This window comes from Serratia sp. HRI (assembly GCF_010119335.3).
GTDB lineage: Bacteria > Pseudomonadota > Gammaproteobacteria > Enterobacterales > Enterobacteriaceae > Serratia > Serratia nevei.
Genome location: NZ_CP083690.1, coordinates 3887075 through 4809820 on the forward strand (window position 1 = coordinate 3887075; position 922746 = coordinate 4809820).

Here is a 922746-nt window from a genome sequence, read left to right on the forward strand (position 1 = left end):
GGGCTTTATCGCCATTTTTGAGCGCCTGGGCGTGGGTTATGTGGAAATCCTGGAGCGCCAGCCGGGCATAGATTGGGACGTGATCAGCGTCCGCGTGACTGATGGCCAGGTGGCCAGTAATCCCGATCTGCTGATGCAGGTTATCCGGCAGTATGGCCGCACCTGTCGCCGCTATCGATTTGAAGTGATTAACAATTCTGTCCTGCAATTACGCGCTGGCTGGGCGGGATGTGAATACGTGACTTACAGCGCCGCCAGCGCGGTGGCCAGTATCAATAACCAACATTCCGCCACCGTGGCGAGCGCAACACTGAAAGGATAATCAACATGTCACAAACCGCGATCACCTTTGCCTTTGAGCAATGGAAAGCAAAAGAAGCCGTGAACGGTTCCCGCGTGGTGCTGGATGAGTTCGTTTTCGCCAACGTGCCGGGCCTCGATGCCGGCAAGCCGATTGACCGCAAAGAAGGAATGCCGCCGGCGGGCCAGATTGTGCACCGCCAGGCAGTGAACAAAACCGGCGTCGTGAACAACAACGCCGTGGTGTATTCGGTCACCCTGGGCACCGAGGTGGGCGATTTTGACTTCAACTGGATCGGCCTGGTGAACAAGGCCAGCAACACGGTAGCGATGATTGTTCATGCGCCGACGCAACGCAAGGTGGCCAACCATGCCGGCCAGCAGGGCAACGCGATCACCCGCTCCTTTGTGATGGAGTATGACGGCGCGGCCAGCGAGACGGCGATCACCTCGCCGGCGGAAACCTGGCAGATCGACTTTACAGCGCGCCTGGGCGGTATCGATGAGATGCAGCGCCTGATTAACCGCGATCACTACGGTGCCGGCGCGTTCTTTGGCAATGGGTTCCTGGTGGCCAAGGCCGGCGCGCAGTATTTCGTGACGGCGGGCACCGGCTATGTGGGCGGGCTGCGCGCGGTGCTGGCGGCCAACCAAAACATTACCGTGACGGCCAAGCCTATCAAGGTGTGGGCTGATGTGAGTTTGCAGGGCAACGTGGTAAGCCAGTGGGCGGCGGCGGTGAAATTCACCGTTGCGGCTACCGCAGCGGATTACACGGATAACGCCGGCTTTAAGCACTATGTGTTTGCGGTGGCCAGTATCGACGCCGCCGGCAACATTACCGACCTGCGCCCGCAAGGTTCCCTGTCCGACCAGGCCGGCAATGATGCCTACTTGCGCAAGGATGATAACTTGGCGTCCCTCAAGGACAAGGCGAAAAGCCGGGGGAGTTTGGGCCTGGGCACCGCCGCCACGCGTAACGTAGGCGTGGAAGGTGGCAATGTGATGGAGGTCGGGGCGTTTGGCCTGGGCATGGGTGCCCGGCATCGTGATGATGCTTACTGTAACCAGGGCGAAATCTACCGGTTAAACAACGCCTCGAAAAACGCCCCCGGTAATCAGGTTTATGGCGTCTTGAGTCTGCCGTGCGACGGCGGCCCGTCAGGTGGCTATCTGGCTGTGCAGAACAACGCTGATGCTTTTATCGGTCGGTCGAATATTCCCGATAACGGGGTGACCTGGTTCCAGGTATACACCACGAAATTTAAGCCGAAAGCGCAGGATGTGGACGCGGTATCGGCCACGCAGGGCGGCGAGTTCAAGAAGGAAATCCAGGCATCCGGCGGCGTGATGGTGGCGAATAGCTGGAAAGCCAAACCAGGCGGCCTTTTCCCTGGGAACGGGGACGGGGCCAGCTATGAAACCTGCAATGTGGATCTGCAAAGCTGGTATGGCCTGGGCTTTTTTAACACCTGTAAAGCGGAAGGGATCCAGGGGCGAACGGCGTTCTTGAACGTGCGCACCGGGTCATTTTCGGCCAAGGGGCGGATCACTGGCGCATCCGTGTGGGATGGCGACGCCCGCGTTTACTCGCCGGCGAACAAGCCCACGGCGGCGGATGTTGGCGCGCTGACCGATGCCCAGGCGGCGCAGAAATATGCCCTGCGTTCTATCCGCGTGAACGGCAAGCCGCTGACCGGTGACGTTAACTTGTTGGCGTCGGATGTGAACGCCTGGAACAAGACCGAGGCAGACGGGCGTTTTGTGAAACAGGCCGGCGACACCATGACCGGGCCGCTGACGGTGCCGCGCATTGTGTTTCCTGATGGGTCTACAGCAAACGCGGATAGCGATGTGAACCGCCCCAACGGATTTACCGTTGAATCGTTGGCCGAGGCCACCAATAAGGGGTATCCGGTGCCGGGTGGCATGGGGATTTTGTTCACCGGCAAGGCAAACGAGTTTCGCAACGCGCAGTTTTTGGTGGGGTCGGGTGACCGCTCTTTCTACCTGCGATCCATGCGGAAAGATAGCCCTGGCTCTACTGAGTGGGCGCGGGTGTACACCACGGACTACAAACCGACCATTAGCGATGTGAAGGCCGCCGACCACAGCAATAACTTTGCTGCGCGGATGGGGGTTGCCCGTGTGCTTACCGGGGCAGAAAAACCGACGTCTCCAGGCGTATGGAGCGTGGAAAATAGCTCTTGGACGCCTGTTGCGTGGGGAACGCTGTATGTGGCCACCAACGGCACCAATTTAAGCACGGCCTCCGGTAACGGGAAATTTATTCACTATCTGTTTATCGCCCACGGCACCGCGAACAAGTTCTATGTTGCAACGGATGTGAACGGCGGATTCACCGGCTGGGAAAGCTATCTACCCAGGAAAGGCGGCCAGCTTTCGGGGGCGTTGACGAGCAGTGCCGAAATTACGGCGAAATATCTGTCAACGCCAACGGGCGCACCTCCAGAAGGGAGCGGCACGTATTCCGAGCAACTCGACACCAAAGCCCCTTTCTATCAGGAAAATTACAATTGGGATGTTGCCGAAGGGGGCCGCTATGTCCCGTTGGTCAAAGGCAAAAGCACCCGAAAGGGGCAGGGTTACCCAACGGCTGTAAGTTTTGGCTATCTGATGGATGGGGCAGGCAGCTTTGCTAAGCCCTGCATTCATGTGCGGGGGGATAATAACGCAGAGGCTATCTGGCGGTTTGATCCGAACACTAAGCAGTTTGTTGCCCCCGGTAACCTGGTTGCCGGCGGCGCGGTGTATCAGAACGACGGCAATATTAAAGGCTCTATCTGGGGCGGTTATCTCAGCAACTGGCTAAACAACCAGATTAACGGTCGCGTTGATTGGGGGTCATACAATCGTGATGTTGGGGCCAGGGCAACTATTGACTATGTAAACAGCCGTTCAGCTGTTGCCGGCGGCCGCAATGCCTGGTGGTACAAGGACGAGGTGACGGGGTTCATTATTCAAGGCGGGGTGGTTAACCGAGTGGACTATGTAAACCGTGTCGGTTTCCCACGCGCTTATGCGCGGGAGTGCTTCGGTGTGCAACTGACGTTGGCCAGCTCCAACGGGAATTGGTTCGGCGATAGCCGGGTCAATATCCAGGCGCGGGATCTGGATAACAACGGGTTTAATGCAATGATGGACGGTCAAGAACAGGTCGTGTTTTGGCAATCGGTGGGGGTGTAACGATGAGCTATGGATTTAGCGCAACGACCAAGGCTTTCTATGTTTACGAAGATAAAGAAAGCTATGAGGCAAACGGTAATTGGCCGGAGGATGTAAAGCCCGTTAGCGATCAGGTGTGGGAAAAATATTGTATGCAAGGCCCGGAAGGAAAAGAGCGCGGCGCAAATCAGCGCGGCTTGCCGTGCTGGGTTGATATTCCCGCTCCAGCGAAGGAAACGCAGACCGCTGCAGCCACCTGGCAAAAAGGGCTGCTACTGGAAAAGGCAGGCAAGGCGATCGCCCCCTTACAGGATGCGGATGATTTGGGGATTGCGTCAGAAGCAGAGAAAGCGGCGTTGCTGGCCTGGAAGAAATATCGGGTTTTGCTCAATCGCATCGATGTGGAACACGCGGACAAAATCACCTGGCCGGAGGTGCCGAGTGTGGCGTAAGGCTGTTTTGCGGATGCCTGGTGATATGCAGGCGCTGACGTGCTCGATGGTGCCGGCGCATCCGTGGGTTTATGGCGTAGGGCGGCAAGAGGCATCTGGTAGTTACCTCAGCCCGACCAATGCCGTGGATTACCTGGCGGGCAAGCTGGCCGGCCAGGGGGCCGAAATCACCGCCACCGTGTTTATGATCTGCGCCAACTCACACGCCGAGTTTATGCCGTTGGTGGCGTCGCTGTCGGGGGTGCTGCCGCTGCCGGCGTTAAACCAGGTGCAGCGCATGGCGCAGACGGCGGCCACGCAGGCCGTTACCCGGATGCAACTGCCTGGGAAGATGGGCGGCGGCTTGCCGGCGGCGGCGGTGCTTTCGACCAGTGCGCAGCGCCTGGCGCTGAATGCGCAGCGTATCGCAGAAGCCAAGGCGGGCGCGGCGCTTGGGGCGAGTATTGGCGGCTTGCAGTCGGCTTTGACCGGCTTTGCCGAGGCTCGCCAATCCGCCCTGGCGATGGTGAGCGAGGCCATGACGGCGTTACAGGGAAAAAGCGCGCCGGCGTGGGTGTTCACGGCGAAGGGGGCCGCCGCCAGCGTTGGCGCGGCGATGAAAAAGGATATTCCTCACCAGGATGCGGTTTTTACCCTGGCGGTGTTGTTCGTAGGCAAAGATTTAGGGCAGTTGGAGGCGATGATCCATGACGATAGTCACGCTGGCGCTTAATGGTGAAGCAATCCCGCTTAAAGGGATCATGGTGACGCCGATGATGCAGTTTCAGGATAAAGACCAATCCGGGCAGACCTCGAGCACGGCGAACGCTGAGCAGGGCATCAAGCCCAAGGAACTGCGCATTTCCGGCACGATCCCGTTCAGTGAAGCCAAGGTGTTAACGCGCCTGTTTGCCCTGGCGGAGGCCACGGAGGGCGGCAAGTTGAAACGCTACCGCGTGGCCAACCATACCGCCCAGGCCATTAATTTTAGGCTGGCGACGTTCACCGGTTCTATTGACGCGCCGAAACAGGACGGCAAGCAAGCCTGGCTGGTGACGTTCACGATGCGCGAGCATTTGAGCGTGCCGGAAAAGAAAGACGCGCGGGAGGGCAGCAAAACCGCCGCCAAAAAACAGACGCCAGGCGCGAATGGGCAGGTAAACGGGAAGGGCGCAGCGGCAGAGGACGAACAGAAATTGAGTTGGTTTGAGCGCCGCGTTTTGAAGCCGGCGGATGATGCGTTGGCCGGCGTGGTGGGGGGCGAATGAAACCGATTAAGCGTCTGATGTTGTCCGGGGATGCGGTGCCGCTGGTTGATCTTAACCTGGTGCTGGAGTTGAACGGCTGCGGGCGCGGGTTTATCACCGCGCAGACCGAAACGGACTACACCGGCAAGCTGGTGCGCCTGGATGCCGGCTATACGGATAGCATTTTGCGTTGGTTCACCGGGTATGTGGAGCGCGCGCAGCCGGCAGAGAACGGTTTTCAGCGGTTGTTTGTGCGAGAGCTGGCGGGCGTGTTCGAAAGGTTGTGGCCGTGTTCGTTCCAGCACCCGACGCTGCGCCAGGTGGCCAACTGGTTGGAAGAAAACAGCGGAATAACGATCGCGCTGCCGGCGCAGGCGGATTACCTGGACAAGCCGATCCCCCATTTCACCCATAGCGGGACGGGTTATCAGCTGTTGGCCAACCTGGGGGCCGCGTTTGGCGTGCCTGATTACGTTTGGCAACCGTTGCCGGATGGCGGCGTGTTCCTGGGGAGCTGGGCGCATTCCATGTTTGCCGGCAAGCCGGTGGATATTCCCGCCGAGTTTAGCCAGGCGCGCGCCGGCGGCAACAGCATGACGTTGCCAATGGTGCAGGCGCTGCGCCCTGGTGTGGTCGTCAATGGCCGCCGGCTGTCGAGTGTTCGCCTGGAAAACGACGACACCACGATCACATGGCTGGCGGTAAACCCGCTGACGGGCAAGGCCGTGGCCATGACGCCGGCGCAGCGCCAGATTGATGCGGCTTACCCGGAGTTATCGGCGGGCCTGCATCTGCCAAAATTCGCCAGGGTAGAGGCCCACGCGGAGGCGGTGACCAGTGGTGACCTGGCCGATCCGTTCCGGCCACGCTACGCCGTGGATTTGCAGCTGTTGGACGCAGACGGCCAGCCGGCAAAAAACACGCCGATTTATCCGGCGGTGCCGCTGCCGGTGCCGATGGCGGGCCAGGATTCGGGCATGTTCCAGTTTCCGCCGGTGGGAACGCTGGTTGAGGTGGCTTTTACTGATGGGCGGCCTGATAAGCCGTTTATCCGGCAGACGCTGGCCCAGGGCAACACGCTGCCGGATGTGAAGCCCGGCGAGCAGCTACAGCAGCAGCGGGAGGAAGTTTCCCAGCGGGTGACGCAGGCAGGGGATTGGGAGCGGAAAACCGACCAGGCGATCCGTGAAAATTCAATGACCAGGGAAATCCAGGCCGATGAGGAAACGCGCACCGTGGTGGCCAGGGGCACAACCGTGCAGGCTAACGATAAAACCACGGTGCTGGGCACATCCACCTTGTTGGCCGGTGCGGTGCAGCACATCGCAGAGGGCGATTACAGCGTAGCGACGCAGGCCAACAAGGTGGCCAGCGTGGGCGGCGATGCCACCACGGCGGTGGCCGGCAGCCTGATGGAGAAGATCGGCAAAATCCGCAGCAGCATAGCGGCAGCGCGCCAGGAAGTGATCGCCCCGGTGGTATGGGTGGGGAGCCAGCAAATCAATGTGATGGCCTTGATGCTGGAAACGCTGGAGGTGGTGCAGGAGCTGGCGCAGCAGACTGCCGCCCACACCCACAGTAACACCGGCGCACCGCAGAACGCGCAGGCAATCAGCGCCGCCGGCGCGAAGTCCAGCCAGCTGAAAACCAAATACGCGCCAGTGATTGGGTAGGGCTAAATATTGATCGCCCGCACCGATCAATAATGAGTAATTGATCTACACAACCAATTATCTTTTGAGCGCGTAACCGTGTAGAAATTGAACAAACAAGAAAGCCAACACCAGGAAGCACCAGCCCGCCCCGCGCGGGCTTTTTCATGCCCGCAATCTGGCCGCCTGTGCGCCATTCTGAGCCGCTTTCCAGCCCGGCGACAATCCCACGTGAATAAATCCGATCACCGCAGCAGCGTGCCGCCAGCGCGGCAGAAACCCCACGAAATAAACATCTTGCCCACGAAAACGGCACTACACCGCACCCGCCTGCGCAATTTGGATCAAGAAATTTTTTCAGTTCTGATTTTCTACAAAACACCCCGCCGAGCCGCGCCGCGCCTGGGGCTTTGCGAGCAATCCCAAACTGAAAAGATTGAAAAGAATTTCATGTTTTTTCAGTTTTTGGATCGCGTGGTGTTGTGGGTGAAATCAATAAGATGATGAATATAAAGGGTTATTTGTAAATTACGTGGATCGCGGCGTGTCTGGAGCGGATCGCCAAGAAATGCTGGCAGAACCTGGCAGGCCAGACGCCGCAAGGGTTTGGGGGCGTGTGGGTGTTTTGGTGAAACTGAAATTCATATGACTAGGCCAAGGCTCCAAATGCAGATATAAGCAAAAGCGATCCAGGCGAATATGTGGGGGAAGTAGTGAAAACCTATGATAGAGGTATCAAAAATTCTTGGTGCTAATACCTTGATTTCAAACCAAATACATTTCCAATAACCACGGCTTAGCGGTGTTACAACTCCATTATTAATATTGACAGCAACAGGGCCAAAGTGAACGTATAGCCCATTATCGTTTACGTCATTTCCAAAATATTGAAACATGAATAAACGCTTATAAAACATTCGCTTATAAAAAATATGATTGTGTGGAGCTTCTCGAGGGATTTCTGCATGAGGCCACCCCCATTTTACTATCCCATTTGCACCAGGTAAGCCGAACAATTTAGGAGGGAATACCGATCGGGCAAGTTCGGAAGCATTGACGCCTTTGAGCAATAAAGCGTCAATTGTTGGCTTATTAGCGTCCTGAGATAACACAAAAAAACGCTGCCAGCTAAAGAGCCAAAAAGCAATCAATATGATAGGAGCAACATGTAGAGAGGTTAATTTTAGCCCCAGATTGCCGATCGGGATGGAGTCGGCGAAAGATGCCCAACCCCCTAAAAAGAGAATGAGACCAGCTGAGGATAAGATTAATCGTGTGCTGGCTGTTTTAATATCTTCCATGTTGTTTCCCCTTTGCTTTCTCAAAGTCATCATAGCATCGCGATCTTGTTTTAACTGCCATGTCCAGTGCATTAGTGATTTTTACGGAAAGAGTATTACTATGAGGAAAACCATCATCACTCTTATTTATTCGAAGCTCTGCTAAACACTCTAGAGATAATAAAAGGCTTTTTTCTGATAGATGGCTTATTTCATTGAAAATGTTAGATGGTAGTTGGCCCGGTCTACGCCACCAGTCTTTTACGAATGACTCTAATTTATATAGTGAATCATAGTAATTTATTAACTTAATGGCCTTTTCCCCATCCAAATATTTGGCTTGTGGTGCGTTGGGATATAGGAGAGGAAGGTAGGGGATAAAATCTTCTTTTTGATCGCCTAAGTTTACCAAGTCGTGAATTTCGTGGTTGAGCGGTTGCCCTAAATCAGCATTCTTATTGTTTTCAGTCGCATTCATACTATAGTTGATTATTGCTCGTTCTTGAATGTAGAGGACTCTTGATATTGTTCTTAACAGTTCAGGAGTTAAGAACTTTATAGCATCTCTTTCTTTCTGTATCTTTGATTCAATCTCTCTTTTACGGGAGTTAAAATCCGAAATCCAAGCACCCAATAATGAAGCGCTGGCACCGAATAAGGCACCGGATACAGCAGCAAAGTTCATTGTTAAAAGGAAGGTTACGCCTAACAGGAATAAAATTAATGATGGTCCTAAATGTGGGTTGGTTATGAAAAAATTGAGAACATAATTCTTTGTGGCTTTTAAATTCATATTAATCATCCATGTCATATTTTGAGGATAAATAGTTATGGTAACTACATAATCCTTCATTATCTTGTTCATCTTGTGTGAGCATTTCACCGCAAATCGAGCATGATTTACGTTCTAAAACACATTCGCACCATCTACAACTTTGTTCAGCTATTAAAAAAGTTTCATGTCCACATTGATAGCACATTTCATATGTAGGCTCATCTCCATCTGGAGGCCAATAAAAGAACTCACGTTGTAAAGCCTCTATTAATAAAGGCGCTATCAACTCGGTTTCCCCACAGGAAGTACAAATGAAATTAAATAAATTCTCATCCTCAGAAACAGTTTCGCCAGCAGCTAAATTCATATGCGAAGCATTCAAAAGCTTGGAGCCGCACTCTGGGCAGCTACAATGTTCAAGATACTCTTCCATACCAGCTGGGACTCCAGCCTTTTCCCAAGAAGATAGGCTGTTAATGAGTTGCTGAGAGAAAAACTGTTTGTGTTTGAGCATTGTGTCCCATGCAGAACCTAGTACGTTCTGTGGAAAATCATGAAGCTCACTTGTAATGAAATCTCGTACAACAGGGAATAAATCAGCAACAAATTCTGCTACTTCACCAAGTGAATTGTTAGGGTGCAAATGTTCTAAATGATTTCGGCATTCCTGAAGTTTTTCGACAACAGTCCAATCAACGGTAACCCCAAAATTTTTAAAGCGTTCTTTAATTTCGGAAACATCGATAGTGCTTTTCTTAAATCTGCCTTCAGGTTGCCAAGTCACTCCACCGCTACCATCTGGATGAGGCAATATTTTGTTAGGAGGACTATGGATTAATTCATAAGCCAGCTCATCAGTGTTTACTGATATGGCTATTTTGTATTTGAAAAGCAATAGCAATCCAGCATGAAGATTGCGAACGGATGAAAGTGCTCTAAAAGGGTTGCCGCCATCGCTTTCGGGGAGTTGGGATAGCTTGAAGTCTTCAATGCCGAGTTGTATCGATACAATCGCATTCTCATAAAGCTTTTTTGCATCTAACTTTTTTGCTGCACTTTTCATATGAGGTCAATCCTTTTGATAGGACTAAACGCTAGAATTTCTGCCGCCATTTTGTCGCCACTTGCAAGAAAAAGGGGCTACGTTTTCACGTAACCCCTTGTTTTATTTGGTGGAGCTGGGGGGATTTGAACCCCCGTCCGAAATTACTACACCGTCGGCACTACATGCTTAGTCCAATCTTTACATTCGCCGGCCAGCTGCGGATGGACACGCTACTGACAGACTAGCCTGATTGAGTTTAACGCTTCAGCCCCAGGCAGGACATCCACGCGATCTCTTTTGGGTTTGACCTCTCTTGATCCCCGTCCTAAGAGCGGAGGCTAGGGAGAGAGGGCTCTAAGCAGGGTATTAAGCTGCTAAAGCGTAGTTTTCGTCGTTTGCGACTATTTTTTTGCGGCTTTTTACGAGGCCAACCGCCCCTCGGCATGCTCCTAGGGCTTCGCAAATCCCGTCGAATCCAGAATCAGCCCCAAGTAACTTTGTGCAGTATACCAGAAGTTTACCTCGATAAGCCAGCGGCTTAACGATTGGCGTGCTTCATGATACGGGCTTTCGCCGTCTGCCATTCGCGATCTTTGATGTCATCGCGTTTGTCGTGCTCTTTCTTGCCTTTGGCTACGCCGATCTTGATCTTGCTCCAGGCATTTTTCCAATACAGGGACAAGGCCACCACGGTGTAGCCATCGCGGTTGACGCGGCCGAGCAGGGTATCCAGCTCGCGTCGGTTCAGCAGCAGTTTACGGGTACGCGTCGGATCGCACACCACATGCGACGAAGCCACGTTGAGCGGGGTGATGGTGGCGCCAAACAGATAGGCTTCACCGTCACGGAACGTCACGTAGCTGTCGCTGAGGTTGGCTTTGCCTGCACGCAGCGATTTAACTTCCCACCCTTGCAGCGACAGGCCCGCCTCGAACTCTTCTTCAATGAAGTATTCGAAACGCGCGCGCTTGTTTTGAGCAATGGTGGCGGTACCGGGTTTGTGTGCTTTTTTCTTTGTCATAGTGTGTTCATTATACTGGATGCTTCAGCGAAAGAAATCCTTTCCCGTTCAGCACCTGCGCAATTTTTCGCATTTTTGGCGCCCTCAGCCCTTAGCAGATTTTTTGTTTGCCGCCAGATAAATGGTATTATCTGTACGTTTTATGTCTCACAGGAAATGATATGCCCCAGATCAGTCGGTCTGCATTAGTGCCGTTCAGCGCCGAGCAGATGTATCAGTTGGTTAACGATGTTCATTCTTATCCCGATTTTCTGCCAGGTTGCACCGGCAGCCGGGTGCTTAACGCTACCTCCAACGAAATGACCGCCGCGGTGGACGTCGCCAAGGCCGGTATCAGCAAGACCTTCACCACGCGCAATACGCTGCTGGATAACCAAAGCATCAATATGCAGCTGGTCGATGGTCCGTTCCGCAAGCTGATGGGCGGCTGGCAGTTCACGCCGCTGAGCGAAGAGGCCTGCAAGGTGGAGCTGCACCTGGACTTCGAGTTCACCAACAAACTGATTGAGCTGGCGTTCGGCAAGGTGTTCAAGGAGCTGGCGGGCAGTATGGTGCAGGCATTCACCCAGCGGGCGAAAGAGGTCTACAGTGTCTGACATCCAGGTCGAGGTGGTGTACGCCTTGCCGGAGCGTCAGTACCTGCGCAAGGTGAAACTGGCCGAGGGCAGCAGCGTCGAGCAGGCGATCCAGGCTTCGGGCCTGCTGGAGCTGCGCCAGGATATCGATCTCAAGAGCAACAAAATCGGCATCTACAGCCGCCCGGCCAAGCTGGGCGATACGCTGAACGACGGCGACCGGGTGGAGATCTACCGGCCGCTGATAGCCGATCCGAAAGAGCTGCGCCGGCAACGGGCAGAAAAGGCAAAAAAATAAGGCGCTTATAGCGCCTTATTTTTTATCTGAAACTGATTTTCTCTTCCGCGTTGCAGCCTGCGACTGTCATGAGGAACATCATGCCCCCTCATGGGCCGGAAGAGCGGGCAGCGCCGATTACTTGGTCAGCGCCGGTTTGTTCTGGATGTCGGTCAACACGCCTGCGCTGTCGAAGGTCAGCGTCAGCGTCTGCTGGGTGATGTCTTCATGGCCAGGCTGCTGGCGGAACACATAGAACCACGTCTGAGTCCCGAACGGGTCTTGCAGCATTGGGGTGCCCAATGTGTAAGCGACCTGTTGTTGGGTCATCCCTTTCTGAATTTTCGCCACGTCGGTCGACGTCAGGTAGTTCCCCTGGTTGATGTCAGGACGATAAACCACCTTTTCAAAAGTAGAACAGCCTGCAGTCAGCATCACAAGAACTACAGCGGCGGCAGTCAGCGTTTTACAGCGCATAGTAATCACATTCCTTTAGGGCATAGGATGCCGATGATAATAGACCTTGCGGCAGTTGGAAACCTTTATACCCTTCATCTTTCAAGTTGCGACGCGTTGGCTTTCTTTCAGCACCTCAAGCGCTTGGCCTGTTTCAGGCCGTTGAGGAGGCTTCGAATCGCCGCCGCGCCGCACTTTAGATATCTTTCGGGTCAACAGCGTCACTGTCAGACCGCAGGAAAGTGAAAAAGTTGAGCTTTTTTATGCCGCCAGCAGTTCTTTGGCGTTCGCCAGCGTATTGCGGGTGACTTCGCTGCCGCCGAGCAGGCGCGCCAGCTCCTGCAGCCGGGCGCGCTTATCCAGCGGCGCCATCTGGGTTTCGGTGACCGTGCCGTCAGTCTGCTTGCTGACGAACAGGTGCTGATGCCCGCATCCGGCCACCTGCGGCAGATGGGTCACGCACATCACCTGGGTAGATTCGCCGAGCTGGCGCAGCAGGCGGCCGACGATGGCGGCGGTCGGGCCGCTGATGCCCACGTCCACTTCATCGAAGATCAGCGCCGGGGTTTCCATCTTGCGGGCGGTGATTACCTGAATCGCCAGCGCGATGCGCGACAGCTCACCGCCGGAGGCGACCTTCGCCAGCGGCTGCAGCGGTTGCCCCGGGTTGGTGGAGACGCAGAACTCGGAGCGGCTGGCCCCTTCGGCGCTCAGATGCTGCGGCTCGAAACGCACGTCGATGTTGAACTTGCCGTGCGGCATGGAGAGCGCCTGCATGCTGTCGGTGATGAGCGTGGTCAGCTCGGCGGCGTAGTGCAGGCGTTTCTGATGCAGCTGCTTCGCCAGCGCCAGCGCCTGCTGGTGATGCAGGGTGACCGCCTCGTTCAGGTGTTCATGGTCGCTTTCCTGCTGTGAAAGCAGCTGTTGTTCATCCAGCAACTGTTGATGCAGCTGCGGCAGCTCTTCCGGCGCAACCTGGTGTTTGCGCGCCAGGCTGATTTGGCGCGACAGGCGCTGTTCCAGCTCGTGCAGGCGGTTGGGATCGAGATCCATGCGATCGGCGTAGTGGCGCAGCTCGTCGCTGGCTTCGCTGATCTGGATAGAAGCCTCTTCCAGCATGTCCAGCAGGCCGCTGAGCTTATCGTCCAGCTCGGCCAGCTCAAGCAGCAGGTGTTTGGCGCTGTAGAGCTGGCTGAGCATGTTGTTCTCGTCGCTGTCGGCCAGCAGCTGCAGCGTCTGCTGGCTGAGGGTCAGCAACTGGCCGCTGTTGGCCAGGCGCTTGTACTCGGCGTCGGTCTGCTCGAACTCGCCGGCCTGCGGCGCGAATTCGTTCAGCTCTTTCAGTTGGTATTGCAGCAACTGCTTGCGCGCTTCGCGCTCGATGGACTGCTGCTGATGGTGCGCCAGCTCGCGGCAGCTCTGGTGCCAGCGTTGGTAGGCCTGACTCATCGCCGCCAGCAGGGCGGGTTCGTCGGCGTAGGCGTCGAGCAGCGCTTTTTGGTGCTCCGGTTTGAGCAGCAGCTGATGGGCGTGTTGGCCGTGGATTTGGATCAGGCGTTGCCCCAGCTCGCGCAGCTGCGACAGGGGCACGGCGGTGCCGTTGATAAAGCCGCGCGAACGGCCATCGGCGTTGATCACCCTGCGCAGCAGGCATTCGTTGCTGTCGTCCAGCTGGTTCTGTTCCAGCCACTCGCGCGCGGACGGGGTGTCCGCCAGCGAGAAGCGGGCGCAGATGTCGGCGCGGGCGGCTCCCAGGCGCACCACGTTGCCGTCGGCGCGGTTGCCGAGGCACAGCCCCAGCGCATCGATGGCGATGGATTTGCCGGCGCCGGTTTCACCGGTGATCGCCGTCATACCCGGTTGAAAATCGATTTCCAACTCACGAACGATAGCAAAGTTGCTGATGGTTAATTGCGCCAGCATGGGAACCTTCCTGTGTATAAACACATAACTGTAGTTTCATACAGTATAAACTGGTTTTATATACAGTAAAGTGGCCGGCGCAGATTTTAGAACAATTTTTTCGACCAGCCCAGCTTGGTGCTTAACGTGTTGAAATAGCTGTAGTCCTTCGGGTGAATCAGATTCAGGTGGAAATCGCTGCGGCGGATCAGCACTTCTTCGCCTTCCTGGATCGGCAGCGCGATCTGGCTGTCGCAGCTGATCTCCAGATCGCTGCCGATCTGCGAAAACTTCAGGCGGATGGTGCTGTCGCCGTTGATCACCAGCGGCCGGGCGGAGAGAGTGTGCGGGAACATCGGCACCAGCGCGATCGCCTCCAGCGACGGGGTGAGGATAGGCCCGCCGGCGGAGAGCGAGTAGGCGGTGGAGCCGGTCGGCGTGGCGATGATCAGGCCGTCGGAGCGCTGCGAGAAGGCGAAGCGATCGTCGATGTACACCTCGAATTCGATCATGTGCGCCACTTTGCCGGGGTGCAGCACCACTTCATTGATGGCGGTGCTGATGCGGCACTGCTGGTGCTCTTTATGCACGATGGTTTCCAGCAGGAAACGCTGTTCGTCGATGTACTCGCCTTCCAGCACGTCCGCCAGCTGCTGCAGGGCGTTGTCGGGATCGAGATCGGTGAGGAAGCCGAGGTTGCCGCGGTTGACCCCGATCACCTTGATGTCGTAGCGCGCCAGCACGCGCGCGGCGCCGAGCATGTTGCCGTCGCCGCCGACCACCACCGCCAGGTCGGCCCGCTGGCCGATATCCGCCAGGCTGCCGGTCACGGCGTCTTTCAGCCCCAAATCATGGGCGATCTGGCGTTCGACCATCACCGAATAGCCGCGGGCGACCAGCCAGTGGAACAGCATCTCGTGGGTTGCCAGCGCTGAAGGGTGACGCGGGTGGCCAACAATGCCAATACAGGCGAATTTTTTATTCATTTGTTGTGATTTTCCTCACCGGGACCCGTTTATGCCCCACATTGTGACCGGTTGACTTGAAACCCCGGTTTTGATCCCCATAATAAGCCAAGTTGCGAGATTAATGCTAAAACGCGGAGATATTCATGAGTAGTAAAGAACAGAAGACGCCAAACGAGCAAGTCTCGGAAGAAATGGAACAACACGCTCATCACGAGGATACGCTGCCGGAAGCGGCGGAAGGCGTCGATCTGCGCGATGCGCGTATCGCCGAACTGGAAGCCCAACTGGCGGAAGCTCAGCAGCACGAGCGCGACAGCCTGCTGCGCGCCAAAGCGGAAGCGGAAAACATTCGCCGCCGCGCCGAACTGGACGTCGAGAAAGCGCACAAGTTCGCCCTGGAGAAATTCTCCGGCGATCTGCTGCCGGTGATCGACAATCTGGAGCGCGCGCTGGATCTGGCGGATAAAAACAACCCGGAACTGGCCGCGATGATCGAAGGCATCGAGCTGACGCTGAAATCGCTGCTGGACGTGGTGCGCAAGTACGGCATCGAAATCGTCGGCGACGTCAACGTGCCGTTCAACCCGGAAGTACATCAGGCGATGAGCATGATGGAATCCGCCGATCACCAGCCGAACCACGTGATGATGGTGATGCAGAAAGGCTATACGCTGAACGGCCGCCTGCTGCGCCCGGCGATGGTTGCAGTCTCCAAAGCCAAGGCGTAATCGCCTCGGCAACGGCATAAAGAAAGGCACCCGAGGGTGCCTTTTTTGTCTCCGGACTACGCCTGCGGCAGGCGCGGCATCCAGTCGATTGGCGTGAGCCCTTGCTGCTCCAGCAGCTGATTGGCCTGCGAGAAGTGACGGCAGCCGAGGAAACCGCGGTGCGCGGAGAGCGGCGACGGGTGCGGCGCCTTCAGCACATGGTGGCGGTTGCGGTCGATAAAGTTGCCTTTCTTCTGCGCGTGCGAGCCCCACAGCAGGAACACCACGCCTTCACGGTTCTCGTTCAGGGCGGCGATCACTTTGTCGGTAAAGGTTTCCCAGCCCAGGTTGGCGTGCGAGTGCGCGCGGCCGCCTTCCACCGTCAGCACAGTGTTGAGCAGCAGCACCCCCTGTTCGGCCCAGCTTTGCAGGTAGCCGTGATCCGGGCGTTCGAAGCCAGGAATGTCGGTCGCCAGCTCTTTATACATGTTCACCAGCGACGGCGGCGCCGGTACGCCGGGGCGCACCGAGAAAGAGAGGCCGTGCGCCTGATTGGGGCCGTGATACGGATCCTGGCCGAGAATGACGACCTTGACGTCCGCCAGCTCGGTATAGCGGAAAGCGTTGAACACGTCCTTCTGCGGTGGATAAATGGTCTTACCGGCCTGGCGTTCAGCGGCAACAAAGGCGAGCGTTTCAACAAAATAGGGCTGCTCTTTCTCTTTGCCGATCACGTCATGCCAGGTGAGGGAGGTGGCCATAAACGCTCTCCTTTGTTTTCTTTAGCAATTCATGGGCTATAGCTTACCGTGTCGGCACGCGCAGCGAAACCCGCTTTTCATTTCTCGCCGCCGTGTCTTATGCAATTATTTTTGAAAATTTACAAAAATAATTGGTTTTTTCCGCAGCGGGAAAATTGATATAAAACATAAATTTGCCCCTTCACGCTCTGTGCCTACCCGGTAAAAATTGACTTTAATCAAGGAACTGGCCCGGTCAGGCTGGTATACAGAACAACAAGACAACAATGGTTTTACCAAATGGCCGAAACCAGAATTGGGTTTTCTCACGACGTGAATTTTTACGCCCTTGTACGGAGGCAACATAATGATTACCGGTATTCAAATTACCAAAGCGAATGACCAGGCGCTGGTGAATTCTTTCTGGCTGCTGGACGATGAAAAAGCGGAAGCTCGCTGCGTGTGCGCCAAGGCCAACTACGCGGAAGATCAGGTTGTCGCGGTGAGCGACCTGGGCCAGATCGAATACCGTGAAGTGCCGCTGGAAATGCAGCCGACCGTGCGCGTGGAAGGCGGTCAGCACCTGAACGTCAACGTGCTGCGTCGCGAAACACTGGAAGACGCGGTCAAGCACCCGGAAAAATACCCGCAGCTGACCATCCGCGTTTCCGGCTATGCGGTGCGCTTCAACTCCTTGACGCCGGAACAGCAGCGCGACGTTATCGCCCGCACCTTTACCGAAAGCCTGTAATTTGCGGCGCAGTCAATCAGGGAGCTTCGGCTCCCTTTCTGGCGTTTTGCGGCCGAAAACCGAACGCGGATCACATTCTTTACAAAGATAAGCATTCCTGATACAGAACTCATCCGACCTGCCGATAGCTAAATCAGCACCTATTCAGGTGCTCAATAAAAAGTCTATCGACAAGGAGTCGGCATGAGTATGCCTTTAAGTTTTACCTCTGCAGTATCCTCGGTGGCCGCGATCCCTACACCTCGCGCCGCTGCCGAAACGGCGACGGCGACAGCGGCGCAGCCCGCGGCAGCGCCGGCAAATCCGGCGCCGGTGGCCTCTCCCTCTCAGAACACGCTCAATGCGCAGGCTCTGTTGAATACGCTGGTCGGTGATATCTCAGCGGCGGCATCGACGGCTGCGGCGGCGCCGGGCGTGACGCGAGGGCAGCAATCGCAGGAGGGGGATTATGCGTTGGCGCTGTTGGCCAAGGACGTTTACTCACTCAATGGCCAAGGTGCTGCCGGGTTCAACCGCCTGAGCGATAGCGCGCTGCTCGGTTTCGGCATCGATCCCGCCAGCCTGCACGACGCGGGCAGCGGTTTCCAGGCTGGGATTTACAGCAACGACAAGCAGTATGTGTTGGCGTTCGCCGGCACCAACGACTGGCGCGACTGGCTGAGCAACGTGCGGCAGGCGACGGGCTATGACGATGTGCAGTACAATCAGGCGGTTGCCGCAGCCAAAAGCGCCAAGGCGGCCTTCGGCGATGCGCTGGTGATCGCCGGCCATTCGCTTGGCGGTGGTCTGGCGGCCACCGCCGCGCTGGCGACCGGCACCGTCGCGGTCACCTTCAACGCGGCCGGGGTGTCGGATTACACCCTGAATCGTCTGGGCATCGATCCGGCGGCGGCGAAGAAAGATGCCGAAGCCGGCGGCATTCGCCGCTACAGCGAGCAATATGACATGCTGACCAGCACCCAGGAATCGACCTCGCTGATCCCGGACGCCATTGGCCACAACATCACCCTGGCCAACAACGATACTCTGACCGGCATCGATGACTGGCGGCCGAGCAAGCATCTGGATCGCAGCCTGACGGCACACGGCATCGACAAGGTGATAAGTTCGATGGCGGAACAAAAGCCGTGGGAGGCGAAGGCCAATGCCTGAAGGACGTCGCTTGCGGTGGGCGCTGGCGATAGCCTTACTGGCGCTGGTCGCGGTGACCGGTTTACTGATGATGGCTAAGGAGCAACAGATGGGGCAGGAGATTTCGCCGTTTGACGGCCACAGCAATCTGGCGCTGGCTCAGGCGGTGGCGCGCGGCGATACACAGCGTATCCATGCGCAGGCCACGCAGGATCGCTTACGCGAACGGGGCGATCGGCAGGTCACGCTGTTGCAGTGGGCGGTGCTTTCGCAGCAGCCGGGTAGCGTGCAGGCGTTGCTGGATCTCGGCGCCGACCCGGCGGCGGCAGGGCTGGACGGCAACAGCGCGCTGCACACCGCGGCGATGCTGCAAGACGCGCAGTACCTGCGGTTGTTGCTGGCCAAAGGGGCGCTGGTGAACGTGCGTAATGCCGTTACCGGCGCCACGCCGCTCGCGGCGGCGGTGCTGGCCGGGCGTGAGGAGCAGCTGCGGCTGTTGCTGGCGACCGGGGCGGACACCACGTTGAGCGATCGGCTGGGAGATACTCCGCTGCATCTGGCGGCGAAGATTAACGCGCCGCACCTGGCGCTGCTGCTGTTGCAGGCCGGGGCCGATGCCCGGGCGCGCAACCAGCAGGGCGTCGCGTTCCAGTTTTATTTCTCGCAAACGCCGGCGCATTTGCAGAATGACGAGCTGAAGGCGCAGTTCCGCGAGCTGGATAAATGGCTGCAGGGGCACCGCCTGGCCACGCACTACGGGCAGCCGTAAACGCCCATAAAAAAACCGCCTGTAAAGGCGGTTTTTTCTTAGGCGGCGGTGGTTATTCCGCGTCGCCGGCCGGTTTGGCCTTCGCCTGACGGCGTTTGCCGACGTTTTTGGCGTCGCGATGGCGCACTTTTACCTTGGCCTTTTCTTTGTTCTTCGCCTTGTCTTCCGCGCGTTTGGCCAGCACTTTCTTCGATGGCTTGCCGTTGCTCTTCTCGTTCGGCACCTTGGTTTTCGGCCGCAGTTCGTCGATCACGCGTGCTTTCAGCGGCTCGTTCAGGTAACGGCCCACTTTGCCCAGCAGCAGATGGTCGTGCGCTTCCACCAGCGAAATGGCGGTGCCTTTGCGCCCGGCACGGCCGGTACGGCCGATGCGGTGTAGGTAGGTGTCCGCCGTGCGCGGCATGTCGAAGTTGAACACGTGGGTGATATCGAGGATATCCAGACCGCGTGCGGCAACGTCGGTGGCGACCAGCACGTTAACCCGGCCATCCATCATGCGTTTGACCGCTTCGTTGCGTTTGGCTTGCACCATTTCGCCTTCGAGATAGCAGGTGTTGATGCCCGCTTCGCGCAGCCAGGTGGCCAGCTCGTGCACGCGCTCGCGTTTGCGCACGAAGATCACCGATTTCTGCACGTCCGACTGCTTCAGCAGGTGGATCAGCAGCGCGGTTTTGTGCTGCACGTCATCAGCGCGGTAGTACCACTGCAGGATCTTTTTGCGTTCGCGGCGCGACGGATCGGCTTCCACTTCCACCGGCTCTTTCAGGATGCGCTCGGCGAATTCGCGGATCGCTTCGCCTTCCAGCGTGGCGGAGAACAGCAGCGTCTGGTTGCGCCAGCGGGTTTCGGCGGAGATGGTTTCGATGTCCTGCGCGAAGCCCATGTCGAGCATGCGGTCGGCTTCGTCGAGGATCAGGGTTTCCACCGCGCGGCAGTCGAAGTTCTCTTCTTTAATGTATTGCAGCAAACGGCCGGTGGTGGCGACCACCACGTCCTGGTTTTCGCTGAACACTTCCGCGTGGTTCATGTAAGCGACGCCGCCGGTGATGGTGGCGATATCCAGCGAGGTATGAGCAGCCAACTCACGCGCCTGATCGGCCACTTGCATCGCTAACTCACGCGTCGGGGTAAGGATCAGTACGCGTGGCGGACCGGATTTCTTGCGTGGGAAGTCCAGCAGGTGCTGCAACACGGGCAGCAAGAAGGCGGCGGTTTTGCCGGTGCCGGTCGGAGCCGAACCTAAGACGTCGCGCCCGTCCATCGCCGGCGGGATCGCTTCGGCTTGAATAGCGGTGGGGCGATCGTAGCCTTTATCGCGCAGTGCGAGTACCAGGCGTTCATCGAGTTCGAGTTCGGAAAAAGTGGTTGCTGTCATGGTCTACCTCTACTTGGGGCGCCGATTATAGACGGGTTGGCCGCGATCTTCACCTATTTAAGCGGAAAGCCGCTCTTTTCCCGCCGATCAGATTGCCTTATGCTACGCCAGTTTTATAGCCAGGTGGTGAGTGTGAGCAAGCGATCGAAAGCCGATTTTACCCCGCGCCGCGGGGGTTTTACCTTTAAACAATTCTTTGTCGCCCACGATCGTTGCGCCATGAAAGTGGGCACCGACGGGGTGCTACTTGGCGCCTGGGCGCCGCTGGGGCAAGCGCGTCGGGTGCTGGACATCGGCAGCGGCAGCGGGCTGATCGCGCTGATGCTGGCGCAGCGCAGCGGCGACGAGGTGACCGTCGATGCGGTGGAGCTGGATGACGCCGCCGCCGGCCAGGCGCGCGAAAACGCGGCGGAATCGCCGTGGCCGCAGCGGATCCGCGTGCATGCGCAGGATATTCACCATTATGCGCAGCAGCATGCCGCTGAGTATGATCTGATCGTCAGCAATCCGCCTTATTTCGAGCCGGCGGTGGCCTGCCGCGACCAGGCGCGCCACAACGCGCGCTACACCGAAACCCTGACGCACGATGCGCTGTTGGCCTGTGCGGCACAGCTGCTGGCGGAACAGGGAACGTTCTGCGTGGTGCTGCCGCACGACATCGGCGCCGAATTCGAACGTCTCGCGCAGCAAAACGGCTGGCAGACGGCGGCGAAGGTGAACGTCAGCGATCGGGCCGATACGCCGCTGCATCGGGTGCTGCTGGCGCTGACGCGGCGGGAAACGCCGCTGCGGGAGCAGGCGCTGGCGATCAAACAGGCCGATGGCAGCTACACCGACGATTTCCGTCGGTTGATCGCCGACTTCTACCTGTTCTACTGAAAAGAAAATGGCGCCGATTAGGCGCCCTGTCGCAGAGGTTAAGGCTGCAAAATGGTCGGCAGCGCTTCCGGCAGCAGGTCCGGATAGTCCAGCGTGTAGTGTAGGCCGCGGCTCTCTTTGCGCGCCATGGCGCTGCGCACGATAAGCTCGGCCACCTGCACCAAATTGCGCAGCTCCAGCAGGTTGTTGGAGATGCGGAAGTGAGCGTAGTACTCGTCGATTTCCGCCTGCAGCGTGTTGATGCGGCGCAGTGCGCGCTCCAGCCGCTTGGTGGTGCGCACGATGCCGACGTAATCCCACATGAACAGCCGCAGCTCGTGCCAGTTGTGCTGAATCACCACCCGTTCGTCCGCATCGTCCACCCGGCTTTCATCCCAGTGCGGCACCTGTTTGGCCTGCTGAATAAACGGCAGGCGCTGCAGAATGTCTTCCGCCGCCGACCAACCGTATACCAGGCACTCCAGCAGCGAATTCGACGCCATGCGGTTGGCACCGTGCAGACCGGTATAGCTGACCTCACCGATGGCGTACAGCCCGTCGAGATCGGTGCGGCCGTGCTGATCGACCATCACGCCGCCGCAGGTGTAGTGCGCCGCCGGGACGATCGGGATCGGCTGTCGGGTCAGATCGAAGCCCAGCGTCAGCAGCTTCTCGTGGATCATCGGGAAGTGCTGGGTGATGAACTCCGCCGGCTTGTGGCTGATGTCCAGGTACATGCAGTCGGCGCCCAGGCGCTTCATTTCATGGTCGATGGCGCGGGCGACGATATCGCGCGGGGCCAGTTCGCCGCGCGGGTCAAAATCGGGCATAAAGCGGCTGCCGTCCGGGCGCTTCAGGTAAGCCCCTTCGCCGCGCAGCGCTTCGGTCAGCAGAAAGTTGCGCGCCTGCGGATGGAACAGGCAGGTCGGGTGGAACTGGTTGAACTCGAGGTTGGCGACCCGGCAACCGGCGCGCCAGGCCATGGCGATGCCGTCGCCGGAGGAGATGTCCGGGTTGGTGGTGTATTGGTATACCTTGGCCGCGCCGCCGGTCGCCAGCACCACCGTTTTGGCGCGATAGGTTTCCACCCGCTCCAGCTCGCGGTTCCAGACGTAAGCGCCCACCACTCGGCGGGTGCCCGGCAGGCCGATTTTGTTCGAGGTGATGAGGTCAACCGCGTTGCGGCGCTCCATCACGCAAATATTGGGGTGAGCGCTTGCTTTCCCCACCAGCGTGGTCTCTACTTCCTTACCGGTCGCGTCCGCGGCGTGCAGGATGCGGCGATGGCTGTGGCCGCCTTCGCGCGTGAGGTGATAATGCGCCTCGCCTTGCGCGTTGACCTCGGTGTCGAACAGCACGCCCTGATCGATCAGCCACTGCACGCAGTGGCGCGCGTTGCCGGCGATGAATTCGACGGCCTCTTTGTCGCACAGGCCGGCGCCGGCAATCAAAGTGTCATCAACGTGTGAGGCAATGCTGTCCGTCTCATCGAACACCGCGGCGATCCCGCCTTGGGCGTAAAAGGTGGCGCCCTCGCTGAGCGGCCCCTTGCTGAGAACGGTAACCTTGCAATGCTGCGCCAGGCGCAGCGCCAGTGACAGGCCCGCAGCGCCGCTGCCGACGATCAGTACATCGCTAACATGTTCAGATGATGGTTGCATAACGTATGATGTGTGCAGAAGAAGAGTGAATTTCATGTTAGCCTAACTGTCCGGGCAAAAGCCACGGATAGGGTGACATCAACAGAAAAAACAATGGCGATATGGAACTTCGTGTTCTATATGAACTCCAAGCGAGTGCTTGCTCAGGAAAATAATGTATGGCTGGCAGTACAATTTTACGCGTGGAGACGGATTTGGGGAGAGTTTACCTCGGATGAGCGAGCAGTTAACGGATCAAGTTCTGGTCGAGCGGGTCCAAAAGGGCGATCAGAAATCGTTTAACCTACTGGTAGTGCGCTATCAGCATAAGGTGGCGAGTCTCGTTTCCCGCTATGTGCCGCAGGGCGATGTGCCCGATGTGGTGCAGGAGTCGTTTATCAAGGCCTATCGCGCACTGGAGTCGTTCCGTGGCGACAGCGCTTTTTATACCTGGTTGTATCGAATCGCCGTGAACACGGCAAAGAATTATCTGGTTGCTCAGGGGCGCCGTCCGCCATCCAGTGATGTGGACGCCAACGATGCGGAAAATTACGAAAGTGCGGGCGCACTGAAAGAAATTTCGAACCCTGAGAACTTAATGTTGTCAGAAGAGCTGAGACAGATAGTTTTCCGTACCATTGAGTCTCTCCCTGAGGATCTTCGCATGGCGATTACCCTGCGGGAGTTGGATGGTCTAAGCTACGAAGAGATAGCCGCCATCATGGATTGCCCGGTCGGAACCGTACGTTCGCGTATTTTCCGCGCCCGGGAAGCTATCGATAATAAAGTTCAACCGCTGATCCAGCGTTAGCAATGGCGGGCACAGGAAGGGTACTTAGGCATGCAGAAAGAAAAGCTTTCCGCTCTGATGGATAGTGAATCGTTCGACAGCGAGCTGTTGAGTTCTCTGTCGCAAGATCGAACGCTTCAGCAAAGCTGGCAGAGCTATCACCTGATACGTGACACACTGCGGGGTGATATCGGACAAGTGATGCATTTCGATATCGCCGATCGCGTCGCCGCTGCACTTGAGAAAGAACCTGCCCGGCTGGTGCCTTCCGCCGTTCAGGAATCTCAGCCGCAGCCTCACACCTGGCAGAAAATGCCGTTCTGGGACAAAGTGCGTCCTTGGGCGAGCCAGATTACGCAAATCGGTATGGCGGCCTGCGTGTCGCTGGCGGTGATCGTCGGCGTACAGCACTATAACCAACCTGCTGCGTCATCGAACGCGTCCGAATCGCCGGCCTTCACCACGCTGCCGATTATGGGCCAGGCTTCACCGGTCAGCCTGGGCGTCCCGGCCGACAGCTTCTCCACCGGCAGCGGCCAACAGCAGCAGGTGCAGGAACAGCGCAAGCGTATCAACGCCATGCTGCAGGACTATGAACTGCAACGTCGCCTGCATTCGGATCAGCTGCAGCTTGAACAAAGCAATCCGCAACAGGCTGCCATTCAGGTTCCCGGAACTCAGTCTTTAGGAATGCAACAGCAGTAATGAAGCAAATCTGGTTCTCCGTTTGTTTATTGACGGGCAGCCTGCTCTATTCCAGCATCGCCCCGGCGCAGCCGACTGCGTCCGGGGCGTTATTGCAACAGATGAGCAGCGCCAGCCGTTCTCTCAATTACGAGCTCGCCTACATCAGCATCAGCAAGCAGGGAATCGAGTCGTTGCGCTATCGCCATGCGGTGATCGGCAACGTGCCGCTCGGTCAGCTGTTGCACATGGATGGCCCGCGCCGCGAAGTATTGCAGCGCGGCGGCGGGATCAGCTACTTCGAGCCTGGCCTGGAGCCGTTCACGCTCACCGGCGATCACATCGTCGATGCGCTGCCGGCGATCGTCTATGCCGATTTCACCCGTCTGGCCAAGTACTACGACTTCATCTCCGTGGGCAGCACCCGCATCGCCGATCGGCCGTGTGAAGTGCTGCGCGTGGTGGCGCGCGACGGTTCCCGCTACAGTTACATCGTCTGGATGGACGAGGACACCAAGCTGCCGCTGCGGGTGGATCTGCTCGATCGCGACGGCGAAACGCTGGAGCAATATCGGGTGATCTCCTTCGCGGTCGGCGCCGAGGTGCAGGGCGCGATGCAGGGGCTGCTCAAGGCCAACCTGCCGCCGCTGCTGTCGCTGCCGGCGGTGGAGAACGTCCAGCTCAGCTGGAGCACCGGCTGGCTGCCGGCCGGGGTGGACGAGGTGGCGCGCAATCGTCGCAAATTGCCAAACGTTGCCGTGCCGGTCGAATCCCGGCTTTACAGCGACGGTCTGTTCAGCTTCTCGGTCAACGTCAGCCCGGCGGGCAGCGGAGCCGGGCAGCAATACTACCGTCAGGGGCGCCGCACCATTCAGACCGAAGTACGCTCGGGCAACGAAATCACTATCGTGGGCGAATTGCCGCCGGCTACGGCCAAGCGCATCGCCGACAGCATTTCTTTCAAGGTATCGCCGTAATGATGAAAGAGTGGGCCACGGTGGTTTCGTGGCAACAGGGCGTAGCGCTGCTGCGCTGTGAACCCAATGCCGGCTGCGGCAGCTGTACCGCGCGCTCCGGCTGCGGCGCGCGCGCGTTGAACGAGCTGGTGCCGGAAACCGAGCATCAGCTGCAGGTGCATATCGATCAGCCGCTTGAACCGGGGCAGCGCGTTGAGGTCGGCATTGCGGAAGGCAGCCTGCTGCGCTCCGCCATGCTGGTTTACTTAACGCCGCTGCTGGGCATGATGTTGGGCGGCACGTTGCTGCAATACTGTTTCGGCAGCGACGCTTCGGCGGCAGTCGGCGCCGTGCTGGGCGGCGGGGCGGCCTTTATGCTGGCGCGCCGGTTGGCCCGGCGTCTGGGCGAGCAGGCCGAGTACCAGCCGGTGGTGCTGCAGATTGGGTTGCCGCCTACCGCGATGCGCATGCAGGCGGAAAACTCCCCGCTGATTTAAACCGACGGCCGCGTCATCGCCGGGTTGTGATAGGCGGGGATGCGGTTGTGGATCATATGCTCCAACAGCGCGATGAACAGATCGGCGCTGAGCAGCGAATCGTAGTTAATCGCAAACAGCACATTTCCCTGGCCGTCGAGCAAACGGATGCCGCGCTGCGGATGGTTTTCCACCGCACGGATCTGCTCGAGCGGCACGTTTCCCCTTTCCGTGGCCAGCAAGGTGGCGCTTAGCCGCAGCGTTTCGGTCGGCGTACCTTGCCGTTTGCCCAGCAGCAGCTGCCACAGCCAGCGTGCGTCGCCCTCAACGGTGTGAAACGGCACCACCTCCCCTTGATAGAGCGCATTCAATGCCAGCGGCCCGCGCTGCTGCAGCTGTTGGTCAACGATCACGTCCGCCAGCCGCCACGAATGGGCGACGTTGCTGAAAACCGTACACCAGGGCTGATCCGCGCCGGCGCGGAACGCCGTGACGTCAAACAGCCCGCCAAAAGCTTTGCCGCCGCGAAAGCGATAGATGTCGCCGATCTTCTCAAACGGAATGAAGCGCTCTTTGTGATGGTGGCCGTCAAAGACCCGCACGCCATGCTCGTACAGGCGATAGGTCAGCGCCGGGCGCAGATAATGCCGCAGCGCCAGCAGCGTACAGCCGAGTAAAACCGTGCCCGCGCCGGCCTGCAACAGCGTGATGACTTCGCTCTCATCAATGTTGCTCAGCAGCGGCAGCACCAACAGCGCGGCCCCCACGCTAAACAGCAGCGCCGCCGCCGCCAGAATGCCCCAGTTGACCTTCGAAAAATCGTGCCGGCTCAGCATTTGCCCTTTATCGATCATATGCACCTTCCAATCAACGTACGCAGATATGCTGCTGAACCCCGGTGGGCTGCCGATGTCGTGCCCGGAATAATGTTTTGTCGCGGAGTTCACGCCCTTTCTATCCGAGGGGCGGTGGGGGCGTATATGGGGTTTTTCCTAAAGGCAGAGGGGCGAAATGGAATTCTAAGAGGTTGATCCAAATATTCTTTTCTTATAATTTCGGAGAGGGTTTATTGCGCTGCGGCCGGTTATGTATTAGCGCCGGAGTTTGACGGCCACGAAGCACCTGCAAGCCTTGGGTTCAGGCCGTATCGTCCGCGTTAACATCTGTTTTCACCCGCCGGGGTGCCCTGTAACATTTAGCTGCGCATAATAGAATGCCTTCACTGCACCGATCGCTAGGTTTTCAGTGGTGTGGCATGTAGAATGCAGCGATTCAGGTGCAAGACGGCCTAACCCATTCACTGTCGCTTTAGGTCCATGCGGGTTTCTATAGGCGAGTAATTCAGAAATACCAAGGCAGAAAAACTTTTATAATGAAGCATATACGAAATTTCTCCATTATTGCCCATATTGACCACGGTAAGTCGACGCTGTCTGACCGCATTATCCAAATCTGCGGTGGCTTGTCCGACCGTGAAATGGCCGCGCAGGTGCTCGATTCCATGGATCTGGAGCGCGAGCGCGGCATCACCATCAAAGCGCAGAGCGTGACGCTGGATTATAAGGCGCTGGATGGGCAGACCTATCAACTCAACTTTATCGACACCCCCGGCCACGTTGACTTCTCCTATGAAGTTTCCCGCTCGCTGGCGGCCTGCGAAGGCGCGCTGCTGGTGGTGGATGCCGGTCAGGGCGTAGAAGCCCAGACGCTGGCCAACTGCTACACCGCGATCGAAATGGATCTGGAAGTGGTGCCGGTACTGAACAAGATTGACCTGCCGGCCGCCGATCCGGATCGCGCCGCGCAGGAAATCGAAGACATTGTCGGCATCGACGCTACCGATGCGGTACGCTGCTCGGCCAAAACCGGCGTCGGCGTGCCTGACGTGCTGGAGCGCCTGGTGCGCGACATCCCGCCGCCGCAGGGCGATCCGGATGCGCCGCTGCAGGCGCTGATCATTGACTCCTGGTTCGATAACTACCTGGGCGTCGTGTCTCTGGTGCGCGTCAAGAACGGCACGCTGCGCAAGGGCGACAAGATCAAGGTCATGAGCACCGGCCAGGTGTACAACGCCGATCGCCTGGGCATCTTCACGCCGAAGCAGGTCGATCGCGATGTGCTGAACTGCGGCGAAGTGGGTTGGCTGGTCTGTGCGATCAAAGACATCCTCGGCGCGCCGGTGGGCGATACCCTGACGCAGGCGCGTCAGCCGGCGGATAAAGCGCTGCCGGGCTTCAAGAAAGTGAAGCCGCAGGTGTACGCCGGTCTGTTCCCGATCAGCTCCGACGACTATGAATCCTTCCGCGATGCGCTGGGCAAACTGAGCCTCAACGACGCCTCCCTGTTCTACGAACCGGAAAGCTCCACCGCGCTGGGCTTCGGCTTCCGCTGCGGCTTCCTCGGCCTGCTGCACATGGAGATCATTCAGGAGCGTCTGGAGCGTGAATACGATCTGGATCTGATCACCACCGCGCCGACGGTAGTCTACGAAGTGGAAACCACCGGCAAAGAAGTGATCTACGTCGACAGCCCGTCCAAGCTGCCGCCGTTGAACAATATCCAGGAACTGCGCGAGCCGATCGCCGAATGTCACATGCTGATGCCGCAGGAATACCTGGGCAACGTCATCACCCTGTGCGTTGAGAAACGCGGCGTGCAGACCAACATGGTCTACCACGGCAACCAGGTGGCATTGACCTATGAAATCCCGATGGCGGAAGTGGTGCTCGACTTCTTCGATCGCCTGAAGTCCACGTCGCGCGGCTATGCGTCGCTGGATTACAACTTCAAGCGCTTCCAGGCTTCCGACATGGTGCGCGTGGACGTGCTGATCAACAACGAGCGCGTGGATGCGCTGGCGCTGATCACCCACCGCGACAACTCGCAGTACCGCGGCCGTGAACTGGTGGAGAAGATGAAAGAGCTGATCCCGCGTCAGCAGTTCGACATCGCGATTCAGGCGGCGATCGGCACCCACATCATCGCGCGTTCCACCGTGAAGCAGTTGCGTAAAAACGTGCTGGCAAAATGCTACGGCGGTGACGTCAGCCGTAAGAAAAAGCTGCTGCAGAAACAGAAAGACGGTAAGAAACGCATGAAGCAGGTCGGCAACGTCGAGCTGCCGCAGGAAGCGTTCCTGGCCATTCTGCACGTCGGTAAAGACGGCAAGTAACCGCGACGAGTTCGCGAAACGAGGGAGTTTGCATGGCGAATATGTTTGCCCTGATCCTGGCGTTGGCCACCCTGGTCACCGGGATCATCTGGTGCTTCGAGCGCTTTAAATGGGCGCCGGCCCGCCGCGCGAAGATCGCGGCGGTCAACGAGCAGACCGCGGGCGCCGTAGACGATAAAACGCTGGCGAAAGTGGCGAAGCAGCCTGGTTGGGTAGAGACTGGCGCATCGGTGTTCCCGGTGCTGTTGCTGGTCTTTGTGGTGCGTTCGTTTATTTACGAACCGTTCCAGATCCCGTCCGGCTCAATGATGCCGACGCTGTTGATTGGCGATTTCATTCTGGTGGAGAAATATGCCTACGGCATTAAAGATCCGATTACCCAGACCACGCTCATTGAAACCGGCCATCCGAAGCGCGGCGATATTGCGGTATTTAAATATCCGCTGGATCCGAAGCTCGATTATATCAAGCGCGTAATTGGCCTGCCGGGCGATCGTATTACTTACGATCCGGTGAATAAGCGCGTCACGGTGCAGCCGTCCTGCAACAGCGGGCAGTCCTGCGATACCGCGCTGGCGGTGACCTACGCGGACGCCCAGCCGAGCGACTTCGTGCAGCTGTTCAGCCGCAGCGGCATGGGCGAGGCCAGCAACGGCTTCTACCAAATCCCGCTGAACGACAACGTGCCGCAGGGCGGCATTCGTCTGCGCGAGCGTCAGGAGAGCCTGGGCAACGTGACCCACCGCATCCTGACCGTGCCGGGCACGCAGGATCAGGTGGGCGCTTACTACCAACAGCCGGGCAAACCGCTGGCGGAGTGGGTGGTGCCGGCCGGGCATTACTTCATGATGGGCGACAACCGCGACAACAGCGCGGACAGCCGCTACTGGGGCTTTGTGCCGGAGAAGAATCTGGTGGGTAAAGCCACGGCCATCTGGATGAGCTTTGAAAAGCAGGAAGGCGAGTGGCCTACCGGCGTGCGTTTCAGCCGGATCGGCGGCATTCATTAATCGCTGACTTATTCTCTGTCTATTTCACGCCGCAGCCTACTGCGGCGTGAAAGATTAAGGGGATATAAACACAGCATTATGTTTCCACTCGTTGTAGAATAGTTCCTCGAGCGATAAAAAGTTGGCTCCTGCTGGGAGCCACTGCAAACGAAACAGCTTTGGATCGGCTTTCGGCGAAGCAGGCCTGTTCCGTATGCTGCAAGTTTTTGACGCATTCTTGATCTATTGGTAACTCATGAACCCCATCGTAATAAACAGGCTGCAGCGGAAGCTGGGCTACACTTTTCAACAGCAGGAGCTTTTACTGCAGGCTTTGACTCACCGCAGCGCCAGCAGTAAACACAATGAACGTCTTGAGTTTCTGGGTGACTCGATTCTGAGCTTTGTCATCGCCAATGCGCTCTATCACCGCTTTCCTCGCGTAGACGAGGGCGACATGAGCCGCATGCGCGCCACGCTGGTGCGCGGCAACACGCTGGCGGAGATGGCGCGCGAGTTTGACCTGGGCGAATGTCTGCGGCTGGGGCCGGGCGAATTGAAAAGTGGTGGGTTCCGCCGCGAGTCAATCCTGGCTGATACGGTGGAGGCATTGATCGGCGGCGTGTTCCTGGACAGCGACATCCAGACTGTCGAGCGTCTGATTTTGGACTGGTATCGCAGCCGGTTGGACGAAATCAGCCCCGGTGATAAGCAGAAAGACCCGAAAACCCGTTTGCAGGAATTTTTGCAGGGGCGTCATCTGCCGTTGCCTTCTTATTTGGTTGTGCAGGTTCGCGGTGAAGCGCACGACCAAGAGTTTACCATCCACTGCCAGGTGAGTGGTTTGAGCGAGCCCGTGGTGGGCACCGGCTCGAGCCGCCGTAAAGCCGAGCAGGCGGCAGCGGAACAAGCGCTGAAAAAGCTGGAGCTTGAATGAGCGAAGTAAAACAACACTGCGGGTTTATCGCCATCGTCGGCCGCCCGAACGTGGGCAAATCGACGTTGCTGAACCAACTGCTGGGGCAGAAGGTTTCCATTACGTCGCGTAAGCCGCAGACGACCCGTCACCGCATCATGGGCATCGACACCGATGGCGCTTATCAGGCGATCTACGTCGACACCCCTGGGCTGCACATCGAAGAAAAACGCGCCATCAACCGCTTGATGAACCGCGCGGCCAGCAGCTCGATCGGCGACGTCGAACTGGTGATCTTCGTGGTCGAAGGCACCAACTGGACCGCCGACGACGAAATGGTGGTCAACAAGCTGCGCAGCCTGCGCTGCCCGGTATTGCTGGCGATCAACAAGGTCGATAACGTCACCGACAAATCCAAGCTGTTGCCGCACATCGCGTTCCTCAGCCAGCAGATGAACTTCCTCGACGTGGTGCCTATCTCCGCCGAGAAAGGGATGAACGTTGACACCATCGCCGGCATCGTGCGCAAGCTGCTGCCGGAAGCGGAACACCACTTCCCGGAAGACTACATCACCGATCGCTCCCAGCGCTTTATGGCGTCTGAGATCATCCGCGAGAAGCTGATGCGTTTCCTGGGCGAAGAGCTGCCGTATTCGGTGACGGTAGAAATCGAACAGTTCGTGGCTAACGATCGCGGCGGCTACGATGTGCACGGCCTGATCCTGGTCGAGCGCGAAGGCCAGAAGAAAATGGTCATCGGCAACAAAGGCGCCAAGATCAAAACCATCGGCATCGAAGCACGCCAGGACATGGAACAGATGTTCGACGCCAAAGTGCATCTTGAGCTGTGGGTGAAAGTGAAATCCGGTTGGGCGGACGACGAACGTGCGCTGCGCAGCCTGGGCTATGTTGACGATCTGAAGTAACGATCCGTGGACGGCTGGGAGCGCGCTTTCGTCCTGCATGGGCGGCCGTACAGTGAAACCAGTCTGATGCTGGATTTGTTTACCGAAGGTCATGGGCGGGTGCGCTTGCTGGCGAAAGGCGCGCGCAGCCGCCGCTCCAATCTGAAGGGTTGCCTGCAGCCCTTTACTCCTCTGTTAGTGCGTTGGGGCGGCCGCGGCGAAGTGAAAACGCTGCGCAACGCCGAAGCGGTCTCCCTCGGTTTACCCCTCAGCGGCATGATGCTTTACAGCGGCCTGTACGTGAACGAACTGCTGGCGCGCGTGCTGGAGCAGGAAACCAACTACTCGGTGCTGTTCTTCGACTATCTGCAATGCCTGCAGGCGCTGGCGGCGGAAGACAGCTCGCCGGAACAGGCGCTGCGTCAGTTCGAGCTGGCCTTGCTGCACCACCTGGGCTACGGCCTCGATTTCCTGCACTGCGCCGGCAGCGGCCTGCCGGTGGATGACGCCATGACCTATCGCTATCGCGAAGAGAAAGGCTTTATCGCCAGCCTGGTGGTGGATCACTACAGCTTCACCGGGCGCGAACTGCGCGCGCTGGCGGAGCGGCAGTTTCCCGATGCCGAGACGCTGCGCGCCGCCAAGCGTTTCACCCGTATGGCGCTGAAACCCTACCTCGGCGGCAAGCCGTTGAAGAGCCGCGAACTGTTCCGCCAGTTCGTGCGCAAACAGCCGAATACGCCGGTCGACGACGCCTGACCTTTTCCCCTTTTGCCGCCCTGCGCCCGCGTGTAAACTGCTGGCACTGAAAATCGTATTTAGAGGTTGTCATGGCTGATTTGCTGCTGGGCGTCAATATCGATCACATCGCCACGTTACGTAACGCGCGCGGAACCCAATACCCGGATCCGGTTCAGGCGGCATTCATTGCCGAACAGGCGGGGGCCGACGGCATTACCGTGCATCTGCGCGAAGATCGCCGCCACATCACCGACCGCGACGTGCGCCTGCTGCGCCAGACCATCCAGACGCGCATGAATCTGGAGATGGCGGTGACCGACGAGATGCTGGACATCGCCATTGAGCTGAAGCCGCACTTCTGCTGCCTGGTGCCGGAAAAACGTGAAGAAGTGACCACCGAAGGCGGCCTGGACGTCGCCGGCCAGCTGGACAAAATGAGCGTGGCGGTTGAACGCCTGGCGCAGGCGGGCATTTTGGTCTCGCTGTTCATCGATCCCGATCATCGCCAGATCGACGCGGCGGTGGCGGTGGGCGCACCCTATATCGAGATCCACACCGGTGCCTACGCCGAAGCGCAGGGCGAGCTGGCGGTACAGGCCGAGCTGCGCCGCATCGCGGTAGCCGCCGCCTACGCGGCCAAGAAGGGGCTGAAGGTCAACGCCGGCCACGGCCTGACCTACCACAACGTGCAGCCGATTGCCGCGCTGCCGGAAATGCACGAGCTGAACATCGGCCATGCGATTATCGGCCAGGCGGTGATGTGCGGGCTGCCGGCCGCGGTTGCCGACATGAAAGTGCTGATGCGGGAAGCGCGCCGGTAATGGCGGTGCTCGGGCTGGGTACCGACATCGTTGAGATGGCGCGTATCGAAGCGGTGGTGGAGCGCAGCGGCGATCGTCTGGCGCGCCGCGTGCTGAGCGACGCCGAGTGGGCGCTGTATCAGCAGCACCAGCAGCCGATTCGCTTTCTGGCCAAACGTTTCGCCGTGAAAGAGGCCGCCGCCAAGGCGTTCGGCACCGGCATTCGCAACGGCCTGGCGTTCAATCAGTTCGAAGTGTTCAACGATGCGTTGGGCAAGCCGAATATTCGTTTGCACGGCCGTGCCGCCGAGCTCGCCGGGGAAATGGGGGTCGCCGCGATCCACGTTTCGCTGGCCGACGAACGGCGCTATGCCTGCGCGACGGTGATCGTCGAAAGTTGAAAATAGAAAGGGCGCCTGTGGCGCCCTTGTCAGTCCTGCGGCGGATTAAATGCGATCGGCGTGGTGCAGCACCACAAACTTGTCCCACAGCTGTTCGTTGGTCTCGCGATGCTGCGGATCGGTGATGATGGTGTTGTCGATCGGGCAAACCTGCTGGCAGGTCGGCGTATCATAATGGCCGACGCACTCGGTGCAGCGATCGGTATCGATCTGATAAATCTCATCGCCCATCGAAATCGCCTGGTTCGGGCATTCCGGCTCGCACATGTCGCAGTTGATGCATTTCTTGGTAATCAGCAGTGCCATTGTCAGTTATCTTTCCATCGGTGTGCTCGGGCTGGCGCGCAATCTATCATAGAATCGCCGCGCGGCGGGCGTTTTTTCGTCATCTTACCGCTTAGGGTAACTCAGGTGGGTCGTCAGCCAACTGATCGAAATCAACCCTTCTCTGCCCGTCAAACACCCAGCGCTTATCGGTATCCGCCATCGTAGGCATCACCTCCGGATGGGCAACCCGTATTCCCGCCTCTTGAGCAAACAACCCGATAAAATCGAACGCGCTCAAGGGATCATCAATGATCTGGTGCTGTTGGTCGCGATCGCTCAGCACCAGCAACGGCACCTGGTAATTCTGCCGGGTATCGCCGCTGTGACGCAGAGAACGTATGCCGCCGATATCCTTATGGGAAAGACCGTGATCGGAGAAATAGAACAGTTTAAACGGCGCGCCGGTCTGTTTCAGACTTTGATAAACCTGCTCGATAAAACGATCAGTCTTGCGATAGGTAGAGAGGTAGCAGGCCAGCTCCTTATTCGGCGACTCGACGCTCGGCGGTTCGCCGTTAAGCCGCTCGCAAAAGTCGGCGTGCGAGCCCATCAGATGCAGCACATACAGGTTGCCTTGCCCCTGGCGGCTCAATAATTGGTCAAATATCGGCAGCAGTGCATCATCATCGGTGTTGCGCGATTGATAGTCGCCTTTCTTCAGGAAGTAATGGTTATCGCTGAACATGGCGATTTTTGATACCGGCGTATCGAATTGCCCGAACAGGCCCTGATTGGACAGCCAGTGGGTATTGAGGCCGGCGGCTTTTGCCAGGGTGATGATATTATCTCCGAGGGCAATGTTGTGGCCGTTGCTTAAAGCCAGCGTGCGGGGGAGCGATTCGAACGTATTCGGCGCGGTGGAAATATAGTTACTGTAAAACCGTCCCTTGGCATTATCCAGAAACGGTGTAGTGGACACCGGATAACCAAATAAGGACATATGATCCCTGCGCATACTTTCGCCGACGATAATGACATAGTTCTCATTCGTTGGTGCGCCGGCGGTAAGCGACCAGCGGTTTGGTGCTGAAGCGTCGGTGTTTAATTCATCAATCTGCTGTTGATATTGATCGTAAGCGGAGTAAGTGGATAAAAAGAAGTCAGGCAATTTTAGCTTAACCAAGCTGCCGCTGAATATTTTGGCGATGACGATAACCGCAAATAACGCCAGCAAAGGCAATATGACTTTTTTGGGTAGCGCTTGTCGCCAAATAAACCTTTTTAAAATAATAAGCATGATAAATATTACGGCAGGTAGCAAATAACAGCTGGCCGGAAGGGTATGCAGAAACTCACCCGCTTCTGTACGGTTGGTTTGCAGCAGGGCGGACACCACGGCCGCTGACGGGGAACCGTAAATGGCCCCGACCGGCGCATACAACGCGCACAGTAGAATAAACGGAATAATCAGGCCGTAACGGGTAAGCGAGTGGGCAGATAATAATAGTAGGATAAGCGCAATAAAAAGAATATCAATGCCTTTGCTACCGCCGTATCCCATCGCCTTGATGAGTATCAATGCAGTAATGGCATAAAACAAAAAGGCGCGCAGGATCGGATGAGTAACGGAATGCCGTAATCTATCTAAAATGACTGTGTGTGTATTCATAATGGTATCGTTAAATAATGCTGTCCATGCATGCTCAATTATTGATCGATAATTGAGCGAGTCACCGTCCGCACATTATTTTTCGAATGCAGAGAAGGAAAATAATTGAGCTGGCGGCGTTTTATCGGCCGCCATTATACGCCTCAAACCAACTTTTTCATTAACTGTTCGCTGTGCTTGATGCGGTCGCGGGCATGATCGAGATCGTGTTGAATCAGCGCCATAAACAGCAGATCGGTGAGAGCGTACTGGGCCGTGCTGGAAGAGATGGCCGCGCTGCGGGTGTGGGGCTCTTCGGCGATGGTGTAGAGGCAGTGATCCGCGCGCTGCTGCAGGCCGTTGGGAGAGAAGCTGGTCAGCGCCAACACCCTGGCGCCGGCCTGGCGCGCCTCTTCCGCCGCCAGATTGATTTCACGCCGTTCGCCGCTGAAGGAGATAGCCAGCAGCAGATCGCGTTTGTCCAGCGCCTGCACCGCCGCCAGCTGAACGTGCATGTCCGCCTCGGCCACCGCCATCACGCCGATTTTCAGCAGCTTGAAGGAAAAATCCTTGGCCACCAGCCCGGAAGCGCCGATGCCGATCAGCATCACCCGGCGCGCCTGGCGCAGCATGTCCAGCGCCTGATGCAGTCGCTCTTCGCTGTTGATGTCCAGCGTCGCGCGCAGCGCCGCCTGCTTTTCCGCCAATAGCTTTTCACCGACGGTTTTCAGCGTGTCGCTGCTGAGGATGTGGTTGTGAACGGTCACTACCGGTTCGGCCTGCGGCTGGGCCAGCGTCTCGCTCAGCGCCAGCTTCAGCGCCGGGAAACCTTTATAGCCCAGCTTTTGGGCGAACTTCACCACGCTCGACTGGCTGATGCCGGCCAGCTGTGCCAGCTTTTGCGAGCTGAGATGGCGTGCCTGCTCGGCGTTGTTCAGCAAAAAATCCGCCAGCTTGCGGTCGTTTTGCGCCAGTGTCGGATACATCTGGCGAATGCGCAGAAGGGTACTCATTGATCTTTCCCTGGAAACCAGCGGCCATTTTGCCATGCAGGCGGCGAAAACGCGCGGTGAAAATTTTTGTGAGCTCGCCGTTAAAATAGCAAATAGCGCTCGCTTTGTTGAATAAAATATTCAAATATTGATTTAATTTTGTGAATTAAAAATTCAAAGGTGAACAGATGAACTTAGGCGCACTGGTATCGGAAACCCGCAACCCGGCCACCATGGGGCTGGATGAGATGTCGACGCTGGAGATGGTCCGCTGCTTTAACCAGGAAGACCGCAAGGTGCCGGAGGCGATCGAAAAGGTGCTGCCGGCGATCGCGCAGGCGGTCGATTTGGCCGCGGCGGCGTTGAAGGCCGGTGGGCGGCTGATTTATTTGGGCGCCGGCACCAGCGGCCGCCTGGGCGTGCTGGATGCCTCCGAGTGCCCGCCGACCTTCGGCGTGCCGCACGGCGTGGTGGTGGGGCTGATCGCCGGCGGGCCGGGCGCGTTGCTTAAAGCGGTGGAAGGGGCGGAAGACGACGAAGCTTTGGGCGAAGCCGATCTCCGGGCGCTGAACCTCACCGCCGTCGATATGGTGGTGGGGTTGGCGGCCTCCGGGCGCACGCCTTATGTGATTGGCGCACTGCGCTATGCGCGCGGGCTGGGCTGCCCGACGGCGGCCATCTCCTGCAACCCGGATTCGCCGATCGCGCACGAAGCGCAGGTGGCGATCTCGCCGGTGGTGGGGCCGGAGGCCCTGACCGGCTCGACGCGCCTGAAATCCGGCACTGCGCAGAAGCTGGTGCTCAACATGCTGTCGACTGGCGCGATGGTCAAGCTGGGCAAGGTTTACCAGAACCTGATGGTGGACGTGAAGGCCACCAACGTCAAACTGGTGGATCGCGCTTGCCGCATCGTGGTGGAGGCGACCGGCGCCGAACGCGCTCAGGCGGAGGCAGCGCTGGCGCAGACCGGCTTCGAAGTCAAACCGGCGATCCTGATGATTTTAGCCGGCGTCAGCGCTGAAGAGGCGCAGCAGCGGCTGCAGCGGCACGACGGCTACCTGCGCGCGGCGCTGGCGCGTTAATTCACGGTGGGGGCGGCGATGGACAAGACAACGGCATTGGCGACACAGATCCTGGCGGGCGTGGGGGGCGAGGGTAATATCCTTAAACTGGAGAACTGCATGACGCGGGTGCGCGTCGAGGTCAGCGACGAGCAGCGCCTGGATCTGGCCGCCCTCAGGCAGCTGCCCGGCGTGAAGGGCTATATCAAACAGGGTGAGCAGCATCAGTTTATCGTCGGCCCAGGCGCCGCCGCCAAGGTGGTGGACGCCATGCGCGAATTGCTGGGCGGTAGCGCGCAGCCCGTCGTCGCCGTCGGTGACGCGGCCCGCACCAAGGTGCAGGCCAAGCAAAAATACGCTGCGCCGATGAGCGGCGCGCTGAAAAAACTGGCCGATGTCTTTATTCCGTTGATCCCGGCGTTTATCGCCTCGGGCCTGATCACCGGCATCATCAACCTGCTGAAACGGCCCGACATCGCCGGCCAGCTGGCGGTGGACTACCCGAACGTGCTGGGGCTGTTGGCGATCTTCGGCAGCGCGGTGTTCGCCATCATGAACATTTTGGTCGGGGTCAACGCCGCGCGGGTATTCGGCGGCTCTCAGGCGATGGGCGGCGTCATGGCCGGCATTCTCTCCAGCCCGGCGCTGGCGCAGATCACGTTGTTCGGCGAGGCGTTGCAGCCGGGGCGCGGCGGGGTGATCGCCGTGCTGCTGGTGGTGGCGTTGATGTGCTGGGTGGAGAAACGCCTGCGCACGCTGCTGCCGGAGTCGGTCGAACTGATCCTTAACCCACTGCTGACCACGCTGGTCACCGCCTCGCTGGCGATCCTGATTCTGCAGCCGATCGGCGGCATTATCTCCGACGCCATCGCCCACGGCGCCAATCTGGCGATCGACAAGGGCGGGCTGCTGGTGGGAGCGCTGCTCTCGGGGCTGTTCCTGCCGCTGGTGCTCTCCGGTCTGCATCAGGGGCTGGTACCGATCCACGTCGAGCTGGTGCAGGCGCACGGTTCCAACCCGCTGCTGCCGATCCTGGCGATGGCCGGCGTCGGGCAGGTGGGGGCGGCGCTGGCGGTGCTGTTGAAAACCCGCAATGCGCGGCTGAAAAAGGTGATCAAAGGGGCGTTGCCGGTCGGCATTCTCGGCATCGGCGAGCCGCTGATCTTCGGGGTGACGCTGCCGCTGGGCCGGCCGTTTATCGGCGCCTGCCTCGGCGGTGCGGTCGGCGGAGCGCTTATCAGCTACTGGAAGGTGGCGACGGTGATCACCTTCGGCATTTCGGGGCTGCCTTTGGCGTTGACCATCGTCTCAGGTAAGGTGATGTTGTATCTGGCGGGGATGCTGATTACGATTATCGCCGGTTTTCTCTTCACCTGGATGATGGGGTTCAACGATCCCGAGGAGTAGCGTTTGAGCGACAAGCAGCAACAACCGGCCGCAGAGGGGCGCCGCGTGGTCTTTTTCGATCTGGACGGCACCCTGCATCAGGAGGACATGTTCGGCAGTTTCTTGCGTTTTCTGCTGCGCCGCTTACCGCTGAACCTGTTGCTGGTGATACCGCTGCTGCTGCCGATCGGTCTGGCGCTGCTGCTGCTGGGGCGCGCCGCGCGTTGGCCGATGAGCCTGCTGCTGTGGGCGATCACTTTCGGGCGTTCCGAAGCGACGCTAAAGGCGCTGGAGCGGCAGTTTATCGAGGTCTTTCGCCAGAAGGTGACCGCATTTCCGGTGGTGCAAATGCGGCTGCGGCAGTACCTGGAGGAGCACGATGCCGAAGTGTGGCTGATTACCGGCTCGCCGGAGCGGCTGGTGGAGCAGGTGTATCGCGATTCGGCGTTTCTGCCGCGGGTACGGTTGATCGGCAGCCGCATCACGCGCCGCTGCGGCGGCTGGGTCTTGACCCTGCGCTGCCTGGGAGCGCAGAAAGTGGTACAGCTGGAGCAGCGGCTCGGTGCGCCGCTGAAGCTGTACAGCGGTTACAGCGACAGCAAGCAGGATAATCCGCTGCTGTTCTTTTGTGAGCACCGCTGGCGGGTAAGCAAGCAGGGTGAGCTGCAGCAGCTGGAATAAACCAAGGGCGGAAGATTCCGCCCTTTCTGCTTTTATCTATCTGCAGCGCGATCAGTCGTCGGTCACGTCGTGCGGCTTGCGCCCCAGCTGCCAAATCTTCTCCGCATAATGCCCCAGTGCCCACAGGCTCAGGCCGAGCAGCACGAAGAAAACCGCCTTCGGTATGCTGTCCCAGAAAAACTCGAACAGACGGGTATAAAGGTTAATGCCGAGGAAGGTCAGCCCGAAGCCGCGCAGCATGGCGTCGTCATGCTTCAACCCCAGCCAGATGGCGGCGAGGGCAGCCAGTCCGAACAGCAGGCTCCAGTGGAACAGCTCGATCTGGCGCGCGCTGTACCAGCTGTCGAGATCGCCGTAGTTGCCGAAGATAGACAGCAGCCACAGGGCGATAAACAGGTACAGCAGCCCCATCGCCAGCGACACCCGCTGCAGGCCGCGTTGCGCCAACAGCGGCCGCAACAGCAGCGCGGCGGCGATCAGTACCGCACCAAAGGCGATAAAGCGAATCGGGTAGCTCATGCCGAGCCAGTAGGCGCCCCAGCCGGACAGGTAGCCGGTCTCGGCGCCGAAGGCGTTGCCGAGCGACAGCAGGGCGAACCACCACACCAGCCCGGAGCGGCTGAACCAGCCGATCGCGCCGTACAGCAGCGCGGCGAACAGCAGCAGCACGGAAACCCGGCCGCTGCCGTTATCCAGCCAGACCCCCAGCTGCCATAAGGCGCAGGCGGTAAGCAACACGGCGACAAACAGCGCGGCCTCATTGCCGTAGCGTTTTTCCGGGTGGTGCCGGCGGCGACGCAGCGCCCAGACGTAGGCCAGCGCCGCCAGTATGCCGGCGATCGCCATGCGCACCGGCGCGTCGAAGCGGAACAGTTCGCTCAGCCATTCAAGCAGTGCGCTGTCGGCGAACAGGCTGGTGACGGCGATCAGCAGCGAGGCCAGCGCGGCGAGAAACGCATAGCGCGCCAGCCGCCGCCAGTCGAAAGGCTGCACGGCCACATGCTGCAGCAGTTGCTGCCGTTGTTCGGCCGTCAAGGCGCCTTCTCCCACCCAGCCGTCCAGCGCCTTGCGCACCACGACCGCGTTCTTTTTACTGAGTTTCATGCTTCTTGTCCCTGAATCACACGCTGATTTGGCCAGTATAGCCATTGGCGGGCGGCTACGACAAAGGGAGGCTAGTGTGTATAATGCCCGCCGCAAAAGCGCACGAGGAATTATGCGATGACTGAATATAACGATGAGTACTGGATGCGTCAGGCATTGCAGCTGGCCCTGCGCGCGCAGGAAGAGGGCGAGGTGCCGGTGGGTGCGCTGCTGGTGCTGGACAATCAGGTCATCGGCGAGGGCTGGAACCGCCCGATCGGCCGACACGATCCTACCGCACACGCCGAGATCATGGCGCTGCGCCAGGGCGGCGCGGTGCTGCAAAACTACCGTTTGCTGAACGCCACGCTGTACGTCACGCTGGAGCCCTGCGTGATGTGCGCCGGTGCGATGGTGCACAGCCGTATCCGCCGGCTGGTGTATGGTGCCGCCGACGAGAAAACCGGCGCGGCCGGTTCACTGGTGGACATTCTGCGCCATCCGGGCATGAACCATCAGGTGGAGATCGTCTCGGGCGTGCTGGCGGACGAATGCGCCGCCACCCTGAGCAATTTCTTCCGTCTGCGCCGTGAACAGAAAAAAGCGCTCAGGCTGGCGCAGCGGGCGGCGGAAAAGCCGGAATAATCAGTAGTTGAGCGCCAGTTCCGGCATCACCGTCGGGTAGCCTTTCCCCAACGCCTCCTGCTCGGCGGCCGCTTGCGCCGCCTTTCTCTCTTTTTCCTGCAGATAGCCCACCAGGCTGACCTGGTAGCGGCGGATGTTCTCTACATAGTTGTAGGCTTCACGCCCGCGCGCATAGCCGTAGGTCAACTGCGGGTAGTAGCGCTTCTGGCTGAGCATCGGCAGGCGCTGCTTGACGTCGACCCAGCTGTCGGGGTTACCTTTTTGCGTCTTGGTCAGCTTGCGCGCGTCCAGCATGTGGCCCCAGCCCATGTTGTAGGCCGCCAGCGAGAACCAGATGCGCTCGTCTTCCGGCACGCTGTCCGGCACCTTGGCCATCAGCCGTTGCAGGTAAAGGGCGCCGCCCTGAATGCTCTCTTCCGGATCGAGGCGGTCGTTGACCCCCAGGCCGTCGGCGGTGGCGCGGGTCAGCATCATCAGGCCGCGCACGCCGGTGGGTGAGGTGGCCTGCGGATTCCAGTGCGATTCCTGATAGGCGATGGCCGCCAGTAGCTTCCAGTCGATCTCGTTGGCGTGCTTCTCGAACAGCGGGCGGAAGTTGGGCAGCACCGAGTCGATGGCCGACAGGAAGGTTTTGGTGTCCACATAGTCGAAGCTGCCGACGTGGCCGAGGTATTTCTCTTCGAGCCGCGCCAGGGTGCCGTCGTCCACCATCTGGCTGTAGAAGTCCAGCATCGCCGCGTACAGGCTGTCGTCGCCGTCGCGTTTCAGATACCAGGTGACCGGCTCTTCGTCGGTGACGTCGAACGCCACCGCCAGCTGCGGATGGATGCGCTGCAGCAGCGCGATGGTCACCGAATCGCCGAGGGTGTAGTCCAGCTTGCCGTCGGCCACCCGCTCCAGCAGCTCTTTGGAGGTGAGATCGCTGGAGGACTCCCAGGCGAGATCCGGGTATTTATCCTGTTTGAGCTGCTTTAGCGTGCTGACGTGCGCGGAACCGGAGGCGACCGCCAGCTTGCCTTTAATGTCGGCGAAGCCTTTTGGCCTCGGGGTGCCCAGCCGGTACACCAGCTGTTGGGAAACGGAGTAGTAGGCCGGGCCGGTGCGCGCGCGGCTGAGGCGCTCCTGGTTGTAGATAAGGCCGGCCGCCAGCAGGTCGGCGTCGTCGTCATCCAGATCGTCGAACAGGTCATTGATGTTCTGATGGGGGATCACCACCAGCTTCACCCCGAGGTAGTTGGCGAAGCGCTTCGCCAGTTCGTAGTCGAGCCCACCCGGCCCTTGCTTGGTGTTGAAATAGGTCAGCGGTGAATTCAGCGTGCTGATACGCAACTCGCCGCGGGAGATGATCTCCTGGAGTTGCCCGCCCTGGCCGCTGCGCCAGGTGATATTGGGCCACAGCGCGAGAGCCAGAAGCAGGGTGACAACGCCGATGAGGATGTAGTTTATTTTAAGACGTTTCAAATAGTTATCCAGTGGTGGCACAGGTACACCGGCGACGACAACCGCGACTTTTCTCATGGTTAAATCACCAGTGCGGGGGCATTTTGCGCAACAAAACGCCAGTGTGCAACTTTATTGACACGTTATGACAATTCGACGGTGCGGCACGCTTTTATCAATAATCCCTACGCAAACGGTTTCGTCGGCGGCGAGGATTCTCTATAATGGCGCGCGTTTTCCCCTGTTGCGCCCAATGAAGCGTCTTATCCGTCGCTTCGAAGACGAGAGAACTTTGATTATGGAAATTCTGCGTGGTTCGCCCGCTTTATCGGCTTTTCGCATTACCAAACTGCTGTCCCGCTGCCAGGACGCCCACCTGCCCGTCAGTGATATCTACGCCGAGTACGTCCACTTTGCCGATGTTAGCGCACCGCTCAGTGCCGAAGAACACGCCAAACTTCAGCGGCTGCTCAAGTACGGTCCTTCTCTCGCCGAACACGCTCCCGAAGGCCGGTTGTTGCTGGTCACGCCGCGTCCGGGCACCATTTCTCCCTGGTCTTCTAAAGCCACCGACATCGCCCACAACTGCGGTCTGCAGCAGGTGCTGCGCCTGGAGCGCGGCCTGGCGTTCTACGTCAAGGCGCCCGAGCTGACGGAAACCCAGTGGCGCCAGCTTGCCGCGCTGCTGCACGATCGCATGATGGAAACCGTCTTCAGCGAACTGCAACAGGCCGAACAGCTGTTCGCGCACCATCAGCCGGCGCCGTATCAGTCGGTCGACGTGCTGGGCGCAGGGCGCACCGCGCTGGAGCAGGCCAACGTCCGGCTCGGCCTGGCGCTGGCGCAGGACGAGATCGACTACCTGCTGAATGCCTTTACCGGTTTGGGGCGCAACCCGACGGATATCGAACTTTATATGTTCGCACAGGCCAACTCCGAGCACTGTCGCCACAAGATTTTCAACGCCGATTGGATCATCGACGGCGAACAGCAGCCTAAATCGCTGTTCAAGATGATCAAGAACACCTATGAGCAGACGCCGGACTACGTGCTGTCGGCGTATAAAGACAACGCCGCGGTGATGGAAGGCTCGCAGGTCGGCCGCTTCTTCGCCGCGCCGGAGAACGGCAAGTACGATTACCATCAGGAAGACGCGCACATCCTGATGAAGGTAGAAACCCACAACCACCCAACGGCGATCTCGCCGTGGCCGGGCGCCGCGACCGGCTCCGGCGGCGAGATCCGCGACGAGGGGGCTACCGGCCGCGGCGCCAAGCCGAAAGCCGGCCTGGTGGGCTTCTCGGTGTCCAACCTGCGCATTCCCGGCTTTGAACAGCCGTGGGAGCAGGATTTCGGCAAGCCGGAACGCATCGTCACCGCGCTGGATATCATGACCGAAGGCCCGCTGGGCGGCGCGGCGTTCAACAACGAATTCGGTCGTCCGGCGCTGCTGGGCTACTTCCGTACCTATGAAGAGCGCGTCAACAGCCACAACGGCGTTGAGCTGCGCGGCTATCACAAACCGATCATGCTGGCGGGCGGCATCGGCAACATCCGTGCCGATCACGTGCAGAAAGGGGAAATCACCGTCGGCGCCAAACTGGTGGTGCTGGGCGGCCCGGCGATGAATATCGGCCTGGGTGGCGGCGCGGCCTCGTCGATGGCGTCAGGCCAGTCCGATGCCGATCTGGACTTCGCTTCGGTGCAGCGCGACAACCCGGAAATGGAGCGCCGCTGTCAGGAAGTGATCGACCGCTGCTGGCAGCTGGGCGACCAGAACCCGATCCTGTTTATCCATGACGTCGGCGCCGGCGGCCTGTCCAACGCCATGCCGGAGCTGGTGAGCGACGGCGGCCGCGGCGGCCGCTTCGAGCTGCGCGATATCCTCAACGACGAGCCGGGCATGAGCCCGCTGGAAGTGTGGTGCAACGAATCGCAGGAACGTTACGTGATGGCGATTGCCCCGGCACAGATGGCGCAGTTCGACGAGATCTGCCGCCGCGAGCGCGCACCTTATGCGGTGATCGGCGAAGCGACCGAAGAACAGCACCTGACGCTGAACGACCGCCACTTCGACAACCAGCCGATCGACATGCCGCTGGACGTGCTGCTCGGCAAGACGCCGAAAATGACCCGCGACGTTACCCGCCTGCAAGCAAGTGGCCAGGCGGTGCAGCGTGAGAACATCACGCTGGCCGACGCGGTGAAACGCGTGCTGCATCTGCCGGCCGTTGCGGAGAAAACCTTCCTGATCACCATCGGCGATCGCACCGTTACCGGCATGGTGGCGCGTGACCAGATGGTCGGCCCGTGGCAGATCCCGGTGGCCGACTGCGCGGTCACCACCGCCAGCCTGGACAGCTACTACGGCGAAGCGATGTCGCTCGGCGAACGTGCGCCGGTGGCGCTGTTGGACTTCGCCGCCTCCGGCCGCCTGGCGGTCGGGGAAGCGCTGACCAACCTGGCTGCCACCGAGATCGGCAGCCTGAAGCGCGTGAAGCTGTCCGCCAACTGGATGGCCGCCGCTGGCCACCCGGGCGAAGACGCCGGGCTGTACGAAGCGGTGAAAGCGGTGGGCGAAGAGCTGTGCCCGGCGCTGGGCATCACCATCCCGGTGGGCAAAGACTCCATGTCGATGAAAACCCGCTGGCAGGAAGGCAACGAACAGCGCGAAATGACGTCGCCGCTGTCGCTGGTCATCACCGCCTTCGCCCGCGTGGAGGACGTGCGCCACACCGTGACGCCGCAGCTGCGCACCGATAAGGGCGACAGCGCGCTGCTGTTGATCGACCTGGGCAACGGCCATAACGCGCTGGGTGCCACCGCGCTGGCGCAAGTTTACCGCCAACTGGGCGACAAACCGGCCGACGTGCGCAACGTTGCGCAGCTGGCGGGCTTCTTCAACGCCATGCAGCAGCTGGTGGCCGAGCAAGCGCTGCTGGCTTACCACGACCGCGCCGACGGCGGCCTGCTGGTGACGCTGGCGGAGATGGCCTTCGCCGGTCACTGTGGTGTGGACGTCAATCTCGACGGCCTCGGCGACGATGCGCTGGCGGTGCTGTTCAACGAAGAGCTGGGCGCGGTGATCCAGGTGAGCGCCGAACGTCTCGACGACGTGAAGCAGGCGTTCGCTCAGCACGGACTGACCGACAACGTGCATCACATCGGCAGCGTGCAGGCCGGCGATCGTTTCGTCATCACCCAACACGGCAAGGCGCTGTACAGCGAAAGCCGCAATACGCTGCGCACCTGGTGGGCGGAAACCACCTGGCAGATGCAGCGCCTGCGCGACAATCCGGCGTGCGCCGATCAGGAACATCAGGCCAAGCAGGATGAACAAGATCCCGGTCTGAACGTGAAGCTGACCTTCGCACCGGAGGAAGACATCGCCGCGCCGTACATCGCCAAGGGCGCTCGCCCGAAAGTGGCGGTGCTGCGCGAGCAGGGGGTGAACTCCCACGTTGAAATGGCGGCGGCGTTCCACCGCGCCGGCTTTGACGCGGTGGACGTGCACATGAGCGATCTGCTGGCAGGACGCCGCGATCTACAGGATTTCCACACGCTGGTGGCCTGCGGCGGCTTCTCTTACGGCGACGTCCTGGGCGCCGGCGAAGGTTGGGCGAAGTCTATCTTGTTCAACGAGCGGGTGCGCGACGAGTTCGAAGCGTTCCTCCACCGTCCGCAGACGCTGGCGCTGGGCGTGTGCAACGGCTGCCAGATGATGTCCAACCTGCGTGAGCTGATCCCGGGCGCCGAACACTGGCCGCGCTTCGTGCGCAACCTGTCGGATCGCTTTGAGGCGCGCTTCAGCCTGGTGGAAGTGGCGGCCAGCCCGTCGCTGTTCCTGCAGGGCATGACCGGCTCGCGCATGCCGATCGCCGTTTCCCACGGTGAAGGGCATGTCGAAGTGCGCGATGCGGCGCATCTGGCGGCGTTGGAAAGCCATGGCCTGGTGGCGCTGCGTTTCGTCAACAACGCCGGTCAGGTAACGGAAACTTACCCGGCTAACCCGAACGGATCGCCGAACGGCATTACCGCCGTGACCAGCGCCAGCGGGCGTGCCACGGTAATGATGCCGCACCCGGAACGCGTGTTCCGAACGGTCAGCAACTCCTGGCACCCGGAAGAGTGGGGCGAGGACAGCCCGTGGATGCGCATGTTCCGCAACGCCCGTAAGCAACTGGGCTAAATACGGCCACCACCGTACACAGGGCGCAAGCAATTGCGCCTTTTTTATGGCCGAGGTTCGGCGATTGGCGGCAGTGTCTGCATTTTGCGACAGGCGCTATTTTTCGTGTCGCCAAATGGAGACATTTAACTTTTTGATTTTATTGGCCATAAGTGGGTTTGGCTTTGGTTGTCTGCATTTGGCGACAGCGCGGCGTTTTTTTCATCGCTCATCGGGGCGTGATGCGCAAAGAAATTTGCTGATATGGTTTTATTTTTCAATAAAATCATATTGTTATTATTTTTATTGCAAAGTTGGCACGCAACGTGCATTATTCTCGTCGGTTGCTCATTCAACTTTTTATGACGGCGCCGTAAATAGACGGCAAATCGCCTCATAAGCCTCCGAATGATGCCAAAGAAATGGTGCCTATCGTCCAACCAAACCGATAACAGACCGTGCAAACGGCTTTATCAAGCATCGGGCGACACGTGGAGTGAGGCACCGCCTGTATCCAACTGTGATGAAGGGTTCATCAATCCTGGATACTTACGGATGCTATTCGTCCTGTTCGATGCCAGCCGCTGCGCTACATCACCCTGGGGACGAGACTTAAGGGCATCCACACTTTCCTTGCGTTGGGGCAAGTTTCTTGCCCCGATGTCATTTATCAACGCTGCGCTTATTCCCGTTTCGTTGCCTATGCCCTCGAACGCAGACGCTTTCCCCACACTCTTGCTTTCACACCGGTTGATGTTACCGAGGCCGCATGCCGTCGGCAGGCCAGGCCTATGGGCGCGGTTCACCGAACCCGCAGCTTTTTCCTTGTGCGTTCAGGATTCTCCCTTGCCGGGCTTTTCTCTTTCCGGCGAGTCAGTTAGCATCGTGACAGAGCTGAGAGAATGAGATGATTTCGTTGAAAAAATGGCGTTTATTCCCCCGTTCGCTGCGGCAATTGGTGCTGCTGGCGTTCCTGTTGGTGCTGTTGCCGCTGCTGGTGCTGGCCTATCAGGCCTACCAGAGTCTGGATCACCTCAGCGCGCAGGCAGCGGACATCAACCGCACCACGCTGGTGGACGCGCGGCGCAGCGAGGCGATGACCAGCGTGGCGCTGGAGATGGAGCGCAGCTATCGCCAGTACTGTGTGCTGGTCGATCCTACGCTGCAGAAGCTGTACCAGAACCAGCGCAAGCAGTATTCGCAGATGCTGGACGCCCACGCGCCGATCCTGCCGGACGAGCGCTACTACCAAACGCTGCGCCAGTTGCTGACCCAGCTGGCGGCGATCAAATGCCATAACAGCGGGCCGGACCAAGAGGCTTCCGCCTTGCTCGAGTCGTTCTCCCGTTCCAACGCCGAAATGGTGCAGGCCACGCGCGCGGTGGTGTTCTCGCGCGGCCAGCAGCTGCAGCAGGCCATCGCCGAGCGCGGCCAGTTCTTCGGCTGGCAGGCGCTGCTGCTGTTCCTGGTCAGCGTGCTGCTGGTGGTGCTGTTCACCCGCATGATCATCGGGCCGGTCAAGGCCGTGGAGCGGATGATCAACCGCCTGGGAGAAGGGCGCGCGCTGGGCAGCACCGCGTCGTTCAAGGGGCCGCGCGAGCTGCGTTCGCTGGCGCAGCGCATCATCTGGCTGAGCGAGCGGCTGGCGTGGCTGGAGTCGCAGCGCCACGAGTTTTTGCGCCATATTTCGCACGAGCTGAAAACGCCGTTGGCCAGCATGCGTGAAGGCACCGAACTGCTGGCCGACGAGGTGGCGGGGCCGCTGACTTCCGATCAGAAAGAGGTGGTGGCGATCCTCGACAACAGCAGCCGCCATCTGCAGCAGCTGATTGAACAGCTGTTGGATTACAACCGCAAATTGGCCGATGGCCCGGCGGAACACGAGAACGTCGAGCTGCGCGACATGGTCGATTTGGTGGTCGCCGCGCACAGTTTGCCGGCGCGGGCGAAGATGATTTCCACCGAAATTACGCTGGAGGCGGAAATCTGCTGGGCAGAGCCTACGCTATTAATGCGCGTGCTGGATAATCTCTACTCCAATGCGGTGCACTACGGCAAGGAATCCGGTAACATTTGGATCCGCAGCCGTCAGGTTGGACAACGGGTGCAAATCGACGTCGCCAATAGCGGCACGCCGATCCCCGAGGCTGAAAGAGCCATGATTTTCGAGCCTTTTTTCCAGGGTAGTCACCAGCGAAAAGGGGCGGTAAAAGGAAGCGGACTGGGGTTGAGCATCGCTCAGGACTGTATCCGTCGCATGCGCGGTGAGCTGCAACTGGCGACGGTCGCCGGTGCAGACGTCTGCTTCCGCATTGAACTGCCGTTAACCGCCGAGAATGAATAAATAATGTACACATGGTCTAAACGCCTTCGTCTTTCACAGACCGAACGTTCACCGCGTGCCACGCACAGAGCGCCGCTCGGCAAACGCCCGATCAGCTGGTTGGGTGCCGTCTTCTTTATGCCGCTGTTGCTGGCGGGCTGTGTCGATCGCGCCGTCAGCGGTGGCCTGAACCCTCAGCAGCAAGAGGCGATCCCGGATACCAAGGTGATTGATTACCGCACCGCGGCTTGCGATACCCTGTGGCAGTTGGACGACAAGGACGCGCTGGATAACGCGCTCTACTGGCTGCGCGCGATGGACTGCGCCGATCGTATCGGCTCGACCCAGGCGCGCGCGCTGGCGAAAACGGTGCCTGGCGACAGCTGGTCCGGCGTTTTCAAACAGAGCATCCTGCTGGGCAGCGCACAGCCGACCTCCGGCGAACGCCGCCAGATCATCGACAGGATCAACAGCTATCGGATGGAATTCCCTGGTTCACTGCGTCCGCTGACGCAGCTGTGGCGCCAGCAGCAATTGCTGCAGATCACGCTGTTCGATGAGAAAGCACGCTATCAGCATCTGCAGGAGAGCAGCGACAGCCAGATCGATTCGCTGCGCCAGAGCCAGGCGCGTCTGCAATCGCAGCTGCAGGACACCTCGCGCAAGCTGGAGAACCTGACCGATATCGAGCGCCAGCTCTCTTCGCGCAAGCAGCTGCAAGGGGAAATCCCGGACAACAGCGCAGGCTCGCAAAAGGGCGAATCCGCCGGTAAAAACGGCGCGGCCGCCAAAGGGGCTGAATCGCAGGACGAACCGGAAAAAGGCACCGCGCTGCCGGTTGAACCGGAAGACACCTATACGCCGCACCCTGCCAATAAGGAGTCCCACGCGCAATGACCGCACGCAAACCGGCCAATTTGCTCTTGGTTGACGACGATCCCAGCCTGCTGAAGCTGCTGGGCATGCGTCTGACCAGCGAAGGTTTTCACGTCACCACCGCCGAAAGCGGCCAGGAAGCGCTGCGCCTGCTGGCGCGCGAACAGATCGATCTGGTGATCAGCGATCTGCGTATGGACGAGATGGACGGCATGGCGCTGTTCGCCGAGATCCAAAAGCATCAGCCGGGCATGCCGGTGATCATCCTCACCGCGCACGGTTCGATTCCCGATGCGGTGGCCGCCACCCAGCAGGGGGTGTTCAGCTTCCTCACCAAACCGGTGGATCGCGATGCGCTGTATAAGGCCATCGACGAGGCGCTCGCGCTGTCGGCCACCCCGGCCGGCGACGAGGCCTGGCGCGAAGACATCGTCACCCGCAGCCCGCTGATGCTGCGCCTGCTGGAGCAGGTGAAAATGGTGGCGCAGTCCGACGTCAGCGTCTTGATCAACGGCCAGAGCGGCACCGGTAAAGAGGTGGTGGCGCAGGCGATCCACGCGGCCAGCCCGCGCGCCGGCAAGGCGTTCATCGCCATCAACTGCGGCGCGCTGCCGGAGCAGCTGCTGGAGTCCGAACTGTTCGGCCATGCCAAGGGCGCCTTTACCGGCGCGGTCAGCAGCCGCGAAGGGCTGTTCCAGGCGGCAGCGGGCGGCACGCTGTTCCTCGACGAGATCGGCGATATGCCGCTGTCGCTGCAGGTGAAGTTGCTGCGCGTGCTGCAAGAGCGCAAGGTGCGGCCGCTGGGCAGCAACCGCGATCTGGACATTGACGTGCGCATCATCTCCGCCACCCACCGCGATCTGCAAAAGGCGATGGCGAAGAACGAGTTCCGCGAGGATCTCTACTACCGCCTCAACGTGGTGAACCTGAAGATCCCGGCGCTCAACGAACGCGCCGAAGATATCCCGCTATTGGCCAATCACCTGTTGCGCGAAGCGGCTCAGCGGCACAAGCCGTTCGTGCGCAGCTTCTCGACCGACGCCATGAAGCGGCTGATGACCGCCAGCTGGCCGGGCAACGTGCGTCAGCTGGTCAACGTCATCGAGCAGTGCGTGGCGCTGACTTCGGCACCGGTGATCAGCGAAGCGCTGGTGGAGCAGGCGCTGGAAGGGGAAAACACCGCGCTGCCGACCTTCGCCGAAGCGCGCAACCAGTTCGAGTTGCACTACCTGCGCAAGCTGCTGCAGATCACCAAGGGCAACGTGACCCAGGCCGCGCGCATGGCGGGCCGCAACCGCACCGAGTTTTACAAATTGCTGTCGCGCCACGAACTGGACGCCAACGATTTTAAAGAATGACAGTTTGCCGCCGGCGCCTGCCACGCAGGTTCTCAACAAATCCGGCGGAATGATTTACACTCCGTTCTCTTTTGCCGCGGCGCGCCCCGGCGTAGAGCACCATGGAACGTATTAAGCGGGATCGTACACAAATGAGCAGATCACTTTCCATCGCCCTGGCCCAGCTGAACCTGCTGGTCGGCGACATTGAAGGCAACACCGAACGCATGTTGCAAATCGTGCAGGAGCAGCAGAAGGCGGGAGCCGATCTGGTCATGTTCAGCGAACTGGCGCTGTCCGGCTACCCGCCCGAAGATCTGCTGTATCGCAATGACTTCTATCAGCGCTGCGACGCGCAGCTGCTGCGCCTGCAGCAGGCCTCCGCCGAGACGGCGATCCTGGTTGGCCACCCGTGGCGCGAAGGCGACAAGCTGTATAACGCGCTGTCGCTGTTTGCCGAAGGCCGCCTGCTGACCCGCTACTTCAAGCAGCAGCTGCCGAACTACGGCGTGTTCGATGAGAAGCGCTATTTCCACGCCGGTAACGACACCTGCGTGGTGGAGCTGAAAGGCTACCGTCTGGGTCTGCTGATTTGCGAAGATCTGTGGTTCCCTGAGCCGATCGACGCCGCCAAGGCCGCCGGCGCGGAAATTATCTTGTCGATCAACGCCTCGCCGTATAACCGCGAAAAGCCGTATATCCGCAAAACGCTGATGGCCGGCCACTGCCAGCGCACCCAGCTGCCGCTGGTGTACCTCAATCAGGTCGGCGGCCAGGATGAGCTGATCTTCGACGGCTGCTCCAAGGTATTCGACGCCGCCGGCACCATGACTCACCGTCTGGCGGCCTTCGACGAGCAGGTGACTCGTCTGGAATTCAACGAGCTGGCCGTGGTGCCGATGGCCGATCCGGCCGCTGAGCTGCCGCAGCTGGCGCAGGTGTACCAGGCGCTGGTGTTGGCGGTGCGCGACTACGTGACCAAAAACGGCTTTAAAGGCGCGGTGCTGGGCCTGTCCGGCGGCATTGACTCGGCGCTGACGCTGGCGATCGCCGTGGATGCGCTGGGCAAAGACAAGGTGCAGGCGCTGATGATGCCGTTCCGCTATACCGCAGATATCAGCATCGCCGACGCCAAGGAAGAGGCGGAAATCCTCGGCGTGGAGTTCGATATCGTCTCCATCGAACCGATGTTCGACGCCTTTATGGGCCAGCTGTCGCCGATGTTCGCCGGCACCGAGCGCGACACCACCGAAGAAAACCTGCAGGCGCGTTGCCGCGGGGTGGTGCTGATGGCGCTGTCCAACAAACGCCGCAGCATCGTGCTGACCACCGGCAACAAGAGCGAAATGGCGGTGGGTTACGCCACGCTGTACGGCGATATGGCCGGCGGTTTCGACGTGCTGAAGGACGTGCCGAAAACGCTGGTGTTCAAGCTGTCCGAATACCGTAACACCGTCTCCTACGTGATCCCGCAGCGGGTGATCGATCGTCCGCCGTCCGCCGAGCTGGCGCCGGATCAGGTCGATCAGGACAGCCTGCCGCCGTACGATATCCTGGACGCGATCCTGGAAGGCTACGTTGAGCGCGACAAGTCGGTTGCCGATCTGGTGGCCGAAGGGTTCGACGAAGCGATCGTGCGCAAGGTGATCCGCCTGGTGGACATCAACGAATACAAGCGGCGTCAGGCGGCCGTCGGGCCGCGTATCACCGCCCGTAACTTCGGCAAAGACCGCCGCTACCCCATCACATCCGGTTTTGGCCGCAAAAATTGGTAAAAGGAAAGAAGATGAAAAAGATCGACGCGATTATCAAGCCGTTCAAACTGGATGACGTCCGCGAAGCGCTGGCCGAAGTGGGCATCACCGGTATGACGGTCACCGAAGTGAAAGGCTTCGGCCGCCAGAAGGGCCACACCGAGCTGTACCGCGGTGCCGAGTACATGGTCGACTTTTTGCCTAAGGTGAAGATCGAGATCGTGGTTGCCGACGATATCGTCGACACCTGCGTGGAAACCATCATGCAAACCGCGCAGACCGGCAAGATCGGCGACGGCAAAATCTTCGTCTTCGACGTGGCGCGCGTGGTGCGCATCCGTACCGGCGAGCAGGACGAAGAAGCGATCTGATCCTCCGCAGGATCATCGGCTATTCAGGGCGCAGCGTGCTGCGCCCTTGTCATTTCTGCTCCCCGCGCATCATGCTTCTTCGCCTCGCCGTTTCCCTCTTTTTGCTCGTCGGCATTCTAAAAAAGCGAACGCTATCGCGTTTTTGATACTTTTCCCGATCGCTTTTCTCGCGGGATCTACAATCAATCTAACTATCTTGATTGAGGTGATCCCCAATGAATTTCAAGTTGCGGCTAGGCGGCAAGGGCGTGCATCCCCAGGAGCTTACTCAGGTAAGTGACTGGGGGGACAAATCTGCCGGGAGCAGATTTGAACGCTGCTTGCAGCGGCCCGTTAGGGCGTGGCCTACGGATGGGCCACGTAATAGAACGCAGACAACAACGCAGCGGCTTGAAAGGCGATGGGGATGATGACGTTACGCCAAATCCGCCACTTCATCGCGGTGGCGGAAACCGGGTCGATCTCCGCCGGCGCCCAGGCGGTGTTTGTCTCCCAGTCTTCGCTGACGCTGGCGATCCAGCAGTTGGAAACCGAGATCGGCGTGCGGCTGTTCGATCGCCACGCCAAGGGCATGACGCTGACCCATCAGGGGCATCAGTTTTTGCGCCAGTCGTATCTGATCCTGGCGACGGTGGACAACGCCAAGCGCAGCCTGCAGATCGGCACCGAAAGCCTGACCGGCAAGCTGACCGTCGGCGTTACCAGCCTGGTGGCCGGCTACTTCCTGGTGGAGCTGCTCACGCGCTTTAAATCGGCCTATCCCAACGTCACCGTGCAGGTGGTTGAAGACGAGCGCCCGTATATTGAGCACCTGCTGGTCAGCGGCGAGATCGACATCGGCGTGCTGATCCTGTCGAACATCGAAGACCGCGACGCGCTGCAGACCGAGGTGCTGATGCACTCGCCGTATCGCCTTTGGCTGCCGCCGTTGCACCCGCTGCTGGAGCACGAGAGCATCAGCCTGGCGGACGTGGCCAAACAGCCGCTGATCCAGCTCAACGCCGATGAAATGGACGTGCACGCGCGGCGCATCTGGTCGCGCGCCGGGCTGAAGCCGGAGATCGCCATGAAGACCGCCTCGACCGAGGCGGTGCGCAGCCTGGTGGCGGCGGGGATGGGGGTCTCCATCCAGCCGGACATGGCGTACCGCGCCTGGTCGCTCGAGGGCAACATGATCGAGGCGCGTAAGCTGGACGATCTGCTGGAGCCGCTGGATATCGGGCTGGCGTGGCGGCGCGGCAGCGCGCGGCCGGAGCTGGTAACGCCGTTCCTTACCATCGCGCGCGAGAACGGCAGCAAACACGCCGCCGGGCTTAAGCATTCGATTTAATCGAACGCGGCGTTCAGTATTTAGAATTTGTTGCCCGCCAGAGGCTCGCTTAGGCTGATTAAAACTAACTTATTCACATTTGGTTAACGTTTTTGTCACTTAGGGGCGTCAGGCGATGGCAGATGTGCAGGTTCTCTCAGGTTTGTCCTGTCAGCAGTTCATTAACGGTCAGTTGGTCGACGGCGAAGGCCAGCAGGAGTGCATCGTCAATCCGGCCAACGGCGAGACGCTGATCGCCCTGACCGAAGCCTCTTCGGCGCAGGTCGGCGGCGCGGTGAAAGCCGCGCAGCAGGCGTTCGGCCACTGGTCGCGCACCACGCCGGCCCAGCGCGCCGCTCTGTTGCTGCGGATCGCCGACGCCATTGAGCGGCAGGCGCCGCAGCTGGCGCAGCTGGAAGCCCTCAACTGCGGTAAACCGCTGCATCAGGCGCTCAATGACGATCTGCCGGCGGCGGTCGACGTGTTCCGCTTTTTCGCCGGCGCGGTGCGCACGCAGCAAGGGCAGCTGGCCGGCGAGTATGTGCCGGGCCACACCTCGATGATCCGCCGCGATCCGATCGGCGTGGTGGCCTCGATCGCCCCCTGGAACTATCCGCTGATGATGGCGGCGTGGAAGATTGCGCCGGCGTTGGCGGCGGGCAATACCGTGGTGTTTAAACCCTCCGAACATACGCCGCTGACCATTCTGGCGCTGGTGCCGGCGCTGCAGGAGATCCTGCCGCCGGGCGTGCTGAATATCGTCTACGGCGGTGGGGAAGGGGTCGGCAGCCAGCTGGTGGGGCACCCGCAGGTGCGGCTGGTGTCGGTCACCGGCGATATCGTCACCGGGCAAAAAATTCTTCAGGCGGCGGCCAAAAGCGTCAAGCGTACCCACCTGGAACTGGGGGGCAAGGCGCCGGTGATCGTCTGCGACGACGCCGATCTCGACGAGGTGGTCAACGGCATTCGCACCTACGGCTATTACAACGCCGGCCAGGACTGCACCGCCGCCTGCCGTATCTATGCGCAGGCGGGTATCTATCCCAAGCTGGTGGACGCGCTGGGCGAGGCGGTCGCCAGCCTGCGTTTCGCCCGCAAGCGCGATCAGGACAACGAGATCGGCCCGTTGATAAGTAGCCGCCAGCGCGATCGCGTCGCCAGCTTCGTCGAGCGAGCGCTCAGTCAACCGCATATCGAATTGATCACCGGTGCCGCGGCCCACTCCGGGCCGGGGTTCTACTACCAGCCGACCCTGCTGGCGGGCTGCCTGCAAAGCGACGAAATCGTGCAGCGCGAGGTGTTTGGCCCGGTGGTCAGCATCACGCGCTTCGAACACCTGGAGCAGGCGGTCGAGTGGGCCAACGACTCGGAATACGGGCTGGCTTCGTCGGTGTGGACGCAAAATATCGATCGGGCGCTGCACATTGCCGCCCATCTGCAGTACGGCAGCACCTGGATCAACACCCATTTCACCTTGGCGAGCGAGATGCCGCACGGCGGCCTGAAACGCTCCGGCTACGGCAAGGATCTGTCCAGCGATTCGCTGCAGGATTACAGCGTTGTCAGGCACGTAATGGCGAAGTTCAAAGCCAGCTTCTAGCGGTTCTATAAAGCAAAATCAGGCGGCAGCCGTTCCCTGCCGCACACAGATACGCAACACAGGGGTAATTACGATGAGAAAAACTACCGCAGTCACCACCACCGTCTCCGCGCTTTGTCTCACCGTGCTGTGCGGCCTGGCTCAGGCGGCCGATCTGCCGCAGTCGCTGGGCAAAGGCGAAGGCCGGCTGGATATCATCGCCTGGCCCGGCTACATCGAACGCGGCCAGTCCGACAAAAACTACGACTGGGTCACCCAGTTTGAAAAGCAAACCGGCTGCGCGGTGAACGTGAAGACCGCCGCCACCTCCGATGAAATGGTCAGCCTGATGGCCAAGGGCGGCTACGATCTGGTGACCGCCTCCGGCGACGCCTCGCTGCGCCTGATCTTCGGCAAGCGGGTGCAGCCGATCAACACCGCGCTGATCCCGAACTGGAAGAACATCGATCCGCGCCTGCTGAACGGCGCCTGGTACACCGTGGACGGCAAAACCTACGGCACGCCGTACCAGTGGGGGCCGAACCTGCTGATGTACAACACCAAAACCTTCCCGACGCCGCCGGACAGCTGGGCGGTGATCTTCCAGCAGCAGAACCTGCCGGACGGCAAGAGCAACCAGGGCCGGGTGCAGGCTTACGACGGCCCGATCTACATCGCCGACGCGGCGCTGTTCCTGAAGGCCACCCAGCCGCAGCTCGGCATCAGCGATCCTTACCAGCTCAACGAAGAGCAGTATCAGGCGGCGCTGAAGCTGCTGCGCAGCCAGCACGCGCTGATCCACCGCTACTGGCATGACACCTCGGTGCAGATGAGCGACTTTAAAAACGAAGGCGTGGTGGCCTCCAGCGCCTGGCCGTATCAGGCCAACGCCCTGAAGGGCGAGGGGCAGCCGATCGCCACCGTGTTCCCGAAAGAGGGCGTGACCGGCTGGGCGGACACCACCATGCTGCATGCCGACGCCAAGCACCCGAGCTGCGCCTACCAGTGGATGAACTGGTCGCTGGAGCCGAAGGTGCAGGGCGACGTGGCGGCCTGGTTCGGATCGGTGCCGGCTTCACCGGCGGGCTGCAAGGCCAGCGCGCTGCTGGGTGAGAAGGGCTGCGAAACCAACGGCTTCAACCAGTTCGACAAAATCGCCTTCTGGAAAACGCCGCAGGCGCAGGGCGGCAAGTTCGTGCCGTACAGCCGCTGGACCCAGGATTACATCGCCATCATGGGCGGCCGCTAATATCCCCTTCATACTTCAAGCCGCCTCTTTGTTGGCTGCCCGCACTTACCCCGGTCACGTACGATTTGTACGCTCCCGGGGATGCGTTTGGTTGCCGCCTCGATGCAGCTCGAATTATTTTGCGGATAGGTCTGGTTAGGTTACGGGTTGTCGCCCAATCCGCCGAAGTCATTTGATTTTTTGGAGCACAGGAAATGACCATTGCCGTGCAATTCATCGATGTTTCGCGGACTTTCGGCGATGTTCGCGCCGTGGATCGGGTATCTATCGACATTCAGGACGGGGAATTCTTCTCCATGCTCGGGCCGTCCGGCTCGGGCAAAACCACCTGCCTGCGCCTGATCGCCGGCTTTGAACAGCTCACTTCCGGCTCGATTCGCATCCACGGCCAGGAAGCCGCCAACCTGCCGCCGTATCAGCGCGACGTGAATACCGTGTTTCAGGATTACGCGCTGTTCCCGCACATGTCGGTGCTGGAAAATGTCGCCTATGGCCTGATGGTGAAGGGCGTCGCTAAACGCGAGCGGCTGGCGCGGGCGCAAGAGGCGCTGGAGAGCGTGGCGCTCGGTTTCGTTGCCGAACGCAAGCCGGCGCACCTGTCGGGCGGCCAGCGGCAGCGCGTGGCGTTGGCGCGCGCGCTGGTCAATCGGCCGCGGGTGCTGCTGCTGGACGAACCGCTCGGCGCGCTGGATCTCAAGCTGCGCGAGCAGATGCAGGGCGAGCTGAAGAAGCTGCAGCGCCAGCTGGGTATCACCTTTATCTTCGTCACCCACGATCAAAGCGAAGCGCTGTCGATGTCCGATCGGGTCGCGGTGTTCAATAACGGCCGCATTGAACAGGTGGATACGCCGCGCGAGCTTTACATGCGGCCGAAGACGCCGTTCGTCGCCGAGTTCGTCGGCACCTCCAACGTGGTGCGCAGCGAGCTGGCGCAGCGCCTGCTCGGCGAAAGCCGAACCTTCTCGATCCGGCCGGAACACATCCGCCTGCTGGAGTACGGCGGCGCGGCGCAGGACGAGATCCAGGTGCAGGGCACGCTGCAGGAAATCCATTACCAGGGTGCGGCCACGCGGTATGAAATCGCGCTGAACGGCGGCGAAAAGCTGCTGGTCAGCCAGGCCAATCCGCAGTGGATCGCCGAAGGGCAACAGCGGCAGATTGGCCAGCCGATCGTCGCCTGCTGGCCGCGCGCGGCGATGGTACCGCTGCTGGAGGAGAGGTGAGATGGACATGAGCATCGATTCCCCCTCGGCGCGCGGCGGTACCGTGCGCGCGCTGTCGACCTGGCTTTATCGCCGGCCGACGCTGTATCTGCTTTTGCTGCTGGTGCCGCCGCTGCTGTGGTTTGGCGCGGTGTACCTCGGTTCGCTGCTGACGCTGCTGTGGCAAGGGTTTTACACCTTCGACGATTTCACCATGGCGGTGACGCCGGATCTGACCTTCGCCAACCTGGCGGCGTTGTTCAACCCGGCCAACTACGACATCATCCTGCGCACGCTGACCATGGCGGTGCTGGTGTCGCTGGCCAGCGCGGCGCTGGCGTTCCCGATCGCCTATTACATGGCGCGTTACACCAGTGGCCGCGTCAAGGCGTTCTTTTACATCGCGGTGATGATGCCGATGTGGGCCAGCTATATCGTTAAAGCCTATGCCTGGACCCTGCTGCTGGCGAAAGACGGCGTGGCGCAATGGTTCCTGCAGCACCTGGGGCTGGAGCCGCTGTTGGCTTCGCTGCTGACGGTGCCCGGCGTCGGCGGTAACACGCTGTCGACCTCGGGGCTGGGGCGTTTTCTGGTGTTCGTCTATATCTGGCTGCCGTTCATGATCCTGCCGATCCAGGCGGCGCTGGAGCGCCTGCCTCCCTCGCTGCTGCACGCCTCGGCGGATCTGGGCGCGCGACCGGCGCAGACCTTCCGCCACGTCATTTTGCCGCTGGCGGTACCGGGCATCGCCGCCGGATCGATCTTCACCTTCTCGCTGACGCTGGGCGACTTTATCGTGCCGCAGCTGGTGGGGCCGCCGGGCTATTTCATCGGCAGCATGGTGTACGCCCAGCAGGGTGCGATCGGCAATATGCCGATGGCCGCGGCCTTTACGCTGGTGCCGATCGTCCTGATCGCCATCTACCTTTCTATCGTCAAACGTCTGGGGGCTTTCGATGCACTCTGAACGCGCGCCCTTAGGGCTGAAGCTGGCCGCCTGGGGCGGACTGATCTTCCTGCATTTCCCGTTGGCGATCATCGCCATCTACGCCTTCAACACCGAGGATGCCGCCTTCAGCTTCCCGCCGAAGGGGTTCACGCTGCACTGGTTCAACGTTGCCGCCGGGCGGCAGGACATCATCGATGCGGTGCTGCTGTCGGCGCAGATCGCCTGCCTGGCGACCGCCATCGCGCTGGTGCTCGGCACCCTGGCGGCGGCGGCGCTGTATCGGCGCGATTTCTTCGGCAAGGACAGCATTTCGCTGCTGTTGCTGCTGCCGATCGCGCTGCCGGGGATCGTCACCGGTCTGGCGCTGCTGGCGGCGTTCAAGGCGCTGAACATCGAGCCGGGCATCCTGACTATCGTCGTCGGCCATGCGACGTTCTGTGTGGTGATCGTGTTCAACAACGTCATCGCCCGGTTCCGCCGCACCTCGTACAGCCTGATCGAAGCGTCGATGGATCTCGGCGCCGACGGCTGGCAAACCTTTCGTTACGTGATCTTGCCGAACCTCGGCTCGGCGCTGCTGGCCGGGGGCATGCTGGCGTTCGCGCTGTCGTTCGATGAAATCATCGTGACCACCTTTACCGCCGGCCACGAGCGCACGCTGCCGCTGTGGCTGCTGAACCAGCTCGGTCGCCCGCGCGACGTGCCGATCACCAACGTGGTGGCGCTGTCGGTAATGCTGTTGACCATGCTGCCGATCCTCGGCGCTTACTACCTGACCAAAGGTGGGGAAAGCGTCGCCGGCAGCGGCAAATAATTTCCTTACCCGACCTCTGATAAAAGGATAACCCTATGCAAAGCCAACTGTTGATTGACGGCCAACTGGTGAATGGCCAGGGCGCGACCCAGCCGGTGTATAACCCGGCGACCGGCGAAGTGATTGCGCAGGTGGCGGAGGCCAGCCCGGAGCAGGTCGATCGCGCGGTGCTGGCGGCGGACGCCGCGTTCGCCGCCTGGGGGCAAACCACGCCGAAGGAGCGCGCCGAGCATCTGCTCAAGCTGGCGGATTTGATCGACGAGCATGCCGAGACTTTCGCCAGGCTGGAGTCGCTCAACTGCGGCAAACCTTATCACTGTGTGTTGAACGACGAACTGCCGGCGGTGGCCGACGTGTTTCGCTTCTTCGCCGGGGCCAGCCGCTGCCTGACCGGCATGGCGGCCGGCGAGTATCTGGCCGGGCATACCTCGATGATCCGCCGCGATCCACTCGGCGTGGTGGCCTCGATCGCGCCGTGGAACTACCCGCTGATGATGGCGGCCTGGAAACTGGCGCCGGCGTTGGCGGCGGGCAACTGCGTGGTAATCAAGCCGTCGGAGCAGACGCCGCTGACCACTTTCAAACTGGCCGAACTGGCCGTCGGGCTGTTCCCGCCGGGCGTGCTCAACGTGCTGTTCGGCCGCGGCGCCGGCGTCGGCGATCGGCTGACCGGGCATGACAAGGTGCGCATGGTGTCGCTGACCGGCTCGATCGCCACCGGCGAGCACATCATCGCCCACACCGCCGCCGGCATTAAGCGCACCCATATGGAGCTGGGCGGCAAGGCGCCGGTGCTGGTGTTCGACGACGCCGATCTGCAGCAGGTGGTGGACGGCATTCGCGGCTTCGGTTTCTACAACGCCGGGCAGGATTGTACCGCCGCCTGCCGCATCTACGCGCAGAAAAGCATTTATCCCGAGCTGGTGAAGCGGCTGGGCGAGGCGGTGGCCAGCCTGAAGATCGGTGCGCCGGACGACGAGAGCACCGAGCTGGGGCCATTGATTACCGCCCAGCATCTGGAGCGGGTCGCCGGTTTTGTCGAGCGCGCCAAAGCGTTGCCGCACGTGCAGGTGGTGACCGGCGGCGAGAAGGTGAAGGGGCCGGGTTACTACTTCCAGCCGACGCTGCTGGCCGGCGCGCGCCAGGAGGATGAGATCGTGCAGCGCGAGGTGTTCGGCCCGGTGGTGACGGTGACGCCGTTCGACGACGAAGAGCAGGTGCTGGCCTGGGCGAACGAATCCAACTACGGGCTGGCGTCGTCCGTGTGGACCCGCGACGTGGGCCGCGCGCATCGCTTAAGCGCCCGCCTGCAATACGGCTGCACCTGGGTGAACACCCACTTCATGCTGGTGAGCGAAATGCCGCACGGCGGCCAGAAACTGTCCGGCTACGGCAAGGACATGTCGATGTACGGGCTGGAGGATTACACCGCCATTCGTCATGTGATGTTCAAACATTGATTTTACAATAATTATCCGCACAATAGCGCGGCCTTCGGGCCGGCCCCGGCCGGCCGATGATAATAAAAAAGGAAGCCTATATGGGTATCACCAGACGCGATTTTCTCAACGGGGTGGCGATCACCATCGCCGCCGGGTTGACGCCGCTGCAAATCTTGCGCGCGTCGCCGCAAACCGCCAATCAAACCCTGTACTACCCGCCGGCGCTGACCGGGCTGCGGGGTAACCATCCGGGCTCGTTCGAGCATGCGCACCAGCTGGGGCGCGACGGTAAAACCTTTGATTTCGGCAGCGTGCCCGCCGTTGAAGAGTTCGATCTGGTGGTGGTCGGCGCCGGCATCAGCGGGCTGGCGGCCGCCTGTTTCTGGCAGCAGCTGAAAGGCGAGCAGCAGCGCATTCTGCTGATCGACAACCATGACGACTTCGGCGGCCACGCCAAGCGCAACGAATTCAGCACCGACGACGGCATGCTGCTCGGCTACGGCGGCAGCGAATCGCTGCAGTCGCCGCGCTCCAACTTCAGCCCGGTGGCGATGGGGCTGCTGCGCAAGCTCGGCGTCGATATCGATCGGCTGGAGCAGGCGTTTGACACCACCTTCTACCCGGATCTGAACCTGAGCCGCGGGGTTTACTTCGATCGCAAGAACTTCGGCGTCGACAAAGTGGTGAGCGGCGATCCGGGCCGCACGGTGGCGGACGACATTCCGCGCGATCGCCTCAACGGCCGCTCTTATGAAGCGTTCATCGGTGATTTCCCGCTGCCGGAAAGCGATCGGCAGGCGCTGATCGCGCTGCATACGGTGGAGAAAGATTATCTGCCGGAGATGACGCTGGAGCAGAAGATCGAGTGGCTCGATACCCACAGCTACACCCAGTTCCTGCGTGAAAAAGTGGGCTTGAGCGAGCTGGCGATCCGTTATTTCCAGCAGACCACCAACGACTTCCAGGCGGTGGGCATCGACGGCACGTCGTGCAGCGATGCGCGCATCTGCGATCTGCCGGGCCTCGGCGGCATGAATCTGCCGCCGCTGGACGAAGAGTCGCAGGCGGATCTCGACGATCCTTACGTGTTCCACTTCCCGGACGGCAACGCCACGCTGACGCGCCTGATGGTGCGCAAGCTGATCCCGGCGGTGGCGCCGGCCGGCAAAGACATGAATGACGTGGTGCTGGCCAAATTCGACTACAGCCAGCTCGATCGGCCGGAGTCGCCGGTGAAGCTGCGTTTGAACAGCACCGGGCTGCACGCGGCCAACGTCGGCGACAAGGTGGAAGTCACCTATATGACCGGCGAGAAGATGACCAAGGTGCGTGCCGGGCAGGTGGTGATGGCCGGCTACAACATGATGATCCCGTACCTGGTGCCGGAGATGTCGCACGAGCAGCAGGAGGCGCTCAAGCAGAACGTCAAGGCGCCGTTGGTGTACAGCAAAGTGGTGATCCGCAACTGGCAGCCGTTCATCAAGCTGGGCGTGCACGAAATTTATTCGCCGGCCGCGCCGTACAGCCGCGTGAAGCTGGACTACCCGGTGAGCATGGGCGGGTATCAGCACCCGCGCGATCCGGACCGGCCAATCGGCCTGCATATGGTCTACGTGCCGACGTTGCCGGGCAGCGGCCTCAGCCCGCGCGAGCAGTCGCGCAAAGGGCGCGCGCTGCTGCTGGGCACGCCGTTCGAGGTGCATGAGCAGATGATCCGCGAACAGCTGCAGGGCATGCTGGGCGAGGCGGGTTTCGACCATCAGCGCGATATTCAGGCGATCACCGTCAACCGCTGGTCGCACGGTTATTCCTACTTCCTCAACGGGCTGTTTGACGATGAAGAAGAAGCCAAGAAAATCATCGAAACGGCGCGGCAGCCGATCGGTAAGATCGTTATCGCCAACTCCGATTCTGACTGGAGCCCGTACGCCAACTCGGCGATCGATCAGGCGTGGCGCGCGGTGAACGAACTGGCCTACGGTAAGGTTGCCGCCAAGGAGGGAGCATGAGTTTGCGTTCGCTGTACCTGTTGAGCCTGCTGGCTGCCGGCGGCTCGGCCCAGGCGATGTCGGCCGGGGAATATGTCGCCAAAGCCGGCGACTGCACCGCCTGCCACACCGCGCCGGGCGGCGCTGAACTGGCGGGAGGCATGAAGTTCCCGACGCCGCTCGGGGCTATCTACGCCACCAACATCACGCCGGACAAGCTGCACGGCATCGGCGCCTATTCGTTCGAAGAGTTCGATCGCGCCATGCGCCAGGGGGTGGCCAAAGATGGTCACCGGCTTTACCCGGCGATGCCGTACACCTCGTACGCTAAAATGAGCGCGGAAGACATGCGCGCGCTGTATGACTATCTGATGAATGAAGTGCCGGCGCAGAACGTCGCCAACCGGGACAGCGACATCAGCTGGCCGCTGTCGATGCGTTGGCCGCTGGCGGTGTGGAACCAGCTGTTCCACGACGACCAGCCGTATCAGGCAGATCCGCAGCAAAGCGCCGAGTGGAACCGCGGCGCCTACCTGGTGCAGGGCGCGGGCCATTGCGGCAGCTGCCACACGCCGCGCGGCTGGGCGATGCAGGAGAAGGGGCTGGACGGTAAGGCGCCGGTATTCCTGAGCGGCGCCGAGCTGGACGGCTGGTATGCCTCCAATCTACGCGGCCTGCCGCCGGAAGAGGTGACGGCGCTGCTGAAAACCGGCCGCAGCCGCCATGCGGCGGTCGCCGGGCCGATGAGCGAGGTGGTGACCCACAGTACGCAGTATCTCAGCGACGGCGATCTGAACGCCATTGCGGTGTACCTGCGCAGCCTGGCGCCGGAAACCGCCGCCAAAGCCGCTGCGCCTGCCGTGCAGGCGAATAATCCGGGCGGCAAGGCGACCTACGCGATGTACTGCTCGACCTGCCACGGCAACAAGGGCGAAGGCACCGATTTTGCCATTCCGGCGCTGGCGGGCAATGCCACGGTAACGGCGGACAATCCGCTGACCGCGCTGCGGGTGGTGCTGGAGGGGGCGCATACGCCAGCCACGCAGCACGCGATGGCGTTCGATATGCCGGCTTACGGCTGGGCGTTGAACGATCGGCAGGCGGCGGATCTGATGAGCTATCTGCGGGGAAGCTGGGGCAACCAGGCGGCACCGGTGACGGTGCAGCAGGTGCAGGACGCGCGCCAACTGCAGGCGAAATGAGAGGGGAGCGCGGTCTGACGGCCGCGCTCCGCAAGCATTACAGCACCTTATGCGGGCCGAAACATTCGTAGTGGATGCGTTCGGCCTCTACGCCCATCTCCAGCAGCTGTTTGCCCACGAACTGCATGAAGGCCACCGGGCCGCAGAAGTAATAGTGCATCTGCGGATCGGCCAGGCTGCCTTGCAGCGCGCTCAAATCCATCAATCCGCGGCTGTGGTAGTCGCGGCCTTCCACGTCATCGGCACCCGGCTCGCGGTACCACACATGGTGGCTCAGATTCGGCATACGCCCGGCAATATCCGCTACCTCATCGGCAAAGGCGTGCACGCTGCCGTTTTCCGCCGCGTGCAGCCAGTGGACCTGCGCCTGATGCTGGTTGTCGTGCAGGGTGTTGAGCATGCCGAGCATCGGGGTTTGGCCGACGCCGGCGGAGATCAGCGCCACCGGCGTGGTCGGTGCCACGTCGAGGAAGAAGTCGCCGTGCGGCGGGGCGATGTAGATCACGTCGCCTTCCTGCGCCTGCTGGTGCAGGTAGTTGGATACTTTCCCCTGATCTTCGCGCTTCACCGCGATGCGGTAGAACTCGCCGTTCGGCGAGGTGGTCAGCGAGTACTGGCGAATTTCCTGATGCTCCAGGCTGTCGTGCTTGATGTAGACCGCCAGGTATTGCCCCGGTTTGAAGTCCGCCACCCGGCCGCCGTCCACCGGTGCCAGCACGAAGCTGCAGATCACGTCGCTCTGCGGCTGTTTCTTCAGGATGCGGAACGCGCGCAGATCGCGCCAGCCGCCGTTGTCGGTTTCGCTCTGCTGATAAATCTGCTCTTCACGCTGGATAAATACGTTGGCCAGCACGCCGTAGGCTTTGCCCCAGGCGTCCAGGACTTCCTGGCCTGGGCTGAACATTTCGTCCAGCGTCGCCAGCAGATGACCACCGACGATGTTGTACTGCTCCGGCTGGATATTGAAGCTGGTGTGCTTCTGCGCGATGCGCTCCACCGCCGGCAACAGCGCCGCCAGGTTCTCGATGTTGGCGGCATAGGCGCAGATGGCGTCGAACAGCGCCTGACGCTGATCGCCGTTGCGCTGGTTGCTCATGTTGAAAATGTCTTTCAATTCCGGGTTGTGCGCGAACATGCGATCGTAAAAGTGGGCGGTCAGCTTCGGCCCGGTCGCAGCCAGCAGGGGAATAGTGGATTTCACGGTGGCGATGGTTTGGCTATCCAGCATGGAAGCGCTCCTTGGGTTGAGATCTTGACGAGAATTTTAATGATGTATTTTAAATGCATCTTATTGGGTTCCGCGTCGCTTGTAAATACCCTTGTTTTCGTTGCGGTGTTCTTCGGGCGTCGATCGCGCTCACAGAACATGAAAAAAGCGCATTGTTCGCATGAGGAAATGTCCGTTGATAAACGGCGGTGTTTCGCGGATCAAAGCCTTGCGCCACCTTATGCCAATCGTTTGCGTAAAAACCTCTGTCAAGACCTATCTTCGGTGGGGCGAAACGGTTTACACTGTGGCCCAGAACCCAAACGGGTAGTTATTTGGTGATTTTTTAGTTAGCTGATTTAAGTCAGGAGATGCCGGATGTTAAAGCGTGAAATGAACATTGCCGATTACGATGCGGAACTGTGGCGTGCCATGGAGCAGGAAGTGGTGCGTCAGGAAGAGCACATCGAGCTGATCGCGTCTGAGAACTACACCAGCCCGCGCGTGATGCAGGCTCAAGGTTCCCAGCTGACCAACAAATACGCTGAAGGCTATCCGGGCAAGCGTTACTACGGCGGCTGCGAATACGTGGATATCGTTGAACAGCTGGCTATCGATCGCGCCAAAGAATTGTTCGGCGCCGATTACGCCAACGTGCAGCCGCACTCCGGCTCCCAGGCTAACTTCGCCGTGTACACCGCGCTGCTGCAGCCGGGCGACACCATTCTGGGCATGAACCTGGCGCACGGCGGCCACCTGACCCACGGTTCTCCGGTCAACCTGTCCGGCAAACTGTATAACGTGGTGCCTTACGGCATCGACGACAAAGGCCAAATCGACTATGACGATCTGGCCAAGCAGGCGCAAACCCACAAGCCGAAAATGATCATCGGCGGCTTCTCCGCTTACTCCGGCGTGGTTGACTGGGCCAAAATGCGCGAAATCGCCGACAGCATCGGCGCTTACCTGTTCGTCGACATGGCGCACGTGGCGGGCCTGATCGCCGCCGGCGTGTACCCGAACCCGGTACCGCACGCGCACATCGTCACCACCACCACCCACAAAACCCTGGCGGGCCCGCGCGGCGGCCTGATCCTGGCGAAGGGCGGCGACGAAGAGCTGTACAAAAAGCTGAACTCCGCCGTGTTCCCTGGCGGCCAGGGCGGCCCGCTGATGCACGTGATCGCCGGCAAGGCGGTGGCGCTGAAAGAAGCGATGGAGCCTGAGTTCAAGGTTTACCAGCAGCAAGTGGCGGTCAACGCCAAGGCGATGGTGGACGTGTTCCTGCAGCGTGGCTACAAAGTGGTCTCCGGCGGCACCCATAACCACCTGTTCCTGCTGGATCTGGTCGACAAAAACCTGACCGGTAAAGAAGCGGACGCTGCCCTGGGCCGCGCCAACATCACCGTCAACAAGAACAGCGTGCCGAACGATCCGAAGAGCCCGTTCGTCACCTCCGGCGTGCGTATCGGCACCCCGGCCGTGACCCGTCGCGGCTTCAAAGAGGCCGACGTGCGCGAACTGGCCGGTTGGATCTGCGATGTGCTGGACAACATCAACGATGAAGCCACCATCGAACGCACCAAGAAGAAAGTGCTGGATATCTGCGCCCGCCTGCCGGTTTACGCATAATCCCGCTTTCGCCTGACAAAACCCGCTGCGGCGGGTTTTTTTATGCCCGCTAGCAGCAAACTGTGAACTGTATGGCACTCTAACGTATTGAAGTGGAATGACGATTGCGGGGCGGTGTGAGCTCTGTCAAAGTATTGCCCTCACTCCGGAGGGATCATGGTTCTGCAATCAACGCGTTGGCTCGCTCTCAGTTATTTCACCTACTTCTTTTCCTATGGCATCTTCTTACCGTTCTGGGGCGTATGGCTGAAAGGTGAGGGCATCGCGCCCGAAACCATCGGCATGTTGCTCGGTGCCGGCTTGGTGGCCCGCTTCCTCGGCAGTTTACTGATTGCACCCCGCGTTAAAGATCCCTCTCATTTAGTCTCCGCCCTGCGCCTGCTGGCGCTGCTGACCCTGGCCTTCGCGGTCGGCTTTTGCTTCGGCAACGGCTGGGGCTGGCTGATGCTGGTGATAGCGGGTTTCAACCTGTTCTTCTCGCCGCTGGTGCCGCTGACCGACGCGCTGGCCGGCACCTGGCAAAAGCAGATCCGCATGGACTACGGGCGGGTGCGGCTGTGGGGCTCGCTGGCGTTCGTCATCGGCTCGGCGCTGACCGGGCAGCTGGTGGCGGTGTGGGGCCATAACGCGATTCTCTACAGCCTGATCTTCAGCGTGTTGGCGATGCTGCTGGGCATGTTGCTGAAGCCGAGCGTCATGCCACAGGGCGAAGCGCGCACGCACAGCGGAGCCGAGCGCTCGCTGTGGGCACTGTTGAAAGAGGGGCCGGTCTGGCGCTTCCTGCTGTGCGTCACGCTGCTGCAGGGGGCGCATGCCGGCTACTACAGCTTCGGCTCCATTTACTGGCAGGAGGCGGGCTATTCGGCCTCGACTATCGGCTATCTGTGGTCGCTGGGCGTGGTAGCGGAAGTGATTATTTTCGCCAGCAGCAACGTGCTGTTTCGCCGCTGGAATGCGCGCAACCTGTTGCTGCTTTCCGCCTGCTGCGGCGTGTTGCGCTGGAGCCTGATGGCCTACAGCACCGAACTGGGCTGGCTGCTGCTGATCCAGATCCTGCACTGCGGCACCTTCACCGTCTGCCATCTGGCGGCGATGCGCTTTATCGCCGCGCGCCAGGGGCAAGAGGTGATCCGGTTGCAGGCGGTGTATTCGGCGCTGGCGATGGGCGGCGGTATCGCCGTCATGACGGTCATTGCCGGGTTCCTGTTCGAACATTGGCAGGGCGGGGTATTCTGGGTGATGGCGGCGGTCGCGGTGCCGGCCTTGTTCATCCGGCCGCCGGCGGTCAGCGTCAGCCGCTGATTAAGGGGCTTCCAGCAGCGCGCGGATCGCCTGGCGCTGCCGGGTTTCCAGCGGCAGTTCGGTATAGATCAGCGGCGGGTGCGGATCGCTGTGCACCGCCGCATAAGGGGTGATCACCAGCATGATGCCCTGCGGCGCTCCGCCGCGCAGATAGTCGCTCAGCGGCAGATACTTGATGTTCAGCGGCAGCAGCGTGAGCTCGCGGATCTGGTATTCCACTTCTTCTTCCAACTGCGGGTTGTCCAGCGTCAGCAGCAGCACCTGTTTTTCCTGCAGCGCGTTGTCCTGCATCAGCCAGGCGCCGAAGCTGATGGCCACCAGGCCCGCCTCCTCGTTGGAAAAATGCACGCCGTACTCCTGTTCCAGCGGTTTCAACGCTTCCTGCGTGGTGCGCATTAGCCGCGGGTATTTGCGCACCACTTCTTCCAGCAGCATATTGTCGATGCCGATGGCGAAACGGCAGCGCTCCAGCGCCGGCGCCAGGTGGGCGAACAGCTGGCTGACCAGCTCCGCCTTGCTGCTGAAGGCCATGCCGGAAAGCTGCTGGAAGCGCTCGACCATGCTGTCGATGGCCGCCATCAGCCGCTGTTCCTGCGCGGAGTCGTTGCTGTGGTAGCTGTGATTTTTCAACATGGTAAACGTCAGCGCCAAAAAATCGCGCTCGTCTGCCTGCGGCGGCTGGTTAAACAGCCGGTTGCAGACCTGATGCAGCCAGGCGGCGGCCTGCTGCTCCGGCTTTTGCCGCAGCCAGTCGCGCTGAACGGCGTCGAAACGCGGATGCTGCCGCAGGCGATTTTGCCAGGCGCAGTAGAGCAGATAATGCTGCAGGAATTGGCGGTCGCGCGCATCGAAGCGGCGGTTGAGCAGCGGTTCGCAAGCATCGATCGCCTCTGCCAGCGCAGACGCCGGGGCGGCATCGGCCGCCAGTGCGTGCCGCAGGCGCGGGGCGAAATCGCCTTCAACGAATTGCGGGCTGCAGCGCAGGGCCCGCCGCAGCCAATGGATCAGGCACAGGCGCTGGTCGAGCGCGCTGCCCCGCAGCTGGTAACCGCGATCGGGACCGACGGCGATCTCCAGGTGGTGGAAACGCTGGATTTCACTGGCCACCTCGGCTATATCTTGCCGGGTTATCGGGGGGGCGACGCCGTTGATTCGGCTTAGGGTCTCCAGCTGCAACTCGGGCTCCGGCGTGTACAGCATCAGCAGCAGATGGCAGCGCCGTTGTTGTCCGGAGAGCTCGGGCACGGGAGAGGTGTCCAGGCTCATTATCACCTTCCGGCATAAAAGGTTGCGATTATGCCTAAGCATAGCAAAAGGCTTTGTAATGGCAGGGTTACTGCGCGGCTTTTACTTCGGCTTACAACTTTCGTCACAAATATCGCCGGGAGAGGCGGGCCGTTCGGTATTTATTTGTGTTACGTTATAACAAATGCAGGTAAGACAGGATAATGATGAAGTTACGTCGTCTTTTGGCTGCCTTCGGCGCCGTGTTCAGCGCCGGTGCGATCGCGCATCCGCACAGCTTTATCGACATGAATACCACCTTCGTCGCCAAAGACCAGCGGCTGGTCGGCCTGAAAATGGTGTGGGTGATGGATGAAATCACCTCGGCGGATTTGCTCTACGATGCGAAAAACGCCAAGAGCGATTCGGAAGTGTGGAAAAAGCTGGCGGCGGAAGTGATGGCCAACGTGCTGGGGCAGCACTATTTCACCGATCTTTACCGCGACGGCAAGCCGGTGAAATACCTGAACTTGCCCAGCGAATATCACCTGTCGCGCCAGGGTAATCAGGCGGTGCTGGAGTTCGTGCTGCCGTTGGCCGAACCGCAGCCGCTGGCGGGCAAGCCGTTCGAACTTTCTACTTACGATCCGACTTATTTCGTGGATATGACCTATAAAGACCAAAATGCGCTGCATCTGCCGCCGGAGATGGCGCAGCTGTGCAGCTACAAGCTGATGACGCCGAAGCCGAATGCGTCGCTGCAGGCCTATGCGCTGTCGCTCGACAAGAACGACTCGCCCGGTGAGGACCTGGCGCTGGGGCAGCAGTTCGCCCAGCGGGTGACGCTGCAATGTCGTTAAATTTCTCACCACCGACGACGAGCCGACGCCACTGGGTCTTCGGTCTGTGGCCGCTGCTGCCGTTCACGCTGGCGCTGGCGGCCGCCGCGCTGCTGGCGTGGCACTATTGGCCGCAGCTGCTGATGCAGAGCGTGGTATGGCAAAAAGCGCTGCACCAGCAGATGGCGGGGCTGTTACAGCAGGTGAAGGCTGCACCGCAGCAGGCCGGGCTGGCGCTGATGCTGTTCAGCCTCGGCTATGGCATCTTGCATGCGCTCGGCCCCGGCCACGGCAAAGTGGTGATCGCCACCTACCTGGCTACCCATCCGGCGCGGTTGAAAAGCAGCCTGAAGCTGACCTTCGCCGCCTCGTTGGTGCAAGGCGGGGTAGCGATCGCGCTGGTCACGCTGATGCTGGTGGTATTGCAGCTCTCTTCGCGCCAGCTGCACCAAAGCAGCTTCTGGCTGGAAAAGGGCAGTTTTATTCTGGTGATGCTGCTTGGCGTGCTGCTGAGTTGGCGCGCGCTGAAACGCCTGTTTGCGGCGATCAAGGCGATGCGCCCGGCACCGGCGCTGCGCATCAACAGCCTGACGCCGCTGGCGGCGGATCATGTGCACAGCGCCCACTGCGGCTGCGGCCACCGGCATCTGCCGAGCGACAGCGAGCTGCAGGCGGGAAGCGACTGGCGCACTCAGGCCGCCATCGTGCTGGCGATGGGCATGCGCCCCTGTTCGGGGGCGATTTTGGTGCTGCTGTTCTCCAAGGTGATCGGCGTGTTCGGCTGGGGAGTGATCTCCGCGCTGGCGATGGCGTTCGGCACCTCGTTGACCATCTCGATGCTGGCACTGCTGGTGCATTACAGCCGCCGGCTGGCGGTGCGCCTCAGCCGTTCGCGCGCGCCCGCGGCCTGGAGCGCGGTGGCCTGGGGGGCGTTGGCGCTGGCCGGCGGCCTGATCCTGCTGGCTGCGGGGCTGTTGCTGTACGTCAGCGCGCAGCCGGAATTCGGCGGCGGCATCCGGCCCTTCTCCCGCTAACGGGCATAAAAAAAGCGCTGCATCGGCAGCGCTTTTTTTCGATTCGCTTCTGGCGATTAACGCTTCAGCGCTTCGCTCAGCTCTTCACGCATGGTGGCCAGCATGGCTTTCACTACGCGCGGGTTGCCTGCAACCACGTTGCCGGAGCTGAAGTGGTTGTGGCCACCGACGAAGTCGGTCACCAGGCCGCCGGCTTCACGCACCAGCAGTTCGCCCGCGGCGAAATCCCACGGCTTCAGGCCGATTTCGAAGAACCCGTCTACGCGACCGGCGGCCACATAGGCCAGATCCAGCGCTGCGGAACCGGTGCGGCGGAAGTCTGCGCACTGGGTGAACAGCTTGCCGACGATGTTGATGTAAGGCGTTGCGTGCTGCTTGACCTTGAACGGGAAGCCGGTCGCCAGGATGGTGCCATCCAGATCTTTGGCGTTGGTGCCGCGCAGGCGGTAACCGTTGAGCTGTGCGCCCTGGCCGCGAGTGGCGGTGAACAGTTCGTTGCGCATCGGATCGTAAACCACGGCCACTTCAGTGCGGCCTTTGATGCGTACGGCGATGGAAACGGAGAAATGAGGGAAACGTTTGATGAAGTTTGCAGTGCCATCCAGTGGATCAATCACCCATTGCACATCGCGATCTTCGCCGATCAGCTCACCGCGTTCTTCGCTCACGATACTGTGTTGCGGATAAGACTTGCGGATGACGTCGATGATCAGATGCTCTGCATCGCGATCGACGTTGGTGACGAAGTCATTGGTCCCTTTCTGGCTCGCTTCTACAGCGTCCGGGGTTTCGTAGTTTTTGGCAATCAGGTTACCGGCCTTGCGCGCAGCGCGCACGGCGATAGTCAGCATCGGATGCATGGGTATCTTCCAACTAGGATGTTAAAGAACAGGAAACGGCGCGAAGTATAGCAGCTGTTCGGCAAATTGCCTATGGCTGTGTTAAGATGCTGCGATTTTCCGCCACGCTCAGAGTTTGTATGCTGCACAATATCCGCATTGTTCTGGTAGAGACTTCACATACCGGCAACATGGGCTCGACCGCCAGAGCCATGAAAACCATGGGTTTAACCAACCTTTATCTGGTTAATCCGCTGATCAAACCCGATTCTCAGGCCATCGCCCTGGCCGCCGGTGCCAGCGACGTGATCGGCAACGCCACTATTGTCGACACCCTCGATGACGCCATCGCCGGCTGTAGCCTGGTGGTGGGCACCAGCGCACGTTCTCGCACCTTGCCGTGGCCGATGCTGGAGCCGCGTGAATGCGGCGTGCGCGCGGTGCACGAAGGCGAACACGCGCCGGTGGCGCTGGTGTTCGGCCGCGAACGCGTCGGGCTGACCAATGATGAACTGCAGAAGTGCCACTACCACGTCGCCATTCCGGCCAACCCGGACTACAGCTCGCTGAACCTGGCGATGGCGGTGCAGATCCTGGCGTATGAAGTGCGCGTGGCTTACCTCGATCGCCAACAGGCGGGCGCGCCGCAGCTGGAAGAGACGCCGTATCCGCTGGTGGACGACCTCGAGCGTTTCTATCAGCACCTGGAGCAGACGCTGCAGCGCACCGGCTTTATTCGCCCGTCCCATCCGGGCCAGGTGATGAGCCGCCTGCGTCGTTTGTTCACCCGTGCGCGCCCGGAAGGGCAGGAGCTGAATATCCTGCGCGGCATGCTGACGTCGATCGAGAAACAGGATAAACATCAAGGTAATTAATTGATGTGGCATAACGGTGGGCGACAATAGTATTAGTTATCCAAAGGTTATAACATGTATTTTATATACCTTTGTTCTTGCTAAGTTCAAAACGTGCTAATACTTGAGTCAATTACTAGGTTAAATAGTTGACTGTTTTACTCAGGAATGTCAGACTTTCGGCCATATTTGACCAACAGGTAACCATTGAGCTATGAGACTGACATCCAAAGGCCGTTATGCCGTAACCGCTATGCTCGACGTAGCGCTGCATTCCCAGGAAGGGCCGGTGCCACTGGCGGACATTTCCGAACGCCAGGGTATTTCGCTCTCTTATCTGGAACAATTATTTTCCCGTCTGCGCAAGAATGGCCTGGTGGCCAGCGTGCGCGGTCCGGGCGGTGGTTATCTGCTGGGTAAAGACGCGGGTGAGATCGCTGTTGGCGCTGTCATCACTGCCGTCGATGAATCGGTAGATGCAACCCGTTGCCAGGGTAAAGAAGGCTGTCAGGGCGGCGATCGCTGCTTGACCCACGCCCTGTGGCGCGATCTGAGCGAGCGCATCAGCGGGTTCCTGAACAACATTACGCTGGCAGAACTGGTCAACAACCAGGAAGTGCTGGTGGTGGCGGATCGTCAAAACAACGATACGCGCCGCACGGCCAACGGTCGTCCGCAAGAAACTATCAACGTTAATCTGCGCGCATAAGCAGCTGGCGAAATTTTTTTAGTTTTTGGAAGTGATGTACGGAGCACAAGAGCAATGAAATTACCGATTTATCTGGATTACTCAGCAACGACGCCGGTCGACCCGCGCGTTGCTGAGAAGATGATGCAGTTTTTGACCCTGGACGGCACTTTCGGCAACCCGGCTTCCCGTTCCCACCGTTTCGGTTGGCAGGCGGAAGAGGCGGTAGACATCGCCCGTAACCAAATCGCCGAACTGGTGGGCGCCGACCCACGCGAAATCGTCTTCACCTCCGGGGCGACCGAATCCGACAACCTGGCGATCAAAGGCGCTGCCAATTTCTACCAGAAAAAAGGCAAGCACATCATCACCAGCAAAACCGAACACAAAGCCGTGCTGGACACCTGCCGTCAGCTGGAGCGCGAAGGGTTTGAAGTGACCTACCTGGCGCCACAGAGCAACGGCATCATCAGCCTGCAGGATCTCGAAGCGGCGCTGCGCGATGACACCATCCTGGTCTCCATCATGCACGTCAATAACGAAATCGGCGTGGTGCAGGATATCGAAGCGATCGGCGAAATGTGCCGCGCGCGCGGTATCATCTACCACGTTGACGCCACCCAGAGCGTGGGCAAACTGCCTATCGATCTGAGCAAGCTGAAAGTCGACCTGATGTCGTTCTCCGGCCACAAAATCTATGGCCCGAAAGGCATCGGCGCGCTGTACGTGCGCCGCAAGCCGCGCATCCGCATCGAAGCGCAGGTACACGGCGGCGGTCATGAGCGCGGCATGCGTTCCGGCACCCTGCCTGTCCACCAGATCGTCGGCATGGGCGAAGCTTACCGCATCGCCAAAGAAGAGATGACCGAAGAGATGGCGCGTCTGCGCACCCTACGCGATCGTCTGTGGAACGGCGTGAAAGATATGGAAGAAGTGTATCTGAACGGCGATCTGGAGCACGGCGCACCGAACATCCTGAACGTCAGCTTCAACTACGTTGAAGGCGAGTCGCTGATCATGGCGCTGAAAGACCTGGCCGTTTCCTCCGGTTCAGCCTGTACCTCCGCCAGCCTCGAGCCGTCCTACGTGCTGCGCGCGCTGGGCATGAGCGATGAATTGGCGCACAGCTCGATCCGTTTCTCTCTGGGGCGTTTCACCACGGAAGAAGAGATCGACTACACCATTCAACTGGTGCGTAAATCCATCGGCCGTCTGCGCGATCTGTCCCCACTGTGGGAGATGTTCAAGCAGGGCGTGGACATCAACAGCATCGAATGGGCGCATCATTAATTCTCAGGTTTCAGGAGCAAGGTCATGGCTTACAGCGAAAAAGTAATCGATCATTATGAAAACCCGCGTAACGTGGGTTCTTTCGACAACGAAGATCCTACCGTCGGCAGCGGCATGGTAGGGGCGCCGGCCTGCGGCGACGTCATGAAGCTGCAAATCAAGGTTAACGATGAAGGCATCATCGAAGACGCGCGCTTTAAAACTTACGGCTGCGGTTCCGCCATCGCCTCCAGCTCGCTGGTGACCGAATGGATGAAAGGCAAGTCGCTGGATCAGGCTGAAGCGATCAAAAACACCCAGATCGCCGAAGAGCTGGAATTGCCGCCGGTCAAAATTCACTGCTCGATCCTGGCTGAAGACGCCATCAAAGCAGCGATTGCCGACTATAAGAGCAAGCATAGCGCCAAGTAATTTGTCTGAGTCGGCCCGGCCGCGCCGGGCTTTGATGTGAAGTGTGAGGTTGTGATGTCTATTACCATGAGCGACAGCGCTGCGCAGCGTGTTCAGGCGTTTTTGACGAACCGCGGCAAAGGTCTCGGCCTGCGTCTGGGAGTGCGAACTTCCGGCTGCTCCGGGATGGCGTACGTGCTGGAATTTGTTGACGAAGCCAACGATGACGACATCGTGTTTGAAGACAAAGGCATCAAGGTGATCATCGACGGCAAGAGCCTGGTCTACCTTGACGGCACCGAGCTTGATTTCGTTAAGGAAGGCCTGAACGAAGGCTTCAAGTTCAACAACCCGAACGTCTCAAGCGAATGCGGCTGCGGCGAGAGTTTCAACGTCTGACAGTCCATCGTGCCCCCCCGTTTCGGCGGGGGAACTTCATCCGCTAACGCCCAGAGCACGCTATGGATTACTTTACTTTATTCGGGCTGCCAGTTCGCTACACCGTGGACGGCAGCCTGCTTGCGTCCCGCTTCCAGGATCTGCAGCGCCAATTTCACCCCGATCGTTTCGCCAACCAGCCGGAGCGCGAACGCCTGATGGCGTTGCAGCAGGCGGCGACCATCAACGAAGCCTACCAGGCGCTGAAGCACCCGTTAAAACGCGCGGAGTATATGCTATCTTTGCACGGCTTCGATCTGGGCAACGAACAGCATACGATGCGCGACACCGCGTTCCTGATGGAACAGCTGGAACTGCGCGAAGAGCTCGACGCCATTGAGCGCAAGCCGGAGGCCGAGCGCCTGCTGGCCGATTTCGGCGCGCGGCTGGCCTCCTCCATCAAGCAGCGCAGCGCGCTGATGCTGCAGCAGTTGGACAGTGAACAGTGGGCGGACGCCGCCGACACCGTGCGCAAGCTGCGCTTTTTGGACAAACTCCAGCAACAGGTTGAACAACTCGAAGAAAAACTGCTGGGTTTTGAGTAACACCTTCTGATTCTGATTGTGGAAGCTTCAAGATGGCCTTATTACAAATTAGTGAGCCTGGCCTCAGCGCCGCGCCGCACCAGCGACGTCTGGCCGCCGGTATCGACTTAGGCACCACCAACTCGCTGGTCGCCACGGTGCGCAGTGGGCAAGCGGAAACGCTGGCCGACGAACAGGGCCGCCATTTGCTGCCTTCGGTGGTGCATTATCAGGCGGACGCGCAGCGCGTCGGCTGGGAGGCGCGCCAACAGGCGGCGCAGGATCCGGCCAATACCGTCAGCTCCATCAAACGCATGATGGGCCGCTCGTTGGCGGACGTGCAGCAACGTTACCCGAACCTGCCTTATCAATTCCAGGCCAGCGACAACGGCCTGCCGCTGATCGTCACCGCCGCCGGCCCGGTTAACCCGGTCGGCGTCTCCGCTGATATCTTGCGGGCCCTGTCCGCACGAGCGCAAGCGGCGCTGGAAGGGGAGCTGGATGGCGTGGTGATCACCGTTCCTGCCTACTTCGACGACGCGCAGCGCCAGGGCACCAAAGACGCGGCGCGTCTGGCCGGCCTGCACGTCCTGCGCCTGCTGAATGAACCGACCGCGGCGGCGATCGCCTACGGGCTGGATTCCGGCCAGGAAGGGGTGATCGCGGTTTACGATCTGGGCGGCGGCACCTTTGATATCTCCATTCTGCGCCTCAGCCGCGGCGTGTTCGAAGTGCTGGCCACCGGCGGCGATTCCGCGCTGGGCGGCGACGACTTCGATCACCTGCTGGCCGACTGGCTGCGCGAGCAGGCCGGCGTGGCCGATCGCAGCGACCACGGCGTGCAGCGCCAGCTGCTGGACGCCGCCATCGCCGCTAAAATCGCGTTGAGCGATGCCGACAGCGTGCGCGTCGAGGTGGCCGGCTGGCAGGGCGAGGTGACCCGCGCCCAGTTCGAAGCGCTGATCGCTCCGCTGGTGAAACGTACGCTGATGGCCTGCCGCCGCGCGCTGAAAGACGCCGGCGTCGCCGCCGACGAGGTGCTGGAAGCGGTGATGGTCGGCGGTTCCACCCGCGTGCCGCTGGTGCGTGAGCAGGTGGGCGCCTTCTTCGGCCGTACGCCGCTGACGTCTATTGATCCGGATAAAGTGGTCGCCATCGGCGCCGCGATCCAGGCCGACATTCTGGTGGGCAACAAGCCGGACAGCGACATGCTGCTGCTGGACGTGATCCCGCTGTCGCTGGGCCTCGAAACCATGGGCGGCCTGGTGGAGAAAGTGATCCCGCGCAACACCACCATTCCGGTGGCGCGCGCGCAGGAGTTCACTACCTTCAAAGACGGCCAGAGCGCGATGATGATCCACGTGCTGCAGGGCGAGCGCGAGCTGGTACAGGATTGCCGTTCGCTGGCGCGCTTCACGCTGCGCGGCCTGCCGCCGCTGCCTGCCGGGGGGGCGCACATTCGCGTCACCTTCCAGGTGGATGCCGACGGTCTGCTGAGCGTCACCGCGATGGAGAAATCCACCGGCGTTGAAGCGTCGATCCAGGTCAAGCCGTCGTACGGCCTGTCGGACAGCGAAATCGCCGGCATGATCAAGGATTCGATGGCCAACGCGCAAAGTGACGTGGGCGCGCGCAAGCTGGCGGAGCAACGCGTGGAAGCCGCACGGGTGCTGGAAAGCCTGCAGGGCGCGCTGGCCACCGACGCCGCGCTGCTGAGCGAGGCGGAAAGCCAGGCGATCGCCGCCGCGACCCAGGCGTTGCAGCAGGCGGTGCAGGGGGAAGATCCCGCCGCTATCGAAGACGCCATCAAAACATTAGATGCACAAACGCAAGATTTTGCCGCGCGCCGCATGGACGCTTCCATTCGCCGCGCGCTGGCTGGCCATTCTGTGGATGAGGTTTAACCATGCCTAAAATTGTTTTCCTGCCCCATCAAGATCTTTGCCCGGAAGGGGCGGTTCTGGAAGCCGAAAAAGGGGAGTCGATCCTCAACGTTGCGCTGCGCAACGGCATTGAAATCGAGCACGCCTGCGAGAAATCCTGCGCCTGCACCACCTGCCACTGCATCGTGCGTGAAGGCTTCGATTCGCTGGAAGAGAGCAGCGAGCTGGAAGACGACATGCTGGACAAAGCGTGGGGGCTGGAGCCGGAAAGCCGTCTGAGTTGCCAGGCGCTGGTCGCCGACGAAGATCTGGTGGTCGAAATGCCGCGCTACACCGTCAACCACGCGCGTGAGCATTAATTGTTAGCCGCAGCGCCAACCCGGAGATCATAATGGGACTGAAGTGGACCGACAGCCGAGAAATCGGCGAAGCCCTGTACGACCAATACCCGGACACCGATCCGAAAACCGTGCGTTTTACCGACATGCATCAGTGGATCTGCGATCTGGAAGAGTTCGACGACGATCCGCAGGCTTCCAACGAAAAAATACTGGAAGCGATCCTGCTGGTCTGGTTAGATGAAGCGGAGTAAATAGCGTAACGGGCTGCCATGGGCGGCCCGTTTATTTTGTATCCGACATACCCGTCGTCTTTCAAACCGCAGCGTTGTTACCTGCACGATCACACCCCAGTCACTTACCTGAGTAAGCTCCTGGGGATGAGATCGCTGGGCGCCTAGCTGCAATTTGAAATCCATAGGGTATGCAATAAAGCCCTAATGAAATAATAAAGGGAACATCCGGAGTAAGAAGGCTATGACAACAGAATTCATGCAGGTCACGCTGTCGCAACAACCTGCCGACGCCCGCTGGGGCGAGAAAGCGCTGCTGAGCACCAACGGCGAAGGGATGACCATCCACCTGACCGGGGCCGACAAGCTGGGCGCGATCCAGCGCGCGGGCCGCAAAATTGACGGTCAGGGCATCAAAAATGTCAAACTCGCCGGCGACGGTTGGGACTTGGAAAACAGCTGGGCGTTTTGGCAGGGTTACCGCGGGCCGAAAGGGAAACGCAACGTCGAATGGGCCGAACTGCCGGAAGCCGCGCGTCAGGAGTTGGATAAGCGCCTGAAGATCGTAGACTGGGTGCGCGACACCATCAACATGCCAGCGGAAGAGCTGGGGCCAGAGCAGCTGGCGACCCGCGCCGTTGATCTGATGTGCGACGTCGGCTGCGATGCCGTCAGCTACCGCATCACCAAGGGCGAAGATCTGCGCGAGCAGAACTATGCCGGCATCCACACCGTCGGCCGCGGCTCCGAGCGCCCACCGGTGCTGCTGGCGCTCGACTTCAACCCGACCGGTAACCCGGACGCGCCGGTGTTTGCCTGCCTGGTCGGCAAGGGCATCACCTTCGATACCGGCGGTTATAGCCTGAAGCAGAGCGCCTTTATGGATTCGATGAAGGCTGACATGGGCGGTGCGGCCACCATCACCGGCGCCCTGGCGCTGGCGGCGGCGCGCGGCCTGAAGCAGCGCGTGAAGCTGTACCTGTGCTGCGCCGACAACATGGTCAGCGGCAACGCTTTCAAACTGGGCGACATCATTCGCTACCGCAACGGCAAAACCGTTGAGGTGATGAACACCGATGCGGAAGGGCGCCTGGTGCTGGCCGACGGCCTGATCGACGCTTCTGAGCAGAACCCGCAGCTGATTATCGACTGCGCCACCCTGACCGGCGCGGCCAAAACCGCAGTCGGCAACGACTACCATGCGCTGTTCAGCTTCGACGACGCGCTGGCGCAGGAGCTGCTGAGCAGCGCCGCCGCCGAGCAAGAGCCGTTCTGGCGTCTGCCGCTGGCCGAGTTCCACCGCAGCCAGCTGCCGTCCAACTTCGCCGAGCTGAACAACGTGGCCGGTCCGGCCTACACCGCCGGCGCCAGCACCGCGGCGGCCTTCCTGTCGCACTTCGTCAAGAATTACCAGCAAGGCTGGCTGCACATCGACTGTTCCGCCACCTACCGCAAAGGCGCGGTGGAGCAGTGGTCGGCCGGCGCGACCGGTTTGGGCGTGCGTACCCTGGCCAATCTGCTGCTGAGCAAAGCCAAATAATTGAACGCCCGCCGCGTCGGGCGCTAGAATGCGCATTATCTTCGGGGCCCAGCATGCTGGGCCTCGCTATTTGATCCCTGGAGTTTGCCATGAGTGCCCATCATCACGATGCCGCCCCGAGCGAGAACGAACTTGAACGCCTGCTGAAGCTGGCGGTGACGGAGCCGGCCCACCGCCCGGCGTTCTTCCGTGAATTGCTCGACGCCACGGTGCTGATCCTCGGCGACAGCGAGCAGGTGCAGCAGGACGGCGACATCGTGCTGAACGCGGATACGCCGGTCAATATCCAGCATTGGGAGAAGCAGGACGGCGGCAGCATCATTCCGTTCTTCACCTCGCTGGAAGCGCTGCAGAAGGCCGTTGAGGACGAACAGCCATTTATCGCCATGCCGGCGCGGGTGCTGTTCGAAATCACCCAGGGCGCGGATCTGTTCCTCAACCCGAAGGCGGAGTACGGCAAGGAGTTCTATCCGGAAGAGGTGGCGATGCTGCTGGCGACCGGCGGCGTCGTCAAACCGGTGGAGCATTACGTCGACAAAGAGACCCAAATCCTGCTGGGGCAGCCCGAAGAGTATCCGTCGGCGATGGTGGATGCGTTGACCACGCTGTTCAGCCAGCGCAAGCCGGTGCGCCGCGCGTTTCTGGCGCTGATGCACGACCAGGCGGCGGATGAGAAGCCGAATTTGCTGATCGGGCTGGAAGTGGACGCCGAGCCGGCGGAGATCGAGGCGTTGATCAACGAGGCCGGCAGCGTCGCCAGCGAAACGGCGCCGAACGACGAACCGGTGGATTTCTGCCTGGTGTCGGAGAAGGAGCGCGGCATCAGCCACTATCTGATCTCCCATACGCAGCCGTTTTATCAGCGCCGCTGGGGCAGCTGGCTGCGCAATTTGATCCCGTCTACCGACAAGACCCAGTAGCGCCACCACGTTGTCGAAAATGGCCCATGAAGATCATATTTTTTTAATGAAATGTTGATTTTCCCGTAGGCAAGCGTTAACGGCGCACATATAATCTGCGCCACTTGAGAAGGCCGGCAACATTGCAGACCGGCCTGTTTTGGAAGTCATACAGAGGCCATCATGACCGTAGAACGTACCTTTTCCATCGTTAAACCAAACGCTGTAGCCAACAACGACATCGGCGCTATCTATGCTCGTTTCGAGCGCGCCGGTTTCAAAATCATCGCCGCTAAAATGCTGCGTCTGACTCGCGAACAAGCTGAAGGCTTCTACGCTGAGCACAAAGGCCGTCCATTCTTCGACGGTCTGGTTGAGTTCATGACCTCCGGCCCAATCATGGTGCAGGTTCTGGAATCTGAAAACGCCGTGCAGCGCAACCGTGACATCATGGGCGCAACCAACCCGGACAACGCCCTGGCCGGCACCCTGCGTGCCGACTACGCGGACAGCTTCACCGCTAACGCCGTTCACGGTTCCGACTCCGTTGAATCCGCACAGCGCGAAATCGCTTACTTCTTCAACGAAAGCGAAATCTGCGCACGTTAATCGTGCCGTTTCTTAGCTGATAACCAGGCATTCACCGGCTGAAACAATAAAAATGCCCTGAATGCCTTTCAGCCGTAGCCACCCGCTACTAAAATTTGTACAATGCCGCGCCCCTGATAAGACGACTTGTCAGGGGCGTGTTTTTAGTGCCGCCACCCGAACCATGCGGGCTGAAATGCACAACTTACTGTCCATTCTTTAGCGCCATAACGTGTAATAACGAGGCCAGAGATCATTATGTTAGAACCCATCACGTCCGAGCACACCGTGTCTGAAAATAATTCGCTGACTACCCCCTCCGTTAACGTGGAGCAACCGGCTGCGGCCAAAATCAACCTGCTGGACCTGAACCGCCAGCAAATGCGCGAGTTCTTCGCCGAAATGGGCGAGAAACCGTTCCGCGCCGATCAGGTGATGAAGTGGATTTACCACTACTGCTGTGACGATTTCGAGCAGATGACCGACATCAACAAAGTCCTGCGCGGCAAGCTGCAGCGCGTGGCGGAAATCCGCGCGCCGGAAGTGGCGGAAGAACAGCGTTCGGCCGACGGCACCATCAAGTGGGCGATTAAAGTCGGCGATCAGCAGGTCGAAACCGTGTACATCCCGGAAGCCGACCGCGCGACGCTGTGCGTCTCCTCGCAGGTAGGCTGCGCGCTGGAGTGTAAATTCTGTTCGACGGCGCAGCAGGGCTTCAACCGCAACCTGCGCGTGTCGGAAATCATTGGCCAGGTGTGGCGCGCGGCGAAAATCATCGGCGCGCTGAAGGTGACCGGCCAACGTCCGATCACCAACGTGGTGATGATGGGGATGGGGGAGCCGCTGCTCAACCTGAACAACGTGGTGCCGGCGATGGAAATCATGCTGGACGACTTCGGTTTTGGCCTGTCCAAACGCCGCGTGACCCTGTCTACCTCCGGCGTGGTGCCGGCGCTGGACAAGCTGGGCGACATGATCGACGTGGCGCTGGCGATTTCGCTGCACGCGCCGAACGACACCATCCGCGATGAGATCGTGCCGATCAACCGCAAGTACAACATCGAGACCTTCCTGTCCGCGGTGCGTCGCTATCTGGAGAAATCCAACGCCAATCAGGGCCGCGTGACCGTCGAGTACGTGATGCTGGATCATATCAACGACAGCACCGACGATGCGCATCAACTGGCGGAAGTGCTGAAAGACACGCCGTGCAAGATCAACCTGATCCCATGGAACCCGTTCCCGGGCGCCCCCTACGGCCGCAGCTCCAACAGCCGGGTGGATCGTTTCTCCAAGGTGTTGATGGAATACGGCTTTACGACTATTGTTCGTAAAACCCGTGGTGACGATATCGACGCCGCCTGCGGGCAACTGGCGGGTGAAGTGATCGACCGTACCAAGCGTACCCTGAAGAAGAAAATGGCTGGGGAACCTATCAACGTACGGGCGGTCTGAATCCTATAACACCATTTTTTGTTATCTAACAGCCTGTTATGCGCAAGCATGTCGCTGGTGGGCGTTAGCTGACGGCCGATAAGGAAATGAATGCGGGCATGAAGCTGAAACTGTGGGGTGTGTGGCTGGCGGCCGGGTTGTTGGCCGGGTGTTCCGGTTCAGCGCCGGAAAAGGAAGCACAAGTCTCTGAGGCGGGCCAGACGCGGTTGCAACTGGGCCTGGAGTACCTGCAGCAAGGCGACATGGACGCCGCGCGCCAGAACCTGGAAAAGGCGCTGGACGCGGCCCCGCAGGATTACCGCACGCAGTTGGGCATGGCGCTCTATGAGCAGCGGATCGGTGAAAATGCCGCAGCCGAACAACGTTATCGACAAGCGCTCAAACTTGCGCCAGGCAATGGCACCGTATTGAATAATTACGGTGCGTTTCTTTGCGGTTTAGGGCAGTATGTACCGGCGCAACAGCAGTTTAGCGCTGCGGCGCTGGCGCCCGATTATGGCCAGGTCGCCGACAGCCTGGAAAACGCAGGTTACTGTTTTCTCAAGGCCGGACAAAACGATGAGGCGCGCACGCTGTTAAGCCGCGCGCTGAAGGTCGATCCGGACAAAGGCACTCCGCTGTTGGCGGAGGCCGAAAAGCAATTTGGAGAAGGGAAGCGCGCCCAGTCGCAACTTTTATTGAATGTTTATCAGCATGTTCTGCCGGCCAGCGCCAGCAGCTTATGGTTACAGATTCGTTTCGCCGCGTTAGCCGGCCGTCAGGATAGCGTTCAACGCTATGGCAAGCAGCTAGCGCGAAGTTTTCCACAATCCAAACAGTACCAGCAGTTCTTAGCTAATGAATACTGAAGCCTCCCAAGATAAAACCGTATCCATGACGACGGGCCAGCGCCTGCGTCAGGCCCGTGAGCAACTCGGGCTGAGCCAACAGACCGTTGCAGAACGCCTGTGTCTCAAAATGTCCACCGTGCGCGATATCGAGGAAGACAGCGTGTCTGCTGACCTCGCGTCCACCTTCGTGCGCGGCTACATCCGTTCCTACGCCAAGCTGGTGCATTTGCCGGAAGACGAACTGCTGCCGATGCTGGCCAAGCAGGCGCCGTTGAAGATGGCGAAAGTGGCGCCGATGCAAAGCTTCTCGCTGGGCAAGCGCCGCAAGAAACGCGACGGCTGGCTGATGAGCTTCACCTGGCTTATCGTGTTCGTGGTGATCGGCCTGACCGGCGCCTGGTGGTGGCAAAACCACAAGGCCCAGCAGGAAGAGATCGCCACCATGGCCGATCAGTCCTCCGCGCAGCTTTCACAGAATAACGAAGGGCAGTCCGTGCCGCTGACCGACGGCAACGCCGACGCCGGCACCAACGTGCCGTTGACCGACAACAGCGCTGCGCCGGCCGATGCCGGCGCAGCGGCTCAGGCACCGGCGGCTACCGCTCAGGTGCCGGGCACGGCTCAGCAGCAGCCTGCCGTGGTGTCGCCAAGCCAGACTACCCTGCCGGAAACCACCCCGGCGGCACAAGCGCCGCTGCCGACCGCCGATGCGGGCGTGGCTGCGCCCGCAGCCGATCCAAATGCGCTGGTAATGGACTTCTCCGCCGACTGCTGGCTGCAGGTGAGCGACGCGAGTGGTAAAACGCTGTTCAGCGGCACCCAGAAGAAGGGCGGCAAGCTGAACCTGGCCGGCACCGCGCCGTATAAACTGACCATCGGCGCGCCGGCGGCAGTACAGATCCAGTATCAGGGTAAACCGGTTGATTTAAGCCGGTTCGTTAAGTCAAACCGTGTTGCTCGCCTGACCGTCGCCGCGCAGTAATCGCGCGGCCCCGGTCGTGATGTCAGAGCAGCAATGGAGAGTAAGTAATGCATAACCAAGCGCCCATCAACCGTCGAAAATCTACACGCATTTACGTCGGCAAGGTGCCTATTGGTGATGGCGCGCCGATTGCCGTGCAGTCGATGACCAACACCCGTACCACCGATGTTGAAGCAACGGTTAATCAGATCAAAGCGCTGGAGCGCGTGGGCGTCGACATCGTCCGCGTTTCGGTTCCTACCATGGACGCCGCCGAGGCGTTCAAGCTGATCAAGCAGCAGGTCAACGTGCCGCTGGTCGCCGATATCCATTTCGATTATCGCATCGCGCTGCAGGTTGCCGAATACGGCGTAGACTGCCTGCGCATCAACCCGGGCAACATCGGTAACGAATCGCGCATTCGCTCGGTGGTGGACTGCGCCCGCGACAAGAACATCCCGATTCGCATCGGCGTCAACGGCGGCTCGCTGGAGAAAGATCTGCAGGAAAAGTACGGCGAACCGACGCCGGAAGCGCTGCTGGAATCTGCCATGCGCCACGTGGACATCCTCGATCGCCTCAACTTCGACCAGTTCAAGGTCAGCGTCAAGGCGTCGGACGTGTTCCTGGCGGTGCAATCTTACCGCCTGCTGGCCTCGCGCATCGATCAGCCGTTGCATCTGGGCATCACCGAAGCCGGCGGCGCACGCAGCGGGTCGGTCAAATCGGCCATCGGCCTGGGCATGCTGCTGTCTGAAGGCATCGGCGACACCCTGCGCATCTCGCTGGCGGCGGATCCGGTCGAAGAAGTGAAGGTCGGTTTCGATATCCTGAAGTCGCTGCGCATCCGCGCGCGCGGCATCAACTTCATCGCCTGCCCGACCTGTTCGCGTCAGGAGTTCGACGTGATCGGCACGGTGAACGCGCTGGAGCAGCGCCTGGAAGACATCATCACGCCGATGGACGTTTCGATCATCGGCTGCGTGGTGAACGGCCCGGGCGAAGCGCTGGTGTCCACCATGGGCGTGACCGGCGGCCACAAGAAGAGCGGCTTCTATGAAGACGGCGTGCGCCAGAAAGAGCGTTTCGACAACGAACAGATGATCGACCAGCTGGAAGCGAAAATTCGCGCCAAGGCCGCGATGATGGACGAAAGCAACCGCATCACGGTCAACCTGCTGGAAAAATAAGCGTTATCGCTACGCGGCGGGCCTGTTGGCCCGCTTGTTTATGAACCTGAAGGGCAGAAAACCGCATCCGCGTTGAATACCGGGCGGCAAAGTCCCTATAATCGGGTTCATTTTTACAGACAACGGACAGAGAACTCACGTGGCAAAGAACATTCAAGCCATTCGCGGCATGAACGACTACCTGCCGGAAGAAACGGCATTATGGCAGCGTATTGAAGGCACCCTCAAGCAGGTGCTGGGCAGCTACGGTTACAGCGAAATCCGGTTGCCGATTGTAGAGCAGACCCCGTTATTCAAACGCGCGATCGGCGAAGTGACCGACGTCGTGGAAAAAGAGATGTATACCTTCGAAGACCGCAACGGCGAAAGCCTGACGCTGCGTCCGGAAGGGACGGCTGGCTGCGTGCGCGCCGGCATCGAACATGGTCTGCTGTACAATCAGGAACAGCGTCTGTGGTACATCGGCCCGATGTTCCGCTACGAGCGCCCGCAGAAGGGCCGCTACCGTCAGTTCCATCAGCTGGGTGCGGAAGTGTTCGGCCTGCAAGGCCCGGACATCGACGCCGAGCTGATCTTGCTGACGGCCCGCTGGTGGAAAGCGCTGGGCATCGCCGAGCACGTCAAGCTGGAACTGAACTCCATCGGTTCGCTGGAGGCACGCGCCAACTACCGCGACGCGCTGGTGGCGTTCCTGGAGCAGCACGTCGAGGTGCTGGACGAAGACTGCAAACGCCGCATGTACAGCAACCCGCTGCGCGTGCTGGACTCCAAGAATCCTGAGGTGCAGGCGCTGTTGAACGACGCGCCGCGCCTGTCCGAGTACCTGGACGAAGAATCCCGTGCTCACTTCGCCGGTCTGTGTGAACTTTTGGCGCAGGCAGGTATCCCATATACCGTTAACGAGCGCCTGGTGCGCGGTCTGGATTACTACAACCGCACCGTGTTTGAGTGGGTAACCACCAGCCTGGGCGCGCAGGGCACCGTCTGCGCGGGCGGCCGTTACGACGGCCTGGTCGAGCAATTGGGCGGCCGTGCCACCCCGGCGGTCGGTTTCGCCATGGGCCTCGAGCGCCTGGTGTTGCTGGTGCAGGCGGTTAACCCGGAATTCAAGGCGCCGTCGGCTATCGACGTGTACGTCATCTCTTCCGGCGCGGGCACCCAGAGCGCGGCGATGCAGCTGGCTGAACAGGTGCGCGATGCGGCGCCGCAGCTGAAGCTGATGACCAATTACGGCGGCGGCAACTTCAAGAAGCAGATCACCCGTGCGGACAAATGGGGCGCGCGCATCGCGCTGATCCTGGGTGAGAGCGAAGTGGCGGCGCAGCAGGTGGTGGTGAAAGACCTGCGCAGTGGTGAACAAGAAACGCTGGCGCAAAGCGAAGTCGCTGCGCGTCTGGCTTTGATGTTAGGTTAAGGAGAAGGACACCGTGGAAGTCTATACCACTGAAAACGAACAAGTCGACGCACTGCGTCGGTTCTTTGCCGAGAACGGCAAAGCGCTGGCGGTGGGCGTGGTGCTCGGAATTGGTGCCCTGGTTGGCTGGCGTTACTGGCAGAGCCATGAAAACTCCAACATGATGGCTGCGTCGCAATCCTATCAGGAAGCCAGCGATCGTCTGGCGGCCGGCAAGCCGGATGACGTGGCTGCCGCGGAGAAATTTGTCCAGGCTAACGGCAACAGCTACGGCGTATTGGCCGCGCTGCAGTTGGCCAAGCACTTTGTCGAACAGAATGATTTCGCCAAGGCGGAACAACAACTGGCGCTGGCGCAGGGCCAGACCAAAGACGACAACCTGTTGGCGATGATCGATCTGCGTCTGGCGCGCGTCCAGCTGCAGGAGAAAAAGCTGGATGAAGCGCTGAAAACGCTGGATGGCGTGAAAGGCGAAGGCTGGGCGGCGATGATGCAGGATGTGCGCGGCGATGTGCTGCTGGCCAAGGGCGACGCCAAGGGCGCGCGCGAAGCTTACAGCAAAGGCATTGAGTCCAACGCTTCTCAGGCGCTGCAGGTTCTGCTGCGCATGAAATTGAATAACTTGTCCAGCTAAGGGGAATTCCCATGCAATTGCGTAAAACACTCTTGGTCGGACTGGTTTCCGCTGCCTTGCTGAGTGGTTGCTCGCTGTTTAACAGCGAAGAAGACGTGGTTACCATGTCGCCGTTGCCGAAAGTTGAAAATCAGTTTACGCCGAACAAGGCGTGGAGCACCTCGGTGGGCGACGGTATCGGTGAGTATTACTCCCACCTGCGTCCGGCCTATCAGGACAGCACCATTTACGCCGCCGATCGCTTCGGCATCGTGAAAGCGATGGACGCCGACAGCGGCAACGAGAAGTGGAAGGTCAATCTCTCAGAGAAGACCGGCTTCTTCTCCAGCAACCTGTCTGCGCTGCTGTCGGGCGGCCTGACGGTCGCGGGTGACAAGGTTTACGTCGGCAGCGAAAAAGCGGTGGTTTACGCATTGAACACCGCCGACGGTGCCATCGCCTGGCAGACCAAAGTGGCCGGTGAAGCGATCTCCCGTCCGGTTGTCAGCGACGGCATGGTGTTGGTGCACACCTCCAACGGCATGCTGCAGGCGCTGAACGAAGCCGATGGCGCGGTGAAGTGGACGGTTAACCTGGACATGCCTTCGCTGTCGCTGCGCGGTGAATCCGCGCCGGCCGTCGCCTTTGGCGCCGCCATCGTCGGCGGTGACAACGGCCGCGTCAGCGCCGTGTTGATGCAGCAGGGCCAGATTATCTGGCAACAGCGCATTTCCCAGCCGAGCGGCGCAACCGAAATCGATCGCCTGAACGACGTGGATACCACGCCTGTGATCGTTGATGGCGTGGTCTACGCGCTGGGTTACAACGGCAACCTGACGGCGCTGGATCTGCGTTCCGGCCAGATTATCTGGAAACGCGAGCTGGGTTCGGTGAACGATTTCATCGTCGACGCGGGCCGCATCTACCTGATCGACCAGAACGATCGCGTAGTCGCGCTCAGCACCGAAGGCGGCGTGACCGTATGGACGCAGAGCGATCTGCTGCACCGCAACCTGACGCCGCCGGTGATGTATAATGGTTATCTGGTGACCGGTGACGCCGAAGGCTATCTGCACTGGATCAACACCACCGATGGCCGTTTTGTCGCCCAGCAGGAAGTGGACAGCTCCGGCTTCCTGTCTGCGCCGATGGTGGCCGGCGACAAGCTGGTCATCCAGGCTCGCGGCGGGAAAGTTTACGCTTTCACCCGCTAACGCCGCTCGTCGTGACCCTTCTTGCGCCCGAAAGATTTCGGGTTGCAGCCAGGCGGCAAGCGCATTAGCCCTCGGGAGCTTAGTGAACTAAGTGACCGAGGCGAAGGTGCGCAGACAAGGTCGCTGTGGCGCGAAAGATGAAGGGGAAAACGGCTCCTGAATGTTCAGGGGCCGTTTCGTATTTTATAAGCTGCACCGCTGGTGTCTATCCACAGTGCAGTAACGCATTGATTATTAAGTAATGAGGCTTCAACAATGATACCTGTCGTCGCGCTGGTCGGGCGCCCGAATGTGGGTAAATCCACCTTGTTCAACCGTTTAACCCATACGCGTGATGCGCTGGTGGCGGATTTCCCGGGGCTGACGCGTGACCGCAAGTATGGTCGTGCTGAAATCGAAGGCAATGAATTCATCATCGTCGATACCGGCGGTATCGACGGCACCGAAGACGGCGTTGAAACGCGCATGGCCGGTCAGTCGCTGCTGGCGATCGAAGAAGCGGACATCGTGCTGTTCATGGTCGACGCCCGCGCCGGCCTGATGCCGGCGGATCAGGGCATCGCCCAACACCTGCGCAGCCGCCAGAAGGCGACCTTCCTGGTGGCCAACAAGACCGACGGGCTGGATCCGGATACCGCCACCGCCGATTTCTACTCGCTCGGCCTGGGTGAAGTGTTCGCTATCGCCGCTTCCCACGGCCGCGGCGTGACCCAGCTGATCGAACACGTGCTGGTGCCGTTCGTGCCGGAAAAACCGGAAGACGTCGAGCTGACCGAGGAAGAGGCCAACGCCGCTTACTGGGCCGAGCAAAACGGCGAAACGCTGGAAGGCGAAGAAGACGAAGAGCCGGAAGAAGAGTTCAACCCGCAGGATCTGCCGATCAAGCTGGCGATCGTCGGTCGCCCGAACGTCGGTAAGTCTACGCTCACTAACCGTATCCTCGGCGAGGAGCGCGTGGTGGTGTACGACATGCCGGGCACCACCCGCGACAGCATCTACATTCCGATGGTGCGCGACGAACGCGAATATGTGCTGATCGACACCGCCGGGGTGCGTAAACGCGGCAAGGTGACTGAAACCGTCGAGAAGTTCTCGGTGATCAAAACCCTGCAGGCGATTGAAGACGCCAACGTCGTGCTGCTGGTGATCGACGCGCGTGAAGGCATCTCCGATCAGGATCTTTCGCTGCTCGGCTTTATCCTCAATAGTGGGCGCTCACTGGTGATTGCGGTCAACAAGTGGGACGGCATGAGTGAAGAAGATCGCGAGCACGTGAAAGAGATGCTCGACCTGCGTCTGGGCTTCGTCGACTTCGCGCGCGTGCACTTCATTTCCGCGCTGCACGGCAGCGGCGTCGGCAACCTGTTCGAATCGGTACAGGAAGCCTACGAGTGCGCAACCCGTCGCGTAAACACCTCGATGCTGACCAAAATCATGCAGATGGCGGTTGACGATCACCAGCCGCCGTTGGTGCGCGGCCGCCGCGTGAAGCTGAAATATGCCCACGCCGGCGGTTACAACCCGCCGATCGTGGTGATCCACGGCAACCAGGTCAGCGATCTGGCCGATTCGTACAAACGCTACCTGATGAACTACTTCCGCCGCTCGCTGAACGTGATGGGGACGCCGATCCGCATCCAGTTCAAAGAGGGGGACAACCCGTTCGCCGGCAAACGCAACCTGCTGACGCCGACCCAGATGCGCAAGCGCAAGCGCCTGATGAGCCACCTGAAAAAGAGCAAGTAATCGCTCATGAGGGGCGCGGCAGCGATGCCGCGCCCCTTTTTTATTGGCCCGAAATCGTTTTATTATCTGAAGATTACCTCGCCTGCCTGAAGGAACACCATGTCCTGGGAAACCTGGAGTTTTGCGTTCAACGTCACCGTACCGAATCTGTTGATGATGCTGCTGGGGATCCTGCTGCGCCATTGGCGCCTGATGGATGACCGCTTTGTCGACGGCGCGACCCGCCTGGTGTTCAATCTGGCGCTGCCGTGCCTGCTGTTTTTCAGCATCGCCACCAACCACCCGCAGCTGCTCGGCAACCTGCCGCTGGTGCTGTTCGGCGCGGTCGGCACGCTGGCGACCTTCCTGCTCTTGGAGCTGGCGGCCAAGTGGCTGGTGAAAGAACCGCGTGAGCGCGGGGTGTTCGTGCAGGGCGGTTTCCGTGCCAATACCGCCATCGTCGGCCTGGCCTACGCCATGACCGCCTATGGCAGCGAAGGGATTGCGCTCGCCTCGCTGTACCTGACGGTGACGGTGATCCTGTTCAACGTGCTGTCGGTGATTACTCTGACGCGCAGCCTGCAGGGCGGGCAGGGCAAGAAAATCAGCCACCTGTCGCTGCTGCGCAGCATCGTTACCAACCCGCTGATCATCGGCCTGGTGTGCGGGTTGCTGTATGCGCAAACCGGGCTGGGCATCCCGACCGTGATCCGCCAGACCGGCAGCTATATCTCCGCGCTGTCGCTGCCGCTGGCGCTGCTGTGCACCGGCGCCAGCCTGGATTTTCGCGCCATGTTCCGCTCGTCCAACGTGGCGGCGCTGTCGTCGGCGGCCAAGCTGTTTCTGGTGCCGTGCCTGATGACGCTGGCCGGCTGGCTGTGCGGGTTTCAGGGGGCGGCGCTGGGCATTATCTTCCTGTTTTCCGCCACGCCGACCGCTTCGGGCAGCTATGTGATGACGCGTGCCATGGGCGGCAACGCCACGCTGGCGGCCAACATTATCGCCATCACCACCGTCGGTTCGTTCTTCACCACCGCGTTGGGGATCTATTTTTTGCGCTCATGGGGCGCGATTTAACCTGGAGTCGTTATGGAAGCGCACTGTCCGCAATGCCGTCAGACCATGAAGTGGGTAGCGGGTCACTACCATTGTGAAGCCTGTCAGCACGATTATCGGCAGCTGGCGAGCTGCCCGGAGTGCGGGCAGCCGCTGCAAGAATTGAAAGCCTGCGGGGCGGTGGATTACCTGTGCCAGAACGGGCACGGGCTGATCTCCAAAAAACGGGTGAATTTCAGCTATCAGCCGCTGTAAGCCCTCACTCATCCACCTGGCCGGTTTTCCACAGATCCACCAGCGCCTGCGGTGCGCTGCTTTCCGGGATTAACAGCACGATCTCAGTGCTCAGGGTGGGGCTGGTGTAGTTGATTTGCACGCGGTAGTAGCGCTGGTCGCCGCAGCCGGGGGAGGTGGGCTGGCCTTCTTCCTGCGCATAGGGCAGCGTCTGGTTCAGCAACTGATTCAGGCGCTGCCGCTGCTCCGGCGTGATATCGGCCAGCGCGATGCGGCGCTGGCCCGCCAGTTTGGGAATGTAGGCGAAGCCTCCCTCGCGCGCCAGCTCAATGACCGTATCCTGATTGAGCGTCGGCAGCGGTTTCATTATTCCACCCCCACCTGATGCCAGGCTTGCTGCACCTTGTCCGCCACGCTCTGGTCGAAACGCGCTAGCGCATGTTTCACCGTGGTGCGGGCGAAGGTGGCGAAGTCGGCGTTTTGCGGCAGCGCTTTGTCGCACACCGTGTCATACCAGACGTAGCCGGCTTTCTCCCAGGCGAAGCCGCCCAGCGCCGTCGCCGCCAGATAGAAGGCGCGGTTGGGGATACCAGAGTTGAGATGCACGCCGCCGTTGTCTTCCTTGGTCTGGATATAATCTTTCATGTTGGCGGGCTGCGGGTCTTTGCCCAGCAGCGGATCGTCGTAGGCGGTGCCGGGTGCCGACATCGAGCGTAGCCCTTTGCCTTTGATGCCCTTGGCGAGCAGCCCGGCGCCGATCAGCCAGTCGGCTTTATCGGCGGTTTGCTGCAGGTGGAACTGCTTGACCAACGAGCCGAATACGTCGGACAGCGACTCGTTGAGCGCCCCGGACTGCTGGTAGTAGATCAGCCCGGCTTCGCTCTCGGTCACGCCGTGCGCCAGCTCGTGGCCGACCACGTCGATGGCGATGGTGAAACGGTTGAAGATTTCGCCGTCGCCGTCGCCGAACACCATCTGCTGGCCGTTCCAGAAGGCGTTTTGGTACTCCTTGCCGTAATGTACGCTGCCGACCAGCGGCAGCCCCTGGTTATCCAGTGAGTTGCGGCGGTAGGCCTGCCAGAAGAAATCGTAGGTGACGCCGAGGTAGTCGTAGGCTTCGTCCACCGCCACGTCGTGGTTGCTGGGCTGGCCTTCTTTGCGCACCTGTTTGCCGGGCAGCTGGGTGCCGTTCTGGGCGTCGTAGATATCGCGGAGCGCTTCACCGGCTCGGGCGTTTTTCTCGGTCGGCGAACGCAGCGGCTTGTTGCCGAGCAGGCTTTGCACGTGGTTCAGCGTGTGCAGCGCGCAGTCGCGCTGCGGGGCGTTGCCGTGTTCAATGATGCGGCGCAGCATGTAGGGAGGAATGACGGAACGCATGCGCTGGGCTGGCATAGTGGCTCTCCTTAGGCAAAAATTTTACCTCATCGAATGAATGCACTGTGCCTAAGTGTAGCCTACTCGTCATAAAGCCTGTGGTCATGCGTGCTCACCGCCGGCGCGGTCTTGTGCGGGCTGATACGCCGCACCGAGGCGCGCACCGCCAGCCGGCCGTGCAGCAGCAGATTGCACGGCGGCGCGTCGGCGCGCAGCATGCGCCGCTGCAGCAGTTGGATCGCCTCGTAGCCCAGCTCATCGCGCGGAACCTGCACCGAGGTTAGCGGCACATCGTGGATTTCCGCCAGGTTGAAGCCGTCGATGCTCATCACCGAGACGTCGCCCGGCACGCTCAGTCCCCGCTTGTTGAGCGCCTTGACCGCCCCGACCGCCATGTAGTCGCCGCCGGCCAGGATCGCCGTCGGCAGCGGGGAGTGGCCGTGGAGGCCATCGAGATAGGTGGTCAGCGCCTGCTCGGCCTCTTCACTGCCGAAGCCGGAGGTGGTGACCAGATGGCGGCCGTCGTCGAACGGCAAATGATGCCGGGCGTAGGCCTGCCGGATGCCCGCCAGCCGCAGCTCCATGGTGTGGCGGCGCAGACACTGCAGATTGAGGATATGGCTGTGCCCCTGCTGAAACAGGTAGCTGGCGGAATAGTCGCCGATCAGCTGATGATCCGGTGAGACGCTGTCCAGCCGCATTTGCCGATCGCTGCAGTTGATCAGCACGCAGGGCTTGTGCAGATCGGCGGCCAGGGTGTGGATGTGTTCGTCGTCGATGCCGATGATCAGCGCCGCTTCGGTGTGCGGGTCGCTCATCTTTTCCAGAAACAGCGCGCCGTCGCTGTGCTGCTCTTCCAACCCGCAGTAGCGGATGCGCACCTCGTGCTCCATCAGCGCGGCGGCGATACCCTGAATGACCTTGTAGTAGAAGATGTCGGTGCGTACGTCGAACGCGCGCTGCGGCGCGAACACCATCACGTTGTTCAGCATCAGCCGGCCGCTGGAAATACCCTGCAGAATGCCGTTTTGCTGCGCACAGTCCAGCACCTTGCGGCGCGCTTCGGCGCTGGTGTTGGCCTTGCCCGCCAGTACGCGGGAAACGGTGCTGATCGACAACCCGGTTTGGCGAGCGATCTCCTGAATTTTCAGCTTTCCGTTCATTCTGTGATCTCCTTCAAATTCGTCCATGAGAATATTTTCACCGCGGATTTTCAGCGTCTTGACAGGCTTTCATGCCCATTATGACTATTTTTTCACCCGTCTGTGAAAATCTTTGCAAAAAACCCCGTTTCGCTACGCGCTCTCGCTGAGTAGTCTGCATTGGTACACCAATTCTAGCGACCTGTCAGTCCAATTTTATCGGTGTACGAAAAAGAAAACAAAAAATAAATCATGGGGTTGTGATTGTCTGTCGGCCAATGCTACGGCGCCGACCCGTTTTCACCGTCCCGAGTTTGATAGCACAACGTACCCTACCAAAACGCGCGTCGCCGTCGCCGGCGGCCGCGGGGAGAGAACCGATGAGTGTGGAGATCAATCAGGCGGTCGCGCAGAGCGGCAGGCGCAAGTTCAAATCGCTGCGCTGGTGGATGCTGGCGCTGTTCTTGCTGGGCGTCACGGTCAACTACATCACCCGCAACTCGCTGGGCATTTTGGCGCCGGAGCTGAAAACCAGCCTGAACATGAGCACCGAGCAATATGCCTGGGTGGTGGCGTCATTCCAGCTGGCCTACACGGTGTTTCAGCCGATCTGCGGCTGGCTGATCGACGTTATCGGCCTGAAGATGGGCTTTCTGGTCTGCGCCGGCATTTGGGCTGTGGTATGCATGCTGCACGCCGGCGCCGGCAGCTGGCTGCAACTGGCCATTCTGCGTTTCTTCATGGGGGGCGCGGAGGCGGCGGCCACCCCGGCCAACGCCAAGGCGATCTCCGACTGGTTCCCGAAGCGGGAGCGGCCGATCGCCGCCGGCTGGGCGGGCGTCGGTTTCTCCATCGGCGCCATGCTGGCGCCGCCGATCATCGTTATCGCTCACGTCTCCTTCGGCTGGCAGGGCGCATTCCTGTTCTCCGGCGGGCTGGCGCTGATTTGGGTGGTGCTGTGGTGGCTGTTCTACCACTCGCCGCAGCAGCACCCGAACCTCAGCCAGCAAGAGCTGGATCTGATCCGCGAAGACAACGAGCCGGTGCTGCCGAAGCTGCCGTTCCTCACCTCGCTGGCCAGCCTGTGCAAGAACAAGAAGTTCTACGGCATCGCCATCCCGGCCTTTCTCGCCGAACCGGCCTGGGCGGTCTTCAGCTTCTGGGTGCCGCTGTACCTGGCTACCGAACGCGGCATGGATCTGAAACAGATTGCGATGTTCGCCTGGTTACCGTTCCTGGCGGCGGATATCGGCAGCGTCGCCAGCGGCTATCTCACCACCCTGTACCGCAAATGGTTCGGCTGCAGCCGCGTCAACTCGGTGGTCGCCAGCTCGGTGACCGGCGCTTTCCTGATGGTGTCGCTGGCGTTCGTGGCGATCACCCAAGATCCCTATGTGGCGATCGCGCTGATCTCGATCGGCGGCTTCGGCCACCAGGTGATCTCCTGCATGCTCAGCGCCTTGGTGGTGGAATCGTTCGATAAAAACCAGATGGCGACGGTCAACGGCATGCGCGGCTCCAGCGCCTGGATCGCCAGCTTCCTGTTCACGCTGCTGATCGGCGCGGTATCCGACACCGTCGGCTTCAACCCGCTGTTCATCGCCATGGGTTTCTTTGACCTGATCGGCGCCCTGTTCCTGATTGCCCTGATCGCCGAACGCGGCGGTAAGAAAACACCTTCACACAGCTAAGTGGAATGCTTATGAAAACCTTGAAAAACTGGACGCTGGCGGCGCAGCATGCCGACCACGTTGAGCTGCTGGTCGATGAACGCCACCGTTTCTGCCTGTACGTGCTGGAAAACGATCTGTTCCGCGTGCTGATCAAACGTGAGGGCGAGCTGGCGCTGGATCGCACCTGGAGCATCGCGCCGCAGGAGGATGTGCCCTGGGAGGGGCGCGATCGGCTCAGCGTCGCCGGCTTCAGCCTGCCGGGCTATCAGCTGCGCCAGGAGGGCGAGCGGCTGGTGGTCAGCACGCCGCGGCTGCGCGTAACGGTGCATCAGCCGCTGTGGTTGGCGTGGGAGTATTGTAACGCCGCCGGCGAGTGGCGGCCCTTGGCGGCGGATCGGCCGACCAGCGCCTACCTGCTCAATGCGCACGGCGACGGCGTGGCGCACTACCAGCGCCGTTTCGCCGATGAGCGTTATTACGGCCTGGGGGAGAAAGCCGGCGATCTGGAGCGCACCGGCCGCCGCTTCGAGATGCGTAACCTGGACGCCATGGGTTACAACGCCGCCAGCACCGATCCGCTGTACAAACACATTCCGTTTACCATCACCCGTGGGCCGGAGGCGAGCTTCGGCCTGTTCTACGACAACCTGAGCAGCTGCTGGCTGGATCTGGGCAACGAGATCGACAACTACCATACGGCCTATCGCCGCTATCAGGCCGAAGCGGGCGATCTGGATTACTACCTGTTCCTCGGGCCGAAGGTAGTGGACGTCACCAAGGCCTTCGTGCGCCTGACCGGCCGCACCCACTTCGGGCCGAAGTGGAGCCTCGGCTACAGCGGCTCGACCATGCACTACACCGACGCGCCGGACGCCCAGCAGCAGCTGCAGCAGTTCATCGCGCTGTGCCGCCAACACGCCATCCCCTGCGACTCCTTCCAGCTGTCGTCGGGCTACACCTCAATCAACAACAAGCGCTACGTGTTCAACTGGAACTACGACAAGGTGCCGCAGCCCAAGCAATTGAGCCAGGCGTTTCACGACGCCGGCCTCAGGCTGGCGGCCAACATCAAACCGTGTCTGCTGCAGGATCACCCGCAGTATCAGGCGGTGGCGGCGCAGGGGCTGTTTATCCGCGATTCGCAAAGTGACGCGCCCGAGCGCTCCAGCTTCTGGGACGACGAGGGATCGCACCTCGACTTCACCAACCCGGCGGCGGTGCGCTGGTGGCAGCAGGGCGTCACGCAGCAGCTGCTGGAGATGGGCATCGACTCGACCTGGAACGACAACAACGAGTACGAAGTGTGGGACGGCGAAGCGCGCTGCCACGGCTTCGGGCGGCCGATCGCCATCAAGCACATCCGCCCGGTGATGCCACTGCTGATGATGCGGGCCTCGATGGAGGCCCAGCAGCGCTTCGCGCCGCAGAAGCGCCCGTACCTGATCTCGCGCTCCGGCTGCGCCGGCATGCAGCGCTATGTGCAGACCTGGAGCGGCGACAACCGCACCAGCTGGCAGACGCTGCGCTACAACATCCGCATGGGGCTGGGCATGAGCCTGTCCGGGCTGTATAACCTCGGCCACGACGTCGGCGGCTTCTCCGGCGACAAACCGGATGCGGAGCTGCTGGTGCGCTGGGTGCAAAACGGCGTGATGCATCCGCGTTTCACCATTCATTCCTGGAACGACGACGCCACGGTCAACGAGCCCTGGATGTACCCGGCCGCCACCCCGGCGGTGCGCGAGGCGATCAACCTGCGTTACCGGCTGCTGCCGTATTTCTACACCCTGTTGTGGCAGGCCTGCGCCGACGATGAACCGATGCTGCGCCCGACCTTCCTCGATCATGAACAGGATGCGCGCACCTTCGGCGAGAACGACGATTTTCTGATCGGCCGCGATCTGCTGGTGGCCAGCGTGGTGGAACCGGGGCAGCGCCGGCGTTCGGTGTATCTGCCGGACAACGGCGAAGGTTGGTACTGCTTCTACAGCGGCCAATGGTTCGGCGGCGGCCAAACGGTGACGCTGGCGGCGCCGCTGGAGCGCCTGCCGCTGCTGGTGCGCGCCGGGGCGGCGCTGCCGCTGTCGCAGCGGCTGGCGCATGTGGACGTGGCCGCCGACGATCGGCGCGAGCTGCGGCTGTTTCCGCTCAAGGGCTGCGGCGCAAGCAGCGGGCTGCTGTTTGAGGACGACGGTGAAAGCGACGGCTGGCGGCAGGGCGATGCGCTGTGGCTGCGCTGGGAAATGCGCTGCGACAATCAGCGCATCATGCTGGATATCACGACGGAAGGGCGTTTCCGCCCGGCCTGGCGCACGCTGACGCTCAGCCTGCCGGAAGGCGAAACGCGCGTACTGTGGGTGAACGGCGAACCGGGCGAGCGTTTTACGCTGGAGTAGGGGTTACTCGGCCGCGCGTTTCTTGCGCGGCTTTTTGGCGACGGTGATGGTTTTCACCTCGCTTTCCACCCAGCCATCCTGCAGGCGGGTTTTCAGCAGTTCGCCGACCTGCGCCTGTTTGGTGGTTTTCAGCAGCTCGCCGCGCGGGGTTTGCGTCACGCTGTAGCCGCGCGCCAGCGTCGCCAGCGGGCTGACGGTCTCCAGCTGGCTGCAGGCCACGCCGAAGCGCTGGCGGTAGGCGTTGAGCTGCCGCTCCATCGCCTGCTGCAGGCGGTATTCCTGCTGCTGTACGCGCTGTTGGTAGCGGTGAATGCGGCCCTGCGGCTGCACCTGCGCCAGCCGCTGCTGGGCGCGTTCACTGCGGCGGGCGGCCAGGCGCAGCTGTTGCTGCATGCCGTCTTCCATCCGGCGCTGCAGCTTGAACAGCAGCGTCTGCTGGCGCGCCAGGCGCAGATGCGGATGCTGCTGCTGTAAACGGTGGTGAATGCGGGTGAACTGCTGCTGGCGCTGTGCCAGGTAGTAATCCATCGCCATCTCCAGCCGCTGCTGCTGCGATTGCAGCTGGCGCAACAGCTCAAGCTGATTGCGGCTGACCAGTTCGGCGGCGGCGGAAGGGGTCGGCGCGCGCAGATCGGCGACGAAATCGGCGATGGTGACGTCGGTTTCATGGCCGACGGCGCTGACGATCGGAATGCGGCTGGCGAAGATCGCCCGCGCCACGCGTTCGTCGTTGAAGCTCCACAGATCCTCCAACGAACCGCCGCCGCGGCCGACGATCAGCACGTCGCATTCGTCGCGGCGGTTGGCGGTCTCGATGGCGCGCACGATCTGCATCGGCGCTTCCGCGCCCTGCACCGAGGTGGGGTAGATGACGATCGGCAGCGACGGATCGCGCCGCTGCAATACCTGCAGAATATCGTGCAGCGCCGCGCCGCTGGCGGAGGTGATCACCCCGACGCGTTTGGCCGGAGAGGGCAGCGGCTGCTTGAATTGTTGATCGAACAGCCCTTCGGCGCTCAGGCGCTGTTTCAACTGCTCGAACTGTTGCTGCAGCAGGCCGTCGCCGGCGGGCTGCATGCTCTCGGCGATCAGCTGGTAGTCGCCGCGCGGTTCATACAGCGTGATGCTGGCGCGCACCAGGACCTGCTGGCCGTTTTGCGGCCGGAAGGTGACGCGGCGGTTGCTGTTGCGGAACATCGCGCAGCGCACCTGGGCGCGGTCGTCTTTCAGCGTGAAATACCAGTGGCCGGAGGCGGGCTGGGAGAGGTTGGAGATCTCGGCGGAGAGCCAAATCTGCCCCATTTCCATTTCCAGCAGTTGGCGAACCGTCTGATTGAGGCGGCTTACGGTAAAAATGGAAGGCGAAACAGGTAGCGACATGTGACCCAGATCAAATTTCAAAACAATCACTTAATTGGTCGATACTACATGGCTGAAAAAGGTAATCAAGACTTTTTGTAAGAAAGTGCTGGAGGCAACCGATTCCGCTCTGTATAATGCCGCGGCAATATTTTATCTTTTTCACAGCCCACCCTGGTGAGATATTGCCCATGCTACGTATCGCTAAAGAAGCTCTGACGTTTGACGACGTCCTCCTGGTTCCAGCCCACTCCACGGTTCTGCCTAACACCGCAGAGCTCGGCACTCAACTGACCAAAACCATCCGCCTGAACATCCCTATGCTGTCCGCAGCCATGGATACCGTTACCGAATCCGGCCTGGCCATCGCGCTGGCGCAGGAAGGCGGCCTGGGCTTCATCCACAAAAACATGTCCATCGAGCGCCAGGCTGAAGAAGTCAGCCGCGTGAAGAAGCATGAAAGCGGCGTAGTCACCGACCCGCAGACCGTTACCCCGGCCACCACGCTGCAGGAAGTGAAAGAGCTGACCGCGCGCAACGGCTTCGCCGGTTACCCGGTCGTCACCGAAGACAACGAGCTGGTCGGCATCATCACCGGCCGCGACGTGCGCTTCGTGACCGATCTGACCCAGCCGGTCACCGCGGTCATGACGCCGAAAGATCGCCTGGTCACCGTGAAAGAAGGTGAAGCGCGCGATGTGGTGCTGCAGAAGATGCACGAAAAGCGCGTAGAAAAAGCGCTGGTGGTGGACGACAGCTTCCACCTGCTGGGCATGATTACCGTTAAAGACTTCCAGAAAGCGGAACGCAAACCGAACGCCTGTAAAGACGAGCACGGCCGTCTGCGCGTAGGCGCGGCGGTCGGCGCCGGCGCCGGCAACGAAGAGCGCGTTGACGCGCTGGTGGCGGCAGGCGTTGACGTCCTGCTGATCGACTCCTCGCACGGCCACTCCGAAGGCGTGTTGCAGCGCATCCGCGAAACCCGCGCCAAATACCCGGATCTGCAGATCGTCGGCGGCAACGTCGCGACCGCAGCGGGCGCCAAAGCGCTGGCTGAAGCCGGCGTGAGCGCGGTGAAAGTCGGTATCGGCCCTGGCTCTATCTGCACCACCCGCATCGTGACCGGTGTGGGCGTACCGCAGATCACCGCCATCGCCGACGCGGTGGAAGCGCTGGAAGGCACCGGCATCCCGGTTATCGCCGACGGCGGCATCCGCTTCTCCGGCGACATCGCCAAAGCGATCGCCGCGGGCGCATCCTGCGTGATGGTCGGCTCCATGCTGGCGGGCACCGAAGAATCCCCGGGCGAAATCGAGCTGTATCAGGGCCGTTCGTTCAAATCTTACCGCGGCATGGGCTCGCTGGGCGCGATGTCCAAAGGCTCTTCCGATCGTTACTTCCAGACCGATAACGCCGCCGACAAACTGGTGCCGGAAGGTATCGAAGGCCGCGTCGCCTATAAAGGCATGCTGAAAGCCATCGTGCACCAGCAGATGGGCGGCCTGCGCTCCTGCATGGGCCTGACCGGCTGCGCCACCATCGACGATCTGCGCACCAAAGCGGAGTTCGTGCGCATCAGCGGCGCCGGCATTCAGGAAAGCCACGTGCACGACGTGACCATCACCAAAGAGTCGCCGAACTACCGCATGGGCTAATGCCTTAACCTCTCCTGAGTGAGAGGCCGGGGTGGGGCGTTAAGCCCCATCCCGAAACACACATTTTCGCTCTTTTTCTCTTGTTGCTGGAATTCGCCTCAATGACACAAAATATCCATAAGCATCGCATCCTGATACTGGACTTCGGTTCGCAATACACCCAACTGGTCGCCCGCCGCGTGCGCGAAATCGGCGTTTACTGCGAACTGTGGGCCTGGGACGTTAGCGAAGAGCAGATCCGCGAATTCAACCCAAGCGGCATTATCCTCTCCGGCGGCCCGGAAAGCACCACCGAAGCCGGCAGCCCGCGCGCCCCGGACTACGTGTTCAACGCCGGCGTGCCGGTGCTGGGCGTGTGCTACGGCATGCAGACCATGGCGATGCAGCTGGGTGGCCATGTGCAGGGCTCCAACGAACGTGAGTTCGGCTACGCGCAGGTGGAAATCGTCAAAGAGAGCGCGCTGCTGCGCGACATCGAAGACGCCATCAGCCCGGCCGGCAAACCGCTGCTGGACGTGTGGATGAGCCACGGCGACAAAGTGACCGCGATCCCGTCCGACTTCGTGACCGTCGCCAGCACCGACACCTGCCCGTTCGCCATTATGGCCAACGAAGAAAAACGCTTCTACGGCGTGCAGTTCCACCCGGAAGTGACCCACACCCGTCAGGGCCAGCGCATGCTGGAGCGTTTCGTACTGGACATCTGCCAGTGTGAAGCCCTGTGGACCCCGGCCACCATCATCGAAGATGCGGTCGAGCGCATCCGCGAGCAGGTGGGTGAAGACCACGTGATCCTCGGCCTGTCCGGCGGCGTAGACTCCTCCGTGACCGCGATGCTGCTGCACCGCGCCATCGGCAAACGCCTGACCTGCGTGTTCGTCGACAACGGCCTGCTGCGCCTGAACGAAGCCAAGCAGGTGATGGAAATGTTCGGCGACCACTTCGGCCTGAACATCGTGCACGTCGAGGCGGAAAATCGCTTCCTGACCGCACTGGCGGGCGTGGACGAGCCGGAAGCCAAGCGTAAAATCATCGGCCGCGTGTTCGTTGAAGTGTTCGACGAAGAAGCCTGCAAGCAAGAGCAGGTGAAATGGCTGGCGCAGGGCACCATCTATCCGGACGTGATCGAATCCGCCGCTTCCGCCACCGGCAAAGCGCACGTGATCAAGTCGCACCACAACGTGGGCGGCCTGCCGAAAGAGATGAAGCTGGGCCTGGTCGAGCCGCTGAAAGAGCTGTTCAAAGACGAAGTGCGCAAAATTGGCCTGGAGCTGGGCCTGCCGTACGACATGCTGTTCCGTCACCCGTTCCCGGGCCCGGGTCTGGGCGTGCGCGTGCTGGGCGAAGTGAAGAAAGAGTACTGCGATCTGCTGCGCCGCGCCGACGCCATCTTCATCGAAGAGCTGCACAAAGCCGACCTGTACAACAAAGTCAGCCAGGCGTTCACCGTGTTCCTGCCGGTGCGTTCGGTCGGCGTGATGGGCGACGGCCGCAAATACGACTGGGTGGTCTCCCTGCGTGCGGTAGAAACCATCGACTTCATGACCGCGCACTGGGCGCACCTGCCGTATGACTTCCTCGGCCGCGTCTCCAACCGCATCATCAACGAAGTGGACGGCATCTCCCGCGTGGTGTACGACATCAGCGGCAAGCCGCCGGCGACGATCGAGTGGGAATGATTTCGCGTCCGGCATAGACTGGCGTCAGTGAACCGCACATGAGAACCAAACCCGCTTAACGGCGGGTTTTTTTATGCCCGATGTTTGGCGCCCTGTGCCGTAGACGGCCTCCGATCCGAAAGGAGGGCTGGGTTGAGAGAGGCGCGAATGGAGAGGACAGCCCGCGCGGAGCTGCCTGCGCTTTGCTTACGGCTCATTTCCTGAGGCGCGGCGTTTTCCATCTCGGCTTTGCGCCTATCCGCAGAATGGTATTCTGCAACTACGCGCACTTCGCCGGTGCGATGATGTCATCGGATAACGGGGCTTTATTCACCGTATCCGCCGGGCAGCGGCATTAAAATGAATTGCCGTATTGAGGCGCGTCAACTCATCGGCATCGGGCGATGGCGTAGCTAATTAATCCTCTGCGAAAATTAAAGGACTCCGTGCGCCCTTTTATGGGATTTTTCTGAAAGACTTGGTCTGACGAATAAATATATCAGAAAGATGCGGTGAATTAGTCTATTTCTTATTTTATAAATCTTTCCTTCTGTTTTTATTGGGGAAATCAGCGGTTTCATTGTTTTTAATAACCCTGCTCAAGGGCGATTCCTACGTTTTATCGGCATTCATTGTTTGGGATTGAAATTCTAATTATATGATTTTTCTTATCTTTTAATTATTGTCGTAACATAAAGTGCGAACTGTGTAATTATCTGGAATTTGATATTTTCTAAGCTATCTACATAGGCTACTCTAAATGTAAGGGTATTAAAATGCACCGCCGAGAGGGAGGCAAACGATTTATCAACGGATGCCAGGATATGCTTTCTTTTGACTGCTTAGTTGCACAACGTCAGGGTGGATATTGGTCAAGATGAAAGAGACAGGAAAAGCCTTCACTAGGGAAAAGCTTTATAAGAATTATACCAATAACGTCACAAGGAGTGTGTCTACCAAAAAAGAAGTATCTCTTTGTTAATCAACTATAAAAGGTTCATCGTTTTTCACATTCTAATCCTAATTGCATGATTGCGGCAGCGCTTTGTTTTTCATTTTAATGGATAACAGCCCAATGAGCAGGTTGTCTGAGGGTGGGTTTTGTTAGGGCATGGATGTCATTATGAGTTACCAGCATAGTATTGTGGTCGAGCTAGTTAATTTGATCGAGATGAATATACAGCATGATCTCTCGATAGAAAAGTTATCGGATTTGTCTGGTTATTCGAAATGGCACTTGCAAAGAATGTTTCAGCGTTATACGGGAATGAAAATAGCGACGTATATCAGAAATAGGCGTCTGAGCAAGTCTGCCGTCATGCTCAAACAGTCTGATTTAAAAGTATTGGAAGTGGCTACTGCTATCGGCTTTAGCTCCCAGCAGGCTTTTAGCCGCGCCTTTCAACGCTTTTTCGGTGAAAGCCCAAAGGACTTTAGAACGAGCCAGGAATGGGACTTTTCCAAACATCTCCCTCCCTTTTTAATACAAAATCCGTCAGCATATCATTTTATCGAAATGCCCAAGAACATATACCTGATTAAGGGATATAAGTTTTTTCTCTATCATTCGATGAATGCTTCCAGCTCTGGAGGAGAGGAACGACAGAAATACGGCAGCCGCACAGGGAAAAATACCGATACGTTAATGCGCACGGTAAAGTTGGCTTCATCCGGTTGGGAAGTAACGCTCAGCAAAGGGTACTACGAGACACGCAATCTGACGTTGATAAGGGGGCAGTATTTATTGTTCGAGTTTAACGGCAGGTTGAACGAATACCTGGTTTTTTTTGACAGCATCTATGACGCCTATCTTCCTTTGCTTGGTGTGCGAATAAGAAACGGCTTTTTAATTGAGTTGCATAAAGAAAAGAATTTTCAATACGCGGAAATTAACGTCAAGGTGTTGATTTATATTGGTAAGTCTTGACGCTATTCGGGCAGTAAAACAGAGGGATTATCCCAAGGAAAAGGAGGTGCTTATCAGGGTGATTAATTAGCGCTCGGGCTGTTGCCGTTTTTATCTCTATCGATTTTAATTTTAAAAGGAAGTCAGTTATGACTGGTTCTAGTTTGAACACGTTCCCTGTGGGCTATGAGTATGTCAATTTTGTTAATTGGTCAAAAGAAATCTCCGGCAATCATATTCTGACCTGCTATCCAAAAAATACGGATGAGCTCTTGGCCGTAATTAACTGGGCGCATGAGAATAAATATTGCGTGCGTCCGGTTGGCATCAAGCACAACTGGTCCCCGCTCGTTATTGCAAACGGGGAGGATAACAGCAATGTCGTGCTGATCGACCTCACCAGGAAATTCAAAAACATCTCAATCAATAAAGTGGGAGAGCATGGATACGTCACCGCGCAAACGGGGGTGACAATGCAGGCTTTGCTCACTGAATTAGAAAAAAAGAAACTCGGCTTTTACGCGACGCCGGCGCCTGGCGATCTGACCCTGGGCGGCGTGCTCGCCATCGGCGGCCATGGAACCTGCGTCCCGGCAAAAGATGAGCCTCTGGCTGAGTTTGCCAGCTTTGGTTCCGTGAGCAATAGCGTGGTGTCGCTAAAAGCTGTCGTCTGGGATCAGGCGCGGTCGAAGTATGAATTAAAGGAGTTTACGCGTGATAATGCGGAGAGCTCGGCATTCCTGGTGCATGTCGGCCGGGCTTTTATCAGCGAAGTGACGTTGCAGGTGCCGCGCAACCGGCGTTTACGCTGTCAAAGTTATGTTAATGTCACCGCGGCGGATCTTTTTTCCACTGCGAGCACGACAAAAAATACCTTCAGCCATTTCTTGGATCTGTGCGGGCGCGTTGAAGTCATCTGGTTCCCGTTCACGGAAAAACCATGGCTGAAAGTGTGGAAGCAAGAAGACAGCTTCCCAAAAGTGTCAAAACCGGTTAATGGTCCATTTAACTATCCGTTCTCGGATAATTTGCCGGTTAAAATTTCCGATATCATTAAAAAAATCAATAATGGCCACCCGGAGCTGACCCCGACACTCGGCAAGGCGCAGATGGAGTTGGTCAGCATTGGTTTAGGGGCCACCGTGTCGGCGGATCTGTGGGGGTGGAGCAAGGATCTGCTGTTGTATGTGAAGCCGACAACGCTGCGCGTGACGGCCAATGGTTACGCGATAATCACGAAGCGGAGCAATATTCAAAACGTATTGCACGATTTCACGAAAAAATATGAAGAAATGGTGGCCGATTACCAGCGCAAGAATTCATTTCCGATGAATGGCCCGATTGAAATTCGCGTCACCGGATTGGACAGTGCAAAAGAGAGCGCGGTGGCCAATGCCATTGCTCCCGATCTTTCGGCTATTCGTCCCGTTGAATCCCATCCGGAATGGGATGTCGCGATCTGGTTGGATATTCTGACCATGCCCGATACGCCGGATGCCAATAAATTTTACAGTGAAATGGAAAAATGGATTTTTAGCCACTATGCGGGCGACTATGCGACGGTTCGCGTAGAGTGGAGTAAAGGCTGGGGTTATACGTCACAGGCAGCGTGGCAGGATAAAACCGTACTCGAAGTAAACATTCCGCGCAGCTTTAATGCCGGGGCAGGGAACAATGACAGTTGGAATCATGCCTGCAACGTGCTGAATAAGTACGATCCGCACAACGTGTTCTCCTCTCCATTGACCAAAGCGGTTTTCAAACAGAAGAGTTAGTGAGTGCGTAATTGAAATAACCACCTGATTGGGCAGGTGGTTAGCATCATTAACCTTTCAGAGGGAGCCGCTTGTTTTCAAGCACCCCATTCTTTCTCGTAATGATATTCGATACGGCTTGCATCCCCGCCCAGCAGGGAGCCTACGGCTGCAACGCTTTTAAATGCCGCATAGCCAAGCGAGTCCGCGACATTATGAACGGCGCCCAAGCCAAAACCGATCGCGTTGAACCCTTGGCCTACGGAAGAGATCAATCGGGTATTAAGCGCATCATTGGCCAATTTTACGGTATCAATGATAACATCGCCGGCAAATCCTGATACAAAGCTTGCCGTATCGGAAATAATCCCCGCACCAGAAACGATTTCGATCTCTGCAGTATTTAGCTCTTTCATAGTAAATCCTTTCAACTTTATCCCTATGCCTCAGGAACGAAACGTAAAGCGTTTCGCCGCTTAATTCTCGCAGCCTTTGTGAATGACAGCTTGATGAGAATACGCTTAGATTAAAGAGGTCGGCGTTGAAATATGCAACTCATAACGCCGTCGTTAATATTGGTGTCGCACTTTTTGTGACGTTTCAGCAGTTTTGTGGTTTTTTAAGATTATTATTACTTGTGGGTTTTGCCAACAAAGACTAAATCTAAATAAGCGCCGTATTGGGCCATGGAAAAGATAAAAATGAACGGTGTCGCTATATATGGAGAGGTCAGAATTTGTTTAGGGAAGAGGCCTTATCGCACAGTCGTTCTAAATGGGCAGGAAAAGCATTGTTAATTGCAGGGTTGCCGGCCTGGGTCATCGCGGGCATTTCACTTTCATTCGTTTCTGTACTGATCATTTTCGTGACCTATGGCGGTTATACCCGGCGTATCAGCGTGGGCGGAGAGGTCACGACGCTGCCAAGATCGGTCAACATATTTGCTACTCAGCAGGGATTCATTGCGCAACGCTTTGTCAATGTGGGCGATCAGGTAAAAAAAGGGCAGCATCTTTATCAGATAGACGTCAGCAGGGTGACGGATTCCGGCACTGTCAGCGCAAGCACGCGGCAGGCGATAGAAAATCAACTGGCGCAGGTCGATAGCATCATCGCCAAATTGGAGGCGAACAAGAAAACGACCCTGGTCAATCTGCAAGCGCAGATTGACCAATATAAACTGGCGCACAGCCAGTCCAAACAGATGGTCGAGAATTCACGCAACGGCGTTAACTTCATGCGCGAAACCATGAAAAATTACGATGAGTATCGCAGTAAGGGGCTCATTAATCGGGATCAGCTGAATAACCAGGTTTACCTCTACTATCAGCAGCAGAGTACGTTCCACAGTCTCTATAACCAAAGCATTCAAGAGTCTTTGCAGATAACTAACCTGAATAGCGATCTCGCGACAAGAGCGTCCGATTTCGATAATCAAATCTCACAATATCAATTTCAGCGCAATGATCTCCTGCGGCAGCTGGCCGAAGCGGACGCCAGCGGCTCGTTGATTGTCAATGCGCCGGCGGACGGGCGCGTTGAATCGCTCAGCGTGACGCCTGGGCAAATGGTCAATACGGGAGACAGCCTGGCGCAATTAATCCCCAGTAATCATGCCATCTATTATTTGGTTTTATGGTTGCCCAACAGCAGCGTGCCTTACGTGAGCCGAGGCGATCACATCAACGTTCGCTATGACGCCTTTCCGTATGAAAAATTTGGTCAGTTTCCCGGCGTGATCGAAAGCATCGCTTATGTTCCCGCATCGATTCAGGAAATGTCCACTTACAGCAGTTCGCCAACTCGACAATCGGCTGAACTGGTTGAGTCGTACTACAAAGTGCTGGTGGCTATCGATAACACGCAGTTTGGCTATCAGGGAAAGAAGCTGAACCTTTCAAGCGGCATGAAGGCGCAAGCCACGCTTTTCCTGGAGAAAAGACCCATCTACCAATGGATGTTCGCGCCATTTTATGACATGAAAAACAGTGTGTCGGGGCCACTTCGTGAATAAAGTTTATGAGAATATCGTTGGCAAGCTGAACCTGTCGCTCAGAAGAAAAGTGCCGCAGGTCTTGCAAACGGAGGCCGCCGAATGCGGGCTGGCCAGTTTAGCGATGGTGTGCGGCTATTACGGCATGCACATCGATATGCTGTCGATGCGCCAGAAGTTTGATATCTCGGCCCGCGGTGCCACCCTGAGCTCGCTGATCGCGATCGCCGAGAATCTCAATTTGAAAACGCGGGCTTTATCCTTGAGCCTGGATGAGATTCATCAGGTGAAAAGGCCCTGCATATTGCACTGGGATATGAATCACTTTGTGGTCCTGGTCAACATTCGCGGTGGGCGGATAACCCTGCACGATCCGGCATTTGGCCGCCGGGTTATCGGCCTGCAGGAGTTTTCCCTTCATTTTACCGGAATCGCTTTAGAGGTATGGCCAAGCAGTGAATTCACGCCTGTGGTGCAGAAAAATCGCCTGCACTTTAGAAAACTGCTCAGCAATGTCACCGGTCTTAAAAGCGCGCTGGTAAAAATTTTCGCGCTGTCGCTGGTCATTGAGGCCGTCAACCTGCTGATGCCCGTCGGGACTCAGTTGGTGATGGACCACGTCATCCAGGCCGGTGACCATAATTTATTGGTCATTATTTGCGTCGGTTTACTGTTTTTTATCTTGTTCCGCACCTGCGTTTCGATGTTTCGCTCATGGATCTCCATCGTGATGGGCGCGCTGATCGATATACAGTGGAAATCAGGGTTGTTTGATCATCTGATGAAGCTCCCGCTTGCCTATTTTGAAAAGCGCAAGCTGGGTGATATTCAATCGCGCTTTGGCTCGTTGGACGCCATTCGCACCACGTTTACCACCAGTATCGTTTCCAGCATCATTGATGGCATCATGTCGGTCGGCGTATTTATCATGATGTTCATGTACGGTGGCTGGCTGGTGTGGGTAGCCTCCGGCTTTACGGTGTTATATGTTCTGCTGCGCCTTTCGACCTATCGCTATTATCGGCAAGCCTCCGAGGAGCAATTGGTGAAGTCGGCGAAAGCCAGCTCACATTTTATGGAGACGCTGTACAGCATCGCGACGCTGAAGTCGTTGGGGTTGGCGGGAACGCGTTCGCAGTTCTGGTTAAATTTAAATATCGATACGGCAAACGCTAATATTCGGGTGACGAAGCTCGATATGTTCTTTGGCGGCGTGAATGCGTTTCTTGCGGCCTGCGATCAAATCGTTATTTTGTGGTTAGGCGCGTCTTTAGTGATCGACAGTCAAATGACATTAGGCATGTTTGTCGCCTTTAATGCCTATCGGGGGCAATTCTCCGATCGCGCGTCAAATCTTATCGATATGGTAATCCGGCTGCGAATGCTGAATTTGCATAATGAAAGGCTGGCGGACATCGTGCTTTCTACGACAGAGGAAGAAAAGCCCTATCGCAAGATATGCAATCCCAACGAGGCGGTGACTTTTGAAGTGCGCGATCTACTTTATCAATATGACAGCCTTTCGCGCCCAGTGATCCCCGGGCTCAGCCTGCAGATCGCAGCGGGAGAAAGCGTGGCGATCGTCGGGCCTTCAGGCGTCGGCAAAACCACGTTGATGAAGCTGATGTGCGGGCTGTTGGAACCGACGGAAGGGCGCTTGTTTATCAACGGCATTAACATTCATGATATCGGCATTAATAATTATCGGGAGTGCATCGCATGTGTATTGCAAGAAGATAAACTGCTTGCCGGTTCAATTGCCGAGAACATATGCAGTTTTGATGCTCATCCCGATACGGAATTTATCGTTGAATGCGCCAAGCATTGCAATATTCACGACGATATTATGAAAATGCCGATGGGATATGAAACGTTGGTGGGCGAATTGGGGGGCAGCCTTTCCGGCGGGCAAAAACAGCGAGTTCTTATCGCCCGCGCGTTATATCGAAGGCCCAGTATTCTGTTTATGGACGAAGCCACCAGTCATTTGGATCTGGACAATGAAAAAAGAGTGAGCGAAGCCATATCCTCGTTGAAAATGACCCGCGTTATCATTGCTCATCGGCCATCGACGATTTCATCGGCAGATCGGGTAATTACATTGCAACCTGGAAATACAATGGTGTAATTGTTTGATGAAAGATAAAATTTTATATTTATTTCATCTTTAATTAAGATTTTCGTTATTGAATTAATGTATTGGGCGTCTTATACCTAAAGCGTGAACCAACGGTTCATAAAAAGCAGTCTTTTTTAATTGATTCTTTTTAGTGAATGGAGATGAAAAATGAGAGAATTAAACTCAACAGAAGTTCAGCAGGTGAACGGCGCAACGATTGGCCTGGGTCTGGCTATTATCGGCAAGGTTGTTAACAGCTGGGGAAACGCGTGGAATAATGCCTGGGGCGGTTGCACGCCAAAACCGCCGGTATGTAAACCTGAGCCGCCGGTCTGCAAACCAGAACCGCCTAAATGCGATTAATCGTATTTAGATAACGCCACGTAAAATGCGGCAGGCTTAATGTTTTATTCATTGAGCCTGCCTTATTGCTGGCGGATAACCTGCGCTATCTGCGTAGTTAACTTGCCCCCCACTGCGTCAGCAGCGCATGCAGCCTGGCCGGCTCCAGCGGTTTGCGCAGCACCAGATAGCCTTCCTGCTCGGCCTCTTGCAATATCTGCGAGTTGAACTCGCCGCTGACCATGGCGCCGCTCACGTCCGGCAGGCGTTCGAACAGCGCTTTGAGGATGTCGAAACCGCTCTCGCCGGAACGCAGGCGCTGGTCGCACAGCACGGCGAACGGCGTAAAGCCGTCGTTGACGATGGCGAAGGCTTCCTCGGCGGAGGCCGCGCAGCGCACGGTGATGCCCCAGGTGCTCATCAGGCTCTCCCAGGCGGAGGTCACCAAGGGATCGTCGTCCACCACCAGGCAGGCGCCGCGCAGCGGCGCATAGCGGATGGGCGTGGCGGTGTTATCGTAGGCGGCCGCGGTTTCCGGCGCTTTGTCTTCGCCGATGTATTGCGTGAAGCGCATCCAGAAGCGTGAGCCTTTGCCTTCGACGGAGTGCATGCCGTACTTCACCTTCATCAGCTTGGCGCAGCGCGCCACCACCGCCAGCCCCAGCCCGTGGCCGGCGCTGTCGATTTTCCACGCCAGCTCGGGGCGGTAGTAAGGGGAGAAGATTTTGCTTTTCTCTTCGTCGGCGATGCCCACGCCGGTGTCCCACACTTCCACCAGGCACTCGGCGCCGCGCGGGCGGATGGCGATCAGCACGCCGCCCTGTTGCGTGTAGCGCAGGGCGTTTTGGATCAGGTTAATCAACGATTGCCGCACCAGCAGCGGGTCGCCCATCACGCTGATGCGCCGTTTGGGCCGCCAGGTGCGCAGCGCCAGGGCGCGGCTGTTGGCCTCTTCGCGGAACAGGGTGATCACCGAGTCGAGCAGGGCGCCGATATCCACATGGGTGGCGGCGGTGCGCACGTTGCCGGATTCGATCTTGCTGAGATCGAGCAGTGAATTGAACATCAAATGCACCGAACGCACGCTCTGCTGCAGATCCAGCAGCTGCGGCGTCAGGCTGTCGTCGCGGTTTTTGTGGATGATGGCTTCGATCAGAAAGCCCATGGCGTGCACCGGCTGGCGCAGATCGTGGCTGGCGGTGGTCAGGAACTGGTTCTTGTCCAGCAGCGCCTGTTCCGCTTCCTCTTTAGCCTGGCGGAACTGCTCCGCCAGGCGCGAGCTTTGTTCCTCGAGCAACGCCTGCTGAATAAAGAACGCATGTGAGGTTAACGCGTGGCGGTAAATGGCGAAGCCGTACAGCAAGTTCAGCATCAGCACGATGAACATCACGTCTTCCAGCCGGCAGATGATGCCGAGGTTCAGCAGCCCCCAGGAAGCGAAGAAAAAGCGGGTAAAGGTGCTGATAACCGGCGTCAGATGCGTTGCGTTGGCGGCGACGATCGCGGCGATGCTGATATTGAGCAGCAGAAAAAAGTCAAAGTTATGGGTCTGCGGCGTAATTAAATAGAGTGATGAGATCCCCAACCCGTGAATAAACGCCACCTTATTAATGCGCGGCAGCCAGCGGCGCAGCACGGCGTTTTCATCATTTTCTTTGGCCTCATGCAGGTAGCGGCGGTGCCATATTCGGATCGCCACGGCGCATAGCAGGTAAACGATGATCCAGGTAATGGTTGGGCCGAGTTCATCACCCAGCAAATAAATCCAGATGGCGAACGGGATGCCGACGAAAGGCACGGCGGTGAAACTGAACACCAGCCGCATGAAGGTGTTGTCCAGCAGGCGGATCTGCGCGCGTGGGGAGATACCATCATTTTGTAAATTCTGGAAAAACCTCATGACGACGGATCCCGTTTGCCGTGCAACAGCGTGATGGCCTCTACCCGGCTGTTGACGCCGATCTTTTTCAATATATTGCTGATATGTTCTTTGACGGTAGGTTCGGAAATAGAGAGTTGCGTCGCGATTCTTTTATTTGGTAAGCCGCGCAACATCATGGTTAATACGTCGATTTGTCTCGGCGTTAAATTGAATTTATTTAAATGGTCATGGCTGCTTTTAATAGCGCATTCATTTCCCTCCGGGAACCACTCCTGATTATTGTTTAGCGCAAAAACCGCCCTGGCGAATAATTCAGGTGGCTCGTTTTTTAATACGAATCCGTGCCCGCCGGCAGTGTGCACTTTCTGCCAGATATCGTTATTCTCGTCGCCGCTGACCACTAAAATCCGTACCTGCGGATAACGCTGTTTTACTTCTTTGAGTAATATCAATGCGGTACCGGAGGAGAGCCAGAAATCGATCACCAGTAATCGCGGTGGGCCATTTTCCCTAATATGACGGTAGCAATTCTCTTCATTGGTCACCACATGCGCCTGTTTGAATCGGCAATGCGTGCTGAGAAAATTAGCGATGCCGCTTGCTACCAATGGATGGTCATCAACGACCAACGCATAATCCTGCCCCAAAGGATTCTCCTTTCGCCTTCACAGTTCAGATAAGTCTGATGAATTATTATCAACCCTCCCTACTTTAGGAGGGTTTTTTCGTTTAGGAAAGGGAAATATATTATTCGAGGATTTGGATAAGAGAAAACATAAAGCCAATCGATAATTTTAACTGATTGGTTATAAAGGATAATTTATGAAGAAACCACTTATTGCTTTAACCGTGACGATGATGATAGCCGGTTGTTCCACCCTGAAAACCGATCAGGCCATTCCACTGCTGCAGGCGGAAACCGCCAAAATGTTGGGCCTGGGCTCATCGGACGAAATTACCGTGACCAACGTCAATGGCGCGCAGCCGGATGCGCTGGGCGGCCAAAAACTTTCATATCGCGCCACCACGGAAAAAGGCCGTATTTTCGATTGCTCGTCGCTGATGATGCCGGGAATTTTAGGTTCGTCGCCGTCGTTGAGCGCGCCGACCTGTACGCCGGTGGTCACGCATAAATAATTTGCTTTGGGGGCGGTATTTCCGCTTCCTGGTTTTCCATCGTCGGAGCGTCAGCGCCGGGGGGCAATAAGCTTTTGCTTCGACGATCACTAAACCGGCGTGCGCGAAATAACGCCTCACATTTCCTCTAGCGCAGTGAGTTTACCCATAACAATAAATTTCGCGCCATCATGCCAACGAGTACGGAGATAGCCCGTGAATGACAAGACATCGCACCCTTTAGCGGTTAAAACACCGCTTTCCAAACTTTACCTCGCTCTATTTTCCGCGCCGCTGCTGATGCTGGCACCCGCCGATATCGCTCGCGCAGACGATGCTATTTTTGACGGCGACTCAAAAATTACCGAATCATTGGCCTACACCGGGGACGTTTACGTCGGCCGCAATCAAAGCGGCAATCTGCTGATCGAGAATGGCAAGATCAGCGCCTATAACATCAATATCGGCCGGATGTTCAACGGCCAAATTCATGACAGCCTGGTCACGGTTCGCGGGCCGAACGCTGAGCTGAACGCGGTGAACGATCAGTTCGTGCTGCGCGGCGGCCTGAATCTGGGGCGGGGCACCCTGCGGGTTGAAGACGGCGCGCTGGCCAGCGCAAAAGAGATCGTGGTCGGCACCACGCGCGGCTATGACAGCCACCTGATCGCCACCGGCGCCGGTTCCCGCGTCACCAGCAATTTTCTCAGTGTCGGCACCGACTTAGGGGCGCGATCCACGCTGGCGATTGAAGACGGCGCGGTGTTGAATACCGCCTTTGACGCGCGCATCGGTAATGGCAGCGGGCCGGGCGAGACCGATACGCTGAGCCCGAAGGCCACGGTCACAGGGGCCAATTCCCAATGGAACGTTGGCCGCGCGCTCACGCTTTACGGCGATCTGGACGTGCTGAACGGCGGCGCGGTCAACGTCGGTAATATTCAGGTGGCGGGCGTCTCCGGCGCGCGTAAAACCGCCGAGCTGACGATCGCCGGCAGCGGCTCGCGCGTGACCAGCGGCAGCAGCGTCAACGTCGGTGATTACGGCAATGGCGTGTTGGCGGTCATGGATGGCGGAACATTCTCCGCCGGCGGCAACGAAGTGGTGCTGGGCAAGACCGGCTCCGGCTCGAACCGCGGCGCGCTGATTATCGGCAGCCGCGGCAATATGGATACCGGCACCGGGTTGACCGAGCCGACGCTCGGCGCGGCGGGCGCCGCAGGCACTATCGATGCCCAGACGGCGATCGCCCTGCGGGGCGGGCTGTTCGGCAGCTATGTGTACTTTAACCATACCGACGGCAATTACGTCTTCAGCAACAAGATGAGCGGCGAAGGTGAGGTGATCAACACCGCCGGGCACACGACGCTAAACGGCGATCTCACTGGGCTGCAGGCCAACGTTACCGCGCGTGGCGGTAAGCTCATCATCGCCAGCGATATCAATACCCAGAAAGAAGACGATATCTTCGAGATCCAAACCCTCAGCGCCGAAAACGGCGGCACGCTGATCCTCAACGCGACGGCGGGTTCCGACGTCAATAACGGGCAGGGCTACAGCAGCGCCGCGTCGATCAAGGCCGGTGGCACATTGGGCGGCAACGGCACGCTGGGCCAGACCGAGATCCAGTCCGGCGGCCATATCTCGCCCGGCGACGGCAATATCGGCACGCTGACGCTGAAACGCTACCTGAATTTTATCGGCGAATCCTTCTATGACGTCGATATCGCCGGCGACGGCCGCAGCGATCAGTTGCTGGTGGCGGGCAAAACCACCATCAGCGATCGGGCCAAGGTGCAGGTCACGGCGCTGGATCCGCAAACCAGCTATAAAACCGGCCAGAGCTACCGCATTCTGACCTCGGACGGCGGCATTGACGGCCAATTCGCGGCGGCGGTCTCCAAGTCTGCCTTCCTCGATGTGGCGTTGAACCACAGCCCCAACGCCGTGGATCTGACCATCGCGCAGAAAGACACGGGCGGTGAAAACCCTGGCGGCGAGAATCCGGGTGGGGAAAACCCAGGCGGTGAGAATCCAGGGGGCGAGAATCCGGGTGGGGAAAACCCTGGCGGTGAAAATCCGGGGGGCGAGAATCCGGGCGGGGAAAACCCAGGCGGTGAAAATCCGGGGGGCGAGAACCCAGGCAGCGGCAAGCCGGGCATTTTCCAAACGGTGGCCGAGAGCGGCAACCAGTGGAATACCGCCGGTGCGCTCTCGACGTTGGCACAAAGCGGCCCTTCGCTGGCGCTGTACAACTCGCTGCTGCTGCTGAGCGCGCCGGAAGCGCGCGAGGCGTTCAATCAGCTGTCCGGCGAAGTCTATCCGTCGATGCAGTCTAACCTGATCGCCGGCAGCACCCAGCTGTTCAACGTACTGAACCAGCGCATGCTGCGCCTGTTCGACAACGACAGCCTGCCGATACCGCCGTTGGCGATGTCGCTGGTGCAACCGGCGCAGGCGCAAAACAGCGGCGTCTGGGGGCAGACCTTCAGTTCCTGGGGCAGAAACAGCGGCAACGGCAACGTGGGCAAGCTGGATGGTAACACCACCGGCTTCCTGTTGGGGGCGGATCGCAAGCTGGCGGACCATAACGTGCGCATCGGCGGCTACTTCGGTTACAGCCGCGGTGACTACGACGTCGACAGCCGCCGTTCCAAGGCCGATACCGACAACTACCACCTCGGCCTGTATGCGGCGGGGCAGCAGGATGCGTTCTCGCTGCGCGGCGCGCTGGGTTACACCTGGCACAAGATCGAAGGCAAGCGCAACGTCGATTTCAGCGGCTTCTCGGATCGGCTGAAGTCGGATTACGACGCCAACTCGCTGCTGGCGTTCACCGAAGCGGGTTACCGTTTCGGCCAGCCGGAGATGAACGTCGAACCGTTCATTAACCTGAGCTACATCCGCCTGCATACCGACAGCTTCCAGGAGTCGGGTGGCGCGGCGGCGCTGAGCGTGCGCAATGAAACGATGAACACCTTCTACTCCACGCTCGGGGTGCGCGGCGTGACCGAGCTGCCGAAGAACGTCAGCCTCTACGGCTCGCTCGGCTGGCAGCACGCCTACGGCGATAAGAACACCTCATCGCGCATGGCGTTTGCCGGCAGTGACGCGTTCGTCACTCAGGGCCAGGCCGTGGATGACAACGTGATGGTGGGCGATATCGGCGTGAGCGTGAAACTGTCGCGCGCCGCGACGCTGGATGTCGGCTATCAGGGGCAATTCGGCGCCGATACCCGCGTTAATTCGGTCAACGCCAACCTGCGCTGGTCGTTCTGATTTTTCCTCTAGACTTCTCTGGTACTTGCAGGCCCGCTTGATGCGGGCCTTTTTTATGGTGAACATTAAGTTTCCCGTGAGCCTGCGTAAGGGGGCGCTAAGACATTTCCCGATATGAGCAGGGCGGGATTGCCTGTATGATTAATGTTCTTCTTAGCATGGGCAAGGGACTGATTTTCCAATGCGTGACTTGACAAGGCCGTTAACGATTTTCACCAGCAAGAAGCCTTTTAACGACCGTTTTGCTGATGATATGCAATATGGCGATATGGATGAATGTACACTTAAGCAACGGTACCGTTTGGGGCAAGTATCAACGTTTATCGATTGGAGTACTTATAAATCGCCTTATGATCATCCGGCAACGCGAAATATTCCGGCAGCTGGAAAAGAAAAGGCGGTTGCAATGCTTTTTGATGAGCTGAGAGCTGCATCGAGATACTTTTCTTTTACTGGCGTTTATCAAGGGCTGATAGTTAAACTTTTCAATCATATGCAGTACAATAACGGAACTGACTTTCAAGATGTTCAAATGGACTTAGCCTATAAAAGGTTGATACTGAGCGATAAATCAGAAAATAGTACGCTAATTCGAATTAAAAGTGTTCTCGATACCTTTGATTTTAACTCATATCAGTTGAATAAAGATGCATTTACTCTTCAGTTATCACAGAGCCGTTTGCCAAAGTATGTTCGCTGGGAAGATTGCATAAATGGAATGGGAGTCAGTGTACATGAGGTCAATAGTACAGAGATCAGTATTGATTCTTTGTTTTTTCAAGATAATAAATATACTGCTGTGATTAGCTATAAAGCTCAGGATCATTTTGGGTTAGATAAAGAAGATATTAGTAAATTAAAGTTTAGTTCTATTGGGTTTTTCAGGATTTGGTTTGTACTTCAAAGGTATAAAGAGTTCGCGTTTAGACCCTTTTTCACCAACTTTGGCGCGAAAATAATAGTGACAGGTGAAAACTATGCTTAACAAAAAAAAGGTTGCGTTCTTTTCTTTGGTCGCCGTAGCGGCTCTTTGGTTGGTTTGGGTGCTTGTCAGACCTGCTAATGTTGTGCGGGTTGATGGTGCTGCTGTTTATGTTCAATACCTTCCGCTGACCACGGAAGGTAAAATATCTTGGTGGAATGATAATAAAGATAAACTTCAGGATAAGTATCATATTATCAAAGACGAGAATCATTTTACCGTTGCCGTAATGAATTTTGACGGCTATGTTGCCGCTCCGACTGGCAGCAATGATGGAAGTATTGATGACTATCATTGTCTTAGCGAGGGTGATGCCAAGAATAAATGTATCTATAAGGATATAGCGATGATTATTAATGGTGATGTTAATAAAAGAGTTTTTATCAGTCTGGATGGGAAGACTTTCGCTCAAGAGCGTGACGGTAAGACCACGCTGTTAAAAAAATAGTGACTCTTACCCTCTGAGTTTTTCCTCGCTTTCAATCAGACTCGTCTAAGTGGTGCTTAGGCTTTCGCCCTCGCCTAGCCCGCACAACGGCGGGCTTGGCGAGGGCGAAGGGCGTTTAACGCCCTTTTTTCTTGCGCCCTGGCTGGGCAAAGCGTTTGCGGCCGGCCGGCGCAGCGGCTTTGTCGGCGCCTTTCGGCCCGCCGGTGCTCGGCTTTTTCGCCGCGGCGGATTTGGCCGGGGCCTTCTTCGCCGGCTTGGCCTCGGACGAAGAGCCTTCAATCAGTTTGAACAGTTCAATCAGTTCGTCATCGGTCAGATCGCGCCATTCGCCCAGCGGCAAGCCTTTCAGGCTGACGTTCATGATGCGCGTGCGTTCCAGCTTGGTGACCTCGTAGCCGAAGTGTTCGCACATGCGGCGGATCTGGCGGTTCAGCCCCTGCACCAGCGTGATGCGGAACACGAAAGGCGCCTCTTTCTTCACCTTGCACTTTTTGGTCACCGTGCCCAGCATCGGCACGCCGGCGCCCATACCGCGAATAAACTCGTCGGTCACTGGCTTGTTGACCGTCACCAGATACTCTTTCTCGTGATTGTTGCCGGCGCGCAGGATCTTGTTGACCAGGTCACCGTGGTTGGTCAGAAAGATCAGCCCCTGCGAATCCTTGTCCAAACGGCCGATCGGGAAGATGCGTTTGCTGTGGTTGACGAAGTCGGCGATGTTGTCGCGCTCGCCGTCTTCGGTGGTGGTGACGATGCCGACCGGTTTGTTCAGCGCGATCAGCACCAGATCTTCTTCATTGCGCGGTTCGATCAACTGACCGTTAACCTTCACCACATCGCCGGCAAATACCTGAGCGCCGACGGTGGCGCGTTTACCGTTGATGAAAACGTTGCCCTGTTCGATGTATCGATCGGCGTCGCGGCGTGAGCAGATACCGCTCTCGCTAATGTATTTGTTCAAACGAATGGATGAGTTAGTCAGCATGGGATCTCCGTAAAACGCGGACTATACATTACCCGCAGGGGATTGCGGAAGCTGTTCGAGAATAGATGCAATAGCGCAAGGTGATGCATGCGCCATCAATGCTGATTGGGCCTTACTCATTGCTTATTCTATCATTACGAGTTAACAATATTCAAAAAATCAATAAGATAGATAAAATTTTATTTGCTGGATATTATCGGTGCTCAGCCAAAGGATGGGGGAAATAAAATGCTTCGCTGCTTTTTAGTTCATAATGGAAACAAAATAAACACTCTGTTGTGTCAAGGGGTTGGGATGTTCTCTGTGTTTTCTGGTAATAAACAGTATACAAATCAACCAGGATGCACAGATGTTCCCAATCACGGGGCTATACCAGCCGGTACTTACTGGATTGTGGATCGGCCGTCCGGTGGTTAAAAGTCGCAGACTATTACTTTCATAAAAGATATTGTGACCAATGTAGATCACAATAGTTGGTTTGCTTTATACAGAGATGATGGAACAGTTAACGATAGAACATGGATTAACGGCATTATGCGTGGACAATTCAGGTTGCATCCAATCGGCCCACTTGGATTATCCGAAGGATGTGTAACCTTTTATTCCCAAAACGAATTCAATCGTCTGCGAGCTGCATTGCTGAAATCGAAAACAGCCAGAGTTCCGGGAACGACATTACAGGCATATGGGACTATCGAGGTGAAAGGCTATGAAAAAACTTGCCCTGTTGCTCGCTAACGTATTGGCTGTTGTTGGGCTGGCTGTGCTGACAATAAAGCTTTTTCCTGTACCCAGGCTAAACCAGAATCAAACCGCTTGGCTGATTGACGCCAGTGGGTTTTTCCATTTTAACGATACGGAATGGTTTGGTGCGCTCGTTTTTGGCGCGGTTTATCTGCTGGCTGGGTGTCTGGAATGGCTCTTTATCCGCCAGGTTTTTCAGCGGGTGAGCTGCGGGCACCGCCACTAACTCTCATCACCGTTCCTCCACCTTCACCACCCGGGTATTCAGCGGGGTGAGCGTCTGCCCGGCGCTGCCGATCGGCGTCAGGCGCGGGACGGGGCGGCCGCTGTCGCTTTCCACCAGCGTTGAGTGCGCCTCTCCCTCGGCGAACAGATGATCTTCCCCCCACTGGCGCAGGCCGACGATCACCGGAAACAGCGCGCGGCCTTTCTCGGTCAGCACATATTCCTGATAGGCGCTGCCGTCTGCGGCGGGCACGATCTCCAGCACGCCGTGCGTCACCAGGGCGCGCAGGCGGGTGGCAAGGATATTCTTCGCCATCCCCAGCCCTTTTTGAAATTCGCTGAAGCGGGTGACGCCGTCGAAGGCGTCGCGCACGATCAGCAGCGACCACCAGTCGCCAATCACATCCAGCGTGCGCGCCACCGGGCACGGCGCGTCTTCCAGGCTTTTACGTTTCACGGCGTTTATCTCCAGCTGCACATTCTGGTTGCATTATAAAACCTCTACACCTAAAGTGCATTGGGTTTAATAATGAAACCAGATTGAGGTATGCGATGAGCGACAAACTGTTGGATCCTCCCTGCGCGGCGCTGGGGCGCCTGCCGGCCACCCTGGTGCTGCTGTTGGCCGCCGCCAGCGCCTTCAGCGTGGCCAACGTTTACTATGCGCAGCCGCTGCTGGACGCCATCGCCCATGATTTTTCCATCAGTCTGGCGGCGGTCGGCATGGTGATCACCGTGACCCAACTGGGCTGCGCGCTGGCGCTGCTGTTGGTGGTGCCGCTGGGGGATCGGCTGAATCGGCATCGGTTGCTGGCGGGGCAACAGCTGGGGCTGATCGGCGCGCTGCTGCTGGTGGGCTGGGCGCACAGCGCGCCCTGGCTGCTGGCGGGGATGCTGCTGGTGGGGCTACTGGGCACCGCCATGACGCAGGGGCTGATCGCTTACGCCGCAGCCCTGGCGGCGCCGCAGGAGCGCGGGCGGGTGGTTGGTGCGGCGCAGGGCGGAGTGGTATTGGGGTTGCTGCTGGCGCGCACCCTGTCCGGCGCGCTGGCGGACGTCGGCGGCTGGCGCACGGTGTACTTCTTCTCTGCCGGGGTGACGCTGGTATTGCTGCCGATCCTGTCGCGCCTGCTGCCTGCGCCGCGCACCGCTCCCAGTACGCTGAGCTATCTCGCGCTGCTGCGTTCAATGCTGACCCTGCTGCTGCATGACCGCACGCTGCAAATTCGCGGCATGTTGGCGCTGCTGATGTTCGGCGCTTTCAGCCTCTTTTGGAGTTCGCTGGTGTTGCCGCTGAGCCAGGCGCCGTTCAACTTCACCCATGCCGCGGTGGGGGCGTTCGGCCTGGTCGGCGCGGTGGGCGCGCTGGCGGCGGTGCGCGCCGGGCATCTGGCGGATCGCGGGCTGGGGCAGGCGGCCAGCGGCGTGTGTCTGCTGCTGTTGACGCTGGCCTGGCTGCCGCTCGGTTTGCTCGGCAGCGGCCTGGTTTGGCTGGTGGCGGGCATCGTGCTGCTGGATCTGGCGGGCCAGGCGATCCACGTGCTGAACCAGAGCATGATCTTCAGTGCCCACCCGCAGTCGCACAGCCGGCTGGTGGGCTGCTACATGCTGTTTTACGCCGTCGGCAGCGGGCTGGGCGCCTTTGCCGGCACCCATATGTACGCCTGGGCGGGGTGGAGCGGCGTCTGCTGGCTGGGGGCGGGCGTCAGCCTGAGCGCGCTGCTGTTTTGGCGGCTGACGCTGTGCGGGATGCCGGATGCCGCGGGTAAGGGCTAGCGGGCCGGCGAATGCATCAGGTAATAATCTTCTTCGCCGTCGTTGCCGGTAGAGATGATGCGCCAGCCGTGTTTGCGGTAGAACGCCAGCGCCTTTTCATTCTTCACCAGGCATTTCAGCGAGCCGGTGGCGGTGAAGGTGGCTTCCGCCGCCTGCAGCAGCGCACTGCCGACGCCGCGCGGCGGCTGATGGGGATCGATATACAGGTTATGAATGAAGTTGTCTTCGCGATAGACGGAGACGAATCCCAGCAGCGTGCCGCCGTCTTCTGCTACCCAAATCGCTTCGCCCAGCGTCGCGCCGTCGAAATCTTCCAACTGATAGTTTGAGGTATCGCGCCAGCCGAACGCCGCCTTGCGCGACGCCAGGTACAGCGTGCGCAGGAAGGGGCGATCGGTCTCTTGGTAGGGTCTTATCTGCATGGCATCTCCCGGTGGTTTGTGCTCACTATAGCGCATTGCGCGGCGTATGCCTGCCGGGCCGATTTATTCGCTTGTTTGTCCGCGCCGCCGCTGGCATGATCCCCTGCAGGGATTAACGCAACGTTGATCACAACCTATTGATTTTCATGACTCGGGGTGCCCTTCTACGTGAAGGCTGAGAAATACCCGTATTACCTGATCTGGATAATGCCAGCGTAGGGAAGTCACGGCCGCCCAGCCGGCGCCGCCTTCTTGAACGCCGGTTGGGAGGAATATGATCGCTCGACCTGATGCACTACCCGGCGCGCGCGCCGCGGCCTGTCTGACCCAATTCCAACAGCGGCCTCCGCTGATCCACTGCCTGACCAACGAAGTGGTGCAATCGCTGACCGCCAACGTGCTATTGGCGCTCGGCGCCTCCCCGGCGATGGTGGTGGAGCCGCAAGAGGCGGCGCAGTTCAGCGCGCTGGCCGACGGCCTGCTGATCAACGTCGGTACCCTCAATGCGCTGCGCGCCGAATCGATGCGGGCAGCGGTGGCCGCCGCCAATCAGGCCGGCAAGCCCTGGACGCTGGATCCGGTGGCGGTCGGCGCGCTCTCCTACCGCACCGCCTTCGCCAAACAGCTGCTGGACGAGAAACCGGCGGCGATACGCGGCAACGCCTCGGAAATTATGGCGCTCAGCGGGTTGTTGGCCAGCGGCCGCGGGGTTGACAGCGGCGACGATTCGCTGGCGGCCTTGCCCGCCGCGCGTGAGCTGGCACAGCGCAGCGGCGCGGTGGTGGCGGTCACCGGCGCGGTGGATTACGTCACCGACGGCCAACGCGATTGGGCGATCGAAGGCGGTTCCCCGCTGATGACGCGGGTGGTGGGCACCGGCTGCGCGCTGTCGGCGGTCGTGGCGGCGTTTTGCGCCCTGCCGGGCGATCGCCTGGACAACGCGGCGACCGCCTGCCGGGTGATGTCCCACTGCGGCGGCCTCGCGGCCAGACAGGCCGGCGGGCCGGGCAGCTTTACGCCGGCGTTCCTCGATGCCCTGTATCAGCTGCGCGGGGAAGATCTGTGATGAAACGCATTAACGCCCTGACCATCGCCGGCACCGATCCCAGCGGCGGCGCCGGCATTCAGGCCGATTTGAAGGCTTTCTCGGCGCTTGGCGCCTACGGCACCTCGGTGATCACCGCGCTGGTGGCGCAGAATACCCGCGGCGTGCAGTCGGTGTATTACATCGATCCGGCGTTCGTCGCCGCGCAGCTGGACTCGGTGTTCAGCGACGTGCGCATCGACAGCGTCAAGATCGGCATGCTGGCCAACGCCGACATCGTGCAGGCGGTGGCCGAACGGCTGCGCCATTACCGGCCGGAGTTCGTGGTGCTGGACACCGTGATGCTGGCGAAAAGCGGCGATCCGTTGCTGGCGCCGGAGGCGGTGGCATCTATTCGGCGCGAGCTGTTGCCGCTGGTGTCGATCATTACGCCGAACCTGCCGGAAGCGGCGGCGCTGCTGGCGTGCGCGCCGGCGGAAGATGAAGCGCAGATGCGCGAGCAGGGGCGGGCGCTGCTGGCGATGGGCTGCCGGGCGGTGCTGATGAAGGGCGGCCACCTGAGCGAAAACGAGAGCCCGGACTGGCTGTTTAGCGCAGAAGGCGAGCAGCGCTTTACCGCGCCGCGCGTCGCTACCCGCCACACCCACGGCACCGGTTGCACGCTCTCGGCCGCGCTGGCGGCGCTGCGCCCGCGCCATGCCGACTGGGCGGCTACAGTGGCCGCCGCCAAGGACTACCTGCAACAAGCGCTGCAACAGGCAGACACGCTGGAAGTGGGGCACGGTATCGGGCCGGTGCATCATTTCCATGCCTGGTGGTGAGTCAACTTTTTGCCACAACCGTGGTCTGACTGGTTCAGGCCCGGTTTTATGGGCGAAACCTGATTTAACCTAGGGAGAAGGACTATGACGGGACACCAGGCGCTGCGTTGCGCCCTCTTCGGCGCACTGCTCAGCTTCAGCGCGGGCAGCTTTGCCCAGCAGATCGTCACCACGTCGGATTTGATTCAGCAGCCGGGGTATCAGGCCAGCTGGCAAAACATGGTGAAAGGCCAGGCGCGGATGCCGGGCTGGGCGCGTAAGGGCGTCGGCACCTCAACGCCGGCGCAGAATCTGAACTGGAAGGGCAAAGAGTATCTGGTCGGCAATCTGTGCAAGCCGCACGACTGCGGCAACAACTTTTTGATCGTGGCGTTCAGCGCGGACAAATCCCAGGCCTGGGGCGTGCGGGTGGAAGTGGAAGATCGGCCGGAAGCCGTCGATCATCCGAAGAAGTATGCCAAGTACCAGTGGCTCGGCAAGCCGAATGACGACATGAAAGCGCTGCTGAAGCAGCAGTTCGAGAACAATCCCGACTGGAAATGATCTGACCGGGGGCGCCGGTGATGGCGCCCCCGGCGTTGATCAGCCGATGCCGGCCTGATGCAGATCGTGCAGGTTGAGCGCCCCCACCAGCACGCCGTTCATATCGACCACCGGGGCCGCGCTGATGTGCTGTTCGTGCAGCGCTTCCAGCGCCTCGCCGGCGCGCCACTGCTCCGGCAGCCGATAACCGGGGCGGGTGATCGCCGGGCTGAGCGGATCCTGCAGGCTGTTGCCCTTCACCAGCCAGCGGCGCAGGTCGCCGTCGGTAAACACGCCCACCACCCGCTGCTGCGCGTCGCAGACCGCCACTAACCCGAGCCCGGTGCGGCTCAGCTCCAGCATCGCTTCCATCACGTTGGCGCTTTCGCTCACGCGCGGCAGGCGATCGCCGGTGCGCATCAGGTGATGCACGCGGTTCAACAGGCGCGCCCCCAGGCTGCCGCCCGGGTGCGAGCGGGCGAAATCTTCCGCGTTGAAACCGCGCTGGCGCATCAGCGCCATCGCCAGAGCATCGCCCATCATCAGGGTGTTGACCGCGCTGGAGGTCGGCGCCAGCCCCATCGGGCAGGCTTCGCGCTCGACGCCGATATCCAACACGCAGGCCGCGGCCAGCGCCAGCGGCGACTCTTTGCCGCCGGTGATGGCGATCACTGGAATGCCGTTCTCCGCCAGCAGCGGCAGGATCAGATCCAGCTCTTTGGCGCGGCCGGAGTAGGAGATGAACACCACCACGTCGTCGGCGCCGATCATGCCGAGATCGCCGTGCAGCGCCTCGGCCGGGTGCACGAAGAACGACGGCGTGCCGGTGCTGGCCAGCGACGCGGCGATCTTCTTGCCGATATGGCCGGATTTGCCGATGCCGGAAATCACCGCTTTGCCACGGCAGTTGAGCAGCAGTTCGCAGGCGCAGACGAAGTTGTCGTCCAGGCGCGCCAGCAGGCGTTGCGCTTCGGTCAGCTCGATCTCCAGCGTTTCGCGGGCGAAGGCGAGCAGGGCGTTGGCGTTACTCATCGGGGTCTCCTACCAGAAGGATATTGATGCCTTTCGCCTGCAGGGCGGCGAGGTAATCGGGGTTGATGTCTCGGTCGGTGATCAGCGTATCGACGGCGCTGAGTTCGCACACCACGTTCGGGCTCTTGCGGCCGAATTTCGAGGAGTCTACCAACAGAATAATGCGGCCGGCGGCTTCGCACATCGCTTTGCTGACGTTGTGCACTTCGTTGAAGGTGGTGACGCCGGCGTTGAGATCGACGCCGTCCGCGCCGATAAACAGCTTGTCGAAGCTGAATTGCTGAAACGCCGATTCGGCCAGGCTGCCGTGGAACGAGGCCGATTTTTTGCGGTAGGTGCCGCCGGGCATCAGGATGGTCTGATCGTTGTCCAGCTCCACCAGCGCGTTGACGATGGTCAGGCTGTTGGTCATCACCGTGATGTTATTGAACTGCGCCAGGTGCGGCACCATCTGCAGCACCGTGCTGCCGGCATCGAAGATCAGCGAGTCGCCGTCGGCGATCAGCGCCACGGCGGCGCTGGCGATGTGGCGTTTTTTCTCGGTGTTGATATGGGTTTTGCGGTCGATCGGCTGATCGCCGTCGTCGCGGCTGAGCACCACGCCGCCGTAGGTACGGATCACCTCGCCTTCTTCTTCCAGCAGGGTGAGATCCTTGCGGATGGTGGTGCCGGTGGTGGAGAAATGCTCGGCCAGGGCGTCCACTGCCGTTTTGCCATGCCGCTGCAGATATTCAAGGATAGCGGCCTGCCGCTGCTTTGGTTTCATCGCGATTCCCGTTCACAAGAGTTGGGCATTTCCTCTCGCTGAATAATTCACTATGAAAGGTAATGTCTTTTAATGTGAAAATATCACGATTTGGGCGCAATCGCTAACGATAGTGCAGACTGGCATGCGCGATCCTCGGGGAAGATCACATCCGGGCGTAAATCCCGCTGATGCAAACCGTGCAATCGAGGCAGCGGGCGGGGCCGGGCGAAAACGGTCAGGCCGCGCAGTAACAGGCTGCCGCACACCCGCCGATCGGCGTCGAAGGCCAGCGCCAGCACCACTCGCGGGCGGAAGCGGCCGCCGGAACGGCCGACGCCGACGGCGCCCAGCCGGCACAGGCCGTCGAAGGCGCGGTTGAAGCGCTGCAGTTGCCACCAGCCGAAGGCGATTTGCAGCAGCCAGGCCAGCAGCGCGAAGGCGATCAGAGCTTGAGTCATGGGGGTCTCCTTAGGCCCCCTTCCGTGGAAGGGGGCGTCGATGGCGTCAGAACATCACCTGGCCGCCGGTGATGTTGATCGATTGGCCGGTGCAGTAAGAGGCCTTGTCGCTGGCGTAGAACAGCAGGGTGTTCAGCACGTCCTGGTAGTCGCAGCCGCGCTTCAGCGGCACTTTGTCGATGTAGTACTGCTCCACCTGGTCCGGCGCGATGCCCAGTTTTTGCGCGTACTGCGGCAGCAGCGACTGGAACATCGGCGACTTCAGCAGGTTGCCGAGCATCAGCGAATGCACGGTAATGCCGTACTCCGCCAGATCGAGCGCCAGCGACTGCGTCAGCCCCACGCCGCCGAACTTGGCGGCGCTGTAGCCGGAGTTGTGCTTGCTGCCGACCTTGCCGGACTTGGAGTTGATCTGAATGATGCGCCCGGCGATGCCGTCGCGGATCATCAGGCGCGAGAACTCGCGGGCGCAGAGGAAATAGCCCACCAGGTTCACCTGCAGCGAGCGGTCGAAGTCGCCCAGCGGGAAGTCGGTGATCGGCGCCGCCTTGGCGATGCCGGCGCTGTACACCAGCAGGTTGGCCTGGCCGAACGCCCGGTCAACCGCCGCCGCCAGCGCGATCACGCTCTGTTCGTCGGTGGCGTCGGCCTGAAAACCGCAGGCGCTGCCTGCGCCAAACGCTTCGTTGATCTGCTGTGCCACCTGATTGGCGTTGTCGGCGTTCAGATCGGCCACCGCCACCCGATAACCGGCCTGCGCCAGCCCGTGGGACAAAAAGGCGCCTAACGTTTGGCCGCCGCCAATCACTACAGCTACTTCAGACATGGTCTACTCCTTATGCGATAAATGACAGCGTGCTGCCCAACGGGATATCGGTCGGCGTCGGGCCGGAAACGTGGATCGAGCCGGGGAATTCGGCTTCGGCTTCGCCGTCGAAGCGCACGGTGATGTGGCCCAGTTCGCGCAGGTTCTGCGTGGCGACGCTGCCGACGGCGGTGATGGCGTAGCGATGCTGCGCCAGCTCCATCACGCCGCCGACCTGCAGCTCACCGGCGGTCGCGCCGTGGCGGTGGATGAAGCAGAACTCTTCGATATCCGCCGGCGCGCCTTCACGGAAAGTGATCAACATGTTGTCCAGCAACGCGTCGCGGGCGCAGCCACCGATCTGCGTGATGGTGGTGTGAAAAATGGTGTGCATAAACGTCTCCCTGGAAATCAGCTTATTGATAAATGAAGGCCGAGGCGGCCCAGGCGATCAACACCGTCGGTGCGCCGGTCAGGAAGCGGCCGACCAGCACCGAGGGCACGCCGACCCGCACGGTGTCCTGCTTGGCTTCCGCCAGCGACAGGCCGACCGGAATGAAGTCGCAGGCGGCCTGCGCGTTGATGGCGAACAGCGCGGGCAGCGCCAGCTGCGGCGGAATATGGCCGAGGCCGATCTGCACCCCGACCAGCACGCCGATCACCTGGGCGATGACCGCGCCGGGGCCGAGGAACGGCGACAGCAGCGGGAATGAGCAGATCAGCGCCAGCGTCACCAGGCCGATCGGGCTGTTGGCGAGCGGCGTCAGGCCGTGAGCGATAAAGTCCCCGAGGCCGGAGGCCATGATGATGCCGATCAAGGCCGAGACGAACGCCATAAACGGCAGGATGGTCTTCACCACGGTGTCGATGGTGTCGCGCCCGGCCTGGAAGAACACCGCCACCACCGATCCCATGCCCATGCCGACCTTCGCCAGCAGCCCGTCGCTTTGCTCGGTGATCTTCTTGCTGGTGTCGTAGTCGCGCGTCTTGGGCGGTGCTGCAACGGCGGCGGGTTGGCTATCTGCCGCTTCGATTCGGCTGATATTGTGGTCGCGTACGCCGGAGACATAGATGTCTTCGAGGATAAACTGCGCCAGCGGGCCGGACTGGCCGGTGGCGTGGATGTTGACCGTCGGAATACGGCGTTTCGGGTACAGGCCGCAGCGCAGGGTGCCGCCGCAGTCGATCACCGCCACGCCGATCTCTTCTGCCGGCGGCTCGCCCTCTTTGAAACCGTCGACGGCCGGCCAGCCGGTCAATTCGCTGAGGCGATCGACGATCGAAGGCCGGGTGCCGGCGGTGATGTACACCACTTTCTTGCCGGGCTCTATCGGCAGCTCCAGGGGGCCACCCCAGCCGCTGGCGCCTTTTTCAATACGGATATAAGCACTCATGCTGCACTCCACGAATTAAAGTTGCACCTGGCGATCCAGACGGATGCCCATCTTGCGTTCGAACAGGCTGGTGGTCAGATCGGTGACCCAGCCGCGGAAGAAGTTGGTGAACAGCCCCACCAGGAAATAGCTCACCGCCAGCGGGCCGAGCGGCAGGCCGAGGGTGGTCAGGCCGCTGGCGATACCGAGGTAAACGAACAGCTCGCCCGGATTGATGTGCGGGAACAGGCCGTTCATCGAGTGGCAGCTGTAGGAGGCCGCCGCGTAGTAGCTCGGCTTGTATTTCTCCGGCATGAAGCGCCCCAGGCTGAGGGTCATCGGGTTGCAGAAGACAAAGGTGCCGATCAGCGGCAGCAGCAGATAACGCGAGACGGGGTTGCCCGCGCAGCGCTGCGCCAATCGTTCGATACGTTCCTGGCCAACAAATTTGATCAGCGCGTTCATGATTACCAACAGGCTGATCAACAAAGGTAAAATGCCGGTCACCATGCCGACAAACACTTCACCGCCTTTCTGAAACAGGCCGATAAACCACTCGGCGCCGTGGGTGATTAGCTCAATCATTATGTTCTCCTGTAATGGACTGATATGGCCTGGAGCGAACGGCGGCTCTGTCGCCATGGGCCTTACAGTAGTCACTTTGTTGGGCTATTTGTTTTAAATAGATCACAATTTGAAAGATAAATATTTTATTTTGAAAGCTTAAAGTGAAAGAAAGAGAAGGTCTGTGGCATGAGTGGGAGAAAGCGGGCACAAAAAAGCCCGGCGAGCCGGGCTTGAGGACAGGTGGTCCGTCACATCAGGCGATGGTGACCTTCTTGTCCAGGTAGGCGTCTTGCACGGCGTTGATCAGCGCCACGCCGTCTTTCATCGATTTCTTGAACGCCTTGCGCCCCAGGATCAGGCCCATGCCCCCGGCGCGTTTGTTGATCACCGCGGTGCGCACCGACTCCTGCAGGTCGTTCTCACCGGCGGCGCCGCCGGAGTTGATCAGCCCGGCGCGGCCCATGTAGCAGTTGGCCAGCTGGTAGCGCACCAGATCGATCGGGTGATCGGTGGTCAGCTTGGTGTAGACGCGATCGTCGGTATAGCCGAATTTCACCGCGCGGTAGCCGCCGTTGTTTTCCGCCATTTTCTGTTTGACGATGTCGGCGCCGATGGTGGCGGCGATGTGGTTGGCCTGGCCGGTCAGATCGGCGCTGGAGTGGTAGTCCACGCCATCCTTGTTGAACGCCGGGTTGCGCAGATAGGCCCACAACACGGTGACCATGCCCAGCTCATGCGCGCGCTCGAAGGCGATCGAGATCTCTTCGATCTGGCGGCGCGACTGCTCGGAGCCGAAGTAAATGGTGGCGCCGACCGCCACCGCACCCATGTTGAATGCCTGCTCGACGCTGGCGTACAGGGTCTGGTCGTACTGGGTCGGGTAGCTCAGCGTTTCGTTGTGGTTGAGTTTGACCAGGAACGGAATTTTATGCGCGTAGCGGCGCGATACCGACGCCAGCACGCCGTAAGTGGAGGCGACGCAGTTACAGCCGGCTTCAATCGCCAGCTCGACGATGTTCTTCGGATCGAAATACAGCGGGTTGGCGGCGAACGAGGCGGCGGCGGAGTGCTCGATGCCCTGATCGACCGGCAGGATCGACAGGTAGCCGGTGCCGGCCAGGCGGCCGTGGTTGAACAGGGTTTGCATCGAACGCAGCACGCTGTTGGGACGGTTGTTATCGATCATTACGCGGTCGACGAAGTCGGCGCCCGGCAGGTAGAGATTCTCGGCGGGGATAGTGGTACAGCGGTGTTGCAGCAGATCTTCCGCTTCCTTTCCTAGCAACTGCACAATATCAGTCATGATTCACTCCCGATTAAGCTTCTTCATACACCGGCAATGCAAGGGTTTTTGACCACCGGCGCAGTAAAAAAGCGGTGATTGAAGCTGTAAAGCGATACTACCGAACTGGATCCGGCAAGGACAAACAATAGATGCGATTGAGAGGAAATGCCATTTGCGAGGCCAAATACGCGGGGGCGATCGCCCCCGGCGCGCTAAGCGATTGATTATTCGATCTCGAACCACTCGGTGTTCTGCAGGGCGATCGGAGGAACACGCTGCGCCCGACAAGGTCAGCCCAGTAGGGCGCAGTTGGGCGGCAGGCGGCATTTGATGGCCTGCGGCAACACTTCAATGCGGAAATGACGGCCTTTGAGCGGTTCGCCGTCGAGATTGAAGGTCATTTCATGCGGCGCGTCGATCTCGAGCCACGGCAGCGCTGCGCTGAGGATGCTGTTGCTCTCTTCGTCGTTGAACAGGGCGGCGACCAGCGCCGGCAGCAGTTCATCGGCGATCAGCAGGCGCAGCTGCAGCAGGCCGTCGTTGATCAGCGCACTGGGGCACAGCTCCTGGCCGCCGCCGGCCTGTTTGCCGTTGCCGATGCCGATCACCAGTGCTTCGCCGGCCCAACGGAAGTCAGGCCCGCGAATTTCACAGCGGTCGGCCTGCAGCGTATCCATGCGCAGCAAGCCGTGCACGAAGTAGGACACGCCGCCCAACGCCGCCTTCAGCTTCTCCGGCGTTTCGGTGGTGATGCGGGTGCCGAAGCCGCCGGTGGCCATGTTGATGAAGTAGCGTTCGCCGTTGACCTTGGCCAGATCGATCGGCACCGAGCGGCCCTTGATCGCCAGCTGCAGCGCCTGTTCCGGCGACGGGGGAATATTGCAGGCCATGGCGAAATCGTTGGCGGTGCCGAGCGGCAGGATGCCCAATACCGGCCGGTTGTGCGCCGGCAGTTGCATCAGCGCGGCGGCCACTTCGTTGATGGTGCCGTCACCGCCGCCGGCGACGACGGTGCCGACGCCGAGCTGTGCGGCTTCCGCGACGTAGCGCGCGGCGTCGCCGTGCTCCCAGGTCACGCGCACGTACAGCGTGATTTGCTCTGCACGCAGGCGTTTGACCGCCTGACGCAGCTCTTCGTTACCGGCGCCTTTGCCGTTGAGAATAAGCAGGGCGGGCGCATGTGAGTGTTGAGGCATTGCCGATCTCCTCCGGCGGAAAACCAAGAATGCTTCAAGATAAACCAGCTGCCGCCACCAATCCATCAGAATATTCAGCTAATTCTGGTTATTCCCCGGCGCTCAGTGAATATGAAGCAAGGCGAATTTATCTGAATTTTACGCGGAAATAAGCCAAGTTTTAAAGACGAGAGGATTAATCGCTGTAGCGTTATTTATATATCGAAGCGGCGTGATTATTATTATTAAAACGGATAACGGGAATAAGTTACGGAAATAAGCGCAGCGAAAAAAATAGGCGTGCCCATAAAAGAAAAAGCCAGCCCAAGGGAGATTGGGCCGGCTAAGGAGGTGGTTCCTAGTATTGCTATGCAAATATTTTCGTTGTTCGTTTTAAGCAGCGTGATAGTAACCAAGCTACGCGCACATTGATGTGATCCAATTCTAATATTTGCTAAAAATCGCCGCCGAATGACGGCGATTCATTGTTATGCCCCGACGCTATTTTCTTCCGCCAAATTGCGGATCAGCAATGCATAATTGAGATCGATATCCTGTGGGATCGGCAAATAAACAATATGGCCGTTGCCCGGCGCCACCTCAATCGGTTCGCCTTTCTTATTTTGCATGCTTTCGAGGGTGAAGACCACGTTGCCGCCCGGCGTCATCATCTCGACGCTGTCGCCGAGTGAGAACTTATTCTTCACGTCGACCTCTGCCCAGCCATCGCGGCGCACGCCGGTGAATTCGCCGACAAACTGCTGGCGCTCGGAGAGCGAGGAGCCGTAGTCGTAATTCTGCTGCGCTTCGTGCACGTGGCGGCGCAGGAAGCCTTCGGTGTAGCCGCGGTGCGCCAGGCCTTCCAGCGTGGTAAGCAGGGTCGGATCGAAGGGTTTGCCGGCGGCCGCGTCGTCGATGGCGCGGCGGTAGACCTGGGCGGTGCGGGCGCAGTAGTAGAAGGACTTGGTGCGGCCTTCGATCTTCAGCGAGTGCACGCCGAGCTGCGTCAGACGCTCCACGTGCTGGATGGCGCGCAGATCCTTGGAGTTCATGATATAGGTGCCGTGCTCGTCTTCGAAGGCGCTCATATATTCGCCTGGTTTTTGCGCTTCAGACAGCATGAACACCTTGTCGGTCGGTGCGCCGATGCCCAGCGTCGGCTCGACGGTTTGCACCGGGATCGGCTCGTGCAGGTGCACGATATTGCCGGTGTCATCCTCTTTGCCTTCTTCAGCCTTATACTGCCAGCGACAGGCGTTGGTGCAGGTGCCCTGGTTGGGATCGCGCTTGTTGATATAGCCCGACAGCAGGCAGCGGCCGGAGTAGGCCATGCACAGCGCGCCGTGGACGAAGATTTCCAGCTCCATGTCCGGCACTTCGGCGCGGATCTCGGCGATCTCTTCCAGCGACAGCTCGCGCGAGAGGATCACGCGGGTCAGGCCCATTTGCTTCCAGAACTTCACCGTTGCCCAGTTAACGGCGTTGGCCTGCACCGACAGGTGAATGTCCATCTGCGGGAAGGCTTCGCGCACCATCATGATAAGGCCGGGATCGGACATGATCAGCGCATCCGGGCCCATATCGATAACCGGCTTCAGATCGCGCAGGAAGGTTTTCAACTTGGCGTTGTGCGGAGCGATGTTCACCACCACGTAGAATTTTTTGCCCAGCGCATGGGCTTCGTTGATGCCCTGCGCCAGATTCTCGTGGTTGAATTCGTTGTTGCGCACCCGCAGGCTGTAGCGCGGCTGGCCGGCGTAAACCGCATCGGCGCCATAGGCGAAGGCGTAACGCATGTTTTTCAGCGTTCCGGCCGGGGAGAGAAGTTCCGGTGTAAACATAGTGTGTCTCGGTCTGATTTCAGGTCAGTATACCTCTGTCTTTCGAACTGCAGCGTTGTTGGCTGCATTCGCTCACTCCAGTCACTTGGTTGACCAAGCTCCTGGAGACTCACGAACTTGCCGCCTAGCTGCCGTGTGAAAGCCAGTGGGTATATCGCGCCCCAGATGGCGCAGTAAAAGCGGGGGATTGTAGCCGCAGCGCAGCAAGAAATCAGCAGTTAACCGGATTTATTCAAGGGAGATTGATCCCGGTCAAACGGAAAACGCGCGATGGCGGCCACCGCGCGGGCGACACGGGGGATCAGGCGCTCAAATCGCGGATATCGGTGGTCGGGCCGTTTTTCATCACCGACTGGATACCGTTTTTGGCTGCGCTTTCGGAGCTGTACATTTCGCTGACGCCGATCACCTGATGGTTCTTGGCCTTCAGCACAAAATAGGGCTGATTGCTGGTGCTGTGCTTCAGTTCAAACTGCGCTTCGTGCGGCGCATTGGTCTGCACCGAGGCGATGCCGTTCTCCGCCGACGCTTTGCTGGCATACATCTCGCTGGCCAGAATGATCTCGCCGTTACTGGCTTTCAGGTTGAAGTGGTACTGTCCGTTCTTTGCTTTTTTCAGCTCGTAATGACCGATTGCCATGGTTCTTCTCCTGTAGGTTCCGATTCGTGATGTAAGTGTAGCCAATCGCTTGAAAATCGGCGGCTAAACCTCACAGCAGCTTAGTCTAAAAAATGCGCAGCTTTCTTGCGCCGGCGCGGAGTTTTCATCCGAGAAGCCCGCTGCCGCACGGGAAGCTAAGGGAAGGCGTGGTGATTGCGCAGTGCGCCGCATAACAAGGGGAACAGGGTTTCACCCCGTGAGATTGTGCGTTACGGTTTGTCCGTATCGTCAATGTGGATGAAAAATGAGCGATACATCTTGGCATCGACACGCTACAGGCATATGCTTTGGCCTATGCCTGCTGTGGAGGTGTCGAGATGGAAAGAATCGCAAAGCTGTTTAAAAACGGCAGAAATCAGGCGGTGAGGTTACCGGTGGAATTTGAATTTGATACGGATCGTGTCTATATCCGTCGCGATCGGGAGGGCAACGTGATTTTATCCAAATATCCGGCAAAGCCGGACAGCTGGGCACCGCTGCTGAGCATTATCGCCCAAACGCCGGTGCCGCAAGAGTTTCTTGGCGCGGAAGATCGTCAGCAAGGGGTTGCAGACCGCGATCCATTCTCAGAGGAAGAGTAGGCGATGTACATGTTTGATACCAACACCGTCAGCCACTTGTTTCGGCAGCATCCGCAGGTGCTTAACGTCATGGAAAAGCTCCCGCCTTCTGCCGTATGTATTTCCAGCGTCACGGAAGCGGAACTGCTTTACGGTGTGGCTAAACGGCGGAACAAGGCGTTGCAAAGCATGGTCGAGGCCTTTCTTGCCGCGGTGACGGTCTATGCATGGGATAGCGAGGCCGCCCGCTGCTACGGTGAAATGCGCGCGAACATGGAGAGAAAGGGCAAAATCATGGGCGCGCTGGATCAACTGATCGCCGCTCACGCGCAGAGCCGTGGCGCGACGCTGGTGACCAACGATCGCGCATTCGCCATGGTGCCCGGGTTGGCGGTTGAAGACTGGACGCGCTGATCCCCTAAATCCCATTCACCAGCCGGCAGGGCTCGGCTTCCCAGCGGTAACCGACGCCGTATACCGAGCGGATAAAGGATTTTTGCCCGTCGATCAGCTCCAGCTTGCGGCGCAGGTTTTTGATGTGGCTGTCGATGGTGCGGTCGGTGACCACCCGATAGTCGTCATACAGGTTGTTCAGCAGCTGCTCGCGTGAAAACACGTTGCCCGGCTGGCTGGCCAGCGTTTTCAGCAGGCGGAATTCCGCCGGCGTCAGATCCAGCAACTGCCCCTGATAGCTGGCCTGGAAACGCGGCTCATCGATGTGCAGCAGGTCATCTTCCCGCGCATTCTCCTGCGGCCGATAGCTGCGGCGCAGGATGGTTTTCACCCGTGCCACCACCTCTCGTGGGCTGTAGGGTTTGCAGATGTAATCGTCGGCGCCGATCTCCAGCCCCAACAGGCGATCGATCTCTTCGATTTTCGCCGTCACCATCACGATAGGCACGTCGCTGAAGCGGCGCAGCTCGCGGCACACCGTCAGACCGTCGGCGCCCGGCAACATCAGGTCGAGCAAAATCAGCGCCGGCGGATGCTGGTGCACGGTCGGCACCACCTCGTTGCCGTTGGTCAGCCAGCGGGTGGCGTAACCCGCCGCCTGCAGATAGTCCACCAGCAGCTGGCCCAGCTTGGGCTCATCTTCAACAATCATGATCTGCACGGGGTGATTCTGAATGTCCATCAGGGCGCCTTACTTTTTTATCGGGGTAGCAAATTCTACTGTAATGCGCACGCCGCCTAAAGGCGAATGCTCGGCGCGGATTTTCCCGTCGTGGGCTTCCACGATGTTGTGGCAGATCGCCAGCCCCAGCCCGGAACCGCCGCTGGCGCGGTTGCGTGAACCTTCCGCCCGGTAGAAACGTTCGAAAATGCGCGTCAGCTGCTGATCGCTGATGCCCGGCGCGCTGTCCTGCCAGTAGAGGAACAGTCGCCCCGGCTGCAGCTCGGCGCTGATTTCCAATCGGCCGCCGGCGTCGGTGTAGCGCAGGCTGTTTTCCAGCAGGTTATTGAACAGCTGGTTCAAACGGTCGGGATCGCCGAACAGCGGCGCCTGGGCCGGCAAATGGGTGACGATTTCCAGCCCTTTGGCGCGGAAGCGTTCGTGGAAGGCGGCGACGGCGATCTGCAGCAGGTGCACGCAGTCCACCGACGATTTGCGATAGGCCAGCGCGCCGAGATCGGAGAGCGACAGCTGGTGCAGATCGTCGACCAGTTTGGTCAGGGTGGACACCTCGGCCTGCAGCGAACTGAGCGACGCCGGCGTCGGCTGCCGCACGCCGTCCTGCAGCGCCTCCAGCTCGCCGCGCAGCACCGCCAGCGGCGTGCGCAGCTCGTGCGAGACGTCGGCCATAAAAGCGCGGCGCATCTGTTCGTTTTTCTCCAGCGAGGTGGCCAACTGGTTGAAGTCGTGCGCCAGCCGGCCCAGTTCATCCTGGCTGCTGACCGCCACGCGGGTGGTGAAATCGCCCGCCGCCAGGCGATGGGTGCCCGCCACCAGGCGCTTGACCGGGGCCAGCATGCCGCGCGACAGTAGCCAGGTCACCGCCGCCGCCAGCAAGGTAGAGAGCGCGACGATGATCCAGCTGGTGCGCCGCTGCTGGCGATCGAAGTTGATGTCGGTGTTGCGCGTCAGGCGCTCGACCGGGGTGGTGATCACCCAGCCGACGATCTCGTTGTTGTAGCGGATCGGGTGGCGCGGGCCCTCTTTCGGCACCGGCCCGGAGTGGCCCACCAGGCGGTTGAACTGGCTGTCCACCACCCAAAACTGGGTGCGCCAGCCCTTGGGCGGCAGGTTGTGGCTGCTGTCGCTGTTCTGTTCGAACGAGCGCATGATCTGGTAGATCACCTGATCGTTGTTGCGCAGGAACACCCAGTTACCGTGGTGGCTGTACTGTTCCTCCAGCGCTTCGCTCAGCATGTTGATACGCTGCTCGTTGCTGTGTTTGATGTAGTCGATAAAGCCGCGTTCAAAGCTGACGCGCACCCCCCAATGCATGGTGATCAGCACCAGCATGCAGGTGGCGAAAATGGCCAGGAACAGTTTCCCGGTAATACCTATCTTCATTGCAACCTCGTTGAACCGGTACCCGGCTCTTTGGTCAGCGTGCGGTTGGGCGCGCTATCGGCCGGCACGCGCGCGAAGGCCAGTGCGGGCAGAGCGATAATCAACGCCATACAGCAGTAGCTGTAAATAAATGCGCTGTGGATGGCCGGGCTGTCGGCCACCACCTGGTGATGGGCGAAGCTGCCGATCAAGATGCCGGCGACGCTGACGCCAAGGCTCATCGACAGCTGCATGACCATCGACAACAGGCTGTTGCCGCTGCTGGCCAGCCGATCCGGCAGGTCTTTCAGCGTCAGGGTGTTCATCGCCGAGAAGCGCAGCGAGTTGATCATCCCCTGGAAGAACAGCACCACCGGCAGCAGCCACAGCCAGCCGAGCATCGCCGCCAACAGGAAGCTCAGGCTGACCAGCGCCAGCAGCAGCGTGGCGGCCACCAGCACGTTGCGGTAGCCAAAGCGGTTGACCACCTGCACCACGATGCGTTTCATGCCCATGCTGCCGATGATCATCGGGATCATCATCAGCCCGGCGTGGAACGGCGTGAAACCCATGCCCACCTGCAGGAACAGCGGCGTCATGAACGGCAACATGCCGCTGCCGATGCGCCCCAGCAGGCTGGCCAGCAGCCCGATCTTGTAAGTCGGGGTGCGCAGCAGCCGCAGCGAGAACAGGGCGCGGCTATTGCCGTAGGCATGCCAAACATACCCCAACAGCGCCGCTACGCCCAGCGCCACCAGGCCGGCGATGGCGCTGCCGGAGAGCCCCATGCCCTTGTGGCCGTCGAGCGCCAGCGTCAGCGACGCCATGCCGATCGCCAGCAGGATAAAGCCGCTGAGGTCGAAGCGTCGGGTTTGCATTTGGTAGTTGGGCATCAGCAGCAGCGTGGCGATGGCGCCTACGATCCCCACCGGAATATTGATCAGGAAAATCCAGTGCCAGCTGGCGTATTGCACCAGAAAGCCGCCCAGCGCCGGCCCCATCAGCGGGCCGATCTGGCCCGGCAGCGTCACGAAGGTCATCGCCGCCATGTACTGCTCGCGCGGCACGATCTTCATCACCGTCAGGCGGCCGACCGGCACCATCATCGCACCGCCGATGCCCTGAATCACGCGCGAGGCGATCAGCTCGTTCAGGGTTTCCGAGCGGGCGCAGAGAATGGAGCCGAGGGTGAACAGCACGATGGCGCTGAAAAACACTCGCTGTACGCCGACCTTGTCCGCCAGCCAGCCGCTGGCCGGCAGCGTCACCGCTACCGTCAGCACATAGGAGACAATCACCGACTGCATGCGCAGCGGGTTCTCCCCCAGGCTGGCGGCCATCGAGGGCAGGGCGGTGTTGACGATAGTAGTATCCAGCGTCTGCATAAAGAAGCCGAATGCCACTATCCAGAGTTGCCAGCGTACCGTGGCGGCGTGTTTCATCAGCATCGGTCGGCCATTAATGGGGCAGCGGGGCCAGTTGCTTGTTGCGGCGGAATTTCGCCTGCAGCCGGTCGAAGTAAAGGTAGACCACCGGGGTGGTGTACAGCGTCAGCAGCTGGCTCATCACCAGGCCGCCGGCGATGGTGATGCCGAGCGGCTGGCGCAGCTCCGCGCCGTCGCCGCTGGTCAGCATCAGCGGCAGCGCGCCGAACAGCGCCGCCAGCGTGGTCATCATGATCGGCCGGAAACGCAGCAGGCTGGCCTGGAAAATTGCCTCTCGGGCGCTGATGCCGCCGTTGCGCTGCGCCTCGAGGGCGAAGTCGACCATCATGATGGCGTTTTTCTTCACGATGCCGATCAACAGCATAATGCCGATCAGCGCGATCAGGCTGAACGGCGCGCCGAACAGCTCGAGCGCCAACAGCGCCCCGACGCCGGCGGAAGGCAGCGTGGAAAGGATGGTCAGCGGATGGATATAGCTCTCATACAGCACGCCGAGCACGATGTACACCGTGGCGATCGCCGCCAGGATCAGGATGAGCTGCGACTTCAGGGTGTCCTGGAACACCTGGGCGGTGCCGGCGAACGCGCCGCGCACCGTGGACGGCACGCCGAGCTGAGTCATGGTGCGCTCTACCGCAGCGGTGGCGTCCGACAGGCTGCCGCCGTCCGGCAGGTTAAAGGAGATGGTCGAGGCGGCGGACAGCCCCTGATGGTTGACCGACAGCGGCGCGTTGGCCGGCCGCCAACTGGCGAAGTAGGAGAGCGGTATCGCCTTGCCTTCGTTGTTGATGATGAACATTTTGTCCAGCGAACTCACGTCCTGGGTGTAGGGTGGCGCCACTTCCATCACCACCTTGTATTGATTGAGCGGCTGATAGATGGTCGAAATCTGCCGCTGGCCGAAGGCGTTGTTCAGCAGGTTGTTGGCGTCGGACACCGAAATGCCAAGGCGCGCCATGGTTTCACGATCGTAGACCAGATCCATTTCCGAACCTTTATCCTGCTGATCCGAGTTGACGTCCGCCAGCTCGGGCAATGCGGCCAGCGCGATGCGGATCTTCGGTTCCCATTCGCGCAGCGCGGCGAGATCGTCCGCCAGCAGCGTATATTGGTAGCTGGCGTTGGCCTGCCGCCCGCCGACGCGGATATCCTGCACCGCCATCAGAAACAGGCTGGCGCCCGGTTCTTTGGCCAGGCGAGCGCGCAGGCGGGCGATCACTTTCTGCGCGTCGTCGCTGCGTACCGACAGCGGTTTCAGTGAGATGAACATCGAACCGCTGTTGGTACGCGAGCCGCCGGTAAAACCGGTGACGTTTTCCACGTCCGGATCTTCGCGCACGATTTTCATGAAGTCTTCCAGTTTGCCGCGCATCGCCTGGAACGAAATGCTTTGGTCGGCCTGGATAAAGCCCATCAGGCGCCCGGTATCCTGTTCCGGGAAGAAGGTTTTCGGGATGCTGATATACAGCCAGACGTTGAGCGCAAGGGTGGCGAGGAACACCGCCAGCACCCAGCGCGAGTGGCCGAGCACCCAGTTCAGCGAGCGTCCGTAGCCCTGCTGCAGCGCCAGCAGCATTTTGCCGAAACCGCGCGCCCGCCGCTGCGAACGCGGCGGCTGGTGGCGCAGCAGGTAGGCGCACATCATCGGCGTGAGCGTGAGCGAGACGATGAGCGACAGCCCGATCGACACCGACAGGGTGACGGCGAACTCGCGGAACAGGCGCCCCGGCAGGCCTTCCATCAGCAGCAGCGGGATAAACACCGCCACCAGCGAAACGCTCATCGACAGCACGGTGAAGCCGACTTCTCGCGCGCCCAGCAGCGCGGCGTTGATCGGTTTCATGCCGGCCTCGACGTGGCGGGAAATGTTTTCCAGCACCACGATGGCGTCGTCCACCACAAAGCCGGTGGCGATGGTCAGCGCCATCAGCGACAGGTTATTGAGGCTGAACCCGCACAGATACATGGCGGCGAACGAGCCGACCAGCGACACCGGCACGGCGACCGCTGGGATCAGCGTGGCACGCCCGGAGCGCAGGAAGATGAACACCACCAGGATCACCAACCCGATGGCGATCGCCAGCGACTGTTCCACCTCGGCCAGCGATGCACGGATGGTCGGCGAACGATCCTGCGCGACGTTGAGTTGAATCGAGGCCGGGATATTCTCCTGCAAGGCGGGCAGCTCGGCGCGAATGCGATCGACGGTTTCGATGATGTTGGCGTCCGGCGCACGGCTGATGGCCAGAATGATCGCCGGTTTGGCGTCGGTCATCCCGGCGTTGCGCACGTCTTGCACCGAGTCTTTGACCTCGGCCACGTCGGCTAAACGCACTGCCGAGCCGTTGTTGTAATGAATGATCAGCGGACGGTAAGCATCGGCGGTTTTCAGCGCATCGTTGGCCTGGATCTGCCAGCGCTGCTGCGGGTTTTCCACGGCGCCCTGCGGGCGGCGCACGTTGGCATTGGCGATGGCTTGCCGTACGGTATCCAGCGACACGCCCTGATTGAACAGCGCCGAAGGGTTCAGCTCGACCCGCACCGCCGGCAGCGAACTGCCGCCCACGGAAACGTCGCCGACGCCCTCGGTCTGGCTGATCTTCTGCGCCAGCTGGGTGGAGGCGAAATCGTAAAGCTGCCCCTGGCTGTAGGTGTCCGAGGTCAGCGTCAGGATCATGATCGGCGCGTCGGAAGGGTTGACCTTGCGGTAACTGGGGCGGCTCGGCATGCCGGTCGGCAGCAGGCTTTGCGCGGCGTTGATCGCCGCCTGCACGTCGCGCGCGGCGCCGTTGATGTCGCGGCTGAGATCGAACTGCAAAATGACCCGGGTACTGCCGAGCGAACTCATCGAGGTCATTTCGTTAACTCCGGCGATGCGGCCCAGCGCGCGCTCCAGCGGCGTCGCCACCGAGGACGCCATGGTTTCCGGCGAGGCGCCCGGCAGCGACGCGCTGATCGAAATCACCGGAAAGTCCACCTGCGGCAGCGGCGACACCGGCAGCAGGCGAAAGCCGATTGCGCCGCTGATGGCGATGGCCAGCGTCAGCAGGGTGGTGGCCACCGGCCGGTGAATGAACAGGGCGAAGAATTTCACGGCAGCTCCTGCGTATCCGGCTGGCGATGCGTGTTGCGCGCCAGTTTGTCAAACAGCAGGTAGATCACCGGCGTGGTGAACAGCGTCAGGATCTGGCTCATGATCAAACCGCCGACCATACAGACGCCGAGCGGATGCCGCAGCTCCGCGCCGACGCCGGTGCTCAGCATCAGCGGCAGCGCGCCGAGCAAGGCCGCCAGCGTGGTCATCAGGATCGGCCTAAAACGCAGCAGGCAGGCCTGATAGATGGCGTCGCGCGCCGATAAACCCTGTTCGCGTTCCGCCGCCAGCGCGAAGTCGATCATCATGATGGCGTTCTTCTTCACGATGCCGATCAGCAGGATGATGCCGATGATGGCGATCACGTCCAGCTCGCTGCCGGCCAGCATCAGCGCGAGCAGCGCGCCGACCCCGGCGGTCGGCAGGGTGGAGAGGATGGTGACCGGGTGAATGAAGCTTTCATACAGCACGCCCAGCACGATGTACATCGCCACCACCGCCGCCAGGATCAGCCACAGCGTGCTGCCGAGCGCCGCCTGGAAGGCCAGGGTCGCCCCCTGGAATTGGGTGGTGATGTCCCTTGGCATGTTGAGATTTTTTTCTGCCTGGGTGACCGCGTCCACCGCCTCGCCGAGCGAGTAGCCGTCGGCGACGTTGAACGAAACGGTGGCCGACGGGAACTGATCGAGATGGTTGACCGACAGCGGGCCGAAGCGCTCTTCGATTTTGGCGATGGCGCTCAGCGGCACCACGGCGCCGTCGTTGCCGCTCAGACGGATCTCATTGAGCGCCGCCAGCCCCGGCGTCGCGCTGACGTCGTGCTCCAGCACCACGCGGTATTGGTTGGCCTGGGTGTAGATGGTGGAGATCAGGCGCTGGCCGAACGCGTTGTACAGCGCATTGTCCACGTCGCTCATGGTGACGCCGAGGCGGGAGGCCGAATCGCGGTCGACGTTGACGTAGGCGACCAGCCCCTGATCCTGCCAGTCGCTGGTGACGTCCGCCAACTGAGGGGTTTGCTTCAGCTCATTCATCAGCTGCGGCACCCACAGGCTGAGATCGTCCAGCGACATCGCCTGCAGGGTGAACTGGTACTGGGTGCGGCTGACCTGGGTATCGATGGTCAGATCTTGCACCGGCTGCAGATACAGCTTCACGCCGGGGAACTGCGCCGTCTGCTGCTGCAGGCGGCTGATGATCGCCGGAATGCGGTCGCTGCGTTCGCTCAGCGGCTTCAGGTTGATCTGCAGTCGGCCGCTGTTGAGCGTGGCGTTGCTGCCGTCGACGCCGACGAACGACGTCAGGCTCTCCACCGCCGGATCTTTGAGGATCTGCGCCGCGACCTGCTGCTGGCGCTCGGCCATATTGCTGAATGAGACGCTCTGCGGCGCCTCCAGCGTGCCCTGAATGATGCCGTTGTCCTGCACCGGGAAGAAACCTTTCGGGATCAGCAGGTACAGCAATACCGTCAGCGCCAGGGTGCCCACGGCCACGCCGAGCGTCAGCCAGGGATGATTAAGCACCGTTTTCAGCCACTGGCCGTATTGCGCGATCACCCGGTCGAAAAAGCGTTCGGAGGCGGCGGAAAAACGGTTCTGCTTGCGCAGCGACTCGTGGCTGAGCATGCGTGCGCACATCATCGGCGTCAGCGTCAGCGACACTACGGCGGAGATCAAAATCGCCACCGCCAGCGTGACGGCGAACTCGCGGAACAGGCGGCCGACGATGTCGCCCATGAACAGCAGCGGGATCAGCACCGCCACCAGCGAGAAGGTCAGTGAGATGATGGTGAAGCCTATCTCGCCGGCCCCTTTCAACGCGGCGTCGAGCGGTTTTTCCCCTTTCTCGATGTAGCGTGAGATGTTCTCGATCACCACGATGGCGTCGTCCACCACGAAGCCGGTGGCGATGGTCAGCGCCATCAGCGTCAGGTTGTTGATGGAGAAGCCGAGGAAGTACATGGCGGCGAAGGTGCCGACCAGCGACAGCGGCACCGCCACGCTGGGGATAATGGTCGCCGGCACGTTGCGCAGGAATACGTAGATCACCATCACCACCAGCGCGATCGCCAACAGCAGCTCGAACTGCACGTCGCTGACCGAGGCGCGGATGGTGGTGGTGCGATCGGTCAACACCTTGACGTCGACCGACTTGGGCAGGCTTTTAATCAGCGTCGGCAGCATTTCGCGGATGCTGTCGGCGGTCGTGATGACGTTGACGCCGGGCTGGCGCTGAATGTTCAGCACGATCGCCTGTTGCTTGTTGGCCCAGGCCGCCAGTCGGGTGTTTTCCGCCCCTTGTTCGATGGTGGCGATATCCTGCAGGCGGATCGCCGCGCCGTTCTGGTAGGCGACGATCAGCTGGCGATAGTCGTCGGCAGACTTCATTTGGTCGTTGGCGGACAGGGTGACCGATCGGGTCGGGCCGTCCAGGCTGCCTTTCGCCGAGTTGACGTTGGCGTTGCTGATGGCGGCGCGGATGGTTTCACTGTTCAGGCCATAGGCGGCGACCGCCGCGGCGTTCAATTTTACGCGCACCGCCGGACGTTGGCCGCCGGCAAGCGTCACCAGGCCGACGCCGGTCACCTGAGAAATTTTTTGCGCCACGCGGGTTTCCACCATGTCTTCCACCTGCGTCATCGGCATGGCGGTGGAGGTCACGGCCAGCGTCAGGATCGGCGGATCGGCGGGGTTTACCTTGCTGTAGATCGGCGGGTAGGGCAGATCGCTCGGCAGCAGGTTGGTGGCGGCGTTGATCGCCGCCTGCACTTCCTGCTCCGCGACGTCGAGCGGCAGCGCCAACTGGAACTGCAGGGTGACCACCGAGGCGCCGCCGGAACTTTGCGACGCCATTTGCTTCAGACCGGACATCTGGCCGAACTGGCGTTCCAGCGGCGCGGTAATGGCGGAGGTCACCACGTCCGGGCTGGCGCCGGGGTACAGCGTCACCACCTGGATGGTGGGATAATCCACCTCCGGCAGGGCGGACACCGGCAGCGCGCGGTAGCCGATAATCCCCGCCAGCAATATCGCCACCATCAGCAGCGTGGTGGCAACCGGACGCAGAATAAACAGGCGGGACGGACCGCCGCCGGCGTTGGGAGGCATCACCTGCATCAGGACTTCCTCTGAACGTCAGGTTCGCGCTTGGCGTTGGCCGCCGCCGACGCTTCGCTCGGCGCGAGCACTTCCACCTGCATGCCTTCGGTCAGGCGATCGATGCCGTCGGTCACCACCCGATCGCCGGCGTTGAGGCCGGCGCTGATCACCACCTGCCGGCTGTCCTGCACGCCGGCGGTGACCCGATGTTTGCTGACCTTGTTGTCTTCACCGAGCGTCCAGACGAAGTTGCCCTCGTTGCCCATCTGCAGCGCGGCGGTCGGGATTACCACTGCATCGTGCAGGGTATCCACCTGCAGCCGCGCGTTGACGAACTGGTTGGGGAACAGCGCGTCATCTTCGTTGGTGAAGCGCGCTTTCAGCTTGATGGTGCCGGTGGCGGTATCAATTTGGTTGTCCAGGCTCAGCAGCGAACCGGTCGTCAGCTTGTTCTGGTTGGTGCGGTCCCAGGCTTCGACGCTCACCGGCCCGGCTTTTTGCGCCTTGAGCAGATCGGCGATGTTGCCTTCGGGCAGCGTGAACACCACGTCGATCGGGTGCGTCTGCGTGATCACCAGCAGACCGGTGGTGCTGCCGCTGGTGACATAGTTGCCGACGTCGACCAGTTTCAGGCCGACGCGGCCGTCGATTGGCGCAGTGATGCGGCTATAGGTGATCTGCAGTTTGGCGCTGTCGACCGCGCCCTGATCGGCCTTGATCGCGCCTTCGGTCTGCTGCACCAGCGAGGCCTGCGTATCCAGCTCCTGACGGGAAACCAGATTGGTTTTCACCAGTTGCTGATAGCGCGCCAGATCGCGCCGGGCATTGGCCAGCGTGGCCTGATCTTTTGCCAACTGCCCCTGAGCCTGGGTCAACTGAACCTGGAACGGCCGGGGATCGATTTCCGCCAGCAGATCGCCGGCTTTGACCTGCTGGCCTTCGGTAAAGTGGATCGCCATCAGCTGGCCATCGACCCGGCTGGTGACGGTCACGGTATTGGCGGCGGTGGCGGTGCCCAAGCCGGAAAGATAGCGCGGCACCGTCTGGCGGGTGGCGGTCGCCGCCTGCACCGGCGACATCGGTGCGCCGCGTCTGCCGCCCGCCGCGCGGCCCGCTCCCGTTTTACCCGCGGCCTGGTGCGCGCCCGGCGTCGTCCCGGCGGTCGGTTGGGCGGCGCTGAAATGGCGCCAGGCCAGAACGGCGACGATGATCGCAATCGCCGCAACCAGCAGGCGCAGCAGCAGGGAACGACGTTGGGGTTTTGCATTCATGGTGGTGAAAACTCTCTCCAAAAGGCAGGGGTGCGGGCACTCATTGCCACAAAAATGACACTCCTTACAGGATACTAGTTTAGCCAGCGAAGACGGCATAAAAATGAAGGAAATAAGGAGGAACCGTCAGCATTTTCCGAATAAGTTAACGATTGTTGCCTACTCTGTTTATAAGCGTTGGGTTTTAACTTATAGCCAATGCGTTTTAACGACTTTCTGTGTTCGGCGCTAATAATTAACAAGCGAATTATTTAACCCATGGAGCCTCTATCAATGAGCAAAAAACAACTGGGCCGTTCGGGCATTCAGGTGCCGGCGTTGACCTTCGGCGGCAATGTGTTCGGCTGGACGGCGGATCAAGCGACCTCTTTCAGCCTGTTGGATGCGCTGGTGGACAATCAGCTCAACTTTATCGACACCGCCGACGTTTATTCCAGCTGGGCACCGGGCAATCAGGGGGGGGAATCGGAAAGCGTCATCGGCGAATGGCTCAAGAAGAGCGGCAAGCGCGACCAGGTGATCATCGCCACCAAGGTGGGCAAACCGATGGGCGAAGGCAAACAGGGGCTGTCGCCGCGCTATATTCAGCAGGCGGTGGAAGACTCGCTGCGCCGCCTGCAAACCGATTATATCGATCTTTACCAATCGCACGACGATGACCGCGATACGCCGTTGGAAGAGACGCTGGCGGCGTTCGATGCGCTGATCAAGGCCGGCAAGGTGCGGGCGATTGGCGCCTCCAACTATCAGGCGGATCGCCTGGAAGCAGCGCTGCGGGTGAGCGAAAGCAACGGATTGGCGCGCTACGAAACCCTGCAGCCGGAATACAATCTGTATGCGCGCGAAGAGTATGAAGCCGAGCTGGAAGGCGTGGCGCAGCGCCATGGTCTCGGGGTGATCAACTTCTTCGCGCTGGCCAGCGGCTTCCTGACCGGCAAATACCGCAGCAAAGCGGATGAGGGTAAAAGCCAGCGCGGCGATCGCATCGTCGAACGCTACCTTAACCCGCGCGGCTTCCGCATTCTGGCGGCGCTGGATCAGGTGGCCGGCAAGCACGGCACCTCCCCGGCGCAGGTCTCGCTGGCCTGGCTGATTGCGCGCCCGAGCATCACCGCGCCGATCGTCAGCGCCACCTCGTTGCCGCAGCTGGATGAGTTGGTCAGCGCCACGCGCCTGACGCTGGATGCGGACGACATCCAGGCGCTGAACCACGCCAGCGCCGGGTAAGGCGCGTTACCCGGCGGCGATTTTGCTCTATGCTGAAGGGGTCAACATGGCCCATTCAGGAAACCGCAATGTCTGGTGATACCATCAACGACCTCGCGACGCTGGAACAGCTGTACGGCAAACCCGGCGCCCCCTCGGTTTTTAAAGAAGTCAGCTATATCCACGCGGCGTACCGCCCGTTTATCGAGGCGGCGCCGTTTGCCGCCCTCTCGACGGTCGGGCCGGACGGCATGGATGTCTCGCCGCGCGGCGATCCGGCCGGTTTTATCCACATCGAAGACGAGAAAACCCTGCTGCTGCCGGATCGGCGTGGCAATAACCGCATCGATAGCCTGCGCAATATTCTGCACGACAACCGGGTGGCGCTGCTGCTGCTGATCCCCGGCATCGGCGAAACGCTGCGGATTAACGGGCGGGCGGAGATCGTGGTGGCGCCGGCGGTGCTGCAGCGCTTCGCCCACCGCAATCAGCTGCCGCGTTCGGTGTTGCGCATTCGGGTGGAGGCGGTGTTTTTCCAGTGCAGCCGGGCGATCTTGCGTTCGGGACTCTGGGAAGAGGGCAGCCGCCTCGAACGTTCGGCGCTGCCCAGCCCCGGCCATATTTTGGCCGAGGTGAGCCAAACGCGCTTCGACGGTGAGGAGTACGACCAAGCGCTGCCGCAGCGGCTGAAGGATACGCTGTATTAATCGCCGTGGCGTTCGCGCCACGTTTGCCGGTTCAGCCGGTACAAGACATGTTTTTGCAGCGGGTGCCCCGCCGGCAGGCGTGGGTGCAGGAAGGTTTCGCCGTCAAAGTGCATACCGATGCGCTCCATCACCCGGCGCGACGGCTGGTTATCTTCGGCGGTGAAGGACACCACTTCCGGCAAGTACAGCGTGTCGAAGGCACACGCCAGCGCAGCGCGTGCCGCTTCAGCGGCGTAGCCGTTGCCCCAGTGGGCCGCCGCCAGCCGCCAACCGATCTCCACGCAGGGGGAGCAAGGCAGGTCGTCGCCCGGCCGCGCCAGCCCGACAAAACCGATAAAGGGCGCGCCGCCTTTCACTTCCACCGCCCATAGCCCCCAACCATGTTGCTGCATGAAGGCGCGGATGCGTTCGGCCTGCGTGCGGCTTTCTTCGGCCGTCATCGTCGCCGGGAAATAGCGCATCACCTGCGGATCGGCGTTAAGCGCGGCGAAGGCCGGCAGATCGTCGTCGCGCCAGGGGCGCAGCCGCAGCCTGTCGCTGTCGAGGGTAAGGATGGTTGACATGATGCATAGCCTCCAATGAGCAAGGTCGCGGCGAGCCGCGCCCTTGAACCGTCAACGGAACAGCGTTTGCGCCCAGCGCGCCAGCCCGGCGGTGACCGAGCCGAAGTCGTTGCCGCCGACGATCGGAATGCCAGGCAGCTGCTGTTGCAGCGCGGCGCGCAGCAGCGGCGAACGTGCGCTGCCGCCGGTCAGGTAGATCACCTGCGGCGCGGTCTGGCTGCTGGCCAACGCGGCGCTGACCTGCTCCTGGATGCGCATCAACGGCTGCGAGATGGCGTCGGCGAGCTGATCCTGGCTGATGCTTTCCGCCAGATCGGCCTGCACGAAGCTGAGCGGCGCGCTGATGGCGGTTTGGCCGGACAGGGCTATCTTACTCTCTTCGGCCGCGCGCACCAGCCGATAGCTCAGGCGCTGCTGGTACACTTTCAGCAGGCGTTTGACCTTTTCCGGCTCCGCCGCGTCGAGGATCAGATCGCGCAGCACGCGGCCGTTGGCGGCGCTGTAGAAGTCGTTTTGCGCCGGTACGTCGTTGGTCGCCACCGCGTTCCAGTAAGGCAGCGCCGGCAGGGCGATGCCTTTCCCGGTTTCGCCGCCCAGGCCGAACAGCGGCATCAGCTGTTTGAAGGCCAACATGATGTCCAGATCGTTACCGCCGACCCGGCATCCGCTGTGGCCCAGCAGGCTCTGCTGACGATCGGCGCGGTCGCGCCACTGCGGGCCCATCAGCAGCACCGAGCAGTCGGTGGTGCCGCCGCCGATGTCCACCACCAGCACGGTTTGCTCTTCGCTCAGCGTCGCCTCGAAGTCCAGCCCTGCGGCCACCGGCTCGAACTGGAATTCAATCTCTTTGAAACCGGCGCGTTCGGCGGCGCGCTGCAAAATGCCCTGCGCCTGCCGGTTGGCCTCTTCGCCGCCGATGCCCTGGAAGTTGATCGGTCGGCCGATCACCGCCTGATCGATACCGGCCTGCAGCACGTTTTCCGCCTGGCGTTTGATGTGGAACATCATGGCGCAAACCAGGTCTTCGAACAGGGCGATCTGCTGCGGCTTCAGGCCGTTGGCGCCGAGGAAGGACTTCGGCGAGCGCACGAAGTACACCTCTTCCGGATCTTCCATGTAGTGCGCCAGCGCCTGCAGGCCGAACAGCACGCTGTCGCCGCCGACCGGAATGTCCTCTTCGCGGTTGTAACTGATGGCGCGGCGCAGCAGCTGCTGGTTTTCTTCGCTGCCGGTCGGCACCTGCCAGTGGCGGTGCAGGCACTCGCTCACCGCTTCGCGGGTCGGCGCGCACAGCATTGAAGGCAGATACGGCTCGTTGTTTTCCAGCGTCAGCAGCTCGGGGCCGTGGTCGCGCATCACCGCGACGGAACAGTTGGCTGTCCCATAGTCGAATCCAATAAACATCTCTTTTTTGTCCCCATGCCAATGAAGGGGGGCGACTTTACCCGAGACGGGGCCGGTGGGCAATGCGCTGATGCGCGAGTGTCGAAAAATTTAGCGGGCGCGGCATCGGCATGCTTAACTTAATGTCCGAATTCCGCACGTCAGCGCGCCAGCCGAGCCCCATAATGCAGAAAAAACCGAACCCGAGCGTTGCCATGAATACCCAACAGCAAGCGTTGTACGACGCGCTGCGCGCGCGTGACCGCAAATTCGACGGCCGCTTTTTCGTCGGCGTCTCTTCCACCGGCATTTATTGCCGCCCGGTGTGCAGCGCCCGCACGCCGAAGCTGGAAAACTGCACCTTCTATCCGAGCGCGGCGGCGGCCGAGCTGGCGGGCTTTCGCCCCTGTCTCAAATGCCGGCCGGAACTGGCGCCCGGTCTGGCGCTGATCGATCTGGGCAACCGCTATGCGCAGGTGGCGGTGCAGCTCATCGAGCAGGGCTATCTGTCCGAACACAGCTGCGAAGCGCTGGCGGCGCGGCTCGGCATTTCCGATCGCCACCTGCGGCGTATCTTCGCTGAACAGTTTGGTGCTTCGCCGATCGATTACGCGCAGTCGCACCGGCTGCTGCAGGCCAAACGTCTGTTGGCGGATACCGATCTGCCGCTCAGCGAAGTGGCATTCGCCGCCGGTTTCGGCAGCCTGCGGCGTTTCAACGAGCTGTTCAAGGCGCGCTATCGCCTGATTCCGTCGGCGCTGCGCAGCGGCGGCGCGCGCGGTGAACGGGCCGCCGCCAGCGGCCTGGTGTTCCACCTGGGCTATCGGCCGCCCTATGACTGGGATCGCATGCTGAACTTCTTGCAGGCGCGCGCCGTGCAGGGCGTAGAGCGGGTCGAGGGCCGCCGCTATCTGCGTTCGATCTCAGTCAGTCAGGGCGGTACGGAGTATTGCGGCTGGCTCAGCGTGCAGCCGGAAGAAGCGCGCAACCGGGTCAGGGTAGAGATCGCGCCGGCGCTCAGTTTGGTGACGACCGAGGTGCTGCGCCGCGTACGCTTGCTGTTCGATTTGGACGCCGCGCCGGATCGCATCAATGAGGCGCTGGGTTCGCTGGCGGCCGATGCGCCGGGGCTGCGCCTGCCGGGCTGCGTAAACAGCTTCGAACAGGCGGCGCGTGCGGTGCTGGGGCAATTGGTCAGCGTGAAAATGGCGGCAACTTTCGCCGGACGGATGGCCGAACGTTGGGGCGAAGCGCTGGCGGCGCCGCACGAGGGCATCACCCACGTTTTTCCTGCCGCCGAACGGGTGGCGCAGCTGCAGCCCGAAGCCCTGCGCCCGCTCGGGGTGCAGCTGAAGCGCGCGGCGGCGCTGATCGAGATCGCCCGCGCGCTGGGCGAAGGGCGGCTGCAGCTCGATAACGTGCTGGATATTGAACAGGGCATCAAGGCGCTGACCGCGCTGCCGGGCATCGGCAGCTGGACCGCCAGCTATATCGCGATGCGCGCCTGGTCGTGGCCGGACGTGTTCCTGGCCGGCGATTACCTGATCAAACAGCGTTTCCCTGGCATGACGCCGCGCCAGATCGAACGCTATGCCGAACGTTGGCGCCCGTGGCGCTCTTACGCCACGTTGCACCTGTGGCACAACGACGGTTGGGCGCCGGAAGGGGAGGAGTGAGGCGCATTCGGGCTAGCGCGGGGCGTCGATCAGCTGCAGCAGGCGGCTCATGCCTTCGCGCATCAGGAACGCCAGCAGCTTTTCCCGCTCGGCCGGCGTCAGATGGTAGTAATATTCGATCCAGACCCGAACCGGATCCTGGCGTTTGATGTCGTAGTCCGGATGGTCGGCCTCGCGCAAGGCCGACAGGCTGCTCGCGCCGAACGGCAGGCTGTCGATATGGTATTCCAGCGCTTTACCTTGTACGCCGCTGCGGCGGCGGCTGACCCAGCCTTCGCGTCGGGCCATCAGATTGACCCCTTGCGGGGTCGAGGGCAACCCCGCTTTTCCCATCAGTTCCCTGGCGGAAAACCATTTCTTTTCCATAGTCCCTTATCCCTGAGCTATCACATGTCGAGGAAAATCAACGGATACGTCGATGTCCGCATGGGAGCTTCATCTTACTTAATCGTTTAAGCTTCAGGTGTTATTTATATCACTAATCTTGTATTGGTTAACATAATGTGAAAGACGAGAGGTGCGGCGCCGCCCGTGAGACGGCGCCGGCGAGGGAAGGCTTAGCGGATGCCGAAGTAGCCGTCGCTGAGCAGAACCGCCAACGGCTGCTCCAGCGCCACTTGGTCGCCTTCTGCCAGATCGACGCCGACATCGCGCAGCGCCTGCAGCGTCACCGGCTGGTGGGCCGGCCCGGCGAGCGTTTGCGCCTTGATCCGGTGCGCTGCGCCGTTGAGCATCGAGACCATCAGTTCATCCATCTGGTTGCAGTGCACGTTGGTGATGAAGCGTTCATCGATGCGAATGATGTCTATCTTCTGATCGCCCAACTCATCGAAGGCATTGATGTTATGCCCAAAGCCGTTGACGATCAGTCGGCAGCCCAGCTGCTGCAGTTCGCGCAGACACGCTCGGCACTGCGCGGCGTGCTCCAGCACCACGGCTTCATCGACGCTGAACAGCAGTGCCCGCGGCGGCAGCGAAGAGGCGCGCACCGTTTCCGTCAGGTCGCGCTGGAAGTCGGTGTTCAGCAGGCTGTCGGTAGCCAGCGGCAACGCGAGCGACAGCCCCTTGCGCTTGATGTCGTCGGCGTACGATACCAACAGCTGCGTCACCGCCCAGCGGTCGATGTCCGGCATCAGGCCGTACAGCTGCGCCGCGGCGATGAACGCCTCGTGCGGCAGCGGCCTGCCGTCCGGCGCCATAACCTGCAGCTTCACTTGATGGAACGCGGCCGACAGCGGCGTCGCCGGCGGCGCGACCGCGTGGGTCAGCAGCCGCAGCTGCCCCTCGCTGATGATCGTCTGTACCTCCTGTGGGTTCAGCAATTCATGCTGCCGTTCCAGCAGCTGTTTTTGCCGCGTTTCGTACAGATAAACCTGGCCGCGGCCGTGGTGCTTGGCGGTGTAGCAGGCGATGTCGGCCTGGGCCAGCAGTTCGCTGCTTTTGGCGTCGCCGCCGATGCGCGTGATGCCGGCGCTGGCGCCGACGCGATAAATTTTCCCTTCCCAGTAGAACGGATGCTGGCTGATTTGGTTGACTACCTGCTGCATCAGCGATTTCGCCTGCTCCAGCCGGCAGTCGAACAGGATCAAACCGAACTCGTCACCGCCCAGCCGAGCCAGGCAGTCGCTGTTGCGCAGCTGGTGCCGCATCAGCTGGGCGATGTCTCGCAGCAAGGCATCACCCGCCGCGTGGCCGGCGGTGTCGTTTACCGCTTTGAACCGATCCAGATCGAGGAACACCAGCGAATGCGACGACGACGGTTCCCCGCCGGCGGCGATCGCCGCCTTCAGCTGCTTCTCGAAGCGGGTGCGGTTCGGCAGGCCGGTCAGCGCGTCGTGCGAGGCGCTGTAGCTGAGCTTTTTCATCAGTTCGCGCGAGGCGGTGACGTCCTGCAGCACCATCACCGCGCCCATGGTTTCGCCATCGAGCGTTTTCAGCGGTGAGACCGACTGTTGCACGTCGAAATAACGTCCGTCGCGGCTGTGCAGCACCAGCGCGTAATCCGCCGGCCCTTGCCGCGGGTATTGCGTGAGGTTTTCGATTTCCGGGCCGTCTTTGCCGTTGGTCAGGCGCACCACGCCGGCGATGGGCATACCGATCGCCAGGTCGAGCGGCCAGCCGCACATCTGCTCGGCCACTGGGTTCATAAAGGTGATGCGCAGGTGGCTGTCGGTGGAGATCACCCCTTCGCCGATGGCGTCGAGGGTGATGTGCAGGCGCTCTTTTTCTTCGTGCAGCGCCTCAGCGAGGATCTTGAGCTCGGTCATGTCGATATTGGTGCCGATCATGCGCAGCGGCCGGCCCTGGTCGTCGAGGATCACGTTGCCCTGGCCGCGAATATGGCGCAGCTTGCCGCCGCGCGTGGTAATGCGAAATTCCATGACGAAAGGCTTGGGATTGGCCAGCAGCGCGGCCAGCTCGCGATCGGTGCGTTCGCGATCTTCCGGCACCAGCAGGGTGCGCCACAGCGCCAGCGTCGGCGTTTGGTCGGGATTGAGATCGTAGAGTTCGAACATGCGCTGATCCCAGGTGAAGTGTTCCTGGCTCATCACCCATTCCCAAATGCCGACGCCGCCCACTTGGTTGGCCAGCGTAATGCGCTCCACCAGCCGGTTGTTCTCTGCCTCGCTGCGTTTGAGGCCGCTGATGTCCTCGACCTGAGAGATGAAGTACAGCGGTTGCCCTTCGGCGTCGCGCACCAGCGAGACGGCCAACAGCGCCCAAACGGTCTGGCCGTCGCTGCGGATATAGCGTTTCTCCATGGTGTAGCTGCTGATGTGGCCGTCGAGCAGATCGTGCAACTGGCTGAGATCGGCGTTGAGGTCGTCCGGGTGGGTGATCTCTTGAAAGGTCAGGCGATAGAGTCTTTCGGGCGGATAGCCGAGCAGCTTGCACAGCGCCTGGTTAACCTGCAGCCATTTGCCCTCCGGCGACACCAGCGCCATGCCGATGGCGGAATACTCCAGCGCGCTGCGAAAGCGGCTTTCGCTCTCGACGATGTGTTGTTTCTCCACCCGAAAGGTGTGCATCACCATCGCCATCGCGTGTGCCGGGATCAGGATCAGCAGCATCGGCAAGTACAGGCCAAGCTCACCGAAGACGTGTGCAGAGGCCTGCAGGTGCAGCACGCCCAGCGAGATCAGCACCGTGATCAGCAGCAGGGTGCAGAAACAGACGGCGAAGGCTTCGAAGCGCGGCAGCGCGATGGCGGCCCACAGCAGCGGCAGGATGACGAAGGTGAACGGGAACGGCAGATAGGTCAGCGCCAGGTAGCTGAAGGCCAGGGAGCCCATCAGCGTGAGCAGCAGCGGGTAGGGGTTCAGCGCCGCCAAGGTGCGGCGGTGATAGGTGAGGCCAAGCGGCGCCAGCGACAGCACCCCTATTGCTTCGGAGATGAACCAGATGCCGAACGATTGCCAGAACGTTTGATCCGGCGTGGGCGAGAGCCCGGCGGCCAGCAGCGCGCTGAACAGCGGGGTGAAGATCACCGCGCACACCACAAAGCGCAGCCAGCAGCCCAGATCGCTCAGCGGATCGTTCGCCGGCAGCGTGCGGCGCAGCAGCAGGGCGCAAACCGCCGCTTCCAGCAGGTTGATGGCGGCCAGCTTGACGGGAATGATGCTGATGCCGAACAGCAAGAAGCTGGCGAGCACGATGCCGAGGCCGCTGGCCAGCAGCGGCAGGCCCCAGTGGCGCGGGGCGTGGCGGTACAGCACGGCGATCGCGGCGGCGGTCGGGAACCACAGCGGCGTGAAGTGGCGGGCTTCGCTGGACAGCGACAGGCTCAGCAAGGCGAGCAGAAACGTCGCCAACGCCACTAACAGGGAATGCGTCAGCATGACGCCTTTGCGGGTGCCGAACGTGTTCGGCGCGCTGATCTCCATAGACATCCTTACCGATGGCCTCTGTCAGTGATTGGATTCATGACGTGGATGAATTAAGACGATTTATTGGCAAAGGGTAGTACAGCGCGAGAGGAAAACCTACCGGGAAGACCGACTTTACTGCGTTACACGCAAGCCCGGCGACAGAATGACGAAAAAGCCGGCGCGGGGCCGGCTTTTGGCGTATTACAGCAGGAACAGGGTGGCGAGGCCGAGGAAGATGAAAAAGCCGCCGGTGTCGGTCAGCGCGGTGATGAGCACGCTCGAGCCGACCGCCGGATCGCGGCCCAGTTTGAGCATGGTCATCGGGATCACCACGCCCATCAGCGCAGCCAGCAGCAGGTTGAGCAGCATCGCCAGCGTCATCACGCCGCCCATCGCCGCGTCGCCGTACAGCAGCCAGGTGATCACGCCCATGATGCCGCCCCACACCACGCCGTTGATGATGGCCACTCCCAGCTCTCTGAGCATCAGGCGTGAGATGTTGCCGACTTCGATCTGGTGCAGCGCCAGCGCGCGCACGATCATGGTGATGGTCTGGTTGCCGGTGTTGCCGCCGATGCCGGCGACGATCGGCATCAGCGCCGCCAGTGCCACCAGCTGGGAAATGGTGTGTTCGAACAGGCCGATCACGCGCGAGGCGACGAACGCGGTGCAGAGATTGATCGCCAGCCAGGCCCAGCGGGTCTTGACCGCCTTGCTGACCGGGGCGAACACGTCTTCTTCCGGGCTTAAACCGCCCATGCGGCGCAGGTTGGTGTCGCTCTCTTCGTTGACGGCGTCGACGATCTCTTCGATGGTCAGGCGGCCCATCAGTTTGCCCTTGGCGTCAACTACCGGGGCGCTGATCAGGTCGTAACGTTCGAACGCGCCGGCCGCTTCATCGGCCTTGTCTTCGGGCTGAAAGGTGGCGGGATCGCTGTCCATCACTTCGCGCACCGGGATCTCCGGATCGTTCAGCAGCACCGCGGTCAGCGGCAGCTCGCCCAGCAGGGTGTTTTTGCGGTCGGTGACGAACAGTTTATCGGTGGCGTCGGGAATGGTTTTGCGCATGCGCAAAAAGCGGTGCACCGCGCCGAGCGTGACGTCCGGCCGCACCGTCACCAGTTCGAAATCCATCATCCAGCCGACGCTGTCTTTGGCGTACTGGCTCATCTCGCGCACCTGGGCGCGCTGCTCCGGCTCCAGCGAGGTCAGCAACCGGCCCATCAGGTTACGCGGCAGGTATTGCGCCAGGTAGGCCTGTTCGTCGACGTCCAGCGTTTTGATCGCTTTGAGCAGGTCTTTGTCGCTCATTTCCTCGATCAGGCTGTCCCAGACCGGCTCGGCGACCTCCACCAGCGTCTGGCCGCGTTTGCTGTTGCCCACCAGCCGCCACAGCGCCATACGTTCATCCTGCGGCAGCGCTTCCAGCAGGTCCGCCAGGTCGGCGGCGTGCATGTCGTCCAACAGGCCGGTGATTTCCGCCGTCTGGTTCAGCAGTTCGCTTTGGCTGAGGGCGTGCTCATCCCCTGGCCGGCCGAGAATGCCGTCGACCAATTCCTTATTGTTCAACAGCAGAGTGAGAATGCGCTGGCGGTGTTCAGCGACTTTTTTGACGTTATGGGTTGCGGCTGACATGGTGTTCCTTAACGGGCGCTCGGCGTTCCTGACGCAGGCTCATTAAAAGATAGAGCATAGCGAGTGCCGGAGTCATTTTTATGAAACGGACGGGGCGCGGCGGTTATTCAGAGGAGGCGTCCTGTTGCGGCGCGCTGACTTCGGCGGCGTTTTGCGCAGCGGCCTGCTTTTTTTCCTGATGATGAGGCACCGCCACCACGGCGGCGTACAGCAGTCGGCCGACTAAAATGATAAAGCTGATAAACAACACTATCTTCGTCATCTGTCCGGTGGTTTTCTTGCGCATATATCACCCGGTATGCCGGTGTCCTGTGTGATTCGCTCGAGAATTTGTAACCGGATTTTAGGCGCTGATGACAAAAGTTGTCCATTTTTTTCCGGCGTGCGGGACGGCGCATTAGGGTTTCGTTTAGGTTGACGGGGCGAGGGCGGAAAGAAAAACCCCCTGACAGGCAGGGGGCGTGGGGATCAGGCGGAGCGCTGTTCGTCTTGCGAGCCTTCTTCGTCGATCAGCAGCTTCCAGCCGACGACGTCGTTCCAGTAGGCCTGCTCGCGTTCGAAATCGAGCTGCACCAGGTTGTTCTGCGCCAGGTAGCCGGCCGGGAAGCGCAGCGTCCAGTGGTTGTCGTCGGTGGTCAGGCGCAGCGTTTCCGGCGTGGTGGTCGACTGACGCTGGTTGTTGAGCAGGGTGCTCAGACGCAGCAGTTGGATCAGCGGCAGGTAGTGTTTCTTCTTGAACAGGTTGAGGCGCGGCAGCTCTTCCAGCTTGATCGCCTTGCGGTGGAAACGCACCAGCGCCGCCAGCAGCAGCTGCTGTTCCTGGTTGAAGCCAGGCAGGTTGGAGTTTTGCAGAATGTAGGCCGAATGGCGGTGCATGCCGCTGTGGTTGATGCTCAGCCCCACTTCGTGCAGCATGGCGGCCCATTTCAGCAGCGCTTCCAGCTGCGGATGCGCCAGCTTGGTGTTCTGCGCCATCCACTGCGAGTAGAGCAGCTCGGTGGTTTCCAGCACCCGTTTGGCCTGCTCGCGATCGATGTTGTAGTGATCGGCCAGGCTTTTGGCGGTGCGGCTGCGGATGTCCTGGTGGCGGAAACGGCCTTCCATTTCATACAGCACGCCTTCGCGCAGCGCGCCGTCGGACAGGCGCAGATCGCGGATCGCCAGCGCATCGAACACGCCGCACAGGATAGCCAGCCCCGGCACGAACACCGATTGGCGATCTTCCGACAGCCCCGGCAGGCTCAGCGAGCCGAAGCTTTTGAACTGCAGCACCTGCTCGGCGAGCATTTCCAGGCGATCCAGGGTGATGAGACCGTCTTTTTCCCCCATCGCCACCAGCACTTCGTGGGCGGCCTTGATGGTGCCCGAGGCGCCCAGCGCGTACTGCCAGCCTTGAATGCGGTACTGCCAGGCCAGCGTTTCCAGCTTCTGCGCCGCCGCCAGCCGCGCGCGGCGGAAGTTGTTTTTGCTGATCTCGCCGCCCGGGAAGAACAGCTGGGCGAAGCTGACGCAGCCCATGCGGCGGCTTTCCGCCAGCAGCGGCTCGAAGTCTTCGCCGATCACCAGCTCGGTGGATCCGCCGCCGATGTCGATCACCAGCTTGCGGCCTTTCTCCGGCTGAGTGTGCTCCACGCCCATGAAGATCAGGCGCGCTTCTTCCTGACCGGCGATGATTTCGATCGGGTAGGGGATCACTTTGGCGGCGCGCTTGAGGAACACTTCGGCGTTCACCGCCTGACGCAGGGTGTGCGTCCCGACGATGGTGACGTTATCCGCCGGGAAGCCCTGCAGCCGTTCGGCAAACAGGGCCAGGCAGGCCAGGCCGCGCTCTATCGCCTCTTCACTGAGTACGTTGTTGCTGTCCAATCCGTCGGCGAGATGCACCCGCTGTTTTAAACGGCCCAATACCTGTAAGGCGCCGTTGACGACGCGGGCGATCACCATGTGGAAACTGTTCGACCCGAGGTCGATGGCGGCGATTTCCTGCGGTTTGTTCGTTGCAGTGTTTTTTAGCGGCATAGTTGCTGGCCTACTGTCCTGGTTGTTCCAGAGCTTTTAAATACTCGTAAATAGCTACCTGGGCACGCACTTTGCGGCGGTTGCCGCGCGGCACGTACTGGTTGCTCAGTTCTTTATCCACATAACGGGCCTTGACCGTATCGCTGAACAGGATCTCCAGAATGTCCAGAACGCGCTGTTTCAGCGCCGGATCCAGCAGCGATACCGCCACTTCGATACGGTAATCTATGTTGCGGGTCATCCAGTCGGCGGAGGACAGATACACCCGTTTGTCACCTTTATTGTCGAAAACGTAAACCCGATCGTGTTCCAAAAAGCGATCGACGATGCTGATCACCTGAATATTGTCGCTGATCCCCGGCAGGTTGGGAATCAGGGAACACATGCCCCGCACCAGCAGGCGGATCTTCACGCCGGCGCCGGACGCGGTATATAACCGATCTACCAGCCCTTTATCCACCAGATTATTTATTTTCAACATAATGCCGGCCTGTTCCCCGGCCTGGGCGTTGGCGATTTCGTTGTCGATCAGCTCATACAGCTTCAGGCGCGAGTTCTGCGGCGACACCATCAGGTTGTCGAAGGTGACCGGCCGGTAGGGGTTCTCGATAAAGTTGAATACCCGGCGCACCTCGTTGGTGATGCGTGAGTCGGCGGTCAACAGCGAATAGTCGGTGTAGATGCGCGCGGTTTTTTCGTTAAAGTTGCCGGTACCGATATGAGCATAGCGCACAATGTCATCGCCTTCACGGCGCGAAATCAGGAACAGCTTGGCGTGGATTTTCAGGCCCGGCGCGGAGAAGATCACGTGCACGCCGGCTTCGGTCAGGCGCTTCGCCCAGTGAATGTTGGCCTCTTCGTCGAAGCGCGCCTGCAGCTCGACCACCACCGTGACCTTTTTGCCGTTGTGCGCGGCGTGGATCATCGATTCGATGATGCGCGAATCTTTCGCCACCCGGTAGATGTTGATCTTGATAGCCAGCACGCTCGGATCGAACGACGCCTGGCGCAGCAGCTCCAGCACGTGCTCGAAGGTGTGGTACGGGTAGTAGAGCAGCACGTCTTTTTCGCGAATGGCGTCGAAGCCGTTGCGGAAACCGTCGAACCAGATGTGGCGCAGGCGCGGCAGCGGCTTGTTGACCAGGTTGGCCTTGCCGACGTTCGGGAAACTGATGAAATCTTTGAAATTGTGGTAGCGGCCGCCGGCGATCACCGAATCGTAGTTGGAGATGCCCAGCTTGCCGCGCAGCAGCTCCACCATTTCGTTCGGCATGTCGCGCTGATACACGAAGCGCACCGGCTCGGCGGTCAGGCGCTGTTTCAGGCTGGAGGACATCAGTTCCAGCAGGCTGGATTCCATTTCGGTGACCAGATCGTACTCCGCGTCGCGGGTCATTTTCATCGAGTAGGCGTTGAGCGCGTCGTAGTCGAAGAAGCCCTTGAAGATATCGTCCAGGCAGTAGCGCAGAATGTTGTCCAGCAGGATCATCGGCTTACGGCGGCGCGGCGCTTCCGGCGGCAGATTGACGAAGCGCGGCACCTTATCGGACGGGATCTCCAGTAGCGCATAGTCGATGCGCGTGCCGCGAATGATCTCCACTGCCAGGTAGGTGTAATCGTCTTTCAGAAACTGCACCAGGTTGGTGTCGTGGTTGATCAGGATCGGCGTGATGTGCTGGCGCAGATGCTGTTTGAAATATTGCCGCAGCCAGATTTGCTGGTTCTCGGACACCTGGCGTTCGTTGATCAGGAAGATCTGATTGCGCGCCATTTCCAGCAGCAGATCGTTGTACAGGCCGTCGAACTCCTGATCGGTTTTCAGCACCTTGGCCTGGATCTTTTTCAGCAGGTGGCGCGAGGCGCCGGCGGAGCCTTGCTCTTCGCTGATCAGGATGCGGCGTTTGAGATCGGCGAAGCGGACTTTATAGAACTCGTCGAGGTTGTTGGAGTAAATGCCCAGAAAACGCATACGTTCAATCAGGGGATTGCTCTTATCTGCGGCTTCCTGCAACACGCGTTCATTAAAGGATAACCAGCTTAGTTCTTTTTCGATGTAGAGCTTTTCCTGACCCATTGCCACTCCAGTTCAAATTTAGAATAGGATCCGGGACGCAGCGCCCGGATGCCGCTCTAGTGTCCTTCATCATTATTGCGAGAGATTGACAGGAAAGTCCAACATATCCATTGCGTTGGCGCGCGGCGTTTTTTGGCGGCAATAAATTTTCGTCGATGCAGGGCGCAGGGGGGTGGAATGAGCAGCATGAAATGAAGGTTAGCAGGCTTATTCTTGGTGGTATTAAGCGTGTTTACGTTCATTTTTCAGCAATATATCAACGCCATATTGTCTGTTTGCAGTGTAAAAAACCTGGAGTGTGGCGGGTAACTTTGTCATGCAAACGTCATAAAACTGACATAAGATGCCCGGTTATCTTACGGCGCAAGCCCGATTACATCAGCGACAGCGAGACACATGACACAGACGACGGCCAATCAACATCCCCGAGATCGCCTGCGTGGGCGCATCGACCGCGGCGTGCAGGCGGCAGTAACCGCCAGCGGGCTGATGGTGCTGATGACGTTGATGCTGATCTTCGTCTATTTGCTGTTTGCCGTGCTGCCGCTGTTCAAACCGGCCTCGCTCGGCCAGGCGCAGCCGCTGCCGATCGCGGCGTCGGCCCCGGCGCTGGCGCTGGGCATGGACGTGCAGCAGCGCGTCGGTTACCGCATCGACGCGCAGGGCGCGGGGCAATTTTATCGCCTTACGCCGGCACCGAACGGCCAGCCCCAGGCGCCGCTGGCGCAGCAGACGCTGCTGGCCAAACCGGCGCTGCTTGCCCAGGCCGCCGGAGAGCGCGATCTGTTCGCGCTGGCGCAGGCCGACGGCCGGTTGGTGGTGGCGCGCGCGGATTTTGCGACGGCGGAAAACGGCCGGCCGCAGTGGCTGTTCCCGCTCGGGCAGCAGCCGTTGGCGCTGGATCCGCAGCGCAAGCCGCTGAAACTGCTGTCGCTGGCGGATGCGCATCGCGGGCAGTATCTGCTGGCCGGGGTGACCGACGATCGGCGGCTGGTGTTCGGCCGTTTCAGCCCTGACCGGCCGCCGCAGTTCAGCGAGCGGCCGCTGGAACACGATGCTGAGCAACTGGTGCTGACGCCGGATGGCCGCCAGCTTTACCTGCTGACCGGCAACCGGCTGGCGCGTTATCAGATCGACGGCGCGCAGCTGCAGCTGCGTGAAACGCGCACCTTGGGCGAACACGCCCCGTACCAGATGACGGCGCTGCCCGGCGGCAGCGCGCTGCTGATCAAGGGCGCCGACGGCAACCTGCGCGAGTGGTTCGAGGTGGAAAAAGAGCAGCGCTGGCGACTGACGCCGGTGCAGCATTTCGACCACGGCGCCGACGGGCAGGAGCTGACGGTGGCTGAACCTTATCGCCGGGTGTTCGCCACCCTGCGGCCCGATGGCGGCTTCTCGTTATTCTCCACGATCCAATCCCAGCCGCTGCTGAATACCCGTTTGGGCGCCGAGGTACGGCAAATGGCGTTCGCGCCGCGCGGCGATGGCCTGCTGCTGGAGAGCGCGCAGGGCTGGCAGCGCTATGCGCTCGACAACCCGTATCCGGACGTCACCTGGCGTTCGCTGTGGGGCAAGGTGTGGTACGAGAACTACCCGCAGCCGGCCTATGTTTGGCAGTCCACCTCCGGCGAAGACAGTTACCAACCCAAATTCAGTTTGATGCCGGTGATCTTCGGCACCTTCAAGGCGGCGGCTTACGCGATGCTGTTCGCCATTCCCCTGGCGCTGGCCGGCGCCATCTATACCGCTTACTTTATGACGCCGGGGCTGCGGCGGGTGATCAAACCGGCTATCGAAGTGATGGGGGCGCTGCCGACGGTGGTGATCGGGCTGGTGGCCGGCATTTGGCTGGCGCCGATCATCGAGCAGTATCTGTTGGCGGTGCTGGCGTTGCCGCTGCTGCTGGCGGCGGCGGTGCTGCTGTGCGGCGCGTTGACCCATCGCTTTATGCCGCGTTGCCGGCCGGGCGTCGATCTGCTGTTGCTGTTGCCGCTGCTGGCATTGACGGTGTGGCTGGCGCTCAGCCTGGGGCCGCGGCTGGAGGTGGCGCTGTTCGGTGAGCCGCTGCATTTCTGGCTGGGGGATAATTACGACCAGCGCAATGCGCTGGTGGTGGGCGTGGCGATGGGCTTCGCGTTGGTGCCGATCATCTTCTCGCTGGCGGAGGACGCGCTGTTCAGCGTGCCGGCCACCCTGAGCCAGGGCTCTTTGGCGCTGGGCGCCACCCAATGGCAGACGGTGATCAAGGTGGTGCTGCCTTCCGCCAGCGCCGGTATTTTCTCCGCGCTGATGATCGGCTTTGGCCGCGCGGTGGGGGAAACCATGATCGTGCTGATGGCCACCGGCAATACGCCAATTATCGACGGCAGCCTGTTCCAGGGGCTGCGGGCGCTGGCGGCCAATATCGCCATCGAGATGCCGGAGGCGGTCTCCGGCAGCAGCCATTACCGCGTGCTGTTCCTGACCGCGCTGGTGCTGTTTGTCTTCACCTTCGTGTTCAACACGCTGGCGGAGGCGGTGCGCCTGCGGCTGCGCAAGCGTTACACGCCAAATCAGGAGGCGCCATGAAGAACTGGGTGAAGAGCGGGTCGCCGTGGATATGGCTGACCGCCGGTTCGGTGGCCGTCAGCCTGTTGGCGCTGATCGGCATTTTGTTGCTGCTGGCCGGACAAGGGATGCGCTATTTCTGGCCGAGCCCGGTTTATCAGTTCGAGCTGAATCAGAACGGCGCCGGGCCGGTGACGGTGATCGGCGAGCTGTACCAGCAGCAAAGCATTTCGCGCCGCCAGCTGGCGGAAGTGGGCGTGACGCCGCCGGGCGAGGCGCAAAGCGTCGAACGCTATCTGATCAAGGTCGGCAACCGCGAGCGCGAGGGGCAGGATTTCCGCACGCTACTGGCCAGCGACATCCGCAGCCAAAGCACGCCGCGCGGCCTGCTGGTGCTGGAGCGCGACAGCCACGGTACCGCCTACGGCTATCTGGCGGGGCTGCTGGAGGATGGGCAACCGCTGACCGGCCGCAATCTGGGGCAGGCGTTGCAGCAGCGGCTGCCGCAAATTGCCGCGCTCTCGCGCCAGGCGCACGACATTCAATTCCGCGATATGGCGCGCATCAATCAGCAGTTTGACGCGCTGCGGCTGCGGGAAAAGCGCCTGCAGCGCGACGATAAGCTGGATGCCCGCGCGCAGGACGCCATCAAGGCCGAGCGGCTGGAGTTACAGCGGCAATACCAGCTGCTGTCCGAACGCCTGGCGGGGCTGAACCGCGATCGCCAGCGCGATGCGCTGCTGCTGCGCGACATGCATGGCCAGACGTTGACCATTCCCCTCAGCCAGGTGCGCGATGCCTGGTACCCGAACGCCATGAACATCACCGAGAAGCTGGCGCATTGGGGCGAGCAGGTGAAGAAGTTCCTCACCGACAGCCCGCGTGAGGCGAATACCGAAGGCGGGGTGTTCCCGGCCATTTTCGGCACGGTGTTGATGGTGATCCTGATGTCGATCGTGGTGATGCCGTTTGGCGTGATCGCGGCGGTGTATCTGCACGAGTATGCCGGCAACAATCTGCTGACGCGGGTGATCCGCATCGCGGTGGTCAATCTGGCCGGCGTGCCCTCGATCGTCTATGGCGTCTTCGGCCTCGGCTTCTTCGTCTATATGATAGGCGGCACGCTCGACCAGCTGTTCTATCCTGAATCCTTGCCCAACCCGACCTTTGGTACGCCCGGCGTGCTGTGGGCGGCGCTGACGCTGGCGCTGCTGACGCTGCCGGTGGTGATCGTCGCCACCGAGGAAGGGCTGTCGCGCATTCCCACCTCGCTGCGGCAGGGCTCGATGGCGCTGGGCGCCAGCCGGGCCGAGACGCTGTGGCGCATCGTGCTGCCGATGGCGGCGCCGGCGATGATGACCGGCCTGATTCTGGCGGTGGCGCGCGCCGCCGGGGAGACCGCGCCGCTGATGCTGGTGGGGGTAGTGAAATCGGTGCCGGTGCTGCCGGTGGACGAGATTTTCCCGTATCTGCACCTGGAGCGGAAGTTTATGCATCTGAGCTTCCAGATCTACGATATGGCATTCCAAAGCCCGAGCGTAGAGGCGGCGCGGCCGCTGGTGTTCGCCACCGCCTTCCTGCTGGTGACGATCGTGGTGAGTTTGAATCTGGCGGCGATGGGTATCCGCCATTCGTTGAGGGAGCGGTACCGAGCATGGTCGCAGTAACAATGACGCTATTTTTGGGGAGTGCGTAATGGGTTTGATGACGCCAGGCAGTTTGCCCCGGCTGGATGTCCAGCATCTCGACGATGAACAGACCGCGCTGGCGGTCAACGGCCTGAACCTGTTTTATGGCGACAAACAGGTGCTGCACGATATTTCGCTGCGTATCCCGAAACACCGGGTGACGGCCCTGATCGGTCCCTCGGGCTGCGGTAAATCGACGCTGCTGCGCTGTTTCAACCGCATGAACGATCTGGTGGACAACTGCCGCATCGAGGGCGAGCTGCAGCTGAACGGCGCGGCGATCTCCGGCGCACAGATCGACGTGGCGGCGCTGCGGCGGCGGGTGGGCATGGTGTTCCAGCGGCCGAACCCGTTCCCGAAATCGATCTATGAAAACGTGGTGTACGGCCTGCGGCTGCAGGGCGTGCGCGACCGGCGCTTGCTGGATGAGGCGGTGGAGCGTTCGCTGCGCGCCGCCGCGCTGTGGCATGAGGTGAAGGACCGGCTGCGCGAAAATGCGTTCCGCTTGTCCAGCGGCCAGCAGCAGCGCCTGGTGATCGCGCGCGCCATCGCCATCGAGCCGGAGGTATTGCTGCTCGACGAGCCGACCTCGGCGCTGGATCCGATCTCCACGCTGACTATCGAAGAGCTGATTTCCGCGCTGAAACAGCGTTACAGCGTGGTGCTGGTGACGCACAACATGCAGCAGGCGGCGCGCGTCTCCGACTACACCGCCTTTATCCATCAGGGGCGGCTGGTGGAGTACAACGACACCGACGCCATCTTCACCTCGCCGCGCCAGCGCCGCACCGAAGATTATATTACCGGGCGGTATGGTTGAGTTCTGGGGGCGTTGCATACGGCGCCCCTTTTCCCGTCTTTGTGTTTCCTCCGATTATTCTCGCTAACACGCCAGGCACGTCTTTTCACTGGTTACATTAATAAAAATAATTCTCATTTGCATGGACGGAGCCAGCGAATTGTTTATAATTCGCCAATCTGTGTAAATAAGTGCAAATGGATGTGTTTAAATGTGTACATGGAGGCTTGGCGCATGGTCGCTATTATTAGCGTTTTGCAGCTCGGCGTGGTGTGCGGAAATCACCAGCCCTGCTGACCGCGACAGCATTACCCAACAGCAGAAAACGTTGCTGGAACAGGCGCAGCAGCAACGCGAGGCGCTGCAAAATAGCGTTGAACTGCCGGCGTTACCGCTGCCTGAGCCGGCCGCCGCAGGGGCGGTTTGCCAACCGGTGCGACAGATCGTTTTTCAGGGCGCCGAACATCTTTCCTGGTCGGTAAAAGAAAGCCTGGCCCGCCCGTATCAGGGGCGCTGCCTGACGCTGGAGCACATCAACCGTCTGGTGCACGAAACCACCAATGCTTATCTGCAACGCGGCTATGTCACTTCGCAGGCCTGGCTGCAGGAGCAGGATATCTCCCGCGGCGTATTGACCGTCAGCGTTAGCGAAGGGCGAATCGAGTCCATTACGCAAAACGGTGAGCTGACGCCGGCGTTGAAGATGGCGTTTCCCGGCCTGGTTGGTGACGTATTGAATCTGCGCGATATTGAGCAGGGCATGGAGCAGCTCAACCGCCTGCCGTCGCAACAGGTGACTATCGATATTCAACCTGGCGAGCAACCCGGCTTTTCCAAAGTGGTTTTGCTGCGCGGTGCCACGCGCGTACCGGTCTCTTTCTCTTTCGGCGCCGATAACAGCGGCCAGAAAAGCACCGGCACCGGGCAGATGAACGCCGCCTTCTCGCTGGATAATCCGCTGCGTCTCGCCGATCAATGGTCGCTTTCCGCAGCGCGCAATAACGACTTCAGCCCGCATCATCGCAGCCGCAGCCTGAACGGCAGCGTCACCTTACCCTATGGCTATTGGCTGTTCAGCTACCAGTACGCCTGGAACGATTTTTTCCAGCAGGTGCCGTTCAGCGGTGCCGCTTACCGCTATCAGGGCAATAACCAGACCCAGCGTTTGGGCGCCAACCGCACGTTGCTGCGGGATGGCAAACGCAAGCTGGCCGTTGATATCGGGCTGGCGCGGCGCACCACGGAAAATAAGCTGGCGGGGGAACGGTTGGGCGTCAGCAGCCCGACGCTCAGCATCGCCAGCCTGGGCCTCAATTACAGTGCGGTCGCGGGCGGCGGCTATATGACGCTGAACCCGACGGTAAGCCGCGGGTTACGCATGCTGGGCGCTACCGCCGACGATCCGGAGCGCAACGGGGCGCCGCGCAGCGAGTTCCGCAAGCTTGGTCTCAGCGCCAGCTATTTCTATCCGCTCGCACCCTCTCTCTACTACTTGACCTCGGCCTACGGACAAACCAGCGCAGACAACCTGTATGCCGGCGAGCGCATTTCCATCGGTGGGCAATACTCGGTGCGTGGCTTTAAAGAGCAGTACCTGACCGACAATCGCGGCGCCTACTGGCGCAATGAACTCAACTGGCAATGGTGGACGTTGCCGGGGTTGGGGGAGCTTTCTTTGACCGGCGCGTTAGACGCCGGCTGGTTGCAGGGGCGCGCCGGGCAGATAGACGGCGGCAGCGTCGTTGGTGCGGCGCTGGGCGCCACGCTAAGCGGCCGCTGGTTCAATCAGGCGATCACCGTCGGTAAACCGTTGACGCACCCAGACAGCCTGCAACCGGATCGTTGGGTGGCCTACTGGCAAGCCACCGTCACGTTATAACGCCAGCACACAGCAGGAACGCCCTCGGCGTTCAAAACAACATCCTTTCGAAGGAATGAATATGGATAAGCTCAACCCTCCGCTGGCGCGGGGCGCCAGCTATTTGCTGATCTACCTGACGGCTTTCCAGCCGTTGCACCCGGCGTTCGCCGCCGGCATTACCGCCGCCAACGGCAATACGCAGGTGGTTATCAAGCCGGGCGACGTGCCGGTGGTGAATATCGCCACGCCGAACGGTGCGGGCATCTCGCACAACACCTATAAAGATTTCAACGTTGGGCCACAGGGCGCCGTGTTGAATAACGCCACGCACGGCGGCAAAACGCAGCTGGGCGTGGAGATCTACAGCGCGCAGGGCAACACCTACCTGAAGGGAAAACCGGCGGAGTTGATCATCAATGAGGTGATCGGCGGCAGTCGTTCCGAGCTGCAGGGCAAGCTCGAGGTATTCGGCAACAAGGCCAACGTGATGATCGCCAACCCGAATGGCATCACCTGCGACGGCTGCGGCTTTATCAATGCGCCGGGCGTGACGTTAACCACCGGCAAACCGCAGTTCGACAAGCAGGGCGCGCTGGAAGCGCTGGAGGTGAAAAAAGGCGGTGTCACCATCGGCGGTAAAGGGCTGGACGGCAGCGGCGCCGACTACGTCGATATCATCAGCCGTGCCACCGAGCTGAACGGCAAAATCAATGCGCAAAATCTATCGCTGACCCAGGGCGCCAACCGCATCAGCTTCAAGGATGGAAGCATTAAACCGATCGCCGGTGAAGGCGCAAAACCTGTGCTGGCGGTGGATACCAAGGCGCTGGGTGGCATGTACGCCAACAAAATCCGCCTGGTGGCCAATGAGGATGGAGTAGGGGTGAACCTGAAAGACCTCACCAGCAAGCAGCGGGATATTACGCTGAGCGTGAACGGTAACCTGGTGCTTAACGGCACTACGCACAGCAAGGGGGACCTCAATGTCAGCGCCAAGGGGATGCACATTACGCGGGGGGCTGTCGTGCAGGCGGACGGCAACGCCACGTTGGCGACGACGACGCTGGTGAATGACGGGCAAACCAGCACCAGCGGCGATATGCGTATCTTTGGCGACCATATCCGCAACGCCGGGGAAAACGCCAAGTTGCACGCCAATAAAAATATGTGGATCCAAAAGGATGCGCAGGGCAACAAGGCTAAATCCGTCGAGAACCGTTCGGCGAAAATCCTGACCAACAGTGGCGATTTGGTGATACGCACGGAGAGTTTGAACAATGTGAGGCAAGAGGTTCAAGCCGTTTGGAAAAGTACTCCCGGTAACTCCAAAGCGTTCAATAAATCCTTGGTGGGAAGTTATTACGACTCGCGGCAAGGTGTTGACGCTATTGTGCTGTTGGAACCTGAACTGAAGGACTTTGGCATCGGCAGTTGGTTTGGCGAAATTAACCTGTCGAAAGGCGACAAGGTTAATGTGGGGAAAGACGAGTATCTCCTGGTGAAATCACAGGCGCCGGGAGTGATAAATTCAGGCAACAACGCTTATATCAACGCGACAACGCTATGGAACGATCAGTCGAATATCAGCGTGGCCAAAGATCTGATCCTGACGGGGAATGATTTTACCGTAAAGAGCATTCAACTCGGTCAGAAAGATCGGTACTGGCGCCTGGGAACGAACACGTTTGGCGTTGGGGAGTTTGCCCGTGACGAAGATGCGCCTCCCGGAGATTGGGATCTGCTGTATGTTACGGAAAAAGCCCCTTATACCAAGCAGCAGGAGCTTGTTGTCTGGCAAGCAAAGGGGCAGCAACAATCATCGATTACCGCCGGCAATAATCTCACTGCGGATTTTAAAAATAAGATAGAAATCAGTACGCCGACGCCTCATGAAAATCAGCTGAATGAAGTGGTCACCTCCGGCAGACCTGAGTCGCTTAAGGCGCGGAATGTTCTGCTGCATGCCAAAAACATCGTCGGCACTGATGCGATTCGTGCCGACGGCAATATCACCGCGATTGCCGAAGATCGAATTGTTCTTGGGCAAGGCATTTTGGCCGCCGGAAAAGAGCTGTCTCTGACGGCAGCCAACGCTATCGACGCATGGCAAAGTGAGCTGAAAGGGCAGGACGTCACGTTAAACGCCAAAAACGGTGAGATAAAAATACATTCCAGTGAGAAACCTCACTACTTCCGCCCTGACGGTTCTCGCTGGTTGGGCAGCCTTGAGGCTTCACGCGATTTGTCTCTCACGGCTGGCAGCACCATTACGTTGCTGAATACGCTGTTGGCGCCACAAAGCCGAAATATCGCCATGACGGCTAACGGCAGCATTGCAATCGTCAAAAACAGCGCGTTGTTGGAGGGGCCGCTATTGGGGGGGCCGGTTTCTCCGGCTAAGCGGCAAGAATATTTCAACCAGCTGTTGGCCAGTGGCCAAATGAGGGCAACGGGTTCGGTGCTGCTCAATAGCGGTGGCTATCTGGCGCTACGCGGCGCCAAGATTAATGCGGACAAGGACGTTACGCTGTTAGCCGCCCATAACGCCGATCTTAACTACCGTGAACTTGACGGCCGATTCAATGCGCTTTTCCCTGTGTCCCGCACGCCTGAGCTGGGTAGCCGGGTGCACGCCGGCGGCAATTTACTGATTAACTCGGCCCGCGACATCGGCACCCAGGGCGGCACGCTGTCCGCCAACGGCAATATCACGCTGCTGGCCGGGCAGAATCTATGGTTATCGAATGTCGCCTATTCCGCTATCGATGCCGCCAATGACAACAATAAAGACGATCGCCATGTGGTCACTACCCTCAGCGCCGGGAAAAACCTGACCGCGTCGGCGAACAACCAACTGCTGACTTACGGCGCCAAGCTGACTTCCGGCGCCAACATGGCGCTGACCTCCGGCGGCGATATGCGCTTCGAGGCGGTGCAAAACCACACCTACCGCGAGGGCGGCAACGAGTTCACCGAAACCCGTACCCAGCAAGGTACCGAGCTGAATGCCGGTGGCCTGATGACGGTGATTTCCGGCGGCAGCATTCTGTTCCAGGCGACCAAGCTGGTGGTTAAAGGGTTGGGAGCGAACTGGAAACCGCCGGTAGCGGTGACGGACTGGGGCAGTCGTATTGCGGCGGCAGAGCAGGCAGTAAATGCGGCGCAGCAACGCATACAGCAGGCCTCACAAGATAAAACAGCGGCAGAACAACGCGTTGCAAGCCATAACGCTATCGCAAATCAACAGCAGGAAGAGGTCAACAGACTACGACAGGGTCAACAGCGGTTGTACGATGAACATATGCGCATGTTGAAAACCGGAGCGATGAGCGATACTAGCAGTGTTCGTTACCAACATGCCATGCAGTTGTACAATCAGTTCCAGGCAGCCAAGCAAGAGGCTGACGCGAAAGAAAGCGATGTTAGCAGAGAGCGTGGCTCGGCGAGCTTAGCTCAAAATGACGTTGCTCAGGCGCAGCAGCGTATCGAACAGTCTCAGCGCGAAAAAGGTGAAACGGAGCGCAGTCTTGCCGCCCTGCGCCAGGAAGCCCAAAGCAAAGGCATTGACGAAGCCAAACAAAAAGCTCAGGTCGACGCCCACAACCAGGCTGAAGCCATGCGCGCCGGCAATATGGATATCGCCGCCAAGGGTGGTTATCTCTACGCTCAGGCGATGGAGGAGTCCAGCCACTACGAGAAAAAGGAAACCAAGCGCAAATGGTGGGGCAAGAAAACCGAGGTTAAGCAGACTCGCCACGACGTGACCAACAAGGTCACCGAGTTTACCGCCGCCGGCAATATCACGCTAATGAGCCGCGACGACAGCACCTATGAAGCCAGCAAAATCGCCGCCGGGCAAAACGCACGCCTGACCAGCACGCATGGCCAGGTTAACTTCCGCGCGGTGAAAAACACCTCTTTCGAACAGACCGTCAGCAATTCGAAAGGCTTCTTTATCAAGCAGGCCAATAAAGGGTACGAAGACAATAAGTGGGTGCTGCCGAGCATTCATACCGGTGGCGCCTTGACCGTAGAGGCCGCCAAGGGCGTCAGCGCCGATGTGAAGGTGAAAAACGGCCAGGCGTTGCAAAGCGCCATCGACGCCCTGGGCAATACGCCGGGCACCACCTGGATCAAAGGTCTGAACAAGCGCAACGACGTGCAGTGGAGCAAGGTCAAAGACGCCTACGACAGCTGGGATTACAAAAGCCAGCACCTGAACCCGGCGGTGGCGGCGGTGATCGCCATCGCAGCAGCGGCGGTGACCGCTGGCAGTTCACTGGCGGCCACGGCAGCCTCCAGCGTTTCCGGCGCCGTGGGCGGCGGGGCGGTAACCAGCGGCGCAGTCACGGCCGGGATGTCTTCGCTGGCCTCCCAGGCGGCGGTGGCGCTGGTGGAGAACCAGGGCAACCTGTCAAAAACTCTGCAGGCGCTGGGCAGCAATGAAAACGTCAAGGCGACCGCCACGGCGATGGCGATCGGCGGCGCGCTCAACGGCTTCGACAGCGCGATGGGTTGGAGCAAGGACGCGGCGGGCAAACCGCTCAACCCGAACAACGTCAAGCTGCCGCAGCTGAGCAACGGTGACTGGAGCAAGGTGGCGCAGCGGGTGGCTGGGCAATCGGTCATAAGCTCCAGCCTGAATACCGCCATCAATGGTGGCAGTTTCAAAGACAACCTGACCAATGCGCTGCTGGCGAACATCGGCAGCCAGGTTCAGGCCGAGGGCGCCAATCTGATTGGGGATAACGGTCAGGTTCTCGATGTGCCGGGCCGGGCCGTAAGCCATGCCGTTCTGGCAGGCGTGGCCGCAGAAATCGGCAAAGGCAATGCCAAGGGTGCGGCGGCCGGGGCGCTGGCGGCGGAGCTGGCCGGGGTGATCATCAATGATAATTTGGTCAGAAGTGAAGGTTGGCAAGAGCGTCAGGCTCAAATCAGCCGCGTAGCGGGCGCCTTTGCAGGGGCTATCGTAACCGCCAAAGCCGCAGGCGCCACCAGCGGTGCAAATGCGGGTGAGTTTGTCGAGCGTTTCAATCGACAGCTGCACCAGGAAGAACTCAACGCGATTAAAGAGTTGGCTAAGGGCGACAAGGAAAAAGAAGCGCGTCTGATGGCGGCTTCATGCCGAAAAGTAGCTTGCACCACGCAAGAGGCGTTGAACTCAGACGAACGCAAGCAGTTTGAAGCCCTGATGAATAAGTACCCGTCAACGCGGGATGAAGACGGCCTCATTGCCAACTACTGGGTACAAAAAGAGCGCCAGCGTTTCGGCAACTATCCGGCGTTTGCCGGCTATGACAGCGAAAAGTTATTCACGTATGATTTGGGCGACCAGATAACCGACGGCCAGCTGTTTGCACGCAACCAGCAGATAGAACAAATCAGCAAGTTGACCGGTTGGTCGCCGGACTGGGTGAATGCCTCGGTGATGGCGGTCTCTATTGCCAGCACATTTGCCGGTATGGGTAAAGCGAACGTCGGCAACCAATACCTGTCATCCAAACTGGTAGGGCCAACCAGCGCCTGGAAAGGGTATCTGGTCAATGAGAAGACCGTTCAGCAGGCGGCTGCGTTCAGGCAGCAGGTATTGGATGCCAGGGCGCCGTTTTCTCAAAATATCAGGAGGATGGGGAATGCCGCAGTTGCACAAATCGATGTTCCGGGTATGCCCAAGACACTTGCGGCACACAGTCGTGTCGACGTAGCAGAAAAAAGCTTTATAGGGAAAGGTAGCGGCAATTTTAAATTTAAAACCGTCAACAATGTAAAGGGTGAACCAATACCTCGGAATACAGACTCGGAGTACAAAATTCTTGACAATCTGGCTGATAAGTTAGGTAGCAATGTGTCTATCAAAGGTAAAGTCACTATTTTCACTGAACGTGCTGCCTGTGAGAGCTGCTTGGGTGTTGTGGATCAATTTCAGAAGAAATACCCCGGAATCAAAGTGGAAGTCCTTGACAACAACAATGTAATGTTAATTCCTGGGAGGTTGAAGTAATGGACGATGAACGTATGACTTACGGTGAAATACGGAAAATGACACTGGAGTGCTTCTATGATTGCTGTAGAAACATACTTGACATTAATAAGAAGACCGGTGAAAGAACATCTTATGATGGCTTAGAAATTGGATATGCAATCTATCAATGCGAAAATACTCCTTTTTCGCCGATAGAAAAGCTAATGTTCGAGGTATTTACTCTAATTTTAAGGGCCGGTAGAGGGCCGAAGAAAGCAGAGAATATCACTCGTGATGCTATCACTTTGATTATAAGCGAAACCCCTCTGAATATTCTCATTGAAGACATCTCTGATGATGAGAAAAGGAACTTGCTTTATGATATGGAGTTGCTTGGATTGCTTGATAAGCCTGAGTAACCTCACCGTTCTCAACAGTTTGAGATTAAGCACGCTTTGCTCATGCAAATGCTCGCCAAGGTAAAAAGTACCACTATAGGCCACGATTGACGGAAATATAATGCCCATACGAACGGCTCTCCGGAGCCGTTTTCTCTTGATGTTGTATTCCATATAAACGCCGATAGGATGCGGCGGGCAAACCGCTCAACCCGAACAACGTCAAGCTGCCGCAGCTGAGTAACGGTGACTGGAGCAAGGTGGCGCAGCGGGTGGCCGGGCAATCGGTCATAAGCTCCAGCCTGAATACCGCCATCAATGGTGGCAGTTTCAAAGACAACCTGACCAATGCGCTGCTGGCGAACATCGGCAGCCAGGTTCAGGCCGAGGGCGCCAATCTGATCGGGGATAACGGCGACGTTCTGGGTGCGGCCGGGAAGTCAGTCAGCCATGCGGTTGTGGCAGGTATCGCTGCGGAAATCGGGCGCGGCGACGGTAAAGGGGCTGCTGCCGGGGCGCTGGCAGCGGAGCTGGCCGGCGTCGTGATGCAGAGCACGCTGTTCGAACCGGCCAATCTCAACGAAAAGGAACGCCAGCTCTACCGTTTGCAGGAAGCGCTAAACGGCAATGAAGTAAAAGAGCAAACGGCACGAGTGATCGGGGCTTTGACCGGGGCGTTGACAACGCATACGCCGGAAGGCGCCTACAGTGCTGCGGACAGTGCGCAGTCGGTTTATCGCTACAACATGACCGAACATATGTTGATGCAGTATGCGCTGGATAATCAGAAAGACATTTTGGCCGCTGATAAAGGTGATGTTGCTGCGGCAAAACGTGTTGTGGCTCGCCGAGAAGCTGCCGCAATAGTGGCGACCGTAGGTGGCGGCGGTCTGGTACTTGCTGCGGGGGGAATGACGCTGGTGGGAGCTGCGCCAGAATTGGTTCTGGCTGCACGATTGGCAATTGCCGGCTGTAAAACCAACCCCGCGCTTTGCCTGAACCAGGCCGGTATTTATGCGGCAGATATTGTGGCACCAGAGGCGATTATTGGTACTGGCGCCGTAACCACCGGCAGCACATTGATTCTGGGGAAAACCGAAGACAGCGTGAGGAAGTTGAGCCGACAGCTGGTGAACGCTTCCGATGAATTATACAAAACAAAAACGTTCAACACTCAGCCGGTTGCCGATTTTATCAAAGGGGAAACGGCAGCCGGGGCGAATTTGTCGACTAAAACGGCAGATTATCTACGGGACATGCAGAAGGTTAACACTAACCAGTTGGTCAAGGTGTTTGACCCGAAACAGAACGAAAGTAAGCTGAACGTGTTTGGTCAGCAGTTTGAGCAGGTTCTGGGCGAAGGTGGAAGCAACAAATCCGGGACGACCAAGGTTTTTGCGACTGAAAAATTGTCAAAACAAGAAATCATCGACTATGCCCAATCGCTGGCTGGAACGATGCCATTAGAAGAGATAAAAACCCCAAAAGGCATGGTTTACTTTGCAAAAAAAGATGGAATGGTTATCAATCTTAGAGATTTTTCCAAAAGTGAGGATAGCACAAAGGCTCGATGGACGATTGAAATTATAAAAAATGAACAACTCAATAATCTACAGGGAAAAGTTAAAAAACCTATTGAAATTAAATTTAGGTAACTCATATGAAAATTACAGCTGAGGAATTTCTCGAATACAAGAATGCCTTAGAAGGTCATTCGATGAATGCTATCTGGCATGTGACTCTACCAGAGTGTTATGGCGAGGAACCAAGTTTTAGTCAAAGAAAATCATTTTTCTTTCAACTATTACAGATGCTACTTGAAGATGGGAAAATTAGGTTGGCTTCTCATGGTAAGTATCTTCGAGGCAGCACTAGTGAGCAAATATCGCTATTTAAACATGTTTTCCCCAAAAATCAGGAGGAAATGGATGCCGATGCCTTCGACGGATTCTGGTTTCTGACAGAGGAATGCCCCGGCGGCATCGTCTGGATCCATGACAGCGGCTACGAAGATTGGACCTGATCCGCACACAGAAACGGCTCTTCGCAGCCGTTTCTTTTTTTTAACGTCCCCGCCCCGAAACCCGCAACACCACCCCCACCAACAGCAGCGCGGCCCCCGAGGCATAGAGCGGGAACCAGCGCGTCCACCAGAGCGGGGAAAACCGCGGGGTGCTATTGGGATCTGCAGGCGCGTAGCCGCTATAGGTATTTAGACCGGCGGCGATGGCGAGCATCGCCAGGCCGATAAAAAGCAGCAGGTTTGAAACTTTAGCCATTTACGTTACTCCTTCGTAGAAATTCAGAGGAAAGGTTCTTGTTATTGCGGTGCGTTACTGTTTCATCCACTATTCCGGTTAAATACGCTCTTGGCTTTTTTATCAGCTCATTTTCCGGTAAAAATGGCATCACCGAATACTAGCCGGTTATTCGCCAATAAAAAACCCGCCAGCGCGGGTTTTCTCTTTTTCTCGCTAGCCGTCACTTCACCAGCGGCTTATCATTGGGCGTTTTGAACTTCGCCAGATATTGCGGCTGGAAGATGCACATGCGCAGCACGGTGCGGTATTCGCCGTTGACGAAGAACTCGTCAATCAGCTCGCCTTCCACGTTGAAGCCCAGCTTGCTGTAGATGTGGATCGCCTTCGGGTTCTCCTTGTCGACGATCAGGTACAGCTTGTACAGGTTCAGCACCGAGAAGCCGTAGTCCATCGCCAGGCGGGCGGCGGTGCTGGCGTAGCCTTTGCCCTGGTGGGCGGGATCGATGATGATCTGGAATTCTGCGCGGCGGTGGATGTGATCGATCTCCACCAGTTCCACCAGGCCGACCTTGGCGCCTTCGTGCTCGATGATAAAGCGGCGCTCGCTCTGATCGTGGATGTGTTTGTCGTAGAGATCGGAAAGTTCGACAAAGGCTTCGTAGGGTTCTTCAAACCAATAGCGCATAACGCTGGCGTTGTTGTCCATCTGGTGGACGAACGACAGATCGTCCCTTTCCAATGGGCGTAACCTGACGCTGGCAGTGCTGGACATGTGGGCTCCTCTGTGCCGTGAAATTGTGCAAAGTATAACTTCACAGAATGGATGAAGGCGAAAAAAAACGGCGCCGCGTGGGCGCCGTTTAGGCAAGGTTCAGGCTGCGCGCCTCAGTCGGCGGCGTGGCCCTGCTCAGGCAGGCGTTCGCCGTCCAGCCAGGCGGCGCCGTCGCGCATTGCCAGGCGGCCGTCGACGAACCAGCTCACCACCAGTGGATAGATCGTGTGTTCCTGGGTTTGCACCCGTTCAACCACGTCATCTTCCTCGTCGTCAGCGAAAATCGGCACCTTGGCCTGCAAAATCACCGGGCCGCCGTCGAGCTGTTCGGTCACGAAGTGCACCGAGGTGCCGTGTTCGCTGTCGCCGTTGTCGATGGCCTGACGGTGGGTATGCAGCCCCGGGTATTTCGGCAGCAGGGAAGGGTGGATGTTCAGCAGGCGGCCGGCATAGCGCTGCACGAACTGCGGGCTGAGGATACGCATGTAGCCGGCCAGCACCACCAGATCGGGCTGGTACTGGTCGATGGCGTCCGCCAACGCGGCGTCGAACGCCGCGCGATCGGCGTAAGCCTTGGCATCCAGCGCCTGGGCGGCGATGCCCGCCGCCTCTGCACGTTGCAGGCCGTAAGCCTGCGCCTTGTTGCTGAATACCGCCACGATCTCGGCGGCGATGCGGCCCTGCTGGCAGGCGTCAATCAGCGCCTGGAGATTGCTCCCCTGGCCGGAGACCAACACCACGATCTTTTTCATCAGTTGATGACCACTTGTTGTTCGTCGGAAGAGGCGGTCAGTTTACCGATTTTCCACGCTTTTTCACCTGCCGCGGTCAGCAGCGCGATGGCCGTTTCCACTTCGGCTTCCGGCAGGGCGATGACCATGCCTACGCCGCAGTTGAAGGTGCGGTACATTTCATGACGGCTGACGTTGCCGGCCTGCTGCAGCCAGGTGAACACCGCCGGCCACTGCCAGCTGGCTTCGTCGATCACCGCCTGCATGCCTTCCGGCAGCACGCGCGGAATGTTTTCCCAGAAGCCGCCGCCGGTGAGGTGAGCGATGGCGTGGACGTCCGCCTTCTCGATCAGCTCCAGCACGGACTTCACGTAAATCTTGGTCGGCGCCAGCAGGTGGTCGGCCAGCGGTTTGCCTTCCAGCTGGGTGGCGGTCGGATCGGTGTTGCTCACTTCCAGGATTTTGCGCACCAGCGAGTAGCCGTTGGAGTGCGGGCCGGAAGCGCCCAGGGCGATCAGCGCGTCGCCGGACTGCACTTTACTGCCGTCGATGATCTCGGATTTTTCGACCACGCCGACGCAGAAACCGGCCACGTCGTAATCTTCGCCGTGGTACATGCCCGGCATTTCAGCGGTTTCGCCGCCCACCAGCGCACAGCCGGACTGTTTGCAGCCTTCGGCGATGCCGGTGATCACGCTGGCCGCGGTGTCCACATCCAGCTTGCCGGTCGCGTAGTAGTCGAGGAAGAACAGCGGCTCGGCGCCCTGAACCACCAGATCGTTGACGCACATCGCCACCAGATCGATGCCGATGGTGTCGTGGCGTTTCAGATCCATCGCCAGACGCAGCTTGGTGCCCACGCCGTCGGTACCGGAAACCAGCACCGGCTCGCGGTATTTCTGCGGCAACGCACACAGGGCGCCAAACCCGCCCAGACCGCCCATCACTTCCGGGCGACGGGTCTGTTTAACTACACCTTTGATGCGATCTACCAATGCGTTGCCTGCATCGATATCGACACCTGCGTCTTTATAGCTGAGAGAGGTTTTGTCGGTCACTGCGCGATTCCCCACGACGGTTTGCGGTTTGAAAACTGTGCTTCCGATGTTGATTCCGGAATAAGGCGCGGCAATTCTAACAGCGCAGGCAAACGTTTGCGAGCGGCTTGTGAACCGGCTCCGCTTTTTCGTCATCTATACTGATATTCAAACTTTTGTTGATCCCGATCGGGCTATTGTGGGTGGCGCAGCGAAAAAAAGGAGGTATAATCCCGCGATTTTTTTGGCCGCAACCACCTTAATAGGAGAAAAATGATGAAGATCGTTGAGGTGAAACACCCGCTGGTAAAACACAAGCTTGGCCTGATGCGCGAAAATGACATCAGCACCAAACGCTTCCGTGAGCTGGCCTCAGAAGTGGGTAGTTTACTGACCTATGAAGCGACCGCCGATCTGGAGACGGAAAAAGTCACCATCGAAGGCTGGTGCGGGCCAGTTGAAGTGGAACAGATCAAAGGGAAAAAGATTACCGTGGTGCCTATCCTGCGCGCAGGCCTGGGCATGATGGAAGGGGTGCTGGAGCACGTGCCGAGCGCGCGCATCAGCGTGGTGGGCGTTTACCGCGACGAAGAAACCCTGGAGCCGGTGCCGTACTTCCAGAAGCTGGTTTCCAACATCGAAGAGCGCATGGCGCTGGTCGTCGACCCGATGCTGGCCACCGGCGGTTCGATGATCGCCACTATCGATCTGCTGAAGAAAGCCGGCTGCCACAGCATCAAGGTGCTGGTCCTGGTGGCGGCGCCGGAAGGCATCGCCGCGCTGGAGAAAGCGCATCCGGACGTTGAGCTGTACACCGCCTCCATCGATCAGTGCCTGAACGACAAGGGCTATATCGTGCCTGGCCTGGGCGATGCGGGCGACAAGATATTTGGTACTAAGTAAACATTTGAGCCGACTTAACGAGTCGGCTTTTTTATGCTCTTCGTCTTTCAAGCTACAGCGTTGTTGGCTGCAGGCAGTAACCTCAGTCACTTATTTGATATAAGCTCCTGGGGATTATTGCCCTGGCCGCCTGGCTGTAACTTGAAATCCATTGAGCATAGACAATTCAGCTTGCATAACGATTAATGACTCAGAGGAAAAGCACACATGACCCGTCGCGCCATCGGCGTCAGCGAGCGCCCGCCGCTGCTCCAGACCATTCCGCTCAGCTTCCAGCACCTGTTCGCCATGTTCGGCGCCACCGTGCTGGTGCCTATCCTGTTCAAGATCAACCCGGCGACCGTGCTGTTGTTCAACGGCATCGGCACGCTGCTGTATCTGTTCATCTGTAAAGGCAAGATCCCGGCCTACCTCGGTTCCAGCTTCGCGTTTATCTCGCCGGTGCTGCTGCTGTTGCCGCTCGGTTATGAAGTGGCGTTGGGCGGTTTCATCATGTGCGGCGTGCTGTTCTGCCTGGTGGCGCTGATCGTGAAAAAGGCCGGCACCGGCTGGCTGGACGTGATGTTCCCGCCGGCGGCGATGGGAGCGATCGTCGCCGTCATCGGGCTGGAGCTGGCTGGCGTGGCGGCCAACATGGCGGGGCTGCTGCCGGCGGAAGGCACCAGCGCCGACTCGACCACCATCACCATTTCGCTGGTGACGCTGGCGGTCACGGTGCTCGGCTCGGTGTTGTTCCGCGGCTTCCTGGCGATTATCCCGATCCTGATCGGCGTGCTGGTGGGCTATGCGCTGTCGTTCTTCATGGGCGTGGTGGATTTGACCCCGATCCGCGAGGCGCACTGGTTTGCGCTGCCGACCTTCTACACCCCGCGCTTTGAGTGGTTCGCCATCTTCACCATTCTGCCGGCGGCGCTGGTGGTGATCGCCGAGCACGTCGGCCACTTGGTGGTGACCGCCAACATCGTGAAAAAAGACCTGATCCGCGATCCGGGGCTGCACCGTTCGATGTTCGCCAACGGCATTTCGACGGTGTTCTCCGGCTTCTTCGGTTCCACGCCGAACACCACCTACGGCGAGAACATCGGCGTGATGGCCATCACCAAGGTCTACAGCACCTGGGTGATCGGCGGCGCGGCGGTGCTGGCTATCCTGCTGTCCTGCATCGGCAAGCTGGCGGCGGCGATCCAGGCGGTGCCGGTGCCGGTGATGGGCGGCGTTTCCCTGCTGCTGTACGGCGTGATCGGCGCCTCGGGCATTCGCGTGCTGATCGAGTCCAAAGTGGATTACAACAAGGCGCAAAACCTGATTCTGACCTCGGTGATCCTGATCATCGGCGTGAGCGGCGCCAAGGTGCATATCGGCGCGGCGGAGCTGAAAGGCATGGCGCTGGCGACCATCGTCGGCATTGGCCTGAGCCTGCTGTTCAAGGTCATCAGCCTGTTCCGCAAGGAAGAAGAGGTGCTTGACGCGCCGGACGAACCGGCGGAGCAGAAGTAACGAAAAGGGCAGCCCAGGGGCTGCCCTTTTGACTTGGGGTGTGCGGCTTAGCTGCGAATTTTGCGGTACACGAACAGCACCACGATGGCGCCGATAACCGCTACCACGAAGCTGCCGAAGTTGAAGCCGTCAACCTTGCCGTAGCCGAAGAAGGTGCTGATATAGCCGCCGACCACGGCGCCGATGATCCCCAGCACAACGGTCAGGATAAAGCCGCCGCCGTCTTTGCCGGGCATGATCCACTTAGCCAAAATACCGGCGATCAGGCCGAAGATAATCCAGGAAATAATCCCCATTTACTGCTCCTTTCTTTTGTGGCTGAGAATGGCTTACTGCTGGGTGGCCGGCTGCGTATTGCCGTTCACCGCCGCATCGGTCTCTTGTTTCAACTCTTGCGTTTTGTTTTCGGCGCTGTTCTTGATGGCTTCGGTCTTCGCCTTGGCCTGCTCGGTCAGATCGTTAGCGCCGTTGATGGCGTCGTTTTTGATGGCCTTGGCCTGATCCACCAGCTGCTGGCTTTGTTTGCCGGCGTCATCCTTGATCGCGGCGGCCTTGGCCTTGGCGTCGTTGGTGATGGCGTCGGCCTGCTTGGCGGCTTCATCTTTAATCGCCGAGGCTTTGTCCTTCAGCTGGTCTGCCTGCGTGGCGGCCTCTTTTTTGATTTCATCTGCCGTCGCTTTCGCTTTGTCCGTCAGATCGTCCGCTTTTTTCTGGGCGGCGTCTTTCATCTGCTCGGCGCTGTCTTTGGCTTTATCCAGGTTGGCGTCAACCTTGGAAGAGTCATCACAGCCGGCAACCAACAACCCGATAAAGGAGGCTAACAGCACTTTATTCCATACTTTCATCGTCTATATCCTTGCAGAAACCTTGTTGATGGTGATTGCGTTTTGCCTACCTATACTAGGTCATGTTTTACTTAAATTACAAATTTAACCTGCTTAGGCATGGAGTTAGGGTTTGATATCAGATTATTCTTGCCGGTGAGGGAGCCGCAATCGATTAAACGGCGCTAAGGCATTGCTCACTATTGCGGCATAAGATCCTGCCGGTTCAACAGCGCCCGTTTTCTGTGTTAAACTGCCTGCGTTTTTCTGCCAGTTTTGGTTGAGGTGCTTCTCTGAATACGCCGGCACAGCTTTCACTGCCACTTTATCTTCCCGATGATGAAACTTTCGCCAGTTTTTATCCGGGCGAGAACCCATCCCTATTAGCCGCGATCCAATCCGCCGTCCGTCAGGAACATGGCAGCTATATCTATTTTTGGTCGCGTGAAGGCGGCGGGCGCAGCCATCTGCTTCATGCGGCCTGCGCCGAGCTTTCGCAGAAGGGGGAAGCGGTGGGCTATGTGCCGCTCGACAAACGCGCTTACTTCGTGCCTGAAGTGTTGGACGGCATGGAGCAGCTGGCGCTGGTTTGCATCGACAATATCGAATGCATCGCCGGCGACGAAGAGTGGGAGATGGCGATCTTCAACCTCTACAACCGCATCCTGGAAACCGGCCGCACCCGTTTGTTCATCACCGGGGATCGCCCGCCGCGTCAGCTGAACCTGCGCTTACCGGATCTGGCTTCGCGCCTGGACTGGGGGCAGATCTACAAGCTGCAGCCGCTGTCGGACGAAGAAAAACTGCTGGCGCTGCAGCTGCGCGGCAAACTGCGCGGCTTCGAGCTGCCGGAAGACGTGGGCCGCTTCCTGTTGAAACGGCTGGATCGCGAGATGCGCACGCTGTTTATGACCCTCGATCAGCTCGATCGCGCCTCGATCACCGCCCAGCGCAAGCTGACCATCCCGTTCGTTAAAGAGATCCTGGGGCTGTAGCGGCGACCGCAAAAGAAAGGGCGCGACAGTGCGCGCCCGAATTCGAATTTACAAAATCTCCAGCACCTGCTCCGGCGGCCGGCCGATACGCGCCTTGCTGCCTTTCACCACGATCGGGCGTTCGATCAGTTTCGGGTTCGCCGTCATCGCTGCCAGCAGCTGTTCTTCGCTCAGGCTGTCGTCCGCCAGCTTCAATTCCTTGTACAGATCTTCTTTTTTGCGCATCAGATCGCGCGCGGATGTGAAGCCTAATTCTTTCAACAGCTTTTTCAGCTCATCGGCCGACGGGGGCGTTTCAAGATACAGCACCACCTTGGGATCGACACCGTGCTGCTCCAGCAGCGCCAGGGTTTCGCGGCTCTTGGAGCAGCGCGGATTGTGGTAAATCGTGACGTTTTTCATGGCGTTCATTCCTTGTTGAATCAGCTGCGCTGGTATTGGCGGAAGCGCTGTTGCAGTTGGCGCAGCTGGTCGATGCGCGCATCGTAGCGCGCCTGTTTCAGGCTGCCGAGTTTCTGCAGCGAGCTGGCATTGCTGAGCAGGCCGATGGCCTGATCGAGCCGGCCGGTCAGCGCCAGGCTTTCGGCGCGGGCCGACAGCTCTTCATCGCGCAGCCCCTGGGCGGCGCTGGCCTGCGCCAGCAGATCCCAGCCGTTCGGATCGTCCGGATGGGCAAAGGTATAGCGGTTCAGGATCTTCGAGGCCTGCGCCGGCTGGTTGCCTTCGACATAGGCATTGGCCAGGTTGAGCTGCAGCACCGGGTTGTTGTTCTGGGCGGCGTTGGCCGCCTGCAGGCGGGCGATGGCCTGTGGCGCGCGTTTTTGGCCGAGATCGATGTCGGTCATCAGGTCGATCAGCCAGACGTTTTTCGCATCCTGCGCCAGCATCGGTTGAATGATGTTGCGCGCATCGTCGTATTTTTTCGCTTCATAGAACAGGATGGCGCGACCGTATTTGGCGGCCGCCTGTTCGCGCACGTTGCCCTTGCTGAGTGAGCCGAGCAGCTCTTCGTTCAGGCCATAGCCTTCCGAGCTGTACATACCCAGTGCGCGCACTTTGGCCATCAGGTAGTCCTGCGAAGACTGTACGATGTGTTTCGGCATCTGGTTGGCGCGGTTGCGTGCGTCGGAGAGGCGGCTGTCCGGCAACGGGTGCGTCAGCAGCATTTCCGGCGGTTTGGAGGCGTAGCGCGACTGATCGGAGAGTTTTTGCAGGAAGTCGGGCATCGCTTCCGGATCGAAACCGGCGCGCTGAAGCACCTGAATGCCGATGCGGTCAGCTTCCTGTTCGTTCGACTGGGTAAAGCTGATCATGCCCTGCTGGGTACCGGCCAGGGTGCCGCTCAGCGCCGCCATGCCCATGGTCGGGTTGGCCATCGCCAGCAGGATGGAGCCGAGTGCGCCCACCCAGGTCAGCGGGGCGTTGCGCTGCTGATCTTCCATTGCGCGCGCCAGGTGGCGCTGGGTGACGTGCGAGATTTCGTGCGCCAGTACCGAAGCCAGCTGGCTTTCGTTGTCGCTGACGCGAAACAGCGCGGAATGCAGCACCACGTTGCCGCCGAAGAAGGCGAAGGCGTTGATCTCGTCGTTGCGCACCAGATAGAAATGGAACGGTGTGCGCACCGAATAAGCGCTGGCCACCAGCCGGTTGCCCAGCTGGTTGATGTACTGGCTCAGCAGCGGATCGTTGATCAGCGGGGCGCTGGCGCGCAGTTGGCGCACGTAGAAATCGCCCATCGCCAGCTCTTGTCCGATGCTCAGGGTGCCGCCGGCGGAGGTGCCCATATCTGGCAACTGGTCCTGGCTTTCCGCCTGTGCTGGCGCCAGGGCGGTGGCGTTCAGCGTGCCGAGCAGCAGCACCGCTAACGCGGTTTTGGTCAACCGGTTGGTCATAGTCAGGCGTTTCCCTTAAATAATCATTTCTAAGACGTCAGCAGCAGACAAGAGTTCTTTATTCCCACGGCGCAATCCGCGCGAAAGTGCGGCGGCTCATAAACTGCAGCGGCGGCACCCATCACATCATAGTCAGCCGCAGCCGACAAGGAAACGTTAGCCGGGCGCGGATCGGGCAAAAAAGTTTTATTTTTCATTTTGAAGGGCGCTTTCTGCGTCGCCGACGGCGCGCATTGTCAATAAAACACGGACAAAGTTGATCCGTGTTTTATTGACAAGATAAACGCAGACTCATATAGTCTGCGTTATTGAAGGTTCATTGACGGTCGAAAACGGACATATGGCGTACATCACAACCAGCGTTGAATATGGCATCCACTGCCTGCTGTGGCTGGTCGGCGATAACCAGCGCGCGCTCAGCAGCCGCGAACTCGCCGAGCTGCAGGGCATCTCCCCCAGCTTTCTGGCCAAGATTTTCCCCAAGCTGGAAAAGGCGGGGATCGTCGTCGCCAGCGAAGGGGTGCGCGGCGGCTACCGGCTGGCGCGCCCGGCGGATGAGATCAGTTTTCTGGCGATCATCGACGCCATCGAAGGGCACAAGCCGCTGTTCGATTGCCAGGAGGTACGCGGGCGCTGCGCAGTGTTCGACGATTCTCCGCCGGATTGGGCGGTCTCCGGTAAATGCGCCATCCACGCGGTGATGCTGCAGGCGGAGAAGGCGATGCGCGATGCGCTGGCGGCACAGACCCTCGGCGCCGTCGCGGCCCGCTTTGGCCGCAAGGCGCCGCAGGGCTTCTTCGGTGAGGTCAACCTCTGGCTCGATGAACGCATGACGGAACGCACCGCGCGCAGCGGCAAAACGGCGCGGGCCAAAACCTAACCACCGCCTTTCCTTAAAGCCAAACAGACTTTTTCCCGCCTCTTCGGAAGGGGCGGGCGGGCTTTCTGCACCCTGTTACGGGAGCGGAACGGCATCGTTCATCCGAAAAAACTGCGGGCAGCCTTATCGCCCGGTTAACCCTTTATGAAGGAGTCATCCCATGATGCAGAAAATAGTGATTGCCGGTTCCGGTTTTGCCGGTTTTTGGGCCGCCGTGTCCGCCATGCGCGCCATTACCCTCGCCGGTAAGCATGACGATATCGAGGTGCTCATGGTTTCGCCGACGCCAACGGTCACCATCCGGCCGCGCCTGTATGAAGCGGTGTTGGAAAACATGAATCCGGACATTTCCGCGCAGCTCGCCGCCGTCGGCGTGTGCCACCTGGCCGGGGCGGTAGAGCGCATCGATGCCGACGCCAAGACGCTCACGGTGGCGCAGGCGACGGGGGGATCCCTTGAATTGGCCTACGACCGCCTGGTGTGGGCCACCGGCAGTCGGCTTTCCGTGCCTGCGGTGCCGGGCTTTGCCGAATACGGTTTCAACGTCGATACGCTGGAAAGCGCGCAGCGTTTGGATGCCCATATCAAAGCGCTGGCAGCCAAACCGTCGACGCCGGCGCGCAACACCGCCGTGGTGGTGGGCGCGGGGCTGACCGGGCTGGAGAGCGCGGCGGAGATGCCGCAGCGGCTGCGGGATGCGCTGGGCAAAGACGAGACCGTGCGCGTGGTGATCGTCGATAGCGCCCCGGAAGTGGGCGCCGGAATGGGCGCGGAACCGGGGGCGGTGATTCGCCAGGCGCTGGCGGAGTGCGGCGTGGAAGCGCGAGCCGGCCTGCGCGTCTCGGCTATCGACGCTGAGGGGGTGATGCTGTCGAACGGTGAGCGTATCGCCGCCAACACGGTGATCCTGGCGGCGGGAGTGCGGGCGCATCCGCTGACCGAGCAGATCCCCGGCGAGCGCGACGGTAGCGGCCGGGTGATCGGCGACGCCTTCCTGCGCGCGCCGGCGGCGGCGGGCATTTTCGTGACCGGCGATACGGTGAAGGCGGCGACCGATGATCTCGGCAACCACAACCTGATGACCTGCCAGCATGCGATGAGCCTTGGCCGCGTGGCCGGCCACAATGCGGCGGCGGAGCTGGCGGGGTTGCCGACGCACCCGTACAGCCAGCCGAAGTATGTGACCTGCCTGGATCTGGGGCCCTGGGGCGCGCTGTATACCGAAGGCTGGGAGCGCCAGGTGCGCTTTACCCGTCAGGAAGGCAAAAAGATGAAGCAGGAGATCAACACGCAGTGGATTTATCCACCGGCGGCGGATCGCGAGGCGCTGTTTGCCGTCGCCAATCCGGATTTCGTGATTGTGCCTTAAGGAAGTCAAAACGGGAGCGGCAACGCTCCCGTCGTCATTTTCCCAGCGGCAGGAACGAGCGCTCCGGCACCACGGTTTTCATCACCAGCGTGGAGCTCAGGCGCTGCACGCCCGGCAGAGCGGAGAGTTTCTCGTCGTAAAGCTGTTGGAAAGCGGGCAGATCGCGGGCGATCACGTGCAGCAGATAGTCCGGATCGCCGAACAGCCGCTGCGCCTGCACCACCTGTGGAATGTCCATCATGGCGTTTTCGAAGGTTTCAACGGCGCGGCGATCGCCTTCGCGCATGGTGACGAACACCAGGGCGGAAAAGTTATAGCCCAGGCTGCCGGGATCGAGCTGGGCGCGGTAACCCCTGATCACCCCGGACTCCTCTAACGCCCGCACCCGGCGGTGGCAGGGAGAGACGCTCAACCCGATCCGCTCGGCCAGCTCGGTCACCGACAAACGCCCGTCGGCCTGTAGTTCAGCAAGAATCTTGCGATCAATCTTATCCATTTGGAAAAATTTCCCCGCTTATGCCGGTTTCAGGCAAGTAATTGAAAGCACATTTTAACGCCTTGAGGATATTCTTGCCATCTATTGAACGGTTTTGACGGCCGCCGCGGCAGGCGGAGGCCGTTCTTCTTCCAAAGAGGAAAGCGCAATGGTTCTTTGTTCTGAATGGCGCGGCGCGTTTGAGAGGGCGCCGGCATGACGCTCGCGCTGTTCGCCGCTTTTTGGGCGGTGTCGATTTTGTTGGTGATCACGCCGGGTATGGATTGGGCCTATGTGATCTCGGCGGGCATTCGCGGGCGGGTAGTGGTGCCCGCCGTCGCCGGCTTGCTGTTTGGCCACCTGCTGATGATTGCGATCGTGGTGGCGGGCGTCGGCGCGCTGCTGGTCGGCAACCCGCTGGCGCTGACGGCGCTTACCTTGCTGGGGGCGGCTTATCTGTTGTGGATCGGTTTCAACATGCTGCTGCACCCGCCGGTGCCCGGCGCCGGTGAAGATCAGCGTTCCGATTCCTGGCTGCGCTGGGCCGGTAAGGGCGTGTGCGTCAGCGGGCTGAATCCCAAGGTGTTTCTGCTGTTTTTGGCGCTGCTGCCGCAGTTTACCGACGCCCGGGCCGAATGCTCGGTGCCGATGCAGATGCTGGCGTTGGGCGTCGTGCATTTGATCAGCTGCGGCCTGGTGTATCTGCTGGTGGGATTCGGTTCGCAGTCGGTGCTGCGCACGCGCCCGCAGGCCGCGAAGGTCGTGGGGCGCATCTCCGGCGCGGCGATGATCGTCATCGCCCTCGGGCTGCTGGCCGAGCAGGCGCTGAAATAGCGCCTTGAAAGGCCCGCCTGTGCGGGCCTGGCGGTATCAGGCTTTGACGGCGAGCAGCACCGATGAGGCTTTAATCAGGGCGACGGCGCGCGAACCGTTCTTCAGCGCCATCTCCTGCAGGCTTTCATTGGTGATCACCGACGTCAGCACAAAACCGGCATCCGCTTTGAGGTGCACGGTGCTGTTGACCGCGCCGTGCTCAACCGCAATCACTTCCCCGGCAAACTGGTTGCGGGCGGAAAAACGCAAACCGCAATCCTCCGTCGCCAGGATCACCCACGGCGCTTTAATCAGCGCGACGGCCTCTTTACCGATGGTTAACCCCAGCGACTGTTGGCTTTGTACCGTGACGATGGCCACCAGTTTTTCACCGCCCTGCAGGGTGATCTCCACTTCGTCATTGACGGCGCCTTTAGCGACGGCGGACACGGTACCGGCTAACTGGTTACGGGCTGAAACGGGCATAGATTCTCCTTGAAAGGGGCAAAAGGTAAAATTTGTCGCCAGCATGGGCCCTAACCACCGCGATTGCCAATGTCGCGGGGGAAGTGTGTGAACTGGGGCGGTCTTGCTGAAAAATTACCGTCGGTAGATGTCCGGTCGGGCGATCTGCCAGACAAAATCGGGGCAGTTGATGGCGCTATACCCCACTTTTTCATAGAGCCAGGGGGCGGTGCTGGTGACCAGCATGATTCGCCGCAGCGTCGCCATCAGTGGATGGGCCTGGCAGCATTCCGCCAGCCACAGGCCCAACCCGCCTTTTTGATGCGCCTCCAGCACGTAAACGTCGCACAGATAGCCGAAGGTGGCGTAATCGGTGACCAGCCGGGCGAAACCGATTTGTCTGGTGCCGTGATACAAGCCGAAGCACAGGCTGTGGGAGAGGGACTGGCGAACGGTCTCTTTATCAATGCCCTCCGCCCATGACGAACGGGTAAGAAACGCATGAATGGCGTCAATATCCAGCAGGCTGGGCTCGGTGCTGACGAGATAGTCAGCACGCCGCCACTCACGTGGGGCAGGGATTGTCATGAGGGTTCTTCTCCTGTGCAAGCGTTAAGGTCTGGGCCGCCGTTCAGGCGTGCAGTTCGGCGACCGTCATGGTGAAAATCAGCGTGTCTTCGCCCTCGTTGGTGTAACGGTGCGGGCCGTCCGTTCTGGCGACCGCCGAACAGCCTGGCGTAATCCTGAGCTCGGTTTGTTCGACGGCAAGGCTCAAGACGCCTTGTTCAACGTGCAGCAGTTCGAAGGTGCCCGCCGGATGGCCGCTCGATGCATAGGCTTCCCCCGGCGCCATTTCCCAGCGCCACAGTTCTATCATGTTTGGGCCGCGGGTGCCTGCCAGCAAGCGGGCCGAGCCGCCGCGATCGCCGTGCCACAGCGTGGGAATGTCTTGGCTTTCAATCAGGTAGGCGGCGGGGGCGCGGGTCACGTTGACGATGTCCGCCACCGACAGGCCCAGCGCCGCCGCGAGCTTGCACAGGATGGCAATGCTGGGATTGGCGCTGCCTTTCTCGATCTCCACCAGCATGCCCTTGCTGACGCCCGCCCGGCGCGACAGTTCGTCCTGCGACAGCTTTTGGCTTTTTCGCTGTTGTTTGATGCGGTGCGACACCGCTTCGCTGACGGTTTGCACGTCGGCGCCGAACTCGGTCGGTCTGTTGACTTTTTCGCTCATCGGTCAATATCATGAAATAAAATGGTCAATATAGGATTATTCGATGATTTTAGTCGATCCGTCAATCGATCCGGCCGTCGCTGCGCTGGCGCCCGGTTTCCGGGCGTTAAGCATTACCGTGGCCGCGGCTCCCATAACCAACCCGGACGTAGGGGCGCTGGCGTTGGCGCAGGCCTGTCGCGCCCTCGGCGAGGAGGACGCGCCCTGGGCTGAGGCGCATCTCTCGGCCTGGCGCGATGTCTTCATGCTGTTTGGCGCCAAACCCAAGCGTACGCCCTGTTCCGCCGATGCCTTGCGCAAGCGCGCGCTGCGCGACGGCACGATGCCCAGCATCGATCCGGTGGTCGACCTCTACAACGCCGTCAGCATTCGTTATGCGGTGCCGGTGGGGGGCGAGAATATCGCGGCTTATGTCGGCGAGCCGCGGCTGATCGTCGCGGAAGGCAGCGAGCTGTTCGATACCGTCAAGGAGGGCGCGGTGATCCATGAATCGCCGGAGGCGGGGGAGGTGATCTGGCGCGACGATCGCGGTGTGACCTGCCGCCGCTGGAACTGGCGTCAGGGCGTCAGAACCCGGCTGAGCGCCGAGGCCGAACGGATGTGGTTCATCCTGGAGAGCCTGCCGGCAATGCCGTTGGCGGCGCTGCATGCGGCGGGCGACGAATTGATTGCCGGTTTACGGCAAATGATGCCCGGCGTTGCGATAGAGCAACGGCTCATCGGCTGCACCTCGTAACCGGCCTCAGCACTGGCGGCGGACCAAACCGGTGATCAGATCCAGCGCGTCGTCCGCCGCCGCGACTTCGCTCTCGCTGAGGGCCTGCCGTTCGATAAAGCTCTCGATGGCTTCCAGCAGGGAGAAAACGCTGATTTCGTCTCCTATCTTCACGACTTCCCAAACGCCACGTCCGATCGCCAGACAGATGGCTTCATCAAATTCACGCGGTTTGCTGTTCATCTTTTTTCCCCTACGGCGTTTGGGATTATATCGGCCATGCTACCGATTTTTGGCCGGCGACTGTCTGACAAAAATCCCATTTTTTCGTTGATGCTGACTGGCGCACGATCGCGGGCATTGGCGAAATTCTGATTTCCTGGTCGTGGCCAAATTTCCCTTGTGACCACCGTGTCGGCGCGGTATTGTCGCCAAATGACGACAATACCGCCTCATTGTCCGCATAAAAAATTCATGACGTTATCATCCCTTCATCCCGCTGCCGTGCGGGATTTTTTTATGAGGTTTATCTCAAAGTGCGGATAACCTCGATGCGATCGCTTGCCATGCTCTGGGAATAATCCTAGCTTGAAATAGTCATTTAGGGTTAGCAATCCCTCATGACCTCCTTGTAACACTTGATGCACCAGAACGTTTTCTCCCCCGCTTAGGCGGGGTTTTTAATGACGTGCATCGGAAAAGGCCCTCAACGTAGAACCGACAGAGTTCGTGACGATAACCAGTTTAAGTATCAGGGGACGGGACTATGAAAAATGATCTGGCGGCGGCGATCGCGATTGGCTGTGTATTGTTGTTCGCACTGGCGGTCGGTTCGCCCCTTTCTATCGGTACCTCGCTGTAATCTTCCGCGGCCCCGTCCGGGGCCGTTTACCCAGTCTGTCGCCGCGTCTGCGGATTTTTGCGCCGATTGCCTGCCCGCGCGATAAAATCAGCCAAATCGCTGTTGATGTATGGCCAACTTTGAGTACTCTGAGTGCTTTGCACACCTCGAGTGCGCCCGTTCCATCTATGCTTTAATCAGACCCATCACAGGAATCGCCATGCCCGCCCGCCAAATCTCGAGGAGCCCGCTCTGATGCTGGAGATGTTATTACAGTGGTACCGCCGCCGCTTCACCGATCCGCAGGCTATCGCGCTGCTGGTGATCCTGGTCGCCGGGTTCCTTATTCTCTATTTTTTGCACGGTATTCTGACCCCGTTGCTGGTCGCCATCGTGCTGGCCTATCTGCTGGAGTGGCCGACCGCGCGCCTGCAGCGCATCGGCTGTTCACGCACCTGGGCGGCGAGCATCATGCTGCTGGTGTTCGCGGGCGTCGCCATGCTGCTGGTGTTCGTCGTTGCGCCAACCGCCTGGCAGCAGGGCATCAATCTGATGAGCGATCTGCCGGGCATGCTCAATCAGTTCTATAACTATGCCGCGACGCTGCCGAAGCGTTACCCGGCGCTGGTGGATGCCGGCATCATCGACATGATGGCGGAGAACCTGCGCAGCCGGCTGTCCGGCATGGGCGAGTCGGTGGTGAAATTCTCGCTGGCGTCGCTGGTCGGCCTGCTGACGCTGGCTATCTACCTGATCCTGGTGCCGATGATGATGTTCTTCCTGTTGAAGGACAAAGAACAGCTGCTGAACGCGGTGCGCCGCGTGCTGCCGCGCAATCGCGGCCTGGCGGGGCAGGTCTGGAACGAGATGAATCAGCAGATCACCAACTACATTCGCGGCAAGGTGCTGGAGATGGTGATTGTCGGCGTGGCGACCTATCTGGTGTTCGCCGTGCTGGACATGCGCTACTCGCTGTTGCTGGCGGTGCTGGTGGGCTTCTCGGTGTTGATCCCCTACATCGGCGCGGTGCTGGTCACCATTCCGGTGATGGTGGTGGCGCTGTTCCAGTGGGGCGTCGGCGCCGATTTCTGGACGCTGATCGTCGCCTATCTGGTGGTGCAGGGGCTGGACGGCAATCTGCTGGTGCCCATTTTGTTCTCCGAAGCGGTCAACCTGCATCCGCTGGTGATTATCCTGTCGGTGATCGTGTTCGGCGGGATGTGGGGCTTTTGGGGCGTGTTTTTCGCCATACCGCTGGCGACGCTGGTGAAGGCGGTGATCCATGCCTGGCCGGATGAACTGCGGGTCGAAGTGGAAGACAAGGCCGACTGACAGGGAAGAAACGAAGCGCAGCAGGCCGCTGCGCTTCGTGAGAATTACTGCTGCAGGTAGCTCAGAACGATGTCGTGGTGATTGGTGGTTTTGAAATCATCAAACACTTTTTCAATCTTGCCTTTGCCATCGATCAGGAAACTGATGCGGTGAATACCGTCGTAGGTCTTGCCCATGAAGGTTTTCTCGCCCCACACGCCAAACTGTTGCGCTACCTGATGATCTTCATCAGACAACAGCGTGAAGTTGAGCAGCTCCTTTTCGGCGAAGCGCGACAGTTTTTCCGGTTTGTCGGTGCTGATGCCCAGCACTTCGACGCCGACCTTTTTCAATTCGTCCATGTTGTCCCGCAGGCCGCAGGCTTGCACGGTGCAGCCCGGCGTCATCGCCTTCGGATAGAAATAGACCAATACTCGCTGTCCCTGGAAGTCGGCCAAATTAATTTCCTCACCGTCCTGGTCAGGCAAACTAAATTTCGGCGCTGTGTCACCGGCTTTCAATGGGCTCATCACTACTCTCCATCTTTCTCGTCATGCTGTGGATAGTTCACCACGCTAATACTGCCTTGCGCGTTCAATTCTGTACATAGGCGATGGAAGGCTTGCTCAATATTTGAGGCGTCCCGATCGCCGGAGCTGTGGGCGGTGATTTGGATATACAGCTGCGGCGGCAGATCGCCGTCCGCCGGCTGCGTGCGTGAGACCAGTTCGGCGATATTCATCTGGCTGGAGTCGAACAGATCGGTAAAGCGTTCGATGATGTGCGGCGAGTCCTTCACTTCCACCTGCACCCACACCGTGGCCGGCATCGGCGGCCTTTCGTGCGAGTTTGTGCGCTTCATCACGATCAGCAGATCCAGCTCCGCGCCTTTTTGCGGCAGGGTGGATTCGATCAGGGTGATGGCGTTCCAGCTGCCGGACAGCAGCATGATGAACGTGAACTCCTCTCCCAGCATGGCCAGACGGCTATCTTCGATATTGCATCCGCAACTGCTGACGTGGCGGGTGATGGTATTGACGATTCCGGGGCGGTCGGCGCCGAGCGCGGTAATCACGAGATAGTGTTCGTCTGACTGAGGCAAAATAGCGCTTCCTGTCGTGCTTAATGGGGTTACCATGGTAAACATAAAAAAAACCGCCTGCCAAGCGCTTACAACGCGGTTGTGCGCTTGCTTTTGGATAGGCAGCAAAAGTACCATGAGTGACTTGTTTGTGGAGGGGACGGCCAATGTTTACGGGAAGTATTGTTGCACTGGTTACGCCGATGGACGACAAAGGTGCTGTCGATCGCGCGAGCCTAAAAAAATTGATCGATTATCATGTAGCCAGTGGCACCGCGGCGATCGTTTCCGTAGGGACCACCGGCGAGTCCGCAACGCTTGCCCATGACGAGCACGTTGACGTGGTGCTGCAGACGCTGGAGCTGGCCGACGGCCGCATCCCGGTGATCGCCGGCACCGGCGCCAACGCCACCGCCGAAGCCATCGCGCTCACCACCCGCTTCGCCAATACCGGCGTAGTGGGCTGCCTGACGGTGACGCCGTACTACAATAAGCCGACGCAGGAAGGGCTGTACCAGCACTTCAAGGCGATCGCCGAGAGCACCGAGCTGCCGCAGATCCTGTATAACGTGCCTTCGCGCACCGGCTGCGACATGCTGCCGCCGACCATCGCTCGGCTGGCGAAAATCAAGAATATTGTTGCTGTAAAAGAAGCGACGGGGAACTTAAGTCGCGTTAGTCAGATCCAAGTGCTGGTTGACGATGAAGATTTCATTTTGCTGAGCGGCGACGACGCCAGCGGGCTGGACTTCATGCAACTGGGCGGCAAAGGGGTGATTTCCGTGACGGCCAACGTGGCCGCGCGCGAGATGGCGGAACTTTGCGCGCTGGCGGCGCAGGGCAAATTTGCCGAAGCGCGCCGTTTAAATCAGCGCTTGATGCCGTTGCATCAGGATCTATTTGTAGAAGCAAACCCAATTCCGGTGAAGTGGGCCTGTAAGGCGTTGGGATTGATGGCAACCGATACGCTGCGTCTGCCGATGACGCCGTTGAGCGAAGCCGCCCGCCCGGTGGTGGAGCGCGCGCTGAAAAGCGTCGGTTTGCTGTAACTCTAAGGGAAATTTGATGGCTTATTCATTGCAAAAGTCGACGGTAGCAAAAGTAGTGGGCATCTCCTTGGTGATGATGCTGGCAGCCTGCAGCAGCGATCAGCGCTACAAGCGCCAGGTCAGCGGCGACGAGGCTTACCTCGACGCGGCTCCGCTCAAGGCGCTGAACGCGCCGTCCGGCATGATCCTGCCGGTGCAGAGCGGCAACTATGACGTTCCCGCCACGACGCTGCAAGGCAACGTCGGCAAGCAACTGGACATTCGTCCGCCGGTGCAGCCGTTGGCGCTGCTGAGCGGTTCACGCGCGCAATACGCCGGCGACAGCGGCACGCTGCTGCTGGAAAACAGCCCGCAGAACCAGAACCTGTGGTCGCGCGTGGTCAGCCTGCTGCAGGCGAAGAACATCGCGATCGCTTCCCGCCAGGACGCCGGTCAGACCCTGACCACCGACTGGGTGAAGTGGAACCGTCTGGACGAAGACAACCAGTACGAAGGCCGTTATCAGATCAGCGTGCAGCAGCAGGGCTACCAGCAGGCGCTGGTGGTGAAAAGCGTTGGCCTGCAGCAGCAGGGCAAGACTGAGCAGGTGACCGACCAGTCTGAGATTCAGCGCTACAACGGCATGATGATCAACACCCTGATCGAAGGCCTGGACAAGCAGGACAACCTGGCGAGCAGCCAGACCGCCAGCCGCTTCGGCGCGCTGGACGTGCAGAGCGGCGCCGATGACACCGGCCTGCCGATGCTGGTGGTGCGCGGCCCGTACACCGTGGTGTGGGATCGCCTGCCGGCGGCGCTCGAAAAACTGGGGATGAAAGTGGGTGACCGCAGCCGTCCGCAGGGCACCGTTGCCGTGACCTACAAGTCCCTGAGCAGCAGCGATTGGGATGCGTTGGGCGTCAAGGATCCTGAACTGGCGGAAGGCGATTACAAACTGCAGGTCGGCGATCTCAACAACCGCACCAGCCTGCAATTCATCGATCCGAAAGGCAAACCGCTGACCCAGTCGAAAAACGACGCACTGGTGGCGGCATTCCAGTCTGCCTTCAGTAAAACCAGCGTTAAATAATCAAAAAGGGGCTTCGGCCCCTTTTTGTTTTGTCGATACGGTATCGTTTGCGTCGCAGGTTTGGCACAATAGTGTCCGGCACGCCAAAGAATTCATTAGGTCAATTCTATACCCCCTAATTTCGGGCCGCGCTCGGGAGACAACGGGGATACATCACTGGAGTAAGTAAGATGCAAAAGCTAGCTGAGCTGTATCGCGGAAAGGCAAAAACCGTTTACACCACCGAGAATCCCGATCTGTTGGTGTTGGAGTTCCGCAACGATACGTCAGCACTGGATGGTCAGCGCATTGAGCAGTTCGATCGCAAAGGCATGGTGAACAACAAGTTCAACCATTTCATCATGAGCAAACTGGAAGAAGCCGGCATCCCGACCCAGATGGAGCGTCTGCTGTCCGACAACGAAGTGCTGGTGAAGAAGCTGGACATGGTGCCGGTGGAGTGCGTGATCCGCAACCGCGCCGCCGGTTCGCTGGTGAAGCGTCTGGGCATCGAAGAAGGCCTGGAGCTGAATCCGCCGCTGTTCGATCTGTTCCTGAAAAACGACGCCATGCACGATCCGATGGTCAACGAATCCTACTGCGAAACCTTTGGCTGGGTGAGCAAAGAGCATCTGGCGCGCATGCGCGAGCTGAGCTACCGCGCCAACGACGTGTTGACCCAGCTGTTCGACGACGCGGGCCTGATCCTGGTCGACTTCAAGCTGGAGTTCGGCCTGTTCAACGGTGAAGTGGTGCTGGGCGATGAGTTCTCGCCGGATGGCAGCCGCCTGTGGGACAAAAACACCCTGGACAAGATGGACAAAGACCGTTTCCGTCAAAGCCTGGGCGGCCTGATCGAAGCCTATGAAGAAGTGGCGCGCCGCATCGGCGTGAAGCTCGACTAAGCATTGGCACCGCCATTCGGGGCGATCCGGCCGGATCGTCCCGCTATTCTGCGTTTTTCCAGAAAATTTCTACATTTCCTCCGCGGCAGACCATTTATAATGATGGATGCGAGATGACTAAAACCTATCCCACTCAGGCTTGAAGCTGCCTTTGCGCTTACGATCGCGGCGCAACTTCAACGAGCAGGGGAAATATCTGGAGTATATTTATGCGTTGGCAAGGGCGTCGGGAAAGTGACAATGTTGAGGATCGTCGCGGGCAGTCTTCAGGTTTGGGCGGCGGTGGCGGCGGTTTCCGCGTGCCGGTGCGCGGCAAGGGCGGCATCGTCATTTTGGTGGTGGTGCTGGTGGCCGGCTATTACGGCATCGATCTGTCGCCGCTATTGAACGGCGGTAACGTCGCACCGCAGGGTCAACAGCAGAGCGCCAACATCAGTCCGAAAGACGATGAGCTGGCCAAATTCACTTCGGTGGTACTGGCCTCCACCGAGGATAACTGGAAAGAGATTTTCCAGCGCATGGGCAAAACCTATCAACCGCCGAAGCTGGTGATGTATCGCGGCGTCACGCGCACCAGCTGCGGCACCGGCCAGGCGGCGATGGGGCCGTTCTACTGCCCGGGTGACAGAACGGTGTATATCGATCTGTCTTTCTATCAGGACATGAAAACCAAGCTGGGCGCCGGCGGTGATTTCGCCCAGGCCTATGTGGTGGCGCACGAAGTCGGCCACCACGTGCAGAACCTGCTGGGCATCGAGCCCAAGGTGCGCCAGATGCAGCAGGGCGCCAGCCAGGCGGAAGTGAACCGTCTGTCGGTGAAAATGGAGCTGCAGGCGGACTGCTTCGCCGGCGTGTGGGGCAAATACGCCGAGAAGCAGCAGATGCTGGAAGAGGGCGACCTGCAGGCGGCGCTGAACGCCGCGCAGGCGATTGGTGACGATCGGTTGCAGCAGCAGAGCCAGGGCCGCGTCGTGCCGGACAGCTTCACCCACGGCACCTCGCAGCAGCGCTACACCTGGTTTAAACAGGGCTTCGACAGCGGCGATCCCAATACCTGCAACACCTTCGCATCCCGTTAACACCTCACGTGCCGGAGCCTGACTCCGGCATTTTTTTCGAATTGAGATACAGCCTTATGCTACAGGCAGCGCAACAACTCATGCGGCGGCAGGGCATCCGGCGCCTGCTGGTGCTCAGCGGCGAACCTGACTGGTGCCGCGAACAGGCGCAGCGGCTGGCGGCGACGTTGCCCGGCGACTGGCCGTGGGTGGGGGAAAAACCGCCGCCCGGCCTGACGGTGTTGGCGAGCGGCGCAGTGCGCCAACTGCTGGGGCAGGAACGGCTGCACGCGGTGTTCGACGCCGGTCAGTCGCTGGACGTGGAGGCGTTGGCGGCGCTGTGCGGCGCATTGCGTGCCGGCAGCTGGCTGCTGTTGCTGACGCCGCCCTGGCGGCAATGGCCGCAGCAGCCGGACGGCGACAGCCTGCGCTGGAGCGATTGCCCGCAGCCAATTACCACCCCGCATTTCATCCACCATCTGCAACAGCATCTGGTCGACGACCGAGAAGTGACGATCTGGCGGCAGGATGAGCCCCTGACGCTGGCCGCGCTGCCGGCGCGTGAAGGATGGCAACCGCCGGATGGACGGCCGACCGAGGAACAGCAGGCGATCTTGACGGCGCTGCTGCAGGCCGAATCCGGCGTGTGGGTGCTGACCGCCGCCCGCGGCCGCGGCAAATCGACGCTGGCCGGCATGCTGGTAGCGCAGTCGCCGCTGACCTGCTGGATAACCGGGCCGAGCCGCGCCGCCACTGAGGTGGCCGGGGAATGGGCGCAGGGGCGCGCGCAGTTTTGGGCGCCCGATGCCTTGCTGGCGCAGTGCCGGGAGGGTGACGTCAGCGCCGTGGGGTGGCTGCTGGTGGATGAAGCGGCGGCGATCCCTGCGCCGCTGTTGCAGCAGCTGATCGGTTATTTCCCGCGCGTGCTGCTGACCACCACGGTGCAGGGCTATGAGGGCACCGGCCGCGGTTTTCTGCTGAAGTTTTGCGCCGGGCTGCCTTCCTATCAGGCGTTGAGTCTGCAACAGCCGATGCGCTGGGCACAGGGGGATGCGCTGGAGCGGATAACGGACAATGCGCTGTTGTTCAACGAGCTGCCCGCCTGGCCGGCGGATGGCCAGACGATCGATTACAGCCAGGCGGAGCAGCGCGAACTGTGCGCCGATCCGCAGCGGCTGGCGCGTTTCTATGCTCTGCTGAGCAGCGCGCATTACCGCACTTCGCCGCTGGATTTGCGCAGGCTGATGGATGCGCCCGGCATGCACTTCGGGCTGGCGCAGGCCGGGCAGGAGGTGGTCGGCGCAGTGTGGCTGGTGGACGAAGGCGGCTTGAGCGCCGAGTTGGCGCACGATGTGTGGGCTGGCCGCCGCCGGCCGCGCGGCAACCTGGTGGCGCAGTCGCTGGCGGCGCATGGCGGCCAGTGGTGGGCGCCGACGCTGCGGTCACGGCGCATTACCCGCATCGCGACGCTGCCGGCGTTGCGGCGGCAGGGTATCGCGCGTCAGCTGGTCGAGCGGCAACGCCGTCAGGCGCAGGGGCTGGATTTTCTGTCGGTCAGCTTTGGCTATACCGAGCCGCTGTGGCGCTTTTGGCAATCCTGCGGTTTCGAGCTGGTGCGCATCGGCAGCAAGCCGGAGGCCAGCAGCGGCTGCTATACCGCGATGGCTATCTTGCCCCTGAGCGAGCAAGGAGAGGCGCTGCGGCACGCGGCGCACAAGCATCTGGCGCGCGACTGGCCCTGGCTGCGGCAGCGTATTGAACTCGCGCTGGCGATCCCGGGCGACGACGGCGACACGCCGCTGGGCGAAGAGGATTGGCGCGAGCTGGCCGGGTTCGCTTTCGCCCATCGGCCGCTGGAGGCCAGCCTGGGGGCACTGCAGCGTTTGCTGTTGGCCAGCAATCTGCCGCTGCCCACGCTGCGCGGCCATCTGCAACGGCGGCAATCCCTGGCGGCCTGCGCGGAGCTGGCGGGCGTCAGCGGGCAGAAAGCCTTGCTGCGCCACTGGCGGCACGAAGCGGCGCAGGCGCTGGAACAGCTGAATGCGCAGCACTGCCGCTACTGGCGCGACTGGACGCAGTCGTTGCAATAAATTGAATAACTCGCTCAATAAAACCCGATTTTCCCGATTTCTCAACGGCGTATAGTCACTGTCAGCGGTGAGGTGGCGACTGTCGCCGCACCAGGTTTGGTTACTATTAAGGAGTCATCGATGAAACATGAGCATTTCGTTGTCCAAAGCCCGGCGACCCCGGCGGCGCAGCTGATCTTGTTGTTTCACGGTGTCGGCGACAACCCGGTGGCGATGGGGGAGATCGGCAGCTACTTCGCCAAAGACTTTCCTCAGGCACAGGTGGTGAGCATCGGTGGCCCCGAAGCGTTCGGCAACGGCGCCGGGCGCCAGTGGTTTTCGGTGCAGGACGTGACCGAAGAGAATCGCGCGGCCCGCATCGCAGACGTAATGCCGCAGTTTGTGGCGGTGGTGCGCCATTGGCAGCGGCTGAGCGGCGTAGGCTATGCCGGCACGGCGCTGGTGGGGTTCTCGCAGGGGGCGATCATGGCGCTTGAGGCGCTAAAAGCGGAAAACCGGCTGGCCGGGCGCGTGGTCGCGTTCAGCGGGCGTTTCGCCCAGCTGCCTGAGCAGGCTTTCGGCGACAGCGTGGTGCATTTGATCCACGGTGAAGAGGACGCGGTGATCGCGGTGCAACACGCTCACGCGGCGGCAGAAGCGCTACGGGCCGGCGGCGCCGATTTTACGCTGGACGTGGAGGAAAACGTCGGGCACGCAATCAACCAGGGCATGATGAACGCCGCGCTGGAAAGGCTGCATTATTATGTGCCGCAGCGCTACTGGGACGAGGCATTGTCCGGTAAGCGCGGCGAGCTGATCGCCTTTCGCTAAAAATTCAGGGCGCCGATGAGCGCCCTGATGTCATTTCTTTTTCGGCCAGTCGTCTTCGTCATCCCACTGGGCGTTGTTGTCGCGGTGCGGCGGTATCTCCGGCTTGTTGGCCAGATAGCTTTTCACGTCGACGCGGCGCAGTTCCTTAATGCCGCTGACGACCATTCCCACCAGAACCAGCAGGATAATCCACCAGTAATCAGCTAACCATTGCATAGCTACTCCTTTCCTTCACTGCGTATAAAACGCGAAAAAATCGATGGCAGATGGCGTTCGAGCCATTCGGCACCGGCGACCTCCTTATCTTGCCAGGCCGCCAGCAACAGCGCCGGGCTCAGCAAATGCTCGGCTTCTTGCGCCAGCGGCCGGTAGCTCAGATGCCACGGCTCTACCGCCACGCCGCCACTGTCTTCGGTAAAGGGGCGATAGAAACCGAACTCGGCCATATGCGCCGTCAGCCACTGGTTGAGCGGCGCAAAGTAACCGCCTTCTTCATATTCCCACGGCTCCAGCTGAAGCTTTTGCCCTTCCGGCAGCAGCGACGGGTCATACACGTCGAGATCGCTGCCCCAGTGATGGCGGCTGGCACCCGGCAGGGCCGACCAGCGCAGGATCGCCTCACAGCGCTCGGCGGCGGACAGCGGCGCGACGTCTATCGGGCGGCTGTCCTTATCTAATACTGGCCGCTGACCACAGAATTTGCCATTCCAGATCGCTAACTGCCGGTCGAAATCGCGGAAGGTGCTGGCGGGCTGGAGATCGAATCCCGCCTCACGCGCCGCCTGCTGCATCGCCAGGAAGGCGTTGACCGCCTGCGGCTGCAGCCGATGGTTCCCGCTCAACGGCGCCAGGTGTTCGGTTGAGCGGCCGGTGAGCATCTCTGCGTTGATCATGCGACCAATTGCTCCATGATGCGTTGATACATGCGGCTCAGCAGCTGCAGATCCGCGGCGTTGACACATTCGTTGACCTTGTGGATGGTGGCGTTGACCGGCCCCAGCTCCACCACCTGCGCCCCCATCTGCGCGATGAAGCGGCCGTCGGAGGTGCCGCCGGTGGTCAGCAGCTGCGGCGTCAATTCAGAATAGTGCTCGACGGCGTTGACCACCGCATCCACCAGCGCGCCGCGCGAGGTGAGGAACGGCTGGCCGGACAGCCGCCACTCGATGCTGTAATTCAACTGGTGGCGTTCCAGCAGCTCTTCCACGCGCTGCTTGATCATCGCATCGGTGAGTTCGGTGCTGAAACGGAAGTTGAACTGCACGTAAAGATCGCCCGGGATCACGTTGTTGCTGCCGGTACCGGCCTGCACGTTGGCGATCTGCATGCTGGTCGGCGGGAAGAACTCGTTGCCGCGATCCCATTCGATCGCCACCAGTTCATTCAGCGCCGGCATGGCACGGTGCACCGGGTTGTCCGCCAGGTGCGGATAGGCGACGTGCCCCTGCACACCGTGAATGTGCAGGTTAGCGGTGATGGAGCCGCGTCGGCCGTTTTTCACCACGTCGCCGACGCGCTCGGTGCTGGACGGCTCGCCGACCAGGCAGTAATCCAGGCGCTCATTGCGCGCCATCAGCGTTTCGACCACTTTAACCGTGCCGTGGGTGGCGCTGGCCTCTTCGTCTGAGGTGATCAGAAAAGCCAGGCGGCCCTGGTGATTCGGGTTGGCGGCGACAAAGCGCTCTGCGGCCACCACCATCGCGGCCAACGAGCCTTTCATGTCTGCCGCACCTCGGCCATACAGCATGCCGTCGCGGATCGCCGGTTCAAACGGCGGGTTATCCCAACGCTTCTCATCGCCGGTCGGCACCACGTCGGTATGCCCGGCAAACGCCAGGGTTTGCCCTTCGCCGCGCCAGGCCCAGAAGTTTTGGGTGTCTTCGAAGTCCATTGCCTCGACGGTGAAGCCGATCGCCTGCAGGCGATCTATCATCAACTGCTGGCAGCCTTCGTCATTTGGGCTGAGGGAAGGGCGTTTAATCAGCTGCTGGGCCAGTTCGATAACCGGGCAAGTCATACGGCGACCTCGGCGATAAATTGCTGGTAAGCGTCGGCGTTGAAACCGAGCAGGGCGTGGCCGTTGCCGTCGTCCAGCAGCGGGCGTTTGATGATCGCCGGCTGCGCCAGCATCAGCGCGATGGCGGCGTCGGCGTTATCGCAGGCGTTGCGTTGCGCTTCATCCAGCTTGCGCCAGGTGGTGCCGCGAGTATTGAGCAGCGGCTCCCAACCCAGTTGCGCGATGAAACCGCGCAACTGCTGTTCGGTCAGGCCGTCGGCGCGGTAGTCGTGAAAATGATAGGCCACGCCCTGATCTTCCAGCCAGCGGCGGGCTTTTTTGATGGTGTCGCAGTTTTTGATGCCGTACATCGTCAGCGTTGTCTGTTGCGGTTTGTTTGCCATGGCGTAAAGCTACCTGTCTCGTCGAGTCGATACTGAGCGGCGGGCGCGATCTTTGGCCCTCTCGCCGCCCGGCGATAGCAGAGATAATGCCAGTAAAGCGGCGGCGAGATCCAGACAACGATGCGGGCGAGGTGCGATTGGGTGCTTGGGAGAGGGAGAGGCAACGTGGCGGAGCGGCAGCCTTCGCCGGCGGTGCTCTCGAAGAGATGCCGGCGAATGCGTTCAGCCGCAAATGCGAATCTGAAGAAGAGGGCGTTACTCTTTATTTATTCTTATGTTTAAACGATCGGTTAAACAGCGCACGCGGGTAATGTGCAATAGCGGTTTTATCCGGCTGGCGCCGAGTTTTTTCATTATTCGTGACTTGTAATGATTGGCGGTTTTATTTCTGATATTCATGGCACTACTGATATCAGCCAGTGATTTTCCCGTCGACCATTCCGAGAGGAAAAGCGACTCGCGTTGGGACAGTTGCGGCGGCTCGGTATAGTGGCTGTAACGTTTATATAAGTCGCCGATCAGGTGGCTAAAACGGCTCAATGATATAAGGTTTGATAATATAATGGTCTTTCTGTCGACAATCACCATTTCATGCGGGCAGTCGGTGATAATGACTATTTTGTAGGTGTTGGGGTTGGCATATTCATCGCGGTAACGCGCTTCAAAATTGGCGATGGTGACATCGATGAAGCAGACTCTTTTGCGGCTAAAGCCGGCCGGTGCGCGTTTTTCCGCCCAGGTTTGCTTAATGAGTTGTCGGATGCCGACGGTGGTATAGGCACACTCGCTGAAAATATCAATTTCCATTTTATTATAGTCCTTTACTTTCTATTTCCCGGTGAGGATCGATATCTTAAAACATAAAAAAAGAAATAATATAAATAATTTCATGTTGAACTTATCTTGCGCCGCAAACTAATGAGCGGTAGCTGGGCGCGAGTTTCGCGGGGGAGTCATATACTAGCATGATTTATAACGAGTAAAATTTTTTTTAACCGACGGCCTAAGCAATGTGAGATCGATAAAATAGAAATCCTCTATTAATACCGTGGTTATTAAAAGGAATTAACATAGTTTGTGGCTATTAAATTTTTAATTTCGATCGTTTTTGTCGATCGTTTGTTGGCGAGTTTTGGGGCTAATGAATTAATTATTAAGATATTTCTTAGTTTTGTTACGTTCGGCGATTTTATTTCAATCGATGATAGAACCGGTTATGAAGCGGTGTGGAAATTAGCGTGGAAATTGATGTAAGGATAAATCTAAACAAAGAAAATGCGATGTTTTTAGCTACAAACATCGCATAAATGTGGGTGATTGATACGGAGAGCTAGCGTGAAAGAATGTCATATCGAAATTTCCGATCGGGTAACACCGGAAATAACGTCCTGTATCGCGGAAGGGTTGGACCGTTTTAATGATCAACAGATCGGCTACGGCGATCGTCTGCCGCTGGCGGTGGTGGTAAAAGATCCCGACAGTGGGGACGTTCTGGGGGGAATTACCGGGCGTTCATCATTAGGGCTGCTGTTTCTCGATCTCTTTTATCTGCCGGAAGCGCTGCGCGGCACGGGGCTGGGCAGCGAACTGTTGCGCCGTTTCGAACAGGAAGGCCGCCGGCGCGGTTGCCTTTCCGCCGTCTTGTACACCATCAGCTTTCAGGCGCCGGAATTTTATCAACGGCATGGCTGGCAACGCATGGGCGAAGTGCCTTGCTTGCCGCCGGGGACTAGCCGCATCTTTATGAGCAAAACCCTGTGAAGCGCGTTTAACGCACGTAGCCTCCCTGTTGCAGGCGCTGCAGGGAGGCGCCGTCCGCATACACCATGCCGGTGGTCAAATCGTGAAAGCCGTACTTTTTATAAAAGGCCAGCTTTTCCGGGACGGAATAGATGAAAATCTTGCCGAGCGGCGCCAGGTCTTGCATCACCCGATCCATCAACCGGCGCCCCAATCCCTGCCCCTGAAAGCGCGGATCGATCGCCACGTCGGCCAGGTAAGCGATCGAGGTCAGATCGCTGATGGCGTGCGCGGTAGCGAGCAGCTCGTCGCCGATAAACCCCCAATAGCAAAACTGGCTGTGTTGGTAAACGCGCCGCAGGGTGTGCGGATCGCGCTTGCCCAGTCCGGCTGCCTTCAGCAATTCGCACAGTCGCTACCAGTCGATGGCGCGGCGGTTCAAATCGGTGACAATTTCCATCGTTTTCCTCTAACCAATAAGATTGAGATCGGCGGCATAGTGCCGAATGGCGCGCTGATAGCCGCGGATGTCGGGGTCTGACGAGGTGTCCGCCAACAGCAACAACAGATCGGCCACGGCCCGTTTATTTTCGCCCAGGTTGTACAGCGTCATGGCGCGAAACAGCATCAGCTCGTTGGCCTGCGGGAACTCGGTCAGGCCGTCGTCGAAAGCCCGTAGCGAAGCCGGGTATTCTCCCAGGGCGCGGTAGGTGCTGCCGAGGCCCAGCCAGGCTTCGCGGCGCTGGGCGGGCGGCAAATCGCGGGCCAGCGCCGCGAGGTAGCAGGGAATGGCCTGTTGCTCCAGACCCTGTACGTCATACAGGCAGGCCAGCTGAAAGTGCAGCATCGCCGCTTCCGGCTCTGCCGCCAGCTGCCGTAGCGCCAGAGCAGTGGCTTCCTGATAGCGGCCCTGCGTTTTCAGCTGTGAAAGAGACAAGGAGGTGGGCATGATCGGCGCTCCATTGGCGTATTTTTATACCTTTTACACGCTATCGTGGAGAAATTGATATCACAAGGGAATAGCTGCACTGAGTATTGATCAGATAAATACGAAAATGTGCGCTAACCCCGGTTTCCGGGCCCGGCATCGTTCCCGTTTCCCTTCACATGGTCAAAAAACAGGCGTAGAATCCGCTTCGTCAAATAATTGAGGTTGTAAAGTATTATGGTTGATCGTGAATTAGGAAACTGGAAAGACTTCATTGATGAGATGTTGGGCAACTGACACAGCGTTGAAGCAGATGGCAAGGTTGAGTCATTGGAGCGTCACTGAAACACCTTGGGAACGAGATTATCGTTCGAAATAAAGCAGCATCGGTTCACCCGACGCTGCTTTTTTTATATCCCGCGGATCAGTCCCCGGCGGCCGTCGTATTGCCTGCCGGATGCGCTTTACCCGGGAAACGGCGGCGCACCAGCACGAAGAACAGCGGCACGAAGAAAATGGCCAGCAGGGTGGCGGAGATCATGCCGCCCATGACCCCGGTGCCGACCGCATGCTGGCTGCCGGAACCGGCGCCGCTGCTGGTGGTCATCGGCAGCACGCCGAAGATAAACGCCAGCGAGGTCATCAGGATCGGCCGCAGACGCATGCGTGACGCATCGAGCGTGGCGGACATCAGATCCTGCCCTTTATGATTCAGCTCATTGGCGAACTCGACGATCAGAATGGCGTTTTTCGCCGACAGCCCAATGATGGTCAGCAGGCCAACCTGGAAATAAACGTCGTTCTCCAGGCCGCGCAGCCAGGTGGCGGCGACCGCGCCGATCACCCCCAGCGGCACCACCAGCATCACCGAGAACGGGATCGACCAGCTCTCATACAGCGCCGCCAGACACAGGAACACCACCAGCAGCGAGATGGCGTACAGCGCCGGCGCCTGCGAGCCGGACAGCCGTTCCTGATAGGACATCGCGGTCCATTCCAGGCCGAAGCCGGTCGGCAGCTGGCTGACCAGCTTCTCCATTTCCGCCATGGCGGTGCCGGTGCTGACGCCGTTGGCCGCCTCGCCGACGATCTCCAGCGCCGAGCTGCCGTTATAGCGCTCCAGCCGCGGCGAGCCGTACTCCCAGTGCGAGCTGGCGAAGGCCGAGAACGGCACCATGCCGCCCGCGCTGTTGCGTACATACCATTTGTTAATGTCATCCGGCAGCATGCGGAACGGCGCCGCGGCCTGTACGTAGACTTTTTTCACCCGGCCGCGGTCGACGAAGTCGTTGACGTAGGTCGAGCCCCAGGCGGTGGAGAGGGTATTGTTGATGTCGTCGATAGACACGCCCAGCGCCTGGGCCTTGCGCTGATCGATATCGATTTGCAGCTGCGGGCTGTCGTCCAGGCCGTTGTGGCGCACGCGCGACAGCAGCGGGTTTTGCCCGGCCAGCTGCAGCAGCTGATCGCGCGCCGCCATCAGCTTGGCGTGGCCGAGCCCGGCGTGGTCTTCCAACTCCATATCGAAGCCGGAGGAGTTGCCGAGGCCGGTGATCGCCGGCGGGCTGCTTGCGATCACCCGCGCTTCGTTAATCTTGTTGAATGCCAGCGTGGCGCGATCGATGATGTCGAACGAACTGTTGGCGCCCGAGGTGCGCAGATCCCAGTCTTTCAATCGCACGAACAGGCGCGCCACGTTCTGGCCGTTGCCGCCGGGGCCGGAGCCGATGATGGCGAACACCGACACCACATCCTGTTTCTCTTCGGTCAGGAAATACTGCTCGACCTTTTCCACCACCTTAGAGGTTTGCTGCAGGGTGGAGCCCGCCGGCAGCTGCACCTGTACGGTGAAGATACCGCGGTCTTCCTGCGGCAGGAACGAGGTTGGCAGCTTGATGAACAGCAGCGCCATGCCGCCGAGCAACAGCAGATAAATCACCATGTAGCGGCCGCTGGCGTGCAGGATCCGCCCCACGCCGCGCTCATAGCGTTCGGCGTTGCGGTTGAACATGCGGTTGAACCAGCCGAAGAAGCCGCGCTTGCCGTGATGGTGCCCCTTGGCGATCGGTTTGAGCAGCGTGGCGCACAGGGCCGGGGTCAGGATCATCGCCACCAGTACCGACAGCACCATGGCGGAGACGATGGTAATGGAGAACTGGCGATAGATGGCGCCGGTGGTGCCACCGAAGAACGCCATCGGCACAAACACCGCCGACAGCACCAGCGCGATGCCGACCAGCGCGCTCTGGATTTGCCCCATGGATTTGCGCGTGGCCTCACGCGGCGGCAGGCCTTCCTCGCTCATCACGCGTTCGACGTTTTCCACCACCACGATGGCGTCGTCCACCAGCAGGCCGATCGCCAGCACCATGGCGAACATGGTGAGGGTATTGATACTGAAGCCGCAGGCGGAAAGGATGGCGAAGGTGCCCATCAGCACGACCGGCACGGCGATGGTGGGGATCAGCGTGGCGCGGAAGTTCTGCAGGAACAGGTACATCACCAGGAACACCAGCAGGATGGCTTCCAGCAGCGTTTTCACCACGTCCTTGATCGAGGCTTTGACGAACGGGGTGGTTTCATAGGCCACCTTGGCCTCCAGCCCGTGTGGGAAGTACTGCGACAGCTCGGCGATCTTGTCTTTCACCAGCTGATCGGTCTGCAGTTCGTTGGCGCCGGAGGCCAGCTTGATGTTCATGCCTGCGGCCTGCATGCCGTTGTAGCGGCTGAGGTAGTTGTAGTTCTCGCCGCCCAACTCAACGGTGGCGACGTTGCCCAGCGTCACCAGCGAACCGTCCTGATTGACCCGCAGGGTGATCTGGCGGAACTGTTCCGGCGTCTGGAGCTGCGACTGGGCGTTGATGGTGGCGTTCAGCGCCTGTTTATCGACCGACGGCGTGCCGCCCAACTGGCCGACCGCCACCTGGGCGTTCTGCGACTGAATGGCCTTGACCACGTCCTGGGTCGTGAGCTGGTAGCTGTTGAGCTTGTTGGGATCGAGCCAGATGCGCATGGCGTATTGCGAGCCGTACACGTCCATGCTGCCGACGCCGTTGATACGGCTGAGCGGATCCTGCAGGTTGGAGACGATGTAATCGGCAATGTCCTGCTTGTCCATGCTGTTGTCGGTGGAGACGAACGCCACCATCATCAGCGTGGTGTCGCCGGATTTCGACACCGTGACCCCCTGATTCTGCACCGCCTGCGGCAGACGTTTGATCGCCGCCTGCAGCTGGTTTTGCACCTGCTGCATCGCCTCGTTGGGATCGGTGCCGGCTTCGAACGTCAGCGTGACGGTGGCCTGGCCGGTATTGGTGCTCTGCGACGACATATACATCATGTTGTCGAGGCCGGTCATATTCTGTTCAATGATTTGGGTAACGGTGTTTTCCAGCGTTTGCGCCGAAGCACCTGGGTAAGTTGCGCTGATGCGCACGTTCGGCGGCGCCAAATTCGGGTATTGTTCTACCGGTAGGGAAGAAATCGCCAACGCCCCGGTCAGGCAAAGAATAATTGCCAGCACCCAGGCGAAAATCGGGCGATCAATAAAAAAATTGGCCATGCAGCGCGAACCTCGTTATGACTTGTTCTATCTTTAAAACGCATCAGAATTATGCATTTCAGCGGCAGGGAGGGATCCCGGCGCTATTGCACTGTACTCGGGATAGCCGAGGAAAGCGTGGAGAAAAAAAGGAGATAGTGTAAATAACGGTAGCGGAAAACGGCGTGGGTGCACTGACGGCGGTAATTGTACGCTATTAAGACATTTTTATTACTATCAAAGGCCTTGCGCATCTCTTCGCCGCAGGGAACCGGAAAGTAAAAACTGGACTTACCTTACAGCAGGAGCTTGGCATGGGAATTAACCCGGTATTTGCCCGTCGGCTTTATTTGTGCTGGCTGATCAGCCACAGTGAGCGGCCCAATGTGCCGCGGTTGATGGCGCTGACCGGCTGGCCGCGCCGCACGTTGCAGGATGTGCTGAAGGCGCTGCCCGGCATGGGCGTTGAGCTGCAGTTCGTGCAGCAGGGCGTGCGTAACAACGACGGTTTTTATCAGTTGGAAAGCTGGGGGCCGTTCAACAAGAGCTGGGTGCACCAGCATCATCAGGCGCTGCTCAGCGCCATCGAGTAAGCTGCCCCGGCGCATTGGCCGGGGCGGGGCGATCATTGACTTTTGTGCTCCAGGTACATCACCGTCGCCGCCACGCGAGAACGCACGTCCAGCTTGCGCAGTATGTTGCGGATGTGCACCTTCACGGTTTCTTCAGAGATATGCAACTGCGCCGCCACCTGCTTGTTGGACAGGCCGCGCGCCACCTCTTGCAAGACGTCCAGCTCGCGTTCGGTCAAGGCGGCGAAGGGATCGCGTTGCTCGCCGCGCGCCAGCAAATAGTCGGCCATGGCGTCGCTGATCACGTTCTGCCCTTCGGCGGCGGCGCTGATGTGTTCCAGCAGCTGTTCCGGCTCGCTGTCCTTCAGCAGGTAGCCGTCGGCGCCGGTGTCGATCAGCGCATACAGATCGCTGCGCGCGTCGGAAACCGTCAGCACGATGATGCGCGCATCCACGCCTTCGTCGCGCAGGGCCCGCAGCGTGTCCAGCCCGGACATGCCTTTCATGTTCAGATCCAACAAGATCACGTCCGGCGTGTGCTGCAGTGCCAGCGCCACCGCCTCGCTGCCGTTGCCGGCCTCCGCCACCACGCTAAATCGCGCATCCAGTCCCAGCAGTTGTTTGATGCCGCGCCGCATCAACGGATGATCGTCAACGATCATGACTCGGTATTGCTTCATCACCATGAAATATGCTCCCTGTAGCAAGTAAAGCCACTCAAACGCGCCCTGCGGCGTGCTTCACAGTGGGACTGTCTCTTCAAAAATAGCGGCAATCAGCGCCGTAAACCTCCCCGGACGGCCTTCCGCCCGGCGGCAACCGTAACGCAGAATGAACAGCCGCAAGGTCAGGGCGAGAATGTCAGGCAAACCGCCGTGCCGCCGCCGCTTCTGCGCTGAATGTGCAGCGTTCCTCCCAATCGCGCCGCGCGTTCGCTCATGATGGTCAAACCATAATGCCCTTCCGGTTCCTCCAGACTGGCGATGCCGCAACCGTCGTCGATAATGCTGAAAACGTTGTCGCCTGCGGCGTTGACCTCGCAACACACCGTAATCTCGTTCGCCCCGGCGTGCTTGACGGCATTGAGCACCGCCTCGCGCACGATCTGCAGTGCGTGCACCTGCTGCTGGGCGTTGAGCGCCTGCGAAGACAGCCGACAGTGTAACTGAATCCGCGCGGGGGTTAGCGCTTTTAATGGCTGCAACAGCTGCTCCAGCGCGGCGTTCAGGTCCGCCTCCTGAATATTGAGACGGAAGGTGGCCAGTAATTCTCTCAGTTGGCGATAGGCATCGGCCAGCGTGCGATCGAAATCGTCGATAATCGCCTTTGCCGCCGGCGTATCGGCGGCGCGCCTGAGCAGCGTAAGCTGAATGCGCAGGAACGACAGCGTCTGCGCCAGCGAATCGTGCAGCTCGCGGGCGATGGTCGCGCGCTCTTCCATCAACAGCAAATATTGGTGCTGCTTTTGCGCCCGGTTGAAGTAGACGCCGCGGCCCAGCATATTGGCCAGGCTCTGCATCAGATGAGGATGCGGCGGGTGCGCCTCGGGCTGCCAACGCAGCTCGCCAAGCGGTTTGTCGCTCTGGGTGATCGGCAGCGTGTTCCAGGCTTGCGTCGGCGCCGGTTCCCCTTCATTCAGTTGCCACTGGCCGTGGTCGTCCGCCACGTTCAGCCGGATGCAGCGCAGCCGTTCGCTTTGGCGCACGATGCGCAGCACATTCTCGAACGCCTGCTGATCGATCTGGCGCACGCTCAGCGCCTGCGAACAGCGATACAGCACCTCCAGCGTTTCGTTGGCCTGCTGCAGGCGCCGGGTCTTTTCCTGTACTTTCAGCTCCAGCGACTGATAGAGCCGGGCCAGCTCGTCCGACATGGCGCTGAAGGTTTGCGACAGCACGCCGAGCTCGTTCGGCAGCGCCACGTCCAGCTGCGGGTGGCTGAAGTCGCGCTGCTGCACGCGCTGGCTGGCGTCGACCAGATGCTGCAGCGGCGTGACCACTTGGCGGCGCATAAAGCGAATGCAGAACAGCACCAGGCCGATGATGGCGGCGTAACCGATCACGCTGACGGCGGCCACCAGGGTGAGTTTCAGCTCGGAATAGCGCTGCAGGGCAGAAACGAAATGATCGACGCGGTTGACGTAGCCGGCGACCTCCGCCCGGTAGGCGGCCGCCTGCCCGCCGCGGATCTGGCGCTCCATCGTTTGCCATGCCCGTTGCAGCGCCAGATAGTGATTCCGCACCTCGGCCGGTACGTAAAACCGCGCCAGCTTTTGCAGCGCCGGCGCCTGTAAAGATTGCCGGTACTGCTGCAGGTGCAGCTCCAGCTCCGGGCTCTGCTGGTCGAGATCGAAGGCCAGCCGGTAGCTTTGCATGCGCAGCGAACCGGCGATATTGATCGCTTCGGCGTCGCTCTGGCTGCCGGCGACGGTGGTCAACGCCAACCCGGTGGCGAGCACCGACAGTATCACGATGCCGAACAGCGCTTTGGCCAGGCTGCCGGTCACGGAACGTTTAACAAGCAATCAAGGATCCTTCTCTCAGGTAGGGCGCGTCGCCAGTTTCATTCGAAAGCAAAACTATAACTTTTGCAACTAAAATGCACCGCGATTTGTATCAAGTTGTCAACAAAACGGGAACAATTGTGGTTGTGTAATCAAATGAATAGCGAAACGCTCGTCGATGTTCCGCGGCGGGCTGATTTCCTCCGGCGATTTGTCTTTGGGGGGCGAATCGCACTGGGTTTTATGCAATGTCATGCGCCTGAGCGCGACTTATTTTTCATTATTTTAAGCAATGTTAAGTCCCGGCTTGTCCGACGGGCGCGGTGTGATTTTTGTTGCAAATCGTCTGCCGCGGCGCGGCCTAATCGCGGTATGATCTTCAGGTTACTACTCAAGGGAAAAGGGCATGTCGTCGAAAATTGAGAATGTGAAGAAAGAGCTGCTGTCGGACAACTGGTATGTGCTGCACAAGTACACGTTCGATCTGAAACGCAAAAACGGCGGTTCGGTGCAACAGATGCGCGAGGTCTACGATCGCGGCAACGGCGCCACCATTTTGCTGTACAACCGCGCCAAGGGCACGGTGGTGCTGACCAACCAGTTCCGCATGCCGACCTATGTCAACGGCAACGAAAGCGGCATGCTGCTCGAGGCCTGCGCCGGCCTGCTGGACGCCGATTCGCCGGAGCAGTGCGCGCGCCGCGAAGCGGTGGAGGAAACCGGCTTCCAGGTGAGCGAGGTCAAGAAAATCTTCGAAGCCTACATGTCGCCGGGCGGCGTGACCGAGATCGTGCACTTCTTTATCGCCGAATACCATGACGATGAGCGGCGCGCGGCCGGCGGCGGCATTGAAGATGAAGATATCGAAGTGATCGAACTGCCGTTCAGCGAAGCGGTGGCGATGATCGCCGACGGCCGCATTAAAGACGGCAAGACCATCATGCTGCTGCAATATTTGCAGATTCATCGGGTGATGGCATAAAAAAAACCGGTCACGATGACCGGCTTTTTTATCGGCTTGCGCCAGGCCGCTTACTTCAGCAGCGCCTGCGCCTTGGCCACCACGTTGTCCACGGTGAAGCCGAACTCGGCGAACAGCTGCTCCGCCGGCGCCGACTCACCGAAGGTGGTCATGCCCACGATGGCGCCGTTCAGGCCCACGTACTTGTACCAGTAGTCCGCGATACCCGCTTCCACCGCCACGCGCGCCGTTACCGCCGCCGGCAACACCGACTCGCGGTACGCCGCATCCTGCTTGTCGAACGCGTCGGTCGACGGCATCGACACCACGCGCACCTTGCGGCCCGCTGCGGTCAGCTTGTCCGCCGCTTCCACCGTGATGCCCACTTCGGAGCCGGTGGCAATCAGGATGACGTCCGGCGTGCCCGCGCAGTCTTTCAGCACGTAGCCGCCGCGGTACACGTTCGCCAGCTGCTCTGCGCTGCGCGGCTGCTGGGTCAGGTTCTGGCGCGAGAACACCAGCGTGGTCGGGCCGTCGTTGCGCTCGATGCCGTACTGCCACGCCACCGCCGACTCCACCTGGTCACACGGGCGCCAGGTGCTCATGTTCGGGGTCACGCGCAGGCTCGCCAGCTGCTCCACCGGCTGGTGGGTCGGGCCGTCTTCGCCCAGACCGATGGAGTCGTGGGTGTAGACGAACACGTTGCGCAGCTTCATCAGCGCCGCCATGCGCACCGCGTTGCGGGCGTATTCTACAAACATCAGGAAGGTCGCCGAGTACGGCAGGAAGCCGCCGTGCAGCGCGATGCCGTTGGTGATGGCGGTCATGCCGAACTCGCGCACGCCGTAATGAATGTAGTTGCCCGCCGGGTCAACGTTCAGCGCTTTCGAGCCGGACCACATGGTCAGGTTGCTCGGTGCCAGGTCGGCAGAGCCGCCCAGGAACTCCGGCAGCACCTTGCCGAACGCTTCCAGCGCGTTCTGCGACGCCTTGCGGCTGGCGATGTTGGCCGGGTTGGCCTGCAGTTTTTCCACGAATGCTTTGGCGTCAGCTTTCCAGTCGGCCGGCAGCTCGCCGTTCATGCGGCGCTTGAACTCGGCAGCCTGCTCCGGGAAGGCCCTGGCGTAGGCGGCGAACTTGTCGTTCCAGGCCGCTTCTTTGGCCTGACCGGCTTCTTTGGCGTCCCACTGGGCGTAGATGTCCTGCGGGATTTCAAAGGCGGCGTATTTCCAGCCAAGCCGCTCGCGGGTGGCGGCCACTTCGGCTGCGCCCAGCGCGGCGCCGTGCACGTCATGGGTGCCGGCCTTGTTCGGCGAACCGAAGCCGATAACGGTCTTGCACATCAGCAGCGACGGCTTGTCGGTCACCTTGCGCGCTTCCTCAATCGCGGCCTTGATGGCATCCGGGTTGTGGCCGTCAACGTTGCGCACCACGTGCCAGCCGTAGGCTTCGAAACGCAGGGCGGTGTCGTCGGTGAACCAGCCGTCGACGTGGCCGTCGATGGAGATGCCGTTGTCATCGTAGAAAGCGGTCAGCTTGCCGAGCTTGAGGGTACCGGCCAGAGAACAGACTTCGTGCGAGATGCCTTCCATCATGCAGCCGTCGCCCATGAAGGCGTAGGTGTGGTGGTCAACGATGTCGTGGCCCGGGCGGTTGAACTGCGCCGCCAGGGTGCGTTCGGCGATGGCGAAGCCGACGGCGTTGGCGATGCCCTGGCCCAGCGGGCCGGTGGTGGTTTCAACGCCTGGGGTGTAGCCGTACTCCGGGTGCCCTGGGGTCTTGGAGTGCAGCTGACGGAAGTTTTCCAGCTCGCGCATCGGCAAGTCATAGCCGGTGAGGTGCAGGAGGCTGTAAATCAACATGGAGCCGTGGCCGTTGGAGAGCACGAAACGGTCGCGGTCAGCCCAGTGCGGGTTAGTCGGGTTGTGGTTGAGGTAGTCACGCCACAGGACTTCGGCGATGTCCGCCATGCCCATAGGGGCACCCGGGTGGCCGGAATTTGCTTTTTGTACGGCGTCCATGCTGAGTGCGCGGATGGCGTTGGCAAGCTCTTTACGAGAAGACATAACGAAACTCCAGTACGGTTACAGTTGAGCGACCAGCATGTCTTCCAGCTTCTGCTGGTCGACGGCGAACAGGCGAATGCCTTCGGCGAGTTTTTCCACCGCCATGGCGTCCTGATTGTGCAGCCAGCGGAACTCCGCTTCGGCCAGCGGGGCAGGTTGGTGGAAGCCCTCGGTAGACGGGGTCAGCTTACGCTCGACCGGCCGGTCGCTGTTTTTCAGCTGTTCCAAAAGGTTTGGTGCGATGGTCAGGCGATCGCAGCCGGCCAGCGCCAAAATCTGCTCAACCTTACGGAAGCTGGCGCCCATGATCACCGTCTGGTAACGATGACGCTTGTAGTACTCATAGATGGTACGCACCGACTTCACGCCCGGATCCTGATCGGCATTGTAGTCGGCGGCAGGCTGTTTGGCCTGGTACCAGTCATAGATGCGGCCGACGAACGGCGAGATCAGATACACGCCGGCTTCGGCGCAGGCGCGGGCCTGGGCGAAAGAGAACAGCAGCGTCAGGTTGGTGTTGATGCCTTCTTTTTCCAGCTCTTCGGCGGCTTTGATGCCTTCCCAGGTGGAAGCCAGTTTGATCAGGATGCGCGATTTGTCGATGCCCTGTTCTTGATACATGGCGATCAGCTTGCGCGCTTTGGCGACGCACATGCCGCGATCGAACGACAGGCGGGCGTCCACTTCGGTGGAGATGCGGCCCGGCACGCTTTTGAGGATCTCGACGCCGATATTGACCGCCAGCTTATCGCTGGCGTTGATCAGCTGGGTTTCCTTGCTGCCGCCCTGACGACGTGCGTAATCCAGTGCTTCGACGATCAGCGCTTTATACTGCGGCAGCGCGGCGGCTTTCAGGATCAGCGAAGGGTTGGTGGTGGCGTCCTGGGGTTCGAACTGGCGGATGGATTCGATATCGCCGCTGTCGGCGACCACCGTGGTCAGCTGCTTGAGTGCGTCTAATTGATTCATTAATAAGCTCCTTGACCAAGCTCAACGTAGGGAAATGAGAACCTTTTTCATCATAGGGGGAACACACTGCATCATCGGGTCGGGAATGAAAATGCGCTTTTTCTGATTGTTGCGATGGATAATAACAATGAATGCCGAATAAACCCAGGCGGGGCACGGCTTGCAGCGGGGGGAGGTGAAGGGGGCGGTAAAGTGAGAGGCAAAAAAGAAGGTTCATCGCGCTTTAGCGTGAACCAATAGAAAACGGCAGTCAGAACGTTTAGGTTTGTATTCGCCAAAACACACCCTAAACCTTCAAAACTGCCGTCACTATGAATGCTAACCTTTGCTCCCTGTTCTGGGAAGGCTTTATCGTCAATTCCTTCTCGCATCCTTCTGCCAACTCCCTGCTTATCCAGCTCCAGCCTGACGCTGCCGTCATGCCCTGTTGTCGTCGTTGTGAGCGGCGGGTGCCTGTTGTGCATGATGTTTCCTTCCGCCGAGTGCGTGAACGCCAGCTGCTCGATTGGGTCGTCTGGCTCAACGTCCCCGTCCGGCGCCTGTGTTGCCCCCATTGCGGGGTCACCACCGAAAAAATCAGCTGGTTGCCTGAACGCCAGAGATATACCACGACGCTATCCGTATGGGTTGAGTCACTGGTCCGTTTACTGCCGATTAAGCACGTTGCACAACTCACCGGCCTGCACTGGCATACGGTCAAGAATATCGACTACCGGCGTCTGCTGCGGGAACGGACAGAGCCGCAGCGCCATACCCTCCGCCGTCTGGTGATGGATGAGTTCGCCCTGTTCAAAGGACATCGTTATGCCACCGTGGTGATGGATGCGGATACGCAACAGGTGTTGTGGGTGGGCGAAGGCCGCAGCAGAGCGGCCTTCCGCCCCTTCTTCGTCTGGCTGGGCGCTGAAGGTTGTGCCGCTATCCAGTCTGTCGCCATGGATATGAATACGGCGTTAGACCTGGAGGTCAGGCATCACTGCCCGCAGGCGGAAGTGGTCTATGACTTGTTCCATGTGGTGGCAAAGTATGGCCGGGAGGTTATCGACCGGGTCCGCGTCGACCAGGCCAATCAACTCCGTGATAACCCAAAATCGCGTCAGGTCATCAAACGCAGCCGCTGGCTGCTGCTGCGCAACCCCGAAAACCTGCCCGAAGGGCATGAGGTAAAGCTCACGGCGTTGCTGGAGGCGAATCAGCCGCTGAATGTGGTCTGGCTGATGAAAACGACGCTGAAAGAACTGTGGTACGCCCCGAGTGAACAAGAGGCGCAGAGACGCTGGACAAGCTGGTACAGGCAGTCTCAGGAAAGCGGAATCAAGGCGTTGCAACACTTCGCCGAGAAACTGAAAGGGTATGTCGGTGGCATCATCGCGAGTGCCAGACACAGGTTGAATACCAGCGTGCTGGAAGGGATGAACAATAAGATAAAAGTGATGAAGCGGATGGCCTATGGATACCGGGATAACGCTTACTTCTTCCTGAAAATCAAAGCAGCGTTCCCCGGTAAAGCGCGATGAACCAAAAAGAAGGGTTCAGCGCCAGGCTGAACCCTCAACGATCTCCTCATTTGGCCGATTATTTGCTCAGGTTGACATCGATTGCCTGGTAGAAGGCGTTGGCGGTGTCGGCTATATCCCACACGGCAAGGATCACGTGCGAACCGCTGCGGTCTGCCGGTATATTGCACTGGTGGGTCACCTGTGCGGCAGGGATGGCGCCGCCGTCGTTGAACTGGCAGAACGGCGTCAGTTCAAAGGAGGCGCGGGTCAGCGGCTGGGAAGCGTCCCAGTTCGGCTTGGTGATGAAATAGCGCCAGCTGGTGGTGCTGTGACGCGCGGTCAGCTTCCAGGTAAAGGAATTCGGGCCGGTTTTCAGGTTGAGCTTGTTCCAGCGCGTCGGCGTTTGCTGATCCAGTTCGAAGAAGGTGGACTTGTCGGCGCTGGCGATATGGCCGTCAGCCGGGCCGGCCTGCGGGAAGCCTTTCAGGCCTTCGACGCTCTGCGGTTCATATTGCACGCTGCCGCACTGGGTGTTGAGCTGCAGTTTGCACTGGTAGGCGCGGCTGGCCGGCGACTCGACATAACCGTGGGCATTCGCCTGTTGCGAAACGCCGAACATGGCCGCGCTCAGCAGGCCCAGAGAGAGCAGGGTACGGGAAGTTTTGTTCATAAGTCACTCCTGACTGAAATTATGTTGTAAGTTGAGCGTATTTCACCGACAAAATGAGAGGCTAATAACGCAATTAGAAATAACCCTGTTTGTCGGCTTGTTTTATTTTTATCATTCTGGTTGTGCAGCAGAGCGGAATGTTTTAGCGGCTATTAACGAAAATTATTATGATGACGATCTTTGATCGTTAGGTTGAATTTATTTAACTGTCACAGTGTAAAAGCACGGCGCTATGATGAAATTTATATCATGTAGTGATGAATAGTATTTAAGATAGCGCTCTCATTTATGAAGTATATTGCTTGTTGCCTTGAGTACCCTTGTTCGATTTGATCGATTTTTGTGCGCCACCACCTTGGGAATTTAGTGTCATTTTTCTTATTTTATTTTAAAGAGGAATTTGTATGACTAGATTATCCCTGGACGCGATTAAAATAATCAGCACCATCAAGAGCACCGGCTCTTTCTCTATGGCGGCGGAGGCACTGCATAAAACGCCTTCGGCGATCTCTTATCGGGTTTCCAATATTGAAAGCAAACTCTGCGTGAAACTTTTTCATCGCAATGGCCCCATGATTACCCTGACGGATGAAGGGGAATTTCTCCTGCAGGAGGGCAGCTGGATATTAAATGCGGTGCAGGATCTGGAAAGTCGGGTAAGAAACATCCCCAAGCTGGACAATAATATCCGCCTGGCGGTGGACACCTTCTTCCCGCTGGAGACCCTGACGCAGGATATCCGTGACTATATTCAGCATTGCCCGAACGCCAATATCTCGGTGCAGCGGGAAGCGCTGAACGGCACCTGGGATGCGCTGAAGAACAACCGGGCGGACCTGATCATCGCCATCGGCCAAATTCCCGACAGCGTACAGGCCAAAACCCTGATGCTCGGCAAGCTCAACTTCGTGCTGTGCGTGTCGCCTTCGCACCCGTTTGCGGCGCAGAGAAAGCCGGTGTGCAAGAAGCAGCGCTTGAACGACATCGTGGTGGTGATCGCCGACAGCAGCCATGAGCTGCCTAAACGCAATCACGGCACACTGCCTCTGCAGCGTCAGCTGGTGGTGTGCGACGTGGAAAGCAACCTGGCGCTGCTCAAACGCGGCATCGGCCACGCTTTTCTGCCGCCTGCGCTGATCGAAAAGGAATTGGCCAGCGGCGAACTGGTGACGGTGCCGGTGGAGATGCAAAAGGGCGACGAAATGATTTGGCTGGCGTGGCATCCGGCCAGCAAGGGCGCCGGGTTTAGCTGGTGGCATGAGCGGCTGACGCGCAAAAGCGATGTTTACAGCCTGATGGGCCGGGAAGTGGTGCGGGATGGCGGCTATCCTTGGTGCCACAACTGAAGGAATAGAGACGAAGGGACGCGAAAATCAAACGGTTAACTCAATGAAAACCCCGCAGCGTTCGGCTACGGGGTTTTTTTATGGCTTACGCCACGCGGCCTACTTTCAGCCAGGCGCTGTCGGAACCCGGCGCCGAGGTGATATAGCCCCACTTGGTCTGCCAGACGTAACCCTGATAGGACACCAGCGCGCCCTGCGCGTAAATAGTGCCCGGCACGTAGGCCGGCGCGGTCATGATCGGCAGGTTGCCGGGGCCGACGCCGGTGTAGCGCAGGCCGGTGCCCATATCCAGCTGGCTGTCGTCGTAGTCTGCGGCGTTGAAATAGCGATCCAGCGCGGCCAGCAGATCGCCGTTGCGGTTGTCTTGCCCCAGATGCCAGAACATCACGCCGCCCAGCTGCTGCTGCTTGATGTACTTCGCTTTGTATTTGAAGCTTTCGGCATCGTCATAGGTGACGAACAGCCCGTTCTGCGCATGATACAGGTAAGGGGTTTTGGTCTTGTCGTTCCACAACCGCTGATAGCCGTAGTTGCCCTGCAGCATCTGCTCCAGCTGGCGATAGGAGGCGATGCGCGGATCTTTGTCGCGCACGCACTCTTCGCAGCCCACCAACCAGTAGTCGGTGCTTGGATACGGATCTTCGCCCGGCGTGCTGTGGCTGCTGTACTGGCCGCCGTTGCTGCCGCTGACGCCTTTGAAGGCGCGGCCGTAGAAGGGGACGCCCATCACGATCTTGGCGCTTGGCACGCCTTCCATCATCAGGTGTTGCTGCACCGCGGCGTCGACCGTCAGGCTGAACGGGCTGGGGAAGGCGCGGGTCAGCTCTTCCCAGCTCCAGCCCAGATTGGCTTCGCGCAGCGCGTTGTAGAAGGTCGGCCCGGCCGCGTCACCGAACAGCGCCGCCTGGTGGTTGGTTACCTTCTCCCAGGGGCCGGCCAGATCGTAGGTCATCAGGTTGATGTAATCGAGTGGCGCGACGATCTGCGCCAGCTTGCTGTAATAGCGCGACAGGAAGAAAGCGCCGCCGGCGCCGGCGATGGTCAACTGGTACGGCAGCGCCTGGCGGCCGTCGGTGACGGTTTGCTGGTTCAGCAGGGTGCGGATCTCTTGCAGCGCGGCGATGAAACCATCCACTTCTGAGGCCTGCGGGTACTCCCAGTCGATGTCCACGCCGTCGAAGCCGTAATCCTTCATGATGCGCACGCAGGATTTGGCAAACTTGGTGCGCGACGCCGGGGTTTTCACCGCGTTGACGTAGTTGGCGTGCGACACGCCCAGATCGTTGGAGTAGTACCAGCCGCCGATGGAGAACATGATGCGCAGGCTGGGGTTGTGCGCTTTGAGCGCGGTCAGGCGATTGACCACATCACGCGCCTTGGCGTCGTTGGTGGCCGGATCCCAGGCGCATTCCAGATTGCTGTTGATATCCAGGAACGAGAAGTTGATGTGCGTCAGCTGTTTGGCTTTGGCCGGCGTGATGTTGGAAACCGGGAACGGCACGACGGACGTATCGGACTCGGTGTAATTATTGATTTGGTTAGTTGGAATAAAATAATACCCAATAACGGCTTTGCGTGTGGACATGATATTTCTCCAGAGTGGATGTTTTTATGATGGGGAACTATTTCCCACAGCCATTAATGTTTATTTTTGGTGAAAATAAAAGTCGAAATAAATCACGATAACAATGAATTTTTGTTCACCGTCACCTGCATTGGCGTTTAGGTGTTGTGCCAGCGCTCAGCATGAATGAATTCGACCATAGGGTCTGTATTTATTCATTTGCTTTGTCATAGCATCCTTAACTAGATTCTGATTATCCGATGTCCCACCGGCCGTGATTGGCATTTAATTAAAAATAAAAAAGGAGATGAGCTATGTCCAGCATAGAGCCTGACGCTGTTGGCTTAATAGTCCAGCGAGTATGTGAATATCTTCAGCCGGTATTAAACGCCATTTTGGCCGGCGTAATGGCGCTATTGCACGGCGCCTACCGCAACGTGGGTATTCGGCGGCGTTTATTGAATGCGGCGATGTGCGCGTTATTGGCCTGGACGGTGCGCGATGCGCTGGCGCTGATGGGCCTGGAATTAAAGTGGGCGAATTTAGCCAGCGTGCTGATTGGCTTTATGGGGGCGGATTACATCAACGCCTTAATTAAGAAATTCATTGGCAAAAAAACGGGGTTTAAAAATGTTAAATGACATCGAAGATATTCGTTTTACCGCCCGCAGCGAAGAGAACCTGCGCGGCGTACACCCGGATCTGGTGCGCGTTATTCGTTTGGCGCTGCGTTATTCGCTGGTGCCGTTCTCCGTCAGTGAGGGGCTGCGCAGCATGGCGCGCCAGCGGGAAATGGTGCGCGCCGGCAGCAGCCAAACGTTGCGCAGCCGCCACCTGACCGGCCACGCGGTGGACGTGGTGGCGATGCCGGCGGGCGTGGTTTCCTGGGAGTGGGATTACTACGCGCAGATTGCGGTGGCGGTGCGGCGCGCGGCGCGTGAATGCGGGGTTAACGTCGAATGGGGCGGCGAGTGGAAAACCCTCAAGGATGGCCCGCATTTCCAGCTGGCGTTCCGGGATTACCCGGCATGAGCGACTGGCTGCAAAAACTGCTGCAGGGCGGGTTGCTGCTGCTGTTGCTGGCGGCCATCTGCCTCGGCGGCTACAGCTCGCTGCTGTCGCACCAGTTGGCGTCCGCGCGGCAACAGGCGGCAGAGCTGCAGAAAAGCCTGGCGCAGCAGGCCGGGCTGATCGCCACCCTGCAGACCCAGGATGCGCAAAACCGTGCGCTGATGGCGGCGCAGCAGCGGCAGGAACGGCAGCTGCGCCAACAACACGAGGCTTATCAGAGGAAATACCGTGAAGCGATTAAAAACGATCCCTGCGCCGCTCAGCCTCTGCCTGGCGCTGTGCTTGAGCTCTTGCGCCCGGCCGCCGGCGCCGCAGGCCGTGCCGCTGTTGCCCCCTGAGTCGGTATTCGCGCCCTGTGAGCAACCGCAGCTGCAAGGGGAGACCTGGGGCGATGCGGTAAGCTATACCCTGGCGTTACAAACCTCGTTACACATTTGCGCCGGCCAGGTGGAGACGCTCAACGCCTGGCGCACCACGCTGCCGCCACGTTGACGGCGGCGTTTCTGTGCGCGTCCCGCAGACCTTCTTTTTTTTACTTTTAAAACGGTCTTTCGGCCAAGGTTATGGCCCGCTTCAAAGTTTGTGATGTTTCTCTCACTATACTTCAAGGCTGCGCCCTGTCATTGTACTTGGGCGCCACGGCCCACGGCAGGGCGCAGCCTCAAAGCCTTACCTCAACATAAAAGCAAAAAACAAAGGAATCCATAATGGACGAACAGCTCAAACAGAGTGCCCTTGATTTCCATCAGTTTCCTGTCCCAGGGAAGATCCAGGTTTCCCCCACCAAACCGTTGGCGACCCAGCGCGATCTGGCGTTGGCCTATTCGCCGGGCGTCGCCGCGCCTTGCCTCGAGATCGCCGAAGATCCGTTGGCAGCCTACAAATACACCGCGCGCGGCAACCTGGTGGCGGTGATTTCCAACGGCACGGCGGTACTGGGTCTGGGCAATATCGGCGCGTTGGCCGGTAAGCCGGTGATGGAAGGCAAGGGCGTTTTGTTCAAGAAGTTTTCCGGTATTGATGTGTTTGATATCGAAGTGGATGAGCATAACCCTGACAAGTTAATCGACATTATCGCCGCGCTGGAACCGACCTTCGGCGGCATCAACCTGGAAGACATCAAGGCGCCGGAGTGTTTCTACATCGAACAGAAACTGCGCGAGCGCATGAAGATCCCGGTGTTCCACGATGACCAGCACGGCACGGCGATCATCACCACTGCGGCGGTGCTCAACGGCCTGCGCGTGGTGAAGAAGAATATCTCCGACGTACGCCTGGTGGTGTCCGGCGCCGGCGCGGCCTCCATCGCCTGCCTGAACCTGCTGGTGGCGCTGGGGCTGCGGCAACAGAACATCACCGTTTGCGACTCCAAGGGCGTCATCTATAAAGGCCGCGACGCCAATATGGAGCAGACCAAAGCCGCCTACGCCATCGAGGATAACGGCCAGCGCACGCTGGGCGACGCCATCCCGAACGCCGACATCTTCCTCGGCTGCTCCGGCCCGGGCGTCCTGACGCAGGATATGGTGAAAACCATGGCGCGCGATCCGCTGATCATGGCGCTGGCCAACCCGGAACCGGAAATTTTACCGCCGCTGGCCAAAGCGGTGCGCCCGGACGCCATCATCTGCACCGGCCGCTCCGACTACCCGAACCAGGTGAATAACGTCCTGTGCTTCCCGTTTATTTTCCGCGGCGCGCTGGACGTGGGCGCCACCACCATCAACGAAGAGATGAAGCTGGCCTGCGTGCATGCCATCGCCGATCTGGCGCTGGCGGAGCAGAGCGACGTGGTGGCTTCCGCCTATGACGACCAGGATCTCTCCTTCGGGCCGGAATACATCATTCCGAAACCGTTCGATCCGCGCCTGATCGTCAAGATCGCGCCGGCGGTGGCCAAGGCGGCGATGGAGTCCGGCGTGGCGACGCGCCCGATCGAAGACTTCGACGCCTACGTCGAGAAGCTGGCGGAGTTCGTCTACAAAACCAACCTGTTCATGAAGCCGATCTTCTCGCAGGCGCGCAAAGAGGTGAAGCGGGTGGTGCTGGCGGAAGGCGAGGAAGAGCGCGTGCTGCACGCCACGCAGGAGCTGGTGTCGCAGGGGCTGGCCTTCCCGATCCTGGTCGGCCGCCCGAGCGTGATCGAGATGCGCCTGAAAAAATTGGGTCTGCAGCTGACGCCGGGCAAGGATTTCGAAGTGGTGAACAACGAGTCGGATCCGCGCTTTAACGAATACTGGGGCGAGTACTACCAGATCATGAAGCGTCGCGGCGTCTCGCAGGAACAGGCGCGTCGTGCGGTGATCGGCAACCCGACGCTGATCGCCGCCATCATGCTGCACCGCGGCGAAGCGGATGCGATGATCTGCGGCACCATCGGCAGCTACCATGAGCATTACGACGTGGTGAAGAACGTGTTCGGCTTCCGTGAAGGCGCGCACGTCGCCGGCGCGATGAACGCGCTGCTGCTGCCGAGCGGCAACACCTTTATCGCCGACACCTACGTCAACGACGATCCGACGCCGGAGCAGCTGGCGGAGATCACCCTGATGGCGGCGGAAACCGTGCGCCGCTTCGGCATCGAGCCGAAGGTGGCGCTGCTGTCTCACTCCAGCTTCGGCTCTTCCGACTGCCCGGCGGCGCGCAAGATGCGCAAAACGCTGGAGCTGGTGAACGAGCTGGCGCCGGAGCTGGAGATCGACGGCGAAATGCACGGTGACGCCGCATTGGTGGAAAGCATCCGTCACGATCTGATGCCGGACAGCCCGCTGAAAGGCTCGGCCAACCTGCTGATCATGCCGAACATGGAAGCGGCGCGCATCAGCTACAACCTGCTGCGCGTCTCCTGCTCGGAAGGGGTGACCGTCGGGCCGGTGCTGATGGGGGTCGCCAAGCCGGTGCACATCCTGACGCCGATCGCCTCGGTGCGCCGCATCGTCAACATGGTGGCGCTGGCGGTGGTGGAAGCCCAGACCGAACCGCTGTAAGCCCGGGTTGAGTGACTGGCCCCCTGCGCCGTTGGCGCCGGGGGCTTTTTATTTCCAGCGGACGTGGTACAAATAATCGTCAAATATGTACATGTACAGGTAAAGAAAATGACTACGATTAGCTACACGGCGGCGAGAAACAATTTGGCCGAGGTGCTTTTGGAAGCGCAAAAACAGCCGGTGGAAGTGACGCGCCGCGGACACGATGAGGTTTACATCATCAGTAAGGCCGACTATGAGGTCTTGGTCAAAGCCAAGGTGAAAGCGCGCATTCAGGCTAAACACGCGGATACGATTAAGGCGCTGGCGAATAGATGATCTTTTTGACCGCAGAGGATATTGCGGAATTCAATGCTGAAATAGTGCCTCACGGCCGCCAGGAAGGCAGAAAAGTTGAGGCTGCCGCCAACCGCGTGCTCAATGCTTACCACTACGAAAACGTCACCGACGTTTATCGTTTGGCCGCGCTCTATCTCATCGCCATCAGCCACGGTCACATTTTTCTTGATGGCAACAAACGTACGGCCTTCCAAAGCATGGCGCTATTTCTCGGTATTAATGGCATTGCACTGCGGGAAGATGCAGAATTGGTCGAAATTACGGTTGAAGCAGCTCAAGGCCGCCTCAACGTTGAACAAGCCGCGGAGCAACTGCGCCTGCTAACCGAATAACCCCCCTTTCTCATTTCTTGCAGCGTGCGGCGATGGCGCGGATATCCTGCGGGGTGGTGCGGCAACAGCCGCCGATCAATTGTACGCCGAGCGCGCGCCACTCCACCGCCTGATCGGCCAGGCTGCCGTGCTCGCCGCCGCAGGCGTGCCAGGTTTTGCTCACCGCATCGTAGTGCTCGCCGGAGTTCGGATACACCAGCAGCGGTTTATCGGCCAGCGCGCCCAGTTGGCGCAGCGCCGGGGCGACCTTGTCCAGTGCGATGCAGTTGATGCCGATGGCCAACACCTGCGGGTTGCCGCGCAGCGCGGACAGGACCTCCGGCAGCGGCGTGCCGTCGCTGAGGTGTTGGCTGTCGCGCAGGGTGAAGGCGAACCAGGCGCCGAGCGTCGGGAATTCCTGCAGCAGCGTCAGCAGCGCCTGCAGTTCGGCGAACGACGGCAGTGTTTCGCAGGCCAGCAGATCGACGCCGGCGGCGGCCAGCGCGGCGAGGCGCGGGCGGTGGAAGGCGATCATGTCATCCTGCGCCAGCCGGTAGTCGCCGCGGTATTCCGAGCCGTCGGCCAGATAGGCGCCGTACGGGCCCACCGAGCCGGCGATCAGCAGCGGCGCGGCCTGCGGGTGCGCGGCCAGATAATCCCGGCGCGCGCGTTGCGCCAGCTGCACGCTTTTGGCGATCAGCGCCAGCGATTGCTCCTGATCCAGGCCGCGGCGCAAGAAGCCCTGCGGCGTGGCCTGATAGCTGGCGGTGATGGCGCAGTGGGCGCCTGCGTTGAAATAATCGAGATGCACCTGATAGATAAGCTCGGGATTCTCAATCAGCACCTTGGCCGACCACAGCGGATCGGTCAGATCGCAGCCGCGCGCTTCCAGCTCGGTGGCCAGCGCGCCGTCCAGGATCAGCGTGGGGTGTTCGGCCAGCAGGCGGGCGACGGGGTTGTTAACCGACATGTTGTTCTCCCAAAGCGGTTTTTTGTCCGGCGCGCCGGGTCAGGAAATAGGTGAGGTAACACAGGGCGACGAACGGCAGCCCGCAGTAGAGCGCAATGCGCTGCTCCGGATCGAACGCCAGCCCGATGCAGGCCAGCAGGCACAGCGCAAAGCCGAGGATCGGCGTCAGCGGGTAGCCGGGCGCGCGGTATTTCAGGCCGCTTATCGGCTGGCCGCTGCGCAGGTAGGCGCGGCGGAAAGCAAAGTGGGCCGCGCAGATGCTCAGCCACACCGCCACCACCGCAAAACCGGAGATCGCCGACAGGGCGACGAACACCGTGTCCGGCGCGATCACGCTGGTCAACAGCGCCAGCACGCCGCCGAGCATGCTGAAGGTCAGGGCGTTGATCGGAATGCCGCGTGTATTGACGCGCGCAAAGTAGGCCGGCAGGGTGCGCTGGTGGGCCAGCGACCACAGCATGCGCCCCGAGGCGTACAGGCCGGAGTTGGCCGCCGACAGGATGGCGGTCAGGATCACGAAGTTGAAGATATCGGCGGCGTAAGGCACGCCGATGCGTTCAAACACCAGCACAAACGGGCTTTTGACGATCCCCGCCTGATCCATCGGGATCAACGCCGCCAGCACGAAGACCGTGCCGATAAAGAATAGCATCAGGCGGATCACCGTAGTGCGGATCGCCAGCGGCACGACTTTTTCCGGGTTCTCGGTTTCACCGGCGGCGATGCCGATCAGCTCCGTGCCGGAGAAGGCGAAGTTCACCGCCACCATGGTCATCAGGATCGGCAGCGTGCCGTGCGGCAGCCAGCCGGAAGCGGTCAGGTTATGCAGGAACGGCGCCGGCGTGCCGTCTTTCATCGGCAGCAGGCCAAACATGGCGGCGCCGCCCAGAATGATAAACGCCAGAATGGTCACCACTTTGATCAGCGAAAACCAGAATTCGCTTTCGGCGAAAAAGCGGGTGGTCACCACGTTAAGCAGGAAAATGGCCGCGCAGAAGATCAGGCACCACAGCCACACCGGCGACTGCGGGAACCAGTACTGCATGCAGAATCCGGCGGCGGTCAGGCTGGAGCCGAGCGCCACCGTCCAGGTGAGCCAATACAGCCAGGCGACGGCATAGCCGGTGGCCGGCCCCAGATAGCGCGAAGCATAGACGTGAAAAGCGCCGGTTTCCGGCATCGCCACCGACAGCTCGCCCAGGCACAGCATCACCAGATACACCACCAGCGCGCCGATCAGGTAGGCCAGCAGTGTGCCGAGCGCCCCGGTGGTGGAGATGATGTAGCCGGTGTTGAAAAACAGCCCGGTGCCGATCACGCCGCCCAGCGACAGCATCACCAGGTGCCGGGCCTTCATGCTGCGTTTGAACTGTCCTGCGGCGGGTGCCGATGGTTGCATAATAATCTATCCGTATAGACGTCTAAATATCTGAATGGCTATTGGTTATACCCGCAATGCTTTTTCAACGCAATGCGCAGCCGGCGATCGGCGCGTAAAAAAATCGTTAAGTCGGATCTATATGCAAATGATAATTATTATCTATAATGTCGCCATTTTCGATAATGGGGCCACATGATGAGATACCTGATTTTATTGGCGGCGTTGGCGCTCGGCGCCTGCAGCCAGGCGCCGGTGAAAGCGCCGGCCAACGACGTCGCGAGTTTGGGGAGCATCACCGATCTGCACAGCGGCGCGACCCTGACGCCGGAGCAGCTGTTGACGCGATTGGCGCGGCAGCCGCGGGTGATCCTGGGGGAGAAGCATGACAATCCTTATCACCATCAGATTGAGCAATGGCTGGTGCAGCAGCTGCCGCTGCGGCGGCCGCAGGGCAGCGTGCTGATGGAGATGATCAACCCGAGCCAACAGGCGCAGGTCGACAAGGTCAAGCGGTGGTTGCAGAGCGATCCCACGGTGCGTGACGGCCGCGTAGCGGAGCTGATCGCCTGGCAGCCGGGCTGGAAGTGGGAGCTGTATGGCGGGGTGACGATGGCGGCGATGCGCGCGCCTTACCCGCTGTGGTCGGCCAACCTGGATCGCAGCGAGATTACGGCGTTCTATCAGCAGCCGCAGTTCCCGGCGGGGCAGCTATCGGCGCAGCCGGCGGTGCGCAAGGCGCTGGAAGAGACCATCCGCACTTCGCACGGCGGCCAGATTGAGGCCGACCAGCTGCAGGCGATGTTGGCGATCCAGCAGCAGCGCGACCGGCGCATGGCGGAACGTCTGCTGGCGGCGCCGACGCCCGCGCTGCTGATCGCCGGCGGCTATCACGCCGCCAAATCGGTGGGGGTGCCGCTGCACGTGCGGGATCTGCAACCGGCGGCGGCGCCGACGGTGCTGATGTTGGCGGAGCCGGGCGTACAGGTCGATGCGAACACCGCAGACTACCTGTGGATCACACCATCAGTGAAATGAATACGTTAAGACAGTGAAAAGGGGTGTTAATTATAATTGCAAATGATTATCATTAGTAAATGTGATCTGCAATCATTCGCAATTAAGCAAGCTAATGCCCCTATGTTAAGTCAGTCTTACTCCCTCCCGGCCTTTGAACTGCCGCAGCCGCGCTGGGCGCGCGGCCTGCTGCTCGCCCTGGCGGCGCACGCGGCGTTGGTGCTGCTGTTTTACTGGCCGCAGACGGCGCTGGAGCCGGTGGTACTGCCACCGCCGGCGGTGATGATGAGCTGGGCGGCGCAGATTGAAGCGCCGGAAAGCAAGCCGCTGCCGCTGGGCGTGCAGCAGGCGGAATCCGCCGCGGCGCAGCCTGCGGAGCAGCAGCAACAGCCGGATCTGCCCAAGCTGGCGCGCGCCGAGAAAGCGAAAATCGTGACGGCGCAGAAGAAGCGCGCCAAACACCGCCCTCCGCAAAAATCGCAGCCGAAGCCGCAGGAACAGGCCAAAGAGACGCGCAATGCCGCCGCGTCCAGCGCCGCCGCGCCGCAGGCGCAGACGCTCTCCCATCAGACCGCCGCACCGATCAACAGCGACGCCAACAGCAACGCGCAGGCCAAACTGTCGTGGGAGAGCCTGGTGAAAGGCAAACTGAACCGCATCAAGGATTACCCTTTGGATGCCCGCAGCCGTCGGCGCAGCGGCATGCCGCAGGTCAGCTTCAGCGTCGACGCGCAGGGGCGGGTCTCGAACCTCATGCTGCAGGTGCGTTCCGGCACCGCGTCGCTGGATCGGGAAGCGGTGGCGGTGGTGTCACGCGCCCAGCCGTTGCCGCCGCCGCCGCCGGAGATGCTGCAGCAGGGGGCCGTCAAGGTGACGATGCCGATCGATTTCAATCTGGCGGAGCTGAATGCCCGCCGTTAATGCCCGCAGGCGCCGCATCGCCGTCGTGCGCCTCTTCAAACTTCGTGAGGGATTATGAATCCGCTGTTATTCACCCCGCGCCGTCGCATCGCGGCCGCGCTCTGGCTTTCTTTAGGCATCGCCGGCGCCGCGCTGGCGCAACCGCAGCCGCCGTTGGCGGAGCGCGCGCCGAAAGCGCTGACCGCCCACGGCGAGACGCGCACCGACGATTACTACTGGCTGCGCGACGACAGCCGAAAAGAGCCGAAGGTGCTGGACTACCTGAAGGCGGAGAACCGCTACACCGAGCAGATGATGGCGCCGTACCAGAAGCTGCGCGCCACGCTGTATCAGGAGATGCTGGGCCGCATGAACCCTGACGATCGTTCGGTGCCGTATCAGCTCAACGGCTATCGCTATCAGGAAAGCTACGCTGCCGGTAAAGATTTCGCGTTGTATCAGCGCCAGGCGCTCACCGCCGACGCGCCGTGGCAAACCCTGCTGGACGCCAATCAGCGCGCGGCCGGCCACGCCTACTATCGCCTGGGGGCGATGGATGTCAGCCAGGACAACCGCCGGCTGGCGGTGGCCGAAGATCTGCAGGGCCGCCGCCAATACCGCATCTCCCTGCGCGATATAGGCAGCGAACGCTGGTCGCCGGAAACGCTGGAAAACACCTCCGGCAACATGGTGTGGGCCAACGACAACCAAACCCTGTTCTACGTGCGCAACCACCCACAAACGCTGTTGCCATACCAGGTCTATCGCCATCAGTACGGTACGCCGACGGCGGAAGATAAGCTGGTGTACCAGGAAAACGATCCGGCGTTCTACCTCAGCCTCGGCCGCTCGTCCTCGCGCGATTACCTGATTCTGACCATCAGCGGCAACACCACCTCCGAAGTGCGCCTGATCGACGCCAACCAGCCGCAGCGCGAGCCGCAGCTGTTCGCCGCCCGGCAGAACGGCCGCGAGTATTACCTCGATCACTACCGCGGTGAGTTCTACCTGCGTTCCAACCATCAGGATCCGAACTTTGGCCTGTACCGCACGGCGGCGGCGGGCAAACCCTGGCAGACGCTGATCGCGCCGCAGGCGCAGCACGAGGTGGAGAACTTCAGCCTGTTCCGCGACTGGCTGGTGGTGCAGGAGCGCGCCAACGGGCTGGTGCAGCTGCGGCAAATCAGCTGGGACGGCAAAACCGAGCGCGCCATCCCGTTCGACGACGCCAGCTACATGGCCTGGCTGGGCTATAACCCTGAGCCGGACAGCGATCGCTTGCGCTACGGCTATTCGGCGATGACCACGCCGACCCACACCTATGAGTGGGATCTGAACAAGGGCGAGCGCACCCTGCTGAAGCAGCAGGAGGTGAAAGGTGTCGATCCGAGCCTGTATCACAGCGAGCGCATCTGGGTCACGGCGCGCGACGGCGTGAAGGTGCCGGTCTCGCTGGTGTACCGCACATCGCTGTTCAAAAACGGGCATAACCCGCTGCTGGTTTACGGCTACGGCGCTTACGGCATGAGCATGGATCCGGCGTTCAGCGCCAACCGCATCAGCCTGCTGGATCGCGGCTTCGTCTATGCGCTGATCCACGTGCGCGGCGGCGGCGAGCTGGGGCAGAGCTGGTACAAGCAGGGCAAGCTGACGCATAAACCGAACAGCTTCAACGACTTCATCGACGCCACCCAGGCGCTGATCAAAGACGGCTACGGCCAACCGGGGCGCATCTACGCCATGGGCGGCAGCGCCGGCGGCTTGCTGATGGGAGCGGTGATCAATCAGGCGCCGCAGCTGTACAACGCGGTGGTGGCGCAGGTGCCGTTCGTCGACGTGGTGACCACCATGATGGACGACAGCATTCCACTCACCACCGGGGAATACGAGGAGTGGGGCAACCCGCACCAGTCGGCCGCCTATGCGCTGATGAAGTCCTACAGCCCGTACGACAACGTGCGCAGGCAGCGTTACCCGAACCTGCTGGTCACCAGCGGCTTGTACGACTCGCAGGTGCAGTATTGGGAGCCGGCCAAATGGGTAGCGAAGCTGCGGCGCTTCAAGCAGGGCGATTCGCTGCTGCTGCTCTCTACCGACATGACCGCCGGCCACGGCGGCAAATCGGGCCGCCTGGCGCGGCTGGAAAACGGCGCGCTGGAGTACGCCTTTATTCTGGCGGCGGATCGGCAGGCGCAGAAATAACCTTCAGCGCCGCAGCACGCTGCGGCGCAATAAAACAATAACAACTTTTACCGCGCTTTCGGCGGGCTTTTTGCTGGGCATTGTCGGCCATCAAACCTTATTGGCTATTTCTGGGGATATATGAAAATCAAAATGATAGCGAGCCTGATCGGCGCGGGACTGGCGCTGTACGGGCCGGCTGCGGCCGCGCAGGAACAGGCGGAAAATAATAAAGGCAGCGTGGCGTTCAGCCCGCTCAACGTCTCGGCCGCCGACAGCGGCAAGAGCAGCGAAAAAGACGCATTGGCCCGGCCGGGCGCGTTCAGCTCGCGCGATGAAAACAAGAATCTGGAGTCGGTGGACAGCATTCTGCGCAGTATGCCGGGCACCTATACCCAGATCGATCCCGGCCAGGGATCGGTCAGCGTCAATATTCGCGGCCTGAGCGGCTTTGGCCGGGTCAACACCATGGTCGACGGCATCACGCAAAACTACTACGGCAACTCGCCGAGCGACGCAGCGCACGGGGGATTGCCCACCAGCCAGTTCGGGGCGTTGATCGATCCTAACTTTATCGTCGGCGTCGACGTGGCGCGCGGCAATGCCACCGGCTCCGCTGGGGTGAACGCTCTGGCGGGCAGCGCCAACTTCCGCACTATCGGCGTGGACGACGTGGTGTTTTCCGATAACCCGTTCGGCGTGCGCACCAAATTCTCGGTGGGCAATAACGGCATCGGCCGCAGCGGCATGATCGCCGTCGGTGCCAAAACCGCCGCCTTTGCCGACGGCGGCAGCCTGGGAGCGATGGCAGCGATCAGCGGCAGTTCCATCACCTCCAACTACAAAAACGGCGCCGGTTTCGACAGCGAGATGTTCAACGTCGATAAAACCTACCGCCAGAACCCGAAATCCCAGCTGTTTAAGGTGGACATCAAGCCGGATGCCTTTAACAGCATCGAACTGTCGGCGCGCAGCTACCAGAATAAAATCACCCGCCGCCACATCGACAGCGACGATTTTTACCTTAAATATCACTACGCGCCGTTCTCGGAACTGATCGATTTCAACCTGACCGCCAGCACCAGCCGGGGTGAGCAGAAATTCATGTCCAACAACATGGCGGGCTTCAGCGACAGCACGGCGAAAAACATCTCCGATGCGCTGGATATCAACAACACCAGCCGTTTCAGCCAGCAGGACGTCGATTTCGCCTTCAGCTACGGCGGCAAGCTGGTGCGCAACGAGTATAAGAAAAAGGCCTCCGGTTTGGTGACGGATGACAATCAGGCGGAAAGCATGCCGGTGGGAATGTCGGGCAAGCAGGATATCTCCAGCCTGTACAGTGGGTTGCAGGCCAACTACGGTATCTGGCAGGGGAATTTCGATCTGAACTACACCGCCTATCGCCTTTCCGGCTATAAGCCAGCCTGTGACGAGCGCGTAGAGTGCTTCCCGCAGGGCGCCGGCAATATCAACCGCAACGAACACGGCTTCAACCCGTCGGTCATGCTGTCGGCGCAGGTGACGCCGTGGCTGCAACCTTTCGTCAGCTACAGCAAGTCGATGCGCGGGCCGAATATCCAGGAGGTGTTCTTCGCCAACAGCGGCGGTCAGTCGATGAACCCGTTCCTGAAGGGCGAAAAAGCGGAGACCTGGCAGGGCGGTTTCAATGCCAATGCCCACGATCTGTTGTTCAAGCAGGACAGTTTCCAACTGAAAGCGGTCTATTTCGAAACCAGAATCAAAAACTACATATCCAGCCAAACCTACCTGGTGTGTAAAAACCGCCAGAAGTGCAACCGTTCGCAGGCGACGCAGGAAGAGTGGGATAACGCGGACGTCAACGTCAGCATGACCATGTACAGCAACGCCCCCGAACCGGTCAAAATGCGCGGGGTGGAGCTTGAAGCGCTGTACGACGCCGGTTTCGCCTTCACCAAGCTGTCGTTAAGCAAGGAGCATACCTCGCAGCCGACCAACCAGGCCAGCAACGTGTTCGGCGCGGGCGATGTCAGCGAACTGCCGGAATTCTACTTCACGCTGGACAGCGGGGTACGCTTGCTGGACGAGAAACTGACGCTGGGCGGGGTGGTGAAATACACCGGCAAATCGGTGCGCCTGTCGCCGGACTCTGATTACGATGAGAATGAGCAGTTGCTGAAAGAGCCGGCGCCGCATATTCCGACCATTATCGATCTATACGGCACCTATCAGGTGAATCGCAATCTGTTGCTGAAGCTCAGCGTGCAAAACCTGATGGACAAAGACTATTCGGACGCGCTGAACAAGATGAACTCGCTGCCGTCGCAGTCGCAGTATGAGACGCCGACCAACACCGCCCGTGGGCGGACTTATATCTTCGGCGGGGAGGTGCGCTTCTAAACCGCAGCGAAACGGGCGCAGTTCATCACAGCGCCCGTTTCGCCTGCAGCAGCCATTTGTCCAGCTCGTTGGCGAACTGCTGGCGGTCGCGCTGGTTCAGCGCGTTCGGGCCGCCGGTCTGGATGCCGCTGGCGCGCAGGGTATCCATAAAATCGCGCATGTTGAGGCGCTCGCGGATGGTGTCCGGCGTATAGCGTTCGCCGCGCGGGTTCAGCGCCACCGCGCCTTTCTCTATCACCTCTGCCGCCAGCGGGATATCGGCGGTGATCACCAGATCGCCTGCTTCGCAGCGGCGCACGATCTCGTTGTCGGCCACGTCGAAGCCGGCCGCGACTTGCAATGAACGAATGTACTTAGACGGCGGCGTGCGCAATGGCTGATTCGCCACCAGCGTCACGGTGATGGCGGTGCGATCGGCGGCGCGGAACAGCACTTCCTTGATCACGTTCGGACAGGCGTCCGCATCGACCCAAATCTGCATCATTTCGGCTCCTGCAGCCAGTCGCGCACCGGCAGGAAATCGCGCGCCAGCGCCGCTTCCGGGCTGTCGGCGTCCGGCTGGTAATTATATTCCCAACGCACCAGCGGCGGCATCGACATCAGGATGGACTCGGTGCGCCCGCCGGTTTGCAGCCCGAACAGCGTGCCGCGATCCCACACCAGGTTGAATTCCACGTAGCGGCCGCGGCGATACAGCTGGAACTGGCGCTCGCGCTCGCCCCAGGTCAAGGCCTTGCGTTTTTCGACGATCGGCAGATAGGCGTCGAGGAAGCCCTGGCCCACCGCGCGGGTGAAGGCGAAGCAGTGGCCGAAGTCCGGGGTGTTCAGATCGTCGTAGAACAGGCCGCCGATGCCGCGTGCTTCGTTGCGATGCTTAATGAAGAAGTAATCGTCGCACCATTGCTTGTATTTCGGGTAGACCTCGTCGCCGAACGGCGCACACAGATCGGCCGCGGTGCGGTGCCAGTGCACGGCATCCTCTTCGAAGCCGTAGAACGGCGTCAGATCAAAGCCGCCGCCGAACCACCACACCGGCGCTTCGCCCGGTTTTTCGGCGATGAAGAAACGCACGTTGGCGTGGCTGGTGGGCACGTAAGGGCTGAACGGATGGATAACCAACGAGACGCCCATCGCCTGGAAGCTGCGCCCGGCCAGTTCCGGACGGTGCGCGGTGGCCGAGGCCGGCAGGGTGGCGCCGGAGACGTGCGAGAAGTTGACCCCCGCCTGTTCAAACACCGCGCCGTTGGTCAGCACGCGGCTGCGGCCACCGCCGCCTTCTTCACGCGTCCATTGGTCTTCGGTGAACACGGCACCGCCGTCGGCCTGGGCGAGCTGCGCGCAGATATGATCCTGCAGCGCCAGCAGGAAGGATTTTACTTCAGCGATGTTAGGTAAACTCATGCGGGGTCTTTATAGCGTCTGGCTGAACAAGGCGCTGAGTATACTCTTATTCGCCGCGCGCGGCATCAGCGGGGTTTGCGCTGGTGGGCGTCGAAGTAGTCGAAGAAGTTGACGATGCCATCCGCGATGGCGCGGGCTATTTTCTCGCGAAACGCGGTGGTGCCCAGCAGCCGCTCTTCGTTTGGGTTGGTGATGAACGAGGTTTCCACCAGCACCGAGGGAATGGACGGGGATTTTAACACCGCGAACGCCGCCTGTTCGGTGCTGTCGCTGTGCAGGTGGTGTACCGGGCGAATTTGGCCGAGCACGTGGCGGCCGAGCGTCAGGCTGTTGTTGATGGTGTCGGTTTGCACCAGATCGAACAGCACCTGCTGCAGGTAGTTGTCCTGATCCTTGTACTTGCCGCCCGCCACGTCGTCGGCGGCGTTTTCACGGTTGGACAGGTAGCGCGCCATGGCGCTGCTGGCGCCGCGGTTGGAGAGGGCGAACACCGAAGCGCCGGAGGCCGATGGGCTGGTAAAGCCGTCGGCGTGAATCGAAATGAACAGGTCAGCCTGATGCTGGTGGGCGATCTCCACCCGTTGGAACAGCGGAATGAACTCGTCTTCTTCGCGCGTCAGGCGCGCCTCGACGTGGTCGTGCTCATGCAGAAAACGGCGCACGTGGTTGGCGATTTCCAGCACGATGTGTTTTTCCTGCGAGCCTTCGTGGCCGACCGCGCCGGAGTCGATGCCGCCGTGGCCGGGATCGATCATCACCAGCTTTTTGCCGCCGGCCGGTTTCGCCGCCGGTTTGCTGTGCTGATTGCGCAGCAGGCCTTCCGCCCTGGCGCTGCGGTTTTTCACGCCGAACAGCGCCACCGCCAGGCCGGAAAGCAAAAGTTGGCGTCGCGTCGGGGAAACGGCAAGCGGCTTAAAATTGAGGAATTGTTTACCCTGCTTTTTCATTACGCAACGCTCCATCGACGTTTCTATTTTGCGACGTTATATCGTATTGATAATCATTAATCGACCCGATAACTATTTCCATTTATTACGCCTGTTACCGGCGATTTCTGGGCAAATAGCGCGGTAAATCGCAGTTTGATATTGCGTAAGTGAATAATCACGCGATAATCAAACAAACACCTTAATTAACAGCGGCCAACATCGATGGAAATTCGCGTATTTCGACAAGACGACTTTGAAGAGGTCATTACCCTGTGGGAGCGCTGCGATCTGCTGCGGCCCTGGAACGATCCGGAAATGGACATCGAGCGCAAGCTGAACCACGATCCGGAGCTGTTCCTGGTGGCGGAAGTCGGCGGCGAAGTGGTCGGTTCGGTGATGGGCGGTTATGACGGCCACCGCGGCTCGGCGTATTACCTCGGGGTGCATCCCGACTATCGCGGGCGCGGCATCGCCAATGCGTTGATCAATCGTCTGGAGAAGAAGTTGATCGCCCGCGGCTGCCCGAAGATCCAGATTATGGTGCGCGAAGACAACGACACGGTGGTCGAAATGTACGAGAAGCTCGGCTACGAGATCCAGGGCATCACCAGCCTGGGCAAGCGGCTGATCGAAGATCAGGAATATTGAACGAGCGGCGGGCGGCGGCGTTGCACCGCCCGCCGCAGTGCATTACGGCAGCTTTTTGACGGTTTTCACGTCCACTTCGACGCTGTTCCAGTCTTTATCCACTTTGCCTTCCAACTGCACCTTGTCTTTTGGCGTAACGGTTTGGCCGTTCCAGCGTTTGCGATCGATATCGACCGTCAGGGTGCCGGTGGCGTCGCGGAAGGTATAGGTTTCGTCGCCGATGCGCTGCTCGATGTTGCCCTGCAGCATCACCCAGGTGTCGTCGCTCATCGATTTCACCTTGTCCACGGTGGTCAGCGCCGCGCTGGGGCCGGAGAAACCGCCTTGTGCGGTGGTTTGCGTTTGGGCCTGCGGCGCGGCCGGATCGAGGAACCCGCCTTGTTGCGCCAGTACCGGTGCGCTGCACAGCGCGATCAGAGCGGCCAGAGTCAGTTTTTTCATGTTGCGCTTCCTTATCGTTATCGAAAATCACATCCCGCTGATATCGGGTTGCTTGCTCAGTGATAAGGATTAAAACACGCCGATCTTAAGAGCTTCTTAAGCCGACGCATTGAAATTCACGCCGCCGGCGCCCATCTGTAGCCATAGTCTTTATTCTGTTGGCAAGGAACGATCGTTGAAGCCATTCTCACCCCGTTTTTCCCCGGACGATTACGACCAGCACGGCGCGCTGCGGCTGCCGCTGGGATTTTGGGCCGTGCTGATACTGCAGGCGCGCACCTGGCTGCTGTTCGTGATGGCCGGCGCTTCGCGTGAGCAGGGCGAAAGCTTGCTGGCGCTGTTTTATCCGGATACCCAACGCTTTTGGTACGGCATGCTGCTCGGCCTGCCGGCGGCGCTGGCGTTTTTGCTGAGCGGCCGTCGCCACCAATGGCCGCGGCTGTGGAGCGGCTGGCGCTGGGGGCTGGTTATCTCCGTGCTGGCGTCGTTCGGTGGCTCGCTGTTCAGCCTGTGGCGCCAGGACGGCGATGCGCCGGGGTTGGAGCTGGCGTTGGTGCTGCTCGATGCGCTGGCGCTGAGCTATCTGCTGTTGAATGCGCGCCTGAAAGCCTGTTTTGCGCCGGCGGAGCACGCCGACTAATTGCCGAGAAGTGCGGCACTTTTCGCATTTTCCGCACTCCAAGCTGGCAACCGTTGGCGTAGTGCGGGCCGTTGTGAGAGGCTGGCACGCAGCAAAACGCCGAGTGCGGCAGCGGCGGGTTACCGCCCCGTGCCATTGATGTTTAAGGAGCTAGAGATGAATATTCGCCCCCTGTTGTTAGGGCTTCCGCTGTTACTGACCGGTTGTTCGAGCATGTCCAATTTCTCCTGGTCCAGCCTGTCGCCGTTCAACTGGTTCGGCAGCAGCCTGGAGGTCGGCGCCAAGGGCGTCGGCAAGCTCAACGCCGGCACGCCGATGTCGGAAAGCGCCATCAACGACGGGTTGGACGGCAACTACCGCCTGCGCGGCGGCATGGCGACCAGCAACGGCCAGATCGTCTCTTATTACCAGGCGCTGTCCGGCGACGAAGTGAAGCTGGTGATCACCGGCGAGCCGAAAGGGCACGTGCAGCGGGTAGACGTAATGGATCAGAAAGTGGCAACGGAGTGGGGCAACAAGCTCGGCACGCCGTTCGGCGATATGTACAGCAAAGCGTTCGGCTCCTGTAAACCGGGCAGCGGCGAAGACGCCGGCAAAGTGGAGTGCGTGGCGGAACAGAGCAAGTACGTTACCTATATCTTTAGCGGCAAGTGGGCCGGGGCGCAGGACATCATCCCGCCGGACGACACCCTGAAAAGCTGGACGGTCAGCAAAATCATCTGGCACGCCAAGCCGCAGCAGTAATATGTTCAACGGGCGCCGGTTCACGGCGCCTGCCTTTTCAAGCCATTACCCCTATTTTCTTTGCGCTGCTGCAAGGCAATCGCCCGTGCTTGCGGTATGATAGCGCGCGTTTGTAACAGGGAACCCGCGCGTCAACCGCCATACCTTACCTGTTGCCGGATTCTGGTATTGAGGATAACAACATGACACAGGTTCAGAGCGGCATTCTGCTGGAGCACTGCCGTTTCGCCATTTTTATGGAAGCCACCGTACAGGGCGAATTCGCCGACTTGCGCCAGGGCTGCAAACAGTTTTGTCAGACGCTGAGCGAGCTGCAGCAGCAGTTTCCCGATGCGCGTCTCGGCGCGGTGATCGCTTTCGGCTATGACGTTTGGCACGATCTTTCCAACGGCCAGGGTGCGAAAGAGCTGAAGCCGTTCACGCCGCTCGGCAAAGGGCTGGCACCGGCCACCCAGCGCGATATGCTGATCCACATTCAGTCGCTGCGTCACGACGTCAACTTCACGCTGGCGCAGGCGGCACTGGCGGCGTTCGGCAACGCCATCAAGATTGAAGAAGAAACCCACGGTTTCCGCTGGGTGGAAGAGCGCGATCTGAGCGGTTTCATCGACGGTACCGAAAACCCGCAGGGCGAGCAGCGCCCGGCAGTGGCGACGATTGCCGAAGGCGAAGAAGATGCAGGCGGCAGCTACGTGCTGGTGCAGCGCTATGAGCACAACCTGCGCCAGTGGCAGCGCTTTACCACCGAACAGCAGGAGCAGATCATCGGTCGCACCAAGCGCGACAGCGAAGAGCTGCCGGCCGATCAGCGCCCGGATACCTCGCACGTCAGCCGCGTCGATCTGAAAGAGAACGGCAAAGGCCTGAAAATTCTGCGCCAGAGCCTGCCTTATGGCACCGCCAGCGGCAAGCATGGTCTGTTCTTCATCGCCTATTGCGCACGCCTGCACAATATCGAGCAGCAGCTGCTGAGCATGTTCGGCGATCTGGACGGCAAACGCGACGCGATGCTGCGTTTCAGCCGTGCGGTTACCGGCAGCTACTACTTTGCGCCATCGCTGACGCGCCTGCTGTCACTTTGACGCCGTTGCCGAAGCCGGCGCGCCCGGCTTCGGCCCGTTTCCCGTCCCGAAAACGCCTCGCATTCCCTGCCTTATAGCGTTTGATGCTTGTAAATCACTAAACGGTATATAAAAGCGTTACAGCTCCGCACCGAGTTATAAATACACTGGTCGTCAATAAGGCGAAAGCCTGAAGGAATGACTCAGTGATAAGGTGCAGAATGAAACAAAACCGGGTTAAAAATCTCGTGCTGAAAGGTTGGCTGGCGGCTGCGCTGTTGGCGAGCGGCGCCGCGTCGGCGGCGGAATTGCTGAACAGCTCTTATGACGTTTCCCGTGAATTGTTCGTCGCGCTGAATCCCGGCTTTGAACAGCAGTGGAATCAACAGCATCCGAACGACAAGCTGACCATCAAACAATCGCACGCCGGTTCCTCCAAGCAGGCGCTGGCGATCCTGCAGGGCCTGCGCGCCGACGTGGTGACGTACAACCAGGTCACCGACGTGCAGATCCTGCACGATCGCGGGCAGCTGATCCCGGCGGACTGGCAGGCGCGCCTGCCGAACAACAGTTCGCCGTTCTACTCCACCATGGCGTTTCTGGTGCGCAAGGACAACCCGAAGGGCATCCACACCTGGAACGATCTGGTGCGCGACGACGTGAAGCTGGTGTTCCCGAACCCGAAAACCTCCGGTAACGGCCGTTACACCTATCTGGCCGCCTGGGGCGCCGCCAATCAGGCCGACGGCAACGATCCGGCCAAGACCCGCGCCTTCATGACTCGCTTCCTGAAAAACGTGCTGGTGTTCGATACCGGCGGTCGCGGCGCGACCACCACCTTCGTTGAGCGCGGCTTGGGCGACGTGCTGATCAGCTTCGAATCCGAAGTGAACAACATTCGCAAGCAATACGGTGAAGACAAATACGAAGTGATCGTACCGCCGGTCGATATTCTGGCGGAGTTCCCGGTGGCCTGGGTCGACAAAAACGTCGAGCGCAACGGTACCGAACAGGCGGCCAAAGCCTATCTGAACTATCTCTACAGCCCGGCGGCGCAGCAGGTGATCACCAGCTTCTACTACCGCGTGTATGACCAGAAAGCGATGGCGACGGCGAAGGGGCAATTCCCGGACACCCAACTGTTCCGGGTGGAAGACCAGTTCGGCGGCTGGCCGCAGGTGATGAAAACCCACTTCGCCACCGGCGGCGAGTTGGATCAGCTGTTAGCGGCAGGGCGCAAGTAAATGTTGGCGTTGTCGTCCAGTAAGCGGGTGCTGCCCGGATTTGGCCTCAGCCTCGGCAGCAGCCTGTTTTATACCTGTTTGATCCTGCTGTTGCCGCTCACCGCGCTGGTGATGCAGCTGGCACAGATGAGCCTGGCGCAATACTGGGAAGTGATTTCCAACCCGCAGGTGGTGGCGGCGTATAAAGTGACGCTGCTGGCGGCCGGCGTCGCCAGCCTGTTTAACGCGGTGTTCGGCATGCTGATGGCCTGGATCCTGACGCGCTACCGTTTTCCCGGCCGTTCGCTGCTGGACGGCCTGATCGATCTGCCGTTCGCGCTGCCGACCGCGGTGGCCGGCCTGACGCTGGCCGGCCTGTTTTCCACCACCGGCTGGTACGGTCAGTGGCTGGCGCACTTCGATATCAAGGTCACCTTTACCTGGCTTGGGATCGCGGTAGCGATGGCGTTCACCAGCCTGCCGTTTGTGGTGCGCACCGTGCAGCCGGTTCTGGAAGAGCTGGGGCCGGAATACGAAGAGGCTGCCGAGACGCTGGGCGCTACGCGCTGGCAGAGTTTCCGCCGCGTGGTGTTGCCCGAGGTGGCACCGGCATTGCTGGCCGGCACCGCCATCTCCTTTACCCGCAGCCTGGGCGAGTTCGGCGCGGTGATTTTCATCGCCGGCAACATCGCCTGGAAGACGGAAGTGACCTCGCTGATGATTTTCGTGCGTTTGCAGGAGTTTGATTACCCGGCGGCCAGCGCCATCGCCTCGGTGATCCTGGCGGCGTCGCTGCTGCTGCTGTTCAGCATTAACGTATTGCAAAGCCGCTTCGGCAGACGTTTGGGAGGAGGGCTCTGATGGCCGATGTTTCCGCCTTCAACGGCGCCGAGCGCCCGCGCGTCAACTGGGGCAAGTGGACGCTGATCGCCATCGGCGCGCTGTTCTCGGTGCTGCTGCTGGTGGTGCCGATGATGTCGATTTTCGCCGAGGCCTTTTCCAAAGGGTTCGGCGCGATGTGGAGCAACTTGCTCGATCCAGACATGCTGCACGCCATTTGGCTGACGGTCTTGATCGCGCTGATCACCGTGCCGTTCAACCTGGTGTTCGGCACGTTGCTGGCGTGGCTGGTGACGCGCTTCACCTTCCCCGGCCGCCAGCTGCTGCTGACGCTGATCGATATCCCGTTCGCCGTTTCACCGGTGGTGGCGGGGCTGATTTACCTGCTGTTTTACGGCAGCAACGGCTTGCTGGGCGGCTGGCTGGATGCGCATAACATCCAGATCATGTTCTCCTGGCCGGGCATGGTGCTGGTGACCATTTTCGTCACCTGCCCCTTCGTGGTGCGCGAGCTGGTGCCGATGATGCTCAGCCAGGGCAGCCAGGAAGACGAGGCCGCCATTCTGCTGGGGGCGTCCGGCTGGCAAATGTTCCGCCGCGTGACGCTGCCCAACATTCGCTGGGCGCTGCTGTACGGCGTGGTGCTGACCAACGCGCGCGCCATCGGCGAGTTCGGCGCGGTGTCGGTGGTGTCCGGTTCGATTCGCGGCGAAACCTACAGCCTGCCGCTGCAGGTCGAGCTGTTGCAGCAGGATTACAACACCGTCGGCGCCTTTACCGCCGCCGCCCTGTTGACCCTGATGGCGATCGTTACCCTATTTTTGAAGAGCGCGCTGCAGTGGCGTCTGGAACGTCAAAACGCGCGTCTCGAGCGGGAGGAAAATCATGAGCATTGAGATTAACGGCATCAACAAGTCCTTCGGTCGCACCAAGGTATTGAACGATATCTCGCTCGATATTGCTTCCGGCGAGATGGTGGCGCTGCTCGGGCCGTCCGGTTCCGGCAAGACCACGCTGCTGCGCATCATTGCCGGGCTGGAAAGCCAGAGCGGCGGCAAGCTGGGCTTCCACGGCACCGACGTCAGCCACATGCACGCGCGCGACAGGCGCGTGGGCTTCGTGTTTCAGCACTATGCGCTGTTCCGCCACATGACGGTGTTCGACAACATCGCCTTCGGCCTGACCGTGCTGCCGCGCCGCGAGCGGCCGAACGCCGCGGCGATCAAACAGAAAGTCACCCAGCTGCTGGAAATGGTACAGCTGGGCCATCTGGCCAACCGCTATCCGTCTCAGCTGTCCGGCGGCCAGAAACAGCGCGTGGCGTTGGCGCGCGCCCTGGCGGTGGAACCGCAAATTCTGCTGCTGGACGAACCGTTCGGCGCGCTGGATGCGCAGGTGCGCAAAGAGCTGCGCCGCTGGCTGCGTCAGCTGCACGAAGAGCTGAAATTCACCAGCGTGTTCGTCACCCACGATCAGGAAGAGGCGATGGAAGTGGCCGACCGCATCGTGGTGATGAGCCAGGGCAATATCGAACAGGTCGGGTCGCCGGAAGAGATTATGCGCGAACCGGCCAGCCGCTTCGTGCTGGAGTTCATGGGGGAAGTGAACCGCCTGAACGGCGAAATTCGCGGCTCCCAGCTGTTCGTCGGCGCGCACCAGTGGCCGCTGTCGTTCCAGCCGATGCACCAGGGCAGCGTCGATCTGTTTCTGCGCCCGTGGGAAATGGAAGTGGCGACCGAAAGCAGCGAGCGTTGCCCGCTGCCGGTGCAGGTGCTGGAAGTCAGCCCGCGTGGCCACTTCTGGCAGCTGACGGTGCAGCCGATCGGCTGGCATCAGGAACCGATCGGCGTGGTGTTGCCGGAAGGCAATCCAACCCCGGTACGCGGCGGCCGTTATTACGTCGGCAGCCTCAATGCGCGGCTGTATGCCGGCGATCAACTGCTGCAACCTGTTGCGTTAGCCAAAAGTGCCTGATAGGTTTTAGCTGCCCTTTTCTTCAAGGCAACCCGCGGGTTGCCTTTTTACTTTACGCACACCAACACAGGCAAAGATCGTGACAACGCTCGAACAATGCATCGGGAACACCCCGCTGGTACAACTGCAACGGCTGGCCGCCCAGGCGGGCAGCGAGGTATGGGTCAAACTGGAAGGTAATAACCCGGCGGGATCGGTGAAGGATCGCGCTGCGTTGGCGATGATCCAGCAGGCGGAGCTGCGCGGCGAGATCAAGCCCGGCGACGTGCTGATCGAGGCCACCAGCGGCAATACCGGCATTGCGCTGGCGATGATCGCCGCGCTCAAAGGCTATACGCTGAAGCTGTTGATGCCGGAGAACATGAGCCTGGAGCGGCAGGCGGCGATGCGCGCGTACGGCGCCGAGCTGATCCTGGTCAGCCGTGAGCAGGGGATGGAAGGGGCGCGCGATCTGGCGCTGGAGATGCAGCGTCAGGGGCAGGGCAAGGTGCTGGATCAGTTCAACAATCTCGACAATCCCTACGCCCACTTCACCACCACCGGCCCGGAGATTTGGCGCCAGACCGAAGGACGCATCACGCACTTCGTTTCCAGCATGGGCACCACCGGTACCATTACCGGCGTGGGCGGTTACCTGAAGAGCCAGAATCCGCAGGTGCAGATTATCGGCCTGCAGCCGGCAGAAGGCAGCAGCATCCCCGGCATTCGCCGTTGGGCGCCCGCTTACCTGCCGGGCATTTTCCGCCCTGAGCTGGTGGATCAGGTGCTGGATATCGAGCAGCGCGATGCCGAGCAGACCATGCGCCAGCTGGCGCAGCGTGAAGGCATCTTCTGCGGCGTCAGCTCCGGCGGCGCGGTGGCCGGCGCCCTGCGCGTGGCGGCGGCCCACCCGGGCAGCGTCGTGGTGGCGATCGTCTGCGATCGCGGTGACCGTTACCTCTCTACCGGCGTGTTCGACTGAATGTGTCCTCCCGGCGGCGCGTTCCGCCGGGAAAACCCCTCTCACTTCCCTTTTGACCGACGGCATAGCCGGCCCGCCTGCGCGGTGGCCGGCGCCTGTCTGCACGCCAATACCCTGACAGAAGTAGAGAAATCGCGCGACAGCAGCCACAATAACGATGGCGTGACGCGAACCGCGATGTGTAAGGATTGAGTAAAACCGGCTGCGGGCCGGCGGAATTGGCGGGAAAATAACGAAAATCGGTGAAGGAGCAAGGCATGAAAATTTTACTGGTCGACGATGACCTGGAGCTTGGCACCATGCTGAGCGAATACCTGACGGGCGAAGGCTTCGACGCCACGCTGGTGCTGACCGGCAAGGCGGGGGTAGAGGGTGCGCTGTCGGGCGACTATACCGCGATGATCCTCGATATCATGCTGCCGGACATGAGCGGCATCGACGTGCTGCGCGACGTGCGTAAGAAGAGCCGGCTGCCGATCATCATGCTGACCGCCAAAGGCGACAACATCGATCGGGTGATTGGCCTGGAGATGGGCGCCGACGATTACATGCCCAAACCTTGCTACCCGCGCGAATTGGTGGCGCGTCTGCGCGCGGTGTTGCGCCGTTTCGAAGAGCGGCCGCAGGAGGCGGACGACGAAGCCGCCATCAGCTTCGGCGAGCTGACGCTGAACCCTTCAACCCGCAGCAGCGAATGGCGCGGTAAGGCGTTTGATCTGACGGCTTCGGAATTCAATCTGCTGGAGCTGTTGTTGCGCTCGCCGGATCGCGTGGTGTCGAAGGATGAATTGTCCGAGAAGGGGCTGGGGCGACCGCGCGAGGCCTATGATCGCAGCGTGGACGTGCATATCAGCAATATCCGCCAGAAGCTGAGCGCGCTGGCCGGCAATACGCTGAGCATCGAGACGGTGCGCAGCATCGGCTATCGCATTCGGTAACCTGACATGCGCGGAAGACTGTTCTGGAAAATCTTGCTCGGCTTTTGGCTGACCTTCCTCATCATGACGCAGGCCCTGTGGGTGGCGTTTTCTTTGTATGGCGATCGCTATGTGCCGCCGGAAAACGCCATGGCGCGGCGGGTCATCGGCCTGCAGCTGACCTCGGCGGCTACCCAGTTGCGCAGCGGCGGCATGCCAGCGCTGGAAGCCCTGATGCGCGATTGGCCCGAGGACGACAGGCGTTTGCTGTCGGTGACGCCGATGACCCAACCGCCGCCGCCCGCGCCGGAAGAACCGGTATTTGAAGGGCGGCGGATGCCGAAGGAAATCTCTGCCTGGGTGCAAACCGGGGAAGGGCAGGGATACTGGCTGAGTTATAACGTGCGCGGGCTGCGGGAAGAGTATCGGCCGGAGCGGCGTTCCCATTTCTTCAACATTCCTGCGCCGATGCTGTGGGTCGGCGGGCTGGGCGGTTTGCTGTTCAGCGCCGTGCTGGCCTGGAACCTGACCCGGCCGATGCGTCAGCTGCGCGGCGGCCTGGATCGGGTGGCGCAGGGCGATCTGTCGGTGCGGCTGTTCCCGAAAATGCGCCGCCGTCATGACGAGCTGTCCGACGTGGCGCGCGATTTCGACACCATGGCCGAGCGGCTGGAGCTGCTGGTCAGCGCCCGCGAGCAGCTGTTGCACGACGTTTCGCACGAGCTGCGTTCGCCGCTGGCGCGCCTGCAGCTGGCAATCGGCCTGGCGCGACAGAATGCCGGCAACGTCGAAACCTCGCTTAAGCGCATCGAACACGAGTCGGGGCGGCTGGATAAGATGATCGGCGAGCTGCTGGCGCTGTCGCGCGCCGAACACAGCAGCCTGCCGGACGAGGAGTATTTCGATCTGTACGGCCTGGTGGATGCGGTGGTGAGCGATGCACGCTACGAGGCGCAGGTGCCCGGCGTGGATATCGTGCTGCAGGCCGAGTCGGACGTGGAGTACACCGTCAAGGGCAATGCGGAGCTGATGCGGCGAGCGGTGGACAACATCGTGCGCAATGCGCTGCGCTTTTCCAGCCACGGCCAACGGGTGACGGTGGCGCTGACGCGCGTCGATAACCAGTTCCAGATCGCGGTCAGCGATCAGGGGCCGGGAGTCGAGGAGGCGAAGCTGTCGAGCATCTTCGATCCGTTCGTGCGCGTGAAGTCGGCGCTGTCGGGCAAGGGTTACGGCCTGGGGCTGGCGATCACCCGCAAGGTGGTGCTGGCGCACGGCGGCCAGGTTGAGGCGCGCAACGGCGATAAAGAGGGGCTGGTCATTACCCTGCGTATCCCGCGCTGGCAATAATAGACTATCTTACTTGCCATTTTGAACCAGGGCAGTGCTCGCCTTCGTCACGTACTGCGTGTACGCTCCGAAGGTTGCGCGCTGTCCATGTTCAAACTGCCTGCGCCGATAACGTCTATTATCCGCGGCATACCCAAAGGATTTCGAATTGCAGCTAGGCGGCAAGCGGGGGAATCCCCGGGAGCTTACTCCGGTTCCGGTAAGTGACCGGGGTGAGCACGTGCGGGCAACAACGCTGCGGTTCGAAAGACGAAGGGGATAAAAAAACGGCGCCGAGGGCGCCGTTTTTCTTGCTCATTCGCGATTACTTCTTGATGCGGATGATCGGGGTTTCGCCAACGGTCACGCTGCCGGACAGTTTGATCAGCTCTTTGATCTCGTCCATGTTGGAGATAACGACCGGCGTCAGGGTAGACTTGGCTTTTTCTTCCAGCAGAGGCAGGTTGAACTCGATAACCACGTCACCTTTCTTGACGCGCTGACCTTCTTCGGCGATGCGTTTGAAGCCTTCGCCTTTCAGTTCTACGGTATCGATGCCGAAGTGGACGAACAGCTCAATGCCGCTGTCGGATTCGATAGAGAATGCATGGTTGGTTTCGAAAATCTTACCGATGGTGCCGTCAACCGGAGCAACCATTTTGTTGCCGGCCGGTTTGATGGCGATACCGTCGCCAACGATTTTTTCAGCAAACACTACGTCCGGCACATCTTCGATATTGACGATTTCGCCAGAAAGGGGAGCGACGATCTCGATAGTGCCCGTGTCTTTCTTGTCATCAGAAACCAGAGATTTCAGTTTATCGAACAAACCCATGATCTTCTCCTAAGCATTAAATTGGGCGGCGTTCCAGTGTCGTGGAAGTTTAGCAGAGCGTTTTTTCTTCGATGAATTTATTGACGCAATTCATCAGGTCTTGTGCCGTTGGCTGTGCCAAGGCCTGCGCTGCCAACGCCTTCACATCTTCGAAATTCGTGTTACGAATAATTTTCTTGATGCGCGGGATTGAAATCGCACTCATGCTGAACTCATCCAGCCCCATGCCCAATAACAACAGTGTAGCACGCTCATCGCCAGCCAGTTCGCCGCACATGCCGGTCCACTTGCCTTCCGCGTGAGATGCATCAATAACCTGTTTGATCAGGCCAAGCACTGATGGGGACATCGGGTTATAGAGATGAGAAATCAGCTCGTTGCCGCGATCTACCGCCAGAGTATACTGGGTTAGATCGTTTGTCCCAATACTAAAGAAGTCGACTTCTTTCGCCAGGTGGTGAGCAATGACCGCCGCAGCCGGTGTTTCCACCATCACGCCCACTTCGATGCTCTCGTCAAACGCCTTGCCTTCTTCGCGCAGCTGCGCTTTCAGCGTCTCGATTTCGCCTTTCAGATCGCGCACTTCTTCCACGGAGATGATCATCGGGAACATGATGCGCAGTTTGCCGAACGCCGAGGCACGCAGGATGGCGCGCAGCTGGGCGTGCAGGATTTCACGGCGGTCCATCGCGATGCGGATGGCGCGCCAGCCGAGGAACGGGTTCTCTTCCTTCGGCAGGTTCATGTACGGCAGGTCTTTGTCGCCGCCGATGTCCATGGTGCGGACGATCACGGCCTGCGAGCCCATGGCTTCCGCCACGGCTTTATAAGCCTGGAACTGCTCGTCTTCGGTCGGCAGCGAGTCGCGGTCCATGAACAGGAACTCGGTACGATACAGGCCGACGCCTTCCGCGCCGTTGCGCTCTGCACCCGCGACGTCGCGCACGGTGCCGATGTTGGCGCAGACTTCAACCTGATGGCCGTCCAGCGTAATCGCCGGCAGGTCCTTCAGCTTGGCCAGATCGTTTTTCTCGGTGATGTATTGGTTCTGGGCGGCTTTCAGCTGATCGATAACGTCAGCGGTCGGGTTAACGTAAATTTTGTTGTTAACTGCATCCAGAATCAGGTAGTCGTCGTTTTTCACCTGCTTGGTCACGTCGCTGGTACCGACGATCGCCGGCAGCTCCAGGGAGCGCGCCATGATAGAGGTGTGGGAAGTCCGGCCGCCGAGATCGGTAATGAAGCCCAGCACTTTGTCCAGGTTCAGCTGCGCGGTCTCTGACGGGGTCAGATCGGTGGCCACCAGGATCACTTCGTCCTGAATGGAGCCCAGATCGACGATCGGCATGCCCAGGATGTTCTGCAGCAGGCGCTTACCGATGTCGCGCACGTCGGCGGCGCGTTCTTTCAGGTATTCGTCGTCCAGCTCTTCCAGCGCTTTCGCCTGACCTTCGATCACGGTGTAGGCGGCGGCGTCTGCGGAGGCCAGATCGTCTTTGATTAGGGCTATGATTTCCTGCTCAAGCTCTTCGTCTTCCAGCAACATGATGTGGCCTTCGAAGATAGCTTCCTTCTCTTCGCCGAAGGTTTCGCCAGCTTTGGTCTTGATCGCTTCCAGCTGTTCGGACGCTTTCGCGCGGCCGGCCAGAAAACGCGAGACTTCCTGCTCTACTTGATCAGCAGAGATTTTTTTCCGGTTGATGACGATGTCGTCTTCTTTCAGCAAGAGAGCCTTACCAAAAGCGATGCCCGGTGATACTAAAATGCCTGAAATCATAACCCTACCTTACTCTTGACTGGTGTTAACTAAAAAGACGGGCCGATTACTCAAGCTCTGCCATCAGTTTTACCAAGTGCTCAACGGCTTTCTGCTCGTCTTCACCTTCAGCGGAGATGGTCACTACGGTCCCTTGAGTCAGCCCCAGAGTTTGCAGTTTGAACAGGCTTTTAGCGCTGGCGCTTTTGCCGTTGGAGGTCACGGTGATGTCAGACGTGAAGCCTTTGGCTTCTTTAACGAACTGAGCGGCAGGGCGAGTATGCAGACCATTCGGAGCGGTAATAGTAACTTCTTGCTGGAACATTGATGTTTCCCCAACTTATTGGATTAATGTTGTGGAGCTAAAGTTTAGCCCAGGGGCCTGACTTTAGCTTGTCTGGTTATAGCGCCTGACTATGGACAGGGGCGAACGTTGATGCAACAGAAAACGACGCGTTAGGCACTTCAGATCAAAAAACTCGGCTTTAGACGTCGTTCCAATCCGCTCCCCATTATGCCCGATTCGACGCGTCGGCGACAGATGAGTAAATCGATTCAGCCTTGACCGGGCTCGGGGGATGATTAATTTTGCGCATCGAAATAATGCACCGTTAAATACTAAAGCCGACGGGCAAAAGCAATCTTGGACTGCTATAAAGTTTGATCCAGTCCACAAAAAAGCACCCCGTAGGGTGCTTTTTTAGCGATTTGTGCAGTGGTGGAATTACTGCTGCAATTCCTGCTCGGTGAACAGATCGGCAAACAGCGCGGTGCTCAGGTAACGTTCGCCGGAAGAGGGCAGGATCACCACGATGGTCTTGTCGGCGAACGCCGGTTCTTCGGCCAGTTTCACCGCCGCCACGACCGCTGCGCCGGAGGAGATGCCCGCCAGGATGCCTTCTTCGTCCATCAGGCGACGCGCCATGCTGATGGCTTCGTCGTTGGAGACCTTCTCGACGCGATCCACCAGGTCCAGATCGAGGTTGCCCGGAATGAAGCCGGCGCCGATGCCCTGGATCTTGTGCGGGCCCGGTTTCAGCTCTTCACCGGCCAGCGCCTGGCTGATGACCGGCGAGTCGGTCGGCTCGACCGCCACGGTAGTGATGGCCTTGCCTTTGGTGTTCTTGATGTAGCGGCTGACGCCGGTCAGCGTGCCGCCGGTGCCGACGCCGGAGATGAACACGTCGACTTCACCGTCGGTGTCTTCCCAGATTTCCGGGCCGGTGGTTTTTTCATGGATGGCCGGGTTGGCCGGGTTGCTGAACTGTTGCAGGATCAGGTAACGGTTCGGATCGGTGGCGACGATCTCTTCGGCCTTGGCGATAGCGCCTTTCATGCCTTTCGCCCCTTCAGTCAGCACCAGATTGGCGCCGAGCGCCTTGAGCAGCTTGCGGCGCTCGATGCTCATGGTTTCCGGCATGGTCAGCGTCAGCTTGTAACCGCGCGCGGCGGCCACGAAGGCCAGCGCGATGCCGGTGTTGCCGCTGGTCGGCTCCACCAGCTCTTTACCGGCGGTCAGCACGCCACGTTGTTCCGCATCCCAAATCATATTGGCACCGATGCGGCATTTGACGCTGAAGCTCGGGTTGCGTGATTCAACCTTGGCCAGAATGCGTCCGTTGCCGATACGGTTCAGACGAACCAGCGGCGTATGGCCGATTGTTAATGAGTTGTCTTCATATATCTTGCTCATAGCCCGTCCTTTAACTCTATGAAAATGTGGGGAACATCGAAAGCATACGCTAACAGTACCGGCAGGGAAGTAAAGAATTGGTATATCTATATGTTATTAGGAAATAAGTTTTAAGCACAATGATAAGGGCGCGAAATGCGCGCCCTGTCGAAAATTCCCGCGCTATCGGCGGTAAAAAGCGGCGGTTATCGGACGAATTGCGAGCGGTAGCGATCGACCCACATCGCGGTGGCGCCGCAGACGGCGACCGGCAGGATCACCAGGTTGAGGATCGGGATCATGGTGAACAGGCTGACCAGCGCGCCGAACTGCAGGTTGTCGGTTTTGTGCTGGCGCAAGGCGCGGCGCATGTCGGCAAAGCTCACCTTGTGGTTGTCGAATGGGTAGTCGCAATACTGGATCGCCAGCATCCAGGCGCTGAACAGGAACCATAGCACCGGCGCCACCGTCTGGCCGATGCCGGGCACGAAGTACAGCGCCAGCAGCAGCAGCGCGCGCGGCAGGTAATACATCAGCTTGCGCCATTCGCGCGCCATGATGCGCGGCAGATCTTTGGCGATGCCGAGCAGACCGGTGTCCGGCAGCGGTTTGCCGGTCAGGCTACCTTCGAGCTGTTCGGCCAGCAGGCCGCAGAACGGCGCGGCGATCAGGTTGGTGAGGGTGCTGAACAGATAGCTGAACACCAGCAGCACCGAAATGACCGCCAGCGGCCACAGCAGGTAGCTCAACCATTGCAGCCAGTCGGGAACGTGGCTCATCATCGCCGGGATCCAGTCGCCGAGCCGGCTGAACAGCCACCAGAAAGCGGAGCCCATCAGCAGCACGTTGACCAGCAACGGCAGGACCACATAGCGTTTAATCCCCGGGCGCGAAATCAGGCGCCAGCCTTCGGCGAAATAGTGAATGCCGCTGGTTGAGCGGGCAGGGGGCTGCGTATAGGACATATCTTAAGTTATCTCGTTGTCTGAACAGGCATCATTATCATATAGGGATGATTTTCCACTGGCTAGGGTAGGGTTGGCTGAAAAACCAGCAGAAAAAGGCAGTATAATCATCTTTATTGGCATAAAGTTCAGCACGGACTTGCACTTGTGTGCGCGGGCAAATAGAGTTAAAGAGTGAATGTTTGCCGCGGTGGCAATGTATTGGAACAACAGAGATAGCAATGATGCAGGATTTGCGTCTGATATTAATCGTTGTTGGCGCGATCGCCATAATAGCGCTGTTATTGCACGGTCTGTGGACCAGTCGCAAAGAACGGTCAGCGCTCTTCCGCGATCGCCCAGCCAAACGTTCCCAAAAGGAACGTGAACAAACTCCGATCGACGATCTCGAAGAAGGCGTCGGTGAGGTGCGCGTACGCGCCGCTCACCCGCAAGACGAGCCGTCATTCGGCCATTTCGATGCCGCACGCGAAGAACCCGTGGCCGCGCCGAAGCCTGCTTCGGCGCCTGCGCCCCGCGCCGTACAGCCGGCTGCCCATCAGACGCCTCCTCCGCTGTCTCAGCGGCCGGAGTATGATGACATCCTGCTGAACAACTACGCGCCGGACGAAGAACAGGCCGAGCAACCGCAACCGGCCGCGCGCCGTGAGCCGCGCGTCGACGATCTGCCGCATGAACATGAGGCGCCGCAAGGGGCGGAACCGGCATTCCACGCCGAGCCTGCCCCTGTGCAGCAGGCGCCGGAAGTGAAGCCGGCGCAGGAGCCTGCGCCACAGCCACAACAGCCGGCGGCTGCGCCCATTCAGGCCAAGCTGAAAGAGACCGTGCTGGTGCTGCACGTCGCAGCCCATCAGGGCGGCGTAATCGGCGGCGAAGTGCTGCTGCAGAGCGTGTTGCAGGCGGGCTTCCAGTTTGGCGAGATGGGCATCTTCCACCGCCATATCAGCCCGGCCGGTAGCGGCCCGGTGCTGTTCAGCCTGGCGAACATGGTCAAGCCGGGGTCGTTCGATCCTGACATGATGTCCGACTTCTCTACGCCGGGCGTGTCGATGTTCATGATGGTGCCGTCTTACGGCGACGCCAATCAGAACTTCAAGCTGATGCTGCAGTCGGCACAGCGCATCGCCGACGACGTGGGCGGCGTGGTGCTGGACGACGAGCGCCGCATGATGACGCCGCAGAAGCTGGAAACCTACAAAGCGCGTATCCGTGAAGTGTTGGAAAACAACGCCTGACCGGGTTGCCGCGCGCACTGAACATCCGTAACAACAAAGCCCCCGCTAGCCGGGGGTTTTTTATCTTTGATGGTGAGCCATGGAATCGATAATCCAACAAATCAATCAACTACGAGCCACACTGCGCCATCATGAATACCAGTATCATGTACTGGATGCGCCGGAAGTGCCGGATGCGGAATATGACCGCCTGATGCGCGAACTGCGCGAACTGGAGAGCGCGCATCCTGAGTTGGTCACCGCCGATTCACCGACCCAGCGCGTGGGCGCCGCGCCGCTGGCGGCATTCGACCAGGTGCGTCACGAAGTGCCGATGCTGTCGCTGGACAACGTGTTCGACGAAGAAAGCTTCCTGGCGTTTTACAAGCGCGTGCAGGATAGGCTCAAAAGTAGCGATCCGCTGACCTTCTGCTGCGAGCTGAAGCTGGACGGCCTGGCGGTCAGCCTGCTGTACGAAGACGGTGAGCTGGTGCGCGCGGCGACGCGCGGCGACGGCACCACCGGCGAGAACATCACCACCAACGTGCGCACCATTCGCGCCATCCCGCTGCGCCTGACCGGCGACAACATTCCGCGCCGGCTGGAAGTGCGCGGCGAAGTGTTCATGCCGCAGGCCGGTTTTGAACAGATGAACGAAGAAGCCCGCCGCAAAGACGGCAAGGTGTTCGCCAACCCGCGCAACGCCGCCGCCGGCTCGCTGCGCCAGCTCGATCCGCGCATTACCGCCAAACGCCCGCTGACCTTCTTCTGCTACGGCGTCGGCCTGCTGGAAGGCGGCGAGCTGCCGCGCAGCCATTTTGAGCGCCTGATGCAGTTCAAGGCCTGGGGCCTGCCGGTCAGCGATCGCGCCCAACGCCGCACCGGCAGCGAGGAAGTGCTGGCGTTTTATCGCCAGGTCGAGCAGGACCGCGCGCAGCTAGGTTTCGACATCGACGGCGTGGTGATCAAGATTGACGATATCGATCTGCAGGAAACGCTGGGCTTTGTGGCGCGTGCGCCGCGCTGGGCGACGGCGTTCAAATTCCCGGCGCAGGAGCAGATCACCGTGGTGCGCGAAGTGGAGTTTCAGGTTGGCCGCACCGGCGCGATTACGCCGGTGGCGCGCCTTGAGCCGGTGCTGGTGGCCGGGGTGACCGTCAGCAACGCCACCTTGCACAACGCCGATGAAATTGAGCGTCTGGGGCTGCGCATCGGCGATACGGTGATCGTGCGCCGCGCCGGCGACGTCATCCCGCAGGTGGTGGGGGTGCTGGAAGATCGTCGGCCACAGGATGCGCGCGAAGTGGTGTTCCCGCTGCACTGCCCGGTGTGCGGCTCCGACGTTGAGCGCGTGGAAGGCGAGGCCGTCGCGCGCTGCACCGGCGGTCTTATCTGCGGCGCGCAGCGCAAAGAGGCGTTGAAGCACTTCGTTTCCCGCCGCGCGCTGGACGTTGAAGGCATGGGCGACAAGATCATCGAGCAGCTGGTGGACAAAGAGTACGTGAAGAACCCGGCCGATCTGTTCCGTTTGTCCGCAGGCATTCTGACCGGCCTGGATCGCATGGGGCCGAAATCGGCGCAGAACCTGGTCAATGCGCTGGAGAAATCCAAACAGACCACCTTCGCTCGCTTCCTGTATGCGCTGGGCATTCGCGAGGTTGGCGAGGCGACCGCCGCCAACCTGGCGGCGCATTTCGGATCGCTCGAGAAGCTGTTCGCCGCCGATATCGAGGCGCTGAAAGAGGTGCCGGACGTCGGTGAAGTGGTGGCCAAACACACCCGCAATTTCCTCGATGAAGCGCTCAATCAGCAGGTGATCAACGAGCTGGTGGGCGCCGAGATCGGCATCCACTGGCCGGCGCCGGTGGTGGTGGTCGCCGAAGAGATAGACAGCCCGTTCGCCGGCAAAACCGTGGTGCTGACCGGCTCGCTGAGCCAACTGTCGCGCGACGAGGCCAAAGATCGCCTGACGGCGCTGGGCGCCAAGGTCAGTGGCAGCGTGTCGAAGAAAACCGATTTGGTGATCGCCGGCGAAGCGGCCGGCTCCAAGCTGGCGAAGGCGCAGGAGCTGGGTATCGCCGTGATCGACGAAGCGGAAATGATCCGCCTGCTGGGTGACTGATGGAAAAGGAAAACCTGCTGGAGATCGCCAATACCGTGATGCCGTTCGGCAAGTACCAGGGGCGGGTACTGATCGACCTGCCCGAAGAGTACCTGCTGTGGTTCGCCCGCAAGGGCGAATTCCCCAAAGGCAAGCTCGGCATGCTGATGGAGATGACGTTGGCGATAAAAATTGAAGGGCTTGACCACCTGGTCAAGCCGCTGAAAAAAAACTGATCTGACGGGCCTTGGCCTAATGCCGGTCACTTAAGCCTGACTGGTATTTTTTATCCAGTCTCTTTACGTGACGAGCAGGACGAATTGCCGTAAATGCCCAGAATTTCTCTGTTACTGCAATGAACGGCAATTGGAGGGGCCGAAGGCGCGGCCCCTCCACCCGCGCCTTCGCTTAACACCGTCTGTCCGCTGTGCGGATACCCTCGCCGCGTCTGCATTGTCGGGCGGGTCGGCTGCGACAAACGTCCCTGTTAGTCTCGCCTCAACCGGCCTTCCCTGGCCGGTTGCCCCTGACAATGCCGTCTTGCTCGGCAGCCGGTGATGCGCGCCCAGGGTCAACACCTGAGCTGGCAGCTACCGGGAAATCTGTCGCTTATGAGGTTGTGGTAGAGAAGTTGGAGATGAGCACGGTGTTGGGCGCCCTTGAAGACGCCGAACGCAGGCATAGCGCATTAGGAGAAACCGCCATGGACGGCGGTTTCAGGTGAGACAGGCAGGGACGCCTGTCGCAACCGGCCTCAATGCGGTATGGCGGAGGGAGGACAAATCTGCCTGGAGCAGATTTGAACGCTGCTTGCAGCGGCCCCGAAGGGGCGAGGCCCAGGGATGGGCTGAGTAACGTTGGCAAAGCCAACCGTCTGATAGGGCAAAGGCGCGGGTTGCCAGGGGCCGCGCCTTCGGCCCCTGGCTCGGTCGAGGTGCGTGAGCCACATGGGGCATCTCACGTTTATCGACCGAAAACTGCACAAATACGTTCAGAAAAACGCTAACTGACCAGCATTAGGCTTTGGCCCGTCTTTTTTACCCGCGCGACGCCTGCGCGTTGGCGTTGGGCACCGCCTGTTGCGTCCGCTGCTTGCGCTGATACCTTTTCGCCAGCACCGCACAGGTCATCAGCTGCACCTGATGGAACACCATTAGCGGCAGCACCATGATCCCCACCGTCGCCGCCGGGAACAGGATATTGGCCATTGGAATGCCGTTCGCCAGGCTTTTCTTCGAACCGCAGAACACGATGGTGATCTCGTCCGCCTTGCTGAACCCCAACCAGCGCGCCATGCAGGTGTTCACCACCAGCACGATCGCCAGCAGCACGATGCTACCTCCAACGATAAACGCCAGCGAACCGATCCCCACCTGATGCCAGATGCCGTGCGTGACCGCCTCGCTGAAGGCGGCGTACACCACCAGCAGAATCGAGGTCTGGTCGGTTTTGCCGATCAGCGGGCGATGGCGCTCGATCCAGCCGCCGATAAGCGGCCGCAGCAGGTGGCCGGCGACGAACGGCACCAGCAGCTGCAGCACGATCGAACCCACCTGCCGCAGGCTGCCGGTATCGCCGTGCACGTTCATCAGCAGGCCGACCAACAGCGGCGACACGAAGATCCCCAGCAGGCTGGAGGCGGAGGCGCTGCACACCGCCGCCGCCACGTTGCCGCCCGCCAGCGAGGTGAAGGCGATGGCCGACTGCACGGTGGCGGGTAGAATGCACAGGTAGATGAAACCGGCGTACAGCTCGGGGCTGACGTCGATCGGCGCCCACCAGGCGAACAGCATCCCCAGGGCCGGAAAAATGATGAAGGTGCTGAACATCACCCACAGATGCAGCCGCCAGTTATTGCTGCCGGCCAGGATGGCCTCGCGCGACAGCTTGGCGCCGTGCATGAAGAACAGCAGGGCGATGGCGGCGATGGTCAGGGCGTTGAGCCAGCCGACGAACTCGCCGCGTGCCGGCAGGAAAGAAGCCAGCAGCACGGTGGCGATCAGCGTCAGGGTAAAACGATCGGGCAGGAATCTCATGGCGATGCGCTCGGGTAGAAAATCGATGGGGCTATTCTCCCGCGTGGGCATATAATAATTAAATTGATTTATTTAATTCATCTATGAATAAAACGCATGAATTACTCACTCAAACAGCTGCGGGTGTTCGTCGCTGTCGCCCGCCACGGCAGCTTCAGCCGCGCCGGCGAGGCGATCGGCCTGACGCAATCGGCGGTCAGCCACAGCGTGAAAGAGCTGGAGGCGGAGGTCGGCGTGCGCCTGCTGGATCGCACCACGCGTGAAGTGGTGTTGACCGACGCCGGCCTGCGGTTGGCCAACCGGGTCGAACGGCTGCTGGACGAGCTGCAGGCCGCGTTGCTGGATGCGCGCAGCTTTGGCGTACAGCGCAGCGGCACGGTGCGGGTGGCGACCAGCCAGACCATTTCCGCCCATCTGATGCCGCAGTGCATCGCCGCCGGCGAGCGCGAATACCCGGAGATCCGCATCATGCTGCGCGATCAGGCGCAGCAGCAGGTACTGCACAGCGTGCGCAACGCCGAGGTGGATTTCGGCATCGTGGTCGATCCGGTGCAGGCGGTGGACCTGGAGTGCGAAGCGGTGCTGCATGAACCGTTCCTGCTGCTGTGCCGCGACGATCACCCGTTTGCTGCGCAGCAAGAGGTGCGTTGGTCGGCGTTAAACGGCTGCCGCCTGGTGTTGCAGGATTATGCGTCGGGCAGCCGACCGCTGATCGACAGCGCGCTGAGGCAGCAGGGCGTCGAGGCGCAGGTGGTGCAGGAAATCGGCCATCCGGCCACGCTGTTCCCGATGGTGGCGGAGGGGATTGGCATCAGCATCTTCCCGGCGTTGGCGCTGCCGCTGCCGGAAGGGGGGCGGCTCCGGGTGCGGCGGCTGGTGCCGGAGATCAATCGCGCGTTGATGCTGGTGCGACGCAAGAACCGCTCGCTGACGCCGGCGGCGGAGGCCATCTGGCAGGTGGCGCGTCAGCAGGCGGCGCTGCTGCACCAGCGCCGGCAGGAAAACGCGGAATATTGATTCAGATATAGACGTCCACCGCGTTGAGCGGCGTCGGGCGGTTTACGCCGTCGCCGGCTTGCGCCGCGGCTTTCTTCATTTGCTCCTGCTGCTGCTTTTCCATTTCTTCTTTCTGGATGCGCGCGATCTCGGCCTGCAACATCTTGATCTGCGCTTCGATCAGCTGCTTTTGCTTCTCGATCTCTTTGGGATCGGCACTGGAGTCTTTCAGCTCCACCAGCTTTTGCTGCAGAGCCTGAATCTGCCGGTTCAGCGCCTTGATACGCGCCGAGGCGCGGCTTTCGTTGAGATTTGCCGGTTCGTCATTGCCGTTGGCGCGTTCGTTTTTCTCCATCTTGCCGCCTTGCGGCTGGTTGTTGACCGGTTTGGCCATCAGCAATTCGCCCTGATGGCCCGGCGCGCTGAAGACGTTGCTGACGCCGGGAACGGTATTTTTGATCGGTACGATCATGGTGATGGTGGTCGACATGGATGCTCTCCCTGAGTCTGGCTATCGCTGTTCAGGGTATCGGCAGCGGCGATTAAATCTTTACCTGCCGCAGGTGCGGCCAGCGCTGCAGCCAGCCTTTGTCGAGCACGCGCTGGGCATAGGCCGCGCGATCGCCGTTTTTCACGTTGAAGGTGATGGTGTCGTCGAACAGCGCCGCGAGCCCGAAGGGGGCCACCAGCGTGATGCTGTCGTCGGCGTTCAGACGCGCGCCGATCGCCGTTTCCACTTCGGTCCAAAAGCTGATGGCCTCTTCGCTGTCGCGGTAAGGCGCCCGGCCACCGCGCAGGTGCATGCGCGCCTGATTCTTGACCGACCAAGGCTGCGGCAGCCATTGGTGCAGCCGCGTCTCCAGCATGCGATCGCGCTCGGCGTCCGCGCGCTGCGCATCGAAGTGGATCACGTCGATATCGTTGAGCGGCGTGGCGTCCACGTAGCCGTGGCGCCGATCCCACACCAGATTGCGTACGAAGCCGGCGCCCAGGCACCAGTCATTCAGGCCGAGCCGGCGCACGGTGCGCAGGGCGGCCATGCGAGCGTCATCTTGTTGCAGCCAGTCGATAATTTGCCGTTGCGGATCCATCACCCCTCCTTTTTTCGCGGCTACTGTAACCCGAAGCGGCGGCGGGTTAAATGGGGGAAAGCGCAACGGCGGCGATCGCGTGCAAAATAATTTTCTTTTCCCACTGACTACACTTGGTGCAGGGCTTTTATCTCGTCACTCGGGGCAAGGGAGGGGGCTATGTATCAGGCAACGGTGGGCCAACGCGGCTATCGCTTTGGCGATCTGCGTCAGCTGATGGCGAAGGCTTCGCCGGCGCGTTCCGGCGATTATCTGGCGGAGGTGGCGGCGCAAAGCGCCGAAGAGCGTATGGCGGCGCGCATTGCGCTGGCGGACTTGCCGCTCAAGGCGTTCCTGCAGCAGGCGCTGGTGCCGTACGAACAGGACGAGGTGACGCGCCTGATTATCGACGGCCACGATGCCGCCGCCTTTGAGCCCATCTCGCACCTCACGGTCGGTGATTTTCGCGATTGGCTGCTGAGCGAGCAGGCGGACAGCGCCATGCTGGCGCAGGTGGCGGCCGGCATCACGCCGGAGATGGCGGCGGCGGTGAGCAAGATCATGCGCAATCAGGATCTGATCCTGGTGGCGAAGAAGTGTCGGGTAGTGACGCGCTTTCGCAATACGATTGGCCTGCCGGGCCACCTCAGCGTGCGGCTACAGCCCAATCACCCGACCGACAGCCTGCAGGGCATCGCCGCCAGCATGCTGGACGGCCTGCTGTACGGCAGCGGCGACGCGGTGGTCGGCATCAACCCGGCCAGCGACAGCCTGCCGCTGCTGGAAAAGCTCAACTACATGCTGGACGACGTAATCCAGCGCTTCGCCATACCCACCCAATCCTGCGTGCTGACCCACGTGACCAACACGCTGCGGCTGATAGAGCGCGGCGCACCGGTGGATCTGGTGTTTCAGTCGATCGCCGGTACCGAAGCGGCCAATCGCGGCTTCGGCATCAGTCTGGCGCTGCTGGCGGAAGCGCAGCAGGCGGCACTGAGCCTCAGGCGCGGCACGCTGGGCGACAACGTGATGTACTTCGAAACCGGGCAGGGCAGCTGCCTGTCGGCCAACGCCCATCACGGCGTCGATCAGCAAACCTGCGAGGCGCGCGCCTATGCGGTGGCGCGCCATTTCTCGCCGCTGCTGATCAACACCGTGGTAGGGTTTATCGGCCCCGAATACCTGTATGACGGCAAGCAAATTATCCGCGCCGGGCTGGAGGATCACTTCTGCGGCAAGCTGCTCGGCCTGCCGCTGGGCTGCGACGTCTGCTACACCAACCATGCCGAAGCCGATCAGGACGACATGGACACGCTGCTGACGCTGTTGGCTGCCGCCGGGTTAACGTTCCTGATCGGCGTACCGGGCGCGGACGACATCATGCTCAACTACCAAAGTACGTCGTTCCATGACGCGCTCTATATCCGCGAGCTGCTGGGGCTGAAGCACGCGCCGGAGTTCGCCGCCTGGCTGGCGGCGATGAACATTACCGACGAACGCGGGCGGCTGCGCGACGCCGCCGCCAATCATCCGCTGTTGCTGGCGCTGCAGGGAGAACGCACATGAGCAAACCGGTTCACGTCAACAGCTGGGACGCGCTGCGCGCCTTTACCGATGCGCGCATCGCGCTGGGGCGCACCGGCGCCAGCCTGCCGACCGACGAACTGCTGCGCTTCGGCCTGGCTCACGCCCAGGCGCGCGACGCGGTGCATCAGCCTTTCGACAGCGAACGGCTGGCGGCGGATCTGCACGATGCCGGTTGGCCCACGCTGGCGGTGCACAGCGGGGCCGCCGACCGCGCCGCCTATCTGCGCCGACCGGATCTGGGGCGGCGGTTGGCGTCGGACAGCCGCAGCCTGCTGCTCGGTTCGCCATCGCGCCGCGTCGATCTACTGCTGATAGTGGCGGACGGCCTCTCCTCCAAGGCGGTGCATCGCCAGGCGCTGCCGCTGCTGCAGGCGCTGCGCCCCTATCTCGATACGCTGGGGCTGACCGTTGCGCCGGTGGTGCTGGCGCATCAGGCGCGGGTGGCGCTGGGGGATGAGATCGGCGAATGCCTGCAGGCCCGGGCGGTGGCGGTTTTGATCGGCGAACGGCCGGGGCTGTCGTCGCCGGACAGCCTGGGTGTCTATTTGACCTGGGGGCCGAACGCGCGCAGAACGGACGCCGAGCGCAACTGTATCTCCAACGTGCGGCCCGAAGGGTTGGATTATCCGCAGGCGGCGTTCCGCCTGGCCTGGCTGCTGGAGCAGGCGTTCCTGCGGCGGCTGAGCGGCATCGAGCTGAAGGACGAGAGCGACAACCCGGCGCTGCACGGCCGGGTGACGCCGCTTTATCCCCAGCTGGGCGGTTGACCGATGGTTTGCTGCAGCAGGGCGGTGAAGGCCGCCAGCCGGGCGGACACCTTCGCCATCGGGCGCAGCAGATAGATACCTTGCTGCTCATGGCGCGGATCTTCCAGCATTTGCACCAGTTGCCCGTGCTGCACGTCCGGCCCCACCACCCAGTTGGGCAGGAAGGCGATGCCGAGCCCGAGCAACGCGGCCTGGCGCTGCGCGGTGAAGTCGTCGCAGCGCAGCGCCATGGTGCAGCGGCTCATCAGCGCCGCGTCGAGGATCTGCGCCCAGCAGGCCGGCTGCTGCTTGTGGTAGCGGGCGATCAGCCGATGCTGCGGCAGCGCTTCCAGATCGGCCGGCAGGCCATAGCGGGCGACGTAGGCGGGGCTGGCGCACATCACCCAGCGTTGGGTGGCGATGCGGCTGGCGTACAGCGCGCTGTCCTTCTGTTCGCCGATGCGGATGGCGGCGTCGAGCCGTTCCTGCGTCGGATCGGTCAGACGTTCGGTCAGATCGAGGTCGACCGACAGCTGTGGGTAGCGTTCCGCCAGCGTCGGCAGCAGCGGCAGCACATAGGTTTTGCCGAAGGTCGGCAGGCAGCTGATGCGCAGCGTGCCCTGCGGCGTTTCGTTCAGCGCGCTTAGCTCGGCGCGAAGGCCGGTAATGTCCGTCATCAGCGCGGCGGCGCGCGTCAGCAGCAGCTCGCCGGCGTCGGTCAGCAGCAGGCCACGGGTGGAGCGCACGAACAGCGCGGCGCCGAGCGCGCTTTCCAGGGCATCGATGTGGCGCACCAGCGAGGAGGGCACCATGCCCAGCCGGCGCGCGGCGGCGGAAAAGCTGCCCAGGCGGGCCACGTCGAGAAAAATTGGCAGATGTTCTACATAGCGGGCGTCATTCATTTTTGCATTATATGCAAAAGCGTTTCTTATGAATACCCGCTTCTCTGCCGACGGCGCGGCGGCTACTCTGGCTGCGGGTTGACGACGGGCTTCAACGCCGTCCCATCCCGGCCGTATAGAGAGAAAACGTATAAGCCTTGCGGCGCTTAGCACTAAATAACAGATGTTTTTCCCAGGCTGCGCGAGCCGCCTGCGGAGTTGATTGTCGCTCCAACACCAGATTAACCGTTCAATTTGATAACCGGTTCAGTCTCAATGATTAGTAAGTCTTTACTTTATCTCATTCTGATCTGATACCTGGTTATCGGCCGGCCAGCCGTGCCGGTTTTTTTGTCGCCTTAGGCTGAATCGTTCCAACTGATGAACGCGCCTTGGGGGCATCTTGGCTCACCGTCGGTGGGCCTTTTGAACGCGCGGAACCGCGATCCCGCGCTGGTGGAGGAGTCAGTCATGAACGAAAAACACGGGTGTTCCTGTGCGCGCCATTTGGCGCAGGGTTTTGCCAGGCAGTCGATCAATGCCGGGGAGGGCGAAATCTATCAAATCTCGCTGATGAGCGCGCTCATCGACGGGGTTTACGAGGGGGAGACCACCATTGCCGAGCTGCTCAAGCACGGCGATTTCGGCCTTGGTACCTTCAATCATCTGGACGGCGAACTGATCGCTTTCGATCAGGAAATACACCAGCTGCGCGCCGACGGCAGCGCCCGGCCGGCCGGCCTGCAACAGAAAACCCCCTTCGCCGTCGTCACCTTTTTCCAGCCCAGCGTCAGCCAGCAATTCGACCGGCCAATCACCAAGGCGCAGCTGCACCAGTGCATCGACGAGCAGGTCGCCTCGCCGAACCTGTTTTGCGCGGTGCGGGTCGACGGCGAGTTCAGCCACGTGGAAACCCGTACCGTGCCGCGTCAGGAACGGCCTTACCGCCCAATGCTGGAAGCGATAGAAGAGCAGCCGACCTTCTCGTTCCATCAGCGGCGCGGCACGCTGGTCGGCTTCCGCTCGCCCGATTACATGCAGGGCATCGGCGTGGCCGGCTATCACGAACACTTCGTTACCGACGACCGCAGCGGCGGCGGCCACGTGCTGGATTACCAGCTCGATCATGGCCGCCTGCAGTTCGGCGTCATCACCCGTCTCAATCTTCAGTTGCCGCATGATGCGGATTTCTTGCGCGCCAACCTCTGTCCAGAGGATTTGGATCGCGCGATTCGTTCCGCCGAGGGCTAATCCCGGCGATCGTTTTCTTAGGAGGTGGAACCATGGCACAGGAAAAAACAGGCAATGACTGGCAATGCGGCGCCGACTTGGTGGTGAAAAACCTGGAAGCGCAGGGCGTCAAACACGTTTTCGGCATTCCGGGCGCCAAGATCGACCGGGTGTTCGATTCGCTGGAGGACGCGCCATCGATTGAAACGGTGGTGGTGCGGCATGAGGCCAACGCGGCCTTTATGGCGGCGGCGGTCGGCCGCCTGACCGGCAAGGCCGGGGTGGCGCTGGTCACCTCCGGGCCGGGCAGCTCCAACCTGATCACCGGGCTGGCCACCGCCACTTCGGAAGGGGACGCAGTGGTGGCCTTCGGCGGGGCGGTGAAGCGCGCCGACAGCCTGAAGCAGACGCACCAGAGCATGGATACCGTCAGCATGTTCCGGCCGGTGACCAAGTATTGCGCCGAAGTGCATGCCGGTTCGGCGATTTCCGAGGTGATCGCCAACGCCTTTCGCCGCGCCGAGTTCGGCCGGCCGGGGGCATCGTTCGTCAGCCTGCCGATGGATATCGTCAATGAACCGGTCAGCGCGCCGGTGCTGGCCGGCTGTCGCTTGCCGCGCATGGGGGCCGCGGCGGCGGACGACATTCAGGCGGCGGTGAAACTGATCCGCCAGGCCAAATGCCCGGTATTGCTGCTCGGCCTGCAGGCCAGCCGGCCGGAGAACAGCGAAGCGGTGCGCCATCTGCTGTACCGCACCCATATGCCGGTGGTCGGCACCTATCAGGCGGCGGGAGTGATCGACGTCAACCACTTCGCCCGTTTCGCCGGCCGTGTCGGCCTGTTCAACAACCAGCCGGCCGATCAGCTGTTGCAGAAGGCCGACCTGGTGGTGAGCGTCGGCTATGATCCGATCGAATACGATCCCTGCATGTGGAACAGCCACGGGCGGCTGAAACTGGTGCACATCGACGTGCTGCCGGCGGATATCGATACCTGCTATCGGCCGGACGTCGAGCTGGTGGGCAACATCAGCGCCACGCTGAACATGATGACCGAAACGTTCACTGAGGCGGTCTGCGTGCCGCCGGAGGTGGAGCTGATCCTCACCGATCTCGGCCGCCAGCGCACTGAACTGGCGGAGCGCGCCGCCCGCCGCGGCGGCATGCCGATCCACCCGCTGCGTATCGTCAAGGAGCTGCAGGACATCGTCAGCGACGATGTAACCCTGTGTGTGGACATGGGCAGTTTCCATATCTGGATCGCCCGCTACCTGTACAGCTTCCGCGCCCGCCAGCTGTTGATCTCCAACGGCCAGCAAACCATGGGGGTCGCGCTGCCGTGGGCCATCGGCGCGGCGCTGGTGCGCCCCGGCGATAAAGTGGTGTCTATCTCCGGCGACGGCGGATTCATGCAGTCGAGCATGGAACTGGAGACCGCGGTGCGGCTGAAAAACAACATCGTGCACGTCATCTGGGTCGATAACGCCTACAACATGGTGGAAATGCAGGAAGTGAACAAATACCAGCGCAAATCCGGCGTGGAGTTTGGGCCGATTGACTTCAAGGCTTACGCGGAATCCTACGGCGCGGTCGGTTTCGCCGTGCAGTCGGTGGACGATCTGCGGCCGATGCTGCGCAAGGCGATGGCGATCCAGGGGCCGGTGGTGGTGGCCATTCCGGTCGACTATGCCGACAACTATAAGCTGATGGCGCAGATGAACTTCAGCCAGATGATTTAATTTCATCATCGCGCGGTTTCACCGGGGCAGGCCGCTTGCGCGCCTGCCCGTTTTTATGCGCAGATTTTGTCCTTTACTTCGCTAACTGCATGATTTATTGCTATCCGTTGGGCTGTTTTTTCACCACTGGGGATAGCGCAATGAAAAGAAAAGCAATAACGATCGGGCTGCTGGCGTTGGCGATAGCCGGTGGCGCGCGGGCCAATACGCTGGTCTACTGTTCCGAAGGCTCGCCGGAAGGCTTCAACCCGCAGCTGTTCACCTCCGGCACCACGGTGGACGCCAGCTCGGCGGCGATTTACAACCGGCTGGTGGACTTCAAACCCGGCACCGTCGAGCTGCAACCCAGCCTGGCGGAAAGCTGGGAAGTGAGCGAGGACGGCAAGCGCTATACCTTCCACCTGCGCAAAGGGGTGGCATTCCAGAGCAATAAATATTTCACGCCCACCCGCGATTTCAATGCCGATGACGTCATCTTCTCGTTTATGCGGCAAAAGGATGCCAACAACCCGTATCACAAGGTCTCCAACGGCGCCTACACCAACTTCGAGTCGATGGAGTTCGGCACGCTGATCGACCGGATCGTCAAGGTGGACGATCACACCGTGCGCTTTGAGCTCTCCCGCGCCGAGGCGCCGTTCGTCGCCGATCTGGGCATGTACTTCGCCACTATTTTTTCGGCGGAATATGCCGACGCGATGCTGAAGGCCGGTACGCCGCAGCGGGTGGACAACGATCCGATAGGCACCGGGCCGTTCCAGCTGGTGCAGTACCAGAAGGACGCGAAAATCCTCTACAAGGCGTTCGACCGCTACTGGGAAGGCAAACCGAAGATCGACCGGCTGGTGTTTTCGATCACGCCGGATGCGACGGTGCGTTACGCCAAGCTGCAAAAGAACGAGTGCCAGGTGATGCCGTTCCCCAACCCGGCGGATCTGGCGCGCATGCGGCAGGACGGCAACCTTCAGGTGATGGAAAAATCCGGCTTGAATATCGGCTTCCTGGCGTTCAATACCCAGAAAAAACCGTTGGATAACGTCAAGGTGCGCCAGGCGTTGGCGCTGGCGGTCAACAAGCCGGCGATCATCGAGGCGGTGTTCCACGGCGCCGGCCAGCCTGCCAAGAACCTGCTGCCGCCGACCCAGTGGGGCAGCAACGCGCAGCTTGAAGACTACCCGTATTCGCCGGAGCGGGCGAAGCAGCTGTTGCAGGAAGCCGGGCTGGGGCAGGGGTTCGACATCGATCTGTGGGCGATGCCGGTGCAGCGGCCCTACAACCCCAACGCCAAGCGCATGGCGGAGATGATCCAGGCCGACTGGGCTAAAATCGGCGTGCGCGCCAAAATCGTCACCTTCGAGTGGGGCGAGTATTTACAGCGGATTAAAAACGGCGAGCACCAGACGGCGTTGATGGGCTGGACCACCGCCAACGGCGATCCGGACAACTTCTTCGGCCCGCTGTTCACCTGCGCTTCGCTCGGCGGCTCCAACTCGGCGAAATGGTGCTACAAACCGTTCGACCAGCTGATCCTGCAGGCGCGCGAGGAGAACGATCACGCCAAGCGGGTGGCGATGTACCAGCAGGCGCAGGTGATGATGCACGATCAGATGCCGGCGCTGATGATCGCGCACTCGACCATCTTCGAACCGGTGCGCAAGGAAGTGAAAGGCTACGAAATCGACCCGTTCGGCAAACACATCTTCAAACAGGTGTCGCTGGAGAGGTAACGAAAAGGCCGGGTTAACCCGGCCTTTTTCATGCCTGCGGCACGTCGCAGTGGTAGCGGCCGCGCGGGATCACCAGCGGCGTGTGGGACAGCGGATCGTCGATGATCATGCACGGCATGCCGAACACCCGCTCGACCAGTTCGGCGGTGATGATCTCCGCCGGTTTCCCTTCCGCCACGATCTTGCCGTCGCGCATGGCGATGATGTGATCGGCATAGCGGCAGGCGTGGTTGAGATCGTGCAGCACCGCGATCAAGGTTTGACCGCGCTCGCGGTTGAGCTGGCGGAACAGATCCAGCAGCTCGATCTGGTGCGCGATGTCCAGATACGTCGTCGGTTCATCCAGCAGCAGCAGCGGCGTTTGCTGCGCCAACGCCATCGCTACCCAGACGCGCTGACGCTGCCCGCCGGACAGCTCGTCGACGCTTCGATCCGCCAGTTGGCTGACGTTGGTGGCCGCCATGGCGGCTTCCACCGCCTGTTTGTCGGCCTGCGTCCACTGTTTCAGCAGGCTCTGGTGCGGATAGCGGCCGCGCGACACCAGGTCTGCCACGGTAATGCTGTCCGGTGCGATCGAGGTTTGCGGCAGCAGGCCAAGCTCGCGCGCCAGCGCTTTGGTGGCGAAACTGCTGATGTTTTTGCCGTCCAGCATCACCTCGCCGGCGCTGGGTTTCAGCAGACGGCACAGGGCGCGCAGCAGCGTCGATTTGCCGCAGGCGTTCGGCCCGACGATCACCGTGAAGGCGCCGTCGGGGATCGCCACGCTCAGATCGTCAGCGATGATTTTATTGTCGTAGCCCAGCTTCAGGTGCGAGGCGTGCAGGCGGTGGCTCATGGCGTTATCACTTTTCATTATCGGCGGGCCTCACGGATGAGCAGCCAAATCAGGTACAGGCCGCCGATGCAGACGGTCACGACCCCGACCGGCAGTTGGATCGGCGCAAAAAGATGTTGGGACACCACGTCGGCGCCGAGCAGCAGCGTCGCGCCCATCAGCGCCGAGGACGTCAGGGTGACCGAGGATTGTCCGGCCAGGCGGCGGGCGATCTGCGGCGCCGCCAGCGCGATAAAGGAAATCGGCCCGGCGGTGGCGGTGACGGCGGCGGTGAGGGTGACGCCGAACAGCATCAGCCACAGCCGGCTGCCTTCGGCGTTCACGCCCAGCGCGCGCGCCGTGTCGTCGCCCATTTCCAGCAGCTGCAGCCGTTTGCCCATCAGCAGCGCGGCCGCGGCCGCCAGCACGATGAACGCCGTGGCGGGCTGGGCTTTCTGCCAGGTCATGCCGTTGAGTGAACCGGCCTGCCACATGGCGGCGTCCATGGCGCGCTCCAGCGAGGCGGTGATGATCAGCCAGGTATTGGTAGAGACCAGCACCGCGCTGATGGCGATGCCGACGATGATCAGCCGGAAGCCGGCGATGCCTTGCCGCCAGGCCAGCAGATAGATAGCCAGCGCGGAGAGAATGCCGCCGGCCAGCGCACCGCCGGCGATGTAGTAATAGCCGCCGTTGAACAGGGTGATGGCGATCAGCGCGCCGGTGTAAGCCCCCATGTTAAAGCCAATCACGTCCGGGCTGCCGAGCGGGTTGCGGATAATCGACTGGAAGATGGCGCCGCTCATGCCGAGTGCGCCGCCTAACAGCAGCGCCATGGCGATACGCGGCAAGCGCCATTGGGTGACCACGGTGACCAGATTTTTCGGCGCCTCGCCGCTGAGCGCGGCAAAGACCTGTTCCAGAGAAAGCTGCAGCGTGCCGTAGCACAGCGCGGCAACAGCCATCGCCAGGCACAACGCCAGCAGTGAAATATTGACCAACAGCAGGCGCAGCGGCATGCGCCCGTTGATGACGCCGTCCGGGCGGCCGATATGCAATGTGTGGGGCAGACTCATCACAGCCCCCCCAGCGTTTTCTTGCGGCGCACCAGCCAGATCAGCACCGGCGCGCCGATGAAGGCCGCCACGATGGAAACGCGCAGCTCACCGGCCGCCAGCAAACGGCCGACCACGTCGGCGCACAGCAGTAAAATCGGCGCCAGCAGCATGGAGTAGGGCAGGATCCAGCGCTGGTCGGGGCCGACCCACCAGCGGGCGATATGCGGCACCATCAGGCCGATGAAACTGATTGGGCCGACGGTGGCGGTCGCCGCACCGCACAGCAGCGTGATGGCGATCACCGCGACGACCTGAGTCAACACCACGCGTGCGCCGAGCGCGATAGCCAGGTCTTCCCCCATGCCGATGGTATTCAGCGGCCGGGCGATGAGCAGCGTCAGCAGGCAGCCGAGCAAAATGGCGGGGGCGGTAACCGGCAGCGTGGACAGCGTGCGGATATCCAGCGTACCGGCCTGCCAGAAGCGCAGTTGGTCGAAGGTTTGCGGATCGATCAGCGACAGCCCGGTGGTGATGCCGAGCAACACCGCGCCGATCGCCACGCCGGCCAGCGTCAGCCGCACCGGGTTGATACGTCCGCCCGCCAGCGTGCCGATCAGGTAGACCAGCAGGGTGGTGAGGGCGGCACCGACGAAGGCGTAGGCCATATAGCTTTCGGTGGTGGCCGCGCCGAAAAACATGATGCCGATGACCACGGCGAAGCTGGCGCCGGCGTTGATGCCTAGCACGCCGGGATCGGCCAGCGGATTGCGCGTCAACGCCTGAATCAGCGCGCCGGCGGCGCCGAGCGCCATGCCGGCCAAGATGCCCGCCAGCGTGCGGGGTACCCGGGCGTTGAGAATGATGGTGCTGTCGGAACCGCTCGCGGCGCCTTGCAGGCTGAGCCAGACGGTATGGAAGGGGATGGCTTTGGAACCCAGCATCAGGCTGGCAATGATGCACAGCAGCAACAGCGCCGTGCCGATACCGAACCCGGCGATGCGTTTGAAGCCACTGGCGTAAGCTGCGTGCGGTGCGGACGAAAGCGTCCGCTCAGTCGGAGTGGGTACGTTCACACCGGTAACTCCTGTATGATTTTTATTCTCATTGTTATTTGCGTTCATGCGGGCGCTAATAGTAGCACGAGTTTACGCCCGCATGCACCCGCCGGTTGGTGGCGCAGGTGCGTTGACGATGTTAATAACTATTGATATTTCAATTGATTGAATGTGAACGGTTGCCCTGTTTATGGCAAACGTCGGCAGGAGGTTGGCCCGCCGACGGCGTGGTTCAGGGCTTTTTGAACAGCCGTTCGATTTGGTTCAGCATGTTGGTGGCGCTGTAGTAATCGAGACGGAAAGTGTCGTTGCCGACGGCGTAGACGTGCCGCTGTTCCACCGGCTCCAGATGTTTGAGGAACGGGTTGGTCAGCACCTCTTGCACTTTACGCTCGTTGGTGGCGAACAGGATCAGCGTTTTGCCGTTCAGACCCTCGGCCATTTTTTCGCCGGAGATCTGGATGATGTCATGGCGTTTACCCATGCTGGCATTGCCTTTGGCGCTTTCCGGCGGGGTGGCCAGTTGGAAGCCGAGCTGGGTCAGCAGCTTGCCCTGGGCTGACCCCGGCGTCCACAGCATGGCCTCGCGGCCGTTGTCGGCATACACCAGCGGGGTGGTCGGCTGCGGCGGCAGCGCGATCGCCTGCTTCACTTGCTCCACGCGCTGTTCGAAACGATCTTCCGCCTGTTTGGCGCCGGCTTCATGGCCGGTGATCTTGCCGAGCTCGCTGGCCAGCTGTTGCCAGCTTTTGTCGCCATAATCGAGCACCAGCGTCGGCGCAATGGCCGACAGCTGGTCATACAGTTTCAACGCCGAATCACCGCCGGTCGCGGCGACGACGATCAAATCCGGCGCGGCGGCGGCGACGGCCTCGGCATTGGGCTCCACCTGATACAGCCGTTCGACGTGGCGCTGTTTGGCTACCTCGCTCCACTGGGTAAAGAAGCCTTGTTTATCGGCCACCAGAGGGTTCGGGCTGGTGGCGCCGCTGGCGACCACCGGGGCGTCGATAGCCAGCAGCGTGCCGGTGATGGTGACGCTGGTGGACACGATGCGCTGCGGCGGTTTTTCCAGCGTGAACTTCCCTTTGGCGCTGTCGATGGTGCGCGGCCAACTGCTGTCGGCAGCGGGGGCGGACGGTTTCTGCCCGTCGCTCTTGTCGTCCGGACCGCAGCCGCTGAGCAGCAGGCTGGAAGTGGCGATAAATGCAAAGAACAGCTGGCGTAAGGATAGGGTCATGAGAGGGCTCTTTCTTTCCTTGAACTAAGGCGTATCAATCCGGCGGCGGATTGGCTGCGTGGTGGATGCCCGCTAATTTACCATTCAAGCCGGCAAAATGATAACCATTCGTATCTCAGCACGCGGTGGCTGGATAAAGAAGAAGAGGGGGGGGGAACGGCAGAAACGAAAAAAGCGCCAAAAGGCGCTTTTCTCTGAATTGGTGGGTCGTGCAGGATTCGAACCTGCGACCAATTGATTAAAAGTCAACTGCTCTACCAACTGAGCTAACGACCCGCAGAAGTGGTGGGTGATGACGGGCTCGAACCGCCGACCCCCTCCGTGTAAAGGAGATGCTCTACCAACTGAGCTAATCACCCACTTCAGGACTTCCAGGTACTGCTAAACGAGAGAATGATGGTGGGTGATGACGGGCTCGAACCGCCGACCCCCTCCGTGTAAAGGAGATGCTCTACCAACTGAGCTAATCACCCTCATTCGTTCTCATTTTTACTCAACAAGATGGTGGGCGATGACGGGCTCGAACCGCCGACCCCCTCCGTGTAAAGGAGATGCTCTACCAACTGAGCTAATCGCCCCGTCTTGTTGGAGTCGCATTATAGGGATAGTTCAAAGTGAGTCAACGGTTTTTAAAATGATTTCAATCGTTCGCCGCAAATTTAGGCAGGGCGCGATAATTATCGCCAACGGCGCCGATTCTTTGCGCAACGCTATGCGAAACTCGCCGCAAAACGCGCGAAATCGACCGGTGCAATATCGTGTCGGCGTTGAGGAATTAGCGCGTGGTGATACAATGTCGTCCACTCTTTTTTCAATTCCGAGCAATCGTCGGCCATCGCCGACACGCGTTGCGTAATAAGGCAGTGAACCCAATGAAAATCAAAACCCGTTTTGCACCGAGCCCGACCGGCTATCTTCACGTCGGCGGCGCGCGTACCGCACTTTATTCCTGGTTGTTCAGCCGCCATGCGGGCGGTGAGTTCGTTCTGCGTATCGAAGATACCGATCTGGAACGCTCCACCCAGGACGCGATCGACGCAATTATGGATGGCATGAACTGGTTGAACCTGGATTGGGATGAAGGCCCGTATTTCCAGACCAAGCGTTTCGATCGTTACAACGCGGTCATCGACGAGATGCTGGAGCAGGGCACGGCCTATAAATGCTATTGCTCCAAGGAACGTCTGGAAGCGCTGCGCGAGAAGCAGATGGAAAACGGCGAGAAGCCGCGTTACGACGGCCACTGCCGCGACAGCCAGTGCAGCCACACCGACGACGAGCCGCACGTGGTGCGCTTCCGCAACCCGCAGGAAGGCTCGGTGATTTTCGACGACAAAATTCGCGGCCCGATCGAATTCAGCAACCAGGAGCTGGACGATCTGATCATCCGCCGCACCGATGGTTCGCCAACCTATAACTTCTGCGTCGTCGTCGATGACTGGGACATGGAAATCACCCATGTGATCCGCGGCGAAGACCACATCAACAACACCCCGCGCCAGATCAACATTCTCAAAGCGCTGGGCGCGCCGGTGCCGGAATACGCGCACGTGTCGATGATCCTCGGCGACGACGGTAAAAAGCTGTCCAAGCGTCACGGCGCCGTGGGCGTGATGCAGTACCGCGACGACGGCTATCTGCCGCAGGCGCTGCTGAACTACCTGGTGCGTCTGGGCTGGTCCCACGGCGATCAGGAGATCTTCTCCATCGACGAGATGAAAGAGTTCTTCACGCTGGAAGCGATCAACAAATCTGCCAGCGCGTTCAACACCGAGAAGCTGCAGTGGCTGAACCACCACTACATCAACCATATGCCGGCGGAAGAAGTGGCGGTGCATCTGGCATGGCACGTTGAGCAACTGGGCATTGAAACCCGCAACGGGCCGGAACTGAAGGACATCGTCAAGCTGCTGGGCGAGCGCTGCAAGACGCTGAAAGAGATGGCGGAGTCTTGCCGTTACTTCTACGAAGATTTCAGCGAGTTCGACGCCGACGCGGCCAAGAAGCACCTGCGCCCGGTGGCGCGTCAGCCGCTGGAAGCGGTGCGCGCCAAGCTGGCCGCCATCACCGTCTGGACGCCGGAAAACGTGCACGACGCCATTCAGGGCACGGCGGATGAGCTGGGTGTCGGCATGGGTAAAGTCGGCATGCCGCTGCGCGTCGCGGTGACCGGCGCCGGCCAGTCGCCGGGTATGGACGTGACCGTGCATGCGATCGGCCAGAAGCGTTCACTGCAGCGCATCGACATGGCGCTGGCTTACATTGCCGAGCGCGAAGCGCAAGCCTGATTCGCTGTTACGCCTTAAAGAAAAAGCCCCGTGGAGCGATCCCGGGGCTTTTTTCATGGCGGTGCGTCAGGCTTGCTCGCTAGCCGGCAGCCCCGGGCGGTAGGCGAGGAAATACATCAGCCCGACAAAGCCGGCGCCTCCCAGCGCGTTGCCGAGAAATACCGCGACGAAATTGGGCAGATACTGCTCCCAGCCCATGCCGCCGGCAAAGATGGCCGCCGGGATGATGAACATATTCGCCACGACGTGCTGGAAGCCGATGGCGACAAAAGCCATGACCGGGAACCACATGCCGATCACTTTGCCCGGTACATCCTTGCTGGCGAAGGCTAACCACACCGCCAGGCACACCAGCCAGTTGCAGCCGACGCCGGAAATGAAGGCGTGCAGGAAGTCCGCATCCACTTTGGCCTGCGCGATCGCCAGCGTCTTATGCAAGAACGCGCCTTCGGTCAGACCCAGCAAATGGCCGAAGAAGTAGGCGACGGCCAGGCTGCCGGCCAGGTTGGCCAGGGTGACCCAAAACCAGTTACGCAGCACGGCGATGGCGGGGATTTCACGGGCGAACCAGGCCATCGGCAAGGTCATCATGTTGCCGGTCAGCAGTTCGCCGCCGGCCAGAATGGTCAGGATCAGGCCGATAGGGAACACCGCGGCACCCAACAGGGCGCCGAAAGAGCCCCATTCGGCCGGCAGGGTGCCGATGACGTGAATATCCAGCAGAAAGCCGGTGGCGATAAAGGCGCCGGCGAGAAAGCCCAGAATCAGCAGATTAGCGAGAGGGGCGCGGCTTTTGTTTGCCCCGGCCTGAACGGCGAGGGCGGCGATTTCTTTTGGTGAATGCAAAGACATGACGGACTCGGTTTATAGTAATAAAGTTTATGGCGCGGGCAGTCTATGCCGCTCGGGAGCCCGACTCAAGCGCATTTCGCTAACATTCCGTTAATTAAAAATCAACGTGATATACAGGGTCTTTTGCCATTTTGAGATGTAGCGCGCAAAATGGATGAACTCTGCACAAAGTGATGATTTTTTGGCGCCAAACATGCTGATTTGGCGGCTTTTTCAACGCTTGATTCAGGAATTCAATTTAGCCGTTGACAGCTTTGAGCGGGTTTCATATTATGCGCCCCGTTCACAGCACAAAGTGATTGTGGAACGGGGCTATAGCTCAGCTGGGAGAGCGCTTGCATGGCATGCAAGAGGTCGACGGTTCGATCCCGTCTAGCTCCACCAACCTTCTTCTCAGCAAGGTTGGGGATACCGTAACGCCGGTCAACGCGTACCACTTTTGTGGGGCTATAGCTCAGCTGGGAGAGCGCTTGCATGGCATGCAAGAGGTCGACGGTTCGATCCCGTCTAGCTCCACCACCATTTAAAAAGCCGACCTTAGGGTCGGCTTTTTGCTTTATATCCTTTTAGTTGCCTTTGTCCGCTACTTTTACGCAAAATTTTTCCTTGATACCCTCGCTAGACGTTGCCGCTATTCTGTCCGGTTTCGTCTTGGCACGTCATAACAATACTAAAATCAGCGATATGAGACGGTGAAATGAGCGATGCCATTGACTTCTCCCGGCGTGATTTTCTCTTCAGTTTGGTAATATTGCGCACTGAGTGGGATTTCATTTATCCCTATTAATGTTTCGTTTAATACGTTGGCCGCGGAGCCCAGTTCAAAGGGAACGCCGTTGTGCAGAATCTGTAGGCCCACGCCGGTGGCGGACTCTTTGGAGGGGGTAATCGCCAAGACTTGATGAAGGCCATTAACCGTTTCCCCGCGTATTTCCAAATCAACTTTTGTGTTGGCATTACACTCCAGAGCGATGTTGAAGGGAGTATTCCCGGCCACGCTGCCAGGACCGGAAAATACCCGCCGATTAACCTTGTCTAAAATAACCTGTTTCGAGGGTGTGTTCAGGCGACAGCCCTCGACGGCAATATTGACGGCAGGATAATAAACGTGGCCCAATCTCCTGGCATTTGAGGCTCTTAAGCAGGTATAGTTGAAAAAGAAAGGCGCAAACGAGGGCATGGTGCCAGGCTGTATATCGCCTGTCTTGATCAGATAATGTTTAAAGTTAGCGCCCAGGATATAGCCGACAGGCGTCTCGCGGGGACCATAGAACTCGATGAGGCCCGGTTTGTCATTAAGCGACATGGCAATGCCGACGCCCTTCCAACTCGTTTGATAGACAGTGATGCCATTGTACTTTAAATCTGTCGCAGTCAGATCGGAGAAGGGCTGCATAACCAAGTCGCCTCGCTCACCCAAGGAGAATCCCGTGTTATTTTCCAGTAATTTTACTGAAAAGTAAGATTCTCCCTGGCCGATAAGATCGCCTATTTTGGCGCCAGCCGTGACGGTAATGCCGGATTGCTCGATGCGCAGTGGATTGTGCCATATTGCACGGCAATCACCATCTCCCCTGGCTGAACAGGAAAATAATAAGATCAGAATGCTTACTGTTTTGGCGATATGTGCGGCTGTGATTAGCCTTGATGTCGTCATGCTGATGTCCTTTGGCGATTATTCTCTCGAAAATGATTTATTAATCTGCTTATTACGGGCTACCATGCTCTAAAAATTTAATAAAGCAAGCGATAGTGATTTGTCGTGTTTATCTTATTCACATTGCAAGCTAATCTGCTTAACTCTTGAGGCAGAATCGTTAGGCTCTATACTGTAACTTCCCTGGCAGCTTCCTCCCGCTCCCCAACGCAATGTTATTGTTCCAGCGTCTGGCATGCCGCTCATATAGACCGCGTTATTATTGCCGACGATACCTGATTTCGCTGGGTCGCCGCGCAATGTGGCAACGGCGCCGAAAGGAATTTCCGTCCCACGATGATGTACTTTGAAAATAATTCGGTTTCCTATGTTAGATGCAAAGTTGGCGACAACAATGGCGCCTTTCGTCGGGATGACGGTTTGGCTATTGTTCTCTATTTCTACTGAGTCATCAAAGGACTGCGGGTTTAAATTAATTCGATTCTTATGATAACTGTTGATATAAGGCACCACGGCATAGCCTCGCGAATCTGTGGTGACACCGGTACTGTTGATGATTTCAACATTGTCTGCATTTGGCACTTCGACTAAAGCAATAGTGTCACCCAGCGATTGGGATAGTGTAATGCCGTTTCGATGAACCACGGCGCCGCCTCGTAAACTGTAGTTTATTCGCTGCACATCTTTATCAAAGCTGTATCCGGCACCTATTTCACCATATCTACTGCGATAATAAGCCGAACTGTTGCCAGAATAGCCGTCACGAGTACCGCTTTGAGCTGCAGAGACGTTATAACTGAGCTGGTTATTTTCCAGTGCGGTACCGCTTAGCCCTAATTGCTGATTGAGTTTGCCTTTGCTGCTCTTGCTCGAGGTATAATTCATCCAGCTGTTTGATTGCCCTTTGCTTAACGGAATCTGGACGTTAAGCGTGGCGATCTTGTCGGGCTTGTCCGTATAGCGGCCGCTGTTGTAGCCCAATCCAATATTGTAACTCACTCCAGATTGGTTCGTGGAAAATCCCATGAGAAAATTTCGTTCAACGGCATCGCTGTGCCAATAGTTTTGTTGGTAACCATTGATGTATAGACTGCCGAAATCACGGATAGGCTGATTAATATTGAGAACCAGCCGATTTTTTTTCACGCCGCGCGCCAGCCAGTTTCTTTCAATGTTGGCATTCATATCACTGAGCTGCGAGAAACTTAAGTAGCCAGACGTCGAGTATTGATAGCCGGCCAGCGTAAAGTTGGTACCCGTTGCTTCAATATTTTTTGCGTACTGGATACGGTATTGTTGTCCTTTACGATCTTGCCCTGTGGCTAATCGGCTTTTGGTGTGAGTGACATCGGCAGAGACGGAGCCGAAATGCCCCAGGCTGCTGCCAATGCCGGCAGAAATTCCCTGGTGCTTTTCCGAAATAATGGCGCCACCATAGAGTGTTTTATCATCTTTAAGGCCATAAATCGTCGATGCCTGTAGAAACTTATACTTTTGGTTAGCGCTTCGCGCAGAGCGATATTCCCCCATTGTGAATTCATTTCTTATCATGTTCTCCCTGAGCATGATGGGGACAGAGGAAAAAGGCTGGAAGAAACTCCTTTCTGAGCCATCGGCTTCTTTGATGATCACATGCAGCCCACCGCTGGAGGTGGTGGGGTAGATATCCGTTATTTCAAAACTTCCCGCAGGTACATGTGTTTGATAAATGATATAGCCATTTTGTTTTATAGTGACCTCAGCATTGCTTTGCGCTATACCTCTAACCGTTGGGGCAAACCCTCTCTGGCTGTCAGGCCACATGCTGGGATCGCTTGCTAATTTCAGACCGCGAAATTGAAAACTGTCAAAAACGTCGCCCGATGTTGAACTATCGCCAATGGTCAGCGTGTTTTTGCTGTCCCGAAAGCTGCGCTCGGCATAGGTGTTGATACCTTTCCATTTAGTACTGCTTTGGTTTGAATAGGTAGAGTAGTTTCTGAAGCGCCAGGCATCATAGTTAAAACCACTGCGCAAGTTTAAATATTGATTTCCATTATCTTTTTTATTTTTCGTTTTCCATGACTCGGTACCACTAAAACTGTAATCCATTAAAAATGCGCGAATGCCATCATCCCAAAGTGCGGGGTTAACCCAGTCTCGAGGAAGATTTTCGATATAAGCCTGCGGGATATTTAAATCCAATCGTTGTCGATTAAAATCAAACTTGGCCTGACTGCCGGGAATAATCTTGCTGATAGGCGTTGAGGCAAGGTCGGTGTCATTGTTTACTTCCAGTTTGTCCATGCGAACACCGAGGTTAACCAGAGCGCTGTGACAAATTCGGGGCTGCAAAGTACCATCCACATAATAGAAAGACACTTTTTTATTAGCGAAAAATACATTATTCAAATAGATATCAACCCAATACTCACCAGGCAATTGACTGCGCGCACTATTAAAGTGGGATAAGTCAGTTATGGTCTGGTAATCTCTGTTCAGCGCTGAGGGTTCAAAGTAGTCTTCAGCTAAAACCGCAGGTGAAGATAGAACACAAAAAAACAGCACCGATGTTTTATTGGTGGCCTTGTTATTCATCGTCATTTTCGCATCCCCTGGCAAATACTATAATGGTGCGCTTATCGCACGGGTCACTCCCCCATAGTCATTGATGGCTTGCCATTTTATTTCTTTACCATGAGCTTCCTGTGGTAATAGCCATTTTTTCGTGCTTTGTGGCGCGATCATATCGACCTCCTTTACCTCTTTTCCATCAATGCTTACTGAGTAAAAGGAGACGTAAAACGGTGACGGATTTTTTGCCTCTAAGGTCTTTCCTTTCAATGAGAAATGAATTTTTTTGTAGGCATCTATGGCTTCATCTCTTGATAGGGTTTTGGGGCGATAAAATAGCTTTATTTTATTTTGTACGGTAATGAGCAACTTGTTTTCTTTTGATTTTTTGGTTGAGGGTATTGATCTTACGCTCAGCCAATATATCGATTCCTTATGTTGTGGCAGATTTCCTCCAGAATAAATGACTCTGATGATATTATCCTGTTCTGGTTCCAGTCTAAATAATGGCGGGGTGACAACAAATGGAACCTCTTTTTTATCTTCAGGCGAGAAACTTTCTACCCAAGTTTGAATAAGTACCGGGCTATTGTGATCCTGGTTGGTGACGGAAATGTTTGCCTCTTTTTTATCTTCTTCATAAACGATACGTGTACCGGCTAGCGTCACGCTTGCCGATGCGCCGCATGAAAAAAAGACTATTGCCAGCAAAGAATATTTACTTAGCTTCATTATTATGGCGTCCTTGATGTTTTTTGCCGTCAGGCCAGCCATATTTGCTGACCTGACAGGCTATTTTTATCAGTTATATGAAATGCTAAATTGTGTCGTGGCATTAGCCGGCCCGACCGTGACCTTATCCGATGTCGCCATATATTTAGCGACATAGGTAAAGACGTTGTTGATGTCTTTCTGCACGCTCTGCGCATTAGAAAACGAAGCCATAGGAATTTGCGTGGTGCCGTCAGCCTCATAGAGGGCTACGCCAAGACCCGTTGCCACACCGCTTTCTGAATTGAGTGACAACAATGTCGAGTTGCCTTGTGCATATGTCCCGTCGAATTTTACCGACGCTTTTGTCACCGTTTCAGGGCAGCTGGTTAAAGCAATACTGAACTTTGTCGGTAGGGCGGTATCGCCAGCACTTTTAAATGCTTTGGCGCTGATGTTGCCCATCGGAATGGTTTGGTTGGCGCTGCCGGCGACTACGGTGCAGGTTTGATCGGTGACATTGCCGGTGAAATTAATGGTGCCGTCCGCCGCGGCAGCCTTGGTAATGGTGGTCATCGCCAAAGGAACACCGACAAGCAGCAATGAGTTCAGCATGTACTTATTCATATAAATATCCTTGTGTTATAACTGTATGTAAATTATACGTTTTCAACTCTTGTGCCATCATGTGTAAATAGATGTTAAATACCCCCCTTTTCTGGTGATTGATACCATGATTTTAATGTTAGATTTCTTTAAAAAACTGATTTTAGTTTTTTAAATGGTGTTTTGTGCTAGTTGTGTCGCGCATTTCGTGTGCTGTTGTTAATGAAATTCAGTCTACATGAAAAAAAAATTGTCAGTCGTTAAGGGCGGCTATTGCTGTGTTTTTGGTATATAATTCTATATAAATAGTTTTTTATGCTGTAATGGTGTGAGTTTATATCAAATTTTAGCGATGTTAATAGTTTTATTCTCTGATTAATCGCGAAATAGTTAATGTGCTAATTAATGTTTGTTGTTGGTATCTATTGACATTGGTGCTGTTTTCTTGAAGAAACTATTGTCATTATTTCATTACGGCTGGATGAGGTTATCCATGAAAAAAAATAAAAATATCGCAATTGTGGGTGGCGGTGGGGTAACTGCGGCGATGACGGCGCTGGCTTGCGCCAGAAAAGGAATTTCCGTCGATTTCTTCCTTGATGACAGAGATTATGACGACTTCAAAACTTCATTTGGAAATCATTGTCTGTGGCGACGCATTCATGAAAATAACCAACGCCTCAGCCGTTTATGTACCCAGTCGCAATGGATGTGGGAAAAGTTCATTCTTTCCTCCAGCGGTGAGTTCGGCAGAAAAGAAAAGATGGTTCGCATCGTCGAAAGATCTGAAATACCTCACCTCGCGAGACTCTATGAACAGCATGATCTACCCTATGAAGTGAAAAACGGCGGAGATGATGAATCCATCAATTTTCCCTCTTTCCTTAACGGTAAAAACAAATCTGTTTTTGTGAGTTATGATTCCATTTTGCTAAATACGGCAGAAATTTTTTCCTACTTTCAGGATGAGCTGGCTTTCTTTACCAGTGTCAATGTGTTTAGAAACAAAAATATTGGCGACTTGAACAGTATCGAGAGTGGCGTGATTTTTTTTGATGAAAATAAACGCATGTACGACACGGTCATAAAGTTTACAAATGGCTATAATATCAATGAGATAGTCTCACCCTTCGAGGTGTGCCCTGCCGTTAATCGGGTATTTAGAGATTATTATCTTTCCCACTCTGTGGGTAATCTGCTTTCGCCTATGATGATTACAGAAAGGGAGTTCAATTTGTGGATTGTCCCTTCTGTTGATGGCAAGATCGTCAGAGTAGGAGGAGATATTCATGTCCCTCAGTCTGCGGAGTTTTTGACGCGAAGCTTAGATATCGGTGCCTACATCGACCGCAGAAAGTTAGATATCATTTCGGATTCGTTGTTTACCATTATCTCTTCATTTTCCTATGTGGAAGGGACTTTGGCGGTGGTTCCATGTTGGACTGCAAGTGAAGATAACAAGAAAATCGTGGTCGTGGAAAGTGTTGATTCTTACTATAATGCGTCGCCGATTATTTCTGAGGAAATCACAGCGTTTTTAACGGATTCGAGCAACTAGCCTTTATTTTTAAAAGTCGGTTCAGAGTAAGGATGCATCTTATCATTAGCCGCTAGTGAACATTCTTCTTCACAATAACGTGCGTTCAATTTTACCGATATAATGGAAAGTACGCCCTAAAAACTAAGGTATTCGTTTTTTAGCGTGTTTTCTTTTTATACAAACTGCAAGTAAGGCTTTATGATTTGGCATGCCAACAGGGGCTGAGATTTATTTCTTCCCAGCGCAGAGGTGAGAGGCGCGGCAAATAATAAAAAAGGCGCCCGCAGGCGCCTTGTTATCGCAGTCGGTTCGAGGCTTAGCCCAGTACCAGACCCGCGATGGAAGCGGAAAGGATGCTGACCAGCGTAGAGCCGTACACCAGCTTCAGGCCAAAGCGCGACACCACGTTGCCCTGGTGTTCGTTCAGGCCCTTGATCGCACCGGCCACGATGCCGATGGAGGAGAAGTTGGCGAAGGACACCAGGAACACCGACAGGATCCCCAGGCTGCGCGGCGACAGTTCGGCAGACACTTTCTGCAGCTCCATCATTGCCACGAACTCGTTGGAAACCAGCTTGGTGGCCATGATGCTGCCAACCTGCAGGGCTTCGTGTTTAGGAATCCCCATGATCCAGGCGAACGGATAGAAGAAGTAGCCGAGGATTTCCTGGAAGCTCAGGCCGAAGATGGCGCTGAACACACCGTTGAGCGCGGCGATCAGGGCGATGAAGCCGATCAGCATCGCGGCAACGATAATCGCTACTTTGAAGCCGGCCAGGATATATTCACCCAGCATTTCGAAGAAGCTCTGGCCTTCGTGCAGGTTGCCGAGGTGCAGCTCTTCTTCTTTATTGGTGTCGTACGGGTTGACCAGCGACAGCACGATAAAGGTGCTGAACATGTTCAATACCAGCGCCGCCACCACGAACTTGGCGTCCAGCATGGTCATGTAGGCGCCGACGATGGACATGGACACCGTAGACATCGCGGTCGCCGCCATGGTGTACATGCGCTTTTCCGACATCTTGCCTAGGATATCCTTGTAGGCGATGAAGTTTTCGGATTGGCCCAGGATCAGCGAGCTGACGGCGTTGAACGACTCCAGCTTGCCCATGCCGTTCACTTTCGACAGCACGGTACCGATAATACGGATGATGAACGGCAGCACCTTGATGTACTGCAGAATACCGATCAGCGCCGAAATGAAGACGATCGGGCACAGCACCTTCAGGAAGAAGAACGCCAGGCCTTTGTCGCCCATGCCGCCGAATACGAAATCAGTCCCTTGTCCCGCAAACCCGAGCAGTTTGTCAAACAGCGCGGCAAATCCTTTTACGAAGCCCAAACCCGCTTCCGAATGCAGGAAAAAGTAGGCCAGCAGTACTTCGATAACCAGTAGTTGAATAACATAGCGAATGCGGATGCTTTTACGATCGCGGCACACCAACAGGGCCAGGATCGCCACCACCACTATCGCCAACGCAAAGTGCGCAATATGGGACATGTTTGCTCCAAATTTGAGGCAGGCTGAATTTCGGCTGTCATTTTATGTAACGCTACGTTTAAAAACGAGACTTCTATTGCAAATATGGAAAATCATAGTGGGAGTTCTCCTAAAGTGTTGCGCAAAAGCATAAAAAATCAAGACGTTAAAGCAGCAATAGGAAATTCGTATTCTTGTGCTAACCTGTCTTTCAGGGGTATTGCAGCCCAAACCCCATCAGAAAAGCACGGAAATCGGCAAGCTCCGCGCTGAACCCTTCGATAAAACCGTTAATGTTGGCTATTGCAGAGATAAGTTTTACCACTATAAATGCGCTTGATAATTATTATCATTTATATAGAGTGGAGATAAACGTAATTTCAGTAAGGGTTCAACATATGCTGAACAGTCGCGTGGTTGAAACCACCTCCGGTCGCTCCGCCAGAAAAATCAAACTCTCGCTGATGGGGCCCGCCTTCATCGCCGCTATCGGCTATATCGATCCCGGTAACTTCGCCACCAATATCCAGGCCGGCGCCTCGTTCGGCTATAGTCTGTTGTGGGTGGTGGTCTGGGCCAACGTGATGGCGATGCTGATCCAGCTGTTGTCCGCCAAGCTGGGGATCGCCACCGGGAAAAACCTGGCCGAGCATATTCGCGATCGCTTTCCGCGGCCGGCGGTGTGGGCCTATTGGGTGCAGGCGGAGATCATCGCCATGGCGACCGATCTGGCCGAGTTTATCGGCGCGGCGATCGGCTTCAAGCTGCTGCTCGGCGTTTCCCTGTTGCAGGGCGCGGTGCTGACCGGCATCGCCACCTTTTTAATTCTGATGCTGCAAAAGCGCGGGCAAAAGCCGCTGGAGCTGGTGATTGGCGGCCTGCTGCTGTTCGTCGCCGCCGCTTATATCGTCGAGCTGGCGTTCTCCCAGCCGCAGCTCGCGCCGCTACTGAAAGGCATGGCGCTGCCCGATCTGCCTAACGGCGATGCGGTATTTCTGGCCGCCGGGGTATTGGGCGCCACCATCATGCCGCACGTGATCTATCTGCATTCGTCGCTCACCCAAGTCGGCGGTGAGCATGATAAGGCGGAGCGCTATGCCGCCACCAAAGTCGACGTCGCCGTCGCCATGACCATCGCCGGTTTCGTCAACCTGGCGATGATGGCCACTGCCGCCGCCGCGTTTCATTTCAGCGGCCACAGCGGCATCGCCGATCTCGACGTGGCCTATCTGACGCTGCAACCGCTGCTCGGGCAAGCTGCCGCTACCGTGTTTGGCCTGAGCCTGGTGGCCGCCGGTCTTTCTTCCACCGTGGTGGGTACGCTGGCGGGGCAGGTGGTGATGCAAGGGTTCGTGCATTTCCATATCCCGCTGTGGCTGCGCCGCGCGGTGACCATGCTGCCATCGTTTATCGTCATCATGCTGGGGATGGACGCCACGCGCATTCTGGTGCTGAGCCAGGTGCTGCTCAGCTTCGGCATTGCGCTGGCGCTGGTGCCGCTGCTGGCTTTCACCGGCAATCGGGCGCTGATGGGGGAGATGGTTAACGGCCCCGTGGTGCAAAACCTGGGCAAGCTGATCGTGTTGGTGGTGGTGGGGTTGAATGGTTACTTGCTGATCGGCAGTGTGCTGTAGGCGAAAACAGTGCGGGCCGGCGTTGCGCCGGCCCGTTGTCGTTAATCGCGGTCGTCATCGCCGTGGCGACGCCAGCGATCGCGATCGTGATCATGGTGGTGTTTTTTCTCTTTCTTCCAGTAATGCTTGTCGCAATGATGGTCGCATTTGTAATAGCGCCCGTCGCGCGAGTAGTAATATTTGCGCCAGTAGTCGCGGTCGCGCCAGCGATAGCCATCCCAGTAATAGCCGCGCGGGCTGCGATCGCCGAGGTAGCGTCCCTGATGGCCTTGCCACCAGTCGCGATCGCGCCAGTCGTAACCGTCCCAGTAACGGCCGCGATTGTCCTGATTGCCGATGCGCAATGAAACGCCCGGCATCAGATCGATGCTGAGCCCTTCGGCGTGAGCCTGCTGTACGGCGGGCAACACCGTCGCCGCCAAGATGGCAGCCAAGAGCAGAGGTTTAAACATGACTTCTCCTTTCCGCTTGCGCGGCCTGGCCGTTAATCACTTTATGAAGCGCGTTCATCAGTTTAAAAAGCGGCCTTATCGTTATTTTTGCTGCAATATCGGCATCATAGCGCCGGCGCGTAGGGTTGAATCTGAGAGCCACTCTGAAAACGGCGCCGCAGGCCGAGATTTGAGATTTTTCTGGGGGATCGCCGCTCGGTGGAGCGGCGGTGTTTGTAAGCGATTACAATAGGATTTGTTCGATCTGTACGAGCTCTTCTTCACTGAAGTGGCGATTGGCCAGCATGCCCACCGCGTCTTCTATCTGCGCATTCTTGCTGGCGCCGATCAGCACCGAGGTGATGCGATCGCCGCGCAGCACCCAGGCCAGCGCCATTTGCGACAGCTTCTGCCCGCGTTGCCGCGCCAGCGCATCGAGGCGGCGCACCTTGTCCAGCCGTTCGGCGGTCAGTTGCTCCGGCTGCAGGAAGCGGCTGCCGCTGGCGGCGCGGGAATCTTGCGGGATGCCGTGCAGGTAGCGGTCGGTCAGCAGGCCGCCCGCCAGCGGCGAGAAGGCGATCGATCCGACGCCATGCTCCGCCAATGTGCCCAGCAATCCCGCCTCCGGCGTGCGTTCCAACATAGAATACTTCGGCTGGTGGATCACGCACGGCGTGCCCAGCCGTTGCAGAATGTCGAATGCCTGCCGCGCGCGTTCGGCCGGGTAGTTAGACAGGCCGACATACAGCGCTTTGCCCTGGCGCACCAGCAGATCCAGCGCCGCCATGGTTTCTTCCAGCGGCGTGTCCGGATCCGGCCGGTGGTGATAAAAGATATCCACATACTCCAACCCCATGCGCTTCAGACTCTGATCGAGGCTGGCGACCAGGTACTTTTTCGATCCCCAATCGCCATAGGGGCCGGGCCACATGGTGTAACCGGCTTTGGATGACACGATCAGTTCGTCGCGCCAGGCCCGCAGATCGCCGTTGAGAATACGGCCAAAGTTTTCCTCGGCGGCACCGGGCGGCGGGCCGTAGTTGTTGGCCAGATCGAAATGGGTAATGCCGCGATCGAAGGCGCAGCGGATCAGGCCGCGGGCGTTGTCGTACAGCGTGGCGTCGCCGAAGTTGTGCCACAGCCCGAGCGAGACGGCGGGCAGCTTCAGCCCGCTGCGGCCGCAGCGCCGGTATTCCATATCTTGATAACGCGTAGGGGAGGCTTGGTAGGACATGGTTATCCTTGTCGGCGGGAGGTGAAGTGCTTTGAGTGTATACGCTTTCACACCGCGCTGCCGGGGGAGCGATCACAGCGCCGGCATGTAACGCCAGGTTGCCGATCGAGGCAGGAGCGTTTGTTCGAAATTTGAACGGCATCTTCGATACTTAAGATAATCGCTCCAGCTGCAGACAGGTGATGATCATGACTCAGACCTATACGGTGGCCGATTATCTGCTCGATCGTCTGGCCCAAATTGGCATCCGTCATTTCTTCGGCGTGCCGGGGGATTACAACCTGCAATTCCTCGATCACGTTCTCGCTCATCCGCAAATCACCTGGGTAGGCTGCGCCAACGAGCTGAACGCCGCCTATGCCGCCGACGGTTACGCTCGCTGCAAACCGGCGGCGGCGCTGCTCACCACCTTTGGTGTGGGGGAGCTGAGCGCGTTGAATGGGGTGGCCGGCAGTTACGCCGAATACCTGCCGGTGATCCACGTGGTCGGCACGCCGGCGCAGCGCGCCCAGCGCGCCGGTGATTTGCTGCACCATTCGCTGGGGGATGGCGACTTTACCCACTTCGCCCGGATAGCCAAAGAGGTGACCGTCGCACAGGCCGACCTGACCGCCGACAACGCCGCCGTGGAGATAGACCGCCTGATCGGCGTCGCCTTGCTGGAGCATCGCCCGGTTTACCTGATGTTGCCCAGCGACGTCGCACAAGCGCCGCTGTCGGCCAAACCGGCGCCGCTGATGCTGCGTCAGGCCAAACTGTCGCGCAGCGCATTGCAGGCATTTATCGCCGCAGCGCGCGAAAAGCTGCTGCCGGCGCGGCGGGTATCGCTGCTGGCGGACTTCCTGGTCGATCGCTTCGGTGCCGAAGCGGCGCTGGACGAGTGGCTGCAGGCGGTCGACATTCCGCACGCTACGCTGCTGCTTGGCAAAGGCGTGCTGGATGAGAACCGAGCCGGGTTTGTCGGGACCTACTGCGGCGGCGCCAGCGATCCGGCGGTGAAACAGCTTATCGAAAACGCCGATGTGGTGATCAACGTCGGCGTGCGTTTGACCGACACCATTACCGCCGGTTTCACGCATCATTTGCCGGTGGAAAAATGCATCGACATTCAACCGTTCGAAGCCTGGGTCGGGCGGCAGCGCTTTAGCCGCATTCCGATGCGCGAGGCGGTGCAGGCGCTGCACCGCCTGAGCCTGTCGCTGGCGTCACGCTGGCCGTTGCCGCCGATCGTCCGCCCGACGCTGCCGGAAACCGATGGGGAAGGGCTGGATCAGCACGCCTTCTGGCGGCAGATACAGGATTTCCTGCGGCCCGGGGATATCGTGCTGGCCGATCAGGGCACCGCCTGTTTCGGCGCGGCGGCGTTGACGTTGCCGCGTGGCTGCCGCCTGATCGTGCAGGCGCTATGGGGATCGATCGGCTATACCCTGCCGGCGACGTTCGGCGTACAGACCGCCGAACCGCAGCGGCGGGCAATATTGCTGATCGGCGACGGCGCCGCGCAGCTGACCGTACAGGAACTGGGATCGATGCTGCGCGACGGGCTTAAGCCGGTGATCTTCGTGCTGAATAATCAGGGTTACACGATCGAGCGCGCGATCCACGGACCGGAGCAACGTTATAACGACATCGCGCGCTGGAACTGGACGCAGCTGCCGCCGGCGCTGGCCGGCGAGCGGCCGGTGAAGACGTTGCGGGTCAGCGATCCGGACGGACTGCGCCAGGCGCTGCGCGAGGTCGCGGACGACGATCGGCTGGCCTTCATCGAAGTGATGCTGCCGAAGATGGACATGCCGGAACTGCTCGATACCGTCTCGCGCGCCATTCAGGCACGCAACGCCGCCGCTTAAGGCTGGGTATCGCCCAGCAGGCGATCCAGCATCCAGAACCCCGCCGGGCCCGGCGGGGTCAGTTTGGACCAGACCGCATCCACCGAAATCAGTTTTGGCCAGCCGCGCGGCCGCAGCTGGGTGAGTTTGCCGTGGCCGTATTGTTGCACCAGCCAGTGCGGCAGCACTGCCCAACCGAACCCCTGTTCCGCCATCTCCAGCAACAGCAGATAGCTGGGCGCCGACCAGACCAGGCCACCCTGTCTGGCCGCTTCGGCGCCGGTGTAGGTATTCAGGATCAGCTGGCGGATGCTGGACAGCTGCTCCGGCGTTGGCGCGGCGACCTGGGCCAGCGGGTGCTGATGGGCGACGAACAGCCCCATTCCGGTCTGCTCAGGCAGCCGGGAGAAGGCGATATCCGACGGATAACTTTTTTGCACTTCCACCATGCCCAAATGCGCGCGGCCGTTTTGCAGCAGATCGATAACGTCGCCTTCCTCGGCGATCATCCATTCCAGCTCAATCTCCGGGTAGCGCTGTTCGAACAGCTGCATCAACCGATCGTGATGTTTGGGCTGGTAGGTATCGGAAAACACCATGCTCAGGCGCGGTTCAACCTCGCCCGCCAGCTGAATGCTCAGGGCATCGAGCCGTTCGCTGGCCGCGAGGATCGCCTGCACATGCCCCAGTACCTTGCGGCCGGCGGCGGTGAGCACCGGTTGGCGCGCGCTGCGATCGAACAGCGTCAGCGCCAGGTCGGCCTCCAGATTGGCGATGGCGGTGCTGACGGTGGATTGGCTTTTGCGCAGCTTGCGCGCGGCGGCGGAAAACGAGCCGAGGGCGGCGGCTTCGACAAACGCATGCAGCGCTTCCGGAGAATAGTGCATAACCTATCTACTTTATCGATGGAACCTATTTTTAACCTACCCGAAAAAACGATGATAATCACCTGGCTTTCGCAACAACTGTTGAAAAAAGGTGATGTATGCAACTGCAAAACAAGTCTCTCATTGAACGTATCGTCCACGCCGTCGGTTTCGAGGCCATCGCCGTGATGGTTTGCGCCCCGCTGGGCGCGTGGCTGCTGAACCGCTCAATGGTGCAGGTCGGTGCGTTGGCGGTGATGCTCTCCACCGTCGCGATGCTGTGGAACATGGTTTACAACACGGTGTTCGACCGCCTGTGGCCGGTCGGCCGGGTGGTGCGTAACCTGAAAGTGCGTGCGCTGCACGCCGTCGGCTTTGAAGCCGGTTTTATCCTGATCGGCGTGCCGATCGCCGCCTGGATGCTGAGCATCTCCTGGGCACAGGCGTTTATGCTGGAAATCGGTTTCTTCCTGTTCTTCCTGCCGTACACCATGGCCTATAACTGGCTGTACGACACGCTGCGCCAGCGCTGGTTCGAAGCGCGCCAGCCGATCAATTCCGGCGCCAAATAAGGCGTCGTCAGCCCGGCGATTCTCAGGTAAGGTCAGAGGATCGTCGGAAATGCTGAGGAACGAATGATGAAAGTGTTGGGCTTGCTGGGTGGTATGAGCTGGGAATCCACCATTCCTTATTACCGCACCATCAACGAGCAGGTAAAGGCGCGCCTCGGCGGGCTGCACTCGGCCAAAATCGTGCTCTACAGCGTCGATTTTCAGGAGGTTGAACGCTTGCAGCACCAGGGCGATTGGAGCGGCGCCGGCCGGCTGCTGGCCGCCGCCGCAGTGGCTTTGCGCGCCGCCGGCGCCGAAGCTATCGTGATCTGCACCAACACCATGCACAAGGTGGCGGAGGCGGTCGAGCAGGCCAGCGGCCTGCCGCTGATTCACATCGCCGATGCCACGGCGCTGCAGGTGCGGGAAAAAAACATTCGCCGCGTCGGGCTGCTGGGCACGCGCTTTACCATGGAGCAGACCTTCTATCGCGGCCGCCTGCAGGAATTGCACGGCATCGACGTGGTGACGCCGGTCAGCGCCGATCGCGACATCGTACACCGCATCATCTATGACGAACTGTGCCTGGGTAAAATTCGCGATGCCTCGCGCGACGAGTATCGCCGGATCATCAGCGATTTGGAGCAGCAGGGCGCGCAGGGGATTATTTTCGGCTGCACCGAAATAGGCTTGCTGGTGAGCGAGCGGGATGCGTCGGTGCCGGTGTTCGACACCGCCGCGATCCACGCCCGCGCCGCCGCGGCGTTCGCGTTGGCCTAATCGTCGTGCGGCGGCTGCCGGCGATTCACCAGCATCAGCGGTTTGCCCGCCAGCGCCAGCCAGGCGGGCAGCATCACGATGCACAAGACCGGCAGCAGGTGCAGATCCGGCACCACCGCTACCGCCATGAACAGGCTGAGCCAGCCGTCGCGCGTGACCACCAGCACCAGCCCCATGATGGCGCAGGAGACGGTGATCGCCGCCGGCACTGCGGGAACGTGCTGGTGTAGCATCAGCCCCAGCGCCACGCCGACGAACACCGCCGGGAAGATACGCCCGCCGCGAAAGCCGCTGGCGGCGGCGATCACCAGCGCCGCCAGCTTGGTCAGGGTAATGGTCAACAGCGCCGGCACCGAATAGCTGCCGTCTGCCGCGAGGCGCTTCATTTCATCCAGCCCTTTAAACAGGGTTATCTCTCCGCCCACCAGCGCCAGCAGGCCCAGCACAAAGCCCCCCAGCCCTAACATCAACACCGGGTTCTTCATCGAATGGAACAGGCGGTGAACGTGCGGGAAGCACCACAGGGCCACCATGCCGAGCGCGATGGCGATCAGCGCCACGATGGCGCCGCTGAAGATGTCCGACAGCCGCGTTACATCGTAGGCGTCGAGCTGCAGGGCGAAATTGGGCACGAAGAACATCTGGGTGGTGACCGCGCCGGCGGCGGCGGCAACCAGCGGGGCGAACAGCCTATCCCACAGCGGCGTTTCGTTATTGCCCGCCAGGGTTTGCGAGAAGATCAGCGCGGCGGCGACCGGCGTGCCGAACATCGCGCCGATGGTGCCCGCAGCCGCCAGGATGATCCAGTCCATGCGCGGCACCTTCGGCAGCAGGCGCGCACCGGCGGCCGCTACCAGCGCGATATTGATGGCGGTGATCGGGTTCTCCGGCCCCAGGCTGACGCCGCCGGCCAGGCCGACGATCAGCGCCAACCCCAGTCCCGGCAGGGCGGAGAGCGGCAGGGGCATGCCGATCAGCGATTCCGTCGCCGGGTCCGGCCCGGCGTGGCCCGGCATATAGCGCACGATAAGGCCGACCGCCACGCCGGTCAGCGTCAGCATCGCGACCGGCCACCAGGGCGACTGGGCGCCCAGGCTCAGCGCATCGGGCAGCGTCACCCACAGTAATTGCTGCAGTGCGGCGGCAATTTTTATCACCAACAGCAGCACCAGACTGGAAGCGGAACCGATAATCAGCGCAGGCAAAGCAAAGGCCAACATGGCATTGGCGCGCGGATGCAGCATGGATAATCCCTTGTCGATGCCTCCCGGCAGGGCAGGGAGAGCGGGTGGTTGAGCAGTGGCCACAGCTTGCCAGACTATCGGCGTGCAGGCACGCATTGATATTGCCTGGCGTCGATGACGGTTAACAGTCGCCGGGGGGGCGTTTTTTGCCGCAATTTGTTTCAAAACGCGGCGCCGCAGGCCAGCTGAAACGTTTTTTGTGATCCGGATCGCTATTGGGGTGCAGATCCGAGGCGGGTGATTGTTGTTTTTGCAGCAGGATTTTACAGTGTGGGCAGCTTTTTATTTTTCATTTTGCGGAGACGAAATCAATGACCTATGCCCTCGTAGGTGATGTTGGCGGCACCAATGCCCGCCTGGCGTTGTGCACTGTTGCGACGGGTGAGATTACCCAGGCGAAAACCTATTCCGGCCTGGAGTTCGACAGCCTGGAGGCGGTGATCCGCCAATACCTGAAAGCGTGCGATATCGAGGTGCAGGACGCCTGTATCGCGATCGCCTGCCCGGTGACCGAAGACTGGGTGGCGATGACCAACCACAGCTGGGCGTTCTCGATCAAAGAAATGAAGGCCAGCCTGGGGCTGAGCCATCTGGAAGTGATCAACGATTTCACCGCCGTCTCGATGGCGATCCCGATGCTTTCGTCGGACGACGTGCTGCAGTTTGGCGGCGGCGATGCGCAGCCGGGCAAACCGATTGCGGTGTATGGCGCCGGTACCGGGCTGGGCGTTGCTCACCTGGTGCACGTCGATCGCCGTTGGGTCAGCCTGCCGGGCGAGGGCGGCCATGTCGATTTCGCGCCGAACAGCGAAGAAGAGGACATCATTCTGGAGGTGCTGCGCGCGGAAGTGGGGCACGTTTCCGCCGAGCGTGTGCTGTCCGGGCCGGGCCTGGTCAATCTGTATCGCGCCATCGTCAAGGCGGACAACCGCCTGCCGGAGAAATGGGAGCCGAAGGACATCACCGAGCGGGCGCTGGCAGACAGCTGCATCGACTGCCGCCGCGCGCTGTCGCTGTTTTGCGTGATCATGGGGCGCTTCGGTGGCAACCTGGCGCTGAATCTGGGCACCTTCGGCGGCGTGTACATCGCCGGCGGCATCGTGCCGCGCTTTATGGAATTCTTCAAGGCCTCGGGCTTCCGCGCCGCTTTCGAAGACAAGGGGCGCTTCCGCGACTATGTGCGCGAAATCCCGGTGTTCATGATAACGCACGGTCAGCCGGGCCTGCTGGGTGCCGGTGCGCATCTGCGCCAGACGCTGGGCATGCACCTGTAAGCTCAGAAATGGGGCATAAAAAAGGTTCATCGCGCTTTAGCGTGAACCAATAGAAAACGGCAGTCAGAACGTTTAGGTTTGTATTCGCCAAAACACACCCTAAACCTTCAAAACTGCCGTCACTATGAATGCTAACCTTTGCTCCCTGTTCTGGGAAGGCTTTGTCGTCAATTCCTTCTCGCATCCTTCTGCCAACTCCCTGCTTATCCAGCTCCAGCCTGACGCTGCCGTCATGCCCTGTTGTCGTCGTTGTGAGCGGCGGGTGCCTGTTGTGCATGATGTTTCCTTCCGCCGAGTGCGTGAACGCCAGCTGCTCGATTGGGTCGTCTGGCTCAACGTCCCCGTCCGGCGCCTGTGTTGCCCCCATTGCGGGGTCACCACCGAAAAAATCAGCTGGTTGCCTGAACGCCAGAGATATACCACGACGCTATCCGTATGGGTTGAGTCACTGACCCGTTTACTGCCGATTAAACATGTTGCACAACTCACCGGACTGCACTGGCATACGGTCAAGAATATCGACTACCGGCGTCTGCTGCGGGAACGAACAGAGCCGCAGCGCCATACCCTCCGCCGTCTGGTGATGGATGAGTTCGCCCTGTTCAAAGGACATCGCTATGCCACCGTGGTGATGGATGCGGATACGCAACAGGTGTTGTGGGTGGGCGAAGGCCGCAGCAGAGCGGCCTTCCGCCCCTTCTTCGTCTGGCTGGGCGCTGAAGGCTGTGCTGCTATCCAGTCTGTCGCCATGGATATGAATACGGCGTTAGACCTGGAGGTCAGGCATCACTGCCCGCAGGCGGAAGTGGTCTATGACTTGTTCCATGTGGTGGCAAAGTATGGCCGGGAGGTTATCGACCGGGTCCGCGTCGACCAGGCCAATCAACTCCGTGATAACCCAAAATCGCGTCAGGTCATCAAACGCAGCCGCTGGCTGCTGCTGCGCAACCCAGAAAACCTGCCCGAAGGGCATGAGGTAAAGCTCACGGAGTTGCTGGAGGCGAATCAGCCGTTGAATGTGGTCTGGCTGATGAAAACGACGCTGAAAGAACTGTGGTACGCCCCGAGTGAACAAGAGGCGCAGAGACGCTGGACAAGCTGGTACAGGCAGTCTCAGGAAAGCGGAATCAAGGCGTTGCAACACTTCGCCGAGAAACTGAAAGGGTATGCCGGTGGCATCATCGCGAGTGCCAGACACAGGTTGAATACCAGCGTGCTGGAAGGGATGAACAATAAGATAAAAGTGATGAAGCGGATGGCCTATGGATACCGGGATAACGCTTACTTCTTCCTGAAAATCAAAGCAGCGTTCCCCGGTAAAGCGCGATGAACCAAAAAAAAGGTTCATCGCGCTTTAGCGTGAACCAATAGAAAACGGCAGTCAGAACGTTTAGGTTTGTATTCGCCAAAACACACCCTAAACTTTCAAAACTGCCGTCACTATGAATGCTAACCTTTGCTCCCTGTTCTGGGAAGGCTTTATCGTCAATTCCTTCTCGCATCCTTCTGCCAACTCCCTGCTTATCCAGCTCCAGCCTGACGCTGCCGTCATGCCCTGTTGTCGTCGTTGTGAGCGGCGGGTGCCTGTTGTGCATGATGTTTCCTTCCGCCGAGTGCGTGAACGCCAGCTGCTCGATTGGGTCGTCTGGCTCAACGTCCCCGTCCGGCGCCTGTGTTGCCCCCATTGCGGGGTCACCACCGAAAAAATCAGCTGGTTGCCTGAACGCCAGAGATATACCACGACACTATCCGTATGGGTTGAGTCACTGGTCCGTTTACTGCCGATTAAGCACGTTGCACAACTCACCGGCCTGCACTGGCATACGGTCAAGAATATCGACTACCGGCGTCTGCTGCGGGAACGGACAGAGCCGCAGCGCCATACCCTCCGCCGTCTGGTGATGGATGAGTTCGCCCTGTTCAAAGGACATCGTTATGCCACCGTGGTGATGGATGCGGATACGCAACAGGTGTTGTGGGTGGGCGAAGGCCGCAGCAGAGCGGCCTTCCGCCCCTTCTTCGTCTGGCTGGGCGCTGAAGGCTGTGCCGCTATCCAGTCTGTCGCCATGGATATGAATACGGCGTTAGACCTGGAGGTCAGGCATCACTGCCCGCAGGCGGAAGTGGTCTATGACTTGTTCCATGTGGTGGCAAAGTATGGCCGGGAGGTTATCGACCGGGTCCGCGTCGACCAGGCCAATCAACTCCGTGATAACCCAAAATCGCGTCAGGTCATCAAACGCAGCCGCTGGCTGCTGCTGCGCAACCCAGAAAACCTGCCCGAAGGGCATGAGGTAAAGCTCACGGAGTTGCTGGAGGCGAATCAGCCGTTGAATGTGGTCTGGCTGATGAAAACCGCGCTGAAAGAACTGTGGTACGCCCCGAGTGAACAAGAGGCATGGAGGCGCTGGACAAGCTGGTACAGGCAGTCTCAGGAAAGCGGAATCAAGGCGTTGCAACACTTCGCCGAGAAACTGAAAGGGTATGCCGGTGGCATCATCGCGAGTGCCAGACACAGGTTGAATACCAGCGTGCTGGAAGGGATGAACAATAAGATAAAAGTGATGAAGCGGATGGCCTATGGATACCGGGATAACGCTTACTTCTTCCTGAAAATCAAAGCAGCGTTCCCCGGTAAAGCGCGATGAACCAAAAAAAAGGGGCGCAACCCACAGGTTGCGCCCCTTGTCGTTGTAAGCCTTAAACCACCTCCTAAGGAGGTGGTGATTGAACCTGTGAGGCTCTAGCCTGAAGGAAACCCATGCCGGAATATTCCAGCTTACTCACCACAAGTAAGAAGGAAATCACCAACATGGGTTTATACAGGAGTTCATCACATGTGTTCTGGCGTTGCAAATACCACCTGGTGTGGACGCCGAAGTATCGATTTAAAATCCTCCGCGACAAGGTGGGTAAAGAGCTCTACCGAACAATTTATATCCTCTGCAACATGAAGGACTGTGAAGTCCTTGAGCTAAATATTCAGCCAGATCATGTGCATCTGGTCGTGATAGTCCCCCCGAAGCTATCGATTTCGACGTTGATGGGCGTCCTGAAAGGACGCAGTGCAATCCGGCTTTACAATCGTTTTCCACATATACGAAAGAAGTTGTGGGGCAATCATTTTTGGGCAAGGGGATACTTTGTCGATACGGTAGGAGTAAACGAAGAAATTATCAGGCGATACGTGAGGCATCAGGATAAGAAGGACCAAGAGATCGAACAGCAGATGGAGTTGTTGCAGGATTAACTCGAAAATGGCCCCCTTTTAGGGGGCGTCGTGTAAAGCCACCTCCTCAGGAGGTGGTCTTTTACTTTCGCGGGGTATCAGGCTTTGGCCAGCTCCGCCGTTTGGGTGGTTTCTGCCGTTTCCGCTTCCACTGCCTTCGGCGCTTTGATGAACAGCGTAATCAGCAGAGAAGCGGCGGACAGAACGCCAATCACCATGAAGGTGGCGTGGAAGCCGCCGAAGTATTTGGCGACGAACGAACCGGCCAGCGCGCCCAGGCCGAAGCCCTGGTAGATGATGCCGTAGTTTTTGCTGTGGTTCTTCAGGCCGAAGAAGTCGCCGACAATCGCCGGGAACACGGTGATGTTGCCGCCGAAGCAGAAGGCTACCGCGCCGACGCAGATGAAGAACAGCGTGTGGTTCAGGGTCATGAAGCTCAGCGCGACAATCGCCAGCACGGTAACCAGCATGGTGAAGCTGATGACGCGCATACGGCCTACTTTATCGGACAGCGTACCCAGGATGATGCGGCCGGCGGTGTTGAAGATGGCGACGGCGGACACGGTGTTGGCGGCGGTGGCCAAATCCATCCCGGCCAGTTGAACGCCCATGTCTTTCACGATGCCGATAAGGTACAGACCGCTCATGCAGGCAGCGAAGAAGATGGTGAACAGCAGGTAGGCTTCTTTGGTGGCCAGCATCTGGCGCACGCTGAAGTCGTTGCCCAGACCGTTGGCGCCTTGCTGCGCAGCGTTGGTCGCCAGCACCGGCTCTTTCAGCAGCAGGGAACCGACGACGATCAGGCCCATCACGATGGCGCCCCAGTAGAAGAAGGCACCGGAAACGCCGACGTCGGCGATCAGGGCGGCGTTGACGTATTTGAACAGCAGGCTGCCGCTGCCGAAGGCGCCGACGGAGATGCCGGAAATCAGGCCTTTGTTGGCCGGGAACCACTTAATCAGGTTGGACAGGGTGGAGATATAGGCGATACCGACCGCAAAGCCCACCACCACGCCGGCCAGCAGGTAGATCATGTCGAGCGAGCTGACGTGGGCGCTGGCGATCAGGCCCAGGCCGACCAGGATGCCGGAACACAGCGTCAGGTTGCGGATGCCGAAGCGCTCTTGCAGCTTGCCGGCGAACAGCGTGGCGAAGGCCAGGAAGAAGCTGGTGATGGAGAAGGTGGTGGCGACGTCCGCCAGTCCCCAGTGGAACTTGTCGACCAGCGGCTGGTTGAACAGGCTCCAGGTGTAGATGGTGCCCAGGCCCATCTGACAGATGATGGTGCCGAGAACGATTAAGCTGCGATTTGCCGGTTTGGTGTTCATGGCCGGTCTCCTTCCTGTGTGTGCGTTGCCGGGCGTGAGCCGCTGGCTGAAATTTGCGGGGTGAAGCTTTGTTCCCGCGGTATGGGCTTATTATATGGCCGGCCCCCCCGGCGGGCGGCGGATCGGGAATGAGTTGCACGGCGGAAGGAATGAAATGCATGTTATGCGGCGTGAGCTGCCGTTTTTGCACCGAAAAGCGCGTGAAATGCCGTGGGTGGCACGTGATCTACATCAAAGATATCAACGATTTATTGTTAACTGCCGGTGAATGATTGTGGTGAAATTGTGAAGGATGCGTCTGAAAGGCGTAAATCGGCATTGCGCCTATAGAGCGGCGATGAGCGCGGGACTATGTTATCTGCGATCGGACGAGGTCCGCTCTGCAGGAGTCCATGAAATGAAAAAAACGCTGTTGTTACTGGCCGCGCTGCTGGCGCTGCCGCTGGCGAGCCAGGCCGACGTGTCCATCGGCGTGAACGTGCCGGGCCTGTCGTTGCATATCGGCGATCGCGACAATCGCGGCCACTACTGGGACGGCTATCGCTGGCGCGATCCGCGCTGGTGGGCCGATCACCACCGGTATGAACGCCCGCGCGGGTACTATTATGGCCCGCCGCCACGGGTGATTTACTACGGGCCGCCGCCGCGCGACTGGCGCGACCGGCCGCATTACCGCATGCCGCCACCGCCCGGCTATTACTACCGTCCGGGCCCGCGCTGGTAAGCGCTTACAGGCGCATCAGCTGGCGAAACTCTTTCACCTTGCTGCGGCTGACCGGCACTTCAAACTCAAGATCGCTCAGCCGCAGAATGTAGGTATTGTTGAACCAGGGCACGATCTCGCGGATCTTCGACAGGTTAACGCAGTAAGAGCGGTGGCAGCGGAAAAAATGTTCTTCCGGCAGCCGGCCATAAAACTCGGTGATGTTCATCGGCATCACGAACTCTTCCCGGCGGGTGTAGACCCGCGTCACCTTTTCATCGGCGGCGGCGTAGTAGATGTCGTTGATGTCGGTAACGATGATCCGCTCGTCTTTGATCAGGTTGATGCTGTGGCTGCCGCGGCTCGGTGCGCTGGTCGGTTCCGCCGCGCCGGCGGGGCGCTGATGCAGCGCCTCCAGCTTTTGCAGCATGGTGACGATGCGTGCCTCGTGATAGGGCTTGAGGATGTAGTCGAACGCCTCGATCTCGAACGCTTCCACCGCGTGCTCTTTATAGGCGGTGATGAACACGATCGAAGGGCGATGCGCGAACTTGCTGATGTTTTGCGCCAGCAGCACGCCGTCCAGCGACGGGATGTTGATGTCGAGGAAAATGGCGTCAACCTGATGGGTTTGCAGGTATTTCAGGACGTCGAGGCCGTCCTCGAAGCTGGCGACGATATCGATATTGCTGTGTTTCTTGATCAGGTAGCTGAGTTCTTCCTGCGCGAGGAATTCGTCTTCTACGATAATGGCTTTCATGAGGCCTCCCCGACCGGCGGCGCGCTCGCTTCCTGATGCAGCTTGCCGCCGTTTTTGCTGATGTAGAACGCGATTTCGGTGCCTGGCTCCAGGCGGTGGATATGCAGCCCTTCACCGTACAGCAGCGACACGCGGTGGTGCACGTTGAGCAGGCCGATATTGTGGCCCGGCATCTCGTTGCACGCTACCCGATCGATGGTTTCCTGATTGATGCCGTGGCCGGTATCCTTCACCGAAATCTTCACCCGATCGCCCTGATCTTTCACCGCGATCACCACCACCCCTTTCCCCTTGCAGGGCTGGATGCCGTGCACGATGGCGTTCTCCACCAGCGGCTGGATCAGCAGGCTCGGAATGCGCACCGAGACGTCGTCGTCGATGTCGTAAATCACCGTCAGCTTGGCGCCGAAGCGCGCCTGTTCGATGGCGATATAGTCCTGAATCTGATGCAGCTCCTTGCGGATATCGATCAGTTCGTCGTTCAGCTCCAGGTTGTAGCGCAGGTAGCGCGACAGGTTAATGATCAGTTGGCGCGCGGTGTCCGGATTCAGGCGGATAGAGGAAGAGATGGCGTTCAGCGCGTTGAACAGGAAGTGCGGGTTAATCTTGCTCTGCAGCGCGCGCATTTCGGCTTTATCTGCCATCTGGCGCAGGTGCTCGATGCGGGACACTTCCATCTGCGTGGAGATGATCTGCGACAGCCCGACCGCCATCACCTTCAGCGTGTTGGTGATTTGGTGGGCGTGGCAGTAGTAAATTTTCAGCGCGCCGGTCACTTCGCCTTTTTCCCACAGCGGCACCACCAGCTGCGAATGGATCTGCGGCGCCGCCGGGTTTTCCAGGTTGTTCTTGATGATGATTTTGCCGTGGCGAATGCTTTCGCGGGTGACGCGGCTCAGCCCTTCGCGGCCGATCGGATAGGCTTCGCGCCCTACGCCCACGTAGGCCAGCACCTGATGGGTATCGGTGATCGCCACCGCGTCGGCGCGGATGTCCTGGCGGATGATATCGCAGATGGTGGCCAGCGATTCGCTGTTGATGTTGCGGAAATAGGGCAGCGTCTTGTGGGCGATATCCAGCGCCAGCTTGGCCTGGCGCGCGGCGATCACCTCTTTTTCATCCTCGACGCTTTGCACCAGCAGCACGATCAGGCCGATGCACACCGTGCCGAGGATCATCGGCAGGGCAATCTGCGACACGATGTCCAACCCAAGCTCGGTCGGCTTGGCCCACAGCACGATCAACAGCATGGTGAGGGATTCGCACAGCATGCCGCCGACGATGCCGGCGCGCCAGCGCTGCTCTTTTTTCACCTTGAGGTTGATGTAGCCGGCGCTGATGCCGGCGATGATGCTGGTGATAAGACAAGGCACCGAGGTGATGCCGCCGATGTCGATCAGATAGCGGTGCACCCCGGCGACGATGCCGGTGACGATCCCCACCCAGGGGCCGAACAGGATGCCGCCGGCCATAATGGCGATGACGCGCACGTTAACCAGCGATCCTTCGACGTTGATGCCGGAATAGGTGCTGAACAGCGCGAACAGCGAGAAAATCGCCGTGACGATGCCGAGCTCGAGCGGCGTATGGTCTTCTTTTTGCAGCAGTTGGCGGAACAGCCGGGTGCGGGTCAGGAAAAACAGACAGATCAACATCAGCGCGGCGCGATCAAACACCGCCAACAGCATTTCAAAAAAAGGGTGCACGACGGGTTCTCGCTGCGGCCTACGGATGGCGGCAGTATACCACAGCGAAAGGGGCCCGTGGCGCGCGCCACGGGCGGGGGATCAGCCCATGCCGAGCTGCGTTTTGCCCAGCGGCGTCAGCAGGTCGGCGGTGGCGCGGCCGTCGAAATCCACCTCGAAGTCGTCGGGGGCGAAGTCCGGCGGCGTTCTGCCGTCGATAAAGCTCGGCAGCTGGCGCTGCAGATAGGCATCGTTTTTCTCGCAGCCCGGCGCGGCGGCGATGTACATCACGTTGCTGTCGAATTCGCCGTTATGCTCGTTCTCCACCGCGTGGATCACATCGCAGTGCCAAAAGACCGTGTCGCCCGGCTCCAGATCGGGAATAGGGGAAATCCCACTTAATAAAAGGGGATGCCACTTTTCCGAGATCGACAGCGCGCGGCCCGGCGCCGCATCGCACAGATCGTCGTCGGCGACGTCGTCCTGCAGCGCGCGCAGCAACACATAGGCCATGGCGTTGGCGATCGGCACCAGGTTCAGCGTGCCGGCGTTGGTGCGCTGCGGCGTCAGCGCCGTCCAGCCCTGGAAGGTACGGAACATCGAGCAGACCGCCGGGGAGGCTATCTCGCGCACCTCGGTGCGGCCGTCGGCGGCGAAGGGATCGTACTGCTGCCAGTCGCCGGAGAAAACGTGGCGATACACATAGCGGAAGTTTTCGTCCAGCCAGCGCTCGATGGTGCCGCTGTCGACGTGCGGCGACAGGCCCAGCGACGAGGAGTTCGGCGGGCGGCGGCGGGTGCGATCGGCGTAAGTGGCGACGCGGGTCGGATCGAAATGCTGTTTGCCGTTGCTCTCGGTGGCCCACAGGCTGTTGAGGAACACCTGCACCGCATGCATGCGCGCATCCTGCCGCGCCTCGACCTGCGGTTTCGACCAATAGATGCCGTAAATCTGCGGTTTGCTGGCGGCCAGCTTGCCGAAATAGTTGTCTTCAGCGGCGTTTTTCAACCGCTCGACGAAGTTGTTGCGCTCAAGGTAGTCGCCGATTTCCCGGTTCCAGCCCTCGGCCTTGGCGCGGGGAAACACGCCGCGAATGGCGCAGGCGCCGCGCTGTTTGATCAGCGCTATCTGCTGCTCGCTGACGCGCTGCTGCAGGATATCTTCCGCGTCGATCTGCGGCACCGGATTGTGGCCGGCGGCCAGCTCGCGGCGGATCTGTTCGACCTGGCTGCGGATGTTCTCTTCCAGCGCCAGAAATACGTCGCGGTAGTTCGGCAATGCCTGGCGCAGCTGGCGTTTGACGTTAACGATCGTCTGCGGAATATCGTCGATGACTAAAGAGGCCATGGTGTTCTCCTCGTGCCGCGTGAGTGACTGCGGCGAGCGGTTGTAGGGAATCGGGCAAGACGTTATGGTTTTGTAGTTTTAACGTGAATGATTATCGGCAACCAATCGGGGAAAATAAAGAGATATATTTCATTCGTAAGTTCCTCTTTTTCGTTTTTCGGAGATTTTATGAAGCTGGTCACTGAACGTCTGAGTTTGCAGTCGATAACCGTCGAGGATTGGCCGCTGTTTTTGCGCCTGTACCAAGATCCCGAGGTGATCCGTTACATCTCCGATCCGCGCAGCGAAGCGGAGATCCGCACCCGGTTCGAGGAGCGGCTGCCGGCCTGGGACAAACACGGCGAGCAGTGGCTGTGCCTGGTGATGCGTGAGAAGCACAGCGGAGAGGCGGTGGGCATTACCGGTTTTCGCCCGCAGTGGGTGCCGTATCGGCAGGCGGAAGTGGGATACGGGAGTTTGCCTGCCGGGCAGGGCAAGGGCTATGGCAAGGAGTCGCTGCGGGCGGTGCTGGATTTTGCGGTGAACGCCTGCGGCTTTCACAAGCTGACCGCCACCGTGACCGCGGGCAACCTCGCTTCGCGCGGCCTGCTGGAATCGTGCGGCTTTCAGCTGGAAGGCACGCTGCGCGATAACTTCCGTCTGGCGGGGCAGTGGTGCGACGACTGGCTGTTCGGGCTGCTGGCGGCGGAGTTTCAGGGCGGCAAATAAAAATATCGCGCCGGGTATCGACAAGCTCGTCGGCGCTGCGCTATGTTCGATATTCGGTCAGTTCGCTGGCCTGCGTCGCTCGGACGGTCCGGGCGCTAACGTCTATCGAGGAATCCCCTATGGCTGATAACAGTCCACAGCGCCGTTTCACGCGCATTGAACGCCTTCCCCCTTACGTATTCAACATCACCGCCGAACTGAAGATGGCCGCACGCCGTCGCGGCGAGGATATTATCGATTTCAGCATGGGGAACCCCGACGGCCCGACGCCACCGCACATCGTGGAAAAACTGTGCGCCGTCGCCCAGCGCGACGACACCCACGGTTATTCCACCTCGCGCGGCATTCCGCGCCTACGCCGCGCCATTTCGCGCTGGTATGCCGATCGTTATCAGGTGGATATCGATCCGGAAAGCGAAGCCATCGTCACCATCGGTTCGAAAGAGGGGCTGGCGCATCTGATGCTGGCGACCCTCGATCACGGCGATACCGTGCTGGTGCCGAACCCCAGCTACCCGATCCACATTTACGGCGCAGTGATCGCCGGCGCCCAGGTGCGTTCGGTGCCGCTGGTGGACGGCGTGGATTTCTTCGGTGAGCTGGAGCGCGCCATTCGGGAAACCATCCCGCGTCCGAAAATGATGATCCTCGGCTTCCCGTCCAACCCGACTGCGCAGTGCGTGGAGCTGGATTTCTTCGAGCGGGTGGTGGCGCTGGCCAAGCAGTACAACGTGCTGGTGATCCACGATCTGGCCTATGCCGATATCGTCTATGACGGCTGGAAAGCGCCGTCGATCATGCAGGTGCCGGGGGCGAAAGACATTGCGGTGGAGTTCTTCACCCTGTCGAAAAGCTACAACATGGCCGGCTGGCGCATCGGTTTCATGGTCGGTAATCCTGAACTGGTCAGCGCGCTGGCGCGCATCAAGAGTTATCACGATTACGGCACCTTTACGCCGCTGCAGGTGGCGGCCATCGCCGCGCTGGAAGGCGATCAGCAGTGCGTGCGCGATATCGCCGAGCAGTATCGGCAGCGCCGCAACGTGTTGGTGAAGGGGCTGCACGAGGCCGGCTGGATGGTGGAAAATCCGAAGGCGTCGATGTACGTGTGGGCGAAAATTCCCGAGCCTTATGCCCACCTCGGTTCGTTGGAGTTCGCCAAACGCCTGCTGGCGGAGGCCAAGGTCTGCGTCTCGCCGGGCATCGGCTTCGGCGACTACGGCGATACCCACGTGCGCTTCGCGCTGATCGAGAATCAGGACCGTATCCGCCAGGCGGTGCGCGGCATCAAGGCGATGTTCCGTGCGGACGGGTTGCTGAAGCCGGGCAAGGCCGGCAGCGGCAAATAATCCTGTCAGGCCGGGCGTTCGCTCGGCCTTATTTTTTTCCGTCCCAAGGTTTTCTTCATCATTTCCCCATTATGCTCAACTACGCTGAATTTTATTTTTTGGATAGAGTGTATGAGCAACCGCTACGCGCGATCGCAAATCGTTTTACATTGGCTGACGCTGTTGATGGTGATCCTCACCTATGCGGCGATGTTGTTGAAAGATTCGGTGCCGGAGGCGTGGGCGCCGATGGTCAAAAATCTGCATTTCAACTTTGGGGTATCGGTCTTTGCCCTGATGCTGATTCGGTTGGCGGTGCGTTCTTTCCACGCGGCGCCGCCGACCACGCCACCGCTGGAGGAATGGCAGGAGGTAGGCGCCAAGATTTTCCATTGGCTGCTGTACGTGGTCTTCCTGATGTTGCCGCTGTTGGGCATGTTAACCCTGGCCTACGGCGGGAAATCGTGGCCTTTGCTGGGCTGGCCGATGCCGCAGTGGGTGACGCCGGATCCGGTGATGCGCAAGCTGGTCAAAACGGTTCATGAGACGCTGGCAAACATCGGCTACTTTATCATTGGCGCGCATGCGCTGGCGGCGCTGTATCACCATTATCTGCGCAAGGACGACACCCTGCGTCGCATGATGCCGGGCAAATGATCGCAAGCCGAAACGACAAAGGGACGCTTGCGCGTCCCTTTGGCTGTGTTCTTGGTCAGGCTGCTGTCAGGCAACCATCAACATGAAGGTGCCAACCCAGGCAACCAGCATGAATGACACGCCCATCAAAAAATATTTCACTGAACAACTCCTGTCTGGAGTCCTCGCCAGCAATGATCCCGATTGTTGTGCTGAGTGTTTTATGGGCAACCTGCCTGTCGGGCGGGTTCTTCCAAGCGAAAGAACAACGGCCCCACGTACGGGTTGTCCGGTTGTCGCGCCTCATGCTCCGTGAGGTAAAATCCGAACCGCGACAGGATCGGCGCTAATGTACTCTCAATACTGGTCTGATTTCAATACTGTGTTTTTGATCACAATTTTCGGCTGTTTTTTGCACAGTGAAGACTGTTTTATAACGCTTTTTAAGTCGGGATAGGCCAACTTTCTGACCCACGATAGCCGCAGGTATTCTTTTTCGGTAGATGATTTTTGTGTTTGTGCGAATTTTATACTAATGAACGGTAAAAAGGAGTTTTACCTATGCCGCTACATGGAGAGTTTATCGTTAATGATGCTCAGTTCTCCCCTTTACTCATATACGGTGTTGGCACTTTTCTGGCTTACTCGGGCAATGGAATATATCGTAACCAAGCCGGTTGCGTGGCTATTCCTGACAATGGCCCAATCCCTCAGGGCCGTTATCACATCGTCAACAGGCTAACGGGCGGCTGGAAATGAATGTTGAGAACCGATCTTCATGATTTCTATTCGTGGCCGACATCGACACCGGTTATCAAATATGAGTGGTTTGCCCTCTATCGTGAAGATGGCAAAATTGACGACTATACATGGATCAATGGGGTAAAACGGGGATATTTCCGTTTGCATCCATCAGGTCCTTTAGGTATTTCTTTGGGCTGTATTACATTGCAGCATCGGACTGACTTTTTAGCTATTCGTCAGGCATTAGTCTCTACCCGGCCAGTCAGGTTAGTTAACGGCCTGATGTCTTATGGAACGATTGAGGTCATTCTTAATGGAAAGCAGACGTGTCCCAATAGGGATTAAACTTCTGATAGGGGCTGGCATTTATATACTGACATTTTTGCTTGCGAGGCCTTCAGACCCCTCGACTCAGGGGGAGCGTGCATTTTGGATAAAAGCAGCAAACTTGTTCGGTGAGCGCGATATTGAGGGGTTTGTAGGTATAGCGCTACTTATCGGCTGCTTGGTTATTACGCTTATAGTAAGCCCGGTAATCATTCGTGTTATTGAAAGAAGGCTTAGGGTTAATTGATAATTGATTGATATTAAATCATATTTTTATATTAGGTCTTTAGGTCTGCACGGGGTTTTGTTTCATCGCCCATGGCTGATATCACTCAGTCATGGGCGACGTTAAGCGTTAGGTATTGCAATGCGGTAGCAGGCGCTCAAGCGACGGCGTTGATGCCGGTCACCAAAATGGCCCAAAAAACGAGACAAGACAGCAGAATAACGGCCCAAATATGACGGCGACTCCACTCCATTTTTAGCCTTCGTTGTTGCGACAAGTGATTAGGTAACGATCATATCGGCGCACAATGGGGAAAATTTAGCCCCATCGGATAATATTTCGCTTACCTGCCGCTAACTTATTGGCAAACTTCGCTTATTGTCACGCGCACTTCGTAGCCCAGCAGATACAGCGCCTGCTCCAACGCCTCAACCTTCGAGGCGTAGCCGAGATCCAGCAACCGCTCCATTTGCCCGCCGTTGAATCCCAGCTTGCGTGCCAGCTCCGCTTTGCCGGTGTTTTTGCGCAGCATGGCGTTGTGCAGTTCGATCTTCAGCGCCACCAGCGCCGGCAGGTGTATCCTCAAGTTATCGGTTTGCAGCGGGGAAGGAGCAGGCAGGGGCAGCCCTTCGTCCATCGCGGCGGTAATGGCGGCCAGCAGGCTTTCCTGCGCTTCCAGCTCGACGTCTTCGCGTTTATAGCAGGCCGATTGCCACTCGGGGAAGTCGTGGAAACCGATCTGCCAGGCGTCGCTGTCGCTATCGAAGGTGTAATGGGCGGGGTAGTGGCTGTACATGGCAATCCCTGATTGAAGCCTGAATGAGGCGCTATTGTGACGGCATGCCCGGGAGATAGCCAGCATGAACGTAGCCGTGGGGGAATTTAAATTGAAAGCAATAATTATTAGCAGGCAAATTTAATTGTATTGTTAGCAATATTCTCATTATTTTTTGCGGGAAGAAAGATTATTTAATTAGGTGCTTGGATTAATATCCCCATTAATGATTGATAATGAGAATTGAAATCAAATATCACGTCGGTTTTTATACAATTTCACACGAAAGGGTGAAGATAAGAATATTGATCATGACAAAATCTCATGTTTATGATTTTTATGGTTTTAATTTTTATTATTTCACTTTTTAACAATTGTGAAATTCCATTTTCATTCAGATATCACCTGGCTGCGGTATTCATCGGCAGATTTATAAAATACTCTTTTTAGGCAAAGGCGCATTCGATTCTATTTAAGCGTGCGCCAGACAGAAATATTCATTACTCCATGCTTATTACCCGACGGCCTTAGCCGATTTTTCGGGTGCCTGCTCGCATTTCCACTTTGCCAGGACAGCAGCTCACGGATTAAAGGAATACCTCGTGCCTAAAGTTAACTCGCGTTCATTACGCTTTACCGAACGCCACGCCACCAAATATGCGGCGTCATTGCTGTTTATCGGTTTATCCCTGCCGGCCGCCGCGCTGGCGGATGAACGCTATGACGCGCTGATCCGTCAGGCCAGGTCGGGTGATACCGCGCCGGTGCTGGCGTATTTATCACAGCGGCGCGCTCAGGAGGGATTGAGCCTGCAGCAGCGAGCCGATTATATCCAGGTGGCCGGCTGGGCCGGCCACGATGAAGAGGTGGTCGCGCTTTGGCGTGCCGACGGCGCTGCGCTGCAACGGGATAGCGCCAGTCTGGCGACGGTGGCCCGCGCCTATCGCAACCTGAAGCAGTGGCAACCATCGCTGCGCCTGTGGCGTGCGGCGTTGCAGCTCGCTCCCGCCGACGGCGGTCTGCAGCGTGGCTATGTGATGACGCTGGCGGATGCCGGGCAGGATGTGCAGGCGCAAACGGAAGCGGCAAAAGCGGAGAAGCTGCTGGAGCCGGCGACGTGGTATCTGACGCGCGCCTATGTGGACCAGGCCGCCGGCCGCAGCTGGGCGGCGCTGGAAAACGCCACTCATGCTCGTGCGCTGGCGCCGTCCGACACCGGAATTCAGGCTTATTACGTGACGCTGCTGGCGGCGAATCGGGTCGCGGATCCGGCGCTGCGTGAAAGCCAGGGGCTGGCATTGCCGCCCGCTCAGCAGCGGCGCCTGCAGGCGGATGAAGCCGCCGAACTGGTGCGGCTGTCGTTTATCGATGCTCGCGGCGAACAGGAACGTTTCGTCATCGCCGACCGCGCGCTGGCGCGCTATGACCAACTGCTGACGCAGTGGCGGCCGCTGCCGGAGGCGCAGGACAGCTACCAACAGGCGCGTATCGATCGCCTGGGTGCGCTGCTGGCGCGTTATCGAATGGCCGACGTGGTGAGCGAGTATCAAACCCTGCAGGCGGAAGGGCGTACGGTGCCGGATTATGCCCAGCGCTGGGCGGCGTCCGCCTACCTCTATCTGCAGCAGCCGGACAAGGCGCAGGCCATTTTCGGCCGCCTGAACGCCGCCGCACCGCAGGCGGTGACCGCCGAAGACGAAACCGATCTGTTTTACGCGCAGGCGGAGAACGAACGCATCGATCAGGCGGCGTTGCTGGCACAGCGCGTCAGCCAGCGCTATCCCTACGCGACCCGCCTTTACCAGCTGCCGACGCTGGCCTACAACGATGACTGGCTGGTCGGCCAATCGCTGCTGGCGCAGTCGCGGGTTTATCAACGCGATCTGGCCGAGGCCGAACGGCAGCTGACCCATCTGGCGCGAACGGCGCCGGGCAATCAGGGTCTGCGCATCTCCTTGGCCAGCGTTTATTTGGCGCGCGGCTGGCCGCGTCGCGCCGAGGATGAGCTGAAGCAGGTGGAAGGGCTGGAGCCGCGCAGCCTGCCGTTGGAGATCCAGCAGGGCTATGTCGCGCAGGAGTTGCAGGAGTGGCGCCAGCTGGATTTGCTGGCCGACGATGTCATCCAGCGCGCGCCGGAAAGCGTCGCCGCTCAGCAGCTCGAGCGTTCGCGCCGCATTCACCACATGTCTGAATTGCGCATCAGCGGCAATCAGGGCATCGATTCCGACGGGCCGGTCAGCGGCAGCCACGATTTTGGCATTCACGCTGCGCTCTATTCGCCGCCGATCGACGACAACTGGCGGCTGTTCACCGGCTGGGGATTCAACACCGGCCAGTTCGACGAGGGCAAAGGCATCAACCGCGATCTCAGCGCCGGCGCCGAGTGGCGCTCGCGCGATCTGTGGCTGGAGGCCGAGGTGGCCAATCGCAACTACGGCCATGGCAATGAGCTCGGCCTGCGCCTCTCATCCTGGTATGACCTGAATGATCAATGGCGCCTCGGCGGTTCGGTGGCGCGCCTGTCGGCCGAGACGCCGCTGCGTGCGTTGACCAACGGCATCAGCGCCAACGGCGGCAACCTGTGGCTGCGTTGGCAGCAGAACGAAAGCCGCGAGCTGCGCGCCAGCGTGGCGCCTTCGCACTTCTCGGACGGCAACAACCGGCTGGAATACGGCCTGGAAGGGCGGCAACGGCTGCTCGCCGGCGCCCGCTATCGGCTGGACATGAACCTGACGCTGTCCGGCAGCCGCAACAGCCAGGAGAACGTGCCGTATTACAACCCGAAGCGCGACTTCACGCTGCTGCCGTCGTTAACGCTCGATCACACCCTGTATCGCCATTATCAGACCGAGTGGAGTCAGCAGTTCCAGGCCGGTGCCGGCAGCTATTGGCAGCGGGACTATGCGCGCAAGCCGATCACCCAGCTGGGTTACGGCCAGCGCATCAGCTGGAGCGGGGTGTTGGACGCCGGCGCGATGCTGCAGTTTGAGAAGCATCCGTACGACGGCAAACGCGAGCGGAACATCGGCGTGACGTTTGATCTGAATTATCGTTTTTAAAGGAATAATCATGCTTATTCGATCCTCGTTTTTCGTGTTGGCCGTGTTGCTGACCACCGCCTGCAGCCAGGCGGACGTGCCGCGCTTCACGCCGCCGGCGGAGCGCCCCGTGGGGCCGATGGAACGTCCTTGGCCGGCCAACCGTTACGCGGTGCTGGCGTATCATGACGTGGAAGACGGCGCGGCGGACCAGCGCTACATGTCGGTGCGCACCAGCGCGCTCAACGAACAGTTCGCCTGGCTGAAGCAAAACGGCTACCAGCCGGTATCGGTCGAGCAGATCCTGCAGGCGCAAAACGGCGGCCCGGCGTTGCCGAACAAGGCGGTGCTGCTGACCTTCGACGACGGCTACCGCAGCTTCTACAGCCGGGTCTTTCCGCTGCTGAAGGCCTACAACTGGCCGGCGGTGCTGGCGCCTGTTGGCGTCTGGCTGGATGCGCCGGCCGGCAAGCCGGTCGATTTCGGCGGCCTGATGACGCCGCGCGATCGCTTCCTCACCTGGCAGCAGGTGCGGGAAGTGTCGGACTCCGGGCTGGTGGAGATCGGCGCGCACACCTACGCGTCGCATTACGGCGGCATCGCCAACCCGCAGGGCAATACCGAACCGGCGGTCGCCAATCGGCTGTATGACGCCAAACGGGGCCGCTACGAAAGCGAGGCGGAATATCGCCAACGCATCGAGAAGGACGTGGCGTTGATCACTCAGCGCATCACCGCCGCCACCGGTAAGGCGCCGCGCGTGTGGGTCTGGCCGTACGGCGCGGCCGGCGGCGTGGCGCTGGACATCGCGCGCAAGCACGGTTACCGCATGGCGCTGACGCTGGAGAACGGGCTGGGAGACGTCAACGCGCCTGCAAACGTGCCGCGCATGCTGGTGGCCGGCAACCCGTCGCTGACGAGCTTCGCCCAGCAGCTGACGCAGATACAGAACCGGCAGATCATGCGGGTGGCGCACGTCGATCTCGACTACCTCTACGATCCCGATCCGCAGCAGCAGGCCAAAAATCTCGACAAGCTGATCCAGCGCATCTACGACCTGCGCATCAATACCGTTTTCCTGCAGGCGTTCGCCGATCCAAAAGGCGACGGCAACGTGCGCGAGCTCTATTTCCCCAACCGCTGGCTGCCGATGAAGGCCGACCTGTTCAACCGGGTCTCCTGGCAGCTCTCTTCGCGCACCGGCGTGGCCGTGTATGCCTGGATGCCGGTGCTGGCGTTCGAGCTGGGATCTGACGTGCCGCGCGTGCAGCGCCTCGATCCGCAAAGCGGGCAGCTGTCGGTAGACGACAAGCAGTACCGCCGCCTGTCGCCGTTCAACCCGGTGGCGCGCCAGCGCATCGGTGAGATCTACGAGGATCTGGCGGCGCACGCCACCTTTAAAGGGATCCTGTTCCACGACGATGCCCTGCTGTCGGACTTCGAAGATGCCGGCCCCGACGCCGTTGCGGCCTACCGCCAGGCCGGCTTCACCGATTCGGTGGCGGCGATACGCCAGGATCCGCAGCAGATGGCGCGCTGGACGCGCTTCAAGAGCCGGGCGCTGATCGCGTTTACCCAGTCGCTGACCGAGCGGGTGCGGGCGATCCGCGGCCCGCAGGTGCAAACCGCGCGCAACATCTATGCGATGCCGGTGCTCGATCCCGCCAGCGAAGCCTGGTTCGGCCAGAACCTGGCGGATTTCCTGCAGGCCTACGACTGGGTGGCGCCGATGGCGATGCCGCTGATGGAAAACGTGTCGCGCGCCGACAGCGGCCGCTGGCTGGATCAACTGGTGGGCAAAGTGGCCGCTTACCCCGGCGCGCTCGATAAAACGGTGTTTGAGTTGCAGGCCGTCGACTGGCGCAAGGAGCGCCGGATCAGCCTGGATGACGGTCAACTGCTGGCCGAATGGATGCGTCGCCTGCAGCGCAATGGCGCTCAGAGCTTTGGTTATTACCCCGACAACTTCCTCGACGATCGGCCTAAGCTGGATGCCGTTCGCCCGGTGTTGTCCTCAGCCTGGTTCCCACTGCCATGACCGATCGTTTAATTGCCTTATTTATCCTGTGCCTGGTGTTGAGCGTGCCTTTCGGCATCGTCCTGCTGTTTACCGGCGAAGTGCTGCTCAACTTCGTGTTTTTCTGGCCGCTGTTCATGTCCGGTATCTGGATCGCCGGTGGTATCTATTTCTGGCTGCACCGCGAGCGCCATTGGCGCTGGAGCCCGGACATGCCCGCGCCGGTGCTGCCGGGCAACCCGTCGATCAGCGTGCTGATCCCCTGTTTCAACGAAGGGTTGAACGCGCGTGAAACCATTTCGGCGGCGATGGCGCAGCGCTATGAAAATATCGAAGTGATCGCCATCAACGACGGCTCCAGCGATGACACCGCCGAGGTGCTGGATCAGTTGACGCTGGAGTTCCCCCGCCTGCGGGTGATCCATCTGGCGCAAAATCAGGGCAAAGCGATCGCGCTGCAGGCGGGCGCGGCGGCGGCGCGCAGCGAGTTTCTGGTGTGCATCGACGGCGATGCGCTGCTGGATCGCGATGCGGCGGCCTATTTGGTGGCGCCGCTGTTGGACAATCCGCACGTCGGCGCGGTGACCGGCAACCCGCGCATCCGCACGCGCTCCACGCTGATCGGCCGCATCCAGGTCGGTGAGTTTTCGTCGATCATCGGCCTTATCAAGCGCACGCAGCGCGTCTATGGCCGCCTGTTCACCATCTCCGGCGTGGTGGCCGCGTTTCGTAAGCAAGCGCTTACCGATGTCGGCTACTGGAGCCAGGACATGATCACCGAAGACATCGACATCAGCTGGAAGCTGCAGCTCAAGCACTGGGCTATCTTCTTCGAACCGCGGGCGCTGTGCTGGATCCTGATGCCGGAGACCCTGCGCGGGCTGTGGAAGCAGCGCCTGCGCTGGGCGCAGGGCGGCGCCGAGGTGTTTTTAAAGAATCTGCGCAACCTGTGGGCCTGGGAGCACCGGCATATGTGGCTGCTGTTCGCCGAGTATTGCCTCTCTACGTTGTGGGCGTTCACTTACCTGGTCAGCGTGCTGATTTTCCTGGTCGGGCTGGCGGTGCCGCTGCCGGAGGGCATCCGCATTCACTCGTTGCTGACGCCGGCGTTTACCGGCCTGGTGCTGGGTGTGGTGTGCCTGCTGCAGTTCACCGTCAGCCTGCTGCTGGAGAAGCGCTATGAGAAGGGCTTCGGCCGCTCGCTGTTCTGGATCATCTGGTATCCGTTGGTGTATTGGCTGCTCAGCCTGCTGACCACGCTGGTGGCGTTTTCCAAAGTGATGTTGAAAGCTCGGCGCGGGCGTGCGCGCTGGATCAGCCCCGATCGGGGCATTGGGAGGATCAAAGAATGACGGACGTCCTGATTTATTCCGAACGCGGCCTGCTGCCGCGCGTGGTAGACAGCCTGCTGACGCTTTTCGCCTGGTGCGGCTTCCTTTATCTGTTCAGCCGCGGCCTGATATCGGTGATGGATCAGCACGGGGTGGGTTCTGCCCTGTCGCTGCTGGAGGTGATCTCGCTGTATATCATTGTGGCGTTGTTCAATGCCGTCACGTTGATCGCCTGGGCCAAATACAACCAGTATTTCTCCCGCCGCAGGGCGGCCGGCCGCTGGCGGAAACAGCAACAGAACACCCACATCGGCTATATCACGCCGGAGCTGACCCGGCAGCTGCGGCGTTTGCCGATCGCCGTGGTGTCCCATAACAGCGGCGGCGGCATCAGCCAGGTCAGCGGCAGGTTGACGGCGGCCGAACCGGCAGCGAACAAGGTGGTGCAGCTGCGTTAGTCGTCAGCGTTGCCGTCCGGCTTGCGGCGCAGCCCGCCCGGCGGCAACAGCAGGGCGCAGATCATGACGGCCAGGCTGAACAGCGGCAGCCAGCGCGCCACCGGGCCGGGGGAGTAGTTGTTGAGCACCGAGCAAACATAGCACGCCACGGCCAGCGCCCAACCCGGCAGGCCGATATCGTTGAGCCGAAACGCGGTTTTGGCCATAAACCACGTCACCAGGCCGAAACAGAACAGCGCCCAAACCATAATGCACAGCAGGTACAGCAATACCGAGACGAATTCCTCGGTATCGCCGTGCGCATGGGCGCGAAAATGGTTTTTATCCAGGTAGGTCGACAGAAACGACAGCAACACGATGCCAACGGCGAAGATCGCCAGCGAGAAAACAAAGGGTTTGCGCGAGATGCGCCCACGGTAAAGATCTTTGGCGAGTTGTCCGAGAGATTCCATTACAGTCCATTGTCGTGATCATTGCGGCGATAGCCGGATGGCAAGCAGCCGGGCATTTTATCGGGGTAAAAGGGGGCGTCAAGGTGATAATTTTTCTCATTTAGTCGCGGTTGAGATTCCGCGCGGCCGCACCGGGCGTCCTTTCACCGTGCAAAACGTCACAATTTGGCACGTTTGGCTACCTGACGCGGTAATTGGCGACATAATCCAGTTTGTTCGCGCCGAACAATGCATTAACATAACTCCCACTTATCTCTTGCATGGTTATATGGATATCCGATGCGTCACCTGGTTGCGCTTTTACCGCTGATTACCTTGCTTGCTGCCTGTAGCAGCACGCCGAAACCCAGTCCCACCGCTACGCCGCAGGGCACCCCGGTAAAGGGCGGCTTTTTGCTGAGCCCGGCGCACAGCGGCGCGCCGCTGGGTGGTGATTTCGCCAATAACCCGAATACCGCGCGCTTTATCGATAAGATGGTGCAGGAACACGGCTTTGATCGGCAGCAGCTGCACGACGTGCTGGCGCAGGCACGGCGCCTGGATTCGGTACTGCGGCTGATGGACAGGCAGGCGCCGACGCCGTCGACCCAGGGGCCAACCGGGCCGAATGGCTCCTGGCTGCGCTACCGCAACAAGTTCATCACGCCGGATAACGTGCAAAACGGCGTGGTGTTCTGGAATCAATATCAGGATGCGCTGCAGCGTGCCTGGCAGGTGTACGGCGTGCCGCCGGAGATCATCGTGGGGATTATCGGCGTGGAGACCCGCTGGGGCCGCGTAATGGGTAAAACCCGCATTATCGATGCGCTGGCGACGCTGGCCTTCGACTACCCGCGCCGCGCCGATTACTTTGCCGGTGAGCTGGAAACCTTCCTGCTGATGTCGCGCACCGAAGGCGACGATCCGCTCGAACTGCGCGGCTCCTTCGCCGGCGCGATGGGCTATGGGCAGTTCATGCCTTCTTCCTTCAAGAGCTATGCGGTCGACTTCAACGGCGATGGCCATATCAACCTGTGGGATCCGGTCGATGCCATTGGCAGCGTGGCCAATTACTTCAAGGCGCACGGTTGGTCCAAAGGCGAGCCGGTCGCGATTCAGGCCAACGGCCAGGCGCCGGGGTTGGAAAATGGCTTCAAGACCCGCTACTCGGTCACCGCGCTGGCGGAAGCTGGCCTGAGCCCGCAGGGTTCGCTCGGGGATAACCAGGAAGCCAGCCTGCTGCGGCTGGACGTCGGCACCGGCTACCAGTATTGGTACGGCCTGCCGAACTTCTACACCATCACCCGCTATAACCACAGTACCCATTACGCCATGGCGGTATGGCAGCTGGGCGAAGCGGTAGGGCGCTCGGCGCGCGGCGGTTTCTGACGCTGCGCCCATAAACGAAAAAGGCCGCTTGCGCGGCCTTTTTTACGTTCTGAGCATCAGAAATCGTAGCGCAGACGCACCACGGTCATATCGCCGAGGTTGTCGGTGCTCGATGTCAGCACGTGCTCAACGTCAACGCGGAAGCCGTAGTCAAACTGTACGGTAACCCCGAGGCCGTTGTCGATGCGCTGGTAGTTGCGACCGGTGACGTATTCCAGGCGATCGCCCATAAAGTACGGCATCACCGATTTCACCGCGTACTGGCCAACCGGCACGGTATAACCGGCCAGGTATTCGATACCCCACGCATCGCCGGCGAAGTAATTGTTGACGTCGGCTTTCTTGGTGGTCAGGAAGTCGTGGTAGTAACCGCCGCCGAAGGTGAGGGTCCAGTTGTCCGGTTTCCAGCTGAGGGCGGTGCCGACGATGTTCTGATCGTAGCTCTTGCTGCCGCTGGTGGACGGGTTGCGCATTTCGGCGCGGGTGTAGTTCCAGGCGGTGCCCCAGGTCAGATCCTGCGTGATGTGGTAATCCACGCCCAGTGAGCCGCCGCCTTTGCGCTTATAGCGTAGGCCGTTGCCCGGCAGGTAGTCGCTGTCGTTGAACAGGTACGACGCATAAACGTCCGCATCGCCGAAGCGGTTCTTGTACTTCAGCATTTTGCGTGAACGGTAAGAGCCGTCGTAGTCGCCGTTGATGCCGTTGCCCGGCGCCTGGGCCAACATGTCGTAGTCCCAGATATCGGTCTTGGCGCCCACCACGTCATAATAAACGCTGTTCTGCTGGCCGAAGGTCATCTGGCCCCAGGTGTTGCTTTTCAGGCCGGTGTACAGCATGCGGCGGCTGGTGTTTCTCGCGCCGTCGGCATAGTGATGATCCCAGTCGAACAGCGCCGGAATGTTCACGCCCAGCTCATAGTAGCTGATCCAGCTGATATCGTCGAACAGGTAGTAGTCCGTCGCGAAACGGAAGCGGGTGCCGCCGTCGAAGCCGTTACGCTTGTAGGAACCTTTGTCGCCGTCGCCCGTCATGTTGTTGAACTGCGGACGGATGCTGCCGCCAACGGTGAAGTTCAGGCGGCTGAGCGGATCGCCGGCCTGCGGATCCTGCTTCAGCAGGGTGATTTCCGCCTGAGCGGCGAAGGACGCGCTGCCGATCGCCAGACCCAGCGCCACCGCTTGAGTCAATACGCGCAATTTCATTGCCATGTGTTATCCCTGTTTTATGTATGACCGCCCCATCAGCGCCGCCATGCCGATGTTTTGCGCATAACGCTGCGTTTATGCGCATTTTGACGGTTTTTTTTGGTGTTTTAGCGGCGGGCGGCATTTGTAACATAAACAGGGGCATAAATAATTACTTTTCTTGCTAATTATTGGCCGGTTTTTGACCATTCCGTGCGGTGCAAAGGGCCGCTGTTCATGTTTCTCGATTCGGATGAATTCATTTAACGCCAAGGTTTATATTTTTCATTTGTCAGTCACCGGCGCCAGCCTGTAATTTCATCCGTGCAAGAGATAATTAATTTGAGCCTTTCACCGGCGTATTAACGTCAGCCTTTGTCTGCGTAATCGGCCGGCATGAATAAGCGATTGGGAGGTCGCCATGAGAAACCTGTTAATGTTGTTAGTGGGGCTGTTTTCACTGCCGGCGATGGCGGCGGAGTCGCACGTTTGTCATTCTCAAGCTTATGATTACGCAGAGGTTAGTAAGCTTAGGTTGTCGGATGACACCCTGTTCACCTGCCGCGGCGTGGGGCGCCTGACGATCCCTGAATTAGCGCGCAAAGGATGGAAGGTGATTCATTTGGCGCAGCAAACGGAATATACCGACTCTGTCGATAGCGATGGTGAGGTTATTAAGCTTTATCAGGAAATCGTGGTTTATAAAGAATAATACGACGGTTGCCCGTTATTATTCTCACGGTGGCGAGAACCCTATTATGAATGCGAGAGTCGGAATCGACGGCAGGGCTGCCGCCGCGATGGTGATGCTATGCGCCATCTGGGGAATGCAACAGGTGGCAATCAAGGCCGCCGAGCCGGATGTGTCGGCGGTGCTGCAAATCGCCATTCGCTCGGGTCTCGCCGCGCTGGCGGTTTACCTGCTGGCGCGCGGCCGCGGCGAGCGCTTCACCTGGGATCGCGCCACGCTGTGCGCCGGTTTGAGCGTGGGGGCATTATTCGCGCTGGAGTTCTTTTTTGTCTCCGCAGGGCTGCGTTACACCAGCGCCTCGCATATGGCGGTGTTTTTGTACACTGCGCCGCTGTTTTCCGCCCTTGGCCTGCATTTTCTCCTTCCTCAAGAGCGCCTGTCGCCGGTGCAGTGGCTGGGCATGCTCATCGCCTTTGGCGGCGTAGTGCTGGCCATATCGGGCATGGCCGTGGAAAACGGCGGGGCAGAACGGCTGAAAGGCGATCTCTACGGCCTGCTGGCGGGGATCGCCTGGGGAGCTTCTACCCTGGTGATCCGCACCACGCGCCTGGCGGAGTGCCCGGCCAAACAGACGCTGCTGTGCCAGTTGACGGGCGCCTGTGTGCTGTTGTCGTTGCCGGCGCTGGCGACGGGAAACCTGCATTTCACCCTGAGCCCGGTGGCCTGGTACAGCCTGCTGTTCCAGACCGTGGTGGTATCGTTTTTCAGCTATCTGATCTGGTTTTCGCTGCTGCGTCGCTATCAGGCCTCCTCGCTGGGCATTCTCACCTTTATGACGCCGGTATTCGGTATCCTTGCGGGGAGCGTCATTCTCGGTGAGCCGTTGCAAATTGAGTTTGTATTGGGGGCCGTGCTGATCGTGCTGGGATTAATCGTGGTGAGTTGTTCTTATCTTATTTATTTTGACCGAAGGGTGGCACCAAAAATATAAATTATGGATGTTGATGTACAGAACTACCAAATAAGCTGCGAAAGCCAATTAATTATTCAGCTGCAAATATCCCGCTATGCCTGGGGCGTACCGCTGATTACGCTCAGCGATAACGGTGATTTTACCGTGATAAGAAGCCGAGGCTGGTCGAGGTTGGCTAATGGGAGGGAATTGGAGGTTTATTATTTTGCCAATAATTCCCTGCTTACCTGGGATAAAAACCGCAAATATATCTCTTATTCAAAGGCCGGTCGGCTCTACGCCTGCGCGCTGCATTTTTCTTATTCCCCCAAAATAGAGCGCTAACCCTCTGGCCATCAGACCAGAGGGGCGATTTTCATGATCCACTGCTTAAACGCGAGGATTTTCGGCCACTGCCGCTCGGAGATGGTCGAGGTAAAATAGCAATGCTCGCAGGGCACGGTCATGTCGGTGAACGGAATGAGCAGCTCGCCGCTTTTGATCCAGTCCTGCACCAGATTGAGCCGCCCCATGGCGACGCCAAGGTGCCGCGTGGCGGCCAGCACCGCGAGATCGGAGCGGTCGAACTCCATGCTTTTACTGTCGGTATCCAGCCCCAGCGCAAAGTGTTGCGACCAGGTTTGCCACTCGTCTTCGCCGGAGTTGTAGCGATCGTGCAGCAGCGTGCAGTGGGCCAGGTTTTCCGGCGCATCGTACAGGCTATGTGCGGCGGCATACTGTGGCGTGCAGATCGGCACCATCGATTCCTGCATAAAGGCCTCGTCCAGATGCCGCCCAGAGGGCAGTTTGCCGAAGTACATCGCCAAGTCCACGCCGCGGTTGGCCAGGTTGATGATCTCCTGCCCGGTCAGAATGTTGAGGTGAATGGTGGGGTGCTGGGCGATAAAGTCGCCGATGCGCGGCAGCAGCAGGCATTGCACCAGAGACGGGTGCGAATAGAGGGTCAACGTCCCCGTCAGCTCGCGATTCTTGATGTCCAGAATTTCCTGGTTCAGCGTGTTGAAGGAGCTGTCCAGCGCCCATTGCATGCGCTCGCCCTCCGGCGTCAGGGTAATTCTGCGATGAAAGCGCTGGAATAGCAGGAAGCCCAACTCCTTTTCGAGCAGATTAATGCGGTGGCTTACGGCGCTGGGGGTGATCGACAATTCTTGCGCCGCCAGCGCAAAAGATAAATGACGTGCGACGCATTCGAAAGTATGCAGCCGGGAAAATTGATAGCTGGTCAGCGGGGTGGCCCGCTGTGAATGTTTTTTACTGGGGAACATGCTATTTCTCCGTGCGCGCAATGCGCCAATATTAACACTTAATCCCGGTCATTCGCTGATTAGCCACTGCACGGTTACGGTCTGCATATTCACCGGGCCAGTAACCCGCACCTTTTCGGGGAGGGATAAGCGCGCTGATTTTCTTACGCCGCAGTTCATCGTGACAGAGCCGGGTGTCGTAAGCGCCGTCTGCCGATGCTGCCCTGATTTTTCTGTGAGTCTGCCGGATAAGACCCGGGAAGGCTTCTGAGTCCGTCACATTGTTCAGCGACAGGTCTGCACAGATGATTTCATGTGTGTTGCTGTCAACTGCCAGATGCAGCTTACGCCAGATACGGCGGCGTTCCTGGCCATGCTTTTTGACTTTCCACTCGCCTTCACCGAAGACCTTCAGCCCGGTGGAATCAATCACCAGATGCGCGATTTCACCCCGGGTGAACGTTTTGAAACTGACATTAACCGACTTTGCGCGCTTGCTGACACTGGTGTAATCCGGGCAGCGCAACGGAACATTCATCAGTGTAAAAATGGAATCAATAAAAGTATGAGTGATAAACCCAAGTTGATTAATATGTTCAGGTTATATATCAGGGCCCTGTTTACTGATTACCGTCATAGATTTTAAGGATTAAGATGATGAGATAACATGAACCGATAAATGACTTGTCTGCTGGCAGACTGAAATTAGAAATTGACGAGGTCTGACATAAACCTGTTAAAGATAAATGTGACGTAGAAGGAGAAACGGTGAAAAATAAGGCCGTTATTTCTTACGCACGTATCGGTCAAGTAGAACAGTAGGTATGATGAAAAACTGGCTCGTCCAGTGACGTTCACTGACAGACGAAGGGAAAGCCAGTAGCAAGCCGAAGGGAGGCCATTGTGCAGTTGATTTATTTTATGTCGGAATCGTTGGCGCCGGAGAAATTCGCCCGCATCCTCAATCCCGCCGATGCGCGTTATGAGCTGGAGCGACATTACCTGTTCGGCGGTTCGTCCATGTCGTCGATATCGAGCAGGCACACTATCACGCGCAATACGCAGTCCGGTATTGGCGTATCGAGTTACCGGGAAGATAGCGGCATGAAGCGCGGCGTGTTTGATGAACTAAAACGCGGCAGTTTGCTGGCCGTCGATGCAAGTATCGGTGCCTGGAGCCCCGTCAAATATCCGTTTTTCATCAATGCGCAAGGGCGCCTGCAGCGCTATCCCGGCAGTGTATTGCCGCCGCAGTACCCAGTCGAACGTATAATTCAACGTTATGAAGAGATGATCAGCCGATACGCCGCCAGGCCTAAACCAACTTCCTTGCCCCCGAGACAAAACACCGCTAAAAATCCGCCGCTGATGCAGGCGGTGGCCGCCGCCGTTGGCTCAAGCCTTACCGTCATCAAAGAGGTCGTTCGCCCAATGAGCAAACAGGAGCGTTGGCAGGCGAGAAAATATCTGATTGGTCGGGGGGAGCGAAGTATCTATCCGGATGCGCGGATTGCGGCGCAACGCCTGGCGCAAAATAACGTCGCGGTGGAAAAGGCCAAGCTGGCGCAGAATGTCTATAACACGACCAATCCGTTGGCGGCTACGCCTGGCGTGCCGGAAGGATGGCGGGATGTGAGTAATGACGGCGGTTTTTTGGAAAAATTGGAACTTCGCAGGGACATGCTTTTTGATAATGAGATCGAAGCAAACTTTTTGTCGAGAATTTATGCACCTGATAGAGCCGTGTTTGGCGATGATATGAATCCGACAGTCGTCTTTCGCGGTTCAAGAATGCCTGAGCTCCCTAATGGCAAATTGAATGCAGCGAAGAAGCTATTTATCGATCGTGAACTGCCGGAGATAAAAAATCTGGAAGACTGGACGAATAATTTCAATCAAGGTCGGGGGGCTGACTCTGAATATTATAAAAAGGCTGTTGCTATAGGTAAAAGATTAGATGGCTCTACAACAAAAATCGATATTTCAGGGCATTCTCTGGGGGGCGGTTTGGCTTCTGCTGCATCCATTGCTAGCGGTAAGCCAGGGTGGACATTTAATGCCGCGGGGTTGAATTCGAGTACCGTGGAAAAGTATGGCGGTTCCTTGGTGGGCCGTGAAGATATTATCAACGCCTACCGGGTGAAGGGCGAAGTTTTGACGAGGTTACAGGAAGTCGATCTCAGGCAAGATTTTATCGACGTTAATGGCAACCTTGCGTTATTGGCCGCGAAGGAAAAATTATCGTCGCATTTGCCGGATGCCGTTGGTGTTAAACACACGCTTGATGGCGGTGTGGGCAATATGGGTGACCGACATGGCATCCAACAAGTGATAGACTGCATCGAACAGGAAAAAGACGATGATATCGCCACAATCGGTCACAGGATATAGTAGCTTAATGAGACAAGTTTTTAACGTGTTCGCAGCGCTGTTCATCGCGATTGGATTGATGCTTACAACCGGATGTAAGGAGAAAGAAATGGACTTGCCGCCAGAAGGTTACTTTACAGGTCAACAGCTTGTGTTGGCTAAGGCTATCCGCGATGGGAATATCGGCGACATCAAACGGTTGGCGAAAGAGACGGATCTGAACAGCTCCGGTGAACACGATATGACATTATTGTTTTATGCCCTGGCGACGTCGACTCATGACAATGCCACGCCGGAACGGCTGCAGATTGCGACCGAGTTGGTAAAGGCCGGAGCCGATCCACTGCAACCTCGCCCCAATGGCGGTGCCAGTCCTGCTGAATGGATGGCAAAATTAGACAACGGTATTTGGTTAAAGGCATTGCTTGATGGGGGATTGTCTCCAGATGCTCGGGGCAAGGTAGACGAGTTACCTATCATATTTCAAACGTCAAAAGCCAGGAACTCAGAAACCCTGAAGGTTCTGGTTGCACATGGTGCGAACTTAGAAGCAAGAGATATTCTTGGCCAAACCGTGGTGATGGATGCTTTTAGGTATTCATCATTTGATAATGTTAAGTATCTTCTTAATAACGGCGCTAATCCTAACCCCATAAATAAGAAAGGCGTTTCCTTAGTTGAGATGGTCAGTAAAGAAATAAAAAACAGCAAAGAAGGCGGGGAGTATAATGACGAATGTCTGACCATCAAAAAAATGATGATCGAACGTGGGGTGAAATGGCCGAGGTCATAATTTTCGGATGCTGTGATAGATAGGGTATGGAAGAGATTTTTCCTGCGTTGAAACAAAGGCGAGCCATAGGTTTCTATAAATACTGATTGAATAAATCGATAAGGTCGCTCATCTCACCCGGCTTTATTTCCTGGCCGCGAAGAACCGCGCCCGGTGGTGACCCTCCGAGCGCGGCATTCAGGGAAAGACTGTGTGCTGGTCGGCGCGCATCAACGGCGGCGCAGCAGCAGGCCGGCCAACAGGCCAGCGCCGGCAATGAGGGCTAATGCGACGAGGGGGTTTTTCTTCATCATGCTGCCGGCGCAGCTCAGGGCGTCACCGTATTTTTCTTGCAGCGCGCCTGCTGCATAGCGCGTGGCGCCTTCAGCCTGCAAACGTTCGTTTCCGGTGACGTCGCCCGCCATTTCCTGCGCTTTGCCCGCCACTTTTTCCATCATGCCATTGGCTTTTTCGCTGTTCATTATGATGCGCTCCTAAGGTTCGATCCGTTTGGCTTCCGCACAGGGCGAAAACCTGCATTTGCACCTCCATGTTATGCACTTCACTTTGTGCCTATAAGGGGCGTTTGCATCGGTAAGGATAGTGCATTTGCAGGCTACTTGCCGTTCCTGGTGGCCGGCCCGCCGGTAAACAGCCCGCGCTCCCTGGCCCAGACGATGGCTTCGCTGCGGCTATGCACGCCCAGTTTGGAATAGACCGTCGCGACATGATTGCGAATGGTGTTGAGCGCCAGATTGAGGCGCGCCGCGATTTTCTTGTCCGGCAGCCCCTCGCAAATCAATTCCAGCACATCGCGCTCGCGCGGCGTGAGATCGCTGGCGTTAAATCCGGTCTGATCGGGCCGGTTGATGCTTTTCACGTTGGCCAGTTTTTCAATCAAGGTTTGGCTGAACCAGGAAGCGTCCTGCATCACTTCTTCGATGGCGCTCACCAGCTCCAGCTCCGAGCGTTTGCGTTCGGTAATGTCCATGAGCACCAGCAGGTAGCAGGGCGCATTGTGAATGCTGACGGCATCTGCCGAGGCCACGCAGTCGATCGACTCGCTCCCTTTCTTGCGCACCCGGATGTCCAGCCCTTCGACGTTACCGCTTTTTTCCAGCGCGGCAAACAAACGGCGGTTCGCCTCGGGATCGTCAATAAATTGGATCTCATCGACCGTTTTGCCGATCAAGGCTTCGGCGTCGTACTCGGTGGTGCGGGTGAAGGCTTCGTTGACGTCCAGCACGCGCCGCTCGTGCGCCGTACACAACAACGTCGGCACCGGGCTCAGGCGAAATGCCTTGGCGAACCGCTCTTCACTTTCCCGCAGCGCCGATTCCGCCTGACGCCGGGGTTCGAGATCGGTAAACGTGAACAGCATGCAGTCGTCTTCATTGATGTCCAGCGGTTGGCCGGCAACCACCACCAGCTTGCTTCCGCCACCGGGCAGTTTCAGCTCGGCCTCCATTTGCGGAATGGTTGCGCCTTCCCCCAGGCGCTGAATCGCCAGCTCTTTGTGCTCAGCCTGTTCCAATACGTCGAGTTCATAGACCGAACGCCCCATAACCTGTTCACGCTGGTAACCGGTCATATCGAGGAACCCCTGATTGACCTTGACGTAACGCAGGTCGCTTAGCCGACAAATGACCGCCGGCGCCGGATTGGCGTTGAAGGTTTTTTCAAAGCGCTGTTCGGCGCTGGCCCACTCCGTCGCGTCGCTCAGGATCAGCGCCAGCAGCTCCGGCTGCCCCTGCGCATCGGTGATAATCAGGCTCCGCAGGCGGTGCACCCAGAAGCTGTCCGGATCGTCGACCTGCCGAACTTCCACCACCACATCGGTGAAGGTCTCGCCATCGGCAACCCGGTTCAGCGGGTACTGTTCCAGCGCCAGCGGGTGATTGTTGCGATAACGCAGGGCAAACCGCGCTGCGTACTCGGCGGCATTGGCCCCCAAGGCTTTCTGGTGGCTCACGCCATGCATGGCCAACGCGGCTTCGTTGGCCCAAAGCAGCGTTTGATCGGTATCCGTCAGGATCACGCCGTCGGACAAGCCGGAGATGATTTGCTGCAGGTGGCCGCGGTGGGTTTCGCTGGCCAGGACGGATGGGTTCATGTGCTCTCCGCTAGACAGAAGGGGGAGCGGCCTCTGACGGGGGCCGCGGGTTACGCTACTCGCTGAGCAGCTTAGTGCATAACGTGCGTATTCGCAGGGTGTGAATGCACTAGTCATTCTGGCGCAAATGAACCGGGACGGCCGACAGCGCCGCGCGGCAGACTGGATTTGTCTGCGCGGTTATCCGCCGCGCGTGCAATCACTTGTCCAGAAAATATAAGGAACAACGATGACCACTGTCTATGAATCAAATCGCTTTGCGTTTCAGGTGTCATGGGGCTCGATATTGGCCGGGAGTGCCGTGGCGCTGGTGACTTATCTGATCTTCAGCGTGCTGGGTACGGCTGTCGGTGCCCAGGCCGTGGATATGATGCAAAAGGGCAACCCGCTGAGCGGCTTTGGCACCGGCACCGGGATCTGGCTGCTGGTTTCAACGCTGGCCTCGCTGGCCGCAGGCGCGTTCGTCGCCGGCCGCACCGCACCGAATCGCGGCGGCTTGCATGGTCTGCTGAGCTGGGCGATCACCACCTTGCTGACCACCTGGCTGGTGGTTTCATTGGCGAGTGGCGTGGTGGGGCTGGCGGGTAGCGCGGTGGGCAAAGGGCTTTCGCTGGCGGGCAGCGGCCTGGCGGCGGCAGCGCCAAACGTGGGCGAAGGCCTCAAGCAACAGCTGGATAAAAAGGGCATCAGCCTTGACTGGGGAAGCCTGGAAAACCAGTTGAACGCCACGCTCAAGCAGACCGGCAAGCCGGAACTGGATCCGGCTCGGTTGGAACAGAAGGCCGATAGGGCGACCGCCGACGGCAAGCAATCGGCCATGGACGCGGCGGCCGATCCGGCGCGGGCCGCCTCCGAGCTCAAGCAGTGGTTCGACCGCGTCAAGCAGTCCGGCGAGCCGACGTTGAGCGCGGCCGATAAGGATGCGTTGGTGAATATCGTTGCGGCGCGCACCGGCAAGAGCCGTGATGAAGCGAGCCAAATCGTCGATAACTACGCTCAGGCTTATCAGCAGGCGGTGCAGAAAGTAGAGAAACTCAAGGCTGAGGCCGAGCAGAAAGCGCGTGAAGCGGCCGATGAAGCGGCTAAACAGCTGTCGCGCGCCGCATGGGGGTCGCTGTTGGTGCTGCTGTTGGGCGCCGCGCTGAGCGCCGGCGTGGGGAGGATTGCCGAATCAACCCGCCGCACCCTCGCGGTAAGTTGAGATGAAAAAAAACCTGTCGTGCATTTCGCTGAATTATCGAAGAGTAGCCGGGGCTTCTGCGCCCGTACTCGTTATCGATTTTTGCAACGAGAACAACGAGCGCTATACCCTGCGCTACAACCTGCCGCCGGATACCCCGGAACGCACCGAGCGGCGGGTGTCTTTGCTGCTGTATCTGTTGCGTAAGCACAGGTCCGCAGAGATCGACAACCTGGCTGATTGATCAGTCCGTGAATGAAAAGCCCGGCTTTGCGAGCCGGGCTTTTTGCTGCGCTTGGTCAATAAAGCGTGGCACAAGCAGACGCGGTACTGTTACGAGGGAAGGGGAGGCGGTTCAGCGGGGCACCAGTGGCGAGCCAATTGACATGGAGGGAAAATAGGGCATCGAACAAGGTTTGTTGAAACGTCGATTCTTCACCGTGCGGGAGAAGATAAAAAAGAAACTTGCAATGACGATCTGTGATTATCGGGCCCGAGGTTAAGATCTTGCGCTTATCCGCCGCATCTTCCTTCGCCACCGTTCATACTTTTTCGTATTCGGCTCAATAGTTTTATCAACCGGCCAAACAATAAAACACGATTTAATTTTTGATGATGAAATTCCTATTCGGCCATGCCCGTGGAACGTAAAAAAACACTTTAAGATAAAACAATTAACATAAAGTGTGATTCACCCTGGCGGGGCAAATGCATCTTTAATGGATGCACTTTGCTTGGCGCATTTTTTATTCACGGATTTTTCGCAAGCGTATTTGTATAACATGATCATTTTCAGTTATTTATACGATGACTTTTCCTATGCCGTAAAAATTGCATTGACAGGGTGAATTTTTTTAGGATTAATCTTAATGACTTGATTTGAGAGGTTAACGATTTTAATAAAAAGGACACGGTTTTTATAAAGGCAGGGAGCGCTCATGGATTATAGAAAGGATATTCTTGTACAGGTCTTGGAGTATATGGAGAAAAATATTATAGAGGGGCTTTCCGTTGAGAAGGTTTCCATTGTCTCGGGTTACTCTAAATGGCATTTACAGCGGTTATTTAAACATTATTTTGGCATTACGTTAGGGACTTATATCAGGAATAGAAAGCTGAGCCGGTCCGCTGTCTTGCTCAAACAGCATCAAGGTAACATATTGGATGTCGCCCTGGCATCCGGGTTTGCATCTCAGCAATGCTACACGCGGGCATTCAAACGTTTCTTTGGCGAAACGCCCAACAGCTTTAGGAACAGCCGGGGATGGGATTTCTCCACCCAGATCCCACCGTATGGCAGCGACAATAAACCCTATTTTTATCATACGGTCATGCCGGATGATATCGACATGTTGAAGCAGTACAAGGCATTGATTTTCCACTCCGTCAGGAAGTACAGAGATGCCAGTGACATTACCCAGACGAATGATAAATGGCTCAGTAAAAATGGGAGGGCTTATAGCGTAGAAAAAAGAAAAGGGGGGCGGCCGCATGCCAACGGCAAGGAGCAAGAGGTTTTTCATTCCATATTTAACTTCTATATACCCATGGGGAAATATATTGTCATTCCCTTTATAGGGGAGCTGCCTGAGTATATTGCCTTTTTTGAGGGTATCTATGACGCCCATCTGCCGGCTATCAATGTCAAAATGAGGGAGAGCTTTTTCATCGAATTATACAGGCACGAGCATTTAAACAGTAAGATCATCAATGTCGATATACTTATTCCTGTGGCGTAGTGTTGAGGAAAGGAGGCATCATGAGTATAGAAAAATCCTCTGGCTCGATTAATAAACACCGCCGCGCGCTCTTTATGCTACCTTTAACGTTGCCTGCCTTTGGCAGAGTGAACGTTAAAGGTTTGGGCAGGCAGGCTATTCAATTAGCGCTGGCATTAACGCTCTTCATGTTTTCAGGAAATGCGATGGCAAATAATCGGGAACAGCATCAAATAGCGTTAGTCGGCACCTGGACCCATATTCCGGATGCGCCGGCCGTGCAGAAGCCGATACGCCGCAGTGAAGGGCTCTATCGTCTGGCGGTTAATGGCGACGGCACGTTAACGCTGCTCGATGCCATTAAAATGAAAAGCCCGTCGTGGATCGTCACATCCCGCGATGGCCGCTTCGCCTATGCCACCAATGAGGAGGACGCGGGAACGGTGACCGCCTTGGCGATAGACCAGGCTGGCAGCCTGCGGGTGCTGAATACGGTGAGCAGCGCGGGTCGGCAGCCGACGCATGCCACCCTCAGCCCGGACGGCAAGTTTCTGTTGGTCGCCAACTACTCCGTCGCCAAAGGCGGCGCGGGGGTGACGGTATTGCCGATTGGCAGCGACGGCAGGCTGGGGGAACGCGTACAGCATTATCCGTTTACGCCCGGCTCCGGCATCGTGCAGGGGCGCCAGGAAGGCGGGCATGCGCACTCCACCACCTTCAGTCGCGATGGCCAATACCTGTACGCGGCGGATCTCGGTGGCGATAAGCTGCACGCCTACCGCTATCGTTCGGATAACGCGCAGCCGTTGCAGGCAGATGCTTCGCGCGATGTCGCCTTTGCGCCCGGCGCCGGCCCAAGGCACATGGTGTTCTCGTCGGCAGGCGACTATGCCTATGTCATCACCGAAATGGCGGGCGAGATCGAGGCGTTTGCCGTTAACGACAATCGATTGACGCGGCAAGGGAAAGTGAAACTGAACGGCGGCCTCGATTCGGCGGAGGCGAAAAGCGGTGGGGCCATTACCCTGAGCCCGAGCGGCAGATATCTTATTGCCACCAATCGCGGCACCGATAACCACCTGCTGGTATTAAAAATAGGCAGGGACGGTCTGCCAGGCGTGCCGACGCGCTATGAGGCCGGCGGCATTGAACCGCGTGCGCTCGCTTTCGATGCTGGCGGTAACCATCTCTATGTGACGAATGTATTCACCAATAGCGTGACGCTGTTCGATTTCGATGATGAAAAGGGCGAGTTGCAGGCCAGAAGGCTGGCGGCGACGATTTCAACGCCGACGGATATTAAGTTTTTTAATTGATGCCAATTATAACGCTCGGCGACAATCGGACCTGAACAGGGAAAAGGGGCGGATTGCAGGTGCAGAGGATGAGGAATAGCGTGATAAGAAAGAATGGTGTCCCCGACTGGAATCGAACCAGTAACTAGCCCTTAGGAGGGGCTTGTTATATCCGTTTAACTACGGGGACGCTGCGGACCGGCAACCGAAGCTGCCGGGGCATTATACCTTTTTTTACCAGCAGAATAAGCGCTTAGCGGCGCGTTTGCTCAATACCTCGCCATTTTACGCCGAAATTTCCTCGGCTAACCGACCGCGATCACGGTTTTTCCCCGCCGTGGCGCCGCTTTTCCTCTTGCCGACGCGCGGCCTGGTTTTTGGCGCACAAATCGTTGCGGATCTGCGCGTGGCTTATCAGCGCAAAGATAAAGGTGCCGCCGATGATGTTGCCCGCCAGCGTCGGCAGAGCGAACGGGTAAATGAATTCTTGCCAGCCAATCGCGCCGTTGAACACCAGATACAGGATCTCGACCGAACCGACCACGATATGGGTCAAATCGCAAATTGCCACCAGGTAGGTCATCAGCACGATCACCCAGATTTTCGCCGCGCCGGCGGCCGGGAACATCCACACCATGGTGGCGATGATCCAACCGGCCAGGACGCCGTTGGCGAACATTTCTCCCGGCGTATGGCGCATCACCTCTTCGCCCAGGCTGACGAAAGCGCCGCGCGTTTCGGCGTCGAACAGCGGCATATGGGTAAACGCCAGCGCCGCCAGCCCGGTGCCAATCAGGTTGCCGAGCAGCACCACACCCCACAGGCGCAGCAGGATCAGCAGGTTGCGCGGCGTGGGCTTATGCATGATTGGCAATACCGCCGTGACGGTGTTTTCGGTAAACAACTGCTGGCGCGCCATGATGACAATGATGAAACCGAAGGTATAGCCGAGGTTCTCGATGAAAAAGCGGCTGGGATCGTCCGGCAGGCGGGCGTGGAAAATGCCTTTTGCCGCCAGCGAGGCGCCCATCGACAGCCCGGCGGCGATCGCCGACCACAGCAGCGCCAGCCCGTCGCGCTCCAGCTCTTTTTCGCCTTCCATCCGGATCTGTTCATGCACCGCCGCCGCGCGCGACGGCAGATTCTCTTCCCTGACTTCGATTTCGCGCTTGCCCTGTTCCTGCTCCTCGCTCTCTACCTGCATCGTCTCATCCGGCTCGTGCTCCTGGCGCTGCTGCTCGCTCATGCTGTCGCTCCTGCTCATTAAGGGTGAGTTCACGTCATTAAGCGTAGTTGCCCGGCCCAAATGCGGCGAAATACAGAAAAAGGTAACAAGAGTTAAAATCCGCCGATTTTTTCCACGCATTCTTGATCCTGCTCGCCATATTGGCTCGTCGGCGCGCCCGCCGCGGGCTGCGTGCGGGGAAAGGCTTATGCTATGATTCGCTATCCCAAAGAAAAATATGAGTTCCCCGATGCTGGAAGCCAAAAGTCTGAGTTGCGTGCGCGATGAGCGCATCCTGTTTAGCGAGCTAAGCTTTTCAGTTCAGCCGGGCGATATCATTCAGGTAGAAGGGCCGAACGGCGCGGGCAAAACCAGTTTGCTGCGCATTCTCGCCGGCCTGGCGCGGCCGGACGGCGGCGAGGTGTGCTGGCGCGGGCGCAGCACGCTGCGCGATCGTGCGGGTTACCAGCAAGATTTGCTGTTTATCGGCCATCAGCCCGGCATCAAAGCCGTATTGACGCCCTTCGAAAATCTGCAGTTTTATCAAGCGGTGCGCGGCACAACCGATCATCCGGCCATCTGGCGCGCCCTGGAGCAGGTGGGGCTGGTGGGTTACGAGGATCTGCCGGTGGCGCAGCTGTCCGCCGGGCAGCAGCGGCGCGTGGCATTGGCGCGGCTGTGGCTCAGCGCGGCGCCGCTGTGGATCCTCGATGAGCCGCTGACGGCGATCGACAAACAGGGCGTAGCTGAGTTGATTAGCCTTTTTGAACAACATGCGCAGCGGGGCGGCATGGTATTGTTGACCACCCATCAGGATTTGGCCGGCGTCAGCCAAACGGTAGGTAAAGTTCGTTTGGCGGAACATGACGCGGGGGGCCTGTGATGTTTTTGACCCTGGTGCGCCGCGAACTGAAGATCGCCTGCCGTAAAGGTTCGGAGATCGTCAACCCGCTGTGGTTTTTCCTGATTGTGATCACGCTGTTTCCGTTGGGGATTGGCCCGGAGCCACAGCTGCTGGCGCGCATTGCGCCGGGCATCGTGTGGGTGGCGGCGCTGCTGGCCTCGCTGCTGTCGCTGGAGCGGCTGTTTCGCGACGACTTCCTCGACGGCTCGCTGGAGCAGCTGTTGCTGCTGCCGACGCCGCTGCCGATGACGGTGCTGGGCAAAGTGTGTGCTCACTGGGTCGTGACGGGGCTGCCGCTGCTGATCCTGTCGCCGCTGGTGGCGCTGCTGCTGTCGCTCGATATGCAGACCTGGCTGGCGGTGGCGGGGACGCTGCTGCTCGGCACGCCGACGCTGAGTCTGATCGGCGCTATCGGCGTGGGGCTGACGGTCGGCTTGCGCAAAGGGGGCGTGCTGCTCAGCCTGCTGGTGCTGCCGCTGTATATCCCGGTGCTGATCTTCGCCACCGGCGCGATCGACGCCGCCTCGATGGGCATGCCGATCGACGGTTACCTGGCGATACTCGGCGCGATGCTGGCGGGCAGCGTGACATTGGCACCGTTTGCCACCGCGGCGGCGCTGCGAGTGAGCGTGCACTAGCTAACGTATTGAATGAACAGACGGGGCAAGGCCGACAAGAGCGTACCCCGCAGAAGATTTTCGCCGTTTCGATCGCTCGAGGCGGCCGACGCATAAAAATTACCGTGAGCACTGACGACAATGTGGAAATGGTTACATCAACTGGCGCGGCCTGAACGGCTGTATCACGTCTGCGGCCGCTTTATCCCCTGGCTGGGGCTGGCGGCGGCGGCCTGCCTGCTGCTTGGCTGGGCATGGGGCTTTGGTTTCGCGCCGAAGGATTATCAGCAAGGCGACAGCTTCCGCATCATTTATATTCACGTGCCGGCGGCCATGTGGTCGATGGGTATCTACGCCTCGATGGCGGTGGCGGCGTTTATCGGCCTGGTGTGGCAGATGAAAATGTCCGATACCGTGGTGGCGGCGATGGCGCCGATCGGCGCGGTGTTCACCTTTATCGCGCTGGTGACCGGCTCCGCCTGGGGCAAGCCGATGTGGGGCACCTGGTGGGTGTGGGATGCGCGTCTGACCTCCGAGCTGGTGCTGCTGTTCCTTTATATGGGCGTCATCGCGCTGTACAACGCCTTTGAAGACCGCCGTCTGGCGGGCCGCGCCGCCGGGATTCTGGTGCTGGTGGGCGTGGTAAATATCCCGATCATCCATTTTTCGGTCGAATGGTGGAATACGCTGCATCAGGGCTCGACCAATATGCAGCAGTCTATCGCGCCAAGCATGCGCACCCCGCTGCGCTGGGCGATCCTCGGTTACCTGCTGCTGTTCGTCACGCTGACGCTGATGCGCCTGCGCAATCTGATCCTGTTCCAGGAGCGCCAGCGCCCGTGGGTCGCCGGGCTGGTGAATAAGGAGCGTCAGTCATGAATGCCGCGTTCGATTCCTGGTCGGCGTTTTTCGCCATGGGCGGTTACGCCTTCTATGTCTGGCTGGCGGTCGCCGCCACGCTGATTTCGCTGTTGGGGCTGGTGGCGCACACCGTCTGGCAACGGCGGCAGTTGCTCGCCGAGATCGGCCGCCGTCAGGCGCGCGAGCGGCGCATTCGCCATGCGCAACAATCAAAACAAAAATCCGCCGCACCGCGGGAGAAATCATTGTGAATCCACGTCGTAAAAGCCGCCTTTATCTGGCGATCGTTGTGCTGATCGGCATCGCGCTGACCGCGACCCTGATGCTGTACGCGCTGCGCTCCAACATCGATCTGTTCTATACCCCGGGTGAAATCCTGCAGGGCAAGGGCGAAAATCATGAGAAGCCCGAGGTCGGCCAGCGGCTGCGCATCGGCGGCATGGTGATGCCGGGCTCGGTGAAACGCGATCCCAATACGCTGCAGGTCAGCTTCAAGATTTACGACGCGCGCGGCGCGATCGGCGTGACCTACACCGGCATTCTGCCGGACCTGTTCCGCGAAGGGCAGGGCGTGGTGGCGCAGGGCGTGCTGGGCGAGGGCAACGTGGTCAATGCGCGCGAAGTGCTGGCCAAACACGACGAGAAATACACGCCGCCGGAAGTGGCCGACGCGATGAAAGAGAACCACAAAGGCCCGGCGGAAGCGTATAACGCGCCGCAGGCGGAGGGCGCCAAGTCATGATGCCGGAACTGGGCAGTTTTCTGCTGTGCCTGGCGCTGGCGATCGCGCTGCTGCTGAGCATTTATCCGCAGTGGGGCGCGGCGCGGCAAGACAGCCGTATGATGGCGGTCGCCCGCCCGCTGACCTACGGCATGTTCGCCGCGATTGCGCTGGCGTTCCTGTGCCTGGTGCACGCCTTCGTGGTCAACGATTTTACCGTCGCCTACGTGGCCACCAACTCCAATACCCAACTGCCGGTGTATTACCGCATCGCCGCCACCTGGGGGGCGCATGAAGGTTCGCTGCTGCTGTGGGTGCTGTTGCTGAGCTGTTGGTCGCTGGCGGTGGCGTTGTGCAGCCGGGCGATGCCGCAGGATGCGGTGGCGCGGGTGCTGTCGGTGATGGGGATGATCACCGCCGGTTTCCTGCTGTTCATTATCATGACCTCCAACCCGTTCACCCGCACGCTGCCGAATTTCCCGATCGACGGCAGCGATCTCAACCCGCTGCTGCAGGATATCGGCCTGATCTTCCACCCGCCGCTGCTGTATATGGGCTACGTCGGCTTCTCGGTCGCCTTTGCGTTCGCCATCGCCTCGCTGATGGCCGGCCGGCTCGACACCGCCTGGGCACGCTGGTCACGCCCGTGGACCACCGCGGCCTGGGTGTTCCTCACGCTCGGCATCGTGCTCGGATCGGCCTGGGCTTACTATGAGCTGGGCTGGGGCGGCTGGTGGTTCTGGGATCCGGTGGAGAACGCCTCCTTTATGCCGTGGTTGGCCGGCACCGCGCTGATGCATTCGCTGGCGGTGACCGAGAAACGCGGCACGTTCAAAGCCTGGACGGTATTGCTGGCGATCACCGCCTTCTCGCTGTGCCTGCTGGGCACCTTCCTGGTGCGTTCCGGCGTGCTGGTCTCGGTGCACTCCTTCGCCTCCGATCCGGCGCGCGGCATGTTTATCCTCGCCTATCTGGTGATCGTGATCGGTGGTTCGCTGCTGCTGTACGCGGTCAAGGGTGGCCAGGTGCGCAGCCGGGTGCAGCACGAGACCTTCTCGCGCGAGACCTTCCTGCTGGGCAACAACGTGCTGCTGATCGCCGCCATGCTGGTGGTGCTGTTGGGTACGCTGCTGCCGTTGGTGCACAAACAGCTGGGGCTGGGCAGCATCTCGATCGGCGAGCCGTTCTTCAACACCATGTTCACCTGGCTGATGGCGCCGTTGGCGCTGCTGTTGGGCATCGGGCCTCTGGTGCGCTGGCGCCGCGATGAGCCGAGCAAGCTGTGGCGCCGCCTCGGCGTGGCGCTGTTGGCGACGCTGGTGCTGTCAATCCTGCTGCCGTGGCTGCTGCAGGACAGCATCGCCGGCATGACGGTCGTGGGCCTGATCATGGCGCTGTGGGTGATCATCCTGACGCTGATGGAGCTGCATGAGCGCGCTACCCACCGTCACGGTTTCTGGCGCGGCCTGCGCCAGCTGTCCCGTAGCCACTGGGGCATGGTGCTCGGCCACCTCGGCGTGGCGGTGACGGTGATCGGCATCGCTTTCAGCCAGAACTACAGCGTGGAGCGCGACGTGCGGATGAAGGCCGGCGACAGCGTGGATATTCACAGCTATCACTTCGTGTTCCGCGACGTGCACGACATTCGCGGCCCGAACTACAGCGGCGGCGTCGGCATCATCGACGTCACGCGCAACGGCAAGCCGGAGGCGACGCTGCACGCGGAGAAACGCTACTACAGCGTGGCGCGCAGCATGATGACCGAAGCGGCGATCGACGGCGGTTTCAGCCGCGATCTGTACGCGGCGCTGGGCGAGGAGCTGGAGGACGGCTCCTGGGCGGTACGCCTGTATTACAAACCCTTCGTGCGCTGGATTTGGTTCGGCGGCGTCTTTATGGCGATCGGCGGCCTGCTGTGCATCCTCGACCCGCGTTACCGCATGAGCAAAAAACTCAAGCGCGAAGGCAAGCTGGAGGCACAACCATGAATCGTAAGCTGCTGTTTATCCCGTTGGTCCTCTTCCTGCTGCTGGTGGCGGCGCTGATGGTGCAACTGACGCGCAACGCCGGCGGCGAAGATCCGACCATGCTGGAATCGGCGCTGATCGGCAAACCGGTGCCGACCTTCAGGCTGGAATCGCTGGATCAGCCCGGCAAAACCTACGATCAGGCGGTGCTGCGCGACGGCAAGCCGATATTGCTCAACGTCTGGGCCACCTGGTGCCCGACCTGCCGCGCGGAACACCAGTATCTCAATACGCTGGCGGCGCGCGGCGTGCGGGTGGTTGGCCTGAACTATAAAGACGATCGTGCCAAGGCTGTGACCTGGCTGAATTCCCTCGGCAATCCCTATGCCCTCAGCCTGTACGACGGCGACGGTATGCTGGGGTTGGATCTCGGGGTCTACGGCGCGCCTGAGACCTTCCTTATCGACGGACAGGGGATTATTCGCTATCGCCACGCCGGCGACATGAACGAGCGCGTTTGGCAGCAGGAAGTGCTGCCGCTGTATAAAAAGTACGGGGGTGAGGCATGAGGCTGATTGTCCTGCTGTGCGCCGCGCTGCTGAGCTGGAGCGCCGCCGCGGCGATCGATACCTATCGCTTCAACTCCGTCGAGCAGGAGCAGCAGTATCGCGAGTTGACCGAACAGCTGCGCTGCCCGAAATGCCAAAACAACAGCATTGCCGATTCCAATGCCATCATCGCCGCCGACATGCGCACCAAGGTGTACGAGCTGATGATACAGGGGCAAAGCAAGCAGCAGATCATCGATTACATGGTGGCGCGCTACGGTAACTTCGTCACCTACGAGCCGCCGGTAACGCCGGCGACGTTGATCTTGTGGATCGGCCCGCTGCTGTTCGTGCTGATCGGCGGGGCGGTGGTGATCCTGCGCACCCGTCGCCGGCCTGGCGCGGCGGTGGACGATGAATTCTCCGAACGGGAACGGCAGCGCCTGGCGGCGCTGTTGCAAGAGACTGACAGGAAGAAACCCTAATGGCTTTTTGGCTGATTATTTGCGTGTTGCTGGCCGGCGCCGCCGCGTTGCTGGTGGTGCCGGCGATGCGCCACGGCAAGCAGAGCGCCGCCACGCGCGATGCGTTGAACAAGGCTTTTTATCAGGATCGCCTCAGCGAGCTGGAGCAGGACGAGCAGCAAGGCGTGGTGGCCGAGCGCCCGGAGCTGGTGAAAGAGCTGCAACAGAATCTGTTGAACGACATTCCCGTCGAGCAAGCGGCGCAGGCGAAGCCGATCAATCGCTGGGCGCTGGTGCCGGGCGTGCTGTTATTGCTGGCGGTGACCGTTGGCTTTTATCTGAAAACCGGCGGACTGGCGCAGGTGCTGGACTGGCGCCTGGTGCAGGCGCAAATGCCGGAATTGCGCGAGCGCGTCGCCAATGAGCGCGCCAAACCGCTGAGCATGGAAGAGATCGCCCGCCTCGGGCTGGGGCTGCGCACCGCGCTGCAGCAGGACGATCGCAACATCAACGACTGGATGATGCTGGGGCGGGTCGGTATGGCGCTGAACAACGCCACCACCGCTACGCAGGCGTTTGCCCATGCTTATCAATTGGATCCGAATAGTCTGGAAGTGCGGCTCGGCTATGCTGAGGTCTTGACGCGCTCCAACGATCCGGAGGATAACAAGCAGGCGACGCAGCTGTTGCGGCGTATGATCGCGGAAAATCACGGCGATCCGCGGGTGCTGAGCCTGCTGGCATTCAATGCCTTCGAACAGGGCGACTTCAAGCAGGCGATAGGCGCCTGGCAGGTGATGCTGCAGCTGCTGCCGGCCAACGATCCGCGCGCGGAAGTGATAAAGCGCAGCATTGCACAAGCAAAAGCCCAGGCCGGCGGAGAAACTGTTAAACTGAATGTGACCGTTTTGCTGTCACCGCAGGCGGCGAAAGCCCTGCCGACGCAGGGGACGCTGGTCATCTCGGTTACCGACGGCGTCAGCCCGGTGCCGGTGGCGGTAAAACAATTGCCGCTGAGCCGTTTTCCGCTGTCTTTCTCTCTGGATGACAGCAACGCCATGATGCCTGAGCGTCTACTCTCGGCACAGCATCAGGTGCAGGTGCGTGTGCGCCTCTCACAGGACGGATTGGCCACGCCGCAGCCGGGAGACTGGTTCGGCGAAAGCTCGCTGCAGACATTCAGCGGTAAAGAGCAGGTTAGCGTTCAGATAAACAAGCAGGTCCCTGAAAAATAAGACCGAACGTGTTTTTATGGAGAAAAATATGAACTTTCGCCTGACTGGGGTGGCATTCGCAACGGTATTACTGGTGGGCTGTGCCAGCGCGCCAGACAAAGATCCGCAAGGGCGTTCCGATCCTTTGGAAGGATTTAACCGGACGATGTTCGACTTCAACTACAACGTCCTGGATCCTTATATCCTGCGCCCGGTCGCGGTGGCCTGGCGCGACTACGTGCCGATGCCGGCGCGTAACGGCATCAGCAACTTCACCTCCAACCTGGAAGAGCCGGCCAGCATGGTCAACGCCTTCCTGAAGGGCGATCCTTACCGCGGGATGATCCACTTCAACCGTTTCTTCCTGAATACCCTGCTCGGGATGGGCGGCCTTATCGACGTGGCCGGCATGGCCAACCCGAAACTGGCGCGCGAAGAACCGAACCGCTTCGGCAGCACGCTGGGCCATTACGATGTGGGTTACGGTCCGTACGTGATGTTGCCGGGCTACGGCAGCTTCACGCTGCGTGACGAAGGCGGCGATTTTGCGGATACGCTGTATCCGATGCTGAGCTACCTGACCTTCTGGATGTCGGCGGGCAAGTGGGTGGTCGAGGGGATCGAAACCCGCGCCCAGCTGCTGGATTCCGATGGTCTGCTGCGCAACTCTTCCGATCCTTACATCATGGTGCGCGAAGCTTACTTCCAGCGCCACGATTTCATCGCCAACGGCGGCTCGCTCAAGCCGGAAGAGAACCCGAACGCCAAGGCGATTCAGGGCGAGCTGGACGACATCGACTCGCAGTAATCACGGGCGTTACGCCAATGAAAACCCGCCGTCAGGCGGGTTTTTTTATGCCGGCGGCAAGCGACGGGCAAAAAAAAGCGCCCCGTGGGGCGCTTTGGCTTCTTTCTCAAGTGAGATTAGAAGCGGTAGTTGAAGTTGGCACCGTACAGCCAGGCCTTGCCCACCGAGTTGAAGGTGTAAGGGCCTTCGTTGATGGTGACTTTCTGGCCGTGCATGTAGGACACACCGACGTCGACCGACGCGTCTTTGTTGAACGCGTAAGAGGTACCTGCGCTGACCCAGAAGCGGTCCTGATCCGGAATGGAGATGGAACGGTTCTGTGCCGGCACCGGGCTGTCATCGAAGGCGACGCCGCCGCGGAAGGTCCAGTTGTCGTCGTAGAAGTAAGTGGTACCCAGCGCAATGCGGTAGGCATCGCGGAAGCCTTCATGCTTTTGGAACAGGGTCTGGCCGCTGCTGCCGGTGGCTTTCAGCTCCTGGAACTGGCTCCAGCTGGTGTACGCCAGGCTGTAGTGGATGGCCCACTGCGGCGCCACTTTGTTGTAACCGGACAGTTCCCACATTTCCGGCAGGTGCAGGTCCAGTGAGCCTGGGATGGTGCTGCCGCTGGTGCCCCACGGCAAACCAACGCCCAGCGCCTGGGTAATTGGGTTGTACTGCGCCGGCAGGCTGCTCTTGTAGTCGCCGTCGAACTTGATTTTCACTTCAGAACGATAGGTGAAGCCGTAGCGGTTGTTTTCGTCCACTTCGTACAGCAGGCCGGCATTCCAGCCGAAGCCCCACTTATCGCCTTTCAGGTGAGAAATCTGGGTATCGCCAGGGATCTGAGCGATCATCCCGGCTTGCTGAGGCGTCAATTTACCGGTTTGCAGGCCTTGACCGGCAAGCAGCTTCGGCAGCTCACCGGCGTAGCGTTCCAGTTTGGCTTTGGCGTAGACGGCATCAAAGCCCAGGCCGAAGCTGAAGTGTTGATCCAGGCGGTAAGCGCCGCTCAGGTTCAGGTTCAGCGTTTGCAGATCGGTTTTACCGCCGTAAGCGCCCGCGGTGTAGCCGTTATTGAATTCGGTCGCTAAACCGAAGTTGCTGGTGACCGAGCCGCCTACGGCGAACTGATCGTTAATCGGGTGAACATAATGCAGGTTCGGCACCCAGGCGGTTGGCGCGATGTTTTTCGCATCCAGACTGGCGCCGGAAGGGGATTTGCCGGTGATGTCTACGTCCGGATCGATGAAGACCGCGCCGATGGAGAGTTCCGGGCGGGTATACATCATCAGCAACGCCGGGTTGCGGCTCGCGGAGGCCGCCGTATCGGCCATGGCGCCTTCGCCAGAATACGAACGTCCTAAACCAGCTGATGAGAACTCATTCAGCTGGAATCCTGCGGCAGACACGTTTGAAGAAATAATTGCCACTGCAGCTGCGAGAGCTGATTTAGTCAATAGGTTTTTCTGGCTCATGACCAAAACCTCATTATGTGTTTATTATTTAAACTATGTTACACAAGGTAACAAGGAGCGCGGGATTGTAGGGTCCGTTATCGTTCAGACAAATCAGACCAGTGGCTGAAGTATAGGTCTGACCTGTGAAATTGTTGCAAGTTTGTTTTTGAAATATTTCCAACCTGATATCAAAAAAGAGATCTGCTTAACAAAAAGCCGGCGGTAAATAACAAAATTCTTACCATTCCTTAGCAGACGCTCATTTTTATTTGTGATTTCCATCACTTAAAACACCCAGTAAAAGTAAGTGCTAGTGATTGCCGGCGCGGAAGCGTAAAATACCTGCAGAATTTTGTGGCTTTGTGCCGGTGAGTAAAACGGCAATTTGGGCTGATAACCGAGGCCCTTGAGGAGAACCAATCATGTCAGATGCAATTAATAAATGCAGCGCCCAGGAAACCGCCGCGTGTTGCTGCGTGGATGTCGGCACCGTGATGGATAACACCGATTGCACCGCATCCTACAGTCAGGTGTTCAGCAATCAACAAGATGCAGAAGCCATGCTGGCCGCCCTGAGCGAAAAGGCGCGCGCGGTAGAATCCGACCCTTGTGACATCAGCAGTAGCATTAAACCGGTTGACGGCGGCGTGCAGTTGGAGGCCGATTTCACCTTCGCCTGCCAGGCGGAAACCCTGATCTTCCAGCTCGGCCTGCGTTAATCCCCGCTTTACCCCCGGCGCCGCCTGCCGCGCGTCGGGGATTGCCTTCCCTACATCGCCCCCCGATAGAAAGTGCGCCTGCTCGCAGTTTTGATCTCTGCCGGTTTGCCAAATGTAACCGTTTGGTTAACAATGACCTCATCAGGTCAGACCTCTTTCTGCCCATTGCGCTGACGTTATTTTCTTCAGGAGCATTTATGAGTAAGGCACTGCCGTTGGTGACCCGTCATGGTGACCGCATTGCGATTGTGAATGGACTGCGTACCCCCTTTGCCAAACAGGCGACTGCCTATCACGGCATTCCGGCGGTGGATTTAGGGAAAACGGCGGTGAGCGAGCTGTTGGCGCGCAGCGGTATCGATCCGCAGCTTATCGAACAGCTGGTGTTTGGCCAGGTGGTGCAAATGCCCGAGGCGCCGAACATCGCGCGTGAAATCGTGCTGGGCACCGGCATGAGCGTCCATACCGACGCCTACAGCGTGTCGCGCGCCTGTGCTACCAGCTTCCAGGCGATCGCCAACGTGGCGGAGAGCATCATGGCCGGCAGCATCAGCGTCGGCATCGCCGGCGGGGCGGACTCTTCTTCCGTCTTGCCGATTGGCGTCAGCAAGGCGTTGGCGCGCACGTTGGTGGACGTCAACAAGGCGCGCACGCTGTCGCAGCGTCTCAAGCTGTTCAGCCGGCTGAAATTCCGCGATCTGATGCCGGTGCCGCCTGCGGTGGCGGAGTATTCCACCGGGCTGCGCATGGGCGATACCGCCGAGCAGATGGCGAAGAGCCACGGCATCACCCGCGAGGCGCAGGATGCGCTGGCGCACCGTTCCCACGAGCTGGCGGCCAAGGCCTGGCAGCAGGGGTGGCTGCGCGATGAGGTGATGACCGCCTACGTACCGCCTTACCGCGCGCAGCTTTCTGAAGACAACAACATCCGTAAAGACTCCAGCCTGGCGTCCTACGCCAAGCTGAAGCCGGCGTTCGATCGCAAGCACGGCAGCGTTACCGCGGCCAACAGCACGCCGCTGACCGACGGCGCGGCGGCGGTGCTGATGATGAGCGAGTCGCGCGCCAAAGAGCTGGGGTTGCAGCCGCTGGGCTATTTGCGCAGCTTCGCCTTCGCCGCCATCGACGTGTGGGAAGACATGCTGCTGGGGCCTTCCTACGCCACGCCGCTGGCGCTGGATCGCGCCGGTATCGGCCTGGCCGATCTGACGCTCATCGACATGCATGAAGCCTTCGCCGCGCAAACGCTGGCTAACCTGAAGATGTTCGCCAGCGAAGAGTTCGCCCGCGAGAAGCTTGGCCGCAGCCAGGCGATCGGCGAGGTGGACATGGACAAATTCAACGTCCTGGGCGGTTCCATCGCCTATGGCCACCCGTTCGCCGCCACCGGCGCGCGCATGATCACCCAGACGCTGCATGAGCTGAAACGCCGCGGCGGCGGGCTGGGCCTGACCACCGCCTGCGCCGCCGGCGGGTTAGGGGCCGCGATGATCGTGGAGGTGGAATGATGAGCTTTGAAAACGCATTGCATGAACAGCGCGCCAAACCGTCGGCCTTTCAGCTGACGATTCGCCCCGACAACATCGGCGTGATCACCATCGACGTACCGGGCGACAAGGTGAACACGCTCAAGGCCGAGTTCGTCGAACAGGTGAACGACGTGCTGATCCGGGCGCAACAGCATACCGCGCTGGAAGGGCTGGTGATCGTTTCCGGCAAGCCGGACTCGTTTATCGCCGGCGCCGACATCACCATGATCGCCGCCTGCACCAGCGCCAAAGAGGCGGAAACGCTGGCCAAGAAAGGGCAGAGCACGCTGGCGCAGATCGCCGCGTTCCCGGTGCCGGTGGTGGCGGCCATTCACGGCGCCTGCCTGGGCGGTGGGCTGGAACTGGCGCTGGCCTGCCACGGCCGCGTCTGTTCGCTCGATGACAAAACCGCGCTCGGGCTGCCGGAAGTGCAGCTGGGCCTGCTGCCGGGCTCCGGCGGTACGCAGCGCCTACCGCGCCTGGTCGGCGCCGCCAAGGCGTTGGACATGATCCTGACCGGCAAGCACATTCGCGCCCGCCAGGCGCTGCGCATGGGGTTGGTGGACGACGCCGTGCCGCAGTCGATTCTGTTGCAGACCGCTATCGAGCGGGTGAAACAGGGCTGGAAACATCAGCGCGAGCTGCCGTGGCAGGATCGCCTGCTCAACGGCCCGCTGGGCAAAAATCTGCTGTTCAGCATCGTGCGCAAGAAAACGTTGGCGAAAACCCACGGCAACTACCCGGCGGCGGAGCGCATCATTCAGGTGGTGCGCTCCGGGCTGGATCACGGCAGCGCCAGCGGTTATGAGGCCGAAGCGCGCGCCTTCGGCGAACTGGCGATGACGCCGCAGTCGGCGGCGCTGCGCAGCCTGTTCTTCGCCTCCACCGCGCTGAAAAAAGAGCGGGGCGGCAATGCTCAGCCGCGCGCCCTGCACCGCGTCGGCATTCTCGGCGGCGGTCTGATGGGCGGCGGCATCGCCTGCGTCACCGCCACCCGCGGCGGTTTGCCGGTTCGTATCAAAGACATCAATGAAACCGGCATCAATCACGCGCTGAAATACAGCTGGGACGTGCTCGGCAAGCGGGTGCGCAGCAAGCGCATGCGCCCGGCCGAGCGGCAAAAACAGATGATGCTGATCTCCGGCTCTACCGATTACACCGGCTTTGAACAGGTGGATATCGTGGTCGAGGCGGTGTTTGAAGATTTGGCGCTGAAGCAGCAGATGGTGGCCGAGGTCGAAGCAAACTGCGCGACGCATACCGTGTTCGCCTCCAATACCTCCTCGCTGCCTATCGGCCGCATCGCCGAAAAAGCCCAGCGGCCGCAGCAGGTGATCGGCCTGCACTACTTCAGCCCGGTGGACAAGATGCCGCTGGTGGAAGTGATCCCGCACGCCGGCACCAGTGAAGAGACCATCGCCACCACCGTGGCGTTGGCGCACAAGCAGGGCAAGACCGCCATCGTGGTGGGCGACAGCGCCGGTTTTTACGTCAACCGCATCCTGGCGCCGTACATCAACGAAGCGGCGCGCTGCCTGCTGGAAGGCGAGCCGATTGAGTCGCTGGACAAGGCGCTGGTGGACTTCGGTTTCCCGGTCGGCCCGATCACCCTGCTGGATGAAGTGGGCATCGACGTCGGCACCAAGATCATCCCGGTACTGGTCGAGGCGCTGGGGCCGCGCTTCGCTGCGCCGGCTGCGTTCGATGCGGTGCTGAAAGACGGGCGCAAAGGGCGCAAGAACGGCCGCGGCTTCTATCTCTACCCGAGCGAAGGGCAGCAGCGGCAGCGGCGCAAACGTGCGGATACCTCATTGTATACGCTGCTCGGCGTCACGCCGAAGGCGCACATGCTGCCGGCGACCGTCGCTCAACGCTGCGTGATGATGATGCTGAACGAAGCGGCGCGCTGCCTGGACGAAGGCGTGATCCGCAGCGCGCGCGACGGCGACGTCGGCGCAGTGTTCGGCATCGGCTTCCCGCCGTTCCTCGGTGGCCCGTTCCGCTATATGGACGAGCTCGGCGCCGAGAAAGTGGTAAAGACGCTGGACTACCTGCGTCAGCAGCACGGCGAACACTTCGCCCCGTGCGAACGCTTGCAGCGCATGGCGCAGCAGGGCGAGCGCTTTTACCCGCTGGGGAGCTGAACGCAGGGCGGCCCGATTTGCACTATAGTTGCAACAGGGCCGCGTTGTGATCGCCATCACTCCTTGCAACAGCGTCAGCCGGTGAGGCTGTACAGCGAGGCGGAGGCAGCGGTAAGTTAGCTTGACCGCCATCAATAAATTTCATGGCGGCAAGGTTAAAATTTAACCCGTTGAATTGATTGTTCTGTGAGCAATCTAGGTTTGCCCGGGGAGGATTGCTGTAAAAAACAGCGTTTTCTTTACGCAAACTTTCAGGCAAAATGCCCGGCCGCCATAAAGAGACGGCGCGTTATCGTTTTAAAGCTTTGGCTTTGGGTTGTAAAACTCGGCGGTACAGCACGCACGGCGTTTCTGTATAGCGTTACTTTGTCAACAACAGCGGTGCAATATGCAAGTTTTGATTATGCGTCACGGAGAGGCGGCGCTCGAGGCAGCCAGCGATGCGGTAAGGCCCCTTACCCTATGCGGCCGCGACGAGTCCCGTCAGATGGCGGCCTGGTTGAACACCAAGTCTGTAGATATTGAACGCGTGCTGGTCAGCCCCTACCTGCGGGCCGAACAGACGCTGGCGACGGTGCGTGAAGCCTTGACGCTGCCGGAGGGCGAAGAAGTGCTGCCTGAGCTGACGCCGGGCGGCAACGCCGAACAGGTCGGCAGCTATCTGCAGGCGCTGGCGATGCAAGGGGTGAGCTCGGTGCTGATCGTGTCGCACCTGCCGCTGGTGGGCTATCTGGTGGCCGAACTGTGCCCGGGCGAGTGCCCGCCGATGTTTGCGACCTCGGCGATTGCCAACGTCGATCTGCCGGCGGACGGCAGTTACGGCAAGTTTGAATGGCAGGTCAGCCCGTCGCAGGTGATGGCCAAAGTGTGAGCCGCGGATGCGGTGCGGAATAAACTCAGGGCGATGTCTGACATCGCCCTGAGTCGTTTCTGCGGGTCTACTCGGCCAGCTCCACCAACAGCAGGATGGCGGCGTTGCCGCCCCATTCCTTCGGCGCCTGGTGGAACGCCAGCACGTCGGGATGCTGCGCCAGCCACAGCGGCGTTTGCTGTTTGAGAATGTGCTTGCCGTGCCCGTGCATCACGCAGGCGCAGTGCACGTGTTCGCGTTTGCAGGCGGCGATCAGCGCCCCCAGCTCCTGCTTGGCCTGCAGCTGGGTCAGGCCGTGCAAATCGAGAAACAGCTCCGGCGAATAATCGCCGCGTCGCAGCTTCTTCAGCTCATACGGGCTGCTGCCGGGGCGCACGTAGCGCGTCGGGCCTTCTTCTTCCAGCTGCGGCTGATATTCATCTGAAAAATAATAGCTGGCATCGACCTGCTCCTGCAGCAGCCGCTGCGGGGCAATCTGTTTGACCTTGGGTTTCGGCGGGCGGTGGACGATGGTGTCCTGGCGCAGCTTTTTCGCGCCCGCCACCGATTCTCTGAAGAGCTGTTGTTCGTCTTTGCTCAGAGGGGGCTTGTTCTTCATGCTTCATTCACCGGAAATCGTTTATTTCGCTAGTTTACCTTGTGAATGAGCGCTGTCGACGCAAAACTCGGGCCAGAGTGAAAAGCGCGAGGGGCAAGCGTGATTTGTCGCGGGCTTCATGGCAAACTATGCGGCTAAATCATGAAACACAGCGCCTGCCGGAGGGCAAATTGGACAAAATTTTCGTCGACGAAGCAGTGAACGAACTGCACACCATTCAAGATATGCTGCGCTGGACGGTAAGCCGTTTCAACGCCGCCAATATCTACTATGGTCACGGAACCGATAATCCGTGGGACGAAGCGGTGCAATTGGTGCTGCCAAGCCTGTTCCTGCCGTTGGATATTCCGGAGGACATGCACACCGCCCGTCTGACCTCCAGCGAGCGCCATCGCATCGTTGAGCGCGTGATCCGCCGCGTCAACGAGCGCATCCCGGTCGCCTACCTGACCAACAAGGCCTGGTTCTGCGGCATGGAATTCTACGTCGACGAGCGCGTGCTGGTGCCGCGTTCGCCGATCGGCGAGCTGATCAACGATCGCTTCAGCGCGCTGATCCCACACCCGCCACGCCATATCCTCGACATGTGCACCGGCAGCGGCTGTATCGCCATCGCCTGCGGCTACGCTTTCCCGGAGGCGGAAGTGGACGCGGTGGACATCTCCAGTGAGGTGCTGGCGGTGACCGAGCGCAACATTCAGGCGCACGGCGTCGAACACCAGGTGATCCCGATCCGTTCCGATCTGTTCCGCGACGTTCCCGCGATCCAGTACGATCTGATCGTCACCAACCCGCCGTACGTCGATGCGGAAGACATGTCCGATCTGCCGCAGGAGTTCCGCTTTGAGCCGGAGCTGGGCCTGGCGGCGGGCAGCGACGGCCTGAAGCTGGTGCGCCGCATCCTGGCCTGCGCGCCGGACTACCTGACCGACGACGGCGTGCTGATTTGTGAAGTGGGTAACAGCATGGTGCACCTGATGGATCAATATCCGGACATTCCGTTCACCTGGCTGGAGTTCGAAAACGGCGGCGACGGCGTGTTCATGCTGACCAAACAGCAGCTGGTGGATTGCAAGGAACACTTCAGCCTCTACCGCAGCTAAACCGCATTTCCAGGGCCCGCACGGCGGGCCTCATAACAATAAAAGACTAACGGTAAGGAGCCGTGATGGCAGGAAACAGTATTGGGCAGATTTTCCGCGTCACCACCTTCGGTGAATCTCACGGGGTGGCGCTGGGTTGTATCGTCGACGGCGTGCCGCCCGGCATTCCGCTCACCGAAGCCGATTTGCAACACGATCTGGACCGCCGTCGTCCGGGCACCTCGCGTTACACCACCCAACGTCGCGAACCGGATCAGGTACGCATTCTCTCCGGCGTATTCGAAGGCGTGACCACCGGCACCAGCATCGGTTTGATCATTGAGAACACCGATCAGCGCTCGCAAGACTACAGCGCCATCAAAGACGTGTTCCGTCCCGGGCATGCCGACTACACCTACGAACAGAAATACGGCCTGCGCGACTATCGCGGCGGTGGCCGTTCTTCGGCGCGTGAAACCGCCATGCGCGTCGCGGCGGGCGCTATCGCCAAGAAATACCTGCAGCAGAAATTCGGCGTGCAGGTACGCGGCTATCTGGCGCAGATCGGCGACGTGACCTGCGAGCTGAAAGACTGGGATCAGGTCGAGCAGAACCCGTTCTTCTGTCCGGATCCGGACAAGCTGGAAGCGCTGGACGAACTGATGCGCGCGCTGAAAAAAGAGGGCGACTCCATCGGCGCCAAGGTCAGCGTGATCGCAGAAAACGTGCCGGTTGGCCTGGGCGAGCCGGTATTTGACCGCCTCGACGCCGATCTGGCGCACGCGCTGATGAGCATCAACGCGGTGAAAGGCGTGGAGATCGGCGACGGATTCGCCGTGGTGACCAAACGAGGCAGCGAAAACCGCGATGAAATCACCCCGGAAGGCTTCCAGAGCAACCATGCCGGCGGCATTCTCGGCGGCATCAGCAGCGGCCAACCGGTGGTGGCGCATCTGGCGCTGAAGCCGACCTCCAGCATCATGGTGCCGGGCCGCACCATCAATCGCCAGGGCGAAGCGGTGGAAATGGTCACCCGCGGTCGCCACGATCCGTGCGTGGGTATCCGCGCCGTGCCGATCGCCGAAGCGATGATGGCGATCGTGCTGATGGATCACCTGCTGCGCCAGCGTGCGCAAAACGGTGATGTGGTTTCCGACGTGCCTCGCTGGTAATCGCCATGAAAAACTGGATGTTGGGCCTGGTGGCCCTGACGGCCTCCGCCTCCGCCATGGCGCTGACGCCGTGGCAGAAAATCGATCACCCGGTGGCCGGCGCGCCACAGGCGGTGGGCGGTTTCGCCAACGGCTGCATCATCGGCGCGCAGCCGTTGCCGCTGAACTCACCGAACTACCAGGTGATGCGTACCGACCAGCGCCGCTATTTCGGCCACCCGGATCTGCTGGCGTTTATTCAGCGCCTCAGCAGCCAGGCGAACCAGAAAGCGCTGGGCACGGTGCTGATCGGCGACATGGCGATGCCGGCCGGCGGCCGCTTCAGCAGCGGCCACGCCAGCCACCAGTCGGGGCTCGACGTCGACATCTGGCTGCAGCTGCCGCGCCAACGCTGGAGCGCGCAGCAATTGCTGAAACCACAGCCGATCGACCTGGTATCAGGGGACGGCAAACAGGTGGTGGCCAGCCAATGGCAGCCGCAAATTGAGTCGCTGATCAAGCTGGCGGCGCAGGACGCGGAGGTGACGCGCATCTTCGTCAACCCGGCGATCAAGCAGCGCCTGTGCCTGGATGCCGGCGCCGATCGCGCCTGGCTGCACAAGGTGCGCCCGTGGTTCGGCCATCGTGCGCACATGCACGTGCGCCTGCGCTGCCCGGCCGGCAGCCTGGAGTGCCAGGAGCAGGATACGCCGCCGCCGGGCGACGGCTGCGGCGCCGAACTGGCGAGCTGGTTCGTGCCGCATCAACCTAACGCCAAGCCGGGCAAATCCGTGCCGCCGCCGTTACCGCCGACCTGTCAGGCATTGCTGGATCACCATTTCTCAGCGGAATAACACATGGACTGGTTTGTCATTGGCCCCGAGATGCTCGGGGTGTTGTTTGCGGTAGCGCTGCTGGCGGGGTTTATCGACTCCATCGCCGGCGGCGGTGGGTTGCTGACGGTACCGGCCCTGCTGGCGGTGGGGGTTCCCCCGGCGCAGGCGCTGGCCACCAACAAACTGCAGTCGGTCGGCGGCTCCTTCTCCGCCAGCCTGTACTTTATTCGTCGGCGCGCGGTGAACCTCAACGACCAAAAGCTGACGATATTTCTGACGCTGATCGGTTCGATCGCCGGCGCCATTCTGGTGCAGCATATGCGTGCCGATTTGCTGCGGCAGATGTTGCCGTTGCTGGTGATCGGCATCGGCCTCTATTTCCTGCTGATGCCGCGGCTGGGTGAGGAAGATCGTCAACGCCGCCTCGGGGCCTTGCCGTTTGGGCTGGTGGCCGGCGGTTGCGTCGGGTTTTACGACGGTTTCTTCGGCCCCGGCGCCGGGTCTTTCTACGCGTTGGCCTATGTGACGCTGTGCGGTTTTAACCTCGCCAAGTCTACGGCGCATGCCAAGGTGCTGAACTTCACCTCCAACGTCGGCGGGTTGGCGCTGTTCATCATCGGCGGCAAGGTGGTGTGGAGCATCGGTCTGGTGATGCTGGTGGGGCAGGTGCTGGGGGCGCGTTTGGGCGCGCACATGGTGCTGACCCGCGGGCAGAAGCTGATTCGGCCGATGATCGTGATCGTCTCGCTGGTGATGAGCCTCAAGCTGCTGTACGACAATCACGGCCCGGAAATTCAGCAGTGGTTGACCGCCTTGGTGCACGGTTAAAGATGAACAGGGGGCGTTGCTTACGCACCCTGTCTTATCGGGTATAATGGCCTCTTTATTTTTGTGGTTATAGAGTTTCTATGTCAGACATGCAGACCCGTCATCGTTATGAACAGCTGATCGAGATCTTCAATCAGTGCTTCAGCGATGACTACAATACCCGCCTGGTGAAGGGCGACGACGAGCCTATCTACCTGCCGGCCGACGACGAACTGCCGTATCACCGCATCGTGTTTGCCCATGGCTTCTACGCCAGCGGCCTGCACGAAATCTCGCACTGGTGCATCGCCGGCGAAGCGCGCCGCCAGCTGGTGGACTTCGGTTACTGGTATTGCCCGGACGGGCGCGACGCGCAAACCCAGAGTGAATTCGAAGCGGTAGAGATCAAACCGCAGGCGCTGGAATGGATGTTCTGCGTGGCGGCCGGTTTCCCGTTCAACGTCAGCTGCGACAACCTGAACGGCGACTGCGAGCCGGATCGTATCGCGTTCCAGCGCAAGGTGCGCGCCCGGGTATTGGCGCTGCTGGAGCAGGGAATACCCACACGGCCTGCGCGCTTTATTCAGGCGTTGCAATCGTTCTACAATACGCCACCGTTGGCGGCCGAGCATTTTCCGTACCCGGAAGATCTCAACTGACGCCACAGCCCGCTATTTAATGAGGAAATTTGATGATCGCAGAATTCGAAGCGCGCATTTTGGCGCTGATTGATGACATGGTAGAGCACGCCAGCGATGATGAACTGTTTGCCGGTGGCTACCTGCGCGGTCATCTGACGCTGGCGGTGGCCGAAGCGGAAGAGCAGGGTGAGCACACTGCCGAAGCGCTGAAAGCGCGGGTGGAAGAGAGCCTGCATAAGGCGATCGCCGCCGGGGAACTCTCGCCGCCGGATCAGATCTTGGTGCGCGGCATGTGGGAAAACCTCTATCAGGCCGCCACGCCTGCCGCTTGACCGCCATGCCGGGGCGCATCACCGCGCCCCTCATTCATGAATTAAACCGCACGCCCTTTCAGCAGCTTTCGTATCCACATCCGATTCGGATTCAACGCCGCCAGCAGGCGTGCATCGCCCGGCAACGGTTCGCCGAACAGCTGCGCCGCCAGAATTTCCGCCGCCAGCGGCGCCGAGCACAGCCCGCGCGATCCCAACCCGCCGATAGCGAACAGGCCGGGATAGACCGGCGCCTCGGCGACGGTTTCGCCACGCTGGTTCTGCCGCTGCAAATCCTGATACTGCGTCACCGTGGCCTGATAGTCCGGCAGCGCGCCGACCATCGGCAGATGATCGCGGGTGGCGCTGCGCACGCCGCAGCGCGCCTGATGAGCGCTGACGTCCACCTGCTGTGGCCAGGCCTGTTCCGGCAGGCAGCGCAGCAGGCGCTCGCGGTTTTCCTGTTGCTCCTGCTCGCGGTAGTCGGTGGCGGTGTCGCCACGCTGGTAGCTGGCGCCGATGCAGTGTTGGCCGTTGTTGGCATTGACCGGCGTCAGGTAGCCGTCGTAGCACAAGACCTGTTTCAACTGACCGAGGGCCGGCGAGCTTGGAATGTGCGACACCTGCCCGCGCACCGAGTACAGCGGCAGGACTTGCGTCGGCGCCAGCTCGGCCAACCGGTGCCCGTTGGCCAGGATCACCGTCGCATGGCGGTGGCTTTCGCCGTGGGCGAAGTCGATACGCCAGCCGTTTTCTTCACGCGCCAGCGCCTGCGCGTCGTGCCGGTAGCGGCAGACCAGACCCTGCCGCTGCGCCAGCGCGAGAGCGCCGCGCGTCAGCTCGGCCGGGCAGAGCCAGCCGCCCTGCGGGTAGGTGATGCCGCCAAAGCCGGTATCGACGCCGCACAGTTCGCTGAGCGTCTTGCGGTCGGCCGCCATCGCCATCGCCGGCGGCCAGTCGGTTTTCAGCATATTGGCGATCTTGGCCCCGCTCTTTTCGTCGTAGGCCAGCTGGCTGACGCCGCACCACTGGTGATCAAAGGTGACGCCTTGTTGCAAGAGGGTGTCGTATTGACGACGGGCGAAGGGAAACGCGGCGCTGAAGAAACTCTCCAGCGCGTCGCCGCTGCCGTTCAGCAGAGGATAAATCGCCCCCTGGCGGTTGCCGGAAGCGCCCTCGGCCGCCTGCTCGTCGGCGCAGTACAGCGTGACGCTGGCGCCGCGCCGCAATAAGGCCAACGCGGTGAGCGCGCTGGCGACGCCACCGCCGATCAGGGCGATGTCGGCGGTGTTGTCCGCCGCCGGACGCCGATACCAGGGCGCCGGGTGGGGTGTAGGCTGCGTATCGGCCGGCAGACCGCCGGCGAGCATCTCACGTTTTTGGCCGAAGCCTTTGCAACGGTTGACCTGAAACCCGGCCTGTTGCAAGCCGCGGCGCACGAAGCCGGCGGCGGTAAAGGTGGCGAAGCTGCCTTCCGGCCGGGCGAAACGCGCCATGGCGGCGAACAGTTGCTCGGTCCACATGTCGGGATTTTTGGCCGGTGCGAAGCCGTCGAGAAACCAGGCGTCGACCTGGTTATTCATGCTGGCGTCGAACTGAGGCAGCAGTTCGTTGACGTCGCCGAACCACAGATCGAGCGTAATGCGGCCTTCGGCCAACAGCAGACGATGGCAGCCCGGCAGCGGCAGCGGCCATTGGGCGCGCAGCTCGTCGGCATAGGGGGCCAGCTCCGGCCAGCGCGCATGCGCCGCCGCCAAATCGGCCTGCTGCAGGGGGAATTTTTCAAAGCTGATAAAGTGCAGGCGTTGTAGTGCAGCATCCGGCTCGGCCTGGCGGAAGCCCGCGAAGGCCTGCCACAGCGTAAGGAAATTGAGCCCGGTGCCGAATCCGGTTTCCGCCACCACTAACAGCGGGCGCGGGTGAGTGGCGAAACGCTGCGGCAGCCGGTTGCCGTGCAGGAAGACATAGCGGGTTTCTTCCAGCCCATCCTGATTGGAAAAATAGACGTCATCAAACTGTTTCGAAACAGGTGTACCCTGTTCGTTCCAGGTTAGCGTTGCGGTTTGGATGGGGGCGTGGTTCACGGTCAATAGCTCGAAATTCAAGGGATGCCGCGAATTCTAACGGCGCTGGCGCCCTGGCGCAAACTGGACAACAATAAAGCTGAAAAACGCTGATCGGACTTGTTCGGCTTACATCTGTACGCTAAAGTGCGATGCAAAATCCCGTAGGTAAATAGTGGAAGAGGTATTGAATGAAACGTGCAGTGATTACTGGCCTGGGAGTTGTCTCCAGCATTGGTAATAACCAGCAGGAGGTCCTGGCGAGCCTGCAGGAAGGACGTTCTGGGATCACTTTCTCCCAGGAACTGAAAGATTCCGGCATGCGTAGTCACGTATGGGGGCAAGTTAAGCTCGACACGACCGGCCTGATCGACCGCAAGGCGGCGCGTTTCATGAGCGATGCTTCCATCTATGCCTTCCTGGCGATGCAAGAAGCGATCGCTTCTTCCGGCCTGAAGGAAGAAGAGTATCAAAACAACCCGCGCGTGGGCCTGATCGCCGGTTCCGGCGGCGGTTCTCCGCGCTTCCAGGTATTCGGCGCCGATGCGATGCGCAGCCCGCGCGGCCTGAAAGCGGTTGGCCCGTACGTGGTCACCAAAGCCATGGCCTCCGGTGTTTCCGCCTGCCTGGCGACGCCGTTCAAAATCCACGGCGTAAACTACTCCATCAGCTCCGCTTGCGCGACCTCTGCACACTGCATCGGTAACGCGGTTGAGCAAATCCAGCTGGGCAAACAGGACATCGTGTTCGCCGGCGGCGGCGAAGAGCTGTGCTGGGAAATGGCCTGCGAGTTCGACGCGATGGGCGCGCTGTCCACCAAGTACAACGACACGCCGGAAAAAGCTTCCCGCACCTACGACGCCGATCGTGACGGTTTCGTCATCGCCGGCGGCGGCGGTATGGTCGTGGTTGAAGAACTGGAGCACGCGCTGGCGCGCGGTGCGCACATCTACGCAGAAATCGTTGGCTACGGCGCAACGTCCGACGGCGCCGACATGGTTGCGCCATCGGGCGAAGGCGCGGTGCGCTGCATGAAGATGGCGATGCAGGATCTGGATGCGCCTATCGACTACATCAACGTGCACGGCACCTCCACGCCGGTAGGCGACGTGAAAGAGCTGGGCGCGATTCGTGAAGTGTTCGGCGACAATACCCCGGCTATCTCCTCCACCAAGGCGATGACCGGTCACTCGCTGGGCGCCGCAGGCGTGCAGGAAGCGATCTACAGCCTGCTGATGCTGGAGCACGGCTTTATCGCGCCGAGCATTAACATCGAAACCCTGGATGAGCAGGCGGCCGGCATGAACATCGTGACTCAGCCGACTCAGCGCGAGCTGACCACCGTGATGTCCAACAGCTTCGGCTTCGGCGGCACCAACGCCACCCTGGTGATGCGCAAACTGGCAAAATAATTCCGCCTGAGCTTCATCTCGCCATCAAGCCCGCGTTTTCGCGGGCTTTTTACCGTTCAAAGCCCGCCGGGCGAGCGCTCGGAGTTTTCCCAAATCACATCCCCTGACACATCATTACCTCGCCATTACACGCGTTGGGCATACAATAGCCAGGTAGCGTGATTATCGCTCGGCGTGGCTTTCTAAAGTGATCGAACATTGAGGCAAGAAGTATGAAAAAGTTAATTGCGGTTGGGTTACTGTCGGCCGTGTTGGCCGGATGCGCCACCGATTCTCCCTGCGTTCCGGTCTACGATGACCAGGGGCGTCTGGTGCACACCAACACCTGCATGAAGGGCACCACTCAGGATAACTGGGAAACCGCGGGCGCGATCGCCGGCGGCGCGGCGGCAGTGGCCGGTCTGACCCTCGGCATCATCGCGCTGACCAAGTGATCGGCGCGGCGCCTGCGGGCGCATGCAACCAGCCCGGCCATTGCGTGCCGGGCTTTTTTATTTCACTGCACCAAAAACGCCTTGAACTGCGGCGTCATCACGGCGCTAAAGCCGTCGTCGGTTTTGCTGATCAGGTAGACCGCCAGCCCTTTCTCTTCGGCAAGTTTCAACGCTTTCTCCGTGCCCAGCACCATCAGGCCGGTATCCCAACCGTCGGCCTCTAGCGCGGTAGGGGCGATCACCGTGGCGGAAACCAGTCGGTGGTTGATCGGCCTGCCGGTGGTCGGATCGATGACATGGGAGTAGCGCTGGCCGTTTTGTTCAAAGTAGTTGCGGTAGCTGCCGGCGGTGCTGATGCCGTAACCGTGCAGATCCACCAGCGCCTGCACCGCGTTTTCACGGTCGGTCGGCTTTTGGATCGCCACTCGCCAGGGTTTGCCCTGGCCGTTGACGCCGCGTGAAGAGACCGCGCCGCCGACCGATACCAGGTAGTTGGTAATGCCGTTGCGGTTCATCAGGCGCACCAGTTCATCGGCACCGTAGCCTTCGCCCAGCGTCGAGAGATCGACATACATGTCCGGCAGATCTTTTTGCAGCCACTCCCCGCGATTGTCGCTGATAAGCTTCAGGTGCTGCAGGCCGATGCGCTGCTTCGCCGCGTCGATCTGCGCCTGTTCCGGCACCTTGACCGGATGCTTGTCGGGGCCGAATCCCCACAGGTTCACCAGTGGGCCGACGGTGATGTCCATGGCGCCACCGGTATCGCGGCCGATGCGCTGGGCCATCAGCACGATGTCCGCCATGCCGCGCGGGATCGGCTGCGGTTCGAGGCTGGCGCTACGGTTAAATTGCGACAGCACCGAGTCGGCGCGGTAGGTGGAGATATCGTCGTTGGCCCGTTCGAGCACCGCGTCGATCTGCCGCTGCAGTTCTTGCTTGCCGATCGCGACGTCACCGCTGACTTTAACGCTGTAGAAGGTGCCCATGGTCTTGCCGTCGATATCGATTTGCGGGCGGGAGGAGGCATCGTCGCAGGCGGCGAGCAGGGCGCATAAGGCGCTGAGCAACGCCCCTTTGGCGAACAGGGAAGCCATAACATGTCCTTTGAAAACGAGAAAGCCGCTACAAATAAAGTAAAGCGCGGCAAATGGAAAGCGGATAAAGGTAAAATAGCATTTTGCTGGCGTTGTGGCTGCGCCTGAGCTAACGTCTCGCTCATGCTTCTCGCTGAGGTTTCAAGCTGCCACCATGAGTTCAACCGCCATTTCCCGGCTTATCCATCCCTTTGTCAAAGACCGTTTCCTGCATGCGCTGTTGTTGGCCGGCGTAGCGATGTTCGCCTTTCATCCGCAGCCGATGGCGGCGCTGGGCGGGTTTATCGACGGCCGCACCCTCATTACTCTGTTGGGACTGATGCTGCTGACCAAAGGCGTTGAGGTCAGCGGCTACTTCGACTTCGTTGGCCGCAAGATTATCAACCGGCTGCATAGCGAACGGCGGCTGGCGCTGTTCTTGGTGTTCTCTGCCGCGCTGTTGTCGTCGTTTCTGACCAACGACGTGGCGCTGTTTATCGTCATTCCGCTCACCATCACGCTGAAAAAACTGTCGGCGCTGCCGGTGGGCCGTTTGATCATCTTTCAGGCGCTGGCGGTGAACGCTGGTTCGTTGCTGACGCCGATCGGCAACCCGCAAAATATCCTGCTGTGGAGCCGCTCCGGCCTCTCTTTCCTCGGCTTCATCGGCCAGATGGCGCCGTTTGGCGCCGCGATGATGCTGAGCCTGCTGGCGCTGACCTGGTTCAGCTTCCCGGCGCGCGACATCGTGAAAACGCCGAATACCGAGGGCTACCCCTATCAACGGCCGCTGTTGCTGAGCTGCGTGGGGCTGTATGCGGTCTTCCTGCTGTGCTTGGATATCGGTCTGCCGCTGTATGGGTTGCTGGCGGTGTTCGCCGGCTTTTTATTGCTGGCGCGCCGGGTGCTGTTGCAGATCGACTGGAGCCTGATTTTCGTGTTCGCCGCCATGTTTATCGATGTTGGCCTGTTTACCCGCCTGCCGCCGCTCCAGCCGGCGTTTGCCGCGATCGCCGGGCTCAGCGACGGCGGGGTGTACGCGCTGGGCGTCGGGCTGTCGCAGATCGTCAGCAACGTGCCGGCCACCATTTTGCTGCTCAACTATGTGCCCGCCAGCGCGCAGTTGGCCTATGCGGTTAATGCCGGCGGCTTTGGGGTGGCGGTCGGCTCGCTCGCCAACCTGATTGCGCTGCGCATGGCGGGGGAGCGCAAGATCTGGTTGCGCTTCCACTATTACTCGCTGCCGCTGCTGGCGTGGGCCGCGCTGGTCGGCTGGCTGTTGAGCTAACTCTGATTGCCGCTCTGCCGGGCGGCCAACAGGCAAATGCTGCGGGTCACCTGGTAGGATTTCACAAAGGCGCTGACGGGTAAAAACTCGAAGCGCGAGTGGAAGTTATGCGCGCCGGTGAAGTAATTGGGCGTCAGGATGCCGCGGCTCGAGAGCGCCGCGCCGTCGGTGCCGCCGCGCATCGGGATCACCTTCGGCGGGATGCCGTGGGCGGCAAGGGCGCCAAAGATCAGATCGATGGCGCGCCGATCTTCGCCGATGGCGTTGCTGATGTTGCTGTAGATGTCGCTGATGCTGCAGCTGACGTTGGCGCGTGGATAGCTGGCCGCCACCTGGCGCACCGTCTCCTCAAGGCGGGCTTTGCGTGCCTCGAAGGTGGCGCGATCGAAGTCGCGAATCGACACCTTCAGCGTCGCCTGATTGGCATTGGCGGCCAGATCCGTGAACCAGAAATAGCCCTCGCGTCCGTCGGTGTGTTCCGGGGTATCCTGCACGTCGAATCGGTTGATGATGTCGTTGGCGATGCGTATCGGGTTGATTAACACGTTTTTCGCCGACATCGGGTGGGCGGTTACCCCTTCGATGCGGATCTCCGCCGCCGCCGCGTTGAAATTCTCGTAAACCACTTCACCCAATTCGCAGCAATCGATGGTGTAGGCGAAATCGACGGCGAAACGCTGCAGATCCAGCGCCTTGGCACCGCGCAGGCCGATCTCTTCATCCGGCACGAACGCCACCACGATATCGCCGTGGCGATCGGTGGCGGTCAGGTTGGCCAGCAGCGTCATCACCACGGTGACCGCCGCCTTGTTGTCGGCGCCCAGCACGCTGGTGCCGTCGCTGAACAGGATCTCTTCGTTCCGGTAGGGCAGGATCTCCGGGTGCTCGGCGGTGCGCAGCCAGATATCTTGCTCGGCGTTCAGGCATAAATCTTCGCCGGTGAAGCGTAGGCGCTGCGGGCGAATTTCGGGCGACAGGCCGACGTCCACGGTGTCGATATGGGTGATGAAGCCGATGCGCGGCGCGCCGGGTTGGGTGCCGGGCTTGCGGGCGGTGACGGTGGCGTGGTCGTCTATCTGCACGTCGGCCAGGCCGAGCCGGCGCAGCTCTTCCGCCAGCAGCTGCGCCATCTCATGCTGCCCCGGCGTGCTGGGCAGGGTGGTTGCGGCGGCGTCGCTCTGGCTGGTCACCGCCAGGTAGCGGAAGAAACGTTCGGTGAGCTGTTCGGCAATCGGGCTGGTCATCGGAACTCCTCGCGGTTGGCAATCTACCGGTTTTAAAACGAAATCAGCCGTTTGTCCAACGGTGCAATGCGTAAACTGCCAGAATGCGAAGCATCGCGCAGAAACAAAAAATAGCGGTGAAACTAGGAAATCGTCGCAGGTTTCTGCGGCAAAATCGGTGTTAGCTGTGGGCCGGGAAGCGCCTACATAACACTTATCTGTTCCTCAAGGAGAATTCATGCACACCGGTCACGCTCTGCTTATCACCTTACTGTCCCTTGGCCTCTCTCCCAGCGCCTGGTCCTCTGCCGACACCGGGCATGCCAACAGCAACGCCAACAGCCGCGAAGTGGCCAGCGCGCTGGGCGGCCTGAAAAACAAAACCTACGAACTGGAACAGGCGCCGAAGATCCGCGTCGCCAGCTTCAATATCGCCGCCGGCAAGGTCAGCGACATGACCGCCATCGCCAAGGCGATTCGCGCGATGAACGTCGACGTGGTGGCGCTGCAAGAGGTGGATAAGCTCACCGCCCGCAGCGGCCGCGTCGATCAGGCGGCTGAGCTGGCGAAGCTGACCGGCATGCAGGCGGTGTTCGGCCGGGCGATCGACTTCGACGGCGGCGAATATGGCCTGGCGTTTCTGTCCAGGTATCCGCTGCACGACGCCGTGATCTATCCGCTGCCGTCCGGCCAGCGCGAACAGCGCATCGCCTTCAGCGCCAAGGTCGACGTGCCGGAGTTCCCGGCGCCGATCACCCTGTTCAACACTCATCTCGATACCAAGGAAGATCCGACAATGCGCTTGGATCAGGTGCGGGAGCTGAACGATCGCACCATCGAAGTGCGCGGTATCAAGCTGCTGTTCGGCGACATGAACGATGTGCCGGGCAGCGTGACCTGGCTGGAATTGAGCCGCTATTGGAACGACATCATGCCTAACGGGCAGGATGGCCGCAGCTGGCCGGCGGAAAATGCCGAGATCAAGGTGGATTACCTCTTCACCGGCAACGCGCAGCGCTGGCATCTGGACAGCCTGACGGTACCGAACGCCAGCGGCGACTGGAACGGCGTGCATTGGCCGGCGGTGAGCGATCACCTGCCGCTGGTGGCGGAAATGCGTCTGACCGAGCAATAAGCCGGTCGGCATTCCGTTGGGGCCGGGCTAAGCTACGGCAATCTGCGCCAGCCGCTCGACGGCGCTGCGGATCTCGCCCGGCGTCAGGGCCGAAAAGCCCAGCAGCCAGCCGTCGCGCTGCGTCTGCGCCGTCTGGTATTGCGCCGTCAGCCCGGGCGTGAGGATGCCGAGCCGCTGCGCCTGTCGGCTGAGCGCCGCCTCCTGGCCGGGCGGCAGCCAGACGCTGAGCTGCAGGCCGCCGGCGGCGGGAGCGGGCGTGGCGAAGTGGCCGAGTTTTTCGTGAACTTCCGCCAGCAACGTATCGCGCCGGCTGCGGTAGAGCTGGCGCATGTAGCGGATATGCGCGGCAAAGTACCCCTGGCGGATGAATTCGGCGGTGACCGCCTGCATCAGCTGCGCGCTGTGGCCGTCATACACCGTGCGCGCGGTGACGAACGCGTCAACCAGCGTAGGCGGGACGATCAGGTACGCCAACCGCAGCGAAGGGAACAGTGATTTGGAGAAGGTGCCGAGGTACAGCACCCGGCCACGGCGATCCAGGCCCTGCATCGCCGGTATCGGCAGGCCGTCGTAATGAAACTCGCTATCGTAATCGTCCTCGACGATCCAGGCCTGCTGCCTGTCCGCCAGCGCCAGCAGCGCCAAGCGGCGTGCCAGGCTGAGCGCTGCGCCGGTTGGGTATTGGTGCGAGGGCGTCAGATAAATCAAACGAGGGTCGGGCAAGGAGGGGTCAGCACGCAGGCCGTCGCCGTCCACCGCGACCGGCGTCAGGGCGGCTCCGGCGCTGATAAAAGCGTTTCTTGCCCCGGTGTAACCCGGCTCTTCCATCCAGACGCTGTCGCCGCTGTCCAGCAGCAGCGTGGCGATCAGCTGCAGCGCCTGCTGCGAACTGGTCAGCACGATAACCTGCCGTGCATCGCAGATCACGCCGCGCGTTTGATTGACGTGGGCGGCAATCGCTTCACGCAGCGGCAAATAGCCCTGCGGGTCGCCGTAGCGCAGCAGGCTTTCTCCCTGTAGCCGCAGGCGCTGTGCGGTCAGTTGCTTCCACAAGGCCAGCGGAAACGCACGCAGATCCGGCGAGCCGGCGGCAAACGCCCGTGGCTGCTGCGGTTCGCGGCAGCCGCCGGTTTGTACGATCTGTTGGCCGCGCTGCGAAAGGCGCGGTATGCCGGCAGCGGTCGCCGGCGGTGGTGATTTGGCGATGATAATCGCCACAAAGGTGCCCTGGCCGACGCGGCGCTGCAGGTATCCCTCCGCCTCCAACTGACCGTAGGCCGCTTCGACGGTCACTCGCGAGAGGCCCAGATCGCTGGCCAGCACCCGGCTGGAAGGCAGGCGTTGCCCAACGCTCAATGCAGCTTGGTGGATGGCCTGCCGCAATGCGCCGCACAGGCGATCGCGCAGCGTGCCGGCGGTGTGGGGCGATTGCTGAAACAACGTGACCAGCGAGTGCTGCATAATGGGTCTTATCACGGTTGGGAAATGGGTATCAATCATAAGACCAAAATGGGGCACTATTGTCATCTGTCTTGATGCACGGGAGTGAATGGTATGTCGAAAGAATCATTGGTGCTGGCTTTTCCTCCGGCGGCGCCGGAAGAGAGCCTGGCCTACCTGGCGGCCAAACTGAGCCGCTATGCGGATGCCTGGGACGTGGCGGAGGATCTGCGCAATGGCGTGGACGGGGTGGTGGTTATCGACACCCGCGCGGAGACGATGTACGCCGCCGGGCATATTCCCGGTGCGCTCAGTTTGCCGCATCGCCTGATGGATGAAGCCGGCACGGCGCAGCTGGATCGCGAAAAAGTGTATGTGACCTACTGCGATGGCATCGGCTGCAACGGTTCCACCAAGGGCGCTTACAAGCTGGCGAAGCTGGGATTCCGGGTGAAGGAGCTGATCGGCGGGCTGGACTTCTGGCTGCGCGACGGCCATCCGTTGGCCATCGGCGAACAGCCGGGATCGTTGCGCGATCGGGCGGCTGTTGAGGATTGCGGCTGCGCCTGAAGCGTTAAAACACCAGCGCCAGCACGACGGCCAGCGCCAACAGCAGCAGGATCAGCGCGACGGCAGGTTTGCTGAGCGCTTTTTGCAGCGGCAGCGGCAGGGCAGCGATCAGCGGGTTGAGCAGCGGCTGCGGATCGACAGGGTGGCTGACGATAGCCTGAGCCTGGCCGGCTTTTTCCAGGCGTCGGGCAAACAGTTGATGAATGGCGTCGCTCATTTGCGGATGCGTCAGCGGCGCATTGGCGCCGCAGTTGAAGCGCGCCTGGCAATAGTCGTTCATCTGCTGCAGCTCTTGCTCGTCCGCCGGCTGCTTGAGTGCCGCCAGCAGATTGTTCAGCGTCGGCGCGCTCTGCGGGCTGAGGGCCACCTTCACTTGCAAGAATTGGTTTAACAGCTGGAAGTGGCGCGCCGGCAGCGGATCGTTGGTTTTCACGCCCGCCAGATCAAACAGCGTTTGCCAGATTTTAGCCGGCGCTTCACCGGTGGCCGCGCTAAGTTTGGTGACCTGCTGCTGCAGGCTTTGATGCTCTGCGGGCAGCAGCGGGCGATCGCTGGTGGCGGTTTGCTGCGGCTGAGGAATGGTCAGGCCGCCGGTCTGCAACAGATTCAGCACCTGCTGCAGCTGTGGTGGGCTCAGCTGGCTCAGTACCGTGTGGCCGAACTGCTGGCGAATAAAGTCGCTGACCGCCTGGCGGTTGTTGCCCTGCGGCAGTAATTCGGCCAGCTGTTGCAACAGCTGGCGCCCGGCGTGGTTTTGCTGCGCCTGCGTCAGGCGCGTTTGCAGCAGCTGTTCCGCCGGTTGAAAATGGCGCGCCAGCAGTTCACCGCCGTTGTCGGCGCCGAGATCGTGGCGCAGAGTCGCCCAGATCTCCGCCGATTTTGCCGGGCTGAGCGTCATGATTTTCACGATCAGCTTTTCCAGCGTCGTGCGCTGTGCCGGAGAAAGGGGTTGATCGTCAGTGGCCGCCGTTTTGCCCGGGGAGGGAGGGCGTTCGCCGGCGATTGGGGTGCCCGGCCCACTCAAAGGTTGCATATCACCAGTCCTTCGCTGTGTATCCCCGCAGAATGCCTGGAGGAGAGAATCATCATCGTACCCGGCGAAAAGCGCAGGCTTACCCTCTATAATACCTGTAAATCGCCGCCATCAATACCGCCGCTCAGACATTTCTTTACCGACAAAACGTTGCTAATCGCGCCCGCGTCGCTAAGATAACCCCAGACCCGAACATGAGGATGGCATGGTTAAACGGCAGCGGATTGCAAAATGGTTTTTATGCCTGGCTTGCCTGGTGGTGCTGACGTGCATGACCCAGCGCATGGCGGGCCTGCATGCGCTGCAGCAAACGCTGGGGATCCCGGCGGCCACCGCCGTTCAGTCCAGTGATACCGCCGCCGAAGCGCAGCCGACGCCCTGTGAACTGAGCGCCAAGTCATTGCTGGCCGCGCCGCCGGTGATGTTCGAAACCGTACTGTTCGGGCTGGGCCTGCTGCTGGCGCTGTTGGCGCCGACCATTGCCGCGCGCCTGCGTGTTCCTCCTCCTCGCGCCATTTCACCGCCCACCCTCAGGGTGCACCTTCGATTATGCGTTTTCCGTGAATGAGTTAATCGCCCGTTTTTCGCGGTGAATTAATCATTTATGGAGAATTAACATGTTGAAAATTATCAGGCTGGCCTGCGCTTGCCTGTTTATGCTGTGGCTGCCTGCCTTGCAGGCGGCGGACAGCGGCTGGCTGCAAAATCCGGCCAACGATCATGCCAAGGTGCGGCTGCGCGCCGACACGTCACAGCCGGGGGAGACCCGCCTGCTGCTGTCGGTCGAGCTGCAAAAGGGCTGGAAAACCTACTGGCGTTCCCCAGGCGAAGGCGGCATCGCGCCGGCTATCGTCTGGCAGGGCAACCCGCCGCCGGCGACCTGGCACTGGCCGACGCCGCAGCGTTTCGAGGTGGCCGGCATTTCCACCCAGGGCTATCACGATCGGGTTACGCTGCCGATCGTGATGTCAGGCCAGGTATCCGGCCCGCTGGCGGGCACCCTGACGCTATCCACCTGCAGCAACGTCTGCATTCTGACCGACTACCCGTTCAGCCTGGATCTGACGACGCCGAACGATCCGCAGTTTAACCACGACTTCGCGCAGGCAATGGGGCAGGTGCCGATCGCCGCCGGGGTGGCGGAGAGCGTCAAGGCCGGTTACCGCAACGGCGAGCTGCAGATTTCCGCCCAACGCGCCGCCGGCTGGCAGCAGCCCGCGCTGTTCTTCGATACGCTGGCGGATGCCGATCTCGGCAAGCCGCAGGTCGAGACCGACGGCGCTCAGCTGTTGGCGCGAGTGCCGGTCAGCGATGGCTGGGGCGATGCGGCGCCGGATCTGCGCGGCAAAACGCTGACGCTGGTGATCGACGACGGCGGCATGGCGCAGCAGATTACGCTGCCGATTGGCGATCCGCTGGCCGCGCCCGCCGGTGCGGCATTCCCGCTATGGCAGGCGGTATTGATGGCGCTGGCGGGCGGGTTGATCCTCAACCTGATGCCGTGCGTACTGCCGGTGCTGGGCATCAAGCTCGGCTCTATCCTGCAGGTGGAACGGCGCGATCGGCGCAGCGTGCGTTTGCAGTTCCTGGCGTCGTCGTTAGGTATCGTCGCCTCGTTTATGGCGTTGGCCTTACTGATGACGCTGCTGCGGCTCGGCAACCATGCGCTCGGCTGGGGCATTCAGTTCCAGAATCCATGGTTTATCGGTTTTATGGTGCTGGTGACGCTGCTGTTCAGCGCCAACCTGTTTGGCCTGTTCCATCTGCGCCTCTCGTCCGATCTGAATACGTCGCTGGCCACCCATAATGGGCACGGTCTGAGCGGCCATTTCTGGCAGGGCGCGTTCGCCACGCTGCTGGCGACGCCGTGCTCGGCGCCGTTTCTCGGCACGGCGGTGGCCTTCGCGCTGGCGGCGTCGCTGCCGGTGCTGTGGGGCATGTTCATCGCGCTCGGCATCGGCATGAGCCTGCCGTGGCTGCTGATCGCCGCCTGGCCATCGCTGGCGCTGCGCTTGCCGCGCCCCGGCCGCTGGATGAATACCGTCAAGCTGGCAATGGGGCTGCTGATGCTGGCGTCGTCGCTGTGGCTGCTGAGCCTGCTGAGCAATCATATCGGCGTGCAGGCCACGCTGTGGCTGGGGGCGTTGGCGCTGCTGGCGTTGCTGCTGGCGGTGTGGCGTCAGCAGGGCGCACGGTTGGCGACCAAGCTGGCTGCGGGCACGTTGGTGCTGGCGGGCGTGGCCTTGCTGGCCGGATCGCTGACCGCCGGCCTGTGGCGCCAGCCGTTGCAGGATCGGGTGCAGTGGCAACCGCTGAGCGAACAGGCGATTACCGAGGCGCTCGCCCAGCATAAGCGGGTGTTCGTCGACGTGACCGCAGACTGGTGCGTGACCTGTAAAGCCAACAAATTCAATGTGCTGCTGCGCGATGACGTACAGCGCGCGCTGAGCGCCGACGACGTGGTTGCGCTGCGCGGCGACTGGAGCCGCCCGTCGGCCGACATCAGCGCCTTCCTGCAAAAGCGCGGCAGCGTCGCCGTGCCTTTCAACCAAATCTATGGCCCCGGCAGCCCGGACGGCGAGGTGTTATCCCCGCTGTTGACCCGTGACGCCGTGCTGCAAACCCTTTCCCATGCCAAAGGAACCGAACAATGAAAAAACTACTGATTTTACTGATGATCATCGCCGCCCCGGTGTGGGCCGTCGAGCCTTTCACCCCGGCGCAAGAGGCGCGTATCAAAGAGATGATCCGCGAAACGCTGGTGTCCAACCCGGACATTCTGGCGCAGGCGGTGGACGCCTGGCAGCAGCAAACCGCCGGCCAGCAAATCAGCCAGGCTATCAAGCAGAACGCCAAAACGCTGTACCAGGATCCGGCCAGCCCGCGCCTCGGCGCCGCCAACGCCAAACTGACGCTGGTGACCTTTACCGACTATAACTGCCCGTACTGCAAGCGTTTTGATCCGATGCTGGAGAAGATCGTCAAGCAATACCCGGACGTGGCGCTGGTGGTGAAGCTGCTGCCGTTCAAGGGCGAAAGCTCAGTCAGTTCGGCGCGCGTGGCGCTCACCACCTGGCAACAGCACCCGGATCAATTCTGGGCCCTGCACCAGCGGTTGATGGCGAAAAAGGGCTTCCACGACAACGCCAGCATCGCCGCCGCGCAAGAGAAAACCGGCGTCAAGGCGGTGGCGCCCAGCGAACAGAGCATGACCACGCTGCGCACCAATATGGAGCTGGCGGAACAGCTGGGCGTGCAGGGGACGCCGGCGACGCTGATCGGCGATCGGATGCTGCCGGGGGCGGTGTCGAATGAAGAGCTGGAAGCGATGGTGAAGCAGCAGCTGGCGAAGGCCGACCATGGCTAAGCTCAAGCGCTGGGGGCGCGAGTTGCTGCTGCTGGCGCTGATAGCGCTGGCGGTGGTGACGGTGATGGATTGGCTGAACGCGCCGCAGGCGCCGCCGGCCTTCGATGCTCAGACCCTGACCACGCTGGACGGCGAGCGCGTGTCGTTGGCGCAGCTCAGCCATGAGCGGCCGCTGCTGGTTTACTTCTGGGCCAGCTGGTGCGGCGTCTGCCGCTTCACTACGCCGGACGTCGCCCGTTTGCAGGCGGCGGGCGGCAACGTGCTGACCGTCGCGCTGCGCTCGGGCGACGATACCCAGGTGAAACACTGGCTGGCGCGCAAACGGCTGGCGCTGCCGGTGGTCAACGATCCGGCTGGTACGCTCTCGGCGCAGTGGCAGATTGGCGTGACGCCGACCTTCGTGGTGGTCTCGCAGGGCAAGGTGGTGCAGAGCACCACCGGCTGGACCAGCTACTGGGGGATGAAGCTGCGGCTGTGGTGGGCCGCCGTCTAACCGGCGTTTTTCTCCGTTATCACCTCCTCAATCGCCCGGCACAGCCGGGCGATACCTTCTTCAATCTGCGGCGGCGAGTTGGCGGCGAAGTTCAGCCGCAGGCCGTGCGCGCCCAGCTGTTCCTGCGCATAAAAGCATTCGCCGCGTGCGAAGGTCACGCCGTGCCGCCAGGCGACCGGCATCAGTTCGGCGGTGGTCACCGCCGCCGGCAGCGTCAGCCAGATAAACAAGCCCCCCTGCGGCGTTTCGAAGCGGCACCCCGGCGGCAGCCGCCGTTGCAAGGTATCAATCATCACCTCCAGATGGCGGCGGTAGACGCGCCCGGCGCGCCGCAGCTGTTTGTCGTAACGGCCGACGGTGACGAACGCGTCCAGCGCCCGCTGGATCAGGCTGGAACAGGTGAAGCTGTCGACGTGTTTCAGCCTGGCGAAACGTTGATAGTGTTCGCTGTCCGCCACCAGATAGCCGATGCGCATGCTGGGCAGCAGCATTTTGGAGAAGGTGCTGACGTAGATCACCGCGCCCGGCTGCGCCAGCGCCCGCAGCGACGGCAGCTGTTTGCCCTGGTAACGCAGATCGCCGACGAAGTCGTCCTCCAGGATCACCACGCCGGCCTGTTGGGCGATCGCCAGCAGGCGTCGCCGCCGCGCCTCGCTCAGGCAGCGGCCGGTCGGGTTGTGGAAATTGGGGATGGTGTAGATCAGTTTAGGGCGGTGGCGTTCTAACAACTCCGGCAACAAATCCACCCGCATGCCGTGGCGATCGCCCGGTACGGTGACGATATTGATGCGGTGCTGGCGCAGCAGGCCCAGCGCTTCGGCGTAGGTCGGCTCTTCGACGATCACCGTATCGCCCGGCGCCAGCAGGCTTTGCACCACCAGACTGATGGCGTGCTGCGAGCCGTTGGTGATCAGCACCTGTTCCGCCTGCGTGGGGATGCCCTGCGCGCTGAGGATGCGGCTCAGCGTATCGCGCAGCGGGTAGTAGCCGCAGTATTCCCCGTAGCTGAAGGCCTCTTCCGCATGGCGGCTGAGCACCGACAGCAGCACTTTGCGAAACGCCTCCAGCGGAAACACCTTAGGGCTGCCGACGCCGGCGGCGAAGTTGATCAGCCCCTCCGGCAGCGGGGCGTCGGCGTAGCCGTCCAGCCGTGAGGTGAGGGTGGTGAAGCTCTCCAGCGGGAATGGAGCATCGCTGCTCGGCCGGGCCGGGCGCGCCTGCGCTTGCGGGTGCGCGACATAGGCGCCGCTGCCGCGCCGCTGATGCAAAAAGCCCTTGGCCGCCAGTTCGGCGTAGGCGTTATCCACCGTTAAACGGCTGACCGCCAGTTCGGCCGCCAGCGTGCGCGTCGAGGGCAGTTTGTCGCCATCGACGAACACACCGGTGAGGATGGCGCGCCGCAGCGCTTCTTCGATCTGTAAATAGAGCGGAACGTCCTGCTCGCGATCCAACGGGATATGCATGCAAAATTGGCTCGGTTATGGAGAGTGATTTTTACTATACCCCATGTCAACAGGGCTTCAAGCGCAGAAAAGTGGCCTGCATGACAACGCCGTAAAGTGGCTATAGTGAGAAAAAATGGCCGCGTTACACTGTCCGCCTGAGCATTTACGTCGCCATTTCTCCGAGGATCTCATGTCATTACCGTCAGGCGTTTCCGCCCGGCCGGCGCTGCCCGGCGCGCGCCTCTTTCAGGGCAGCCACCAGGGTTACGTCATCGCCATTATCAGCGCCATGCTGCTGGCCTTTACCGCCATCATCATCCGCGCGCTGACCGAGTACTATCACCTGCCGACCTTTGTGCTGGCGTTCTGGCGCGCGGCGCTGGTGGCGCTGGTGCTGTTGCCGCTGCTGTTGCTGGTAAAACCGCAGTGGGCGCGCCTGCGCCGTGAACAGGTGGTGTTCTACGCGCTTTACGGGCTGCTGCTGGCGCTGTTCAACAGCCTGTGGACGCTGTCGGTGGCGCTGAACGGCGCGTCGGTGGCGACCATTCTGACTTACTGCTCGGTGGGCTTTACCGTGTTCCTCGGTTGGGTGATGTACAGCGAACGCCTGACGCTGCGCCAATTGCTGGTGATCGCCATCAGCCTGGGCGGCTGCTTCCTGGTCAGCAACGGCGACAGCATGGGGAACAGCCACTTCGATCTGCTGGGGCTGCTGGTCGGGATGCTGTCGGGCATCGGCTATACCCTGTATACCCTCGGCGGGCGGGTGGCCAGCGAACGCGGCTATCCGGTGTGGAACACTATTCTGTACGTGTTCGGTTTTTCGGCGCTGTACCAGCTGGCGTTCAACGCGGCGTTGACGGCGTTCCCGCTGGCGGCGTTCCACGGCATGGCCGGCGACCTGTGGTTCCTGTCGCACGGCGCACAGGGCATTCAGTGGAGCGGCTGGCTGTTGCTGCTGGCGCTGGCCGCCGGGCCGACGCTGCTGGGCTTCGGGTTGTATAACATCAGCCTGAAAACGCTGCCGCTGGCGGTGGCCAACCTGATCCTGTCGCTGGAGTTGGTGTTCACCGCGGTGATCGCTTATTTCCTGCTGGGGGAGAGCATGAATCAGCTGCAGCTGCTGGGCAGCGCGCTGGTGATGGGCGGGGTGCTGCTGTTGAAAAGCAAGACCGCCGAGGCGTGATAGGCTACCATTACGCCTCGCAAGAGAGACCGTAAGATGAATAACCCGAGATTGAAACGAGCGCTTATCGCTTGAATGGCCGTGTTGAGTGAACGACAACACGGCCACAGACATTCCGTTCCGTGGCTTTTATTCCCGTAACAAGAGAATACGCCATGTCCGAAAAACACTGGTCCAAAACCGAGCTGCTGCATCAGACGGTGACCAACCCGAATATAATCGTCAAAGGCACCCACAGCTACTACAGCGACTGCTGGGATAACGGCTTCGAGCGCTCGGTGGTGCGCTATCTGCACGGCGACGCGGTCAGCCGGCAATGGCAGCCGCTGGGCGACATAGACCGCCTGCTGATCGGCGATTACGTGTGCATCGCGGCCGAAGCGGTGATCCTGATGGGCGGCAACCATACCCATCGCATCGACTGGCTGAGCCTGTATCCGTTTATGGCAACCATCAAACAGGCGTACCGCCCCAAAGGCGATACCCGGCTGGGCGACGGTTGCTGGATCGGCATGCGGGCGATGCTGATGCCGGGAATCTCGATAGGCGAGGGGGCGATCGTCGCCGCCGGCAGCGTGGTGGCCGGCGATGTTGAGCCTTATGCCATCGTCGGCGGTAACCCCGCACGGTTTATCCGTTGGCGGTTCACGCCGGAGGTTATCGTGCGGTTGCTTGCCTTGCGCCTCTATGACTTGTCCGAGGCGGACTTTGCGGTGATTCTGCCCCTGCTCGCCGATGACGATATCGAGGCGTTGGAAAGGGGAATTGCGGCCCTACGCCGTTAAACACAACGGGCGGGGGATCCCCGCCCGTTTCGCGTTACTCGGCTTTGGCCTCGGCCGCAGGTTGGCGGCGTTTGCGCATCAGGCGCAGCAGCGGCGGCAGCGCCAGTACCGCGACCGCCAGCACCAGCAGCGTTTGCGCGATGCTGCTGCTCCACAGAATGCCGAACTCGCCGTTGCTGATCGACAGCGCGCGACGCAGATTTTGCTCCAGCATCTCACCCAGCACGAAGCCCAGAATCAGCGGCGACATCGGGAAGTGCATTTTCCGCAGGATGTAGCCGAACACGCCCAACCCGACCATCAGCAGCAGGTCGAAGGTGGTGCTGTGCACCGCATAAACCCCCACCGCCGACACCGCGGCGATCGCCGGCACCAGGAACCACAGCGGGATGGTCAGCATGCGCGTGAACAGGCCGACCAGCGGCAGGTTCATGATCAGCAAAATGACGTTGGCGATCAGCAGCGCGGCGATCAGCCCCCAGACGATATCCGGCTGTTCGGTGAACATCGCCGGGCCGGGGGTGATGTTGTACAGCGTCAGCGCGCCCATCATCACCGCCGTGGTGCCGGAACCCGGCACCCCCAGCGTCAGCATCGGAATGAACGAGCCGCACGCCGAGGCGTTGTTGGCCGCTTCCGGCGCCGCTACGCCGCGGATGTCGCCCTTGCCGAAGGTGTCGCTGTTGCCGCTGATTTTCTTCTCGGTCATGTAGGTCAGCGCACTGGCGATGGTGGCGCCGGCGCCCGGCAGAATGCCGACGAAGAAGCCGATCACCGACGAACGCAGGGTAGGGCCTGCGCACTGCGCCGCCTCTTTGCGGTTGAACAGCAACCGGCCGGTTTTACGCACCAGCTTTTGCCCGGCGCTGGTGCTCTCCAGCATCAGCAGGATTTCACTGACCGAGAACAGGCCGATTACAACGACGATGAACTGTACGCCGTCGGAGAGGTGCACGCTGTCGAAGGTAAAGCGGTAAACGCCGGTGTTGGCGTCAACGCCTACCGTCGCCAGACCCAGACCGATCAGCGCCGCCAGCAGCGATTTCAGCGGGTTCTGGCTCATCATGCTACCGAGGCAGGCGATGGCGAACACCATCAGGGCGAAATACTCCGCCGGGCCGAAGGCCAGCGACCAGCGGGCCAGCAGCGGCGCGAACAGGATGATGCCGCCGATGGCGATCATCGATCCGACGAACGAGCTGACCGCCGAGATGGACAGCGCCACGCCGGCGCGCCCCTGCTGCGCCATCGGGTAGCCGTCCAGCGCGGTCATAATCGCCGCCGCGTCGCCCGGCACGTTGAGCAGAATCGACGAGATGCGCCCGCCGTACTCGCAGCCGATATACACCGTCGCCAGCAGGATCAGCGCCGATTCAGCCGGCAGCTTGAGGGCAAACGCCAGCGGCAGCAGGATCGCCACGCCGTTGATCGGCCCGAGGCCCGGCAGCAGGCCGACGATGGTGCCGACGAAGCAGCCGATCAGGGCGATAATCAGGTTCTGCGGCACCAGCGCCACTTCGAACCCTTGGGTCAAATACATCCAGGTATCCATCATCGCTCCCGTTAGCTCAGCCAGGCGCCGAGCGGCAGTGTGACATCGAGAAGTTGGTCAAAGGCGTAATACAGCGCTGCACCCATGACGACGCCGGAAATGGCCGCCGCCGGCAGGCTGGCCTGAAACAGCAGGCCGATGCTGAACGTCAGCAGCGCGGTCGCCAGCGGGAAGCCCAGCCATTCAAAGCCCCAGGCATACAGCACCAGGGTGATCACCAGCACCAGCAGCCGCTGCAGCACCTTGTTGTGCGGCCACTCCACCGCCTGCGGGCGGCGCAGCAACAGCAGGGCTGCGCACAGCGCCATCAGGCTGAGGATCGCCAGCGGGAACGGGCGCGGCCCCAGCGGTTCATAGCTATATTCGCTTTGGATGCCCCAGCCGATGAACAGCCCGCCGATACACAGCAGCAGCCAGAAACCGGCAAAAATACGATCGCTCATGGTTTTCCCCTGCGGTTATTTGGCCAGGCCGAATACTTTTGCCTGCTCACGGTATTGGGCAACCTGATTCTTCACGTAGGCGTCCAGCTCTTTGCCGGTCATGTTGAATTCGAACAGGCCGCGCAGATCGCGCTGCTGCTTGAATTCGTCGGTCGCCATCATTTTCTGGAAGGTGTCGATCCACCACTGATACTCTTCATCGCTGACTTTCGGCCCGACGTAGAAGCCGCGAATGATCGGCCACACCAGGCTGTATCCCTGCTCTTTGGCGGTTGGAATGTCGGCCAGCTGGCCCGGCAGACGTTGCTCGGCATACACCGCCAGCACGCGGATCTTGTCGCCCTGCAGATAAGGCACCATCTCGCTCAGGTCACCGGAGACCGCCTGGATATGGTTGCCGAGCAGCGCGGTTACCGGCTCGCCGCCGCCTTCGAAGGCCACATAGCGCATCTTGCGCGGATCCACGCCGACTTCGCGCGCCAGCAGCGCGGTTTTCATCCAGTCCTGGCTGCCGATGGAGGCGCCGGCGCCGAACACCACGCTGTTGGGATCTTTTTGGAAGGCGTCCATCAGATCTTTCAGGGTTTTGTAAGGCGAGTCGGCGCGCACCGCGATCATGCCGTAGTCGGTACCGACCGCCGCCAGCCATTTCACGTCTTCCACGTTATAGCGGCCGAACTTGCCCTGGGACAGATTGAGCAGCGAGCCGCCGGAGAAGGCCACCACGGTGCCGAACTCCGCCGGGCGCTGCGCGACGATGGCGTTGTAGGCCACTGCGCCGACGCCGCCGGGCATATAGGTGACGCGCATCGGCTTATCGATGGCCTTGGTGTCCTGCAGCGACACCTGAATCAGCTTGCAGGTCAGATCGAAGCCGCCGCCGGGCTTGGCCGGCGCGATGCATTCGGTGCGTTTGGGCGCTTCCACGGCAAAGGCCTGATTGGCCGCCAGCAGCAGGGCGGCGGCGGTAAAGGTACGGGTCATTATTTTTTTCATTGTGACTTGCCCTCGGTATTGTTCTGGTTGTGAAATCCCGCCGGGTGCGGTTGCAAGATTGTTAAAACAACAACCTTTCATTTACCTTTCAGCGGACGGAAAAGTTTCCAGTCTGTGATTGGGGTCGCTTGTCGCGAGCGAAGAGCGGGTGCACTACCATAGAAAGGAAGAGAAGAACAGGGGGCAAAACCGGCCAAAATCCTGCGTAATATCAGGTTTGCGGTTCTGCTCTCGCGATAGAATCATGAGCAATAAAATGAATAGAGACGCAGTAATATGTTTTCGTTAGGGAAATTGTTTGGTGGCAGGGACAGCGCCAAAGTGTGCGCGATTAAACGGCTGCCGGAGGTCTATGCAGAGATGACCGGTGAAACCGGGCAGTGTCGTTTAAAGCGGCTGCGTGCCGATATTGGCGTATTTGAGCTGCATTTCGTCAATGCCTACGGTGAAAAGTATGCCTGCCAGATGACCGCCTGCGTGACCGGCATCGATCTGGTGTTTGCCGCCAACAATCGCTCCGTGCTGGTGTCTTCACCGTTTACCGCCGACAAGCTGCGCCCGGTGCTGGACATTGCCGTTGCCGACAGCCCCGTTCCGCTGAGCTGATACCGGCCTGCGATCGCGCTCCATATGCATAATTGTGTGCCAGCTCCCAAAACTGGCGGCGCGGCACTCTTTTATCCCCTTATTTTCCATGCCATTCTCTGTTATCGACCTGTTAACAAGCACGCTATCGGCGTCAGGTTGTTCAGGTAAATCAATGGAATGGAAACATGCGACTGTTATTGGTTGAAGATCACCCCGAGCTGTCTCACTGGTTGCAAAAGGCGCTGACCGGCGCCGGCTTTGCCGTCGACGTCGCCCCGGACGGCGTGGCGGCCGATCATCTGTTGCTCAACGAACGCTATGCGCTGGCGGTGTTGGATGTGGCGCTGCCGCGTTTGAACGGCCTGGATTTGCTGGCGCGCCTGCGCAAGCGCGGGCAGGATCTGCCGGTGCTGCTGCTGACGGCGCGCACCGACGTGGCCGATCGGGTGAAGGGCCTGAATCTGGGGGCGGACGATTACCTCACCAAGCCGTTCGAACTGGATGAGCTGGAAGCGCGCATTCGGGCGCTGCTGCGCCGCAGCGTCGGCGCCGCGCAGCCGGCGTTGCAGTATGGCGCGTTGACCTATCACGACGAAGGCTATTTCCTGCTGGAGGGCAAGCCGCTGGCGCTGACGCCGCGCGAACTGGCGGTGTTGACCGCGTTGATGCACCGCCGCGGCCGCCCGGTGGCCAAGCAGCAGCTGTTTGAGCAGGTGTTTACGCTGTCCGATGAGGCCAATCCGGAGAGCATTGAGCTTTACGTACACCGTTTGCGGAAAAAGCTGCAGGGCAGCGACGTGGCAATCATCACGCTGCGCGGTCTGGGTTACAGCCTGGAGCGGTGCAATGCGGTGGTTTAACGCGCCGCGTTCGTTGTTCTATCAACTGCTGCTGTTTTTTGGCCTGCCGCTGGTGGCGTTGGGCGGCATCTCGATCTACACCCACTATTTCAGCGCCATGAGCGCCGCCACCCTGGCTTACGATCGCACGCTGCTGGCGTCGGCGCGCACCGTGGCGGAGCGGCTGGTGGTGCGCGACGGCAAACTGGCGGTCGATATGCCCTATGTGGTGCTCGACAGCTTCGAGCGCAACATGAACGACCAGCTCTATTACGAGGTGATCTCGCCGCAGGGGAAAAGCATTTCGGGCTATGACGATTTGCCGCCTTTGCCGCCCCATATCCCGCGTTCCACACTCTACCCGGCGCTGGTGCATTTTTACGATGCGGAATACCTAGGCCGGGCGATCCGCGTGGCGGCGCTGTTTCAACCGATCAACGAGTCGGGCGTGAGCGGCATGGCGACCATTCTGGTGGCGGAAACCCTGGAGTCTCGCCGTTACCTGGCGCGACAGATGATGATCGCGGCGCTGTTGAGCCAGGGCACGGTGGTGGTGTTAACCCTGATTCTGGCGTTCGCGCTGCTCAAGCGGGTGTTGAAGCCGATGCGCAAGCTCTCCTGCATCATGCTGCGGCGCGATCCGGGCGAGTTGACGCCCCTGCCGCGGGTATTGCCGTGGTCAGAGATGCAGCCGCTGCTGGTGGCGTTCAATCGCTATATCGAACGGCTGCGGCTGATGGTGGCGCGCCAAGAGCGTTTCAGCGCCGATGCTTCGCACCAACTGCGTACGCCGCTGGCGGTGTTGAAGACTCAGGTCGGGGTGGCACTGGCCAGCGACCGGCCGCAGCAGTGGCGCGAAAGCCTGCAGGCGATGAGCACGACGCTGGATAATACCGTGGCGCTGACCGACCGCCTGCTGCATCTCTCACGCCTGAAGGCCAGCGAGCACCAGGCCGAGCGCCAGCTGCACCCGGTCAATCTGGCGCAGGTGCTGCGCGACGCCTGTTTTTCCCGCTTGCCGCAGGCGCGCAGTAAACAGATCGATCTCGGGTTTGAAGGCGAGGCGGCGTGCCAGGTGGCGGGGGAACCGCTGCTGTTGGCCGAACTGTGCGCCAACCTGCTGGACAACGCGCTGAAATACACGCCGCGCCAGGGCGTGGTGACCGCGCGCCTCACTCAGGATCAGGCGTCAGGGGAAGGCGTGCTGGAGATTGAAGACAGCGGCCCCGGCATCGCCTTGCAGGACAAGGCGCTGGCGCTGCAGCCGTTTCATCGGCTGGACAACGTGGGCGATCAGCCGGGCGCCGGCCTGGGGCTGGCGCTGGTGAAGGACATCACCGCGTATCACGGCACCCGCCCGGAGCTGCTGAGCTCCGCCGCGCTGGGCGGCCTGTTGGTGCGGGTGCGTTTCAGGCTGCTGCCTTAAGCCTGTTCTTTGCAGGATTCGACGTCGGCCGCCGGGGCTTTGGCTTTACGCGTCAGCGGCGTGCGCAGCCGCTGCGACAGAATAACGCCCAGCAGGGTGATGCCGCCGCCGATCAGGTGGTAACCGTGCAGCTGTTCATGCAGGAACAGCACGGCGATAGCGGCGGTAAACACCGGCGCCAGGTTCATAAAGATCGAGGCGGTGTTGGCGCCCAGGCGCATCACGCCCTGGATCCAGAGGAAGGGAGCGATGATCGAAGCCGGAATGCCGGCGAACAGCACCAGCGGCAGGTTATGGCCGTTCAAGCCGACATCCTGCGCCATCAGGAAATTAGGCAGCAGCAGCAGCACGCCGAACAGGATCTGCACGTACAGCGATTGCCAGTTCGGCAGCGCGATGGCCCAGCGTTTGGTCAACACGCCATACAGCGCGTAAGAGGCGGTGGCGAGCAGCATCATCAATTCCCCCTTGCCGATACCGTGCTGCAGCAGCACGCCGGGCTGACCGCCGCTGACCAGCCAGATCAGGCCGCAGAAGGAGAGTATGCTGCCGAGCAGCACGCCGACGGTTGGCGCAATGCGCAGCAGTACGATGCTGATCAGGATGGTCAGCAGCGGGATCAGCGATACGATGATGCCCATAAACAGCGCGCTGACGCTGTGTGCGGCGTAATAGGCCAGGCTTTGGTACAGCACCATGCCCAGCAAACCGAGGATCATCAATTTCCACCAGTTGGTGCGCACCTGCGCCCAGTTGCGCAGCACGCCCGGCAGCACGAACGGCGTCAGGGCAATCAACGCCAGCAGCCAGCGGTAGAGCGAGATGGCCGCCGGATCGATGGCGGTGGCGGAGAGTTTGCTGACGACGGCGTTAATCGACCAAATCAGCACGGCCAACAGCGGGAAAAGCATATTCATGATAATTATTCTCAATAACGTCCAACATGCTGGCTAGTCTACGCGTGTCCGGTTTATCATATATAGCGATATCCAGACAAAAATCGGCGTAAACAAGACAAATCACGGGACGAAACCATGCCAGAAATCCGCCATTTCCCCGAATCGCTGATCCCGGCGCCGAAGCCGGTGCAGTTCCGCTGCGAGGAGTTCAACGCGCGCACCGAATTCCAGCCGCACAGCCACACCTGGGGCCAGTTGATGTGGGGCAAAGCCGGGGTGATGGTGCTGCGCATCGGCGGGCAGCGCTTTCTGGCGCCGCCGGAGTTCGTGCTGTGGGCGCCGGCCGGCATCGAACACTCCTGCTATAACCAGCGGCTGGCGCAGTGCCGCATGGTGGACATCACGCCGGCGCTGTGTGCCGGCATGCCGGCCGACCCTTGCCTGGTGAGCGTGACGCCGATATTCCGCGCTATCGCCGAGGATTTCTATGCGCGCAAGCAGTACATTCCGCAAACGGAAGAGGATTTGCGCCTGTGCCAGGTGCTGATCGATCAGCTGCGCCTGTCGCCGCGCCAGCAAACCTATCTGCCGTCGTCGGACGACAAATTTTTGGCGCCGGTGCTGGAAGCGCTGGAGCACTGCCCGGCGGACAACACCTCGCTGGCGGCGTGGGCGGCTCGGGTCTACACCACCGAGCGCACGCTGTCGCGCCGCTGCCAGCAGGATCTGGGCATGTCATTCAGCGAATGGCGCCAGCGCCTGCGTTTCCTGCATGCCGTGTCGCTGCTCGAGCAGGGCAAGACCGTGCAGGACGTGGCGCTGGACGTCGGCTACAGCTCCGCGTCGGCGTTTATCGTCATGTTCCAGCAGATCGCCGGCACCACCCCTGAGCGCTTTCGCCGTGCCTGATTCAGTGGCACACTATTTCGCAGACAAATAGCCGTAAACCGTCGGAGAACGCAGTGAAAATTCTGGTTGATGAAAATATGCCGTACGCGGCCGAGCTGTTCAGCCGCCTGGGCGACGTGCAGGCTGTGCCGGGCCGCCCGATCCCGCGTGAGGCGCTGGCGGATGCCGATGCGCTGATGGTGCGTTCGGTCACCAAGGTCAATGAAGCGTTGCTGGCCGGCAGCCGCATCGGCTTTGTCGGTACCGCCACCGCCGGCACCGATCACGTCGATGACGCCTGGCTGCAACGGCAGGGCATCGGCTTTTCCGCCGCGCCGGGCTGCAACGCTATCGCGGTGGTCGAGTATGTGTTCTCTGCCTTGATGCTGCTGGCCGAACGCGATGGCTTCCATCTGCGGGATAAAACCGTCGGCATCATCGGCGTGGGCAACGTCGGTTCCCGCCTGGACGCGCGCCTCAAAGCGCTGGGCGTGCGCACGCTGCTGTGCGATCCGCCGCGTGCCGATCGCGGCGACGCCGGGGAGTTTTGGCCGCTGGAGAAGCTGGTGGCCGAGGCCGACGTGCTGACCTTCCATACGCCGCTGAATAAATCCGGCCCATACCATTCGCTGCATCTGGCGGACGCCGACCTGTTGGCGGCGCTGCCGGACAACCGCATTCTGATCAACGCCTGCCGCGGGCCGGTGGTGGATAACGCCGCGTTGTTGCAGGTGCTGGAAAAGGGCAAAAAGCTGAGCACGGTGCTGGACGTGTGGGAACCGGAGCCGGATCTCTCCTTGCCGCTGCTGGCGCGGGTGGATATCGGCACTGCGCACATCGCCGGGTATACGCTGGAAGGCAAGGCGCGCGGCACCACTCAGGTGTTCGAAGCGTTCAGCCGCCATCTGGGGCAGCCGCAGCAGGTGGCGCTGGCCTCGCTGCTGCCGGTGCCGGAGTTCAGCCAGATCCGCCTCAACGGGCCGCTGGATGAAGCGCGGTTAAAACGATTGATGCACTTGGTGTATGATGTGCGCCGCGATGATGCGCCGCTGCGCAAAGTCGCCGGGCAACCGGGCGAATTCGATCGCCTGCGCAAGCACTATCAGGAACGCCGCGAGTGGTCGTCGCTGGCCGTGCAATGCGATGACAGCGCCAGCGCCGAGCTGCTCGGCAAGCTGGGTTTCAGCGTGGCATAGCGCGTAAGGTTGTCTTAAGCCAACGCCGCTACAGTGAGCGGCAAAGATTATCGGGCGGTGGTTGCACTGCCCGTCTGCTTTTATGAATGAAATACTCTGGAGAAAACCCGATGTCTGACGGCTGGAATATCGCGCTGCTCGGCGCCACTGGCGCGGTAGGTGAAGCGTTGCTGGAATTGTTGCAGGAACGCCAGTTCCCGGTGGGTGAGCTCTATCCTCTGGCAAGCGAACGCAGCGCGGGCGCCAATGTGCGCTTCAACGGCAAGTCTCTTCTGGTGCAAAACGCCGAAGAGTTCGACTGGTCACAGGCGCAGCTGGCCTTCTTCGTTGCCGGCAGCGAAGCTTCCGCGCGCTATGCCGAAGAAGCCGGCAACATGGGCTGCCTGGTGATCGACACCAGCGGCCTGTTCGCCATGGAGCCGGATGTGCCGCTGGTGGTGCCGGGCGTTAACCCGCAGGTGCTGGCGGATTACCGCAACCGCAATATCGTGGCGGTGGCCGACAGCATGGTCAGTCAGCTGCTGACGGCGATCAAACCGCTGACCGAACAGGCGGGGCTGTCGCGTCTGCACGTCACCACGCTGATGTCGGTATCGTCGCGCGGCAAGGTGGCGGTGGACGACTTGGCCGGCCAGAGCGCGCGCCTGCTGAACGGCATCCCGGCCGAGGAAGGCGTTTTCGGCAAGCAGCTGGCGTTCAACCTGTTGCCGCTGATTGCCGACGAGCAGGGCAGCGTGCGCGAAGAACGCCTGATCGTCGATCAGGTGCGCAAGGTGCTGCAGGATGAAGGGCTGCCGATTTCGGTGAGCTGCGTTCAGTCGCCGGTGTTTTACGGCCACGCGCAGGTGGTGCACCTGGAAGCGCTGCGCCCGCTGTCCGCCGAAGAGGCGCGCAGCGAGCTCGAAGAGGTCGAGGACATTCAGCTGAGCGAAGAGGACGATTACCCGACTCAGGTCACCGACGCCTCCGGCAGCGATGCGCTCAGCATCGGTTGTCTGCGTAACGATTACGGCATCCCCGAGCTGTTGCAGTTCTGGACGGTGGCGGACAATGTGCGCTTCGGCGGCGCATTGATGGCTATCGAAACCGCCGAGCGTTTGGTGCAGGAGCAGATGTACTGATGTCTGAGGTGGTCTCGCCCGTTCAGCCGACGCTGAAAATTGCGCTGGGCATCGAATATGACGGCAGCCGGTACTACGGCTGGCAGCGGCAGCAAGAAGTGGCCAGCGTGCAGCAACGCCTGGAGCAGGCGTTGAGCAAGGTGGCGGATGCGCCGATTAGCGTGCTGTGCGCCGGGCGTACCGACGCCGGGGTGCACGCCACCGGGCAGGTGGTGCATTTCGAAACCACCGCGCGCCGCAAGGACGCCGCCTGGACGATGGGGGTAAACACCCATCTGCCGCCGGATATCGCGGTGCGTTGGGTAAGCCCCGTCGCCGACGATTTTCACGCGCGTTTCAGCGCCACCGCGCGCCGCTACCGCTATATTATTTTCAACCATCGCTACCGGCCGGCGGTGCTGCAACAGGGGGTGACGCATTTTTATCACCCGCTGGACGCCGATCGTATGCATCGGGCGGCGCAGGCGCTGCTGGGCGAAAACGACTTCACTTCGTTCCGCGCGGTGCAATGTCAGTCGCGCACCCCGTGGCGCTGCGTAAAACACGTTAAGGTTACGCGCTACGGCGAATATATTGTGGTAGATATCAAGGCGAATGCCTTCGTGCATCACATGGTTCGCAACATCGTCGGCAGCCTGATGGAGATCGGCTGCGGCAATCAGGATGAGAACTGGATGGCCGAGTTGCTGGCGCTGAAAGATCGCAACCTGGCGGCGGCGACGGCGCGAGCCGAGGGGCTGTATCTGGTTGCCGTGGATTACCCTGACCACTTTGGTCTACCGCGACCGCCGATGGGGCCGCTGTTTTTGCCCGACGATTAAACGCCGGCACGCCTGAAAGCGTCGCTCCCTTGTGCTTCTGCCGGGTGACTGAAACACCCGGCATCAATGAGAGAATTTATGGACATCATCAAGTTTATTATTGATTTCATTCTGCATATTGATGTGCACCTGGCCGAACTGGTCGCACAATACGGCATGTGGGTCTACGCTATTCTGTTCCTGATCCTGTTTTGCGAAACCGGTCTGGTGGTGACGCCGTTCCTGCCGGGGGATTCTTTGCTGTTTGTCGCCGGTGCGCTGGCGGCGTTGCCGACCAACGATCTGAACGTGCACACCATGGTGGCGTTGATGGTGGTGGCGGCGATCCTCGGCGATGCGGTGAACTACACTATCGGGCGATTGTTCGGCGAGAAGCTGTTCAGCAACCCGAATTCGAAAATTTTCCGCCGCAGCTATCTGGACAAGACGCACCAGTTCTATGAGAAACACGGTGGGAAAACGATTATTCTGGCGCGATTCGTGCCGATCGTGCGTACTTTTGCGCCGTTCGTCGCCGGTATGGGGCATATGTCCTATCGCCACTTCGCCGCCTACAACGTGATTGGCGCACTGGTTTGGGTGCTGCTCTTCACTTATGCTGGCTACCTGTTCGGCGATCTGCCGGTGGTGCAGGAGAACCTGAAACTGCTGATCGTCGGGATCATCATCGTTTCGATTCTGCCGGGCGTGATTGAAATTTGGCGCCACAAGCGCGCCGCCGCCCGCCAGCAAAAACAATAAAAACATCGCTCAACCTGTCGGTTCGACCAGTTTTTTGTCCACAGCGTCGGGCCGATATGGTTTAATGAGCGACATTATGGTCTGTTCCTGCGAACAACCCTGAAGCCGATGCCTCAGTCGCCGCGCTTGCCGCGCCGCGAACGGGCATTTTTTCATTGGGGTGTTTTCGGGGGGATTGTTAAAGCATGAACAGCGGACTGGCGTGTGCCAGGTTCAAACAGAAAGGTCATCGATGAGCTGGATTGAACGAATTCTTAACAAGAGCAATATCACACAAACCCGTAAGGCGAGCATTCCTGAAGGGGTCTGGACCAAATGCGACAGCTGCGGCCAGGTTCTCTACCGCGCCGAGCTGGAGCGTAATCTGGAAGTGTGTCCGAAGTGCGACCACCATATGCGTATGAGCGCGCGCGCGCGTCTGCATACCCTGCTGGATGAAGGCAGCGAAGTGGAGCTGGGCAGCGATCTGGAGCCGAAAGACGTTCTGAAATTCAAGGATTCCAAGCGCTATAAAGATCGTCTGGTCGCCGCACAGAAAGCGACCGGCGAGAAAGATGCGCTGGTGGTGATGAAGGGCACGCTGTACGGCATGCCGATCGTCGCGGCGTCCTTTGAATTCGCCTTCATCGGCGGTTCGATGTCTTCCGTGGTTGGCGCGCGTTTCGTGCGTGCGGTTGAGCAGGCGCTGGAGGACAACTGTCCGCTGGTGTGCTTCTCCGCCAGCGGCGGCGCGCGCATGCAGGAGGCGCTGATGTCGCTGATGCAGATGGCGAAAACCAGCGCGGCGTTGGCCAAAATGCAGGAGCGCGGCTTGCCGTACATCTCCGTGCTGACCGACCCGACCATGGGCGGCGTCTCCGCCAGCCTGGCGATGCTGGGCGACATCAACATCGCCGAGCCGAAAGCGCTGATCGGCTTTGCCGGCCCGCGCGTGATCGAGCAGACCGTGCGCGAGAAACTGCCGCCGGGCTTCCAGCGCAGCGAGTTCCTGATCGAAAAAGGCGCGATCGACATGATCGTTCGCCGCCCGGAAATGCGCCAAACGCTGGCGAGCATTCTGTCCAAGCTGACCAACCAGCCGCAGCCGCATTTCGATGAGGCCGCGCCGGTCATTGAGCCGGAGCAGCAGGCCGACGCCTGAGGCAAAGACGGATCCCGCCCGGGTTCAGCCGCCACTTTGTGGCTAAGTGACGGCTGATGCCCGTTCCCTGCCGGCCGCAGCCCTTCTCGCTGCGGTTTGCAGGCTGGCGGCAGTCACGAAGCGCATCGCCTTTACCGCGGTGAGGGTGGTGCCCTGATGGATTAATGAACCCAAGTTCAGTGATGGGACTCATGCAAAACCACCAAATTCCCCAAGCCACGTCGCCATTGAGCTCGTGGCTTTATTATCTGGAACGTCTGCACAGCCAGGCGATCGAACTCGGCCTTGAGCGCGTACAGCGCGTCGCGGCACATCTGGATTTACTGACCCCCGCTCCCACGGTGTTCACCGTTGCCGGCACCAACGGCAAAGGCACCACCTGTCGCACCCTCGAAGCCATTCTGCTGGCCGCCGGCCTGCGCGTCGGCGTCTACAGTTCGCCGCATCTGGTGCGCTATACCGAACGCGTGCGCATTCAGGGGGAAGAGCTGAGCGAAGCGGAGCACAGCCGCTCGTTCGCCGCCATTGAAGCCGGCCGCGGCGAAACGTCGCTGACCTATTTCGAATTCGGCACCCTGTCGGCGCTGCAGCTGTTCAAACAGGCGCGGCTCGACGTGGTGATCCTGGAAGTGGGGCTGGGCGGGCGTCTCGACGCCACCAACATCGTCGATCCGAGCGTGGCGGTGATCACCAGCATCGCGCTCGATCACACCGACTGGCTGGGCAACGATCGCGAAAGCATCGGCCGCGAGAAGGCCGGCATTTTCCGCAGCGGCAAGCCGGCGGTGGTGGGCGAACCCGACATGCCGAACAGCATTCGTCAGGTTGCCGAAACGCTGGGCGCGCCGCTGTATCGCCGCGGCGAAGCCTGGAGCTTCAGCGAGCAGGGAGATCGCTGGCAGTGGCAGGGCGGCGACACGCTGCTGACCGATCTGCCGACGCCGAACGTACCGCTGGCCAATGCCGCTACCGCGCTGGCGGCGCTGAACTGCTCCCCACTGGAAATCGACGAACGCGCGATCTTCACCGGGCTGCAACAGGCGACACTGCCGGGGCGTTTCCAGATCGTGCGGCGGGAGCCGACGCTGATCCTCGACGTGGCGCACAACCCGCACGCCGCCGGCTATCTGGCCGGGCGCCTGGCCAAACTGCCGCGCGACGGCGGCAAGGTGCGCGCGGTGGTGGGCATGCTGTCGGACAAAGACATCGCCGGCACGCTGGCCTGCCTCAGCGAGCAGGTGGATGAATGGTACTGCGCACCGCTCGACGGGCCGCGCGGCGCCAGCGTCGAACAGCTGGCGCAACATCTGACGGAACCGCGCCGCTTTAATGATGTCGAAACTGCCTGGCGGCAGGCTATGCAGGATGCTGATAAACAGGATATTGTGATCGTCTGTGGATCGTTCCACACCGTGGCGCAGGTGATGGCGGCGTTAGACGAGATGCGGGGAGTGTGAGTGGCGAGTAAATTTCAGAACCGACTGGTCGGAACCGTGATTCTGGTAGCGCTGGGGGTAATCATCCTGCCAGGGCTGCTGGACGGCAAAAAGAAGCATTACGAGGATGAATTCGCGGCCATTCCGTTGGTGCCGAAGGCGGGCGATGTCGAAGAGAACGACGTGCTGCCGCCGGTGACGCAGCCACTGCCGGCACAGCCGCCGGAAGGGGCGGGCGCGCTGGTCGAGCAGCAGGCGGCCAACGAAGCGGCGGCGCAACAGGCGGCGCGGCAGACTGCTCAGCAGCCGACGCAGGTGGCACCGCCGCCGGTCGAAACGCGTCCTCAACCGGTGCCGCAGCCCAAGCCGAAACCGGTAGAAACCAAACCGGTAGAAGTGAAGCCGAAGCCGACGCCGCAACCGAAGCCGGTGGAAGTGAAGCCGGCGCCGAAGCCGGAGCCGAAACCTGAACCGACGCCGAAGCCTGAACCGGCACCGCAGCCGAAACCGGCGGAAGAAAAAGCGCCGGCTGGACAAGCCTATGTCGTGCAGCTCGGGGCGTTGAAAAACGCCGCCAAGGCGAACGAGATTGTCGCCTCGCTGCGCCTCTCGGGCTATCGCGCCTTTACCGTGCCGTCAACGCCGGTGCAGGGGCAGATCACCCGCATCTACGTCGGCCCGGACGCTTCCAAGCAGAAGCTGCAGGCGGCGCTGCCGTCGCTGAACTCGATCAGCGGGCTGAGCGGGCAGGTGAAGCCGTACGGCCGTTAAACCCCGCAGGGGCGCAGCACGATGCGCCCCTGAATTAAGGAGTTGTGGAGAGAAAGCGAGAAAAACCGCGCCTTTTACAGGCGAAATCACCTATGTAGGCGCGGCGATTGGGAATTTTTTGATCGCCGCTTTTTATTTGTAACGTGGTAGGAAATCCCCTACGCAAACGTTTTCTTTTTCTGTTAGAATTCGCCGCGAATTGGATGCAGGGGCGATTCATCATTGGAATAGTTCATGGTCTGGATTGATTACGTCATTATAGCGGTGATTGGATTTTCGGCTCTGGTGAGCCTGATCCGAGGGTTTGTTCGCGAAGCATTGTCACTTGTGACATGGGGATGTGCGTTTTTTGTTGCCAGCCATTTCTACTCTTACCTTGCGGTCTATTTCACTCGTTTTGAAGATGAACTGGTGCGAAACGGCATCGCGATCGCGATTTTGTTCATCGCGACCTTGATCGTAGGGGCTATTGTTAACTATGTGATTAGCTCACTGGTAGAGAAAACCGGGTTGTCGGGCACCGACCGCGTGTTGGGCATCTGCTTCGGCGCGCTGCGCGGAGTGTTGATCGTCGCGGCGATCCTGTTCTTCCTGGACACCTTTACCGGCTTCTCACAAAGCGCCGACTGGAAACAGTCGCAGCTCATTCCCCAGTTCAGTTACGTCATCAGGTGGTTCTTTGACTACCTGCAGAGCACGTCGAGTTTCTTGCCGACCCAATTGCCGGGGCGGTAGCGCTGATGAGGAAAAGACAACATGTGCGGTATTGTCGGTATCGCCGGTTTCATGCCGGTAAACCAGTCGATTTATGATGCGCTGACGGTGCTTCAGCACCGTGGCCAGGATGCCGCAGGCATCGTCACCATTGACGCCCACAACGGGTTCCGTTTGCGTAAAGCCAACGGCCTGGTGAAGGATGTGTTTGAGGCGCGCCATATGCAACGCTTGCAGGGCAACATGGGCATTGGCCATGTGCGTTACCCGACGGCCGGCAGCTCGAGCGCCTCTGAGGCCCAGCCTTTCTACGTCAACTCGCCGTTCGGCATTACGCTGGCCCACAACGGCAACCTGACCAACGCCCATGAGCTGCGCCAAAATCTGTTCGAAAGCGGCCGCCGCCATGTCAACACCACCTCCGACTCGGAAATCCTGCTGAACGTGCTGGCCAGCGAGCTGGACCGCTTCCCGCACTACCCGCTGGAGGCCGACAACATCTTTACCGCGGTCGCCGCCATGCATCAGCAACTGCGCGGCGCTTATGCCTGCGTGGCGATGATCATCGGCCACGGCCTGCTGGCGTTCCGCGACCCGAACGGCATTCGCCCGCTGGTGATCGGCAAGCGCACGCTGGAGGATGGCCGCAGCGAGTACATGGTGGCCTCCGAGAGCGTGGCGCTGGATACCCTGGGCTTTGAGTTCCTGCGCGACGTGGCGCCGGGCGAAGCGGTGTACATCACCACCAAGGGCCAGCTGTTCACCCGCCAGTGCGCGGAGAACCCGAAAACCAACCCGTGCCTGTTCGAATACGTTTATTTCGCGCGTCCGGACTCCTTTATGGACAAGATCTCGGTCTACAGCGCCCGCGTGCGCATGGGCCAGAAGCTGGGTGAGAAGATCGCCCGCGAGTGGGAAGATCTGGACATCGACGTGGTGATCCCGATTCCGGAAACCTCCTGCGACATCGCGCTGGAGATCGCGCGCATTCTCGAGAAGCCATACCGCCAGGGCTTTGTGAAGAACCGCTACGTCGGCCGCACCTTCATCATGCCGGGCCAGCAGGCGCGGCGCCAGTCGGTGCGCCGCAAGCTGAACGCCAACCGCGCCGAGTTCCGCGACAAGAACGTGCTGTTGGTGGATGATTCCATCGTGCGCGGCACCACGTCGGAACAGATCGTCGAGATGGCGCGCGAAGCGGGCGCCAAGCGCGTGTACCTGGCTTCCGCCGCGCCGGAAGTGCGCTTCCCGAACGTCTACGGCATCGACATGCCGAGCGCCAACGAACTGATCGCCCACGGGCGTGAAGTGGATGAAATCCGCCAGATCATCGGCGCCGACGGGCTGATTTTCCAGGACCTGGACGATCTGATCGAAGCGGTGCGCGAAGAGAACCCGGACATCACCCAGTTCGAATGTTCGGTGTTCAACGGCATCTACGTGACCAAAGACGTCGACCAAAGCTATCTGGAATACCTGGAGTCGCTGCGCAGCGACGACGCCAAGGCGCTGCGGGGGCAAACCGAAGCGGAAAATCTGGAACTGCATAACGAAGGCTAACCGCCTGCGTTGCTCCCTCAGGGTGCATCGCCGCGTCTGCGGCGGTGCACCTTGCTCCTCTGACTTGCTTATCCCTCGCCATTGCGGCAAAGTCTGCCTGATCTTACTTTTTACGGCAGAGGCCATTTTCCATGAAACGACTCATCATCGGCATTTCCGGCGCCAGCGGCGCTATCTACGGCGTGCGCCTGTTGCAGGTTTTGCGCGACGTCGCAGAGGTGGAAACCCATTTGGTGATGAGCAACGCGGCAAGACAGACGCTGGCGCTGGAAACGCCGTACAGCCTGCGTGAAGTGCAGGCGCTGGCCGATGTGGTGCACGATGCGCGCGACATCGCCGCCGGCATCTCCTCCGGCTCCTTCAAGACCCTGGGCATGGCGATCCTGCCCTGCTCGATCAAAACCCTGTCCGGCATCGTCAACAGCTACAGCGACGGGCTGCTGACCCGGGCCGCCGACGTGGTGCTCAAAGAGCGCCGCCGTTTGGTGCTGTGCGTGCGGGAAACGCCGCTGCATTTGGGGCACCTGCGGTTGATGACCCAGGCAGCGGAGATGGGGGCGGTGATCATGCCGCCGGTGCCGGCGTTTTACCACCAGCCGAAAAGCGTGGAAGACATCATCGATCAGACCGTTAATCGGGTGATCGACCAGTTTGATATCGAACTGCCGACCGACCTGTTCACCCGCTGGCAGGGTGTTAATTAACAGTTTCATCCCTAAATTGGTACATTTGTGCAACACCGCACTGAATTAGGGCGGAGTATGCACCATAATGATCCCACTTCATCACGCTCACTGTTTCATGGCGCCGCCTTGTCGCGGCTGCCAGTGGCGCGGCCCCGACCGGCCGATTTAATTTTGCGGTTATCGTCCCAGGAAACAGTATTGTGAAGGCCGGAGCCGTTCCCTCCGCCCGTAGCACCGAATGTGGCACGATTACTGCAAATTGATTTGGTGGGGAAAGTAATGCCCGTAGTGGCATCAAAAAAATCAATTTGAGGGTAATTTATGAAAAAGCGGGTTTTGATTTTGCCGTTAGTTCTGGCTTTGAGCGCCGCCAGCAGCGCCTTTGCCGCCATTCCTTCCACGCTGAAGATTGGCACCGATCCGACATACGCGCCGTTTGAATCCAAAAACGCCAAAGGCGAGCTGGTTGGCTTTGACATCGATTTGGCCAAAGAGCTGTGCAAACGCATCAATACCCAATGCACCTTCGTGGAGAGCGACTTCGATGCGCTGATCCCATCCCTCAAGGCGAAGAAGATTGACGCCATTATCTCTTCGCTGTCCATCACTGAAAAACGCCAGCAGGAAATCGCCTTTACCGACAAGCTGTATGCCGCCAACGCGCGTCTGATCGCGCCGAAGGGCTCCAAGCTGCTGCCGACCGCCGAAGCGCTGAAAGGCAAGAGCGTGGGCGTGCTGCAGGGCACCACCCAGGAAGCCTACGCCAACGCCATGTGGCAGCCGAAAGGGGTGACCGTCGTGCCTTACCAGAATCAGGATCTGGCTTATGCCGACCTGGCCTCCGGCCGTATCGATGCTGCTTTCCAGGATGAAGTGGCGGGCAGCGACGGCTTCCTGAAACAGCCGCCGGGCAAAGACTATGCGTTCGCCGGCGAATCGGTGAAGGATGACAAGTTCTTCGGCGTCGGCACCGGCATGGGGCTGCGCAAGACCGATACCGAGCTGAAAGCGGCGCTGGACAAAGCCTTCGCCGAGATGCGTAAAGACGGCACCTACGACAAATACGCGAAAAAGTACTTCGACTTTGACGTCTACGGCGGGTAATCCGCTTCCCGTTCCATGCTGTGACTGCGGGGCCGGTGCGCCGGCCCCGATGGTTCGGATCCTAGACCACAGGGTGAAGTAGATGCTGCAAGGCTATTCCCAACTGATTTTCGAGGGGGCTCTGGTGACGTTGGAGCTGGCCCTCAGTTCCGTGGTGCTGGCGGTGGTGATCGGTCTGATCGGCGCCGGTGGCAAACTGTCTCATAACCCCTTTATCTCCGGCCTGTTCGGCGCTTATACCACGCTGATCCGCGGCGTGCCCGATCTGGTGCTGATGCTGCTGATCTTTTACGGTTTGCAGATCGCGCTGAACAACATCACCATGCTGCTGGGCTTCGCGCAGATCGATATCGATCCGCTCGGCGCCGGCATCATTACCCTCGGCTTTATCTACGGCGCTTATTTTACCGAGACCTTCCGCGGCGCCTATCTGGCGGTGCCGAAAGGGCAGATCGAAGCGGCGACGGCCTACGGCTTCAGCGGCGCGCAGATCTTCCGGCGCATTCTGTTCCCGGCGATGATGCGTTTCGCCTTGCCGGGCATCGGCAACAACTGGCAGGTGATCCTGAAGGCGACGGCGCTGGTGTCGATCCTCGGCCTGAACGACGTGGTGAAAGCCACGCAGTTGGCGGGGAAAGGCACCTATCAGCCGTTCTTCTTCGCCATCGTGGCCGGCGTGGTTTACCTGATCTTCACTACCGTTTCCAACGGCGTGCTGCTGTGGCTTGAACGGCGTTACTCACTGGGCGTCAAGAGGGCCGAGCTATGATTGAGATCCTGCAACAGTATTGGCAGTCGCTGCTGTGGAGCGACGGCTACCGCTTCACCGGCGTGGCGGTAACGCTGTGGCTGCTGATCGCCTCGGTGGTGATGGGCGGGCTGCTGGCGATCCCGATGGCGGTGGCGCGCGTCTCTTCCATCCGCTGGGTGCGTTTCCCGGTGTGGCTCTACACCTATGTGTTTCGCGGTACGCCGCTGTACGTGCAGCTGCTGGTGTTCTACTCCGGCATGTACAGCCTTGAGATCGTGCGCGGCAGCGAGTTTCTCAACGCGTTTTTCCGCAGCGGGCTCAACTGCACCATCCTGGCGCTGACGCTCAACACCTGCGCCTATACCACCGAGATCTTCGCCGGGGCCATCCGCTCGGTGCCGCACGGTGAAATCGAGGCCGCCAACGCCTACGGTTTCTCGCGCTTCAAGATGTATCGCTGCATCATTTTGCCTTCGGCGCTGCGCACCGCGCTGCCGGCTTACAGCAACGAAGTGATCCTGATGCTGCACTCCACCGCGCTGGCGTTTACCGCCACCGTGCCGGATCTGCTGAAGATCGCGCGCGACATCAACGCCGCGACCTATCAGCCGTTTTACGCTTTCGGCATTGCGGCGGTGCTGTACCTGATCATCTCCTACGTGTTAATCAGCCTGTTCCGCAAGGCTGAAAGACGCTGGATGGCACACGTTAGTCACTGATAAATGACGGGAAGAAAAACCATGTCTGAGAATAAATTAGCCGTCACGGAACTGCATAAACGCTATGGCGACCACGAAGTGCTGAAGGGCGTCTCGCTGGCGGCCAACGCCGGGGATGTGATCAGCATCATCGGCTCCTCCGGCTCCGGCAAAAGCACCTTTCTGCGCTGCATCAACTTCCTCGAGAAGCCGAGCGAAGGCTCGATCAGCCTGAACAACGAAGACATTCGCATGGTGCGCGACAAAGACGGCCAGCTGAAGGTGTTCGACAAGAAGCAGCTGCAGCTGCTGCGCACCCGCCTGACCATGGTGTTCCAGCATTTCAATCTGTGGAGCCACATGACGGTGCTTGAGAACGTGATGGAGGCGCCGGTGCAGGTGCTGGGGCTGAGCAAGGCCGAAGCGCACGAGCGCGCGGTGCGCTATCTGGATAAGGTGGGCATCGATGAGCGGGCGCGCGGCAAATACCCGGTGCACCTGTCGGGCGGCCAGCAGCAGCGTGTTTCTATCGCCCGCGCGTTGGCGATGGAGCCGGAAGTGCTGCTGTTTGACGAACCGACGTCGGCGCTGGATCCCGAGCTGGTGGGCGAGGTGCTGCGTATCATGCAGAAGCTGGCGGAGGAGGGGAAAACCATGGTGGTGGTGACGCACGAAATGGAGTTTGCGCGCCACGTTTCCAACCACGTGATCTTCCTGCACAAAGGGTTGATTGAAGAGCAGGGGCCGCCGGCCGAGCTGTTCGGCAACCCCAAAAGCCCGCGCCTGCAGCAGTTCCTGTCCGGCGCGTTGAAGTAACTTCAGATCAGCGGGCTTCGGCCCGCTGATTAATCACGTCATCCAGCGCCTGTTCCAGCTCCAGATAGCGGAAGTGGAAGCCGGCCTCCTCCAGCCGCTTCGGCACCGCCCGCTGGCCGCCGAGCACCAGCACCGCCGCTTCCCCCATCAACAAACGCATGACGAACGCCGGTACCCGCAGAAACGCCGGGCGATCGAGCACGTTGGCCAATTGGGCGGCGAACTGCTCGTTATGCACCGGGTAGGGAGCGACCATGTTGAACGGGCCGGTCAGAGTGGCGTGATCCAGCAAATAAATAATGCCGTTGACCATGTCTTCGAGATGGATCCACGGCAGGTATTGGCGGCCGTCGCCGATCGGGCCGCCCAGCCCGAAGCGGAACGGCGGCAGCATTTTAGCCAGCGCGCCACCCTGTGGCGCCAGCACCACGCCGGTGCGCAGCAGGCAGACGCGGGTTGCGCCGCTCTGCGCCTGCAGCGCCAGCGCTTCCCAGCGTTGGCACAGCTGGTGGGTGAATTCGTCGTGCGGCGGCTCCTCTTCGGTGACCACCGCCTGTCCCTGGTCGCCGTAGTAGCCGACGGCGGAACCGGAAATCAGCACGCCGGGCGGCGTGCTGCCGGCCTTGATAAGCTGCGCCAACCGCTCGGTCAGATCCCAGCGGCTATGGCACAGCCGCTGTTTCTGCTGTGCGCTCCAGCGCTTGTCGGCGATAGGTTCGCCGGCCAAATTGATCACCGCATCGAAGTCATCCAGCGACTGCCGGTCGTCCAGCGTTTGCCAATAGCTCGGCTGGTCGCCCAGCCTGGCCCGGGCTCGCCGTTCGTCTCGCGTCAGCACCGTAATGTGGTGAGAAAGCGCCAGCAGCCTGGCCGTCAGGCTGCTGCCTATCAATCCCGTTGCGCCGGTGATCAGGATCCGCATGGTCGACCTCCCTGAGTTAGTCCCGGCGGTAGCTCATGGTCATGGAGACCGAATCGGCGTAGCGCAGGGCCAGAAGTTTATCTATCTCCACTTCAGCATAGGTCACCCAGGCGTGTTCTTTTACGATATCGAGCACATCCTGCGTTAATTTTTCCAGCAGCGCGAAACGGTTATCTTCCACATGGCGGATGATCGCTTTGGTGATGGTGCGGTAGTTGAGCGCGTCGGCGATGTCTTCGCTGTTGCGTGCCTTGTCCGCCGGGTAGTGGATCACCACGTTAATCAGGACGTCCTGTCGGTTGTTGATTTCTTCTTCCTTGATACCGATGAACGTGCGCAACCGCAGATTTTTAATGCGAATAACGGCGTCGGGTTGACTGAAAGACATCAGAGATTCTCCATAGGTCTGATTATTGGCGTTCAGAATACACGGAAAGTAGAGAAATGATAACGCAGGGGCGATGTGACTCCCCGGCGGCGGGGAGTCGAGTCGGGGAGCGGGGGTTAGCCCTGTTCAGCCAGCTTATAGGCGCGCTCGGTCGCCGGGCGGTTGCTGATGCGCTCGAACCAGTTGCGCACCGCCGGGTAATCCGCCAGATCGATGCGCTGGCGCGGATGCGAAACCACCCACGGGTAGGTGGCGATATCGGCGATGCTGTAGTTGTCGCCGCCCAGATACGGGTGCTTTTGCAGCTCGGCTTCCAGCACGCCGTACAGCCGCTTGGTCTCCAGCTGGTAGCGCTCGATGGCGTAAGGCACCGGCTGCGGCGCGTAGTGGTTGAAGTGGTGATTCTGCCCGAGCATCGGCCCGAAACCGGCCACCTGCCAGAACAGCCACTGCAGGGTGGCGGCGCGTTCGCGCAGGCCCTTGCTCAACAGCTTGCCGGTTTTCTCCGCCAGATACAGCAGGATTTCCCCGGACTCGAACAGGCTGATTGGCGCGCCGCCGTCCACCGGTTGCTGATCGACGATCGCCGGGATTTTGTTGTTGGGAGAAATGCTCAGAAAGTCCGGTTTGTACTGCTCGCCGGCGCTGATGTTTACGCGATGGATACGGTAGGGTAAGCCGACCTCTTCCAAAAACAAGGTGATCTTGTGACCATTGGGAGTAGGCGCGTAATACAGGTCAATCATGTTGCCTCCTGCGGTAAGGTGATCTGTAATTCATTACACGTTGCTGCGGTCTTCGCCGCGCACAAAGGTATATCAGAGATCCAACAATAGCAGCTAAGGATAGCAGGCTATGTGGGATTCGTCCGATGCTATCTGCGCGGTTGGATCACAATTCTCCACCGGGTCGGGCGGCGGTTTGCCGCACGGCGCCGGCGCGGTAAAATGGCGCTTATTTCCCTCTATAGGACAAGGTTATGAAGCTGATGTTCGCCTCGGATATTCACGGATCGCTGCCTGCTACCGAACGCGTGCTGGAATTGTTCGAACAAAACGGCGCCGACTGGTTGATTCTTCTGGGTGATTTGCTGAATCACGGCCCGCGCAACGCGCTGCCGGCCGGGTATCAGCCCGCTCAGGTTGCCGAACGATTGAATCGCTATAGCGACAAGATCATCGCCGTTCGCGGCAATTGCGACAGCGAGGTCGATCAGATGCTGCTGACGTTTCCCATCGAGGCGCCCTGGCAACAGGTTTTACTGCAAAAAAGACGATTGTTTTTGACCCACGGTCACCTTTATCATCCCTCGGCACTGCCGCCGTTATCCCGCGGTGACGTCCTGGCCTACGGCCATACGCATCTGCCGCAGGCGGAGCGGCAGGGTGAGATCTATTGCTTCAATCCGGGCTCGGTCAGCATTCCCAAAGGGGGCTTTCCGGCCAGCTACGGCATGTTGGATCGGGGCACTTTGCGCGTGCTGACGCTCGACGACGGCAAGGTCGTCGCGGAAGTGGCGTTAACACGCTAAACGCACTAATTTATACACACACAATAAAAATCTTTGAAAAACACTCATTGATTAACCAGCGCGCGGGATGCATCGCGCCAAAATAGAAGGTTTTAGAGGATGGCGGAACAGGGTCAGGCTGCAGATACCGAATGGGTTGATATCGTCGACGAGCAAAACGAGGTGATCGCGCAATCCAGTCGTCAACAGATGCGGGCGGAGCGGCTGCGTCATCGTGCTACCTATATTGTGGTGCATGATGGGATGGGAAAAATTCTGGTGCAGCGTCGCACCGAGATCAAGGACCTCTACCCGGGCTGGTTGGACGCAACGGCGGGTGGCGTAGTGCAAAGCGGTGAAAACGTGCTGGATTCGGCGCGCCGCGAGGCGGAAGAAGAGCTGGGCATCGCCGGTGTGCCTTTCGCCGAACACGGTCTGTTCTACTTCGAAGAAGAGCAGTGCCGGGTGTGGGGCGCGCTGTTCAGCTGCGTATCGCACGGCCCGTTCGCGCTGCAGGAAGAAGAAGTGGCCGAGGTGTGCTGGCTGACGCCGGAAGAGATCACCGCGCGCTGCGACGAGTTTACTCCGGATTCGCTGAAGGCGCTGTCGCTGTGGCTGACGCGCAACAACGAACAGGATTACGGTAAGCCGCTCGACAACCACTGAGACGCCAACGCGTGAGAAAGCCGGTCATCGACCGGCTTTTTTATGGCGCGGGTTCAGCAGCTGTCGCGGCGGCACAGCGTGGCGGGCAGGGAGCCTGCCGGCAGCCAGGGCTGCTCGTTCAAGCGCGCCAGCAGCGCCTGGCCGGCCTGAATGCCGATGTCACGATGCGGAATGGTCATGGTGGTCAGCGGCGGCTGGCAGACTCGGCTGAACTCGCTGTTGCCGAACCCCACCACCGCCAGATTGTCCGGCACCTTGATGCGCCGCCGCTGGCATTCATACAGCGCGCCGCCGGCCAGTTCGTCCGAGGCGCACACCAGCGCGTCCAGCTCCGGCCAGGCCAGCAGGAATTCCGGCAGCTGCTGCGCGCCGGTGCTGAAGCTGGCGGGCTGCGCGGCGTTGATCACCCGATGCGGCGACATATGGTTGCGCAGCAGCGCCTTGTGCCAGCCCTGCAGGTGCTGCTGGAAGATCCACTGTTCCTGATTGGCGCACAGCAGCCCGATGTTCTGGTAGCCGCTGGCGATAACCGTTTGCGTCAGCTGATACATGGCCGCCACGTAGTCGATGCCGATGCTCATGTCGATCGGATCGGCGCGCACGGCGCCGATCTCCACCACCGGAATGTTGGCGGCGATGAGCGCGTTGCGGGCGTTTTGCGAATGCTCGACGCTGAGCAGCACCGCCGCCGCCAGGTTGTAAGAGAGCAGGGTCTCCAGCAGCTTCTCTTCGCGTTCGAGGTGATGCTGCGATTCCGCCAGCATGATGTGATAACCGGCCGGCTGCAGCACTTTCTGCAGGCCGGCGAACATCTCGGCGCAGCCGGATTCGGACAGGCTGGGCACCACCATGGCGATGGTGTAGGACGAGGCCGACGCCAGCGAACTGGCGGCCAGGTTGGGCAGATACCCCAGTTCGCTCACCGCGGCTTCAATCTTCTCGCGCAGTTTGTCTGAAACCTGCTCCGGCGTGCGCAGCGCGCGCGACACCGTCATGGTGCCGACGCCTGCCAGCTGCGCTACGTCAGCCAACGTCACCCTGCCCGTGCTGCGTCGTTTTTTACCGATCGACATGCCTAATCCCGACTGAAATGCGCGCGCGGCGCATAAAAATGGTGAGGGCGGGAAGCCGACGGCGCGGCTTCGACGATCCCCGTATGCGGCACATTCTACCCCGTTACCCGAAAGAGCGAGAAAAAATTGTGGTTAACGCCATGCCGCGGCGCGGCGTTTTGATAGCGCTATCACAGATCTGCATGATAGCGCTTTGGTAGCGCTATCTTTGTGATATCCATCACTGTGTGGCCGGGAGGGGTTGATTAAAGTTTTACCGTCGTCGGTGAATTAATCACCGGCCGAAACCATCAACCTTTAGGAGGGTAACGTGCTGAAAGTGTGGCTGACCGCCGATCATATACAGCTGTGCGAACGGGTGGAGGACTGGCGCCAGGCGGTAACGCTGAGTGCGCAGCCGCTGCTGCAAGACGGCGTGATCACGCCGAATTACCTGACGGCCATCTTTCATCAGCAGGAGAAGCTCGGGCCTTACTTTGTCCTGGCACCGGGCATCGCCATGCCGCACGCCCGGCCGGAGGAGGGCGCCAACGCGTTGGGATTATCGCTGCTGAAGATCCATCAGGGGGTGAACTTTCATTCCGCGGATAACGATCCGGTTCAGGTGGTGGTGATGCTTTCGGCGCCCGACGGCGACAGCCACATCGAATTGATTTCGCAACTGGCGGAATTATTTTCAGACAATCAGGCCATGGAGGCGTTATTTCACGCCAAAGATAAACGGCAAATCGAGGATATTATCGCCCGCTATTAACGCTTAATCACCAGGAACACTATTAATGCTAACAACGCCGGGAATATGACCGGCGGCGCTACCCTACACGCTAAATTCAACAGGTGGATATTATGAAAATCATGGCGATTTGCGGTTCCGGTCTCGGCAGCAGTTTTATGGTGGAAATGAACATTAAAAAGGTGCTGAAAAAGATGGGCGTGGCGGCCGAGGTCGAACACTCCGATCTGTCGTCCGCCACCCCCGGCGCCGCCGACGTGTTCGTGATGGCGAAAGACATCGCCGACAGCGCCAGCGTACCGGCCGAGCAGCTGGTGGTGATCAGCAATATCATCGACATTAATGAGCTGGAAGCCAAGCTGCGCGCTTACTTCGAAGCCCACTCAATCATCTGAATAAAACGATTGGCGAGGTGGATATGTTTATCCAGGAAACGCTTAAGTTTGTGGTGGATATATTAAAGGTGCCTTCGGTACTGGTCGGGCTTATTGCGCTGATCGGTTTGCTGGCGCAAAAAAAATCGTTTTCCGACGTGGTGAAAGGCACGGTAAAAACCATTCTCGGCTTCATCGTTTTGGGCGGCGGCGCCACGGTATTGGTCGGGTCGCTCAATCCGCTGGGCGGCATGTTCGAACACGCGTTCAATATTCAGGGCATCATTCCGAATAACGAAGCCATTGTCTCCATCGCGCTGGAGAAATACGGCGCCTCCACCGCGCTGATCATGGCGTTCGGCATGGTGGCGAATATCGTGGTGGCACGCTTCACCCGGCTGAAATACATCTTCCTGACCGGCCACCACACCTTCTACATGGCCTGCATGATCGGCATCATCCTAACGGTGGCGGGCTTCGAGGGCGTGCAGCTGGTGTTTACCGGCGCGCTGATCCTGGGGCTGGTGATGGCGTTCTTCCCGGCGATCGCCCAGCGCTATATGCGCCGCATCACCGGCAATGACGATATCGCTTTCGGTCACTTCGGCACCCTGGGCTACGTGCTGTCCGGCTGGATCGGCTCGAAGGTGGGCAAAAACTCGCGCTCGACCGAGGAGATGAACCTGCCGAAAAACCTCAGCTTCCTGCGCGACAGCTCCATTTCGATCTCGATGACCATGATCGTCATCTACCTGATCCTGGCGATCTGCGCCGGGCGGGCCTATGTGGAAAGCGAGCTCAGCGGCGGCCAGAACTACCTGGTGTATTCGATCATTCAGGCCATCACCTTCGCCGCCGGGGTGTTCATCATCCTGCAGGGCGTGCGTTTGATTCTGGCGGAAATTGTGCCGGCGTTCACCGGCTTCTCGGAAAAGCTGGTGCCGAATGCGCGGCCGGCGCTGGATTGCCCGGTGGTCTATCCCTATGCCCCCAACGCGGTGCTGATCGGCTTCCTGTTCAGCTTCCTTGGCGGATTGGCCGGGCTGTTCCTGCTGGGGCAGCTGAAGATGGTGTTGATCCTGCCCGGCGTGGTGCCGCACTTCTTCACCGGCGCTACCGCCGGGGTGTTCGGCAACGCCACCGGCGGGCGGCGCGGCGCGATGCTGGGCGCCTTTGCCAACGGGCTGCTGATCACCTTCCTGCCGGTATTGCTGCTGCCGGTGCTGGGGGCGCTGGGCTTTGCCAACACCACCTTCTCCGACGCCGACTTCGGCGCGATCGGCATCCTGCTGGGCAATATGGCGCGCTTTATGTCGAAGGAGATGATCATGCTGGCGATCGTCGCCGTGTTCGCGCTGCTGGTGGCGCATAACTTCCTGGGAAAACGCAAAGGCGCGCCGGCCGCTGACCGCGTCGAGAAATAACGAGGGCAGACTGATGAACGACACAACGAGCGAAACGGAAATTGAAGAGCTGCATACCCTGGCGCGGGCGATCCGCCTGGAAACGCTGAAAGCGCTGACCGGGCTGGGCTTCGGCCACTACGGCGGCTGCATGTCGGTGGTGGAGACGCTGGCGGTGCTGTACGGCAGCGTGATGCGTATCGATCCGGCGGATCCGGACTGGCCGGAGCGCGATGACTTCGTGCTGTCGAAAGGGCACGCCGGCCCGGCGCTGTACAGCACGCTGGCGATCAAGGGCTACTTCCCGCTGGCGGAGCTGAAGACCCTTAACCAGAACGGCACGCGTCTGCCGAGCCACCCGGACCGGCTGCGCACGCGTGGCGTGGACGCCACCACCGGCTCGCTGGGGCAGGGCGTGTCGATCGCCGCCGGCATGGCGTTGTCCCATCGGCTGGCGGGGCGCCGCAATCGGGTGTTCAGCATCCTCGGTGACGGGGAACTGAACGAAGGGCAGTGCTGGGAGGCGTTCCAGTTTATCGCCCACCACAATCTGAACAACCTGACGCTGTTCATCGATTACAACAAGCAACAGCTGGACGGCGCGCTGGACGAGGTGATCCAACCGTTCGATCTGGCCGCCAAGTTCCGCGCTTTCGGCTTTGAGGTGCAGACCATCAAGGGCGACGACATCGCGGCGCTGCTGGCGGCGGTGGCGCCGGCGCGCGGTGGCGAACAGCGGCCGCTGGCGATCGTGCTCGACAGCATCAAAGGGCAGGGCGTGGCCTATCTGGAAAACCTGTCGAACTCTCACCACCTGCGCCTGACGCCGGACGTGCAGCAGGAAATCGAAAAAGCCATCGCCGAACTGGAGGCCGCCCATGTTTAACGTAGTGACGCAGTTGGAAAACGACGCCGTCGAAATGCGCAAAGTCTACGCCGGCGCGGTGCGTCGGCAGATTGAGGCGGGCGCGCCGATCATCGCGCTGGAGGCGGATCTGATGAGCTCGATGGCGATGGACGGCGTGCACAAGGATCACCCGCAGCACGTGATCAACTGCGGCATCATGGAGGCCAACGTGATCGGCGTCGCCGCCGGGCTGTCGCTCACCGGCAGGGTGCCGTTTGTGCATACCTTTACCGCCTTCGCCAGCCGCCGCTGTTTCGATCAGCTGTTCATGTCGCTGGATTATCAGCGCAACAACGTCAAGGTGATCGCCTCCGACGCCGGGGTGAGCGCCTGCCACAACGGCGGCACCCACATGTCGTTCGAGGATATGGGCATTGTGCGCGGGCTGGCGCATTCGGTGGTGCTGGAGGTGACCGACGCCACCATGTTCGCCGATATTCTGCGTCAGCTGATGGATCTGCGCGGCTTCTACTGGGTGCGCACCATTCGCAAGCAGGCGACGCGCATCTACCAGGAGGGTTCGCGCTTTACCATCGGCAAGGGCAACCTGCTGCGCGACGGCGACGACATTACGCTGATTGCCAATGGCATCATGGTGGCGGAGGCGCTGAAGGCGGCGCAGATGCTGGCGCAGCAGGGCGTCAGCGCGGCGGTGATCGATATGTTCACCCTCAAGCCTATCGACCGTGAACTGATCAAAACCTATGCGGCCAAGACCGGGCGCATCGTCACCTGTGAAAACCACAGCATTCATAACGGGCTGGGATCGGCGGTGGCGGAGGTGCTGGCGGAAGAGTGCCCGGCACCGATGCGGCGCGTGGGGGTGAAGGAGCGTTACGGCCAGGTGGGCACCCAGGCATTTCTACAGCAGGAGTACGGCCTGACCGCCGAGCATATCCTGGAGGCCGCCGGGCAGTTGCTGCAAAAGCAGTTCTCGAGTCAATAACAACTGCTGTAACGAATGAGGTCTGGTGCTATGTATAAAGCACATACCTTCCTGCCCAGTATCTGAGTTATGACTCATACGTTATCAACTGAGAAGCCCCTTAGGGGGCTTTTTGTTTTAATGGATAATAGATAGTCAATGCTTGGGTAAAAAGAGATAATAAAAACAGTCTAATAAATACAATAAGTTATATTCATGGTGTGAATAATGATAACAGCAAGAGGCTCGTTCAGAAGGCTGACGCCAGGCGAGATCACGCTATCCCGTTTTCTCTATAAAAATGCCATCGACTACAGTCTTGTTAAAGTGCATAACGCGAGCTATTTCCCGTTTGGTTTGCAGAATGAGGAAACGGCCGTTACGCCTAATGGTGAACTTTATTGGCCTAAAAAACACTTCAGGGAAGATTTTTCCACAGAAACAACGCGCTACCTATGGTGGTTCATGCATGAAATGGCCCACGTATGGCAGTATCAGATGGGGATGAACGTCCGGCTGCGGGGAATAATGAGCTGGGCGGTAACTTATAAATACTCGCTGCCTGATTACTACTCCTTAGCTGATTATGGTATGGAGGCATAAGCCAGCCTTCTTGCAGATTACTTCATCCTTTCTCGTTATGGCAAAGAACGGTGGTTTGAGGTGAAACTGATGCAAGGTATTATAGGTCCTGATTTGAAAAGCCGTTATGAGCATGTTTTGAAAGGATTTCTTAATACTCCTGCCGACAGGGAAACCTGAAATGAGAAGAATCTATACCCTCATCATGATGATGTTGCTCAGTGGCTGTATCCTTGAAAAGCAACGTTTTTACGCTGCGGACATTACGCTGCGGGGAAATGATCTTACCGCAAACCTACTCAACACAGAGTGGCAGGTTCAGTCTGGTCAGCATCGCTATTGAACAACGGTTGGATAGTCAAACGCATGAGCTCTGGCGCAGGACCACTCTACCACCGAAGCCCGTTGAGACGATTACGCCCGGCCAATGTATCCCATACTCGTTCAAGGCATTTGAGAGCAATGCGCTATACACCGTGGCAATCAGTACCGTGGATCCTCAGGATGCAGATTCCAAACGTTTCTGGCAGCGCAGTTTCTCGCTGAAAATCAGCGACGGCCAGATTTTGCAGGTTATTGCCAGCGCGGAGTAATAAAGCGAGAGAAGGGATGAATGAAATAGCAAGGGCCGGCAATGCCGGCCCTTGTTTCGTTTGGCGATGAATTACGCCTTGGCGGCAGCGTCAGCCTGGGAAGACTGGATCGCCGTCAGCGCAACGGTGTAGACGATATCGTCAACCAGTGCGCCGCGCGACAGGTCGTTCACCGGCTTGCGCATGCCTTGCAGCATCGGCCCGATGGAGACCAGGTCAGCGGAACGCTGTACCGCTTTGTAGGTGGTGTTGCCGGTGTTCAGATCCGGGAAGATGAACACGGTCGCCTGGCCGGCTACCGGTGAGTTCGGCGCCTTGGACTTGGCAACGTCGGCCATGATGGCGGCGTCGTACTGCAGCGGGCCGTCGATGATCAGGTCCGGGCGTTTTTCCTGCGCCAGACGGGTCGCTTCGCGCACTTTCTCGACGTCGCTGCCCGCACCGGAGTTGCCGGTGGAGTAGGAGATCATCGCTACGCGCGGCTCGATGCCGAAGGCCGCGGCGGAATCCGCAGACTGGATGGCGATTTCAGACAGCTGCTCGGCGGTCGGATCCGGGTTGATCGCGCAGTCGCCGTAGACCAGTACCTGGTCAGGCAGCAGCATGAAGAACACGGAGGACACCAGCGAGCTGCCCGGCGCGGTTTTGATCAGCTGCAACGGCGGACGGATGGTGTTGGCGGTGGTGTGAACCGCGCCGGAGACCAGACCGTCGACTTCGCCTTGTTCCAGCATCAGGGTGCCGAGCACCACGTTGTCTTCCAGCTGCTCGCGCGCGACCACTTCGGTCATGCCTTTGCTCTTGCGCAGCTCAACCAGACGCGGCACGTAGTTTTCACGCACGGCGACCGGATCGACGATTTCGATGCCTTTGCCCAGCTCAACGCCTTGCGCTGCCGCGACGCGCTGGATCTCGTCCGGGTTGCCGAGCAGCACGCATTCCGCGATGCCGCGTTCGGCGCAGATGGCCGCCGCTTTCACGGTGCGCGGCTCGTCGCCTTCAGGCAGCACGATGCGTTTGCCGGCTTTACGCGCCAGCTCGGTCAGCTCGTAACGGAACGCCGGTGGAGACAGACGGCGTGAGCGCTCGGAGGTGGCGGTCAGCGAGTCGATCCACTCGGTGTTGATGTGGCTGGCCACGTAGTTCTGCACTTTCTCGATGCGCTGGTGGTCGTCCGCCGGCACTTCGAGGTTGAAGCTCTGCAGGCTCAGCGAGGTCTGCCAGGTGTTGGTGTCGACCATGAACACCGGCAGGCCGGTCTGGAAGGCGCGTTCACACAGCTTCTTGATCGGCTCGTCGATGGCGTAGCCGCCGGTCAGCAGGATGGCGCCGATTTCCACGCCGTTCATCGCCGCCAGGCAAGCGGAGACCAGCACGTCAGGACGGTCTGCGGAGGTTACCAGCAGAGAGCCCGGGCGGAAGTGTTCCAGCATGTGCGGGATGCTGCGCGCGCAGAAGGTCACGGACTTCACGCGGCGAGTCATGATGTCGCCTTCATTGACCACGCGGGCCTTCAGGTGGCGAGCCATGTCGATGGCGCGGGTGGCGATCAGATCGAAGCTCCACGGCACGCAGCCCAGAACCGGCAGCGGGCTGTTGGCGAACAGCTGCGCAGGATCGACGTGGGCGATGCTGGCTTTGGTGGAGTCGTCGAAGATTTCGGACAGGTCAGGGCGGGTGCGGCCCTGATCGTCGACCGGTGCGTTCAGCTTGTTGATGATCACGCCGGTGATGTTTTTGTTCTTGCTGCCGCCGAAGCTGGTGCGCGCCAGTTCGATGCGCTCTTTCAGCTGCGCCGGGGAGTCGTTGCCCAGCGCCAGCACGAAGACGATCTCGGCGTTCAGGGTTTTGGCGATCTCGTAGTTCAGCGCGTTGGCGAACTGATGCTTGCGGGTCGGCACCAGGCCTTCGATCAGCACCACTTCCGCGTCTTTGGTGTTCTCGTGGTAACGCGCCACGATCTCTTCCATCAGCACGTCTTGCTGGTTGGAGCTCAGCAGGCCCTCAACGTAGTCCATGCGCAGCGGTTCGGCCGCCGGGATGGTGGAGTTGCTGCGGATGATGGTGGTGGTCTGGTCGAGCGCGTTGTCGCCGGTGCGCGGTTGAGCGATAGGCTTGAACACGCTCAGACGAACGCCTTTTTGCTCCATGGAGCGGATGACACCCAGGCTGACGCTGGTCAGGCCGACGCTGGTGCCGGTGGGGATCAACATAATAGTACGTGACACAGAATAGTCCTCTTCACGATTAACATGAGGCTAAAACAACACCGTCAGCCTGGGCTGACGGTGTTTTGAGAGCATTACGCGGTCAGGCGGGATGCGTCCTGCGCGATGACCAACTCTTCGTTGGTCGGGATCACCAGCGCCAGGCGGCTGCCGTCTTTGGTGATGGCGCCGGATTTGCCGAAGCGAGCGGCCATGTTGCGGTCGTGGTCGATTTCGAAGCCCAGCAGGCCCAGTTTGTTCAGGGTCAGCTCACGCACCATGCCGGCGTTCTCGCCGATGCCGCCGGTGAAGATCACCGCGTCCAGACGGCCTTCCATCAGGGCGCTGTAGGCGCCGACGTATTTGGCCAGGCGGTGGCAGAACACGTCCATGGCGCGTTTGGCGTCGGCTTTGCTGTCGTAGTTGTCTTCAACGTAACGGCAGTCGCTGGTGACTTCGGTCAGGCCCAGCAGGCCGGATTCTTTGGTCAGCATCTTGTTGATCTGGTCAACGCTCATGCCCAGAGAATCGTGCAGGTGGAAGATGATAGCCGGATCGATGTCACCGCTGCGGGTGCCCATCACCAGGCCTTCCAGCGGGGTCAGGCCCATGGAGGTGTCAACGCACTGGCCGTTGCGCACTGCGGTAACGGAACCGCCGTTGCCCAGGTGGCAAGTGATCACGTTCACTTCTTCTACCGGCTTGTTCAGCATCTTCGCGGCTTCCTGAGTCACGTAGAAGTGGCTGGTGCCGTGTGCGCCGTAGCGGCGAACGCCGTGGTCGCGGTACAGGCTGTACGGCAGGGCGTACAGGTAAGATTCTTCCGGCATGGTCTGGTGGAACGCGGTGTCGAACACGGCAACGTTCTTGTCGGCCAGGTTAGGGAAGGATTTCAGCGCTTCCGCGATGCCGATCAGGTGAGCTGGGTTGTGCAGTGGTGCAAACGGCACGGAATCTTTGATACCCTGCAGAACTTCGTCGTTGATCACGGCGGAAGCGGTAAACTTCTCGCCGCCGTGCACGATGCGGTGGCCGATAGCGGTCAGCTGCGCAGAAAGCTCTGGTTTTTGTGCCAGAATAGTATTAACAATGAAGTTCAGCGCTTCGCTGTGTGCAGCGCCGGCCCCCAGGGCAGCTTCGTGTTTGGCGCCGTCCATTTTCCACTTGATGCGCGCTTCAGGCAGGTGGAAACACTCGGCCAAACCGGAGAGGAATTCGTCGCCGTTAACGGCATCGATGATGGCGAATTTCAGAGAAGAACTGCCGCAGTTAAGAACCAGTACTAGCTTACTCGACATGGAAGTACCTACTTAAATAGTCGTGTTGTTAAAAGAAAATCGAAAACACGTGGTGAATTAATCGTCAATCAGACAACAAGCGTAGCGCATAGTGCCGATGACATTTATGATTAACATCATGTGAAGTGCACAAATCACAGGATGATGGAAAAACCGATGATTTCTCTGCGGTTTAAATAATCTTGATTTTTATAGGGCTAAAAGTTGACAAAATTTACGTCATCTTCTACCGGCCACAAGGCCGGCTTAGGATACCGATAGCCCGGTGCAAACACAAAATAAATTTAAAGCTTCAAATTTTTTAGTATGGGCTCTGGCAGCACGCTTTTAGTTTCTTTACGTGACGTTGAGGTACGCAATGACGAGCAAACCGTCCGGTTCCGTAAGCTGGTTTCAGGTCTTCCAGCGCGGGCAGCATTATATGAAAACCTGGCCGTCAGACAAACGTCTGGCACCGGTCTTTCCGGAGAACCGCGTTGCGCGTGCCACCCGTTTCGCTATCCGTTTCATGCCGCCGTTGGCGATTTTCACGCTGACCTGGCAGATCGCGCTGGGCGGCCAGCTCGGCCCGGCGATCGCCACCGCGCTGTTCGCCTGCAGTCTGCCGATGCAGGGCTTGTGGTGGCTGGGGCGCCGTTCTGTTACGCCGCTGCCGCCGACGCTGCTGCAATGGTTCCATGAGGTGCGCAACAAGCTGACGGAAGCCGGGCAGGCGGTAGCGCCGCTCGAAGGCACGCCGACCTATCAGACGTTGGCCGATCTGCTCAAGCGTGCTTTCAAGCAGCTGGACAAAACCTTCCTCGACGATCTGTAACTGAGAAAAGGCCGCGTTGATGCGGCCTTTTTCGTCTAAGCGTCAATAACCCCGGTTTAAATCAAAGAACGGTCGAGTTGTGATTTCCTGCGTTCTTGCGCTGTGCGATGCTCCCGCCATCACACAGAAATGAGGAAATCCTGATGGAAATGACCAACGCCCAGCGGCTGATCCTGTCGAACCAGTACAAGATGATGACCCTGCTCGATCCGGACAACGGCGACCGTTATCGCCGGTTGCAAACCATCGTCGAACGCGGCTTCGGGTTGCAAATGCGCGAACTGGATCGCGACTTCGGCGAACTGAGCGAAGAGGTGTGCCGCACCATCATCAACGTGATGGAGATGCACCATGCGCTGCAGGTTTCCTGGGGCAACCTGAAAGAGAAGCAGGATCTGGACGAGCGCCGCCTGGCGTTTCTCGGTTTCGACGCCGCCACCGAAGCGCGCTACCTGAGCTACGTGCGTTTCCTGGTCAGCACCGAGGGGCGTTATACTCACTTCGATTCCGGCAGCCATGGTTTCAACGCCCAGACCAAAATGTGGGAAAAATACCAGCGTATGCTGGCGATCTGGCTGGCCTGTCCGCGCCAGTATCACCTGAGCGCCGTTGAGATAGCGCAAATCATCAATGCTTGATTAAGAAGAGGTTTTCTGTGGAGTGTAAGGGTTTTCTGTTCGATCTTGATGGCACCCTGGTGGATTCATTGCCGGCGGTAGAGCGCGCCTGGACGCACTGGGCCGAGCGCCGCGGCGTCAACCCGCAAGCGGTGCTGGACTTCATTCACGGTAAACAGGCCATGACTTCTCTGCGCCACTTTATGCCGGGCGAAAGCGAAGCGGAAATTCAGCGCGAGTTCGAGTTGCTGGAGCAGGCCGAAGCGCAGGATACCGACGGCGTTCGCGCGCTGCCGGGCGCGATTGCGCTGCTGGAGCGCCTGAACGCGCTCGGTATCCCTTGGGCGATCGTCACCTCAGGTTCGGTGCCGGTGGCCGGCGCTCGTCGCCAGGCCGGCGGTTTGCCGCAGCCGGAGGTGTTCATCACCGCCGAGCAGGTTAAACACGGTAAGCCACAGCCCGACGCCTATCTGCTGGGCGCCGAGCGCCTGGGGCTTGCGCCGCACGAGTGCGTGGTGGTTGAAGACGCGCCGGCCGGCATTCTCTCCGGCCTGGCGGCGGGCTGCCAGGTGATTGCGGTCAACGCGCCGGCGGATGCGCCGAAGCTGGATCAGGTCGACCTGCGGCTGGATTCGCTGGCGCAGATCGCCGTCGATAAAACGGCGCAGGGCGCAATCGTTCGCCGGCTGGCCTGAGCGGCATTATCTTCACCCTAATTGATTAGACCCCGCTTCGGCGGGTTTTTTTTATGCTATTTTTTAGACCCTTGGACATTTGCCGGATGAGGCCGTTTTGAACAGCGAATTACTGTGGGTGCTGAGTTTACTGCTGATTGCCATCGTGCTGTTTACCACCAACAAGCTGCGCATGGACGTGGTGGCGCTGTTGGTGATTATCGCCTTCGTACTGAGCGGCACGCTCAGCCTGCAGGAGGCGACGGTCGGTTTCAGCGATCCCAACGTGATTTTGATCGCGGCGCTGTTCGTGATCGGTGAAGGGCTGGTGCGCACCGGCGTGGCCTATCAGGTGGGGGACTGGCTGGTGAAAGTGGCCGGCAGCAGCGAAACCAAAATGTTGATGCTGCTGATGGTCACGGTCGCCGGGCTGGGGGCGTTCATGAGCTCGACCGGCGTGGTGGCGATCTTTATCCCGGTGGTGCTCAGCGTGACGGCCAGAATGAAGATCGCACCGGGGCGGCTGATGATGCCGCTCAGCTTCGCCGGGCTGATCAGCGGCATGATGACGCTGGTGGCCACGCCACCCAACATGGTGGTCAACAGCGAACTGGTGCGTGAAGGCATCCATGGTTTCGGTTTCTTCAGCGTGACGCCCATTGGCCTGGTGGTGCTGGCGCTGGGCGTCGGCTACATGCTGATCGCCCGGCGTTGGCTGGGCAGCGGTGAAACGGGCAAAGCCGGCGATGACTGGCAGCGCCGCACCTTCCGCGATTTGATCCGCGACTACAAGCTGACCGGCCGCGCGCGGCGGCTGGCTGTCCGCAGCGATTCGCCGCTGATCGGGCGTTCGCTGGATGAACTGCACCTGCGTGCGCGCTATGGCGCCAACGTGGTGGGCATCGAGCGCTGGAAACGCTTCCGGCGGGTGATGGTCAGCGCTTCCGGCAGCACCGAGCTGCGCGAGGGCGACGTTCTTTTGATCGACATGTCGGACAGCCAGGTCGATCTGCGCGAATTCTGCGGCGAGCAGCGGCTGGAGCCGATGGTGCTGCGCGGCGATTACTTCTCTGAACAGTCGCGCAACGTCGGCATGGCGGAAGTGTCGCTGATCCCGGACTCGGCGCTGCTGGGCAAAAGCTTGCGCGAAGCGGCGTTCCGCAGCCGCTACGATCTCAACGTGGTGGGCATCCGTCGCCACGGCGAGACGCTGGGCGGCAAGCTGGTGGACGAGCCGCTGGAGCTGGGCGACATTTTGCTGGTGATCGGCGACTGGAAGGCGATCCGTCAGCTGCAGGCCAAAACCCACGACTTTATCGTGCTCAACCTGCCGGCCGAGGTGGACGAAGTGGCACCGGCCATCACGCAGGCGCCGCACGCGCTGTTTTGCCTGGCGCTGATGGTGGCAATGATGTTGACCGACGAAATCCCCAACCCCATCGCGGCGCTGATCGCTTGTCTGCTGATGGGCAAGTTCCGCTGTATCGATATGGAGAGCGCCTATAAATCGATTCATTGGCCGAGCATCATTTTGATCGTCGGGATGATGCCGTTTGCGCAGGCGCTGCAAAAGACCGGCGGGGTGGATCTGATCGTCAGCGGGCTGATGGACGTCGCCGGCGGTGCGGGGCCGCGCGTGATGCTACTGTGCCTGTTCATCTTGTGCGCCACCATCGGCCTGTTTATTTCCAACACCGCGACGGCGGTGCTGATGGCGCCGATCGCCATCGCCGCCGCGCGCGAAATGGGCGTCTCGCCATACCCGTTCGCGATGATTATCGCCATCGCCGCGTCCGCCGCCTTTATGACGCCGGTCTCTTCACCGGTCAACACGCTGGTGCTGGGGCCGGGCAATTACAAGTTCGGCGATTTCGTGCGTCTCGGCGTGCCGTTCACTCTGCTGGTGATGGCGGTCAGCGTGATTGTGGTGCCGTGGCTCTACGGCTTTTAACGGCGCAGCGAGGCTGCGCCGGCGGGATTACAGCGAACTGTCGAGGCTGATTTCGTCCAATGACAGGCTGAAGCTGGGAATGAACACGTCCATGAAGTAGTCCATTTCCGGGCTGCGGCGCTGTTCCAGAGTTTTATCCAGCCGCGCCTTGGCCAGGGTGAATTCGTTGTTGCCGGCAGAGAGTTCCTCCAGGCATTTCAGGTAGGCGCACAGTGCGTCTGCCTGCTTCACTACCTGCTTTTCATCTTCGCTGTAGTAGTGCTCATCGAGAATGGTGCGGAAGTCGTTGCGCAGCTCCGCGGGGATCATGTCCAGCAGCTTTTGCTGGGCGATCTTTTCGATCTTCTTGTATTCATGGGCGATCTGCGGATTGTAGTACTTGATCGGCGTCGGCATGTCGCCGGTGATCACTTCGCTGGCGTCATGGTACATCGCCAGCAGCGCAACGCGGTCGGCGTTGAGGTTGCCGTTGAATTTGCGGTTCTTGATCACCGCCAATGCGTGGGCGACGAAAGCTACCTGCAGACTGTGTTCGGAGACGTTCTCGGTACGCACGTTGCGCATCAGCGGCCAGCGGTTGATCAGTTTCAGGCGGGATAGATGGGCGAAGAAATGGCTCTGGCTCATGGTGCTCTCTTTAACGGCAAGTGAGGGCCCCATTGTGAAGCAGTGACGGCGAATTTTGCAACCGGGCAATGAGAGAAGGGCGCAGCAAGGCGCTGCGCCCCAGGCGATTACTGGTGGTAACCTTCCAGGAAGCGGCCCAGCTTGCCGACCGCCATTTCCAGTTCGTCTACGCGCGGCAGGGTGACGATTCGCACGTGATCCGGGTAAGGCCAGTTGAACGCGGTGCCCTGCACCAGCAGCACTTTTTCCTGCAGCAGCAGGTCCAGCACCAGTTTCTGGTCGTCGTGGATGTTGAAGCGCTTGGCGTCGATGCGCGGGAACATGTACAGCGCGCCCTGAGGTTTTACGCAAGAGACGCCCGGAATGTCGTTGAGCAGTTCCCAGGTGCGGTTGCGCTGTTCGTACAGGCGGCCGCCGGGCTGAATGAATTCGCTGATGCTCTGATAACCGCCCAGCGCGGTTTGAATGGCGTGTTGCATCGGCACGTTGGCGCACAGGCGCATCGAAGCCAGCATCTCCAGCCCTTCGATATAGCCTTTGGCGTGCTTCTTCGGCCCGTTCAGCACCATCCAGCCCTGGCGGAAGCCCGCCACTCGGTAGGTTTTCGACAGGCCGTTGAAGGTCACGGTCAGCAGATCCGGCGCCAGCGCGGCGATCGAATGGTGCTCGGCTTCGTCATACAGGATCTTGTCGTAGATCTCGTCGGCGAAGATGATCAGGTTGTGTTGACGGGCGATCTCGACGATCTGTTCCAGCAGCGCTTTGCTGTAAACCGCGCCGGTCGGGTTGTTCGGGTTGATGATCACGATGCCGCGGGTGCGCGGGGTGATCTTGCTGATGATGTCGTCCAGATCCGGGAACCAGCCGGCCTGCTCATCGCACAGGTAGTGCACGGCCTTGCCGCCGGACAGCGATACCGCGGCGGTCCACAGCGGGTAGTCCGGCGCCGGCACCAGCATTTCGTCGCCGCTGTTGAGCAGCGCCTGCATGGATTGGACGATCAGCTCCGAGACGCCGTTGCCAATGTAGATATCCTCAACGGTCACGTCACGCATGTTGCGCGCCTGATAGTGCTGCATGATCGCTTTACGCGCCGAGAAGAGGCCTTTGGAATCGGAGTAGCCTTGCGCCGTGGGCAGATTGCGGATCACGTCGACCAGGATTTCGTCCGGGGCGTCGAAACCGAACGGGGCAGGGTTGCCGATGTTCAGTTTCAGGACTTTGTTGCCTTCTTCTTCAAGACGTTTAGCTTCTTTAAGCACCGGGCCGCGAATGTCATAGCAGACGTTGTCCAGTTTGCTGGATTTCTCAATGGGGGACATAAAAAGTTGAGCCTTTTGCTGGGATAGGGGCGCTCCTACCGTGGGACGCCGCAACCCGCCCAATGTACTCCTGGCGTAGTTGCTTTTGAAGGGTTTTGCACGCCTTTGGTGCAAATGCATGTCGTAACGGGGGATTTTAGTTATGATAAGCAAAGGTAAAGTTATTTTGTGGTTCATAATTTCATGAACTATAATTTTACTAGGGTTTTGTTCTGTAAAATCCCGCCTCGATAAACGCGACGTGCCGGCGATCGCGGCCGGCAGCAGTGAACTGATAAGCCGAAAGGGAGAATAGGCTTCAATAAACTGTAAAGGAACGATAATACCGGAGTTGTCTGATAGCGGGGAGTCAGTTAGCGCACCACACTAAGAAAAATGACATATTTACATTAGCTTTACTTTATATTTTATCTTAAGCATTGTTTATGTGGTTATAGGATTATTATTTAAAGCAAAAATCTTACTGATTGAATTTATTAAATTCATTGAGTGGTAACACGAAGTCGGTATCGTTAATTATTTATCTTTTTTGCTCTGTAATGCAGTCTGAACGCCGGTTGATAAGGGTTCTCAGTAGCACGAATGGAGTGGAAATTAGGCAGTATGAATGAGTAAAATCTCAGGTTCGGTGGGGGGGTTCCCTTTTCACCGGTATTCAGCTCCCCGCGTTCTATAAGCACCATCGATAGATCGCATTTTAAAAAGCGATAGAGGTAACGAATCATAAGTAATTTTTTTGCCCTCCACTTATGAGTGGGGTACTGTCATAACAGGCTCCGTCCTTTTCAACGGCGTCTGAGAAACACACCAGGGTAGTAGTTCGTAAATTAGAATTTAAAAAAGTGAAGAATACACTATGACAACTGCAAATCGTCCGATACTTAATCTCGACCTCGATCTGCTAAGAACCTTTGTTGCGGTTGCTGATTTGAATACCTTTGCGGCGGCGGCGGTTGCCGTATGCCGTACTCAATCAGCCGTCAGTCAACAAATGCAGCGATTAGAGCAACTGGTCGGCAAAGAACTGTTTGCCCGCCATGGGCGTAACAAACTCCTGACTGAGCATGGTATTCAGCTTCTCGGTTATGCCAGGAAGATCCTGCGCTTTAACGACGAAGCCTGTACCTCGCTGATGTACAACAATATTAAAGGTGTTCTGACCATCGGCGCTTCCGACGACACCGCCGATACCATTCTGCCTTTCCTGTTGAACCGCGTGACCGCCATCTATCCGAAGCTGGCCATTGACGTGCGCGTAAAGCGCAGCACGACGATGGTCGATCTGCTGGAAGAGGGCGAGATCGAGCTGGCGGTGACCACGGCCGATCCGGCCGGACATCCGCATATCGTGCTGCGCACATCGCCGACGCTGTGGTACTGTGCCGCCGATTACCACTATCAGGCGGGCGAACCGATCCCGTTGGTGGTGATGGATGAGCCAAGCCCGTTCCGTGCGCTGGCGATCAAGCAGCTGGACGAAGCCGGTATCCCGTGGCGTATCGCCTACGTCGCCTCCACGCTGTCCGCGGTGCGGGCGGCCTGTAAGGCCGGCTTGGGCGTGACCGCGCGGCCGATCGAGATGATGAGCCCCGATCTGCGGGTGCTGGGGGCGGTGGAAGGTTTGCCGCCGCTGCCGGATACCCAGTATGCGCTGTGCAAAAACGCGCAGTGCAGCAATGAGCTGGCGATGGCCATCTTCAGCGCAATGCAGGGCGGCAATGACGGTTATGGCTTCAACGGCGCGGAAGCTGGTCTCCAGGGCGATCAGGATGACGCCAGCCTGGTGGACGAAGAAGAATAACGCCGCGGCGTTAGCTCTGATGAAAACCTCTGCTTCGGCGGAGGTTTTTTTTGCCCTTTTTTTGGCTATTTTTACTGTTATAGGGATTTAATGACGATTTTGTTATGAGTTGGCTGTTTTATTAACTTTTAAGCGTTACTGAAAAGAGAGTTTGGCCGGGTTTAAGACGCTGAGTTTGTTTTTTGAGCAATAAGATTGAATGGGTTAAAGGCATGGTAATAGCAGGGTTATTTTGTTAGCTTATAGCGGCCGTTTTTGCGGCTTAATTTGAGGAAAATTGTTAAAGGGCCACACTTTTTTTGAGGATTTGTGCTGAAAACGTGTCCTGGATCAAAAAAATACCCCTAGGTAGTGAGTGGAAGAACAGGGAATTCCTGAGACAATGGTATAGTAAAACTGAAATGTGCACGTTGGTTTATATCTATCTGTTTCTACACAAAAATTAACTGACACGATTTAGCCAGCCCCTGGCGCATCAAATGTTAATCAAATGATACGTATGTAAACTAGTGTGTAGATACTTTTGTCAAAGTTGACAAAAGGTTATAGAAAGGAGTAAAAAGCCCACAGAAAAACGCTGCCTAACTCGCTGTAAAAGCAGTTTGTTTGTGTGGTTATTTATCCTTCCCTTAAATCGATGTGGCGCACTAACTGCCGGTGACAAGAGCAGCGCGATCGACGCCACTTTTGATGAGTAAGCATAGAGTATGTCAACAACCACTGAAGTTATCGCTCATCACTGGGCGCTCGCCGTATTTCTCGTCGTGGCTATCGGGCTTTGCGGCTTAATGCTGCTGGGTGCGTTCTTCTTGGGTGGGAGAGCCCGGGCGCGCGCCAAACACACCCCGTTTGAATCAGGCATCGACTCGGTCGGTACGGCGCGCATGCGCTTGTCCGCCAAGTTCTACCTGGTGGCCATGTTCTTCGTTATTTTCGACGTTGAAGCCTTATACCTGTATGCCTGGTCGGTCTCGGTTCGCGAGAGCGGTTGGGTAGGCTTTATCGAAGCCGCCATTTTCATTTTGGTGCTATTGGCCGGTCTGGTTTATCTGGTGCGCATCGGCGCGTTGGATTGGACTCCGGCGCGTTCCCAACGCCGCAGCAAACCGAGCACGATCACTAACACCAACAGTCATCCGCAGTAACAGCGAGGCATTAAGATGGACTATACGCTCACCCGCATAGACCCGAACGGTGAGAACGACCGTTATCCCCTGCAAAAACAGGAGATCGTCGCCGATCCCCTGGAACAACAGGTCCACCGCACGGTTTACATGGGTAAACTCGAACATGTGCTGCATGACATGGTGAACTGGGGGCGTAAAAACTCTATTTGGCCGTATAACTTCGGCCTTTCGTGCTGTTACGTGGAGATGGTGACGTCGTTTACCGCCGTTCACGACGTGGCGCGTTTCGGTGCGGAAGTACTGCGCGCCTCCCCGCGTCAGGCTGACCTGATGGTGGTGGCCGGTACCTGTTTCACCAAGATGGCCCCGGTCATCCAACGCCTGTACGAGCAGATGCTGGAGCCTAAGTGGGTGATCTCGATGGGCGCCTGCGCCAACTCCGGCGGCATGTACGACATCTATTCCGTGGTGCAGGGCGTGGACAAGTTCCTGCCGGTCGACGTGTACATTCCCGGCTGCCCGCCGCGTCCGGAAGCCTACATGCAAGCGCTGATGCTGCTGCAGGAATCCATCGGCAAAGAACGTCGCCCGCTGTCGTGGGTTGTCGGCGATCAGGGCGTTTACCGCGCCAATATGCAGTCTGAAAGAGAGCGTAAACACGGCGAGCGTATCGCGGTGACCAACCTCCGGACGCCTGACGAGATTTAAGACGTTCATTTAACGTCCATCTTAGTGCGCTATTGGTTAACACAGCGAAAAGTGAAACTTGCGGCGAATAACCCTTTAGTGTGGTGAAAAAAAATTATGACAGATTTGACGACGCACGACGCCTTGCCTGCCTGGCAGACCCGAGATCACCTTGACGACCCGGTGATCGGCGAACTGCGCAACCGTTTTGGGCCGGAAGCCTTTACTGTTCAGGCCACCCGTACCGGCATGCCCGTGGTATGGGTTAAACCTGACCAGTTGCTGGAAGTAATGACGTTCCTGAGAAAACAGCCGAAGCCGTATGTCATGCTGTTCGATCTGCATGGCGTGGACGAACGTCTTCGCACCCACCGCGACGGCCTGCCCGCTGCGGATTTCTCCGTTTTCTACCATCTGATTTCCATCGAACGCAACCGCGACATCATGCTGAAGGTGGCGCTGTCTGAAAAAGACCTGCACGTGCCGACGGCGACCAAGGTGTTCCCGAACGCCAACTGGTACGAGCGCGAAACCTGGGAAATGTTCGGCATCACCTTCGACGGCCACCCGCACCTGTCGCGCATCATGATGCCGCAGACTTGGGAAGGGCACCCGCTGCGCAAGGACTACCCGGCGCGCGCCACCGAATTCGATCCTTTTGTGCTGACCAAGCAGAAAGAAGATCTGGAGATGGAAGCGCTGACCTTCAAGCCGGAAGACTGGGGCATGAAGCGCGGTACCGAGAACGAAGACTTCATGTTCCTCAACCTCGGCCCGAACCACCCGTCCGCGCACGGTGCGTTCCGCATCATTCTGCAGCTGGACGGCGAAGAGATCGTCGACTGCGTGCCGGATATCGGCTATCACCACCGCGGCGCCGAGAAGATGGGCGAGCGTCAATCCTGGCACAGTTACATTCCGTACACCGACCGTATCGAGTACCTCGGCGGCTGCGTGAACGAAATGCCTTATGTGCTGGCGGTCGAGAAGCTGGCCGGCATCAAGGTGCCTGAGCGCGTCGACACCATCCGCGTGATGCTGTCCGAGCTGTTCCGCATCAACAGCCACCTGCTGTACATCTCCACCTTCATTCAGGACGTCGGCGCGATGACCCCGGTGTTCTTCGCCTTTACCGACCGTCAGAAAATCTACGATCTGGTGGAAGCAATCACCGGTTTCCGTATGCACCCGGCCTGGTTCCGCATCGGCGGCGTCGCGCACGATCTGCCGCGCGGCTGGGATCGCCTGCTGCGTGAATTCCTCGACTGGATGCCGAAGCGTCTGGACTCCTACGTGAAAGCGGCGCTGAAGAACAGCATCCTGAAAGGCCGTTCCATCGGCGTAGCGTCTTACAACGCCAAAGAAGCGCTGGAGTGGGGCGTAACCGGCGCCGGCCTGCGTGCCACTGGCGTCGAGTTCGACGTGCGTAAATGGCGTCCGTACTCCGGCTACGAGAACTTCGACTTCGAAGTGCCGGTCGGCGACGGCACCAGCGACTGCTACACCCGCGTGATGCTGAAGGTGGAAGAGCTGCGCCAGAGCCTGCGCATCCTCGAGCAGTGCCTGAACAACATGCCGGAAGGCCCGTTCAAGGCCGATCACCCGCTGACCACGCCGCCGCCGAAAGAGCGCACGCTGCAGCATATTGAAACGCTGATCACCCACTTCCTGCAGGTTTCCTGGGGCCCGGTGATGCCAGCCAACGAATCATTCCAGATGATTGAAGCCACCAAAGGGATCAACAGCTACTACCTGACCAGCGACGGCAGCACCATGAGCTACCGCACCCGGGTACGTACGCCGAGCTTTGCGCACCTGCAGCAGATCCCATCGGTCATCCGTGGCAGCCTGGTTTCCGACCTGATCGTCTATCTGGGTAGTATCGATTTTGTAATGTCAGATGTGGACCGCTAACTATGCATGATCAAAAAGACAATCACGCAGTCAATGATGCGCTCGAGCCCATCAACGCAGCCGCTCCTCAGAGCGGCGTTGATGCATTTGTACTGAGCGCGGAAGAACGTGATGCGATCGAGCACGAAAAGCACCATTACGAGGATCCGCGCGCCGCTTCCATCGAAGCACTGAAAATTGTGCAGAAGCAGCGCGGCTGGGTTCCGGACGGTGCGATTTACGCCATCGCGGAAGTGCTGGGCATCCCCGCCAGCGACGTAGAAGGCGTGGCCACGTTCTACAGCCAGATTTTCCGTCAGCCAGTAGGACGTCACGTAATCCGTTATTGTGACAGCGTTGTCTGTCACATCACCGGTTACCAGGGCATTCAGGCCGCTATCGAGAAGAAGCTGAACATCAAGCCGGGTCAAACCACCTTTGATGGCCGCTTCACGCTGTTGCCGACCTGCTGTCTGGGCAACTGCGATAAAGGGCCGACCATGATGATTGATGAGGACACTCACAGTCAGCTGAAGCCTGAAGATATCGAGACGCTACTGGAGCAGTATCAATGACCAAGCACATTGTACGCACTCCCGAAACGCATCCGCTGACCTGGCGTCTGCGCGATGATAAGCAGCCGCTGTGGCTGGACGAGTACCGCAGCAAAAACGGCTATGCCGGCGCAGAAAAGGCCCTCAAAGGCCTGGCACCGGACGAGATCGTCAGCCTGGTGAAAGACTCCGGGCTGAAGGGACGCGGCGGCGCGGGCTTCTCCACCGGTTTGAAGTGGAGCCTGATGCCGAAGGACGAATCCATGAACATCCGTTACCTGCTGTGTAACGCCGATGAAATGGAGCCGGGCACTTATAAAGACCGCCTGCTGATGGAGCAGCTGCCGCACCTATTGGTGGAAGGCATGCTGATCTCCGCGTTCGCGCTGAAAGCCTACCGTGGGTACATCTTCCTTCGCGGTGAGTACATCGAAGCGGCGGCGCACCTGCGTCGCGCCATCGCGGAAGCCACCGAAGCCGGCTATCTGGGCAAGAACATTCTCGGCACCGGGTTCGATTTCGAGCTGATCGTGCACACCGGCGCCGGCCGTTACATCTGCGGCGAAGAAACCGCGCTGATCAACTCGCTGGAAGGCCGCCGCGCCAACCCGCGTTCCAAGCCGCCATTCCCGGCCAGCGCCGGCGTGTGGGGCAAGCCGACCTGCGTCAACAACGTCGAAACGCTGTGCAACGTGCCGGCCATTTTGGCGAACGGCGTGGAGTGGTACACCGGCATCTCCGGCAGTGAAGACAAAGGCACCAAGCTGATGGGCTTCTCCGGCCGGGTGAAAAATCCGGGCGTCTGGGAGCTGCCGTTCGGCACCACCGCGCGCGAGATCCTGGAAGACTACGCCGGCGGCATGCGCGACGGTCTGCGCTTCAAAGCCTGGCAGCCGGGCGGCGCGGGGACCGACTTCCTGACCGCCGATCACCTCGATCTGCCAATGGAATACGGCGCGATCGGCAAAGCCGGCAGCCGTCTCGGCACCGCGCTGGCGATGGCGGTAGACCACGAGATCGGCATGGTGCCGCTGGTGCGTAACCTGGAAGAGTTCTTCGCCCGCGAGTCCTGCGGCTGGTGTACGCCATGCCGCGACGGCCTGCCGTGGAGCGTGAAGATCCTGCGTGCGTTGGAAAACGGCGAAGGGCAGCCGGGGGATATCGAAACCCTCGAACAGCTGTGCCGTTCCCTCGGCCCGGGCAAAACCTTCTGCGCCCACGCGCCAGGTGCCGTAGAGCCACTGCAAAGCGCGATTAAATATTTCCGTGAAGAGTTCGAGGCGGGCATCGCCGTGCAGCACTTCGGCAATGCCCATGCGATTGGCGGCATTCAGCCGAACAATCTGCTGAAGCAGCGCTGGTAAGCCGACTCGCCCGAACACGGCCAGAATTTTTGATTAACGCCTGCCGCAAGGCAGGCCACTTGGAAGCATGCTGACTATGGCTACGATTCATGTAGACGGCAAAGAGTATGAGGTAGACGGAGCGGACAACCTGCTGCAGGCTTGTCTTTCCCTCGGCCTTGATATTCCTTACTTTTGCTGGCATCCGGCGCTGGGAAGCGTCGGCGCTTGCCGCCAATGTGCGGTAAAGCAATACCAAAACGCGGAAGATACGCGCGGCCGTTTGGTGATGTCCTGTATGACCCCGGCATCCGACGGCACCTTCATCTCCATCGATGACGGTGAAGCGAAGCAGTTCCGTGAAAGCGTGGTCGAGTGGTTGATGACCAACCACCCGCACGATTGCCCGGTCTGTGAAGAAGGCGGTAACTGTCACCTGCAGGATATGACGGTAATGACCGGCCACAGCTTCCGCCGCTACCGCTTCACCAAGCGCACCCACAATAATCAGGAGCTGGGGCCGTTTATCTCGCACGAGATGAACCGCTGCATCGCCTGCTACCGGTGCGTGCGTTACTACAAAGACTATGCGGACGGCACCGACTTCGGCGTGTACGGCGCGCACGACAACGTCTACTTCGGTCGCCCGGAAAGCGGCACGCTGGAAAGCGAGTTCTCCGGCAACCTGGTGGAAGTGTGCCCGACCGGCGTATTCACCGACAAAACGCACTCCGAACGCTACAACCGTAAATGGGACATGCAGTTCGCGCCGAGCATTTGCCAGCAGTGCAGCATCGGCTGTAACACCAGCCCGGGCGAACGCTATGGCGAGCTGCGCCGTATCGAAAACCGTTACAACGGCAGCGTGAACCACTACTTCCTGTGCGACCGCGGCCGTTTCGGTTACGGCTACGTCAACCAGAAAGATCGTCCGCGTCAACCGCAGCAGCTGCGCGGCGATGACTGGATCACCCTGAACGCCGAGCAGGCGATGCAGGGCGCGGCGGACATCCTGCGTCAGGCGAAGAAAACCATCGGCATCGGCTCCCCGCGCGCCAGCCTGGAAAGCAACTTCGCACTGCGCGAGCTGGTCGGCGCCGAGAACTACTACACCGGTATCGCTCAGGCGGAGCAATCACGCCTGGCGCTGATGCTGAACGTGCTGAAAAACGGCGGCGTCCATACGCCGGCGCTGCGTGAGATCGAAGATTACGACGCGGTGCTGGTGCTGGGCGAAGACCTGACGCAAACCGGTGCGCGTATCGCGCTGTCCGTGCGCCAGGCCGTCAAGGGGAAAGCCCGCGCGATGGCGGCGGCGCAACGCGTGGCCGACTGGCAGATCGCGGCGGTGCAGAACATCGGTCAGCACGCCAAGTACCCGCTGTTCACCACCAACGTCGACAACACCCGTCTGGACGACATCGCCGCCTGGAACTACCGCGCGCCGGTGGACGAACAGGCGCGCTTCGGCTTCGCCATCGCTCACGCGCTGGACAGCGCGGCGCCGGCGGTCAACGATCTGGCTGAAGGCCTGAACAAGAAAGTCGATATCATCGTGCAGGCGCTGACCGGCGCACGCAAACCGCTGATCGTGACCGGCAGCAACGCCGGCAGCGAAGCCATCATCGAAGCGGCGGCCAACATCGCCAAAGCGTTGAAGGGCCGCGGTTCCGATGTCGGCATCACCTTCGTGGCGGGCGCAGCCAACAGCATGGGCCTGGCGATGATCGGCGGCGGTTCGCTCGATCAGGCGCTGGAACAGCTGGCGAGCGGCGCAGCCGACACCGCCATCGTGATGGAAAACGATCTCTATCGTCATGCGCCGGCGGCGCAGGTGGATGCAGCGTTGGCCAAGGTCAACAACCTGATCGTCGCCGACCACCAGCGCACCGCGATCATGGACAAAGCCAACCTGATCCTCTCCTCGGCCAGCTTCGCCGAGAGCGACGGTACGCTGATCAACCAGGAAGGCCGCGCGCAGCGCTTCTTCCAGGTATACGATCCGGCTTACTACGACGACGCCAAGAAGAATCAGTTCACCGTGATGCTGGAAAGCTGGCGCTGGATGCACTCGCTGCACTCCACCTACACCAGCCGCCACGTGGACTGGACCCAGCTCGATGACGTGATCGCCGCTTGCGTCGCCGCGTTGCCGCAGCTGCAGGGCATCGTCGATGCCGCGCCGGACGCGACTTTCCGCATTCGCGGTCAGAAGCTGGCGCGTTCGCCGCACCGTTCCAGCGGCCGTACCGCCATGCGCGCCAACATCAGCGTGCACGAGCCGCGTCAGCCGCAGGATAAAGACACCATGTTCGCCTTCTCGATGGAAGGGAACAACAGCCCGCTGGCCGATCGTCAGCAGATCCCGTTCGCCTGGGCGCCAGGCTGGAACTCACCGCAGGCATGGAACAAGTTCCAGGCCGAAGTGGGCGGCAAACTGCGCCACGGCGATCCGGGCGTGCGCCTGATCGAAGCGGGGGAGGGCAGCCTCGGTTACTTCGACCGCGTACCAGCCGCCTTCAATCCGAACGACGGCTGGCGTGTCGCGCCTTACTACCACCTGTTCGGCAGCGATGAAATGTCGCAGCGCTCTCACGTGATCCAGCAGCGCATGCCGGAAGCCTACGTGATGGTCAACCCGGCCGACGCGGCGACGCTTGGCGTCAACGCAGGCAGCCTGGTGGAGTTCAGCTGTGCGGGCCAGACCCTGCGTCTGCCGGTGCGTCTGAGTGAAACCCTGACCCAGGGCCAGGTTGGTTTGCCGCTCGGCTTGCCAGGGATCCCGCCGATCTTGGTGGGTGCTAAGGTAGACAATCTGCGGGAGGCGGCACGATGAGCTGGTTTACCCCTGAGGTGATCGACATTCTGATCGCCGTACTTAAAGCGGTCGTGATCCTGTTGGTGGTCGTGGCGTGCGGGGCGTTAATGAGCTTCGGCGAACGCCGCCTGCTCGGCCTGTTCCAGAACCGTTACGGACCGAACCGCGTAGGCTGGGGCGGCTCGCTGCAGCTGGTCGCCGACATGATCAAAATGTTCTTCAAGGAAGACTGGGTGCCGAGATTCTCCGACCGGGTGATCTTCACCCTGGCGCCGATGATCGCCTTTACTTCCCTGTTGCTGGCATTTGCCATCGTTCCGGTCAGCCCGACCTGGGCGGTGTCCGATCTCAACATCGGTATTCTGTTCTTCCTGATGATGGCCGGCCTGGCGGTGTACGCCGTGCTGTTCGCCGGCTGGTCGAGCAACAACAAATACTCGCTGTTGGGCGCGATGCGCGCCTCCGCGCAAACCCTGAGCTACGAAGTGTTCATCGGCCTGTCGCTGATGGGCGTGGTGATGCAGGCGGGTTCGTTCAACATGCAGGCCATCGTTGAATCCCAGGCGCACGTCTGGAACGTCATTCCGCAGTTCTTCGGCTTCGTGACCTTCGCGATCGCCGGCGTGGCGGTGTGCCACCGTCACCCGTTTGACCAGCCGGAAGCCGAGCAGGAACTGGCTGACGGTTACCACATCGAATACTCCGGCATGAAGTTCGGTCTGTTCTTCGTGGGGGAATACATCGGTATCGTCACCGTGTCCGCCCTGATTGTGACGTTGTTCTTCGGCGGCTGGCAGGGTCCGTTCCTGCCGCCATTCATCTGGTTCGCGTTGAAAACGGCCTTCTTCATGATGATGTTCATCCTGATCCGCGCCTCGCTGCCGCGTCCGCGTTATGACCAGGTGATGTCTTTCGGCTGGAAAGTGTGCCTGCCGCTGACGCTGCTGAACCTGCTGGCAACCGCCGCGGTCATTTTGTACAACGCTCAATAAGGGGTGAATAAACCATGACATTGAAAGAGTTAGTGGTTGGTTTCGGCACCCAGGTGCGCAGCATTTGGATGATTGGCATGCATGCCTTCGCCAAGCGCGAAACCCAGATGTATCCGGAAGAACCGGTTTACCTACCGCCGCGCTACCGTGGCCGCATCGTGCTGACGCGCGATCCGGACGGCGAAGAGCGCTGCGTCGCCTGTAACCTGTGTGCGGTGGCCTGCCCGGTCGGCTGTATCTCGCTGCAAAAAGCGGAGCAGAAAGACGGCCGTTGGTATCCGGAGTTCTTCCGCATCAACTTCTCGCGCTGCATTTTCTGTGGCCTGTGCGAAGAGGCTTGCCCGACTACCGCTATCCAGCTGACGCCGGATTTCGAACTGGGTGAGTACAAGCGTCAGGATCTGGTGTACGAAAAAGAAGATCTGTTGATCTCGGGGCCGGGTAAATATCCGGAATATAACTTCTACCGGATGGCCGGTATGGCGATTGACGGCAAAGCCAAAGGCGAAGCCGAAAACGAAGCCAAACCGATCGACGTCAAAGGTCTGTTGCCCTAAGGAGCCAGCAAGCATGGAAATTGCATTTTACCTGGCAGGTTTGATTGCGGTGGCCGCGACGATTCGCGTGATCACCCATACCAACCCTGTGCATGCGCTGCTGTACCTGATCGTCTCGTTATTGGCGATCTCGGCAGTCTTCTTCTCGCTCGGCGCCTACTTTGCCGCCGCGTTGGAAATCATCGTCTATGCGGGCGCCATCATGGTGCTGTTCGTGTTCGTGGTGATGATGCTGAACCTCGGCAACGTGCAGCAGCAAGAGCGCGACTGGATGAAGCCGACGGTGTGGATCGGGCCCGGCCTGTTGTCGCTGGCGCTGCTGGTGGTATTGATCGTCGCGATCCGCAGCGTATCCGACCAGGGTGTCAGCGGCGAGATGGTCGACGCGAAGGCGGTGGGCATCAGCCTGTTCGGGCCTTACGTACTGGCGGTTGAGCTGGCTTCAATGCTGCTGTTGGCGGGTCTGGTTGTCGCCTTCCATATCGGCCGCGAGCACAAGCCTGGCGAGGTGCTGAGCAACGCGCCGGCGAGTAGCGAAATGGCGAGAAGAAAATCGGAGGAGCAAGCATGATCCCTCTTCAACACGGCCTGATCCTGGCGGCTATCCTGTTTGTGCTCGGGCTGACCGGGCTGCTGGTGCGCCGCAACCTGCTGTTTATGCTGATCAGCCTGGAAGTGATGATCAACGCTGCGGCGTTGGCGTTTATCGTGGCGGGAAGCTACTGGGGCCAGGCGGACGGTCAGGTGATGTACATCCTGGCGATCAGCCTGGCGGCAGCCGAGGCCAGTATCGGCCTGGCGCTGCTGCTGCAGCTCTACCGTCGTCGTCATACCCTGAATATTGATACTGTCAGTGAGATGCGCGGATGAACCTATTATATTTAACAATTCTGCTACCGCTGATCGGGTTCCTGCTGTTGGCATTTTCCCGCGGCCGTTGGTCTGAGAACACGGCGGCTACCGTCGGCGTGGGCTCTATCGGCCTGGCTGCGCTGGTCACGGTGTATGTGGCGATGGATTTCTTCGCCCAGAAAGCCGCCGGCGTGCAGCTGTTCGAGCAAAGCCTGTGGACCTGGATGGCCGTCGGCAACTTCAATATCGGCGTGACCCTGGTGCTGGACGGCCTGTCGCTGACCATGCTGTCGGTGGTCACCGGCGTCGGCTTCTTCATCCACATGTTCGCTTCCTGGTACATGCGCGGTGAAGAGGGCTATTCGCGCTTCTTCGCTTACACCAACCTGTTTATCGCCAGCATGGTGGTCTTGGTGCTGGCGGACAACCTGCTGCTGATGTATCTGGGTTGGGAAGGCGTGGGCCTGTGCAGCTACCTGTTGATCGGCTTCTACTACAAAGATCCGGCCAACGGCGCGGCGGCGATGAAAGCCTTCATCGTGACCCGCGTGGGCGACGTGTTCCTGGCGTTCGCACTGTTCATCCTCTACAACGAGCTGGGCACGCTGAATATCCGCGAGCTGATGATCCTGGCACCGCAGAAACTGGCGGTGGGCGATACGGCCATCACCTGGGCGACCCTGATGCTGCTGGGCGGCGCGGTCGGTAAATCGGCGCAGCTGCCGTTGCAAACCTGGTTGGCGGACGCGATGGCGGGCCCAACCCCGGTTTCCGCACTGATCCACGCGGCGACCATGGTGACCGCGGGCGTCTATCTGATCGCCCGTACGCATGGCCTGTTCCTGATGGCGCCGGAAGTGCTGCACCTGGTGGGCATCGTCGGTGCGGTCACTCTGCTGCTGGCCGGCTTCGCCGCGCTGGTGCAGACCGACATCAAGCGCGTGCTCGCTTACTCCACCATGAGCCAGATCGGTTACATGTTCCTGGCGCTGGGCGTGCAGGCATGGGACGCGGCGATCTTCCACCTGATGACCCACGCGTTCTTCAAGGCGCTGCTGTTCCTGTCGTCCGGTTCGGTGATCCTGGCTTGCCACCACGAGCAAAACATCTTCAAGATGGGCGGCCTGCGCAAGAGCATCCCGCTGGTGTACGTCTGCTTCCTGGTGGGTGGCGCGGCGCTGTCTGCGTTGCCGCTGGTCACGGCCGGCTTCTTCAGTAAGGATGAGATCCTGGCGGGCGCGATGGCCAACGGCCACATCAACCTGATGGTGGCCGGCCTGGTCGGTGCGTTCATGACCTCGCTGTACACCTTCCGTATGATTTTCATCGTGTTCCATGGCGAAGAGAAAATCAAAGCGCATGCCGGTAAAGGCATCACTCACCACCTGCCGCTGCTGGTTCTGCTGGTGCTGTCCACCTTCGTCGGCGCGATGATCGTGCCGCCGTTGCAGGGCGTGCTGCCGGATACGACCGAGCTGGCGCACGGCAGCGTGCTGACGCTTGAAATCACCTCCGGCGTGGTAGCTATCGTCGGCATTCTGCTGGCGGCCGCGCTGTGGCTGGGCAAACGCAGCCTGGTCAACAGCATCGCCAACAGCGCGCCGGGACGTTTCTTCTCGACCTGGTGGTTCCATGCCTGGGGCTTCGACTGGCTGTATGACAAAGTGTTCGTCAAGCCGTACCTGGGCATTGCGAAGCTGCTGCAGCGCGATCCGCTGAACTCGCTGATGAACCTGCCGGCCGTCTTCTCCCGCTGGGGGAACCGCGGTCTGACGGTGAGCGAGAACGGCCAGGTGCGTTGGTATATAGCGTCTATGGGTGTGGGTGCAGTGGTCGTATTGGCTCTGTTGATTTTGGTTTAATTGAATAATTTAAACAGACGCATTTTTCGGGCGTAGCGCCGGGCAGGCGCTACGTACAAAGTTTGAAATTATTCGTATAAGGGACACAAAACGCCATGCTATTACCTTGGCTAATTCTTATCCCCTTTATCGGCGGTCTGCTGTGCTGGCAGCTTGAGCGCTTCGGTACTAAGGTGCCGCGCTGGATAGCGCTGATCGCAATGGGGCTGACGTTGGCGCTCTCTCTGCAGCTGTGGATGCAGGGCGGCTATACCTTGACCACGCCGAAAGGCATTCCGCAGTGGCAGAGCGAATTCCTGCTGCCGTGGATCCCGCGCTTCGGCATCTCCATCCACCTTGCGCTGGACGGTCTGTCGCTGCTGATGGTGGTGTTGACCGGTCTGCTGGGCGTGCTGGCGATCCTCTGTTCCTGGCGTGAAATCCAGAAGTATCAGGGCTTCTTCCACCTCAACCTGCTGTGGATCCTGGGCGGCGTTATCGGCGTGTTCCTCGCCATCGACATGTTCCTGTTCTTCTTCTTCTGGGAAATGATGTTGGTGCCGATGTACTTCCTGATCGCGCTGTGGGGCCACAAGGCGTCGGACGGTAAAACCCGTATCACCGCGGCGACCAAGTTCTTCATCTACACCCAGGCCAGCGGTCTGGTGATGCTGATTGCGATCCTGGGCCTGGTGTTTGTGCACTACAACGCGACCGGCGTGTGGACATTCGATTACGAAGACCTGCTGCAAACGCCGATGTCCCACAACGTGCAATATCTGTTGATGCTGGGCTTCTTCATCGCCTTCGCGGTGAAAATGCCGGTGGTGCCGCTGCACGGCTGGTTGCCGGACGCGCACAGCCAGGCACCGACCGCAGGTTCCGTCGACCTGGCGGGCATCTTGCTGAAAACGGCGGCCTACGGCCTGCTGCGTTTCAGCCTGCCGCTGTTCCCTGAGGCTTCGCACGAGTTTGCGCCAATCGCTATGTGGCTGGGCGTGATCGGCATCTTCTACGGTGCCTGGATGGCATTCGCGCAGACCGACATCAAGCGTCTTATCGCCTATACCTCGGTCTCGCACATGGGCTTCGTGCTTATCGCCATCTACACCGGCAGCCAACTGGCTTACCAGGGCGCGGTGATCCAGATGATCGCGCACGGTCTGTCCGCCGCCGGTATGTTTATCATCTGCGGCCAGCTGTATGAGCGTCTGCATACCCGCGACATGCGTCAGATGGGCGGCCTGTGGGGGCGTATCAAGTTCATCCCTGCGCTGTCGCTGTTCTTCGCCGTGGCCACGCTGGGGATGCCGGGTACCGGTAACTTCGTCGGCGAATTCATGATTCTGTTCGGCAGCTACCAGGTGGTGCCGGTGATCACCGTGATTTCTACCTTCGGTCTGGTGTTCGCTTCGGTTTACTCGCTGATCATGATGCAGCGCGCTTACTACGGTGCGCCTAAATCCGACCAGCCGCTGCAGGGCATGACCGCGCGCGAACTGTTCATCATTCTACTGCTGGTGGTGTTGCTGGTTCTGCTGGGGGTTTACCCGCAGCCGATTCTGGATACTTCCAACGCGGCGATGAGCAACGTGCAACACTGGTTTGGTTCGTCAGTTTCAGCAATTTCAACAACAAGGCCGTAATTCGCCATGACAATAACTCCTCAACAACTGATCGCACTGCTGCCGCTGTTGATCGTCGGATTGACGGTGGTGGTTGTGATGCTAGGCATTGCGTGGCGACGCGACCACTTTATCAACGCCACCCTGACCGTGATCGGTCTCAACCTGGCGCTGCTTTCGCTGTACTTTGTCGGCCAGGCAGGCCCAATGGACGTCACCCCGCTGCTGCGGGTTGACGGTTACTCGATGTTCTACACCGGGCTGGTGCTGCTGGCGAGTCTGGCGACCTGCACCTTCGCGTATCCGTGGCTGGTCGGCTATCCGGATAACCGCGAAGAGTTCTACCTGCTGGTGCTGATCGCCGCCATGGGCGGCATCCTGCTGGCGAGCGCCAACCATCTGGCTTCGCTGTTCATCGGTATCGAGTTGATCTCGCTGCCGCTGTTCGGCCTGGTGGGCTATGCCTACCGCCAGAAGCGCCCGCTGGAAGCCGCCATCAAGTACATGCTGCTGTCCGCCGCCGCGTCGTCGTTCCTGCTGTTCGGCATGGCGCTGCTGTATGCCGAATCCGGCGATCTGTCGCTGGCCGGCCTCGGCAAGAGCCTGCAGGAAAACATGATGCACCAGCCGCTGATCCTGGCCGGCATGGGCATGATGATCGTCGGTCTGGGCTTCAAACTGTCGCTGGTGCCGTTCCAACTGTGGACGCCGGACGTGTATCAGGGCGCGCCTGCGCCGGTCTCGACCTTCCTGGCGACCGCCAGCAAGATCGCGATCTTCGCGGTCGTGATGCGTCTGTTCCTGTATGCCCCGGCCGCCGACAACGAAGCGCTGCGCATGGTGCTGTCGATCATCGCGTTCTGCTCTATCTTGTTCGGTAACCTGATGGCCATCAGCCAGACCAACATCAAGCGTCTGCTGGGTTACTCGTCGATCGCTCACCTGGGCTACCTGCTGGTGGCGCTGATTGCGGTGCAAACCCACCAGCTGTCGCTGGAAACCGCCGGCGTTTACCTGGCCGGTTACCTGTTCAGCAGCCTGGGCGCCTTCGGCGTGGTCAGCCTGATGTCCAGCCCGTACCGCGGCCCGGATGCGGATTCGCTGTTCTCTTACCGTGGTCTGTTCTGGCATAAGCCAATTTTGTCCGCGGTGATGACGGTGATGATGCTGTCGCTGGCCGGTATCCCGATGACGCTGGGCTTTATCGGTAAGTTCTTCGTGATCGCGATGGGCGTCAGCGCACACCTGTGGTGGCTGACCGGCGCAGTCGTGGTAGGCAGCGCCATCGGCCTGTACTACTACCTGCGCGTGACCGTCAGCCTGTTCCTCAGCGCGCCGGAATCGCTGCAGCGCGATACCCCGAACAACTGGGCGTTGACCGCCGGTGGCGTCGTGGTGCTGATTTCAGCCGCGCTGGTGCTGCTGTTGGGCGTCTATCCGCAGCCGCTGATTTCGCTGGTGCAGATGGCTCAGCCGACGTTCTGATAACGCTTCAGACGGTAAAAAGGTCGCTTCGGCGACCTTTTTTTATGGGGAAACGGCACTCAGCCGTAATGGGCGCTAAACGACGTTTCCAGCGCCTGCACCACCGCGCGCACGCGGGCGGCACGTTGCAAATCGGGATGCAGCACCAGCCAGATATCCACCCAGTCTTTGTTCTCGGGGAACAGGCGCACCAGCTCAGGGTCTTTGTCCGCCAAAAACGCGGAGAGCAGACCGATGCCCAGTCCGCTGCGGGTGGCGGAGCGCAGCAGCAGCTGCGAATTGCATTGCAGCACGACGTTGGGCTCGTGCAGGGCCTCGCCGCAGAAATTGTTCCAGTGTCGCGGCACCAGCTCGCGCGGGAACATCAGCAGATCGTGGCCGCGCAGCTGCTCGCCCCTGACCGGCATGCCGCGCCGCGCCAAATAGTGCTGGGTGGCATACAGGCCCATTTCGATGGTGGGTAACCGTTTGATGATCAGCTCATCGTCATCGGGACGGGCACCGCGGATCGCCAGATCTGCGCCGTGGTAAGAAATATCGGCGATGTTGACCGCCGTCAGCAGCGTGACGGTGATGGCCGGATAGCGTTCCCGCAGATCTTGCAGTGCCGGCATCACGAAGGCTTCGGCCAGGGTGTCGGTGGTGGCGATGCGCACGTTGCCACACAGGCTTTCGTCACCGCTGGCGGCTTTACGGTTGATCGCCTGCACCGCATTTTCCATCTTCATCACGTCCGCCAGCATTTCCTCCCCCAGCGGGCTGAGGGCGAAGGATTTCGGCGTGCGGATAAACAGCTTGGAGCCGAGTGCGTCTTCGAAAGCGGACAGCCGTCGACCGACTGTCGCCTGATCGACATGCAGCTGGCTGGCGGCTTTGCGTAGCGTGCCGCAGCGCGCAACGGCCAAAAAGAAGCGCGCGTCGTCCCAATTCATCATGCCATTTCCTCTCTGCAGATTTGTCGGCGCCGTGGGGCTCGGGCCGGTGCGGGCGAACGACAACGGTTTCTATCATAAAGTGTTGTTCCGCCCGTGGGGAGAGAAAGACGGTTAACGGCCTGCTCATCGGCGGTTATTTCTCCGGTGATGCAAGAATGCATCAGGGTGATTCATTCTTGACGATACTTCGCCCTTTGCCGCAACGCTATGATAAGCGCCGTTCCCGGCAGGCCGGGTGAGAAAAGATATCGATGGCAGGCCGCCGCCTGCCGACTTTGGAAGTTGAAGCATGTCAGAAAATACCGCCGCCCAGAGCGCGGCACCGCAAAATGCTCAGGCGTCGCGCAGGACCATTTTATTGTTCCTGGCGCTGGCCTTGATGTCGGCATTGCTGAACAGCAGTGCGCCGACGCCGCTTTATCCGCTGTATCAGCAGCAGTTTGCACTGAGCTCCGTCAGTCTGACCGTCGTTTACGGCGCCTACGCCGCCGGCGTGCTGATCGCTTTGTTCGGCGTCGGCAATCTGGCCGGAAAAGTGAAGGATTTGCGCAGCATGATCGTGCCGGCATTGCTGGTGGTATTGAGCGGTGCGCTGCTGTTCGCGCGGGCTGATACCTTTGCCATGATGCTCATGGCGCGACTGTTGGCCGGGGTGGGCACCGGGGCATTGACCGGTGCGGCAAACATCGCGTTGGTGCGTTTTGGGCCACGAGACGGCGGTAAAAACGCCGCGTTGATCGCCACGTTGTCCTTTACCACAGGATTGGCGCTGGGCCCGATCTTCAGCGGCATCGCTTTGCAGACCGGTTTTCATCCCACGACGCTGCCGTTCGTTTTCATCATGGTCATTGCCGCCGTGGCTGCGTTGGGCGTGATGTTCTCGTGGCCGCGTGGCGTGGTTACGGCGCCGACCCATGCTGCGCCGGCTGCGACAGAAAAAAGCTCGCTGCTTGATGGTCTGCGTATCACCGGCGGTAAATTCTATGTCTGTGCCGGGGCGCTGTTTATCTGTTGGGCCCTGGCCGCCAGCATTTTGGCTATTGGCCCTAGCGTGGCGGAAACGCTGTTAGGCATGTACCAGCGGGGCGTCTTTGGCTATGCCATTGCGGTGTATCTGTTGATCGCCGGTATCAGCCAGATCCTGAGCCGCCGTCTTAACGCCCGTCATTCGCTGTTGTTCGGTTGCCTGGCGCAGGTGCTGGCGGCGGTGGTATTCGCCGCGGCGATCCAATGGCATTCACTGGGGCTGGCGGCGGCGGGGCTGGTGGTGGCCGGCTATGCTTACGGCGCCATTTTCGTTGGCAGCGCGACCCTGGTGAATCTGATTTCGCCGCCGACCAGCCATGCGCGTTTGCTTTCGCTGTTTTACGTTATCGCTTATATCGCCAACTGGGTGCCTATCTTGCTGGGCGTGGTGGTCGATCGCGTCGATCTGCGTCAGGCGACTCATTTGCTGTTCCTGAGCAGCAGCGCAGTGTGCCTGTTGCTGGCATGGAAGACGTCCCGGGTGGGATTCCCTCGCTAATTATTTTGTGATGGATATCTATTTTTTATAATTAATAATTCTTTAATTACATTTATTATGTGATTTGTATCGCATAAATTGGCCTGTTTTCGGGTAAACTGCGCGCTTTCTTTTTGCCGCGGGTCACTTTATGAACGTTCTTTTCGCCATTGCCGTTACTACCGGGATCCTCTCCGGCGTGTGGGGCTGGGTTGCCGTCAGCCTGGGGCTGATCGGTTGGGCCGGTTTTCTCGGCTGCACGGCGTATTTCGCCTGCCCGCAGGGTGGGTTGAAAGGGCTGGTGATCGGCGCGTTGACCTGCTGCAGCGGCGTCTTCTGGGCAATGGCGATCATCCACGGCAGCGAACTGGCGCCGCAGTGGAATCTCTTGGGGTATCTGCTGACCGGCGTCGTGGCATTCCTGATGTGCATTCAGGCCAAACAGCAGTGGCTGGGGTTTGTGCCCGGCACCTTTATCGGCGCCTGCGCGACCTTCGCCGGCGGCGGCGATTGGCCGCTGGTGACGCTTTCCCTGCTGGTGGGCCTGCTGTTCGGCTATGCGATGAAAAACAGCGGTCTGTGGTGGGCGGCGCGCAGCGAAAAAGCCCGCGCTACGCCGCCGATCGGCCCGAATGCCGGCTCAAACGGTGCCGCCGAGTGAGAGGCGGTAATGCAGATCGTGGCGCTCGGCGCAAGGTTCGCCCGCGATCCGCAACAGCAGCATTTCGGCGGCGGTTTTCCCCATGTCAAAGCGCGGCGTGATCACGCTGGCGATGCTCGGCGTGGTCGCCTGGCCAATATCCAGGCCGTGAAATCCCGATAACGCAACCTCCTGCGGCACGCGCACGCCGAGGCGCAGGCAGGCCTGCAACACGCCCACCGCCAGATCGTCGTTGGTGCACAGGATACCGTCGAGCTGCGGGTAACGTTCGCGCGCCATCGCCAGCATGTCGGCGCCGATCGAAACCGAAGAGACCCGATGCGGCGCGATCTGACGCGGCGTTTGCCCCTGAGACGCCATGGCGCGGCAGTAGCCCCGATAGCGTTTATTGTCGCGTGCGTCCGACATGGCGCCAAAGTAAACGATATGGCGTTTGCCGCTGGCGAGCAGCGCTTCGGTCATGTCATACCCCGCCTGTTCATTATCAAATCCCACCGCAATCCGCCCCGGCGGCGCGTCGAGATCCATCACCTGCGCGAGGGGGATTTTGGCGGCGCCGAGGTAGGTCTCTGTGCGCAAGGTATGCGCAGAGTCGGTGAGGATAAGCCCGGCGATCGGGTAGCTCAGCAGCTGTGCGATCTGTTCTTCTTCCCGCTGCGGGCTGTAATCGTAGTTCACCACCAGCGTTTGGTAACCCCGCGCTTGGGTAACGGATTCTATGCCGGCCAGCAGGTCGGCGAAGATCTGGTTGTTGAAGGAGGGGATCAGTACGCCGATGCGCGGTTTTCTGCCGGCCTGTGCGGTATCGGCATCTGTGACGTTCAGCTCCCGCATGACCTGCGCAATGCGTTCGGCGGTGTCGGCCGCCACTTTTTCCGGCGTGCGCAGAAAACGGCTGACGGTCATTTTGGTCACGCCGGCCAATTGTGCGATGTCCTGTAGCGTAACGCGGGGGTGTTTCATTCGGTGGCCTTCACGGGCGGTGCGGCAAGGGCGGATGGCGGTATGTTAACAAATCGATTTGGCGATAACAATGAATGCGCCTCTATTGAAAATAGCCACTTTTCAATTGGATAGATGATTTTTACCCGCGTGCTGCCTGCGTGAGATCACGTTAAGGGTAACAGGGTTTCGTAACATGATTTTCAGTGATTTCCATCACGTTTTTACCGGTAACAATCGGCTGAGATAGAGGCCTGTCCGATTGGAGGCCTGAAGGCCGGGAATCACCATGAACAACCTGTTTTCTCTGGATAATAAAATCGTCTTGATCACCGGCGCCTCGCGCGGCATCGGTTTTCTGCTGGCGCGCGGCCTGGCGCAGCAAGGCGCACATATTCTGGTCAACGCCACCACCGAAGAACATGCCCGGCACGCCGCCGATCGCCTGCGCGAAGAGGGGCTGCGTGCCGATGCGGCGGCGTTCGACGTCACCGATTCCCAGGCGGTGCATGCCGCCATCGACCGCATCGAAGCGGACATCGGCGCGATAGACGTCTTGATCAACAACGCCGGCATCCAGCGCCGTCATCCCTTCACCGAGTTCCCGGAGCAAGACTGGGACGACATCATCGCCGTCAACCAGAAAGCGGTATTCATCGTGTCACAGACCGTGGCGCGTTACATGGTGCCGCGCCGGCGCGGCAAGATAGTCAATATCGGTTCGATGCAAAGCGAGCTGGGCCGCGACACCATCACCCCTTATGCGGCGTCCAAGGGGGCGGTGAAAATGCTGACGCGCGGCATGTGCGTGGAGCTGGCGCGCTACAACATTCAGGTTAACGGCATTGCCCCCGGCTACTTCAAAACCGAGATGACGCAGGCGCTGGCCGACGATCCGGCCTTCACCGCCTGGCTGACCCAACGCACGCCCGCCGCGCGCTGGGGCGATCCGCAGGAGCTGATCGGCGCGGCGGTGTTCCTGGCCGCCGACGCCTCCGCCTTCGTCAACGGGCAGCTGCTGTTTGTCGATGGCGGCATGTCGGCGGCGGTGTAACCTTTTTTCGTGGAGTCTTGAGATGAAAATTCAAACCCAGTCCTGCGTGGTCAATGGCAAACGAGACGTGGCGGTGATCGCGCAAGAAGTGGATTACCGGGGGCAGGGAACGCTGGTGAAAATCAGCCGCGGCGGTATCTGCGGCTCGGATCTGCATTACTTTCAGGAAGGCAAGGTCGGCAATTTTCAGGTGCGTCAGCCGATGGTGCTGGGCCATGAGGTGATCGGCGAGGTGGTCGCCAGCGATTCACCGCAGCTGCCGGTCGGGCAGAAGGTGGCGCTCAATCCCAGCAAACCCTGCGGGCAGTGCAAATACTGTCTGGCGCAGCAAAGCAATCAATGCGTCGAGATGCGTTTTTTCGGCAGCGCGATGTATTTTCCGCACGTTGACGGCGCTTTTACCCAATACAAAGTGGTGGATAGCGCGCAGTGTGTCCCTTACGGCGCCGATTGCGACGACAGGGTGATGGTGTTCGCCGAACCGCTGGCGGTGGCGATACACGCAGCGAAACAGCCCGGCGACGTGACGGGAAAAAAGGTCTTCGTGTCCGGCGTCGGCCCGATCGGCTGCCTGCTGGTGGCGGCGCTGAAAGCGCTGGGCGCCGCCGAGATTGTCTGTGCCGATCTCAGCCCACGCTGCCTGGCGATCGCCAGGCAAATGGGGGCCGATCGGTGCCTGCATGCCGCGGACGACGATGTTAGCGATTATCAGCAGGACAAGGGGTATTTCGACGTCGCCTGCGAAGTGGCGGGGCACCCGCAGTCGCTGCAGCGCTGCCTGGAGATCACTCGCGCCAAAGGCACCGTGGTGCAGGTGGGCATGGGCGGCAGCTTCCCCGATTTCCCGCTGATGTTGTTGATCGCCAAGGAGTTGAACCTGCTCGGATCCTTCCGCTTCGTGGCGGAGTTTGCGCTGGCGGTGGCGTGGCTGGCCGACGGCGTGGTCGATCCGCTGCCGTTGCTGTCGGCGGAGTTCGCCAGCGGGCAGCTGGCGCAGGCGCTGGAGTTTGCCGGCGATAAGCGCCAGGCCGCCAAGGTGCAATTGGTGTTTTAGGGTAAAAGTCTGATGGCCGCAGGCGGCGATCCTTGTCTATAGTGTAGGAACGCTTAATTTTTCAACCACGGAGATCTCACGATGGCAAGACATACGGATGCGGAGCAAACTACGCTGGATGACGATCTGAGAATGCTGACCGAGACGCTGGAAGAAGTGCTGCAATACACCGGCGATCGCGCGGATCAGGCTTACGTCGACATCAAGTCGCACGCCGAGCAGGCGCTGAGTGAGGTCAAGGCGCGCTGGGCGAACACCGGTGAATCCTACTACGCGCGCGCCAAAGAAGCGGTGCACCGCACCGACGACTACGTGCGGGATAAACCCTGGCACAGCGTAGGTATCGGCGCCACCGTCGGGCTGGTGCTGGGGCTGCTGCTGGCCCGTAAATAAATGACGGCATCGGGGCGGCGTAGGTCGCCTCGTGCTTTTCTGCAGACTGTGTTGTTCATCTCGCTGTTTCCCCGCTGGTTTTCCCTTATCCCGCCTATACTTCCCGCTAGCCGTCGTCGGAGCGCCTCTATTTCCCTTGTTTTTGTATGGACGGATTGAGCCGGCGCCGCCGCAAGTGTAAAGTGTTTGTGTTTTTATTGTTTGTTTTTTGTTCTAAATCAAATAATTATCTGGTGTAAACACCCAGGGATATACGGCGTTCTTGCGCTGGCGCAAAAGCCGTGAAAATAACACCTCATATAATACAGAGCGTAACTACAGGCGCGGCGTCCGTCGGCTGCGCCGGAGACGATCTCTGCTAACTGACTTGTGAGCGAACTATGTCGACAAGTGTTTTTAATCGCCGGTGGGCGGCTGTGCTGCTCGAGGCGCTGGCCCGCCATGGGGTACGGCATGTTTGTATCGCTCCGGGATCGCGCTCTACACCGCTGACGCTGGCCGCTGCGGCCAACCGATCGTTTATCTGTCATACCCATTTTGATGAGCGCGGGCTCGGCCATCTGGCGCTTGGGCTGGCGAAGGCGGCGCGTGAGCCGGTGGCGGTGATCGTCACGTCCGGCACCGCGGCGGCGAACCTTTATCCCGCGCTGATCGAAGCCGGCCTGACCGGTGAGCGGCTGGTGTTTCTCACCGCCGATCGGCCGCCGGAGTTGATCGACTGCGGCGCCAATCAGGCGATCCGTCAAAACGGCCTCTACAGCAGCCACCCGACGCTGGCGATCGAGCTGCCGCGTCCTACCCCGGATATTCCGGCCGCGTGGCTGGCCTCCAGCGTCGACAGCGCGATGGCGCGCCTGCAGCACGGCGCTTTGCACATCAACTGCCCGTTCGCCGAGCCGCTGTACGGCGGCGACGAACGTCACTATGCCGATTGGTCCGCCGCGCTGGGCGACTGGTGGCAGAGCGATCGCCCGTGGCTGCAGGAAAGCGAGACGCATGCGGCGCCATTGCCGCAGCCGGACTGGTTCTTCTGGCGGCAGAAACGCGGCGTGGTGCTGGCCGGGCGCCTGAGCGCGCAAGAGGGCGCTCAGGTGGCCGAATGGGCCGCAACGCTGGGCTGGCCGCTGATCGGCGACGTGCTGTCGCAGACCGGGCAACCGCTGCCCTGCGCCGATTTGTGGCTCGCTCATCCGCAGGCGCAGCGCGTACTGCAAGATGCGCAACTGGTGGTGCAGTTCGGCGGCAGCCTGACCGGCAAACGCCTGCTGCAGTGGCAGGCGCAGTGCCGGCCCGAAGAGTATTGGGTCATCGACGAGCTGCCGGGGCGGCTCGATCCGGCCCAGCACCGGGGGCGGCGCCTGCGCGCCGGCGTGGCACAGTGGTTGGCGCAGCACCCGGCACAGCCGCGTGCGCCGTGGGCCGCCGGGCTGGCCGCGCTGGCGGATAAGGCGCTGACGGCGGCATCCACGCATCTGCACGATAGCTTTGGCGAAGCGCAGCTGGCGCACCGCCTGCCGGAACTGCTGCCGGTGAACGGCCAGCTGTTTCTCGGCAACAGCCTGGTGGTGCGACTGATCGACGCGTTAACGCCATTGCCCGTCGCCTACCCGGTATTCAGCAACCGCGGCGCCAGCGGCATCGACGGCCTGATCTCCACCGCCGCCGGCGTGCAGCGCGCCACCGCCAGACCGACGTTGGCGGTGATGGGCGATCTTTCCGCTCTGTATGACCTCAATGCGCTGGCGCTGCTGCGCCAGAGCTCGGCGCCGACGGTGCTGATCGTCGTCAACAACAACGGCGGCCAAATTTTCTCGCTGCTGCCGACGCCGGAAGAGGATCGTCAGCGCTTTTACTGCATGCCGCAGAACGTCGAGTTCAGCCACGCGGCGGCGATGTTCCAACTGGGTTACGCGCGGCCGGAGAGCTGGAGCCAGCTGCAACAGGCGGTTGAACAAGGCTGGCGGCGCGGCGGCGCCACGCTTATCGAACTGCAGGTGACGCCGAGCGCGGGGGCCGAAAGCCTGCAATACCTGGTGCAACAGATGGCGGTGCAATGATGCTGGCGACGCGAATTTTGCAACAGGGCGAAGCGGGCCGCCCGTGGCTGGTGTGGCTGCATGGCCTGCTTGGCAACAACAATGAATGGCGGGTGATCGCCGCACGCTGCCCGGAATGGCCATCGATGGCCATCGATCTGCCCGGCCACGGCGATTCCGTGGCGGTGAGTTGCCGCGGCTTCGACGACATCAGCGCGCAGATCGCCGCCACGCTGCAGCTGCGCAATATCGAACGTTATTGGCTGGTGGGCTACTCGCTCGGCGGGCGCATCGCCATGTATCACGCCTGCCACGGCCGCCATGCCGGCCTGCAGGGGGTGATCGTCGAGGGCGGCAATCCGGGGCTGGAGGACGAAGAGCAGCGCCGCCGGCGCTGCGAACAGGATGCGCTGTGGGCGGCGCGTTTTCGCAGTGAGCCGATCGCCGAGGTCCTGGCGGATTGGTACCAGCAGCCGGTGTTCAAAGAGCTTAGCCACGTGCACCGTCAGGCGCTGATCGCCGCGCGCTCGGTCAACAGCGGCCCGGCGATCGCCGACATGCTCGAAGCCACGTCGCTCGGGCGGCAGCCCTATCTGGCGCCGCAGCTGCGCCAACTGAGCGTGCCGCTGCAGGTGCTGTGCGGTGAGAACGACCCCAAATTTCAACGGCTGGCGCGCGACGCCGGGTTGCCGTTGCGCATCGTGCCGCAGGCCGGGCACAACGCGCATCTGGCCAATCCGCAGGATTTCGTCGCCGAGCTGCAGACCTTTCTCGTTAACCCTGGTTAAAGGAACCGAACATGCTTTATCCGAATGAAGAACAGCTGTATGCCGCCATCGTCTGGCAGGATTGCACCGGCGATTTCGAAGACATTCTGTATCACAAGTCCGCCGACGGCATCGCCAAAATCACCATTAACCGGCCGCAGGTGCGCAATGCGTTTCGTCCGCAAACGGTCAAAGAGATGATTGACGCGTTGGCCAACGCCCGTTACGACGATGGCATCGGCGTCATTATTCTGACCGGCGCCGGCGATAAGGCCTTCTGCTCCGGTGGCGATCAGAAAGTGCGCGGCGACTACGGCGGCTATCGCGACGACAGCGGCGTGCATCACCTCAACGTGCTGGACTTCCAGCGCCAGATCCGCACCTGCCCGAAACCGGTGGTGGCGATGGTGGCCGGTTATTCGATCGGCGGCGGACACGTGCTGCACATGATGTGCGATCTGACCATCGCGGCGGATAACGCCATCTTCGGCCAGACCGGCCCGAAAGTGGGCTCGTTCGACGGCGGCTGGGGCGCGTCTTACATGGCGCGCATCGTCGGCCAGAAGAAGGCGCGCGAAATCTGGTTCCTGTGCCGCCAGTACGATGCCGCTGCCGCGTTGGACATGGGCCTGGTCAATACCGTGGTGCCGTTGGCCGATCTGGAGAAAGAGACGGTGCGCTGGTGCCGAGAAATGCTGCAGAACAGCCCGATGGCGCTGCGCTGCCTGAAGGCGGCGCTGAACGCCGACTGCGACGGCCAGGCCGGTTTGCAGGAGCTGGCGGGCAACGCCACCATGCTGTTCTACATGACCGACGAAGGGCAGGAAGGGCGCAACGCGTTCAACGAGAAGCGTCAGCCGGACTTCAGCAAATTCAAGCGTAACCCGTAATGAGCGGGGTAAACCGCAGCGCGGCGCTTTACCGTTACAGCCTGCCGATGGAGGCGGGCGTGGTGCTGCGCAATCAGCGGTTGAAAACGCGTGACGGATGGGTGGTGCAGCTGCGTCAGGGCGAGCGTGAAGGCTGGGGCGAGATCGCGCCGCTGCCGGAATTCAGCCGGGAAACGTCGGCGCAGGCCGAACAGGCCGCGTTGGACTGGCTGCAGGCCTGGTTGGCGGGCAACGAACCGGATGACAGCACGCTGCCCTCGGTGGCCTTTGGGATTAGCTGCGCGCAGGCCGAGCTGGAGCAGCGTTTGCCGACGCAGGCGGATTTCCGCAAGGCGCCGCTGTGCACCGGCGATCCGGACGAGCTGTTCGAGATATTGAGCGCCTTGCCGGGCGAGAAAGTCGCGAAAGTGAAGGTGGGGCTGTATGAAGCGGTGCGCGACGGCATGATCGTCAACGTGCTGCTGGAGGCGCTGCCGGATCTTCGGCTGCGGTTGGATGCCAACCGCAGCTGGACCCGCGCCAAAGCCGACGGCTTCGCCAAATACGTCAACCCGGCGTGGCGCGATCGCATCGCCTTTTTGGAAGAGCCCTGCAAGACCCGTGATGAATCGCGCGATTTCGCCCGGGCGACCGGCATTGCCATCGCCTGGGATGAGAGCGTGCGTGAGGCGGACTTTGTGGTGCAGGCCGAGCCGGGCGTGGCAGCCATCGTGATCAAACCGACGCTGGTCGGCAGCCTGGCGCGCTGCCAGGCGCTGGTGGCGCAGGCGCATGCGGCGGGGCTGACGGCGGTGATCAGTTCCAGCATCGAGTCCAGCCTGGGGTTAACCCAGCTGGCGCGCATCGCCCGCTGGCTGACGCCGGACACCGTGCCGGGGCTGGACACGCTGGGGTTGATGCAGGCGCAGGTGCTGCGCCCGTGGCCGGGCAGCGCGTTGCCGCTGTTGGATGTCTCGGCGTTGGAGTGCCTATGGCGCCGTTGAACGATTGGCCGTGGCGACACTGGGCGCGCACTCAGCCGCAGGCGACGGCGCTGATGCTCGGCGAACAACCGCTGAGCTGGCTGGCGTTGCAAAGCCAGGTGGATGAGCTGGCGGCGGATTTCCAGCATCAGGGCGTTGAACCGGGCTGCGGCGTGGCGCTGTGCGGTAAAAACAGCTATCCACTGCTGCTGGCCTATCTGGCGCTGTTGCAGTGCGGCGCACGCCTGTTGCCGCTCAATCCCGCCCTGCCGACGCCGCTGCTGGCGCAGCTGTTGCCGGAATTGGATATGACCTTTGTCTTCGGCCCGGACTCGTTGCCGCTGCTGCCGGAAGACGTGATTCGATTGACCCCGCCGTCGACCGAGCCGCGTTGGCCAGACCTGCCGACGTGGGATGCGCAGCGTCTGGCGACGCTGACGTTGACCTCCGGTTCCAGCGGCATGCCGAAAGCGGCCGCGCACAGCTACGCCAACCATCTGGCCAGCGCCGCCGGGGTGTTGGAGCTGATGGCGTTTCAGCGCGAGGATTGCTGGCTGCTGTCATTGCCGCTGTTTCACGTCTCCGGACAGGGCATTGTCTGGCGCTGGCTGGCGGCGGGCGCCCGGTTGGCGGTGCGCGAGATGCACCCGCTGAACGAGGCGTTGGCGGGATGCACGCATGCCTCGTTGGTGCCGACCCAGCTGTGGCGGCTGCTGGCGCAACCGCTGGCGGGCATGACGCTGAAGGCGGTGCTGCTCGGCGGCGCGATGATCCCGGTGGAACTGACCGAGCGGGCGGAGGAGGCGGGGATCCGCTGCTGGTGCGGCTACGGCTTGACCGAACTGGCTTCCACGGTGTGCGCCAAGCGCGCCGATGCGCGGCCGGGCGTTGGCCTGCCGCTCGGCGGCCGCGAGATCAAACTGGTGGACGAAGAAGTCTGGATCCGCGCCGAGAGCCTGGCGCTCGGCTACTGGCGTCATGGGCATCTGCAGCCGCTGGCCGATGAACAGGGCTGGTTTGCGACCCGCGATCGCGGCGCGATGGCCGAGGGGGAACTGCGTATTCTCGGCCGGTTGGACAACCTGTTCTTCAGCGGCGGTGAAGGGGTGCAGCCGGAGGATATCGAACGCGTGCTGGCGGCGCATCCGCAGATCACGCAGGCGTTTGTGGTGCCGGTGGCGGATGCCGAGTTCGGCCAGCGGCCGGTGGCGGTGATCGACGGCGATCCGTCGCTGTCGCTGGCGACGCTGCTCGCCTGGTCGCAGGATAAGCTCGCCAATTTCCAACGCCCGACGGCATTGCTTCCGCTGCCTGACGAGCTGAAAAACGGCGGCATCAAGATTTCGCGCCGCCAGTTGCAGCAGTGGGTGGCGCAGCGTCTCTCTCAGGCATAAAAAAGCCGCCCGAAAGGGCGGCTGAGCGGATGGCTGCAGGGGGTTATTTCAGCCCCAGCGCCTTGGCGACGCCGGCGCCGTAGTCCGGGTGCACCTTGGTGAACAGCTCGACCTGACGGCGCTGGATGTGTTCCGGCACCTGCGACAGTTCGCCGGCGATGCGGGTGAACATGCGCTGGTGCTCTTCGGCGCTCAGCAGGTTGAACAGCGCGCGCGGCTGGCTGTAGTAATCGTCGTCTTCACGATGATTCCAGTGGTCGGCCGCGCCCTCAATGCTCAGCGGCGGCTCGCTGAAGTCCGGCTGCTCCTGGAACAGGCCGAAGCTGTTCGGTTCGTAGGTGGCGCCGTTGCCGCTGTTGCCGTCCACGCGCATCGCGCCGTCGCGATGGTAGTTGTGGAACGGGCATTTGGCGCCGTTCACCGGGATCTGGTGGTGGTTGACGCCCAAGCGATAACGGTGCGCATCGCCATAGGAGAACAGACGGCCCTGCAGCATTTTATCCGGTGAGAAACTGATGCCCGGCACCACGTTGGCGGGGTTCATCGCTACTTGCTCAACCTCTGAGAAGTAGTTGTCGGGGTTGCGGTTCAGCTCGAAATAGCCGACGTCGATCAGCGGATAGTCGCCGTGCGGCCAGACCTTGGTCAGATCGAACGGGTTATACGGCGTCTGCGAGGCTTCGTGTTCCGGCATGATCTGAATTTGCAGCTTCCAGCGCGGGAAGTCGCCGCGTTTGATCGCGTCGAACAGATCGCGCTGTGAGCTTTCGCGATCCTTGGCGATGATCGCTTCTGCTTCTTCATCCATCAGGTTTTCAATGCCTTGCTCGCAGCGGAAGTGGAATTTCACCCAGAAACGTTCGTTGGCGGCATTGATAAAGCTGAAGGTGTGGCTGCCGAAACCGTGCATGTGACGGTAGGATTTCGGAATGCCGCGATCGCTGAAGTCGATGGTCAGCTGGTGCAGCGATTCCGGCAGGTGGGAGAAGAAGTCCCACTTGTAGACGGGATTGCGCAGGTTGGTATGCGGATCGCGTTTCACCACGTGGTTAAGGTCGGGGAATTTCAGCGGATCGCGCAGATAGAACACCGGCGTATCGTTGCCCACCAAATCCCAGTTGCCTTCTTCGGTATAGAACTTCATGGCGAAACCGCGAATGTCGCGTTCGGCGTCGGCCGCGCCGCGCTCACCGGCGACGGTGGAGAAGCGGATAAACATGTCGGTCTGCTTACCGATTTCGGAGAAGATCTTGGCGCGCGTGTAGCGGGTGATGTCATGGGTGACGGTAAAGGTGCCGTAGGCGCCGGATCCTTTGGCGTGCATGCGGCGCTCGGGGATGACCTCGCGGTCGAAGTGGGCCAGTTTTTCCAGGAACCACACGTCCTGCAACAGCATCGGGCCGCGTTTGCCCGCGGTGATCACGTTATTGTTATCGACAACCGGGGCGCCGGCTGCGGTGGTCAGTCCTTTCTTGCTCATCACTTGCTCCTTATCGTAGTGCAGTTAAGTAAAGACTCGGGCGGTTTAAGCGTTCATCAGCATAGTCCTTTGGCGGGGCTTCTTCCCCTGACCTTGGTCAAAGCCACTACTGGTTGTAGCCCTATTGCCGAGCGACGGCAAATAGGTCTCGGTTATCGTTGGCATCGCCTTGACGAATAAGGATTTTTGTTTGCAAATTTTTACATTTATTTGATTATTGAAGAATTTTTTCGCTTTTATCCCTTAAATACTCATTGCGCTTTGGTATAGACTCATGACGTTATTATTTTGCGTTGATTCGATCATTCGGTACGGATGACAAACCAGAGGGAAAGATGATGAAAAAGACTTGGGTCGCGTGCGCGGCAGGATTGCTGTTTGTGACCGGCGCGGCGAACGCCATCAGCGTGTCGGGCGAAGCCGGGCAACACTACACCAACCTGGGCGTTGGCATGAGCACCGGCTCTTCAGGTCTGGGCCTGACCGGCAACTGGGCGCGCAGCGACCACGACGGTAACGTCGGCAGCGTGGGGTTGAACTTCGGCGTGCCGCTGGGGCCGTTGACGGCGACCGTGGGCGCCAAAGCGCTGTACCTCAGCCCGAAAGATGGGAAGAGCGGCGGGGCGGTGGCGCTGGGCGGCGGCCTGGAGTGGGAAATTAACCGTTACTTCAGCCTGCACGGCGAAGGTTACTTTGCCCCTGACTCTTTCACCAGCGGCGTGAAGGCCTATAACGAAGCCAGCGGCGGCCTGCGCTGGAAGTTCCGTCCGCTGAGCGTGGACGTGGGCTACCGTTACATGCAAATGGAAGGCAAAGACGGGCGTCGCGACAACACCCTGGCCGATGGCCCTTATGTCGGTGTCGGTCTGAGCTTCTGACGCTGCGAAAAAGGGGCCTTCAGGCCCCTTTATCTTTTCTGCCTGGCTTACCCCACCGCCGGCAGCATGCCGCTGGCGATGCCCAGTTGGATGGCGATCACCGTTACCCCACAGACAAACACCAGCGCCAGCGCCGGCGTACCGCCCCAGACGCGATACTGCGCCTGATGTTTTTGGCGGGTTTTCCACACCAGCAGTGAAGGCAACAGCAGCGCCAGCACCGACAGGGCGATGGCGGCGAATCCCAACGCCAGCACGAAGCCGCGCGGGTAGAACAGCGCAAAGGCCAGCGGCGGCAGGAAGGTGATGGCGCCGGTTTGCAGGCGGCCACGCACGTTGTCTTGCCGTTTGAACAGGTCGGCCAGGAAATCGAACAGCCCGAGCGCCACGCCGAGGAACGAGGTCGCCAGCGCCAGGTCGGCGAACAGGTGCACCGCCAGTTCAACGTGCGGCGAAGCCACCGCATCGCGCACCGCCTGCAACAGGCCGTTCAGCCCGGCCTGCTGCGCCAGAATGCCGACGAAGGTGTCGGAGCTGATGCTGCCCAGCGTCGCCAGCTGCCAGAAGATATAGGCGATCAGCGGGATGGCGCTGCCGATGATAAACACCCAACGCAGTTTGCGAATGTTGCCGCCCATGTAGTTGACGATGCTCGGCACGCTGCCGTGGAAGCCAAATGAAGTGAAGATCACCGGAATGGCCGATAACGCCAGGCCTTGCTCCAGCGGCAACGTCATCAGATTGGTCTGGTGGATATTCGGCAACATCAGGCCGAGCATCACCACCAGAAACACCACTTTGGCGCTGAACAGGATGCGGTTGAACAAGTCCACCGAGTGGGTGCCGATGCACACCACGCCGCCGGCCACCAGGGTGAACAGCAGGACGCCGAGCGACACCGGGAAGTCCTGCGACGTCCATTGGCTGATGCTGGTGGCGAGCAATTCGCCGGCGCCGCTGATATAGGCGGCGGTGAGGGCGTACATCAGGAACATCATGCTAAAGCTGGTCAGCCACTGGCCGCCGCCGCCGAGATAACGTTTGGCGAGCGTGCCCAGACCGGTATCCGCCTGCTCATGCTGGTAAACCTCCACCAGCAGCAGCGCGGTGTAACACATCAACAGCCACAGCCCGACCAGTAAGGCCAGCGTGACGCCGAAGCCGACACCGGCTGCCGCCAGCGGCATCGCCAGCATCCCGGCGCCAATGGTGGTGCCCGCCACGATAAAAACACTGCCAAGAGTGCGATTCTTCACGTTTTTTCTCTACCAGCCGAAAGATTTTGAAAATTATAGGTAACGATTTATGAGGATGGCAGGATAGTGGAAGCCCTAATTTGTGTCAAACCGACGTTACGCATGGTGTACAGCAATGTTTACATTGTGGCGAGCTGCATGGCGCATGAGGAACGGGCCCATGGCTGAAATTATCCGCAGGCGGCTAGTGAAAAGTTATTTACGGGCTTCTATAGTGGAATGACCAAAAAATGTGGGAGAGATCAATGTTAAGGGTGGAGATGCTCAGCACCGGCGATGAGGTGCTGCACGGGCAAATTATTGATACCAACGCCGTCTGGCTGGCGGACTACCTGTTCCAGCAGGGAGTGCCGATGAGCGGGCGTGAAACAGTCGGGGACAGCCTCTCTGCGTTGATCGAGATCCTGCAGGAACGAAGCCATATCGCCGATGTGCTGATCGTCAACGGCGGCCTGGGGCCGACCAGCGACGATCTCAGCGCGCTGGCCGCCGCGAAAGCCTGTGGCGTAGAGCTGGTCGAACGGGCCGACTGGCTGGCGCGCATGGAAGCCTATTTCGCCGAGCGCGGGCGGCCGATGGCCCCTTCCAACCGCAAGCAGGCGCAGATCCCGGCCAACGCGGAAATGCTGGATAACCCGGTAGGCACCGCCTGTGGGTTTGCGCTGCAGCTGAACAAATGTCAGATGTTCTTCACCCCCGGCGTGCCGTCGGAATTCAAAGTGATGGTCGAACAGCAGATCGTGCCGCGCCTGCGCCAGCGCTTCACCTTGCCGGCGCCGCCGCTGTGCCTGCGCCTGACCACCTTCGGCACCTCCGAGAGCGATCTGGCCGCCGAGCTGGATGGCATGCCGCTGCCGCCGGAAGTGGTGCTGGGCTACCGCTCATCCAGCCCGATTATCGAGCTGAAGCTGACCGGGCCGGAAAGCCGGCGTGTGGAAATGGAGCAGGCCTGGCGACGCGTGCGCGAGGTGGCGGGGGACAACTGCATCTTTGAAGGCACCGCCGGGTTGCCGGCGACGCTGACGCAGCGTCTGAATCAGCAAGGGCTGAAGCTGGCGTTGAGCGAGCAGTTCAGCGCCGGGTTGATCAATCTGCAGCTGCAGAGCGAAGGGGCGCCGCTGGCGGGGGGCGAGCTGCTGCCGGCGCACTGCATCGAAACGCTGGAAACGACGCTGGCGCGCGCCCGTTCGCTGGCGGAATTGACCGGTGCGCCGTTGGCGTTGGCGGTCAGCGCCATGCGCGACGAGCAGGTGAGCATTGCGCTGCATACGCCGCGCGGCGGCATTGGCCAGACGGTGCGTTATCGGGCGTCGCGCCACGGCCTGCGGCTGCGGCAGGAGTCGGTGGCGATGCTGGCGCTGGATATGCTGCGCCGCTGGCTTAATGGGGGCCAGGCGTGCGGTAAAAACGCCTGGCTGGAGGTGGTGGAAATTATCGAGTGACGGTCATGGCGCTGAGTCGCCGGCGTCACGGTTTTGCTGCAGCCGTTCGGACGCCAGGCGTGAAAGGCGTATCGCCGCCGCGCCCCGCGTTTGCAGATCTGCACCATAGTCCTTGAGTGCCTGCGCGGCGCTGCCGGCCTGCGCCAGATGCGTCGCCAGGCTGGCGGCGTCCGCCAACGCGGTGTTGGCGCCGAGCCCACCCGCCGGGCTCATGACATGCACGGCGTCGCCGAGAAAGGCGATGCGTTCGCTGTGCCACACCGGCATCGCCTTCGTGACCTGCACCGCCCGCACGCTGAGCGACAGGGGATCCGCCAGCGCTAACGCCGTTTGCAAAGCGGGGGCCCATCCCTGCGAGATATGCCTTACGCGTGCCTGCAGCGCAGCGCTTCCCTCCGCCCGCGCCGGCCCGCCGAGCCGTTCAGCCGTTCCGATACAGGCCCAATAAAGATAGTCGTCGACCGGCGTGAGGGGGCAATCCGGCGCATAGTCGGCTGCCAGCTGCGCCATGGGCGCCTGAAAGCGCATCGGTTCAATCACCAGCGACAAGCCGTCGGCGAAGACGACCGACACGCCGCGCAGCAATTCGGGGGCCAATTGGGCACGGGTCGCCGCATCGAGCGGCGTTTTGCCGTAGAGGGTGACCGCGCCGCTGTCTTCGGGGCCCGCCTTGGGCAGGCAGCGCCGCCGCACCAGCGAGTTGACGCCGTCGGCGGCGATCAGCACATCGACCCGCACGTGTTCGCCGTTGGCGAACTGAAGTTCCACGCCCTGCGGCGTCTGCGCAAATTCACGCAAGGTATGGCCGAAACGCACCCGCTCTTGCAGGCCGGCAAGCAGGATTTCGCGCAGCGTTTGGCGATGAATGCCGAGATCGCCGCCCGGTTCTTGCGTTTGGCGCTGGCTGGAGGGCAACCAGTGCTCGGGGCGCCGGCCGGTGAGCGGGGCAAGCTGCGGATCCCATAGATTGCTCTCGCCGCTGTTTTGCGCGCAGCCGGCGCAGAGCAACCGGTAGTGCGCCGGCGGCAGGCAGGCGGCCAGCGCCTGCTGGCCCGACGGATCGATGCGCAGCCGGTAGCCCTGATCGCGCGCTTGCGGTGTGGTGTCGCGTTCAAACACCGTGGCGTGGATGCCGAAGCGGCGCAGTCCCTGAGCCAGACACAGGCCGCCGGGCCCGGCGCCGATAATGCCAATGCTGAGTGTTGTCATCATGTTCCCTCTTGAGTCAGTGGCCACAGACGGTCGCGGCCGGAAGCATTTCATTATGTCGGCGCAGGAAAAGGTTGGTATAACGGTATCTGGACTAAAAATAGTGATTAGTGGCCAATATGAATGCAAACCTTCATGCCCTCGACGCTGACTGCAGCGAATGGTCGGCGGGCCCCTGGCTGATCGCCCTTGGCGGCCGCGACGCGGCAGGCCGGGAGTATCGGTTGGGCACGCGCGAATACGACTGGCATCAGCATGTGCGAGGGCAGTTGCTGTGCGTTGAAAGCGGCTTGCTGCATGTACGCACGGCGCAGGGCGACTGGGTGCTTCCGCCGCAGCGGGCGGGGTGGATCCCGCCGGCGACGCAGCACCGGGTGCAGGTCTGCGGCGCGCTGAGCGGCTGGAGTTTGCTGCTGGCGCCGGAGGCCTGCCACGATCTGTCGAATACACCCTGCGTTATCGGCATCAGCGCAGTGCTGCAGGCGTTGGCTCAGCGTGCGGAAGGCTGGGACAAACGCAGCGCGCTTACCCTGGAGCAGGAGCGTATGGCGCAGGTGATGCGTGACGAGATACGGCTGGCGCCGACGGAGCCGCTGCATTTACCGATGTCGTCCCATCCGCGCCTGGCCGGCGTTCTGCAGGCCTTGCTGGCGCAGCCGGGGAGCGAACGTTCACTGGAGGCGTGGGCTGAATGGGGGGCGATGTCGCCGCGTACCCTGCGGCGGCTGATGATCGGCGAGACGGGGTTGAGTTTTGCCCAGTGGCGTCAGCAGGCTCGGTTGTCATATGCGTTGGCGAAGCTGGCCGAAGGCGAAACGGTGCTGCAGATTGCGGAGGCGCTGGGGTATGCCTCGCCGAGCAATTTTATCGCCATGTTTCGTAAAGCCTTCGGCGATTCCCCGGCGCGTTATTTTTCCACATTGGCGGGAAAGGGGCGCTAATCAGGCCGGGGATGAGGGAGGAGATGCTTTTGTGACGGTTATATATCCCTGATTAATCATAATGTTATAGGGGATATTCGCGCCGGGGGAATGCTGTTACTCTCTTGACGGGTGTCCCTGATATGTCAAAGCCAAAATACCCCTTCGAAAAGCGCCTTGAAGTCGTGAATCACTACTTCACAACTGATGATGGTTACAGGATCATCTCTGCACGTTTTGGTGTGCCTCGAACACAGGTCAGGACGTGGGTTGCCCTCTATGAAAAACATGGAGAAAAAGGTTTAATTCCCAAACTAAAGGCGTTAGTGCTGATCCAGAGTTGCGCATTAAGGTCGTGAAAGCCGTGACCGAGCAGCAGATGTCCCTCAATCAGGCTGCTGCTCACTTTATGCTGCTGGTAGTGGTTCTGTAGCCAAGTGGCTGAAAGTCTATGAGGAGCACGGAGAAGCTGGTTTACGCGCACTCAAGATCGGCACCAAAAGAAACATTACAATGTCAGTTGATCCAGAAAAAGCGGCGTTAGCATTGGAGCTGTCGAAAGACCGACGTATTGAGGATCTTGAAAGACAAGTTCGATTCCTTGAAATGCGGCTTACGTATCTAAAAAAGCTGAAAGCCTTAGCTCATCCCGCGAAAAAGTGAAAGTACTCAACGAGCTAAGGCAGTTTTACCCTCTTGATGAGCTTTCAAGGCAGCGGAGATACCGCGCAGTACGTTTTATTACCATCTAAAGGCTCTCAGCAAGCCTGATAAGTATGCGGATGTTAAAAAGCGTATTGGTGAGATTTATCACGAGAATAAAGGTCGTTACGGATACCGTAGGGTAACGTTGTCTCTCCATCGAGACGGGAACGGATTAACCATAAAGCCGTTCAGCGCCTGATGGGAACCCTCTCGCTTAAGGCAGCGATTAAGGTCAAGCGATACAGCTCCTACAGAGGAGAGGTAGGGCAAACCGCCCCCAATGTTCTCCAAAGGGATTTCAAGGCTACACGGCCAAACGAGAAGTGGGTTACCGACGTTACTGAATTTGCAGTCAATGGGGAAAGCTGTATTTGTCTCCAGTAATAGATCTCTTCAACAACGAAGTTATTTCTTACAGCCTGTCGGAAAGACCTGTGATGAACATGGTCGAGAATATGCTCGATCAGGCATTCAAAAAGCTTAAGCCTCACGAGCATCCTATTCTGCACTCTGACCAGGGATGGCAGTATCGTATGAGAAGGTATCAAAACATCCTTAAAGAACAAGGCATTACACAGAGCATGTCCAGAAAAGGCAATTGTCTGGATAATGCAGTCGTGGAATGTTTCTTTGGAACCTTAAAGTCGGAGTGTTTTTATCTTGACGAGTTCAGTAATATAAGCGAACTGAAGGATGCTGTTACGGAATATATTGACTACTACAACAGCAGAAGAATTAGCCTGAAATTAAAAGGTCTGAGTCCAATTGAATATCGAACCCAGACCTATGTGCCTCGTGTTTAACTGTCCAACTTTTTGGGGTCAGTACAGAATGGGGCTGCACATACCGCCTAGACACCGGTATGGTAGCCCCTTCACAGCAAGGAGGCAAGCATTGCGCTTAAGGTATGTGTTTCACTCGCTAGCCGTTTGTAGTTTTATTTACGGTTTGTTATTTATCGTGGATGATAAGGAGGACTCGCTGTGCGAAGCCTGAAACATCTGACCAGGAAAATATCACTATCCTGATCAGGGTTGGCGTGTGAGGTGAAGCGGTAATCCCTAGGGCGGGGACAACCCCGCCTTCTGGTCTCCCAGGCGTGGTTTTCCGGCACCCGACACTTTACATTTCCAGCTCGATATCCGTCAGCGGCATGCAGCAGCAGGGCAGGATTCGCCGGCGTTGATAAAACGCCAGCGGCTGTTGGCGGTAGGCCACTTCGCCTTTTCACCAGCTTTCAGGCGGCAGGCGCCGCAATAGCGGAGCGGCATTGGTACTCCACCTGCACGTCGTGCAGTTCCAGCACGTCGAGCAGGCAGTTTTCACTGTTAGGGCAGGAGAGCTGCGTGCCGGCGGCGCGCAGCGTTACGATTGGCGTCGCCATTGCTTACAGTTCGAAGTCGCTCAGGTCGTCGGCGTTGATCTCCGAGTCGATCTGGCCAACCAGGTAGGAGCTCACTTCCACTTCCTGCGGCGCTACCTGTACGTTGTCGGACACCAACCAGGCGTTGATCCACGGGATCGGGTTGGAGCGGGTTTCGAACGGCAGACCGAGGCCGACCGCCTGCATGCGGATATTGGTGATGTACTCCACATACTGGCACAGGATGTCTTTGTTCAGGCCGATCATCGAGCCGTCGCGGAACAGGTATTCCGCCCACTCTTTCTCCTGCTGGGCGGCCAGCACGAACAGATCGTAGCACTGCTGCTGACATTCCTCGGCGATCTCCGCCATTTCAGGATCGTCGGCGCCGGAACGCATCAGGTTCAGCATGTGCTGGGTGCCGGTCAGGTGCAGCGCTTCGTCGCGGGCGATCAGCTTGATGATTTTGGCGTTGCCTTCCATCAGTTCGCGCTCGGCAAATGCGAAGGAGCAGGCGAAGCTGACGTAGAAGCGGATCGCTTCCAGCGCGTTCACGCTCATCAGGCACAGGTACAGCTGCTTTTTCAGCGCGCGCAGATTGACGGTGACGGTTTTACCGTTCACCTGGTGGGTGCCTTCACCCAGCAGGTGATAGTAGCTGGTCATCTCGATCAGATCGTCGTAGTAGCCGGAGATGTCTTTCGCGCGCTTCTTGATCTCTTCGTTGGTGACGATGTCGTCGAACACCAGCGCCGGATCGTTGACGATGTTGCGGATGATGTGCGTGTAGGAACGGGAGTGGATAGTCTCGGAGAACGACCAGGTTTCCACCCAGGTTTCCAGCTCAGGGATCGAGATCAGCGGCAGCAGCGCGACGTTCGGGCTGCGGCCCTGGATGGAATCCAGCAGCGTCTGATACTTCAGGTTGCTGATGAAGATGTGCTTCTCGTGCTCCGGCAGCGCCTGGTAATCGATGCGATCGCGGGAGACGTCAACTTCTTCCGGGCGCCAGAAGAAGGAGAGCTGCTTTTCGATCAGTTTTTCGAAGATTTCATGCTTTTGCTGGTCGAAACGCGCAACGTTTACCGACTGGCCGAAGAACATCGGCTCTTGCAGCTGGTCGTTTTTGGTCTGAGAAAAAGTGGTGTAAGCCATAAGCCTGAATCCATCGTAACGTGGCTAAATGAAGGGGCCGGAAAATTCCGGCCCGCTAGGTCAAACTTTAGATCTTGCAGGCGCCGCTTTCGCAGTCGTCATCGCCGGCCTTGGCAGGCTGCAAATCTTCCTGGGCGTCTTCCGCACCGTCGCGGGTGTTTTGGTAGTACAGCGTTTTCACGCCAAACTTGTAGGTGGTGAGCAGGTCTTTCAACAGCTGCTTCATCGGCACCTTGCCGCCCGGGAAGCGGGTCGGATCGTAGTTGGTGTTGGCCGAAATCGACTGGTCGATGAATTTCTGCATCAGCCCCACCAGCTGCAGATAGCCGTCGTTGCTTGGCATTTCCCACAGCAGCTCGTAGTTGTCTTTCAGACGCTCATACTCCGGCACCACCTGGCGCAGGATGCCGTCTTTCGACGCCTTGATGCTGATGTGGCCGCGCGGCGGCTCGATGCCGTTGGTGGCGTTGGAAATCTGCGAAGAGGTTTCCGACGGCATCAGCGCAGACAGCGTCGAGTTGCGCAGACCGGTTTCCTGGATCTCTTTACGCAGGGTTTCCCAGTCGTAGTGCAGCGGCTCGTTGCAGACCGCATCCAGGTCTTTCTTGTAGGTGTCGATCGGCAGGATACCCTGCGAATAAGTGGTCTCTTTGAACCACGGGCAAGCGCCTTGTTCCTGAGCCAGACGGTTGGAGGCTTTCAGCAGGTAGTACTGAATGGCTTCGAACGTTTTGTGCGTCAGGTTGTTGGCGCTGCCGTCGGAGTAGCGCACGCCGTTCTTCGCCAGGTAATAGGCGAAGTTGATGACGCCGATGCCCAGGGTGCGGCGGCCCATCGCGCCACGGTGCGCAGCCTTGATCGGATAATCCTGATAATCCAGCAGGGCGTCGAGCGAGCGCACCGCCAGGGTTGCCAATTCTTCCAGATCGTCCAGGCTGTCGATCGCGCCTAGGTTAAAGGCGGACAGGGTGCACAGCGCAATCTCGCCGTTTTCGTCGTTGACGTCTTCCAGCGGCTTGGTCGGCAGGGCGATTTCCAGGCACAGGTTGGACTGACGTACCGGCGCGATCTGCGGATCGAACGGGCTGTGGGTATTGCAGTGGTCGACGTTCTGGATGTAGATGCGGCCGGTAGAGGCGCGCTCTTGCATCATCAGCGAGAACAGCTCAACCGCTTTTACGCGCTTCTGGCGAATGCTGTCGTCTTTCTCGTACTGGGTATACAGGCGTTCGAATTCGTCCTGATCGGCGAAGAACGCGTCATACAACCCCGGCACGTCGGACGGGCTGAACAGGGTGATGTCTTCGCCCTTGATCAGGCGCTGGTACATCAGGCGGTTCAGCTGCACGCCGTAGTCCATGTGACGCACGCGGTTGCCTTCAACGCCACGGTTGTTTTTCAACACCAGCAGGCTTTCCACTTCCAGGTGCCACATCGGGTAGAACAGCGTTGCCGCGCCACCGCGCACGCCGCCCTGCGAGCAGGATTTGACGGCGGTCTGGAAGTGTTTGTAGAACGGAATACAGCCGGTATGGAAGGCTTCACCGCCACGGATCGGGCTGCCCAGCGCGCGGATGCGGCCGGCGTTGATACCGATGCCGGCGCGCTGCGAGACGTATTTCACAATGGCGCTGGAGGTGGCGTTGATGGAGTCCAGGCTGTCGCCGCACTCGATCAGCACGCAGGAGCTGAACTGGCGGGTTGGGGTGCGCACGCCGGACATGATCGGCGTAGGCAGCGAAATCTTGAAGGTGGAAATCGCGTCATAGAAACGTTTGACGTAATCCAGACGAGTTTCACGCGGGTAGTTGGAGAACAGGCAAGCGGACACCAGCATGTACAGGAACTGGGCGCTTTCGTAGATCTCGCCGCTGACGCGGTTCTGCACCAGATACTTGCCTTCCAGCTGCTTGACGGCGGCATAGGAGAAGTTCATGTCGCGCCAGTGATCGATAAAGGAATCCATCTGCTCGAACTCTTCAGCGCTGTAGTCTTCCAGCAGATGCTTATCGTATTTGCCCATCTCGACCATGCGAGTGACGTGGGTGTGCAGCTTCGGCGGTTCGAACTGGCCATAAGCCTTTTTGCGCAGGTGGAAGATCGCCAGGCGAGCGGCCAGGTACTGATAGTCCGGCGCATCGCGGGAGATCAGATCGGCTGCGGCTTTGATGATGGTTTCATGAATGTCGGCGGTTTTGATGCCGTCATAAAACTGAATGTGTGAACGCAACTCTACTTGAGAAACCGAGACGTTGTGTAATCCCTCCGCGGCCCAATCGATGACCCGGTGGATTTTGTCGAGATTGATGCGCTCTTTACGGCCATCGCGTTTAGTTACAAGCAGACTTTGGTTCATGTGGTGTTTTACCTGTCCGTATGGTGCCCCTAAGCAGAAGTGTAGTCGCTCTGCTCAGTATGTAAACACTATATATAGGGGTTGTATGTCGGTGAGGTAACAAGATAGTGAGAAAAAACGGCGTTTGCAAGTGAACAAAACCGGCCTAATTTGTGGATAACTTGGGGGTGAAATGTAACTTGCCGCGCGAAGCGCGCGCCGTGACTGGCGCGACAAGCTTGTCAATAAGCGCGATCAGATTTTACTGAAAAACTGAAAAAACCGATCGTTTGGCGCTTTATTAAACGTTAGAAAAAAACGGCATATTGATCTGATTTAATATTCTAAAAAACTGTTTACAACGGCTATTTTGATCGAAGTTGCGGAAATTAGGTATTTTTCCGAATGCTCCGCCGGCGCCGCCCCCCGGTAATGCAGGGCCGGCGCGGTTTACAACGCTTAGCCTTCGTGCTGGGTGTGCACCATGTAGTTCACGTCAACGTTGCGTCCAAGCTTGAAATGATCGGTGATCGGGTTGTAATGCAGGCCGATCATGTGCTTTTCGCGCAGCGGCGTGCCGTCGACCCAGCCGATCAGTTCGGAAGGGCGAATGAACTTCTTATGATCGTGGGTGCCCTGCGGCACCATCTTCAGCACGTACTCTGCGCCGATCACCGCCATCAGCCAGGCTTTGGTGTTGCGGTTGATGGTGGAGAAGAACACATGGCCGCCCGGTTTCACCAACTGGGCGCAGGCGCGCACCACCGAGGCCGGATCCGGCACGTGCTCCAGCATCTCCATGCAGGTGACGACGTCATAGCGCTGTGGGTTGGCCTGAGCGTGGCTTTCCACCGTCTCCTGCACGTAAGTGACGTTCATGCCGCTTTCCAGCGCGTGCAGCCGCGCGACCTGCAGCGGCTCCGCGCCCATGTCCAAGCCGGTGACCTTGGCGCCTTCGCGCGCCATGCTTTCCGCCAGAATGCCGCCGCCGCAGCCCACGTCGAGCACCTGCTTGTCAAAAATGCCGCCGGCGCGCTGCATGATGTAGTTCAGGCGCAGCGGGTTGATGCGGTGCAGCGGTTTGAACTCGCCTTCCAGATCCCACCAGCGGGAGGCGACGGCCTCGAACTTGGCGATTTCCTGGTGGTCAACGTTTTGCACTCGGCTGGATGATTCTGCGTTCATGGGCTTGTCTGGCTCCTTGTTCTCGTTGCGCGGATTATACATGTTCCGGCGCGGCATCGTCTGCGCCGATGCGTTTTTAGCGCACTTATCTGCACAATTTCCGTGAAACAGCGGCGGTTATTTTCCCGTAAAGCGTGCTTTGTGATATAGTTTTACACCTTTGCCACTATGGCAGCGGGCAGATGAATCATTAGTAGAGGGATAGCAGCTCCATGAGCGACCTTGCCAGAGAAATCACACCGGTAAACATCGAAGACGAGTTGAAAAACTCGTATCTGGATTATGCGATGTCCGTTATTGTCGGACGTGCGCTGCCAGATGTTCGTGATGGACTGAAGCCGGTTCACCGCCGCGTTCTGTACGCGATGAGCGTACTGGGTAACGACTGGAATAAACCATACAAGAAATCGGCCCGTGTCGTCGGGGACGTGATCGGTAAATATCACCCACACGGTGACAGCGCGGTTTACGACACTATCGTGCGTATGGCCCAGCCGTTTTCACTGCGCTACATGCTGGTGGACGGCCAGGGTAACTTCGGTTCCGTCGACGGCGACTCCGCCGCGGCAATGCGTTATACCGAAGTGCGCATGTCCAAGATTGCTCACGAACTGTTGGCGGACCTGGAAAAAGAAACCGTCGACTTCGTGCCTAACTATGATGGCACCGAGCAGATCCCGGCCGTCATGCCGACCAAGATCCCGAACCTGCTGGTCAACGGCGCATCGGGCATCGCCGTGGGCATGGCTACCAATATTCCGCCGCACAACCTGACAGAAGTCGTCAACGGCTGCCTGGCCTATATCGACGATGAAAACATCAGCATCGAAGGGCTGATGGAACACATCCCGGGGCCGGACTTCCCGACGGCGGCGATCATCAACGGCCGCCGCGGCATTGAAGAGGCCTACCGCACCGGGCGCGGTAAAATCTACCTGCGCGCGCGCGCGGAAGTGGAAGCCGACGCCAAGACCGGGCGCGAAACCATCATCGTTCACGAGATCCCGTATCAGGTGAACAAGGCGCGTCTGATCGAGAAGATCGCCGAGCTGGTGAAAGAAAAGCGCGTGGAAGGCATCAGCGCGCTGCGCGACGAGTCCGATAAAGACGGCATGCGCATCGTGATCGAAGTCAAACGCGATGCGGTCGGCGAAGTGGTGCTGAACAACCTGTATGCGCTGACGCAACTGCAGGTCACCTTCGGCATCAACATGGTCGCGCTGCATCAGGGCCAGCCTAAGCTGCTGAACCTGAAAGACATCCTCGAAGCCTTCGTGCGTCACCGCCGCGAAGTGGTTACCCGCCGCACCATCTTCGAACTGCGCAAGGCCCGCGACCGCGCCCATATTCTGGAAGCGCTGGCCATCGCGCTGGCCAACATCGATCCGATCATCGAGCTGATTCGCCGTGCGCCGACCCCGGCCGAAGCGAAAGTTGCGCTGGTGGCGCAGCCGTGGGATCTGGGCAACGTCAGCGCCATGCTGGAGCGCGCCGGTGACGACGCCGCCCGTCCTGAGTGGCTGGAGCCGGAGTTCGGCATCCGCGACGGCAAATACTACCTGACCGAGCAGCAGGCTCAGGCGATTCTGGATCTGCGCCTGCAGAAACTGACCGGCCTGGAGCACGAGAAGCTGCTGGACGAATATAAAGAACTGCTCAACTTTATCGCCGAGCTGATCTTTATTCTGGAAAGCCCAGAGCGCCTGATGGAAGTGATCCGCGAAGAGCTGGTGGCAGTCAAAGAGCTGTACAACGACGGCCGCCGCACCGAGATCACCGCCAATACTTCCGACATCAACATCGAAGACCTGATCAACCAGGAAGACGTGGTGGTGACCCTGTCTCATCAGGGCTACGTGAAGTATCAGCCGCTGTCCGACTATGAAGCTCAACGCCGCGGCGGCAAAGGCAAATCTGCGGCGCGTATTAAAGAAGAAGACTTTATCGATCGCCTGCTGGTGGCCAACACCCACGATACGATCCTGTGCTTCTCCAGCCGTGGCCGCCTGTACTGGATGAAGGTGTACCAACTGCCTGAAGCCAGCCGTGGCGCGCGCGGTCGCCCAATCGTCAACCTGCTGCCGCTGGAAGCCGATGAGCGTATCACCGCCATCCTGCCGGTGCGCGAGTATGAAGAAGGGCGCCACGTGTTCATGGCCACCGCCAGCGGTACCGTGAAGAAAACCGCGCTGACCGAGTTTAGCCGTCCGCGCAGCGCCGGCATCATCGCCGTCAACCTCAACGAGGGCGACGAACTGATCGGTGTCGATCTGACCGACGGCAGCAATGAAGTGATGTTGTTCTCCGCCAACGGTAAAGTGGTACGCTTCCCGGAAACGCAGGTGCGTTCGATGGGCCGTACCGCAACCGGCGTGCGCGGCATCAACCTTGGCGAAGGCGACAGCGTGATCTCCCTGATCGTGCCGCGCGGCGAAGGCGACATCCTGACCGTGACGCAAAACGGCTTCGGTAAACGCACCGCCGTGACCGAATATCCGACCAAGTCACGCGCCACCCAGGGGGTTATCTCCATCAAGGTGAGCGAGCGTAACGGCCAGGTGGTCGGCGCCGTACAGGTGGAAACCAGCGACCAGATCATGATGATCACCGATGCCGGCACGCTGGTGCGTACCCGCGTTTCGGAAGTCAGCGTGGTGGGCCGTAACACCCAGGGCGTGACGCTGATCCGCACGGCGGAAGACGAAAACGTCGTCGGCCTGCAGCGCGTGGCCGAGCCGGTGGAAGACGAAGAGCTGGACAGCCTGGAACCGGGGGCGGAAGCGGTGGAAGAAGACACCACGCCGCTGGACGATGGCGACGACGCGGCTGAGCCGATGGACGACGACAACGTTTAAAGCAAGGTGAGGGCGTCGGCATGCCGACACCCTAATGCACTGAGACAGAAGGGCCTGGCAGCGATGCTAGGCCCTTTTTCAGTTATATGGTTTAATTGGCGCACCGAGCCGCCGGCTGCCGCGCCGGCGAATGCGTGCGCCGCCACTGACTTTCGTATGGTATCCGATTGAAATACTTAGCCTCTTTTCGAACTACGCTGAAGATATCCCGCTATCTGTTCCGGGTGCTGGCGATTTTGCTGTGGTCGTTGGGAGCGCTGCTCACCACCTTTTATATTCTGAATATCCTGCATCAGAAAGAGTCGGATATCCGGCAGGACTACAACCTCAACTTCGATCAGGCGCAGGGCTACATCCGCCATTCCGCCGACATCATCCGCGACATCAAGTATATGGCGGAGAACCGTCTCAACGGGTCGGTCAGCAGCCTGGACATGTTCAGCGGCGTGTTTCCCGGCAAGGGCAGCCCACCGCAATTCTTTCCGCTGTACCCGGAGTCCAACTGCACGCTGAGCACCACCTACCGCAGTTCGCTCGATTCGCTGAGCGGCCTGATCCAGTATTGGAAAGAGAACTTCGTGGCGGCCTACGATCTCAACCGGGTGTTCTTCATCGGCGGCGACAGCCTGTGTATGGCGGAGTTCGGCGGCGGCAACGCGAGCGCCAATCGGGAAAACGTGCTGAAGTCGCTGCACGAGCGCATTCTGAAATACCGCAACGCCAAGAATCTGGACAAAGACAACAACCTGTATTGGATCAGCCCCAGCGCGCAGCGGCCGGACGTCGGCTATCTGTATGTGCTGACGCCGATTTATATCGGCAACAAGCTGGAGGCGCTGCTGGGCATCGAACAGACCGTTCGGCTGGAGGATTTCGTTACCGCCGGCAACCTGCCGATCGGCGTCACGCTGCTGGATGAGAACAACGAGCCGGTGCTGCGCCTGGCGGACGGCGATCGCTATGCCGCTTCGCTCAACAGCTATCCCGCAGAGCACGCCTACTTCGGCTATGTCGACAATTATCGCGATCTGATCCTGAAGAAAGTGCTGCCGCCTTCTTCGCTGAGCATCGTCTATGCGCTGCCGGTGAAAAGTGTAGTAGAACGTTTCAAAATGCTGATCCTCAACGCGCTGTTGTTGAACCTGCTGTCGGCCATCGTGCTGTTCACGCTGGCGTGGCTGTTTGAGCGTAAAATGTTCCTGCCGGCGGAGGACAACGCCTTTCGCCTGGAAGAGCACGAGCAGTTCAACCGCAAGATCGTCGCTTCGGCACCGGTGGGCATCTGTATCCTGCGCATCAGCGACGGCACCAATATCCTGAGTAACGAACTGGCGCACAACTACATCAACCTGTTGACCCACGAAGATCGCGATCGCATTACGCGCATCATTTGCGAACAGCAGGCGAATTTCGTCGATGTGATGACCAGCAACAACAACAACCTGCAGATCAGCTTTGTCCACTCGCGCTACCGTAACGAAGATGTGGCGATTTGCGTGCTGGTGGACGTCAGCGCCCGCGTGAAGATGGAAGAGTCGCTGCAGGAGATGGCGGCGGCGGCGGAGCAGGCCAGCCAGTCCAAATCGATGTTCCTGGCCACCGTCAGCCATGAGCTGCGCACGCCGCTGTACGGCATTATCGGCAACCTCGATTTGCTGCAAACCAAGGCGCTGCCGCAGGGGGTCGATCGGCTGGTCAATGCGATGAACAACTCTTCCGGCCTGCTGCTGAAAATCATCAGCGATATTCTCGATTTCTCCAAAATCGAGTCCGAGCAGCTGAAGATAGAACCGCGCGAGTTCTCCTGCCTGGAGGTGATCACCCATATCGCCGGCAACTATTTGCCGCTGGTGGTGAAGAAACGTCTGGGGCTGTACTGCTTTATCGAACAGAACGTGCCGGAGCGCATTTTCGGCGATCCGGTGCGGCTGCAGCAGGTGCTCTCCAACCTGGTGAACAACGCCATCAAGTTCACCGATACCGGCTGTATCGTGCTGCAGGTCTGCACCCGCGGCAGCTATCTGGAGTTCAGCGTGCGCGATACCGGCGTCGGTATTCCGGAGAAGGAGATCTCGCGTTTGTTCGATCCGTTCTTCCAGGTGGGCACCGGCGTGCAGCGCCATTTCCAGGGAACCGGCCTGGGGTTGGCTATCTGTGAGAAACTGATCAACCTGATGGACGGCGATATCGCCGTCGAGTCCGAACCGGGTCTGGGCAGCTTGTTCAGCATCCGCATTCCGCTGTTCAACGCTCAGTTCCCCATCCCGCAGGCCAGCGATACCTGGCAGGGCCGTCGGCTGTGGCTGGATATCCGCAATCAGCGGCTGGAAAGTTACCTGATGGCGATTCTGGGGGGGTACGGCGCCGATATCCAGCGCTATGACGGCCAAGAGACCGCCGCCGGAGAGGTGATGCTCAGCGATCATCCGCTGATGCTGGACACGCCGCTGCTGGCTCAGATCCAATTCTCTACCGAACATATCGGCCCATCGCTGGAAACCCGGCCGGGTTATTGGATGCACAGCACCTCCACGCCGCGAGAAACGCTAAGCTTGCTCAACCGGTTGTTCGGCGTCGGCAGCGGCGCGGCAGAGGCGCTGGTGCAGCTGCCGGTGCCCGCCAAGGCCAGCGCGGCGGACAACGGCGATATTCATCTGCTGGTGGTTGACGATCATCCGATCAACCGTCGCCTGCTGTCCGATCAGCTGGGATCGCTGGGGTATCAGGTGGTGACCGCCAACGACGGCGTCGACGCGCTCGGCGTGCTGAAACAGCACCACGTCGATATTGTGCTGACTGACGTCAACATGCCGAATATGGACGGCTATCGCCTGACGCAGGAACTGCGACAGATGCAGTTCAGCGCGCCGGTGATCGGCGTGACGGCGAATGCGCTGGCGGAAGAGAAGCAGCGCTGCCTCGAGGCGGGTATGGATAACTGCCTGTCGAAACCGGTCACGCTGGAGACGCTGGAACAGACGCTGGCTTACTACAGCCAACGGGTACGCTACAGCCGCAGCGAGGCTTGAAAAGCAAACAGGCACGGCGAGTGCCGTGCCTGTTTGGTGCTAACCTGCCGTGAGGCGGGCTTTAGTCTTTGTCCAACGGCGTCATGCTGACGGAGGAGAGGTAGTTGAGCAGGGCGATGTCGTTCTCGACGCCCAGTTTCATCATCGCCGATTTCTTCTGGCTGCTGATGGTTTTGATGCTGCGGTTGAGTTTCTTGGCGATTTCGGTCACCAGGAAACCTTCGGCGAACAGGCGCAGCACTTCGCTCTCTTTCGGCGACAGGCGTTTGTCGCCATAGCCGCTGGCGCTGATCTTCTCCAGCAGTTTAGAGACGCTTTCCGGCGTGAATTTCTTGCCTTTCTGCAGGGCGGCCAGCGCCTTCGGCAGATCGGTCGGCGCGCCTTGTTTCAGCACGATGCCTTCGATATCCAGATCCAATACCGCGCTCAGGATCGCCGGGTTATTGTTCATGGTCAGCACGATGATCGACAACTGCGGATAGTGGCGCTTGATGTATTTAATCAGCGTGATGCCGTCGCCATACTTGTCACCCGGCATCGACAGATCGGTGATCAGCACGTTGGCGTCCAGCTTGGACAGATTGTTGATCAGTGCGGTTGAGTCTTCGAACTCCCCAACGACATTCACCCATTCAATTTGCTCAAGTGACTTCCGGATGCCAAACAGTACGATAGGATGGTCATCAGCAATAATTACGTTCAGGTTATTCATGTTGTTGGCTACCTTGCTTCAGCAGTCTGCTGACGAAAAAATCAATCTGACTGATGTTATTCTCGATCTCGGGCGCATCACCTTCTGCGATGCGCTGTTCTAACGATTCGCACAGCTGCTTGCCGGGAAGCAGATTTAACATGGCAAACACGCCTTTAAGGCGGTGTGCGGTTTGTGACAGCGCATTGAAATCACTGCTGCCCGCCTCAGTATACAGTTTTTTGACATCGTCGGGTACTGTATCGACAAACAGCCCATAGTAATCACTTGATTTCAATTGTTTTTCATAGAGTTGGATATCTTCTGAGCTCAATGAAAGCGGGCTTTCTTCCTGTTCCAGCGCGGCCATTTGCTGTTCGATCAGCATCATCACGGCGTCGATTAATGCGCCGTTCAGATTATAGTTCACCCGAATGTAGCGTTTATCCAGCGCTTGCCAGCCCGGCTCATCGGTCGCCAACAACAGGGTGTAGTCATCGGCGCGTTGTGGGTTATCGGTCAGCAGCACGTCATAATCGCGGTTGACCGCGCGATCTTCGGCGACAAGGCAGTCGGCGCCGTAGGCCTGCAGCAGGCGGGTCACGATGCCGCGCACCTCATCCGACGTGACGTCCAGCAGGGTGGTGACGCCGTCGAGCAGCTTTTCCTGCTCCTGCGGCTCTTTTTTCTCCATCTCCATGGCGATGCGAATGGTATAGCGAGTGCCGATATCCACCTTGCTGCGAATGTCCAACTGGCCATTAAGCTTTTTGCACAGCTGGTTGCACAGGAAGAAGGTGAGCCCGGAACCGTGGTTGAAGCGGTCCACCAGCGTCTGGCTGAGGAAGGGATAGTTGAGGTTGCTGATCTCTTCGTTGGAGATGCCGGAGCCGGTGTCGTTGATTTGGAAAATCAGGCGATCCGGGTGCTCGGGCTCATGGTCGACAACCAGCGAAATCTTGCCGCAGGCGGTGGTGATAATGGCGTAATGCACCAGCAGCGCGATCACTTTGCGAAGCGCGTTGGCGTCGCCGATATAGTTCTGCTCGACGTCCAGCTGGAAATGTTTGAACAGCGCCAGCCCCTTCTGATTGAGGGCAGGCAGGGCCTCCAGCAGCAACTCGTCGACCATTGCCGCTGGGTTGAACGGTTCGCGCGTAGGCTGCCAGTCCTGGGTTTCCAGCCGGGTCAGCAGGGTAATGTTATCGATCAAACCCAGCACCGAAGCCGACTCCGCGATCAACTGGCCCAGCAGTGCCTGCTGCTGCTGCTCATCCGGCCGGTCGCGCAGACGCTCGACCAGATCGTGCATCTGGCGTACCGGCTGATTGAGCTCGATGCCCAGGTTGTGCAGCATCAGCTTGCGTGCCTGAACGTTCTTGTCGTATTCGCGCCGCGCCTGCTGCAGCCGCTTGTTCACCATCACCTCTTTATCCTGGTCGTGCATCAGGAACAGGTAGGTGTCCGGCGACAGCTGGCTGCGGAAGATACGGATTTCATACACTTCATTGTTGACCGTCGCCTGGATCACCCCGTGATGCTGTTCGGCCATATGGGCGATTTTTTGCAGGCTGAGGTGCGGCAGCAGGTGTTCGGCGATTTTGTTGCTGGCGATCACCGTATTGTTGGCGAAGCTGTAGACCAGCAGGCCGGAAGGCAGGCTGGAGACGATCTCCTGATTCAGCGCGCGCTCGGCTTCCAGCTCCACCGCCATGTTTTCGCTCGGGCGAATGTACTGGCGGCGGATAAAATAGATGCTCAGCATCGACAGCGCCAGCAGCAGCAGGTTGATCGCGATCAGCCAGATGTTGTTGCGCAGCAGATCGATGGCCAGATTGATGGCCGAAACGCGATACACCACCTTCAGCGGCGCATTGGGCAGGGCGGCGCTGAACTCGACCCAACCACCGCTCATCGTCGCATGGGTACCGAGAGCCGTTTCCGCCGGGATGGCGCTGTCGTCGAGATCGACATCGTCCGGCAGCAGCAGGAAATTGGCGCGGGCCAGATTGACCGGAATGATGTCGTTGATCGGCAAGTCGAAGGCGATCACCGTCGCCAGATGTCCCGGCTGATTAAAGGTGGTGCGAATCGAGAACGAATAGGCGTTCTGGAAACGCTGCTTGCGCAGATCGGAAAAGCTCTCGCGCTCGTCGAGCATGTTGGCCTGTTGCAGCATCTCGGCGCGGCGTTCGTCCGCCGAGGTGGTCAGGTAGCTCTCTCGAAAGCGTGAAGCCAGCTCTTTGAGCGGCTGGGTGGTGATCAGACTGAGGCTGTTGTCCTGGCCATTGAGGTAATACATGGTGTAGTTCTCGGTCTTGGCACCCCAGCGGGTGTCCAGGTAGTCCGAGATGTTGGCGATCATTGCCAGCGTGTTCTCGTCATGGCTGCCGAAGATCACCGCGTCGGTTTTCTTGTGCGGCTTTTCGACATAATAGACGTCGGGCCGCAGGCGGGTTTCCTGCAAACCGGGATCGCTGTTCTGTGCCGGCGCATTGCCGAATTTGTCATAGACCTGGTAGGTCATATAGCGGTAGGTATCGATACGCTTTTGCAGCGAACCGGCTATGCTGTTCAGCGTGTACTTCTTTTCCGCCAGCCAGGCGTTGGTGTAGTTGTAACCATACAGGCCAATGCCGATCGTCAGCAGCACGATAAACAGCAGGAAGCAGCGGGTAATGTTGCTGGAGCTGATGGTCAGTTGTTTATTTTGCATAGTGGCTGCGCATTCCTGAATCAGCGAGTGACGGCCTTGGCGCTGGCGGTTACCGCCAACAGCAGGGCGGCGACGCAGGCGAAAGCCACCGTCAGACTGGAAAACTGAGCGATAAAGCCGATCAGCGCCGGGCCGGCCAGAATACCGGCATAGCCGACGGTGGTGACGGAGGCGATCGCCAAATTGGCCGGCATGTCGCGCTGGTTGCCCGCCGCGCTGAACAGGATCGGCACGACGTTCGAGGCGCCCAGGCCGACCAGCATGAAACCGACCAGCGACACGGTGGCGTGATTGAAGGCGATGGCCAGGCTCAGACCGAGTGCGGCGCACAGGCTGCCCAGCAGCAGCACCCGGTAGCGGCCCAGCGAGTTCACCACCCGATCGCCATTGAGCCGGCCGAGCGTCATGGTGATGGAAAACAGCGCATAGCCCAGGCCGGCCTGGCTATGCTCGACGCCGCGCAGCGTGGTGAGGAACAGCGCGCTCCAGTCGAGCATCGATCCTTCCGCCAGAAACATGATAAAGCACAGGATGCCGATGAACATCACCCAGCCGCGCGGCAAGACGAACATCGGCCCGCCGTCGTCGGCACCGCTCTCACGCAGCAGATGGCGGCTGGCGAGCGCCAGCAGCACTATCACCGCCAGTACGGTAAGCAGGGTGGATTGTAGCGGCGTCAGGCCCAGCCACAGCAGCGCGCTGACGCCACCGGCGCCGGCAATGCCGCCGATGCTGAAGAAACCGTGAAAACCGGACATCATCGCCTTGCCGCTGGCGCGTTCGACGATCACCGCCTGAACGTTCATCGCCACGTCGATCATGCCGATCGCCGCCCCGAACAGCAGCAGCGCCACGGCCATGCCGCCGAGGGAATCCATCAGCGCCAGCAGCGGCAGATCGATACATAACCCGAGCCCCGCCATCAGGATCACTGCGCGGCAGCCCAGTTTGCCGGTCAGGAAACCGGTCAGCGGCATCGCCAGCATGGAACCGGCACCGATACAGAGCAGCAACAGGCCGAGCGAGCCGTCATCGATACCGATGCGCGTTTTGGCGAAGGGCACCAGCGGCGCCCAGGCGGCCATGCCAAGACCGGCGACGAAAAAGGCCAGGCGGGTGGCGATCTGTTGAGGAACGCCGGGCGTTTGCTGTTCATTGCACAAGGTGGCTGTCATGTAAGCGTCAGGATCTTGGGTCAAAAGAGTGGCGAAAGTTACTGACAGTTTTTATCACAATCCGCGATCCGGGTCGAAAAGATTCGCGTTTGATTCCTCTCTGGCACCGCCTCTGCGCACCAGCCACAGGGCGATCGCCTGGACTATATACGCCTTTTGCCGTTGGTCGAGCGCGATACCCTGCAGTATGCCGTGCCACTTTTCCAGGCAGCCGCGGCAGCAGGTGGCGGTGGCGTGTTGGGCGACAAACACCGGGTGGCCGCGCATCGGCGTTTGCTTACCGTCATTTTTAGGATGGGCGGCGGCCAGGCGACGGTCGATGAAATCGCGGGCATGGCTGAGGATCAGCGGCAATCCCTTGTCGTCGAGGTAGGTTTGGTCTTTGGCATTTAAACGGAAACGGGCGCGGAAGGGGGAGCTTTGCAGCCGCTGCCACAGCACGTCGGGTTGAAAGGGCATCATAACTTTACTCGCTGAGGGTGAGCTTTTTTTCAGGCTATCAGAAGTGAAACTCCGCGGCTAATTATGCCTGCGGCGAGAAATAACGGACGGGATAAAGCACGAAATGAAAAGCAAGCTCAATTTATAGACTAAAATAACAGAAAAGATTAGCAATTAGTGCGGAGGTGAATTAGTGAAACTATATCATGAGGTTATTTATTTGCTTGCTATTTGTACGAACTGAAATTGTGAGGAGAGTGTGGGGGGAAATAAAAAACCGGCCAGAAGCCGGTTAAAGGAATGCTGAAATTATCTTCGGATAATGAAGGTAATAATGAAAATAATGATGATAGCGAGGTGATTATAGCGGCTGCGTGCGGACAGCGTTTTGGCACAATGTGCTTATTGCCCGGCCTAATTGTATGGTTGCCTTTTTTTTCTTAAAGATATGTATAACTACATGATTTTTTATCAGTTAATCTATTCTTTGTCTTTAAGTGCTTTATTTGTTTTTACACTGATGAATGTTCCGTTGCGCTGCCCGGATTACACCAGTGTCAGCAAGCGCGCAAAGTCGGTTAATGTCAGTTTCAAAACGTTCACCCGGGGTGAAATCGCGCATCTGGTGATTGATTCCACCGGGCTGAAGGTCTTCGGTGAAGGCGAGTGGAAAGTCAAAAAGCATGGCCAGGAACGCCGCCGTATCTGGCGTAAGCTGCATCTGGCAGTTGACAGCAACACACATGAAATCATCTGTGCAGACCTGTCGCTGAACAATGTGACGGACTCAGAAGCCTTCCCGGGTCTTATCCGGCAGACTCACAGAAAAATCAGGGCAGCATCGGCAGACGGCGCTTACGACACCCGGCTCTGTCACGATGAACTGCGGCGTAAGAAAATCAGCGCGCTTATCCCTCCCCGAAAAGGTGCGGGTTACTGGCCCGGTGAATATGCAGACCGTAACCGTGCAGTGGCTAATCAGCGAATGACCGGGAGTAATGCGCGGTGGTTGTTTGTCTGTAAGGTTTTGTGAAAGTTCGCGCGTATTTACATTTTGAAACCTTTATTAATTACAATGAAACACTATCGGATACTTGGTATCATTTTCTTTCTGGATTAATATAACCCTTGTTACCAGAATGGTAATGCACAGTCGTGCTAATAATGCTCGAAAAGGGCAGTGGCCGTAGCTCGACATAATTAACGAGGATAATAACGATGAAACTTCGAGTACTCTCTCTGATGGTACCCGCACTGCTGGTTGCAGGCACAGCAGGCGCGGCGGAAATCTACAACAAAGACGGTAATAAACTGGATTTGTACGGTAAAGTCGACGGTCTTCACTATTTCTCCAGCAATGATGGCGCGGACGGCGATCAGTCTTATATGCGTTTTGGCCTGCGTGGCGAAACGCAAATCAGCGATCAGCTGACCGGTTACGGCCAGTGGGAATATCAGGCCAACCTGAACCATGCTGAAAACCAGGACAACAAGAACTTCACCCGTTACGGCTTCGCCGGTCTGAAATTCGGCGACTACGGTTCCTTCGACTATGGTCGTAACACCGGCGTGCTGTACGACGTCGCGGCTTACACCGACTTGCAGCCTGAGTTCGACGGCTCGACCTACGGCGCTGACCAGTTCATGTTCCAGCGCTCCAGCGGCCTGGCAACCTACCGTAACAACGGCTTCTTCGGTTTGGTTGACGGCCTGAACTTCGCCCTGCAGTATCAGGGTAAGAACGGCAGCGCTGAAGAGACCAACAACGGCCGTGATGTCCTGGGCCAAAACGGTGAAGGCTACGGCATGTCGATGAGCTATGACATGGGTTACGGCATCAGTGCCGCCGGTGCCTTCTTCAACTCTCGTCGTACCAGCGAGCAGAACGGCGGTGGCGGCTATCAAAACATCATGGGCCGCGGCGACAAGGCGGAAGGTTACTCCGGTGGCCTGAAATATGACGCCAACGACACCTACCTGGCCGTGATGTTCACCCAGTCCTACAACGCGGCGCGCTTCGGTAGCTCTACCAGCGATGCTTTCGGTTACGCCAACAAGGCGCAGAGCTTCGAAGCCTACGCGCACTACCAGTTCGACTTCGGTCTGCGTCCGTTCGTGGGTTATAACCAAACCAAAGGTAAGGATCTGGGCCGCGCCGGTAACGGCAAGGACTACGGTGATGAAGATCTGGTCAAATTCGTCGACCTGGGTGCGACCTACTTCTTCAACAAAAACATGTCCACCTATGTTGACTACAAAATCAACCTGCTGGATAACAACGACTTCACCCAAGCTGCCGGTATCAACACCGACAACGTGGTGGCCGTGGGCCTGGTTTACCAGTTCTAAGCACCTCAGTGTGAACGTCATCGCGCGGCCTTCGGGCCGCGTTTTTTTTGCCTGTAAAGCACGGATTGATCCGTTGTCGGCACGGGAAGCGCTTCGGATCTCCCCCGCTGGGCCTACGCTGTCAGAACAGCAAACAGAGCGGAGGTGATATGGAACTCAAGATCGACAAGGTGATCGAAACGGTGCTGTACGTCAGCGATATTGAACGCGCGGACGCTTTTTATCGAGAGGTGCTGCAACTGCCGGCGATGGTCGCCAACGAACGGTTTCGCGCCTATAACGTCGGCGATCGAAGCGTATTGTTGCTGTTTATTGAGGGCGATTCGCTGCGCGGGGCGCACTATCCGACCGGGTTTATTCCCGCGCACGATGGCGTGGGGCCGGCGCATATCGGGCTGGCGGTAGCGAAAGACCAACTGCCGCATTGGGAACGGCATCTGATGGCCAACGGCGTGGAGATAGAGGGGCGGATGCGCTGGGAACACGGCGGAGAGAGCATTTATTTTCGCGATCCCGACGCTCATCTGCTGGAGTTGGTGACGCCGGGCATTTGGGCCAATTACTGATCGAACCCGCCTTGCGCCAACATGTCCAACGTGGCATTCAGCACCTGCAGCGCGGCCTGCGGTTGCCGCTCTATCTGCACTCTGACGATGGCGCCGTCGATCAGCATTGCCAACATCGCTGAGTGCTGTTCCCGCTGTGGGCCGGCGGGCAGGTGACGTGCCAGCTCGTCCGCCATTTGTCGCTTATGCTGGCTGGCGATGTGCAGGCTTTCCGGCAGCAGGTCGGCAAGTTCCACCGCCGTATTGATAAACGCGCAGCCACGAAAGCGCGGATCGTCGAACCATTCCGCCAGGCAGGGCGCCAGCGCCGCCAGCAACCCGCCGGTTTGCGCCACATGCCTGGCCAACGCTGTGCTGAACCAAGCTAGCCACTGCTGGTGGCGATAGGCCAAAAACGCCGTAATCAAGTCGTTCTTGCTGGGAAAATGGCGGTAAAACGTCACCTTGGTTACGCCAGATTCCTTGATGATGCGATCGATGCCGGTGGCGCGGATCCCCTCCTGATAAAACAGATCGTGCGCCGTCAGCAGGATGCGCTGGCGGGCGGGCAAGGCGTTGAGATCGGCGGTCATCATTTTCTCCTGGGCTATTTCCGACTGATTGTAGACAACTCTGTCTACATGCGCTAGCGTAATATTGTAGACAGAGTTGTCTACATGCCTTCACTCAGGAGATGAACATGAGCATTAAACCCCCATTGCCGCCTTTTACCCGCGAATCCGCCATCGAGAAGGTGCGGCTGGCGGAGGATGCCTGGAACAGTCGCGATCCCGAACGCGTATCGCAGGTATATTCCCTCGATACTCATTGGCGTAACCGCGCGGAGTTTGTCGACGGCCGCGCAGCGGTGGTCGGTTTTTTACAACGCAAATGGGCGAAAGAGTTGGAGTATCGGCTAATTAAGGAACTGTGGGCGTTTGATGGCGCGCGCATCGCGGTGCGTTTCGCCTATGAATGGCGCGACGATTCCGGCAACTGGTATCGCAGCTTCGGCAACGAAAACTGGGAGTTCAATCAGGAGGGGCTGATGATCAACCGCCATGCTTGCATCAACGACATGCCGATCCGCGAACAGGATCGGCGTTTTCATTGGCCGCTCGGCCGGCGCCCGGACGATGTCCCGGCCCTGAGCGATTTCGGTTTTTGAATCTGACGTCGCGCCCGCGATGGCCGCTAGTGAGAAAAAGCGCACCGATCGACAAAGGTGAATTTGTAGAAAAGCCTTTCCACTTCTAGACTTAGGGGACAACAAACGCACTCCAAGAGGACAAGCTATGACGAAGAAGTTGGTTTTGGCCGTCGGCACTGCGGCGGTATTTTCCATTCTTGCCGGCTGTACCACCTATGATCGTGCAGCCAGCTATGTCAATGAGCCGGTGGTCAGCGATGTCAAAGTAGGGATGACCAAGCAACAGGTGCGGGCTATCGCGGGTCCGCCGTCGACCACCGCCACGCTGGTTCATGCGCAGGGCACTTGCGACACCTATGCGGTGGCGCCGCGCGACGGCAAAGTGCAAACGTACTTTGTCAGCTACAACGACACGGGCCATGTCATGAACAAGGGCTATCAAACCTGTTCAGACTACGATTCTCAGCCGAAATAATCGCGTTTCGGCCGACCCAAAAAGCCTCGCTTGCGCGGGGCTTTTCATTTTTTAAGCGTTTAAGGCCTGAAGTTTAGGCAACTGCACCGGTTGTGCCATTTTTTTTTCATGAAAACGATAGACATTTCATAACGGTATCGCTAATATCAGCGCCCATTGGAAGGATGGCCGAGTGGTTTAAGGCAACGGTCTTGAAAACCGTCGAGTGTAACAGCTCCCAGAGTTCGAATCTCTGTCCTTCCGCCAAATTCAGCCGGCTTAGCTCAGTAGGTAGAGCAACTGACTTGTAATCAGTAGGTCACCAGTTCGATTCCGGTAGCCGGCACCATGATAAAGCAGTATCGGCACCCTGAGTGCCAAAAAAACCGCCAGCCGCAAGGTTGGCGGTTTTTTGCTTTATGCCGTTCCCAACGCGGCGTGTACGGGGCTAGGGCAGCCAGGCGCCAAGCACCACTCCGATAATCGCGTACTCATCGGCATTCAGCGCCGGGCAATCCGGCATGCTCCCCTTAAGCCATCGATGCCCTGCTTCCTCAACATACTTTCTAAAGGTGAGCTCAGCATTGTTGCAGCGTTTCGCTATCACCTTGTCGCCGGAGACGAGCTCGGTAATCCCGGCCGCAGCGGGTTCGACAAGTATCAAGGCGCCCTTCGGGTAATTGGCACCGGTAGAGCCACTCATCGTGTCATCCCGCACGGGCAGCCAGTAGGCCTGAGCGCTGCACTGCACCATCGCCGGGTAGTGGACGACCGTCCCTTTGTTCAGCTGTTCGTGAGACAACGGCAGTGTCCACGCCAACAGCGGCAGCGTTTTACCTGGGGCCTGCGCGGCCTTCTTCCTGGCGGGGCGTAGCCCGGTTTGCTCCAGGCCGTCCAGCCAGCCGATTTGCACGGCGAAGTACTGCTCAATCCTTCGCGCCATATCGCCACTGATGCCTTTTTTTCCTTTCTTGCCCGGCGGGTAGAGCAGGCGAGAGACATAGTCAGCGGCAATGCCGAGCGCCTCGGCAAGGCGCTTTTGGCCCCCGACGCCGAGGTTGTCGATCAGGATGATCAGGCGCTCTCGCCGCATCTCCTGCAGGTGCAATTTTTGCTCGTTTTTCATGAGGCCATCGTACCTAAATTTAGCTGCAGGTAAATGGCTTTTCGCTATTGAAAAAAAGATACCTCTGGGTATACTTGATACTGTTTATTTATACAGTATTTGGTGCGACATTCCTCGGCGAGTACGCCGAGCAGCACAACGGCTCGACCGACGTCGGTAAGCGACATGGAGCCCTGGCGATGTGGCAAACGCCCAAAGGAGGTGGAAGCATGAGAGATATGAATGAAGTGTTGGAGCGATGGGGCGTATGGGCCAGGGATAACAGCGGCATTGATTATTCCCCCATTGCCGCCGGGTTCAAAGGGCTGTTGTCCTATAAATCGAATGGCGAGCTTTCCTGCTGCGATGATGACGGCCTGGTGATCGACGGTTGCGTGGGCAGATTGAAGAAATACAAACCCGAAGAGTTCGATCTCATCATTGCCCACCATGTTTATGGCATATCTCTGCGCAAGATTGCCCTGAAAAGGAAATGTTCAGACGGTACGATACGTAAAGAGATGCAAACGGCGGAGGGATTTATCGGTGGATGCCTGGCGATGCTGGATATAACGTTGAGTATGGATCGCTGAAAAGGCTGCCGTTGAAATCGAAGAGAGTTTATTTCTCGCCTCCTAATGACATAAGGAATAGCAAGGGCGAGTAAAATATCTTGCGCGTCGCCATAATTAAAAAAAGCTCACGCGTACGCAAATAAGCCGGTAATATGATAAAACTGAGTCGTTGCCGGCGCCGCCGCACGATAGATAAACCTCGCTCCGGCGGGGTTTTATTTTTTTTCATAAAAATCTCACGCGTACGCAAATAAGCCGGTAATATGATAAAACTGAGTCGTTGCCGGCGCTATCGCACGATAGATAAACTTCGCTTCGGCGGGGTTTTATTTTTTATCATAAAAAGCTCACGCGTACGCAAATAAGACTGTAATCTGCTAAAACTGAGTCGTTTCCGGCGTTGCCGCACGATAGCTAAACCTCGCTCCGGCGGGGTTTTGTTTTTTTATAATAAAAGACTCACGCGTACGAAAATAAACGCGTAATCTGATAAAACTGAGTCGTTGCCGGCGTTGCCGCACGATAGCCAAACCTCGCTCCGGCGGGGTTTTTTTTTTTATAATAAAAGACTCACGCGTACGCAAATAAAATAAGCCGGTAATCTGATAAAACTGAATTGTTGCCGGCGCCGCCGCACGATAGATAAACCTCGCTCTGGCGGGGTTTTTCATTTTTAGCCTCCTTGTCAAAACGGTCAATCACTCACTGAATAATGACTGTCGTTGAATGACCACGACGGGAGGCTAATCCCTCTTCTTTATAAAACAGCGCAATTTTATTTATCTGCCCAGGCTCAGCAGAGCTTCAACAGCGTAAATGGCCGCTTTTTAAATGGAACAGGAATGACGGGGAGAAGCGCCGCATTTAGCGGCTCTTTTCCATGACTCCCGAAGATCGGGCTATGCCCCGGCAAGGGGAGGGTGATGATTATGCCTTGGAAAAATGAACCAAACATCCTTTCAATGCTGCTTGCTTTCGGCATGACGCTGCTGGGGGCGATCGCCAGCTATTCCTTCAAGGTATTGAACGGCGAAACCTTTAGCTGGAGGACGCTGTTCTTGCAGCTGTTCGTCTCTATTTTCGCCGGTTTGACCATGGTGATGATTGCGCTGCATTACGACTGGCCTTCGGAGGTGATGGGCGGCGTATGTGGCATGGCGGGATGGTCGGGAGCATCGCTGATCAAGGCATTGGAACGCCGATTTCTCAATAAAGCGTCAGGAGGAAACCATGAAGATAAGTGACGATGGCATGGCGCTGATCAAGCGTTTCGAAGGTTTGCGATTGCAGGCTTATCAGGACTCGGTCGGCGTTTGGACCATCGGCTACGGTTGGACCCAGCCGGTCGCAGGACGAAAAGTGGGTGCCGGCATGGCGATCGATGCCGCAACGGCCGAGCATTTGCTGCTGTGCGGCATCGCCCAATTCGAACAGGGCGTCGAACGGCGGGTGGCGGTGACGATCACGCAGGGGCAGTTCGATGCGCTGGTGAGCTTTGCCTATAACCTGGGCCTGCGCGCGCTGGAGAACTCGACGCTGCTGCGCCGGTTGAACGCCGGCGATTGGCAGGGAGCGGCCGACCAGTTCGGTCGATGGGTCAATGCGGGCGGCGTGCGGCTCGATGGGTTGGTTGCCCGGCGCGCGGCGGAACGCGCGCTGTTTCTGTCCTGATGCCCGAATACGTCTGCACAACGATTCCCCCCTCAAAATGACGGAGACCTTGCCCGAATGATTGAAGATGAAATCCAACGCTCGCTGGCCGCGCTAACCCATCTGGCGGCTTACCCGCTGATCTTGCCGGATTCGCAGCAAGAAGGCGTGACCTATCAGAAGATCAGCGATCTGAAAGTGAACACCGGTCTGGTTGACAGCTCGCTGGTGCAGAGCCGTTTTCAGATCGTGCTGTACGTGATCGACGATTACTCCCGGCTGATCGCTCTGGATAAGGCGGTTTTGAATGCCTGGGAAGGGGTTCGGCATGGCCATATCGGTCAATGGCCGGTACAGGCGGTCACGCGCAGTACCCTTTTGCAGAGCGCCACGCCCCTGGCGGATAACCGCGTTCAGTATCGGATGGCGCGCGATTACCTCATCACGCATTCCGAGGTGGCGGTGTGATCGCCATGAAGGTTTCCGGCATGGCGGAATTGACTCGCCGGTTGGAAACGATTCGGCGCGAGGTCACCAGCCACATTCTGCCGGAAGCCGGCCACGCCGCGTTGGCCCCGGTCCTTGGCTCGATGCGGCAGTGTGCCGATCGGGGGGCGCCAAACAGCGAACCCTCGCTGAGCGCCGGCATCGCGATACGCCCGGCCGTTGCTGGATGGAACGCGGTGACGTTGCGCGTCGGCCCCAGTAAACAGCATTACCACCGAGCCCTGGCGCAGGAGTACGGCACGGCAACGCAAGCCGCCGCCCCGTTTATTCGCCCTGCGTTGGATCACCATAAGCACCAAGTGTTACGCATCCTGGCGGCTAACGTCCGCTATGGCATCGAAAACCGGTAGCGACCGCTACCATCCTTCATCAAAAAAGAGAGAGAAAAACTATGGCTGATAAAACTTCGCCAGAATACGCCATGCTGCCTGCCGGCACTATCGTCAAATGGGGCACCGTTGGGGCTGCGCCCACGGCCATGAAGGCGCTGACCAACTGTAAAGCGGTGGGTGAAATGGGGCAAACCGGCGGTTTTGTCGATTGCACCACGCTGCTGGATACCGCCAAGCAGTTTATTTCCGACCTGCCGGAAGGCGCGGAGAAATCCATCGGTTTCATCGACGATCCGTCCAACGCCGATTTCGCGGCGCTGCTGAATGCGGCGGACAAGCGCGAAACGGTACAGTTTTACGTCGAGCTGCCGAACGGCCGCACTTCCACCTCCATCCTGTCGCTGTCCGGCTGGAAAATGAATGAGATCACCGCCCCGGCGAGTGAAGTCATTCAGATTACCGTCCAGGGCAAGCAAAACAGCAACACCTGGGGCTCGGTTACCCCGAAGGTGTGACGAACCGACGATCGCGCTGGGTTAACGCCTGAGGGCGTTCGACGCGATCGTTTCCGCCGCGGGCCATGTGGCCTGCGGCAATTTTCTTTATGCAGAGCACATGATATGAACAAGGAAAAACCGATGACTGAGAAATACGATCTGAAAGCGCTGAAAGCGGCGCTGCTGAAATCCGACGACCACGTGATCGAAACGCAGATCTTTGGCGCCAAAGCCTTTATCCGCCGCCTGAAAGCGGCGGAACTGCAGGAAAACGAAGACGGCATGAAGGCCGCCATCGACAGCGGCGACATGAACAAAGCCGCGCAGCTCAACGTGCAGCTGCTGCTGTCTTGCCTGATGACGCCGGACGGCAAACGCATCCCGGCCGGCGCCCTGCCGAGCGTAGACGATCTGCTGGCGGCGCACGACAACCCGACGCTGGTCGAAGCCATCGGCACCGTTAAGCGCCATGCGGTCGGCAGCCTGGAGGAAGCGGAAAAAAACTGACTGACTCGCCCTGGCTGATGTTGGTGTTCCAACTGGCCGATCGCTGGGGTGAGTCGGATCCTCGCAAGATCGCCGCGCTGCCGGCGCACATTCTGAATCACTGGCGGGCATACTTCAAACTGCAAGGCATGACGGCCGATGCGGCGGAGAGTGCCCCCGTTCATCAATCCGGTCAGCCCGCGCAAAGCAGTATTGATATGCAGTGTGCTGACGTTATGCGAGTGCTGGGAAATGGCTGATACCGCACAGTTGGTCGTCGGGTTGCAACTGAATGACACCAACTTTAAAAACAAACTGACGGCGGCTTACCGTACCGCCGGGGAACAATCCGCCAAATTTAACCGCCAGGCTCAGCAGGACGCGAAAAAGACCGACGAGTCATATCAACGTATCGGCGGCACGCTTGGCGGCCTGGCGGGGAAACTGGCGGGGCTGGCCGGCGTTGAATTGTCGCTGCAGGGCCTCGCCGCCACCTCGCGCCAGTATGGACAGGCGCTCACCGAACTTGCGTCCATCACCGTCGCTGCGACGGCGCAGATGAAGCAGTTGGACGACGCGGCCCGCCAGGCGAGCAGCGCTTCCGGCGAAGGCGGCAGCCGCGCGGAGGAGATGCTGAAACTGGCCGGCGGCCTGAATGACAGCGCGGCGGCCTGGCGCGATCAGGCGACGGCGGCGCGCGGGGCGGCGCAGGCGACATCAGGCGTCGGCGCGGCGTCTCGTGTTGCGCTGGGGATGCTTGGTGGCCCGATCGGTGTCGCCATCCAGGCGGGATTGGGGATGGCATACTTTTATGAGCAAACAATGCAAGCCAAAGAGGCTGCGGTGAGTCTGAAAGATGCTGCGATTCTAACTACGTCAGAGCTTATCAAACTGTCTAGTAAGCAACTTGCCCTTAGAAAATTAGATCTCAGTGAGCAGCTCGAGGAACAGCTTAGTGAGCGAGATAAGCAGCAGAACTTGTTGGATTATGCAAACAAGCGAATAGAACGAATACAGAGTAACCCAGGTCGGCTGGGTGACATATTTGGTGTTCAAAAGCAGATGCAAGCTACGCGGGTGCGTGCAGAAGCGGCTCTCGAGTCAATAGACATCGGGATTCAAAATACTCGCACTAGTATGCAAAATATTGACCAAGCTAACCTTCTTGTTTTGACAGGGGCTGCTCGTCATTTTAATCAGCCAGCAGATAATATTTTGCCCGCTACTGCAACTGCGCAGGCGCAGTTGATGCCCTCTCCGCCCCCTGCTTATACATTGGATATTGTAAATACAGATAATCTTGGACGTGAGCGACAGCAGGCTCTTGATCAGTACCAACAACTGCGTCAGGAAATCGAGCAGGCGCATCTGAGCAGCCTCGAAAAAATCACCCAGGATGAACAAAGTGCGCAGGCCAAGCTGGCGTCAACGGCCAAGGCGGCCGGTGCCGGGCAGGCCGATGTGCAGCGTGCGATGGCGCTGAACGCCGAGAAGTACCAGCGGCAGCGGCAACAGCTCGCTGAACAATACGCGCCAGGGCAGGCGGCGGTGCGTAAAGAGCAAGAGGTTGGCAAGGAGCTGAAGGCGTTGTATGACGGGCGGCTGTTGACCGAACGCGAGTACCACACCGCCAGCCGGATGCAGCAGCAAGAAACGACGCGCCAGCGGTTGAAGGCTGAAACCGATGCGCTTGCCGCGCCGCGTATGAACATTGCCGGTGATGTGGATCCGGTCGCTCGCCTTAACAACCAACTGGTGCAGCAGCAGGCGCAATACCAGGCTTACTACCAGCAAGGCATTCTGGATAAACAGCGCTATGAACAGCTGATGCAGGCGGCGACGCAAGAATCGTCGGACGCTCAGTATCAGCAGGCGCTGAGCCTGTTCGGCGGGCAGAGCCGCGTGCACAAGATGGCGCTGGGGCTGGTGGATATGACGCGGGAACGGACCTCCGGCATGATGTTCGATCTGCTGACCGGGACGCAAAACTTTAAGCAAAGCATGCTCGGTTTGATGACCTCCATGACGCAGTCCATCATTCAGCAACTGATCGATCTGGCGATGCAGGCGCTGTTGACCAGAACCATTCTTTCCACCTTTATGAATATCGGCAGCGGCTTGCTGGGCGGGGCGGCAAGCGCCGGCGTGGCCGGTTCAGGCGCGATGGGCATGCCGACCGGTTGGCAAGGCTATGTCCCCAACGCCAAAGGCGGCGTGTACGCCTCACCTTCGCTGAGCGCATTCAGCGGCCAGATCGTCAGCAATCCCACGTTGTTCGCGTTCGCCAGAGGTGCCGGTTTAATGGGCGAAGCCGGGCCGGAGGCCATCATGCCGCTCAAACGCGGCGCGGACGGTTCGCTTGGCGTGCGGGCGATCGGCGGCGGCCAGCAGCCTGCGGCGGCGCCGAATGTCTACATCACCATCGAGAACGGCGGCAACGTCAGTTCGCAGGCCGATCCGGGATGGGGCGAGTTCGGTAAACAGATGGGCAATATCGCCGCGCAGGAAAGCCAAAAGGTGATCAACCGCAACCTGATGCCGGGCCAGCCGATTTGGAAAGCAATCAAGGGGATGTAATGGGCATTCAGACATTTGAATTTCCGGCGCGCGTCAATGCCGCCGGCGATATGCGTTTTCGCGTCAGAAAGGCGCAGTTTGGCGACGGCTATGCGCAGGTCTCCGGCGACGGCATTAACCCGATCGTGCGCTCCTGGGATCTGACCTTTGTCGGCAAGTATGACTACATCACGCCGATCATCGTCTTTCTGGAAAACCATCACGGGGTGAAGTCCTTCCAATGGACGCCACCAACTCAGGTTCCCGGCCTGTACCGCTGCGAGGGCTATAAGCCGGTCGCCATGGGCGGGGACAACTATTCACTGACGGCCACGTTTACCGAGGCCTTCCACGTTTAACCGGGGGGAGATGATGCTGAATTCAGATTTGCAAAAGCTGGAGCCGGGCAACCGCATCCGCCTGATTGAGGTAGACGGCACCCGATTTGGCGCCGATATTCTGCGCTTTCATTGCGATACCCTGCCTTTTACGCCGCAAGAGCTGGCTGCCGCCGGTGGTGATGAAACCAAACTGCCGGCGAAATCGGTCTGGTGGCAGGGGCAGGAATACGGCCCGTGGCCGTTTAGCGTCGAAGGGTTGGAGATCTCCGCCGACAGCCAGGGCAATGCGCCCAAGCTGTCGGTCGCCAATATCAATGGCCTGATCAGCGCGCTCTGCCTGCAGTTTGAGGACATGGCGCAGGCCAAGGTGCGGATCCACGACACGCTGGTGCACTACCTTGATGCCCGCAACTTCCCGCAGGGGAACTCTTCGGCCGATCCGCTGCAGGAAAAGCTGCAGGTGTTCTACATCGATCGCAAGGCGACGGAAAGCGACGAGGCGGTGGAATTCGAGCTCTCCAGCCCGGCGGACCTGCGGGGATTGCGCATTCCGACCCGGCAAATCCACAGCCTGTGCACCTGGTGCTCGCGCGGCGGCTATCGCACCGGCAAGGGCTGCGATTACGCCGGTAGCCGTTACTTTGACGACAAGGGCAATCCGGTGGATGACCCGAGCCAAGATCGCTGCGGCGGGCTGCTGAGCGACTGCCAAAAACGCTTTGGCGAGCACGAGCCGCTGCCGTTCGGCGGCTTCCCCGGCGCGGCTTTGATCCGGCAGTAGGGGGCGAGCATGAAAGAAAAAACCGCGGCGGCCATTATGGCGCACGCCAGGGCCGAGTATCCGCGCGAATGTTGCGGCGTGGTGGCGCAAAAGTCCCGCGTGGAGCGCTATTTCCCGTGCCGCAACCTGGCGGACAAGCCCACCGAGCAGTTTCATCTGGCGCCGGAAGACTACGTGGCCGCTGCCGAATGGGGCACCATCACTCTCATTGTGCACAGCCACCCGGACGCCACCACGCAGCCGAGTGAACTGGACAAGGTGCAGTGCGACGCGATGGAGTTGCCCTGGGCGATCGCCAGCTGGCCGGAGGGAGATTTGCGCACCCTCTTGCCGCGCGGCGAACTGCCGCTGGTGGGCCGCCAGTTCGTGCTGGGGCATACCGATTGTTGGGGGCTGGTCATGAGCTACTACCGGCAGGAGCACGGCCTGGCGTTGCCAGATTATCGGGTTGATTATCCGTGGTGGGAACGGGGTGAAAACCGCTATCTGGATAACTGGCACGCGTGCGGTTTTCGCGAGTTTGGCGGCTCGCCGCAGCCAGGAGATATGGCGATCATGCAGGTTTCGGCGCCGGTGGCCAACCACGCCGGCATTCTGCTGGCAGATGGCCTGTTGCTGCACCATATGTACGGCATGCTTAGCCAGCGGGTGCCTTACGGTGGCTATTGGAAAGAGCGAACGGTGAAGGTGTTGCGGCACAAAGCGCTGATGTGATGCTATCATTCCACTTTTCAACTTAAGGAAAAGGGTAATGAAGAAAATAATCTCTGCGTTGGCTTTGTGTTTTATGACTTCTTTTTTTGCTAATGCAACTACGCTGGATGCATATCTTAGTCATCATAAAGAAATAGACGAAGATCCAATTCTTGGTGAGTATGTAAGGAAGTGGGCTTGGTTTATGGCATTAATGGATGCTCAGCAAAAATATAATACGTCAGACTCAAAAAAAATTAACGAACTACTTGATGCAAAAGGTGATAGATATGGTGCGTTGAGTATTAGAAAACTTTCAACAGACTGTAAAAATGGAACCACAGCGCTAGGTGGTATTGAACTTAATAAGCGCGAATGTAAAATAATAATAAATAGCGCCCGCAAGTAAATATATAGCCCCATTCTAGTGGGGCTTTTTATTGGAGGCTGTATGGATTTTATTGATATTCCTCTCAGAACCATTCGTTTTCATGGTCCCATGATTAAGGTTTTCGGCCGTGAATTTAAATATCGGGCGCCAACGGTGCCAAAAGCGATCGATGCGATGAAAAATCTGCTTCCAGGCTTTGAACGCTACATGCTGGAGGCACACAAACGCGGCCTGACATTTTCTATTTTCGTCGGTAAACGCAATATCGGGCAGGATGAACTCGAGCTCACCAAAGGGGCGGAAGATATTCACCTTGTTCCCGTCGTGATTGGGAGCAAGCGTGCGGGCTTATTCCAGACCGTGCTGGGTGTGGCGCTGGTTGCCGTGGCTATGTATGTTTCAGCGGGGAGTGCGGCAGGTGCCATGGGGGCATTTGCGGCGGGTGGGGGAACGGGCATGGCGGCGATGGCTGGTGCTTCCATGGCCCTCGGTGGCATTCTCCAAATGCTTTCCCCGCAAATGGGCGGGCTGCGCATGCGGCAAGGCCCGGAAAATAAACCGAGCTATGCCTTTGGCGGGCCGGTCAATACCACGGCGCAGGGCAACCCCGTCGGCGTGCTGTACGGCACGCGTGAAATTGGCGGGGCGATTATCTCCGCAGGCATTTATACCGAAGACCAGCAATAACAACATCCGTTTGAACAGACAGCCGCAATAGCGGCTTTTTTTATGGGCGAAATATGGCACAGAACATGATCCGTGGGCGAAAAGGCGGCGGCGGCGGCGGCCACACGCCGGTGGAATCGCCGGACAGCATTCAGTCGATCGCCAGAGCGAAGATGTTGTTCGCATTGGGCGAAGGGGAGTTTGCCGGCGGGCTGGATGGCACAAACATTTTTGTTGACGGTACGCCGGTGCTGAGCAGCGACGGAACGGAAAACTTTCCCGGTTTCCGCTGGGAATTCCGCCCCGGTTCGCAGGCGCAGGAATATATCCAGGGCATTCCCGCCGTTGAGAATGAGATCTCGGTCGGCAGCGAACTGAAAAGCGGCGCGCCGTGGGTGCGTTCCGTCGCGAACCTGCAACTTTCCGCCGTCCGCCTGCGCCTGGGGTGGCCCATGCTGCAAAAGCAGGCGGACAACGGCGACGTCAACGGCTATCGCATCGAGTATGCCATCGACGTGGCGACCGACGGCGGCAGCTACCAGGAGGTGCTAACGGCGGCGATCGACGATAAAACCACCTCGCTGTATGAACGCTCGCACCGCATCAACTTGCCGAAGGCCACCACGGGATGGCAGCTGCGCGTGCGTCGGTTGACGCCTAACGCCAACAGCGCCCGGATCGCCGACCGTATGAATATCGAGGCGCTGACCGAAATCATCGACGCCAAGCTGCGCTACCCGAACACCGCGCTGCTTTACGTGGAGTTCGACTCGAAGCAGTTCCCCAACATCCCGAAGATCAGCTGCAAACCGCGCGGCCGCCTGATCCGCGTACCGGACAACTACGATCCGCAAACGCGCAGCTATACCGGTATCTGGAGCGGCGGCTTTAAGTGGGCCTACAGCGATAACCCGGCGTGGGTGTTTTACGACATTATTTTGGCCGAGCGTTTCGGCCTGGGCGATCGCATCGACGCTTCCCAGGTTTCCGAGTCCGAGCTGTATCGTATCGCGCAGTATTGCGATCAGCCGGTGCCGGATGGGCGCGGCGGCGAGGGCATGGAGCCGCGCTTTACCTGCAACGTTTATCTGCAGTCGCGGGAAGAGGCCTGGACGGTGCTGAGCGATTTAGCCGGCATTTTCCGCGGCATGACCTATTGGGGGCAAAACCAAATGGTCGCCCTGGCGGACATGCCGCGTGATATGGACTTCACCTACACCCGCGCCAACGTCATCGACGGCAAGTTTACCTACTCGTCCGCCAGTGAGCGCACCCGCTACAGCACCGCGATGGTCAGCTGGTCCGATCCGGGCAACCATTACGCCGATGCGATAGAGGCGGTATTCGATAGCGATCTGGTGCGCCGCTACGACGTGAACCAGACCGAGTTGACGGCCATCGGCTGCACCACGCCGAGCGAAGCGAACCGCCGCGGCCGCTGGGCGCTGTTGACCAACAGCAAGGATCGCACGGTCAGCTTCTCCGTGGGGCTGGACGGCATGATCCCCATGCCGGGGCATATCGTCGGCGTGGCGGACCAGATGCTGGCCGGGCGGGTGATTGGTGGGCGCCTCAGCGGCGTGGACGGCCGTAAACTGACGCTGGACAGGAAGCCGGGCGCCAAAGTCGGCGATCGCCTGATCGTCAACCTGCCTTCCGGCCGGGCGCAGGCGCGCACCGTGCAGGCGGTGAATGAACGCGTAGTGACCGTCACCACCGCCTACAGCGAGGCGCCGGCGCCGGAGGCGGCCTGGTCCATCGACGCGGACGATCTGGCGGTGCAGCTTTACCGCGTGGTGGGCATCGCCGATAACGGTGACAACACCTATACCGTCAACGCGGCGGAACACGATCCGAACAAGTACGCCCGCATCGATACCGGCGCGCGTATCGACGATCGGCCGATTTCCATCATTCCGCCCGGCGTGCAGGCACCGCCGAAAAACATCACCATCGACAGCTACTCCTCGGTGAGCCAGGGTATCGCCATTACCACGCTGCGCGCCGCCTGGGGCGCGGTTGAAAATGCCATCGCCTATGAGGCCGAATGGCGCAAAAATAACGGCAACTGGGTGTCGGTGTCGCGCACCTCGGCGCTCGGTTTCGAGGTGCCGGGCATTTACGCCGGCCGTTATCGGGTGCGGGTGCGGGCCATCAATGCCAGCAATGTGTCGTCCATCTGGGCGACCTCGATGGAAACCTACCTCAAGGGCAAAGAGGGTAAGCCGCCGGTGCCGGTCGGCTTCAAGGCTTCGCCTTTGTTGTGGGGTATCCAGCTCGATTGGGGATTCCCTGACGGGGCCGAAGACACGCTGAAAACAGAAATCCAGTATGCAGACAACGCCGCCGGGAATAACGCGATGTTGCTAGCCGATATCCCGTATCCGCTGCATACCCATACCATGACCGGCCTTAAGGCGGGGCAAGAGTTCTGGTTCCGCGCGCGGCTGCAAGACCGCACCGGCAATCAGGGGGACTGGACGGGCTGGGCCGCCGGGCAGGCGAACGCGGACGCCGGTGACTACCTGGAGAGCATCGGCGATGGCTTCCTGACGGATAAGGACGGTGACCGACTCACTGGTGACATTGACACAAACATTGAGGCTATCATCCAGAACGCGCTGGCCAACAACGCGACGGTTGAGCACCAGTGGGCGCAGTATGGCACGGTACGGGCTGATATTCTGGTGGTGAAAACCACGATAGCGGAAGTCGATCATGCCCTGGCCGAATTGTCTACCCAGGTGCAGGCGCAGATTGACGACGTCACGGCGGTGCTGGAAGACAAACTGACGGCGACGGTCGACGCTGACGGCGCAACGGCAATCCACACGTTGAAAGCGGGTGTGCGGGTTAACGGCACCTTCTACAACGCGGGCATGTCGATCGCCGTGCTGGCGGAAACCGGCAAACCCGTCATCACCCGTATCGGTTTCAACGCCAATCAGTTCGTGCTGATGAGCGGCAGCGGAGACACCCAATACTCGCCGTTCGCTGTAATCAACGGCCAGGTGTTTATCAGCGATGCTTTCATTCAGGATGGTTCAATCAATAACGCCAAGATTGGTAACTATATTCAGTCGAATGATTATGTTGCTGGAAGGCAAGGATGGCGCCTAGATAAAGGTGGGACAATGGAAATGAACGGTGCTAATGGTTCGGGAAGGCGTGTAGTTACAGCAACCCTTGAACAAGTTTTTGATGCAAATGGAACGCTGCGAATGCGTTCTGGGCTTTGGTGAGGTGTCCATGCCAGGTGGAATTCAGTGCTGGAATGAAAATGGAAAGCTGGTTGTTGACATAGGAGATTACAATGTTAGGTATATTGGTAGGATAGAAATAACAATGCCTGCATATGTAGTTACCACAACGTCAGCATACTCAGGATTAACCGAATCTGGTTCGTTTGGCGTAGTTGTATCTACAAAGCCCCCTCCTGGTACTTTCAGGCCACCGAATCTCTATATGACAAGGGCATACGACGGCGGCATTAGACTATACTGCCTAGCCCCTGGGTTTTATGCCGCTGTTGTTGTCTTGGTCGATTTATATAGCTTTCTGTGAGTTAAGGAGTGAAAGTGAGTGGGTTTCAATACTGGAATTCGAACGGTGCTCTAATGATTGATTCGAACTACAAAGGCACATATTATCAGGATAGCATGGAGTATCAGAATATAACTGATATTGGTTTTTACCAAATTGAAACAACTATTGGAAATAGTCTTGATATGGGATATGTTTCCAATAAATTTCCTGAAAGTGATAGCCTCATGTGGTTCAAGCCTAACAACGGAGCGAAAATGATTTTCGGCGATACTGACTTGATGACAGTCAACGCAGGAAGAATGGCAAGGTCACGTAGTGATTTACCTGTTGAAAGTGGTTATCGTGACGTATTTAATTCCTCGGGTGAATTAGTTTGGTCTGTTGTACATGCGGCTAAAATTCCTCGAATCATTGGGTTCTATGATATTCCTGTGGATTTTGATTTAGATAGTGCTGCATATTCGCAGTATATTGGCACTGATACTTGGATTTTAGCAAGCAACGCACCTGGAACTATATCCTTTGATGGTGGAAATACGGGATATAGCGGTCTTTTTTTTCGATTCATTAATGGGGCTTTGTCTTGCCAATGGATAAGTCAGCATCAGGATTCTTGGCTGTCAACAATGAAACCTTATGGGCTGAGAATACCGATTGCAAAGCTATCAAATCTTGATTAAAAACATTTACCTCCATAATTAAACGTGAATTTATAAAAATTATAACCCGGATACCGCGCCGGGTTTGTTGTTGCCCAAATTCAGGAGAGCACTATGCCCGCAGGCATTCTTACCCTAACGAACAATTCCGCCGTAGTGAAAGGCACGGGGACGGCGTTTAATACCGAGCTGAAATCCGGTGATTTTATCGTGAGCGTTGTCGGCGGCGTCACCTATACGCTACCGGTGAAAACCGTCGATAGCGCCACACAGGCGACGCTGATTAAAGCCTATGACGGCCCAACGCAGGCAGGAGCCGCGTGGTATGCCGTACCGCGCGACGCGATGAACACCATTACCGCCCAGCTGGCCGCAGAGACAGCCAAAGCCCTGCGCGGGCTGAATCTCGATAAAGCCAACTGGCAACAGGTATTCAGCGGCACCGGAAATATTACGGTGACGCTACCTGACGGAAGCACTTACACTGGCCCGGCCTGGAATAGTTTTACTGCTGCATTGGAAAATAAAGCCGCTAAAGGGGTGAATAACGATATAACCCAGCTGAAGGCCTTGAGCACCGCTATCACCATTGCTCAAGGTGGTACTGGTGCAAAAGACGCGGCTACTGCGCGCACAAACCTTGGTCTTGGCAACTCTGCGACGAGAAGTGTTGGCACAACATCAGGAACGGTCGCAGCTGGTGATGATGGTCGGTTAGGTACGGTTAATGGGAAAACGGGCGGTAAACTCTCATCAGGGATTGGTGTTAGCAACCCGGCCAGCGTCAACGGGCAGGGAACGTATTTATCCTGGAATGAATCTAACGGACAGGGTGAAGGTTCCATAGTTGTAAATAAAGGCGGTGGTGTAGGTGGTTTTAATATTCGAATTGTGAACCAAGAAAACACGGCTGAACTCGCCAGCTATAAATTCGGCCCAGATGGCGTATTTAACTCTCCGAATGGTTCAACATCAATGGGGGGACGGGTGAAGTCTTTTGTCGCGATAAATCCAACCTACTTAACTGTGTTGGTGGATGGACAGCAAAAAGGTATTAATTTTTTTGATTCTGATGAAAGGCTCAAAGAAAATATTATTGATGTTGAGAAAGGTGCAGCGCTATCGCAATTGCGAATGATTCGCCCGGTGTCATATAAGTTTAAAGATGCTTATTATAAAGAAAGTGACGAAACTAAAACGATGGAGGGGAAAAAATACTCCTACGGCGTAATTGCGCAAGAGATTATTAAAATAATACCTGACTCAGTTATTACGCTGTCAAATGGAAATATGGCACTTGATCCGCTCTCCGTAATCGGCTTCTTGTTGGCGACTAATAAGGATATGCTGGAGCGAATTGACAGCCAAGATGAGCTAATGAAATCACTCATGGAGAAATAAAAGATGGTATTAATTAGCGGTGCATTAAAGGGGCCTTACGGCGATTCTCGCTCTGGCGTAACGATTACGATGCGCTCAATAAAAACATCATCCACGGTGTTGAATTTAGCGAAGTCGCAATCTGTCACCGATGATACAGGCCGGTACTCGTTAAATATTGAGCCAGGTGCCTATGAAGTCATTGTGTCAGTTTATGGTGCACAACCGGAACGAGTAGGCACGATAGAGGTTTATACCGACTCCCTACCCGGTACACTCAATGATTTCCTGCGCCGTCCAGGTGAAAGTGATATCACGCCAGAGATTGTGCAGACGGTCGATCGCCTGCGTGCCGATGCAGCGTTGTCAGCAGATAAATCAGCGGCATCGGCAGCGGCGGCGAAACAAAGCGAAGTTAATAGCGGTTTGAACGCGGGGATGCTGGCAGCAGGTCGCTACAGAATACCGGGGACTGGAGCAGCTACAACATGGGTACATTTGGGCACTGTTAACGGCCTGATTCAGACGGGCGACACACTCAGAATTGAGATAACAGGCAGCGCAGGTTATAACGGACGTACAGACCAGAATGGTATAGCAACTATAGTGCTACGGACTGGAAACGGGACCGGTAAAGTTAATACTAATGGGCGCGCTGGAATGACAATTTACCAGCAGTCTGGAGTAGCGCCGCCTATTCTGAATGCGGCATTTTCTGAGGTCGCTGAAAATAAATACGAAATTTATTTGCAAATAGGGGCTAATACTAACAGAAGTTTTTATGTTTTGGAGTTCGAAAGTATAGCATCAGCGCAACGTATATGGACTCATGTGGGTGTTGCTAAAGAGCCACCTCCGCCAAACGATATGATGTTGAAGTTTATTAAGGTGTGGAGCGATAGTTCACCCATTCCCAAATCTGGTCTGGATAATAATATTGTGTATCGCGGTGATTACGGGGTGGGCGGTTCATCGAAAGGTTTCATGGCTGCGACGACAACCGATCTGATGAAAGCGTGCCAGGCTCAGGGTGGGGGATTTGTCAGAAATAACAGCGGCACGGCTGGCGTCCCCCAGTTCGGCGCTGGGGTTTATGCTCGTTCAGAGGACACGAATACGCTAATAGTTGCCAGTTACCAAGACGCTAATCTATTCGTTTTAACGTGTAACGATAACAGCATCAACAATGTGAAAAGAAACGTCATTTGGGGAACGGCCAATACGACGGTAGATGCAAACGGTTTTATCAAGAAAGCTTCGCCGATTATCAGACTTTCCAGCGCGCCGGGGCTTTGTTGAATAAATCAGATTTCGGGTAAGTCTCCCCCGTAGCGGGTTGTGTTTTCAGGCAATACGCACGCTTTCAGGCATACCTGCTTTCGTCATTTTGTTCAGCGCTCGTACCAGGGCCATAGCCTCCGCAACCTGACCATCGTAGTCACGCAGCGTCAGTGAACCCCCGAACAGCTGTTTTACCCGGTACATCGCCGTTTCCGCTATCGAGCGACGGTTGTAATCTGTTGTCCATTTCCACCGCGCATTACTCCCGGTCATTCGCTGATTAGCCACTGCACGGTTACGGTCTGCATATTCACCGGGCCAGTAACCCGCACCTTTTCGGGGAGGGATAAGCGCGCTGATTTTCTTACGCCGCAGTTCATCGTGACAGAGCCGGGTGTCGTAAGCGCCGTCTGCCGATGCTGCCCTGATTTTTCTGTGAGTCTGCCGGATAAGACCCGGGAAGGCTTCTGAGTCCGTCACATTGTTCAGCGACAGGTCTGCACAGATGATTTCATGTGTGTTGCTGTCAACTGCCAGATGCAGCTTACGCCAGATACGGCGGCGTTCCTGGCCATGCTTTTTGACTTTCCACTCGCCTTCACCGAAGACCTTCAGCCCGGTGGAATCAATCACCAGATGCGCGATTTCACCCCGGGTGAACGTTTTGAAACTGACATTAACCGACTTTGCGCGCTTGCTGACACTGGTGTAATCCGGGCAGCGCAACGGAACATTCATCAGTGTAAAAATGGAATCAATAAAACCCTGTGCAGCCCGCAGGGTCAGCCTGAATACGCGTTTAATGACCAGCACAGTCGTGATGGCAAGGTCAGAATAGCGCTGAGGTCTGCCTCGTGATGAAGGCGTTGCCGACTCATACCAGGCCTGAATAGCTTCATCATCCAGCCAGAAAGTTATGGAGCCACGGTTGATGAGGGCTTTATTGTAGGTGGGCCAGTTGGTGATTTTGAACTTTTGCTTTGCCACGGAACGGTCTGCGTTGTCGGGAAGATGTGTGATCTGATCCTTCAACTCAGCAAAAGTTCGATTTATTCAACAAAGCCGCGCGCCGGAAAAGATGGCTGATGACTACCTGGATGGATTTACGCTGTCAGGCTATGCGGCTGTTAACGGTGAAGCTGAGGGGGTATCAGCTGAACGTGTTTCAGTTGGCGTTTACAAAGTCACCGGCGCGTTAGGTTTTGCGGAAGAGGGCTGGAACATCGAAGTGCCGCAGGACGTGAACGGCAATCGCCTGTGCTTTGTCTCAGCTAACACCGGCAAGGATGGCACTATCTATGTGAAGGTCAGTAAGCGCCGCTTTGACATTGACACTGCTGCGATTGTAGCTGGTGAACCGATGGATATCCCGGAAGGGCGCTGGATCGATCTGCGCCTCGCCATGCCGGCGCGTGAAGAGGTGGACGTGTTGCCGCCGGACGCGCTGGTATCAAACGATGACGTGTCATCGGAAACCAACGCGGTTTCATAAATAAAGTGGATGCCAGGTAAAATGCCGGTGCAGTAGGTTTTTGGCCGCCTATTGCATCGGCGCCGGCATTATCACCGAGAGGCTCGGGCAAACACGCGGCCCGTTCCGCCCGGCAAACTCCCGCTGAGTGGGAGTCAATAGCGTTACTGCCCGTCAAATATCCGTGACCAGCCACTGATCCGCTTCTTCGAACATCTCTTCCAACATTCGGTTCAGCTTCTCACGATCGCTTTTGCTGGCGTCGGAGTTCAGGCCGTTGGCCTGCATCGGTTTTACGCGCACTTCGGCTTCAGGAAACAGCGCATGCACGCGTTTTTCCAGCTCGTTGCGAATGATCTCGGCGGCGTTGGGTAGCCCAGCGACGTTGCGCTTGTCGTACACTAATTCTACAAACATGACTCACCTGTAAATACTGATTTAATGTACAGTATTCTGGCCTGAGGAAGGCGGGTTGGCAAGAGGGAGGCGCAATTTTGTATGAGGCGTTCATTCTTGCTTGCGCAGCGGGCGGCCAAGCCTGCCCACTGCATCATTTTCTTACGTCTGGTCAGTGGCCTGCATTTTCCCTGCTCACTTCGCGCGTGAATCTTCAAAGGGCGTGATCATTCCCGCAGTCTGCATTTTTCTCCCTTAAAAATCAGTACGTAAGGCGGTGGCGTCGGGCCGGGGCTCCCTGGTGTTGGAGGCCCGGCGCCACCTTTCTGGTCGCCGTTCTTGGCATAATGTTGCTCAACGCAGGTATGCGCCGGAACTCGGCGCTACGGGCGCTGACGCAGCGTCTTCGCGTTCTGACGGAGAAAAAATCCCGAGTGTTGGGCACTAGTCGCTCTATGAGCGCTGAATAAGGCACTCATCTCATTTCGTTTAAAATTAAACCGGGATGCGGTTTGCTCTCCAGGTGGGCTTTCTTGCACTAAATTGCTGCGAGGTTAATGATCAGTATTTTAGTTCCTCCCGCGGCAGCTATGGCGTGAATGCGATGAAGATATCCCGGGCGTTGTAAATCGCCTCTTAAGCTTGATGAACGGGATATGAGTTAGCCTGCTTAGATAGCTTTTTATAAGTAAACTGAATCATTTCAATAAAAACCAGTCACGTTCATCAAGAAAGATGATTTGCAATAAGATCATTTTATTACAATAATTTTTCTGTGTTTTTCGTCCGTCGCTCGCTCAGGATCATTGTCATGGCCACCTTGTAAGTGGTTTAATGTTTTTAATTCACTTTAACGAAGCTAAAGTATAGGTTTAAAACATTATAATGCAACCAAACAACATTAAAATATCAGAAGAAAATGGTATGTCATTGAAAATGATAGGCGAAAACCTCACTTACCTCATGCGCATGCACGGGATTGACGCCAGTCGGTTGAGCAGCGAAACAGGGATAGGTATTGCCACCATCAATAATCTGAGGAAAGGGGTGGGGAATCCCACGATCGCCACGCTTGCGTCCATTGGTGAATTTTTCAGCGTAAAAGTAGGGGAGCTGACTGACAAGGATTTAAGCGTCACAGGGGAGGCCAAACACAATGTGAGATCGCTGCCGCTCATTAGCTACAGCGATGTAGAGCGTTTTCTGGCCAACAGGGTCAGAACGGCAGATACCTATACGACGGAAGTCGATGACATGACGGACGATTCGCTGTTTGTGGCAGAGATAACGAATAATTCACTGTCGCCTGAATTAGACCGTGGAACGTATTGTGTGATCTCCCTCAAGGAGCCATTTTGTGATGGTGACATCGTCCTTGTTAAGCTGAAAAATTACCCAATATGCTTAAGGCGAGTTTTTGTTTCTGACGACGACTTGTTGTTTACAAATATCTCATTAGATTCAGATAGCAGCGTGAAGTCCTATAGCGATTATGCGATCGTCGGTGTTCTGGTGAAAACGATAAAGAGGCTGAAATAAATGGGTTTATTTAACATAATGAGAAGGCTAAGAAAAATATACTCTCCCAGTTACCTCTATACGTTAGATCGCAGCGTGATCCGAACGGCGGATGGATATTGGCTTTTCAAAGAGTTTGGCACCCATACTTTCGTGAAAAAAAACTGGGGGCAACTCATCGAGGGCGATTTTCTCAGGCACGTTAACCCGAAAGACATCGCTTTTATCGCCGAGACTGAGTCTAAAATAAAAATCGCCTCGGCCAAACTGTCGATTCATGAAGAAAAAAGAAACTGTATGTGGACGTTGAAAAACGACGTTGACTCGATATCAATATCAGGGGCGGATTTCCTAAAGGATCGCGATCTTGTCGACAAAACCGAGTCCTTGGATGCGACGAAAATAGCCTTTTATGCCGGGGTAAAAGAAGGCAGAGCACTCTCTGCCTCTTTGAAAAATGCAAAGAAAAGCGACAAGTCTAAAAAAACAATACTGACGTTGATTAAATAAACCAGGGTTCGACGTGAATATGCTCATCGAACGTAATTACGCTGAAAGCCGAGTTGTCTATGCTGCTGACATCGCTTGTGCCGTTTTTCCATTGCGAACAAATTGCCGGGGAAACAGAGATTAAGGTTTCCCCCAGCTTTCTTTGGAATAACGTATGCGCATGGCCTGAGCCGATAAACTTAACGTTTAATCGTTGGCAGAGGCTCAAAAGCTCCTCAGCATTGTTTAACATACAGCTATCAACAATCGGGGTGCCTACAGGAATAGGGTGATGATGCAAGAAGACGGCGACCTTTTTATTGCCACTTGCGACGATGGCTTTTTCAAGCATGTCGAGCGATTGCGTCGAGATCCTGCCGAAATCTTCGTTATCAACCACCGAGTCGATGCTGAGCAGGCGCCATTCGTCATCTTCAAACGAGTTTATATCATAGCTGCCGCCCTGTTTACGGGCTACATCGTCCAGGTTCTTTTTGTTGTCGTGGTTGCCTGGGAAAAAATAGAAAGGTAAGGAAGTGCGGTTCATTATCTTAAAGAAGCGCTCATAAGAGGGGATATCGCCATCATGAGAGATGTCACCCGTCACAATGATTAAATCGGCATTGATTTTATCGGCATTGGCGTTAATGAAGTCAATGGCCCTGTCGAAATTAGCAAGATGCTTCGAAGCCAGCGCGCTTTCATTAGGCATAATATGTATGTCGCTAATCTGAATTACTTTCATGCGAGACCCTGTTGATATTACTTAAATGGATTGTATGAGGTGCCCCAATCATAGTGATCGGTGTTTTCTATCTTCTTCACCCACTCGACTAAGGCGATGGCGAGCGGCAGCAAGACAATGGAGACGACAACTTTATAAGACCAGGTTGTACTTATGATGTTAACCAACTCCATGAAGGTATATTTTCCTGAAAGACTGATCGGATAGGCTGTCAGCAACAGGGCGGCCTGTGTAGACATGGAGCCCACAATATATCGGATAAAGAAGTATTTGCCGGAGAAGATAATCTTCATCTTTGAAATAATGAAGCCATTGACGAAATAAGCGACCGGAACGGACACCCAGGTGCCGATCATGACTCGCCAGAATTCGTGGTACAAAGAATAATAGTGTGTGGCGATATCGTTGTTTTCTGGCTGAATAGCGGCTGAGAGATTAAGTATTATGACATATAGGCTTTGACAGAAGACCATGATCCATATTGCTCTGACCGACAATTTATAGCCGTAAACCTCAGTAAGCAATGTGGAGATCAAGAAACACAGGGAGAATACAATGCCGCTGGCCGTTATTTTAAAACCATAGATATCAAAGACCTTATAAACCAACGTGTCGCAGGTGATCATAATGGTCACCGTCAGGCCAACAAAAAGGCCATAGAGCTTGAGATTTCCTTGCATTTTTATTCCTTATTTAGTCCGTGTTCTTCTGTTATTCATAATCCATACTTATTTAAAACGTCAACCAAGCGGCCAGATAGTGGCGCAATGATGCTCGAGCCATGTCGCATGGCCATCGTTTCTCTTTATTCAAGGCAACGCCTCTCCTTTCCCTCACGGGTTCCTGAAGGCGAAAGCGCTACGCTGGGTTTTGCGAAGAATGCTGATGGCCTGTTGATTGAGAAAAGATGACTTTACCGTAATCCATTAATGTTTCTAATGAATATATTGCCTGGATCGCGCTGTGTCAATCATGGGAAGAGGAATACGGGACGTTAACTTGATGAGGGCTTGATGCGTTCACTCCCGGGGCGTGAGCGGCAGAGCCTGCAGCTGAATCACCAATTCCGCCAGGCTGGCGGCCTGCATTTTCTCCATCACTTTCGCCCGGTGAACCTCCACGGTGCGCAGGGCGATATTCAGCCGCTCCGCCATTTCCCGATTCATCATGCCTCGCCCTACCAGCTGCGCGATGTCGCGTTCTTTCGGCGTGAGCGTGCGGTAGCGGCCGAGGGTTTCATGGCGTTGCCAGGCTGCGGACGAAACCCGGTGCGCGCGTTCGAGGGCGGCGATCAGCGGTTCAGCGGCGATCGGTTTTTGCAGGAAGTCCACCGCGCCGTACTTCATCTGCTCCACCGCCATCGGCACGTCGCCATGGCCGGACAGGAACACCACCGCCAGCGTGCTGCCGAGGCGGCGCAGCTCAGCATAGGCCTGGTGCCCATCGAGTTTCGGCATCCTCATGTCCAGCAAGACGATCCCGGTCTGAAACAGGTCGGCCTGCGCCAAAAAGTCGATGCTGTCATTCCAGCACTGCACGTCGTGGCCGAGGCTGGTCAGCAAAAAATGGCAGGCGTCGGTGACGGCGACGTCATCGTCCAGCAGATGAATTAGCGACATGGTTTTCCTCATGGTTCAATATGAAATGCAGCGTTACGCACAGCCCATTGCGGCTGTCGGGGGCGGGGCGGTTAGCCAGGCGGATTTCGCCGCCGCCATAGCGGGCCAGGCGCCGGCAAATGGCTAGCCCCAGCCCCATGCCGCCGGCTTTGGTGGTGTTGAAGGGGCGAAAAGCCTGTTCCAGCCCGGGCGTTGTCATGCCGCCCGCGTTGTCCTGCAGATGCAATTCGATCGTCCGTTCGCTCTGGGCGGCGGAAAGCCAGACGGCATTGGCCCCGGCCTGCGCCGCATTCAGCAGCAGGTTCGCCAGCAGTTGTTCCAGCAGCGCCGGCGGCAGGGTTAGCGTCAGCGAAGGCGCCACGTTGTTGAACAGCGTCAGGTCGGGGTAGCGCTGCGTCAGGCGCAGCAGCGCCCACACCCGCTCGGTGGTTTCGCTTACCGCAGCGGGCTGCCAGCGCGTTTGGTCTATCGCCTCTGCGGTGGGCTGTGCCCACTGGCGCAGGTTATGAATCGTCTCGCCGCCGCGCTGCGCCTGTCGGTCGATATTTTCCAGCGGCCCCAGCAACGGATGCCCGGCGTCCGTTTTGCGCAGTTGGATCAGGCATCCTTGCGCATAGTGGCGAATAGCCGCCAGCGGTTGATTGAGCTCGTGTGCGAAGCCGGAGGCCATTTCCCCCAGCACGTTCAGCTGCCTGGCGTTCTCCAGTGCCTGCTCCTGTCGCCGCAGTTGCTCTCCGGCATGGAGCAGCTGTCGCCCGCGCCGGCGTACCAGCAGCGCGATCCAGATATGGTTGACGATCAACAGCGCCAGCACCGCCAGCGACAGGCCGACGGCCGTCTGATGCTGGATCAGCCAGCTCTTGATATCCAGCCACAGCCGCCGCTGTTCCGGGTGTTGATTGACGGCGCGCAGCAGCGCTTCCACCTCGCTGGTCGAGGCCGGTGCGCCCCACAGGAAGGGCGACTGCGGCGGTGCGGTCAGCAAGGCCCTTGCCACCGCATCCACCAGTGAGTTATCCAGGCCGGGCAGGGCGGCGAACGACCAGTTGGGGTAAAGTGGCGTGCTGGTAACGCAGGGAACCGACGCGGCCTGTTGCAACAGCGGGCGAAAATCCGCCGGATTGATCAGGCCTTCCTGATCCATTTTCTCCAGCAGGCAGACCGGGACGATGGCGGCCTGAATGGCGCGTTCGCGCAACAGATAGAGCAGGGCGTCGGCAGGGAAACCGGTAAAGCGCAGGTGAAAATCGCGCTCGGGCCGTATGCCGGCGTCGCTGAGCGCCTTATAACCGGTCAGATAGCCGCCGAAGGCCTGCGGATCGATGGCGCCCACCGTTTTGCCCATCAGCGCCTGCGGCGTCGTAATGCCGCTGTCGCGCCGCACCAGAATCACGCTGCCGATGATGTTGCCCGTTGCCCGGTCGCCGTTGGCGGCGCGCAACGACGCCAGCCAGCGCAGATGATAGTGGCTGTTCAGCTGCACAAACTGCGCCGGATTGGTGACCACGAACTGCACACTGCCCCGATTGACCGCCTCGCGCATCTGCGCCAGATCGAGCGGCCGCAGGCGGAAGTGTTCACCGCCGACGCTGCCGTTGAGCCTGTCGATCAGCGGCTGCCAGTCACGCGCGGTCGCCGCATCGCCGCGCATCGCCAGCACGCCGACCGACCACTCGCCCGCCTGTGCCGCCATCCCCCAGCCGAGACTGAGCAGCAGTAATAACACGACCCTCACGGCCCCTCCTGATGGGCAATCTGCCTGCCGTCACTTGTTTTAGATCAACGTTAGGTTCGGTATGTGGTTAACCACAATAGAGCTGAGCCCAATGCCATTTTTACACTGTAAATCATCGACATTGTTTATTCATCTAACGGGCATCAATAGCGTGATCGGGGTGATGCCCAGGGTGTGGGAGAGGCGCATGGATTTCGGTAAACGGCAGTTTTTGCAGCGGCTGGGCGTGTTGACGGCGGGGGCTTCGCTGATCCCCATGGCGGAAGCCGGGTTAACGTGGGCGCCGACGCGGCGCGAGGGGGATGTTCGCCGACGCTATGCGATGCTGATCGACCTGCGGCGCTGTATCGGGTGCCAGGCCTGTACCGTGAGCTGCGCCATTGAAAACCAGACGCCGCACGGGGAGTTTCGCACCACGGTAAACCAGTACCAGGTCAGCCTCGAAGGGGAAGAAGTAGCGACCAACGTGCTGCTGCCCAGGCTGTGCAACCACTGCGACAACCCGCCCTGCGTGCCGGTATGCCCGGTCCAGGCCACCTTCCAGCGCGAGGACGGGATCGTGGTGGTCGACAACAAACGCTGCGTGGGGTGCGCCTATTGCGTGCAGGCCTGTCCGTACGATGCCCGTTTTATCAATCACGCCACCCAAACGGCGGACAAATGCACCTTCTGCGTGCACCGGCTGGAAGCGGGATTGCTGCCGGCGTGCGTGGAGTCGTGCGTGGGCGGGGCGCGGATCATCGGCGATATGCGCGATCCGCACAGCAGGCTGAGCAAGCTGCTGCGGCGCCATGAGGCCGAGATCAAAGTCCTCAAGCCGGAGAACCAAACCGCGCCCCACGTCTTTTATCTGGGGTTGGATGACGCCTTCGTCACGCCGCTGCCGGGGCGGGCGCAGGTCGCCTTATGGGGGGAGGGACGATGAGCCGCCAACTGATGATCGCAGAAGTACTGAGCCAACCGCAGGCGGTGAGCTGGCTGCCGTGGGCCGTGCAATATTTCTTCTTTATCGGCATCGCCGCCTGTGCCGCGTTGCTGGCCTGCGTGTGGCGCTGGCGCGGTGGAGATAACGCCGCGCATCTGGAGCGCATGGCGCTGTTTATCGGGCTGACGTGCGCCATCACCGCGCCGCTGGCGTTAACCGCCGATCTGCATCAAACCGCCCGCTTTTGGCATTTCTACGCTTACCCGACGCCCTGGTCGTGGATGCCGTGGGGCGCGCTGTTCTTGCCGCTGTTTACCTTGCTGCTTGGCCTGTGGTTTCTCGCGATCGAATTTACGCGGCTGACGGGCAGACCGGTTGCGCTGCTGCGTGGGATCGCGCCCGCCTGCGCGCTGGTGGCTATCGGCCTGCTGTTGTACACCGGGCGTGAGGTTTCCGTCGTGCGCGCCCGCCCCATCTGGTTCAGCTACGGATTTCCGATCGTGATGTTCCTCAGCGCGCTGCAGGCGGTCTTGGCCCTGTTGCTGTTGGCGATGCGCAAACGGCCCGGCCTGCAGGCGCTGCTGGCGCGCGGGACACTGCTGACGCTGTTGCTGCTCGGCGGGGCGATCCTGCTGTGGGTGTGCGGCGATACGCTATCCGGCGCGGCGGTACGCCACTGGCTGCAGACGCAGGCGACGGCGCGCCAGTATGCCGCGGGATGGATCGCACTGTGGGGGCTGGCGCTGGCGTGCGCCGCCTGGGCTGCCTATCGACGTTTGCCGCGCGGCGGCGCGCCGCTGTTGGTGGCCGGCGCACTGGGGCTGAGCTGGCTGATGCGCTGGACGCTGTTGATCGAAGTGCAAACCGTGCCGAAATACAACGCGTCTTATTCCCCCTATAGCCTGCCGCTTGGTACCGACGGTTTGCTGGCGATCGTCGGCACTTTCGGGCTGTGGCTGGCGTTAATGATCATGGTGCGTGAAGCACAGGCGTTTTTATTGCGGAGAAAACAACATGGCTAAACTCACCCGGCGTCAGTGGTTGAAAGTGGGCCTGGCCTTCGGCGGGCTGTCCGCTTTTGGCCTGAGCTATCGTGAGGTCGCCAAACGGGCGATCGACGGCTTGATTCATGGCACCTCAGGGCGGGTGACGTTGGATCGCATCAACGGCAACTCGCTGCAGCCCGAAGGGCGGGCAGTGCCGGAATGGCAAGGCAATCCGCAGCAGGCCATCTCGATGACCCAGTGTTTCGGCTGCTGGACGCAATGCGGCGTGCGGGTACGGGTGGACAGGCAGACCGATCGGGTATTGCGCATTGCCGGCAACCCTTATCATCCGCTGTCTCAGGAACGGCACGTCGATTCGGCGTTGCCGCTGCAGGACGCGTTGGCGCAGCTGGGCGGCGAAAGCGGCCTCGACGCCCGTTCCACCGCCTGCGCGCGCGGCGCCACGCTGCTGGAGGGGCTTTACAGCCCGCTGCGCGTGCTGGAGCCGATGAAGCGCGTCGGCAAGCGCGGCGAGGGCAAGTGGCAGCGCATCAGCTTTGAGCAGCTTATCGCTGAAGTGGTGGAGGGGGGCGATCTGTTCGGCGAGGGGCATGTGGACGGTCTGCGAGCGATCCGCGATCTGGAAACACCGATCGACGTTCGGCGCCCGGGGCTGGGGCCGAAAGCCAACCAGCTGCTGGTGACCAATGCTGGTGACGACGGGCGTGACAGCTTCCTGCGGCGCTTCGCCCAGAACAGTTTCGGCAGCAAAAACTTCAGCGCGCACGGCGCTTACTGTGGGCTGGCCTACCGTGCCGGCTCCGGTGCATTGATGAACGATCTGGACAAGAACCCGCACGTGAAACCGGACTGGGAACAGATCGAATTCGCGCTGTTTATGGGCACCTCGCCGGCGCAGTCCGGCAACCCGTTCAAGCGGCAGGCCCGGCAGCTGGCCAGCGCCAGATTACGCAGCGAGTTCCGCTACGCGGTAGTGGCGCCGGCGCTGCCGCTGACCACCACGCTGGCGGACGATCATGGCCATTGGATCCCGGTGCTGCCGGGCACCGACTCGGCGCTGGCGATGGCGATGATCCGTTGGATCCTCGACAACCGGCGTTATCAGGCCGGCTATCTCGCCATCCCGTCGGAGGCCGCCATGCAGCGTGCCGGCGAGAAGAGCTGGACCAACGCCACGCATCTGGTGATCGCCGAGAGCGAGCACCCGCTGGCGGGGCAGCATCTGACGCTGGCCCATCTGAACGGCGCCGAGTCAGCGTCGCCGGTGGTCGTCAACGGCGCGGGGGAACTGGTGCCGGCCGAGGCGTGCGACCGCGCCGAGCTGTGGGTAACCCGCACGGTGACGCTGCACGACGGCGCGCAGGTGGCGGTGAAAAGTGGTTTCCAGTGTCTGAAAGAGGCCGCCGATAAACTGTCGCCGGAGGCGTACAGCCGGGAATGCGGCGTGCCGGTGGCACGCATCGCGGCGCTGGCCGAGGTCTTTACCGCCCATGGGCGCAAGGCGGCGGTGGTCGCCCATGGCGGGATGATGGCGGCAAACGGGTTTTACAATACCTGGTCGGTGATGATGCTCAATGTGTTGGTCGGTAACCTTAGCCTGGAGGGTGGAGTGTTCGTCGGCGGCGGTAAATTCAACGGCTTCGCCGAGGGGCCGCGCTATAACCTGGTCGATTTTCCCGGCCTGGTAAAACCGAAAGGGCTGAATATCGCGCGCAGCAAGGCCGCCTATGAAACCTCCGACGAATACCGCGAAAAAGTGGCGGCGGGCGTTTCACCCTGGCCGGCCAGGGCGCCCTGGTATCCGTTCGTCGCCGGGCAGTTGACCGAGCTGCTGACGTCGGCGCTGGCGGGGTATCCGTACGGGCTGAAGGCCTGGATCTCGAACATGACCAACCCCTTGTACGGTATCGCCGGGTTGCGCGGCGTGGCGGAGGAAGGATTGAAAGATCCGGCGCGTTTGCCGCTGTTTATCGCCATCGATGCGTTTATCAACGAAACGACGGCGCTGGCCGACTATATCATCCCGGATACCCATAACTTTGAGAGCTGGGGATTCAGCGCCCCTTGGGGCGGCGTCGCCAGCAAGGCCACTACCGCGCGCTGGCCGATAGTGACGCCGGCGACCGCGAAAACGGCGCAAGGGCAGCCGATTTCCATGGAGGCGTTTTGCATCGCCGTCGCCAAACGCCTGGCGCTGCCGGGGTTCGGCGATCGCGCGATCGGCGACGGCCAGGGCGGGCTGCTGCCGCTCAACCGCGCCGAGGATTACTATCTGCGCGCCGCCGCCAACGTGGCGTTTGCCGGCAAGGCGGCGGTGCCGGCCGCGAGGGCGGAAGAGCTGGCGCTGTGCGGCGTCGATCGCTTGTTGCCGCAGCTTGCGCAGACGCTGCGCGCCGATGAAATCGACCGCGTGGCGTTTATCTACAGCCGCGGCGGCCGCTTCGCCGATCATGACAGCGGCCGCCGCGACGGTAGCGTGGGCAATCGTTGGGAGAAGCCGCTGCAGATCTGGAATGCGGAAGTGGCGAAGCATCGCCATGCGATCACCGGCGAGCGTTTCAGCGGCTGTCCCACCTGTTACCCGGCGCGTTTGTCGGACGGCCGCGCGGTGGAAGAGCTCTACCCTGAGCGGCAGTGGCCGCTGCGGCTGATGTCCTTCAAATCCAATGTGATGAGCAGCTCCACCGCGGTGATCCGGCGCCTGCACGACGTGAAGCCGGTGAACCTGGTGGCCCTGAACCCGGCGGACGGGGTGCGTTTCGGCATTCAACACGGTGACTGGGTGAGCATCAGTACACCGGGCGGCAGCCGGGAGGCGCAGATCAGTTTGTTGGCGGGGGTGATGCCCGGTGTGATCGCGGTGGAACACGGCTACGGCCACCGGGAGATGGGGGCCAGCCGGCACTATCTGGACGGCGAACCGCTGGCGATGGATGAGCGCATCGCCGCCGGCATCAACCTTAACGATTTGGGCTTTGCCGATCCGACGCGCGAAGTGCCGAACACCTGGCTGGATTGGGTAACCGGTGCGGCGGTGCGCCAGGGCATTCCAGCGGCGATCGTCAAACTTTCCGCGTAAACGGCAGACGAAAAAAAACCTGCTGTAACAGCAGGTTTTCTTAAATTTGGTCGGCATGAGAGGATTATGCGCATCTTCGATGCTTGCCCTGCGGGCCGTTGCTAAAGCAACGTGGTCTCACTGCGCTCGGCTCAAACCTCCTTCGGAGATTCTCATCCTCTCAGTGTGCAGACGAAAAAAAACCTGCTGTAACAGCAGGTTTTCTTAAATTTGGTCGGCATGAGAGGATTAAATAAAGCAATATAATATATTGATTATAATTGATTTTTTTATTGAACTGTATCAGTGTATGCCTAAGCGTATGCCTAAAAGGTAAAGTCATCTTAGATGGAGGAAAAACACTGCTACTCTAAAATTTCACCTGACTTAAGGGTTGCAGTAAGCTAAAGCCACCACATGGATTCAAGGGGCGGGCTGGATGATGAAAAATTGGTCAGTTGAGCATACGAAGAATGTTAAGACATGGCTGGATATTGATACGTATCGCGGGAAGAGCTGACTCTCATACCGCTCTACGATGATCTGATGGCAAGGATTCAAGCCAAATCAGGAGTGTTTAAAGTGAAAGCCATAAGCCTCAACATATTTAGGGTTTTCAGCAGAAACCAAATTTATCATTTAACATTAGGCTCATTATATTAGCTTTGTGAAGAAGATATAATGATTGGAGGAGAAAATAAAGGTAATAAATATCTATATTGCTTTTTATTAAAAGATCGTATAAAATAAGTAAGTGGATACTTCATTAGCTGATCAATACAAAGGAGGATTTATGCTACATAATCTATTAAAAAATATCACAGAAAACGCTTATTTTGAATAAAAGAGTATTTTTTAATTAAAGAGCAGTTTAAACTGCTCTTTTTTTTAAGGCTACCTAATGAAAAATGATAATAAATTTTCATTGCAAAACGTAATATATATATTAGTTATCTTTAGCATTATTTTTTTAATCGGAGTGCTATTTTTCTGTCAAACAAAACCATTTAATATTAGATCACTCAACCGCAGAGATTGGTTGTATATATCGCTGATATTATTATTCAGTTTTAGTTTTTATTTAGTGTTATCCATAAAGTATGAAGAGATAAAAAAATCTTTAGTTGTGATATCTACAGCGATGTTTTTAACACTTTCCATATATTACTATTTAATGTCAAAGATATCTATGGAGTATCAGACAACGCTTTCACTATTGGTGAGTTCATTATTTATTTGTGCTGGTTGGTGGACCCAATCAACTATAAATAGATCATCGCAACGTAAAAGTCATACACTAAATTTGATTATGAATCAGAGATTTAGTGATTTATATATGAGAAAGAACGACGATCTAGTTAAAGCCTTTGGAATGAATATTACAGTACATCCAGATTGGTCAGATAGGGTGTTTAAAATTAAGGATCAACCAAAGCCGTCATTTCAAAATCCGTTATATGCATCAGAATATTTCTCTTATGTCGAGGGTATTAAGGGGTTGTCATATCTCCTTAATTTTTATGAATTTGCAGCAGTTGGAATATTAAAAGGAGATCTTGACGATAAAATGATGAAAGAATGTTTCAGCGGCGCAGTTTGCCGTATAGAAAAAAGAGCATTCTTTTTAATCAGATATTCTATTGCCAGGGACCCAAATGCATATGAGAATTTTATAAAGCTGATGACGAAGTGGGGGAATGAATCCTTAGTAATTAAATATAAGGACAAAACGGATGATACAATTTGTAATGATAGTAGTTTTATAGATATCTTTACTATATCCAAAAAACCAACGGAGTTTTTAAAATAAATAAACCTCATGTTGAATTGACAAGATTTGACATGAGTGTTGGCTTTCAAGCTAATAAAAAGAGTCAAATCAAAAAACAAAATCCTAATAAGGTGCCATATAAATTTATAAACATAATATTTTATCAAGTATAAAGTGAATTTAGTAATCATTCCGCCCACATTAATTGATTAAATATTAGTTAAAAGGTTAACGTAATGGGGTTTATGAAAAACTGGTCAGTTGAGCATACGAGAGATGTGAAGAAGTGGCTGGATGTTGATAGCTATCGCAAGTTTGAAGAGCTTCCGCTCATACAGCTTTACCATGAGCTACTGGCAAGAACACTGTTCTTTAAGCCGTATCATGAGGAATTTGAAGCAGAAGCGGTCAGGCTTTACATCGACAGGATCTTCACTGGAAAACCGTTTCTCATCACAGAAAAGCATCTCGGCTATCTCACAAGAGAGGATACCCTTTACCAGCCACCGCACTTCTTTCTCACAACCACCGAACGACTGGCACAGTTGAGCATCAACGGTCTGCGAAATTCACTGTTCTTTTGGGATGGGAGTGATGAGTATTCGGTTAACCGTGAATTCCTCGATAGCCCTGTATCAGAAGCTCTCCCCAAGTTGTTCAGGGATACGGTCATGGTCGAAATTGACCTTGCGAATGGAACTGATGAGGAAATAGCTGAATCACTCAAAGCAGCGCTACCTCAATGGCGTAAAGTCAGAGGTATCGAGGCAGATACAACGGACGCTATCCGCTTCGGTTATGGAACGATTAAGAAACTCATCAACTACAGATTGATACCCATGATCGACATCCTTGTATGGTCAACCTTGCATAAGGTTCGCATATCAGAAGATCGACTTTCACGCCTCCTTTACACCGACGATGATGATGAAGAACAGACCCGACTTAATCACCAAATTCGGGACACAGACAGACCACTGGCGATAAAAGCAGCCAGTATACCTTTCATCCGACAGTTTCATCTGTTCATCAACAAAAACAGCCATCTCAAAAACATCAGAGTTTCAGACGTGATGAAAATCGCTGATTCTGACTAAGGCCAACCTCCATTAGCTCTGGCGTTCCCAGCTTCTGTCTCTTTCCCGCTGATTCATTCGTATAGTCGTTTCCATCAAAACGAAAGAAGAGGAAACGACTATGAATCAGCACAACACCCGTCTTATTCGCCTCCCTGAAGTTCTCAATCGAACCGGTTATGGTAAAGCCTGGATCTATCATCTAATCAGCAAAGGATGTTTCCCATCACCAGTGAAAATTGGATCTCGTGCAGTTGCTTTCATTGAAAGTGAAGTGGAAGAGTGGATTCAATTAACTATCGAAAATTCAAGAAAGCATGTCTCCTGAAATAAAATTACAGCCTTCATATTTATGAAGATTAATTCTCATATTTGTAAAGTTTATATCTTAACAAAACCTATATTTAACGTAATTCTTTACGTTTTTTCATGCAGGGCTTACGCCATAGGCATTTAAAGGTGGTTTCTTAATATCGGGTATGGATACAACATGCTAGCCGTACCTGTTTCTTTCACGTGAAAGAAATTTTTTTAAATAATTAAATTGACTATAAAAAAAGCCAAATATGACAAAAAAATTTGCAAAATTTAAATTGATAAAATAAAGATAAGCCGTAGTGATTACTAAATGTAAAGTTTTCGGAGGGTTGATAATTATTTATGTCATATAAAATTAAAAAATTTGTGATGAGTAATGGTGAAAGAGGGTGTTTGATTCTCGATAAGGAGACACAATTACCAGTTTACTATCAAAACCTTTATCTCACAACAAATGTTAGGAACAGAAGTGCGACAGCATCAACGCTAGAAATAGTCGCAACAAACCTACTTATACTAAGCAATTTCCTAAAAAGCAGGAACATAAATATCATTGATAGGATTGAAACCAAGGGGTTCTTAAATGTAGCTGAAGTAGATGATTTGATAAGGTATGCAAGGCAGAGATTCGATAAGCAAAAGATTACGAATGTAAGATTGATAAAAATGGAACAGGTTGCTAAAAGAACTTTCAGTTATAGGATTCATGTTTTTTCGAGCTATCTTAATTGGCTGTGCGGATTACTTCATTCTATTAAGGGAATTCATGCTAAATATGAAGTCGAGGGTTTCATAGAAAGTATTAAAGCCCATCTTCCGCTAAATAAATCACTTGGCGTGAATGACAGAAAAGATAAATCTCTAAGTGAAGAACAAATAAAAACTTTATTTAAGCTGTTGGAAGTGGAAGGAAGCCAAAATCCTTTCCAGAAGGAGGTTCAGGTGAGAAACAGACTCATTTTTACCTTACTGTTGAATTGTGGTTTAAGAGCAGGAGAGCTATTAAATTTAAAAGTTAATGATTTCTCTCCTAGAAATTACACACTCAATATTTTCAGAAGACACGATTGCATTGAAGATCGAAGGCTGAATCAACCTTTAGTCAAAACTGGTGAAAGGGAAATTCCATTGTCGGACGAGTTAGCAATGGAGGTTTTGGATTACATAAATAACTATAGAAATAAATACACCAAAAAGAAGACGCATGACTTCCTGTTTGTTACACACAGTTCATGTAAAACAATAGGGGAGCCTTTATCTGTTTCCGCATATGAAAAGATAATTTCGACTATTAAAAAATCAAGCCCGGTATTAAAAAATTTATCAGGTCATAAACTGAGGCATTCCTGGAACTATTTTTATTCAAATGAAATTGATGATTCGAATTTAGACATTAGCCGAAAATCAGGGTTAAGGTGCTATCTCATGGGATGGTCAAAAGATTCAAGGATGTCAGAAAATTATAATTTCAAACATATATCAATAAAAGAAAAAGAAGTTATTGAAAAGGTTTATGACTCTTTAAGAAAAATAACTAAGGAGGTATGAAATGAAAGCAAATGTATTAAAAAAAGATAATAGATTATTTTCAATGATGACGGGGTATAGCTTCAGAATCTCTGATAGTAAATGGCAATTAGATATAAATAATTGTGTTTACCCATATAAAGTTGCCGATAAAATGCCAGAGTCGATGCGTGTTGGTTACCTTAATACTTTGGCATATTTTTCGTCTGAATATAGTGCAGGTTATATAAAGAATATAAACCATATCTTTAGTCAATGGCTAAGATTGATGGATTTTGAAATGATTAATTCCAAAGCGGTTTATCAATTTAATGTTAGCTTAGGCCCTGAGAAAAATTATATGCTAAATTCAATAAAGAACTTCCTTAGTAAATGGAAAAAACTCGGTTATGAAGGAGTTGATAACTCAGCTCTAAGGATGCTGGAAAAAATAAGTATTAAACCTAATTTAACAGGGGAGGCCGTTAAACGAAGAGATCCGAATAGTGGACCATTAACGGAAGAAGAGATGAAAATCATACTTGAAAGTATCAGCAACTTGTTGAAAGAAGATAAAATCCCTCTGTTTATTTATTGCTACATTATTCTATTAGCAACAACGGGAAGGAGGCCATTACAGTTAACTTCGTTAAAAGCAAAAGATCTCATCAGAACGGGAGAAAATTGCTTTCTAAAAATACCGAAAGTAAAACAAAGGAAGGACTTTAGAAGTGAGTTCAGCTTGGTAAGTATCGATGACTCCCTTTATGAGAAACTAACAACCTTGGTTAATATGAATCAAAAACATATTGAAGATAGCGTTAGTCAGAGTATGGACCATATAAAAAATGAATTACCTATATTTATGGACACTAAAAAATCTTTATCAATTCATTCCGATAAAAGTTTAGATACAATCATGGCAACTGATTTTCTACATATGAGGAATTCTTTTATCTCAAACAAACTAAGTAATTTGACTACTAAATTCAACATTAGGTCATCAAGTAATAACGATCATATACGACTTAATGCAAGACGATTCAGGTATACCCTGGGAACTCGTTTAGCAAAGGAAGGAGCATCAGTTGAAGTAATCGCGAAAGCATTAGACCATAAATCTATAAACTCATCAGGGATATACGTAAAAAATTGTCCAGACAATGTTCATGATATAGACAAGATGCTTAATCCTTTTTTTGAACCGCTATCAAAGATATTTCTTGGAGAAGAAAAATCAAAAAACAAGAAGCTCTTTACTGAATATGTTTTAAAAACGTTCGGTTTTTTTAATATTAAAAACGACCAAATTGAATGTTTCACTTGGCTTTGTTGAATAAATCAGATTTCGGGTAAGTCTCCCCCGTAGCGGGTTGTGTTTTCAGGCAATACGCACGCTTTCAGGCATACCTGCTTTCGTCATTTTGTTCAGCGCTCGTACCAGGGCCATAGCCTCCGCAACCTGACCATCGTAGTCACGCAGCGTCAGTGAACCCCCGAACAGCTGTTTTACCCGGTACATCGCCGTTTCCGCTATCGAGCGACGGTTGTAATCTGTTGTCCATTTCCACCGCGCATTACTCCCGGTCATTCGCTGATTAGCCACTGCACGGTTACGGTCTGCATATTCACCGGGCCAGTAACCCGCACCTTTTCGGGGAGGGATAAGCGCGCTGATTTTCTTACGCCGCAGTTCATCGTGACAGAGCCGGGTGTCGTAAGCGCCGTCTGCCGATGCTGCCCTGATTTTTCTGTGAGTCTGCCGGATAAGACCCGGGAAGGCTTCTGAGTCCGTCACATTGTTCAGCGACAGGTCTGCACAGATGATTTCATGTGTGTTGCTGTCAACTGCCAGATGCAGCTTACGCCAGATACGGCGGCGTTCCTGGCCATGCTTTTTGACTTTCCACTCGCCTTCACCGAAGACCTTCAGCCCGGTGGAATCAATCACCAGATGCGCGATTTCACCCCGGGTGAACGTTTTGAAACTGACATTAACCGACTTTGCGCGCTTGCTGACACTGGTGTAATCCGGGCAGCGCAACGGAACATTCATCAGTGTAAAAATGGAATCAATAAAACCCTGTGCAGCCCGCAGGGTCAGCCTGAATACGCGTTTAATGACCAGCACAGTCGTGATGGCAAGGTCAGAATAGCGCTGAGGTCTGCCTCGTGATGAAGGCGTTGCCGACTCATACCAGGCCTGAATAGCTTCATCATCCAGCCAGAAAGTTATGGAGCCACGGTTGATGAGGGCTTTATTGTAGGTGGGCCAGTTGGTGATTTTGAACTTTTGCTTTGCCACGGAACGGTCTGCGTTGTCGGGAAGATGTGTGATCTGATCCTTCAACTCAGCAAAAGTTCGATTTATTCAACAAAGCCGTTTCACTTGTAAAAACTTTAGACCCTGGAGTTCCCAATGACCAATATCATTTTATTCGAGCCAGCAAATGCTAATAATCCGAGTTCAAATGTTGATGAATTTATTGAATTTTGTAAGAGTAATATTTTCAACTCGAAGTTAGCGATTTCATGGGAAAGTAATGTATGGAAGAGATATTATAGATTCAATAAATTTGACATGAATAATAATCGAAATAGCAAAGATAGATTAGATGGTAGTTTCATTGATTTTGCTAAAGCTTATATGTTTCATATTCACTCGTTTAGCAAGTCAAAGTCAAACCAGAATACTTTGTCAATGTTGAAAATCATAGAGTTTGTTTTATTGAAATCATACGGTGAAGCTAATGTTATTAAGTGTAATAATAACATATTTGATGAATGTGCAAGGATAGCATCTGCCAAATATTCAAAAGTACTAGCAGTTGGAATTGGTAAAGAACTTGAGAAACTATGTTTATTCTTAACTGAAAATAGAATGACGACATCATCATACTTTTTCTGGGTAAATCCGTTGAGGCATAAAATAACTCAGAGCTGGAAAGGTTATGAGCCTTCACTCGAAGGACACTCAAAACTACCAGACATAAAATCCGTAATAGCTATTGCTGAGATTTTCTCAAAAGATGAAAGCCAATTGTCTACAAGGGACATTTTTACTACTTCTGTTCTTGCACTACTCATGTGTGCTCCAGGAAGAATTTCAGAAATTTTAAGTCTTCCAGCGGATTGTGAGATTACTGAAAAAGATGACAAAGGCATTGAACGATATGGTTTAAGATTTTTTTCAGCAAAGGGTTATGCTGGGGATATCAAATGGATTCCTACAGTAATGGCCCCTATAGCTCAAAAGGCGATAGCCCGATTAAAAAAACTGTCCAGCAATGCAAGGTTTGCCTCAAGGACAATGGAAGGCCAAGGCACTGATCCATCCAAATTTGCACTCGTTACCACAAAGCCTCAGAATTTTCCTTGGTATGATGAAGAAAAAAGAATTAAATATTCAAATGCTTTATGTCTTTTATTTGACAGGCAACTGTGTCAGAAGACAAGAAAAGATTTTACATCTTTTTTCAAACCCACGGCTGAGTTTTTTAGAATGGATATTAATGCTTTTGCAAGTATTAAAGGCACAACAAACCTGTTCAAAAGACACGGATATATCAATGAGGATGGTATTCCATATTCTATTAGAACTCATCAAATAAGGCATCTGCTGAATACTTTTTCTCAAATTAATGGCATGGATGAGTTCAGCATCGCTCGATGGTCTGGAAGAAAGTTGGGCTCACAAAATGTTTCCTATGATCACCGATCACACTTACAAATGACTAAGCTCATAAGAGAAAAAACGACAATCGAGGCAAGTAATAGGCATAGAAAAAAAGAAATAGCTATCATGGATATAACTGATTTCGATTCATTGAATGATGGAGCTGTGCTCGTTACTAAGCATGGTTACTGCAAGCACTCATATGCTTTTGACATATGTGGTTATTATCCAATACAAGACTCTGGAAAGGATGATGATCGACTATTGGTAATTCATAATAAAATTATTGAAAAAACTTATGATGATAAAAATGATGGGAATGTCAATGCTGAAAAATGGTATGAGTTTCAAAATAAAATTATAAAAGGAGAGTGAATGGCTAAACATATTACTGGTTATGATGAAAAAAGCATAACAAATGTTATAAATAACTGGAATAAAGATGAGAAGCTAACCTGGGATGCTTTATGCGACAAGTTAGTAAAGATCATTGGTAAGAGACCTTCAAGACAATCTTTAAGTAGTCATGTCAAGGTTTCGGATTGTTTTAATTCAAAAAAGAAGATTCTCAAGCTTGGTATTAAAAAAACATGTTCTATTAAACCTGCCAATTTAGAAATCGCTTGTCAGAGAATAAAAAGGCTCGAAACTGAAAACGAAGCTTTGATAGCATTAAATAACAGATATTTAGAGCAGTTCAAGATATGGCTTTATAATTCTCATTTGAAGCAAATAACTGTTGAAGAGCTTAATAGACCCTTGCCTGTAAAAGATATTTAAATATAATTTGATAGGTTTTAACTATTGACATCATTAATAATTATGATATTTCTTTAATTGTCAGGAAGACAAAAATAAATTGCAAGGATGCATATTATGAAAAAAATAAATATTAATCTCATGGAAAGGTATCTTCTTCTGCTTGATCGATTCGTTGATAAACTTACGGAATCAGGCTTTGAAGAACAGGAAATTATAGAGCAATCATATCTGTTTTGTGCCGGGTTTTACATTAAATACCAGCCTGAAATAGAAAAGCTAACTTTTTCAAACAGGGAGGTCGTTTTAACCTTTCTGCTACTTTCATATTATAGTCATATAAATAAACTGGATGATAATTTGATCAACAAAGAGCGTATGAAGCATGTATGTTCTTCATTGATTAACTTTATAGTCAGTAATGGTAGCCGAACAGAGAAAGTCTATGCTAATGAGAAAAGGAAATATGAGGCTTCAACTCTAAAAAGAGAATTATCGAAAAAGGATAAAAGGAAAAGATATGGGTTGTAGTGTTTGTATGATTTTCATTGAACTTACTTAATCTATAGTCTAAATTTTAATATTAGATTCGTAAATCTATAATTCCATGAATCTAATTAATGCTTAAAAGCATCCTCTAAGATGCTTTTACTGTTACCATGCATACATACCCAGAACCTTTAACAAACGATAATAGAGGGGAGTTGTGTATAACAACTCCCTGACCTTATTAAGGTTAGCGATATTATTCAGCATCGTTCTGTCAAACATTTAATTTCTTTGAAAAATACTAATTATACCTCTTAAGTTAATAACTTCTGCTTGATAGTGTATTTTGGTAAGTTGGAGTACAATTTTTTGATTGGATCGTCAATAAGAAAAAGCTAGAATCCTTAGAAGGACATAGGTTTTCATAGGGTTAAGATATGACGATTGCGAAGGATAGTTCGACTGATGAAATCATTCATGGAAATGATCTCCGTGGAATGGATGATTTTTACATTAAGACAACGAGTTTTGAATGCCCATACGAGCCTTGTAAAATTAAAGCCACACCTTGTAGTTTTACTATGAAACATGTTAATCAATCATATTTTAGATATGGTGATAAACATAAGGATGGATGTGGTATTCATGATCCAAGATATAAAAACAATCATACTTCAAATGACGAAAGAAAACATAATTCGCCACCTGCTCCGGTTATATCACTTTTAAAAATTGATGTGAAGCCAAGAGGTGGTGTTAAAAATGCCAGAAGTAGTAAAAATGAAAATCACAAGGATGAAAAAAAAGCTAATGAACATCCTGTATCTTCATCAAGTATTAAGCCAGTCGTTGACTATTACATAAATAATAGCAATCATAATGAACAGCTATCAATCCCTCCATATGGCACGCGATCTTATAAAGATACGTTTCAACTTATTTTTTACAAAAACAACATACGTTATTACAAACCTGCAATTTATTATGGTGTAGTCCAGTCTAATATTCGTCTGCATGAAGATTCAGATAAACATTGTATAACTTTCCTCGCAAGGGATAAGAAGACCCAAAAACCATTTACGCTTGAAATTGATGTTTCTGACTGGAATAAAAGTCAGAAGGATGTGTTTTGGAAAGAATATGAAAAGCAAAGGAAGGAAGCTGATAGGTATTATAAGGGACTTAAAGATAAAAGGAATGCTAAAAAATACCTGACGGTTTTCTTTTTTGGGATGCCGGATGAAAATAATAAGTTTCTATTTAAGACAAACCACTTTAAATTAGTATATGTGGCTTTCTTGGGTAAATTTGAAAGCTCATATAATGATAGTAATTATTACATTGAAAATGATCTGTCTGTATCATCATTGAATGAACAACCCATTTCATTATCTGATATAGACCATAAAAATCATGAATATAATATTGAAACTTCATTAGATTTTAGTTCTCCTTTGCCAGAGCCAGAGCCAGAGCCAGAGCCAGAGCCAGAGCCAGAGCCAGAGCCAGAGCCAGAGCCAGAGCCAGAGCCAGAGCCAGAGCCAGAGCCAGAGCCAGAGCCAGAGCCAGAGCCAGAGCCAGAGCCAGAGCCAGAGCCAGAGCCAGAGCCAGAGCCAGAGCCAGAGCCAGAGCCAGAGCCAGAGCCAGAGCCAGAGCCAGAGCCAGAGCCAGAGCCAGAGCCAGAGCCAGAGCCAGAGCCAGAGCCAGAGCCAGAGCCAATGAAATCCTCTTTAAAGGAAAATACTGAGACTGTAGAAATGAATAGTAAAGTTTGGGGGAGGCTGAAAAAGATAATCACTTTCTTTAAAAAGTGATTTATGTTTCTGTAAAAAGCCCGTAGGTTTCAACTGCGGGCTAAATTTTCCCTTGATGCTGGTTTTGTCTTTTATCTAAAAAATGCCAGTCTTCACGTTGCTTGTTCCAGCATTAAAGATGTATGTGCTGACTTTTTCGCCTTTGAAAGAAACTGTCAGAGATTTAGTTTGTGAGTCTGCGCCAGCTGCAAGCAGTCCTACAACGGGGATGAAAGAGGTTGCTTTGGACTGGCTGTTATACATAGTGTATGACCATTGTTCTTCACCATCGATCAAAGAACGGCTGTCAGGTTCACCGAACGATGCTAACACGTCCTGTTTTGTAGTTTTGCCTTTAACAATTTTAGTTTTCACACTTTCCTGCGTCTCATTTTTCAATGACTGGTTGCCTACTGAAGAACAACCTGCCAAGGTCAGAAAAACGAATCCTACGATTATGATTTTTTTCATACCACACTTTCCTTTTTTTATTTTTAAATTTTAGCGCTTTACTGACTCAATAAGATTTCTAAGTTCATTTTCAAATTTCTGGCTTCGTCTTTTCATCAAATTGATACAAATAAAACTTCCAACTCTTGAGAAAAGATATGTAAACCACATGTATTTGTGGTCGCTCCACATGTAGCCGTCTTTAAATCCCCAGGGTAGTGTGAGAAATGAAATAAGTGCAGCAGCACAAAGTAAAATGAAAATAACGGTGAGAAACTTTGGAACAGGCATTGCTCTGTAATACGATGCTGTGGAGGCAGTATGAAATAGCATTGTCAGAAAAGCGGGGATAATAATGGTTTTTCTTTTTAAGTTTACCTCGTGTTCACCCGTTTTCTTATTAACGATAAGCGCATCTTTATATGCATCATACGAACCATTCTCACTATATTGGCGAAGTTCGTATTTATGGATAGTGTGTGAACTTCTGAAAGGGATACCATAGTCAGAAATCTGCTTCTCATCCCCTGTGTTGGTTTTTACCCAGATATGACCGTTGCCTGGATCGGAGTTGATGACAGTGGCAGAGAAAGTCTCAATAAATGTGAAAGTTTCACCAAACAGCACAAAATTGGGTGTCGTGATTTCCGTTTGCCGAGGATCATCAGAAAGACCAGCTTCAGCTTCTTTCTTCCTGCTTTTCATAGCGGAGATGCTCATACAAGTTCCTTAGTGTTCAAAATGAAGTCATATTCGGTGATGTATGAAACCGTCCAGGCTTACAGTTGAGATGGTAGTTGCCATTTCAAACCCTGCTTTTGAGCTAATGAATAAGTAAATAGACTAGTTAAATCATATCGTTAGATGATTGCATGTAAATTGACATTTTGACTTAGTTCGTAAGAAACGCAAATCACTTGTACCGATCGATTATGAATTAATGATAGATATAGGCTATCAACACTAGGTTATCGATCGGTATAAACGATCAATATGTTGGGCTATATTTATCAAAAAAGGTTTGCCAGCCTTACATCGAAAGCGATGTTCTTCTGGAATGAGGTGCTGATTCGATGAGATTTTTTTGGGGGATAGGCATAATCTCTACCACTCTCACGCCAGTGATGGTTTTGTGTTTTCGAGGGCGTTTAAGGGTTGGTATTTTGAGGTTTTTCAACATACGATAAATTACATCGAGGTAGGGGATGTATTCCAACCACCTGAAGGCTGAAACTGCATAGCTTCGGTCGGGGGCTTCTTTTAACGATTCTTTAGCACCAGCACCATCTTCTAAGTGAAACTGCTTTACAGAAGCGTTAGTGTATTCGTCCTGACCAGCAGCTCGTTTATCGAGGATAAGCGATTCGACAGGACTGTTAAAGTCTTCTGTTGTGATTTCATGGGGATGTGTTGCTATGGCACTATCAGGCGCTTCGCTAACCGATGCCTTACTGACTGAGGGCATTTTCAATGCAAACAGGAAAGCATTGTCGCGTTCCGGCTGGTAATCTAGCCTGTTTTGTAAGGCAGACCAGGAATAACCTTTACCTAACTGCGAAGCTTTGAAAGCGATCCCCTGATATTCGAATGAAAACCCATTCACTTTCCCTGTTGAGGCAATATTCGGAAGCGCTTTGATATTGTTGGCGGCAAGCTGCATCACGAAATCAGTGGTGGATGGTTTATCGACAAGTAATGCTTTCAGAGCTTCCTGGATAACCGATTTGGGTGATAGCTCTCCTTTATACTTCTCCATCATCGCTTCGTTACGCGATAGCTTTTTAGGCTTCGGTATTGCGATTATCGGTTTTTGGGGCAGGGATTTTCTGGATAGCGAAGCTGGAGATGGTGATGCTACCAATTCTGGCCCTTTGGTTTTGGTCAGTTGGTGATCTATTTCTAACTGTTGGATGATACGGGTGCTGATGAGGTTTTCATTTTTGCCCAAGTAAAGGCTTCTATTGGATAGATCTATACGACTGGCAATAATGTGGATGTGCTGGCCGGCCGCATCATCATGAAGGACATAGCATCTGAGGTGCGTTTCAGAGAAGCCCATTCGGGACATGTAATCATCAGCAATCCCTGACCACTGAGCATCTGTCAGCGCTTCGTTTTTCGGCAAGCGAAGCGAATTGTGCCAGACGGGTTTAGCAACATCCGGGCGAAGCTTTTTTGTAGCATCAAATTCAGCTATTAGATCTCCAGCATCACTTCCATCCATATTCCCACCAATGACATAAGGTGTGCATTTATGCTGAGAGCCTGGCTTTAATGCGTAGAGAACGACACCAGAGAAGTTTTTACCCCTGCTGATTTTTTGCATTCCCTTCATCAGAAGGTGATCTCCATAGGTCGGCTGTGATCAGCTTCATGCGAAGCTCAGATATCTGGCGCTTCACTGCGAATAGTTCTGTGTGCGTCAGAGAGCTACCCTGGCTTTTATTATCCAGATGAGCGACAAGCTTGTTCAGCTTCTGTGAAATTTCGCTCAGCGATTTCCATGCTTCGAGATTAATCGATGGAATAACAAAGGGGAGGTTATGCAGAAACGCCATACGAAGCCATTCGCCTTTACGATGACGGCCACGTCTCTCATTGAGAAGCGTTAGCTCTTCATCATTTAATCTGACACTGACGCAATGAGAACGAATCTTGTTGTGCGAGAACTTCGCTTCGTTAACGCTTCCATTATGAGAATGCTTACTCACAACGATCTTATTAAAAGTATTACTTGCGACCATATTAACTCCTTTTCATATAATTAAATAAAAGCATATTCCTTATGCTTAATTTATTTATATGATAGGAACTAATAATGTCAATGCAGTGTGTTGATTTTGCTTTTAATTTTTTTCAACCAAAGGGCGAAAAAACAAGGGAGAACTCGAAGAAGCAGCGTAGCGCTTCGTAGAGTTAGCCCTTGCTTAAGTTGACAAATTCGTTTTTTCTTTTAAAAGATATATTTGTAATTTAAAATAGTTCTGGGGTGCGTATGGATGAGAAAGAAATAATAAAATTTGTAAATAAAATAAATCTCCAAGGAGACGTTTCTAAAGAGATTGATCGTCTTGATTTTAAGGATTATATGTCTGTTATCTTTTATTTATCTACACATGAAGGATTCGGAGAGGCTGAAAGAAAGCTCTTCCCAAAGAGGAATGATAAATTATGTATTGAGAATAAAAAATATCATATAATTAACGGTGGGGTATCAATTCCATTTTCTATTTTAGATTTGGAATGTAAGCTAAGGGAAATAAAGATAAAACACCAGAGAGAAATACTATCAAATACGATGTGTCAGAATTGTTTTCGTTGTTCGTTCAGACCGACAGGAGCTATTAAAAGAATATAAAGTTGTTGCGGTTTTATGGTTAATTGTCTAATATGTGAGCTTTTATGATAGAGAATTAACTATGCAGCGAAATTTAATCATAGATAACTACACTAATTATCTGTCTAATTTACCGTTATATAAACTCCCAAGAGGAATGCTATTGTATAGGCTGGTATTATTAGAAGAACCAATATTTCCAAATGGATACTGGTATTCTTTTAATTCAAAATCAGCACTTGCATATAAAGGTTTCGGAGGTGAATTTGTTTCAAAAGAATCATCCTCTTTTTATCTTTATGAATTTAAAACAGGAAAAGCATTAGATATGGTTCAATTTACTGGTGGCCATATTATGAAGTTCTCTAGTTTCTACACTTCGTATCCAAACCATGAGCAGATAAATAATGACTTGATTGCTGCATTAAATAAATGCAGTGCGCTGTTAGATGGTGTCTTTTTTATTAAGGATATAAATAATGACAATGAGGTTTTTTTGAGCAACCCAGAAGAATGTCTTGAGGTTGTTAGTGTTTCTAAGGTTTGATTTTCAACTTTTTTATCTGGTGGTAATGGAATCCACCAGATAAATTTCGTAATAAGTCCTTTTAGCTCTTTTCGACGGTAATATCTTTTATATTACTCCATTTTATATTCTATATATTAAATGATAGGTTTTTAACGATAATCCTTTTCATTCAACCATTCGATAGATTTATTATCAGCGTTGTAATGTACGAATATTATTCCAGAGGGGGTTTGTATCCTTCAGATATATATCCTATGGATTCCAAGGTTGCAATCCCTGAATGATAGTCAGAAAGAAAATCCATAAATCTATTAGCGATTAAACCATAATCAGCTTCATTTGTTGCTTTAGGTATTAGTAGTTTGAATGTATAACCATCTTCTGCTTCTGCCAGAATTGAGAATGCAAGAGAAAATGGACTGCGACTACTGATTTTCCCCTTGGTACTAAATAGTGTTGGCTCAAACCTAGGGGTCTTCATTACTTTTGTTGTTAAGTTTGATAGGCTTTCCTTCATGGATTGGTAGTGATCTTTCCCCATTTCTTTCAGGAAGCCATCAAAGTAGCTTTTAGCGATGAATGCAAAAACAACTGGAAGTATGAACCACTCAGCACAGGCCATTGGACCTGTTGGTTCTCTGGACTCAATAACTAGATTTAAACCTTGTACTTCTACATCGTTTTCAAAATCTTTGAAAAATTCAGCGGGAATATTTTCATCGAAAATTATACTAATATCTGATTTCTTCACATTATCTCCAAAGATACGTATTGCTATAATTCAGTACAGTATTTTCCATTAATTTATCCAGCCACAGAAGTAATACTCGTTGCCCCAAAAGAAGCCGCTTCCACATGCTCACACCACCAGTTCATCATCTCTCTACGTTGTTCCAGATACTGTGATCTGTTGTAGACTCTTCTGACTTCGTTAGTGCCGATATGTGCTAACGCAGCTTCCATCACGACAGGTGGAAAGCCTTTCTCATTCGGAACCGTTGAGGCAATAGATCTCATACCATGAGCGACAAGAAGATCTTTGAAGCTCATACGTTTTAACGCCTATTCGCTGTCTGACTGTTCATTGTTTCAAGTGGATCGCGATAGCTTGGAAAAACGTATTCCCTGTGCTTAGTGATGGGCTTCATCACTTCCAAAATTGCCAGAGCCTGTTCAGAAAGCAGAACGACGTGCTCACGCTTCCTCTTCATACGGCAAGCCGAGCATTCCTAAGATAACGAGTTTGCCGCCCAATATTGGCAAAAGCCGAAGTTTTCATCGAAAACGGAAGCGGTTCTAGTAAGAGACTAGGCTGGAAACGAGAGCATAATCTATTATCGCATTCGCATTCATAAAAAAGTATCCCATCAGTAAACTATGACCTACTCAGTAAAGACTTTGTTCCTAAATTTCAAAAGTTTAATTACTGAAAAATGGTACTGCTGCATCATTAGCTTGTAGTTTCTGATTTAAGCTGTGCCTTGGCAGAAATTGCTCCCATACTCGTCCTCCCAAAAGAAGCCGCTTCTACATGTTCACCCCACCAGCTCATCATATCCCTACGCTGTTCCAGATACTGTGGTCTGTTGTAGGCTCTTCTGACTTCGTTAGTATCGATATGTGCTAACGCAGCTTCAATCACGTCAGGTGGAAAGCCTTTCTCATTCAGAACCGTTGAGGCAATAGATCTCATGCCATGAGCTACCAGCAGATCTTTGAAGCCCATACGTTTTAACGCCATATTTGCTGTCTAACTGTTAATCGGTTCAAGTGGATTACGATAGCCAGGAGGAAAAACGTATTCTCTGTGCTTAGTGATGGGGTTCATTCTTTCCAGAATCACCAGAGCCTGTTCAGAAAGCAGAACGACGTACTCACGCTTCATCTTCATACGGCAAGTCGGGAGACGCCATTCCTTTGCCTCTTTATCTATCTCATCCCAGCCAGTCATTCAAGCTTCTGCTGGACGAGTCATGGTAAGCAGTTGCCATTCAGATGCTAACATCCTGTAACATATTAATTAAATGGTGTATCCTCATTTCTATAGGAAAAATCCGCTTTAAAGCGGTTGCTGATTGTGATTATTAGTTTTGTGAGGTAATGGCAATGTGCGAAAGGATGTTTAAAAAAGATGTTTATTCTGAATGGGTTATACGCAATAGCCTGTATTGGATGACTTCTCTTACTCAATGGAAGCTTTGTGAAGATATATCCTCCTGGACAATCTCTTTTGAAAACGATAGTCCCGAATGCCTCTATGAATTCGAGAGGCTGCTGAATGATTACACTTTGCGAGAAAAACTACAGCATAAAACAGGGGCGTTGAGAGATTCTATTGTCCATAAAGTGCTTCGCAGTGTCGATGAAAGGCTTTCGTAATGGAATTGATGCCATTCAATTTTGACAGATTGCCTAATGGACAGGTGTTTATAAGCAATCTCGCTGGTTTTCATCACTTCATTGATGAGCAAGAGCTGCTTGATCTTTCTGATGAGCAAATCAATGCGGAACAATCAAACGCACTTGAAAGCAAGCTGTTCATAACCAACGAAAGCTCATCAGCTATTGCTCCCTATGCTTTAAGTTCTGCTTTTGCAAAACGATTGATGAATGAACTGGCGATCAGGCCAATTTTCATGATTGTGCCCACATTACGTTGCGACCATACCTGCAAGTATTGTCAGGTCAGTAGAGCTTCAGTGAACGCCTCTGGTTATGATCTAGATCCCGATCTCATCCCTGATATCATTTCGACTATTAAAAAACTATCGACACCACCTTACAAGATAGAGATACAGGGTGGAGAGCCACTCTTGCGGTTCGATTTAATTCAGTCTATCTATGAGCAATGTACTGAAACGCTGGGAAGCACCGATTTTGAGATGGTGATAGCATCAAGCCTGTCTGTCTTTAATGAGGATATGCTTGAATGGTCGAGAGACAGGAACATAACGTTCTCTGTTTCGCTTGATGGTGAGGAAGTTGTTCACAACAGTAATCGAATTCTTGGTCATGGGCTTGCGTACAGTAGAACAGTGTCAGGGGTAGAGGCTATCAAACGGTCTTTAGGCGCTGGTCGCGTTGCAACGGTTACTACAGTTACTAAAGATCTTATCAGGCACCCTGAATCGATTGTCCAGGCTCACTTATCTCTTGGCCTCAAGGACATGTTTATCCGACCTGTTAGTCCCTATGGGTTTGCACAAAAAGCATCGTTCACCTTTTCTATGGACGAATACTTCAGTTTCTATTCCTCTTTGATAGATGAAATTCTTAAGATCAACAAAGAAGGGATAAGGGTTGTTGAACATTCGGCCTCCATTCATCTGAAAAGGATCTTCAATCCCGGCTTTAGTGGTTATGCGGATTTAAAGTCGCCAAGCGGGGTCGTGCTTAACAGTATTCTTTTCAATTATGACGGTCGAGTATATGGTAGCGATGAGAGCCGTATGTTGCAGAAGGTGAACCCGGAAACGGAGTTCAGTGCGGGTGAGGTTAAAACGCTATCATTTTCTAAGAGTCCTTACTATAACGCAGTGTTGAGTTCATCGTTCAATTTTGCTCTGCCAGGTTGTGATACATGTGCATATCAACCATTTTGCGGTGCAGATCCATGCCAGAACATAAGTGTACAGGGTGAGCCTGTTGGTGATAGGAGTCGTTCAACGTTTTGTCAGTATCACAAGGGGATGTTCAGGTATCTGATGAACTGCATCTCAGAAGGTGGTCCGAAGGCTGAGATGCTAAAAGGATGGGCATATGTCTGAGGTTATTAGGAACGATATCTTTCATTTTGCTTCAAAAAAGAATGTGCCCACGGGGTTCTATCGGTTATGCAAACAAAAACCAATGAACCCTTTATTCTTTTTGCCCAATTTACTGGTAGTTGCTGAAGGCAATAATGATGCCATTCAACCATGCTTTGATTTCTCTGTTATTAGCACTGAATTATATGAGTCAATTGAAGATGGAGATATTGGGATAATCAACAATGGCAATATGATACGCGTAATTCTGTCCCGCAGAGCCAATCATAATACTGTCTTAGTAACGGAACGCTGCAATAACTTGTGTCTGTTTTGTTCGCAGCCACCAAAGAAATCAAATGATGACTGGCTACTTACCCAATCAGCTCTTGCTATAGCTTCATTTGGTTTGGATGGAGTTGTTGGGGTCAGTGGTGGAGAACCTTTGCTGTATGGAGATGATTTCCTTCACTTCATTGATTTTATCATCGAGAATTCACCAGATACTGCTTTGCATGTTTTAACAAACGGACGCAAATTTGCTGATATCAACTTTACTCAGGAAATGGCAAAGCGAAGCAAAAAGATCAAAATCACCTTTGGTATCCCGCTCTACTCATCAAGACCACTTGTGCATGATCATCTGGTAGGGAGTGATGGCGCATTTAATGAAACGGTTAAGGGGTTAATCAATGCAGGAAACTCAGGGATTAATATCGAACTTAGAGTTATTCCGACACTGGCTAACTATACAGAATTGGATGATATTGTAGAGTTCGTTGGCCGAGTGTTCTCCAACATTAATCAGATTTCCCTTATGGGGCTGGAATCTATCGGTTGGGCACGAAAGAACTGGTCAACAATCTTCATTGAGCACAGCAGTTATAGTGAGAAAATAACCTCCGCCATAGACACTGCACACAGGTCAGGCATACCTCTAACAATTTTTAATTATCCTTTGTGTCATCTTCCTGAAAGAGCTTGGGAGCTTGCTGCTCAGTCGATCTCTGATTGGAAAAATTACTATCCGAAAGAATGTGATGAATGCACTCAGAAGTCTTCCTGTGCTGGTTATTTCAGTTCCTCAACAGGCCGTTTTCATCAACCACCGAGACCAATTTTATGAAAAAATTTAATTTTGCTGCTCTACTTCCGGGATTTTTGGCACTTAATAATTCTGTATGGGCAAGTGATTCATCTACCGGAGCAAGTGATTTGCCTGGTATGACTCTTAATGAACATGATTTAGTGATAGCACCACTTAACACCGAAGTTCCATTCTACATTGCAGGGCATCGCAGTCATAGCTCCCATCGGAGCCATAGTTCTCACCGATCATCATCAGGCGGCGGGTACTATGGTGGCAGCACTCCTTATTATCCAAAAACATACAGCTCACCAAGTTCATCCGGGTCTTCAAGTTCAGGAACAAGTTCCTCATCGTCCTCTTCCTCTGTGCGTTCGCTTCGTTCTAACGACAATATTAACTCTACTACTACGAATTCAGTTGGAACTACAGAAGCTAACCGTGCAAGTAATGGGCTTACTTCTGGTACAGAGAAGCGTAAGCGCTTAATCATGCGTGTTCAGTTCGCATTGCTGGACAAGGGATTTTACAATGGGAATATTGACGGCATAATGGGACCATCTACGAGGCAGTCTGTGAAAAATTACCGCATTGCGAACGGATTACCTATTCCTGCAACTGAAACGCTGGATGCTCAATTATTGAATTCCTTAAGTATTTTGGCGAGATAATTTTTTCTTGTTAAACTTATAACTTTCTTTAAGCAAGGTTAAAAATGATTAATGATGAATTTGTAGATGAAAAAAACAGTGATTTAGGGGCCGGGGAAAGGGCTTTTCTTATTGCAAAATTGGAAAGTGAAATAGAACTTCTGGCAGAAGGGGAAAATTCTTCAGCAGCATGTGAGCCTGCTAGAAATGCTCTAGTTGAGGTCGTGAAAAACATTTGTGCAATAAGTGGATCATACACAGGAGCGAATTTTGAGCGGGTTCTTGGCAAGGTTGAACTCGCGACCCAAGGGCATAGTGAGGTAGCTATAATATTTATCCGTTGTTTATCAGTTGATGGATTAATACCGATTGATGAAACGCAAAATATTATGATTAGAAAGCTAATAACTCTTTGCGAAAACTACACCCCAGCTATATTAAAGATTTTTAAAGTTGACAGGCAACAAAATCATGAAAAAATCAATCTTATAAAAAAGATCCACTCTGCAATTTGTGTTAATTACAATCCTCTAGCTCAAGTTCCAAATAACTTAAAGGAGTTCTTAACACAAAAAGAAACGATTTTAAAATGTTTAAAACATAAGGTTTATCAATCTTATTTAGAAGTTTATAATTTTATACCCATTCGTTCAAAAATTGAGGCCCTAATTGAAGCTGTTGAATCACATCTTTCTAGCGAGGGCGCAGACTATAAAACTAGTCTGGAGGAATTAGAACGAATTGTCTCTGAGTTGTCTTTTTTACTCGATGAATCGAAGTCTTTTTTTACAAAAAAATATGCCACCCCATTGCTCACAAAAATTAAAAATGAAGTGGATAGCATAAGAGAAAATTCCTCAGAAATGAGCGGTGCCGTTATTGAGCTAAAAAGGCAGCCACCTAACTCAGCAGAAAAAAGATATCCCCTTCACCAGAAAGATAAAGAATTAAAAATAATCATTCCATTCATAAATAAAGGTCCAAGTACTGCTCTCGATGTTGATATAGAAATAGATTGCGGGGGTGATGAAAATATCATAATTGCTAATGAGAAAATTAAGTGTGGAGATGTCAGGCCTGGGGAGTTTGCTGTTTGTTTAGAAGCACATATTATCGAGCCTGCAAAGAAGCTTGAGTTAACATTGGCTATTAATTGGAAGGAAATATTTGGAAGTGAAAACAGCCAGATATACGATATGTGTATTGAGGGGCAGAATGAAAAAGTTGATTGGAACGAGCTTGAGAAATTAGAACCATACAGTCTTGAGGTTGCTGAAGGAGATATGTTTGTTGGGCGTAAAGCTAAGGTAAGTAATATAGTTAATAAATTATTAAAAACACCAATGACCTCAACATATGTTACAGGTCAGAAGAGAATAGGTAAAACTTCATTAGCAAAAGCTGTTGCAAATAATTTAGAAATAGAAAACAATGATTTTCATAGTTTGTATCTTGAGTATGGAGAATATTGCTCAACTTCACCACAGAAAACTTTACAGTCACTTGGCGTAAATATCTTTAATTTTTTGCACGATTTTTTTCCTGGAACCTATCAGCAAACCCCAGATTTCTCTGAATCCTTGGCTGATCTAAATATGATGGCGAGAAGTTTAGAGTCTAAATCTCCCCAAAAACGCTTTATTATTATATTAGATGAATTTGATGAAATTCATCCAGAAATGTACCGATCTGGTCCATTAGCAGAAACTTTCTTCGCTAATCTTAGAACCTTGGCAGCCAGGAAGAATTTGGCGTTTATATTGGTAGGTGGCGAAAAAATGCCATTTATAATAGGAGCGCAAGGTGATCAATTAAATAAATTTTCACGGGAAAGTCTTGATTATTTTTCTCGAAGCTCTGAATGGGATGAGTACATCGATCTCATTAAAAAACCAGTTGATGGAAAAATTAACTGGGATGATGCGGCAATAAATGCCATATTCAATCTAACTCATGGGCACCCTTATTATACCAAACTCTTATGTTCCAAAATAGTTAATGCATCAATAAAAGAAAGAGATACTGAGATCATTGTTTCAGATGTTTCGAAAGATATGGTTTTTCTATTGTCTGAATTAGACACCAATGCTTTTGCTCATCTATGGAAGGATGGGATTAATTTTGAGAGAGAAAAGACTGAAGTTATTGAATTAAAACGTCTCAGGCTTTTGGTTTCTATTGGAAGATGTATCCGAGAGAATAGTCGAACTCTTGAGGATATTGAAAAAAACATTAATGGCTCTCAACTACTCAATCAAGAAATAGCTCCTCATCTATCTGATTTCCAAAGAAGAGAGATTATATACGAAAAAAACAAAGAGTTTTATTTTACCATCCCTCTCTTTGAAAATTGGCTTAAAGAATTTGGTGTGAATAAACTCATTACTAGTACTTTAGGCGATGAGTTAGAAGAGGGGATAAAAAGAGCGGAAGATGAGGCTCATGTTACCTCTGTTGAAATTCAAAAATTAGTTGAGAAGTGGCCATTATATCGTTCGCAAAGAGTTGATGGAGAAAGAATTAGAGCCTGGCTGGAACAGGTTCCAGATATTCTCTCACAAAGATTAATGTTCAAGCTATTAAATAATTTGAGATTTATTGCTCCTCTTGAGATAGATTCATTCTTAAAAGATGCACATTCAAAAATTGTTCGAGATACAATTGGCATTACTACGATGATAAAAAGAAGCGATCGCAGAACAGATATTCTCATAACTTCTTGTGATGGTATAGGGAAAAGTGGAACGCAATATGCTCGAATGTATGCTAAAACTAATTCCATTTCGACTAGTTGTATTGTGGATTTAAACTCGCTTATCAAAAAAATAACATCTATTGACTTAGAAAATCCGGCACCCAAAGCTATAGTGTTGGTGGATGATGTTGTTGGAAGCGGTGAAACTCTTTCAAAAGGAATAGAGGGTTTATTAAATTCTATTGGAAGTCATCTTAAAGATTTAAAGATTCCCTTGTTAGTTATCGCTCTCATTGGCACTGAAGAGGGTGAAGAAAAAGTTAATAACATTCTTAAACAACATTCTGTAATTAATAAAATTCATGTTTCGGAAATGCTCGAAAATACAAGTATCGCTTTTCCTAAAGAAGGGTTTGGATTTTGGGAGGATTTAGATGAAATGCACCGAGCTAAAGCGTTAGCTTTAAAGCTTGGGACTAAAATTTACAAGAAACCTCTGGGCTTCAATGAGCAAGGATTGCTATTGGTATTACCTGAAACTTGCCCAAATAACAGTTTACCAATTCTTTTCCAGAGCAAAGCGGGGAAAGAACCGTGGAAACCATTATTTGAAAGACCTGCATCCTAAAACAGCCTAAGAATTCCCACGACTCGATTCAGTCGGAAATTTAATGTTTGAATCGAGTCGTTAAGTTCTAAACTAATACCATTAGCATGTCGTTTGAAATGTATTCTAAAAGTAGATTCAAAATTATTTATTTTTTTAAGTAAGTGCATGAATTAATTATAATTATTTTATAAACACTTCTTCATCATGGGGGTAAGGCGTGTTATGGCCGGTATCGATCCCATACTTGTTCCACCATAAGAAGCTGCTTCTACATACTCACCCCACCAGATCATCATCTCTCTACGCTGTTCCAGATACTGTGATCTGTTATAGGCTCTCCTGACTTCGTTAGTATCGATATGAGCTAAAGCAGCTTCAATCACGTCTGGTGGAAAACCTTTCTCGTTAAGCACTGTTGAGGCAATCGCTCTCATTCCATGAGCCACCAACAGATCTTTGAAGCCCATCCGTTTAAGCGCCATGTTTGCTGTCTGACTATTCATAGGTTCAAGTGGATTCCGGTAGCCGGGGAAAACATAATCTCTGTGCTTACTGATGGGCTTCATCACTTCCAGAATAGCCAAAGCTTGCTCAGAAAGTGGAACGATATGCTCACGTTTCATCTTCATGCGACCAGCAGGGATACGCCATTCTTTCGCGTGAAAGTCGATCTCATCCCAACGAGTCGTTGACGCTTCGGCTGGTCGGATCATCGTAAGCAATTGCCATTCGATAAGACAGCGGGTTTGTCGTCCGATACTGGCAAATGCCAGAGTTTTCATTAAAAGGGGGAGTTGCTCTGGAGGAAGGGCAGGGCGATGCTTTACCTTTGGTTTATGGAATGTTCGCCCGATTCGTGCTGCGGGGTTCACAGATACCAGCCCAGAATTGAGGGCGTAATCCATCACTTCATTGATACGCTGGCTTAGACGTTTAACCGTTTCGAGTCTTCCGGCAGCGTGTGTTGGCTCTAACGCTCCGATGAACTGCTGAGCCGTGATGTTAGCAATGGGCATAGAGCCAATATGTGGGAATACATATTTACTCATAGAACGCCAGATATCGTTTAACGTATGAGTTGCCAGCCCCGCTGATTCTTTGGTTTTAAACCAGTCTCCTGCAACCTTTTCAAAGGTGCTTTCTGTGGCACTTTTTTGCCGCAACTGTTCAGTTCTTTTATGTTCCTGCGGATCAATATCTTTGCTTAATAGAAGACGGGCATCTTCACGAAGTTGACGAGCCTCAGAGAGAGATACAGCAGGGTAAGCACCAAAGCTAATCATTGCGCGTTTGCGAGTGAAAGGTTTGTAATAGCGGAATCGCCAGAGTTTTGAGCCTCCGGGCTTCACCAGTAGTTCTAAGCCATCCCCGTCATACAGGATAGTGGCACGTTCAGTCGCTTTGGCATTTTTGACTTCGGTGTTGTTAAGGGGCTTTGTCTGACGCGCCATATTATTCTCCAATCACTGGTTAGGCATATGGCTCAGACGACACGATGGATTGTATGCCTAAAGATATGCCTAAAAATGTTGGATTTCACTGTATCAGCGTAGACTTTACTAGACAACAGAAAAACAGCGGGTCTACGCAACCCACTGTTAATTCTGTTTTTTATAGTCTTGTCTGGACTTCAGTAGACAAAACGTTGGGGATAATTTGGTCGGCATGAGAGGATTCGAACCTCCGACCCCCGACACCCCATGACGGTGCGCTACCAGGCTGCGCTACATGCCGACGCTATGAAAATTCATACTACCGATTCCCGATGTTAATGCAAGCGCCTCGCCACTTGATTGCTTTAGTTTTAAGCAGTTAGTTGGCGATAAAGCGTTTTACATCGGTCAGCACCTGCAGCAACAGAGCAAGCTGCGGTTTCTCGTCTTTTATTTCATCGCCGTTGTGATCGTAGACGCGATAGTTGCCGCTGTTGTCCAGCATCAGCGTCTGCGTCGGCGTGGTGATCACCAGCTGATTGCCATCGCCGGTGGCGATCCAGTTGTTGCGGCGCTGGGCGGTGAACAGATCTTCGCCCTGCGAATAATCTTTCGGCGCGGTCTTCACGTGCAGCAACCGTTGCATCAGGGTGCGCATCACGTCGTTATGGCCGGTCAGCTTGCTGATGGTCTGGGCCGGGGTGCCCGGCCAGTGGATCACCAACGGTACCTGCAGCTGCGCCTGGTTGAAGCCGTTGCCGGCCCCCCATTGGCCTTTGCCGCTGTCGTTGAATTCGACGCCGTGCTCGGCGGTGATCACCACCACGGTTTTGTCCAGCAGGCTGCGCTGTTTCAGGGTGTCCAGCACCCGGGCTATCTGGGCGTCCACGTCTTGCGCGCCGGTACGATAGCGCTGGATAAAGTCGGCCGGCGCCGGGGTTTTGGCACCTTCGGCCGGCTCGGCGCCGCTGAAGTTGATATAGGAGAACCACGGCTCTTTATCGCCCTGAACCGTCAGCCAGCGCTGCCATTGCTGCGTGGTTTGCGCGTCGCTTTGCGGCGCCGGCGTCGGCGTCGGCAGCGAGAAGTCGGTCAACAGGGCCTGACGGTACAGGCTGGCGTTGAAGCCGTCGGAGGAGAACAGCCCCAGCTGGTAGCCCTGATCGCTGAGCGCATTGATCAGCGCCGACGGCTTGCGCCCGGCGAGCACGCTGTCCAGATAGGTCGGGGAAATGCCGTAGAACAGGCCGAACAGCCCGGTATCGGCATGGTTGCCTGAACTGTAATGATCGCTGAAACGCACGTTTTCCTGGGCGAAGCGCGTCAGCGCCGGCATGTCTTGCGCCACGTCTTTGGCGCGAATGCCGTCTACCACGATCATCAGCAGGTTATAGCCGCTGCCTTTATCGCCGTAGCTGAGATCGCTGAGCGGATATTCCACCGCCACCGCTTCCGGGTTGCCTTGTTGCACCAGGCGGCGCTCATACTCTTGCTGGTCGAGCAGGCCGTGTTTTTCGAGGAACTTGCGCGCGGTCATCGGGTACGAGAGCGGCAGGTTGGCCCGCTGCATGGTGATCGGGCGATAGAAGTTGGCGTCGGCCCAGATATAAATCAGGTGCGACGCGAAAAAGGCGCTGATAAACAGCGCCGCCAGCGGCTTGCCGAAACGGCGGCGATTCAGGCTGCGCAGCTTCTGCCAGCTCCAGGTGCCGAACAGCATCTCCACCAGGAAGATCACCGGCACACAGATAAACATCAGCTGCCAGTCGCGCGAAAGCTCGCTTTGGTCCGGGTTGACCACCAGATCCCACACCACCGGATTGAGGTGCAGGTGGAAATGGGAGAACACTTCGCTGTCGACCAGCAACAGCGTGAGCCCGGCGGTGGCCAGCGTGGCGGAAATAAATCGCAGCAGCCGCTGCGACATCACCACGAAGGTGAGCGGGAAGATCACCAGCAAATAGCCGGCGAACACGATAAAGCTGAAATGCCCCAGCAGGCTGACCAGGGCATAGACGCGGCCCAGCAGGGAAGCGGGCCAGTCGGTGACAAACAGGTAGCGGCTACCCAGCCCAAGGGCGAGCAGAATGTTGAATAAGGCGAACCAGTGCCCCCAGCTGATCATCTGGGAGACTTTTTCACGATAACGCTGACGGTTTGTCACCATAAGTCAATATTAATGCGCTTTATCTTCACGGACAGAAGCCTGCAGGGCTTCCGCGAACGATCTTGCCAGGGTTTTCCGCTGCGCGGGGGCAACGCTGGTGTTGATCAAATTAGTGACCATGTTGCCCAGCACCATCAGGGAAAGATCGGTGGGGGTATGGTGTTTTTCCAGAACATTGACCAGCTCTGAGAGCAGTTGTTCAACGTGTTCGTCACTGTAACGGGATGATTGTGGCATAAAATTGCGCTTAGTAATCTGCAAAGTGCCCTATCTTACCGTATAGGACAGTGATTTTCCGCTCTTTTATCACTTCCTGTCATTCGGGAAATCGTTTGCCCGCGCCGGGGCGGCCCCTCGCTGCGCCTTTCCGGTTTGCCGCGGTTTTTTAGTATTGCAGGGCGGGGCCTTCAGTGTTTGAATACGCGCCTAAAGAACAGGAGGATTTACCATGAGTCTGGATATCGACCAGATCGCTCTGCATCAGTTGGTGAAACGCGACGAGCAAACGCTGGACGTGGTGCTGCGCGATTCCTTGCTTCCCACCAACGCGGCGGTGGAAGAAATGATGGCGGAACTGCATCGCGTCTACAGCGCCAAGAGCAAGGCCTTAGGCCTGTTCAACGAAGGCAGCGAACTGGCGGAAGCGCTGCGCACCTGCCGCAAGGACGATAAAGACTTTCTGGCCTTCAGCCGCGCGGCGACCGGCCGCTTACGCGACGAACTGGCGAAGTATCCGTTCGCCGAAGGCGGCGTGGTACTGTTCGGCCAATACCGCTATCTGGCGGTGGAGTACCTGCTGATCGCGGTGTTGAACAGCCGTAACAGCATGCGCGTCAACGAAGAGCTGGATATCAACACCACGCACTATCTGGACATCAACAACGCCGATATCGTTGCGCGCATCGATCTGACCGAGTGGGAAACCAACCCGGAATCGACCCGCTACCTGACCTTCCTGCGCGGGCGCGTGGGCCGCAAGGTCGCTGACTTCTTCATGGACTTCCTGGCGGCGTCCGAAGGGTTGGACACCAAGGCGCAAAACCGCGGGCTGCTGCAGGCGGTAGACGACTATTGCGCCGATGCGCAGCTGGACAAGAACGAGCGCCAGTCGGTGCGCCAGCAGGTGTACAGCTATTGCAACGAACAGCTGCAGGCGGGCGAAGAGATTGAACTGCAGGCGCTGTCGCAGGAGCTGTCGCCGGTCGGTGAGAAAGACTTCATGCAGTTCTCCAGCGAGCAAGGGTATGAGCTGGAAGAGAGCTTCCCGGCGGATCGCGGCACGCTGCGGCAGCTGACCAAATTCGCCGGCAGCGGCGGCGGCATCAGCCTGAACTTCGACGCCATGCTGCTGGGCGAGCGCATTTTCTGGGATGCGGCCACCGACACGCTGACCATCAAAGGCACGCCGCCGAACCTGCGCGATCAGCTGCAGCGCCGGACCGGCAGCGGCAAGTAAGCTTGCCGAATCGCAGACAATAAAAAACGCCGCAATTGCGGCGTTCTTTATTTCGGCGTCCCGAAAGGTTCGAAAACGTAGCGATTAAACGCGAACGAAGTCGATGTGAGCCAGTTTTGGCTTGAACGGGTGACGCTGTACAGCCTGAACCTTAACTTTGGTTTCTTTACCGTCGATAACCAGAGTTACTGCTTCGCTGTAGAATTCTGGTTTAGCTTCCATGTTCTTAACAGAATCATGGTCCAATTCGATGGAAACTGCAGCTTCTTTGCCACCGTAAACGATAGCTGGGAATTTGTTTGCTGCACGCAGGCGGCGGCTCGCACCTTTACCCTGGTCTTTACGTACTTCTACATTGATAGTGAACATTGTTTTTTCTCTTAAAAGAAAATTTACCCTGCTACAGGCGACCCAAGTAGCAAGTTCGGAAACCCGCTTTAACGCTGGGCAGGCCCAGGTAAAGCGCGCGGCATTTTAACGGAAAGCCGCCCGCAGGGCAACGAAAACCTGCCCAGGTTGGGGACAGTTGGCTCAGGCCAATTGATTGGCGCGGCGGAAACGGCCTTGATAATCGAACACTTTCTCGCGCACCTGCCAAAACTGCCCGCGTTTGCGCGCCACCACGAAATCCGGATGGCGCAGCGCCTGCTGTTGCGCCAGCACGTCGGCGGCGGTGTGCCAGGCGAACGGCACGCCCGGCGCGCGCTGATGCGGGCGCAGGAACAGCATCTCGAACGCTTTGCGCTGCGCCGGCGTCTGCAGGCGGAAGCGCTCGCTGGTGCTGGTGCCGTCCTCGTCGTAATAGGTGGCCTTCAGCCATTCGCCCTTGTCGTCGCGGCCGCTTTGCAGCTCCATGCCGCCGCAGCGCAGCACCAGCGCGTCTTTCAGCTTCAGCGCCGCTTTCAGCATGTCGTCGGGATCGACCAGAACCTCCTGGCACTGATGGCAGCGGCGCGCGGCGATGTCGTTCTCCGCGCCGCAGTGCGGGCAGCTCTTGAACCGGAAGCGGTAATCGCACTGCTCGCGGTGGCCGTCGTCGTCCTCCAGCCAGCCCTGACAGCGGCGGCCGTAGTGCTCGATAATGTCGCCGTTTTCGGTGCACTTGCCCCAGAACAGGTTGGCGAAGCCGCAGGCCGGGCAGAACACCTGCACCGGTTGACTGTCGCCGTGCGGCTTGCTGACGCCGACCTCCGGCGTGAACAGGTCGTGCGGGTTGCCGGCGTAGTCGAGGATCAGGCAATCCTCCTTGCCGGGCGCCAGCCGCAGCCCGCGGCCGACGATTTGCTGATACAGGCTGACGGACTCGGTCGGGCGCAGGATCGCGATCAGATCGACGTGCGGCGCGTCGAAGCCGGTGGTCAATACCGCGACGTTGACCAGATAGCGCAGACGCTGCTGTTTGAACGCCTCGATCAGCGCATCGCGCTCGGCGGCCGGCGTTTCGGCGCTGACCAGCGCGGCCTCGCCGGTCGGCAGCAGGCCGTGGATCTCGCGGGCGTGCTCGACGGTGGCGGCGAAGATCATCACCCCTTTGCGGTCTTCGGCGTACTCCACAATCTGGCTGATGATGTGCGGCGTGACGCGGTTTTGCCGCTTCAGCTCGCGGTTCAGATCCGCTTCGCTGAACAGGCCGTTGCTTCTGGCTTCCAGCCGGCTGAAATCGTACTGCACGATCGGCATGTCCAGCCGCTCAGGCGGCACCAGGAAGCCGTTCTTAATCATATAGCGCAGCGGCAGCTCGTAGATGCAGTCGCGAAACAGGCTGGCGCCGTCGCCGCGGGTGAAGCCGTGGTAGTGATACTGGTAAATCCAGCCCTTGCCCAAGCGATAGGGCGTGGCGGTCAGCCCCAGCAGCCGCAGCTGCGGGTTGGTTTTCTGCAAATGCTGGATGATTTGCTGGTACTGGCTGTCGTCGTCGTCGCTGATGCGGTGGCATTCATCGACGATCAGCAGCGAAAAGGCGCCGTCGAACAGCGGCAGGTTGCGCGCCACCGACTGCACGCTGCCGAACACCACCTTGCCGGCGCTCTCTTTCTGCTGCAGGCCGGCGGCGAAGATGTCCGCTTCCAGGCCGTAGGCGCAGTATTTGGCGTGGTTTTGCGCCACCAGTTCCTTGACGTGCGCCAACACCAGCACCCGCCCGCGGGCGCGCTTCGCCAGCTCGGCGATCACCAGGCTTTTGCCGGCGCCGGTCGGCAGCACGATCAGCGCCGGTTCGGGATGCCGCCGGAAATGATTGATGGTGGCTTCGACCGCTTCCAGTTGGTAGGGGCGTAGGGTAAAGGCCATAAATGAACGCCGTGGGTTGGGATGGGCCGTCGGGAAGCGGCTTTGTCACCGCTGCTCCCACAGAAACCGTGACATTCTACTCCCCGGACAGCCGAAAAATTTCTATTATTATGCCTTCTGTGCGCGCGCGGTGCGAGGAGCGTGAAAATTACCTCTGTCGGGCAACGCGTTGTGCCGCTATACTCGTGTGACAGCAATCGCTGTGCCCCCACGCGATTCCCCCCCTGAACCTGCCATTTGCACCCGGTGCAACGGCGGGCGTCATATTTTGGCAATACGATCAATGCGATCATAACAACGACAGGCAAAGCAGATCCCATGCGATTGGACAAGTTTTTATCTCAGCAGTTAGGCATCAGCCGTGCGCTGGTCGCGCGCGAACTTCGGGCTAAACGCGTCACCGTGGACGGTGAGGTAGTGAAGAGCGGGGCGATCAAACTGACCCCGGAGCAAGAAGTGGCGTTCGACGGCAATCCTCTGCAGCAGCAGAACGGCCCGCGCTATTTCATGCTCAACAAACCGCAGGGCTACGTCTGCTCCACCGACGATCCCGATCATCCGACGGTGCTGTATTTTCTCGATGAACCGGTCGCGTACAAGCTGCACGCCGCCGGACGGCTGGATATCGACACCACCGGGCTGGTGTTGATGACCGACGACGGCCAGTGGTCGCACCGCGTCACGTCGCCGCGCCACCACTGCGAGAAAACCTATCTGGTGACGCTGGAGCACCCGTTGGCGGAAGACACCGCGCAGCGTTTCGCCGAAGGGGTGCAGCTGCACAACGAGAAAGACCTGACGCGCCCGGCGACGCTGGAGCAGGTTGACGCGCGCGTGGTGCGCCTGACCCTCAGCGAAGGGCGCTACCACCAGGTGAAGCGGATGTTCGCTGCCGTCGGCAACCGGGTGATCGAGTTGCACCGTGAGCGCATCGGCGCCATCGTGCTGGATGACGATCTGGCGCCGGGCGAATACCGCCCACTGACCGAAGAAGAGATCGCCAGCGTGGGCGCGCCGCACCTGCAGGACTGAAAACCGATCATTGATTGCGGCCGATTAAGGAGTCGTGGAACGTGCAACAGAACCGAACCTCTCATCTCGGTTTGATTTTCATTCTGGGCCTGTTGTCCATGTTGATGCCGTTGGCCATCGACATGTACCTGCCCAGTATGCCGGTGATCGCCGCCCAGTTTGGCGTCGAGTCCGGCAGCGTGCAGATGACCCTCAGTGCCTATATGCTCGGCTTTGCCTTCGGGCAGCTGTTCTATGGGCCGATGTCGGACAGCCTCGGCCGCAAGCCGGTGATCCTGTGGGGAACGCTGATCTTCGCCATCGCCGGCTGCGCCTGCGCCATGGCGCAATCGATCGATCAGCTGATCGGGCTGCGTTTCCTGCATGGCCTGGCGGCGGCGGCCGCCAGCGTGGTGATCAATGCCCTGATGCGCGATATGTTCACCAAGGATGAGTTCTCGCGCATGATGTCGTTCGTCATTCTGGTGATGACCATCGCGCCGCTGCTGGCGCCGATGATCGGCGGTGCGCTGTTGCTGTGGTTCAGCTGGCACGCCATCTTTTGGACTATGGGCGCCGCGGCGTTGATCGGTTCACTGCTGGTGGCCCTGTTCATCAAGGAGACGCTGCCGAAAGAGCGGCGACAGCGGTTCCACCTGCGCACCACGCTGGGCAACTTCGGTTCGCTGTTCCGCCATAAGCGGGTGCTGAGCTACATGCTCGCCAGCGCCTTCTCGTTTGCGGGCATGTTCTCGTTCCTCAGCGCCGGGCCGTTCGTCTACATCGAACTGAACCACGTTTCGCCGCAGCATTTCGGTTACTATTTTGCGCTGAACATCGTCTTCCTGTTCCTGACGACGCTGATCAACAGCCGCAACGTGCGGCGGTTCGGCGCGGTCAAGATGTTCAAGCTGGGGCTGTTGGTACAGCTGGCGATGGGGCTGTGGCTGGTGGCGGTGAGCGCCGTCGGCCTGGGCTTCTGGGCGCTGGTGATCGGCGTTGCGGTCTATCTGGGGTGCATCGCGATGATCTCCTCCAACGCCATGGCGGTGATCCTGGATGACTTCCCGCATATGGCGGGCACCGCGTCTTCCCTGGCCGGCACGTTGCGCTTCAGCATCGGCGCGCTGGTGGGGGCGGTCCTGTCGATGGCGCCGGGTAAAAGCGCGTGGCCCATGGTTACCTCAATGGCGCTGTGCAGCATCGTGGCGGTGCTGTTTTATCTTTACGCCAGCCGGCCGCGCGATCGCGCGGCCTGACGTTCTCCCGATTCGGGGCGTGTCGCCCCGCATCGTCATAGGGTTGCGCCATGCCATTTCAGGGTGCAACTGGCAATGAAAATTTTGTTGCTAAATATACGTAAGCTAATCAATTGGCCATTTTCTCATCTGTGTGCTTTTTGTTAAAAAACTCCGTCGCCGCACCACCCATTATTCCCCGGGAGGCGCGGCGTTCTGCCGGCTGAGCGCGGCGGGTGGTTTGTATTAGGATTGATGTAAATCAAGGCATTAGCAGGGTAGGCTGCGCTAACGTGGTGGGCCAAATGTTTCTTCATTGTAAAAATATGGCGACGGAAAAGTAGTCGCATTGCAAGAAAAAAGAGTTGAGATCGCTGCGGGAAAGGGTTACATATAACGCAAAAATGCGAGCTGAGTCGCAAAATGCCGTGAAATAACACCGCACGGCGCGCCAAAAAATGGCACGGCATCGGCAAGCACGGGGTCTGGTTAATGGCTAGCGGCAAAATTTACATTTAAATAACATTTGTGCGCGGCAGAGTCGGGAGTCAGCGGCTATAACTTAGTAACCCTGTCAGGTAAAAGTGTTTCACCTTTTCAATCTAGGGATTTCATGTGGAGAATATCCAACTTTCGGTAGTGCATCGCTTGCCGCAAAGTTATCGTTGGCTATCCGGTTTCACCGGCGTAAAGGTAGAACCGATTCCGTTTAACGGAATAGACGAAGATAACAACCTGATAGGGCTGAAGTTACTCAGCCATGAAGGTGCCGAGGCCTGGCAGGTAATGCAACAGCTCAATCTGTCGCTGCAGGAGATTCAGGTCGACTGCGCGATCGTCGAATGGGAAGGGGAGCCTTGCCTGTTCGTGCAGCGCAGCGACGAGAGCGCCACCATGTGCCGCCTGAAAAACGTCGGCGCCGCGATCGCCGAGCCGCTCAGCGCGCAATACCCCTTCTAGCATTCGCCGCTAATCCGCCAACTGCAGCAGTTGACGGGTATAGTCGGCGGCGGGCGCCGCGAAAATCGCCCGGCAGTCTCCCTGTTCAACCACTTCTCCCTGTCGCAACACGATGACCTGGTGGCATAGCGAACGCACCACCTGCAGGTCATGGCTGATGAACAGATAAGCCAGCCGGTGGCGTTGCTGCAGCGATTTCAGCAGCGTCAGGATCTGCGCCTGCACCGATTTATCCAGCGAAGAGGTCGGCTCGTCGAGGATCAGCAGCTGCGGCTGCAGGATCAGCGCGCGCGCGATGGCGATACGCTGGCGCTGCCCGCCGGAAAACTCGGTGGGATAGCGATGGCGCAGCTGTGGATCCAGGTCGACTTCCTGCAACACTTCTATCACGCGCTGTTCCCGCTGCTCTGCGCTAAGTCGCTGGTGCACTTCCAGCCCTTCGGCGATGATTTGCTGCACGTTCAGGCGCGGGTTCAGGGCGGAGTAGGGATCCTGGAAGACGATTTGCATCCGGCTGCGGTAGGGCAGCATCTGCTTCATCGTGAGCGGGTGCAGCGGTTCGCCGTCGAACCAGATGGCGCCCTGTGAGGCCAACAGGCGCAGCAGCGCCAGCCCGGTGGTGCTTTTACCCGAGCCGGATTCCCCCACCAGCCCCACGCTTTCCCCGGCGCGCAGCTCGAAACTCAATGATTTCAATGCATAGTGATAATCCACCGTGCGGCGCAGCAGGCCGCGGCGGATGGGGAAGCGCACCTGCAGATTTTCCACCTTGAGCAGCGGCCGCTCGTCGCCGGGGCGCCCGTTGGCCGCGGCAGGCAGCGGCAGCGGTTCACCGACGTCCTCGGCGGCCAGCAGCTGCTGTGTGTAAGGATGCTGCGGCCGGCTGAACAGCTGCGCACGGCCGTTTTGCTCTATGCAGCGCCCCTGACGCATCACCGCCACGTTGTCCGCCAGGCGGCGCACGATATTCAGGTTATGGGTGATGAACAACAGCCCCATGCCCATCTCCTGCTTCAGCTCTTGCAGCAGCGTCAGGATCTGCGCCTGGATAGTGACGTCGAGCGCGGTGGTGGGCTCGTCGGCGATCAGCAGTTTCGGGCGGGTCAACACCGCCATGGCGATCATCACCCGTTGGCGTTCACCGCCGGACAGCTGATGCGGGTAATCCTGCAGCCGGCTTTTGGCCTGACGGATGCCGACGCGCTCCAGGCATTCGACGATCTCTGCGCGCGCGGCTTCGCGCCGCAGGCCGCGGTGCAGCATCAGCACTTCCGCGAGCTGTTTTTCGATGGTGTGCAGCGGGTTAAGCGACACCATCGGTTCCTGAAAGATCATCGCGATCTGATTGCCGCGCACCTTGCGCAGCGCCGCTTCCGGCGCATGCAGCAACGAGTCGCCGTTGAACAGGATATCGCCGGCAGGATAAACCACCGGCGGCGCGGGCAGCAGGCGCAGTATCGACAGGGCGGTGACGCTTTTGCCGGAGCCGGATTCCCCCACCAGCGCCAGCGTTTCCGCCGGCGCGATTTGCAGCGAGAGTTCGTTGACCACCGGCGTGACGGTGTCGCCCTGGCGGAAGGCGATGCTGAGATCCTGAATAGCGAGCAAAGGAGTGGCCATATCAATGCGCCTTGCTGGGGTCAAAGGCGTCGCGCACCGCTTCGCCGATAAAGATTAATAACGACAGCAGCACCGCCAAGACCAGGAAGGCGGTGATGCCGAGCCACGGCGCCTGCAGATTGTTTTTGCCTTGCAGCAGCAGCTCGCCGAGCGACGGCGAACCGATCGGCAGACCGAAACCGAGGAAATCGAGCGACGTCAGGGTGGTGATCGAGCCGCACAGGATAAACGGCAGGAAGGTCAGCGTCGCCACCATGGCGTTGGGTAGCATATGGCGGGACATGATCACCCGATCCGGTACGCCCATGGCGCGCGCGGCGCGGATGTAGTCAAAATTGCGGGTGCGCAGGAATTCGGCGCGCACCACCCCCACCAGGCTCATCCAGCCGAACAGGATGGTGATGCCGAGCAGCCACCAGAAATTGGGCTGGACGATACTCGACAGCAGAATGATCAGAAACAGCGTCGGCATGCCCGACCACACTTCGATAAAGCGTTGCCCCCACAGATCGAAACGCCCGCCGTAATACCCCTGGGTTGCGCCGACGCACACGCCGATCAGGCTGGAAAACAGCGTCAACGCCAGGCCGAACAGCATCGAGATGCGAAAACCGTACAGAACACGAGCGAGCACGTCGCCGCCGTTGCTGTCGGTGCCGAGCAGGTTGTGGCGCGAAGGCGGCGAGGGGAAGGGCACCTCGGTGGCGAAGTTGATGGTGTCGTAGCTGAAGCGGATCGGCGCCCAAACGGCCCAGCCGTGCCGTTCGATCTGCTGCTGTACGAACGGATCCTGATAGTCGGCTTCGGTGTTCAGCTCGCCGCCGAAGGCGGTTTCGCTGTAGTTAATCATAAATGGCAGGTACAACCGGCCTTCATAACGCACCAACAGCGGTTTGTCGTTGGCGATCAGATCGGCGGCCAGGCTCAGGGTGAACAGCACCAAGAAGATCCACAGCGACCAGTAGCCGCGGCGGTTGCGGCGAAAACGCGCCCAGCGCGCCTGGTTGATCGGGCTAAGGCGGCTCATTGGCGGGCCTCGAAGTCAATGCGCGGATCGACCAGGGTGTAGGTGATATCGCTGAGGATATTCAACAGCAGGCCGATCAGGGTGAAGATATACAGCGTGCCGAACATCACCGGGTAGTCGCGCTGCAGCGTGGCGTCGTAGCCCAGCAGCCCCAGGCCGTTGAGCGAGAACATGACTTCTATCAGCAGCGAGCCGGTGAAGAACATGCTGATAAAGGTGGCCGGAAAACCGGCGATCACCAGCAGCATGGCGTTGCGGAACACGTGGCGGTAGAGGATTTTTTTCTCATCCAGCCCTTTGGCGCGGGCGGTGGTGACGTACTGCTTGCGGATCTCGTCGAGGAACGAGTTCTTGGTCAGCATGGTCAGGGTGGCGAAGCCGCCGATCACCGTCGCCAGCACCGGCAGGGTGATGTGCCACAGGTAGTCGGCGGTCTTCGCCGGCCACGAGAGGGTGTCGAAGTTGCTGGACACCAGGCCGCGCAGCGGGAACCAGTCCAGGTAGCTGCCGCCGGCGAACAGTACAATCATCAGGATGGCGAACAGGAAAGCCGGAATGGCGTAGCCGATGATGATCAGCGTGCTGCTCCAGGTATCGAACGCGCTGCCGTTGTGGACGGCCTTGCGGATACCGAGCGGGATCGACACCAGGTAGATGATCAGCGTGCTCCAAAGGCCCAGCGTGATGGAGACCGGCAGGCTCTGGCCGATCAGCTGCATCACCGAAGCGCCGCGAAACAGGCTGTCGCCGAAGTCGAAGCGCATATAGTTCCACAGCATGGTGAAGTAGCGTTCGTGCAGCGGTTTGTCGAAGCCGTAGCGTTTTGTGATCTCGGCGATCACCTCCGGATCCAGGCCGCGTGAACCGCGGTATTGGCCGTCGCCTGCCGCGATGCCCGCCCGGGCATGCCCCAGGCCTTCACCTGCGCCGCCGCCGCCAAAACCGCTGCCATGCCCCAGCTCAATGGCGGCGATGGCCTGATCGACCGGGCCGCCGGGGGCAACTTGCACGATAAAAAAGTTGATGGTGATGATCGCCCACAGCGTGGGGATCACCAGTAACAGTCTGCGTATCAGATAGGCCGCCATTCCGACTCCTTATTGCCGTTGAGCCGGTAAACGCGCCGCCTTGTTGACGTCGTACCACCAGTTATCGAAGCCGATCGCATAGGCCGGGCGGATCGGCGGCGTGGAGAACTTGTCCCAATAGGCGTAGCGATCGTGGTTGGAGTACCACATCGGCAGCATGTAGTTGTTCCAGGTCAGCACCCGGTCCAGCGCGCGGCCGAGCGGCAGCAGGGCTTTTTCGTCGCCCTGATGGGCGGCGATTTGCCTGACCAGGCTATCGACCGCCGGATCTTTGACGCCGGCTGTGTTGTAGCTGGAATCGATGTATTGCGAATCCCACAGGATTTGCAGATCGGCGCTGGGGAACGGCATCGCCATGTACACCGTCGGCATCATATCGAAGTCGCGTTCGCGCATGCGGCGCGTATATTGCGAGGCGTCGATCTCGCGGATTGCCATATCGATGCCCAACCGCTGCAGGTTGTGGCGGAACGGCAACACGTACTGGAAGTTGCTGCCGCTCAGCAGCATCAGCTCAAAGGCGAACGGCTGGCCGGTTTTGGCGTTGACCAACTTTTGATTTTTGACCACCCAACCGGCCTCTTTCAACAGTTGGGTCGCCTTCAGCAGATTTTGCCGATCGTTGCCGCTGCCGTCGGAGGCGGGCGGTTGATAGATGCTGGTGAACACCTCAGGCGGCACCTGGCCTTTGAGCGGCGCCAGCAGCGCCAGTTCGGCGGCGTCCGGATAGCCGCGGGCGGCGTAGGCGGTGTTTTGGAAATAGCTGTCGGCGCGTTGATAGGCGTTGTAATACAGCGCCTTGTTCATCCAGTTAAAGTCGAAAGCCAGGGTGATCGCCTCGCGCACGCGCGGGTCGGCAAACAGCGGTTTTTGGATGTTGAACGCCAGCCAGCGGGTGTTTTGCGCCGCCTGGTTGGTCTCGTCCTGTTTGATGATGTAGTTGCGCGCGAAGTTGCCGCCCTGATACTGGGTGGCCCAGCTCTTGGGCGACGGCTCGATGCGGAAATCGTAAGCGCCGGCCTTGAACGCTTCCAGCGCCACTTTATCGTCCAGATAATAATCGTAGCGAATGCTGTCGAAGTTATAGCGGCCGCGGTTCACCGGCAGGTTGGCGGCCCAGTAGTCGCGCACCCGTTGATAGGTGATGTACTGGCCGAGGCGATAATCGCCGATTTTATACGGGCCGCTGGCCAGCGGCGGCGTGTTGAGCGGCTCGTTGAGCTTATGGTTTTGCCAAAAGGCGGCCGGGAGAATAGGCAGGCTGCCGAATAACGACAGCATCGCTTCTTTGTTCGGCTGCGGGAATTCAATGCGCACCGTCAACCGAGAGATGGCTTTGACCGTGACGCCTTTGTAGTAGGAGCGAAACTGCGGCACGCCCTCGGCCATGAATTTGCTGAAGGTGAAGGCCACGTCGGCGGCGGTGATCGGGCTGCCGTCGTGGAAACGCGCGCGGGCGTTGATATCCACTTCCACCCAACGCATGTCGGCCGGGAAGCGCGCCGATTCGGCAATCAGCGGATAAAAGCTGCCGGGTTCGTCGTCGGACGTTGCGAACAGCGTGTCGTAAAGTTGATCCGTGCGCTCGCCGGGCACGCCGCGGGTGGCGAAGCGGTTGAAGTTGTCGTAGGTGCCGATGGCCGCCAGCCGCACGTCGCCGCCCTTGGGCGCCGCCGGGTTGACGTAGTCGAAATGGCTGAAGTCGGTGGCGTATTTCGGTTCACCGAGAAGGGCGAAAGCGTAGCTTTCGTTGAGGGCTTCGGCCTGCAGACCGAAGCTCAGTGCCGAGAGCACCAGAGCAGCGAAAATGCGCACGGACATCGGACGGTAAGCTCCTGCTGTGGAATAAAGTACAACCTGCGCCCAGCATAACATTCTTCGGGTGAGCGCAGGGTAAAGATGCTTAAAGATTAACTATTTTTTTGCCTGATAATCAAAGACCTGATGAGCATTGCAGTAGGCGACGAAATTGTCGATGCTCAGCGGCTTGCTGAAGTAGTATCCCTGCATGAAGTTGACACCGTGTTCTTGCAGGAACTGCATCTGCTCGGCGGTTTCGACGCCTTCGGCCACCGTCAGCATTTTCAGCTTTTTCGCCAGCGAGATCACCGCATCCAGCACCGGCGCGGTGACCGTGTCCTGGCCGATGGTGTTGACGAAGCCACGGTCGATCTTCAGGTAATCCATGGTGAAGCGCTCAAGATAGATCAACGCGCTGTGCCCGGTGCCAAAATCGTCTACCGCGATCTCGATGCCCTGTTTGTGCAGCCAGTCAAACTCCGCCAGCGCGCTCTCTTCTTCCACCATGCCGCGCTCGGTGATTTCAAACACCAGCGTGAAGTAATCGCCCGGCAGCTGCGCCAACAGTTCATACACGTCCTGGTGGAACGACGGTGCGCTAAGGTGGGCAGGGGAGATGTTGAGGCCGACTTTACCTCCCCGTGGCAGCGTTTTGGCAAGCTGCGGCGCATCTTCGGCGATCAGCCTGAACAGCTGGCGGGTAAGCGGCACGATCAGCCCGTTGCTTTCGGCGTAGGGGATAAAGACATCGGGCGGGATGCGGCCCTCGATCGGATGCTGCCAGCGGATCAGCGCTTCCAGCCCGCCGATGCTGTTGCTGTCGGTGTGGAACACCGGCTGGTATTCGATAAAGAACTCGTTGCGCTTGATGCCGCGCAGCAGTGCGCGCTCCGGGCTTTGCCGCAGCAGCAGCATGTAGTAGCAGAGTACGCCGATCATCAATGACAGCACCAGGCTGCCCAACAGCGTCAGGCGAATGTCGTTGGGTGTCAGCTTCTCGTTGTAGAACATGATGGTCAACGGCAGATTGGGCAGCGTCAGGTTATCCGCCTTGCTTTTCGGCAGCTGATCGATCGGCATCAGGTTCGGGCTGAAGGTGGTCAGCGCGCGATTGCCCATCACGATGGCGATGCCCGGCGCCTGTTCGTCGTGCGAGGTGAACAGCAGATAGGGCATCAGATCGATGTCCAGCGTAGCGAGGATGCCGGTGGCCTGCTCGCCGGGATGCCGCAGCCAAACCGCAACCGCCGGCTTATTTGGCACGATCGGCGTGCCCTGCTGCAGCTTGAGATCCAAAGGCAGATCCCAGTCGATGTCCTGATAGAGGTTTTTCATCGGCAGCATTATGTCGCCGGTGGCGGAGGAGCAATAGGCGTAGCCGTCTTTCACCAACAGGAAGGTGCGCACGCCGCTGGTAAAGGCTGCCTGGTAGGTAATGTCCGACTGGCTGGAGAGGCAAGGCTTGTCCAGCAGCGGTATCATTTGCTGCATCACGGCCGTCAGGTGCGAGATATAACCCAGCGTGAACTTTTGCGTACGCGCTTCGACTTTATGTTGATATTGCGTGCGCTGGTGGTTGATCAAAGAAAGCGTGACCGCGGTGAATAGCGTAAAAAATACCAGAGCGGCGACGCCGCTTTTAGCCAGGCTGCGCTGTCGGTGAGAGACGCTGCGGGCGAAAGCCCTTTTCAAGCCCATAACCGAGTCCTCTGCAACAGGGCATCAGGGGGGGTGCACAGCCAGTTAATGGATTGTACCAACGGCTTTTTTTTCATTTTTGCCTTTTTATCCCGTACCAACCGGCGGCGCCGTTTAAATACGCGGCGTCGCCGACAGAAATATAATGCGCCTATTCTAAGCGGAAACGTTTTAAATAACGCCGGGGCGCCGTTGCCGTCATCTGACGATAATAGGCGAGTTTTTCCTCGAGGGCGTGATTTCCTGCCAACAGTTTATCAAAATAATGGCGTGCGGCGGCGTTAAGCGGGGAGAGGTGACGATAAGCCAGGGACCAGGCGCGAGGGAACCTGTTCAACCGCCAAAAAAAACGCCGCCCGTAGGCGGCGCTTATCGCTCGTTTGGTATTCAGAATCTTCAAGGCGATGCGCCGTCAGCCGCTGGTCAGCACCCGGCGCGCTTCTCGATAACGTTTGTCCCAATAGTTATCGGTCAGCTTGGAAATCATGACACCACTGCTGGTGGAGGCGTGAACGAATTGATCGTTGCCTAAATAGATGCCGACATGGCGCCCGGTAGAGCCAGCGCGGAACAGCACCAAATCGCCGGCGCGCAGCTTGGTGCGCTGGATTTTCTTGCCGAGATCTTCCTGTTCATAGGTAGAGCGCGGTAAATCCATGCCGAACTGTTCGCGGAAGGTACGCTGCACAAACGCCGAGCAATCGATGCCGCGCTTGGTGTCACCGCCTAAGCGGTAGCGAACGCCTTTCCAGTCCGCGTACTGATCCATAATCTTTGACTTGACGTCAACGTTGCGGACCATTGCTTCGAATTCATCCTGAGAGGCTTGCAGTAAAAGACCGTCTTTGTCATTAACTGCACGCATCTCAGTTTGTGCGTTATTCAAGTTCGAAGTGTGAGTCGAGCTGCACGCTGACAGCATAACCGCCGCGGCAATTGCAGGGACTACCCGCAAAAAATATCTCAGAAACGGTTGAGATTTGACCATTGTTGTTGTTTTCCCTTGAAGTCCTTAACGACGAAAGTCGCTACCTGAAAAATGCCAAACGGAACGAGCCTAGTCCGCACCTGTTGCATCGACAACCAGTTACCGTTGAAAACGTGCGAGAACGCACATTTTTATCGGATTCCATACTGATTCGACTTAAACCAGGCACAAACGCATCTGAGGTTACCGGAACAAATAGGGGATTGCGAGCCTTTTTGCCGTCTTTTTTATATGAATTTGTGATGTAACATAATGTAAATCTTCATATAAAAAACGCCAATTGTCCGATGTATGAATCTGGCGTGAAATCAGGTTGCAAAAGGGTTAACGGACGGCGGTGAAATTTTGCGCGCTGCGGGGGGGGAGAGCACGGGAGGCGTGGGCCTCCCGGCATGAGTCATAGACGCAAGTTATGGTTGGCCGGGGCGGTGCTTGCCGGGCAACAGGCGATTCAACCGATCGACAATCCAGTCGCTGCAAGGCGTCATCAGCACCCAGCTGGCGCCTACCAGCACCACGGACAGCGAACCGACGGCGATATCGGTAAACCAGTGGGCGCCAATCATCACGCGTGGTAATGAAAAGACCAGCGTAATCAGCAGGGCGACGGCGAAGGCACCGCGGCCGAAATAGCGCAGCATAAAGCAGGAAAAAATAATCAGCATCATGCCGTGGTCGCCGGGGAAGCTGTCGCCGGAAGCGTCCTTGGTCGGGATGCCGGTCAGCTCGCTGACGCGATGGATATTGTCGAAGGTCAGGGTAGGGCTCGGATGTTTCACCGGCAGCAGATGGCCAAGCTGATTCAGCACCACGGCGGTCAGCAGCATCACCACGCCGGTGATCACCAGACGGCGGCGGCCGGCGGCGTCCTGCTTCAGGTAGAAGTACAGATACAGCAGACCCATGGCGAGCAGCGAAATGACATCAAACGCGCGGTTATTGGTGATGGCGACCAGATGCAAAAATGCCGGGTCGGTGGCCAGATGGCGGTTAAAGAAGAAAAAAATCGCCGAATCCAGGGTAAACCAGCCGCCGTGATTGGCCGGCAGGAACCAGGACAGAAACAGCGCAACGCCCAGTAAGTTGAAGAAGAGAATGAAGGGTAAATTGCGGCGTGTCATGACATAACCTGTTGAAAAAATGAAAACGAAACAAAACACGGCCGCCCTGCGACAACCGGGGGGCAACGGTACGGGGTTTAACTTAAACGAATCTTAAACAAGGCGGATTGCAGGGCGTTCCAGTCGGTATTTTCGCTGTGGATCAGTTCAATCCGGCTGTCGAGCGGCGCGAGCGGGCGGGTTTCGATGTTGAGATCCTGCCCCTGACGATTGATCAGCAATGTGCCTTCGGGAATGCGCACCACGCCTTTGGCGCGTTCGACCGGCGCGAGTCGTACCCACTCCATAAAGCCGACGGTGTCGAACTGGGTGTCGGCGTCAAAAATCCAACCGCAGCTGGTGAAGCCTTGCCCCTCGTTCAGCGCTCGCCGCCAGCGGGCGTGCTCCGGCAATCGCAGCGCCGCCAGCCCCTGCGTTTTCGCCTGACCATGATGATGCTGCGCGTCCGGTAATTCTGCACGATTCGTGCGCGGGAGGGACAACAGCGCGACATCCGCTTGGCCTTGCGCGATGGTGTAGCAGGGCCGCTGCAGCGGATCTTGCGCCCTCCAGGCTTCCAGCGCCCACCTGTCTTCCGGCTGATAGGTATCGTTTTTGCTGGCCAAAATAACGTCGGCCGCGGCCAGCTGATCGCGGAAGTTTTCGTTGTCGCGGTAACGGGGTTGGCTGAGCTGGCGGGCATCCAGCAGGCACAGCGTGGCCTGCAAATCGATCCAGCCGGCATAGCTCTCCTGGGTCAGCAGCGACAGGATTTGTTTCGGATGCCCGAGCCCGGTCGGCTCGATCAGCAGCCGGTCCGGTTTGGCCTGCTGCAGCAGCATATTCAAGCCCACCTGCATCGGCAGGCCGTTAACGCAACACATGCAACCGCCGGGGATCTCTTTGAGCACCGCGCCGCTGTCCGCCAGCAGCGCGCCGTCGATGCCGATCTCGCCGAATTCGTTGACCAGTACCGCCCAGCGTTCCTGGTCGGGCTTATGAGCCAGCAAATGGCGGATGGTGGTGGTTTTACCGCTGCCGAGAAAGCCGGTAATCAAATTGGTTTTGGTCATTAATAATTCCTGGCGTAAAAATTAACTTGCTTAATAAATGAGTTACGCTGCCTTGTCGATGAAGCGGCCGCAATTTAATTTGTGCTCTATCTCGCAAATTTTGCACGTCACCCTGCGCTTTTCAACCGGCAAAAGCCACTTTTCAAAGCAAGAAAATTCTTAGATAAAACCCTGTATTAGATGCGGTTAACTTTTGTTAGTAGCTTGTTTTTACATTGTTAATGACGCGATTAACGATCAAATTGCGTCCCTTTCCTTGCGATTATTCCTAACAAGATCCTCTATGGTTAAATTGGCTTAACTAAAAATGAGGTTGCCATGAATACCTTTCGGTTATTTTTGATCGTAGGAATGTTGTTTTCATGGACGGCAGTGAGTCATGCAGGAGTGGCCGGCGGGGTAATTCGCTTCGTCGGTTCTATCGTTGAAAGTCCTTGCACGGTCAATATTGCAGATTCTAAGGCGAATACGCAATGTTACCGCAACGGCCAGCGTTATCAGGCCCAGCAAGCGTTGTCAGGTTTTGATACTACACGCAAAGAACTTCCGCTAAATCTAGGCACAACCGAAATGAAGTGGGTAGACCAACAGAAGAAGCTCGCTGTTATGACGGTCGTTTATCGTTAAGTCGTTCCGCCATGCCGGCGTAACGTTACGCCGGCATGGTTATTCTCGGCCCTGCAGGCTCCTCACCGCATCACCCACTCCTTCACCGTTTCACGCGCCCCGCGATCGCGCAGCGACAAATAGGCTTGCGTTACCGCTTCGGTAAACGCCGCATGCGCCGCCAGCGTTTCGCCGAACACCGATTTCAGTGCCAGCAGCGCCGTTACGCGCCGCCGATCGTCCGGCGTGGCGGCGATCGTCTGTTGCAACACGTCTGCCAGCGGATCGCGAATGTCGATCGACTGACCGGCGTCATCGACGCCGCCGACGTAACGCATCCAGCCCGCCACGCCCAGCGCCAGCCCGCTATAGTCACCGCCGTGCCGCAGATGCCAGCGCACCGCGTCCAGCAGGCGCTGCGGCAGCTTCTGCGAGCCGTCCATGGCGATCTGCCAGGTGAGGTGTTGCAGCGCCGGATTGCTGAAGCGCGCGATAAGCTGTGCGGCGTAGTCGGCCAGACTGATGCCGGTGACGCTCAGCGTCGGGGCCTGTTCGTCCAGCATCAACCGCAGGGCGGCGCGGCGGTAGTGCTCATCCGCCATGCACTCGTTGATATAGCGGTAGCCGCCCAGGTAACCGAGGTAAGCCAGGAACGAATGGCTGCCGTTCAGCATGCGCAGCTTCATGTGTTCAAACGGCAGTACATCGCTGACCAGTTGGACGCCAGCCTGCTCCCACGCCGGGCGTCCGGCGGTAAAGTTGTCTTCCACCACCCATTGGATGAAGGGCTCGCAGGCGATGGCGCATTCGTCGCGCACGCCGCCCAGCGCGGCGGCGATCTCATCCAGCGTGGCCGGCGTGGCGGCCGGCACGATGCGATCCACCATGGTGCAGGGGAAGGTGGCGGCGGTGGCGATCCAGTCGGCGAGCGCCGGATCCCGCGCCTGCGCCAGATCGAGCACCGCCCGGCGCAGCACGTGGCCGTTCTCCGGAATATTGTCACAGGAGAGCAGGGAGAAGGCGGGCAAGCCGCGTTCGCGCCGCAGCCGCAGCGCTTCCACCAAAATGCCGGGCACGGTCTGCGGCTGATGCGGCCACGCCAGATCGGCGACGATCCCCGAATGCTGTCGATCCAGCCGCCCGCTGCCGGGCTCGATGCAATAGCCTTTTTCGGTAATGGTCATCGAAACGATCGCCACCTGCGGCTCGGCCAGCTTCTCCAGCACCGCGGTGATGCCTTCCAGCTTGCGATGCAGGCTCTCATGCACCGCACCGACCACGATGGCCTGATGGCCGTCCGCGCCTTTCTCCAGCACGCTGTACAGATGATCCTGTTGCCGCAGCGCCTCAAACAGCGGCACGCCGCCGGAAAGACTGATTTCGCAAATGCCCCAATCGCCGCCTTGGGCGCTCAGCAGCCGATCGGTCAGCAGCGCCTGATGCGCGCGGTGGAACGCGCCGAAGCCAAGGTGCACGATGCGGCTGCGCAGGGCCCGGCGGTCATAGTCCGGCTGCCGGACGGCGCTCGGCAGCGGGGTGTTGGCGATCGTTTTCATCTCATCTCCAAAACGGGTAAGACAGCTTGCGGGCCACTTGCGCCAAGTTAGCAGACCAGTTTTCCGCCGTGCAGGCAGGGTGGCACCGGTGATAAAAAACTGCGACCAGTGTAAAGATGTCGGCCAATTAAAGGAATTGGTCAGTCCAAAATAAGCCAGAATCGTGAAGTGGATCAACCAATGAGGGGATCGGTTTTGACAGCGCAGGCCGAAAGAGTAAGTTAAAGATAACTGACATCTAAATTAAACTGGTATAACAGCATTGCGGTGCGAGACAGGTATAAGGACAAAACATGGAACAAACATGGCGTTGGTATGGCCCGAACGATCCGGTTTCTTTGGACGATGTGCGTCAGGCCGGGGCGACCGGGGTGGTGACGGCGCTGCATCATATCGCGAACGGTGAAGTCTGGCCGATCGACGAAATCCGCGCGCGGCAGGCGCTGTTGGCGGAAAAGGGGCTGGTGTGGTCGGTGGTGGAGAGCGTGCCGGTACATGAGGAGATCAAAACCCACAGCGGCGACTGGCGGCGGTACATCGCCAATTACCAGCAGTCGCTGCGCAACCTGGCGGCCTGCGGCATCGACACCGTCTGCTACAACTTCATGCCGATCCTCGACTGGACGCGCACCGATCTGGCCTATCCGCTGCCGGACGGTTCCAAAGCGCTGCGTTTCGATCAGATAGCCTTCGCCGCGTTCGAGCTGCATATCCTGCAGCGCGCCGGCGCCGAGGCGGACTATACGCCGCAGGAACGCAGCCAGGCGGCGGCCCGTTTCGCCGCCATGAGTGAGGAAGAAAAAAATCGGCTGACCGGTAACATCATCGCCGGGCTGCCGGGGGCGGAGGAGGGCTACACGCTGGAACAGTTCCGCCGCCGGTTGGCGGAATACGACGGCATCGACAAGGCGCGGCTGCGCGAAAACATGGCGGTCTTTCTGCGCGCTGTCGTGCCGGTGGCGGAAGAGGCCGGCATCCGGCTGGCGGTGCACCCCGACGATCCGCCGCGGCCGATCCTCGGTCTGCCGCGCATCGTCTCCACGATTGAAGACATGCAGTGGCTGAAGCAGACCGTCGACAGCATTTATAACGGTTTCACCCTATGCACCGGTTCATACGGCGTGCGCGCCGATAACGATCTGGTGCGGATGATTGAGACCTTCGGCGATCGCATTCACTTTACCCACCTGCGCGCCACCTGCCGCGAGGAGAACCCGAAAAGCTTCCACGAAGGGGCGCACCTGCAGGGCGATGTGGACATGGTGGCGGTGATCGAAGCGATCCTGACCGAAGAGCTGCGTCGGCAACGGGCAGGCGATCGGCGGCCGATCCCGATGCGCCCCGATCATGGACATCAGATGCTGGACGACTTGAAAAAGAAAACCAATCCGGGCTATTCGGCCATCGGGCGGTTGAAAGGGCTGGCGGAGCTGCGCGGCGTCGAGCTGGCACTCAAGCGGCGCTTTTTCCCGGAATTGCCGTAGCGGAAAATGAAACGGGGCCGGGACTCGGCCCCGCTGGCGTCGACTAGTCGGCGCGGCTCATGTAGCGGCGTTCGGCGATATGAATGCGAATCTTGTCGCCTGCGCTGAGGTATTCCGGCACGTGGATCACCAGGCCGGTCGCCATGGTGGCCGGTTTGTTGCGGGCGCTGGCGGAAGCGCCTTTGATGCCCGGTGCGGTCTCGACGATTTCCATATCCACGGTCTGCGGCAGCTCCAGCGCCAGCACCTGGCCGTCCAGCGTCAGCACCTGCATGCCCGGCAGGCCGCCTTCCGGAATGAACAGCAGCTCATCTTCAATCTGGTCTTTCTTGAAGATGTACGGCGTGTAGTCTTCGTCATCCATGAACACGTATTCTTCGCCGTCGATATAGGAGAAGTTCACCTTGCGGCGCGACAGGGAAATGGTGTCCAGGATATCGTCGCCCTTGAAGCGTTCTTCCACTTTCAGGCCGGTGCGCACGTCGGAGAAGCGCATTTTGTATAGGGTGCTGGCGCCGCGGGCGCTCGGGCTCTGCACGTCGATATCTTTTACCAGCAGCAGCTTGCCGTTGTAGCTGATCGCCATGCCGCGCTTAATTTCGTTAGCTCTTGCCATTTCAATTCATCCGCAATGAAGAGTATTAGAGAAGTTGCGACAAGGTACTCGCGCCGCTGATTTCAGGCAATAGCCCGGCGTAAAAACAGTGCGGGAAAGGGAGAGCAGATGCTCTCCCTTCGGAGATTAGTGGAAGACCGGCAGCAGACCGAACAGCGACAGAATATGCGCGGCGGCGTTGATCAGCCCGAACAGGATGACGAACAGGACCACGCCGTTGCCGCCCGGTGCGCGGTATCCCGCCTGCGGGTGGCGGCGGCGGCTGGCGCGCGCCATCAGCGCCGGCACGATCACTGCCCAAATGGTGGCGGCCAGCCCGGCGAAGCCGATGGCGTACAGGAAACCGTTCGGGAACAGCAGCGCGGCCAGGGTCGGCGGCACAAAGGTCACCAGCGCGGTCTTGCTGCGTCCGACGGCGTCGTCCTTGAACTTGCAGAAGTCCGCCAGGTAATCGAACAGGCCCAGCGACACGCCGAGGAACGAGCTGGCCAGCGCCATATAGGAGAAGGCGTTCAGCAGTTGGCTGACGGTCTGGCTGCTGGAGACGTTGCCCATTTGCTTAAGCAGGCTGCCGATATTGCCGCCCTCGGCGATCACCTGTTTGAAGGCGTCGCGCGCGATATTGCCCTGAATCACATACTGCCACAGGATGTAGATCGCCAGCGCCAGCAGGGTGCCGTACACCAGGCTGCGCACCACGGAGCCGCTGTCCTTGTGGTAGTACTTCACCAACCCGGGAATGTTGCCGTGGTAACCGAACGAGGTCAGCAGGTAAGGCAACGCCGCCAGGGCGTAAGGCAGATAGCTGGCCTGATCATCGCCGGTGTTGAACAGCACCGCAGGCTGCACGTGGGTGAACATGTCACCCACCGACATCACGAAGGTGATCACCATACCGCCGATCAGAATGGTGCTCAGGCGATCGACCGCGCGGGTGGAGAGCCAGACGATAAACGCCACGACCAGCGCGAACACCAGGCCGGCGGTGGTCTGGCCGACGCCGACGATGCCCTCCAGCGTGTGGGCGATGATCGAGCCGCCGGCGGAGATATAGGCGTAGGTCAGGATGTACAGCACGAACGCCACCGACAGGCCGTTCACAGCGTTCCAGCCTTTACCCAGCAGGTCCTTGACCATGGTATTGAAGCTGGCGCCGCTCGGATAGTGCAGCGTGGCTTCGAGGATCATCAGGCCGGAAAGCAACATGCAGGCCCAGGTATACACCAACAGCGCGACGGAGCCGCTGAACCAGACACCGGAAGTGACGATCGGAATGGAAAACATGCCGGCGCCAACGGCGGTTCCGGCAATGATCATCGCGCCGCCGAGGACGGAAGGGCGGGCCAGCTTCTGGATGGTGTCCGTAGACATGCGTGCTCCTGATGGAAGAGGTTCTTTTGTACTAGCTCAATGGTACATGGGTGTATGGCGCATGTAAAGCGGGGTAATTGCACGTTTCACGCGTTTTTGTCTTTAAATCAAGGTGTGTTGGGCGTTTATTCGCCATAGGATGACGCCGGCCGGCGCAGGGCGATGAGTGTAAAGATCGCCGGGGCGCAGGGATTCTGCTGGCGGCAGCCGCGCGCGGCTGCTATTGTCGCGCTTCTTTTCCCCAGCCCACCAGGAGTAGCGCTGATGGACTGTCGCAGCGACTGCGGCGCCTGCTGTATCGCGCCGTCAATATCCAGCCCGATCCCCGGCATGCCGAACGGCAAGCCCGCCAATACCCGCTGCATTCACCTGGATGAACGGCTGCGCTGCGGCCTGTTTCATTCGCCGCTGCGGCCGAAAGTGTGCGGCAGCCTGCAGCCGAGCCGCGACATGTGCCACGATCACCGCGATCAGGCGCTGATTTATCTCGCCAGGCTGGAAGCGGACACCGCGCCCTAAGCGTCTTTCAACCGCCACAGGCACAGCGTGGCCCCCACCGTCATCGCCAGCGCGGCGTAAAACACCGCATGGTAGTTCCAGATTTCCGCCACCGCGCCGGCGATTGAGCCGGCGATGATCCAGCCCACCCGGGTGGTGTTGGTGAACAGCGTGGTGGCCGCCCCGGCCTGGCCGGGCATCAAATCCTGAAAGTAGAGCATGCCGATCCCCGCCAGCACGCCGATAAACGCCGCATTCAGCAGTTGCAGGGCGATGAGCTGCCAGCTGCCGGTGATAAACAGCAGGCCGCAGTAGAACAGCACGCCGGCGACCACCGCCCCGCGCATCAGGCGGCGTTTGCCGCTGTGCTTCGCCGCCAGGCCGGCGAGCAGCATGATCGGGATCTCCAGCCCGGCGGCGGCGCCCATCAATATCCCGGCCAGCCGCTCCGGCAGCCGCAGCTCGTGCACCACGTACAGCGGCATGTTGATCAGGTACATGCTGTTGGCGGTCCACATCAGGGTGCAGGCGACGAACAGCAGCAGCGAATCGCGGCGGTGCTGCCGCGGTGCGGCCAGGGGCGCGTTCGTCGCCGCGGTTTTCGGCATCGAGGGCAGCTGTTTCCACACCAGCAGGCCGCACAGTACAAAGGCCGCCGCGCCCGCCAGATACATGGCCTTAAAGCCGAAGCCCAGCGCCAGCGCGAAGGCGATCGGCGGGCCAATGACCCAGGCCAGGGAGACCTGGGCGCGCATGATGGAGGTGAACATCACCGCCTCGCGGCCGGTACGGTCGGCATGCTCACGCGCCAGCGCAAACATCTGCGGGTTGGCGGTGGAGCCGAAGCTGGTAAGCACCACGCCGACGATCAGCAGCAGGTAATAATCACGGTTCCAGGCGAACAGCGTGAACCCCAGCGCACCCAGCATGCAGCAGAGGAAGATCAGCGATTTGCGGTCGCCTCGTTTATCCGAACGGCCGGCGAGAAACTGGCTGACCAGAATGCCGATCACCGCGCTGCCGGTAAAGAACAGCCCGACCAGCGCCGGCCGTACCTTGACCTCGGTTTCCAGAAACAGGCTCAGCGTCGGGGTTTGCAGGGCGCCGGCGATGCCGGTAAGAAACGCCACCGCCAAAAAGGCCAGCGAAGTGAGATCGGGCGCGCGTCGCGTTACTGCGGATGAAGTCGGCATGGTGGTTGAGAATTCGTCGAAAAAGGAAGGTCGCGCGCATCATACGCCCGTTGAAATGAAACGCAAACCGCTCCCTTTCGGCGAAGGGTAAACGGATATGTCGCGCGGCGACGAGAAAAAAGGGGCGCGTTGCGCCCCCTTGCTTGCCGGTAAATCAGGCGCCTTGCGGCACCGCGTGCGCGGTATTTTTCAATACCGGCCCCCGATACTTCTCGATCTGCAGCTGCGCCATCTGCCCGCAGTTGCCCTGCGCCAGGCTGGAAGAGCCGATGTCGAAGGTCAGGCAGTTGACGTTGCCGTTCTTGCACAGCGAGCCGGGCTGCGCCGGATCGGCCGGATCGAACCAGGCGCCTTCGCTGATGCGCACCACGCCCGGTCGCACGTCTTCGCTGACCACCGCACCCACCAGGATCTGGCCGCGATCGTTGAACGCCCGCACCAGATCGCCGCCGCTGATGCCGCGCGGCTGCGCGTCCTGCGGATGGATCAGGATAGCTTCACGATCCGCTACCGCGTATTTCTCGCGCAGCGGCGTGTTGTCGAGCTGAGAGTGCAGCCGGTTGGTCGGGTGCGCGGTATTGAGCGACAGCGGATACTTGGCCGCTTCCGGCCCGCGATACCACTCGTGCGGCGGCATCCAGGTCGGGATGCCGGGGCAATCCTCGTAATGCATTTTGGCGATGGCGTCGGAGTAGATCTCGATCTTGCCCGACGGCGTGCCCAGCGGGTTCAACAGCGGGTTGTCGCGATAGTCGGCGAAGCGCACCCACTGCTTGTTGGCCTCCGGCACCGGGAAGCGCACGTAGTTGTTGGATTGCCAGAACATGTCGAACGGCGGCAGCGCCACCCGGGCCGCGCGCGCCTGGTTCTTCATGTCGTCGTACATGCCTTTCAGCCACTGGGTTTCGTCCTTGCCCTCGGTAAAGGCTTCCTGCACGCCCAGCCTGGCCGCCATCGCCGAGAAGATGTCGAAGTCGCTGCGCGACTCGTGCTGCGGCGGCACGCATTGATGCATCGGGAACACGTAGAGCTGCGAATAGTCGCCGCCCATTTCCAGATCGTTGCGCTCGTAGCTGGTGGTGGCCGGCAGCACGATGTCGGCATGCTTGGCGGTGGCGGTCCAGTAAGGCTCGTTGACCACGATGGTGTCCGGCCGCTGCCAGGCTTTGACCAAGTTATTGGTGTCTTGATGCTGGTGGAAGGTGTTGCCGCCCGCCACATACACCATTTTCACCTCAGGGTAAGTGACCTTGGCACCGTTGAAGTCGATGGTTTTGCCCGGGTTGCTCAGGCATTCGGCGATGCGCGCCACCGGGATCGGCGCCGGGGAGTTCTTCGGCGCGTTGCCGGCGGAGATGCCGGCGATGATGCCGCCCTTGGCGGTCGGGCTGCCGCCGGAGGAATAGTGATAGCTGAAGCCGAAGCCGCCGCCCGGCAGGCCGATCTGGCCGAGCATCGCCGCCACCGTCACCAGCAGCCAGTGCTGCTGTTCGCCGTGGTGCTGGCGCTGAATGCCCCAGCCGCCCATGATCATGGTGCGATGCTTCGCCATCTCGCGTGCCAGACCGCGCAGCGTGTCGGCATCGACGCCGCTGATGTCGGCCGCCCATTCGGCGGTTTTCGCCACGCCGTCGCTCTCGCCCAGCAGGTAGGCCTGGAACTTGTCGAAGCCGACGGTGTAGGTTTTCAGGAAGTCCGGGTTATGCAGCTTCTCGGTCAGCAGCGTGTGGGCGATGCCGATCAGCATGGCGCCGTCGGTATAAGGACGCGGGGCGATCCACTGCGCATTGACGAACTTGGCGCTGTCGCTGTGCACCGGATCGATGCTGATCACCCGGGTGCCTTTCTGCTTCAGCGCCTCGAAGCCGGTCTGGCCGACGTGATCCGGCACGTTCCAGCTGTTTTTCAGCGTGACCATCGGGTTGCAACCCCACAGGATCACCAGCTCGCTGTTCTCGATCACGTTCGGCCAGGCGGTCTGCTGTTCGTAGACCTCCATCGAACCGACCACGTGCGACATGATCACCTGCGCCGCGCCGGTGGAGTAGTCGCCGGCGTAGCCGAGGAAACCGCCGGTCAGGTTCATCAGGCGCTGCAGCAGCGTGCGGCTGTTGTGCAGCATACCGACGCTTTTCCAGCCGTAGGAACCGGCGTAGATCGACTGCGGCCCGTGATCTTTCTGCAGGCGAACGATCTCATTGCACACCAGCTCGGTCGCTTTGTCCCAGCTGACGCGCACCCACTCGTCGCGGCCGCGCAGCTCGGTGCGGCTGCCGGGGCCGCCCTCCAGCCAGCTTTTACGCACCATCGGGTATTTGATGCGGTTCTCGGCGTGCACCTGATAAGGCGCCATGGTGATCAGCTCATTCGGATACGGATCCGTCCTGCACCGGCTGCACGCCTACCATCTTGCCGTCTTGCACGATGGCCTCGAACGCGCCCCAGTGGGCGCCGGTCAGAATGCCTTTTTGCGCCTGACGCAAGACGATGAACTGCGGCAGCGCTTCGCTGATGGCCTGCGCCAGCGCCGCTTTGGGCCATAAGCCTGCCAGCAGCGGGGCGGCGGCCAGCGCGGCGGCCCCGGTCAGGAAGCGGCGGCGGCTCATTGTTAACGGTTGTTGGTTGCTCATTGCGCTTCTCCCTTAAAGCTTGGCCGGTGCGGCAGGTGGCATGTCGCTGGCGTGTTTTTGTACGTATTGCGTCAGCACGCGCAGCTGTTCCTGCGTCAGCGAGGTGCGCGGCGCCATGCCTTTGATGACGCCGATCCATTGGTTGGCGTTGAAGCGATCGAGCGCGGTCAGCCCGTGGCAACCGGTGCAGTTGGCCGACATCATGTCCGCAGCGTAGCGCCAGATTTTTTGCTGATCGTCAATTAACTGTTTACGCGGCAGCCACACCTGCAGAGAAACCTGATGCCAGACCAGGCCGGTTTCCGCATCGGTCTGGGTGGAGGCGGTCTTCAGCTGTTGGCGCGCGTCTTCACCCAGCAGCACGCTGAGGATGCGTTTGCCCTGCGCGGCGTAGAACACTTCGCTGACGCCGTCCTGCTGCCAGCCGCTCACGGTGGCCAGCACCTTGTCGCCCTCCTGCTTCACCACCTGCACTTCGGTGGACGGCATCAGGTTGCCGGCGTTATGGCTGTCGTTGGCGCCGAGGAAGAACGGCTCGGTGGCGATGGTGTAAAGGGTGGTGGCGTCCGGTGCGGTCAGCGCCGCGGCCTTCGCCAGCTCGGCGGCGCCGGCCTGGGTTTCGCCGCTCATATCCGGCAGGATGTGGGCTACGCCCTTATGGCAATCGATGCAGGTCTCGCCCTGTTTGATCGCCACCGGGTGCTGCAGGCGCGCCTCAGGGCGCTGGGCGGTGATGTCCATGGCGTCGTAGCTGTGGCAGGAGCGGCAGGTGGCCGAGTCGTTCTCTTTCAGCGTTTTCCAGACCGACTGCGCCATCGCCAGCTTGTGCGCTTCGTATTTTTCCGGCGTATCGATGGTGCCGACCATCTCGCCGTAAATGTCTTTCACCGCGCGGATTTTGGTCCACAGGTAATCGATCGGCTGGTGCGGCACGTGGCAGTCGGCGCACTCGGCGCGGATACCCTTGGTGTTTTGGAAGTGGACGCTGCCCTGATATTCGGCCAGCGGTTGTTGCATGGTGTGGCAGGAAACGCAGAAGGCGGTATCGCTGGTTTTATGGAAGACGGTGGCGGTCCCGGCCAACAGCGCCGCGCCGAGGATAATCCCCAGCAGCAAAAGCCATAGCCATCCCCACCGGCGCTTTTTTTCAAAGCCAGTCAGTTTTTTGCTCATGGTAAACCCGCTTATAATTATGAATTTAAAATAAAATCTTGCCAAAAGGCCGCCGACCGGAGGTCAGAATGCCACGTCGATTGCAGGGGTAATAATAGAAGAGGGTTAACCCCATAGGGTTATCCGTAGTCAAAAAAAGGGCATATATCGCAAAAAATAGCGTTATATTCTAATTTATATAGCGGTGAAGCAGTGCGGCAGGGGAAGCGAGCGCAACATGCGCTCGCGATGGGTCAGGCCGTGGGCACATAGGCCTGGCCGCTCAGCCACAGGCGGATGGCGGTGCGGCTGGCTTCGAAATGCGGCTCCGGCAGGGCGTCCGGCGCGCACCAGCGCCACTCGGCGCACTTTTCAGGTTCTTTCAACTCGGCGCTGCCGCCGGGATGATCCACCTGCAGGCAAACAGACACCGTGTGTTTGCCTTCGGCGCGCCAGGTTTGCAGATTGTTGCTGACGCCCACGAAGCGCGGCGGGTCGATGAGCAACCCGGTCTCTTCGGCGATTTCGCGCTGGGCGCACTGCTCGAAGGTTTCACCGGCCTCCAGATGCCCGCCGGGGATCGACCAAAAGGGCGCGTGGGAACCGCAGCGTTTGCCCAACAAAATCTCGCCCTGCGGGTTGACGATGATCACCCCGACGCCCGTCACTACGTTCATGCTTTTCTCCGTCAGCAAAGTTTCAGCACAGTATGTCATTTTGCCCCGGCGCTGACCAATGCGCCGGCGAAAGTGTGCGTAAGCTCAAAAATCTGCAATGGCAAAAGGGAGAAAGCTTGCTTTCACCTTGCGCTGCTTACACACTCCTTGAAACGTTTCAGCGTTATCCGGCCGCTTGTGGCGAGCGGGTCACGCTCCTTTTTCTCAATAAAGCTGAAACGATTCAATTCAGCAGGAGAGGAGAATCATGTTCCAGTTGTCACCGCAAGACATTCATCTGGGCGCCGCTGCCGACGGTAAGCAGGAGGCCATCCGCCAGGTGGCCGCCGCCCTGACCGAAGCCGGCTGCGTCAGCGCCGGTTACGTGGACGGCATGCTGCAGCGCGAACTGCAGACGTCCACCTATCTGGGCAACGGCATCGCCATTCCGCACGGCACCATCGATACCCGCGATCTGGTGCTGAAAACCGGCGTGCAGGTATTCCAGTTCCCGCAGGGCATCGCCTGGGGCGAAGGCCAGACCGCCTATGTGGCGATCGGTATCGCCGCCCGCTCCGACGAGCATTTGGCGCTGCTGCGCCAGCTCACGCACGTGCTGAGCGATGACGGCGTGGCGGAGCGGCTGGCGAAAACCACCTCCGCGGAAGAGCTGCGCAGCCTGCTGATGGGCGAACAGCAGAGCGCCGAATTCCAGTTCGACGTTTCGCTGATTGCGCTCGACGTCGCGGCCGACAGCCTGATGACGCTGCAGGCGCTGAACGCCGGCCGGCTGCAAAAGGCCGGCGCGGTCAACGCGCAGTTCGTCAGCGATGCCATCACCCGCAAGCCGCTGAACCTGGGGCAGGGCATCTGGCTGAGCGACAGCGTCGAAGGCAACCTGGCCAGCGCTGCCACCGTCAGCCGCCCGGCGCAGGCTTTCGTGGAAGACGGCGAGCCGGTGGCGCTGCTGCTGACGGTGTCGGTCGCCGATGCGCAGCCGCTGGCGGTGCTCAACTACCTCAGCGATCTGCTGCTGGCCAACAAAGCTGAACGCCTGCTGAAGGCGGATGCCGCCGGGGTGCTGGCGCTGCTGACCAGCGAAGTGGCCGAGGAGAGCAGCGTGCTGAGCGCCGAATTTGTGATCCGCAACGAGCACGGCCTGCACGCACGGCCGGGCACGGCGCTGGTCAACGTGATCAAAAGTTTCAACAGTGACATCACCGTCACCAACCTGGACGGCAGCGGTAAGCCGGCCAACGGGCGCAGCCTGATGAAGGTGGTGGCGCTGGGCGTGAAGAAAGGGCATCACCTGCGCTTTACCGCCAATGGAGAAGATGCTGAAGCCGCGCTGAAGGCGATCGGCGAAGCGATTAATGAAGGACTGGGCGAGGGCGCAGCATGAGCAGAAGAGTAGCAACGATCACCTTGAACCCGGCGTACGATCTGGTGGGCTTCTGCCCGCAGATCGAGCGCGGGGAAGTCAACCGGGTAAAAACCGCCGGCCTGCATGCCGCCGGTAAGGGTATCAACGTCGCCAAAGTGTTGAAGGATTTGGGCATCGACGTCACCGTCGGCGGTTTCCTGGGCAAAGACAATCAGGACGGTTTCCAGCTGCTGTTCAGCGATCTGGGGATCGCCAACCGCTTCCAGGTGGTGCCGGGCCGCACCCGCATCAACGTCAAGCTGACGGAAAAAGACGGTGAAGTGACCGACTTCAACTTCTCCGGTTTTGAAGTGACGCCGCAGGACTGGGATCGCTTCGTCAGCGACTCGCTGAGCTGGCTGGGCCAGTTCGACATGGTGGCGGTGAGCGGCAGCCTGCCGGCCGGCGTCGATCCCGATGCCTTTACCGACTGGATGACCCAGCTGCGCGCCAAGTGCCCGTGCATCATTTTCGACAGCAGCCGCGAAGCGCTGGTCGCCGGGCTGAAGGCTTCGCCGTGGCTGGTCAAACCGAACCGCCGCGAGCTGGAAATCTGGGCCGGCCGCCCGCTGCCGACGCTGGCGGACGTGGTCGAGGCCGCGCATGCGCTGCGCGAACAGGGCATCGCCCACGTGGTGATCTCCCTCGGCGCGGAAGGCGCGCTGTGGGTTAACGCGTCCGGCGCCTGGATCGCCAAACCGCCGTCCTGTGAGGTGGTCAGCACCGTGGGCGCCGGCGATTCGATGGTCGGCGGCCTGATTTACGGCCTGCTGATGCGCGAATCCAGTGAACACACCCTGCGTCTGGCCACGGCGGTAGCGGCGCTGGCGGTCAGCCAGAGCAACGTCGGCGTGACCGATCGTCCCCAGTTGGCCGCGATGATGGCGCGCGTCGATCTGAAACCTTTCAATCAATAGCAGGAGGCAGAATGAAAACGCTGCTGATGGTAGACAGTTCGCTGGGGCAGGCCCGTGGCCACCTGGCGAAACGCATGCTGGAGGCTGCCGCGGCCAAAACCGGCCTGACGCTGGTCGAGTCGCTGCAGGACGCCGAACTGGTGGCGGTGATGGGGCAGTCAGCCCCTGCTGATGCCGGGTTGAACGGCAAATTGGTGTATGTGGGCGACGTAGAGCAGGCGGTGCGTGAACCGGACGCTTTTCTGGCGCGCGCCAAGGCCGAAGCTGAAACCTATCAGGCACCGCAGGCGGCGGCGCCGGTGAAAGCCGATGGGCAAAAACGCATCGTGGCGATCACCGCTTGCCCAACCGGCGTGGCGCACACCTTTATGGCGGCCGAAGCCATTGAAAGCGAAGCGAAGAAACGCGGCTGGTGGGTGAAGGTGGAAACGCGCGGCTCCGTCGGTGCCGGCAACGCCATCACCCCGGAAGAAGTGGCGGCGGCGGATCTGGTGATCGTCGCGGCGGATATCGAAGTGGATCTGGAGAAGTTTGCCGGTAAGCCGATGTACCGCACTTCCACCGGCCTGGCGCTGAAGAAAACAGCCCAGGAACTGGACAAGGCGCTGGCCGAGGCCGAGGTATTCCAGCCGCAGCAGCGCGGTAGTGCGGCGCCGGCGGGTAAAAAGAAAGAGGGCAACGGCCCGTATCGCCACCTGCTGACCGGCGTGTCCTACATGCTGCCGATGGTGGTGGCCGGCGGTCTGTGCATCGCGCTGTCGTTCGTGTTCGGCATCAAGGCGTTTGAAGTCAAAGACACGTTGGCGGCGGCGCTGATGCAGATTGGCGGCGGCTCCGCCTTTGCGCTGATGGTGTCGGTATTGGCCGGTTTCATCGCCTTCTCCATCGCGGATCGCCCGGGCCTGACGCCGGGCCTGATCGGCGGCATGCTGGCCGTGAGCACCGGCGCCGGGTTCCTCGGCGGCATCATCGCCGGTTTCCTGGCGGGTTACGTCGCCAAGGCGATCAGCAGCAAGCTGCGCCTGCCGCAGAGCATGGAAGCGCTGAAGCCAATCTTGATCATTCCGCTGGTGGCCAGCCTGATCACCGGTCTTATCATGATTTACGTGGTCGGCACGCCGGTCGCGAAAATCATGGAAGGCCTGACCCATTGGCTGCAGTCGCTGGGCACCGCCAACGCGGTGCTGCTGGGGGCGATTCTCGGCGCGATGATGTGTACCGACATGGGCGGCCCGGTGAACAAAGCGGCCTACGCCTTTGGCGTGGCGCTGCTCAGTTCCTCGGTGTATGCGCCAATGGCGGCGATCATGGCCGCCGGCATGGTGCCTCCGCTGGCGATGGGGCTGGCGACGCTGCTGGCGCGCCACAAGTTCGAGAAATCCGAACGGGAAGGCGGCAAAGCGGCACTGGTGCTGGGCCTGTGCTTTATCTCTGAAGGGGCGATCCCGTTCGCCGCCCGCGATCCGATGCGCGTGCTGCCTTGCTGCATTGCCGGCGGGGCGCTGACCGGTGCGCTGTCGATGGCGTTCGGTGCCAAACTGATGGCGCCGCACGGCGGGCTGTTCGTGCTGCTGATCCCGGGCGCAATCACGCCGGTGCTGCTGTATCTGGTGGCGATCGCCGCCGGTACCCTGCTGGCGGGCGTGGCTTATGCCCTGCTGAAGCGTGCTGAAACGTCGGTGGCCGCCGCGGCGTAACTGACGTCGGTATCGCCAAAACGCGCAGCCCTGGGCTGCGCGTTTTTGTTTGTGGTTGAGGCAGTTAGCACGATTTACCCCTGGCCAAAAGCCACAACGCTTTCTAAGCTGACAGCGCGACTTTGTTCATGCGAACAAGGAATGACTCAAGGAGATTCATCCGTGGCTAAAAAAGTGGCGATCGTACTGGCATCCGGTTTCGCCGATTGGGAATACGCGCTGATTGCCGGCGTTGGCGGCCCGTTTTATGGGCTGGAGGTAGCGTTTTTTGCGCCGCAGGTCGGAACGTTTCGCTCGCAGGGCGGGCTGACGGTAGAGGTTGAAAAAAGCGTGGCCGAATTGGCGGATTGGCGCCCCGAGGTGCTGGTGGTGGTCGGCGGCACCCTGTGGGAAACCGAACGGGCGCCGGATATCAGCGCGTTGCTCAACGAGCAGTTTCAACGTGGCGCGACTCTGGCGGGCATTTGCGGTGGAACGTTGGCGTTGGCGCGGGCCGGCCTGTTGAACGGCAGGGCGCATACTTCCAACGACGCCGGGTTTTTGACGCGCCATGCTGAGGGCTACACCGGGCAGCGCCATTTCGTTGCGAGCGCCGCCGCCGTCGTGGATGACCGTGTCATTACGGCTCCGGGATCGGCGCCGGTCAGCTTTACCGCCGCCGTGTTCAGCGCTGCGGGCCTGGATGAAGAGACGCTGCGCCAGTTCAGCGCCATGTTGGCGGCGGAGCACGCGGTGGGGGAAACCGCTCGCGCCTAGGCGAGCGGCCAGAGGTGGGTTACTGCTGCGCCTTCAGCCAGGCGATCTCTTCCGCCCAGATATCCGGATTTACCGTTTCCAGAATCAGCGGGATATTGTTGAAACGCGGATCGCGCATGATGTAGCTGAACACCGTTTTGCCGATGTTGCCCTCTCCCAGGCTGTGGTGGCGGTCGACGCGGCTGTTGAACTCGCTTTTGGCGTCGTTCAGGTGCATGCCGCGCAGGTAGTTGAAACCGACGATGTCGCCAAGCTGCTTAAAAGTGCGCTCGCACTCTTCTTCGGTACGCAGATCGTACCCGGCGGCGAAGGCGTGGCAGGTGTCGATGCAAACGCCGACGCGGCTCTTGTCTTCCACGCCGTCGATGATCGCCGCCAGATGTTCGAATTTGAAGCCCAGGTTGCTGCCCTGGCCGGCGGTGTTTTCGATCACCGCCGTCACGCCGGCGGTTTTATCCAGCGCGATGTTGATCGATTCGGCGATGCGCGCCAGGCACTTGTCTTCATCGATTTGCAGCAGGTGGCTGCCCGGGTGGAAGTTCAGCAGCGTCAGCCCCAGCTGTTCGCAGCGCTGCAACTCGTCGATAAACGCCTCGCGCGATTTTTCCAACGCCTCGGCCACCGGGTGGCCCAGGTTGATCAGGTAGCTGTCGTGCGGCAGGATCTGCCCCGGCCCGAAGCCATACTGCGCGCAGGCGCTCTTGAACTTATCGATCACGTCGGCGGCCAGCGGCGCGGCCTTCCATTGACGCTGATTTTTGGTGAACAGGGCGAACGCGGTCGCCTCCAATTCGTGCGCGCGGATAACCGCCTGATCCACGCCGCCTGACGCGCTGACATGTGCACCGACAAACTTCATCTTCATTCTCCTGTGTTATCGGTGACATTATGGCATTGATGGCGGGCGGATTGAATGATGAAAAGCGGCGGCCCGCCGAAGCGGGCCGCTGAAGGGGATGATTAGAGCCAGTGTTGCACCAGCTGGTTTATCGCGCCGCCGCCGACCAGCAGCCAGACGAACAGCAGCGTGGCCAACAGAATCGGTTTCATCCCGGCCTGGCGCACGGCGCTGATGTGGGTGGTCAAGCCCAGCGCCGCCATCGCCATCGCCAGCATCCAGGTGTCGGCGGTGATCAGGTGGCGCACCAGCGTGGCCGGCAGCAGGTTGAAGGAGTTCAGCCCGGCGACGGCGATAAACAGCACGGCAAACCACGGAATGGTGATGGCGGATTTTTCCGCCTTGCCTGCGCCGCCGCGGCTGATGTAGCCCGACAGCAGCAGCAGGAACGGCGCCAGCATCATCACGCGGATCATCTTGGCGATCACCGCCGCATTTTCGGCGTCCGGCCCGATGGCGTGCCCGGCGGCGACCACCTGAGCCACTTCGTGGATGGTGGAGCCGGCGTAGATGCCGAAGGTTTCCTGGCTGAACGGCAGCCACTGGAAGTGTTCGTTCAGCTGATACAGCCATGGGTAGGCGAAGATCGCCAGGGTGCCGAACACCACCACGGTCGAGACCGCCACCGCCACTTTGCTGGAGTCGGCCTTCAGCACCGGCTCGGTGGCCATCACCGCCGCCGCGCCGCAAATGCTGCTGCCGGCGCCGATCAGCATCGCGGTTTGGCTGTCGATGCCGAACACTTTCTTGCCAAGCCAGCAGGCCAGCAGGAAGGTGGTGGTCAGGGTCAGCGCATCGATGATGATGCCGCTGGCGCCTACGTCGGCGATCTGCTGAAAGGTCAGGCGGAATCCGTAAAGGATAATGCCCAGACGCAGCAGGCGTTGTTTGGCCAGCTGCACGCCGCCGTGACAAACGGTTTGCCAGCGGGGATACAGCGTGTTGCCCACCAGAATGCCGAACAGGATCGCCAGCGTCAGCGCCCCCAGGCCCAGCTCCGCCACCCAGGGAATGTCGCCGGCCCAGACGGCCAGCGCGGTGAGCGCGCCGGTCAGCGCCAGCCCCGGTATCAGGCGCGGCAGGCCGAACAGCGGAAAGCGTCGCTCGGGATAAGTGTGAGTGGTATCAGTCGCCATAAAAGTCAGTCCTTCAGTCTGTTTCTTGCTGCTAAGAGTACGTTTGGGCTGAATAAAAGAGAAATTGATTATATATTTATAACCTATCTGAATAAGTGGTATGGCGTCAGGCATTGGCATAAAGCCGCATTGCGGCTAGGGTGAGGAGGAGCGGCGAGCCGCCGTCAACTTTCCAACTGAACAGGAGCAGGCGATGGATACCGACGATCAACGCAGAGAGCAGATAGACCAGGAAGTGGGGCGCGCGGTGCGGCGGTTGATTGAAGAAAACAAGGTGGTCGATCGCGATCGCCTGGTGGCGATGCTGCAATTAATACAGCGGGACGAAGCCGGCACGCCGCGCGAGGCGGTGCTGGCTGCGGCGGCGCAGCTGGTCGCCTTGGGCAAGTAACGCGCCGAATTGGCTGTAAACCGGGTAGCCTCGCCGGGCTACCCACATCATATTGACATCATTTTGCGGTTCTCTGGCAGAACCCTTTTTCACTACCGGGACGGCTATGCATATCACGTTGCGTCAACTGGAAGTCTTCACCGAAGTGCTGAAAAGCGGTTCGACCACTCAGGCCTCGGTGGTGCTGGCGCTGTCGCAGTCGGCGGTCAGCGCGGCGCTGGCGGATCTGGAGGGGCAACTGGGCGTGCAGCTGTTCGATCGCGTCGGCAAACGGCTGGTGATCAACGAGCACGGCCGGTTGTTGTATCCCAAGGCGCTGGCGCTGCTGGAGCAGGCGGGGGAGATCGAGCAGCTGTTTCGTCATGACGGCGGGGCGCTGCGCATCGCCGCCAGCAGCACCATCGGCAACTACATGCTGCCGGAGATGATCGCCCGTTACCGCCGGGATTTTCCGGCCACGCCGCTGGAGCTGAACGTCGGCAACAGCCAGGACGTGATCGTGGCGGTGGCGGATTTCCGCGTCGATCTGGGGCTGATCGAAGGGCCTTGCCATATGCCGGAGCTGGTGACGCAGCCGTGGCTGGAGGACGAGCTGGTGGTGTTCGCCGCGCCGGACAACCCGCTGGCCCATCAACCGCCGACGCTGGAGGCGTTGGCCAATGCGCCGTGGATCTTGCGCGAGCGCGGTTCGGGCACCCGCGAGGTGCTGGATCATCTGCTGTTGGCGCACCTGCCGCACTTCCAGCTGGTGATGGAGCTCGGCAACTCGGAGGCTATCAAGCACGCGGTGCGGCACGGCATCGGCATCAGCTGCCTGTCGCGGCGGGTGGTGGCGGAACAGCTGGCCAGCGGCGCGCTGGTAGAACTGCCGGTACCGCTGCCGCCGCTGCGGCGCACCCTGTACCTGATCCGCCATCGGCAAAAGCACATTTCCAACGCATTACAGCGTTTTCTCAGCTATTGCGCGCTGTAATCGGCAGCGCGTCACGCCCTCTGCTGCCGCGCAGGCCGGAAAAAGCATAAAAACCTGCGCGCGCTCACATTAATGAGAGTAAGTAAGGCCATAAGGGCCGCGGCTAATAATTGCCTCTGAATTATGAAGCTATCTTATATCAGTGCAATGTTGCTAGTTCACCGGCGGGTATTTGTTACAATCCGCCCTCATTTTTCAAAGAGCAGATAGGGTACGAATGGCTCAGCAGGATATAAAAACATCGGGGCAGCAAGCACCCGGATTGCGCCGCGAGCTGAAAGCCCGGCATTTGACCATGATCGCCATCGGTGGCTCCATCGGCACCGGCCTGTTCGTCGCCTCCGGCGCCACGGTTTCTCAGGCAGGCCCCGGCGGAGCACTGCTGTCTTACGCGCTGATCGGTTTGATGGTGTACTTCCTGATGACCAGCCTGGGCGAACTGGCGGCCTTTATGCCGGTCTCCGGTTCATTCTCCACCTACGGCGCCAAATACGTGGAAGAAGGCTTCGGCTTCGCGCTGGGCTGGAACTACTGGTACAACTGGGCGGTGACCATCGCCGTTGACCTGGTGGCCTCGCAGTTGGTGATGAGCTACTGGTTCCCGGACACCCCCGGCTGGATCTGGAGCGCGCTGTTCCTCGGCCTGATGTTCCTGCTGAACTACATTTCGGTGAAAGGGTTCGGCGAGGCGGAATACTGGTTCGCGCTGATCAAGGTCAGCACCGTGATTATCTTCATCGCCGTCGGCGTGCTGATGATCGTCGGCATTCTGAAGGGCGGCGAGCACGCCGGCTGGCAGAACTGGACGATAGGGGACGCGCCGTTCGCCGGTGGCTTCTCGGCGATGATCGGCGTGGCCATGATCGTCGGCTTCTCGTTCCAGGGTACCGAGCTCATCGGCATCGCGGCCGGCGAATCGGAAAACCCGGGTAAAAACATCCCGCGCGCGGTGCGTCAGGTGTTCTGGCGTATCCTGCTGTTCTATATCTTCGCCATTCTGATCATCAGCCTGATCATTCCGTACACCGATCCGAGCCTGCTGCGCAACGACGTGAAGGACATCAGCGTCAGCCCGTTTACCCTGGTGTTCCAGCATGCCGGCCTGCTGTCGGCGGCGGCGGTGATGAACGCGGTGATCCTGACGGCGGTGCTGTCGGCCGGTAACTCGGGCATGTACGCCTCTACCCGCATGCTGTTCACCCTGGCGTCAGAAGGCAAGGCGCCGCGCATCTTCGCCAAGCTGTCGAAAGGCGGCGTGCCGCGCAACGCGCTGTACGCGACCTGCGTGGTGGCCGGGCTGTGCTTCCTGACGTCGATGTTCGGTAACCAGTCGGTTTACCTGTGGCTGCTGAATACCTCGGGCATGACCGGTTTCATCGCCTGGTTGGGCATCGCCATCAGCCACTATCGCTTCCGTCGCGGTTACATGCTGCAGGGGCGCGATCTGAACGACTTGCCGTACCGTTCCGGGTTCTTCCCGCTGGGGCCGATCTTCGCCTTCGTGCTGTGCCTGATCATTACCCTGGGCCAGAACTACCAGGCCTTCCTGCAAGACAAGATCGACTGGTACGGCGTGACCGCGACCTACATCGGCATTCCGCTGTTCCTGCTGATCTGGTTCGGTTACAAGCTGTCGCGCGGCACCCGCGTCGTGAAGTACAGCGAAATGGAATTCCCGAAGATGGACGTGAAGTAATTTTCGGCGAGTGAGACGCGGCGGGGGTTCCCGCCGCGTGTGGTTTTACTTTTTCCCGCCTTTGGCTTCCGCCAGCGCCTGCTGCGCCGAGCTCATCAAATCTTCCACCGTCGCATAATCCTGCGTCAGCGCCAAAATGCCGGCGTTGAGCTGCATGTTCACCTCGCCGAACGCGCCAAAATCGTAGGGCGCCTCCAGCGGCGGCACGATGCGCGCCAGGAACTCGCTTTCCGCGCCGTAGGGCAGATCGTGCACCAGTATCAAAAACAGGCCGCCGGTATAGCGGCAGACATAGTCGCTGGGGCGGATCAGCGTCTTGAGGCGCTCGCCGACGGTGCGCAGCACGTCATCGCCAATCTGGACGCCGTGGCTTTGGTAGAGCGCAGCCAGCGGACCGAACTCAAGAATGAACAGGTGGGAGATCGTCTGCGCCGCTGCGGGGCGGCAGATGCTGCGCATCACCACCTCGCCGCCCGCTCGGTTGAGGAAGCCGGTCAGGCGATCGCGGTGCGACGCCTGCTGCTTCTCCCAAGCCAGCGTGACGTGCTGTACCCGCTGGCGATGGTAGCGAGCGATCATGCCATGGGCCAGCACCAGCCACAGCGGCGCGAGGTCCGCCAGGACAAACAGGTTTTGCACGCGCGACAGTGGCGCCGCCAGCAGGTAGGGCAGCGTCAACGCAATCACCTCAAGCAGCGCGAAGCGCGGCGCGGCGGCGTGGCGCTGCATCAGCCAGCAGGCCAGAGCGGTGATCGTCAGCCCGGCGAACAGGATTAAAACGAAGCGGCCTGACAGCATCGCCAGCGCGGCGCTGGTGCCGACCAGCAGCATCCACAGCAGCACCGTCACCAGCATGGCGTCCGGCCAGGCGGGTTGGCGCCGCTGCGCCAACCCGGCGCGTCCGGCGGTTAACAGCAACAGCAGCAGCAGCAAACCGATGCCGACCAGCCGCTGGTTCAGCCAGGCGTACCCCACCAACAGCGCCGCCGGCCCTACGGCATTCAGCCAGGGGGTGAGGGGAGAGGGCGTCAGCGTGAGCCGCAGCTGGCGTTGAAACGGCTCGTCGTCGGCGTGCAGCGGGCTGTACAACAGCCAGTTCAGCAGCGCCGGGCGTTTGGGCGTTACCGCCGGAGATGGACTTCTCATTACAGCCTCGTTAATAAAGGCCGCTCTTGCGGCGGCCTGAAGGTTTTTTGCACGCGCGGTGCTGTGGTTTTGGATTCTAAGTGGTTTTTTCGTTATTTGTCAGAGTCTGGTCGGATCAGGAATAACTTTCAGAATAATGAACCTAATGGCCGTTGGCGGGGTAAAGGCGAGGGGATGAAAAATGGCGATAGAAAACAATTTATTACATTTTCATAACGCCGTTTTCACCTATTGATATGATTGATAAGTATTATCGTTTGCTTTATTGTTGACGGCTGAGCGCAAGCTGTCGCCGCGCGCTTTCCGGTTTACGGCGGACGCTTTCGCGCCGCTGTCATGATGGTTGTAACAGGTATCCTAACTAATGAGCGTATCCACCGATCCCACGACTGAAGCCAAGGGGCAACCCGACGCCGGCGTGATGGGGCGTTATCAGCATATTCTTCGCCATCGCCTGTTGATGATGGGCGCGTTGGCACTGGCAATCCTGGGCTCGCTGCTGCTGGATTTCACCATGGGGCCGTCCGGGCTGTCGCTGTCGTCCTTATGGCAAACGCTGCTCGATCCCGCCGCGGCCGATGCCGGCACGCGGGTGATCGTCTGGGACATCCGCTTGCCTTACGCGTTGATGGCGGTGGTGGTGGGCTTTGCGCTTGGCCTGGCCGGGGCGGAAATGCAGACCATCCTGAATAACCCGCTGGCCAGCCCCTTTACCCTCGGCGTGTCTTCCGCCGCGGCCTTTGGCGCCGCGCTGGCGATCGTGCTCGGCATCGGCATTCCGGGCATTCCCGATCAGTGGTTCATCTCCGCCAACGCCTTTATCTTTGCGCTGTTCGCCGCGCTGATGCTCGACGGCATCACGCGCTGGACGCGGGTCGCCACCTCCGGCGTGGTGCTGTTCGGCATCGCGCTGGTGTTTACCTTCAACGCGCTGGTATCGATGATGCAGTTCATCGCCAGCGAGGACACGCTGCAGGGGCTGGTGTTCTGGACCATGGGCAGCCTGGCGCGCGCCTCGTGGGACAAGCTGGGCATCCTGTTCGGCGTATTCGCCGTGCTGCTGCCGCTGTCGATGATGAGCTCGTGGAAACTGACCGCGCTGCGTCTGGGTGAAGACCGGGCCGTGAGCTTCGGCATCGACGTGCGCCGTCTGCGGCTGACCACGCTGCTGCGCATCAGCATTCTCTCGGCGCTGGCGGTGGCCTTCGTCGGGCCGATCGGCTTTATCGGCCTGGTGGCGCCGCACATCGCACGCATGATCTTCGGCGAAGATCACCGTTTCTATCTGCCGGCCAGCGCGCTGATTGGCGCGCTGGTGCTGTCGATGGCCTCGGTGGCGTCGAAAAATCTGGTGCCCGGGGTGATCATTCCGGTGGGCATCGTCACGTCGCTGGTCGGGGTGCCGTTCTTCCTGAGCATTATTCTGCGCCATCGGGGGAACGTATGATCCAGGGCTTACGAATAGAAAACTTCTCGGCGGGCTACCCGAAGCGCCCGGTGATCGACGATCTCTCGGTGCCGATGCTGCCACGCGGGCAAATTACCGTGCTGCTGGGGCCGAACGGCAGCGGCAAATCAACGCTGCTGCGCTCGCTGGCCGGGCTGAACCCGGCGCAGGGCAAGCTGTGGCTGGACGACGGCGATCTGATGCAGATGCCGTTCGCCCGTCGGGCGGAGAAAGTGGTCTATCTGCCGCAGTCGCTGCCCGCCGGGGTGCATCTGCACGTGCTGGAGTCGATCATCGTGGCGCAGCGCGCCTCGGGCGGCCGCAGCAACGCCGGCAGCGAAGCGGAAGTGATGGCCCTGCTGGAGCAGTTGGGCATCGCGCACCTGGCGCTGAGCTACCTCGATCAACTGTCCGGCGGCCAGAAACAGCTGGTGGGATTGGCGCAGTCGCTGATCCGTCAGCCCTCGCTGCTGCTGCTGGATGAGCCGCTGAGCGCGCTCGATCTCAACTATCAGTTCCACGTGATGGATTTGGTGCGCCGTGAAACCCGCAAGCGCAATATCGTGACGGTGGTGGTAGTGCACGACATCAACATCGCGCTGCGCCACGGCGACCACGTGCTGATGCTGCAGGATGGCGATCTGATCGCCGACGGTGCGCCGGAGCAGGTGATTACGCCGCAGAGCCTGGCGCGGGTCTACGGCGTGCGCGGGCGCATCGAACGCTGCTCGCAGGGCACGCCGCAGGTGCTGATAGACGGCCTGGTGAACCAGCCGACCATTTAACGCAAGAAAAACCCCGGCATCGCCGTAATGCTGGTTAGTTAGCGTTTTTCTGAACGTATTTGTGCAGTTTTCGGTCGATAAATGAGAGGTGCATCATGAAGCTTCTGCACCTCGACCGAGCCAGGGGCCGAAGGCGCGGCCCCTGGCAACCCGCGCCTTTGCCCTATCAGACGGTTGGCTTTGCCAACGTTACTCAGCCCATCCCTGGGCCTCGAAGGGGCGAGGCCCAGGATGGGCCGAGTAATTTCCGCACAGCGGACAGACGGTGTTAAGCAAGGGCGCGGGGGGAGGGGCTGCGCCTTCGGCCCCTCCAATTGCCGTTCATTGCAATAACAGAGAAATTCGGGGTATTTACGGCAATTTATCCTGCACGTCACGTAAAGAGGCTGGATAAAAAATGCCACTCAGGCTTAAGTGAGCGGCATCGCCGGGCTTTCTTTATCGCGCAGTGTGGTTCAGCGCCTCGCTCACGCGTTCGACGACGTGTTGGGCGGTGACGATGCCGCCGGACAGATACACCTCGGCCGCCGGCAGGTAAACCACCTGGCCTTTTTTCACCGCCGTGGTTTTCTTCAGCGCGGTGCCGGTAAGGATCTTCTGCGGTGCTACCGCGTTTGGCCGTCCGGTCGCGGCGTCTCTATCGATAACGAACAGCCAGTCCGGATTCAGTTTGGCCACCTGCTCAGGCGTCAGCTTGTTGCCGCGCACGTCTTTTTCGTCGGACTGCAGGGCAGACGAGAAGCCGAGGGCGTCATAGACGAAGCTGAAACGGCTCTTGGGGGCGTAGGCGCTGATCTTACCGCCGGAGAACAGCACCACCAGCCCGCGCCCGGCTTGGGCGGCCTGCGGTTTGACCGCCGCGATCTGCGCATCCAGCTTATCGACCGCCGCCTGCGCCTGCTGCTGCTTATCGAACAGCTCGCCCAGCTGCAGCGTGCGCTGTTTCAGGCTGCCCAGCTGATCCTGCGGATCGACGGACATGTTCAGCGTCGGCGCCAGCGCGTTCAGCTCGTCATAGGCTTTGGACGCCCGGCCGGCGATCAGGATCAGATCCGGCTTGGCGGCGCGCAACACGGCCATATCCGGCTCGAACAGGGTGCCGGCATTGAGGTATTTGTCATCCTGATAGCGCTTCAGGCTATCCGGCAAGTTCTTGCGATTGCCGGGCAGCGCCAGCGGCTCGACGCCCAGCAGCTGCAGCGTTTCAAGCGAGGCGTAATCCAGCACCACGATGCGCTGCGGGTGTTTTTTCACCTCGGTGCTGCCGTTCAGGTGCTGGACGTTGACGGTGGCCGGAGCCACCGGCGCGTCGGTTTTGCTGTGGCAACCCGCCAGCGCCATCGCGGCCAGCAGGGCGATCATCAGGGGGGAGCGGCGTAATCTCATGGAGCTTCCTCACGGTGATGGAATGAAAAGGGCGCGCAGCGCGCGCCCGGGGGCATCAGAAGTTGTAGGTCATGCCGACGGTGTAACGGCGGCCGTCCAGCGTGGTGCGGTAGTGATCGTAATCCACGGTCTTGTCGAGGATGTTGTAGACCCCGCCGGTCAGCTGCAGATTTTTCGCCGCCTGGTAGCTCAGGCCCGCATCGACGAAGGTGTAGGACGGCGTGCTCTTGGCCATCGAGGTGCGGCTCAGGTATTCCGACGTTTTGCTGCGGAAGTTAACGCGCGACCACAGGCTGAGGTCCTGCGTGGCGCGCCAGTCCAGCACGGTGTTGACCATGTGCTTCGGCATCTGGTTAAGCGCTTTGCCCTGGAACTCGCCGCTCTTCTGCTCGGAAGCGGTGTAGGTGTAGTTGGTGTTCCACTTCCAGTCTTTGTTGATCTGCCAGCCGAAGGTGGCTTCTACACCGCGCATATTGGCTTTGTCGACGTTGACGCGATCGCTGATAAAGTCGTAGAGATCGTTGCCGATCTTACAGTCCGGCGTGTCTTCGCAGCGGCGCACTTCGGTGATCTTGTTCTTGAAGTCGGTGTTGAAGACCGTCACCCCGGCGTTGATGCCTTTCAGGCTATCCCACATCAGGCCGATCTCTTCGCTCAGGCTCTTCTCCGGCTGCAGATCCGGATTGCCGACGATGATGCCTTTACGCACGCCGCCGCCGGTAACCTGGCCCCAGTTGGCGGAGGATTGGCGCAGGTCCGGCGATTTGTAACCGGCGGAGACACCGCCTTTCAGCGTCCACTGTTCGGTCAGGTGCCAGACCCCGTACATGCGCGGCGTCCAGTGGCTGCCAAAGTTTTCGTCCTGATCCATGCGGATGCCGGTCGTCAGACTGAAGTCGTTGGTCAATGCCCACTCGTCTTCGGCGAACAGCGCCCAGCTCCAGCGCGTCAGCTGGTTGACGTCTTTTGCGGATTCAAGCTGGTTGCCGCCATCGCTCAGTTTTTCATAGCGATACTGGCCGCCGAGGTTCAGCATATGCGAGCCCAGCTCGAACTGGTTCTGGGTGTTGAAGATGGTGTTGTACATCTTCATATTGCGACCTGGGTTGTTGGTCTCTTCCCGCTGAACGTAGCTGGTTGAGTTGCCGAAGTCGTAATAGCCGTTGTGGGTCAGCGCGTAGTTGGTGCGCGTATACAGGCTTTCGCTGCGCGACGTTGGCGTGCATTTGCCTTTGCTGCAGCGTTCCGCCACCACCGATTTGCCCGGCGTGCTGTTGCGATCCTGCAGCGAGCGGCCGATTTCGAAGTCGAATTCGTTTTTCTCGTCCGGCGTCAGAGTAAACACCGCGGTGCCGCTGCGCATGCGCTGTTCATTGTAACCGTTGACGATTTTATCTTCCGCGCGGCGCGACAGCAGGCCGTTAACCCGCACGCCGAGCAGGCCTTCAATCAGCGGGCCGGAGGCGTAGGCGTTAGTCTGGAACAGATCGCCGGAATCGCGGTTTTCCTGAAGGGTGGCGTCGCCGTGCAGCGAGCCTTTCCACTCGGTGCGGGAGGTCTTGCGGGTGATGACGTTGATCACGCCGCCCATGGCGTCGGAACCGTACAGCGAAGACATCGGCCCGCGCACCACTTCGATACGCTCGATGGCTTCCATCGGCGGCAGCCAGCCCTGCTCGATGCCGGCGTTGTCGCTGTTCGGACGGGTACCGCGGGTGTCGACGCGCTTGCCGTCCACCAGGATCAGCGTGTACTTGGAGGACATGCCGCGGATGCTGATGTCACTGCTGCTGGCGCCGCCGGTGACCACCACGCCCGGCACGTCTTTCAGCGCGTCGGTCACGTCGCGATAGGCTTTGTCTTCAATTTGCTGGCGCGGGATCACCGAGATGGAAGCGGCGGAGTCCTGAATTTTTTGCTGGAAGCCGGAGGCGGTGACGACCATGGTATCCTGGGTATCGTCCTGCGGCGCGGCCAGTGCGGCGGTGGCGCTGAGCGCGGCGATCACCAGAGCGGCGAGCTTGCTGTAACGTGGCGTTTCCATGAGGTAAACCTTTCCTGGATTGAAGTGAAAGTAATTAACCAATTGAATTTCTAAAGAAATTATTCATAGTTCGCTGAGAGTTCCGGTGCTTCATCAGCGTTGCGTGAGGGTATTGTAAGGATTTTTTTCTGAATGTAAACGCTAATGATAATTCATATCATTTGTATGCTTGTTCTGCTGGTGAGAAAGAGTAACCGGATGAATTAAAGGGAAAACCGGCGCAGCGGATGTGCGCCGGGGAGGATCAGCGTTTCTGGATGTAGGTGATGGCCAGCGCCAGCGCCAGCACCAGGCCTTTGATAATGTCCATGGCGTAGTAGGGCACCGACAGCATCACCAGGCCATTTTGCAGCACGCCGAGGAGCACCGCGCCGATCAGGGTGCCGAGCGCATTGGGTTTACCGGCCCCGGCCAGCGAGAAGCCGATATAGGCCGCCGCCACCGCATCCATCAGATAACCGCCGCCGGCGTTGACCTGCGAAGAGCCGATACGTGACGCCAGCAAGATGCCGCCAAGCGCCGCCAGCCAAGAAGAAATAACGTAAGCGGCAACCCTGTAACGCACGGTGCGGATGCCCGAAAGACGCGCCGCTTCGGGGTTGCCGCCGATGGCATACATGCGGCGGCCATGCTTGGTCAACGACAGGAACAGCTGCACCGCCACGGTGACCGCCAGCATGATCAGCACGATCACCGGCACCTGGCCGAGGGCGGAAAACACCTCCGGGATCAGGCCTTCCGCCATGTCGCCATTCGGCAGCACCATGTTTTGGGTGATGGATCCGCCGTAGCTGTAGGTCATCGCCACGCCCTGGATCACGAACAGGCTGGCCAGCGTCGCCAGCATATCGGGAATTCTGAACACCACGATCAGCAGGGCGTTGAACAGGCCGACCAGCGTGCACAGCAGCAGCGTTACCACGATGGCGCCGGTGGTGCCGAACCCGTGCCAGACGAACAGCGAAATCACCAGCGCGTTGGCCAACGAGGCGGTCGAGCCGACCGACAGATCGAAACCGCCGACCGACAGCGAGATAGAGACGCCGATGGCGATCACCGTCACGATGGCGATCGAACGCAGGATATTGATGATGTTGTTGGCATCGAGAAAGTTGTCCGACGCCAGGCCGAACAGGGCGATCAGCGCCGCCACGGTCAGCAACATGCCCCATTTGTAGAGGAAATCGAACAGCTGTTGGCGCCAGGGCAGCGCAGGCCGCAGGGCTAATTCTTTACTCACGCAGGGGTTCCTCCGGTGGAATAGAGCAATAAGGTTTCTTCGTCGATGTCGGCGGCGTTCAGCTCCGCCACGATGCGGCCGTCCCACAGCACGCAGATGCGATCGCACAGGCCAACCAGCTCGGCGAACTCGCCGGAGGCGTAAATCACGCCTTTGCCGGCGCGCGCCAGGCCGTCGATCAGGCCAAACAGCTCTTGCTTGGCCTTGATGTCCACGCCCTTGGTCGGTTCATCGAAGATCAGCACCTCGGCGTCGCCGCGCAGCCATTTGCCGATCGCCACTTTTTGTTGATTGCCGCCGGACAGGCGCGCCAGCCGCTGTTGCGGGCCCGAGGCGCGAATGTTCAGGCGCTGCATGATCTCGCGTGCCCAGCGCAGCTCTTGCCGCCGGCTGAACAGGCTCCAGCGCGAGAAGCTGTCGTCGGCGCTGACGCTCAGGTTCATCGGGATCGCCTCATCGATAAAAATGCCTTCTTTGCGGCGCTCTTCCGGCACCAGCGCCAATCCTTGTTCGACCGAGAGGTGCGGCGCGCGCGGCGCCCAGGGTTGCCCGCGCAGTTCGCCACGCTCGAGCTGCACGGCGCCGGCGCCGAACAGCGCTTTGCACAGCTCGGTTTTGCCGGCTCCGGCCAGCCCGGCGATGCCGAGAATTTCGCCCTCATGCAGCCGCAGCGAAACATCGCGCAGCTTGTGGCGATCGCGCAAGCCTTGCACCTGCAGCAGCGTTCGCTCGGCGTGCGGCGGGCGCGGCGGCGGGAAAATGTCGTCCAGCCGATGGCCGAGCATTTTCTCGACGATCTGCTCGCCGCGCAGCCCGCGCATGGGGTCTTCACTGACGCGCCGGCCGTCGCGCAGCACCGTCAGCCGATCGCAAATGTCGCTCAGTTCGTGGATGCGGTGGGAAATAAACACGATGCCGATGCCTTCGGATTGCAGGCGGCGCACCACGTTAAACAGGCGCTCGCTCTCGGCGCGATCGAGCGGCGCGGTCGGTTCATCGAGCACCAGAAAACGGCAGCGGTGCGACAGCGCGCGCGCCAGCAGCACCTGCTGTTTTTCCGCCAACGTGCAGTCCGCCAGACGTCTGCGCGGGTTGAGCGGCAGCGCCCATTGCTGCAGCAGCTGCGCGGCGCGGCGGTGCAGCTCCGCCCAGTTCAGCCAGTGGCCCGGTTCGTTCAGCCAGTCCAGCATGATGTTTTCCGCCACCGACAGCGTGGGGATCAGCGCGACGTCCACCTCTTGCTGCACCACGTGGATGCCGTGGCGGCGCGCCTGCAGCGGGGAATGAATTTCCACCGCCCGGCCGTCGATCAGGATCTCGCCGCGGTAGTGATCGTGGGCGCCGGAGAGGATCGCCATCAGCGTCGACTTGCCCGCGCCGTTGGCGCCGACCAGCGCATGAATTGAGCCGCCCTGCAGCGTGAAGTCCACGTCTTGCAGCGCGTTGAAGCCGGCGAAGGCGATCGAGATATTGCGCATCTCGAGGCGCGAAGGCGTTGCGGTTGACATTGCGTAGTAAGGCCGTTTAGATGTTTAGATGGCTGTTTTGCTCTGTTGTAACACAGATTGCGCCGTTGGCAACCAACAAAATGGCATAACGGCGATGAAAAGCGTGGGTGGACAGGGGCGCAACCCGCGTCAGGCTGCGCCGGTGCGAGAAGCGGTCAGAAGGTGGTGGGGGTGTGTGCGCTGACGATGCGGCAGATGCGCGCCGACGTATTGCTGAAGCTGTGCGGAATGCCGGTGTTGATGGCGTAGCTCTGACCGGCGGTCAGGCAGTAGCTCTGGCCGTTGATGGTCAGCACGATCTCGCCTTCCAGCAGGGTGCCGATCTCTTCGCCCTGGTGCTTGATCTTTTCGCCGGTGGTAGTGCCGGGCTGGTAGGTTTCCAGCATCATCGCCAGGTTGCGCGTCGGGCTGCCGTTGTGCACCAGCTTCATCGACACCCCCTGGCTGCCGATCTCAATCAGGTCCTCGGCGTCGATCACCACGCGCGGTTCGTCGGCGGCTTCCGGTTCGGCAAAGAATTCCGACAGTGACAGGCCATACACCTTCAGCAGCTTTTGCAGCGTGCTGATGGCCGGGCTGACCTTGTCCTGTTCGATGGTGCTGATCGCACTGTGGGTTAACCCGGACAGTTCGGCGACCCGGCGCTGCGACAAACCCAATTGCTGACGGATCTGCGACAGGCGTTTGCCCGGTGCCAAGCTGGCTTCGCTCATAGCGGTACTTCCTTCTGGTAGGGGCGACAGGCAGACATGAATATCGCTATCGGGCGCCTGTCTGGGCGATAACGATGCTGCATGATATCGGTAGTTAGGGCAGGTTTGGAAAATATATTGCCCATGTTCACTCTCGGTGCGTTGGACGAAATAGTTGACGCAAAAAGGACGGCAAGGCCTTTTCGGTCAATATTTTATCAATTTAGCAGCCGGTGGCGAATAATCAAACAGGATTGTAACATTTGCAAACCTATTCTGTTAAGGCTATGTTTCATATTGTGGATGTTATTTTGAGCGCCCAGCAGCGGCGCAGCCTGGCGAGAAATCCAATCATGTGTTGAATCGAACGGCGGACGGGCGCCAACGCGCCTTAAGAGCATAATGGCGGGTGACGTATGCAAACCAATAGCGCAGCAGTTGAACATTTTGCACAGCATCATGAAGAGAGGCGAAGTAGCGCGTTCCAAAATGAGGTTGCTCATTATTTGGAACGCCATCCCGCCACGCAGTATGTCGATATCCTTCTCACCGATCTCAATGGTTCCTTCCGCGGCAAACGCATACCCGTCTCAGGGTTGAAAAAACTGGAAAAAGGCAGCTACTTCCCCGCATCGGTGTTCGCCATGGACATCCTCGGCAACGTGGTGGAGGAAACCGGTCTTGGGCAGGAGCTCGGCGAACCGGACCGCGTATGCCTGCCGGTACCCGGCTCGCTGACGCCGTCGGCCGCCGATCCCGAGCATATCGGCCAGGTGCTGCTGACCATGCTGGATGAAGATGGCACTCCCTTTGACGTTGAACCCCGCAATGTGCTGAACCGCGTGTGGCAGGTGCTGCGACAGCGCGGCTTGTTCCCGGTGGCAGCGGTAGAGCTGGAGTTTTATCTCATCGATCGGCAGCGCGACGCGGAGGGCGATTTGCAGCCGCCATGCGCGCCCGGCACCCAGGAGCGCAACACCCAAAGCCAGGTGTATTCCGTCGATAACCTGAACCATTTCGCCGAGGTGCTGAACGACATCGACGTGCTGGCGAAGCTGCAGGGGCTGCCGGCGGACGGTGCGGTGGCGGAGGCGTCGCCGGGGCAGTTCGAGGTCAACCTGCGTCATACCGACGATATCTTGCTGGCCTGCGACCACGCGCTGGCGCTGAAGCGGCTGGTGCGGCTGGTGGCCGAGAACCACGACATGCACGCCACCTTTATGGCCAAACCCTATGAGGATTACGCCGGCAGCGGCATGCACGTGCACGTCAGTATGCAGGACGGGGCGGGCAACAACCTGTTCGTCGACGCCGAAGGCGAGGATTCACCGCTATTGAAACAGGCATTGGCCGGGATGATCACCCTGATGCCGGCGTCGATGGCGCTGCTGGCGCCGAACGTCAACGCCTACCGGCGCTTCCAGCCGGGGATGTATGTGCCGATCCAGGCCGCCTGGGGCCACAACAACCGCACCGTGGCGCTGCGCATTCCCTGCGGCGAACCGGAGAACCACCGGGTGGAGTACCGCGTCGCCGGCGCCGACGCCAATCCCTATCTGGTGATGGCGGCGATCCTGGCCGGCATGCTGTACGGGCTGGACAACGCGCTGCCGCTGCCCGAGCCGGTGACCGGCAATGGGCTGGAGCAGGAGGGGCTGCCGTTGCCGATCCGCCAGAGCGACGCATTGTACGAGTTCGAACACCAGCACGCGCTGACCCATTATCTGGGCGAGCGTTTTACCCAGGTTTATCACGCCTGCAAGACGGACGAACTGCTGCAGTTTGAACGGCGGGTGACGGAAACCGAGATCGACTGGATGTTGAAAAATGCCTGAATGGGCGTATAAAGTAAGAAGTATATGCGGGCGACCGGCCTACCGGTAGCGGATTAATTCGCCTGCCGGGCTGGTTTTCCGTTCGATCGACAAAAAGAATTTGTATTTGGGGGCTTCCGGATCTTGTCATCCGGAGGCATTCTGGTGCAAAATATCTCAAATGCAGATAGCCGACGTTTTGAAAGCGTCGGTTATTTTTTTTGCATTAAGTTTTACCAACGTAGCGTTTCATACACCAAGCGAGGCCGGACACCGATCCGGATAGATAAATAGTTTCGTGCACGATCAAACAAAACTTTATGGTCGTGACTCATGAGGATTAGAAAGATGGGGCAATTTTTCACTTTAGCACCGGTGCCCGCCGGTTTCCGCTGTGGCCGCAGCGACTATGGAGCAGCCGAGGTTTCCTCGACCCGTTATCCAGCTTACAACCCCCTTCTTTTAGAATTAAGTCGCTCGTTGCGAAGTTTCCCCGCAACCTTAAGTCTTGGCGTGTCCGCCATCCGCAAGGCTCAAGGTAAGGGGGGGCTGAACAATGTCCGATAATACCCTCAACGCCGCTCCGGCTCAGCGCACTCAGCTGCGCAAAACCCTGACTTTGGTTCCGGTAGTGATGATGGGACTGGCTTATCTGCAGCCAATGACCATCTTCGATACCTTCGGCATCGTATCCGGCCTGACCGATGGTCACGTCGCGACCGCGTACGCCTTCGCTCTGCTGGCGATCCTGTTTACCGCCCTGAGCTACGGCAAGCTGGTGAAGAAGTTCCCTTCCGCCGGTTCTGCCTACACTTACGCCCAGAAAGCCATCAGCCCGCACGTCGGCTTTATGGTGGGCTGGTCATCGCTGCTGGACTACCTGTTCATGCCGATGATCAACATCTTGCTGGCCAAGATTTACCTGGAAGCGATTTTCCCGGGCGTCCCGTCCTGGATCTTCGTGGCGGTGCTGGTCGGCTTGATGACGATTTTCAACCTGCGCGGCATCAAGCTGGTGGCTAACCTGAACTCCATCATCGTGGTGGTGCAGGTGGCGATCATGATCGTGTTCCTCGGCCTGGTGATCAACGGCATTTACCACGGCGAAGGCGCCGGTACGCTGGTCAGCAGCCGCCCGTTCTGGTCCGATAACGCCCACGTGGTGCCGATGATTACCGGTGCGACCATCCTGTGCTTCTCGTTCCTGGGCTTCGACGGCATCAGCTCGCTGTCTGAAGAAACCAAAGACGCAGAGAAAGTGATCCCGAAAGCCATCTTCCTGACGGCGCTGATCGGCGGCATCATCTTTATCGTGGTGTCTTACTTCGTGCAGCTGTACTTCCCGGACATCTCGCGCTTCAAGGATCCTGACGCGTCGCAGCCTGAAATCATGCTGTACGTGGCGGGCAAATTCTTCCAGTCGGTGATCCTGGTGTTCTCCTGCGTGACGGTATTGGCGTCTGGCATGGCGGCGCATGCGGGCGTTTCGCGTCTGATGTACGTGATGGGCCGCGACGGCGTGTTCCCGACTCGCTTCTTCGGCTATGTACATCCGAAGTGGCGTACCCCGGCGCTGAACGTGCTGCTGGTGGGTGCCATCGCGCTGTCCGCGGTATCGTTTGACCTGGTGACCGCGACCGCGCTGATCAACTTCGGTGCGCTGGTGGCCTTCACCTTCGTCAACCTGTCGGTGATCTCGCAGTTCTATATCCGCGACAAGATGAACCGCACCGTGAAGGACACGTTCAACTACCTGATCCTGCCGGTGATGGGCGCACTGACCGTTGGCGCGCTGTGGGTCAACCTGGAAGCCAGCTCGATGACGCTGGGTCTGGTCTGGGCGGCTATCGGCCTGATCTACCTGGCCTTCGTCACCCGCAGCTTCCGTTTGCCGGTGCCGCAAGCGAGCGAAGACGCCGCCTAAGCGCGAGCCGTCTCCTCTGCCACCAAAAAGGCCGCATTCGCGGCCTTTTTATTGTGCTGACAAGAGAGGAAAAACGGTTTTTTCCTCTCTTGTGGTTATCAGCCGAAAATCAATGAATTGATTTTCCTTTTTCTGCTTGCTGCGGGTTTTACCCCACCAACTCTTTGCCGTAATCGAACAGCGCTTTCAGCAGGGCGGTTTTCTCTTTGTCGCCTTCGTGCAGGTTATACAGCGACTCGAGCTGCAGCAGGTAACTCTGCACGCGCTCCGCGCTCAACGCTTCCTGGCGGTGCTGCAGCCAGCGGCGCTGCTCGGCATCGTCCAGCGTATTCGGGTAGTTGCGCGCGCGGAAGCGGAACAGCAGCTCTTTCATGCGGCCGTCGCTGAAGGCCAGATCCAGCGCCGGCAGGTTCTGCGGCTTGGTCTGCTGAATAATCCTCATTGCCGCCTTGTCGGCGTCGCTGAAGAAACCGTCGTACAACCGGGCGTCGACGTCGTCGGAGCCTTTGAACGGCTCGGCTTCGGCGAACAGCGCCACCACTTTCTCGCGCACTTCCGGGTGCTGTTTCAGCAGCTGCAGGTTCTGCAGGCAGGCCTGGCGATCGATGCCCAGCCGCTCGGCGTTCTCCGGCAGCAGGGTTTTGGCCGGCGCCAGCACCGGGCATTTGTTGATGTGTACCAGCTTGATCGGCACCGGCGCCTGATCCGGCGCCAGGTCGTCGCGGCGGGTATACAGGCGTTCACGCAGCTGCTCGGCGCTCAGCGTCAGCAGCGGCGTCATATCGCCGGCCAGATCGCACATGATCACTGCGTTCTTGTTGTCCGGGTGCCAGGCCAGCGGCGACACCCAGCTGGTGTTGCCGCGCGCCGCGCCGAACATGCCGGAGACATGCACCAGCGGCGTCATGTCGGCGACGTCGATCAGGGCGTTCAGCTTGTGTTTGTTGCGGTGCTGCAATAGGAAGTCGAACAGCCGAGGTTGCGCCTGCTTGACCAGCTTGGCCATCGCGATAGTGGCGTAAACGTCCGACATCGCGTCGTGAGCTTGCGTGTGCTCGACGCCGTTGGCGCGCGTCAGGTGTTCCAGGCGGAAGCTGGGGAAGCCGTCTTCGTTTTCCGGCCAGACGATGCCGTCCGGGCGCAGGGCATAGCAGGCGCGCATCACATCCAGCAGATCCCAGCGCGAGTTGCCGTTTTGCCAGCTGTAGGCATAGGGATCGTAGAAGTTGCGATAGAAGATATTGCGGCTCACTTCGTCATCGAAGCGGATGTTGTTGTAACCGAGAATGCAGGTGCCGGCCACGCTGAAGGCCTGATGGATTTGGCGGGTGAATTCGGCTTCGTTAACGCCTTTGGCGCGCGCCACCTGCGGCGTGATGCCGGTGATCATCACCGCCTCCGGTTCCGGCAGGTAATCGTCGGCCGGGGCGCAGTAGATGACCAGCGGTTCTTCGATAATGTTGAAATCCATATCGGTGCGCACGCCGGCGAACTGCGCCGGGCGGTCCAGCGACGGGCTCTTGCCGAAGGTCTCATAGTCGTGAATGTAAAATGTGGCCGTTGCCTTGCTGCTCAAAATCGCGTCTCTTCAGTGGCGGATACAAGATGCCCCTATTGTAACGGCGTGGGGAGCGATGCCAAGCGGCGGTTAGCGAAATGCGCGCAATTACGCACGGCGATAATAATTCAGCCGTTGATGAAAGTAGGGGAGCAGGTGGTCGGGGACCTGTTGTTCTGTTTCCGCCTGAGTGGAGGCGATGCCGTAGCGTTCGTTGTAGATCACGCTGATGGCCAGCAAATCGGTTTCTATTTTTTCGCGTTGTGCCTGCGGTAAGCTATCCAGCTTTCGAGCCATCGTTATCTCCCTGTTAACCTTAGGGCATAATAGGATCGTTAGCGGGTCTTGTCCCTACCCATTCCGGGGGGCGGTCGACGCCTGAGCGCCTTGCTGCGAGCAGGGGGCCAGGCTGTGGCGCGCGGCGAACTCGCTCTGCGGCTGGTGTGCATTGAGGCGATCCGCCCGGTTATACAGCGAACAGGCGCCGCCGATGACCGCCACCCAAAACAGGGTGCACAGCAGCAAAACCCCCAACCAGGCTTTTTGGTTATAGGTCATAAGTCCTCCACGGACGAGAAGAGAAATAACATTGACCGTTAAATTAAATCAGGGGCTACATCAATGGTATTTAAACAGTAGGGATTAATCGCAATGTGTGCCCGACTCTTTTGTTACGAAATCCATGATGGATGTTTCAAAAGATTCCTTAAGATAATATTAAGAAAATTGAGTAGGGGCGCCGTAATTCTATTTAATATTTGTTTAATTATCCGCAGATACAATCTTCCACATTCAATGCCAATGTGGGTGACAATTATGAAAACGCTACTGTTGACCGGCGCTACCGGCTTTCTCGGTGGTGCAGTTCTCGAAAAATTATTGATTGAAAATCAGTCTATTAATTATCTTTTACTGGTGCGCGCCGATGATGCGCAGCAAGGGCTGGCCCGTATTCGCGCGAATATGGAAAAGTTTAATATCGATGCGAATCTGCTGTCTAAAATTACGATAGAAAATATATTGTTGGGCGACCTTTCCGAGCCGGCCGACTTTTTAACTGACGCACGTATTAACAATGTCACGCACGTTATTAACTGTGCAGCCGTTGCCTCATTTGGTAATAACCCGCTCATTTGGAAGGTAAACGTAGAAGGCACTCTGGCCTTTGCCGAAAGAATGGCGCAGGTGCCGGGATTAAAACGTTTCCTGCACGTCGGTACCGCCATGTCTTGTTCGCCGGAGCCGGGTTCGCTGGTGGCGGAGAGCGGCGAGTTTGAGGAAGACGCCGAGCACCTGGTGGAATATACGCGTTCCAAATCCACCATCGAACAGCTGATGCGCCAACGCTGCCCGCAAATGCCGCTGACCATCGCTCGTCCGTCGATCGTGGTGGGGCACACCCGCCTGGGTTGCCAGCCTTCCAGCAGCATTTTCTGGGTGTTCGGCATGGCGCTGATGCTGCGCAAATTCATGTGCTCGTTGGAGGACAATATCGACGTGATCCCGGCGGACTACTGCGCGGATGCGCTGGTGATGCTGATGAACAGCGAAACGCTGGAGAACGACGTGTATCACATCTCCGCCGGCGTGGAGAGCAGCGTCAGCTTTGCCGAAATCGACAACGCCATGGCGGCGGCGCTGGAAAAGGCGCCGGTGGGTGATGAGTATGCGCAGGTGACGTATGACGCGCTGGTGAAAATGCGCCGCCAGCTGAAAGACATTTTCGGCCCGTGCAACGAGCGGCTGATGCTCAAAGCGATGCGCCTGTACGGATCGTTCGCCATGCTCAACGTGCGTTTCAGCAACGAGAAGATCCTCAAGCTGGGCATGCCGAAGCCGCCACGCTTCACCGACTACATCGCCGGTTGCGTGCAGTCGACCCGCGGGCTGTCTATCCAGCAGCAGATGGTGGTGGACTTCAAATAACCGCCGGGCGCAGCGGGCGCCCGAGGTTGCTTCGCTACCAGGACGAAGAGGACCAGAAGACGCGGCCGAGCACCACCAGTTGCTCTTTGCGCTGCTGATAGCTGAGGTGCTCGTCCTGGTATTCTTCCCGGTTGAGAGAGCGGATGATGACGCCGCCGTCCGGCTGCTCGATCAGCACCTTCACCCGCAGCAAATTGCCGTGGCGGATGGCGTAGGTCTTGCCTTCCCGGATGCGCGTGTCGTCGGTGTTGATGCCGACCACGTCGCCGTCCTGCAGCCGTGGTTCCATGCTGGAACCGGAGATGCGAATGATGCGTGCGGCGTTGACCGCCACCCCCATCTTGTGCAGGTAGTAACGGCGGAAGATCAGCGAAAACTCCTCGCGATCGACGATTTCGTAGCAGCCGTCGCCGGCGGAAAAATCAATATCCAGCAGCGGGATCTCCACAAACTCTTCCTTGTCCTGTTCGGTATCTTCCCATACCACCGGTTTCAAACGGGCGGGCTGGAAGTCCGACTCCGCCGCCACGTTGTCAAATGGGCGCACCAGCTGCTTTTCGTGAAACACGTCGAACCAGCCCTTGGGCAAATTCAGCCTGGCCTCGATCCGCCTGGCCAGATTGTCGCCAAGATTGCGGGAGGATTTTTCCCCGATGATTTGGCTCAGCGTCGGCGCGGAAGACTCAACCAGCGTGGCGAACTCATTCTGGTTGACGCCTTGCCGGGCGTAGCGGGCCATCAATTCGCGCAGATTGTTGCGCCTGATTTCTTTAGTTTCCATTGTTCGATGATCGCACTCTTTAGCAAAAAGGTAAATAACGGTTTTGCTAAAAAACACTTGCGCATGATTTAGCAATTAGCTAAAACAAAAGGGTGAGCCAAAGGTTCACCTGTGCGGAGCGGCCTGTCATGATGAGAGGCCGCTCAGTGAAATCAAACGAGAGAGGGACTTTACGATGTACAAGATTGATTACAATAGCTACCGATCGGTCGCCAGCTTCGGCCACCGCGTGCGCTTTCTGGTGCTGCACTACACGGCGCAAAACTTTGCCGACTCGGTGAAGTCGTTGACCGGAAAATCGGTGAGCGCGCACTATCTGGTGCCGGATCCGACCGAGGCCACCTATCAGGCCGCCGGCTTTAGCGGCGTGCGCATTTTCAACCTGGTGGACGAGAACGAGCGCGCCTGGCATGCCGGCACCAGCCAGTGGGGCACCCGCAGCAATATCAACGACACCTCGATCGGCATCGAGATCGTCAACCTGGCGAGCGGCGACGGTGAAAACATCACCTTCCCGCCGTTTAACCCGCAGCAGATCGAGGCGGTCACCCAGCTGGCGCAGAATATCCTGCAGCGTTACCCTGACATCTCGCCGGTGAACGTGGTGGCGCACTCCGACATCGCGCCGGGCCGCAAGAGCGATCCGGGCCCGCAGTTCCCGTGGCAGCAGCTGTATCAGGCCGGCGTCGGCGCCTGGTATGACGAGGCGACCAAGCAGCAGCGCCAGCAGGAATACTGCCGCCAGGGGCTGCCGGCGCAGGCCGAGCTGCTGAAACTGTTCGCCCAATACGGCTACGACACCTCGGCGGCAAATACCGCAGAAGGCTATCGCCAGCTGGTGCGCGCGTTCCAGCTGCACTTCCGCCAGCAGAAGTATGACGGCGTGATGGATGTCGAAACCGCCGCCGTTCTGCGCGCGCTGGTCGACAAGTACGCCGCCTGAGCCTGACCGCGAATGGGGGACGCCTCATTCGCCTTTTCCTTGCCGGGCTTCCTCCGCTAAAATAGCGGCCTGGCTGGTCTTTATCGGAGGCATTGTGCGCCTCGATCGAAAAATCTCTTCCCTTGAATTGCTGACCTATCGCCACTATCGCATCGTCCACGGCGTGCGCATCGGGCTGGCGTTTATCCTGACCTTTCTGCTGATCCGCTTGCTGGCGGTGCCCGAAGGCACCTGGCCGCTGATCACCCTGGTGGTGGTGATGGGGCCGATCTCGTTTTGGGGCAACGTGCTGCAGCGGGCGCTGCAACGCATTGCCGGCACGGTATTCGGCGCCGCGTCCGGCCTGATCGCCCTGTATCTGGAACTCTATTCGCTGCCGCTGATGCTGGTTTGGTGCGGCGTGGTGATGTTCGTCTGCGGTTACCTGACGCTGGGCAAACGGCCGTATATGGCGCTGCTGGTGGGGATCACGCTGGCGGTGGTGTGCGGCGCGGGCGCCGGTGACATGCACACCGCGCTGTGGCGCAGCGGCGACGTGATCTTCGGCTCGCTGCTGGCGCTGCTGTTCACCAGCATCTACCCACAGCGCGCCTATATTCTGTGGCGCATGCAGATGGCGGACTGCCTGCAAACCGCCGCCCGCCTCTACGGCGCGTATTTTTCGCCGAACGTCATTGAGCGGCCGCGGCTGGAGCCGCAGCTCAAGGACCTGCTGAATCAGGTGGTGAAGCTGCGCAGCCTGATCGTGCCCGCCAGCAAGGAAACCCGCATCCCCAAAGCGGTGTTCGAGGCGGTGCAAACCCTCAGCCGCAATCTGGTGTGCACGCTGGAGCTGATGGCCGACGCCTACTGGGCCTCGCGTGAAACGCACTTCATCATGTTAAACGCCCGCACGCTGCGCAGCACCCAGCTGCTGACGTTGAGCTCGCTGGAATCGCTGGCGGTGCTGATGCGCGAAGGGCCGCAGGCGCAGCGGCAGGCGGCGGCGGGGCAGCTGGCGGAGATCGCCGGCGAGCTGAAAACGCTGATGCAAGAGGTCAGCCTCGGCCAGCACGGCGAAGCGCCGATTTACGGCTATGTCTGGCTCAGCATGGAGCTGGCGCAGCAGCTGGAAGAGCTGGGGGATCTGCTCCAGGTCTGCACCGCCGCCGGGCGCGAATAAGGGGTCAGATCATGAAGGCGGCGCTTTGGGTTTTGGCCGCCGGGGCAAAGTGGGTAAGATAAGGCAATCACTGTTGTGCCGGACTGCCACAAACCTGTATCTTGGTGCCATGTGGCCGTAAGCAAATGAATCTGTGTATTACTAAAGCAAGGGTATAAAGATGGATAATGCAAATAAGCCGAGTTTCCAGGACGTGCTGGAGTTTGTGCGTATGTTCCGCCGCAAAAACAAACTGCAACGCGAGATCGTCGACAACGAAAAGAAAATTCGTGATAACCAGAAGCGCGTGCTGCTGCTCGACAACCTGAGTGAGTACATCAAGCCCGGCATGAGCATTGAAGACATTCAGGGCATCATCGCCAACATGCGCAGCGACTACGAAGATCGCGTTGATGACTACATCATCAAAAATGCCGATCTGTCCAAAGAGCGCCGCGAGCTGTCCAAAAAGCTGAAAGCAATGGGCGAAGTGAAGTAACCCGCTTTAGCGGGCCGGGCGTCCTGCCTGGCCCGCATCCTTATCCCGCCTGATTTGCCGTTCTTGCCGACACTGCCGTTTCCGTTGGGGCGTTCCCCGGCGGCCGAAGGCGCCTCCCCATCCTGCAGGATCTGCAGGTGACCGCCGGGGAACGCTTGTTACTGCTCCGCGCCGTACATGTCGAAGTCGAAATACCTGTCGTTGATTTTCTTGTAAGTGCCGTTGGCGCGGATCGCCTGCAGCGCGGCGTTGAAGGCGTTCAGCAGCGCGGTATCGTCTTTGCGCACCCCGATGCCGTCGCCGACGCCGAAGTATTTGCTGTCGGTCAGCTCGGCGCCGATAAAGGCGAAATCTTTGCCGCCGGGCGTTTTGAAAAACTCGCTGGCGCTGACGCTGGCCAGCAGCGACGCATCCAGCCGGCCGTTGGCCAGATCTTCGTTCACTTCCTGTTGGCTTTGGTAAGCCACCACGTTGACGCCGGCCGGGCGCCACAGCGCGTTGGCATAGGCCTCCTGGCTGGAGCCTTGCTGCACGCCGACCGATTTGCCCTTCAGCGAGGCGACGGTAGGCTGCAGGTTGCTGCCCTTATGCGCCACCAGCCGCGCCGGGGCGTTGGAGACTTTGCTGGAGAAGGCGATCTGCTGCCGGCGCTGTGGCGTGATGGTCATCGACGAGGCGATGGCGTCGAACTTCTTCGCCTGCAGGCCGGGGATCATGCCGTCCCAGCTGCTTTCTACCCACACGCATTTGGCCTGCATCTGGTCGCACAGCGCCTGGGCGATATCGACGCCGAAGCCGGTCAGCTTGCCCTGCGGAGTTTTATATTCCAGCGGTGGAAAGGTGGGATCGATGCCCAGCTTGATCACTTTGCCGCTGAATTCACCGCTCAGCGCGGGAAAGCTCGCGGCCAGCGGCAGTAACAACAACAGCCCTTTGATGGTTTTCATGTCATTTCCTCAGCGTTGGCGATTAAACCGCAGGGCGAGCCAAAAAGCGCTCGACCAATTTGACCCAGTAGGTGGCGCCCAGCGACAGACTGTCGTCGTTGAAGTCATAACCGGGATTGTGCAGAGAATTGCCCGGCGTGGCGGGGCCGTTGCCGATCGAGATATAGCTGCCTGGGCACTTCTCCAGCATAAAGGCGAAATCTTCGCTGGCGGTGAACGGCCGCAGCGTGGGGATAACCCGGTTTTCTCCGGCCCATTCCAGCGCCACCGCGCGCGCCAGCTCGGTCTCTGCCGGGTGGTTCACCAGCACCGGGTAGCCGTGCTGATAGTCGATCTCCGCGCGGGCGCCGAAGCTGGCGGCCTGCGCCGTGACCAGCTCGGTGATGCGCTGCTCCAGCCGCTCACGCACCGCTGCCGTCAGCGCGCGCACGCTGAGCGTCAGGGTGGCGGTCGCCGGGATCACGTTGGCGGCCTGGCCGGCCTGCATCGCCCCCACGGTGACGATTGCCGTTTCCTGCGGATCGATATTGCGCGCCACGATGGTTTGCAGGCTCATGACGATGGCCGCGCAGGCCACCACCGGATCGACGGTGCTCTGCGGCACCGCGCCGTGGCCGCCGTGGCCGTGCAGGGTGATGTGTACCGTATCGGCCGAGCACATGAAGGGGCCGCTGGCGAAGCCCAGGTGGCCGGCGGGGAAGCCGGGCACGTTGTGCATGGCGAACACCGCGTCGCAGGGGAAACGCTCAAACAGGCCGTCTTCAATCATCACTCTGGCGCCGCCGCCGCCTTCTTCCGCCGGCTGAAAGATCAGGTGCAGCGTGCCGCTGAAGTTCGGCTGCCGCGCCAGATAGCGCGCCGCCGCCAGCAGCATGGCGGTGTGCCCGTCGTGGCCGCAGGCGTGCATCACCCCGGAATGGGTGCTGGCGTGCGGCAAGCCGGTCGTTTCGGCAATCGGCAGGGCGTCCATGTCGGCGCGGATGCCGAGCGATTTTCCCGGCCCGCGCTGCAGTGTGGCGACAACGCCGGTTTGTCCTACGCCGCGCGTGACGCGGTAACCCCATTCCGCCAGCCGTTGCGCCACCAGATCCGACGTCGCGAACTCCTGGAAGCCCAGCTCCGGGTGGGCGTGAATGTGTCGGCGAAGTGCGACCATTTCATCATGAACGGCGGCGATCTCAGGCAGTACGAGTGAAGGGCTCATCACGGTCTCCGGCAAAGGGTCCCGGCCAACGGGCGGGGAATGGGGCAGAGGGATAGGCATCGAGACTAGCAAACTCCGTTTTTGCCGGGTAGCCGCCGTTCGGTTATGCTGACAACTGATGATTGTCAGGAGGTGAACATGAAACTGCACCAACTGCAGGCGCTGGTGGCTAGCGCCGACAGCGGCAGCATTCGCGCGGCGGCGCGGCATCTGGGGCTGTCGCAGGCGGCGGTGACCCGCGCGCTGCGCGAACTGGAGCAGGAGCAGGCGCTGCCGCTGCTGATCCGCACCCCGACCGGGCTGGGCTTTACCCCCTACGGCAAAACCCTGTTGGCGCACGCCCGGCTGGTGTTGAATCAGCTGGAGCAGGCGCAGGGGGAAATGGCGGCGCTGCGCGGGCGGACGGCGGATCTGGTCAAGGCGGCGATCACCCCCTGGCTGATGCTGACGGTGTTGCCGCCGGCGGTGATGGCGTTTCGCAGCAAGGTGCCGGCGGTGCGGCTGGAACTGTCGGAAAGCCTGATGGCCAATGCCCAGTCGCAGCTGCGCGAGGGCACGATGGATTTTGCCATCACGCCGCTGCCGGCATCGTCGGCGCCGCAGGAGTTTCACTGCGAACCGCTGCTGGAGTATGAAACGGCGTATATGGTGCGGCGCGGCCACCCGCTGGCGCACAGCACCTCGCTGCATCAGCTGCTGGAGCAGGATTGGGTGATGAGCTATACCCAGGAAAGTTTCGATGCGCTGCTTGATGCGGTGTTCCACCGCCACGGCGCGCGCCTGCCGCGCCAGCGCATCATCCAGGCGCATTCGTTCGGCATGCTGCAGGCGCTGGTGGAGTCCGCCGAGATGTGTACCTGGTGCCCGCGGCCGATCGCCGCGCTGCCGCAGTTCGCTTCCCGCCTGCAGCCGCTGGCGCTGCGGGAGAGCTGCCAGCCGGCGCAGCTGAATATCGTCACCCGGCGCAACAGCATTCTGAGCGCCGCCGCCCATGCGTTTATCGACACGCTGGTGCGCACCCTGCGCCAGCAGGCGCGATCGGCGCGGCCGGAAGATCGCCAGATCTACGATCGCGTGCGCCTGCTGATGTAGCGGATCTCCCCGGATCGCCGATCCCGCAAATGGGATCGCGATCCGCATTTGTAGCATTTTTAGCCGCGATGTTAACGATATGTGATTTTGCTCAAATAATTATTTTCGCAGCTTTGGTTATATGTCGCTCTATGTTCACGTTGTCATTTTGAGTTTTCCTGGGTGTTTTATGATTAATAAATTGAAATTTATCACTTTATAACGCTTATTGTTTTTTGTTTGATAAAAATGACAACGTCAACATTAAGAAAATTCAAGCGTTTAACGAGTGTATTGGAGGAAGAGATGAGCCAGTTGCCGGAAAAAATGCGCGCGGTCGTTTGCCACGGCCCGCAGGATTATCGTTTCGAACAGGTGCCCACGCCGCTGCCGAAGGCGCGCGAGCTGGTGATCAAGGTGGAAGGCTGCGGCATCTGTGCCGGCGACTGCAAGTGCAAGAACGGCGCGCAGATGTTTTGGGGAGAGAACCCGTGGGTTAAACCGCCGGTGGTGCCGGGGCATGAGTTCTACGGCCGCATTGCCGCGCTGGGCGAGGGCGCGGAAGGCAAATACCGGATCGGCGAGCGGGTGATCGCCGAGCAGATCGTACCGTGCTGGGAGTGCCGCTATTGCAAATCCGGCAGTTACTGGATGTGTGAGACGCATAACATTTACGGTTTTCAAAAAGACGTGGCGGAGGGCGGCATGGCGGAGTACATGCGTTTTTCCGAAAACGCCATCGTGCACAAGATCCCGGAAAGCCTGAGCCATGAAGACGCGGTATTGATTGAGCCGATGGCCTGCGCCATCCACACCGTGGCGCGCGGCGACATCCAGCTGGACGACGTGGTGGTGCTGGCCGGCGCCGGGCCGCTCGGGCTGTGCATGGTGCAGGTGGCGCGCCTGAAGACGCCGAAGAAACTGATCGTGATCGACGCCATCGACGAGCGGTTGGCGCTGGCGAAAGAATTTGGCGCCGACGTGGTGATCAACCCGCTGAAGGAAGACGCCGATCAGATCGTCAAATCGCTGACCGGCGGCTACGGCTGCGACGTCTACATCGAGGCCACCGGCGCGCCGATCGGCGTCACCCAGGGGCTGCAGATGATCCGCAAGCTGGGCCGCTTCGTGGAGTTCAGCGTATTCGGCAAGGAAACCACCGTCGATTGGTCCATCATCGGCGATCGCAAAGAACTGGACATTCGCGGCGCGCACCTGGCGCCTTACAGCTACGAAATCGCCATCGATCTGTTCGAGCGCGGGCTGGTGACCTCCAATGGCGTGGTTACCCACAGCTATTCATTGAACGACTGGGACGAAGCCTTCGCCCTGGCGGACTCGACCGACTCCATCAAGGTGATCCTGGTTCCCTGACCCTCCCGCCGTACCGCTGTTGCAGTCACGATCGCCGGCCCGCTCGCAATGGGGGGCCGGTCGGTCGGCCAAACGTAAAGACATGCTGTTGCTCTGATAACCACAACAAGAAGCTTCCCTACAGGAGAATTGGCTATGTTTTCATTATTCAAAAAGACCTTACCTTTTATCGTCGCCGGTGGAATGTTGGCGGCCAGCCATGGGGCGCTGGCCAAGCAAATCACTATCGGTATGTCGTTCCAGGAAATGAACAACGACTACTTCGTCACCATGAAGCAGGCGCTGGATCAGGCGGCGGCGGATATCGGCGCCAAGGTATACGTGGCCGATGCGCGCCATGACGTCGCCAAACAGATCGGCGACGTGGAAGACATGCTGCAGAAGAAAGTGGACATCCTGCTGATCAACCCGACCGATTCGGTGGGGGTGCAGTCGGCGGTGATCTCCGCCCATAAGGCCGGCGCGGTGGTGGTGGCGATCGACGCCCAGGCGGAAGGGCCGCTGGATTCGTTCGTCGGCTCGGAAAACTACGACGCCGGCTTCCAGGCGGGCGAGTACCTGGCGAAAGCGCTGGGCGGCAAAGGCAAGGTGGCGATCCTCGACGGCATCCCGGTGGTGCCGATCCTGGAGCGCGTGCGCGGCTTTGAAGCGGCGATGAAGAAATACCCCGACATCAAGATCGTCACCAAGCAAAACGGCAAGCAGGAGCGCGACACCGCGCTGACCGTGACCGAAAACATGCTGCAGTCGGCGCCGGATCTGGCGGGCATCTTCAGCGTCAACGACGTCGGCGCGCTCGGCGCCCTGGCGGCGATCGAAAGCAACGGCGCCAAGGTCAAGCTGGTGAGCGTAGACGGTCAGCCGGAAGCCATCAAAGAGATCCTCAAGCCGAACTCGCCGTTTATCGCCACTTCGGCGCAGTTCCCGCGCGACCAGCTGCGCATCGCGCTCGGCATTGCGCTGGCCCGCTACTGGGGCGCCACGGTGCCGAAAACCGTGCCGGTCAAAGTGAAGCTGATCGACCGCAGCAATGCGGCCGGCTTTAGCTGGTAACAGCGGCCAGGTTCGCCCCGCTGCGGCGGGGCGTTCGGCGCGGAGGGCAATGCGGTGACACCTTTACTGGAACTGAAGCGAATAAAAAAGAGCTTTCCCGGCGTGAAGGCGCTGGACGGCATCGATCTGGCCATTCAACGCGGCGAAGTGCACGCCCTGCTGGGCGAAAACGGCGCCGGCAAATCGACGCTGGTGAAAATCATGTGCGGCATTTATCAGCCGGACGAGGGCGATATTTTTATCGACGGCGAGCAGCGCCGCTTTAACAACTATCGCCAGGCGATCGAGGCCGGCGTCGGCATTATTTTTCAGGAATTCTCGTTGATTCCCTACATGAGCGCCATCGACAACATCTTCCTCAACCGGGAGATCAGGAACCGCTGGGGCCTGCTGGATCGGCGGGCGATGCGGCGCAAGGCCGAGGCCATTTTCAAGCGGCTGACGGTGGCTATCGATCTCGATTGCCCGGTGGAGCAGCTGAGCGTGGCGCAGCAGCAGTTCGTTGAGATCGCCAAGGCGCTGTCGCTGGAGGCGCGGGTGCTGGTGCTGGATGAGCCGACCGCCACGCTGACGCCGGGCGAGGCCGAGCACCTGTTCAGCGTGATGAACGATCTGCGGTTGCTGGGCGTCGGCATGGTGTTTATCTCGCACCACCTGGACGAGATTTTCACCATCTGCGATCGCATCACCGTGCTGCGCGACGGCGCCTACATCGAAACGCTGGCTACCGGCGACACCAACGTGGAAGAGCTGGTGCGGTTGATGGTCGGGCGCAAAATCGAGAACGCCTTCCCGGTGAAACAGCACCCGGTCGATACCGCGACGGTGCTGCTGGAGGCGGAGATCCAGCGCGAGAAACACGGCGTGACCGACCGCTTCCACCTGCACAAGGGCGAGATCCTCGGCTTCGCCGGGCTGGTGGGCTCCGGGCGCACCGAGACCGTCTCGGCGCTGATCGGCGCCGGCCGCTGCCACCGCAAACGCGTCAACCTCGGCGGCCAACCGGCGGCGCTGCGCTCCCCGGCGCAGGCGCTGGCGCAGGGCATCGGCCTGCTGCCGGAGAGCCGCAAAACCGAAGGCCTGGTGCTGCCGTTCTCGGTGGCGCAGAACATCACCCTCAACCGGCACCACCGGCGCGGCAAGATCTTCGTCAGCGCCCGCAAGGATCGCGACGTGGTGCAGCGGCTGATCCGCGCCGTGGGGGTGAAAACCCCGGACGCCGAGACCGCCGTCAGCACCCTGAGCGGCGGCAACCAGCAGAAGGTGGTGATCGCCCGCTGGCTCAACAACGACTGCAACATCCTGATCTTCGACGAGCCGACGCGCGGCATCGACGTGGGCGCCAAGGCCGAGATCTACCAGCTGATGCAGCAACTGACCCAGCAGGGCATCTCCATCATCATGATTTCCTCCGAACTGCCGGAGATCATCGGCGTGTGCGACCGCGTGCTGGTGTTTCGCGGCGGCCACATCGTCGCCGAGCTGACCGGCGACGACATCGAATCCAACCACATTATGCTTCACGCGACCGGGAGTGCCTTATGATCGGAATTGAACAACCCGCCGTGGCGCGCCGCGCCGCCGGCCCCAGCCTCGGCAAGCGCTGGGAAAAACTGCTGCATCATCCGGCGGTCTTGCCGTTTATCGGCTTCGCTGTCCTGTTCGTGCTGATGAGCCTGCTGAACGACAGCTTCCTCAGCGTCAACAACCTGACCAACGTGGCGCGCCAGGTGTCGATCAATGCCATCATCGCGGTGGGCATGACCTGCGCCATCCTGACCGGCGGCATCGATCTCTCGGTGGGGCCGGTGATGGCGCTGGCCGGCTCGGTCGCCGCCGGGCTGATGCTGGCGGCGGTGCCGATCCCGCTGGCGATGGTGGCGGCGCTGGCGGTCGGCGCGCTGTTCGGCCTGGCCAACGGCGCCTGCATCGCCTACCTGCGTATGCCGCCGATCATCGTCACCCTGGCGTCGATGGGCATCGCCCGCGGCCTGGCGCTGCTCTATACCGGCGGCTACCCGATCTCCGGCCTGCCCGACGTCTTCTCCTTCTTCGGCCGCGGCACGGTGCTGGGCATTCAGGTGCCGATCCTGATCATGCTCGGCGTGTACCTGCTGGCCTGGCTGATGCTCAACCAGCTGCCGTTCGGCCGCTACGTCTACGCGATGGGTGGCAACGAAGAGGCGGCGCGCCTGAGCGGCATCCGCGTGCCGCGCTACAAGATGCTGGTGTACGTGATCAGCGGCCTGACCGCCGCGCTGGCCGGGCTGGTGCTGACTTCGCGCCTGATGAGCGGGCAGCCCAACGCCGGCGAAGGCTTCGAGCTGGACGCCATCGCCGCGGTGGTGCTGGGCGGGGCGGCGATCTCCGGCGGGCGCGGCGCCATCGTCGGCACGCTGGTGGGGGCGATGATGCTCGGGGTGCTCAACAACGGCCTCAATCTGATGAACGTGTCGCCATATATCCAGAACGTGGTGAAGGGCGGCATCATCCTGGCCGCCATCTACCTCAGCTCCGTGCGGCGCAAATAGGAGGCGCGATGGCAGTCTTTCTTGGCATAGACGTCGGTGGCACGGTGATCAAGGCCGGGCTGTATCGGGCAAGCGGCGAAGAGCTGGCGATCGCCGAGCGCGGCGGCGCGGCGATTGCCGCCCAGCCGGGCTTCAGCGAACGCAATATGGACGCGCTGTGGGATGACGTTTGCGCGGCGATCCGCCAGACGCTGCACGCGGCGGGGCTGGAGGCCGGTCAGGTGCGCGGCGTCAGCTTTTCGGCGCACGGCAAAGGGCTGTACGCCATCGACCGCCACGGCAAACCGGTCGGCAACGGCATCCTCTCTTCGGACAACCGCGCGGCGGCCACGGCGGCTGAGCTGCGCCGCGCCAGCGTGGACGCGCAGACCTACCCGCGCAGCCTGCAGCCGCTGTGGCCCAGCCACCCGGCGCTGCTGCTGCGCTGGCTGAAGCAGCAGCAACCGGCGCAGTACGCCGCCATCGATCGCATCCTGATGGCGCACGACTACCTGCGCTTTCGTCTCACCGGCGAGGCGGCGGCCGAGGTGACCAACATCTCCGGCAGCAACCTGTTTAACCAGCGCAGCGGCGCTTACGATCCGGCGCTGATGGCGGCCTTCGGCATCGAAGAGGCGCAGGAGAAAACCGCGCCAACGATCGGCTCGGCGCAGCTGGCCGGGCGGGTGACGGCCGCGGCAGCGGCGCAGTGCGGCCTGCGGGCAGGCACCGCGGTGTACGGTGGCCTGTTCGACGTGGTGGGTGCGGCGCTCAGCTCCGGCGTGGCCGACGATCGCACGCTCAGCGCGGTGGCGGGCACCTGGTCGATCGCCACCTGCGTGACCGAGCGCATCATTCCCGCCGATTACCCCTACGCCTGGGGGCGCTACTGCATCGACGGCCGCTATTTCGTGCACGAAGGCAGCCCGACCTCGGCCGGCAATCTGGCCTGGTTCCTGCGCCAGTTCTGCGCCGACGACCGGCAGTGCTACGCCCAGTTCAACGCCTGGGTGGCCGAGCGCCGCGAGCAGCCCAGCGGGCTGCTGTTCCTGCCGTATCTGTACGGCTCCAACCTCGGCGGCAACACGCCGGGCGGGCTGATCGGCCTGAGCGCCCACCACGAGATGGCAGACGTGGTGCAGGCGATCTACCAGGGCATCGTGTTCTCGCACCTGATTCATCAGGAGCGCATGGTGCAGCTGAACCCGCGCATCGAGCGGGTGCGCATGACCGGCGGGCCGACGCAGTCCGAGGTCTGGATGCAGATGTACGCCGACGCCGGCAACCTGCCGCTCGAGGTGGTGGAAACCCGCCAAAGCGGCTGCCGCGCCGCCGCCCTGTGCGCCGCCGTCGGCGCCGGGGAGTACGCCGGGTTCGCTGAAGCGATCGCCGCCGCGCCGCCCAAACTGCGTTGTTATTATCCCGCGACCGCCGCTCACCGGCGCCTGCGCGCCCAGCAGGCGCGCTATCTGGCGGTCGCCCAGGCTTTGAGTGAGGTGACTGATGCAAACGACTAACGCCGCCTGTCTGGGGCTGTATGAAAAGGCGCTGCCCGCCGATCTGAGCTGGCCGCAGCGGCTGGCCACCGCCGCCGAGCTGGGCTTTGAATTTGTGGAGATGTCGATCGACGAGCAGCCGGCGCGCCAGCAGCGGCTGGACTGGGATCGCCGCCAGCGGCTGGCGTTTATCCAGGCGCGGCTCGACAGCGGGGTGACGGTGCCGAGCCTGTGCCTGTCGGCGCACCGGCGCGATCCGTTCGGCAGCGCCGACGCCGCCACCCGCGAGCGGGCGCGGGTGCTGATGAGCAAGGCGCTGGAACTGGCAACGGATCTTGGCATCCGCAACATCCAGCTGGCGGGCTACGACGTCTATTACGAACCTGCCGATCGCCACAGCCGCGCACGCTTTATCGAGGGCATGCAGTGGGCGGCGGAACAGGCCGCCAGGGCGCAGGTGATGCTGTCGGTGGAGGTGATGGACACGCCGTTCATCAACAGCATCAGCAAATGGCGCGACATCGCCCGCCACGTCAACAGTCCGTGGTTCACGGTGTATCCCGATCTCGGCAACCTCAGCGCCTGGGGCAACGACGTCGCCGCCGAGCTGGCGCTGGGCATCGGCAGCATCACCGCCGTGCACCTCAAAGACACCGTCGCGGTGGGGCCGGGCAGCGCCGGGCAGTTCCGCGACGTGCCGTTCGGCGAGGGCTGCGTGGATTTCGCCCACGCCTTTTCCGTGCTCAACGCGCTCGGCTATCGCGGCCCCTACCTGTTGGAGATGTGGGCGCGCGAAGACGGGCAGGATAAGCAACGCATCGCCCAGGCCAAGGCCTGGATCGAACAACAGATGATTGAGGGAGGCATCGCATGCTGAACGAACTCAAACGGCAGGTGCTGGCCGCCAACCTCAGCCTGCCGGCATACGGGCTGGTGACCTTTACCTGGGGCAACGTCTCGGCGATCGACCGCCAGAGCGGACTGGTGGTGATCAAGCCTTCGGGCATCGCCTACGAGGCGATGACGCTGGAGGATTTGGTGGTAGTGGATCTGGAGGGCAAGGTGCGCGAAGGGCACCGCAAACCCTCATCCGACACCGCCACCCACCTGGCGCTGTACCGCGCCTTCGCCGATATCGGTGGCGTGGTGCACACCCACAGCCGCAACGCCACCATCTGGGCGCAGGCCGGGCAGCCGATCCCGGCGCTGGGCACCACCCACGCCGACTACTTTTACGGCGACATTCCCTGCACCCGGCCGATGAGCGAGGCGGAGATCGCCGGCGACTACGAGGGGGAAACCGGCAAGGTGATTATCGAAACCTTCAGTCAGGCGGGGCGCGATCCGCAGCAGGTGCCGGGAGTGCTGGTCTATTCCCATGGCCCGTTCGCCTGGGGCAAGGACGCGGCGGATGCGGTGCACAACGCGGTGGTGCTGGAGGAGGTGGCGATCATGGCGATGGCGACGCGCCAGCTGGCGCCGGCCATCGCCCCGATGCAGCCGGAGCTATTGGACAAACATTTCCTGCGCAAGCACGGCAAACACGCCTACTACGGGCAATAGCGCCCGTCAGCGATTCAACAGCGAGCCGGTGAAGAACTCTCTGCGCACCGGCAGCTCGCCGCGCGGGCTGTGAATGGCGCTGAACAGCAGCTCCGCGGCGATCTCCCCCAGTTTCTGCGTATCGTGATACACCCCCGGAATGTGCAGGCCGTAAGCGCCGGCGCGCGGCGGTTCGTCTATCGAAAAGAACTTCACCTGTTGATAAAGGCCCATCTCGTGGCAGATGGCGATGGCGCCCAGCGTGATGATGCCATTCAGGCCGATGATGTAATCCGGGCGGTTCTCCGGCTGCGCCAGATAGGCGCGTACTTCGCTTTCCTGTGAGGTGAAATCGTAGTCGCCGTTGATGATATGAATCTCACGGCCGCTGCCCTGCAGCGCCGCGACGATGCCGGCGGTGCGCGTTAGCGTAATTTCCGAATCCGCCGGGCCGCCGATAATCAGCAGCTTCTGCTCCGGCTGCTCCGCCAGATAACGCCCGGCCAGCACGCCGATCTCGCGGTTATCGAGGAACACGCCGCTCAGCTGCTGATCGTAGAGATCGCGGTCGATCAGGATCAGCGGCACGCCATACACCTCGGCCAGCTCGAGATAGGCGGGGCGGTAGCGCTTGTCGTCGCGCACCGCCGACAGCAGGATGCCGCGCGCCTTGTAGCCGAACAGCGCCTGAATGGCGCGCATTTCCGCCTCTTCGCTGCCGTCGGTGTCGAACAGCATGATCTGGTAGCCCTGCTGGCGCGCAATGCGCGACACGGTCTTGATCAGGCCGGAATAGAACGGGTTGTACATGCTGCTGGTGACGATGCCGATAATCTGGCTGCTGCTGCTTTTTAGCCCCTGCGCGAAGGCGTTGGGCACATAGTTCAGCTCTTTGGCGATGGCGTGAATGCGCTCGCGGGTTTCCGGTTTGACCAGCTCGGGCTTATTGAAGGCGCGGGAAACGGTGATATTGGTCACCCTGGCGCGGCGGGCGATATCCACGATAGTGGCATTGGGATTGGCTTTCGACACCGTCTTTCCTTGCGTTATGCCTCAACAGATCCCTTATTGTAGGGAAAGGGCGGGGGCGGTGCTAGGGGGGGCCAGTTTCGGCCTGTTTCAGCGCAAACGTAATCTGTGCTTCGGTATAATGAGTCTTTTTCATGATGATGTGCCTCTCGGTGAGATGGAAGAAAAAACCGATACTTCAGTTTAGACTGGCGCTGCTTTCAGGGAGGAGATAAATGACACGCTGGATATGGAAGATGTGGTGAACTCCTGCAGCAATTCGGCGCACCGTCGTAATGAAATTATGGTAGCGCTGCTGGCGCATTTAGAGTCTATAGAACAGCAGCGCTGATACGAGAACTGGCGCAGGAGCTGAGCCGGAATCAGCAAAACAGTATCCGGTTGCAGCGTAATCCTGATGGCAGTGGCTACGAGCCGCGAAAGGTCACGGCCCGAAAAAAAAAAGGGCGCATTCGAAGCTGCGCACGGCGAAATATCTGAAAACTGTGCAGCAAGCGTGCAGTTTGAGGGTAAGGTACAGCGGATTGCGCTGGTGCATCATTGCGGTTTGCGTGATCGTGTAAGCCGTGTGGGCCGGAGGTGCGGTATGTAGAGCGAAGATCTTTGGGCATTAATAATGCCGTTGTGATCACTGTCCGCGATACCCTCCTCCGTTTGTTAAGATAAAACTTCAAGGATTAGAAAAGGCTATTAAGCTTTGGCAAAAGTATTTTATATCATCGCAGATTCTATCTATGCTCATGTTGTCCAGAACATCGTCTCTTGTAATTGAGAATTCATGTTTAAGACTATTTGTCCCATCAATGAAAATTTCTTTACCCCGTGCATCTCTAAGGGCAGGAGCTATATCAGAAGAAACTATAGACGCCGGCATGAACAATGCATGTCTAAGACCAAAGAAACTGTACACATTTTGCTCATCTTTATTTGCGGCGAGGGATATTGCTGTCACATCGAGGAAATAATTTTCGATGTGTCTGCGCCTCCACTTCATTGCTTGGAAACTAGGGTCGTTATAAGTAGTACCTTTATCTTTTAAAGTGACATCAACGGAACCATCGCTGTCATCATCTCGGTCTCGTATGCTAATGGTTTTCAAATCTGGAATCTCGGCTTTGAGTTGTTTGTGAAGTTGATATCTTTCTGAGGATTTACCAGTCCAAAACCAAGTTACAAGATTTTTAGGCCATTCTAGATTTAACTTTGTGAAAATTTTCTTTAAAAATCTTTCATCGCTTACACCTTCGACGATCAATAATCGTTTTTGCTCTGTTAATTTATGCACTTTCGGACTGAACATTGTGCCTATACCGCTTAATAACCCAATTTTGTCATCATCAGAACCAAGGTATTTACCTTTTGCACTTGAAAGAGAAAGGATTTTATAAGGTTCATAGGCCCTAATAAGTTCTGTTGAATGCGTTGCCAATAGTACTTGCTTACCATTTCTTATGGTTATTTCTTCTAAGCGTTCTGTAAGGTTTTTCTGCAGTTGTGTATGTAGGTGAGCATCCGGCTCATCAAGTAAGATTACATTGAATTCTTCCGATAAAGCTAGGGTATAAACACTCAACCATTGAAGAAAGCCACTTCCTTCAACCATTATATCTCTAGCATTAAAGTTCTTATGTTTAGTGAATTGATATCCATTAGCAATGCCAGAAACACATTCTATTTTTAAATAACTATGATATTGTTCATTGAATGGTTTAACTTCAATTTTAAGTGAGAAAAGATCAAATAATGTTTTTTGTAAAATTTCCCACGCATCGTGGGTTCGCAATTCGTTTAGGTTTTTTGTTGAAATCCTGTCACCTGTTCCCTTGAGTTTTTGGCGTTTGATCTGATTTGACAGATGGATATCATATAGAGAGTTTCTTATTACCCCGCCGGACAAACCTTGCCCTATTAATCTATTTCTCATTGCTGGACTCATTCTGACTTCGCGGTCTGTAATTCCAGCGAAAGGAGGTAGGTATGCAATTTGAGGTATGTTTTCATTATTTGGCGAACCATCAACATTCTCAATTTCATTTATTGTTAGGTTACTGGCTGTATTTTTAATGAAAAGTCTGTCGTTGGCTAATGATAATCCCATTTCTAAGTGTTTTTCATTTCCCGCTTTGTCATCCCAGTATAATTTTATTTTAAGAGTGTATCCATCTAATTCTGTTTGCTTTTGAGGTTTTAAATTCGTCCATAAATGGTTTAGGGATGGGATAAACATTGGAGTGAAATCAACCATGCCTAATCCCAAACCTTGATTTGTCGCTCCCCTTGTCCAGCTTAACCCTCCCTTTTCAATTTCCAATAAGGTTTTGCAAAACTGCCATGTTGCCATTGCTTGAAGTAAAGATGACTTTCCAGAGTTATTTCCTCCTCCTACTACAAGACTCAGTTCATTATTTAATTTTATTGATGAGTCTTTATATTTTTTGAATTTTTTGAGTTCAACCTTTTTATATGCATTATGAAATCCCTATTGTTTTCCTTAATTTTATAATTTCTCTATCACAACTTAAGTATTTTACTACTCATTCTATTTTTTTCAAAAGAGGATTGTTTGGGTCTTGATACAACTGATCGTCATTTTTGGATACGCCAGGACGATGAGTTCAACGATCGACTCTCGATAACAACACCGCAAATCTAACAGCGACTTTTCACTCCCCAACCTCCCGCCACAACCCCGGCAACAACCCCAACGTCTCATCAATCAGCGCCCGCCGGTCATTGCCCGGCTTCCAGATGGTCACCATGGTTTGGCTGATCCCCTGGCTGCCCACTTCGGTGTGCAGCGTGTTGACGTTTTTCCACCGTTCGGCATGCATATGCGTCGGCAGGAATCCCCAGCCGCAGCCCTGTTCGAGCAGGGCGCGCAGCATCTCCAGCTCGTTGGTAAATATGGTATGCCCGGAAATTTGCAGGCGGCGCGCCACGGGCTCGTCAGAATACGGGTGCATGATCACCTGCGGCGTGAGCGAGAGCTCCAGCAGCGAAAGCGACTGTTCCGCGCCGGGGAAAAGCGCTTTAGACGCGTAAAAATCCATCTCTATCGCTCCTAAGGCGCGCCACTCCATGGCGTCGCCCACGCTGCGGTGGCGCGCCTGGCAGATGCCCAGATCGGCCTGGCCGTTTGCCAGCAGGCTTTCCGCTTCGTCGCGCGAGGCGTTAATCAGGCTCAGGCGCGTGTTGCGCTGGGCCATGGCGGCTATCAGCGCCTGCAGCAATGCGCGCGGCGTAAAGGGATCGTAGACCAGCGAGATTTCCTGCGCCGCGCTCTTCGGTACGTCTTTGGCAAACGCCTCAAACGCTTTCACCTGCCGCATCAGCAGGTGTGCCTGGCGCTGCAGCTGTTCCCCTTCCGGCGTCAGGTGCAGGCTGCGTCCCTCGCGCAGGAACAGCGCATAGCCCAAACCATCCTCGAGAAAATCAATCAAATCGCGCAACGTCGTGCGGTCTTTGCCCAGTTTGAGCGCGGCTTTTGCCAGGCTGCCGTGCTCGGCCACGGCGGTGAAGGCTTCCAGTTGGGCAAAGGAATAAATCAGGCTCGGCACGCGGTTCTCCCGTCGATTTTGCGGGGGATTTTCCCCCATCAGGCGTTTTTTATTATAGGCCGCGTTTTTTTAAGCTGAACGCCTTCCTGAGCTAAGCGAGAAAAAATATGAAAAGCAAAGTGTTTAACCGCAGCCTGCTGGCGGGCGTTGTCATCAGTCTCTGCAGCGGCCTGTTGGCGCCCGCCGCGCTGGCCGCCTGTGCGGGCACCGAACTCAGCGCCTGTCCCGCGCCTTTCGATGCGCAATTGCCGGACACGCACAAGATGCTCACCTGGAGCCAGAGCGACCGGGTGATCGGTTTTCGTAACGACTACCGCAACTATGCGGGGGATGTGTTCCATCACGGCGACGCCGCGCCGCTGCCGGCTGCCGCTAAACAGCTAACGGACGCCAGCTATCGGGTGAATGGCAAAACCTACCACCTGCAGGACTATCTGCAGCGCCAGAACGTCAGCGGCATGCTGGTATTGAAAGACGGCAAAATCGCCTGGAAATATCTGGGGGAGGGCAATACCGACGCCACGCTGTGGACGTCGCGCTCGGTGGGCAAATCCGTGGTCGCCACGCTGGTGGGCGTGGCGATTAAACAGGGCAAGATCCGCTCGCTCGACGATCTCATCACGCAATACGAACCCGATCTGAAAGGCAGCGCGTGGGACGGCGTGACCCTCAGGCAGCTGATCACCCACACCTCCGGCGTGGCGTGGAATGAGGATTACACCAACCAGAAATCGGACTTCGCGCAGCTGACAGAGTGTGAGGCCAAACCCGGCACCTATGCCTGCGTGCGCAAGCTGGTGGCCGGTTTGCAGCGTGCGCATCCGGCCGGGCAGAACTGGTCTTACTCCTCCGGCGGCGCGTGGCTGCTGGGCGACGTGCTGGAACGCGCCACCGGCATGCCGCTGGCGGCCTATCTTGAGCAAAGCATCTGGCAGCCGTACGGCATGGCGAGCGACGGCGTGTGGCATGCTTACGCCAAAAGCCAGCACGACGTGGGTGCGCACGGCTTTAACGCCACGCTGGAAGACTGGGGGCGTTTCGGTGAGTTCATTCTGCATAACGGGACGTTGCCGAACGGCAAACAGATCCTGCCGGAAGATTGGGTAGCCCAGTCGGCCAACTGGACGCGGGCGGCGGGCTCGGTATCGGCGGCGCATCCTGACGGCATTTACGGATTCCAATGGTGGAACAACGAAGTGCCGGTGAATGCGACCAACGTTGAGCCTGCTCCGCAGACCTCCCTCAAACATTCCCTGTGGGCGCTGGGGATCTTCGGCCAGATGATCATGGTCAATCAGGCGGAGAATCTGGTGATCGTCCAGTGGTCTACCTGGCCGCAGGCGGAGCCTTCTTTCAGCGCGCAACCGCTGGAGGCATCGCTGATGTTTAGCGCGATAGCGAAGGAATTGCGTTAATTCCACGTAGCGAGCAGGGGCGGTTGTCATTCAGCCCCTGTTCGAAGACGCATGGTATGCGCTCGTGCATATAACAGCGCGGAAATGGCGATCTGGGCTATGCTTTTCCCCACATCCACTTTGCGCCGAAACGGGCGTGACAAAAGTGCGACTTGTCAGGCCAGGTTGAAGCTCTTTATCGAACGGCTCTTCATAGGAGTGGGTAAATTGAAAATCGATTGGCATAGCGCATTGCTAACACGCGCCACGATCGTGGATAAAAGCTACAAAAATACGCAAAACGTTCGGCGTTTCATGGTTGAGGCGTGCGGAGAAGATTTTCGTTTCGATCGTGAATTTATGGCATGGATACGCAATGACATGCCAAAGACGTTAGGTGATGTCGCCGATGAGTGGCGGCGCAGGCACTCCCTCAACCCTGGCCGATAGGGTTCAACCTGCGGGGCGCTTGGTACTTTTCTTTTCTCGCAAACCTTGCCAAGATCGCCTTTACACCAGCGCCAGGATCAGTAGCGGCGGGGTGAGCAGCCATTCAACACCTGCTCAAAGATGTGGAATACATAGTTAGGTACTTTGTCGATCGCGGGAAAGTGCTCTGTGTTGTGAGCGGGTGCCAATGAAAACGTTACTTGGTGAAACATGCATCTGGGCTGAGAAAATTTAGCCAGACGCCATCTGACAGCCTCAGTATAAATAACCGGAAGCTGTCAGATCAGCGTTGATGAAATTACTGCGCTTCCTTTGCCCCTTTCAAAAGCATGAGCTCGAGTATTTTCTTACACTGTTCATTGTATTCTGAGCCATCTTGGCTGTCTTTTATTTGCCGATTCACTGCTGTTAACAGCGAAAGATTGTTTATATTTACTGGGTTAGGATTCGCACCCCGATTGAGCAGTAGGGTCATGTGTTCAAAGGCTGAGCTAAAAAAAGCATCCATTAATAAGGTTTGTTGCAAGGAGTCTCTGATATTTATATCCGCTCCGTAATCCAGCATCACCTTTAACGTTTCAGTGTTTTTGGCTTTGATTGTTTGGAATACAATGGGTTCATTGAATACCTTATCTTTTGCGTTTGGCGGTAAACCGCCGTCGAGCATGGCTTTGACCCAAATCCCCTTGTCGGCTTTCATGACGAATTCCGCTGGGCTGCTCCCGCCCTCCGGTCTGGGTTGCAGCGGATCTGCACCGTCTTTAACCAGGTCGGTTATTATTTTCAGCCTTTCCGGCGTATTTTTATCGTAGATTGCGTTTAGCACCGACCAAAACAGCAGGGGCATGTCCGCCTTAACCGGTCGATTCATTTCTTCCTTGCTTATTGAAGGAAGCTTTTCTTTTAGTTTCACTTCATCGCCATCATAAATCAGCTGTGCGATATCCAGTTGCCGGCCTTCAAAAAAATCCTGTGGCTCATATTCCATGTTTTTGTTGCATCCTTGCATCATGAGAACAGTAAATAGTAACGCCATTGCCATTATCAACTTTCTCATATTCTCTCCCTGATAGTGGCGATAGAATAGAGTCAATTCTCTACAGGTAGTGGAGGCCAGTCACCACCCTTTTTAATTAACAACTCTTTTATCTTATTAATTTTCTCTTTGTCTTCGGCATCTCCTACGTCTCTATCTATAAAGCGTTGGAGCTGATTACCCATAGTCCAACCAAACTTCCCTTTGATTTTACTATCCGCGCCTCTCTCCAACAGAAGTATAGTATGATCAAACGAACGAGAATCCAGTGAGCTTATTAACAAGGTGTTTCCCAATGAATCCCTTGTGTTTATATCCGCACCATAATCCAACATCACCTTTAAAGTCTCAGTGTTTTTCGCGTCTAACGCTTCGAATATAATTGGCTCGTTATGAACTTTATCTCTAGAATTCGGTGGTAACCCACCATCCAACATTGCTTTTATCCAGACGCCTTTATCGCCCTGCAGGACAAACTCAGCTGGACTGCTTCCCCCTTCCTGTCTGGGTTGCAATGGGTCTGCACCCGCTTTAACCAAGTCAGTAATAATGCTCAGTCTTTTAGGCGTATTTTTATCATAGATTGCGTTTAGCACCGACCAAAACAGCAGGGTCATGTCTGCTTTCACTGGTCGATTCAGTTCTTCCTTGCTTATTGAAGGAAGCTTCTCATTCAGTTTCACTTCGTCGCCATCATAAATCAGCTTTGCGACTTCCAGTTGACGGCCTTCAAAAAAATCCTGTGGTTCATATTCCATGTTTTTTTTGCATCCTTGCATCATGAGAACAGTAAAGAGTAACGCGACTGCCATTATCAACTTGCTCATATTCTCCCCCTAATAGTGGCGACATCCTCGTCTTTCTGGTCTTCAATCAACGTTATTGTCTGGTCTATACCGTGTTTATCGAGCAGGGTTCCTGTCCCACCGGCAAGCGTGTGCGGTATGCCAGCGGCATCAGGCAGCGCCAGTGATGACCACTCTTTCAAGGTGAAAGGCAATGCTACGCCCCAGGGTTTTTGCAAAGAATCGGGCAGGGCATTTTTTATAAGCTCATAATCACTTTCGTTATTAACCTCCTGTAACGTGGTTAATAGCTCACCTTCCACTCGATAGGCCTGTATGTTCTTGGCTGAACCAATCATCTCAGATCCATATCTTCCTACAGTTCCATGATGGAGTCCGGCTGCATTAAACGTCCATGCGGGTTTTCCACTGGTCATTGATGCTGCGGAGGCCATTCCACCACCTAATGAATGACCAGAGATATCAATACTGGGGGTTTTTGATATGCCGTCACCAATCTCAACAGCCTTTTTATAATACTCAGAACTTTTACCAATCCCTTGAGCACCGTTATTTATCCAGTCATTTACATTTTTAATGCCCGATAAATCACCTTTAAGTGCTTTTTTTGCGGCACTGCCGATTCCCTGCGGGAATTCTGGCGCTCTTGACCCTCTGAACACGACCGTTGGGTTCATCTCTTTACCAAAAATACCTCTATCAGGTTGATATACTCGGGCCAGAAAATCTGGAGATAAATTGTTATCATAAAGCATTGAGCTTTTAAGACCCAGTTTGTTTAGCGCCAACTCATCGTTACTGATATCTTTCCAACCCTCAGGAACGCCGGGAGTCTCCTTTAGCGGATTCGTGGTCTTGTAGATATTCTCCGCCAGTTTTGCCTTCTCGACGGCGACATTGTTTGCCGCCAGGCGTTCCGAGGCGATTCGGGCGTCCGGGTAGATACTCCGTTGCCCGCGGCCAATGAGGTATTTTCGCTCTTGCCAGCGTTGCGCTTTGGTCAAGGGGCCAGACACGACCGACTGTGAGGCTCTTCCACCTTGCGCCGGGATATCCGGGCCAAGGGCCGGTTTGGCCCGCGTGACTTGTGCGGGGAAGACGGATGGGCGCGCCCGGCGGCCACCATAAGACTTCACGGCCTCTTCGTACCGCCTCACTATCTTGTCCACCGGGTAGTTGGGCTCTTGTCGCCCCTGCGGTATCAGGTTGCCGTCGATGTCGGCGTAAAATGGCCCCATCGTCGCCAACACACCGGGCCGGGTTTCGACCGCCACGACAACGCCGCTCATCAGGTCGCTCTGCACTCTTGCGCGCAGGTTAGAGCTTATTCCGTTTTGCGTAACGCCAACTTCACGGCGGATCCGCTCACCACCGCGAAAACCAGAAAAAAGCGACAGAATGTCTTTATCCGGCATGTATGAAAGGCCGTGACAGGCGCGGGAAGGGCTGACTATACGGGGGAATTCATCAGGTGAAATAATATCATCGGCGATATACAGCAGTTTCAAACGGGAAAACATAGTGTGTCTCTTCCTTTGCTTGCTGCGTCTCGGCCTGTTCAGGCGGGCGCTCGCACTCCTTGCACTCGATGGGCCCTGAGGGGGCATGTTATCGAACGGCAGTCAGCGGTAGCTAACGGCGCATAGGACACCAGATAAGGGATGATAACGGCTCAAGCCAATTTGTAAAGCCGGCCAAAGATTAACCGGAAAGTTCTTGTTTTCCAAAGGCTGCTGCGGGTTTTTAACCCCGCCGATCAAACCGATAAACCAGCGCCAACGCCAGGATCAAAAGCGGCGGGGCGAGGGCGGTGAAGGGCGCGTTGAGGGCGAACAGCAACCCCAGGTTGAGGACGATCTGGTAAGCGATGTAGGTCAGCAGCCTTCTTGAGCTTCAGGGACAATAAACGCCGCGCGTCCGAGATCGCTTTTTGCTGCAGCGTGCGATATTCGAGAACGGTCACGAGTTGATTGCGCCGATCGTAAAAATTCATTCCCGTATTGCCCAGCGCCGCGTAATCCAACGCGTCCACTAAAGTGGGGAAGTCCGCATAGCGCATGGGAAGAGAATGAACGGAACTTGTTTCAGACATAGACAAACTAGCCATAGATTAAAAATCACCAAAAGAGATAAAAGACTCTTGGCGAGGTAATTGATATTTTACTATGAATAGGTTTTGAATAAGTTTGTTATTCAACCATCTTCATTCCACGAACATTAGTTATTAACGTCATTTTACTTGTTGTTACATTTGGTTTGGATATTACAAAAATGGAGCAGCTGTTATTAATCGCCTGCAGTTTCTTGCTATTGGTGGTGGAGCTGCTGAATACGGCGATTGAAACCGTGGTCGATCGCATTTCGCTGGAATTACATCCGTTATCCAAACGCGCCAAAGATTTGGGCGGCGCAGCGCAGCTGGTGGCGGTGATAATGACCATCATTATTTGGGGGACGGTGCTGTTGGGAGGATAACGGCGAGGCGCGCTTCGGCATTAAACCGGTTGCTGCGGCTAAATAAGCGGCTATTATCGTTGCTTTGCGCCTTTGGCGCCATGGTAAGGATAGGTTGCCGCTATGCCCGTGAATTTTGATCTCAACGATCTTTATGCCTTCCGCGCGCTGGTGGAGTACGGCAATTTTCGGCTGGCTGCGGAGTCTATCTGCCTGTCGCAGTCGGCGCTGAGCCGCAGGATTGAGAAGCTGGAAAACGCGCTGGGCAGCAAACTGTTCGATCGCACCACCCGGCGCGTGACCTTGACGCTGTACGGGCAGGCTTTTGCCGAGCGTTCGGATCAGCTGCTGATGAATGTCGAAGCGGTGTTGGCCGATATCGATAAGGTCAGCCAGGAGCGTACCGGGCTGGTCACCGTCGCCACGGTGCCGTCGGCGGCATACTATTTCATGCCCGACGTGATACGCCGCTTCCGGCTTCGCTATCCGCGCGTGCGCGTTAAGCTGATCGACGGCAGCGCAGGCAATGTCATTGAGGCGGTCACCGGTGGCCAGGCCGATTTCGGCATCTGCTTTGCCGGGCGGCTGCAACCTCATCTTGAATTTGTGCCGTTGGTGGGGGACGTTTACGTGGCCGCTTGCCGACGCGACCATCCGCTCGCCGCTAAAAAGAGCCTCACCTGGCGGGAATTTTATCAGCAGGACTACGTGTCGCTGGATAAAACCTCCGGCAATCGCAATCTGCTCGATCAGCGCCTGGAACACCTCATGCCGGAGCGCCCCAGCGTGTGCGAAACTCGCCATGTGACGACCATGCTGGGCATGGTTGAGGCGGGCATCGGCATTGCCGCCGTGCCCGCCATGTCGATGCCCGCTTCAGAACATTCGGTGTTGACGTCGGTGCCGCTGGTCGATCCGGTGGTGAAACGCACCGTAGGCCTCATCAGACGCGGCGGCCGCATGCAGTCTTTCGTTGCCGCCGAGCTGGAAAAGCTGATTACTGAACAGTATCACTCTGCCTGACCGGCTGCTGCGCCGGCACGGTTCGCATGCCGGTTGCGCGAATGGTCAGCTGTGCCTGAGAGGAGGCGAGGAAGTCCAGCAGCGCTTTGCCTTCGCGGCGGTGCTCCGCCTTGGCGGTTAGCGCGCCGGCGAAGCGGGTGATGTACTGCACGTTTTCCGGCAGCTCGCCGATAAAGGTCACGCCCGCCACGGGCAGCAATTCGCTGACCTGCTGGAAGCCCAGCGCATATTTACCTTGTGCCACTTCAGAAGCCACCGGAATGCGCTCAACCACGTGCGCTTTTCCTTTCACCTGTTCCTCGATGCCCAGCTTTTTGAACAGTTGGCCGCTGACGTAGCGGCCGCTGGCGCTGTCGGAATAGGCGAAAGAGTCAGCCTGCAGCAAGACATTGCGCAGGTCGGCATCCGTTTTTATCACCGGCTTGGGCGCGCCCTGTTTGACCACCATGCCGATCGGCGAATCGGCCAGCTCCACGCGCGAACCCGGCTGGGTCCAGCGCTCTTTTTCCAGTTGGGTGAGCGCGTCGCCCACCATGATCAGCACATCGGCTTGCTCTCCGCGCGCCAGCCGCGCGGGGATCGCCTGTGGCGTTTTGCCCATCGAAGGGCCGGACACCAGAATGATTTTGTCGCCGCTTTGGGCTTCATACTCCGGGGCCAGCTTCTCCAGCGCGGCTTTGAAGCCGCCGGAGATCATGACGGTCACGTCTTTGGCCAGCGCCGCCGTACTGCAGGAGGCGCACACCAGCGCGGCGAGGATCGAACGAGTGAGTTTTTGCATGGCATTATTCCTTTTGCGATGGAGGCTTAGCGCGCGGTTTGCAGCGGCATGGCGATGCGGCGATACAGATACAGCGTCGCCAGCAGGGCGCACAGCGCGGCGAAGCTCATCCAGTAGCCCGGTGAAGCCTTGTCGCCGGTGTATTCGATCAACGCGGTGGAGACCACCGGCGTAAAGCCGCCGAACACCGCCGTCGCCAGGCTGTAGGCCAGCGAGAATCCGGCCACCCGTACTTCAGTTGGCATGATCTCCGTCAAGGCCGGGATCATCGCGCCGTTGTACAGGCCGTAAATGAAGGACAGCCACAGCAGCACGGCCAGCATCATGCTGAAGCTGGGGGCGGCGGCGAGCAGGCTCAGCGCCGGGTAGGCGGTGGCCAACGTCAGCAACGTCATGGCGACCAGCACCGGTTTGCGGCCGAAACGGTCCGACAGCGCGCCGCCGATGGGCAGCCAGATGAAGTTGGAGATCGCCACCAGAAGGGTGACCAGCAAGCTGTCGGAAGCGCTGAGTAGCAGCACCTTTTTGCCGAAGGTCGGCGCATAGACGGTGATCAGGTAAAACGCGGTGGTGGTCATGGCGACCATCAGCATACCGGCGATCACCACCGGCCAGTTTTTCAGCAGGGTTTTAAACACGTCGCGCATCGCCAGGTGGTGACGGCGGGCGGTAAATTCCTGCGTCTCTTCCAGCTTGCGGCGCAGGATGAAGATGAAGGGAACGATCAGGCAGCCGAACAGGAACGGAATGCGCCAGCCCCACTCGCGAATGGCGCTTTCTTCCAGCGCCGCATTGAGCGCGAAGCCCATGGCCGCCGCCACCATGATAGCCACCTGCTGGCTGCCGGACTGCCAGCTGGTGTAGAAGCCTTTACGGCCTGGCGTGGCGATCTCGGCCAGATAAACGGACACGCCGCCCAGCTCCGCGCCCGCCGAGAAGCCTTGCAACAGGCGCCCGCACAGCACCAGCAGCGGCGCCCAAAGCCCGATGCTTTGGTAAGAGGGGATCAGCACGATCAGGAAGGTGCCCGCAGCCATGATCGACAGGGTCACGATCAGCCCTTTGCGGCGGCCGACTTTATCGATGTAAGCGCCCAGCACGATGGCGCCGATCGGGCGCATCAGAAAACCTGCGCCGAATACCGCGAAGGTCATCATCAGCGAGGCGAACTCGCTGCTGGCCGGGAAAAAGGTGTGTGCAATGTAGGTGGCGTAAAAGCCGAACAGGAAAAAATCGAACTGCTCTAAAAAGTTGCCGGAAGTGACGCGCAGGATCGCGCCGGTTCTGGCCCGGGTGGTCATGGGTGAGGTAGAGGAATGCATCTTTATCTCCAGTTTGTTATGGGCGCCTGACGCCGCGCCTGTTGCTGAAGACTCGCTCAGGAAAATAAACTAAATAAGCGCAATAAACGCATGGCGCGATGCGTTTGACGCATCAATCGGCGTTAACAATGTTGCCTAACCCGGTGTAACGTGGCGTTAACAAATTTATTGCTCACCGCCCGCGGCGTAGAACGCCGAAAACGGCATGCGCATTTTGTGACAGGGTTCATAAAGGGGCCGGCGGGGTATGGCGATACTTACCCGCTCACATGATCCTGCTCTGGCTTCAACCTAACCGCGGGATCGCCCAATACGACGTAATTACGAATATCATCGCGCGCGATTTGCAATGCCAGCAATTCAGCGGCGGGGACGGCCTGTCCATTCAGTTTGTTATTCAGTTTTTCCAACAGCCTGGTGCTTAGCACCCCCCACTGCCCGTTGAAAGCGTCGGTGGCCATACCGACGCGTTGGCCGGAAAGCAAGCGATGGATGACGTCTCGAAATCGTTGGGGCTGCGCCAGACCGATTTCAGAAAGGAAGCTGGATGCCCACACCCGATCAATATGCCCCAGAGAAGCCAGAACGCCTCCCTGGGGAAGCGTCATGAGTTTTTGCGGCAGGCGGGCCGTCATCGCATGCGGCGCAATGCGAACGCGATCCGCGTCAGAGTGAAAGTTATCGAACGCCGGTGTACCGGCGCCATAGCAGGCAAAAAACAAATGGATCATGCCATGAACGTTGGCATGCTCTGGAATATCTTGCGCGGCAAACCAGTGTTCATGGGTGATATCGCCATAAGCAGGCCAATCCTGACACACCAACGCTCCTTGATGTTCCGCCAGTCGAGGGTCGCCGGCCTGAAAGGCCATGCCGTGCGTGCCCGTGATCAGCAGCGAAGGCGGGTTATGTGGGGCGCTGAGCAGGTGGCTCAGGCAGGCTTTGGTTGCTTGCTCGCTTAATGAACTGTTTAACGCAAAGCGATACTTTTCACCCAACGGCCCGAGTGAACCTGTGCCAGTGCCAAAGGGGGTGGCGACATGCTTGATGAACAACTGGGTGGCGCGATCGAAATCATGGCGGGTCGCGAACAGTTCAATACGCCGAGCTGTTTTGCGAGTGGCATCTGTTTCATGGGCCACGACGCTGTCTGCATAGGCGGTAAATTCTTCAAGCGTGGGGAAATCCAATCGCCCAACCCCGGCGACGAGATCCAGCGCATATTGAAATTCAAACGGAATGGCCTCTGGCGAACCGATCAGGACAAGATAATAAGGCATGCCGAGATCGGGGTTAATCATGTCTAATGAGGAACCATGACGATTAAGCCAGCCGCTGGCGCTTTCACCCTGTCGGTAACCGTCCGGACCGGCGAAGATGCGGAGTGTGCCGCCGGCCTGCCGCCGTCGCAATTCAATCAGGGGGGCCAGCGCGGCCAAATGAGGTGCAGAGTCCCTATTCGCGGCGAAGATGAGCCCCCAGCCACTTTCGGACAGTTGGTCGGCATCGAAACCGAATTGCAACCCCAAATGCGCTCTGTCGGGAAATGCCGCGCCGACGGTTTGTCCGAGCAGTGATTCAGCTGCAGACTGATGCTGCTCGTGCTGGCCCATGCCCCCGGTTTCCAATGGCAACCCCGTATCAGCGTGAATGCCGAAAGCCAGTAGCGGCATCCGTTCTTCGTCAATCATGATGCGTCCGCCGTTTTGAGCGCCGCTTGCCAGAGCAGATGAGCCACTTCGGGGCCGGCAATATCGCTGTGCGAGCCGGAGATGCCGTCGCCATGGCAAATAAAATTGCTGCTGTTCACGTTATAAATGTGAGCTGGAACGAAGGCATAGGCGCCGGCACCTGACAATAGGGTAATATTGTGAACGGTGGGTATGCCACAAATGCCCAACGCGCCAATTGCGGCATAGAGCGGGGGAAACATATAGGCGACCTGGCCTGCCACCCCTGCAGCCCAGGGATAAAGTTTGCCGACGGCCATGTCGCTGTCCGAGCGCGTAGCCACGAAAGGACCGCTGATTTTCTTATCCACCAGAATGTTATTGAAGAATCCGGCCGTTTCATGTGATGTAGGGAGTGATGAGGTAAAGGACCAGATAGACATGGCGCCTTGGACCAATACGCAAGAGTTTATCGGGAATGGCAACGGCGCAGCGCCTGAGGGGCCCGCAATGGCCGCGCTGGCGACAATGCAACCGAAACTGTGTCCCATCAGGTGGATGCGTACGGCGGGTGAGGCTTGCTGCATAGCGCGCAGCAGAGGATGCAGCCCTCTTTCACCGACGTCTTTGGCTCTTTTCTTCATCGTCCAAAAGGTTAATTGCCGCAGAGGCGCCAGTAACGGGTTGTCGCCGACATCATTACCGAAGGCCACATTATTGACGGCTTCAGCCACGGTTTGATCGGGATCGAAAGGCAGACGATCGGCGGAGCCTTCACCCGGTGCGCCGTTGGCACCCAAATCCAGTGCGGCATTGAGCTCTAAATAGGCCGCACGCAAGGTGTCGGATAACGTCATTGACGCGGAGTCTGTGCGTACTTCATCAAAGATTTTATACAATGCCGCCCGAACATCCGGTGTGCCGCCGAGCTCCTCGATATGGAAGTCGATCCTTTCTCTCAATGTCTGAGTGTTTGCAGGGGAGAAACTGGTGTCTGAGGCCTCTTTTTCATCCCCCCATGCCAGACTGGGCCAATGAAAGCCAATGTGCATTTCTTGAAACGAGGGGATTTGTTGCTGCATATGCCGGCGATCTTCATCCAGCGAGGCAAAAACGCCGATCCAACTGTCAAATTGAGCGAAGGCTTTGGCCTTATCCTGATGCCAGCCGTGGCAGCGAATGAACACGTCGGTAATGCCGTTCTCCACCAGGGATGACAGCATCAACTCGCTCAGTTTGCCGTTAGGTGCATCGGGATCGTTATCTTGTTCCGCGCCGTTTTTATCGGTGACAATCATGAAATAGCGTGTATCCGTTGTCGGGATCGTGCGGTATGGCATACAACCTCCTAAAAAGTCATTTCGGTGGATTGTCGGGGCAGGGTGCGTTAATGGACGCGTAGTGGAAGTAATTGTTGATTTCTTCACGATCGAAGTTCTGGCGATTGGCCAATTTGCAGGCCTGTTTTACCCAACTTTCCATGCGCAGATCCCAAATGGCTGTCCCGGCGCTTGATGAAGAAACCAGCCATTCTCCATCCTGAGAAAGGGCGAGGGCTGTGATTGGCGTCGTGTGGAAATCTTGAACGATGCGCATGGCTGAACCTGCGAAGAGCAAGGACAACTGCCCCTTGTTGTCCGCCATGGCGACGATGTCGTTACCACTGGCAGCCAAGAGATGGGGGATAAAAAACGAATCGTTTTTCTTCTGTGTGAACGACCAGCGCTTTCCATCAAATTTTGCCAAATACATCTTGCCTGAAAAGTCGCTCAGCAGCAGGGTGCTGCCTGAAGCGTCGAACGCCAGGGTTTCGATCGGTCCGAGAGTATCGGAAAGCGCGTTTTGAGCCAGAATGGTACGACTGGGGACGAGTTCAGGTGTATCACGCGACTTCGGGTTGAATACCCATGAGACGATTTCGTTCTTCTCACTTACGGTGATGATCTCTTCACTGTCGGGTCTGAACCAAGGCAAGGGAAAATAGATGCCGCTCGGGGTTTTAATTTCTTGGCACGTGAATCCAGAGGCGGCTGATGCGGTGAGGCGATACAGTTTATTGGCGAGCTCTCGCCCGTTCTTGCCGACGAGGGTGACCGCCAGCAGGGTGCCGGCATCATTGACGCGAATGGCGGCGATGCGGCGGCCTGGCGGTTGCAGCAGGCACGCCAGCGGCTCGCCTTGGGAAGGTGAAATCAGCACATTACGAAACACCGTAACGCCTTGTTGTTGTGCGGCAAAGAGCGTCGCGGTGGAGGTTGACCAGGCGAGAGCGACGACGTCCGATACTGGCAACTGCCGAAGGCGCGTTGGTTGGCCGGTATTGGTGTCCAACCGATATTGCGTCAGCCCCGTAGCCTGCACGGTGAATATTTGACGATTTTCTGTACCGTCGACAAACAGTGCAGGCTCGCGGGAGCTAAGCAAAAATTGCCCGAACGGATGCCTGTCAACGCGCAAATTGACTCTGAGTATGTCGCCGGCTTCACTGGTGACATAGGCGTTCTGCTCATCAGGCTCGGTCGCGACGCTCACCAACTGCCGCGGAAATTGCAAAAGGGTGCGGTTGGCGGGAGCGGCGGCATTATTGTTCGAAAATGGCCACAATTTGAGGCTTCCATCCCAGCTTAACGACAAGAGGTCTCCATTTTGCAGATATTTGAGTTGTGCGACGGTTTGCTGATGCGCGTTGATAATCGTTGGCGAGTAAGAGAACGACGATTTTGGCAAGGGGCCGTCGGCTCGCGGCGAAACATCCTTTTCGACGTTATTCTTGGTCGGAGAAAGGCGTGAAGTGTCCCAGATATAAATGTAGCCATTCCTGCTGCCGGCGGCGATGAGTCGCCCATCGGGGCTGATATCAATGCTGTAAAAGGTTTTGCTGTACTCGGCATCTCGTGCGATGGTCGCCAACTGGACGGACTGTTGTGATTTATCTTGGTTAAACGTCTGCCATTTGACTGTCATGCTGGTGGCGATGGTGACCTTATCGGGTGCGTTCTTGGGGGTTGTGGCGGCGATCGCCATTACGGCGTTGGTTTTCTTCTTGGTGGGTTGTGACAATAATTCAAACTTGGCCTCGGATATTTTCCAGGTGGCCAGCGTACCGTCTTGATATCCGGCAAAAAGCCAGTTGTCGGTGGCGGTGAGGGTGCGTACCTTGCTGCTTACAGGTTTACCCTTGTCACTCACGGGCTGATTCAGCGGAGCTCCCACGGTTTTTTTTGTTGTTAGATCCCAGATGCGGATCGTTCCGTTGATATCACCGATCGCCAAGAGGTGGGGCGTAACGAATGCTAATGCCGCAATGCCTTTGGGATGCGCTTGCTGTATCTCTCTGAGGGGGATTAATTCGCTATTTTCTCCACAGCTCTTTATCGAGTAACGGCCACTGCCGATCTTGGCGCTAACGCATTCGTTATTGCGGATTCGCACTACGGTGGTTTGGCCATCGCCGAGCGTTGCAATGTGTTCAAGTTGCCTATAGCGGCCGAGATAGTCGCCGAGCAACGTTTGAAACTTGAACGTTGGCAGATTGCCTGCGTTGGCTGGTAACCGTAACTGCGCGCCGGCCGCGGTGGCTAGGGCTTCCAAACTTGGAATGGGGTGATCGTTGAGAATGGAAAGAATACCGGTTTGAATGGCGAGATAATTCAACGCGAGCTTGGTTTTCTGTTGTTCATCGGCGCTTTTGTCAACAAAGAAACCAATAATTATCGCCAAAACGGCGATGACTAAACCCGAAGCGCAAAAAAGCTGCCGTTTCCTGCGGCGATACGACGCATACGCCGCGAGGAATCGCGCCTCGACTTTTGAATCAGGAGCATCGCCTTCCGCCAGCCTCATTTTTCGTTGGGTACGGTATGGCAGGGCGCGAAAGTAATCTGGTTTTTCGCCGTCCATATGCCATATCCGCGCCTGTTTTTGCCATTCTTTCAGATTATTGTTGCGCCACTCTTCTATGCTGCGGCGTACGGGGCTGGCTAAACGATCGTGCGCCAATTCATACCACATGTCGTCTTCACGGCTTTGACGACGGATGAGATGGTGCTCCTCGAGCTTTTGAATTTCCTGAAGTGATGGCCCGTCCGTGCTTTGCGGGCTGAAGATCACGGCGGAGCGGCGCCCACTTAACGTCAGCAGATACCGGTCTATCCAATCTCCCAACGTTCTGAATCTATGGGGACCTTGCGCCGCCAGATTGAGCGTCTTGGTGCAATAATCCAGTAAGGCATTGTCCGGGTTATATCCCGTCACGTCGGCGACGCGAACCTCACAGACCTGCCGCTCGGTTTGGCTTAAGGTGTTCCACAGATCCGTGCAGACAACCTGCAGCTGTACCGGTTCCACGGTTTTACTCGGGCGTGCGCCTTCCGGCGCTTTAATCAATTCGCTGACCAGCACCTGCGCCGCATCTGTTCCGTCTTGCACTGGAAAAGCGACGCCCATGGCTTCTGCCGGCCCCTTGATGGCGGCGACGGCTTGCTCGACCGACAACAGGTTTAAACGGTAGGTGTTGTTAAGGCGGGTGGGAATATCATCTCGGAAATCATCAAGCCAGGAGAAGTATTCTTCTCGCATGCTGATGAGAAGCCAGATGGTTCTTTCGTCGTTTGACAGCAGTTCTTTCAACTGCTGGAAAAAGACTTTTTGCCGCTCAGGAGTGACATTGCAGGTTAGCACCTCCTCAAATTGATCGAGCACTAAAAGAAGACGCTTCGGCGGATCAGATTTAGGCAGAGTGATACGGTTGAAGTAGGTAAGAAGCGTATCATTGGGGCGAATCGAGCCAAAACGACCTTGTTCCAGGCGCTGCAAGAGGGAGGCGACCGGATCGGTATCATCGGCCTGCGCGATGCGCTGCACGGGTAAAACATGGAACCGTGTTGTCAGCGTGGATAAAAGGCCGTTCTTGGCCATCAAAAGCGAGGTTTTACCCGCTCCGGAAGGGGAGTACAGCACGATTATCCGGTCCGAGATTAAGCGCCATTGCAGTTGCTTAATGTCCGCGTCGCGGCCGAAGAGCGTTTGTTCGGCGCTAAAAGGGCTGGGGCCTACGTAAGGAGCCTTCATGAGTCCTCCTGCGTACGGGCATTTAATTCCGCCATAAAGGTGGCAACGTCCCCCCAGTACAGACGCCATTTGGCCTTCCTTTGCAGATATTTTTCGATATAGCGGCGTGCGCTGCCGGGATCAAGAATACTGTTTGGATCAATCTGCACGGAAAAATGTTCGTAGTCTTTCTGTAGGTCATTGCCTTCCAACAGTAAAAGGCTGCGAAACAGTACCCGAAACTCCCAGGATTCAGCCTGCAGGCCGACAAACAGCAGCGCGCTGCTGTTCAGCCTGGCGCGCACGTAAGGGGGAATGGCGTCTTTGGCGGAAGAGACTTTGGTCAGGTAGTCAAAAAAATGATCTTCGGTTAACACCAGCGATTCTGGTTTGGATAAATCCCCGAAGAGCTTGAGCACAATCGGATGGGTCTCGGTGCCTTCGTCCGCCGGGCCGGCAGGGGCTCGGTTGACATAATTGGCATCGCAAATTTCAGCGGGCTCATTCCACTTCATGAGGCGTACAGTCGGAGTCGCGCCTTGTTCTTTGAGGGCATCGACCAGTAGATCGCTGGGATCGGTGGTGATGTAAAGTGGGAGTTTATAGCCGGCCAATATTCGCAACGGGTCGAGAGGGTTACGGGCGCGGATTTTTTGCCCCACTACTGAAACCAACTCCCCCAGTGAAGTGTATATCTTTGCTTTTTTTAACCCCTTTAGCCGGTCGGGCACATCGTCAGGATATTTCTCAAGTATTCGTCCATAGACATACCTGTAAAGTTCTTTCCTGAGATAGGCACCTTGCCGCGTCACGGCAAGGTATTGTGCAATCTGCGGCAGCCCCTCTATGTCGTGTCCGCCTAACGGGTAGTGGTAGATTTCCCCCCATTCACGCGCCAGTTCACGCCGCGAGCCGAACAGCGCTTCGTTCATGCTCGGACCGAGGATAGGAGTGCTGTCTTGGCTGGTAATATTGTCGACGATTAGAGCCCAGGGATCATCTTCACCGTCGGCGATACTGAATCCGGGGGGATACCAAATACGCGCATTATTCAACCGGGTAAAAACGACGGGGATCCACCAGTCCGGCGAGTCCATGATTTTTGCCCGCGCACTGGCGGTAGCGCGATCGACTTCGCCATGCTCCGCCAGCTGTCTGAAAAACTCCGGGATAAATTGCGTTGCCGCAGACATCGAAAGCTTGCCCTGCATCGCCAATACCGCCGGCACGCCCTCTTTGGCTAACATGGGGCCCAGGGCGACCAGCGCGTCGCGTGCGGGATTGCCGGCACCGGCGCTTTGGCAGGAGCATAGGACGACCAAGCTGGGAATTCTTTCCAGCGCGCCCAAACGCGCGGCGAAATCTTCGCCGGTGACGCTGGCGGCATTCCCGGCCTCATCTTCCAACCACAACACGGCGCCTTGCTGCCCGACAATGCCGTGGCACATGAGATAGATAATGTCGGCTCCCTCTTTTATGCCTTCGATAATCGCCTGGAGCGTCGCGCTTCCGCGCCGCGTGAGCGTGGTCAACGGAACATGACGCAGCGCATTTTCAGCGAGCTCCTGCTCTTGAGGAACGTTGATGGGCGTGAAGGTTTCCGATAGGCCCTGAGGATTAGCGATGGCTAATAGTGCCTTAATGCCTTGTTTAGGGCGCAACATCGGGAGGCGGTAAGTTCGGGCCGCCAGATAGCGCGAAAAAACGCACTGATTGCTGCGCAATAGATGTGTGGCTGTATCGGTGGGATCAACCAGCGTTTCCCAAGGGAGGCTGTGCAATATGGATGCATTTGAATCGATAAGTAGGCGTATTTTTAGCGTGCTTTGCTGATGATCGGAAAATGCCCGTGCGGATGTAAATGCATCACGCAGCGCAGGCGGCATAAACAGTGATTCCGATAATAACTGGCCCATTCTTTGCGGGTTGCCGGAATAAAATGTCGGATCGTGGATGTTTAATGCCAGCGGGATGAAAGGAGTAATATTTTCACTTTCGTCAAAGCGCTGTCGAAAGCTGGCTTGAAATTCATCGAGTGAATTCCGTTGAAACACGATCTCAAGTTCCGCATAGCCTTTCATGATCGCCCTCCGACAGTGGGTTGTCGACAGCATTGATGACCGAAGCGAGAGGGGGGGAGGCGAAGAGTAGCCCAGCGTATTTCAGCACGTAGTTATTTAGATAACTGATTTTTCTATTTAATATTTAGCTGAGATCCTGGGTGTTCAGAGCGTCGCCGACCAGTTCGTGACGGTATAATATACATCTAGCTTGAATAAGGATTTCTGTCCAATATGGCGCGGTGTTGATGAAGAGCGCTTCGCTAATGAAATAAAGTAAGGACGGAAATTAATAGATAAATAACGATGGGATGAGTGACATCGTACTATGCAAAGCAAAAAGCCCGCTCGGGTTTCCCTGAGCGGGCTTCTCTAAATATGGCTCCTCTGACTGGACTCGAACCAGTGACATACGGATTAACAGTCCGCCGTTCTACCGACTGAACTACAGAGGAATCGTGTGAACGGGGCGAATAATAGCGGGGCGCCTGGGGTTTGTCAAAGCGCTAAACTGCAAAAAAAGCGCGTTTGCTGAGGGAATGAGCACCTTGCGCTGTTTTTCGGCATCTTTCGCCGGCAGGCGCTGATTTTTCCCGCCTGTCTCGTTGTCGCATCGCTTGCACAAGCCCTTGCACGGCGATGGTGCAGGGCCACTCACCCTCTCACGCTAGCCGTACGGCCTTGCCCCCTGTTATCCCTGCCACACGCCGCGCCGCAACTGATATGTAGGATGAATAAGCAAACAATATGTATTCGTCGTCACAATGGCTGGATTTTTGCTTACCCATTTTTGGGGAATGCGACTGCGCTCTCAAGAAAATTATTTTCCCCGTCTACACATAAAGTGAAAGTTCCGCGCCCCCGGGCGTTCCGCTATACCCGTCATACTTGACGCTGCCTCGGTGTTGGCTGCGAGCATTTACCCCGGTCACTGACCTTGAGTCAGCTCTCGGGGCTCATGCTCTTGCCGCCTGGATGCAACGCCAATTATCTAGGGTATTAAAACAGTGCTGAGGAAGATAACAATGTCATCGAAATTGATAAAAAGTCCGCTCGCTGCTTTGCTCATCGGTTGTTTAGGTACGGCGTTTTCCGCGCAGGCCGATATCGTCATCGGCGTCGCCGGGCCGTTCTCCGGGCCGAACGCCACCTATGGCGATCAGTATTGGCGCGGGGCTTCGCAGGCGGCGGCGGACATCAACGCCGCCGGCGGCATCAAAGGGGAAAAAATCAAGCTGGTGCAGGGGGATGACGCCTGCGAACCGAAACAGGCGGTCGCGGTCGCCAACCGGCTGGTGGATCAGGACAAGGTCTCGGCGGTGGTCGGCCACTTCTGTTCCTCATCCACCATGCCCGCTTCCGAGGTGTATGACGAGGCCGGCATCATCGCCATCACCCCCGGCTCCACCAACCCGCAAATCACCGAGCGCGGCATGAAGACCATGTTCCGCATGTGCGGGCGCGACGATCAGCAGGGCGCGATCGCCACCAACTACATGCTGGATACTCTGAAGGCCAAACGCATCGCGGTGATCCACGATAAAGACACCTACGGCCAGGGGCTGGCGGACGCGGCGAAGGCGGCGATGAACAAGCGCGGGGTTAAAGAGGTGCTGTATGAGGGGCTGTCGCGCGGCGAGAAAGACTTCAACGCGCTGGTGACCAAGATCGCCTCGGTCAAGCCGGACGTGGTCTACTTCGGCGGCTGCCATCCCGAAGCCGGGCCGCTGGTGCGCCAGATGCGCGAGCAGGGCGTGACCGCCAAGTTCTTCTCCGGCGACTGCGTGGTGACCGAAGAGCTGGTGACCGCCGCCGGCGGGCCGCAGTACACCAACGGCGTGCTGATGACCTTCGGCAACGATCCGCGCCTGATCCCGGAAGGCAAGGCGGTGATCGCCAAGTTCCGCGCCAGCGGCTTTGAGCCGGAAGGGTACACCCTCTACTCCTACGCCTCTATCCAGGCGATCGCCGCCGCCTTCAACGCCACCGGCGGCAAAGACAGCGCCAAGGCCGCCGAATGGCTGAAGTCGCACGACGTCGATACCGTGATGGGCAAAAAAGCCTGGGACCAGAAGGGCGACCTGAAGGTCTCGGACTACGTGGTCTACCAATGGGATGACAAGGGTAAATATCACCAGCTGTAAACGGCCGAACCTTGAAGTTGTAACCCTATGACCGACGGGCTCGCCGCCCTGGCGAGCCCGTTCCGCGATGACCTTTGGGCCGCGTCGGACTGCGTTGGCGGCCTTACCAGGCGAGACTGCTCATTATGGACGTATTCTTTCTGCAACAGCTGATCAACGGCCTGACCCTTGGCGCAGTGTATGGCCTGATCGCCATCGGCTACACCATGGTTTACGGCATCATCGGCATGATCAACTTCGCCCACGGCGAGGTGTACATGATCTCCGCCTACCTGTGCGCCATCGGCTTGGCGCTGCTGTCGTTCTTCGGGCTGCACTCGTTCCCGCTGCTGATCCTCGGCACGCTGGTGTTCACCATCGTCATCACCGGGGTGTACGGCTGGGTGATCGAGCGCATCGCCTACAGGCCGCTGCGCAACTCCACCCGCCTGGCGCCCTTGATCTCCGCCATCGGCATGTCGTTAATCCTGCAAAACTACGCGCAGATCAGCCAGGGGCCGCGCCAGCAGGGCATCCCGACGCTGCTGAGCGGTGTGTTCCGCCTGGAGTTCGACGGCGGCGTGGTGCAGATCACTTACACCAAGGTGTTTATTTTGGTGGCGTCGCTGCTCGGCATGGCGATCCTTACCTACATCATTCAGCGCACCCGGCTGGGGCGCATCTGCCGCGCCACCCAGCAGGATCGCAAAATGGCCTCGATTCTCGGCATCAATACCGATCGGGTGATCTCGCTGGTGTTCGTGATCGGCGCCGCCATGGCCGGGCTGGCCGGGGTGCTGATCACCATGAACTACGGCACCTTCGATTTTTACGTCGGCTTTATCATCGGCATCAAGGCCTTCACCGCCGCGGTGCTGGGCGGCATCGGCTCGCTGCCGGGCGCGATGCTGGGCGGGCTGCTGCTCGGCGTGGCGGAGGCGCAGTTCGCCGGCATGGTGAACTCGGATTACAAGGACGTGTTCTCCTTCGGGTTGCTGGTGGCGATCCTGATCTTCCGTCCGCAGGGCCTGCTCGGCCGGCCGCTGATCGCCAAGGTTTAAGGAGAACGCCATGTCGCAATCCGTGATCAACGGCGGGCTGGACGTTAAACGCAGCCTGCTGGACGCCGTCTTGGCCGGGCTGATCGCCCTGATCGTGTTCGGGCCGATCGTCGGCATCGTGCTGAACGGCTACAGCTTCAACTTCGAGCCGCACCGGCTGGTGTGGATTATCGTCGCGGTGATGGCCGGGCGGCTGCTGCTGAGCCTGTTCCTGCAAACCGCGCCGGGGCGCAGGGTGTTGGCGCGCTTCGACGGTGGCAACGACGGCGTTTACGTGCGGCCGCTGGGCTATCAATCCAACCTGCGCTGGATCCTGCCGCTGATGGCGGCGATCGCGCTGCTGTTCCCGTTCGTCGCCACCAAATACCTGCTGACGGTGGCGATCCTCGGCCTGATCTACGTGCTGCTCGGCCTGGGGCTGAACATTGTGGTCGGCCTGGCGGGGCTGCTCGATCTGGGGTACGTGGCGTTTTACGCCATCGGTGCCTACGGACTGGCGTTGGGCTACCAGTATCTCGGGCTCGGTTTTTGGGCGATGCTGCCGCTGGGGGCGCTGATGGCGGCGTTGGCCGGCGCGCTGCTGGGCTTTCCGGTGCTGCGCATGCACGGCGACTATCTCGCCATCGTTACGCTCGGGTTCGGCGAGATCATCCGGCTGGTGCTGAACAACTGGATGTCGCTCACCGGCGGGCCGAACGGCGTCTCGGTGCCGGCGCCGACGGTGTTCGGCCTGGAGTTCGGCCGCCGCGCCAAAGACGGCGGGGTGCCGATCCACGAATTTCTCGGCATCGATTACAACCCCAACCTCAAGTTCATTTTCATCTATGCGGTGCTGTTTTTGGTGGTGCTGCTGGTGCTGTACATCAAGCACCGGCTGACGCGCATGCCGATCGGCCGCGCCTGGGAGGCGCTGCGCGAGGATGAGATAGCCTGCCGCTCTCTCGGGCTCAATCACGTGCTGGTGAAGCTGTCGGCGTTTATGCTGGGCGCCTCCACCGCCGGGCTGGCGGGGGTATTTTTCGCCACCTATCAGGGCTTCGTCAACCCGACCTCGTTCACCTTCTTCGAGTCGGCGCTGATCCTGGCGATCGTGGTGCTGGGCGGCATGGGCTCCACCCTCGGCGTGGTGCTGGCGGCCTTCGTGCTGACGGTGGCGCCGGAGCTGCTGCGCAGTTTCGCCGAATACCGGGTGCTGCTGTTCGGCGTGCTGATGGTGGCGATGATGATCTGGCGGCCGCGCGGGCTGGTGCGCATCAGCCGCGCCAGCTTCGCCGAACGCAAGGGGGTGGCGCCATGAGCGACGCCATTTTACGGGTGGAGCACCTGATGATGCGCTTTGGCGGCATCAAGGCGCTGAACGACGTCAATTTGGAGGTGGAACGCGGCTCCATCACCGCCCTGATTGGCCCCAACGGCGCCGGCAAGACCACGGTGTTCAACTGCCTGACCGGTTTTTACCGCGCCAGCGGCGGCGCGATCCTGCTCAATACCCACAAGCGGCCGACCGACGTGATCCAGGTGCTGGGGCAGAAGTTTCGCGCCGGCGACTGGATACGCCCGAAGCGGTTCGGCTCGCGCCTCTATTACAAGATGTTCGGCGGCACCCATCTGGTCAACCGCGCCGGGCTGGCGCGCACCTTCCAGAATATCCGCCTGTTCCGCGAAATGTCGGTGGTGGAGAACCTGCTGGTGGCGCAGCACATGCAGAGCAACCGCAACCTGATCGCCGGGGTGCTGAACACGCCGGGCTACCGCCGGGCGGAGAGCGCCGCGCTGGATCACGCTTTCTACTGGCTGGAGGTGGTGGATCTGGTGGACTGCGCCAACCGGCTGGCGGGGGAGATGTCCTACGGCCAGCAGCGGCGGCTGGAGATCGCGCGCGCCATGTGCACCGCGCCGGAGATGATCTGCCTCGACGAGCCGGCCGCCGGGCTGAACCCGGTGGAAACGGCTACGCTGAGCCGCATCATCCGTTTTCTGCGCCAGCATCACGGCATCACGGTGCTGCTGATCGAGCATGACATGGGCATGGTGATGGAGATCTCCGATCGGGTGATCGTGCTCGATCACGGCGACGTGATCGCCCGCGGCACGCCGCAGGAGATCCAGCACAATGAGGCGGTGATCGCCGCCTACCTGGGCGCGGACGAAGAGGAGCTGGCGGGATGAGCGAAGCGATGCTGGAATTTCGCGAAGTGGACGTGTTTTACGGGCCGATCCAGGCGCTGCGCCAGGTGTCACTGCAGGTCAACGCTGGGGAGACGGTGGCGCTGATCGGCGCCAACGGCGCGGGCAAATCCACGCTGTTGATGTCGATCTTCGGCCAGCCGCGCATCGCCGGCGGGCAGATCCTGTTTGGCGGCGAGGACATCAGCCGCCGCTCCACGCACTACGTGGCGGCCGGCGGCATCGCGCAGGCGCCGGAGGGGCGGCGCATCTTTCCGGACATGAGCGTGGAGGAGAACCTGCTGATGGGCACCATCACCGTCGGCAACCGCTATCTGGAAGAGGATTTGCCGCGCATGTTCGAGCTGTTTCCGCGCCTCAAGGAGCGGCGCAACCAGCGGGCGATGACCCTGTCCGGCGGCGAGCAGCAGATGCTGGCGATCGCCCGCGCGCTGATGAGCCGGCCGAAGCTGCTGCTGCTGGACGAGCCGAGCCTGGGGCTGGCGCCGATCGTGGTGCGGCAGATCTTCGGCGTGCTGCGCGAGCTGACCCGCAGCGGCATGACGCTGTTTCTGGTGGAGCAGAACGCCAACCATGCGCTGAAGCTGTCCGATCGCGGCTATGTGATGGTCAACGGCCAGATCCGCCTCACCGGCAGCGGGCAGGAGCTGTTGAACGATCCGGAGGTAAGAAAGGCCTATCTGGGCGGCGGTTGAGCGCCGCCCCACGGGCAGGGAGGCCCGCGTTCATCCCTCGGCGGCGCTTCGTTCTTGATCATCGTAGCGTGAGCGGGCCGCCCTGAAGGCGTCGGCGGAGGCGATAATCCACGACCAGAGCGGCAGCATGTTGAGCAGCATCTCTTTCCCCGCGTCGGTGATGGTGTAAACCACGCGGGGCAGCTTTTCCTGATAATCGCAGCGCGATATCAGCCCGTCCCGTTCGAGATGGCGCAGCGTCCGCGTCAGCATTCTCTGCGTCACGCCCGCTAATTGGCGGCCTATCTCGCCGTGGCGCAGCGGCCCGTGGGTGCCCAGGATATGCAATACCCCCAGCGACCAACGGTTGCCCGCATGCGCGAGGATCTCACGCTTCAACCCTTCATCGTCGTTGCTCAATTCTTCACAGAACGCCTGCGAAAATTGCAGCAGCGTTTCCCGATCGTTCGCCATATTCCTCTCCGGTATCACGCGTGTACCTAATTGAACCCGTTTTTGTCAGCTGTCAGGATGGCGCAGTGTCAAGACAGGAGGCAAGAATGAAATCCACAAATCCATCCATCAATACCGTGCTCATACTCGGCGCCGGTGAACTGGGGCTGCCGGTATTGCGCGCGATGAGCCGGCAGGCCCGGTTACACCACGCTTTAAACATCAGCGTGCTGCTGCGGCCGGAGGCTGCCCGCGCCGTCACCGGCCCGCATCGCGCGCGGCGGGATGCGCTGGCGCGGCTCGGTATCGCCGTGGTGGAAGGCGATCTGCAGCAAAACAGCGTGGATGAGCTGAGTACGCTGCTGCGCGGCTTTGACGCGGTGATCAACTGCAGCGGCTTTGTCGGCGGGGCGGGCACGCAGATAAAGATCACCCAGGCCGTTTTGCAGGCGGGCGTGGCGCGTTATTTCCCGTGGCAGTTCGGCGTGGACTACGATGTTGTCGGTACAGGCAGCGGGCAACAGGTGTGGGATGAACAGCTCGAAGTGCGCCACCTGCTGCGTGCGCAGAAGGCGACGGAGTGGGTGATTGTTTCCACGGGCATTTTCACCAGCTACCTGTTTGACTCGGGTTTTGGCGTGGTGGACGCGGCCACCAAAACGGTGCGCGCGTTGGGCGACTGGCGTTACGCGGTGACGCTGACCACCCCCGAGGACATTGGCCGGCTGACGGCCGCGATTTTTTTCCATCGGCCCGCGTTTCGCAACCAGGTGGTCTATATCGCCGGGGACACGTTGACCTACCGCGAGCTTGCCGATGTCATGCAGGCGCACTGGGGCGTTGAGGTCAACAGAGTCCTGTTGAACAAAGAGCGGCTGCAGGAGGAGGTGCTGAACCATCCGCGTGACGTCGGCGCCAAATACCGGCTGGCTTTCGCCCGGCCCGACGGCGTGGCCTGGGATAAGGCGAAGACCTTCAATGCGCGCCAGGGTATAGCCACCACCACCGCCGAGCAGTGGCTGGCGCAGCAATGCCCGACCTCGCAGGACGGTTAGTCGCCTGAGCGCCGGACTTAGAACTGGCGCTGCATCCAGCGCACGTTCAGCCGCACCAGGGCGATGATGGCGCTGGAGAGCAGCCGCAGCCCGCCGGGTATGTCGCGGCGGCGGATGTCCAGCAGCAGCACGGTGCGCACCTGCGCGCTGTCGTTCCACACCTCGTGTTCGAAGGTATCGTCCCACAGCATGAACTCCCCCTCGTGCAGCCGGTATTCGCGGCCGTCCACTTTCAGCACCGCCGCCGGCACCCCGTCGGCGCGTTTGGGCATGTCCAGCACCAGATAGCCGCGCAGAATGCCGCGGAACGGCCCGCGGTGGGGCGGCACCTGTTTACCGGGCGCCAGGAAGGAGAGCGAGGCGGACAGCACGTCCGGCGACGAGGCGATCAGCGCCGCCAGCGTCGGGCAGCGTGCCAGGTTGCGGGCGATCGGCTGGCCGTAGGCCTTCATGATGAACATGCGCCAGTCGCGCGCGTCGTTGGCGGAGATCGATTCCTGCTGGATCATGATCTCGTGAAAACGGGGAATATTGTGCAGATCGTGGGCGACGGTCAGCGCCTCCTCGCGGATCTGCCGCCATTGGGCGGTGAAACGTTCGGCGTCAGGGAACAGCGCGGCGCTGTCGAGCACCGGCTTGCCCTGAATGCGGCGATCGTAAACATTGCGCAATGCGAGCACGGACCAATCATAAATCGCGGACATAATGACCTCGCCTCAGAAAACGCCAAATGGACACTGCGCGCGGTTCTTCGGCGCGGCGCGTCGTCTGCGGCGGCCGGAGGGGAAGAGCGGCAGGAAAAATTGGTACGCTTCAATAGATTAGCACAGCATTTGTGCAACCGTGTGTCTGCGAATGTGTCGAAATGCGGCGAATAAAACCACACAATTAAAGTGTGACGCGTATCGCATTTAGCGGGCCGGTTGGTTAAAATATCGCTACTTGCCCGCACCTGTCCGGATTTTGTTTACCATGGAACACGCTGCCGTTTCGCGCTCAACCGCCTGGTTGCGCGTGGTTATCCTCGCCGTCTCGGCCTTTATCTTCAACACCACCGAATTTATTCCGGTCGGTCTGCTGAGCGACATCGCCGCCAGCTTCTCGATGCAAACCGAGCAGGTCGGCCTGATCATCACCATCTACGCCTGGATCGTCGCCGCCGCCTCGTTGGCGTGCATGCTGCTGACCAGCAAAATCGAGCGCCGCAAGCTGCTGATCGGCGTGTTCATGCTGTTTATCGCCAGCCACGTGCTGACCGCCGTGGCCTGGAACTTCACCACGCTGGTCATCTCGCGCGCCGGCGTGGCGCTGGCGCACTCGGTGTTCTGGTCGATCACCGCCTCGCTGGCGATCCGCGTGGCGCCGCCAGGCAAGAAAGCCCAGGCGCTGAGCCTGCTGGCGGGCGGCACCGCGCTGGCGATGGTGCTCGGCCTGCCGCTCGGGCGGGTGGTGGGGCAGCTGCTCGGCTGGCGCATGACCTTTATCGGCATCGCGGTGTGCGCCACCCTGGCGCTGGTGCTGCTGTGGCGCCTGCTGCCGGTGCTGAAAAGCGAGCACTCCGGTTCGCTGGCCAGCGTGCCGCTGCTGTTCAAACGCCCGGCGCTGTTGGCGCTGTACATGCTGACCGTCATCGTGGTGACGGCGCACTTCACCGCCTACAGTTACATCGAGCCGTTTATCCAGACCGTGGCCGGGCTGTCGGAGAACTTCACCACGCTGATGCTGCTGCTGTTCGGCGCCGCCGGCATCGTCGGCAGCTTACTGTTCAGCCGCTACAGCGAGCGTTTTCCTTCCGGCTTCTTTATCGGCGCCATCGCGCTGCTGACGTTGAGCCTGGTGCTGCTGTTGCCGGCCGCCGGCAGCGAAAGCCACCTGACCGTGCTGTGCATTTTCTGGGGTATGGCGATCATGGCCATCGGCCTGTCGATGCAGGCCAAAGTGCTGAGCCTGGCGCCGGATGCCACCGACGTGGCGATGGCGATCTTCTCCGGCCTGTACAACTTCGGCATCGGCAGCGGGGCGCTGCTGGGCAACCAGGTGAGCCTGCATCTGGGCATGGGCAACATCGGCTTCGTCGCCGCGCCGCTGGCGCTGATCGCCCTCGGCTGGTGCCTGCTGAGCTTCTACCGCAGCGAACGGCTGCAGCAGCACCCCAGCCGTTAAGCCACCGATTCGGGATGCCGCTGCGGCATCCCAGGTTGCATTTTCCTGCTATAAAACAGGCTGCTGCAGCGTTTTATGCTTAACTTTTTTTCATAGTCTGCTAATTAAAAATTTAACTCCGACGCCGCTTCGCTAGCATAGAAAGTCATCAAAAATGTTAATGCGAGGTTAACGGTGAGTGACTCTGTAGCGGCGTCGCCGATCCATGCGCGGGATTTGGCGGCCAGAATCGACGCCTTGCCCGCGTCGGCCGGCCTGTGGCGCTTTATCATTCTGCTGTCGCTGGGCGGCTTTTTCGAACTCTACGATCTGTTCCAGACCGGCTATATCAGCACCGGCCTTATCGCCGACGGCATTTTCCACACCGGCGCGCAGGGCGTCTTCGGCGTCTCGGACCAGGCGGCCTTCGCCTCCGCCACCTTTCTTGGTCTGTTCGTCGGCGCCAGCCTGCTGAGCCCGTACGCCGATCGCTTCGGCCGCCGCGCCACCTTCATGTTCGCCCTGATCTGGTATGGCGCCTTCTCGCTGCTGCTGGCGTTTCAACAGCAGGCGGAGTGGGTGATCTTTCTGCGCTTTCTGGTGGGCGTCGGGCTCGGCATTGAGCTGGTGACCATCGATACCTACCTGACGGAGTGGGTGCCCGCGCATCTGCGCACTCGGGCTTTCGCCTTCGCGTTCTTCGTGCAGTTCCTGTCGGTGCCGGCGGTGGCGCTGATGTCCTGGTGGCTGGTGCCGCAGACGATTTGGGGCCTGAGCGGCTGGCGCTACGTGGTGATCGCCGGCGCGCTGGCTTCGCTGGTGATTTGGCTGGTGCGCAAGGGGCTGCCGGAGTCGCCGCGCTGGCTGGTGCAGCAGCGGTGCTATGCGCAGGCCCGGCTGGTGATGCGGGATATGGAGCGGCGCTGCGGCGTGGTGGCCACGGACTTCCCGTCGCGCCCGGTTGACGATGCCGAGGGCGCGCCGCCGCGCGGCCGCTTTCGCGACATCTGGGCGCCGCAGTATCGCGATCGCACGCTGATGCTGGTGGTGATGAATTTCTTTCAGGCCATCGGCTTCTTCGGCTTCGGCAACTGGCTGCCGGCGCTGCTGTCGGGCAAGGGCGCTTCGGTCACCCACAGCCTGCTGTACGCTTTCTTCATTACGTTGGCCTACCCGCTGGGCTCGCTGCTGTGCAGCTTCTACGCCGACAAGATGGAGAATAAGTGGCAGATCGTGTTGTCTTGCCTGGTGACGGTGATCTTCGGCTCGCTGTTCGCGCTGCAGAACAACCCGCTGTGGCTGATCCTGTGCGGCTTCTTCATCACCTGGTCCAACGCCTGGCTGACCTACAGCTACCACTCCTATCAATCCGAGATCTTCCCGACCCACATCCGCGCCCGCGCCGTCGGTTTCTGCTACTCCTTCAGCCGGCTGTCGACGGTGTTCAGCAGCATCATTATCGGCATTATCTTGCAGTACGGCGGCTCGCTGGGGGTGATCGCGTTTATCGTCGCCAGCATGCTGATCGTGATGCTGGTGATCGGGCTGTTCGGCCCGAAAACGCGCGGCATCGATCTGGAAAACATCTGACGTTTTGCGCCGGCGGCGACGCCGGCCTCTTCAGCAAAAAAACTCGCGATCATGCGAAAATTATTCCGTTATCACTGCTTTTGCGCCTGCCGTACTGTTACCCGGTACAAAATCCAATTCAATACCGAGCGGGGAACACGTCATGAGCATCCTCACCGCGCCCGATGGCGCGCGCATTTTCTACAAGGATTGGGGCCGCGGCCAGCCGATCCTGTTCTCCCACGGTTGGCCGCTGTCCGCCGACGCCTGGGACAACCAGCTGCTGTTTTTCGGCCAGAGCGGGTTCCGGGTGATCGCCCACGATCGCCGCGGCCACGGCCGTTCGGATCAGACCTGGCACGGTAACGACATCAACCAATACGCCGACGATCTGGCTCTGCTGATTGAAACGCTGGATCTGCGCGATCTGATCCTGGTCGGCCACGCCATCGGCGGCGGCGAAGTGGCGCGCTACATCGGCCGCCACGGCAGCGATCGGGTGGCGAAGGTGGTGCTGGTGGGCGCCGTGCCGCCGCTGATGCTGCAAACGCCGGCCAACCCTGAAGGCGTGCCGATGGCGGCCTTCGACGGCATTCGCAGCGGCGTGGCGGGCAATCGCTCGCAGTTCTTCAAAGATCTGGCGGTGCCGTTCTACGGCTTCCATTGCGACGAGGTGGAGAGCAATGCGGGGCTGATCGACCACTTCTGGCTGATGGCCATGCAGGGCGGTGTGAAAGGGCAGTACGACGGCGTGAGCGCGTTCTCCGAAGTGGATTACACCGCCGATCTGTTGGCGATTGACAAGCCGACGCTGCTGGTGCACGGCGACGCCGATCAGATCGTGCCGATCGGCGCCTCGGCGCTGAAAGCCGCTAAGCTTATGCAACAGGCGGAGCTGAACGTTTACGCCGGCGGCGCTCACGGCTTGGCGCAGGTCGATCCCGATCGCTTCAACGCCGATCTGCTGGCCTTTATCCAGAATTCGCCGTTTTAAGGGGGCGCGATGAACCTGACTACTATCGCCGCCCGCTGCGCGCAGCGGCTGCATGCGCCCGCAGTGCGCTGGCTGCTGCTGCTCGCCATTTGCGCTGCCTACATCCAGGGCGGGTTGGTCAAGGCGCTGAACGTCGAAGGCGCGGTTGCCGAGATGACCCACTTCGGCCTGCAGCCGGCGGCGCTGTTCGCCGTGCTGGTGACGCTGCTGGAACTGGCGGCGTCGGCGCTGATCCTGAGCGGCTTTTATCGCTGGCTCGGCGCGTTGGCGCTGGCCGGTTTTACCCTGATGGCGACGCTGATGGCCAATCCGTTCTGGCAGTTCGACGGGGCGGAGCGCGGCCAGATGATGAACGGATTTTTTGAACACCTCGGGCTGGCCGGCACGCTGTTGCTGGTGGCATTTAACGATTTGAAGGAGCGAACGGATGGCTGAACAGACGGAAAACAAGGCGGCGGCGGGCGGCTTCGCGCCGCTGAAAATCCCATTATTTGCGGTGCTGTGGGGCGCCACGGTGCTCGGCAACGTCGGCAGCTTTATGCGCGACGTCGCCAGCTCGTGGCTGATCACCGATCTGTCGAGCAACCCCTCGGCAGTGGCGCTGATGCAAACCGCCGCCACGCTGCCGGTGTTTCTGCTGGCGATCCCGGCCGGGGTGCTGTCGGACATCCTCGATCGGCGGCGCTTTCTGATCTTCGTGCAAATTCTGCTGGCCTGCGTCAGCGGCAGCCTGCTGGTGCTGTCACAGACCGGTGCGTTGACGGTGGAATATCTGCTGGCGCTGACCTTCGTCGGCGGCATCGGTGCGGCGCTGATGGGGCCGACCTGGCAGGCGATCGTGCCGGAGCTGGTGCCGCGCACCGAGCTGAAAAACGCCGTGGCGCTGAACTCGCTGGGCATTAACATCGCCCGCTCCATCGGCCCGGCGGCCGGCGGCCTGCTGCTGGCCAGCTTCGGCGCCGGCGCAGCCTACGGCGCGGACGTGATGAGCTATGTGCTGGTGATCGCGGCGCTGCTGTGGTGGAAGCGGCCGAAGGCCGAGGACAGCGGCCTGTCGGAACACTTCTTCGGCGCTTTCCGCGCCGGGCTGCGCTATGCCCGTTCCAGCCGTGAGCTGCACGTGGTGCTGCTGCGGGCAGCGGTGTTCTTCGCCTTCTCCAGCTCGGTCTGGGCGCTGCTGCCGCTGGTGGCGCGCCGCATGCTGGGCGGCAGCGCCGGTTTTTACGGCGTGCTGCTGGGGGCGGTAGGCGCCGGGGCGATCCTCGGGGCGATCGCGCTGCCGCGCCTGCGCCAGCGGCTCAACGCTGACGGGCTGGTGCTGCTGGCGGCGGTGCTCACCGCCGTGGTGATGGCGGCCCTGTCGCTGGCGCCGCCGCAGTGGCTGGCGGTGGTACTGCTGTTGGTGCTGGGCGCCGGCTGGATCATTGCGCTGACTACGCTCAACGGCGCGGCGCAGGGCGTGCTGCCCAACTGGGTGCGCGGCCGCGGCCTGGCCATCTACCTGATGGTGTTCAACGGCGCGATGGCGGCGGGCAGCCTGCTGTGGGGGCTGGTGGCACAGGAGCTGGGCGTGGCCGCCACGCTGCTGGTCGGCGGCGTCGGCCTGTTGGCGGCGGGGCTGCTGTTCCACCGCCTGCGCTTGCCGACCGGCGAGGCCGATCTGCAGCCGTCGAACCATTGGCCGGAGCCGCTGGTCAACACGCCGGTTGAGAACGATCGCGGCCCGGTGATGATTCAGGTGGAGTACCGCATCCGCGAACAGGATCGGCCGCAGTTCTTGCGCACGCTACTGATGCTGGAGCGGGCGCGTCGCCGCGACGGCGCTTACGCCTGGGGCATCACCGAGCACACCGGCGATCCGGAATGCATCATGGAGTGGTTCCTGGTGGAGTCCTGGGCGGAGCACCTGCGGCAGCACCAGCGGGTGTCGCACGCCGACGCCGATCTGCAGCAGGAGGCGCTGCGCTTCCACATCGGGCCGGAGAAACCGGTGGTGCATCACTTCCTGTCGCTCGACAGGCATCAGGCGAAGCATTAACTGCACGGCCAGGCGGTGAGAAGGTGCTATGCTTTTGGTCGGTTCGGCGGCGCGGCCGCCGTAAGACGAATGTAGTCAGCACAGGGAGACACATTGATGACGGCACCTTCTGCTTTTGCCCGCGAGCTTGGGCTGCGCTATCCGATCGTTCAGGGGCCGATGAACGGCGCGTCGCCGCCGGCGTTGGCGGTGGCGGTGAGCAACGCCGGGGCGCTGGGCTCGTGCGCGGCGGCGCTGTTTTCACCGGCGGTGATCCTCGAACGGGTGCAGCAGATCCGCGCGCAGACCGCCGCGCCGTTCAACATCAATCTGTTTCTGCTCGATGAGCAGCACCCGGATCTCGCCGAGCTCAAGCGCGCCCAGCACCTGCTGCGGCCGTTCCGCGAAGCGCTGGGGCTGAGCGAGCCGCCGATCCCCACCCAATTTGCCGAAAACAACCGTGACCAGATCGCGGCCTTGCTGGAGGCTGCGCCGCCGGTGGCCAGCTTCACCTTCGGCGTGCTGCCGCGCGCCACGGTTACGCAGTTCAAGAAGGCCGGCTCGCGGGTGATCGGCACCGCCACCACGGTGGCGGAAGCCCGCGCCTGGGAAGAGGCGGGTGCCGACTTCGTTTGCGTCTCGGGCTCGGAGGCGGGCGGGCACCGCCCGACCTTCCTCGGCGACATCGAGCAATCCTGCGTCGGCCTGATGGCCCTGCTGCCGCAGGTGGTGGCGGCGGTGAAGATCCCGGTGATCGCCGCAGGCGGCATCATGAACGGGCGCGGCATCGCGGCGGCGCGCTTGCTGGGCGCGCAGGCGGCGCAGCTGGGCACCGCGTTCCTGTGCAGCCCGGAGTCGGGCATCGCCGAAGCCTGGCGGGCGGCGCTGCGCAACGCCGGTGATGACAGCACGCGCCTGACGCGCGCCTTCAGCGGCCGCCCGGCGCGCGGTATCGTCAATGATTTCATGTGCCAGATGCGCGCGGAAGAGGCGCAGATCCTGCCTTATCCGGTGCAGAACGCGCTCACCGGCGATATCCGCCAGGCGGCGGCCAAGGCCGGTCGCGGAGAGTTTATGTCGCTGTGGGCCGGGCAGGGCGTGGGCCTGGCACGGCCGATGCCGGCGGCGGAGCTGGTCGCCACCCTGGCGGCGGAGCTGGAAGCGCTGTGACCTCGTATGCGCGATTTGGGGGGAGCAACGGAGCCAAAACCGTCGTTTTCTGACCCTGGGCTCGACTGAAAACCAATCTGGCGTGGAATTAGCCATCAACGAAAACGTCCAACAAACTCTCGTTTGTTGGACGCTGCTTAAAACGCACTTATGGAAGGCACTGGTAATTACTCAATACCGTATTTTTTCTCGGTTACGAATGCGGGTTCTTTCCAGTTTGGACCTTTTTTAACAAGCATTTTTTCTCCCCATTCGACAATCCCATTACTGCGCATCTCTTCAAAAACTTTCAATAGTTCTCCATTTCCAACAACATCAAATCGGTAACGAACAAAGAAATTATCCAACTGCGGATAACCGATCCCTTTTGTCGAACCAGCGAAGAAAGACACTACATCGTATACACTTTCTTTTTCAATCATAGACTTAAAATCAATCATAGTTCTTCCCTCTTAGCTTGCTCTTCTGCTGCATTAATTGCTTCAGGAGTATACAAAGGTTCATTTCGTTCATTTATTTTATAGTCTTCTAGGGTGGCAGTATGCGTATTATTCCATACCTCACCTTGGTTATCGGGGATTATGCCATCCTTAATCCCAAGATTCCTATATCGTTCCAACTCCCTGATTTCATGGGTGTAAAAACGCTTGTCGGTATCGGTGGGCTGCATTTCGCCCCTCAGGATTTTATCCAGGCGGTTGATCATTACCTTGTTGGCATCAGATTCAGCAAACCGCTGGGTATGCAGCTTCACCTTGTCCACGCCGGCACGGTCAATGGTGGCGGTTTTCCAGTCCAGATTCTGAATTGGGCCACCGGCCTTGTCCGTGTTGTAGTCGCGACCACTGTATTGCCCTTTAGCGTTGGTTTCGCCATAAGGCCGACTTAGCATGACATAGACAGGCTCAACGCCGGTCCCCGTTGCATCAGGCTGCCAGTAGATAAAATCCTGCAGTGGCATGTCATCTGCAGGGAACGTCGTCGTGACGATACTGTCGGCCTGCTTTATCTCCGTACCGGTATGCACCGGCGTTACCGGCGCTGCAGGCGCAGGATTGCCGGTATGCCACGGCCCCGACGGGGCAGCGCCCGGGTTTATCAAAATGGTTCGCCCCGGCGCACCGGCCACCGCCGGCAAGGTGATCCGGTCCAGACCGGTTTTTTCATCGCGAACCGGCCGATACACCGGCACGGTAGCGGAGACGCCGCCCGTTCCTGTTTTGACCAGTATTACCTCTTGCTGACCGTTATTCCCCCGGCGAATAAACCCGCGCACCGGCAAATCGACCGTGGTCATTTCCGGCTGAATCGGTGTTTTCCCTGCGGCAACCAGGCTGGCCGGAACGGTAAACATCTGTGTCAAATCACGACCCAGCAATTTATCAATATCGCTCTGACTTTCACCGGCTTTCCCCGGCCAGAATCCGACAACGAAGGCGCCGACTGCCGGAGCTACCGCACTGAGCGTGGCAACCCGGGAAACTTCGACGGCGCCGCGCCACACTCCACCGGATACCCAGCCGGCCAGCTCACTGGCGCTGGTCATCACGCTGTTGATCCATGTCGATAATTGTACCATACCGCCCGCGCGGTTGAGCACCATGACCCCGGCCGTGGCCATCGCGGCATTGGCCGCTTTTATCATGCCGGGTGTATAGACCGGGGCGTCCAGTACGCCGGCTTTGGCGAACAGCGCTTTCCGTACAGCCTCAGCTTTGCGGGCCTCTTCGGCTTTGCGGGCTTCTTCAGCTTTGCGGGCCTCTTCGGTTCGACGTGCTTCAGCTTCAAGTCTGTCTTTTATCACCGCCAGGGCATTTCTTTTGGCTGTCACGTCATCTGTAATGGTTTTTACCCGGTCAAGGTACGTGACGAGCTTGTTTTTTTCCTCAATTTCCGCGTTGATTTTAGGCGGAACAGCTTTATTCCATGCGTCGATATTTCCTGGTCCGCCTACTGATATTACAAAATCAATTGTTGCAGCAGATTTGTCGATAAAATTCGACAGCTGGTTATTATTCATAAAGGTTTTAAAGGCGTTATCTGTTTCGCGCTCTTTTCCTTGAACAATTTGTTCTTCCTGGTTTTTTAAATCTATATTCATCTGCAAGGAATTAACCGCATCCTGCAATGCATTTGCCGCCGAGTTAATTTCTGAGTTATTGATGAGTCCAGAATTCCTAAGTGCGGCAAGTAATGCGTTGGCTTCGTCTCTGACTTGCACTGCATTTTGTGGATACGCGTTTCTGGCCTTATCCAGGAGCTGATTGATTGCTGTTTGGCTCTGGCGCAGGTCGTATAACCCAAAAAGGCGCACCTTATTTGGGTCGTATGCTATGCTCCCACCACCACGTACTGGCCCCCATGGCACAAAAACGGGGAACGGATTATTGGGGTTAGTCCCTACGCTTCCTGTTGTACCTGGAGGACCGTTGGTGATGGTGATAATGACCTGACCATCGGCACTATAGGGTATTCCATCTTTGTAGTACGCAGGTGTTGTCATTACTACATCTCCTTGATTATTTCGTGCGTTATCAAATTCATCTGTCTATCAGTAGCAAATACGCTTATTCGACAGTATCGTTGTCAGGCTAGCGATATATCAGTCTTGTTTCACGTTCGCCGCTTTTTCCAAAACAGCCAGCCGCGCTTCCAGCTCAAGGCGTGCTGCATGTTCGGCCTCTCGAAGCACTCGCTCTTCCTTGAGAGCCTCAACCAGCAACGCGACCACGCCGTTGATATTGATGCTGCGGGCGTCTTTCAGCACGCTGCCGTCATTGAGTTTCAGCTCGGTCTGGGTCACGGATTGGGGGAGAATTTCTTCCACTTCCTGTGCAATCACGCCGGCTTCTGGCACCCCCTGTTTGAGGTAGGTGTAACCGCCGATATGGGCCAGCTTGTCCAGGGCGCCGTCAATTTTTGTGATATCGGTTTTCATGCGGACATCTGAGCTGCTGTTCCAAGCGCCATTGGTGTAGGCATGGCCATCATTGCGGAATTCATACCAACCATCAGCGCCGCCATTGGCCACGTGCAACGCGAGCATGTGATGTTTGCCGATGCGCTCATAATGGTACAAATCGGCTGACAGGTTGCCAGCACCCTGTATATGCATCCCGTTGGTAATGCGGTCTGCATTATTGTTTACATTCTGGTTACCGGTCGCCCAAATCCATCCATTAACATTACGCTTAATCAGTTGTCCTACTGACAATTCGGCATTCGGCCTGACCTGGAGTTCGTTCCAGTTTCCCTGCCAGTCGCGGTAAGAGAGCAGGCCATAATCCTCTTTGCCGGCGACCACGCGTGACCCCATCAACATGGCCGTAGTGACGTTACCGCTGGTGAAGTCGGTATGTACGGCAGCCGCATCATAGACCTGCCCATTAATAAGTGGGGCTGGACCGGTGGTCGCGGTGGAGATGCCGGCATTATGCGACACCATCGCTCCGCCGGAGATATCTACGCCGTTGCGCAGAGCCACCCGACCGGAAACCAGATTGAACGAGAAGGGGCGCAGCGTGTTCCACTGCCCGTCCTGGGCCTGCCCGTTTGGTGTGGTCAGGGCATAAAAATCTTTGCCATCGTTACGCAACATCACGCCGGTGTTGCCGTTGGCCAGTCGAAAGCCGTTGGCAGATTTTGAGACGATTTCATCGTCGCTGATGACCCGTTTGCGAAGGGTGGTGAGTGATTTAAGTTCGGTGATGTCGTCGTTGACGCCACTCTGTACCTGGGCATTTTTCTTTTGTTCAGCCATGATAATTCCTCAGTTTATTAATAAGTTCCTGCCATGGAAATGGCGCATGGTAACGCCTTAAAGACAGTTAACGACGCTGCGCATTTAAGGCGAATATGGTTAAAAAAAGTACGAAATCTGTATGTATGAACAGTAGTTTGTGAGCATCAAGAATAAATATCAAATGATAATGACAATCGTTTGTTGTGTGGTGGATGAGACAAGAAAGTAGAACGGATGATTTCTGGCGATGACGTGATAACTTATTAATTTATAGATCAATGGTCATTTAAATTGACTGCTTAAGTGTGTTTGTTGTTCCGTTGCTCCCCACACCCATTTACTGCTTTGGCGATGGATGTGGGAACCGCGCAAAAAACGCCAGCGGCAGGCCTGAAAAGAAATAAACAGTCCGGCGTTCGCGCCGGACTGCGGGTTTGTCTTGGCTAGACGAGAATATCGGCGGAGGCGTCGACCTGCCCAACGATTTTAACCAGGAAATCAGGCAATTGATTGCCGGAGAGATTGATGGCCAGATCGGTGACATTCTGCTGCGCGTCATAATTCAGCGCCGCTTCATACAACGAGCCGCTTAAACTATTCACGAAGTGCAACTCGCTCCCTTCTGCCTTAGCCGTCTGGTTGATCCACGAGAGATCGATTTTATCCACCGCCGTCTGGAAATCACGGATCCAGTCCGGTGCGGCGGCTTGGCTGTCGCCGGCTGCGCGGAAGACAAAGGTGTCCGCGCCTGCATTGCCCCAGAGCTGATCGGCGCCGCCGGCACCGTAAATGATGTCGTTGCCTGCACCGCCTTTTAGCGTATTGTTCAGCGCGTTGCCCACTAAAATGTCTGCGCCGTTGCCGCCGATGATATTTTCAATCTGCGCGCCGTAGGCGATGGCGATATTCGCCTTCAATCCGCCCACATCTGAGAATGCGCCTTCGTTAATGTTGATGCGCTGATCTTGGTTGTAGCCTGAAAAATCCAGCGTGTCATTGCCGCCGGCATCCCAGATAGCCGCCACGATTTTGTCCGTGGACGCCTTAACGCTCAAAAAGTCTCTGTCCGTATTCGAGTTGAAACCATAGGTGGTATCGCCGGTGCGCGTGGTGGTATTCGCGCCGTACAGCTTCTGAATGGCGATAATATCATCCAGCTGCGGCCCCGAGGGCCATACGCCTTTATAGTCGGTACCGGTGTTTTGTTCACTAAAATAGCTCATCAAAGAATATTGATGGTCGTCCTCATAATATTTCGCCGAGTTGGTGTAGGTGGGGTAAGTCGCGTTGGAGGCATCATAGTTTCCGGGGTGGGAGAGCCCGAGCGCATGCCCTATTTCATGGGTGAGCGTATCCCTGGCATAGTTATTGGTCTGCGGATTCGAAGCGTCGTAGCCTTTGTTACCGCTGATCCAGATGGTGCTTTTAAGGTCGTTTTGCGTACTTTCATAGGAGGTGTAATTGCCTCCGCTGGCCGCCTTATAAAAACCAAACTTTATATCAGCGCTTTTGGCATCGGTGCCTTTGACCTCGGTGAAGGTGATATTGGCCACGTCCGACCAGGACTGCAATGAAAGCTTGGTTTGGGCTTGCTGCGCGGCGGTAAGCTGCGCGGCGCCCGTCTTATCGCTGCCGGTATAGACGGGGAAAGAGTAGGTCAAGGTAGCCGCATGGTCGGTCACGCCTTTGCCATTGGCGGAATAATGGCTCCTCAGCAGCAGATCTGAAACCTCTTGCGTGGTATATGACGGTTTACTGCTCCCCGCGTGATCGCCTCTTTCATAACGGGTTAAATAATCGGAAATCTTATCGGTCGCTAATGACATATCAAACTCCTTTGGACGTTGACAATATTGCACCTAACGCTCTATATGCTCGTACACAGGTTTGAAAATAGGGGATAATTAGTGGGTTATCATTAGTTTGCCTCCTTGGTCTGGCTTGAATATCGCACTCAAGCGGGATATGTCCTTATCATTAATCACGGTGAGGAATTAATAGTGCGCAGTGGTTGGCTGAAAGCAGTATAGGCATAATTATTTTATTAATGAGTTATTCTTATATGAATCTTTTACATAAGATATGCGTAAAAGGCGTGCTTAAATAACTGGATGGAATTAAACCTTTATTTAATATTACTCTGTAATTGGCTCGCGAAGTTTATGTGACTGGTTTATCTTTTTGCTTTTCTTTGATTTTTATCTGTGAATGGCGGTGAGTACCCGCCATTACCGTAATGCATATGGGCGGCTACTCGCCGGCGATCGACATTAATTGAGTACGGGATTATTAAGGACACTCGCGTACACCGATTAACTTGACTGATACTTAAAAACTGTAGGTGCCCTGCGCCAGCACGAAGTTCATGTTTTTCAGTCCGGCATGCTGTTGCAGGCTGTGGCCGACGTCGAAGTAGACATAGGCCACCTTGAACTGAAGATCGCTGCGCGGTGTCCAGGTGGTTTCGACCTGATACTGATTGCCGATAAAGCGCGAGCCTTGCTCGCTGCCTTTCACCGGGCGCATCGGGCCGAGGTAGACGGCATCCTCGCGACGTTGTCGCCACAACGCGTCCCAGCTGAAATCGATGGACAGGGTTTGCCAAGGCGTAATCGTGACCGAAGGGTGGATGGCGATCAGGTTAGCCGGCGCCACCAGCCCGTTCTCGGTCAGGTAGGGCAGCTTGGGGTACATGGCGTTAAAGGTATTGAGCTGCCCATCGTGACCGTTTTTATCGCCGCTGGCGATGCCAATTTTGCCGCCGAAGCGCGGTTGCCAGCGCCAGTCGCTCACCGTATACCCGGCGTGCGCCGACGCCGACCAGGCGCGGATGTCGCGCTGTTCTGCGCTGCCGAACTGCCAGGCGGCCTCGTTGTCCCAGTCGAATCCCTGCGCCGCGCCGAAAATGCGCGCGCCGACGGTATAGCGCCGCTCTTGCCCGCTGAGCTGCGCGTAGTGGGCATCGCTATCCTCAAAGCCGAAGGTGTAGAGATCGAGCGAGGAAGCCAGCGCGGCTAGCGGCGTGGTGCCGTACAGCCCCCACACCTTTTGGCTGTTGTCGGTATCGTCGTCGAAACTGCCGGTTTTAAGGGTGACGGGATGGCCGATAAAGGCGTCGAGGCGGTTTTTATCCTTGGCCCAGCTGGCGCGGACGGCGTCGAAAGAACGGCGCACGTTGGGGCCGTCGCGGGTGCCCATCAGGTGCAGCGAACCCAGCGCAATCTCCTGGCGGCCGACCCGCAGGGTGCCGAGGCCGTAGGCGGTGGGCAGTTTCATATCCACATAGCCCTGGCCGAGGTAGGCATGATCTTCGTCGGTCGGCTTGCGCCCACGGTCGCGCGGCGTGGCCAGCGACGATCCCACCTGCACATAGGCGCCGAAATAGTCGCCGTAGTCGAGGCGCGCGCCAACCAGCAAGCGCTGCATGAAGGTATCGTCGCGCCCGCCGCTCAGATCCCGTTGATCCGTCCATTCATAGCGCTCGCGCAGTGAACCGTCGAAAGACAGGGTGGCCGTATCGCCTAACGGGATGTTTTTCCAGGGGGACGCGGCGGGCTCCGCCGCCAGGGCGGGGAGCGTGGAGAACAGCAACAGTGCGGGTAGCGTGCGTTTCATCATGGATATCCGAAGAAAAAAGCGCGCCGCAGCGCGCCTTGGGTTTATTTAGCCGCCTGGTGAATTTCGGCGATGTAGCCGCCGGGGAAACGCACCAGCGCCGAGGCGCGGCGCTCCGCCGCCGTCGAACGCCACAGCACCTGCGCGCCGCTGGCTGTCGCTTTGGCCAGCGTGGCCGGCAGATCGTCGACGCCATAGCCGGTGCGCTCATGGCCGAACGGATAAGGCAGATGCCCGTCGGTGACGAAAATGCGCGTTTTGCCGAAGCGGGAGTCCAGTTCGATCTGACGGATCTTGCCGTTGTCGCTGCGGCCGATCGCCGTATCGCTGACCCGTTCGTCGCTCACGACCTTGCCGTGCGAGAACGCCTGGTAGCTTTTCAGGAAATCGTCGACGCGGTAGGCGGAGAGATACAGGCGGTTTTCCGGCACGCTCAGCAGCGGCTTGTAGTCAGGCGCCTTGGTGTGCCAATAGAGCTGCATGTTGACGCCGCCGGGCCACTGGATCACCGCGTCGCGGCCGATGGGATCGTCGAAAGGCTCGACCTGCACATCGGCGCCGGCGGCCCTGGCCTGGTGGATGGCGGCGTCCATATCCCTGACCAGAAAACCATTGCGCTCGGTGCCGAACGGGTGCGGGATCGGCGTTTTGAAATCGAACACCGAGAAGCTGCCGGCCGGCGTCAGTATCAGCTGGGAGTAGGTTTCGCTCGGCGTGGGCGTGACGTTGACCAGCACGCGTTCGGTGCTGGTACCGCCGAAGGTTTTCAGGATGCTGTCGACAAAGGCATCCATCTTGCCGCGTTCGACGTAGACATGGGTGGTGTCATATTGCGGCCCTACGGCGAGAGACGCCGTATCGGCCGCCCAGGACATTGCCGGGAGCAGCAGCGCAAGGGCCGATATCCTCAGCCGACGAGAAGAAATACCGATGATATGTTGCATGATGACCTCCAGGTAGCGGTTATTTTCCTGAGTGAAGAGTGATTCCCTATGACCTTCCCCGTCGGTTGAAAAATAAAAAAGAAAAGCGCAGTGCGCGGAGTGAAGCATTAAATAAGGGCGAGCGTCTGGCGCCCAAGCGAATATCGCCCAGGTGCAGAACCTCTTTTTTTTATTGGCATAAAAACGTTGGGCGCCTTTGGCGGCCGGGCCCGCAGCCGCTAAGGGGCGGCGATGAGAATAAGGCCCGCCTTGGCGCATATTGAGGTGAATCGAGGATAATCCATAACGGTGTTCTCCTGGATGGGATATATCGCATTAGCCAGCTGAGTTTACGGTCTCCATTGCCGTCTAAATATAAATACAGCATTAAAAGAATTGCCGCCCATCAAATTTTTATATGACTTGTTGAGTAAATACGAATAAGCGGGTAAAGAGAATATCGCGGCGCCAGCCATGGCTCGCCGAAGCAGGCCGTTGAGGGGGCTTACGCCAGGTTTGGGCGATCGTCGTAAGGATTGTTGAGGTTCTTTGCGGGAAGGAACAGCGCGAAGATCAGCATTACATAGGGTGTGAAGCAGAACCAGGTCAGGCACCAACCACCGGAGTAACCCGCATCGTGCAAACGGCGCACATTGGCCGCTAGCATAGGCAGCAAAAACGCCGCAAGCGCGAAAATGGAAATCTCATTCATCTTGCTGGCGATAACGGCGAGATAAAGCAGAAACCAAACGTGCTGGCACAAAAGCAGCATTGAGTAAGGCCTACGGCTTTCGCGGCCTGAGTAGGTGAAGGTCTTTTTGTAACTGCTGAAGAGCGGGTGAGTGCTATCCGATGTCTGTATCATGCCATCTCCTTGGCTGTGGTTAGCCCACGTTAGCACGAGATTGCGATAAAGATATGCATCAATGATTAAAAAGCCCGCCAGGTTTACCGTGGCGGGCTTTGTGCTGTCGCTTAGTTACGCCAGATCAAAACGATCGAGGTTCATCACTTTGTTCCAAGCGGCGACGAAGTCGTGGGCGAACTTCTCTTGCCCGTCGGCGCTGCCGTAGACTTCGGCCAGCGCGCGCAGCTGCGCGTGCGAACCGAACACCAGATCGACGCGGGTGCCGGTCCATTTGACCGCGCCGCTGCGGCGATCGCGCCCTTCGAACAGGCCGTCTTCACCGACCGGGTGCCAGGTGGTGCCCATGTCGAGCAGGTTGACGAAGAAGTCGTTGGTCAGCGCCTGCGGCCGCTGGGTGAACACGCCGTGCTGCGTGCCGCCGACGTTGGCACCGAGCACCCGCAGCCCGCCGACCAGCACCGTCATTTCCGGCGCGGTCAGGGTCAGCAGCTGCGCCTTGTCGACCAGCAGCGTTTCGGCCGGCACGCGGTATTTGCCCTTCAGGAAGTTGCGGAAACCGTCGGCGAGCGGTTCCATCGCCTCGAAGGAGTCCACGTCGGTCTGTTCCTGCGAGGCGTCCATGCGGCCCGGGGCGAACGGCACCGTCAGGGTGAAACCGGCGTTCTTCGCCGCCTGTTCCACGCCCGCCGCGCCGGCCAGCACGATCAGATCCGCCAGCGAGACGCGTTTGCCGCCGGTCTGCGCATCGTTGAAGGCGCGTTGGATGCTCTCCAGCTTGGCCAGCGTCGCGGCGAGCTGCGCAGGTTGGTTGACCGCCCAGTCCTTTTGCGGCGCCAGGCGAATGCGCGCGCCGTTGGCGCCGCCGCGCTTGTCTGAGCCGCGGAAGCTGGAAGCAGAAGCCCAGGCGGTGGAGACCAGCGCCGACACCGACAGGCCGGAAGCCAGCACGGCGTTTTTCAGCGCGGCGATATCCTGCTCGTCGATCAGCGGATGATCGACCGCCGGGATCGGATCCTGCCAAATCAGCTCTTCCTGCGGCACTTCCGGGCCGAGGTAGCGCGCGCGCGGCCCCATGTCGCGGTGGGTCAGCTTGAACCAGGCGCGGGCGAAGGCGTCGGCCAGCTCTTCCGGGTGCTCATAGAAGCGGCGCGAAATCTTCTCGTAGGCCGGATCGAAGCGCAGCGACAGGTCGGTGGTCAGCATGGTCGGGCGGCGTTTCTTGTTGGGATCGAAGGCGTCGGGAATGGTTTCACCGATGTCTTTCGCCACCCACTGGTGCGCGCCAGCCGGGCTTTGGCTCAGCTCCCATTCGTATTCGAACAGGTGGCGGAAGAAGTCGTGGTTCCACTGGGTCGGGGTGGTGGTCCAGGTGACTTCCAGGCCGCTGGTGATGGCGTCTTTGCCGACGCCGGTGCCGAAGGTGCTGTGCCAGCCAAGGCCCTGCGCTTCCAGCCCGGCGGCTTCCGGATCGGCGCCGACGTGAGACGCCGGGCCGGCGCCGTGGGTCTTGCCGAAGGTGTGGCCGCCGGCGATCAGCGCCACGGTTTCTTCGTCGTTCATCGCCATGCGGGCGAAGGTTTCACGGATGTCGCGCGCGGCGGCCACCGGATCGGGATTACCGTCCGGGCCTTCCGGGTTGACGTAGATCAGGCCCATCTGCACCGCCGCCAGCGGGTCTTCCAGGTCACGGTCGCCCGAGTAGCGGCTGTTTGGCCCGCCGCTCAGCTCCAGCCAGATCTTCTCCGAACCCCAGTAGACGTCGTCCGGCTCCCAGGTGTCGGCGCGGCCGCCGGCATAGCCGAAGGTTTTGAAGCCCATCGATTCCAGCGCCACGTTGCCGGTCAGGATAATCAGGTCGGCCCAGGAGATGTTGCGGCCGTATTTCTGTTTGATTGGCCACAGCAGGCGGCGCGCCTTGTCGAGGCTGACGTTGTCCGGCCAGCTGTTGAGCGGGGCGAAGCGCTGCTGGCCTTCGCCTGCGCCGCCGCGGCCGTCGCCGATGCGGTAGGTGCCGGCGCTGTGCCAGGCCATGCGGATGAACAGGCCGCCGTAGTGGCCGAAGTCCGCCGGCCACCATGCCTGCGAGTCGGTCATCAGGGCGTGCAGATCCTGTTTGACCGCCGCCAGATCGAGGCTGTTGAAGGCATCGGCGTAGTTGAAGTCTTTATCCATCGGATCGGACAGGGGGGAGTGCTGGTGCAGCGGTTTCAGGCTGAGCTGATTAGGCCACCAATCCTGATTGGTGGGGCCGTTCTGCGGGGCGGGCTGCTTGCCGCCCGAAAACGGGCATTTGCTTTCAGTTGTCATAATGCGCTCTCTGCTTCCGTAAAAATGCTCCAGCCGCCGGGCGTGGAGCGGTTAACAAGGCAGGCGGGTCAGGCTTGCGTCGGGTATTGCGCTAAATAACTGAACTCAATCGATTTACGTCACCCCCACCGTCAACGGGCAGAGGGTGACACATGGGTAAGCTTAGTCAGCGGCGGCGGAGAGATAAAATAGAAATGAGTGAATATTGTGATAGCTTGCGGCGATTCATCGATGTGCTATTGATAGTCAACACGTCGCGTTATCGACGCCGCAACATGAACGCGAGCACCGCGTCCGCCAGCTTGCCGAACGGTGCGCGCAGCAGATCGGTGAAGTGCCAGCGGCTTTGGATGAAGACGCCCTTGGCGTGGCTCAGCGCCCGGAATCCTTCAATGCCGTGACAGGCCCCTATGCCGCTGGGGCCGATGCCGCCGAACGGCAGATCGTCCTGGGCAAAATGCAGCAGGGTGGCGTTGACGCTGACGTTGCCGGAGGTGGTGCGCGCCAGCAGCCTGTCCTGCAGGGAGCCGCCTGGGCCAAAGTAGTACAGCGCCAGCGGGCGCGGACCGGCGTTGATAACGTCGATCGCTTCATCAAAGGCGGCGTAGGTGCGTATCGGCAGCAGCGGCCCGAAGATCTCCTCTTGCATGATCCGGCTGTCGTCGGGGGCGCCGACGATCAGCGTGGGGGCGAGGGTTTTCGGCCGTTCCGCCGCCGAGTCCGGGCGGTGGCCCACCGGAACGATCCGCGCGCCCCGCGCCTGGGCGTCGGTGAGCAGATCCTGCAAACGGTGGTAGTGCCTGTCGTTGATGATGGCGCCGTAGTCATGGCTCGTCGGCCCGTCAGGGTAAAACGCCTTGACCGCCGCGTCGTAGAGCGCGATGAAGTTTTCCACATCGTCCTGATGGAGCAACAGGTAATCGGGTGCGATGCAGGTTTGGCCCGCGTTCGACAGCTTGCCGAACACCAGGCTGTTAACGGTTCTGGCGGTGAGCGCGCCGGGCGCCACGACGGCGGGGCTTTTGCCGCCCAGCTCGAGCGTCAAGGGCACCAGATTTTTACCGGCCGCCTGCATGATCTGGCGGCCGATCGCCGTGCTGCCGGTGAACACCAGGTGATCGAACGCCAGTGTGCTGAACCCGGCCCCGACGTCCGGCCCGCCGGTCACCACCGCGACCTCATCGGCGGGAAACAGCGCCGCCAACATCGTTTCGATGAGTTGGCTGGTGCGCGGCGTGAGCTCCGAAGGTTTCAGCATCACGCGGTTGCCGGCGGCCAGGGCGGTGGCCAGCGGGATGAAGGTCAACGAGAAGGGATAGTTCCACGGCGCCATGACGCCAATCACGCCTTTAGGTTGGTATTGCACGTAGGCGCGCCCGGCCTGGTACGGCAGGGCGACGTGGCGGCGTTCCGGCTGCATAAAGCGCTTCAGGTGGCGCAGCAGATAATCGATCGCCTGCACGGTGACCAGGATCTCCAGGATGTCGGTTTCGTAAGGCGAGCGGTGGCCGAAGTCCGCGCTGACGGCCGCCGTCAGCGCACCGCGCTGGGCCAGAATGGCGCTCCGCAGGCGGCGCAGGGCGGCCTTGCGCTGAGCGATCGTCGGTGCGCCGTCGCGCAGGAAGGCATGGCGCTGGGCGGCAAGCCGTTGCTCCATCGTCATGAGGATGTCATCTCCCTGCACTTGAATTCTCCTGATGCCGAGTGAAAGCGGGAATGCGGTTTGCCGAATCGTGTTTGACCTTAAAGTGAGCTTTAAACCTATACTCGTTAAACGATCAACGCAAGATCGTCGGCCAACCGGGATGAGGGAGCCAGAGATCCCGGCGCCGCGCGCAGTATAAACCTTCTTTTTTAACCATAGTGTAAATGGGAGAAACGACATGGGTTACGTAACGACCAGCGATGGCGTCGAGATTTTCTACAAGGATTGGGGCCCCAAAAACGGCAAGGTTATCTACTTCCACCACGGCTGGCCGCTGTCCAGCGATGACTGGGATGCCCAGATGCTGTTCTTCGTGAACAAAGGGTTCCGCGTGGTTGCGCACGATCGCCGCGGCCACGGCCGCTCCAGCCAGGTGTCGGAAGGGCACGACATGGACCACTACGCCGATGACGTCGCCGCGGTGGTAAAACACCTGGGCGTGCAGGGCGCGATGCACGTGGGCCACTCGACGGGCGGCGGCGAAGTGGTGCGCTATATCGTGCGCCACGGCGAGGACAAAGTATCCAAAGCGGTGCTGATCAGCGCGGTGCCGCCGCTGATGGTAAAAACCGACGCCAATCCGCAGGGCACCCCCAAAGCGGTGTTCGATGATTTTCAGGCGCAGCTGGCCGCCAACCGGGCACAGTTCTATTACGACGTGCCCGCCGGCCCGTTCTACGGCTATAACCGTCCGGGTGCCAAACCCTCTGAGGCGATTATCTGGAACTGGTGGCGCCAGGGCATGATGGGCGGCGCCAAGGCGCACTACGACGGCATCGTCGCCTTCTCGCAGACCGATTTCACCGAGGATCTCAAGAAGATTGCCATTCCGGTGCTGGTGATCCACGGCGACGACGATCAGGTGGTGCCTTATCAGGACTCCGGCGTGCTGTCGGCCAAGCTGGTGCAGAACGGCACGCTCCATACCTATAAGGGCGCGCCACACGGTATCCCGACCACCCATGCCGATCAGGTCAACGCCGATCTGCTGGCGTTCGTGAACAGCTAACCCTATCGCCCGGGCGGAATCTCCACCGCCTGGGCGATGCTTGAGGGATATCCCTCATTGCGGCCCCGCCGGCGGTTATTTAAGCTGAAAGGGCAACGTAACGGTGAATATGGAGATAATCATGACTGATTCAGTGTCCAACGATCGTAATCCTACCCCGGATGTGGCGGAAGACAACGCGTTCTTCCCATCGCCTTACTCCCTCAGCCAGTACACCTCGTCCAAAACCGACTTTGCGGGCGCCAGCTACCCGAACGCCTATCGCGGCGGCAAGTGGAAGGTGCTGATGATCGCCTCGCAGGAGCGCTACCTGCTGATGCAAAACGGCAAGTTCTTCTCCACCGGCAACCACCCGGTCGAGATGCTGCTGCCGATGTATCACCTGGATCTGGCCGGTTTCGAGATCGACATCGCCACGCCGTCCGGCGATCCGGTGAAGCTGGAGATGTGGGCGTTCCCGCAGGAAGACGAAGCGGTCAAGGCCACCTACGAGAAGTACCGTAGCCAACTCAAGCAGCCGAAAAAGCTGACGGAGGTGGTGAAGGATCTGGATGGCGGCAACTACCTCGGCGTTTTCATCCCCGGCGGCCACGGCGTGCTGAATGATATTCCGTTCAGCGAAGAGGTGAAAAAGACCCTGCACTGGGCGCACGACAACGATCGCTACGTGATTTCGCTGTGCCACGGGCCGGCGGGCCTGCTGGCGGCGGGCATCGGCGAGCGCAAAGAGGATTTCCTCTATCGCGGCTATGAGATGTGCGTGTTCCCGGACTCGCTCGATACCGGCGCCAACATCGACATCGGCTACATCCCCGGCCCGATGCCCTGGCTGGTGGGCGAGCGCCTGCGCGAGCGGGGCGTCAAGATCGTCAACGCCGACATCACCGGCAAGGTGCATAAAGATCGGCGCCTGCTGACCGGCGACAGCCCGCTGGCCTCCAACAACCTCGGCAAGCTGGCGGCGGAGACGCTGTTGGCCGACGTCGCCGCGCGATGAGCGACGAGATCGCGCAGCGCGCTTTCCAGACGGCGCTGGCGATGGACCACGAGCGAACCCTGTCCGCCATTCAGGGGCGGGTTCGCGCCTTTGCCGCGCCGTTCGGCTTCGATCGCTTTGTGCTGTTTTCCGCTTCCGCCACGGCGGAGGCGGGGATCGAGCATATCTATTGGGTCGAGGGCGACTGGTTCGGCGACGGCGAGGCCGTCGATGCCCTGACCTACGTGCGGCACTGCCCGGTGACCCGGCACATGCTGCGGGTCAGCGAGCCGTTTTTCTGGACCAAGACCCGGGTGCAGCAGGGTGAACGCTACCGGATTGTGCGCACGCCGCGCGGCGCGGGCCTGCACGGCGTGCAGATCCCGGTGTTCGGCCCGGCCGGTTTGGAGGGCGCCGTCAGCCTGGGGGGTGAGCGCATCGACGCTTCGCCGCCGGTGCGGCTGGCGCTGTCGCTGGTGGGCACGGCGGCCTTTCAGGCGGCGCGGCGGCTGTTCGCACCGGCGGCCGGCGAGGGAGAGGGCCGGCTGTCGGCACGCGAGCGTGAGGTGCTGAGCTGGACCGCCATCGGCCGGCGGCAGGCGGATATCGCCGCGATGCTCGGCCTGTCTGAACGCACGGTGGAAAACCACCTGCGCCGCATTCGCCAACGCCTTGGCGCCGCCACCACCGCACAGGCGATCGGCGTGGCGATCCGCCTGGGGGAGATCGCCCCCGAGCGCCGTTAGCCCGCTGTCATTTGCCGCAGCAACCACTCGCGCAGCGCGATGATATCGGGGCGCTGCGCGGTTTCTTCGGTGGTCACCAGGTAATAGTTGGCGCCGGGTAACGCCATCTCGAACGGCGCGGCCAGCACGCCGCGCTGCAACAAATCGCGCGCCAGCAGCCGGCTGGCGATCACCACCCCCTGGCCCGCCACCGCCGCCTGCAGTGCATGCGTCTCGTCGCTGAAGGTCAGCCCGGCTTCCACGTTCAACCCTTCCGGCCCATAGCGCCGCCGCCAGTTTTCCCAGGTCGGGGAGTCGGCAGGCACCTGCCGATGTTCCACGTGAAACAGCGTTATCCGCTGCAAATCCTCGCTGCGCTCCAGCGCCAGTGCCGGGCTGGCCACCACCATAAAGCGATCCTCATGCAGCAGGGTGCAATGCAGATCGCTTTCCGGCGTTTCGCGGTAGCGGATGGCGACGTCCACGGTGCGCTGGCTGAGATCGACCCGCTCGACGCTGGTATGCAGGCGCAGATCGATGGCGGGAAATTCCGCCTTGAAATCCGCCAGGCGCGGCACCAGCCAGTGGGTGAGAAAATTGGAGGTGGTGGTGACGGTCAGCGCCGGCGGCTGCCGGGCGCGGGTGATTTGGGCGACGGACTGCTCCAGCGCGGCGAAGGCGCGCTGGGTGCCGGCATACAGGATCTCGCCGGTCTCGGTCAGGCTGACGCCCTGCGCGCTGCGCTCGCACACCCGGCATTCCAGCACTGACTCCAGCAGCTTGATCTGGTGGCTGACCGCCGTCGCGCTGACGCCCAGCGCCTCGGCGGCCAGTTTGAAGCTGCGGCAGCCGGCCACGGCGTGGAAGGCGCGCAGCGCGCCCAGCGGCGGCAAACGGGTTTTTCTCATGGCTGAGTTATTCTCATCTAAGGCTGAAAACTATGAGTTTGTCTGATCGATTATACAAGAGATAGGCTGGCGACATGTGAACAGGTGAATGAATTAATTTCATCATTCCCACATGTCGGGAGTTAACGATGAGCCTCTATATCAACAACGGCGCCCTAGGCGCCATGGAACACACGGGAACGGCGGCGAGCGCCCTGGCGCTCAGCGTGCCGGTCGCGGCGGGCGCTTTGCTGCTGGAGGCGGAGAGCCTGCTGGGCATCGTTGCAACGCTGATGCTGCTAACGGCATTGGTGCTGGCGTTTCTCGGCGGCGCCGCGCTGGCCCGCTGGCAGCCGCTGCGGAACCGGCCTGTGCTGGCTATGCTCCGCTACGGTTTTTTGCTGGCGGCGGCGGGGTGGCTATTGACGCTGCTGATGCTGTTCGGCGGCCATGATTGGCCGGCCCTGCTGGCGGGCATCGCCCTCGGCGGCCTGGGGCAGGGCGTAGCCTACCGCACGGCGGTGGGGGAGAAAACGGCGTTCGCCGTGGCGTGCAGGCTGGCGACGGTGGTGAGCATCGTCGCCGTGGTGGTTGCCGCTTTGCTGATTCAAACCTACGCCGCGCCGGGCGCGAGAGGAGGCTGTTTCGCGCTGGCGTTGCTGGTCGACCTGGCGCTGCTGGGAGCGTTGATGGCGCGGGTTGCGGAGCGGGATGGGGCCTGAGCCGTCGCGCTGAAGGTAAACAGCCCGCCGGTAAACCCGGCGGGCTTCGCTTAGGCGGCCGCGAGCTCTTGCGGTGTAACGGTTTGCAAACCGACAAGCTGAATGGCCGGCTGCTCCAGCGTGATGCCGAAGTCGCCTTGCGCCCAATTGTAGATATTGACGACGTGCTGATTGAGCGCGCTTTCGCCCTGCATGAATATCGACAGATCCTGCGTATGGGTTTGCGCGTTGTAGTTCAGCGAGAAGCTGCTGTTTGAGCCTTCGGTGCCGAAGGCCAGCAGGTGGTTATCGATAGACAGGGAAGAGGCCTGTAAAAAGCCCAGCTCGAAGCTGTCGTCGATGTAGATATTGTGGGTCTGCTTTACGGGAATATTCAGCAGGCTGTTGGGGAAGGGCACATCGTTGGACAGCATGCTCAGGTTCACGCCGAGATAATCCTGCGGCGCGCTCCCACCCGGTGCAGTGGTATAGCCGTGTTCGAAGCGAATCTCGCTGGAGCCTTTGCCCAGGTTGACCTCCAGACCGTTGGCCGGCGTCAGCACCCGATCGTTAAAGGTGACGTTATCCTTAAAGTCCGTCAGCTTCACCGCCTCGATGTTGTACAGCCCGTCCTTAAAGCCATACAGTCCGATGCCGTTTTTCTCGACCACCCCGCGCCCGCCATAGCTGCCCTGGGCGTCAAACTTCAGGTTTACCCCGTGCGACAGGCTGGAATAATCGACCGTATCGTGGCCGCTGCCGCCGTCGATCACCGTCCAGCCGTAGTTGCCGGCGTTGTTTTGCCAGCCGCGCGGCACGCTGATGGTGTCGTCGCCGCTGCCGGTGTTAACGGCGATATTGCCGAACGCCAGCGTGAAATCGTCGTCATACAGCGTACCGACGCGGTACAGATTCGGCGTGGACAGCACGTCGGCAATGTCGTTGAAAATCGCCGAGCCGATATCCAGCTTGCCGGGAATGATGCTGCCGCCGCCGGTCACGCTGCTGCCGTAGGATTCGGTGTAGAAATCACGCGCCGCTTCGGCGGCGAGGCGGAGGGTCTCGTGGCCAATGCCGAGGGTAGTTAAATAGGTGGGCACTTCGCCCGCCAGCAGCGTTTCAACCACGTAGCTGAGGTTTTTCATCTGCATGGAGACCTGCGCCGCCGCAATCAAATCGTAGGTGCCGCTTTCGATCTTAAAAGGCGAGGTGTCGTTGGTGGCCACCCATTCGGTAAAGAACGAGGTGTCGCCTAAATAGGAGAACAGCGTGGTGCCGGCCCAGGGGGAATAGTTGGGGGCGCCGGTCGAGGAGGCATCGGTGAACACCTCGGACGCCGCCGCGCCGGCGTCGATCAGGCCGACCTCGTGAATGTCCGGCACTTTGGCGCTGGTGGGCGGGGCATCCGGCAGCGGCGCGTTGGGATCGCTGCTCAGATCGACGCCAAACAGCGTCTTGGCGAAGTTTTTGGCGATGTTGTCGGAGGCATTCTGGATGCGCGTTTCCCAGTCATCGGGCACATGCCCGGTGCGCAGCTCATACTGCAGCTTGGTTTGGTCACGAATGTAATGGGCAAACGCCCCCTGGTTCGAGTTCACGCCATAGGCGCCTTTGATCCAGGTATACACCGCGATATCCACGCCCTGAATAGGTTGATTGGCATGGTTGGGATCGGTGAGCGCATCGACGGAGGCGGCATACACGGCCGGCCAGTCGCCGGCTTTGGCGGCCTCCCAAATCGCTTGCAGTTTTTCTCGGTCGGTAATGACGTAAGCCATATAAACACTCCTTGTTGCTGAGAGATTGCTTTGAAATTCAACATGATGAATGGAGACGCGCGATGAAATAAACCGAAACCCGTACAGCCAGAAACGCGCATGCCGCGAGCCGCAGCGAACGATGGGCGGCAGGCGCCCATAGCGAAAGGATAGACGCAACTTGCTGAGCGAGAGAGATTGGCTTATCGCTTGTTTTTACAGGATTATTTCTGTAAATCGGCGGGTTAATCCGCGTATTGGTGCCAGGAAGGCATTTTCGTCAGCTCGGTTAGGAATCTTCTTAGACAAAAGAGTGGGTTTCGCTGGATGGGGTTGGCCAAGCGTTGGTGTTATGGCGGTGATTGTGGCTGCCGCTTTGCGGATTCACACCGACGGCAACGCCGGGGGGCGCTGCTGGAGTGTGGAATGGTTGGGTGTGGAATGGGGTGGAGTGGGGAAATGCCGGAGTGGGTAATCTGACGGTCGGCTTTGTGCCAGAAGCGGACGTTGGCATTTATCATAGCGGCTAAATATAAAAATAAGTTACTCAATGGCAACTGCTGACTTTAAGTGGTTATCAATGGGGAGCAGATCATACTGATTCTATGCCGCCTCTGGCTGCTCACATAGCGCGCCTCCCTTCGCATGACCGGCTTTTCAGGTTCTCTCTCGTGCCAGAAGATAAGACATTATCATCCTCGTCGCTTCTCTCTTTATCACAGGCGACATGAGTTCATTCCGGCGAGAGGCGGAATGAACGATGCCCTCCAACGCATCTGCGAGAATGCGGGCCGCGACTAAGTGGTCCGTTTCAGTATCGTCTGACGGGGCCGCCGCACGGATGAGGTCTTCATAGCGACGATGATACTCACGCTCAAAAGCGTCATAGAATTCCCTCGGCGCGAGCGGAACCTCATCGATCAGAACACGATGCAGATCTTGGTTAGTTGCATGAAGCGTGACAACCGCATCAATCAATCGGCCAATATGTTCCTCGAGCGGAACCCTTTCGCCTTGTGTCTTGATATCAGGAAGCACTTTCAGGATTTCATCGAGATGCCGTTTCCGAATAGCCTCGGCAATCGCCAGATTATTTGGGAAATACTGATACAGCGATCCGATGCTGACGCCGGCAGTATGCGCCACCTCGTTAGTCGTGAAGTTTGCCCAACCTCTCTGCGCCAAAACGCGAGCACCTGCCTCGACGATACTCTCCACCGTGTTCTGGGAACGCTGTTGTTTAGGGCGTTTCCGCATCGCGCGGTGTTCTGTAGGAATGCGAGTAGCCATAAACAACCTCCATTATTAATATGAGCAAGTGCTCATATTTTGGATTTTACCAGAAAGAGCGAAATGAGTCTTATGGAGCGACCATTATGTCTGCAGGTTTATCAAACAACCGCGAAGTTAAACTTATCCGCCATGTGCAGGGAGAAATTCACCCCGAAGATTTCGCCATCATGGAAACGACCATTCCTGCGCCCGGACCGTATGAAGCCGTAGTCCGCAACCGTTGGTTCCGTGTATCCATCTCGACACGGTTGATGGCGCAGGAGGATGCAAAGGCCGCCGAAGGCATTCCGTTCCCGCCTCTCAACCCCGGAGACACTCTGGCGGACGGCGCGATCGGAGAAGTGGTCCAGACCGGATCGGGCTGCAGCCTTCCTGTAGGGAGCCTTGTCATGCATCCGTTCGGTTGGCGGGAATATGCTGTGATCCACGAACACGACGGCAAGCTCATCGATTGCCGCGAACCTGACCCAGCGGCTTATCTCGGCCATGGCTGGACGGCCTATGCCGCGTTGACCCGAGGCGTTCAGGTGAAGAAAGGTGACACCGTGTTCGTTTCCAGCGGCGCGGGGGCCATTGGCTCGATGGCTGGACAGATCGCACGGCTCCTCGGCGCGACACGCGTGATCGGTAGCACGAGCAGATCCAGCAAGGCCCGCTGGATGCAAGAGGAACTGGGCTATGATGCCGTCGTCACCCGAGACGGCGGCCCCATGAACGAGCAACTGGCGAAAGCCGCACCTGAAGGCATTGATGTCATCGTAGACATGGTGGGGGGTGAACAGCTCGCGGCGGCGATTAAGTTGGCAAGGGATGGTGCCCGTGGCGTTCTGCTCGGTGCGCTCACCGCTGAGCTGAACGCAGAAAAGGCGTCTTTGCAGGCTCCGGTTACATTGGACAGCTTTCAAATCATCTTCAAAGGTATGACATTACGCGGCTTCAGCGCGGATCATTCGCCCGATGCGTTTGGATTCTGGTTACGCGATCTGAAGACATGGAAGCGTGACGGACGCATTCATCTTACGTCCACGACCTTCAAGGGAATTGAAAGCTCGATATCTGCATTGCAGGAAGCCTGTGCCGGTCGCCTCAAAGGCGTGGTCCTGATCGAGCTATAAAACGGACGTCGTCATCTGGCATAGCCGTTTGGATGACTTACCCGCCATTCCTAAGCCTTATCGGTTAAATCGTCGTGTGATGGCGCAATGGCGTCTACGGAAAGTTCGCGTCACGCAGGCTGAAAACCACATTTTTCTCACATTGGAGTCAATATGACTAACACATATCATCGCGTGGGCAACGGACCCCACCCCGTTCTCGTTCTTCACGGTTGGTTCGGTGACGCGCACTCGTTCGAAGAGATTGAACCCTGGTTGAATGTCCACGCGTTCAACTATGTGTTCATGGATTATCGCGGCTACGGGGGCATGCAGGAAACGCGCGGCGCATACACGATCGATGAGATTGCCTCCGATGCGCTGGCGCTTATTGACGCTCTTGGCTTTCACGACTTCAGCCTGATAGGTCATTCGATGGGGGGAATGGTGATTGAGCGGATTGCAACGCGCGCGCCCAATCGAGTGCGGGCACTCGTTGCCGTTGCACCCGTTCCTTGCGGCGGCATTTCGTACGATGCTACGACGCGCCGCCTGCTTGAAGATGCTGCTGAGCAACTGGACAATCGAAAAGCCATCATAGACCGCAGTACTGGCGGACGGTTGCCCTTATCCTGGGTCGAATGGAAAGCAGCGTATTCGGTATCGCATTCCTCTCAGGAAGCATTTTCTGCGTATTTTCATGCATGGGCCGATACCGATTTCAGCGATGAGATTGTCGGATCGCATCCGATAAAGGTGCTTGTGGGTGAGCACGATCCAACATTCAATGCCGGGTTAATGGCCAAAACCTATCTTCAACGCTATCCCCATGCAACGGTTGAGATTCTGGAAAACGCCGGCCACTATCCGATGAACGAGACACCGCTCGCGCTTGTCAGGGCTATCGAATCCTTCCTTGCCGAAACAGCCACTGTCGGGCATATCCCCTCGTCCGCTCGGTGACGAGGGTAAGAGGCACAGAGGGCCTTAACTTGTCGGCATCTTTCATTCCAGCGGTGACTGGAATCGTTCGCGTTCTTATGCGCCAGAAGCGAACACTCCATACCTCAAGGTAGAGTTTGCCATACCAAATAAGCCTCAGTGCGACGAAACAAATACCGAGGCAGGCTGCGCGGGCGGAATGGCGAAGTGACGCTGCATGCGTTTTATCTCCTCTGCCGGTGGCAGGCCAAACAGACGTTTGAATTCGCGGTTAAATTGCGATGGGCTTTCATAGCCAACGGCGTAACTCGCGGCGGCGGCGGTGATTTGTTGGCGTACCATCAGCATCCGTGCCTGGTGCAGGCGTACCGATTTCACATACTGCATTGGCGGCATCTGCGTTATCGCCTTGAAATGGCTATGAAAGGTCGGCACGCTCATGCCGGCTCTTATCGCCAGCTGCGTCAGCGTTAACGGCTCCGCGTAAGCGGCATGGATGTGCTGCAACGCTTTACCGATTTTGCCAAACTGGCCCTGCAAGGCCAGCGCGGCACGCATTGCGTTGCCCTGTGCGCCTGTCAGCACGCGGAAATAAAGCTCACGCACCCGCGCCGGGCCGAGGATCGCCGCCTCAAGCGGGTTGGTCAGGACGTCAAGTAAGCGAAGTACGGCCATTTTTACCCTGTCGTCCATGGGGCTCGACATCATGCTTTGCGGCGCGACGGGAGGATGCGGGGCGCCATGCTGTTCAATCTGCAACATCAGTTCAGCGGCAAGCTGAAAATCCAGATGCATATAAATCGCCAGCAGCGGATGTGCTGACGACGCGTCGGTTTCCATCACAAACGGCACCGGCACCGAAACCGCCAGGTAGTGCTGCTCATCATATAAATAGGTCTGTTGACCGAAATAGCCGCGTTTGCTGCCCTGGCAGACGATCACGATCCCCGGATCGTAAAGCACCGGCGTTCTGGCAAGCGGGCGATCGGAACGTAAAATTCGCACATCAGGTAGGGCAGTGAGGTTGTATCCCTCTTGCACCGCAAGTTTATTCATCAGGGCAATCATGTCGGACATCCCACCACCTCATAAAATCAGGCAAGAAAAAGAGAAAATACGGCCTAAAAATGCGGCAGAGTAGAGAATACCATGCAACCTTCATGGTTCACGGGAGTTCTTTTTATGGCATCTGCAAAAACGATTTTAATCACCGGCGTCAGCAGTGGCTTTGGCCAGGCGCTGGCACGGGAAGCCCTCGCCGTAGGGCATCGGGTTGTAGGGACGGTGCGCAACAGCGAAGCACTGCAGGCTTTCGGCGCGCTCGATACGCAGCGGGCTTTTGGCTATCTGCTTGATGTCACGGACGTTGAGCGTATTGATGAGGTGGTTGGAAAGATTGAGTCCGCCGTCGGTCCAATAGATGTGCTGGTGAACAATGCCGGTTACGGCCACGAAGGCATTCTGGAAGAATCCCCGCTTGCAGAGCTGCGCCGCCAGTTTGACGTCAATGTGTTTGGCGCAGTGGCGATGATCAAAGCCGTGCTACCAGGCATGCGCCAACGCCGTCGCGGCCACATTATCAATATCACCTCAATGGGCAGTTTCATTACCTTGCCCGGTATCAGCTATTACTGCGGCAGCAAATTTGCACTGGAAGGGATATCAGAAACCTTAAGTAAAGAGCTTGCCCCGTTCAACCTACACGTGACCGCCGTGGCGCCGGGCTCGTTTCGGACGGACTGGGCCGGGCGTTCAATGGTACGCAGCCCTCGCTGTCTCCCGGACTATGACGCGTTATTTGAACCTGTTCGTCAGGCGCGCCAGGAAAAAAGCGGCAAGCAACTGGGCGATCCCGTGAAGGCGGCTCGCGCCATGCTGGCATTGATCGAGAGCCGGAACCCACCCACGCATCTGTTGTTAGGCAGTGACGCATTAAGTTTGGTGCGGCAAAAGCTTGAGGCGTTAGGCAAGGAAATTGAACAATGGGAGAAACTTACCCGTTCAACGGATGGCTGAACGGTTTCGGGTAGGGAGAGTGCAGGGGATCATCGATGATGACCTCCCAACAGCAAAAAGCCCGCTCAGGTTTCCCTGAGCGGGCTTCTCTAAATATGGCTCCTCTGACTGGACTCGAACCAGTGACATACGGATTAACAGTCCGCCGTTCTACCGACTGAACTACAGAGGAATCGTGTGAACGGGGCGAATAATAGCGAGGCGCCGTCGGCATGTCAAAGGCGGATTACACATTCTGTGACTGTTTGCTTACAGAATGCGCAACCCGTTGAGTTTTTTGGCAGATTTAGCTCTCTGGCGCCCGCTGCAGGCGCAGCTGATAGCGGTAAATGCCGGCGGTGAGCAGGTAATCCCGGTGCACGCTCGGGCTCCAGGAGTCGTCGCCGCCCACCCCCATATGGAAACCGTCCAGGTGCAGCCAGGTGCCCGCTTCCGGCTGCAGCAGATGCTGGTGGCTGCAGGCCATCAGCTGTTGCAGCCCGTAGCGGCTGAGCGAGAAGTGGAAGCGGCCGTCGATGCGCCAGCCGCCGTAGCGCAGGCTGCGGGTGTCGCAGCGCAGGCCGTTCTCGCCGGGGAAAATATACGGCGTGTGCAGATCCGCCAGCGGCAGGCGCCAGCGCCCGTGCTGCGCGGCCAGGCGGCGATCCGGGTAGTTCTCGTGCGGGCCCAGGCCCAGCCATTCCACCTGCGGCTGCACCGTCGCCAGTTGGCAGTGCAGGCCGATGCGCGCCGGCGGCGGCAGGGCGTCGGCCACCTCGACCTCCACGTTCACGCTCACCGCGCCCAGCGCGTCGAATAGCCACTGCTTGCGGCTAATCAGCAAAATCTGCTCGTCCACGCCGAACTGGTGTTCGCTCACCACCCGCACGCCGTTTTGCAGCGCATCGGCCTGCAGCCGCGTGCAGCGTTCCTCCAGCCGGTACAGGCCCGCCAGCTTCCAGCGTTCGACCCAGGCGTTGGGATCGATATGGTCCGCCTCGCTGACGCCGATGTCGTTATCGATCGGCGCGCGGGCAAAACCGTCGCGCAGCGGCGTCAGCAGCTGCGGCTGCTCATTCTGCCACCACTGCGTCAGGTGGCCGCTGCTGCGCTCGAAGCGCCAGCGCTGGTCGCCGTGGGTGAGGGTCAGCCCCTGCTCGTCTTCAGTCAGCGTGGGCGGCACGCCCTGCGCCGGCGGCGGCGCGGGATGCAGCGCGCGCGGCACCCGCCACTGATCCCAGGCGCAGCGGTGGTGCGCTTCGGACCAGTCGGTGGCCTGCGGCTGCACCACCTCCACGTTCAGCCACAGCTCGCCGGGCTGATGCAGCATCGGCAGGCGATCGAGCAGGGTGAAGCTATGGCTGCCCTGCGGCGTCAGCGCCAGATCGAAGCTGCCGCTGGCGCGCTCCACGCCGTCCAGCTCCAGCCGCCAGTTGAGCTGCTCGTTGTCGGTGTGGCGGAACAGGTAATCGCTGGTGACGGTCAGCGTCAGCGAGGCGGCGTCGAAGGCGAAACGGAACAGCTGTTGCGCCCGCTGCGCTTCGAACAGCGCCGGATGCGGGGTGCGATCCGCGAACACCAGCCCGTTCAGGCAGAACTGGCGATCGTTGGGGGTATCGCCGAAGTCACCGCCGTAGGCCCAGTGTTCTTCGCCCTGGGCGTCGCGCTTGATCAGCGCCTGATCGACCCAGTCCCAGACAAAGCCGCCCTGCAGGCGCGGATGTGCGTGGAACGCGCGCCAGTAGCGCTCGAAACCGCCGAAACTGTTGCCCATCGCGTGGGCGTATTCGCACAGGATCAGCGGCCGCTGTTCCTCCGGCAGGCCGATCCACTTGCCGAGCGCCCATTTGGGCACCGCCGGGAACGGCTGATCCTGATCCACTCGCGCATACATCGGGCAGATGATGTCGGTAGCGGCGGTGTCGGCGCCGCCGCCTTCATATTGCACCGGGCGGGTCGGATCCTGGCTTTTCACCCAGCGGTACAGCGCGTCGTGGTTCACGCCGTGGCCGGACTCGTTGCCCAGCGACCAGATAATGATGCAAGGGTGGTTGCGATCGCGCTGCACCATGCGGGTGACGCGCTCGCTCATCGCCGGCAGCCACAGCGGATCGTCAGCCAGGCGGTTCATCGGCTGCATGCCGTGGGTCTCGATATTGGCTTCGTCCACCACGTACAGCCCATAGCGGTCGCACAGCCGGTACCACAGCGGGTGGTTGGGGTAATGGGAACAGCGCACCGCGTTGAAGTTGTGCTGCTTCATCAGCAGGATGTCGTGGCGCATCGTCGCCTCGTCCATCACCTGGCCGTGGCGCGGATGATGCTCGTGGCGATTAACGCCGCGGATCAGCAGCGGCTGCCCGTTGAGCTTCAGCAACCCGCCGCTGATTTCTACCTGGCGGAAGCCGACGTCATAGGCCTCCACCTCGATGACCTCCCCCTCGGGTGAGAGCAGGGCGACGGTGGCGCGATACAGCGCGGGCGTTTCGGCGCTCCACAGCGCCGGGCGTTCCACCGGCAGGCGCAGCGTGACCCGATCGTCATAGGCGCCGCGCTCGTCCACGATCTCGCCGCCGAGTGGCTGGGTGCGTTCGGCCACCCGTGTGCCATCGCGCCACAGCTGAACCTGCACCTGCAGCGGGCCGGACCGGCTGGCGCGCGCCGTCACCACCAGTTCGCCGCGGGTAAAGCTGTCATGCAGCGGCGTGGTGATGCGCACATCGCTCAGGTGCGCGGCGGGTTTGTGCAGCAGGCTGACGTCGCGGAAGATGCCGCTCATGCGCCACATGTCCTGATCTTCGAGATAGCTGCCGTCGCACCAGCGCAGCACCATCACCGCCAGCCGGTTTTCTCCCGGCTGCAGCCACGGGCTGAGATCGAACTCCGCCGGCAGGCGGCTGTCCTGCGAATAGCCGACCCAGTGGCCGTTGCACCACAAATAGAACGCCGAGTTGACGCCGTCGAAGATGACGCGCGTCTGGCCGGCGGCCAGCCAGGCCGGATCGACGCTGAAGGTGCGCGAGTAGCAGCCGGTTGGGTTGTCTTCCGGCACGCGCGGCGGATCGACCGGGAACGGGTAGCGCACGTTGGTATAGATCGGCGCATCGTAGCCGGCGAGCTGCCAGTTGCTCGGCACCGCCAGCGGGGCGGCGTCCGGCAGATCCTGCTGCAGCCAGCCTTCCGGCGCCGCCTCTGGGCGCGGGAAATAGCTGAAGCGCCACTCGCCGTTCAGCGACCTGCGGCTGGCGCTGGGGGCGTCGTCGCGCGCGTCTTCCACCGTGCGCCAGCTGGCGAACGGCGGGTGGGCGTCCAGCCGGCGGGAGTGGGTGCAGGCCGGGTTTTGCCAGTCACGGCGGGCGAGGATCTCGGTCAGGGAAGCAAGGGGCGCAGCGGGCATCGGCGATCGTCCAGTCGGCTAGGTGATGCTCACCAAGATGCTGACCGGCGCATAAAAAGTAAAGCGGTTACACGCAACCTTGCAAGGGCGATCAAATAACCGTTAATGCGGTTCGCCGGCGCGGTAGATCCGCTGCGGGCGGCCGACCTTGCCGTAAATGATCTCGGCGCGCAGCTGCTGTGCGGCGGTGCAAAACTCCAGATAACGGCGCGCGGTGGTGCGGCTGAGCCCCATTTTTTGCGCAACGCTTTCAGCGGTGTGGCGCGCGGCGGGTTCGGCAAACAGCGCGCGGACCTTACCCAGCGTCAGCTCGTCGATGCCGGCGGGCAGCGCCGCCTGCTGTTCGCCGCGGGCGTAGGTGTTGAACATCTCGTCGATGCGGCGCTGGTTGAGGCGCGCTTTGTCCTTCAGCGCTTCGCGGCGTTGGCTGAAGCGCTGCAGGGTCTGGCTCAGCCGGTCATAGGCCAGCGGTTTGATCAGGTAGTCGAACACGCCGTAACGCAAAGCCTCGGCCACGGTGGCCATGTCGCTGGCGGCGGTGATGAACACGATGCCGCCGCGATACCCGCTCAGCGTCAGTTCGCGCAGCAGGGTGATGCCCTGGCCGTCGGGCAGAAAGTTGTCCAGCAGGATCAGGTCCGGCTTGAAACGCTCGGTCATGGCGCGCGCCTGCGCCAGGGTGCCGGCCAGCCAAATCTGGCGGCAGCCGCCGTTCTGGCGGATAAACTCCGCGTGCATTTCCGCCAGCGGCGTTTCGTCTTCAACGATCAGGATGTTCAGCCATTCCATAATGAAACCTGCTATTGCAATCAAGATGCTAAATGAATGTAAGTAAATTGCGGCGCCAAATAAAGATTATCTCAATAATAAACACCATAAGATTAATTAAGTAAATAAAGAACATTAAATAACTTATTAACCGGAATCGGTTTGTGAAATAGGTCAATAATCGGCGTTTTTTTTCTGTTTACCATTGATTTATCGAACGCGAGACGGCGTTTATCTCCATGGTTTTTAAGGTTTTAATTACCCTTGATGATGTTAATTAAAATGCCTTTTTGTATTTAATTTGTTGTTTGCCAGTTAACCCAGAGAGCGTGTTATGTTAGGCGATGCCGTATTTAATCGGGTAAAGCGATCGGATCATAAAGCGATTTCGGAAATAAGCGCCTTCTTGCGCAGTAACGATCTGAATATCGACACCACGGTTGAAATATTTATTACCGTTACCCAGCACGACAAATTGGTTGCCTGCGGCGGCATCGCCGACAATATTATCAAATGCGTCGCCATCAGCCCGCTGATGCGCGGAGAAGGGTTGGCGCTGGCGCTGGCGACCGAGCTGGTGAACCTGGCCTACGAGCGCCACCACACTCAGCTGTTTATCTACACCAAGGTGCAGAACGAGCCGCTGTTCCGCCAGTGCGGTTTCTACCCGATCGCCACCGTGCCGGGCATCGTGGTGCTGATGGAAAATAGCCCGTGCCGCCTGAAGCGCTACGCCGCCCAGCTGGCGAGCCAGCGCCGGCCGGGCGACATCATCGGCAGCATCGTGATGAACGCCAATCCCTTCACCCGCGGGCATCAGTATCTGGTGCGTCAGGCGGCCAAACGCTGCGACTGGCTGCACCTGTTTCTGGTGAAGGAAAACACCTCGCGCTTCAGCTATGAAGACCGCCGCCGACTGGTGCTGGCCGGCACCGCCGATATCCCCAACCTCAGGGTACACGAAGGCTCGCAGTACGTGATCTCGCGCGCCACCTTCCCCTGTTACTTCATCAAGGATCAGGGCGTGGCCGACGACTGTTACACCGAAATCGATCTGAAGATCTTCCGCCAGTATCTGGCGCCCGCGCTGGGCATTACGCACCGCTTCGTCGGCAACGAGCCGTTCTGCGCGGTGACCGCGAAATACAACCGCGACATGCGCTACTGGCTGGAAACGCCGGCGCTGCCCAGCCCGCCGATCGCGCTGGTGGAAATCGAGCGTTTGCAATATCAGGGCACGGCGATCTCCGCCTCCTGGGTGCGCAAGCTGCTGGCGGCGGGGGACTTCCACGCCGCCGCGCCGCTGGTGCCGCCGGACACCCTGTACTACCTGCAGGATCTGCAAACGCAGCGCCGGGCCAAGGCGGCCCCGCATCCTTTTGAGTCCGCACAATCAGGTGAATGATGAAAATTATCCGAGAAGCAATGGCCGGCACGCTGGAATCCAGCGATGTCATGGTGCGCATCGCGCCCGCCGAGGGGCCGCAGCACGATCTGTTGATCGCCAGCAGCGTGGAAAAACAGTTCGGCGCGGCGATCCGCCACACCCTGCTGGAGGTGCTGCAGCGCTATGAGGTGGAGCCGGTGCAGGTGATCGTCGACGACAAGGGGGCGCTGGACTGCGTGCTGCGCGCCCGGCTGGAAACGGCACTGATGCGCGCCTGCGAGGGCGGCCAACTGCCGTGGGAGGCGAAAGATGAAAACGCTGAATAAAAGCCGGCTGCGCCGCAGCATGTTGTTCGTCCCCGGCGCCAACGCGGCGATGGTCAGCAACGCCTTTATCTACCAGGCCGATGCGCTGATGTTCGATCTGGAAGACTCGGTGATTCTGCGTGAAAAAGATGCGGCGCGCCGGCTGGTGTATCACGCGCTGCAGCACCCGCTGTACCAGGAGGTGGAAACCATCGTGCGCGTCAATGCGCTCGACTCCGCCTACGGCCTGGCGGACTTGCAGGCGGTGGTGCGCGGCGGCGCGGACATCGTGCGCCTGCCGAAGACCGACAGCGCGCAGGACGTTATCGATATGGAACGCGAGATTGCCACTATCGAAGCGGCCTGTGGCCGGCCGGTTGGCAGCACCGGGCTGCTGGCGGCGATCGAATCGGCGCAGGGCATCACCAACGCGGTGGCGATCGCGCACGCTTCGCCGCGGCTGATCGGCATCGCGCTGGGGGCGGAAGACTACGTGCGCAACCTGCGCACCGAGCGCTCGCCGGAGGGCATCGAGCTGCTGTTCGCCCGCTGCTCGTTGCTGCAGGCGGCGCGCGCCGCCGGCATTCAGGCGTTCGACACCGTCTATTCCGACGCCAATAACGAGGCCGGCTTCCTGCAGGAAGCGGCGCTGATCAAACAGCTCGGCTTCGACGGCAAATCGCTGATTAACCCGCGCCAGATTGAGCTGCTGCACAACCTGTACGCGCCGACCGCCAAAGAGGTGGCGCACGCGCAGCGGGTGGTGGACGCCGCCGAAGCGGCGGAGCGGGAAGGGCGCGGCGTGGTGTCGCTCAACGGAAAAATGGTCGACAGCCCGGTGATTGAGCGCGCCCGGCTGGTGCTGGAGCGCGCCGCGCTGTCCGGCTTACGGGAAGAACCGGCGCAGCACGGGGAGGAAGCATGATGAACCGCCAACAACGATTGATGACCTTCGCCAACCCGGCGGATCTGCCGGGTTATCAGGACGTGTCCAAAGCCAACCTGCAGGCGCGCAAACCGCGCGATCTCAAGCTGTGCGACTCCTTGCAGGAAGCGGTGCGCCGCAGCGGACTGCAGGACGGTATGACCATTTCCTTCCACCATGCGTTTCGCGGTGGCGATTTGGCGCTCAATCAGGTGATGGAGACGCTGGCGGCGATGGGGTTCCGCAACCTGACGCTGGCGTCCAGCTCGCTGACCGACTGCCATGCGCCGCTGGTTGAGCATATCCGCCACGGCGTGGTGAGCCGCATTTACACCTCCGGGCTGCGCGGCCCGCTGGCGGACGCCGTTTCGCGCGGCCTGCTGGCGGAGCCGGTGCAAATTCACTCGCACGGCGGCCGGGTCAACCTGATCGAATCCGGCGAGCTGAAGATAGACGTGGCCTTCCTCGGCGTGCCGGCCTGCGATGAGTTCGGCAACGCCAACGGCTACAGCGGTGAAGCCTGCTGCGGCTCGCTCGGCTATGCGCGGGTGGACGCCGAGGCGGCGGGCACCGTGGTGCTGCTGACCGAGCAGCTGGTGCCGTACCCGCATCATCCCGCCAGCCTGGCGCAGGATCGGGTGGATCTGATCGTGCAGCTGGAGCGGGTGGGCGACGCCGACAAGATCGGCGCCGACGCCACGCGCATGACCTCGAACCCGCGCGAGCTGCTGATCGCCCGCCGCGCCGCCGAGGTGATCGCCGGTTCCGGCTACTTCACCGAAGGCTTCTCGCTGCAAACCGGCACCGGCGGCGCCTCGCTGGCGGTGACCCGGTTCCTGGAGGACAAGATGCGCGCCCGCGGCATTCGCGCCGCGTTCGCCCTCGGCGGCATCACCTCGACCATGGTGGATCTGCACGAGAAAGGGCTGATCGGCAAGCTGCTGGACGTGCAGAGCTTCGATCGGGCGGCGGCGACCTCGCTGGCGCGCAACCCGCGCCATATCGAAATCAGCGCCAACCAGTACGCCAACTTCAGTTCCAAGGGCGCGTCGGTCGATCGGCTCGACGTGGTGGTGCTGAGCGCGCTGGAAATCGACACCGGCTTCAACGTTAACGTGCTGACCGGCTCCGACGGCGTGCTGCGCGGCGCGTCCGGCGGCCACTGCGATACCGCCGCCGCCGCGCGGCTGGCGATCATCGTTGCGCCGTTGGTGCGCGGGCGCATCCCGACGCTGGTGGAGCAGGTGACTACCTGTGTCACGCCGGGCTCCAGCATCGACATTCTGGTGACCGACCACGGCATCGCCGTCAACCCGGCGCGGCCGGAGCTGGCGCAGCGTCTGCGGGAGGCCGGCCTCGAGGTGGTGAGCATCGACTGGCTGCGCGCCCGTGCGCTGCAGCTGACCGGCGAACCGCAGCCGATCGCCTTTACCGACAAGGTGGTGGCGGTGGTGCGCTACCGCGACGGCTCGGTGATCGACGTGGTGCATCAGGTGGCGGAGTAAGCGATGGCCGCCGTCGATCCCCAACTGGCCGCCGAACGCGCGGTCAGCCTGCCGGCGCTGCTCACCAGCCGCGAATGCCGCCAGGCGCGGCAGCAGGCATGGCTGGCGCAGCACGAGTGCACGCTGCTGGTGCTGACGCTGGTGGTGCCCGGCCCGGTGAAGGACAGCGCGCTGACGCGCGGCATCTTCAACCTGGGGTGGACGGCGCTGCTGCGGCTGTGCGCCGAACAGGGTTGGCCCAGCCCGCAGGCCGAGGCGCTGGCGCTCTCCACCGGCTGCGAAGGGTTTGTCGCGCTGCGCGCCGATGCCCAGCGGGTGAAGGACTGCGCCATGCAGCTGGAGGTGAGCCGCCCGATCGGCCGGCTGTGGGATATCGACGTGCTGGATACGCAGGGGCGCATTTTGTCGCGCCGCGACATCGGCCTGCCGGAACGGCGCTGCCTGCTGTGCGGCCAACCGGCCAAGATCTGCGCCCGCCAGCGGCGGCACAGCAGCGAGCAGCTGCTGCATGAAATGGAAAGGATGTTCAACGATGCGATCTCTGCCGATTAACCTGCCCGCCCACCGTGCCGAACCGGCCTGCGACTTCGCCCGCGCCGCTTTCCGCGCGCTGCTGGTGGAAGTCAACCTCACGCCCAAGCCGGGGCTGGTGGATCGCCATAACACCGGCGCCCACCGCGACATGGATCTCGGGCACTTCTATCGCAGCGCCCGCGCCATCGGCGTGTGGCTGCCGCGCTTTATCCAACGCGGGCGCGAAGACGCCACTTTGCCGGCAGAGCAGCAGCTGGCGCGGCTGCGGCCACTCGGCCTGGCCTGCGAAAACCAGATGTTTCGCGCTACCGGCGGCATTAACACCCACAAGGGCAGCGTGTTCTCGCTCGGGTTACTGTGCACCGCCTTCGGCCGCCTGCAGCAGCAGGGCCGCGCCATCGGCGCCGAAGCGCTGTGCGCCGAGGTGGCGGCGATGTGCCGGGGGCTGGTGGATCGCGAGCTGCGGCGCAACAACGCCGGGCAGACCGCCGGCCAGCGGCTGTTCGCCGCACACGGGCTGAGCGGCGCGCGCGGCGAGGCGGAGGCCGGTTTCCGGCTGGTCATTGACGGCGCGCTGCCGCTGTATCGGCAACGGCTGGCCGGCGGCGACGACGAACAGCGGGCGCTGCTGGACAGCCTGCTGTGGCTGATGGCCCACAACGACGACACCAACGTCGCCTCGCGCGGCGGCCTGCACGGGCTGCGCTGGCTGCGGCGCCGGGCGGCATTGCTGCTGGCGCAGGGCGGCTCGGCGGGGGAGGCGGGTCTGGCGCGCCTGCGGCGCTTCGATGCCGACTGCATCGCCCGCAACCTCAGCCCCGGCGGCAGTGCCGACCTGTTGATAGTGACCTGGCTGCTGGCGCAGCTGGGTGCCCAAGAATAATAACCAAGCCTTCAGGAGAGTCCCTATGTCCCAAACCCAGGAAAAGATCTGGAAAGCGATAGCGCCGCTGGCGGTGCTCGCGATCCTGTTATTGATACCGGTGCCCGACGGCATGCCGCCGCAGGCCTGGCACTACTTCGCCATCTTCGTGGCGATGATCGTCGGCATGATTCTGGAGCCGATCCCGGCCACCGCCATCAGCTTTATCGCAGTGACCGTCAGCGTGCTGAGCGCCAACTGGGTGCTGTTCGGCGCGCAGGAGCTGGCGGAGCCGGGCTTCAAGGCCGGTAAAGAGGCGCTGAAATGGGGGCTGGCGGGCTTCTCCAGCACCACCGTCTGGCTGGTGTTCGGCGCCTTTATCTTCGCGCTGGGCTACGAGGCCACCGGGCTGGGGCGGCGCATCGCGCTGTTCCTGGTGAAGTTCATGGGCAAGCGCACGCTGACGCTGGGCTATGCGGTGGTGATCATCGATATCCTGCTGGCGCCGTTCACGCCGTCCAACACCGCGCGCACCGGCGGCACGGTATTTCCGGTGGTGAAAAACCTGCCGCCGCTGTTCGATTCCTTCCCCAACGATCCCTCTTCACGCCGCATCGGCGGTTACCTGATGTGGATGATGGTGGTCGGCACCAGCATCAGCTCCTCGATGTTCGTCACCGGCGCCGCGCCGAACGTGCTGGGCATCGAGTTCGTCGGCAAGATCGCCGGGGTGCACATCAGCTGGATGCAGTGGTTCCTGGCGTTCCTGCCGGTCGGCCTGCTGCTGCTGATCATCGCGCCGCTGATCTCCTACTACCTGTACAAACCGGGCGTGACCCACAGCAGCGAAGTGGCCGCCTGGGCGGATACCGCGCTGGGGGAAATGGGCAAGCTGACGCGCAAGGAATACACTCTGATCGGCCTGGTGCTGCTCAGCCTGTGCCTGTGGGTGTTCGGCGGCAAAATGCTGGACGCTACCGCGGTGTGTCTGCTGGCGGTGTCGCTGATGCTGGCGCTGCACGTGGTGTCGTGGAAAGAGATCACCAAATATTCCAGCGCCTGGAACACGCTGGTTAACCTGGCGACGCTGGTGGTGATGGCCAACGGCCTGACGCGCTCCGGCTTTATCGACTGGTTCGCCCAGACCATGAGCACCCACCTGGACGGCTTCTCGCCGAACATGACGGTGGTGGCGCTGGTGCTGGTGTTCTATTTCGCCCACTACCTGTTCGCCAGCCTGTCGGCGCACACCGCCACCATGCTGCCGGTGATCCTGGCGGTCGGTAAAGGGTTGCCGGGCGTGCCGATGGAGCAGCTGTCGATGCTGCTGGTGCTGTCGATCGGTATCATGGGCGTGCTGACGCCGTACGCCACCGGGCCGGGGGTGATCATCTACGGCTGCGGCTACGTGAAGTCGAAAGACTACTGGCGCCTGGGCGGCATTCTCGGCGTGGTGTACATCGCCGCGCTGCTGCTGATCGGCTGGCCGATCATGAGCCTGTGGTACTGAGTTGAAGCCACGCGGCCACCGCCCGGTGGCCGCGGTTACGATCCTTTCCCGTGAACCCTGTCACACACTTGTCACACTAACCCCGCCATCATACTTGGGCAAACGCTAACACCTTAAAAATAATCATTTTCCGGGAGCCTCTGCGGATGAGAAAAAAAACGTTATTGCTGTGCCTGCCTTTGTTATTCACCGGGAACGCGCTGGCGGAAGCCGGCGGTTATCAGCTGGAACAGGTGCTGGTCATGAGCCGCCATAACCTGCGCGCGCCGCTGGCCAACAACGGCAGCGTGCTGGCGCAGTCTACGCCGAAGGCCTGGCCGGCCTGGGAAACGCCGGGCGGCCAGCTGACCACCAAGGGCGGGGTGCTGGAAGTGTATATGGGGCACTACTTCAACGCCTGGCTGAAGCAGACCGGCCTGTTGCCGCAAGAGGGTTGCCCGACCGCCGGCAGCGTGTACGTCTACGCCAACAGCCTGCAGCGCACGGTGGCCACCGCGCAGTTCTTCAGCAACGGCGCGTTCCCCGGCTGTGACGTCAGCGTGCACCATCAGGACAAGATGGGCGAGATGGATCCGACCTTCAACCCGATCATCACCGACACCAGCGAGGCCTTCAACCAGCAGGCGTTGGCGGCGATGAACGCCGCGCTGGGCTCGCTGAAGCTGGACGCTTCTTACCAACAGCTGGCGAAGATCATCGACTACAAGGATTCCGCCGCCTGCAAGACCGACAAACACTGTGACCTGACCAAAGAAACCAGCGTGATGAGCGCGGTGCCGGGCAAAGAGCCGGGCGTTTCCGGCCCGCTGCGGGTAGGCAACTCGCTGGTGGACGCCTTTATGCTGCAGTATTACGAAGGTTTCCCGATGAAAGAGGTGGCCTGGGGCAAAATCGCCACCCCGCACCAGTGGCAGCAGCTGGCGCAGCTGAAAGACGGCTATCAGGACTCGCTGTTCACCTCACCGGTGGTGGCGCAGAACGTTGCCAAGCCGCTGCTGACCTACATCAACAACGCGCTGCTCGGCGAGCGCAAACCGGACGCGCCGAAGCTGACGGTGCTGGTCGGCCACGATTCCAATATTGCCTCGCTGCTGTCGGCCATGCAGTTCCAGCCGTATCAGCTGCCGCAGCAATACGAGAAAACGCCGATCGGTGGCAAACTGGTGTTCCAGCGCTGGCGCGACGCGCAGAACGACCGTGAATTGCTGAAGATCGAGTACGTCTATCAGTCCACCGAACAGCTGCGCAAGGCGACGCCGCTGACGCTGCAAACCCCGCCGCAGCGGGTGACGCTGGCGCTGAAAGGCTGCCCGATCGACAAGGACGGTTTCTGCGCCTGGAGCGATTTCGAAAAGACCATGAAAGGCATCTTGTAATGCTCAGCCTCTCTCCCGAATGCGGGGGAGAGGCCTCTCCCCATCCCGGCTAACGCGCCGCCGTGCGGGCCTTAACGCCATTTATTTTGCCCAGGGTCATTGTTGCAGGCCGTTTCGGGGGCTAACATCATCAGCCTGCCTGCTTATCATGGATACCGCCGTTGCCTACTTTTATCCGCCATATCGAATTTTTCACGCCGGACGGCTATCCGGGCCAGGTGGCGCGCTGCCATTTTGCGCTGGCGGAGTATCGTGACGAGAGTTTTCCCGAGGCGGGCTTTGCGCTGCCGGATCATCTGGCGCGCGCGGTGCCGAAGCGCCGCGCGGAGTATCTGGCCGGGCGTTTTCTGGCGCGGCAACTGTTGGCGCCGCTCGGTTTTGCCGATTTCACCCTGGCGCGCGGCGAAGATCGCGCGCCGCAGTGGCCGCCGGGCATCGCCGGGGCGCTGAGCCATAATTCTGATACCGCGCTGTGCGCCGTGCACCGCGAGAGCGGGCTGGGCGGCGTTGGGCTGGATGTGGAGACGCTGCTCTCCGACGTGCGGGCGGAGGAGCTGTGGGGCGCGATCGTTTCGGCGGGGGAGCGCGAGGCGTTGCTGCGCGAGGCGCTGCCGTTCAATGAACTGCTGACGCTGACGTTTTCCGCCAAAGAGAGCCTGTTCAAGGCGCTTTATCCGCAGGTGCGCTGTTACTTCGATTTTCTCGATGCGCGCATGGTCGCCGTGGATATGCAGCGGCAGACGTTTGTATTAGCGCTGCTTAAGACGTTGACGCCAAATTGCCCCGCCGGCCGCCGGTTTAACGGGCGCTTTTGGCGTGAAGGTGACGACGTCACGACTTTTATTTTCTGCTAAAACACAATCATAACAGTGTGTTATTTCTTACTTTGCCGTAACGCGGATTTGCCGCAGCGGGCGGAAAGATTCATTCATCGGAGATTGACCCACGGTGGGGATCCGGTGTAATTTATCCTCCTTTTATAGCTAATGATAATTATTCGCATAAACATTATCATTGGTAAGGCGCAACAAAGGAGTGGTCTAGTGGCGACACTGACGACAGAAAACCAAACCTTCCCCGGGTTTGTGTACGCCGAACAATCGACCTTTTTGTACCGGTCCGAATTCCGTTCCCTCTTCGCCGATGGCGTGTTCGAGCGTATCGAGACGCCGGCGTTCGGCGGCGAGCAGGAAGGCAGCGCGCTGGCGCAGCATATCCGCCAGGCGCTGGCGCGCGCCAAAGCCGCCGGCCAGGAGACGCCGGTGGTAGTGGGCGCCATTCCGTTCGATACGCGCCGGCCTTCCAGCCTGTACGTGCCTGAAAACTGCCAGTTTGTCGCCAACGACAGCTTTACCCGCGCCGCGCGCCCGATGCTGCAACAGGCGCATCGCCTGGCCGCCTGCACCAGCATTCCGGACGAGCCGCGCTTCAAGCACGCGGTGGCGGAAGCGGTCAGCCGCTTTAAACAGGGCAAGCTGGACAAGGCGGTGCTGTCGCGCATCCTCGACATCGAGCTGGAGCAGCCGGTGGCGGGCCACCAGATCCTCAATAACCTGATGGTGCAGAACCCGACCGGCTACCACTTTTCCCTGCCGCTGGCCGATGGCGGCGTGCTGATCGGCGCCAGCCCGGAACTGCTGATCCGCAAGCAGGGCGGCGAGATCCACACCAATCCGCTGGCGGGCTCGGCGCGCCGTCAGGACGATCCGCAGCAGGATCGCCTCGGCAGCGAGCGCCTGATGCGCTCGACCAAAGACAAATACGAACACAAGCTGGTGATCGACGACATTCGCCGCCACCTGGCGCCATTGTGCGCCAGCCTGAGCGTGCCCAGCGGCCCGTCGTTGCTCAGCACCGGCACCATGTGGCACCTGTCCACCCGCATTCGCGGCGAGCTGCTGAACCCGAATCTCAACGTGATGCAGCTGGCCTGCCTGCTGCATCCGACGCCGGCGCTGTGCGGCTTCCCGACCGAGAGCGCCCGCCAACTGATCGCCGATCTGGAACCGCACGATCGCGGCCTGTTCAGCGGCATCGTCGGCTGGTGCGACGCCAACGGCGACGGTGAGTGGGCGATCGTCATCCGCAGCGGCCTGCTGCGCGGCAACCGGGTACGGCTGTTCGCCGGCGCGGGCATCGTCGCCGCCTCGACGCCGCAGTCCGAGTGGATGGAAACCGCCGCCAAACTGGGCACCATGCTCAACGCTTTCGGCCTGAACAGCGGCGCGCTGTAGGCCTCTTTGCGGCGCAGTGCGCGCCGCGTCATACGCTTTCGCAGGAGACAACGATGAACAACAACATGACCCGGCAGCGTGCCCGGATGGCGGTGTGCGCATGAGCATTCAGATGGACTTCACCGGCAAACGCGTGTGGGTGACCGGCGCGGCGCGCGGCATCGGCGAGCAGATCGCCCGGCATTTTTTGACGCAGGGCGCCGAGGTGGTGGGATTTGACCGCGAGTTCGCCAACCCGGATCTGCCTTACCCTTGCGTGATGCTGGACATCAGCCGGCCGGAGCAGGTGGAGGCGGTGTGCCGCCAACAGCTGGCGGAGAACCCGCGACTGGACGTGTTGGTCAACGCCGCCGGCATTCTGCGCATGGGCAATACCGAAGATCTGAGCGTGGATGACTGGCATCAGTGCATCAACGTCAACGCCTCGGGGGCGTTCTACCTGTTCCGCGCCGTGCTGCCGCACTTCAAGGCGCAGCGCAGCGGGGCGATCGTCAGCATTGGTTCCAATGCCGCGCACGTACCGCGCGCGCAGATGGCGGCCTACTGCGCCTCCAAGGCGGCGCTGACCAGCCTGAACCACTGTGTGGGGTTGGAGATGGCGCCGTTCGGCGTGCGCTGCAATCTGGTGTCGCCGGGCTCGACCGACACGCCGATGCAGCGCGGCATGTGGCAGACCGACGACGCGCAGCAACGCACCATCGCCGGTTTCCCCGAGATGTTCAAGCTGGGGATCCCGCTGGGCAAAATCGCCCGCCCGGATGAGATCGCCAACGCGGTGTTGTTCCTGGCCTCCGATTTGGCCAGCCATATCACCATGCAGGACATCGTGATCGACGGCGGCGCCACGCTGGCCGCCTGAGTCAGACCCGCTGGCGGCGCAGCAGGTGCTGCGCGCCTTCCGCCGCCAGCAGCAGCACCGCCAGCCAGATAGCCAGATAGGTCGGCCATTCGCTTTGGCCGATGCTTTCGCCGAGCAGCAGCGCGACGATCACCAGCAGCACCGGTTCCACATAGCTCAGCAGGCCGAACAGGCTGAACGGCAGCAGGCGGCTGGCGAGGATGTAACACACCAGCGCCACGGCGCTGATGACACCGAGCAGCGGAATGCGCCAATACAGCTCGGCATTGATCTGCAGCGCCGCCGCGCCGCCGTCGCCGAAGGCGAACCAGGCCGCCGCCGGCAGCATCAGCGCCAGCTCGCACCACAGCCCGCCGAGATTGTCGGTGCCGAAACGCCGCCGCAAAATAAAGTAGAGCGGATAGCCCAGCGCCACCACCAGCGTCGGCCACGAGACGCCGCCCGCCTGATACAGCTCATTGCCCACCCCCACCATGGCGCACGCCACCGCCAGCTTTTGCAGCAGCGACAGCCGATCGCGGTAGAAAAAACGGCCCGCCAGCACCATGGTCAGCGGCAGCAGAAAATAGCCGAGCGACACGTCGAGCGCCTTGCCGTGCAGCGGCGCCCACAGGAACAGCCACAGCTGCACCCCCAGCAGCGCCGAGGTGAGCAGCAGGCCCAGCAGGCGCTGCGGCCGTTGGCCGATCCAGGCCAGCGTGTCGCCCACTTTGCGCCAATCGCCGGACAGCGCCATAAACAGCGTCAGGAACGGCAGCGTCAGCAGCGTGCGCCAGCCGTAGACCTGTTCGCCGTTCAGCGGGGTGAGGGTAGAGGTGAAGTAATACATCGCGCCGAACAAGATGGAGGCGACGACCGAAAGAGTGATGCCCTTAATCACACGCATTCCTGGTGAGTGATTGATTTTATGGCGGCTACTGTAGAGAAATTTGCCGCCAACGACAATGGCGTTGCCGGGCGCTGGACAATCGGCGGCGGCGGGTTACAATGAATACTGTGTATTCATACAGGTTTTGGCGATGACAATCGATCTTTTTGAAGACGCGCTGCCGCCGCCGTGGCGCGAAGAGATCGCCCCCGGCGCGGTGGTGATGCACGGCTTCGTGCGCGATCACGGGCCGGAACTGCTGGCGGCGGTGCAGGGCGTAGTCGCCCAGGTGCCGTGGCGGCATTTGACTACCCCCGGCGGGCATGTGATGTCGGTGGCGATGAGCTGGTGCGGCAATGGCTGGACCAGCGACAGCCGCGGTTACCGCTATTCGGAACGCGACGCGCGCAGCGGCAAACGCTGGCCGGCCATTCCCCCCATCCTGATGGCGCTGGCGGACGAAGCCGCGCAGCAGGCGGGCTTCGGCCCCTTCGTGCCGGACTCTTGCCTGATGAACCGTTACGATCCTGGCAGCAAGCTGTCGCTGCATCAGGATAAAGACGAGCACGACTTCGGTGCGCCGATCGTCTCGGTGTCGCTCGGGCTGCCGGCGGTGTTTCAGTTCGGCGGGCTGCAACGCAGCGACCGGGCGCAGCGCATCCCATTGGCGCACGGCGACGTGGTGGTATGGGGCGGCCCGGCGCGGCTCTGTTTTCACGGCATCCTGCCGGTCAAGGAAGGCTACCACTCGCTGGTGGGGCCACACCGCATCAACATCACGTTACGCAAGGCGCTTTAGCTGCGGCTCCTGCGCCAGGCAGGCGACGAGATAGTCGATAAACACCCGCAGTTTGGGCGGTAGATACTGGTTAGGCGCGTAGAGTAACCACAGGCCGCCGTGATAGCTGCTGAGGAAATCCCACTCCGGCAACACCTGCACGATCTCGCCGTCGTCGAGCGCCTGGCGGGCGGTAAAATACGGCAGGCTGCCGATGCCGATATGCTGTTTTACCGCGTCCAGCCGCACACCGGTGTGGTTGGCGGCGTAGCGGCCGCGCACGTTGACCGTCACCGTTTTGCCGCTGCGGCGGAACTTCCATTGCGCGTCGCTCGGCGTTTCGCCCAGATAGATGCAGCTGTGCGCCGCCAGATCGTGCGGGTGCTGCGGCGTGCCGTGCTGCGCCAGGTAGTGCGGCGTGGCGCACAGCAGATGGTCTATTCTCATCAACTGGCGGCCGATCAACCCGGGCGACGGGCGATCGGTGATGCGCAGCGCCAGATCGACCCGATCGTCGATCAAATCCATGTAGCGATCTTCCAGCCGCAGCCTCACGTCCACCTTCGGGTAGCGGCGCAGGAACTCCGGCATGTGCGGATGCAGCACGAAGCGGCCCACCGCCTTGGGCACGCTGACGCTGACCAGCCCCTCGGGCTCCACGGCGCCGCGCCCGCCGATCGCCATGACCGCGTCGGCCGCCGCCAGCAGGGTGCGGCAGTGCGCAAACGCCTCTTCGCCGCTTTCGCTCAGCCGCAGTTTGCGGGTGGTGCGGTGCAGCAGCTGCAGCGCCAGCGCCTGCTCGAGTTTCGCCACGCTGCGGCTGACGGCGGAAGGCGAGGTGCCCAGTTTACGGGCAGCGGCGGAAAAGCTGCCGCTCTCTACCACCTGAACGAAAACGGCCATTTCGGGCAACAGGGCGTAAGAAAGATTTGTGCTCATGACGCAAAGGTCCATTGTGATAGCGGCGGATTATCCCTCGATTATGACATGAATATAATGGCTCTTCGAACCGAGGAGAAAAATGATGACCGAACGACGTTATTACTACAGTGACGATGTACAGGGCCAGGCGCAGGTGTTGAGCTGCGCGCCGGCCGAGGCGGGCGCTTACGCCGTAGAGCTCGACGCCACGCTGTTCCACCCGCAGGGCGGTGGCCAGCCGTCCGACGTGGGGACGTTAGGCGGCGTCGCCGTGCTGCGGGTGCAGCAGCAAGGGGATACCGTGCTGCACTTTACCGCTGCGCCGCTGCCGCTCGGGCCGGTTACGATGCAAATCGATGAAGCGCAGCGCCGCCTGCACGCCCGCTGGCACTCCGGCGGGCATCTGATCGGCTGGCTGGGAGAAACCCGAGGCTGGCGGCCGGTCAAGGCACATCATTGGCCGGGGGAAGGGCGCATCACGTTTACGCCAGGGCCGGATGCGCAGACGGTAGAAGCGAACTTTTTGCAGGCGGAGCTGGTGCGCTTGATCGCCGCCGATTTACCGCGCCGCCAACAGGCGGTGGAGGGGATGCGCCAGGTCGGCTTCGGCGAACTGCCCGCCTACGGCTGCGGCGGCACCCATGTCGCCAGGCTGGGCGAGGTGGGGGCAATTGCGATCACCGGCGTAAAGATGAAGAAAGGTCAGCTGATCGTGCAGTATGAGCTGGGGTGAATAAGGTTCAGCGCCCGGCCTGCCGCAGCTGGGTACAGAACGCGCATTGGCATCCCGCTACCGGCACCGCCGCGCAGCTGCCGATGTTCACCGGCTGGGCGTCCATGGCGTGAAAGCCGTAAAACAGATTTTCGATGTTTTGTTCCGCCGCGCGCGCCTGTTCCGGGCGCGGTTCGGGCACTTTTGACTGAAACGCCGCGGCCTTGCCGGCCAGCAGGCTGAGAAACAGCAGCGACAGCTGGATTTTCATCGTCGTCTTCCTTTGGCTGAAGTTGTGATACATTATAACAAAACCCCTTCAATGCCAAGCGGCGGTGCCGCTGCCACTCACGTTATTTTTACGTGCTGCAACAGTTTCTCATTCAATTAACACTTCGACATATCTCTTATCGATACGCTGACTAATAATTCAAATTACAAAAATTGCCTCACTAAACGAATATTTAGATACTCGCTGTGCGGCCTGGCCAGTGCTGACACGTTTTTAAATTCTGAGCATACAGAAAGATGCCTCTGTAGGTATCGTCACGCACTCTGGACAGGACATCGCCACCATGGGCTCTTTTTTTAAGCAGATCTACCGCTATTCCCACGCGCGCCCTTATCGGCATAACGAAAACCTCTGGCCCTACGTGAAGATCGCGCGCGGCGAAGGCGGTGAAATCGCCGCCTTATGGTACAAGCACCGGGCGGTGCCGATCGTCCCGCTGAGCGAACTGCGCAGTAGCTGCCGGGGGGAGGTGCTGCTGACGGCTACCGGCCCGTCGGTGAAGGCGCTGCGCTTCGAAAATATTCCCGCCATGCCCGCCATCGGGGTCAACGGCGCCTATTGCCTGCATCGGCAGCTGGATTTTCGTTTCTACGTCATCGTGGACATGGGGTTTATCGACAGCCGCCCAGAGATCGTGCGCGACGTCATTCAACGGCCTGGGCTGACGCTGTTCACCACCGTGCACGGCGTGGCGCGCATTCTCGATCGCTTTGGCCCGGCGGCGATCGGCTGCCGATTGGCGATCGTCGAAGACGCGGCCTGCAAGATTTACCGCCCCCGGATCGACAGCGGCGCGCTGTGGGATCACTACTGCCGGGAAAACGGCGTGGTCTTTGCCGCCGAGAGCCGCATGCTCGGCTTTAGCCAGGATATCCGCTGCGGCATTTTCGATGCCGGCACCGTGGCCTATTGGGCGCTGCAAATCATCGCCTATCTCGGCTTCAAGCAGCTGTTTATCGCCGGACTGGACATGAACAACTTCCACCAGCCGCGCTTTTACGAAACCGAGCAGGATCGCTTGCCGACGTTCCTGGCGGACAAGGTGGAGTCGCTGGTGATCCCCGCTTTTCGACACGCCGGCGCGATCATGAAAAAGCAGCAGATCGCGATTAAAAACCTCTCCCTGCACAGCGCTATCGGCAGCGATATCTTCGAGAAGGTGGACGGCAATGTTTACTTTCAGCAAGCCTGAGCGGTGTTATCGCTTCGGCAGCGCGCTGTTTTTAGCCTTCGCGTTTTTCAGCGCGATCTTTTGCGGGCAGACCCGCGTCAACAACCTGTTTCATTTGGCGGCGCTGCTGTGGCTGGCCGCCGTGTTCACCTGGCCGCCGCTGCGGCGGCAGCTGTGGGCCAATCGTCAGGCGCGCTGGGGCGGCGGGCTGGCGCTGATGTTTTTGCTTTATTATTCCCTCAGCGCGCTGTGGGGCGAGACGCCAGGCGACATGCCGTCGGCCCTGACCCACAGCGCCTATATCCTGCTCTACCTCGCCTGGCTGGTGACGCTGCTCGACGGTGAGCGGCGTCATCAACTGCAGTGGGCGATGCTGGCCGGCATGACGGCGCTGTGCCTGTATCTGACGCTGGTCGACGCCCCGTCGATTTATTATCTGCGGGAAACCACCGCCCGCAATCCGGGGCCGAGCAACGTGATCGATCTGGCCGGTTACGCCGCCATCGCCATTTTGTTGAGCCTGATGATTTTCCGCGATACCGGGCAAAAAGCGGCGCTGTGCTTTATCCCGCCGCTGCTGGCATTCATGGTGCTGACGCAAAGCCGCGGCCCGCTGATCGCACTGGCGCTCGCGGTGGTAGTGGCGATGCCTTATCGACACCGGCCGGGACGGTGGCTGTGGTTTCTGTTGCCCGGCGCGCTGGCTGTGGTTCTCGCCGTCGTTTACAGCGCGATCGGCGAAATGTTGCTGACGCGTTTTGGCGAGCTGTATCAACAGAGCTTTGTTCGCATCAGCATCTGGCGCCACAGCCTGGCGCTGATCGAACAGGCGCCGTTCTTCGGCTACGGCTTTGACAAGCAGCTTAACTTTCTCAATTACACCGGCGAGCTGAACCACACCACGCACAGCCTGTACCTCGGCGCGTTGCTGAAGGGCGGCTGCGTGGGTTTCCTGTTGCTGCTGGCGCTGCTGGGATATGGCGCGCGGCTCGCCATCGCACACTGGCGCACAGGGCGGCGCTGGGAGGCGGGCCTGTTTCTGTTTATGCTGGTGTTCTACAGTTCGCAGGGCATGTTTGTGATCGCCAATCCGGCGGAGTTTTGGTACCTGTTTTGGCTGCCGCTGGCGCTGCTGCTGTCGCAGCCTAAACGGCGGCCGATCGGGACTGTGCAGACGACAGCGCCGCCAGCGTCTTCTCCAGCACCTGTTCCGCCGCGATAATACTAAGCGGCTGGCGGCGCTCAGCGGCACTCAGCGCGGCGCTGTCAACCGGCACGTGCATCACCTGATGCCGTTCGCTGTCCTGATAGGGGCCGGTATGCCGCGGGTTAGCGGTGACGAACAGGCTGACGGTGGCGGTTTTCAACGCCACGGCGAGGTGAAGCGGCCCGGTATCGCCGGTCACCAGCACCTGCAGATTGGCGATCGTCGCCAGCAGTTGCGGTAACGTGGTCGCGCCGATATGGCTTACCACCCGCTGTTGCTGTTCCTCGCTCAAACCCGCCATAAATTCCCGCTCGAGGCTGCGCTCCGCCTTGCTGCCAATCAACTCGATCTGACAGTCGGGGGAGTGCGCCAGCAGCCGTTGTGCCAGCTCAACAAAGCGGTCGACCGGCCAGCGGCGCAGCATTTCGGAGGCGCCCATCTGAAAGCCGATCAGGATCTTGCCCGCCGGCTTCTCAAGCGCGGGAAACGCGACCGGGATGAACATGTCAGGATTGTTGGTACGGCACCCCAATTGCCCCACCATATCCAGCTTGCGCTGAATTAAATGGCCGTCGCTGCTGTGGCTGACGCCGGTCAGCCAGCGCTCCATGCCGCTCGGTTTGTTGCCGTAAACGTCTTTGAACAGGTATTGGCAACCGGCGGCGATGGCGACCAGCACGTCGTAAGGCGCCTTCGAGTGCAGGATGACCGCCAGCTGTGGCCGGTTTTTTCGCAGGCGCCGGATAACGGCCAACATGTCTTTGGCCTTGTGGTCCCAGTAAATCACGTCATGAAAGCAGGGGCTGCCTTCGACCAGCTGCCGGTTTTTATGGCTGGAGACCAGCGTGATTTGCGCGCCGGGATAGCGTTCGCACAGTGCGCGGATGGCGGGCGTATTGAACATCAGATCGCCGAGGGCGCTGGTGGAGAAAATCACGATGCGTTCAAAGGATTGCTGCGGATCGAAGCTCGCTGCGGGCCGGAAATTGCCCGCGATGCGGGTATAGAGACGTAAACCGGCGTTGGCCGCCGCTATTTTCCACTGTTTAGACATTGCAGTTCGCTTCCGCTTGAGATCGGCGGCCACCGTCTGGCGCCGAGTCGTATCATACAAGCGCGGCAACGGCGGGCCAATGGCCCGCAACAGATTGCGACAGATGCTAACGTTATGTTTGCAATTGTCGCCGCGCGCCGCGCTTACTCTTCCCAGACTTGCGTACTGCGCGGGCTGTCCATCTGATAATCCGAGTAGGGGCGAGTGAAGAACTCGCGCCCCAGTTCGCGGGCGGCCTGCAGCGGATTGCGCGGATCGCGGGCGATCTCGCCGCGCTGGTTGCCGGCGCCGTGCACCACGCCGACGAACGCGGAATGGGTGTAGCGGCTGAATTCCTGGAGCTGATGCACGATGCCCAGCGCCGCGCCGGGGTAGGTTTCTTCCGACGCCACTGCCAGCCCGATGCGTTTACCGCTCATGCGCTGGTGCACCTGTTCCGCCTGAGGGTAGGCGTTGGAATAGAAGCTGAACGAGCGATCGAAAAAGGCTTTGGTTTGCGCCGACATGCCGTACCAGTAAATCGGCGTGCAAAATACCGCGCCGTCAGCCGGCAGGAAGTGCTCCAGGAACAGCTCGGCGTAGCGATCGGCCGGCGGCGGCGTGTGGCGTTCATCGCTCAGAAAACCGCTCAGGTAATCATCGAGAAAATGCAGGCTGGCGGAAGTACCGGCTTCGGCGGCGCCCGCCAGGATCGCCTGCGCCAGCGTGGCGCTGTTGCCGTCGCGGCGCGGGCTGCCGACCAGCACTACCAGACGTTTGGATTGATGAATTTTATTCATGTCATATTCCTCGGTATGAAGTGGATTCAGTCCTACTCTAGAAACAAGTGCCGGCAGGCGACAAATGACGGCTTTTCTGCCAGGATGATTTCAACTCATCTCAAGAGGCTTCGCCATGTTTGCCATGCTGCCCGTCAACGCATTACGCACCTTTGAATCCGCCGCTCGCCTGCGCAGCTTCAAGCTGGCGGCGGCCGAGCTGACGGTGACGCCGACGGCGATTTCGCACCAGATCAAAGCGCTGGAACAGCAGTTGGGGTTTGCGCTGTTCGAGCGGGTGCCGCGCGGCGTGCGGCTGACGCCGAAAGGCGAAACGCTGTTTGCCGGGGTGCACGGCGCGCTGCTGGACGTCGCCGCCACGCTCGAGGGCCTGCGGCCGCAGCCCAGCACCGGGTCGCTGTGCGTCTCGGTCACGCACTCTTTCGCGGCGCTGTGGCTGGTGCCGCGCCTGGGACGTTTCTACCAGGCGTACCCGCACTATCTGGTGCGCCTGGAGGCCTGCGCCGAGGTGATCGATCTGCAGCAGGACGCCAGCGTGGACGTGGCGGTGCGTTACAGCCGCGCGCAGTATCCTGCGCTGCATCAGACGGCGCGGCTGGAGGAAAGCTTTGGCGTCTACGCCGCGCCGGAGCTGGCCGCCGCCGAGCCGGAAAACCCGGTGCTGATCACCGTCAAGTGGGGGGATTCGGCGCTGTACGACAGCGGCTGGCATGACTGGTGCCGGGCCGCTGGCGTAGACTGGTGGCAGCGCCATGCGGCGATGCGCAGCTATCACGAGGAGCATTACGCCCTGCAGGCGGCGGTGGCCGGGCAGGGGCTGGTGCTTGCCAGCTCGGTGATGGTGTCCGATATGGTGGACAACGGCCTGCTGGTGGCGTACCGGCCGGAGGTACGCGTACCGGGCGCCGCGTACAGCGTGCTGTGCGCGCCGGGGCGCGAGCGGCATCCGCCGGTCAGGGCATTTCTCGCCTGGCTGCAGCAGGAGCTGCCGCAGGGCAATGGCACGAAATAAAAGTTTTACCGTCCTAAGCTGTGGGAATATCAGCGAACTTTTGTTTTTACTTCACTGCGAGAACCTATCATGAGCCAGCCAAGAACCTCCGATTACCCGATTGATGCGCAATTTATCGAACGCTGGTCGCCGCGCGCGATGGCCAACGACGCCATCGACGATCAAACGCTGCTGAGCTTTTTTGAAGCGGCGCGCTGGTCGCCATCGGCCTACAACATTCAGCCGTGGCGCTTTGCCTACAGCAAGCACGGTTCTGACAGCTGGGAGAACTACCTGGAATTCCTGATCGACTTCAACCGCGGCTGGGCGCAGCACGCCTCGGCGCTGGTGGTGATCGTCTCCAAAACCACCAGCCTGAACGGCGAACGGCTGGTGGACAACCCGACCCACGCGTTCGATACCGGCGCCGCCTGGGCTAGCCTGGCGCATCAGGCGCACCTGAAAGGCTGGTTGACCCACTGCATGAGCGGCATTCACCACGACAAGATTAAGGCGGCGCTGCAGCTGCCGGACGACTATGCGGTGCACGCCATGGTGGCGATCGGCAAACCGGGCGACAAGGCCCGCCTGCCGGATTTCCTGCAGGAAAAAGAGGCGCCGTCGGGCCGTCTGCCGCTGGGCAAGACCGTCAGCGAAGGGCTGAATTTCACGCTGTGATTGCCCGCCTTCCCTCAGGCCCGCTTGGCGGGCCTTTTTTATGCGGCGAGTAAAACTTAGGGAGTATGTTCTCGTTCGTTTATTCGCTGTATGTTTTGTTATATAGCGATGGTGTGATGAGGAGGAAACCGTGGGTGACCATTTTGGCAAGGGGCTGTTGGCGGGGCTAAAGGCGGAGAACCTGAAGCCGGAGACGGAGCTGTCGCGCTTTTGCTCCGACTACAAGCGCGGCTTTGTGCTCGGCTATGCGCACCATTTGGCGCAGCGCTGCGGCGACGAGAACCGGGCGGCGTTCGAAGCCGGGCAGCTGAGCCGCGCCTATGGCCTCGGCAGCGAGCCGATGAGCGAGTTCTTTTCCGGCGGCGACAGCCGGCTGGCGGAGAAGTTTTTCCGCGCCGGCTATAACCGGCCGACGCAGGGCTAGCGCGGGCGGGGCGTCAGGCGGCGCTCAGCACCGCCACCATATACACGCACGGTTGGTCGCTCTGGTTTTCAAAGCGGCAGTCCGCCGGTGGGCCGAGCTCCAGGCAGTCTCCCTCGGCCATGTCATGGCGCGCGTCACCTTCCACAAAGACCAACTCGCCGGATAAGACCCAGATCAGCTGGCGCTTGAAGGCATACACCGAGGCCGGCATCGGGATCGTCGCGCCGGCCGGCAGTTCGATACGCACCAGATCGAGCGGCAGATCGGTGCGCGGCGAAACGTGGCGCCGCACGTAGCCGCTCTCCGGATCGACCCAGACCGGTTGATCTTCCCGGCGCAGCAGCCGGCCTTCCTGCGTTTCCGCCCGAGCGATGAGCTTGGACATGCTGAGGCCGAACGCCCCCGCCAGCCTGCCCAGCAGCATCGCCGTCGGGCTGCTCTCGCCGCGCTCGATCTTATGAACCATCGCCCGTGAGACGCCCGCCTGCTCGGCCAGATCGGACAGCGACCAGTGGCGCGCCTCGCGTTCAATGCGAATGCGTGCGCCGATCAGCTGATTTAGATTGTCTAATTTAATATTCATATCGTAGTATTATAGTGGACAATTGGCCGGGGTAAACCATGATTATACGAAATGCGACGCTTAACGATAGCGCGGCGATTGCCGCCATCTATAACGACGCGGTGTTGAACAGCACCGCCATCTGGAATGAACAAACGGTGGATGCGGCCAATCGCGCGGCGTGGATCGGCGAACGGCAGGCGGCGGGCTACCCGGTGCTGGTGGCGGTGAACGGCGCGGACGAGGCGATCGGCTACGCGTCGTTCGGCGACTGGCGCGCCTGGGACGGCTATCGCCATACCGTAGAACACTCGGTGTATGTCCATCAGGCGCATCGCGGTGAAGGGATTGGCAAAGCGCTGTTGATCGCCCTGATCGCACGGGCGCGGGAGATCGGCAAGCATGTGATGGTGGCCGGCATCGAATCCGGTAATCAGGCCTCCATTCAGCTGCACCTGGCGCTCGGGTTCCGCGAGGTGGGGCGCATGGAGCAGGTGGGCGCCAAATTTGGCCAATGGCTGGATCTGACTTTCCTGCAGCTGACGCTCGACGAGCGGGCGGCACCGCCGGCGCGCTGATCCCGGGAGACAGGGCGATGAATATGCTATTGCTGCTGATTGCGGCGGGAATGGGGCTGGTGGTGCAGAATCTGCTGATGGTGCGCATGACCGAAAGCGTCTCGACCATCCTTATCACGCTGGTGATCAATTCCAGCGTCGGTTTGCTGCTGCTGGTGGGGTTGCTGCTGGCCAAAAACGGCCTCGGCGCGGTAGCGGAAGTGACCGGCGCCGCCAGGTGGTGGATGCTGCTGCCGGGGCTGCTGGGATCGCTGTTCGTGTTTGCCGGTATCCTGGGCTACCAAAAACTGGGCGCGGCGGCCACCATCTCGATCCTGGTCGCCAGCCAGCTGTGCATGGGGCTGCTGGTGGACGTCTACCGCGCCGGCCCGGCGGCGCTGCGCGAGAATCTGCCGGCGCTGTTCGGCGCCCTGCTGCTGGTGGCGGGCGCCTATCTGGTGGCGAAACGCAGCTTTTGACGGCGGCTGAAAGGCAAAAAGCCCGCTCGGGTTTCCCTGAGCGGGCTTCTCTAAATATGGCTCCTCTGACTGGACTCGAACCAGTGACATACGGATTAACAGTCCGCCGTTCTACCGACTGAACTACAGAGGAATCGTGTGAACGGGGCGAATAATAGCGGGGCGGTTGCGGCTTGTAAAGCGCGAAAACACCCGATGCGCCCGTTTGCTGCAAGATTGCCCAACCTGCTGCTTTTTCTCGCTTTTGTCGCTTATCCCGCGCGCAGTGCCCCCGGATGGCCCGTTGTTCGGGCCGTTGCTTGCCTGTGGTGCAACGTCTGCCCTGCGCTGTGGCGCTCGCCGCCCGACGAACGGCCGTTGACCGCCTTATATCCCGCCTCCGTGGCCGTTTACCGACTCTGGCCCGGATCTTGCTGCGGTGCCTGACCGGATTTCGGCATTCTCAATTTAGCGGCTCGCTGGAGGCACTATGAATTTCAGACGTCTGAAGTACTTCGTGAAAATCGTTGATATCGGCAGCCTGACCCAGGCGGCGGAGGTGTTGCACATCGCCCAGCCGGCGCTCAGCCAGCAGCTGGCGACGCTGGAGGGGGAGCTGAAACAACAGTTGCTGATCCGCACCAAGCGCGGCGTACAGCCGACCGAGGCCGGCAATATTCTCTATGCCCACGCGCAGACCATTCTGCGCCAGTGCGAGCAGGCGCAGAGTGCGGTCAACAGCGCCGGGCAGGCGATGAGCGGCCAGGTGTCTCTCGGGTTGGCGTCAGGCAGCACGGCGGCGCAGCTGGCGCTGCCGCTGCTGCAGAGCCTGCGCGATCAGCAGCCGGGCATCCTGCTCAGCCTGCATGAGAACAGCGGCGCGGCGCTGGCCGGGCAGGTGGCTAACCAGACGTTGGACATGGCGATGGTCTACGGCGCCAAAATGCCCGCCGGGCTGCACGCCATCGCCTTGATGCGGGAAGATCTCTATCTGGTGGCGACGCGTGCGGTGCCGCATCCCGGCAACAGCGTCGAGCTGCTGGACGTGGCGCGGCTGAACCTGTTCCTGCCGCGCGAGGGCGATGCGGTACGCAATCAGCTGGAAGAGGCGATGGCGCTGCGCAAGCTGGCGATCAACGTGGTGGGGGAGATCGAATCCTCGGGCGCGCTGAGCGCCGCAATCGCCGGCGGGCTGGGGGCGACCGTGCTGCCGGAATCGGTGGCGCGCGCGATGATCGGCCCGGCCAAGGCCTGGATGGCGCGCATCAATGCGCCGACGATGTCTGTGCCGCTGGCGCTGTGCATGTCGGGCCAACAGGCGCTGTCCGCCCCGGCTCTGCTGGTCAAAGACATGCTGCTGTCGATCGCCGGCGGCCGCAGCCAGGAGAAACGCGCGCTGGCGCTGGTGCGTTGAGGATAAAAATTACTGGTCAATTAAGCTTGATCGGCAATTTTTAGGTTCATCGCGCTTTAGCGTGAACCAATAGAAAACGGCAGTCAGAACGTTTAGGTTTGTATTCGCCAAAACACACCCTAAACTTTCAAAACTGCCGTCACTATGAATGCTAACCTTTGCTCCCTATTCTGGGAAGGCTTTATCGTCAATTCCTTCTCGCATCCTTCTGCCAACTCCCTGCTTATCCAGCTCCAGCCTGATTCTGCCGTCCCCCCCTGTTGCCGGCGCTGTGAACGGCAGGTTCCTGTTGTGCATGATGTTTCCTTCCGCCGAGTGCGTGAACGCCAGCTGCTCGATTGGGTCGTCTGGCTCAACGTCCCCGTCCGGCGCCTGTGTTGCCCCCATTGCGGGGTCACCACCGAAAAAATCAGCTGGTTGCCTGAACGCCAGAGATATACCACGACGCTATCCGTATGGGTTGAGTCACTGGTCCGTTTACTGCCGATTAAGCACGTTGCACAACTCACCGGCCTGCACTGGCATACGGTCAAGAATATCGACTACCGGCGTCTGCTGCGGGAACGGACAGAGCCGCAGCGCCATACCCTCCGCCGTCTGGTGATGGATGAGTTCGCCCTGTTCAAAGGACATCGTTATGCCACCGTGGTGATGGATGCGGATACGCAACAGGTGTTGTGGGTGGGCGAAGGCCGCAGCAGAGCGGCCTTCCGCCCCTTCTTCGTCTGGCTGGGCGCTGAAGGCTGTGCCGCTATCCAGTCTGTCGCCATGGATATGAATACGGCGTTAGACCTGGAGGTCAGGCATCACTGCCCGCAGGCGGAAGTGGTCTATGACTTGTTCCATGTGGTGGCAAAGTATGGCCGGGAGGTTATCGACCGGGTCCGCGTCGACCAGGCCAATCAACTCCGTGATAACCCAAAATCGCGTCAGGTCATCAAACGCAGCCGCTGGCTGCTGCTGCGCAACCCCGAAAACCTGCCCGAAGGGCATGAGGTAAAGCTCACGGAGTTGCTGGAGGCGAATCAGCCGTTGAATGTGGTCTGGCTGATGAAAACGACGCTGAAAGAACTGTGGTACGCCCCGAGTGAACAAGAGGCGCAGAGACGCTGGACAAGCTGGTACAGGCAGTCTCAGGAAAGCGGAATCAAGGCGTTGCAACACTTCGCCGAGAAACTGAAAGGGTATGTCGGTGGCATCATCGCGAGTGCCAGACACAGGTTGAATACCAGCGTGCTGGAAGGGATGAACAATAAGATAAAAGTGATGAAGCGGATGGCCTATGGATACCGGGATAACGCTTACTTCTTCCTGAAAATCAAAGCAGCGTTCCCCGGTAAAGCGCGATGAACCAATTTTTATCCCACCTGAGTGCGTTGTGTGCAGCTTTAATCGGCAGTTGGTGATGTGCGTCAGGGCCAACTCCCGAATTTCTGCCATCGGGAAAGTGTTCCTCACTGTTTGATGTTAACTGCTTAAAAGACAATGAAAATGGCGGAGGGAGGGCAGTTGGCAAAGCCAACCGTCTGATTGGGCAAAGGCGCGGGTTGCAAGGGGCCGCGCTTACGGCCCCTTGTTCGGTCGAGGCACATGAGTTTCATGGCGCAACTTTTATTTATCGACCGAAACTCCACGAACAACTTCATAAGAACGCTAACTGGCAAACATTACGCCGCAGCGGGCCTGAGAACCGTTACCGGAACGGCGGTTCGTTGAAGGTGCGCAGCTTGCGCGAGTGCAGGCGATCGCCCTCGGCGCGCAGCAGATCGATGGCGCAGATGCCGATCTGCAGGTGCTCGGAGATCGCCCCTTCATAGAAGCGGTTGGCCTGGCCCGGCAGTTTTATTTCGCCGTGCAGCGGTTTGTCGGAGACGCACAGCAGCGTGCCGTACGGCACCCGGAAGCGGTAACCCTGGGCGGCGATGGTGGCGCTCTCCATGTCGACCGCCACCGCGCGGCTGAGGTTGAAGCGCCGCGCCGAAGCGGAATAGCGCAGCTCCCAGTTGCGATCGTCGGTGGTGACCACGGTGCCGGTGCGCAGGCGCTGTTTGACCTCTTCGCCGGGCATGCCGCTGACCATCTTGGTGGCGTCGTACAGGGCGCGCTGCACCTCGGCGATGCTCGGGATCGGGATATCCGGCGGCAGCACCGCATCCAGTACGTGATCGTCGCGCAGATAGGCGTGGGCCAGCACATAATCGCCTATCGACTGGCTCTCGCGCAGGCCGCCGCAGTGGCCGATCATCAGCCAGGCGCTCGGGCGCAGCACCGCCAGGTGATCGCAGATAGTCTTGGCGTTGGACGGGCCGACGCCGATGTTGATCAGCGTGATGCCCTGGCCGGTGCGTGAAATCAGGTGATAGGCCGGCATCTGGTGATTTTTCCATGCCAGATCGGATACCGCCTGCTCCGGAGCGTTGGTTTCCGGCGTGATATAGGTGCCGCCGGCGCTGGAGAGCGCGATGTACGGGCTGGCCGGATCGGCGATCTGGGCGCAGGCCCAGCGCACGAACTCATCCACATAGCGGGTGTAGTTGGTGAACAGCACGAACGGCTGGAAGTGTTCCACCGGCGTGCCGGTGTAGTGCCGCAGCCGCGCCAGCGAGAAATCCGCGCGCAGCGCATCGAAATGCGACAGCGGGAAATGGTTGTCGGTGGTGTGATATAGGCCGTCGGCGGTTTCGTCACCGATCTGCGCCAGCTCGGTGGTGGGGAAATGCTGAGCGATGCCGGCGCTCATCGAGCGATCGAGCGCCAGGCTGGAGCCGTCGATCACGTAAGGGAACGGGATCTCCTGCTGCGACGGCGCCACTTCGATATGGGCGGCGTAATCGTGCTCCAGCATCGCCAACTGTTCGGCCAGATAGTGGCGGAACAGCTGCGGCCGGGTCACGGTGGTGCTGTAGCTGCCGGGATGGGTGAAGCGGCCGAAGGCGCGGGTTTTGCTCGGGCCGGATTGCTGCCCGTCCCAGCTGACGCGCAGTTCGGGATACACGAACAGCCCGGCGGCGCGCGCCTGCGCATCCGGCAGCGTGCCGTGGCTGATAAAGTCGCCGACCGCCTGACGCAGCGCGTCTACCGCGGCGTCATACAGGGCTTCCAGTTGATCGAGTGCCTGATCGGCGCTGAGGCCGCTGCGAGGTGGGGCATAGCTCATACTTTCTCCTTGGATGTCCCGGCTCTGTGGCGGGGTTGCGGCGTTTTACCGTCACAGGTTAGCCGAAGAAGGGCGTAAAAGCTTGGCCGAAATGACGGGCGCGGCAAAGAAAATACCGCGTCCGTGAAGGCGTGGGGATCAGGAGGCGGGGGCGGCCGCTTCGACCTTCAGCGACACCAGGCCGATGCCCAGCTTCTTCGGCGTAAAGCCGCCGCTGGCGCTCTCTTTCGGCTCGGTCGGCGCCGGCGGGGTAATGCTGATCTTCTGCGCGCCGCGCGGGTTGTCGAAGCGCAGGGTGACGGTGCTGTCCTGTTCACCGAGCGACACGAAACGCTCTTCGTCGCCGACGCGCACCGAAATCGGTTCGCCGACGTTATTGCCGTAGGCGCGGGCGCGCAGCACCAGATCGAAGCGCTTCGGCAGCGGATCGACGTAATCGATGTCGACCGCCGGCGCCAGGTTGGCGTCGGACCAGCGGCCCCACTCCTCGACGCCGGAAACGCCGGTGATGGCCTTCACCTGTTCCGGCATGCCGGGCAGCATGAACTCGATGCTGTCCGCCCGGTACTTCATCGCCGCGTCGTCCACCTGCAGGCGAGCGACGGCGTTTTGATAATCGGCGACGCTGTCCGCCGCCGGGGCGGTAAAGCTCACCTTGCCGCGGAAGCGATCGCCGCCGGCCTGCACGATCTGCGGCGGCGAGACCAGGGTGCCGGAGGCCACGCAGATGTCGGTGCTCAGCGCCAGCTGTGGCGCCCAGACCCGGCCGATCTCGTAGCATTTATCGACCCAGACGAATTTCTCCCCCGCCCCCAGCCCGGCCAGCTGCTTGCGCAGCGGGGTGGAAAGGTAGACGTTGAACATCGGTTCGATGCGGTTATCGCCCACCCGCAGAATGAACGGCACCTTGTAGGTGACGCCGGAGAAGCTGAAGCTGCGCCGGCGCGTATCCACGCTGTAGTCGCTGATGCGGTTCGGCAGGCCCCACTGGTTGATCACCGCCGGTTTCCAGCCGTTGATCTTCTCTTCGATGTTCAGGAACACCGTAGACAGCGACGGCGCCGACAGGCTGCTGCGGCCGAGGCCGATGTAGTTGTCGCCGCCCATCACGTCCAGCACCGTGGCGCCGTTGTCCAGCGTGCTGCGCTTCTCGTTGCGCTGTTCCGCCAGCGGCCGGGTGCCGTCGATGATGAAGAACAGGTTGCGGCGCTTCTGTTTGGTCAGGATATCGTAGGCGGTGTTGTTCATCGCCAGATGATCGGAGGACACCACGATCACGGTGTTGCTGAAATAGGGCGAGCGTTTGATCTTGTCGATCAGCGCGGCGATGTGTTGCTGGCTGCAGGCCACCGCGCTCAGCGAGCGGTTTTCTTTATTCTGCCAGGCGTAACTCTTTTTGCTGCAGCCGGCGGAGATAAAGCCGTCCGGGTGATGGGTGTCGACGGTCAGGGTGAACAGCGAGAAGGGTTGGCGCTGTTTGGACAGCTCGACGAACTTGCCGTACACCACGTCCAGCACGCTGTCGTCGTACCAGCCCCAGTCGTTTTTGTAGCTCGGATCGGCGACCTGTTCGCGCAGCTCTTTGAAGCCGTAAACGTGGTCGAAGCCGTGGGATTTCAGGAAGGTGTCTTTACCGGCGAACGCCAGCTCGGCGCCCTGATAGAAATAGTTGCTGTAGCCGGCGGCCTTCAGCACGTCGCCCAGGCAGACATTCTCCGGGTAGAAGGTGGAGACCGCGCTGGAGGCGTTGCCGTCGAAAGGTGCGAACAGCGGAATGCCGCACTGCGAGGCGACCATGCCGGCGATGGTATAACCGGTGCCCGGCAGCTGCTGGGTGTTGCTGAAATCGATGCTGTCCGTGCGCAGGGCGTTCAGCTCGTCGGCCAGGCCGGGAAACAGCTCGGTATCGAAGTAGGTGCGCTCCAGGCTCTCGGCATAGATGTACACCAGGTTCGGCCGTTTGCCCTGCACGGTCTTTTTCGGCGCCTTGTAGTAGGTGGTGAAATCGGCGGTATCGCCGACGATCTGGCTCTTGACCAGCAGCGAGATGTCCTGAAACGCCGGGGTGGTACCGACCGAAAACAGCGCAAGCAGCACGGCGACGACGCTGTAGGCCACGCTGCTGCCTTTGGCCTTGCGGCGCAGCAGGCTGCGGGCCAGCACCGCGAAGATAAGCCCCAACGCCGCCAGCAGGCCGATAAACGGCAGCACGTATTTGCTGATGCCCGCGCCTTTGAGGCTGCTGGTGACGGTGTAAATCACCGCGTCGGTGATGCCGTCGCCGGTGAAGTAGTTGCTGGCGATCAGGATGACGTTCAGCACCAGATAGCTGCCGAGCAGCGTCAGCAGAATAGCGAACCACCAGCGGTTGGCGGCGGCCCGGGTGCGATAAATCAAAATCGACGCCAAAAAGAGAACAAACGAAACGACTGCTAAAACCATCCGCCAAACCTTGTCTGATTGAAATAAAACCGTTGCTGCCCTGGTTTGCGCCGCCGAGCGTGCCGCGGCGCGAAAAGTGAAGGGTATAGCCTATTGCCGGCGGCGGAACAACGCGCGATCTCCCGCTACGGCCGACGAGCGGCGGCTATTGTACATTTTTATGACAATAGTGTGACGCTAATCACGCCGACGGCGGCCTCGGTGGCGAAAGCTTGCTGGTCGGAGGTTTCGCTCTACGCTTAGTGAGCGCCACGACGGTGCGCCCATCAGCCCCATTCAGGAGGAAGTATGCAGACGATTCCCGCCGCGGTACTCGACGATCTGGCCCCGCAAGGCGTATTGCGCGCGGCGATCAACTACGGCAATCCGGTGCTGGCGCAGGCCGGGGCCGGCGGCAAACCGCAGGGCGCTTCGGTGGAGCTGGCCGCCGCGCTGGCCCAGGAGCTGGGCGTGGCGCTCGAACTGGTCACCTATGACGCGGCGGGTAAGGTGTTCGCCGATCTGGACAGCGGCGCCTGGAACCTGGCGTTTATGGCCATCGAGCCGGTGCGCGCGGCGCAGATCGCCTTCAGCGAGCCCTACGTGATCATCGAGGGAACCTATCTGGTGGCGAACGACGCGCCTTACTTTGAGGTGGCGCAGCTTGACAGGCCGGAGGTGCGCATCGCGGTCGGCCAGGGGGCGGCGTACGATCTGTTTTTATCGCGCACGCTGCAGCAGGCGCAGCTGGTGCGGGCGGCAACCTCCGCCGAGGCGATCGCGCTGTTTTTCGAACGGGGGCTGGAGGCGGCGGCCGGCGTGCGCCAGCCGCTGTTGGCCGCCGCGGCCGCCCATCCCGGCTACCGGGTGCTGGAGGGGCATTTCACCGCCATCCGCCAGGCGATGGCGGTGCCGCGGCAAAAAACGCAGGGCGCCGCCTACGTGAACGATTTTATCGAGCGCTGCAAAGCCAACGGGTTGGTGAAGGCGGCCTTGCAGCGCAGCGGCCAGGGCGAGGTGACGGTGGCGCCGCCGGCCGCCTCGGCGTGATCAGTCCAGCTCCACCGCGTACCGTTCCACCGGGGTGATTTTCTTGATCAGCTTGTTGTCGAACAGGAACTGTTCGTAAGCCTGGTAGCGTGCCCGATCCAGCTTGGCCGGATCGCGCGCGAACAGCGGCAGGCTGGCTTGCCAAGCCTGTTTGTTCAGCTCGGTATTCAGCTCCGGGTGCGCCTTGGCGAACGCCAGCCAGGTGTCCTGCGGGTGCGCATGCAGGTAGTCGCTGCCTTGCTTCAGCGCGGCGAGGAACTTGCGAATTTTCGGCTCGTTCACCGCATCGCGGTGGGCGACGATGATCAGCTCGTCGTAGGCCGGCACGCCGAAATCTTCGACGTTGAACACCACCGGCGTCTTGCCCTGCAGCTTCAGCTCCAGCGCTTCGATGTTGCGGTAGCCGCCGATCACCGCATCGACCTGGCCCGCCAGCAGGGCGCTGGTCAGCTGGAAGTTGACGTTGATGAGCTTGATGTCCTGCGGCTTGAGGTGCTCGTGTTCGACCATGGTGGCCAGCGTCGCCTGTTCGATGCCGCTGACCGAGTAACCCACCGTTTTGCCCTTGAGATCCGCCGGCGACGTGATGTTTTTATCCAGTGCGATCACCGTATTCAACGGCGTGTTGATCAGCGAGCCGACGCGCATCAGCGGCAGGCCCTGATCGGCGAAGAAATGCAGCTGCGGCTGATAGGTGATGGCGAGGTCGGCCTGTTTGGCGGCCACCAGCCGCGGCGGCAGCGCCGGATCGGACGGCGGCACGATCTTGACGTCCAGCCCTGCGGCCTTGAAGGCGCCGATCTGCTCGGCCACCATAATCGGCGCGTGATCGGGGTTGATGTACCAGTCGAGCACCAGCGTCAGCTTTTCGGCCGCGCCGGCCTGGCCAGCCAGAGCGGCGCTGAGCAGCAGCCCGCAGAGGGTCTTTTTAATCATGGTTGGTTCCTTATTATTCAAAGGTTATACCCTAAATAGTTCGAGTTGCAGGAAGGCGGCAACTGAGCGAGTCCCGATGAGCTTACTTAAGTAAGTGATTCGGGTGAGCAAAGGCAGCCAACACACCTGTAACTTGAAATATGACGGGTATATCAGTCGTTTTCCGGTGCCCAGGCGATCAGGCGCCGCAGCAGCGCATCCACCGCAGCCCACAGCAGCACGGTCATCAGCACCAAAATAAACAGCGCGGCGAAGCAGACGTCGGTCTGCATGCGCGCGTTGGCGTTCAGCATCACGTAGCCCAGCCCTTCGGCCGAGCCGACCCATTCGCCGATGATGGCGCCGATCGGCGCGACGGCGGCGGCCATGCGCAGGCCGGAGCCGAAGGCCGGCAGCGCCGCCATCAGCCGCACGTGCCGCAGCTGCGCCCAGCGCGAAGCGCGCATCGTGCGCGCCAGATCGAGATAGTCGTTGTTGACCCGGCGCAGCCCGTCGAAAAAGGCCGACACCACCGGAAAGAAGATCACCAGCACCGCCATCGCCACCTTGGCGCTCATGCCGAAGCCGAACCACAGCACCAGCAGCGGGGCCAGGGCGAACACCGGTATCGCCTGGCTGGTGAGCACCAGCGGCATCAGCCAGCGCTGCAGGCGCGGCGAGAAGATCATGCACAGCGCCAGCGCCGCGCCGAGCAAGACACCCAGCGCCAGCCCGCTGACGATCTCCGATGCGGTGACCAGCGTGTGCCAGGCGAGATAGCCGCGCCCGTCCCACAGCGCCTGCGCCACCGCGCCCGGCGTGGGCAGCAGAAAGGCCGGAATGCCGCTTTGCGCCGCCAGCCACCACAGCAGCAGCAGGCCGGCAAACACCGTCAGCCCACGCCGCAGGCGGGTAAGCCCACGCTCTTTGGGAATATTCATTGCGCGGCCCTCACCAGCTGTTGCAGCAGTTCGGCCTGGCTTCTCAGCAGGTCGGCGTCATCCGGCGCGCGCGGCGGTTGCCCGCTGATGCGGTGGGTATCGTCGAGGCCCAGCGGCCAGGGCGACAGCACCAGCAGCCGGTGGCTCAGTCGGCAGGCCTCCATCGGATCGTGGGTGATCAGCAGCACGGTGTTTTGCGCCAGCAATTCGGCGGCCAGGCTCTGGATCTCGGCGCGGGTAATGGCGTCCAGCGCGGAAAAGGGTTCGTCCATCAGTACGATCGGCTGGCGTTCGTAGAGCGTGCGGGCGATGGCGGCGCGCTGGCGCATGCCGCCGGACAGCGCGGCGGGCAGGCTGCGGCCATGCGCGGCCAGGCCCACGCGCTCCAGCAGGTGCGCCACCCACGCCCGGTCCGGCGTTTCGCCGCGCAGCCGCGAGCCGAGGGCGACGTTCTCTTCGACGGTCAGCCAGGGGTAGAGCAGGTCTTTTTGCCCCATGTAGGCGATGCGCCCGGCGATCGGCAAACCGTCGCTGCCGGTCACCGTGCCCGAGGTAGCCCGTTCCAGGCCGGCGATGATCTTCAGCAGGCTGGTTTTGCCGGCGCCGCTGGCGCCGAGCAGGGCGACGAAGCTGCCGCCGGCGATGTCGAAGCTCAGCCGGTCGAAGACGATTTGCTGACCGAAACGCAGGCTGAGATCCCGCACCTGGATGCCGGGCGGGAGAAGCGGGGAGGTCATGAGGCGTTCAGCCCCATCTGCCAAAATGCCGATTCCAACTGGGTGGCGGTGGTGAAAATCTGCGCCAGCTCGGTGAAGCGGCCTGGTGCGCCGCGCTGGTGGCCGACGGTCTCGAGCAGCTCGATGGCGGCACGCACGCCGGCCAGATAGCCCTCTTCGCCGTAGTTGCGGATCCAGGAGGCGTAAGGATTGCCCTCCATCTTGGTGGCGGGATCGTGCAGCAGCCGCAGGCCGATTTCGGCATAGCCGGCCACGCAGGGCAGCAGGCCGGCCAGCAGATCGAGGGCGTCGCCGGCATGGCCGATATCCAGTACGTAGCGAGTGTAGTTCATGGTCTCCGCCGCTTCCGGCTGGGCGGCGATCTGCGCTTCGCTCAGCCCCCATTCGGCGCAGTAGGCCACGTGCAGCGGCAGTTCGGCGACGATGCCGTTGAGCGACGCCGTGGCGGCACGCATTTCCGGCAGGGTGCGCAGCTTGCTGACCAGCAGCGCGTAGGCGCGGGCGAAGTGCAGCAGGAACAGGTAGTCCTGGGTCAGGTAGCGGCGAAAAGCGCGTTCGGGCAAGGTGCCGGCGGCCAGCTGCTGCAGAAACGGGTGATCGACGTAGTCCTGCCAGTGGCTGCCGGCTTGTTGGCGCAGCCGGCCGTAAAGACCGCTTTCGAACAGGGTGGTGATGGACATGGGACCTCCTTGAGTCAGTGGAGATCCGGGCACGCTGGGGTATGAACAGGCAACGGGTGAGAGCGTTGTTGCCTAACCGTCCCTTCGCTGGCATGACCCAGATCAGGTTCAAAGGGTTCGGCTTGCGCCATCTCAGCCCGTAACAGGACACCCCTCGGAGCTGCTTGTTATACGACATTTGTTTTTTGATTACAATCGCCGGGCGGCGCGGTGGCAATCGGTTCGTTTAGTGCGATCGGGGGCGATTTTGCTGGCGCAAAGCGCGCGATTTTTGTCACTGTAGGCCCATGTTTTGCCTTTGAGGACGATGCCCGATGAAAAAGATTGGTTTTCTCTCGTTTGGCCACTGGTCGCCTTCCGCCCAGTCCGGCACCCGTTCCGCGGCGGATGCGCTGTTGCAGTCCATCGATCTGGCGGTCGCCGCCGAAGATCTGGGGGCGGACGGCGCCTATTTTCGCGTACACCACTTTGCACGCCAGTTGGGGTCGCCGTTCCCGCTGCTGGCCGCCATCGGCGCCAAAACCCAACGCATCGAGATCGGCACCGGCGTGATCGACATGCGTTATGAAAATCCGCTGTACATGGTGGAAGACGCCGGCGCGGCGGATCTGATCGCCGGCGGGCGGCTGCAGCTCGGCATCAGCCGCGGCTCGCCGGAGCAGGTGATCGACGGCTGGCGCTATTTCGGCTATGCCCCGGCCGACGGCGAGAGCGACGCGGACATGGCCCGCCGCCATACCGAAGTGTTCCTGGAAGCGCTGCGTGGCGAAGGGTTCGCCGAGCCCAATCCACAGCCGATGTTCCCGAATCCGCCCGGGCTGCTGCGGCCGGAGCCGTTTTCCGCCGGGCTGCGCGATCGCATCTGGTGGGGCGCCGGTTCCAACGCCACCGCCGTCTGGGCGGCGAAGCTGGGCATGCACCTGCAAAGCTCGACGCTCAAGAACGACGAGACCGGCGAACCCTTCCACATCCAGCAGGCCAAGCAGATCCGCGCCTACCGAGCCGCCTGGCAAGAGGCCGGCCACGCGCATGAGCCGCGGGTTTCCGTGAGCCGCAGCATCTTCGCGCTGGTGGATCAGCGGGATCGCAACTACTTCGGCGGCGGTGGCAAGGAGGGCGATCAGCTCGGATATATCGACGCGCAGACCCGGGCGATCTTCGGCCGCAGCTATGCCGCCGAGCCGGACGTGCTGATCGAGCAGCTGGCGCAGGACGAGGCCATCGCCGAAGCGGATACGCTGCTGCTGACCGTGCCTAACCAGCTGGGCGTGGATTACAACGCCCACGTCATCGAGTCGATTTTAACCCATGTTGCGCCGGCGCTCGGCTGGCGCTAAACGGAGGAGTGGCATGTCACGCATTTTCATTACCGGTTCGGTAGACGGGCTGGGCCGCGCCGCCGCGCAAACGCTGTTGGACGAAGGGCATCAGGTGATTTTGCATGCGCGTGAGCCCGGCCGTTTGGACGCGGTGCGCGATCTGCTGGATCGCGGTGCGCAGGCGGCGATTGGCGATCTGTCCGATGTGCAGCAGATCCGGCAGCTTGCCGAGCAGGTCAACCGCCTCGGCCGCCCGGACGCGGTGATCCACAACGCCGGTATGTTTACCGGGCCGCAGGTGATGCCGGTGAACGTGATTGCGCCCTACTTGCTGACGGCCCTGATCGAACGCCCCAAGCGTATCGTCTACCTGAGCAGCAGTATGCATTTTGACGGCGTGCCGGAACTGAACGGCGTGGATTGGCTCGGCGGCGCAGCGGGTTCCTATTCGGACAGCAAGCTGTTCGTCACCGCGCTGGCCGCCGCCGTGGCGCGCCTGTGGCCTGACGTGATCAGCAGCGCGGTCGATCCCGGCTGGGTGCCGACCAAAATGGGCGGCGCGGATGCGCCCGACGATCTGGCGCTGGGGCATGTGACGCAGGCGTGGTTGGTGACCAGCGATGAGCCGCAGGCCCTGGCGTCCGGCGGCTATTGGCACCATCAGCAACGGTTCGATCCCCACGCGGCGGTACACGACGAGGCGTTTCAAACGGCGCTGCTGGCGCAGTTGGCGCGCGCCGGCGGGGTGAACCTGCCGCAGGCTTGAGGGCAGTGCTTTGTTGGCCCGTCGGCGCTTGCCGGCGGGCTTTTTTATGCCCGCAGGGTGAACCGGCGGCGCTTTTCTTATACAGTGGCTGTCTGTCCTGTTTTGCTCGTTCTTCTTATTATCGCCATGCATACATTCCTGATTATCGTCCCTGAAGGGGGCATGCTGTTCGAAGCGGCGGGTATCGCCGATATCCTGATGCAGGCTAACCGTCTGAGCCCTGCCGAAGCGCCGCTGTATCAGATCGCGGTCGCCACCACGCAATCCCATCGGGTGGTGCACGGTCTGTCAGGCCTGAGCCTGTTGGCCGACCATCGCCTGGCGGATCTCGATCCGCTCCTGCCGCGCGATACCGTCATTGTCGCCGGCAAGGGGGCGACCGAAGAAGAGGGGGCCGTGGTGGCGGATTGGCTGCGTCGCGCGGCCCCGCAGGCGCGCCGTATTGCCTCCGTTTGCGGCGGGGCTCTGCTGCTGGCCGAAGCCGGATTGCTGGACGGGCGGCGGGCGACTACCCACTGGCGGCTGGCGGAAACGCTGCAGGCACGCTTCCCGCGGGTGCAGGTCGAGAACGGCCCGATCTACGTGCAGGACGGGCCGATTTGGACCTCCGGCGGCGTCAGTTCCGGCTTCGACCTGACGTTGGCGTTGGTGGAGGACGACTACGGCTTCGTGCAGGCGCGCGAAGTGGCGCAGGATCTGGTGATGTTTCTGCGTCGCCCCGGCGGGCAGGCGCAGTTCAGCCGCTACCCGCTCAACCAGGCCAAATCGCCGGGCCCGATCCGCGATCTGCAGTCCTGGATCCTGGAAAACCTCGCTGACGATCTCAGCGTCGATCGGTTGGCCGAACGCGTGGCGATGAGCCCGCGCAACTTTACCCGGGTGTTCACCCGCGAGACGGGCATTTCTCCCGCCAAATTCGTCGAAGAAGGGCGGCTGCATACCGCCAGACAGCGCCTTGAGCAGAGCGCGGAGGGCATCGAACAGATCGCGCTGGCCACCGGCTTCGGCAACGGCCTTAACCTGCGGCGGGTGTTTGAGCGCAAACTGCAGCTGACCCCGAGTGAATACCGCGAACGCTTCCATGCGCGCAATTTGGCGTAAATTGATCGGTAAACGTCATTTACGCCGCCTCGGGGCAAGGCTAGATTTGAGGCAAAGCCCAAAACGAGGAGAGCATCATGGTGAAAGTAGGCATTAACGGCTTCGGCAGGATCGGGCGCAATGTGCTGCGCGCGGCGCTGGGGCGCAGCGATTTTGAAGTGGTGGCGATCAACGATCTGACGGACAGCAAGACGCTGGCGCACCTGCTGAAATACGACACGCTTTCCGGCACGCTGGCGGCCAGGGTGGAAGCCGGCGACAACCAGCTGCTGCTGGACGGCCGGCCGATCCAGGTGTTTTCGCAGCGCGATCCCGCCGCGATCCCCTGGAGCAGCGTGGGCGTGGACGTGGTGATCGAAGCGACGGGCTTCTTTACCGATAAAGCCAAGGCGGAAGTGCACATCACGCACGGCGGCGCCAAGCGGGTGATTATCTCGGCGCCGGCCAAGAACGACGACATCACCATCGTCATGGGGGTTAACGACCAGCTCTACGATCCGGCGCTGCATAAAGTGGTCAGCAACGGCAGCTGTACTACCAACGGGCTGGCGCCCGCCGCGCAGGTGTTGCATCAGGCCTTCGGCATTGAATACGGGCTGATGAACACCACTCACGCCTACACCAATAGCCAGGCGCTGCACGATCAGCCGGAAAAAGATTTGCGCGGCGCGCGGGCGGCGGCAGAGTCGATCGTGCCTTACTCCAGCGGCGCGGCCAAGGCGCTCGGCAAGGTGATCCCGGATCTCGACGGCCGCCTGACCGGTTACTCGCTGCGGGTGCCGGTGCCGGTGGTTTCCATCGTCGATCTGACAGTGACGCTGAAACGCCCGGCGACGGCGGAGGAGATTAACGCCGCTTTCCGCGCGGCGGCGGCGTCCGGCCCGCTGAAAGGGATCTTGGGGTACAGCGATGAACCGCTGGTGTCGAGCGACTATCGGGGCGACGCGCGTTCGTCGATTATCGATGGTTTGTCTACGCTGGTCATCGGCGGCAACCTGGTGAAAGTGCTCGCCTGGTATGACAACGAGTGGGGCTTCTCCAACCGCTTGGTCGATTTGGCGCTGCTGATGGAACAACGCGGGCTGTAAATGCCCCATAGCAAAAAGCCCGCTTAAGTTTCCTTAAACGGGCTTCTCTAAATATGGCTCCTCTGACTGGACTCGAACTTCATCTACATCTCCTGTTATTACTGCCTTTGTTAAATATAGCCATATTTTTACCAACATATTTACCATCATTATTGTTTTCTTGTGGTGAAAATGTCAATTAAAAACAATTGGTTGTTGTCATAATCATCTGACTATACGTATCTAAATTTTCTTTCATTATCAACATGATGTTGTCGTTATTTTTTATAAAATAAATGATGAAAAACAATTGGTTATTTTTTATTAAATTAATCATTTTTAGTCAAGGTGAAAGCACTGACCTCCAAGGTCACTTACTGTGCTCACACCATTTTGAAAACCCACTCCTCTTTTCCACTTTCTCTATCATGTTGAATGGGCTAACGTTTAGGAAACACAAAAGCAATCGGTAGAACAATGACTACACAAAAGGAAATGGAAGAAATCAGGGCAGCGTTATCTTGGTTTGATGTACGCCGATATGATGGCCTGAAAGACCTCACCTTAGAACAAATCTATGCAGAGCTTGAAAGACGGATGTTGGCTTACAAAACAAGACAACAATGGGAAACAGCAGGCAAAGATAATCAAATGCAAGCGATATACCATGATGCCACAATCCGATGTGGTGATGTGATACTTAAATCAGACTGGATTTCAGACAATCACAGACTGTCGCATAGCTATGCTGTAAGACCAATGACCAGAGTTCAATTGTTCAACTATGGGCGGGCTATGTATCGGCTGGAGACTTCAGAGCAAACAGACCCTGTTGCAGTGAGTTCCGACTACATCTCTGAGTATCTGAAACAAGGAGGCATGAACCCTGCTAACAAGATGCTGATTGAAATTGACTTGGAAGAAGCCAGCAGTGACGATCTCGCAGAACATCTGAAAGTACTGATTGCTCTATGGCAAAAGCACCTGAAAACGCCTAAACCCCCGAAACGAAAATTTAGGTTTGGTCATAAGACCTTTGAAAGAATACTTGATTACAAAGTCATCCCTTTGATGGATTTGATCTCATGGGAACAGCTCTACAACGAAGGTAAGAACATACCTTTCACCATTTTAGCTGACATCCTGCATGGTAATAATGGGGTCAGAAGTAGTGAGAACATCAAAGATACTGATTATGATTACGCGAAAAGTTATCTTGATAACGATGAGTACTTCAAGGTTTTAAATGATTTCTATATTAAAAACAATATGTTGAAGGATTGGGGAATCGTTGATGTGATAACACTTAACGATAAATCCTCGGATAAAAACAAAAAGTAAACACAAGGGATGTTCACAACCTGCGAACATCCCTAAAAAGCGTATCCCTCCAAAAATTTCCGCGAAACTCACGGTTGGTGAACATCCCTAGTTTAGAACCAGCCAAAATCCTAGAATTATCTCCATCGAACAACATACTAAAAAACGAAATATCCAAGATATTACGTAAAAAAAACAGGAGATAAACATGGTTCAAAACAAAACAGATAAAACTTTAAAACTTATTCGCTTATCAGAAGTAATAAGGAAAACCGGGTTCGGCAAGACGTGGATTTATAAACTTATCAGCGCGGGGAAATTCCCCAAACAAATAAAAATCGGTGAAAGAGCTGTTGCTTTCATTGAAAGCGAAGTTGATGAGTGGATTTATAAAGCTATAACCGCTTCTCGTAATACATCTAACTAATAAAAGGAAAATAACATGAAAAATATAAATGTGCCTGAAATATCATTTATCTTTGATAATGATAAAACTGAAGTTTTCTCAAGAATGGCAATGGATAACTTAGCTCTTTATGTGGAAAACATGTTTAAGATAATGGGTGATCAATTTGAACGTCATCTTTATGATAAAGAATATATGAATATGGTTATGGATCATATTATTTATATCACAAAACCAGACTTCCTCAAGTGGTTGAGAGACAATAATGTTGGGGAATGTATTTTTTTGATTGATGAAGTTATGGAAGATTTAAAATACTCTTATAGAGAGTTCAAAAAAATCTATCCTAAACTTGGCATTAAATAAAGAGGAAGAAATCATGAATAAAGATCTGAAAAAAGAAGCAAACAAGATATTACTGCATTTATCTAAACAATGCTTTGAATTGCGTGTGAGTTCTATTATTCAGAACCATCCTGAACAAGTAGAACAACTCAAGCATGAAGAAGCTTTTATGATGAATACTTATAAGGAGAGTATTAAAGTAGCAAAACAGATGTTCCCTAAAGTCGTAAGGAATACATTCTTTGATGTAAAGTTAACAACAAGACTCATTGATAACGATTTTATATTGAAAGCATTAAAGGCATTTCATAAAGAAATGGATTTTATGAAAGATTCTCAAAAGTAGTTTTTTGTTTTAGCCCCGTATTCAGGGGCTGAAAATAAGAGTAAGTTAAAATATATCATGTAAAGATGAGGAGTAATCATGATTAAAAATATTGAAAGTAAAAATACATCTACTGAGTTGTTCTATGATCTTGCAAAGCGTTCTTTTGAAGCGAGCTGGAAAACAATGCAGGATATGTGTAGTGACAGCATTTCGCATCTTGTCGATGATGCTGATTTTATGAGTGCATTTATAAGGATAACGATTAATCATGTTTGTCATAACTATGACAAGTTAACCGCGCAGGAAGGCCATCATGGGAATATTGAAGAGGTTAACTACGAAGAAGTAGCAGAACGGCTTGTACGTAATGCTTGGGTGTTTTGTTAATATTAACTGTTTTTTTATTAAATACTAAAAATCAAAAAAGAGGATACAAATGAAGAAAGATAATCTGAGTAAAAAAGATGAAACGATGATATTCGCCATTTCAGCAACGCTAATGTTGTATGTGGACAGGATATACAGCATGGCAAGTGTAAACAAAGATGATGCAATGATTTATGTAAATGATGAAGATGTTGTTGAGTTTGCACTACGAATCCACATGAAGGAAGTATTAACTGAGTTTGAGTATTACAAGGCTGCTTATGGTACAGGAAAGGAAAAGTATGAATATATAAATATAACAGAGCTATTAAAAAGGGTGATGTTTTTTCATGATTTATATGTCAAGGATATGTTGATAAGAAATATAGAGTCGGGACGATCTTTTGATGATTATAGTGTTTTGGACTGGGATATGGACATAAATAGATAATATCAGTAATGTTATTCAGAGGGATACATGAGTATATCTAAAATGTGTTACCGGAATGGATTCCGGTAATACGTACTCTGACTATATGAGGTGAAACTAGTTTCTGATGAAGTGACCTATTAGCGAATAAGCAAGTGAATTTTTGGAACACACTTAAAAGTTAATAGCCAGTTGATAAGATATTTTTTAGTATTAAAAACCACTTGTATCGAAATTTATGAAACCTATTTTCGATTTTTAACTTAATTGACATGTTAATGAACAATGTTATATGTAAATAATAAAGTCTGATAAAAAAATAAATAAGGTTCATATAAAAAGACTTACTCTTTTTAGTAGAAGACTGAAGGGCGCTTGTGAGAGGTTTTCAATTAGTAACTATATAAGAAAGGAGGTTTCAATGAAAAAAAGAACAGTAAGATTCTTGTCATCACTCAAAGATAATAAATTATATCGATACTTTGATGAACACTTTAACGTTATTACATGCATTAGTGTCATATTTGTCATTGTATGGAACATCTACTTTTATGCTTAAAACCTCCCTTGAGGGAGGTAGACTATTATTTAATAGTGTTATACTGAACATCACTGACTGGGTTTTTACTCTTGGAATAATCTACTACAGAAATACCAACCAGAATAAAGTAAATGACTCCAGCAACAATAAGAAAGAAAAGTAGTGGTTTTTTGAGAGCATCATTTTCACCTTTTCTGTTCGGGTGCTTTTTGTTCCAACCCCATAGGATTAAATTTACTACTACGAAAAACAGAAAAAAAATTGCAGATTTTGGGTGATCTGAATAGATTATATCGAATAGGTCAGTCATATCTTTCTCATATTCGTATCGTAAGAATTAAAGTGAAGAGCATAGCCGACAATATTACATTGGCGGCTTTTAATAAAAAATGTAATGAGATTAAATCTGGAAATCTTCCAGTGTTTTACCTGCTTCAATAGCAACAGCGATCACTTTAGGAGTACGGCCCTGACCCGTCCAAGTCTGTTCATTACCGTTTTCATCTGTATATTTGTATTTAGCAGGGCGTGGAGTGCGTGTCGATTTGGTTTTAGGCTTAGTGGAACCTACCGCTGAAAGTAGCTCCGCAGGATCGATACCATCTTCTAACAGTTTCTGGCGGAAGGCTTCAAGCTTAGCCTGACGTTGTTCTTGTTCTTTACGGATGGCACTTTCTTCCTCACGACGATCTTCAACGATTGCTGTTAACTTTTCCAGCATCTCTTCCAGCGTTTCCAGATCAGTTTCACGAGCCTGTGCGCGAAGTGTACGAATATTGTTCAGTTCCTTTAATGCTTCACTCATACTATGCCATCCTGTGTTTAAAATGGGAGATTGAAATGGTGTGCAGTATTGTCTGATGATCGATTTAAAACACACCAACATATTAATAATATAGTAAATATTAGCATTAAAGCAATCTATTTGAACCATTTCAAACGAAAAGCGGAGGACTGATTTATAGGGCCATTTTTCGTCGTAGTTGACTTGATGGTTCGAACTCTGACGATATGTTAGAGAGTTGCTCAAGACTCTGTTCAACAGAACGTTGGAACTCAAGAGCAGCTTCTGTACGCTGTTTTATGACGAGAGCGAAGAGTTCATCAGGTGTTTTTTCTAATAAAGTTTTTCTGTAGAGCATGGATTCCTGAACCTTCTCAAGGCTCTTGGATGCAAGAGCCGAAGCATGGCTAATAGGATTAAGTTCTTCAATAAATTTATCGAGCAGTGATTTTTTCTTCCTGTCTAATCTCAGAAGTTCGGTATGCGCCGATTTAAATTTTTTTGCTTCAATCAAGGGTGAGCCATCGGTTCTTAGCCTGCGATATTCCTCTCTGTATTCAGACATCGTTGGATATTTTTTTAATGCTTTGATGGTGTTCAGATACTGAATTAAATCATCATTGTCTAATTTTACTTTCCTCATATATACCTCGTAAATAAAACAGTGGATATATTTATATTACGAGATATAGTGTAAGTGTCAAATATAACCGGGAAATAAGAATGATAATATTCAGATGAAAACTATATTCTTTCTTTTTGATCAACATCTTCAGAATAATCAATAAAAATGCCATCTTCTGAAACAGAGATGAGATTTATCTCATCGGAGAAAGTGTTTTTCATGGCTGGATATTTAAAAAATTATTTTATTTTGTTTTTCATTATTTTTTCGACTTCTTTTTTTTGTGATGTAGATAAATTCCTTTTAATCTCTTTCATTTTGTTTTTAAAATTAATATTATCTCTTTCATCATGCAAGGACTTCATTTTAATATATGCTTCGTCACTGAAAGGATTAAAATTATCATCTGTTTTTTCATCTGAGCAAGGAAAAAGGAAACTTCTGTTAAGATAATCGCGCCTAAGCTCATCGTAAACTTTACCGCCATCAATAATTGTTTCATTTTCCTGTGCTTTTTTTATATAGTCTTTCATGTTATATTCTCTAATTTTAGTTAATCGGGTATATATTATATATTAATATATAAGGGATAAGTGTCAAATTTAATGGAGAGGCATGGATTTAATTATCTATTTTTCTTGTCATGTCTCTATAATTTAGCCTTGCTGAATAACCTCGTTCAATAAACTGTGTTTTATCGTAGCTATAAAGATAATCTGCATCGATTCTTCCACAAGACTTACAAAAAGAGTATTCCCATCTCAAGTTGCATTTCTTAGAAACAGAAAACCTCTCTGTCATTTCTCTACCACATGAACATTGCATGTTATTTCCTCCACTAGAATTATTTCGACGTGTATATCAGATATATTATTTGCGATAATTACCGAATTCATTAAATTAACATTTTGAATTCAGCCGTTTTGCATTTCCATTTTCAATTCTTTTATAACAATCAGCTACTGCCTCGGCAGCCCATTTTCTTTCCTCAATAGAAAATGGATGATTATTACCTTTTATGCCTTTTAAATCAGCACCATTTTTATCACAAGAACATTGCATATCATAACTCTCTTAATTGTTTTTATAGCTTTCAAAAATTAGTGTTCCAGAAAGATCATAAAGTTCAACCTTGCCGACTTTACCTTCATCATTTTTAATGGACATTCGTATTATTCTGGAGTCATGATATTTTTCTAACAAATCAGGTTTATTGGCTAGGTATTTTGCTATTACAGCACGGCTTTTTATATAGTCATAGCTTGAACATATTGTTCTTTTGAACTCTAAATCAGTGAGGCCACTTTCCATGATCTTTTTGGCAATGAGTGATTTCAATGGACGCTCAAATTCCTCACGCTCCTTACGCTTTTGCTCCTCTTGTTGTTTACGTCTTAGTTGGTTGAGTAAGTTAATTTTATCTCTTTCTAGTTGTAATTTTCTCTCTTTATCTTGAATGATGTTTTTAACTACGGATGATGGAATAACTTTGATATTATTAGACCAATATCGATATGGATTATGCATCTGAATGCTTTCTACGGTTGAGCGAATTTTATCTACATTAATATTTTTATCAAAGGAAACAATTCGGGCATTACCATTTTTTGAGATGAGTTTAGACGTGTTCTCAAGCTTCGTATCATTTTTTAAATTAAATGACTCTACAATAGCGTTATGTTCTTCATGATAGAAGGATTGTTTCTTACTATCAATATAACATCCAAGATAGTAATTTAGACTAAACTCTTCGATACCAAATGTTTCCTCAAGCATAGTCATTTGTTCAGCTAAGATGTCAAGTATATCGGTTTTTGATAATCTATCATGCAGTTTTATTTCGAGTGAGCCGGGTAAGTATTTCATTTCTTCACCTTATTATTACTGGGTTTATTAGAGTTACTGCTGGAAAGATAATATGTTTTCATAAATGTTAAACGGTCGCCATTAAACATATAGTCTGGATTAATGAAGTAATAGTTCTGTATCATGGTCTCTGCAATAAACTTCTTGTCAGCAAGTTCTTTCATGCCTTTGAAATATGTTGTTCTGGATATTTTTACGACATCTTGATCAACAATATCGTATGACATCAAAATAGTATCAGTATCCTTATTATCTCTGATAGCAAGATAAAGGATCTTGAAAACTTTTTTACCCGATGAAGACAGTCCTTCAATAGCAGATACTCCGTCAACATAAAGTTTCACGAACTGTGTCTTATCAACCTCCATAGCCTGATAGAAACCGCCATTACCAACTTGCTCTCCAGTATTTTCATTAATTAATGCTAATCGATCTTTTCCTGTAGTAATACGTCTGACTCCAGTTTTTGTATGTAGACTTGTATCATTAAGAAATGGGTTTTTAGTATGACGTGGGAGACCTCTTCTTGATTTCTTTACTTCAGTTTGTATCTTATTTTCTATCATGGTATTTACTCCTTTATTTTTATAGTTATACATTTAAGTAAATACTATATTTTGCGTGCAAGTCAATACTTAAAGTTTAAATTTTTTAAAATAACTAACACTTGATGTTTTTACTTATGAAACTTGTAGTGCTACATAATATATATAAATAACACTTTATCATTTTTATTTGAGAATACTTATCAACTTAAGTACCGGGATTCGGGACTTTAACTCCCGGATGTCGGTACTTGGTTTTGAGCTATAGCTGCCCTGAGAGCATTTTCCTTCTTCATTATTCAATTAGTGAAGTTGAGAACAACTATGCAGAGGCATTTCAAGGGTATAGTTTAACTATTTATTGCATTGGTTTTCTCTCTTCAATTTATATCTCAGCGAAGTGATTGTTTGAAACAATCACTAAGCGCTGCTGATATCTTATTAAAGTTGAAATTGTTTCCCATTTACCTCATAGCGACTATCGCCGCAATTATTCATGGATAAATCCATCATCAACAGGGATGAACCCTGTTCCAGCAATGTGATTGTTTTGAACAATCACGAAGTGCTGCTATGGAGATATAGTTTTACTATGCGTTTAAGAGCAAATGCTATAACCTTGATTGATTCCTCGTTAATATATAGATAAGGGGCGGAGCCATGAGCGAAAGATCATAAGAAAAGATCTGTTTTCAATATGAGGTTTTAATTAATTTCAAGGAAAAGCTAGCGTATATAAAATCTTAAGAACTAAATCGAATATGAATTGATAAGATTAATTATACTATTATTAGGTCAGCGGCTACTGCCGCAGTTCTTTATGGATAAATCCATCATTAACAGGGGCCAGCCCTGATCCAGCAATGTGATTGTTTTGGACAATCACTCAGTGCTGCTATTGAGGATATAGTTTTCCTATGCGTTTAAGAGCAAATACTATATTTTTTAGTGCTAATACTGTTATGAAATATAGGATCTAAAATATTTAATCATGAATAAAAGAATAGATGTTGATCCTTTTGGCTTTACCCTAAAACATAGCAAGGACTATTGTTAAATCGTTAAATATATTTTACAGAGTTAGGGCGTAGCCGTGCGTCAGCACATGAGCGTTAGCTCATAAGAGAAATATCTTTTCAAAAGAATAAGAAAAAACAGGTAAAACGTTTATTATATGAGTTAAATTTGATTTTTACCGATTCGATATGGTATTAAATAATAAAAAAGAAGGAAAATAATGAATGAACAACATTAAGATTATTACGCTCTTTCATACAAATAAAAAAATACCATTTATGACTTGTATTGTTGAAGATGTTGAAGAGAATGAACAAGGAATAAAACTAACTTTGCAAAATGGTGATAATATCCATGTCAAAGATTATGACTATTTCTTCTTATCAGAATCAGCACATGAGTGTGATCAGGAACGAATGATTAATACATACAGAAGATTGATTTCTGAACTCAGCTAAGTTAGCGAAGAAACAATAGAGTCCTTAGTTCCGAAGATATCGAATAATATGAAAACCAATTTCCCGGCAAGTGGTGTGAGTGCTTTGGAAGATGATTGAAAAGTCTGAATGGTAGCTACCATTCCATATGAAACAGTATATTAAAACATGCGTTGCATACAGGTTTTTACAACACCATATCTGAAGATAGCTACATTACCTGAGATCTAACAATCCCTGTCTGCGTAATGGTCGACAGGGTATTATCTGTTCCGACCTATACCTTTCTATCTCCATCCATGTGCAAACAGCTACTGACATGGCTCTTCGTGTACATTACACCTCTTATTGATCGACATAAAAGATCAATAAGCTGCATTTGATAGATTTTAACTATCAAATTAGCGTCAATTGATCGGCGTTTTAATTGTTTATATCGATCGATTATAGATATATGATAGTTTTTATCTATCAAATGATTTGAATTCGATCGATACAAACGATATGACGAACAGAAAAATAAATTGAATCCTATCAATTGATTAATGCTTTTTTACAGCCCAGAGAGACCAACCTATGGGTAGGGCTGTCTTTGACATAAAGTTTCCACACATTGGGGATAGATATGAAATTACGGATAGTGATGCCTCTACTGCTGTCTGCTGCCGCACTGACAGGATGCCAGCAGCTCAACGATGGCGTGAATACAGTTAATGGAGCAATCAGTTCTTCGTTGTCTTCAGTAGGTAAAACGCTGGGGGGAACTGCCACCACTCAAAGCCTTGGCTCGGTATCGTCTGTATCTGGCCTTGGTGCTGTCTGCAAAGACTATGAAGAAAACGCAATGGCAGCAGAGAAAAATTGGACGGGAAAACGGATCTCAATCGCAAATGCGACTGTTCTTGAAGTTACGAAAGGCAGAAGTGCCAGCGATATGATGACGGGGATGCCTAAATCAGCCCCTAACTATTATCTGCTCTTTAAAACAACCGATACCAGCTACTGCGGCGGGATGGTCTGGCTGGATTACTACTCTGGTATTGATGATGCCGTTCTTACTTACAAGAAAGGCCAGAAAGTCAGCGTTACCGGAACGATAAACAATTTCGAAGTCCGTGGGTTCGCTACCGTCAACAACGCCGATATGCCAGTTCGTCTTGTTGTTCTGAGAAACGGCACAATCAACCATTAACTCTGGGATAACACTATGCGTAAATTTTTACTCGTGGCGGGTCTTGCTGCTCTTGTATCGGGATGCGGTGAAAAAGGGGATTTTGAGAAAGCGATCAACGCAAAAATATCACAATCAAAGCTGTGCTACTCCCTGCAGGACAACGACATTGTATTTAATAAAGGTTTTCCGATTAAGGTTAACCGTGGCTACCGTTCTGCCGGATACAGTGCCAGTGATGAAATCCTTAAAGGACTTGTTGAACAAGGGCTGCTCACTGTTTCACAACAGGCAAATGGCTTTAGCAGTGTTGATGTTCTGGAAGTAACAGACAAAGGCCAAGAGGTTGAGTTTTGGGATCGTAAAGATGGTGCCTGTGTTGGTCATCGTGCGGTTGCTGAGATAAAGGAATGGACTGAACCGGGAAACGGTAATCAGAAAATTGTTCGCGTGTCTTATACATGGAAGTTGGCGGATGTTCCTGCATGGGTGGACAAAAAAGCGTTCTCCAGCGTCAAGGGTATGAATGAACCTGAAGACGGCATGATTAATCTTGTTAAAACCAGCAATGGCTGGAAAGCGATCTAAGGGGCTATCATGGAAAACAAAACTATTCAGTGTCCTTTTTGCCTAAAAGAAAGTCAGAGAGGCGTCCATGTCTGCACCGGCTGCATGGCGACGGTTCTGTATGGAACCTACCCCGGCTGGTATGCTTTCGTGGTTATATTATTGACCTTCGGCCTGTCTATACTGATCGGAATGTCTGCAGGAATGGCTGGGGCGACTATTAGCCTGCCAATAATTGCGGCTGTTGGATTTATAGCTGGTAAGGCGATATTCTCTGATAATGTTGTGTTCAGAAGAAGGATGTAATTTAACTTATGTTATTCTTAAAGCCGCATCGTTTTATGACGATGTGGCTTCATGTACTACCAAAAATGGGGAGCCTGATGATTGTGTTGTACTATTGTAACACTTAATATAACATTATATTGCTTACAAATTTCATGAAGTTAAGGTAGACTAATGAATGATAATAATGTAGATAAAAATAGTGTTTCTTTATCATGTCGGGATGAAAAAAAGAAAATTGGTGATGTGAACCTGAAAGGCATTATTGACGGAGTTGAAATTAACTGTACTGTTGATTTGTCATTTCATAAAGCTAAGGAAAGTGAAAATGGTGAAACAAAAAAAGAAGTCCAAATATTAACGAAAGCGCAGTGGGTGATCTATTTTATTCTACCTCTCCTTGTTGTTATAGTTGGCTTTTTTATTGATTCGTTTATAGATGCAAGTCATCACCTGACTCTTTTTATATCACCACTGGCATTTGGTATTATAATACATAAGATGGTGATGAATAGTTCGAATGTGAATATCCATTATTTCAAAAAGCTTGTTGATACAACGGGATTGGTTTCTTCAACGTTAAGTGCAAGTATTCTAATATTCAAAACGATTAATGTTGAAAATCCATACATTAGTATGCTGGATTCGTTGAAAGATGCTGGAGTGTTCAGTTCAATTATATTTTATATTATAATGGCACTCGTGTATATTGTTGTCTGGATATTTGCGACATCGATAACTATTAAGTTAATGATCACATATGATGAACTAATAGCAATGAAGAATAAAGCCTAAGATAAGAGAGGCGGTGTTTTATACCGCCTATTTTTTCATAAATAATTTGTAGTTTTTGAATAGGGGGAGAAAAATAATCGTAGTAGCTAACCATAAAGCCAACGTTATGCCACATAACATCGATAGTATGGGGATGTTTTTATTTCCATTTATGAAATATATTAAAGAAGTACCTATGGTAGTTATAAGCGTCAGGCAGGATAATAAAATGTATATTGCCATTGGATAATTTATCTTTTTCATGTTTCACCTTTGGTATTGGATTTTTTTAATTTAATAACATATAAAAACAATCCGTCAAGGGAATTGCTCATAAGCTACTCTTCCAGATAACGTGCGTAGATACGCAGCTAATAACCACAATTCTCGGTTTCTGAGCCATCAGGATTGAAATTCTTAGAGTTGGAATATCTGAGTTACGCTTCATTAACCTGAAGCTGCATGAGTGTATATCACTTTAGGAAACTGTATAAATAATTGACAAAAAGAGATTTTTGGCTTAAATTTATTTAAGAGTGATAGGAGGTTATTATGTTGAGTTTAAAGCCTAAAGAACATGAAATGCTTCTCAAGCGTGGTGAGCACATTGACGAATCGGACCTGATCAAAGCACCTGTTTGTGATGGCACAAGAGAAGAGCGTTTACAGTCTCTTCTAGAGTGGCAACGTCAGGTTGCAAAAACAGTTCTTGGTGAAGAGCAAGAGGCTACCCCTCACCTTTTTTATAAATAATCTATTATACGTTAATTTACTATGCCTGCTATCGTTTATTATCATCCTGATTTTATTAGTGGTAATTATAGAGGAGAGAAATTTTGTGATTTCTCACTCTTGACTAATGATCTTACTTCTAATTGCGAAGCTGGTCTTTTAACACTATTTGTTCTTGATGTAGAAGATGGAAAACTTCTTCGAGGGAAAAATAAGCCGTCTTGGACTGATACTAATGGTGATGAAATATCAATCCTTATAGGATATAAAGCAGGCGGTCATTGGCATTATCATATTGGACCATATGATCCTAACTCAACATCTACCCAAGCCAAGATCCGTGATTTAAATATATCTGGGGCAACATCTGCAGCAGTTATTCATTACAGATGGTATGACCCTACAACTAAGAAAAAGCTAATAATACTATCTTTTGGTCCGAAACACCGTAAATTTCCCAAAACCAGAGAGTTGCCTAATCATTTGACTTCTCGGGGTGGGCTTATCAGCTTTGGTAAACTAATCAAAGCTATAACTGATAAATGATATTATAGTTTCATTCTGTTATAGCTCTACGAATCTCTACTTCGTAATCCCGGTGGCCTGAACTTTGGATAGCTATCCTTTCCCATCTGCTCAAGTGGTACAGACGGGGTGAGATTCTCACTTTGATTGTGTTCTGCCTGATCCTGCTTAAGACGGCTTGGGAAACGGGTGATCTCGTCAGTCGTTGGCTTGTAGTCATCTTGGTTAAACTTAGCTCGTTTCTCATATTCAGGGCGTAGAACATGACGGCCTAATACCTCATCAAAGACATAGTTTTCAGCAATACGTTTATCATGTTCTTCACTGATAAGATCATTTTGGGATTTGTTTGCTTTAGCCCATACAAACTTCTGCTTAAAAAAATCTATGACAAGAGTTGTGAAGCGTTTAAAAATATTATCCTGACGTGGAGTAGTCTTATGCTTTCTTGCACGGTCAGGGGCGCTTCTGGATGCCCTGTTTGGGTTTTGAGAGGTGGATGTTTTCAAAATAGTATTTGTTTCATAATCAGAAATACTGACCGATGGTTTCTTACCAGCAACAACCTTACTGACTTTGGATTTATCACGATAGGATTTAACGCCACGCATACGAGTATGAGGAGCTGGTGCTACCAGTAAAGGTCTTTGTTCGTCATTTGTAGAAGAGCTGGATCGCGTTTCAGGTAAAACAATTTCTTCTGGTTCAGCAAGATGTGTAATCGTGAAGCTTCTGACATCAACGACGATTTCAAGATCAAGTTCGCTGAATGTTTTGTAGACTTCAACAGCTTCTTGTTTAGCAGCGTCACGAACAGCCTGTTCTGCTGCTCTTTGCTCTTGTGCTGCTTTACTACGCCATTTGGCACTATGGATACGCTTCATTGGAGGACGGTTTGTTTCAGCGGCTTTAGCAAGCCATAGTGCTTGTTCTTCATTGTCCAGAGCAGCCGCCGCTTTTTCTAATGCCTCTTCGTGCTGGGCTTGAAGGGAACGATGATCAATACGTTCTGGCGAACCAGCAGCAGCGAGGTAGCTGTTCGCCATAGATGCCCATGATTCACGCCACAACACAGACATTTTTCTGTCATTCCAGCTTCTTTCTTTTTTACCAAACCCTTCCGGGCCAATGGTTTTTAACGTCAACATAACGTGAGCATGTGGGTTGTCGCTATCGAGATCATGGAAAGCGATATCAGCAATCATACCTTTATCAACGAAATTTTTCTGACAATACTCAAGGACAAGTTTTTTCTTTTCATCATTATTTAACTCGGTAGGAATGGAAACATCGAAATAACGGGCTGTTTGACCATTGTTCTGGCGCTCAACTTTTTCCACTTCATTCCACAATGCTGTAGAATCTTTTACGATGTGTTCTGGTGCGTTAGCTGGAGCTAATATGAAGTGCCCATATAAATCAGTACGGCGACTGTAATCATACGTATCACCTGTTCTTTCATCTGTTATACGTGTACGAGCATGATAGGCAGCCTTCGCAACGGAAGACCTGCCTTCTGAACGTTTCACAATTTTAAAATCAAGATGAAAAATAGCCATACAATAAAAACAACCTCAATATAAGTTTAAATATCAAACCAAAATATAACTCCCCAATGCGACTATGCTGGTTTTAGTTTTTCGCAAGAAAAACTCTGGTGTTGACGTTGACCTTGTTTCCGAAGGAAACGGTGTTAGCCTGCGGCAGGCAACCGTCGGTAGACCCCACACACTGCGTAGCAGTGTATAGGTGGGCATTGCTTTATTTTTATATCTCCTAAAGGAGCTAAAAATAACGACAATGTTTTAAGTTTTTCTATAGTTAAATAATAACTCTAGTTTTACAGACTGTGAAATTAACAGGGCTAGAATCGGATAAACGGTTGAGGTAGAGTAATAATATTGAATGTTTTGGTTTTAGATAGCGCCCGTAAGGGCAAAAGTAGTTTAATTAGTCTCCCGCCGTAGGCGGGAACGTGAATTTTATTAAAATTGAGTTGAAAATCTTTAGTTGATAACTGAAATTCCTAAAATAACAGACTCTTTTATGTGCTGCACAAATCACAGCTTAGTTATGAGAAATAGAATGGATATTAACAGGTTAAATGAAAAGCACTAATATGTAAAAATAAGTAACGCGGAGAGGTCTGGTTTTGAAAGCTAGGTGGATTTTACATATCATGTTTTTAAATTTCATTATTTCCAATATTCCATCACTTTTAGTTTAATTGGTCTAAACTGTTTTATGTGAGTGAGCGCTAGCAAGGTATGAGAATAAAACCCATGATTGGAACAAACCATCATTAATAGGGCAAGCCCTATTCAGCATAGTGATTGTTTATGACAATCACGAAGTGCTGTTTTTGACAAAAGCAAATAAATATAAGAAGAGTATTATCTATTTAGCTGAGGGTGGATAAGATGAGTGAATATAATTCAAATAATAATGAGAAGAAAAACAAAAAACAACTTGAACATATTAATCTATGCATTACACGAGATTTTTATTTTTATGGTAAGTTTTACGATGAGCTAAAAGGTATCATCAAATCATATAATGATGAGATAATGGAAATCAAAAGCGATATAGGCGAAAAAATATCTTTAAGTCTTTTGTGTGATCATGGTGATAACATTAATAGCGAAATAAAAGAGGTGATGGATGATGCTGATATATCATTTAAAACTGTGACTGAACGTTTCAGAGAGAGTGTTTTGGAAAAAATGATTAATTGGCTAGATAGTGGGAGGATTGTGCATTCTGACGTTCCGATGATTATTACAATTTTTCAACAGGAAGTTTATGGGTTCAATTTTAGAAAATTAAAAATAAGATCATATATAAATGACGGGTTAATTAAGAAGTTCGGTAAAAGTATTGATCATGGGATGGTTAAATGGTAGAAGGCTCAGGCTGCGAAAAAGAGAATATGATTGGCTATAGCTCAATACATAATAATTTGAAAGCTATGTGTGGAAAATATTTTATTGATTATTATTTGACAAATAAAAAATGTCGATGTAAATAAAATGAAGATACAAAAAAAGCCAACTTATCAAAGTTGACTTTTTAAGGACTAAAAAAGTTTTGCCGACTTTTGAAGCCTTGTAATCAGTTAAGAGACAACGTGATTACAAATATAATAAAGTATTAAATAATCTTTTCATATTTGTCAAATCTAAATCGCAACTTTTTTACAAGCCTTTCAAATACCATTTCCAAAAACATTTTAGTTCTCGAAAGCAATAACGTTAAAACCTGCTGTATCAGGTCTAAGAATCTTTGGACATCATGTGTTAAAAACTGTTTTGTTCTTAGGTTATTGTAGGTGGCATATAAACGGGGGGAAGTCGGTAGCCACCAACTTGAAGCGTTCATCTAAAATCTATAAAGCGGTAGTATAATTTTCTTTAGTAAAACGAGAAAATGCTTTAAATGATCATGATGTATCCGTAGGAGTCCGATGGGGTGTCCCAGTAATGGAAACGTGCTGGAACTCAATAGCTACGGTGAGAATCGCCAACCTGCGAACCTAAAAAAAATATTACAATAGTATTTTTTTACGGGGGGTTAGGGGGGTGAAGCTTGCAGAAAAACTAAGTTTTCCTGACGGAAAACTACTACGACTGAAAGTCGCTATCTAAAACCCCAGAACCTAATCTAATAAAATTCTAGTACTACTAGTACAAAAAAATAATTTTAAAAATATCAGTAGGTAGGTGCCATTTCATCAAGGCACTAACGAAAGATAAGTAGGCTTATAAATTAAATATGGTGCATGGATTAATTTGAGTTTTTTGTTTTTTAATTGTATTAATTAAAAAATATAAATAAAAAGGTAATGATATGGAAAGTAAAACAAAAAAACTAAGAATGGGATGGATACAAAATCTTACTGAGAATGAAAAAAAGATAATAGATGATTTTCTGGAAGAAGCCACTAAGTTAAAAGGTAAAGCACTAAATAAAAAAGAAAAACAAACTGTCAAATTTATTGCTCGTGATCAAGTCCGCTCGATTAGAAAAGAGCAAAAATCAAAAAAACAAAAGAAGAGTAAAGTTGATATGGAAAAAAAAGAAGATGAAACAATTAATACCATATCAAATAATGCGGATGAGCAAGGAAGATTAAAGATACTATCAGCTAAAGAAAGAGATTTTATCAATAATGCCATATATGAAGAAATGAAAATTAAAGGTAGAAAGCTTGTAAAATGTGAAATGAAAGAAGTTTTAAAAATCGCTCGAAAAAAGATCCTCAACAATCGTATATCTTGTCAGATCAAAAAAGAAAGAGACAAAGAACGTCATGCAGTAGTGTTTGAGTGGAAAAGACCAGAAACCTTCCGTCGTTAATCGGATATAATAATAGTGAGGGATATATGAATAAAACTAAAACCAAAACAAAAAACTTGAAAGAAAGTGAGTTTATAAGATATATAGAAAACAATCCTGTTGTCTCAACGGCTTTATGCGAAAAATATGGAATATCTACTGAAACAATTGCCTATGCTTTATATGTTCACAGCAATAGTTTTTTTCTTAAAAACGACTACGTTCAGGATGACATTCACTATGATATAGTTAAAAATAATTTAATAATAATAAAGCCCACGCTCAAACAATATTATAGAAGAACAAGGCAAGTGGATTATAACGGATGTACTTTTTTATCAGGTATTAAAGAATATCAAGACTATTGTATTTTGTTGACGCTTTGCTGCTATCATTGGATAGCTGATGTATTTACTGTCTATGATCATAGTGAAGGGAGCCAATTTGTTGTTGATGTTGCCAATGATCTTCTGAAAAGGAGTATAGATCATTTTTCAGTAGAGCATGAAAATGTTATCAACTGCTTTAACATTTTAAAAGAAAAGTTCCCATCGTATAAAAAGAAATAATAATCCAATTTTTCAAATATCCTCATTGACTAACATATATATAAGAAATATATATGTATCATGGAACTATAAGAGGATAGAAAATGAGTGATATTTCAGATAAAGAGCAAACCAGAAAGAAACCACGAATAAAAAAGACACTGGAGCAGCAATTAGCATCTGCTCAGATGCGTTTAAATCGTTTGCAATATAAGTCTAAGAAAGAAGCTAAACAGATAGAGACACGTCAGAAAATAATTTTAGGGGCTGAAGTTGCCAAGGCTCTTGATTGTGATGTTTTTACGGTGGATAAGGATCTTGTTTTAGGTATGCTACTAGAGATACCCCACCTACATCCAGATGATAAAGAAAGATTTAAAAGAAACGGAATGTTATTTCTGGCTAGTATGAAAGGCCGAAAAACTTAATGGAATATAGAAGTCATTGTATAAGTATAAAATGTTATATGTATTCAACTTTCATTGAATTAAATTTGACATTATTTTATATTAATTGTATTTCATTTTATCATCACAGATGAATAACTCCATATTCAAATCTTGTAAGCTGTGGTGGTATTTAATAAAGTCATGGGGGTATCCTCCCGATAAAGCGACCGTAAGTGAACACGGTCTTTTTATTTTCTGTTAAGTAATCCGCTTATCGGCTACTTTGTATATAATATTTTTTAAGTGGTTGCGTTTATTTTTAAATTTATTATTTTCTTTATATCATTTTATTAAACAATGGAGATATAAAGGAAATGAAAAATACAGTATTAATTAAAAAAATAAAAAGTAAAAAAGGTTTCTCACTTTTAGAACTATTACTTGTTCTTGGTATTATCGCAGCGCTAGTGGTAGCAGCATTTATCGTATATCCTAAAGTGCAAGCATCACAACGTTCACAAGCTGAGAGTAATAACATCGCAACAATCCAAGCTGGTGTTAAAGCCCTTTATACTTCCGCTTCAAGCTTTACTGGTTTGAATAACTCAGTAGCAGTTCAAGCGAAGATCTTCCCTGACAACATGTTAAGCGGTTCAGGTAACTCTGCAACACCAATCAACGCATTCAAAGGTGCTGTAACATTAGGTGTAGCTAACACTGGTCCATCATCAGCAGCAGGTTCTTCTTTCACAATTACTTATGATAACGTACCAGCAGCAGAATGTACTAAGATCATGACAGCAACAGCAGGTAACTTCTACATTGCTCAAGTAGGCTCTACAACTGTTAAACCAGCAGGTGGAACGCTTGACGTAGCGGCAACAGCAGGTGCTTGTTCTGACGCTAACAGTAATACATTGATCTTCACTTCTATTTAACAACAATGTTTTAATAAATTATTTTTTTTGGCTCCTTATTTAAAGGGGCCTTTTTTATCATTTATTGGTTTTTATTCTTCTATATATAGTTCTTCTTTCATCTTGATTTTTGTTTGTTATTTGATAATTAATTAATACGTGAAAATAAAAAGGACGATGAAAATGAAAAAAGGATTCTCTTTACTAGAATTAACTCTTGTTTTAGGTGTTGGGACGATGGTGGCTTTTATGAAGTTTCAGGATATGAAAAATGAACAGGAGAGTATAATGGCTTCTACTGTCGGTCAACAAATGAAACAGATCGGTGAAGCAGTTAATGGCTATATAAATATCCGTTATGATAAATTATCAACCTTATCCAATGCTGCCGGAACAGGAACCGATCCGGGACCAAGAACCTGTTCAGGTTCAGTATGTGAAATTACTTACCAGACATTGATTAATGAAGGTTTACTACCTTCAGCCTATACAGGCACTAATGCTAATAAATCCTCGTATAAAATCATATTAAAACGTGATGGAACTACACCTAACTATGTTATTAATGGTCTTATAACGACATCGACGGCATGGATTGAAGGCGGTAAAACACGTTATGATTTATTAGGGAATGCCATGCAAATAGCGGGTATTGATAGCGGAATGACCAGAACTACATCAAATGCTTTTGGTTATGGTGGTCAATGGTCAGAAACATCTGCCAATTTCAATAATATTACCTCTGCAGGGCAATTAGCTTTCCGTGTAGGATTTAATAGCGCGTTATATTCTATCTATCTCCGTAGAGATGGAACCTTACCCATGACCGGAAACCTTAATATGGGTGGTCAAAGCGTTTATAATGCTCAGAATATAACTGCGAATGGAACAACTACAACAGGAATATTAAAAACTAATGCTGCTGCTACAGTTGGAACAACATTAAATGTAGCAGGCGTAACTACTTTAAGATCTGATTTAAATGTTTATGGAAATGGACAAATATATGGTAATTTAAACTCAAGTAATACCGTTTCTGGAAAAACTGTAATATCTCGTGGCGATACCTATACTCAAAACTGGTTCAGAATATTAGGTGATGGAGGTCTTTATTTCGAGAAATATGGGGGAAGATTAACCATGCTAGATGATAACACTATAAGTGCTGGAGAATCTAACCTTAAAACTAATTCTGTATTATATGCAACTGAAATTTCTTCTGGTAATATAAATTCTGCTGGAACAGTAACTGCTGAAAGAGTAGATGTTGTTGATTACGTATGGGCATCAAGAAAGATCAGCTCTAACTATGTTTATTCTACTGGCAATCTTGATGCTGATGGTCAAATAAACGCTAATACATTTGTTTATATAAATGGAAAAGCGAATGTAGGATGGGGATGTTCTCCTAATGGATTACAGGGAAGAACGTCAGAAGGGGCTATTTTATCTTGTGTTAATGGTGTATGGAGAGGATCAACAGGAAGTCCAGTAATAAGAACAGCATCTGCCTCTGCTTATCGTTTCCCCGAAGCTGTTGCTTCTTGCGCTGGTTCAGAAAAAGTTGTAGGTGGAGGCGGTCAATGTAATACAGCAGAAGGATATGTTTGGTTAACGGTCTCCAGACCTAATGGTGATAACAGTTGGTATGCAGGATGTGATACAACTAAAAATATTACAGCTACTATAACTGTTTATGCTATATGCCAATAATATTAAAAACTAAACAAATGTAATAAAAATTAAATAAACAAGATTTCTATTAACTCACTGAATCTATTAAGCACGGATATTCTTATGATTTTTTAAATGGCCTCCTGAAAGGCCATTTTATATAGTTTAGAGGCTACCCATTATTTCTGTAAGATCTGTAGCTCTAACATATTTTGCTGCATTACTCTGTTCTTCTTTTAGGGCACTAAAATGCGCAGTTCCACAGGCTATCTTCGCATCTTCTTCATGACCAAGACCAATGTGTTTACTTTTTGTCTCTACAACAAAGTAAATATGTTCTTCACCATTGTCTTCAATAACTAAGGCCCAGTCAGGATTGTAGGTTCCCAGTGGAGTCGGTATTTTAAACCAACCGGGAAGCTTCACATAAAGCTTAACTTCATCCTGTTCTTCGAGTTCCTGAGCGAAACGGCCTTCGACTTCAGAATCTTTAGGAACGTATTCGTAAACTGACTTAGACGAGGTTTCAAAAAGATTACGGGCATATCCTGTTAGCTCTTTATCCATAAAGAGACTTTGCGCATACACCTCGCCTTTTAGTGGATAATATTTAATACCATCAACAATTGACAGGCGTTTGCAGTAGTTGATTCGGCCTATAGCTTCACTGATAAACTGCTGTGGATTTTTAGCAAAATCAGCGAGTCTTCCACTCTCTTTAAGGATGGTGCATAAACTGCGTCTTGTCAGGCCCGTTTTTTCCTGTAGAACACCAAGAACATCTGGCAGTGGCTGTTCTTCAACATCAATAACAGAGCTTGTCGTTCCCTTTGACTGAGCTTCAACACCAAGACCTGACTGGCTTTGTTTTATTGTGGCTTTACTGAAACTGACCATTGCTTTTGCTACAGGCTGCATTTCAGAAAGTGATTTCGTACAGGATTTAATCAATAAATCTTCATCAAATGCCAGACGATACAATGTTTTTTGACTAATGCGCTGCCATAACGCTTCAAATTCCGGGCTGTTTAAGACCTCTTTCCGGTATTTGATTACTTTACGCTCATCAGCATTATTTATATTGAGTCGTCCTGATGATTTACGCAGGATAGATTCAATTTGCTCCTGAAGGGGAAGGAACTTTTCGCTAACAGTAAAAGTGCCATCGAAAAGAGTCTCTTTCAGTGTTTTGGTGATTTTCCCGGTTTTTTCCAGATAACCTTCAGCATGTAGTTCAGACCATATCTCCTGTGAAGCGATGATACCTACAACTTGTGAGGAATCAGAGCATATCAGATGGGCAAACGCATCTTTTTCGACGATGCCAAAACGGATGCCTGTTTCGTTCTCAATTTCAGACTGTAAGCGCTCGGCGTAGGCTTGATAATTTTCACTGGCAACTACAGTCAGAATGTTAATGCTGTCATCACGAACACGTTCACCCTCTTGGTTAACACACAGGCGAAGACCACGCCCTAATGTTTGACGACGTTCTCGTTCACTTCCCATCTCTCGAAGGCTACAGATCTGGAATACATTGGGGTTATCCCAGCCTTCTTTCAAAGCAGAGTGTGAAAAAATAAATCTCACCGGATTAGAGAAACTCAAAAGCTTCTCTTTATTTTTCATGATGAGGTTATAACCGCGTTCCGCATTTTCGCGGCCTGCATTATTGCTTTCGGTTGTTTCAGCCCACGCACCTTTTTTATCAATGGAGAAATAACCATCATGAACGTCTTTAGCATGTTCTGGATGAGAAGGGAGTAAATCTTTATATGCAGGGCTTTTGATTGCTTTAAGATATTCTTCCTCAAAGATACGGGCATATTCACCCGGTTCACGTTGTCCTTCTTCAGTGAACTGACGGTAGAAATCAACCTTATCGATGAAAAACAGGGTAAGAACCTTGATTTGCTGAGTATTCAGGCGAAGTTCTTTATCCAGATGTTCACGGATTGTACGTCTGATCATATGACGCTGGATGAGCATAGGGTCAATATCCCCCACGACATCACCGACTTTCATATAGTAGGTATCAGAAGGTGTTTCCAGTGTAAGATAACCCTCTTTGCCCGTTCGGATCTCGCTTATCCGGTAACCCTGATAAATATCACGTCCTGTTTCGTCATCAAGTGTCATACCGTCATATACGGTAATCTCTGAACGATCTACGTTCCCTTTTTTATCGGCTATATCAACAAGAACAGTACCGCTGATAACATTTTTCTTACTATTAATACTGACCAGTTTCACATAAGGGCTGTTGCTTGCATTCTGGACTTCAAGCCCGGCAACCTCGATCTGTTTGACCAGTTTTTGGTTGTAAGCATCAATGGCGTCAAGGCGGTACACCATATGATGTTTATGAACATGTGTTGCTGAATAGCGTAAGGTGAACATGGGGTGCATAGCATCAAGTGCGGTTTTACCCGCACCGTTCAAGCCACCATCAACACTTTGCGGTTCATCGACAATAATAATTGGACGTGTAGCACGGATTAAATCAATGGGCTTATCCAGATCGTCCACAGTTGTTTTTTCACTGGACTGATAGAGCTTGTTAACATCTTTTTTGTTAATCGCACCCACAGTCATTACCATGATCTGCATAACAGAACTGGTTGCAAAATTTCGAACATCCGCAGGTTTTGCCGAATCATACAGATAGTATTCGTATGGAACTCCCGCATACAGGCTTTTGAAATGTTCTTCAGTGATTTGTAGTGTTTTATAAACGCCTTCCTTGATAGCAACTGAAGGAACCACAATAATAAATTTACTCATGCCATAGCGTTTATTTAGCTCCAGCATGGTGCGAAGATAAACATACGTTTTACCTGTCCCTGTTTCCATTTCGACAGTAAAATCATGACTGTCAAGGACAGGTGAAGGTAGAAGCTGGTTTTTTAACTGAACATTGTTCAGATTTTTAAGCAGTACATCATCTTCGGGTATTTGTGGGTTAACAGGCATTGAACCCGTTGCGCCTTCAAATGAGAGTGCACCCTGAGCTGGGGCCAGCACAGTCATTTCGCTTTCCCATTTCTCTTGCCCTTCAAACAAATCACAGACCGAAGTTATGGCGTTTTGCTGATAGGTAAGGTCAGATTCAAAATGTAGTTTCATCTCATTCCCTTACAGGCTGTGCAGGTTAGTCAGGCCATGTTGTTCCAGAATGGCGCAAAGATTTGTTTTAGCAACGTTATTTTCAAATGCGTCATCAAGGAAATAGCAGACCGTATCTTTGCCAGCTTTTAAACTCTTATGCCAGTCAATGATCCCTTTGGTTAGTGCCTCAACAGAAGAGGCAGGGATTTGACGGGTAAAGCAGGTAAACAATTTTCCACCGTCAACACAAGAAACGGTTAATCCATCAAACTGACGGGTTTCAATGTTAACACTCAAGTCAATGCCACGCTTTAGCATTAACTCTGTGAGCAAATCTTCTTCACTACGGCCTTCAAGGATTGGGCTTACATAGGCATCAATCTGTTCTGAAAGGGTTTCTGCTGTGGCTTCCCACGGACGGATATTAGATGTATCGAGTTTAAACACACGAAAACCGGTATCTCCATTCCAGTCTGGATTAATTGCTTTAACCTTATTACCTGCACGGCGGAGGCGTTCTTTCGTTAATTCAGATAGATACAATGGCTTATCAAGCTCTTCGCAGAAGTAGATTGCAGAAAGATCTTCCTTATTGCTTTTAGATAGTGTTTCAGGGAGTTGAACCAGAATGAACTTTCTATCTTGTTTATCCGTCTCGTTCAATTCGTACACTGCTTGCCCTGTAGTACCACTTCCCGCAAAAAAATCCATGATAATATCATTTTCTTTGGTCGCTATTTGTACAATCCGCTGTAGCAACCTCACGGGTTTTGGATTAGGAAATGGTGAACGTGTGCTATCAAATAGTTCTGCTAACTGTTTTGTACCTTCATCTGTGTGCCCAACATGCTCAAATCCCCAAAGAGTTTGTGGAGGAATAGTGTCTCTCACCTCTGAGCGAAATCTTTTTAGTCGCGGCTTGTTATTACCATCTTCGCCAAACCATATTCTGTTATCAGAAATTAACTCTTCAATTTTATCCTTGTTAAATCTCCAACTACTACCAGCGGGAGGATAATGTTCCATCCCCGAGGGGGATGTGATACCAAAAACTGCATAATCTCTGACTTCAGTTCTGAGAAGATTATCTGAAGCCCATACACCCCTAGGGTCATTATCTAAATTCTTGTATGTTGATTCTTGTTGCTTACTTCTTGGTAAGCCGAGTATTTTTGATTGGTCTGATTTTTTGTAGCAAAGAATATAGTCATGTGACTCTGAAAAGTTTTTTGAATCTGCTTTTGTGCTATATTTTTTTTGCCAAATAACATTGGCAACAAAATTTTCTTGCCCAAAAATATCATCGCACATTAATTTCAAGTTATTGACTTCATTGTCATCAATGCTTAAAAATATAAACCCATCCTCTTTGAGAAGATTTCTTGCAAGTTTAATACGTGGATACATCATATTCAACCAGTCTGTGTGATAACGCCCACTGGTTTCTGAATTAGAACTTACACGCACGCCATCTTCTGTTTGCCCAGTAATCTCCAGATAATTTTTCATATTATCTTGGAAGTTATCAGGATAGACAAAATCTTTACCGGTATTGTAAGGAGGATCGATATAAATAAGCTTAACTTTTCCGGCATAACTTTTTTGAAGAAGTTTTAACACTTCAAGGTTATCACCCTCGATCATGAGGTTCTTGGTGTTATCCCAATCAACGCTTTCATCTTTACATGGGCGTAAGGTGCCACGGGAAGGGGTAAGAGCAAGCTGACGAGCCTGACGCTTACCATGCCAGTTCAGGCCATAGCGTTCTTCTTTGTCGTCTACATTTTCACCCAAAAGCTGCTTTAAAACCTCAAAATCAACACTGTCTTCATTAAAAGCTTCAGGAAACAATGATTTAAGTTTGGTGATGTTATCGGCAGTGATATTCATTGATTGCAGTTCGGGCATTTCAGGCGAAAGTTTGTTCATTGACCATTCCACGTATCTGTATCAGGTTACTGTGTGATGGGGGATATTTTACGGTAAATAGTGCATTTCATCAATGAACAGTGTGCTACAGATTTCTTTTTAAATCATTATGTTAATGCATTTATTGAATGTCCTGTCCTTGTATTAGTACAATTAGCTTTTATGCGTCTACCAAACATTATCAGGATGTGATGATGGCTAAACTGAACAAGAAACAACTTGCTTTACTCAAGGAAATGCCTGCCGATCAACTCATGCAAATAATTTGTGATATTGCAGAGAGTAATGGTCAGGCAAAATCCTTTATTATTAATAAATATCTGTTAACTCCAGAAGAATCACTGAAAAAGGCTGAGGCTGAATACAAAAGGGTAATTAAAACAAAACGCTTTTATGATTATTATGAAGCAGCGGTTTTTTTTGAGGGGCTATACAGGAATGTCATATTTCCACTTGAAAAGACGGTATTAACGCTGCCTGAAAAAACCGAGGCGTTTTGCCATGATTTACTGCTCTCATTTGATAAAGTCAGCGAAATTGCTGATACATCAGATGGATCATGGATGGACTATTATAATGGTGCTGCCGAAATATGGTTGAAATCCCTGTCCCTACAAAAAGACAAAAGCATTGATGTTATAGCGGATAAAATACTTTCCGTGCTTAAAGGTGATGTATATTTTAACTTTGATATTTTTGATAAGTATAAAAAAGAGCTGGGATACAATGTTATTCGTGCTTTAAGGGAAAGTCTTCTTAAGACAGGTGATGTTAATTATGCTGTTGAGTTAAGTCTGTATATCAGGGATGTTGATTTCATCAGGCAATGCTTTGAGAAAAGAAAACTGAACCAGCCAGAATACATCATTAAGTTTGCTGAGTTGCTGGTTGATGAACTGTGCACTGAGGAAGCCATTCAGGTTCTCAATAAAATCAAAGAAGATAAATCAGTTGATCAGGCAGGGCTTCGTGATAAATGGACTGAGGTGTTGGCTCTGGCGTTGATTGAAGAAGGCGAGATTCAGCAGGCAAAAACAATTTGTATAGACGGATTTAAGAACAGGTGTGATGTTATTTTTTATAATATCTATAATCGGGTAGAGAAAAATAATGACTCACTGGATTTGTTCTCTGGCATAGCAAAGAAAAAAGGCTTTCCGTTTGTTATTCTTTTCTTGTCCGGGACAGATAGTTATGGAAAACTTGATTCTGAAGTCATGAATGCGAGTGAAAATGAAATCGCAGAGATGATGTCTTTATTACGCGGTTCTTTTGTTCGTACCTTATCGAGTGAGCTTTACAGGCATGGTTATGCATGTTCTGCAACTCTGCTCCGTAGAGTGCTGGCAGAGGACAGTATCAGTCGTTCTCAGAGTAAATACTACACCTATGCAGCATCTGATATGAAAAAAAGCATTGATTACAGTAAAGATATTACATGGACTGAAAAAATCCCTTCTACAGAAGAGTATTTAAAATCCCTGTTTATTGAGCACAAAAGAAAATACGCACTCTGGGAAATAATGCTGGAAAAAATCGCTGGTTTAGTGATAGAGAAAGATTCAGTATCATATTCAGCATAGAGTGTAATTAAGCATGAAGTTGAAAGGCCGCGAACGGCCTTTCCCTTTATTTATTTGAAGCAAACTCAAACGGCCTGACCATATGATTGCTGTTAGCATCAAGGAAATCGGCCCACCACTGAAGCATCAGACGGCGTTGATCAAGGTGTTTAGCCTTGTGGGTATAAGCAGCACGGACGCTGTTGCTTTCCTTATGGCTCATTTGAAGCTCTACAGCGTCTTCTGACCATAGCCCGGACTCAATTAAGGCACTACAGGCCAGAGTGCGGAAACCGTGTCCACAGATGTCCTGCTTCGTGTTATATCCCATATTACGCAGGGCTTTGTTGATGGTGTTTTCACTCATGGGTTTAAACGAGTCATAACAGCCAGTGAAGATTAATCCATCATCATGGCCTTCTTCATAAGTCAGTTGTCGGATCTCTTTTAGTATCCTCATAGCTTGCTTACAGAGGGGAACGAAGTGCTTACGCTTCATTTTAGCCCCACGAGTCGAATGTTTGACGTTTTCAATTGCTTCACGCTGTTCGGGTATCACCCATAACTTACTTTTGAAATCAATTTCTGACCAGCGAGCGAAACGAAGCTCACTGGAACGAATGAAAATCATCAGATTGAGCTGTATTGCCAGTATGGTTAACCTGCGGCCTTTGTATTCGGCAATTTTGTTCAGTAGCTGGGGTATTTCTTCCAGCTCAAGTGCAGGGCGGTGTTCAGTTTGTGGTTTCTGAACTGCACCTTCCATATCATAGGCTGGGTTATGGCGTATCAGCTTTTGCTGGACGGCATGACGCAGGATTGCCGTAATGTATTGTTGAATGCGCATGGCAACTTCAAGATAACCAAGAGCCTCAACTTTTTTCACCGGAACCAGCAGATCACCCGTATCCAGTTCGGCAACATCTTTGTCACCGATTACCGGGAAGACATAAGTTTCAAGGCGCTTCCATACGGCATCACCATAATCATCAGACCATTTTGTTTTCGTGGAGAACCACGCTTTGGCTACTGTTCTGAAGGAGCGTGTATTATCACGTTTGGCTTTAAGCTCTTTAACCTCTGCCTGTTTCTTTGCATTAGGGTCAATACCCTGAGCCAGAAGCCTTCTGGCCTCGTCACGGCGTTGTCTTGCGTCAGAAAGAGAAACAGCAGGGTAAACACCGATAGAGAAAAGTTTTTGCTTTCCTTCGAAACGGTAGGCCATTTGCCAGTATTTCGAACCTTTAGGGGTAACACGAAGGAACATACCAAAGCCATCAGTCAGCTTATATTCCTTCTCAAGGGGTTTTGCATTTTTTGCTTTAATATCAGTCAGTGACATGAAAACGCCCCCTCGTTTGTTGGTAAAAGGGAAATCGAACCAGCATTACCAGCATTTTTACCATCAAAATGATATGGCTTCGAGTGGTTTTTAGTGAACGAGGGTGAACGACTGAGAGGGGATAACCAATTGATAGAAATGCAGAAAGCAGACGTTAGTGAACGTCTGCTTCCCTTAAATTGGCTCCTCTGACTGGACTCGAACCAGTGACATACGGATTAACAGTCCGCCGTTCTACCGACTGAACTACAGAGGAATCGTGTGAACGGGGCGCATCATATCCAGCGGCCCCGGGTGTGTCAACGCTAAATTGCCTTGAGTGGTGCGACTGCTCGGTATCTGAGCAATGTGCCCGTCAATCAGCCCATTGCGCGTCGTTCTCCGCCTGGCTGCGTAGCAGGCGCGCCAGCGGATCCTGGCGGTAGAAGCGGCAAAAGTGCTGGTACAGCGCCGGGAAGCGTTCGGCCAGCAGCTCGGGGGCGCTGAAGAAATACTCCGACAGCACGGCGAAGCACTCGGCTGCATCGGTGGCGGCGTAGGCATCCATGCTGGCGGCCTCTTCACCGACCATGTCTATCTCGTCCTGCAGGCTTTCCATCGCGGCGTGCAGATCGTGCTCCCAGGCGGCCACCTCGCGCAGCGGGATCGGCGGTACGCCGGTGGCGACGCCGCCGTTGCGCATATCCAGTTTGTGCACCGCTTCGTGGATCACCAGATTGAAACCGGAAAGATCGAAAGAGTCCTGCACGTCTTGCCAGTTGAGCACGATCGGCCCCTGTTCCCAGCTTTGGCCGGACTGCACCACCGGCCCCGAGTGCACCAGGCCAATTTCGTCCTGCCATTCGTCTTCCACCACGAACGGAGTGGGGTAGAGCAGAATTTCGTTGAAGCCGTCGAGGCACTCCGCGCCGAGTTCCAGCACCGGCAGGGCGAACAGCAGGGCGATGCGCGCCTGCATTTGCGAGGTGAGCTGCAGCCCCTGCAGCGGCACGATGCGCTTTTGCTGCAAGATCTGCCCGGCAACGGCCACCAGCCGCTGCTGCTCCTGCTCATTCAGCGGCGAGAGCAGCGGGATCGCCAGCGCGTCCTGCCACTGGGCCTGAGTGTCTGCCTGGGGTTGAGAGGGTTGAGTCGCTTTCCACGGCCATTTAATCATCAGGTTGCTCGTAAACTCATCACTTGAACGTTCAGCGGTATGCTAATGCTGTAAAAATGCCGTAAAAGCGGGCATGATAGCAAGCGTTGTTAGGAGAGATGCCGGAGCGGCTGAACGGACCAGTCTCGAAAACTGGAGTAGGGGCAACTCTACCGGGGGTTCAAATCCCCCTCTCTCCGCCACTATTCAATCACTTACGAATAAATCTTTCAACGATCCCCATCACAGTAAAACCAGCGTTCCTATCGGCTGTCGTCCCTCATATCCCTGTCCCGACGTTATCAAACCGTCTTTTCGTCTCACTCTTTGTCCTGCTGTGATCGCCACCCCGACCTGCGCCGTTTTCCCGTTTTTACGCCTCCTGTCACGCGATGCGGTGTTGTACTGTTGCCCGCGGGTAGGGTAATTTGCTGATGGCAATGATGACTGACGCGGGGGCTAACGGGCATGAACGAGAAAATCGACTATCACATCGAGAAATACCATTTCGCGCCGCTGGATGAGGCCCCGCGGCTTGCGCACCAGTGGAGCGAAGTGCTGAACGAGTGCCGCGAGACGCAGGCCGGAGCGGAAGAGCGTCTGCGCATTGCGCTGCTCAACGTGGACTACGTAACCAGCTTCGAACTGCCTTTCCGGTTATTGCTGGTGCGGGCGCCGCAGCTGATCGCCGGAATACGGGAGGAGCTGCCGCTCAGCCAGAAGAATGTGGTGTTCAACGGCAAGCGTTTCGGCTGCGTCTACAGCCTGAAAAGCGATTTGAGCGGCGTGCCGGAGGCCTTTCAGTACAGCCTGTCGACCCGCATTCACCGCCGGGCGGCATCGGGCGTGGACGCGCTGCCTTACCGGGAAATCGCCAAGGCGCTCAAGGCGCCGCGTGAGCGGCTCAGACTGGCGCTCGAGCAAGGGCTGCCGGTAACGGCGCTGGACGGATTGTTCTGGTTCGGCATCCAGCGCATTGCCGCCGAGGTGCGCAGGCTAAGAAAAACCGGCATGGCGATCGTGACGGCGGAAACGGAGATCTTCGACACCCTGACCGGCACCACGCGCAAGGTCCCGGTGTACCGCCTGGCCGAGAGTTAATGGCCGATAGCCGGCGGTTCAGACTCTAAAGCTTGATTCCCGCCGGGCTTTGCCTGGCTCTTCCAGGTTCTTTTTTACCCGCGTCTCCTCGCCGCTCGGCAAGCAAACCGACGCGACGTATTCCTCAAACCTGAAACGTGTTCGCTCTGCCGCTGTACAACGCAAACGGCGGGCCACCGCCGATAGCCGATGCCATGATGGTGTTTCCGGTCGGCGGCGCCGTTTGCCGCCCACCTTTGGCTAGCATCGACGAGGGTTTGAAGGGGAAGAGTATGTTGAAACGTTTTGCACTGCTGTGCTGGTGCCTGTTCGGCGCTAACGCGCTGGCGGCGGGCCCCAATGCCAATATCAAGTATTACGGCTATGGCTGGCTGGACTTTTATGAAACCGCCACGCCGTCTTTCAGCGCCACAGAAGCGCTTAAGGCGATTACCGACACCGGCTTCAGTATGACCAATCTGAATGTGGTGCACACGATGGCAAGCCTTAATCTGCCTGTTTGCGCCGGTGGCACCTGCGCCGTGAATATTCAGGCTGGCTCGGGGGCGGTATCGGGATCGCCGTTTATCGATATCTGCCCTGGGGCGGTCTCGAACAGCAGTTGCCGGGCCGCAGGTTCCTGGAACGCCATCTGGACGGTGGTCAAGAAGATCGCCGAAGCTAAATATAAGCCCGGCGCCATTTATTTTATCGATGAGCCGTTCGACGTTCCTGCCTTACAGACCGCGGGGAAATATGACGCTTACCAATACTCCAGCTATGTTTGCACCCTGCGGCAGGCCATGCAGCAGTATGGGGTCGCGATCCCCGTCTATACCATCTTGTCCTACCGGCATGCCAACAACGCCGAATGGATCCGTGAAATACAGCAGGGCGCACCCGCGACCGCGTGCCCGGCCAACGTCAAAAGCACGCCCGATTGGGTTGGGGTGGATAACTACAACTGGTCGGTGGCGGATATGTGGAGTACCTACAATCGCCTGGCGCCGATAAGCGCCGCCGGACAAAAATGGGTGTTGGTACCGCCTTCTACGGCGTCGTTAGGAATGAACGACCAGCAACTTCATGCGCAAATTCAACTGTATTGGGATTTCATTAATCGGTATCCGACTGCGCCCGTGGTTTACATCATGAACTGGCGGTTTGATCGCGCGGTCACCGAGAACCGCGCGGCCTTCCCCGAATCGACCGCCTTATTGTCTTTCATGGCGAACACGCTGCTCACCAAACCTTAAGCGTGCAAAAAGGAGGTTCACATCAGGAACCTCCTTAATCATGGTACCGCTTATCGATAGGCTTCATTGCGCGCGATCGCGTATTTGCCGCTGCCCAGCAGCAGGATGGCAAGCCCGCCCATAAAGAACACCAGTTCGTTTTCAATGCCCCAGGCGCCGACGTCGGTGACGGTGAATACCTTGCCAGTGCCCACCATCAAAAACGCCACCACCAGCGTAAAGGCGTAAACCAGCGCGGCGGGGCGGGTGAACAGCCCCAAAATGATCAGTATCGGCGCCAGGATCTCGCCCACATACACGCCATAGGCGATGAAGGCGGGCAGCCCCTGTTCCCGCAGCGCTCCGGCGATCCAGCCGACGCCATGCTGAATTTTCGCTACGCCGTGAAACAGCATCAGCCCGCCGAAGGTCAATCTGAGCGCCAACTTGCCGGCGTCCGGGCGATCAAAAAGACGAGTGAATGCCGCATTCAGTGATTTAACCATGGCCTTTTCTCCTGAATAGGAATGATTTTCAATCAATGTACCAGCCAGGTGAATGCGAAAGATGTCCTGGATCAGTAAAACGGTGGGCTTCGCGTCGACTTTTCGCGTGAGGTGGAGGGATAGCTGAAAGGCGGCGGCTCTCTCAGGGAGCGCACGTTCAAGGAGGCAGGGGAGGTTGCGTTCCGCTTTTTCACCCGCAATAACATTCTCACACCGGCTGAACGTAGGGTAAAAAAAGTCTCTGGGCCGTTTTCACGCGTTACCTGGTTATGCGGCTGCACATTCTTTTTATGTCTTTTTTTACCCCCGGAGTCGCGGCGGCGTCACTGTGTGAGGATGGTGGCAACATAAAGATCAATAAGGTTTTTTTCCTTAATAATAATCGACGAAGCGCGTGTGATATAACTCCATAGGGTTAATCTTGTTTTTATTTTGTACCGCTAACTAATTAGCGGTTCTTTTTCGCCATCTTATTGGGAATTATCTTGCTTATTTTGTTTTGCGAAAGTTGATCCTGTGGAAAGGAATGCTGCTCGTTGCATTTATTTTCGATTTTTTCCTTTTTTTTTGATGTGAATTCAACGGTGAAGAGATTCCGACTGATTTTATGAGTGGCATTATGATCGGTTGTAAACTTTGGTGAACTATTTTTATCAGACTAAAAATAACAGAAATACTGATTTTTTAAGTTGTTGAATTGTTTAATAATTGTATATTATTTTGTTAATTTTTTATTAAAAAAATAATGTTTTTCCTTGATATTGGTTTTGGCTTTGCTAGTATCAAATTAGTGGTCTTATCAGTTAGGAAAACATCCCTTGAGCATGGAGTGGATCGCTGGTCATAACGGGGTTATCGCCGTCACAAGATTGAAGTGGTTATTTTTCCGGCAGGTGAAATGATATTATTTATACCACTTTATCGAACCCAGCGATTTTTTAGATGCTGACTCAGTGCTGGCCTGGCGTAAAAGAATACGTCGGTGAGTGGGGGAGTGAATCTTAAGTTAATCTGATCATTACCCTGGGTTAACTATAAAAAATGCGCTTTATCAACCCAGCTGTTTGCGCGCCAATACCGTGTTAGGTGCGCCACGGCGGAATGTTAACTCAGAACCTAAGCTTTAAAATTAATAATCAAAACTCTCGCCAAATTGTTTATTTTCACACCAGGTTTCGCATTTGTAAGTACTGAGTGCTGGAAATGAAAGTCACACTGTCATCGTGTTCTCATGATCATTTCGTGCTACCCGATCGCAAGAAACGAATGACTGTCATGCTTGTATGAAAAAATTTCACTATTTAGCATAGTTACCATTTGATTGTTAAATTATTTGTATTCTGAGGTTTTATTGGAATTATCCTACCAACGGAGAAACGTTGTTTTTAGGGCATTTTTTGATTTTTTTCCTATTATTAGCTTGCATAATTATTGCTTGTAACTTATTGATTTTAAAATTAAAAAATAAATGTGTAAATGTAAAATAGTTTAAACCGATCACTGAGTTTTTATTGATAGGTTTAATCTATTATTGTTGTTAATATTAATACATCTAAACAATTTGCGGGCTTGGTGACGACTAATTACGCTAAAAGGACTCTGGGAAAGACTGGCGAATGTAAAAGCCCATTTTTATAGGCTTTATGTTTGTAGTGCTGATGAAAAGGATATCAGGCCATGAATGAAGTCATCTCAACAGCAGTTAACGGCGTCGAATTTGACCCTCGATACAGTGAAATTGAATTCACGTTATCGGAATTTGACAGCCAAACCGATCCGCTGAATGCCGTGGATAATGCGCGCGACATCAATTGGCATGCTATTCGCGAGCAATCCGCCGCCTTACTTGAACAGTGCTTCGATTTACATGTCGTGCTGTGGTTTATGCGCGCTAACCTTCATATCGATGGTTTTTCGGCTGTCTATCAAGGCATCACGACTATCGACGGCAAATATGCCGAAGAGGGGAGCACCATTTTCCCTCAGGCCGATATGGAGCCGGCGACGGACAGCTTCCATGCGGCCGCGTTAGGCTGGCTCGCCACCTCGTCCTGCCTGCACGAAATCAAAAACAGCAAGATCTTCCCCGATACGCCGTTAACCACCGATGAACTGCTCAATATGCGAATGGACGAGCAGGAAGGTAAAAGCCTGCATTTTTCGGAAGTGGTGAAGGTGTTGGGGCAGGCTGACAGCTATTTTGCCGGCAGAAATATGCCGTCATTAAAAGAACAGCTGTCGCGGGGAATCGACGCCCTGGAGCGCGTGGAAAACTACGCCAACCTGCAGGCTGAAGATTACCGGCTGGACTGCCGCCAGGTACGCGACTATTTAGCGCTCTTCAGCCGCCAACTGCTCTCTCTCGAACAGCAGGAGTTGCCGGAGGAGATCGGCGCTGCGCCGGCCGACGCGGAAGCGGCGGAGGTGCCGGCCACCCTGCCTGGCAAATATATCCGTTCCCGGCAGGATGTCATTTTGCTGTTGGACCAGGTTTTGGACTATTTCCAAAACTATGAGCCCAGCCATCCGGCCCCCATTCTTATTCGACGTTCACAAAAAATGATCGGTATGGACTTCGCGACGATTGTTGAGGAGCTTTTGCCGGAATCTCTGGCCTCGTTAAATCAATTGTCCGGGAAGTAATTTTTCTCACAAAGGAGTTTTCCAATGGCTAAGGACTCAAGCTCTCAGAAATTTATCGGTAAAAATAACGCGCCCCGCGTGCAAATTGAATATGACGTAGAGCTCTACGGTTCACAAAAGAAAGTAGAGTTACCTTTTGTCACGGGGGTCATGTCCGATCTCTCTGGGCATCGGAAAAAACCTTTGCTGCCGATCGAAGAGCGGAAATTCCTGACGTTCGATCAGGACAATTTCAACGATCGCATGCGGGCCATTAAACCTCGTCTTCAATTTTACGTGGAGAATACCTTGAGTGAGGACGATGCGCTGCTGGACGTGGAATTAGAGTTTGAATCGATGGAGGATTTTTCGCCCGGCGCCATCGCCAAACGGGTTCCGCAGATGCAACGCCTGCTGGAGGCCCGCGAACATCTCACGGAACTGATCACGTATATGGATGGCAAATCCAGCGCGGAAGAGGTGGTGAAGAATCTGCTTGAGAAGCCCGATTTTCTGCATCGTTTGGTGACGGATGCACGTAAAACGGTCGCGGATGCAGAACAGGATGTGCAGGATTCCGGGAATAAAGGAGATGAGGAATGAGAGCGAGGCAACGACGCTATTCAGCTAAGCAGCAGGCAACGGCGGTCGCTGAAGTTGAAACGCAGGAAACGGAAAACGAGCTTGACGGTCTGCTCAAGCGTTCGTTCCGGCCCAGAACGAACGAGGCCTCAGAAGCGGTTCGTCGGGCCATCGGCACGCTGTCCGAATATGCCAACCAGGGCAAGGTCAAGGTCAGCCAGGATGTCGTATTGACCATTGAATCGCTGATCGCCCAGATTGACGAGCAGCTTTCGCAGCAGATGAACAATATCTTGCACCATAAGGAGTTCCAGAAGCTGGAGTCCGCCTGGCAAGGTCTGAGTTATCTGGTTGACAATACCAACGTCAGCGAAACGCTGAAGATTCGGGTATTGAACATCAGCCAGGATGAGCTGACGCGCAATCTGCGGCGCTACCGAGGATCGGCCTGGGATCAAAGCCCGGTGTTCAAACAAATTTATGAACAAGAGTATGGCCAGTTCGGTGGCGAGCCGTTCGGCTGCATCATCGGCGATTTTGAGTTCGATCACAGCCCGATGAGCGTGACGCTGCTGACGGAGCTGGCGAAAATTTCCGCCGCCTCGCACTGTCCGTTTATTTCCGCCGCTTCGCCGTCGCTGCTGCAGATGAGCAAGTGGAACGAATTGGGCAACCCGCGGGATATCGGCAAGATTTTCACCACGCCGGAATACGCTTCCTGGCGCCGCCTGCGCGAAAGCAACGATTCGCGTTATCTGGTGCTGACCATGCCGCGTTTCCTGTCGCGTTTGCCTTACGGTGCGAAGACCAACCCGATCGAAGAGTTCGCTTTCGAGGAGGCCGTCAGGCCGGATATGGATGATGATTTCTCCTGGGCCAACTCGGCGTATGCGATGGGCGTCAACATCAACCGCGCCTTCCATGAGTACGGCTGGTGTTCGAAAATCCGCGGCATCGAATCCGGCGGCTCGGTGGAGGAACTGCCCGCCTACGCGTTCCCTTCCGATGAGGGCGGTTATGAGCTGACGTGCCCGACGGAGGTCGCCATTTCCGATCGGCGCGAGCAAGAGCTGTCAGACGCCGGGTTCTTGCCTTTGGTGTATCGCAAACATTCTGATTTCGCCGCCTTTATCGGTTCTTGCACCATGCATGCCCCGGCGAAATATGAAGATCCGGATGCGACGGCCAACGCCAAGCTTTCTTCCCGGCTGCCGTACATTTTTGCCACGTGCCGCTTTGCACACTATTTGAAATGCATCGTACGCGACAAAATCGGTTCTTTCCGTTCCAGAGACGATATGCAGCTGTGGCTGAATGATTGGCTGATGAATTACGTGGATGGCGATCCTTCCGTGTCGACGGAAGCGACGAAAGCGCGTCGTCCATTGGCCGCCGCCGAAGTTCGCGTTGAGGACGTTGAAGACGATCCGGGTTATTACCGCGCACATTTCTATTTGCGCCCGCATTACCAGTTGGAAGGCATGACCGTGTCCTTGCGATTGGTATCAAAACTTCCGTCAGCCAAAAAAGATGGGAGCAGATAAGTCACGGCTGGTTATTGGTTTGGATATTGCCGACGTTAATTATTAAATGGCGTGGGTGAGAATTGATATTTCATTGAAATTTAGCGGCGTTATTCTCTGCGTCATGGCTATTTATTAATGGCTAATGGGTTCCCATTGTCGCTATTTCAATGATTGCGTAGGCAATATAACGACTTATCTGAGTAGACATTTCAATTAACGTAGTAGGACCTGTCAGTCAAGGAGACAAAAATGAGCACTAAAGCTTTAGTAGACTATTTTTTGAAGATTGAAGGTGTTGACGGTGAATCCCCTGACCAAACTTATCCGGGATGGATTCAGCTGCAAGCCTGGCAATGGGCGGAGGAAAATGCCGGGCGCTGGGGATTCGGCAGCGGCGGTGGTTCCGGCAAAGTCGAAATGAAAGACTTTGAATTCCGTATGGTAAGCAATAAGGCTTCGCCGAAGCTGTTTCTGATGTGCGCCACCGGCGAGCATATTCCTCAGGCAAAACTTGTTTGCCGTAAATCAGGCCAGGGTCAGCAAGATTTTATTGCCGTGACCTTCAGTAACTGCCTGGTTTCCTCATTCAAGACCGTGGGTAATATGCCGCTGAACTCCACCATCGGTACTGAAATCGATACCGTGCTGCCAACCGATGTTATCAAGCTGAATTTCGCACGTATCGAAGTTGAGTACAAAGAGCAAAACAACGATGGCTCCATGGGTGCGGTGATTAAGACGGGGTATGACCTCAAGCTTAACGCCCGCATCTGATCATTGATGTCGTAACACTTATTGCAGGCCGTCTGCCCGCAGATCTTGCGGGCAGACACAATCATTACCGCGAGGTGTTAAATGAAAGCGTCATTACCCATGCTATTCGATAAGCTCAGCGTGAGAAGTCAAAGCGGCAGCGCCGATAATTGGCGGCGCGTCCTGGTGCGCGATATCGAATTCTTATTGAATGACGCATCGCGCAGCGCAGATTTAAAACTTCACGATTATGCGCACAGCGAAAGCTCGGTATTGAATTATGGCCTGCCGTCGCTGAGCCAACGAATACCGATTAATACCGATCCGCTAACGCTGGCGAGACATATACAAAGAATCATTACGTCTTTTGAGCCACGGCTGGATCCGAAAACGATTCGCGTGGTGCCGGTAGTGAATGAGCGTCAATCGTATGTATTGGCGATCTTATTCGATATCTATGGCACCTGCTCATTACCGGGTGACGAAATGCTGGTGAATTTGCGCATAGCTCTTGATTATTCCTGTGGCGCCGTACACGTATTTGATTAATAGAGGTGACTATGTTCAGTGAGCGTTTTCTCCAATTATATAATGATGAGCTGCGTTATTTTCGCGAGGCCGGCCGTCAGTTCGCCTCTTCGCATCCCCAGGTCGCTCAGCATTTAGGCATGCATATCGACGGCGTGCTGGATCCTTTCGTCGAGCGCCTGTTGGAGGGCTCTGCTTTTCTTTGCACCCGCATTCAGGAAAAGCTGAACAACGAGCAGCCAGAATTCGCCTTGCAAATGCTTTCGCGCCTAGCGCCCTTGTGGTACACGCCGGTTCCTGCGATCGCCACCGTCGCGATTAAGCCCGATCTCTCTTTTCCCCAGTGGCATAGCCAGGTTGACCTGCCGCGCGGGAGCCGAATGACCCTGAACGATATCTCGCTGAACAACAAACCCGCCACGTTCACCACGGCGCGGCATATTAAAGTGCAGCCCGTTGAGATTGCACTGGCGGAATGCGAAATCCTGCCGCCTCACCATTTGCCCGACGGCGCCGCCAGGCATATGCAAGACTGTTCGGCCTACGTCAGAATCGGCCTGACCACGCACGGCGTGTTGCCCGTCTCGGAACTGGATCTCGAGCCGTTGCACCTGACGTTGGCGGAAGATACGGTGCGGGCCAACCAGCTGATGGCCGCGCTGCTTAATCGCACTTTGCGCATCGTGCTATGGGCGAAAAACGACGATCGGCCGGTCATCAAAGTCTTGCAACCGGAAAGCCTGCGTCTGGGCGGCGTCGGCGACGAAGAGGCGCTGTTGCCCACCGCGGTGGGGGAATTGCCCGGCAACCGGCTGATGCGCGAATACTTTGCGGCGCCGAGCCGCTTCTTCAGCCTGGAGCTGCATGGCGTGCGGGATTTTCTGCGCCAATGTGAACGCGTCCATGAATTCGAGATTTTGTTCGCGCTTGAGCAACGCCCGCTTACGCTGATCGGCCGCGTCAACGCCAGGGATTTTCATCTTTTCGCGACCCCGGTCATCAACCTGTATCGCCGCCATTGCTCGCCGGTGCTGCTGACGGGAGAGCGCACGGAGCACCAGCTGGTGGTCGATCGTTTGAACACCTCGCTGTATGAGATACACAGCGTAAAACAGGTGAAAGGCATGCTGCCCGACGGCAACCCGGTGATTTTCTCTTCGCTGCAGGCCGACGTGCACTACGACTGCGAGCGGGAGCCGGCCGGTTATACGCTGCACCGTCGCCGGGAGCCGTCGCCCTCCAAGTACAACAATCCGCACCTGCCCAACGAAGATACCTTCATCGCCATCTCGCCGGGCAAAAGCGGCATCGACATCGATGACATCACGTCGCTCAGCGTCGAGGCGCTGGTCTGCGAACGGCATCTGGTGCCTGCGCACCTGCAGCAACCGCATTTTCAGCTGGAAACGGCGATGCCGATCCACCAGGTGGAGATCGTCCGCTATCCGAGCAACCCTGTTGCAGTGCCTAACATCAGCCAGGCGTGGCAAGCGATCCAGATGCTGGCCTCCAATCCTTTGCGCCATGCGCGCCCTGACGTGCAGGATTGCTCGGCGCTGTTGCGCGACTGGCTGTCGTTGTTCTGCCATCAGGATGACTCCAGCCAGCGCAAACGCATCGCCAGCATCAAAAACGCCTGGGTGGAGCACCACTTCGAACGCAATCAGGGGCCGGGGCCGCTCGCCTGGATCCGCGGGGCCGAGATCGCCGTCAACCTAAGCGCCAATCATCATGCCGATCACGGCGCCTATCTGTTCGGCAAAATATTGCACCACGCGCTGAGCCAATACGGCGACCTGAACCAAACGTTGAGCATGAAGCTGTTGCTGGATGGGGAAACCCACGCCGACTGGGGGGCGCTCTACTATGGCTGATATGTCGCTGATGCGCGAAACGGCGCTGTCGTTGGAACAGGCGCCGGCGCCGGAGTCCCAAGGCGAAAGCGTGGGCCAGGCCGAAATCCGCGGGCTGTCCAATCGGCAGGATTTCTTCGAGCTGTTGCGGCGCATTGAGCGTGCGCAGCCGGATGCGCCGCGGCTCGGCGTCTCCAACGATCGCAGCCGCGAAAGGCTCTGCATCACCCAGCCGGCGGATATGGGCTTCGCCTCGCGTGAAATCGCCTCCATCGTACAACGCCCTACGCAGGTGCTGATTCAGGCGCGGCATTTCGGCATGTTCGCCCCTTACGGCCCGCTGCCGATCCATGTGACCGAGCACGCGCGCACCGAAGTCATCGCCAGGCGTAATCAGGCGTTCCAGCAGTTTGTCGGCATCGTCAGCCAGCGCTTCGCCGTACTGCATTACCGGGCCTGGGCGCAGCTGAAGGCGATGATCGGGCATGACCATGACGATGACAAAAACCCGTTCTTGCATCATCTGCGGCAGACGGTGGGCGTCGACACCACGTTGGCCGTGAACCCGCATATCCAGCGCCTGCGTGAAGCCTACCCCGGCATTTATCTGCCGGGCCGCCGCTCGCTGCGCCAGCTTAACAAGATGCTGGCGGCCTACTTTGCCGTCCCCATCAAAATTACGCCGCGTTACGCCAAATGGATCGACGACGGCAAAAAAAACGGCAGCCAAAAGCTGGGCAAGCTGGGGAGCACGCGTATCGGTAGCCGCTTTTTCGATGCCCAGTACGGCGCGCATATTCAAATCGGGCCGCTGGGGGCCCCGCATTATCAGCAGTATCAGCGCGGCAGCCGGCGGCTGCAGGCGCTGGTGAGCATCTGCCATGACTTCACGAGCCATCAGCTGATGTTGGACGTCAGCCTGCTGATCGCCACGGAGCCGGGCATGGCGGCGCAGCTGGGCGGCAAGTCGCTGAGTAAAGACAGCTGGCTGACACCTAAGACAGGGACGTTTAGGCAGCTGGTTTATCAATCAACAACTTAATATAAGGAAATTTAAGGTGTATCAACGAGAACGTCTTTTTTCGCGATTGGGCCACTTTGCTTATCAGTCCTTCGTTGAAGCCACCAAGCTGTGCCGGACCTTCAGGCACGAATACGTGGAGCTTGAACACTGGCTGAAAGTTCTGGTGGACAAAGAACGCGGCGACTTGCCGCTGATCCTGGCGCACTACGCGATCAATATTCAGCGCGTCAGCGATGCGTTGGATCGCATTCTCCATACCTTGCCAAACCGGACGAATGCGGTGGTGGATCTGTCGACGCAGCTGGAAACGGTGGTGGAAAGAGGGCTGCTGATGAGCCAGCTCGCCGAAACGCCGTCCGGCGGCGTGCGCACCATCCATATCCTGGTCGGCATTTTGCAGGATCCCACGTTGCAGCGCAGCCTGTACCGGCTGAGCGAAGAGTTTAAAAAGCTGCCGATCCCGCAGCTGTTCGACGACTACCCGGTGATTCTGGCGGAGTCTGTCGAACACGAGGAGGAAGAAGAAGAAAGCTACGGCGCGCTCGGCGAGGCGCCGGATGCGCCCGAGACGGTCGAGATACTCGATAAATGGTGTGCGGACCTGACTCGTCAGGCGCGCGACGGTGAAATCGACCCGGTGATTGGCCGCGAAGCGGAGCTGCGCCAGGTGATCGACATTTTGCTGCGCCGTCGGCAGAACAACCCGATTTTGGTGGGCGAAGCCGGGGTCGGCAAAACGGCGGTGGCGGAAGCGCTGGCCTGCAAGATAGCCCAAGGGCAGGTGCCGCCGCTGCTGCAGGGCGCCCGGCTGCTGTCTTTGGATCTCGGGCGCATGCAGGCTGGGGCAAGCATGCGGGGCGAATTCGAATCGCGCCTGAAAGCGCTGATCGACGCCATTGCGCATTCGGCCGTGCCGGTGATTTTGTTCTGTGACGAGGCGCATACGCTGGTGGGCGCCGGCGGGCAGGCGGGCACCGGCGACGCCGTCAACCTGTTGAAACCGATGCTGGCCAGGGGCGCGCTGCGCATGGTGGCGGCGACCACCTGGTCGGAATACAAACAGTTCATCGAGCCGGATGCCGCGCTGACGCGCCGTTTCCAGTACGTGCTGGTTTCAGAGCCGGACGAAGAGAATGCGGTGAACATGATGCGCGCCATCGCCCCGCATTTTGCGCAGCACCACAGCGTCAAGATCCGCGAGTCGGCGCTGCAGGCGGCGGTGCATTTGTCGCTGCGCCATCTGCCGTCGCGGCAGCTGCCGGATAAGGCCATCAGCCTGCTGGACACCGCCTGCGCGCGGGTGGCGCTGAGCCGGCATGCGCAGCCTGAAAAAATCGAGTCGCTCGAGGCCGGGCTGGCGGTGAAGCGTACCGAAATGCACGGCCTGCAGGAAGAAAGCAAATTCGACGATCTGGCGCTCACCCGCATCAGCGAATTGCAGCAGACGCTCAGCGAGATGGAGGGAGAGCTGGATGCGCTGCGTCAGCGGCAGGCACAGGAGCAGCAGGCCGTCACCACCTTGCTCGATGCAGAGCAGCAGTCGCCGGATCGTTTGCCGCAGCTGGCTACCGAGTTGGGCGAGCTGCAGGACGGCGGCCTGCCGCTGGTGTATCCGTGGGTGGACGATCGCGTCGTGGCGGAAGTGCTGTCGGATTGGACCGGCATCCCCACCGGCCGCATGCTGCAAAGCGATCTGGACAATGCGCTCAATCTCAACCAACTGCTGAGCCGCCAGATATTCGGCCAGCAGACGGCGATCGATGAAATCGCGCAGGCGGTGAGGATCTCCCGCGCCGGTATCCAGGCGCACGATCGGCCGTTGGGCGTTTTCATGCTGTCCGGCCCGAGCGGCGTCGGCAAAACGGAGACCGCGTTCGCCCTGGCGGAGGCGATGTACGGCGGCGCGCATAACCTGATCGTCTTCAATATGAGCGAGTTTCAAGAGTCGCACACCGTCTCCACGCTGAAGGGGGCGCCGCCGGGCTATGTCGGCTACGGCAAGGGCGGCAAGTTGACGGAGGCGGTGCGCCGCAAACCTTATTCCATCGTCTTGCTCGACGAATTCGACAAGGCGCATCCCGATATCCACGAGGCGTTTTATCAAGTCTTCGACAAGGGCGTGATGGAAGACGGTGAGGGCCGCATGATCAGCTTCCGCCAGTGTTTCATTTTAATGACGAGCAATATCGGCGCCGGCGAAATAGAAGCGACGCTGGCGGAAACGCCGGATCTGAAAACCGAAGCGCTGCGGCCGATGCTGCACGACGTGCTGGCGCGCTTCTTCCCGGCGGCGCTGTTGGCGCGCATGAACGTCATTCCCTACGTGCCGCTTTCCACCGAAGCGATAACCCATATCGCCACCAAACAGATTTCACGTTTACAGCAGCGTTTGCGCAAAGAAGTGGGCGTGTCGCTGGTGCTGGAGGGCGACATCCCAGGTTGGATCGCCAAACGCATCAGCGCCCATCCATCGCGCGGAAGAGCGGTCGAGTCGCTGCTGCAGCAGGCGATCTTGCCGCCGATCAGCAATGAAGTGCTGCAGCGCAAACGGACGGGACAGGAACTGCAGAATATCCAACTCATGGTCGAGAACGATAGCTTAAGTGTTTATTTCGACTGATTTTTAATTTACCGCCGGCCCGCAAACGCGGGGCGGGGTTCGATATCGGATCAGAGAGGTTGTTATGCCTTTAATCGAAATTGATAACCCGGTGTTAGCCGAATTAAATGCGTTTCCACTCAGCTTCACCACCCAAGAAGGGTTGTCGAGCAACTCGCAATATTCGCTCGAATTCGAATGCGAACAGGCGGACGTGGATTATGAATCCTTGCTGGGTGAAGGGATCCGCATCCAGATAGAAAGGCCGGATTTCGGCTCGCGGCCTTTCTACGCTTACGTGATCGGCGCGTCCGATGCGGGGCAGCATCAGGATAAGTTCGTGTACAAACTGGAGCTGAGCACCTGGCTGTGGTTTTTGATGCAGAACCGCAACAGCCGTATTTTCCAGGATCTGAACGTGCTCGACATCATCGAGCAAATTTTCTCTCGCTATGGCTTTGCCGACTACCGTCTGGATATTCAAGGCACCTATCCGACGCGTGAGTATTGCGTGCAATTTTCCGAAACGGATTTCGCGTTTATCAGCCGCCTGCTGGAAGACGAAGGCATCTGGTATTACTTCGATCACGCCGAGGATAAGCACACGCTGGTGATCACCGACCGGCAGGATTTCGACGATCTGGATTTCGGTTACGCCGTGTTGCCGTTCATGCCGGACAGCGAAGAAAACCGCGCCATCCGCGAAGGGATCCAGCGCATCCAGCGTTCCCGCAAAGTGCGTCCGAATGAAATCGTGCTGCGCGACTTCGACTTCCAGAACCCGCGCAAGAACCTGCAAACCAAGGTGGAAGAGAGCCGCCTCGGCCTGCAGAACACGCCGCTGGAGTGGTACGACTACGCTGCGGGCTATGTGGATACCGAACGCGGCGAGAATCTGGCGCGTTTGCGCCTGGAAGAAATGCAAAGCGACGGCCACCTGCTGTTTGGCGAGAGCAACGCCGTCGGGTTGATGGCCGGCAAGGACTTCTCCTTGATTTTGCACCCGGACGCCAACCGCAACCGCCGTTTCAAACTGACCCGCTGCGACTATGTGTTCGTGCAAGATGGCCCCGACAGCAGCAGCGACGGCCGCAACGTGGCCTGCCGTTTCAACGCCTTGAACGACGACGTGGCGTTCCGCCCGCTGCGCGAGACGCCCAAGCCGCAGATGCCGGGCATCCAGAGCGCCACCGTGGTCGGCGCGCCCAATTCCGAAGTGCATACCGACAAGTTTGCGCGCATTCGCGTGCACTTCCACTGGGATCGCTACAAAACCACCGAGGAAGACAGCTCGTGCTGGATCCGCGTGGTGCAGGCCTGGGCGGGGAAAGGCTGGGGGGTGATCGCCATGCCGCGCGTCGGCCAGGAAGTGTTGGTGACCTATGTCGACGGCGATCTCGATCGCCCGATGGTGACAGGTATCGTTTATAACGGCGATAACCCGCCGCCTTATCAACTGCCTGAATACATCAACTACTCGGGGATGGTGTCGCGTTCGCTGCGCTTCGGCAAACCGCAGCATGCCAGCCAGCTGACCTTCGACGACAACCGCAACAACGAACGCGTCATGCTGCACGCCGAACGCGATCTGCAAACCACGGTCGAGCGCAACCAGGCCACCGAGGTGGGGATGGACAAGTTCGACATCATCCGCCGCACCTTTACTGACTGGTTCACCAACCACGTTTCTTACAAAGATTACGTCTTCAGCATCACCGGGTTTAGCGCGTCCATCACTGGCGTCAGCGCCTCGCTGACCGGCGTCAGCCTCAGCGCCACCGGCGTGAGCACCTCGTTCACCGGCGTCAGCACCTCGTTCACCGGCGTCAGCACCTCGTTTACCGGCGTCAGCACGTCGTTCACCGGATTGAGCACGTCATTTACCGGGCAGAGCACCAGCTGCACCGGCGTCTCCAACTCGATGACCGGCGAAAGCAACTCCTTTACCAGCATCAGCAACAGCATGACCGGCGAAAGCAACAGCTACACCACGGTCAGCACCAGCCAGACCGGCAGCAGCACCAGCTTTACCGGCGTGAGCGTGAGCACCACCGGCTCATCGACCAGCACCACCGGCTGCAGCATCAGCACCACCGGCTCGTCGACCAGCACCACCGGCAGCAGCATCAGCACCACAGGCAGCAGCGTGAGCACCACCGGCAGCAGCGTCGGCACCACCGGCAGCAGCGTCAGCAGCACCGGCAGCAGCGTCAGCAATACCGGCAGCAGCGTCAGCAATACCGGCAGCAGCACCAGCACGACGGGGGTGTCCATCAGCTACACCGGCGCGTCACTGTCCGAGACCGGCGTCGATTTGAAAAAAGTCGGGATGCAAAGCAAAAACTAACGAGGCGCGGCAATGAGAATCATACGGCCACAGCAATTGGTAGTGATTAAAGGGGGTTACCAGATCGGCGCAGACAGCCGGCTCGGCATCAGCGTCGTGGCCGGATGCTACCTGTCCCGACCGGAACACTTCGTGAACGAAGCCGAAATCTGGGAGGCGTGGAAGCGTGCGCCGCTCAGTCTGCCGGTGTTGGACGTTGCTGAGCCGAAGCCGTTCGCCGAATACCTGATCGCCGGCCATGCCGGCGTCGGGCAGCCGGTAAAAACGCTGGACGTCAGCGCCGACATCGGCGGGCTTAAGCGCCGTTGGCGGGTGGAGGGCGAGGGACGACGCGGCGCGATGGGGGCGGAGCCGTTCCTCAGCGTGCCGCTGGACCACACCTCGGCCTGGGGCGGTAAAGACAGCAAGGAGAACCCGGTGGGGCGCGGCTGCAATGATGGGCTGCGGCCGCTGCTGATGACCTTGTCCGCCGAGGGTTCTGCACAGGAGCGTTCCCCGCTGGCGGCGCCGGCGCCGGTGCCGCACGAGTTTGCGCTGCGCAAGGCGCATATCGATAAGGTGGCGGGCCAGATCGCGAGCAAGGCCTACCTGGAGAAGGCGTTTCCCGGGCTGCCGGCCGATATCGATCGGCGCTATTACCAGATGGCGCCGCCGGCACAGTGGCTGCCGGAAGCGGCGTGGCCGGATAGGGTGCCCTTCGAACTGCAGGGCGTCGGTGCGCAGAGCCAGGCGATTCGCGGCGAGCTGCCGGCGGTGCGCGGGCGGGCATTCATACGCCGCCACGATAGCGAAGGCCTCGAGGAAATCGAACTGCAGCGAAAAACGCTGTGGTTCCTGCCCGACAGCGACATGGCGCTGATTATTTTCACCGGCAATGCGCCGCTGACGCATCTTCTGGACGAATCCATCGAGTCCCTGATGCTGGCGTTGGATCGTTGCGACGCGCCGCGCCCGTTCGATTATTTCCGGCAGGTGCACCATAAACGCAGCGACGACGACGCTTCGCCTTTCGAGTTCCTGTTCGATCCGGATCTGATGCCGGCGGAGATGGGGCTGAACGTCATCCAGGCGGCGTCGGATCACCCCAGCGATCTGCGTTACGATCCGTCGCCCATGTCTTTGGGCGACTCCGCCGTTTTCTATCAACGCATTCGCGAGGCGATTGCCTTGCACCAGCAACAGACGGCGGCGGAGCCCGCCCCCGTGACGTTGCCCGATTTGCCGGATCTGCCTGCCGAAGACGGCAACGACGCGTTTTTCCCCGCTAGCGCGACCGTGGAAGGGAAAACCTTCACCGGATTGCGCAGCCCTGCGCTGTCGGACAAGCATTTTCTGCAATGCCGTTTTGAGCGCTGCGATTTTTCACAGGCCGTTTTGGAGAACTGCACCTTCGAAAACTGCGTTTTTGATGCGGTCAACCTGACGCAGGCGGCGCTGCGCCGGATCCGCATGGTGTCATGCACCCTGCAAAAGCCGCTGATGGCGGAAAGCGTATGGCAGGAGGCGGTGCTCGAAAAAGTGACGCTGGAAGAGCCGCAGGGGCAAGGCATGCGGGCCGAGGGCGTGAGGCTGGATTACTGCGTCTTCGAGCGGGGAGATTTCACCGCGAGCCGCTTTGAGCGCGGGGCGATTGGCAACGGCATGTTCAACGGCTCGACGCTGATCCGCACGCAATTCCTGCAAGGGGAGCTGGACGCCTGCGTCTTCAACCGCTGCCTGGTCGAGGGGGCGGTGGCGCTGGATATGGCGTTAACCAAGAACTCGTTTCTTGGCGGCAATTGGCGCGGCGTGCGTTTCGAACGTTGCCGAATCGAGAGCATGACGGCGGGGATGCAGGTGAATTTCTCCCACGGCGTGTTCAGCGACTGCTGCTTCACCAAAGTGGGGCTGAAAGCGGCGCGTATGGAGAGGTGTCAGCTGCAGTACAGCGTTTTCACCGAATGCAATTTCGACGAGGCCGACCTGACGGCTTGCGCGATCGTCGGCTGTGACATGGCCGGCGTGCGGTTTAAAGACAGCGTGCTGACGCACGCCCGCTGGCAAAACAGCAGCGCCCAGCAAGCCATGTTTTATAACGCCGATTTGCGCGATGCGGGATTTGAGCAGTGCAACCTGGCGGCGGCGAATCTGGCGATGACCTGGCAGGACGCCGGCACCCGTTTCAGCGGGTGTTTGCTGGAGCGCGCGTGCTGGGTGCCGCGCAGAATTATTCAGGGGGACTATGCGCATGAAAACTGAAAGCCGCGTGATTCAGCAGGCCCTGCCTGACACCGAGGTGATTGAGCTGGAGGTCGCTCAGGCGGTGTCGCAGACGCCGCCCCTGCCGCGAACCTTCAAAAAGCGGCGCTTCCACGATCGCGAGCTGAAAGGGCTGACGCTGAGCGACTGTTTTTTCATCGACTGCCATTTCGAGCGCGTCACGTTTGAAGGATGCGATTTACGGGCGGTGCGCTTTGAGGGCTGCACCCTGAACCAGGTCAACGTGGTCGGCGGCAGCTTGCTGCGCCTGTCGTTCAACGAATGCCGGTTTGACAACCTGACGCTGCAACGGGGGCTGCTGTGCAATCTGGCGTGCAACGACACCACGCTGCGGGGGGGCTACATCGGCGACTGTCTGCTGGACGACTGCAGTTTGATCCAGTGCGAGGTCAACGGGGCGGAAGTCGAGCGCAGCAGCCTGGGGCACCTGGCCGTGCAGTCCAGCATCCTGACCAACCTGATGTTCCAACAGGACATCATTCAGGACGCCAACTGGTATGCCTGCCAACTCACGCAGTGCCTGTGGCAGGCATCGGCCCTCGAACGCCACATCATGGGGAGCTGCCGGCTGGAGAAATGCAGCTGGCAGACGATCGAGGGGCAGGCGCGCATCTGGTTCACCTGCCGCCTGTCGGACTGCAACCTGGCCCAGCTGCGGCTGCAGGGCGCCAGCTTTCACCGCAGCGAGCTGGAAGGGTGCTCGTTCGCCGACAGCGATCTGACGTCGGCGATCTTTGCCGAAGTGCAGGCGCTGCGCTGCGATTTCGAGCGTGCGACGCTGACCCTGGCGCAGGCGCAGAAGGCCCGGTTCAGCGAATGCGCGATGAACGGCGCCCACTGGGGGCGCGCCAGGCTGACGCAGGCGGAGTTCAGGGCGTGCGATCTGGCGCTGGCCAACATGGAGCAGGCAGAGATGCGGGAAGCGAACCTGATGGAACAGCCGTTGACCGCCGCCCAGCAACAGAGCGCCCGCCTGCATGGGGCGAAGCGTCATCGCGCCGAAAATGTGCCGCTTACCGCCGATCCGTTCTTGAGTGCGATCGACGCCTGGTATGCGCATCAACAACCGGGACCGCGGCAACCGTCGTATCAACGGCCAACAGGAGTAAGCAGATATGTATAAGTCCAGAAGAGAGCATCAGAAGGTCTATGCCAACGCCAGAGTAACGCCTTTGCAGTTGGTGCGCAGCGCTCCGCTTGCCGAACAAGGGGGGCGCAAGGTGGTGACGCTGGCGGCGGACGCCAATGGCGGCCTGTATGTCGATGGCATGCGCGCCCACTGCCTGGCGGTCGCCACCAGCTGCCTGGTTCAGCCGCTGGCGGGCGATCGCGTTTGCGTCATCGTCGACGGCGACAAATTGGTCATTACCGAGATCCTGTCGCGCCAGCAGGCGAACGCCGTCATGACGCTGGACAGCCGCTGCGCCAACTTGCGCATCGTGGCGCCGGAGATCGAACTGCAAGGCGGCAAGCGGCTGACGTTGCGCAGCCCGCACTTCACGCTGCTGACGCGCAGCAGCCGCTGGGTCGCCGAAACGCTGCACCAAATCTCTCAACGCCTGTTTGTGCGCAGCAAGCACGCAAGCCGGCGGGTGGAGGAAACCGACGAGGTGCTGGCGAAGCACATCATTCAGGATGCCCGACAATCCCTCGTCATCAACAGTGAAATTGGTTCCCTGAAGTCTTCGGCGGTGCTGAAGATCGACGGCGGCCAGATACATATGGGGTAAGCCATCATGACCGCAGCCAACAACAACACGGCCGGGATCAGCTTCGCCGGCTGTGACCCGATGATCCCGGCGCCGGGCCCGAATACCGCGCCCAACAATACCGGCATACCGAACGTGCCCAACTATTTCCTTTGCGGCGGCAATGAACAGAACATCGGCAGCATTCGCGTGGCCACCGTCGATTCGGGCGGGGTGATCGGCGCCGCCTCGGGGACGCATTCGGCGCAGATGCAGCCGATGCAGGGGTCGGGGAAGTATTTCACCGGCGGCATGCCGGTCACGCGGTTAGGTGATTCCAGCACGACGAACAACAACAACATGGTCGCCACTCAGGTCGCGCCGAGCCAGACCAAATGTTTCGTTAATGCATAGGAGTTCAGCATGGTGAAAACGCTCCGGGGGATCGCAGCAGGGGGACTGTTGGCGGTGGGGATGCTGAGCGGGTGCAGCTGGTTTTCTCACGACGAAGCTGCGGATGCGGGGCGTCGATTGCGGTTTATCGACGTCGAGGTGACCGCGAACGACAACGTGAACCCGAATGCGGCCGGGGAGGCGCAGCCGGTCAAGGTGTGCGTCATCGAAACCAATCGCTCGGGGTGGATGCCCGACGGGATTGGCGATGGTGCCCCTTGTCGCGAGACGGCGCCGTCGGAAGGGGCGCTGAGCCGGCACCAGAGCATTTTGCAACCGAGGGAGACGCTGCGTTATCGCTTCGAGGTGCCGGCGGGGCAAGAGCGATGGGTCGTCGTGGGGGCGGAATTTCAGCAAATCAGCGGGGTATTGCCGCTCGCCGAGCAAAAATCGCCCGCGCAGGCTGATTCGCAAATGAAGGTGATGGTGGGGATGACGTCACTCAGCATAGTGACTAACGACAAAATGGATGAATGACATGTTACCTAAACAACGCGTCGCCTGGGTAGAAGGCATGTTGATGGAACCGCAGCATTTCCAGCAGCAGGAACGTTTTTTCGAGCACTTGATTGAAGCGCGCTTGCGCAGCGTCGAAACCTTTACCTGGGGGTTCCTGACGCTGGAAATCGACAACGGACTATTGGAGCAGGGCAAGTTTGCGCTCAAGAAAGCCAAGGGCGTTTTCCCCGACGGCACGGCGTTCAGCATGCCTGAGGATATTCCGCTGCCGCCGCCGCTGGTGCTGGGAGAGGGCTGCCAGGGGAAAGTGGTGTGCCTGTCCGTGCTGATGGACATTGCCGGCAATGCCCAGATCGATCTTATCCAGGATGAGCGGAAAAGCAGCCGTTTTCGCACCATGGACGCCGACGTGCCGGATCGCAACCACGGCGTCAGCCTGGAGGGAACGCCACGCGTGTGCACGATGCAGCTGGGGAGCCTGGTGACGCGGCTAAGTCTGGAAGATGCGGTCAGCAGCGCGGAAAGCGTGCTGCCGGTCGGCTTCGTGCGCGAACTCACCAGCGATCGTCGGGTGCTGCTGGATGAGCGCGCCCTGCCGCCGATGCTGGATTTCCGCGCCATCGGCTGGCTGCCCGCATTCACCACCGAATTGCTTGGGCTGATCAGCCAGCGTCTGGAGTCGGTGTTCCGCCCGGACGTGCACATGACGATCGGCGGGCTGTCCGAGCTGTTGGAATTGCTGCTGCTGCAAACCTTGAGCGAGTTCAATTTGCGCATCAGCCAACTGTTGGCCAGCCCGCAGGTGCATCCAGAAACCCTGTTCGACACGCTGCTGAGCCTGTTGGGGCGGCTCAGCATCATTCCCGGCGGCGAGCGGCTCTGGGACCGGGCCGACTTGGTATATCTGCACGATGAACCGCACAACTGCTATTTCCAGCTGTTCGCCTCGATTCGCCGCGCGCTGTCGCTGGTGATCGAAGCGCCGGCGGTGGCGCTGCCGTTTATCGATCGCGGCGACAGCATCTACCTGTGCCCGAACGACTCGCAGCTGCGGCTGGAAAAACTGGTGTTTGCCGTCAGCTGCGGTTTGTCCATCGAGCATCTGCGCTCGTATTTCCCCGCGCAGGTCAAGCTGGGGCCGGTCGAGAAAATCATTCAGCTGATCGATCTCCAATTACCGGGCGCTCGCTTGCTGCCGATGGCTTCGCCGCCGCGGCACATACCGTATTACCCGAACAGCATCTACTTCGAGGTGGATCATGCCGACCCGATTTACAAGGAAATGATGGGCGGCTCGGCGATGGCGCTCAGCATCGTGGGTGATTTCCCGGACCTGCGTTTTGACGTCTGGGGATTAAGGCAAGGGAGGGTGGGATGAACGAATTCGAGAGGAAAATCCGCGAGGCGATGGCGGTAACGCGCAACAACGCGAACCCGCGTCTCCCCACGTCCGGCACGGTGGGCAAAACCACGGCGGAAATCGCCGCGCTGTCCTTCGGCGCGCGGGCGCTGGCGGCCAAGCTGCGGCCGGGAAGCGCCGGCGTGGCGGCGCCCCCCGAACATCCGGCGTATGAAGCGGAAACCGCCGCCCCGGAAAGCGCCGAACCCGCGCCTGGCGATCGCCAGGCCGATGCGGCGCCGACCTCGAGCGGGCTGTTTGGCCGCGCCGCGCTGAGCAAGCCCGGGGTGATGATGGGCCACTGGGACAACCCGCTGATCGCCGCCGCCATTCCGGTATTGCTGCAGGTGGAGCGGGTGCGCGATCAGAAGCAGCTGAACCCGGCGGCGGTGCGTGCGCAGATCGTGCGGGAGATTCAACAATTCCAGCAGACGTTGCTGGCAGATCACGTTGCGCCGGGCGATGTGGACAAGCTGGCCTATCTGCTGTGTTCCTACGTGGACGAGTGTTGCATGAGCACGCTGGAGTCCGGGGAACTGAACCTCAGCCTGCTGGTGGAGTTTTATCGCGATGCCTGGGGTGGGGAAAAATGCTTCGAGCACCTGCAAGAGTATCTGGCCGCCTCGCCGCGCAACAAGGAGATCCTGGCGTTTTACGATCTGATCCTGTCGCTGGGGTTTGAGGGGCAGTTCCACGTGATGGAGCGCGGCGCGGTGCTGTTGGCCGACGTGCGCAATCGCCTTGACGGTTATCTGTACAGCCAGAATCCGACGCAGACGCTGGCCGATGCCGAACCGAGCAAAGTGGTGCGCAAGGCCACCCGTATCACGCCGCTCAAACTGCTGTGCTACGGCCTGGCGATAGCGCTGCTGGCGTATGCCTCGGCCGCCTGGTATCTGCATGACCAGTCCCGCGCGCTGCGCAACGCCATTCTGGCCTGGACGCCGCCGCAGCCGCGCAAAATCAACATTATGGAGACGCTGCCGCAGCCGCTGCCGCAAATCCTCAGCGAAGGGTGGCTGGAGGTGCGCGCCGATCCGCGCGGCTGGCTGCTGATCTTTACCTCCGACGGCGCCTTTGCCACCGGGCAGTCGAAGCTGTCGGAAGAGTTTAAAAAGAAACGCAACATTGAGCGTCTGGGGGAAGCGCTGGCACCGTGGCCAGGCGATCTGGAGGTGATCGGGCATACCGACAACAAACCGTATCGCAACACCTCCAACAACTCCAACCTGAAACTGTCGGAAGCCCGCGCGCAGACGGTGGCCGACAAGCTGCGGGAATCATTGGCCAACAGTAAATACAACCGCACCGTGACGTCGGTCGGCAAGGGCGATCAGGAGCCGCTGGACGACAACGCGACGGAAGAAGGGCGCCGCCGCAACCGCCGGGTGGACATCCTTTGGAAAATCGGCGAGAGGGAGATGGCTTCACCGTCTGCCACGTTGAATCAGGCAGGGGTAGCCGCCGAGGTCCCCGAGGATAACTAAGACATCCGTCGGCGTAGAGATAATAAGGAAATTATATGATACGTAGATCATTCATATTGGTGATTGCCTTGCTGCTGTGTGCGGTGGTGTGGTGGATTGGGCCGCTGATCGCCATCGGCACCTACCGGCCGCTGCTGTCGGTTTGGGTCAGAGGCATCATCATCGCCCTGATCCTGTGCTGGGCGCTGTGGCCGTTCGTGGCGACGTTTTTATCCTGGGTGTTCCGCCACGCGCGGGCGCCGGCCCCGGCTAAAAGAAAAACCGCGCAGCGAGATCGCGTGACCTCACGTTTTTACGACGCCTTGCGCACCTTGCAATACGTCGGCACGTCGAAGCAGCGCACCCCCTGGCAGCGTTTCAAATACCGCCTGACGCGCCGTTATATCAGCGAAAAGCCCTGGTTCCTCGTCATTGGGCCGCCGGGCAGCGGCAAAACCTCGCTGATCGGCGAAAGCGGCGAACGTTTCTTGCTGGCTGAACACTACGGCCTGCAGCAGACCGTGGACGTCGGGCCGACCCAGGATTGCAACTGGTGGCTGGCGGAGAACTCGGTGTATGTGGACACCTCCGGTGAATGGCTGCAGCTGAACGGTCTTGGCGAAGACGGCGCCAGGGCGCGCGATACCCTGTTCAAACTGATCAGGCGCCACCGCCGCCATCCGGGCATCGACGGCATCATGCTGTGCCTGGATGCACGCTGGCTGCTGCATGCCTCGCTGACGGAAAGAAAATCCGTCGCCGATGCGCTGCGCGTGCGCCTGCTGGAAATGGCCTCATGGTTCCGCTGCGAGCTGCCGGTCTATCTTACCATCAGCCACCTCGATCAACTGGTCGGCGGCGAGACCTTCCTGTCGATGCTGGGCGACGACCTGTTGCAAAAAGGGATGGGGTTCAGTCTGAACCGGGCCGAACAGGGCGAAACCCCGTTCGAGCAGTATGAAGATCTCTACCGGGAGATGGTGGCGCGCGTCAGCCATCACGTGCTCGAACTGCTGCACGATGCGCCGGACGGCCAGAACCGCCAACAGCTGCTGTTCTTCACCGAGTCGTTGGGCTCGCTGGGCAACCCGCTGTATTCGCTGCTGGAGCAGATTTTCCCGCAAACGCCGGTGGGCTACGCCTGCCATTTGCAACAGGTATGGCTGGGCAGCACCATCGCCTTGCCGCCGCAGGGCGCGATTTATAACGCGGAAGCGGCGGATATCTATGAAGCCCGTCCCACCGGGCGCATTTACCACCCAGAGCTGAATTACGCCAGGCAGGAGCGCGGGGTGCTGCAGCAGTCTTCTCACGCCAGGCCGCTCGGCAGCCGCATGAGTTCCCTGGGCCGCTATGTGCTGGTGCTGGTGCTGCTGGCGGTCTCTTTTAACCTGCTGGCGATGCGTTACCTGTGGGAGAGCGATTACATCTCTTACATTGCGGCGCGTTTTGACGAAACGAAGCGCATCGTGCGCGAAATACCGGTCACGAACCGCGTCAGCGACGATGTCATCGCCGCCTATGAGCAGTTGGGATACATGAACGCGCAGCTGGGCGGCGAGGTTTCGCCGGTGCCGAATCCCTATTTCGAGCACAAGCTGATCAACAGCGCGGCGCAAAAGACCTATCAACGCCATTTGCTGCAGATTTTCTGGCCGGCGGTGGAAAACTATATCGCGGACGAACTCAAGAATGACGTTTCGGCGTCCAATAAGGACGTCTACGGCACGCTGAAAGTGTATCTGATGATGGGCGAACCCTCGCACCGTTCCGCCGAGGCGCTGGTCGACTGGTTCATGACGCGCTGGGATAGCTTCATGCCGCAGGGCTACACCGACATGAACAAAGGCATTTTCGCTTACCACCTGCGGGAAATGTTCTCTCTGCCGAATGCGCCGGTCATGAAAATGAACGGTGATCTGCTGCGCCTGGCGCGGGTGAAAGCGATGAATATTCCGATGCAGGTCAGGGTGGTGCGCCGCATCGAAGAGAAACCGCTACCGGCGGCGATCAACGACATTTCGTTGGCCGATGCCGCGGGGCCGAACGTGTCATTGATGCTGCGCCGCAAGAGCCAGGCGACGGTCACCGATACCGCCGTGCCGGGGTTCTATACCCGCGCCAGCTACCGTGATGTTTTCCTGGCGCAGCTCGATGACGCCGCCAAAGACATGATCGAAGAAGAGTCCTGGGTGCTGCGCGACAGCGCGGAAGGGAAAAACGCGGTGAACTCGCTGGCCTCGGCGCAGAAGCTGGCCGACGAGGCGAGGAAGCTTTACCTCATCGAGTATGCCGATAAATGGGATGCCTTTATGCGCGACGTGCGCGCCCGGCCGGTCAACGGGCTGGAGGATGCGGCGATATTGGCGCGCCAGCTGTCCGATCCTTCATCCCCTCTGGCCAACCTGGTGCGTTTCGCCGCGCGTGAAACCAGCATGACCGGCACCAACCAGGGCGATGCGGCGAGCTGGTTCGATCGCCAGCGCAATCGTATTGAACAGCAGCGGCGTGACATCCTCGGCGAGATTTCCGGCGAGCGTGCGCGTTTTCGTCTCACGCCGGAACGCGCGGTGGAAGACCGTTTTGAGCTGCTTCGCCGCCTGGGGTATCAGCTGTTGCAGACCACCAACGCCAGCAACGATCCGCTGAGCCGCAGTTTCGAAGCGCTGTACAGCCAGCTGACCACGCTCTCCACCTCATTGCGCGGTGGCCAGGTGGTGCCCGCCGGCGGCACGCTGAAGCGGCTGCAGCTGGATGCGGCGCGTCAGCCGGAACCGGTGCGCAGCGTCATGATGGATCTGTTGCAGGTCGGCGACAGCCAAACGATCCAGCAGAGCCAGAAGAACCTGAGCAAAGGGGCTTCATCGCTGGCTTCCGGGCTGTGCAAGGGCAGCATCAGCGGGCGCTATCCGTTCTCGCGCAACGCCAGAGCGGAGGTCGGCATCGAGGATTTCTCGCGCATGTTTGGGCAGAACGGCGCCATGCAGCAGTTCTTCGATGAAAACCTGGCCGCTTACGTGGATGTCAACGCGCAGAAATGGAATGCCAAACCGGGGTCTGAGGGGATCGTCAATGCGAGCACGCTCGGCGCATTTGAAAATGCCCGTTTGATTCGCGACACCTTCTTCACCGCCGGCGACAAACTCTCGTTTTCCATGTTCATCAGGCCGCTGTCCCTGACGCCGACCATCACGGAAGCGACCCTGGACATCGATGGGCAGGTGATTAACTACAGCCATGGTTTTAGCCAACCCACGCGTATCGACTGGCCCGGCCCGAAAGGCGGCAGCTATGTTCGGCTGACCTTCCGCACCGGCACCGGCCAGATCCAGGTCGCCAGTTTCGACGGGCCCTGGGCCCTATTCCGGATGTTCGACGCCAGCAATCCCGTGCCGCTTTCCAGCGACAGGCGAGAGCTGACGATGTCGATGTCTTCGGTGGTGGGCGTGCTCAAACTGGAACTGCGCTCGACGATGAAAGATTTCCCACTTTGGTCACGGGCGTTGCGAGGATTCTCGTGCCCGAAAGCGATGTAAACACAACCGTAAAGAGGTGATAAACATGTTAGATCCAGCCAAAATTTTAGAAACCATGAAGGCCGGCGGCAATTTGGGCACCAACTCCCAATCGTCGCTGAGCCAGCCGTTTATGCAAGGCGTCAGCAATATTCAAATGTCGGGGCCGGATGCGGCCAAGTCGGTCATGAGTAACGTGACAAAATCTTGCGATGATATGTTCGGCAATATGAAGGGCATTTTTAATGGGTTGCAGTCGAATGTGAACGCACACCAAAAAATGCAAACGGGCGAACAGCCGAAAGATTTTAATGTTTCTATGGACGATCTTCGCCCGGCGATTGCGAAAGGGTTCCCGCACGAAATGGCGGACTTCTTTTCCAAAGTGCCGAAACTGTAATCTGCGACTCGGTGGGTAATTTACCGGGGGGCCGAAATGCCCCCTGGTATTCACAAGGAGAAGTGAGATGATCAACGAATGGATGTTAAGAAATGCCAACAAACGCATGGGCTTTTTTATTGTGGTGGTCCCCAGCCTGTTTTTTTGGATGATGCTTTTTCTGACCTTTTATCTTTTTTGATTCTTTGAGGTAAAAAAAAGCACCCGCTAAGGTGCTTAAAGTGAAACGAATTAAAAAATAGGAAGGGATGAAAATGCGTTATTACAGTTTTGAAATGATCTGCAATCCGCTGGAGATCAGCGCATCGACGGCCAGACCAATACCTTTACCGATGGTACCGACAACGGTTTTGGCATCCGGGTTAACACCGGCAATCGCGGAAATGGTATCAATACCGGTTCCCACTGCACTGCCAATCAGTGTCCCTACGTCACCAAAAAAACCAGCACCGTTCACTTGTTCAATTTCAATTGCGGATAATTCTTTCATGATTGAAACTCCTTTTTCAGTTAGCCCTTTACTTCAGGCAATTTCATTATTGCAAATCAGGTCTTTTTTTCAACAGAAGTATTACTGTTTTTTATACTATTCTGTTGTTTGTTATTTTAATTTCGTATCGTTAGAGTATATATTGCCGAAGCCTGATTTTCGTCTCCCCCGTTTGTGCTGAATGAGGGATACCGGTTTTTATTTTCAATCTGAATGACCTATATCCGAAGGGGAGTTTATGAAGGTTTTGACGACACCGGAAAGGCCTTTCCGCTATGAAGATCTGGCGGAAAAAATTGTCACCGAGGCCAGAAGCCGCTTGGGCTGCGCCGCTCTGCGATTTTTAGACTGCCTGATCCAGGGGTATGGTCCGCCGGTGATTGTCTTTGATATCTATAATAATCACGGTAAGTTGCAAACGGTGAAACTGATTCTCCCCATCGGAAGTCATAAGCAGTTAAAAAAAGATCACCTCGGGCTGATCGCCTGCCTGGAGGCTAAAAAACTGGTGAGGTTAAAAAAGATATAAACAATGATCCGCATCGGCAACGCCGATTGCGTTCTTCTTGTTTTTCGTCACATCGCTGAATAATCTCTGTCCCTGCCTGGATTCTCTTATATCCGCGGACGATGCGTTCGCTTTTTTTCAACCCATCAACGCATTTTTTTTGGAATCACTTATCGTCATAAAGTGTAGCTTTTCTTTATGCATTTTTTTTACAATAGGATTAATATGGTTATAGGGTTTTTTAATATGGCTTGTCGGGGTAAAGGTACATCTCGAGATAAAGCATTATGCCACCTTTCTTCTAAGTAAAATCCTAATACATAATCGGATGCTCTTAACAATCAATACAGAGCCGTGTTATGTTCTATATTATGTTTTTTTTCGATATTTATCTGGATATATTGCGCTCTTGGAGTAAAATTAACTTATCAGAGAAAGCACTTGGCACCGTGCTGCCGATGGCAATGATGCACTATAAATATAACTTACGGTAACCCATTACCTTGTAAAACGCGGTGCTTCCCCGCGTCTTGCTTTTGTGTGCTCGCCAGGGCTGATGAGTTTATATCATTATATATAAAATACACTTTTTGCGAGGCGAAGACGTTTCCGTATCGCATATAACGCTTTTTTATTAAAAAGCATCTCAAAACTAAAAAATAATCACAGCAATCATATTGCAGTAAGGAGAGTGGGCAAGCGTAGTCAAAAGGGAGGTTTGTTTATGGAGCGCGTCAATATTGCTATCGTCGATCAAAATCAATTTTTCAAGCTTGGGTTGGGGCTCGCCTTGCAAGAGGGTTTTCTCCAGAATGGTGTCAAGGCCAAGATCACGGGAGAGGAACGGGCCAACATTATATTTCGGGCACCGGATAAGCGGGTGTCCATCAATTTTTGCCATACCCAGCTTTTGCAGGGCAATTTTTCTTCTATTCCGCTCTATTTTTCAATACTTGAGCATAAAACGATTTTTCCAAAAATCCATTGCAATCTAGAGGCCGGAAGCATTACGCGCAAAGACGGCGTGGCGGCGATCGTGGATAAGGTCATGTCTTGCTATCGCAAGAAAAACAGTTTGGTTTCAAGCTATTGCCCGCGTTGCCGCACCCAGTTGACCTTTAGCGAAGGGAAGGTGTGCCGTCTGATTCATCTGGGATACTCGCAAAATCAAACTGCGATGTTGCTCGGCATCAGCCCGAAAACGGTCAGCATTCATAAACGCTCTGCGATGAGAAAACTGAATATCGATAACAATATTGAATTCTTGCGCTGGTTAAAAATGCACAGCGACTCTTGTTAATGGAGAGGGGGGAAGTGACGATCTGATTCGGTATTTTTACCGGTGCGGGCGGCGATCGTTCATGGTTGCCGCCTGGCATGGAATCGGTTTTATAGGGAGATAAAACATGGCTGGTTTTGTAAGGGAAACGGTTTCCAAAAATCATTTCAAATTATTGCAGGACCTTTATGGCAGAGATCTGGGCGGGGAGCGTTTCCTGCACTGGAAGCATCTGCTCGATCCGCATTGTGATGCGCCAAGGGAGAAGACGGGCATATTCTACAAGGATCGGGAGCGTTATCTCGGGATGTTCGTTTCCAGCTTTTATCCCTTTAAGATCAACGGTGTTAATGTCAATGTCAATATGCTTGGCGATCTTGGCATCCATCGTCAGGTAAAATCCTCCACCGTATTGAAAGACTTTTTCCTGCAGGCCAGACGGTCGGATGTGGCGGCGGATATCTGCTTTTCCGATGACAGGAAGATCCGGGTTTACGAAAAAATATTTAGAAAGTATTTAACAACCAATACCCAAATCTATCCTTATGTCGAATTAACCTTAAAGCCTGACAAGTTTATGGCATTTCGTTTTGCTGAAAGTGGGCTCGCACAGCAGGCAAGATTCATCAATAATTTAGGGCGGGAAAAAGATCGCCGCGCCTTTGAGTATATTGAAAAACACCCCCTGTACCATAAAATTCATTATATCACGTCAGTGAACCCCCGAACAGCTGTTTTACCCGGTACATCGCCGTTTCCGCTATCGAGCGACGGTTGTAATCTGTTGTCCATTTCCACCGCGCATTACTCCCGGTCATTCGCTGATTAGCCACTGCACGGTTACGGTCTGCATATTCACCGGGCCAGTAACCCGCACCTTTTCGGGGAGGGATAAGCGCGCTGATTTTCTTACGCCGCAGTTCATCGTGACAGAGCCGGGTGTCGTAAGCGCCGTCTGCCGATGCTGCCCTGATTTTTCTGTGAGTCTGCCGGATAAGACCCGGGAAGGCTTCTGAGTCCGTCACATTGTTCAGCGACAGGTCTGCACAGATGATTTCATGTGTGTTGCTGTCAACTGCCAGATGCAGCTTACGCCAGATACGGCGGCGTTCCTGGCCATGCTTTTTGACTTTCCACTCGCCTTCACCGAAGACCTTCAGCCCGGTGGAATCAATCACCAGATGCGCGATTTCACCCCGGGTGAACGTTTCAAAGGCAGCCACTACGCCGTGATTGGCTGTTCTCATGAATGTGCTGAACTCTTGGATATTTCCAACCCTTCCAGGGAGTGTTTTTCTTGGGCCATCGGTGTGTGTCGGCATCTGCATAGCCGTTGCAAGGTAATGATCCCTCTCGCTTTTTATAAGTCGGTTTGCGCTCAGGCGGCGGAGGTCATTTCAGAAAAACGCATCAACATGCTTATCGGCTATTACTCACAAAAGATAAGCGATCTGATGCCGAAAGAGGTTTGGGTATGCCGCATGGATCGCCGTTAAGCAGGGCTTGTGTATTCTAAATGGAGTGTTTGTCATGGAAGAAATTCCTGTATCACCCTACTCAAAAGTTTTTATCGATGAATATGATCGCTATCCTGAAGGCTGCAATTACAACGTATTGGTGCTGCAGCGAATTGAGGGCGCGCTGGATCCCATCCGGTTGCAAGCCGCGCTGAATGCGCTGGTGCAAGATCATGTTCTGCTGAACAGCCATATTCATGAACAGGATGGCGAGCTGTATTGGCGCCGCAATGACGCAATCCATCCGTTGCAGCATTACACGGATCGCACGCTGCTGACGCAAGTGATTCGCCGGCCCTTCGATATTTACCGCGGGCCGCTTTATCGCTGGGCGCTATTCGCCGAGGGAGAGCGGCGCTATACCTTGGCGTTGGTCGGCCATCATCTGGTGATTGACGGCGCCTCTTCCGACGAGTTTTTCACCCTGGTGAGCCAGTACTATCGCCAACAACGGCTGGCGACGCGCGTCGAGGCGGCCGAGATCGCCGCCGTTAACCGGCAACTGCAACAGGAGGTGAAGCAACTGGCCGCCGATGGGGCGCTGGCGCATTGGCGCGCCGAAGCGGAAAGTTTGGGCGCGCTCGAGGTACCGTTTGAGCGAAGCGGCGCCGGCCGTGAAGACGAAGCGGGCGAGCTGCGCTTCCACTGTCCCAAAGCGCAATGGAAAGCGCTGAAACAGGCCTCGGGGATTCGGCGAGTGAATGATTTCCTGGCGTTGCTGGTGCTGTGGGGCATCTTGATGGCGCGCAGCGGCAATCAGGAAACGGTCTACATCAGCTATCCGGTGTCGATAAAGAAGGGGCAAAAATTTGCGCTCGGCGGCCATGTGAACACCAGCGTGTTGCCCCTCTCTTTGCATGACGGCGCGAGTTTTTCCGACGTTTATCGACGGGCGCTGGCATTTATTACCGCCGCGCCGCCGCAGTCGCGCCAACGTTTTAACCAGCTGCCCACGCAAGAGGTGGTGCGGGCGTTGGGGATCCGCGCGTTGCCGATCTCCTTTGCCCAAACCAACTTGCGCGATGCGGCATTGCCGCTGGCCGATTGCGTCACCTGGCCGCTATTCGAAGCCAATCACGACATGGCCAGCGCGGCGCTCTCGCTGGAATACGAAGACCGGGCCGATATTGATGCGTTGCAGTTCCGGTTGCGCTTTCGCCAGGGCATGTTTGACGAGGAAGACATGCGCGACTGCGCGGCGCATTTTACTCGCCTGATGCAACAGGCGATGAGCGCGCCTGACGCCCCGTTAAGCCACATGGCCTTCTATCCCGCCGCCGACAGGTCACCATCGGATAATGAGAGTCTCCCGCTGCCAGGGGAGACCCTCAGCGCCCGTTTTGAAGCGATCGCGCAACGCTACCCGGAAAATATCGCGCTGGAGTATGAGGGGCTGCGCGTCAGCTACCGTGAGTTGAACGGCATGGCGAACAGCCTGGCGCGCGAGATCGTGCTTCGCTATGCGTCGGTGACCGGGGCCGAGCCCCAGGCGGACTCGCCGATCGCCTTGTACAGCGAAAAAAGCCTGGAAATGGTCGTGGCGCTGCTGGCGGTGCTGAAAACCGGCGCGGCCTATGTGCCGATCTCCTGCCATTATCCTCAGGCGCGTATTCGGCATATTCTTGAGGAAACGCGGGCGGCCTTGGTGATTGCCGGGCCCTCTATGCAGACGGCGGCGGAAGCGTTGGCGGCGATGATGCCGCATCCCCAGGCCGTGCTGACACTGGGCGATCTGAGCCGTCTGCCGCATGAACGACATAATCTGCCGGTGGTCACCGCCGCCGAACGGCTTGGCGCGATCATTTATACCTCGGGGTCGACGGGAGTGCCGAAAGGCGTGATGCTCGAGCAGCAGGCGATGTGCGGGTTGGCGACCGCGTCTGGCATCGCGATCACGCCCGAAGATGTCTTGTTGTTCCTGTCCAGCCCGGCGTTCGACGCGGCGACGTTCGAAGTGTGGGGCGCCTTGCTCAACGGCGCCAAACTGGTGGTCATCCGCGACACGGAAGATATCGCCGGCGATGTGCCGCAGCTGGAAGCGCTGCTGCGTCGGCAGCAGGTGTCGATTCTTTGGGCCACGCGCAGCTTGTTCGATCATCTCTACCTCAGCAACCCCGATCTGTTTGCCGGGCTGCGCTATCTGCTGGTGGGCGGGGAGGCGCTGACCGCCACGCTGATGCAGCGCCTGGTGCGGCAACCCCACCGTCCGCAGTGGGTCATCAATGGCTATGGCCCCACCGAATGCACCACGTTCACCACGATGTACGCTATCGCTCAGGACGAAGCGCGCAGCAGCATTCCCATCGGCAGGGCGATACCGGGGCGTGAGCTCTACGTGCTGGATCGCTGGCGGCAACCGCTGCCGCCGGGCTTGGCCGGCGAGTTGTATATCGGCGGTTCGGCGCTGGCGCGCGGTTATCTCAACCAGCCGCAGCAAACCCAGGCGAGTTTCATCGAGTTGCACGGCCGGCGCCTATACAAAACCGGCGATCGGGTGCGTTGGCTGCGCGACGGCAATCTGGAATATCTCGGCAGAAATGATTGCCAGGTGAAAATTCGCGGATTCAGGATTGAACTCAGCGAGATAGAAAATGCGATCAATGCCCTGGAGGGCGTCGAGAAAGGCGTAGTGGTGGATGTCGTCCATCGGGAGAGCAAGCGGCTTGCCGCCTATTTGCTGATGGCGCGGGGCGTGGCCTGGGATCCTGCTGAGCTGCGCTCCCGGCTTGAACGCCGTTTGCCGGATTATATGGTGCCGTCCAGCTATGTGGAGATTGACGAGATACCGCTGACGGTTAACGGCAAGTTGGATCGCTCGGCCTTGCCCGCGCCGCAATTTGCGCAAAGCGGGCGTTATGCCGCGCCGGAGAACCCGCTGGAGGCGCTGATTTGTTCCCTGTGGTCGAACATTCTTGGCGTGGAGACCGTGGGCATTGACGACGACTTTTTCCGATTGGGCGGCGATTCGATCCAAAGCATTGTGTTCACCAGTGAATTGAGCAAGTCGGGTTACCACAGCAACTCGCGTGCGGTGTTCGAAACCAGAAATGCGCGGGCTCTGGCCCAGCGCATTCTGCGGCAGCAAGACGCGGTTACCGCGCTCAACGAACAGGGCGAACTGCAGGGCGAATTCGAGCTGCTGCCGATTCAGCGCTGGTACCGTGAGCTGGCGCCGAATCGCAGCGCCTTCTTCAACCAGACTTTTTTGGTGCGGGTACCGCCGATGTCCGCCGAACAGGTCGCCGATCTGGTGGCCGCGCTGGCGGATCAGCATGACATGCTGCGCGCGCGTTTTAGCGTCGATGACGCCGGCGTCATCGTGTCGCAGCGCTACCTGTCAGCGGCCGACGGCGGCCCTTCATGGGGCTACTATGACCTGGCGCTTTGTCGCCAAAGCCGCGCCGAGCTGCTGCGTCAATGGCAATCGGGGCTTGATCCGACGACAGGGCCGATATGCCGCTTCGTTTACATCTTTGACAGCCGCGCCCCCGGCTACGCGCTGATGTTCTGCGCGTTTCATCATCTGATCGTCGATGTGGTTTCCTGGCGCGTCATCGTCAGCGATCTGCAGCAGTTGCATCAGGGGGAATCGCTGCCGGCAAAAGGCACCAGCTACCGCCAATGGGGAGAATGGTTAAGGCAATACGCGGCAACCCGGCAAGACCAATGCGCTTACTGGCTGGCGATGATCGCCGGGCAGCCCGATTACGCCACGCTCAGCGGCGTGACGCAGGCCCCTGAATTTTGCCGCTTCGAGTGCGATGTGGCGTTGACCGCGCTGCTGATGGACGGTTGCCACCAGGCCTACAACACCTCGGTGCGCGAAGTGCTGTTAGCGGCCCTGGCGCCGGTGTTGCAGGCATGGCACGGCAGTGCGGACAGTTACCTCACGCTGGAACACCATGGCCGCGATATCAATGACGATAAGATCCGGCTTGAGGGTACCGTCGGCTGGTTCACCGCCTTGATGCCCTTGCGCATCACCGCGCACGAGTGCCAAAAAACCACGCTGCGCGCCATCAAGGACAGGCTGAGAAAGATGCCTGACCACGGTATCGGTTATTCGGCGCTGAAATACGCTTCAGCGCCGGGCGATGAGGTGCCGGCTTGCCTGCGGCGCCACCGCCTGCCGGCCATTTCGTTCAATTATCTCGGCGCGTTCAACGAGCAGGCCGACGACGCGTTATGGGCCTTGATCGACCAAACGGCGGATTTGGAAAATGGCGCGATGCCGGTCAGCGGCAACGTATTGGATCTGGTGCTTTATGTTCACGACGATCGGCTAAGCATCGTCATGTCAGGTCTGCTGCCGCATGAAACGCTGTCGCGGATCGGGTCGCACTATGTCGACAGCCTGTCGGCGCTGGTCGAGCACTGCTGCCACGAAGCCGGCAACGGCGTTTGTCTCGCCAGCCCGGGCGACTTCCCCCATGCCGACGTCAGCCTCGCCGAATTGGATCGCTGGCAGCAAAAGCATCGCCTCGCCGCCGTTTTCGAAGCCACGGTAACCCAGCGAGAGTTGATGTATTTCAACCGACTCAACCGCGAGTATCAGATCGATCAGGCGGTTTATGAGATCGCGGGGCCGTTGCAGCCGGAGGTGTTGAATCAGGCATGGGCGCTGGCGCTGCAGCGGTTTGAAATGCTGCGCGCCGGATTTGACGATCAAACCCGCCGCGGCCGGCCCAACGTCTTTATCTGCGAGACGCTGCAGGCGCCGATCGCGATGGACGATTGGTCGGATACCGCGCCAGCCTCTCTGGAGGAACGGATGGAGGCGCTGCTGGCCCGGGAGAGGGAGACCGCGTTTGAGCTGGATGCGCCGCCGTTGATTCGCTGGCGCCTCATCAGGTTGCATGCGGACGAGCACTATCTGGTGCAGACCTTTAACCACATTCTGTTTGATGGATGGTCGCTGGGAGTCTTGTTCGGCCAGTGGTTCAACGATTACCTCGCCCTGTTGGCGGGCAGGGTGCCGGCGCTGGAGATTAACCGATTCGAGCCTTTTGCCGCCCATGTGCGCACGCACGGCAATGATCCTGAGGCGCGGGCCTTCTGGGCAGACTATTTGCGGGATGCGCCGGTCAATCAACGCTTGCCGCTGACTGCCGCACCGCAGCTCGTACCGCAGGGGCGCCGGATGCGTCAGCATGGCGACGAATTCTCCAGCGCGCAGATGGCGCGCCTTACCGCGTTTTGTCGGCGGCAGGGGATCACGGTCAACCAACTGACGCAGCTGGCCTGGATGCTGGCGCTGGCCGAGGCGCTGGCTTGCGATGATATCGCCATCGGCACGACCATGAGCGAGCGCCCGGCCGACATTGAGCAGGTGCAGACGCTGTTTGGCCTGTGTGTCGCAAGCCCGGTGCTGCGGCTGCGGGCGATTCGCCGCCGCCCCCTTTATGAGCTGCTGGATGACATTGCGGATTCACAAACCTTCCGGCAGAAATACGCCTTTTCCGAACTGAATCGATACGACGAGAATTGGGTGCCCACCTCGCCGTTCGGCAGCCTGTTCGTGTTCGAAAACATGCCGAAACCGGCGATGGATCCGCGGCTGCCGTTTCAGTGCCGCGTGATGGATATCGTCAGCGGCAGCAATCACCAAACGGTGCTGTGCCTGTTCCCCGAGGCGGAACGGCTCGCCATTTCACTGTTTTATGATTCCCACGAGATCGCTCGGGAAAACATCGTCGAATTGGGCCGACGTTTTCTGATTATTGCGCTCGCGATCGCCAATCTTCCGCCCGACAGCGACATCTGCGCTGAGGACGGGATTATCCAGGCTGAGGAGGCATGATATGTGGCTGGCAGTCGACGGCAAAATAAAGTACCGGGCGATCGTGAGCGATCTTGACGGCACCTTGCTCGATCCGTCCGGGAATTTATCCGATGTGACGGTGGAAACGCTCAACATTTTACAGCGTCGGGGGTTGGAAATCGTCATTGCAACGGGGCGCTGCGACGCGGATGCGCGCGGGATCGTGGATGGGCTGGGGTTCTCGCCGGTGATCGTTTCTTGCAACGGCGCGATGGTCAACATCGAAGGGCAGGCGGCGGCGGATAGAAGCTATTTTTTGCCCGCAGAGCTGCAAACCGGGCTGATCGATTTTTTATTCGCCAGCCCGTTCCACGTGACCCTGTTCACCCGAGAGGGCTGGATGATGGCCGAAGAGAACCCGCATTTTTCTGACTACGTCAAAACGTCGGGCGTGGCCTGCCGCTATGTCGAGCCTGAGGCCATGAAGCGGCAGCGGATATTGAAAGTGCTGGTGCATGGCGACGCGGCGCCGATCGAGACGCTCTTTGACCAGGTCAACCAGGCCTTCGGAAAAACGCTGTCCATCTGTAAGTCCTCCACGGAAACGATAGACATCATGGATAAGCATATTTCCAAGGCCAGAAGCGTGGCCGACTATTTGAATTCCAAACAGATAGCGATGCGCGATTGCCTCTCTTTCGGCGATGCGATGAACGATCTGGACATGCTGCGCTGGGCCGGAACGGGCGTGGTCATGGGCAATGCCATGAGCGAATTGAAACGCGCTCTGCCGTTGAATCCGGTGGCGTTGCCCAACAGCCGCAATGGCGTCGCAGACTATCTCTGTCGTGAATTCGGTCTGTTCTGACGTTTTCACCGGGCGAGGTTTATTGGCAGACAAAAGGAGGTGAACGAACAGTGAGGGTTTCATTTTCTCAAAACGGAACACGTTAGATTAATGCAAAGGAGCGAGTATGAAAGAACTGACTGAAGCAGAAGTTATGGCGGTATCCGGCGCGGGCATCGCTTCCGACGCCGGCAAAATCCTGGGTACGGGTATTGGCGCCATCGTGGATGCCGGCACCGGTCTTTTCGGTATCCATGCGGATGCGTCAAACGCCGGCGCAAAACTCGGTGAAGGCATTGGCGCCGTCATCGATGCCGGGATTAGCGCGTTCTCACAGTTGTTTGGCCGCAAATCCTCTTGAGCCTCTAATGTAAAGTGCCCGCAAGGGCACTTTTAAATCAACCGCGAGCGCGGTGCAGGGAACGGGGCGGGAGGATGAATGGCAAATAAAATCATGCTGATTATGGTTATCAATCTTTTTGTGGCGGTGGCATTGGCGGTGTTTAACGTCATCTATATCCAAAAGAAGATGGATATCCGCTACCCCAGTGACGCCACCCCCTTTCAGGTCGCGGAGAAAGCGCAGGCCAGAATCCTGTCTATGAGACAGACCGCGGTGTTTTTAAACAACAATCCCGTGGTGGCGTTTACGTTGGAAATTACTGCCAAGCGCAGGCAGTTCACCCTGACGGATCATCGCGAGGCCGTGCTCTACGTCGCCATGAGTCGTTATCAGGAGAACCGCATTTATAGCGTGCTGGTGGGGGAAAACGAGAAAGATGTGATGTTCGAAAAAGACAGCTTCGGCTACCCGATATTATTTCATCACGCCTCGTGAGGCTGTTGATGCCCGTTTGCCGCCGCGCCGGCCTGAGAGGGCGGGGCAACGCCAACTATCGTGGGGGAAAAATGTTAAAGATCTCCGCTTATATTACCTTGATTTGGCTGGCTTTGGCCGTCTGCCGGTACGCCGCGGCCAAGGAGGAAGACGCCTGTTTCGCCGATGAGCACCCAGCATTACAGACGGTGATCCCTTGCTATAACCAGCAACTGGCCACGCTGCCCCTGTCATTTTCGTTAAAAAGCGTGGAGAGCGGCCAACACACGGAAATTCGTCATTATCGGCTGATGTCGCAATCCTGGTCGCCGCAAGACGCGATCCGGCCGACGCAGTGGTGGCACGACGTGGACATTTATATTCCCAACGGGGCATTCACCGGTAAAGCGTTGCTGGTGATGAGCGAAGACTGCGCGTGCAGCGCCGCCGGCCCGGGAACGTCGGGCAATCAAAAACCGGCGTTTTCCGCCGAGGCGCTGGCGGCGCAGAGCAAAACAGTGGTGGTGGTGGTCAATCGGCTGCCTTACCCGTACCTGGAATACCAAAATGAGGGACGGCGCCGTTCAGGGGCGGAAAGCCGGGCCAGAGGATGGCGATTGTTCCTGGATGATGCCGATGAATATTTGATGATGCCGCTGCATATCCCGATGACGGCGGCGCTGTCGCAAACCATGACGCTGGCGCAGCGCGAATTGCGCCAGTGGGAGATAGACAAATTTATCGTCGCGGGCGTGTCTGAGGGGGGAACCACGGCCTTGCTGACGGCGCTTTCAGATGAGCGCATCGATGCCGTAGCCGCCATTTTCCCTGAGGGGATCGCGGCGCGGCAGGTGATGAAGCATACCTATCGCACGTATGGCGGGCGTTGGCCTTTGGCATTTCACCCTTATTACCAACTGGGCATCGATCGGCGCATAGAGACCCCGGCGTTTGACAAGCTGATGCAGATTGAAGATCCCATCGAATATCCCCCCCTGGCCGAGCGCGGGCGGCCACCGGCGCCGAAGTATTTCATCGTCGCCGGCGGCGACGAACGCTATCCGCCCGACAGCACGCGGTTTTATTTGAATAAGCTGCCGGGGGAGGTCTCGATGCGAGCCATCGCCGGCGATGAGCGCACGGTCCCCGAACGCGCTGTTCTGGCCTTGGTCAACCGTCGTCAGCGTGATATTGCGCTACCGACGATCGAGGTGCAGAGCAACGCCTCAGAGACGGCGCTGCGCACGCTCCGCTTTTCCGAGCCGCCGATCAGGGTGTTGCGCTGGACTGCGCATAACCGCACGGCCCGAGATTTTCGCTACTCGTGCGGCGTGCGTTATACCCCGGCGCCGCTGGAGGCGAACCGCGGTGAATTTCGGCTGAACGCCCCTGCACAGGGTTGGGAGGCCACCTTTATCGAAGCCGAGTTTAGCGACGGGTATATCGCGACCTCGCCGGTCTTTATCACCCCTGACGATCGCTACCCGATCGCCGCACCGGCGGGCGATGGCCTGGCGTGTGAAACCTTACCGGGTCGAGGGCTGGGGGAGGATTATCGCCATGACGATTAATCCCGCTGAAAATAAGACGGAAAAGCGTTTACTGTGAATTGAACGTCAAGATAACGCGGCTACATCGCTGAATTAACCTGCGTCAGAAGGGAACCGTTGATGATCGGCGGCGCCCTTTCTGCAGCATTATTACGCTGATTTATTGTCGGCGTTTTCTTATTTAAGAGCCCCCCCTCTCATATTCCATCTCTTCTGGACGCTTAACCTTTATTGCCCCATCCGGTTTCGCCGTCGGCGCGCCACTGTCCTTGCAAGAATCAAAAACCTCTCCAGTCATTGGCTCCCGCGCGGCGTCTTTCATTTTTGTGTCAATTCATCCTTACGCACATTCATTGAAGAGGGAATGAGTGGTTTATCTTGTGGTTGGTGTATGAAACACGCTGATAAACCTTTCCTTTTCGGCCAGATGAATGAATCAAGAAACGCCGTTTTTTTGGTTTTTTTAAAATAAAAATAAGAATGATGCCAATTCGATTCGGGGTAATTATCTTTTCTCATCTTTACATTGATTTTATGTATTGCTAAAGAGGGAAAGCCAAGCATAATTAACTGTGAAAGGGGCGGAGCTCCTATTCGCTTTATCACGGATTAGCCGTGATAGGGATATTATTAAGTTTGTCCAATCAAAAGGAGAAGTACCCATGATGGAAAAAAAAGTGATTATGTTGGCATTGGTTGCGGCGAGTTTTTCGAGTGCTTTGCCGGCCCTGGCGGCAGACGGGCAGGTTAATTTTACCGGGAATATTGTTGATGCCGCGTGCAAGGTCACAAATGACTTGAGTAATCCATTAAATGTTGTTCTGGGCGATGTGGCCCGAACGGCATTTGCGGGGGGCAAGGGATCCACTTCCTCGGCGACTAAATTTACGCTGGAAGTGACGGATTGTCCGGATACGGTAAAAAGCGCCACCGTTAAGTTCGACGGCGCGGCCGATAATGGTGACAACAACGTATTGCAGCTGACCCAGGAAACGGATGTCGCCACGGGCGTTGGCATCCAGCTGTCTGATATTTCTAATAATGTTCTTCCACTTTACACGGCCTCAACGGCCTATCCGCTGGCTTCCGGCAGCGGCGTAAAAAACAATCTTGACTTTACCGCGCGTTATATTTCCACGCTTGCAGATGTGACTGCCGGTAAAGCCAATAGCGTCGCGACCTTCACGCTGAATTACAACTGATAATATTTTCTTGCCCGCTGGTTTCCAGCGGGCCGTATTGCCTCGGAGATAATATTATGCGGTTTAATCGCTGCAGTGCCCTAATGGGATTCATTTTATTATTATTTTTTTCTACGGCGCAGGCCGGTGTGGTTGTCGGTGGAACGCGAGTAATTTTTAACGGTGAAAAAAAAGAAGCCTCAATCAGCGTCGACAACCCGGACAACGAACCTTATTTAATTCAGTCCTGGCTGGATAATCAACAGAGCGGCGTGGATAAGATAGCCTTTATCATTACGCCGCCTTTATTTCGTCTGGATGGGCATCAGGAGAATATGCTGCGTATCGTCCGCGTCGGCGATGACTTGCCGAAGGATAAAGAGAGCTTGTATTGGATGAATATAAAGTCCATTCCCTCGACGGAACACACGGGTAAGTCGAACACTTTGCAAATCGCGGTAAAAACGCGCCTCAAACTGATTTATCGCCCTGCGGCGTTGCTCAAACAGGTTCCCGAGGATGTGACTCAACGGTTGACGTGGCAGCGCGTCGGCAAGGAATTAAAACTCACCAATCCCACGCCGTATTATATGAATTTTCATTATGTTCGCATCGGCGGGCGCGAAATGAAAGAGGTGACTTATATCGCGCCGATGAGCAGTGAAATTTTTTCATTGCCGGTTTCTGGCGCGTCGTCGGTCAGTTGGAAATTAATTAACGACTACGGCGGCACCGGCAAGGAGCATCAGTCAGGTATTTAACCGCCAGGGGATGGGCGGCAGAAGGGAATAACGAATTCAATAATGGAGCTAATGAATGATAACTCGTCAGCGTAGAGCAGCGAAGCGGGATGCTTGGCTGAAGCGCATCGTCTTATTCACGGCAACCACGGCGGTATGCGGCAATATGGCCAACCCTGCCTTTTCCCGTGACTATTTCAATCCGGCGTTGCTGGAAACGGGGCGTTCGGGCCAACAGCCTGTTGACCTGTCGGTGTTTGAAAACGGCAACCAGGTGCCCGGCAAGTATCGGGTGGATATTTGGGTGAATGACATGCTGATGGAGACGCGTGACGTTCGGTTTGTCATCAAGCCCGGCGGCGATGATAAAGCCGGCCTGCAGCCTTGCCTGACGGGGGAGGATTTACAACGGCTCGGGGTGAAGATCGAGCGGTTTCCCGCATTGAACCGCGCGGAAGAGTGCGCGAATCTGGCCGCCATCCCGCAGGCCTCGGCGCAATTTCAATTTAACCGCCAGCGGCTGGTGCTGAGCATTCCCCAGGCGGCGTTGGAAAATCGGGTGCGCGGCTATGTACCGCCCGAACTGTGGGACGAAGGGATGCCGGCGATGCTGCTTAACTACGGTTTCACCGGCAGCAACAGCAAGGGGCGCGATCGTTTTACCCAGAGCGCGAGCAGTTACTACCTCAACCTGCGGCCGGGGTTCAATCTGGGGGCCTGGCGGGTGCGGAATTACACCACCTGGAGCTACAACAGCGGCGGTGGCGGGCGGCAGTCGGAAGATCGCTGGGACACCGTCTATACCTACGCCCAGCGCAATATCATCAGCATGAAGAGCTTGCTCACACTCGGTGAAAGCAGCAGTCCGTCCGATGTGTTTGACAGCGTGTCGTTTCGCGGCGCGCAGCTGGCCTCCGATGACGACATGTTGCCGGAAAGCCTGCGCGGCTATGCGCCGGTGGTGCGCGGCATTGCGCGCAGCAACGCGCAGGTGGTCATTCGCCAAAACGGTTATGTCATCTACCAGAGTTATGTCGCGCCGGGCGCGTTCGAGATTTCTGACATGTATCCGACCGGCGGCAGCGGCGATTTGGACGTGACCATCAAAGAGGCGGACGGCAGCGAACAGCATATGACCGTGCCTTTTGCCAGCTTGCCGGTATTGCAACGCGAAGGGCGCCTGAAATACGCGCTGACGTCCGGCCAATACCGCACCTACGATCACAGCGTGGAGAAAAAGGTTTTCTCGCAGGGCAGCCTGATTTACGGCTTGCCGGCCGGCTTTACCCTCTATGGCGGCGGACAGTTCGCCGGCCCGTATCAATCCTTGGCCTTGGGGGTGGGTAAAAACCTGGGTGAGTTCGGCGCCCTGTCGGTGGACGCGACTCAGGCCTGGGCGAAACAGGAACATCAGCCGAAAAGCGACGGCCAGTCGTGGCGCGTGCGCTACAGCAAAAACATCGTAGCGACCGGCACGAACTTCGCCATTGCCGGCTACCGCTATTCGACCAGCGGCTATTATGGGCTGCAGGAAGTGCTGGACACCTACCGCAGCGGCAACCGCTACGCCCTGACAGACCGCCGTAAAAACCGCGCCGAGATTACGCTCAACCAGAATTTATGGGAGGGGGCGGGGTCGCTTTCCCTCAGCGCGGTCAGCGAAGATTACTGGAATTCCGAGCGCAACATGCAATCGCTGAGCGCGGGTTACAACAATAGCTGGAATGGCATCAGTTACGGTTTTAACTACAGCTACAACCGTAATTCACAGGCGATTTACGGTGACTCAGACCGGGGGCAACGGCGTATTTACGATCGCGACCAACTGTTTGCCTTCAATATCAGCGTGCCATTGGAGAAATGGCTGAGCAACACCTACGCCACCTATAGCCTCAATACCAGCCAAAAGGGCAATACCAGCCATACGGCGGGGCTCAACGGCACGGCGCTGGCCGGCAACAACCTCAACTGGAGCGTACAGGAAGGGTATGGCAATCAGGGCCAGGGCAACAGCGGCAATGCCAACCTCGACTGGCGCGCCACCTACGGCGAACTCGTCGCGGGATACGCTTACGATCGCAGCCAACAGCGCGTCAACTATGGCGTAAAAGGGGGCGTGATTGCCCACGAAGACGGCGTCACCTTCGGCCAGCCCTTTGGCGAGACGGCCGCCCTGGTGACGGCGGCCGGCGCCAGCGATGTGGCGGTCGGCAACCAGGTCGGGGTGAAAACCGACTGGCGCGGCTATGCCATCGTTCCTTACGCCACCCCTTATCGCAACAACTCGATTCGTCTTGATGTGGAGAGTTTGCCGGATGATGTCGATCTCGCGCTGACCAACCAGTCGGTCACGCCTACCCGCGGCGCGGTAAGCCGGGCGAATTTCAAGGCGCACGTCGGCAAAAGGATCCTGATGAGAGTCACGGATCCACATGGGGTGCCTCTCCCTCTGGGGGCCAGCGTCCGCGATGCGGATCATTCGGCGCAGCCGTTCCTGATTGGCGGGGATGGATTGGTTTATCTCTCCGGCATGGCGGAACAAGGCCGGCTCGTCGTGCAGTGGGGGCGAAATGCCGAGCATCAGTGCCGCATCAGCTATCAACTGCCGGCGGAGAAACCCGTCGCAGGGATCCAAACCCTCAATGGCGTTTGCCAATAGATCTCGCTCCGTATCCATCATGACTTGTTAAATGAGAGTGAAAATGAACGTTTTTATCAGGATATTCGGTTACGGCGCTCTGCTATGGCTGGCGACGCTAACGACGGTGGCGTATGCCGGCACCTGTACCACCAACGCGAAAACCATCCGCATGGGGTTGCTGACGCTGGCCGTGGATCCGCGTATTGAAATCGGCGAACAGTTGGCAGTCCGTACGGAAAACAGCATCAGCGGCACGACGTTTTCTTTTCTTTGCTCGGGCTCGGTGGCCTATCGTTCCCTGTCGCCGCTGACGCCGAGTGCGCTGCCCGGCGTGTTTGAAACGGGCATCGACGGCGTAGGCGTGACGATTTCGGATCTGTGGCAGAGCAATAAGAACGTGCCTTTCAATACGGCGATTTCGCCCAACCTGCTGACGCCGTGGATCAACCGCAATGATGTCAGGCTGACGTTTATCAAAACCGGCCCGATTAAAACCGGCGGTGATATGGGGGGGAAGATTATCGCCAGATATTATCTGGACTCGACCTCGGTATTGGATTTGAGCATTTCCGGCATGAAGGTCATTCAGAAAAGCTGCCTGGTGGATTTGAATTATAAAAATCAAACGGTGGACTTAGGCAGCCCAAAACGCAGCGAATTTAATGGGGTCGGCAGCAGCGCGGTGTCTTCCGAACGTAACTTCTTCGTGGTCCTGCAATGCCAGGAAGACAATATTCCGGTACAGGTGACGTTTGAAGCGGCCGGAAATTCGCCGGGCGTAGGCATGATCGCTATTGCCGACGGTTCTGATGCGGCAAAGGGCGTTGCCGTGGAAGTCCTGGACGAGAACCGTAATCCGCTCACGTTTTCCCGGCCGATTAACTATCACACCGCTGCCGAAAAAGAGATAAGAATTCCCTTAATGGCGCGTTATAAGCAGACGGGGGACATTAGCCCCGGGCAGGCCGATGCCGTCATGACATTCACCGTTACGCAGAATTAAGGGAGCCGTATCAAAAATATAATGCCGTCTTTTCCCGCGGCATTATTGGTGGCATCCGGCGCTGCAGGCCGATGCCAATGCAATGACAACACGCATGTATGGCTGTGTTTGTCGGTTTAAATATGGAGATTAACCAATGAAAGAACTGTCTGTTATCGAAATGAATGAAGTGTCAGGCGCCTATTCCTGGGATATGAGCAATGGGCTGTCCGGCCTGATTGGCAGCGCCGTCACGAATGCCGCGGAAGCCGTTTCGTCCGTTGCTTTGGGCGCCGCGGTCGGCAGCATGGCGGGCGCCGTCATCGGCGGTAAGCACGGCGGCGACGGCGGCGGTCTGCTGGGCGTCGGCTCCATTGGCCAGGGCGTTGGCATGGTCGCTGCGGGTATTCTGGGTGGCGTGGCCAGCGGCGTGGCCGCAGCCGTTGTTGGCTGGGATACCACCCTGGAATACTCCAAAAAAGGCCTCGATGGGCTGATTAACGGCACCATCAGCTAAATCAATATTGCTGTCCAAGGCCGCAGCGCTCGCGCTGCGGCTGTCTCCCGGTCAGGCATGCGCAGGTCTTCCTATGAGTGATAATAAGAGCAGAAATATTTTCCGCCAGGAGGCGGTCAATTATCAACGTCAAAGATGGACCGGCAGAGCGCTGCTGATTTCCGGCGCGTCCAGCTCTGTGATTGCCGTGACGTGCCTCGTTTTTATTCTTATTTTGGCGAGCGCGCTCTATTTTTGTGAATATACGCGCAGGGTGGATGTCGAGGGGGAGGTGATCAGCATTCCGCATTCGACGAACGTTTTTTCTTCCCAATATGGCTATGTAAATCGGTCTTTTCACCAGGCCGGTGATGTGGTGGAAAAAGACGAGCCGCTCTATATCATCGATGTTTCCAGAAGCACGGCCTCGGGTAACGTCAGCCATATTGCCGCGGGTGAAATCAACAAGCAGATCGGCAATCTGGATTCGATCATCAGCAAGCTGAAAAAAAACAAAGACGCGATGCTGGAGAACCTGAGAAAACAGATTGACAGCTATGAGATAGCGTATAAAGAAACGGAAAAACTTAACCTCAGTGCCAGAGATGGCATGGAAAAAATGAGGGAGAGTTTGAAAAACTACGAGCATTACCTGACGAAAGGGCTGATTACCAAGGATCAGCTGAATTATCAGCGTTCGCTCTTTCAGCAACAGCAGAGTTCCTATCAGGCGCTCAACAGCCAAAAGATTCAGCAAAATATCCAGCTGTCGCAGCTGCGCAGCGATCTGCTGATTCGCGCCGCCGATTACGACAATCAAATATCGCAAAGCGAATCGCAACGCAGCGAGCTGCAACGCCAATTGGCGGAATCCAACGCCGGCGACCAGGTGATTATCAAGGCGCCGCTGAAGGGGAAAATCGAGTCGCTGAGCGTGACCGCCGGGCAGGTGGTCGAGAGCGGCAGCAGCCTGGCGCAGATCAAGCCGATTGAAAACATCAAATATTACCTGGTGTTGTGGCTGCCGAATAACAGTTTGCCCTACGTGAAAATCGGCGATGGCATCAACATTCGCTACGAGGCTTTTCCCTCGGACAAGTTCGGCCAGTTTCCGGGGCGCATTGAATCCATCTCTTCGGTTCCGGCTTCTCCGCAGGAGATGGCGGAATACAGCAGCGGCAATAAAAGGGAGCGAAACGCCTACTACAAAGTGTTGGCGTCCATCAGCGACACGCAATTCAGCGACAAAGGGAAATATCTGGAGATCAGCAGTGGGCTGCAGGCCAGGGTGATTGTGTTCCTGGATAAGAAACCGCTTTATCAATGGGCGGTCGCGCCTTTGTATGACATAAAAAACAGCGTGGTGGGGAGAGTCGATGAAGGATCATAATCTTTTTGAACGGATCAACGAAAAGTTAACGTTCTCTCTGCGTAAACGGGTGCCGAGCATCTTGCAGTCGGAGTCATCGGAGTGCGGCCTGGCCTGCCTCGCGATGATCTCTGCTTATTACGGATTTAATGTGGATATGCTGAGCCTGCGGCAGCGATTCGGCATTTCCACCCAGGGCGCGACCCTGGGCACCCTGTCACAAATCGCGGCGCAAATTCAGCTGAAGACGCGGGCCTTGTCGCTGGACATCGATGAAATCAATCAGCTGAAAACGCCCTGCATATTGCATTGGAACATGAACCATTTCGTGGTGCTGGTTAAGGTTCAGCGCGCGGGCTTTGTGATTCATGACCCTGCCTTCGGGCGCCGAGTGATTGGCCTGCAAGAGATGTCGAACCATTTTACCGGCATTGCGCTGGAGCTGTGGCCCGACAAGGCTTTTCAGCAAGAGACCTTAAAGACCCGTTTACGCCTGCTGGATTTGATGAAAAACATCGAGGGGCTGCCGGGGACGCTGCTCAAGATTTTTGCCTTATCGCTCGTCATTGAGTCGGTCAACCTGCTGCTGCCCGTGGGGACCCAGCTCGTGACCGACCATGTCATTCAGGCGCATGACTACAGCTTGCTGACGGTCATCTGTTTGGGGCTGATCTTCTTCACCCTGTTTCGCGCGGTGGTCAGCATCGCCAGGGCCTGGATTTCCATCGTGCTGGGGACGCTGACCGATATTCAGTGGAAGACGACGCTGTTCGAACATCTGCTGAAGCTGCCGCTGGACTTTTTCGAGAAACGGCACCTGGGGGATATCCAATCGCGGTTTTCCTCATTGGATGCGATCAGAACCACCTTTACCAATAATATCGTCGGCGGGATCATCGACGGCATCATGACAGTCGGCTTGTTCGTGATGATGATGGTCTATGGCGGCTGGCTGGTCTGGGTGGTGTCAGGCTTCACCTTGGTCTACATCCTCATCAGGATGATGACCTACCGCACCTACCGCCAATTCTCGGAGGAGCAAATCGTCAAGGCGGCCAAGGCGAACTCGCACTTCATGGAGACGCTGTACGGTATTTCCACGGTCAAAGCGCTGGGCATCAAGGAAACGCGCTCCAGCTATTGGCTCAATTTGAATGTCGATGCCGCCAATACCAATATCAAAATCACCCGTTTCAATATGATGTTCGGCGGGATCAATACCTTTATCACCACGCTCGATCAGGTGGCGATACTTTGGCTCGGCGCCATGATGGTCATCGACAATACTATGACGCTCGGCATGTTCATGGCGTTCAACGCCTATCGAGGCCAGTTTTCGCAGCGGGCTTCCAGCCTGATCGATCTGGCGATCGGCCTGCGCATGCTGTCGCTGCACAATGAGAGGATATCTGACATCGTCTTTACCGATGCGGAGGTGGAGTCCGCGCCGCGGCAGGTCTTCGAACCGGGCAAGGGGGTTGCCGTTGAGGTTAAAAACCTCACCTATCAATATGACGCGCTGTCTCGGCCGATCTTTAAAGACCTGGATATCCGCATCGCCGCCGGCGAGAGCGTCGCCATCGTCGGGGCGTCTGGCGTGGGGAAAACTACCTTGCTGAAGGTCATGTGCGGCTTGCTCAACCCGACCTCGGGAGAGATCCTGGCCGACATGATGGATATCCATAAAATCGGCGTGAATAACTACCGCAATGCGATCGCCTGCGTGTTGCAGGACGACCGACTATTCTCCGGCTCGATCGCGGAAAACATCAGCGGCTTCGAGGTCAACGCCAATAGAGAGTGGATTGTGGCCTGTGCGATGCACAGCAACATTCACGAGGAAATCATGCAGATGCCGATGGGTTACGAAACCCTGATCGGAGAGTTGGGGAACGGCATCTCCGGCGGGCAAAAGCAACGTCTGTTTATTGCACGCGCCCTCTACCGGCGACCAAGCGTGCTGTTTATGGATGAAGCGACCAGCCATCTGGACGTTGAGAATGAATTGGCGATCAACCGGGCGATATCTTCGCTGAATATCACGCGCGTGATTGTCGCCCACAGAAAATCGACGATCGACTCGGCGGATAGGGTGGTGGCGCTGGGGGCCGCGAGCGGCGGCTAACGCTCGCTCGGCAACCCAGGCTGTCCCCGCGGCCAAAATCGCGGTAAAATGCAGCAGTTGACCTTATCGCACGCCATCAGGCCGCCGTACTCGCTATGAAAATGCGCAAACCGCGCCGTCCGCCCGGGCGGTGGATCTATTACATCCTGCATGAAGACATGCTGTGGCCCTGCCCGGTCAAATGGGAGTGGGAGAGCGGCTATAACGCCTGGCTGCCGTTTTACTATTCCCCCACGCTGGAGTTCGTCGCCGGCAACCCCGCCCGCGCCACCAAGGTCAGCAGCGGTCGGCGTTAAGCGGGCAGCGCGTGCTGCTCGCCTTGCCGCCCGGCATCCGCTCACCTAAGATCATTGCATCACCCACAGGTTTTCCGGGAGCTCCCATGTCTACTCAGTTTCGCACTTCTCTTTGCGGCGCGGTGGCGTTGTTGCTGCTGGCGGGCTGTCAGCAAACGGCGCATAAACCGACGCCGCCGCTGCAGGCGCAGTTGGATCACATCGCTTCGATGCTGGCCGGCGGCCACTTCCTGCGCGTGGACTGCGGGCGCAGCGATGTGCCGGACGATGTCAAATTGCAACGCACCGCGATGCGGGCGGCGCAGCATCGCGGCTGGGATACGCAGGCGGCAGGGTATCGGCAGCTGCCGGCGCTCACCCAGGCGCGCTACCTGACTCTGCAGCAGGACAATCAGCTGCTGACGGACAAATGCACCACGCTCAGCCGCAGCACCGCACGCTTTATCGCGGCGGCGCAGGCCGATCAGGAAGACTACATGGAGTAGCGCGACGGTGTGCCTTTCGGGCGCTCGTCGCGGGCGCCCAAAAATTCTTTGCAGGATAACGATTTATCGCTCATCATTTGAAATGATGTTTCACTTTTATTCATCGAGCCCACCTTGAACCTGTATGCCGCCCTGCGTCAGCGCGTGGAAAATACGCCCTGGTACGCCAAACGGAAAAGCTACCGCGTGCTGTTCTGGCGCGAAATCACGCCGCTGGCGGTGCCAATTTTTCTGGAGAACGCCTGCGTTCTGTTGATGGGGGTGCTGAGCACCTTTCTGGTGAGCTGGCTCGGTAAAGAGGCAATGGCCGGGGTGGGGCTGGCGGACAGCTTCAACATGGTGATCATCGCCTTTTTCGCCGCGGTGGATCTCGGCACCACCGTGGTGGTGGCCTTCAGCCTCGGCAAGCGCGATCGTCGGCGCGCGCGCGCGGCGGCGCGTCAGTCCCTGGTCTTGATGACCGGCGTGGCGCTGCTGTTGGCGGCAGGCATTCATCTGGCGGGCGAATCGATCATCGATGTGATCGCCGGGGCGGCCTCGCCGGAGGTGAAGGCGCTGGCGCTTTCTTACCTGCAGACCACGGTGTGGAGCTATCCGGCGGCGGCGATTGCGCTGATTGGCAGCGGCGCGTTGCGCGGCGCGGGCAACACCAAGATCCCGCTGCTGATCAACGGCGGCATGAATATCCTCAATATCATCATCAGCAGCATTCTGATATACGGCATGCTCGGCTGGCACGGGCTGGGCTTCGTCGGCGCCGGGCTGGGGCTGACGATTTCCCGCTGTATCGGCGCCATCGCCATTCTCTATGTGCTGGCGATCGGCTTTAACCCGGCGCTGCACATCACGCTGAAAAGCTATTTCACGCCGCTGAAGATGGGCATCCTGTGGGAAGTGCTGGGGATCGGCATTCCCGCCAGCGTCGAATCGGTGCTGTTCAACGGCGGCAAGCTGCTGACGCAGATGTTCGTCGCCGGCATGGGCACCAACGTGATCGCCGGTAACTTCATCGCTTTTTCTATCGCTTCGCTGATCAACTTGCCGGGCAACGCGCTGGGCTCGGCCTCGACCATCATCGTGGGGCGGCGGCTCGGCAAAGGCGAGATCGGCCAGGCGGAGCGGCAGCTGCGCCATATTTTCTGGCTGTCGACCCTCGGGCTGACCGCCATCGCCTGGGGCACGGCGCCGCTGGCCGGCGTCTTTGCCGCGTTCTATACCTCGCAGGATGACGTAAAAACGGTAGTGAAAACCCTCATCTGGCTCAACGCCGCCTTTATGCCGATCTGGGCCGCTTCCTGGGTGTTGCCCGCCGGGCTGAAAGGCGCGCGCGACGCCCGCTTCGCCATGTGGGTGACGATGCTGGGCATGTGGGGCTGCCGCGTGGTGGCCGGCTATGTGCTGGGCATTGAACTGGGCATGGGCGTGGTGGGCGTCTGGCTGGGGATGTTCCTCGATTGGGCGGTGTGCGGCGCTTTGTTTTACTGGCGCATGGTCAGCGGGCGCTGGCTGTGGAAATATCCGCGGGTCAGGGCCGAGGAGAGAGACCTATGCCGCCCCTCGGAGGAGGCGGCAATCCGGTACAAGGAGTGAACCGGCTGTCGGTCACGGTGATTATCCTTTGATGTTTACGTCGCTACAGCTGTAAAAGCCTTCACCGACAGGATCGATGCGTTGCCAGCGAATGTAGATAACGTGTTTTCCCGTATAGTCTTTGGCGTTTACGGCGAATTTGTATTGCTGGTTTTCCGGTTTGACATTCTCGACTTTCTCCAGCAACACCAGGTCACTCCACTTCAGGGGCGCGGTGGCGGCGTTATAATCCGGCCTTGAGATATAAACCTCGAAGAAGCTGGGATCGTGGGTCGCCGTGGCGTCATAGACAATATCTATCTTGCCTTCACTGGTTTTTTGGATATCGGTGGCGCGCCAGGCGGTCACAGCGTCTAAACCGGATTTGTCATTCCAGACTTTCGAACGCTCATCCCATTCAGCGCCGACATTACCGGCGGAACAAAGCTGCCCGTCCGGGATGGCGGCTTTAACGGCATCCGGATTGTTGTAGTCAGCAACATTCTTGGAGGCCTCATTCCACTGCCTGAACTGATAGTTGGACTGCTCGATAATATCGACAGCATTTTTTTTGCTGTTGATGGCGCTTTTTTTCCCTTCTTCTTTCGGCACAACAATCCCAGACTTATCAAGGTACTTGTGATAGACGAGCTGATACGCCGCTTTACAGTCGCTTTGCGGAATGCCGGAACCGTCTGCCGGCCAATAATATCCGCCCTCTTTGTAGCACTGGTATTGACGAGAGATGGGGATCGCCGGAGAACCATGTCGCGGTTGCAGGGAGGAGGCGGCTACGTTTTGGTACGGGGACGGAGGTGTTTGGGCGAATGCAGCGACTGAGAATAGTGAACAGGAAGCCAAAGCTAACAACGTTTTCTGCAAAAGCATAAATTACCCCTACTTGTGGTGAGCCGTTCAAAGGGAACTGCTCGGAATGAGTGAGATGCGGTCTTATTTCACATAAAAAATATTTAAGTATTAATGCGGTTTTATCCACAATTTGTGTGATTAAAGTCACGCAGGTGTGAAATATAAGTATTATTTGTTTAGTTTTATGAATATTTCAACGGGGCGGGACATATGAACCAGTGTATTAGGCCCGCTGGAGCGGGTATTGACGATGTGGGTGAACGGCAGTGAGAGCCACCGTTCTCATTGGTATAACGCGAGGGCATTACCCGCCATGAGCAGGACGTGATGCGCTATCTGGCCTGTGAATTGCCGCAGGCCACCATTGCGCGCAACCTGCACCTGAGCGTGAAAACCGTCAGCAACCACAAACAGGCGGCGATGAGAAAACTGGGTTTCAAACGCAACGCGGGTCTCTACCACTGGCTGCGAATGGGCGGGTTGAAAACCGTAGAGCGGCCGCGAGGGTGAAGGCGCGGCTCAGGCGCCAGACCTACGCCTGAGCCGCTGCGGCGTCAATACAGCAGGGTCATCGCGCTGAAGAACAACAGCGTCAACGCGATGATGATGACGTTTTGCGTGGCTTTGCGCACCAGCTTACCGGCGCTCAGACGGCTGTCGATGACGTAGAGCAGCGGCACCATCAGCAGCACGTAGGCAAACATCAGCATGGCGGTAAAAGGCTGCACATTCATTCCGGCGGCTCCTGTGGGTCATCTTGGCCGATCAGGTGCACCAGCACGGCCTCTGTTTGATGGGGAAGCCCGACAAAGGGCGAATGGACGGGGGGAGCCGGCTCGAACGGCAGGCCGGCGCGCCGCGTTTTCACCGCCGCTTGCAGGATCTTCTTTTGGTGTCTTTGCGTGTGGTCGACCATACGCCTCCGAATAGGGCCGCCCGCAGGCGGCCGACTGCCATATTGCCCATTAAGGTGGAGAAGGATTGCGGGCCACTGCCGGGGCCACGCACTCATAATATTGCGAATGATAATTATTATCAATAATGAAAATGAAAAAATTAAGGGTATTGCGGGCGGCGCATCAGGCGGGGCGTAAAAAGAAAAAGCACGCCTTGCGGCGTGCTTTGCAGGGTATTACCGGTGGCGGTTACTTCTGATCGGGCAGCGCGTAAGCGACTACATAGTCGCCCAGCTTGGTGCCGAAGGAACCGTGGCCGCCGGCGTAGATCAGGACGTACTGCTTACCGTTGACCTCATAGGTCATCGGCGTCGCCTGGCCGCCGGCCGGCAAGCGCGCTTCCCACAGTTTCTCACCGTTGGTCACGCTGAAGGCGCGCAGGTAGTTGTCTGCGGTGGCGCCGATGAAGAACACGTTACCGGCGGTGGTCACCGGGCCGCCCAGCATCGGCATGCCCATTTTGAACGGCAGCGGCAGCGGGGAGCTGTCGCGCACGGTGCCGATGCGTTTTTTCCACACGATGTCGTTGGTTTTCAGATCAACGGCGGAAATGTAACCCCAGGCCGGCTGTTTGCACGGCAGGCCGAACGGTGACAGGAACGGGTTCAGCGTGACGCCGAACGGCACGCCATACTGCGGCTGGATACCGGTTTCGGTACCGCTGCCGCCCTTGTCGCCTTCCGGCGGCTCAATCGGGTTGCCTGGGCCGCGTGGGATCAGTTTGGACACGAACGGCAGCGCGATCGGGTTGGCGATAGCGATTTCGCGATCGGTATCGACGGCCAGGCCGCCCCACTCGAACATGCCGAGGTTACCCGGGAACACCAGCGTGCCCTGCTCGGAAGGCGGGGTGAAGGTGCCTTCATAACGCAGGCTGTGGAACATCACGCGGCAGACCAGCTGGTCATAGATGGTCGCGCCCCACATGTCTGCACCGGTCAGTTTCTTCTCAGGACGGAAGGTCAGCTCGGAGAACGGCTGGGTCGGTGACAGGCGATCGCCTTTGGCCGGCCCCTGCGGTACCGGTTTCTCCGGCGCCGGCACCACCAGTTCGCCGTTGGTGCGGTTCAGCACGAAGATGTTGCCGGTTTTGGTCGGCACGTAGATGACCGGCACTTTTTTACCGCTCTTGTCGGTAATGTCCGCCAGGGTCGGCTGCGCCGGCACGTCCATGTCCCACAGGTCATGGTGGACCGTTTGATAGAACCAGGCCAGCTTGCCGGTGGAGGCGTTCAGCGCCAACAGGCCGCTGGCGTAGCGCTCCATTTCCGGGGTGCGGTTGCCGCCCCAGATGTCCGGCGTGGCGACGCCCATCGGCAGATAGACGATATCCAGCTTGGCGTCATAGGCGGCCGGTGCCCAGGAGTTCGGCGAGTTCGGCACGAAGTGATGCTCGTCCGCCGGGATGGCGTTCGGATCTTTCGCGCCAGGATCGAAGGCCCACAGCAGCTTGCCGTTGTTGACGTCGAAGCCGCGGATCACGCCGGAAGGCTCGCGGGTGGAGTAGTTGTCGGTCACGGCGCCGGCGACGACGATCACGTTATCGGTGATCACCGGCGGCGAAGTCGGCTCGTAGTGGCCCGGCGTCGCATACGGCATGTTGCTCTGCAGGTTCAGTTCACCGTTATTGGCGAAGTCCGGGCACGGCTTGCCGGTTTCGGCGTCCAGCGCGAACAGGCGGCCGTCGTTGACCGGCAGAATGATGCGGCGTGCGCACATCGCCGGTGCGGCGTTGCCGGCAGCGTCTGCGGCGGCAGCGGTTTCGTGGTAAGACACGCCGCGGCAGGTGATGTGCTGGAAGGTCGGGTTGTACTTCAGCTGCGGATCAAACTTCCATTTTTCTTTACCGGTGGCGGCATCCAGCGCAAACAGCTTCTGGTGCGGCGTACACATGTAAAGGGTATCGCGGATCTTGATCGGCGTGACTTCGTTGGTGATCTCACCCGGATCGTTGGCGGTCTTCAGATCGCCGGTCTGGAAACGCCAAACCTCTTGCAGCTGGCCAACGTTTTTGTCGTTGATCTGGCTCAGCGGCGAGTAACGGGTGCCTTCCTGGGTGCGGCCATAGGCCGGCCAGTCGGCGCCGGTGGTGTCTTTAGGCTGTACCTGCGCGGCGTCGAGGGTGCCGTTGATCTCTTGCGGATCGTTGAACACGGCATAGGCCAGCGCAATGACGGTGATGACCAGCGCCGCGCTCAGCGCACCGTAGGCGAACTTGCCGTTGGCGACCAGCTTACGGTAGATAAACGGCAGTACCAGCCACAGGCCGAAGAAGAAGGTGACGTCCAGACGCGGCGTCAACGCCCAGAAGTCCGGGCCGACTTCCCACAAGGCCCAAACGGTGGTGCCCAACAGGAACACGGCGTACAGCAGCAGCGCGGTGGCGCGGCGGCGGAACAGCAGCCAAGAGGTCGCCAGCAGCACCAGCCCGGCGATGATGTAATACAGCGAACCGCCCAACTTGGCCAGCCAAATGCCGCCGCCGAGCAGATAAAGCCCGCTCAGGGCGGCAAACAGCGCCGTTATGACGATAAGCGGCGATAGTGACGCTTTATTTTGCATAGCAATACCCTTACCAAAAATGAAAGTCCCCGATTTAGAGATTAAGCCAAATCGGAAAAAACACGCGGTTTCTCCCTAATATTTCAGCGGGAAGCCGCTAGGGTGACGTAAAACCTATTCCGTCTTTTAACCTTAAGGTGCTTTGCCTTATTCAAAGCGGTAAGACAAGGTGGCGCCGCCACCCCAGTTGCGACCCGGCGCCGGCTCGAAATAGCGGCCGTTGCCTTCGTTGACGATCACCGAACCGACGTATCGGCGATCGAACACGTTGTCCACCCGGCTGAACACGTCCAGCGCCCAGCGGTTCCAGGTAAAGCGATAGCCGGCGTTTACGCCGGCCACGGTGTAAGCGGGGGCCTGCGCGCTGTTGGCGTCGTTGGCCTGAATGTCGCTCATGTAGCGCAGCTCCGCGCCGGCATGCCAGCCTTCCGGCGGCGCAAAGGCCAGCGAGGCGTAGCCCATGTTGCGCGCGATGCCCGGCAGGCGATTGCCGGCGGGGGTACAGCCGGATTTACCGCACATTTCGCTGCGGTAGGTGGCGTCCAGCAGCGTCCAGGCCATATGCAGGCGCCAGTCCAGCGCGAACTCTTGATCCAGCGCCAGCTCCAGGCCGCGCCGCCGGGTTTTGCCGGCGTTGGCGTAGGTAATATTTGTGTATTGGCTTTCCGCCACCACCAGCTCGTTATCGGTATCGGTCTGGAACAGGGCCGCGCTCACCAGGCCGTTGCCGAGGCGCAGTTTGCTACCCAGTTCGACGGTATCACTGGTGGAAGGCTGCAGGCCGAGGTTGAGGCCTGGCTGGCCGTCGGGACGGTAGGAGAGTTCGGTGGTGGTGGGGGTTTCAAAGCCGCGGCCGGCGGAGAGATAAACGTTCCATGCCGGGTTGATCTTGTAGTTGAGCGAGCCCATCGGCAGCCACTGGTGGTAGCGTTTGCTGCCGCTGTCGTCGCCGTTGCGCGGCGTGATGTAATAGTCGGTCGAGTCGAAGCTGACCGTGCTGTAGCGCAGGCCGGCGTCCAGCGTCCAGTGCGGCGTCAGTTGCCAGGAGGTTTGCAGGTAAGGATCCAGGTTCCAGATGCGGTTCTTCTCGTTGCGCCGCTGGTCGCCTTTCTCGCCGTAGTCCACTGTGCCGTCTCGCAGAATAAAGTTTTCGAACCCCTGGCGGCGTTCGGTCATGGTTTCATAATCCAGACCGCCGATCAGTGTTACCGGTAACGATGCGAAAGTATCCTCATGCTTCCAGCGAGTGTCAATGCCCTGATATTTTCTTTCCAGCACGATCACCCCGCCGGGGTTGGCAGGATTGAGCTGTTGTTCTCTGCGAAACGATTGGTACTGCGTGGTGTGGCGCTCGCCGTGGTAGGCGGTCAGGGTCAGTTCGTCGCGCTCGCTCATCCGGCGCTGATAGCGCAGGCCGGCCTGGGTCTGGTCGAGCGATTTGCGGGTGTTGAATTGATCCGCGCGCGGCGCCTGGCGCGGATTGGCCCTCCATTCCGCCTCGGTCAGGCCGCCCGGATCGCCGGCGTCAATCGAGACGCTGTTGAACATCAGCGTCAGGGTGCTGACGTCGTCCAGGCGCACGCCGAGCTTGCCGTTACCGAGGTTTTTCCGCGCGGCGCTGTGATCGCGATAGCCCTGAGTGGTGAATCGGGTGCCGGAAATAGCGTAGTTGACGTCGCCGGCCTGGGTGCCGTCGCCGGTGGCGCCGGTCGCTTTCACCCCGTAGCGCCAGGTGTTGTCGCTGCCGAAATAGCCGCCGGCTTCCAGCGTCGGCGGCTGGGCGCCGGTCTGGGTGTCAACGTTGATTACCCCACCTGAGGCGTTGCCGTACAGCGCGGAATAAGGGCCGCGCAGCACCTCGATGCGCTCGACGGAATTGATGTCGATATTGGAGGTTTGACCCTGGCCGTCGGGCATGGTGGCGGGAATGCCGTCGACGTACATGCGCACCCCGCGCACGCCGAACATCGAACGGCTGCCGAACCCGCGTATCGACATCTGCAGATCCTGCGCATAGTTTTGCCGATTTTGGATCTGCAGGCCCGGCACGCTGCCGAGGTTTTCCGACAGGTTAATCTGCGGCGCGGCGTTGCGCAGGGTTTCGCCGTCGATCACGCTGACGGAGACCGGCGATCCCAGCTCGGTCAATCCGGTGGGTTGCGCCATCACCACCAGGGTGTCGCTTTTTTCTTCATTATTTTCTGCCGCCAGTGCCTGGCTGGCGAAAATAGGCTGTAGCAATAGCATTGCAGCCGGGGTAAGCACGGCGTTTTTCTTATTGATCATGGAATAAATCTGCCACTGGTATTGAAAGGGAATCGCAGGTCGATTCAGAGTTAGCCATCTGTCGCTCCATCTACATGACGCTAAACGAAAAGAGTAATGCATCCTGGCATCAGTATAGATTATCTCGCGATGGGATGTCTTGCTGAAACGGTGCTCACATTCCAGCGTGTCACCGAGAAAATTCAGGTAAAACGCCTTGGTTTTGTCCCCCGAAAAGACATGCGCCATAGGAATGGTGGAGAAGAACGTTGTCATCGTTGAGTTCAATGCGACGTTAGCGGCAGCCGATATGGATATCGACCGCCTCGGGGCCGGTATAGGTTTCGAAGTCGGTCAGGAAGCGGCGTTCGATTTCCGGGTGTTGCTCGAAGTAGGCCCAGATGGCTTGCCAGCCTGCGATAACCGCCGCCGGCATGGCGCCACGGGCCTGGAACACCAGATAGCGGCCGGGTTGGATGTGCAAACCGTTCTCTGCCGCGCTGCCGGCGGTGACGTCAAACGGCCCGCCGGCGTCGGAGGCGTAGTTGGCGTAGACCCCGTAGACCGGCATGGCGGGCGAGGTGGCGAAAAAGTCTGACCACAGCGCCGGGATTTTTGCCGTCTCGGGCCGGGTTTCGTCCTGATTGGTGGTTCTGACCGTTTGGCCGGCGACGTAAAAGCCGGGCAGCTGCATTGAGAGGGGTTGCATAGCGGAAATTCCTTTTAACCGTTTGAACGAGAGGCCTAAAGGTAGCAAAGGCTTCCCGGATCCGCCAGACAGGGCCCCCGCAAACGCGGAGGCCGATCGTATCAGGCGCCCAAACCGCCAAGGCACAGGTATTTGATCTCGAGATAGTCCTCGATGCCGTATTTTGAGCCTTCGCGGCCCAAACCGGAGTGCTTCATGCCGCCGAACGGTGCCACCTCGGTGGAAATCAGCCCTTCGTTAATGCTGACAATGCCGTACTCCAGCGCTTCGGCCACGCGCATCACCCGGCCGATGTCGCGGCTGTAGAAGTAAGCGGCCAGGCCAAACGGCGTGTCGTTGGCCAGTTCGATGGCTTCCGCTTCCTGGCTGAAGCGGATCAGGGGCGCTACCGGGCCGAACGTCTCCTCGCGGAAGATTTTCGCCGTGCGCGGCACATCGGTCAGGATGGTCGGGGTGAAGAAATTGCCGCCCAGCGCGTCAGGCTTGCCGCCCAGCAGCACCGATGCGCCGTGCTCGACGGCGTCGGCGATATGCTCGCGCACTTTCTCCACCGCGTCCGGGTTAATCAACGGGCCGATGGTGACGCCGTCATCCAGGCCGTTGCCGACCTTCAGCTTGGCGACGGCGGCTTTCAGTTTGGCGGCGAAGGCGTCGTACACGCCGTCCTGCACCAGAAAACGGTTGGTGCAGACGCAGGTCTGGCCGGCGTTGCGGTATTTCGAGGCGACCGCGCCGGCCACGGCGGCGTCCAGATCCGCGTCGTCGAACACGATAAACGGCGCGTTGCCGCCCAGCTCCATGCTGGTTTTCTTGATGGTGGGCGCACACTGGGCCAGCAGCTGCGCGCCGACTTCGGTGCTGCCGGTGAAGGAGAGTTTACGCACATCCGGGTTGGCGGTGAGTTCGCCGCCGATGCCTTTGCTGGGGCCGGTGATCACGTTGCACACCCCGGCGGGCAGCCCGGCGCGCTCCGCCAGCACGGCGATCGCCAGCGCTGAGAACGGGGTCTGGCTGGCGGGGCGGATCACCCCGGTACAGCCCGCCGCCCAGCCGGGGCCGGCTTTGCGGGTGATCATCGCCGCCGGGAAGTTCCACGGGGTAATGGCGGCGAACACGCCGATCGGATCTTTCTGCACGATGATGCGGCGGTCCGCCTGGGGCTGCGGAATGGTGTCGCCGTAGACCCGCTTGCCTTCCTCGGCGAACCATTCGATAAAGGAGGCGGCATAGGCGATTTCACCGCGGCTTTCAGCCAGCGGTTTACCCTGTTCCGCCGTCATGATGCGCGCCAGATCCTCCTGATTTTCCATCATCAGCTCAAACAGCCGCCGCAGCTTGCCGGCGCGCTCTTTGGCGGTCAGCGCACGCCAGGCGGGCAGCGCCTTTTTGGCGGCGGCGATGGCGCGCGCGGTTTCTTCGGCGCCGAAGGCCGGCACATGGCCAACCAACTCGCCGTTAGCGGGGTTATGGATGGCGATCGTGTGGCCTGCTTTGGCCGGCAACCATTGCCCGTCGATGTAATTGGCCTCGCGGAACAGCGTGGGGTCCTTGAGGGTAGCGCTGATGCTGGTGCTCATTAGTCTCTTCCTTTGCTGAGTTCAACAGAATGGTCTATCCCATACGGCTACCCTTTACCCTAGCAAACTTTACCGCCGCCGTTTGCCAGCGTGGCGACAAGATGCGCGTTTTCTTCATGCGCACCTTCTGTACAAAAAATATCCGCCGTCGGGCCGATACTGAAAGAGCAGGCATATGACCCTTTTCGATGTGATTAAAAGGAGTGTGCGAATGATGAAATCAGTGGACAGACATCTCGCGGCCTACGGCAGCGAGATGGATTTTTTGGCGTCGAGTATCGCCCTGATGGAATGGCAAGGGCGGCAGATTGACGCCGGGCAGGTGGCCGGCAATATGTCGGAACAGCAAAGCCGCCTGTTCTTTGCGCGGTTGCGTTATTTTAGTCAGCTTTATCAGGCCGCAGCGGCGGCCGAACACAGCCTGTAATTTCCCGATTCAGCCCCGCCGCAGCGGGGCTTTTCATTTCAGCGGTGCCACACCCCGGTCGCCAGCGTCGCGGACGAATACTCAAGATCGCGTCCCCGCCACGGCAGCGCCGCCGCAAAGCGCCAGGCGCGGTGAACGTCAAACCGCCAATAGCGTTCCGCCCCTTCAACGCCGGGATCCCCTTGCGTCTGCCAGAGGATCTGCGTTTTTCCTTGCAGGTGCAGCACGTCGCCGCGATCGAAATCGATGAACAGCAGCGCCGCCCGCGGTTCGGCCAGCAGGTTGCCCAACGTATTCATATAACGGTTGCCGCGAAAGTCCGGCATCCACAGCCTGTCGCCTTCCAGATGGATAAAGCCGGGGCGGCCGCCGCGATGGGAAATATCGACGCCGCCCTGCGCCAGTTCCAGGTGCGCGCCGCTGGCGACGAAGCTGGTGTCCGCGGTGCGGATCAGCGCCTGCGCCGCCGCATCGAGCGACGCTAAATGCTCAACCGGCTGTGGCCGGCTCTCCATCGGGTAGAGTTCGCGGCGCTGAATGTACTGCGGGCAGTTGCCGAAGCTTTGGTGCACGACGATCTCCACCCGGTTTTTATCGGTGCGGCCGACGGTGCCGTTGGCGCGGTTGCGCCGCCGGTTGCTGAAGTCGAGCCCGAGCGCGCCGACCGGTTTGCCGGGCAGCAACAGCGCCTGGGCGGGATCGTCGCTGCGGCGCGGCGCGCTGATGCGCAGGTGCGTGTCATCCGGCGTGCGTAAAAATCCGGGCGGGCCGCTGAACAGGGTGGCGATGGGCCAGCCCTGGTCGTCCAGCGTGGCGACAAACAGGTAAGGCAGCGCGGCGAAAAACGCGCGGTGCTGATCCGGCATCGCGGGGTAGATGCCGCCGCCCACGCGATCGAAACCGGCCAGCGTCTGTGCGCGCAGCTCATCGGGATGGAACAGTTGCGGGATCATGGCGTCAGCTCGCCGCCGGTGCCGGCAGGGCCGGCATGGCGAAGAAGCCGGGCAGTGCAGCGATGCGCGCCGTCCAGCGACGTATCGCAGGATAAGGCGACAGCGAAATGCCGCCCTCGGCCGCGACCGCCACGTAGCTGTGGCAGGCCAGATCGGCGATGGTGGGGTGTTCACCGGCCAGGTAGTCGCGCTCGCTCAGGTGCTGCTCCATCTGCGGCAGAAAACGATCGCTGATTGCCCGCGCCGCCTGATAATCCTCCGGCACCGCGAACTGGGCGATCAATCGGCAGGCCGCCGGGCCGTAGCGGACTTCGCCGGCGGCTTTGGAAAGCCAGGCCTGCACCCGCGCCGCCGCCGCCGGCTGTTCCGGCAGCCAGTGGCTGTCCGGCGCATAGCGTTTCGCCAGATAGACCAGAATGGCGTTGCTGTCGGCCAGCGTCAGATCGCCGTCCTGCAAGACCGGGATCTGGCCGAACGGGTTGAGCCGGCGAAAGGCTGCGCTCTGCCGTACGTCCGCCGAGGCTTCGACCCATGCATAGGGCAGCGCCAGCATGCGCAGCAGCAACGCCACGCGGTGAACGTGGCCGGAAAGCGGGGTGCCGTAGAGGGTGATGGTGGACATGGCGTTTCTCCTCAGTGTTTTTTTTCAGCATACTCTTGCGGTGAATGAGCGGAATCCGGCAATGTGGAAATTGATAATTTCACTTATCGGAAGAGTCTATGGATCGGTTAGACGAGTTGGCAATCTTCGTGGCGGTGGTGCAGCAGGGCAGCCTGGCGGCCGCCGGGCGCAAACTGCGGCGCTCGGCGCCGGCGATCACCCGGGCGATCGCCGCGCTGGAACAGCGGTTCGGCACCCGGCTGGTGGAGCGCACCACCCGGCGGCTGGCGCCTACCGAAGCGGGCGTGCGGTTGCTGGAGCGCGCGCAACAGCTGCTGCAGGATTATCAGGCGGTGGTGCAGGATACCGCCGAAGCGCAGCTGAGCGGCTTGCTGCGCGTTACTTCGCCGGTGCAGTTCGGCCGCCGCTACGTGGCGCCGGTGGTGATGGCGTTTCTCGATGACTACCCGCAGATGCAGATCGAAATGGTGTTGAACGATCGCAATCTCGATCTGATCGACGAAGGGCTGGATATCGCGGTGCGCATTGGCCATCTGCAGGACTCTTCGCGCGTGGCGCGGCGGCTGGGGCAGGTCAGCCGGGTGACGGTCGCCAGCCCGGCTTACCTGGCGCGCTGCGGCGAGCCGCGCTCACCGGCGCAGTTGGCAGAGCATGCCACCATCGTCGGCACCCAGCGGCCGTCGCTGCGCGAATGGCGCTTCGGCCCGCAGGAAAACGGCGAGCGGGTGCGCCTGGCCCCCCGGCTGTTGCTCAACGATGTGGAAGCGCAGCTGCTGGCGGTGCGTGCCGGCAAGGGCATCGCCCGGCTGCTCTCGTATCAGGTGGCGGACGATGTGGCCGCCGGTACGCTGGTGCGGCTGCTGGCGGACCATGAACCGTTGCCGATGCCGGTGCAGCTGGTGGCGCAGCAGGCGCAGCGCATGCCGCTGAAGGTGCGCGCCTTTTGGGATTATGCGTTTGAGCGGCTAAGCGCATTGCCGCAAATTCAGCCGGACGGGCGGGGAAAATAAGCGCAAAAAGTTTCATGGGTTAAACTTTTCGCTGCCGGTGTTGTTTTATTTTACCGGGCGCGCATTGCTGATAGACCCGTCTTGACAATAATGTTGCGGGTGCTAATAGTTAATTCATATCTTAAATAATAAACGAAGTTTAATATATGAAACAACTTGCGGGGAGCTATGACAACGGCGCTACGGTGGATAATGAAGACGCTATTTTGGCTTCATTTCAGACCCGTAGCGCGGCTATTTATCATCAGACAAAACATGAAAAGAATATTGCGTATGGCGAAAGCGAACGCGAGACGATGGATTGGCTCTATTCTGCAAAGCAGCATCAGGGGACGTTAATATTTATTCACGGCGGCTATTGGCAATTCTGCGACAAGGCGGATTTCGCCTTTATCGCCGCCGGGCCGTTGGCGTTGGGTTTTGACGTGGTGTTGGTGGAATATGCGCTCGCGCCGGCGGTGGATCTCGACGAAATATGCCGACAGATCGGAATGGCGCTGGATGCCATTCAGCGCCGCCTGCCGCCGCACTACGCCCATCCGGTTTATCTGTGCGGCCATTCCGCCGGCGGGCAGCTGGCGGCGCTCTGGCAGCAGCATGCGTTAGTGGATGCCGTCTTTCCCATCAGCGGCCTGTTCGAGCTGGCGCCGCTGCAACAAAGCTATGTCAATCGGGCGCTGCAGTTGACCACGCGGCAAATTGAAACGCTCAGCCCGGCGCGCCGCCTGCCGACGTGCGGCAAGCCGCTTACGCTGTATTACGGCGCATTGGAGCTGCCGGAACTGAGAGGTCAGTCGCAACACTATCATGCGGCGCTGCGCCAACGCGGGCTGCCGGCTGAACTGGTCGCGGTGCCCGGCGCCAACCATTTCACCATCCTGGATGCGTTGTTCGCCGCCGACGGCGCGCTGCTTCGCCAACTTGACCACCACGGGAACCACTGACATGCGTGAGATTGTAGAGACCGGGCTGCCGGATATCGGCCAGCCTTTTTCCTGGGCCACCCGGGGCGGCGGCATGCTGTTTACCGCCCACGGCCCGGTACGGGCGGACGGCAGCATCGACACCGGCGCGCCGGAGCGACAGATTGCGTTAACCTTCGATAACCTGGCGCAGACGCTGAAGGCGGCGGGCAGCCACAGCGATAAGGTGCTGCAGGTGATCGTGTATCTTACCGACGTTAACGACGTTAAATGGCTCGATGATATTTACCGGAAATACTTTAATTATCCTTATCCCAATCGCTCCACGGTTATCGTCGAGAAATTGGTGGTGCCCGGAATGAAAATAGAAATTACCGTCAGCGCTATCGCCTGATTTAATTTCTCCTTAAGCCTGTCTTTATATTAATTCAATAACGAGTTAAGGATGCGTCATGTTTAAACAGATTGCACCTTCCGCCGCCGATCCTATTATGTCGCTGATGGAAGCCTATTTGCAGGATCCCAATCCGAAAAAAGTGAATTTAGGCATTGGGCTGTATTACGATCGGCAGGGGAATATTCCGCTGATGCGCGCGGTTGAGGCGGCCGAACAGCGATTGTTGGCGCTGCGTCGCCCACATGGCTATCCGCCGATCGAGGGTTCGCCGCAGTTCGCTCGCCAGGTGCAGACGCTGCTGTTCGGTGAGCAACAGGCGGCCGGGATCGCCACGGTGCAGACCGTCGGCGGTTCCGGCGCATTGAAGCTGGCGGCGGATTTTCTGCGTCACTTTCTGACGCGCGGCGAAATCTGGGTGTCCGATCCCACCTGGGCCAATCATTGGGCGATTTTTGAAGGCGCCGGGCTGCGGGTGAAAACCTATCCCTATTTTGACGAAGCGGCGGGCGGCCTGCGTTTCGCCGCCATGCTCGACGTGCTGGACAGCCTGCCGCCGGGCAGCGTGGTCTTGCTGCACCCTTGTTGCCACAACCCGACCGGCACCGATCTGACGCCGGAGCAATGGCGCGCCACGCTCGCCGTGCTGCAGCGACGCAGCCTGCTGCCGCTGTTCGACATCGCCTATCAGGGCTTCGGCGACGGGCTGGAGGAGGATTGCTTTGCATTGCGCGAAGCGCTGAAAACCGATCTGCCGTTTTTGGTCTGCAATTCGTTTTCCAAAAACGTCGCGCTGTACGGCCAGCGGTTGGGCGCGCTGTCGGTGCGCTGCGCCGACGCGGAAAATGCCGCCAACGTCAAAGGGGCGTTAAAAACGCTGATCCGCCGCAGCTACTCCTGCCCGCCGACGCACGGCAGCCAGATCGTGGAAACCCTGCTTGGCGACGCCGAACTTGGCGAGCTTTGGCGCAATGAGCTGGCAGAAATGCGCTCGCGCATCAAGCAAATGCGTGAGCAGCTGGCCGCCGGGCTGGCGCAGGGCGGCTCTTCGCTGGATCACCGGCGCATACGCGATCAGCGCGGCATGTTCAGCTATACCGGCCTGAACGAAGCGCAGCTGCAGACCCTGCGGCAGCGCTATGCCATCTATCTGGTCTCGCCCGGCCGCATGTGCCTGCCAGGGCTTAACCCCGGCAACATCGACTATGTGACCGCCGCGATCCTCGACGTCACCCGCACCGCCTAACTCCGCCCGGGAGCACAGCCATGCCACAGATGAATGATTTTGAGCATATCGCCCGCCGCCAGGGCGGGTTGAACAAGCATCTTACCGCCGGGCAGATGTCGATGCTGGCGATCGGCGGCGCCATCGGCACCGGGCTGTTTCTCGGCAGCGCCTACGCCATTCAGATGGCGGGGCCGTCGGTATTGCTGAGCTACCTGATCGGTGGCGTCATTGCGCTGCTGCTGATGGGCAGCCTGGCGGAAATGACCTCCGAACACCCGACGCCCGGCTCGTTCGGCGACTACGCCGAATTCTACCTCGGCCCGCTGTTCGGTTTTCTGGTGCGTTATTCCTACTGGTCTTGCGTGGTGCTGGCGGTGGGCACCGAAGTCACCGCCATCGGCATGTACATGCAGTTCTGGTTCCCGGCGACGCCGACCTGGCCGTGGGTGCTGCTGTTCTCGGCGGCGGTGATCGTTGTTAACGTGATCGGCGTGAAATCGTTCGGCCAGGTGGAATACGCGCTGTCCACCGTCAAGGTGACGGCGATCGTGGCGTTTATTCTGATCGGCATCGGCATTCTGGCGTTCTCGGGCAACCCGGCCTACGGCCTGCGCAACCTGACCGCCGGCGGCTTTATGCCGTTTGGCGTCAAGGGCATGTGGTTCGCGGTGATCGTGTCCATCTTCAGCTACCTGAGCATTGAAATGATCGCGGTGGCCGCCGGCGAGGCGAAGAATCCGGTGATTGCGGTGAAGGCGGCGTTCAAGGGCACCATCGTGCGGCTGTTCATCTTCTACATGCTGTCGATCGCCCTGATGCTGGCCATCGTGCCCTGGCGCCAGTCCGGCACCGGCGAAAGCCCGTTCCTGATGGCGATGAACGTGATCCATCTGCCCGCCGCCGCCGGTATTTTCAACTTTATCGTGCTGGTAGCGGCGCTGTCGGCAATGAACAGCCAGCTGTATATCACCACTCGCATGATGTTCTCGCTGTCGCGCGCCGGGCAGGCGCCGGCGGCGTTGGGGCGCGTCAGCCGGCGCGGTATTCCGGTCAATGCGCTGGCGATGTCGTGCATCGGTATCGTGGTGTCTATCGTGCTGAGCCTGGTGGCGCCGGAAACCTCGTTCGCCGCCATGATGTCTATCTCGGTGTATGGCGCCTGCTTTACCTGGCTGATGATTTTCGTCACCCACCTGTTCTTCCGCCGCCGGCATCGGCAGACCCACCTGAAATTTCGCATGTGGGGCTTTCCCTATACCACCTTGCTCGGCACCGGGCTGATGGCAGCGTTGATGATCTCGACGGCGTTTACCGAATTCTTCCGCATGACGCTGTGGTTCGGTATTCCGTTCACCTTGCTGCTGGTGGCGGCTTATCACTTCCAGAGCCGCCGCGCGGTTGCGCCGTCGCCGTTCAAGGCGCCGGAGGTGGAGTAATAAGGGGAGGGCTGAGGCTAAGGATCGCTCAGACAGCTAACGTTGAAAGAGATTGCTTTAGCAAGAACGGTTTTTGGTGGGGAGATAGCTTATCCGCGCGTGTGGATACATTGCGCTAGCTATCTTCCTTTTGGCTTACAAAGGCGTGGAACGGCTATGACGCCTAATGGCGAATTGTTTTTCAGAAAAGAGCTGTACTCCCCGGATTTTGGCGCTGAATCAACCGTTGATATCAGGCATCTATTATTCATGAAATGATGCACGTATGGCAGCATCAGAAAGGTATGTGGGTAAGAGCTCGGGGAATGTTCAGTTGGGCAGCTGATTATACCTATCGATTGGATGACAGAGCGTTATTGGACTATGGGCTTGAGCAGCAGGCTCAGATTATTGCTGATTACTATGTTTTGCAGGCCTATGGCTACCGTGAATGGAATATCCAGCGGTGTAAGGCTTGGCCGGTGGTCACTTATCAAGGTGTTTCAGATCAAAATACGTTAGCGACAAGGTATCGCAAAACGCTGTTCCGCTTTTTGCAAGGAGTGAAATGATAATGGAAAAGAGGAAATACCTGGCGACGCTTTGTTCCATTCTGATGTTGTCAGCGTGTGAGTCAAGGATTCTCGATATTCAGGCTGCAAAGGTGAATGTGGTCGATGATAAGGTATGCCTGCAGGTGCCCGCGAAAAGTCATGAGTATCTAAATGGGATCCAGATCGTAGAAGCGGATAAAGAGAATGAAGCGTTTAGAAAATATTTTGATGTAAATGAAAGCCAACCTCTCCTTTTATCACAAGACTCGTGCGTGCCTGATTTCGGTTATCCGTTCAAGGAAGGACATACCTACGGGTTCCTGACTGAGACTTTCTTTAAAGGGGAAGGTCAATCAGGTGGACGGAACTTTAGTTCGTCATTCCGGTTATACCGTGAATCGGGGGTCTTGAAAGTTGAGCAGATCAGATAGCCTGTTTCAGGCTATCTGAATCAAGTTAGCGGTCGGAAGGCCCGCGTCATTTCCTGAGACTAAAGCTGGCTTTTCGGGATCAGGTGGTCGCCGAAGCTCAGGCGACGGCGGCCCGGTTCGATTTCGGTCAGCGGCGCCACTTCGTGCAGCGAGGATTTGCAGCGCTGTACCAGATCCTGATACTCGCGGGTGCCGGCGATCTTCCAGGCCAGCTCCTGTTCGGTCAGATCGCGCAGCACGCGCGCCGGGCTGCCGACCACCAGCTTGTTGGCTTCGATCACCGCCGCGGCTTTGACAAACGCCATCGCGCCGACGATGGTGTTCTCGCCGATCTCCGCGCCGTCCATCACCACCGCGTTCATGCCCACCATCGCATTGCGACGAATGCGGCAGCCGTGCAGGATGGCGCCGTGGCCGATATGGCCGTCTTCTTCCACCACCGTGTCCTGCTGCGGGAAGCCGTGCATCACGCAGTTATCCTGAATGTTGGCGCCGTCGCAGATCACCAGGCGGCCAAAATCGCCGCGCAGGCTGGCATTCGGGCCGATGTATACGTGCTTGCCGACGATCACGTCGCCGATCAGCACCGCCGTCGGGTGCACGTAACTGCTGGGGTCGACGACCGGCGTCAGGCCGTCAATCTGATACACAGGCATAGCGTGAGTTCCTTAAAATGTAGGGTCGCGCGGCAGGCCGCCGAAGCGCCGATAATAGCCGGCGGCCGGCGCGGGCAGGGCGCCGATGGTGGTTTCCGCCAGCGCGCTGACGTACTCCGTCGCGGCGCGATCGACCTGCTGATAGAGATTGATGCACAGGTTGCGGGCGATCTGGCCCTCCCACTGCGCGGGCAGCAGCGCGTCCGGCAGCAGCGGATCTTTCAACACCACGCGACGGAAGAAGTGAATCAATAATAGCTTAATCTGGAAACAGCGCAGCGGCGTCAGCGCCGCCGGGTCGACTTCGCGCAGCAGCGCCATCAGCGGCCGGAAGGAGACGATAAATTCGTGATAACCGGCCGCCACTTCGCTTAGCGACCAGCAGTCGGCCACCAATTTCTGCAGGGTTTGCTCGGAGCGGTTGTAGGGGTAATCGGCGCGAAAGTAGATCACCTGCTCGCCGGCGTTCAGCTCGCCGAGCAGCGCCGTCACGTCGGTTTGCGCATGGGTGGGGGCGGCCATCAGGTTGCTGGCGATTTGCCCGAAGCCGAGCCAGCCCAACTCTTTTTTCAGCCGCGCGCGCGCGTTTTTTTCGGCGCTTTCCAGCAGTAACAGCTCCCACTTGCCGTCCCAGGCGGGTTGCTCGCGCAGATAGATTTTCGATTCGGCGTGGCGGAACTGGCGCATCCCTTGCTCGGTCACGCGGTAGAAGCTGCGGCGGCCTATTTTCTCCACCGCCAGCCAACCCTCTTTCTGCAGGCGGAACACCGAGGTGCGCACGAAGCGATCGCCGAAGCCGAAGGCCTCCAGCAGCGCGCTCAGGCTGCCGAGCCACACTTCGCCGCCGCGGTGGCTGAGTGCGTCGCCGTACAACGAAATGATCAGCGAGGTGCCGCTGATCGGCTGCGCGTCGACGGCATGGCGAATGAACTCATCCAGTTTATGTTCCATATTTTTCCATGGGTTAGCCTTCGATGAGCCATAACATTACGCCTAATTTGAGGCGGCGTCATCCGTGACGCCGTGCGCCTCAGCGCGGCCGCAAATCGACCACGCGCTGCGCTTTGCCTTCCGAGCGCGGAATATCGCCGCAGTTGGCGATGCTGACGTCGGTGCTGACGCCCACGATCGATTTGATATGGTGGCGCAGCTGGTGACAGATGTCGCAACGCTGCTGGTGGCTGAGGCTGAGCGCCGACTCCTTGAGCTCGACGCGCACCGCCAGCGTGTCCAGGTGCCCGCTGCGGCTGACCTGCAGCTGATAGTGCGGCGACAGCTGCTCGAACTGCATGATCTGCTCTTCCACCTGCGACGGGAAGACGTTGACGCCGCGGATGATCAGCATGTCGTCGGAGCGGCCGGTGATCTTGCCCATGCGGCGCATCTGGCGCGCGTCGCCCGGCAGCAGCCGGGTGAGATCGCGAGTGCGGTAGCGGATCACCGGCAGCGCCTCTTTGGTCAGGGTGGTGAACACCAGTTCGCCGTGCTCGCCGTCCGGCAGGGCGACGCCGGTTTCCGGGCAGATGATCTCCGGCAGGAAGTGGTCTTCCCAAATGGTAGGGCCGCCGCCGCTCTCCAGACACTCCATCGCCACGCCCGGCCCCATCACTTCCGACAGGCCGTAAATATCCAGCGCCTTGATGCCCATGCGGGTTTCGATCTCGTGGCGCAGGGCTTCGGTCCAGGGTTCGGCGCCGAACACGCCGAGCCGCAGCGAGCAGCCGCGCGCGTCGCCGCCCATCTTGCGCTCCAGCTCGTCGATCAGCGTCAGGCAATAGGACGGCGTCACCATGATGATGTCGGGTTTGAAATCGAGGATCAGCTGCGCCTGGCGTTCCGTCTGGCCGCCGGACATCGGGATCACCGTCGCGCCGAGCCGCTCTGCGCCGTAGTGCGCGCCGAGGCCGCCGGTGAACAGGCCGTAACCGTAGGCGACGTGCACCTTGTCTTTGGCGGTGGCGCCGCCGGCGCGCAGACAGCGGGCGACGATATCGGCCCAGTTATCGATGTCGCGCTGGGTGTAACCCACCACCGTCGGGCGGCCGGTGGTGCCCGAGGAGGCGTGGATGCGCACCACCTGTTCCATCGGCACCGCGAAGGTGTCGAATGGGTAGTTGTCGCGCAGATCCTGCTTGGTGGTGTAGGGGAAGCGCGCCAGATCGCTCAGCTGTTTGAGATCGTCGGGGTGCACGCCGGCCTGGTCGAACTTGCGTTTGTACATCGGCACATTGTCGTAGGCGTGGTGCAGCGTCCACTTCAGACGCGTCAGCTGCAACGCTTCAATCTCATCGCGCGAGGCGAATTCGATCGTTTCGAGGGGCTGTGGATTTATTGTCATGGTTAGCCTCAGGGGGTCAGACACGCTCAATGATCATGGCGATGCCTTGGCCGACGCCGATGCACATGGTGCAAAGCGCGTAGCGGCCGGCTCGCCGTTCCAGTTCAAACAGGGCGGCCAGCGCCAGGCGCGCGCCGCTCATGCCCAGCGGATGCCCCAGGGCGATCGCGCCGCCGTTGGGGTTGACCTGCGGGGCATCGTCCGGCAGGCCAAGCTGGCGCATCACCGCCAACGCCTGGGCGGCGAACGCTTCGTTCAGTTCGATAACGTCCATCTGCGCCAGGCTCAGCCCGGCGATTTCCAGCACCTTGCGGGTGGCCGGCAGCGGGCCGATGCCCATCAGCCGCGGCTCCACGCCGCAGGTGGCGGTGGCGACGATGCGCGCGCGCGGCGTCAGCCCCTGGCGCGCCGCCATCGCTTCGGAGGCGACGATCAGGGCCGCCGCACCGTCGTTCAGGCCCGAGGCGTTGCCGGCGGTGACGCTGCCGGGCTGACGGAACGGGGTTTTCAGCGCCTGCAGCTGATCAAAGGTGGTGTCGGGGCGCGGGTGTTCATCCTGGCTGAACAGCGTCACCGCGCCTTTTTTGCCGGTGAGGCTGACCGGGGCTATCTCCTGCGCCAGGTGGCCCAGCGCCTGCGCCCGAGCGGCGCGCTGCTGGCTGCGCAGCGCAAAGGCGTCCTGATCGGCACGGCTGATGTTGAACTGCGCCGCGACGTTTTCGGCGGTCTCCGGCATCGAATCGGTGCCGAACTCGGCCTGCATCCGCGGATTGACGAAGCGCCAGCCGAGGGTGGTGTCGTACAGCTGCGCCTGGCGGCTGAAGGCGCTGTCTGCCTTGCCCATCACCAGCGGCGCACGGGTCATCGATTCCGCGCCGCCCGCCAGCAGCAGCCCGGCGTCACCGGCTTTGATGCTGCGCGCCGCCATCGCCAGCGCATCCAGGCCCGAACCGCACAGGCGGTTCACCGTGGTACCGGACACGCCGACCGGCACTCCGGCCAGCAGCAGCGCCATGCGTGCCAGGTTGCGGTTGTCTTCTCCGGCCTGGTTGGCGCAGCCGAGGATCACGTCGTCCAGCTGCGCCCAATCTACCTGCGGATGGCGTTCCAACAGCACGCGCAGCGGCAGGGCGGCGAGGTCGTCGGCGCGCACCTGGGCCAGCGCGCCGCCATAGCGGCCGATCGGGGTACGCACGCCGTCGCAGATAAATGCCTGATTCATGCCTGATCTCCTAAAATGCTGTGGCCGAGGCGGTGCGCGCGGCCGCGGAACCAGGCGACGGTTTTGCCCCGTTGGTTAACGATTTCGACGTCATACAGCCCGGTGGCTTTGCCCTGATGGCGCATCTCCGCGCTGGCGGTGAGGCGATCGCCGGCCAGTGCCGGGCGGACGAAGTCGATGCTGCAGCCGGAGGCCACCGCCGCCAACCCCTGGCTGTTGCAGGCGTAGGCGAAGGCGGTGTCCGCCAGGCTGAACAGCTGGCCGCCGTGGCAGGTCTGGTGGCCGTTGAGCATCTGCGGGCCGACGGTCATGCTGACCTGAGCGTATCCGGCGTCGACGGCATCGATGTGCATCCCCATCGCCTGAGCGCAGGTATCTTGCTGAAACATCTGTTCGGCGCAGCGCTGAGCCAGCGCGCGCGGCGTATTGGCGTTCATCGTTCGGCTCCTGGGAAAGAGGCGGGGGAAGCGTAGCGGCGCAGCAGCGGCATCGGGCGATAGCGCGCTTCGCCGTAATAGCGTTGCAGGTTTTCCAGCGTCGCCAGAATGTGGCGCCAGCCGAGCGCGGCGCCCCAGGCCAGCGGGCCGCGCGGATAGTTGACGCCGCGCAGCATCGCCAGATCGGTATCTTCGGCGCTGGCGACGCCTTTGTTCACCACGTCGAGCGCTTCGTTGGCCAGCATGGCCAGGGTGCGCATCGTCAGCAGGCCGGGGTAATCCGGCAACGGAATGACCTGCTTGCCGAGGGACTGCAGCAGGCGAATCGCTTTGGCATTGTGTTGTGCATCGTTTTGCGCCGCGCAGCTGATGGCGATGGCGGAGGCGTGCGCATAGTCGGCACAGAGATCGAACAGCACCACGGGCGTTCCACGTTCGTCGGCCCGTTGGCCGGCGGTTTTACCATTGGTTAACATCAGTGTAACGTCGTCGATCGTGACGTGTGGGCTGGTCTGGCCAGGTTGTTTGATCGCCCCCGCATTTTCGCTTAACAGCTGCGCCAAATCGGCCAGCGAAGACCAGTCGCCGTGCAGCGTAACGCGTTGCGGCAGTGCGGCATGCGCCGGTGGCGCAAAGGCGATCGCGGCGGCGGATCGCGGCGCGTCGTAGCGGTAGAAACCGCGGCCGGATTTACGGCCGAGGTGCCCGGCGGCCACCAACTCCTGCTGCACCAGTGAGGGAGTGAAACGCGGATCCTGATAGAAGGCCTGATACACCGAGTCGGTCACGGCGTAATTGACGTCCTGGCCGATCAGATCGGTCAATTGCAGCGGGCCCATGGCGAAGCCGCCGGCGTCGCGCAAGACCGCGTCCAGCGTGGCGGCGTCAGCCACCCGTTCCTCCAGCGCGCGCAGGGTTTCGGCATAGAACGGCCGCGCCACGCGGTTGACGATAAATCCCGGCGTCGATCGGCACACGACGCTCTGCTTACCCCAGCGCTGCGCCAGGGCCTGCAGCGCGGCGAGGGTCTCGGCGCCGGTCTCCAGGCCGCTGACGATCTCCACCAGTTTCATCAGCGGCGCCGGGTTGAAGAAGTGCAGCCCGGCCATGCGTACCGGGTGTTTCAGTGCCCCGGCGATGGCGGTGATCGACAGCGAAGAGGTATTGCTGGCGAACAGCGTCGTGGGCGAGCAGAGCGCCTCCAGATCGCGGAACAGAGCCTGTTTGATCGCCAAATTTTCCGCCACCGCTTCAATCACCAGCGTGCAGTTGGCCAGCTGCTCGAGCGAGTCGGCGCATTCGAGGCGCGCCAGCAGGGCTTCGGTGGGCGCGGCGTCGGCCTTGCCGTCGTTGACCCGCTGGCGCAGGCGGCGAGCGAGATCGTCGATCGCGCGCTGGGCGGCGGCGGGCGCGATATCGAACAGCCGCACCGGGTGGCCGGCGGCGGCGGCCACCTGGGCGATGCCGATGCCCATGGTGCCGGCGCCGATCACCGCCACCTGGCCGTTAAGAAGGGGCGCGTTCATGGCTATTTCCCGCTGAAGTTTGGCGTGCGTTTGGCAAAGAACGCGCTGACGCCTTCGCGATAGTCGTCGCTGCGGCCGCCCAGGCGCTGCAGATCGCGCTCCAGATCGAGCTGCTGATCGAGGCTGTTGGTGGCCGAGCTGTAGAGGGCTTTCTTGATCAGCCCCAGGCCGTAGGTCGGCTGGGTGGCCAGATGGCGCGCCAGCGTTTGCGTGCGGTCGGCCAATTCATCCGCCGGTACCACCTGCCAGATCATGCCCCACGCCAGTGCCTGTTGGGCGCTGATTTTGTCACCCAGCATGGCCATGCCCATCGCGCGGGCGTGGCCGGCCAGCCGCGGCAGGAACCAGCTGCCGCCGGAGTCAGGCACCAGCCCCAGACGGCAGAACGACTGAATGAAGCTGGCATTGTCGGCGGCGATGACGATATCGCACGCCAGGGCCAGCGCGGCGCCGGCGCCGGCCGCCACGCCGTTGACCGCGCACACCACCGGCTTCGGCAGGGCGGTCAGGCGACGGATCAGGGGGTTGTAGAAACGTTCGACCGACAGACCGAGATCCGGCGCCTGTTGATCGGCGCTGACGTTGCGATCGTTGAGATCCTGCCCGGCGCAGAAACCGCGCCCGGCGCCAGCGATCAACAGGCAGCGCACGCTGTCGTCGCGCTCGGCTTGCGTCAGCGCTTCGCTCAGCTGGCGATGCATCTCATCGTTAAAGCTGTTGAGCCGATCCGGCCGGTTGAGGGTCAGCGTCAACACGCCGGCGTTGAGATGGCTGAGAATCAATGCGTTATCCATAAATCAGCGCCCCTGATAGTTTGGCGTACGTTTTTCGAAAAAGGCGGCGATGCCTTCGCGGCGATCGTCGGTGGCGGCCAGGGTGACGAACTGCTGACGCTCCATCGCCAGCCCCTGGCTAAGGCCGATTTCCTCGGCCTGTTTCAGCGCCTGTTTGGCGGCGCGGAGCGCCAGCGGCGCCTGACGGCTGATGCGATCGGCCATCTGCTGCGTGCGTTCCAGCGTCAGGGCATCGACGCACACTTCGCTGATAAGGCCGGCCTGCAGCGCGGCGCGGGCGTCGATGGGCTCGCCGGTCAGCACCATCTGGCTGGCACGCGACTTGCCGACGCAGCGGATCAGGCGCTGGGTGCCCCCGGCGCCCGGCATCAGGCCGAGGGTGATCTCCGGCAGGCCGAAGCGGGCGCTTTCGCCGCCGATGACGATGTCGCAGGCCAGCGCCAGCTCGCAGCCGGCGCCCAGGGCATAACCGTTCACCGCCGCCAGTAGCGGCTTGCTGAACTGCGCCAGACGCTGCCACAGCTGCGGACGGCGATCCGCCAGCGCGGCCGGCAGATCCTGCTGTTGCAGTTCGCGCAAATCGGCGCCGGCGGCGAAGAAGCGCGCCGCACCGGCGATCACCACGGCGCCCACGCCGCTGTCGGCGTCGGCCTGCTCCAGGCGAGCAACCAACTGTTCCAGGCACGGCGTGCTCAGGGCGTTGCGCGCCTCCGGCCGATGCAGCGTCAGCGTGACCACGCGGTGCTGCTGCTGATGCAAAATAAAGGGGGTGTCCATCGCGGCTCCTAGACGTCGAAGTCCAATACCACGCCGTCGCCTTTCGGCCACGACTGGCAGCTCAATACGTAGCCTGCCGCCAGCTGATCCGGCTCCAGGCTGTAGTTGACGCCCATCTCCACCTGGCCGGCCTTCAGACGGCATTTGCAGGTGGCGCATACGCCGCCTTTGCAGGCGTAGGGCAGGTCGGCGCCCTGGCGCAGCGCGGCGTCGAGAATGCTGTCGTCCTGTTCGCCGACCTCGATATCCAACCGGCGGCCGTCGAGCAGGATCGCCACCCGAGTGGCGTTGCGATCGCTGCTGCTTCGCGGGCGGGCGGCCAGGCCGCTGGTGTTGAAGCGTTCGCTGTGGATGTGGTTGGCCGGGACGCCGGCCTGTTCCAGCACGGTTTGCGCGTCGTCCATCATCGATTCCGGCCCGCAGATAAAGGCGTGGTCATAGTCGCGGAAATCCAGCAGCGCGCCGCCGATCGCCGTCAGGCGTTCACGGTCGATGCGGCCGCTGAGCAGCGGGCTGTCGAGACTTTCCTGGCTGAACAGATACAGCTGCTGAAAACGCTGCGGGTAGCGGTTTTTCAGATCCGACAGCGCCTCTTTGAACATCATCGAACGGCTGTTGCGGTTGCCGTAGATCAGAGTGAAGCTGCTGCCCGGTTCGAGCAGCAGCGTCGCCTTGATGATCGACAGCATCGGCGTGATGCCGGAGCCGGCGGCGATCGCCAGGTAGTTGCCGTGGCGCTCTGCCTGCGGCTGGTAGCCGAAGCGCCCCTGCGGCACCATCACCTCCAGCGCGTCGCCGACCTTCAGCATGCGGTTGACGAAGCCGGAGAAGCGCCCCTGGTCAATCGCCTTTACGCCGATCTGCAGCAGGCCTTCCTGCGGCGAACTGCAGATGGAGTAGCAACGCCGCAGCTCTTCGCCGTTGACCAACGCCTTGAGCGTCAGGTGCTGGCCGGGGGTATAGCGGTATTGGTTTTGCAGCTCTTCGGGCACCCGCAGGGTGATGGCTACGGCGTCCGGCGTTTCGCGCTCGATGGCGGCAACGTTCAGGCGATGAAAGACCGTCATGGTGTCAGCGCTCCTATATGCATTTGAAATAATCGAACGGTTCCCGGCAGTCGCAGCAGCGGTACAGCGCTTTACAAGCGGTGGAGCCGAACTCGCTGATCTTCTCGCTGTGGGTGCTGCCGCAGCGCGGGCAGGCTACCGGGCCGTGGGCGTGCGGCCGATCGCAGGTGTGGCCCTGCGGGGGCGCTACGCCGTATTGCCGCAGCCGCTCGCGGGCGTCGGCGTTCATCCAGTCAGTGGTCCAGGCCGGGCTGAGGCGAATGTCCACCTGCACCGGGCTGAAGCCGGCGGCCGCCAGCCGCTGCTCGATGGCGTTGAGCAGAAATTCGGTGGCTGGGCAGCCGGAGTACGTCGGGGTGAAGGTCACGCGCCAGCCCGCGCCGTCGCGCGCTACGTCGCGCACCATGCCCAAATCGGTGATCGACAGCACCGGCAGTTCGGGATCGCTGATCTGCTGCAGGCAGTGCCAAATCTGCGGGATTTCGGCGGGTTGCAAACGGGTGACCTTCATCGTGGCCTCCTACCATTGACCGTTTGGATAGGCGCGCTGCAGGAACTGCATTTCCGCCAGCAGCGGGCCGAGGTGTTCGCTGTGCCGGCCTTGCTTGCCGCCGTGCCGGAACGCCTGCTCGGCAGGCAGCGCCAGCGTCGCCTGGCGCAGCGTCTCTTCCACCTGCGCTTGCCAGGGGGCCTGCAGTTCGCGCGGATTGACGGCGATGCCTTGTTCCGCCAGTTCCAGCTCCAGCGCGTCGGCGTGGAACAGCTCGGCGGTGAAGCGCCACAGGTTATCCAGCGATTGCTGGATCTTGCGGTGGCTGACGTCGTTGCCGTCGCCCAGGCGGATCATCCAGCCGTGGCTGAAGCGCAGGTGATAATCGGCCTCCTTCAACGACTTGGCGGCGATGGCGGCGATCTGCGCATCGCGGCTGCGGCTCAGCGCCTGGTGCAGCTGTACGTGGTAGGCATCGAGCAGGAACTGACGCACCAGCGTGTCGTTGAAACCGCCGTTCGGCTGCTCCGCCAACAGCAGGTTATGAAACTGGCGTTCGTCGCGGCCGAAGGCCAGGCTGTCTTCGCTGCAGGGCGGGCCGGCCAGTTCGGCGGCATAACCCAGAAAGTGGCGCGCCTGGCCGAGCAGATCGAGCCCGATGTTGGCCAACGCCAGATCGATTTCCAGCTCGGGCGCGTGGCCGCACCAGGCGCACAGGCGCTGGGCGAGGATCAGAGGCGTGTCGCCCTGGCGGAGCAAATAGCTGATGCGCGGATCGTTAACCGTCATGGTCGCCTCTACATGTTCTTGATGCCGTCGGGAATGGTGTAAAACGTCGGATGACGGTAGATCTTGTCTTCGGACGGATCGAAGAACGCGCCGCGATCTTCCGGCTGCGAGGCGATCAGATGGCGCGACTGCACCACCCAGATCGAGCAGCCTTCGTTGCGGCGCGTATAGGCGTCGCGGGCATTTTCCAGCGCCATTTGGTCGTCGGCGGCGTGCAGGCTGCCGACGTGGCGATGTGCCAGCCCTTGTTTGCTGCGGATAAACACTTCATACAGCGGCCATTCAACGTGGCTCATGATCTCGGTTCCTTATGTTGGCTATGCGGCGGAGGCAGCGTTTTTCGCGGCGTGGGCCATGGCGCCGTCGCGTACCCAGGCGCCGTCTTCCCAGGCGCGGCGTTTGGCCTGCAGGCGTTCGTGGTTGCATTGGCCGCGCCCTTTGATCACCTCATGCAGTTCGCTCCAGTCGATTTCGCCGAAGCGATAGTGGCCGGCGGCCTCGTCCCAGGTAAGGCTCGGGTCCGGCGCCGTCATGCCCAGCGCCTCAAGCTGCGGCACGGTGTTGTCGACGAATTTCTGCCGCAGCTCATCGTTGCTGTGGCGTTTGATTTTCCACGCCATGCTCTGGGCGCTGTGGGGGGAGTCGGCGTCGCTCGGGCCGAACATCATCAGCACCGGCCACCAGAAGCGATCGATAGCGTCCTGCAACATGGCGCGCTGCGTGTCGCTGCCGTTGGCCATCGCCATCACCGCCTCGTAGCCCTGGCGCTGGTGGAAGCTTTCCTCTTTGCAGATTTTCACCATCGCCCGCGCATAGGGGCCGTAGGACGCGCGGCACAGCGCCACCTGGTTGACGATGGCGGCGCCGTCGACCAGCCAGCCGATCACGCCGATATCCGCCCAGTTGAGCGTGGGGTAATTGAAGATAGAGGAGTACTTCATCTTGCCGTCGAGCATCTTTTGGTAGATGTCCTGGCGCGAACAGCCGAGGGTCTCGGCGGCGCTGTAGAGGTACAGACCGTGGCCGGCTTCGTCCTGCACTTTGGCCAGCAGCACCGCCTTGCGGCGCAGCGTGGGGGCGCGCGTCAGCCAGTTGGCTTCCGGCAGCATGCCGATGACTTCCGAGTGGGCGTGTTGGCCAATCTGCCGAATCAGGTTCTGACGGTAGGCGTCCGGCATCCAGTCTTTGGCCTCAATGGCGATGTCCGCCGCGATCTTGTCGTCGAAATGCTGCTGATACTGTGCGTCAGTTGTCATGCTTGCCTCTTGGTGATTCGTATTTTTCACATTAAATATAAAAATGTGAATCACTTTAACTAACCATAAGGCTACAAACTGATAACAAAAAGATCAAACGTAATTCATGTGGTTTTGCGAGGTGACTCACAAGGTGGTTTGTTATTTTGTTGATTTTGTTAAATAAATAAAGTGATTAATTCCTTGTTTATAGCAGGTTAAATGCCCTGAAAGCGCCTTTTGTTTTCTTTTTGTTAAAATTTGGTTTGGCGCAGGCTGGCATTTATGTGATACGTAATTAAGCTATAGGGTGAAAATTTATGAATTTCGGAGGGCACATGCAGCAGTTACACAGTTATCTTTCTGGCGCCTGGGTGTACGGGCAGGGAGAGGGGCGCGAGATCCGCCACGCCGTGACCGGTGAGGCGCTGTACCAGGTCTGCTCCGACGGCCTGCCTTTGGCGGCGAGCCTGAGCTATGCGCGCAGCCACGGCGGCCCGGCGCTGGCGCACATGACGTTCCAGCAGCGCGCACAGATGCTGAAAGCGGTGGCGAAACACCTGTTGGCGCACAAAGAGGCGCTGTATCAGATTTCCTATCAAACCGGCGCGACGCGCAGCGACGGCTGGGTTGATATCGAGGGTGGCATCGCCACGCTGTTCGCCTATGCCGGCATGGCCGGTCGCGATCTGCCGGACGATACCCTGTGGCCGGAAGACGAGCTGATCCCATTGTCGAAACAGGCGCAGTTCGCCGCCCGCCACGTGCTGACCTCGCGCCCCGGCGTGGCGCTGCACATCAACGCCTTCAACTTCCCGTGCTGGGGCATGCTGGAAAAACTGGCGCCGACCTGGCTGGCGGGCATGCCGGCCATCATCAAGCCGGCCACCGCTACCGCGCAGCTGACGCAGGCAATGGTCAGGCTGATCGTCGACAGCGGGCTGGTGCCGGAAGGAGCGCTGCAGCTGGTTTGCGGCGGCGTCGGCGACATGTTTGCGCACCTGGATTATCAGGATGCGGTGACTTTCACCGGTTCGGCGCAGACCGGGCAGCGGCTGCGGGCGCATCCGCGCCTGCTGGAAAAATCAATCGCGTTCACCATGGAGGCGGATTCGCTCAACTGCTGCGTGCTGGCGGAAGACGTGACGCCGGAGATGCCGGAGTTTGCGCTGTTCATCAAAGAAGTGTGCCGTGAAATGACCGCCAAGGCGGGGCAGAAATGCACCGCGATCCGCCGCATCATCGTGCCGGCGGCGCAGGTGGCGGCGGTGCGTCAGGCCCTGTTGCAGCGCCTGGCGGGGGTGACGGTAGGCGACCCGCAGCTGGAGCAGGTGCGCATGGGGGCGTTGGTCAGCCACGAGCAGCGTGATGATGTGCAAAGCAAGGTGGATTTCCTGCTGCGCAACGGCTGCGAACCGCTCTGTGGCGCTGCGCTGGATAAGCTGGAAGTCCTGGGCGACGGTGCGCGCGGCGGGGCGTTTTATCCGCCGACCCTGCTGTATTGCGCCGATCCGCTCACCCATCAGGCGGTGCACGGCACTGAGGCCTTCGGCCCGGTGGCGACGCTGATGCCATATGCGGATACCGAGCAGGCGATCGCGTTGGCGTTGCTGGGGCAGGGCAGCCTGGCGGGATCGCTGGTGACCGCCGATCCGGCATTGGCCAAGCGCTTCATTCGCGCGGCGGCCTGCGCCCACGGCCGCATGTTGATTTTGGATGAGCAGGCGGCGGCGGAGTCCACCGGCCACGGTTCGCCGTTGCCGATGCTGGTGCACGGCGGCCCGGGGCGCGCCGGCGGCGGTGAAGAGCTGGGCGGGCTGCGCGCGGTGAAGCACTATATGCAGCGCACGGCGATCCAGGGCAGCCCGGCGATGCTGGCGGCCATCGGCGGCGAATGGGTGCGCGGCGCGCCGGTCGTCGAGCATCCGGTGCATCCGTTCCGGAAATACTTCGAGCAGCTGCAGCTGGGCGACAGCCTGTTGACCGCGCGCCGCACCGTGACCGAAGCGGATATCGTCAACTTCGCCTGCCTGAGCGGCGACCATTTCTACGCGCACATGGACAAGATCGGCGCCGCCGACTCGCTGTTCGGCGAACGGGTGGCGCACGGTTACTTTGTGGTGTCCGCCGCGGCCGGGCTGTTTGTTGACGCCGCCGTCGGGCCGGTGATCGCCAACTACGGCATGGAGAATCTGCGCTTTATCGAGCCGGTGAAGATCGGCGACACCATTCAGGTGCGGTTGACCTGCAAAAAGAAAATCCGCAAGCCGCAGAAAACCGCCGAAGATCGCCCGCACGGCGTAGTGGTGTGGGATGTGCAGGTGTTGAATCAGGAACAGCAGCCGGTGGCGCTGTACAGCATTCTGACGCTGGTGGCGCGCCAACAGGGGGATTTCGAGGCGTGATGCGCGTTTGCCGCCGCCGGTAACACCGACGGCGGCAAATCAGTCAGATCAACGGCTGGCCGCGCAGCTGTTCCAACACTTTCAGCGGTGAACGCTGCGGATCCTGCATTTTATTCACCGGCAGCAGGAAGGTCTGTTCCAGCATAAACTGGCCGCCCATCGCGGCGTGCGGCGTTTGGTCCGAGAAGCAAATCCAGCTGCTGCCCGGCGGGAACGCCAGCGCCAGCTGTGGGCCACGCTGCTGATAATCGCCATCGGCCTTCATGGCGTCATGCAACTGCAGCATCAGGTGGTCATAATGGCTGCGGCGAGTTTTGGTGATGCGCACCTGGTGCTGCAGCCAGCTGCTTAACGCAGAATAGCGGGCCAGACGCGGCATAAAGCGTTCCGCCAGCTCAGGGAACGGCTCGCCGACCCGCCATTGGCGAGGTTCACCGTGCGGATTGATGTTGGTGAAAATGCGCAGAATGCGTTCGCCGTAGTTCGGGCGCGACGGGAAAGCGTCGACGTGCAGCCGGCTGTCGTCTTTGCGCCAGGAGCTATTGGCGCGCCAGGCGGAGACCGGATGTAAACGCAGGCTGCCGGTTGGGTGGTGCAGCGCCTCCTGATACTCGGGCAACAGCCCGGCGATCAGCTGACGGCACGATTGGTAATAGCGCTCCAGCAGTTGCTGAACCTGCTGCCGGCGTTCCGCGACGGCGACGCCGGTCAGCTTGCCGGACAGCGGTTGATAGCTGATGTTCTTGCGCTTCGGATCGACCAATGCCGGATCCAGCAGCGGCATTTCCTGCTCAGACAGGGTGAAGGCCAGCTCGGGCAGAAACAGCACCTTGCCCTGTTCCAGTTCGCTGACCGCGCTGGACGCTTCTTGCGCCGCCCATTGTTGCAACGGCAGCGTCAGGATGGCCCGTTCACGCGTAATATCGCCAGTAGGCATGAGATCTCCTCGCAAATCTATATCGCTTTATTCCCGCCTTTCAGGTTGCCGCGTGGTTGGCTGCACTGGCTTGCGCAGTGGCTGGCTGGAGCGGCGCCAGAAATTTTTGCACCGGTCGCCCAATTGCAACGTGAAATTTGCGGGTTCTATTATGGATGTATCAGCAGGGCGCAGTGCGCCGAAGCGTGCGATGGCTTCCTGATATATAGAATAGTCCTGATAAGAGTATCACCGGCAACGCCAATAAAAAGTAAACGGGGGCTAAACGAGGCCTGGCGTAGGCACGAATAATCAAAAATGGCACGAATGGGTTGTTGAATGGCGTGTTTTTATCTTATTGAATTATATTAGAAATAAATACCCTGCTTATTTATTGGCGTTATTTCATTCAGAGAGTGGGGCGAGTCGGTGAAATAATGTTTCGGAGGGAAACTATTTCATTTTTGCCGGGTGAATAAATCGGGCCGCCAAATTTTGGTGACCCGATGATTGCTTAAGCACCGTAAATGCAGTTTTTGCCTTTTTTCTTGGCCTGATACAGCGCGCTGTCCGCCTCATTGATAAAGCTGATCGGCGTATCATTATACATATGCGGCACTTTGGCGCAGATGCCGATGCTGATGGTAACGATGCCGTGCGGGTTGCCCTGATGCGGAATTTTCAGATCTCGCACCGCCTGGATGACGCGTTCGGCGAAAATCAGCGCGCCCTGCACGTCGGTATCCGGCAGGATAATCCCCATCTCTTCGCCGCCGTAGCGCGCCAGTATGTCGTTGCTGCGGCACGCCAGCCCCTTCAGCGTTTGGCCGATTTGCTGCAGGCACTGGTCGCCGGCGACGTGGCCATAGCTGTCGTTGTACTGCTTGAAGTAGTCGATATCCAGCATCAGCAGCGCCACGCTGCGGTAGTTGCGCGAAGCCCGCGCCAGCTCGTTCTTCAGCGCGATATCAAACTGGCGACGATTGGCCAGACCGGTCAGGCCGTCCAGCAGCGCCAACTCTTCGAGCATCTGGTTGATGCTGGTCAGCTGATCGCGGGTGCGCATCAGCTCGGCTTCGGTTTGCATGCTGTGCTTGATTTGTCGCAGCAGCACCATGCCCATCGCCAACAGGATCATCAGCAGAGAGAGGCCGCCGGCGGCGAACAGGCCGGCGTCGGTGCGCCAGTCCGCCAGCGCGTCGCGCTTCGACAGCCCGGCAGCGATCACCAGCGGAAAGCGATTGACCCGCGAATAGCCGTAGATGCGCTCCACTTTGTCGTACAGCGAGGTGATGGTGGCGTTGCCGAACTCCGAATGCGGTAAAATTTCGCTGAACAACACGCCCTTGGCGATGTTTTTACCGATCGAGGCCGCTGAGTAAGGGCGGCGGTAAAGGATGGTGCCGTCCGCCAGCAGCAGGTTCAACGAGGCGTCGGTGTTGAGGGCGAAGCTGTCGTAAAACTGGCGGAAATAATCGACGTACAGCGTCGCCAGCACCACGCCGCCAAAGCTGCCGTCCGGGTTGTTGAAGCGCCGTGATACGGGGATGATCAGATCGCCGCTAGTGCGGCTGCGGATCACCTTGCCGATGTACAGGCCGCCGCCGTCGCGGTTTTGATGGTATTTGAAGTAATCACGATCGGCGTTGTTGGCGTTCTTGATGAACTTGCCCGAGGAGGTCGCCAGCCAGCGGCCGCGCGCGTCGTAGATAAACAGCCCATGCAGCTGCGGCAGATTGCCGACCTGCGTCTGCATGACGCGCTGCAGCCGCGTCAGCTGCGATGGGCCCAGCCCGTCGTTCAGGAGGCGTTCGGTCAGATCGAGCAGATTGCCGTCCACCTGCATGAAGGTATCGTCGGCGTGCTGCGCCAGCGAGCGGGCGAGGTTGGCGGATTCATGCTCGGCGCTGCGCAGATCGCGCTGGTGCGCGTTCCAGATTTGCCAGCTGTTAAAGAGGATCAGCGTGGCGGCAACGATGATGACAAACACGCCGGCCTGAAATAATAATGGGGAGCTTTTAACGCTGCGCGGCGGCACGGCATCCTGTATGGGTTGCTGCTGAGTCATGTCACCCTTGTGGTTTGATTACTATTCAACTTGAGTTAAGAGCAATCCTATATTTTATGCATAAATGCGCCAGACCTCTAGCCCTTAACGAGGCGATACGGAGAAAGGCATGCCGCAATCTGCCTCTGCGGCGGTGTGAAGACTACGGAGTATAGAGTCAATGTCGGATTACATCATTATCGCTTTACTGACGCTGGCGGTGTATTACCCCCTTACGCTGGGGGCGCTGGCGGGGATGATGTACATCGCCTGGCGCCGCCGCCGATCGCCCTACTGGCGGTTGGGGTTGGTGCTGTTGACGCTGCTGTTCGTGCTGTTCGCCAAGGCGGCGTATGACTGGCACCGCTATAGCTAGCGGCGCCATGGCGGGTTATTCGACGTTGATCATCCAGTTGACGCCAAATTTATCGGTCAGCATGCCGAAGCCTTTGGCCCAAAAGGTGGCTTGGTAAGGCATCGTCACCTGGCCGCCCTGCGCCAGATTATCGAACAGCTTGCGCCCTTGCTCCGCATCGCTGGGATTCAGCGACAGCGAGAAGCCTTTATGCGAAGCGCCGCCGCTGTCGTCCTGCGGGCAGCCGTCGGAGGCCATCAGCACGCCGTCACCGATCAGCAGGCGCGCATGCATGATCGCCTCCGGGTTGACGTCCTGTGGCCCGCCTTGCCGAGCTTCTTCGGGCATGTCTTTGTAACGCATGACCATTTCAATTTTGGCATTCAACTGCTGCACGTAGAAGTTAATCGCTTGCTCACAGTTACCGCTGAAAAACAGATAGGGTTGTACCAGCATGACATTGACCTCGGTTGTGACCCGACAGGCAACGACCGGCCCGCGGGCAGGAAGAAATGGTTGCTGGCGGCAATGATTGCCGTCGGTGACTTATTAGTGTAGTTCCCGTGGCGAAGAATGCTTGTGCGAGGCGAGCGCGCCTTCGCCAGCGGTGTGGCGGGCGAAGGCGCGAGGGCGTTAATACAGCGAAGGTTCGCCGGGCGGACGGGTTTTAAACCGGCGGTGCAGCCACATGTACTGATCGGGTGCCAGCAGCACCTGTTCTTCCACCACGCGGTTCATCATGGCCGCCGCGCGCGTTTCATCGTCCAGCGGGAAGTCCTTCAGCGGCGGCTGTACGATCAGCTCATAGCCCTGCGCATGCGGCAGGCGGCGCGGCACGAAAGGCACGATCGACGGCCGCCCCATGCGCGCCAGAATAAAGGTACCGGTTGTCGTGGCGGCGTTTTCAACGGCGAAGAACGGTGCGAACACGCTGCTTTGCGGGCCGTAATCGTGATCGGGCGCGTACCACAGGATTTCCCCCTGTTTCAGGTTGCGGATCATGCCTTTGATATCTTTACGATCGATCATGAACTTATTCGAGCGCAGCCGGCCGCGGGTCTGTACCCACTCCATCAGCTTGTTGTTATGCGGGCGATGCACGCCGATGCCGGGATTTTGCATGCCGAAAATGCGCGCGCCCAGTTCCAGCGTCAGGAAATGCAGACCGATCAGCAGAACGCCTTTGCCGTCCTGGCGTGCCAGCTGCATGTTTTCCATGCCGCTCACCTTGAACCAGCGGGCGATGCGCCAGTCGGGCCAGAACCAGGCCATGCCGACTTCGAACAGACCCATGCCGACGGACTCAAAATTTTTGACGATCAGCGCCTCGCGCTCGGCGGCGAGCATTGCGGGGAAGCAGAGTGCCAAATTGCGGCGCGCTATTTTTACCCGGCGTTTCATCAGGCGCATGGCTATTCTGCCGAGGCTGTGTCCAAGCCGATATATGAGCGGGTAGGGCAGTAACACCAAGAGATAGAGCATTCCCAGCCCTATCCACAGCAACCAATAACGAGGGCGCAAGAATTCGCGCTCAAAGCGTTGGTTTGAAAGCATTTTTCCTGTTCTTCCTTTTCTTTCCCAATGGGACCTTAACCCAAATTGTTATAGGGCAAATGATAGAATATTTGGTGCTAAATAGGGTTTTCCATTAATGCTTTTTTTTGCGCTTTATTTAGCAACGCGCGGATAACGGGGTGAGTTAGGATTTTTACCGAGGAAAAGGAGGATATTTACCGCTATTTCAACCGGCTGGCGCAATTGAAAAATAAAGACACAATTAAGCGGATCGCAAAAGTGACAACCGCTATGTAACCTTAGAGAAACAGTAACGCGGCGGAACCGTCCCAAACGGCGGCCAGCGCGTACAGCATTGCGAGAATCAGGACGAACGGGGCATTGAACATGGGCTTTTCCTCCCAGAGATTTGTGTAAAGTTTAGCCTGCCGAGATGACAGTAGGATGAAATTAGATCGTTTTTTGTACGGTGAAATTCAGACGGACGGAAATGGGTAAACCGCTGATTTTTTACTATAGTCATAGTGTGAAGTTGTGCGTTTGTCGCCGTACGCCCTGCATTGAGCGGCTGTGGGCAGATTGCCTGGAGCAAGATCGCGGGGCGGGCGGTGCCGGGCGTGAAACATGTGACGCAATTCTCAGAGGGTTGGTCTGTAAGGATTTGACATGTCATATGAAAATGACGATCTAAACGGTGTTGAGCAACCGAGCGACTACGTGAAAACCACCGCCTGCGAAGTGCGCAGCGGTGTAAAAGCGGCGCTCGAGCAATCATGTGCCTGCATCAAGGATAATCCTTGGGCGGGGATAGGCGCCGGCGCCGTCGTGGGCCTGGTAATAGGATTTCTGTTAGGCAAAAGGTAATAGGGAGAGTAGAGATGGGCATCATTTCCTGGATCATTTTTGGTTTAATCGCCGGTATCCTGGCCAAATGGATTATGCCGGGCAAAGACGGCGGCGGGTTTATTATGACCGTGGTACTGGGGGTCGTGGGCGCCGTGGTCGGCGGTTATATCAGCACCTTCTTCGGTATGGGTCGCGTTGACGGCTTTAACCTGGGCAGCTTTGTGGTGGCGGTAATCGGTGCCCTGGTGGTGCTTTTTGTCTACAGGAAGATCAAAGGCTAAGCAGCCGTTGCTCAACAGGGTCGCCGCGGCGGCCCTTTTTCGTGAAATCAATCCGGCGGTGCGGCGCGGGCCGTATCGGCTGAAAGGGGAATATCATGGGTCTGTTCGATAGCGTATTGGGTAACATTCTGGGCGGCGGCGCCAACGGTAAAGGCATCGATTACATCGCCATCATGCAGTGGGTTGAGCAACAAGGTGGCCTGCAGGCCATTTTGGACAAGTTCCGTCAGGGTCAGTTCGGCGATATTGTCGGCTCCTGGCTCGGCAATGGCGAAAACCAACCGATTACCGGCGATCACGTACAGCAGGCGTTGGGCAGCGATGCGATCAATCAGCTGGCTGAAAAGCTGGGTGTCGATCCGGCTCAGGCCTCCAGCACCATTGCACAGTTTTTGCCAACGGTCGCGGATGCCGCTTCGCCAAATGGCGAAGTGCAGCAAGACAGCAACGAACTGGGCGACATGGTCGGCAAACTGTTCAAATAAGGCTTATGCTCCCGGCGTCTGGCCGGGGGCATTCACTCCGCTAATTCCCTCGATCGCCGTCAACGCCTGTTGCAGATGCGCCACCCAGGCGCGCACTTTCTCCGGAATAAATCGTAATGCGGGATAGACCGCGTGCAGCGCCATGGGTGGATAGCGGTATTCCGGCAATACGGGCACCAGCGCCCCTGTCGCCAGCTGCTCGCCGATCAACGGCCGCTGAGCGCCGCCGATACCAAGCCCCGCCTCGATGGCCGTCAGCAGCGATAGCGTATTGTTGGCGCGGAACGTGGGCCGCAGCGCCACTATCTCGGGGCCGTGCGGGCCGATCAGGGTGAGCGTATCGCCGTCGTTCAATCCGCTGTAGCGAATGTGCGCATGTTTTGCCAGCTCCGCCGGCGAACGTGGAACGCCATGCTTTGCCAGATACGCCGGTGATGCCACCAGCAGGCGTTGTAGTTCGCCCAGCCGTTTCGCCACCATGCCGGGCGCGTGCAGTTCGCCGAAGCGCAGCGCCACGTCGATGCCTTCACCGATCACGTCGGCGCGGCGATCGTCCAGCAGCAGCTCGATGGTGAGGTCCGGATGGCGCTGCTGGAAAGCGATGGCCAGCGGCGTGACGTGCCGCTGGCCGAATCCGGTCGGTGCGTGAAGGCGCAGGTTGCCCTGCAGCCGGTGGTGCTGGCCGTGCAGCGCCTCTTCCGCTTCGTCGACCGCCGCCAGAATCGCTTTGAGGCGTTGATAATAACCGCTGCCGGCCTCGGTCAGGGAGACTGCCCGGGTGCTGCGAAACAGCAGCTGCGTCCCCAGTTCCTGCTCCAGACCGGCGATTTGCTGACTGACCGCCGGCTGCGTCAAGCGCAGATCGCGAGCGGCGGCCGACAGGCTGCCCAGCTCCGCCACCCGCATAAAGGTTTTCATTGCGTTCAGCTTATCCATGTCGATCTTGCCTATAGGTTTTTCTTATTAGTGTTAGTGGAGTTTCTCGTCTACCGCAAGCAGTGCTAATCAATAACACTCGGGGCATCGACAACCCGAGGAGTGACAAGATGAACGCAAAGCGGCAGGCGTTAGTGATCGGCGCCAATGGCGTAATAGGGCGCCGATTGATTGAGGAACTGACCGGTCAAGGCTGGCCCGTGGTGGGTGTCTCGCGCCGGGGTGGGGAACCGGCGCCTGGTGTGCGCTACCTGCAGGTGGATCTGCTGGATGCGGAGGCAACGCGCGACGCGCTGCGGCCGCTGAGCGCGATTAGCCACGTCTTCTATGCCGCCTATCAGGATGCGCCGGATTGGGCAGGCCTGGTGGCGCCCAATCTGCAGATGTTGCAACACGTCGTCGAGGGGCTGGAGCCGATCGCGCCGGCGCTGGAGCATATCAGCCTGATGCAGGGCTACAAGGTGTATGGCGCCCATTTGGGGCCGTTTAAAACACCGGCGCGTGAAAGCGACGCCGGGCATATGCCGCCGGAGTTTAACATGGCGCAACAGCGGTATCTGGTGCAGCGTCAGGCCGGCAAACGTTGGCATTGGAGCGCCATTCGCCCGAGCGTGGTGGGGGGCTTCTCTCTCGGCAATCCGATGAACCTGGCGTTAAGTATCGCGGTTTACGCGTCGATCAGTAAAGCGCTTGGGCTGCCGTTGCGTTTCCCCGGCAAACTGGGCGCTTACCACAGCCTGCTGGAAATGACCGAGGGCGGGCTGTTGGCGCGTGCCACGCTCTGGGCGGCGACCGAACCGGCGGCGGCCAATCAGGCGTTTAATATCAACAATGGCGATCTGTTTCGGTGGAGCGAGATGTGGCCAAAAATCGCCGCTTACTTCGGGCTGGAATGCGCGCCGCCGCTGCCGATGCCGTTGGAGAGCATGATGGCGGACAAAGCGATGCTGTGGCGAGAGCTGGTGCAACGGCACCAATTGACCGAACCGGACTATCGCGCGGTGGCCGGCTGGCGTTTCGCCGACTTCGTCTTTTCCTGGGACTATGACATGTTCGCGGACGGCAGCAAGGCGCGGCGTTTCGGTTTCCATCAGTTTGTCGAAACCGAAGCCATGTTTTTCTCGCTGTTCGATGAGTTCCGCCGCCGTGGCATCATTCCCTGAGTGCGGCATTGGTTTCCCCGCAGCGCAGGCTGCGGGGAACGGCTTCAGAACGTCAACATGATCTTGCCGATGTGCTCGCTGGACTCCATCAGCGCATGCGCGGCGGCGGCCTGCTCGAGCGGGAAGGTTTTAAAAATTTGCGGCTTCAGGACGCCGCGCTCCAGCAGCGGCCAAACCTTCTCGTGCAGATCGGCGGCAATCTGCGCTTTGTCCGCGACGCTGCGCGAGCGCAGCGTTGAACCGGTATGGGTCAGGCGTTTCAACAGCAGTGGCATCAGATTGAGCTCTTTTACCACGCCATTTTGCGTGCCGATTTGTACGATGCGACCTTCCATCGCCGCGGCCTGATAGTTCTTGGCCACATAGTCGCCGGCGATCAGATCGACGATCACGTCGGCGCCTTTGCCGTCGGTGGCGTCTTTGGTGCGAGCGACAAAATCTTCGCTGCGGTAGTTAATCGCCACGTCGGCACCCAACGCCAGGCTGGCCTGGCGCTTCTCTTCGGAGCCAACGGTGGTGATCACCTGCGCGCAGAAGGCTTTTGCCAGCATGGTGGCGACCGTGCCGATGCCGGAGGTGCCACCGTGGATCAACACGGTTTCGCCGGCTTTGAGGTGGCCACGCTGGAACACGTTGACCCAGACGGTAAAGAAGGTTTCCGGCAGCGCGGCGGCCTCGGTCAGGCTCAGGCCCGCCGGCACCGGCAGCGCATTGCTTTCATGCACGGTGCAGTATTCGGCATAGCCGCCGCCGGCGATGAGGGCACAAACCCGATCGCCGAGCGCGAAGTGAGTTACGCCTTCACCGATGGCGACGACTTCGCCGGCGATTTCCAGGCCGGGGATATCCGAAGCGCCGGGCGGTGGCGCATAGTTCCCCTGACGCTGCAGCACGTCGGGGCGGTTAACGCCGGCGGCGGCGATTTTCACCAGGAGTTCGCCCGCTTGCGGGACGGGCATCGGGCGTTCGGTGACGACCAGAACCTCGGGAGCGCCGGGTTGGCTGATCTCAATGGCTTTCATCGTGCCGGGCTGCGCTGCATTTGTTGACATGCTCATTCTCCTCATCGTGGCGGACGTGGTTATCCAGGCGGAACGCCCGCAATAAAGTCTGCTGTTAGCTTAGCGAAATCGAATGAGGTGCGCGTGGTCGAATAGAGCGGTTTTGCGAGAAAGGGAGGACGCCGCCGCGATGGGCGGCTGGATATCAATCGTTAGGGGGGATGCGGAACCCTTTTAACGAGACGATAAAGTGTTCTTTCCCTTTGGAGATCTTGGCGCCTTTATCGCACCACAGGCTGGCAAGCTGGAAGAAGTCATCGCTGCCGATATCGTAGGCCAGTTCGATTTTCTTGGCTGTGCCGGCGCGGATGAGCTTTTCTGCTTCCTGATGGTTTGCAGCTTTAATTATGGTCATGGGCGAAATCCTTGGTGTTAAGCCAGAGCGGATAATCGCGAATCATCATATGGCCATATTGTGACATTTTTGTGATGAAAACATGACGGTCCACGAAGGCGCGGCGTGCGGCGTGCCGCGCCTTTGCGGTGTAAACACGTTATCTATTACCGATCGTGCGGGCGAACGAATGTGCTTTTCTTCTGAGATTTTAAGTGTTTATAGAGCGAATAGCCCGCAATGCCGGCCAAGGCAGCCAAGAGGGCAAGGGATCCTGTGGCCATGAACATCACCTCCGAATAAGAATGGCAAGGAGGCGTATTTGTGACATTCATCACTTTACGGGGCAATGAGAGCAATCTGTAATCGGGAAACGGGCATGAGGGAGGAGCAAAAAAAAGCGCCTATAGGGAGGCGCATAAAGATTTGCAACACAGCTTGTTGTGTTCAACACCAGGAGGAGTGGTGAACTGGCGCTATTCTATGCAGCGGCGAGGGCGGCTGATATAGGTATTACTCCGAAAGCGCTGCTACCACTCATAGCCCAACTGAATGTTGTAATCGGGATCCTGATTGGTGGAGTAAGGATCGGATTGGCGGCGGCGATCGGTTTTCTTCACCGGGCCCTCATAGGCGGGATAAGGTTTGGCGCGCGGCTTGCTGCAGCCTGGATGATCGCATTCGATATCGACGCGAAAACCGTTCTTGTCGCGTGCCTCTGCCCAGGTAATCGGCGGTTTCGCCGCCTTGGGGGCCGGCCCCGGCGGAGCCACCGGTTTTGGGGACGGGGCAATGCTGGGCTCTGGTGGCTGATAATTCAGCTCCAGCGCGCCCAGTGGGGCGCTGCAAGCAGCAAAGACCAGCAGGGCGGTAACGCTGGCGGCCGGTAATGTGAGCCATCTTGGCATGGTGAATCTCCCTGAATGATTTCTTTGTACAACTATAAAACAGCGTAACGATAATTACTATCATTTGCCTTCGATGAAATGGGGGGGAAGGTGGCGATCCCGTAGGCGGGCGGGGTCAAATCCTGTGCGCTTAGCCGAGATTAACGCCCCTGCACGGCGAAAAAGGTTGCTATTGCCGCTCGCTCGTGAGTTAATGATGTCGGCCTGTGGTACAGACCTATTTATGCACGACATTTTGAGTAAAGTAGTTCAAATTTAAAGCGTTATCCCGGATAGCCCTTCTCTGACGAATTTCCTTTCCAGTGCCTCCATAAGTAACTGATGACCGGCTATCTCGCCCATGGCGGCTAACATTATTATTGAAGGAAATTAGACATGTCCAACATGATCAAAGGTCAAGTGAAGTGGTTCAACGAAGCTAAAGGTTTTGGTTTCATCACCCCAGCAGACGGCAGCAAAGACGTATTCGTACACTTCTCTGCTATCCAGGATCAAGGCTTCAAGACCCTGGCTGAAGGCCAGAACGTACAGTTCTCTATCGAGAACGGTGCGAAAGGTCCATCTGCGGCTAACGTTACCGCTATCTAATTGGCGTCTACCGCTGATTGAAAAAAACCCGCCGCGGCGGGTTTTTTTAGGTTCATCGCGCTTTAGCGTGAACCAATAGAAAACGGCAGTCAGAACGTTTAGGTTTGTATTCGCCAAAACACACCCTAAACTTTCAAAACTGCCGTCACTATGAATGCTAACCTTTGCTCCCTGTTCTGGGAAGGCTTTATCGTCAATTCCTTCTCGCATCCTTCTGCCAACTCCCTGCTTATCCAGCTCCAGCCTGACGCTGCCGTCATGCCCTGTTGTCGTCGTTGTGAGCGGCGGGTGCCTGTTGTGCATGATGTTTCCTTCCGCCGAGTGCGTGAACGCCAGCTGCTCGATTGGGTCGTCTGGCTCAACGTCCCCGTCCGGCGCCTGTGTTGCCCCCATTGCGGGGTCACCACCGAAAAAATCAGCTGGTTGCCTGAACGCCAGAGATATACCACGACGCTATCCGTATGGGTTGAGTCACTGGTCCGTTTACTGCCGATTAAACATGTTGCACAACTCACCGGACTGCACTGGCATACGGTCAAGAATATCGACTACCGGCGTCTGCTGCGGGAACGGACAGAGCCGCAGCGCCATACCCTCCGCCGTCTGGTGATGGATGAGTTCGCCCTGTTCAAAGGACATCGTTATGCCACCGTGGTGATGGATGCGGATACGCAACAGGTGTTGTGGGTGGGCGAAGGCCGCAGCAGAGCGGCCTTCCGCCCCTTCTTCGTCTGGCTGGGCGCTGAAGGCTGTGCCGCTATCCAGTCTGTCGCCATGGATATGAATACGGCGTTAGACCTGGAAGTCAGGCATCACTGCCCGCAGGCGGAAGTGGTCTATGACTTGTTCCATGTGGTGGCAAAGTATGGCCGGGAGGTTATCGACCGGGTCCGCGTCGACCAGGCCAATCAACTCCGTGATAACCCAAAATCGCGTCAGGTCATCAAACGCAGCCGCTGGCTGCTGCTGCGCAACCCCGAAAACCTGCCCGAAGGGCATGAGGTAAAGCTCACGGAGTTGCTGGAGGCGAATCAGCCGTTGAATGTGGTCTGGCTGATGAAAACAGCGCTGAAAGAACTGTGGTACGCCCCGAGTGAACAAGAGGCGCAGAGACGCTGGGTAAGCTGGTACAGGCAGTCTCAGGAAAGCGGAATCAAGGCGTTGCAACACTTCGCCGAGAAACTGAAAGGGTATGCCGGTGGCATCATCGCGAGTGCCAGACACAGGTTGAATACCAGCGTGCTGGAAGGGATGAACAATAAGATAAAAGTGATGAAGCGGATGGCCTATGGATACCGGGATAACGCTTACTTCTTCCTGAAAATCAAAGCAGCGTTCCCCGGTAAAGCGCGATGAACCTTTTTTTATGCCTGCAATTCGGCGGTGCGCAAAAAAAAAGCCCGCAAGTCTGCGGGCAAAAGTTCCTTGTTACTTCTTCATTTGCGAGCGCTTCTCTGGGGGGAAACGCCTGAAGACAGGCTACGCGAGGCCGGCTTAAGATTCTGCGGCCAAACCGTTAAGAAAGTGAAAATCCGGGCGGCTGCTACGCTGAGAGCGAGGCCGGCTTGGCGCGGGGCGGTGTCCTTCCCCCTGGGTTTTGTCATACACTGATGCCAATCGCAAATGATGGGGAACGGTATGCAGGTTAACGATCGAGTGACGGTAAAAACAGACGGCGGCCCGCGGCGCGAGGGCGTCATTCTGGCCGTAGAGGTATTCAACGAAGGGACTATGTATCTGGTTTCTCTTGAAGACTATCCGGCGGGCGTATGGTTTTTTAATGAAATCGACAGCCGTGACGGGACGTTTGTGGAGCCATGTCGCGAGCATGGGCAGTAACGTCGGTTAATCTCATTAATTTGCTAATGAAATTGTCCATTTTGAGATTATTTCATTGCGGTAAGATTTTTTTTATCGACGGCAAAAAAATACCCGCTGCGCTAGCGGGGGATAGCGCAGCAGGTATTCTTTTGGTGGTTCCAGTATCCGATATCCAGGTGACTTTATCACCGGATATTTAACGGCCGACAAAACAGAGTGGGGGCATTCTCTGCGGCTCAACGGCTATTGACAAATATTCCACTGGTCAGCGTATCGGTCAAACGAACAACGTGGTAAATGATCTGCTTGTTGTGCGTCTTTATTTTCCGCTTGATGTTTCCCTTGTGGGAGGAGACCGTTTTGGCCTTTATTTGCATCTGGTCTGATATCTGGATGGTGCCTTGACCGGACATCCACATGCGTAACATGTTCGATTCGGTCTGGCTCAGCGTTACCGGCGTTTGGTCCAGAGAGGACTTCTCCGCCCGTAGGGACGTTCTCTCGAGATAGTGACTAAGTAGCTGATTCATAGTCTCTGGTTTGATGGATTTTGACGATATGATAACGTTTTTGCGAACATATAAATAATCGTCGAAATGTACATTGGTAATAGCCATGAAGATGAAGAATAACGTATCCGGGTGCAGTGAAATCACCCGTTTTATTCGCTCGGTGGCGTTTGCTTCGTGGATGAAGCAGTCCTCGTTAATAAACACCAGGCTTGGATTCAACTTGCTGCATTTTTCATGCAGGCTGTCAATATCCTCGATGGCATTAATATGGCGTTTTTTCACGCCATGCGAAGTCAGATAGTCGGTTAATCCCAATCTGGTATAGCTACATGAATCCATGATGATCGTTGGCATATCGCACCCCCACTTAAATCCGTTTTACTGCGGTAATATGAGAAAAAGCCTAAAAAGCCGAAAGGCAAAATGGAGCAATAATTCAGTGTAGCCAGTGTTCTATCAATAAACACGACGGCACTCAATGATATTTTCATACTAAACTTATTAATCACATGAATCTATAAGTTTGGCTTAAGTCAGAGAGATTTGCTGATCGCTCGGCGTTGACGCGATCGGCCTGACTTGCGCTTGGCGCCCGCGCTTGCTGACATTGCTTGCCGAGATTCTGTTCATCATGTCACGAAACAAAATTTTAGTTTGCTAGGAAAAGTCTTAAAAAAAATTCATGTGTTAGATTTTTGAGGATTTTCAGTGCACTTTTTGAGTGGCTAAAAAGTGTTCTTTCGGTTTTTTGTTTTTTTAACGATAAAAATCATTAAGTTGAATGTTTTCTCTCCTTATTTGATAATGATAATCACTTCTTTTTTTATCATAACAACCAAAAAAAGTTAACGTTGTGGCGGCTTTGTTGAATAAATCGAACTTTTGCTGAGTTGAAGGATCAGATCACACATCTTCCCGACAACGCAGACCGTTCCGTGGCAAAGCAAAAGTTCAAAATCACCAACTGGCCCACCTACAATAAAGCCCTCATCAACCGTGGCTCCATAACTTTCTGGCTGGATGATGAAGCTATTCAGGCCTGGTATGAGTCGGCAACGCCTTCATCACGAGGCAGACCTCAGCGCTATTCTGACCTTGCCATCACGACTGTGCTGGTCATTAAACGCGTATTCAGGCTGACCCTGCGGGCTGCACAGGGTTTTATTGATTCCATTTTTACACTGATGAATGTTCCGTTGCGCTGCCCGGATTACACCAGTGTCAGCAAGCGCGCAAAGTCGGTTAATGTCAGTTTCAAAACGTTCACCCGGGGTGAAATCGCGCATCTGGTGATTGATTCCACCGGGCTGAAGGTCTTCGGTGAAGGCGAGTGGAAAGTCAAAAAGCATGGCCAGGAACGCCGCCGTATCTGGCGTAAGCTGCATCTGGCAGTTGACAGCAACACACATGAAATCATCTGTGCAGACCTGTCGCTGAACAATGTGACGGACTCAGAAGCCTTCCCGGGTCTTATCCGGCAGACTCACAGAAAAATCAGGGCAGCATCGGCAGACGGCGCTTACGACACCCGGCTCTGTCACGATGAACTGCGGCGTAAGAAAATCAGCGCGCTTATCCCTCCCCGAAAAGGTGCGGGTTACTGGCCCGGTGAATATGCAGACCGTAACCGTGCAGTGGCTAATCAGCGAATGACCGGGAGTAATGCGCGGTGGAAATGGACAACAGATTACAACCGTCGCTCGATAGCGGAAACGGCGATGTACCGGGTAAAACAGCTGTTCGGGGGTTCACTGACGCTGCGTGACTACGATGGTCAGGTTGCGGAGGCTATGGCCCTGGTACGAGCGCTGAACAAAATGACGAAAGCAGGTATGCCTGAAAGCGTGCGTATTGCCTGAAAACACAACCCGCTACGGGGGAGACTTACCCGAAATCTGATTTATTCAACAAAGCCCGTTGTGGCTGAAATGTGTAGCTTAATTGTTGCTATAACTCACCGTTTTACAATGGGTTATATGGGTATTTATTTCGCTTGAAATAATTTTGGTGAATATTTAACGGTGATTGAGTTGTTTTTCTAAACTATCATCCTGTTGTCCGCGCCAGCGGGGCGGGGGCAGGTCGGAGTTGTCTCCGGCCCGCGTTGGTTTTAACTTGCCTTTCCACCTTTCAAAAGCAGGATGTCGCAGTGAGACAGAATCAGTATGGGCAGCCAATAGGCGATGCCCTTCCTCATTGGCAGCCGGCAGGCCTGCCCGGTCACAGGTTACTGCAAGGGCGGTTTTGCCGCCTTGAGCCCCTTAGCCTTGAGCGCTGGGGGGATGAGCTCTATCGGGCTTACCAAACCGCCGAGGATGACCGAGACTGGACCTATCTGTTTTGGGAACGGCCGCAGACGCGCGAGGATTTCCAGCGTTATCTCCAGGCTCAGGCGTCCAGCGCTGACAGAAACACGATGGTGGTGGTCGATCAGGCGAACGGACGCGCCGTGGGGACCTGCGCTTTTTTGCGCATCGATCCCGCCAACGGCGTGGCCGAACTGGGCACCATCAACTGGTCGCCGCTGATGAGGCGCAGCGCGCTGGGCAGCGAGGCGATTTTCCTGATGCTGCGGCATCTGTTTGACGATCTTGGCTATCGGCGCTGCGAATGGAAGTGCGATAGCCTCAATTTGCCTTCGCGCCAGGCCGCCGAGCGCTTGGGTTTCCGTTACGAAGGCACTTTCCGCCAGGCGGTTGTCGTCAAAGGACGCACGCGCGACACCGATTGGCTGTCGATCATCGACGCGGAATGGCCGGCGCGACACGCCGCCTTTGCCGCCTGGCTGTCGCCGGATAACATCAGCGATGACGGGCGGCAAGCGCGGCGTTTGCAGGCCTTCCAACTCGGGTAGCGCCGCGCGCCTTAGGCCGTCTCAGGCAGACAGTGGCGCAGCGAGTCCAGCGCCAGCCGGATGTCCCGTTCCTCCGTCATCCAGTTGACCAGCGCGGCGCGGATCCCCGGCTGATGGCTATAGGTCGTTGGGGTGCAACGCACCACGCCGTGCCGGTTAAGGCGCTCGAGAAAGCGATCGCGCGCCGCTTCGCTGTCGCCCAGCGGGCGGCTGAGCGCGAAGCACACCACGTTCAAATTCACCGGCGCCAGCAAATGGAAGCCGTCGTCGGCCGCTAACGCCGCACCCAGCGCCTGCGCCAATCGGACGTTGCGCTCGACGATATCCCGTGAAGCCGCGCACGCAAAGTGATCCACTTTTGCAAATAAAGCGATCCACGATTAAGTGGATCACCTTGAATGCAAACTGTCTATTCTCTCTCCTCAGGCTTGGGGTACGGCTTCGGGCTGAATAACTTAGTATTGAGGCGCTTCTTGGCTCTTTTGTTTAAAAATCGGATGTAGCGAAACTGTTGGAAGCGATGCACAGTCGCGCGATCCATATTCTCTCGCAGATATCGACCCCGCGCGCCACCACGCTTGACGGCATTGGCTGCAATTTCGTGATACCACTCGCCATCCAGTTCGTAAAAGCGAGAGTAATGGCTCCCCACGTAGTCGAAATTACTCGCCTGATAGACAACCCCAAAACGGCCACAGCGTTCATCTGCAAACGATTGAACCCATTGAACCGATGGATACAGCTGTTTAATGGCTTTTAAAGCGTAACTGATAGCGCGTGACTCCGAATTACGAGGCATTTTGTCATGCAGCCAGAGTCTGTTTAGCTCCATATATTCCCGGTTGCCAGTACCGATAACAACGCGCGCTCCGCTGTTAGGGTTGAGGGCATAACCCCACTGCATCACGCCAACCAACTCACGACCTGAAAAAATGCCCAGGTGCAGGTAGGAGTTGTTGACGATGCGCTTGCTGTAATGCTTGGCACAGACGATTGTCCGGGCTAGCCAGCAAGATATGGTTTCAACCCTTAGCTCAGGCGAACCATAGCCGACTATCTCGCCGCCATACTCAATGAGTTGGGGCGGTGTAAGAATTCTGGATCGATTGATTTTCCCCACTTTGCGTTTTTCCTGTGGGGCACTCAGCGGTGCTCTGTGAGAGGCTCTCGGCCTGCATATCATTAAAGGCTTTGCAGCGTGGACATTTGATTTGCAAATGACTAAATGCGGCCTTGGCTAACAGTTTACTACAGCGCGCACAACGAATCTCACGCATTAGACAGGCTCCCTTATTAGAAAACCTATGCATTATAACGTAGTACGCTCCCTCTCGCTCGCTAATCGATCGGCCACGTCGATCAATAACACGATAATTGATCTGTAGTATCTATTTGAACGCTAGATGCGAATGCCTGTACAGTTTTTAGGTCTTCTTCACCGCAAAGGATTCGTCATGAACATGGTATTCTGCAAAGTGTGTGGACGATGGATTGCTGAGACGGCCACCTGGATCAATGCCGAGCCTGACTACTGCGAAGACTGCAAACCACCGCCCTTTATTAAAAGAATGTTCAATAAGTTTTGGTGTTTTATTCGTTCTATATTCACGAAGCATAGCAAAACAATCTAAATGCTCACCAACACCGGGGAGCCAATATAGAAGCCCGCGAAATATCGCGGGCTTTTTACTTACTCGGGCTTAGTCGGCCATTCAGCGTTGTTAGTATCAACGCGACTGAGTTTGACTGAATAAATCTCCCAAGCATTCAGACGCGATTTCTCGCCGTTGGTTGCCATTCCCAGACGTACCGCTCGCTCCAATGGGGCTAACACAGATTCAGCCTCCGCCATAAGTGCCTGCTTGCGGCGCTCTGCCATTGCTCGCTGCTCTTCTGGTGTATATACGCGAGGTACAACGCGCTGACCGTTGTATTGCCAGTCAGCACCCGCCAGCGGCAGTGCAAACCCCTTGGGTATTTGCTCTGTAGGGATTTCAGCCACAGAAGCATCAACGGGCCATAGCGTGCTGGCATCGTCGCTGGCCTGAGTGATAACGCCGTTCTCGGCATAAACCACCTTTAGCGTATTGCGTGCGAAAGATTTTTGAAGCTCATACCAGTCTTGCTTGTCCGGCGTGCAGATAAATTGCGCTTTGATGCGGTTAGCCATCTCGCCAGCGGGCGTACCCGGCAAGGGCGTATAAAGTTTAAAAGGGCCATATTGATTCATGCGTATGCCACCGTATACCAGTTACCGTTCACGTTTTTTTGCAGATAGCGGAATAACATAATCCCTACCTGATTACCTTCGTTGCCGTTGCCTCCTGTAATAACTGCGCCCCATGGTGCCTCAGTTAAGGCACCATCGGTGATAATTTCTCCACGGCTAGCTAAGCGAATATCACGCACAAAGTTCTGATTCACGTAATCCCAGGTGGCACGAGTATTGATATTGTTATCACGGGCTACGAATTGATTATTCAACCAGTTACTGAGATAGCCCCCCCAAATATTTCCGGTAATATTCCCGTCGACATGGAAGATAGCACCAGCAGCATAAACCCCGCCGGGACAATAAAAGTTCCCGCTATTTGCGTCAAATCGCCAATTAAAATCGGCATTATCTCCCTTCACATGGATGCAGGCTTGAGCAAAACTCGGCGTACCGCTGAGCAGATAGCCAAAACTCACTGCGGATGGATAACCTTGTCCTTGTCGGGTCGCCACGCCTTTAGCTATTGGCACATAAAGATCGCCAGAAGTTACGGGCCATTGCCAATTAGGTTGATAGAACGGTGCTTTTCTATTCAGTTGATCGGAGAATGCACCAGCGCCCTCAGGCATTACGTTGGGAGTGCTTGCGACATATGGCGTGGTCAACGGGCCGCTCATAGTGCCACCGTAAGACATTAACACCTGCTGCCAGCCGCTGAATGTCCCATTGACGTTTACCGCCGCGCGAAGTCCGGGCTTACCGCCCGCCTCGTGTGACAGTTGCAAATAATGCAAGAACTTCCCTTGCCCTTCATTGCTGGACAGGTCGCTGCTATTGGTGGTGCACAGAATGGAGCCCCACGGAACAGCTGCCCACTGGCTATTCTCCACACTCCATACGCCGGGGGATGTGGGTTTATTGCCGCCGCTTAATACGCGGGATACCCCCATTCGGGCGGCGAAGTTGTTACGCATATCGGCGGCGTTTGTATCAGCAGCCGTTGGTTTATTGGCTGTGCCATACAGTACATTAACCTTTGGCGCATCCGCATCAGCATCACGGGTTGTCATCACAACAACATTTGCGGTGGCGTAGTCCGCGGTAATCATGGTGTTTGTATCTTGTGATGTTGAATAAAAGCCTGCGCCGTAGACGGGTACTGACGGACCTCGTGCGTTACTTCGAACAAATGAGGAACCTTTCGCTTTTGCGGCTTTCATCAATGCAGCATCTGTTGCTTCACTGAGAACTAAACCCTGCCCCCCAAGGCCAAATGCGCCCACTTCCATCACGTTACCAGTGGCTGTTCCTACGTTCTTTGTCGCTGCCGTTCCCAACCCTAAATTATCCCTGGCCGATTTCTGCGCCGCTGCACCGGCTTCTTTAATTTCGCTCAGGTAATTCTTTTTCAGCAGCGCGTCGCTACCGATAATCGATTTAATCGCTGCGGCTAATTGGTCTACGCGGGCTTTATCGGGTGACATGCCGGCAGCGGTTAGGACGCCAATTAATTCAGCCTGAATGATATTAAACCAATCCATACCCGGCCAGCTTGGCGGCAAGCTGCCTGAGCCTTCGGTGAACCAGCGTACCGCCGTGCTATTAACCGGTGCGATTGGCGGCATGGCATTAACGCCACTGTTATTATCTAAAAAATACATACCATTTCCTCCGGTCAGTCCGGGTAAATAAATTTAAATACCTGATGGGCGGGCTTATAACGCTCTAATAAACATTCCAACGTGCCGGCGTCATAAACGCGCAGTGGTGTTAAGCAATTATCCAGCACGGTCGCATTGCGATACGTCACGCCCGTTTTAACGTTCACATCCGTCGTATATTGGCCGTCGTCAGACGGCGTCAACTCAATGTCATAACCGTATTGCCTGGCTAAATCTTCGTAGAAATATTTATTCAGGCTGCCAACCATGCGCATTTTGTTAGCAGCAGCAATTTGGCGCGTTTGGATCGTCGCATCTTCGCCGGCACAATCCGGCAGCCCTAAAAAGCGCTCCCAATCTTCCAGCAGCAACGTGGCATTATTTGGGAAGCGCTCGGCCAGTAGCTGATCGCCAATGGCATCAGCGGCACCCATCGATGTTGACAGCGCCAGGCTCAAATCACTGAGCGGCGCGTCAGGCCGTTTATCCCAGGCTAAGCCGTTTGGCAGCAATTGCAGGAAAGCCTGCTGGTGCGGCGTCGTTGTCATCGCCATGTGATGGTCCCCACGGTGAGTAATTCTGCTGCGCCGGCATAGGAGATGCCCGTTGGCGAGATCAACTCAAAATCGACAAGGCCCGAGACGCCGGCAATCGCCCGGTTGATGTGCGACGGTATGATGGAACCGGCAGGCTTGCTTTCGTTGTAAAATAGGGCGACCAGCGCCTTCTTGACGGCCATTTTCGTCTCGTCGTTAGACGGCGAGATCCGGATCGTCATATTGACCGGACGCGGGGTTAACGCGAACGTCGTCACGGTCGGGCCTAACGGTTTACCGACAAGCTGGCCCGTGACCGGATCGCTATGCCCGGAGATATAATCATCAACCCGTTTGACGTCCGCCGGCGATGGGAAAATATCTTCGTTGCCGTCCAGCACGAATGCGACGCCCACGGTGCCTTGCCCCTTCCAGGTCGGCAAACACCAGGCGCGTGTCACGCCGGCGCATTCGCGCGCCCAGCGCTCATAATCATGCTGCGTGCCACCGCCTGGCGGATATTGCACGCGAAATTCCAGGCGGGCGAGCAGCTCGCCAACGGACTCGATATCGGCACCGCCCACAATGCCGCTGGTTGTGGCTTGCGCCTGCACCGAATCCAACGGCGTGACCAACGTCAGCGGCGTATCTTTTGGCGTGTTGCCCTCAATGCCGGCATTCACCGCCGCGACGGTGACGGTAAAGTTACCGGCCTTGTCGGTGCTCAGCGGTTCGGCATTGGTGAATATGGCCCCGTCCGGGCGCTGCCAGCGCGTATTGGCCGGAATGGTCACGGCGGCGTAAACGGTGACGGTGAGGTTGCCGACGGCGCGGCTCGCCTGCTTACGCTTCACGCCCCAAAACTGGCAATGCTTGAGCAGCTCGGCTTCGTCGGCCTCGTTGGCGATGATTTGCCGGGCGACCCAGGACAAATGCTCATGAGCCCCGGAAGCCAACCCGGCCTGCGCATACGCCAGCGCCTCCAGTGTTTTCTCTCTGACCTGTGGCCAGGAGCCGGGCAGGCGCTGCTCGATATCCTGCTGGGTCTGCGCTATCAGGTTCGATAATGAAGGTGCGTTATACGGCATTTAAACCCCGGTAAACTGTGCTTTAAATGAAAAGGGAACGGTGGAGCCGGACGGTAGCCGCAACTCGATATCCAGCTGGAGCCATCCCTCGCGAGGCTGGCTGGCGGATACGGTGATTTTATTCACCCGCCCGGCCTGTTTTAACCAGGTCAAGGCCTCCAGCGCGTAGGCCGCTGCCCGATCCAGTACCGATTGCAACGTCTTCTCGCGAGACAGCAGCCACAGCCGGGAACCGATAGGCCGATCGCGGTAGCTGTCGCCCCACCAACCGCGCCGATCGCTGTCACCGCCCGGCAGGTCGTCGGAGTCCAGCGCCCGCCGGTCAGTAAACAGCGAGATAATCACTTCCGTGGTCAACGAATCGTCCGTCAGCATATCGATACCGGCTTGTTGAATATTGCCGCGCCCGTTCACCCAAACTATCGCGATATCGGTCATTGCATTGGCCCCGTGGTTCCGCCGCCATCGCCATGCTCTTCATGGGTATGTTTCAGCGTATCTTTGCCGCCCAGGATGGCGTTCGGGGCGGTCAGGTTGCCCTGGGAGTTCACACCACCTTGGACGGCCAGGTTCTTCTGGATCTCAACCTCGCCGGTAAAGGTGGTTTTCGGGGTATCCACCGTCGTGCCTTCCTCCGCGTAAATCTCCAGCGTCTTGCAGGTCAGAATGGCGCGCCCGTCCTTGGTCAGACGCAGGCGGTGGCCCTCATAGTGGTAAATGCCGGTGTCGCCGGCAGGCAGACCGGTGGGACGATAACGTCGGTCTTCCACCACCAGGGCGATACTGTGATCGCTTTGCGCGCCAATGCAGACAATGATCGCCTCGGCACCGGCCAGTGGTACGCTGATTTGTCCGTAGTTCTGCAAGCGCTCCACATCGTCGGGAACATCGTCACCCATCATGGTGATCTGCAAGTTCTGCGCCTTGAGGCCGTCATTGACGATATTGACCACCGCCCGGCCCAGCATGAGGCGCAGGCGACGCATGATCGGGGCGGTGAGGCGCGAAAAGGTGCTTTCATTCATGGCCGCTTCTCCGGGTGTTTCTTGTAATATTCTTCCGCCAGCGCATCGATGCCGCCCTTGTTGGTGCCGGCACTGCCTTTGCCCTTGCTGTCCGGTTCAATCGGCACCAGAAAACCATCTCGCGGCGCGAGGGTGAGCGTGGTGGTCAGACCGTCGCGATCGTCGAGCGACAGCACCACCTTGCTCACTAACAGCGAGGTAACGGTGATGCCGAATTTTTTTGCATCGATACCCACCAACAGATTCGGCATCCACAGCGCGCCATTGGCCCGAAACCAGCTATCGAGTTTGGCCTCGAAGGTCTGCGACTTGGCCAGCGCCCGGCGCTGCTCGCGCAAGGCACGCTGATTGGCGGTATTGCCGTCAATCTTGTTGTCCGCAATCACGATAGTGGGACGGTAACGGGTAATGCCGGCATCGCGGGCAATCCCTTTCTGGCTGGCTATCTTGCTGGCGTTGAGCGTGTCGCCCACCTTGCCGTTGGCCCGCGCATAACCGTTGACGCGGTACTCGCTGAACCGATCGCGATCGTCTTCCTCAAAATCCACCGACAACAGGTTCTCACCGAGCACCAGCATGTCGCTTTGCTGGGCGTCGGCATGGGTGAAGACCAGCTCGCCGGCAGCGTTGCTGGTGACAAGCACACCACGGTGGCGGGCGGCCCGCGCCAGCGCTTCATAGACGGTCTCGGAATGGTCGAGCGTAAAGGTGGCGAACGGCGCGGCGGACTCGCTGTCGGTCAGCTCCCAGCGCACGGTTACGCCGAACGGCTTACACAAGTCCTGCGCAATCTGATGCAGCGTGCGGTTCTTCCACTGGCCGCCGGGATAGATGGCGGCGCAATCCACCAGGTCGCCGGTCTTGTCGCGGCCGGCAATGCTGATTTCCAGACTGTCGCCACTGATGCGGCGGGTGCGACCATCCGTCCAGCCGGTGATCACGCATTGGTTATCGATACTGAGCGTAAAGGCCTTACCGGTGGCCAATGACGATAAGTCAGTATCCGGCTGCACCATCACGCCCAGGTCAAAATAGCCCGACAGCGACTCAATCGAGCGGTTGATCTTCACGTTCGTCCAGCCGGTAAAGACCTTACCATCGATGCGCAGCTCAACCTGGCTCATTAATCACCTCGATAGCGACACCGCCAGGTACAAACAGCGGGTTAGCGATACCGTTACGGCGCGCCAGGCGTTGGTGCTGCCGGCTGTTGCCGGTTTGGCGATACAGCGTCACCAGCGCCGGCTCGGTACGCTTGGGAATGACCAGGCTAACGCCGGCCAGTTGGAGCCCGCGCACCTGCAGGTCGTTGATGGCCACCAGGCGTAACTGACGTAATGCGGCACTGGAGCGGGTAAAACCGGCATCCGCAGCGGTCAAAATCGCGCTGTCGAGCGCCTGGCTAAGGGCGGTCGCAACGCGGGCAATGTCCGCTGCGCTCTCAAACAGCGGCACGCTTGCCGGTGCGGGTGTATCTGCGTGCGAATCGCCCAGCAGGCTGTTTTGTGCGGCTTTCTGGTTAACGTTTTGCTGCAAACTGGCGGCCACGGTTGGCGATGCGGTAGAGCTGCCGGCAGCGGTGGCAACGAACAACGTAGGCGATTGCGACAGGCTGCGGGCCTGATAGCTATCGCGCTCGAGCGCCAGCGTGACTATGCCGGATGCCGCCTGCGTCTGGCTGGCCAACGCGCCGGTTGAGGCAACATGAAACAGCGCCTGCACATTTTTCGCGGCACCGGGTGAAATGTGGCTGGTGTCGATGCCTGCCGCCCGGCGAGACAGGTGTACGCCCAGTCGCTCGAAGGCCCGATAAGAGGATGAGGCATCGGTGACGGAGGTGATGCCGCTGAGCGCGCCGAGCACGTTGGCCGCCAGCATGGACGGAGTGTTGATTAACCCCTCGATATTGCCCTGAACCGCTGTGATGGCACCCATGAGCCGATTCACATCGTCCATGATGCCGATATTTTCCACGGCGTTGTAAATGTCATCAAATACGCCATTGATGGCGTCCAGCACGGTCGTCGCGTCCTGAATGCCCTCCTGAACCACACTCCAGGCACCGGCAAGCGTGTCGCCAAGCTCACCGAACAGACTGTCGGTTTGGGCTGCCACCGCTTGCCCGGTATTATCCTGGATCTCCGGCGCGGTGGAGGTCGCCTCCGGGTAGACGGTGATCGTGAACTCGTAATAGTCCAGTTCATCGGCTACCGCCCGGCATTCGTAATTATCAACCAGCACCGACAGGGTGCCATACTCCGGGTGCATCAGTTCGCCCGCGCCGGCGGCGTCGAGGGCTTCAAGCAGCGCGTCGCATTGCGTCTTGGCATTTTTTCCCAGCAGACAAGCGGTGAAGGTGCGCTCGGTCAACTTGCGCCCCAAATCAATCGCACCGCCTTCATCGCGAAGCGGATATTCGCGCTTGACGATGCGGCGACCGCCGGTTTGGCGTTGCTCGCGGAATGTGTAGAAAGACACCCCACGGAACGAACCGAGGCCGGCGCTGTTGTTGGTCACGCCCAGCGCGTTCTGAACGCTGTTACGGGCGCTGTTAACGGAACCTAAAATATCTTCAAACATCGCTCACACCTCGTCAGAACGGGTAATAGTTGTTGCCGTCATACACGTTCAGGCCCATGCCGTCCTCGGTAATTTTGGTACTGGTCAGTTGCAAGCCATCCGCCAGCGAGATGCGCAGCGAGGCGTCAGCCTGTACTTTTTGCTCCGGCGGCGGTTGCGTAGCGCTGCTGTCTTTCGGGCCACCTTCCCATTGGGTGTACAAGTCCGCCATCCAGCCGCCCAGGTAATCGCCAAGATAGCCGCCAAGGGTCGCACCGGCAGCCGTACCAATCGGGCCAGCGAGTGAACCGACCGCACCCAGCGCCCAGGCTCCCGCCGTCGCCCCGATCGCGCTGCCTTTGTCGCGGGTGGAAACCTCATCGTCCAGCAACGTCGGGGCCAGCGTCAGCGCGGACAGCACCGGGCCGCCGAGCTTGCTGCCGACACGGCCTAGCCAGCCCAACGCTTTCGAGCCCTGAGCGGCAATTTTGCCGGCAGCCTGGCCGAAACCGCTGTTAGCGATCCACTTGCCGGCTGAGCCGATCATGCTGCTGGATTTTTGCCCGATGCTGGCCAGTCCTTTGCCGAGGCTGGAGTTGCCTACCCAGGACGCCGCACTGCCGGCGAGAGAGGCGGCACCGCTAAACATACGGCCAAAGAAGCCCCGTTTCGCGGCGGCAGGCGCGGCAGCGACGGAGACATTGCGGGGAAGATTGCGGCCAGGGCCTTTTTTGCGGCGGCCTTTGCGGGATTTGCTGGTGCCGACGTCAGCACCAAAACCGCCGCCGAGACCGCCCATCGGCCAGTTGGTGACAAACACCTGCTGCACGCCGAATGCGCCCGTAACGGACGGCATGGCATCCCCCACACCGGGTTTTCCCTTGCGGCGATTGCGTAGCCAGCGATAACCACGAACGGGAGCGGAAACCATGCGATACGTACCGCCGATGGCTCGGCCACCGAGGCGCAGCAGTTTATTGGCCGCGTAAATGCCGACCAACGCCTTGCCCACTTTTTCCAGGCTAACAACATTCTCGTTGATCCACTTGAGACCGCTGGCAATCCCTTTAACCGCATCCCATAGCCCGGTAGCAGCCCCTTTGGCCAGGTCAAAAGCCCCGACCAGCTCAGTTGCGACTTTATCGGTTAAAACATCGAGTTCGCTTTTGCCACCTTTACCTGGTTTCCCCATTGCGTCGTATTGGGTCAAAACCCCCTTGACCTGTTTTTTCAGCAGGTCAAACGGGCCTTTATCCATGACTTTGTTGGCAAAATCATCCCAAACGTCGCCGAGTTGAGCTGTCAGTCCCGTCCAGGTGTTCATAGCATTGGCCTGAGCCCCCTTGGCCTGCTCGGTCATGGCCTGGAACAGCAGCTGAATACTTTTAGGCCCCAACAACCCTTTTTCACCGGCAGCGCGAACATCTTTGACGCTTTTACCCAACTTATCCGCCAGGATTTGGTAGACGTTCACGCCATAACCGGTCAGCAGGTTGGCATCCTGCGCGGTGATCTGCTGGCGGGAGTACATCTGTTTGAGTTGGAGTGAAGCCCCCTGAGCTGCCGTTAAGTCCCAACCACGATACGCGCCCTGATCTTGCAACATGCCGATAAAGGCACGGGTCTGTTTATCATCCATGCCGAAGCCTTTGGACGACACCATCTCCTGCATGACGCCGGTCAGGCCCCAGGTCGTATCCTTGGCATTTTTAATCGCCCAGTCCATCGCCTCCTTGGCTTTGGCCTTATCGCCGTTGTATTGGGAGTTAAGGGCAATGCGGTAGTTTTCTCGAGTAGATGCCGGGTTAATAAACAGCTTGTTGGCGGTGTAGCCCGCCGCCGCAACGCCAATTGCGCCACGGGAGATAATTCCGAACGAGCGCGATGCCGCTGCGCCCATCTTGTCGATGCCGGCGGAGACAGAAACAACGCTGCTACGCAATCCCCGCAGCGCTGACTGGCTGCGGCGGGCCATCTGCTCCACCGCACCGCCATATTGGCGCGCCCGGTTGGCAATGTTGCCAACCAGGTCAACGATGATAGATGCGCGTAACTGTTGTCCGGCCATACAAATTATTTCCTGTTAACGAGTTGCTCTGCCTGTTTGCAGTATCGAAGCAGTTGAGAAAGGGGCAGCCCCATCGCCCAGGTGGGGCCGCCCTTCATGATCATGCCGACGGCAATGGCCGCCTGCTCAATCTGTGCTCGACACCGCAACCACTCGCCCCCGGTTGGCGCTCAAAGAGGCGGCCTGCGCCAAATCGCGCAGCTCCAGCGCCAATGACAGGCGGTGGAAATCCGCCTGGCTAAGCTGGCGCAGCAGCGCCACGGACAGCGGGCCGTTGATACTGCCGACGGTCGCAATGCTACGGCGCAACATCTCGACGCCCATCTTGGACGGCGAGCTGACCAGCATTGGCCCCTCGGCGGTCGTGACCGGAATTTCAGAGGCCGTTTGTGCGTCAATCACATCGCCGGTGGTCAGCTCGCGGAAGGTCACGGCGTACTGCATCACGCAGTCGGCACCGATGCCGAACGGCAGGCCGTCTTTCAGTTGCAACGCGCCGGCTTGCAGCTCGGCCATAATTTCCTGCTCGAGCAGTGCGGCGGTTGTTGCCGGATCCTGCTGCGCCGTGTTGTCGGCCTGGGTGAGTTCAGTATTTACGTTTTCCATAGCAACCTCTTAGGCAATGCGCTTGCTGGCGCGGGCGGCAAACTTGGCGGAGATCTCCCCGCCGTCGGTGATGGTGGTGGCGTCGGACGTCCAGGCGTTCGCCATCATGTGCTTTTCGCCGGTGTCGGCTTCAAACTCGACGGTGACGTTATCCCAAGACTGGATATCCTGAACTGAGATACCGTTGCCGCCGGCGAGCTTGCACTCGAGCGTCGCCTCTTGCGGTTTGGCCTTGAAGCCCCAGACGCGGGCACCCTTGACCACTTCGCGCACGCTGCCTGACGGAGTAAAGGTGGCCCCTTCCATCGTGGGGAGTTCCTGGCCATTGACCCGGATGTAGGCGACGCCCTGATACTGGTTTGGGTTTGACATTGCGATTCCTTACAAAATGAAGCGGATTTGCTCCGCAAAGATGCGGAACTGGTTAATCAGGTTCGGGCCGGCCAGCACGTCGATGCGGTCGCGGTCGTTGGCGTTACGCTCAACAATCAACTCGTCCGCAAACTGCGTGAAGTTCTCCACCAGGCCGGCTTCCTCCCACTCGCCAAACAGGGCCAACAGCTCCGTTTTGATGATGGACGGCGTCACAATCGGTTGCCCTGGCGCAAACTGGGTGCCATCGTCAGCCAGCTTGTGGCGCGGGAATTTCTGCTGAATGCGCAGCCGTGTCGAGTAACGCAGGTAACTCAGCGTGGCGATGGTATTCACGTTGAGGTACGACGGATCCGGATCGCCGAAACTGTTGGTGCGGTACATGGTGATCAAACGCTCAATCTGCACCTCTTCGCCGTCATTGACGGTAAAGGTCGAAATCCCGTCGCACAGCAGCGAGTTACGCTCCGGCCAGGCAAAGCGGCTTTCCAGCGGCGGTGGCATACGATTGGGGATCACCAGCGTCTGCAATGGCCGGGCCGGATCGATGGTCAACGCCTGCGCGGCGACAGCGCAGATGCTGGCGGCCCAAAAATACTGCGGCTCCGGCGTTGGCGGTACGCCCATGCAGGAAATCAGGTGGTCATTGCGGCTGATGCCAAAGGCGGTAATGTCCCCCAGCGTGCCGTGATAGGACGTCACGGCGAAACCGTCAGCCTGATTAACCGGCCCCCAGCGATCGCGCAGCTCGGTGCGCAGCAGGTTGAGGTTCGGCTCGTCCAGGTACGGCATGACGATATATTTGTATTGCAGCTCGCCCATTGCCGCGATGCTGGCGGCAATATCGGGGTTGCCGGTATTGCCTGTCGGATACGTCACCGCCGCAATCACCCCAGGCGGCGTGGCCTCCTGGGTGTAATAGTTGAAACGCACGTCGGTGATGGACGAGCGACCGATAAACTTGGCCGTCAGTTTCACGTCCGCATGGGTGTCGTCTGCTTTAGCGCCGCCGGCATCGGGAACGGTCTCGGCAGTGACGGGCAGCTCACTGGTGTTGTTGATGAGCGTCGTCACCCGTTCGGCAATCTTTGCGCCGGTATCGTCTTTATAGACGGTCACGGCCAGACGCTTGCCGGCGACATACAGCGCCAGCACACCATTATCGGACGCAGTGCCGGACAGGGTGATGGTCGCGGCCACGGCGCTGCCGGTGCCGTTACCCTGGGCAATGCAATACAGCTCAGCCGAACGGTTGATCTCGATGAACTTTGCCACCATCAGCGCCAGCATGGAGCCACGCCCAAAGGCGTCATTGGCCTGGGAGGCGGAATACACCCGGAGAGGCGTATTGAGCGGCGCAGTGCCGACGGGCTTGTTACCGGTCATGGCGCACTGACCAAACATCAACACGCGTTGGCGAGGGGCCGGCGTGCCGGATACCGCGTTGCTGTTGTCAAACTCGATGTAGGTGAGCGGGACGCGGATATCGCCGCCAATCTCTTTAAATGAAATGCTCATTGCGCTTCATCCTTTGGTTTAGGGGATTTGGCCTTTTGGGTCTCGACCTCCACCACATCGCCATCAATCAGGCGACGCAGCCAGTAACCGCTGCGCGGCTTGCGATCGCCGTTGGCCGGCAATAAGGCCAGGGTGAGCGGATCACGCACGGCGCGACCGGGGGCCGGTTTAATTGTGAAATCTGACACGGCGTTACTCCTTAGGGGTTGGGCCGTTAACATTGATGTGAGCCTTGAATGCCGGCGTCCCGTCTGGCATTTGCCAGGTCTGATAGTGGCGCTCGAAATCGTCCAGCGTGGCAATATCCGGGCCGATGCTCACAGGGGTAATGGCGGAGAAGTACAACCCATAAAGGGCGACGCCCGCCGCATCCTGCGTGTCGGTATACAGGTTCTGCGCTTTGGTCAGGTGCATGTTGGAGGATGGCCCGAATCGCTGGCCGTTGATGCCACCAACAAGACGGTCGATCATCTGGTATATGCCCAGGTGATTGGTGTCCTCACCATTCAGGCGTTCAGCCACCACATAAAACACCCAGCGGCTCTCTGCTTCCGCGCGGGTGCGACCCGGCCCGAATCCCAGCCAGGCGACATAAATCGCCGGCGGGCTGAGAAGCATGTGCTTGATCGCCACGTCGTCCCAGGTGCCGGGATGTGTCCCGCATTGCTGCAAAGTGGAGCCAAACAGCGACTCGATAGCCTCGAGCAAGGCTTTTTCAGTGGTGGCAATCATCAGATGAACCCCTTTTGATCACGGGAAAACACCAGCGGATCGGAAATCACCTGGGCGTAATCCTCGCTTTCCGGCACGTCGCCGGCGCTGTCGGTGCCCAGGGGGATCTTCCCGTCTCGAACATCACGCAACCAGCGCAAGGCATCTTCATAGCGCAGGCGAGTCTGGTCGGTGGCGCGCTGATCGTTGAGGTAATAAAAGGCAATGGCGCAGCACTGTTGCGCCAGCGCCTGCGGCACCACCGACAGCGGCAGGACGTAACGGGCGGAGATATAGCTGTCAATCAGCCCGCCCGCGTCGCTCAGTGCCGACACGATAAAGGCATCGTCCGGCTTGCTGTCTTCGCTTTTGGCTTTGGTGAGCAGATCCAGGCTGCTTTTTTTATAGCGGGCCTGCATATCGCTGACGGTGGCGTAAATCATGCGTCGTCCTCGCCTTCCGCCAGGGCGGCTTCGATTTGCTTGCCGGTGACCTCTGCGCCGAGCGCGGCGACAACGGCAGCCACACGCGGTTTACCCGCCTGGGTAAAGTGCTCGGTGTTCTCGCTATCGAGTGATGCGACAGCCGCGCGGATTTGTGCCGGCGTTACGCCACCCACGCCCGAATCGTCCACGGCCCCCGGTTGCGTAGGTTGCAGCGCTGCCGGCGAAGATGATTCCACAACGAGGCACGGATCCTGCTCCAGGATGGCAAGCTGTTCAGGCGTAACCGGATCCAACGTGGTGCGGCCACGGGTAAAGGTGAAGCCCGCTCGGCGGTAGGCCGGGCGCGGACACCAGATAACCGCGCTGAAAGCTGTTGCCGAACGTGCTGGATCCAACGGCTCAGACTGTTGGTGATGTGTTTCAGGTAGTTGTGTAGACATGACACGCCACTCTCCCTTTAAACAGGTTTTAAAGTCGGGATAAACCCGGTTGAAATGCCGTTCAGAACACCGCCTGGATCGCCGACTGCAAATCCCGGTTCATCCTGGCCAATGTGTCCAGGCGAGAAGCCACCTCAACAAAAGCGGGGATTAACGCGGTGGCCTCTGCCGGCAGTTGCTCCGGGATAGGTTCGCTAACCGGCACCACGCCTAATGTGCGCCCCAGCTCTTGCAAGTCGCAGTACTGGCGGTAGTGCTCGCTGTAGAGCGCGCGCATCTGCTCAACCAGGGCAGGCAACGTCGGCGATGTGTCAGTGATGATGGGTGTACTCATCGAAATACTCTCACTTGAAAGTCGGAATATGGCGGGCAATGCCCGCCGCGCGAGGCCTTACAGGTAGTCCGCAACTACCAGTTTCAACTTGCCCTTCAGCTCGTTGGAAACAGTGTTGCCGCCGTCGGCGTACAGTTCCCGCTCCAGCAACTGCGTAGCCTTTTTCTCCAGCGATGGCGGGACGACGATATGCGTCGGTTTCAGGGCCAGCGGCTGGCCGCCGTCACCTTTGAAGGCGCGCATCGCTTGCCAACCCAGCCACAGGTTGTCGGCGGTCAGTTCGGCCTGCATGGCGTAAGCCATCTGCCAGAAGCCGTAGCCGACGTTGTTACGCATGGAGGCACCGAAGACGAACTCGTTGTCGGTGAAGGCCACGCCCTCGGCGATATTGGTTTGCGCCACCAGTTCCAGCTTGCGGCGGTTCTGGAAGATAAGCGGCTTCACGGCGCGGGAGCAGTCCAGCAGATACCAGCGCGGGCCGGCATACGGCGTCGCCGGATCGCCTTCTTTGGCGGGTGGCACCTGCTGGGTATAAAAGTTACTGACGCTTTCCGCCGTACCGGAGCCGTCGGCCTTGGGGTAGACCGGGTGATCGACGTCAAAGAAGTTCTGGCCGTCGTAGCAGGCGGTCTTGTCGCCATCGGCCAGCGCCTTGAAGGTCAGGAAGTCCGGCTGCACGCCGCCCTGACGCCCCAACTCCTGGAACATCGGGCTGTAAATGCCCAGGTTGTCGTCCTCGAAATCGTCACGGTTGATGCTGACGGTGTCTTCCCAGGTCTTGTTGGTGATGATGTAGCCGTGGGCTTTCAACTGCTGAATGACGCGCGCGCCGATCCACTCACGGAACTGCGGGAACTGCCCCAGCCAGCCGTAGGTGTTGGACTTGCTGGTTGACGGCACCGTCATGGCAATCTGTTGATACTGCGACGGAGCCGCCGTCAGGCCGCCCTGGAAGTCGCGACGAAAGCCCGTCATTAACGAGGTGATCTGGGCGGGAGTGATTGGGGTTGGCATTATTTGGCGTCCTCTTCTTTGGCCTTACGGAACTCGTCCTCGGTCATGCCAAGCAGGCGGCATGTCTGGATGTCTTCCGCTGACAGGGCCGCGACCTTGGTCGCCGGGGTGTCAACGGTCTGGGTCTGCATGGTGGCCAACGCCGCGATCGGCTGTTTGCCCTGCAACTGTGCGGAAAGCGCCGCAACGCCAATCTGGCCGCCCACCTGCTCGAAGTAGCTGCGCTCAGATTTGAAGATGCGGCCATCTTTCTCGGCATCGTCCAGGACTTGCGCCAGCGTCGCGGTGGAATGGTTGGCGCTCAGCGCGACAAAGTCGGTGCGCAGTGCGTCGTAGGTGTCGCGTGGCACATACTTGGTCAAGTCCACGGCCCCGGTTTTGGCAGTCTCTACCTCGGCGGACAAGGCGGTAACCTGGGTTTGCAAACTGTCGGCGCTGCCGGCTTTGGTTTGCAGCTCGATCACTGCCGACAGCGCCGCCGTGGCCTGCTCGTCGGTCAGTTGCGCGTTTTCGGGCACAGTAATGCCCAGCTTCGCCAGCAACTGGCGTAGTTTTTCATTCATGGGAAACTCCGAGGGTTGGAGGGCATTGAAGAGATCGTCTGCACTCAGTGCGACAACCGATTCCATGCCGGTCAGGCCGGGGTCACCAGTCAGAGCGACCATGCGCAGCTCAACCGGCTCGCCGGTCACAGTGTCATAGCCCATAACTGGCGACAGCCAGGCATATTCTTTGTCTTCCAGGCTCCGCACTGCCGGCGGATTCCAATCAGGTCGAACGTAAATGCCGGGTTTATCGCCATCTCGCCAGGCGAAATTGTCGGGACTGGCGTGAATGTATCCAGCAGCGGGGGCGGCTTCCCCCTTGTAAAGTGTTTGATGGTTGTAATCGACCTTGATTGGCTGATTAAGCGCCACAAGGCGTGACACAAGCCGTTCGCAAGTGGATTTGTCGATCAGCCAGCCTTCTGCTGGTTTTTCCGGACGCCCGTCGCGGGCCTTGACGCGGCCAGCAGGCATCAATTGACACCAGCCGTCACCGCCGATCGGCGCGAACATCGCGGAATTGAGTACCGCATAGGCAATGGAACATGCGTTTTGGGTTTTCATGCCACCAGTGTGCGGCGGGCGTGAGTGCAGGTGGGTTTACGGTGTCTCAGTTATTGCGGGGAGAATTGATTGAGAAATGAACGAAAATGCCAGATAACAACGGGGTGGCGCCGATCGCGGTTGTCAGTCGCTATCAAACCCGTTCAAACCCCGTTTAAAAACGCCGTGGTGCGTTTAACGAATTTTTAGCGCCCCGATGTGGCGCTATTGCATATTAGCCCTTTAGCGCGTCTTTGGCGCGGTTTTTGATATGTTCGTAAATATCCTGCTCGCCGGCATCGTCCAGCCCCATGTAAGGCCGTGCAGGGATCGCCGCTGGCCCTGGGGCCATACCTGCCTTGCCGCCCCACATGTGGATAGCCGCATAAATCTTCGGCGAGCCAATCAGCGCCCACGTCGGGCCGTAGTCGGTGGTGATGCTCCGCGCCAGATCAGCCCCCAGCGTTAAAATCTTGCCAGGGGTATAGCCGTGCTTTTCCCGCCAGGCTAAATACGGATCGCTCCAGTCGGCCCAATGCTGACCATTGACCGGGTCGGCTTCACGCTCGAAAGCCTGCTCGGTGGACGATTGCAACGCGGCGGCCACCACGCGGGTGATCGTCTTGCCATCGGTGCCCAGTGCTTCAAGCCGGCGAAAGGCATTTTTTAAACGCTGCACGTCGATAACGACGGCCAAATCCATGCTGCTGACGGCCATATTTCCTCCGGTTATTCTGCCTGGTTTATCGTGCCCTGGATAATCTGATAATCACCGTGCGCAATCTGCCGCTGCAATGTGGCCACGTCCTGCCGATAGGCAGACGTTAACGCCTCCAGCATCTCTGCCTCCTTGCCATTGCCGATCGCCACTTCTGCCACGACCATCGTATCGGCATCGCTGCTGCGGGTCACATAAAGCAACCGATGCTGCTGGGGATCCCACAAGACCGCTGCCGGGCTGTCGGTGATGGTGGCAAGGCGCGCCGCATCCGCCGTAGCCAGACGACGGGCTGCGGGCGCATCCATCAGGCTGCCGGCATTCATCGCCAGCAGTCGCGGCACCGGTTGACCGGTACGCGCGTTGACTGCATCGGCTACCGATTCAGACACCAGCCCCAGCGCCTGCACCGTGGAGACTGCCGACGTTGCCCCCAGCGTGCGTTTGGCCCACAAGGTAAAGGCCAGTTGACGCTCATGGCTGCCATTGAGCACCTGCACGATCTGCTGACGCAGCCCGGCATCGGGCACCTCAATCATTTTGCGGATCATCGACTGGTCGGTACTGAATGCCGCCGAGCCGGGATTGTATGACCAGCCCACATCCGGCGTCATGTTGACCTTGCCGTTGTTAAAGGTGGTCGAGGCCGTCTGGAAGATTTCGCCGGTGGTTTCATCGATGCCGGCATCGACGGTTTTGGTCTGGATAAAGGACGCGCCATAACTGACCTTCAGCCCCAACGCTTTGAGGCGTGCCGCCGACAAGGCGCGCACACGACACCTGCACCGCCAGCCGTTTGGCGGGTAATGGGTTTTCCAGAACGGATCGTCAAAGCGGAACACCATCAGATTGAGGGCAGCATGAGCAGGCCGGGTGCGGCTGTCCATCACCGCCACATACTGCCAATACGGGAAGGCGTCGGCGGTGTTCATCATCTGCGCATAACGCCCGGCGTTGTAGGCGGCGCGGGTATTGACATCATAAATCAGCGCCAGCCGGCGCGGGCTGCCAAGCTGGATCGCTTTGGCGTTGCCCTGGCTATCGACCGCGATTTGTTTGCCCCACCAACCGAGCTTTTGCAGGCGGGGCGTCAGGGTGTTGATAAACTCGTCGCGGGTGATCCCGTCATGAATGGCGCGCTCAACCTCGGTGCGCAGCGTCGTGAGTACGTCCATGCGCGCCGCTTTGGCTACTGTAAAAGCGCGGGCGTGGGCGTCGGTCAGTTGCTCGTACCAGTTCCAGGTAATGTTGTAGCCCTTGGCCCGGAAATAGGCCACGGCCTCCTTGGGCGGCAATCGCGCCGCATAACCCAGATCAACGGTCTGTGGCATCTAATTGCCCCCACAGGTCAGCAACAAACAGGGCGCGCGTCATGAGTTCAATCAACTCACTGTCGTCCATCTCACTATAGAGCGAGGCAGCACGCTGCATGGCGGCCTCCGGCCCCTCGGCGATAATGGCGTCAATGACCGGTTTCAGCACGGGGTCGATAGCCGCCTGCAACTGCTGTGCGCTCACGCTGTCGGCCAGCTTGTCCATATCGTCTTTGGCCGGCGGTTCGCCAGGCAAGTCGGTGGCAGACAGCGCGGCGCGCCCACTCACGGGCAGCGGCGGCAATTCGGACTGCGCCTGGATACGGAAAACTGGCTCGCCGGACTGCGCCTGGGGAATGCGCAATTTATCGTGGATCCAGGCGGTAGGAATGTCCATACCGACCGCAAGCTTGGGAATGGCATCCGCATAGGAGGCGATATCCTCCGGCTCCGTGGTGTCGAACGTCAGGCGCGGCAAGCGACGAGGATCGAGAGCGGTCGCCGCATTGAGGGCTTGCAGCGGGAAAATCAGATCGCGCGTTACGGTGCGCGCCAGCTGGGTCAAGTCGGCGTTGCGTATCTCCTTGCGCACCTCGTTATGCACTTCACCCAATGAACGTGCGCCGGTGGTATCGGTTTGGCTGGTGAGTGTGCCGCCGAGTATGGCTTTGGAGGCAGAGCGTTCGGCCCAACTGATCATCGCCTGGAAGGGATCGGCCTGACCGCTGGCCGCAGACTGAAACTCAAGCTGCATCCCCATCGGGATAATACCGCCGGCACGGCGGCCAATGTCCATGACGGCCTGCATCAACGTGGCTTTCTCGCGGCTGCTGGCCCCTGACGGGAATTTGCCCACGCGCATTGGCAACCCGTAGACCTCCAGAAACTCGGCAAAATCGCGCACCGAATAATTCTTGAAGATAAACGGCCAGATAAGGGTGCGCACCAGCCCCAGGGTGCCGGCATAGCCCGATTTGGATTTAGCCTGGTGACGTACCCAGCCGAACGGCTGGAGCGTCTGGCCCTCGTAACTGTTGTCGCGCAGGCGCAGCTCGTTCAGGTTGTCGGGGTTGGAGCAGAAAAGCGCCGGGTCGCGCCAGTGCAACGCTTTCGGGCAGCGGAACTTACCGAGCCAGCCCCACTCGATCTCCTGCATGGCGTAGCCTTTCAGGATGGCGTCCGAGGCATCAAACAGTCCATCTTCAAACCAGGCAGCGTCGCGCAGATACTCATCCAGCATCTCGGCGTCTTTCTTTTCGGCGCTGCTGGCGTTCGGTGGCGGTTCGATACTCCAGGGGACGCTCTGGATAGCCAGGCGTCGCTTGCCCAGCTCCGAGAAGATGTGCGTATCCTTTTCCTCGATATCGGTCGCCAGGTCTGCCTGGCTGGCCAAATCACCGCGCTCAGCGTCACGCAGGATAACAGCCGCCCGGTTCGGCGTGATGCCCGACGAGGGGTGCTCCTGATAGCGATTTGCCACCATCGACAACTCTTCGCGCTGGGTCTGCATTCCTTCATCGAAACGGAACGGCTGCCCGGTGATGTCAACAATCCGACTTTCTGCCATTACCAGCACCCTCGTTCAAATTCATGATAATCATCGTCGTCCTCACCGCTATCGGTGCGATCGCGCGCCGGGATAGCCCGCACGCTGTCCTCGTCAATCACATAGCCATTCATAAATGATGCCCGGACAGCCATCGCCAGCGAGACGGCGAAGTCGCCATGACGTTTGGCGCCGCTGGTTGCGCTGCCTTCGTCTTTGGTTCGACCCTTGTCTATCTGCGGCACACCTGCCACCACCTTGATGTGCAGCAAATCGTCAAGGGTGCTTTGATGGCGGGCGAGGGTCAGGTTCTGCGCCTCAAACTCGCCCTTGAGCTTGGGCATCCACTCGGCGTACCACTTGGCCGACAGCATCACGCAGTCGATCATCTCCGGCCCGTACTTCAGACGAGCCGCCTCCGCCAGGTAGCCGCCGTTGCCGGTGGCGTCGAACGCGGCCCCGATAAAGCGCGGCAACCGTTCCAGGATGAAAAACATCACCTGCCGCTGCTGGTCGTAGGTCAGGTTGCGCAGCTCGACCCGGAAGCATTCGCGCTTGCGCAGTTCGGCGTCAATCGCCAGGGGCGTGAAGACCGTCAAATCCCCCCGCCGCGCGAAGTCCTCACCAAAGCTGTGATGGTGCAACGGGTTGAGCGCCGCCAGCACCGGCGCGAGGTGTTCTTCGCACCAGGCGAGCACATCGGCCTCGCGCTGCTCCGGCGTCCAGGTTTCAAAGTCGTCGGCAGCCTCATAGCGGAAGATCGGAATATCGCGATCAAGCGTCATTGCCGCTTCAATCTGGACACGCGAGAGGTAAGCGCCGCCGGATTTTTTCGGCACGCAGCCGTATTCTTCGTCGGCGCTCTCTTTGTTGGGGGCGTTTTTGTAGAGCTGGTCGCGCCAGGCCTTCTCGGCCTCTGCTGACCAGGTCTGACTGGTTACGTAGCAGATACGCTTGTACAACCCCTCGGCGATGGCGTCGTCGAGGGTGATACGGTGCACGCTGTAGTCTTTGCGGCCTTCGCGTGCATCTTGAATATACTGATTGAACAGGTTATCGACGCCGTTATGCGTCGAGATGATGCGCACCCGTGCGCCCCACATGGTCAGCGCCAGCGCCGCTTTCAGCAGTTCATCCAGGCTTTCATGGAACGCCGCTTCATCGATAACCACATCGCCTTGCAAGCCGCGCAGGTTGGATGGGCGGGAGCTCAGCGCCTGGATCTTAAAACCGCTATTGGGAAAGCGGATCATGTACAGCAGGATTTCTTCGTTCTTCTCGCTGTCCCAGAAGGTCTGTTCATAGACGTCGGCCTGCGCCAGCTGGTTGAAGGCGCGGGCGAACAGCGCACAGGCAGCGATATACTCCAGCGCCATCTCCTGCTTGGAGCCGACGTAAAACACGTTGCGCCCGCCACGCCGGCGAGGCTTGGCGGCGGTAAGCACGTTGCGGCCAGCCTCCGCCCAGGTCAGACCGGTACGGCGGGATTTTTCCGCGATACAAATCTGGCTCTCGTCCTCAAACCAGCGCTGCTGGTAGGGCAAAAACACCGCCTCGGCAATCGGATTGAGAGCAGATACATCGGTCTGAATATCTACGCCCAGCTTGGTGGCTTCTTCCTGCAGATCAATCAGGCGCGGATCGCCACGGGCGATTAAGGTCGGTTTATCGGACTTTTTCGCCGCCATAATCAGGCTTTCCCCAGCAGGACGTTACGGATTTTTTGCTCAAGCGCTTCACTCATGCCGTCCTGGCCGCGCAGTTCTTCACTGACGGCTGCCGCCGCTTCTTCGGCATACGCCAGTCGGATCTCTTTCTCGCGCTTGTGGCTGGCCATCGCCGTCGATTCCAGGCGCTGGGCCGCCAGCATGGCGTTTTTCAGCATGTCGATATCGACTTCCGCTTCGGGGTTTTCTTCCTGGCGCATCATGGCCTTAAACAGCTGGGAGCGGCCCATTTCCAGGATGATCTTGGTGGTTTCGCCGGTGGGCTTATCCCCCAATTCTGCCGTGAGTGCGGAGGTCATTTCGCGCAACTGGCGCAGGTTATGGCCGACTTTTTCGACCGACGTCGCATAACGATTCAACCCGGAGCGTGAGAGTTTCAGGTCTTCCGGCAAGCCAGCTTCATCAATCAGCGCGTTGATCTCGTCCAGGATTTGGGCTTGCGGAATACTGCGATCGCGCAGCATTTCATGCAGCGTGCGTTTCACCTCGGCAGGCAATAAATCAACCTTGCTGGCCCGGCCCCGCGTGGGTTTCTTGTCCATTTGCCCCCCTTAGCGCGCCCGTGGCTTTTTGACGCCCGGCACATTAACGCGGCCCTCGGCCACATCCTGCCCGCGCCCGGTAAGCGTCACGACGAAGAAACCGCGCAAGTCTTCCACGGTGACAAGTTGCTGTTCGGCCAGCCAGTGGATCAAGGTGCGCACCGCATCACGCGAAACGTTATGCCCCCAGGCATCCAGGCAATCCTGCAAAATGGATTCGTTGGCCTCGTTGTTGCAATCCATCAGCGAACGCAAGATCACGAGGCGGCGATCCTGCGTCAAAATATCGTCAATCATGATTTACTCCGGTTTACGGCCTGCTCAAGCAGCAGGCCCAACTGATGAGAGAAAGCGTTAAGCTGTGAAGCCACCTCGCGGATATCACCGCGCAGCTCCATCATTTCAAGTTTCAACGCGCTAACCGCATCAACGGTCGGCAGGGTTTCATACTTCGCCTCCAGTTCGCTGAGGCGGGCTTCCACTTTTTTCATAGCGTCGGTACTCGCAAATGAACGTCGGAGATACCATAAGGCAAAGGCGATCACCGCATTGCCGGCAACCAGGAGCACGTAGATCCCGGTCATTCCAAAGCTATTCATGGCGCTTTTTCTCCCTCAGTTCCTGACAATCAACGCAACATGCCGCCTGCGGCAAGGCGGCCAACCGCGCCGGGGGGATCGGATGCAAACAATCTTCACATTCACGCACCGCCGTGACAGGCAAAGCCTGCGAGGTATGGCGTTGCTGTCTGGCGAGCTGTTCGGCTTGCCAGCGCATCTCGGCCTCAAAGGCCATATCCAGGTTATCCATGACTTAACGTTCCAGTGGTTGCCGGCGCTGCTGCTCTATTTGGCGCAAGGCGCGTTTATCGGCATTACAGTTCTTGATCACCGCCAACAATTGCAGGTTGTAATCAACGCTTGCGCCGAAGGTAAAAGGCTCCGGCACGGGCGGGACGATGCAATCGGCCAACAACTCAGGGCTGACGCCGATCGGCGGGAGCGCCACGAATGTCGGCGGCGGCGTTACGCACGCGGTCAGCCACAGCGGCAGGCACCCGCACAGCAGCAGCCGGCACCGCTTCCAGTTCCTGGCGAACGATGACGCGCACGGTCTCCATGTGTTGGGTGTTCTGGCTTTTTTCTTCATGAGTGGCCTCGGCAATCGCATTGAATAAGGTCATGGCGCGCTGCTGGTTGCCCAGGATGAACTGCGCCGTATCCCGTTGCCGGGTCAACTGCTGATTATCCTGCGCTAGACGTTCGGCACGCTGTTGGGTGTAAGCGCCCCAACTGCCCAGGCCTGCAATGACCAGGAGAAAAAGCAGCGGGACAGAATTAGTAGATAACCAGGTCATCGTCTGACTCCATACGGCACAACGCACGCTCAGCCTCGCGGCGGGTGATCAAGCCTTTCCACTGCACGCCGCCGGCAAACGTCCAGCGGCGCATTTCATCGCAAGCGCCCCAAATGTCGCCCTGATTGAGTTTTTTGAGCAGGGTGGACTTGCCGAACGCTGTCGGGCCGACGTTGTAGATGAAGGTGGCAAGTGCCGTCTTGCGGTACTCGTTGAGCGGAATTTTTACCTGGCGATCAAGGGTGGCGAAAACCGGCTTTAAATCCTGATTAAGCAGCGCCTCACACTCAGCGTCTGAGTAGTATTTGCCGGGGATAATGTCCGGGCCGGTATGACCGTAACAGACGGTCAGAATGCCGACCGGGTCTTTATAGGGGGTATGGCTGACGCCCTCAAACCATTTGACGGTAACGGGCGTCATGGCCAGCGCGCCACCGGTGGCGACGGCAATCAGTTTTAAGCGCAATTTATCGGGTAATGCGGGCATGTTTTATCGCTCAGTCGATCTCATTCGACTCAGGATAAAGAAAGGGGGTTAGCGGTTGGGATTCCGGTGTCGCAGTACAAACCCGCCTTCTCGAAGGCAGCCGGCTGCACTGGATTACTTAGTGCGAGGAAAAGAGATCAGGTTGAGCACGGCGAACATGCAAGGCGCGTTGCTGTGCGATAATGGTATAGATTTGAGTTTGCCCCAGACCGTAGGCACGACGCAACTGTTCCACGTTGCGACCGTCGAACCGGCTGTAAATCTGGTCGTCACGCAGGGCATTCATCAGACGATCGCCGCTGGGCAGATAATACGAGCGACCGCCCATGTAATGCGCCAGCGCCGCCACCAACTTGCGGGCCTGCTGGCGATTATCGCCCGGCACCGTCTGGCGGCCCAGTTCATTTTCCAGCACGTCCATCAACGCCACCAACATCTGCGGCCATTGGCGCTCCATTTCTGCTGCCGGGATGCAATCCAGGTGATCGAGCAACTGCCCGACACGCGGATCATCTTCAAAGAGATCGGTTTGAGTCTCAGCCATAATGCCTCCTGATCGTGTGTACGTTTGCGAAGGTAAGTATATAAAAAATCCCGCGATAATGCGGGATTTTTGACACGGTAGGCTACTTTGTGCGTTTACAGGGGTAAATTTTATTGAATTTTATAAGATCACGAATCCCAAGCTTACCCTTACTTGCGACAAAAAACTCCATGTAAGCAGTGTTACGTGTTGAAGCAAAAGCATAGTTTGTTCCCTTGCCGTCCTCTGTCGCACTGGGCTTTTCATACAGAGTAAACATTTCACCATTATCAAGGTTCGTCCATGAAGCCATGTCAACCCCCATATGCAACCTGGTTCCATTACATTGCCAGAAGCCAGAAGCGGGATTCTTCGCGACTTCCTGCTCGTCTGGCGTTGCATTGGGCTTATCCTTTCCCGCCATAATATCCGCAACAATTTCTGCATTGCTTGCTTCATTCTCATTTGCAGCTGCCACGGTAGAAAAACAAGCGCTCATCAAAATCAGACCTACCAAATGTTTCATCGTTTCGTCTCTCCGTAACCAAGATGAAAAAACATATCAGAGTTAACTCATTCATCACATTGATAAAATGCAGTTCAGTTACATCAGTATAAAAAAATCCCGCGATTACGCGGGATTTTATCACTGTCGCCGTTGCTGGCGGTACTGTCGACACACTGCGTCATAGCCACGCGGGGGATCACTCAACGCCATCGCTTCCACCATGCAGCGCCGATGCCACCGTTTTAAACTCTCCAGCACCACCGTTGCATCGCTGCCCCGCAACCAATCCAGCCTTGCGATCCCCACACCGCCGTTGCTGTTATGGGTAATACGTTTGACATAACCGTTGATCGCCTCGGCGGTATCATGCTGGATAAAACCTTCCCGATGCATGGTGTGCCAGATGGCGCGGATTTTATCGGTAACACCCGGAGCGCCTTTAGCTTGGGATTTAGCCGACGTAGAGGTCGGCTTAAAGCCTTTGGATTTAAAGTCACTCAGTACCTTCTCCAACTCAGGGAGGCTCATATCCCGACAACTGTTCTTGCCAGGAACGGCGCAGGCCAACAAACTGCGGTAGGTTTCTTCATCCAGTTGCAATTTGCGGCGGGCAACGTGGATCAACTTAATCAGATGCGCTTTGGTTGCCATCGCCGCCGTCCTCGTCCCGGTAGACCTCACCACACATCAACACCGCCGTTGGCCGACGGGCTTGCAGGCGAGACAGCATTTGTTGGCATTGTTGCTCGGTCTGATAAATCCGCTCGGACACAGGCAACGCCTCGCAGGCATCGAATCCACAAGAGGAAACAAAAAGCGAAAAGCCGATCAGCAGCATGGTAATTCCTCCACATCGTCCATGTCGGGCGGTTCCGGCGCATACATCCAGTGTGTCACTTCGGCACCTTCATCATCAACGGGCCTGCCGCTGATTTCACTGATATACAGCCCCTGATTGTCGAAATGACCGGGCAGCAATTCTTCGTTGCTGGTGAACATCAGCAACGATTGGTGCATATGCGGGGAACCCTGGGACACCGGCGTCCAAGTTTCCGCTTCGCGGGTGTCACAGAACGACACGCCTAGCAGGTGGCCACCCAGCACATCCTGATGGCTGTGGAGCGCTGGCGGTTCATCGAACTGCACGTAAAGCGTCACGATGTTGTCTTTTGCGTTATCCATTTATCAGCTCCCAATACATATAGCCCGCGAGACTGCAACCGATGCCCCATAACATAAGCATAAACAGAGATTTATTCCGCATGAGGGGCATGAACCTCGCTATGATCAAATGGCAAATACCGCAGCACATGGCTGGAAACGTCTTCCGCCGTACTTCCGCAAATACAGCGGCCTAACCGAATGTCAATGTAAGCCGTTATAAATTGTGGCCAGCCCTGGGATTGCTTGTCGGCATCCAGTTCGGCAACGATATAGACGCTCTCGCATCCCTGAACACCGGCGGCCAGGCTTCGTACCCATACCGGAACCACTGCCCCCTCAACCCAGGGAAAGGCTTTGCGGCTCACGCATTCGTGCCGTTGTTCCAGGTGGTAGTAGGGTTGGCCGTCTTTGGTGGCTTTTGATACTGAACCCTGCGCAACCCGATACCGCAATAACGCAGAAATGCGCGATGCACCGATCCCCGTAAACTCCGCCAGTTCTTTCGAGGTCATATCCCGTTGCGTTAGCGCCGCGATAATCTGTCCGGTAAAGCTATCGACGGGTGCTGTCGTCACAACAGCATGGGGGATTCGGACTGCGGCCTGAACAGATGGCGCAGGCAACACAACGGAGTAATACCCATTGCGCTCAGCAAAACGCTCAGACTTTACGGCCTTGCGCAAGGGCGTGATGATTTCTGCCGGCGTGACGTCCAGCTCGGTTGCCAGCTGCGAACACGTCATCGACTGGTGCGACAAAAGCGCATCGATTTTCATCAAGATTGCATTGGTAGTCATGGCAAGATCTCCATCAAGTCAGGATGTTTAACCGTCAACCCGTCGATCTTCTTGAAATGGCTCACCACAGCTTTTGCCGAGGGAAAGAACGGCTCGAACCGTTCTTTTTTCTCCAATAAATACGCATTTTCCTTTTGTTTTAAATAACGCTTAAATCCGCGCTCTTTCTTCATTTGGTTTAGAAAACGTTGGTGCGGGTTATAGACAATTTTCCGGCTATAGACTTCCGCCATTGGATGGTAGTTTGGCGAGTCTGGATCCCAGCCAGGAAGGTACATCTTTCCATTAATATAAACGGCGTAAACCAGCTTGGTTTCCTTAATCAGGCAACGCTTGACAGTGAGTTCATTACCCTCGTGTAGGAAATGGATCGCCATGCCGTTTTTCAGCGCGTTCTCAAGCCCCATGCATTGCTGCTTGTCGATCATGATGCCCCTCCTTGCTGTAACGCCTCGCGCTCCTGCTGCTGGGCTTCGCGGATCATGAGTTGGGCGGCATACATCAGACGACCAATCGCCACACGGGCATGTCGGGCTGATTTACGGGGGCATTCGCCAACCATGCGCAGCGATTGGGCTTCCCCAACGTGATAAATCGCCTCATCCAGCAACGCCAGGGACGATGCCGGTTCAGCAATCAGCAGATTATCGTCAGGCATGGCGAGACGCTTGGCCAGCCTCACCAGCTTGCGCTCTTTGGCGCGATCGATATGACAGGCCAGGCCGTTATGACGCAATTGTTCGAGCATGATCTCCACATCGGCGGCTTCGTCCGCCAGTTTCGCGCCATTGGCTTTATGATTGACGAAACGGCATGCTGAGGCGGACAGCTCGCTGCATTCCTCCGCTAACACCAGCACCTGGGCGTCGTAGCCCCATTTCGCCAGCGCAGCATCGTATAAAGCAGGTTTATTCATCATCGGAATCGTCCTCGTCGTCAGTGGCGCGAAGGGATAACGGAAACGCTTTGAATTGCGACAAGGCAATGCTTACGCCAACTTTCAACCATTGAGCCTCGGAGGAATCTGCTGCGATAATCTTATCGCGGCCATCTTCCGCTTTTAGGTTGATGTCCACGGTGCTATCAATAATGGTTTGGCAGTTCTCCACTCGGTTCTGGTGCCATTCGATAACACCGTTCAGCATTTCAACTAATTGCGCATCTTGAGTTTTCATATTAAGGCTTTCCTGAATTTAGGGCGCACGGTTCCATGACGCGAGCGCCGTAATTAAATTAATGTCAAAGATGAATTAAATAATAGAGCGTGACGTGGTGATTAATTACACCCCCGCATCCTGTTCAAATGGCACAATGGCAAAATCCTCAATACCGGTTTTGACCGTAATTCCTGCCACACCGCTGACGGCGCTCGGTTCGTTGAGGATCGCTTCTTTGTTGATTTCCTCCTTGCGGCGAATAAAGCGCTCGAGCCCTAGACGTAGCAAGGTTTCAATCACCGAGTCCGTGCCACGGATACCCACCGACGGCGGGCGATTACGCCATTGCACCTCGCCTGTCACCAGGTTAGCGCTTTTGGATTTGCCGTTGTTGGTCAACTCGGCACGATTGGCCTCACACCAGCCCTGTACGCCTTTTTGCAACAAGGCCAGGTCTTTACGTATTTCATCAAGTTGCGGTGCGTATTGCTGGGTGATCGCGCCGATTTGGTCGTTCATCTGTGTTTCCAGGCGGATCATTTCGCGTTGTAAATCGCCAATCTTGCGAATATCGCAAGTTACGTCTTCTTTGGTTTGCGGTACGTATACCGCAGCAGCGCTCTTGATACGTTTAACTTTAGCGGCCATTTTTACTCCGATTAATGTGTGGTTGACGATGATTTATAAAACGTGCCTTTAGCCTCTACATCTCCGGCAGCCCTGCGTTTTTCCAGGTAAAGGTCGCTGGCGGCTTTAATGATGTCTGGAGCCGCTTTGTGCAGAATGGCGATAAGTTGCTCGGCATGGCCGGGATTATCGCGATTGAGTCCATCAACGCTGACATTGACATTCACAGGAATGCCGGTAACGCCAGCTTCTTTAACGAAGGTGGCCGGTGATTCATTAAATTCGAAAGTAATTTTAGGCATGGTTATTTAACCTCAAGTAAGTGGCTTTAATGTGGTCAGAGAAATTAATGAGCGCGTCCAGCGCTTCTCGCTGGCTTGCGGCCTCAGGGATACCCGGAACCAGCATGTCGTCATTAATTCTGCAATGCCGGGCGCTAATCATAACGGCTTCTCGCAGTGGTGCCTCCTCGCCGGAATAAATCGGCAGCGCGCCATCAGGATATGTTGTGCCGAACTCAATGAGTCCTGATGCCCAGGCATAAGCAAATATTTTCCCCATTCTTTATTTCCTTTTTTGCGCCCCGATAATTAGCGGGATGATGATAAAAAACAGAATTACGAAAAAAACGTCTTCCGACATAATTACTCCCAATACACCGTACAGCCCTGAATGCGGGTAGCATGAACACGTCGCCGCAAACCATCGGTACACACGGTAATTTCAATGACACCCTCTGCCGGTGGCATAGCGGGTGGCGTCACCTGAACGGCGGGCCGTCGGCGGTAGCGTTTCGATTTCTCGATCTCGCTGCCGAAAAACTTCATCACACGACCGACATTATTCACTGCATCAAACATATTCATGCCACTACTCCTTTTTGCGCGTCGCAACCGAGATCTTTCATTGCGGCTTTGATATGAACCTCACTCATAGGCTCGCGTTGAGCCTGAGCAAAGGTGGCGGCAAGGCGCAAGACAAAGAAGGTGATACGTAATGCGCCAGGCTGTTTGGCTAGCCAGTGGATCAAGTCCCGCTCGTTGTCCACCAATCCCCAGGCTTTCGCTACAGCTTCAATATCACCCTTGCGCGGTTGGTTAATCACGACACGCTTGGCGATACGGGAAAATAAGCGTGCAAAATCCACGTTGCGGCTATTATTCCCGGTCATACGTTTATAAATATTGTGGTTGCCAATTAAAGCCAGGCCGATATCGGTTTCTTCCTGCAATATGCGGATCTCTTCGAGGGTGTCATATTCCAGCACGTCCGCTTCATCGATAATCAGCAGGCCGCCGGTACGGCTCAGACGCTGGAGTATCTGGCGAGACAATGCCCCCCGGCGACAAATGGGCTGGTCGATACCAACGGCCAGCGCAAGATCAAATAGGCACTCCAGCACGCTGGCGCGTGATTTTGAGGCTTTAATAGTCCACACATTCGGACGGCCAACAACGAACTCTCTCACGGCGGTGGTCTTGCTAACGCCGGGGTTGCCGTGGATCACCGTAATGCAGCGCGCCAGCTGGGCATACTGGAAGGCCCCCCAAATTTGCAGCACCGTCGGGGTCTGCACAAATTCCGGCATCGCGGGCAAATGGTCACGTTTGGCGTGGTAGTTCTTGAGCCATATCGCCAACGCATCGGCGACTTTCTTGTTGTCGCCCTTGTAGGTATTGCCAAGGAACTGCGAGAAGCGAGCCGCACTCAACCCCGCCTCGCGAGCCAGCTGCGCGCTGGTGAAGTCGGTGGTGTCCAGGATTTCGGTAATGGCGGTGCGTATTTCTTCAAAACCGACTTGATTTTGTTCTTTCATTTTATATATCCTTTCCGGGTCTTATCTGTTTTGTGTTTACTAAAGGGCAGCCGTTGCGAGGCTGCTTTTTTTATTTCTGCTGACTGGCCAGCTTCGAAATATATTGTTGAAAGGCAATCTCGTTATCGCTGAATTCGGCTTCATCCTCGACGGGCTGCACTTTCTTAACGGTATTTCCTTGATTGAACATGCGAACCACCTGGCGTTGTGGCGCTTCCGGTTCGGGAGAGCGGCCCATTAATTCCGTCAATTCCAACATATCCATTGCCACTTGCGCCTTGGCGGCTTTCTTGGTGGCTTTCACCATCTGAGTGCGCAGGCGTGAATGTTCGCGAGCCTGCTGCGTATCGCCAAAGGCTACCGGTGCCTCGCACTTGGCCTCGCAGATAAATTCACCGTCCAGGGTGTAGCAATACACCTTCGAATGCAGATCCTGCGGGTCGAAGCGCACAACGACTTTATGCGTGCGCATATTGCGCAGGGCTTCGCTGATATAACGGTTTTCCTGCTGCTGAATCTTTCCGCCAGCTTTAAGAACGAAGCTACCATCGCGCTGAACGGTCACGGCCTCGGTCGAAAGCATCAGCATACGCAGCTGTTCATCCGGTAAAAACTCGATGATCTGTTGGCGATAACTGGCGTCGAATGCCTCATTAAACGACAACTTACCGGCGCAGATTTCGGTGTCACGTCCGACCGCTGCGTTAAACATGGCCACGCCTTCAGCTACCGCCTGCATAAACGTATCAACGTTGATAGGCTTGGGCTTATAGTCCGGTTTTTGCATCGGGTTCGGGCCGGTGTACGCGCCAGCGCAGAGCGGGCTTTTATCGATGTACTCTCCCAGGCCGCCAACGCCAAAAGCACGCTCTACAGGTTTAGCCTGGCCCCAACCTTTGCCCGCGACGACGCTCGTCCAGTGCACATTGAAGCCGAGCATGGGTAAAATGCCTTCAATATCATCAGGTTTTACTTTGAAACGGTAACGGTTGGGTAAACCGCCGGTCATGGTCTTGTTCGCTGCCGCACGGGTATTGTCGATCGTCGCCTCTTTCGGTTTACCGTACTGGCGGATCACATCCAGCAGGGAAAGGCGGATAGAGTCGGTGTTTTCGCTCAGGTCAACGCGGTAGCCCAGGATTTTTCGGCTGTAAACGCACTGCCAGAACCACGTTTTAGGCCGCAGCACTTCGCCATTGAACCAGGTCACGCGCACGTTATGGTGATAACCGTCGCCATTGATCCACTCCAGCGCCCGCAGGTTAGCCACAGAGCGTTTTTGTGCGGGATAAAGGCGATGTAAAGCATGTTCACCTTCGCGCATAAGCACACGCACCTCGACCGGGATTTCTTTCTCAACGCGGCGGCGCACCGTATCAAACGAGGGGATTGTCCAGCTATGTTTGCTGGCGGCGAGTTCAAGGCGCTCGTAGGATTTTGTCATTGCGGGTTGCTCCAAACGCAAGTAATCGGCTTTGAAGAACTCCCAGGCCTGCTCGTCAAAATCGGCTTTTGATGCAGTGGCCGTGCGCTCTATCAGGCGATTGTCGAGCAACGCCGGCCCCCAATCAGAACGAGGGTGCTTTTGTGCTTTGCCGTACCAGCGGCGCAGACTGTTGGGAGAAATGCCGAGATTACCGGCGGCCACATCAGCGGCGGCGCGAACTTTTAGGCCGCTTTCAACTAATTCAGCCATCAGAACAACAGACCTAACTCGCTCGGACGCTTGATCTCGTTGCGCGGCGTTTGCCTGCTCCCAGCACTTCCAGAGGCGCGTTCTGGCAGGATCTGCAACCTTACGCTCAGGGAGAGTAATCAGGCCTGAGGTTGTTTCCACTTGATTATGACGTTTCAATACAGCAGCCCTTACCTCCGGTGGTAAGGCTGAAATATGGTACTCAAATGCCTTACTTCCCGTGCGCTTACGGGTCAATTCTTCATTGCCAGAAACAAACTCTTCGAGATGTTTACGGATACCAGGAACCGAGGTAGGTAAGTTTGGAAGTCCAATGCATTCCTGTACCGTTACCCAAATTCCCCCTCTCATACAGCCTCCTTCAGTCCGTTTTTCTTGGATTCGTAACGACTTGGCCAAATAGTCTCTGGCGGAACTCCTATAGCTTTTGCCACCAAATTTTCAGCCTTTGGCCAGTGACGGGTTAGTACGTTGCGCAGTGAATCAGGCGCAAGGCCCGCCTCTCGGGAAAGAGAACGCATGTTCTTTCCTTTTTTTTCCAAGGCACTTTTGATATCTGCGCGATGCCAGTCTTGGTTTTTTTGCGACATTCTGCGATCCTTAAAGGTTATCAGCACCGATAACACAAGCTGATTATCGGTATAGATACAGAATAGATCACAAAAGAAAGCATGTAAAGTACGTTTATTTCTTTTGCTGAGACGAGTTGGAGCTGAGTTAAATGACTAACTCATTGATAATAAATGGCATTACTCAGAACAACGTAAAAAGAAAATATTTTTCTTTTTTGCGTTGGTGAAAAGAAAGTTATTTGGAGAGAGGATGACTATTAAAGAGTGGGTTACCGTACAAGAGTGTATGGGAGCTCCGGGGTTCCCAAGTACTGCTCCCAGTGTCCGCAAGAGACTCGATGATTTATCGAAAGGACATGCATCGCTGCGGAGAAAGCGCGAGGGTACAAAGGCAACGGAGTACCATGTATCGTTGCTTCCTGAGTACCTACAGGACTATTTTAGCGGCGGCTCTGAAAAGACAAGAGTACATACAAAGAAAGGGAAAACAAATAATAACAATGAATTACATGATTTTTGGGAGATGATATTCAAGCTTCTTAGCGAGGAAGAAAAAAACTATGCTATTGATATTTTTAAACGTGGTGGGTTGAATGCTCTTTTACCTGAAGTTATGAGCTTATCCCAAGCTCCAGACGTCCAACGCCAAGAGATTTTACTCGAACGTGGTAGCCTTCCCGAAGGCTCGACAGCGGCGCCCGTAGAAACTACATCACACCGTACTAAAAAAGCTGGTTGATACTACTAAGTATGGTATCGGCTGGCTACATCCACACCTCTCAGATAGAATAAGTCGTATCGAATAGAGCAGAACAATTTGAACGCTCTTTGAAGTGGTTTCAATCAGGTAGCAAGTGGATCAGGTTATTTGCAATACGCTAGTTTAACGCAGTAATTGGATCAATATAGTTTTAGGCACTGTGGCCACATGTAACACCATCATCTCTCAGTGAGAAGCCCGGAATCATTGGGTTTACTCCCATCAAATACCGGGTAATCCCGGATAATCCCCGATAAACTTTCTGGATCACTTTGGTTAAGTATCGTCATCCCGTATGCCGCTGCGGCCATAGGCTTTCAGCGTCAGCCAGAGCGGCAGGGCGCGAAAGCGCCGCGAATTTTCCGGCGTCAGATGCAGATAGTTGTCCGGCCGCGGCGTCGGCGCTTCCAGGTAGGCCGAATGGTTCTGAAATACCTGCATCTGCAGATCCAGATGGCGGGTAAATTGGATCGCGCTGTCATAAGGCACGTTCAGCCATTTGTGCGCATCGACGGTGATGGAGTCCGCCTGTTGCCAGCCTGCAAGTCGCGGTGCATACAGCGGCGAACAGGCCGCCACGCCCCCGAAGGCCGCATCGACATGCAGCCAAAACGGATAACGCTCCCGCAGCGCCAGCAGACGCGGCAGATCGTCGAAAGCGACGGTGTTGACCGTGCCGGCGCTGGCCAGCACCAACGTGGGGCGGCCCTCGCCGGCGGCGAGCTGCCGCTCCAGCGCCGCCATATCCATAGCTTCAGACTCCGGCAGGCTGGCGACGGTCGTCAGCGCGTCGCGGCCGATGCCGAGCATGCTGAGCGCCTTTACGCTGCTGGCGTGCGGATTGGCCGCCAGCACCCGGATGGGCCCCAGCGCCGCCAGGCCCCGTTGGGCAACATCCACGCCGTGCTGTTGGCCCAGCCACTGCCGGCCAATGGCCAGCCCGGCGAAATTGGCCATGGTGGCGCCGCTGACCAGGCTGCCGCTGAACGCTTCCGGCAGGCCCAGCAGGGATTTCAACTGCGTCACGGCGGCCAGCTCGATCGCCGCGGCGATCGTATCATGGCTGAGCTGGCTATTTTGGTCTGTCACGCTAACCAGCCAGTCCGCCGCGACCGCCGCCGGGGTGCCACCGCCGGTGACGAAGCCGAAATAACGCGGGCCGGCGCTGGCGGAAATGCCCGCCTGATAACGTTGCCAAAAGTCATCCAGCGCCGCCAGGGCGCCTTCACCGTTTTCCGCCAGCCGATCGTCACCGGGTTGCAGCTGCTGTTGCGCGAGCGGTGGGCAGACCGATCGCTGCTGCAGCCCGGCCAGAAAATCTTCCGCCAACTGGCGGGTGTGGTCGAGGATCTGCGGAAACTGTGTAAGATCCTGTTGTAAACGTGGGTGCATGGCGGCTCCGAAAGCATCAGGGATAGATGGCATAAACATAGAACAGTTGCCTGCGGGCCAAAATCGATGAAAAATAACCTTTTTGGATAATCCGGCTAACCAGTGATGAGTGAACGCCTTCCCCTGCACGTCTTGCCGACCTTCGTTATCGCCGCCAGGTTGGAGAATTTGCGCGCCACGGCGCAGCAGGTGCATTTAACGCATGGTGCGGTCAGCCAGCAAATCCAGCTGCTGGAGCAGGCGGTCGGCTACCCGCTGTTTGAACGGCGCGGGCGCGGTGTGCGTCTGAATGCGGCCGGGAAAGAGATGCTGGCGGCGGTAGAGCCGGCGCTGCAGGCGCTGCAGCAGGGCGTTGCCCGCGCCCGGCGCGCCGCGGCAAGCCAGACGCTGCGTATCAGCGTGCTGCCGTCTTTTGCCCATTACTGGCTGTTACCGCGCCTGCCGGCCTTCCATGAAGCCTGCGCCGATATTGCGCTGGATATCGATGCGTCGCTGACATTGCAGGATCTGTCGCAGCGCGGATTCGATGCGGCGATCCGCATCGGCAACGGTCAGTGGGCGGGACTGCAGGCACAGCGCATCGCGTCGGGCGACGTGCTGCCGGTCGCCTCGCCGGACATGGCGCTGCAGTGGGGAACGGCATTCGAGAACGGCGGCGACGTTCCCTTGCTGGAGCACGACGTCAGCCCTTGGCGCGCCTGGTTCAATACGCAAGGGCGCTCGCTGTGCGGGCGGCAACAGGCGTTGTTCAACGATGCAGGATTGTTGATTCGCGCGGCCGAGCAGGGGTTTGGCATCGCGCTGGCGAAAACGCTGCTGGTGCAGGATGCGATCGCCGCCGGGAGGCTGGTGGCGTTGGCCGCACCCTGTCGCCTGAGCGATGACGACGTTTATCTGGTGTGGCCGCAGACCGCCGGGTTGACGCCGTCGGTTTTGCGGTTGCTGCAGTGGCTGCAGCAACAGTTGGCGGCTATTTAACGGCGCAGCCAAGCCGGCTGCGAGGTGCCGAGCGCGGTCGCCGGCAGCGCCCATTGCAGCGCCGTGCCCTGCAGGCTTAACGGGGCGCGCAGACGTTGCGCGGCGCCCCAGTCGGTCAGTTCCGTTTCCGGGTTTTCGTCGGCGGGGCCGGCCGGCGCCGGCGCTTGTGGCCGATAATGCGCCGGATAGGGATGCGCCAGCAGCAGTTGCGCCGTGCGCGCCAGCGACAGCCTTGCGTGGTAGCCGGTGCCGCGGCTCAGGCGCTGCGCCATACCGGTCAGCACCGCCGCCGCCATCAAATAGCCGGTGGCGTGGTCCAGAGCCTGTACCGGCAGCGGCACCGGCAAACTGGCGCTGCGCCAAACCATGCCCGCCTCCGCCAACCCGCAGCTCATCTGCACCAGGCTGTCGAAACCGCGCCGGGTACGCCACGGCCCGCTCCAGCCGTAGGCATTCAGACAAACGTCGATCAGGCCCGGCGCCAGCGCGCGTCTTTCCTCCGCGCCATAGCCCAACTTCTCCAGCGCACCGGCACGGTAGCCATGCACGATCACGTCGGTGTTTCTCAGCAGATGTTCAAACGTATGGCGATCGTGCGCATTGGTCAGGTTGAGGCGTGCGCTGCGCTTGCCCAGCATCACCTCGTGCTCGACGCCGGGCTCATCCCAACCGTAAGGATCGATGCGCAGCACGTCGGCACCCAAACCGGCGAGAAAACGGGTGGCGATCGGCCCGGCGAGAATGCGCGTCAGATCCAGCACCCGCACGCCGTGCAGCGGCCGGGCTATGGGCAGCGCCCAACCCGGCGGCGACGCTTCCGGCTGCAGCGAGGTGTGGATCAAGGGTTCGAGCGCCACGCTCTTGCCCTGAATATGTTGCCGCCACGCGGCCGCCGAGCGCATTTGGGCCGCACAGCCGCCGGCTTCGATCACTGCCTGCACCAGCTCGCTCTTTTTCCAGCTCAGCACGCGCGCCGCCAGCGTGCCTTTATCCGATGCCGGGTCCAGCACCTGTTCCACCGCCCGCCGATGGTGCGGCGCATTGGTATGCAGGCGTATCCAGCCGTCTGTCGTCTCGTAGTCGCCGGCCAGGGCGTCCCAAGCTGCAGGCAGCGTCCAACCCAGCGGACGCAGCGTCCAGCCGAACCAGAGCGAGGCCAGGCGTTGATCGATCCAGACCTGCGGCGCCTCGGCTGCCTCGCGGCGAAGCAATTCGGCGCAGGCCAAACCGGCGGCGCTCCAGGCGGCGGTAGCCAATTCGGTGACGGGAAAAGCCGAAGGCAATGCGCCGGTACCGCTTACGGTTAACCGGTCGCAGGGCGCGGGGCGTTGCTCCAGGCTTTGCCAAATCTCGTCGAGCAGAGTGTGGATCAGAGGCGTCATCGGCCACTCCTTGCGGGTCGTCGGAAATATAGCCTAGCGTAGCCCACCGCCGGCGACCTTGCTAAGGCGCAACGTCGAACGTGCGGCCGTCGGCCAGTTGGGCGCGCAGGCTGAGGGCCGCTACGCCGGCGAACGGCTGCGCGCTGAAGTTGGCGGTCAGCGTCGCCCCGTCGCTGAACGTCGTCTGTTGCACCCAGCCGTCCCGATCGAGCCAGCGGAAGTCGGTCAGCGCTTTGTCCCACAGGGCCTGATGCAGCGGCCGGAAGGCGGCGTCGGCGCGCTTGATCGCCGGCAGGCGGGCCGCCAGGGTGGCGCGGCTCAGATGGAACATCGGCGCAGTGTTGTACAGCTGGCTGAGCAGACTACGGGTGGTCTGAACGTCGCTGAACTTCAGATTGTCGTAATTCCAGTGGTGGCTGCTGACGATCGCATCGTGGAAAACGGCCTGGTACAGCGGCAGGCGGTAACGCGGATCGAATTCGACGGTGCGGTAGGGCTGTTTCACCTTGGCGGGGCGGAAGAAAAACGCCGGTTGGGCGTTGGGCCACCAGGCGCCGAGATAATAGGGCGAGGATTTATCCTGATTCATCTGTTTATCGCCCCAGCCGAATCCCCAGGTTTCCATGCCGTGGGCGAACATCAGGCTGCGGGCGGTCACCGCATTGCCGTCCTCCGAGCCGAGCGGCAGCTTAAGGGTGGCGCTGAACCAGGCCAGCCTGGCGTTGCGCGCTTCGGCCATTTGCGCCGCGCCGGTCGGGTGGTTGGGCTGATAGTCGTCGGAGACCATGCCGGTGCCGTCCACGTCGAGAAACAGGCTGTTCAACCCGGCCAGTTGCACCAATTCGCGCATGCGCTGTTGAGAATAGGGCAGGACGCAGCCCGGATTGAGGTAGTAACCCTGTTTGCCGAAGCCGGGTTTCTTGCTGCCGTCGGCGCGCACGATGGCGCAGGTTTCCCGCAGCGCCGTCGGCAGTTGCGCGGTGAGCCAGCTGTCGTTCACGCCGCGTGGAATGGCGGTATCGTAGGAGTCGTAGCTGGCGATCAGATAGCCGGCCGCTGTGGCGGCGGTTACCGCCTGCGGGTGCAGGAAGGCGGCGGTCCAGTTATCTGTGCCCAACCACAGGCGCGGCAAACCGGCCTGGCGCAGCGCATCGATCACCGGTTTGGCCAGCCCTGGCCCCCAACGGTCCGCCGGGGTTAACCAACGCCCCAGCTCTCGCTGCGCCCGCTCCCGCACCGCAGCGGCCTGGCGCTGCTGCGCCTGCAGAAAATCGGCGTCATCCGGCGTGGCGCCCAGCGGAATTTGCGCCGTCAACGCCTGGTTGATGCCGTCGATCAGGGGCTGTTGCTGCCAGCCCTCCGGTGTTTTGCCCGCCAGCTGCAGCAAGGATTTTCTGCTCTCGGCATCCATCTTCTGCCGCAGCCCTTCGGCGGCGGGAGAGGCAAGGTAGTGCAGTAACCCCGGCCAATCTTTGACGTCTTCCGCCGCCAGCAGTTTGTCGCCCCACAGGTAGACATGGGTGGCGCCGATCAGCTTTTCGCCTTCGGGCGCCTGTTTTATCTTCTCGCGCAGGCTGCTGAACTGGCCGTTTTGTTGCAAATAGTCGCGGTAGCGGCGGGCGCCGGACAGCGGGGTGTCGCCGACGTGCAGCAGCACCTCGAATGCCTGCTGTTGGTTGAAGCGGTTGAACTGATGCCCGGCGCGCATCTCCAGCTTTTCCTGCGCGGCGGCGAAGGTGACCCGGTTGCTGAACGGCGTCAACATCAGCCAGCTGTAGACCTTGCCCTGGTATTGCTGGCTCCACAGCGGCAGCTTCAGATCCCAGTTGGTATCCAGCGGTGTCATTTCCGCCGTCAGGTAATGGCGCCAGACCGCGTTGTCGAGCGGAATGCGGCTGCCTTCGCCGATCGGCAGCAACAGCGTTTCCGCCTGCGGCGGCAGGCGATACCAGTTCAGAAGCTGTGGCCGGTCGCTGCTGAAGCTCAGGCGCAGATCGCCGTCCTCCAGCCTGGCGCTAACCTTGACCGCGCTCTGCGGCCAGCGCCAGCTGGCGCGTTGTGGCGACGCAGTGAGATCCGCTACCGGTTGCGCGGGCTGCGCCAGATTGACCGGCACAGCGCCGGCGGCAATGCGCAGCGTGGCGGGATCGAGTTCGAACTGCGCGTCGCCTTGCTGCAGCAGCAGGGCATCGGCGGGAAAGCTGACGAGCAGCGCGAGCGCGAGCGGAGAAAGCCGGTGTTTCATCGGGGGCGTCCTTGAAAGATGAAGGAGGACAGTTTACCGATAAGCGCACTGGCACCCAACGTTGTCGCTGCCTATTTGTGACATCGAAATATGATCGCGGTATTCCAGTTTATTTTTCGTTTAATAAATTAGCCTTTACTTCATTACCTGACGTCACTATACTCAGCCAAAATTTCGGTGGAGAAACCCAATTGGACAGTTGTAGTTGTAATAAAACAAATAAGGCAAGCTGACCAATTCTCTTCTGATTTGTTGCTTGCCGTTATCGGCGGGCAGCACCCCTCTCCAGTTATTCCTGAGCTGTGCATACCCGAATAAAAAACGTGTCCTGAGGCCTGACGGTTTCAGGTGAATTGAGTTGGACGTTATTATGGTATTCTGCAGCCACAGCCTTTTCCCTCCAGGCACAGCACGCTGATTCGCTGATTTATTTTCGGCGCGACTTTGCGTGTGCTAAACAGCACATGATTTTATCTCCTGCGGTTAATTAAGGGGACAGTCATGGCTATGACTCCTTTCGTTTTAAATTTATTGCTGGCAATGTGCCTGGGCGCGGTGATTGGCGCCGAGCGCCAGTGGCGCCAACGTATGGCCGGCCTGCGCACCAATGCGCTGGTAGCGACCGGCGCGGCGGTCTTTATTCTCAGCTCCATGTCCACCGATCCGGCCAGCGCCGGCCGCGTGGCCGCGCAGGTAGTCTCGGGTATTGGCTTCCTCGGCGCCGGCGTTATCATGCGGGAAGGGCTGAACATTCGCGGCCTCAACACCGCCGCCACGCTGTGGTGTTCGGCGGGGATCGGCGTCCTTTGCGGCCTGGGCCAGCATTGGGATGCGGTGGTCGCTACGCTGGTTATCCTGTGCGCCAATATCCTGCTGCGCGAAGCCGCGCAGCGCATCAACCTGCAGCCGCACCAGCAGGCGACCGATCTGGAACTGTGCTATCGCATTCAGGTGACCTGCGGCGAACAGGATGAAATTCTGGTGCGCACCCTGATTCTGCAGGCGCTGAATGGCGTCGCCTTGCGGCTGCAGTCCTTGCGCAGCGCCGATATTTCCAGCCCGGGGCAATTGGAAGTGTGTGCGGAAATTACCGCTACGCCGGCTGCGCAAAAAGAAATTGAGGGTATTGTCTGCCGCGTCAGCCTGGAAAAAAGCGTGAGTGCCGTTCGCTGGCGCGTCGCGTCCGAATTACCGGTCTAATTAATTTATATAAATATTTACTAACTTGATTATATGTTCAGGTTTATTCAGGCACGCCTGAATAACGCGGAGCATTAAGGAGGCGTTATGGACGATGACCCCGGAAGGGAAATGATTTCTGCGTGGCTGACAGGGTAATCACGCTATTCAGTCACGCTAATTAAAAAATTCCACTCTGCGCAGAGTCACCTGTTTATCGGGCGGGATATCCCTGTGCGCAGAACGAAAATAAGAGAATAGCGTTATGACTCAGATTAATGAAAGAACGCGTCGCCGTGATAAAGACGCGGTGACCTACGCCATTGCGCAAGAGGCGACTAACAGCATCGCCCAAACGCTGGCGAACCTTAAGTGCAACCGCAACGGCTTGACCCAGGACGACGCCGATGAGCGGTTGGAGCAGTTCGGCGCCAACCAGGTCGCCCACGACAAGGCGCCGCATGCTTTGATTCAGCTGATCAAGGCCTTTAACAACCCGTTTATCTTCGTGCTGATGGTGCTGGCTGCGATCAGTTTCTTTACCGATTATTGGTTGCCGCGCCAGAGCGGTGAAGAAACTGAACTCACCGGCGTTATTATCATTCTGACCATGGTCACGTTGAGCGGGCTGCTGCGTTTTTGGCAGGAATACCGCACCAACAAAGCGGCGGAAGCGCTGAAGTCGATGGTGCGCACCACCGCCACGGTGCTGCGCCGCAGCAGCTACAGCGCGCATCCGCTGACGCTGGAAGTGCCGATCCGTGAACTGGTGCCGGGGGATATCATTCAGCTCTCCGCCGGTGACATGGTGCCGGCCGACGTGCGTCTTATCGCCTCGCGCGATCTGTTCATCAGCCAGGCGATTTTGACCGGCGAAGCGATCCCCATCGAGAAATACGATGCGATGGGCAACGTGGCGCAGAAGTCGAGCGACGGGGAGGTATCCAGCGAGAACGCGCTGCTTGAGCTCTCCAATATCTGCCTGATGGGCACCAACGTCGCCAGCGGCACCGCCACGGCGGTGGTGGTGGCGACCGGCGGACGCACTTACTTCGGCTCGCTGGCCAAGTCGATCGTCGGTTCGCGGGCGCAAACCGCGTTCGATCGCGGGGTGAACAGCGTCAGCTGGTTGCTGATTCGCTTCATGCTGGTGATGGTGCCGGTGGTGTTGCTGATCAACGGCTTCACCAAAGGCGACTGGAGCGAGGCGGCGCTGTTCGCACTGGCGGTGGCGGTCGGCCTGACGCCGGAAATGCTGCCGATGATCGTCAGCTCCAACCTGGCCAAAGGGGCGATCGCCATGTCGCGCCGCAAGGTGGTGGTGAAGCGCCTGAACGCCATTCAGAACTTCGGCGCCATGGACGTGCTCTGCACCGACAAGACCGGCACCCTGACCCAGGATCGCATCATTCTCGAGCACCACATCGACGTCACTGGCGCCAGGGATAACGAGGTGCTGCACCTGGCCTGGCTGAACAGCTTCCATCAGAGCGGCATGAAGAACCTGATGGACCAGGCGGTGATCCGCTTCGGGCGCGGCAAACCGGGGATCGAAGCCCTGGGCCGTTTCAGCAAGGTGGATGAGCTGCCGTTCGACTTCGTGCGCCGCCGGCTGTCGATCGTGGTGGCGGACGAAAATGGCAAGCAGCAGCTGATCTGTAAGGGCGCGGTAGAGGAGATGCTGGAGATCGCCACTCACGTGCGCGAAGGCGACAAGACGCTGGAACTGGACGACGCGCGCCGTGCGGCGCTGCAGGCGCTGGCCCGCGAGTATAACGAAGACGGTTTCCGCGTGCTGGTGCTGGCGACGCGCGAGCTGGATGCGCAACGCCCGGCCGACCCGCTGAGCGTGGCCGACGAGCGCGACATGGTGGTGCAAGGGCTGCTGACCTTCCTCGATCCGCCGAAGGAGAGCGCGCAGCAGGCGATCGCCGCGCTGCAGGAAAACGGCGTGACGGTGAAGGTGCTGACCGGCGACAACCCGGTGATCACCTGCAAGATTTGCCGCGACGTTGGGCTGGAGCCGGGTGAACCGCTCTCCGGGCTGCGAATTGAGCAGATGGATGACGAAGAACTGGCGCGCGAAGTGGAGCAGCGCACGGTCTTCACCAAGCTGACGCCGCTGCAAAAATCGCGGGTGCTGAAAATGCTGCAGGCCAACGGCCATACCGTCGGTTTCCTCGGCGACGGCATCAACGATGCGCCGGCGCTGCGCGACGCCGACGTCGGCATTTCGGTCGACACCGGCACCGACATCGCCAAGGAGTCGGCGGACATCATCCTGTTGGAAAAGAACCTGATGGTGCTGGAAGAGGGGGTGATCAAAGGGCGCGAGACCTTCGGCAATATCATCAAGTACCTGAACATGACCGCCAGCTCCAACTTCGGCAACGTGTTCTCGGTGCTGGTGGCCAGCGCCTTCATCCCGTTCCTGCCGATGCTGGCGATCCACCTGTTGATTCAAAACCTGATGTACGACATTTCTCAGCTGTCGCTGCCGTGGGACAAGATGGATAAAGAGTTCCTGCGCAAGCCGCGCAAGTGGGACTCCAAAAACATCGGGCGCTTTATGCTGTGGATTGGGCCGACCTCGTCAATCTTCGATATCACGACGTATGCGTTGATGTGGTACGTGTTCGCCGCCAACAGCGTGGAACACCAGGCGCTGTTCCAGTCCGGCTGGTTCATTGAGGGGCTGCTGTCGCAAACGCTGGTGGTGCATATGCTGCGCACCCAGAAGATCCCGTTCATTCAGAGCACCGCGGCGCTGCCGGTGTTGCTGACCACCGGGTTGGTGATGGCGCTCGGCATCTACATTCCGTTCTCGCCGCTCGGCGCCCTGGTTGGCCTGCAGCCGCTGCCGTGGGAATACTTCCCGTGGTTGGCCGCTACGCTGGTCAGCTACTGCGTGGTCGCGCAGTTGATGAAGCGTTTCTATATCCGCCGCTTCGGCGAGTGGCTCTAAGCCGCCTCGGCGTTCACTTCGGGGGCGAAATTCTTCGCCCCCGCACCCCTACACCTACAGCAGTTTGTTGACCAACAGGCCAAGCATGATGGTCAGCGTGAAGGAAAACAGCGTGCCGAGCAGCACATACTCGGTGCGCATCTTATCGTCGCTCTGGCGCAGATCGCCGAAACGGAAGATAGATTTGGCCGCCAGCAAAAAGCCGATCGCCGGGATTTGCCCCAGCAGCACAAAAGTCAGGATCAGCGTTCTCTCCAGATAGCCAATCTGTTTGCCCGCGCGCAGCAGCGAGTCGTTGTCGGCCTTGGCCGAAGGCGGCATTTGCGGCGTCCAGCGCGCCAGCAGCTGCCCGATCAGCAGACTCATCGGCAGATAGATCAGACTGTAGGCCACCAGCACCAGGCCGGTTTGCCAGCGCCCCAGTTGCCGCCCCAGTGCAGCGAGCAGTTCACCGGCGTTCGGCGTCAGCCCCAGCCACAGCAAGGCGATCACCGCCAGATGCAATCCCTGATCGAGCAGGAAACTGCGGGCCGGGCTCAGGCGGCTCATCGCGGTGACTTTCAGCAGATCGATCAGGTAGTGGCTGACGGCGATGACCAGCAGGCTGGCCAGCACCTGAAGTGAGGAAAGCCCGCCGTGCAGCAGGCCGAAACCGGCCACCACCCAGGCGGCCAGCACCCCGTGCAGCAACGCGTGCAACACCAGAAAACGTGAACGTGCGCGCTGTTGGATTTTATCTTCCACCCAACTCAGCGGCTGCAGCGGAAAATCCGCCAGCAGGTGGACGAGCAACAGCCAGGCCAGCAAAGGCGCGTAGGTCAGATCCATAGTCAGACGATCCTGTTAATGGCGTGAATAAACCGCATGATTTCCTCGTAGGCCGCGCGTTTCAGCGCGGCGGAGACCGTGGAGGCGGCTTTCTGCAGCTGGTCCGCCACGGCGACGCCACTGTCGGCGAACATTCTCGCCTGAACGATGCGCGCTTCGGCCTGTGACAGGCGGCCAATCACATGATCTAACATCGGCAGCAGATCGCTGACAATGGCGTTTGTCCGATCGTTGTCGGTTTTCAGAGCCAGCCGGCAATTTTTTGCCATGGCGTCCAGCGCGCTGCCGGAATTGATAAAGGCGCTGCCGTAACCGGCGGCGTCGGGCCGTTGGCTGCCCAGCCCGATGGCGATGCGCGCATCCCAGTGCGCGGCACCCATTGCCCGCAGCGCGAGGCGAATGTACACCGCCAGCAGCAGCCCGTCCTCCGGGGCGGCCTGCGCCTGGAAGGCATCGCCGCGAAAGATTTCCACCTGATGCAGCCGCCCGTCGCGCCGCAGCCGATCGAGCAGGCTATGCAGCCCATTGAGGTAGTTGGCGGTGTCTGACCGGCGAGAATCGACCAGATCGCCGCTGATAACGCTGATTGGCGTTGGCATGGCGTGTTCCGTTGTTTGCCGAGGGATGACTATAAATTCGCACCTGGATGCGAATATGTCAATAATTCGCCTGTGGATGCGAATTTATCAGGTTTTCGCCTGTGGGGACGAAACGAGGCTGGGCGAGCAGTGGGGGATGAACGGCCGGGAATGCGCGGGCCTGTCAGGCTCGCCACCGGCGGCGTAGAGGAAAAGTGGCCGGCGACCGGCCGTTCAGAAGCTTTTAACCAGCAGGTCACGCGGCATTTCGCTGCCGTGTTTCAGCAGGTGCTCAAACGAACGTTCGCTGCTTTTCAGCTGCTGCAAAAACTCTTGCGGCGACAGATCGTGTTTTTTGCCGCTCATGTAAGCCAGCGCCAGTTCTTTTGCCTGATAGCGGGAGAAGTTGTACATGGTGTCCTCGATACGGTGAATGTCAGTGCTCACGATTGTAGCGAAAGAGCACATAATGAACAGTGGCTTTAGCGTATGGAATCGATAGCTGAAACTTAACTTGCCGGTTGCAACAGCTCGTCGCACAGGCGCTTGATCACCTGAGCCTGCGGCAGGCCGTTGTGCAACATCTGACGGATATGCTCCGAATCGCTGATGCCCTGGCGGACATGGCGCTCGATCGCCTGCAGCACGGCCCGATCCTCCTGTCGCTCGGCGCAACTGCTCAGCGCTTCGAGCGTGTGCAGGATGTGGGCGGTCAGGCTGCTGCGGCGCAGCGTCGCGGAATCGACGTATTCGGCGGCGAAACCGCTGCGATAGGCGTTGATCTTGTTGTAATGGGTGAAGGCATCGTATTCCGGCGCGATCGGCGTCCTGCGCCGCAACAGAAAATCAGCCAGCAGACGGCAGTAACCGACCAGCCGCACGGCATGCGAGAGGCGCAGCGGCGTATCGCAGATGCGGATCTCCACCGTACCCAGCTCCGGTTTCGGCCGCGCATCCCAGTAAATATCCTTGACGTTTTCAATCACGCCGGCGGCGTTCAGCCGTTCGTAGTAGGCGTTGAATTCGCACCAGCTGTAGATGTGTTCCAGGCACCCGTAGTTGGGGAAGGAATTCTGGGCGCTGAAACGGGAGCTGGCAAAGTGCGTGTCGACGCCCTGATACAGCGGCGACGAAGCGCTGAGCGCGATCAGCTGCGGAAAATAGGGCGTCAGCGCATGGCACAGGTACATTGCCTCGTCCCCGTCGTTGACGCCGAGGTGGATGTGTTGGCCGAACACGCAGGCCAGCTTGGAGAGATAGCCAAAGCGGCTGGCCAACTGCCTGTAGCGCGCGCTGTCGCTGATGACCTGCTTGCGCCAGTCGTTGCTGAGATGGCGGCCGCCGCCGCAGACGTCGCAGCTCTGGCGCTGTGCGCTGCGCCGGACGGTTTCCGTCAGGGCGCGCAGCTCGGCGTGCAGCTCATCGAGATCGCGATGCACCGAGCTGTTCAGCTCCACCATCGATTTGGTGAGCTCATGTTTGACGCGCCGGCGATCGCCGACCGCGCTGACCACCCGATCGGCCCGATCGGCCCGATCGGTGAGATCGTAGCGCTCGTCATCGACCAGCTGCAGCTCTATTTCGGTGCCGATGGAGAGCCTTTCCGAACGTTTGAATGTGAGCGGCATGGTGCCTCCTTCCTGCAAGAACAGCATAACGATAAGTATATGCCTCGGCGAGAGGGACAACGTCTGCGTTTTATATTTGTTTTTTCGAATATGAAGATGGTATCTTCACAAGCGATTTGTGGAGAAGAGAAAGGTTAACGGGAGTGCGAAATGACGTCATTGACGCCGCTGAGGCTGTTTAAAAACTTGTCGGACGAAACGCGTCTGACGCTGGTGCTGTTGCTGCGCCACGCCGGCGAGCTGTGCGTGTGCGAGCTGTCGGGCGCATTGGCGCTGCCGCAACCCAAAATCTCAAGGCATCTGGCGATGCTGCGTGAAAACGGGCTGTTGCTCGATCGGCGCGATGGCAAGTGGATACATTATCGCCTGTCGCCGCATATGCCGGCCTGGGCGGCGGGGATTATTGAGCAGGCTTATCAGTGTCGGCCAGAACAGATGATGGCGTTGGCGCAACGCGTGGCGAAAGGCTGCCCGTAACGATAAAAATTTTGCATAAACACATGCGAAAAATCATATATGTAAATTTAAAGAGGCAGTGAGACGGCGATGATGGTGGCAGGGGCGATCTTTATTCTGACGTTGGCCTTGGTGATCTGGCAACCGAGAGGGCTGGGTATCGGCTGGAGCGCGGCGTTCGGCGCGGGATTGGCATTACTGAGCGGCGTGGTGCACGTCGGCGATATTCCCGTGGTGTGGCAGATAGTCTGGAATGCGACTGCGACCTTTATCGCCGTCATCATCATCAGCCTGCTGCTGGATGAGAGCGGCTTCTTTGCCTGGACCGCCTTGCACGTCGCGCGCTGGGGCAACGGCAAAGGCCGATGGTTGTTTACCTACATGCTGCTGCTGGGGGCCGTGGTGGCGGCGCTGTTCGCGAACGACGGCGCCGCGTTAATCCTTACGCCGATCGTGATCGCCATGCTGTCGGCGCTCGGCTTCCGCCCTGCGGCGGTGCTGGCTTTCGTGATGGCGGCGGGCTTTATCGCCGATACCGCCAGCCTGCCGCTGGTGGTGTCCAATCTGGTGAATATCGTTTCGGCGGATTTTTTCCGGCTGGGCTTTACGGAGTATGCGGCGGTGATGGTGCCGGTCAACGTTGCCGCCGTGGCGGCGACCCTGGTGATGTTGCATCTGTTCTTTCGCAAGGATATTCCGCGGTGCTACGCGTTGACGCGTTTACCGATACCCCAGGATGCGATTCGCGATCGTGCGACTTTCCGAACCGGCTGGGCGGTATTGGCGCTGTTGCTGATGGGTTTCTTCGCCCTGGAGCCGCTCGGTGTGCCGGTAAGTTTGGTCGCTGCCTGCGGTGCGCTGGTTCTGCTGGCGGTGGCGAAACGCGGACGGGCGATCGATACCGGTAAAGTGCTGCGCGGGGCGCCCTGGCAGATCGTGATTTTCTCGCTGGGCATGTATCTGGTGGTTTATGGGCTGCGCAATGCCGGCTTGACTGAGCTGCTTTCCGGCGTATTGGACGCGCTGGCGCGGCAGGGGCTGTGGGCGGCGACGTTCGGCGCCGGCTTCCTGAGCGCGTTTCTCTCTTCCGTCATGAATAACATGCCGACGGTGCTGGTGGGGGCACTGTCAATTGACGGCAGTAGCGCGGAAGGCGTCATCAAGCAGGCGATGATTTACGCCAACGTCATCGGCAGCGATCTCGGCCCCAAAATCACCCCGATCGGCAGCCTGGCCACGTTGCTGTGGCTGCATGTATTGGCAAGGAAGAACATCGTCATTACCTGGGGCTATTATTTTCGCGTGGGGCTGGTGATGACGCTGCCAATCCTGTTCGTCACCTTGGCCGCGCTGGCGCTGCGGCTGTCCGTTTTGTCTTAACCGGAGAAACCGTCATGAGCAGTATCAAGATTTTTCACAACCCGGCCTGTGGCACGTCGCGCAACACGTTGGCGCTGATCCGCAACAGCGGCGTTGAGCCGGAGGTGATTTTGTATCTGGAAACGCCTCCCAGCCGCGAACGGTTGATTGCGCTGCTGGCCGAGATGGGCATGACGCCGCGCGCGCTGCTGCGTAAAAACGTCGCGCCTTATGCCGAACTGAAACTGGACGAAAGCGGCTGGAGCGATGAGCAACTGATCGACTTCATGTTGCAACAGCCGATCCTGATCAATCGGCCGATTGTGGTGACACCGCTCGGTACGCGTCTGTGCCGGCCGTCGGAGGCGGTGTTGGATATTCTGCCGGATCCGCAGCGCGGCGCTTTCAGCAAAGAGGATGGGGAGCCGGTAATCGATGCGCAGGGCCGCAGGATAACCAAAGGCTGATCGCTGCGGCCCGGCGTCTGGCAAAATCAGTGCAGTTCGGCGCCGCTGCGGTCGGCCAGCGCTTCGAGCAGCGGGGCGGAAGGCACGAAGAACAGGGTGCCGGTCACCGCGTGGCTAAAATCGAGCAGCCGATCGTAGTTGCCGGCCGGGCGGCCGATAAACATGTTTTCCAGCATCTGCTCGATCGGCTGCGGGGAGCGCGCATAGCCGATAAAGTAGGTGCCGAATTCGCGCAGGCCGGGGCGGCCGAACGGCATGTTGTCGCGCAGAATTTTCACCTCGTTGCCTTGCTCGTCGGTGATGGTGGTCAGCGAACTGTGTGATGACGACGGTTTGACCGCTTCATCCAGCTCGATGTTGGACTGCTTATGGCGGCCGATGATCTTCTCCTGCGTTTCCACGCTGAGCGAGTTCCAGCCCTGCATATCATGCAGGTATTTTTGCACCAGCACATAGCTGCCGCCGCTGAACGCCGCGTCTTCGTCGCCGATCACCGTGTAGTCGAAGGCTTCGTGCCCCTCCGGGTTCTCCGTACCGTCGACGAAGCCGATCATGGCGCGCTGATCGAAGTAACGGAAGCCGTGCACCTCTTCAATGACCGTCACGGCGTCGCCGAGCTTGCCGACCAGCTGCGAGGCCAGTTCGAAACACAGATCCATTTCATCGGCGCGGATATGCAGCAGGATATCGCCGGGCGTGGCGACGGCGACGCGTTCCCCGCTGCCGATCGGGCTGAACGGATGCAGCTGGCGAGGGCGCGGCGCGCCAAACAGCGTATCCCAGGCTTCGGAGCCGAAGCCGCAGACGCAGGTGAGGTTGCCCGCCGGCGCGCGTTTGCCGACCGATCGCACCACGGCGGCGATATCGCCGCACCAGGCGCGCACCGCCGCCAGATGGGCGGGAACGGGCGACAGGGTGGCGACGATGAAGATGGCATGGCGCGTCACCGGCGTGAATACGGCTTGTGGCGGGTGGTTATTTGCATTCATTGCATTCGGCTCCAGTGTGTTCGGGTGAAATAGGTCAAATCAAATTAAAGTGCTCGTCGGGTTTCATCGGCGGCGGCAGCGGGCTTTGGTCGTTCATTTCCAGCAGGTTGCGCTCGATGGTGTTGCAGATGGCGTTTAACGGCAGATGGTTGGCCGACACGCCGAACGGATCCTCCAGCTCTTCGGCCAGTGAGTCCCAGGATAAGAAGGTATAGGAAATGAACACCGAAACAAACGGTGTCATGTAATGCAGGTCGGTCACCAGGGCAAAAGGCAGCAGGCTGCAGAACAGGTAAACGGTGCGCTGCAGGATCAGGGTATAGGCGAACGGCACCGGCGTGCTGGCGAGCCGTTCGCAGCCGCCGAGGGCGTGGGACAGTTCGCTCAGCTTGTTGTCGAGCAGCTCGAAGGTGATGTCGCTCAGCAGCCCCTGGCGGCGCAGCTTGCCGATCTCCTGGCCCAGCATCAGCAGGATGCGGTTGGTCGGCATCGGGCTGGCGATCACTTCCGCCAGCTCTTTGCTGGTGAGGTTGTGGTACAGATCGGCGGTCGGATCGGTGGCGCGCAGCTGATGCTTCAGGCTCCAGCTGAAGGCGATCAGCAGCTTGGCGACCTTCTGATGCACCGCCGGTTCGTCCGGCAGCAGGCTTTTGATCTGGCGCAGCAGGGATCGCTCGGTAATCAGCAGCGAGCCCCACAGGTTGCGCGCTTCGACAAAGCGGCTGTAGCCGGCGTTATTGCGAAAGCCGAGAAAAATGGCGATGGCGATACCCAGCAGGCTGAACGGCGCGATGGTTAAATGTACGCCGAGCTGCTCGTACCATTGATAGCTGATCACCGCCACTATCGACATCAGTACGTTCAGCGACAGACGAAAGGTGATCTTTGACAGCACGGAACCGTGCCAGGCGAACAGGCGAATAAACCAGTTCTGGTGCGGGCGAATGATCATGACGTGGGGCTTCCTGGTGTTCTGCTATTGAGAATAGTCGATTCTTGTCCGGCGGCGTTAGGCCGCCGGCGTCGATTGCCAGAGCCGCTGCGGGTGCGTATAGACGGTAGCGCGCCCCGGCTTGCTGAAGCCCACCAGCGTCAGGTTGCTGCGCTCGGCCACCTCGACCGCCAGGCGGGTGGCGGCGGAAACGGCGAACAGGATCTCGACGCCGCACATGGCGGATTTTTGCACCATTTCATAGCTGGCGCGGCTCGACACCAGCGCCGCCCCCTGCAGCCACGCCTGTTGGCTGCGGTAGCCCAGCAGTTTGTCGAGCGCCACGTGGCGGCCGACGTCTTCACACCCGCCGCTGAGTGCGCCGTCCGGCTGGATCCAGGCCGCCGCGTGGGTGCAGCCGGTCAGTTTCCCCACCGTTTGCACCTCCTGCAGCTGCGCCAACGCCCGGTCGAGCAGGGCCAAATCGAAGCGTTGCGTGAAGGGCAGCGGCGCGATGGGCTGGGCGACCTCCTGCAGCTGCTCCACCCCGCAGACGCCGCAGCCGGTGCGGCCGGCCAGGCTGCGGCGCTTCTCTTTCAGCTGCATAAAGCGGCGGCTCGAGAGTTCCACATGCACTTCAATGCCGTTGCAGGCCGGCTGTTGGCGGATGTCGTAGATATCGTCGGGGGAGGCAATGATGCCTTCGGACAGCGAAAAACCGATGGCGAAGGCCGCCAGATCTTTCGGCGTCGCCATCATCACCACGTGGGAAATGCCGTTGTACACCAGGGCGACCGGCACTTCTTCCGCCAGCCAATCCTGTTGCGCCTGAGCCAGATCGTTGCGCTGCCAGACCGCGTGGCGCGACAGGCATTCCTGTTCGATATCGTCGGTTTCTGCGAGGAGCAGGTGCTTGTTCATAACGTTCTCGTGACCGTCGGTGACGAGGCGCCGACGGGAGTGAATTCTTATTAGCAGGTGTGGGGATTATACAGGATCCTGATCCCGCTCACGTAAGGAAATGACGCTCTGCCGACACCCCCATCAGGTTATCCACAGTTTTGGTGGATAACGTGTGTGCAAGGGGCGGTGAAACGCTTAGCAGGCGTAAAAAAAAATCGCTCAGAAAATTATTATATTACGCGGGAAAGCGCGATCCGCAGGGGGATAGGGGGTTGCACGCGTTCGCGTTTTGTTTATGCTTTACTGTATAAATATACAGTTTGGTTATGATTATGCTGAGCAATTCAAGATTGTATGCTTTTTCACCAGGTGACCCCCCTGACGTTACCGCTGTTTGCCGATCGCGTGGCCTGCGGCTTTCCTTCCCCGGCGCAGGACTATGTCGAGAGCAGGCTGGATATCGGCAAGCTGCTGGTGCGGCACCCCAACGCCACCTATTTCGTGCGCGCCAGCGGTGAGTCGATGATCGACGGCAATATCCAGGATGGCGATCTGCTGATCGTCGACAGCGCCCTGACGCCGGAGCACGGCAATATCGTGATCGCCGCGGTGGACGGCGAATTCACCGTCAAAAAGCTGCAGCGCCACCCCGACGTGCGGCTGTTGCCGATGAATCCCGCCTACGCGCCGATCGTGTTCGACGACGAGGCGCAGCTGGAGATCTTCGGCGTGGTGACCTTTATCGTCTACGCGGCCCGGTAACCCTGTTCGCTCTGGTGGACGTTAACAGCTTCTACGCCTCCTGCGAGACCATCTTTCGGCCCGATCTGCGCGGGCAGCCGGTGATCGTGCTGTCCAACAACGACGGCTGCGTGATCGCCCGCAGCGCCGAGGCGAAGGCGCTGGGCGTGCCGATGGGCGCGCCTTATTTCAAAATCAAAGAGGAGATGCGTCGCCGCAACGTCGCGGTGTTCTCCTCCAACTACGCGCTGTACGCCGACATGTCCCGCCGGGTGATGGACACGCTGGAAGAGATGGCGCCGGCGGTGGAGATCTACTCGCTGGACGAAGCCTTTCTGCGGCTGGACGGCGTAGCGCATTGCGAAGCGCTGGAGCCGTTCGGCCAGCGGGTGCGCGATCGCATCCGGCGCGAGCTGCATTTGACGGTCGGGGTCGGCATTGCGCCGAGCAAAACGTTGGCCAAACTGGCCAACTTCGCCGCCAAGAAATGGCGCGGCACCGGCGGTGTGGTGGATCTATCCGATCCGGCGCGCCAGCGCAAACTGCTGGCGTTGCTCCCGGTGGAAGAGGTGTGGGGCGTGGGCCGCCGCCTGACTCGCCAGCTGCAGGCGATGGGCATTCACACCGCGTTGCAGCTGGCAGACTGCGATACCCGGCTGGCGCGTAAAACCTTCAGTGTGGTGCTGGAGCGCACGATACGCGAACTGCGCGGCGAATCGTGCCTGCAGTGGGAAGATGAGGCGGCCGCCAAAGAGCAGATCATCTGCTCCCGCTCGTTCGGCCAGCGGCTGACGCATTACCCGCACATGCGCGAGGCGATCTGCAGCTATGCCGAACGCGCCGCCGAAAAGCTGCGGCAGGAAAAGCGCTACTGTCGCAACGTGTCGGTGTTTATCAAAACCAGCCCGCATTCGGCGGGCGAGGGGTATTACAGCAATATGGGCACCGCCCGGCTGCAAACGCCGAGCAACGATAGCCGCGATATTATCGCCATGGCGGTGCGCGCCCTGGAGAACATCTGGCAGGAAGGGCGGCGTTACCTGAAGGGCGGCGTGGTGCTGGGGGATTTCAGCGCCGCCGCCATGGCGCAGATCGATCTGTTCGACGACTGCCCGCCGCGCCGCAACAGCGAGCGGCTGATGGCGACCCTCGATCGCCTAAATCAGGAAGGGCGCGGGCGGGTGTGGTTCGCCGGGCAGGGGATCGTCAAGCCGTGGCAAATGAAGCGCGACATGCTGTCGCCGGCCTACACCACCCGGTTGGCGGATATCCCGGTGGTGCGGCTGGGGGAACGGGCGCCGCGCACCGCCGAATCGAAGGAAGAAAAACGCCGCGGGTGACAGCCGGCGGCGCGGGTAGACTGCACGTTACTTCACCGCCGCCGGGTCCGGCTTATCGGGGGCGATGCCATACAGCACCATGGCGCGGTTGACCTCGCTGCGGGCGATACGGCCTTCGTCAGCCAGCAGTTTCAACGCGGCGAGCGCGATGAAATGGCGGTTGACCTCGAAGAACTCACGCAGCGCCTCGCGGGTATCCGATCGGCCAAAGCCGTCGGTGCCCAAGGCGATAAAGGGACGGTCGGGCAAGAACGGCTTGATCTGATCGCCGACGATCTTCATATAGTCCGTCACCACCACCACCGGGCCGGGGTGCGTCGCCAGCAGGCTCTGGATATAAGGAACTTTCGGCGGATCTTCCGGATGCAGCAGGTTCCAGCGTTCGGCTGCCATGCCGTTGCGGCGCAGCTCGCTCAGGCTGGTGGCGCTCCAGATATCGCTGGCGACGCCAAAGTCCGCCGCCAACAGCTCCGCCGCCGCCAGTGCCTCGCGCATGATGGCGCCGCTGGCGACCAGCTGAGCGCGCGGGCTCTCTTGGTTTGCCGTTTCGCTCTGCTTGAGCAAATATGCCCCCTGGATAATCCCGTCCTCCACGCCCGCCGGCATCGGCGGCTGCGGATAGCCCTCGTTAAGCAAGGTGATGTAGTAGTAAATATCCTCTTGTTCAACGAACATCCTGTGCATGCCGCTCTGGACGATCGCCGCGAGTTCATAGGCGTAGGTCGGATCGTAGGAGACGCAGCTGGGAATGACGGAAGACAGCACGTGGCTGTGGCCGTCGTCATGCTGCAAGCCTTCGCCCATCAGAGTGGTTCTGCCGGAGGTGGCGCCGAGCAGGAAGCCCTTGGTGCGTGCGTCGGCCGCCGCCCAGGCGAGATCGCCCACCCGCTGCAGTCCGAACATGGAGTAGAAGATATAGAACGGGATCGTCGCGACATCGTGGTTGCTGTAGGCGGTACCGGCGGCGATCCAGGTCGATATCGCGCCGGATTCGTTGATGCCTTCCTGCAAAATCTGGCCGTCTTTGGCCTCTTTGTAGTAGCTGAGCTGTCCGGCGTCTTGCGGGGTATACAGCTGACCGAGCCAGGAGTGGATGCCAATTTGGCGGAACAGGCCTTCCATACCGAACGTGCGCGACTCGTCCGGCACGATGGGCACGATCAGTTTGCCGATGTTGGCGTCTTTGAGCAGCGTGCCGAGGATATTAACGAAGGCCATGGTGGTCGACATGTTACGTTCGCCGCTGCCCTTCAGGAGGCCGTCGAAGCGCGATAGCTCCGGTATCGCCAGCGGGGCGGTTTGGCCGAAGCGGGCAGGGATGTAGCCGCCCAGCGCGGTGCGCGTCGCGGTGATGTACTTCGCCGCCGCGCTGTCGGGCTCGGGCTTCAGGTAAGGGATCTCTGCCAGTTGGGCGTCGGAGATTGTCAGCCCTAAACGGTCGCGGAAGGCTTTCACCGCATCCTGGCTCATTTTTTTCAGCTGGTGGTTGATGTTCTGCCCTTCACCGGCTTCCCCCATGCCAAACCCTTTGACGGTCTTGGCCAGCACCACCGTTGGCCTGCCCGTGGTATGCACCGCCTGATGGTAGGCGGCGTACACCTTTTGCGGATCGTGGCCGCCGCGGTGCAGCGCCCAGATCTCCTCGTCGCTCAGGTCGGCGACCAGCTCGAGCAATGCCGGGTACTTGCCGAAGAAATGCTCCCGCACATAGGCGCCGCTTTGCGACTTGAAGGTTTGGTAATCGCCGTCGACGCACTCCATCATGCGCTGCATCAGCAGCCCGGAGCGGTCTTTTTGCAGCAGTTTGTCCCAGCCGCTGCCCCAGATCACCTTGATCACCTGCCAGCCGGCGGCTTTGAAAGTGCCTTCCAGCTCCTGAATGATCTTGCCGTTGCCGCGCACGGGGCCATCCAGCCGCTGCAGATTGCAGTTCACGACGAAGATCAGGTTATCGAGTTTTTCTCGCCCGCCCAGCGCAATCGCCGCCAGCGATTCCGGTTGATCCATCTCGCCGTCGCCGAGAAACGCCCACACCTTTCTCCCCTGGTGCGGTTTCAGTTCGCGGTATTCCAGATAGCGCATGTAGCGCGCTTGGTAGGCGGCGGTCAGCGGCCCCAGTCCCATCGACACGGTGGGATATTGCCAGAAATCTGGCATTAGCCGCGGGTGCGGGTAGGAGGAGAGGCCGCGGCGTGTGGATTCGCGGCGAAAGTTGTCGAGCTGCTCCTCGTCGATGCGGCCTTCGAGATAGGCGCGGCCATAAATGCCGGGGGCGGAATGGCCCTGGATATACACCATGTCGCCGGCGAAATCATCGGTGCGCCCGCGGAAGAAGTGCGTGAACCCCACATCGTAAAGCACCGCGGCCGACTGGTAGGTGGCGATATGTCCGCCGACGTTGGAGTGTTTGCCGGCGCGCAGCACCATCGCCATGGCGTTCCAGCGAATAAATGCATTGATGCGCGCTTCAGCGGCCAGATCGCCGGGATACGTCGGTTGCTTATAGGCCGGGATCGTATTCACGTAGGGCGTGGTGACCATGCTGAAGAAATCACCGTGCTTTCGCTGATCGGCTTCGGCCATTCTTTCCAACAAAAAATGCGCGCGTTCACGGCCGTCGATGTCGGTGACACCTTCAAATGCCTCAAGCCATTCAGCCGTCTCTTGTGGGTCAAGATCTGCTTTTACCGCGGGTTGGTTCATAAAAGCTCCAAATGTACTTACCTGATAAGGCGCTTAGCGATACAGGAATTTAGTGAATTGCAAGTGCAAGAATTGCAAATGCAATAATGGCGAAAGCCACTCTATCCCTTTACAATTGCAATTGCAACTCACCGGTTTTGACGAGAAAAATGACATGACAGATAAACAACCCGACCTGTGGTTCTCCTTTGTGCGCGCGCATCGGGCGATTATCAGAAAGATAGAGACGAAGTTGTCGGAAGCGGGGCTGCCGGTTTACGCCTGGTATGACGTGTTATGGGGATTGGAAAGCGGGGAAAACGGCACGCGCCGCATGCATGAGCTGGCGGACGTGTTGGTGATTGAGCGTTACAATCTGACCCGCCTGATGGATCGCCTGGAAAAAGAGCGGCTGGTCACGCGTTTTCGATCGGATGACGATCGTCGGGCCTCCTTCGCCACCATCACCGAGGAAGGCAAGGCCCTGCGGAAAAAGATGTGGGAGATCTACCGCACGGTGGTCAACACCCACTTTCTCAACCAGTTCAGCGAAGAAGAGATCGCACGCTTCTCCGACGCGTTGGACAACGCGATGCAGCTGGCCAGAGAGTGATCAGGCATCGGGCGTGGTGATGTGCAGAACGCGCAGCGCATCGGCGATCAGCGCCGAAGGGATTTTCTGCTCGTCGGCCAGCAGTTTGAGGGCACAGAGCGCAATCCATTCCGCCTGCGGGTAGTGGATTTCGCCGCGCACCCGTGAATCTGAGCCCACCGCGGCAAAGCGTGCGGGAATGAATCGCCTGAGCTGGTTGGCAATCAGGTGCGAGTAGTCGGTGACGGCGACGACGGGGACATTCCCGGTGCCCAGGCACGTTTTCAGATGGCATTCGCCGCCGCTGTCCTGGCGCCGCATGTCGGCGAGTTCGGCGTCCTGCGCCAACCGCGTGTAGCTGGGGCAGCTCCAGATTTCAGACGCAATCCCCCAGTTTTTCAACATCTCGGCCGCCTGCTGAACGCGGGCGAGCGCTCGGCCGGCGCCGCACAGACGAACCTGCAACGGCGAGTCCGCGGCGGCGGCAACGCGATACATTCCCTTGAACGCCTGTTCTGCGACAAACGGTTCCTCTGAAGAGAAGGTGCCATTGTCTTCGTTGGTTGCAAGGTAAACCATCTTCCTCGTTCCCTCCAGATAGAGCGCGCGCAGGGAGTGATGGAGTATCGCGCCGGTTTCCCGGGCATTAGCCGGATCGAAAGGCAACCAGTCCGGCATGGCCGTGAGCTGAAGTGGGAACCAGGCCTGCACGCCTTTCGGCAAATCGGCACTGCCGGTATCCGCATCGCTGATGAAAATCCCCTTGCGATTGGTTTCCGGCTCAAGCCCGCGCAGCATGTCCACCGAGGGCGTATTGACGAAGTAAAATAGCGGCTTCTCATAACGCTCTGATTGATGGCCAAACCAGAGTGGCCAGGCCGTGGCGTAGTGGGAACTCGGTGGCTCGGTGCGCCTTCTGCCGTCGATAAGCCAGATGTCGCCGCTGGCGTTAAGTTCGTCCAGAGTTTGCGCCGTCCAGGCGCTGGAAGAAGGGCGCGAGGCGCCGGCTTTTTGGCTGACGGAGGTCATCTTGCGGATACAGGCTTCGGCCAGGGTTTGGGTTCTGGCCGAGGCGGCGGGCAGTGTTATACGTTGAGGCGACATGCGGAGCACCCTTTTTTAGTTGCAAGTGCTATGATTGTAATTGCAATTCATGGCGTATGCCAATGACTTCTGAACAGGCCGCCGCTGCCCAGGCGTGACCTGCGGCGGTATATTCAGGCTCTGCAAAAGGGAGCCTATTTGTTTCACCGACCAGACAGCCGTCATCCGTTGTCCTTATTTCTGCGGTTTTTTATAAATGACGGGCAGCTAAAAACGGTTTGCCGATATTACTCAGGCACGCGTTAGTGAACGCTAAACGAGGATATCGGCATCTTAAAAATAAAACGAAATAAGGATGAAAGCATATGCCTGGATTTAATTATGGTGGTAAAGGGGATGGAACTAATTGGAGTTCTGAACGCGGTACGGGCCCAGAGCCGGGGGGCGGCGATAAAGGCCATTCCGGCGATCGCGGCGGCGCCAGTGTTGGCAGCAGCCCGGAACAGCAACAGATAGCGGCGATCCAAAACGATCCGGCGTTGCGCATGAAGCTGGCGGCGGTGATCAAGGCGGCTCGCAGAATCAACCCGGATGCACAATTGCGTATTGAAAGCGTCAGCCCGTCCGGCACGCTGAGCCTTTCTGCCACCGGTCTGACGGCCGATCAGGCGAAGCACATTGGCTTGGGGGGACTGGTGATGGGAGTCAACGCCAAGGGAGGAATGGTAGCGATTGGGGATATCGAAACCGGCCATGCACGCAAGACCTCAACCCCCGGTAAAGATGGTAATAATGGCCTGAACGCCGGGCAGATCGGTGCCTCTTCGTTAGGCAGTTTCGTGACAGACTCACACCGCGATCGGCCCGTCAACGGCTGGCATGGTAACGGTAAAAGCGGTGAGTTCTCGACGACCCGCACGACCGGGAGTTATTTCGGCTTTCATCATTTGAAGGTGGAAAAGCAAGACGGAATGGTGACCTACAGTCTCTACTATAAGGCCAATAAGAACCGGCCCGCGTTTATCGCCGTGGTGAGAGGGGATAACCTGAATGCCATGGAGGTGAAATATGCCAACGGCAAGCCGGTGAAATCTCCAGGTTCGGTAAAAACGATCGTTAAGGACTTCGTCGAATATCAAAATGCGGAATTAAAAGCCATCAAGGATGGCGTCAGCCTGGCCGCCGGCATCAATAAAGATATCGCGGAAAAGCTCGGCGCGAAATACGCCAAGCTCGCCAAGGATTTGGAGGCAGGAATTCAAGGCAGATATATCCGCAATGTGCAGGATGCGGAGAAAACCTACGAGCAATTGACGAAGGGCTTGAACAAAAAGCTCAAGGCGCAGGATAAAGCGGCGATTGTCGCCTGGTTGAAAAAGATCGATGCGGAACAGTATGCCCGCAATGCGCGGGTATTGGGCAAGGGGTTTACCGGCGTGGACTGGGCGATTAAAGGGGCTGACCTGATAAACGCCGCGATCGAGGGTTTCTCTACCGGCAGCTGGAAAGCGTTCCGTAATCAGCTTGAGGCACTCGGGTTGTCCATCGGGGCAGGCTACACGCTCTCCGCTATCGCCGCGTTTTTCGCGCCGACGCTGGTGTCGTCGACGGTGGGCATTTTTGCATTCGCTTATCTGTTTGGCTGGGCTACCAGCTATATCGATGCGGCTCTTGCAGGAGAACTGGAAAAATTCATCCTCGAGATGTAACGAGTTCATGGCAGAAGAGGGGGCATGCCCCCTCTTTTATGGGGTATGAACGCGCCCTGAACAATGCATTAGCATGTCTCATGTTGATCTTAAGTTGATGATTTTTATCTGTGTAGTATGCCTTATGTAGCCACCTCCTCCGTCATCGAATAATTTCATTACTTTTCTTCCTGTTATGTGATTTTCTTCACGTAACACACTATTTATCATCCTTTATTCATTAGTGATATTTACATATAACAATTGTTCTCCTAGTTTGTTCATGGTTATTAACATTCGGATTAATGTTCTGTTGGAGTACGGATATGTTGACAGGAAGGTGGGTGCCTCTGCCCTTTATCCTTGTGGTTTCCTTATTGGCTGGGTGTATTGAAGTGGATATGTCCGTTCCCAGCTTTCCGGATATGGCTGCCAGTTTCGGTGTTTCTGAAGGGCATATTCAGCGTACGATCACCTATAACTTCTTGGGGTTTGTGTTTGGTGCGTTGATTTATGGCCCATTGTCAGAGTCGATTGGTCGACGAAAAACCATGTTGATCGGTGGGGCTATCATGCTGTTGGGTGCTCTGGGATGTACCTACGCCACTTCAATCGATCTTTTGATGTTGTCCCGCTTTATTCAGGGGTTGGGGGCTTGCACCCCGGTGGTAGTAGCTTACGCGATCATCGCAGACCGGTATCAAGGGGCGGCCATGTACAGCATGATCGGTCTGGTTAATGCCTGTATCTCGATTTTCATGTCGCTAGCGCCAATCGCCGGGGGGTGGATTAATGAGCATTGGGGGTGGAGAGGAAACTATGCGGTTGTCGCGGTGATCACCGCAGCGGCGGTACTGCTGGAATTGTTGTTCCTGCCGGAAACGAAGAAAGAAAAAACGCCATTCGATCTCAAAGCCATTGTGGGAAGCTATGCCCGGCTGACGGCGAGCTTCCAATTCATGCGATTATCGTTGATTCCTTCACTTTTCTTCGCTGCTTATATGGTATTCATCGCTTCCAGTGCTTTTCTTTACCGTGAAACCTTTGCGTTCTCGCTGTCGGCATTTGTCGTTCACTTTTTTATTATCGTGGCGTCATTTTCAATCCCCAGCCTCTTTTCCGCCCGTATTATCGCCGCATTTGGTGGCGATCGGCGCGCTGAGAAAATCGGTATGGCGTTAGCCATCGTCAGCATTCTAGCTCTACTGACGGCGACAACGCCTTGGGCGATCACCCTGCTGATGAGCCTGTTCTGCTTCGGGTTTTCTATCTGCTATCCGACGCTGTTCGCACGTTCCATGAGTGTCTACCCTGAAATTTACGGTGTGGCGGCCTCCTATATTATGAGCATGCGCTCGCTGCTGGTTGTGGCTATCACGGGGATGGCCAGCTACGTCTTTATCGGGCGGCCGGAGGAAATGAGCTATGTGATGGCGAGTGTGATAGGCGTTGTCTTATTGTTGTCTATGTTGAGTATCGTGGCATCCCCAAGCAAAGCTGAAGAATAAATAATCGTTTTCGCGTGACCCCCGGCTAAATATTTATATTTGGCCGGGCTCGGCATGACTTTTTTAAATACATGTATTCCTTCATCTGGAGAATATCTATGGAAAATGAAACCATGGTTTCGAAGGGCGGTTTGTCTGCCGCCTATACTGATAAATGGGAACAGCGCGCATCAATAAGAACCCGCCCCGGTAAATTTATCGACTTTACTATTCCTGGCGCATTTTTCCCCGAGGAGAATCAGCCGATATTTTTGGCTGACATGATGAGCAGCATGGACAATGAGAGGAAGTCGAAAATACTTACTCAGTCATTGTTTAAATACCTCAATGATATCGTTAATCTTGAGATCAAACTCATTAACTCAGCATGCAATAAAATTATCTACGGCGATCTCGCTGTCAAATTCGACGAACAGATTAAATTGAATGCCTATACCGTCATCATCGACGAGTATTACCATGTTTATATCGCCCGACATATGATCAATCAACTTAGAGAACATGATGCCGATCTCGGTGCGCTGAGTTACCCGGATTCTGACGCCTATGTGGCCGTTACAGAGGTGATGAAACGGTTACCTGAGCGCTGCCATGACATTTTCGAGATCATTGCGGTGTGCATTTTCGAAACGACCCTGGTGAGAGAGCTGGTGGAGTTCTTTAATAGTGACGGCGTTCATCCATCGATTAAATACTATGTTAATGACCATATGAACGATGAGTCCAGACACTATATTTTCTTTCTCGAATTACTTGGCTATATCTGGACGAGGTTGGATGAAAACGATCAGGCGATGACGGCGGGCAGATCGCTGATTTCGTAAAAATGTATTTGAATGTTGAGTCAGAGAAACAGTTTAACATTGAGCTGTTATCGAAGATAACTCATGATTGCGAAGCCAGCCGGGAGTCAATCAATAAGGTTTATCGCGGTTTTGAAGTGACGCCTGATGTCCCCATTGTCAAAAACGTGCTAATGGCTTTGAAACGAACCGGCATTCTGAATTCGCCGATAGTGCGCCAGGGATTCGAAAATATTGGTTGGATAATTTAATCATGGAGATGGGTATGGATAGTTTCGCCTCGCATAAAACACATTCTAAATTGGCCTGTTTGACTGAAACAAAAATGTTGGCCGATGAAATAAAAGCGCGTTTACGAAATAGCAATTCGCTTATTCTTCCATTAGAGAGAAATCTTGAACTGGTCGATCAATTGACGGAGTTTGAGCTCGGTCGTTTCCTCCTGCATAACCGCGGCCTCAATGGCTACTGGACGTCTTACATTTTCCAGCATCCTGCCGGAAAACCCGCTGAACATGTTTTGGAAGACTGGCTTCTGAATCGCTCGTTGCTGTGCCGGGCGCGCGAGCGTTACTACCGTTATCAGACCTTGCTGGCTGAGTTGATTACGCAGGCGGAGACCCTGGCTTCAATCCCGTGCGGCGTGATGGATGATTTATTGGATTTGGATTACAGCGGCCATGGCGCGGTGCAATTGACCGGCATTGATCTTGACCCGGAGTCACTTTATCACGCCAACGAAAAGGCCAAGCGCGTTGGCATGGCGAACCGTTGCCGATTCTCGCAGCAGAATGCCTGGGAGTTAAAAGAAAAAAACGCTTTCGATGTGATTACCAGTAACGGCCTGAATATGTATGAGTCTGACCCGGACAGGCTGGTGGCTTTGTATCGTCGGTTCTTCGAGGCATTGAAACCAGGGGGAACCTTGTTGCTCAGTTTCCTCACGCCACCGCCGGAAAAGAACGCGCCCACCGGTGAGTGGGATAAATATGAAACGCCAATGGCGGACCTTTTGCAGGAGTTCGCGATCTTTGGCGACATTATTCAGGCTACCTACCTTAATTTCACTTCAGAAGCAGAGATCAGACAACAGATAACCCAGGCAGGGGTCACGGTTAAAGATATCAACTACAGCTCACGCGGCGTATTGCCGATTCTCGTGGCGGTAAAACCCTGATAACCCAAAAGAGTAATATCCATGAAGATTCTGAACATTCTCGTCAACCATACCGTAGAACCGTTGCGCAGCCATATTGTCCGTTACTTGCTGGATGCCGGCCACTTTGTCTACTGAATCGGTCTGAGCGACGCTGAGCGAACGCGCTGGACAGGTTCACAGCACAACCTCTTTTGCTATTCCGACGTTGGCGATCAGCGTATCGACTATGAGCTCTGTCTCGAAGAAAGCGCATCGGTGAGAGGCCCCATCGTCCGGTTAGCCGTTTTCGCCGATCGACAAAATGTGTTGTTCCAGATTCATGCTGAAGAAGATGGGAATATCAGGGCGTTAGCTCAGCGTGAGCTGCATTGGCGGGAAGCCCGCCGAGCGTTGTCGCAGACGGTGTTGGGCGAGTTGTTCATCGATGGCGTGGTCATGCTCAGCCGTGAGGCGAAAGATCTGGATATTGCTCTGCCCGAAGGGCCAAACCGAGTTACGGATTGGCTGGTTGCCCAGCAGAGGGTACAGCAAGAGCAGCGAGCGCTGGAAAACGACGAACTGCGTTATGGCTGCTTCAACCTGAGGGATGAAGTGTCTGCCGTTAACGATGCTGCAGTGGTTCAACGGACGATCGATGGCGTTGCGCAGCCGCAACAGGCTTTGCTGTTGGCTTTCCAGTTGCAGTTTCTGCTCAACGCACGGCGGCCTGGGCTTTATGCACTGCAATTGCAAGATAGGCAACGCAGCAGCAAAGTATTACGGTTACTCAACGGAAGGGAAACATACGCCGATCTCTCTCCTTGGTTAGTGCGGGTACTGCAGGGGGACCCGGCGAACCCATTCTACGAATCCCATCATGACGGCCGTTTTTTATCTGTGGTTGGCGTGGATGTCATCATGGATGAGGGGGATGTCGACACGGCAGCGGCCCCGATCAGGATCGTATGGAACAGCACGCGCTGTACGCTCAGTTTGCAATTTTATGGCGAAAACCCATTTTTCGACGTTGTAGCCGCTAATATCGATGAGTTTATGGCGGCGCTCGCCACATTCATGCGTAATGAAGGGGATATAGATGCGTTGACCGGCGTGTCTGAAAATAGCTACCAACGTTATTATGCGAAAATTAATGCCACGCAATGTGAATATCCGAGACAGACTATCGTCGGGATGTTTGAACAACAGGCACGGGCGCTTAACGATCACCCTGCAGTGATAACGAAAAATGAAGTGCTCAGTTATCGAATGCTTCAGCAACAGGCCAGTCGCCTTGCCGACTATCTGCAACGGCAATATGGAGTAGCGGCAGGCGACAAAATTGCCTTGATGATGCCGCGTGAGGCGGAGTTGGTAGTATGCCTGATGGCCGTGCTTAAGCTGGGGTGCACCTATATTCCGATCGACAAAAATGCGCCCGTAGTGAGGACCTATTCTATTTTGGCCGATGCCCAGCCGGCGTTAATCATCGGTGCGCATGCTCAGTCAGCCGGCAGCCTGCCGCAAGGGCTGAATTATTTGGATTGGCGTGAATATGCCGCTTCTCCTTTCGCTGGGGCCGACGGTTGCAACGAATTCCCCTCCCAGGCTGAGGCTTCGGCATTGGCCTATATTATTTACACCTCGGGAACAACAGGTAAGCCTAAAGGGGTTGCCGTAGAACATCGCAGCTTTGTGAATATCGCCAGCGATATTTCTCGACGCATGTCTGTGACGCATCAGGATCGTTTTCTGGCGATCACTACGTTGGCATTTGATATTTCAACTCTGGAAATATTTATGCCGCTCATGTTTGGCGCCACGGTGGTATTAACCGACCAGAAGACGTTGTTGGCGAATAATGACTTGCCGCAGTTTATCGCGAGTCATTCCGTGAGCCTGATGCAGGGGACGCCTTCTTTTTGGCATCAGGTCGTGCAGCAATATGCCGAGACAACGCTACCCGTTCGGGCATTGTGCGGTGGGGAAGCGGTGCCGCATGCGGTGGCGCGTTGGTTGTCAGAAAACACCGAGCGTGCGTGGAATGTGTATGGGCCAACCGAAACGACGGTTTGGTCTACCGCGGATGAACTGTTGCCTGGGGTTGATAGCGTCACCATTGGGCGCCCGCTGGCGAATACCCAGTGCTTTATCTTGGACGAACGGCGGCGTTTACTTCCTCCCGGCGTGATCGGGGAAATGTATATTTCGGGGCTGGGCGTTGCGCGCGAATACTACGGCAATGCGCGTCAGACGCAAGCAAGCTTTTTGCCGAACATATGTTCCAGCACGCCGTCAGCCTGGTTCGGTCGCATCATGTACAAGACGGGCGATCGCGTGCGTTGTTTGCCCGACGGCAGATTTGAATACCTCAGCCGATGGGATAACCAGATAAAATTGCGGGGACATCGGATTGAACTGGGTGAAATAGAGTCGGTTTTGCGAACCTACCCCGGGATGCAGCAGGTTGTTGTAAATTTACAGCCGGCCAAGGAAGAACAACAGGCGTTCCTGGTTGCCTATTATCAGGCCAAATCGCCGGTGGCACGCCAGCAACTGCAGGATTATCTGGTGACGCTGCTTCCGGACTACATGCTCCCCAGCGCTTATATGTACCTGCCTGAGATCCCCTTGAATATGAATGGCAAAGTGGATCGTAAAGCCTTGCCGCCGGTACAAGCGCAAGATAAAGCGCATTACGTAGCGCCGGGAAACGAGTTCCAGCGATGCCTGTGCCAGCTATTCCAGGATGTATTGGGGAGCGAAAGCGGACGAATCGGCATTACCGACGACTTTTTTGCTTTGGGAGGCAACAGCCTGTCGGCCATTCGCTTGGTAAATCGCATAAACGGTACGCTTCAGTGCGATCTGAAAGTTAAAGATATTTTCGAAAGAAAAAATGTGGCCAGGTTAACGCCATTGGTGGCCGCCGGGCGCGGCAGTTTTCTTTACCAAGACTACCAGATTGCGCAATGTGATGAGACCCATCTGTACCATCCTTTTCCGCTGAATAATGTTCAGCAATCTTATTATCTGGGACGAATGAAAAGTTTCGATCTCAGCGAGGTCTCTACCCATATTTATAATGAATTTATTTTCGACCATATTGATCACGACAAATTGGAGCGTGCCTATAATCAACTTATTGCACGCCATCCTGCGTTGCGCACCGTATTTGAAGAGGGAGAACAGCGATTTTTAAGTGCGGTAGCGCATTACAAAATAGGCTACCACCCCCTGAGAAATGAAGACGAGCTATTGGCTTTGCGCACCGAGTACTCGCACAAGGTTTACAAACCGGATTGTTATCCGCTGTTCGATATTTTCCTGAGCGAGTATCAAGGGAAATACCTTCTGCATGTCAGCTTTGATGCCATTATCATTGACATGACCAGTTTTGAAATATTATTCGGCGAGTGGATTGCGTTATATCACGACGAAAATCTGGTGCTGCCGCCGCTGGACATCAGCTACCGCGATTATCAGCTGCAGTACGAGCGCCTGCGCGGCGGCGCATTATTTGAGCGGGCACAGCAATATTGGCTGCAGAAAATCGATGACTATACGCTGGAGGCCGGATTACCGCTGGCCGCGCATCCCGCCAGGATCGATAAGCCGAGCTTCCGGCGTTTGTCTGCGACGATACCTATGTCGAGTTGGCAAAAGATCGTCGACAAATGCCAGCGCTTCAATATTAGTCCGACCGCTCTGATCCTTGAGCTCTACAGCAGAACGTTATGTTATTGGTCTGGTCAAGAGAGCCTTTGCCTTAATTTAACGCTGTTCAACCGTTTGCCGTTACATTCTCAGGTCGAGCAAATTATTGGCGATTTCACCGTTTTAAGCCTGTTCAATTACCAACGTCAAAATGGCGTTGCGATGAGCGAGCAGCTATCGGCTATCCACCGCACCTTGCTTAATGACGTCGATAATAATTTATTTGACGGCATTGACGTACAGCGTTTGTTGAAACAGCGGCGGAATCTATCCGCCAATACGGTTATCGCGCCGGTGGTGCTGACCAGCGTGCTTGGCATGAACAATAAAGCGAGCATGTTTGAATTGCCGCTTAATGAAGGATATCGCGGCGTTCAATACGCGATCTCCCAAACGTCTCAGGTGTGGCTCGACCATAAAGCCTACGAAAACGATGAAGGGTTCGTTGCCGAGTGGGATTATGTCGAACAATTGTTTGATGAAAAAACCATCAAGGCCATGCACGAGGGCTATTGTTCTCTGATTCGATGGGTGGCAGAACACGATTGGGAAACCATGTCATTCCCGCAGCCTGAACTGCCGGCGGAACATGCGGAAGCGGTCATGCGCTGGAATGCCACGCAAAGTACGGTGTCGGAGCAAACGCTGCACGGGTTGTTCCTTTCCAGTCTGGAAACGCCGCAAACGGCCGAGCGCATTGCGGTGATCGAAACCGAGGGCGAACGCCACTTTACCTACGCCAGGCTGGAACAGGACAGCAATACGCTGGGGCGTGCGCTATTGCGGCATACCAAGGGCGAAAAGGGGCGTATTACCGCTATTCTGCTGGAGAAAGGGTATGCGCAGGCCGTCTCAACCCTTGGGATCATGAGAAGCGGCGGCGCTTATTTGCCGTTGCACATCGAATGGCCATGGGAGCGCATACGCGACATTCTGCAGCAAGCCCGGTGCGATATCTTGCTGCTCTCTGCTCAGCAGTGTCATGATCTGGCACATGAGCTGTCGGCGTTGCCTTCGGATATCACGATTTTGGTGTTCGACGAGATAGTGGCGCCGGCGCAGGAACGTGCGTCGACGGAGGTTGCCTGGCCGATCGTCAGGGCTGACGATCTGGCCTACATTATTTTTACCTCTGGCTCTACCGGTAAACCGAAAGGGGTAGCGATCGATCACCAGGGGGCGGTCAATACCATCCTGGCTGTTAACCAACGTTGGTCGGTCGGCCGGGAAGACCGGATACTGGCGCTGTCCGAGCTGAGCTTTGATCTGTCCGTTTACGATCTGTTTGGCTTGTTGGCTGTGGGGGGCGGCGTGGTGATCCCTTCCCAGCGTGAGACCAAAGCACCGCAAGCTTGGGTGGCCGCGCTGCGCCGACATGACGTGACCCTCTGGAACTCGGTGCCGCAATTAGCGGGCCTGCTGGTTGACGAAGTCGAACCTGCGACGCGGGCGCTAACCCGGTTACGGCTGTTCCTGTTGAGCGGCGATTGGTTGCCGCTCAATTTGCCCGATCGCCTGAAAACCCAATCGCCAGACGGCAAGATGGTGAGTCTGGGGGGCGCGACAGAGGGCAGCATCTGGTCCATTTGGCATGAAATCGAACGGGTAGACGCGAGGTGGAAAAGCATTCCTTATGGCGTCGCCATGCCGAATCAACAGATGTGGGTGCTGGATGAGTGGGGGAGTGCTTGTCCTTTCGGCGTAACCGGAGAAATACATATCGGTGGGCTCGGCGTTGCTCAGGGATATTGGCAGGCTGAAACGCTGACTCGAGAACGTTTCATTTATCATCCAACCTATGGACGCCTGTACAAAACCGGCGATCTGGGCCGCTGGTCGGCGGAAGGCTATATCGAGTTCCTCGGCCGAAGAGATGCCCAGGTCAAGCTTAACGGTTATCGCGTGGAGCTGGAGGATATCGAGAATAACTTGAGCCAATTACCTGGGATCCGGCAGACGATCGTGCGGCTCAGCGAAGGTGACCTCATGGCTTACGTTGTTCCCGAGACGCAACAGCCGGTGCCGCTCTATTTTGCTAACCGCGACGCATTCGTGCTTTCGCTGCCGGCGTTACGTCAAGATCTGCAATCTTCGCGAGCGATACCCTATCCGCTGGATGAAACGGTTTACCGCGCCCGCAAGAGCACTCGCCAGTTTACCGCGGAGGCGTTATCCGCCGAAACCATCAGCAGTCTGTACGAAGCGCTGCCGGGGTGGTTGACGCAACAGATGGCGCAAGAGGGAAGCGCGCTGCCGCCTGCATCTTTGGCCGGGCTGTTGGCCGTCTGCGCCGCTTTCCGTTCGCCGCAGCGCGCGTTGCCAAAATATCGCTATCCTTCCGCCAGCAGCCTCTATGCGGTGCAAGTGTATCTCGGGCTCCCGGCGGCGATGGGAGAATATGCCGCGGGTTATTACTACTACCATCCGCTGGAACAGCATCTATACCAGGCAGAAGCGTCGGGGGAGCACACCGGGCCTTATCTGGACTTGGTGGTTCGGTGGGAAACCATCACCGCGTTATATGCCGAGCGCGCATTCGCTTTGGCGCAGATAGAAGTCGGCCACATGTTGGCCTTGCTGACTGAGCATCTCCAGTCTTTGGGCGTCGCTTATTACGTCAAGCCCGCTGACGCCGTTTCACCTGACGAGGGCGCATTAGCGTGTCGGATCCATCTCGGCGCTTGCGCCGTCACTTCACCGCCGCAAGTCAGCGTCGATTTCAGCGTGATGGAAAACGCGGGGGGCGCCTATGTCGCTCGCGCGTCAGGGCGACACTATTGCCTCGGCGAGACCTCCGTGCTGGCCGAATCATCAGACGTGTACGGGGTGTTGCAGTCGTCTCAGGTGTTGTTGCAGGTCCATGGCGCTAAGAACGCGTGTCATTATCAGGCCAGTGGCTGGATGATGCAGCGATTTGGCGCGCTCGCCGCCCAGCGGCGAATTGGCGGCTGCATTCTTGGCGTCACGCCGGCCGAGGACACGTTGTGCAGCATGGCGATAGGGTATGCGCGGGCCGAAGATGAACCGGCCTTTGACGTTCCTGCGCTTACTGTCTCGATGACCCAGGCGATCAGACGGCATTTGGCGCGTCGTTTGCCGGACTATATGTTGCCGCAGCACATTACTTTGATCCCGGAAATCCCCTTGTCTAACAACGGTAAGGTCGATACATCACGCTTGCCGAAAGTCGTCAAGCACAGCGAATGTCTGGCTCCGCGCAGCGATGATGAGATACGGATGCGCCGACTTTGGGCGGAGCTTCTGGACAAGCGTGAAGAGCGAATCGGTTGTGACCAAAGCTTTTTCACTCAAGGGGGGAATTCGCTTCTGGCTATGCGACTGGTACGCAAGATCAGCCTCGCGACGGGAACCGAGATGCGTCTGGAAGACCTCTACAACAACAATACGATTCAGGAAATGGCGGCGTGGGTCGCCGGGCAACCTTGTGGCAACGGCAGAGAAGAAGGGGCGCTGTAATGATGTTGACGGATTTATTGAACAACCTGAAAAAAAATAACATTTTATTGTGGGCCAAAGCGGACGATCGGTTGGGTTTTTCTGTCGACAAGGATATCGGCTTTGGTGCCGATCTGAAGGCTGAAGTAGCGGCACGCAAAGACGAATTGTTGACGCTGTTACAGGACAATGGCGTGACCAGCGAACAGCTCGCGAAGGAAAAGTCTTTTCTGAGGCTGCCGCCAAGTAGCTGGCCACTTGCGCTGGACTCAATTCAGCAAGGCATGTATCTGCAAAGCGACATCGACGGCTTGCCGTACACCTATACGGTACCCTTGTTCATTGGATTGCCGCAGGTGGATATCGCGCGGTTGCGGAACGCGCTGCAAAACTTTTTACGGCATCAGCCCCTGTTGCGTCAGTCGATTGATAGCGATATGACGCGCGTTTTTCTGGCGCCTGAGCAGTTTGCACTGGAAGTAGAAAGGATTTCCTGGTCCGAGCTGGAAAGTAAGAAACGGGCGTTGGCACAACAAACCTTCCCGATGCCGGAAGGGCAGTTTGCGCGCTTTGTGCTGCTGGTGCGGGCTGAGACGCAAGAGGCCGTTTTGGCGTGCGTTCACCATCATATGCTGTCTGATGCCCCTTCCGTCCAGCATTTTGCTCATCAACTGTTGAGTGCGTACGCCACACCGTCTGTATCGGCGCAGCCTGAAGCGGGGTACCTGGATTACTCCGCATATCAGCAGTGGCGGGTGCGGCAAGATGATGTTCAGGCGTTCAGAACATCGTTGGCCGCCCGTTTGAATCAGGCGGAACCGCCGGCATTGCGGCAGCGCCATCTCTCTGGCGTGGAGAATCGTGCCTTTGCCGTGCAGGCAGGATTGACGTCGGAGGTTGTCGCGCGTTTGACGCAGGCATGCGGCGAACGGGGACTGACGCTCTATTCTCTGTTGTTTACGACGTTCGCCCATGTATTACGGACCTTTAGCGGCCAGGACAGCGATTTCCCTATTGGACTGACAGTGATGAATCGCCCCGAGGCGTTCAGCCGCGCCATTGGGCCGTTTATCAGCACCCTGCCGGTCATCGCCGCATTGCGCGCAGACCAAAGCGTGTTGAGCAATGTCAAAAGCATTCAGCACGATATTCTGCAGTTGCAGGAACATCCGTGGGTAAACATTGGGCACTTGGCCCCGGAGATCGACGGTGGCGCGGTGCGCATCAATGAACTGGTTCAGCTGCTGTTTACCTTCCATAACTTTGAAAACGGCGATATCGCCGTCCCCGGTGTGGAATATCGTCTGGAGCCTTATCCCGATCTGGCGGAAAAGTTTGGCATGTCCTTATTTGCCGCTCAACGAGACGGTCAAATCGATTTCACGTTAACCGCGGCGGAGAATCGTTACGAAGAGGACTACGTTCGCAATATTCTCGAGGCTTTGGTTTATGCGCTGGGCCAGTTTGATCGGCAATCCTGGGAGACGCCGCTCGAACAAATCGATTTAATTACGCCAGCCCAGCGTCGGCAGGTGCTGTCCGAATGGAATGACACGCACTGCGATTATTCAGAAGATGAGCATATTGCGTCTTTATTGGAAGCGCAGGTCGCGCTGACGCCGGACAATATCGCCTGTGCGGATCGGCATCGGCAATTGACGTATCGCCAGTTGAATCTACAAGCCAATCAGTTGGCGGCCGCCTTATCGGCACGCGGGGTGGGGCATGGCGCATGCGTTGCGCTGTGTCTGGATCGCAGCGTCGAGCTGTTGGTCGGTATTTGGGCGATCCTGAAATTGGGGGCCGCCTATTTGCCTGTCGACCCGGCATTCCCCGACGATCGTCTCGATTACATTCTACAAGATAGCCGGGCCGAGGTGATTATCTGCCATCAGGCCTACCGACACCGGGTGGCGGCGCCAGGGCGGCGGCTGGTGGTGTTGGATGATGAATCGCTGCGCCACGAGCTTGAGCTGTTGAGCGATGAAAACATGGCGCGTCAGATATCACCGAACGATCTGGCCTATGTCATCTATACCTCCGGGACCACAGGGCAGCCCAAGGGGGTGATGTGCACGCACCGCGGTTTGATCAACCGTATCCAATGGATGAATAAATCCTATCCGCTGACGGCAGCCGATCGGGTGTTACAAAAAACGCCGTACATTTTTGATGTCTCTGTATGGGAACTGATTTGGGCCTCTCTTTACGGTGCCAACATCGTTTTTGCCGATCCGGACGGCCACAAGGACGCGGATTATCTGATTGAACTGATCGAGCGCGAAACCATCACCGTACTGCATTTTGTGCCATCAATGCTGGCGGCTTTTACCGAGACGTTACAGGGCATTCAGCGCGATCGAAACGTCAGCTTGCCGAGCTTGCGCTACGTGTTCTGCAGCGGTGAAGAACTCAAACTGACCCAGGTCAAAGGGATTAAGCAGTGTTTGCCTCATATCGCCCTGCACAATCTTTATGGGCCAACCGAAGCCTCCATCGATGTGCTGTATTTCGACTGTAACGATCCGGATATAGATAACGTCGCGATCGGGCGGCCGATTGATAACATGAAAGTGTTGGTCCTGGACAAAGGGCAGCGGCTTTTGCCGCCCGGTGCGGTGGGTGAACTCTACCTTTCCGGCGTCGGACTGGCGCGCGGCTATCTGAATAAAGCGGCGCTGACGGCGGAGAAATTCATCGTCAATCCGTATTGCACCGAATGGGATGAGCGGGCGGATGACTATGCCTGTTTGTATAAAACCGGTGATTTGGTGTATCAGCGGAATGATGGGCAAATCGTTTATGTTGGCCGCAATGATTTTCAAGTGAAAATACGCGGATATCGCATTGAGTTGGGTGAAATCGCCCAGCATCTCGAAGCGTTTGACTTGGTGCGCCAGGCGGTGGCGCTGGTTTATCAACAGCCCCATCCCCGCCTCGTGGCCTATTACACGGCGCAGGCACCGTTGCCGGAGGCGACGCTACAACACTTTCTTGCCGCCGCCTTGCCCGAGTACATGGTGCCGGAGACCTTTATCTGGTTGAAAGAATGGCCCGTCACGGTGAATGGCAAACTGGATCGGCGTGCGCTTCCTGAACCGTCTCTGCCGGTCGTACAGGAACGTGTCACACCGCGGTCGGAGAGGGAAGCGCAGATCGCCGCCATTGTTGCGGAAATGATGGGGATCGATGAAGCGCATTTCAGCTGTGAGGCTAACCTGTATCAGTTGGGGCTGGACAGCATCATGGCGATCAAGCTGGTGAGCAAATTGCGCCAGGCGATGGGCGTATCGATCCGGGTGAAAGACGTGTTCGCCAGCAAAACCGTGCATGCACTCCATTTACGGCTCGCTCAGCATCAGCAGCAGGTGATGATTGAAGGTAAACGGGAGCAGGGCGTATTGGTTGGCGAGCTGCCGCTGCTGCCTGTCCAACGCTGGTTCTTTGATTGCGCATTCCCTTATCCGAGTTATTGGAACCAGGCGTTTCTGCTGGATGTGCCGGCGCTGGACGTCGAACGCCTGCGCGAAGCGCTGCACGCATTGATTCAACATCACGATGCGCTACGCCTGACGTTTACGTCTGAGGATTCGTCGCATTGGCGCCAAGGCTATCAACCGATGACGGACGCCATCGAACTGCGGTGTCATCATGTCGAACGCTCGGCGCTGCAATGGCAAGAGGCCCTGTCCGCCGTGCTGACCGAATGGCAAAGCGATATCGATCTGGCCGACGGGCCGCTTTATCGTTTTGGTTATGTCACGGGGTTTGACGAGGGGCGAGCCCGTATTTTCTGCGCTTGCCACCATTTGGTGCTCGATAGCGTCAGCTGGGGCATTCTGGCTCGCGATCTGGCGAACGCCTACCACGGTGAAAGCCTTGGGGATAAGGGAACGAGTTATCGTCAGTGGACTGAGCACTTCGAGCAATATTGTGCCAATCACGCGGAAGAGGCGTCTTACTGGCGGGACAGGATGGCGGACTACCGCCACGTTGCGTTGCCGGCTGCGCGCGGCGCTACGCTGGCATGCAGCCGCCTCGCGTTATCAATAAAAGTGACGCAGGCGCTGCAAACCGAGGGTTTACGTGCCTTCAATGCGAAAATCGACGAATGTTTGCTGGCGTGTGCAGACGGCATGCTCGCTCACTGGTTTAACGGAGAGCTGACCCATGTGACCGTTGAAGGGCACGGACGCGAAGAGATTGATGCCGCTCTGGACGTTCATCGTTGCGTCGGGTGGTTCACGTCACTTTATCCCTGTGCGCTCTCATCCTCTCCCGATCCGGCAATGCGTTTGCAGGCGGCCAAAGCGCAACTGCGCGGCGTGCCTCATCAGGGCGTAGGATTTGGCGCGTTTGCCCGTGAGCTAGGGTTGCCGCTGCCCAATGTTTGTTTCAACTATCTGGGACAGCTGACTTCGCCGGATGAAAAGGATTGGGCGCTGGTCATGTCGCCGGTCGGTGAGACGCGCCATCCTGACAACGGCTTGCCTTTCGGTATTACGCTCTTTAGCTACATAGAGCAAGGTCGGTTGCAGCTCGAAGTCGTCAGTGGTCTGTCCGGTGAGCAAAATCAACAGTTGCTGGAGGCCTGGGAGGCGGCTATAGACACGCTGATAGCGTGCTGTGAACGGCAGGGAAGAACCCAATACGGCCTTGGCGATTTCATCAATGTTGCGGATGAACGCGACTTACAGCATTTACCTCTGCAGGGCGGTGCCGAAAACGGCGACTGCTTTGCCATGACCGAGATTCAGAAAGCCTACCTGGTTGGGCGTTTTGAAAACTATGAGATCGGCAACGTCGCCAACCACATCTACAACGAGTTCGTTTATCCGCGCCTTGATGACGAACGTCTGGAGCTGGCGATTAACCGATTGATCGCCCTCTGTCCGGTGCTGCGCACCGTGTATGACGCGGAAAGCATGACTCAGCGCTTCATTTCGGTGTCGCAGGCCGGCCATTATGCCTTGGCGGTGAATGACCTGCGCCTCGACGATGAGGCTACCGCGCTGGCGCGTGCGCGCAAGCGTCTGTCCCATCAGGTCTATCAGGTCGACCGTTTCCCGTTGTTCACTTTTGAAATCAGCCGGCTGCGCGATCGCGACGTGCTGCATATCAGTCTCGATCTGATTTTGCTGGATGTGCAAAGCCGTCTGGCGCTGTATCAACTGCTTAATGCGCTGTATCGGGGAAATGTCTTGCCGCCGCTGGCAACCGTGAACTTCAAAGACTACCAGGAGCATCTGGCCCACCTGAAGGCCTCCCGTTGGTATCAACGAGATTGCGCTTATTGGCAGGACAAGCTGGCCGATATGCCGCTGCGGCCAAACTTACCGCTCAAGGTGCCGTCGGCCACGGTTGAACACCCGCGCTTTGCAGAGCATACGCTATATATAGACAAACAAATTTGGCAGGATTTCAAACGGCAAGCGCAGCATTATCAGGTCTCATACTCGTCGGTATTGCTGAGCCTCTATGGCTACCTCATCGCGCGATATTCCGGCAACAGCGAGTTTCTCATTACCATGACGCTGTTCAACCGCTACGCGGTTTGCGAGGACGTAAACGACATTTTGGGTGATTTTACCTCGACCAACCTGTTCCATTTTCGCGATGCCGGCGAGGACCTGTTCACCACCATCGAGACGACGCATAAGCGCATGTGGGACGACATTCAGCATGCATTGTACAGCGGGTTGGATGTGCAGCGCGATCTGGTGAAACTGCACGGTCTGGATCGCCATTCGGCGGTGTCGCCGTTGGTCTTCACTGGCGTCGTAGGGCAACAAACCGGCGATTGGGATAAACAGGCGTATCTGGAAGACAGCGAGGCGCGCGAGCAGCGATATTGGTGTGCGCAAACCTCTCAGGCTTGGATCGACCTGCAGGCTATTGAAGTCGATGGCCGCTTTATGAGCAAGTGGCTTTATGTCGAACAGCTGTTTGATGAAGAAACCATTGCGCATCTGAATCGCGCCTATTGCCGGCTGATCTCGCTATTAGCGCAGCAGCCTTGGGAAATGCCGGTGGGATGCGAAAACTATTTGCCTGAAGCACAAAGAGAAATGATGCAGCAGGCAAATGCCGTCACTCAGCCTCTCAGTGAAGAAACCCTGTTCAGCGCGTTCGATCTGTTGGCGACGCAAGCACGGCATCGAGAAACGATCGCGGTGTATGACGGGGAAGCGGCGATCGGCATGACCTATGGCCAATTGAAACAAGACAGCGATGCTTTGGCGCAGCAGGGGGTAGGTTCATCCGCGCCGCTGATTGCCGTATTGGCGGAAAAAAGCTACGCCCAGGTCTGTGCCTGTCTGGCGATCATGAAGGCCGGCAAGGGCTATCTACCGTTGCATGTGGAGTGGCCGGCGGGGCGCATCGCCGATATTTTACAACAGGCCGGTGTAGAACAGCTCTGGCTGACCCGGGCACAGTCGGCGCGTGTGGATATCCGGACACTGAGCGAAGCGGGTTATCAACTTCTGGTCATCGAGGATATGCTGGATGAGGCGACCGCTTTGCCACCGTGTTTCGGCTTGCCGCACGTCAGCGCCGCCGATGTGGCCTATGTCATTTTCACTTCCGGTTCCACCGGGCGGCCAAAAGGGGTCACCATCGATCACCGTGGCGCAGTGAATACGCTGCAAGCGGTGAATCGACGCCTCTCGCTGACCGCTGAAGATGCCCTGTTCGCGCTGTCTGAATTGAGCTTCGATCTCTCCGTCTATGACATCTTCGGCGCGCTTAGCGTCGGTGCGGAGATCGTCTTACCGGCTCAAGAGAGCGTAAAAGATCCGGAACGGTGGTTGCCGCTGCTTGCTGAGCGTGAAGTCACCGTCTGGAACAGCGTTCCACAGCTTGCCGGGCTGCTGGCCGATGCCGTGGCACGGCAGGGCTGCTCACTGCCAAGGCTGCGCGCGTTTTTAATGAGCGGTGATTGGATCCCGCTGAATCTGCCGGAGACGTTGCGCACACTTTGGCCGCACGCTGACTGCATCAGCCTGGGCGGGGCGACCGAGGGCAGCATTTGGTCCGTTTGGTACCCGATAGAGGCGATCGATCCGGCCTGGCGTTCCATCCCTTATGGCACCGCGATGCCTCATCAGACGCTTTATGTTTTGGATCCGCAGGGACAGATGTGTCCGGTTGGCGTGACCGGTGAGCTCTATCTTGGCGGGATGGGGGTGGCATTAAATTATTGGCGAAATCCACAGCTCACGGCGGAGCGTTTCATTTCGCACCCTCGTCACGGACGCCTATACAAGACGGGAGATTTAGGGCGCTGGCATGCGGCAGGTTATGTCGAATTCCTGGGGCGCAACGACTTCCAGGTCAAGCTGCGCGGGCATCGCATTGAGCTCGGGGAGATTGAAAGCCGGCTTCTGCAATGCGGCGGGATCCACCAGGCCGTGGCACTGGTGATGGCGCAGCCGGCACCGATGCTGGTGGCTTATTACGTCGGCGAAGCGAACGCTGACGAGAAAATGCTCCGTTCGCGACTGGCTGAACAATTGCCGGAATATATGGTACCGGCGCATCTTATCGCTTTGGATGCCTTGCCGCTGACGGCGAATGGCAAACTGGATCGCAACGCCTTGCCGCTACCCGCAGCCGAAGAGCAGGCGACTTACTGCCCGCCGCGTGACGACCGTGAACATCAACTGTGTCGGCTGTGGGGCGAGATCCTGCACGTGCCGGCGGATGAACTCAGTACCCAGGCGGATTTGTTCCAGTTGGGCATCGACAGTATCGCCAGTATCCAAATGGCGGGGCGGTTAAGACGCGAATTGCAGCTGGATGTCACGCTGAAAGAGTTGCTGACGTATCGCACCATCGCATCGTTCTACGACACTCTGCTCGGCCGTCAAACCGTTGGCGGTATCCAGACCGTTCAGCGCGAAACGGGGGCCTTGAGCGGCGCAGCTCCGCTGCTGCCCATCCAGCAATGGTTCCTGGCACATGATCGGCCGCATCCGCAGCAGTGGAACCAGTACGGGCTGTTGGTGGCGCCTGGCATGACAATGGCCCGCCTGCAATGCCTGTTGCCGCGCCTCGTGGCGCAGCACGACGCGTTCAATCTGCGCTTCGAAAAAGATACCCAAGGAGAATGGCGTCAATGTTACCAGCCGCAGGCTGCGCTGCCGCCCTGCCACGCTTTGGACATTCGCGCATTGTCGCTGCCGGAAGACCACCCGGATTTTGACGCCGCGCTGTTGCAGCGTTTTGCCGGCTGGCAGCAGGCGTTCGATCTGCAGAGCGGGCCTTTGGCCGCGTTTGCCGTTCTTGAAGGGTACGCGGACGGCAAGGCCAGGGTGTTCGTCGCTTGCCATCACCTGATTGTCGATGCGGTCAGTCTGCAGGTGATCGTCGACGATTTACGACGCCTGAGCCAAGAGGAAACGCTGCCGGAGAAGGCCAGCAGCTATCGCCAATGGGTGAACCATCTGCGGCAACGTGCGCAAATTACCTCTCATGAACGTGAAGAGTGGCTGGGGCAATTGCCGGGCAGCGAAGTTCATGCGTTGCAAGCGCTGGGCGGAACCACGACGACGCGTCATGCCTTTGCGTGGGGAGAAGGGCCATCCTGTCGCTTGATGCAGCACCTCGCCATGTTCGGCATGCAGCCGCAGGACATGGTGGCCTGGGCGGTTGGCCGCGTTTTGCATGATTTGACCGGACAAACCGCCTTTAGCCTATGGTTTGAGGGGCACGGTCGGCAAACGGATGAGCGAACGCTGGATATCTCCAGGACGATGGGCTGGTTCACCAGTCGTTATCCCGTGCGTTTTAGCTATCAACGCGATGCCAGGGAACATTTGCTCGCGGTGAAAAATAATCTGAGACGTTGGTCGCAGCGGGCGGAAAACTTCGGTGTCCTGTGTGGTTTGCCCGTGGTGAGAGAGGACGGCATCAGCATCAACTACCTGGGCAAGATGGAGGCGGCGGGTGACTGGGCGCTGGATCACCACTTTGTGGGGCTGCATCGCCATGCCTCCCAGGAAGGGACGCATCTGATCGATATCGTCGTGTTGAACGTTGGCGATCGTCTTGAATTGCGGGTCGAAAGCCGGCTGCGGGAGCATGACGCGGCCTGGTTGACGCAGCGGCTTATTCGAGAGTTGGAAGATGGCCTGGTATCGATGAATTGGCCATCCTGGCGTTGGTTAACCGAATCGGATGTCGATTTCGCCCTCCCGCAATCCCATCTGGATCGGCTGCAACATGCGCAGGCGGTTGATGCTGTCTTCATGGCCAATAGTCTGCAGCAAGGGATGTTGCACCATTCGCTGGCTTTTGGCGACGCCGATCGGGTGTATCGCGTGGCTACACGCTGGGATTATCACTGTGCGATCGAGCCCGAGACGTTCAAGCGGGCGTGGCAATGGGTGCAACAACAGTTCTCCTGCCTGCGGTTGCGGTTCGATTGGCGCGGTGAAATCGTGCAGGTCGTGGATCATGAAGGGCGCTTCCCTTGGCGCGTCCATGACATCAGCCATCTGTCGCCTGAAGAGCGGGAACACGCCTTGCACAGGCTGCAGGAAAGTGAGCAGCAGGTCAGCTTCGATCTCCAACAAAGCGGACTGTACCGTGTTTGCCTGGTCAAACTGGCGGATGATCACTTCGCTTGCCTGTTCTGTGTACATCACGCGATCCTCGATGGTTGGAGCAGTCCGCTGCTGGTGGGGGCGCTGCATGACGCTTACCTGGCTTTTTCTCACGGACGTGAGCCGGCGGACAGACCGGATCTCTTTGCTTCAGTGCAGCGCTACATTCAACGGTATCGCGATAGGGACACGGATTTCTGGCGCGACTACCTGAGCTCGGTCGACACCTCGCCGGATCTGAGCGGATGGCGCCGTCCGGATGCGGAGTCATCGGCGTTAGCAGCCATTAAGAGCGTCTCCGCTGCGGGGATTTGCCGCTGTGAACTGAGCGCCGAAGAGCGCCGGTGCGCGCTCGACGCTGCCCAGCGCCAAGGCATGACCCTGAACGCCTTGCTGCAATACGCCTGGCACAAGGTGCTCGCACTCTACTCCGGTGCTGCCGTGACCGTAGTGGGCACCGTGGTGGCGGGAAGGATGCTGCCGTTGAATGGTATTGAAAACACGCTGGGCATGTTCCTCAATACGCTGCCGTTGAAGGTGGAGCATCAAAGCGATGTGCCTCTGATTCAGCAGGCACATCGGTTGCAGCAAGATATTAATGAAGCCAATACCCGATGCCTGGTCGATCTGGCTCATCTGCAGCCAGCGGGCCAACGCCTGTTTGACTCGTTGTTCATTTATGAAAATTACCCGCAGCCTGATGAAGACC

General features: G+C 58.1%; 838 protein-coding genes, 15 tRNA genes, 2 other RNA genes, 17 pseudogenes and 2 riboswitches (2 of these 874 only partly in view). Of the genes and pseudogenes, 500 read left to right on the forward strand and 372 right to left on the reverse strand.

The window, feature by feature from the left end; all coding sequences use genetic code 11:
- The 7 genes from GF111_RS18630 to GF111_RS18665 form a co-directional block, all read left to right on the forward strand.
- On the forward strand, nt 1-322 hold the 3' portion of the coding sequence (locus GF111_RS18630; protein ID WP_047730047.1) for a phage tail protein. 284 nt of this gene lie to the left of the window's left edge; 322 of the gene's 606 nt are visible here — the last part of the coding sequence; its start codon lies beyond the left edge, outside the window; the stop codon is at nt 320-322.
- Nucleotides 323-327: 5 nt separating this feature from the next.
- Nucleotides 328-3507, forward strand: a complete 3180-nt coding sequence (locus GF111_RS26765) for a phage tail protein (protein ID WP_080346904.1) — start codon at nt 328-330, stop codon at nt 3505-3507.
- A gap of 2 nt (nt 3508-3509) precedes the next feature.
- Nucleotides 3510-3938 carry a tail fiber assembly protein gene (locus GF111_RS18645; RefSeq protein ID WP_047730048.1) on the forward strand — a complete coding sequence of 143 codons (429 nt, stop codon included), beginning with the start codon at nt 3510-3512 and terminating at the stop codon, nt 3936-3938.
- A gap of 13 nt (nt 3939-3951) precedes the next feature.
- Nucleotides 3952-4650, forward strand: a complete 699-nt coding sequence (locus GF111_RS18650) for a hypothetical protein (RefSeq protein ID WP_224217744.1) — start codon at nt 3952-3954, stop codon at nt 4648-4650.
- The gene (locus GF111_RS18655) at nt 4625-5185 is read left to right on the forward strand and encodes a hypothetical protein (RefSeq protein WP_047730050.1); all 561 of its coding nucleotides are present in this window, start codon (nt 4625-4627) and stop codon (nt 5183-5185) included. The genes GF111_RS18650 and GF111_RS18655 overlap by 26 nt, the downstream gene beginning before the upstream one ends.
- On the forward strand, nt 5182-6837 hold the full coding sequence (locus GF111_RS18660) for a hypothetical protein (RefSeq protein WP_047730051.1): 1656 nt from the start codon (nt 5182-5184) through the stop codon (nt 6835-6837). Before GF111_RS18655 ends, GF111_RS18660 begins: the two co-directional genes overlap by 4 nt.
- 87 nt (nt 6838-6924) lie before the next feature.
- The gene (locus tag GF111_RS18665) at nt 6925-7320 is read left to right on the forward strand and encodes a hypothetical protein (protein WP_224217745.1); all 396 of its coding nucleotides are present in this window, start codon (nt 6925-6927) and stop codon (nt 7318-7320) included.
- Nucleotides 7321-7457: 137 nt separating this feature from the next.
- Here the strand turns inward: GF111_RS18665 and GF111_RS18670 are convergent, their stop codons facing one another.
- From GF111_RS18670 to smpB, 5 genes are all read right to left on the reverse strand, one after another.
- Nucleotides 7458-8117, reverse strand: coding sequence for a hypothetical protein (locus GF111_RS18670; protein ID WP_126192718.1), 660 nt, complete (start codon nt 8115-8117; stop codon nt 7458-7460).
- Nucleotides 8104-8889 carry a hypothetical protein gene (locus GF111_RS18675; RefSeq protein ID WP_126192717.1) on the reverse strand — a complete coding sequence of 262 codons (786 nt, stop codon included), beginning with the start codon at nt 8887-8889 and terminating at the stop codon, nt 8104-8106. The genes GF111_RS18670 and GF111_RS18675 overlap by 14 nt, the downstream gene beginning before the upstream one ends.
- Nucleotide 8890: 1 nt before the next feature.
- Nucleotides 8891-9934 carry a hypothetical protein gene (locus GF111_RS18680; protein WP_071845369.1) on the reverse strand — a complete coding sequence of 348 codons (1044 nt, stop codon included), beginning with the start codon at nt 9932-9934 and terminating at the stop codon, nt 8891-8893.
- A 107-nt stretch (nt 9935-10041) separates the two neighbouring features.
- Nucleotides 10042-10405, reverse strand: a transfer-messenger RNA (tmRNA) gene (ssrA, locus tag GF111_RS18685).
- 49 nt (nt 10406-10454) lie between these two features.
- A complete protein-coding gene (gene smpB, locus GF111_RS18690; protein WP_047730053.1) occupies nt 10455-10937 on the reverse strand; it encodes an SsrA-binding protein SmpB in 483 nt (160 codons plus the stop codon).
- Nucleotides 10938-11098: 161 nt separating this feature from the next.
- Here smpB and GF111_RS18695 point away from each other — a divergent pair, with 161 nt between their 5' ends.
- Nucleotides 11099-11533, forward strand: coding sequence for a type II toxin-antitoxin system RatA family toxin (locus GF111_RS18695; protein ID WP_004929096.1), 435 nt, complete (start codon nt 11099-11101; stop codon nt 11531-11533).
- Nucleotides 11526-11810 carry an RnfH family protein gene (locus tag GF111_RS18700; protein ID WP_004929098.1) on the forward strand — a complete coding sequence of 95 codons (285 nt, stop codon included), beginning with the start codon at nt 11526-11528 and terminating at the stop codon, nt 11808-11810. The genes GF111_RS18695 and GF111_RS18700 overlap by 8 nt, the downstream gene beginning before the upstream one ends.
- A 117-nt stretch (nt 11811-11927) precedes the next feature.
- Here GF111_RS18700 and bamE (GF111_RS18705) read toward each other — a convergent pair whose 3' ends face one another.
- The 3 genes from bamE (GF111_RS18705) to nadK form a co-directional block, all read right to left on the reverse strand.
- The gene (bamE, locus tag GF111_RS18705) at nt 11928-12266 is read right to left on the reverse strand and encodes an outer membrane protein assembly factor BamE (protein WP_004929101.1); all 339 of its coding nucleotides are present in this window, start codon (nt 12264-12266) and stop codon (nt 11928-11930) included.
- 240 nt (nt 12267-12506) lie between these two features.
- Nucleotides 12507-14168 carry a DNA repair protein RecN gene (gene recN, locus GF111_RS18710; RefSeq protein ID WP_061872481.1) on the reverse strand — a complete coding sequence of 554 codons (1662 nt, stop codon included), beginning with the start codon at nt 14166-14168 and terminating at the stop codon, nt 12507-12509.
- Between the two features lie 86 nt (nt 14169-14254).
- Nucleotides 14255-15133 (reverse strand): NAD(+) kinase, encoded by an 879-nt coding sequence (gene nadK, locus GF111_RS18715; RefSeq protein ID WP_019452304.1) that lies wholly within the window; start codon nt 15131-15133, stop codon nt 14255-14257.
- A gap of 125 nt (nt 15134-15258) precedes the next feature.
- On the opposite strand from nadK, the gene grpE reads away from it, so the two are divergent.
- On the forward strand, nt 15259-15843 hold the full coding sequence (gene grpE / locus GF111_RS18720; RefSeq protein ID WP_025159545.1) for a nucleotide exchange factor GrpE: 585 nt from the start codon (nt 15259-15261) through the stop codon (nt 15841-15843).
- A gap of 56 nt (nt 15844-15899) precedes the next feature.
- Here the strand turns inward: grpE and ung are convergent, their stop codons facing one another.
- Nucleotides 15900-16583 carry a uracil-DNA glycosylase gene (gene ung / locus GF111_RS18725; protein WP_033635636.1) on the reverse strand — a complete coding sequence of 228 codons (684 nt, stop codon included), beginning with the start codon at nt 16581-16583 and terminating at the stop codon, nt 15900-15902.
- Nucleotides 16584-16929: 346 nt separating this feature from the next.
- Here ung and grcA point away from each other — a divergent pair, with 346 nt between their 5' ends.
- The 3 genes from grcA (at nt 16930) to GF111_RS18740 (ending at nt 19213) form a co-directional block, all read left to right on the forward strand.
- The gene (gene grcA, locus GF111_RS18730) at nt 16930-17313 is read left to right on the forward strand and encodes an autonomous glycyl radical cofactor GrcA (protein WP_004929114.1); all 384 of its coding nucleotides are present in this window, start codon (nt 16930-16932) and stop codon (nt 17311-17313) included.
- Nucleotides 17314-17496: 183 nt separating this feature from the next.
- Nucleotides 17497-18465, forward strand: a complete 969-nt coding sequence (locus GF111_RS18735) for a DUF2974 domain-containing protein (RefSeq protein ID WP_047730056.1) — start codon at nt 17497-17499, stop codon at nt 18463-18465.
- Complete coding sequence (locus GF111_RS18740; RefSeq protein WP_147190320.1) at nt 18458-19213, forward strand: ankyrin repeat domain-containing protein; 756 nt, start codon at nt 18458-18460, stop codon at nt 19211-19213. The genes GF111_RS18735 and GF111_RS18740 overlap by 8 nt, the downstream gene beginning before the upstream one ends.
- A gap of 52 nt (nt 19214-19265) precedes the next feature.
- Here the strand turns inward: GF111_RS18740 and srmB are convergent, their stop codons facing one another.
- Nucleotides 19266-20588: an ATP-dependent RNA helicase SrmB gene (gene srmB, locus GF111_RS18745; RefSeq protein ID WP_038870822.1), complete on the reverse strand. Its 1323-nt coding sequence runs from the start codon at nt 20586-20588 to the stop codon at nt 19266-19268.
- A gap of 99 nt (nt 20589-20687) precedes the next feature.
- Between srmB and GF111_RS18750 the strand changes: the two genes are divergently transcribed.
- Nucleotides 20688-21467 (forward strand): tRNA1(Val) (adenine(37)-N6)-methyltransferase, encoded by a 780-nt coding sequence (locus GF111_RS18750; RefSeq protein ID WP_038870825.1) that lies wholly within the window; start codon nt 20688-20690, stop codon nt 21465-21467.
- Nucleotides 21468-21505: 38 nt separating this feature from the next.
- Here the strand turns inward: GF111_RS18750 and nadB are convergent, their stop codons facing one another.
- Nucleotides 21506-23107 (reverse strand): L-aspartate oxidase, encoded by a 1602-nt coding sequence (gene nadB / locus GF111_RS18755; protein ID WP_016929796.1) that lies wholly within the window; start codon nt 23105-23107, stop codon nt 21506-21508.
- Between the two features lie 214 nt (nt 23108-23321).
- Here nadB and rpoE point away from each other — a divergent pair, with 214 nt between their 5' ends.
- The 4 genes from rpoE to rseC are packed head-to-tail and all read left to right on the forward strand — an operon-like array spanning nt 23322 to nt 26013.
- Nucleotides 23322-23897 carry an RNA polymerase sigma factor RpoE gene (gene rpoE, locus GF111_RS18760; RefSeq protein WP_004929136.1) on the forward strand — a complete coding sequence of 192 codons (576 nt, stop codon included), beginning with the start codon at nt 23322-23324 and terminating at the stop codon, nt 23895-23897.
- Nucleotides 23898-23927: 30 nt separating this feature from the next.
- Nucleotides 23928-24581: an anti-sigma-E factor RseA gene (rseA, locus tag GF111_RS18765; RefSeq protein WP_162419943.1), complete on the forward strand. Its 654-nt coding sequence runs from the start codon at nt 23928-23930 to the stop codon at nt 24579-24581.
- Nucleotides 24581-25537, forward strand: coding sequence for a sigma-E factor regulatory protein RseB (gene rseB, locus GF111_RS18770; RefSeq protein ID WP_038870833.1), 957 nt, complete (start codon nt 24581-24583; stop codon nt 25535-25537). Before rseA ends, rseB begins: the two co-directional genes overlap by 1 nt.
- Nucleotides 25537-26013, forward strand: coding sequence for a SoxR-reducing system protein RseC (gene rseC, locus GF111_RS18775; protein ID WP_147190322.1), 477 nt, complete (start codon nt 25537-25539; stop codon nt 26011-26013). Before rseB ends, rseC begins: the two co-directional genes overlap by 1 nt.
- On the opposite strand, the gene GF111_RS18780 is transcribed toward rseC, so the two are convergent.
- The gene (locus tag GF111_RS18780) at nt 26010-26846 is read right to left on the reverse strand and encodes a hypothetical protein (RefSeq protein WP_134267946.1); all 837 of its coding nucleotides are present in this window, start codon (nt 26844-26846) and stop codon (nt 26010-26012) included. The two genes, rseC and GF111_RS18780, sit on opposite strands and share 4 nt — an antisense overlap.
- A gap of 518 nt (nt 26847-27364) precedes the next feature.
- Between GF111_RS18780 and lepA the strand changes: the two genes are divergently transcribed.
- The 7 genes from lepA to acpS all read left to right on the forward strand — a co-directional run bounded on the left by lepA (nt 27365) and on the right by acpS (nt 33916).
- Complete coding sequence (lepA, locus tag GF111_RS18785; RefSeq protein WP_038870842.1) at nt 27365-29164, forward strand: translation elongation factor 4; 1800 nt, start codon at nt 27365-27367, stop codon at nt 29162-29164.
- 32 nt (nt 29165-29196) lie between these two features.
- The gene (lepB, locus tag GF111_RS18790) at nt 29197-30174 is read left to right on the forward strand and encodes a signal peptidase I (protein ID WP_033644122.1); all 978 of its coding nucleotides are present in this window, start codon (nt 29197-29199) and stop codon (nt 30172-30174) included.
- 235 nt (nt 30175-30409) lie between these two features.
- The gene (gene rnc / locus GF111_RS18795; protein WP_004929158.1) at nt 30410-31090 is read left to right on the forward strand and encodes a ribonuclease III; all 681 of its coding nucleotides are present in this window, start codon (nt 30410-30412) and stop codon (nt 31088-31090) included.
- Nucleotides 31087-31995 carry a GTPase Era gene (gene era, locus GF111_RS18800; protein WP_004929162.1) on the forward strand — a complete coding sequence of 303 codons (909 nt, stop codon included), beginning with the start codon at nt 31087-31089 and terminating at the stop codon, nt 31993-31995. The genes rnc and era overlap by 4 nt, the downstream gene beginning before the upstream one ends.
- 6 nt (nt 31996-32001) lie before the next feature.
- A complete protein-coding gene (gene recO / locus GF111_RS18805) occupies nt 32002-32733 on the forward strand; it encodes a DNA repair protein RecO (RefSeq protein ID WP_004929165.1) in 732 nt (243 codons plus the stop codon).
- A gap of 71 nt (nt 32734-32804) precedes the next feature.
- Nucleotides 32805-33536: a pyridoxine 5'-phosphate synthase gene (gene pdxJ, locus GF111_RS18810; RefSeq protein WP_038870846.1), complete on the forward strand. Its 732-nt coding sequence runs from the start codon at nt 32805-32807 to the stop codon at nt 33534-33536.
- Nucleotides 33536-33916 (forward strand): holo-ACP synthase, encoded by a 381-nt coding sequence (acpS, locus tag GF111_RS18815; RefSeq protein ID WP_019452319.1) that lies wholly within the window; start codon nt 33536-33538, stop codon nt 33914-33916. Before pdxJ ends, acpS begins: the two co-directional genes overlap by 1 nt.
- A 45-nt stretch (nt 33917-33961) precedes the next feature.
- Here acpS and GF111_RS18820 read toward each other — a convergent pair whose 3' ends face one another.
- From GF111_RS18820 to GF111_RS18830, 3 genes are all read right to left on the reverse strand, one after another.
- Nucleotides 33962-34222: a YfhL family 4Fe-4S dicluster ferredoxin gene (locus GF111_RS18820; protein WP_033635622.1), complete on the reverse strand. Its 261-nt coding sequence runs from the start codon at nt 34220-34222 to the stop codon at nt 33962-33964.
- A gap of 91 nt (nt 34223-34313) precedes the next feature.
- On the reverse strand, nt 34314-35852 hold the full coding sequence (locus GF111_RS18825) for a phosphoethanolamine transferase (RefSeq protein WP_217354296.1): 1539 nt from the start codon (nt 35850-35852) through the stop codon (nt 34314-34316).
- 143 nt (nt 35853-35995) lie between these two features.
- The gene (locus GF111_RS18830; protein WP_033654299.1) at nt 35996-36844 is read right to left on the reverse strand and encodes a MurR/RpiR family transcriptional regulator; all 849 of its coding nucleotides are present in this window, start codon (nt 36842-36844) and stop codon (nt 35996-35998) included.
- Between the two features lie 167 nt (nt 36845-37011).
- On the opposite strand from GF111_RS18830, the gene murQ reads away from it, so the two are divergent.
- The 3 genes from murQ to yfhb are packed head-to-tail and all read left to right on the forward strand — an operon-like array spanning nt 37012 to nt 39951.
- Nucleotides 37012-37905, forward strand: a complete 894-nt coding sequence (gene murQ, locus GF111_RS18835; protein ID WP_033648937.1) for an N-acetylmuramic acid 6-phosphate etherase — start codon at nt 37012-37014, stop codon at nt 37903-37905.
- Between the two features lie 18 nt (nt 37906-37923).
- Entirely contained in the window at nt 37924-39291 is a 1368-nt protein-coding gene (locus GF111_RS18840) for a PTS transporter subunit EIIC (protein ID WP_038870853.1), read from the forward strand.
- Nucleotides 39292-39294: 3 nt separating this feature from the next.
- Nucleotides 39295-39951: a phosphatidylglycerophosphatase C gene (gene yfhb / locus GF111_RS18845; RefSeq protein ID WP_055311834.1), complete on the forward strand. Its 657-nt coding sequence runs from the start codon at nt 39295-39297 to the stop codon at nt 39949-39951.
- Nucleotides 39952-40002: 51 nt separating this feature from the next.
- Here yfhb and GF111_RS18850 read toward each other — a convergent pair whose 3' ends face one another.
- Entirely contained in the window at nt 40003-41055 is a 1053-nt protein-coding gene (locus GF111_RS18850) for a DUF2157 domain-containing protein (RefSeq protein ID WP_047730063.1), read from the reverse strand.
- A 117-nt stretch (nt 41056-41172) separates the two neighbouring features.
- Between GF111_RS18850 and tadA the strand changes: the two genes are divergently transcribed.
- Entirely contained in the window at nt 41173-41679 is a 507-nt protein-coding gene (tadA, locus tag GF111_RS18855) for a tRNA adenosine(34) deaminase TadA (RefSeq protein WP_055311833.1), read from the forward strand.
- Here tadA and mltF read toward each other — a convergent pair whose 3' ends face one another.
- A complete protein-coding gene (gene mltF, locus GF111_RS18860) occupies nt 41680-43140 on the reverse strand; it encodes a membrane-bound lytic murein transglycosylase MltF (protein ID WP_033644113.1) in 1461 nt (486 codons plus the stop codon).
- Between the two features lie 274 nt (nt 43141-43414).
- Here mltF and purL point away from each other — a divergent pair, with 274 nt between their 5' ends.
- The 15 genes from purL to GF111_RS18935 all read left to right on the forward strand — a co-directional run bounded on the left by purL (nt 43415) and on the right by GF111_RS18935 (nt 65682).
- Entirely contained in the window at nt 43415-47308 is a 3894-nt protein-coding gene (gene purL, locus GF111_RS18865; protein WP_174840527.1) for a phosphoribosylformylglycinamidine synthase, read from the forward strand.
- 886 nt (nt 47309-48194) lie between these two features.
- Entirely contained in the window at nt 48195-49631 is a 1437-nt protein-coding gene (locus GF111_RS18870; protein ID WP_038874219.1) for a HAMP domain-containing sensor histidine kinase, read from the forward strand.
- A gap of 3 nt (nt 49632-49634) precedes the next feature.
- On the forward strand, nt 49635-50507 hold the full coding sequence (gene qseG / locus GF111_RS18875) for a two-component system QseEF-associated lipoprotein QseG (protein WP_047730860.1): 873 nt from the start codon (nt 49635-49637) through the stop codon (nt 50505-50507).
- Nucleotides 50504-51844: a two-component system response regulator GlrR gene (gene glrR / locus GF111_RS18880; protein WP_025303931.1), complete on the forward strand. Its 1341-nt coding sequence runs from the start codon at nt 50504-50506 to the stop codon at nt 51842-51844. Before qseG ends, glrR begins: the two co-directional genes overlap by 4 nt.
- Before the next feature lie 131 nt (nt 51845-51975).
- The gene (locus GF111_RS18885) at nt 51976-53598 is read left to right on the forward strand and encodes an NAD+ synthase (protein ID WP_025303930.1); all 1623 of its coding nucleotides are present in this window, start codon (nt 51976-51978) and stop codon (nt 53596-53598) included.
- Between the two features lie 11 nt (nt 53599-53609).
- Nucleotides 53610-53948 carry a nitrogen regulatory protein P-II gene (glnB, locus tag GF111_RS18890; protein ID WP_004847623.1) on the forward strand — a complete coding sequence of 113 codons (339 nt, stop codon included), beginning with the start codon at nt 53610-53612 and terminating at the stop codon, nt 53946-53948.
- Between the two features lie 406 nt (nt 53949-54354).
- Nucleotides 54355-55278 carry a LysR substrate-binding domain-containing protein gene (locus GF111_RS18895; RefSeq protein WP_038874511.1) on the forward strand — a complete coding sequence of 308 codons (924 nt, stop codon included), beginning with the start codon at nt 54355-54357 and terminating at the stop codon, nt 55276-55278.
- Nucleotides 55279-55393: 115 nt separating this feature from the next.
- Complete coding sequence (locus GF111_RS18900) at nt 55394-56857, forward strand: gamma-aminobutyraldehyde dehydrogenase (protein WP_047730064.1); 1464 nt, start codon at nt 55394-55396, stop codon at nt 56855-56857.
- Nucleotides 56858-56930: 73 nt separating this feature from the next.
- Nucleotides 56931-58085 (forward strand): putative ABC transporter substrate-binding protein YdcS, encoded by a 1155-nt coding sequence (gene ydcS / locus GF111_RS18905; protein WP_033635611.1) that lies wholly within the window; start codon nt 56931-56933, stop codon nt 58083-58085.
- Nucleotides 58086-58279: 194 nt separating this feature from the next.
- A complete protein-coding gene (locus tag GF111_RS18910) occupies nt 58280-59308 on the forward strand; it encodes an ABC transporter ATP-binding protein (RefSeq protein WP_047730065.1) in 1029 nt (342 codons plus the stop codon).
- 1 nt (nt 59309) lies between these two features.
- The gene (locus GF111_RS18915; protein ID WP_033644105.1) at nt 59310-60254 is read left to right on the forward strand and encodes an ABC transporter permease; all 945 of its coding nucleotides are present in this window, start codon (nt 59310-59312) and stop codon (nt 60252-60254) included.
- Nucleotides 60244-61050, forward strand: coding sequence for an ABC transporter permease (locus tag GF111_RS18920; RefSeq protein ID WP_038874514.1), 807 nt, complete (start codon nt 60244-60246; stop codon nt 61048-61050). Before GF111_RS18915 ends, GF111_RS18920 begins: the two co-directional genes overlap by 11 nt.
- A 35-nt stretch (nt 61051-61085) precedes the next feature.
- Nucleotides 61086-62510, forward strand: a complete 1425-nt coding sequence (gene patD / locus GF111_RS18925; RefSeq protein ID WP_047730066.1) for an aminobutyraldehyde dehydrogenase — start codon at nt 61086-61088, stop codon at nt 62508-62510.
- Between the two features lie 80 nt (nt 62511-62590).
- Nucleotides 62591-64501 carry an FAD/NAD(P)-binding protein gene (locus tag GF111_RS18930; protein ID WP_047730067.1) on the forward strand — a complete coding sequence of 637 codons (1911 nt, stop codon included), beginning with the start codon at nt 62591-62593 and terminating at the stop codon, nt 64499-64501.
- Complete coding sequence (locus GF111_RS18935) at nt 64498-65682, forward strand: cytochrome c (protein ID WP_048234562.1); 1185 nt, start codon at nt 64498-64500, stop codon at nt 65680-65682. Before GF111_RS18930 ends, GF111_RS18935 begins: the two co-directional genes overlap by 4 nt.
- 37 nt (nt 65683-65719) lie before the next feature.
- Here the strand turns inward: GF111_RS18935 and hmpA are convergent, their stop codons facing one another.
- Complete coding sequence (hmpA, locus tag GF111_RS18940) at nt 65720-66910, reverse strand: NO-inducible flavohemoprotein (protein WP_055312276.1); 1191 nt, start codon at nt 66908-66910, stop codon at nt 65720-65722.
- Nucleotides 66911-67267: 357 nt separating this feature from the next.
- Between hmpA and glyA the strand changes: the two genes are divergently transcribed.
- Together glyA and GF111_RS18950 are read left to right on the forward strand one after the other, a co-directional pair.
- Nucleotides 67268-68521: a serine hydroxymethyltransferase gene (glyA, locus tag GF111_RS18945; RefSeq protein WP_025303922.1), complete on the forward strand. Its 1254-nt coding sequence runs from the start codon at nt 67268-67270 to the stop codon at nt 68519-68521.
- A 156-nt stretch (nt 68522-68677) separates the two neighbouring features.
- Complete coding sequence (locus GF111_RS18950; protein ID WP_038874523.1) at nt 68678-69823, forward strand: 3-phenylpropionate MFS transporter; 1146 nt, start codon at nt 68678-68680, stop codon at nt 69821-69823.
- Here the strand turns inward: GF111_RS18950 and csiE are convergent, their stop codons facing one another.
- Nucleotides 69824-71089, reverse strand: a complete 1266-nt coding sequence (gene csiE / locus GF111_RS18955) for a stationary phase inducible protein CsiE (protein WP_094461013.1) — start codon at nt 71087-71089, stop codon at nt 69824-69826.
- Between the two features lie 182 nt (nt 71090-71271).
- On the opposite strand from csiE, the gene GF111_RS18960 reads away from it, so the two are divergent.
- Both GF111_RS18960 and GF111_RS18965 read left to right on the forward strand, forming a co-directional pair.
- Nucleotides 71272-71907 carry a DUF1007 family protein gene (locus GF111_RS18960; protein WP_033651572.1) on the forward strand — a complete coding sequence of 212 codons (636 nt, stop codon included), beginning with the start codon at nt 71272-71274 and terminating at the stop codon, nt 71905-71907.
- The gene (locus GF111_RS18965) at nt 71898-72920 is read left to right on the forward strand and encodes a nickel/cobalt transporter (RefSeq protein ID WP_038874527.1); all 1023 of its coding nucleotides are present in this window, start codon (nt 71898-71900) and stop codon (nt 72918-72920) included. The genes GF111_RS18960 and GF111_RS18965 overlap by 10 nt, the downstream gene beginning before the upstream one ends.
- A gap of 56 nt (nt 72921-72976) precedes the next feature.
- Here the strand turns inward: GF111_RS18965 and suhB are convergent, their stop codons facing one another.
- Nucleotides 72977-73780, reverse strand: a complete 804-nt coding sequence (gene suhB, locus GF111_RS18970) for an inositol-1-monophosphatase (RefSeq protein ID WP_004941400.1) — start codon at nt 73778-73780, stop codon at nt 72977-72979.
- A 119-nt stretch (nt 73781-73899) separates the two neighbouring features.
- Here suhB and trmJ point away from each other — a divergent pair, with 119 nt between their 5' ends.
- The 22 genes from trmJ (at nt 73900) to GF111_RS19080 (ending at nt 94137) form a co-directional block, all read left to right on the forward strand.
- Nucleotides 73900-74634 (forward strand): tRNA (cytosine(32)/uridine(32)-2'-O)-methyltransferase TrmJ, encoded by a 735-nt coding sequence (gene trmJ, locus GF111_RS18975; RefSeq protein WP_025303916.1) that lies wholly within the window; start codon nt 73900-73902, stop codon nt 74632-74634.
- Between the two features lie 193 nt (nt 74635-74827).
- Nucleotides 74828-75322, forward strand: a complete 495-nt coding sequence (gene iscR / locus GF111_RS18980; RefSeq protein WP_004941404.1) for a Fe-S cluster assembly transcriptional regulator IscR — start codon at nt 74828-74830, stop codon at nt 75320-75322.
- A 54-nt stretch (nt 75323-75376) separates the two neighbouring features.
- Nucleotides 75377-76591, forward strand: coding sequence for a cysteine desulfurase (gene iscS, locus GF111_RS18985; RefSeq protein WP_016929764.1), 1215 nt, complete (start codon nt 75377-75379; stop codon nt 76589-76591).
- A 24-nt stretch (nt 76592-76615) separates the two neighbouring features.
- Nucleotides 76616-77002, forward strand: coding sequence for a Fe-S cluster assembly scaffold IscU (gene iscU, locus GF111_RS18990; protein ID WP_004941408.1), 387 nt, complete (start codon nt 76616-76618; stop codon nt 77000-77002).
- Between the two features lie 54 nt (nt 77003-77056).
- Nucleotides 77057-77380, forward strand: coding sequence for an iron-sulfur cluster assembly protein IscA (gene iscA / locus GF111_RS18995; protein WP_004941410.1), 324 nt, complete (start codon nt 77057-77059; stop codon nt 77378-77380).
- A gap of 62 nt (nt 77381-77442) precedes the next feature.
- The gene (hscB, locus tag GF111_RS19000; RefSeq protein WP_047730072.1) at nt 77443-77964 is read left to right on the forward strand and encodes a co-chaperone HscB; all 522 of its coding nucleotides are present in this window, start codon (nt 77443-77445) and stop codon (nt 77962-77964) included.
- A 32-nt stretch (nt 77965-77996) separates the two neighbouring features.
- The gene (gene hscA / locus GF111_RS19005) at nt 77997-79847 is read left to right on the forward strand and encodes a Fe-S protein assembly chaperone HscA (protein WP_060442838.1); all 1851 of its coding nucleotides are present in this window, start codon (nt 77997-77999) and stop codon (nt 79845-79847) included.
- Between the two features lie 2 nt (nt 79848-79849).
- Nucleotides 79850-80185 carry an ISC system 2Fe-2S type ferredoxin gene (gene fdx / locus GF111_RS19010; RefSeq protein WP_004941417.1) on the forward strand — a complete coding sequence of 112 codons (336 nt, stop codon included), beginning with the start codon at nt 79850-79852 and terminating at the stop codon, nt 80183-80185.
- A gap of 32 nt (nt 80186-80217) precedes the next feature.
- Nucleotides 80218-80418, forward strand: coding sequence for a Fe-S cluster assembly protein IscX (gene iscX / locus GF111_RS19015; RefSeq protein ID WP_006327336.1), 201 nt, complete (start codon nt 80218-80220; stop codon nt 80416-80418).
- A 223-nt stretch (nt 80419-80641) separates the two neighbouring features.
- Nucleotides 80642-81937: an aminopeptidase PepB gene (gene pepB / locus GF111_RS19020; protein ID WP_038874535.1), complete on the forward strand. Its 1296-nt coding sequence runs from the start codon at nt 80642-80644 to the stop codon at nt 81935-81937.
- 89 nt (nt 81938-82026) lie between these two features.
- Nucleotides 82027-82857, forward strand: a complete 831-nt coding sequence (gene sseB / locus GF111_RS19025) for an enhanced serine sensitivity protein SseB (protein WP_060433967.1) — start codon at nt 82027-82029, stop codon at nt 82855-82857.
- A gap of 162 nt (nt 82858-83019) precedes the next feature.
- On the forward strand, nt 83020-83445 hold the full coding sequence (gene ndk / locus GF111_RS19030) for a nucleoside-diphosphate kinase (RefSeq protein WP_004941424.1): 426 nt from the start codon (nt 83020-83022) through the stop codon (nt 83443-83445).
- Between the two features lie 237 nt (nt 83446-83682).
- Nucleotides 83683-84879 carry a bifunctional tRNA (adenosine(37)-C2)-methyltransferase TrmG/ribosomal RNA large subunit methyltransferase RlmN gene (locus GF111_RS19035; protein ID WP_004941426.1) on the forward strand — a complete coding sequence of 399 codons (1197 nt, stop codon included), beginning with the start codon at nt 83683-83685 and terminating at the stop codon, nt 84877-84879.
- Between the two features lie 98 nt (nt 84880-84977).
- A complete protein-coding gene (gene pilW, locus GF111_RS19040; RefSeq protein WP_147191214.1) occupies nt 84978-85727 on the forward strand; it encodes a type IV pilus biogenesis/stability protein PilW in 750 nt (249 codons plus the stop codon).
- Nucleotides 85717-86691, forward strand: coding sequence for a cytoskeleton protein RodZ (rodZ, locus tag GF111_RS19045; protein WP_038874539.1), 975 nt, complete (start codon nt 85717-85719; stop codon nt 86689-86691). Before pilW ends, rodZ begins: the two co-directional genes overlap by 11 nt.
- 47 nt (nt 86692-86738) lie before the next feature.
- Entirely contained in the window at nt 86739-87860 is a 1122-nt protein-coding gene (gene ispG / locus GF111_RS19050; protein WP_016929756.1) for a flavodoxin-dependent (E)-4-hydroxy-3-methylbut-2-enyl-diphosphate synthase, read from the forward strand.
- A gap of 139 nt (nt 87861-87999) precedes the next feature.
- Nucleotides 88000-89274, forward strand: a complete 1275-nt coding sequence (hisS, locus tag GF111_RS19055; protein ID WP_025159556.1) for a histidine--tRNA ligase — start codon at nt 88000-88002, stop codon at nt 89272-89274.
- Between the two features lie 13 nt (nt 89275-89287).
- On the forward strand, nt 89288-89908 hold the full coding sequence (locus GF111_RS19060) for a YfgM family protein (protein ID WP_033635592.1): 621 nt from the start codon (nt 89288-89290) through the stop codon (nt 89906-89908).
- Between the two features lie 11 nt (nt 89909-89919).
- Nucleotides 89920-91101 (forward strand): outer membrane protein assembly factor BamB, encoded by a 1182-nt coding sequence (gene bamB / locus GF111_RS19065; protein WP_038874541.1) that lies wholly within the window; start codon nt 89920-89922, stop codon nt 91099-91101.
- Between the two features lie 255 nt (nt 91102-91356).
- The gene (gene der, locus GF111_RS19070) at nt 91357-92847 is read left to right on the forward strand and encodes a ribosome biogenesis GTPase Der (RefSeq protein ID WP_019452357.1); all 1491 of its coding nucleotides are present in this window, start codon (nt 91357-91359) and stop codon (nt 92845-92847) included.
- A 99-nt stretch (nt 92848-92946) separates the two neighbouring features.
- Nucleotides 92947-93903: an AEC family transporter gene (locus GF111_RS19075; RefSeq protein ID WP_047730075.1), complete on the forward strand. Its 957-nt coding sequence runs from the start codon at nt 92947-92949 to the stop codon at nt 93901-93903.
- A 12-nt stretch (nt 93904-93915) separates the two neighbouring features.
- Complete coding sequence (locus GF111_RS19080; RefSeq protein ID WP_047730076.1) at nt 93916-94137, forward strand: zinc ribbon domain-containing protein; 222 nt, start codon at nt 93916-93918, stop codon at nt 94135-94137.
- Between the two features lie 4 nt (nt 94138-94141).
- Here GF111_RS19080 and GF111_RS19085 read toward each other — a convergent pair whose 3' ends face one another.
- From GF111_RS19085 to GF111_RS19095, 3 genes are all read right to left on the reverse strand, one after another.
- Nucleotides 94142-94483 (reverse strand): protealysin inhibitor emfourin, encoded by a 342-nt coding sequence (locus GF111_RS19085; RefSeq protein WP_033635587.1) that lies wholly within the window; start codon nt 94481-94483, stop codon nt 94142-94144.
- Nucleotides 94483-95508 (reverse strand): M4 family metallopeptidase, encoded by a 1026-nt coding sequence (locus GF111_RS19090; RefSeq protein WP_148940287.1) that lies wholly within the window; start codon nt 95506-95508, stop codon nt 94483-94485. The genes GF111_RS19085 and GF111_RS19090 overlap by 1 nt, the downstream gene beginning before the upstream one ends.
- A gap of 62 nt (nt 95509-95570) precedes the next feature.
- Complete coding sequence (locus tag GF111_RS19095) at nt 95571-96653, reverse strand: LacI family DNA-binding transcriptional regulator (RefSeq protein WP_147191272.1); 1083 nt, start codon at nt 96651-96653, stop codon at nt 95571-95573.
- Nucleotides 96654-97012: 359 nt separating this feature from the next.
- Between GF111_RS19095 and GF111_RS19100 the strand changes: the two genes are divergently transcribed.
- Both GF111_RS19100 and GF111_RS19105 read left to right on the forward strand, forming a co-directional pair.
- Entirely contained in the window at nt 97013-98323 is a 1311-nt protein-coding gene (locus GF111_RS19100) for an MFS transporter (protein ID WP_060435395.1), read from the forward strand.
- 11 nt (nt 98324-98334) lie between these two features.
- A complete protein-coding gene (locus GF111_RS19105) occupies nt 98335-100701 on the forward strand; it encodes a TIM-barrel domain-containing protein (RefSeq protein WP_047730080.1) in 2367 nt (788 codons plus the stop codon).
- A 3-nt stretch (nt 100702-100704) separates the two neighbouring features.
- Here GF111_RS19105 and xseA read toward each other — a convergent pair whose 3' ends face one another.
- Nucleotides 100705-102081 carry an exodeoxyribonuclease VII large subunit gene (gene xseA / locus GF111_RS19110; RefSeq protein ID WP_147191273.1) on the reverse strand — a complete coding sequence of 459 codons (1377 nt, stop codon included), beginning with the start codon at nt 102079-102081 and terminating at the stop codon, nt 100705-100707.
- 170 nt (nt 102082-102251) lie between these two features.
- On the opposite strand from xseA, the gene guaB reads away from it, so the two are divergent.
- From guaB to GF111_RS19130, 4 genes are all read left to right on the forward strand, one after another.
- Nucleotides 102252-103715: an IMP dehydrogenase gene (guaB, locus tag GF111_RS19115; RefSeq protein ID WP_004941460.1), complete on the forward strand. Its 1464-nt coding sequence runs from the start codon at nt 102252-102254 to the stop codon at nt 103713-103715.
- A 101-nt stretch (nt 103716-103816) separates the two neighbouring features.
- Complete coding sequence (guaA, locus tag GF111_RS19120; RefSeq protein ID WP_016929743.1) at nt 103817-105394, forward strand: glutamine-hydrolyzing GMP synthase; 1578 nt, start codon at nt 103817-103819, stop codon at nt 105392-105394.
- A 1102-nt stretch (nt 105395-106496) separates the two neighbouring features.
- Complete coding sequence (locus GF111_RS19125; protein ID WP_162419941.1) at nt 106497-107300, forward strand: helix-turn-helix domain-containing protein; 804 nt, start codon at nt 106497-106499, stop codon at nt 107298-107300.
- 128 nt (nt 107301-107428) lie between these two features.
- On the forward strand, nt 107429-109054 hold the full coding sequence (locus GF111_RS19130) for a cholesterol oxidase substrate-binding domain-containing protein (RefSeq protein WP_224217746.1): 1626 nt from the start codon (nt 107429-107431) through the stop codon (nt 109052-109054).
- A gap of 77 nt (nt 109055-109131) precedes the next feature.
- Here GF111_RS19130 and GF111_RS19135 read toward each other — a convergent pair whose 3' ends face one another.
- The gene (locus GF111_RS19135) at nt 109132-109449 is read right to left on the reverse strand and encodes a hypothetical protein (RefSeq protein ID WP_079007635.1); all 318 of its coding nucleotides are present in this window, start codon (nt 109447-109449) and stop codon (nt 109132-109134) included.
- A 320-nt stretch (nt 109450-109769) separates the two neighbouring features.
- Between GF111_RS19135 and GF111_RS19140 the strand changes: the two genes are divergently transcribed.
- The 3 genes from GF111_RS19140 (at nt 109770) to GF111_RS19150 (ending at nt 113508) form a co-directional block, all read left to right on the forward strand.
- On the forward strand, nt 109770-111047 hold the full coding sequence (locus GF111_RS19140) for an HlyD family secretion protein (RefSeq protein ID WP_033644082.1): 1278 nt from the start codon (nt 109770-109772) through the stop codon (nt 111045-111047).
- Nucleotides 111040-113154: a peptidase domain-containing ABC transporter gene (locus tag GF111_RS19145; RefSeq protein WP_047730082.1), complete on the forward strand. Its 2115-nt coding sequence runs from the start codon at nt 111040-111042 to the stop codon at nt 113152-113154. Before GF111_RS19140 ends, GF111_RS19145 begins: the two co-directional genes overlap by 8 nt.
- A gap of 159 nt (nt 113155-113313) precedes the next feature.
- Nucleotides 113314-113508, forward strand: coding sequence for a hypothetical protein (locus GF111_RS19150; protein WP_127897174.1), 195 nt, complete (start codon nt 113314-113316; stop codon nt 113506-113508).
- Nucleotides 113509-113605: 97 nt separating this feature from the next.
- Here GF111_RS19150 and GF111_RS19155 read toward each other — a convergent pair whose 3' ends face one another.
- Together GF111_RS19155 and GF111_RS19160 are read right to left on the reverse strand one after the other, a co-directional pair.
- Entirely contained in the window at nt 113606-115387 is a 1782-nt protein-coding gene (locus tag GF111_RS19155) for a hybrid sensor histidine kinase/response regulator (RefSeq protein ID WP_147191632.1), read from the reverse strand.
- Entirely contained in the window at nt 115384-116016 is a 633-nt protein-coding gene (locus GF111_RS19160; RefSeq protein WP_055316295.1) for a response regulator transcription factor, read from the reverse strand. The genes GF111_RS19155 and GF111_RS19160 overlap by 4 nt, the downstream gene beginning before the upstream one ends.
- A gap of 175 nt (nt 116017-116191) precedes the next feature.
- Between GF111_RS19160 and GF111_RS19165 the strand changes: the two genes are divergently transcribed.
- The 4 genes from GF111_RS19165 (at nt 116192) to GF111_RS19180 (ending at nt 121194) form a co-directional block, all read left to right on the forward strand.
- The gene (locus tag GF111_RS19165) at nt 116192-116506 is read left to right on the forward strand and encodes a hypothetical protein (protein ID WP_025303891.1); all 315 of its coding nucleotides are present in this window, start codon (nt 116192-116194) and stop codon (nt 116504-116506) included.
- Between the two features lie 195 nt (nt 116507-116701).
- A complete protein-coding gene (locus GF111_RS19170; RefSeq protein WP_147191630.1) occupies nt 116702-119764 on the forward strand; it encodes an autotransporter domain-containing protein in 3063 nt (1020 codons plus the stop codon).
- 181 nt (nt 119765-119945) lie between these two features.
- On the forward strand, nt 119946-120749 hold the full coding sequence (locus tag GF111_RS19175; protein ID WP_148940802.1) for a DUF3289 family protein: 804 nt from the start codon (nt 119946-119948) through the stop codon (nt 120747-120749).
- Nucleotides 120742-121194 carry a DUF943 family protein gene (locus tag GF111_RS19180; RefSeq protein ID WP_038872474.1) on the forward strand — a complete coding sequence of 151 codons (453 nt, stop codon included), beginning with the start codon at nt 120742-120744 and terminating at the stop codon, nt 121192-121194. The genes GF111_RS19175 and GF111_RS19180 overlap by 8 nt, the downstream gene beginning before the upstream one ends.
- 115 nt (nt 121195-121309) lie before the next feature.
- Here the strand turns inward: GF111_RS19180 and rluF are convergent, their stop codons facing one another.
- Nucleotides 121310-122179 (reverse strand): 23S rRNA pseudouridine(2604) synthase RluF, encoded by an 870-nt coding sequence (gene rluF / locus GF111_RS19185; protein ID WP_038873794.1) that lies wholly within the window; start codon nt 122177-122179, stop codon nt 121310-121312.
- Nucleotides 122180-122473: 294 nt separating this feature from the next.
- Here rluF and GF111_RS19190 point away from each other — a divergent pair.
- Together GF111_RS19190 and GF111_RS19195 are read left to right on the forward strand one after the other, a co-directional pair.
- Nucleotides 122474-122917: pseudogene (locus GF111_RS19190) on the forward strand (DUF2778 domain-containing protein).
- On the forward strand, nt 122889-123149 hold the full coding sequence (locus GF111_RS19195; protein WP_038873791.1) for a DUF1158 family protein: 261 nt from the start codon (nt 122889-122891) through the stop codon (nt 123147-123149). The pseudogene GF111_RS19190 and the gene GF111_RS19195 overlap by 29 nt, the downstream one beginning before the upstream one ends.
- Before the next feature lie 6 nt (nt 123150-123155).
- Here GF111_RS19195 and GF111_RS19200 read toward each other — a convergent pair whose 3' ends face one another.
- Nucleotides 123156-123605 carry a helix-turn-helix domain-containing protein gene (locus GF111_RS19200; protein WP_033648951.1) on the reverse strand — a complete coding sequence of 150 codons (450 nt, stop codon included), beginning with the start codon at nt 123603-123605 and terminating at the stop codon, nt 123156-123158.
- Between the two features lie 95 nt (nt 123606-123700).
- On the opposite strand from GF111_RS19200, the gene GF111_RS19205 reads away from it, so the two are divergent.
- The gene (locus GF111_RS19205) at nt 123701-124924 is read left to right on the forward strand and encodes an MFS transporter (protein WP_038873788.1); all 1224 of its coding nucleotides are present in this window, start codon (nt 123701-123703) and stop codon (nt 124922-124924) included.
- Here the strand turns inward: GF111_RS19205 and GF111_RS19210 are convergent.
- Entirely contained in the window at nt 124921-125346 is a 426-nt protein-coding gene (locus GF111_RS19210; RefSeq protein ID WP_147190932.1) for a GNAT family N-acetyltransferase, read from the reverse strand. The two genes, GF111_RS19205 and GF111_RS19210, sit on opposite strands and share 4 nt — an antisense overlap.
- A 142-nt stretch (nt 125347-125488) precedes the next feature.
- Nucleotides 125489-125585: riboswitch (TPP riboswitch) on the forward strand.
- Nucleotides 125586-125620: 35 nt separating this feature from the next.
- On the opposite strand from GF111_RS19210, the gene thiM reads away from it, so the two are divergent.
- The 3 genes from thiM (at nt 125621) to GF111_RS19225 (ending at nt 127755) form a co-directional block, all read left to right on the forward strand.
- Nucleotides 125621-126412 carry a hydroxyethylthiazole kinase gene (gene thiM, locus GF111_RS19215; RefSeq protein WP_038873781.1) on the forward strand — a complete coding sequence of 264 codons (792 nt, stop codon included), beginning with the start codon at nt 125621-125623 and terminating at the stop codon, nt 126410-126412.
- Entirely contained in the window at nt 126412-127212 is an 801-nt protein-coding gene (thiD, locus tag GF111_RS19220) for a bifunctional hydroxymethylpyrimidine kinase/phosphomethylpyrimidine kinase (protein WP_055313797.1), read from the forward strand. Before thiM ends, thiD begins: the two co-directional genes overlap by 1 nt.
- Before the next feature lie 84 nt (nt 127213-127296).
- The gene (locus tag GF111_RS19225; protein WP_033639640.1) at nt 127297-127755 is read left to right on the forward strand and encodes an inhibitor of vertebrate lysozyme family protein; all 459 of its coding nucleotides are present in this window, start codon (nt 127297-127299) and stop codon (nt 127753-127755) included.
- Nucleotides 127756-127794: 39 nt separating this feature from the next.
- On the opposite strand, the gene gutQ is transcribed toward GF111_RS19225, so the two are convergent.
- The 11 genes from gutQ to GF111_RS19280 all read right to left on the reverse strand — a co-directional run bounded on the left by gutQ (nt 127795) and on the right by GF111_RS19280 (nt 137658).
- The gene (gene gutQ, locus GF111_RS19230) at nt 127795-128766 is read right to left on the reverse strand and encodes an arabinose-5-phosphate isomerase GutQ (RefSeq protein ID WP_038873772.1); all 972 of its coding nucleotides are present in this window, start codon (nt 128764-128766) and stop codon (nt 127795-127797) included.
- Nucleotides 128759-129532, reverse strand: a complete 774-nt coding sequence (locus GF111_RS19235; RefSeq protein ID WP_033635559.1) for a DNA-binding transcriptional repressor — start codon at nt 129530-129532, stop codon at nt 128759-128761. The genes gutQ and GF111_RS19235 overlap by 8 nt, the downstream gene beginning before the upstream one ends.
- 83 nt (nt 129533-129615) lie before the next feature.
- Nucleotides 129616-129972 carry a transcriptional regulator GutM gene (gutM, locus tag GF111_RS19240; protein ID WP_038873770.1) on the reverse strand — a complete coding sequence of 119 codons (357 nt, stop codon included), beginning with the start codon at nt 129970-129972 and terminating at the stop codon, nt 129616-129618.
- Nucleotides 129973-130018: 46 nt separating this feature from the next.
- Nucleotides 130019-130798 carry a sorbitol-6-phosphate dehydrogenase gene (gene srlD, locus GF111_RS19245; protein WP_033648848.1) on the reverse strand — a complete coding sequence of 260 codons (780 nt, stop codon included), beginning with the start codon at nt 130796-130798 and terminating at the stop codon, nt 130019-130021.
- A 10-nt stretch (nt 130799-130808) separates the two neighbouring features.
- Nucleotides 130809-131171, reverse strand: coding sequence for a PTS glucitol/sorbitol transporter subunit IIA (gene srlB / locus GF111_RS19250; RefSeq protein WP_038873767.1), 363 nt, complete (start codon nt 131169-131171; stop codon nt 130809-130811).
- 22 nt (nt 131172-131193) lie between these two features.
- Nucleotides 131194-132171 carry a PTS glucitol/sorbitol transporter subunit IIB gene (locus GF111_RS19255; protein WP_147190930.1) on the reverse strand — a complete coding sequence of 326 codons (978 nt, stop codon included), beginning with the start codon at nt 132169-132171 and terminating at the stop codon, nt 131194-131196.
- A gap of 15 nt (nt 132172-132186) precedes the next feature.
- On the reverse strand, nt 132187-132735 hold the full coding sequence (locus tag GF111_RS19260) for a PTS glucitol/sorbitol transporter subunit IIC (RefSeq protein ID WP_004941528.1): 549 nt from the start codon (nt 132733-132735) through the stop codon (nt 132187-132189).
- 235 nt (nt 132736-132970) lie between these two features.
- Entirely contained in the window at nt 132971-134020 is a 1050-nt protein-coding gene (gene fbaB / locus GF111_RS19265) for a class I fructose-bisphosphate aldolase (protein ID WP_033644067.1), read from the reverse strand.
- A gap of 272 nt (nt 134021-134292) precedes the next feature.
- Entirely contained in the window at nt 134293-135198 is a 906-nt protein-coding gene (gene yegS, locus GF111_RS19270; RefSeq protein WP_038873764.1) for a lipid kinase YegS, read from the reverse strand.
- A gap of 467 nt (nt 135199-135665) precedes the next feature.
- Nucleotides 135666-137018, reverse strand: a complete 1353-nt coding sequence (yegQ, locus tag GF111_RS19275) for a tRNA 5-hydroxyuridine modification protein YegQ (RefSeq protein WP_038873761.1) — start codon at nt 137016-137018, stop codon at nt 135666-135668.
- A 301-nt stretch (nt 137019-137319) separates the two neighbouring features.
- Nucleotides 137320-137658 (reverse strand): YegP family protein, encoded by a 339-nt coding sequence (locus GF111_RS19280; protein ID WP_038873760.1) that lies wholly within the window; start codon nt 137656-137658, stop codon nt 137320-137322.
- A 338-nt stretch (nt 137659-137996) separates the two neighbouring features.
- On the opposite strand from GF111_RS19280, the gene GF111_RS19285 reads away from it, so the two are divergent.
- Both GF111_RS19285 and GF111_RS19290 read left to right on the forward strand, forming a co-directional pair.
- Nucleotides 137997-138260: an antitoxin gene (locus GF111_RS19285; protein ID WP_004941563.1), complete on the forward strand. Its 264-nt coding sequence runs from the start codon at nt 137997-137999 to the stop codon at nt 138258-138260.
- Nucleotides 138261-138263: 3 nt separating this feature from the next.
- Nucleotides 138264-138653: a type II toxin-antitoxin system VapC family toxin gene (locus tag GF111_RS19290; protein ID WP_047730091.1), complete on the forward strand. Its 390-nt coding sequence runs from the start codon at nt 138264-138266 to the stop codon at nt 138651-138653.
- 4 nt (nt 138654-138657) lie between these two features.
- Here the strand turns inward: GF111_RS19290 and baeR are convergent, their stop codons facing one another.
- Genes baeR through GF111_RS19320 form a run of 6 tightly spaced genes read right to left on the reverse strand, consistent with a single transcriptional unit; the run spans nt 138658 to nt 149644 of the window.
- Nucleotides 138658-139374: a two-component system response regulator BaeR gene (gene baeR / locus GF111_RS19295; protein WP_047730092.1), complete on the reverse strand. Its 717-nt coding sequence runs from the start codon at nt 139372-139374 to the stop codon at nt 138658-138660.
- A 9-nt stretch (nt 139375-139383) separates the two neighbouring features.
- Nucleotides 139384-140757 carry a two-component system sensor histidine kinase BaeS gene (gene baeS, locus GF111_RS19300; RefSeq protein ID WP_060434510.1) on the reverse strand — a complete coding sequence of 458 codons (1374 nt, stop codon included), beginning with the start codon at nt 140755-140757 and terminating at the stop codon, nt 139384-139386.
- On the reverse strand, nt 140754-142184 hold the full coding sequence (locus GF111_RS19305) for an MFS transporter (protein WP_047730094.1): 1431 nt from the start codon (nt 142182-142184) through the stop codon (nt 140754-140756). The genes baeS and GF111_RS19305 overlap by 4 nt, the downstream gene beginning before the upstream one ends.
- Before the next feature lie 10 nt (nt 142185-142194).
- Nucleotides 142195-145275, reverse strand: coding sequence for a multidrug efflux RND transporter permease subunit MdtC (mdtC, locus tag GF111_RS19310; protein WP_060434506.1), 3081 nt, complete (start codon nt 145273-145275; stop codon nt 142195-142197).
- Nucleotides 145272-148391, reverse strand: a complete 3120-nt coding sequence (locus tag GF111_RS19315; protein ID WP_047730096.1) for an MdtB/MuxB family multidrug efflux RND transporter permease subunit — start codon at nt 148389-148391, stop codon at nt 145272-145274. The genes mdtC and GF111_RS19315 overlap by 4 nt, the downstream gene beginning before the upstream one ends.
- Nucleotides 148391-149644, reverse strand: a complete 1254-nt coding sequence (locus tag GF111_RS19320; protein WP_038873741.1) for an MdtA/MuxA family multidrug efflux RND transporter periplasmic adaptor subunit — start codon at nt 149642-149644, stop codon at nt 148391-148393. The genes GF111_RS19315 and GF111_RS19320 overlap by 1 nt, the downstream gene beginning before the upstream one ends.
- A gap of 273 nt (nt 149645-149917) precedes the next feature.
- On the opposite strand from GF111_RS19320, the gene GF111_RS19325 reads away from it, so the two are divergent.
- Both GF111_RS19325 and GF111_RS19330 read left to right on the forward strand, forming a co-directional pair.
- A complete protein-coding gene (locus GF111_RS19325; protein ID WP_094461105.1) occupies nt 149918-150871 on the forward strand; it encodes an aldo/keto reductase in 954 nt (317 codons plus the stop codon).
- Between the two features lie 68 nt (nt 150872-150939).
- Nucleotides 150940-151557 carry a pyridoxamine 5'-phosphate oxidase family protein gene (locus GF111_RS19330; RefSeq protein ID WP_147190686.1) on the forward strand — a complete coding sequence of 206 codons (618 nt, stop codon included), beginning with the start codon at nt 150940-150942 and terminating at the stop codon, nt 151555-151557.
- On the opposite strand, the gene GF111_RS19335 is transcribed toward GF111_RS19330, so the two are convergent.
- Together GF111_RS19335 and yegD are read right to left on the reverse strand one after the other, a co-directional pair.
- Complete coding sequence (locus GF111_RS19335) at nt 151554-152120, reverse strand: GNAT family N-acetyltransferase (RefSeq protein ID WP_147190683.1); 567 nt, start codon at nt 152118-152120, stop codon at nt 151554-151556. The genes GF111_RS19330 and GF111_RS19335 overlap by 4 nt on opposite strands.
- A gap of 51 nt (nt 152121-152171) precedes the next feature.
- A complete protein-coding gene (yegD, locus tag GF111_RS19340; protein WP_048234531.1) occupies nt 152172-153524 on the reverse strand; it encodes a molecular chaperone in 1353 nt (450 codons plus the stop codon).
- A 164-nt stretch (nt 153525-153688) separates the two neighbouring features.
- Here yegD and alkA point away from each other — a divergent pair, with 164 nt between their 5' ends.
- On the forward strand, nt 153689-155179 hold the full coding sequence (gene alkA, locus GF111_RS19345) for a DNA-3-methyladenine glycosylase 2 (RefSeq protein ID WP_047730102.1): 1491 nt from the start codon (nt 153689-153691) through the stop codon (nt 155177-155179).
- A 12-nt stretch (nt 155180-155191) separates the two neighbouring features.
- Here the strand turns inward: alkA and GF111_RS19350 are convergent, their stop codons facing one another.
- From GF111_RS19350 to ppk1, 6 genes are all read right to left on the reverse strand, one after another.
- Nucleotides 155192-155545, reverse strand: coding sequence for a DNA-binding protein (locus tag GF111_RS19350; RefSeq protein ID WP_038873726.1), 354 nt, complete (start codon nt 155543-155545; stop codon nt 155192-155194).
- A 191-nt stretch (nt 155546-155736) separates the two neighbouring features.
- Complete coding sequence (locus GF111_RS19355; protein WP_047730104.1) at nt 155737-159063, reverse strand: diguanylate cyclase; 3327 nt, start codon at nt 159061-159063, stop codon at nt 155737-155739.
- 186 nt (nt 159064-159249) lie between these two features.
- Nucleotides 159250-160683 (reverse strand): magnesium transporter, encoded by a 1434-nt coding sequence (mgtE, locus tag GF111_RS19360; RefSeq protein ID WP_015378729.1) that lies wholly within the window; start codon nt 160681-160683, stop codon nt 159250-159252.
- 103 nt (nt 160684-160786) lie between these two features.
- Nucleotides 160787-160969, reverse strand: a complete 183-nt coding sequence (locus tag GF111_RS19365) for a YfgG family protein (protein WP_004941600.1) — start codon at nt 160967-160969, stop codon at nt 160787-160789.
- 182 nt (nt 160970-161151) lie between these two features.
- Nucleotides 161152-162702, reverse strand: a complete 1551-nt coding sequence (gene ppx, locus GF111_RS19370; RefSeq protein WP_038873722.1) for an exopolyphosphatase — start codon at nt 162700-162702, stop codon at nt 161152-161154.
- Nucleotides 162703-162712: 10 nt separating this feature from the next.
- Nucleotides 162713-164776, reverse strand: coding sequence for a polyphosphate kinase 1 (ppk1, locus tag GF111_RS19375; protein WP_084827284.1), 2064 nt, complete (start codon nt 164774-164776; stop codon nt 162713-162715).
- 396 nt (nt 164777-165172) lie between these two features.
- On the opposite strand from ppk1, the gene GF111_RS19380 reads away from it, so the two are divergent.
- The 8 genes and pseudogenes from GF111_RS19380 to GF111_RS19415 all read left to right on the forward strand — a co-directional run bounded on the left by GF111_RS19380 (nt 165173) and on the right by GF111_RS19415 (nt 180054).
- Nucleotides 165173-167344 carry an ABC transporter permease subunit gene (locus GF111_RS19380; RefSeq protein ID WP_147190681.1) on the forward strand — a complete coding sequence of 724 codons (2172 nt, stop codon included), beginning with the start codon at nt 165173-165175 and terminating at the stop codon, nt 167342-167344.
- The gene (gene pstA / locus GF111_RS19385) at nt 167341-168990 is read left to right on the forward strand and encodes a phosphate ABC transporter permease PstA (RefSeq protein ID WP_147190678.1); all 1650 of its coding nucleotides are present in this window, start codon (nt 167341-167343) and stop codon (nt 168988-168990) included. The genes GF111_RS19380 and pstA overlap by 4 nt, the downstream gene beginning before the upstream one ends.
- A gap of 28 nt (nt 168991-169018) precedes the next feature.
- Entirely contained in the window at nt 169019-169831 is an 813-nt protein-coding gene (pstB, locus tag GF111_RS19390) for a phosphate ABC transporter ATP-binding protein PstB (protein WP_004941613.1), read from the forward strand.
- Between the two features lie 190 nt (nt 169832-170021).
- Nucleotides 170022-171689 carry a ShlB/FhaC/HecB family hemolysin secretion/activation protein gene (locus GF111_RS19395; RefSeq protein ID WP_147190676.1) on the forward strand — a complete coding sequence of 556 codons (1668 nt, stop codon included), beginning with the start codon at nt 170022-170024 and terminating at the stop codon, nt 171687-171689.
- A 61-nt stretch (nt 171690-171750) separates the two neighbouring features.
- Nucleotides 171751-177672: a DUF637 domain-containing protein gene (locus tag GF111_RS19400; protein ID WP_147190673.1), complete on the forward strand. Its 5922-nt coding sequence runs from the start codon at nt 171751-171753 to the stop codon at nt 177670-177672.
- On the forward strand, nt 177672-178052 hold the full coding sequence (locus tag GF111_RS19405; protein WP_047730110.1) for a hypothetical protein: 381 nt from the start codon (nt 177672-177674) through the stop codon (nt 178050-178052). Before GF111_RS19400 ends, GF111_RS19405 begins: the two co-directional genes overlap by 1 nt.
- A gap of 167 nt (nt 178053-178219) precedes the next feature.
- A pseudogene (locus GF111_RS19410) lies at nt 178220-179686 on the forward strand (DUF637 domain-containing protein); the annotation flags it as partial.
- 5 nt (nt 179687-179691) lie between these two features.
- Nucleotides 179692-180054, forward strand: coding sequence for a DUF596 domain-containing protein (locus tag GF111_RS19415; protein ID WP_047730111.1), 363 nt, complete (start codon nt 179692-179694; stop codon nt 180052-180054).
- A 40-nt stretch (nt 180055-180094) separates the two neighbouring features.
- Here GF111_RS19415 and GF111_RS19420 read toward each other — a convergent pair whose 3' ends face one another.
- From GF111_RS19420 to purM, 4 genes are all read right to left on the reverse strand, one after another.
- Nucleotides 180095-180310, reverse strand: coding sequence for a hypothetical protein (locus GF111_RS19420; RefSeq protein ID WP_047730112.1), 216 nt, complete (start codon nt 180308-180310; stop codon nt 180095-180097).
- A gap of 202 nt (nt 180311-180512) precedes the next feature.
- Nucleotides 180513-181064, reverse strand: a complete 552-nt coding sequence (gene speG, locus GF111_RS19425) for a spermidine N1-acetyltransferase (protein ID WP_004941631.1) — start codon at nt 181062-181064, stop codon at nt 180513-180515.
- Between the two features lie 113 nt (nt 181065-181177).
- Nucleotides 181178-181816 carry a phosphoribosylglycinamide formyltransferase gene (purN, locus tag GF111_RS19430; protein ID WP_038873710.1) on the reverse strand — a complete coding sequence of 213 codons (639 nt, stop codon included), beginning with the start codon at nt 181814-181816 and terminating at the stop codon, nt 181178-181180.
- Nucleotides 181816-182853 carry a phosphoribosylformylglycinamidine cyclo-ligase gene (gene purM / locus GF111_RS19435; RefSeq protein WP_033632401.1) on the reverse strand — a complete coding sequence of 346 codons (1038 nt, stop codon included), beginning with the start codon at nt 182851-182853 and terminating at the stop codon, nt 181816-181818. The genes purN and purM overlap by 1 nt, the downstream gene beginning before the upstream one ends.
- A gap of 255 nt (nt 182854-183108) precedes the next feature.
- On the opposite strand from purM, the gene upp reads away from it, so the two are divergent.
- Together upp and uraA are read left to right on the forward strand one after the other, a co-directional pair.
- On the forward strand, nt 183109-183735 hold the full coding sequence (gene upp, locus GF111_RS19440) for a uracil phosphoribosyltransferase (protein WP_038873707.1): 627 nt from the start codon (nt 183109-183111) through the stop codon (nt 183733-183735).
- Nucleotides 183736-183942: 207 nt separating this feature from the next.
- A complete protein-coding gene (gene uraA / locus GF111_RS19445) occupies nt 183943-185232 on the forward strand; it encodes a uracil permease (RefSeq protein ID WP_021504398.1) in 1290 nt (429 codons plus the stop codon).
- A 47-nt stretch (nt 185233-185279) separates the two neighbouring features.
- On the opposite strand, the gene GF111_RS19450 is transcribed toward uraA, so the two are convergent.
- Together GF111_RS19450 and GF111_RS19455 are read right to left on the reverse strand one after the other, a co-directional pair.
- Nucleotides 185280-185528, reverse strand: a complete 249-nt coding sequence (locus GF111_RS19450) for a GlsB/YeaQ/YmgE family stress response membrane protein (protein WP_016926728.1) — start codon at nt 185526-185528, stop codon at nt 185280-185282.
- 33 nt (nt 185529-185561) lie between these two features.
- Nucleotides 185562-186077 (reverse strand): hypothetical protein, encoded by a 516-nt coding sequence (locus tag GF111_RS19455; RefSeq protein ID WP_047730113.1) that lies wholly within the window; start codon nt 186075-186077, stop codon nt 185562-185564.
- Between the two features lie 272 nt (nt 186078-186349).
- Here GF111_RS19455 and hda point away from each other — a divergent pair, with 272 nt between their 5' ends.
- Nucleotides 186350-187051: a DnaA inactivator Hda gene (gene hda / locus GF111_RS19460; protein ID WP_025159568.1), complete on the forward strand. Its 702-nt coding sequence runs from the start codon at nt 186350-186352 to the stop codon at nt 187049-187051.
- A 48-nt stretch (nt 187052-187099) separates the two neighbouring features.
- Here the strand turns inward: hda and arsC (GF111_RS19465) are convergent, their stop codons facing one another.
- Nucleotides 187100-187453 (reverse strand): arsenate reductase (glutaredoxin), encoded by a 354-nt coding sequence (gene arsC, locus GF111_RS19465; RefSeq protein ID WP_033648817.1) that lies wholly within the window; start codon nt 187451-187453, stop codon nt 187100-187102.
- A 20-nt stretch (nt 187454-187473) separates the two neighbouring features.
- Nucleotides 187474-188943, reverse strand: coding sequence for a M48 family metallopeptidase (locus GF111_RS19470; protein WP_038873698.1), 1470 nt, complete (start codon nt 188941-188943; stop codon nt 187474-187476).
- Nucleotides 188944-189283: 340 nt separating this feature from the next.
- Between GF111_RS19470 and GF111_RS19475 the strand changes: the two genes are divergently transcribed.
- Together GF111_RS19475 and GF111_RS19480 are read left to right on the forward strand one after the other, a co-directional pair.
- Nucleotides 189284-189823, forward strand: a complete 540-nt coding sequence (locus GF111_RS19475; protein WP_038873797.1) for an Rrf2 family transcriptional regulator — start codon at nt 189284-189286, stop codon at nt 189821-189823.
- Nucleotides 189824-189983: 160 nt separating this feature from the next.
- Nucleotides 189984-191192, forward strand: a complete 1209-nt coding sequence (locus GF111_RS19480) for an NAD(P)/FAD-dependent oxidoreductase (protein ID WP_038873695.1) — start codon at nt 189984-189986, stop codon at nt 191190-191192.
- Between the two features lie 34 nt (nt 191193-191226).
- Here the strand turns inward: GF111_RS19480 and GF111_RS19485 are convergent, their stop codons facing one another.
- Complete coding sequence (locus GF111_RS19485) at nt 191227-191688, reverse strand: Lrp/AsnC family transcriptional regulator (RefSeq protein ID WP_033635506.1); 462 nt, start codon at nt 191686-191688, stop codon at nt 191227-191229.
- 195 nt (nt 191689-191883) lie between these two features.
- Here GF111_RS19485 and GF111_RS19490 point away from each other — a divergent pair, with 195 nt between their 5' ends.
- A complete protein-coding gene (locus GF111_RS19490) occupies nt 191884-192501 on the forward strand; it encodes a LysE family translocator (RefSeq protein ID WP_147190845.1) in 618 nt (205 codons plus the stop codon).
- Between the two features lie 36 nt (nt 192502-192537).
- Here GF111_RS19490 and GF111_RS19495 read toward each other — a convergent pair whose 3' ends face one another.
- From GF111_RS19495 to GF111_RS19505, 3 genes are all read right to left on the reverse strand, one after another.
- On the reverse strand, nt 192538-192966 hold the full coding sequence (locus GF111_RS19495; RefSeq protein ID WP_047730115.1) for a molybdopterin-binding protein: 429 nt from the start codon (nt 192964-192966) through the stop codon (nt 192538-192540).
- A 114-nt stretch (nt 192967-193080) separates the two neighbouring features.
- The gene (locus tag GF111_RS19500) at nt 193081-193533 is read right to left on the reverse strand and encodes a GNAT family N-acetyltransferase (protein ID WP_047730116.1); all 453 of its coding nucleotides are present in this window, start codon (nt 193531-193533) and stop codon (nt 193081-193083) included.
- 43 nt (nt 193534-193576) lie between these two features.
- Nucleotides 193577-194179 carry a helix-turn-helix transcriptional regulator gene (locus GF111_RS19505; protein WP_055312260.1) on the reverse strand — a complete coding sequence of 201 codons (603 nt, stop codon included), beginning with the start codon at nt 194177-194179 and terminating at the stop codon, nt 193577-193579.
- A gap of 43 nt (nt 194180-194222) precedes the next feature.
- Here GF111_RS19505 and GF111_RS19510 point away from each other — a divergent pair, with 43 nt between their 5' ends.
- The gene (locus GF111_RS19510; RefSeq protein ID WP_055312261.1) at nt 194223-194915 is read left to right on the forward strand and encodes a B3/4 domain-containing protein; all 693 of its coding nucleotides are present in this window, start codon (nt 194223-194225) and stop codon (nt 194913-194915) included.
- Nucleotides 194916-194921: 6 nt separating this feature from the next.
- Here GF111_RS19510 and GF111_RS19515 read toward each other — a convergent pair whose 3' ends face one another.
- Nucleotides 194922-195137: a hypothetical protein gene (locus GF111_RS19515; protein WP_038873678.1), complete on the reverse strand. Its 216-nt coding sequence runs from the start codon at nt 195135-195137 to the stop codon at nt 194922-194924.
- Between the two features lie 853 nt (nt 195138-195990).
- Between GF111_RS19515 and GF111_RS19520 the strand changes: the two genes are divergently transcribed.
- Nucleotides 195991-197067, forward strand: a complete 1077-nt coding sequence (locus GF111_RS19520) for an AI-2E family transporter (protein ID WP_147190843.1) — start codon at nt 195991-195993, stop codon at nt 197065-197067.
- 44 nt (nt 197068-197111) lie between these two features.
- On the opposite strand, the gene bcp is transcribed toward GF111_RS19520, so the two are convergent.
- The gene (bcp, locus tag GF111_RS19525; protein WP_038873672.1) at nt 197112-197576 is read right to left on the reverse strand and encodes a thioredoxin-dependent thiol peroxidase; all 465 of its coding nucleotides are present in this window, start codon (nt 197574-197576) and stop codon (nt 197112-197114) included.
- A 2-nt stretch (nt 197577-197578) separates the two neighbouring features.
- On the reverse strand, nt 197579-198184 hold the full coding sequence (locus GF111_RS19530; protein WP_369783268.1) for a glycine cleavage system transcriptional repressor: 606 nt from the start codon (nt 198182-198184) through the stop codon (nt 197579-197581).
- Nucleotides 198185-198294: 110 nt separating this feature from the next.
- Between GF111_RS19530 and dapA the strand changes: the two genes are divergently transcribed.
- The 6 genes from dapA (at nt 198295) to ypfH (ending at nt 205087) form a co-directional block, all read left to right on the forward strand.
- Nucleotides 198295-199176, forward strand: coding sequence for a 4-hydroxy-tetrahydrodipicolinate synthase (dapA, locus tag GF111_RS19535; protein ID WP_004941701.1), 882 nt, complete (start codon nt 198295-198297; stop codon nt 199174-199176).
- Between the two features lie 16 nt (nt 199177-199192).
- Nucleotides 199193-200245, forward strand: coding sequence for an outer membrane protein assembly factor BamC (gene bamC / locus GF111_RS19540; protein WP_019453890.1), 1053 nt, complete (start codon nt 199193-199195; stop codon nt 200243-200245).
- Nucleotides 200246-200415: 170 nt separating this feature from the next.
- Entirely contained in the window at nt 200416-201129 is a 714-nt protein-coding gene (gene purC, locus GF111_RS19545; RefSeq protein WP_038873669.1) for a phosphoribosylaminoimidazolesuccinocarboxamide synthase, read from the forward strand.
- A gap of 209 nt (nt 201130-201338) precedes the next feature.
- Complete coding sequence (locus GF111_RS19550) at nt 201339-202208, forward strand: neutral zinc metallopeptidase (RefSeq protein ID WP_047730119.1); 870 nt, start codon at nt 201339-201341, stop codon at nt 202206-202208.
- A gap of 56 nt (nt 202209-202264) precedes the next feature.
- On the forward strand, nt 202265-204277 hold the full coding sequence (locus GF111_RS19555) for a tRNA(Met) cytidine acetyltransferase TmcA (protein WP_147190841.1): 2013 nt from the start codon (nt 202265-202267) through the stop codon (nt 204275-204277).
- A gap of 120 nt (nt 204278-204397) precedes the next feature.
- Nucleotides 204398-205087: an esterase gene (ypfH, locus tag GF111_RS19560; protein WP_038873661.1), complete on the forward strand. Its 690-nt coding sequence runs from the start codon at nt 204398-204400 to the stop codon at nt 205085-205087.
- A 30-nt stretch (nt 205088-205117) separates the two neighbouring features.
- Here ypfH and GF111_RS19565 read toward each other — a convergent pair whose 3' ends face one another.
- From GF111_RS19565 to GF111_RS19585, 5 genes are all read right to left on the reverse strand, one after another.
- Nucleotides 205118-205303, reverse strand: a complete 186-nt coding sequence (locus GF111_RS19565) for a YpfN family protein (RefSeq protein WP_004941720.1) — start codon at nt 205301-205303, stop codon at nt 205118-205120.
- A gap of 2 nt (nt 205304-205305) precedes the next feature.
- Nucleotides 205306-205980, reverse strand: a complete 675-nt coding sequence (locus GF111_RS19570; protein ID WP_038873658.1) for a M15 family metallopeptidase — start codon at nt 205978-205980, stop codon at nt 205306-205308.
- Nucleotides 205977-207104: a succinyl-diaminopimelate desuccinylase gene (dapE, locus tag GF111_RS19575; RefSeq protein ID WP_047730121.1), complete on the reverse strand. Its 1128-nt coding sequence runs from the start codon at nt 207102-207104 to the stop codon at nt 205977-205979. The genes GF111_RS19570 and dapE overlap by 4 nt, the downstream gene beginning before the upstream one ends.
- The gene (locus GF111_RS19580; protein WP_038873652.1) at nt 207101-207487 is read right to left on the reverse strand and encodes an ArsC family reductase; all 387 of its coding nucleotides are present in this window, start codon (nt 207485-207487) and stop codon (nt 207101-207103) included. Before GF111_RS19580 ends, dapE begins: the two co-directional genes overlap by 4 nt.
- Nucleotides 207488-207742: 255 nt before the next feature.
- Nucleotides 207743-208294 (reverse strand): LuxR C-terminal-related transcriptional regulator, encoded by a 552-nt coding sequence (locus GF111_RS19585; protein WP_038873648.1) that lies wholly within the window; start codon nt 208292-208294, stop codon nt 207743-207745.
- Between the two features lie 270 nt (nt 208295-208564).
- Between GF111_RS19585 and GF111_RS19590 the strand changes: the two genes are divergently transcribed.
- On the forward strand, nt 208565-208741 hold the full coding sequence (locus GF111_RS19590; RefSeq protein ID WP_154292206.1) for a hypothetical protein: 177 nt from the start codon (nt 208565-208567) through the stop codon (nt 208739-208741).
- Between the two features lie 81 nt (nt 208742-208822).
- Nucleotides 208823-209248 (forward strand): N-acetyltransferase, encoded by a 426-nt coding sequence (locus tag GF111_RS19595; protein ID WP_048234515.1) that lies wholly within the window; start codon nt 208823-208825, stop codon nt 209246-209248.
- 7 nt (nt 209249-209255) lie between these two features.
- Here the strand turns inward: GF111_RS19595 and GF111_RS19600 are convergent, their stop codons facing one another.
- Together GF111_RS19600 and GF111_RS19605 are read right to left on the reverse strand one after the other, a co-directional pair.
- Nucleotides 209256-209639, reverse strand: a complete 384-nt coding sequence (locus tag GF111_RS19600; protein WP_224217860.1) for a GNAT family N-acetyltransferase — start codon at nt 209637-209639, stop codon at nt 209256-209258.
- A gap of 57 nt (nt 209640-209696) precedes the next feature.
- Nucleotides 209697-210176, reverse strand: a complete 480-nt coding sequence (locus GF111_RS19605; protein ID WP_038873642.1) for a tetratricopeptide repeat protein — start codon at nt 210174-210176, stop codon at nt 209697-209699.
- A 216-nt stretch (nt 210177-210392) separates the two neighbouring features.
- Between GF111_RS19605 and ypfM the strand changes: the two genes are divergently transcribed.
- Nucleotides 210393-210452, forward strand: a complete 60-nt coding sequence (ypfM, locus tag GF111_RS19610; RefSeq protein ID WP_100396732.1) for a protein YpfM — start codon at nt 210393-210395, stop codon at nt 210450-210452.
- Between the two features lie 127 nt (nt 210453-210579).
- On the opposite strand, the gene acrD is transcribed toward ypfM, so the two are convergent.
- Nucleotides 210580-213717, reverse strand: coding sequence for a multidrug efflux RND transporter permease AcrD (gene acrD / locus GF111_RS19615; protein ID WP_038873638.1), 3138 nt, complete (start codon nt 213715-213717; stop codon nt 210580-210582).
- 293 nt (nt 213718-214010) lie between these two features.
- Here acrD and GF111_RS19620 point away from each other — a divergent pair, with 293 nt between their 5' ends.
- The gene (locus tag GF111_RS19620; RefSeq protein ID WP_004941750.1) at nt 214011-214289 is read left to right on the forward strand and encodes a helix-turn-helix domain-containing protein; all 279 of its coding nucleotides are present in this window, start codon (nt 214011-214013) and stop codon (nt 214287-214289) included.
- Between the two features lie 32 nt (nt 214290-214321).
- Here the strand turns inward: GF111_RS19620 and GF111_RS19625 are convergent, their stop codons facing one another.
- A complete protein-coding gene (locus tag GF111_RS19625; RefSeq protein ID WP_038873634.1) occupies nt 214322-214954 on the reverse strand; it encodes a response regulator in 633 nt (210 codons plus the stop codon).
- Between the two features lie 161 nt (nt 214955-215115).
- Nucleotides 215116-216792 (reverse strand): nitrate/nitrite two-component system sensor histidine kinase NarQ, encoded by a 1677-nt coding sequence (gene narQ, locus GF111_RS19630; protein WP_047730124.1) that lies wholly within the window; start codon nt 216790-216792, stop codon nt 215116-215118.
- Nucleotides 216793-217177: 385 nt separating this feature from the next.
- Between narQ and nudK the strand changes: the two genes are divergently transcribed.
- On the forward strand, nt 217178-217753 hold the full coding sequence (gene nudK, locus GF111_RS19635) for a GDP-mannose pyrophosphatase NudK (protein ID WP_047730125.1): 576 nt from the start codon (nt 217178-217180) through the stop codon (nt 217751-217753).
- Between the two features lie 50 nt (nt 217754-217803).
- Here nudK and tkt read toward each other — a convergent pair whose 3' ends face one another.
- A complete protein-coding gene (gene tkt, locus GF111_RS19640) occupies nt 217804-219798 on the reverse strand; it encodes a transketolase (RefSeq protein WP_048234513.1) in 1995 nt (664 codons plus the stop codon).
- 18 nt (nt 219799-219816) lie between these two features.
- A complete protein-coding gene (tal, locus tag GF111_RS19645) occupies nt 219817-220767 on the reverse strand; it encodes a transaldolase (protein WP_055313440.1) in 951 nt (316 codons plus the stop codon).
- 311 nt (nt 220768-221078) lie between these two features.
- Here tal and GF111_RS19650 point away from each other — a divergent pair, with 311 nt between their 5' ends.
- Complete coding sequence (locus tag GF111_RS19650) at nt 221079-222284, forward strand: ISL3 family transposase (RefSeq protein WP_224217747.1); 1206 nt, start codon at nt 221079-221081, stop codon at nt 222282-222284.
- Between the two features lie 58 nt (nt 222285-222342).
- On the opposite strand, the gene GF111_RS19655 is transcribed toward GF111_RS19650, so the two are convergent.
- Nucleotides 222343-222936 (reverse strand): lytic polysaccharide monooxygenase, encoded by a 594-nt coding sequence (locus tag GF111_RS19655; protein WP_047730128.1) that lies wholly within the window; start codon nt 222934-222936, stop codon nt 222343-222345.
- Between the two features lie 404 nt (nt 222937-223340).
- Here GF111_RS19655 and GF111_RS19660 point away from each other — a divergent pair, with 404 nt between their 5' ends.
- Nucleotides 223341-224282: a LysR family transcriptional regulator gene (locus GF111_RS19660; protein WP_038881234.1), complete on the forward strand. Its 942-nt coding sequence runs from the start codon at nt 223341-223343 to the stop codon at nt 224280-224282.
- Nucleotides 224283-224367: 85 nt separating this feature from the next.
- On the opposite strand, the gene GF111_RS19665 is transcribed toward GF111_RS19660, so the two are convergent.
- Complete coding sequence (locus GF111_RS19665; protein WP_048234509.1) at nt 224368-225867, reverse strand: glycosyl hydrolase family 18 protein; 1500 nt, start codon at nt 225865-225867, stop codon at nt 224368-224370.
- 293 nt (nt 225868-226160) lie between these two features.
- Here GF111_RS19665 and GF111_RS19670 point away from each other — a divergent pair, with 293 nt between their 5' ends.
- The 7 genes from GF111_RS19670 to GF111_RS19700 all read left to right on the forward strand — a co-directional run bounded on the left by GF111_RS19670 (nt 226161) and on the right by GF111_RS19700 (nt 230575).
- Nucleotides 226161-226487 (forward strand): phage holin, lambda family, encoded by a 327-nt coding sequence (locus GF111_RS19670; RefSeq protein ID WP_004936551.1) that lies wholly within the window; start codon nt 226161-226163, stop codon nt 226485-226487.
- The gene (locus GF111_RS19675; protein ID WP_038881240.1) at nt 226477-226878 is read left to right on the forward strand and encodes a M15 family metallopeptidase; all 402 of its coding nucleotides are present in this window, start codon (nt 226477-226479) and stop codon (nt 226876-226878) included. The genes GF111_RS19670 and GF111_RS19675 overlap by 11 nt, the downstream gene beginning before the upstream one ends.
- Nucleotides 226875-227255, forward strand: coding sequence for a DUF2570 family protein (locus GF111_RS19680; protein ID WP_047730130.1), 381 nt, complete (start codon nt 226875-226877; stop codon nt 227253-227255). The genes GF111_RS19675 and GF111_RS19680 overlap by 4 nt, the downstream gene beginning before the upstream one ends.
- Nucleotides 227236-227409, forward strand: a complete 174-nt coding sequence (locus GF111_RS19685; protein ID WP_038881246.1) for a hypothetical protein — start codon at nt 227236-227238, stop codon at nt 227407-227409. The genes GF111_RS19680 and GF111_RS19685 overlap by 20 nt, the downstream gene beginning before the upstream one ends.
- Before the next feature lie 215 nt (nt 227410-227624).
- Nucleotides 227625-229904, forward strand: coding sequence for an NADP-dependent oxaloacetate-decarboxylating malate dehydrogenase (gene maeB / locus GF111_RS19690; RefSeq protein ID WP_038881248.1), 2280 nt, complete (start codon nt 227625-227627; stop codon nt 229902-229904).
- Nucleotides 229905-230012: 108 nt separating this feature from the next.
- Nucleotides 230013-230222: a type II toxin-antitoxin system Phd/YefM family antitoxin gene (locus GF111_RS19695; protein WP_004936539.1), complete on the forward strand. Its 210-nt coding sequence runs from the start codon at nt 230013-230015 to the stop codon at nt 230220-230222.
- Nucleotides 230219-230575 carry a type II toxin-antitoxin system death-on-curing family toxin gene (locus GF111_RS19700; RefSeq protein ID WP_224217748.1) on the forward strand — a complete coding sequence of 119 codons (357 nt, stop codon included), beginning with the start codon at nt 230219-230221 and terminating at the stop codon, nt 230573-230575. Before GF111_RS19695 ends, GF111_RS19700 begins: the two co-directional genes overlap by 4 nt.
- 10 nt (nt 230576-230585) lie before the next feature.
- Here the strand turns inward: GF111_RS19700 and mmuM are convergent, their stop codons facing one another.
- Both mmuM and mmuP read right to left on the reverse strand, forming a co-directional pair.
- Nucleotides 230586-231524, reverse strand: coding sequence for a homocysteine S-methyltransferase (mmuM, locus tag GF111_RS19705; RefSeq protein WP_047730132.1), 939 nt, complete (start codon nt 231522-231524; stop codon nt 230586-230588).
- Complete coding sequence (gene mmuP / locus GF111_RS19710; protein ID WP_038881254.1) at nt 231514-232923, reverse strand: S-methylmethionine permease; 1410 nt, start codon at nt 232921-232923, stop codon at nt 231514-231516. Before mmuP ends, mmuM begins: the two co-directional genes overlap by 11 nt.
- 177 nt (nt 232924-233100) lie before the next feature.
- Here mmuP and GF111_RS19715 point away from each other — a divergent pair, with 177 nt between their 5' ends.
- The 4 genes from GF111_RS19715 to GF111_RS19730 all read left to right on the forward strand — a co-directional run bounded on the left by GF111_RS19715 (nt 233101) and on the right by GF111_RS19730 (nt 239382).
- On the forward strand, nt 233101-233940 hold the full coding sequence (locus tag GF111_RS19715; protein ID WP_147190559.1) for a ChaN family lipoprotein: 840 nt from the start codon (nt 233101-233103) through the stop codon (nt 233938-233940).
- 102 nt (nt 233941-234042) lie between these two features.
- Nucleotides 234043-234840: an energy transducer TonB gene (locus GF111_RS19720; protein ID WP_055317351.1), complete on the forward strand. Its 798-nt coding sequence runs from the start codon at nt 234043-234045 to the stop codon at nt 234838-234840.
- Between the two features lie 54 nt (nt 234841-234894).
- Entirely contained in the window at nt 234895-237021 is a 2127-nt protein-coding gene (locus tag GF111_RS19725) for a S9 family peptidase (protein WP_147190549.1), read from the forward strand.
- A 120-nt stretch (nt 237022-237141) separates the two neighbouring features.
- Entirely contained in the window at nt 237142-239382 is a 2241-nt protein-coding gene (locus tag GF111_RS19730) for a TonB-dependent receptor domain-containing protein (protein ID WP_110593819.1), read from the forward strand.
- Between the two features lie 25 nt (nt 239383-239407).
- Here GF111_RS19730 and GF111_RS19735 read toward each other — a convergent pair whose 3' ends face one another.
- The 3 genes from GF111_RS19735 to amiA form a co-directional block, all read right to left on the reverse strand.
- The gene (locus GF111_RS19735) at nt 239408-239863 is read right to left on the reverse strand and encodes a YaiI/YqxD family protein (protein WP_038881320.1); all 456 of its coding nucleotides are present in this window, start codon (nt 239861-239863) and stop codon (nt 239408-239410) included.
- Nucleotides 239863-240783, reverse strand: coding sequence for an oxygen-dependent coproporphyrinogen oxidase (gene hemF, locus GF111_RS19740; protein ID WP_147190551.1), 921 nt, complete (start codon nt 240781-240783; stop codon nt 239863-239865). The genes GF111_RS19735 and hemF overlap by 1 nt, the downstream gene beginning before the upstream one ends.
- Nucleotides 240784-240848: 65 nt before the next feature.
- Nucleotides 240849-241730: an N-acetylmuramoyl-L-alanine amidase AmiA gene (gene amiA, locus GF111_RS19745; protein ID WP_047730137.1), complete on the reverse strand. Its 882-nt coding sequence runs from the start codon at nt 241728-241730 to the stop codon at nt 240849-240851.
- 204 nt (nt 241731-241934) lie between these two features.
- Here amiA and GF111_RS19750 point away from each other — a divergent pair, with 204 nt between their 5' ends.
- Nucleotides 241935-242360, forward strand: coding sequence for a GNAT family acetyltransferase (locus GF111_RS19750; RefSeq protein WP_004936504.1), 426 nt, complete (start codon nt 241935-241937; stop codon nt 242358-242360).
- A 42-nt stretch (nt 242361-242402) separates the two neighbouring features.
- On the opposite strand, the gene GF111_RS19755 is transcribed toward GF111_RS19750, so the two are convergent.
- Complete coding sequence (locus GF111_RS19755; RefSeq protein ID WP_038881272.1) at nt 242403-242801, reverse strand: YgiW/YdeI family stress tolerance OB fold protein; 399 nt, start codon at nt 242799-242801, stop codon at nt 242403-242405.
- A gap of 175 nt (nt 242802-242976) precedes the next feature.
- Here GF111_RS19755 and GF111_RS19760 point away from each other — a divergent pair, with 175 nt between their 5' ends.
- The 10 genes from GF111_RS19760 (at nt 242977) to GF111_RS19805 (ending at nt 252511) form a co-directional block, all read left to right on the forward strand.
- Nucleotides 242977-243441: a DUF2919 domain-containing protein gene (locus GF111_RS19760; RefSeq protein ID WP_038881274.1), complete on the forward strand. Its 465-nt coding sequence runs from the start codon at nt 242977-242979 to the stop codon at nt 243439-243441.
- A 156-nt stretch (nt 243442-243597) separates the two neighbouring features.
- On the forward strand, nt 243598-244185 hold the full coding sequence (locus tag GF111_RS19765) for an RpoE-regulated lipoprotein (protein ID WP_038881279.1): 588 nt from the start codon (nt 243598-243600) through the stop codon (nt 244183-244185).
- A 182-nt stretch (nt 244186-244367) separates the two neighbouring features.
- Nucleotides 244368-245267 carry a Dyp-type peroxidase gene (locus tag GF111_RS19770; protein ID WP_038881282.1) on the forward strand — a complete coding sequence of 300 codons (900 nt, stop codon included), beginning with the start codon at nt 244368-244370 and terminating at the stop codon, nt 245265-245267.
- Between the two features lie 200 nt (nt 245268-245467).
- Nucleotides 245468-246490 carry a sulfate ABC transporter substrate-binding protein gene (locus GF111_RS19775; RefSeq protein WP_038881284.1) on the forward strand — a complete coding sequence of 341 codons (1023 nt, stop codon included), beginning with the start codon at nt 245468-245470 and terminating at the stop codon, nt 246488-246490.
- On the forward strand, nt 246491-247330 hold the full coding sequence (gene cysT / locus GF111_RS19780; protein ID WP_117287396.1) for a sulfate/thiosulfate ABC transporter permease CysT: 840 nt from the start codon (nt 246491-246493) through the stop codon (nt 247328-247330).
- Nucleotides 247330-248205: a sulfate/thiosulfate ABC transporter permease CysW gene (gene cysW, locus GF111_RS19785; RefSeq protein ID WP_038881290.1), complete on the forward strand. Its 876-nt coding sequence runs from the start codon at nt 247330-247332 to the stop codon at nt 248203-248205. The genes cysT and cysW overlap by 1 nt, the downstream gene beginning before the upstream one ends.
- Nucleotides 248195-249283 (forward strand): sulfate/thiosulfate ABC transporter ATP-binding protein CysA, encoded by a 1089-nt coding sequence (gene cysA, locus GF111_RS19790; protein ID WP_038881293.1) that lies wholly within the window; start codon nt 248195-248197, stop codon nt 249281-249283. Before cysW ends, cysA begins: the two co-directional genes overlap by 11 nt.
- Nucleotides 249284-249362: 79 nt before the next feature.
- A complete protein-coding gene (cysM, locus tag GF111_RS19795; RefSeq protein ID WP_033638551.1) occupies nt 249363-250244 on the forward strand; it encodes a cysteine synthase CysM in 882 nt (293 codons plus the stop codon).
- Nucleotides 250245-250501: 257 nt separating this feature from the next.
- Nucleotides 250502-251182, forward strand: coding sequence for a response regulator transcription factor (locus tag GF111_RS19800; protein WP_147190553.1), 681 nt, complete (start codon nt 250502-250504; stop codon nt 251180-251182).
- A 6-nt stretch (nt 251183-251188) separates the two neighbouring features.
- Nucleotides 251189-252511, forward strand: coding sequence for an ATP-binding protein (locus GF111_RS19805; RefSeq protein WP_055317355.1), 1323 nt, complete (start codon nt 251189-251191; stop codon nt 252509-252511).
- Between the two features lie 304 nt (nt 252512-252815).
- Here GF111_RS19805 and crr read toward each other — a convergent pair whose 3' ends face one another.
- The 5 genes from crr to cysZ form a co-directional block, all read right to left on the reverse strand.
- A complete protein-coding gene (gene crr / locus GF111_RS19810) occupies nt 252816-253325 on the reverse strand; it encodes a PTS glucose transporter subunit IIA (protein ID WP_004936467.1) in 510 nt (169 codons plus the stop codon).
- Between the two features lie 49 nt (nt 253326-253374).
- On the reverse strand, nt 253375-255102 hold the full coding sequence (gene ptsI, locus GF111_RS19815; RefSeq protein ID WP_015378671.1) for a phosphoenolpyruvate-protein phosphotransferase PtsI: 1728 nt from the start codon (nt 255100-255102) through the stop codon (nt 253375-253377).
- 46 nt (nt 255103-255148) lie between these two features.
- Entirely contained in the window at nt 255149-255406 is a 258-nt protein-coding gene (ptsH, locus tag GF111_RS19820; protein WP_004936458.1) for a phosphocarrier protein Hpr, read from the reverse strand.
- Nucleotides 255407-255805: 399 nt separating this feature from the next.
- Nucleotides 255806-256774 carry a cysteine synthase A gene (cysK, locus tag GF111_RS19825; RefSeq protein ID WP_038881303.1) on the reverse strand — a complete coding sequence of 323 codons (969 nt, stop codon included), beginning with the start codon at nt 256772-256774 and terminating at the stop codon, nt 255806-255808.
- 185 nt (nt 256775-256959) lie between these two features.
- Entirely contained in the window at nt 256960-257718 is a 759-nt protein-coding gene (cysZ, locus tag GF111_RS19830) for a sulfate transporter CysZ (RefSeq protein WP_038881306.1), read from the reverse strand.
- 221 nt (nt 257719-257939) lie between these two features.
- On the opposite strand from cysZ, the gene zipA reads away from it, so the two are divergent.
- From zipA to GF111_RS19845, 3 genes are all read left to right on the forward strand, one after another.
- Nucleotides 257940-258953, forward strand: coding sequence for a cell division protein ZipA (zipA, locus tag GF111_RS19835; RefSeq protein ID WP_038881310.1), 1014 nt, complete (start codon nt 257940-257942; stop codon nt 258951-258953).
- 79 nt (nt 258954-259032) lie between these two features.
- Nucleotides 259033-261054 (forward strand): NAD-dependent DNA ligase LigA, encoded by a 2022-nt coding sequence (gene ligA / locus GF111_RS19840; RefSeq protein ID WP_038881314.1) that lies wholly within the window; start codon nt 259033-259035, stop codon nt 261052-261054.
- Nucleotides 261054-261269, forward strand: a complete 216-nt coding sequence (locus tag GF111_RS19845) for a DUF3820 family protein (RefSeq protein ID WP_033654988.1) — start codon at nt 261054-261056, stop codon at nt 261267-261269. The genes ligA and GF111_RS19845 overlap by 1 nt, the downstream gene beginning before the upstream one ends.
- 801 nt (nt 261270-262070) lie before the next feature.
- On the opposite strand, the gene GF111_RS19850 is transcribed toward GF111_RS19845, so the two are convergent.
- The gene (locus GF111_RS19850) at nt 262071-263069 is read right to left on the reverse strand and encodes a bile acid:sodium symporter family protein (protein ID WP_147190557.1); all 999 of its coding nucleotides are present in this window, start codon (nt 263067-263069) and stop codon (nt 262071-262073) included.
- A 96-nt stretch (nt 263070-263165) separates the two neighbouring features.
- Between GF111_RS19850 and GF111_RS19855 the strand changes: the two genes are divergently transcribed.
- Nucleotides 263166-264086, forward strand: coding sequence for a LysR family transcriptional regulator (locus GF111_RS19855; protein WP_033654986.1), 921 nt, complete (start codon nt 263166-263168; stop codon nt 264084-264086).
- A gap of 1 nt (nt 264087) precedes the next feature.
- Here the strand turns inward: GF111_RS19855 and GF111_RS19860 are convergent, their stop codons facing one another.
- The gene (locus tag GF111_RS19860) at nt 264088-264555 is read right to left on the reverse strand and encodes a FlxA-like family protein (protein ID WP_038876607.1); all 468 of its coding nucleotides are present in this window, start codon (nt 264553-264555) and stop codon (nt 264088-264090) included.
- A 52-nt stretch (nt 264556-264607) separates the two neighbouring features.
- Entirely contained in the window at nt 264608-265156 is a 549-nt protein-coding gene (locus tag GF111_RS19865) for a nucleotidyltransferase family protein (RefSeq protein WP_147191376.1), read from the reverse strand.
- Nucleotides 265157-265315: 159 nt separating this feature from the next.
- Here GF111_RS19865 and GF111_RS19870 point away from each other — a divergent pair, with 159 nt between their 5' ends.
- Nucleotides 265316-266701: an ethanolamine ammonia-lyase subunit EutB gene (locus tag GF111_RS19870; protein WP_038876603.1), complete on the forward strand. Its 1386-nt coding sequence runs from the start codon at nt 265316-265318 to the stop codon at nt 266699-266701.
- On the forward strand, nt 266698-267489 hold the full coding sequence (gene eutC / locus GF111_RS19875) for an ethanolamine ammonia-lyase subunit EutC (protein WP_038876601.1): 792 nt from the start codon (nt 266698-266700) through the stop codon (nt 267487-267489). The genes GF111_RS19870 and eutC overlap by 4 nt, the downstream gene beginning before the upstream one ends.
- Here eutC and GF111_RS19880 read toward each other — a convergent pair.
- On the reverse strand, nt 267468-268370 hold the full coding sequence (locus GF111_RS19880; protein ID WP_047730140.1) for a LysR family transcriptional regulator: 903 nt from the start codon (nt 268368-268370) through the stop codon (nt 267468-267470). The two genes, eutC and GF111_RS19880, sit on opposite strands and share 22 nt — an antisense overlap.
- A gap of 450 nt (nt 268371-268820) precedes the next feature.
- On the opposite strand from GF111_RS19880, the gene budA reads away from it, so the two are divergent.
- The 3 genes from budA (at nt 268821) to GF111_RS19895 (ending at nt 273045) form a co-directional block, all read left to right on the forward strand.
- Nucleotides 268821-269600: an acetolactate decarboxylase gene (budA, locus tag GF111_RS19885; RefSeq protein ID WP_033643951.1), complete on the forward strand. Its 780-nt coding sequence runs from the start codon at nt 268821-268823 to the stop codon at nt 269598-269600.
- A gap of 32 nt (nt 269601-269632) precedes the next feature.
- Entirely contained in the window at nt 269633-271318 is a 1686-nt protein-coding gene (gene alsS, locus GF111_RS19890; RefSeq protein WP_147191375.1) for an acetolactate synthase AlsS, read from the forward strand.
- 140 nt (nt 271319-271458) lie between these two features.
- Nucleotides 271459-273045, forward strand: a complete 1587-nt coding sequence (locus GF111_RS19895; RefSeq protein WP_047730142.1) for an ABC transporter substrate-binding protein — start codon at nt 271459-271461, stop codon at nt 273043-273045.
- Between the two features lie 28 nt (nt 273046-273073).
- Here GF111_RS19895 and GF111_RS19900 read toward each other — a convergent pair whose 3' ends face one another.
- From GF111_RS19900 to GF111_RS19935, 8 genes are all read right to left on the reverse strand, one after another.
- On the reverse strand, nt 273074-273880 hold the full coding sequence (locus GF111_RS19900; RefSeq protein ID WP_147191378.1) for an ABC transporter ATP-binding protein: 807 nt from the start codon (nt 273878-273880) through the stop codon (nt 273074-273076).
- Between the two features lie 17 nt (nt 273881-273897).
- Nucleotides 273898-274935 carry an iron-enterobactin ABC transporter permease gene (fepG, locus tag GF111_RS19905; RefSeq protein ID WP_038876593.1) on the reverse strand — a complete coding sequence of 346 codons (1038 nt, stop codon included), beginning with the start codon at nt 274933-274935 and terminating at the stop codon, nt 273898-273900.
- The gene (gene fepD, locus GF111_RS19910; RefSeq protein WP_038876591.1) at nt 274935-275990 is read right to left on the reverse strand and encodes a Fe(3+)-siderophore ABC transporter permease; all 1056 of its coding nucleotides are present in this window, start codon (nt 275988-275990) and stop codon (nt 274935-274937) included. Before fepD ends, fepG begins: the two co-directional genes overlap by 1 nt.
- A 214-nt stretch (nt 275991-276204) precedes the next feature.
- Entirely contained in the window at nt 276205-277212 is a 1008-nt protein-coding gene (gene fepB, locus GF111_RS19915; protein ID WP_038876589.1) for a Fe2+-enterobactin ABC transporter substrate-binding protein, read from the reverse strand.
- Between the two features lie 200 nt (nt 277213-277412).
- A tRNA-Lys gene (locus GF111_RS19920) sits at nt 277413-277488 on the reverse strand.
- Nucleotides 277489-277495: 7 nt separating this feature from the next.
- Nucleotides 277496-277571, reverse strand: a tRNA-Val gene (locus GF111_RS19925).
- Nucleotides 277572-277609: 38 nt separating this feature from the next.
- Nucleotides 277610-277685, reverse strand: a tRNA-Val gene (locus tag GF111_RS19930).
- A gap of 29 nt (nt 277686-277714) precedes the next feature.
- A tRNA-Val gene (locus tag GF111_RS19935) sits at nt 277715-277790 on the reverse strand.
- Between the two features lie 294 nt (nt 277791-278084).
- On the opposite strand from GF111_RS19935, the gene gltX reads away from it, so the two are divergent.
- The gene (gltX, locus tag GF111_RS19940) at nt 278085-279500 is read left to right on the forward strand and encodes a glutamate--tRNA ligase (protein WP_033643946.1); all 1416 of its coding nucleotides are present in this window, start codon (nt 278085-278087) and stop codon (nt 279498-279500) included.
- A gap of 66 nt (nt 279501-279566) precedes the next feature.
- On the opposite strand, the gene GF111_RS19945 is transcribed toward gltX, so the two are convergent.
- Nucleotides 279567-280352 (reverse strand): formate/nitrite transporter family protein, encoded by a 786-nt coding sequence (locus GF111_RS19945; RefSeq protein WP_048234506.1) that lies wholly within the window; start codon nt 280350-280352, stop codon nt 279567-279569.
- 308 nt (nt 280353-280660) lie between these two features.
- Between GF111_RS19945 and GF111_RS19950 the strand changes: the two genes are divergently transcribed.
- Both GF111_RS19950 and GF111_RS19955 read left to right on the forward strand, forming a co-directional pair.
- Nucleotides 280661-280736: transfer RNA gene (locus GF111_RS19950), tRNA-Ala, on the forward strand.
- 59 nt (nt 280737-280795) lie between these two features.
- Nucleotides 280796-280871 (forward strand) — tRNA-Ala (locus GF111_RS19955).
- Between the two features lie 157 nt (nt 280872-281028).
- Here the strand turns inward: GF111_RS19955 and GF111_RS19960 are convergent.
- The 4 genes from GF111_RS19960 to GF111_RS19975 form a co-directional block, all read right to left on the reverse strand.
- Entirely contained in the window at nt 281029-282009 is a 981-nt protein-coding gene (locus GF111_RS19960; RefSeq protein ID WP_047730145.1) for a fimbrial protein, read from the reverse strand.
- Between the two features lie 114 nt (nt 282010-282123).
- Complete coding sequence (locus GF111_RS19965) at nt 282124-284592, reverse strand: fimbria/pilus outer membrane usher protein (RefSeq protein ID WP_053056853.1); 2469 nt, start codon at nt 284590-284592, stop codon at nt 282124-282126.
- A gap of 21 nt (nt 284593-284613) precedes the next feature.
- Nucleotides 284614-285336: a molecular chaperone gene (locus GF111_RS19970; protein ID WP_053056854.1), complete on the reverse strand. Its 723-nt coding sequence runs from the start codon at nt 285334-285336 to the stop codon at nt 284614-284616.
- Between the two features lie 27 nt (nt 285337-285363).
- On the reverse strand, nt 285364-285900 hold the full coding sequence (locus tag GF111_RS19975) for a fimbrial protein (protein ID WP_033648118.1): 537 nt from the start codon (nt 285898-285900) through the stop codon (nt 285364-285366).
- A gap of 472 nt (nt 285901-286372) precedes the next feature.
- Between GF111_RS19975 and GF111_RS19980 the strand changes: the two genes are divergently transcribed.
- Nucleotides 286373-287437 (forward strand): FAD-dependent oxidoreductase, encoded by a 1065-nt coding sequence (locus tag GF111_RS19980; protein ID WP_047730146.1) that lies wholly within the window; start codon nt 286373-286375, stop codon nt 287435-287437.
- Between the two features lie 298 nt (nt 287438-287735).
- Here GF111_RS19980 and GF111_RS19985 read toward each other — a convergent pair whose 3' ends face one another.
- On the reverse strand, nt 287736-288923 hold the full coding sequence (locus GF111_RS19985; protein WP_004936373.1) for a NupC/NupG family nucleoside CNT transporter: 1188 nt from the start codon (nt 288921-288923) through the stop codon (nt 287736-287738).
- Between the two features lie 377 nt (nt 288924-289300).
- On the opposite strand from GF111_RS19985, the gene GF111_RS19990 reads away from it, so the two are divergent.
- Entirely contained in the window at nt 289301-290536 is a 1236-nt protein-coding gene (locus GF111_RS19990) for an Nramp family divalent metal transporter (protein WP_038876583.1), read from the forward strand.
- Nucleotides 290537-290577: 41 nt separating this feature from the next.
- Here GF111_RS19990 and GF111_RS19995 read toward each other — a convergent pair whose 3' ends face one another.
- Together GF111_RS19995 and mgrA are read right to left on the reverse strand one after the other, a co-directional pair.
- On the reverse strand, nt 290578-290988 hold the full coding sequence (locus GF111_RS19995) for a DUF2502 domain-containing protein (RefSeq protein ID WP_147191029.1): 411 nt from the start codon (nt 290986-290988) through the stop codon (nt 290578-290580).
- A 223-nt stretch (nt 290989-291211) separates the two neighbouring features.
- The gene (gene mgrA / locus GF111_RS20000; protein ID WP_038876581.1) at nt 291212-292201 is read right to left on the reverse strand and encodes an L-glyceraldehyde 3-phosphate reductase; all 990 of its coding nucleotides are present in this window, start codon (nt 292199-292201) and stop codon (nt 291212-291214) included.
- 188 nt (nt 292202-292389) lie between these two features.
- Here mgrA and GF111_RS20005 point away from each other — a divergent pair, with 188 nt between their 5' ends.
- Nucleotides 292390-294051: an alpha-keto acid decarboxylase family protein gene (locus GF111_RS20005; RefSeq protein ID WP_038876631.1), complete on the forward strand. Its 1662-nt coding sequence runs from the start codon at nt 292390-292392 to the stop codon at nt 294049-294051.
- On the opposite strand, the gene GF111_RS20010 is transcribed toward GF111_RS20005, so the two are convergent.
- The gene (locus GF111_RS20010) at nt 294048-294917 is read right to left on the reverse strand and encodes a LysR family transcriptional regulator (protein WP_147191027.1); all 870 of its coding nucleotides are present in this window, start codon (nt 294915-294917) and stop codon (nt 294048-294050) included. The two genes, GF111_RS20005 and GF111_RS20010, sit on opposite strands and share 4 nt — an antisense overlap.
- 98 nt (nt 294918-295015) lie before the next feature.
- Here GF111_RS20010 and GF111_RS20015 point away from each other — a divergent pair, with 98 nt between their 5' ends.
- Together GF111_RS20015 and GF111_RS20020 are read left to right on the forward strand one after the other, a co-directional pair.
- A complete protein-coding gene (locus GF111_RS20015; protein ID WP_038876577.1) occupies nt 295016-295468 on the forward strand; it encodes a multidrug/biocide efflux PACE transporter in 453 nt (150 codons plus the stop codon).
- Between the two features lie 66 nt (nt 295469-295534).
- Nucleotides 295535-296227 (forward strand): aspartate/glutamate racemase family protein, encoded by a 693-nt coding sequence (locus GF111_RS20020; protein ID WP_047730149.1) that lies wholly within the window; start codon nt 295535-295537, stop codon nt 296225-296227.
- On the opposite strand, the gene GF111_RS20025 is transcribed toward GF111_RS20020, so the two are convergent.
- A complete protein-coding gene (locus tag GF111_RS20025; RefSeq protein ID WP_038876573.1) occupies nt 296224-297471 on the reverse strand; it encodes an ion channel protein in 1248 nt (415 codons plus the stop codon). The two genes, GF111_RS20020 and GF111_RS20025, sit on opposite strands and share 4 nt — an antisense overlap.
- Before the next feature lie 311 nt (nt 297472-297782).
- Between GF111_RS20025 and glk the strand changes: the two genes are divergently transcribed.
- From glk to tnpA, 4 genes are all read left to right on the forward strand, one after another.
- Nucleotides 297783-298745, forward strand: a complete 963-nt coding sequence (glk, locus tag GF111_RS20030) for a glucokinase (protein WP_038876571.1) — start codon at nt 297783-297785, stop codon at nt 298743-298745.
- A gap of 124 nt (nt 298746-298869) precedes the next feature.
- Nucleotides 298870-300075 (forward strand): ISL3 family transposase, encoded by a 1206-nt coding sequence (locus tag GF111_RS20035; protein WP_047729874.1) that lies wholly within the window; start codon nt 298870-298872, stop codon nt 300073-300075.
- A gap of 112 nt (nt 300076-300187) precedes the next feature.
- On the forward strand, nt 300188-301393 hold the full coding sequence (locus GF111_RS20040; protein ID WP_071845311.1) for an ISL3 family transposase: 1206 nt from the start codon (nt 300188-300190) through the stop codon (nt 301391-301393).
- 164 nt (nt 301394-301557) lie between these two features.
- Nucleotides 301558-301995 (forward strand): IS200/IS605 family transposase, encoded by a 438-nt coding sequence (gene tnpA / locus GF111_RS20045; protein ID WP_038874510.1) that lies wholly within the window; start codon nt 301558-301560, stop codon nt 301993-301995.
- A 77-nt stretch (nt 301996-302072) separates the two neighbouring features.
- Here tnpA and GF111_RS20050 read toward each other — a convergent pair whose 3' ends face one another.
- Nucleotides 302073-303302 (reverse strand): OFA family MFS transporter, encoded by a 1230-nt coding sequence (locus tag GF111_RS20050; protein WP_033635420.1) that lies wholly within the window; start codon nt 303300-303302, stop codon nt 302073-302075.
- Nucleotides 303303-303699: 397 nt separating this feature from the next.
- Between GF111_RS20050 and GF111_RS20055 the strand changes: the two genes are divergently transcribed.
- Nucleotides 303700-304026 carry a DUF2502 domain-containing protein gene (locus tag GF111_RS20055; RefSeq protein ID WP_048234501.1) on the forward strand — a complete coding sequence of 109 codons (327 nt, stop codon included), beginning with the start codon at nt 303700-303702 and terminating at the stop codon, nt 304024-304026.
- A 4-nt stretch (nt 304027-304030) separates the two neighbouring features.
- Here GF111_RS20055 and GF111_RS20060 read toward each other — a convergent pair whose 3' ends face one another.
- The 3 genes from GF111_RS20060 to GF111_RS20070 all read right to left on the reverse strand — a co-directional run bounded on the left by GF111_RS20060 (nt 304031) and on the right by GF111_RS20070 (nt 307797).
- The gene (locus tag GF111_RS20060) at nt 304031-304765 is read right to left on the reverse strand and encodes a LytTR family DNA-binding domain-containing protein (RefSeq protein WP_038876567.1); all 735 of its coding nucleotides are present in this window, start codon (nt 304763-304765) and stop codon (nt 304031-304033) included.
- Nucleotides 304762-306453, reverse strand: a complete 1692-nt coding sequence (locus tag GF111_RS20065; RefSeq protein ID WP_060442065.1) for a sensor histidine kinase — start codon at nt 306451-306453, stop codon at nt 304762-304764. Before GF111_RS20065 ends, GF111_RS20060 begins: the two co-directional genes overlap by 4 nt.
- 99 nt (nt 306454-306552) lie before the next feature.
- On the reverse strand, nt 306553-307797 hold the full coding sequence (locus tag GF111_RS20070; RefSeq protein WP_047730152.1) for a DUF1479 domain-containing protein: 1245 nt from the start codon (nt 307795-307797) through the stop codon (nt 306553-306555).
- Between the two features lie 168 nt (nt 307798-307965).
- Here GF111_RS20070 and GF111_RS20075 point away from each other — a divergent pair, with 168 nt between their 5' ends.
- The 3 genes from GF111_RS20075 to GF111_RS20085 all read left to right on the forward strand — a co-directional run bounded on the left by GF111_RS20075 (nt 307966) and on the right by GF111_RS20085 (nt 310490).
- Nucleotides 307966-308505 carry a GNAT family N-acetyltransferase gene (locus GF111_RS20075; RefSeq protein WP_038876560.1) on the forward strand — a complete coding sequence of 180 codons (540 nt, stop codon included), beginning with the start codon at nt 307966-307968 and terminating at the stop codon, nt 308503-308505.
- 119 nt (nt 308506-308624) lie between these two features.
- A complete protein-coding gene (gene alaC, locus GF111_RS20080; RefSeq protein WP_047730153.1) occupies nt 308625-309854 on the forward strand; it encodes an alanine transaminase in 1230 nt (409 codons plus the stop codon).
- A 111-nt stretch (nt 309855-309965) separates the two neighbouring features.
- Complete coding sequence (locus tag GF111_RS20085) at nt 309966-310490, forward strand: cytochrome b (protein WP_038876556.1); 525 nt, start codon at nt 309966-309968, stop codon at nt 310488-310490.
- A gap of 66 nt (nt 310491-310556) precedes the next feature.
- Here GF111_RS20085 and ypdK read toward each other — a convergent pair whose 3' ends face one another.
- Complete coding sequence (ypdK, locus tag GF111_RS20090; protein ID WP_099782600.1) at nt 310557-310631, reverse strand: membrane protein YpdK; 75 nt, start codon at nt 310629-310631, stop codon at nt 310557-310559.
- A gap of 399 nt (nt 310632-311030) precedes the next feature.
- On the opposite strand from ypdK, the pseudogene GF111_RS20095 reads away from it, so the two are divergent.
- Nucleotides 311031-311558 (forward strand): annotated as a pseudogene (locus GF111_RS20095) (DUF2778 domain-containing protein).
- A gap of 566 nt (nt 311559-312124) precedes the next feature.
- On the opposite strand, the gene GF111_RS20100 reads toward GF111_RS20095, so the two are convergent.
- Nucleotides 312125-312562 (reverse strand): hypothetical protein, encoded by a 438-nt coding sequence (locus GF111_RS20100; RefSeq protein ID WP_147191025.1) that lies wholly within the window; start codon nt 312560-312562, stop codon nt 312125-312127.
- A 581-nt stretch (nt 312563-313143) separates the two neighbouring features.
- Here GF111_RS20100 and pgaA point away from each other — a divergent pair.
- From pgaA to pgaD, 4 genes are read left to right on the forward strand one after another with little or no spacing between them, the layout of a single operon-like run.
- On the forward strand, nt 313144-315600 hold the full coding sequence (gene pgaA / locus GF111_RS20105; RefSeq protein WP_071605312.1) for a poly-beta-1,6 N-acetyl-D-glucosamine export porin PgaA: 2457 nt from the start codon (nt 313144-313146) through the stop codon (nt 315598-315600).
- Between the two features lie 10 nt (nt 315601-315610).
- The gene (gene pgaB / locus GF111_RS20110; protein WP_147191123.1) at nt 315611-317617 is read left to right on the forward strand and encodes a poly-beta-1,6-N-acetyl-D-glucosamine N-deacetylase PgaB; all 2007 of its coding nucleotides are present in this window, start codon (nt 315611-315613) and stop codon (nt 317615-317617) included.
- Entirely contained in the window at nt 317614-318948 is a 1335-nt protein-coding gene (pgaC, locus tag GF111_RS20115; RefSeq protein ID WP_147191121.1) for a poly-beta-1,6-N-acetyl-D-glucosamine synthase, read from the forward strand. The genes pgaB and pgaC overlap by 4 nt, the downstream gene beginning before the upstream one ends.
- Nucleotides 318945-319385 (forward strand): poly-beta-1,6-N-acetyl-D-glucosamine biosynthesis protein PgaD, encoded by a 441-nt coding sequence (gene pgaD, locus GF111_RS20120; protein WP_038876551.1) that lies wholly within the window; start codon nt 318945-318947, stop codon nt 319383-319385. Before pgaC ends, pgaD begins: the two co-directional genes overlap by 4 nt.
- Here the strand turns inward: pgaD and GF111_RS20125 are convergent.
- Nucleotides 319382-319837, reverse strand: coding sequence for a DUF805 domain-containing protein (locus GF111_RS20125; protein ID WP_038876550.1), 456 nt, complete (start codon nt 319835-319837; stop codon nt 319382-319384). The genes pgaD and GF111_RS20125 overlap by 4 nt on opposite strands.
- 279 nt (nt 319838-320116) lie before the next feature.
- Between GF111_RS20125 and mltB the strand changes: the two genes are divergently transcribed.
- A complete protein-coding gene (gene mltB / locus GF111_RS20130) occupies nt 320117-321205 on the forward strand; it encodes a lytic murein transglycosylase B (RefSeq protein ID WP_038876549.1) in 1089 nt (362 codons plus the stop codon).
- A 56-nt stretch (nt 321206-321261) separates the two neighbouring features.
- Here the strand turns inward: mltB and GF111_RS20135 are convergent, their stop codons facing one another.
- Nucleotides 321262-322413 (reverse strand): porin, encoded by a 1152-nt coding sequence (locus GF111_RS20135; RefSeq protein WP_060442066.1) that lies wholly within the window; start codon nt 322411-322413, stop codon nt 321262-321264.
- A gap of 397 nt (nt 322414-322810) precedes the next feature.
- Here GF111_RS20135 and GF111_RS20140 point away from each other — a divergent pair, with 397 nt between their 5' ends.
- From GF111_RS20140 to GF111_RS20150, 3 genes are read left to right on the forward strand one after another with little or no spacing between them, the layout of a single operon-like run.
- Nucleotides 322811-323101, forward strand: a complete 291-nt coding sequence (locus GF111_RS20140) for a hypothetical protein (RefSeq protein ID WP_038876547.1) — start codon at nt 322811-322813, stop codon at nt 323099-323101.
- 46 nt (nt 323102-323147) lie between these two features.
- Nucleotides 323148-324071: a DMT family transporter gene (locus GF111_RS20145; protein ID WP_047730158.1), complete on the forward strand. Its 924-nt coding sequence runs from the start codon at nt 323148-323150 to the stop codon at nt 324069-324071.
- Between the two features lie 3 nt (nt 324072-324074).
- Nucleotides 324075-324377 (forward strand): hypothetical protein, encoded by a 303-nt coding sequence (locus GF111_RS20150; RefSeq protein WP_147191119.1) that lies wholly within the window; start codon nt 324075-324077, stop codon nt 324375-324377.
- 11 nt (nt 324378-324388) lie between these two features.
- Here GF111_RS20150 and dsdC read toward each other — a convergent pair whose 3' ends face one another.
- Together dsdC and GF111_RS20160 are read right to left on the reverse strand one after the other, a co-directional pair.
- On the reverse strand, nt 324389-325318 hold the full coding sequence (dsdC, locus tag GF111_RS20155; protein ID WP_147191117.1) for a DNA-binding transcriptional regulator DsdC: 930 nt from the start codon (nt 325316-325318) through the stop codon (nt 324389-324391).
- Between the two features lie 43 nt (nt 325319-325361).
- Nucleotides 325362-325859 (reverse strand): annotated as a pseudogene (locus GF111_RS20160) (IS5 family transposase); the annotation flags it as partial.
- A gap of 341 nt (nt 325860-326200) precedes the next feature.
- Between GF111_RS20160 and GF111_RS20165 the strand changes: the two are divergent.
- Together GF111_RS20165 and GF111_RS20170 are read left to right on the forward strand one after the other, a co-directional pair.
- Nucleotides 326201-327688: a hypothetical protein gene (locus tag GF111_RS20165; RefSeq protein WP_053056855.1), complete on the forward strand. Its 1488-nt coding sequence runs from the start codon at nt 326201-326203 to the stop codon at nt 327686-327688.
- A 7-nt stretch (nt 327689-327695) separates the two neighbouring features.
- Nucleotides 327696-328460 carry an ankyrin repeat domain-containing protein gene (locus tag GF111_RS20170; protein WP_072271290.1) on the forward strand — a complete coding sequence of 255 codons (765 nt, stop codon included), beginning with the start codon at nt 327696-327698 and terminating at the stop codon, nt 328458-328460.
- Nucleotides 328461-328669: 209 nt separating this feature from the next.
- Here GF111_RS20170 and GF111_RS20175 read toward each other — a convergent pair whose 3' ends face one another.
- The gene (locus GF111_RS20175) at nt 328670-328921 is read right to left on the reverse strand and encodes a CsbD family protein (protein WP_147191116.1); all 252 of its coding nucleotides are present in this window, start codon (nt 328919-328921) and stop codon (nt 328670-328672) included.
- A 134-nt stretch (nt 328922-329055) separates the two neighbouring features.
- A complete protein-coding gene (locus GF111_RS20180) occupies nt 329056-330552 on the reverse strand; it encodes a helix-turn-helix transcriptional regulator (RefSeq protein ID WP_038876541.1) in 1497 nt (498 codons plus the stop codon).
- A 229-nt stretch (nt 330553-330781) separates the two neighbouring features.
- Between GF111_RS20180 and GF111_RS20185 the strand changes: the two genes are divergently transcribed.
- From GF111_RS20185 to GF111_RS20200, 4 genes are all read left to right on the forward strand, one after another.
- A complete protein-coding gene (locus tag GF111_RS20185; protein ID WP_038876539.1) occupies nt 330782-331753 on the forward strand; it encodes a YrzE family protein in 972 nt (323 codons plus the stop codon).
- A 1-nt stretch (nt 331754) separates the two neighbouring features.
- Nucleotides 331755-331976, forward strand: a complete 222-nt coding sequence (locus GF111_RS20190; protein WP_047730162.1) for a hypothetical protein — start codon at nt 331755-331757, stop codon at nt 331974-331976.
- Nucleotides 331977-332670: 694 nt separating this feature from the next.
- The gene (locus GF111_RS20195) at nt 332671-333471 is read left to right on the forward strand and encodes a helix-turn-helix domain-containing protein (RefSeq protein WP_038876537.1); all 801 of its coding nucleotides are present in this window, start codon (nt 332671-332673) and stop codon (nt 333469-333471) included.
- Nucleotides 333472-333491: 20 nt separating this feature from the next.
- Nucleotides 333492-334766, forward strand: coding sequence for a lactonase family protein (locus GF111_RS20200; RefSeq protein ID WP_224217749.1), 1275 nt, complete (start codon nt 333492-333494; stop codon nt 334764-334766).
- Between the two features lie 94 nt (nt 334767-334860).
- Here GF111_RS20200 and GF111_RS20205 read toward each other — a convergent pair.
- Both GF111_RS20205 and GF111_RS20210 read right to left on the reverse strand, forming a co-directional pair.
- Nucleotides 334861-334935: transfer RNA gene (locus GF111_RS20205), tRNA-Arg, on the reverse strand.
- Between the two features lie 129 nt (nt 334936-335064).
- A complete protein-coding gene (locus GF111_RS20210) occupies nt 335065-335991 on the reverse strand; it encodes a formate/nitrite transporter family protein (protein WP_060434377.1) in 927 nt (308 codons plus the stop codon).
- A 229-nt stretch (nt 335992-336220) separates the two neighbouring features.
- On the opposite strand from GF111_RS20210, the gene ccmA reads away from it, so the two are divergent.
- From ccmA to mlaA, 10 genes are all read left to right on the forward strand, one after another.
- A complete protein-coding gene (ccmA, locus tag GF111_RS20215) occupies nt 336221-336853 on the forward strand; it encodes a cytochrome c biogenesis heme-transporting ATPase CcmA (RefSeq protein ID WP_047730165.1) in 633 nt (210 codons plus the stop codon).
- A complete protein-coding gene (gene ccmB, locus GF111_RS20220) occupies nt 336853-337512 on the forward strand; it encodes a heme exporter protein CcmB (protein ID WP_025303731.1) in 660 nt (219 codons plus the stop codon). Before ccmA ends, ccmB begins: the two co-directional genes overlap by 1 nt.
- Before the next feature lie 120 nt (nt 337513-337632).
- A complete protein-coding gene (locus GF111_RS20225; protein ID WP_004936270.1) occupies nt 337633-338370 on the forward strand; it encodes a heme ABC transporter permease in 738 nt (245 codons plus the stop codon).
- Nucleotides 338367-338603 (forward strand): heme exporter protein CcmD, encoded by a 237-nt coding sequence (ccmD, locus tag GF111_RS20230; RefSeq protein ID WP_004936267.1) that lies wholly within the window; start codon nt 338367-338369, stop codon nt 338601-338603. The genes GF111_RS20225 and ccmD overlap by 4 nt, the downstream gene beginning before the upstream one ends.
- Nucleotides 338600-339094 (forward strand): cytochrome c maturation protein CcmE, encoded by a 495-nt coding sequence (gene ccmE, locus GF111_RS20235; protein ID WP_004936264.1) that lies wholly within the window; start codon nt 338600-338602, stop codon nt 339092-339094. The genes ccmD and ccmE overlap by 4 nt, the downstream gene beginning before the upstream one ends.
- Nucleotides 339091-341061: a heme lyase CcmF/NrfE family subunit gene (locus tag GF111_RS20240; RefSeq protein WP_038876528.1), complete on the forward strand. Its 1971-nt coding sequence runs from the start codon at nt 339091-339093 to the stop codon at nt 341059-341061. The genes ccmE and GF111_RS20240 overlap by 4 nt, the downstream gene beginning before the upstream one ends.
- The gene (locus GF111_RS20245) at nt 341058-341609 is read left to right on the forward strand and encodes a DsbE family thiol:disulfide interchange protein (RefSeq protein ID WP_033653726.1); all 552 of its coding nucleotides are present in this window, start codon (nt 341058-341060) and stop codon (nt 341607-341609) included. Before GF111_RS20240 ends, GF111_RS20245 begins: the two co-directional genes overlap by 4 nt.
- Nucleotides 341606-342073 carry a cytochrome c-type biogenesis protein gene (locus GF111_RS20250; protein ID WP_094461436.1) on the forward strand — a complete coding sequence of 156 codons (468 nt, stop codon included), beginning with the start codon at nt 341606-341608 and terminating at the stop codon, nt 342071-342073. The genes GF111_RS20245 and GF111_RS20250 overlap by 4 nt, the downstream gene beginning before the upstream one ends.
- Nucleotides 342073-343287 (forward strand): c-type cytochrome biogenesis protein CcmI, encoded by a 1215-nt coding sequence (gene ccmI, locus GF111_RS20255; protein ID WP_147190435.1) that lies wholly within the window; start codon nt 342073-342075, stop codon nt 343285-343287. The genes GF111_RS20250 and ccmI overlap by 1 nt, the downstream gene beginning before the upstream one ends.
- A 28-nt stretch (nt 343288-343315) precedes the next feature.
- Nucleotides 343316-344074: a phospholipid-binding lipoprotein MlaA gene (gene mlaA, locus GF111_RS20260; protein ID WP_038876519.1), complete on the forward strand. Its 759-nt coding sequence runs from the start codon at nt 343316-343318 to the stop codon at nt 344072-344074.
- Nucleotides 344075-344190: 116 nt separating this feature from the next.
- On the opposite strand, the gene fadL is transcribed toward mlaA, so the two are convergent.
- Entirely contained in the window at nt 344191-345531 is a 1341-nt protein-coding gene (gene fadL / locus GF111_RS20265; protein WP_038876518.1) for a long-chain fatty acid transporter FadL, read from the reverse strand.
- A 404-nt stretch (nt 345532-345935) separates the two neighbouring features.
- Here fadL and GF111_RS20270 point away from each other — a divergent pair, with 404 nt between their 5' ends.
- The 4 genes from GF111_RS20270 (at nt 345936) to sixA (ending at nt 350776) form a co-directional block, all read left to right on the forward strand.
- Entirely contained in the window at nt 345936-346232 is a 297-nt protein-coding gene (locus tag GF111_RS20270; protein ID WP_072145088.1) for a YfcZ/YiiS family protein, read from the forward strand.
- 197 nt (nt 346233-346429) lie between these two features.
- Nucleotides 346430-347740: an acetyl-CoA C-acyltransferase FadI gene (gene fadI, locus GF111_RS20275; RefSeq protein WP_033653729.1), complete on the forward strand. Its 1311-nt coding sequence runs from the start codon at nt 346430-346432 to the stop codon at nt 347738-347740.
- Complete coding sequence (gene fadJ, locus GF111_RS20280; RefSeq protein ID WP_038876516.1) at nt 347740-349905, forward strand: fatty acid oxidation complex subunit alpha FadJ; 2166 nt, start codon at nt 347740-347742, stop codon at nt 349903-349905. The genes fadI and fadJ overlap by 1 nt, the downstream gene beginning before the upstream one ends.
- A gap of 388 nt (nt 349906-350293) precedes the next feature.
- Nucleotides 350294-350776 (forward strand): phosphohistidine phosphatase SixA, encoded by a 483-nt coding sequence (gene sixA / locus GF111_RS20285; protein WP_004936230.1) that lies wholly within the window; start codon nt 350294-350296, stop codon nt 350774-350776.
- Nucleotides 350777-350843: 67 nt separating this feature from the next.
- Here sixA and smrB read toward each other — a convergent pair whose 3' ends face one another.
- Entirely contained in the window at nt 350844-351374 is a 531-nt protein-coding gene (smrB, locus tag GF111_RS20290) for an endonuclease SmrB (RefSeq protein WP_004936226.1), read from the reverse strand.
- A 170-nt stretch (nt 351375-351544) separates the two neighbouring features.
- Between smrB and prmB the strand changes: the two genes are divergently transcribed.
- From prmB to GF111_RS20320, 6 genes are all read left to right on the forward strand, one after another.
- Nucleotides 351545-352477: a 50S ribosomal protein L3 N(5)-glutamine methyltransferase gene (gene prmB / locus GF111_RS20295; protein ID WP_033648158.1), complete on the forward strand. Its 933-nt coding sequence runs from the start codon at nt 351545-351547 to the stop codon at nt 352475-352477.
- Nucleotides 352478-352542: 65 nt separating this feature from the next.
- Nucleotides 352543-353628, forward strand: a complete 1086-nt coding sequence (gene aroC, locus GF111_RS20300; RefSeq protein WP_033635387.1) for a chorismate synthase — start codon at nt 352543-352545, stop codon at nt 353626-353628.
- Nucleotides 353629-353633: 5 nt separating this feature from the next.
- Nucleotides 353634-354461: a penicillin-insensitive murein endopeptidase gene (mepA, locus tag GF111_RS20305; RefSeq protein ID WP_038876512.1), complete on the forward strand. Its 828-nt coding sequence runs from the start codon at nt 353634-353636 to the stop codon at nt 354459-354461.
- A 3-nt stretch (nt 354462-354464) separates the two neighbouring features.
- A complete protein-coding gene (locus GF111_RS20310) occupies nt 354465-355271 on the forward strand; it encodes a sulfite exporter TauE/SafE family protein (RefSeq protein WP_038876510.1) in 807 nt (268 codons plus the stop codon).
- 89 nt (nt 355272-355360) lie between these two features.
- A complete protein-coding gene (locus GF111_RS20315; RefSeq protein ID WP_162215436.1) occupies nt 355361-355909 on the forward strand; it encodes an elongation factor P hydroxylase in 549 nt (182 codons plus the stop codon).
- Nucleotides 355910-355941: 32 nt separating this feature from the next.
- On the forward strand, nt 355942-356223 hold the full coding sequence (locus GF111_RS20320) for a YfcL family protein (RefSeq protein ID WP_016926855.1): 282 nt from the start codon (nt 355942-355944) through the stop codon (nt 356221-356223).
- A 41-nt stretch (nt 356224-356264) separates the two neighbouring features.
- Here GF111_RS20320 and mnmC read toward each other — a convergent pair whose 3' ends face one another.
- Nucleotides 356265-358286, reverse strand: coding sequence for a bifunctional tRNA (5-methylaminomethyl-2-thiouridine)(34)-methyltransferase MnmD/FAD-dependent 5-carboxymethylaminomethyl-2-thiouridine(34) oxidoreductase MnmC (gene mnmC / locus GF111_RS20325; RefSeq protein WP_038876623.1), 2022 nt, complete (start codon nt 358284-358286; stop codon nt 356265-356267).
- Nucleotides 358287-358456: 170 nt separating this feature from the next.
- On the opposite strand from mnmC, the gene fabB reads away from it, so the two are divergent.
- Both fabB and GF111_RS20335 read left to right on the forward strand, forming a co-directional pair.
- Entirely contained in the window at nt 358457-359677 is a 1221-nt protein-coding gene (gene fabB / locus GF111_RS20330) for a beta-ketoacyl-ACP synthase I (protein ID WP_047730170.1), read from the forward strand.
- Nucleotides 359678-359889: 212 nt separating this feature from the next.
- Nucleotides 359890-360111: a hypothetical protein gene (locus GF111_RS20335; protein WP_004936201.1), complete on the forward strand. Its 222-nt coding sequence runs from the start codon at nt 359890-359892 to the stop codon at nt 360109-360111.
- A 62-nt stretch (nt 360112-360173) separates the two neighbouring features.
- Here the strand turns inward: GF111_RS20335 and apbE are convergent, their stop codons facing one another.
- Complete coding sequence (gene apbE, locus GF111_RS20340; protein WP_047730171.1) at nt 360174-361205, reverse strand: FAD:protein FMN transferase ApbE; 1032 nt, start codon at nt 361203-361205, stop codon at nt 360174-360176.
- Between the two features lie 154 nt (nt 361206-361359).
- Here apbE and GF111_RS20345 point away from each other — a divergent pair, with 154 nt between their 5' ends.
- Nucleotides 361360-362472, forward strand: coding sequence for an SLC13 family permease (locus GF111_RS20345; RefSeq protein ID WP_147190437.1), 1113 nt, complete (start codon nt 361360-361362; stop codon nt 362470-362472).
- On the opposite strand, the gene pepT is transcribed toward GF111_RS20345, so the two are convergent.
- Entirely contained in the window at nt 362469-363716 is a 1248-nt protein-coding gene (pepT, locus tag GF111_RS20350; RefSeq protein WP_055312075.1) for a peptidase T, read from the reverse strand. The two genes, GF111_RS20345 and pepT, sit on opposite strands and share 4 nt — an antisense overlap.
- Nucleotides 363717-363933: 217 nt before the next feature.
- On the opposite strand from pepT, the gene GF111_RS20355 reads away from it, so the two are divergent.
- Complete coding sequence (locus tag GF111_RS20355) at nt 363934-364830, forward strand: endonuclease/exonuclease/phosphatase family protein (RefSeq protein WP_038876498.1); 897 nt, start codon at nt 363934-363936, stop codon at nt 364828-364830.
- 27 nt (nt 364831-364857) lie between these two features.
- On the opposite strand, the gene GF111_RS20360 is transcribed toward GF111_RS20355, so the two are convergent.
- Nucleotides 364858-366291 carry a PLP-dependent aminotransferase family protein gene (locus GF111_RS20360; RefSeq protein WP_174840531.1) on the reverse strand — a complete coding sequence of 478 codons (1434 nt, stop codon included), beginning with the start codon at nt 366289-366291 and terminating at the stop codon, nt 364858-364860.
- A 93-nt stretch (nt 366292-366384) separates the two neighbouring features.
- Here GF111_RS20360 and GF111_RS20365 point away from each other — a divergent pair, with 93 nt between their 5' ends.
- Nucleotides 366385-366840 carry a rhodanese-like domain-containing protein gene (locus GF111_RS20365; RefSeq protein WP_147190441.1) on the forward strand — a complete coding sequence of 152 codons (456 nt, stop codon included), beginning with the start codon at nt 366385-366387 and terminating at the stop codon, nt 366838-366840.
- Between the two features lie 4 nt (nt 366841-366844).
- Here the strand turns inward: GF111_RS20365 and flk are convergent, their stop codons facing one another.
- Entirely contained in the window at nt 366845-367873 is a 1029-nt protein-coding gene (gene flk, locus GF111_RS20370) for a flagella biosynthesis regulator Flk (RefSeq protein WP_047730174.1), read from the reverse strand.
- A gap of 205 nt (nt 367874-368078) precedes the next feature.
- Here flk and GF111_RS20375 point away from each other — a divergent pair, with 205 nt between their 5' ends.
- From GF111_RS20375 to GF111_RS20390, 4 genes are read left to right on the forward strand one after another with little or no spacing between them, the layout of a single operon-like run.
- Nucleotides 368079-368441 (forward strand): hypothetical protein, encoded by a 363-nt coding sequence (locus GF111_RS20375; RefSeq protein WP_038876488.1) that lies wholly within the window; start codon nt 368079-368081, stop codon nt 368439-368441.
- A 49-nt stretch (nt 368442-368490) separates the two neighbouring features.
- Entirely contained in the window at nt 368491-370527 is a 2037-nt protein-coding gene (locus tag GF111_RS20380; RefSeq protein ID WP_147190443.1) for a protein-disulfide reductase DsbD, read from the forward strand.
- The gene (locus GF111_RS20385; protein WP_147190444.1) at nt 370524-371240 is read left to right on the forward strand and encodes a DsbA family protein; all 717 of its coding nucleotides are present in this window, start codon (nt 370524-370526) and stop codon (nt 371238-371240) included. Before GF111_RS20380 ends, GF111_RS20385 begins: the two co-directional genes overlap by 4 nt.
- Complete coding sequence (locus tag GF111_RS20390) at nt 371233-371733, forward strand: protein disulfide oxidoreductase (protein WP_047730177.1); 501 nt, start codon at nt 371233-371235, stop codon at nt 371731-371733. Before GF111_RS20385 ends, GF111_RS20390 begins: the two co-directional genes overlap by 8 nt.
- Here the strand turns inward: GF111_RS20390 and GF111_RS20395 are convergent.
- Entirely contained in the window at nt 371730-373196 is a 1467-nt protein-coding gene (locus GF111_RS20395) for a PLP-dependent aminotransferase family protein (protein WP_148940654.1), read from the reverse strand. The two genes, GF111_RS20390 and GF111_RS20395, sit on opposite strands and share 4 nt — an antisense overlap.
- 172 nt (nt 373197-373368) lie before the next feature.
- Here GF111_RS20395 and GF111_RS20400 point away from each other — a divergent pair, with 172 nt between their 5' ends.
- Together GF111_RS20400 and GF111_RS20405 are read left to right on the forward strand one after the other, a co-directional pair.
- Nucleotides 373369-374364 carry a DMT family transporter gene (locus tag GF111_RS20400; protein WP_038876475.1) on the forward strand — a complete coding sequence of 332 codons (996 nt, stop codon included), beginning with the start codon at nt 373369-373371 and terminating at the stop codon, nt 374362-374364.
- Nucleotides 374365-374519: 155 nt separating this feature from the next.
- Nucleotides 374520-375149: a CatB-related O-acetyltransferase gene (locus tag GF111_RS20405; RefSeq protein ID WP_048234486.1), complete on the forward strand. Its 630-nt coding sequence runs from the start codon at nt 374520-374522 to the stop codon at nt 375147-375149.
- Nucleotides 375150-375183: 34 nt separating this feature from the next.
- Here GF111_RS20405 and GF111_RS20410 read toward each other — a convergent pair whose 3' ends face one another.
- From GF111_RS20410 to GF111_RS20420, 3 genes are read right to left on the reverse strand one after another with little or no spacing between them, the layout of a single operon-like run.
- On the reverse strand, nt 375184-376701 hold the full coding sequence (locus tag GF111_RS20410) for a tripartite tricarboxylate transporter permease (RefSeq protein ID WP_016926872.1): 1518 nt from the start codon (nt 376699-376701) through the stop codon (nt 375184-375186).
- 11 nt (nt 376702-376712) lie between these two features.
- The gene (locus GF111_RS20415) at nt 376713-377144 is read right to left on the reverse strand and encodes a tripartite tricarboxylate transporter TctB family protein (protein WP_019453755.1); all 432 of its coding nucleotides are present in this window, start codon (nt 377142-377144) and stop codon (nt 376713-376715) included.
- 15 nt (nt 377145-377159) lie between these two features.
- On the reverse strand, nt 377160-378140 hold the full coding sequence (locus tag GF111_RS20420; protein ID WP_038876466.1) for a tripartite tricarboxylate transporter substrate binding protein: 981 nt from the start codon (nt 378138-378140) through the stop codon (nt 377160-377162).
- A 276-nt stretch (nt 378141-378416) separates the two neighbouring features.
- Here GF111_RS20420 and GF111_RS20425 point away from each other — a divergent pair, with 276 nt between their 5' ends.
- The 3 genes from GF111_RS20425 (at nt 378417) to GF111_RS20435 (ending at nt 380993) form a co-directional block, all read left to right on the forward strand.
- Nucleotides 378417-378746 (forward strand): hypothetical protein, encoded by a 330-nt coding sequence (locus GF111_RS20425; protein WP_047730181.1) that lies wholly within the window; start codon nt 378417-378419, stop codon nt 378744-378746.
- A gap of 167 nt (nt 378747-378913) precedes the next feature.
- Nucleotides 378914-379588 (forward strand): transcriptional regulator TctD, encoded by a 675-nt coding sequence (gene tctD / locus GF111_RS20430; RefSeq protein ID WP_038876462.1) that lies wholly within the window; start codon nt 378914-378916, stop codon nt 379586-379588.
- A complete protein-coding gene (locus GF111_RS20435) occupies nt 379575-380993 on the forward strand; it encodes a sensor histidine kinase (protein ID WP_147190308.1) in 1419 nt (472 codons plus the stop codon). Before tctD ends, GF111_RS20435 begins: the two co-directional genes overlap by 14 nt.
- On the opposite strand, the gene GF111_RS20440 is transcribed toward GF111_RS20435, so the two are convergent.
- Nucleotides 380990-381910, reverse strand: a complete 921-nt coding sequence (locus tag GF111_RS20440; protein WP_147190306.1) for a DMT family transporter — start codon at nt 381908-381910, stop codon at nt 380990-380992. The two genes, GF111_RS20435 and GF111_RS20440, sit on opposite strands and share 4 nt — an antisense overlap.
- Before the next feature lie 117 nt (nt 381911-382027).
- On the opposite strand from GF111_RS20440, the gene GF111_RS20445 reads away from it, so the two are divergent.
- The 15 genes from GF111_RS20445 to hisP all read left to right on the forward strand — a co-directional run bounded on the left by GF111_RS20445 (nt 382028) and on the right by hisP (nt 396336).
- On the forward strand, nt 382028-382801 hold the full coding sequence (locus GF111_RS20445; protein WP_147190304.1) for a helix-turn-helix domain-containing protein: 774 nt from the start codon (nt 382028-382030) through the stop codon (nt 382799-382801).
- A 53-nt stretch (nt 382802-382854) separates the two neighbouring features.
- Nucleotides 382855-383976 carry a 4-phosphoerythronate dehydrogenase PdxB gene (gene pdxB, locus GF111_RS20450; protein ID WP_038876454.1) on the forward strand — a complete coding sequence of 374 codons (1122 nt, stop codon included), beginning with the start codon at nt 382855-382857 and terminating at the stop codon, nt 383974-383976.
- Between the two features lie 110 nt (nt 383977-384086).
- Entirely contained in the window at nt 384087-385097 is a 1011-nt protein-coding gene (locus GF111_RS20455; protein ID WP_038876452.1) for an aspartate-semialdehyde dehydrogenase, read from the forward strand.
- On the forward strand, nt 385097-385918 hold the full coding sequence (gene truA, locus GF111_RS20460; RefSeq protein ID WP_055311861.1) for a tRNA pseudouridine(38-40) synthase TruA: 822 nt from the start codon (nt 385097-385099) through the stop codon (nt 385916-385918). Before GF111_RS20455 ends, truA begins: the two co-directional genes overlap by 1 nt.
- A 78-nt stretch (nt 385919-385996) precedes the next feature.
- Entirely contained in the window at nt 385997-386659 is a 663-nt protein-coding gene (locus GF111_RS20465; protein WP_019453745.1) for a DedA family protein, read from the forward strand.
- A 232-nt stretch (nt 386660-386891) separates the two neighbouring features.
- Nucleotides 386892-387800, forward strand: a complete 909-nt coding sequence (gene accD / locus GF111_RS20470) for an acetyl-CoA carboxylase, carboxyltransferase subunit beta (protein WP_033643880.1) — start codon at nt 386892-386894, stop codon at nt 387798-387800.
- Between the two features lie 191 nt (nt 387801-387991).
- Nucleotides 387992-389257 carry a bifunctional tetrahydrofolate synthase/dihydrofolate synthase gene (folC, locus tag GF111_RS20475; RefSeq protein ID WP_102780004.1) on the forward strand — a complete coding sequence of 422 codons (1266 nt, stop codon included), beginning with the start codon at nt 387992-387994 and terminating at the stop codon, nt 389255-389257.
- Nucleotides 389258-390007, forward strand: coding sequence for a cell division protein DedD (gene dedD / locus GF111_RS20480; RefSeq protein WP_038876445.1), 750 nt, complete (start codon nt 389258-389260; stop codon nt 390005-390007).
- Between the two features lie 234 nt (nt 390008-390241).
- Nucleotides 390242-390742 (forward strand): colicin V production protein, encoded by a 501-nt coding sequence (gene cvpA / locus GF111_RS20485; protein ID WP_004936119.1) that lies wholly within the window; start codon nt 390242-390244, stop codon nt 390740-390742.
- Between the two features lie 21 nt (nt 390743-390763).
- On the forward strand, nt 390764-392281 hold the full coding sequence (gene purF, locus GF111_RS20490) for an amidophosphoribosyltransferase (RefSeq protein WP_038876443.1): 1518 nt from the start codon (nt 390764-390766) through the stop codon (nt 392279-392281).
- 131 nt (nt 392282-392412) lie between these two features.
- A complete protein-coding gene (locus tag GF111_RS20495; protein WP_038876440.1) occupies nt 392413-392985 on the forward strand; it encodes a UbiX family flavin prenyltransferase in 573 nt (190 codons plus the stop codon).
- Nucleotides 392986-393288: 303 nt separating this feature from the next.
- On the forward strand, nt 393289-394071 hold the full coding sequence (gene hisJ / locus GF111_RS20500; protein ID WP_019453740.1) for a histidine ABC transporter substrate-binding protein HisJ: 783 nt from the start codon (nt 393289-393291) through the stop codon (nt 394069-394071).
- A gap of 82 nt (nt 394072-394153) precedes the next feature.
- Nucleotides 394154-394840 carry a histidine ABC transporter permease HisQ gene (locus tag GF111_RS20505; protein ID WP_038876438.1) on the forward strand — a complete coding sequence of 229 codons (687 nt, stop codon included), beginning with the start codon at nt 394154-394156 and terminating at the stop codon, nt 394838-394840.
- Complete coding sequence (locus GF111_RS20510; protein WP_038876436.1) at nt 394837-395541, forward strand: ABC transporter permease; 705 nt, start codon at nt 394837-394839, stop codon at nt 395539-395541. The genes GF111_RS20505 and GF111_RS20510 overlap by 4 nt, the downstream gene beginning before the upstream one ends.
- A 21-nt stretch (nt 395542-395562) precedes the next feature.
- Entirely contained in the window at nt 395563-396336 is a 774-nt protein-coding gene (gene hisP, locus GF111_RS20515) for a histidine ABC transporter ATP-binding protein HisP (RefSeq protein WP_038876434.1), read from the forward strand.
- 7 nt (nt 396337-396343) lie between these two features.
- On the opposite strand, the gene GF111_RS20520 is transcribed toward hisP, so the two are convergent.
- The 3 genes from GF111_RS20520 to yfcG form a co-directional block, all read right to left on the reverse strand.
- A complete protein-coding gene (locus GF111_RS20520) occupies nt 396344-397258 on the reverse strand; it encodes a TIGR01777 family oxidoreductase (RefSeq protein ID WP_047730187.1) in 915 nt (304 codons plus the stop codon).
- Between the two features lie 16 nt (nt 397259-397274).
- Nucleotides 397275-397646: a dihydroneopterin triphosphate 2'-epimerase gene (gene folX, locus GF111_RS20525; protein ID WP_025303682.1), complete on the reverse strand. Its 372-nt coding sequence runs from the start codon at nt 397644-397646 to the stop codon at nt 397275-397277.
- Nucleotides 397647-397762: 116 nt separating this feature from the next.
- A complete protein-coding gene (gene yfcG / locus GF111_RS20530; RefSeq protein WP_055317045.1) occupies nt 397763-398392 on the reverse strand; it encodes a GSH-dependent disulfide bond oxidoreductase in 630 nt (209 codons plus the stop codon).
- 233 nt (nt 398393-398625) lie between these two features.
- Between yfcG and yfcE the strand changes: the two genes are divergently transcribed.
- Nucleotides 398626-399177: a phosphodiesterase gene (gene yfcE / locus GF111_RS20535; RefSeq protein WP_038876428.1), complete on the forward strand. Its 552-nt coding sequence runs from the start codon at nt 398626-398628 to the stop codon at nt 399175-399177.
- 99 nt (nt 399178-399276) lie between these two features.
- A complete protein-coding gene (yfcD, locus tag GF111_RS20540; RefSeq protein ID WP_038876427.1) occupies nt 399277-399822 on the forward strand; it encodes an NUDIX hydrolase YfcD in 546 nt (181 codons plus the stop codon).
- 53 nt (nt 399823-399875) lie between these two features.
- Here the strand turns inward: yfcD and GF111_RS20545 are convergent, their stop codons facing one another.
- Nucleotides 399876-400895 carry a LacI family DNA-binding transcriptional regulator gene (locus GF111_RS20545; protein WP_038876425.1) on the reverse strand — a complete coding sequence of 340 codons (1020 nt, stop codon included), beginning with the start codon at nt 400893-400895 and terminating at the stop codon, nt 399876-399878.
- Nucleotides 400896-401205: 310 nt separating this feature from the next.
- Between GF111_RS20545 and GF111_RS20550 the strand changes: the two genes are divergently transcribed.
- The 7 genes from GF111_RS20550 to GF111_RS20580 all read left to right on the forward strand — a co-directional run bounded on the left by GF111_RS20550 (nt 401206) and on the right by GF111_RS20580 (nt 406412).
- Entirely contained in the window at nt 401206-401649 is a 444-nt protein-coding gene (locus tag GF111_RS20550; RefSeq protein ID WP_147190302.1) for a PTS sugar transporter subunit IIA, read from the forward strand.
- A gap of 92 nt (nt 401650-401741) precedes the next feature.
- A complete protein-coding gene (locus GF111_RS20555) occupies nt 401742-402023 on the forward strand; it encodes a PTS sugar transporter subunit IIB (protein ID WP_038876420.1) in 282 nt (93 codons plus the stop codon).
- A 23-nt stretch (nt 402024-402046) separates the two neighbouring features.
- A complete protein-coding gene (locus GF111_RS20560; RefSeq protein WP_055317047.1) occupies nt 402047-403426 on the forward strand; it encodes a PTS ascorbate transporter subunit IIC in 1380 nt (459 codons plus the stop codon).
- 13 nt (nt 403427-403439) lie between these two features.
- Nucleotides 403440-404291 (forward strand): transketolase, encoded by an 852-nt coding sequence (locus tag GF111_RS20565; protein ID WP_033648052.1) that lies wholly within the window; start codon nt 403440-403442, stop codon nt 404289-404291.
- Entirely contained in the window at nt 404284-405258 is a 975-nt protein-coding gene (locus tag GF111_RS20570) for a transketolase family protein (protein ID WP_038876416.1), read from the forward strand. Before GF111_RS20565 ends, GF111_RS20570 begins: the two co-directional genes overlap by 8 nt.
- A gap of 207 nt (nt 405259-405465) precedes the next feature.
- Nucleotides 405466-405840: a hypothetical protein gene (locus GF111_RS20575; RefSeq protein WP_223294912.1), complete on the forward strand. Its 375-nt coding sequence runs from the start codon at nt 405466-405468 to the stop codon at nt 405838-405840.
- Nucleotides 405841-406052: 212 nt separating this feature from the next.
- Entirely contained in the window at nt 406053-406412 is a 360-nt protein-coding gene (locus GF111_RS20580) for a hypothetical protein (protein WP_223294913.1), read from the forward strand.
- Between the two features lie 71 nt (nt 406413-406483).
- Here the strand turns inward: GF111_RS20580 and pta are convergent, their stop codons facing one another.
- Both pta and ackA read right to left on the reverse strand, forming a co-directional pair.
- The gene (gene pta, locus GF111_RS20585) at nt 406484-408640 is read right to left on the reverse strand and encodes a phosphate acetyltransferase (protein ID WP_033648050.1); all 2157 of its coding nucleotides are present in this window, start codon (nt 408638-408640) and stop codon (nt 406484-406486) included.
- 74 nt (nt 408641-408714) lie between these two features.
- Nucleotides 408715-409917: an acetate kinase gene (gene ackA, locus GF111_RS20590; RefSeq protein WP_025303669.1), complete on the reverse strand. Its 1203-nt coding sequence runs from the start codon at nt 409915-409917 to the stop codon at nt 408715-408717.
- Nucleotides 409918-410275: 358 nt separating this feature from the next.
- Here ackA and yfbV point away from each other — a divergent pair, with 358 nt between their 5' ends.
- The 4 genes from yfbV (at nt 410276) to GF111_RS20610 (ending at nt 413973) form a co-directional block, all read left to right on the forward strand.
- Nucleotides 410276-410731, forward strand: coding sequence for a terminus macrodomain insulation protein YfbV (gene yfbV / locus GF111_RS20595; protein WP_004936061.1), 456 nt, complete (start codon nt 410276-410278; stop codon nt 410729-410731).
- A gap of 143 nt (nt 410732-410874) precedes the next feature.
- Entirely contained in the window at nt 410875-411369 is a 495-nt protein-coding gene (locus tag GF111_RS20600) for a YfbU family protein (protein WP_016926898.1), read from the forward strand.
- A gap of 17 nt (nt 411370-411386) precedes the next feature.
- Nucleotides 411387-412043, forward strand: coding sequence for a sugar phosphatase (locus tag GF111_RS20605; RefSeq protein WP_060442081.1), 657 nt, complete (start codon nt 411387-411389; stop codon nt 412041-412043).
- Nucleotides 412044-412122: 79 nt separating this feature from the next.
- The gene (locus GF111_RS20610) at nt 412123-413973 is read left to right on the forward strand and encodes an SLC13 family permease (protein WP_147190300.1); all 1851 of its coding nucleotides are present in this window, start codon (nt 412123-412125) and stop codon (nt 413971-413973) included.
- Nucleotides 413974-414000: 27 nt separating this feature from the next.
- Here the strand turns inward: GF111_RS20610 and yfbR are convergent, their stop codons facing one another.
- Together yfbR and GF111_RS20620 are read right to left on the reverse strand one after the other, a co-directional pair.
- The gene (gene yfbR / locus GF111_RS20615; protein WP_025303666.1) at nt 414001-414600 is read right to left on the reverse strand and encodes a 5'-deoxynucleotidase; all 600 of its coding nucleotides are present in this window, start codon (nt 414598-414600) and stop codon (nt 414001-414003) included.
- Between the two features lie 107 nt (nt 414601-414707).
- On the reverse strand, nt 414708-415922 hold the full coding sequence (locus GF111_RS20620; protein ID WP_004936047.1) for a pyridoxal phosphate-dependent aminotransferase: 1215 nt from the start codon (nt 415920-415922) through the stop codon (nt 414708-414710).
- Nucleotides 415923-416778: 856 nt separating this feature from the next.
- Here GF111_RS20620 and lrhA point away from each other — a divergent pair.
- The 14 genes from lrhA to nuoN all read left to right on the forward strand — a co-directional run bounded on the left by lrhA (nt 416779) and on the right by nuoN (nt 433497).
- Nucleotides 416779-417723: a transcriptional regulator LrhA gene (lrhA, locus tag GF111_RS20625; protein WP_038876408.1), complete on the forward strand. Its 945-nt coding sequence runs from the start codon at nt 416779-416781 to the stop codon at nt 417721-417723.
- A 707-nt stretch (nt 417724-418430) separates the two neighbouring features.
- Nucleotides 418431-418868, forward strand: a complete 438-nt coding sequence (nuoA, locus tag GF111_RS20630; protein ID WP_025303663.1) for an NADH-quinone oxidoreductase subunit NuoA — start codon at nt 418431-418433, stop codon at nt 418866-418868.
- A gap of 15 nt (nt 418869-418883) precedes the next feature.
- A complete protein-coding gene (locus tag GF111_RS20635) occupies nt 418884-419558 on the forward strand; it encodes an NADH-quinone oxidoreductase subunit B family protein (protein WP_162419930.1) in 675 nt (224 codons plus the stop codon).
- Nucleotides 419559-419654: 96 nt separating this feature from the next.
- Nucleotides 419655-421451, forward strand: a complete 1797-nt coding sequence (gene nuoC, locus GF111_RS20640; RefSeq protein WP_004936036.1) for an NADH-quinone oxidoreductase subunit C/D — start codon at nt 419655-419657, stop codon at nt 421449-421451.
- A 2-nt stretch (nt 421452-421453) separates the two neighbouring features.
- Nucleotides 421454-422005 (forward strand): NADH-quinone oxidoreductase subunit NuoE, encoded by a 552-nt coding sequence (gene nuoE, locus GF111_RS20645; protein WP_004936034.1) that lies wholly within the window; start codon nt 421454-421456, stop codon nt 422003-422005.
- Nucleotides 422002-423348, forward strand: a complete 1347-nt coding sequence (nuoF, locus tag GF111_RS20650) for an NADH-quinone oxidoreductase subunit NuoF (protein WP_004936030.1) — start codon at nt 422002-422004, stop codon at nt 423346-423348. Before nuoE ends, nuoF begins: the two co-directional genes overlap by 4 nt.
- A 76-nt stretch (nt 423349-423424) precedes the next feature.
- Complete coding sequence (gene nuoG / locus GF111_RS20655; RefSeq protein WP_048234759.1) at nt 423425-426163, forward strand: NADH-quinone oxidoreductase subunit NuoG; 2739 nt, start codon at nt 423425-423427, stop codon at nt 426161-426163.
- Nucleotides 426160-427137, forward strand: coding sequence for an NADH-quinone oxidoreductase subunit NuoH (gene nuoH, locus GF111_RS20660; protein WP_038876403.1), 978 nt, complete (start codon nt 426160-426162; stop codon nt 427135-427137). The genes nuoG and nuoH overlap by 4 nt, the downstream gene beginning before the upstream one ends.
- A 14-nt stretch (nt 427138-427151) precedes the next feature.
- Nucleotides 427152-427694, forward strand: coding sequence for an NADH-quinone oxidoreductase subunit NuoI (gene nuoI / locus GF111_RS20665; protein WP_025160170.1), 543 nt, complete (start codon nt 427152-427154; stop codon nt 427692-427694).
- 13 nt (nt 427695-427707) lie between these two features.
- Complete coding sequence (nuoJ, locus tag GF111_RS20670) at nt 427708-428265, forward strand: NADH-quinone oxidoreductase subunit J (RefSeq protein ID WP_055317182.1); 558 nt, start codon at nt 427708-427710, stop codon at nt 428263-428265.
- A complete protein-coding gene (gene nuoK, locus GF111_RS20675) occupies nt 428262-428564 on the forward strand; it encodes an NADH-quinone oxidoreductase subunit NuoK (RefSeq protein ID WP_004936014.1) in 303 nt (100 codons plus the stop codon). The genes nuoJ and nuoK overlap by 4 nt, the downstream gene beginning before the upstream one ends.
- Nucleotides 428561-430408 (forward strand): NADH-quinone oxidoreductase subunit L, encoded by a 1848-nt coding sequence (gene nuoL / locus GF111_RS20680; protein WP_019453716.1) that lies wholly within the window; start codon nt 428561-428563, stop codon nt 430406-430408. The genes nuoK and nuoL overlap by 4 nt, the downstream gene beginning before the upstream one ends.
- A 95-nt stretch (nt 430409-430503) precedes the next feature.
- Nucleotides 430504-432033, forward strand: a complete 1530-nt coding sequence (gene nuoM / locus GF111_RS20685; protein WP_025303660.1) for an NADH-quinone oxidoreductase subunit M — start codon at nt 430504-430506, stop codon at nt 432031-432033.
- Nucleotides 432034-432039: 6 nt separating this feature from the next.
- Nucleotides 432040-433497: an NADH-quinone oxidoreductase subunit NuoN gene (nuoN, locus tag GF111_RS20690; RefSeq protein WP_033635324.1), complete on the forward strand. Its 1458-nt coding sequence runs from the start codon at nt 432040-432042 to the stop codon at nt 433495-433497.
- 59 nt (nt 433498-433556) lie between these two features.
- On the opposite strand, the gene GF111_RS20695 is transcribed toward nuoN, so the two are convergent.
- Nucleotides 433557-434432: a LysR family transcriptional regulator gene (locus GF111_RS20695; protein WP_162419929.1), complete on the reverse strand. Its 876-nt coding sequence runs from the start codon at nt 434430-434432 to the stop codon at nt 433557-433559.
- A 289-nt stretch (nt 434433-434721) separates the two neighbouring features.
- Between GF111_RS20695 and GF111_RS20700 the strand changes: the two genes are divergently transcribed.
- Both GF111_RS20700 and GF111_RS20705 read left to right on the forward strand, forming a co-directional pair.
- Nucleotides 434722-435957 carry an MFS transporter gene (locus GF111_RS20700; protein WP_047730194.1) on the forward strand — a complete coding sequence of 412 codons (1236 nt, stop codon included), beginning with the start codon at nt 434722-434724 and terminating at the stop codon, nt 435955-435957.
- A 130-nt stretch (nt 435958-436087) separates the two neighbouring features.
- Nucleotides 436088-436597 carry a DUF1097 domain-containing protein gene (locus tag GF111_RS20705; protein ID WP_038876393.1) on the forward strand — a complete coding sequence of 170 codons (510 nt, stop codon included), beginning with the start codon at nt 436088-436090 and terminating at the stop codon, nt 436595-436597.
- On the opposite strand, the gene GF111_RS20710 is transcribed toward GF111_RS20705, so the two are convergent.
- A complete protein-coding gene (locus tag GF111_RS20710) occupies nt 436577-437560 on the reverse strand; it encodes a LacI family DNA-binding transcriptional regulator (RefSeq protein WP_038876391.1) in 984 nt (327 codons plus the stop codon). The genes GF111_RS20705 and GF111_RS20710 overlap by 21 nt on opposite strands.
- A gap of 268 nt (nt 437561-437828) precedes the next feature.
- On the opposite strand from GF111_RS20710, the gene idnO reads away from it, so the two are divergent.
- From idnO to menE, 8 genes are all read left to right on the forward strand, one after another.
- A complete protein-coding gene (gene idnO / locus GF111_RS20715) occupies nt 437829-438593 on the forward strand; it encodes a gluconate 5-dehydrogenase (protein WP_038876389.1) in 765 nt (254 codons plus the stop codon).
- A 22-nt stretch (nt 438594-438615) separates the two neighbouring features.
- Nucleotides 438616-439647: an L-idonate 5-dehydrogenase gene (idnD, locus tag GF111_RS20720; RefSeq protein ID WP_060433654.1), complete on the forward strand. Its 1032-nt coding sequence runs from the start codon at nt 438616-438618 to the stop codon at nt 439645-439647.
- An 81-nt stretch (nt 439648-439728) separates the two neighbouring features.
- Nucleotides 439729-440040: a stress response protein ElaB gene (gene elaB / locus GF111_RS20725; RefSeq protein ID WP_025160172.1), complete on the forward strand. Its 312-nt coding sequence runs from the start codon at nt 439729-439731 to the stop codon at nt 440038-440040.
- A 380-nt stretch (nt 440041-440420) separates the two neighbouring features.
- Nucleotides 440421-442097 carry a 2-succinyl-5-enolpyruvyl-6-hydroxy-3-cyclohexene-1-carboxylic-acid synthase gene (gene menD / locus GF111_RS20730; RefSeq protein WP_147190604.1) on the forward strand — a complete coding sequence of 559 codons (1677 nt, stop codon included), beginning with the start codon at nt 440421-440423 and terminating at the stop codon, nt 442095-442097.
- Nucleotides 442094-442864, forward strand: coding sequence for a 2-succinyl-6-hydroxy-2,4-cyclohexadiene-1-carboxylate synthase (gene menH / locus GF111_RS20735; protein ID WP_147190605.1), 771 nt, complete (start codon nt 442094-442096; stop codon nt 442862-442864). The genes menD and menH overlap by 4 nt, the downstream gene beginning before the upstream one ends.
- An 11-nt stretch (nt 442865-442875) precedes the next feature.
- The gene (gene menB / locus GF111_RS20740; protein WP_038876382.1) at nt 442876-443733 is read left to right on the forward strand and encodes a 1,4-dihydroxy-2-naphthoyl-CoA synthase; all 858 of its coding nucleotides are present in this window, start codon (nt 442876-442878) and stop codon (nt 443731-443733) included.
- Entirely contained in the window at nt 443733-444716 is a 984-nt protein-coding gene (gene menC, locus GF111_RS20745) for an o-succinylbenzoate synthase (RefSeq protein WP_060442087.1), read from the forward strand. The genes menB and menC overlap by 1 nt, the downstream gene beginning before the upstream one ends.
- Nucleotides 444704-446089: an o-succinylbenzoate--CoA ligase gene (menE, locus tag GF111_RS20750; protein ID WP_147190606.1), complete on the forward strand. Its 1386-nt coding sequence runs from the start codon at nt 444704-444706 to the stop codon at nt 446087-446089. Before menC ends, menE begins: the two co-directional genes overlap by 13 nt.
- Before the next feature lie 43 nt (nt 446090-446132).
- On the opposite strand, the gene katA is transcribed toward menE, so the two are convergent.
- Nucleotides 446133-447569: a catalase KatA gene (katA, locus tag GF111_RS20755; RefSeq protein ID WP_025303647.1), complete on the reverse strand. Its 1437-nt coding sequence runs from the start codon at nt 447567-447569 to the stop codon at nt 446133-446135.
- 338 nt (nt 447570-447907) lie between these two features.
- Here katA and GF111_RS20760 point away from each other — a divergent pair, with 338 nt between their 5' ends.
- Nucleotides 447908-448447, forward strand: coding sequence for a YfaZ family outer membrane protein (locus GF111_RS20760; RefSeq protein ID WP_038876374.1), 540 nt, complete (start codon nt 447908-447910; stop codon nt 448445-448447).
- Nucleotides 448448-448494: 47 nt separating this feature from the next.
- On the opposite strand, the gene tyrP is transcribed toward GF111_RS20760, so the two are convergent.
- Nucleotides 448495-449703 carry a tyrosine transporter TyrP gene (gene tyrP, locus GF111_RS20765; RefSeq protein ID WP_004935940.1) on the reverse strand — a complete coding sequence of 403 codons (1209 nt, stop codon included), beginning with the start codon at nt 449701-449703 and terminating at the stop codon, nt 448495-448497.
- Nucleotides 449704-449948: 245 nt separating this feature from the next.
- Here tyrP and GF111_RS20770 point away from each other — a divergent pair, with 245 nt between their 5' ends.
- Nucleotides 449949-451145, forward strand: a complete 1197-nt coding sequence (locus tag GF111_RS20770; protein WP_147190607.1) for a nicotinamide mononucleotide deamidase-related protein YfaY — start codon at nt 449949-449951, stop codon at nt 451143-451145.
- A gap of 3 nt (nt 451146-451148) precedes the next feature.
- Here GF111_RS20770 and GF111_RS20775 read toward each other — a convergent pair whose 3' ends face one another.
- The gene (locus GF111_RS20775; protein WP_224217751.1) at nt 451149-452357 is read right to left on the reverse strand and encodes an NAD(P)/FAD-dependent oxidoreductase; all 1209 of its coding nucleotides are present in this window, start codon (nt 452355-452357) and stop codon (nt 451149-451151) included.
- 116 nt (nt 452358-452473) lie between these two features.
- On the opposite strand from GF111_RS20775, the gene GF111_RS20780 reads away from it, so the two are divergent.
- A complete protein-coding gene (locus GF111_RS20780; RefSeq protein WP_134268048.1) occupies nt 452474-453295 on the forward strand; it encodes a helix-turn-helix domain-containing protein in 822 nt (273 codons plus the stop codon).
- 122 nt (nt 453296-453417) lie between these two features.
- A pseudogene (locus GF111_RS20785) lies at nt 453418-454782 on the forward strand (IS3-like element ISKpn8 family transposase).
- 319 nt (nt 454783-455101) lie between these two features.
- Here GF111_RS20785 and yfaE read toward each other — a convergent pair.
- The 4 genes and pseudogenes from yfaE to ubiG form a co-directional block, all read right to left on the reverse strand.
- A pseudogene (gene yfaE / locus GF111_RS20790) lies at nt 455102-455363 on the reverse strand (class I ribonucleotide reductase maintenance protein YfaE).
- 3 nt (nt 455364-455366) lie between these two features.
- Nucleotides 455367-456497 carry a class Ia ribonucleoside-diphosphate reductase subunit beta gene (gene nrdB, locus GF111_RS20795; protein ID WP_019453694.1) on the reverse strand — a complete coding sequence of 377 codons (1131 nt, stop codon included), beginning with the start codon at nt 456495-456497 and terminating at the stop codon, nt 455367-455369.
- A 67-nt stretch (nt 456498-456564) separates the two neighbouring features.
- Nucleotides 456565-458853, reverse strand: coding sequence for a class 1a ribonucleoside-diphosphate reductase subunit alpha (gene nrdA, locus GF111_RS20800; RefSeq protein WP_147190609.1), 2289 nt, complete (start codon nt 458851-458853; stop codon nt 456565-456567).
- 438 nt (nt 458854-459291) lie between these two features.
- Nucleotides 459292-460017, reverse strand: coding sequence for a bifunctional 2-polyprenyl-6-hydroxyphenol methylase/3-demethylubiquinol 3-O-methyltransferase UbiG (gene ubiG / locus GF111_RS20805; protein ID WP_033641383.1), 726 nt, complete (start codon nt 460015-460017; stop codon nt 459292-459294).
- A gap of 212 nt (nt 460018-460229) precedes the next feature.
- Here ubiG and gyrA point away from each other — a divergent pair, with 212 nt between their 5' ends.
- Together gyrA and rcsC are read left to right on the forward strand one after the other, a co-directional pair.
- Nucleotides 460230-462872 (forward strand): DNA topoisomerase (ATP-hydrolyzing) subunit A, encoded by a 2643-nt coding sequence (gene gyrA / locus GF111_RS20810; RefSeq protein ID WP_038876363.1) that lies wholly within the window; start codon nt 460230-460232, stop codon nt 462870-462872.
- A 167-nt stretch (nt 462873-463039) separates the two neighbouring features.
- Nucleotides 463040-465901, forward strand: a complete 2862-nt coding sequence (rcsC, locus tag GF111_RS20815; RefSeq protein ID WP_038883664.1) for a two-component system sensor histidine kinase RcsC — start codon at nt 463040-463042, stop codon at nt 465899-465901.
- A 61-nt stretch (nt 465902-465962) separates the two neighbouring features.
- Here rcsC and rcsB read toward each other — a convergent pair whose 3' ends face one another.
- Genes rcsB through GF111_RS20835 form a run of 4 tightly spaced genes read right to left on the reverse strand, consistent with a single transcriptional unit; the run spans nt 465963 to nt 470942 of the window.
- Nucleotides 465963-466613, reverse strand: coding sequence for a response regulator transcription factor RcsB (gene rcsB, locus GF111_RS20820; RefSeq protein ID WP_004935900.1), 651 nt, complete (start codon nt 466611-466613; stop codon nt 465963-465965).
- Nucleotides 466606-469308, reverse strand: a complete 2703-nt coding sequence (gene rcsD / locus GF111_RS20825) for a phosphotransferase RcsD (RefSeq protein WP_147190610.1) — start codon at nt 469306-469308, stop codon at nt 466606-466608. The genes rcsB and rcsD overlap by 8 nt, the downstream gene beginning before the upstream one ends.
- 20 nt (nt 469309-469328) lie before the next feature.
- Complete coding sequence (locus tag GF111_RS20830) at nt 469329-470483, reverse strand: MFS transporter (RefSeq protein WP_047730202.1); 1155 nt, start codon at nt 470481-470483, stop codon at nt 469329-469331.
- 54 nt (nt 470484-470537) lie between these two features.
- Entirely contained in the window at nt 470538-470942 is a 405-nt protein-coding gene (locus GF111_RS20835; protein WP_370633555.1) for a DUF4186 domain-containing protein, read from the reverse strand.
- 490 nt (nt 470943-471432) lie between these two features.
- On the opposite strand from GF111_RS20835, the pseudogene GF111_RS20840 reads away from it, so the two are divergent.
- The 3 genes and pseudogenes from GF111_RS20840 to GF111_RS20850 all read left to right on the forward strand — a co-directional run.
- Nucleotides 471433-471933 (forward strand): annotated as a pseudogene (locus GF111_RS20840) (IS5 family transposase); the annotation flags it as partial.
- Nucleotides 471934-472142: 209 nt separating this feature from the next.
- On the forward strand, nt 472143-473273 hold the full coding sequence (gene ompC, locus GF111_RS20845; protein ID WP_038876356.1) for a porin OmpC: 1131 nt from the start codon (nt 472143-472145) through the stop codon (nt 473271-473273).
- 149 nt (nt 473274-473422) lie between these two features.
- Entirely contained in the window at nt 473423-473839 is a 417-nt protein-coding gene (locus tag GF111_RS20850) for a VOC family protein (RefSeq protein ID WP_047730203.1), read from the forward strand.
- Here GF111_RS20850 and GF111_RS20855 read toward each other — a convergent pair.
- Nucleotides 473833-474411 carry a TetR/AcrR family transcriptional regulator gene (locus GF111_RS20855; RefSeq protein WP_055317192.1) on the reverse strand — a complete coding sequence of 193 codons (579 nt, stop codon included), beginning with the start codon at nt 474409-474411 and terminating at the stop codon, nt 473833-473835. The genes GF111_RS20850 and GF111_RS20855 overlap by 7 nt on opposite strands.
- A 107-nt stretch (nt 474412-474518) precedes the next feature.
- Between GF111_RS20855 and GF111_RS20860 the strand changes: the two genes are divergently transcribed.
- The 4 genes from GF111_RS20860 to GF111_RS20875 all read left to right on the forward strand — a co-directional run bounded on the left by GF111_RS20860 (nt 474519) and on the right by GF111_RS20875 (nt 475771).
- Nucleotides 474519-474986: a nuclear transport factor 2 family protein gene (locus GF111_RS20860; protein WP_025303631.1), complete on the forward strand. Its 468-nt coding sequence runs from the start codon at nt 474519-474521 to the stop codon at nt 474984-474986.
- A gap of 127 nt (nt 474987-475113) precedes the next feature.
- On the forward strand, nt 475114-475443 hold the full coding sequence (gene osmE, locus GF111_RS20865) for an osmotically-inducible lipoprotein OsmE (protein WP_025303630.1): 330 nt from the start codon (nt 475114-475116) through the stop codon (nt 475441-475443).
- Nucleotides 475444-475601: 158 nt separating this feature from the next.
- Nucleotides 475602-475689: transfer RNA gene (locus tag GF111_RS20870), tRNA-Ser, on the forward strand.
- A 6-nt stretch (nt 475690-475695) separates the two neighbouring features.
- A tRNA-Thr gene (locus tag GF111_RS20875) sits at nt 475696-475771 on the forward strand.
- 99 nt (nt 475772-475870) lie between these two features.
- On the opposite strand, the gene GF111_RS20880 is transcribed toward GF111_RS20875, so the two are convergent.
- The gene (locus GF111_RS20880) at nt 475871-476548 is read right to left on the reverse strand and encodes a LexA family transcriptional regulator (protein WP_047730204.1); all 678 of its coding nucleotides are present in this window, start codon (nt 476546-476548) and stop codon (nt 475871-475873) included.
- A 209-nt stretch (nt 476549-476757) separates the two neighbouring features.
- Here GF111_RS20880 and GF111_RS20885 point away from each other — a divergent pair, with 209 nt between their 5' ends.
- Nucleotides 476758-477120 carry an antiterminator Q family protein gene (locus GF111_RS20885; protein ID WP_047730873.1) on the forward strand — a complete coding sequence of 121 codons (363 nt, stop codon included), beginning with the start codon at nt 476758-476760 and terminating at the stop codon, nt 477118-477120.
- A 359-nt stretch (nt 477121-477479) separates the two neighbouring features.
- Here GF111_RS20885 and GF111_RS20890 read toward each other — a convergent pair whose 3' ends face one another.
- Nucleotides 477480-477773 (reverse strand): hypothetical protein, encoded by a 294-nt coding sequence (locus tag GF111_RS20890; RefSeq protein WP_224217752.1) that lies wholly within the window; start codon nt 477771-477773, stop codon nt 477480-477482.
- Nucleotides 477774-478025: 252 nt separating this feature from the next.
- Here GF111_RS20890 and GF111_RS20895 point away from each other — a divergent pair, with 252 nt between their 5' ends.
- From GF111_RS20895 to GF111_RS20975, 17 genes are all read left to right on the forward strand, one after another.
- A complete protein-coding gene (locus GF111_RS20895) occupies nt 478026-478346 on the forward strand; it encodes a phage holin family protein (RefSeq protein ID WP_019453678.1) in 321 nt (106 codons plus the stop codon).
- On the forward strand, nt 478333-478773 hold the full coding sequence (locus GF111_RS20900) for a lysozyme (protein ID WP_047730205.1): 441 nt from the start codon (nt 478333-478335) through the stop codon (nt 478771-478773). The genes GF111_RS20895 and GF111_RS20900 overlap by 14 nt, the downstream gene beginning before the upstream one ends.
- A 57-nt stretch (nt 478774-478830) precedes the next feature.
- Entirely contained in the window at nt 478831-479220 is a 390-nt protein-coding gene (locus GF111_RS20905) for a hypothetical protein (RefSeq protein ID WP_055317193.1), read from the forward strand.
- A gap of 5 nt (nt 479221-479225) precedes the next feature.
- Nucleotides 479226-479609, forward strand: a complete 384-nt coding sequence (locus tag GF111_RS20910; protein WP_217354345.1) for an HK97-gp10 family putative phage morphogenesis protein — start codon at nt 479226-479228, stop codon at nt 479607-479609.
- Nucleotides 479610-479650: 41 nt separating this feature from the next.
- Nucleotides 479651-480106 carry a major tail shaft subunit gene (locus GF111_RS20915; RefSeq protein WP_016926946.1) on the forward strand — a complete coding sequence of 152 codons (456 nt, stop codon included), beginning with the start codon at nt 479651-479653 and terminating at the stop codon, nt 480104-480106.
- Between the two features lie 123 nt (nt 480107-480229).
- A complete protein-coding gene (locus GF111_RS20920) occupies nt 480230-480595 on the forward strand; it encodes a phage tail protein (RefSeq protein WP_055317208.1) in 366 nt (121 codons plus the stop codon).
- A gap of 17 nt (nt 480596-480612) precedes the next feature.
- Nucleotides 480613-480834, forward strand: a complete 222-nt coding sequence (locus tag GF111_RS20925) for a hypothetical protein (RefSeq protein WP_019453673.1) — start codon at nt 480613-480615, stop codon at nt 480832-480834.
- Nucleotides 480827-483151 carry a phage tail tape measure protein gene (locus tag GF111_RS20930; protein ID WP_147190861.1) on the forward strand — a complete coding sequence of 775 codons (2325 nt, stop codon included), beginning with the start codon at nt 480827-480829 and terminating at the stop codon, nt 483149-483151. The genes GF111_RS20925 and GF111_RS20930 overlap by 8 nt, the downstream gene beginning before the upstream one ends.
- Nucleotides 483151-483489, forward strand: a complete 339-nt coding sequence (locus tag GF111_RS20935) for a phage tail protein (RefSeq protein ID WP_004935824.1) — start codon at nt 483151-483153, stop codon at nt 483487-483489. The genes GF111_RS20930 and GF111_RS20935 overlap by 1 nt, the downstream gene beginning before the upstream one ends.
- A gap of 10 nt (nt 483490-483499) precedes the next feature.
- The gene (locus GF111_RS20940) at nt 483500-484252 is read left to right on the forward strand and encodes a phage minor tail protein L (protein WP_080346907.1); all 753 of its coding nucleotides are present in this window, start codon (nt 483500-483502) and stop codon (nt 484250-484252) included.
- A gap of 9 nt (nt 484253-484261) precedes the next feature.
- Nucleotides 484262-484966, forward strand: a complete 705-nt coding sequence (locus GF111_RS20945) for a C40 family peptidase (protein WP_224217753.1) — start codon at nt 484262-484264, stop codon at nt 484964-484966.
- Between the two features lie 37 nt (nt 484967-485003).
- On the forward strand, nt 485004-485354 hold the full coding sequence (locus GF111_RS20950; protein WP_019453668.1) for a hypothetical protein: 351 nt from the start codon (nt 485004-485006) through the stop codon (nt 485352-485354).
- A gap of 42 nt (nt 485355-485396) precedes the next feature.
- Complete coding sequence (locus GF111_RS20955; protein WP_047730210.1) at nt 485397-486023, forward strand: tail assembly protein; 627 nt, start codon at nt 485397-485399, stop codon at nt 486021-486023.
- Between the two features lie 53 nt (nt 486024-486076).
- Nucleotides 486077-489244 carry a host specificity protein J gene (locus GF111_RS20960; RefSeq protein ID WP_224217754.1) on the forward strand — a complete coding sequence of 1056 codons (3168 nt, stop codon included), beginning with the start codon at nt 486077-486079 and terminating at the stop codon, nt 489242-489244.
- 375 nt (nt 489245-489619) lie between these two features.
- Nucleotides 489620-490228 (forward strand): hypothetical protein, encoded by a 609-nt coding sequence (locus GF111_RS20965; RefSeq protein ID WP_224217755.1) that lies wholly within the window; start codon nt 489620-489622, stop codon nt 490226-490228.
- 93 nt (nt 490229-490321) lie between these two features.
- A complete protein-coding gene (locus GF111_RS20970; RefSeq protein ID WP_047730212.1) occupies nt 490322-491608 on the forward strand; it encodes a tail fiber domain-containing protein in 1287 nt (428 codons plus the stop codon).
- Nucleotides 491609-491611: 3 nt separating this feature from the next.
- Nucleotides 491612-492886 (forward strand): prophage tail fiber N-terminal domain-containing protein, encoded by a 1275-nt coding sequence (locus tag GF111_RS20975; protein WP_071845377.1) that lies wholly within the window; start codon nt 491612-491614, stop codon nt 492884-492886.
- A gap of 45 nt (nt 492887-492931) precedes the next feature.
- On the opposite strand, the gene GF111_RS20980 is transcribed toward GF111_RS20975, so the two are convergent.
- The gene (locus tag GF111_RS20980) at nt 492932-493900 is read right to left on the reverse strand and encodes an IS5-like element IS903B family transposase (protein ID WP_000654805.1); all 969 of its coding nucleotides are present in this window, start codon (nt 493898-493900) and stop codon (nt 492932-492934) included.
- 46 nt (nt 493901-493946) lie between these two features.
- Here GF111_RS20980 and GF111_RS20985 point away from each other — a divergent pair, with 46 nt between their 5' ends.
- Nucleotides 493947-494360 carry a hypothetical protein gene (locus GF111_RS20985; protein ID WP_224217756.1) on the forward strand — a complete coding sequence of 138 codons (414 nt, stop codon included), beginning with the start codon at nt 493947-493949 and terminating at the stop codon, nt 494358-494360.
- 153 nt (nt 494361-494513) lie between these two features.
- Here the strand turns inward: GF111_RS20985 and GF111_RS20990 are convergent, their stop codons facing one another.
- Complete coding sequence (locus GF111_RS20990) at nt 494514-494756, reverse strand: DinI family protein (protein WP_047730213.1); 243 nt, start codon at nt 494754-494756, stop codon at nt 494514-494516.
- Nucleotides 494757-495620: 864 nt separating this feature from the next.
- Here GF111_RS20990 and GF111_RS20995 point away from each other — a divergent pair.
- Together GF111_RS20995 and GF111_RS21000 are read left to right on the forward strand one after the other, a co-directional pair.
- Nucleotides 495621-496274 carry a helix-turn-helix domain-containing protein gene (locus GF111_RS20995; RefSeq protein ID WP_038876342.1) on the forward strand — a complete coding sequence of 218 codons (654 nt, stop codon included), beginning with the start codon at nt 495621-495623 and terminating at the stop codon, nt 496272-496274.
- The gene (locus GF111_RS21000) at nt 496275-496763 is read left to right on the forward strand and encodes a hypothetical protein (protein WP_038876340.1); all 489 of its coding nucleotides are present in this window, start codon (nt 496275-496277) and stop codon (nt 496761-496763) included.
- Here GF111_RS21000 and GF111_RS21005 read toward each other — a convergent pair.
- The 4 genes from GF111_RS21005 to ttrS form a co-directional block, all read right to left on the reverse strand.
- Nucleotides 496756-497487 (reverse strand): metallophosphoesterase, encoded by a 732-nt coding sequence (locus tag GF111_RS21005; RefSeq protein ID WP_038876338.1) that lies wholly within the window; start codon nt 497485-497487, stop codon nt 496756-496758. The genes GF111_RS21000 and GF111_RS21005 overlap by 8 nt on opposite strands.
- A 17-nt stretch (nt 497488-497504) precedes the next feature.
- A complete protein-coding gene (locus GF111_RS21010; RefSeq protein ID WP_038876336.1) occupies nt 497505-498167 on the reverse strand; it encodes a VUT family protein in 663 nt (220 codons plus the stop codon).
- Between the two features lie 339 nt (nt 498168-498506).
- On the reverse strand, nt 498507-499106 hold the full coding sequence (gene ttrR, locus GF111_RS21015; RefSeq protein ID WP_061872552.1) for a tetrathionate respiration response regulator TtrR: 600 nt from the start codon (nt 499104-499106) through the stop codon (nt 498507-498509).
- The gene (gene ttrS, locus GF111_RS21020; RefSeq protein WP_224217861.1) at nt 499078-500799 is read right to left on the reverse strand and encodes a tetrathionate respiration histidine kinase TtrS; all 1722 of its coding nucleotides are present in this window, start codon (nt 500797-500799) and stop codon (nt 499078-499080) included. The genes ttrR and ttrS overlap by 29 nt, the downstream gene beginning before the upstream one ends.
- Nucleotides 500800-501028: 229 nt before the next feature.
- Between ttrS and ttrB the strand changes: the two genes are divergently transcribed.
- Genes ttrB through ttrA form a run of 3 tightly spaced genes read left to right on the forward strand, consistent with a single transcriptional unit; the run spans nt 501029 to nt 505852 of the window.
- Nucleotides 501029-501766, forward strand: a complete 738-nt coding sequence (ttrB, locus tag GF111_RS21025) for a tetrathionate reductase subunit TtrB (RefSeq protein ID WP_047730216.1) — start codon at nt 501029-501031, stop codon at nt 501764-501766.
- Complete coding sequence (gene ttrC / locus GF111_RS21030) at nt 501763-502788, forward strand: tetrathionate reductase subunit TtrC (protein ID WP_048234475.1); 1026 nt, start codon at nt 501763-501765, stop codon at nt 502786-502788. Before ttrB ends, ttrC begins: the two co-directional genes overlap by 4 nt.
- The gene (gene ttrA / locus GF111_RS21035; RefSeq protein WP_147190409.1) at nt 502781-505852 is read left to right on the forward strand and encodes a tetrathionate reductase subunit TtrA; all 3072 of its coding nucleotides are present in this window, start codon (nt 502781-502783) and stop codon (nt 505850-505852) included. Before ttrC ends, ttrA begins: the two co-directional genes overlap by 8 nt.
- A 47-nt stretch (nt 505853-505899) precedes the next feature.
- On the opposite strand, the gene GF111_RS21040 is transcribed toward ttrA, so the two are convergent.
- A non-coding RNA gene (locus GF111_RS21040) (RtT sRNA) lies at nt 505900-506029 on the reverse strand.
- A 703-nt stretch (nt 506030-506732) separates the two neighbouring features.
- Between GF111_RS21040 and GF111_RS21045 the strand changes: the two genes are divergently transcribed.
- From GF111_RS21045 to GF111_RS21065, 5 genes are all read left to right on the forward strand, one after another.
- A complete protein-coding gene (locus tag GF111_RS21045) occupies nt 506733-507641 on the forward strand; it encodes a DUF4760 domain-containing protein (protein ID WP_071845378.1) in 909 nt (302 codons plus the stop codon).
- A 206-nt stretch (nt 507642-507847) separates the two neighbouring features.
- Nucleotides 507848-508699 carry a DUF6387 family protein gene (locus tag GF111_RS21050; protein WP_047730878.1) on the forward strand — a complete coding sequence of 284 codons (852 nt, stop codon included), beginning with the start codon at nt 507848-507850 and terminating at the stop codon, nt 508697-508699.
- Nucleotides 508700-508799: 100 nt separating this feature from the next.
- A complete protein-coding gene (locus GF111_RS21055; RefSeq protein WP_047730220.1) occupies nt 508800-509006 on the forward strand; it encodes an AlpA family transcriptional regulator in 207 nt (68 codons plus the stop codon).
- Between the two features lie 332 nt (nt 509007-509338).
- A complete protein-coding gene (locus GF111_RS21060; RefSeq protein ID WP_071845379.1) occupies nt 509339-510544 on the forward strand; it encodes a site-specific integrase in 1206 nt (401 codons plus the stop codon).
- Nucleotide 510545: 1 nt separating this feature from the next.
- Nucleotides 510546-511838 (forward strand): site-specific integrase, encoded by a 1293-nt coding sequence (locus tag GF111_RS21065; RefSeq protein ID WP_047730221.1) that lies wholly within the window; start codon nt 510546-510548, stop codon nt 511836-511838.
- Between the two features lie 45 nt (nt 511839-511883).
- Here GF111_RS21065 and GF111_RS21070 read toward each other — a convergent pair whose 3' ends face one another.
- The gene (locus GF111_RS21070) at nt 511884-512852 is read right to left on the reverse strand and encodes an IS5-like element IS903B family transposase (RefSeq protein ID WP_000654805.1); all 969 of its coding nucleotides are present in this window, start codon (nt 512850-512852) and stop codon (nt 511884-511886) included.
- Between the two features lie 69 nt (nt 512853-512921).
- Between GF111_RS21070 and GF111_RS21075 the strand changes: the two genes are divergently transcribed.
- The 4 genes from GF111_RS21075 (at nt 512922) to GF111_RS21090 (ending at nt 517240) form a co-directional block, all read left to right on the forward strand.
- A complete protein-coding gene (locus tag GF111_RS21075) occupies nt 512922-514553 on the forward strand; it encodes a DNA-binding protein (protein ID WP_047730222.1) in 1632 nt (543 codons plus the stop codon).
- The gene (locus tag GF111_RS21080) at nt 514554-514958 is read left to right on the forward strand and encodes a hypothetical protein (protein ID WP_047730223.1); all 405 of its coding nucleotides are present in this window, start codon (nt 514554-514556) and stop codon (nt 514956-514958) included.
- Between the two features lie 96 nt (nt 514959-515054).
- Nucleotides 515055-515468 carry a hypothetical protein gene (locus GF111_RS21085; RefSeq protein WP_047730224.1) on the forward strand — a complete coding sequence of 138 codons (414 nt, stop codon included), beginning with the start codon at nt 515055-515057 and terminating at the stop codon, nt 515466-515468.
- Between the two features lie 395 nt (nt 515469-515863).
- Entirely contained in the window at nt 515864-517240 is a 1377-nt protein-coding gene (locus GF111_RS21090; RefSeq protein WP_154724287.1) for a hypothetical protein, read from the forward strand.
- Between the two features lie 75 nt (nt 517241-517315).
- Here the strand turns inward: GF111_RS21090 and bamE (GF111_RS21095) are convergent, their stop codons facing one another.
- The 4 genes from bamE (GF111_RS21095) to GF111_RS21110 all read right to left on the reverse strand — a co-directional run bounded on the left by bamE (GF111_RS21095) (nt 517316) and on the right by GF111_RS21110 (nt 520413).
- Nucleotides 517316-517618 carry an outer membrane protein assembly factor BamE gene (bamE, locus tag GF111_RS21095; protein ID WP_154235557.1) on the reverse strand — a complete coding sequence of 101 codons (303 nt, stop codon included), beginning with the start codon at nt 517616-517618 and terminating at the stop codon, nt 517316-517318.
- A 102-nt stretch (nt 517619-517720) separates the two neighbouring features.
- The gene (locus GF111_RS21100; protein WP_047730225.1) at nt 517721-518389 is read right to left on the reverse strand and encodes a hypothetical protein; all 669 of its coding nucleotides are present in this window, start codon (nt 518387-518389) and stop codon (nt 517721-517723) included.
- Nucleotides 518390-518699: 310 nt separating this feature from the next.
- On the reverse strand, nt 518700-520004 hold the full coding sequence (locus GF111_RS21105; protein ID WP_047730226.1) for a relaxase/mobilization nuclease domain-containing protein: 1305 nt from the start codon (nt 520002-520004) through the stop codon (nt 518700-518702).
- Nucleotides 519973-520413 carry a hypothetical protein gene (locus tag GF111_RS21110; protein WP_047730227.1) on the reverse strand — a complete coding sequence of 147 codons (441 nt, stop codon included), beginning with the start codon at nt 520411-520413 and terminating at the stop codon, nt 519973-519975. The genes GF111_RS21105 and GF111_RS21110 overlap by 32 nt, the downstream gene beginning before the upstream one ends.
- A 251-nt stretch (nt 520414-520664) precedes the next feature.
- On the opposite strand from GF111_RS21110, the gene GF111_RS21115 reads away from it, so the two are divergent.
- Both GF111_RS21115 and GF111_RS21120 read left to right on the forward strand, forming a co-directional pair.
- A complete protein-coding gene (locus GF111_RS21115; RefSeq protein ID WP_063863018.1) occupies nt 520665-521027 on the forward strand; it encodes a hypothetical protein in 363 nt (120 codons plus the stop codon).
- A gap of 61 nt (nt 521028-521088) precedes the next feature.
- Nucleotides 521089-521553, forward strand: a complete 465-nt coding sequence (locus tag GF111_RS21120) for a hypothetical protein (protein WP_140440698.1) — start codon at nt 521089-521091, stop codon at nt 521551-521553.
- Between the two features lie 196 nt (nt 521554-521749).
- On the opposite strand, the gene GF111_RS21125 is transcribed toward GF111_RS21120, so the two are convergent.
- From GF111_RS21125 to GF111_RS21135, 3 genes and pseudogenes are all read right to left on the reverse strand, one after another.
- Nucleotides 521750-522286, reverse strand: coding sequence for a hypothetical protein (locus GF111_RS21125; RefSeq protein WP_154235534.1), 537 nt, complete (start codon nt 522284-522286; stop codon nt 521750-521752).
- Between the two features lie 53 nt (nt 522287-522339).
- Nucleotides 522340-522749: pseudogene (locus tag GF111_RS21130) on the reverse strand (tyrosine-type recombinase/integrase); the annotation flags it as partial.
- A 236-nt stretch (nt 522750-522985) separates the two neighbouring features.
- Nucleotides 522986-523528: pseudogene (locus tag GF111_RS21135) on the reverse strand (tyrosine-type recombinase/integrase); the annotation flags it as partial.
- A 113-nt stretch (nt 523529-523641) separates the two neighbouring features.
- On the opposite strand from GF111_RS21135, the gene hxsD reads away from it, so the two are divergent.
- From hxsD to GF111_RS21160, 5 genes are read left to right on the forward strand one after another with little or no spacing between them, the layout of a single operon-like run.
- Entirely contained in the window at nt 523642-523914 is a 273-nt protein-coding gene (hxsD, locus tag GF111_RS21140; RefSeq protein ID WP_023302415.1) for a His-Xaa-Ser system protein HxsD, read from the forward strand.
- On the forward strand, nt 523914-525302 hold the full coding sequence (hxsB, locus tag GF111_RS21145) for a His-Xaa-Ser system radical SAM maturase HxsB (RefSeq protein WP_047730229.1): 1389 nt from the start codon (nt 523914-523916) through the stop codon (nt 525300-525302). The genes hxsD and hxsB overlap by 1 nt, the downstream gene beginning before the upstream one ends.
- Entirely contained in the window at nt 525295-526407 is a 1113-nt protein-coding gene (gene hxsC / locus GF111_RS21150; RefSeq protein ID WP_071845381.1) for a His-Xaa-Ser system radical SAM maturase HxsC, read from the forward strand. The genes hxsB and hxsC overlap by 8 nt, the downstream gene beginning before the upstream one ends.
- A complete protein-coding gene (gene hxsA, locus GF111_RS21155; protein WP_071845382.1) occupies nt 526404-527039 on the forward strand; it encodes a His-Xaa-Ser repeat protein HxsA in 636 nt (211 codons plus the stop codon). The genes hxsC and hxsA overlap by 4 nt, the downstream gene beginning before the upstream one ends.
- A 44-nt stretch (nt 527040-527083) precedes the next feature.
- Nucleotides 527084-530341, forward strand: coding sequence for an AAA family ATPase (locus tag GF111_RS21160; protein WP_080346909.1), 3258 nt, complete (start codon nt 527084-527086; stop codon nt 530339-530341).
- A gap of 167 nt (nt 530342-530508) precedes the next feature.
- On the opposite strand, the gene GF111_RS21165 is transcribed toward GF111_RS21160, so the two are convergent.
- From GF111_RS21165 to GF111_RS21180, 4 genes are all read right to left on the reverse strand, one after another.
- A complete protein-coding gene (locus GF111_RS21165; protein ID WP_047730231.1) occupies nt 530509-531774 on the reverse strand; it encodes an integrase domain-containing protein in 1266 nt (421 codons plus the stop codon).
- Nucleotides 531775-531980: 206 nt separating this feature from the next.
- Nucleotides 531981-532057 (reverse strand) — tRNA-Pro (locus tag GF111_RS21170).
- A gap of 78 nt (nt 532058-532135) precedes the next feature.
- On the reverse strand, nt 532136-533923 hold the full coding sequence (yejM, locus tag GF111_RS21175; RefSeq protein ID WP_147190407.1) for an LPS biosynthesis-modulating metalloenzyme YejM: 1788 nt from the start codon (nt 533921-533923) through the stop codon (nt 532136-532138).
- Nucleotides 533924-533932: 9 nt separating this feature from the next.
- Nucleotides 533933-534160, reverse strand: coding sequence for a YejL family protein (locus tag GF111_RS21180; RefSeq protein ID WP_004935782.1), 228 nt, complete (start codon nt 534158-534160; stop codon nt 533933-533935).
- A gap of 211 nt (nt 534161-534371) precedes the next feature.
- On the opposite strand from GF111_RS21180, the gene yejK reads away from it, so the two are divergent.
- Nucleotides 534372-535379 (forward strand): nucleoid-associated protein YejK, encoded by a 1008-nt coding sequence (gene yejK, locus GF111_RS21185; RefSeq protein WP_047730233.1) that lies wholly within the window; start codon nt 534372-534374, stop codon nt 535377-535379.
- 84 nt (nt 535380-535463) lie between these two features.
- Here yejK and rplY read toward each other — a convergent pair whose 3' ends face one another.
- Both rplY and GF111_RS21195 read right to left on the reverse strand, forming a co-directional pair.
- Complete coding sequence (gene rplY / locus GF111_RS21190; RefSeq protein ID WP_019453645.1) at nt 535464-535748, reverse strand: 50S ribosomal protein L25; 285 nt, start codon at nt 535746-535748, stop codon at nt 535464-535466.
- 162 nt (nt 535749-535910) lie between these two features.
- Nucleotides 535911-537668: a DEAD/DEAH box helicase gene (locus GF111_RS21195; protein ID WP_047730234.1), complete on the reverse strand. Its 1758-nt coding sequence runs from the start codon at nt 537666-537668 to the stop codon at nt 535911-535913.
- Nucleotides 537669-537986: 318 nt separating this feature from the next.
- Between GF111_RS21195 and rsuA the strand changes: the two genes are divergently transcribed.
- From rsuA to GF111_RS21210, 3 genes are all read left to right on the forward strand, one after another.
- Complete coding sequence (rsuA, locus tag GF111_RS21200) at nt 537987-538700, forward strand: 16S rRNA pseudouridine(516) synthase RsuA (protein WP_047730235.1); 714 nt, start codon at nt 537987-537989, stop codon at nt 538698-538700.
- Nucleotides 538701-538741: 41 nt separating this feature from the next.
- Nucleotides 538742-539938, forward strand: coding sequence for a Bcr/CflA family multidrug efflux MFS transporter (locus GF111_RS21205; protein ID WP_047730236.1), 1197 nt, complete (start codon nt 538742-538744; stop codon nt 539936-539938).
- A gap of 594 nt (nt 539939-540532) precedes the next feature.
- Entirely contained in the window at nt 540533-540877 is a 345-nt protein-coding gene (locus GF111_RS21210) for a YejG family protein (protein ID WP_047730237.1), read from the forward strand.
- A 9-nt stretch (nt 540878-540886) separates the two neighbouring features.
- Here GF111_RS21210 and yejF read toward each other — a convergent pair whose 3' ends face one another.
- From yejF to GF111_RS21255, 9 genes are all read right to left on the reverse strand, one after another.
- Nucleotides 540887-542497, reverse strand: a complete 1611-nt coding sequence (yejF, locus tag GF111_RS21215) for a microcin C ABC transporter ATP-binding protein YejF (protein WP_147190405.1) — start codon at nt 542495-542497, stop codon at nt 540887-540889.
- 1 nt (nt 542498) lies between these two features.
- A complete protein-coding gene (locus GF111_RS21220) occupies nt 542499-543524 on the reverse strand; it encodes an ABC transporter permease (RefSeq protein ID WP_047730239.1) in 1026 nt (341 codons plus the stop codon).
- A complete protein-coding gene (locus tag GF111_RS21225; protein ID WP_147190402.1) occupies nt 543521-544612 on the reverse strand; it encodes a microcin C ABC transporter permease YejB in 1092 nt (363 codons plus the stop codon). The genes GF111_RS21220 and GF111_RS21225 overlap by 4 nt, the downstream gene beginning before the upstream one ends.
- A gap of 9 nt (nt 544613-544621) precedes the next feature.
- The gene (locus GF111_RS21230; protein ID WP_147190400.1) at nt 544622-546433 is read right to left on the reverse strand and encodes an extracellular solute-binding protein; all 1812 of its coding nucleotides are present in this window, start codon (nt 546431-546433) and stop codon (nt 544622-544624) included.
- 93 nt (nt 546434-546526) lie between these two features.
- Nucleotides 546527-548110, reverse strand: a complete 1584-nt coding sequence (locus GF111_RS21235) for a cyclic di-GMP phosphodiesterase (protein ID WP_147190398.1) — start codon at nt 548108-548110, stop codon at nt 546527-546529.
- A 151-nt stretch (nt 548111-548261) separates the two neighbouring features.
- The gene (locus tag GF111_RS21240) at nt 548262-548510 is read right to left on the reverse strand and encodes a hypothetical protein (protein WP_134268142.1); all 249 of its coding nucleotides are present in this window, start codon (nt 548508-548510) and stop codon (nt 548262-548264) included.
- Nucleotides 548511-548522: 12 nt separating this feature from the next.
- Entirely contained in the window at nt 548523-549098 is a 576-nt protein-coding gene (gene mepS, locus GF111_RS21245; RefSeq protein ID WP_038876300.1) for a bifunctional murein DD-endopeptidase/murein LD-carboxypeptidase, read from the reverse strand.
- A 410-nt stretch (nt 549099-549508) separates the two neighbouring features.
- The gene (locus GF111_RS21250) at nt 549509-550219 is read right to left on the reverse strand and encodes a phosphatase PAP2 family protein (protein ID WP_038876299.1); all 711 of its coding nucleotides are present in this window, start codon (nt 550217-550219) and stop codon (nt 549509-549511) included.
- A gap of 77 nt (nt 550220-550296) precedes the next feature.
- The gene (locus GF111_RS21255) at nt 550297-551271 is read right to left on the reverse strand and encodes a GTP-binding protein (RefSeq protein WP_038876297.1); all 975 of its coding nucleotides are present in this window, start codon (nt 551269-551271) and stop codon (nt 550297-550299) included.
- A gap of 318 nt (nt 551272-551589) precedes the next feature.
- Between GF111_RS21255 and GF111_RS21260 the strand changes: the two genes are divergently transcribed.
- Nucleotides 551590-551898: a type 1 fimbrial protein gene (locus GF111_RS21260; RefSeq protein ID WP_033635274.1), complete on the forward strand. Its 309-nt coding sequence runs from the start codon at nt 551590-551592 to the stop codon at nt 551896-551898.
- Between the two features lie 62 nt (nt 551899-551960).
- On the opposite strand, the gene GF111_RS21265 is transcribed toward GF111_RS21260, so the two are convergent.
- The gene (locus GF111_RS21265) at nt 551961-553433 is read right to left on the reverse strand and encodes a mannitol dehydrogenase family protein (protein WP_147190397.1); all 1473 of its coding nucleotides are present in this window, start codon (nt 553431-553433) and stop codon (nt 551961-551963) included.
- A gap of 293 nt (nt 553434-553726) precedes the next feature.
- Here GF111_RS21265 and uxuA point away from each other — a divergent pair, with 293 nt between their 5' ends.
- Nucleotides 553727-554917: a mannonate dehydratase gene (gene uxuA, locus GF111_RS21270; RefSeq protein WP_047730243.1), complete on the forward strand. Its 1191-nt coding sequence runs from the start codon at nt 553727-553729 to the stop codon at nt 554915-554917.
- Between the two features lie 43 nt (nt 554918-554960).
- Here uxuA and yeiP read toward each other — a convergent pair whose 3' ends face one another.
- Together yeiP and mtr are read right to left on the reverse strand one after the other, a co-directional pair.
- Nucleotides 554961-555533, reverse strand: coding sequence for an elongation factor P-like protein YeiP (yeiP, locus tag GF111_RS21275; RefSeq protein ID WP_004935725.1), 573 nt, complete (start codon nt 555531-555533; stop codon nt 554961-554963).
- A gap of 126 nt (nt 555534-555659) precedes the next feature.
- Nucleotides 555660-556904: a tryptophan permease gene (gene mtr / locus GF111_RS21280; protein WP_047730244.1), complete on the reverse strand. Its 1245-nt coding sequence runs from the start codon at nt 556902-556904 to the stop codon at nt 555660-555662.
- 264 nt (nt 556905-557168) lie between these two features.
- Here mtr and GF111_RS21285 point away from each other — a divergent pair, with 264 nt between their 5' ends.
- Nucleotides 557169-557423: a YkgJ family cysteine cluster protein gene (locus tag GF111_RS21285; RefSeq protein ID WP_015378527.1), complete on the forward strand. Its 255-nt coding sequence runs from the start codon at nt 557169-557171 to the stop codon at nt 557421-557423.
- Here GF111_RS21285 and GF111_RS21290 read toward each other — a convergent pair.
- From GF111_RS21290 to GF111_RS21305, 4 genes and pseudogenes are all read right to left on the reverse strand, one after another.
- Nucleotides 557420-558595, reverse strand: coding sequence for a sugar efflux transporter (locus GF111_RS21290; protein ID WP_147190395.1), 1176 nt, complete (start codon nt 558593-558595; stop codon nt 557420-557422). The two genes, GF111_RS21285 and GF111_RS21290, sit on opposite strands and share 4 nt — an antisense overlap.
- A 154-nt stretch (nt 558596-558749) precedes the next feature.
- Nucleotides 558750-561225, reverse strand: a pseudogene (gene torA / locus GF111_RS21295) (trimethylamine-N-oxide reductase TorA).
- Nucleotides 561226-561237: 12 nt separating this feature from the next.
- On the reverse strand, nt 561238-562398 hold the full coding sequence (locus GF111_RS21300) for a NapC/NirT family cytochrome c (protein ID WP_038876287.1): 1161 nt from the start codon (nt 562396-562398) through the stop codon (nt 561238-561240).
- 233 nt (nt 562399-562631) lie between these two features.
- Nucleotides 562632-563054: an NUDIX hydrolase gene (locus tag GF111_RS21305; protein WP_147191581.1), complete on the reverse strand. Its 423-nt coding sequence runs from the start codon at nt 563052-563054 to the stop codon at nt 562632-562634.
- A 247-nt stretch (nt 563055-563301) separates the two neighbouring features.
- Here GF111_RS21305 and fruB point away from each other — a divergent pair, with 247 nt between their 5' ends.
- From fruB to GF111_RS21325, 4 genes are all read left to right on the forward strand, one after another.
- A complete protein-coding gene (gene fruB / locus GF111_RS21310; RefSeq protein WP_147191583.1) occupies nt 563302-564435 on the forward strand; it encodes a fused PTS fructose transporter subunit IIA/HPr protein in 1134 nt (377 codons plus the stop codon).
- On the forward strand, nt 564432-565373 hold the full coding sequence (gene fruK / locus GF111_RS21315; RefSeq protein ID WP_015378523.1) for a 1-phosphofructokinase: 942 nt from the start codon (nt 564432-564434) through the stop codon (nt 565371-565373). Before fruB ends, fruK begins: the two co-directional genes overlap by 4 nt.
- Nucleotides 565374-565384: 11 nt before the next feature.
- On the forward strand, nt 565385-567070 hold the full coding sequence (gene fruA, locus GF111_RS21320) for a PTS fructose transporter subunit IIBC (protein ID WP_147191585.1): 1686 nt from the start codon (nt 565385-565387) through the stop codon (nt 567068-567070).
- Nucleotides 567071-567232: 162 nt separating this feature from the next.
- Nucleotides 567233-567826 (forward strand): DJ-1/PfpI family protein, encoded by a 594-nt coding sequence (locus GF111_RS21325; RefSeq protein WP_080435918.1) that lies wholly within the window; start codon nt 567233-567235, stop codon nt 567824-567826.
- Between the two features lie 19 nt (nt 567827-567845).
- Here the strand turns inward: GF111_RS21325 and nfo are convergent, their stop codons facing one another.
- Nucleotides 567846-568685: a deoxyribonuclease IV gene (nfo, locus tag GF111_RS21330; RefSeq protein ID WP_038877847.1), complete on the reverse strand. Its 840-nt coding sequence runs from the start codon at nt 568683-568685 to the stop codon at nt 567846-567848.
- A 101-nt stretch (nt 568686-568786) separates the two neighbouring features.
- Nucleotides 568787-569860, reverse strand: coding sequence for a YeiH family putative sulfate export transporter (locus tag GF111_RS21335; protein ID WP_147191587.1), 1074 nt, complete (start codon nt 569858-569860; stop codon nt 568787-568789).
- Between the two features lie 193 nt (nt 569861-570053).
- Here GF111_RS21335 and GF111_RS21340 point away from each other — a divergent pair, with 193 nt between their 5' ends.
- The 3 genes from GF111_RS21340 to GF111_RS21350 all read left to right on the forward strand — a co-directional run bounded on the left by GF111_RS21340 (nt 570054) and on the right by GF111_RS21350 (nt 572920).
- Nucleotides 570054-570251, forward strand: coding sequence for a hypothetical protein (locus GF111_RS21340; protein ID WP_038877849.1), 198 nt, complete (start codon nt 570054-570056; stop codon nt 570249-570251).
- Between the two features lie 106 nt (nt 570252-570357).
- Complete coding sequence (gene yieE, locus GF111_RS21345) at nt 570358-571224, forward strand: DNA-binding transcriptional regulator YeiE (RefSeq protein ID WP_038877850.1); 867 nt, start codon at nt 570358-570360, stop codon at nt 571222-571224.
- A 217-nt stretch (nt 571225-571441) separates the two neighbouring features.
- Nucleotides 571442-572920 carry an amino acid permease gene (locus GF111_RS21350; protein ID WP_025160186.1) on the forward strand — a complete coding sequence of 493 codons (1479 nt, stop codon included), beginning with the start codon at nt 571442-571444 and terminating at the stop codon, nt 572918-572920.
- A 45-nt stretch (nt 572921-572965) separates the two neighbouring features.
- Here GF111_RS21350 and GF111_RS21355 read toward each other — a convergent pair whose 3' ends face one another.
- Nucleotides 572966-574066: a diguanylate cyclase domain-containing protein gene (locus GF111_RS21355; protein ID WP_060442429.1), complete on the reverse strand. Its 1101-nt coding sequence runs from the start codon at nt 574064-574066 to the stop codon at nt 572966-572968.
- Nucleotides 574067-574430: 364 nt separating this feature from the next.
- Between GF111_RS21355 and GF111_RS21360 the strand changes: the two genes are divergently transcribed.
- On the forward strand, nt 574431-575513 hold the full coding sequence (locus tag GF111_RS21360; RefSeq protein WP_038877855.1) for an iron ABC transporter permease: 1083 nt from the start codon (nt 574431-574433) through the stop codon (nt 575511-575513).
- A complete protein-coding gene (locus GF111_RS21365) occupies nt 575510-576298 on the forward strand; it encodes an ABC transporter ATP-binding protein (protein WP_038877856.1) in 789 nt (262 codons plus the stop codon). Before GF111_RS21360 ends, GF111_RS21365 begins: the two co-directional genes overlap by 4 nt.
- Before the next feature lie 438 nt (nt 576299-576736).
- Here GF111_RS21365 and GF111_RS21370 read toward each other — a convergent pair whose 3' ends face one another.
- The 6 genes from GF111_RS21370 to GF111_RS21395 all read right to left on the reverse strand — a co-directional run bounded on the left by GF111_RS21370 (nt 576737) and on the right by GF111_RS21395 (nt 583671).
- Nucleotides 576737-577684: a siderophore ABC transporter substrate-binding protein gene (locus GF111_RS21370; protein WP_038877861.1), complete on the reverse strand. Its 948-nt coding sequence runs from the start codon at nt 577682-577684 to the stop codon at nt 576737-576739.
- Nucleotides 577685-577739: 55 nt separating this feature from the next.
- Nucleotides 577740-579728 carry a ligand-gated channel protein gene (locus tag GF111_RS21375; protein ID WP_147191131.1) on the reverse strand — a complete coding sequence of 663 codons (1989 nt, stop codon included), beginning with the start codon at nt 579726-579728 and terminating at the stop codon, nt 577740-577742.
- A gap of 244 nt (nt 579729-579972) precedes the next feature.
- Nucleotides 579973-580968, reverse strand: a complete 996-nt coding sequence (locus GF111_RS21380) for an ABC transporter permease (protein WP_080491400.1) — start codon at nt 580966-580968, stop codon at nt 579973-579975.
- The gene (locus GF111_RS21385) at nt 580965-582476 is read right to left on the reverse strand and encodes a sugar ABC transporter ATP-binding protein (protein ID WP_060435294.1); all 1512 of its coding nucleotides are present in this window, start codon (nt 582474-582476) and stop codon (nt 580965-580967) included. Before GF111_RS21385 ends, GF111_RS21380 begins: the two co-directional genes overlap by 4 nt.
- 155 nt (nt 582477-582631) lie before the next feature.
- Nucleotides 582632-583189 (reverse strand): HTH-type transcriptional regulator PuuR, encoded by a 558-nt coding sequence (gene puuR / locus GF111_RS21390; protein WP_038877865.1) that lies wholly within the window; start codon nt 583187-583189, stop codon nt 582632-582634.
- A gap of 197 nt (nt 583190-583386) precedes the next feature.
- Nucleotides 583387-583671: a hypothetical protein gene (locus GF111_RS21395; protein ID WP_162215439.1), complete on the reverse strand. Its 285-nt coding sequence runs from the start codon at nt 583669-583671 to the stop codon at nt 583387-583389.
- On the opposite strand from GF111_RS21395, the gene GF111_RS21400 reads away from it, so the two are divergent.
- Nucleotides 583585-585003, forward strand: a complete 1419-nt coding sequence (locus GF111_RS21400) for a glutamine synthetase family protein (RefSeq protein WP_060442426.1) — start codon at nt 583585-583587, stop codon at nt 585001-585003. The two genes, GF111_RS21395 and GF111_RS21400, sit on opposite strands and share 87 nt — an antisense overlap.
- 535 nt (nt 585004-585538) lie before the next feature.
- A complete protein-coding gene (locus tag GF111_RS21405; RefSeq protein ID WP_038877871.1) occupies nt 585539-586906 on the forward strand; it encodes an APC family permease in 1368 nt (455 codons plus the stop codon).
- Nucleotides 586907-587054: 148 nt separating this feature from the next.
- On the opposite strand, the gene sbcB is transcribed toward GF111_RS21405, so the two are convergent.
- The 3 genes from sbcB to GF111_RS21420 all read right to left on the reverse strand — a co-directional run bounded on the left by sbcB (nt 587055) and on the right by GF111_RS21420 (nt 589022).
- Nucleotides 587055-588482 carry an exodeoxyribonuclease I gene (gene sbcB, locus GF111_RS21410; RefSeq protein ID WP_038877872.1) on the reverse strand — a complete coding sequence of 476 codons (1428 nt, stop codon included), beginning with the start codon at nt 588480-588482 and terminating at the stop codon, nt 587055-587057.
- Between the two features lie 90 nt (nt 588483-588572).
- Nucleotides 588573-588761, reverse strand: coding sequence for a DNA polymerase III subunit theta (locus tag GF111_RS21415; protein WP_033643787.1), 189 nt, complete (start codon nt 588759-588761; stop codon nt 588573-588575).
- A 54-nt stretch (nt 588762-588815) separates the two neighbouring features.
- Complete coding sequence (locus GF111_RS21420) at nt 588816-589022, reverse strand: hypothetical protein (RefSeq protein WP_038877873.1); 207 nt, start codon at nt 589020-589022, stop codon at nt 588816-588818.
- 258 nt (nt 589023-589280) lie between these two features.
- Here GF111_RS21420 and GF111_RS21425 point away from each other — a divergent pair, with 258 nt between their 5' ends.
- Nucleotides 589281-590390, forward strand: a complete 1110-nt coding sequence (locus GF111_RS21425) for an SDR family oxidoreductase (RefSeq protein ID WP_048234460.1) — start codon at nt 589281-589283, stop codon at nt 590388-590390.
- Nucleotides 590391-590424: 34 nt separating this feature from the next.
- On the opposite strand, the gene GF111_RS21430 is transcribed toward GF111_RS21425, so the two are convergent.
- The gene (locus GF111_RS21430) at nt 590425-591171 is read right to left on the reverse strand and encodes a helix-turn-helix transcriptional regulator (protein WP_019453597.1); all 747 of its coding nucleotides are present in this window, start codon (nt 591169-591171) and stop codon (nt 590425-590427) included.
- A 175-nt stretch (nt 591172-591346) separates the two neighbouring features.
- Here GF111_RS21430 and GF111_RS21435 point away from each other — a divergent pair, with 175 nt between their 5' ends.
- The 3 genes from GF111_RS21435 to tmaR all read left to right on the forward strand — a co-directional run bounded on the left by GF111_RS21435 (nt 591347) and on the right by tmaR (nt 593754).
- Nucleotides 591347-592114 carry an N-acetylmuramoyl-L-alanine amidase gene (locus GF111_RS21435; protein WP_038877875.1) on the forward strand — a complete coding sequence of 256 codons (768 nt, stop codon included), beginning with the start codon at nt 591347-591349 and terminating at the stop codon, nt 592112-592114.
- Between the two features lie 94 nt (nt 592115-592208).
- Complete coding sequence (locus GF111_RS21440) at nt 592209-593276, forward strand: FUSC family protein (RefSeq protein ID WP_070914537.1); 1068 nt, start codon at nt 592209-592211, stop codon at nt 593274-593276.
- 160 nt (nt 593277-593436) lie between these two features.
- Nucleotides 593437-593754, forward strand: coding sequence for a PTS system regulator TmaR (gene tmaR / locus GF111_RS21445; RefSeq protein ID WP_004935612.1), 318 nt, complete (start codon nt 593437-593439; stop codon nt 593752-593754).
- Nucleotides 593755-593912: 158 nt separating this feature from the next.
- On the opposite strand, the gene GF111_RS21450 is transcribed toward tmaR, so the two are convergent.
- Both GF111_RS21450 and GF111_RS21455 read right to left on the reverse strand, forming a co-directional pair.
- On the reverse strand, nt 593913-594701 hold the full coding sequence (locus GF111_RS21450) for an ABC transporter substrate-binding protein (RefSeq protein WP_038877877.1): 789 nt from the start codon (nt 594699-594701) through the stop codon (nt 593913-593915).
- Between the two features lie 22 nt (nt 594702-594723).
- Complete coding sequence (locus GF111_RS21455) at nt 594724-595905, reverse strand: M20 aminoacylase family protein (protein ID WP_048234457.1); 1182 nt, start codon at nt 595903-595905, stop codon at nt 594724-594726.
- A 138-nt stretch (nt 595906-596043) separates the two neighbouring features.
- Between GF111_RS21455 and GF111_RS21460 the strand changes: the two genes are divergently transcribed.
- The 8 genes from GF111_RS21460 to araD all read left to right on the forward strand — a co-directional run bounded on the left by GF111_RS21460 (nt 596044) and on the right by araD (nt 604972).
- A complete protein-coding gene (locus GF111_RS21460) occupies nt 596044-596997 on the forward strand; it encodes a LysR family transcriptional regulator (protein ID WP_147191598.1) in 954 nt (317 codons plus the stop codon).
- A 285-nt stretch (nt 596998-597282) separates the two neighbouring features.
- The gene (locus tag GF111_RS21465) at nt 597283-598350 is read left to right on the forward strand and encodes an erythritol/L-threitol dehydrogenase (protein ID WP_016927009.1); all 1068 of its coding nucleotides are present in this window, start codon (nt 597283-597285) and stop codon (nt 598348-598350) included.
- Between the two features lie 135 nt (nt 598351-598485).
- A complete protein-coding gene (locus tag GF111_RS21470) occupies nt 598486-599403 on the forward strand; it encodes an ABC transporter substrate-binding protein (protein WP_015378502.1) in 918 nt (305 codons plus the stop codon).
- A gap of 54 nt (nt 599404-599457) precedes the next feature.
- Complete coding sequence (locus GF111_RS21475) at nt 599458-600948, forward strand: sugar ABC transporter ATP-binding protein (protein WP_060435375.1); 1491 nt, start codon at nt 599458-599460, stop codon at nt 600946-600948.
- A complete protein-coding gene (locus GF111_RS21480; RefSeq protein ID WP_055317629.1) occupies nt 600945-601934 on the forward strand; it encodes an ABC transporter permease in 990 nt (329 codons plus the stop codon). The genes GF111_RS21475 and GF111_RS21480 overlap by 4 nt, the downstream gene beginning before the upstream one ends.
- An 8-nt stretch (nt 601935-601942) precedes the next feature.
- Complete coding sequence (locus tag GF111_RS21485; protein ID WP_147191544.1) at nt 601943-603430, forward strand: FGGY-family carbohydrate kinase; 1488 nt, start codon at nt 601943-601945, stop codon at nt 603428-603430.
- Nucleotides 603417-604286 carry an L-ribulose-5-phosphate 3-epimerase gene (locus tag GF111_RS21490; RefSeq protein ID WP_147191546.1) on the forward strand — a complete coding sequence of 290 codons (870 nt, stop codon included), beginning with the start codon at nt 603417-603419 and terminating at the stop codon, nt 604284-604286. The genes GF111_RS21485 and GF111_RS21490 overlap by 14 nt, the downstream gene beginning before the upstream one ends.
- Nucleotides 604280-604972, forward strand: a complete 693-nt coding sequence (gene araD / locus GF111_RS21495; RefSeq protein ID WP_033651896.1) for an L-ribulose-5-phosphate 4-epimerase — start codon at nt 604280-604282, stop codon at nt 604970-604972. Before GF111_RS21490 ends, araD begins: the two co-directional genes overlap by 7 nt.
- A 6-nt stretch (nt 604973-604978) precedes the next feature.
- Here the strand turns inward: araD and GF111_RS21500 are convergent, their stop codons facing one another.
- The gene (locus GF111_RS21500; RefSeq protein ID WP_021505897.1) at nt 604979-605983 is read right to left on the reverse strand and encodes a LacI family DNA-binding transcriptional regulator; all 1005 of its coding nucleotides are present in this window, start codon (nt 605981-605983) and stop codon (nt 604979-604981) included.
- 310 nt (nt 605984-606293) lie between these two features.
- Between GF111_RS21500 and GF111_RS21510 the strand changes: the two are divergent.
- Nucleotides 606294-606646, forward strand: a pseudogene (locus GF111_RS21510) (phage virion morphogenesis protein).
- Between the two features lie 4 nt (nt 606647-606650).
- On the opposite strand, the gene GF111_RS21515 reads toward GF111_RS21510, so the two are convergent.
- The 3 genes and pseudogenes from GF111_RS21515 to GF111_RS21520 all read right to left on the reverse strand — a co-directional run bounded on the left by GF111_RS21515 (nt 606651) and on the right by GF111_RS21520 (nt 609537).
- Nucleotides 606651-608321, reverse strand: coding sequence for an AAA family ATPase (locus GF111_RS21515; protein ID WP_080346910.1), 1671 nt, complete (start codon nt 608319-608321; stop codon nt 606651-606653).
- Between the two features lie 9 nt (nt 608322-608330).
- Nucleotides 608331-608429: pseudogene (locus GF111_RS26770) on the reverse strand (hypothetical protein); the annotation flags it as partial.
- Nucleotides 608430-608643: 214 nt separating this feature from the next.
- On the reverse strand, nt 608644-609537 hold the full coding sequence (locus GF111_RS21520) for a LysR family transcriptional regulator (protein WP_147191164.1): 894 nt from the start codon (nt 609535-609537) through the stop codon (nt 608644-608646).
- A gap of 107 nt (nt 609538-609644) precedes the next feature.
- Between GF111_RS21520 and GF111_RS21525 the strand changes: the two genes are divergently transcribed.
- Nucleotides 609645-610952: a serine hydrolase gene (locus GF111_RS21525; RefSeq protein WP_147191166.1), complete on the forward strand. Its 1308-nt coding sequence runs from the start codon at nt 609645-609647 to the stop codon at nt 610950-610952.
- Nucleotides 610953-611159: 207 nt separating this feature from the next.
- Nucleotides 611160-611381, forward strand: coding sequence for a DUF6434 domain-containing protein (locus GF111_RS21530; protein WP_047730881.1), 222 nt, complete (start codon nt 611160-611162; stop codon nt 611379-611381).
- A gap of 298 nt (nt 611382-611679) precedes the next feature.
- On the opposite strand, the gene GF111_RS21535 is transcribed toward GF111_RS21530, so the two are convergent.
- From GF111_RS21535 to GF111_RS21555, 4 genes and pseudogenes are all read right to left on the reverse strand, one after another.
- Nucleotides 611680-612438, reverse strand: coding sequence for an ankyrin repeat domain-containing protein (locus GF111_RS21535; RefSeq protein WP_038877897.1), 759 nt, complete (start codon nt 612436-612438; stop codon nt 611680-611682).
- Nucleotides 612439-612470: 32 nt separating this feature from the next.
- Nucleotides 612471-613244 carry an ankyrin repeat domain-containing protein gene (locus GF111_RS21540; RefSeq protein ID WP_147191168.1) on the reverse strand — a complete coding sequence of 258 codons (774 nt, stop codon included), beginning with the start codon at nt 613242-613244 and terminating at the stop codon, nt 612471-612473.
- Nucleotides 613241-614743 carry a phospholipase gene (locus GF111_RS21545; RefSeq protein WP_147191170.1) on the reverse strand — a complete coding sequence of 501 codons (1503 nt, stop codon included), beginning with the start codon at nt 614741-614743 and terminating at the stop codon, nt 613241-613243. Before GF111_RS21545 ends, GF111_RS21540 begins: the two co-directional genes overlap by 4 nt.
- A 362-nt stretch (nt 614744-615105) precedes the next feature.
- A pseudogene (locus tag GF111_RS21555) lies at nt 615106-615315 on the reverse strand (fatty acyl-AMP ligase); the annotation flags it as partial.
- A 131-nt stretch (nt 615316-615446) separates the two neighbouring features.
- Between GF111_RS21555 and GF111_RS21560 the strand changes: the two are divergent.
- Nucleotides 615447-615698, forward strand: a complete 252-nt coding sequence (locus GF111_RS21560; RefSeq protein WP_255606821.1) for a diacylglycerol kinase — start codon at nt 615447-615449, stop codon at nt 615696-615698.
- A 102-nt stretch (nt 615699-615800) separates the two neighbouring features.
- A complete protein-coding gene (locus tag GF111_RS21565; protein ID WP_047730266.1) occupies nt 615801-616700 on the forward strand; it encodes a LysR family transcriptional regulator in 900 nt (299 codons plus the stop codon).
- On the opposite strand, the gene GF111_RS21570 is transcribed toward GF111_RS21565, so the two are convergent.
- The 7 genes from GF111_RS21570 to GF111_RS21600 all read right to left on the reverse strand — a co-directional run bounded on the left by GF111_RS21570 (nt 616675) and on the right by GF111_RS21600 (nt 628037).
- Nucleotides 616675-617481: a substrate-binding domain-containing protein gene (locus GF111_RS21570; RefSeq protein ID WP_080491385.1), complete on the reverse strand. Its 807-nt coding sequence runs from the start codon at nt 617479-617481 to the stop codon at nt 616675-616677. The genes GF111_RS21565 and GF111_RS21570 overlap by 26 nt on opposite strands.
- Before the next feature lie 26 nt (nt 617482-617507).
- Nucleotides 617508-618803: an MFS transporter gene (locus GF111_RS21575; protein WP_038877911.1), complete on the reverse strand. Its 1296-nt coding sequence runs from the start codon at nt 618801-618803 to the stop codon at nt 617508-617510.
- Between the two features lie 257 nt (nt 618804-619060).
- Complete coding sequence (locus GF111_RS21580; RefSeq protein WP_047730268.1) at nt 619061-620494, reverse strand: C25 family cysteine peptidase; 1434 nt, start codon at nt 620492-620494, stop codon at nt 619061-619063.
- Nucleotides 620491-621813 (reverse strand): hypothetical protein, encoded by a 1323-nt coding sequence (locus GF111_RS21585; RefSeq protein ID WP_047730269.1) that lies wholly within the window; start codon nt 621811-621813, stop codon nt 620491-620493. The genes GF111_RS21580 and GF111_RS21585 overlap by 4 nt, the downstream gene beginning before the upstream one ends.
- 16 nt (nt 621814-621829) lie before the next feature.
- Nucleotides 621830-625543 (reverse strand): NACHT and WD repeat domain-containing protein, encoded by a 3714-nt coding sequence (locus tag GF111_RS21590; protein ID WP_047730270.1) that lies wholly within the window; start codon nt 625541-625543, stop codon nt 621830-621832.
- A complete protein-coding gene (locus GF111_RS21595) occupies nt 625540-627603 on the reverse strand; it encodes a CHAT domain-containing protein (protein WP_102779235.1) in 2064 nt (687 codons plus the stop codon). The genes GF111_RS21590 and GF111_RS21595 overlap by 4 nt, the downstream gene beginning before the upstream one ends.
- A 358-nt stretch (nt 627604-627961) precedes the next feature.
- Nucleotides 627962-628037, reverse strand: a tRNA-Asn gene (locus GF111_RS21600).
- 570 nt (nt 628038-628607) lie between these two features.
- Here GF111_RS21600 and GF111_RS21605 point away from each other — a divergent pair.
- From GF111_RS21605 to GF111_RS21625, 5 genes are all read left to right on the forward strand, one after another.
- Nucleotides 628608-629726 carry a branched-chain amino acid ABC transporter substrate-binding protein gene (locus GF111_RS21605; protein ID WP_048234441.1) on the forward strand — a complete coding sequence of 373 codons (1119 nt, stop codon included), beginning with the start codon at nt 628608-628610 and terminating at the stop codon, nt 629724-629726.
- Between the two features lie 125 nt (nt 629727-629851).
- Entirely contained in the window at nt 629852-630766 is a 915-nt protein-coding gene (locus GF111_RS21610) for a branched-chain amino acid ABC transporter permease (RefSeq protein ID WP_047730272.1), read from the forward strand.
- 10 nt (nt 630767-630776) lie between these two features.
- Nucleotides 630777-632063 carry a high-affinity branched-chain amino acid ABC transporter permease LivM gene (gene livM / locus GF111_RS21615; RefSeq protein ID WP_047730273.1) on the forward strand — a complete coding sequence of 429 codons (1287 nt, stop codon included), beginning with the start codon at nt 630777-630779 and terminating at the stop codon, nt 632061-632063.
- Nucleotides 632060-632935: an ABC transporter ATP-binding protein gene (locus GF111_RS21620; protein WP_038877925.1), complete on the forward strand. Its 876-nt coding sequence runs from the start codon at nt 632060-632062 to the stop codon at nt 632933-632935. The genes livM and GF111_RS21620 overlap by 4 nt, the downstream gene beginning before the upstream one ends.
- The gene (locus GF111_RS21625) at nt 632932-633648 is read left to right on the forward strand and encodes an ABC transporter ATP-binding protein (RefSeq protein WP_041035896.1); all 717 of its coding nucleotides are present in this window, start codon (nt 632932-632934) and stop codon (nt 633646-633648) included. Before GF111_RS21620 ends, GF111_RS21625 begins: the two co-directional genes overlap by 4 nt.
- A 30-nt stretch (nt 633649-633678) precedes the next feature.
- Here the strand turns inward: GF111_RS21625 and GF111_RS21630 are convergent, their stop codons facing one another.
- On the reverse strand, nt 633679-634101 hold the full coding sequence (locus tag GF111_RS21630; protein ID WP_038877929.1) for a helix-turn-helix domain-containing protein: 423 nt from the start codon (nt 634099-634101) through the stop codon (nt 633679-633681).
- Nucleotides 634102-634187: 86 nt separating this feature from the next.
- Here GF111_RS21630 and GF111_RS21635 point away from each other — a divergent pair, with 86 nt between their 5' ends.
- Entirely contained in the window at nt 634188-635135 is a 948-nt protein-coding gene (locus tag GF111_RS21635) for an aromatic alcohol reductase (RefSeq protein ID WP_038877931.1), read from the forward strand.
- 17 nt (nt 635136-635152) lie between these two features.
- On the opposite strand, the gene GF111_RS21640 is transcribed toward GF111_RS21635, so the two are convergent.
- Nucleotides 635153-635839 (reverse strand): aspartyl/asparaginyl beta-hydroxylase domain-containing protein, encoded by a 687-nt coding sequence (locus tag GF111_RS21640; protein WP_038877933.1) that lies wholly within the window; start codon nt 635837-635839, stop codon nt 635153-635155.
- A 268-nt stretch (nt 635840-636107) separates the two neighbouring features.
- Here GF111_RS21640 and GF111_RS21645 point away from each other — a divergent pair, with 268 nt between their 5' ends.
- The 6 genes from GF111_RS21645 to GF111_RS21670 all read left to right on the forward strand — a co-directional run bounded on the left by GF111_RS21645 (nt 636108) and on the right by GF111_RS21670 (nt 643027).
- Nucleotides 636108-637298: a sugar transporter gene (locus GF111_RS21645; RefSeq protein ID WP_047730275.1), complete on the forward strand. Its 1191-nt coding sequence runs from the start codon at nt 636108-636110 to the stop codon at nt 637296-637298.
- Nucleotides 637299-637472: 174 nt separating this feature from the next.
- On the forward strand, nt 637473-638867 hold the full coding sequence (locus GF111_RS21650) for an MFS transporter (RefSeq protein WP_171893183.1): 1395 nt from the start codon (nt 637473-637475) through the stop codon (nt 638865-638867).
- 142 nt (nt 638868-639009) lie between these two features.
- The gene (locus GF111_RS21655) at nt 639010-639840 is read left to right on the forward strand and encodes an alpha/beta fold hydrolase (RefSeq protein ID WP_147190420.1); all 831 of its coding nucleotides are present in this window, start codon (nt 639010-639012) and stop codon (nt 639838-639840) included.
- A gap of 9 nt (nt 639841-639849) precedes the next feature.
- On the forward strand, nt 639850-640275 hold the full coding sequence (locus GF111_RS21660) for a DoxX family protein (RefSeq protein WP_080490985.1): 426 nt from the start codon (nt 639850-639852) through the stop codon (nt 640273-640275).
- Nucleotides 640268-641878: an MFS transporter gene (locus GF111_RS21665; protein ID WP_047730279.1), complete on the forward strand. Its 1611-nt coding sequence runs from the start codon at nt 640268-640270 to the stop codon at nt 641876-641878. The genes GF111_RS21660 and GF111_RS21665 overlap by 8 nt, the downstream gene beginning before the upstream one ends.
- A 96-nt stretch (nt 641879-641974) precedes the next feature.
- Complete coding sequence (locus tag GF111_RS21670) at nt 641975-643027, forward strand: nitronate monooxygenase family protein (RefSeq protein ID WP_038877945.1); 1053 nt, start codon at nt 641975-641977, stop codon at nt 643025-643027.
- 167 nt (nt 643028-643194) lie between these two features.
- Here the strand turns inward: GF111_RS21670 and GF111_RS21675 are convergent, their stop codons facing one another.
- From GF111_RS21675 to GF111_RS21715, 9 genes are all read right to left on the reverse strand, one after another.
- Nucleotides 643195-643467 (reverse strand): hypothetical protein, encoded by a 273-nt coding sequence (locus tag GF111_RS21675; RefSeq protein WP_047730281.1) that lies wholly within the window; start codon nt 643465-643467, stop codon nt 643195-643197.
- Nucleotides 643464-645530, reverse strand: a complete 2067-nt coding sequence (locus tag GF111_RS21680; protein WP_224217757.1) for an S-type pyocin domain-containing protein — start codon at nt 645528-645530, stop codon at nt 643464-643466. The genes GF111_RS21675 and GF111_RS21680 overlap by 4 nt, the downstream gene beginning before the upstream one ends.
- 99 nt (nt 645531-645629) lie before the next feature.
- Nucleotides 645630-646787, reverse strand: coding sequence for a tail fiber domain-containing protein (locus GF111_RS21685; RefSeq protein WP_047730282.1), 1158 nt, complete (start codon nt 646785-646787; stop codon nt 645630-645632).
- Between the two features lie 425 nt (nt 646788-647212).
- Entirely contained in the window at nt 647213-648595 is a 1383-nt protein-coding gene (locus tag GF111_RS21690; protein WP_047730283.1) for a serralysin family metalloprotease, read from the reverse strand.
- Between the two features lie 502 nt (nt 648596-649097).
- Nucleotides 649098-650387 (reverse strand): alginate export family protein, encoded by a 1290-nt coding sequence (locus GF111_RS21695; RefSeq protein WP_147190422.1) that lies wholly within the window; start codon nt 650385-650387, stop codon nt 649098-649100.
- Between the two features lie 41 nt (nt 650388-650428).
- The gene (locus GF111_RS21700; protein WP_038877951.1) at nt 650429-651328 is read right to left on the reverse strand and encodes a VOC family protein; all 900 of its coding nucleotides are present in this window, start codon (nt 651326-651328) and stop codon (nt 650429-650431) included.
- Between the two features lie 484 nt (nt 651329-651812).
- Nucleotides 651813-652172, reverse strand: coding sequence for a DUF805 domain-containing protein (locus GF111_RS21705; protein ID WP_110593491.1), 360 nt, complete (start codon nt 652170-652172; stop codon nt 651813-651815).
- A gap of 114 nt (nt 652173-652286) precedes the next feature.
- On the reverse strand, nt 652287-654482 hold the full coding sequence (katG, locus tag GF111_RS21710) for a catalase/peroxidase HPI (protein ID WP_094460465.1): 2196 nt from the start codon (nt 654480-654482) through the stop codon (nt 652287-652289).
- A 259-nt stretch (nt 654483-654741) separates the two neighbouring features.
- Entirely contained in the window at nt 654742-656145 is a 1404-nt protein-coding gene (locus GF111_RS21715; protein ID WP_162420030.1) for a coniferyl aldehyde dehydrogenase, read from the reverse strand.
- 220 nt (nt 656146-656365) lie between these two features.
- Here GF111_RS21715 and GF111_RS21720 point away from each other — a divergent pair, with 220 nt between their 5' ends.
- The 3 genes from GF111_RS21720 to GF111_RS21730 all read left to right on the forward strand — a co-directional run bounded on the left by GF111_RS21720 (nt 656366) and on the right by GF111_RS21730 (nt 658918).
- Entirely contained in the window at nt 656366-657196 is an 831-nt protein-coding gene (locus tag GF111_RS21720) for an alpha/beta fold hydrolase (RefSeq protein WP_038877959.1), read from the forward strand.
- A gap of 121 nt (nt 657197-657317) precedes the next feature.
- Complete coding sequence (gene hchA, locus GF111_RS21725) at nt 657318-658193, forward strand: glyoxalase III HchA (RefSeq protein WP_038877961.1); 876 nt, start codon at nt 657318-657320, stop codon at nt 658191-658193.
- Nucleotides 658190-658918, forward strand: coding sequence for a PA1136 family autoinducer-binding transcriptional regulator (locus GF111_RS21730; RefSeq protein ID WP_147190424.1), 729 nt, complete (start codon nt 658190-658192; stop codon nt 658916-658918). The genes hchA and GF111_RS21730 overlap by 4 nt, the downstream gene beginning before the upstream one ends.
- Here GF111_RS21730 and GF111_RS21735 read toward each other — a convergent pair.
- The gene (locus GF111_RS21735) at nt 658915-659805 is read right to left on the reverse strand and encodes a LysR substrate-binding domain-containing protein (RefSeq protein ID WP_147190426.1); all 891 of its coding nucleotides are present in this window, start codon (nt 659803-659805) and stop codon (nt 658915-658917) included. The two genes, GF111_RS21730 and GF111_RS21735, sit on opposite strands and share 4 nt — an antisense overlap.
- Nucleotides 659806-659933: 128 nt before the next feature.
- Here GF111_RS21735 and GF111_RS21740 point away from each other — a divergent pair, with 128 nt between their 5' ends.
- On the forward strand, nt 659934-660506 hold the full coding sequence (locus GF111_RS21740; protein ID WP_094460466.1) for a hypothetical protein: 573 nt from the start codon (nt 659934-659936) through the stop codon (nt 660504-660506).
- A gap of 50 nt (nt 660507-660556) precedes the next feature.
- On the opposite strand, the gene GF111_RS21745 is transcribed toward GF111_RS21740, so the two are convergent.
- Both GF111_RS21745 and GF111_RS21750 read right to left on the reverse strand, forming a co-directional pair.
- A complete protein-coding gene (locus tag GF111_RS21745) occupies nt 660557-662263 on the reverse strand; it encodes a hemolysin (protein ID WP_147190428.1) in 1707 nt (568 codons plus the stop codon).
- A gap of 636 nt (nt 662264-662899) precedes the next feature.
- Nucleotides 662900-663532, reverse strand: coding sequence for a TetR/AcrR family transcriptional regulator (locus GF111_RS21750; protein WP_047574521.1), 633 nt, complete (start codon nt 663530-663532; stop codon nt 662900-662902).
- 86 nt (nt 663533-663618) lie between these two features.
- Between GF111_RS21750 and GF111_RS21755 the strand changes: the two genes are divergently transcribed.
- The gene (locus GF111_RS21755) at nt 663619-664650 is read left to right on the forward strand and encodes an NADP-dependent oxidoreductase (RefSeq protein ID WP_055312009.1); all 1032 of its coding nucleotides are present in this window, start codon (nt 663619-663621) and stop codon (nt 664648-664650) included.
- A gap of 153 nt (nt 664651-664803) precedes the next feature.
- A complete protein-coding gene (locus GF111_RS21760; RefSeq protein WP_047574528.1) occupies nt 664804-665592 on the forward strand; it encodes an alpha/beta fold hydrolase in 789 nt (262 codons plus the stop codon).
- A 135-nt stretch (nt 665593-665727) separates the two neighbouring features.
- Here GF111_RS21760 and GF111_RS21765 read toward each other — a convergent pair whose 3' ends face one another.
- Complete coding sequence (locus GF111_RS21765) at nt 665728-666648, reverse strand: AraC family transcriptional regulator (protein WP_055312008.1); 921 nt, start codon at nt 666646-666648, stop codon at nt 665728-665730.
- Between the two features lie 105 nt (nt 666649-666753).
- On the opposite strand from GF111_RS21765, the gene GF111_RS21770 reads away from it, so the two are divergent.
- Nucleotides 666754-667587, forward strand: a complete 834-nt coding sequence (locus GF111_RS21770) for an oxidoreductase (RefSeq protein ID WP_055312007.1) — start codon at nt 666754-666756, stop codon at nt 667585-667587.
- A 96-nt stretch (nt 667588-667683) separates the two neighbouring features.
- On the opposite strand, the gene GF111_RS21775 is transcribed toward GF111_RS21770, so the two are convergent.
- The 3 genes from GF111_RS21775 to dpiA form a co-directional block, all read right to left on the reverse strand.
- Nucleotides 667684-667759 (reverse strand) — tRNA-Asn (locus GF111_RS21775).
- A gap of 114 nt (nt 667760-667873) precedes the next feature.
- Nucleotides 667874-670963: a beta-galactosidase gene (locus GF111_RS21780; RefSeq protein WP_147190430.1), complete on the reverse strand. Its 3090-nt coding sequence runs from the start codon at nt 670961-670963 to the stop codon at nt 667874-667876.
- 102 nt (nt 670964-671065) lie between these two features.
- Nucleotides 671066-671752 carry a two-component response regulator DpiA gene (dpiA, locus tag GF111_RS21785; protein ID WP_021505854.1) on the reverse strand — a complete coding sequence of 229 codons (687 nt, stop codon included), beginning with the start codon at nt 671750-671752 and terminating at the stop codon, nt 671066-671068.
- Between the two features lie 313 nt (nt 671753-672065).
- On the opposite strand from dpiA, the gene citC reads away from it, so the two are divergent.
- From citC to dhbA, 11 genes are all read left to right on the forward strand, one after another.
- A complete protein-coding gene (gene citC, locus GF111_RS21790) occupies nt 672066-673136 on the forward strand; it encodes a [citrate (pro-3S)-lyase] ligase (RefSeq protein WP_038877983.1) in 1071 nt (356 codons plus the stop codon).
- Complete coding sequence (citD, locus tag GF111_RS21795; RefSeq protein ID WP_019452464.1) at nt 673136-673444, forward strand: citrate lyase acyl carrier protein; 309 nt, start codon at nt 673136-673138, stop codon at nt 673442-673444. Before citC ends, citD begins: the two co-directional genes overlap by 1 nt.
- Complete coding sequence (gene citE / locus GF111_RS21800) at nt 673428-674348, forward strand: citrate (pro-3S)-lyase subunit beta (RefSeq protein ID WP_147190369.1); 921 nt, start codon at nt 673428-673430, stop codon at nt 674346-674348. The genes citD and citE overlap by 17 nt, the downstream gene beginning before the upstream one ends.
- On the forward strand, nt 674348-675853 hold the full coding sequence (citF, locus tag GF111_RS21805; RefSeq protein ID WP_028130661.1) for a citrate lyase subunit alpha: 1506 nt from the start codon (nt 674348-674350) through the stop codon (nt 675851-675853). The genes citE and citF overlap by 1 nt, the downstream gene beginning before the upstream one ends.
- A 3-nt stretch (nt 675854-675856) precedes the next feature.
- The gene (citX, locus tag GF111_RS21810; RefSeq protein ID WP_038877989.1) at nt 675857-676405 is read left to right on the forward strand and encodes a citrate lyase holo-[acyl-carrier protein] synthase; all 549 of its coding nucleotides are present in this window, start codon (nt 675857-675859) and stop codon (nt 676403-676405) included.
- Complete coding sequence (gene citG / locus GF111_RS21815) at nt 676386-677270, forward strand: triphosphoribosyl-dephospho-CoA synthase CitG (RefSeq protein WP_038877991.1); 885 nt, start codon at nt 676386-676388, stop codon at nt 677268-677270. The genes citX and citG overlap by 20 nt, the downstream gene beginning before the upstream one ends.
- 25 nt (nt 677271-677295) lie before the next feature.
- Complete coding sequence (locus GF111_RS21820) at nt 677296-678759, forward strand: anion permease (protein ID WP_004940821.1); 1464 nt, start codon at nt 677296-677298, stop codon at nt 678757-678759.
- 146 nt (nt 678760-678905) lie between these two features.
- Nucleotides 678906-680135 (forward strand): bifunctional glucose-1-phosphatase/inositol phosphatase, encoded by a 1230-nt coding sequence (gene agp, locus GF111_RS21825; protein ID WP_038877993.1) that lies wholly within the window; start codon nt 678906-678908, stop codon nt 680133-680135.
- Between the two features lie 161 nt (nt 680136-680296).
- Nucleotides 680297-680989, forward strand: coding sequence for a 4'-phosphopantetheinyl transferase (locus GF111_RS21830; protein WP_038877995.1), 693 nt, complete (start codon nt 680297-680299; stop codon nt 680987-680989).
- A gap of 189 nt (nt 680990-681178) precedes the next feature.
- The gene (locus GF111_RS21835) at nt 681179-682369 is read left to right on the forward strand and encodes an isochorismate synthase MenF (RefSeq protein WP_038877998.1); all 1191 of its coding nucleotides are present in this window, start codon (nt 681179-681181) and stop codon (nt 682367-682369) included.
- 100 nt (nt 682370-682469) lie between these two features.
- Nucleotides 682470-683228, forward strand: coding sequence for a 2,3-dihydro-2,3-dihydroxybenzoate dehydrogenase (gene dhbA / locus GF111_RS21840; protein WP_038878000.1), 759 nt, complete (start codon nt 682470-682472; stop codon nt 683226-683228).
- 1 nt (nt 683229) lies between these two features.
- Here dhbA and rarD read toward each other — a convergent pair whose 3' ends face one another.
- A complete protein-coding gene (rarD, locus tag GF111_RS21845; RefSeq protein WP_039565258.1) occupies nt 683230-684108 on the reverse strand; it encodes an EamA family transporter RarD in 879 nt (292 codons plus the stop codon).
- 139 nt (nt 684109-684247) lie between these two features.
- Between rarD and alkB the strand changes: the two genes are divergently transcribed.
- Entirely contained in the window at nt 684248-684895 is a 648-nt protein-coding gene (gene alkB / locus GF111_RS21850; protein WP_147190371.1) for a DNA oxidative demethylase AlkB, read from the forward strand.
- Here the strand turns inward: alkB and GF111_RS21855 are convergent.
- The gene (locus GF111_RS21855; RefSeq protein WP_033647920.1) at nt 684878-685813 is read right to left on the reverse strand and encodes a LysR family transcriptional regulator; all 936 of its coding nucleotides are present in this window, start codon (nt 685811-685813) and stop codon (nt 684878-684880) included. The genes alkB and GF111_RS21855 overlap by 18 nt on opposite strands.
- An 85-nt stretch (nt 685814-685898) precedes the next feature.
- Here GF111_RS21855 and GF111_RS21860 point away from each other — a divergent pair, with 85 nt between their 5' ends.
- Nucleotides 685899-686528, forward strand: a complete 630-nt coding sequence (locus GF111_RS21860) for a serine-tRNA(Ala) deacylase AlaX (protein WP_048234419.1) — start codon at nt 685899-685901, stop codon at nt 686526-686528.
- A 7-nt stretch (nt 686529-686535) separates the two neighbouring features.
- On the opposite strand, the gene GF111_RS21865 is transcribed toward GF111_RS21860, so the two are convergent.
- Nucleotides 686536-686778, reverse strand: a complete 243-nt coding sequence (locus GF111_RS21865; protein WP_025303447.1) for a hypothetical protein — start codon at nt 686776-686778, stop codon at nt 686536-686538.
- 304 nt (nt 686779-687082) lie between these two features.
- Here GF111_RS21865 and GF111_RS21870 point away from each other — a divergent pair, with 304 nt between their 5' ends.
- Both GF111_RS21870 and GF111_RS21875 read left to right on the forward strand, forming a co-directional pair.
- Nucleotides 687083-687991: a sugar glycosyltransferase gene (locus GF111_RS21870; protein ID WP_038878008.1), complete on the forward strand. Its 909-nt coding sequence runs from the start codon at nt 687083-687085 to the stop codon at nt 687989-687991.
- Nucleotides 687969-689192 (forward strand): O-antigen ligase, encoded by a 1224-nt coding sequence (locus GF111_RS21875; RefSeq protein WP_038878010.1) that lies wholly within the window; start codon nt 687969-687971, stop codon nt 689190-689192. Before GF111_RS21870 ends, GF111_RS21875 begins: the two co-directional genes overlap by 23 nt.
- Here the strand turns inward: GF111_RS21875 and GF111_RS21880 are convergent.
- Together GF111_RS21880 and GF111_RS21885 are read right to left on the reverse strand one after the other, a co-directional pair.
- On the reverse strand, nt 689116-690231 hold the full coding sequence (locus tag GF111_RS21880; RefSeq protein WP_060434569.1) for a glycosyltransferase family 9 protein: 1116 nt from the start codon (nt 690229-690231) through the stop codon (nt 689116-689118). The two genes, GF111_RS21875 and GF111_RS21880, sit on opposite strands and share 77 nt — an antisense overlap.
- Before the next feature lie 143 nt (nt 690232-690374).
- On the reverse strand, nt 690375-691010 hold the full coding sequence (locus tag GF111_RS21885; RefSeq protein WP_147190373.1) for a flavodoxin family protein: 636 nt from the start codon (nt 691008-691010) through the stop codon (nt 690375-690377).
- 115 nt (nt 691011-691125) lie between these two features.
- On the opposite strand from GF111_RS21885, the gene GF111_RS21890 reads away from it, so the two are divergent.
- The 3 genes from GF111_RS21890 to GF111_RS21900 all read left to right on the forward strand — a co-directional run bounded on the left by GF111_RS21890 (nt 691126) and on the right by GF111_RS21900 (nt 693103).
- Nucleotides 691126-692022 (forward strand): LysR substrate-binding domain-containing protein, encoded by an 897-nt coding sequence (locus tag GF111_RS21890; RefSeq protein WP_047730310.1) that lies wholly within the window; start codon nt 691126-691128, stop codon nt 692020-692022.
- Between the two features lie 69 nt (nt 692023-692091).
- Nucleotides 692092-692679, forward strand: coding sequence for a nitroreductase family protein (locus GF111_RS21895; RefSeq protein ID WP_033635168.1), 588 nt, complete (start codon nt 692092-692094; stop codon nt 692677-692679).
- A gap of 130 nt (nt 692680-692809) precedes the next feature.
- Complete coding sequence (locus GF111_RS21900; RefSeq protein ID WP_038878018.1) at nt 692810-693103, forward strand: DUF2623 family protein; 294 nt, start codon at nt 692810-692812, stop codon at nt 693101-693103.
- 13 nt (nt 693104-693116) lie between these two features.
- Here GF111_RS21900 and GF111_RS21905 read toward each other — a convergent pair whose 3' ends face one another.
- Complete coding sequence (locus GF111_RS21905) at nt 693117-693686, reverse strand: XRE family transcriptional regulator (protein WP_038878021.1); 570 nt, start codon at nt 693684-693686, stop codon at nt 693117-693119.
- A gap of 38 nt (nt 693687-693724) precedes the next feature.
- Between GF111_RS21905 and GF111_RS21910 the strand changes: the two genes are divergently transcribed.
- Nucleotides 693725-694243, forward strand: a complete 519-nt coding sequence (locus GF111_RS21910; RefSeq protein WP_055313291.1) for a GNAT family N-acetyltransferase — start codon at nt 693725-693727, stop codon at nt 694241-694243.
- 17 nt (nt 694244-694260) lie between these two features.
- Nucleotides 694261-694701: a DMT family transporter gene (locus GF111_RS21915; RefSeq protein WP_038878024.1), complete on the forward strand. Its 441-nt coding sequence runs from the start codon at nt 694261-694263 to the stop codon at nt 694699-694701.
- Nucleotides 694702-694758: 57 nt separating this feature from the next.
- On the opposite strand, the gene GF111_RS21920 is transcribed toward GF111_RS21915, so the two are convergent.
- Nucleotides 694759-694834, reverse strand: a tRNA-Asn gene (locus tag GF111_RS21920).
- Nucleotides 694835-695170: 336 nt separating this feature from the next.
- On the opposite strand from GF111_RS21920, the gene nac reads away from it, so the two are divergent.
- Both nac and GF111_RS21930 read left to right on the forward strand, forming a co-directional pair.
- Nucleotides 695171-696094, forward strand: a complete 924-nt coding sequence (nac, locus tag GF111_RS21925) for a nitrogen assimilation transcriptional regulator NAC (RefSeq protein WP_049272346.1) — start codon at nt 695171-695173, stop codon at nt 696092-696094.
- 144 nt (nt 696095-696238) lie between these two features.
- Nucleotides 696239-697444, forward strand: a complete 1206-nt coding sequence (locus GF111_RS21930) for an ISL3 family transposase (RefSeq protein ID WP_047730313.1) — start codon at nt 696239-696241, stop codon at nt 697442-697444.
- A 343-nt stretch (nt 697445-697787) separates the two neighbouring features.
- Here GF111_RS21930 and GF111_RS21935 read toward each other — a convergent pair whose 3' ends face one another.
- Together GF111_RS21935 and opgB are read right to left on the reverse strand one after the other, a co-directional pair.
- Entirely contained in the window at nt 697788-699251 is a 1464-nt protein-coding gene (locus tag GF111_RS21935; RefSeq protein ID WP_094460474.1) for an AMP nucleosidase, read from the reverse strand.
- Nucleotides 699252-699389: 138 nt separating this feature from the next.
- A complete protein-coding gene (opgB, locus tag GF111_RS21940; RefSeq protein ID WP_147190375.1) occupies nt 699390-701693 on the reverse strand; it encodes a phosphatidylglycerol--membrane-oligosaccharide glycerophosphotransferase in 2304 nt (767 codons plus the stop codon).
- A gap of 288 nt (nt 701694-701981) precedes the next feature.
- Between opgB and GF111_RS21945 the strand changes: the two genes are divergently transcribed.
- Nucleotides 701982-702722 carry a transporter substrate-binding domain-containing protein gene (locus tag GF111_RS21945; RefSeq protein ID WP_049198701.1) on the forward strand — a complete coding sequence of 247 codons (741 nt, stop codon included), beginning with the start codon at nt 701982-701984 and terminating at the stop codon, nt 702720-702722.
- Here the strand turns inward: GF111_RS21945 and GF111_RS21950 are convergent, their stop codons facing one another.
- The 4 genes from GF111_RS21950 to GF111_RS21965 all read right to left on the reverse strand — a co-directional run bounded on the left by GF111_RS21950 (nt 702723) and on the right by GF111_RS21965 (nt 705995).
- Nucleotides 702723-703658 (reverse strand): ABC transporter substrate-binding protein, encoded by a 936-nt coding sequence (locus GF111_RS21950; RefSeq protein WP_147190376.1) that lies wholly within the window; start codon nt 703656-703658, stop codon nt 702723-702725.
- A 152-nt stretch (nt 703659-703810) separates the two neighbouring features.
- The gene (locus GF111_RS21955) at nt 703811-704578 is read right to left on the reverse strand and encodes an ABC transporter permease (RefSeq protein ID WP_060434561.1); all 768 of its coding nucleotides are present in this window, start codon (nt 704576-704578) and stop codon (nt 703811-703813) included.
- On the reverse strand, nt 704575-705315 hold the full coding sequence (locus tag GF111_RS21960; protein WP_047730319.1) for an ABC transporter ATP-binding protein: 741 nt from the start codon (nt 705313-705315) through the stop codon (nt 704575-704577). Before GF111_RS21960 ends, GF111_RS21955 begins: the two co-directional genes overlap by 4 nt.
- Entirely contained in the window at nt 705312-705995 is a 684-nt protein-coding gene (locus tag GF111_RS21965; RefSeq protein ID WP_047730320.1) for a TenA family protein, read from the reverse strand. Before GF111_RS21965 ends, GF111_RS21960 begins: the two co-directional genes overlap by 4 nt.
- A gap of 62 nt (nt 705996-706057) precedes the next feature.
- Nucleotides 706058-706160: riboswitch (TPP riboswitch) on the reverse strand.
- Nucleotides 706161-706309: 149 nt separating this feature from the next.
- Between GF111_RS21965 and GF111_RS21970 the strand changes: the two genes are divergently transcribed.
- From GF111_RS21970 to GF111_RS22015, 10 genes are all read left to right on the forward strand, one after another.
- Entirely contained in the window at nt 706310-707332 is a 1023-nt protein-coding gene (locus tag GF111_RS21970) for an LLM class flavin-dependent oxidoreductase (protein ID WP_055313476.1), read from the forward strand.
- Between the two features lie 13 nt (nt 707333-707345).
- On the forward strand, nt 707346-708080 hold the full coding sequence (locus GF111_RS21975; RefSeq protein ID WP_055313475.1) for an SDR family NAD(P)-dependent oxidoreductase: 735 nt from the start codon (nt 707346-707348) through the stop codon (nt 708078-708080).
- Between the two features lie 126 nt (nt 708081-708206).
- Entirely contained in the window at nt 708207-709181 is a 975-nt protein-coding gene (locus GF111_RS21980; RefSeq protein ID WP_147190378.1) for a GlxA family transcriptional regulator, read from the forward strand.
- A 77-nt stretch (nt 709182-709258) separates the two neighbouring features.
- Nucleotides 709259-710269, forward strand: coding sequence for a type I glyceraldehyde-3-phosphate dehydrogenase (gap, locus tag GF111_RS21985; RefSeq protein ID WP_047730323.1), 1011 nt, complete (start codon nt 709259-709261; stop codon nt 710267-710269).
- A 456-nt stretch (nt 710270-710725) separates the two neighbouring features.
- Nucleotides 710726-711589: a DUF6387 family protein gene (locus GF111_RS21990; protein WP_001515479.1), complete on the forward strand. Its 864-nt coding sequence runs from the start codon at nt 710726-710728 to the stop codon at nt 711587-711589.
- A 187-nt stretch (nt 711590-711776) separates the two neighbouring features.
- On the forward strand, nt 711777-711995 hold the full coding sequence (locus GF111_RS21995; RefSeq protein WP_002911792.1) for an AlpA family transcriptional regulator: 219 nt from the start codon (nt 711777-711779) through the stop codon (nt 711993-711995).
- A gap of 15 nt (nt 711996-712010) precedes the next feature.
- Nucleotides 712011-712340, forward strand: a complete 330-nt coding sequence (locus GF111_RS22000) for a hypothetical protein (RefSeq protein ID WP_047730324.1) — start codon at nt 712011-712013, stop codon at nt 712338-712340.
- A gap of 13 nt (nt 712341-712353) precedes the next feature.
- Nucleotides 712354-712665: a hypothetical protein gene (locus tag GF111_RS22005; protein ID WP_047730325.1), complete on the forward strand. Its 312-nt coding sequence runs from the start codon at nt 712354-712356 to the stop codon at nt 712663-712665.
- Between the two features lie 78 nt (nt 712666-712743).
- Nucleotides 712744-713034, forward strand: coding sequence for a hypothetical protein (locus tag GF111_RS22010; protein WP_047730326.1), 291 nt, complete (start codon nt 712744-712746; stop codon nt 713032-713034).
- A 49-nt stretch (nt 713035-713083) separates the two neighbouring features.
- Nucleotides 713084-713464, forward strand: coding sequence for a hypothetical protein (locus GF111_RS22015; protein ID WP_000711007.1), 381 nt, complete (start codon nt 713084-713086; stop codon nt 713462-713464).
- 563 nt (nt 713465-714027) lie between these two features.
- On the opposite strand, the gene GF111_RS22020 is transcribed toward GF111_RS22015, so the two are convergent.
- The 7 genes from GF111_RS22020 to GF111_RS22050 all read right to left on the reverse strand — a co-directional run bounded on the left by GF111_RS22020 (nt 714028) and on the right by GF111_RS22050 (nt 717825).
- Nucleotides 714028-714294 (reverse strand): hypothetical protein, encoded by a 267-nt coding sequence (locus tag GF111_RS22020; protein ID WP_020239708.1) that lies wholly within the window; start codon nt 714292-714294, stop codon nt 714028-714030.
- A 90-nt stretch (nt 714295-714384) separates the two neighbouring features.
- Entirely contained in the window at nt 714385-714789 is a 405-nt protein-coding gene (locus GF111_RS22025; RefSeq protein WP_047730327.1) for an H-NS family nucleoid-associated regulatory protein, read from the reverse strand.
- Nucleotides 714790-714943: 154 nt separating this feature from the next.
- On the reverse strand, nt 714944-715411 hold the full coding sequence (locus GF111_RS22030) for a DUF4756 family protein (protein WP_047730328.1): 468 nt from the start codon (nt 715409-715411) through the stop codon (nt 714944-714946).
- 221 nt (nt 715412-715632) lie between these two features.
- Nucleotides 715633-715926: a hypothetical protein gene (locus tag GF111_RS22035; RefSeq protein WP_049015192.1), complete on the reverse strand. Its 294-nt coding sequence runs from the start codon at nt 715924-715926 to the stop codon at nt 715633-715635.
- A 367-nt stretch (nt 715927-716293) separates the two neighbouring features.
- Nucleotides 716294-716455, reverse strand: coding sequence for a hypothetical protein (locus GF111_RS22040; protein WP_154235535.1), 162 nt, complete (start codon nt 716453-716455; stop codon nt 716294-716296).
- A 12-nt stretch (nt 716456-716467) separates the two neighbouring features.
- The gene (locus GF111_RS22045) at nt 716468-717259 is read right to left on the reverse strand and encodes a hypothetical protein (protein WP_047730329.1); all 792 of its coding nucleotides are present in this window, start codon (nt 717257-717259) and stop codon (nt 716468-716470) included.
- A complete protein-coding gene (locus tag GF111_RS22050) occupies nt 717256-717825 on the reverse strand; it encodes a replication/maintenance protein RepL (protein WP_001548721.1) in 570 nt (189 codons plus the stop codon). Before GF111_RS22050 ends, GF111_RS22045 begins: the two co-directional genes overlap by 4 nt.
- Nucleotides 717826-719045: 1220 nt before the next feature.
- Here GF111_RS22050 and GF111_RS22055 point away from each other — a divergent pair.
- From GF111_RS22055 to GF111_RS22085, 7 genes are all read left to right on the forward strand, one after another.
- The gene (locus GF111_RS22055; RefSeq protein ID WP_047730330.1) at nt 719046-719279 is read left to right on the forward strand and encodes a hypothetical protein; all 234 of its coding nucleotides are present in this window, start codon (nt 719046-719048) and stop codon (nt 719277-719279) included.
- Nucleotides 719280-719883: 604 nt separating this feature from the next.
- Nucleotides 719884-720450 (forward strand): hypothetical protein, encoded by a 567-nt coding sequence (locus GF111_RS22060; protein WP_047730331.1) that lies wholly within the window; start codon nt 719884-719886, stop codon nt 720448-720450.
- 15 nt (nt 720451-720465) lie between these two features.
- Entirely contained in the window at nt 720466-721017 is a 552-nt protein-coding gene (locus GF111_RS22065; RefSeq protein ID WP_047730332.1) for a lipoprotein, read from the forward strand.
- A gap of 9 nt (nt 721018-721026) precedes the next feature.
- Nucleotides 721027-721302, forward strand: a complete 276-nt coding sequence (locus GF111_RS22070) for a hypothetical protein (RefSeq protein ID WP_047730333.1) — start codon at nt 721027-721029, stop codon at nt 721300-721302.
- A 153-nt stretch (nt 721303-721455) separates the two neighbouring features.
- Entirely contained in the window at nt 721456-722076 is a 621-nt protein-coding gene (locus GF111_RS22075; RefSeq protein WP_032260063.1) for a hypothetical protein, read from the forward strand.
- Nucleotides 722077-722607: 531 nt separating this feature from the next.
- Nucleotides 722608-722808, forward strand: coding sequence for a hypothetical protein (locus tag GF111_RS22080; RefSeq protein ID WP_016240050.1), 201 nt, complete (start codon nt 722608-722610; stop codon nt 722806-722808).
- A gap of 21 nt (nt 722809-722829) precedes the next feature.
- Entirely contained in the window at nt 722830-723333 is a 504-nt protein-coding gene (locus GF111_RS22085) for a hypothetical protein (RefSeq protein WP_016240051.1), read from the forward strand.
- Between the two features lie 26 nt (nt 723334-723359).
- On the opposite strand, the gene mobQ is transcribed toward GF111_RS22085, so the two are convergent.
- Entirely contained in the window at nt 723360-724871 is a 1512-nt protein-coding gene (mobQ, locus tag GF111_RS22090; RefSeq protein ID WP_032730747.1) for a MobQ family relaxase, read from the reverse strand.
- An 861-nt stretch (nt 724872-725732) separates the two neighbouring features.
- Between mobQ and GF111_RS22095 the strand changes: the two genes are divergently transcribed.
- The 6 genes from GF111_RS22095 (at nt 725733) to GF111_RS22120 (ending at nt 731214) form a co-directional block, all read left to right on the forward strand.
- Entirely contained in the window at nt 725733-726215 is a 483-nt protein-coding gene (locus tag GF111_RS22095) for a hypothetical protein (protein ID WP_023157160.1), read from the forward strand.
- A 943-nt stretch (nt 726216-727158) separates the two neighbouring features.
- A complete protein-coding gene (locus GF111_RS22100; protein WP_001548709.1) occupies nt 727159-727668 on the forward strand; it encodes a hypothetical protein in 510 nt (169 codons plus the stop codon).
- Between the two features lie 26 nt (nt 727669-727694).
- Entirely contained in the window at nt 727695-728216 is a 522-nt protein-coding gene (locus GF111_RS22105; protein WP_001548708.1) for a hypothetical protein, read from the forward strand.
- Between the two features lie 83 nt (nt 728217-728299).
- Nucleotides 728300-728623: a conjugal transfer protein TraD gene (locus tag GF111_RS22110; protein WP_001548707.1), complete on the forward strand. Its 324-nt coding sequence runs from the start codon at nt 728300-728302 to the stop codon at nt 728621-728623.
- 335 nt (nt 728624-728958) lie between these two features.
- Entirely contained in the window at nt 728959-729522 is a 564-nt protein-coding gene (locus GF111_RS22115) for a type 4 pilus major pilin (RefSeq protein ID WP_071845384.1), read from the forward strand.
- Between the two features lie 156 nt (nt 729523-729678).
- The gene (locus tag GF111_RS22120) at nt 729679-731214 is read left to right on the forward strand and encodes a prepilin cleavage protein (protein ID WP_370633508.1); all 1536 of its coding nucleotides are present in this window, start codon (nt 729679-729681) and stop codon (nt 731212-731214) included.
- A 126-nt stretch (nt 731215-731340) separates the two neighbouring features.
- On the opposite strand, the gene GF111_RS22125 is transcribed toward GF111_RS22120, so the two are convergent.
- A complete protein-coding gene (locus GF111_RS22125) occupies nt 731341-734301 on the reverse strand; it encodes a type III restriction-modification system endonuclease (protein ID WP_047730335.1) in 2961 nt (986 codons plus the stop codon).
- Nucleotides 734302-734310: 9 nt separating this feature from the next.
- Nucleotides 734311-736212, reverse strand: a complete 1902-nt coding sequence (locus GF111_RS22130; RefSeq protein WP_047730336.1) for a site-specific DNA-methyltransferase — start codon at nt 736210-736212, stop codon at nt 734311-734313.
- A 194-nt stretch (nt 736213-736406) separates the two neighbouring features.
- Here GF111_RS22130 and GF111_RS22135 point away from each other — a divergent pair, with 194 nt between their 5' ends.
- Nucleotides 736407-737795, forward strand: coding sequence for a hypothetical protein (locus tag GF111_RS22135; RefSeq protein ID WP_047730337.1), 1389 nt, complete (start codon nt 736407-736409; stop codon nt 737793-737795).
- A 46-nt stretch (nt 737796-737841) separates the two neighbouring features.
- On the opposite strand, the gene GF111_RS22140 is transcribed toward GF111_RS22135, so the two are convergent.
- From GF111_RS22140 to mtfA, 3 genes are all read right to left on the reverse strand, one after another.
- Entirely contained in the window at nt 737842-739116 is a 1275-nt protein-coding gene (locus tag GF111_RS22140; protein WP_047730338.1) for an integrase arm-type DNA-binding domain-containing protein, read from the reverse strand.
- 180 nt (nt 739117-739296) lie between these two features.
- Nucleotides 739297-739372 (reverse strand) — tRNA-Asn (locus GF111_RS22145).
- A gap of 99 nt (nt 739373-739471) precedes the next feature.
- Entirely contained in the window at nt 739472-740272 is an 801-nt protein-coding gene (mtfA, locus tag GF111_RS22150) for a DgsA anti-repressor MtfA (protein ID WP_038872331.1), read from the reverse strand.
- A 92-nt stretch (nt 740273-740364) separates the two neighbouring features.
- On the opposite strand from mtfA, the gene GF111_RS22155 reads away from it, so the two are divergent.
- The 3 genes from GF111_RS22155 to GF111_RS22165 all read left to right on the forward strand — a co-directional run bounded on the left by GF111_RS22155 (nt 740365) and on the right by GF111_RS22165 (nt 742587).
- Nucleotides 740365-740454, forward strand: a tRNA-Ser gene (locus tag GF111_RS22155).
- A 265-nt stretch (nt 740455-740719) separates the two neighbouring features.
- Nucleotides 740720-741352 carry a helix-turn-helix domain-containing protein gene (locus tag GF111_RS22160; protein ID WP_038872328.1) on the forward strand — a complete coding sequence of 211 codons (633 nt, stop codon included), beginning with the start codon at nt 740720-740722 and terminating at the stop codon, nt 741350-741352.
- Nucleotides 741353-741624: 272 nt separating this feature from the next.
- Nucleotides 741625-742587 (forward strand): hypothetical protein, encoded by a 963-nt coding sequence (locus GF111_RS22165; protein ID WP_147190380.1) that lies wholly within the window; start codon nt 741625-741627, stop codon nt 742585-742587.
- Nucleotides 742588-742637: 50 nt separating this feature from the next.
- Here the strand turns inward: GF111_RS22165 and GF111_RS22170 are convergent, their stop codons facing one another.
- Complete coding sequence (locus tag GF111_RS22170; RefSeq protein WP_038872322.1) at nt 742638-743072, reverse strand: DoxX family protein; 435 nt, start codon at nt 743070-743072, stop codon at nt 742638-742640.
- 1677 nt (nt 743073-744749) lie between these two features.
- Between GF111_RS22170 and GF111_RS22175 the strand changes: the two genes are divergently transcribed.
- The 18 genes from GF111_RS22175 (at nt 744750) to GF111_RS22260 (ending at nt 768545) form a co-directional block, all read left to right on the forward strand.
- Nucleotides 744750-745715 (forward strand): ImpA family type VI secretion system protein, encoded by a 966-nt coding sequence (locus GF111_RS22175; RefSeq protein WP_038872313.1) that lies wholly within the window; start codon nt 744750-744752, stop codon nt 745713-745715.
- A gap of 24 nt (nt 745716-745739) precedes the next feature.
- A complete protein-coding gene (gene tssB / locus GF111_RS22180) occupies nt 745740-746297 on the forward strand; it encodes a type VI secretion system contractile sheath small subunit (RefSeq protein WP_038872309.1) in 558 nt (185 codons plus the stop codon).
- Nucleotides 746294-747820, forward strand: a complete 1527-nt coding sequence (gene tssC, locus GF111_RS22185) for a type VI secretion system contractile sheath large subunit (RefSeq protein WP_019456177.1) — start codon at nt 746294-746296, stop codon at nt 747818-747820. The genes tssB and tssC overlap by 4 nt, the downstream gene beginning before the upstream one ends.
- A 231-nt stretch (nt 747821-748051) precedes the next feature.
- The gene (locus GF111_RS22190; RefSeq protein ID WP_004935369.1) at nt 748052-748576 is read left to right on the forward strand and encodes an Hcp family type VI secretion system effector; all 525 of its coding nucleotides are present in this window, start codon (nt 748052-748054) and stop codon (nt 748574-748576) included.
- An 81-nt stretch (nt 748577-748657) separates the two neighbouring features.
- Nucleotides 748658-749104 carry a type VI secretion system baseplate subunit TssE gene (locus tag GF111_RS22195; RefSeq protein WP_038872306.1) on the forward strand — a complete coding sequence of 149 codons (447 nt, stop codon included), beginning with the start codon at nt 748658-748660 and terminating at the stop codon, nt 749102-749104.
- 11 nt (nt 749105-749115) lie between these two features.
- On the forward strand, nt 749116-750957 hold the full coding sequence (gene tssF, locus GF111_RS22200; RefSeq protein WP_055317104.1) for a type VI secretion system baseplate subunit TssF: 1842 nt from the start codon (nt 749116-749118) through the stop codon (nt 750955-750957).
- Nucleotides 750950-751978, forward strand: coding sequence for a type VI secretion system baseplate subunit TssG (gene tssG, locus GF111_RS22205; RefSeq protein WP_038872302.1), 1029 nt, complete (start codon nt 750950-750952; stop codon nt 751976-751978). Before tssF ends, tssG begins: the two co-directional genes overlap by 8 nt.
- A 16-nt stretch (nt 751979-751994) precedes the next feature.
- Nucleotides 751995-754580 (forward strand): type VI secretion system ATPase TssH, encoded by a 2586-nt coding sequence (gene tssH, locus GF111_RS22210; RefSeq protein ID WP_038872299.1) that lies wholly within the window; start codon nt 751995-751997, stop codon nt 754578-754580.
- A 64-nt stretch (nt 754581-754644) separates the two neighbouring features.
- The gene (vgrG, locus tag GF111_RS22215) at nt 754645-756906 is read left to right on the forward strand and encodes a type VI secretion system tip protein VgrG (protein WP_147190962.1); all 2262 of its coding nucleotides are present in this window, start codon (nt 754645-754647) and stop codon (nt 756904-756906) included.
- Nucleotides 756907-756918: 12 nt separating this feature from the next.
- Complete coding sequence (locus GF111_RS22220; protein WP_055312072.1) at nt 756919-759144, forward strand: DUF2169 domain-containing protein; 2226 nt, start codon at nt 756919-756921, stop codon at nt 759142-759144.
- Complete coding sequence (locus GF111_RS22225) at nt 759134-760288, forward strand: pentapeptide repeat-containing protein (RefSeq protein ID WP_224217758.1); 1155 nt, start codon at nt 759134-759136, stop codon at nt 760286-760288. The genes GF111_RS22220 and GF111_RS22225 overlap by 11 nt, the downstream gene beginning before the upstream one ends.
- A complete protein-coding gene (locus GF111_RS22230) occupies nt 760281-760895 on the forward strand; it encodes a DUF3540 domain-containing protein (RefSeq protein WP_038872289.1) in 615 nt (204 codons plus the stop codon). Before GF111_RS22225 ends, GF111_RS22230 begins: the two co-directional genes overlap by 8 nt.
- A gap of 6 nt (nt 760896-760901) precedes the next feature.
- Nucleotides 760902-761267 carry a PAAR-like domain-containing protein gene (locus GF111_RS22235; protein ID WP_038872288.1) on the forward strand — a complete coding sequence of 122 codons (366 nt, stop codon included), beginning with the start codon at nt 760902-760904 and terminating at the stop codon, nt 761265-761267.
- 9 nt (nt 761268-761276) lie between these two features.
- Entirely contained in the window at nt 761277-761783 is a 507-nt protein-coding gene (locus tag GF111_RS22240) for a type VI secretion lipoprotein TssJ (RefSeq protein WP_038872284.1), read from the forward strand.
- 1 nt (nt 761784) lies between these two features.
- Nucleotides 761785-763143, forward strand: a complete 1359-nt coding sequence (gene tssK, locus GF111_RS22245) for a type VI secretion system baseplate subunit TssK (RefSeq protein WP_038872282.1) — start codon at nt 761785-761787, stop codon at nt 763141-763143.
- A complete protein-coding gene (gene icmH / locus GF111_RS22250) occupies nt 763140-764651 on the forward strand; it encodes a type IVB secretion system protein IcmH/DotU (RefSeq protein WP_038872280.1) in 1512 nt (503 codons plus the stop codon). The genes tssK and icmH overlap by 4 nt, the downstream gene beginning before the upstream one ends.
- Before the next feature lie 35 nt (nt 764652-764686).
- Nucleotides 764687-768166, forward strand: a complete 3480-nt coding sequence (gene tssM / locus GF111_RS22255; protein ID WP_048234389.1) for a type VI secretion system membrane subunit TssM — start codon at nt 764687-764689, stop codon at nt 768164-768166.
- Between the two features lie 25 nt (nt 768167-768191).
- Nucleotides 768192-768545: a DUF6277 family protein gene (locus tag GF111_RS22260; protein WP_004935323.1), complete on the forward strand. Its 354-nt coding sequence runs from the start codon at nt 768192-768194 to the stop codon at nt 768543-768545.
- Nucleotides 768546-768807: 262 nt separating this feature from the next.
- On the opposite strand, the gene GF111_RS22265 is transcribed toward GF111_RS22260, so the two are convergent.
- Nucleotides 768808-769035: a hypothetical protein gene (locus GF111_RS22265; RefSeq protein WP_019453435.1), complete on the reverse strand. Its 228-nt coding sequence runs from the start codon at nt 769033-769035 to the stop codon at nt 768808-768810.
- A gap of 238 nt (nt 769036-769273) precedes the next feature.
- Here GF111_RS22265 and GF111_RS22270 point away from each other — a divergent pair, with 238 nt between their 5' ends.
- The 3 genes from GF111_RS22270 to GF111_RS22280 all read left to right on the forward strand — a co-directional run bounded on the left by GF111_RS22270 (nt 769274) and on the right by GF111_RS22280 (nt 771651).
- Entirely contained in the window at nt 769274-769564 is a 291-nt protein-coding gene (locus GF111_RS22270) for a hypothetical protein (RefSeq protein ID WP_038872271.1), read from the forward strand.
- A gap of 703 nt (nt 769565-770267) precedes the next feature.
- Entirely contained in the window at nt 770268-770843 is a 576-nt protein-coding gene (locus GF111_RS22275) for a LuxR family transcriptional regulator (protein WP_038872267.1), read from the forward strand.
- Between the two features lie 106 nt (nt 770844-770949).
- Nucleotides 770950-771651, forward strand: coding sequence for a hypothetical protein (locus GF111_RS22280; protein WP_224217759.1), 702 nt, complete (start codon nt 770950-770952; stop codon nt 771649-771651).
- Here GF111_RS22280 and GF111_RS22285 read toward each other — a convergent pair.
- Nucleotides 771533-772036: pseudogene (locus GF111_RS22285) on the reverse strand (IS5-like element IS903 family transposase); the annotation flags it as partial. The gene GF111_RS22280 and the pseudogene GF111_RS22285 overlap by 119 nt on opposite strands.
- A 316-nt stretch (nt 772037-772352) precedes the next feature.
- On the opposite strand from GF111_RS22285, the gene GF111_RS22290 reads away from it, so the two are divergent.
- From GF111_RS22290 to GF111_RS22360, 15 genes are all read left to right on the forward strand, one after another.
- Nucleotides 772353-778139: a non-ribosomal peptide synthetase gene (locus tag GF111_RS22290; RefSeq protein WP_147191425.1), complete on the forward strand. Its 5787-nt coding sequence runs from the start codon at nt 772353-772355 to the stop codon at nt 778137-778139.
- A gap of 1 nt (nt 778140) precedes the next feature.
- The gene (locus GF111_RS22295) at nt 778141-778968 is read left to right on the forward strand and encodes a Cof-type HAD-IIB family hydrolase (RefSeq protein WP_038872258.1); all 828 of its coding nucleotides are present in this window, start codon (nt 778141-778143) and stop codon (nt 778966-778968) included.
- Nucleotides 778969-779074: 106 nt separating this feature from the next.
- On the forward strand, nt 779075-779308 hold the full coding sequence (locus tag GF111_RS22300; RefSeq protein WP_038872255.1) for a hypothetical protein: 234 nt from the start codon (nt 779075-779077) through the stop codon (nt 779306-779308).
- 78 nt (nt 779309-779386) lie between these two features.
- Nucleotides 779387-779785, forward strand: coding sequence for a hypothetical protein (locus GF111_RS22305; protein WP_038872252.1), 399 nt, complete (start codon nt 779387-779389; stop codon nt 779783-779785).
- A 71-nt stretch (nt 779786-779856) separates the two neighbouring features.
- Nucleotides 779857-781335, forward strand: a complete 1479-nt coding sequence (locus GF111_RS22310; RefSeq protein WP_038872249.1) for a PhoPQ-activated protein PqaA family protein — start codon at nt 779857-779859, stop codon at nt 781333-781335.
- A gap of 641 nt (nt 781336-781976) precedes the next feature.
- On the forward strand, nt 781977-782516 hold the full coding sequence (locus GF111_RS22315) for a fimbrial protein (protein ID WP_038872246.1): 540 nt from the start codon (nt 781977-781979) through the stop codon (nt 782514-782516).
- Between the two features lie 56 nt (nt 782517-782572).
- Nucleotides 782573-783256, forward strand: coding sequence for a molecular chaperone (locus tag GF111_RS22320; RefSeq protein ID WP_038872243.1), 684 nt, complete (start codon nt 782573-782575; stop codon nt 783254-783256).
- Nucleotides 783257-783311: 55 nt separating this feature from the next.
- Complete coding sequence (locus GF111_RS22325; protein WP_038872241.1) at nt 783312-785894, forward strand: fimbria/pilus outer membrane usher protein; 2583 nt, start codon at nt 783312-783314, stop codon at nt 785892-785894.
- A gap of 43 nt (nt 785895-785937) precedes the next feature.
- Entirely contained in the window at nt 785938-786879 is a 942-nt protein-coding gene (locus tag GF111_RS22330) for a fimbrial protein (protein ID WP_038872238.1), read from the forward strand.
- A 136-nt stretch (nt 786880-787015) separates the two neighbouring features.
- Nucleotides 787016-787375: a hypothetical protein gene (locus GF111_RS22335; RefSeq protein ID WP_038872235.1), complete on the forward strand. Its 360-nt coding sequence runs from the start codon at nt 787016-787018 to the stop codon at nt 787373-787375.
- A gap of 73 nt (nt 787376-787448) precedes the next feature.
- Nucleotides 787449-788744, forward strand: a complete 1296-nt coding sequence (locus GF111_RS22340) for an HlyD family secretion protein (RefSeq protein WP_060439614.1) — start codon at nt 787449-787451, stop codon at nt 788742-788744.
- The gene (locus GF111_RS22345) at nt 788731-790848 is read left to right on the forward strand and encodes a peptidase domain-containing ABC transporter (protein ID WP_038872229.1); all 2118 of its coding nucleotides are present in this window, start codon (nt 788731-788733) and stop codon (nt 790846-790848) included. The genes GF111_RS22340 and GF111_RS22345 overlap by 14 nt, the downstream gene beginning before the upstream one ends.
- 95 nt (nt 790849-790943) lie before the next feature.
- The gene (locus GF111_RS22350; RefSeq protein WP_016927170.1) at nt 790944-791144 is read left to right on the forward strand and encodes a hypothetical protein; all 201 of its coding nucleotides are present in this window, start codon (nt 790944-790946) and stop codon (nt 791142-791144) included.
- 86 nt (nt 791145-791230) lie between these two features.
- A complete protein-coding gene (gspS, locus tag GF111_RS22355) occupies nt 791231-791629 on the forward strand; it encodes a type II secretion system pilot lipoprotein GspS (RefSeq protein ID WP_038872224.1) in 399 nt (132 codons plus the stop codon).
- Nucleotides 791630-791743: 114 nt separating this feature from the next.
- Nucleotides 791744-793219 (forward strand): EmmdR/YeeO family multidrug/toxin efflux MATE transporter, encoded by a 1476-nt coding sequence (locus GF111_RS22360; RefSeq protein ID WP_147191409.1) that lies wholly within the window; start codon nt 791744-791746, stop codon nt 793217-793219.
- A 21-nt stretch (nt 793220-793240) separates the two neighbouring features.
- Here GF111_RS22360 and GF111_RS22365 read toward each other — a convergent pair whose 3' ends face one another.
- Nucleotides 793241-794086 carry a lytic polysaccharide monooxygenase gene (locus GF111_RS22365; protein WP_038872219.1) on the reverse strand — a complete coding sequence of 282 codons (846 nt, stop codon included), beginning with the start codon at nt 794084-794086 and terminating at the stop codon, nt 793241-793243.
- A 309-nt stretch (nt 794087-794395) separates the two neighbouring features.
- Here GF111_RS22365 and GF111_RS22370 point away from each other — a divergent pair, with 309 nt between their 5' ends.
- Complete coding sequence (locus GF111_RS22370) at nt 794396-794578, forward strand: LuxR C-terminal-related transcriptional regulator (RefSeq protein ID WP_094460483.1); 183 nt, start codon at nt 794396-794398, stop codon at nt 794576-794578.
- 44 nt (nt 794579-794622) lie between these two features.
- Here GF111_RS22370 and GF111_RS22375 read toward each other — a convergent pair whose 3' ends face one another.
- The 6 genes from GF111_RS22375 to gabD all read right to left on the reverse strand — a co-directional run bounded on the left by GF111_RS22375 (nt 794623) and on the right by gabD (nt 802137).
- Nucleotides 794623-794802, reverse strand: a complete 180-nt coding sequence (locus GF111_RS22375) for a hypothetical protein (RefSeq protein ID WP_038872213.1) — start codon at nt 794800-794802, stop codon at nt 794623-794625.
- Complete coding sequence (locus GF111_RS22380) at nt 794799-794984, reverse strand: hypothetical protein (RefSeq protein ID WP_038872209.1); 186 nt, start codon at nt 794982-794984, stop codon at nt 794799-794801. The genes GF111_RS22375 and GF111_RS22380 overlap by 4 nt, the downstream gene beginning before the upstream one ends.
- Nucleotides 794985-795213: 229 nt before the next feature.
- Nucleotides 795214-797586: a glucose/quinate/shikimate family membrane-bound PQQ-dependent dehydrogenase gene (locus GF111_RS22385; RefSeq protein ID WP_147190951.1), complete on the reverse strand. Its 2373-nt coding sequence runs from the start codon at nt 797584-797586 to the stop codon at nt 795214-795216.
- 147 nt (nt 797587-797733) lie between these two features.
- The gene (gene pqqU, locus GF111_RS22390) at nt 797734-799872 is read right to left on the reverse strand and encodes a TonB-dependent receptor PqqU (protein WP_174840534.1); all 2139 of its coding nucleotides are present in this window, start codon (nt 799870-799872) and stop codon (nt 797734-797736) included.
- A gap of 274 nt (nt 799873-800146) precedes the next feature.
- A complete protein-coding gene (locus tag GF111_RS22395) occupies nt 800147-800560 on the reverse strand; it encodes a GyrI-like domain-containing protein (protein WP_147190949.1) in 414 nt (137 codons plus the stop codon).
- Nucleotides 800561-800661: 101 nt separating this feature from the next.
- The gene (gene gabD, locus GF111_RS22400) at nt 800662-802137 is read right to left on the reverse strand and encodes an NADP-dependent succinate-semialdehyde dehydrogenase (protein ID WP_147190946.1); all 1476 of its coding nucleotides are present in this window, start codon (nt 802135-802137) and stop codon (nt 800662-800664) included.
- A 211-nt stretch (nt 802138-802348) separates the two neighbouring features.
- On the opposite strand from gabD, the gene GF111_RS22405 reads away from it, so the two are divergent.
- Nucleotides 802349-802564 carry a glycogen synthesis protein gene (locus tag GF111_RS22405; RefSeq protein WP_147190944.1) on the forward strand — a complete coding sequence of 72 codons (216 nt, stop codon included), beginning with the start codon at nt 802349-802351 and terminating at the stop codon, nt 802562-802564.
- 38 nt (nt 802565-802602) lie between these two features.
- Here GF111_RS22405 and GF111_RS22410 read toward each other — a convergent pair whose 3' ends face one another.
- On the reverse strand, nt 802603-803517 hold the full coding sequence (locus GF111_RS22410; protein ID WP_147190942.1) for a pyridoxamine 5'-phosphate oxidase family protein: 915 nt from the start codon (nt 803515-803517) through the stop codon (nt 802603-802605).
- Nucleotides 803518-803521: 4 nt separating this feature from the next.
- Entirely contained in the window at nt 803522-804139 is a 618-nt protein-coding gene (locus tag GF111_RS22415) for a glutathione S-transferase family protein (RefSeq protein ID WP_110610853.1), read from the reverse strand.
- Between the two features lie 98 nt (nt 804140-804237).
- Here GF111_RS22415 and GF111_RS22420 point away from each other — a divergent pair, with 98 nt between their 5' ends.
- From GF111_RS22420 to GF111_RS22450, 7 genes and pseudogenes are all read left to right on the forward strand, one after another.
- Nucleotides 804238-805149, forward strand: coding sequence for a LysR family transcriptional regulator (locus GF111_RS22420; protein ID WP_047730355.1), 912 nt, complete (start codon nt 804238-804240; stop codon nt 805147-805149).
- Nucleotides 805150-805295: 146 nt separating this feature from the next.
- Nucleotides 805296-806093 (forward strand): alpha/beta hydrolase, encoded by a 798-nt coding sequence (locus tag GF111_RS22425; RefSeq protein WP_147190940.1) that lies wholly within the window; start codon nt 805296-805298, stop codon nt 806091-806093.
- 1 nt (nt 806094) lies between these two features.
- Complete coding sequence (locus tag GF111_RS22430; protein ID WP_033643621.1) at nt 806095-806466, forward strand: RidA family protein; 372 nt, start codon at nt 806095-806097, stop codon at nt 806464-806466.
- A gap of 58 nt (nt 806467-806524) precedes the next feature.
- Nucleotides 806525-807712 carry an amino acid aminotransferase gene (locus GF111_RS22435; RefSeq protein ID WP_147190938.1) on the forward strand — a complete coding sequence of 396 codons (1188 nt, stop codon included), beginning with the start codon at nt 806525-806527 and terminating at the stop codon, nt 807710-807712.
- 20 nt (nt 807713-807732) lie between these two features.
- A complete protein-coding gene (locus GF111_RS22440) occupies nt 807733-809130 on the forward strand; it encodes an amino acid permease (protein ID WP_147190936.1) in 1398 nt (465 codons plus the stop codon).
- 42 nt (nt 809131-809172) lie between these two features.
- Nucleotides 809173-809681, forward strand: a pseudogene (locus GF111_RS22445) (type IV secretion protein Rhs).
- Nucleotides 809682-809683: 2 nt separating this feature from the next.
- Complete coding sequence (locus tag GF111_RS22450; protein WP_139108004.1) at nt 809684-810094, forward strand: putative T6SS immunity periplasmic lipoprotein; 411 nt, start codon at nt 809684-809686, stop codon at nt 810092-810094.
- A gap of 59 nt (nt 810095-810153) precedes the next feature.
- On the opposite strand, the gene paaY is transcribed toward GF111_RS22450, so the two are convergent.
- From paaY to paaA, 13 genes are all read right to left on the reverse strand, one after another.
- Entirely contained in the window at nt 810154-810750 is a 597-nt protein-coding gene (paaY, locus tag GF111_RS22455; protein ID WP_033643617.1) for a phenylacetic acid degradation protein PaaY, read from the reverse strand.
- A 12-nt stretch (nt 810751-810762) separates the two neighbouring features.
- Nucleotides 810763-811701, reverse strand: a complete 939-nt coding sequence (gene paaX, locus GF111_RS22460) for a phenylacetic acid degradation operon negative regulatory protein PaaX (protein ID WP_047730361.1) — start codon at nt 811699-811701, stop codon at nt 810763-810765.
- Between the two features lie 79 nt (nt 811702-811780).
- The gene (gene paaK / locus GF111_RS22465) at nt 811781-813088 is read right to left on the reverse strand and encodes a phenylacetate--CoA ligase PaaK (protein ID WP_038872175.1); all 1308 of its coding nucleotides are present in this window, start codon (nt 813086-813088) and stop codon (nt 811781-811783) included.
- 16 nt (nt 813089-813104) lie between these two features.
- On the reverse strand, nt 813105-814310 hold the full coding sequence (gene pcaF / locus GF111_RS22470) for a 3-oxoadipyl-CoA thiolase (RefSeq protein WP_038872173.1): 1206 nt from the start codon (nt 814308-814310) through the stop codon (nt 813105-813107).
- Nucleotides 814307-814747 carry a hydroxyphenylacetyl-CoA thioesterase PaaI gene (gene paaI, locus GF111_RS22475; protein ID WP_047730362.1) on the reverse strand — a complete coding sequence of 147 codons (441 nt, stop codon included), beginning with the start codon at nt 814745-814747 and terminating at the stop codon, nt 814307-814309. Before paaI ends, pcaF begins: the two co-directional genes overlap by 4 nt.
- Nucleotides 814744-816273, reverse strand: coding sequence for a 3-hydroxyacyl-CoA dehydrogenase (locus GF111_RS22480; RefSeq protein WP_147190934.1), 1530 nt, complete (start codon nt 816271-816273; stop codon nt 814744-814746). The genes paaI and GF111_RS22480 overlap by 4 nt, the downstream gene beginning before the upstream one ends.
- A 2-nt stretch (nt 816274-816275) precedes the next feature.
- Entirely contained in the window at nt 816276-817067 is a 792-nt protein-coding gene (gene paaG / locus GF111_RS22485; protein ID WP_038872164.1) for a 2-(1,2-epoxy-1,2-dihydrophenyl)acetyl-CoA isomerase PaaG, read from the reverse strand.
- 3 nt (nt 817068-817070) lie between these two features.
- A complete protein-coding gene (paaF, locus tag GF111_RS22490) occupies nt 817071-817844 on the reverse strand; it encodes a 2,3-dehydroadipyl-CoA hydratase PaaF (RefSeq protein ID WP_047730364.1) in 774 nt (257 codons plus the stop codon).
- An 8-nt stretch (nt 817845-817852) separates the two neighbouring features.
- Entirely contained in the window at nt 817853-818911 is a 1059-nt protein-coding gene (gene paaE, locus GF111_RS22495) for a 1,2-phenylacetyl-CoA epoxidase subunit PaaE (RefSeq protein WP_055312683.1), read from the reverse strand.
- Nucleotides 818912-818924: 13 nt separating this feature from the next.
- The gene (paaD, locus tag GF111_RS22500; RefSeq protein ID WP_047730366.1) at nt 818925-819422 is read right to left on the reverse strand and encodes a 1,2-phenylacetyl-CoA epoxidase subunit PaaD; all 498 of its coding nucleotides are present in this window, start codon (nt 819420-819422) and stop codon (nt 818925-818927) included.
- A 9-nt stretch (nt 819423-819431) separates the two neighbouring features.
- Complete coding sequence (paaC, locus tag GF111_RS22505) at nt 819432-820190, reverse strand: 1,2-phenylacetyl-CoA epoxidase subunit PaaC (RefSeq protein WP_047730367.1); 759 nt, start codon at nt 820188-820190, stop codon at nt 819432-819434.
- A gap of 8 nt (nt 820191-820198) precedes the next feature.
- Complete coding sequence (gene paaB / locus GF111_RS22510) at nt 820199-820486, reverse strand: 1,2-phenylacetyl-CoA epoxidase subunit PaaB (protein WP_004935173.1); 288 nt, start codon at nt 820484-820486, stop codon at nt 820199-820201.
- A 21-nt stretch (nt 820487-820507) separates the two neighbouring features.
- On the reverse strand, nt 820508-821446 hold the full coding sequence (paaA, locus tag GF111_RS22515; protein ID WP_033647856.1) for a 1,2-phenylacetyl-CoA epoxidase subunit PaaA: 939 nt from the start codon (nt 821444-821446) through the stop codon (nt 820508-820510).
- Nucleotides 821447-821763: 317 nt separating this feature from the next.
- On the opposite strand from paaA, the gene paaZ reads away from it, so the two are divergent.
- A complete protein-coding gene (paaZ, locus tag GF111_RS22520; RefSeq protein WP_038872147.1) occupies nt 821764-823830 on the forward strand; it encodes a phenylacetic acid degradation bifunctional protein PaaZ in 2067 nt (688 codons plus the stop codon).
- A 43-nt stretch (nt 823831-823873) separates the two neighbouring features.
- On the opposite strand, the gene GF111_RS22525 is transcribed toward paaZ, so the two are convergent.
- On the reverse strand, nt 823874-824767 hold the full coding sequence (locus GF111_RS22525; protein WP_047730369.1) for a Kdo hydroxylase family protein: 894 nt from the start codon (nt 824765-824767) through the stop codon (nt 823874-823876).
- Nucleotides 824768-825260: 493 nt separating this feature from the next.
- Entirely contained in the window at nt 825261-826814 is a 1554-nt protein-coding gene (locus GF111_RS22530) for a sensor domain-containing diguanylate cyclase (RefSeq protein ID WP_047730370.1), read from the reverse strand.
- 160 nt (nt 826815-826974) lie between these two features.
- Between GF111_RS22530 and GF111_RS22535 the strand changes: the two genes are divergently transcribed.
- The gene (locus GF111_RS22535; protein ID WP_038872138.1) at nt 826975-827169 is read left to right on the forward strand and encodes a hypothetical protein; all 195 of its coding nucleotides are present in this window, start codon (nt 826975-826977) and stop codon (nt 827167-827169) included.
- 15 nt (nt 827170-827184) lie between these two features.
- Here GF111_RS22535 and GF111_RS22540 read toward each other — a convergent pair whose 3' ends face one another.
- Together GF111_RS22540 and GF111_RS22545 are read right to left on the reverse strand one after the other, a co-directional pair.
- Nucleotides 827185-827604: a VOC family protein gene (locus tag GF111_RS22540; RefSeq protein WP_047730371.1), complete on the reverse strand. Its 420-nt coding sequence runs from the start codon at nt 827602-827604 to the stop codon at nt 827185-827187.
- 177 nt (nt 827605-827781) lie between these two features.
- On the reverse strand, nt 827782-828702 hold the full coding sequence (locus GF111_RS22545; protein ID WP_147191462.1) for a Kdo(2)-lipid IV(A) acyltransferase: 921 nt from the start codon (nt 828700-828702) through the stop codon (nt 827782-827784).
- Nucleotides 828703-829329: 627 nt separating this feature from the next.
- Here GF111_RS22545 and GF111_RS22550 point away from each other — a divergent pair.
- The 3 genes from GF111_RS22550 (at nt 829330) to GF111_RS22560 (ending at nt 830275) form a co-directional block, all read left to right on the forward strand.
- Complete coding sequence (locus GF111_RS22550) at nt 829330-829527, forward strand: YqjD family protein (protein ID WP_033635087.1); 198 nt, start codon at nt 829330-829332, stop codon at nt 829525-829527.
- A 14-nt stretch (nt 829528-829541) separates the two neighbouring features.
- A complete protein-coding gene (locus tag GF111_RS22555) occupies nt 829542-829790 on the forward strand; it encodes a GlsB/YeaQ/YmgE family stress response membrane protein (protein ID WP_019453501.1) in 249 nt (82 codons plus the stop codon).
- A gap of 95 nt (nt 829791-829885) precedes the next feature.
- A complete protein-coding gene (locus GF111_RS22560) occupies nt 829886-830275 on the forward strand; it encodes a YidB family protein (protein ID WP_019453502.1) in 390 nt (129 codons plus the stop codon).
- A gap of 3 nt (nt 830276-830278) precedes the next feature.
- Here GF111_RS22560 and GF111_RS22565 read toward each other — a convergent pair whose 3' ends face one another.
- On the reverse strand, nt 830279-831211 hold the full coding sequence (locus GF111_RS22565) for a LysR family transcriptional regulator (protein ID WP_147191461.1): 933 nt from the start codon (nt 831209-831211) through the stop codon (nt 830279-830281).
- A 110-nt stretch (nt 831212-831321) separates the two neighbouring features.
- Here GF111_RS22565 and GF111_RS22570 point away from each other — a divergent pair, with 110 nt between their 5' ends.
- Nucleotides 831322-832374 carry an SDR family oxidoreductase gene (locus GF111_RS22570; protein ID WP_147191459.1) on the forward strand — a complete coding sequence of 351 codons (1053 nt, stop codon included), beginning with the start codon at nt 831322-831324 and terminating at the stop codon, nt 832372-832374.
- Nucleotides 832375-832418: 44 nt separating this feature from the next.
- On the opposite strand, the gene GF111_RS22575 is transcribed toward GF111_RS22570, so the two are convergent.
- The 3 genes from GF111_RS22575 to GF111_RS22585 form a co-directional block, all read right to left on the reverse strand.
- Nucleotides 832419-833426 carry an NAD(P)H-quinone oxidoreductase gene (locus GF111_RS22575; RefSeq protein WP_038872122.1) on the reverse strand — a complete coding sequence of 336 codons (1008 nt, stop codon included), beginning with the start codon at nt 833424-833426 and terminating at the stop codon, nt 832419-832421.
- Between the two features lie 154 nt (nt 833427-833580).
- On the reverse strand, nt 833581-833790 hold the full coding sequence (locus tag GF111_RS22580) for a hypothetical protein (RefSeq protein WP_004935132.1): 210 nt from the start codon (nt 833788-833790) through the stop codon (nt 833581-833583).
- Nucleotides 833791-834299: 509 nt separating this feature from the next.
- Complete coding sequence (locus GF111_RS22585) at nt 834300-834677, reverse strand: hypothetical protein (RefSeq protein WP_038872120.1); 378 nt, start codon at nt 834675-834677, stop codon at nt 834300-834302.
- Between the two features lie 375 nt (nt 834678-835052).
- On the opposite strand from GF111_RS22585, the gene cspE reads away from it, so the two are divergent.
- From cspE to dsrB, 3 genes are all read left to right on the forward strand, one after another.
- Nucleotides 835053-835265: a transcription antiterminator/RNA stability regulator CspE gene (gene cspE, locus GF111_RS22590; protein ID WP_004935122.1), complete on the forward strand. Its 213-nt coding sequence runs from the start codon at nt 835053-835055 to the stop codon at nt 835263-835265.
- A gap of 150 nt (nt 835266-835415) precedes the next feature.
- Nucleotides 835416-836621, forward strand: coding sequence for an ISL3 family transposase (locus GF111_RS22595; RefSeq protein WP_071845285.1), 1206 nt, complete (start codon nt 835416-835418; stop codon nt 836619-836621).
- Between the two features lie 282 nt (nt 836622-836903).
- Entirely contained in the window at nt 836904-837104 is a 201-nt protein-coding gene (dsrB, locus tag GF111_RS22600) for a protein DsrB (RefSeq protein WP_038877309.1), read from the forward strand.
- Between the two features lie 218 nt (nt 837105-837322).
- Here the strand turns inward: dsrB and rcsA are convergent, their stop codons facing one another.
- Entirely contained in the window at nt 837323-837952 is a 630-nt protein-coding gene (gene rcsA / locus GF111_RS22605) for a transcriptional regulator RcsA (RefSeq protein ID WP_033635078.1), read from the reverse strand.
- Between the two features lie 536 nt (nt 837953-838488).
- Between rcsA and GF111_RS22610 the strand changes: the two genes are divergently transcribed.
- Both GF111_RS22610 and GF111_RS22615 read left to right on the forward strand, forming a co-directional pair.
- A complete protein-coding gene (locus GF111_RS22610; RefSeq protein WP_000654805.1) occupies nt 838489-839457 on the forward strand; it encodes an IS5-like element IS903B family transposase in 969 nt (322 codons plus the stop codon).
- 353 nt (nt 839458-839810) lie between these two features.
- Nucleotides 839811-840452, forward strand: coding sequence for a GNAT family N-acetyltransferase (locus tag GF111_RS22615; RefSeq protein WP_080213379.1), 642 nt, complete (start codon nt 839811-839813; stop codon nt 840450-840452).
- 11 nt (nt 840453-840463) lie between these two features.
- Here GF111_RS22615 and GF111_RS22620 read toward each other — a convergent pair.
- The 48 genes and pseudogenes from GF111_RS22620 to GF111_RS22855 all read right to left on the reverse strand — a co-directional run.
- Nucleotides 840464-840829 (reverse strand): annotated as a pseudogene (locus tag GF111_RS22620) (aspartate aminotransferase family protein); the annotation flags it as partial.
- A gap of 32 nt (nt 840830-840861) precedes the next feature.
- Nucleotides 840862-841635 (reverse strand): protein mom, encoded by a 774-nt coding sequence (locus GF111_RS22625; RefSeq protein WP_229704739.1) that lies wholly within the window; start codon nt 841633-841635, stop codon nt 840862-840864.
- Nucleotides 841523-841762, reverse strand: coding sequence for a Com family DNA-binding transcriptional regulator (locus tag GF111_RS26775; RefSeq protein ID WP_071845386.1), 240 nt, complete (start codon nt 841760-841762; stop codon nt 841523-841525). Before GF111_RS26775 ends, GF111_RS22625 begins: the two co-directional genes overlap by 113 nt.
- Nucleotides 841763-842142: 380 nt before the next feature.
- Nucleotides 842143-842682 (reverse strand): tail fiber assembly protein, encoded by a 540-nt coding sequence (locus GF111_RS22635; protein ID WP_047730377.1) that lies wholly within the window; start codon nt 842680-842682, stop codon nt 842143-842145.
- Nucleotides 842679-844328, reverse strand: a complete 1650-nt coding sequence (locus GF111_RS22640) for a hypothetical protein (RefSeq protein ID WP_154235537.1) — start codon at nt 844326-844328, stop codon at nt 842679-842681. Before GF111_RS22640 ends, GF111_RS22635 begins: the two co-directional genes overlap by 4 nt.
- Before the next feature lie 14 nt (nt 844329-844342).
- Nucleotides 844343-844882: a YmfQ family protein gene (locus GF111_RS22645; RefSeq protein ID WP_047730378.1), complete on the reverse strand. Its 540-nt coding sequence runs from the start codon at nt 844880-844882 to the stop codon at nt 844343-844345.
- Nucleotides 844873-845952: a baseplate J/gp47 family protein gene (locus GF111_RS22650; protein ID WP_047730379.1), complete on the reverse strand. Its 1080-nt coding sequence runs from the start codon at nt 845950-845952 to the stop codon at nt 844873-844875. The genes GF111_RS22645 and GF111_RS22650 overlap by 10 nt, the downstream gene beginning before the upstream one ends.
- Nucleotides 845953-846390, reverse strand: coding sequence for a phage GP46 family protein (locus GF111_RS22655; protein WP_047730380.1), 438 nt, complete (start codon nt 846388-846390; stop codon nt 845953-845955). It abuts the gene before it with no gap.
- Nucleotides 846387-846977, reverse strand: a complete 591-nt coding sequence (locus GF111_RS22660; protein WP_047730381.1) for a phage baseplate assembly protein V — start codon at nt 846975-846977, stop codon at nt 846387-846389. Before GF111_RS22660 ends, GF111_RS22655 begins: the two co-directional genes overlap by 4 nt.
- Nucleotides 846974-848101, reverse strand: a complete 1128-nt coding sequence (locus GF111_RS22665) for a phage baseplate assembly protein (protein ID WP_047730382.1) — start codon at nt 848099-848101, stop codon at nt 846974-846976. Before GF111_RS22665 ends, GF111_RS22660 begins: the two co-directional genes overlap by 4 nt.
- Nucleotides 848088-849557, reverse strand: a complete 1470-nt coding sequence (locus GF111_RS22670) for a DNA circularization protein (RefSeq protein WP_047730383.1) — start codon at nt 849555-849557, stop codon at nt 848088-848090. Before GF111_RS22670 ends, GF111_RS22665 begins: the two co-directional genes overlap by 14 nt.
- A gap of 13 nt (nt 849558-849570) precedes the next feature.
- A complete protein-coding gene (locus GF111_RS22675) occupies nt 849571-851604 on the reverse strand; it encodes a tape measure protein (protein ID WP_047730384.1) in 2034 nt (677 codons plus the stop codon).
- A gap of 126 nt (nt 851605-851730) precedes the next feature.
- Nucleotides 851731-852210, reverse strand: coding sequence for a phage tail assembly protein (locus GF111_RS22680; RefSeq protein WP_080346915.1), 480 nt, complete (start codon nt 852208-852210; stop codon nt 851731-851733).
- 9 nt (nt 852211-852219) lie between these two features.
- Nucleotides 852220-852582, reverse strand: coding sequence for a phage tail tube protein (locus tag GF111_RS22685; protein WP_047730385.1), 363 nt, complete (start codon nt 852580-852582; stop codon nt 852220-852222).
- A 9-nt stretch (nt 852583-852591) separates the two neighbouring features.
- On the reverse strand, nt 852592-854100 hold the full coding sequence (locus tag GF111_RS22690; RefSeq protein WP_047730386.1) for a phage tail sheath subtilisin-like domain-containing protein: 1509 nt from the start codon (nt 854098-854100) through the stop codon (nt 852592-852594).
- On the reverse strand, nt 854097-854288 hold the full coding sequence (locus tag GF111_RS22695) for a DUF2635 domain-containing protein (protein WP_224217761.1): 192 nt from the start codon (nt 854286-854288) through the stop codon (nt 854097-854099). Before GF111_RS22695 ends, GF111_RS22690 begins: the two co-directional genes overlap by 4 nt.
- Nucleotides 854289-854292: 4 nt before the next feature.
- Nucleotides 854293-854832 (reverse strand): DUF1834 family protein, encoded by a 540-nt coding sequence (locus GF111_RS22700; RefSeq protein WP_047730388.1) that lies wholly within the window; start codon nt 854830-854832, stop codon nt 854293-854295.
- The gene (locus GF111_RS22705; RefSeq protein WP_047730389.1) at nt 854832-855254 is read right to left on the reverse strand and encodes a gp436 family protein; all 423 of its coding nucleotides are present in this window, start codon (nt 855252-855254) and stop codon (nt 854832-854834) included. The genes GF111_RS22700 and GF111_RS22705 overlap by 1 nt, the downstream gene beginning before the upstream one ends.
- Nucleotides 855251-855697 (reverse strand): HI1506-related protein, encoded by a 447-nt coding sequence (locus tag GF111_RS22710; protein ID WP_047730390.1) that lies wholly within the window; start codon nt 855695-855697, stop codon nt 855251-855253. Before GF111_RS22710 ends, GF111_RS22705 begins: the two co-directional genes overlap by 4 nt.
- 61 nt (nt 855698-855758) lie before the next feature.
- The gene (locus tag GF111_RS22715) at nt 855759-856031 is read right to left on the reverse strand and encodes a hypothetical protein (RefSeq protein ID WP_047730391.1); all 273 of its coding nucleotides are present in this window, start codon (nt 856029-856031) and stop codon (nt 855759-855761) included.
- A gap of 57 nt (nt 856032-856088) precedes the next feature.
- A complete protein-coding gene (locus GF111_RS22720; RefSeq protein WP_047730392.1) occupies nt 856089-857045 on the reverse strand; it encodes a Mu-like prophage major head subunit gpT family protein in 957 nt (318 codons plus the stop codon).
- Nucleotides 857045-858154 (reverse strand): phage protease, encoded by a 1110-nt coding sequence (locus GF111_RS22725; RefSeq protein WP_047730393.1) that lies wholly within the window; start codon nt 858152-858154, stop codon nt 857045-857047. The genes GF111_RS22720 and GF111_RS22725 overlap by 1 nt, the downstream gene beginning before the upstream one ends.
- A 214-nt stretch (nt 858155-858368) precedes the next feature.
- Entirely contained in the window at nt 858369-858851 is a 483-nt protein-coding gene (locus GF111_RS22730; RefSeq protein WP_047730394.1) for a phage virion morphogenesis protein, read from the reverse strand.
- Nucleotides 858852-858862: 11 nt separating this feature from the next.
- On the reverse strand, nt 858863-860182 hold the full coding sequence (locus GF111_RS22735) for a phage head morphogenesis protein (protein WP_047730395.1): 1320 nt from the start codon (nt 860180-860182) through the stop codon (nt 858863-858865).
- Nucleotides 860166-861731, reverse strand: a complete 1566-nt coding sequence (locus GF111_RS22740; RefSeq protein ID WP_047730396.1) for a DUF935 domain-containing protein — start codon at nt 861729-861731, stop codon at nt 860166-860168. The genes GF111_RS22735 and GF111_RS22740 overlap by 17 nt, the downstream gene beginning before the upstream one ends.
- Nucleotides 861731-863398: a Mu-like prophage FluMu protein gp28 gene (locus GF111_RS22745; protein ID WP_047730397.1), complete on the reverse strand. Its 1668-nt coding sequence runs from the start codon at nt 863396-863398 to the stop codon at nt 861731-861733. The genes GF111_RS22740 and GF111_RS22745 overlap by 1 nt, the downstream gene beginning before the upstream one ends.
- Before the next feature lie 2 nt (nt 863399-863400).
- Complete coding sequence (locus tag GF111_RS22750; protein ID WP_047730398.1) at nt 863401-863979, reverse strand: DUF3486 family protein; 579 nt, start codon at nt 863977-863979, stop codon at nt 863401-863403.
- Nucleotides 863980-863988: 9 nt separating this feature from the next.
- Entirely contained in the window at nt 863989-864276 is a 288-nt protein-coding gene (locus GF111_RS22755; RefSeq protein WP_047730399.1) for a hypothetical protein, read from the reverse strand.
- Entirely contained in the window at nt 864273-864578 is a 306-nt protein-coding gene (locus GF111_RS22760) for a DUF2730 family protein (RefSeq protein WP_047730400.1), read from the reverse strand. Before GF111_RS22760 ends, GF111_RS22755 begins: the two co-directional genes overlap by 4 nt.
- Nucleotides 864571-864789 (reverse strand): TraR/DksA C4-type zinc finger protein, encoded by a 219-nt coding sequence (locus GF111_RS22765; RefSeq protein ID WP_047730401.1) that lies wholly within the window; start codon nt 864787-864789, stop codon nt 864571-864573. The genes GF111_RS22760 and GF111_RS22765 overlap by 8 nt, the downstream gene beginning before the upstream one ends.
- 166 nt (nt 864790-864955) lie before the next feature.
- Nucleotides 864956-865336 (reverse strand): hypothetical protein, encoded by a 381-nt coding sequence (locus tag GF111_RS22770; RefSeq protein ID WP_049193136.1) that lies wholly within the window; start codon nt 865334-865336, stop codon nt 864956-864958.
- The gene (locus GF111_RS22775; RefSeq protein ID WP_047730402.1) at nt 865317-865823 is read right to left on the reverse strand and encodes a lysozyme; all 507 of its coding nucleotides are present in this window, start codon (nt 865821-865823) and stop codon (nt 865317-865319) included. Before GF111_RS22775 ends, GF111_RS22770 begins: the two co-directional genes overlap by 20 nt.
- 118 nt (nt 865824-865941) lie before the next feature.
- Nucleotides 865942-866367: a Mor transcription activator family protein gene (locus GF111_RS22780; protein WP_047730403.1), complete on the reverse strand. Its 426-nt coding sequence runs from the start codon at nt 866365-866367 to the stop codon at nt 865942-865944.
- 82 nt (nt 866368-866449) lie between these two features.
- Nucleotides 866450-866872, reverse strand: a complete 423-nt coding sequence (locus GF111_RS22785) for a hypothetical protein (RefSeq protein ID WP_047730404.1) — start codon at nt 866870-866872, stop codon at nt 866450-866452.
- Nucleotides 866873-866992: 120 nt separating this feature from the next.
- Complete coding sequence (locus GF111_RS22790) at nt 866993-867505, reverse strand: gp16 family protein (protein WP_047730405.1); 513 nt, start codon at nt 867503-867505, stop codon at nt 866993-866995.
- Complete coding sequence (locus GF111_RS22795; protein ID WP_047730895.1) at nt 867480-867689, reverse strand: hypothetical protein; 210 nt, start codon at nt 867687-867689, stop codon at nt 867480-867482. Before GF111_RS22795 ends, GF111_RS22790 begins: the two co-directional genes overlap by 26 nt.
- Complete coding sequence (locus GF111_RS22800; protein WP_047730406.1) at nt 867683-868036, reverse strand: hypothetical protein; 354 nt, start codon at nt 868034-868036, stop codon at nt 867683-867685. The genes GF111_RS22795 and GF111_RS22800 overlap by 7 nt, the downstream gene beginning before the upstream one ends.
- 71 nt (nt 868037-868107) lie before the next feature.
- Complete coding sequence (locus GF111_RS22805) at nt 868108-868815, reverse strand: hypothetical protein (RefSeq protein WP_053056862.1); 708 nt, start codon at nt 868813-868815, stop codon at nt 868108-868110.
- Nucleotides 868812-869243, reverse strand: a complete 432-nt coding sequence (locus tag GF111_RS22810; protein ID WP_047730407.1) for a hypothetical protein — start codon at nt 869241-869243, stop codon at nt 868812-868814. Before GF111_RS22810 ends, GF111_RS22805 begins: the two co-directional genes overlap by 4 nt.
- Entirely contained in the window at nt 869240-869734 is a 495-nt protein-coding gene (locus GF111_RS22815) for a hypothetical protein (protein WP_152903779.1), read from the reverse strand. Before GF111_RS22815 ends, GF111_RS22810 begins: the two co-directional genes overlap by 4 nt.
- Nucleotides 869724-869990: a hypothetical protein gene (locus tag GF111_RS22820; protein ID WP_047730408.1), complete on the reverse strand. Its 267-nt coding sequence runs from the start codon at nt 869988-869990 to the stop codon at nt 869724-869726. The genes GF111_RS22815 and GF111_RS22820 overlap by 11 nt, the downstream gene beginning before the upstream one ends.
- Before the next feature lie 105 nt (nt 869991-870095).
- On the reverse strand, nt 870096-870620 hold the full coding sequence (locus GF111_RS22825) for a host-nuclease inhibitor Gam family protein (RefSeq protein ID WP_047730409.1): 525 nt from the start codon (nt 870618-870620) through the stop codon (nt 870096-870098).
- Between the two features lie 11 nt (nt 870621-870631).
- Nucleotides 870632-870901, reverse strand: a complete 270-nt coding sequence (locus tag GF111_RS22830) for a hypothetical protein (protein WP_152903778.1) — start codon at nt 870899-870901, stop codon at nt 870632-870634.
- Nucleotides 870894-871160, reverse strand: coding sequence for a hypothetical protein (locus tag GF111_RS22835; protein ID WP_047730410.1), 267 nt, complete (start codon nt 871158-871160; stop codon nt 870894-870896). Before GF111_RS22835 ends, GF111_RS22830 begins: the two co-directional genes overlap by 8 nt.
- Nucleotides 871161-871243: 83 nt before the next feature.
- A complete protein-coding gene (locus GF111_RS22840) occupies nt 871244-871465 on the reverse strand; it encodes a hypothetical protein (RefSeq protein WP_047730411.1) in 222 nt (73 codons plus the stop codon).
- Entirely contained in the window at nt 871462-872415 is a 954-nt protein-coding gene (locus tag GF111_RS22845) for an AAA family ATPase (protein ID WP_047730412.1), read from the reverse strand. The genes GF111_RS22840 and GF111_RS22845 overlap by 4 nt, the downstream gene beginning before the upstream one ends.
- Before the next feature lie 70 nt (nt 872416-872485).
- The gene (locus GF111_RS22850) at nt 872486-874462 is read right to left on the reverse strand and encodes a transposase domain-containing protein (RefSeq protein ID WP_047730413.1); all 1977 of its coding nucleotides are present in this window, start codon (nt 874460-874462) and stop codon (nt 872486-872488) included.
- Complete coding sequence (locus GF111_RS22855; RefSeq protein WP_071845387.1) at nt 874459-874701, reverse strand: helix-turn-helix transcriptional regulator; 243 nt, start codon at nt 874699-874701, stop codon at nt 874459-874461. The genes GF111_RS22850 and GF111_RS22855 overlap by 4 nt, the downstream gene beginning before the upstream one ends.
- A gap of 232 nt (nt 874702-874933) precedes the next feature.
- On the opposite strand from GF111_RS22855, the gene GF111_RS22860 reads away from it, so the two are divergent.
- Nucleotides 874934-875422 carry a DNA-binding protein gene (locus GF111_RS22860; protein ID WP_055312678.1) on the forward strand — a complete coding sequence of 163 codons (489 nt, stop codon included), beginning with the start codon at nt 874934-874936 and terminating at the stop codon, nt 875420-875422.
- 309 nt (nt 875423-875731) lie between these two features.
- Here the strand turns inward: GF111_RS22860 and GF111_RS22865 are convergent.
- A pseudogene (locus GF111_RS22865) lies at nt 875732-876835 on the reverse strand (aspartate aminotransferase family protein); the annotation flags it as partial.
- Between the two features lie 102 nt (nt 876836-876937).
- On the opposite strand from GF111_RS22865, the gene GF111_RS22870 reads away from it, so the two are divergent.
- The gene (locus tag GF111_RS22870; protein WP_147190628.1) at nt 876938-877813 is read left to right on the forward strand and encodes a LysR substrate-binding domain-containing protein; all 876 of its coding nucleotides are present in this window, start codon (nt 876938-876940) and stop codon (nt 877811-877813) included.
- Here GF111_RS22870 and GF111_RS22875 read toward each other — a convergent pair.
- Together GF111_RS22875 and GF111_RS22880 are read right to left on the reverse strand one after the other, a co-directional pair.
- On the reverse strand, nt 877810-879195 hold the full coding sequence (locus GF111_RS22875) for a CoA transferase (RefSeq protein ID WP_147190626.1): 1386 nt from the start codon (nt 879193-879195) through the stop codon (nt 877810-877812). The genes GF111_RS22870 and GF111_RS22875 overlap by 4 nt on opposite strands.
- A gap of 61 nt (nt 879196-879256) precedes the next feature.
- Nucleotides 879257-881440 carry a glycoside hydrolase gene (locus GF111_RS22880; RefSeq protein ID WP_147190624.1) on the reverse strand — a complete coding sequence of 728 codons (2184 nt, stop codon included), beginning with the start codon at nt 881438-881440 and terminating at the stop codon, nt 879257-879259.
- Between the two features lie 501 nt (nt 881441-881941).
- On the opposite strand from GF111_RS22880, the gene GF111_RS22885 reads away from it, so the two are divergent.
- Nucleotides 881942-882640 (forward strand): MgtC family protein, encoded by a 699-nt coding sequence (locus GF111_RS22885; RefSeq protein ID WP_038876666.1) that lies wholly within the window; start codon nt 881942-881944, stop codon nt 882638-882640.
- A 244-nt stretch (nt 882641-882884) separates the two neighbouring features.
- Nucleotides 882885-885584, forward strand: coding sequence for a magnesium-translocating P-type ATPase (gene mgtA, locus GF111_RS22890; protein ID WP_038876668.1), 2700 nt, complete (start codon nt 882885-882887; stop codon nt 885582-885584).
- Nucleotides 885585-885638: 54 nt separating this feature from the next.
- Here mgtA and GF111_RS22895 read toward each other — a convergent pair whose 3' ends face one another.
- From GF111_RS22895 to GF111_RS22910, 4 genes are all read right to left on the reverse strand, one after another.
- Nucleotides 885639-886412: a DUF3307 domain-containing protein gene (locus tag GF111_RS22895; RefSeq protein WP_038876670.1), complete on the reverse strand. Its 774-nt coding sequence runs from the start codon at nt 886410-886412 to the stop codon at nt 885639-885641.
- Nucleotides 886413-886414: 2 nt separating this feature from the next.
- The gene (locus GF111_RS22900; protein ID WP_147190622.1) at nt 886415-887011 is read right to left on the reverse strand and encodes a hypothetical protein; all 597 of its coding nucleotides are present in this window, start codon (nt 887009-887011) and stop codon (nt 886415-886417) included.
- Between the two features lie 213 nt (nt 887012-887224).
- Nucleotides 887225-887404 (reverse strand): hypothetical protein, encoded by a 180-nt coding sequence (locus GF111_RS22905; RefSeq protein ID WP_038876673.1) that lies wholly within the window; start codon nt 887402-887404, stop codon nt 887225-887227.
- A 95-nt stretch (nt 887405-887499) separates the two neighbouring features.
- Complete coding sequence (locus tag GF111_RS22910) at nt 887500-888618, reverse strand: YbdK family carboxylate-amine ligase (protein WP_055312252.1); 1119 nt, start codon at nt 888616-888618, stop codon at nt 887500-887502.
- Between the two features lie 150 nt (nt 888619-888768).
- Here GF111_RS22910 and GF111_RS22915 point away from each other — a divergent pair, with 150 nt between their 5' ends.
- The 3 genes from GF111_RS22915 (at nt 888769) to arsC (GF111_RS22925) (ending at nt 890900) form a co-directional block, all read left to right on the forward strand.
- Nucleotides 888769-889095 carry a metalloregulator ArsR/SmtB family transcription factor gene (locus GF111_RS22915; RefSeq protein WP_038876678.1) on the forward strand — a complete coding sequence of 109 codons (327 nt, stop codon included), beginning with the start codon at nt 888769-888771 and terminating at the stop codon, nt 889093-889095.
- Nucleotides 889096-889164: 69 nt separating this feature from the next.
- The gene (locus GF111_RS22920; RefSeq protein WP_055312251.1) at nt 889165-890454 is read left to right on the forward strand and encodes an arsenic transporter; all 1290 of its coding nucleotides are present in this window, start codon (nt 889165-889167) and stop codon (nt 890452-890454) included.
- Nucleotides 890455-890468: 14 nt separating this feature from the next.
- Nucleotides 890469-890900 (forward strand): arsenate reductase (glutaredoxin), encoded by a 432-nt coding sequence (gene arsC / locus GF111_RS22925; protein WP_047730420.1) that lies wholly within the window; start codon nt 890469-890471, stop codon nt 890898-890900.
- A gap of 26 nt (nt 890901-890926) precedes the next feature.
- Here arsC (GF111_RS22925) and GF111_RS22930 read toward each other — a convergent pair whose 3' ends face one another.
- From GF111_RS22930 to fdhD, 3 genes are read right to left on the reverse strand one after another with little or no spacing between them, the layout of a single operon-like run.
- Nucleotides 890927-891889 (reverse strand): Dyp-type peroxidase, encoded by a 963-nt coding sequence (locus GF111_RS22930; RefSeq protein WP_047730421.1) that lies wholly within the window; start codon nt 891887-891889, stop codon nt 890927-890929.
- 34 nt (nt 891890-891923) lie between these two features.
- Nucleotides 891924-892841, reverse strand: coding sequence for a bestrophin family protein (locus GF111_RS22935; RefSeq protein WP_038876691.1), 918 nt, complete (start codon nt 892839-892841; stop codon nt 891924-891926).
- Nucleotides 892842-892898: 57 nt separating this feature from the next.
- Nucleotides 892899-893741 carry a formate dehydrogenase accessory sulfurtransferase FdhD gene (gene fdhD / locus GF111_RS22940; RefSeq protein ID WP_038876693.1) on the reverse strand — a complete coding sequence of 281 codons (843 nt, stop codon included), beginning with the start codon at nt 893739-893741 and terminating at the stop codon, nt 892899-892901.
- 336 nt (nt 893742-894077) lie between these two features.
- Between fdhD and umuD the strand changes: the two genes are divergently transcribed.
- A complete protein-coding gene (gene umuD / locus GF111_RS22945) occupies nt 894078-894485 on the forward strand; it encodes a translesion error-prone DNA polymerase V autoproteolytic subunit (protein ID WP_147190620.1) in 408 nt (135 codons plus the stop codon).
- Nucleotides 894486-894487: 2 nt separating this feature from the next.
- On the forward strand, nt 894488-895804 hold the full coding sequence (gene umuC / locus GF111_RS22950) for a translesion error-prone DNA polymerase V subunit UmuC (RefSeq protein WP_047730423.1): 1317 nt from the start codon (nt 894488-894490) through the stop codon (nt 895802-895804).
- A 27-nt stretch (nt 895805-895831) separates the two neighbouring features.
- Here umuC and aceE read toward each other — a convergent pair whose 3' ends face one another.
- Entirely contained in the window at nt 895832-898507 is a 2676-nt protein-coding gene (gene aceE / locus GF111_RS22955; RefSeq protein WP_047730424.1) for a pyruvate dehydrogenase (acetyl-transferring), homodimeric type, read from the reverse strand.
- 154 nt (nt 898508-898661) lie between these two features.
- Between aceE and GF111_RS22960 the strand changes: the two genes are divergently transcribed.
- Nucleotides 898662-899099 (forward strand): MarR family winged helix-turn-helix transcriptional regulator, encoded by a 438-nt coding sequence (locus tag GF111_RS22960; protein ID WP_047730898.1) that lies wholly within the window; start codon nt 898662-898664, stop codon nt 899097-899099.
- On the opposite strand, the gene GF111_RS22965 is transcribed toward GF111_RS22960, so the two are convergent.
- A complete protein-coding gene (locus GF111_RS22965; RefSeq protein ID WP_047730425.1) occupies nt 899100-900182 on the reverse strand; it encodes a hypothetical protein in 1083 nt (360 codons plus the stop codon). It abuts the gene before it with no gap.
- Between the two features lie 305 nt (nt 900183-900487).
- Here GF111_RS22965 and GF111_RS26725 point away from each other — a divergent pair, with 305 nt between their 5' ends.
- The 6 genes from GF111_RS26725 to GF111_RS23000 form a co-directional block, all read left to right on the forward strand.
- Nucleotides 900488-901831: a colicin-like pore-forming protein gene (locus GF111_RS26725; protein WP_304622109.1), complete on the forward strand. Its 1344-nt coding sequence runs from the start codon at nt 900488-900490 to the stop codon at nt 901829-901831.
- 323 nt (nt 901832-902154) lie between these two features.
- The gene (locus GF111_RS22980) at nt 902155-903318 is read left to right on the forward strand and encodes an MFS transporter (protein ID WP_162420010.1); all 1164 of its coding nucleotides are present in this window, start codon (nt 902155-902157) and stop codon (nt 903316-903318) included.
- 98 nt (nt 903319-903416) lie between these two features.
- On the forward strand, nt 903417-904142 hold the full coding sequence (locus GF111_RS22985; protein ID WP_053056863.1) for a diiron oxygenase: 726 nt from the start codon (nt 903417-903419) through the stop codon (nt 904140-904142).
- A gap of 244 nt (nt 904143-904386) precedes the next feature.
- Nucleotides 904387-905298 carry a cyclopropane-fatty-acyl-phospholipid synthase family protein gene (locus GF111_RS22990; RefSeq protein WP_224217762.1) on the forward strand — a complete coding sequence of 304 codons (912 nt, stop codon included), beginning with the start codon at nt 904387-904389 and terminating at the stop codon, nt 905296-905298.
- 285 nt (nt 905299-905583) lie between these two features.
- A complete protein-coding gene (locus tag GF111_RS22995; RefSeq protein ID WP_224217763.1) occupies nt 905584-912450 on the forward strand; it encodes a non-ribosomal peptide synthetase in 6867 nt (2288 codons plus the stop codon).
- A protein-coding gene (locus GF111_RS23000) for a hybrid non-ribosomal peptide synthetase/type I polyketide synthase (RefSeq protein WP_047730428.1) crosses the window boundary here: on the forward strand, nt 912450-922746 show its 5' portion. The gene runs 5750 nt beyond the window's last position; the window shows 10297 of its 16047 coding nt (coding positions 1-10297); the start codon lies at nt 912450-912452; its stop codon lies beyond the right edge, outside the window. Before GF111_RS22995 ends, GF111_RS23000 begins: the two co-directional genes overlap by 1 nt.

Bases quoted from the DNA above. Each gene is read 5' to 3' on its own strand.
- GF111_RS26765 (WP_080346904.1), top strand. From the start codon at position 328: ATGTCACAAACCGCGATCACCTTTGCCTTTGAGCAATGGAAAGCAAAA.
- GF111_RS18645 (WP_047730048.1), top strand. From the start codon at position 3,510: ATGAGCTATGGATTTAGCGCAACGACCAAGGCTTTCTATGTTTACGAA.
- GF111_RS18650 (WP_224217744.1), top strand. From the start codon at position 3,952: ATGCCTGGTGATATGCAGGCGCTGACGTGCTCGATGGTGCCGGCGCAT.
- GF111_RS18655 (WP_047730050.1), top strand. From the start codon at position 4,625: ATGACGATAGTCACGCTGGCGCTTAATGGTGAAGCAATCCCGCTTAAA.
- GF111_RS18660 (WP_047730051.1), top strand. From the start codon at position 5,182: ATGAAACCGATTAAGCGTCTGATGTTGTCCGGGGATGCGGTGCCGCTG.
- GF111_RS18670 (WP_126192718.1), bottom strand. From the start codon at position 8,117: ATGGAAGATATTAAAACAGCCAGCACACGATTAATCTTATCCTCAGCT.
- GF111_RS18675 (WP_126192717.1), bottom strand. From the start codon at position 8,889: ATGAATTTAAAAGCCACAAAGAATTATGTTCTCAATTTTTTCATAACC.
- GF111_RS18680 (WP_071845369.1), bottom strand. From the start codon at position 9,934: ATGAAAAGTGCAGCAAAAAAGTTAGATGCAAAAAAGCTTTATGAGAAT.
- smpB (WP_047730053.1), bottom strand. From the start codon at position 10,937: ATGACAAAGAAAAAAGCACACAAACCCGGTACCGCCACCATTGCTCAA.
- GF111_RS18695 (WP_004929096.1), top strand. From the start codon at position 11,099: ATGCCCCAGATCAGTCGGTCTGCATTAGTGCCGTTCAGCGCCGAGCAG.
- bamE (WP_004929101.1), bottom strand. From the start codon at position 12,266: ATGCGCTGTAAAACGCTGACTGCCGCCGCTGTAGTTCTTGTGATGCTG.
- recN (WP_061872481.1), bottom strand. From the start codon at position 14,168: ATGCTGGCGCAATTAACCATCAGCAACTTTGCTATCGTTCGTGAGTTG.
- nadK (WP_019452304.1), bottom strand. From the start codon at position 15,133: ATGAATAAAAAATTCGCCTGTATTGGCATTGTTGGCCACCCGCGTCAC.
- grpE (WP_025159545.1), top strand. From the start codon at position 15,259: ATGAGTAGTAAAGAACAGAAGACGCCAAACGAGCAAGTCTCGGAAGAA.
- ung (WP_033635636.1), bottom strand. From the start codon at position 16,583: ATGGCCACCTCCCTCACCTGGCATGACGTGATCGGCAAAGAGAAAGAG.
- grcA (WP_004929114.1), top strand. From the start codon at position 16,930: ATGATTACCGGTATTCAAATTACCAAAGCGAATGACCAGGCGCTGGTG.
- GF111_RS18735 (WP_047730056.1), top strand. From the start codon at position 17,497: ATGAGTATGCCTTTAAGTTTTACCTCTGCAGTATCCTCGGTGGCCGCG.
- GF111_RS18740 (WP_147190320.1), top strand. From the start codon at position 18,458: ATGCCTGAAGGACGTCGCTTGCGGTGGGCGCTGGCGATAGCCTTACTG.
- srmB (WP_038870822.1), bottom strand. From the start codon at position 20,588: ATGACAGCAACCACTTTTTCCGAACTCGAACTCGATGAACGCCTGGTA.
- GF111_RS18750 (WP_038870825.1), top strand. From the start codon at position 20,688: ATGCTACGCCAGTTTTATAGCCAGGTGGTGAGTGTGAGCAAGCGATCG.
- nadB (WP_016929796.1), bottom strand. From the start codon at position 23,107: ATGCAACCATCATCTGAACATGTTAGCGATGTACTGATCGTCGGCAGC.
- rpoE (WP_004929136.1), top strand. From the start codon at position 23,322: ATGAGCGAGCAGTTAACGGATCAAGTTCTGGTCGAGCGGGTCCAAAAG.
- rseA (WP_162419943.1), top strand. From the start codon at position 23,928: ATGCAGAAAGAAAAGCTTTCCGCTCTGATGGATAGTGAATCGTTCGAC.
- rseB (WP_038870833.1), top strand. From the start codon at position 24,581: ATGAAGCAAATCTGGTTCTCCGTTTGTTTATTGACGGGCAGCCTGCTC.
- rseC (WP_147190322.1), top strand. From the start codon at position 25,537: ATGATGAAAGAGTGGGCCACGGTGGTTTCGTGGCAACAGGGCGTAGCG.
- GF111_RS18780 (WP_134267946.1), bottom strand. From the start codon at position 26,846: ATGATCGATAAAGGGCAAATGCTGAGCCGGCACGATTTTTCGAAGGTC.
- lepA (WP_038870842.1), top strand. From the start codon at position 27,365: ATGAAGCATATACGAAATTTCTCCATTATTGCCCATATTGACCACGGT.
- lepB (WP_033644122.1), top strand. From the start codon at position 29,197: ATGGCGAATATGTTTGCCCTGATCCTGGCGTTGGCCACCCTGGTCACC.
- rnc (WP_004929158.1), top strand. From the start codon at position 30,410: ATGAACCCCATCGTAATAAACAGGCTGCAGCGGAAGCTGGGCTACACT.
- era (WP_004929162.1), top strand. From the start codon at position 31,087: ATGAGCGAAGTAAAACAACACTGCGGGTTTATCGCCATCGTCGGCCGC.
- pdxJ (WP_038870846.1), top strand. From the start codon at position 32,805: ATGGCTGATTTGCTGCTGGGCGTCAATATCGATCACATCGCCACGTTA.
- acpS (WP_019452319.1), top strand. From the start codon at position 33,536: ATGGCGGTGCTCGGGCTGGGTACCGACATCGTTGAGATGGCGCGTATC.
- GF111_RS18820 (WP_033635622.1), bottom strand. From the start codon at position 34,222: ATGGCACTGCTGATTACCAAGAAATGCATCAACTGCGACATGTGCGAG.
- GF111_RS18825 (WP_217354296.1), bottom strand. From the start codon at position 35,852: ATGAATACACACACAGTCATTTTAGATAGATTACGGCATTCCGTTACT.
- GF111_RS18830 (WP_033654299.1), bottom strand. From the start codon at position 36,844: ATGAGTACCCTTCTGCGCATTCGCCAGATGTATCCGACACTGGCGCAA.
- murQ (WP_033648937.1), top strand. From the start codon at position 37,012: ATGAACTTAGGCGCACTGGTATCGGAAACCCGCAACCCGGCCACCATG.
- GF111_RS18840 (WP_038870853.1), top strand. From the start codon at position 37,924: ATGGACAAGACAACGGCATTGGCGACACAGATCCTGGCGGGCGTGGGG.
- GF111_RS18850 (WP_047730063.1), bottom strand. From the start codon at position 41,055: ATGAAACTCAGTAAAAAGAACGCGGTCGTGGTGCGCAAGGCGCTGGAC.
- tadA (WP_055311833.1), top strand. From the start codon at position 41,173: ATGACTGAATATAACGATGAGTACTGGATGCGTCAGGCATTGCAGCTG.
- GF111_RS18870 (WP_038874219.1), top strand. From the start codon at position 48,195: ATGATTTCGTTGAAAAAATGGCGTTTATTCCCCCGTTCGCTGCGGCAA.
- qseG (WP_047730860.1), top strand. From the start codon at position 49,635: ATGTACACATGGTCTAAACGCCTTCGTCTTTCACAGACCGAACGTTCA.
- glrR (WP_025303931.1), top strand. From the start codon at position 50,504: ATGACCGCACGCAAACCGGCCAATTTGCTCTTGGTTGACGACGATCCC.
- GF111_RS18885 (WP_025303930.1), top strand. From the start codon at position 51,976: ATGAGCAGATCACTTTCCATCGCCCTGGCCCAGCTGAACCTGCTGGTC.
- glnB (WP_004847623.1), top strand. From the start codon at position 53,610: ATGAAAAAGATCGACGCGATTATCAAGCCGTTCAAACTGGATGACGTC.
- GF111_RS18895 (WP_038874511.1), top strand. From the start codon at position 54,355: ATGATGACGTTACGCCAAATCCGCCACTTCATCGCGGTGGCGGAAACC.
- GF111_RS18900 (WP_047730064.1), top strand. From the start codon at position 55,394: ATGGCAGATGTGCAGGTTCTCTCAGGTTTGTCCTGTCAGCAGTTCATT.
- ydcS (WP_033635611.1), top strand. From the start codon at position 56,931: ATGAGAAAAACTACCGCAGTCACCACCACCGTCTCCGCGCTTTGTCTC.
- GF111_RS18910 (WP_047730065.1), top strand. From the start codon at position 58,280: ATGACCATTGCCGTGCAATTCATCGATGTTTCGCGGACTTTCGGCGAT.
- GF111_RS18915 (WP_033644105.1), top strand. From the start codon at position 59,310: ATGGACATGAGCATCGATTCCCCCTCGGCGCGCGGCGGTACCGTGCGC.
- GF111_RS18920 (WP_038874514.1), top strand. From the start codon at position 60,244: ATGCACTCTGAACGCGCGCCCTTAGGGCTGAAGCTGGCCGCCTGGGGC.
- patD (WP_047730066.1), top strand. From the start codon at position 61,086: ATGCAAAGCCAACTGTTGATTGACGGCCAACTGGTGAATGGCCAGGGC.
- GF111_RS18930 (WP_047730067.1), top strand. From the start codon at position 62,591: ATGGGTATCACCAGACGCGATTTTCTCAACGGGGTGGCGATCACCATC.
- GF111_RS18935 (WP_048234562.1), top strand. From the start codon at position 64,498: ATGAGTTTGCGTTCGCTGTACCTGTTGAGCCTGCTGGCTGCCGGCGGC.
- hmpA (WP_055312276.1), bottom strand. From the start codon at position 66,910: ATGCTGGATAGCCAAACCATCGCCACCGTGAAATCCACTATTCCCCTG.
- glyA (WP_025303922.1), top strand. From the start codon at position 67,268: ATGTTAAAGCGTGAAATGAACATTGCCGATTACGATGCGGAACTGTGG.
- GF111_RS18950 (WP_038874523.1), top strand. From the start codon at position 68,678: ATGGTTCTGCAATCAACGCGTTGGCTCGCTCTCAGTTATTTCACCTAC.
- csiE (WP_094461013.1), bottom strand. From the start codon at position 71,089: ATGAGCCTGGACACCTCTCCCGTGCCCGAGCTCTCCGGACAACAACGG.
- GF111_RS18960 (WP_033651572.1), top strand. From the start codon at position 71,272: ATGATGAAGTTACGTCGTCTTTTGGCTGCCTTCGGCGCCGTGTTCAGC.
- GF111_RS18965 (WP_038874527.1), top strand. From the start codon at position 71,898: ATGTCGTTAAATTTCTCACCACCGACGACGAGCCGACGCCACTGGGTC.
- suhB (WP_004941400.1), bottom strand. From the start codon at position 73,780: ATGCATCCGATGCTGACTATCGCCGTGCGCGCTGCGCGCAAGGCCGGT.
- trmJ (WP_025303916.1), top strand. From the start codon at position 73,900: ATGCTGCACAATATCCGCATTGTTCTGGTAGAGACTTCACATACCGGC.
- iscR (WP_004941404.1), top strand. From the start codon at position 74,828: ATGAGACTGACATCCAAAGGCCGTTATGCCGTAACCGCTATGCTCGAC.
- iscS (WP_016929764.1), top strand. From the start codon at position 75,377: ATGAAATTACCGATTTATCTGGATTACTCAGCAACGACGCCGGTCGAC.
- iscU (WP_004941408.1), top strand. From the start codon at position 76,616: ATGGCTTACAGCGAAAAAGTAATCGATCATTATGAAAACCCGCGTAAC.
- iscA (WP_004941410.1), top strand. From the start codon at position 77,057: ATGTCTATTACCATGAGCGACAGCGCTGCGCAGCGTGTTCAGGCGTTT.
- hscB (WP_047730072.1), top strand. From the start codon at position 77,443: ATGGATTACTTTACTTTATTCGGGCTGCCAGTTCGCTACACCGTGGAC.
- hscA (WP_060442838.1), top strand. From the start codon at position 77,997: ATGGCCTTATTACAAATTAGTGAGCCTGGCCTCAGCGCCGCGCCGCAC.
- fdx (WP_004941417.1), top strand. From the start codon at position 79,850: ATGCCTAAAATTGTTTTCCTGCCCCATCAAGATCTTTGCCCGGAAGGG.
- iscX (WP_006327336.1), top strand. From the start codon at position 80,218: ATGGGACTGAAGTGGACCGACAGCCGAGAAATCGGCGAAGCCCTGTAC.
- pepB (WP_038874535.1), top strand. From the start codon at position 80,642: ATGACAACAGAATTCATGCAGGTCACGCTGTCGCAACAACCTGCCGAC.
- sseB (WP_060433967.1), top strand. From the start codon at position 82,027: ATGAGTGCCCATCATCACGATGCCGCCCCGAGCGAGAACGAACTTGAA.
- ndk (WP_004941424.1), top strand. From the start codon at position 83,020: ATGACCGTAGAACGTACCTTTTCCATCGTTAAACCAAACGCTGTAGCC.
- GF111_RS19035 (WP_004941426.1), top strand. From the start codon at position 83,683: ATGTTAGAACCCATCACGTCCGAGCACACCGTGTCTGAAAATAATTCG.
- pilW (WP_147191214.1), top strand. From the start codon at position 84,978: ATGAAGCTGAAACTGTGGGGTGTGTGGCTGGCGGCCGGGTTGTTGGCC.
- rodZ (WP_038874539.1), top strand. From the start codon at position 85,717: ATGAATACTGAAGCCTCCCAAGATAAAACCGTATCCATGACGACGGGC.
- ispG (WP_016929756.1), top strand. From the start codon at position 86,739: ATGCATAACCAAGCGCCCATCAACCGTCGAAAATCTACACGCATTTAC.
- bamB (WP_038874541.1), top strand. From the start codon at position 89,920: ATGCAATTGCGTAAAACACTCTTGGTCGGACTGGTTTCCGCTGCCTTG.
- der (WP_019452357.1), top strand. From the start codon at position 91,357: ATGATACCTGTCGTCGCGCTGGTCGGGCGCCCGAATGTGGGTAAATCC.
- GF111_RS19075 (WP_047730075.1), top strand. From the start codon at position 92,947: ATGTCCTGGGAAACCTGGAGTTTTGCGTTCAACGTCACCGTACCGAAT.
- GF111_RS19080 (WP_047730076.1), top strand. From the start codon at position 93,916: ATGGAAGCGCACTGTCCGCAATGCCGTCAGACCATGAAGTGGGTAGCG.
- GF111_RS19085 (WP_033635587.1), bottom strand. From the start codon at position 94,483: ATGAAACCGCTGCCGACGCTCAATCAGGATACGGTCATTGAGCTGGCG.
- GF111_RS19090 (WP_148940287.1), bottom strand. From the start codon at position 95,508: ATGCCAGCCCAGCGCATGCGTTCCGTCATTCCTCCCTACATGCTGCGC.
- GF111_RS19095 (WP_147191272.1), bottom strand. From the start codon at position 96,653: ATGAACGGAAAGCTGAAAATTCAGGAGATCGCTCGCCAAACCGGGTTG.
- GF111_RS19100 (WP_060435395.1), top strand. From the start codon at position 97,013: ATGAGTGTGGAGATCAATCAGGCGGTCGCGCAGAGCGGCAGGCGCAAG.
- GF111_RS19105 (WP_047730080.1), top strand. From the start codon at position 98,335: ATGAAAACCTTGAAAAACTGGACGCTGGCGGCGCAGCATGCCGACCAC.
- xseA (WP_147191273.1), bottom strand. From the start codon at position 102,081: ATGTCGCTACCTGTTTCGCCTTCCATTTTTACCGTAAGCCGCCTCAAT.
- guaB (WP_004941460.1), top strand. From the start codon at position 102,252: ATGCTACGTATCGCTAAAGAAGCTCTGACGTTTGACGACGTCCTCCTG.
- guaA (WP_016929743.1), top strand. From the start codon at position 103,817: ATGACACAAAATATCCATAAGCATCGCATCCTGATACTGGACTTCGGT.
- GF111_RS19125 (WP_162419941.1), top strand. From the start codon at position 106,497: ATGAGTTACCAGCATAGTATTGTGGTCGAGCTAGTTAATTTGATCGAG.
- GF111_RS19130 (WP_224217746.1), top strand. From the start codon at position 107,429: ATGACTGGTTCTAGTTTGAACACGTTCCCTGTGGGCTATGAGTATGTC.
- GF111_RS19135 (WP_079007635.1), bottom strand. From the start codon at position 109,449: ATGAAAGAGCTAAATACTGCAGAGATCGAAATCGTTTCTGGTGCGGGG.
- GF111_RS19150 (WP_127897174.1), top strand. From the start codon at position 113,314: ATGAGAGAATTAAACTCAACAGAAGTTCAGCAGGTGAACGGCGCAACG.
- GF111_RS19155 (WP_147191632.1), bottom strand. From the start codon at position 115,387: ATGAGGTTTTTCCAGAATTTACAAAATGATGGTATCTCCCCACGCGCG.
- GF111_RS19165 (WP_025303891.1), top strand. From the start codon at position 116,192: ATGAAGAAACCACTTATTGCTTTAACCGTGACGATGATGATAGCCGGT.
- GF111_RS19175 (WP_148940802.1), top strand. From the start codon at position 119,946: ATGCGTGACTTGACAAGGCCGTTAACGATTTTCACCAGCAAGAAGCCT.
- GF111_RS19180 (WP_038872474.1), top strand. From the start codon at position 120,742: ATGCTTAACAAAAAAAAGGTTGCGTTCTTTTCTTTGGTCGCCGTAGCG.
- rluF (WP_038873794.1), bottom strand. From the start codon at position 122,179: ATGCTGACTAACTCATCCATTCGTTTGAACAAATACATTAGCGAGAGC.
- GF111_RS19195 (WP_038873791.1), top strand. From the start codon at position 122,889: ATGAAAAAACTTGCCCTGTTGCTCGCTAACGTATTGGCTGTTGTTGGG.
- GF111_RS19205 (WP_038873788.1), top strand. From the start codon at position 123,701: ATGAGCGACAAACTGTTGGATCCTCCCTGCGCGGCGCTGGGGCGCCTG.
- GF111_RS19210 (WP_147190932.1), bottom strand. From the start codon at position 125,346: ATGCAGATAAGACCCTACCAAGAGACCGATCGCCCCTTCCTGCGCACG.
- thiM (WP_038873781.1), top strand. From the start codon at position 125,621: ATGATCGCTCGACCTGATGCACTACCCGGCGCGCGCGCCGCGGCCTGT.
- thiD (WP_055313797.1), top strand. From the start codon at position 126,412: ATGAAACGCATTAACGCCCTGACCATCGCCGGCACCGATCCCAGCGGC.
- GF111_RS19225 (WP_033639640.1), top strand. From the start codon at position 127,297: ATGACGGGACACCAGGCGCTGCGTTGCGCCCTCTTCGGCGCACTGCTC.
- gutQ (WP_038873772.1), bottom strand. From the start codon at position 128,766: ATGAGTAACGCCAACGCCCTGCTCGCCTTCGCCCGCGAAACGCTGGAG.
- GF111_RS19235 (WP_033635559.1), bottom strand. From the start codon at position 129,532: ATGAAACCAAAGCAGCGGCAGGCCGCTATCCTTGAATATCTGCAGCGG.
- gutM (WP_038873770.1), bottom strand. From the start codon at position 129,972: ATGACTCAAGCTCTGATCGCCTTCGCGCTGCTGGCCTGGCTGCTGCAA.
- srlD (WP_033648848.1), bottom strand. From the start codon at position 130,798: ATGTCTGAAGTAGCTGTAGTGATTGGCGGCGGCCAAACGTTAGGCGCC.
- srlB (WP_038873767.1), bottom strand. From the start codon at position 131,171: ATGCACACCATTTTTCACACCACCATCACGCAGATCGGTGGCTGCGCC.
- GF111_RS19255 (WP_147190930.1), bottom strand. From the start codon at position 132,171: ATGAGTGCTTATATCCGTATTGAAAAAGGCGCCAGCGGCTGGGGTGGC.
- GF111_RS19260 (WP_004941528.1), bottom strand. From the start codon at position 132,735: ATGATTGAGCTAATCACCCACGGCGCCGAGTGGTTTATCGGCCTGTTT.
- fbaB (WP_033644067.1), bottom strand. From the start codon at position 134,020: ATGACTGATATTGTGCAGTTGCTAGGAAAGGAAGCGGAAGATCTGCTG.
- yegS (WP_038873764.1), bottom strand. From the start codon at position 135,198: ATGCCTCAACACTCACATGCGCCCGCCCTGCTTATTCTCAACGGCAAA.
- yegQ (WP_038873761.1), bottom strand. From the start codon at position 137,018: ATGTTTACACCGGAACTTCTCTCCCCGGCCGGAACGCTGAAAAACATG.
- GF111_RS19280 (WP_038873760.1), bottom strand. From the start codon at position 137,658: ATGGCAATCGGTCATTACGAGCTGAAAAAAGCAAAGAACGGACAGTAC.
- GF111_RS19285 (WP_004941563.1), top strand. From the start codon at position 137,997: ATGGAAAGAATCGCAAAGCTGTTTAAAAACGGCAGAAATCAGGCGGTG.
- GF111_RS19290 (WP_047730091.1), top strand. From the start codon at position 138,264: ATGTACATGTTTGATACCAACACCGTCAGCCACTTGTTTCGGCAGCAT.
- baeR (WP_047730092.1), bottom strand. From the start codon at position 139,374: ATGGACATTCAGAATCACCCCGTGCAGATCATGATTGTTGAAGATGAG.
- baeS (WP_060434510.1), bottom strand. From the start codon at position 140,757: ATGAAGATAGGTATTACCGGGAAACTGTTCCTGGCCATTTTCGCCACC.
- GF111_RS19305 (WP_047730094.1), bottom strand. From the start codon at position 142,184: ATGCTGATGAAACACGCCGCCACGGTACGCTGGCAACTCTGGATAGTG.
- GF111_RS19315 (WP_047730096.1), bottom strand. From the start codon at position 148,391: ATGCAGGTGATGCCTCCCAACGCCGGCGGCGGTCCGTCCCGCCTGTTT.
- GF111_RS19320 (WP_038873741.1), bottom strand. From the start codon at position 149,644: ATGAATGCAAAACCCCAACGTCGTTCCCTGCTGCTGCGCCTGCTGGTT.
- GF111_RS19325 (WP_094461105.1), top strand. From the start codon at position 149,918: ATGAGCAAAAAACAACTGGGCCGTTCGGGCATTCAGGTGCCGGCGTTG.
- GF111_RS19330 (WP_147190686.1), top strand. From the start codon at position 150,940: ATGTCTGGTGATACCATCAACGACCTCGCGACGCTGGAACAGCTGTAC.
- GF111_RS19335 (WP_147190683.1), bottom strand. From the start codon at position 152,120: ATGTCAACCATCCTTACCCTCGACAGCGACAGGCTGCGGCTGCGCCCC.
- yegD (WP_048234531.1), bottom strand. From the start codon at position 153,524: ATGTTTATTGGATTCGACTATGGGACAGCCAACTGTTCCGTCGCGGTG.
- alkA (WP_047730102.1), top strand. From the start codon at position 153,689: ATGCAGAAAAAACCGAACCCGAGCGTTGCCATGAATACCCAACAGCAA.
- GF111_RS19350 (WP_038873726.1), bottom strand. From the start codon at position 155,545: ATGGAAAAGAAATGGTTTTCCGCCAGGGAACTGATGGGAAAAGCGGGG.
- GF111_RS19355 (WP_047730104.1), bottom strand. From the start codon at position 159,063: ATGGAGATCAGCGCGCCGAACACGTTCGGCACCCGCAAAGGCGTCATG.
- mgtE (WP_015378729.1), bottom strand. From the start codon at position 160,683: ATGTCAGCCGCAACCCATAACGTCAAAAAAGTCGCTGAACACCGCCAG.
- GF111_RS19365 (WP_004941600.1), bottom strand. From the start codon at position 160,969: ATGCGCAAGAAAACCACCGGACAGATGACGAAGATAGTGTTGTTTATC.
- ppx (WP_038873722.1), bottom strand. From the start codon at position 162,702: ATGCCGCTAAAAAACACTGCAACGAACAAACCGCAGGAAATCGCCGCC.
- ppk1 (WP_084827284.1), bottom strand. From the start codon at position 164,776: ATGGGTCAGGAAAAGCTCTACATCGAAAAAGAACTAAGCTGGTTATCC.
- GF111_RS19380 (WP_147190681.1), top strand. From the start codon at position 165,173: ATGACACAGACGACGGCCAATCAACATCCCCGAGATCGCCTGCGTGGG.
- pstA (WP_147190678.1), top strand. From the start codon at position 167,341: ATGAAGAACTGGGTGAAGAGCGGGTCGCCGTGGATATGGCTGACCGCC.
- pstB (WP_004941613.1), top strand. From the start codon at position 169,019: ATGGGTTTGATGACGCCAGGCAGTTTGCCCCGGCTGGATGTCCAGCAT.
- GF111_RS19395 (WP_147190676.1), top strand. From the start codon at position 170,022: ATGTGTACATGGAGGCTTGGCGCATGGTCGCTATTATTAGCGTTTTGC.
- GF111_RS19400 (WP_147190673.1), top strand. From the start codon at position 171,751: ATGGATAAGCTCAACCCTCCGCTGGCGCGGGGCGCCAGCTATTTGCTG.
- GF111_RS19405 (WP_047730110.1), top strand. From the start codon at position 177,672: ATGGACGATGAACGTATGACTTACGGTGAAATACGGAAAATGACACTG.
- GF111_RS19415 (WP_047730111.1), top strand. From the start codon at position 179,692: ATGAAAATTACAGCTGAGGAATTTCTCGAATACAAGAATGCCTTAGAA.
- GF111_RS19420 (WP_047730112.1), bottom strand. From the start codon at position 180,310: ATGGCTAAAGTTTCAAACCTGCTGCTTTTTATCGGCCTGGCGATGCTC.
- speG (WP_004941631.1), bottom strand. From the start codon at position 181,064: ATGTCCAGCACTGCCAGCGTCAGGTTACGCCCATTGGAAAGGGACGAT.
- purN (WP_038873710.1), bottom strand. From the start codon at position 181,816: ATGAAAAAGATCGTGGTGTTGGTCTCCGGCCAGGGGAGCAATCTCCAG.
- upp (WP_038873707.1), top strand. From the start codon at position 183,109: ATGAAGATCGTTGAGGTGAAACACCCGCTGGTAAAACACAAGCTTGGC.
- uraA (WP_021504398.1), top strand. From the start codon at position 183,943: ATGACCCGTCGCGCCATCGGCGTCAGCGAGCGCCCGCCGCTGCTCCAG.
- GF111_RS19450 (WP_016926728.1), bottom strand. From the start codon at position 185,528: ATGGGGATTATTTCCTGGATTATCTTCGGCCTGATCGCCGGTATTTTG.
- GF111_RS19455 (WP_047730113.1), bottom strand. From the start codon at position 186,077: ATGAAAGTATGGAATAAAGTGCTGTTAGCCTCCTTTATCGGGTTGTTG.
- arsC (WP_033648817.1), bottom strand. From the start codon at position 187,453: ATGAAAAACGTCACGATTTACCACAATCCGCGCTGCTCCAAGAGCCGC.
- GF111_RS19470 (WP_038873698.1), bottom strand. From the start codon at position 188,943: ATGACCAACCGGTTGACCAAAACCGCGTTAGCGGTGCTGCTGCTCGGC.
- GF111_RS19475 (WP_038873797.1), top strand. From the start codon at position 189,284: ATGGCGTACATCACAACCAGCGTTGAATATGGCATCCACTGCCTGCTG.
- GF111_RS19480 (WP_038873695.1), top strand. From the start codon at position 189,984: ATGATGCAGAAAATAGTGATTGCCGGTTCCGGTTTTGCCGGTTTTTGG.
- GF111_RS19485 (WP_033635506.1), bottom strand. From the start codon at position 191,688: ATGGATAAGATTGATCGCAAGATTCTTGCTGAACTACAGGCCGACGGG.
- GF111_RS19490 (WP_147190845.1), top strand. From the start codon at position 191,884: ATGACGCTCGCGCTGTTCGCCGCTTTTTGGGCGGTGTCGATTTTGTTG.
- GF111_RS19495 (WP_047730115.1), bottom strand. From the start codon at position 192,966: ATGCCCGTTTCAGCCCGTAACCAGTTAGCCGGTACCGTGTCCGCCGTC.
- GF111_RS19500 (WP_047730116.1), bottom strand. From the start codon at position 193,533: ATGACAATCCCTGCCCCACGTGAGTGGCGGCGTGCTGACTATCTCGTC.
- GF111_RS19505 (WP_055312260.1), bottom strand. From the start codon at position 194,179: ATGAGCGAAAAAGTCAACAGACCGACCGAGTTCGGCGCCGACGTGCAA.
- GF111_RS19510 (WP_055312261.1), top strand. From the start codon at position 194,223: ATGATTTTAGTCGATCCGTCAATCGATCCGGCCGTCGCTGCGCTGGCG.
- GF111_RS19515 (WP_038873678.1), bottom strand. From the start codon at position 195,137: ATGAACAGCAAACCGCGTGAATTTGATGAAGCCATCTGTCTGGCGATC.
- GF111_RS19520 (WP_147190843.1), top strand. From the start codon at position 195,991: ATGCTGGAGATGTTATTACAGTGGTACCGCCGCCGCTTCACCGATCCG.
- bcp (WP_038873672.1), bottom strand. From the start codon at position 197,576: ATGAGCCCATTGAAAGCCGGTGACACAGCGCCGAAATTTAGTTTGCCT.
- GF111_RS19530 (WP_369783268.1), bottom strand. From the start codon at position 198,184: ATGGTAACCCCATTAAGCACGACAGGAAGCGCTATTTTGCCTCAGTCA.
- dapA (WP_004941701.1), top strand. From the start codon at position 198,295: ATGTTTACGGGAAGTATTGTTGCACTGGTTACGCCGATGGACGACAAA.
- bamC (WP_019453890.1), top strand. From the start codon at position 199,193: ATGGCTTATTCATTGCAAAAGTCGACGGTAGCAAAAGTAGTGGGCATC.
- purC (WP_038873669.1), top strand. From the start codon at position 200,416: ATGCAAAAGCTAGCTGAGCTGTATCGCGGAAAGGCAAAAACCGTTTAC.
- GF111_RS19550 (WP_047730119.1), top strand. From the start codon at position 201,339: ATGCGTTGGCAAGGGCGTCGGGAAAGTGACAATGTTGAGGATCGTCGC.
- GF111_RS19555 (WP_147190841.1), top strand. From the start codon at position 202,265: ATGCTACAGGCAGCGCAACAACTCATGCGGCGGCAGGGCATCCGGCGC.
- ypfH (WP_038873661.1), top strand. From the start codon at position 204,398: ATGAAACATGAGCATTTCGTTGTCCAAAGCCCGGCGACCCCGGCGGCG.
- GF111_RS19565 (WP_004941720.1), bottom strand. From the start codon at position 205,303: ATGCAATGGTTAGCTGATTACTGGTGGATTATCCTGCTGGTTCTGGTG.
- GF111_RS19570 (WP_038873658.1), bottom strand. From the start codon at position 205,980: ATGATCAACGCAGAGATGCTCACCGGCCGCTCAACCGAACACCTGGCG.
- dapE (WP_047730121.1), bottom strand. From the start codon at position 207,104: ATGACTTGCCCGGTTATCGAACTGGCCCAGCAGCTGATTAAACGCCCT.
- GF111_RS19580 (WP_038873652.1), bottom strand. From the start codon at position 207,487: ATGGCAAACAAACCGCAACAGACAACGCTGACGATGTACGGCATCAAA.
- GF111_RS19585 (WP_038873648.1), bottom strand. From the start codon at position 208,294: ATGGAAATTGATATTTTCAGCGAGTGTGCCTATACCACCGTCGGCATC.
- GF111_RS19605 (WP_038873642.1), bottom strand. From the start codon at position 210,176: ATGCCCACCTCCTTGTCTCTTTCACAGCTGAAAACGCAGGGCCGCTAT.
- acrD (WP_038873638.1), bottom strand. From the start codon at position 213,717: ATGGCCAATTTTTTTATTGATCGCCCGATTTTCGCCTGGGTGCTGGCA.
- GF111_RS19620 (WP_004941750.1), top strand. From the start codon at position 214,011: ATGGGAATTAACCCGGTATTTGCCCGTCGGCTTTATTTGTGCTGGCTG.
- GF111_RS19625 (WP_038873634.1), bottom strand. From the start codon at position 214,954: ATGGTGATGAAGCAATACCGAGTCATGATCGTTGACGATCATCCGTTG.
- nudK (WP_047730125.1), top strand. From the start codon at position 217,178: ATGTCGTCGAAAATTGAGAATGTGAAGAAAGAGCTGCTGTCGGACAAC.
- tkt (WP_048234513.1), bottom strand. From the start codon at position 219,798: ATGTCTTCTCGTAAAGAGCTTGCCAACGCCATCCGCGCACTCAGCATG.
- tal (WP_055313440.1), bottom strand. From the start codon at position 220,767: ATGAATCAATTAGACGCACTCAAGCAGCTGACCACGGTGGTCGCCGAC.
- GF111_RS19650 (WP_224217747.1), top strand. From the start codon at position 221,079: ATGAATGCTAACCTTTGCTCCCTGTTCTGGGAAGGCTTTATCGTCAAT.
- GF111_RS19655 (WP_047730128.1), bottom strand. From the start codon at position 222,936: ATGAACAAAACTTCCCGTACCCTGCTCTCTCTGGGCCTGCTGAGCGCG.
- GF111_RS19660 (WP_038881234.1), top strand. From the start codon at position 223,341: ATGACTAGATTATCCCTGGACGCGATTAAAATAATCAGCACCATCAAG.
- GF111_RS19665 (WP_048234509.1), bottom strand. From the start codon at position 225,867: ATGTCCACACGCAAAGCCGTTATTGGGTATTATTTTATTCCAACTAAC.
- GF111_RS19670 (WP_004936551.1), top strand. From the start codon at position 226,161: ATGTCCAGCATAGAGCCTGACGCTGTTGGCTTAATAGTCCAGCGAGTA.
- GF111_RS19675 (WP_038881240.1), top strand. From the start codon at position 226,477: ATGTTAAATGACATCGAAGATATTCGTTTTACCGCCCGCAGCGAAGAG.
- GF111_RS19680 (WP_047730130.1), top strand. From the start codon at position 226,875: ATGAGCGACTGGCTGCAAAAACTGCTGCAGGGCGGGTTGCTGCTGCTG.
- maeB (WP_038881248.1), top strand. From the start codon at position 227,625: ATGGACGAACAGCTCAAACAGAGTGCCCTTGATTTCCATCAGTTTCCT.
- GF111_RS19695 (WP_004936539.1), top strand. From the start codon at position 230,013: ATGACTACGATTAGCTACACGGCGGCGAGAAACAATTTGGCCGAGGTG.
- GF111_RS19700 (WP_224217748.1), top strand. From the start codon at position 230,219: ATGATCTTTTTGACCGCAGAGGATATTGCGGAATTCAATGCTGAAATA.
- mmuM (WP_047730132.1), bottom strand. From the start codon at position 231,524: ATGTCGGTTAACAACCCCGTCGCCCGCCTGCTGGCCGAACACCCCACG.
- mmuP (WP_038881254.1), bottom strand. From the start codon at position 232,923: ATGCAACCATCGGCACCCGCCGCAGGACAGTTCAAACGCAGCATGAAG.
- GF111_RS19715 (WP_147190559.1), top strand. From the start codon at position 233,101: ATGAGATACCTGATTTTATTGGCGGCGTTGGCGCTCGGCGCCTGCAGC.
- GF111_RS19720 (WP_055317351.1), top strand. From the start codon at position 234,043: ATGTTAAGTCAGTCTTACTCCCTCCCGGCCTTTGAACTGCCGCAGCCG.
- GF111_RS19725 (WP_147190549.1), top strand. From the start codon at position 234,895: ATGAATCCGCTGTTATTCACCCCGCGCCGTCGCATCGCGGCCGCGCTC.
- GF111_RS19730 (WP_110593819.1), top strand. From the start codon at position 237,142: ATGAAAATCAAAATGATAGCGAGCCTGATCGGCGCGGGACTGGCGCTG.
- GF111_RS19735 (WP_038881320.1), bottom strand. From the start codon at position 239,863: ATGCAGATTTGGGTCGATGCGGACGCCTGTCCGAACGTGATCAAGGAA.
- hemF (WP_147190551.1), bottom strand. From the start codon at position 240,783: ATGAGTTTACCTAACATCGCTGAAGTAAAATCCTTCCTGCTGGCGCTG.
- amiA (WP_047730137.1), bottom strand. From the start codon at position 241,730: ATGAAAAAGCAGGGTAAACAATTCCTCAATTTTAAGCCGCTTGCCGTT.
- GF111_RS19750 (WP_004936504.1), top strand. From the start codon at position 241,935: ATGGAAATTCGCGTATTTCGACAAGACGACTTTGAAGAGGTCATTACC.
- GF111_RS19755 (WP_038881272.1), bottom strand. From the start codon at position 242,801: ATGAAAAAACTGACTCTGGCCGCTCTGATCGCGCTGTGCAGCGCACCG.
- GF111_RS19765 (WP_038881279.1), top strand. From the start codon at position 243,598: ATGAATATTCGCCCCCTGTTGTTAGGGCTTCCGCTGTTACTGACCGGT.
- GF111_RS19770 (WP_038881282.1), top strand. From the start codon at position 244,368: ATGACACAGGTTCAGAGCGGCATTCTGCTGGAGCACTGCCGTTTCGCC.
- GF111_RS19775 (WP_038881284.1), top strand. From the start codon at position 245,468: ATGAAACAAAACCGGGTTAAAAATCTCGTGCTGAAAGGTTGGCTGGCG.
- cysT (WP_117287396.1), top strand. From the start codon at position 246,491: ATGTTGGCGTTGTCGTCCAGTAAGCGGGTGCTGCCCGGATTTGGCCTC.
- cysW (WP_038881290.1), top strand. From the start codon at position 247,330: ATGGCCGATGTTTCCGCCTTCAACGGCGCCGAGCGCCCGCGCGTCAAC.
- cysA (WP_038881293.1), top strand. From the start codon at position 248,195: ATGAGCATTGAGATTAACGGCATCAACAAGTCCTTCGGTCGCACCAAG.
- GF111_RS19800 (WP_147190553.1), top strand. From the start codon at position 250,502: ATGAAAATTTTACTGGTCGACGATGACCTGGAGCTTGGCACCATGCTG.
- GF111_RS19805 (WP_055317355.1), top strand. From the start codon at position 251,189: ATGCGCGGAAGACTGTTCTGGAAAATCTTGCTCGGCTTTTGGCTGACC.
- crr (WP_004936467.1), bottom strand. From the start codon at position 253,325: ATGGGTTTGTTCGATAAACTGAAATCTCTGGTTTCTGATGACAAGAAA.
- ptsI (WP_015378671.1), bottom strand. From the start codon at position 255,102: ATGATTTCAGGCATTTTAGTATCACCGGGCATCGCTTTTGGTAAGGCT.
- ptsH (WP_004936458.1), bottom strand. From the start codon at position 255,406: ATGTTCCAGCAAGAAGTTACTATTACCGCTCCGAATGGTCTGCATACT.
- cysK (WP_038881303.1), bottom strand. From the start codon at position 256,774: ATGAGCAAGATATATGAAGACAACTCATTAACAATCGGCCATACGCCG.
- cysZ (WP_038881306.1), bottom strand. From the start codon at position 257,718: ATGTCCTATACGCAGCCCCCTGCCCGCTCAACCAGCGGCATTCACTAT.
- zipA (WP_038881310.1), top strand. From the start codon at position 257,940: ATGATGCAGGATTTGCGTCTGATATTAATCGTTGTTGGCGCGATCGCC.
- ligA (WP_038881314.1), top strand. From the start codon at position 259,033: ATGGAATCGATAATCCAACAAATCAATCAACTACGAGCCACACTGCGC.
- GF111_RS19845 (WP_033654988.1), top strand. From the start codon at position 261,054: ATGGAAAAGGAAAACCTGCTGGAGATCGCCAATACCGTGATGCCGTTC.
- GF111_RS19850 (WP_147190557.1), bottom strand. From the start codon at position 263,069: ATGAGATTCCTGCCCGATCGTTTTACCCTGACGCTGATCGCCACCGTG.
- GF111_RS19855 (WP_033654986.1), top strand. From the start codon at position 263,166: ATGAATTACTCACTCAAACAGCTGCGGGTGTTCGTCGCTGTCGCCCGC.
- GF111_RS19860 (WP_038876607.1), bottom strand. From the start codon at position 264,555: ATGTCGACCACCATCACCATGATCGTACCGATCAAAAATACCGTTCCC.
- GF111_RS19865 (WP_147191376.1), bottom strand. From the start codon at position 265,156: ATGGATCCGCAACGGCAAATTATCGACTGGCTGCAACAAGATGACGCT.
- GF111_RS19870 (WP_038876603.1), top strand. From the start codon at position 265,316: ATGTATCAGGCAACGGTGGGCCAACGCGGCTATCGCTTTGGCGATCTG.
- eutC (WP_038876601.1), top strand. From the start codon at position 266,698: ATGAGCAAACCGGTTCACGTCAACAGCTGGGACGCGCTGCGCGCCTTT.
- GF111_RS19880 (WP_047730140.1), bottom strand. From the start codon at position 268,370: ATGAATGACGCCCGCTATGTAGAACATCTGCCAATTTTTCTCGACGTG.
- budA (WP_033643951.1), top strand. From the start codon at position 268,821: ATGAACGAAAAACACGGGTGTTCCTGTGCGCGCCATTTGGCGCAGGGT.
- alsS (WP_147191375.1), top strand. From the start codon at position 269,633: ATGGCACAGGAAAAAACAGGCAATGACTGGCAATGCGGCGCCGACTTG.
- GF111_RS19895 (WP_047730142.1), top strand. From the start codon at position 271,459: ATGAAAAGAAAAGCAATAACGATCGGGCTGCTGGCGTTGGCGATAGCC.
- GF111_RS19900 (WP_147191378.1), bottom strand. From the start codon at position 273,880: ATGAGCCACCGCCTGCACGCCTCGCACCTGAAGCTGGGCTACGACAAT.
- fepG (WP_038876593.1), bottom strand. From the start codon at position 274,935: ATGAGTCTGCCCCACACATTGCATATCGGCCGCCCGGACGGCGTCATC.
- fepB (WP_038876589.1), bottom strand. From the start codon at position 277,212: ATGACCCTATCCTTACGCCAGCTGTTCTTTGCATTTATCGCCACTTCC.
- gltX (WP_033643946.1), top strand. From the start codon at position 278,085: ATGAAAATCAAAACCCGTTTTGCACCGAGCCCGACCGGCTATCTTCAC.
- GF111_RS19945 (WP_048234506.1), bottom strand. From the start codon at position 280,352: ATGTCTTTGCATTCACCAAAAGAAATCGCCGCCCTCGCCGTTCAGGCC.
- GF111_RS19960 (WP_047730145.1), bottom strand. From the start codon at position 282,009: ATGACGACATCAAGGCTAATCACAGCCGCACATATCGCCAAAACAGTA.
- GF111_RS19965 (WP_053056853.1), bottom strand. From the start codon at position 284,592: ATGACGATGAATAACAAGGCCACCAATAAAACATCGGTGCTGTTTTTT.
- GF111_RS19970 (WP_053056854.1), bottom strand. From the start codon at position 285,336: ATGGCTGGCCTGACGGCAAAAAACATCAAGGACGCCATAATAATGAAG.
- GF111_RS19975 (WP_033648118.1), bottom strand. From the start codon at position 285,900: ATGAATAAGTACATGCTGAACTCATTGCTGCTTGTCGGTGTTCCTTTG.
- GF111_RS19980 (WP_047730146.1), top strand. From the start codon at position 286,373: ATGAAAAAAAATAAAAATATCGCAATTGTGGGTGGCGGTGGGGTAACT.
- GF111_RS19985 (WP_004936373.1), bottom strand. From the start codon at position 288,923: ATGTCCCATATTGCGCACTTTGCGTTGGCGATAGTGGTGGTGGCGATC.
- GF111_RS19990 (WP_038876583.1), top strand. From the start codon at position 289,301: ATGCTGAACAGTCGCGTGGTTGAAACCACCTCCGGTCGCTCCGCCAGA.
- GF111_RS19995 (WP_147191029.1), bottom strand. From the start codon at position 290,988: ATGTTTAAACCTCTGCTCTTGGCTGCCATCTTGGCGGCGACGGTGTTG.
- mgrA (WP_038876581.1), bottom strand. From the start codon at position 292,201: ATGTCCTACCAAGCCTCCCCTACGCGTTATCAAGATATGGAATACCGG.
- GF111_RS20005 (WP_038876631.1), top strand. From the start codon at position 292,390: ATGACTCAGACCTATACGGTGGCCGATTATCTGCTCGATCGTCTGGCC.
- GF111_RS20010 (WP_147191027.1), bottom strand. From the start codon at position 294,917: ATGCACTATTCTCCGGAAGCGCTGCATGCGTTTGTCGAAGCCGCCGCC.
- GF111_RS20015 (WP_038876577.1), top strand. From the start codon at position 295,016: ATGCAACTGCAAAACAAGTCTCTCATTGAACGTATCGTCCACGCCGTC.
- GF111_RS20020 (WP_047730149.1), top strand. From the start codon at position 295,535: ATGAAAGTGTTGGGCTTGCTGGGTGGTATGAGCTGGGAATCCACCATT.
- GF111_RS20025 (WP_038876573.1), bottom strand. From the start codon at position 297,471: ATGCTGCATCCGCGCGCCAATGCCATGTTGGCCTTTGCTTTGCCTGCG.
- glk (WP_038876571.1), top strand. From the start codon at position 297,783: ATGACCTATGCCCTCGTAGGTGATGTTGGCGGCACCAATGCCCGCCTG.
- GF111_RS20035 (WP_047729874.1), top strand. From the start codon at position 298,870: ATGAATGCTAACCTTTGCTCCCTGTTCTGGGAAGGCTTTGTCGTCAAT.
- GF111_RS20040 (WP_071845311.1), top strand. From the start codon at position 300,188: ATGAATGCTAACCTTTGCTCCCTGTTCTGGGAAGGCTTTATCGTCAAT.
- tnpA (WP_038874510.1), top strand. From the start codon at position 301,558: ATGGGTTTATACAGGAGTTCATCACATGTGTTCTGGCGTTGCAAATAC.
- GF111_RS20050 (WP_033635420.1), bottom strand. From the start codon at position 303,302: ATGAACACCAAACCGGCAAATCGCAGCTTAATCGTTCTCGGCACCATC.
- GF111_RS20055 (WP_048234501.1), top strand. From the start codon at position 303,700: ATGAAAAAAACGCTGTTGTTACTGGCCGCGCTGCTGGCGCTGCCGCTG.
- GF111_RS20060 (WP_038876567.1), bottom strand. From the start codon at position 304,765: ATGAAAGCCATTATCGTAGAAGACGAATTCCTCGCGCAGGAAGAACTC.
- GF111_RS20065 (WP_060442065.1), bottom strand. From the start codon at position 306,453: ATGCTGTTGGCGGTGTTTGATCGCGCCGCGCTGATGTTGATCTGTCTG.
- GF111_RS20070 (WP_047730152.1), bottom strand. From the start codon at position 307,797: ATGGCCTCTTTAGTCATCGACGATATTCCGCAGACGATCGTTAACGTC.
- GF111_RS20075 (WP_038876560.1), top strand. From the start codon at position 307,966: ATGAAGCTGGTCACTGAACGTCTGAGTTTGCAGTCGATAACCGTCGAG.
- alaC (WP_047730153.1), top strand. From the start codon at position 308,625: ATGGCTGATAACAGTCCACAGCGCCGTTTCACGCGCATTGAACGCCTT.
- GF111_RS20085 (WP_038876556.1), top strand. From the start codon at position 309,966: ATGAGCAACCGCTACGCGCGATCGCAAATCGTTTTACATTGGCTGACG.
- GF111_RS20100 (WP_147191025.1), bottom strand. From the start codon at position 312,562: ATGTACAGCCACTACCCCGCCCATTACACCTTCGATAGCGACAGCGAC.
- pgaB (WP_147191123.1), top strand. From the start codon at position 315,611: ATGCTTATTCGATCCTCGTTTTTCGTGTTGGCCGTGTTGCTGACCACC.
- pgaC (WP_147191121.1), top strand. From the start codon at position 317,614: ATGACCGATCGTTTAATTGCCTTATTTATCCTGTGCCTGGTGTTGAGC.
- pgaD (WP_038876551.1), top strand. From the start codon at position 318,945: ATGACGGACGTCCTGATTTATTCCGAACGCGGCCTGCTGCCGCGCGTG.
- GF111_RS20125 (WP_038876550.1), bottom strand. From the start codon at position 319,837: ATGGAATCTCTCGGACAACTCGCCAAAGATCTTTACCGTGGGCGCATC.
- mltB (WP_038876549.1), top strand. From the start codon at position 320,117: ATGCGTCACCTGGTTGCGCTTTTACCGCTGATTACCTTGCTTGCTGCC.
- GF111_RS20135 (WP_060442066.1), bottom strand. From the start codon at position 322,413: ATGGCAATGAAATTGCGCGTATTGACTCAAGCGGTGGCGCTGGGTCTG.
- GF111_RS20140 (WP_038876547.1), top strand. From the start codon at position 322,811: ATGAGAAACCTGTTAATGTTGTTAGTGGGGCTGTTTTCACTGCCGGCG.
- GF111_RS20145 (WP_047730158.1), top strand. From the start codon at position 323,148: ATGAATGCGAGAGTCGGAATCGACGGCAGGGCTGCCGCCGCGATGGTG.
- GF111_RS20150 (WP_147191119.1), top strand. From the start codon at position 324,075: ATGGATGTTGATGTACAGAACTACCAAATAAGCTGCGAAAGCCAATTA.
- dsdC (WP_147191117.1), bottom strand. From the start codon at position 325,318: ATGTTCCCCAGTAAAAAACATTCACAGCGGGCCACCCCGCTGACCAGC.
- GF111_RS20170 (WP_072271290.1), top strand. From the start codon at position 327,696: ATGAGACAAGTTTTTAACGTGTTCGCAGCGCTGTTCATCGCGATTGGA.
- GF111_RS20175 (WP_147191116.1), bottom strand. From the start codon at position 328,921: ATGAACAGCGAAAAAGCCAATGGCATGATGGAAAAAGTGGCGGGCAAA.
- GF111_RS20180 (WP_038876541.1), bottom strand. From the start codon at position 330,552: ATGAACCCATCCGTCCTGGCCAGCGAAACCCACCGCGGCCACCTGCAG.
- GF111_RS20185 (WP_038876539.1), top strand. From the start codon at position 330,782: ATGACCACTGTCTATGAATCAAATCGCTTTGCGTTTCAGGTGTCATGG.
- GF111_RS20190 (WP_047730162.1), top strand. From the start codon at position 331,755: ATGAAAAAAAACCTGTCGTGCATTTCGCTGAATTATCGAAGAGTAGCC.
- GF111_RS20195 (WP_038876537.1), top strand. From the start codon at position 332,671: ATGGATTATAGAAAGGATATTCTTGTACAGGTCTTGGAGTATATGGAG.
- GF111_RS20200 (WP_224217749.1), top strand. From the start codon at position 333,492: ATGAGTATAGAAAAATCCTCTGGCTCGATTAATAAACACCGCCGCGCG.
- GF111_RS20210 (WP_060434377.1), bottom strand. From the start codon at position 335,991: ATGAGCGAGCAGCAGCGCCAGGAGCACGAGCCGGATGAGACGATGCAG.
- ccmA (WP_047730165.1), top strand. From the start codon at position 336,221: ATGCTGGAAGCCAAAAGTCTGAGTTGCGTGCGCGATGAGCGCATCCTG.
- ccmB (WP_025303731.1), top strand. From the start codon at position 336,853: ATGTTTTTGACCCTGGTGCGCCGCGAACTGAAGATCGCCTGCCGTAAA.
- GF111_RS20225 (WP_004936270.1), top strand. From the start codon at position 337,633: ATGTGGAAATGGTTACATCAACTGGCGCGGCCTGAACGGCTGTATCAC.
- ccmD (WP_004936267.1), top strand. From the start codon at position 338,367: ATGAATGCCGCGTTCGATTCCTGGTCGGCGTTTTTCGCCATGGGCGGT.
- GF111_RS20240 (WP_038876528.1), top strand. From the start codon at position 339,091: ATGATGCCGGAACTGGGCAGTTTTCTGCTGTGCCTGGCGCTGGCGATC.
- GF111_RS20245 (WP_033653726.1), top strand. From the start codon at position 341,058: ATGAATCGTAAGCTGCTGTTTATCCCGTTGGTCCTCTTCCTGCTGCTG.
- GF111_RS20250 (WP_094461436.1), top strand. From the start codon at position 341,606: ATGAGGCTGATTGTCCTGCTGTGCGCCGCGCTGCTGAGCTGGAGCGCC.
- ccmI (WP_147190435.1), top strand. From the start codon at position 342,073: ATGGCTTTTTGGCTGATTATTTGCGTGTTGCTGGCCGGCGCCGCCGCG.
- mlaA (WP_038876519.1), top strand. From the start codon at position 343,316: ATGAACTTTCGCCTGACTGGGGTGGCATTCGCAACGGTATTACTGGTG.
- fadL (WP_038876518.1), bottom strand. From the start codon at position 345,531: ATGAGCCAGAAAAACCTATTGACTAAATCAGCTCTCGCAGCTGCAGTG.
- GF111_RS20270 (WP_072145088.1), top strand. From the start codon at position 345,936: ATGTCAGATGCAATTAATAAATGCAGCGCCCAGGAAACCGCCGCGTGT.
- fadI (WP_033653729.1), top strand. From the start codon at position 346,430: ATGAGTAAGGCACTGCCGTTGGTGACCCGTCATGGTGACCGCATTGCG.
- fadJ (WP_038876516.1), top strand. From the start codon at position 347,740: ATGAGCTTTGAAAACGCATTGCATGAACAGCGCGCCAAACCGTCGGCC.
- sixA (WP_004936230.1), top strand. From the start codon at position 350,294: ATGCAAGTTTTGATTATGCGTCACGGAGAGGCGGCGCTCGAGGCAGCC.
- smrB (WP_004936226.1), bottom strand. From the start codon at position 351,374: ATGAAGAACAAGCCCCCTCTGAGCAAAGACGAACAACAGCTCTTCAGA.
- aroC (WP_033635387.1), top strand. From the start codon at position 352,543: ATGGCAGGAAACAGTATTGGGCAGATTTTCCGCGTCACCACCTTCGGT.
- mepA (WP_038876512.1), top strand. From the start codon at position 353,634: ATGAAAAACTGGATGTTGGGCCTGGTGGCCCTGACGGCCTCCGCCTCC.
- GF111_RS20310 (WP_038876510.1), top strand. From the start codon at position 354,465: ATGGACTGGTTTGTCATTGGCCCCGAGATGCTCGGGGTGTTGTTTGCG.
- GF111_RS20315 (WP_162215436.1), top strand. From the start codon at position 355,361: ATGCAGACCCGTCATCGTTATGAACAGCTGATCGAGATCTTCAATCAG.
- GF111_RS20320 (WP_016926855.1), top strand. From the start codon at position 355,942: ATGATCGCAGAATTCGAAGCGCGCATTTTGGCGCTGATTGATGACATG.
- fabB (WP_047730170.1), top strand. From the start codon at position 358,457: ATGAAACGTGCAGTGATTACTGGCCTGGGAGTTGTCTCCAGCATTGGT.
- GF111_RS20335 (WP_004936201.1), top strand. From the start codon at position 359,890: ATGAAAAAGTTAATTGCGGTTGGGTTACTGTCGGCCGTGTTGGCCGGA.
- apbE (WP_047730171.1), bottom strand. From the start codon at position 361,205: ATGGCTTCCCTGTTCGCCAAAGGGGCGTTGCTCAGCGCCTTATGCGCC.
- GF111_RS20345 (WP_147190437.1), top strand. From the start codon at position 361,360: ATGAGTTCAACCGCCATTTCCCGGCTTATCCATCCCTTTGTCAAAGAC.
- pepT (WP_055312075.1), bottom strand. From the start codon at position 363,716: ATGACCAGCCCGATTGCCGAACAGCTCACCGAACGTTTCTTCCGCTAC.
- GF111_RS20355 (WP_038876498.1), top strand. From the start codon at position 363,934: ATGCACACCGGTCACGCTCTGCTTATCACCTTACTGTCCCTTGGCCTC.
- GF111_RS20360 (WP_174840531.1), bottom strand. From the start codon at position 366,291: ATGCAGCACTCGCTGGTCACGTTGTTTCAGCAATCGCCCCACACCGCC.
- GF111_RS20365 (WP_147190441.1), top strand. From the start codon at position 366,385: ATGTCGAAAGAATCATTGGTGCTGGCTTTTCCTCCGGCGGCGCCGGAA.
- flk (WP_047730174.1), bottom strand. From the start codon at position 367,873: ATGCAACCTTTGAGTGGGCCGGGCACCCCAATCGCCGGCGAACGCCCT.
- GF111_RS20375 (WP_038876488.1), top strand. From the start codon at position 368,079: ATGGTTAAACGGCAGCGGATTGCAAAATGGTTTTTATGCCTGGCTTGC.
- GF111_RS20380 (WP_147190443.1), top strand. From the start codon at position 368,491: ATGTTGAAAATTATCAGGCTGGCCTGCGCTTGCCTGTTTATGCTGTGG.
- GF111_RS20385 (WP_147190444.1), top strand. From the start codon at position 370,524: ATGAAAAAACTACTGATTTTACTGATGATCATCGCCGCCCCGGTGTGG.
- GF111_RS20390 (WP_047730177.1), top strand. From the start codon at position 371,233: ATGGCTAAGCTCAAGCGCTGGGGGCGCGAGTTGCTGCTGCTGGCGCTG.
- GF111_RS20395 (WP_148940654.1), bottom strand. From the start codon at position 373,196: ATGCATATCCCGTTGGATCGCGAGCAGGACGTTCCGCTCTATTTACAG.
- GF111_RS20400 (WP_038876475.1), top strand. From the start codon at position 373,369: ATGTCATTACCGTCAGGCGTTTCCGCCCGGCCGGCGCTGCCCGGCGCG.
- GF111_RS20405 (WP_048234486.1), top strand. From the start codon at position 374,520: ATGTCCGAAAAACACTGGTCCAAAACCGAGCTGCTGCATCAGACGGTG.
- GF111_RS20410 (WP_016926872.1), bottom strand. From the start codon at position 376,701: ATGGATACCTGGATGTATTTGACCCAAGGGTTCGAAGTGGCGCTGGTG.
- GF111_RS20415 (WP_019453755.1), bottom strand. From the start codon at position 377,144: ATGAGCGATCGTATTTTTGCCGGTTTCTGGCTGCTGCTGTGTATCGGC.
- GF111_RS20420 (WP_038876466.1), bottom strand. From the start codon at position 378,140: ATGAAAAAAATAATGACCCGTACCTTTACCGCCGCCGCCCTGCTGCTG.
- GF111_RS20425 (WP_047730181.1), top strand. From the start codon at position 378,417: ATGTTTTCGTTAGGGAAATTGTTTGGTGGCAGGGACAGCGCCAAAGTG.
- tctD (WP_038876462.1), top strand. From the start codon at position 378,914: ATGCGACTGTTATTGGTTGAAGATCACCCCGAGCTGTCTCACTGGTTG.
- GF111_RS20435 (WP_147190308.1), top strand. From the start codon at position 379,575: ATGCGGTGGTTTAACGCGCCGCGTTCGTTGTTCTATCAACTGCTGCTG.
- GF111_RS20440 (WP_147190306.1), bottom strand. From the start codon at position 381,910: ATGAATATGCTTTTCCCGCTGTTGGCCGTGCTGATTTGGTCGATTAAC.
- GF111_RS20445 (WP_147190304.1), top strand. From the start codon at position 382,028: ATGCCAGAAATCCGCCATTTCCCCGAATCGCTGATCCCGGCGCCGAAG.
- GF111_RS20455 (WP_038876452.1), top strand. From the start codon at position 384,087: ATGTCTGACGGCTGGAATATCGCGCTGCTCGGCGCCACTGGCGCGGTA.
- truA (WP_055311861.1), top strand. From the start codon at position 385,097: ATGTCTGAGGTGGTCTCGCCCGTTCAGCCGACGCTGAAAATTGCGCTG.
- GF111_RS20465 (WP_019453745.1), top strand. From the start codon at position 385,997: ATGGACATCATCAAGTTTATTATTGATTTCATTCTGCATATTGATGTG.
- accD (WP_033643880.1), top strand. From the start codon at position 386,892: ATGAGCTGGATTGAACGAATTCTTAACAAGAGCAATATCACACAAACC.
- folC (WP_102780004.1), top strand. From the start codon at position 387,992: ATGCAAAACCACCAAATTCCCCAAGCCACGTCGCCATTGAGCTCGTGG.
- cvpA (WP_004936119.1), top strand. From the start codon at position 390,242: ATGGTCTGGATTGATTACGTCATTATAGCGGTGATTGGATTTTCGGCT.
- purF (WP_038876443.1), top strand. From the start codon at position 390,764: ATGTGCGGTATTGTCGGTATCGCCGGTTTCATGCCGGTAAACCAGTCG.
- GF111_RS20495 (WP_038876440.1), top strand. From the start codon at position 392,413: ATGAAACGACTCATCATCGGCATTTCCGGCGCCAGCGGCGCTATCTAC.
- hisJ (WP_019453740.1), top strand. From the start codon at position 393,289: ATGAAAAAGCGGGTTTTGATTTTGCCGTTAGTTCTGGCTTTGAGCGCC.
- GF111_RS20505 (WP_038876438.1), top strand. From the start codon at position 394,154: ATGCTGCAAGGCTATTCCCAACTGATTTTCGAGGGGGCTCTGGTGACG.
- GF111_RS20510 (WP_038876436.1), top strand. From the start codon at position 394,837: ATGATTGAGATCCTGCAACAGTATTGGCAGTCGCTGCTGTGGAGCGAC.
- hisP (WP_038876434.1), top strand. From the start codon at position 395,563: ATGTCTGAGAATAAATTAGCCGTCACGGAACTGCATAAACGCTATGGC.
- GF111_RS20520 (WP_047730187.1), bottom strand. From the start codon at position 397,258: ATGCGGATCCTGATCACCGGCGCAACGGGATTGATAGGCAGCAGCCTG.
- folX (WP_025303682.1), bottom strand. From the start codon at position 397,646: ATGTCTTTCAGTCAACCCGACGCCGTTATTCGCATTAAAAATCTGCGG.
- yfcG (WP_055317045.1), bottom strand. From the start codon at position 398,392: ATGATTGACCTGTATTACGCGCCTACTCCCAATGGTCACAAGATCACC.
- yfcE (WP_038876428.1), top strand. From the start codon at position 398,626: ATGAAGCTGATGTTCGCCTCGGATATTCACGGATCGCTGCCTGCTACC.
- yfcD (WP_038876427.1), top strand. From the start codon at position 399,277: ATGGCGGAACAGGGTCAGGCTGCAGATACCGAATGGGTTGATATCGTC.
- GF111_RS20545 (WP_038876425.1), bottom strand. From the start codon at position 400,895: ATGTCGATCGGTAAAAAACGACGCAGCACGGGCAGGGTGACGTTGGCT.
- GF111_RS20555 (WP_038876420.1), top strand. From the start codon at position 401,742: ATGAAAATCATGGCGATTTGCGGTTCCGGTCTCGGCAGCAGTTTTATG.
- GF111_RS20560 (WP_055317047.1), top strand. From the start codon at position 402,047: ATGTTTATCCAGGAAACGCTTAAGTTTGTGGTGGATATATTAAAGGTG.
- GF111_RS20565 (WP_033648052.1), top strand. From the start codon at position 403,440: ATGAACGACACAACGAGCGAAACGGAAATTGAAGAGCTGCATACCCTG.
- GF111_RS20570 (WP_038876416.1), top strand. From the start codon at position 404,284: ATGTTTAACGTAGTGACGCAGTTGGAAAACGACGCCGTCGAAATGCGC.
- GF111_RS20575 (WP_223294912.1), top strand. From the start codon at position 405,466: ATGATAACAGCAAGAGGCTCGTTCAGAAGGCTGACGCCAGGCGAGATC.
- ackA (WP_025303669.1), bottom strand. From the start codon at position 409,917: ATGTCGAGTAAGCTAGTACTGGTTCTTAACTGCGGCAGTTCTTCTCTG.
- yfbV (WP_004936061.1), top strand. From the start codon at position 410,276: ATGACGAGCAAACCGTCCGGTTCCGTAAGCTGGTTTCAGGTCTTCCAG.
- GF111_RS20600 (WP_016926898.1), top strand. From the start codon at position 410,875: ATGGAAATGACCAACGCCCAGCGGCTGATCCTGTCGAACCAGTACAAG.
- yfbR (WP_025303666.1), bottom strand. From the start codon at position 414,600: ATGAGCCAGAGCCATTTCTTCGCCCATCTATCCCGCCTGAAACTGATC.
- GF111_RS20620 (WP_004936047.1), bottom strand. From the start codon at position 415,922: ATGTCCCCCATTGAGAAATCCAGCAAACTGGACAACGTCTGCTATGAC.
- lrhA (WP_038876408.1), top strand. From the start codon at position 416,779: ATGACAACTGCAAATCGTCCGATACTTAATCTCGACCTCGATCTGCTA.
- nuoA (WP_025303663.1), top strand. From the start codon at position 418,431: ATGTCAACAACCACTGAAGTTATCGCTCATCACTGGGCGCTCGCCGTA.
- GF111_RS20635 (WP_162419930.1), top strand. From the start codon at position 418,884: ATGGACTATACGCTCACCCGCATAGACCCGAACGGTGAGAACGACCGT.
- nuoC (WP_004936036.1), top strand. From the start codon at position 419,655: ATGACAGATTTGACGACGCACGACGCCTTGCCTGCCTGGCAGACCCGA.
- nuoE (WP_004936034.1), top strand. From the start codon at position 421,454: ATGCATGATCAAAAAGACAATCACGCAGTCAATGATGCGCTCGAGCCC.
- nuoF (WP_004936030.1), top strand. From the start codon at position 422,002: ATGACCAAGCACATTGTACGCACTCCCGAAACGCATCCGCTGACCTGG.
- nuoG (WP_048234759.1), top strand. From the start codon at position 423,425: ATGGCTACGATTCATGTAGACGGCAAAGAGTATGAGGTAGACGGAGCG.
- nuoH (WP_038876403.1), top strand. From the start codon at position 426,160: ATGAGCTGGTTTACCCCTGAGGTGATCGACATTCTGATCGCCGTACTT.
- nuoI (WP_025160170.1), top strand. From the start codon at position 427,152: ATGACATTGAAAGAGTTAGTGGTTGGTTTCGGCACCCAGGTGCGCAGC.
- nuoJ (WP_055317182.1), top strand. From the start codon at position 427,708: ATGGAAATTGCATTTTACCTGGCAGGTTTGATTGCGGTGGCCGCGACG.
- nuoK (WP_004936014.1), top strand. From the start codon at position 428,262: ATGATCCCTCTTCAACACGGCCTGATCCTGGCGGCTATCCTGTTTGTG.
- nuoL (WP_019453716.1), top strand. From the start codon at position 428,561: ATGAACCTATTATATTTAACAATTCTGCTACCGCTGATCGGGTTCCTG.
- nuoM (WP_025303660.1), top strand. From the start codon at position 430,504: ATGCTATTACCTTGGCTAATTCTTATCCCCTTTATCGGCGGTCTGCTG.
- nuoN (WP_033635324.1), top strand. From the start codon at position 432,040: ATGACAATAACTCCTCAACAACTGATCGCACTGCTGCCGCTGTTGATC.
- GF111_RS20695 (WP_162419929.1), bottom strand. From the start codon at position 434,432: ATGATGAATTGGGACGACGCGCGCTTCTTTTTGGCCGTTGCGCGCTGC.
- GF111_RS20700 (WP_047730194.1), top strand. From the start codon at position 434,722: ATGTCAGAAAATACCGCCGCCCAGAGCGCGGCACCGCAAAATGCTCAG.
- GF111_RS20705 (WP_038876393.1), top strand. From the start codon at position 436,088: ATGAACGTTCTTTTCGCCATTGCCGTTACTACCGGGATCCTCTCCGGC.
- GF111_RS20710 (WP_038876391.1), bottom strand. From the start codon at position 437,560: ATGAAACACCCCCGCGTTACGCTACAGGACATCGCACAATTGGCCGGC.
- idnO (WP_038876389.1), top strand. From the start codon at position 437,829: ATGAACAACCTGTTTTCTCTGGATAATAAAATCGTCTTGATCACCGGC.
- idnD (WP_060433654.1), top strand. From the start codon at position 438,616: ATGAAAATTCAAACCCAGTCCTGCGTGGTCAATGGCAAACGAGACGTG.
- elaB (WP_025160172.1), top strand. From the start codon at position 439,729: ATGGCAAGACATACGGATGCGGAGCAAACTACGCTGGATGACGATCTG.
- menD (WP_147190604.1), top strand. From the start codon at position 440,421: ATGTCGACAAGTGTTTTTAATCGCCGGTGGGCGGCTGTGCTGCTCGAG.
- menH (WP_147190605.1), top strand. From the start codon at position 442,094: ATGATGCTGGCGACGCGAATTTTGCAACAGGGCGAAGCGGGCCGCCCG.
- menB (WP_038876382.1), top strand. From the start codon at position 442,876: ATGCTTTATCCGAATGAAGAACAGCTGTATGCCGCCATCGTCTGGCAG.
- menC (WP_060442087.1), top strand. From the start codon at position 443,733: ATGAGCGGGGTAAACCGCAGCGCGGCGCTTTACCGTTACAGCCTGCCG.
- menE (WP_147190606.1), top strand. From the start codon at position 444,704: ATGGCGCCGTTGAACGATTGGCCGTGGCGACACTGGGCGCGCACTCAG.
- katA (WP_025303647.1), bottom strand. From the start codon at position 447,569: ATGAGCAAGAAAGGACTGACCACCGCAGCCGGCGCCCCGGTTGTCGAT.
- GF111_RS20760 (WP_038876374.1), top strand. From the start codon at position 447,908: ATGAAAAAGACTTGGGTCGCGTGCGCGGCAGGATTGCTGTTTGTGACC.
- GF111_RS20770 (WP_147190607.1), top strand. From the start codon at position 449,949: ATGTTAAGGGTGGAGATGCTCAGCACCGGCGATGAGGTGCTGCACGGG.
- GF111_RS20775 (WP_224217751.1), bottom strand. From the start codon at position 452,357: ATGATGACAACACTCAGCATTGGCATTATCGGCGCCGGGCCCGGCGGC.
- GF111_RS20780 (WP_134268048.1), top strand. From the start codon at position 452,474: ATGAATGCAAACCTTCATGCCCTCGACGCTGACTGCAGCGAATGGTCG.
- nrdB (WP_019453694.1), bottom strand. From the start codon at position 456,497: ATGGCTTACACCACTTTTTCTCAGACCAAAAACGACCAGCTGCAAGAG.
- nrdA (WP_147190609.1), bottom strand. From the start codon at position 458,853: ATGAACCAAAGTCTGCTTGTAACTAAACGCGATGGCCGTAAAGAGCGC.
- ubiG (WP_033641383.1), bottom strand. From the start codon at position 460,017: ATGAACGCAGAATCATCCAGCCGAGTGCAAAACGTTGACCACCAGGAA.
- gyrA (WP_038876363.1), top strand. From the start codon at position 460,230: ATGAGCGACCTTGCCAGAGAAATCACACCGGTAAACATCGAAGACGAG.
- rcsB (WP_004935900.1), bottom strand. From the start codon at position 466,613: ATGAATAACCTGAACGTAATTATTGCTGATGACCATCCTATCGTACTG.
- rcsD (WP_147190610.1), bottom strand. From the start codon at position 469,308: ATGCAAAATAAACAACTGACCATCAGCTCCAGCAACATTACCCGCTGC.
- GF111_RS20830 (WP_047730202.1), bottom strand. From the start codon at position 470,483: ATGACAGCCACCTTGTGCAATGAACAGCAAACGCCCGGCGTTCCTCAA.
- GF111_RS20835 (WP_370633555.1), bottom strand. From the start codon at position 470,942: ATGCCCTTTCAACCCGACGTGCTGTGGCAGCGGCTGCAAAGCTCCCCC.
- ompC (WP_038876356.1), top strand. From the start codon at position 472,143: ATGAAACTTCGAGTACTCTCTCTGATGGTACCCGCACTGCTGGTTGCA.
- GF111_RS20850 (WP_047730203.1), top strand. From the start codon at position 473,423: ATGGAACTCAAGATCGACAAGGTGATCGAAACGGTGCTGTACGTCAGC.
- GF111_RS20855 (WP_055317192.1), bottom strand. From the start codon at position 474,411: ATGACCGCCGATCTCAACGCCTTGCCCGCCCGCCAGCGCATCCTGCTG.
- GF111_RS20860 (WP_025303631.1), top strand. From the start codon at position 474,519: ATGAGCATTAAACCCCCATTGCCGCCTTTTACCCGCGAATCCGCCATC.
- osmE (WP_025303630.1), top strand. From the start codon at position 475,114: ATGACGAAGAAGTTGGTTTTGGCCGTCGGCACTGCGGCGGTATTTTCC.
- GF111_RS20880 (WP_047730204.1), bottom strand. From the start codon at position 476,548: ATGAAAAACGAGCAAAAATTGCACCTGCAGGAGATGCGGCGAGAGCGC.
- GF111_RS20885 (WP_047730873.1), top strand. From the start codon at position 476,758: ATGAGAGATATGAATGAAGTGTTGGAGCGATGGGGCGTATGGGCCAGG.
- GF111_RS20890 (WP_224217752.1), bottom strand. From the start codon at position 477,773: ATGAAAAACCCCGCCAGAGCGAGGTTTATCTATCGTGCGGCGGCGCCG.
- GF111_RS20895 (WP_019453678.1), top strand. From the start codon at position 478,026: ATGATTATGCCTTGGAAAAATGAACCAAACATCCTTTCAATGCTGCTT.
- GF111_RS20900 (WP_047730205.1), top strand. From the start codon at position 478,333: ATGAAGATAAGTGACGATGGCATGGCGCTGATCAAGCGTTTCGAAGGT.
- GF111_RS20905 (WP_055317193.1), top strand. From the start codon at position 478,831: ATGATTGAAGATGAAATCCAACGCTCGCTGGCCGCGCTAACCCATCTG.
- GF111_RS20910 (WP_217354345.1), top strand. From the start codon at position 479,226: ATGAAGGTTTCCGGCATGGCGGAATTGACTCGCCGGTTGGAAACGATT.
- GF111_RS20915 (WP_016926946.1), top strand. From the start codon at position 479,651: ATGGCTGATAAAACTTCGCCAGAATACGCCATGCTGCCTGCCGGCACT.
- GF111_RS20920 (WP_055317208.1), top strand. From the start codon at position 480,230: ATGACTGAGAAATACGATCTGAAAGCGCTGAAAGCGGCGCTGCTGAAA.
- GF111_RS20925 (WP_019453673.1), top strand. From the start codon at position 480,613: ATGTTGGTGTTCCAACTGGCCGATCGCTGGGGTGAGTCGGATCCTCGC.
- GF111_RS20930 (WP_147190861.1), top strand. From the start codon at position 480,827: ATGGCTGATACCGCACAGTTGGTCGTCGGGTTGCAACTGAATGACACC.
- GF111_RS20935 (WP_004935824.1), top strand. From the start codon at position 483,151: ATGGGCATTCAGACATTTGAATTTCCGGCGCGCGTCAATGCCGCCGGC.
- GF111_RS20940 (WP_080346907.1), top strand. From the start codon at position 483,500: ATGATGCTGAATTCAGATTTGCAAAAGCTGGAGCCGGGCAACCGCATC.
- GF111_RS20945 (WP_224217753.1), top strand. From the start codon at position 484,262: ATGAAAGAAAAAACCGCGGCGGCCATTATGGCGCACGCCAGGGCCGAG.
- GF111_RS20950 (WP_019453668.1), top strand. From the start codon at position 485,004: ATGAAGAAAATAATCTCTGCGTTGGCTTTGTGTTTTATGACTTCTTTT.
- GF111_RS20955 (WP_047730210.1), top strand. From the start codon at position 485,397: ATGGATTTTATTGATATTCCTCTCAGAACCATTCGTTTTCATGGTCCC.
- GF111_RS20960 (WP_224217754.1), top strand. From the start codon at position 486,077: ATGGCACAGAACATGATCCGTGGGCGAAAAGGCGGCGGCGGCGGCGGC.
- GF111_RS20965 (WP_224217755.1), top strand. From the start codon at position 489,620: ATGATTGATTCGAACTACAAAGGCACATATTATCAGGATAGCATGGAG.
- GF111_RS20970 (WP_047730212.1), top strand. From the start codon at position 490,322: ATGCCCGCAGGCATTCTTACCCTAACGAACAATTCCGCCGTAGTGAAA.
- GF111_RS20975 (WP_071845377.1), top strand. From the start codon at position 491,612: ATGGTATTAATTAGCGGTGCATTAAAGGGGCCTTACGGCGATTCTCGC.
- GF111_RS20985 (WP_224217756.1), top strand. From the start codon at position 493,947: ATGGCTGATGACTACCTGGATGGATTTACGCTGTCAGGCTATGCGGCT.
- GF111_RS20990 (WP_047730213.1), bottom strand. From the start codon at position 494,756: ATGTTTGTAGAATTAGTGTACGACAAGCGCAACGTCGCTGGGCTACCC.
- GF111_RS20995 (WP_038876342.1), top strand. From the start codon at position 495,621: ATGCAACCAAACAACATTAAAATATCAGAAGAAAATGGTATGTCATTG.
- GF111_RS21000 (WP_038876340.1), top strand. From the start codon at position 496,275: ATGGGTTTATTTAACATAATGAGAAGGCTAAGAAAAATATACTCTCCC.
- GF111_RS21005 (WP_038876338.1), bottom strand. From the start codon at position 497,487: ATGAAAGTAATTCAGATTAGCGACATACATATTATGCCTAATGAAAGC.
- GF111_RS21010 (WP_038876336.1), bottom strand. From the start codon at position 498,167: ATGCAAGGAAATCTCAAGCTCTATGGCCTTTTTGTTGGCCTGACGGTG.
- ttrR (WP_061872552.1), bottom strand. From the start codon at position 499,106: ATGTCGCTAATTCATCTGCTGGACGATGACGTCGCCGTCACCGACGCC.
- ttrS (WP_224217861.1), bottom strand. From the start codon at position 500,799: ATGGCGGCACAGGCGGGCGAGTGGTCGGTCGGCGTGCTGGCGATGCGC.
- ttrB (WP_047730216.1), top strand. From the start codon at position 501,029: ATGGATTTCGGTAAACGGCAGTTTTTGCAGCGGCTGGGCGTGTTGACG.
- ttrC (WP_048234475.1), top strand. From the start codon at position 501,763: ATGAGCCGCCAACTGATGATCGCAGAAGTACTGAGCCAACCGCAGGCG.
- ttrA (WP_147190409.1), top strand. From the start codon at position 502,781: ATGGCTAAACTCACCCGGCGTCAGTGGTTGAAAGTGGGCCTGGCCTTC.
- GF111_RS21045 (WP_071845378.1), top strand. From the start codon at position 506,733: ATGAAAAATGATAATAAATTTTCATTGCAAAACGTAATATATATATTA.
- GF111_RS21050 (WP_047730878.1), top strand. From the start codon at position 507,848: ATGAAAAACTGGTCAGTTGAGCATACGAGAGATGTGAAGAAGTGGCTG.
- GF111_RS21055 (WP_047730220.1), top strand. From the start codon at position 508,800: ATGAATCAGCACAACACCCGTCTTATTCGCCTCCCTGAAGTTCTCAAT.
- GF111_RS21060 (WP_071845379.1), top strand. From the start codon at position 509,339: ATGTCATATAAAATTAAAAAATTTGTGATGAGTAATGGTGAAAGAGGG.
- GF111_RS21065 (WP_047730221.1), top strand. From the start codon at position 510,546: ATGAAAGCAAATGTATTAAAAAAAGATAATAGATTATTTTCAATGATG.
- GF111_RS21075 (WP_047730222.1), top strand. From the start codon at position 512,922: ATGACCAATATCATTTTATTCGAGCCAGCAAATGCTAATAATCCGAGT.
- GF111_RS21080 (WP_047730223.1), top strand. From the start codon at position 514,554: ATGGCTAAACATATTACTGGTTATGATGAAAAAAGCATAACAAATGTT.
- GF111_RS21085 (WP_047730224.1), top strand. From the start codon at position 515,055: ATGAAAAAAATAAATATTAATCTCATGGAAAGGTATCTTCTTCTGCTT.
- GF111_RS21090 (WP_154724287.1), top strand. From the start codon at position 515,864: ATGACGATTGCGAAGGATAGTTCGACTGATGAAATCATTCATGGAAAT.
- GF111_RS21100 (WP_047730225.1), bottom strand. From the start codon at position 518,389: ATGAGCATCTCCGCTATGAAAAGCAGGAAGAAAGAAGCTGAAGCTGGT.
- GF111_RS21105 (WP_047730226.1), bottom strand. From the start codon at position 520,004: ATGAAGGGAATGCAAAAAATCAGCAGGGGTAAAAACTTCTCTGGTGTC.
- GF111_RS21110 (WP_047730227.1), bottom strand. From the start codon at position 520,413: ATGGTCGCAAGTAATACTTTTAATAAGATCGTTGTGAGTAAGCATTCT.
- GF111_RS21115 (WP_063863018.1), top strand. From the start codon at position 520,665: ATGGATGAGAAAGAAATAATAAAATTTGTAAATAAAATAAATCTCCAA.
- GF111_RS21120 (WP_140440698.1), top strand. From the start codon at position 521,089: ATGCAGCGAAATTTAATCATAGATAACTACACTAATTATCTGTCTAAT.
- hxsD (WP_023302415.1), top strand. From the start codon at position 523,642: ATGTGCGAAAGGATGTTTAAAAAAGATGTTTATTCTGAATGGGTTATA.
- hxsB (WP_047730229.1), top strand. From the start codon at position 523,914: ATGGAATTGATGCCATTCAATTTTGACAGATTGCCTAATGGACAGGTG.
- hxsC (WP_071845381.1), top strand. From the start codon at position 525,295: ATGTCTGAGGTTATTAGGAACGATATCTTTCATTTTGCTTCAAAAAAG.
- hxsA (WP_071845382.1), top strand. From the start codon at position 526,404: ATGAAAAAATTTAATTTTGCTGCTCTACTTCCGGGATTTTTGGCACTT.
- GF111_RS21160 (WP_080346909.1), top strand. From the start codon at position 527,084: ATGATTAATGATGAATTTGTAGATGAAAAAAACAGTGATTTAGGGGCC.
- GF111_RS21165 (WP_047730231.1), bottom strand. From the start codon at position 531,774: ATGGCGCGTCAGACAAAGCCCCTTAACAACACCGAAGTCAAAAATGCC.
- yejM (WP_147190407.1), bottom strand. From the start codon at position 533,923: ATGGTGACAAACCGTCAGCGTTATCGTGAAAAAGTCTCCCAGATGATC.
- GF111_RS21180 (WP_004935782.1), bottom strand. From the start codon at position 534,160: ATGCCACAATCATCCCGTTACAGTGACGAACACGTTGAACAACTGCTC.
- yejK (WP_047730233.1), top strand. From the start codon at position 534,372: ATGAGTCTGGATATCGACCAGATCGCTCTGCATCAGTTGGTGAAACGC.
- rplY (WP_019453645.1), bottom strand. From the start codon at position 535,748: ATGTTCACTATCAATGTAGAAGTACGTAAAGACCAGGGTAAAGGTGCG.
- GF111_RS21195 (WP_047730234.1), bottom strand. From the start codon at position 537,668: ATGGCCTTTACCCTACGCCCCTACCAACTGGAAGCGGTCGAAGCCACC.
- rsuA (WP_047730235.1), top strand. From the start codon at position 537,987: ATGCGATTGGACAAGTTTTTATCTCAGCAGTTAGGCATCAGCCGTGCG.
- yejF (WP_147190405.1), bottom strand. From the start codon at position 542,497: ATGGCCACTCCTTTGCTCGCTATTCAGGATCTCAGCATCGCCTTCCGC.
- GF111_RS21220 (WP_047730239.1), bottom strand. From the start codon at position 543,524: ATGAGCCGCCTTAGCCCGATCAACCAGGCGCGCTGGGCGCGTTTTCGC.
- GF111_RS21225 (WP_147190402.1), bottom strand. From the start codon at position 544,612: ATGGCGGCCTATCTGATACGCAGACTGTTACTGGTGATCCCCACGCTG.
- GF111_RS21230 (WP_147190400.1), bottom strand. From the start codon at position 546,433: ATGTCCGTGCGCATTTTCGCTGCTCTGGTGCTCTCGGCACTGAGCTTC.
- GF111_RS21235 (WP_147190398.1), bottom strand. From the start codon at position 548,110: ATGGGCTTGAAAAGGGCTTTCGCCCGCAGCGTCTCTCACCGACAGCGC.
- mepS (WP_038876300.1), bottom strand. From the start codon at position 549,098: ATGGTCAAATCTCAACCGTTTCTGAGATATTTTTTGCGGGTAGTCCCT.
- GF111_RS21250 (WP_038876299.1), bottom strand. From the start codon at position 550,219: ATGACACGCCGCAATTTACCCTTCATTCTCTTCTTCAACTTACTGGGC.
- GF111_RS21255 (WP_038876297.1), bottom strand. From the start codon at position 551,271: ATGACCAAAACCAATTTGATTACCGGCTTTCTCGGCAGCGGTAAAACC.
- GF111_RS21260 (WP_033635274.1), top strand. From the start codon at position 551,590: ATGAATACCTTTCGGTTATTTTTGATCGTAGGAATGTTGTTTTCATGG.
- GF111_RS21265 (WP_147190397.1), bottom strand. From the start codon at position 553,433: ATGAAAACGATCGCCAACACCCCGCTGCCGAGCGCCGTCCGGCAGCCG.
- uxuA (WP_047730243.1), top strand. From the start codon at position 553,727: ATGGAACAAACATGGCGTTGGTATGGCCCGAACGATCCGGTTTCTTTG.
- yeiP (WP_004935725.1), bottom strand. From the start codon at position 555,533: ATGGCAAGAGCTAACGAAATTAAGCGCGGCATGGCGATCAGCTACAAC.
- mtr (WP_047730244.1), bottom strand. From the start codon at position 556,904: ATGTCTACGGACACCATCCAGAAGCTGGCCCGCCCTTCCGTCCTCGGC.
- GF111_RS21285 (WP_015378527.1), top strand. From the start codon at position 557,169: ATGGACTGTCGCAGCGACTGCGGCGCCTGCTGTATCGCGCCGTCAATA.
- GF111_RS21290 (WP_147190395.1), bottom strand. From the start codon at position 558,595: ATGCCGACTTCATCCGCAGTAACGCGACGCGCGCCCGATCTCACTTCG.
- GF111_RS21300 (WP_038876287.1), bottom strand. From the start codon at position 562,398: ATGAGCAAAAAACTGACTGGCTTTGAAAAAAAGCGCCGGTGGGGATGG.
- GF111_RS21305 (WP_147191581.1), bottom strand. From the start codon at position 563,054: ATGAACGTAGTGACGGGCGTCGGGGTGATCATCGTCAACCCGCAGGGC.
- fruB (WP_147191583.1), top strand. From the start codon at position 563,302: ATGTTCCAGTTGTCACCGCAAGACATTCATCTGGGCGCCGCTGCCGAC.
- fruK (WP_015378523.1), top strand. From the start codon at position 564,432: ATGAGCAGAAGAGTAGCAACGATCACCTTGAACCCGGCGTACGATCTG.
- fruA (WP_147191585.1), top strand. From the start codon at position 565,385: ATGAAAACGCTGCTGATGGTAGACAGTTCGCTGGGGCAGGCCCGTGGC.
- nfo (WP_038877847.1), bottom strand. From the start codon at position 568,685: ATGAAGTTTGTCGGTGCACATGTCAGCGCGTCAGGCGGCGTGGATCAG.
- GF111_RS21335 (WP_147191587.1), bottom strand. From the start codon at position 569,860: ATGGCGACTGATACCACTCACACTTATCCCGAGCGACGCTTTCCGCTG.
- GF111_RS21340 (WP_038877849.1), top strand. From the start codon at position 570,054: ATGGATACCGACGATCAACGCAGAGAGCAGATAGACCAGGAAGTGGGG.
- yieE (WP_038877850.1), top strand. From the start codon at position 570,358: ATGCATATCACGTTGCGTCAACTGGAAGTCTTCACCGAAGTGCTGAAA.
- GF111_RS21350 (WP_025160186.1), top strand. From the start codon at position 571,442: ATGGCTCAGCAGGATATAAAAACATCGGGGCAGCAAGCACCCGGATTG.
- GF111_RS21355 (WP_060442429.1), bottom strand. From the start codon at position 574,066: ATGAGAAGTCCATCTCCGGCGGTAACGCCCAAACGCCCGGCGCTGCTG.
- GF111_RS21360 (WP_038877855.1), top strand. From the start codon at position 574,431: ATGAGCGTATCCACCGATCCCACGACTGAAGCCAAGGGGCAACCCGAC.
- GF111_RS21365 (WP_038877856.1), top strand. From the start codon at position 575,510: ATGATCCAGGGCTTACGAATAGAAAACTTCTCGGCGGGCTACCCGAAG.
- GF111_RS21370 (WP_038877861.1), bottom strand. From the start codon at position 577,684: ATGAGATTACGCCGCTCCCCCCTGATGATCGCCCTGCTGGCCGCGATG.
- GF111_RS21375 (WP_147191131.1), bottom strand. From the start codon at position 579,728: ATGGAAACGCCACGTTACAGCAAGCTCGCCGCTCTGGTGATCGCCGCG.
- GF111_RS21385 (WP_060435294.1), bottom strand. From the start codon at position 582,476: ATGTCAACCGCAACGCCTTCGCGCCTCGAGATGCGCAATATCTCGATC.
- puuR (WP_038877865.1), bottom strand. From the start codon at position 583,189: ATGAGCGAAGCCAGCTTGGCACCGGGCAAACGCCTGTCGCAGATCCGT.
- GF111_RS21400 (WP_060442426.1), top strand. From the start codon at position 583,585: ATGCAAACCAATAGCGCAGCAGTTGAACATTTTGCACAGCATCATGAA.
- GF111_RS21395 (WP_162215439.1), bottom strand. From the start codon at position 583,671: ATGAGCAACCTCATTTTGGAACGCGCTACTTCGCCTCTCTTCATGATG.
- GF111_RS21405 (WP_038877871.1), top strand. From the start codon at position 585,539: ATGTCCGATAATACCCTCAACGCCGCTCCGGCTCAGCGCACTCAGCTG.
- GF111_RS21415 (WP_033643787.1), bottom strand. From the start codon at position 588,761: ATGGCTCGAAAGCTGGATAGCTTACCGCAGGCACAACGCGAAAAAATA.
- GF111_RS21420 (WP_038877873.1), bottom strand. From the start codon at position 589,022: ATGACCTATAACCAAAAAGCCTGGTTGGGGGTTTTGCTGCTGTGCACC.
- GF111_RS21425 (WP_048234460.1), top strand. From the start codon at position 589,281: ATGAAAACGCTACTGTTGACCGGCGCTACCGGCTTTCTCGGTGGTGCA.
- GF111_RS21430 (WP_019453597.1), bottom strand. From the start codon at position 591,171: ATGGAAACTAAAGAAATCAGGCGCAACAATCTGCGCGAATTGATGGCC.
- GF111_RS21435 (WP_038877875.1), top strand. From the start codon at position 591,347: ATGTACAAGATTGATTACAATAGCTACCGATCGGTCGCCAGCTTCGGC.
- tmaR (WP_004935612.1), top strand. From the start codon at position 593,437: ATGGATAATGCAAATAAGCCGAGTTTCCAGGACGTGCTGGAGTTTGTG.
- GF111_RS21450 (WP_038877877.1), bottom strand. From the start codon at position 594,701: ATGAAAACCATCAAAGGGCTGTTGTTGTTACTGCCGCTGGCCGCGAGC.
- GF111_RS21455 (WP_048234457.1), bottom strand. From the start codon at position 595,905: ATGAGCCCTTCACTCGTACTGCCTGAGATCGCCGCCGTTCATGATGAA.
- GF111_RS21460 (WP_147191598.1), top strand. From the start codon at position 596,044: ATGAAACTGCACCAACTGCAGGCGCTGGTGGCTAGCGCCGACAGCGGC.
- GF111_RS21465 (WP_016927009.1), top strand. From the start codon at position 597,283: ATGAGCCAGTTGCCGGAAAAAATGCGCGCGGTCGTTTGCCACGGCCCG.
- GF111_RS21470 (WP_015378502.1), top strand. From the start codon at position 598,486: ATGTTTTCATTATTCAAAAAGACCTTACCTTTTATCGTCGCCGGTGGA.
- GF111_RS21480 (WP_055317629.1), top strand. From the start codon at position 600,945: ATGATCGGAATTGAACAACCCGCCGTGGCGCGCCGCGCCGCCGGCCCC.
- GF111_RS21485 (WP_147191544.1), top strand. From the start codon at position 601,943: ATGGCAGTCTTTCTTGGCATAGACGTCGGTGGCACGGTGATCAAGGCC.
- GF111_RS21490 (WP_147191546.1), top strand. From the start codon at position 603,417: ATGCAAACGACTAACGCCGCCTGTCTGGGGCTGTATGAAAAGGCGCTG.
- araD (WP_033651896.1), top strand. From the start codon at position 604,280: ATGCTGAACGAACTCAAACGGCAGGTGCTGGCCGCCAACCTCAGCCTG.
- GF111_RS21515 (WP_080346910.1), bottom strand. From the start codon at position 608,321: ATGGCAACATGGCAGTTTTGCAAAACCTTATTGGAAATTGAAAAGGGA.
- GF111_RS21525 (WP_147191166.1), top strand. From the start codon at position 609,645: ATGAAAAGCAAAGTGTTTAACCGCAGCCTGCTGGCGGGCGTTGTCATC.
- GF111_RS21535 (WP_038877897.1), bottom strand. From the start codon at position 612,438: ATGAGAAAGTTGATAATGGCAATGGCGTTACTATTTACTGTTCTCATG.
- GF111_RS21540 (WP_147191168.1), bottom strand. From the start codon at position 613,244: ATGAGCAAGTTGATAATGGCAGTCGCGTTACTCTTTACTGTTCTCATG.
- GF111_RS21545 (WP_147191170.1), bottom strand. From the start codon at position 614,743: ATGTTTTCCCGTTTGAAACTGCTGTATATCGCCGATGATATTATTTCA.
- GF111_RS21565 (WP_047730266.1), top strand. From the start codon at position 615,801: ATGCCCGTGAATTTTGATCTCAACGATCTTTATGCCTTCCGCGCGCTG.
- GF111_RS21570 (WP_080491385.1), bottom strand. From the start codon at position 617,481: ATGCAAAAACTCACTCGTTCGATCCTCGCCGCGCTGGTGTGCGCCTCC.
- GF111_RS21575 (WP_038877911.1), bottom strand. From the start codon at position 618,803: ATGCATTCCTCTACCTCACCCATGACCACCCGGGCCAGAACCGGCGCG.
- GF111_RS21580 (WP_047730268.1), bottom strand. From the start codon at position 620,494: ATGATTGACGAAGAACGGATGCCGCTACTGGCTTTCGGCATTCACGCT.
- GF111_RS21585 (WP_047730269.1), bottom strand. From the start codon at position 621,813: ATGCCATACCGCACGATCCCGACAACGGATACACGCTATTTCATGATT.
- GF111_RS21590 (WP_047730270.1), bottom strand. From the start codon at position 625,543: ATGAAGGCTCCTTACGTAGGCCCCAGCCCTTTTAGCGCCGAACAAACG.
- GF111_RS21595 (WP_102779235.1), bottom strand. From the start codon at position 627,603: ATGAAAGGCTATGCGGAACTTGAGATCGTGTTTCAACGGAATTCACTC.
- GF111_RS21605 (WP_048234441.1), top strand. From the start codon at position 628,608: ATGTCATCGAAATTGATAAAAAGTCCGCTCGCTGCTTTGCTCATCGGT.
- GF111_RS21610 (WP_047730272.1), top strand. From the start codon at position 629,852: ATGGACGTATTCTTTCTGCAACAGCTGATCAACGGCCTGACCCTTGGC.
- livM (WP_047730273.1), top strand. From the start codon at position 630,777: ATGTCGCAATCCGTGATCAACGGCGGGCTGGACGTTAAACGCAGCCTG.
- GF111_RS21620 (WP_038877925.1), top strand. From the start codon at position 632,060: ATGAGCGACGCCATTTTACGGGTGGAGCACCTGATGATGCGCTTTGGC.
- GF111_RS21625 (WP_041035896.1), top strand. From the start codon at position 632,932: ATGAGCGAAGCGATGCTGGAATTTCGCGAAGTGGACGTGTTTTACGGG.
- GF111_RS21630 (WP_038877929.1), bottom strand. From the start codon at position 634,101: ATGGCGAACGATCGGGAAACGCTGCTGCAATTTTCGCAGGCGTTCTGT.
- GF111_RS21635 (WP_038877931.1), top strand. From the start codon at position 634,188: ATGAAATCCACAAATCCATCCATCAATACCGTGCTCATACTCGGCGCC.
- GF111_RS21640 (WP_038877933.1), bottom strand. From the start codon at position 635,839: ATGTCCGCGATTTATGATTGGTCCGTGCTCGCATTGCGCAATGTTTAC.
- GF111_RS21645 (WP_047730275.1), top strand. From the start codon at position 636,108: ATGGAACACGCTGCCGTTTCGCGCTCAACCGCCTGGTTGCGCGTGGTT.
- GF111_RS21655 (WP_147190420.1), top strand. From the start codon at position 639,010: ATGAGCATCCTCACCGCGCCCGATGGCGCGCGCATTTTCTACAAGGAT.
- GF111_RS21660 (WP_080490985.1), top strand. From the start codon at position 639,850: ATGAACCTGACTACTATCGCCGCCCGCTGCGCGCAGCGGCTGCATGCG.
- GF111_RS21665 (WP_047730279.1), top strand. From the start codon at position 640,268: ATGGCTGAACAGACGGAAAACAAGGCGGCGGCGGGCGGCTTCGCGCCG.
- GF111_RS21670 (WP_038877945.1), top strand. From the start codon at position 641,975: ATGACGGCACCTTCTGCTTTTGCCCGCGAGCTTGGGCTGCGCTATCCG.
- GF111_RS21675 (WP_047730281.1), bottom strand. From the start codon at position 643,467: ATGATTGATTTTAAGTCTATGATTGAAAAAGAAAGTGTATACGATGTA.
- GF111_RS21680 (WP_224217757.1), bottom strand. From the start codon at position 645,530: ATGACAACACCTGCGTACTACAAAGATGGAATACCCTATAGTGCCGAT.
- GF111_RS21685 (WP_047730282.1), bottom strand. From the start codon at position 646,787: ATGGCTGAACAAAAGAAAAATGCCCAGGTACAGAGTGGCGTCAACGAC.
- GF111_RS21690 (WP_047730283.1), bottom strand. From the start codon at position 648,595: ATGTCATTAGCGACCGATAAGATTTCCGATTATTTAACCCGTTATGAA.
- GF111_RS21695 (WP_147190422.1), bottom strand. From the start codon at position 650,387: ATGATGAAACGCACGCTACCCGCACTGTTGCTGTTCTCCACGCTCCCC.
- GF111_RS21700 (WP_038877951.1), bottom strand. From the start codon at position 651,328: ATGCAACATATCATCGGTATTTCTTCTCGTCGGCTGAGGATATCGGCC.
- GF111_RS21705 (WP_110593491.1), bottom strand. From the start codon at position 652,172: ATGATACAGACATCGGATAGCACTCACCCGCTCTTCAGCAGTTACAAA.
- katG (WP_094460465.1), bottom strand. From the start codon at position 654,482: ATGACAACTGAAAGCAAATGCCCGTTTTCGGGCGGCAAGCAGCCCGCC.
- GF111_RS21715 (WP_162420030.1), bottom strand. From the start codon at position 656,145: ATGACGATGGAGCAACGGCTTGCCGCCCAGCGCCATGCCTTCCTGCGC.
- GF111_RS21720 (WP_038877959.1), top strand. From the start codon at position 656,366: ATGGGTTACGTAACGACCAGCGATGGCGTCGAGATTTTCTACAAGGAT.
- hchA (WP_038877961.1), top strand. From the start codon at position 657,318: ATGACTGATTCAGTGTCCAACGATCGTAATCCTACCCCGGATGTGGCG.
- GF111_RS21730 (WP_147190424.1), top strand. From the start codon at position 658,190: ATGAGCGACGAGATCGCGCAGCGCGCTTTCCAGACGGCGCTGGCGATG.
- GF111_RS21735 (WP_147190426.1), bottom strand. From the start codon at position 659,805: ATGAGAAAAACCCGTTTGCCGCCGCTGGGCGCGCTGCGCGCCTTCCAC.
- GF111_RS21740 (WP_094460466.1), top strand. From the start codon at position 659,934: ATGAGCCTCTATATCAACAACGGCGCCCTAGGCGCCATGGAACACACG.
- GF111_RS21745 (WP_147190428.1), bottom strand. From the start codon at position 662,263: ATGGCTTACGTCATTACCGACCGAGAAAAACTGCAAGCGATTTGGGAG.
- GF111_RS21750 (WP_047574521.1), bottom strand. From the start codon at position 663,532: ATGGCTACTCGCATTCCTACAGAACACCGCGCGATGCGGAAACGCCCT.
- GF111_RS21755 (WP_055312009.1), top strand. From the start codon at position 663,619: ATGTCTGCAGGTTTATCAAACAACCGCGAAGTTAAACTTATCCGCCAT.
- GF111_RS21760 (WP_047574528.1), top strand. From the start codon at position 664,804: ATGACTAACACATATCATCGCGTGGGCAACGGACCCCACCCCGTTCTC.
- GF111_RS21765 (WP_055312008.1), bottom strand. From the start codon at position 666,648: ATGTCCGACATGATTGCCCTGATGAATAAACTTGCGGTGCAAGAGGGA.
- GF111_RS21770 (WP_055312007.1), top strand. From the start codon at position 666,754: ATGGCATCTGCAAAAACGATTTTAATCACCGGCGTCAGCAGTGGCTTT.
- GF111_RS21780 (WP_147190430.1), bottom strand. From the start codon at position 670,963: ATGCCCGCTGCGCCCCTTGCTTCCCTGACCGAGATCCTCGCCCGCCGT.
- dpiA (WP_021505854.1), bottom strand. From the start codon at position 671,752: ATGGAATGGCTGAACATCCTGATCGTTGAAGACGAAACGCCGCTGGCG.
- citC (WP_038877983.1), top strand. From the start codon at position 672,066: ATGTTAGGCGATGCCGTATTTAATCGGGTAAAGCGATCGGATCATAAA.
- citD (WP_019452464.1), top strand. From the start codon at position 673,136: ATGAAAATTATCCGAGAAGCAATGGCCGGCACGCTGGAATCCAGCGAT.
- citE (WP_147190369.1), top strand. From the start codon at position 673,428: ATGAAAACGCTGAATAAAAGCCGGCTGCGCCGCAGCATGTTGTTCGTC.
- citF (WP_028130661.1), top strand. From the start codon at position 674,348: ATGAACCGCCAACAACGATTGATGACCTTCGCCAACCCGGCGGATCTG.
- citX (WP_038877989.1), top strand. From the start codon at position 675,857: ATGGCCGCCGTCGATCCCCAACTGGCCGCCGAACGCGCGGTCAGCCTG.
- citG (WP_038877991.1), top strand. From the start codon at position 676,386: ATGCGATCTCTGCCGATTAACCTGCCCGCCCACCGTGCCGAACCGGCC.
- GF111_RS21820 (WP_004940821.1), top strand. From the start codon at position 677,296: ATGTCCCAAACCCAGGAAAAGATCTGGAAAGCGATAGCGCCGCTGGCG.
- agp (WP_038877993.1), top strand. From the start codon at position 678,906: ATGAGAAAAAAAACGTTATTGCTGTGCCTGCCTTTGTTATTCACCGGG.
- dhbA (WP_038878000.1), top strand. From the start codon at position 682,470: ATGAGCATTCAGATGGACTTCACCGGCAAACGCGTGTGGGTGACCGGC.
- alkB (WP_147190371.1), top strand. From the start codon at position 684,248: ATGACAATCGATCTTTTTGAAGACGCGCTGCCGCCGCCGTGGCGCGAA.
- GF111_RS21855 (WP_033647920.1), bottom strand. From the start codon at position 685,813: ATGAGCACAAATCTTTCTTACGCCCTGTTGCCCGAAATGGCCGTTTTC.
- GF111_RS21860 (WP_048234419.1), top strand. From the start codon at position 685,899: ATGACCGAACGACGTTATTACTACAGTGACGATGTACAGGGCCAGGCG.
- GF111_RS21865 (WP_025303447.1), bottom strand. From the start codon at position 686,778: ATGAAAATCCAGCTGTCGCTGCTGTTTCTCAGCCTGCTGGCCGGCAAG.
- GF111_RS21870 (WP_038878008.1), top strand. From the start codon at position 687,083: ATGGGCTCTTTTTTTAAGCAGATCTACCGCTATTCCCACGCGCGCCCT.
- GF111_RS21875 (WP_038878010.1), top strand. From the start codon at position 687,969: ATGTTTACTTTCAGCAAGCCTGAGCGGTGTTATCGCTTCGGCAGCGCG.
- GF111_RS21880 (WP_060434569.1), bottom strand. From the start codon at position 690,231: ATGTCTAAACAGTGGAAAATAGCGGCGGCCAACGCCGGTTTACGTCTC.
- GF111_RS21885 (WP_147190373.1), bottom strand. From the start codon at position 691,010: ATGAATAAAATTCATCAATCCAAACGTCTGGTAGTGCTGGTCGGCAGC.
- GF111_RS21890 (WP_047730310.1), top strand. From the start codon at position 691,126: ATGTTTGCCATGCTGCCCGTCAACGCATTACGCACCTTTGAATCCGCC.
- GF111_RS21895 (WP_033635168.1), top strand. From the start codon at position 692,092: ATGAGCCAGCCAAGAACCTCCGATTACCCGATTGATGCGCAATTTATC.
- GF111_RS21905 (WP_038878021.1), bottom strand. From the start codon at position 693,686: ATGAATATTAAATTAGACAATCTAAATCAGCTGATCGGCGCACGCATT.
- GF111_RS21910 (WP_055313291.1), top strand. From the start codon at position 693,725: ATGATTATACGAAATGCGACGCTTAACGATAGCGCGGCGATTGCCGCC.
- GF111_RS21915 (WP_038878024.1), top strand. From the start codon at position 694,261: ATGAATATGCTATTGCTGCTGATTGCGGCGGGAATGGGGCTGGTGGTG.
- nac (WP_049272346.1), top strand. From the start codon at position 695,171: ATGAATTTCAGACGTCTGAAGTACTTCGTGAAAATCGTTGATATCGGC.
- GF111_RS21930 (WP_047730313.1), top strand. From the start codon at position 696,239: ATGAATGCTAACCTTTGCTCCCTATTCTGGGAAGGCTTTATCGTCAAT.
- GF111_RS21935 (WP_094460474.1), bottom strand. From the start codon at position 699,251: ATGAGCTATGCCCCACCTCGCAGCGGCCTCAGCGCCGATCAGGCACTC.
- opgB (WP_147190375.1), bottom strand. From the start codon at position 701,693: ATGGTTTTAGCAGTCGTTTCGTTTGTTCTCTTTTTGGCGTCGATTTTG.
- GF111_RS21945 (WP_049198701.1), top strand. From the start codon at position 701,982: ATGCAGACGATTCCCGCCGCGGTACTCGACGATCTGGCCCCGCAAGGC.
- GF111_RS21950 (WP_147190376.1), bottom strand. From the start codon at position 703,658: ATGATTAAAAAGACCCTCTGCGGGCTGCTGCTCAGCGCCGCTCTGGCT.
- GF111_RS21955 (WP_060434561.1), bottom strand. From the start codon at position 704,578: ATGAATATTCCCAAAGAGCGTGGGCTTACCCGCCTGCGGCGTGGGCTG.
- GF111_RS21960 (WP_047730319.1), bottom strand. From the start codon at position 705,315: ATGACCTCCCCGCTTCTCCCGCCCGGCATCCAGGTGCGGGATCTCAGC.
- GF111_RS21965 (WP_047730320.1), bottom strand. From the start codon at position 705,995: ATGTCCATCACCACCCTGTTCGAAAGCGGTCTTTACGGCCGGCTGCGC.
- GF111_RS21970 (WP_055313476.1), top strand. From the start codon at position 706,310: ATGAAAAAGATTGGTTTTCTCTCGTTTGGCCACTGGTCGCCTTCCGCC.
- GF111_RS21975 (WP_055313475.1), top strand. From the start codon at position 707,346: ATGTCACGCATTTTCATTACCGGTTCGGTAGACGGGCTGGGCCGCGCC.
- GF111_RS21980 (WP_147190378.1), top strand. From the start codon at position 708,207: ATGCATACATTCCTGATTATCGTCCCTGAAGGGGGCATGCTGTTCGAA.
- gap (WP_047730323.1), top strand. From the start codon at position 709,259: ATGGTGAAAGTAGGCATTAACGGCTTCGGCAGGATCGGGCGCAATGTG.
- GF111_RS21990 (WP_001515479.1), top strand. From the start codon at position 710,726: ATGACTACACAAAAGGAAATGGAAGAAATCAGGGCAGCGTTATCTTGG.
- GF111_RS21995 (WP_002911792.1), top strand. From the start codon at position 711,777: ATGGTTCAAAACAAAACAGATAAAACTTTAAAACTTATTCGCTTATCA.
- GF111_RS22000 (WP_047730324.1), top strand. From the start codon at position 712,011: ATGAAAAATATAAATGTGCCTGAAATATCATTTATCTTTGATAATGAT.
- GF111_RS22005 (WP_047730325.1), top strand. From the start codon at position 712,354: ATGAATAAAGATCTGAAAAAAGAAGCAAACAAGATATTACTGCATTTA.
- GF111_RS22010 (WP_047730326.1), top strand. From the start codon at position 712,744: ATGATTAAAAATATTGAAAGTAAAAATACATCTACTGAGTTGTTCTAT.
- GF111_RS22015 (WP_000711007.1), top strand. From the start codon at position 713,084: ATGAAGAAAGATAATCTGAGTAAAAAAGATGAAACGATGATATTCGCC.
- GF111_RS22020 (WP_020239708.1), bottom strand. From the start codon at position 714,294: ATGACTGACCTATTCGATATAATCTATTCAGATCACCCAAAATCTGCA.
- GF111_RS22025 (WP_047730327.1), bottom strand. From the start codon at position 714,789: ATGAGTGAAGCATTAAAGGAACTGAACAATATTCGTACACTTCGCGCA.
- GF111_RS22030 (WP_047730328.1), bottom strand. From the start codon at position 715,411: ATGAGGAAAGTAAAATTAGACAATGATGATTTAATTCAGTATCTGAAC.
- GF111_RS22035 (WP_049015192.1), bottom strand. From the start codon at position 715,926: ATGAAAGACTATATAAAAAAAGCACAGGAAAATGAAACAATTATTGAT.
- GF111_RS22040 (WP_154235535.1), bottom strand. From the start codon at position 716,455: ATGCAATGTTCTTGTGATAAAAATGGTGCTGATTTAAAAGGCATAAAA.
- GF111_RS22045 (WP_047730329.1), bottom strand. From the start codon at position 717,259: ATGAAATACTTACCCGGCTCACTCGAAATAAAACTGCATGATAGATTA.
- GF111_RS22050 (WP_001548721.1), bottom strand. From the start codon at position 717,825: ATGATAGAAAATAAGATACAAACTGAAGTAAAGAAATCAAGAAGAGGT.
- GF111_RS22055 (WP_047730330.1), top strand. From the start codon at position 719,046: ATGAACAACATTAAGATTATTACGCTCTTTCATACAAATAAAAAAATA.
- GF111_RS22060 (WP_047730331.1), top strand. From the start codon at position 719,884: ATGAAATTACGGATAGTGATGCCTCTACTGCTGTCTGCTGCCGCACTG.
- GF111_RS22065 (WP_047730332.1), top strand. From the start codon at position 720,466: ATGCGTAAATTTTTACTCGTGGCGGGTCTTGCTGCTCTTGTATCGGGA.
- GF111_RS22070 (WP_047730333.1), top strand. From the start codon at position 721,027: ATGGAAAACAAAACTATTCAGTGTCCTTTTTGCCTAAAAGAAAGTCAG.
- GF111_RS22075 (WP_032260063.1), top strand. From the start codon at position 721,456: ATGAATGATAATAATGTAGATAAAAATAGTGTTTCTTTATCATGTCGG.
- GF111_RS22080 (WP_016240050.1), top strand. From the start codon at position 722,608: ATGTTGAGTTTAAAGCCTAAAGAACATGAAATGCTTCTCAAGCGTGGT.
- GF111_RS22085 (WP_016240051.1), top strand. From the start codon at position 722,830: ATGCCTGCTATCGTTTATTATCATCCTGATTTTATTAGTGGTAATTAT.
- mobQ (WP_032730747.1), bottom strand. From the start codon at position 724,871: ATGGCTATTTTTCATCTTGATTTTAAAATTGTGAAACGTTCAGAAGGC.
- GF111_RS22095 (WP_023157160.1), top strand. From the start codon at position 725,733: ATGAGTGAATATAATTCAAATAATAATGAGAAGAAAAACAAAAAACAA.
- GF111_RS22100 (WP_001548709.1), top strand. From the start codon at position 727,159: ATGGAAAGTAAAACAAAAAAACTAAGAATGGGATGGATACAAAATCTT.
- GF111_RS22105 (WP_001548708.1), top strand. From the start codon at position 727,695: ATGAATAAAACTAAAACCAAAACAAAAAACTTGAAAGAAAGTGAGTTT.
- GF111_RS22110 (WP_001548707.1), top strand. From the start codon at position 728,300: ATGAGTGATATTTCAGATAAAGAGCAAACCAGAAAGAAACCACGAATA.
- GF111_RS22115 (WP_071845384.1), top strand. From the start codon at position 728,959: ATGAAAAATACAGTATTAATTAAAAAAATAAAAAGTAAAAAAGGTTTC.
- GF111_RS22120 (WP_370633508.1), top strand. From the start codon at position 729,679: ATGAAAATGAAAAAAGGATTCTCTTTACTAGAATTAACTCTTGTTTTA.
- GF111_RS22125 (WP_047730335.1), bottom strand. From the start codon at position 734,301: ATGAAACTACATTTTGAATCTGACCTTACCTATCAGCAAAACGCCATA.
- GF111_RS22130 (WP_047730336.1), bottom strand. From the start codon at position 736,212: ATGAACAAACTTTCGCCTGAAATGCCCGAACTGCAATCAATGAATATC.
- GF111_RS22135 (WP_047730337.1), top strand. From the start codon at position 736,407: ATGGCTAAACTGAACAAGAAACAACTTGCTTTACTCAAGGAAATGCCT.
- GF111_RS22140 (WP_047730338.1), bottom strand. From the start codon at position 739,116: ATGTCACTGACTGATATTAAAGCAAAAAATGCAAAACCCCTTGAGAAG.
- mtfA (WP_038872331.1), bottom strand. From the start codon at position 740,272: ATGATTAAATGGCCGTGGAAAGCGACTCAACCCTCTCAACCCCAGGCA.
- GF111_RS22160 (WP_038872328.1), top strand. From the start codon at position 740,720: ATGAACGAGAAAATCGACTATCACATCGAGAAATACCATTTCGCGCCG.
- GF111_RS22165 (WP_147190380.1), top strand. From the start codon at position 741,625: ATGTTGAAACGTTTTGCACTGCTGTGCTGGTGCCTGTTCGGCGCTAAC.
- GF111_RS22170 (WP_038872322.1), bottom strand. From the start codon at position 743,072: ATGGTTAAATCACTGAATGCGGCATTCACTCGTCTTTTTGATCGCCCG.
- GF111_RS22175 (WP_038872313.1), top strand. From the start codon at position 744,750: ATGAATGAAGTCATCTCAACAGCAGTTAACGGCGTCGAATTTGACCCT.
- tssB (WP_038872309.1), top strand. From the start codon at position 745,740: ATGGCTAAGGACTCAAGCTCTCAGAAATTTATCGGTAAAAATAACGCG.
- tssC (WP_019456177.1), top strand. From the start codon at position 746,294: ATGAGAGCGAGGCAACGACGCTATTCAGCTAAGCAGCAGGCAACGGCG.
- GF111_RS22190 (WP_004935369.1), top strand. From the start codon at position 748,052: ATGAGCACTAAAGCTTTAGTAGACTATTTTTTGAAGATTGAAGGTGTT.
- GF111_RS22195 (WP_038872306.1), top strand. From the start codon at position 748,658: ATGAAAGCGTCATTACCCATGCTATTCGATAAGCTCAGCGTGAGAAGT.
- tssF (WP_055317104.1), top strand. From the start codon at position 749,116: ATGTTCAGTGAGCGTTTTCTCCAATTATATAATGATGAGCTGCGTTAT.
- tssG (WP_038872302.1), top strand. From the start codon at position 750,950: ATGGCTGATATGTCGCTGATGCGCGAAACGGCGCTGTCGTTGGAACAG.
- vgrG (WP_147190962.1), top strand. From the start codon at position 754,645: ATGCCTTTAATCGAAATTGATAACCCGGTGTTAGCCGAATTAAATGCG.
- GF111_RS22220 (WP_055312072.1), top strand. From the start codon at position 756,919: ATGAGAATCATACGGCCACAGCAATTGGTAGTGATTAAAGGGGGTTAC.
- GF111_RS22225 (WP_224217758.1), top strand. From the start codon at position 759,134: ATGAAAACTGAAAGCCGCGTGATTCAGCAGGCCCTGCCTGACACCGAG.
- GF111_RS22230 (WP_038872289.1), top strand. From the start codon at position 760,281: ATGTATAAGTCCAGAAGAGAGCATCAGAAGGTCTATGCCAACGCCAGA.
- GF111_RS22235 (WP_038872288.1), top strand. From the start codon at position 760,902: ATGACCGCAGCCAACAACAACACGGCCGGGATCAGCTTCGCCGGCTGT.
- GF111_RS22240 (WP_038872284.1), top strand. From the start codon at position 761,277: ATGGTGAAAACGCTCCGGGGGATCGCAGCAGGGGGACTGTTGGCGGTG.
- tssK (WP_038872282.1), top strand. From the start codon at position 761,785: ATGTTACCTAAACAACGCGTCGCCTGGGTAGAAGGCATGTTGATGGAA.
- icmH (WP_038872280.1), top strand. From the start codon at position 763,140: ATGAACGAATTCGAGAGGAAAATCCGCGAGGCGATGGCGGTAACGCGC.
- tssM (WP_048234389.1), top strand. From the start codon at position 764,687: ATGATACGTAGATCATTCATATTGGTGATTGCCTTGCTGCTGTGTGCG.
- GF111_RS22260 (WP_004935323.1), top strand. From the start codon at position 768,192: ATGTTAGATCCAGCCAAAATTTTAGAAACCATGAAGGCCGGCGGCAAT.
- GF111_RS22265 (WP_019453435.1), bottom strand. From the start codon at position 769,035: ATGAAAGAATTATCCGCAATTGAAATTGAACAAGTGAACGGTGCTGGT.
- GF111_RS22270 (WP_038872271.1), top strand. From the start codon at position 769,274: ATGAAGGTTTTGACGACACCGGAAAGGCCTTTCCGCTATGAAGATCTG.
- GF111_RS22275 (WP_038872267.1), top strand. From the start codon at position 770,268: ATGGAGCGCGTCAATATTGCTATCGTCGATCAAAATCAATTTTTCAAG.
- GF111_RS22280 (WP_224217759.1), top strand. From the start codon at position 770,950: ATGGCTGGTTTTGTAAGGGAAACGGTTTCCAAAAATCATTTCAAATTA.
- GF111_RS22290 (WP_147191425.1), top strand. From the start codon at position 772,353: ATGGAAGAAATTCCTGTATCACCCTACTCAAAAGTTTTTATCGATGAA.
- GF111_RS22295 (WP_038872258.1), top strand. From the start codon at position 778,141: ATGTGGCTGGCAGTCGACGGCAAAATAAAGTACCGGGCGATCGTGAGC.
- GF111_RS22300 (WP_038872255.1), top strand. From the start codon at position 779,075: ATGAAAGAACTGACTGAAGCAGAAGTTATGGCGGTATCCGGCGCGGGC.
- GF111_RS22305 (WP_038872252.1), top strand. From the start codon at position 779,387: ATGGCAAATAAAATCATGCTGATTATGGTTATCAATCTTTTTGTGGCG.
- GF111_RS22310 (WP_038872249.1), top strand. From the start codon at position 779,857: ATGTTAAAGATCTCCGCTTATATTACCTTGATTTGGCTGGCTTTGGCC.
- GF111_RS22315 (WP_038872246.1), top strand. From the start codon at position 781,977: ATGATGGAAAAAAAAGTGATTATGTTGGCATTGGTTGCGGCGAGTTTT.
- GF111_RS22320 (WP_038872243.1), top strand. From the start codon at position 782,573: ATGCGGTTTAATCGCTGCAGTGCCCTAATGGGATTCATTTTATTATTA.
- GF111_RS22325 (WP_038872241.1), top strand. From the start codon at position 783,312: ATGATAACTCGTCAGCGTAGAGCAGCGAAGCGGGATGCTTGGCTGAAG.
- GF111_RS22330 (WP_038872238.1), top strand. From the start codon at position 785,938: ATGAACGTTTTTATCAGGATATTCGGTTACGGCGCTCTGCTATGGCTG.
- GF111_RS22335 (WP_038872235.1), top strand. From the start codon at position 787,016: ATGAAAGAACTGTCTGTTATCGAAATGAATGAAGTGTCAGGCGCCTAT.
- GF111_RS22340 (WP_060439614.1), top strand. From the start codon at position 787,449: ATGAGTGATAATAAGAGCAGAAATATTTTCCGCCAGGAGGCGGTCAAT.
- GF111_RS22345 (WP_038872229.1), top strand. From the start codon at position 788,731: ATGAAGGATCATAATCTTTTTGAACGGATCAACGAAAAGTTAACGTTC.
- GF111_RS22350 (WP_016927170.1), top strand. From the start codon at position 790,944: ATGAAAATGCGCAAACCGCGCCGTCCGCCCGGGCGGTGGATCTATTAC.
- gspS (WP_038872224.1), top strand. From the start codon at position 791,231: ATGTCTACTCAGTTTCGCACTTCTCTTTGCGGCGCGGTGGCGTTGTTG.
- GF111_RS22365 (WP_038872219.1), bottom strand. From the start codon at position 794,086: ATGCTTTTGCAGAAAACGTTGTTAGCTTTGGCTTCCTGTTCACTATTC.
- GF111_RS22370 (WP_094460483.1), top strand. From the start codon at position 794,396: ATGCGCTATCTGGCCTGTGAATTGCCGCAGGCCACCATTGCGCGCAAC.
- GF111_RS22375 (WP_038872213.1), bottom strand. From the start codon at position 794,802: ATGAATGTGCAGCCTTTTACCGCCATGCTGATGTTTGCCTACGTGCTG.
- GF111_RS22380 (WP_038872209.1), bottom strand. From the start codon at position 794,984: ATGGTCGACCACACGCAAAGACACCAAAAGAAGATCCTGCAAGCGGCG.
- GF111_RS22385 (WP_147190951.1), bottom strand. From the start codon at position 797,586: ATGCAAAATAAAGCGTCACTATCGCCGCTTATCGTCATAACGGCGCTG.
- pqqU (WP_174840534.1), bottom strand. From the start codon at position 799,872: ATGATCAATAAGAAAAACGCCGTGCTTACCCCGGCTGCAATGCTATTG.
- GF111_RS22395 (WP_147190949.1), bottom strand. From the start codon at position 800,560: ATGCAACCCCTCTCAATGCAGCTGCCCGGCTTTTACGTCGCCGGCCAA.
- gabD (WP_147190946.1), bottom strand. From the start codon at position 802,137: ATGAGCACCAGCATCAGCGCTACCCTCAAGGACCCCACGCTGTTCCGC.
- GF111_RS22405 (WP_147190944.1), top strand. From the start codon at position 802,349: ATGATGAAATCAGTGGACAGACATCTCGCGGCCTACGGCAGCGAGATG.
- GF111_RS22410 (WP_147190942.1), bottom strand. From the start codon at position 803,517: ATGATCCCGCAACTGTTCCATCCCGATGAGCTGCGCGCACAGACGCTG.
- GF111_RS22415 (WP_110610853.1), bottom strand. From the start codon at position 804,139: ATGTCCACCATCACCCTCTACGGCACCCCGCTTTCCGGCCACGTTCAC.
- GF111_RS22420 (WP_047730355.1), top strand. From the start codon at position 804,238: ATGGATCGGTTAGACGAGTTGGCAATCTTCGTGGCGGTGGTGCAGCAG.
- GF111_RS22425 (WP_147190940.1), top strand. From the start codon at position 805,296: ATGAAACAACTTGCGGGGAGCTATGACAACGGCGCTACGGTGGATAAT.
- GF111_RS22430 (WP_033643621.1), top strand. From the start codon at position 806,095: ATGCGTGAGATTGTAGAGACCGGGCTGCCGGATATCGGCCAGCCTTTT.
- GF111_RS22435 (WP_147190938.1), top strand. From the start codon at position 806,525: ATGTTTAAACAGATTGCACCTTCCGCCGCCGATCCTATTATGTCGCTG.
- GF111_RS22440 (WP_147190936.1), top strand. From the start codon at position 807,733: ATGCCACAGATGAATGATTTTGAGCATATCGCCCGCCGCCAGGGCGGG.
- GF111_RS22450 (WP_139108004.1), top strand. From the start codon at position 809,684: ATGGAAAAGAGGAAATACCTGGCGACGCTTTGTTCCATTCTGATGTTG.
- paaY (WP_033643617.1), bottom strand. From the start codon at position 810,750: ATGCCTGTGTATCAGATTGACGGCCTGACGCCGGTCGTCGACCCCAGC.
- paaX (WP_047730361.1), bottom strand. From the start codon at position 811,701: ATGGAACATAAACTGGATGAGTTCATTCGCCATGCCGTCGACGCGCAG.
- paaK (WP_038872175.1), bottom strand. From the start codon at position 813,088: ATGACAATAAATCCACAGCCCCTCGAAACGATCGAATTCGCCTCGCGC.
- pcaF (WP_038872173.1), bottom strand. From the start codon at position 814,310: ATGAATCAGGCATTTATCTGCGACGGCGTGCGTACCCCGATCGGCCGC.
- paaI (WP_047730362.1), bottom strand. From the start codon at position 814,747: ATGAACGCCAATACGCCGCGCGCGCTGGCTCAGCGCTGCGCCGAACAG.
- GF111_RS22480 (WP_147190934.1), bottom strand. From the start codon at position 816,273: ATGAACGCGCCCCTTCTTAACGGCCAGGTGGCGGTGATCGGCGCCGGC.
- paaG (WP_038872164.1), bottom strand. From the start codon at position 817,067: ATGGATAACGCATTGATTCTCAGCCATCTCAACGCCGGCGTGTTGACG.
- paaF (WP_047730364.1), bottom strand. From the start codon at position 817,844: ATGGACACCCCCTTTATTTTGCATCAGCAGCAGCACCGCGTGGTCACG.
- paaE (WP_055312683.1), bottom strand. From the start codon at position 818,911: ATGACGGTCTTTCATCGCCTGAACGTTGCCGCCATCGAGCGCGAAACG.
- paaD (WP_047730366.1), bottom strand. From the start codon at position 819,422: ATGAAGGTCACCCGTTTGCAACCCGCCGAAATCCCGCAGATTTGGCAC.
- paaC (WP_047730367.1), bottom strand. From the start codon at position 820,190: ATGACGGTTAACGATCCGCGCATCAGCTATTTGCTCCGCCAGGGCGAC.
- paaB (WP_004935173.1), bottom strand. From the start codon at position 820,486: ATGAGCCACGTTGAATGGCCGCTGTATGAAGTGTTTATCCGCAGCAAA.
- paaA (WP_033647856.1), bottom strand. From the start codon at position 821,446: ATGACAACTGACGCACAGTATCAGCAGCATTTCGACGACAAGATCGCG.
- paaZ (WP_038872147.1), top strand. From the start codon at position 821,764: ATGCAGCAGTTACACAGTTATCTTTCTGGCGCCTGGGTGTACGGGCAG.
- GF111_RS22525 (WP_047730369.1), bottom strand. From the start codon at position 824,767: ATGCCTACTGGCGATATTACGCGTGAACGGGCCATCCTGACGCTGCCG.
- GF111_RS22530 (WP_047730370.1), bottom strand. From the start codon at position 826,814: ATGACTCAGCAGCAACCCATACAGGATGCCGTGCCGCCGCGCAGCGTT.
- GF111_RS22535 (WP_038872138.1), top strand. From the start codon at position 826,975: ATGTCGGATTACATCATTATCGCTTTACTGACGCTGGCGGTGTATTAC.
- GF111_RS22540 (WP_047730371.1), bottom strand. From the start codon at position 827,604: ATGCTGGTACAACCCTATCTGTTTTTCAGCGGTAACTGTGAGCAAGCG.
- GF111_RS22545 (WP_147191462.1), bottom strand. From the start codon at position 828,702: ATGCTTTCAAACCAACGCTTTGAGCGCGAATTCTTGCGCCCTCGTTAT.
- GF111_RS22550 (WP_033635087.1), top strand. From the start codon at position 829,330: ATGTCATATGAAAATGACGATCTAAACGGTGTTGAGCAACCGAGCGAC.
- GF111_RS22555 (WP_019453501.1), top strand. From the start codon at position 829,542: ATGGGCATCATTTCCTGGATCATTTTTGGTTTAATCGCCGGTATCCTG.
- GF111_RS22560 (WP_019453502.1), top strand. From the start codon at position 829,886: ATGGGTCTGTTCGATAGCGTATTGGGTAACATTCTGGGCGGCGGCGCC.
- GF111_RS22565 (WP_147191461.1), bottom strand. From the start codon at position 831,211: ATGGATAAGCTGAACGCAATGAAAACCTTTATGCGGGTGGCGGAGCTG.
- GF111_RS22570 (WP_147191459.1), top strand. From the start codon at position 831,322: ATGAACGCAAAGCGGCAGGCGTTAGTGATCGGCGCCAATGGCGTAATA.
- GF111_RS22575 (WP_038872122.1), bottom strand. From the start codon at position 833,426: ATGTCAACAAATGCAGCGCAGCCCGGCACGATGAAAGCCATTGAGATC.
- GF111_RS22580 (WP_004935132.1), bottom strand. From the start codon at position 833,790: ATGACCATAATTAAAGCTGCAAACCATCAGGAAGCAGAAAAGCTCATC.
- GF111_RS22585 (WP_038872120.1), bottom strand. From the start codon at position 834,677: ATGCCAAGATGGCTCACATTACCGGCCGCCAGCGTTACCGCCCTGCTG.
- cspE (WP_004935122.1), top strand. From the start codon at position 835,053: ATGTCCAACATGATCAAAGGTCAAGTGAAGTGGTTCAACGAAGCTAAA.
- GF111_RS22595 (WP_071845285.1), top strand. From the start codon at position 835,416: ATGAATGCTAACCTTTGCTCCCTGTTCTGGGAAGGCTTTATCGTCAAT.
- dsrB (WP_038877309.1), top strand. From the start codon at position 836,904: ATGCAGGTTAACGATCGAGTGACGGTAAAAACAGACGGCGGCCCGCGG.
- rcsA (WP_033635078.1), bottom strand. From the start codon at position 837,952: ATGCCAACGATCATCATGGATTCATGTAGCTATACCAGATTGGGATTA.
- GF111_RS22625 (WP_229704739.1), bottom strand. From the start codon at position 841,635: ATGATATGCAGGCCGAGAGCCTCTCACAGAGCACCGCTGAGTGCCCCA.
- GF111_RS26775 (WP_071845386.1), bottom strand. From the start codon at position 841,762: ATGCATAGGTTTTCTAATAAGGGAGCCTGTCTAATGCGTGAGATTCGT.
- GF111_RS22635 (WP_047730377.1), bottom strand. From the start codon at position 842,682: ATGAATCAATATGGCCCTTTTAAACTTTATACGCCCTTGCCGGGTACG.
- GF111_RS22640 (WP_154235537.1), bottom strand. From the start codon at position 844,328: ATGTATTTTTTAGATAATAACAGTGGCGTTAATGCCATGCCGCCAATC.
- GF111_RS22645 (WP_047730378.1), bottom strand. From the start codon at position 844,882: ATGGCGATGACAACGACGCCGCACCAGCAGGCTTTCCTGCAATTGCTG.
- GF111_RS22650 (WP_047730379.1), bottom strand. From the start codon at position 845,952: ATGCCGTATAACGCACCTTCATTATCGAACCTGATAGCGCAGACCCAG.
- GF111_RS22655 (WP_047730380.1), bottom strand. From the start codon at position 846,390: ATGACCGATATCGCGATAGTTTGGGTGAACGGGCGCGGCAATATTCAA.
- GF111_RS22660 (WP_047730381.1), bottom strand. From the start codon at position 846,977: ATGAATGAAAGCACCTTTTCGCGCCTCACCGCCCCGATCATGCGTCGC.
- GF111_RS22665 (WP_047730382.1), bottom strand. From the start codon at position 848,101: ATGAGCCAGGTTGAGCTGCGCATCGATGGTAAGGTCTTTACCGGCTGG.
- GF111_RS22670 (WP_047730383.1), bottom strand. From the start codon at position 849,557: ATGTTTGAAGATATTTTAGGTTCCGTTAACAGCGCCCGTAACAGCGTT.
- GF111_RS22675 (WP_047730384.1), bottom strand. From the start codon at position 851,604: ATGGCCGGACAACAGTTACGCGCATCTATCATCGTTGACCTGGTTGGC.
- GF111_RS22680 (WP_080346915.1), bottom strand. From the start codon at position 852,210: ATGGAAAACGTAAATACTGAACTCACCCAGGCCGACAACACGGCGCAG.
- GF111_RS22685 (WP_047730385.1), bottom strand. From the start codon at position 852,582: ATGTCAAACCCAAACCAGTATCAGGGCGTCGCCTACATCCGGGTCAAT.
- GF111_RS22690 (WP_047730386.1), bottom strand. From the start codon at position 854,100: ATGAGCATTTCATTTAAAGAGATTGGCGGCGATATCCGCGTCCCGCTC.
- GF111_RS22700 (WP_047730388.1), bottom strand. From the start codon at position 854,832: ATGATTGCCACCACTGAAAAAGCCTTGCTCGAGGCTATCGAGTCGCTG.
- GF111_RS22705 (WP_047730389.1), bottom strand. From the start codon at position 855,254: ATGATTTACGCCACCGTCAGCGATATGCAGGCCCGCTATAAAAAAAGC.
- GF111_RS22710 (WP_047730390.1), bottom strand. From the start codon at position 855,697: ATGTCTACACAACTACCTGAAACACATCACCAACAGTCTGAGCCGTTG.
- GF111_RS22715 (WP_047730391.1), bottom strand. From the start codon at position 856,031: ATGAGTACACCCATCATCACTGACACATCGCCGACGTTGCCTGCCCTG.
- GF111_RS22720 (WP_047730392.1), bottom strand. From the start codon at position 857,045: ATGCCAACCCCAATCACTCCCGCCCAGATCACCTCGTTAATGACGGGC.
- GF111_RS22725 (WP_047730393.1), bottom strand. From the start codon at position 858,154: ATGAAAACCCAAAACGCATGTTCCATTGCCTATGCGGTACTCAATTCC.
- GF111_RS22730 (WP_047730394.1), bottom strand. From the start codon at position 858,851: ATGGCCGTCAGCAGCATGGATTTGGCCGTCGTTATCGACGTGCAGCGT.
- GF111_RS22735 (WP_047730395.1), bottom strand. From the start codon at position 860,182: ATGCCACAGACCGTTGATCTGGGTTATGCGGCGCGATTGCCGCCCAAG.
- GF111_RS22740 (WP_047730396.1), bottom strand. From the start codon at position 861,731: ATGGCAGAAAGTCGGATTGTTGACATCACCGGGCAGCCGTTCCGTTTC.
- GF111_RS22745 (WP_047730397.1), bottom strand. From the start codon at position 863,398: ATGGCGGCGAAAAAGTCCGATAAACCGACCTTAATCGCCCGTGGCGAT.
- GF111_RS22750 (WP_047730398.1), bottom strand. From the start codon at position 863,979: ATGGACAAGAAACCCACGCGGGGCCGGGCCAGCAAGGTTGATTTATTG.
- GF111_RS22755 (WP_047730399.1), bottom strand. From the start codon at position 864,276: ATGATTGACGATATTTTGACGCAGGATCGCCGCCTCGTGATCTTGCGT.
- GF111_RS22760 (WP_047730400.1), bottom strand. From the start codon at position 864,578: ATGAATAGCTTTGGAATGACCGGGATCTACGTGCTCCTGGTTGCCGGC.
- GF111_RS22765 (WP_047730401.1), bottom strand. From the start codon at position 864,789: ATGGATAACCTGGATATGGCCTTTGAGGCCGAGATGCGCTGGCAAGCC.
- GF111_RS22770 (WP_049193136.1), bottom strand. From the start codon at position 865,336: ATGACCTGGTTATCTACTAATTCTGTCCCGCTGCTTTTTCTCCTGGTC.
- GF111_RS22775 (WP_047730402.1), bottom strand. From the start codon at position 865,823: ATGCCCGCATTACCCGATAAATTGCGCTTAAAACTGATTGCCGTCGCC.
- GF111_RS22780 (WP_047730403.1), bottom strand. From the start codon at position 866,367: ATGGCTGAGACTCAAACCGATCTCTTTGAAGATGATCCGCGTGTCGGG.
- GF111_RS22785 (WP_047730404.1), bottom strand. From the start codon at position 866,872: ATGAAACATTTGGTAGGTCTGATTTTGATGAGCGCTTGTTTTTCTACC.
- GF111_RS22790 (WP_047730405.1), bottom strand. From the start codon at position 867,505: ATGGCAACCAAAGCGCATCTGATTAAGTTGATCCACGTTGCCCGCCGC.
- GF111_RS22800 (WP_047730406.1), bottom strand. From the start codon at position 868,036: ATGGATAACGCAAAAGACAACATCGTGACGCTTTACGTGCAGTTCGAT.
- GF111_RS22805 (WP_053056862.1), bottom strand. From the start codon at position 868,815: ATGACTACCAATGCAATCTTGATGAAAATCGATGCGCTTTTGTCGCAC.
- GF111_RS22810 (WP_047730407.1), bottom strand. From the start codon at position 869,243: ATGATCGACAAGCAGCAATGCATGGGGCTTGAGAACGCGCTGAAAAAC.
- GF111_RS22815 (WP_152903779.1), bottom strand. From the start codon at position 869,734: ATGATGAATAAACCTGCTTTATACGATGCTGCGCTGGCGAAATGGGGC.
- GF111_RS22820 (WP_047730408.1), bottom strand. From the start codon at position 869,990: ATGAAAACTCAAGATGCGCAATTAGTTGAAATGCTGAACGGTGTTATC.
- GF111_RS22825 (WP_047730409.1), bottom strand. From the start codon at position 870,620: ATGGCCGCTAAAGTTAAACGTATCAAGAGCGCTGCTGCGGTATACGTA.
- GF111_RS22830 (WP_152903778.1), bottom strand. From the start codon at position 870,901: ATGCCTAAAATTACTTTCGAATTTAATGAATCACCGGCCACCTTCGTT.
- GF111_RS22835 (WP_047730410.1), bottom strand. From the start codon at position 871,160: ATGGGGAAAATATTTGCTTATGCCTGGGCATCAGGACTCATTGAGTTC.
- GF111_RS22840 (WP_047730411.1), bottom strand. From the start codon at position 871,465: ATGAATATGTTTGATGCAGTGAATAATGTCGGTCGTGTGATGAAGTTT.
- GF111_RS22845 (WP_047730412.1), bottom strand. From the start codon at position 872,415: ATGAAAGAACAAAATCAAGTCGGTTTTGAAGAAATACGCACCGCCATT.
- GF111_RS22850 (WP_047730413.1), bottom strand. From the start codon at position 874,462: ATGAGAGGGGGAATTTGGGTAACGGTACAGGAATGCATTGGACTTCCA.
- GF111_RS22855 (WP_071845387.1), bottom strand. From the start codon at position 874,701: ATGTCGCAAAAAAACCAAGACTGGCATCGCGCAGATATCAAAAGTGCC.
- GF111_RS22860 (WP_055312678.1), top strand. From the start codon at position 874,934: ATGACTATTAAAGAGTGGGTTACCGTACAAGAGTGTATGGGAGCTCCG.
- GF111_RS22875 (WP_147190626.1), bottom strand. From the start codon at position 879,195: ATGACGCCTCTGATCCACACTCTGCTCGACGAGATTTGGCAAAGCCTG.
- GF111_RS22880 (WP_147190624.1), bottom strand. From the start codon at position 881,440: ATGAAACACCGGCTTTCTCCGCTCGCGCTCGCGCTGCTCGTCAGCTTT.
- GF111_RS22885 (WP_038876666.1), top strand. From the start codon at position 881,942: ATGGCTATGACTCCTTTCGTTTTAAATTTATTGCTGGCAATGTGCCTG.
- mgtA (WP_038876668.1), top strand. From the start codon at position 882,885: ATGACTCAGATTAATGAAAGAACGCGTCGCCGTGATAAAGACGCGGTG.
- GF111_RS22895 (WP_038876670.1), bottom strand. From the start codon at position 886,412: ATGGATCTGACCTACGCGCCTTTGCTGGCCTGGCTGTTGCTCGTCCAC.
- GF111_RS22900 (WP_147190622.1), bottom strand. From the start codon at position 887,011: ATGCCAACGCCAATCAGCGTTATCAGCGGCGATCTGGTCGATTCTCGC.
- GF111_RS22905 (WP_038876673.1), bottom strand. From the start codon at position 887,404: ATGTACAACTTCTCCCGCTATCAGGCAAAAGAACTGGCGCTGGCTTAC.
- GF111_RS22910 (WP_055312252.1), bottom strand. From the start codon at position 888,618: ATGCCGCTCACATTCAAACGTTCGGAAAGGCTCTCCATCGGCACCGAA.
- GF111_RS22915 (WP_038876678.1), top strand. From the start codon at position 888,769: ATGACGTCATTGACGCCGCTGAGGCTGTTTAAAAACTTGTCGGACGAA.
- GF111_RS22920 (WP_055312251.1), top strand. From the start codon at position 889,165: ATGATGGTGGCAGGGGCGATCTTTATTCTGACGTTGGCCTTGGTGATC.
- arsC (WP_047730420.1), top strand. From the start codon at position 890,469: ATGAGCAGTATCAAGATTTTTCACAACCCGGCCTGTGGCACGTCGCGC.
- GF111_RS22930 (WP_047730421.1), bottom strand. From the start codon at position 891,889: ATGAATGCAAATAACCACCCGCCACAAGCCGTATTCACGCCGGTGACG.
- GF111_RS22935 (WP_038876691.1), bottom strand. From the start codon at position 892,841: ATGATCATTCGCCCGCACCAGAACTGGTTTATTCGCCTGTTCGCCTGG.
- fdhD (WP_038876693.1), bottom strand. From the start codon at position 893,741: ATGAACAAGCACCTGCTCCTCGCAGAAACCGACGATATCGAACAGGAA.
- umuD (WP_147190620.1), top strand. From the start codon at position 894,078: ATGCTTTTTCACCAGGTGACCCCCCTGACGTTACCGCTGTTTGCCGAT.
- aceE (WP_047730424.1), bottom strand. From the start codon at position 898,507: ATGAACCAACCCGCGGTAAAAGCAGATCTTGACCCACAAGAGACGGCT.
- GF111_RS22960 (WP_047730898.1), top strand. From the start codon at position 898,662: ATGACAGATAAACAACCCGACCTGTGGTTCTCCTTTGTGCGCGCGCAT.
- GF111_RS22965 (WP_047730425.1), bottom strand. From the start codon at position 900,182: ATGTCGCCTCAACGTATAACACTGCCCGCCGCCTCGGCCAGAACCCAA.
- GF111_RS26725 (WP_304622109.1), top strand. From the start codon at position 900,488: ATGCCTGGATTTAATTATGGTGGTAAAGGGGATGGAACTAATTGGAGT.
- GF111_RS22985 (WP_053056863.1), top strand. From the start codon at position 903,417: ATGGAAAATGAAACCATGGTTTCGAAGGGCGGTTTGTCTGCCGCCTAT.
- GF111_RS22990 (WP_224217762.1), top strand. From the start codon at position 904,387: ATGGATAGTTTCGCCTCGCATAAAACACATTCTAAATTGGCCTGTTTG.